This is a genomic window from Tardiphaga alba (assembly GCF_018279705.1).
GTDB lineage: Bacteria > Pseudomonadota > Alphaproteobacteria > Rhizobiales > Xanthobacteraceae > Tardiphaga > Tardiphaga alba.
The window spans coordinates 4,528,426-5,443,220 of record NZ_CP036498.1 but is presented as its reverse complement, the minus strand read 5'-3'; the positions used below and the strand labels follow the sequence as shown (position 1 = coordinate 5,443,220).

Annotated in this window: 852 protein-coding genes, 5 tRNA genes, 1 other RNA gene, 29 pseudogenes and 2 riboswitches (2 of these 889 only partly in view); of the genes and pseudogenes, 506 read left to right on the top strand and 381 right to left on the bottom strand. The window is 62.4% G+C overall.

Features of this window, described 5'->3' with window-relative positions:
* Both cobT and RPMA_RS25985 read left to right on the top strand, forming a co-directional pair.
* Positions 1-848 carry the end of a cobaltochelatase subunit CobT gene (gene cobT / locus RPMA_RS25990; protein WP_211910531.1) on the top strand. Its footprint begins 1,054 nt before the window's first position, so the window shows 848 of its 1,902 coding nt (coding positions 1,055-1,902); its start codon lies beyond the left edge, outside the window; the stop codon is at positions 846-848.
* A gap of 147 nt (positions 849-995) precedes the next feature.
* Complete coding sequence (locus RPMA_RS25985) at positions 996-2,039, top strand: esterase-like activity of phytase family protein (RefSeq protein WP_211913835.1); 1,044 nt, start codon at positions 996-998, stop codon at positions 2,037-2,039.
* Positions 2,040-2,060: 21 nt separating this feature from the next.
* Here RPMA_RS25985 and RPMA_RS25980 read toward each other — a convergent pair whose 3' ends face one another.
* The 3 genes from RPMA_RS25980 to RPMA_RS25970 all read right to left on the bottom strand — a co-directional run bounded on the left by RPMA_RS25980 (position 2,061) and on the right by RPMA_RS25970 (position 7,288).
* On the bottom strand, positions 2,061-4,805 hold the full coding sequence (locus tag RPMA_RS25980) for a bifunctional diguanylate cyclase/phosphodiesterase (protein ID WP_249225425.1): 2,745 nt from the start codon (positions 4,803-4,805) through the stop codon (positions 2,061-2,063).
* A 100-nt stretch (positions 4,806-4,905) separates the two neighbouring features.
* On the bottom strand, positions 4,906-6,399 hold the full coding sequence (locus tag RPMA_RS25975) for a sensor domain-containing diguanylate cyclase (RefSeq protein WP_211910529.1): 1,494 nt from the start codon (positions 6,397-6,399) through the stop codon (positions 4,906-4,908).
* A gap of 190 nt (positions 6,400-6,589) precedes the next feature.
* Positions 6,590-7,288, bottom strand: a complete 699-nt coding sequence (locus RPMA_RS25970; RefSeq protein ID WP_211910528.1) for an SDR family NAD(P)-dependent oxidoreductase — start codon at positions 7,286-7,288, stop codon at positions 6,590-6,592.
* Between the two features lie 265 nt (positions 7,289-7,553).
* Here RPMA_RS25970 and RPMA_RS25965 point away from each other — a divergent pair, with 265 nt between their 5' ends.
* Positions 7,554-8,492, top strand: coding sequence for an AraC family transcriptional regulator (locus RPMA_RS25965; RefSeq protein ID WP_211910526.1), 939 nt, complete (start codon positions 7,554-7,556; stop codon positions 8,490-8,492).
* 126 nt (positions 8,493-8,618) lie between these two features.
* Positions 8,619-9,251 (top strand): HAD-IA family hydrolase, encoded by a 633-nt coding sequence (locus RPMA_RS25960; RefSeq protein WP_211910524.1) that lies wholly within the window; start codon positions 8,619-8,621, stop codon positions 9,249-9,251.
* A 262-nt stretch (positions 9,252-9,513) separates the two neighbouring features.
* Here RPMA_RS25960 and RPMA_RS25955 read toward each other — a convergent pair whose 3' ends face one another.
* Positions 9,514-9,837, bottom strand: a complete 324-nt coding sequence (locus RPMA_RS25955) for a PepSY domain-containing protein (RefSeq protein WP_249225424.1) — start codon at positions 9,835-9,837, stop codon at positions 9,514-9,516.
* Between the two features lie 264 nt (positions 9,838-10,101).
* Here RPMA_RS25955 and RPMA_RS25950 point away from each other — a divergent pair, with 264 nt between their 5' ends.
* On the top strand, positions 10,102-10,281 hold the full coding sequence (locus RPMA_RS25950; RefSeq protein WP_211910522.1) for a hypothetical protein: 180 nt from the start codon (positions 10,102-10,104) through the stop codon (positions 10,279-10,281).
* A gap of 118 nt (positions 10,282-10,399) precedes the next feature.
* On the opposite strand, the gene RPMA_RS25945 is transcribed toward RPMA_RS25950, so the two are convergent.
* The 6 genes from RPMA_RS25945 to RPMA_RS25925 all read right to left on the bottom strand — a co-directional run bounded on the left by RPMA_RS25945 (position 10,400) and on the right by RPMA_RS25925 (position 14,296).
* Positions 10,400-10,612, bottom strand: coding sequence for a DUF2283 domain-containing protein (locus RPMA_RS25945; protein WP_211910520.1), 213 nt, complete (start codon positions 10,610-10,612; stop codon positions 10,400-10,402).
* A gap of 18 nt (positions 10,613-10,630) precedes the next feature.
* Positions 10,631-12,553, bottom strand: a complete 1,923-nt coding sequence (locus RPMA_RS25940) for a DUF2326 domain-containing protein (RefSeq protein WP_211910513.1) — start codon at positions 12,551-12,553, stop codon at positions 10,631-10,633.
* The gene (locus RPMA_RS28620) at positions 12,450-12,689 is read right to left on the bottom strand and encodes an ABC-three component system middle component 8 (RefSeq protein ID WP_408056475.1); all 240 of its coding nucleotides are present in this window, start codon (positions 12,687-12,689) and stop codon (positions 12,450-12,452) included. Before RPMA_RS28620 ends, RPMA_RS25940 begins: the two co-directional genes overlap by 104 nt.
* Positions 12,673-13,608 carry an ABC-three component system protein gene (locus RPMA_RS25935; RefSeq protein WP_211910511.1) on the bottom strand — a complete coding sequence of 312 codons (936 nt, stop codon included), beginning with the start codon at positions 13,606-13,608 and terminating at the stop codon, positions 12,673-12,675. Before RPMA_RS25935 ends, RPMA_RS28620 begins: the two co-directional genes overlap by 17 nt.
* Before the next feature lie 255 nt (positions 13,609-13,863).
* Positions 13,864-14,160, bottom strand: coding sequence for a 50S ribosomal protein L28 (rpmB, locus tag RPMA_RS25930; protein WP_211910510.1), 297 nt, complete (start codon positions 14,158-14,160; stop codon positions 13,864-13,866).
* Positions 14,144-14,296 carry a hypothetical protein gene (locus RPMA_RS25925; protein WP_211910508.1) on the bottom strand — a complete coding sequence of 51 codons (153 nt, stop codon included), beginning with the start codon at positions 14,294-14,296 and terminating at the stop codon, positions 14,144-14,146. Before RPMA_RS25925 ends, rpmB begins: the two co-directional genes overlap by 17 nt.
* Before the next feature lie 311 nt (positions 14,297-14,607).
* Between RPMA_RS25925 and RPMA_RS25920 the strand changes: the two genes are divergently transcribed.
* The 5 genes and pseudogenes from RPMA_RS25920 (at position 14,608) to RPMA_RS25900 (ending at position 21,554) form a co-directional block, all read left to right on the top strand.
* Positions 14,608-15,426 carry a DUF3108 domain-containing protein gene (locus RPMA_RS25920; protein ID WP_211910507.1) on the top strand — a complete coding sequence of 273 codons (819 nt, stop codon included), beginning with the start codon at positions 14,608-14,610 and terminating at the stop codon, positions 15,424-15,426.
* A 425-nt stretch (positions 15,427-15,851) separates the two neighbouring features.
* Positions 15,852-19,235, top strand: a complete 3,384-nt coding sequence (locus RPMA_RS25915; RefSeq protein ID WP_211910505.1) for a helicase-related protein — start codon at positions 15,852-15,854, stop codon at positions 19,233-19,235.
* 26 nt (positions 19,236-19,261) lie between these two features.
* Positions 19,262-19,530 (top strand): annotated as a pseudogene (locus RPMA_RS25910) (RNA-binding S4 domain-containing protein).
* 153 nt (positions 19,531-19,683) lie between these two features.
* Positions 19,684-20,022, top strand: coding sequence for a ferredoxin FdxA (gene fdxA, locus RPMA_RS25905; protein ID WP_211910503.1), 339 nt, complete (start codon positions 19,684-19,686; stop codon positions 20,020-20,022).
* 305 nt (positions 20,023-20,327) lie between these two features.
* A complete protein-coding gene (locus tag RPMA_RS25900) occupies positions 20,328-21,554 on the top strand; it encodes a CarD family transcriptional regulator (protein ID WP_249225420.1) in 1,227 nt (408 codons plus the stop codon).
* Positions 21,555-21,750: 196 nt separating this feature from the next.
* Here RPMA_RS25900 and RPMA_RS25895 read toward each other — a convergent pair whose 3' ends face one another.
* A complete protein-coding gene (locus RPMA_RS25895) occupies positions 21,751-23,223 on the bottom strand; it encodes a M48 family metalloprotease (protein WP_211910501.1) in 1,473 nt (490 codons plus the stop codon).
* A 53-nt stretch (positions 23,224-23,276) separates the two neighbouring features.
* Positions 23,277-23,999, bottom strand: a complete 723-nt coding sequence (locus RPMA_RS25890) for a thermonuclease family protein (RefSeq protein ID WP_249225418.1) — start codon at positions 23,997-23,999, stop codon at positions 23,277-23,279.
* A gap of 301 nt (positions 24,000-24,300) precedes the next feature.
* Between RPMA_RS25890 and RPMA_RS25885 the strand changes: the two genes are divergently transcribed.
* The 4 genes from RPMA_RS25885 to RPMA_RS25870 are packed head-to-tail and all read left to right on the top strand — an operon-like array spanning position 24,301 to position 29,282.
* Positions 24,301-25,476 carry an ABC transporter substrate-binding protein gene (locus tag RPMA_RS25885; RefSeq protein ID WP_211913830.1) on the top strand — a complete coding sequence of 392 codons (1,176 nt, stop codon included), beginning with the start codon at positions 24,301-24,303 and terminating at the stop codon, positions 25,474-25,476.
* A 52-nt stretch (positions 25,477-25,528) separates the two neighbouring features.
* Positions 25,529-26,317, top strand: a complete 789-nt coding sequence (locus tag RPMA_RS25880) for an enoyl-CoA hydratase (protein WP_211910493.1) — start codon at positions 25,529-25,531, stop codon at positions 26,315-26,317.
* Entirely contained in the window at positions 26,314-27,081 is a 768-nt protein-coding gene (locus RPMA_RS25875; protein ID WP_211910491.1) for a VOC family protein, read from the top strand. Before RPMA_RS25880 ends, RPMA_RS25875 begins: the two co-directional genes overlap by 4 nt.
* A 53-nt stretch (positions 27,082-27,134) precedes the next feature.
* Positions 27,135-29,282, top strand: a complete 2,148-nt coding sequence (locus RPMA_RS25870) for an acetate--CoA ligase family protein (protein ID WP_211910489.1) — start codon at positions 27,135-27,137, stop codon at positions 29,280-29,282.
* 170 nt (positions 29,283-29,452) lie between these two features.
* On the opposite strand, the gene RPMA_RS25865 is transcribed toward RPMA_RS25870, so the two are convergent.
* From RPMA_RS25865 to RPMA_RS25855, 3 genes are read right to left on the bottom strand one after another with little or no spacing between them, the layout of a single operon-like run.
* Positions 29,453-30,259, bottom strand: a complete 807-nt coding sequence (locus RPMA_RS25865) for an enoyl-CoA hydratase/isomerase family protein (RefSeq protein WP_211910487.1) — start codon at positions 30,257-30,259, stop codon at positions 29,453-29,455.
* 25 nt (positions 30,260-30,284) lie between these two features.
* Positions 30,285-31,445 carry an acyl-CoA dehydrogenase family protein gene (locus tag RPMA_RS25860; protein WP_211910486.1) on the bottom strand — a complete coding sequence of 387 codons (1,161 nt, stop codon included), beginning with the start codon at positions 31,443-31,445 and terminating at the stop codon, positions 30,285-30,287.
* 21 nt (positions 31,446-31,466) lie between these two features.
* A complete protein-coding gene (locus tag RPMA_RS25855) occupies positions 31,467-32,519 on the bottom strand; it encodes an acyl-CoA dehydrogenase family protein (RefSeq protein WP_211910485.1) in 1,053 nt (350 codons plus the stop codon).
* Positions 32,520-32,761: 242 nt separating this feature from the next.
* Between RPMA_RS25855 and RPMA_RS25850 the strand changes: the two genes are divergently transcribed.
* A complete protein-coding gene (locus tag RPMA_RS25850) occupies positions 32,762-33,556 on the top strand; it encodes an SDR family NAD(P)-dependent oxidoreductase (RefSeq protein WP_211910484.1) in 795 nt (264 codons plus the stop codon).
* Positions 33,557-33,602: 46 nt separating this feature from the next.
* Here RPMA_RS25850 and RPMA_RS25845 read toward each other — a convergent pair whose 3' ends face one another.
* Both RPMA_RS25845 and RPMA_RS25840 read right to left on the bottom strand, forming a co-directional pair.
* Positions 33,603-33,872 (bottom strand): GlsB/YeaQ/YmgE family stress response membrane protein, encoded by a 270-nt coding sequence (locus RPMA_RS25845; RefSeq protein ID WP_211910483.1) that lies wholly within the window; start codon positions 33,870-33,872, stop codon positions 33,603-33,605.
* A gap of 21 nt (positions 33,873-33,893) precedes the next feature.
* A complete protein-coding gene (locus RPMA_RS25840) occupies positions 33,894-34,526 on the bottom strand; it encodes a YidB family protein (RefSeq protein WP_211910482.1) in 633 nt (210 codons plus the stop codon).
* A 122-nt stretch (positions 34,527-34,648) separates the two neighbouring features.
* Between RPMA_RS25840 and RPMA_RS28460 the strand changes: the two genes are divergently transcribed.
* From RPMA_RS28460 to RPMA_RS25825, 4 genes are all read left to right on the top strand, one after another.
* Positions 34,649-34,876 carry a 2-dehydropantoate 2-reductase N-terminal domain-containing protein gene (locus RPMA_RS28460; protein WP_328516537.1) on the top strand — a complete coding sequence of 76 codons (228 nt, stop codon included), beginning with the start codon at positions 34,649-34,651 and terminating at the stop codon, positions 34,874-34,876.
* Positions 34,828-35,667 (top strand): 2-dehydropantoate 2-reductase, encoded by an 840-nt coding sequence (locus RPMA_RS25835; RefSeq protein ID WP_328516536.1) that lies wholly within the window; start codon positions 34,828-34,830, stop codon positions 35,665-35,667. The genes RPMA_RS28460 and RPMA_RS25835 overlap by 49 nt, the downstream gene beginning before the upstream one ends.
* Before the next feature lie 461 nt (positions 35,668-36,128).
* Positions 36,129-36,416, top strand: a complete 288-nt coding sequence (locus RPMA_RS28170; RefSeq protein ID WP_249225417.1) for a hypothetical protein — start codon at positions 36,129-36,131, stop codon at positions 36,414-36,416.
* 301 nt (positions 36,417-36,717) lie between these two features.
* Positions 36,718-37,155 carry a CAP domain-containing protein gene (locus RPMA_RS25825; RefSeq protein ID WP_249225415.1) on the top strand — a complete coding sequence of 146 codons (438 nt, stop codon included), beginning with the start codon at positions 36,718-36,720 and terminating at the stop codon, positions 37,153-37,155.
* Here the strand turns inward: RPMA_RS25825 and RPMA_RS25820 are convergent.
* On the bottom strand, positions 37,145-37,723 hold the full coding sequence (locus RPMA_RS25820) for a hypothetical protein (protein ID WP_211910481.1): 579 nt from the start codon (positions 37,721-37,723) through the stop codon (positions 37,145-37,147). The two genes, RPMA_RS25825 and RPMA_RS25820, sit on opposite strands and share 11 nt — an antisense overlap.
* 495 nt (positions 37,724-38,218) lie before the next feature.
* Here RPMA_RS25820 and RPMA_RS25815 point away from each other — a divergent pair.
* The 10 genes from RPMA_RS25815 (at position 38,219) to RPMA_RS25770 (ending at position 47,594) form a co-directional block, all read left to right on the top strand.
* Positions 38,219-38,295: transfer RNA gene (locus RPMA_RS25815), tRNA-Arg, on the top strand.
* A gap of 158 nt (positions 38,296-38,453) precedes the next feature.
* A complete protein-coding gene (locus RPMA_RS25810) occupies positions 38,454-38,804 on the top strand; it encodes a VanZ family protein (RefSeq protein ID WP_211910480.1) in 351 nt (116 codons plus the stop codon).
* Positions 38,805-39,172: 368 nt separating this feature from the next.
* Entirely contained in the window at positions 39,173-39,994 is an 822-nt protein-coding gene (locus RPMA_RS25805; protein WP_211910479.1) for a LysR family transcriptional regulator, read from the top strand.
* A 221-nt stretch (positions 39,995-40,215) separates the two neighbouring features.
* A complete protein-coding gene (locus RPMA_RS25800) occupies positions 40,216-40,578 on the top strand; it encodes a TadE/TadG family type IV pilus assembly protein (RefSeq protein ID WP_408056474.1) in 363 nt (120 codons plus the stop codon).
* Positions 40,579-40,581: 3 nt separating this feature from the next.
* The gene (locus tag RPMA_RS25795; protein ID WP_211910477.1) at positions 40,582-42,252 is read left to right on the top strand and encodes a pilus assembly protein TadG-related protein; all 1,671 of its coding nucleotides are present in this window, start codon (positions 40,582-40,584) and stop codon (positions 42,250-42,252) included.
* 46 nt (positions 42,253-42,298) lie between these two features.
* A complete protein-coding gene (locus tag RPMA_RS25790) occupies positions 42,299-42,673 on the top strand; it encodes a ribbon-helix-helix domain-containing protein (protein ID WP_211910476.1) in 375 nt (124 codons plus the stop codon).
* A 110-nt stretch (positions 42,674-42,783) separates the two neighbouring features.
* On the top strand, positions 42,784-44,451 hold the full coding sequence (locus RPMA_RS25785) for a methyl-accepting chemotaxis protein (protein ID WP_211910475.1): 1,668 nt from the start codon (positions 42,784-42,786) through the stop codon (positions 44,449-44,451).
* Between the two features lie 52 nt (positions 44,452-44,503).
* Positions 44,504-45,133 carry an NUDIX hydrolase gene (locus tag RPMA_RS25780; RefSeq protein ID WP_408056571.1) on the top strand — a complete coding sequence of 210 codons (630 nt, stop codon included), beginning with the start codon at positions 44,504-44,506 and terminating at the stop codon, positions 45,131-45,133.
* Between the two features lie 70 nt (positions 45,134-45,203).
* A complete protein-coding gene (locus RPMA_RS25775) occupies positions 45,204-46,175 on the top strand; it encodes a Bug family tripartite tricarboxylate transporter substrate binding protein (RefSeq protein WP_211910473.1) in 972 nt (323 codons plus the stop codon).
* A 195-nt stretch (positions 46,176-46,370) separates the two neighbouring features.
* Positions 46,371-47,594 (top strand): hypothetical protein, encoded by a 1,224-nt coding sequence (locus tag RPMA_RS25770; protein WP_211910472.1) that lies wholly within the window; start codon positions 46,371-46,373, stop codon positions 47,592-47,594.
* 123 nt (positions 47,595-47,717) lie between these two features.
* Here RPMA_RS25770 and RPMA_RS25765 read toward each other — a convergent pair whose 3' ends face one another.
* From RPMA_RS25765 to RPMA_RS25745, 5 genes are all read right to left on the bottom strand, one after another.
* Positions 47,718-48,485 carry a DUF4167 domain-containing protein gene (locus RPMA_RS25765; protein WP_211910471.1) on the bottom strand — a complete coding sequence of 256 codons (768 nt, stop codon included), beginning with the start codon at positions 48,483-48,485 and terminating at the stop codon, positions 47,718-47,720.
* Between the two features lie 522 nt (positions 48,486-49,007).
* On the bottom strand, positions 49,008-49,901 hold the full coding sequence (prmC, locus tag RPMA_RS25760) for a peptide chain release factor N(5)-glutamine methyltransferase (RefSeq protein ID WP_249225411.1): 894 nt from the start codon (positions 49,899-49,901) through the stop codon (positions 49,008-49,010).
* Positions 49,898-50,980 (bottom strand): peptide chain release factor 1, encoded by a 1,083-nt coding sequence (prfA, locus tag RPMA_RS25755; protein ID WP_211910470.1) that lies wholly within the window; start codon positions 50,978-50,980, stop codon positions 49,898-49,900. Before prfA ends, prmC begins: the two co-directional genes overlap by 4 nt.
* A gap of 57 nt (positions 50,981-51,037) precedes the next feature.
* Positions 51,038-53,305, bottom strand: coding sequence for a phosphoenolpyruvate--protein phosphotransferase (gene ptsP, locus RPMA_RS25750; RefSeq protein ID WP_211910469.1), 2,268 nt, complete (start codon positions 53,303-53,305; stop codon positions 51,038-51,040).
* A 275-nt stretch (positions 53,306-53,580) separates the two neighbouring features.
* Entirely contained in the window at positions 53,581-54,834 is a 1,254-nt protein-coding gene (locus tag RPMA_RS25745; RefSeq protein WP_211910468.1) for an aspartate kinase, read from the bottom strand.
* Positions 54,835-54,989: 155 nt separating this feature from the next.
* On the opposite strand from RPMA_RS25745, the gene RPMA_RS25740 reads away from it, so the two are divergent.
* Positions 54,990-55,451, top strand: a complete 462-nt coding sequence (locus tag RPMA_RS25740) for a PH domain-containing protein (protein ID WP_211910467.1) — start codon at positions 54,990-54,992, stop codon at positions 55,449-55,451.
* 13 nt (positions 55,452-55,464) lie between these two features.
* A complete protein-coding gene (ubiG, locus tag RPMA_RS25735) occupies positions 55,465-56,223 on the top strand; it encodes a bifunctional 2-polyprenyl-6-hydroxyphenol methylase/3-demethylubiquinol 3-O-methyltransferase UbiG (protein WP_211910466.1) in 759 nt (252 codons plus the stop codon).
* A 148-nt stretch (positions 56,224-56,371) separates the two neighbouring features.
* On the opposite strand, the gene RPMA_RS25730 is transcribed toward ubiG, so the two are convergent.
* Entirely contained in the window at positions 56,372-57,574 is a 1,203-nt protein-coding gene (locus RPMA_RS25730; RefSeq protein ID WP_249225410.1) for an integrase core domain-containing protein, read from the bottom strand.
* A 1,001-nt stretch (positions 57,575-58,575) separates the two neighbouring features.
* Positions 58,576-59,394, bottom strand: a complete 819-nt coding sequence (locus RPMA_RS25725; protein WP_211910465.1) for an MBL fold metallo-hydrolase — start codon at positions 59,392-59,394, stop codon at positions 58,576-58,578.
* 208 nt (positions 59,395-59,602) lie between these two features.
* On the opposite strand from RPMA_RS25725, the gene RPMA_RS25720 reads away from it, so the two are divergent.
* On the top strand, positions 59,603-60,544 hold the full coding sequence (locus RPMA_RS25720) for a GAF domain-containing DNA-binding protein (protein WP_211910464.1): 942 nt from the start codon (positions 59,603-59,605) through the stop codon (positions 60,542-60,544).
* A 60-nt stretch (positions 60,545-60,604) separates the two neighbouring features.
* Here the strand turns inward: RPMA_RS25720 and RPMA_RS25715 are convergent, their stop codons facing one another.
* Entirely contained in the window at positions 60,605-61,246 is a 642-nt protein-coding gene (locus RPMA_RS25715; protein WP_211910463.1) for a hypothetical protein, read from the bottom strand.
* Between the two features lie 36 nt (positions 61,247-61,282).
* Here RPMA_RS25715 and RPMA_RS25710 point away from each other — a divergent pair, with 36 nt between their 5' ends.
* The 7 genes from RPMA_RS25710 (at position 61,283) to RPMA_RS25680 (ending at position 74,266) form a co-directional block, all read left to right on the top strand.
* A complete protein-coding gene (locus RPMA_RS25710; RefSeq protein ID WP_211910462.1) occupies positions 61,283-66,838 on the top strand; it encodes an autotransporter-associated beta strand repeat-containing protein in 5,556 nt (1,851 codons plus the stop codon).
* A gap of 109 nt (positions 66,839-66,947) precedes the next feature.
* Positions 66,948-67,847 (top strand): DMT family transporter, encoded by a 900-nt coding sequence (locus tag RPMA_RS25705; protein ID WP_211910461.1) that lies wholly within the window; start codon positions 66,948-66,950, stop codon positions 67,845-67,847.
* A 63-nt stretch (positions 67,848-67,910) separates the two neighbouring features.
* Positions 67,911-68,657, top strand: a complete 747-nt coding sequence (locus tag RPMA_RS25700) for a thermonuclease family protein (protein ID WP_211910460.1) — start codon at positions 67,911-67,913, stop codon at positions 68,655-68,657.
* A 112-nt stretch (positions 68,658-68,769) separates the two neighbouring features.
* Positions 68,770-69,720 (top strand): AAA family ATPase, encoded by a 951-nt coding sequence (locus RPMA_RS25695; RefSeq protein WP_211910459.1) that lies wholly within the window; start codon positions 68,770-68,772, stop codon positions 69,718-69,720.
* A 117-nt stretch (positions 69,721-69,837) separates the two neighbouring features.
* Entirely contained in the window at positions 69,838-71,034 is a 1,197-nt protein-coding gene (locus tag RPMA_RS25690; protein ID WP_408056473.1) for a VWA domain-containing protein, read from the top strand.
* A 261-nt stretch (positions 71,035-71,295) separates the two neighbouring features.
* Entirely contained in the window at positions 71,296-72,513 is a 1,218-nt protein-coding gene (locus RPMA_RS25685) for an amidohydrolase family protein (protein WP_211910458.1), read from the top strand.
* Positions 72,514-72,676: 163 nt separating this feature from the next.
* The gene (locus tag RPMA_RS25680) at positions 72,677-74,266 is read left to right on the top strand and encodes a gamma-glutamyltransferase family protein (protein ID WP_211910457.1); all 1,590 of its coding nucleotides are present in this window, start codon (positions 72,677-72,679) and stop codon (positions 74,264-74,266) included.
* 143 nt (positions 74,267-74,409) lie between these two features.
* On the opposite strand, the gene RPMA_RS25675 is transcribed toward RPMA_RS25680, so the two are convergent.
* The 10 genes from RPMA_RS25675 to RPMA_RS25630 all read right to left on the bottom strand — a co-directional run bounded on the left by RPMA_RS25675 (position 74,410) and on the right by RPMA_RS25630 (position 85,188).
* Entirely contained in the window at positions 74,410-76,002 is a 1,593-nt protein-coding gene (locus tag RPMA_RS25675; RefSeq protein WP_211910456.1) for a class I adenylate-forming enzyme family protein, read from the bottom strand.
* A 92-nt stretch (positions 76,003-76,094) separates the two neighbouring features.
* Entirely contained in the window at positions 76,095-77,027 is a 933-nt protein-coding gene (gene dmeF / locus RPMA_RS25670) for a CDF family Co(II)/Ni(II) efflux transporter DmeF (protein WP_211910455.1), read from the bottom strand.
* Between the two features lie 9 nt (positions 77,028-77,036).
* Complete coding sequence (locus RPMA_RS25665) at positions 77,037-77,312, bottom strand: metal/formaldehyde-sensitive transcriptional repressor (RefSeq protein WP_211910454.1); 276 nt, start codon at positions 77,310-77,312, stop codon at positions 77,037-77,039.
* 215 nt (positions 77,313-77,527) lie between these two features.
* Positions 77,528-79,078 carry a SpoVR family protein gene (locus tag RPMA_RS25660; RefSeq protein ID WP_211910453.1) on the bottom strand — a complete coding sequence of 517 codons (1,551 nt, stop codon included), beginning with the start codon at positions 79,076-79,078 and terminating at the stop codon, positions 77,528-77,530.
* The gene (locus tag RPMA_RS25655) at positions 79,075-80,343 is read right to left on the bottom strand and encodes a YeaH/YhbH family protein (RefSeq protein WP_211910452.1); all 1,269 of its coding nucleotides are present in this window, start codon (positions 80,341-80,343) and stop codon (positions 79,075-79,077) included. Before RPMA_RS25655 ends, RPMA_RS25660 begins: the two co-directional genes overlap by 4 nt.
* An 87-nt stretch (positions 80,344-80,430) precedes the next feature.
* Positions 80,431-82,374 carry a PrkA family serine protein kinase gene (locus RPMA_RS25650; RefSeq protein ID WP_211910451.1) on the bottom strand — a complete coding sequence of 648 codons (1,944 nt, stop codon included), beginning with the start codon at positions 82,372-82,374 and terminating at the stop codon, positions 80,431-80,433.
* A 347-nt stretch (positions 82,375-82,721) separates the two neighbouring features.
* Complete coding sequence (locus tag RPMA_RS25645) at positions 82,722-83,192, bottom strand: DUF1178 family protein (RefSeq protein ID WP_211910450.1); 471 nt, start codon at positions 83,190-83,192, stop codon at positions 82,722-82,724.
* Positions 83,189-84,073: a carbon-nitrogen hydrolase family protein gene (locus RPMA_RS25640; RefSeq protein WP_211910449.1), complete on the bottom strand. Its 885-nt coding sequence runs from the start codon at positions 84,071-84,073 to the stop codon at positions 83,189-83,191. Before RPMA_RS25640 ends, RPMA_RS25645 begins: the two co-directional genes overlap by 4 nt.
* Positions 84,070-84,339, bottom strand: a complete 270-nt coding sequence (gene grxC, locus RPMA_RS25635) for a glutaredoxin 3 (RefSeq protein ID WP_211910448.1) — start codon at positions 84,337-84,339, stop codon at positions 84,070-84,072. The genes RPMA_RS25640 and grxC overlap by 4 nt, the downstream gene beginning before the upstream one ends.
* A gap of 39 nt (positions 84,340-84,378) precedes the next feature.
* Positions 84,379-85,188: a ComF family protein gene (locus RPMA_RS25630; protein WP_211910447.1), complete on the bottom strand. Its 810-nt coding sequence runs from the start codon at positions 85,186-85,188 to the stop codon at positions 84,379-84,381.
* A 76-nt stretch (positions 85,189-85,264) separates the two neighbouring features.
* On the opposite strand from RPMA_RS25630, the gene RPMA_RS25625 reads away from it, so the two are divergent.
* Positions 85,265-86,113 carry a methyltransferase domain-containing protein gene (locus RPMA_RS25625; RefSeq protein ID WP_211910446.1) on the top strand — a complete coding sequence of 283 codons (849 nt, stop codon included), beginning with the start codon at positions 85,265-85,267 and terminating at the stop codon, positions 86,111-86,113.
* Between the two features lie 116 nt (positions 86,114-86,229).
* On the opposite strand, the gene RPMA_RS25620 is transcribed toward RPMA_RS25625, so the two are convergent.
* From RPMA_RS25620 to RPMA_RS25610, 3 genes are all read right to left on the bottom strand, one after another.
* Positions 86,230-86,628: a (deoxy)nucleoside triphosphate pyrophosphohydrolase gene (locus tag RPMA_RS25620; RefSeq protein WP_211910445.1), complete on the bottom strand. Its 399-nt coding sequence runs from the start codon at positions 86,626-86,628 to the stop codon at positions 86,230-86,232.
* A 173-nt stretch (positions 86,629-86,801) separates the two neighbouring features.
* A complete protein-coding gene (argJ, locus tag RPMA_RS25615) occupies positions 86,802-88,049 on the bottom strand; it encodes a bifunctional glutamate N-acetyltransferase/amino-acid acetyltransferase ArgJ (protein ID WP_211910444.1) in 1,248 nt (415 codons plus the stop codon).
* A gap of 112 nt (positions 88,050-88,161) precedes the next feature.
* Complete coding sequence (locus tag RPMA_RS25610) at positions 88,162-88,470, bottom strand: hypothetical protein (protein WP_211910443.1); 309 nt, start codon at positions 88,468-88,470, stop codon at positions 88,162-88,164.
* Positions 88,471-88,689: 219 nt separating this feature from the next.
* On the opposite strand from RPMA_RS25610, the gene RPMA_RS25605 reads away from it, so the two are divergent.
* Complete coding sequence (locus RPMA_RS25605; protein WP_211913827.1) at positions 88,690-89,166, top strand: hypothetical protein; 477 nt, start codon at positions 88,690-88,692, stop codon at positions 89,164-89,166.
* Between the two features lie 62 nt (positions 89,167-89,228).
* Here the strand turns inward: RPMA_RS25605 and RPMA_RS25600 are convergent, their stop codons facing one another.
* Positions 89,229-90,221: a Bug family tripartite tricarboxylate transporter substrate binding protein gene (locus RPMA_RS25600; protein ID WP_211910442.1), complete on the bottom strand. Its 993-nt coding sequence runs from the start codon at positions 90,219-90,221 to the stop codon at positions 89,229-89,231.
* Positions 90,222-90,314: 93 nt separating this feature from the next.
* The gene (locus RPMA_RS25595) at positions 90,315-91,583 is read right to left on the bottom strand and encodes an MFS transporter (protein ID WP_211910441.1); all 1,269 of its coding nucleotides are present in this window, start codon (positions 91,581-91,583) and stop codon (positions 90,315-90,317) included.
* A 107-nt stretch (positions 91,584-91,690) separates the two neighbouring features.
* On the opposite strand from RPMA_RS25595, the gene RPMA_RS25590 reads away from it, so the two are divergent.
* Positions 91,691-91,975, top strand: coding sequence for a type II toxin-antitoxin system RelE/ParE family toxin (locus RPMA_RS25590; RefSeq protein ID WP_211910440.1), 285 nt, complete (start codon positions 91,691-91,693; stop codon positions 91,973-91,975).
* A gap of 9 nt (positions 91,976-91,984) precedes the next feature.
* The gene (locus tag RPMA_RS25585; protein ID WP_249225408.1) at positions 91,985-92,275 is read left to right on the top strand and encodes a HigA family addiction module antitoxin; all 291 of its coding nucleotides are present in this window, start codon (positions 91,985-91,987) and stop codon (positions 92,273-92,275) included.
* Between the two features lie 70 nt (positions 92,276-92,345).
* On the opposite strand, the gene RPMA_RS25580 is transcribed toward RPMA_RS25585, so the two are convergent.
* From RPMA_RS25580 to RPMA_RS25570, 3 genes are all read right to left on the bottom strand, one after another.
* Positions 92,346-93,317, bottom strand: a complete 972-nt coding sequence (locus RPMA_RS25580) for a TAXI family TRAP transporter solute-binding subunit (RefSeq protein ID WP_211910439.1) — start codon at positions 93,315-93,317, stop codon at positions 92,346-92,348.
* Between the two features lie 39 nt (positions 93,318-93,356).
* Positions 93,357-94,313: a TAXI family TRAP transporter solute-binding subunit gene (locus RPMA_RS25575; RefSeq protein WP_211910438.1), complete on the bottom strand. Its 957-nt coding sequence runs from the start codon at positions 94,311-94,313 to the stop codon at positions 93,357-93,359.
* A 75-nt stretch (positions 94,314-94,388) separates the two neighbouring features.
* Positions 94,389-96,419, bottom strand: coding sequence for a TRAP transporter permease (locus RPMA_RS25570; protein WP_211910437.1), 2,031 nt, complete (start codon positions 96,417-96,419; stop codon positions 94,389-94,391).
* 249 nt (positions 96,420-96,668) lie between these two features.
* Between RPMA_RS25570 and RPMA_RS25565 the strand changes: the two genes are divergently transcribed.
* From RPMA_RS25565 to RPMA_RS25540, 6 genes are all read left to right on the top strand, one after another.
* Positions 96,669-97,574, top strand: coding sequence for a TAXI family TRAP transporter solute-binding subunit (locus RPMA_RS25565; RefSeq protein ID WP_249225407.1), 906 nt, complete (start codon positions 96,669-96,671; stop codon positions 97,572-97,574).
* Complete coding sequence (locus RPMA_RS25560) at positions 97,574-98,086, top strand: tetratricopeptide repeat protein (RefSeq protein ID WP_211910435.1); 513 nt, start codon at positions 97,574-97,576, stop codon at positions 98,084-98,086. The genes RPMA_RS25565 and RPMA_RS25560 overlap by 1 nt, the downstream gene beginning before the upstream one ends.
* 52 nt (positions 98,087-98,138) lie before the next feature.
* Positions 98,139-100,040, top strand: coding sequence for a propionyl-CoA synthetase (locus RPMA_RS25555; protein WP_211910434.1), 1,902 nt, complete (start codon positions 98,139-98,141; stop codon positions 100,038-100,040).
* A 61-nt stretch (positions 100,041-100,101) separates the two neighbouring features.
* Positions 100,102-100,368, top strand: coding sequence for a hypothetical protein (locus tag RPMA_RS25550; RefSeq protein ID WP_211910433.1), 267 nt, complete (start codon positions 100,102-100,104; stop codon positions 100,366-100,368).
* 260 nt (positions 100,369-100,628) lie between these two features.
* Positions 100,629-101,336, top strand: coding sequence for an OmpW/AlkL family protein (locus RPMA_RS25545; protein WP_211910432.1), 708 nt, complete (start codon positions 100,629-100,631; stop codon positions 101,334-101,336).
* A gap of 189 nt (positions 101,337-101,525) precedes the next feature.
* Entirely contained in the window at positions 101,526-101,744 is a 219-nt protein-coding gene (locus tag RPMA_RS25540; protein WP_211910431.1) for an alkylphosphonate utilization protein, read from the top strand.
* Between the two features lie 271 nt (positions 101,745-102,015).
* On the opposite strand, the pseudogene RPMA_RS25535 reads toward RPMA_RS25540, so the two are convergent.
* A pseudogene (locus RPMA_RS25535) lies at positions 102,016-102,716 on the bottom strand (DUF1013 domain-containing protein).
* 247 nt (positions 102,717-102,963) lie between these two features.
* On the opposite strand from RPMA_RS25535, the gene ispH reads away from it, so the two are divergent.
* The 3 genes from ispH to rnhA are packed head-to-tail and all read left to right on the top strand — an operon-like array spanning position 102,964 to position 105,354.
* Positions 102,964-103,926 carry a 4-hydroxy-3-methylbut-2-enyl diphosphate reductase gene (ispH, locus tag RPMA_RS25530; RefSeq protein WP_211910430.1) on the top strand — a complete coding sequence of 321 codons (963 nt, stop codon included), beginning with the start codon at positions 102,964-102,966 and terminating at the stop codon, positions 103,924-103,926.
* A gap of 4 nt (positions 103,927-103,930) precedes the next feature.
* Positions 103,931-104,911, top strand: a complete 981-nt coding sequence (locus RPMA_RS25525; RefSeq protein ID WP_211910429.1) for a homoserine kinase — start codon at positions 103,931-103,933, stop codon at positions 104,909-104,911.
* Complete coding sequence (gene rnhA / locus RPMA_RS25520; protein WP_211910428.1) at positions 104,908-105,354, top strand: ribonuclease HI; 447 nt, start codon at positions 104,908-104,910, stop codon at positions 105,352-105,354. The genes RPMA_RS25525 and rnhA overlap by 4 nt, the downstream gene beginning before the upstream one ends.
* A gap of 154 nt (positions 105,355-105,508) precedes the next feature.
* On the opposite strand, the gene RPMA_RS25515 is transcribed toward rnhA, so the two are convergent.
* The 6 genes from RPMA_RS25515 to RPMA_RS25490 form a co-directional block, all read right to left on the bottom strand.
* The gene (locus RPMA_RS25515; RefSeq protein WP_211910427.1) at positions 105,509-105,994 is read right to left on the bottom strand and encodes a peroxiredoxin; all 486 of its coding nucleotides are present in this window, start codon (positions 105,992-105,994) and stop codon (positions 105,509-105,511) included.
* Positions 105,995-106,168: 174 nt separating this feature from the next.
* The gene (locus RPMA_RS25510) at positions 106,169-106,714 is read right to left on the bottom strand and encodes a DUF924 family protein (RefSeq protein ID WP_211910426.1); all 546 of its coding nucleotides are present in this window, start codon (positions 106,712-106,714) and stop codon (positions 106,169-106,171) included.
* Between the two features lie 105 nt (positions 106,715-106,819).
* Positions 106,820-108,508 carry a long-chain fatty acid--CoA ligase gene (locus tag RPMA_RS25505; protein WP_211910425.1) on the bottom strand — a complete coding sequence of 563 codons (1,689 nt, stop codon included), beginning with the start codon at positions 108,506-108,508 and terminating at the stop codon, positions 106,820-106,822.
* A 238-nt stretch (positions 108,509-108,746) separates the two neighbouring features.
* Positions 108,747-110,210 (bottom strand): D-alanyl-D-alanine carboxypeptidase family protein, encoded by a 1,464-nt coding sequence (locus RPMA_RS25500; protein ID WP_408056472.1) that lies wholly within the window; start codon positions 110,208-110,210, stop codon positions 108,747-108,749.
* A gap of 326 nt (positions 110,211-110,536) precedes the next feature.
* A complete protein-coding gene (locus tag RPMA_RS25495) occupies positions 110,537-112,312 on the bottom strand; it encodes a glucan ABC transporter ATP-binding protein/ permease (protein ID WP_408056471.1) in 1,776 nt (591 codons plus the stop codon).
* 140 nt (positions 112,313-112,452) lie between these two features.
* Positions 112,453-113,493, bottom strand: coding sequence for an ABC transporter substrate-binding protein (locus RPMA_RS25490; protein WP_211910423.1), 1,041 nt, complete (start codon positions 113,491-113,493; stop codon positions 112,453-112,455).
* A 260-nt stretch (positions 113,494-113,753) separates the two neighbouring features.
* On the opposite strand from RPMA_RS25490, the gene RPMA_RS25485 reads away from it, so the two are divergent.
* The 13 genes and pseudogenes from RPMA_RS25485 (at position 113,754) to RPMA_RS25425 (ending at position 127,068) form a co-directional block, all read left to right on the top strand.
* Complete coding sequence (locus tag RPMA_RS25485) at positions 113,754-114,176, top strand: hypothetical protein (protein ID WP_211910422.1); 423 nt, start codon at positions 113,754-113,756, stop codon at positions 114,174-114,176.
* 175 nt (positions 114,177-114,351) lie between these two features.
* Positions 114,352-114,741 carry a phosphoribosyl-ATP diphosphatase gene (gene hisE, locus RPMA_RS25480; RefSeq protein WP_211910421.1) on the top strand — a complete coding sequence of 130 codons (390 nt, stop codon included), beginning with the start codon at positions 114,352-114,354 and terminating at the stop codon, positions 114,739-114,741.
* Between the two features lie 78 nt (positions 114,742-114,819).
* Positions 114,820-115,401 (top strand): YqaA family protein, encoded by a 582-nt coding sequence (locus RPMA_RS25475; RefSeq protein WP_211910420.1) that lies wholly within the window; start codon positions 114,820-114,822, stop codon positions 115,399-115,401.
* A 47-nt stretch (positions 115,402-115,448) separates the two neighbouring features.
* The gene (locus RPMA_RS25470) at positions 115,449-116,009 is read left to right on the top strand and encodes a hypothetical protein (protein WP_211910419.1); all 561 of its coding nucleotides are present in this window, start codon (positions 115,449-115,451) and stop codon (positions 116,007-116,009) included.
* Between the two features lie 141 nt (positions 116,010-116,150).
* Positions 116,151-117,118: pseudogene (locus tag RPMA_RS25465) on the top strand (NAD(P)H-dependent flavin oxidoreductase).
* 14 nt (positions 117,119-117,132) lie between these two features.
* Positions 117,133-117,909: a thioesterase family protein gene (locus RPMA_RS25460; RefSeq protein WP_408056470.1), complete on the top strand. Its 777-nt coding sequence runs from the start codon at positions 117,133-117,135 to the stop codon at positions 117,907-117,909.
* A gap of 95 nt (positions 117,910-118,004) precedes the next feature.
* A complete protein-coding gene (locus RPMA_RS25455) occupies positions 118,005-119,483 on the top strand; it encodes an ATPase domain-containing protein (protein WP_249225406.1) in 1,479 nt (492 codons plus the stop codon).
* Entirely contained in the window at positions 119,480-121,537 is a 2,058-nt protein-coding gene (locus RPMA_RS25450; RefSeq protein ID WP_211910416.1) for a hybrid sensor histidine kinase/response regulator, read from the top strand. Before RPMA_RS25455 ends, RPMA_RS25450 begins: the two co-directional genes overlap by 4 nt.
* A 109-nt stretch (positions 121,538-121,646) precedes the next feature.
* Positions 121,647-121,913: a hypothetical protein gene (locus RPMA_RS25445; protein ID WP_211910415.1), complete on the top strand. Its 267-nt coding sequence runs from the start codon at positions 121,647-121,649 to the stop codon at positions 121,911-121,913.
* A gap of 259 nt (positions 121,914-122,172) precedes the next feature.
* On the top strand, positions 122,173-122,793 hold the full coding sequence (locus RPMA_RS25440) for a hypothetical protein (protein ID WP_328516535.1): 621 nt from the start codon (positions 122,173-122,175) through the stop codon (positions 122,791-122,793).
* Positions 122,794-122,916: 123 nt separating this feature from the next.
* Complete coding sequence (locus RPMA_RS25435; protein WP_211910413.1) at positions 122,917-124,545, top strand: inorganic phosphate transporter; 1,629 nt, start codon at positions 122,917-122,919, stop codon at positions 124,543-124,545.
* 127 nt (positions 124,546-124,672) lie between these two features.
* Positions 124,673-125,701, top strand: coding sequence for a transporter (locus RPMA_RS25430; RefSeq protein WP_211910412.1), 1,029 nt, complete (start codon positions 124,673-124,675; stop codon positions 125,699-125,701).
* Positions 125,702-125,730: 29 nt separating this feature from the next.
* On the top strand, positions 125,731-127,068 hold the full coding sequence (locus RPMA_RS25425; protein ID WP_211913824.1) for a carbohydrate porin: 1,338 nt from the start codon (positions 125,731-125,733) through the stop codon (positions 127,066-127,068).
* 7 nt (positions 127,069-127,075) lie between these two features.
* Here RPMA_RS25425 and RPMA_RS25420 read toward each other — a convergent pair whose 3' ends face one another.
* A complete protein-coding gene (locus RPMA_RS25420) occupies positions 127,076-128,086 on the bottom strand; it encodes an LLM class flavin-dependent oxidoreductase (RefSeq protein WP_211910411.1) in 1,011 nt (336 codons plus the stop codon).
* A gap of 188 nt (positions 128,087-128,274) precedes the next feature.
* Between RPMA_RS25420 and zigA the strand changes: the two are divergent.
* Positions 128,275-129,479: pseudogene (gene zigA, locus RPMA_RS25415) on the top strand (zinc metallochaperone GTPase ZigA).
* Positions 129,480-129,485: 6 nt separating this feature from the next.
* Here the strand turns inward: zigA and RPMA_RS25410 are convergent.
* The 4 genes from RPMA_RS25410 to RPMA_RS25395 form a co-directional block, all read right to left on the bottom strand.
* Positions 129,486-130,400, bottom strand: a complete 915-nt coding sequence (locus RPMA_RS25410) for an alpha/beta fold hydrolase (protein WP_211910410.1) — start codon at positions 130,398-130,400, stop codon at positions 129,486-129,488.
* A gap of 85 nt (positions 130,401-130,485) precedes the next feature.
* Positions 130,486-131,760 (bottom strand): glycoside hydrolase, encoded by a 1,275-nt coding sequence (locus RPMA_RS25405; RefSeq protein WP_249225402.1) that lies wholly within the window; start codon positions 131,758-131,760, stop codon positions 130,486-130,488.
* Between the two features lie 57 nt (positions 131,761-131,817).
* Complete coding sequence (locus RPMA_RS25400; protein ID WP_408056469.1) at positions 131,818-133,035, bottom strand: alpha/beta hydrolase family protein; 1,218 nt, start codon at positions 133,033-133,035, stop codon at positions 131,818-131,820.
* A 91-nt stretch (positions 133,036-133,126) separates the two neighbouring features.
* Positions 133,127-133,211, bottom strand: a tRNA-Leu gene (locus RPMA_RS25395).
* A 183-nt stretch (positions 133,212-133,394) separates the two neighbouring features.
* On the opposite strand from RPMA_RS25395, the gene RPMA_RS25390 reads away from it, so the two are divergent.
* Positions 133,395-133,928: a disulfide bond formation protein B gene (locus RPMA_RS25390; protein ID WP_211910409.1), complete on the top strand. Its 534-nt coding sequence runs from the start codon at positions 133,395-133,397 to the stop codon at positions 133,926-133,928.
* Positions 133,929-133,981: 53 nt separating this feature from the next.
* On the opposite strand, the gene RPMA_RS25385 is transcribed toward RPMA_RS25390, so the two are convergent.
* Positions 133,982-135,052: an AbrB family transcriptional regulator gene (locus tag RPMA_RS25385; RefSeq protein WP_211910408.1), complete on the bottom strand. Its 1,071-nt coding sequence runs from the start codon at positions 135,050-135,052 to the stop codon at positions 133,982-133,984.
* A gap of 262 nt (positions 135,053-135,314) precedes the next feature.
* On the opposite strand from RPMA_RS25385, the gene RPMA_RS25380 reads away from it, so the two are divergent.
* From RPMA_RS25380 to RPMA_RS25360, 5 genes and pseudogenes are all read left to right on the top strand, one after another.
* Entirely contained in the window at positions 135,315-135,797 is a 483-nt protein-coding gene (locus RPMA_RS25380; protein ID WP_211910407.1) for a hypothetical protein, read from the top strand.
* Between the two features lie 147 nt (positions 135,798-135,944).
* Positions 135,945-136,331: a CidA/LrgA family protein gene (locus RPMA_RS25375; protein ID WP_211910406.1), complete on the top strand. Its 387-nt coding sequence runs from the start codon at positions 135,945-135,947 to the stop codon at positions 136,329-136,331.
* Positions 136,328-137,050, top strand: coding sequence for an LrgB family protein (locus RPMA_RS25370; RefSeq protein ID WP_211910405.1), 723 nt, complete (start codon positions 136,328-136,330; stop codon positions 137,048-137,050). The genes RPMA_RS25375 and RPMA_RS25370 overlap by 4 nt, the downstream gene beginning before the upstream one ends.
* Before the next feature lie 206 nt (positions 137,051-137,256).
* Positions 137,257-138,035, top strand: a pseudogene (locus tag RPMA_RS25365) (sulfite exporter TauE/SafE family protein).
* A 33-nt stretch (positions 138,036-138,068) separates the two neighbouring features.
* A complete protein-coding gene (locus tag RPMA_RS25360) occupies positions 138,069-138,740 on the top strand; it encodes a DsbA family protein (protein WP_211910404.1) in 672 nt (223 codons plus the stop codon).
* Positions 138,741-138,848: 108 nt separating this feature from the next.
* On the opposite strand, the gene RPMA_RS25355 is transcribed toward RPMA_RS25360, so the two are convergent.
* Entirely contained in the window at positions 138,849-139,064 is a 216-nt protein-coding gene (locus RPMA_RS25355; RefSeq protein ID WP_211910403.1) for a hypothetical protein, read from the bottom strand.
* Between the two features lie 231 nt (positions 139,065-139,295).
* On the opposite strand from RPMA_RS25355, the gene RPMA_RS25350 reads away from it, so the two are divergent.
* Both RPMA_RS25350 and RPMA_RS25345 read left to right on the top strand, forming a co-directional pair.
* Positions 139,296-139,952, top strand: a complete 657-nt coding sequence (locus RPMA_RS25350; RefSeq protein ID WP_211910402.1) for a DNA-3-methyladenine glycosylase family protein — start codon at positions 139,296-139,298, stop codon at positions 139,950-139,952.
* A gap of 95 nt (positions 139,953-140,047) precedes the next feature.
* Positions 140,048-141,142, top strand: a complete 1,095-nt coding sequence (locus RPMA_RS25345) for a DUF2855 family protein (protein ID WP_211910401.1) — start codon at positions 140,048-140,050, stop codon at positions 141,140-141,142.
* Positions 141,143-141,146: 4 nt separating this feature from the next.
* Here RPMA_RS25345 and RPMA_RS25340 read toward each other — a convergent pair whose 3' ends face one another.
* Complete coding sequence (locus RPMA_RS25340) at positions 141,147-142,931, bottom strand: chloride channel protein (protein WP_408056468.1); 1,785 nt, start codon at positions 142,929-142,931, stop codon at positions 141,147-141,149.
* 194 nt (positions 142,932-143,125) lie between these two features.
* Here RPMA_RS25340 and RPMA_RS25335 point away from each other — a divergent pair, with 194 nt between their 5' ends.
* Positions 143,126-143,683, top strand: coding sequence for an HNH endonuclease (locus RPMA_RS25335; protein WP_211910400.1), 558 nt, complete (start codon positions 143,126-143,128; stop codon positions 143,681-143,683).
* 275 nt (positions 143,684-143,958) lie between these two features.
* A complete protein-coding gene (locus tag RPMA_RS25330) occupies positions 143,959-145,836 on the top strand; it encodes a hypothetical protein (protein ID WP_211910399.1) in 1,878 nt (625 codons plus the stop codon).
* A 23-nt stretch (positions 145,837-145,859) separates the two neighbouring features.
* Here RPMA_RS25330 and RPMA_RS25325 read toward each other — a convergent pair whose 3' ends face one another.
* Positions 145,860-147,293, bottom strand: coding sequence for an outer membrane beta-barrel protein (locus RPMA_RS25325; RefSeq protein ID WP_211910398.1), 1,434 nt, complete (start codon positions 147,291-147,293; stop codon positions 145,860-145,862).
* 249 nt (positions 147,294-147,542) lie between these two features.
* Here RPMA_RS25325 and RPMA_RS25320 point away from each other — a divergent pair, with 249 nt between their 5' ends.
* On the top strand, positions 147,543-148,613 hold the full coding sequence (locus RPMA_RS25320; RefSeq protein WP_211910397.1) for a carboxylesterase family protein: 1,071 nt from the start codon (positions 147,543-147,545) through the stop codon (positions 148,611-148,613).
* Positions 148,614-148,695: 82 nt separating this feature from the next.
* On the top strand, positions 148,696-149,667 hold the full coding sequence (locus RPMA_RS25315) for a S1C family serine protease (protein ID WP_211910396.1): 972 nt from the start codon (positions 148,696-148,698) through the stop codon (positions 149,665-149,667).
* Positions 149,668-150,248: 581 nt separating this feature from the next.
* Here RPMA_RS25315 and RPMA_RS25310 read toward each other — a convergent pair.
* The 12 genes and pseudogenes from RPMA_RS25310 to RPMA_RS25255 form a co-directional block, all read right to left on the bottom strand.
* Positions 150,249-151,211 carry a DUF1775 domain-containing protein gene (locus tag RPMA_RS25310; protein WP_211910395.1) on the bottom strand — a complete coding sequence of 321 codons (963 nt, stop codon included), beginning with the start codon at positions 151,209-151,211 and terminating at the stop codon, positions 150,249-150,251.
* A 44-nt stretch (positions 151,212-151,255) separates the two neighbouring features.
* Positions 151,256-153,463, bottom strand: coding sequence for a TonB-dependent receptor family protein (locus tag RPMA_RS25305; protein ID WP_211910394.1), 2,208 nt, complete (start codon positions 153,461-153,463; stop codon positions 151,256-151,258).
* Positions 153,464-153,529: 66 nt separating this feature from the next.
* Positions 153,530-153,877: a DUF2946 family protein gene (locus RPMA_RS25300; protein ID WP_211910393.1), complete on the bottom strand. Its 348-nt coding sequence runs from the start codon at positions 153,875-153,877 to the stop codon at positions 153,530-153,532.
* A gap of 164 nt (positions 153,878-154,041) precedes the next feature.
* Positions 154,042-155,061 (bottom strand): WD40 repeat domain-containing protein, encoded by a 1,020-nt coding sequence (locus RPMA_RS25295; protein ID WP_211910392.1) that lies wholly within the window; start codon positions 155,059-155,061, stop codon positions 154,042-154,044.
* Positions 155,061-156,115 (bottom strand): annotated as a pseudogene (locus RPMA_RS25290) (CobW family GTP-binding protein). The gene RPMA_RS25295 and the pseudogene RPMA_RS25290 overlap by 1 nt, the downstream one beginning before the upstream one ends.
* 146 nt (positions 156,116-156,261) lie before the next feature.
* Positions 156,262-157,187 (bottom strand): annotated as a pseudogene (locus tag RPMA_RS25285) (metal ABC transporter substrate-binding protein).
* Entirely contained in the window at positions 157,187-158,056 is an 870-nt protein-coding gene (locus tag RPMA_RS25280; RefSeq protein ID WP_211910391.1) for a metal ABC transporter permease, read from the bottom strand. The pseudogene RPMA_RS25285 and the gene RPMA_RS25280 overlap by 1 nt, the downstream one beginning before the upstream one ends.
* Before the next feature lie 2 nt (positions 158,057-158,058).
* Complete coding sequence (locus RPMA_RS25275; RefSeq protein WP_211910390.1) at positions 158,059-158,817, bottom strand: metal ABC transporter ATP-binding protein; 759 nt, start codon at positions 158,815-158,817, stop codon at positions 158,059-158,061.
* Positions 158,814-159,035: a hypothetical protein gene (locus tag RPMA_RS25270; protein ID WP_211910389.1), complete on the bottom strand. Its 222-nt coding sequence runs from the start codon at positions 159,033-159,035 to the stop codon at positions 158,814-158,816. Before RPMA_RS25270 ends, RPMA_RS25275 begins: the two co-directional genes overlap by 4 nt.
* 103 nt (positions 159,036-159,138) lie before the next feature.
* Complete coding sequence (crcB, locus tag RPMA_RS25265; protein ID WP_211910388.1) at positions 159,139-159,513, bottom strand: fluoride efflux transporter CrcB; 375 nt, start codon at positions 159,511-159,513, stop codon at positions 159,139-159,141.
* Between the two features lie 197 nt (positions 159,514-159,710).
* A complete protein-coding gene (locus RPMA_RS25260; RefSeq protein WP_211910387.1) occupies positions 159,711-160,313 on the bottom strand; it encodes a superoxide dismutase in 603 nt (200 codons plus the stop codon).
* An 88-nt stretch (positions 160,314-160,401) separates the two neighbouring features.
* The gene (locus RPMA_RS25255; RefSeq protein WP_211910386.1) at positions 160,402-161,643 is read right to left on the bottom strand and encodes an MFS transporter; all 1,242 of its coding nucleotides are present in this window, start codon (positions 161,641-161,643) and stop codon (positions 160,402-160,404) included.
* 115 nt (positions 161,644-161,758) lie between these two features.
* On the opposite strand from RPMA_RS25255, the gene RPMA_RS25250 reads away from it, so the two are divergent.
* Positions 161,759-162,283, top strand: a complete 525-nt coding sequence (locus RPMA_RS25250; protein WP_211910385.1) for a GNAT family N-acetyltransferase — start codon at positions 161,759-161,761, stop codon at positions 162,281-162,283.
* A gap of 130 nt (positions 162,284-162,413) precedes the next feature.
* Positions 162,414-162,854 (top strand): DUF2147 domain-containing protein, encoded by a 441-nt coding sequence (locus tag RPMA_RS25245; protein WP_211910384.1) that lies wholly within the window; start codon positions 162,414-162,416, stop codon positions 162,852-162,854.
* Here RPMA_RS25245 and RPMA_RS25240 read toward each other — a convergent pair whose 3' ends face one another.
* Positions 162,855-164,003 (bottom strand): DUF3095 domain-containing protein, encoded by a 1,149-nt coding sequence (locus RPMA_RS25240; protein WP_211910383.1) that lies wholly within the window; start codon positions 164,001-164,003, stop codon positions 162,855-162,857.
* Between the two features lie 113 nt (positions 164,004-164,116).
* The gene (locus RPMA_RS25235) at positions 164,117-165,367 is read right to left on the bottom strand and encodes an aminopeptidase (RefSeq protein WP_211910382.1); all 1,251 of its coding nucleotides are present in this window, start codon (positions 165,365-165,367) and stop codon (positions 164,117-164,119) included.
* Positions 165,368-165,537: 170 nt separating this feature from the next.
* On the opposite strand from RPMA_RS25235, the gene RPMA_RS25230 reads away from it, so the two are divergent.
* Positions 165,538-166,431 (top strand): YihY/virulence factor BrkB family protein, encoded by an 894-nt coding sequence (locus RPMA_RS25230; RefSeq protein ID WP_211910381.1) that lies wholly within the window; start codon positions 165,538-165,540, stop codon positions 166,429-166,431.
* Here RPMA_RS25230 and RPMA_RS25225 read toward each other — a convergent pair.
* The 3 genes from RPMA_RS25225 to RPMA_RS25215 form a co-directional block, all read right to left on the bottom strand.
* The gene (locus RPMA_RS25225; RefSeq protein WP_211910380.1) at positions 166,355-167,611 is read right to left on the bottom strand and encodes an ATP-binding protein; all 1,257 of its coding nucleotides are present in this window, start codon (positions 167,609-167,611) and stop codon (positions 166,355-166,357) included. The two genes, RPMA_RS25230 and RPMA_RS25225, sit on opposite strands and share 77 nt — an antisense overlap.
* A 95-nt stretch (positions 167,612-167,706) precedes the next feature.
* Positions 167,707-168,594 (bottom strand): tRNA glutamyl-Q(34) synthetase GluQRS, encoded by an 888-nt coding sequence (gene gluQRS, locus RPMA_RS25220; RefSeq protein ID WP_211910379.1) that lies wholly within the window; start codon positions 168,592-168,594, stop codon positions 167,707-167,709.
* Between the two features lie 134 nt (positions 168,595-168,728).
* Entirely contained in the window at positions 168,729-169,316 is a 588-nt protein-coding gene (locus tag RPMA_RS25215) for a L,D-transpeptidase (RefSeq protein ID WP_456243462.1), read from the bottom strand.
* A gap of 545 nt (positions 169,317-169,861) precedes the next feature.
* Between RPMA_RS25215 and RPMA_RS25210 the strand changes: the two genes are divergently transcribed.
* The 3 genes from RPMA_RS25210 to RPMA_RS25200 all read left to right on the top strand — a co-directional run bounded on the left by RPMA_RS25210 (position 169,862) and on the right by RPMA_RS25200 (position 171,930).
* The gene (locus RPMA_RS25210; RefSeq protein ID WP_211910377.1) at positions 169,862-170,749 is read left to right on the top strand and encodes a cation diffusion facilitator family transporter; all 888 of its coding nucleotides are present in this window, start codon (positions 169,862-169,864) and stop codon (positions 170,747-170,749) included.
* A 69-nt stretch (positions 170,750-170,818) separates the two neighbouring features.
* Positions 170,819-171,535, top strand: coding sequence for an MgtC/SapB family protein (locus tag RPMA_RS25205; RefSeq protein ID WP_211910376.1), 717 nt, complete (start codon positions 170,819-170,821; stop codon positions 171,533-171,535).
* 59 nt (positions 171,536-171,594) lie between these two features.
* Entirely contained in the window at positions 171,595-171,930 is a 336-nt protein-coding gene (locus RPMA_RS25200) for a hypothetical protein (protein WP_211910375.1), read from the top strand.
* Positions 171,931-171,951: 21 nt separating this feature from the next.
* Here RPMA_RS25200 and RPMA_RS25195 read toward each other — a convergent pair whose 3' ends face one another.
* The 6 genes and pseudogenes from RPMA_RS25195 to RPMA_RS25170 all read right to left on the bottom strand — a co-directional run bounded on the left by RPMA_RS25195 (position 171,952) and on the right by RPMA_RS25170 (position 178,255).
* Positions 171,952-172,464, bottom strand: a complete 513-nt coding sequence (locus RPMA_RS25195; RefSeq protein ID WP_211910374.1) for a MaoC family dehydratase — start codon at positions 172,462-172,464, stop codon at positions 171,952-171,954.
* A 168-nt stretch (positions 172,465-172,632) separates the two neighbouring features.
* Positions 172,633-174,081: a homospermidine synthase gene (locus RPMA_RS25190; protein ID WP_211910373.1), complete on the bottom strand. Its 1,449-nt coding sequence runs from the start codon at positions 174,079-174,081 to the stop codon at positions 172,633-172,635.
* An 82-nt stretch (positions 174,082-174,163) separates the two neighbouring features.
* Complete coding sequence (locus RPMA_RS25185; RefSeq protein ID WP_211910372.1) at positions 174,164-174,553, bottom strand: RidA family protein; 390 nt, start codon at positions 174,551-174,553, stop codon at positions 174,164-174,166.
* Between the two features lie 54 nt (positions 174,554-174,607).
* Positions 174,608-175,197, bottom strand: a pseudogene (locus tag RPMA_RS28455) (GNAT family N-acetyltransferase).
* A 214-nt stretch (positions 175,198-175,411) separates the two neighbouring features.
* The gene (locus tag RPMA_RS25175) at positions 175,412-176,554 is read right to left on the bottom strand and encodes a type III PLP-dependent enzyme (protein WP_211910371.1); all 1,143 of its coding nucleotides are present in this window, start codon (positions 176,552-176,554) and stop codon (positions 175,412-175,414) included.
* An 807-nt stretch (positions 176,555-177,361) separates the two neighbouring features.
* Positions 177,362-178,255 (bottom strand): AraC family transcriptional regulator, encoded by an 894-nt coding sequence (locus RPMA_RS25170; RefSeq protein WP_211910370.1) that lies wholly within the window; start codon positions 178,253-178,255, stop codon positions 177,362-177,364.
* Between the two features lie 139 nt (positions 178,256-178,394).
* Here RPMA_RS25170 and RPMA_RS25165 point away from each other — a divergent pair, with 139 nt between their 5' ends.
* On the top strand, positions 178,395-179,162 hold the full coding sequence (locus RPMA_RS25165; protein WP_211910369.1) for an SDR family oxidoreductase: 768 nt from the start codon (positions 178,395-178,397) through the stop codon (positions 179,160-179,162).
* A gap of 129 nt (positions 179,163-179,291) precedes the next feature.
* Here RPMA_RS25165 and RPMA_RS25160 read toward each other — a convergent pair whose 3' ends face one another.
* Positions 179,292-179,543, bottom strand: coding sequence for a hypothetical protein (locus tag RPMA_RS25160; RefSeq protein ID WP_211910368.1), 252 nt, complete (start codon positions 179,541-179,543; stop codon positions 179,292-179,294).
* A 129-nt stretch (positions 179,544-179,672) separates the two neighbouring features.
* Between RPMA_RS25160 and RPMA_RS25155 the strand changes: the two genes are divergently transcribed.
* Positions 179,673-181,799 carry a M3 family metallopeptidase gene (locus RPMA_RS25155; RefSeq protein ID WP_211910367.1) on the top strand — a complete coding sequence of 709 codons (2,127 nt, stop codon included), beginning with the start codon at positions 179,673-179,675 and terminating at the stop codon, positions 181,797-181,799.
* A gap of 20 nt (positions 181,800-181,819) precedes the next feature.
* Complete coding sequence (locus tag RPMA_RS25150; RefSeq protein WP_211910366.1) at positions 181,820-182,461, top strand: DUF1007 family protein; 642 nt, start codon at positions 181,820-181,822, stop codon at positions 182,459-182,461.
* A 7-nt stretch (positions 182,462-182,468) separates the two neighbouring features.
* Here the strand turns inward: RPMA_RS25150 and RPMA_RS28295 are convergent, their stop codons facing one another.
* The gene (locus RPMA_RS28295) at positions 182,469-182,600 is read right to left on the bottom strand and encodes a hypothetical protein (protein ID WP_256438247.1); all 132 of its coding nucleotides are present in this window, start codon (positions 182,598-182,600) and stop codon (positions 182,469-182,471) included.
* Here RPMA_RS28295 and RPMA_RS25145 point away from each other — a divergent pair.
* From RPMA_RS25145 to RPMA_RS25130, 4 genes are all read left to right on the top strand, one after another.
* A complete protein-coding gene (locus RPMA_RS25145; RefSeq protein WP_328516581.1) occupies positions 182,581-183,693 on the top strand; it encodes a nickel/cobalt transporter in 1,113 nt (370 codons plus the stop codon). The two genes, RPMA_RS28295 and RPMA_RS25145, sit on opposite strands and share 20 nt — an antisense overlap.
* Before the next feature lie 38 nt (positions 183,694-183,731).
* Positions 183,732-184,769 carry a ferrochelatase gene (hemH, locus tag RPMA_RS25140; RefSeq protein WP_211910364.1) on the top strand — a complete coding sequence of 346 codons (1,038 nt, stop codon included), beginning with the start codon at positions 183,732-183,734 and terminating at the stop codon, positions 184,767-184,769.
* A 194-nt stretch (positions 184,770-184,963) separates the two neighbouring features.
* Entirely contained in the window at positions 184,964-185,944 is a 981-nt protein-coding gene (locus RPMA_RS25135) for an SPFH domain-containing protein (protein ID WP_211910363.1), read from the top strand.
* Positions 185,945-185,956: 12 nt separating this feature from the next.
* The gene (locus RPMA_RS25130) at positions 185,957-186,400 is read left to right on the top strand and encodes an NfeD family protein (RefSeq protein WP_211910362.1); all 444 of its coding nucleotides are present in this window, start codon (positions 185,957-185,959) and stop codon (positions 186,398-186,400) included.
* Here RPMA_RS25130 and RPMA_RS25125 read toward each other — a convergent pair whose 3' ends face one another.
* A complete protein-coding gene (locus RPMA_RS25125; RefSeq protein ID WP_211910361.1) occupies positions 186,401-186,742 on the bottom strand; it encodes a winged helix-turn-helix transcriptional regulator in 342 nt (113 codons plus the stop codon).
* Between the two features lie 71 nt (positions 186,743-186,813).
* On the opposite strand from RPMA_RS25125, the gene RPMA_RS25120 reads away from it, so the two are divergent.
* A complete protein-coding gene (locus RPMA_RS25120; RefSeq protein ID WP_211910360.1) occupies positions 186,814-187,353 on the top strand; it encodes a carboxymuconolactone decarboxylase family protein in 540 nt (179 codons plus the stop codon).
* Between the two features lie 17 nt (positions 187,354-187,370).
* On the opposite strand, the gene RPMA_RS25115 is transcribed toward RPMA_RS25120, so the two are convergent.
* Positions 187,371-188,378 carry a KpsF/GutQ family sugar-phosphate isomerase gene (locus RPMA_RS25115; protein ID WP_211910359.1) on the bottom strand — a complete coding sequence of 336 codons (1,008 nt, stop codon included), beginning with the start codon at positions 188,376-188,378 and terminating at the stop codon, positions 187,371-187,373.
* 218 nt (positions 188,379-188,596) lie between these two features.
* On the opposite strand from RPMA_RS25115, the gene RPMA_RS25110 reads away from it, so the two are divergent.
* On the top strand, positions 188,597-190,279 hold the full coding sequence (locus tag RPMA_RS25110) for an outer membrane beta-barrel protein (protein WP_211910358.1): 1,683 nt from the start codon (positions 188,597-188,599) through the stop codon (positions 190,277-190,279).
* 12 nt (positions 190,280-190,291) lie between these two features.
* Here the strand turns inward: RPMA_RS25110 and RPMA_RS25105 are convergent, their stop codons facing one another.
* Positions 190,292-190,564: a hypothetical protein gene (locus RPMA_RS25105; protein WP_211910357.1), complete on the bottom strand. Its 273-nt coding sequence runs from the start codon at positions 190,562-190,564 to the stop codon at positions 190,292-190,294.
* Between the two features lie 205 nt (positions 190,565-190,769).
* On the opposite strand from RPMA_RS25105, the gene RPMA_RS25100 reads away from it, so the two are divergent.
* On the top strand, positions 190,770-192,278 hold the full coding sequence (locus RPMA_RS25100; RefSeq protein WP_211910356.1) for a sensor domain-containing diguanylate cyclase: 1,509 nt from the start codon (positions 190,770-190,772) through the stop codon (positions 192,276-192,278).
* Between the two features lie 30 nt (positions 192,279-192,308).
* Here RPMA_RS25100 and galU read toward each other — a convergent pair whose 3' ends face one another.
* On the bottom strand, positions 192,309-193,193 hold the full coding sequence (gene galU / locus RPMA_RS25095) for a UTP--glucose-1-phosphate uridylyltransferase GalU (RefSeq protein ID WP_211910355.1): 885 nt from the start codon (positions 193,191-193,193) through the stop codon (positions 192,309-192,311).
* 273 nt (positions 193,194-193,466) lie between these two features.
* Here galU and RPMA_RS25090 point away from each other — a divergent pair, with 273 nt between their 5' ends.
* Positions 193,467-194,837 carry a lytic murein transglycosylase gene (locus RPMA_RS25090; RefSeq protein ID WP_408056569.1) on the top strand — a complete coding sequence of 457 codons (1,371 nt, stop codon included), beginning with the start codon at positions 193,467-193,469 and terminating at the stop codon, positions 194,835-194,837.
* A 22-nt stretch (positions 194,838-194,859) separates the two neighbouring features.
* Here the strand turns inward: RPMA_RS25090 and RPMA_RS25085 are convergent.
* Positions 194,860-195,638: pseudogene (locus tag RPMA_RS25085) on the bottom strand (SDR family NAD(P)-dependent oxidoreductase).
* A gap of 175 nt (positions 195,639-195,813) precedes the next feature.
* On the opposite strand from RPMA_RS25085, the gene RPMA_RS25080 reads away from it, so the two are divergent.
* On the top strand, positions 195,814-196,176 hold the full coding sequence (locus RPMA_RS25080; protein ID WP_211910354.1) for a CsbD family protein: 363 nt from the start codon (positions 195,814-195,816) through the stop codon (positions 196,174-196,176).
* A gap of 68 nt (positions 196,177-196,244) precedes the next feature.
* Here the strand turns inward: RPMA_RS25080 and RPMA_RS25075 are convergent, their stop codons facing one another.
* Together RPMA_RS25075 and RPMA_RS25070 are read right to left on the bottom strand one after the other, a co-directional pair.
* Positions 196,245-197,888 (bottom strand): SGNH/GDSL hydrolase family protein, encoded by a 1,644-nt coding sequence (locus RPMA_RS25075; RefSeq protein ID WP_408056568.1) that lies wholly within the window; start codon positions 197,886-197,888, stop codon positions 196,245-196,247.
* A gap of 252 nt (positions 197,889-198,140) precedes the next feature.
* Complete coding sequence (locus tag RPMA_RS25070; protein ID WP_211910352.1) at positions 198,141-198,524, bottom strand: DUF930 domain-containing protein; 384 nt, start codon at positions 198,522-198,524, stop codon at positions 198,141-198,143.
* Positions 198,525-198,832: 308 nt separating this feature from the next.
* Here RPMA_RS25070 and RPMA_RS25065 point away from each other — a divergent pair, with 308 nt between their 5' ends.
* Positions 198,833-199,546 (top strand): DNA helicase, encoded by a 714-nt coding sequence (locus RPMA_RS25065; RefSeq protein ID WP_211910351.1) that lies wholly within the window; start codon positions 198,833-198,835, stop codon positions 199,544-199,546.
* Positions 199,547-199,879: 333 nt separating this feature from the next.
* Here RPMA_RS25065 and RPMA_RS25060 read toward each other — a convergent pair whose 3' ends face one another.
* Together RPMA_RS25060 and gltB are read right to left on the bottom strand one after the other, a co-directional pair.
* Positions 199,880-201,337 carry a glutamate synthase subunit beta gene (locus RPMA_RS25060; RefSeq protein WP_211910350.1) on the bottom strand — a complete coding sequence of 486 codons (1,458 nt, stop codon included), beginning with the start codon at positions 201,335-201,337 and terminating at the stop codon, positions 199,880-199,882.
* Between the two features lie 135 nt (positions 201,338-201,472).
* On the bottom strand, positions 201,473-206,230 hold the full coding sequence (gltB, locus tag RPMA_RS25055; RefSeq protein WP_211910349.1) for a glutamate synthase large subunit: 4,758 nt from the start codon (positions 206,228-206,230) through the stop codon (positions 201,473-201,475).
* A gap of 537 nt (positions 206,231-206,767) precedes the next feature.
* Here gltB and RPMA_RS25050 point away from each other — a divergent pair.
* Entirely contained in the window at positions 206,768-207,622 is an 855-nt protein-coding gene (locus RPMA_RS25050; RefSeq protein WP_211910348.1) for a hypothetical protein, read from the top strand.
* Between the two features lie 211 nt (positions 207,623-207,833).
* On the opposite strand, the gene RPMA_RS25045 is transcribed toward RPMA_RS25050, so the two are convergent.
* Together RPMA_RS25045 and RPMA_RS25040 are read right to left on the bottom strand one after the other, a co-directional pair.
* On the bottom strand, positions 207,834-208,601 hold the full coding sequence (locus RPMA_RS25045; RefSeq protein ID WP_408056567.1) for an alpha/beta fold hydrolase: 768 nt from the start codon (positions 208,599-208,601) through the stop codon (positions 207,834-207,836).
* Between the two features lie 230 nt (positions 208,602-208,831).
* On the bottom strand, positions 208,832-209,308 hold the full coding sequence (locus RPMA_RS25040) for an Hsp20 family protein (RefSeq protein WP_211910346.1): 477 nt from the start codon (positions 209,306-209,308) through the stop codon (positions 208,832-208,834).
* A gap of 195 nt (positions 209,309-209,503) precedes the next feature.
* Between RPMA_RS25040 and RPMA_RS25035 the strand changes: the two genes are divergently transcribed.
* On the top strand, positions 209,504-210,451 hold the full coding sequence (locus RPMA_RS25035; RefSeq protein ID WP_211910345.1) for an alpha/beta fold hydrolase: 948 nt from the start codon (positions 209,504-209,506) through the stop codon (positions 210,449-210,451).
* A gap of 137 nt (positions 210,452-210,588) precedes the next feature.
* The gene (locus RPMA_RS25030; RefSeq protein ID WP_211910344.1) at positions 210,589-211,227 is read left to right on the top strand and encodes a LysE family translocator; all 639 of its coding nucleotides are present in this window, start codon (positions 210,589-210,591) and stop codon (positions 211,225-211,227) included.
* A gap of 13 nt (positions 211,228-211,240) precedes the next feature.
* Here RPMA_RS25030 and RPMA_RS25025 read toward each other — a convergent pair whose 3' ends face one another.
* Positions 211,241-211,993: a sulfite exporter TauE/SafE family protein gene (locus RPMA_RS25025; RefSeq protein ID WP_211910343.1), complete on the bottom strand. Its 753-nt coding sequence runs from the start codon at positions 211,991-211,993 to the stop codon at positions 211,241-211,243.
* A gap of 88 nt (positions 211,994-212,081) precedes the next feature.
* On the opposite strand from RPMA_RS25025, the gene RPMA_RS25020 reads away from it, so the two are divergent.
* The gene (locus tag RPMA_RS25020) at positions 212,082-212,972 is read left to right on the top strand and encodes a LysR substrate-binding domain-containing protein (protein WP_211910342.1); all 891 of its coding nucleotides are present in this window, start codon (positions 212,082-212,084) and stop codon (positions 212,970-212,972) included.
* Between the two features lie 204 nt (positions 212,973-213,176).
* On the opposite strand, the gene hisN is transcribed toward RPMA_RS25020, so the two are convergent.
* From hisN to RPMA_RS25005, 3 genes and pseudogenes are all read right to left on the bottom strand, one after another.
* A complete protein-coding gene (hisN, locus tag RPMA_RS25015) occupies positions 213,177-213,959 on the bottom strand; it encodes a histidinol-phosphatase (RefSeq protein WP_211910341.1) in 783 nt (260 codons plus the stop codon).
* Positions 213,960-214,612: 653 nt separating this feature from the next.
* A complete protein-coding gene (locus tag RPMA_RS25010) occupies positions 214,613-214,777 on the bottom strand; it encodes a Flp family type IVb pilin (protein ID WP_211910340.1) in 165 nt (54 codons plus the stop codon).
* Positions 214,778-214,932: 155 nt separating this feature from the next.
* Positions 214,933-215,819 (bottom strand): annotated as a pseudogene (locus RPMA_RS25005) (N-formylglutamate amidohydrolase).
* A gap of 314 nt (positions 215,820-216,133) precedes the next feature.
* On the opposite strand from RPMA_RS25005, the gene cpdR reads away from it, so the two are divergent.
* From cpdR to RPMA_RS24955, 10 genes are all read left to right on the top strand, one after another.
* Positions 216,134-216,493, top strand: coding sequence for a cell cycle two-component system response regulator CpdR (gene cpdR, locus RPMA_RS25000; protein WP_211910339.1), 360 nt, complete (start codon positions 216,134-216,136; stop codon positions 216,491-216,493).
* Positions 216,494-216,599: 106 nt separating this feature from the next.
* A tRNA-Val gene (locus RPMA_RS24995) sits at positions 216,600-216,674 on the top strand.
* A gap of 198 nt (positions 216,675-216,872) precedes the next feature.
* Positions 216,873-217,676: a gamma-glutamyl-gamma-aminobutyrate hydrolase family protein gene (locus tag RPMA_RS24990; protein WP_211910338.1), complete on the top strand. Its 804-nt coding sequence runs from the start codon at positions 216,873-216,875 to the stop codon at positions 217,674-217,676.
* 238 nt (positions 217,677-217,914) lie between these two features.
* A complete protein-coding gene (locus RPMA_RS24985) occupies positions 217,915-218,823 on the top strand; it encodes an amino acid ABC transporter substrate-binding protein (protein WP_211910337.1) in 909 nt (302 codons plus the stop codon).
* A 165-nt stretch (positions 218,824-218,988) separates the two neighbouring features.
* Complete coding sequence (locus RPMA_RS24980) at positions 218,989-219,720, top strand: amino acid ABC transporter permease (protein ID WP_211913819.1); 732 nt, start codon at positions 218,989-218,991, stop codon at positions 219,718-219,720.
* Between the two features lie 3 nt (positions 219,721-219,723).
* A complete protein-coding gene (locus RPMA_RS24975) occupies positions 219,724-220,416 on the top strand; it encodes an amino acid ABC transporter permease (RefSeq protein WP_211910336.1) in 693 nt (230 codons plus the stop codon).
* A 24-nt stretch (positions 220,417-220,440) separates the two neighbouring features.
* On the top strand, positions 220,441-221,172 hold the full coding sequence (locus RPMA_RS24970) for an amino acid ABC transporter ATP-binding protein (RefSeq protein ID WP_211913818.1): 732 nt from the start codon (positions 220,441-220,443) through the stop codon (positions 221,170-221,172).
* A 294-nt stretch (positions 221,173-221,466) separates the two neighbouring features.
* Positions 221,467-223,497, top strand: coding sequence for a methyl-accepting chemotaxis protein (locus tag RPMA_RS24965; RefSeq protein ID WP_211910335.1), 2,031 nt, complete (start codon positions 221,467-221,469; stop codon positions 223,495-223,497).
* Between the two features lie 38 nt (positions 223,498-223,535).
* Positions 223,536-225,539, top strand: a complete 2,004-nt coding sequence (locus RPMA_RS24960) for a methyl-accepting chemotaxis protein (RefSeq protein WP_211910334.1) — start codon at positions 223,536-223,538, stop codon at positions 225,537-225,539.
* A gap of 516 nt (positions 225,540-226,055) precedes the next feature.
* Entirely contained in the window at positions 226,056-227,747 is a 1,692-nt protein-coding gene (locus tag RPMA_RS24955) for a methyl-accepting chemotaxis protein (protein ID WP_211910333.1), read from the top strand.
* A 119-nt stretch (positions 227,748-227,866) separates the two neighbouring features.
* On the opposite strand, the gene RPMA_RS24950 is transcribed toward RPMA_RS24955, so the two are convergent.
* A complete protein-coding gene (locus RPMA_RS24950) occupies positions 227,867-229,663 on the bottom strand; it encodes a carbamoyltransferase family protein (RefSeq protein ID WP_211910332.1) in 1,797 nt (598 codons plus the stop codon).
* Positions 229,664-229,920: 257 nt separating this feature from the next.
* Here RPMA_RS24950 and RPMA_RS24945 point away from each other — a divergent pair, with 257 nt between their 5' ends.
* The 6 genes from RPMA_RS24945 (at position 229,921) to hemC (ending at position 234,849) form a co-directional block, all read left to right on the top strand.
* On the top strand, positions 229,921-230,097 hold the full coding sequence (locus tag RPMA_RS24945) for a hypothetical protein (protein WP_211910331.1): 177 nt from the start codon (positions 229,921-229,923) through the stop codon (positions 230,095-230,097).
* Between the two features lie 83 nt (positions 230,098-230,180).
* On the top strand, positions 230,181-230,486 hold the full coding sequence (locus RPMA_RS24940) for a hypothetical protein (RefSeq protein ID WP_211910330.1): 306 nt from the start codon (positions 230,181-230,183) through the stop codon (positions 230,484-230,486).
* A 218-nt stretch (positions 230,487-230,704) separates the two neighbouring features.
* A complete protein-coding gene (locus tag RPMA_RS24935; RefSeq protein ID WP_211910329.1) occupies positions 230,705-231,817 on the top strand; it encodes an NADH:flavin oxidoreductase/NADH oxidase in 1,113 nt (370 codons plus the stop codon).
* Between the two features lie 300 nt (positions 231,818-232,117).
* On the top strand, positions 232,118-232,303 hold the full coding sequence (locus tag RPMA_RS24930; protein ID WP_211910328.1) for a DUF3311 domain-containing protein: 186 nt from the start codon (positions 232,118-232,120) through the stop codon (positions 232,301-232,303).
* Positions 232,293-233,774, top strand: coding sequence for a monocarboxylate uptake permease MctP (gene mctP / locus RPMA_RS24925; protein WP_211910327.1), 1,482 nt, complete (start codon positions 232,293-232,295; stop codon positions 233,772-233,774). Before RPMA_RS24930 ends, mctP begins: the two co-directional genes overlap by 11 nt.
* 106 nt (positions 233,775-233,880) lie before the next feature.
* Positions 233,881-234,849, top strand: a complete 969-nt coding sequence (hemC, locus tag RPMA_RS24920) for a hydroxymethylbilane synthase (protein WP_408056566.1) — start codon at positions 233,881-233,883, stop codon at positions 234,847-234,849.
* A 92-nt stretch (positions 234,850-234,941) separates the two neighbouring features.
* Here the strand turns inward: hemC and RPMA_RS24915 are convergent, their stop codons facing one another.
* Complete coding sequence (locus RPMA_RS24915) at positions 234,942-237,038, bottom strand: S9 family peptidase (RefSeq protein WP_211910325.1); 2,097 nt, start codon at positions 237,036-237,038, stop codon at positions 234,942-234,944.
* 168 nt (positions 237,039-237,206) lie between these two features.
* Between RPMA_RS24915 and RPMA_RS28615 the strand changes: the two are divergent.
* Positions 237,207-238,744: pseudogene (locus RPMA_RS28615) on the top strand (AMP-binding protein).
* Between the two features lie 185 nt (positions 238,745-238,929).
* Here RPMA_RS28615 and RPMA_RS24905 read toward each other — a convergent pair.
* From RPMA_RS24905 to RPMA_RS24895, 3 genes are all read right to left on the bottom strand, one after another.
* Positions 238,930-239,151: a SlyX family protein gene (locus tag RPMA_RS24905; RefSeq protein WP_211910324.1), complete on the bottom strand. Its 222-nt coding sequence runs from the start codon at positions 239,149-239,151 to the stop codon at positions 238,930-238,932.
* Complete coding sequence (gene trhO / locus RPMA_RS24900; protein ID WP_211910323.1) at positions 239,144-239,938, bottom strand: oxygen-dependent tRNA uridine(34) hydroxylase TrhO; 795 nt, start codon at positions 239,936-239,938, stop codon at positions 239,144-239,146. Before trhO ends, RPMA_RS24905 begins: the two co-directional genes overlap by 8 nt.
* 152 nt (positions 239,939-240,090) lie before the next feature.
* Complete coding sequence (locus RPMA_RS24895) at positions 240,091-240,306, bottom strand: CsbD family protein (protein ID WP_211910322.1); 216 nt, start codon at positions 240,304-240,306, stop codon at positions 240,091-240,093.
* Positions 240,307-240,485: 179 nt separating this feature from the next.
* Between RPMA_RS24895 and RPMA_RS24890 the strand changes: the two genes are divergently transcribed.
* Positions 240,486-241,028 (top strand): cupin domain-containing protein, encoded by a 543-nt coding sequence (locus RPMA_RS24890; protein WP_211913817.1) that lies wholly within the window; start codon positions 240,486-240,488, stop codon positions 241,026-241,028.
* A gap of 113 nt (positions 241,029-241,141) precedes the next feature.
* Here the strand turns inward: RPMA_RS24890 and RPMA_RS24885 are convergent, their stop codons facing one another.
* Together RPMA_RS24885 and RPMA_RS24880 are read right to left on the bottom strand one after the other, a co-directional pair.
* Positions 241,142-242,650: a flavin-containing monooxygenase gene (locus RPMA_RS24885; protein WP_211910321.1), complete on the bottom strand. Its 1,509-nt coding sequence runs from the start codon at positions 242,648-242,650 to the stop codon at positions 241,142-241,144.
* 128 nt (positions 242,651-242,778) lie between these two features.
* Positions 242,779-244,470, bottom strand: a complete 1,692-nt coding sequence (locus RPMA_RS24880) for a thiamine pyrophosphate-dependent enzyme (RefSeq protein WP_211910320.1) — start codon at positions 244,468-244,470, stop codon at positions 242,779-242,781.
* Positions 244,471-244,713: 243 nt separating this feature from the next.
* Here RPMA_RS24880 and RPMA_RS24875 point away from each other — a divergent pair, with 243 nt between their 5' ends.
* Positions 244,714-245,631: a hypothetical protein gene (locus RPMA_RS24875; protein ID WP_211910319.1), complete on the top strand. Its 918-nt coding sequence runs from the start codon at positions 244,714-244,716 to the stop codon at positions 245,629-245,631.
* A gap of 14 nt (positions 245,632-245,645) precedes the next feature.
* On the opposite strand, the gene RPMA_RS24870 is transcribed toward RPMA_RS24875, so the two are convergent.
* From RPMA_RS24870 to ygfZ, 5 genes are all read right to left on the bottom strand, one after another.
* A complete protein-coding gene (locus tag RPMA_RS24870; RefSeq protein WP_211910318.1) occupies positions 245,646-248,369 on the bottom strand; it encodes a DUF2339 domain-containing protein in 2,724 nt (907 codons plus the stop codon).
* Positions 248,370-248,621: 252 nt separating this feature from the next.
* Positions 248,622-249,128 carry a tyrosine phosphatase family protein gene (locus RPMA_RS24865; RefSeq protein WP_211910317.1) on the bottom strand — a complete coding sequence of 169 codons (507 nt, stop codon included), beginning with the start codon at positions 249,126-249,128 and terminating at the stop codon, positions 248,622-248,624.
* A 224-nt stretch (positions 249,129-249,352) separates the two neighbouring features.
* Complete coding sequence (locus RPMA_RS24860; RefSeq protein ID WP_211910316.1) at positions 249,353-249,964, bottom strand: YfbR-like 5'-deoxynucleotidase; 612 nt, start codon at positions 249,962-249,964, stop codon at positions 249,353-249,355.
* Positions 249,964-250,590 carry a DNA-3-methyladenine glycosylase I gene (locus RPMA_RS24855; protein WP_211910315.1) on the bottom strand — a complete coding sequence of 209 codons (627 nt, stop codon included), beginning with the start codon at positions 250,588-250,590 and terminating at the stop codon, positions 249,964-249,966. Before RPMA_RS24855 ends, RPMA_RS24860 begins: the two co-directional genes overlap by 1 nt.
* Positions 250,587-251,468, bottom strand: a complete 882-nt coding sequence (ygfZ, locus tag RPMA_RS24850) for a CAF17-like 4Fe-4S cluster assembly/insertion protein YgfZ (RefSeq protein ID WP_211910314.1) — start codon at positions 251,466-251,468, stop codon at positions 250,587-250,589. Before ygfZ ends, RPMA_RS24855 begins: the two co-directional genes overlap by 4 nt.
* A 130-nt stretch (positions 251,469-251,598) precedes the next feature.
* Between ygfZ and RPMA_RS24845 the strand changes: the two genes are divergently transcribed.
* A complete protein-coding gene (locus RPMA_RS24845; RefSeq protein WP_211910313.1) occupies positions 251,599-252,933 on the top strand; it encodes a dihydroorotase in 1,335 nt (444 codons plus the stop codon).
* Between the two features lie 140 nt (positions 252,934-253,073).
* Here RPMA_RS24845 and RPMA_RS24840 read toward each other — a convergent pair whose 3' ends face one another.
* Positions 253,074-253,340, bottom strand: coding sequence for a hypothetical protein (locus RPMA_RS24840; RefSeq protein WP_211910312.1), 267 nt, complete (start codon positions 253,338-253,340; stop codon positions 253,074-253,076).
* Positions 253,341-253,553: 213 nt separating this feature from the next.
* On the opposite strand from RPMA_RS24840, the gene RPMA_RS24835 reads away from it, so the two are divergent.
* Complete coding sequence (locus RPMA_RS24835; RefSeq protein ID WP_211910311.1) at positions 253,554-254,840, top strand: DUF445 domain-containing protein; 1,287 nt, start codon at positions 253,554-253,556, stop codon at positions 254,838-254,840.
* 249 nt (positions 254,841-255,089) lie between these two features.
* Positions 255,090-255,860, top strand: coding sequence for an esterase/lipase family protein (locus RPMA_RS24830; RefSeq protein WP_211910310.1), 771 nt, complete (start codon positions 255,090-255,092; stop codon positions 255,858-255,860).
* A 127-nt stretch (positions 255,861-255,987) separates the two neighbouring features.
* Here the strand turns inward: RPMA_RS24830 and RPMA_RS24825 are convergent, their stop codons facing one another.
* The 4 genes from RPMA_RS24825 to RPMA_RS24810 form a co-directional block, all read right to left on the bottom strand.
* Positions 255,988-257,211, bottom strand: coding sequence for a bifunctional alpha/beta hydrolase/OsmC family protein (locus RPMA_RS24825; protein WP_211910309.1), 1,224 nt, complete (start codon positions 257,209-257,211; stop codon positions 255,988-255,990).
* 283 nt (positions 257,212-257,494) lie between these two features.
* Positions 257,495-258,157, bottom strand: a complete 663-nt coding sequence (locus RPMA_RS24820) for a sulfite oxidase-like oxidoreductase (protein ID WP_211910308.1) — start codon at positions 258,155-258,157, stop codon at positions 257,495-257,497.
* A gap of 103 nt (positions 258,158-258,260) precedes the next feature.
* A complete protein-coding gene (locus RPMA_RS24815) occupies positions 258,261-259,496 on the bottom strand; it encodes an MFS transporter (RefSeq protein WP_211913816.1) in 1,236 nt (411 codons plus the stop codon).
* Positions 259,497-259,868: 372 nt separating this feature from the next.
* The gene (locus RPMA_RS24810; RefSeq protein ID WP_211910307.1) at positions 259,869-261,293 is read right to left on the bottom strand and encodes an amidase; all 1,425 of its coding nucleotides are present in this window, start codon (positions 261,291-261,293) and stop codon (positions 259,869-259,871) included.
* Positions 261,294-261,444: 151 nt separating this feature from the next.
* Between RPMA_RS24810 and RPMA_RS24805 the strand changes: the two genes are divergently transcribed.
* Entirely contained in the window at positions 261,445-262,287 is an 843-nt protein-coding gene (locus RPMA_RS24805; protein ID WP_211910306.1) for an alpha/beta hydrolase, read from the top strand.
* Between the two features lie 218 nt (positions 262,288-262,505).
* Here the strand turns inward: RPMA_RS24805 and RPMA_RS24800 are convergent, their stop codons facing one another.
* A complete protein-coding gene (locus RPMA_RS24800; RefSeq protein WP_211910305.1) occupies positions 262,506-263,516 on the bottom strand; it encodes a polyprenyl synthetase family protein in 1,011 nt (336 codons plus the stop codon).
* A 224-nt stretch (positions 263,517-263,740) separates the two neighbouring features.
* Between RPMA_RS24800 and RPMA_RS24795 the strand changes: the two genes are divergently transcribed.
* From RPMA_RS24795 to RPMA_RS24760, 8 genes are all read left to right on the top strand, one after another.
* A complete protein-coding gene (locus tag RPMA_RS24795) occupies positions 263,741-263,971 on the top strand; it encodes a putative signal transducing protein (RefSeq protein WP_211910304.1) in 231 nt (76 codons plus the stop codon).
* A complete protein-coding gene (locus tag RPMA_RS24790) occupies positions 263,968-264,735 on the top strand; it encodes a tRNA1(Val) (adenine(37)-N6)-methyltransferase (RefSeq protein WP_408056467.1) in 768 nt (255 codons plus the stop codon). The genes RPMA_RS24795 and RPMA_RS24790 overlap by 4 nt, the downstream gene beginning before the upstream one ends.
* Before the next feature lie 224 nt (positions 264,736-264,959).
* Positions 264,960-265,844, top strand: a complete 885-nt coding sequence (locus RPMA_RS24785; protein ID WP_211910303.1) for a S49 family peptidase — start codon at positions 264,960-264,962, stop codon at positions 265,842-265,844.
* 104 nt (positions 265,845-265,948) lie between these two features.
* The gene (locus RPMA_RS24780) at positions 265,949-266,137 is read left to right on the top strand and encodes a hypothetical protein (protein ID WP_211913814.1); all 189 of its coding nucleotides are present in this window, start codon (positions 265,949-265,951) and stop codon (positions 266,135-266,137) included.
* A gap of 335 nt (positions 266,138-266,472) precedes the next feature.
* Entirely contained in the window at positions 266,473-267,411 is a 939-nt protein-coding gene (locus RPMA_RS24775; RefSeq protein ID WP_211910302.1) for a glycine--tRNA ligase subunit alpha, read from the top strand.
* An 88-nt stretch (positions 267,412-267,499) separates the two neighbouring features.
* A complete protein-coding gene (locus tag RPMA_RS24770) occupies positions 267,500-268,660 on the top strand; it encodes a Fic family protein (RefSeq protein WP_211910301.1) in 1,161 nt (386 codons plus the stop codon).
* A complete protein-coding gene (gene glyS / locus RPMA_RS24765) occupies positions 268,660-270,774 on the top strand; it encodes a glycine--tRNA ligase subunit beta (RefSeq protein WP_211910300.1) in 2,115 nt (704 codons plus the stop codon). The genes RPMA_RS24770 and glyS overlap by 1 nt, the downstream gene beginning before the upstream one ends.
* Positions 270,775-270,990: 216 nt before the next feature.
* Positions 270,991-272,082, top strand: a complete 1,092-nt coding sequence (locus tag RPMA_RS24760; RefSeq protein WP_211910299.1) for a hypothetical protein — start codon at positions 270,991-270,993, stop codon at positions 272,080-272,082.
* A 291-nt stretch (positions 272,083-272,373) separates the two neighbouring features.
* Here RPMA_RS24760 and RPMA_RS24755 read toward each other — a convergent pair whose 3' ends face one another.
* Positions 272,374-272,739: a DUF1236 domain-containing protein gene (locus RPMA_RS24755; RefSeq protein ID WP_211910298.1), complete on the bottom strand. Its 366-nt coding sequence runs from the start codon at positions 272,737-272,739 to the stop codon at positions 272,374-272,376.
* Positions 272,740-272,987: 248 nt separating this feature from the next.
* Here RPMA_RS24755 and RPMA_RS24750 point away from each other — a divergent pair, with 248 nt between their 5' ends.
* The 12 genes and pseudogenes from RPMA_RS24750 (at position 272,988) to RPMA_RS24695 (ending at position 288,045) form a co-directional block, all read left to right on the top strand.
* A complete protein-coding gene (locus RPMA_RS24750; protein WP_211913813.1) occupies positions 272,988-273,146 on the top strand; it encodes a DUF3096 domain-containing protein in 159 nt (52 codons plus the stop codon).
* A 118-nt stretch (positions 273,147-273,264) separates the two neighbouring features.
* Complete coding sequence (gene ppdK / locus RPMA_RS24745) at positions 273,265-276,225, top strand: pyruvate, phosphate dikinase (protein WP_211910297.1); 2,961 nt, start codon at positions 273,265-273,267, stop codon at positions 276,223-276,225.
* An 884-nt stretch (positions 276,226-277,109) separates the two neighbouring features.
* Positions 277,110-278,183 carry an NAD(P)-dependent alcohol dehydrogenase gene (locus tag RPMA_RS24740; protein ID WP_211910296.1) on the top strand — a complete coding sequence of 358 codons (1,074 nt, stop codon included), beginning with the start codon at positions 277,110-277,112 and terminating at the stop codon, positions 278,181-278,183.
* A gap of 458 nt (positions 278,184-278,641) precedes the next feature.
* Positions 278,642-280,018, top strand: a complete 1,377-nt coding sequence (locus RPMA_RS24735) for a cell wall hydrolase (RefSeq protein WP_211910295.1) — start codon at positions 278,642-278,644, stop codon at positions 280,016-280,018.
* A 264-nt stretch (positions 280,019-280,282) separates the two neighbouring features.
* On the top strand, positions 280,283-281,524 hold the full coding sequence (locus tag RPMA_RS24730) for an MFS transporter (RefSeq protein WP_211910294.1): 1,242 nt from the start codon (positions 280,283-280,285) through the stop codon (positions 281,522-281,524).
* 73 nt (positions 281,525-281,597) lie between these two features.
* Positions 281,598-281,749: riboswitch (FMN riboswitch) on the top strand.
* An 81-nt stretch (positions 281,750-281,830) separates the two neighbouring features.
* On the top strand, positions 281,831-282,340 hold the full coding sequence (locus RPMA_RS24725; protein WP_211910293.1) for a 6,7-dimethyl-8-ribityllumazine synthase: 510 nt from the start codon (positions 281,831-281,833) through the stop codon (positions 282,338-282,340).
* Between the two features lie 127 nt (positions 282,341-282,467).
* Positions 282,468-283,453: pseudogene (gene acuI / locus RPMA_RS24720) on the top strand (acrylyl-CoA reductase (NADPH)).
* A 197-nt stretch (positions 283,454-283,650) separates the two neighbouring features.
* The gene (locus RPMA_RS24715) at positions 283,651-284,178 is read left to right on the top strand and encodes a hypothetical protein (protein ID WP_249225758.1); all 528 of its coding nucleotides are present in this window, start codon (positions 283,651-283,653) and stop codon (positions 284,176-284,178) included.
* A gap of 246 nt (positions 284,179-284,424) precedes the next feature.
* On the top strand, positions 284,425-284,883 hold the full coding sequence (locus RPMA_RS24710; RefSeq protein ID WP_249225389.1) for a MarR family winged helix-turn-helix transcriptional regulator: 459 nt from the start codon (positions 284,425-284,427) through the stop codon (positions 284,881-284,883).
* Positions 284,880-286,946, top strand: coding sequence for an FUSC family protein (locus tag RPMA_RS24705; RefSeq protein ID WP_211910292.1), 2,067 nt, complete (start codon positions 284,880-284,882; stop codon positions 286,944-286,946). Before RPMA_RS24710 ends, RPMA_RS24705 begins: the two co-directional genes overlap by 4 nt.
* Positions 286,943-287,152, top strand: a complete 210-nt coding sequence (locus RPMA_RS24700) for a DUF1656 domain-containing protein (protein ID WP_211910291.1) — start codon at positions 286,943-286,945, stop codon at positions 287,150-287,152. The genes RPMA_RS24705 and RPMA_RS24700 overlap by 4 nt, the downstream gene beginning before the upstream one ends.
* Complete coding sequence (locus RPMA_RS24695) at positions 287,149-288,045, top strand: efflux RND transporter periplasmic adaptor subunit (protein WP_211910290.1); 897 nt, start codon at positions 287,149-287,151, stop codon at positions 288,043-288,045. The genes RPMA_RS24700 and RPMA_RS24695 overlap by 4 nt, the downstream gene beginning before the upstream one ends.
* 112 nt (positions 288,046-288,157) lie before the next feature.
* On the opposite strand, the gene RPMA_RS24690 is transcribed toward RPMA_RS24695, so the two are convergent.
* Positions 288,158-289,192 carry a helix-turn-helix transcriptional regulator gene (locus RPMA_RS24690; RefSeq protein WP_249225387.1) on the bottom strand — a complete coding sequence of 345 codons (1,035 nt, stop codon included), beginning with the start codon at positions 289,190-289,192 and terminating at the stop codon, positions 288,158-288,160.
* 242 nt (positions 289,193-289,434) lie between these two features.
* Here RPMA_RS24690 and RPMA_RS24685 point away from each other — a divergent pair, with 242 nt between their 5' ends.
* The 3 genes from RPMA_RS24685 to RPMA_RS24675 all read left to right on the top strand — a co-directional run bounded on the left by RPMA_RS24685 (position 289,435) and on the right by RPMA_RS24675 (position 293,429).
* The gene (locus tag RPMA_RS24685; protein ID WP_211910289.1) at positions 289,435-291,651 is read left to right on the top strand and encodes a TonB-dependent receptor; all 2,217 of its coding nucleotides are present in this window, start codon (positions 289,435-289,437) and stop codon (positions 291,649-291,651) included.
* A 156-nt stretch (positions 291,652-291,807) separates the two neighbouring features.
* Complete coding sequence (locus RPMA_RS24680; protein ID WP_211910288.1) at positions 291,808-292,176, top strand: hypothetical protein; 369 nt, start codon at positions 291,808-291,810, stop codon at positions 292,174-292,176.
* Positions 292,173-293,429, top strand: a complete 1,257-nt coding sequence (locus RPMA_RS24675; protein WP_211910287.1) for an MFS transporter — start codon at positions 292,173-292,175, stop codon at positions 293,427-293,429. Before RPMA_RS24680 ends, RPMA_RS24675 begins: the two co-directional genes overlap by 4 nt.
* Here the strand turns inward: RPMA_RS24675 and RPMA_RS24670 are convergent.
* On the bottom strand, positions 293,401-294,369 hold the full coding sequence (locus RPMA_RS24670; RefSeq protein WP_211910286.1) for an ABC transporter substrate-binding protein: 969 nt from the start codon (positions 294,367-294,369) through the stop codon (positions 293,401-293,403). The genes RPMA_RS24675 and RPMA_RS24670 overlap by 29 nt on opposite strands.
* A gap of 280 nt (positions 294,370-294,649) precedes the next feature.
* Here RPMA_RS24670 and RPMA_RS24665 point away from each other — a divergent pair, with 280 nt between their 5' ends.
* Positions 294,650-295,750: a glycosyltransferase family 4 protein gene (locus RPMA_RS24665; RefSeq protein ID WP_211910285.1), complete on the top strand. Its 1,101-nt coding sequence runs from the start codon at positions 294,650-294,652 to the stop codon at positions 295,748-295,750.
* Between the two features lie 133 nt (positions 295,751-295,883).
* Here the strand turns inward: RPMA_RS24665 and RPMA_RS24660 are convergent, their stop codons facing one another.
* Positions 295,884-296,804, bottom strand: coding sequence for a LysR family transcriptional regulator (locus tag RPMA_RS24660; RefSeq protein ID WP_211910284.1), 921 nt, complete (start codon positions 296,802-296,804; stop codon positions 295,884-295,886).
* Positions 296,805-296,951: 147 nt separating this feature from the next.
* On the opposite strand from RPMA_RS24660, the gene wrbA reads away from it, so the two are divergent.
* The 6 genes from wrbA (at position 296,952) to RPMA_RS24630 (ending at position 302,011) form a co-directional block, all read left to right on the top strand.
* A complete protein-coding gene (wrbA, locus tag RPMA_RS24655) occupies positions 296,952-297,551 on the top strand; it encodes an NAD(P)H:quinone oxidoreductase (protein WP_211910283.1) in 600 nt (199 codons plus the stop codon).
* A 107-nt stretch (positions 297,552-297,658) separates the two neighbouring features.
* A complete protein-coding gene (locus tag RPMA_RS24650) occupies positions 297,659-298,027 on the top strand; it encodes a winged helix-turn-helix domain-containing protein (RefSeq protein ID WP_211910282.1) in 369 nt (122 codons plus the stop codon).
* Positions 298,028-298,147: 120 nt separating this feature from the next.
* Positions 298,148-298,717: a DUF2478 domain-containing protein gene (locus RPMA_RS24645; protein ID WP_211910281.1), complete on the top strand. Its 570-nt coding sequence runs from the start codon at positions 298,148-298,150 to the stop codon at positions 298,715-298,717.
* Positions 298,718-299,036: 319 nt separating this feature from the next.
* Positions 299,037-300,041 (top strand): TRAP transporter substrate-binding protein, encoded by a 1,005-nt coding sequence (locus tag RPMA_RS24640; RefSeq protein WP_211910280.1) that lies wholly within the window; start codon positions 299,037-299,039, stop codon positions 300,039-300,041.
* 164 nt (positions 300,042-300,205) lie between these two features.
* Positions 300,206-300,691: a TRAP transporter small permease gene (locus tag RPMA_RS24635; RefSeq protein ID WP_249225385.1), complete on the top strand. Its 486-nt coding sequence runs from the start codon at positions 300,206-300,208 to the stop codon at positions 300,689-300,691.
* A 27-nt stretch (positions 300,692-300,718) separates the two neighbouring features.
* A complete protein-coding gene (locus tag RPMA_RS24630) occupies positions 300,719-302,011 on the top strand; it encodes a TRAP transporter large permease (RefSeq protein ID WP_211910278.1) in 1,293 nt (430 codons plus the stop codon).
* A 7-nt stretch (positions 302,012-302,018) separates the two neighbouring features.
* Here RPMA_RS24630 and RPMA_RS24625 read toward each other — a convergent pair whose 3' ends face one another.
* From RPMA_RS24625 to RPMA_RS24615, 3 genes are all read right to left on the bottom strand, one after another.
* Positions 302,019-302,792 carry a FadR/GntR family transcriptional regulator gene (locus RPMA_RS24625; RefSeq protein WP_211910277.1) on the bottom strand — a complete coding sequence of 258 codons (774 nt, stop codon included), beginning with the start codon at positions 302,790-302,792 and terminating at the stop codon, positions 302,019-302,021.
* 71 nt (positions 302,793-302,863) lie between these two features.
* Positions 302,864-303,385, bottom strand: a complete 522-nt coding sequence (locus tag RPMA_RS24620; protein WP_211910276.1) for a hypothetical protein — start codon at positions 303,383-303,385, stop codon at positions 302,864-302,866.
* A gap of 409 nt (positions 303,386-303,794) precedes the next feature.
* Complete coding sequence (locus RPMA_RS24615; RefSeq protein ID WP_211910275.1) at positions 303,795-304,295, bottom strand: YbaK/EbsC family protein; 501 nt, start codon at positions 304,293-304,295, stop codon at positions 303,795-303,797.
* 177 nt (positions 304,296-304,472) lie between these two features.
* Between RPMA_RS24615 and RPMA_RS24610 the strand changes: the two genes are divergently transcribed.
* Positions 304,473-305,177, top strand: coding sequence for an FkbM family methyltransferase (locus RPMA_RS24610; protein ID WP_211910274.1), 705 nt, complete (start codon positions 304,473-304,475; stop codon positions 305,175-305,177).
* Here RPMA_RS24610 and RPMA_RS24605 read toward each other — a convergent pair.
* From RPMA_RS24605 to RPMA_RS24595, 3 genes are read right to left on the bottom strand one after another with little or no spacing between them, the layout of a single operon-like run.
* Positions 305,161-305,652 carry an O-antigen ligase family protein gene (locus RPMA_RS24605; protein ID WP_211910273.1) on the bottom strand — a complete coding sequence of 164 codons (492 nt, stop codon included), beginning with the start codon at positions 305,650-305,652 and terminating at the stop codon, positions 305,161-305,163. The genes RPMA_RS24610 and RPMA_RS24605 overlap by 17 nt on opposite strands.
* Positions 305,547-306,398 (bottom strand): hypothetical protein, encoded by an 852-nt coding sequence (locus tag RPMA_RS24600; RefSeq protein ID WP_211910272.1) that lies wholly within the window; start codon positions 306,396-306,398, stop codon positions 305,547-305,549. Before RPMA_RS24600 ends, RPMA_RS24605 begins: the two co-directional genes overlap by 106 nt.
* Complete coding sequence (locus RPMA_RS24595) at positions 306,395-307,270, bottom strand: amidohydrolase family protein (RefSeq protein WP_211910271.1); 876 nt, start codon at positions 307,268-307,270, stop codon at positions 306,395-306,397. Before RPMA_RS24595 ends, RPMA_RS24600 begins: the two co-directional genes overlap by 4 nt.
* Positions 307,271-307,534: 264 nt before the next feature.
* Here RPMA_RS24595 and RPMA_RS24590 point away from each other — a divergent pair, with 264 nt between their 5' ends.
* Together RPMA_RS24590 and RPMA_RS24585 are read left to right on the top strand one after the other, a co-directional pair.
* Positions 307,535-308,143 carry a TetR/AcrR family transcriptional regulator gene (locus tag RPMA_RS24590; protein WP_211910270.1) on the top strand — a complete coding sequence of 203 codons (609 nt, stop codon included), beginning with the start codon at positions 307,535-307,537 and terminating at the stop codon, positions 308,141-308,143.
* 63 nt (positions 308,144-308,206) lie between these two features.
* Positions 308,207-310,270 (top strand): prolyl oligopeptidase family serine peptidase, encoded by a 2,064-nt coding sequence (locus tag RPMA_RS24585; RefSeq protein WP_211910269.1) that lies wholly within the window; start codon positions 308,207-308,209, stop codon positions 310,268-310,270.
* Positions 310,271-310,330: 60 nt separating this feature from the next.
* On the opposite strand, the gene RPMA_RS24580 is transcribed toward RPMA_RS24585, so the two are convergent.
* On the bottom strand, positions 310,331-310,987 hold the full coding sequence (locus RPMA_RS24580; protein ID WP_211910268.1) for a TetR/AcrR family transcriptional regulator: 657 nt from the start codon (positions 310,985-310,987) through the stop codon (positions 310,331-310,333).
* A gap of 150 nt (positions 310,988-311,137) precedes the next feature.
* On the opposite strand from RPMA_RS24580, the gene RPMA_RS24575 reads away from it, so the two are divergent.
* From RPMA_RS24575 to RPMA_RS24565, 3 genes are all read left to right on the top strand, one after another.
* Positions 311,138-313,405 carry a TonB-dependent siderophore receptor gene (locus RPMA_RS24575; protein WP_211910267.1) on the top strand — a complete coding sequence of 756 codons (2,268 nt, stop codon included), beginning with the start codon at positions 311,138-311,140 and terminating at the stop codon, positions 313,403-313,405.
* Positions 313,406-313,541: 136 nt separating this feature from the next.
* Positions 313,542-314,666, top strand: a complete 1,125-nt coding sequence (locus RPMA_RS24570; protein ID WP_211910266.1) for a PepSY-associated TM helix domain-containing protein — start codon at positions 313,542-313,544, stop codon at positions 314,664-314,666.
* Complete coding sequence (locus RPMA_RS24565; RefSeq protein ID WP_211910265.1) at positions 314,663-314,842, top strand: hypothetical protein; 180 nt, start codon at positions 314,663-314,665, stop codon at positions 314,840-314,842. The genes RPMA_RS24570 and RPMA_RS24565 overlap by 4 nt, the downstream gene beginning before the upstream one ends.
* Positions 314,843-314,917: 75 nt before the next feature.
* Here RPMA_RS24565 and RPMA_RS24560 read toward each other — a convergent pair whose 3' ends face one another.
* The gene (locus RPMA_RS24560) at positions 314,918-315,688 is read right to left on the bottom strand and encodes an IclR family transcriptional regulator domain-containing protein (RefSeq protein ID WP_211910264.1); all 771 of its coding nucleotides are present in this window, start codon (positions 315,686-315,688) and stop codon (positions 314,918-314,920) included.
* Between the two features lie 106 nt (positions 315,689-315,794).
* On the opposite strand from RPMA_RS24560, the gene RPMA_RS24555 reads away from it, so the two are divergent.
* From RPMA_RS24555 to RPMA_RS24530, 6 genes are all read left to right on the top strand, one after another.
* The gene (locus RPMA_RS24555; protein WP_211910263.1) at positions 315,795-316,271 is read left to right on the top strand and encodes a MaoC family dehydratase; all 477 of its coding nucleotides are present in this window, start codon (positions 315,795-315,797) and stop codon (positions 316,269-316,271) included.
* A gap of 23 nt (positions 316,272-316,294) precedes the next feature.
* Complete coding sequence (locus RPMA_RS24550; RefSeq protein ID WP_211910262.1) at positions 316,295-316,735, top strand: MaoC family dehydratase; 441 nt, start codon at positions 316,295-316,297, stop codon at positions 316,733-316,735.
* An 89-nt stretch (positions 316,736-316,824) separates the two neighbouring features.
* Entirely contained in the window at positions 316,825-317,796 is a 972-nt protein-coding gene (locus RPMA_RS24545) for a Bug family tripartite tricarboxylate transporter substrate binding protein (RefSeq protein ID WP_211910261.1), read from the top strand.
* Positions 317,797-318,024: 228 nt separating this feature from the next.
* On the top strand, positions 318,025-318,150 hold the full coding sequence (gene ykgO / locus RPMA_RS24540; RefSeq protein ID WP_011509735.1) for a type B 50S ribosomal protein L36: 126 nt from the start codon (positions 318,025-318,027) through the stop codon (positions 318,148-318,150).
* A 100-nt stretch (positions 318,151-318,250) separates the two neighbouring features.
* Positions 318,251-318,895 carry a tetratricopeptide repeat protein gene (locus RPMA_RS24535; RefSeq protein ID WP_211910260.1) on the top strand — a complete coding sequence of 215 codons (645 nt, stop codon included), beginning with the start codon at positions 318,251-318,253 and terminating at the stop codon, positions 318,893-318,895.
* A gap of 84 nt (positions 318,896-318,979) precedes the next feature.
* On the top strand, positions 318,980-321,385 hold the full coding sequence (locus tag RPMA_RS24530) for a mechanosensitive ion channel domain-containing protein (protein ID WP_211910259.1): 2,406 nt from the start codon (positions 318,980-318,982) through the stop codon (positions 321,383-321,385).
* 112 nt (positions 321,386-321,497) lie between these two features.
* Here the strand turns inward: RPMA_RS24530 and RPMA_RS24525 are convergent, their stop codons facing one another.
* Positions 321,498-321,680, bottom strand: coding sequence for a hypothetical protein (locus tag RPMA_RS24525; protein WP_211910258.1), 183 nt, complete (start codon positions 321,678-321,680; stop codon positions 321,498-321,500).
* A gap of 99 nt (positions 321,681-321,779) precedes the next feature.
* Here RPMA_RS24525 and RPMA_RS24520 point away from each other — a divergent pair, with 99 nt between their 5' ends.
* The 3 genes from RPMA_RS24520 (at position 321,780) to RPMA_RS24510 (ending at position 324,113) form a co-directional block, all read left to right on the top strand.
* Positions 321,780-322,622, top strand: coding sequence for a DUF3750 domain-containing protein (locus RPMA_RS24520; protein WP_249225383.1), 843 nt, complete (start codon positions 321,780-321,782; stop codon positions 322,620-322,622).
* A gap of 63 nt (positions 322,623-322,685) precedes the next feature.
* Complete coding sequence (locus RPMA_RS24515) at positions 322,686-323,642, top strand: alpha/beta fold hydrolase (RefSeq protein ID WP_211910257.1); 957 nt, start codon at positions 322,686-322,688, stop codon at positions 323,640-323,642.
* 42 nt (positions 323,643-323,684) lie between these two features.
* On the top strand, positions 323,685-324,113 hold the full coding sequence (locus RPMA_RS24510; RefSeq protein WP_211910256.1) for an OsmC family protein: 429 nt from the start codon (positions 323,685-323,687) through the stop codon (positions 324,111-324,113).
* A 104-nt stretch (positions 324,114-324,217) separates the two neighbouring features.
* On the opposite strand, the gene pyk is transcribed toward RPMA_RS24510, so the two are convergent.
* Complete coding sequence (gene pyk, locus RPMA_RS24505) at positions 324,218-325,651, bottom strand: pyruvate kinase (RefSeq protein WP_211910255.1); 1,434 nt, start codon at positions 325,649-325,651, stop codon at positions 324,218-324,220.
* 13 nt (positions 325,652-325,664) lie between these two features.
* Positions 325,665-326,264, bottom strand: coding sequence for a DUF1036 domain-containing protein (locus tag RPMA_RS24500; RefSeq protein ID WP_211910254.1), 600 nt, complete (start codon positions 326,262-326,264; stop codon positions 325,665-325,667).
* 166 nt (positions 326,265-326,430) lie between these two features.
* Here RPMA_RS24500 and RPMA_RS24495 point away from each other — a divergent pair, with 166 nt between their 5' ends.
* Positions 326,431-326,745: a DUF1244 domain-containing protein gene (locus RPMA_RS24495; RefSeq protein WP_211910253.1), complete on the top strand. Its 315-nt coding sequence runs from the start codon at positions 326,431-326,433 to the stop codon at positions 326,743-326,745.
* 179 nt (positions 326,746-326,924) lie between these two features.
* The gene (locus RPMA_RS24490; protein WP_211910252.1) at positions 326,925-327,200 is read left to right on the top strand and encodes a DUF2312 domain-containing protein; all 276 of its coding nucleotides are present in this window, start codon (positions 326,925-326,927) and stop codon (positions 327,198-327,200) included.
* A gap of 189 nt (positions 327,201-327,389) precedes the next feature.
* Here RPMA_RS24490 and RPMA_RS24485 read toward each other — a convergent pair whose 3' ends face one another.
* Both RPMA_RS24485 and RPMA_RS24480 read right to left on the bottom strand, forming a co-directional pair.
* Positions 327,390-328,931, bottom strand: coding sequence for a DUF882 domain-containing protein (locus RPMA_RS24485; RefSeq protein WP_211913808.1), 1,542 nt, complete (start codon positions 328,929-328,931; stop codon positions 327,390-327,392).
* 333 nt (positions 328,932-329,264) lie between these two features.
* Complete coding sequence (locus RPMA_RS24480) at positions 329,265-330,242, bottom strand: alpha/beta hydrolase family protein (RefSeq protein WP_211910251.1); 978 nt, start codon at positions 330,240-330,242, stop codon at positions 329,265-329,267.
* A 98-nt stretch (positions 330,243-330,340) separates the two neighbouring features.
* On the opposite strand from RPMA_RS24480, the gene RPMA_RS24475 reads away from it, so the two are divergent.
* Positions 330,341-331,249, top strand: coding sequence for a LysR family transcriptional regulator (locus RPMA_RS24475; RefSeq protein WP_211910250.1), 909 nt, complete (start codon positions 330,341-330,343; stop codon positions 331,247-331,249).
* 55 nt (positions 331,250-331,304) lie between these two features.
* Here RPMA_RS24475 and RPMA_RS24470 read toward each other — a convergent pair whose 3' ends face one another.
* From RPMA_RS24470 to RPMA_RS24455, 4 genes are all read right to left on the bottom strand, one after another.
* Complete coding sequence (locus RPMA_RS24470) at positions 331,305-333,485, bottom strand: L,D-transpeptidase family protein (RefSeq protein ID WP_211910249.1); 2,181 nt, start codon at positions 333,483-333,485, stop codon at positions 331,305-331,307.
* A 353-nt stretch (positions 333,486-333,838) separates the two neighbouring features.
* Positions 333,839-335,326 carry a sigma-54-dependent transcriptional regulator gene (locus tag RPMA_RS24465; RefSeq protein WP_211910248.1) on the bottom strand — a complete coding sequence of 496 codons (1,488 nt, stop codon included), beginning with the start codon at positions 335,324-335,326 and terminating at the stop codon, positions 333,839-333,841.
* A 142-nt stretch (positions 335,327-335,468) separates the two neighbouring features.
* Positions 335,469-336,110 (bottom strand): TerC family protein, encoded by a 642-nt coding sequence (locus tag RPMA_RS24460; RefSeq protein WP_211910247.1) that lies wholly within the window; start codon positions 336,108-336,110, stop codon positions 335,469-335,471.
* Between the two features lie 116 nt (positions 336,111-336,226).
* Positions 336,227-336,568: a hypothetical protein gene (locus RPMA_RS24455; protein ID WP_211910246.1), complete on the bottom strand. Its 342-nt coding sequence runs from the start codon at positions 336,566-336,568 to the stop codon at positions 336,227-336,229.
* 152 nt (positions 336,569-336,720) lie between these two features.
* Between RPMA_RS24455 and RPMA_RS24450 the strand changes: the two genes are divergently transcribed.
* The 9 genes from RPMA_RS24450 to RPMA_RS24410 all read left to right on the top strand — a co-directional run bounded on the left by RPMA_RS24450 (position 336,721) and on the right by RPMA_RS24410 (position 343,368).
* Entirely contained in the window at positions 336,721-337,008 is a 288-nt protein-coding gene (locus tag RPMA_RS24450; protein ID WP_249225381.1) for a helix-turn-helix domain-containing protein, read from the top strand.
* Positions 337,005-337,433: a hypothetical protein gene (locus tag RPMA_RS24445; protein WP_211910244.1), complete on the top strand. Its 429-nt coding sequence runs from the start codon at positions 337,005-337,007 to the stop codon at positions 337,431-337,433. The genes RPMA_RS24450 and RPMA_RS24445 overlap by 4 nt, the downstream gene beginning before the upstream one ends.
* Positions 337,434-337,461: 28 nt before the next feature.
* On the top strand, positions 337,462-339,363 hold the full coding sequence (locus RPMA_RS24440; protein WP_211910243.1) for a M3 family oligoendopeptidase: 1,902 nt from the start codon (positions 337,462-337,464) through the stop codon (positions 339,361-339,363).
* A gap of 134 nt (positions 339,364-339,497) precedes the next feature.
* Entirely contained in the window at positions 339,498-339,722 is a 225-nt protein-coding gene (locus tag RPMA_RS24435; RefSeq protein ID WP_211910242.1) for an AbrB/MazE/SpoVT family DNA-binding domain-containing protein, read from the top strand.
* 12 nt (positions 339,723-339,734) lie between these two features.
* Positions 339,735-340,127 carry a type II toxin-antitoxin system death-on-curing family toxin gene (locus RPMA_RS24430; RefSeq protein ID WP_211910241.1) on the top strand — a complete coding sequence of 131 codons (393 nt, stop codon included), beginning with the start codon at positions 339,735-339,737 and terminating at the stop codon, positions 340,125-340,127.
* A gap of 107 nt (positions 340,128-340,234) precedes the next feature.
* Positions 340,235-340,387 (top strand): aa3-type cytochrome c oxidase subunit IV, encoded by a 153-nt coding sequence (locus RPMA_RS24425; protein ID WP_211910240.1) that lies wholly within the window; start codon positions 340,235-340,237, stop codon positions 340,385-340,387.
* Between the two features lie 78 nt (positions 340,388-340,465).
* Positions 340,466-341,596 carry a Re/Si-specific NAD(P)(+) transhydrogenase subunit alpha gene (locus tag RPMA_RS24420; RefSeq protein WP_211910239.1) on the top strand — a complete coding sequence of 377 codons (1,131 nt, stop codon included), beginning with the start codon at positions 340,466-340,468 and terminating at the stop codon, positions 341,594-341,596.
* Positions 341,597-341,607: 11 nt separating this feature from the next.
* Positions 341,608-341,922 carry a proton-translocating transhydrogenase family protein gene (locus RPMA_RS24415; RefSeq protein WP_092145745.1) on the top strand — a complete coding sequence of 105 codons (315 nt, stop codon included), beginning with the start codon at positions 341,608-341,610 and terminating at the stop codon, positions 341,920-341,922.
* 42 nt (positions 341,923-341,964) lie between these two features.
* Positions 341,965-343,368: an NAD(P)(+) transhydrogenase (Re/Si-specific) subunit beta gene (locus tag RPMA_RS24410; RefSeq protein WP_211910238.1), complete on the top strand. Its 1,404-nt coding sequence runs from the start codon at positions 341,965-341,967 to the stop codon at positions 343,366-343,368.
* 182 nt (positions 343,369-343,550) lie between these two features.
* Here RPMA_RS24410 and RPMA_RS24405 read toward each other — a convergent pair whose 3' ends face one another.
* The gene (locus RPMA_RS24405) at positions 343,551-343,928 is read right to left on the bottom strand and encodes a VOC family protein (RefSeq protein WP_211910237.1); all 378 of its coding nucleotides are present in this window, start codon (positions 343,926-343,928) and stop codon (positions 343,551-343,553) included.
* 177 nt (positions 343,929-344,105) lie between these two features.
* Here RPMA_RS24405 and RPMA_RS24400 point away from each other — a divergent pair, with 177 nt between their 5' ends.
* The 3 genes from RPMA_RS24400 to RPMA_RS24390 all read left to right on the top strand — a co-directional run bounded on the left by RPMA_RS24400 (position 344,106) and on the right by RPMA_RS24390 (position 346,464).
* Positions 344,106-345,191, top strand: coding sequence for a calcium:proton antiporter (locus RPMA_RS24400; protein ID WP_211910236.1), 1,086 nt, complete (start codon positions 344,106-344,108; stop codon positions 345,189-345,191).
* 15 nt (positions 345,192-345,206) lie between these two features.
* Positions 345,207-345,494, top strand: coding sequence for a cupin domain-containing protein (locus RPMA_RS24395; RefSeq protein WP_211910235.1), 288 nt, complete (start codon positions 345,207-345,209; stop codon positions 345,492-345,494).
* 166 nt (positions 345,495-345,660) lie between these two features.
* A complete protein-coding gene (locus RPMA_RS24390) occupies positions 345,661-346,464 on the top strand; it encodes a hypothetical protein (RefSeq protein ID WP_211910234.1) in 804 nt (267 codons plus the stop codon).
* 37 nt (positions 346,465-346,501) lie between these two features.
* Here the strand turns inward: RPMA_RS24390 and RPMA_RS24385 are convergent, their stop codons facing one another.
* The 6 genes from RPMA_RS24385 to RPMA_RS24360 form a co-directional block, all read right to left on the bottom strand.
* Positions 346,502-347,161, bottom strand: a complete 660-nt coding sequence (locus RPMA_RS24385; protein ID WP_211910233.1) for a tetratricopeptide repeat protein — start codon at positions 347,159-347,161, stop codon at positions 346,502-346,504.
* Positions 347,162-347,311: 150 nt separating this feature from the next.
* Positions 347,312-347,620: a 30S ribosomal protein S21 gene (gene rpsU / locus RPMA_RS24380; protein ID WP_211910232.1), complete on the bottom strand. Its 309-nt coding sequence runs from the start codon at positions 347,618-347,620 to the stop codon at positions 347,312-347,314.
* A 222-nt stretch (positions 347,621-347,842) separates the two neighbouring features.
* A complete protein-coding gene (locus RPMA_RS24375; RefSeq protein ID WP_211910231.1) occupies positions 347,843-348,937 on the bottom strand; it encodes a 5-(carboxyamino)imidazole ribonucleotide synthase in 1,095 nt (364 codons plus the stop codon).
* Complete coding sequence (purE, locus tag RPMA_RS24370) at positions 348,937-349,425, bottom strand: 5-(carboxyamino)imidazole ribonucleotide mutase (RefSeq protein WP_211910230.1); 489 nt, start codon at positions 349,423-349,425, stop codon at positions 348,937-348,939. Before purE ends, RPMA_RS24375 begins: the two co-directional genes overlap by 1 nt.
* Before the next feature lie 220 nt (positions 349,426-349,645).
* Positions 349,646-350,542, bottom strand: a complete 897-nt coding sequence (locus RPMA_RS24365) for a DMT family transporter (RefSeq protein ID WP_211910229.1) — start codon at positions 350,540-350,542, stop codon at positions 349,646-349,648.
* Positions 350,543-350,608: 66 nt separating this feature from the next.
* Entirely contained in the window at positions 350,609-350,815 is a 207-nt protein-coding gene (locus RPMA_RS24360; protein WP_211910228.1) for a YdcH family protein, read from the bottom strand.
* Positions 350,816-351,073: 258 nt separating this feature from the next.
* On the opposite strand from RPMA_RS24360, the gene RPMA_RS24355 reads away from it, so the two are divergent.
* Positions 351,074-351,256: a YdcH family protein gene (locus RPMA_RS24355; RefSeq protein WP_211910227.1), complete on the top strand. Its 183-nt coding sequence runs from the start codon at positions 351,074-351,076 to the stop codon at positions 351,254-351,256.
* 206 nt (positions 351,257-351,462) lie between these two features.
* On the opposite strand, the gene RPMA_RS24350 is transcribed toward RPMA_RS24355, so the two are convergent.
* Positions 351,463-352,572 carry an NAD(P)/FAD-dependent oxidoreductase gene (locus RPMA_RS24350; RefSeq protein WP_211910226.1) on the bottom strand — a complete coding sequence of 370 codons (1,110 nt, stop codon included), beginning with the start codon at positions 352,570-352,572 and terminating at the stop codon, positions 351,463-351,465.
* Between the two features lie 146 nt (positions 352,573-352,718).
* Here RPMA_RS24350 and RPMA_RS24345 point away from each other — a divergent pair, with 146 nt between their 5' ends.
* The 4 genes from RPMA_RS24345 to RPMA_RS24330 all read left to right on the top strand — a co-directional run bounded on the left by RPMA_RS24345 (position 352,719) and on the right by RPMA_RS24330 (position 358,337).
* Positions 352,719-355,385, top strand: coding sequence for a sensor domain-containing protein (locus RPMA_RS24345; RefSeq protein ID WP_211910225.1), 2,667 nt, complete (start codon positions 352,719-352,721; stop codon positions 355,383-355,385).
* A 65-nt stretch (positions 355,386-355,450) separates the two neighbouring features.
* Positions 355,451-356,614 carry an ABC transporter ATP-binding protein gene (locus tag RPMA_RS24340; RefSeq protein ID WP_211910224.1) on the top strand — a complete coding sequence of 388 codons (1,164 nt, stop codon included), beginning with the start codon at positions 355,451-355,453 and terminating at the stop codon, positions 356,612-356,614.
* Positions 356,611-357,522, top strand: a complete 912-nt coding sequence (locus RPMA_RS24335; protein ID WP_211910223.1) for an ABC transporter permease — start codon at positions 356,611-356,613, stop codon at positions 357,520-357,522. The genes RPMA_RS24340 and RPMA_RS24335 overlap by 4 nt, the downstream gene beginning before the upstream one ends.
* Positions 357,522-358,337 (top strand): ABC transporter permease, encoded by an 816-nt coding sequence (locus RPMA_RS24330; protein ID WP_211910222.1) that lies wholly within the window; start codon positions 357,522-357,524, stop codon positions 358,335-358,337. The genes RPMA_RS24335 and RPMA_RS24330 overlap by 1 nt, the downstream gene beginning before the upstream one ends.
* A 183-nt stretch (positions 358,338-358,520) precedes the next feature.
* Here the strand turns inward: RPMA_RS24330 and RPMA_RS24325 are convergent, their stop codons facing one another.
* Complete coding sequence (locus RPMA_RS24325) at positions 358,521-360,455, bottom strand: AsmA family protein (protein WP_211910221.1); 1,935 nt, start codon at positions 360,453-360,455, stop codon at positions 358,521-358,523.
* 284 nt (positions 360,456-360,739) lie between these two features.
* Here RPMA_RS24325 and RPMA_RS24320 point away from each other — a divergent pair, with 284 nt between their 5' ends.
* The 3 genes from RPMA_RS24320 to RPMA_RS24310 all read left to right on the top strand — a co-directional run bounded on the left by RPMA_RS24320 (position 360,740) and on the right by RPMA_RS24310 (position 363,383).
* A complete protein-coding gene (locus tag RPMA_RS24320) occupies positions 360,740-361,447 on the top strand; it encodes a CoA transferase subunit A (RefSeq protein WP_211910220.1) in 708 nt (235 codons plus the stop codon).
* A 27-nt stretch (positions 361,448-361,474) separates the two neighbouring features.
* Entirely contained in the window at positions 361,475-362,125 is a 651-nt protein-coding gene (locus RPMA_RS24315) for a CoA transferase subunit B (RefSeq protein ID WP_211910219.1), read from the top strand.
* 184 nt (positions 362,126-362,309) lie between these two features.
* Positions 362,310-363,383 carry an AI-2E family transporter gene (locus RPMA_RS24310; protein ID WP_211910218.1) on the top strand — a complete coding sequence of 358 codons (1,074 nt, stop codon included), beginning with the start codon at positions 362,310-362,312 and terminating at the stop codon, positions 363,381-363,383.
* Here the strand turns inward: RPMA_RS24310 and RPMA_RS24305 are convergent.
* The 3 genes from RPMA_RS24305 to RPMA_RS24295 form a co-directional block, all read right to left on the bottom strand.
* Positions 363,380-365,020: an ABC transporter permease gene (locus RPMA_RS24305; protein WP_211910217.1), complete on the bottom strand. Its 1,641-nt coding sequence runs from the start codon at positions 365,018-365,020 to the stop codon at positions 363,380-363,382. The genes RPMA_RS24310 and RPMA_RS24305 overlap by 4 nt on opposite strands.
* Before the next feature lie 165 nt (positions 365,021-365,185).
* Entirely contained in the window at positions 365,186-366,199 is a 1,014-nt protein-coding gene (locus tag RPMA_RS24300; protein ID WP_211910216.1) for an extracellular solute-binding protein, read from the bottom strand.
* Positions 366,200-366,348: 149 nt separating this feature from the next.
* The gene (locus RPMA_RS24295) at positions 366,349-368,661 is read right to left on the bottom strand and encodes a TonB-dependent receptor (protein ID WP_249225379.1); all 2,313 of its coding nucleotides are present in this window, start codon (positions 368,659-368,661) and stop codon (positions 366,349-366,351) included.
* Between the two features lie 359 nt (positions 368,662-369,020).
* On the opposite strand from RPMA_RS24295, the gene RPMA_RS24290 reads away from it, so the two are divergent.
* Positions 369,021-369,686, top strand: coding sequence for a response regulator transcription factor (locus RPMA_RS24290; protein WP_211910215.1), 666 nt, complete (start codon positions 369,021-369,023; stop codon positions 369,684-369,686).
* Positions 369,683-371,017, top strand: a complete 1,335-nt coding sequence (locus tag RPMA_RS24285) for an ATP-binding protein (protein WP_211910214.1) — start codon at positions 369,683-369,685, stop codon at positions 371,015-371,017. Before RPMA_RS24290 ends, RPMA_RS24285 begins: the two co-directional genes overlap by 4 nt.
* A gap of 10 nt (positions 371,018-371,027) precedes the next feature.
* Here the strand turns inward: RPMA_RS24285 and RPMA_RS24280 are convergent, their stop codons facing one another.
* Positions 371,028-371,735: a Crp/Fnr family transcriptional regulator gene (locus RPMA_RS24280; RefSeq protein WP_211910213.1), complete on the bottom strand. Its 708-nt coding sequence runs from the start codon at positions 371,733-371,735 to the stop codon at positions 371,028-371,030.
* Positions 371,736-371,885: 150 nt separating this feature from the next.
* On the opposite strand from RPMA_RS24280, the gene RPMA_RS24275 reads away from it, so the two are divergent.
* Both RPMA_RS24275 and RPMA_RS24270 read left to right on the top strand, forming a co-directional pair.
* Positions 371,886-372,329 (top strand): pseudoazurin, encoded by a 444-nt coding sequence (locus RPMA_RS24275; protein ID WP_211910212.1) that lies wholly within the window; start codon positions 371,886-371,888, stop codon positions 372,327-372,329.
* A gap of 18 nt (positions 372,330-372,347) precedes the next feature.
* Positions 372,348-373,568: an NnrS family protein gene (locus RPMA_RS24270; RefSeq protein ID WP_211910211.1), complete on the top strand. Its 1,221-nt coding sequence runs from the start codon at positions 372,348-372,350 to the stop codon at positions 373,566-373,568.
* Here the strand turns inward: RPMA_RS24270 and RPMA_RS24265 are convergent.
* Positions 373,546-376,770 (bottom strand): PAS domain-containing sensor histidine kinase, encoded by a 3,225-nt coding sequence (locus tag RPMA_RS24265; RefSeq protein WP_211910210.1) that lies wholly within the window; start codon positions 376,768-376,770, stop codon positions 373,546-373,548. The two genes, RPMA_RS24270 and RPMA_RS24265, sit on opposite strands and share 23 nt — an antisense overlap.
* Positions 376,771-377,129: 359 nt before the next feature.
* Here RPMA_RS24265 and RPMA_RS24260 point away from each other — a divergent pair, with 359 nt between their 5' ends.
* From RPMA_RS24260 to RPMA_RS24245, 4 genes are all read left to right on the top strand, one after another.
* The gene (locus tag RPMA_RS24260; protein ID WP_211910209.1) at positions 377,130-377,504 is read left to right on the top strand and encodes a phasin family protein; all 375 of its coding nucleotides are present in this window, start codon (positions 377,130-377,132) and stop codon (positions 377,502-377,504) included.
* Between the two features lie 254 nt (positions 377,505-377,758).
* Complete coding sequence (locus tag RPMA_RS24255) at positions 377,759-378,193, top strand: phasin (RefSeq protein WP_211910208.1); 435 nt, start codon at positions 377,759-377,761, stop codon at positions 378,191-378,193.
* A gap of 166 nt (positions 378,194-378,359) precedes the next feature.
* Positions 378,360-378,436, top strand: a tRNA-His gene (locus tag RPMA_RS24250).
* Between the two features lie 105 nt (positions 378,437-378,541).
* Positions 378,542-378,766, top strand: coding sequence for a hypothetical protein (locus RPMA_RS24245; RefSeq protein ID WP_211910207.1), 225 nt, complete (start codon positions 378,542-378,544; stop codon positions 378,764-378,766).
* Between the two features lie 9 nt (positions 378,767-378,775).
* Here RPMA_RS24245 and RPMA_RS24240 read toward each other — a convergent pair whose 3' ends face one another.
* On the bottom strand, positions 378,776-379,420 hold the full coding sequence (locus tag RPMA_RS24240; RefSeq protein ID WP_211910206.1) for an SGNH/GDSL hydrolase family protein: 645 nt from the start codon (positions 379,418-379,420) through the stop codon (positions 378,776-378,778).
* Positions 379,421-379,982: 562 nt separating this feature from the next.
* Here RPMA_RS24240 and RPMA_RS24235 point away from each other — a divergent pair.
* Together RPMA_RS24235 and RPMA_RS24230 are read left to right on the top strand one after the other, a co-directional pair.
* A complete protein-coding gene (locus RPMA_RS24235) occupies positions 379,983-380,363 on the top strand; it encodes a hypothetical protein (RefSeq protein WP_211910205.1) in 381 nt (126 codons plus the stop codon).
* 208 nt (positions 380,364-380,571) lie between these two features.
* The gene (locus RPMA_RS24230; RefSeq protein WP_211913806.1) at positions 380,572-381,252 is read left to right on the top strand and encodes a ParA family protein; all 681 of its coding nucleotides are present in this window, start codon (positions 380,572-380,574) and stop codon (positions 381,250-381,252) included.
* An 84-nt stretch (positions 381,253-381,336) separates the two neighbouring features.
* Here RPMA_RS24230 and RPMA_RS24225 read toward each other — a convergent pair whose 3' ends face one another.
* Together RPMA_RS24225 and RPMA_RS24220 are read right to left on the bottom strand one after the other, a co-directional pair.
* Positions 381,337-383,730, bottom strand: a complete 2,394-nt coding sequence (locus RPMA_RS24225) for a bifunctional diguanylate cyclase/phosphodiesterase (protein WP_211910204.1) — start codon at positions 383,728-383,730, stop codon at positions 381,337-381,339.
* 265 nt (positions 383,731-383,995) lie between these two features.
* Positions 383,996-384,271: a metal-sensitive transcriptional regulator gene (locus RPMA_RS24220; protein ID WP_211910203.1), complete on the bottom strand. Its 276-nt coding sequence runs from the start codon at positions 384,269-384,271 to the stop codon at positions 383,996-383,998.
* Here RPMA_RS24220 and RPMA_RS24215 point away from each other — a divergent pair.
* Positions 384,270-386,693, top strand: a complete 2,424-nt coding sequence (locus RPMA_RS24215) for a heavy metal translocating P-type ATPase (RefSeq protein WP_211910202.1) — start codon at positions 384,270-384,272, stop codon at positions 386,691-386,693. The two genes, RPMA_RS24220 and RPMA_RS24215, sit on opposite strands and share 2 nt — an antisense overlap.
* Before the next feature lie 343 nt (positions 386,694-387,036).
* Here RPMA_RS24215 and RPMA_RS24210 read toward each other — a convergent pair whose 3' ends face one another.
* Positions 387,037-387,960 carry a LysR family transcriptional regulator gene (locus RPMA_RS24210; RefSeq protein ID WP_211910201.1) on the bottom strand — a complete coding sequence of 308 codons (924 nt, stop codon included), beginning with the start codon at positions 387,958-387,960 and terminating at the stop codon, positions 387,037-387,039.
* A gap of 3 nt (positions 387,961-387,963) precedes the next feature.
* The gene (trxB, locus tag RPMA_RS24205; protein WP_211910200.1) at positions 387,964-388,929 is read right to left on the bottom strand and encodes a thioredoxin-disulfide reductase; all 966 of its coding nucleotides are present in this window, start codon (positions 388,927-388,929) and stop codon (positions 387,964-387,966) included.
* A gap of 260 nt (positions 388,930-389,189) precedes the next feature.
* Here trxB and RPMA_RS24200 point away from each other — a divergent pair, with 260 nt between their 5' ends.
* The gene (locus tag RPMA_RS24200; protein ID WP_211910199.1) at positions 389,190-389,669 is read left to right on the top strand and encodes an Lrp/AsnC family transcriptional regulator; all 480 of its coding nucleotides are present in this window, start codon (positions 389,190-389,192) and stop codon (positions 389,667-389,669) included.
* A 183-nt stretch (positions 389,670-389,852) separates the two neighbouring features.
* On the opposite strand, the gene RPMA_RS24195 is transcribed toward RPMA_RS24200, so the two are convergent.
* From RPMA_RS24195 to RPMA_RS24180, 4 genes are all read right to left on the bottom strand, one after another.
* A complete protein-coding gene (locus RPMA_RS24195; protein WP_211910198.1) occupies positions 389,853-390,248 on the bottom strand; it encodes a DoxX family protein in 396 nt (131 codons plus the stop codon).
* 220 nt (positions 390,249-390,468) lie between these two features.
* Complete coding sequence (gene greA / locus RPMA_RS24190) at positions 390,469-390,945, bottom strand: transcription elongation factor GreA (protein ID WP_211910197.1); 477 nt, start codon at positions 390,943-390,945, stop codon at positions 390,469-390,471.
* A gap of 226 nt (positions 390,946-391,171) precedes the next feature.
* Positions 391,172-394,636 (bottom strand): carbamoyl-phosphate synthase large subunit, encoded by a 3,465-nt coding sequence (gene carB / locus RPMA_RS24185; protein WP_211910196.1) that lies wholly within the window; start codon positions 394,634-394,636, stop codon positions 391,172-391,174.
* Between the two features lie 437 nt (positions 394,637-395,073).
* Positions 395,074-395,769, bottom strand: a complete 696-nt coding sequence (locus tag RPMA_RS24180; protein WP_211910195.1) for a class I SAM-dependent methyltransferase — start codon at positions 395,767-395,769, stop codon at positions 395,074-395,076.
* A gap of 245 nt (positions 395,770-396,014) precedes the next feature.
* Between RPMA_RS24180 and RPMA_RS24175 the strand changes: the two genes are divergently transcribed.
* Complete coding sequence (locus RPMA_RS24175; protein ID WP_249225378.1) at positions 396,015-396,536, top strand: Dps family protein; 522 nt, start codon at positions 396,015-396,017, stop codon at positions 396,534-396,536.
* Positions 396,537-396,602: 66 nt separating this feature from the next.
* Here the strand turns inward: RPMA_RS24175 and RPMA_RS24170 are convergent, their stop codons facing one another.
* The 3 genes from RPMA_RS24170 to carA all read right to left on the bottom strand — a co-directional run bounded on the left by RPMA_RS24170 (position 396,603) and on the right by carA (position 400,356).
* Entirely contained in the window at positions 396,603-397,094 is a 492-nt protein-coding gene (locus RPMA_RS24170) for a PaaI family thioesterase (RefSeq protein ID WP_211910194.1), read from the bottom strand.
* 96 nt (positions 397,095-397,190) lie between these two features.
* The gene (locus tag RPMA_RS24165) at positions 397,191-398,795 is read right to left on the bottom strand and encodes a tetratricopeptide repeat protein (RefSeq protein WP_211910193.1); all 1,605 of its coding nucleotides are present in this window, start codon (positions 398,793-398,795) and stop codon (positions 397,191-397,193) included.
* Between the two features lie 370 nt (positions 398,796-399,165).
* Positions 399,166-400,356, bottom strand: coding sequence for a glutamine-hydrolyzing carbamoyl-phosphate synthase small subunit (gene carA, locus RPMA_RS24160; protein ID WP_211910192.1), 1,191 nt, complete (start codon positions 400,354-400,356; stop codon positions 399,166-399,168).
* A 226-nt stretch (positions 400,357-400,582) separates the two neighbouring features.
* Between carA and RPMA_RS28145 the strand changes: the two genes are divergently transcribed.
* The 3 genes from RPMA_RS28145 to RPMA_RS24150 all read left to right on the top strand — a co-directional run bounded on the left by RPMA_RS28145 (position 400,583) and on the right by RPMA_RS24150 (position 402,767).
* Positions 400,583-400,999, top strand: a complete 417-nt coding sequence (locus RPMA_RS28145; protein WP_249225377.1) for a glycosyltransferase family 39 protein — start codon at positions 400,583-400,585, stop codon at positions 400,997-400,999.
* The gene (locus RPMA_RS24155; protein ID WP_249225376.1) at positions 400,990-402,219 is read left to right on the top strand and encodes a glycosyltransferase family 39 protein; all 1,230 of its coding nucleotides are present in this window, start codon (positions 400,990-400,992) and stop codon (positions 402,217-402,219) included. The genes RPMA_RS28145 and RPMA_RS24155 overlap by 10 nt, the downstream gene beginning before the upstream one ends.
* A gap of 92 nt (positions 402,220-402,311) precedes the next feature.
* Positions 402,312-402,767: a GatB/YqeY domain-containing protein gene (locus RPMA_RS24150; protein WP_211910191.1), complete on the top strand. Its 456-nt coding sequence runs from the start codon at positions 402,312-402,314 to the stop codon at positions 402,765-402,767.
* A 111-nt stretch (positions 402,768-402,878) separates the two neighbouring features.
* Here RPMA_RS24150 and RPMA_RS24145 read toward each other — a convergent pair whose 3' ends face one another.
* Both RPMA_RS24145 and RPMA_RS24140 read right to left on the bottom strand, forming a co-directional pair.
* Positions 402,879-403,226: an endonuclease domain-containing protein gene (locus tag RPMA_RS24145; protein WP_211910190.1), complete on the bottom strand. Its 348-nt coding sequence runs from the start codon at positions 403,224-403,226 to the stop codon at positions 402,879-402,881.
* 76 nt (positions 403,227-403,302) lie between these two features.
* Positions 403,303-404,931 (bottom strand): fatty-acid--CoA ligase, encoded by a 1,629-nt coding sequence (locus tag RPMA_RS24140; protein ID WP_211910189.1) that lies wholly within the window; start codon positions 404,929-404,931, stop codon positions 403,303-403,305.
* Between the two features lie 195 nt (positions 404,932-405,126).
* On the opposite strand from RPMA_RS24140, the gene RPMA_RS24135 reads away from it, so the two are divergent.
* Positions 405,127-406,104: an extensin family protein gene (locus tag RPMA_RS24135; protein ID WP_211910188.1), complete on the top strand. Its 978-nt coding sequence runs from the start codon at positions 405,127-405,129 to the stop codon at positions 406,102-406,104.
* Between the two features lie 213 nt (positions 406,105-406,317).
* Here the strand turns inward: RPMA_RS24135 and RPMA_RS24130 are convergent, their stop codons facing one another.
* Both RPMA_RS24130 and RPMA_RS24125 read right to left on the bottom strand, forming a co-directional pair.
* A complete protein-coding gene (locus tag RPMA_RS24130; protein ID WP_211910187.1) occupies positions 406,318-406,566 on the bottom strand; it encodes a hypothetical protein in 249 nt (82 codons plus the stop codon).
* A gap of 484 nt (positions 406,567-407,050) precedes the next feature.
* Complete coding sequence (locus tag RPMA_RS24125) at positions 407,051-407,734, bottom strand: L,D-transpeptidase (protein WP_211910186.1); 684 nt, start codon at positions 407,732-407,734, stop codon at positions 407,051-407,053.
* Positions 407,735-408,165: 431 nt separating this feature from the next.
* Here RPMA_RS24125 and RPMA_RS24120 point away from each other — a divergent pair, with 431 nt between their 5' ends.
* Entirely contained in the window at positions 408,166-409,146 is a 981-nt protein-coding gene (locus RPMA_RS24120; protein ID WP_211910185.1) for a magnesium transporter CorA family protein, read from the top strand.
* 215 nt (positions 409,147-409,361) lie between these two features.
* Positions 409,362-409,580 (top strand): hypothetical protein, encoded by a 219-nt coding sequence (locus RPMA_RS24115; protein WP_211910184.1) that lies wholly within the window; start codon positions 409,362-409,364, stop codon positions 409,578-409,580.
* A gap of 209 nt (positions 409,581-409,789) precedes the next feature.
* Here the strand turns inward: RPMA_RS24115 and RPMA_RS24110 are convergent, their stop codons facing one another.
* On the bottom strand, positions 409,790-410,509 hold the full coding sequence (locus tag RPMA_RS24110) for an SDR family NAD(P)-dependent oxidoreductase (protein ID WP_211913804.1): 720 nt from the start codon (positions 410,507-410,509) through the stop codon (positions 409,790-409,792).
* 65 nt (positions 410,510-410,574) lie between these two features.
* On the bottom strand, positions 410,575-411,216 hold the full coding sequence (pdxH, locus tag RPMA_RS24105; protein WP_211910183.1) for a pyridoxamine 5'-phosphate oxidase: 642 nt from the start codon (positions 411,214-411,216) through the stop codon (positions 410,575-410,577).
* Positions 411,217-411,384: 168 nt separating this feature from the next.
* Here pdxH and RPMA_RS24100 point away from each other — a divergent pair, with 168 nt between their 5' ends.
* Positions 411,385-411,753 carry an RT0821/Lpp0805 family surface protein gene (locus RPMA_RS24100; protein WP_328516534.1) on the top strand — a complete coding sequence of 123 codons (369 nt, stop codon included), beginning with the start codon at positions 411,385-411,387 and terminating at the stop codon, positions 411,751-411,753.
* Positions 411,754-411,926: 173 nt separating this feature from the next.
* A complete protein-coding gene (locus RPMA_RS24095) occupies positions 411,927-412,910 on the top strand; it encodes a DnaJ C-terminal domain-containing protein (RefSeq protein ID WP_211910181.1) in 984 nt (327 codons plus the stop codon).
* Positions 412,911-413,009: 99 nt separating this feature from the next.
* Here RPMA_RS24095 and RPMA_RS24090 read toward each other — a convergent pair whose 3' ends face one another.
* Both RPMA_RS24090 and RPMA_RS24085 read right to left on the bottom strand, forming a co-directional pair.
* A complete protein-coding gene (locus RPMA_RS24090; protein ID WP_211910180.1) occupies positions 413,010-413,786 on the bottom strand; it encodes an anti-sigma factor family protein in 777 nt (258 codons plus the stop codon).
* A 17-nt stretch (positions 413,787-413,803) separates the two neighbouring features.
* Positions 413,804-414,292: a sigma-70 family RNA polymerase sigma factor gene (locus tag RPMA_RS24085; RefSeq protein ID WP_211910179.1), complete on the bottom strand. Its 489-nt coding sequence runs from the start codon at positions 414,290-414,292 to the stop codon at positions 413,804-413,806.
* Positions 414,293-414,530: 238 nt separating this feature from the next.
* Between RPMA_RS24085 and fabI the strand changes: the two genes are divergently transcribed.
* From fabI to RPMA_RS24065, 4 genes are all read left to right on the top strand, one after another.
* Positions 414,531-415,352: an enoyl-ACP reductase FabI gene (gene fabI, locus RPMA_RS24080; RefSeq protein ID WP_211910178.1), complete on the top strand. Its 822-nt coding sequence runs from the start codon at positions 414,531-414,533 to the stop codon at positions 415,350-415,352.
* 124 nt (positions 415,353-415,476) lie between these two features.
* Positions 415,477-416,076 carry a histidine phosphatase family protein gene (locus tag RPMA_RS24075; RefSeq protein ID WP_211910177.1) on the top strand — a complete coding sequence of 200 codons (600 nt, stop codon included), beginning with the start codon at positions 415,477-415,479 and terminating at the stop codon, positions 416,074-416,076.
* Positions 416,077-416,233: 157 nt separating this feature from the next.
* Positions 416,234-417,319, top strand: a complete 1,086-nt coding sequence (aroC, locus tag RPMA_RS24070) for a chorismate synthase (RefSeq protein WP_211910176.1) — start codon at positions 416,234-416,236, stop codon at positions 417,317-417,319.
* A 110-nt stretch (positions 417,320-417,429) separates the two neighbouring features.
* On the top strand, positions 417,430-418,641 hold the full coding sequence (locus tag RPMA_RS24065; RefSeq protein WP_211910175.1) for an adenylate/guanylate cyclase domain-containing protein: 1,212 nt from the start codon (positions 417,430-417,432) through the stop codon (positions 418,639-418,641).
* Here the strand turns inward: RPMA_RS24065 and RPMA_RS24060 are convergent.
* Both RPMA_RS24060 and clpS read right to left on the bottom strand, forming a co-directional pair.
* Positions 418,607-419,368 carry a hypothetical protein gene (locus RPMA_RS24060; RefSeq protein ID WP_211910174.1) on the bottom strand — a complete coding sequence of 254 codons (762 nt, stop codon included), beginning with the start codon at positions 419,366-419,368 and terminating at the stop codon, positions 418,607-418,609. The genes RPMA_RS24065 and RPMA_RS24060 overlap by 35 nt on opposite strands.
* 90 nt (positions 419,369-419,458) lie before the next feature.
* The gene (gene clpS, locus RPMA_RS24055) at positions 419,459-419,764 is read right to left on the bottom strand and encodes an ATP-dependent Clp protease adapter ClpS (RefSeq protein ID WP_211910173.1); all 306 of its coding nucleotides are present in this window, start codon (positions 419,762-419,764) and stop codon (positions 419,459-419,461) included.
* A gap of 164 nt (positions 419,765-419,928) precedes the next feature.
* Here clpS and RPMA_RS24050 point away from each other — a divergent pair, with 164 nt between their 5' ends.
* The gene (locus RPMA_RS24050; protein ID WP_211910172.1) at positions 419,929-420,771 is read left to right on the top strand and encodes a DUF1194 domain-containing protein; all 843 of its coding nucleotides are present in this window, start codon (positions 419,929-419,931) and stop codon (positions 420,769-420,771) included.
* A 6-nt stretch (positions 420,772-420,777) separates the two neighbouring features.
* On the opposite strand, the gene RPMA_RS24045 is transcribed toward RPMA_RS24050, so the two are convergent.
* The 3 genes from RPMA_RS24045 to RPMA_RS24035 all read right to left on the bottom strand — a co-directional run bounded on the left by RPMA_RS24045 (position 420,778) and on the right by RPMA_RS24035 (position 425,192).
* Positions 420,778-422,106 carry a cobyrinate a,c-diamide synthase gene (locus RPMA_RS24045; protein ID WP_211910171.1) on the bottom strand — a complete coding sequence of 443 codons (1,329 nt, stop codon included), beginning with the start codon at positions 422,104-422,106 and terminating at the stop codon, positions 420,778-420,780.
* Between the two features lie 161 nt (positions 422,107-422,267).
* Positions 422,268-423,812, bottom strand: a complete 1,545-nt coding sequence (locus RPMA_RS24040; protein WP_211910170.1) for an acyl-CoA synthetase — start codon at positions 423,810-423,812, stop codon at positions 422,268-422,270.
* Positions 423,813-424,016: 204 nt separating this feature from the next.
* Positions 424,017-425,192: an acetyl-CoA C-acetyltransferase gene (locus RPMA_RS24035; RefSeq protein WP_211910169.1), complete on the bottom strand. Its 1,176-nt coding sequence runs from the start codon at positions 425,190-425,192 to the stop codon at positions 424,017-424,019.
* Positions 425,193-425,324: 132 nt separating this feature from the next.
* Between RPMA_RS24035 and RPMA_RS24030 the strand changes: the two genes are divergently transcribed.
* From RPMA_RS24030 to RPMA_RS23995, 8 genes are all read left to right on the top strand, one after another.
* Complete coding sequence (locus RPMA_RS24030; RefSeq protein ID WP_211910168.1) at positions 425,325-425,999, top strand: TetR family transcriptional regulator; 675 nt, start codon at positions 425,325-425,327, stop codon at positions 425,997-425,999.
* Between the two features lie 233 nt (positions 426,000-426,232).
* Positions 426,233-426,991, top strand: coding sequence for an SDR family NAD(P)-dependent oxidoreductase (locus tag RPMA_RS24025; RefSeq protein WP_211910167.1), 759 nt, complete (start codon positions 426,233-426,235; stop codon positions 426,989-426,991).
* A 144-nt stretch (positions 426,992-427,135) separates the two neighbouring features.
* Positions 427,136-427,939: an enoyl-CoA hydratase/isomerase family protein gene (locus RPMA_RS24020; RefSeq protein ID WP_211910166.1), complete on the top strand. Its 804-nt coding sequence runs from the start codon at positions 427,136-427,138 to the stop codon at positions 427,937-427,939.
* A 73-nt stretch (positions 427,940-428,012) separates the two neighbouring features.
* Entirely contained in the window at positions 428,013-429,884 is a 1,872-nt protein-coding gene (locus RPMA_RS24015; protein ID WP_211910165.1) for an AMP-binding protein, read from the top strand.
* 125 nt (positions 429,885-430,009) lie between these two features.
* On the top strand, positions 430,010-431,137 hold the full coding sequence (locus RPMA_RS24010) for an acyl-CoA dehydrogenase family protein (protein ID WP_211910164.1): 1,128 nt from the start codon (positions 430,010-430,012) through the stop codon (positions 431,135-431,137).
* 177 nt (positions 431,138-431,314) lie between these two features.
* Complete coding sequence (locus RPMA_RS24005; RefSeq protein WP_211910163.1) at positions 431,315-432,559, top strand: acyl-CoA dehydrogenase; 1,245 nt, start codon at positions 431,315-431,317, stop codon at positions 432,557-432,559.
* 117 nt (positions 432,560-432,676) lie between these two features.
* Complete coding sequence (locus RPMA_RS24000) at positions 432,677-433,903, top strand: acyl-CoA dehydrogenase (RefSeq protein ID WP_211910162.1); 1,227 nt, start codon at positions 432,677-432,679, stop codon at positions 433,901-433,903.
* 111 nt (positions 433,904-434,014) lie between these two features.
* Complete coding sequence (locus RPMA_RS23995) at positions 434,015-434,692, top strand: nitroreductase (RefSeq protein WP_211910161.1); 678 nt, start codon at positions 434,015-434,017, stop codon at positions 434,690-434,692.
* A 200-nt stretch (positions 434,693-434,892) separates the two neighbouring features.
* Here RPMA_RS23995 and RPMA_RS23990 read toward each other — a convergent pair whose 3' ends face one another.
* Positions 434,893-435,684, bottom strand: coding sequence for an enoyl-CoA hydratase/isomerase family protein (locus RPMA_RS23990; protein WP_211910160.1), 792 nt, complete (start codon positions 435,682-435,684; stop codon positions 434,893-434,895).
* A gap of 206 nt (positions 435,685-435,890) precedes the next feature.
* Here RPMA_RS23990 and RPMA_RS23985 point away from each other — a divergent pair, with 206 nt between their 5' ends.
* The 4 genes from RPMA_RS23985 to RPMA_RS23970 all read left to right on the top strand — a co-directional run bounded on the left by RPMA_RS23985 (position 435,891) and on the right by RPMA_RS23970 (position 438,527).
* Positions 435,891-436,556, top strand: a complete 666-nt coding sequence (locus RPMA_RS23985) for a Crp/Fnr family transcriptional regulator (RefSeq protein ID WP_211910159.1) — start codon at positions 435,891-435,893, stop codon at positions 436,554-436,556.
* Between the two features lie 15 nt (positions 436,557-436,571).
* Positions 436,572-437,501: a DUF6537 domain-containing protein gene (locus tag RPMA_RS23980; RefSeq protein ID WP_211910158.1), complete on the top strand. Its 930-nt coding sequence runs from the start codon at positions 436,572-436,574 to the stop codon at positions 437,499-437,501.
* Positions 437,502-437,572: 71 nt separating this feature from the next.
* A complete protein-coding gene (locus RPMA_RS23975; RefSeq protein ID WP_211910157.1) occupies positions 437,573-437,962 on the top strand; it encodes a DUF3307 domain-containing protein in 390 nt (129 codons plus the stop codon).
* A gap of 157 nt (positions 437,963-438,119) precedes the next feature.
* On the top strand, positions 438,120-438,527 hold the full coding sequence (locus tag RPMA_RS23970; RefSeq protein WP_211910156.1) for a hypothetical protein: 408 nt from the start codon (positions 438,120-438,122) through the stop codon (positions 438,525-438,527).
* A 14-nt stretch (positions 438,528-438,541) separates the two neighbouring features.
* Here RPMA_RS23970 and RPMA_RS23965 read toward each other — a convergent pair whose 3' ends face one another.
* Both RPMA_RS23965 and RPMA_RS23960 read right to left on the bottom strand, forming a co-directional pair.
* Positions 438,542-438,898, bottom strand: coding sequence for a YkgJ family cysteine cluster protein (locus RPMA_RS23965; protein ID WP_408056466.1), 357 nt, complete (start codon positions 438,896-438,898; stop codon positions 438,542-438,544).
* 14 nt (positions 438,899-438,912) lie between these two features.
* Positions 438,913-439,611 (bottom strand): helix-turn-helix transcriptional regulator, encoded by a 699-nt coding sequence (locus tag RPMA_RS23960; RefSeq protein ID WP_211910155.1) that lies wholly within the window; start codon positions 439,609-439,611, stop codon positions 438,913-438,915.
* An 88-nt stretch (positions 439,612-439,699) separates the two neighbouring features.
* Between RPMA_RS23960 and RPMA_RS23955 the strand changes: the two genes are divergently transcribed.
* Together RPMA_RS23955 and RPMA_RS23950 are read left to right on the top strand one after the other, a co-directional pair.
* A complete protein-coding gene (locus RPMA_RS23955) occupies positions 439,700-439,888 on the top strand; it encodes a hypothetical protein (RefSeq protein WP_211910154.1) in 189 nt (62 codons plus the stop codon).
* 59 nt (positions 439,889-439,947) lie between these two features.
* The gene (locus RPMA_RS23950) at positions 439,948-440,676 is read left to right on the top strand and encodes a glutathione S-transferase family protein (protein ID WP_211910153.1); all 729 of its coding nucleotides are present in this window, start codon (positions 439,948-439,950) and stop codon (positions 440,674-440,676) included.
* A gap of 91 nt (positions 440,677-440,767) precedes the next feature.
* Here the strand turns inward: RPMA_RS23950 and RPMA_RS23945 are convergent, their stop codons facing one another.
* The 3 genes from RPMA_RS23945 to pobA form a co-directional block, all read right to left on the bottom strand.
* A complete protein-coding gene (locus RPMA_RS23945) occupies positions 440,768-441,406 on the bottom strand; it encodes a pyridoxamine 5'-phosphate oxidase family protein (protein ID WP_211910152.1) in 639 nt (212 codons plus the stop codon).
* A 133-nt stretch (positions 441,407-441,539) separates the two neighbouring features.
* Positions 441,540-441,956 carry a PaaI family thioesterase gene (locus tag RPMA_RS23940; RefSeq protein WP_211910151.1) on the bottom strand — a complete coding sequence of 139 codons (417 nt, stop codon included), beginning with the start codon at positions 441,954-441,956 and terminating at the stop codon, positions 441,540-441,542.
* 165 nt (positions 441,957-442,121) lie between these two features.
* Positions 442,122-443,294 (bottom strand): 4-hydroxybenzoate 3-monooxygenase, encoded by a 1,173-nt coding sequence (pobA, locus tag RPMA_RS23935; RefSeq protein WP_211910150.1) that lies wholly within the window; start codon positions 443,292-443,294, stop codon positions 442,122-442,124.
* A 241-nt stretch (positions 443,295-443,535) separates the two neighbouring features.
* Between pobA and RPMA_RS23930 the strand changes: the two genes are divergently transcribed.
* From RPMA_RS23930 to RPMA_RS23880, 11 genes are all read left to right on the top strand, one after another.
* Positions 443,536-444,552, top strand: a complete 1,017-nt coding sequence (locus tag RPMA_RS23930; protein ID WP_211910149.1) for a TRAP transporter substrate-binding protein — start codon at positions 443,536-443,538, stop codon at positions 444,550-444,552.
* Between the two features lie 151 nt (positions 444,553-444,703).
* A complete protein-coding gene (locus tag RPMA_RS23925) occupies positions 444,704-445,270 on the top strand; it encodes a TRAP transporter small permease (protein WP_211910148.1) in 567 nt (188 codons plus the stop codon).
* A 13-nt stretch (positions 445,271-445,283) separates the two neighbouring features.
* Entirely contained in the window at positions 445,284-446,588 is a 1,305-nt protein-coding gene (locus RPMA_RS23920) for a TRAP transporter large permease (protein ID WP_211913802.1), read from the top strand.
* 4 nt (positions 446,589-446,592) lie between these two features.
* Complete coding sequence (locus RPMA_RS23915; protein WP_211910147.1) at positions 446,593-447,057, top strand: DUF3237 domain-containing protein; 465 nt, start codon at positions 446,593-446,595, stop codon at positions 447,055-447,057.
* A 178-nt stretch (positions 447,058-447,235) separates the two neighbouring features.
* Positions 447,236-448,168, top strand: coding sequence for a cyclase family protein (locus RPMA_RS23910; RefSeq protein ID WP_211910146.1), 933 nt, complete (start codon positions 447,236-447,238; stop codon positions 448,166-448,168).
* A gap of 169 nt (positions 448,169-448,337) precedes the next feature.
* Positions 448,338-449,135: a crotonase/enoyl-CoA hydratase family protein gene (locus RPMA_RS23905; protein ID WP_211913801.1), complete on the top strand. Its 798-nt coding sequence runs from the start codon at positions 448,338-448,340 to the stop codon at positions 449,133-449,135.
* 149 nt (positions 449,136-449,284) lie between these two features.
* Positions 449,285-451,162, top strand: coding sequence for a feruloyl-CoA synthase (locus tag RPMA_RS23900; protein WP_211910145.1), 1,878 nt, complete (start codon positions 449,285-449,287; stop codon positions 451,160-451,162).
* Between the two features lie 136 nt (positions 451,163-451,298).
* Positions 451,299-452,447: an ABC transporter substrate-binding protein gene (locus RPMA_RS23895; RefSeq protein WP_211910144.1), complete on the top strand. Its 1,149-nt coding sequence runs from the start codon at positions 451,299-451,301 to the stop codon at positions 452,445-452,447.
* A gap of 147 nt (positions 452,448-452,594) precedes the next feature.
* Entirely contained in the window at positions 452,595-453,743 is a 1,149-nt protein-coding gene (locus RPMA_RS23890) for an ABC transporter substrate-binding protein (RefSeq protein WP_211910143.1), read from the top strand.
* A 167-nt stretch (positions 453,744-453,910) separates the two neighbouring features.
* Positions 453,911-454,204, top strand: coding sequence for a helix-turn-helix domain-containing protein (locus RPMA_RS23885; RefSeq protein ID WP_211910142.1), 294 nt, complete (start codon positions 453,911-453,913; stop codon positions 454,202-454,204).
* Positions 454,205-454,206: 2 nt separating this feature from the next.
* Positions 454,207-455,514: a type II toxin-antitoxin system HipA family toxin gene (locus RPMA_RS23880; RefSeq protein WP_249225755.1), complete on the top strand. Its 1,308-nt coding sequence runs from the start codon at positions 454,207-454,209 to the stop codon at positions 455,512-455,514.
* 12 nt (positions 455,515-455,526) lie between these two features.
* Here RPMA_RS23880 and RPMA_RS23875 read toward each other — a convergent pair whose 3' ends face one another.
* The 3 genes from RPMA_RS23875 to RPMA_RS23865 are packed head-to-tail and all read right to left on the bottom strand — an operon-like array spanning position 455,527 to position 459,073.
* Positions 455,527-456,258, bottom strand: a complete 732-nt coding sequence (locus tag RPMA_RS23875) for an ABC transporter ATP-binding protein (protein ID WP_211910139.1) — start codon at positions 456,256-456,258, stop codon at positions 455,527-455,529.
* Positions 456,255-458,027, bottom strand: a complete 1,773-nt coding sequence (locus RPMA_RS23870; protein WP_211910138.1) for a branched-chain amino acid ABC transporter ATP-binding protein/permease — start codon at positions 458,025-458,027, stop codon at positions 456,255-456,257. Before RPMA_RS23870 ends, RPMA_RS23875 begins: the two co-directional genes overlap by 4 nt.
* A 5-nt stretch (positions 458,028-458,032) precedes the next feature.
* Positions 458,033-459,073 carry a branched-chain amino acid ABC transporter permease gene (locus RPMA_RS23865; RefSeq protein WP_211910137.1) on the bottom strand — a complete coding sequence of 347 codons (1,041 nt, stop codon included), beginning with the start codon at positions 459,071-459,073 and terminating at the stop codon, positions 458,033-458,035.
* A gap of 183 nt (positions 459,074-459,256) precedes the next feature.
* Here RPMA_RS23865 and RPMA_RS23860 point away from each other — a divergent pair, with 183 nt between their 5' ends.
* Positions 459,257-459,763: a MarR family winged helix-turn-helix transcriptional regulator gene (locus RPMA_RS23860; protein ID WP_211910136.1), complete on the top strand. Its 507-nt coding sequence runs from the start codon at positions 459,257-459,259 to the stop codon at positions 459,761-459,763.
* Between the two features lie 184 nt (positions 459,764-459,947).
* On the opposite strand, the gene RPMA_RS23855 is transcribed toward RPMA_RS23860, so the two are convergent.
* The 12 genes and pseudogenes from RPMA_RS23855 to RPMA_RS23800 form a co-directional block, all read right to left on the bottom strand.
* Positions 459,948-461,228 carry a glycerate kinase type-2 family protein gene (locus RPMA_RS23855; RefSeq protein ID WP_211910135.1) on the bottom strand — a complete coding sequence of 427 codons (1,281 nt, stop codon included), beginning with the start codon at positions 461,226-461,228 and terminating at the stop codon, positions 459,948-459,950.
* A 185-nt stretch (positions 461,229-461,413) separates the two neighbouring features.
* The gene (locus tag RPMA_RS23850) at positions 461,414-462,643 is read right to left on the bottom strand and encodes an ABC transporter substrate-binding protein (protein WP_211910134.1); all 1,230 of its coding nucleotides are present in this window, start codon (positions 462,641-462,643) and stop codon (positions 461,414-461,416) included.
* Positions 462,644-462,819: 176 nt separating this feature from the next.
* Positions 462,820-464,049: an ABC transporter substrate-binding protein gene (locus RPMA_RS23845; RefSeq protein WP_211910133.1), complete on the bottom strand. Its 1,230-nt coding sequence runs from the start codon at positions 464,047-464,049 to the stop codon at positions 462,820-462,822.
* 166 nt (positions 464,050-464,215) lie between these two features.
* Positions 464,216-465,448, bottom strand: a complete 1,233-nt coding sequence (locus RPMA_RS23840; RefSeq protein ID WP_211910132.1) for an ABC transporter substrate-binding protein — start codon at positions 465,446-465,448, stop codon at positions 464,216-464,218.
* A gap of 170 nt (positions 465,449-465,618) precedes the next feature.
* Entirely contained in the window at positions 465,619-466,854 is a 1,236-nt protein-coding gene (locus RPMA_RS23835; RefSeq protein ID WP_211910130.1) for an ABC transporter substrate-binding protein, read from the bottom strand.
* Positions 466,855-467,007: 153 nt separating this feature from the next.
* A complete protein-coding gene (locus tag RPMA_RS23830) occupies positions 467,008-468,234 on the bottom strand; it encodes an ABC transporter substrate-binding protein (protein ID WP_211910129.1) in 1,227 nt (408 codons plus the stop codon).
* 223 nt (positions 468,235-468,457) lie between these two features.
* Positions 468,458-469,687 (bottom strand): ABC transporter substrate-binding protein, encoded by a 1,230-nt coding sequence (locus RPMA_RS23825; protein WP_211910128.1) that lies wholly within the window; start codon positions 469,685-469,687, stop codon positions 468,458-468,460.
* 167 nt (positions 469,688-469,854) lie between these two features.
* Positions 469,855-470,879 (bottom strand): annotated as a pseudogene (locus RPMA_RS23820) (branched-chain amino acid ABC transporter permease).
* A 2-nt stretch (positions 470,880-470,881) separates the two neighbouring features.
* Positions 470,882-471,760 carry a branched-chain amino acid ABC transporter permease gene (locus RPMA_RS23815; protein WP_211910126.1) on the bottom strand — a complete coding sequence of 293 codons (879 nt, stop codon included), beginning with the start codon at positions 471,758-471,760 and terminating at the stop codon, positions 470,882-470,884.
* A gap of 10 nt (positions 471,761-471,770) precedes the next feature.
* Positions 471,771-472,484 (bottom strand): ABC transporter ATP-binding protein, encoded by a 714-nt coding sequence (locus RPMA_RS23810; RefSeq protein WP_211910125.1) that lies wholly within the window; start codon positions 472,482-472,484, stop codon positions 471,771-471,773.
* Positions 472,481-473,308 (bottom strand): ABC transporter ATP-binding protein, encoded by an 828-nt coding sequence (locus tag RPMA_RS23805; protein WP_211910124.1) that lies wholly within the window; start codon positions 473,306-473,308, stop codon positions 472,481-472,483. The genes RPMA_RS23810 and RPMA_RS23805 overlap by 4 nt, the downstream gene beginning before the upstream one ends.
* 42 nt (positions 473,309-473,350) lie before the next feature.
* A complete protein-coding gene (locus RPMA_RS23800; RefSeq protein ID WP_211910123.1) occupies positions 473,351-474,220 on the bottom strand; it encodes an IclR family transcriptional regulator in 870 nt (289 codons plus the stop codon).
* 207 nt (positions 474,221-474,427) lie between these two features.
* Here RPMA_RS23800 and RPMA_RS23795 point away from each other — a divergent pair, with 207 nt between their 5' ends.
* From RPMA_RS23795 to glpK, 9 genes are all read left to right on the top strand, one after another.
* Positions 474,428-476,509: a 3-hydroxyacyl-CoA dehydrogenase NAD-binding domain-containing protein gene (locus tag RPMA_RS23795; protein ID WP_211910122.1), complete on the top strand. Its 2,082-nt coding sequence runs from the start codon at positions 474,428-474,430 to the stop codon at positions 476,507-476,509.
* A gap of 201 nt (positions 476,510-476,710) precedes the next feature.
* Positions 476,711-478,378, top strand: a complete 1,668-nt coding sequence (gene pimA, locus RPMA_RS23790) for a dicarboxylate--CoA ligase PimA (RefSeq protein WP_211910121.1) — start codon at positions 476,711-476,713, stop codon at positions 478,376-478,378.
* Positions 478,379-478,395: 17 nt separating this feature from the next.
* The gene (locus tag RPMA_RS23785) at positions 478,396-479,583 is read left to right on the top strand and encodes an acetyl-CoA C-acyltransferase (RefSeq protein ID WP_211910120.1); all 1,188 of its coding nucleotides are present in this window, start codon (positions 478,396-478,398) and stop codon (positions 479,581-479,583) included.
* Positions 479,584-479,609: 26 nt separating this feature from the next.
* Positions 479,610-480,797, top strand: a complete 1,188-nt coding sequence (pimC, locus tag RPMA_RS23780) for a pimeloyl-CoA dehydrogenase large subunit (RefSeq protein ID WP_211910119.1) — start codon at positions 479,610-479,612, stop codon at positions 480,795-480,797.
* A 215-nt stretch (positions 480,798-481,012) separates the two neighbouring features.
* A complete protein-coding gene (gene pimD, locus RPMA_RS23775) occupies positions 481,013-482,155 on the top strand; it encodes a pimeloyl-CoA dehydrogenase small subunit (protein WP_211910118.1) in 1,143 nt (380 codons plus the stop codon).
* A gap of 141 nt (positions 482,156-482,296) precedes the next feature.
* The gene (locus RPMA_RS23770) at positions 482,297-483,067 is read left to right on the top strand and encodes an SDR family NAD(P)-dependent oxidoreductase (RefSeq protein ID WP_211910117.1); all 771 of its coding nucleotides are present in this window, start codon (positions 482,297-482,299) and stop codon (positions 483,065-483,067) included.
* Positions 483,068-483,276: 209 nt separating this feature from the next.
* The gene (locus tag RPMA_RS28610) at positions 483,277-483,465 is read left to right on the top strand and encodes a hypothetical protein (protein WP_408056565.1); all 189 of its coding nucleotides are present in this window, start codon (positions 483,277-483,279) and stop codon (positions 483,463-483,465) included.
* Positions 483,408-484,418, top strand: coding sequence for an FAD-dependent monooxygenase family protein (locus RPMA_RS23765; protein ID WP_249225375.1), 1,011 nt, complete (start codon positions 483,408-483,410; stop codon positions 484,416-484,418). The genes RPMA_RS28610 and RPMA_RS23765 overlap by 58 nt, the downstream gene beginning before the upstream one ends.
* 174 nt (positions 484,419-484,592) lie before the next feature.
* Positions 484,593-486,089, top strand: coding sequence for a glycerol kinase GlpK (gene glpK / locus RPMA_RS23760; protein ID WP_211910116.1), 1,497 nt, complete (start codon positions 484,593-484,595; stop codon positions 486,087-486,089).
* A 36-nt stretch (positions 486,090-486,125) separates the two neighbouring features.
* Here the strand turns inward: glpK and RPMA_RS23755 are convergent, their stop codons facing one another.
* From RPMA_RS23755 to metF, 4 genes and pseudogenes are all read right to left on the bottom strand, one after another.
* Positions 486,126-487,817: a sulfatase-like hydrolase/transferase gene (locus tag RPMA_RS23755; protein ID WP_211910115.1), complete on the bottom strand. Its 1,692-nt coding sequence runs from the start codon at positions 487,815-487,817 to the stop codon at positions 486,126-486,128.
* Between the two features lie 69 nt (positions 487,818-487,886).
* A complete protein-coding gene (locus tag RPMA_RS28605) occupies positions 487,887-488,102 on the bottom strand; it encodes a DUF6636 domain-containing protein (RefSeq protein WP_408056465.1) in 216 nt (71 codons plus the stop codon).
* Between the two features lie 461 nt (positions 488,103-488,563).
* Positions 488,564-492,441: pseudogene (gene metH / locus RPMA_RS23745) on the bottom strand (methionine synthase).
* 3 nt (positions 492,442-492,444) lie between these two features.
* A complete protein-coding gene (gene metF, locus RPMA_RS23740; protein ID WP_211910112.1) occupies positions 492,445-493,341 on the bottom strand; it encodes a methylenetetrahydrofolate reductase [NAD(P)H] in 897 nt (298 codons plus the stop codon).
* Positions 493,342-493,752: 411 nt separating this feature from the next.
* Here metF and RPMA_RS23735 point away from each other — a divergent pair.
* Positions 493,753-494,755: pseudogene (locus RPMA_RS23735) on the top strand (LLM class flavin-dependent oxidoreductase).
* A 145-nt stretch (positions 494,756-494,900) separates the two neighbouring features.
* Positions 494,901-495,308, top strand: a complete 408-nt coding sequence (locus tag RPMA_RS23730; protein WP_211910111.1) for a YciI family protein — start codon at positions 494,901-494,903, stop codon at positions 495,306-495,308.
* A gap of 103 nt (positions 495,309-495,411) precedes the next feature.
* On the opposite strand, the gene RPMA_RS23725 is transcribed toward RPMA_RS23730, so the two are convergent.
* Both RPMA_RS23725 and RPMA_RS23720 read right to left on the bottom strand, forming a co-directional pair.
* Complete coding sequence (locus tag RPMA_RS23725) at positions 495,412-496,272, bottom strand: prephenate dehydratase (RefSeq protein WP_211910110.1); 861 nt, start codon at positions 496,270-496,272, stop codon at positions 495,412-495,414.
* A 21-nt stretch (positions 496,273-496,293) separates the two neighbouring features.
* Positions 496,294-496,994 (bottom strand): annotated as a pseudogene (locus RPMA_RS23720) (3-deoxy-manno-octulosonate cytidylyltransferase).
* Between the two features lie 287 nt (positions 496,995-497,281).
* Between RPMA_RS23720 and RPMA_RS23715 the strand changes: the two are divergent.
* From RPMA_RS23715 to RPMA_RS23675, 9 genes are all read left to right on the top strand, one after another.
* The gene (locus tag RPMA_RS23715) at positions 497,282-497,833 is read left to right on the top strand and encodes a c-type cytochrome (RefSeq protein WP_211910109.1); all 552 of its coding nucleotides are present in this window, start codon (positions 497,282-497,284) and stop codon (positions 497,831-497,833) included.
* A gap of 228 nt (positions 497,834-498,061) precedes the next feature.
* On the top strand, positions 498,062-499,969 hold the full coding sequence (locus RPMA_RS23710) for an extracellular solute-binding protein (protein ID WP_211910108.1): 1,908 nt from the start codon (positions 498,062-498,064) through the stop codon (positions 499,967-499,969).
* A 14-nt stretch (positions 499,970-499,983) separates the two neighbouring features.
* Positions 499,984-501,870, top strand: a complete 1,887-nt coding sequence (locus RPMA_RS23705) for an extracellular solute-binding protein (protein WP_211910107.1) — start codon at positions 499,984-499,986, stop codon at positions 501,868-501,870.
* 1 nt (position 501,871) lies between these two features.
* The gene (locus RPMA_RS23700) at positions 501,872-502,981 is read left to right on the top strand and encodes a microcin C ABC transporter permease YejB (protein WP_211910106.1); all 1,110 of its coding nucleotides are present in this window, start codon (positions 501,872-501,874) and stop codon (positions 502,979-502,981) included.
* The gene (locus tag RPMA_RS23695; RefSeq protein ID WP_211910105.1) at positions 502,981-504,159 is read left to right on the top strand and encodes an ABC transporter permease; all 1,179 of its coding nucleotides are present in this window, start codon (positions 502,981-502,983) and stop codon (positions 504,157-504,159) included. Before RPMA_RS23700 ends, RPMA_RS23695 begins: the two co-directional genes overlap by 1 nt.
* Positions 504,160-504,195: 36 nt before the next feature.
* Positions 504,196-504,417 (top strand): hypothetical protein, encoded by a 222-nt coding sequence (locus RPMA_RS23690; protein WP_249225374.1) that lies wholly within the window; start codon positions 504,196-504,198, stop codon positions 504,415-504,417.
* Positions 504,414-504,866, top strand: coding sequence for a type II toxin-antitoxin system VapC family toxin (locus RPMA_RS23685; RefSeq protein ID WP_211910103.1), 453 nt, complete (start codon positions 504,414-504,416; stop codon positions 504,864-504,866). Before RPMA_RS23690 ends, RPMA_RS23685 begins: the two co-directional genes overlap by 4 nt.
* On the top strand, positions 504,866-506,503 hold the full coding sequence (locus tag RPMA_RS23680; RefSeq protein ID WP_211910102.1) for an ABC transporter ATP-binding protein: 1,638 nt from the start codon (positions 504,866-504,868) through the stop codon (positions 506,501-506,503). The genes RPMA_RS23685 and RPMA_RS23680 overlap by 1 nt, the downstream gene beginning before the upstream one ends.
* Positions 506,500-507,141 carry an NUDIX domain-containing protein gene (locus RPMA_RS23675; RefSeq protein ID WP_211910101.1) on the top strand — a complete coding sequence of 214 codons (642 nt, stop codon included), beginning with the start codon at positions 506,500-506,502 and terminating at the stop codon, positions 507,139-507,141. Before RPMA_RS23680 ends, RPMA_RS23675 begins: the two co-directional genes overlap by 4 nt.
* Here the strand turns inward: RPMA_RS23675 and RPMA_RS23670 are convergent.
* Together RPMA_RS23670 and RPMA_RS23665 are read right to left on the bottom strand one after the other, a co-directional pair.
* Positions 507,138-507,980 (bottom strand): C40 family peptidase, encoded by an 843-nt coding sequence (locus RPMA_RS23670; RefSeq protein ID WP_211910100.1) that lies wholly within the window; start codon positions 507,978-507,980, stop codon positions 507,138-507,140. The two genes, RPMA_RS23675 and RPMA_RS23670, sit on opposite strands and share 4 nt — an antisense overlap.
* Positions 507,973-509,355: a leucyl aminopeptidase family protein gene (locus RPMA_RS23665; RefSeq protein ID WP_211910099.1), complete on the bottom strand. Its 1,383-nt coding sequence runs from the start codon at positions 509,353-509,355 to the stop codon at positions 507,973-507,975. The genes RPMA_RS23670 and RPMA_RS23665 overlap by 8 nt, the downstream gene beginning before the upstream one ends.
* 165 nt (positions 509,356-509,520) lie before the next feature.
* Between RPMA_RS23665 and RPMA_RS23660 the strand changes: the two genes are divergently transcribed.
* Entirely contained in the window at positions 509,521-510,330 is an 810-nt protein-coding gene (locus tag RPMA_RS23660) for a tetratricopeptide repeat protein (protein WP_211910098.1), read from the top strand.
* 37 nt (positions 510,331-510,367) lie between these two features.
* On the opposite strand, the gene RPMA_RS23655 is transcribed toward RPMA_RS23660, so the two are convergent.
* The 10 genes from RPMA_RS23655 to RPMA_RS23615 all read right to left on the bottom strand — a co-directional run bounded on the left by RPMA_RS23655 (position 510,368) and on the right by RPMA_RS23615 (position 519,209).
* Complete coding sequence (locus RPMA_RS23655) at positions 510,368-511,342, bottom strand: type II secretion system F family protein (protein WP_211910097.1); 975 nt, start codon at positions 511,340-511,342, stop codon at positions 510,368-510,370.
* A 9-nt stretch (positions 511,343-511,351) separates the two neighbouring features.
* Positions 511,352-512,326: a type II secretion system F family protein gene (locus tag RPMA_RS23650; RefSeq protein WP_211910096.1), complete on the bottom strand. Its 975-nt coding sequence runs from the start codon at positions 512,324-512,326 to the stop codon at positions 511,352-511,354.
* 11 nt (positions 512,327-512,337) lie between these two features.
* A complete protein-coding gene (locus RPMA_RS23645; RefSeq protein ID WP_211910095.1) occupies positions 512,338-513,789 on the bottom strand; it encodes a CpaF family protein in 1,452 nt (483 codons plus the stop codon).
* A gap of 21 nt (positions 513,790-513,810) precedes the next feature.
* Positions 513,811-515,082, bottom strand: a complete 1,272-nt coding sequence (locus RPMA_RS23640; protein WP_211910094.1) for an AAA family ATPase — start codon at positions 515,080-515,082, stop codon at positions 513,811-513,813.
* Positions 515,079-515,822, bottom strand: a complete 744-nt coding sequence (locus RPMA_RS23635) for a CpaD family pilus assembly protein (protein WP_211910093.1) — start codon at positions 515,820-515,822, stop codon at positions 515,079-515,081. The genes RPMA_RS23640 and RPMA_RS23635 overlap by 4 nt, the downstream gene beginning before the upstream one ends.
* A 13-nt stretch (positions 515,823-515,835) precedes the next feature.
* On the bottom strand, positions 515,836-517,287 hold the full coding sequence (locus tag RPMA_RS23630; protein WP_408056464.1) for a type II and III secretion system protein family protein: 1,452 nt from the start codon (positions 517,285-517,287) through the stop codon (positions 515,836-515,838).
* Positions 517,288-517,301: 14 nt separating this feature from the next.
* On the bottom strand, positions 517,302-518,096 hold the full coding sequence (cpaB, locus tag RPMA_RS23625; RefSeq protein WP_211910092.1) for a Flp pilus assembly protein CpaB: 795 nt from the start codon (positions 518,094-518,096) through the stop codon (positions 517,302-517,304).
* 121 nt (positions 518,097-518,217) lie between these two features.
* Positions 518,218-518,742 (bottom strand): A24 family peptidase, encoded by a 525-nt coding sequence (locus tag RPMA_RS23620; RefSeq protein WP_211910091.1) that lies wholly within the window; start codon positions 518,740-518,742, stop codon positions 518,218-518,220.
* Positions 518,743-518,815: 73 nt separating this feature from the next.
* Positions 518,816-518,950, bottom strand: a complete 135-nt coding sequence (locus RPMA_RS28290) for a hypothetical protein (protein ID WP_256438172.1) — start codon at positions 518,948-518,950, stop codon at positions 518,816-518,818.
* A 94-nt stretch (positions 518,951-519,044) separates the two neighbouring features.
* Positions 519,045-519,209, bottom strand: a complete 165-nt coding sequence (locus RPMA_RS23615; RefSeq protein ID WP_211910090.1) for a Flp family type IVb pilin — start codon at positions 519,207-519,209, stop codon at positions 519,045-519,047.
* Between the two features lie 287 nt (positions 519,210-519,496).
* On the opposite strand from RPMA_RS23615, the gene RPMA_RS23610 reads away from it, so the two are divergent.
* The 4 genes from RPMA_RS23610 to RPMA_RS23595 all read left to right on the top strand — a co-directional run bounded on the left by RPMA_RS23610 (position 519,497) and on the right by RPMA_RS23595 (position 522,336).
* Entirely contained in the window at positions 519,497-520,342 is an 846-nt protein-coding gene (locus tag RPMA_RS23610; RefSeq protein WP_211910089.1) for a sterol desaturase family protein, read from the top strand.
* A gap of 157 nt (positions 520,343-520,499) precedes the next feature.
* Complete coding sequence (locus RPMA_RS23605; protein ID WP_211910088.1) at positions 520,500-521,006, top strand: pilus assembly protein N-terminal domain-containing protein; 507 nt, start codon at positions 520,500-520,502, stop codon at positions 521,004-521,006.
* Between the two features lie 164 nt (positions 521,007-521,170).
* The gene (locus RPMA_RS23600; protein ID WP_211910087.1) at positions 521,171-521,716 is read left to right on the top strand and encodes a TadE/TadG family type IV pilus assembly protein; all 546 of its coding nucleotides are present in this window, start codon (positions 521,171-521,173) and stop codon (positions 521,714-521,716) included.
* 11 nt (positions 521,717-521,727) lie between these two features.
* Entirely contained in the window at positions 521,728-522,336 is a 609-nt protein-coding gene (locus RPMA_RS23595) for a TadE/TadG family type IV pilus assembly protein (protein WP_211910086.1), read from the top strand.
* Between the two features lie 113 nt (positions 522,337-522,449).
* Here the strand turns inward: RPMA_RS23595 and RPMA_RS23590 are convergent, their stop codons facing one another.
* The 3 genes from RPMA_RS23590 to RPMA_RS23580 form a co-directional block, all read right to left on the bottom strand.
* Positions 522,450-522,662, bottom strand: a complete 213-nt coding sequence (locus tag RPMA_RS23590; protein WP_002714433.1) for a cold-shock protein — start codon at positions 522,660-522,662, stop codon at positions 522,450-522,452.
* Between the two features lie 304 nt (positions 522,663-522,966).
* On the bottom strand, positions 522,967-523,248 hold the full coding sequence (infA, locus tag RPMA_RS23585) for a translation initiation factor IF-1 (RefSeq protein ID WP_211910085.1): 282 nt from the start codon (positions 523,246-523,248) through the stop codon (positions 522,967-522,969).
* A gap of 25 nt (positions 523,249-523,273) precedes the next feature.
* Entirely contained in the window at positions 523,274-524,794 is a 1,521-nt protein-coding gene (locus RPMA_RS23580; protein WP_211910084.1) for a DEAD/DEAH box helicase, read from the bottom strand.
* 542 nt (positions 524,795-525,336) lie between these two features.
* Here RPMA_RS23580 and urtA point away from each other — a divergent pair.
* From urtA to RPMA_RS23510, 14 genes are all read left to right on the top strand, one after another.
* A complete protein-coding gene (gene urtA, locus RPMA_RS23575) occupies positions 525,337-526,659 on the top strand; it encodes an urea ABC transporter substrate-binding protein (RefSeq protein WP_211910083.1) in 1,323 nt (440 codons plus the stop codon).
* Between the two features lie 152 nt (positions 526,660-526,811).
* Positions 526,812-528,377, top strand: coding sequence for an urea ABC transporter permease subunit UrtB (gene urtB / locus RPMA_RS23570; RefSeq protein ID WP_211913799.1), 1,566 nt, complete (start codon positions 526,812-526,814; stop codon positions 528,375-528,377).
* A gap of 175 nt (positions 528,378-528,552) precedes the next feature.
* The gene (gene urtC / locus RPMA_RS23565; RefSeq protein ID WP_211910082.1) at positions 528,553-529,722 is read left to right on the top strand and encodes an urea ABC transporter permease subunit UrtC; all 1,170 of its coding nucleotides are present in this window, start codon (positions 528,553-528,555) and stop codon (positions 529,720-529,722) included.
* Positions 529,723-529,793: 71 nt separating this feature from the next.
* Entirely contained in the window at positions 529,794-530,537 is a 744-nt protein-coding gene (gene urtD / locus RPMA_RS23560) for an urea ABC transporter ATP-binding protein UrtD (RefSeq protein ID WP_211913798.1), read from the top strand.
* A 3-nt stretch (positions 530,538-530,540) separates the two neighbouring features.
* Entirely contained in the window at positions 530,541-531,236 is a 696-nt protein-coding gene (gene urtE, locus RPMA_RS23555; RefSeq protein WP_211910081.1) for an urea ABC transporter ATP-binding subunit UrtE, read from the top strand.
* A 20-nt stretch (positions 531,237-531,256) separates the two neighbouring features.
* Positions 531,257-532,084 (top strand): urease accessory protein UreD, encoded by an 828-nt coding sequence (locus RPMA_RS23550; protein ID WP_211910080.1) that lies wholly within the window; start codon positions 531,257-531,259, stop codon positions 532,082-532,084.
* A 17-nt stretch (positions 532,085-532,101) separates the two neighbouring features.
* On the top strand, positions 532,102-532,404 hold the full coding sequence (locus tag RPMA_RS23545) for an urease subunit gamma (protein ID WP_211910079.1): 303 nt from the start codon (positions 532,102-532,104) through the stop codon (positions 532,402-532,404).
* Between the two features lie 112 nt (positions 532,405-532,516).
* Complete coding sequence (locus tag RPMA_RS23540; protein ID WP_211913797.1) at positions 532,517-532,822, top strand: urease subunit beta; 306 nt, start codon at positions 532,517-532,519, stop codon at positions 532,820-532,822.
* 148 nt (positions 532,823-532,970) lie between these two features.
* The gene (gene ureC / locus RPMA_RS23535) at positions 532,971-534,683 is read left to right on the top strand and encodes an urease subunit alpha (protein ID WP_211910078.1); all 1,713 of its coding nucleotides are present in this window, start codon (positions 532,971-532,973) and stop codon (positions 534,681-534,683) included.
* A gap of 242 nt (positions 534,684-534,925) precedes the next feature.
* A complete protein-coding gene (locus tag RPMA_RS23530; protein ID WP_211910077.1) occupies positions 534,926-535,225 on the top strand; it encodes a putative quinol monooxygenase in 300 nt (99 codons plus the stop codon).
* A 115-nt stretch (positions 535,226-535,340) separates the two neighbouring features.
* Positions 535,341-536,000 (top strand): urease accessory protein UreE, encoded by a 660-nt coding sequence (locus RPMA_RS23525; RefSeq protein WP_211910076.1) that lies wholly within the window; start codon positions 535,341-535,343, stop codon positions 535,998-536,000.
* The gene (locus tag RPMA_RS23520) at positions 535,981-536,727 is read left to right on the top strand and encodes an urease accessory protein UreF (protein WP_211913796.1); all 747 of its coding nucleotides are present in this window, start codon (positions 535,981-535,983) and stop codon (positions 536,725-536,727) included. The genes RPMA_RS23525 and RPMA_RS23520 overlap by 20 nt, the downstream gene beginning before the upstream one ends.
* Positions 536,728-536,759: 32 nt before the next feature.
* Positions 536,760-537,389 (top strand): urease accessory protein UreG, encoded by a 630-nt coding sequence (gene ureG, locus RPMA_RS23515; RefSeq protein ID WP_211910075.1) that lies wholly within the window; start codon positions 536,760-536,762, stop codon positions 537,387-537,389.
* Positions 537,390-537,575: 186 nt separating this feature from the next.
* Positions 537,576-539,225, top strand: a complete 1,650-nt coding sequence (locus tag RPMA_RS23510) for a CHASE domain-containing protein (RefSeq protein WP_211910074.1) — start codon at positions 537,576-537,578, stop codon at positions 539,223-539,225.
* Positions 539,226-539,430: 205 nt separating this feature from the next.
* Here RPMA_RS23510 and RPMA_RS23505 read toward each other — a convergent pair whose 3' ends face one another.
* Both RPMA_RS23505 and RPMA_RS23500 read right to left on the bottom strand, forming a co-directional pair.
* Positions 539,431-539,979 (bottom strand): sigma-70 family RNA polymerase sigma factor, encoded by a 549-nt coding sequence (locus tag RPMA_RS23505; protein WP_211910073.1) that lies wholly within the window; start codon positions 539,977-539,979, stop codon positions 539,431-539,433.
* The gene (locus tag RPMA_RS23500; RefSeq protein WP_211910072.1) at positions 539,979-540,176 is read right to left on the bottom strand and encodes a NepR family anti-sigma factor; all 198 of its coding nucleotides are present in this window, start codon (positions 540,174-540,176) and stop codon (positions 539,979-539,981) included. The genes RPMA_RS23505 and RPMA_RS23500 overlap by 1 nt, the downstream gene beginning before the upstream one ends.
* A gap of 240 nt (positions 540,177-540,416) precedes the next feature.
* Between RPMA_RS23500 and RPMA_RS23495 the strand changes: the two genes are divergently transcribed.
* Entirely contained in the window at positions 540,417-541,211 is a 795-nt protein-coding gene (locus RPMA_RS23495) for a response regulator (protein WP_211910071.1), read from the top strand.
* Positions 541,212-541,411: 200 nt separating this feature from the next.
* Here the strand turns inward: RPMA_RS23495 and RPMA_RS23490 are convergent, their stop codons facing one another.
* The gene (locus RPMA_RS23490) at positions 541,412-542,395 is read right to left on the bottom strand and encodes a tripartite tricarboxylate transporter substrate-binding protein (RefSeq protein ID WP_211910070.1); all 984 of its coding nucleotides are present in this window, start codon (positions 542,393-542,395) and stop codon (positions 541,412-541,414) included.
* A gap of 428 nt (positions 542,396-542,823) precedes the next feature.
* On the opposite strand from RPMA_RS23490, the gene RPMA_RS23485 reads away from it, so the two are divergent.
* Complete coding sequence (locus tag RPMA_RS23485) at positions 542,824-543,264, top strand: hypothetical protein (RefSeq protein WP_211910069.1); 441 nt, start codon at positions 542,824-542,826, stop codon at positions 543,262-543,264.
* 31 nt (positions 543,265-543,295) lie between these two features.
* On the opposite strand, the gene RPMA_RS23480 is transcribed toward RPMA_RS23485, so the two are convergent.
* The 3 genes from RPMA_RS23480 to RPMA_RS23470 all read right to left on the bottom strand — a co-directional run bounded on the left by RPMA_RS23480 (position 543,296) and on the right by RPMA_RS23470 (position 545,468).
* Positions 543,296-543,721: a hypothetical protein gene (locus tag RPMA_RS23480; RefSeq protein ID WP_249225372.1), complete on the bottom strand. Its 426-nt coding sequence runs from the start codon at positions 543,719-543,721 to the stop codon at positions 543,296-543,298.
* Between the two features lie 149 nt (positions 543,722-543,870).
* Positions 543,871-544,263: a DUF883 family protein gene (locus RPMA_RS23475; protein ID WP_211910067.1), complete on the bottom strand. Its 393-nt coding sequence runs from the start codon at positions 544,261-544,263 to the stop codon at positions 543,871-543,873.
* Positions 544,264-544,358: 95 nt separating this feature from the next.
* Complete coding sequence (locus tag RPMA_RS23470; RefSeq protein WP_211910066.1) at positions 544,359-545,468, bottom strand: AI-2E family transporter; 1,110 nt, start codon at positions 545,466-545,468, stop codon at positions 544,359-544,361.
* Between the two features lie 234 nt (positions 545,469-545,702).
* Here RPMA_RS23470 and RPMA_RS23465 point away from each other — a divergent pair, with 234 nt between their 5' ends.
* Together RPMA_RS23465 and RPMA_RS23460 are read left to right on the top strand one after the other, a co-directional pair.
* Positions 545,703-546,476 carry a L,D-transpeptidase gene (locus tag RPMA_RS23465; protein ID WP_211910065.1) on the top strand — a complete coding sequence of 258 codons (774 nt, stop codon included), beginning with the start codon at positions 545,703-545,705 and terminating at the stop codon, positions 546,474-546,476.
* 79 nt (positions 546,477-546,555) lie between these two features.
* Positions 546,556-547,137: a DUF2865 domain-containing protein gene (locus RPMA_RS23460; protein WP_249225370.1), complete on the top strand. Its 582-nt coding sequence runs from the start codon at positions 546,556-546,558 to the stop codon at positions 547,135-547,137.
* 129 nt (positions 547,138-547,266) lie between these two features.
* On the opposite strand, the gene RPMA_RS23455 is transcribed toward RPMA_RS23460, so the two are convergent.
* A complete protein-coding gene (locus RPMA_RS23455) occupies positions 547,267-549,360 on the bottom strand; it encodes a methyl-accepting chemotaxis protein (RefSeq protein ID WP_211910063.1) in 2,094 nt (697 codons plus the stop codon).
* A gap of 190 nt (positions 549,361-549,550) precedes the next feature.
* Between RPMA_RS23455 and RPMA_RS23450 the strand changes: the two genes are divergently transcribed.
* A complete protein-coding gene (locus RPMA_RS23450; protein WP_211910062.1) occupies positions 549,551-549,712 on the top strand; it encodes a Thivi_2564 family membrane protein in 162 nt (53 codons plus the stop codon).
* A gap of 275 nt (positions 549,713-549,987) precedes the next feature.
* Here the strand turns inward: RPMA_RS23450 and RPMA_RS23445 are convergent, their stop codons facing one another.
* The 4 genes from RPMA_RS23445 to cysP form a co-directional block, all read right to left on the bottom strand.
* Entirely contained in the window at positions 549,988-552,150 is a 2,163-nt protein-coding gene (locus tag RPMA_RS23445) for a malate synthase G (RefSeq protein ID WP_211910061.1), read from the bottom strand.
* Between the two features lie 144 nt (positions 552,151-552,294).
* Positions 552,295-553,164: a sulfate ABC transporter permease subunit CysW gene (gene cysW / locus RPMA_RS23440; protein WP_211910060.1), complete on the bottom strand. Its 870-nt coding sequence runs from the start codon at positions 553,162-553,164 to the stop codon at positions 552,295-552,297.
* A complete protein-coding gene (gene cysT, locus RPMA_RS23435) occupies positions 553,164-553,991 on the bottom strand; it encodes a sulfate ABC transporter permease subunit CysT (RefSeq protein WP_211910059.1) in 828 nt (275 codons plus the stop codon). The genes cysW (RPMA_RS23440) and cysT (RPMA_RS23435) overlap by 1 nt, the downstream gene beginning before the upstream one ends.
* Positions 553,992-554,214: 223 nt before the next feature.
* On the bottom strand, positions 554,215-555,228 hold the full coding sequence (gene cysP / locus RPMA_RS23430; RefSeq protein ID WP_408056463.1) for a thiosulfate ABC transporter substrate-binding protein CysP: 1,014 nt from the start codon (positions 555,226-555,228) through the stop codon (positions 554,215-554,217).
* 314 nt (positions 555,229-555,542) lie between these two features.
* Here cysP and cysG point away from each other — a divergent pair, with 314 nt between their 5' ends.
* From cysG to RPMA_RS23375, 11 genes are all read left to right on the top strand, one after another.
* Positions 555,543-556,979, top strand: a complete 1,437-nt coding sequence (gene cysG / locus RPMA_RS23425; protein ID WP_211910058.1) for a siroheme synthase CysG — start codon at positions 555,543-555,545, stop codon at positions 556,977-556,979.
* Complete coding sequence (locus RPMA_RS23420; protein WP_211910057.1) at positions 556,976-557,290, top strand: DUF2849 domain-containing protein; 315 nt, start codon at positions 556,976-556,978, stop codon at positions 557,288-557,290. The genes cysG and RPMA_RS23420 overlap by 4 nt, the downstream gene beginning before the upstream one ends.
* Positions 557,291-557,313: 23 nt before the next feature.
* Positions 557,314-558,969: a nitrite/sulfite reductase gene (locus RPMA_RS23415; RefSeq protein WP_211910056.1), complete on the top strand. Its 1,656-nt coding sequence runs from the start codon at positions 557,314-557,316 to the stop codon at positions 558,967-558,969.
* Positions 558,956-559,468 (top strand): DUF934 domain-containing protein, encoded by a 513-nt coding sequence (locus tag RPMA_RS23410; RefSeq protein WP_211910055.1) that lies wholly within the window; start codon positions 558,956-558,958, stop codon positions 559,466-559,468. The genes RPMA_RS23415 and RPMA_RS23410 overlap by 14 nt, the downstream gene beginning before the upstream one ends.
* 174 nt (positions 559,469-559,642) lie before the next feature.
* The gene (locus RPMA_RS23405; RefSeq protein ID WP_211910054.1) at positions 559,643-560,632 is read left to right on the top strand and encodes a sulfate ABC transporter substrate-binding protein; all 990 of its coding nucleotides are present in this window, start codon (positions 559,643-559,645) and stop codon (positions 560,630-560,632) included.
* A gap of 81 nt (positions 560,633-560,713) precedes the next feature.
* Complete coding sequence (cysT, locus tag RPMA_RS23400) at positions 560,714-561,499, top strand: sulfate ABC transporter permease subunit CysT (protein ID WP_408056564.1); 786 nt, start codon at positions 560,714-560,716, stop codon at positions 561,497-561,499.
* A gap of 6 nt (positions 561,500-561,505) precedes the next feature.
* Complete coding sequence (cysW, locus tag RPMA_RS23395; RefSeq protein WP_211910052.1) at positions 561,506-562,378, top strand: sulfate ABC transporter permease subunit CysW; 873 nt, start codon at positions 561,506-561,508, stop codon at positions 562,376-562,378.
* The gene (locus tag RPMA_RS23390; RefSeq protein ID WP_211910051.1) at positions 562,368-563,405 is read left to right on the top strand and encodes a sulfate/molybdate ABC transporter ATP-binding protein; all 1,038 of its coding nucleotides are present in this window, start codon (positions 562,368-562,370) and stop codon (positions 563,403-563,405) included. Before cysW (RPMA_RS23395) ends, RPMA_RS23390 begins: the two co-directional genes overlap by 11 nt.
* Before the next feature lie 224 nt (positions 563,406-563,629).
* Positions 563,630-564,142 carry a CAP domain-containing protein gene (locus RPMA_RS23385; protein ID WP_211910050.1) on the top strand — a complete coding sequence of 171 codons (513 nt, stop codon included), beginning with the start codon at positions 563,630-563,632 and terminating at the stop codon, positions 564,140-564,142.
* Between the two features lie 98 nt (positions 564,143-564,240).
* A complete protein-coding gene (locus tag RPMA_RS23380; protein ID WP_408056563.1) occupies positions 564,241-565,401 on the top strand; it encodes a DUF3734 domain-containing protein in 1,161 nt (386 codons plus the stop codon).
* Positions 565,402-565,428: 27 nt separating this feature from the next.
* A complete protein-coding gene (locus RPMA_RS23375; protein WP_211910049.1) occupies positions 565,429-566,217 on the top strand; it encodes a 3-hydroxybutyrate dehydrogenase in 789 nt (262 codons plus the stop codon).
* Between the two features lie 65 nt (positions 566,218-566,282).
* On the opposite strand, the gene RPMA_RS23370 is transcribed toward RPMA_RS23375, so the two are convergent.
* From RPMA_RS23370 to RPMA_RS23355, 4 genes are all read right to left on the bottom strand, one after another.
* Positions 566,283-566,570, bottom strand: a complete 288-nt coding sequence (locus RPMA_RS23370; protein WP_211910048.1) for a type II toxin-antitoxin system RelE/ParE family toxin — start codon at positions 566,568-566,570, stop codon at positions 566,283-566,285.
* Positions 566,567-566,779: a hypothetical protein gene (locus RPMA_RS23365; RefSeq protein ID WP_249225368.1), complete on the bottom strand. Its 213-nt coding sequence runs from the start codon at positions 566,777-566,779 to the stop codon at positions 566,567-566,569. The genes RPMA_RS23370 and RPMA_RS23365 overlap by 4 nt, the downstream gene beginning before the upstream one ends.
* Before the next feature lie 62 nt (positions 566,780-566,841).
* Positions 566,842-568,206, bottom strand: a complete 1,365-nt coding sequence (locus RPMA_RS23360) for a lipopolysaccharide biosynthesis protein (protein ID WP_408056562.1) — start codon at positions 568,204-568,206, stop codon at positions 566,842-566,844.
* A 92-nt stretch (positions 568,207-568,298) separates the two neighbouring features.
* Positions 568,299-569,126 (bottom strand): protein-disulfide reductase DsbD domain-containing protein, encoded by an 828-nt coding sequence (locus RPMA_RS23355; protein WP_211910045.1) that lies wholly within the window; start codon positions 569,124-569,126, stop codon positions 568,299-568,301.
* A 153-nt stretch (positions 569,127-569,279) separates the two neighbouring features.
* Between RPMA_RS23355 and RPMA_RS23350 the strand changes: the two genes are divergently transcribed.
* Positions 569,280-569,921, top strand: a complete 642-nt coding sequence (locus RPMA_RS23350; RefSeq protein ID WP_211913793.1) for a YqgE/AlgH family protein — start codon at positions 569,280-569,282, stop codon at positions 569,919-569,921.
* Positions 569,922-570,068: 147 nt separating this feature from the next.
* On the opposite strand, the gene RPMA_RS23345 is transcribed toward RPMA_RS23350, so the two are convergent.
* Positions 570,069-572,945 carry an EAL domain-containing protein gene (locus tag RPMA_RS23345; protein WP_211913792.1) on the bottom strand — a complete coding sequence of 959 codons (2,877 nt, stop codon included), beginning with the start codon at positions 572,943-572,945 and terminating at the stop codon, positions 570,069-570,071.
* A gap of 123 nt (positions 572,946-573,068) precedes the next feature.
* Positions 573,069-574,067, bottom strand: coding sequence for an NAD(P)H-quinone oxidoreductase (locus RPMA_RS23340; protein WP_211910044.1), 999 nt, complete (start codon positions 574,065-574,067; stop codon positions 573,069-573,071).
* 186 nt (positions 574,068-574,253) lie between these two features.
* Here RPMA_RS23340 and RPMA_RS23335 point away from each other — a divergent pair, with 186 nt between their 5' ends.
* The 4 genes from RPMA_RS23335 to RPMA_RS23320 all read left to right on the top strand — a co-directional run bounded on the left by RPMA_RS23335 (position 574,254) and on the right by RPMA_RS23320 (position 577,620).
* On the top strand, positions 574,254-574,442 hold the full coding sequence (locus RPMA_RS23335; protein ID WP_211910043.1) for a DUF1192 domain-containing protein: 189 nt from the start codon (positions 574,254-574,256) through the stop codon (positions 574,440-574,442).
* A 541-nt stretch (positions 574,443-574,983) separates the two neighbouring features.
* Positions 574,984-575,496 carry a protease adaptor protein RcdA gene (rcdA, locus tag RPMA_RS23330; protein ID WP_211910042.1) on the top strand — a complete coding sequence of 171 codons (513 nt, stop codon included), beginning with the start codon at positions 574,984-574,986 and terminating at the stop codon, positions 575,494-575,496.
* Between the two features lie 81 nt (positions 575,497-575,577).
* Positions 575,578-576,669: an acyltransferase family protein gene (locus RPMA_RS23325; RefSeq protein ID WP_211910041.1), complete on the top strand. Its 1,092-nt coding sequence runs from the start codon at positions 575,578-575,580 to the stop codon at positions 576,667-576,669.
* A 108-nt stretch (positions 576,670-576,777) separates the two neighbouring features.
* The gene (locus RPMA_RS23320; RefSeq protein ID WP_211910040.1) at positions 576,778-577,620 is read left to right on the top strand and encodes a MipA/OmpV family protein; all 843 of its coding nucleotides are present in this window, start codon (positions 576,778-576,780) and stop codon (positions 577,618-577,620) included.
* Between the two features lie 193 nt (positions 577,621-577,813).
* On the opposite strand, the gene rpmE is transcribed toward RPMA_RS23320, so the two are convergent.
* Positions 577,814-578,041 carry a 50S ribosomal protein L31 gene (rpmE, locus tag RPMA_RS23315; RefSeq protein ID WP_211910039.1) on the bottom strand — a complete coding sequence of 76 codons (228 nt, stop codon included), beginning with the start codon at positions 578,039-578,041 and terminating at the stop codon, positions 577,814-577,816.
* 175 nt (positions 578,042-578,216) lie between these two features.
* On the opposite strand from rpmE, the gene RPMA_RS23310 reads away from it, so the two are divergent.
* Positions 578,217-580,076 carry an ABC transporter ATP-binding protein/permease gene (locus RPMA_RS23310; RefSeq protein WP_211910038.1) on the top strand — a complete coding sequence of 620 codons (1,860 nt, stop codon included), beginning with the start codon at positions 578,217-578,219 and terminating at the stop codon, positions 580,074-580,076.
* Positions 580,077-580,169: 93 nt separating this feature from the next.
* On the opposite strand, the gene RPMA_RS23305 is transcribed toward RPMA_RS23310, so the two are convergent.
* From RPMA_RS23305 to RPMA_RS23295, 3 genes are all read right to left on the bottom strand, one after another.
* A complete protein-coding gene (locus RPMA_RS23305) occupies positions 580,170-580,631 on the bottom strand; it encodes a GNAT family N-acetyltransferase (RefSeq protein ID WP_211910037.1) in 462 nt (153 codons plus the stop codon).
* Positions 580,632-580,635: 4 nt separating this feature from the next.
* A complete protein-coding gene (locus RPMA_RS23300) occupies positions 580,636-581,667 on the bottom strand; it encodes a peptidoglycan -binding protein (protein WP_211910036.1) in 1,032 nt (343 codons plus the stop codon).
* Positions 581,668-581,728: 61 nt separating this feature from the next.
* Positions 581,729-582,751: a flagellar motor protein MotA gene (locus RPMA_RS23295; protein WP_211910035.1), complete on the bottom strand. Its 1,023-nt coding sequence runs from the start codon at positions 582,749-582,751 to the stop codon at positions 581,729-581,731.
* Between the two features lie 182 nt (positions 582,752-582,933).
* Here RPMA_RS23295 and RPMA_RS23290 point away from each other — a divergent pair, with 182 nt between their 5' ends.
* A complete protein-coding gene (locus RPMA_RS23290; RefSeq protein WP_211910034.1) occupies positions 582,934-583,761 on the top strand; it encodes a DUF1295 domain-containing protein in 828 nt (275 codons plus the stop codon).
* Positions 583,758-584,786 (top strand): SAM-dependent methyltransferase, encoded by a 1,029-nt coding sequence (locus RPMA_RS23285; RefSeq protein ID WP_211910033.1) that lies wholly within the window; start codon positions 583,758-583,760, stop codon positions 584,784-584,786. Before RPMA_RS23290 ends, RPMA_RS23285 begins: the two co-directional genes overlap by 4 nt.
* A gap of 63 nt (positions 584,787-584,849) precedes the next feature.
* On the opposite strand, the gene RPMA_RS23280 is transcribed toward RPMA_RS23285, so the two are convergent.
* A complete protein-coding gene (locus RPMA_RS23280) occupies positions 584,850-585,038 on the bottom strand; it encodes a hypothetical protein (protein ID WP_211910032.1) in 189 nt (62 codons plus the stop codon).
* Here RPMA_RS23280 and RPMA_RS23275 point away from each other — a divergent pair.
* A complete protein-coding gene (locus RPMA_RS23275) occupies positions 585,028-586,242 on the top strand; it encodes an efflux RND transporter periplasmic adaptor subunit (protein ID WP_211910031.1) in 1,215 nt (404 codons plus the stop codon). The two genes, RPMA_RS23280 and RPMA_RS23275, sit on opposite strands and share 11 nt — an antisense overlap.
* A gap of 10 nt (positions 586,243-586,252) precedes the next feature.
* A complete protein-coding gene (locus RPMA_RS23270; protein WP_211910030.1) occupies positions 586,253-589,423 on the top strand; it encodes a multidrug efflux RND transporter permease subunit in 3,171 nt (1,056 codons plus the stop codon).
* Positions 589,424-589,504: 81 nt separating this feature from the next.
* On the opposite strand, the gene RPMA_RS23265 is transcribed toward RPMA_RS23270, so the two are convergent.
* From RPMA_RS23265 to tkt, 11 genes and pseudogenes are all read right to left on the bottom strand, one after another.
* Positions 589,505-590,299: an inositol monophosphatase family protein gene (locus tag RPMA_RS23265; protein WP_211910029.1), complete on the bottom strand. Its 795-nt coding sequence runs from the start codon at positions 590,297-590,299 to the stop codon at positions 589,505-589,507.
* Positions 590,300-590,423: 124 nt separating this feature from the next.
* Positions 590,424-591,502: pseudogene (locus tag RPMA_RS23260) on the bottom strand (tetratricopeptide repeat protein).
* A 5-nt stretch (positions 591,503-591,507) separates the two neighbouring features.
* Complete coding sequence (locus RPMA_RS23255; protein WP_211910028.1) at positions 591,508-592,185, bottom strand: thiamine phosphate synthase; 678 nt, start codon at positions 592,183-592,185, stop codon at positions 591,508-591,510.
* A gap of 2 nt (positions 592,186-592,187) precedes the next feature.
* Positions 592,188-593,225: a class I fructose-bisphosphate aldolase gene (locus RPMA_RS23250; RefSeq protein ID WP_211910027.1), complete on the bottom strand. Its 1,038-nt coding sequence runs from the start codon at positions 593,223-593,225 to the stop codon at positions 592,188-592,190.
* Positions 593,226-593,253: 28 nt separating this feature from the next.
* On the bottom strand, positions 593,254-593,598 hold the full coding sequence (locus RPMA_RS23245) for a type II toxin-antitoxin system PemK/MazF family toxin (protein ID WP_249225364.1): 345 nt from the start codon (positions 593,596-593,598) through the stop codon (positions 593,254-593,256).
* Positions 593,595-593,807 carry an antitoxin MazE family protein gene (locus tag RPMA_RS23240; protein WP_211910026.1) on the bottom strand — a complete coding sequence of 71 codons (213 nt, stop codon included), beginning with the start codon at positions 593,805-593,807 and terminating at the stop codon, positions 593,595-593,597. The genes RPMA_RS23245 and RPMA_RS23240 overlap by 4 nt, the downstream gene beginning before the upstream one ends.
* Positions 593,808-593,893: 86 nt before the next feature.
* On the bottom strand, positions 593,894-594,961 hold the full coding sequence (fba, locus tag RPMA_RS23235; protein WP_211910025.1) for a class II fructose-bisphosphate aldolase: 1,068 nt from the start codon (positions 594,959-594,961) through the stop codon (positions 593,894-593,896).
* 177 nt (positions 594,962-595,138) lie between these two features.
* Positions 595,139-595,375 carry a hypothetical protein gene (locus RPMA_RS23230; RefSeq protein WP_211910024.1) on the bottom strand — a complete coding sequence of 79 codons (237 nt, stop codon included), beginning with the start codon at positions 595,373-595,375 and terminating at the stop codon, positions 595,139-595,141.
* A 57-nt stretch (positions 595,376-595,432) separates the two neighbouring features.
* Positions 595,433-596,626: a phosphoglycerate kinase gene (locus tag RPMA_RS23225; protein WP_211910023.1), complete on the bottom strand. Its 1,194-nt coding sequence runs from the start codon at positions 596,624-596,626 to the stop codon at positions 595,433-595,435.
* Between the two features lie 111 nt (positions 596,627-596,737).
* Positions 596,738-597,745 carry a type I glyceraldehyde-3-phosphate dehydrogenase gene (gene gap / locus RPMA_RS23220; protein WP_211910022.1) on the bottom strand — a complete coding sequence of 336 codons (1,008 nt, stop codon included), beginning with the start codon at positions 597,743-597,745 and terminating at the stop codon, positions 596,738-596,740.
* 120 nt (positions 597,746-597,865) lie between these two features.
* Positions 597,866-599,851, bottom strand: coding sequence for a transketolase (gene tkt / locus RPMA_RS23215; protein WP_211910021.1), 1,986 nt, complete (start codon positions 599,849-599,851; stop codon positions 597,866-597,868).
* Positions 599,852-600,182: 331 nt separating this feature from the next.
* Here tkt and RPMA_RS23210 point away from each other — a divergent pair, with 331 nt between their 5' ends.
* The 7 genes from RPMA_RS23210 to RPMA_RS23180 all read left to right on the top strand — a co-directional run bounded on the left by RPMA_RS23210 (position 600,183) and on the right by RPMA_RS23180 (position 603,231).
* Positions 600,183-600,509, top strand: coding sequence for a DUF4164 domain-containing protein (locus RPMA_RS23210; RefSeq protein WP_211910020.1), 327 nt, complete (start codon positions 600,183-600,185; stop codon positions 600,507-600,509).
* Positions 600,510-600,516: 7 nt separating this feature from the next.
* Complete coding sequence (locus RPMA_RS23205; protein WP_211913791.1) at positions 600,517-600,900, top strand: cell division protein ZapA; 384 nt, start codon at positions 600,517-600,519, stop codon at positions 600,898-600,900.
* 157 nt (positions 600,901-601,057) lie between these two features.
* Positions 601,058-601,217, top strand: a non-coding RNA gene (ssrS, locus tag RPMA_RS23200) — 6S RNA.
* Between the two features lie 27 nt (positions 601,218-601,244).
* The gene (locus RPMA_RS23195; protein WP_211910019.1) at positions 601,245-601,514 is read left to right on the top strand and encodes a type II toxin-antitoxin system ParD family antitoxin; all 270 of its coding nucleotides are present in this window, start codon (positions 601,245-601,247) and stop codon (positions 601,512-601,514) included.
* A 3-nt stretch (positions 601,515-601,517) separates the two neighbouring features.
* A complete protein-coding gene (locus RPMA_RS23190; RefSeq protein ID WP_211910018.1) occupies positions 601,518-601,814 on the top strand; it encodes a type II toxin-antitoxin system RelE/ParE family toxin in 297 nt (98 codons plus the stop codon).
* Between the two features lie 15 nt (positions 601,815-601,829).
* Positions 601,830-602,411 carry a 5-formyltetrahydrofolate cyclo-ligase gene (locus RPMA_RS23185; RefSeq protein WP_211910017.1) on the top strand — a complete coding sequence of 194 codons (582 nt, stop codon included), beginning with the start codon at positions 601,830-601,832 and terminating at the stop codon, positions 602,409-602,411.
* A gap of 1 nt (position 602,412) precedes the next feature.
* Positions 602,413-603,231 carry a TIGR00282 family metallophosphoesterase gene (locus RPMA_RS23180; protein ID WP_211910016.1) on the top strand — a complete coding sequence of 273 codons (819 nt, stop codon included), beginning with the start codon at positions 602,413-602,415 and terminating at the stop codon, positions 603,229-603,231.
* Positions 603,232-603,341: 110 nt separating this feature from the next.
* Here RPMA_RS23180 and RPMA_RS23175 read toward each other — a convergent pair whose 3' ends face one another.
* Complete coding sequence (locus tag RPMA_RS23175; protein WP_211910015.1) at positions 603,342-604,235, bottom strand: LysR family transcriptional regulator; 894 nt, start codon at positions 604,233-604,235, stop codon at positions 603,342-603,344.
* Between the two features lie 77 nt (positions 604,236-604,312).
* Here RPMA_RS23175 and RPMA_RS23170 point away from each other — a divergent pair.
* Positions 604,313-605,700, top strand: a pseudogene (locus tag RPMA_RS23170) (MFS transporter).
* A gap of 98 nt (positions 605,701-605,798) precedes the next feature.
* Here RPMA_RS23170 and ppk2 read toward each other — a convergent pair.
* A pseudogene (gene ppk2, locus RPMA_RS23165) lies at positions 605,799-606,691 on the bottom strand (polyphosphate kinase 2).
* Between the two features lie 245 nt (positions 606,692-606,936).
* Entirely contained in the window at positions 606,937-608,691 is a 1,755-nt protein-coding gene (locus tag RPMA_RS23160; protein ID WP_211913790.1) for a methyl-accepting chemotaxis protein, read from the bottom strand.
* Between the two features lie 186 nt (positions 608,692-608,877).
* Between RPMA_RS23160 and RPMA_RS23155 the strand changes: the two genes are divergently transcribed.
* The 8 genes from RPMA_RS23155 (at position 608,878) to RPMA_RS23120 (ending at position 614,644) form a co-directional block, all read left to right on the top strand.
* Positions 608,878-609,624: a YebC/PmpR family DNA-binding transcriptional regulator gene (locus RPMA_RS23155; protein ID WP_211910014.1), complete on the top strand. Its 747-nt coding sequence runs from the start codon at positions 608,878-608,880 to the stop codon at positions 609,622-609,624.
* 822 nt (positions 609,625-610,446) lie between these two features.
* Positions 610,447-610,971: a crossover junction endodeoxyribonuclease RuvC gene (gene ruvC, locus RPMA_RS23150; protein ID WP_211910013.1), complete on the top strand. Its 525-nt coding sequence runs from the start codon at positions 610,447-610,449 to the stop codon at positions 610,969-610,971.
* A gap of 211 nt (positions 610,972-611,182) precedes the next feature.
* Positions 611,183-611,800 (top strand): Holliday junction branch migration protein RuvA, encoded by a 618-nt coding sequence (gene ruvA, locus RPMA_RS23145; RefSeq protein ID WP_211910012.1) that lies wholly within the window; start codon positions 611,183-611,185, stop codon positions 611,798-611,800.
* A 167-nt stretch (positions 611,801-611,967) separates the two neighbouring features.
* A complete protein-coding gene (ruvB, locus tag RPMA_RS23140) occupies positions 611,968-613,014 on the top strand; it encodes a Holliday junction branch migration DNA helicase RuvB (protein ID WP_211910011.1) in 1,047 nt (348 codons plus the stop codon).
* 62 nt (positions 613,015-613,076) lie between these two features.
* Positions 613,077-613,271 (top strand): type II toxin-antitoxin system VapB family antitoxin, encoded by a 195-nt coding sequence (locus tag RPMA_RS23135; RefSeq protein WP_211910010.1) that lies wholly within the window; start codon positions 613,077-613,079, stop codon positions 613,269-613,271.
* Entirely contained in the window at positions 613,268-613,639 is a 372-nt protein-coding gene (locus RPMA_RS23130; RefSeq protein WP_211910009.1) for a type II toxin-antitoxin system VapC family toxin, read from the top strand. The genes RPMA_RS23135 and RPMA_RS23130 overlap by 4 nt, the downstream gene beginning before the upstream one ends.
* Positions 613,640-613,646: 7 nt before the next feature.
* Complete coding sequence (gene ybgC / locus RPMA_RS23125; RefSeq protein WP_211910008.1) at positions 613,647-614,093, top strand: tol-pal system-associated acyl-CoA thioesterase; 447 nt, start codon at positions 613,647-613,649, stop codon at positions 614,091-614,093.
* 83 nt (positions 614,094-614,176) lie between these two features.
* Positions 614,177-614,644: a nuclear transport factor 2 family protein gene (locus RPMA_RS23120; protein WP_211910007.1), complete on the top strand. Its 468-nt coding sequence runs from the start codon at positions 614,177-614,179 to the stop codon at positions 614,642-614,644.
* Positions 614,645-614,659: 15 nt separating this feature from the next.
* Here RPMA_RS23120 and phnF read toward each other — a convergent pair whose 3' ends face one another.
* Complete coding sequence (gene phnF / locus RPMA_RS23115) at positions 614,660-615,394, bottom strand: phosphonate metabolism transcriptional regulator PhnF (RefSeq protein ID WP_211910006.1); 735 nt, start codon at positions 615,392-615,394, stop codon at positions 614,660-614,662.
* A 173-nt stretch (positions 615,395-615,567) separates the two neighbouring features.
* Here phnF and phnG point away from each other — a divergent pair, with 173 nt between their 5' ends.
* The 10 genes from phnG to RPMA_RS23065 all read left to right on the top strand — a co-directional run bounded on the left by phnG (position 615,568) and on the right by RPMA_RS23065 (position 623,008).
* Entirely contained in the window at positions 615,568-615,981 is a 414-nt protein-coding gene (gene phnG, locus RPMA_RS23110; protein ID WP_249225361.1) for a phosphonate C-P lyase system protein PhnG, read from the top strand.
* 2 nt (positions 615,982-615,983) lie between these two features.
* Positions 615,984-616,592 (top strand): phosphonate C-P lyase system protein PhnH, encoded by a 609-nt coding sequence (phnH, locus tag RPMA_RS23105; RefSeq protein WP_211910005.1) that lies wholly within the window; start codon positions 615,984-615,986, stop codon positions 616,590-616,592.
* A 2-nt stretch (positions 616,593-616,594) separates the two neighbouring features.
* On the top strand, positions 616,595-617,704 hold the full coding sequence (locus RPMA_RS23100) for a carbon-phosphorus lyase complex subunit PhnI (RefSeq protein ID WP_211910004.1): 1,110 nt from the start codon (positions 616,595-616,597) through the stop codon (positions 617,702-617,704).
* Positions 617,701-618,585, top strand: coding sequence for an alpha-D-ribose 1-methylphosphonate 5-phosphate C-P-lyase PhnJ (locus tag RPMA_RS23095; RefSeq protein ID WP_211910003.1), 885 nt, complete (start codon positions 617,701-617,703; stop codon positions 618,583-618,585). The genes RPMA_RS23100 and RPMA_RS23095 overlap by 4 nt, the downstream gene beginning before the upstream one ends.
* Positions 618,578-619,378, top strand: a complete 801-nt coding sequence (gene phnK / locus RPMA_RS23090; RefSeq protein WP_211910002.1) for a phosphonate C-P lyase system protein PhnK — start codon at positions 618,578-618,580, stop codon at positions 619,376-619,378. Before RPMA_RS23095 ends, phnK begins: the two co-directional genes overlap by 8 nt.
* A 7-nt stretch (positions 619,379-619,385) precedes the next feature.
* The gene (phnL, locus tag RPMA_RS23085; protein ID WP_211910001.1) at positions 619,386-620,084 is read left to right on the top strand and encodes a phosphonate C-P lyase system protein PhnL; all 699 of its coding nucleotides are present in this window, start codon (positions 619,386-619,388) and stop codon (positions 620,082-620,084) included.
* 10 nt (positions 620,085-620,094) lie between these two features.
* Complete coding sequence (locus RPMA_RS23080) at positions 620,095-621,249, top strand: alpha-D-ribose 1-methylphosphonate 5-triphosphate diphosphatase (protein WP_211910000.1); 1,155 nt, start codon at positions 620,095-620,097, stop codon at positions 621,247-621,249.
* Positions 621,246-621,821, top strand: coding sequence for a phosphonate metabolism protein/1,5-bisphosphokinase (PRPP-forming) PhnN (phnN, locus tag RPMA_RS23075; protein ID WP_211909999.1), 576 nt, complete (start codon positions 621,246-621,248; stop codon positions 621,819-621,821). Before RPMA_RS23080 ends, phnN begins: the two co-directional genes overlap by 4 nt.
* Before the next feature lie 20 nt (positions 621,822-621,841).
* The gene (locus tag RPMA_RS23070; RefSeq protein WP_211909998.1) at positions 621,842-622,462 is read left to right on the top strand and encodes a pyridoxamine 5'-phosphate oxidase family protein; all 621 of its coding nucleotides are present in this window, start codon (positions 621,842-621,844) and stop codon (positions 622,460-622,462) included.
* A gap of 246 nt (positions 622,463-622,708) precedes the next feature.
* A complete protein-coding gene (locus RPMA_RS23065) occupies positions 622,709-623,008 on the top strand; it encodes an HU family DNA-binding protein (RefSeq protein WP_211909997.1) in 300 nt (99 codons plus the stop codon).
* Positions 623,009-623,110: 102 nt separating this feature from the next.
* Here the strand turns inward: RPMA_RS23065 and RPMA_RS23060 are convergent, their stop codons facing one another.
* From RPMA_RS23060 to RPMA_RS23050, 3 genes are all read right to left on the bottom strand, one after another.
* Entirely contained in the window at positions 623,111-623,458 is a 348-nt protein-coding gene (locus tag RPMA_RS23060) for a 5-carboxymethyl-2-hydroxymuconate Delta-isomerase (RefSeq protein ID WP_211909996.1), read from the bottom strand.
* Between the two features lie 122 nt (positions 623,459-623,580).
* Entirely contained in the window at positions 623,581-624,366 is a 786-nt protein-coding gene (locus RPMA_RS23055; RefSeq protein WP_211909995.1) for an IclR family transcriptional regulator domain-containing protein, read from the bottom strand.
* Between the two features lie 11 nt (positions 624,367-624,377).
* On the bottom strand, positions 624,378-625,601 hold the full coding sequence (locus RPMA_RS23050) for an NAD(P)/FAD-dependent oxidoreductase (RefSeq protein WP_211909994.1): 1,224 nt from the start codon (positions 625,599-625,601) through the stop codon (positions 624,378-624,380).
* Positions 625,602-625,903: 302 nt separating this feature from the next.
* On the opposite strand from RPMA_RS23050, the gene RPMA_RS23045 reads away from it, so the two are divergent.
* The 8 genes from RPMA_RS23045 to RPMA_RS23010 all read left to right on the top strand — a co-directional run bounded on the left by RPMA_RS23045 (position 625,904) and on the right by RPMA_RS23010 (position 635,084).
* Positions 625,904-627,271 (top strand): aromatic ring-hydroxylating dioxygenase subunit alpha, encoded by a 1,368-nt coding sequence (locus RPMA_RS23045; protein WP_211909993.1) that lies wholly within the window; start codon positions 625,904-625,906, stop codon positions 627,269-627,271.
* 65 nt (positions 627,272-627,336) lie between these two features.
* On the top strand, positions 627,337-628,773 hold the full coding sequence (locus RPMA_RS23040) for a glutamine synthetase family protein (protein ID WP_211909992.1): 1,437 nt from the start codon (positions 627,337-627,339) through the stop codon (positions 628,771-628,773).
* 115 nt (positions 628,774-628,888) lie between these two features.
* Positions 628,889-630,055 carry an ABC transporter substrate-binding protein gene (locus RPMA_RS23035; protein WP_211913788.1) on the top strand — a complete coding sequence of 389 codons (1,167 nt, stop codon included), beginning with the start codon at positions 628,889-628,891 and terminating at the stop codon, positions 630,053-630,055.
* Positions 630,056-630,127: 72 nt separating this feature from the next.
* Positions 630,128-631,753 (top strand): amidohydrolase, encoded by a 1,626-nt coding sequence (locus RPMA_RS23030; protein WP_249225359.1) that lies wholly within the window; start codon positions 630,128-630,130, stop codon positions 631,751-631,753.
* Between the two features lie 8 nt (positions 631,754-631,761).
* Complete coding sequence (locus RPMA_RS23025) at positions 631,762-632,631, top strand: branched-chain amino acid ABC transporter permease (RefSeq protein WP_211909990.1); 870 nt, start codon at positions 631,762-631,764, stop codon at positions 632,629-632,631.
* A gap of 5 nt (positions 632,632-632,636) precedes the next feature.
* Entirely contained in the window at positions 632,637-633,629 is a 993-nt protein-coding gene (locus RPMA_RS23020; RefSeq protein ID WP_408056561.1) for a branched-chain amino acid ABC transporter permease, read from the top strand.
* Entirely contained in the window at positions 633,626-634,390 is a 765-nt protein-coding gene (locus RPMA_RS23015) for an ABC transporter ATP-binding protein (protein WP_211909988.1), read from the top strand. The genes RPMA_RS23020 and RPMA_RS23015 overlap by 4 nt, the downstream gene beginning before the upstream one ends.
* Positions 634,371-635,084, top strand: a complete 714-nt coding sequence (locus RPMA_RS23010) for an ABC transporter ATP-binding protein (protein WP_211909987.1) — start codon at positions 634,371-634,373, stop codon at positions 635,082-635,084. The genes RPMA_RS23015 and RPMA_RS23010 overlap by 20 nt, the downstream gene beginning before the upstream one ends.
* A gap of 21 nt (positions 635,085-635,105) precedes the next feature.
* Here RPMA_RS23010 and RPMA_RS23005 read toward each other — a convergent pair whose 3' ends face one another.
* Positions 635,106-635,279: a DUF1328 domain-containing protein gene (locus RPMA_RS23005; RefSeq protein ID WP_211909986.1), complete on the bottom strand. Its 174-nt coding sequence runs from the start codon at positions 635,277-635,279 to the stop codon at positions 635,106-635,108.
* A gap of 354 nt (positions 635,280-635,633) precedes the next feature.
* Between RPMA_RS23005 and RPMA_RS23000 the strand changes: the two genes are divergently transcribed.
* The 5 genes from RPMA_RS23000 to RPMA_RS22980 all read left to right on the top strand — a co-directional run bounded on the left by RPMA_RS23000 (position 635,634) and on the right by RPMA_RS22980 (position 642,862).
* Positions 635,634-637,952, top strand: coding sequence for a polysaccharide biosynthesis tyrosine autokinase (locus RPMA_RS23000; RefSeq protein ID WP_211909985.1), 2,319 nt, complete (start codon positions 635,634-635,636; stop codon positions 637,950-637,952).
* Positions 637,952-639,109 carry a glycosyltransferase gene (locus RPMA_RS22995; RefSeq protein WP_211909984.1) on the top strand — a complete coding sequence of 386 codons (1,158 nt, stop codon included), beginning with the start codon at positions 637,952-637,954 and terminating at the stop codon, positions 639,107-639,109. Before RPMA_RS23000 ends, RPMA_RS22995 begins: the two co-directional genes overlap by 1 nt.
* A 28-nt stretch (positions 639,110-639,137) precedes the next feature.
* The gene (locus RPMA_RS22990) at positions 639,138-640,637 is read left to right on the top strand and encodes a lipid II flippase MurJ (protein WP_211909983.1); all 1,500 of its coding nucleotides are present in this window, start codon (positions 639,138-639,140) and stop codon (positions 640,635-640,637) included.
* A 163-nt stretch (positions 640,638-640,800) separates the two neighbouring features.
* A complete protein-coding gene (locus RPMA_RS22985; protein WP_249225357.1) occupies positions 640,801-641,715 on the top strand; it encodes a polysaccharide deacetylase family protein in 915 nt (304 codons plus the stop codon).
* On the top strand, positions 641,708-642,862 hold the full coding sequence (locus tag RPMA_RS22980; protein WP_211909980.1) for a glycosyltransferase family 4 protein: 1,155 nt from the start codon (positions 641,708-641,710) through the stop codon (positions 642,860-642,862). The genes RPMA_RS22985 and RPMA_RS22980 overlap by 8 nt, the downstream gene beginning before the upstream one ends.
* A gap of 12 nt (positions 642,863-642,874) precedes the next feature.
* Here the strand turns inward: RPMA_RS22980 and RPMA_RS22975 are convergent, their stop codons facing one another.
* The 8 genes from RPMA_RS22975 to hemP form a co-directional block, all read right to left on the bottom strand.
* The gene (locus RPMA_RS22975) at positions 642,875-644,053 is read right to left on the bottom strand and encodes a glycosyltransferase family 4 protein (RefSeq protein ID WP_211909978.1); all 1,179 of its coding nucleotides are present in this window, start codon (positions 644,051-644,053) and stop codon (positions 642,875-642,877) included.
* A gap of 255 nt (positions 644,054-644,308) precedes the next feature.
* Positions 644,309-645,433, bottom strand: a complete 1,125-nt coding sequence (locus tag RPMA_RS22970) for an FAD/NAD(P)-binding protein (protein WP_211909976.1) — start codon at positions 645,431-645,433, stop codon at positions 644,309-644,311.
* Positions 645,340-645,699 (bottom strand): FAD-dependent oxidoreductase, encoded by a 360-nt coding sequence (locus tag RPMA_RS22965; protein WP_211909974.1) that lies wholly within the window; start codon positions 645,697-645,699, stop codon positions 645,340-645,342. The genes RPMA_RS22970 and RPMA_RS22965 overlap by 94 nt, the downstream gene beginning before the upstream one ends.
* Before the next feature lie 150 nt (positions 645,700-645,849).
* Entirely contained in the window at positions 645,850-646,242 is a 393-nt protein-coding gene (locus RPMA_RS22960; protein WP_408056462.1) for a response regulator, read from the bottom strand.
* A 121-nt stretch (positions 646,243-646,363) separates the two neighbouring features.
* Positions 646,364-647,161 carry a heme ABC transporter ATP-binding protein gene (locus tag RPMA_RS22955; protein WP_211909972.1) on the bottom strand — a complete coding sequence of 266 codons (798 nt, stop codon included), beginning with the start codon at positions 647,159-647,161 and terminating at the stop codon, positions 646,364-646,366.
* Entirely contained in the window at positions 647,158-648,255 is a 1,098-nt protein-coding gene (locus RPMA_RS22950) for a FecCD family ABC transporter permease (RefSeq protein ID WP_211909965.1), read from the bottom strand. The genes RPMA_RS22955 and RPMA_RS22950 overlap by 4 nt, the downstream gene beginning before the upstream one ends.
* Positions 648,256-648,257: 2 nt before the next feature.
* Positions 648,258-649,232: a heme/hemin ABC transporter substrate-binding protein gene (locus tag RPMA_RS22945; RefSeq protein WP_249225355.1), complete on the bottom strand. Its 975-nt coding sequence runs from the start codon at positions 649,230-649,232 to the stop codon at positions 648,258-648,260.
* A complete protein-coding gene (gene hemP / locus RPMA_RS22940) occupies positions 649,229-649,441 on the bottom strand; it encodes a hemin uptake protein HemP (RefSeq protein ID WP_211909963.1) in 213 nt (70 codons plus the stop codon). The genes RPMA_RS22945 and hemP overlap by 4 nt, the downstream gene beginning before the upstream one ends.
* A gap of 253 nt (positions 649,442-649,694) precedes the next feature.
* On the opposite strand from hemP, the gene RPMA_RS22935 reads away from it, so the two are divergent.
* The 3 genes from RPMA_RS22935 (at position 649,695) to hutX (ending at position 653,074) form a co-directional block, all read left to right on the top strand.
* Positions 649,695-652,058, top strand: coding sequence for a TonB-dependent hemoglobin/transferrin/lactoferrin family receptor (locus RPMA_RS22935; protein ID WP_211913785.1), 2,364 nt, complete (start codon positions 649,695-649,697; stop codon positions 652,056-652,058).
* A gap of 137 nt (positions 652,059-652,195) precedes the next feature.
* On the top strand, positions 652,196-652,531 hold the full coding sequence (locus tag RPMA_RS22930) for an antibiotic biosynthesis monooxygenase family protein (RefSeq protein ID WP_211909961.1): 336 nt from the start codon (positions 652,196-652,198) through the stop codon (positions 652,529-652,531).
* 36 nt (positions 652,532-652,567) lie between these two features.
* Positions 652,568-653,074 (top strand): heme utilization cystosolic carrier protein HutX, encoded by a 507-nt coding sequence (hutX, locus tag RPMA_RS22925; protein ID WP_211909959.1) that lies wholly within the window; start codon positions 652,568-652,570, stop codon positions 653,072-653,074.
* Positions 653,075-653,083: 9 nt separating this feature from the next.
* Here hutX and RPMA_RS22920 read toward each other — a convergent pair whose 3' ends face one another.
* The gene (locus RPMA_RS22920) at positions 653,084-653,986 is read right to left on the bottom strand and encodes a LysR family transcriptional regulator (RefSeq protein WP_211909953.1); all 903 of its coding nucleotides are present in this window, start codon (positions 653,984-653,986) and stop codon (positions 653,084-653,086) included.
* A gap of 159 nt (positions 653,987-654,145) precedes the next feature.
* On the opposite strand from RPMA_RS22920, the gene RPMA_RS22915 reads away from it, so the two are divergent.
* The 25 genes and pseudogenes from RPMA_RS22915 to RPMA_RS22795 all read left to right on the top strand — a co-directional run bounded on the left by RPMA_RS22915 (position 654,146) and on the right by RPMA_RS22795 (position 682,199).
* Entirely contained in the window at positions 654,146-655,366 is a 1,221-nt protein-coding gene (locus RPMA_RS22915; RefSeq protein WP_211909951.1) for an amino acid ABC transporter substrate-binding protein, read from the top strand.
* A gap of 29 nt (positions 655,367-655,395) precedes the next feature.
* A complete protein-coding gene (locus tag RPMA_RS22910) occupies positions 655,396-656,262 on the top strand; it encodes a branched-chain amino acid ABC transporter permease (RefSeq protein WP_211909950.1) in 867 nt (288 codons plus the stop codon).
* Positions 656,259-657,209 carry a branched-chain amino acid ABC transporter permease gene (locus RPMA_RS22905; protein WP_211909948.1) on the top strand — a complete coding sequence of 317 codons (951 nt, stop codon included), beginning with the start codon at positions 656,259-656,261 and terminating at the stop codon, positions 657,207-657,209. The genes RPMA_RS22910 and RPMA_RS22905 overlap by 4 nt, the downstream gene beginning before the upstream one ends.
* Positions 657,202-657,963 carry an ABC transporter ATP-binding protein gene (locus RPMA_RS22900; RefSeq protein ID WP_211909946.1) on the top strand — a complete coding sequence of 254 codons (762 nt, stop codon included), beginning with the start codon at positions 657,202-657,204 and terminating at the stop codon, positions 657,961-657,963. The genes RPMA_RS22905 and RPMA_RS22900 overlap by 8 nt, the downstream gene beginning before the upstream one ends.
* A 7-nt stretch (positions 657,964-657,970) precedes the next feature.
* Positions 657,971-658,687, top strand: coding sequence for an ABC transporter ATP-binding protein (locus RPMA_RS22895; RefSeq protein WP_211913784.1), 717 nt, complete (start codon positions 657,971-657,973; stop codon positions 658,685-658,687).
* A 27-nt stretch (positions 658,688-658,714) separates the two neighbouring features.
* On the top strand, positions 658,715-659,470 hold the full coding sequence (gene cnbZ, locus RPMA_RS22890) for a 2-amino-5-chloromuconate deaminase CnbZ (RefSeq protein ID WP_211909944.1): 756 nt from the start codon (positions 658,715-658,717) through the stop codon (positions 659,468-659,470).
* A 65-nt stretch (positions 659,471-659,535) separates the two neighbouring features.
* The gene (locus tag RPMA_RS22885) at positions 659,536-660,240 is read left to right on the top strand and encodes a TetR/AcrR family transcriptional regulator (RefSeq protein ID WP_211909942.1); all 705 of its coding nucleotides are present in this window, start codon (positions 659,536-659,538) and stop codon (positions 660,238-660,240) included.
* Between the two features lie 128 nt (positions 660,241-660,368).
* The gene (locus RPMA_RS22880; RefSeq protein ID WP_211909940.1) at positions 660,369-660,851 is read left to right on the top strand and encodes a DUF2852 domain-containing protein; all 483 of its coding nucleotides are present in this window, start codon (positions 660,369-660,371) and stop codon (positions 660,849-660,851) included.
* Between the two features lie 383 nt (positions 660,852-661,234).
* Positions 661,235-661,945: a protein TolQ gene (gene tolQ, locus RPMA_RS22875; RefSeq protein ID WP_211909939.1), complete on the top strand. Its 711-nt coding sequence runs from the start codon at positions 661,235-661,237 to the stop codon at positions 661,943-661,945.
* Between the two features lie 37 nt (positions 661,946-661,982).
* Positions 661,983-662,456: a biopolymer transporter ExbD gene (locus RPMA_RS22870; RefSeq protein WP_211909937.1), complete on the top strand. Its 474-nt coding sequence runs from the start codon at positions 661,983-661,985 to the stop codon at positions 662,454-662,456.
* A 39-nt stretch (positions 662,457-662,495) separates the two neighbouring features.
* Positions 662,496-663,539, top strand: a complete 1,044-nt coding sequence (gene tolA, locus RPMA_RS22865; RefSeq protein WP_249225353.1) for a cell envelope integrity protein TolA — start codon at positions 662,496-662,498, stop codon at positions 663,537-663,539.
* A 53-nt stretch (positions 663,540-663,592) separates the two neighbouring features.
* On the top strand, positions 663,593-664,918 hold the full coding sequence (tolB, locus tag RPMA_RS22860; protein ID WP_211913782.1) for a Tol-Pal system beta propeller repeat protein TolB: 1,326 nt from the start codon (positions 663,593-663,595) through the stop codon (positions 664,916-664,918).
* Positions 664,919-665,104: 186 nt separating this feature from the next.
* A complete protein-coding gene (locus RPMA_RS22855) occupies positions 665,105-667,435 on the top strand; it encodes a putative bifunctional diguanylate cyclase/phosphodiesterase (RefSeq protein WP_211909932.1) in 2,331 nt (776 codons plus the stop codon).
* A gap of 169 nt (positions 667,436-667,604) precedes the next feature.
* Positions 667,605-668,345 carry an N-acyl amino acid synthase FeeM domain-containing protein gene (locus RPMA_RS22850; RefSeq protein WP_408056560.1) on the top strand — a complete coding sequence of 247 codons (741 nt, stop codon included), beginning with the start codon at positions 667,605-667,607 and terminating at the stop codon, positions 668,343-668,345.
* A 280-nt stretch (positions 668,346-668,625) separates the two neighbouring features.
* On the top strand, positions 668,626-669,123 hold the full coding sequence (pal, locus tag RPMA_RS22845; RefSeq protein ID WP_211909925.1) for a peptidoglycan-associated lipoprotein Pal: 498 nt from the start codon (positions 668,626-668,628) through the stop codon (positions 669,121-669,123).
* 195 nt (positions 669,124-669,318) lie between these two features.
* Positions 669,319-670,334 (top strand): annotated as a pseudogene (gene ybgF / locus RPMA_RS22840) (tol-pal system protein YbgF).
* Between the two features lie 53 nt (positions 670,335-670,387).
* Positions 670,388-670,783 carry a bleomycin resistance protein gene (locus tag RPMA_RS22835; RefSeq protein WP_211909924.1) on the top strand — a complete coding sequence of 132 codons (396 nt, stop codon included), beginning with the start codon at positions 670,388-670,390 and terminating at the stop codon, positions 670,781-670,783.
* 28 nt (positions 670,784-670,811) lie between these two features.
* Positions 670,812-671,846: a tRNA lysidine(34) synthetase TilS gene (gene tilS / locus RPMA_RS22830; protein ID WP_211913781.1), complete on the top strand. Its 1,035-nt coding sequence runs from the start codon at positions 670,812-670,814 to the stop codon at positions 671,844-671,846.
* Positions 671,847-672,041: 195 nt separating this feature from the next.
* Complete coding sequence (gene ftsH, locus RPMA_RS22825; RefSeq protein ID WP_211909923.1) at positions 672,042-673,958, top strand: ATP-dependent zinc metalloprotease FtsH; 1,917 nt, start codon at positions 672,042-672,044, stop codon at positions 673,956-673,958.
* A 257-nt stretch (positions 673,959-674,215) separates the two neighbouring features.
* Positions 674,216-675,463, top strand: a complete 1,248-nt coding sequence (locus tag RPMA_RS22820; protein ID WP_211909922.1) for a glycosyltransferase family 87 protein — start codon at positions 674,216-674,218, stop codon at positions 675,461-675,463.
* Positions 675,464-675,512: 49 nt separating this feature from the next.
* Positions 675,513-675,724: riboswitch (cobalamin riboswitch) on the top strand.
* A gap of 213 nt (positions 675,725-675,937) precedes the next feature.
* A pseudogene (locus RPMA_RS22815) lies at positions 675,938-678,753 on the top strand (ribonucleoside-diphosphate reductase subunit alpha).
* 133 nt (positions 678,754-678,886) lie between these two features.
* Positions 678,887-680,011, top strand: a complete 1,125-nt coding sequence (locus RPMA_RS22810) for a ribonucleotide-diphosphate reductase subunit beta (RefSeq protein WP_211909921.1) — start codon at positions 678,887-678,889, stop codon at positions 680,009-680,011.
* A 287-nt stretch (positions 680,012-680,298) separates the two neighbouring features.
* Complete coding sequence (locus RPMA_RS22805) at positions 680,299-681,039, top strand: AzlC family ABC transporter permease (protein WP_211909920.1); 741 nt, start codon at positions 680,299-680,301, stop codon at positions 681,037-681,039.
* The gene (locus RPMA_RS22800; RefSeq protein WP_211909919.1) at positions 681,036-681,353 is read left to right on the top strand and encodes an AzlD family protein; all 318 of its coding nucleotides are present in this window, start codon (positions 681,036-681,038) and stop codon (positions 681,351-681,353) included. Before RPMA_RS22805 ends, RPMA_RS22800 begins: the two co-directional genes overlap by 4 nt.
* A 172-nt stretch (positions 681,354-681,525) precedes the next feature.
* Positions 681,526-682,199: pseudogene (locus RPMA_RS22795) on the top strand (TetR/AcrR family transcriptional regulator).
* A gap of 68 nt (positions 682,200-682,267) precedes the next feature.
* On the opposite strand, the gene RPMA_RS22790 reads toward RPMA_RS22795, so the two are convergent.
* On the bottom strand, positions 682,268-682,660 hold the full coding sequence (locus RPMA_RS22790; RefSeq protein WP_211909918.1) for a c-type cytochrome: 393 nt from the start codon (positions 682,658-682,660) through the stop codon (positions 682,268-682,270).
* Positions 682,661-682,845: 185 nt separating this feature from the next.
* On the opposite strand from RPMA_RS22790, the gene RPMA_RS22785 reads away from it, so the two are divergent.
* The 6 genes and pseudogenes from RPMA_RS22785 to RPMA_RS22760 all read left to right on the top strand — a co-directional run bounded on the left by RPMA_RS22785 (position 682,846) and on the right by RPMA_RS22760 (position 690,713).
* Positions 682,846-684,339: an FAD-linked oxidase C-terminal domain-containing protein gene (locus tag RPMA_RS22785; RefSeq protein WP_211909917.1), complete on the top strand. Its 1,494-nt coding sequence runs from the start codon at positions 682,846-682,848 to the stop codon at positions 684,337-684,339.
* 148 nt (positions 684,340-684,487) lie between these two features.
* Positions 684,488-685,725 (top strand): annotated as a pseudogene (locus RPMA_RS22780) (FAD-binding protein).
* Positions 685,722-687,035: a glycolate oxidase subunit GlcF gene (glcF, locus tag RPMA_RS22775; RefSeq protein ID WP_211909916.1), complete on the top strand. Its 1,314-nt coding sequence runs from the start codon at positions 685,722-685,724 to the stop codon at positions 687,033-687,035. Before RPMA_RS22780 ends, glcF begins: the two are co-directional and overlap by 4 nt.
* A 128-nt stretch (positions 687,036-687,163) precedes the next feature.
* Positions 687,164-687,859, top strand: a complete 696-nt coding sequence (locus RPMA_RS22770) for a hypothetical protein (protein WP_211909915.1) — start codon at positions 687,164-687,166, stop codon at positions 687,857-687,859.
* A 413-nt stretch (positions 687,860-688,272) separates the two neighbouring features.
* A complete protein-coding gene (locus RPMA_RS22765; RefSeq protein ID WP_211909914.1) occupies positions 688,273-689,271 on the top strand; it encodes a TorF family putative porin in 999 nt (332 codons plus the stop codon).
* A 125-nt stretch (positions 689,272-689,396) separates the two neighbouring features.
* A complete protein-coding gene (locus RPMA_RS22760) occupies positions 689,397-690,713 on the top strand; it encodes a chloride channel protein (RefSeq protein ID WP_211909913.1) in 1,317 nt (438 codons plus the stop codon).
* Here the strand turns inward: RPMA_RS22760 and RPMA_RS22755 are convergent.
* Positions 690,710-692,452 carry an ABC transporter ATP-binding protein/permease gene (locus RPMA_RS22755; protein ID WP_211909912.1) on the bottom strand — a complete coding sequence of 581 codons (1,743 nt, stop codon included), beginning with the start codon at positions 692,450-692,452 and terminating at the stop codon, positions 690,710-690,712. The genes RPMA_RS22760 and RPMA_RS22755 overlap by 4 nt on opposite strands.
* 285 nt (positions 692,453-692,737) lie before the next feature.
* Here RPMA_RS22755 and RPMA_RS22750 point away from each other — a divergent pair, with 285 nt between their 5' ends.
* Positions 692,738-694,411, top strand: a complete 1,674-nt coding sequence (locus RPMA_RS22750; RefSeq protein WP_211909911.1) for an L-lactate permease — start codon at positions 692,738-692,740, stop codon at positions 694,409-694,411.
* 377 nt (positions 694,412-694,788) lie between these two features.
* Positions 694,789-695,193, top strand: coding sequence for an META domain-containing protein (locus RPMA_RS22745; RefSeq protein ID WP_211909910.1), 405 nt, complete (start codon positions 694,789-694,791; stop codon positions 695,191-695,193).
* Between the two features lie 203 nt (positions 695,194-695,396).
* On the opposite strand, the gene RPMA_RS22740 is transcribed toward RPMA_RS22745, so the two are convergent.
* The 3 genes from RPMA_RS22740 to RPMA_RS22730 form a co-directional block, all read right to left on the bottom strand.
* Positions 695,397-696,605, bottom strand: coding sequence for a hypothetical protein (locus RPMA_RS22740; protein WP_211909909.1), 1,209 nt, complete (start codon positions 696,603-696,605; stop codon positions 695,397-695,399).
* 182 nt (positions 696,606-696,787) lie between these two features.
* A complete protein-coding gene (groL, locus tag RPMA_RS22735; protein WP_211909908.1) occupies positions 696,788-698,440 on the bottom strand; it encodes a chaperonin GroEL in 1,653 nt (550 codons plus the stop codon).
* A 161-nt stretch (positions 698,441-698,601) separates the two neighbouring features.
* The gene (locus RPMA_RS22730; RefSeq protein ID WP_211909907.1) at positions 698,602-698,898 is read right to left on the bottom strand and encodes a co-chaperone GroES; all 297 of its coding nucleotides are present in this window, start codon (positions 698,896-698,898) and stop codon (positions 698,602-698,604) included.
* Between the two features lie 362 nt (positions 698,899-699,260).
* Between RPMA_RS22730 and RPMA_RS22725 the strand changes: the two genes are divergently transcribed.
* Both RPMA_RS22725 and RPMA_RS22720 read left to right on the top strand, forming a co-directional pair.
* Complete coding sequence (locus RPMA_RS22725; RefSeq protein ID WP_211909906.1) at positions 699,261-699,791, top strand: hypothetical protein; 531 nt, start codon at positions 699,261-699,263, stop codon at positions 699,789-699,791.
* 177 nt (positions 699,792-699,968) lie between these two features.
* Positions 699,969-701,177, top strand: coding sequence for an MFS transporter (locus tag RPMA_RS22720; protein ID WP_211909905.1), 1,209 nt, complete (start codon positions 699,969-699,971; stop codon positions 701,175-701,177).
* Between the two features lie 23 nt (positions 701,178-701,200).
* On the opposite strand, the pseudogene RPMA_RS22715 reads toward RPMA_RS22720, so the two are convergent.
* Positions 701,201-701,976 (bottom strand): annotated as a pseudogene (locus tag RPMA_RS22715) (protein phosphatase CheZ).
* 297 nt (positions 701,977-702,273) lie between these two features.
* On the opposite strand from RPMA_RS22715, the gene RPMA_RS22710 reads away from it, so the two are divergent.
* Positions 702,274-703,080: a L,D-transpeptidase gene (locus RPMA_RS22710; protein WP_211909904.1), complete on the top strand. Its 807-nt coding sequence runs from the start codon at positions 702,274-702,276 to the stop codon at positions 703,078-703,080.
* 284 nt (positions 703,081-703,364) lie between these two features.
* Here the strand turns inward: RPMA_RS22710 and RPMA_RS22705 are convergent, their stop codons facing one another.
* The 6 genes from RPMA_RS22705 to RPMA_RS22680 form a co-directional block, all read right to left on the bottom strand.
* Positions 703,365-704,213, bottom strand: coding sequence for a DUF2076 domain-containing protein (locus RPMA_RS22705; RefSeq protein ID WP_211909903.1), 849 nt, complete (start codon positions 704,211-704,213; stop codon positions 703,365-703,367).
* A 216-nt stretch (positions 704,214-704,429) separates the two neighbouring features.
* Positions 704,430-705,275, bottom strand: a complete 846-nt coding sequence (locus tag RPMA_RS22700; protein WP_211909902.1) for a ChbG/HpnK family deacetylase — start codon at positions 705,273-705,275, stop codon at positions 704,430-704,432.
* Complete coding sequence (locus RPMA_RS22695; RefSeq protein WP_211913780.1) at positions 705,272-706,318, bottom strand: glycosyltransferase family 2 protein; 1,047 nt, start codon at positions 706,316-706,318, stop codon at positions 705,272-705,274. Before RPMA_RS22695 ends, RPMA_RS22700 begins: the two co-directional genes overlap by 4 nt.
* 175 nt (positions 706,319-706,493) lie before the next feature.
* Positions 706,494-707,468 (bottom strand): ATP phosphoribosyltransferase, encoded by a 975-nt coding sequence (gene hisG, locus RPMA_RS22690; RefSeq protein ID WP_211909901.1) that lies wholly within the window; start codon positions 707,466-707,468, stop codon positions 706,494-706,496.
* Complete coding sequence (locus RPMA_RS22685; RefSeq protein ID WP_211909900.1) at positions 707,465-708,592, bottom strand: ATP phosphoribosyltransferase regulatory subunit; 1,128 nt, start codon at positions 708,590-708,592, stop codon at positions 707,465-707,467. The genes hisG and RPMA_RS22685 overlap by 4 nt, the downstream gene beginning before the upstream one ends.
* Positions 708,593-708,708: 116 nt before the next feature.
* A complete protein-coding gene (locus tag RPMA_RS22680; RefSeq protein ID WP_211909899.1) occupies positions 708,709-709,461 on the bottom strand; it encodes a 16S rRNA (uracil(1498)-N(3))-methyltransferase in 753 nt (250 codons plus the stop codon).
* 212 nt (positions 709,462-709,673) lie between these two features.
* Here RPMA_RS22680 and RPMA_RS22675 point away from each other — a divergent pair, with 212 nt between their 5' ends.
* The 6 genes from RPMA_RS22675 (at position 709,674) to RPMA_RS22650 (ending at position 715,092) form a co-directional block, all read left to right on the top strand.
* Positions 709,674-710,384 (top strand): hypothetical protein, encoded by a 711-nt coding sequence (locus RPMA_RS22675; RefSeq protein WP_408056559.1) that lies wholly within the window; start codon positions 709,674-709,676, stop codon positions 710,382-710,384.
* The gene (gene ubiA / locus RPMA_RS22670) at positions 710,381-711,316 is read left to right on the top strand and encodes a 4-hydroxybenzoate octaprenyltransferase (RefSeq protein WP_211909898.1); all 936 of its coding nucleotides are present in this window, start codon (positions 710,381-710,383) and stop codon (positions 711,314-711,316) included. Before RPMA_RS22675 ends, ubiA begins: the two co-directional genes overlap by 4 nt.
* A gap of 122 nt (positions 711,317-711,438) precedes the next feature.
* On the top strand, positions 711,439-711,975 hold the full coding sequence (locus RPMA_RS22665) for a thiamine pyrophosphate-binding protein (protein ID WP_211909897.1): 537 nt from the start codon (positions 711,439-711,441) through the stop codon (positions 711,973-711,975).
* A complete protein-coding gene (locus tag RPMA_RS22660) occupies positions 711,963-712,559 on the top strand; it encodes a thiamine pyrophosphate-dependent enzyme (protein ID WP_211909896.1) in 597 nt (198 codons plus the stop codon). The genes RPMA_RS22665 and RPMA_RS22660 overlap by 13 nt, the downstream gene beginning before the upstream one ends.
* 89 nt (positions 712,560-712,648) lie before the next feature.
* On the top strand, positions 712,649-713,638 hold the full coding sequence (locus RPMA_RS22655) for a Bug family tripartite tricarboxylate transporter substrate binding protein (RefSeq protein ID WP_211909895.1): 990 nt from the start codon (positions 712,649-712,651) through the stop codon (positions 713,636-713,638).
* Between the two features lie 17 nt (positions 713,639-713,655).
* Complete coding sequence (locus RPMA_RS22650; RefSeq protein ID WP_249225352.1) at positions 713,656-715,092, top strand: FAD-binding oxidoreductase; 1,437 nt, start codon at positions 713,656-713,658, stop codon at positions 715,090-715,092.
* An 89-nt stretch (positions 715,093-715,181) separates the two neighbouring features.
* Here the strand turns inward: RPMA_RS22650 and RPMA_RS22645 are convergent, their stop codons facing one another.
* Entirely contained in the window at positions 715,182-715,712 is a 531-nt protein-coding gene (locus tag RPMA_RS22645; RefSeq protein ID WP_211909893.1) for a DUF6101 family protein, read from the bottom strand.
* 274 nt (positions 715,713-715,986) lie between these two features.
* Between RPMA_RS22645 and RPMA_RS22640 the strand changes: the two genes are divergently transcribed.
* The 6 genes from RPMA_RS22640 to lpxK are packed head-to-tail and all read left to right on the top strand — an operon-like array spanning position 715,987 to position 721,471.
* Positions 715,987-717,378, top strand: coding sequence for a TldD/PmbA family protein (locus RPMA_RS22640; RefSeq protein WP_211909892.1), 1,392 nt, complete (start codon positions 715,987-715,989; stop codon positions 717,376-717,378).
* Positions 717,365-718,165 (top strand): 3'(2'),5'-bisphosphate nucleotidase CysQ, encoded by an 801-nt coding sequence (locus RPMA_RS22635; protein WP_408056461.1) that lies wholly within the window; start codon positions 717,365-717,367, stop codon positions 718,163-718,165. Before RPMA_RS22640 ends, RPMA_RS22635 begins: the two co-directional genes overlap by 14 nt.
* 59 nt (positions 718,166-718,224) lie before the next feature.
* Positions 718,225-718,470 (top strand): DUF4170 domain-containing protein, encoded by a 246-nt coding sequence (locus tag RPMA_RS22630; protein ID WP_211909891.1) that lies wholly within the window; start codon positions 718,225-718,227, stop codon positions 718,468-718,470.
* Positions 718,467-719,180, top strand: a complete 714-nt coding sequence (locus tag RPMA_RS22625) for a lysophospholipid acyltransferase family protein (RefSeq protein WP_211909890.1) — start codon at positions 718,467-718,469, stop codon at positions 719,178-719,180. The genes RPMA_RS22630 and RPMA_RS22625 overlap by 4 nt, the downstream gene beginning before the upstream one ends.
* Entirely contained in the window at positions 719,173-720,471 is a 1,299-nt protein-coding gene (locus RPMA_RS22620) for a 3-deoxy-D-manno-octulosonic acid transferase (protein WP_408056460.1), read from the top strand. The genes RPMA_RS22625 and RPMA_RS22620 overlap by 8 nt, the downstream gene beginning before the upstream one ends.
* On the top strand, positions 720,464-721,471 hold the full coding sequence (gene lpxK / locus RPMA_RS22615) for a tetraacyldisaccharide 4'-kinase (RefSeq protein ID WP_211909889.1): 1,008 nt from the start codon (positions 720,464-720,466) through the stop codon (positions 721,469-721,471). The genes RPMA_RS22620 and lpxK overlap by 8 nt, the downstream gene beginning before the upstream one ends.
* A gap of 100 nt (positions 721,472-721,571) precedes the next feature.
* On the opposite strand, the gene RPMA_RS22610 is transcribed toward lpxK, so the two are convergent.
* Both RPMA_RS22610 and xseA read right to left on the bottom strand, forming a co-directional pair.
* The gene (locus RPMA_RS22610; protein ID WP_211909888.1) at positions 721,572-721,790 is read right to left on the bottom strand and encodes a DUF2093 domain-containing protein; all 219 of its coding nucleotides are present in this window, start codon (positions 721,788-721,790) and stop codon (positions 721,572-721,574) included.
* 90 nt (positions 721,791-721,880) lie between these two features.
* Positions 721,881-723,488, bottom strand: coding sequence for an exodeoxyribonuclease VII large subunit (gene xseA / locus RPMA_RS22605; protein ID WP_211909887.1), 1,608 nt, complete (start codon positions 723,486-723,488; stop codon positions 721,881-721,883).
* Between the two features lie 93 nt (positions 723,489-723,581).
* Between xseA and purD the strand changes: the two genes are divergently transcribed.
* On the top strand, positions 723,582-724,865 hold the full coding sequence (gene purD, locus RPMA_RS22600; RefSeq protein WP_211909886.1) for a phosphoribosylamine--glycine ligase: 1,284 nt from the start codon (positions 723,582-723,584) through the stop codon (positions 724,863-724,865).
* 71 nt (positions 724,866-724,936) lie between these two features.
* The gene (locus RPMA_RS22595) at positions 724,937-725,191 is read left to right on the top strand and encodes a DUF6894 family protein (protein WP_211909885.1); all 255 of its coding nucleotides are present in this window, start codon (positions 724,937-724,939) and stop codon (positions 725,189-725,191) included.
* Here the strand turns inward: RPMA_RS22595 and RPMA_RS22590 are convergent.
* The gene (locus RPMA_RS22590) at positions 725,162-725,608 is read right to left on the bottom strand and encodes a nucleoside deaminase (protein WP_249225351.1); all 447 of its coding nucleotides are present in this window, start codon (positions 725,606-725,608) and stop codon (positions 725,162-725,164) included. The two genes, RPMA_RS22595 and RPMA_RS22590, sit on opposite strands and share 30 nt — an antisense overlap.
* A 140-nt stretch (positions 725,609-725,748) precedes the next feature.
* Between RPMA_RS22590 and RPMA_RS22585 the strand changes: the two genes are divergently transcribed.
* The 3 genes from RPMA_RS22585 (at position 725,749) to RPMA_RS22575 (ending at position 728,983) form a co-directional block, all read left to right on the top strand.
* A complete protein-coding gene (locus tag RPMA_RS22585; RefSeq protein WP_211909884.1) occupies positions 725,749-727,863 on the top strand; it encodes a pseudouridine synthase in 2,115 nt (704 codons plus the stop codon).
* 162 nt (positions 727,864-728,025) lie between these two features.
* Entirely contained in the window at positions 728,026-728,583 is a 558-nt protein-coding gene (gene rsmD, locus RPMA_RS22580) for a 16S rRNA (guanine(966)-N(2))-methyltransferase RsmD (RefSeq protein WP_211909883.1), read from the top strand.
* 13 nt (positions 728,584-728,596) lie between these two features.
* A complete protein-coding gene (locus tag RPMA_RS22575) occupies positions 728,597-728,983 on the top strand; it encodes a VOC family protein (protein ID WP_211909882.1) in 387 nt (128 codons plus the stop codon).
* A 192-nt stretch (positions 728,984-729,175) separates the two neighbouring features.
* On the opposite strand, the gene mutL is transcribed toward RPMA_RS22575, so the two are convergent.
* The 9 genes from mutL to RPMA_RS22530 form a co-directional block, all read right to left on the bottom strand.
* Complete coding sequence (gene mutL, locus RPMA_RS22570) at positions 729,176-730,996, bottom strand: DNA mismatch repair endonuclease MutL (RefSeq protein ID WP_211909881.1); 1,821 nt, start codon at positions 730,994-730,996, stop codon at positions 729,176-729,178.
* Between the two features lie 105 nt (positions 730,997-731,101).
* The gene (locus tag RPMA_RS22565) at positions 731,102-731,497 is read right to left on the bottom strand and encodes a VOC family protein (RefSeq protein ID WP_211909880.1); all 396 of its coding nucleotides are present in this window, start codon (positions 731,495-731,497) and stop codon (positions 731,102-731,104) included.
* Between the two features lie 166 nt (positions 731,498-731,663).
* Positions 731,664-732,080 (bottom strand): alternative ribosome rescue aminoacyl-tRNA hydrolase ArfB, encoded by a 417-nt coding sequence (gene arfB, locus RPMA_RS22560; RefSeq protein ID WP_211909879.1) that lies wholly within the window; start codon positions 732,078-732,080, stop codon positions 731,664-731,666.
* A 60-nt stretch (positions 732,081-732,140) separates the two neighbouring features.
* Positions 732,141-733,502: a M16 family metallopeptidase gene (locus RPMA_RS22555; protein WP_211913775.1), complete on the bottom strand. Its 1,362-nt coding sequence runs from the start codon at positions 733,500-733,502 to the stop codon at positions 732,141-732,143.
* Positions 733,503-733,504: 2 nt separating this feature from the next.
* Positions 733,505-734,896 (bottom strand): M16 family metallopeptidase, encoded by a 1,392-nt coding sequence (locus RPMA_RS22550; protein WP_211909878.1) that lies wholly within the window; start codon positions 734,894-734,896, stop codon positions 733,505-733,507.
* Between the two features lie 156 nt (positions 734,897-735,052).
* Entirely contained in the window at positions 735,053-735,691 is a 639-nt protein-coding gene (locus tag RPMA_RS22545; RefSeq protein ID WP_328516532.1) for a hypothetical protein, read from the bottom strand.
* A gap of 160 nt (positions 735,692-735,851) precedes the next feature.
* Complete coding sequence (gene lspA / locus RPMA_RS22540) at positions 735,852-736,373, bottom strand: signal peptidase II (RefSeq protein WP_211909876.1); 522 nt, start codon at positions 736,371-736,373, stop codon at positions 735,852-735,854.
* The gene (gene ileS, locus RPMA_RS22535; protein ID WP_211909875.1) at positions 736,346-739,345 is read right to left on the bottom strand and encodes an isoleucine--tRNA ligase; all 3,000 of its coding nucleotides are present in this window, start codon (positions 739,343-739,345) and stop codon (positions 736,346-736,348) included. Before ileS ends, lspA begins: the two co-directional genes overlap by 28 nt.
* A 298-nt stretch (positions 739,346-739,643) precedes the next feature.
* Positions 739,644-740,219 carry a sugar O-acetyltransferase gene (locus RPMA_RS22530; protein WP_211913774.1) on the bottom strand — a complete coding sequence of 192 codons (576 nt, stop codon included), beginning with the start codon at positions 740,217-740,219 and terminating at the stop codon, positions 739,644-739,646.
* An 83-nt stretch (positions 740,220-740,302) separates the two neighbouring features.
* Between RPMA_RS22530 and RPMA_RS22525 the strand changes: the two genes are divergently transcribed.
* On the top strand, positions 740,303-740,596 hold the full coding sequence (locus RPMA_RS22525) for an MbcA/ParS/Xre antitoxin family protein (RefSeq protein ID WP_211909874.1): 294 nt from the start codon (positions 740,303-740,305) through the stop codon (positions 740,594-740,596).
* Positions 740,597-740,605: 9 nt separating this feature from the next.
* Positions 740,606-741,055, top strand: coding sequence for an RES family NAD+ phosphorylase (locus tag RPMA_RS22520; protein ID WP_211909873.1), 450 nt, complete (start codon positions 740,606-740,608; stop codon positions 741,053-741,055).
* 1 nt (position 741,056) lies between these two features.
* Here RPMA_RS22520 and RPMA_RS22515 read toward each other — a convergent pair whose 3' ends face one another.
* Complete coding sequence (locus tag RPMA_RS22515) at positions 741,057-742,028, bottom strand: bifunctional riboflavin kinase/FAD synthetase (protein WP_211909872.1); 972 nt, start codon at positions 742,026-742,028, stop codon at positions 741,057-741,059.
* 249 nt (positions 742,029-742,277) lie between these two features.
* Between RPMA_RS22515 and RPMA_RS22510 the strand changes: the two genes are divergently transcribed.
* On the top strand, positions 742,278-742,673 hold the full coding sequence (locus RPMA_RS22510; RefSeq protein ID WP_211909871.1) for a response regulator: 396 nt from the start codon (positions 742,278-742,280) through the stop codon (positions 742,671-742,673).
* 268 nt (positions 742,674-742,941) lie between these two features.
* Here the strand turns inward: RPMA_RS22510 and RPMA_RS22505 are convergent, their stop codons facing one another.
* The 4 genes from RPMA_RS22505 to RPMA_RS22490 form a co-directional block, all read right to left on the bottom strand.
* Positions 742,942-743,796, bottom strand: coding sequence for a TIGR01459 family HAD-type hydrolase (locus tag RPMA_RS22505; RefSeq protein ID WP_211909870.1), 855 nt, complete (start codon positions 743,794-743,796; stop codon positions 742,942-742,944).
* A gap of 14 nt (positions 743,797-743,810) precedes the next feature.
* Positions 743,811-745,280 (bottom strand): EAL domain-containing protein, encoded by a 1,470-nt coding sequence (locus RPMA_RS22500; RefSeq protein ID WP_211909869.1) that lies wholly within the window; start codon positions 745,278-745,280, stop codon positions 743,811-743,813.
* A gap of 255 nt (positions 745,281-745,535) precedes the next feature.
* Complete coding sequence (locus RPMA_RS22495) at positions 745,536-746,522, bottom strand: YihY/virulence factor BrkB family protein (RefSeq protein ID WP_328516531.1); 987 nt, start codon at positions 746,520-746,522, stop codon at positions 745,536-745,538.
* Positions 746,522-747,118, bottom strand: coding sequence for a phage holin family protein (locus RPMA_RS22490; protein ID WP_211909868.1), 597 nt, complete (start codon positions 747,116-747,118; stop codon positions 746,522-746,524). Before RPMA_RS22490 ends, RPMA_RS22495 begins: the two co-directional genes overlap by 1 nt.
* 146 nt (positions 747,119-747,264) lie before the next feature.
* Between RPMA_RS22490 and hisS the strand changes: the two genes are divergently transcribed.
* Together hisS and RPMA_RS22480 are read left to right on the top strand one after the other, a co-directional pair.
* Entirely contained in the window at positions 747,265-748,761 is a 1,497-nt protein-coding gene (hisS, locus tag RPMA_RS22485) for a histidine--tRNA ligase (RefSeq protein ID WP_211909867.1), read from the top strand.
* Between the two features lie 129 nt (positions 748,762-748,890).
* The gene (locus RPMA_RS22480) at positions 748,891-749,103 is read left to right on the top strand and encodes a tautomerase family protein (protein ID WP_211909866.1); all 213 of its coding nucleotides are present in this window, start codon (positions 748,891-748,893) and stop codon (positions 749,101-749,103) included.
* 88 nt (positions 749,104-749,191) lie between these two features.
* Here the strand turns inward: RPMA_RS22480 and RPMA_RS22475 are convergent, their stop codons facing one another.
* The 3 genes from RPMA_RS22475 to RPMA_RS22465 all read right to left on the bottom strand — a co-directional run bounded on the left by RPMA_RS22475 (position 749,192) and on the right by RPMA_RS22465 (position 751,176).
* Positions 749,192-749,983: a thioesterase family protein gene (locus tag RPMA_RS22475; RefSeq protein ID WP_211909865.1), complete on the bottom strand. Its 792-nt coding sequence runs from the start codon at positions 749,981-749,983 to the stop codon at positions 749,192-749,194.
* A gap of 192 nt (positions 749,984-750,175) precedes the next feature.
* Positions 750,176-750,700, bottom strand: coding sequence for a DUF3617 domain-containing protein (locus RPMA_RS22470; protein WP_211909864.1), 525 nt, complete (start codon positions 750,698-750,700; stop codon positions 750,176-750,178).
* A 185-nt stretch (positions 750,701-750,885) separates the two neighbouring features.
* Positions 750,886-751,176, bottom strand: coding sequence for a hypothetical protein (locus RPMA_RS22465; RefSeq protein ID WP_211909863.1), 291 nt, complete (start codon positions 751,174-751,176; stop codon positions 750,886-750,888).
* 169 nt (positions 751,177-751,345) lie between these two features.
* On the opposite strand from RPMA_RS22465, the gene RPMA_RS22460 reads away from it, so the two are divergent.
* The 4 genes and pseudogenes from RPMA_RS22460 to RPMA_RS22445 all read left to right on the top strand — a co-directional run bounded on the left by RPMA_RS22460 (position 751,346) and on the right by RPMA_RS22445 (position 754,191).
* Positions 751,346-751,810, top strand: a complete 465-nt coding sequence (locus RPMA_RS22460; RefSeq protein ID WP_211909862.1) for a hypothetical protein — start codon at positions 751,346-751,348, stop codon at positions 751,808-751,810.
* 180 nt (positions 751,811-751,990) lie between these two features.
* Positions 751,991-752,677: a ribonuclease T2 family protein gene (locus RPMA_RS22455; RefSeq protein ID WP_211909861.1), complete on the top strand. Its 687-nt coding sequence runs from the start codon at positions 751,991-751,993 to the stop codon at positions 752,675-752,677.
* Between the two features lie 190 nt (positions 752,678-752,867).
* Positions 752,868-753,727, top strand: a pseudogene (locus RPMA_RS22450) (23S rRNA (adenine(2030)-N(6))-methyltransferase RlmJ).
* Between the two features lie 248 nt (positions 753,728-753,975).
* Positions 753,976-754,191 (top strand): cold-shock protein, encoded by a 216-nt coding sequence (locus RPMA_RS22445; protein ID WP_116663852.1) that lies wholly within the window; start codon positions 753,976-753,978, stop codon positions 754,189-754,191.
* Positions 754,192-754,377: 186 nt separating this feature from the next.
* Here the strand turns inward: RPMA_RS22445 and RPMA_RS22440 are convergent, their stop codons facing one another.
* Positions 754,378-755,004, bottom strand: coding sequence for an outer membrane protein (locus RPMA_RS22440; protein WP_211909860.1), 627 nt, complete (start codon positions 755,002-755,004; stop codon positions 754,378-754,380).
* Between the two features lie 436 nt (positions 755,005-755,440).
* Here RPMA_RS22440 and uvrC point away from each other — a divergent pair.
* The 6 genes and pseudogenes from uvrC to RPMA_RS22410 all read left to right on the top strand — a co-directional run.
* Positions 755,441-757,387 (top strand): annotated as a pseudogene (gene uvrC / locus RPMA_RS22435) (excinuclease ABC subunit UvrC); the annotation flags it as partial.
* A 107-nt stretch (positions 757,388-757,494) separates the two neighbouring features.
* A complete protein-coding gene (gene pgsA / locus RPMA_RS22430; RefSeq protein WP_211909858.1) occupies positions 757,495-758,106 on the top strand; it encodes a CDP-diacylglycerol--glycerol-3-phosphate 3-phosphatidyltransferase in 612 nt (203 codons plus the stop codon).
* Positions 758,103-758,354, top strand: coding sequence for a molybdopterin converting factor subunit 1 (gene moaD, locus RPMA_RS22425; RefSeq protein ID WP_211909857.1), 252 nt, complete (start codon positions 758,103-758,105; stop codon positions 758,352-758,354). Before pgsA ends, moaD begins: the two co-directional genes overlap by 4 nt.
* Before the next feature lie 22 nt (positions 758,355-758,376).
* Positions 758,377-758,841, top strand: coding sequence for a molybdenum cofactor biosynthesis protein MoaE (locus RPMA_RS22420; protein WP_211909856.1), 465 nt, complete (start codon positions 758,377-758,379; stop codon positions 758,839-758,841).
* Complete coding sequence (prmB, locus tag RPMA_RS22415) at positions 758,841-759,899, top strand: 50S ribosomal protein L3 N(5)-glutamine methyltransferase (RefSeq protein WP_211909855.1); 1,059 nt, start codon at positions 758,841-758,843, stop codon at positions 759,897-759,899. Before RPMA_RS22420 ends, prmB begins: the two co-directional genes overlap by 1 nt.
* Positions 759,900-760,033: 134 nt before the next feature.
* Positions 760,034-761,422: an MATE family efflux transporter gene (locus tag RPMA_RS22410; RefSeq protein ID WP_211909854.1), complete on the top strand. Its 1,389-nt coding sequence runs from the start codon at positions 760,034-760,036 to the stop codon at positions 761,420-761,422.
* A gap of 148 nt (positions 761,423-761,570) precedes the next feature.
* On the opposite strand, the gene RPMA_RS22405 is transcribed toward RPMA_RS22410, so the two are convergent.
* Positions 761,571-762,683 carry a branched-chain amino acid aminotransferase gene (locus RPMA_RS22405; protein ID WP_211909853.1) on the bottom strand — a complete coding sequence of 371 codons (1,113 nt, stop codon included), beginning with the start codon at positions 762,681-762,683 and terminating at the stop codon, positions 761,571-761,573.
* 241 nt (positions 762,684-762,924) lie between these two features.
* Here RPMA_RS22405 and RPMA_RS22400 point away from each other — a divergent pair, with 241 nt between their 5' ends.
* From RPMA_RS22400 to RPMA_RS22385, 4 genes are read left to right on the top strand one after another with little or no spacing between them, the layout of a single operon-like run.
* Positions 762,925-763,461: a MarR family winged helix-turn-helix transcriptional regulator gene (locus RPMA_RS22400; RefSeq protein WP_211909852.1), complete on the top strand. Its 537-nt coding sequence runs from the start codon at positions 762,925-762,927 to the stop codon at positions 763,459-763,461.
* Complete coding sequence (locus tag RPMA_RS22395; RefSeq protein WP_211909851.1) at positions 763,458-764,180, top strand: response regulator; 723 nt, start codon at positions 763,458-763,460, stop codon at positions 764,178-764,180. The genes RPMA_RS22400 and RPMA_RS22395 overlap by 4 nt, the downstream gene beginning before the upstream one ends.
* Positions 764,181-764,195: 15 nt before the next feature.
* The gene (locus tag RPMA_RS22390) at positions 764,196-765,584 is read left to right on the top strand and encodes an ATP-binding protein (protein ID WP_211909850.1); all 1,389 of its coding nucleotides are present in this window, start codon (positions 764,196-764,198) and stop codon (positions 765,582-765,584) included.
* A gap of 18 nt (positions 765,585-765,602) precedes the next feature.
* On the top strand, positions 765,603-765,872 hold the full coding sequence (locus tag RPMA_RS22385; protein WP_211909849.1) for a hypothetical protein: 270 nt from the start codon (positions 765,603-765,605) through the stop codon (positions 765,870-765,872).
* An 8-nt stretch (positions 765,873-765,880) separates the two neighbouring features.
* On the opposite strand, the gene proC is transcribed toward RPMA_RS22385, so the two are convergent.
* From proC to RPMA_RS22370, 3 genes are all read right to left on the bottom strand, one after another.
* On the bottom strand, positions 765,881-766,714 hold the full coding sequence (gene proC / locus RPMA_RS22380; RefSeq protein WP_211909848.1) for a pyrroline-5-carboxylate reductase: 834 nt from the start codon (positions 766,712-766,714) through the stop codon (positions 765,881-765,883).
* A 181-nt stretch (positions 766,715-766,895) separates the two neighbouring features.
* A complete protein-coding gene (locus tag RPMA_RS22375; RefSeq protein WP_211909847.1) occupies positions 766,896-767,327 on the bottom strand; it encodes a GNAT family N-acetyltransferase in 432 nt (143 codons plus the stop codon).
* The gene (locus RPMA_RS22370) at positions 767,324-767,824 is read right to left on the bottom strand and encodes a type III secretion system chaperone family protein (protein WP_211909846.1); all 501 of its coding nucleotides are present in this window, start codon (positions 767,822-767,824) and stop codon (positions 767,324-767,326) included. Before RPMA_RS22370 ends, RPMA_RS22375 begins: the two co-directional genes overlap by 4 nt.
* Positions 767,825-768,230: 406 nt before the next feature.
* Between RPMA_RS22370 and RPMA_RS22365 the strand changes: the two genes are divergently transcribed.
* Entirely contained in the window at positions 768,231-768,749 is a 519-nt protein-coding gene (locus RPMA_RS22365; protein ID WP_211909845.1) for a 6,7-dimethyl-8-ribityllumazine synthase, read from the top strand.
* A gap of 113 nt (positions 768,750-768,862) precedes the next feature.
* Here RPMA_RS22365 and RPMA_RS22360 read toward each other — a convergent pair whose 3' ends face one another.
* The 5 genes and pseudogenes from RPMA_RS22360 to lgt all read right to left on the bottom strand — a co-directional run bounded on the left by RPMA_RS22360 (position 768,863) and on the right by lgt (position 773,510).
* Entirely contained in the window at positions 768,863-769,816 is a 954-nt protein-coding gene (locus tag RPMA_RS22360) for a ribose-phosphate pyrophosphokinase (RefSeq protein ID WP_211909844.1), read from the bottom strand.
* Positions 769,817-769,980: 164 nt separating this feature from the next.
* Positions 769,981-770,592 carry a hypothetical protein gene (locus RPMA_RS22355; protein WP_211909843.1) on the bottom strand — a complete coding sequence of 204 codons (612 nt, stop codon included), beginning with the start codon at positions 770,590-770,592 and terminating at the stop codon, positions 769,981-769,983.
* A gap of 185 nt (positions 770,593-770,777) precedes the next feature.
* A complete protein-coding gene (pgeF, locus tag RPMA_RS22350; protein ID WP_211909842.1) occupies positions 770,778-771,548 on the bottom strand; it encodes a peptidoglycan editing factor PgeF in 771 nt (256 codons plus the stop codon).
* Positions 771,545-772,662 (bottom strand): annotated as a pseudogene (locus tag RPMA_RS22345) (class I SAM-dependent methyltransferase). Before RPMA_RS22345 ends, pgeF begins: the two are co-directional and overlap by 4 nt.
* Positions 772,663-772,664: 2 nt before the next feature.
* Positions 772,665-773,510 (bottom strand): prolipoprotein diacylglyceryl transferase, encoded by an 846-nt coding sequence (gene lgt / locus RPMA_RS22340; RefSeq protein WP_211909841.1) that lies wholly within the window; start codon positions 773,508-773,510, stop codon positions 772,665-772,667.
* 177 nt (positions 773,511-773,687) lie between these two features.
* Here lgt and RPMA_RS22335 point away from each other — a divergent pair, with 177 nt between their 5' ends.
* From RPMA_RS22335 to ychF, 6 genes are all read left to right on the top strand, one after another.
* On the top strand, positions 773,688-773,936 hold the full coding sequence (locus RPMA_RS22335) for an accessory factor UbiK family protein (protein ID WP_211909840.1): 249 nt from the start codon (positions 773,688-773,690) through the stop codon (positions 773,934-773,936).
* A gap of 86 nt (positions 773,937-774,022) precedes the next feature.
* Positions 774,023-774,301: a BrnT family toxin gene (locus RPMA_RS22330; RefSeq protein ID WP_211909839.1), complete on the top strand. Its 279-nt coding sequence runs from the start codon at positions 774,023-774,025 to the stop codon at positions 774,299-774,301.
* Positions 774,258-774,587: a BrnA antitoxin family protein gene (locus RPMA_RS22325; RefSeq protein WP_211909838.1), complete on the top strand. Its 330-nt coding sequence runs from the start codon at positions 774,258-774,260 to the stop codon at positions 774,585-774,587. Before RPMA_RS22330 ends, RPMA_RS22325 begins: the two co-directional genes overlap by 44 nt.
* A 156-nt stretch (positions 774,588-774,743) precedes the next feature.
* Positions 774,744-775,433: a 50S ribosomal protein L25/general stress protein Ctc gene (locus RPMA_RS22320; RefSeq protein ID WP_211909837.1), complete on the top strand. Its 690-nt coding sequence runs from the start codon at positions 774,744-774,746 to the stop codon at positions 775,431-775,433.
* A 21-nt stretch (positions 775,434-775,454) separates the two neighbouring features.
* Positions 775,455-776,078: an aminoacyl-tRNA hydrolase gene (pth, locus tag RPMA_RS22315; RefSeq protein ID WP_211909836.1), complete on the top strand. Its 624-nt coding sequence runs from the start codon at positions 775,455-775,457 to the stop codon at positions 776,076-776,078.
* Positions 776,079-776,087: 9 nt separating this feature from the next.
* Positions 776,088-777,185: a redox-regulated ATPase YchF gene (gene ychF / locus RPMA_RS22310; protein WP_211909835.1), complete on the top strand. Its 1,098-nt coding sequence runs from the start codon at positions 776,088-776,090 to the stop codon at positions 777,183-777,185.
* Between the two features lie 111 nt (positions 777,186-777,296).
* On the opposite strand, the gene RPMA_RS22305 is transcribed toward ychF, so the two are convergent.
* Positions 777,297-777,593, bottom strand: coding sequence for a DUF4282 domain-containing protein (locus tag RPMA_RS22305; protein ID WP_211909834.1), 297 nt, complete (start codon positions 777,591-777,593; stop codon positions 777,297-777,299).
* A 158-nt stretch (positions 777,594-777,751) separates the two neighbouring features.
* Here RPMA_RS22305 and RPMA_RS22300 point away from each other — a divergent pair, with 158 nt between their 5' ends.
* From RPMA_RS22300 to RPMA_RS22290, 3 genes are all read left to right on the top strand, one after another.
* The gene (locus RPMA_RS22300) at positions 777,752-778,210 is read left to right on the top strand and encodes a MaoC family dehydratase (RefSeq protein WP_211909833.1); all 459 of its coding nucleotides are present in this window, start codon (positions 777,752-777,754) and stop codon (positions 778,208-778,210) included.
* Position 778,211: 1 nt separating this feature from the next.
* Complete coding sequence (locus tag RPMA_RS22295) at positions 778,212-778,694, top strand: MaoC family dehydratase (RefSeq protein WP_211909832.1); 483 nt, start codon at positions 778,212-778,214, stop codon at positions 778,692-778,694.
* Positions 778,695-778,805: 111 nt separating this feature from the next.
* The gene (locus tag RPMA_RS22290) at positions 778,806-778,949 is read left to right on the top strand and encodes a hypothetical protein (RefSeq protein WP_211909831.1); all 144 of its coding nucleotides are present in this window, start codon (positions 778,806-778,808) and stop codon (positions 778,947-778,949) included.
* Between the two features lie 355 nt (positions 778,950-779,304).
* Here the strand turns inward: RPMA_RS22290 and RPMA_RS22285 are convergent, their stop codons facing one another.
* From RPMA_RS22285 to RPMA_RS22270, 4 genes are all read right to left on the bottom strand, one after another.
* On the bottom strand, positions 779,305-779,757 hold the full coding sequence (locus RPMA_RS22285) for a hypothetical protein (protein WP_211909830.1): 453 nt from the start codon (positions 779,755-779,757) through the stop codon (positions 779,305-779,307).
* 158 nt (positions 779,758-779,915) lie between these two features.
* Positions 779,916-780,809, bottom strand: a complete 894-nt coding sequence (locus tag RPMA_RS22280; protein ID WP_211909829.1) for a hypothetical protein — start codon at positions 780,807-780,809, stop codon at positions 779,916-779,918.
* A gap of 140 nt (positions 780,810-780,949) precedes the next feature.
* A complete protein-coding gene (locus RPMA_RS22275) occupies positions 780,950-781,381 on the bottom strand; it encodes a nuclear transport factor 2 family protein (RefSeq protein WP_211909828.1) in 432 nt (143 codons plus the stop codon).
* 176 nt (positions 781,382-781,557) lie between these two features.
* A complete protein-coding gene (locus tag RPMA_RS22270) occupies positions 781,558-781,830 on the bottom strand; it encodes a hypothetical protein (protein WP_211909827.1) in 273 nt (90 codons plus the stop codon).
* Between the two features lie 152 nt (positions 781,831-781,982).
* Here RPMA_RS22270 and RPMA_RS22265 point away from each other — a divergent pair, with 152 nt between their 5' ends.
* A complete protein-coding gene (locus RPMA_RS22265; protein WP_211909826.1) occupies positions 781,983-782,162 on the top strand; it encodes a hypothetical protein in 180 nt (59 codons plus the stop codon).
* Positions 782,163-782,196: 34 nt separating this feature from the next.
* Positions 782,197-782,511, top strand: a complete 315-nt coding sequence (locus RPMA_RS22260; RefSeq protein ID WP_211909825.1) for a (2Fe-2S) ferredoxin domain-containing protein — start codon at positions 782,197-782,199, stop codon at positions 782,509-782,511.
* A gap of 91 nt (positions 782,512-782,602) precedes the next feature.
* Here the strand turns inward: RPMA_RS22260 and RPMA_RS22255 are convergent, their stop codons facing one another.
* Positions 782,603-783,922 (bottom strand): dicarboxylate/amino acid:cation symporter, encoded by a 1,320-nt coding sequence (locus RPMA_RS22255; protein ID WP_211909824.1) that lies wholly within the window; start codon positions 783,920-783,922, stop codon positions 782,603-782,605.
* An 878-nt stretch (positions 783,923-784,800) separates the two neighbouring features.
* Here RPMA_RS22255 and RPMA_RS22250 point away from each other — a divergent pair.
* Entirely contained in the window at positions 784,801-786,189 is a 1,389-nt protein-coding gene (locus tag RPMA_RS22250) for a hypothetical protein (protein WP_249225349.1), read from the top strand.
* A 43-nt stretch (positions 786,190-786,232) separates the two neighbouring features.
* Here RPMA_RS22250 and RPMA_RS22245 read toward each other — a convergent pair whose 3' ends face one another.
* The 4 genes from RPMA_RS22245 to RPMA_RS22230 form a co-directional block, all read right to left on the bottom strand.
* Complete coding sequence (locus tag RPMA_RS22245) at positions 786,233-786,376, bottom strand: hypothetical protein (protein ID WP_211909823.1); 144 nt, start codon at positions 786,374-786,376, stop codon at positions 786,233-786,235.
* A 49-nt stretch (positions 786,377-786,425) separates the two neighbouring features.
* Positions 786,426-786,917 carry a type II toxin-antitoxin system YhaV family toxin gene (locus tag RPMA_RS22240; protein ID WP_211909822.1) on the bottom strand — a complete coding sequence of 164 codons (492 nt, stop codon included), beginning with the start codon at positions 786,915-786,917 and terminating at the stop codon, positions 786,426-786,428.
* Between the two features lie 19 nt (positions 786,918-786,936).
* On the bottom strand, positions 786,937-787,263 hold the full coding sequence (locus RPMA_RS22235; RefSeq protein WP_211909821.1) for a type II toxin-antitoxin system PrlF family antitoxin: 327 nt from the start codon (positions 787,261-787,263) through the stop codon (positions 786,937-786,939).
* A gap of 61 nt (positions 787,264-787,324) precedes the next feature.
* On the bottom strand, positions 787,325-787,957 hold the full coding sequence (locus RPMA_RS22230; RefSeq protein ID WP_211909820.1) for a hypothetical protein: 633 nt from the start codon (positions 787,955-787,957) through the stop codon (positions 787,325-787,327).
* Between the two features lie 287 nt (positions 787,958-788,244).
* On the opposite strand from RPMA_RS22230, the gene RPMA_RS22225 reads away from it, so the two are divergent.
* The gene (locus RPMA_RS22225) at positions 788,245-789,999 is read left to right on the top strand and encodes a GAF domain-containing hybrid sensor histidine kinase/response regulator (RefSeq protein ID WP_249225348.1); all 1,755 of its coding nucleotides are present in this window, start codon (positions 788,245-788,247) and stop codon (positions 789,997-789,999) included.
* Positions 790,000-790,103: 104 nt separating this feature from the next.
* Here RPMA_RS22225 and uvrB read toward each other — a convergent pair whose 3' ends face one another.
* From uvrB to RPMA_RS22195, 6 genes are all read right to left on the bottom strand, one after another.
* On the bottom strand, positions 790,104-793,028 hold the full coding sequence (gene uvrB / locus RPMA_RS22220; protein ID WP_211909819.1) for an excinuclease ABC subunit UvrB: 2,925 nt from the start codon (positions 793,026-793,028) through the stop codon (positions 790,104-790,106).
* 63 nt (positions 793,029-793,091) lie between these two features.
* Complete coding sequence (locus tag RPMA_RS22215; RefSeq protein ID WP_211909818.1) at positions 793,092-793,811, bottom strand: RES family NAD+ phosphorylase; 720 nt, start codon at positions 793,809-793,811, stop codon at positions 793,092-793,094.
* A 12-nt stretch (positions 793,812-793,823) separates the two neighbouring features.
* The gene (locus RPMA_RS22210; protein ID WP_211909817.1) at positions 793,824-794,201 is read right to left on the bottom strand and encodes an MbcA/ParS/Xre antitoxin family protein; all 378 of its coding nucleotides are present in this window, start codon (positions 794,199-794,201) and stop codon (positions 793,824-793,826) included.
* A 188-nt stretch (positions 794,202-794,389) separates the two neighbouring features.
* Positions 794,390-795,433: a hypothetical protein gene (locus tag RPMA_RS22205; protein WP_211909816.1), complete on the bottom strand. Its 1,044-nt coding sequence runs from the start codon at positions 795,431-795,433 to the stop codon at positions 794,390-794,392.
* A gap of 140 nt (positions 795,434-795,573) precedes the next feature.
* The gene (locus RPMA_RS22200) at positions 795,574-796,338 is read right to left on the bottom strand and encodes an anti-sigma factor (protein ID WP_211909815.1); all 765 of its coding nucleotides are present in this window, start codon (positions 796,336-796,338) and stop codon (positions 795,574-795,576) included.
* Entirely contained in the window at positions 796,335-796,916 is a 582-nt protein-coding gene (locus RPMA_RS22195; RefSeq protein ID WP_211909814.1) for a sigma-70 family RNA polymerase sigma factor, read from the bottom strand. Before RPMA_RS22195 ends, RPMA_RS22200 begins: the two co-directional genes overlap by 4 nt.
* 168 nt (positions 796,917-797,084) lie before the next feature.
* On the opposite strand from RPMA_RS22195, the gene RPMA_RS22190 reads away from it, so the two are divergent.
* Complete coding sequence (locus tag RPMA_RS22190; protein WP_211909813.1) at positions 797,085-797,858, top strand: DUF4394 domain-containing protein; 774 nt, start codon at positions 797,085-797,087, stop codon at positions 797,856-797,858.
* 61 nt (positions 797,859-797,919) lie between these two features.
* Here RPMA_RS22190 and RPMA_RS22185 read toward each other — a convergent pair whose 3' ends face one another.
* Positions 797,920-800,433: a GAF domain-containing hybrid sensor histidine kinase/response regulator gene (locus tag RPMA_RS22185; RefSeq protein ID WP_211909812.1), complete on the bottom strand. Its 2,514-nt coding sequence runs from the start codon at positions 800,431-800,433 to the stop codon at positions 797,920-797,922.
* A 248-nt stretch (positions 800,434-800,681) separates the two neighbouring features.
* Between RPMA_RS22185 and RPMA_RS22180 the strand changes: the two genes are divergently transcribed.
* From RPMA_RS22180 to RPMA_RS22170, 3 genes are all read left to right on the top strand, one after another.
* Positions 800,682-801,392, top strand: coding sequence for a glutathione binding-like protein (locus RPMA_RS22180; RefSeq protein WP_211909811.1), 711 nt, complete (start codon positions 800,682-800,684; stop codon positions 801,390-801,392).
* 119 nt (positions 801,393-801,511) lie between these two features.
* Entirely contained in the window at positions 801,512-802,207 is a 696-nt protein-coding gene (locus RPMA_RS22175; RefSeq protein ID WP_211909810.1) for a glutathione S-transferase family protein, read from the top strand.
* A gap of 100 nt (positions 802,208-802,307) precedes the next feature.
* Complete coding sequence (locus tag RPMA_RS22170; RefSeq protein WP_211909809.1) at positions 802,308-803,771, top strand: sensor domain-containing diguanylate cyclase; 1,464 nt, start codon at positions 802,308-802,310, stop codon at positions 803,769-803,771.
* An 18-nt stretch (positions 803,772-803,789) separates the two neighbouring features.
* Here the strand turns inward: RPMA_RS22170 and hemN are convergent, their stop codons facing one another.
* The 5 genes from hemN to RPMA_RS22145 all read right to left on the bottom strand — a co-directional run bounded on the left by hemN (position 803,790) and on the right by RPMA_RS22145 (position 808,889).
* Positions 803,790-805,142, bottom strand: a complete 1,353-nt coding sequence (gene hemN, locus RPMA_RS22165; RefSeq protein ID WP_211909808.1) for an oxygen-independent coproporphyrinogen III oxidase — start codon at positions 805,140-805,142, stop codon at positions 803,790-803,792.
* Positions 805,143-805,230: 88 nt separating this feature from the next.
* Positions 805,231-807,228 carry a lytic transglycosylase domain-containing protein gene (locus RPMA_RS22160; protein ID WP_211909807.1) on the bottom strand — a complete coding sequence of 666 codons (1,998 nt, stop codon included), beginning with the start codon at positions 807,226-807,228 and terminating at the stop codon, positions 805,231-805,233.
* Between the two features lie 263 nt (positions 807,229-807,491).
* Positions 807,492-807,965: a hypothetical protein gene (locus RPMA_RS22155; RefSeq protein WP_211909806.1), complete on the bottom strand. Its 474-nt coding sequence runs from the start codon at positions 807,963-807,965 to the stop codon at positions 807,492-807,494.
* Complete coding sequence (locus tag RPMA_RS22150; RefSeq protein WP_211909805.1) at positions 807,962-808,525, bottom strand: hypothetical protein; 564 nt, start codon at positions 808,523-808,525, stop codon at positions 807,962-807,964. Before RPMA_RS22150 ends, RPMA_RS22155 begins: the two co-directional genes overlap by 4 nt.
* Positions 808,526-808,664: 139 nt before the next feature.
* Positions 808,665-808,889: a hypothetical protein gene (locus RPMA_RS22145; protein ID WP_211909804.1), complete on the bottom strand. Its 225-nt coding sequence runs from the start codon at positions 808,887-808,889 to the stop codon at positions 808,665-808,667.
* A 133-nt stretch (positions 808,890-809,022) separates the two neighbouring features.
* Between RPMA_RS22145 and RPMA_RS22140 the strand changes: the two are divergent.
* Both RPMA_RS22140 and RPMA_RS22135 read left to right on the top strand, forming a co-directional pair.
* Positions 809,023-810,503: pseudogene (locus RPMA_RS22140) on the top strand (DUF1800 domain-containing protein).
* A complete protein-coding gene (locus RPMA_RS22135) occupies positions 810,500-811,723 on the top strand; it encodes a DUF1501 domain-containing protein (protein ID WP_211909803.1) in 1,224 nt (407 codons plus the stop codon). The pseudogene RPMA_RS22140 and the gene RPMA_RS22135 overlap by 4 nt, the downstream one beginning before the upstream one ends.
* A gap of 197 nt (positions 811,724-811,920) precedes the next feature.
* On the opposite strand, the gene RPMA_RS22130 is transcribed toward RPMA_RS22135, so the two are convergent.
* From RPMA_RS22130 to RPMA_RS22120, 3 genes are all read right to left on the bottom strand, one after another.
* Entirely contained in the window at positions 811,921-812,859 is a 939-nt protein-coding gene (locus tag RPMA_RS22130; protein ID WP_211909802.1) for an aldo/keto reductase, read from the bottom strand.
* A gap of 94 nt (positions 812,860-812,953) precedes the next feature.
* Positions 812,954-813,799 carry a lysophospholipid acyltransferase family protein gene (locus RPMA_RS22125; protein WP_211909801.1) on the bottom strand — a complete coding sequence of 282 codons (846 nt, stop codon included), beginning with the start codon at positions 813,797-813,799 and terminating at the stop codon, positions 812,954-812,956.
* 209 nt (positions 813,800-814,008) lie between these two features.
* On the bottom strand, positions 814,009-814,602 hold the full coding sequence (locus tag RPMA_RS22120; protein WP_408056459.1) for a PAS-domain containing protein: 594 nt from the start codon (positions 814,600-814,602) through the stop codon (positions 814,009-814,011).
* 210 nt (positions 814,603-814,812) lie between these two features.
* On the opposite strand from RPMA_RS22120, the gene RPMA_RS22115 reads away from it, so the two are divergent.
* Positions 814,813-815,166: a DMT family protein gene (locus tag RPMA_RS22115; protein ID WP_211909799.1), complete on the top strand. Its 354-nt coding sequence runs from the start codon at positions 814,813-814,815 to the stop codon at positions 815,164-815,166.
* Between the two features lie 10 nt (positions 815,167-815,176).
* Here the strand turns inward: RPMA_RS22115 and RPMA_RS22110 are convergent, their stop codons facing one another.
* The 4 genes from RPMA_RS22110 to RPMA_RS22095 all read right to left on the bottom strand — a co-directional run bounded on the left by RPMA_RS22110 (position 815,177) and on the right by RPMA_RS22095 (position 818,810).
* Complete coding sequence (locus tag RPMA_RS22110; RefSeq protein WP_211909798.1) at positions 815,177-816,340, bottom strand: PQQ-dependent sugar dehydrogenase; 1,164 nt, start codon at positions 816,338-816,340, stop codon at positions 815,177-815,179.
* Between the two features lie 91 nt (positions 816,341-816,431).
* On the bottom strand, positions 816,432-816,605 hold the full coding sequence (locus tag RPMA_RS22105) for a hypothetical protein (protein ID WP_211909797.1): 174 nt from the start codon (positions 816,603-816,605) through the stop codon (positions 816,432-816,434).
* Positions 816,606-816,744: 139 nt separating this feature from the next.
* A complete protein-coding gene (locus tag RPMA_RS22100) occupies positions 816,745-817,398 on the bottom strand; it encodes a glutathione S-transferase family protein (protein ID WP_211909796.1) in 654 nt (217 codons plus the stop codon).
* Positions 817,399-817,586: 188 nt separating this feature from the next.
* A complete protein-coding gene (locus RPMA_RS22095) occupies positions 817,587-818,810 on the bottom strand; it encodes a glycosyltransferase family 87 protein (RefSeq protein ID WP_211909795.1) in 1,224 nt (407 codons plus the stop codon).
* A gap of 207 nt (positions 818,811-819,017) precedes the next feature.
* On the opposite strand from RPMA_RS22095, the gene RPMA_RS22090 reads away from it, so the two are divergent.
* From RPMA_RS22090 to RPMA_RS22070, 5 genes are all read left to right on the top strand, one after another.
* Positions 819,018-820,220, top strand: coding sequence for a pyridoxal phosphate-dependent aminotransferase (locus RPMA_RS22090; protein WP_211909794.1), 1,203 nt, complete (start codon positions 819,018-819,020; stop codon positions 820,218-820,220).
* A gap of 118 nt (positions 820,221-820,338) precedes the next feature.
* Positions 820,339-820,863, top strand: a complete 525-nt coding sequence (locus RPMA_RS22085; RefSeq protein ID WP_211909793.1) for a DUF992 domain-containing protein — start codon at positions 820,339-820,341, stop codon at positions 820,861-820,863.
* A 215-nt stretch (positions 820,864-821,078) separates the two neighbouring features.
* Positions 821,079-821,549 carry a DUF992 domain-containing protein gene (locus tag RPMA_RS22080; RefSeq protein ID WP_211909792.1) on the top strand — a complete coding sequence of 157 codons (471 nt, stop codon included), beginning with the start codon at positions 821,079-821,081 and terminating at the stop codon, positions 821,547-821,549.
* A gap of 266 nt (positions 821,550-821,815) precedes the next feature.
* Positions 821,816-823,894: an elongation factor G gene (locus RPMA_RS22075; protein ID WP_211909791.1), complete on the top strand. Its 2,079-nt coding sequence runs from the start codon at positions 821,816-821,818 to the stop codon at positions 823,892-823,894.
* A gap of 103 nt (positions 823,895-823,997) precedes the next feature.
* Entirely contained in the window at positions 823,998-824,405 is a 408-nt protein-coding gene (locus RPMA_RS22070; protein ID WP_249225347.1) for a P-loop NTPase family protein, read from the top strand.
* On the opposite strand, the gene RPMA_RS22065 is transcribed toward RPMA_RS22070, so the two are convergent.
* Positions 824,402-824,665, bottom strand: a complete 264-nt coding sequence (locus tag RPMA_RS22065; protein WP_249225346.1) for a BrnA antitoxin family protein — start codon at positions 824,663-824,665, stop codon at positions 824,402-824,404. The genes RPMA_RS22070 and RPMA_RS22065 overlap by 4 nt on opposite strands.
* Complete coding sequence (locus RPMA_RS22060) at positions 824,652-824,930, bottom strand: BrnT family toxin (RefSeq protein WP_211909788.1); 279 nt, start codon at positions 824,928-824,930, stop codon at positions 824,652-824,654. The genes RPMA_RS22065 and RPMA_RS22060 overlap by 14 nt, the downstream gene beginning before the upstream one ends.
* Before the next feature lie 116 nt (positions 824,931-825,046).
* Here RPMA_RS22060 and RPMA_RS22055 point away from each other — a divergent pair, with 116 nt between their 5' ends.
* The 3 genes from RPMA_RS22055 (at position 825,047) to RPMA_RS22045 (ending at position 827,315) form a co-directional block, all read left to right on the top strand.
* Positions 825,047-825,694 (top strand): YoaK family protein, encoded by a 648-nt coding sequence (locus RPMA_RS22055; RefSeq protein WP_211909787.1) that lies wholly within the window; start codon positions 825,047-825,049, stop codon positions 825,692-825,694.
* Positions 825,695-825,759: 65 nt separating this feature from the next.
* Positions 825,760-826,611: a shikimate dehydrogenase gene (locus tag RPMA_RS22050; RefSeq protein WP_211909786.1), complete on the top strand. Its 852-nt coding sequence runs from the start codon at positions 825,760-825,762 to the stop codon at positions 826,609-826,611.
* Positions 826,612-826,685: 74 nt separating this feature from the next.
* Positions 826,686-827,315 (top strand): DUF5666 domain-containing protein, encoded by a 630-nt coding sequence (locus tag RPMA_RS22045; RefSeq protein ID WP_211909785.1) that lies wholly within the window; start codon positions 826,686-826,688, stop codon positions 827,313-827,315.
* Positions 827,316-827,429: 114 nt separating this feature from the next.
* Here the strand turns inward: RPMA_RS22045 and RPMA_RS22040 are convergent, their stop codons facing one another.
* The gene (locus tag RPMA_RS22040; protein WP_211909784.1) at positions 827,430-828,569 is read right to left on the bottom strand and encodes an alpha-hydroxy acid oxidase; all 1,140 of its coding nucleotides are present in this window, start codon (positions 828,567-828,569) and stop codon (positions 827,430-827,432) included.
* A gap of 113 nt (positions 828,570-828,682) precedes the next feature.
* On the opposite strand from RPMA_RS22040, the gene RPMA_RS22035 reads away from it, so the two are divergent.
* The 10 genes and pseudogenes from RPMA_RS22035 to RPMA_RS21990 all read left to right on the top strand — a co-directional run bounded on the left by RPMA_RS22035 (position 828,683) and on the right by RPMA_RS21990 (position 840,642).
* Positions 828,683-828,868 (top strand): hypothetical protein, encoded by a 186-nt coding sequence (locus RPMA_RS22035; RefSeq protein ID WP_211909783.1) that lies wholly within the window; start codon positions 828,683-828,685, stop codon positions 828,866-828,868.
* A 230-nt stretch (positions 828,869-829,098) separates the two neighbouring features.
* Positions 829,099-830,445: a phosphoglucosamine mutase gene (gene glmM, locus RPMA_RS22030; RefSeq protein WP_211909782.1), complete on the top strand. Its 1,347-nt coding sequence runs from the start codon at positions 829,099-829,101 to the stop codon at positions 830,443-830,445.
* 362 nt (positions 830,446-830,807) lie between these two features.
* Positions 830,808-831,638: an outer membrane protein gene (locus tag RPMA_RS22025; protein ID WP_211909781.1), complete on the top strand. Its 831-nt coding sequence runs from the start codon at positions 830,808-830,810 to the stop codon at positions 831,636-831,638.
* Between the two features lie 142 nt (positions 831,639-831,780).
* Positions 831,781-832,542: an outer membrane protein gene (locus RPMA_RS22020; RefSeq protein ID WP_249225344.1), complete on the top strand. Its 762-nt coding sequence runs from the start codon at positions 831,781-831,783 to the stop codon at positions 832,540-832,542.
* A 90-nt stretch (positions 832,543-832,632) separates the two neighbouring features.
* Positions 832,633-833,214 (top strand): glutathione S-transferase family protein, encoded by a 582-nt coding sequence (locus RPMA_RS22015; protein WP_211909779.1) that lies wholly within the window; start codon positions 832,633-832,635, stop codon positions 833,212-833,214.
* 205 nt (positions 833,215-833,419) lie between these two features.
* On the top strand, positions 833,420-833,665 hold the full coding sequence (locus tag RPMA_RS22010; RefSeq protein WP_211909778.1) for a hypothetical protein: 246 nt from the start codon (positions 833,420-833,422) through the stop codon (positions 833,663-833,665).
* A 123-nt stretch (positions 833,666-833,788) separates the two neighbouring features.
* Positions 833,789-834,961 (top strand): phosphoserine transaminase, encoded by a 1,173-nt coding sequence (locus tag RPMA_RS22005; protein WP_211909777.1) that lies wholly within the window; start codon positions 833,789-833,791, stop codon positions 834,959-834,961.
* Positions 834,962-835,179: 218 nt separating this feature from the next.
* Positions 835,180-836,768 (top strand): annotated as a pseudogene (serA, locus tag RPMA_RS22000) (phosphoglycerate dehydrogenase).
* 144 nt (positions 836,769-836,912) lie between these two features.
* Entirely contained in the window at positions 836,913-838,637 is a 1,725-nt protein-coding gene (locus RPMA_RS21995; protein ID WP_211909776.1) for a methyl-accepting chemotaxis protein, read from the top strand.
* A gap of 316 nt (positions 838,638-838,953) precedes the next feature.
* On the top strand, positions 838,954-840,642 hold the full coding sequence (locus RPMA_RS21990; RefSeq protein WP_249225342.1) for a methyl-accepting chemotaxis protein: 1,689 nt from the start codon (positions 838,954-838,956) through the stop codon (positions 840,640-840,642).
* Between the two features lie 255 nt (positions 840,643-840,897).
* Here the strand turns inward: RPMA_RS21990 and RPMA_RS21985 are convergent, their stop codons facing one another.
* A complete protein-coding gene (locus tag RPMA_RS21985; RefSeq protein WP_211909775.1) occupies positions 840,898-842,253 on the bottom strand; it encodes an esterase-like activity of phytase family protein in 1,356 nt (451 codons plus the stop codon).
* Between the two features lie 251 nt (positions 842,254-842,504).
* Between RPMA_RS21985 and RPMA_RS21980 the strand changes: the two genes are divergently transcribed.
* On the top strand, positions 842,505-843,560 hold the full coding sequence (locus RPMA_RS21980) for a linear amide C-N hydrolase (RefSeq protein ID WP_211909774.1): 1,056 nt from the start codon (positions 842,505-842,507) through the stop codon (positions 843,558-843,560).
* A gap of 49 nt (positions 843,561-843,609) precedes the next feature.
* Here the strand turns inward: RPMA_RS21980 and RPMA_RS21975 are convergent, their stop codons facing one another.
* The 3 genes from RPMA_RS21975 to RPMA_RS21965 all read right to left on the bottom strand — a co-directional run bounded on the left by RPMA_RS21975 (position 843,610) and on the right by RPMA_RS21965 (position 847,234).
* Complete coding sequence (locus RPMA_RS21975; RefSeq protein WP_211909773.1) at positions 843,610-844,596, bottom strand: Bug family tripartite tricarboxylate transporter substrate binding protein; 987 nt, start codon at positions 844,594-844,596, stop codon at positions 843,610-843,612.
* A 133-nt stretch (positions 844,597-844,729) separates the two neighbouring features.
* Complete coding sequence (locus RPMA_RS21970) at positions 844,730-846,229, bottom strand: sensor histidine kinase (RefSeq protein WP_211909772.1); 1,500 nt, start codon at positions 846,227-846,229, stop codon at positions 844,730-844,732.
* Between the two features lie 93 nt (positions 846,230-846,322).
* Entirely contained in the window at positions 846,323-847,234 is a 912-nt protein-coding gene (locus RPMA_RS21965) for a DMT family transporter (RefSeq protein WP_211909771.1), read from the bottom strand.
* Positions 847,235-847,591: 357 nt separating this feature from the next.
* On the opposite strand from RPMA_RS21965, the gene RPMA_RS21960 reads away from it, so the two are divergent.
* Both RPMA_RS21960 and RPMA_RS21955 read left to right on the top strand, forming a co-directional pair.
* Positions 847,592-849,295: a methyl-accepting chemotaxis protein gene (locus tag RPMA_RS21960; protein WP_249225341.1), complete on the top strand. Its 1,704-nt coding sequence runs from the start codon at positions 847,592-847,594 to the stop codon at positions 849,293-849,295.
* Positions 849,296-849,539: 244 nt separating this feature from the next.
* Complete coding sequence (locus RPMA_RS21955) at positions 849,540-851,855, top strand: TonB-dependent siderophore receptor (protein ID WP_249225340.1); 2,316 nt, start codon at positions 849,540-849,542, stop codon at positions 851,853-851,855.
* Between the two features lie 146 nt (positions 851,856-852,001).
* Here the strand turns inward: RPMA_RS21955 and RPMA_RS21950 are convergent, their stop codons facing one another.
* The 9 genes from RPMA_RS21950 to RPMA_RS21915 form a co-directional block, all read right to left on the bottom strand.
* A complete protein-coding gene (locus RPMA_RS21950) occupies positions 852,002-852,931 on the bottom strand; it encodes a DMT family transporter (RefSeq protein ID WP_211909769.1) in 930 nt (309 codons plus the stop codon).
* A 136-nt stretch (positions 852,932-853,067) separates the two neighbouring features.
* A complete protein-coding gene (locus RPMA_RS21945; RefSeq protein WP_211909768.1) occupies positions 853,068-853,385 on the bottom strand; it encodes a DUF3551 domain-containing protein in 318 nt (105 codons plus the stop codon).
* A 92-nt stretch (positions 853,386-853,477) separates the two neighbouring features.
* Entirely contained in the window at positions 853,478-853,951 is a 474-nt protein-coding gene (gene ybaK / locus RPMA_RS21940; protein ID WP_211909767.1) for a Cys-tRNA(Pro) deacylase, read from the bottom strand.
* Between the two features lie 18 nt (positions 853,952-853,969).
* Positions 853,970-854,494, bottom strand: a complete 525-nt coding sequence (locus tag RPMA_RS21935) for a carboxymuconolactone decarboxylase family protein (RefSeq protein ID WP_211909766.1) — start codon at positions 854,492-854,494, stop codon at positions 853,970-853,972.
* Between the two features lie 99 nt (positions 854,495-854,593).
* On the bottom strand, positions 854,594-854,761 hold the full coding sequence (locus RPMA_RS21930) for a hypothetical protein (RefSeq protein WP_211909765.1): 168 nt from the start codon (positions 854,759-854,761) through the stop codon (positions 854,594-854,596).
* A gap of 2 nt (positions 854,762-854,763) precedes the next feature.
* Positions 854,764-855,225, bottom strand: a complete 462-nt coding sequence (locus tag RPMA_RS21925; RefSeq protein ID WP_408056458.1) for a PAS domain-containing protein — start codon at positions 855,223-855,225, stop codon at positions 854,764-854,766.
* A gap of 8 nt (positions 855,226-855,233) precedes the next feature.
* Positions 855,234-855,356, bottom strand: a complete 123-nt coding sequence (locus tag RPMA_RS28285; protein WP_256438171.1) for an MFS transporter small subunit — start codon at positions 855,354-855,356, stop codon at positions 855,234-855,236.
* A gap of 24 nt (positions 855,357-855,380) precedes the next feature.
* Positions 855,381-856,832, bottom strand: coding sequence for an L-lactate MFS transporter (locus RPMA_RS21920; RefSeq protein WP_249225339.1), 1,452 nt, complete (start codon positions 856,830-856,832; stop codon positions 855,381-855,383).
* 168 nt (positions 856,833-857,000) lie between these two features.
* Positions 857,001-857,648, bottom strand: a complete 648-nt coding sequence (locus RPMA_RS21915; RefSeq protein WP_211909763.1) for a glutathione S-transferase family protein — start codon at positions 857,646-857,648, stop codon at positions 857,001-857,003.
* A gap of 165 nt (positions 857,649-857,813) precedes the next feature.
* Between RPMA_RS21915 and RPMA_RS21910 the strand changes: the two genes are divergently transcribed.
* From RPMA_RS21910 to RPMA_RS21880, 7 genes are all read left to right on the top strand, one after another.
* Positions 857,814-858,410: a TetR/AcrR family transcriptional regulator gene (locus RPMA_RS21910; RefSeq protein WP_211909762.1), complete on the top strand. Its 597-nt coding sequence runs from the start codon at positions 857,814-857,816 to the stop codon at positions 858,408-858,410.
* Between the two features lie 338 nt (positions 858,411-858,748).
* On the top strand, positions 858,749-860,041 hold the full coding sequence (locus RPMA_RS21905) for an adenylosuccinate synthase (RefSeq protein ID WP_211909761.1): 1,293 nt from the start codon (positions 858,749-858,751) through the stop codon (positions 860,039-860,041).
* A gap of 54 nt (positions 860,042-860,095) precedes the next feature.
* A complete protein-coding gene (locus RPMA_RS21900) occupies positions 860,096-861,640 on the top strand; it encodes a hypothetical protein (RefSeq protein WP_211909760.1) in 1,545 nt (514 codons plus the stop codon).
* A gap of 129 nt (positions 861,641-861,769) precedes the next feature.
* The gene (locus tag RPMA_RS21895; RefSeq protein ID WP_211909759.1) at positions 861,770-862,441 is read left to right on the top strand and encodes a 3'-5' exonuclease; all 672 of its coding nucleotides are present in this window, start codon (positions 861,770-861,772) and stop codon (positions 862,439-862,441) included.
* On the top strand, positions 862,383-862,661 hold the full coding sequence (locus RPMA_RS28600) for a nucleotidyltransferase domain-containing protein (RefSeq protein ID WP_408056457.1): 279 nt from the start codon (positions 862,383-862,385) through the stop codon (positions 862,659-862,661). Before RPMA_RS21895 ends, RPMA_RS28600 begins: the two co-directional genes overlap by 59 nt.
* Complete coding sequence (locus tag RPMA_RS21885) at positions 862,606-863,409, top strand: hypothetical protein (RefSeq protein ID WP_211909757.1); 804 nt, start codon at positions 862,606-862,608, stop codon at positions 863,407-863,409. The genes RPMA_RS28600 and RPMA_RS21885 overlap by 56 nt, the downstream gene beginning before the upstream one ends.
* A gap of 107 nt (positions 863,410-863,516) precedes the next feature.
* Positions 863,517-864,482, top strand: coding sequence for a VOC family protein (locus tag RPMA_RS21880; RefSeq protein WP_211909756.1), 966 nt, complete (start codon positions 863,517-863,519; stop codon positions 864,480-864,482).
* A gap of 26 nt (positions 864,483-864,508) precedes the next feature.
* Here the strand turns inward: RPMA_RS21880 and RPMA_RS21875 are convergent, their stop codons facing one another.
* The 6 genes from RPMA_RS21875 to RPMA_RS21850 all read right to left on the bottom strand — a co-directional run bounded on the left by RPMA_RS21875 (position 864,509) and on the right by RPMA_RS21850 (position 867,580).
* Positions 864,509-864,712 (bottom strand): hypothetical protein, encoded by a 204-nt coding sequence (locus RPMA_RS21875; protein WP_211909755.1) that lies wholly within the window; start codon positions 864,710-864,712, stop codon positions 864,509-864,511.
* Positions 864,713-864,920: 208 nt separating this feature from the next.
* Positions 864,921-865,142: a hypothetical protein gene (locus tag RPMA_RS21870; RefSeq protein ID WP_211909754.1), complete on the bottom strand. Its 222-nt coding sequence runs from the start codon at positions 865,140-865,142 to the stop codon at positions 864,921-864,923.
* Positions 865,143-865,494: 352 nt separating this feature from the next.
* Positions 865,495-865,923: a lipid-binding SYLF domain-containing protein gene (locus tag RPMA_RS21865; protein ID WP_211909753.1), complete on the bottom strand. Its 429-nt coding sequence runs from the start codon at positions 865,921-865,923 to the stop codon at positions 865,495-865,497.
* Between the two features lie 95 nt (positions 865,924-866,018).
* A complete protein-coding gene (locus RPMA_RS21860; RefSeq protein ID WP_211909752.1) occupies positions 866,019-866,492 on the bottom strand; it encodes a hypothetical protein in 474 nt (157 codons plus the stop codon).
* A 200-nt stretch (positions 866,493-866,692) separates the two neighbouring features.
* Positions 866,693-867,097, bottom strand: coding sequence for a DUF1398 family protein (locus RPMA_RS21855; RefSeq protein ID WP_211909751.1), 405 nt, complete (start codon positions 867,095-867,097; stop codon positions 866,693-866,695).
* A 30-nt stretch (positions 867,098-867,127) separates the two neighbouring features.
* The gene (locus RPMA_RS21850; RefSeq protein ID WP_211909750.1) at positions 867,128-867,580 is read right to left on the bottom strand and encodes a MarR family winged helix-turn-helix transcriptional regulator; all 453 of its coding nucleotides are present in this window, start codon (positions 867,578-867,580) and stop codon (positions 867,128-867,130) included.
* Between the two features lie 663 nt (positions 867,581-868,243).
* Between RPMA_RS21850 and RPMA_RS21845 the strand changes: the two genes are divergently transcribed.
* Together RPMA_RS21845 and RPMA_RS21840 are read left to right on the top strand one after the other, a co-directional pair.
* Complete coding sequence (locus RPMA_RS21845; protein ID WP_211909749.1) at positions 868,244-868,567, top strand: hypothetical protein; 324 nt, start codon at positions 868,244-868,246, stop codon at positions 868,565-868,567.
* A 162-nt stretch (positions 868,568-868,729) separates the two neighbouring features.
* Positions 868,730-869,230, top strand: a complete 501-nt coding sequence (locus RPMA_RS21840) for a hypothetical protein (protein ID WP_211909748.1) — start codon at positions 868,730-868,732, stop codon at positions 869,228-869,230.
* A gap of 322 nt (positions 869,231-869,552) precedes the next feature.
* Here the strand turns inward: RPMA_RS21840 and rpoH are convergent, their stop codons facing one another.
* Together rpoH and RPMA_RS21830 are read right to left on the bottom strand one after the other, a co-directional pair.
* On the bottom strand, positions 869,553-870,452 hold the full coding sequence (gene rpoH / locus RPMA_RS21835; RefSeq protein WP_211909747.1) for an RNA polymerase sigma factor RpoH: 900 nt from the start codon (positions 870,450-870,452) through the stop codon (positions 869,553-869,555).
* A 213-nt stretch (positions 870,453-870,665) separates the two neighbouring features.
* Entirely contained in the window at positions 870,666-871,676 is a 1,011-nt protein-coding gene (locus tag RPMA_RS21830) for an RluA family pseudouridine synthase (RefSeq protein WP_211909746.1), read from the bottom strand.
* Between the two features lie 31 nt (positions 871,677-871,707).
* Between RPMA_RS21830 and RPMA_RS21825 the strand changes: the two genes are divergently transcribed.
* The 8 genes from RPMA_RS21825 to paaE all read left to right on the top strand — a co-directional run bounded on the left by RPMA_RS21825 (position 871,708) and on the right by paaE (position 877,078).
* Complete coding sequence (locus RPMA_RS21825; protein WP_211909745.1) at positions 871,708-872,046, top strand: hypothetical protein; 339 nt, start codon at positions 871,708-871,710, stop codon at positions 872,044-872,046.
* Between the two features lie 150 nt (positions 872,047-872,196).
* Positions 872,197-872,271 (top strand) — tRNA-Glu (locus tag RPMA_RS21820).
* 171 nt (positions 872,272-872,442) lie between these two features.
* The gene (paaX, locus tag RPMA_RS21815) at positions 872,443-873,315 is read left to right on the top strand and encodes a phenylacetic acid degradation operon negative regulatory protein PaaX (protein ID WP_211909744.1); all 873 of its coding nucleotides are present in this window, start codon (positions 872,443-872,445) and stop codon (positions 873,313-873,315) included.
* A gap of 80 nt (positions 873,316-873,395) precedes the next feature.
* Positions 873,396-874,388 (top strand): 1,2-phenylacetyl-CoA epoxidase subunit PaaA, encoded by a 993-nt coding sequence (paaA, locus tag RPMA_RS21810; protein ID WP_211909743.1) that lies wholly within the window; start codon positions 873,396-873,398, stop codon positions 874,386-874,388.
* A 10-nt stretch (positions 874,389-874,398) separates the two neighbouring features.
* Positions 874,399-874,686, top strand: coding sequence for a 1,2-phenylacetyl-CoA epoxidase subunit PaaB (paaB, locus tag RPMA_RS21805; RefSeq protein WP_211909742.1), 288 nt, complete (start codon positions 874,399-874,401; stop codon positions 874,684-874,686).
* A 27-nt stretch (positions 874,687-874,713) separates the two neighbouring features.
* Positions 874,714-875,490, top strand: coding sequence for a 1,2-phenylacetyl-CoA epoxidase subunit PaaC (paaC, locus tag RPMA_RS21800; protein ID WP_211909741.1), 777 nt, complete (start codon positions 874,714-874,716; stop codon positions 875,488-875,490).
* On the top strand, positions 875,484-875,987 hold the full coding sequence (gene paaD / locus RPMA_RS21795; RefSeq protein ID WP_211909740.1) for a 1,2-phenylacetyl-CoA epoxidase subunit PaaD: 504 nt from the start codon (positions 875,484-875,486) through the stop codon (positions 875,985-875,987). Before paaC ends, paaD begins: the two co-directional genes overlap by 7 nt.
* Positions 875,988-875,998: 11 nt before the next feature.
* Positions 875,999-877,078, top strand: coding sequence for a 1,2-phenylacetyl-CoA epoxidase subunit PaaE (paaE, locus tag RPMA_RS21790; protein WP_211909739.1), 1,080 nt, complete (start codon positions 875,999-876,001; stop codon positions 877,076-877,078).
* A gap of 142 nt (positions 877,079-877,220) precedes the next feature.
* Here paaE and RPMA_RS21785 read toward each other — a convergent pair whose 3' ends face one another.
* The 8 genes from RPMA_RS21785 to paaG all read right to left on the bottom strand — a co-directional run bounded on the left by RPMA_RS21785 (position 877,221) and on the right by paaG (position 884,724).
* Entirely contained in the window at positions 877,221-877,646 is a 426-nt protein-coding gene (locus RPMA_RS21785) for a PaaI family thioesterase (protein WP_211909738.1), read from the bottom strand.
* Positions 877,647-877,669: 23 nt separating this feature from the next.
* Positions 877,670-878,920: a cytochrome P450 gene (locus tag RPMA_RS21780; RefSeq protein ID WP_211909737.1), complete on the bottom strand. Its 1,251-nt coding sequence runs from the start codon at positions 878,918-878,920 to the stop codon at positions 877,670-877,672.
* 117 nt (positions 878,921-879,037) lie between these two features.
* On the bottom strand, positions 879,038-879,349 hold the full coding sequence (locus RPMA_RS21775; RefSeq protein WP_211909736.1) for an EthD family reductase: 312 nt from the start codon (positions 879,347-879,349) through the stop codon (positions 879,038-879,040).
* Positions 879,350-879,377: 28 nt separating this feature from the next.
* The gene (gene paaZ, locus RPMA_RS21770; RefSeq protein ID WP_211909735.1) at positions 879,378-881,402 is read right to left on the bottom strand and encodes a phenylacetic acid degradation bifunctional protein PaaZ; all 2,025 of its coding nucleotides are present in this window, start codon (positions 881,400-881,402) and stop codon (positions 879,378-879,380) included.
* 48 nt (positions 881,403-881,450) lie between these two features.
* The gene (locus tag RPMA_RS21765; RefSeq protein ID WP_211909734.1) at positions 881,451-882,089 is read right to left on the bottom strand and encodes a TetR/AcrR family transcriptional regulator; all 639 of its coding nucleotides are present in this window, start codon (positions 882,087-882,089) and stop codon (positions 881,451-881,453) included.
* Between the two features lie 23 nt (positions 882,090-882,112).
* Positions 882,113-883,447: a phenylacetate--CoA ligase PaaK gene (gene paaK, locus RPMA_RS21760; protein ID WP_211909733.1), complete on the bottom strand. Its 1,335-nt coding sequence runs from the start codon at positions 883,445-883,447 to the stop codon at positions 882,113-882,115.
* Positions 883,448-883,471: 24 nt separating this feature from the next.
* Positions 883,472-883,933, bottom strand: a complete 462-nt coding sequence (paaI, locus tag RPMA_RS21755) for a hydroxyphenylacetyl-CoA thioesterase PaaI (RefSeq protein WP_211909732.1) — start codon at positions 883,931-883,933, stop codon at positions 883,472-883,474.
* A complete protein-coding gene (paaG, locus tag RPMA_RS21750; protein WP_211909731.1) occupies positions 883,933-884,724 on the bottom strand; it encodes a 2-(1,2-epoxy-1,2-dihydrophenyl)acetyl-CoA isomerase PaaG in 792 nt (263 codons plus the stop codon). The genes paaI and paaG overlap by 1 nt, the downstream gene beginning before the upstream one ends.
* Positions 884,725-884,914: 190 nt before the next feature.
* On the opposite strand from paaG, the gene RPMA_RS21745 reads away from it, so the two are divergent.
* The 5 genes from RPMA_RS21745 (at position 884,915) to RPMA_RS21725 (ending at position 889,474) form a co-directional block, all read left to right on the top strand.
* On the top strand, positions 884,915-886,096 hold the full coding sequence (locus RPMA_RS21745) for an ABC transporter substrate-binding protein (protein WP_211909730.1): 1,182 nt from the start codon (positions 884,915-884,917) through the stop codon (positions 886,094-886,096).
* 88 nt (positions 886,097-886,184) lie between these two features.
* Positions 886,185-887,057: a branched-chain amino acid ABC transporter permease gene (locus RPMA_RS21740; protein ID WP_211909729.1), complete on the top strand. Its 873-nt coding sequence runs from the start codon at positions 886,185-886,187 to the stop codon at positions 887,055-887,057.
* Positions 887,058-887,059: 2 nt separating this feature from the next.
* Entirely contained in the window at positions 887,060-888,001 is a 942-nt protein-coding gene (locus tag RPMA_RS21735; RefSeq protein WP_211909728.1) for a branched-chain amino acid ABC transporter permease, read from the top strand.
* Complete coding sequence (locus RPMA_RS21730; RefSeq protein ID WP_211909727.1) at positions 887,998-888,780, top strand: ABC transporter ATP-binding protein; 783 nt, start codon at positions 887,998-888,000, stop codon at positions 888,778-888,780. The genes RPMA_RS21735 and RPMA_RS21730 overlap by 4 nt, the downstream gene beginning before the upstream one ends.
* A complete protein-coding gene (locus tag RPMA_RS21725) occupies positions 888,773-889,474 on the top strand; it encodes an ABC transporter ATP-binding protein (protein WP_211909726.1) in 702 nt (233 codons plus the stop codon). Before RPMA_RS21730 ends, RPMA_RS21725 begins: the two co-directional genes overlap by 8 nt.
* Before the next feature lie 86 nt (positions 889,475-889,560).
* Here RPMA_RS21725 and RPMA_RS21720 read toward each other — a convergent pair whose 3' ends face one another.
* Positions 889,561-891,189, bottom strand: coding sequence for an isocitrate lyase (locus RPMA_RS21720; protein WP_211909725.1), 1,629 nt, complete (start codon positions 891,187-891,189; stop codon positions 889,561-889,563).
* Between the two features lie 151 nt (positions 891,190-891,340).
* Here RPMA_RS21720 and RPMA_RS21715 point away from each other — a divergent pair, with 151 nt between their 5' ends.
* Positions 891,341-892,777: a helix-turn-helix domain-containing protein gene (locus RPMA_RS21715; RefSeq protein ID WP_211909724.1), complete on the top strand. Its 1,437-nt coding sequence runs from the start codon at positions 891,341-891,343 to the stop codon at positions 892,775-892,777.
* A 51-nt stretch (positions 892,778-892,828) separates the two neighbouring features.
* On the opposite strand, the gene RPMA_RS21710 is transcribed toward RPMA_RS21715, so the two are convergent.
* The gene (locus RPMA_RS21710) at positions 892,829-893,788 is read right to left on the bottom strand and encodes a LysR family transcriptional regulator (protein ID WP_211909723.1); all 960 of its coding nucleotides are present in this window, start codon (positions 893,786-893,788) and stop codon (positions 892,829-892,831) included.
* A 324-nt stretch (positions 893,789-894,112) separates the two neighbouring features.
* On the opposite strand from RPMA_RS21710, the gene RPMA_RS21705 reads away from it, so the two are divergent.
* The 3 genes from RPMA_RS21705 to RPMA_RS21695 all read left to right on the top strand — a co-directional run bounded on the left by RPMA_RS21705 (position 894,113) and on the right by RPMA_RS21695 (position 896,489).
* A complete protein-coding gene (locus RPMA_RS21705) occupies positions 894,113-894,892 on the top strand; it encodes an SDR family NAD(P)-dependent oxidoreductase (protein WP_211909722.1) in 780 nt (259 codons plus the stop codon).
* 37 nt (positions 894,893-894,929) lie between these two features.
* Positions 894,930-896,129 carry an ABC transporter substrate-binding protein gene (locus tag RPMA_RS21700; RefSeq protein ID WP_211909721.1) on the top strand — a complete coding sequence of 400 codons (1,200 nt, stop codon included), beginning with the start codon at positions 894,930-894,932 and terminating at the stop codon, positions 896,127-896,129.
* A gap of 72 nt (positions 896,130-896,201) precedes the next feature.
* Positions 896,202-896,489: a DUF1330 domain-containing protein gene (locus RPMA_RS21695; protein ID WP_211909720.1), complete on the top strand. Its 288-nt coding sequence runs from the start codon at positions 896,202-896,204 to the stop codon at positions 896,487-896,489.
* A gap of 5 nt (positions 896,490-896,494) precedes the next feature.
* On the opposite strand, the gene RPMA_RS21690 is transcribed toward RPMA_RS21695, so the two are convergent.
* The 4 genes from RPMA_RS21690 to RPMA_RS21675 form a co-directional block, all read right to left on the bottom strand.
* Positions 896,495-897,796: a PQQ-dependent sugar dehydrogenase gene (locus RPMA_RS21690; RefSeq protein WP_211909719.1), complete on the bottom strand. Its 1,302-nt coding sequence runs from the start codon at positions 897,794-897,796 to the stop codon at positions 896,495-896,497.
* 95 nt (positions 897,797-897,891) lie between these two features.
* Positions 897,892-899,106, bottom strand: coding sequence for an alpha/beta fold hydrolase (locus RPMA_RS21685; RefSeq protein ID WP_211909718.1), 1,215 nt, complete (start codon positions 899,104-899,106; stop codon positions 897,892-897,894).
* Between the two features lie 10 nt (positions 899,107-899,116).
* Entirely contained in the window at positions 899,117-900,007 is an 891-nt protein-coding gene (locus RPMA_RS21680) for an NAD(P)-dependent oxidoreductase (RefSeq protein WP_211909717.1), read from the bottom strand.
* Positions 900,008-900,064: 57 nt separating this feature from the next.
* Positions 900,065-900,748, bottom strand: a complete 684-nt coding sequence (locus tag RPMA_RS21675; protein WP_211909716.1) for a GntR family transcriptional regulator — start codon at positions 900,746-900,748, stop codon at positions 900,065-900,067.
* Between the two features lie 110 nt (positions 900,749-900,858).
* Here RPMA_RS21675 and RPMA_RS21670 point away from each other — a divergent pair, with 110 nt between their 5' ends.
* From RPMA_RS21670 to RPMA_RS21640, 7 genes are read left to right on the top strand one after another with little or no spacing between them, the layout of a single operon-like run.
* On the top strand, positions 900,859-902,082 hold the full coding sequence (locus tag RPMA_RS21670) for an ABC transporter substrate-binding protein (RefSeq protein WP_211909715.1): 1,224 nt from the start codon (positions 900,859-900,861) through the stop codon (positions 902,080-902,082).
* A 20-nt stretch (positions 902,083-902,102) separates the two neighbouring features.
* A complete protein-coding gene (locus RPMA_RS21665; protein ID WP_211909714.1) occupies positions 902,103-902,963 on the top strand; it encodes a branched-chain amino acid ABC transporter permease in 861 nt (286 codons plus the stop codon).
* Complete coding sequence (locus tag RPMA_RS21660; protein WP_211909713.1) at positions 902,960-903,931, top strand: branched-chain amino acid ABC transporter permease; 972 nt, start codon at positions 902,960-902,962, stop codon at positions 903,929-903,931. The genes RPMA_RS21665 and RPMA_RS21660 overlap by 4 nt, the downstream gene beginning before the upstream one ends.
* Positions 903,931-904,656, top strand: coding sequence for an ABC transporter ATP-binding protein (locus RPMA_RS21655; RefSeq protein WP_211909712.1), 726 nt, complete (start codon positions 903,931-903,933; stop codon positions 904,654-904,656). The genes RPMA_RS21660 and RPMA_RS21655 overlap by 1 nt, the downstream gene beginning before the upstream one ends.
* The gene (locus RPMA_RS21650) at positions 904,653-905,375 is read left to right on the top strand and encodes an ABC transporter ATP-binding protein (RefSeq protein WP_249225338.1); all 723 of its coding nucleotides are present in this window, start codon (positions 904,653-904,655) and stop codon (positions 905,373-905,375) included. The genes RPMA_RS21655 and RPMA_RS21650 overlap by 4 nt, the downstream gene beginning before the upstream one ends.
* Positions 905,376-905,423: 48 nt before the next feature.
* Positions 905,424-905,828 carry a carboxymuconolactone decarboxylase family protein gene (locus RPMA_RS21645; RefSeq protein ID WP_211909711.1) on the top strand — a complete coding sequence of 135 codons (405 nt, stop codon included), beginning with the start codon at positions 905,424-905,426 and terminating at the stop codon, positions 905,826-905,828.
* Between the two features lie 32 nt (positions 905,829-905,860).
* On the top strand, positions 905,861-906,106 hold the full coding sequence (locus tag RPMA_RS21640) for a DUF1272 domain-containing protein (RefSeq protein WP_211909710.1): 246 nt from the start codon (positions 905,861-905,863) through the stop codon (positions 906,104-906,106).
* 44 nt (positions 906,107-906,150) lie between these two features.
* Here RPMA_RS21640 and RPMA_RS21635 read toward each other — a convergent pair whose 3' ends face one another.
* Positions 906,151-907,575 (bottom strand): NAD-dependent succinate-semialdehyde dehydrogenase, encoded by a 1,425-nt coding sequence (locus RPMA_RS21635; RefSeq protein ID WP_211909709.1) that lies wholly within the window; start codon positions 907,573-907,575, stop codon positions 906,151-906,153.
* Positions 907,576-907,844: 269 nt separating this feature from the next.
* Between RPMA_RS21635 and RPMA_RS21630 the strand changes: the two genes are divergently transcribed.
* The 8 genes from RPMA_RS21630 to tcuB form a co-directional block, all read left to right on the top strand.
* Positions 907,845-908,840 (top strand): Bug family tripartite tricarboxylate transporter substrate binding protein, encoded by a 996-nt coding sequence (locus tag RPMA_RS21630; protein ID WP_211909708.1) that lies wholly within the window; start codon positions 907,845-907,847, stop codon positions 908,838-908,840.
* Complete coding sequence (locus RPMA_RS21625) at positions 908,827-909,222, top strand: hypothetical protein (RefSeq protein WP_211909707.1); 396 nt, start codon at positions 908,827-908,829, stop codon at positions 909,220-909,222. Before RPMA_RS21630 ends, RPMA_RS21625 begins: the two co-directional genes overlap by 14 nt.
* Entirely contained in the window at positions 909,219-910,076 is an 858-nt protein-coding gene (locus RPMA_RS21620; protein ID WP_211909706.1) for an alpha/beta fold hydrolase, read from the top strand. Before RPMA_RS21625 ends, RPMA_RS21620 begins: the two co-directional genes overlap by 4 nt.
* Positions 910,077-910,089: 13 nt before the next feature.
* Positions 910,090-911,295: an ABC transporter substrate-binding protein gene (locus tag RPMA_RS21615; RefSeq protein ID WP_211909705.1), complete on the top strand. Its 1,206-nt coding sequence runs from the start codon at positions 910,090-910,092 to the stop codon at positions 911,293-911,295.
* A gap of 77 nt (positions 911,296-911,372) precedes the next feature.
* Positions 911,373-912,257 carry an NAD(P)-dependent oxidoreductase gene (locus RPMA_RS21610; RefSeq protein ID WP_211909704.1) on the top strand — a complete coding sequence of 295 codons (885 nt, stop codon included), beginning with the start codon at positions 911,373-911,375 and terminating at the stop codon, positions 912,255-912,257.
* Between the two features lie 10 nt (positions 912,258-912,267).
* Entirely contained in the window at positions 912,268-913,017 is a 750-nt protein-coding gene (locus RPMA_RS21605; RefSeq protein WP_211909703.1) for an IclR family transcriptional regulator, read from the top strand.
* A 35-nt stretch (positions 913,018-913,052) separates the two neighbouring features.
* The gene (tcuA, locus tag RPMA_RS21600) at positions 913,053-914,483 is read left to right on the top strand and encodes an FAD-dependent tricarballylate dehydrogenase TcuA (RefSeq protein ID WP_211913768.1); all 1,431 of its coding nucleotides are present in this window, start codon (positions 913,053-913,055) and stop codon (positions 914,481-914,483) included.
* On the top strand, positions 914,467-914,795 hold the 5' end (the start) of the coding sequence (gene tcuB / locus RPMA_RS21595; RefSeq protein ID WP_211909702.1) for a tricarballylate utilization 4Fe-4S protein TcuB. Its footprint extends 880 nt past the window's final position; the window shows 329 of its 1,209 coding nt (coding positions 1-329); its start codon is at positions 914,467-914,469; its stop codon lies off the right edge, out of view. The genes tcuA and tcuB overlap by 17 nt, the downstream gene beginning before the upstream one ends.

The following is a 914,795-nucleotide window of genomic DNA, read 5'->3' as shown; positions in this document are numbered from 1 at the left end:
AGGGCGTGGTCGCGCGCCTTGCCAATCGCCTGCAGCGCAAGCTGATGGCGCAGCAGAACCGCGCCTGGGATTTCGATCTCGAGGAAGGCATCCTCGATCCCGCGCGCCTGTCGCGCGTGGTCACCGATCCGTTCTCGCCGCTGTCCTTCATGCACGAGAAGGAAGCGACCTTCCGCGATACGGTCGTCACGCTGCTGCTGGATAATTCCGGCTCGATGCGTGGCCGCCCGATCACCGTGGCTGCCACCTGCGCCGATATTCTCGCACGCACGCTGGAGCGTTGCGGCGTCAAGGTCGAGATCCTAGGCTTCACCACGCGGGCGTGGAAGGGCGGGCAGTCGCGCGAGGCGTGGCTTGCCGCCGGCAAGCCGGCCAATCCCGGCCGCCTCAACGATCTCCGCCACATCATCTACAAGTCCGCCGATGCTCCCTGGCGCCGTGCGCGCAAGAACCTGGGCCTGATGATGCGCGAGGGTCTCCTGAAGGAGAACATCGACGGCGAAGCGCTCGACTGGGCGCATAAGCGCCTGCTCGGCCGCCCCGAGCAGCGCAAGATCCTGATGATGATCTCCGATGGTGCGCCGGTGGATGACAGCACGTTGTCGGTGAACCCCGGCAATTATCTGGAGCGCCATCTCCGCCATATCATCGAGGAGATCGAGACCCGCTCTCCGGTGGAGCTGATCGCCATCGGCATCGGTCACGACGTCACGCGCTACTATCGTCGCGCCGTGACCATCGTCGATGCCGAAGAACTCGGCGGTGCCATCACTGAAAAGCTGGCCGAGCTGTTCAGCGAGACGAATGGTCCCGCGCCAAGCCACGGCAGACGGCGTAAGGTGCATTGACACCATGCACGCCGCCCTCATCCTGAGGAGCCGCGAAGCGGCGTCTCGAAGGATGGCCGAGCACTCCATTCATGGTTCGAGACGCGCGCTTTGCGCGCTCCTCACCATGAGGGCGGAGTTTGTCTCGCGGTGAATTCCTTGAAGCTCATGCTCACCCGCCGCTCCATCCTCGCCTCGCTCGCCGCCACCGCGGCGATTCCGGCGCTTGCGCGCGCGCAGAGCGTTCCCGTTCCTGCGCCAGCGTCCGCCAAAGCCGCGGAAAAGATCACCATCGATGCCCGCCCGGTGCCGGCTTTCGATACGCGCGATCCTCAGCAAACGCGGTTCGGATCCCTGCAATATCGCAGCGGCCTCGTCCTCACGTCGAAGTTTCGCGATTTCGGCGGCATCTCCGCGTTGCGGCTCGATGATAAAGGCGAGCGCTTTGTCGCGTTGAGCGATAAAGGCATGTGGTTCACGGGCAAGATCGCCTATGTCGGCGCCGGCATGGCGGGCATCGTCGATGCCGAAGCCGCGCCCATTCTGGGCGCTGACGGAAAGCCGTTGGAAGCGCGTGGTTGGTTCGATTCTGAATCCCTCGCGCTGGAAGGCGGCGTTGCCTATGTCGGCTTCGAGCGCGTGCATCAGATCGTGAAATTCGATTTCGGCCGCGACGGTGTGTTTGCGCGGGGCGAGCCGATCCCGCAGCCGGTCGGCATGCGCAAGCTGCCCGACAACAAAAGCCTGGAGTCGCTGGTTCTCGTCTCCAAAGAAAAATTCAAGTCCACGCCGCTGGCCGGCATGCTGCTGGCGATTTCCGAACGCGGCCTGGACAGCGCCGGAAATATTCAGTGCTGGATCATTGGCGGCAAGGCGCCGGCGACATTCAGCATCCGTCGCACGCTGAAATACGACATCAGCGACGCGGCGCTGTTGCCCTCCGGCGATCTGCTCTTGCTGGAACGGAAATTCTCGCTGTTCGGTGACACCGGCATCCGCATCCGCCGTGTCCCGCTGGCCTCGGTGGCGCCGAATGCGGTGGTCGATGGCCCGAATATTCTCGAAGCCGATCTCGGCCATGAGATCGATAATTTCGAAGGCATCGATGTGCACACGGCCGACAATGGCGATACCGTGCTGACGCTGATTTCAGACAACAATTTCTCAATGCTGCAACGAACGTTGTTGATGCAGTTTACGTTGCTGGAATGACCGCGCGCCGCGTTCCTGTATCTAAGCCGCTGCGCCGGACGCTGTATCATTCTGAATGAGTAATTCCCGCACGACAGCGGCCGGCTTCGGCGGGCTGAACAGATAGCCTTGCATCTCGGTACATCCGAGCGCGCGGAGCAGCTCTTTCTGCGGCAGGGTCTCGACGCCTTCGGCTGTCGTCGTCATGTGCCGCGACGAGGCGATGTTCACCACCGCCTGCACGATAGATGACGATCCATGCGCCTCGGCGATGTCAGTGACGAAGCTGCGGTCGATCTTGATCTTGTCGAACGGGAAGCGCTGTAGATAGCTCAGGCTGGAATAGCCGGTGCCGAAATCGTCGAGCGCGATGCGCACGCCGATTTCGCGCAGGCCGTGAAGGATCTCCAATGCGGTCTCGTCGTCGCGGATCAGGACGGCTTCAGTGATCTCGAGTTCGAGGCGGCGTGCGGGCAGGCCGGACGCTGCGAGTGCGGAAGCGACCTTCAGCGGCAGCGATGCGCCGCGGAACTGGACCGGCGAGACGTTGACCGCGATTTTCACGGTGTCGGGCCAGTGAGCGGCCTCTTTACATGCCGTCGAGAGGACCCATTCGCCGAGTTCATTGATGGCGCCGATTTCCTCGGCGACGGGGATGAAATCGGCCGGTGAGATCATGCCGCGCTCGGGATGTCGCCAGCGCAGCAGCGCTTCGCAGCCGGTGATCGCATCGTCGCGCAGGCTGAGCAACGGCTGATAGTGAACCTCGAAGCCGCCGGCAGCGAAGTCGTCATCGGCCATGGCCTGCCGCAAGTCCAGCTCCAGCATCCGCCGTGCCTTGACCTTGGCGTCCATCTGCGGCTCGAAGAAGCGGAACGTGCGGCGCCCTTCAGCCTTGGCGCCATACATTGCTAGATCGGCATTCTTCAGGAGTTCGTCGAGATTGTTGCCGTCGCGCGGCGCCATGGCGATGCCGATGGAGGCATCGGTGAGCAGCCGGTGGCCGAGGCACTCGAATGGCTCGCGTATGGTCGCGTAGATACGCGCGACGAGATCGGTGATGTTGGCGTGGCTGTCGACGTTGGTCTGCACGATCGCGAATTCGTCGCCGCCAAGACGCGCCACGACGTCGCTGTTGCGCACGCAGGCGCGCAGGCGTCGGGCGATCTCCTTGAGCAGTGCGTCGCCGACGGGGTGGCCGAGTGAATCGTTGATGCCCTTGAACTCGTCGATGTCGATATACAGTACCGCGCATTGCGTGCCCCGCTCCACGCGCTTCAATTCGCGTTCGAGCTCGGTGCGGAAAAGCGTGCGGTTCGGCAGGTCGGTCAGCGCATCATAATGGGCGAGATGCACGATCTTCTCTTCGGCCTGTCGGCGCTCCGTGATGTCTTCATGCGTGGCGACCCAGCCGCCATCGGCGACCGGGCGTCCCCACACCATGATCGACCGGCCATCGGCGGTCTGCGCGACCTTGCTGGTGATCTTGCCGATATTGCTGATCGCGTTGGTGACATACTCATCGACGTCGCCCATGAACGATCCATTGCTCTGCCGCAGCAGGATGAGATCGCGGAACAGCATGCCCGGCGGCACGTCGTCGGGCGTGAGATGGTACATGTCGAGATAGCGCTCGTTGCGGATCACGACACGGGTCTCTGCGTCGAACAGAACCAGCCCTTGCGTCATATTGTTGATCGCAGTGTCGAGCCGGTTCTTTTCCAGCGTCAGCTCGCGTTGCGCCCGCTCATTTTGCCGGCGGATATGGCGGATGATCAGGAACAGCAGACCTGTCACGATCAGGGCAGATGCGGCAGCGAGAATAACAAGGAACCGTGTCTGGCTGCGCCAGTCGGCGAGCGCATTCTCCACGGATGTGGTCGCGATCAGGGCGATCGGAAAGTCGCGCAACAGCCGGACAGAGCCGAGACGGTCGGTGTTGTCGATCGGGCTGACCGTGCGCAGCGTCGCCGGATCATCGCTGAAGCGCAGATGCTCGAGCAGGGGGCTGCCTTTATAGACACGGCCGATATGGGAGCGGACCTGCGGGTAGCGCGCCAGCAATGTCCCGTTGCGATGGAACATGGAAACGGTGGCATTTTCGCCCAGTGAAACCGATGCAAAAAAGCGTTCGAGCTGGAGCGGCTCGATGCCGCGGGTGATGACGCCGAAGAATTCACCCTTGGGTCCGTTGATCCGACGTGCGAACAGCGTCTTCCACTCGCCGGTAATGCGGCTCTTGATCGGCTGGACGATTTCCTCGTCTCGGAACGCCTGCTGCTTGATGGTCTGGTAATATTCGCGGTCGGCCAGGTCGAGGTCAGGCGGCGGCCATGAGCCCGACCAGTTGATCAACCGTCCTTCGGCATCCAGCACGGTGAGGTCGCCGGCAATCTCATCATCCACCTTCGACTTCAACATCAGATGGGCTTCGTAGCCGGACATCGAATGCGTGAAGCTCTCCGGCGTCATGATGCCATTGGTCATTAGCTGCGCGGTCAGTCCCTTTTGGGTCCGCTGCAATTCCTGGAACTGCTGATCGAAATGTCGCGACAGCAGGAGAACCGTGTTTTCCAGCTCGCGGTTGGAATTCGCGATGGCGCGCTTGCGGAAATTGTTGACCGTCATCGCGGTGCCGACCGTGATGGCGACGACGAGCAGGGTGCCGACGAGGATGAGCCAGCGGATCAGATTGCGGCGCACAGGCATCGGGCCGCGTGCCGACCTCTGCGCGAGGGACGCTGCAATCTGCGCGTCATCCGTGATCTGCCCCAGCTGCACCTGCATATCCTCCCCGTCAAGGATATGGATACCAGTAGAGAGGTAGAAGCCAGGTTAGCGAGTCAGGTGAATGGCGGGTTAATTACAACCCGAAAGTGGTATCTAGTTACGCTGCCGCAAGAACTGCCTTGGACGGTGACGCCGGATAGGTCTGATTGCGGCCGAGCGACTTCGCTGTGTAAAGCGCGGTATCCGCATTGTTGAGGAGCTGCGCCGACGCATTGTCGGATGACGGCACCATGCAGGCGGCCCCGATGCTGACGGTGGTGGTGGTGAGGCCGTCGCGCTCCAGCGCGCCGACTTCGCGGCGGATACGTTCGGCCAGCTCGATTGCTTCGGCCAGTGGCAGTCCCGGCAGGATCAGCGCGAATTCCTCGCCGCCATAACGTGCGGCACAATCGCTGGCGCGCTTGGCGTGGCGGGCGATGCTCCAGGCGATGCCGCACAGAACGAGGTCGCCGGCCTGGTGGCCGAACGCGTCGTTGAAGGCCTTGAAGTGATCGGCGTCGATCATCAGCAGGGAGATCGGCGTCCGCGTCCGCATCGCGCGCTGCCATTCCGTCTCGATCACGATATCGAAGCGGCGGCGATTGCCGAGACCGGTCAGGCCGTCGGTCATCGCCAGCCGCGCCATTTCATCTTCCATCGCGGCGCGCTTTTTCATCTCGCGGACCAGCACGATGATCAGCACGCAGGCGATCAGGCCCAGCGCCCCCATGGCGCCCGCGATCTGGATCGCCTCCCGCCGCCATTGCCCGAAGATCGCGCCGGTGGACCGGCCGACCATCACCACGAGGGGATGCGAACTGTCGCGCCAGACATAAAGCCGTTCAACGCCGTCGCTGGCCGAGCTGCCGATAAAGGAGCCGGAAAACGCCGCCAGCGATTTCTGCACTGCGGGCAGCCGGGACAGGTCGCGACCGACGACATTCTCGTCGAACGGCGCGCGCGCGATCAGCACGCCGTCCTGCCGGAACACCGCGATCATGTCGTCGGGCTCCAGCTGCAGCCGCGCGACGATCGCGTGGAAATAGCCATATTCGATGAAGCCGGTGACGACGCCGAGAAACTGGCCGTCACGCGCCGCGATGCGGTGGCTGAGCACGATCCCATACACGCCGTTATGCAGCATGGGTTTGGAGATATAGAGGCCGAACAGCGGATCGCGCTTGTGCACGGTGAAGAATTTTGCATCCGCAAAATTCTGCGGCTTCGGTTCCAGCGTCGATGAATCGAGCGTCACATTGCCGCCGGCATCGAGCACCTGGATGGCGCCGAAATGGCGTGCGGTGGCGGCGTGGTCGAACAGCACCATCTGGCGCACCGGCCGCGACACCTCCACAAGCTCTGCGGAGGTCATGTTGCTGGCGACGTTGCGCATCGACAGGTCGTAGATTTCGATATTGCGCGCGATCTCCGCATCGATGCCGGATGCAAGATTGCCGAGGGTCTGCTGCGCCAGTTTCTCGTCGCCGCGGCGCATGCTGAGCAGTACGCTGCCGCAGATCAGCGAGAAGCCGACAAGGATCGCCACCGCGGCGGCCATCAGCCAGCGCGGGGAAATCCGCCATGAGGGTTTGTTATCGGCGTGAGCAATCATCGGTCGTCGGTCAAAAGGCTGTTCGCAATTGCGATAGCTTTAGCACCGGACCGTATATTTATGGGGCAATGGCGTTCCTCCGCGCGGTTTTCTTCCGGCAATTTGGCGGCGGCGGTTAACGACAGGTGAAGGCCGCGCGCGCGATTGCAACGAGGCGGAACGACAGCGCCAATAACAGACGTCTGCGCCGTCAGCTCGCAGCCAACATGCGCGCATCGGTGGCGCTCCGATCGCGGGCGAGGTCGACCACCAGCTTTGCCACGTCGTCCGGCGGGGTGCGGCGGGGCAGCGCCACGAATTGCCGGCTGCGCGCGGAGCCATCGAGCACGTCGATCCCCGCCGGCTCCTGTGGGCCGAGCGCACCCGGCGCAATCGCATGCACGCGGATGTTGCGGCTGGTGAAGGCGCGGGCGAGGCCGAGCGTCAGCGTGTCGATGGCCGTCTCCGGCGCAGCATCGGGCGCGAGGTCGCAGCGGGCCAGCGAGGTGAGGTTGATGATCGCGCCGCCATCGCTGCCGAACAGCCGGATCGCCTCCTGGCTCAACAGCATGGCGCCGAACAGGTTGATCTCATCGCGCCGCCGCGTGTCCTCCGTCGCCGGCCCGATCGTGCGAACGTCGTTCACCAGAATATCCAGCCGCCCGAATGTCGCGGCGGTTTCCTCGAACAGCCGGCGCACATCCGGCCAGAACGCCACGTCGCCCTGCACGGCCATGGCGCAACCGCCGCGCCAGATGATGTCGGCGACGAGACGCGCCGCGCCTTCGGCGTCGTCGGTGTGGCTGATCACCACGCAGGCGCCCTCGGCGGCGAGCCGGCGCGCGATGGCGGCGCCGATGCCGCTCCCTGCATGAGTGACGAGCGCAACCTTTCCTGCCAATCGTGTCATGGCATGATCCCTGTCTTTGATATTCACGCAGGTGTCGCGTGAAAAAATGTCGGTGAGAGAGACGAGATGGCGTCACCGCGATCCGGGGGCCCTCGGGCAACCCGGCGATCACCGGTCTGGCGCACATCCCTTATCGCAAACCACCGCACCGCAGCGTTAGCGCGATCCTGCCGATGTCATGCACGATCCTGCAAATGTGATCGTGGCGCCATTCCCCTGCCGCGGTGCCGTTGCTAGATGCGAAACGGCCCAAAAGGCCAGCACCATGAGGGGTTTGTCCATGCTCGACCGGATCAACGAATTCCGCGACATCATTGCCCGGAACGCCAGCGCGGATATGCAGACCCCGATTCGGGGCCTGTATCTGAAGCGCCAGACCTGCCCCACCGAGCTGACGCATACCGCGCAATCGCCCATGTTCGGCCTGGTCGTGCAGGGCAGCAAGCGGCTGCAGCTCGGCCAGGAGATCCATGAATACGGGGCCGGCGATTACCTCCTGGTCTCGCTCGATCTGCCGGTGTCCTCCTGCATCGTCGATGCCAGCGAGGAGGAGCCGCATCTGGGCCTCGGCATGGTGATCGATCCCCGCCAGCTGCACGATGTGCTCGGCCGGTTCGGCCATGGTGGCATCCATGGTTTTGCCCAGCCCGCCGCCAGCGTGCCCGAACGCGGCATCGCGGTGGCCAAGGCGTCCGATGATCTCTTGGACGCCGCGCTGCGCTTGGTCCGCCTGCTCGATCGCCCGCAGGATATCGCGGTGATGGCGCCGCTGCTGGAGCAGGAGGTGCTGTATCGCCTGCTGGTCGGCCCCTATGGCGCCCGCCTGCGCCAGATCGCGCTGGCCGAGAGCCCGAGCAACAAGGTGGCGAAAGCCATCGCCTGGTTGCGGGAAAACTACGCGCGCCAGCTCCGCATCGAGGATCTCGCCGACAGCGTCGGCATGAGCGAAAGTTCGCTGCATCATAATTTCAAGACCATCACCGCGATGACGCCGATGCAGTATCAGAAGCAGCTTCGCCTGCATGAAGCGCGCCGCCTGATGCTGGTGGAGCGTCTCGATGTGGGCTCAGCCGGCTACGCGGTGGGTTATCAAAGCCCGTCGCAATTCTCCCGCGAATATGCCCGGCTCTATGGCGCATCGCCGCTGCGCGACCTCGGCTCGCGTAGCGGCATGGCCGTACTGGAGCAGCGCGCGGCGGAGTGAGCTCCGTCCCGTAGCCCGCACAGAGCGCAGCGTCATGCGGGGACCGGCGCTTCCACATGTCGCCGGTCCCCGGATTGCACTGCGCTCCATCCGGGCTACAAGGGAGGATAAAACAAGGGAGCATCCATGATCTCGGCAGTGATCTTCGATTTCGGCGGCGTCATCACCTCATCGCCGTTCGAGGCGTTTGCGCATTACGAGGCGACGCACAATCTCCCGAAGGACATCATCCGCCGCACCAATGCGCAGAACCACTTCGAGAACGCCTGGGCGAAATTCGAACGCGCCGAAATTGATCTCGATGCCTTTGACAATCTCTTCGCCGAAGAATCCAAGGCGCTCGGCGCCGAAGTCCGCGGCCGCGAGGTGGTGAAGCTGCTGAAGGGCGAGATCCGCCCCGAAATGGTGGAAGCGCTCCGCCGCCTCAAGGCGAATTTCAAGACCGGCTGCATCACCAACAACCTCCCTGCGAACGCGATGGGCTCAACCGATGGCCGCGCGCTCTATGTGGCGGAGGTGATGGTGCTGTTCGATCACGTCATCGAAAGCGCCAAGATCGGCCTGCGCAAGCCCGATCCGCGCATCTACACGATGATGACGGACAAGCTCGGCGTGGATCCCAGGGCCTGCGTCTATCTCGACGACCTCGGCGTCAACCTCAAGCCCGCCCGCGAACTGGGCATGACGACGATCAAGGTGACGAGTGCCGCACAGGCGCTGGACGAACTGGAAGCCGCGACAGGATTGCAGCTGCGCTAGCTGCGGGCCTTTTCCCTCCCCCAAGCGGCGGAGCCGCGCAGCGGGGAGGGTGGATCGAAGCGAGCGTTCAGCGAGCTTCGAGACGGGTGGGGTGCTTCCACAAACTCTGACGTCACATGGGGAGAGACCCCACCCCGCCTGCCGGCGGACCCTCCCCACTGCGCAGCGTCGCTGCTTGGGGGAGGGAGGCCATTGGCTTCCGCGCAAACAAAAAAGCGGCGCGCCTCGCAGCGCGCCGCCTTCTCTCACACTCCCACCCGCATCAAATAATCGAGCGATCCACATTGCGCACCTCACCGGTGCGCGCGTCGATATCGACCTCGATCCATTTGCCATAGCGATCGCGGCCCTTGATCTCCCATTCGTCGCCGTCGAAATGGGTGTCCTTCACCTCGACCACGCCGATGCCATAGGCCACCTGCACCGCCTGTTCGACGGTCAGCGGCCCCATCGGCACCGGGGCCACCACGGCGGCGCGCGGCGCGCGATCGCGCACATAGACGTCGGCGGCCATGGCCGGCACGGCAGTGGCGAACGCGCCGACAGCCAGCATCGGAAGCAGGGCTTTACGCAGGATCTGTTGCATCGGATTTCTCCTTTTGAATTCGTGTCTCATTCGTCTGCACGACGAAGTGCACCGCACAAGGCAAGCGCTCCGGGGATACGAACGCGGGGCATGGCCGGGTGTTCCGCGGGGAAATGGGGCGATTTGGTGCGGGAAAGAGGGCGTAAGTCGCAGGAGCCGTAGTATGGGTTGAGCGACAGCGATACCCATCACCGCATAGGCCCGGCCGTGAAGGGTATCGCTACGCTCAACCCATCCTAAGTGCTATCATGAAGCTGCGCCGAGATGCTCAGCTTCAAGAAGACGAAGGTTAGACCAAGCCAGCTTCATCTGAGCCGCAACTTGTTCGAGGTGCACGATGGCGACGAAAGCTGGAAAGAAGTCGGCGAAAAAGCGGATGAACCGTCTGACGGCGGAGCTGCTGGAAACGGTGCATGGCAAGCGCGCCAGCGTACTTATGACTGACGCAGTGCTCACTAAGATCAAGAGACGCCACGCCGAATCCGCATCGGCGCGCGATTACCTGTCCCCGCCGGAGAGAGGTCGAACTGCGAAGCAGTTCGGGTGAGGGGAATTTCTTGGACTATTCCGCAGCAATCACTTGCGGTAGCGCCACAGTTTCGATGCTCGATAGATCGAGCTTGCCCGACGCCTGATCAATATCGAACCCGACCACATCGCCATTGGCGTCGAGATCGACCACCAGCCCGGCCACGATCTCCCGGCTTTCAGCGCCCGGAACATCCTTGAGTTCGATATAGAGACTGTCGGTCTCGGGATAGTAATGCAGCCTCATGGCGCGCCTAGTGTTTCGTTAGAATGGCGGCATCTTGAACAATCGACCGCTATCGCCTTGATCGTTCAACTCTAGGACTATTTCGTCTGTCGCGAATTTGACTGGTTGCTCTGTATCCTCGTCGCGCGGCAGGTCGGCATCAATGATCGAAAAGATGTACTGGATTTTTCCACTGCCGATGACTTCCCGAATTAGGTCCAGCATACGAAGCTTCATGCCATTCGAGAAACCCTCGAAAATGCCATCGTGATACACGAAGTGATAGAAGGGGGTGTCTTCAAGTGCTTTCAGCACGGCTAGGTCAAATAGTGCGCAAAGAGTTCTGTGATAAGAGTGGCCGCGATCTTGGCTAGTATCGCCGCCGGTAACATCTTTAGTTCGAATAGCGAATTCTAAGTTCCCGGATGAGTTTCCGGTCACAATAAACTCGCCGTTGATGTCCAGAATTCTTGCGACGTAGCGATTGAAGAGAATTGTAATATTCTGCTTGATAGGGCTTCCGCGGCTCAAGCTGATTTCGATCGCGGTCGTTGCCGCATCGCGACGTCCTCGAAGTTCGCGCAACGACCTTTCCAAATCAGCAACGTTGTCAACGCGTGCCAATTGTCCCTCTAAATAAGCGAGATTGGCCTGTTTCAGAGATTGCTGCTTCTGCAATGCCTTGTATTTGCGGAACGTGTCTGCCTGTTGAACGATCGCGAAAAGCTTTTGGCGTTCATCGCTCAGGCGCTTGTGTTCAATAACAAGACCATCTCGCTCATCCCTAAGTTTGGTTAGGCGCGCGCGCAGTTCCTTGTTTCGCTCCTTGGTGAGCTTACGGTTGAAGTCGACCAGCTCTTCGTAACTCCGAGTGACAGAGGCAGGTAGGAGGAGTTCGCTTTCGGTGAAGATCTGTTCGATGCGCTTGATGTCAAACTTGATCCCAACTGAAATTGATTTTTCGAGTTGAGCTATATCGACGTCGACGTCATAGAGGTTTTCAGAGATTTCGCTCAGACGTGCTTCGACCGCATCTACAACGCGTTTGTTGATCTCAAGTTCAGCTTCGTGAAAGTCAAAGCCGTCGAGGCGCTGCTCCGCTTCTGAAATTTCGTCGCGTGCAATCGCTATTCGCGTTACTAATTCCCCGCGGTCTTGATTGTCTGGGTCAATCTCTGCGATCTTCTTTTGTTGCTCACTTTGCTTGTCTAAAATCTCATCTTCGATCTGATATTTATGGGCTACTGCTTCGTAATTCAGTCCAAGTATGCGAGCCAGATACGGTTTCCAGGCTCTATCTTTGCCTTGCATGAATTTTTGGATCTGAAAGTATTCAGTGTAATCGGCCTGTGTTCGGAGGAAATAGGAGACGCCCGTACGATAGTCCCAAGGCGCAACCATTTTTAGGTTTAGATACGCGTTGAGTGCGTCTCGTGCAGCCGACAGCGTCGCGTCTCGATGGTCCCACTCGTCTTCCGCGATCTGAAAGCAGTTTTCAATGCTATCAACAGAGCGCTTCAAACTGATTTGGGTCGGTTGAGAAACCGATCTGCACACGGTGGCAAATCCGCCATCGTGGAGCGCTATCTCCATGCAGAAATTGAAGTTATGGAAGCGTTCTTTGTGTTTCTCGAGAAAATGGTCGCTTCCGGTGATTTCCTTCAGAAGCATGAAGTCAATCAACTCAATGAGCGTAGTTTTTCCGAGGTTGTGAGAGTCGGATTTCTTGGATTTCTTGCGTCGGACTTCTGCGAATATGACGTTTAATAGGCGTGCATCTTTGGCCGCATTGAAATGGATCGGCGTGAAAAGAGAATTGAGGTTTGAGTACAGTCGGTTTAGTTGCACGACTTTTCTTTCAGTGTACTCGATACTCGAAAGAATCGTTGATCGAGTGGTATTCGATGCGGCCAAGAAGAAAGAGAAAGCTAAGCGCTGGAGCGACGACCGCGTCGCTATCATCGCCAGCTCTTTTTTTGACGAGCTTTGTTACGCTTTCATAACTCATCACCCTCCGACGGCGCAGTTCAGCTAGGATCTCGCTAGCAACGCGTAGCGGGCTCTTCGCAAGGTCGAGGTGTTTAGACGGTGTCAGCATGTTGGCCCAGGTCACAGGTGTAATACATGTAGTGGAGGAATATCGCTGCGAAACGCCTCTTTTTGTGCAGTGCAGGGTTGTTCGCTGTGACCTGATCGATGATGTGGGTCAGAGCATCGTCGAAAGAAGCGAACGGCGGTGATGCGGTAAGGAGCTTTCGACGGATTTCGTCCACTGTGTCTTCGTACTGATCTTTAAAATCGACGTTTCTTGGGTTACTCAAGAAGTCTTCGATCGACTTGAAGTAGGGCAGCGATCTTTCGAGCATCTCGTTGAAGTAGGCTTGGCTAAGTTTGTTGATCTTATTCTTTTGAGGCTTCGGCACATATGTGAAATTCGTGCCGTCACTTGGTGCAGTCTTGCCAGTCGAGATCAGTGCATGAAATCCAGAGATTACGTCGGTAATGTCAGATATTTGGATACGTAGCGCTGTCTCAAAACGATCGAACCCCAAATTTTGCCAGACAGTGGGGTGAAGTGTAAGCCAATCTCGAAGCTGTTCGATGCCAGCAAGATGTGCAGACCTGAGGCCAAGTTTACGCAGTTCTTTCTCAATGGCAGTCCCGCGCGTCGCTGCCTTCTTGCGATTCGTGAAGATGATATAGTGTTCGAGCTCGCCGTCCTTGATCAATTGAATGATCTTTGGGTGCTCTCCCTCGAGAATTTTTGCGAACTCCCGATCAGAACAGGACGCAGCTGGATTGCTCGTGTGCTTTGCTTGAACGATGAACTTGCCACTAAGAGGAGACGAGCTGCTGGGAAATTTTGATGCCGCCCCGGTAAACGCAGCGTCGCGTCCACCATCGCGGCCAGCAGCGAATGTCATCGTGCCGGTGCCGAGAATGTGGTGACAGATTGCCGCAATGAGGCTTTCAAACTCATCGTCACCAAGATCATTAAAAGGAAAGGTTCGTCGCACGACTGATCTGCAACTGTTTGTTATGCGAAGGTGGCGAAGCAACTACGAATAATATAATAAACCGTAACGTGTGCTACCGGATGCAGACAAGCGGTAAAATGAGTGCGCTTCATATTCTCCACCGAGCGCTACTGATGAGTCGATTTCAAGCAAAACGGCCGGATCTCGCGATCCGGCCGTTTTGTTAGTTCTATACGAAGCTGCGCCTGATTAGCGCGGCATCCTCAGCTCAGGCGGCTCGCGCCGCCCTCTGCATCAGGCAGCCTTGGCTTCCGAGGTCTTCTTCTCGATGGCGCGCTTGAGCAGCACGGCCTTGGCGGAGAGCTCGTGCTCCTTCGCTGCGATCAGATAGGCGTCGAAACCACCGCGGTGGTCCACCGACTTCACGGCATTGGCGGAGACGCGCAGGCGCACGCCGCGGCCGAGCGCGTCGGAGATGAAGGTCACATTGACCAGGTTCGGCAGAAACCGGCGCTTGGTCTTGATGTTCGAATGGCTCACCTTGTGGCCGACCTGCGGGCCCTTCAGTGTCAGTTCACAACGCCGGGACATGGCGAAAATCCTCTGTCATCCCCGCCTGCAGCACAAAGCCGGGCAGGGGTTCAAAAATCACGTCCATTTCAGGAGCCGCGGACGTATAGGGTTTTGGGCTGCTCACGTCAAGGCGAGTCACGAGAATGACATGCATTCAGGACTTGCGCCTCATCCCGGCCCGCCCTGAAAGGGCGACCGCGGTGGCAGTGCCGGTTCTATAGCCGCTCCCGCGGGCGGATACCACAGGGAACTGGCCCGAAACGCCGCAGGGGCGTTGGAAAGCCGCGCGGTTCCCATCATATAAAGGACGTATTCCGGCCGGACACGATGGCCATGCCCGGATCATGCAAGGTGAGACGCGACGTGGACTGCCAGGACGTGGACTGCCAGGGAGATCACCGAGGCCGCCGACATTTTTGCGCCGGGCTTCGCGTCACCAGGTCGCCTGCGCGCGCGCGCCTGCTGATGGCGGGCGCTGTCGGCCTCACGGCCGCGCTGCTCGGCCTGGCCCGGCCAGCTGCGGCACAGGGCAAGGTCGAGGCAAAATATGAAGCCAGCCTCGCCGGCATTCCGGTGGGCAAGGGCACCTGGGCCATTGACATCACCGAGGATCAATACAGCGCGGCGGCGACCGGCGGCACCGCGGGTCTCTTGAAGGCGTTTTCCGGCGGCTCCGGCTTCGGCCAGGCGCAGGGCCGCGTGGTCGCGGGCCAGCTCGGCCCCACCAATTATTCCGCCACCACCACCTCGGCGAAGAAGTCCGAAGCGATCAAGATGCAGATCGCGCTGGGCTATGTGAAAGAGTATTCCATCGAGCCGGAGCCGCCGGCAGATCCCGATCGGATCCCGGTCACCGATGCGCATCGGCGCAATGTGATCGATCCCATGACCGGCTCGCTGCTCACCGTGGCCGGCACCGGCAATGTGCTGGCGCCGGACAGTTGCCGCACCGGCACGTCGATCTTCGACGGCCGCATGCGCTATGACATCAAGCTCGATTACAAGCGGATGGAGCAGGTGAAGGCCGAGAAGGGCTATCACGGCCCGGCCATCGTCTGCGCCGTCTATTTCACGCCCATCGCCGGCTACGCGCCGGACCGCGCCGCCATCAAATATCTCGCCGCCCAGCGCAATATGGAGGCGTGGCTGGTGCCCGTCGCCGGCACCCGCGTGCTGGTGCCCTATCGCGTGACGATCCCGACCCCGCTCGGCCAGGCCATGCTGGAAGCGACGGAGTTCGTGACCACGGCCGCGCCACCCAAGGCGGTGGCGAAGACGAATTGAGCATTCGTGGGATGGGTAGAGCGCAGGCGCGTGGCGCCGGAGCGAAACCCATCATCGCGGGCTCCGGTGCTTGCGGGGATGGGTTTCGCTTCGCTCTACCCATCCTACGGGTCTGCGACGCTGCTGCAAAACGTGCGCGCGCGAGCCGGAACACTATCTCAGATAGGCCAACCGGCGGCACCGAAGCGCAGTTGACTCTTTTGCCATTCGGAGTCCGCAGGACTCGGCGTTTTCAACATGAATTCACAGGCCTTGTTGCCCTGTCACAAACTTGATCTAGTGAGGACTTAGGGCGCTCGCCGCGACATCTTGGGGGTGAACGGGCCCAGCCGGTGCGGAGTCACCGATTCGGGCCGGTTTCGTTCCGGAGTCGTTCCCAAACTCGCTTGCCTTGACAGAAGGCCGCTCGGAAATACTTGAAAACCATGGCCTTTTCGAATTCTCCGCTCGGCACAGGCCGGGCGCCCGGCGCCGGCGTCACCGCCGTCCTCGGCCCCACCAATACCGGCAAGACCCATCTCGCCATCGAGCGGATGCTCGCGCATCCCTCCGGGATCATTGGCCTTCCGCTGCGCCTGCTGGCGCGCGAGGTCTATAACAAGATCCTCGCCCGCGTCGGGCCGGAAGCCGTCGCGCTGGTCACCGGCGAGGAGAAGATCAAGCCGTCCAAGCCGCGCTATTGGGTCTCCACCGTCGAGGCGATGCCGCGCGATCTCGACGTCTCGTTCCTGGCCGTGGACGAAATCCAGATCGCCGCCGACCTCGAACGCGGCCATGTGTTCACCGACCGGATTCTGAACCGCCGCGGCCGCGACGAAACGCTACTGCTCGGCGCCGCCACGATGCGTCCGATCGTCGAGAAATTACTCCCTGGAATCAACATCGTAACCCGTCCGCGGCTGTCCACGCTGGAATTCGCCGGCGACCGCAAGATCACCCGCCAGCCGCGCCGCACCGCCATTGTCGCGTTTTCGGCCGATGAAGTTTACGCCATCGCCGAGCTGATCAAGCGCCAGCACGGCGGCGCTGCCGTGGTGCTGGGAAGTCTCTCGCCGCGCACGCGAAATGCCCAGGTCGAGATGTTCCAGACCGGCGATGTGGACTATCTCGTCGCCACCGATGCCGTGGGCATGGGCCTGAATCTGGACGTCGATCACGTCGCCTTCGCCTCTGACCGCAAATATGACGGTTACCAGTTCCGCCGCCTCACGCCGTCCGAATTTTCCCAGATCGCCGGCCGCGCCGGCCGCGCCACGCGCAATGGGACTTTTGGCACCACGGGCCGCTGCGAGCCGTTCGAGCCCGAACTGGTCAACCAGTTGCAGAACCACATCTTCGATCCCGTCAAAGTGCTGCAATGGCGCAATTCGAAGCTGGATTTCTCATCGATTGCGGCCCTTCAGGTCTCGCTCGCGCTGTCGCCGCGCCATGAGGCCCTGACACGTGCGCCAATTGCCGAGGATTTACGTGTCCTCGATCATGCGGCACGAGATCCTGACGTGCGCGAGATGGCGCAGGGCAAGGATGCCGTCGAGAAACTGTGGGATGCCTGCCAGATTCCGGATTACCGCCGCGTCGCGCCCGCCGCACATGCGGAGCTGGTGGTGACGATCTTCAATTTCCTGATGAAGCGCGGCCGCATCCCCGATGCGTGGTTCGGCGCCCAGATTGCGCAGGCGGACCGCACCGACGGCGATATCGACACACTGTCAGGCCGGATTGCGCAGATTCGGACCTGGACCTTTGTGGCAAATCGTCCTGATTGGCTCGCAGATGCCGAACATTGGCAGGGAATCTCCCGTGAACTGGAAAATAAACTGTCAGATGCCCTTCATGAGAGGCTTACAGAGCGTTTCGTTGATCGTCGTACCAGTGTATTGATGCGCCGCTTGCGGGAAAACACGATGCTGAATACTGAAATTGGTAAGACGGGCGAAGTTGTTGTCGAGGGCCACACGATTGGCCGGCTCGACGGTTTTACATTCTTGCCCGATACGGCCGAAGCCGGCTCCGATGCGAAGGCCTTGCAGGCCGCAGCGTCGAAAGCGCTGGCCGGCGAGATCGACGCGCGCGCAGAGAAGCTCTCCAACGCGCCGGACGATCAGTTGGTGCTGACATCCGACGGCACGCTGCGCTGGACCGGTGATGCGGTCGCGAAGCTGGTCGCCGCCGATGACGTGCTGCATCCGCGCCTCCGCATCATCGCCGACGAGCGCCTCACCGGCGCGCCGCGTGATGCCGTGCAGGCCCGTCTCGATCTGTTCCTGAAGACGCATATCGAAAAGCTGCTCGCGCCGCTGTTTGAACTCGCAAAGGCCGAAGACGTCACCGGCATCGCGCGCGGCATCGCCTTCCAGCTCAATGAAGCGCTCGGCGTGCTCGAGCGGCAGAAGATCGCCGCCGAGATGAAGGATCTCGATCAGCCGTCGCGCGCCGTGCTGCGCAAATATGGCGTCCGATTCGGCGCCTATCACATCTATTTCCCGAACCTGCTGAAGCCGGCCGCGCGTTCGCTCGCAGCGCTGCTGTGGGCGCTGAAGCAGGACAATGTCGATATGTCCGCACTGTCCAGCGCGCAGCACCTAGCCGGCTCCGGCCGTACCTCGTTCCCCGTCGACAAGGTGCTCGGCCGCGACGCCTATCGCGTGCTCGGCTATCGCCATGCCGGCGAGCGTGCGGTGCGCGTCGATATTCTCGAACGTCTTGCCGATCTGATCCGTCCCGCTTTGTCGTGGCGCGAGAATTCGCCGGGCGAGAAGCCGGCGGGTGCCTATGACGGCCGCAGCTTCACTGTGACCCAGGCGATGACCTCGCTGACGGGTTCGGCCGGCGAAGACTTTGCCTCGATCCTGCGTGCGCTGGGCTATCGCATGGAGAAGAAGCCGGCGCTGCCGCCTGCACCGCCGAAGCCGCTGGCTGCGACGACGCCGATCGAAGCTGCGACGGCAGATGCCAAGGTGGAAGCCGCCACCGATGCGCCTGTGTCCGATGCCGCACAGGCTGATGCCGGTCCGGAAGCTGCGCCGGCCGGTGAGGCTGTTGCTGCAGAGCCGGTCGCGCAGGTCGAAGTTACGGAAGCCGCTGAAGCTCCCGTCGCGGAAGAGACTGCCGCTCCATCGTCTGCATCGCTGCTGCCGGACGTGTCGCCGGTCGCGAGCGAGCCGGTGGTTGAAGCGCCTGCGGAAGCTGCCCCGGTTGAAGCTGCAGCCGCGGAGGCTGCTCCTGCCGAGACGGCTGCTGCCGATGCAGATGCGCCTGCCGCCGAAGCCGCGGCACCGGCCGAGCCCGAAATGGTCGAAGTCTGGCGCCCCGGTGGCCGTTCCGACGAACGCCGTCCACCGCGTCATGACCGTAACCGCAACCATCACCGCCGCGATAACAATGCCGGCCAGGCTGCGGCCCCGGCCGGCCAGGCCGAAGGTGCCGTCGCTGACGGTCAGCGCGGCAATCGCCCGGATCGCAACAATGGTGGCCGTCGCGACCGCGATGGCGACCGCAGCGGTGGTGGCAAGGATTTCCGCCGTCCGCGCAGCGATGCGCCGGGTGGTGGTGCACCGAATCGCGAAGCCCGTGGCGATCGCAATGACAAGGGCGGTGGGCGTCCGCCGCGCGATCAGCGCTTCGGGGGCGGCAAGGGCAAGTTCGGTGGCGACAAGGGCCGTGAAGGTGGTCGCGACAGGGATCGTGGCGGTGCCACGCGCCCATTCGCATCGAGCGCCTCACCGCGGGATCGCGGCGGCGCCATGGATCCGAATTCGCCTTTTGCCAAGCTCGCTGCGCTCAAGGAGCAGCTGGGCACCAAGGAATGAATTTCTCGCGCTTGATGCGGTGCTGATTGGACCGACAGCGTCTCGACAAATGGCTGTGGCATGTGCGGGTGGTCAAAGCCCGCACAAGTGCCGCTGCGCTGGTCGAGGGCGGCAAGGTCCGGGTAAATGGCGAGCGGCAGAAGTCGCCCGGCCACGGCATCAAGATCGGCGATGTGATTACCGTCACCCTGGATCAGGCGATCCGGGTGATGAAGGTCGCGGCATTTTCCGAGCGTCGGGGGATGCAATCGCGGCCCGGGTGCTCTATACGGATTTGCAACATCCGCCGGAGTAACTAGTTAAGGTGGAAAGGCCCGACCAGAGCCGGTTCGTGGCAAAATCCTTCTCAATGATGGAAACGCACTGATCCAATCCGGCCGCATGTCTTGCGGCAAGGGGGTGGGTGCGCTACGCAACCGTCGAATTTAGATCGTTTCCGGAGTTCTGGATGACTTACGTCGTCACCGACAACTGCATCAAGTGCAAGTACACCGACTGCGTCGAGGTGTGCCCCGTGGATTGCTTCTACGAGGGCGAGAACATGCTGGTCATCCATCCGGACGAATGCATCGATTGCGGCGTGTGCGAGCCTGAATGCCCGGCTGACGCGATCAAGCCCGACACTGAAGGCAATATCGAGAAGTGGCTGCAGATCAATCTGGAGCACGCCAAGAAGTGGCCGAACATCACCCAGAAGATCGATCAACTGCCCGAAGCCGAGGAATTCGACGGCCAGGAAGGCAAGTATGAAAAGTTCTTCTCGGCGGCGCCAGGCAAAGGCGATTAAGGGCTATCTTTAAAGCCCTATGTCATCTAAATACCTTTGACGACCGGAAATTTACCCTGACCTTGATTATGACCGCTTCGCGGCCGCCTGGCGGTCTCAAGGGGGCATAAATCATTGATTTTTGCGGGAAATGTGCTATTATAGGCACATTCAAGAAGCTGGACCGTGTGGTGCCGCTCGTTTTGGCCCTGCCGGGTTCCCGTTTTATAAAAATCAAACAGGGGCGTGGTAGTTGCCGCGCACGGGCCGTGTCACAGAAAACGCGTAAAAAGAGTATCTCTAAGCCTTCGAAGAAGACGGCTGCGGTGAGCGCGACTGCCAGCAAGGCTGGTGCGAGCAAGCGCAGCGTGAGCAAAGGCCCTGCACGGCCCCCTGTCAAGGACACACGGACGACGACCCGCACCACGGCCAAGGTTCCGCCAGTCAAGGCTTCGACGACCAAGGCTTCGGCCAAGGCGCCTGCAGCCAAAGCTCCGGTTAAGGCTTCTCCCGTCAAGGCTCCTGCAGCCAAGACGCAGGCAGCCAAGGCCCCGGTAGCGAAAACGGCGCCAACCAAGACCTCTGGTGTGAAGGCTCCTGCGATCAAGGTCGTCGCGCCCGAGTCCGCCCAGAACAAAAGAAGTGAAATGCCGAACAAGACTGCCAAGCCTTCTGCCGAGAAGCCTTCCGCCGAGAAGCCTGTCGCCGAGAAATCTGCTGCCAAGGCCTCTGCTCCGAAGACTGCTGCTTCCAAGACTGCCGTGAAGCCTGCTGCGATCAAGGCCGCTGCTGCCAAGCTGGCGGCGGAAAAGCCGCGCACCGAGAAGTCGTTTGCGCCGAACACCACCGCGTCTGCCATGAAGGCCGCTGCCGCCAAGGAGCAGGCCAAGCTTGCTGCAGCCGAGAAGCCGGTGGCAGCGAAGCCGGTCGCTCCGGCCCCGCGCGCCGAGGAGCCGAAGAAGACGGCGACCCAGCGTCAGGGCTTCAAGACCAACGAATATGTGGTCTATCCCGCGCATGGCGTTGGTCAGATCCTCGCCATCGAGGAGCAGGAAATCGCGGGCGCCAAGCTCGAACTGTTCGTCATCAATTTCATGAAGGACAAGATGACCCTGCGCGTTCCCACCGCGAAGGTCATCAATGTCGGCATGCGCAAGCTTTCGGAGCCGGCACTGGTGAAGAAGGCGCTGGAAACCCTGAAGGGCCGTGCCCGCATCAAGCGCACTATGTGGTCGCGTCGTGCTCAGGAATATGAAGCGAAGATCAATTCGGGCGACATCGTCGCGATTGCCGAAGTGGTCCGCGATCTGTTCCGTTCGGAATCGCAGCCCGAGCAGTCCTATAGCGAACGCCAGCTGTATGAAGCGGCGCTCGATCGCCTGTCGCGTGAAATCGCTGTTGTGCAGCACATCACCGAGACCGAAGCGATCAAGGAGATCGAAGGCCAGCTCGCCAAGAGCCCGCGCCGCGGTGCCAAGGCTGAAGATGCCGAGGCCGGTTCGGACGACAACGATGATGGCGATGAAGATGTCGCCGAGGATGAAGCCGCGTAAGCGGCGGCATGACGCGAGAATTCAAAAGCCCGGCTTGCAGCCGGGCTTTTTTGTTGAGTCACGTGTTGCGTTTCCGCACAGTTTGTCGTCGCCCGGCTCGACCGGGCGATCCAGTAAACACCACAGCATACAGTGTCTACTGGATCACCCGCTTTCGCGGGTGAAGACATGTGAGTGCAGAGCAGGTGTGCCGCACTCAATCCACCACGATCTTTACGCGATCGCGTGGTTTCACCTGGGCATTGGCCTCGAGACCGTTCATCACGCGAAAACGCTCCAGCGGGCGATCGACGCCGCTCATGCGGTGCGACAGCGATTCCACGGTATCGCCGGGCTGCACGTTGATCACCTTGATGCGCAGCGGACGTGCCGCCTGGATTTCGGCCAGCGTCAGGCGACGGAAGGAATTGACGGTCTCGCGGGCATTGCGCTCGCTCTCATTGGTCTTCTGCTTGGCAGCAAAAATGAAGCGGTAGACGTCGCTGCCGAAGCGCAACGCATAGACACGGAATTGCCACTGATCGCCGCGTGCGAGCGCGGTTGCAGCGGGGAAGCCGTTGATGGTGACGTCTTCGGTGGTGGCCTTATCGACATTCTCCATCCATCCGGAATTGAGATAGTCGCTCAGCGATTGCTCCGACGGCACGCGGACCACGTCGAAGCGCATGGCCTGATTGCCGCCCTCGCGCACGCCGATCACGGCCTGTGCCGTATTGTCGAGCGTGTAGGCATCCGGCGCCTGGAATGTGAAGCCGAGCTTCGGATGGAGGAAGCGACGGCCGCGCACGAAGCCTTCGCTCGGATCTTCGCCATAGACGATGCCGTCGATCGCGGCGAGATAGGTTTCGCGGTCGCGTTCGCCATTGGCGCCATTCGGCGATGTATATTGCCGGGCGTTGGCCTGTGCATTTTGCACACGTTCCGGCGTGGCCGGATGCGACGACAGGAAGTCCTGCGTCCGCGGGTCCAGCGGCGTGCGGCTCGCTTTCAGCGCAGCGTTGCGTTCCATCGCCGACAGGAAACGGGACGCGCCGAATGGATCGAATTGCGCGCGGGCCGAAATGCCGACGCCGATGGCATCCGCTTCGAATTCCTGAGCGCGCGAGAAGCTCGCCATCGTGAGCTTCGATTTGGCCAGCGCCAGCGCCGTCAGATCGGGGTCGGTCCCCATGTCGGAAACGACGCGGGTGACCACCGACGCCTGCCGGGCCTGCTCCTCGCGGATCGAGGCATGCTTGGCCAGGACATGCGCCATTTCGTGCGAGAGCACGGACGAGAGTTCGGATGTGTCGCTGGCGAGCGCAACCAGTCCGCGGGTCACGTAGAGCTGTCCGGTGGGCAGCGCGAAGGCGTTGACCGCGCCGGAATTGAGGATCGTGACCTTGTAGGGCAGGTCGGGCCGCTCGGAGACCGCGACCAGGCGATCGACCGTTTTTGAAATGAGCGCTTCCAGCCGGGGATCGTCATAGGAGCCGCCATAGGACGCCAGGATGCGTTCGTGCTCTTTCTCGGCAGCTGGGGTCTGGACGACCGTCGGCTTGAGCGGTTTGGCGGGCGCGGATGGCTTCACCGCGGTGGACGCGACCTCGAAGCGGCTGGTGTCACCACAACCCGGCAGCGAAAGGACCGTGCATAGCAAAGCCGGCGCAGCCCAAAGGCGGCGGCTCATGTTGATTTGCCGTCCCACTCCCGTCACGTCGCTTTGTCCTGCCTGGTGGTCATTTAGTCCCCGACCACCTCGATCTGCCCCACATGGCGTGCCTCGATCCTTGGCCCGCCGCGGCTCTCAACCCATCCACGCACAAGAACGCGTCGCCGTTCAAGAGACTTGAGCGCGACACCCGCCCCAGAGAAGGCAGGCATCATGCGCCTTGAAATAGTCACGGCAAAGTCCCGTGTCCAGCGACGGCCAAAATTGAGATAAGTCGTGCTGCCGGCCTCCCGGACGGACAAAACACGTCCTTCGACCACGACGAAACGCCCCAACTGCGCCAGAATATCGCCGGGAATTGCGGCGTTTTTGATGACACCGTCTCTGGCCCAAATGCCTCTTTTGGCGCCTCTGGCGGCGGCTTCGGTAGCCGCGAGTTCCGCCGCGCAGTTACGCTCGCTTACGGTTCCCGACGCAAGGACTGCGCCCGAGGCGAGAAGTTGGGTCTGTATGGAGGGGGCTGCCGCGTCGATGAAGACGAAGGCGGATTGACGGCCATAGCGATCGGGGCTGTCCGCGTCCCCATGAAGAGTGACATCGCGATCGACCAGCTGCGGGAGGGCGACCGAGGCAGAGATGTCGTCTGGCGCAGGCTCGACGCCGGCGAGGCGAATCTCGGCGCCGTCGGCCAGGCGGATGGTTCTGACATCGATCACCTGGGTGACGCGTCCGGCACCTTGTTCGGGGAAGTTACAGGCCGCCTGCGAGGGACGTGTTGAGGCAACAACGGACATGGCCAGTAGCGCGGTGACTGCTCCCCGTCGTCGCGCGTGCATCTTTCGCGTAACACGCATTGGCGGCCCCATCCGTCACCCGCAACTCTATGTCGGCGCCGTCACGCGCGTCCATTCCGCTTTGCGGAAACAGCTGCATCCTTTGAGCGATTCTTGCGCGACGTCTCGCTTTGCAGCGGCTTGCCGCTCCAGTTCCCTTGCGGCATGATCATTTAAACAATGAGATGCCGCGCGAAATTGCGCGACGAGGGAGGACTACGTGAAGACCAAGGCACTACTATCCGGACTGCTCGCATCGACCATGATCCTGGCCGCGACATCGGGGACGATGGCGCAGAACAAGCCGCTCAAGCTCGGCGCGATCCTCGATATGTCGGGCCTCTATGCCGACATCACGGGACCGGGCAGCGAACTCGCCGCGAAGATGGCGGCGGAAGATTTCGGCGGTGAAGTGCTCGGCCGCAAGATCGAGATTGTCGCTGCGGACCATCTCAACAAGGCCGATCTCTCGGCAAATATTGCGCGTGACATGCTCGACAATCAGGGCGTCGAGGCGATTATCGACGTCGCCGCATCGGCGACGGCACTGGCTGCGAGCGAGATCGCGCGCGCACGCAACAAGATCATCATCTTCAACGGTCCGGGCTCTATCCGCCTCACCAATGAGGCCTGTGGTCCCTACACGATCCACTATGTGTTCGATACTTACGCACAAGCCAATGTGACCGGTCTCGCCACCGTCAAGAATGGTCTCGACAGCTGGTTCTTCCTGTCGGCCGACTATGCGTTCGGGCAGGATCTGGAAAAAGATACGACGGCGGTCGTCACCAAGGCGGGCGGCAAGGTGCTGGGCAGCGTCAAACATCCGCTGAACACGGCGGATTTCTCGTCCTTCCTGCTGCAGGCGCAATCCTCCAAGGCCAAGGTCGTCGGCCTCGCCAATGCCGGCGGCGACACCATCACCGCCATCAAGCAGGCGGCCGAATTCGGCCTCACCAAGAGCGGTGGGCAGAAGCTGTCGCCGCTGCTGGCCTTTATCTCCGACATCGACAGTGTCGGTCTCGACACTGCACAGGGCCTGATCCTCGCCGAGGCGTTTTATTGGGATCTCAATGACGAGACCCGCGCTTTCACCAAGCGCTTCCAGGCGCGCAACAAAGGCCGCGTGCCGACATCGGCACAGGCCGGCGTCTATTCGTCCGTGCTGCACTATCTGAAGGCCGTGAAGGCGGCCGGTTCGACGGACTCGGCGGCCGTGATGAAGCTGATGAAGGATACGCCGATCAACGATATGTTCGCGAAGAACGGCAAGATCCGTGATGACGGCCGCATGGTTCATGACTTCTACCTGTTCGAAGTGAAGAAGCCGTCGGAATCCAAGGGGCGTTGGGACTATTACAAGCTCTCCGCCACTGTTCCGGCCGATCAGGCATTCCAGCCGCTCGAAGCATCGCGCTGCTCGCTGGTGAAGAAGTAACCGTCGCGGTCGAGGCTTGCCGGACGATCAATAACAAGAAAAGGAATACCCCATGAGCGACATCGTCCTGCAGGACCTCGACAACGGTCTTTTCACCATCACCATGAACCGTCCGGATCGGCGCAATGCGCTCAATCCGGAGATGACCGAAGGTCTGGTCGCGGCCGCGCGCCGCGCCCAGGAAGATCATGAGGTGCGCGCGGTGCTCATCAAGGGCGCCGGCGGCACCTTCTGTGTCGGCGGCGACGTCAAGTCGATGGCTGCCGGCCGCGCGCCGCTACCGTTCGAGGCGAAGCGCGTCAATCTGCGCAAGGGCATGGAAGTGTCGCGCATCCTGCACACGATGGCCAAGCCAGTGGTGGCGCAACTCGATGGCGCAGCTGCGGGTGCGGGGCTTTCCATCGCACTGTCCTGCGATCTCCGGGTTGCGTCGTCCTCGGTGAAGATCACCACGGCCTTCGCCAAGGTTGGCTTCTCCGGCGATTACGGCGGCACCTATTTCCTGACAAAAATGCTCGGCAGCGCCAAGGCGCGTGAGCTCTATCTGATGTCGCCCGTGTTGACGGCACAGGAAGCGCTGGGACTTGGCATGGTCACCAAGGTCGTCGACGATGCCGAAGTCGAGACGGCCGCGCGTGAACTCGCAATGTCGCTCGCGCGTGGGCCGAGCATCACCTACGGCTATATCAAGACCAATATCAACAATGCCGAAACGATGACGCTGGAAGCCTGTTTCGACAACGAAGCGATCCATCACACCCGCTGCAGCGACACTGAAGATCACAAGGAGGCTTCAAAAGCCTTCGTCGAGAAGCGCAAGCCAGTCTTCAAGGGGCAATGACCATGAGCCAGATGCGGTTGCGGCAAGTTTGTCTGGTCGCTCCGCATCTGGAGCCTGTTGTCAACGACATCACGACCATTCTCGGCCTCGACGTCTGTTATCGCGACCCGCATGTGGAAAAATACGGGCTCGAAAACGCGCTGATGCCTGTCGATGCCACGTTGCTCGAAGTGGTGGCGCCGACGCAGCCCGGCACGGCGGCCGGGCGCTTCCTCGAAAAATCCGGCGGGCGCGGCTGCTATATGGTGATCCTGTCCTGCGAGGATCCCGACGAACGCGGGCGTTTTGCTGCCAGCATTGGCGTCCGCACCGCGAATGTCATTGACCACCCGCCTTATCACGGTGTGCAGCTGCATCCCCGCGATTGCCGTGCGGCCTTCATTGAGTTCAACCACACGGCAGGCAGCGACGACGATTTCGATGCCTATCCGCCGGCCGGCCCGAACTGGCAGGAATCGATCCGCCACGACGTCACCCGCGCGCTGCTGGAAGTCGAGCTGCAGAGCCCGGATCACTATGATCTGGCGCAGCACTGGAGCAACCTCATCGGCATCCCGCTGACATCGTCGAAGGGCAATGACCCGCAGATCGTCTTTCCGAATGGCTGCCTGCGTTTCGCCAAAGGCAAGACCGAGGCGATGACCGGTCTCAAATTCCGCGTCAACGATGTGGCGCAGGTGCTCGGTCGCGCGCGGGCGCGGGGATGCCCGTCGGCGGGTGATGCATTTCTGCTGGGCGGGGTCACGTTTCACGTTGTTGCGTGAGTGCGGCGATCGCCGCACGATCAGGCAACAACAATAAACGGGAAACGCTTTCCATGAGCAGCGCCACCAAGAGCAGCGCGAAGGCCGCGGCAGGTCCGCATCCGCTGGATACGTTCTTCAATCCCGCAGGCATCGCCATCATCGGCGCCTCGCGCGATGCGCATAAAATTCCGGGACTGCTGCTGGCTTTCCTGCGCAAGAACGCATTTGCCGGCGCGATCTATCCGGTCAATCCCAACTATACCGACATCGATGGACTGAAATGCTATCCGACCATGAGCGCGATCGGTCAGCCGGTCGACCTCGCCATCGTCATCATTCCGGCGCGTGTGGTGTTGGGCGCGCTGGAGGAATGCGCTGCGCTCGGCGTGAAACATGCGATCATCATCTCTTCCGGCTTTGCCGAAGAAGGCGGCGATTCCATCGCCATGCAGGATGCGATCGCGGAGCTGGCGAAGCGGACGGGCATGCGGATTTCCGGTCCCAATGCCGAAGGCTATTACAACCAGATCACCGGCATTGCCGCGACATTCAGCCCGACCGTGGATGTGAAGCCCGATCAACCGCGTCTTGTCGCGACGAAGAAGCGGATCGGCATTGTCGCGCAATCCGGCGGCATCGGTTTTGCCATCTATAACCGCGCCAAAGCGCTCGGCATCGCACTCAGCACGGTGATCTCGACAGGCAACGAGTCCGATCTCGGCGCCGGCGAGTTCCTCGATTATATGGTGCAGGATCCCGCGACCGATGTGATCCTGCTGTTCATTGAGGGCATTCGCGACGTCGATCATTTTATCGCCGCTGCGAAGAAGGCGGCGGAGATGGGCAAGCCGATCATCGTCACCAAGGTTGGTCGCTCCGGTGCGGGCGAGCGCGCGGCAGCGTCGCACACGGCGAGCATGGCCGGCTGGACGGCCGCTTATGATGCCGTCTTCGCGCGTTACGGTTTCATCGTCTCCAATGATCTCGACGAGGCCGTCAGCATTGCCGCAGTGCTGACGACGTCACCGCTGCCAATGGGTGATCGCGTGGCTGTCGTCACCGTCTCCGGCGGTGCGGGCATCTGGGGCGCCGATGTCGTGTCCGCGCAGGGGATGCAGGTGCCGGAGCTGTCGGGCGGCGTACAGGCCACGATCCGCGGGCTGATCCCATCCTACGGCTCGCCGCGCAATCCCATCGATATTACTGCGCAGGCCGTGCATAGCGGTGGACTACAGAAGACGATCGAACTGCTCGACACGTCCGACGAGGTCGATGCGATCCTGGTGGTGATTTCGCTGTCCAGCGAAACGCGGATGCCGTTCAAGACGCCGGAGCTGGCGCCGGTCATCGCAGCGCAGAACAAGCCGATTGTGTTCTGGTCCTATACGCTGCCGTCAAATTTTGCGCGCACCGGACTCGCGGAATCCGGCGTCGTCGTTCTGTCCGGCTTGACGCATGTGGGCGTTGCGATGCGACGGCTTGTGGATCATGCGCGTTTCAGGCTGGCGGAGCCCGTCGCCGAGATCACGCAGGCGCCGGTCGATCTCGCCAAACACCTCACGGCGGCGACGCTGTCAGAGCATGACAGCAAGACGCTGCTGCAGGTCGCGGGCATTGCGTTGCCGAACGAGATTCTTGTGACTGAAAAATCCCTGCTTGATGCGGCGATCGCCAAGATCGGCTTCCCGCTGGTGCTGAAAATCCAGTCGCGCGATATCCCGCACAAGAGCGAGATTGGCGGCGTCAAGATCAATATCACGACCAGAGAGGAAGCCGCGGCAGCCTATGACGCGCTGATTGCGAGCGCGCAGACGCGTCGGCCACAGGCGTCACTGCAGGGTGTGCTGGTCTCGCCGATGGCGAGTAAGGGCGTGGAGATCATCGTTGGCACGCTACTCGACAAGACATTCGGACCGATGGTGATGGTCGGGCTCGGAGGCGTGACGACGGAGCTGTTCAAGGACGTTGTCTATCGCCCCGCACCGGTGAGTGCGCAGGAGGCCGAGGAGATGTTGAGCACGTTGAAGGGCGCAACGCTTCTCAACGGATTTCGTGGAGCCGCGAAGGCGGATGTGTCGGCTGCCTCGTCGCTGATTGCGCAGGTCTCGCAATTGGCTGCGCAGCTCAAGGGCGAGGTAGCGGAGATCGAACTCAATCCGGTGCTGGTGCATCCCATCGGCGAGGGCGTCACGATTGTCGATGCGCTGGTGGTAAGATGAATGTAGCCCGGATGGAGCGAAGCGAAATCCGGGGATATCGAAGGTGTTGAAGCTGATGTTCCCGGGTTACGCTGCGCTTCACCCAGGCTACGGCCCGTCGCTAATAAAAATGGCCGGAGTTTCCTCCGGCCATTTCAGTGTGAGGTTTGCAAAACAAACCCGGCGGGGACTTAGCGCCCCTTGAAGTTCGGTACGCGGCGTTCGGCGGTGGCCGCCACGCCTTCCTTGAAGTCTTCGGTCGCGCGCAGGCGGGTCTGCTCGGCAAGCTCGTGCTCGGTCGCCTTGGCGACGCGATCAGCGAGGCCATTGCGCATGGTGGCGCGGGTCGAGAGCAGGCCGAGCGGCGAGTTCTCGGCGATCTCTTCGGCCAGCTTGATGGCGGCGTCACGCACCTGATCCTGCGGCACCAGCACATTGGCGAGGCCCATCTTCAGCGCTTCCTCGCCGCCTACACGACGCGAGGTGTAGAACATCAGCTCGGCATTGTTCTTGCCGACCAGTTCGGTGAGCGACACGGTAAGGCCAAAACCGGGATGGAAGCCGAGGCGGGTGAAGTTGGCGGCAAAGCGGGTCTCCGGGCAGGCGACGCGGAAGTCCGCGGAGACGGCGAGGCCGAGACCGCCGCCAATGGCTGCGCCCTGCACTGCTGCGATGATCGGCTTCTTGGCGCGGAAGATGCGCACGGCTTCCATATAGAGATGGCCGATGGAGCCGAGATTATCCGCGGGATCGCCGCTCTTGGCAGCCGCTTCTGTCTCCTTGCGGTTGGGATCGCTGAAATCGGCGCCGGCGCAGAACGACTTGCCTTGCGCGCACAGGACGGTCGCGCGCAGCTCCGGAGTGGCATCGATCTCGTCGAGCGCGTTGGCGATCTGCTGGATCAGCAGGATGTCGAAGAAGTTGAATGGCGGCTTGCGGATCTCGATGATCGCGATGTGGCCACGGGTCTCGACGGCGATATCTTTATAAGTGGTCATGATGTCCTCAATTCAATCTTTGTAATCAGCGCAGGCCAAGACCGCGCGCGATGATGCCGCGCAGCACTTCGGTGGTGCCGCCCTGGATGGTGAGTTTTGGCGCCGTCTTGATGGCAAAATCGAGCATCTCGTCGAGCGTGGCGTGGTTCGATGCATTGTCGTCGACGAAAGCGGCGAGTTCACGGACGCGATGCGGGAGCTGCTGCTCCCAGACCGTACCGATATCCTTGACGATGGAGGCTTCCACTACCGGCTCCTTGCCGGCCTGCAGCATGCCGGCCACCGACACCGACATGCGGCGCATGGTGTGCAGCTGCGCCACCAGACGACCAATGCCTTCGGCGCTGCGCGTATCCGGTTCGGGGCCGACAGCGCGAACCAGTTCCGTCAGCGTGTAATAGGTCTCGAGGAAACGTTCGGGGCCGGAGCGCTCGTAAGCGAGTTCGGAGGTGGCCTGTTTCCAGGCGCCGTCGATCTCGCCGAGCATGTGATCGTCGGGAATGAAGGCGTCGGTGAAGACGACTTCATTGAATTCCTGCTGGCCGGTGATCTGGTCGATCGGATTCACCTTGATGCCCGGGGTCTTCATGTTGACCAGGAACTGGGTGAGGCCGTGGCGGCGGTTTTCCTTGGTCGGCGGCGAGGTGCGGAAGATCGCGATCATGTAATCGGCGATATGCGCCGATGTCGTCCAGATCTTGCTGCCATTGATCAGGAAGCCGCCGTCGGTCTTGGTGGCCTTGGTCTTGGCGGCGAACAGGTCGGAGCCGGAATTCGGCTCGCTCATGCCGATGGAGAAGCAGATCTCGCCGCGGCAGATGCGTGGCAGGATGTCCATCTTGATGTGCTCGGGCGCATATTTCAGCAACACCGGGCCGCTCTGGCGGTCGGCGACGAAGAAGCGGCGCACCGGCGCATTGGCAACGCGCATTTCCTCGGTGACCACATAGCGTTCCAGGAAGCTGCGTTCGTGGCCGCCATACTTCTTGGGCCAGGTCATGCCGAGCCAGCCCTTCTCGCCGACGCGGCGGGAGAATTCGCGGTTATCGGCGTCTTCCTGCACCGGGCGATGCGGATCGAAAGTGCCGGCGGCAATTTCGTCAGCGAGGAAAGCGCGGACTTCCTTGCGGAGCTGCTCGCATTCGGGCGGCAGGCGGATCGGGTCGAAACGAAGGGCTGCGGTCATGTCGGTTCTCGTTTCTTATCGTTAGCGCGATGCGACCAGGGGCCACAGCTCATCGGCGCCAAGATTGGCGACCAGTTTGCCGAGCTCGACAGCCCAGTAGCTCTCGCTGCCGAAATCGTCGCGCCAGGCGAGGGCACGCAGCGTGTAGCGGTGCAGGATGTGCTCCTGGGTGAAGCCGATGGCGCCATGCACCTGATGGGCGATGGCAGCGCCTTTTTCGGCGGCTTCCGAGCAACGGATTTTTGCCGCGGCAGCTTCGAGGAACAGCGCATCGTCGATCGGTGCGCCGTGCGAGAATGCATCGGCCGCCGAGCTGGCGGCCGCGAGCGCCGCCGATGTTTCGCCGGCGAGCTTTGCGAGATTGTGCTGCACGGCCTGGAATTTCGAGATCTTCTTCTCGAAGGCGACGCGTTCGCCGGAATATTGCACGCTGATGCTGAGCATCGTTTCCAGCGCGCCGGCGATCTGCAGGCTGCGGGCGAGGGCGCCCATCAACAGCAGGGCTTTCTCATCGATACCGGCGGGCGCCTTGGCGATTGCGGTCGGCTTTACTTTGTCGAGATGAACGGTGTCGGAATGATCGCCGGCGAGGCTGAGGCCCGCGTCGATTTTGCAGGCGCTGGCATCGATCAATGCGATCGAGCTGCCGGCCACGACGGCGATGTGTTTTGCTTCCCTGGCGAAAGGGATCCCGCGGGCGCGGCCGGAGATCGTGCCGTCGCCATTGAGCGTGAGACGGTCGCGCGTATTGGCCGGCGCCACGGTCATCATCCCGGCAGGCGACTTGATCTTGCCTTGCGCAAGCAGCCAGCCGGCAAGCATGGTTTCGGCGAGTGGAACGCTGACACCGGCGCGGCCGGCGACGCTGAGCACGCTGAATCCTTCGGCCATGCTGGTGCCGGAGCCGTCACAGTCCTCCGGCACCCAGGAGAGCGCAAGGCCGTTTTCGGCGAGCGCCTGCCAGAGTGGTGCTTTCCAGCTGCCTTGCTTGTCGTGATTGATGGTTTGCGCGTCCGCAAGATCCGCGAAAATGCGTTCGGCGGTTTCGGCAACGATATTGTCTGTCTCGGTCAAGGCGTTCCCCGTCTGATAGCGCATCTCATTCGGCAGGGATGCCGGGCATGGGGTGCTGCCAGTATTGTTGCGGGCATGATGCGGAAAAGCCGGCATGATGCAAGCGGCGCACCTGCATTGTGGTCTGCAGTGGCGGCATGAAGCGCGCTTATTCCGCGTAGCGAATAGTGGCGGTTGTATACCAGCGCGAAGTTGCCGTGTTAGATCATTCGGCCTGAACAATAGAAACAGAGGAAATGCGGATGTCGAAGGATGGTTTGTGCGCGGTGATCACGGGATCGGCGTCGGGGCTCGGCGCCGCGACGGCGGCCATCCTTGCCAAGGACGGGGCGCGTCTGGTCATCAACTATTCGTCGAGTGCGAAAGAGGCAGAAGCAACAGCCGAACAGTGCCGTCAGCTTGGCGCGGCTGAAGTCGTGGTCGTGCAGGGCGATGTCTCAAAGGACGAGGACTGCAAGAAGATCGTCGCCGCTGCTGCGAAATGGGGCCGCATCGATGCGCTGGTGAACAATGCCGGCGTGACCAAGCATGTGGCGCATGACGACCTCGATGGGTTGTCGGCCGAAGACTTCCAGTGGATCTACGGCATCAACACCATCGGGCCCTATCAGATGGTGCGCGCAGCGCGCTCGCTGCTCGAAGCCAGTGCCAAGGCGTCGGGTCGTGCGGCGGCCGTGGTGAACGTCTCGTCGATGGCGGGGCTGTCCGGCGCCGGTTCGTCGGTCGCTTATGCGGCGAGCAAGGGGGCGCTCAATTCCATCACGCTGTCGCTGGCCCGTGCCCTGGCGCCGGCGATCCGCGTCAATACCGTCTGCCCCGGTTATATCGATACACCCTGGTTCACCAAGGGGCGCGGCGCCGATGCAGCGACAAAGGTGCGTGAGGCCGTGATCGCGCGGGTGCCGCTGCATGCGGCTTCGACGGCGGAAGACATCGCGCAGCTCATCTGCTTCCTTGCGACGCCGCCGTCCGGCCACATGACCGGCGAGTTGGTGCGCATGGATGCCGGCATGCATCTGCTCTCGGTGCGCGCGTAACAAAAAAGCCCCGGTCGATGCGGCCGGGGCTTTTGCCGTTTGGTGCTCAGCGCCGGCCTGGATCCGGGATCGATCCGCGGGCGACAAGCCTGTTCCAGATGAACAACACCACCAGCGCACCGATAGTGGCGGTGATGAAGCCGGCGCCCTGGTTCGGGCCGTAATGACCGATCTGCTGGCCAATGAAGGTGGCCAGAAACGCGCCGGCGATGCCGAGTACGGTTGTCAGGATAAAGCCCGATGGATTGTTCGGGCCCGGTGAGATGATGCGTGCAAGAATGCCTGCGACGAAGCCGACGAGAATGATCCAAAGCATCGCAATTCCCCTCTGTAATATCTAGACCCAACGCGACGACGCTTCGTCGTCGGTCGGCAGCCGGCCATGCGGCGTAAACTCATCGACTGCGCCGGGTAGCTCGTTGCTCAGCTCCGACAGCAATTGCTCTCGCGACATGCCGGTGCGGGAGGTCAGTTGGGCGATATCGTCGGCACCGAGCGCCGCGCCGAGGTCGCCGGGGGTGATCTGCTTGTTCGGCCCGGATTGCACCCAGGAGTCTGCGGCGTCGCCGTGGCCGTTTTCCTGCAGGCGCTTGACGAGATCGCCGAGGCCGCCGCTCAGCACGCTGCCGGCAGCCGCGCCGCCGAGGATTCCACCGAGCGGACCGCGCAAAAGGTCACCCAGTCCGCCGCCAGCGGGTGCGCCGCCGCTATTGCCGCCGAAGAGCCCACCCAGCAGGCCACCGAGACCACCTCCGGCATCTGCATTGACTTGCGTGGGGGCAGGGGTCTGCTGCGGAAGACCCTGCGGCGCCGGTTCTTGCTGGCCGCCGGTGATGTGTTTGTAGCCCTTGTAGGCAAGCAGCGCGAGGATCGCCATGGTGATCGGCGACATGCCGCCGCTCTTGTCATTGGGATCGCTGGGGCCGCGCGGACCATTGGCCATGCCATTCAGAATGTCGAGCAAACCCATTGTCGTCTCCTGTCCTGCCAGCCCATCGAAAAGATAGCTGCGCGGTATGACGCCGACAAGTCGCGCCGGTTCCATCGGTATGCAGTGCGGCGTCATTTTTGCTAGTAAGGGACGCAACATGAATGGGAGCTGACGTGGATATGCAACGCCCAATCTGTATTGCCGGCGCTGGCAGCATCGGTTGCTTTGTCGGCGGCTTACTGGCCGCATCAGGGCGAGAGACCTCGCTGCTAGCTCGCCCGCGTGTTTGTGAGAGCATCGCGGCAAACGGGCTGCGGCTGACGAGCTTCGACGGTGGCCAATGGCTGGTGCCCCCGAACGCATTGTGGCCTCGGATAATCCTGCGGTGATGGCGCAGGCTGGAATCATTGTTGTTGCCGTCAAAAGTGGCGACACCGCTGCGATGGCGAACCTGATCAAGGACCATGCCGCTGATGATGCCGTGATCGTCAGTCTGCAAAACGGAGTCGGCAACGTCGCATTGCTGCGGGAGATGTTGCCAGGTCGTCAAATCCTGGGCGGCATGGTGCCGTTCAATGTGGTCACGCACTCCGACGGTATCGTGCATCGCGCGACGTCGGGCGCCCTGGTCGTCGAGCGCGATGCGGCCGACACGGCGTCCCACTTTGCCGTGCCAGGGCTATCGATCACGGCAACTGACGACATTGTCGGGGTTCAATGGGGGAAATTGCTACTCAACCTCAGCAATGCGCTGAATGCTCTATCGAATCTGCCGCTACACACCCAATTGCAGCAGCGTGCGTGGCGACGTCTGTATGCCGATCAGATGGCGGAAGGGCTCGCGGTGATGCGTGCAGCCGGTATCAGGCCGGTATCGACCACGTCCATTCCGGCAGAATGGACGCCGCGTTTGCTTCGATTACCTGATGGCCTGTTCGCCGTGCTGTTGAAGTATGTGATGAAAATAGATGCCAATGCGCGCTCATCCATGTGGGAAGACCTGGAGCGTCGGCGGACGACCGAGATCGACTATCTGCAAGGTATCGTCGTCGAACTTGCGACGCGCTACCAGATTCCGACGCCCCTGTGCCGCCGAGTGATGTTGCTGATCAAGGAAGCCGAAGCCTCAAATAGCGGTTCGCCAGGGCTTTCGGCGCAGCAGGTGCGCGGTCTCGCCTAGCTTCCATGCCGCGCGTTGCGCACGTGCCGCTACATTTGTTCGTTTCGCCGATCCGTGTTCGCAGAAACTTGTAGCAAATGAATAGAACGCGCGTTCTTGCTACTTGTAGCGGTAATATCGTGCTTCGATGAGGCTTGTCGTCCCTCGTCGTTCTCTCATGAGTGAAACTACTTTCGCCTCAGTGACGTAAACGAGATGTAAATACGTCTTTGTGAGTCATGCGTGAGTTAGCTTCAGGCGTGCTTGTCAGTGAGTTGGATCAAGTACGGTTGTGAAGTTCAATACTGCACATCGTGTTGTGGTATCGTGGGCTATGTCATTTACGAGTTCTCTAGTATAGATAGCCTCGTGATTTGACGATGGTTTGCGCCAAGCGCGCCTAATCTGACGTTCGATCCTTATTCATAATCACCGGCAAAGCGTGTGCCGGCTGAATTATTCAACTACAAATCGGAGTTACAATGGCCAAGAAAGCAAAAAAGAAACTCGTGCGTCGTGAATACACCAAGGAAGACGAGAAGGTCCTCCGCGCACATTCGAAGGCCCAGACGCCGCTCGAGAAGATCGCCAAGGAAATGAAGCGTACCGGCGGCTCGCTGCGTCAGAAGGCCATCAAGCTTGGCATTCCGCTCGGACATCGCCGCCGCAAGGCCAAGAAGGTTGTTGCCGCGAAGGCCACCAAGGTCGCCAAGACGGTGAAGAAGGCCAAGACAGCCAAGACTGCTAAGGCGAAGAAGGCCAAGAAGTAACACCCGACTTTGAACAAACGAGCCTGAAGCGCGTTCGCGCTTCAGGCTTTTTTGTTGGGCTATATGGCTTTAACTCGTAGGGAGGATTCCGGATGCGTATCGCGTCATTGGTTGTCATCGTGACGGCTTTCAGCCCTGTGATGATCGTCCCCGCCAAAGCCGTTCCGCCAACGGTTACTCCGTCGCCCGGCTATGAGGCGCGTCTCGCTGAGCAGAGACGGGCAGCCCAGGCACGGCCGCCAGCCGAGATCAGCAAGCCGTCGAGACCCCACAGGCCTGTCGTTCGCAAGCGGACGTCCAAATGACGCGCCGGTGCCTCACGCTGTTGATGCTTGCTGTCGCTCTAGCTTTCGGGCCTGTCAGATTGGCCTGCGCTGAGGACTATGCTGCCAAGATCTCGGCCTTTCGCAAGGCACACAAACTTTCCACGGTCACAATCGATGGCCGGTTGAATGAGGTTGCGCGGGCTCAGGCGCAGGCGATGTCGGCCAGTGGCAAAGTGAGCCATGACGTCGGCGGCGCATTCTCGGTTCGCGTGGCCAAGCTGAAAAAGTCCAAGGCTGCTGAAAACGTCGCAGCGGGATTTCTCACTTTCTCGGAAACGCTGAAGCAATGGGAGGAAAGCCCCGGCCATCGCGCTAACCTGCTCATGCCAGGTGCTCGCAAGGTAGGCGTTGCTTCGGTCGCCAACGCGAAGTCACCTTATCGGATGTTTTGGGCGATGGTGATTACCGACTGACGTGAGCCAGGTCGCTATCAGGTGCGTTTGGTCTTGGGGGGCCGGTGCTGAACAAGGCGTCTTTGATGTCCTTCAGGCCGGACGACAGTTTCGCCCATCCACACGCCAAAGGCTCCGTGGCGCAGTCAGGTCCTTTGGCGACGCGTTGCTTGGGGCGCGCACGCGGAAGCACAACAGGCTTCACATCCGCTGGTGGGGCCGAGGCTTCGCGGAAGTCCGTATCGAGATTAGCAGGCTGCTGTGCCTCGCTTTGTTTCTTGGCAAAGGCCGCGAGAATGATGCTGCGGCGGTGACTGTCGAGATAGGCCGCATATTGCTCGTCGATAGCCTTTTGCTCGGCCGCCGTGGGATTGGGCCCGGCGATATCGAAGCTGCGATTCTGCATGAAATCGTAATAGCTGTATCCGCCGCCGCGCTTGCGTCGGCCTGCGAACTGGCTCTCGCAATTCGATAGCGCGATTGCCTTCGGCTCATTGGCGAGAGATGATTTCTCGACGCGCTCGGCGCAGTCTTCGTAATCGGCGGGAGCGGCGGTCCACCACTGCGCATGCGCATAACCACTGGCCATTGCGAATATGGCCAGCGATGCGATCGCTGTCAGAGTTAGATGTAGCAGTCTTGGTTGTCCGGACCTGATCACGTGTGCCCCGTGGTCGAAGCAGAGCGATAGTTGCCCGATGCGTCCGATTTTACAACCGCGCCTGACGCATTTCTCCCCCTTTTTAGACACAAAGCAATTGGCTGGAAGATTTCCGAAGTCGCTGATCTTCCTAAGTATTCGCTTCGTTGATGAGTCAATCAGATTGTGGACGGCGCGTTGGCCCGCGCGATGATGCTAGCCCACAATGTGCCAGTACGAGGTTTGGAGAAGAGCACTGGAGCGGCCGATGCCCGCAACGCCTTCTGGCCATGGCACTTAGGCTTCCGGGGGCCTGGCCCATGGCATGTTGTGCAAATCTGTCATTCTCGCCGGCCAGTCGTCCCTGCTTGAACTCTCGTTCCAATATGACGGTGACAAGGCGAGTGACGGCTGTGACTTACCCTGATATGGACTGCCGGAGCTGGTCCCGTAGCTCAGCCGGATAGAGCGACGGTTTCCTAAACCGTAGGTCGGAAGTTCGAGTCTTCCCGGGATCGCCAGCTTTACGCGAAAATGGGTGTCGGGCGGTCTGCTGAGCAGCCTGATCGTTACCGGTAAGTTCTTTGTTTGGTGTTGTTTTCCGGCCTCACCCTGCGGCTGATTAACCGTTGCGGCGAACAAGTTCCGTGCGATCGCGCAAGATAGGGTATGAGGCGGCATGCCCCCGCGAATCATCTCCGTCCTCGCATGGATCACGCTGCTAGCGATCGCCGCTGCGACTTTGTCGCCGATCGGTCTCCGTCCTCATCTGGCGAGCGTGAGCTTTGAACGTTTTGGCGCGTTCGCATTGGTCGGGCTGCTGTTTGGGCTCGCCTATACACGGCATATCTGGCTCGTCCTGTTGTTCGTTGGCGGTGCCGCGATCGGACTTGAGGTATTGCAGCATCTGACACCGGATCGACATGGCGAGGTCCGAGACGCGCTCGTGAAGCTCGCCGGCGGCGTCGCGGGCGTTGGAACGTCCGTCGTGCTTCGAATGCTCTTTAGAAAAGCGATTCCACTAAGCTGACGGCAAAGCGGCAGAATCAACACCGCAGCCCGCCGGGTAGGCGCGGAGGCGGAATTCAAATGTAGCTCGGTATAAAAATACCGGGTTGACGTGAGTAGTCGCTCGCCATGCACGAAATACGTGTGTCCGGCGATGAAACTGCTTGGCAGCGGCCGCGGATCAATACAACTTGAAAGATAGGGTGCAAACCCGGTCGCAGTCGGTTGCTGCGATTTCGTTGAGCTTGCTTCCGGCAATATGTCGAAGTCCGACGACTTAGGCATCATGATCGGAGGCGAACGGTTCGTCGATCACGCCACCGTCGATTTTAAAGGACGATCCATAGCATGCATCGCCGATATCAGCATTCCAGCATTCCTACCGAAATCATGCGGTCGGTCGTCGGCATATCTGAGACCGGAAGCATCACGAAGGCGGCTAAAAATCTGGGCCTGAGCCAGCCTGCCATCAGTTCGCAGATCAAGCGCATCGAGAGCGCCGTCGGTGGTAGCATTTTTCAGAAATCGGCAAATGGGTCGTCGGCTACGGAACTCGGCAAACTCGTGCTCATTCAGGCAAAGAAGATCCTGGAAGCAAATGATCAGCTTCTGATGCTGCGCGGCGGCGCGCCCGACGATACGCCTGTCAGGTTGGGCTTGAGCAACATCTATTCGCGGCGAATGCTGGCTGTCATGACCAAGGCGGAAATGGCGAATGTATCGCTCTATGCCGACAGTTCAGCCGAGATCATCAAATGCCTGATCGATGGCTTCGTCGATATTGGTATCTATATCAGCATGACGGACGCGGCGCCGGATCCGACTATCGAAGTCGTGGATCAGCAGGTCGATGAAGTGACATGGGTCCGATCGAAGGACTTTACGTTGAGCCCGGGTGCGCCGATTCCCTTGCTGACATGGCCGGGCCAGATCATGCACGATCTGATGACGCAGGCGCTCGATCGCAAAGGTATGGTCTATCGAATTGCGTTTTCCAGCCCCGATTATCATGCGCGTATTGAAGCTGCGAAGGCAGGTATCGGTTTGACGGTGCTGCCGAAGCGGCTCGTTCCCGACACGCTGATGATGGCGAACGAGTATTATCTACCACCGCCCGGTATGCCGAAGATGATACTCTGCGCGCGTTCCGAGTTTCGTCAGAAGAATGAGAAGCTGCTCGACCAGCTGCGCGATCGCTTTATGAGCATGTGACGAACTGCTAGTGCGCTCACATTATTGATGACGTCATCAGATTCAATGCAGATATATGAGCCTATCTCTGCATTTGAGGTGATTGCTGCCTGCTTGTGGTAATAGAAGTTGTATAGGTAGTTTTCACGCGCGATTGCGAATCTCCTCTCATGTCGAGATTCGCGAACAGCCTCCTCAAGTTATCCGCCTGTCGACGCGGTTCCAGCGCGGTCGAATTCGCGATGCTGCTGCCCGTCTTTTTGACGGTGGTGTTCGGCATCGTTGTTTTCGGTTCCTACCTTGCTGTCATTCATGGCGTTCAGCAACTCGCGGCCGAAGCCGCGCGTTCATCCGTGGCTGGAATGACAGAGACAGAGCGCAGCTCGCTGGCGTCGAACTACGTCACGAACAATGCCGCGGTCTATCCGCTGATCAATGCGGCCAAGCTGACAACGACGGCGGCGACCTCGTCGTCGAATGCCAACGTCTTTGTTGTGACGGTGAATTACGACGCGACGGGGATGTTCATTTACACGCTGCCGTTTGTGCCTAAGCCCGCGACACTGATCACGCGCTCCGCATCTATTCCATATGGAGGATTCTGAGCGATGACGTCGTTTATGCAGCTCCTTCGCCGTTTCGCCGCTGACCAGCGGGGCAATATCGCGATCATGTCTGTCGGCGGCATGGTGCTGGCCGTTTGCTGCGCAGCGCTTGGCGTTGATATTGGAACGATTGCTGCGGACCGCCGTAAAACGCAAAGTGCCGCCGATCTCGCAGCGATCGTTGCCGCAAGCAACCTTACCAACGCTACCAATGCGGCAAAGGCGGCTGTGACGGGTAACAATTATCCTGCTAGCGCGCTGGTCAATGTCGAGCTCGGCACCTACACGGCAGATGCCAGCATTCCCGTGCAGAACCGCTTTGTGACCCCTGCAGTCGGGACTGCGAATGCAGCGCGTGTCAGCCTGCAGACATCGACACCGCTTTATTTCAGCAAGTTTTTTACCGGTAGCGATGCGTTCACGATCAAGACGCAGGCGATTGCCGCCAGCACGCAGATCGCTTCGTTCTCGATTGGATCGCGTCTCGCGTCACTCAATGGCGGGTTGCTCAACGGCGTTCTGAACGCATTGCTCGGAACGAATTTGTCGCTGTCCGTCATGGACTACCAGGCGTTGCTCAACGCCCGAATCGACGCGTTTGACTTCTTATCGGCAATAGCGACGCGGGTGGGCCTTACCGCTGCCACTTATGACACCGTTCTGAATTCGAACATCAAGGTCGGCGATATCTTGGCCGCCGCTCTCAATGTCCAGCAGAACACAAATGGTGCGAGCACGGCGACAACGGCACTGTCGACGATCTCGCAGGCTGCGACGACGTTGACGACGAAGATCTCGCCGCTCTCGTTGATTGACGCTGGGCCTTATGCCGATCTCAAAGTCGGCATCAAGCCGAAAACTGGTGTCAACATATCGCTCTACGATTTGCTGCAAGCGACTGCGGGCATTGCCAATGGCACCAATCAGGTCAACACCGGCGTCAATCTCAGCCTACCTGGTATCGCCAGCGTTCAGTTGATCGCGACCATCGGCGAACGGCCGCAAGGGTCCAGTTGGGTCGCCGTCGGTACGCAGGGCATCAGTGTCCACACTGCGCAGACGCGCATTCTGCTGCAGATCAAATTGGTTGGAACTGGCGCTGCATCGGTGGTCAATCTCCCGGTGTATGTCGAGATCGGCTCCGGGACCGCGACACTGAACAAGGTGAAGTGCGGATATCCGAACATCAACACATCGACGGTCACGCTCGGCGTAACGCCCGGGATTGTCGATGCATGGATCGGCAATGTGTCGGTTGCCGATGTGAAGAATGTCACGACGAAGCCGAATCCTGGTCCGGCAACGCTGGTTGACCTCGGCCTGATCACCGTCACCGGAAAAGCTCATGCCGGTATGGGGAATACGACGCCTGTGAATGTCGACTTCAGCTATGCCGACATCATGGCGCAGACCAAGAAGACGGTGAACACCACCAATTTCCTGTCGTCGCTCACCGGCAGTCTGCTGGGAGATTTGAATCTGTCGGTCAATGTCATTGGCCTGGGCATCCCGATCCCCGGTCTCGGCGCTCTGGTTGGCGGCATCCTCAGCGCTGCCACCGGTTCGATCGATCAATTACTGGCAGCCACCCTCGCGACGCTTGGCGTTGGCATCGGCCAGGCTGACGTCTGGGTATCTGGTATCCGCTGCGACGGGGCGGTGCTGGTGAACTGATTTGTATGCGTAAAAATCAATCTTAAAAATGAGAAGGATGATCGTAATGCCTTATGAGACCTCGACCTCACGCCCGAACGTCAATCGCAAGCGCTCGGTTGTCGTATCGAAGAAGCGCACCAGCGTCAGTCTGGAAGATAGTTTCTGGGCCAGCCTGCAAGCCATTGTGAAGATGGAGAATACGACAATCGAACAGTATATCGAAAAAATCGAACGTCGCCGCGATACGCCGAACCTGTCATCGAATCTGCGGATTGCCGTGCTGGAATACTATCAGCAGATCGCAGCTCGCAGCATGGTCGCTGGCATGCCCGAATCTGCGTCTCCAAGTGTGGTTCCGAAGCAAAGCGATCGGCACACACAACTCGCCGAGAAGGTCGCCGCTTATTGGGGGCGCGTTGACAAGCAGCTGGCTGACTAGCCAGCTGCGCAATTTGAAGTTCAGGAATTTTACAGAACGACGCGTGATGGGGCGCGCCGTAGGATCGAGACTTGTTTTAGCCAACGGCCGTTTCGGCCACGGAGCCAGTTATGTTCAATCGACGCAGCAAATTGGAATTGCATAATGCGTTGGCGCAAGCAGCTGCCATCAGCCGCTCGCAGGCGGTGATCGAGTTCAATCTCGACGGCACGATCATCACCGCCAACGATAATTTCCTGTCTGCGATGGGGTACTCGCTCGATGAGATCAAGAACAAGCATCACAGCATGTTCGTTGATCAGGCGACACGCGATAGCGCCGCTTATCGAGAGTTTTGGGGTAACCTTAATAAGGGGCAGTTTCAGGCGGCGCAGTATAAGCGAGTCGCGAAAGGCGGGCGGGAGATCTGGATCGAAGCCAGCTACAATCCGATTCTCGATGACAGCGGGAAGCCTTGCAAAGTGATCAAGTTCGCCACCGACATTACGGCGAGCAAGATCGCGAGCCTCGACGCTCAAGGCAAGATTGCCGCGATCGATCGAGCTCAGGCGGTGATCGAGTTCAATCTCGATGGCACGATCATCACGGCCAACGACAACTTCCTGACGACGGTTGGCTACGCATTGCCGGAGATCCAGGGGCGGCATCACAGCATGTTCGTCGAGCCGCAGGAGCGCGATGGCAATGCCTATCGTGATTTCTGGGCGCGACTCGGGCGCGGTGAATACCAGGCCGCCGAATACAAGCGCGTCGGCAAGGGCGGAAGGGAAATCTGGATACTCGCGACCTATAATCCGATCCTCAATGATGTCGGAAAGCCCTTCAAGGTGGTGAAGTTCGCCACGGACGTCACCCAGCAAAAGCTGAAGGCGTCGGATAGTGACGGCCAGATGCAGGCGATCCGAAAGTCGCAGGCGGTGATCGAGTTCCGGATGGATGGCAACATCATCACGGCGAATCAAAACTTCCTGGATACGCTCGGCTATTCGCTCGATGAGATCCGCGATCGCCACCACAGCATGTTCGTCGATCCCATGGAGCGTGCATCGCCTGCCTATGGCGAGTTCTGGGCCAACCTCAATCGTGGTGTCTATCAGGCTGCGGAATACAAACGGCTCGGCAAGGGTGGACGCGAGGTCTGGATACAGGCATCCTACAACCCGATCTTCGACCTCAACGGCAAGCCGTTCAAGGTCGTCAAATATGCAACCGATATCACCGGACAGGCGATGGCGCGGATGAAGGCCGAACGCGCTCGCTCACTGATCGAGTCGGTTGCTGCCGGCAGCGAGGAGATGAACGCTTCGATCCGTGAAATCTCCGAGACCATGGTGAAGTCGCGGCAGACGGCCGAGACTGCGGTGAACCAGGTCGAGACCGCCGACCTGCAAGCGCAACGATTGACTTCTGCGGCGCATGCCATGGGGGGCATTGTTGGCCTGATCGGTGATATTACCGGCCAGATCAATCTGCTCGCCCTGAATGCGACCATCGAGTCGGCGCGCGCAGGAGAGGCAGGCCGCGGCTTTGCGGTGGTGGCGGCGGAGGTCAAGAATCTCGCGAATCAGGCGAAGCAGGCGACAGACAAGATTTCCAACGAGATCGAAGCGCTGAATGGCATCTCCGGGGATGTCGTCGGCGCGCTGGTGTCGATCAAGCAGGCGATCGAGCATGTCAACGAATTCGTCACCTCGACGGCAGCAGCCGTGGAGGAACAGAGCACGGTGACATCGGATATGTCGAGCAACATGCAGCGCGCTGCGGCTGAATTGGCCTAGCGCGCCGCAAGCAATTCTGTTTGCATCACCCACGGCCATGCTAGTGTCGTGGGTGATGGCTCCCTTCAATCCAGGCACGCGGGCGATGATCGAGGCCCGCGTCGCCAAATTCGACCGTATCGACGAATCTGATGCAGCCGCGCATTTGAAGCGTGCGGCTGTTGCGCTCGTGCTTGCCCATGCGGATCATGCGGCGGATACCGGACTATTGCTGACGCTGCGCGCCTCCAGTCTGCGCGCGCATAGCAACCAGTGGGCACTTCCCGGCGGCCGCTGTGACCCCGGCGAGACGGTGGTGGAGACCGCGCTGCGCGAGCTCGCTGAGGAGCTCGGCCTGCGGCTTGGCGCGTGTGATGTGATCGGCATCCTCGATGATTATCCGACGCGGTCCGGATATCTGATCACGCCCGTGGTGATGTGGGCGGATGATAGTCGCCAGTTGGTGCCCAATCCGGATGAGGTGGCCTCGGTGCACCGGATCGCGCTCACGGAACTGCTGCGCCCGGAGGCATTTGATTTCATCCGCATTCCCGAGAGCGAGCGGCGCGTGATCCGCTACAGCCATTTCGGTCATATGATCCATGCGCCGACAGCAGCGTTGGTCTATCAGTTCAGCGAACTTCTTGCCGGACGCATCACGCGGGTCGCGGAACTGGAACAGCCCGTCTTCGCCTGGAAGTAGTTCAGGCCGTTGCGTGGCATCGGCGTTTGCGCAACGATGCTGCACAAGAATGTATTTCGGGAGGATCGTCATGGCGTCGTCGTGGACGAGAGGTCTATGCGTGGCGGCGGCATTATTCGCTGCGAGTGACGCGAGCGCGCAGAACTTTCCTGCTCATCCGATCACCCTGATCATTCCCTTTGCGCCCGGTGGAAGCACATCGATTGTCGGCCGCGCCATCGCGGACAAGATGAGCGAGACGCTCGGTGAGAAGGTGATCGTCGATAACAGGCCGGGCGCGGGCGGGACGGTTGGCACGCGTGCGGTCGCGAAGAGTGCGCCCGATGGCTATACGATCGGGCTCGGTTACACGGGAACGCTAGCGATCGGGCCGACGCTCTACGCCAAAGCCGGCTACGATCCGCGTAAGGATTTTGCACCGATCGGGATGATCGGCCATTCACCGAATTCGCTGGTGGTCCATCCGTCATTTCCGGCCAAGACGGTTGCCGAACTTATCGCCTATGCCAAAGCGAATGCGGGCAAGGTCAATTTCGGTTCTGCCGGCGCGGGTACCGCGAGCCATATTACCGGCGAGTATTTTGCCAAGGTGGCCGGCATCACACTGGTCCATGTGCCCTACAAGGGGACCGGGCCTGCGCTGGTCGACCTGATCGGCGGCCATATCCCGATGGCCTTTGCACCCGTCCCGGCGACACATGCCAATATCGTCGGTGGACAGCTCCGCGGCATTGCGGTGACGAGCCTCATGCGCACGAGCCTGTTGCCGGATGTGCCCACGGTCGCGGAATCCGGCCTGCAAGGTTTTGACGCATCTCTGGCCTATGGACTCGTTGCGCCAGTCGGTACGCCGCGGCCGATCATCGATCGGCTCAATGGGGAGCTGCGCAAGGCCCTGGAATCCGACGACGTACGCAAGCGTCTGCAGCAGGACGGAACCGATCCGGCCCCCGGATCGCCCGAGGATTACGCCGCGTTTATCGACAAGGATGAGACCAAATGGGCGCAGATCGTGAAATCCAGCGGGGCCAAGGAGGAATAGGCGAGCGGCATCGGCGTATGGTGCGCTGTTTGGTCATCCCGCCCGGCCTTATTGGCAAGACAAAATTCACCAAACTGCTCCAACGTGACAAGGGCTGAAAGCTATAAAGAACCGATGGTCCGCGCGGGGCGGTGCGTGATCGTTGATGTTTCCATGGATGCGTGCCCGTTGCGGTACGCGAACCAGACAGGTCGCATGTCCCATTCTATTCGTATATTTGCCGTCGCTCTTCCGCTTGCTGCTCTGCTGGGCACGTCGGCGCTTGCATGGGAGTTGCCGACGCTTTCGCCGTCGGTCGCCAATGCGATGGCTCAGGGCGCCTCGCCGCAGGCGATTGCAGAGTATCGCCGCAAGCTGGCCGAATATCAGGAGGCACGCGCTGCCTTCGACGCGGACGCCGGTGCCTATTGGAACGCGATCGCCGAGAAGCGGAAGACCCGCTTTGCCAAGCGTCGCGAGGGCCAGGCGGTCACGCTCAATGATTACGTGCTGGAACAGGCGCCGTTGTATGAGGGGCCAAAGCGGCCGGTAAATCCCGAGCCGGATCCAGACACAGGTCCGCGCGTCCGCAAGGATCTGCCGGTGGTCGCCGACTTCCTCGGGGCTGCACGGTCAGAATTTCAGTTCGCGCCGCTGCGTCCGAGCAGCGAGATGGAATTCAAGCGTGCCTATGCACGTGCTGCCTTGCAGGCCGGTATTTCACGCGACATCGCCGTGCGCGTCTATTCGTTCGAGACCGGCGGCAATGGCGGTCATGACATGCAGTCGGGCCTCAATCCATCGAAGCCGGGATCACGCGCGATCTCCACGGCGATCGGCTACAATCAGCTGCTGACCGCGAATACGATCACGATCATTGCCGAGAAGGGCCCACAGCTCCTGAAGGTCCTGAACGAGAGGGCCGCGATGCTCCAGGGGCCGCAACGCAAGGCGATGGATCACAAGATCGCAGTGTTCAAGCGCATGCATGCAGCCGTCAAGAGCGGCCCGCAGAGCTGGAGCGCATTCGAAAAGCTCGGCCTCACGCCGCAGGGCTGGGCCATGCATGCGCTGGTGCTGGACATGGATGTCGGCCCGCAATTGCAGGTGCACAAGCTGCTGACCTCGGTGAATTTCGCCCGGGCGCGCGGCGTCGATCGTCCGCTTTCCGCCGCCGAGCTGGAGATGATGAATCTCACGGGTGACGGCAACGGCTTCGACATGGTGACCATGCCGCAAGCGATGCGCGAGCAGGTGCCGACGGCGAATTTCTTCCAGCGCGGCGGCTATGAACGCAATCCGGTGGCGATCCGCCACAACACCGTGGCCAAGCTGATCGCAATCACCAACAATCGCATGGATATCAATGGCAATCTGCCCGGCGCAAAAGAATTGGCCGCAGCTTTTGGATCGGCCACGGCCAGCAATGAGGCTCGGTGACGTTCCTTTGAAGCACGGTCCCGATAGCAGGCGTCGGCTTCCGGATAAGATCACGCTGTAAAAATGAAAACGCCCGAGGCAGGTCACCTGCCTCGGGCGTTTGGCTTTTAAGGCTGGGCGATCTTACGAGTTACCCGGATTGAAGTCTTCGCCGACGGCGGCCGGCGCAGCAGCTGCATCGGCACGCGGACCATGCGGACGGCGGCGACGACGCGGCGGGAAGCGCGGTTCGCCATTGGCTTCGCCGCCATTCTGCTCGACGGGAGCGCCATTTGCCGGCTGCGGAGCGCCGCCGGTGATGAAGGATGGCAGGCCGATATTCTCGCTGGCCTGCACGGCCGGCTGCGGCTGGAATTGCGGCTGCGGCTGTCGGGCATCGCGCGGGTAAGGCTGTTCGCCACGCTCGCGCGGCTGACGCGGCTGCTCGTTGCGCGGCTGATAGTTGTCGCGCTCACGCGGCTGCTGCTGTTCGCGCTGCTGCGGCACGAAGCCCGGCTCGGCGCCGAAGTTCGAGAAGTTCTCGCTCTCGTCGTCGCCATCCTCCACCTGGACATCGCCGGCGCCGTTGTCGGCGCGCTGCTGCTGTTGCGGCTGGTTCTGGCGGAACTGTTCCTGTGCGGTTGCGATCAGGCGGAAGTAATGTTCGGCGTGCTGATAGTAATTCTCGGCGGCCACCGGGTCGCTCGACGATCGCGAATCGCGGGCCAGCTGCAGATATTTTTCGGCGATGTGAGAGGCGGTGCCGCGGATCTTGATATCGGGGCCGTTCGATTCGTAGACCCGGGTCATCGGGTTCTGGCCGCGCCGATTATTGTTATTGTTGTTGTGATTATTGTTGTTGTTGCGGTTGTTGTTACGCATCCGCTTGTTGTTGTTCTGACCGTTTCTCATGTGTCGCTTTCGTTACCGAGATTTGTCACAAAGCTGATTACTGAGTTGCTACGCGCTGAAATTCGTGGCGCTGAGTTTTCGTGTCGCGGCAGCATTCCGCGAGATTCGGACTGGCCGGTTGAAGGCATGCGTCCAAATCCGTCGTGCAGGTCATCGCTGCATCGATTTTGCCCAAAGTCGCGTTCAGCAAAGACGCGTTCCCCAATCGCCGGCTGATCCCATCAAACCGGCCAAGTCAGACGCCTGCCTTATCCGGGCTCATGTCCCGGCGCGGCTGTTGTCCGTGAAATCCAAAGCGCAATAATCAGGCTTTCGTTCGCTCTGCGGTCGTGAGCTGCGCAGCACTTTCAGCCTTCGCGCTCAACCAGACCTGCCTGTGGAACCTGTATCCGGACGGGCTCTCTTCCGAGATTACTGGTCACCCAGATACCTATGGGGCGAACCAACCCTGTTCCGATGCTGCCCGGAAGGTAGTCGCTCCCAAGGGATATTCCAAGCGGTTTTTTTCGATTTAAGAAGGCTTTATCGCGGCTTTTTTAGCCCCATAACCGCCCGTCTGATGCCACCGAGGTCGGTTTTGGCCGGCGCGGGAAGATCGAGGCCTGCCTCCGAGATGAGGTCAGCGACTGTATCGCTTTGATCATGGCCGACCTCGACGACCAGGAAGCCGCCGGGTGAAAGCAACCGCGCAGCCTCAGGGGCGATGATGCGATAGGCGTCGTAACCGTCACTGCCTCCGTCAAGCGCGCGCATCGGATCATGCGCGCGAACTTCGATGTCGAGGCCGGCGATATCGGCGGATGGAATGTAGGGCGGGTTCGACACGATCAGGTCAAAGCCCTCATGCAGTGCGGAGGCGTAGTCGCAAGCGACGAAATGTGTGCGGTGCGCAAGCCCGTTGCGTTCGGCATTGCCGCGCGCGGCTCGCAGTGCAGCGAAATTGATGTCGGTCGCGATGCCCGTCGCGTTGGGGAGTTCGGACAGCAGTGCCAGGATGATCGCGCCTGAGCCGGTGCCGAGATCGGCGATCCGCAAGGCGCGTGACCGAGGCCCGCGCGTGTCCAGGCATTCGAGCGCGGCTTCGACGATGGTTTCGGTGTCGGGGCGCGGCACCAATGTGTCGGCCGAGAGGGTGAATTGTAGTCCCCAGAACTCCTTGATCCCGGTGATGCGCGCGATCGGCTCGCCATAGAGGCGACGGGCAGCGAATTGCGCGAGTTGCGCAGCCTCATCCGGGGAGAGCGTGCGTTTCGCTGCGGAGATCAGGCCCGTGAGATCGAAATTCAGCGCGGCGCCGACCAGCAGCCGCGCATCGAGTTCAGGCGAGTCGATAAGGCTGGCGCGAAGCAGGTTTGTGAGCGAACGCCGCGCGGCTTCGACGGTTTGGCCAGTGAAGTCGATGTCGCCGGCGCTCACGCGTCGCCCTGTGCCGCGAGTTGCGCGGCCTGGTGCTCGGTGGTCAGCGCGTCGATCAGTTCGTGCAATGCTTCGCCGGTGATCACCTGCGGCAGCTTGTAGAGCGTCAGGTTGATGCGGTGATCGGTGACGCGGCCTTGCGGGAAATTGTAGGTGCGGATGCGTTCGGAGCGGTCGCCTGATCCGACCTTCTCCTTGCGGTCGGCGGAACGTGCCGCATCGAGGCGCTGTTGCTCGGCATCATAGATGCGCGAACGCAGGATGTTCATGGCGGAGGCGCGGTTCTTATGCTGCGAACGGCTGTCTTGCATCATGACCACGATGCCGGTCGGGATATGTGTGATGCGGATCGCCGATTCCGTCTTGTTGACGTGCTGGCCGCCGGCACCGCCGGCGCGCATGGTCTCGATGCGGAGATCGTCGTTCTTGATCTCGATATCGACTTCCTCGACCTCGGGAAGCACCGCGACCGTGGCAGCCGATGTGTGAATGCGGCCCTGCGTTTCCGTATCCGGCACACGCTGTACGCGGTGGGCGCCGGATTCGAACTTCAGCTTGGCGAAGGCGCCGCGACCCTTCACCTCGACGATGATTTCCTTGTAGCCGCCGACGGTGCCTTCCGAGGCTGAAACCACTTCGGATTTCCAGCCCTGCAGGCTGGCGAAGCGCTCATACATGCGGAAGAGGTCGCCGGCGAACAGCGAGGCCTCGTCGCCGCCTGTGCCAGCGCGGATTTCCAGCATGACGTTGCGTTCGTCCATGGCATCTTTGGGCAGCAAGGCTACACGGATTTCCTGGGCGAGGGTCTCGATTCGCTCTTCGAGCGCCGGGCGCTCCATCTCCGCCATTTCGCGCATCTCGGCATCGGTCGTGCCGTCGGCGATCATGGCGTCGATGTCTTTCAGCTCACTCACGGCCGAACGATATGTCTTCACCGCATCGATCAGCGGACCCAGTTCGGACAGTTCGCGTGTCGTCTTCACATACTCTTCGGCAGCGAGCTGGCCGAGCACGGCCGCTTCGAGGGAGGCGTGGTGCGCGAGAAGAACGTCGAGTTTGGCTTCAGGAAGTGCAGACATTGGAAAATCTCGGAAGGCGCGGACAGGCGAGGCGACGTGCAGCGGGACTGAGCCTCGCTACAACGACAGGCCTTCGGCTTCGGCGAATTCGGTCAGTTTCTGCCGGATCGAGACGCTGCCCGATGGCGCATCGAGCAGCTTCGACATCAGTGCCTCGGCCTTCTTGGCGTCGAGGTCGAGAATCAGCGCCTTCACCGGACCATGTGCGGTGGCAGACAGCGACAGCGTGCGATATCCGAGCGCGACGAGCGCCAATGCGCCGATCGGCTGCGAGGCCATCTCGCCGCAGAGCGAGACATGGCGCCGGGCCGCATCGCCCTTCTGCACGATCTCGCGCAGCACACGCAGGATGGGTGCCGACAGCGTGTCGAAACGATCCGAAACTTTCGAGTTGCCGCGATCGACGGCGAACAGGAACTGGAACAGGTCGTTGGAGCCGACGGAGACGAAATCGACCTTCTTCAACAATTCGTCGAGCTGATAGATCAGCGCCGGCACCTCGATCATGGTGCCGACATCGATGCGTTCCGGCAGCGCATGACCGTGCTGGCGCAGATAGGTCAGCTCGCGCTCGATGATCGCCTTGGCCTGATCGAATTCGGCGACTTCCGAGATCATCGGGAACATGATGCGCAGCGCGCGGCCGCCGCCGGCACGCAGCAGCGCGCGGATCTGGCCGCGCAGCAAGCCCGGCCGATCGAGGCCGAGACGGATCGCGCGCCAGCCGAGCGCGGGGTTCTCTTCGACCACGGTCTCCATGTAAGGCAGCGCCTTGTCGCCGCCGATATCGAGCGTGCGGAAGGTGACGGGCTTCGGGCCGGCCGCGTCGAGCACGGCGCGATAGAGCTGCAGCTGATCGCTGGAGCGCGGCAGGCTTTCGCCGACCATGAACTGCAATTCGGTGCGGAATAGGCCGATGCCTGCCGAACCAGTGTCGTCGATATGCGGGAGGTCGATGATCAGGCCGGCATTGATGTGCAGGTCGACCTTGACGCCGTCCCTGGTCACGCAGGGCTTGTCGCGCAGCGCCGAATATTGCGCTTGCCGACGGGCGCGGAAACGCACGCGTTCGGCATAGGCGGATTCGATTTCCTGCGACGGGCGGATATAGATCGAGCCCGAGGTGCCATCGACGATGATGGCGTCGCCGGGATCGGCGATGCCGGGCGCGTTGGCGACTTCGCCCAGTGCTGGAATGCCGAGCGCGCGCGCCACGATGGAGACGTGCGAATTCGCCGTGCCTTCTTCCAGCACCAGGCCGCGCAGTTTCTTGCGGTCGTAGTCGAGCAGGGCAGCCGGGCCCATCGCGCGCGCGATCAGGATCGCATTGTCCGGCATCTGCTCGCGCGATGGCGCGTGATCCTGGCCGACAAGCTGGCGCATCAGGCGATGGCCGAGATCCTCGAGATCGTGCAGGCGATCGCGCAGATACGGATCGGTCGAGCGCAGCATGCGCGCGCGGGTGTCGGACTGCACGCGCTCGACGGCTGCTTCGGCCGTGAGGCCCGTTGCGACGGCTTCGTGCAGCTTGTGCGACCAGCCGTGGTCATTGGCGAACATGCGATAGGCTTCGAGCACGTCGCGGTGCTCGCCACCTTCGGCGACGTCGCCGCGCTCCAGCATGCGATCGAGATCGGCGCGCAGCTTGGTCAGAGCCGCATCGAGCCGCTTGATTTCCTTTGGCAGGTCTTCGGCGATGTAATTGGTAATGACCACACGTGGTTCGTGCAGTACCACATGGCCGAGCGCGATGCCGTCGGAGAGGATCGCGCCGGTCTTGTGGATCGAATGCCGCGCGGCTGGCTCAGCGCCGGGCTCGGCCAGCGAGGACAGCTCGCCGGAGGCGATCATCTCGGCCAGCACCATCGCGGTGGTCTGCAGAGCCTCGACTTCTTCCTCGACATAAGTGCGCTTGGCGCGGTTCTGCACCACCAGCACGCCGAGCGTGTTGCCGGCGCGCAGGATCGGCACGCCCAGGAACGAGTGGTAGATTTCTTCGCCGGTTTCCGGGCGGAAGGCGAAGGCCGGATGGCTCTGGGCGTCGTTGAGATTGAGCGGCGTCGCTTCCGAGGCGACCAGGCCGACCAGGCCTTCATGCGCGTTCAGCACCGTGCGATGCACGGCGTCGCGATTCAGACCTTCGGTGGCATAGAGTTCGAGCGTGTTATCGACGCGGAGCACGTAGGTGGAACAGACCTCAGCCACCATATTGGCGGCGATGAGCACGACGATCTTGTCGAGACGCTCCTGAGCGCTGACCTGCTCCGCCATGACTTCACGGAGCCGTCTCAGCAAGACTCGGGGGCCGCCCGACGCGCTCCGCATATGCCCACACCTCCCACGATGCCAGTGCCCGGGGAAAATCGTGCGCTGGCTAAGCCTCAGAAATCAATAGCATTTGCACGATCGCGCAAATGGGCGCGACCGTGGAAACCGAATCAGATTGTCCGAAACGGCGCCCTCAACCGATACGGTTGCCCCTAACAGGGCTATACCGGTTTGAGGCTTGTTTTGCCAAGCAAAACGCCTGCCAGACGAGAAACATCCTGATCACTTTAAAAGGACGGATGTTTCAGGAAAAACTGTCTACGCCGGGTCTCTTAAGCTTTGTCGAGACCATACAGCGTGTGGAGGGTGCGGACCGCCAGTTCCGTATAGGCGGCATCGATCAGCACCGAGAACTTGATCTCCGACGTGGTGATCGCGCGGATATTGATCTGCTTTTCCGACAAAGCGGCGAAGGCCTGGGCGGCGACGCCGGCATGGCTGCGCATGCCCGAGCCGATCACCGAGACCTTGGCGACATCGGTGGCGCTGTCGATGCGGGCGAAGCCGATCTTGCCCTTGGCCGCCGTGATGGTCTCCTTGGCGCGGGCATAGTCGGTGGCCGGCACGGTGAAGGTCAGGTCGGTGGTCTTGCCGTCTTCTGAGACGTTCTGGACGATCATGTCCACATTGATGTTCGCGTCGGCCAGCGGCACGAAGATCGAGGCGGCAACGCCCGGCTTGTCTTCGATCTGGCGCACGGAAATCTGGGCCTCGTCCTTGGAAAAGGCGATTCCGGTGACGACGTGGCTTTCCATGATTTCCTCCTCGCTGCAGATCAGCGTGCCCGGCGGCGTGCCGTGCGGGTCGATATCTTCGGGTTTGTCAAAGCTGGAGCGGACGAAGATCGGCATATTGTGGGTCATGCCGAGCTCGACGGAGCGGACCTGCAGCACTTTCGCGCCCTGCGAGGCCAGTTCCAGCATTTCTTCGAATGCCACCTTATCCATGCGGTGCGCCTTCGGCACGATACGCGGGTCGGTGGTGTAGACGCCATCGACGTCCGTATAGATGTCGCAGCGATCCGCCTTGATGGCGGCGGCCACAGCCACGGCGGAGGTGTCCGAGCCGCCGCGGCCGAGGGTGGTGACGCGGCCGGTGGCTTCATGGATGCCCTGGAAGCCGGCGATCACGGCCACTTCCTTGCGCTCCTTGAAGCGCTTGATCAGCTTTTCGCCGTCGATCTCGTCGATGCGCGCCGAGGCATGGGCGTCGGAGGTGCGGATCGGGATCTGCCAGCCCTGCCAGGAGCGGGCATCGATGCCGATGCTCTGCAGCGCGATGGCCAAAAGGCCGGCCGTCACCAGTTCGCCGGAGGCGACGATGGCGTCGTATTCGCGCGCGTCATACATCGGCGAAACTTCGTTACACCAGGCGACCAGCTCATTGGTCTTGCCCGACATCGCCGACACCACGACCGCAACCTCGTGACCGGCATCGACTTCGCGTTTGACGTGCTGCGCGACGTTACGAATGCGATCGATATTGGCGACGGACGTACCGCCGAATTTCATTACGAGACGGCCCATGACGAGTGGTGCATTCCCTGGCGACAGTGGGTAAAGATACCGCACTCGCGACGCGAGCGGGTCAAACGGCGCGTATACATAGCGGCGGGGGTGTGGGCAAGCAACCCGCCCCGAACCCGCTTAGAAAGCTCCGAAACAGGTCATTTGGACGGCTCATGGGACGCTATATCGACGATATCCTGCAGCCGGACGAGAAGGTGCTGTATTCCAGCAACCTGCACTGGGTCGTCTATTGGAAGGGCATTCTGGGCTGGATCGTCGCGGCGGCTTTGTTCGTGGGATCAGGCGTGAATCCGGCGCTGACGTTCGCGGGGCTTGTAGCTTCGGGCGTGATTGCCGTGGTCGCGTTCTTTTTCACTGTTTCGGCCTGGTTCCAGCGCTGGATTACTGAAACCGACGTGACCAATCTCAGGGTCGTTCACAAGACCGGCTTCATCACGCGGAAGACTTTTGAAATCAGCGTTGATAAAATCGCGGGTGTGAATGTCGAACAGGGCATTCTTGGACGTATCCTCAACTACGGCGACGTCAATCTCGAAAGCATGGGCGACCAAGATCAAAATCTTAAGCTCGTTGCCTCGCCTCTCAAATTTCGCAACGCCATTACGGCCACTTAGGAACTAGGCTCTCATGGCCATGCACGCGACTTCATCCGATGCTTCCGCCGCTTCCGTCGATGCGGCCGAGATCGAAAAGTTTTCAAAACTGTCGGAGCAGTGGTGGGATCCGCGCGGCAAGATGGCGCCGCTGCACAAGATCAATCCGCTGCGGCTGTCCTTCATCCGCGATGCGGCCTGCCGGAAATTCGATCGCAATGCGCGCAGCCTGAATTGTCTCGACGGCTTGCGCCTGCTCGATATCGGCTGCGGCGCTGGTCTGCTGTGCGAGCCGTTCACGCGGCTCGGTGCACAGGTGACGGGCATCGATCCGTCGGCCACGAATATCGCTGCGGCAAATCTCCATGCGGAGAAAAGCGGCCTGTCGATCGACTATCGCTGCACCACGGTCGAGGAACTCGATCCCGACGAGCGGTTCGATGTGGTGCTGGCGATGGAAGTCGTCGAGCATGTCGTTGATGTCGGCGCCTTCCTCGATCGCTGTGCGTCGATGATGAAGCCCGGCGGCCTGATGGTGGTCTCGACGCTGAATCGAAATTTCAGGAGCTTTGCGCTGGGCATCGTCGCCGCTGAATATGTGCTGCGCTGGCTGCCGCGCGGCACCCATCAGTGGGAGAAGTTCGTCACGCCGGACGAACTCGCGCAGCATCTGGAGCGCAACAAACTGGGCATCACCGAACAGGCGGGCGTGAGCTACAACCCGATTGCCGACCGCTGGTCGATCTCGTCCGACATGGGCGTGAATTACATGGTGGTTGCCGAAGAGGTGTGAGTGCTCTTCTCCCTCCCTCAAGCCGCATAGCGGCGCTTTCTTCTCCCTCCCCGGAGCGGAGCGAAGGGGGAGGGTGGCGAGAAGCGAGCGTCCAGCGAGCTTCGAGACGGGTGGGGTGTTTCCGCAAACTCTGACGTCACGTGGTTGTTCAACCGGGATGATAATCGACACTTTGGACCGGGATGATGGTCGACAGTTTTTGGCTTGGTTCCGGGTCAGGCGGGCGGTACGCATTCTCGCGTGGCGGACCGAATCTACGGAAGACACGCAGCCGGTCGATCAGCCCGATATCGTAGTCGCAGAAGCGCACGATATGGTCGCCGGTTTCGAGCTCGGCGATGCCGACCAGCTCCCCCACCAGCGCCAGGCTGATAAAAACGGGCTGCTTGTGCCAGATGATCTCGCTGCTGCTGCGGATCCGCCGGATCTCGTGATCGGCGTCATACCAGGGATCCTCGAGACGATCCGGCATCCGTCGCGTCGATGCCGTGTAAAGATCGGCCGGAGGGACCTGACCGATCGCCTCGTGCGGTCGCTCGTCATTGTAGTGCGCCCTGAAGGCGTCGAACCGGGCCTGCTGCTCTGCCGCAGTGGCGGCCGGTGGTCGGGACGTCTGCCGCTTCAATGTGCGATGCATGCGTTCGTGGCGACCGTTTTCCTGCGGCGAGGCCGGATGCACGAAGTGCGGCACAATGCCGAGTTTGAGCCACCACGCCGACAGCCGGGTCAGTCCACCCGCGCCGTTGGAGCCGAACGGCGCGCCATTGTCGCTGCGGATCGCCAGGGGCAGACCATGGCGCTGGAACACCGCGGTCAATGCCTGGCGCGTGCCGTCGATCGTCATCGGCACGATCTGCACACCAAGCAGATAGCGGCTCGCGCTGTCGGTCAGCGTGAGTGGATCGACCCGCGTGCCGTCACCGGTGCGGAACCAGCCTTTGAAGTCGATCGCCCATTCGTCGTTGGCCACATGGACGGCAGTGAACGGCCGTTGTTGATCGAGCGGGCGCCGGCGTCGCCTGACCGGTGCGATCAATCCGGCCTGCTTCAGCAGGTCGCCGATCGTCGAGGCTGCCGGCCACGCCTGTTCCGGATGGCGACGCTCCAGTATCGCCAGAAGCTTGCGCGGCCCCAGATGCGGAAATCGCCGGCGCAGGGCCACGATGCTCTCGACCCGTGCCGGATCGGTCCGATGCGGACACTGCAACGGCGCATGTGAGCGATCGACAAACCAGTCGCCCACCCCGCTATCGCGGCGTCTGCGCCATTCGTAAAACGTGTCCCGGCCAATGCCGTAGCGACGGCACAACTCCGTCACGCTCCAGTTCCCGCTGGCGTAATCCGACAGCATCCGAACGCGTTCTTCCATACGACAGGTCTCCACGAAAGGCATCGGCGGTCCTCCCTCCGATGCAATCTGACCTGTCGACCATCATCCCGGTCTAATCTGTCGGGAATCTACCCGGATTGTACCGGTGAGAGACCCCACCCCCCGCCTATCGGCGGACTACGATGGACGAATTCGTCCATCGGACCCCACTGCGCGGCTTAGCCGCTTGAGGGAGGGAGACTTCGCGCTCCTGCGCGTCGTTGCTGATCAACCTGTCAAAAAGCCACGTGATGTCTCGAACGCACGCGATCTCGTCCTCGCGGCGCCAGAGGCGCCCGAGCTATGCGTATTCCTCCCCCAAGATGAGGGGAGGCGGCACGCCGCAAGGCGCGGATCGGTGGACTCAACGCTGCTCCTGTCTGCTGGATCGCCAGCAAACCTGAGCCGCGCAACGCCTTACGGCGTGCCACCGCGGGATTTTGGGCTGGAGGACCGTTCTGCTCGAACACCGGCGCATCGCCTCCCCCGGCCTAAGCAGCAGGTTTCGGCAGACGCTGATCCCGACGGATTTCTCCGTCGTTCGCCTGTGCCGTCGCAGCCGAACTATCGGCTCTCCCCCGTAGTGGGGAGTGACGGTGGCCCCCGGCCTCCCGAGTCCTGCTTGCGAGGCAAGCCGCGGGCGCCGCATCCTGCCCCACTCCAGAAACGCCTCATGAGAGCGCCCCTCGCGAACAAGACGGGAGGGATATGCCGGATGATGGGAATTTTGTCAAGAACAAAACGGGAATGACTTCGCGTGGGTCTTTTCCCTCCCCGGAGCGCAGCCACTGGGGAGGATGGTGAGAAGCGAGCGTTCAGCGAGCTTCGAGACGGGTGGGGCGTTTCCGCAAACGCTGACGTCACGTGGGGAGAGTCCCCACCCCCGCCTATCGGCGGACCCTCCCCATTCGCTGCGCTCCGGGGAGGGAGACCATGGGCTTCGGCGCGTCATGTCGAGCCAGTCGAATAGCGACCAATGCCGCTCACACCCCGTCCAGAATGATCACCGTGGGCGCTTTCGGCAGGGCATTCAGCGACATCGTCAATGTCTGCGCGCTCCGCTGGTCGATCGCAAAACTCTGGCCGATCTTCTGCATGAAATCGCTGAGCGGCGTCATGAAACGGTGCATCGGCAGCACCACGGAGGCACGCAGGCGCTTGGTGATGTCGGAGACGCCGTCGAGAGACATCGTGTAGCTGCCGTCGATGGGCACCATCACGATGTCGAGCCGGCCGATGGCGGCGAAATGGCTTTCGTCGAGCTTGTGATGGAGGTGGCCGAGATGGCCGATGCACAGGCCGGCGACCTCGAAGATGAAGATCGAGTTGCCGTCCTTCATCATCTCGCCACCGGAATCGTCGCCGACGTAGCGGCGGATATCGGTGGTGACATTGCGGATCAGTACATCGCCGACGCGCTCGTGAATCTGCGCGGGCTGGCCCCTCTCGCCCCAGCCATGCAGCACGGTCTTGATGCGCGGATCAGGGTTGAGCGTGTAATGCGTGCTGTGCGCCCGGTTCATCGTCACGACATCGGGAATGCGGTCGAGCCTGTAGACGCCGTTATAGTCGGTGGCGATGGTCACGCCGCCGGGCGTGTCGATGTAATAGGTGGAATGCCCGGCATAGGTGATCGCAACTTCGTCCGGTTTGGTCGCGGTGCGGCGCAGGCTGACCGGGATGGCGCGCGGCGGACGCTCCGCCATGGCGAGGCATTCGCTGCCGCGCGATGCAGTCTGCGCAAGTGCCGGTGTGGCGAACCACCCGATTGCGGCGAGAACGACAGGCAGAAGTCGCAGCATGATCCGGCAGTCTCCGAATGCACCTCGCAAGAGTGTATCGTCAATTGAGAGAGCCGCAATGCCGGTTGTGCAGGCGATCTGTGACCAATTGCCCAAGATAGAAGCGGCGTCGCGGTGTGGATACGCGAATGGCTGTCATGCCACCCGGATAGGTCCGTTGATGACGGCGATGGTGTCGGGTAGTCGTTGGATACCTGTCTGAGAGCATGTGACATTGTCGTTGGATCCGACACCGCCTCTAACACCGCCTTGGGAATTCGTCAGCCGTGACAGCCGCCGTGCGGGCTCGTCAGGGCGTTGGGTGTTCGATACGGCGCTGGCGCTGCTGACGCAGCCGCTCGACGCGGCGATCGGCGAGAGCCTGCAGATGATCGGGACCAGTGCCGGCGCCGATCGAGCCTGGATGTTCGAATACGACGCCGACCACCTGCGCTTTCGTAACACCTATGAATGGAGCCGCGGTGGTGCCGGCTCCTTCGTGCAGGACCTGCAGAACGTGCCCGTCGCCATCATCGCGTGGCTGCATCAGCATCTCGTCGCAGGGCAGGCGGTGATGATCAACGACATCGACGCCTTGCCGCGCAGTGCCGGGCCTTTGCGCGCGGAATTTCTACGCCAGGGCAACAAGAGCGTGCTGAGCGTGCCGATGTTCCATGATGGAAGGCTGGTGGCGTGTATCGGCTTCGATGCCGTCGAGATGCCGCGGCGATGGTCCGGCGAGATCGCCGATCTGTTCAGCTGTGCCGATCTGATTGCGGCCGCGCGCTATGGCCGGCCGCAGGTCGATGTCGTCGCCGGTGAAGCATCATCGACGCCCGATGCGATGATCTATCTCCGCCGCGCCAATGGCGTTCGCGGCACGCCGCTGTCGGAGATCGTCGGGCTGCGTTCGTCGAAGGACTACACGGAGGTGTGGCTGGTGGACGGCACCATGGCGCTCGACCTGCGCACGCTGACGCAATGGCTTGGCCTGTTGCCTGCGGGCGGCTTCGTGCGCGTTCACCGCACGGCGGTGGTCAATCATCAGTTCGTGCGCGATGTGGAGCGTCGCGAAAGCGGGGCGTGGCAACTGCGCGTGCACGAGCTGAAGGAGCATTGGCCCGTATCGCGCTCAGGGCGCGCCGAGTTGCGTGCACGTCTCGGAATCTGAAGTGTAGTTCAGATCGCAGAATCCGGCTCGCATCTTCGGTTAAGAAATCCTTACGATCATCTATCGGTTCGGAATTTTTCGCGCGACGTGCAGCGGCTGCAAATTGCGCAGGACATTGGTCGAACCTGCGCGTCGCTTCGTCGATCCGTCATTGCGTTTCATCAGCTGATTGCGTGCTTCGTAGGGCGCGATGTCAATCGCGTTGACGAGTCGGAGCCAAGAGACGATGCCTGCCGAATCGCTTGTCACCTGTGACGTGACGGCGCGACGATCATGATACGTCGCGTGCGCGCACATCGCCGTGACGCGGTGATCGAAAGGTTGCGCGGCTCCGCCTCGGAGATCCCGCTGTTGCGTGCGCTGCTGCTGGCGCCGTTGATGCTCACTTTTCCTGCTCACGCTCAGCAATTGTCCGGCCAGGGCGGTGACGGCGGTGCGCATGGAATCAGCAAGCCCGTTGCGGGTGGCACAGGCGCCTATGGCGCGTTGATCGCAGGTGGCGGCGGCGGCGGTGGCGGCGGCGCCGAGTCCAGCCATCATCACGTCAATGCCGATGGAAGCACCGGCGGCAGGGGCGGCAGCGGCGCGAACAAGAATGGCGGCGGCGTCGGCGGGACGAATACAGACCCGGGCAAAAATCACGATGGTGCCGATGGTCACGACGGGCACAATGGAGTCACCGAATTCGATCCGCCTGGTCATGACGGCGGCAGCGGCGGCGGTGGCGCAGGCGGTGCGGTGGGCCAGCTGGTCATCAGGCCGGGCACCTATGACGGCCTGTCCGTCACCGGCGTCAGTGGCGGCAATGGTGGCAAAGGCGGCAAGGGCGGCAACAGCGCGCTGGCACCGATCTTTCCGCCGATCCCCTTCACATCGAATGGCGCTGCGGGCGGTGGCGGCGGCGGCGGCGGTGGTGGCGGCTTCGGTGTCGTCTCTGTGAATGCCGGCAACTATGTCTGGAATTCCGGCAATGTCGTCGGTGGCAACGGCGGCAATGGCGGTGCGGGTGGCGCCGGCGGGCAGGGCTCACGCGCCTATTCGACCCAGACCTGCGACGAGCACGGTTGCTCCGGCGATATCAATTACTATCCCGGCGCAGGCGGCAATGGCGGCGGCGGGGGCCATGGCGGCGCCGGCGGATCCGGCGCGTGGATCGGGCCGAACGTCTCGGTGGAGATCGGCGGTGCGATGCGCCTGACCGGCGGGAACGGCGGCAATGGCGGATCCGGCGGCAATGGCGGCGATCCCGGCGATCTCTATGGCTACAGCCTGCCGATGGCCAATTCCGGGGATTCCGGCCGCGGTGGCCGTGGCGGCGCCGGTGGCGATGGCCTGCAGCTGGGCGGTTCGCAAACGATCACCATCCGGAGCGGCGCCGTCATCCAGGGTGGCACTGGTGGAAGTGGCGCCAATGGTGCGGCGGCTGGTGCGGGCGGTGTCGGCATCCGCGCGGAAACCATGTTTGGCGGCACGAATATCATCAATGCCGGCACCATCATCGGCGGCCTGAGCGGGGACGGTGTGATGGCTGCAGCGATCCTGTTTTCCTCCGGCAGCAACCGGCTCGAATTGCAGGCGGGCTCGCACATCACGGGCGATGTCGTTGCGGCCGAATACAATGGACGGCCGGACACCCTGGCACTGGGCGGCGCGACCAGCGCGACATTCGACCTGTCGACGCTGGGCGCGCAGTATCGCGGGTTCGGCATTTTCGAAAAGGCAGGACCGGGCGACTGGATCGTATCGGGGACGCCGACATCTTTCAGCGGCGACCTGCGGGCCAGTGGCGGCGGGCTTGTTCTTGACGGCAATACCAAGCTCACGACCGTCAACGGTTACGTCGGATATGACGACGGCAGCAATGCCAGCGTGACCGTATCCGGCGCGGGCGCATCATGGCTGAACACCAACCTGTTCGTCGGCCATCGCGGCAACGGTTCGCTGCTGGTGGCCGGCGGCCATGTGACGGCCGCGACGGCGACGATCGGGAATGACACGACCGGTCTCGCCACCGGTCATGTCAGGGTCGATGGCGCCGGTTCTGTGTTCGATGCGCAGGTGTTGAAGATCGGTGCGCAGTCCTTTGGCTCGCTGTCGGTGAGCAATGGCGGGTTGCTGAAAGCGAGTTCGCTGTCGGTCGGCGATCTCGGCATCGGCGGCGCGTTGAATATCGGCGGCGACGTGGGGGCGGCGCCCATGGCGGCCGGCATCGTCAATGGTGCTATCGCGCTGGCGCATCAGGGCACGCTCAATTTCAACCATACAGGCAGCGACTACCTCTTCAACAATGTGATCACCGGCAACGGCACGATCAATGCGCGCGGCGGCACCACGGTTCTGTCGGGCCGCAATGCGGGCTTTTCAGGAACGACCGACATTCGCGACGCGACATTGCGGGTGACCGGCGAGCTTGGCGGCACGGTCAGTGTCGGCCAAGGCGGTGAGCTCTCCGGCAATGGCGTGGTCGGCAGCACCACGGTGTATAGCGGCGGCGCGCTGGCGCCGGATAGCCACGGCCAGCTGAAGGTGAACGGCAGCCTGTCGATGCTGGCCGGCAGCCAGTTCGATTTTAATCTCGGCCATGTCGCCGGCGCGTCGTCGGCGACGTCGGCCGCGGTCTGGGTGAACGGCGATATCGCGCTCAACAATGTGACGTTCAATATCAGCGCCAGCGCCGAGCCGCCGATCGGCTATTACCGGATGATCACCTATACGGGCGCGGGATCGTTCTCCGGCCTGACCATCGGTGACAGGCCGCCACCGGGCGGACTGTTTCCGGATGCCTATGTGGTCGACACGTCGCGCGCCAACGTGGTCGATCTGGTGACGGTGCCGGATGGCACCAATTTCCTGCAACGCTGGGACGATGCATCGAATGGCCCGCGCGGTGGCAGCGGCACGTGGAATGCGATCAACAACAACTGGTCCAATCTCGGTGGCCTCCTCGATATCAATTGGGGCGGGCACCACGCCGTCTTCGACGGGCCGGGCGGGACGATCAGGGTGGATGGCGCGCAGAATTTCCAGGGGCTGCAATTCGTCCGCGGCCTCTACGAGCTCGCGCAGGGCTCCGGCGAATTGCGGCCGGCCGATATCAATGGCGCGCCTGCCATCGGCGAGGTGCGCGTCCTGGCGAACGAGACGGCGACGATCTCGGCGCGGATCGCCGGCGCTGGCGGCATCAACAAGACGGGCGGCGGCACGCTCATACTGGCCGGCGCCAGCACGTATACCGGCGAGACCACCATCAGCGGCGGCACGCTGCAGATCGCGTCGGATGGAAATCTCGGTGTCGGCGGCACGCTGAAATTCGACAATGGCACCCTGCACACGACGGCCGACGTCCAGTCCACGCGTGGCGTGAACCTGCTCGGCATCGGCGAGATCGACACCGACGCCGCAACAACATTGCAACTCGCGGGAACGGTGTCCGGCGCGGGCAGCTTGATCAAGTCCGGCGCCGGCACATTGACGCTAGCGGGCGCGAACAGCTGGACCGGCGGTACGCTGCTGCAGGCCGGCACGCTGCAGCTCGGCATTGCCGGCGCATTGCCTGACGGCAGCGATCTTATCATCACCGGCGGCAAGTTCGATCTCAATGGCCATAACGCCACGACGCGCTCGCTGATCGGTCTCGGCGGCGAGATTGCGCTCGGCAATGCGCAGCTGACGCTCGATCAGGCCGACAATACCGAGATCGCCAGCGTGATCAGCGGCATCGACGGCCGTCTCGTCAAATCCGGTAACGGCACGCTGCTGCTGTCGGGCAGCAACACCTACACCGGCGGCACGACGGTCTCGGGCGGCACCGTGGCCATTGCCACCGATGCCAATCTCGGCACCGGCGCGCTGGCGCTGTCCAGTGCGCGGTTGCTGACGCTTGCCGATATCTCATCGACACGCAGCATCGCGCTGACCGGCAATGCAAGTATCGAGACGCTGTTCGGAACGACTTACGCGACCAGCGGAGATGTGTCGGGGACCGGCGCGCTGATCAAGGATGGCTGGGGCACGCTGGTTCTCGCCGGCACCAACAGCTATGGCGGCGGCACGACGATCGAGGCCGGTACGCTGCAGATCGGCAATGGCGGCACGACCGGCACGCTGACGGGCGATGTCACCAATCACGGTATTCTGGCGGTCAATCGCTCCAACGACGTGTTCTATAGTGGGGTGATTTCGGGCGCCGGCGCCTTCGTCCAGATGGGCGGCGGCATCACGGCGCTCGAAGGGGACAGCACCTATCGCGGTGGCACGCTGATCTCCGCAGGTACGTTGCAGCTCGGCACGGGCGGCACTACGGGATCGATCGCAGGAGATGTGATCAATAACGGCACATTCCAGATCTTCCGCTCGGACACCTATACATTCGGCGGGACGATCTCCGGCGCCGGTGTGTTCCGGCATGTGGGCACGGGCACCACGATTCTGACCGGCGACAACAGCTATAGCGGCGGCACGGTGATCACGCGTGGCGTCCTGCAGATCGGCGATGGCGGATTCACGGGTTCGATCATCGGTGCCATCAACAACAATGGCGCGCTGATCGCGCAGCGCGACGGGCTGCTGACCCTGGCCGGCGCCATATCCGGCACAGGCTTTTTCACGCAGAGCGGTCCCGGGATCACGCGCCTCGATGGCTTCAACACCTATACGGGCGTCACCGACGTCACGGCGGGAACGCTCAGCGTCAATGGCTCGATCGTCGCGTCGTCGCAGGTCAATGTCGGGCGTGGCGCGACGCTCGGCGGCAATGGCGAGGTCAGCACCACGCAGATTTCCGATGGTGGCATGCTGTCGCCGGGCAATTCCGTGGGGCTGCTGACCGTTCGTGGCAATCTCACGCTCGCCTCGGCGGCCAGCTACATGGTGGAAGTGGCCGGCCCCGTGGCCGATCGCACCGATGTCACCGGCATCGCGACGCTGAATGGTGCAACGGTGCGTGTCGCCTTCGATCCCGCAGCCTTCGTGCGCGAGCGTTACACGATCCTGCATGCGGCGGGTGGGCTGGCCGATACGTTCCGGCCGCAGATCTATGGCGACCAACCGCCGGCCTTCACGACATCGCTGAGCTATGATGCGCAGAATGTCTATCTGAATATCGACCTCAAGCTGACCGGCCTCAACATCAACCAGAACAATGTCGCGTCGGCGCTGAACACCTATTTCGGCACCTATGGCGGCATTCCTTTTGCGCTGGGTGCGATGACGCCGGAAGACATCACGCAATCCTCCGGCGAACTCTCGACCGGCGTGCAGCAGAATACGGTGCAGGCCATGACGCAGTTCATGGGCGTGCTGACCGATCCGTTTGCGGCCAATCGCGGCGGCGTGACACCGACTGCTGCGCCGAATGCCTTCGCACCGGTGGAGCGATCGATGGCGTGGCGCGATGCCTATGGCGCGGTCACCAAAGTGATGCCTGCCGCGCCGAGTTTCGAGTCGCATTGGAATGTCTGGGCCGCAGGTTTCGGCGGCGGGCAGACCACCGATGGCAATACGGTGGTCGGCTCGCACACCAGCAGCGCCCGCATCGGCGCGGTGGCCGTGGGCGCCGATAGCTGGTTCTCGCCGCAGACATTGGCCGGCTTCGCCATGGCGGGCGGCGGCACCAGTTTTGGCCTCTCCGACAATCTCGGCGCGGGTCATTCGGACCTGTTCCAGATTGGCGGCTTCGTTCGTCACCATGAAGGTGCGGCTTATCTCACCGGCGCGCTCGCTTATGGCTGGCAGAACGTCACCACGGATCGCACCGTCACCATCATCGATGCCGACCGGCTGCGCGCGAATTTCACCGCGCATGCGTTTTCGGCGCGCGTCGAAGCCGGTCATCGCAGCGTCGTGTCCTGGCTGGGCGGCATGGGCCTGACACCTTACGCCGCGGGGCAGATAACCAATATCGATCTGCCCGCTTATGCGGAGACGCTGGTCTCCGGCGCCGATAATTTCAGGCTGAACTATACCGGGCGCAATGTCACGGCCGCGCGCAGTGAACTCGGTGTTCGCGCGGACAAGTCCTTCGCATTTGATCAGGCGCTGCTGACTCTACGCGGCCGCGCCGCTTGGGCGCATGATTTCAATCGCGACCGCATCGCGCAGGCATCGTTCCAGTCGCTGCCCGGCGCGAGCTTCATCGTCAACGGCGCGAGCATGGCGCCGGATGCAGCCCTCACGACCGCCAGTGCGGAGGTGATGTTGGCGAGCGGGCTGTCCTTCGCTCTGAGTTATGAAGGCGAGTTTTCGCAGCTGACGCGCAGCCATGCGGGCAAGGGCATCGTGCGCTTCGCCTGGTAGCTGCGATTGCATCGCAGACTTTGCATCGCAGATATGGCAGCGCGCGGCTTGACCCCGCCGCGCGGCGCAGTCAGGTTCCGCGACTTCTCTCGCGGATTTGCCCTGCTTCATGTTGACGATCGCCTCGCTCTGGATTCCCTTCACCATCATCGCCTCACTGGGGCAGGTGGCGCGCAATGCCATGCAGCGTTCGCTGACGGGGCCGCTCGGCACCTGGGGTGCGACCAATATCCGCTTCCTGTTCGGCTTCCCGTTCTCGCTGGTGTTTTTCGCGGTCGTCATCACTGCAACCGGCGATCGGGTCGGCTGGCCGGTGATGGCGTTCTGGCCGTGGCTGCTGCTCGGCGCGCTCAGCCAGATCTTTGCCACCGGCCTGATGCTGGCGGCCATGAACGAACGCTCCTTCGTGGTCACCACGGCCTATCTCAAGACCGAGGCGATCCAGACCGCGATCTTCGGCTTCGTCTTTCTCGGCGATCACCTGACGGTGCTGCGCGTGGTCGCCATTCTGATTGCGACGGCTGGCGTCGTGGTGACGGCGTTGCGGCCGGGTGCGACGCGTGAGCTCGGCAGTCTGCGGCCGATCATGTTCGGGCTGATTGCCGCGGCCGGCTTTGCGCTGTCGGCGGTGGGCTTTCGCGGCGCCATCATCGCGGTGCCGGATGTGAGCTTCGTCACCGCGGCGTCCTATGCGCTGGCATGGTCGCTCTTCGTGCAGACGGCGATCCTGACGATCTATCTGCTGCTGCGTGCACCGGACGTGTTGCGCAAGATTTTCGGCCTGTGGCGTCCGTCCATGTTGGCCGGCTTTGCGGGCGCTGCCGCTTCGCAATTCTGGTTCCTCGCTTTTGCGCTGACGGCCGCAGCCAATGTGCGCACGCTGGCGCTGGTGGAGGTGCTGTTCGCGCAGGCCGTCGCCTATTATTCGTTCAAGCAGACGCCGTCGGCGCGCGAGCTTGCCGGCGTGGTGCTGATCGTGGCCGGTGTGGCGCTGCTGGTTGCGGCGTGATCGCTCTTTCGCCGCGGGCACCGCTGCGATAGGACTGGTCTTGTTCCCTGCGAGACAACATCGATGCGCATCCTGCCACTGCTGTTCCTGCTGCTGACCAGTCCCGTTCTCGCGGCCGAGGCCATCGTCAAGGATGGCGACACGATCCAGATCGGCAATGTCGCCTACAACCTCGCCGGCGTGGACGCGCCCGAGATAGATCAACCCTGTGTCGATGAACACGCAGACAACTGGGCCTGCGGCGTCGAGGCGCGCGACCGGTTGGTGAAACTCGTCGGCAAGCGCGACGTGCGTTGCGAAGAACTCGGCGAGGACAAGGCGGAGAAGGGACGCCGCGCGGCACTCTGCACCATTGCCGGCGAAGCGATCAGCCTCAATCAGGCGGTGATCCAGTCGGGCTTCGGTGTCAGCGTGGAGGCGCCGGCCAAAGCCAAATTCCAGGCCGATGAGACTGTCGCGAAGGACAAGCGGCAGGGGCTGTGGCGCGGCTGTTTCGTGGCGCCTGCGGATTTCCGCAGCAAGAGCGCGGACTCTGCGCTGCTCGGCGGCTCCTGTGCGCCGGACAAGGAAAAGGCATTGCGGGCGGCGCTGTTCCCCGTCGACCTGCCGCGGCCCGATGGCTGCAATATCCGCGCAAAGCAGGTGCGCCGCGCCAAGCTGACGGGCAATGTCGGCGTCTATCTGATCCCGCAATGTCAGAACTACGCCACCCAGCCGAAGCCGGATCGCTGGTTCTGCAGCGAGGACGACGCCCGTGCCGCGGGTTACCGCAAGGCGCTGAATTGCCAGGCATCCAGCAGCCGCAAGTGAGCCCAACGCTGGCGGTGCTGGACGTTACGGGCTGAACCACGTAGCACATCTGGAAGACTGGATCGGCGGCATCGCCGGATAATTCCAGCCTGCGAAATCCGGAGTGAAGCGCGTGGCCGAGACCTTGAGTTCGTCAGCATCGATCGAAGCCGTTGACCGCGGCCTTGCCTCCGCCGGCTATATCGCCAGCCGGCAGATCGCCACCGCGGTCTATCTTGCCGAGAAGATCGAGAAGCCGATCCTGGTCGAAGGCCCGGCGGGCGTCGGCAAGACCGAACTTGCCAAAGCCATCGCCGCCTCGCGCGGCCTCGAGATGATCCGCATGCAATGCTATGAGGGCCTCGACGAGGCCAAAGCGCTGTATGAGTGGAAATATGCCAAGCAGCTGCTCTACACGCAGATCCTGAAGGACAAGCTCGGCGAAGTGCTGGGCGGCGCCGATACGCTGGCCAAGGCGCTGGACCAGCTGCATACGTTCGGTGACGTGTTCTTCTCCAAGGAATTCGTCGAGCCGCGGCCCTTGCTGCGCGCGCTGGAACAGCCGAAAGGCTGCGTGCTGCTCATCGACGAGATCGACAAGTCCGACGCGGAATTCGAATCGCTGCTGCTGGAAATTCTGTCCGACTTCCAGGTGACGATTCCGGAGCTTGGCACCATCGCCGCCATCGTGCCGCCGACCGTCATCCTCACCTCCAATGGCGAGCGCGATCTCGGCGACGCGCTGAAGCGCCGCTGCCTGCATCTGCATATCGGCTTCCCCGAGCCGAAGCTGGAAGAGCGCATCGTCGAAACCCGCGTGCCCGGCGTCTCCGCCACCTTGCGCAAGCAGCTTGTGGGCTTCGTCAGCCAGGTGCGGACGCTGGACCTGAAGAAACTGCCCTCGGTGAGCGAGACCATCGACTGGGCCAAGGTGCTGGTGCTGCTCGGCGCCTCCGAACTCGGCCATGAGCTGGTGAAGGATACGCTCAACGTCCTGCTGAAATACGAAGGCGACATCGAAGCGACGATGCCGAATGTCTCTACCTTTGTCGCCAATGCGGGGCGGCAGGGCGTGTTCGGGTAGAACGATGAAGCCATTTCCGTCATTGCGAGGAGCGCAGCGACGAAGCAATCCAGTCTTTAGCCAAGAACTGGATTGCTTCGCTGCGCTCGCAATGACGGCTGAGAGGGATGGGGCCTGATGCGCGACACGCTGCATCGGTTTTTTCGGGCGGCGCGCGGCGCTGGGGTGAGAATCTCGCCTGCCGAAAGCATCGACGCCATGCGCGCTGCCGCCGAAGTGGGGCCCGCCGATCGCGAGATCCTGCGCGATGCGCTGTTGCTCACCATGGCGAAGTCCGGTGAGGAGAAAGCGGCGCTCGCGGCCTGCTTCGACACGTTCTTCACCCATCCCGATTTCGAAGCGCCGCCGCCGGCGAATGACGATCAGGACGCGGCGGCCGACGAGAACGGCCAAGGCGAGGCCGAGCCCGCGGAAGGCTCCGCTTCCGCGCAGGATTCGAGCGAACTCGGCGCGCTCGCGCAGATGCTGCTGGCGCAGGACCGCGCGGCGATTGCAGCTGCGCTGTCGAGTGCCGCCAATGCCGCCGGCCTCCCCAACATCCGTGTGTTTACGCAGCGCGGCCTGTTTGCAAGCCGCGTGCTCGAGCAGCTCGGTATCGCGCAATTGCGCGACGACATTGATGCGCTCACCACCAGCAATCCCGCCGATGCCGAAAGGCTGGCTACGGCGCTCGGCAGCCTGCGCGAGACCGTCAGCGAAATGGTGTCGCAGGCGCTGCTTCTTTATGGGCGCGAGGAGACCGAGGCGCTGCGCAACGAGATCCTGCGCAGTGCGCCGATGGCGCGGCTGGAGCAGCGCCAGATCGCGCAGATGCGCGTGCTGATCCGGCAGATCGCGCGCCGCCTGCGCGAACGCTTCAGCAAGCCGCGCAAGCGGCAGCGTCGCGGCCATCTCGATGTCCGCCGCACCATCCGCCGCAACGCCGCCTGGGGCGGCGTGCCGTTTCTCACGGCCTGGAAACGCCGCCATCGCGACAGACCGAAAATCGTCGCCATCTGCGACGTCTCGGGCTCGGTGGCGCAGGTGTCGGATTTCTTCCTGCTGCTGATCCACAGCCTGCATGAAGTGGTGTCGGACGTGCGCTCCTTCGCATTCTCGGGCAATCTGATCGAGGTCAGCGCCATGCTGGAGAACAACAAGCCGGAAGAGGCGATGAAGCAGATCATGTCTGCGGTCGGCTTCGGCTCGTCGGATTACGGCCGTTCGCTCGCCGATTTCGAAAAGGATTTCATGAGCGCGGTGACGCCGCAGACCACGGTGATCGTGCTGGGGATGCCCGCAGCAACAATCTCGATCCGCGCGCCGATATCCTGAAGCGGATCGGCGAACGCTCGAAGCGGCTGGTCTGGCTCAATCCCGAAGGCCGCGTCAGCTGGGGTTTCGGCGACTCCGAGATGCCGCGTTATGCGACCTTCTGCAACGTGGTCCGCCAATGCGCGACGGCGCAGCAGCTCGAACGCGCGGTGTCGGATATCGTGGCGGCGTATCAGTAGCTTTGTTGTCATCGCCCGGCCGTGCGCGCAATTGCGCGCCAGGGCGGGTGATGACAGTCTCAGTAAATCGACGGAGTTGCGAATGACCATCGATACACTCTTCACCTCCGCCAAATTCCCCGACGGCACGCTGAACGATGTCGCCGTCGCCAATGGCCGCATCTCCGCCATCACGCCGACTGGCAGTGCCGCAGCAATAGAGACCATCGATCTCGCCGGCACCCTCGTCATTCCATCCTTCGTCGAAGGCCACATCCATCTCGACACCAGTTTTTACGGCGATGTCTGGCGGCCGCATGTGCCTTATTCCAACGGGTTCAACGTGCAGGAGCGCGTCGCCATCCAGGCCGACAACATGGCGAAAGCTGCGCCGATGGCCGAGCGCGCCAAGAGCCAGCTTGAACTGTGCCTCGGCCATGGCAGCACGCGGATGCGCAGCCATGTGATGGTGGACGGCTCGGTGGGCCTGAAGTCGCTGGAGACGATCGCCGCCGTGCGCGAGGCGCATCGCGACGTCATCGACATCCAGCTCGTCGCTTTCCCGCAAAGCGGCATCCTGCGCAGCCCTGATACGCCCGATCTGCTCGATGCCGCTTTTGATCTTGGCGCCGATGTGATCGGTGGCCTCGATCCCGGCGGGTTCGATCGCGATGTGGAAAAGCATCTCGACGTCGTGTTCGGCATCGCCGAGCGCCGCGGCGTCGATGTGGACATCCATCTGCACGATCCCTCGATGCTCGGCATTTTCGAGATCGAGCAAATCTGCGCGCGGACGCAGGCGCTGGGCATGCAGGGCCACGTGGCCATCAGCCATGCCTATTCGCTTGGCGATGTCGCGGCGGATGTGGTGCAGCGAACGGCGGAGCTGCTGGCGAAGAGCGGCGTCGCCATCATGACCAATGCGCCGGGCGCGCGGCCGTTCCCGCCGGTGAAAGTGTTGCGCGCAGCCGGTGTCACCGTGTTCGGCGGCTGCGACAATATCCGCGACAGCTGGTGGCCTTACGGCGATGGCGACATGCTCGGCCGCGCGATGATGATCGGCTACCGTTCGGGCTTCAATACGGATGAGGACCTGGCACTGGCCTTCGATATCGTCACGGCGGGCGGTGCCAAGGCCCTGCGGCTCGACGATCACGGGCTGCGCGTCGGCGCGAAAGCCGATTTCGTCGCCATCGATGCGCCTGCCGTGCCGCAGGCGGTGGTCGATCTGCCCCGGCGCCGCGCCGTCTACAAGAATGGCCGGCTGGTGGCGCGGGATGGGGTGATCCTTCCCTTGTCGTCACCCGGCTTGACCGGGTGACCCAGTAAACACGGACGGTAGGGATTAACACTTAGGCCTTTGTCTACTGGGCCACCCGCTTTCGCGGGTGGCGACATGCGAGTGAAAGGCTTGAATCATCGGCCAGACGCGTTACGACTGCGGCAACGATCTGCTGGCATGCCAGACACTCTGGAGACGATGAATGCTTGAAACACCGCGCGCGCGCCGGGGGATGGTCACCTCGCCGCATCATCTGGCGTCGCAGGCCGGGCTCGATGTGCTCAAGGATGGCGGCACCGCGGTCGAGGCCGCGATTGCGACCGCTGCGGCGCTCGCGGTGGTCTATCCGCATATGACCGGCATCGGCGGCGACGGTTTCTGGCTGATCGCCGAGCCCGGCAAGGCGCCGGTGACGGTGGATGCCTGTGGCCGCGCCGGCGCGGCGGTCGATCTTGCTTATTATGCAAAGCACGGCGTTGCGACGATCCCGTTCCGCGGGCCGCTCGCGGCCAACACCGTGGCCGGCACGGTGTCCGGCTGGCAGAAGGCGCTGGATGTCTCGAAACACTGGCAGACGCCGCTGTCGCGCGAACGGCTGCTGGAAAGTGCGATCTATTATGCCGAGAGCGGCATCGTCGTCACGCGCAGCCAGTCCGAACTCTCGACGGAGAAATTTGCCGAACTGAAGGACCAGCCGAATTTTGCAGCCACGTTCCTGCCGAACGGCCAGGCGCCGGCCGAAGGCGATGTGCTGAAGTTGCCCGCACTCGGTGCGACGTTGAAGCGGCTCGCGGCCGACGGCTTCGAGAGTTTCTACACCGGCAAGCTCGCCGACAGCATCGCCGCCGATCTGGCGAAAGTGGAGTCGCCGGTGACCGCCGCCGACCTGAAGCAGCATCAGGCCAGCGAGCGTCCGCCGCTGTCGACCACGGTGCGCGGCGCGCAGCTGTTCAACATGGCGCCGCCGACGCAGGGCCTGTCGTCGCTGATGATCCTCGCGATGTTCGATCGTCTTGGCGTCACCCAGGCGGAAGGCTTCGATCACATCCACGGTCTCGTCGAGGCGACCAAGCAGGCCTTCATCGTCCGCGACGAGCATGTCGGCGATCCCGATCACATGACCGTCGATCCCGCATCGTTCCTCGACGATGCCAAGCTCGATGAACTCGCCCGTCACATCGATCGCGAACGCGCGCTACCATGGCCGCATATCCGCAAGCCCGGCGACACGATCTGGCTCGGCGTCATCGACGGCCAGGGGCGCTCGGTGTCCTTCATCCAGTCGGTCTATTTCGAATTCGGTTCTGGCGTGGTGCTGCCGGAAACCGGCATCTGCTGGCAGAATCGCGGCGCCTCGTTCCGTCTCGCCGATGGCGGCTGGAATGCCCTGAAGCCCGGCCGCAAGCCGTTCCACACGCTCAATCCGGCGATGGCGATCTTCGATGACGGCCGTCGCATGGTCTATGGCAATATGGGCGGTGAGGGGCAGCCACAGACGCAGTCCGCGGTGTTCTCGCGCTATGGCATGTTCGGCATGCCGCTACAGCAGGCGGTGACGGCACCGCGCTGGTTGCTCGGCAAGACCTGGGGCAATGAGAGCGTGACGCTGAAGGTGGAGGATCGCTTCGATCCCGCGCTGATCCAGCAGTTGCGTGACGCCGGCCATGTGGTCGAGGTGCTCGGCAGCTATACCGGCACCATGGGCCATGCCGGCGCCATCGTGCTGCACGAGAACGGCGTGCTGGAAGGCGCGACCGATCCGAGGTCGGATGGTGCGGTGGCGGCGTGGTGATCGCTGTTTCTTCACCTCTCCCCTCCGGGGAGAGGTCGCCGCGTCTTCGCGGCGGGTGAGGGGCTGCCACAGGCGGCGTCGCTCGCGGCGCCCCCTCACCCAGCCCTCTCCCCGGAGGGGAGAGGGAGCTCGACGTCAGCGCTTCACTTCGACAATTCAACTTCCGCCATCATCTTCCGCAATTCCGTCTTCAGAATCTTCCCGTTCGCATTCCTTGGCAGTGGCTCGTTCAGGAACGTGATGCTGTCCGGCACTTTGTAGTCGCTCAATCGCTCCGCGCAATATTTGCGGATGTCGGCCTCGTCGCCGCCCTCGGGACTGTAGGCGAAAGCGTGCACGCGTTCGCCCAGCACCGGATCGGGCTTGCCGACCACCGCACTTTCGACGATGGCGGGGTGATGCGACATCACATTCTCGACCTCGGTGCAGTAGATCTTGAAGCCGGCGCGATTGATCATGTCCTTCTTGCGATCGACCACGCTGACATAGCCGTCGGTATCCATGCGGCCGATATCCCCGGAGCGCCAGTAGCCGCCGACAAAGCCCGTTCGCGTCGCATCGGGATTGTCCCAATAGCCCGGCACCACCATCGCGCCAGCAATCAGCAATTCGCCATCCTGGCCGCGCGGCACCTCGCGCCCGTCGTCATCGGCGATGATGATATGTGCGCCGGTCACGGGCCGTCCCACCGTATTGATTTTCTCGGCAGGTGAGCCCGGCGGAAACATGGTTGCGGGCGATGTGGTCTCCGTCGAGCCATAGGCATTGCAGAGATCGAGTTTCGGCAGCGCTTGCGCGAGGCGCTTGATGGTGGCTTCCGGCATCGGCGCGCCGCCGAAACCGGCAATGCGCCAGGCGGAGAGATCGTGTGCGTCGAAATCCGGCTGCAGCAGGCAGAGATTATACATTGCCGGCACCATCAGCGTGTAGGTCATGCGCTCGCGCGCCGCGATGGCGAGAAACTCCGGCGCCTTGAAGGCGGGCATGATGACCAGCGTGCCGGCGACATTGATCGTAGCCAGGATCAGCGCCACTAGTCCGGTGACATGCGAGGCCGGCACGGCCAGCATGGTGACGTCGCCCTCATGCAGGCTGTAGCCATGCTGGAAGTTCAGCACCGAATGAATGATGCTCGCATGGGTGAGCATCGCGCCTTTCGGATGGCCAGTGGTGCCGGATGTATAGAGCAGATAGGCGGTGTCCTCCTGCTGCAGTTGCGGCAAGGCGACGGCCGGCGTGTTGTGTGTCAGCTCGGCAAAGGATGGGGCGCGTCCGCTGCCGACGACCCACTGACGCCGAACCTCCGCGCGCGGTGCGGGCAGGTTGGCCTCGCATTCGCCGTCATAGACCAGGGCTGCGGCCTGGCACTGCTGCAGCACATAATCGATCTCGGGCGCACGCTGGCGCGTATTCATCGGCACGACGATCATGCCGGCGCGTGTGGCGCCGACCGCGCAAAAAATAAACTCGAGGCAATTGCCGAGCAGCATCGCAATGCGCTCGCCTTTGCGGAAACCGGCAGCGACCAGATGGCGGGCGACGTTCTCGGCGATGCGGTCGAGTTCGGCATAGGTGACGCGCCTGTCGCCCAGCACCAGCGCCGTACCATCCGGCTTTCGCGCGGCGGCGCTGCGCAGCATGGCATCGAGGGTGGCGGGGCGGTCTTTGAAACAGGCGACAACGCGGTCGCCGTAGAGCACCTCATGGCGGGTCACGGGCGCGGTCTGGTCTGGCATGCTCTTCCCTGACATTCTTGATCCGCCATTGCGGCTGGCGGTGAGACTGTCAGGTTACTCAGGCTTCCCGCTGTTGCCAACAGGGCGCGATGTCAGCGCGCTTCCACCGTCACATGCTGTAATTCATGCACGGCGGTGAGGCGCTGGCGCACCGCCTCGGTGCTGGCGGCGCCGGCAAAGGCGACGATGGCGGCATGGGCGCCGGGGCCGACGCGCCAGACATGCAGATCGAAGATGCGGGCATCGCCGGGGCGCTCGACCTCGTCGCGGATCTCCGCTTCGAGATGCGGGTCGGCGGTGTCGAGCAGCACGGCGGAGGTGTCGCGCAGCAGGTTCCACGACCAGATGGCGATCACGATGCCGCCGACAATGCCCATGACCGGATCGAGCCAGACCCAGCCAAGGTAACGGCCGGCCAGCAGCGCCGCGATGGCCAGTACCGATGTCAGCGCATCGGCCAGCACATGCATGAAGGCGGAGCGCATATTGTTGTCGTGATGATGCGCGTGATGGTGATCGTGGCCATGTCCATGTCCATGACCATGATGATCGTGTCCGTGGTGATGGTGGCCGCCGCTGAGCAGGACGGCGCTGGCGATGTTCACGACGAGGCCGATGATCGCGATCACCGTGGCTTCGCCGAAGGCGACGGTGGATGGCGTGAACAGCCGCTGCACGGATTCGACGGCGATGCCGATGGCGATCACCGCCAGAATGAGCGCGGATGCAAAGCCGGCGAGATCGCCGACCTTGCCGGTGCCGAAGGTGAAGCGCGGGTTATGCGCGTTGCGGCGGGCAAAGGCGTAGGCGCCGGCTGCAACAGCGAGCGCGACCGCATGGGTGGCCATATGGAAACCGTCGGCCAGCAGCGCCATCGAGTTGAACACCGTGCCGGCGACGATCTCGCCAACCATCATCACAGCGGTGAGGGCCACGACCCATAGCGTGCGGCGCGTATTGGCGTCGTGATCGCGCCCGAGGAAGACGTGATCATGGGCGAGGGCGTCGGTGTCGCGGGGGCTCATGACATCTTCCTATTTGGCGTAGCGCCGGATCGCGGCGATCAGCTCCTCCGCGCCCTCAGCGCGGGCGGCGGCAGAGAGTTTCGGATGCGCGACATGTTCGCGGACATGGTCCTCGATCAACTCGTCCATCAGCCCGCTGACGGCGCCACGCACGCCGGCCACCTGATGCAGGATGGTGGCACAGCCGGCATCCTCGTTGATGGCCTTCTCGATGGCGGCCATCTGGCCGGCGAGGCGGCGAACCCGGGCGAGCAGTTTTGTCTTATCGGCGGAGAGATGGGACATAGGTATAGGGGGTATCCTATATTGGGAGCGAAGGCAAGATTTTGTAGGGTGGGCAAAGGCGCGCTTGCGCCGTGCCCACCTTCAAGTGCACGGCTGGTTGAGGTGGGCACTTCGCTTCGCTCCTTTGCCCACCCTACAGGCTACAGGTCGCCTGAAACGAAAGACCCCGCCCGGCGACAGGCCGAGCGGGGGAGTTTACGGGAGAGGCGAAACGATCAGGCCGCGGCGGCCATCATGCGGGGATGGACGATGTGTTCCTTCAGCACAGAACCGGATGCATCGACTTCGGTGAGCGAAACGTCGTAGCTCCAGAGATCGGCGAGATGCTGCAGCACGCGCCTAGCATCGACCTCGTTGAGCAATGCGCCGTTGAGCACGGAATGCTTCAGCATCAGGCGGCGATCGCCGGCGAGGTCGACATCCATCACTTCGATATTGGCGTCGATCAGGCCGACATCATATTGCCGCGACAGCGCGCGGCGCACGCTGCGATAACCGCGCTCGTTGTGAATCGCCTCGACAAGGATGCCCGATGTGTCGGCGGGATCGTCGTGAAGATGGAACATGCGCATGTGGCGCATCAGGCGCGGCGACAGGAACTGGCTGATAAAACTCTCGTCGCGATAATTGGCCCAGACATCGCGCAGCACGCCCATCACATCGCCTTTTCCAGCGATATCCGGAAACCACTCGCGGTCCTCATCTTCGGGATCGGTGACGATGCGCTCGATATCCTGCATCATGGCGAAGCCGAGCGCATAGGGATTGAAGCCGGAGAAATACTTGCTGTCGAAATCCGGCTGGAACACCACATTGGTGTGCGATCCCAGGAATTCCAGGAAGTTTCCGTCGGTGATCTGCCCGCGCTCGTGCAGCGCCGTCATGATGCGATAATGCACATAGGTCGCCGTGCCCTCGTTCATGACCTTGGTCTGGCCCTGCGGATAGAAATATTGCGCGATGTTGCGAACGATGCGCAGCAGCTCACGCTGCCAGGTACGCAGGCGCGGTGCAGCTTTTTCCAGGAAATAGAGCAGGTTCTCCTGTGGCAAGCCGAGCAGCGCGCGGCGCCGCTCGGCGCTGAGCTCTGTCCTGTTCTTCGAGGGGCCGGTGGGCACCGTGCGCCAGAGATCGTTGAAGGTGGCCTGCTCGTGTTCGCGGCGTTCGCGGGCACGCTTTTCCTCGGCGCGCAGATCCAATGACCGTTTGCCCGGATAGCGATCGACACCATGGGACATCAGCGCATGCGCGGCATCCATGGTCTGTTCGACGGCGATGCGACCATATTTCTCCTCGCATTGCGCCACATAGGCCTTGGCGAAATCGAGATAGTCGAGAATGCCATCGGCATCGGTCCACTGCTTGAACAGGTAATTGTTCTTGAAGAAGTGGTTGTGGCCGAAAGCGGCATGCGCGATCACCAGCGTCTGCATGGTCGCCGTGTTCTCCTCCATCAGATAGGAGATACAGGGCGAGGAATTGATCACGATCTCATAGGCCAGCCCCATCAGGCCCTTGCGATAGGACGCTTCCTGATGGGCGAACTGTTTTCCGAACGACCAGTGCTTGTAATAGAGCGGCATGCCCACGGAGGAATAGGCGTCCAGCATCTGCTCGGCGGTGATCACCTCGATCTGGTTCGGATAGACGTTGAGGCCGAGATCCTTCAGCGCGATGTCCTCGCAGGCATCATGGATGCGCTGGATTGTCGTGAAGTCCCAGTCGGCGCCTTCAAACAGCTTCTTGCTCTCCTTGAAGGAATTCATGGCGCGATCTCCTTGCCCGTGCGGCGCTGGAACAGATCGTGGAACACCGGGAAGATTTCGCTGCGGTCATTGACCTTGCGCATGGAGAGCGGCTCGCCCTCGTTGCGCAGGCGCTGATACAACGTCCATAGCGAGGATTCCGCCATCTCGAACGGATGGCCGCCGCTCTCGCCGACTTCGAGATAGGCGAAGAACTGCGACACCGGCAGGATGGCGTCGCGCAGCAAGGCGCCGGTGCGATCGCTATCGGCATAGGAGTTGTCGCCGTCCGAGGCCTGCGCGGCATAGATATTCCAGTCGGCGGGGCGGAAGCGCGACTGCACGATCTCGTGCATCGTCTCCAGCGCGCTCGACACCAGCGTGCCGCCGGAGGCGGGGCCGTGGAAGAAGGTCTGCTCGTCCACTTCCTCGGCGCGGTCGGTGTGACGGATGAAGACGATCTCCACCTTCTTGTAGCGCCGGGTGAGGAAGACATAGAGCAGCATGTAGAATCGCTTGGCGAGATCCTTCATGTGCTCGGACATCGAGCCCGAGACATCCATCAGGCAGAACATCACCGCCTGAGCCACCGGCTTCGGCACGGTCTCGAAGCGGCGATAGCGGATATCGATGGGATCGATGAAGGGAATGCGCTTGATCTTCGACTTCAGCCGCTCGATCTCGGCGACGAGCTCGAGCCGACGGTCGTCGCTGCAATGATCGAGCTCGGCTTCGAGCTGTGCGATCACTTCCGGCCGTGGTCGCTGTAGCGCGACGCGCCGGGCCATCGCCCGTCGCACGGTGCGGCTGACCGAAATATTGGCCGGCGAGCCCGATGTCGTATAGCCCGCGCGGCGCAGGCCTTCGTTCTCCACCTCGGCCAGCTTGCGCTTGGAGAGGTCGGGCAATTCGAGATCGTCGAGAAAGATATCGACGAATTCGTCGCGGCTGAGGACGAAGCGGAACGCGTCCTCGCCATCACCTTCGCCGGCCCCGTTTCCACCACCACCTTTCGATTGCGGCCGCTGCAGGATGTCGCCTTCGACGAATTTCTTGTTGCCGGGGAGGACGCGGTCGCGCACGCCGCCTTCGCGGTGAAAGCGTGGTTCGTTCATGCCGTCGAGCGGGATCGTGACTTCGCCGCCTTCGAGGACGTCCTTGATATCGCGGTCCTGGGACGCCTTCTTCACCGCGCCCTGCACCAGAGTCTTGGCCCGCCGCAAAAACCGTTGCCGGTTTTCGAGACTCTTGCCACTCGGATTGAGGCGTCGATCGACGATATGCATGGCCGCGGAGGTCCTTGTGTATCCTTCAGTTGATCACCTCGTCATTGCGGGACGCGCGTTGCCCGCAATGACGAAGTTACGTTGTGACTAGCCCGCCTGTTTCACCCGCATGTACCATTCGACAAGGCGGCGCACCTGGCGTTCGGTGTAGCCGCGCTCGACCATGCGGGCGACGAAGTCGTCATGCTTCTTCTCGGTGTCGCCATCCTTCTTCGACCCGAACGAGATGACCGGCAGGAGATCCTCGACCTGCGAGAAGATGCGCTTCTCGATCACTTCGCGGATCTTTTCGTAAGAGGTCCAGGTCGGGTTCTTGCCGGAATTATGCGCCCGCGAGCGCAGCGAGAATTTGACGACCTCGTTGCGGAAGTCCTTCGGATTCGCAATGCCGGCAGGCTTCTCGATCTTGCTCAGTTCCTGATTGAGCAGATCGCGGTCCATCATCTGGCCGGTGTCGGGATCCTTGAAATCCTGATCCTCGATCCAGGCATCGGCGTAGTCGACATAGCGGTCGAACAGGTTCTGGCCGTAATCGGCATAGGATTCCAGATAGGCTTTCTGGATCTCATGGCCGATGAATTCGGCATAGCGCGGCACCAGCTCGGCCTTGATGAATTCAAGGTAGCGTTTCTCGACTTCATCGGGCAGTTGTTCGCGCCGGATCGCCTGCTCCAGCGTGTACATCAGATGCACGGGGTCGGCGCCGACCTCCAGCGTGTCATGGTTGAAGGTCGCGGCCAGGATCTTGAACGCGAAGCGCGTCGAGACACCGTCCATGCCTTCATCAACACCGGCCGCGTCCTTGTATTCCTGGACGCTGCGCGCCTTCGGATCCGATTCTTTCAGGCTCTCGCCGTCATAGACCCGCATCTTGGCGAAGGTGGTGGAGTTCTCGTGCTTGCGCAGGCGCGACATCACCGAGAAGCGGGCGAGGGTTTCCAGCGTTGCCGGCGCGCAGGGCGCTGAGGCAAGTTCGGAGCTCGAGATCAGCTTCTCGTAGATCTTCTGTTCTTCTGCGACGCGCAGGCAATACGGAACCTTGATGACGCAGATACGGTCGATGAAGGCTTCGTTGTTCTTGTTGGTCTTGAAACTCTGCCACTCCGACTCATTGGAGTGGGCGAGGATCACGCCGGTGAACGGAATCGCGCCGATATTCTCGGTGCCGATATAGTTGCCTTCCTGCGTCGCCGTGAGCAGCGGATGCAGCATCTTGATCGGCGCCTTGAACATTTCGACGAATTCAAGCACGCCCTGATTGGCGCGGTTGAGGCCGCCGGAATAGGAATAGGCGTCGGGATCGTTCTGCGCGTAGGTCTCCAGCTTGCGGATATCCACCTTGCCGACCAGCGAGGAGATGTCCTGATTGTTCTCGTCGCCCGGCTCGGTCTTGGCGATGCCGATCTGGCGCAAGCGCGACGGCTGGATGCGCGCCACGCGGAACTGCGAGATATCGCCGCCAAAGGCTTCGAGCCGCTTGTAGCACCACGGGCTCATCAGCCCGGTGAGCCTGCGGCGCGGGATGCCGTATTTCTCCTCGATCATCGGACCGAGTTGATCGGGATCGAATAGCGACAGCGGGCTTTCGAACACCGGCGAGAGTTCATCGCCGGCCTTCAGCACATAGATGGGATGCACTTCCATCAGCTGCTTCAGGCGTTCGGCGAGCGATGACTTGCCGCCGCCGACGGGGCCGAGCAGATAGAGGATCTGCTTGCGCTCTTCCAGGCCCTGCGCCGCGTGCCGGAAAAAAGCGACGATGCGCTCGATCGTGTCTTCCATGCCGTGAAAGCCGGCGAATGCAGGATAAGACCTAATCGTACGATTCAAAAAAATACGGCCAAGGCGGGAGTCCTTGGCCGTGTCGATCATTTCAGGCTCACCGATCGCAGCTAGCAATCGCTCGGCGGCGTTGGCGTATTTCATGGGGTCGCCGCGGCAGGACTCCAGATATTCGGACATCGACATGTCCGTCTGGCTCCGGGCTTCGAAGGTTCGAGCGAACGCATTGAACAGAGAATCGTTGTACATGATCCCTCTCTCCTTTGGTCGGTCGGCCGTCCTGTTGTTCGCAATCCTTGGTCTTAGGGGTAACGGGCGCGTTTCGTGATCGCGACTCAACATCAGCACTTATGAGCCTTCAGGACACATCTTGGTCCGAAATCGCGCAATGCGATCTGAGTGCATCGTGCGACTCATCTTCAGGCACTTGCATATAAGTTAGGCGAGATTCGCCGGCTCTCAAGGCCCGCACAAGCGATTGTGCGTCTCTGTGACTCGAACGACACAAAAACGTCGCATGTCGAACATGCTTCTGATGACGCACCAAGCGGCGCGATATTCACCGCGAAATAAAGCGTTAATATAGATGAACGCGCCTAGTTCCGGTCGCCGGGCAGCACGGGAATCGGCGCCACCTCGATGCCTTCGTCGATCAGCGACCGCGCTTCTTCGAGCGAGGCCTCGCCATAGATCGGCCGATGCTCCTTGTCGCCATAGTGCATGGCGCGCGCTTCGGTCGGAAAGCTCTCGCCGACATTGTCGGCATTGCTGGTGATGTGGTCGCGCAGTTCCTTCAGCTTGGCGCGCAGCTCGGCTTCCTGCGGCGCCATCATCAGCGGCGCATTGTCGGCAGGCGCGGGCTGGGCAACGACCTCATGCCCTTGCTGCTGCTTCTGGTTGCCCTTTCGGCCGATCTGCGGAGCCATGATGGCTTTCTCGACTTTCGCCGATCCGCATTGCGGGCAATTCACGAGCTTGCGCTTCACCTGGGAGTCGTAGGCGCCGGAACTCTGGAACCAGCTTTCGAAACCGTGGCCTTTGTCGCAGCGTAGATTGTAACGGATCATGTCGCGTCACGCACCAGATGCAGGTGGCCGGGGCCGGCCTTGGCATCGCGAATGCCGAAGCGGCGGCCATGCTGCAGCGACGGCACGGTGTTGCGTGCCTCGGTCACCTTGGCGGTGTCGATCTCGGCAATGATGAAGCCGGGATCGGTGCCCATGGCTTCGGCGATCACCACGCCCCACGGATCAACGATCAGTGAGTGGCCATAGGTCGAACGCTTGTTCTCATGCGTGCCGCCTTGCGCGGCGGCGAAGACGTAGCAGCCGTTTTCGATGGCGCGGGCGCGCAGCAGCGTGTGCCAATGGGCCTCGCCGGTCTTCTGCGTGAAGGCCGAGGGCACGGTGAGGAACGACGCGCCGGCTTCGGCGAGTGCACGGTAAAGTGCAGGAAAGCGAACGTCGTAGCAGATGGTAATGCCGATGCGGCCCCATGGCAGATCGGAAATGACGGCGGTTTCGCCGGGCTGATAGTTTGCGGATTCGCGATAGGTCTCGCCGTTCGGCAGGTCGATGTCGAACATGTGGATCTTGTCGTAGGTGGCAAGCACATCGCCGCTTGGCGCGATGAAGAACGCGCGATTGGCGGCGCGTTCCGGCGAGGCCTGCACAGCCAGCGATCCGATATGCAGATAGATGCCGAGCTCGGCGGCGAGGGCGCGATAGGCCTTCAGCGATTCGTCGTCTTCCTCGCGGCGCAGATGCTCGAACAGCCCGGCGCGGCCGGTCTGCATCATGTTGGTGACTTCCGGCGTCTGCACGTAATTGGCGCCGGCAAGGGCGGCTTCGCGGATCAGGTGGCGACCCTGTTCCAGGCTGTCGCGCGGCACGAGCCCGGTGCGCATTTGCACCATGGCGGCGACGAATGTCTGCGTTTGCTCGGTCATGCGGTCGCTCCTTCGATCATGGCGTCGAGCTTGCCTTCGCGGTCGAGCGCGTAAAGGTCGTCGCAGCCGCCGATATGCGTGCCGCCGATGAAGATCTGCGGGAAGGTCGCGCCCGGGCGGGTGCGGTCGAACATCTGCTGGCGCAGGTCCGGATCGGTCGATGTGTCGAAATGGGTGAACTCGGCCTTCTTGCGCTGGAGCAGCGAGATGGCAGCGCTGCAATAGCCACAGCCGGGGCGGGTGTAGATTTCGATGGCGGCGGCCATGCCGGGCACTCCAGGGACGTCACGGAATTGTGTCAGGGATTATATGGGACCGCCATGGGGCACCACAACCCGGGCAAAGACCAGCAGGTCCACCTGGGCGGCCCCGGCACGCAGCAGGGCGCGGGCGCAGGCGTCCGATGTCGCCCCCGATGTCAGGACGTCATCGACCAAGACAACCCGGCGACCCTGGACCTCATGCCGGCGTTCGGGCGGCACCTTGAAGGCGCCCTGCACATTGGTCGCGCGCTGGGCGCGCGATAGGCCGATCTGGTGCTCGGTGGGGCGGACGCGGCGCAGGGCATCCCGCGCCACCGGCACGCCGCAGGCCTGGTTGATCGCCTTCGCCAGCGCGCCGGACTGGTTGAATCGCCTGCTGAAGCCACGTCGCCAGTGCAGCGGCACTGGCACGATCACATCGGCCTCGGCCAGCAGTTCGGCGCCGGCACGGGCCATCCAACTGCCCATGATCGGCGCGAGATCGGTGCGGTCGTGATATTTCAGGTGATGCACCAGCGTGCGCGCCACCTCATCGTAACGCACGGCGGCGCGGGCGCGAAAATAGGCCGGCGGCGTCGCGATCGCCTGCATCGACAGGATGTCCGGCCCAGGATCATAGACGAAGGGAATGCCGAGCCGGCTGCAGAAGGGCGGCGCGATGAAGGAGAGTTGGCTCCAGCACGCCGCGCAGACGCCCGCGCTCGCGACCGGTTCCCGACAGGCGACGCATTGCAGGGGTAACGCGATATCGAGGACGAGCCGCGCGGATTGCGTGAGGGTGCGATGGCAATAATGAAGCGCGCCGCGCAAACGTGCGGGCAGCGACCACGGCAGGGGCGCTTCGGTGTCCATGGGGGAGGCTAGTCCCGGCGGGTTGGATGCTCAAGCATGATTGCCCCACCTTGCGCTTCGGCGTACCAAGCGCCCCATGAACCAGCCGCACACCGCCCCGATCCTGTTCGACCGTGCCCTGCTGCGCGCAAGGCAGGCGCGTGCGTTGAGGCAGGGCGCCGACACGTTCCTGCTCGATCGCGTTATCGAGGATATGAGCGACCGGCTGCAGGCGGTGCTGCGGCAGTTCAGCGACGGTGTGGATATCGCGACCCCCGGCTCCGGTCTCACCGAGACGCTCAAGAGTCGCGTTGCGTCGCTCAATCATATCGACGTGCCCGATGACGAGAGCAAAGGCCTCGGCCTCGCGCCGGCCTCGCTCGATCTCGCGGTGTCCGCGCTCGGCCTGCATCTGGTCAATGATCTGCCCGGCGTGATGGCGCAGCTGCGCCGTGCGCTGAAGCCGGATGGCTTTCTGATCGCGGCGCTGCTGGGTGGCGACACGCTCACCGAACTGCGCCAGTCCTTCGCCGCGGCTGAGGCCGAGCTCGAAGGCGGCATCTCGCCGCGCGTGGCGCCCATGGCCGATCTCCGCGATGTCGGTGCGCTGCTGCAGCGTGCAGGCTTCGCGCTGCCGGTGACGGATGTCGACAATGTCATGGTGCGCTACGGCAGCGCCTTTGCGCTGATGCAGGATCTGCGTCGCATGGGCGCCACCAACATCCTCGTCGAGCGCCGACGCACGCCGCTGCGCCGCGCGACACTGCTGCGCATGGCGCAGATCTACAACGAGCGTTTTGCCGATCCCGATGGCCGCATCCGTGCCACGTTCGATATTATCTGGCTGTCCGGCTGGGCGCCGCATGAAAGCCAGCAGAAGCCGCTGAAGCCGGGCTCGGCAAAAGCGAGTCTGGCGGATGCGGTGAGGGGATTGGGGAAGAGCTGATTGCTCTCACTGTCATTGCCGGGCTTGACCCGGCAATCCATCTTGACCGGAGTGAGCGTAAAAGGTGGATGCCCGGGTCAAGCCCGGGCACGACACCGAGTGTCGCGGCCGAGCCCTTACAACAACCCCGTCAAATGCGGGATCAGCGGGATATCTGCCGCGGGCATCGGATAGTCGCGCAGCTTGTTCGGCCGCACCCATTTGAGATTCTGGCCTTCCTTCGAGATCGCAAGGCCCTCCCAGCGCCGGCAGATATAGAGCGGCATCAAGAGATGGAAGTCGTCATAGGCATGGCTGGCGAAGGTGAGCGGCGCCAGGCACGCTTCCTTCACCGTGATCCCTAGCTCTTCATGCAGTTCGCGGATCAGAGCTGCTTCCGGCCGTTCGCCCGGCTCCAGCTTGCCGCCGGGAAACTCCCAGAGACCAGCCAGCGTCTTACCTTCCGGCCGCTGTGCAATCAGCACGCGGCCGTCGGCATCGATCAATGCTGCGGCGACGACGAGGACGAGTTTCATGAGGAACGGGCTTTCTTCACCCTCCCCTGCAGGGGGAGGGTCGGATCGCATTGTGCGATCCGGGATGGGGTGGCAGCGCGGCGAGGCGATGGCGCTGCGCGATCATCATCGCCGCTGCCCCACCCCGATCGCGCCTGCGGCGCTCGACCCTCCCCTGCAGGGAGGGTAAAGACTTACGACCGGTAGTCGCCATTGATGGCGACATATTCCTTGGTGAGGTCGCAGGTCAGTACGCGGTCGCGGCCCTTGCCGAGACCGAGTGCGACCTTGATCTGCACCTTGTCGTTCTTCATCGCATTCGACACTTCGGTCTCGTCATAGGACGGATCGCGTGCGCCGGATTTGGCGACGCGGATGCCGTTGAACGAGATCGACAGCTTGTCGCGATTGGCGGGTTCGCCGGCCTTGCCGACAGCCATCACCACGCGGCCCCAATTCGCGTCCTCGCCGGCAATCGCCGTCTTCACCAGCGGCGAATTGGCGATCGACATGGCGATTTTTCGCGCGGACGCCTTGGTTGTTGCGCCTTCGACGACGACTTCCACCAGCTTGCGCGCGCCTTCACCGTCACGCGCGACCTGCTCGGCGAGATCGTTCAGGATCACATGCAGCGCCTTCACGAAGGCCTTCAGGCGGACATCGCTCGCCTTGGTGATTTTTGGCGCGCCCTGCGCGGCAGCAGCGCCCGTCGCGAACATCAAGAGCGTGTCCGAAGTCGACGTGTCGCCGTCGATGGTCACCGCGTTGAAGGAATCAGCGACGCCGGCCTTCAGCAGTGCCTGCAGCGCCGGCGCGGAGATCGGCGCGTCGGTGAAGATGAAGGACAGCATGGTCGCCATGTCAGGCGCGATCATGCCGGCGCCCTTGGCCATGCCGTTGATGGTCACGGTGGCCTTGCCGAGCTTCACCTTGGCGGTGGCGACCTTCGGGAAGGTGTCGGTGGTCATGATCGCCTTTGCGGCTTCGAGCCAGCCATCGGGCGTCACGGTTTCGGCGAGCTTGTCGAGCACGCCGTTGAACTTGGTGGCGTCGAGCGGCTCGCCGATCACGCCGGTGGAGGCAAGGAAGATCTCGTTCGGCTTGCAGCCCACGGCCTTCGCGGCGATGTCGCCGGTGAGCTTGGTGGAGGCCTTGCCGGTCTTGCCGGTGAAGGCATTGGCGTTGCCGGAATTGACGACGAGCGCCTGCGCCTTGCCGCCCTTCAGCACCGCGCGGCACCATTCCACCGGTGCCGACGGGCACTTCGATGTGGTGAACACGCCGGCCGCCGTCGTGCCCTTGTCCATCACCGCCAGCAGCACGTCGGTGCGGCCCTTGTAGCGGATGCCCGCGGCAGCGGTGCCGAGGCGCACGCCTGCAATTTCAGGCATCGCCGGGACGTTGGTGGGAGCAAGGGGCGAAACGGGAGATGCTTTGGCCATGAGCGCTTTCAGCTTTCAGAAAAAGATGACGCGCTCTGTATCATCTCTGTCGGAGCTGTGGGAGAGGCGATCGCCGCTCCCATGCCGATGTCACGGTGGCGTCACACCGCGCCTAGCCGGGGCCGAATTTGAAGCGGCCATCCTCTTCGAGGAACGGACCGCTGCGCATATAGAGCTGGCCATTCTCGCCGATGAAGAACAGCGTGTTCTTCGGCACCTTCTTCGCACCCTTGAGCAGGAACTTGGCGTTGTTGGTGCCCATCTTGTACGTGAAGGTCTTGCCGGATGCGTCGTAGCCGTAGCCCATGTCGGGCGAGAGCACCCAGGGCGCTGCGCCCGGCGTCTGTGCATGCGCGGGCATTGCGAGCGCAGCACTCGCCAACATGGCCACACCCACTATCGTAAAGGCGCGAACGGTCATCCCCCGATCTCCGTTTGTTGTCTTGCTGAAAAGCGTGCCGTTCTCGGCGGCGCCAGATGTCTTGAACAAATCACGAACGCATGCGCGTCGTCAACAAGCGACGTGATCTGGATCAGTTTGTCATTTCGCGCGCCGCGCGACACGACTATCTTTCACCGCCGGAAGGGCCGATTGGCAACGAGATCGGCAATGGGGATGGGGCGCATGCAAAAGGTCGAGATGCGGTTTTTCGTGATGGGCGCGATCGCCGCCGCCGTGCTGGGATTGGGACCCGCCGCTGCGCAGGCGGATGATTTCGCCCTCAGCCATAACCAGCGGATTTCGTGCGGCCGTGGCCTCAGCCCCGGCAAGCTGGCGACCGCCACCTGCCGGTCCTATGCCTATCTGTTCAATGCGAAGACGTCGGAATACTTCCGCTGCTCGGTGTCGCTGTCGATGACGCGCGATGCCAAGGAAGTCATCAATGTGCAGACCGATGGCGGCTGCGCCGCCAAGGCGCGCGTGTTCGACACCGATGGCAGCTATTCGTTCGATGTTGCCGAGACCGAGCCGCCGAACACCAACTCGTTCTTCGGCAGCGGCGGTGTCGCGCTATGGGCCAGCGATACCAGCCAGCGAAAGCTGCGCGGGTGCATCACGATCCCGTCGGGCGTTGGCCCGGACGTCTCGCGCTGCGTCGATATGAAGTTCGACTGAGAAGCTGAAAACAAAAGGGCGGCTGAAAAGCCGCCCTTCGCATTCGTAATGGTCGCTCGCACTTACTCCGGCTTGATGCCGGCGAATTGGGCGACCTTGCCCCACTTCTCGGATTCCGACGCAACAAAGGCATCCATTTCGGCCGGCGAGCCGCCGACGGGATCGGCGCCGAGCTTGATCAGGCGGGCCTTGCCTTCTTCCGACTTCACATATTTGTCGACCGAGGCATTGAGCTTGGCGGTGATCTCCTTGGACGTCTTGGCAGGCGAGGTGATCGTGAACCACGACGCCGCGTCATAGCCGGGAACACCGGCTTCGGCGATGGTCGGGATGTCCTTCATCGGCTCCCAGCGCTTGGCGGTGGAGACGGCGAGCGGACGGATCTGGTTGGCCTCGGCGAAGGGTTGTGCCGCCGGCAGATTGTCGATCATCACATGCACGCGGCCGCCGATCAGGTCGGTAAGCGCCGGGGCGCTGCCGCGGAACGGCACATGGGTCAGCTTCACGCCGGTCATCGACTTGAACAGTTCGGTGGAAAGATGCGCAGTGGAGCCGAGGCCCGGCGTGCCGTAGAAATATTCGTCGGGTTTGGCCTTGGCGAGCGCGATGAATTCCTGAACGTTCTTCGCCGGCAGCGAATTGGTCACCGACATCAGGTTCGGCACCTTGGCGATGATGATGACCGACGAGAAGTCCTTCACCTGATCATAGGTCATGTTCTTGAACACGAACTTGTTGATCGCATGCGTGCCCGGCGTGCCGACCAGGAAGGTGTAGCCGTCGCCATCCGCCTTGGAGACGAATTCCGCAGCGATGTTGCCGCCGGCGCCGGTCTTGTTCTCGACGATGAATTGCTGGCCGTATTCTTCGCTCATCTTCTGCGCGACAAGGCGGGCGAGAATGTCGGTGGTGCCGCCGGCCGCGAAGGGAACGACGAACTTCACGGGCTTGGTGGGCCATTCGGCTGCGTTGGCGCGACCGATGAACGGCAGCGTGCCGAGAGCAGCAGCGCCGCCGAGAATGACAGAGCGGCGGGACGGGTGGCGAATCGACATTTCAGGCGTTTCCTTTGCAATTCTCTTGCGGGTCGAATTGCGCGCAAACTACTCCGCGGCACCGCAGGTTGCTACAGTAATGCGTTACCATCCTTAAGCATTTGGCACTACGCGGTGATGACGTGCGTTCAATGGCCGCGTCTCCGGCATCTGGGTGACGAACAGAATGAGCCCGCATGCAGCGACTGCCGCGAGAGTGATGAATGCGGCGTCGTAACCGGCGAAGACGATGATGAGGCCTGCGACGAAAGTACTAAGCGCGCCGCCTAGTCCCGCCGCAGTGGCGATCGCGCCCTGGCTCACATTGAAGTGGCCGGTTCCTTGGGTGAGGTCGGCCACGACCAGCGGAAACAGCGCGCCATAGATGCCGGCGCCGATGCCGTCCAGCAATTGCACGCCCACCAGCCAGTACGGATCATCGCTGAGCGGATAGAGTGCGCCGCGCAGGATCAGCACCGCCAGTGCGCAGGCGAACAGCGGTTTGCGGCCCCAGATATCGGCCTTGTGGCCGACCAGCATGGCGACAGGCACCATGACCAGTTGTGCGGCCACGATACAGGCCGACATCAGCGTTGTGCCGAGTTCGCTGTTCACGCGTGCCAGTTTCTGTCCGACCAGCGGCAGCATCGCGGCGTTGGAAAAGTGAAACAGCACGGTCGCCGCGGCGAAGACCAGCAGCGGCCTGCTGGTAAGCAGGACGCGGAAGCCTGACGGCTGTTCGGTCTGTCCGCTACCCGGTGCTTCGAGGTCGTGGAGACCGCGCGCGACCTCGTGATCGATGGCATCGGCAGGGATGGCCAGCATCGCGCCGATACTGGCCAGCGCCATCGCGGCCATCAGCCAGAACACGACCACGGGTCCGAACGCGTAAGCGAGTCCCCCGGCCAAAGCCGCGGCGACGGCGTTGCCGGCATGGTTGAATGCCTCGTTGCGGCCGATGCGCCCCGCGAATGCGCGGGGGCCGACGATGCCCAGCGTGATCGCCGCCAATGCCGGCGCGAAAATTGCGGCAGCGATCCCGGTCAGCGCCTGGGTGGTCGCGACGAACAGAAAGCCCGGATAGAAGGGCAGCACGACGGAGCCGATTGTCACGACAATAGCTGCGATAATCACGGCGGCACGCTTGGCGGTGGTCTTGTCGATCAGCGCGCCGGCTGGCGTCTGCGCGAGGATGCCGGCAATGGCGGCCACCGACATCACGGCGCCAATGGAGGCCTCATCCCATTTCTGCACGGTGAGCAGATAGATAGCCAGATACGGGCCAAGCCCGTCTCGCACATCGGCGAGGAAGAAGTTGAGGGCATCGAGCGGGTATTTTGTCGTCTCGTTGGCGGCTGGCACCGGATGGCCCTCACGGCACATAAGGGTGCCCAGCAGGCAACATGGCGACAAGGATTCCGGTTCCGCGGTAAAATTAGCCCAAGTTTATCTACCGTTGAAATCAGGCGTGTTACGTGATACGTAACACTATGATCAAGACGTTCGCCGACAAGCGGACTGCCGAGATTTTCGCTGGGAAGCCCATCAAAAAGGGCTTTCCGGGCGATATCGTTATCGTGGCCCGCCGCAAGTTGGACATGCTCGACAATGCGACGACCCTCGAAAGTCTGAAGCTGCCGCCGAGCAACAAGCTTCATCCGTTGAAGGACGAACGAAAAGGGCAGCATGCCATTTGGATCAATAGCCAATGGCGTCTTTGTTTCGTCTGGATGGACGGTGATGCCTACGACGTCGAAATCACTGATTATCATTAGGAGCATCGTATGAGCATCTCACGCGATAAAGTTCAGATGCACCGTCTCCCGACGACGCCTGGCGAGATGCTGCTCAAGGAATTCATGGAGCCGAATGAAATTTCGGCGCGTGCACTCGCGCGTGATCTCGGTGTCCCGCCAAATCGCATCACGGGCATCATAAATGGGAAGCGCGCGATCACTGCCGATACGGCGGTGCTGCTCGAAGGCCGCCTTGGCATGCCCGGCGAATTCTGGATGAACCTGCAATCGAATTACGATCTGGCCGTCGCCCGGCAGCGGCAGGCGGAAGCGGCGTAGATCCGCCGTCCAAAGCAAAAGCCGCGATGCTTTCACATCGCGGCTTGCAGTCAGGTCGTGTCGGCCAGTCTTACTTGCCGATGCCCTTTTCCTTGAAGTATTTCAGGGCGCCCGGATGGAACGGGACCGGCGAGCGCTCCTGCACCTGGTTGTCGAGCGAGAAGCTCTCCGCTTCCTTGTGCACGGCGACGATGTCTGCCTTCTTCTCCACCAGCGTCTTGACGATGTTGTAGGCGTCCTCGTCCTTCATCTTGTCGTTGGTGACGATGATGTTCCAGACCTCGGTATTGGCGTTGTCCTTGTCCATGCCGGGATAGATGCTCTTGCTGATATTCGAAGCCGAATACAGCTTGCCGTATTTGGCGTTCATCTTGTCGGCGAGTTCGGCGTGGTCGATCATCTTGATCTTCAGGCCGGGCGTGGCGGCAAGGTCGGTCACCGCGGCCGTCGGCACGCCGCCGACCCAGAAGAAGGCGTCGATCTTGCGATCCTTGATGGCGTTGACGCTTTCGGCGACGCCGAGACGCTCACGCTTCAGGTCCTTGTCCTTGTCGAGGCCGCCGGCTTCGATGACACGGAATGCCATCACTTCGGTGGCGCTGCCCGGCGAGCCCGTGGAGACGCGCTTGCCCTTGAGGTCCGAGAACTTCTCGATGCCGGTGCCTTCCACCGTCACTACATGCATGCGGTTCGGATAGACTACGAGCAGCGTGCGCAGCGGGACCTTGCCGCTCTTGAACTTGTCCTCGCCCTTGAAGGCATCGAGCGCGGCGTCGGCCATGCTGAAGCCCATCTCGCTCTGGCCCGAGGCGATCAGCTTGAGATTATCGACGGAGCCGCCGGTGACTTCCGCGGTGGCCTGGGTGTTCGGCAGGGCTTTCGACAGCACATTGGCGACGGCGCCGCCGAGCGGGTAATAGACGCCGCCGGTGCCGCCGGTGCCGATGGCAATGGTCTTCTGCTGCGCGATGGCGGCACCGGCAAGACCTGCGGTGGCGATGACGGCCGCCGCGATGGTGGTCTTCTTGAAACGCTTGAACATGGACTTCCTCTCCTCCAGTTTTCGTTGATGGCGTGGCGATTACTTCACCGCGCCGACTTCCTTGAGATATTTGAGCGTGCCGGGATGATACGGCGCCGGCGATTGGGCCGGGGTCTGCGTGGCGAGATTGATGTTCTCGGCTTCCTTGTGCACGGCGACGAGGTCCGCCTTGTTCTCGAATATCGTCTTGGTGATGGCGTAGGCCGTCTCGTCCGACATCTTGTCGGTGGCCATGATCTGATTCCAGGCAGCAAAGCCCTTGCTGTCGGTGGTCTGGCCCGGATAGCTGCCGGCCTTGATCACGCTGGGCGCGAAGATCTGGCCGTATTTCTTGACGATGGGCTCCAGCAGGTGATCGATCTCGATCAATTTGATATGCACGCCCGGCGTGGCTGCGAGATCAACCACGGCGGCGGTGGGCACGCCGCCGCCCCAGAAGAATGCATCGATCTTGCGGTCCTTCAGCGCCGCGGCGGATTCTGCCACCGACAGGCGCTCGCGCTTGACGTCCTTGTCCTTGTCGAGGCCGGCGGCCTCCAGCAGGCGGAAGGTCTGCGCTTCCGAGGCCGAGCCCGGCGCGCCGCCGGAAATGCGCTTGCCCTTGAGGTCGGCGAATTTCTCGATGCCGGTGCCGGCGATGGTCACCACATGGACGGGGCTGGAATAGACGGCGACGATGGTCTTCAGCGGCACCGGCTTCTTGAATTTCTGCTCACCTTTGATGGCGTCGGAGGCGACGTCGCCGGTCATGAAGCCGAGATCGGCCTGGCCGCTTTCCAGCAGCTTGATGTTATCGACACTGCCGCCGGTGACTTCACCGGTCGCCTGCGTGTTGGGGAGTTTCTTCGAGAGCAGGTTCGCGAGACCGCCGCCGAGCGGATAGAAAATCCCGCCGGTGCCGCCTGTCGCGATTGCGATGGTCTTTTCCTGCGCCGTCGCCGGATGTGTCACGCAGGCGATGCCGAGCAGAGCGAAGCTAAAAGCCGTCCATTTCATCGTTGCACTCCCTGAAGTTGGCGGCGCCGCTTATGTGCGGCGTCCGCTGTCGTGTTTTTCTTGTCGTCGCGTCTCCTACGCAGCTACCGGCTGGGCGCGGGTGCGCGCCTGCCAGAAGAGGACGCCGAGGCCGATGATCAGGCCCGGCAGGAATGTGTAACTGATGTCGCGGCCGATGATGGCTTCGATGATCGCCTCGATCAGGCTCGGGAACACCAGCAGCAATCCGGATAGCAGAAGCAGTCCGCGCTCGATCGGCGTATTTTGTCGCAGACCCCAGTTCTGCGCGCAGGCTGCGAGCGCTAGCAGGCCGCAGGTGGTCTTGAAGGTGATCTCGACGATATCCACCCACGAGCCGCCCTTCGGGATCGACAGCAAGAGGCCGACGCCTTGCGGATCGCACACGAACACGAACGGCACCAGGAAGGCCGGCAGCGTATATTTCCAGGATTGCAGCGTGGTCTTGTAGGGATCGCCGCCGGTGATGGCCGCCGCTGCGAAGGGCGACAGCGCGGTGGGCGGTGAGACTTCCGAGAGCACGGCGTAATAGAAGATGAACATGTGTGCGGCGTAATCGGGCACGCCGAGCTTGATCAGCGCGGGGGCGGCGATGACGGCGCAGATGATGTAGGACGCAGTCACCGGCACGGCGAGACCGATGATCCAGACGATCAGCGCCGTATAGAGCGCCGTCAGCAGCAGGCTGCCGCCGGCATAAGCGATGACGATGGACGAGAATTTCAGGCCGAGGCCGGTGAGGGTGACGACGCCGACCACGATGCCGGCGCAGGCGCAGGTGGTGGCGGCATTGAGCGCGCCGATCGAGCCTTCGGAGAGCGCCTTCACTAGCTTCTTCGGCATCAAGGCGGTGTCCTTGCGCAGGAAGCTCAGCGCCAGCGTCACCAGGATCGCATAGAACACCGATAATGCCGGCGAGAAGCCGATCACCATGAAGACGACGACGGCGAGCAGCGAGATGAAGTGGAAGCCGTAGCGCTTGGTCATGGTGCCCAAGCCAAGCTCGGGCGTGATGTTGACGTTCTTCGCGCCGAAGCGCTTGGCGTCGATCTCCACCATGATCAGCAGCGAGAGGTAGTAGAGGATGGTCGGGATGGTGGCCATCCAGATCACGTCGAGATAGCTGATCTTGAGGAATTCGGCGATCAGGAAAGCGGCGGCGCCCAGCACCGGCGGCGACAGGATGGCGCCGAGACCGCCCGCGGCCAGCAGGCCGCCGGCGGCATTCTTCTCGAAGCCGGCCTTCTTCAGCATCGGCGCGGCCACGGTGCCGATCATCACGGTGGTGGCGACGCCCGAACCGGAGGGGCCGCCGAGCAGGAAGGACGACAGCACCACGGTGCGGCCGGCGGCATTGGGCTTGTTGCCCATCAGCGCCAGCGAGAAATCGATGAAGAATTTGCCTGCGCCGGATTGCGCGAGGAAGGCGCCATAGATTGTGAACAGGATGATCAGCGTCGCCGAGACATCCACCGCGACGCCGAAGATGCCTTCCAGCGTGATGAAGAGATGGCCGACGAGGCGCGGCAGGTCATAGCCGCGATGCGTCCACGGCGCCGGCAGATGCGGGCCGAGCATGGCATAGGCGATGAAGAAGATGGAGACGACCGGCATGATCCAGCCGGTGGTGCGGCGCGTCGCCTCCAGCAGCAGCAGGATGAAGACGATGCCGACGACCACGTCCACGTGATCGGGCAGGGTGGCGCGATCGGTGAAGTCTTCGCCGCCCCACAGCGCATAGACGATGGTGGCAATGGCGACGATGCCGGGCAGGATATCCCACCAGCGCGCGCGGTCGCGGAACCGGCGGGCGACGGGGAAGAGCATGAAGGCAAGCACGAGCGTGAAAGCGACGTGGATGTAGCGCAGTTCCTGCGTCGGCACGATCGCATAGGCGGCATAGAGGTGAAACAGGCTCATCGTCACCGCGATGCCGGTGGAGATGGTGCCGGCCCAACCCATCAGACGGTTTGCGGCGCCCTCTTCGGCTTCGATCAGCTCCTCGACCTTCTGCATCGTGGCGTCGGAGATGATCTCCGCTTCGACGATTTTGTTGCCATCGGTCGCGTGCGCTTTGTCGTCAGCCATGTTTCTTCCCCCGGGATTTTCCCGTGAGCCGGATTTCCCGGCCTTATTAGTTTTAGTGCGGCGCATTCATGCCGTTTTGACCGGCTGGCGCAAGGGTTGACCTGTGAAACTTTCGTCGCGCGTGCGTTGCCACGCGTGCGATGCGTCCATGCGCCAATTGACCCGGCGCGGTGACCGGTTCACGTTCGATCCCGCATGATCAGATATCGAATGACAGGACGGCGATGCTGCATCGCATTAGTTGCGGGCATGTTCGCTCTATGGGCACCGCTCGCGCGCGCAGAGCCGATCGCCATCCTCACCGGCGGCAGTTCGGGCGTTTACTATCCGCTCGGCGTCAGCATCGGCATGGTCTATGCGGATATTCCCGGCGCGAAGGTGCTGGTGGAGACAACCGATGGTTCGGTCGCCAATCTGATGCGGTTGCAGCAGGGCACCGGGCAGGTCGCCTTCGCGCTCGGCGATGCACTCATGGCCGGCTGGCGCGGTGATGCGCAGGCCGGCTTTGCCGGCAAGCTCGACGGGTTGCGTGTCATCGGCGCGCTGTATCCGAACTATGTCCAGATCGTCGCCACCAAAGCGAGCGGCATTCGTTCCCTCAAGGATCTACAAGGCAAGAGCCTCGCCGTCGGGGCCGAGAAATCGGGCACCGAACTCGAGGCCCGCGCGATCTTGAAGGCTGCCGGAATGAACTTCGCGTCGCTCGGCCGCGCCGAGATGATCCCGTTTGCGGAATCCACCAAGCGGATGATCGACAACAAGCTTGATGCCTCGCTGCAATCCGCAGGGCTCGGTGTGACCTCGATCAAGGAACTGACCGATAACAGCGATACGGTACTGGTGCCGGTATCGCCCGCGGTCGTGAAGAAGCTCGGTGCGCCGTTCCGGCCTGCCACGATTCCGGCGGACACCTATCGCGGCCAGCCGAAACCTGTGCCGACCGCATCGGTGATGAACTATCTGGTGACCAGCGCATCGGTGAGCGATGAGCTGGTCTATCAGATGACCAAGCGCCTGTTCGATGCGGTCGATGGACTCGCTGTCGCGCATCGTGCGGGACATGAAATCAAGCTCGCGGCCGCCGTGAGTCGCAGCCCGGTGCCGCTGCACCCGGGCGCGGTGCGCTATTATCGTGAAAAGGGCCTGATCAAGTAATGCGTCTGTCGATCTATTCTTTTGCCGTCATGTTTCTGTTCTCTGCCTGCAATGCGCATGCGGCTGTCGATACCGATCCGGAAACACCGGTGGCGTCCAAGGTCGACACGGCACCCTGCTTCGCGGCAGTGGTGGCTGGCGATGACGACAGGATCATTGCGATCTGCGGCGAGCTGATCGGCAACGAGAAAGTGATGACGGCCGATCGCCTCAAGGCGGCGAGCGCGCGCGGCGCTGCCTATGCCCGCAAGGACCAGACCGATCTCGCCATCGCCGATTACGATGCGGCGCTGAAGATCGATCTGACGCGGCCTGATCTTCTCAATGCTCGCGGCGAACTCTTGCGCAAGAAGGGCGATCGCCCGCGCGCGATCCGCGATTTCGGCGCGGCGCTGAAGATCGATCCGCAGAACGAGGCCGTGCGCGCCAATTACAAGGCGCTGGCGCAGGAGATCGAACGCATGGGCGCGAAGATGTCGGTGCAGCCCCCACCAAAGGCCCCCTTGAAATAGAAGCGTATCCCGTGACAATCCGGAGAAAATAAATCGGAACGGGAGGCACGCGATGACAACCAGCCGCTATCACGAGGTCCACGCGCAGTCGCTGTCCGATCCGGAAGCTTTCTGGGGCGAGGCGGCCAAGGCGATCGACTGGATCGTGCCAGCGGAAAAGGTGTTCGATCCCACGCTGGGCCTTTATGGCCGCTGGTTTGCGGGCGGCGTGCTCAACACCTGCTACAATGCGCTGGACCGCCATGTGGTGCGCGGCCGTGCCGATCAGGTCGCGCTGATCCATGACTCGCCGCTGACCAACGAGATCCGCAAATTCACCTACGCTGAATTGCTGCATGAAACCCAGGTGCTCGGCGCCGTCCTGCAGGAGCATGGCGTCGGCAAGGGCGATCGCGTCATTCTCTATATGCCGATGGTGCCGGAGGCCGTCGTTGCCATGCTCGCCTGCGCGCGCATCGGTGCGGTGCATTCGGTGGTGTTCGGCGGCTTCGCGGCGAAAGAACTCGCGACGCGCATCGATGATGCGCGGCCGAAACTGATCCTGTCCGCAAGCTGCGGCATCGAGCCCGGCCGCATCGTGCAATATAAGCCGCTGCTCGATGAGGCGATTGCACTGTCCAGCGCCAAGCCCGGCGGCTGCATCATCCTGCAGCGTCCCCAGCAGCGCTGTGAACTGATCGAAGGCCGCGATCACGACTGGGCCGAGCTGCGCAGCGCGGCGATCGCGGCGAAGAAATCCGCCGAATGCGTGCCGGTGCAGGCGACCGATCCGCTCTATATCCTCTATACGTCAGGCACGACCGGAAAGCCGAAAGGCGTCGTGCGCGACAATGGCGGCCATGCGGTCGCGCTCGCCTGGTCGATGGAAAATCTCTACGGCGTGAAGCCCGGCGAGGTGTGGTGGTGCGGCTCCGATATCGGCTGGGTGGTCGGCCATAGCTACATCATCTATGCGCCGCTGTTCCATGGCGCGACCTCGATCATGTATGAGGGCAAGCCGGTGGGCACGCCCGATGCGGGCGCGTTCTGGCGTGTGATCTCCGAACACAAGGCTGTCGCCTTCTTCACGGCGCCGACGGCTTTCCGTGCCATCCGCAAGGATGATCCGGAGGGCCACTTCATCCGCAAATACGATCTGTCGCATTTTCGCACGCTCTTCCTCGCAGGCGAGCGCGCCGATCCGCCGACGGTGGACTGGGCCGAGAAGCAGCTAAAGGTGCCGGTGATCGATCACTGGTGGCAGACCGAGACGGGTTGGTGCATCGCCGGCAATCCGGTTGGCCTGGGCATGCTGCCCGTGAAGCACGGATCGCCCACGGTGCCGATGCCCGGCTACAAGGTCGAGGTGGTGGACGAGGCCGCAAAGCCGGTGCCGGCGGGCACCATGGGCTCCATCGTCATCAAGCTGCCGATGCCGCCTGCCTGCCTGCCCACGCTGTGGGAGCAGGATGCACGCTGCAAGGAAGCCTATTTCAATGAATTCCCCGGCTACTACAAAACCTCCGATGCCGGTTATCTCGATGAGGACGGCTATGTCTATGTGATGGGCCGCACCGACGACATCATCAATGTCGCCGGCCACCGCCTCTCCACCGGCGGCATGGAGGAGATTCTGGCCTCGCATCCCGATGTCGCCGAATGCGCCGTGCTGGGCATCAAGGACAATATCAAGGGTGAGGTGCCCTGCGGTTTCCTGGTGCTCAAGGCTGGCGTGTCGCGTTCCAATGCCGAGATCGAGAAGGAAGTCGTGGCGCTGGTGCGTGACAAGCTCGGCCCGGTCGCCGCCTTCAAGCTCGCTATCGCGGTCACGCGCCTGCCGAAGACCCGCTCCGGAAAGATTCTCCGCGGCACCATCAAGAAGATCGCCGACGGCGAAACCTGGACCATGCCCGCGACCATCGAGGACCCGAAATCGCTGGATGAGATCGGCGTGGCGCTGAAGGGAAGGGTGTAAGGCACCTTACAATCCCCGCATTTCGCGCTAAACACGGCCCTATCGCCGACAGGATTCCCGCATGCGCCTCGCCCCGACATCTCTCATCGCCCTGACGCTCGCTGCCACACTGCTCGGCGCCTGCGCGCGGCGGACCGATGTGCCGATGTCGAGCCTCGGCGACGATGACGATGCGATCTGCCGCGCCAATGGCGTCGCGGTCGGTTCGCCGGAATATTCGGCCTGTCGCCGGGATCGCGACGTTCAGCGCAGCAATGCCATCGCCCGCGCTGATCGCAAGCAGCGCGATCTCGGCGAATACATGCTGAACAATCCGAATCGGCCGTAAGGCGCCGAATCGCAGCCGCAGTCCGCCGTCGGTCAATCGGCTCGCGGATCATGCGCCGCCCGTCCGCATCTGTGGTTGCGTTCTTTTCTTGATATCCCTCAATTCCGTGTGGCCGTCCTGCAACGCGCGCGTGGCATCGCCCTGTGACGCGCCTGCGCTTTGAGCGACATCAACGTTCGCGCAGGCCAGCTGTCGTCTTTCGCATACACCGACGGTGGGATCATTCACCCGAGACAATTCGAAAGTTGGGGCGCTTTGCCATGAAGACGATCTGGACCACGATGTCGCTGCTGCTGGCCGCGACGGCCATCACGGGCATTTCTACAACCGGCCACGCAGCCGATCTCGCCGCCAAGCCGGTCTACAAGGCAGTGCCGGCGGTGGATCTCTGGAATCCCTGGATGATCCGCGTGCGCGCGCTCGCTGTCGTTCCAGAAGATGGCGGCTCGGTCCATCAGGTTCCAGGTTCGAGCCTGAAGACCTCGGACCAGGTCGTTCCGGAAATCGACATCTCCTACTTCTTCACGCCGAACCTCGCCGCTGAACTCATCCTCGGCGTCACCAAGCATCACGTGACTGGCGACGGCGCACTGGCCGGTCTCGATGTCGGTAAGGCCTGGCTGCTGCCGCCGACCCTGACTTTCCAGTATCACTTCACCCAGTTCGGCGCTTTCAAGCCCTATATCGGCGCCGGTGTGAACTACACTTGGTTCTTCAGCCAGTCGGCCGGCAATACGGCGAATGCCGGTGTCACGGTGACCAACAGCTCGCTGAAGGACACGGCCGCGCCAGTCCTGCAGTTCGGTTTCGACTACATGATCGACAAGCATTGGGGCTGGAACGTGGACGTCAAGAAGATGTGGATGCGTCCGGACTGGGAAGGCACGCTTGCTAACGGCACGGCGATCACCGGTCAGGTCAAGCTCGATCCGTGGCTGATCGGCACCGGCATCACCTACAAGTTCTAAGAGCATGATCCCGAAAAGTGGATTCCGGTTTTCGGGCGAGATCATGCTCTGAAGAATAAGCTTCACGATCTCTGTGTGTGACTGAGGGGCCGGCGCAAGTCGGCCCCTTTTTTGTAGCCCTGCCTGTTGCTTTCCGGGCCTGCATCCTGTTGGGTCGCGACAATACCATCGCACCATTGGGAAGAGATCATGGATATAAAGGTCAGGGATTCGAACGGCGCGCTGCTCGCTGAGGGCGACACCGTCACGCTCATCAAGGACCTGAAGCTGAAAGGCTCATCCACCGTGCTGAAGCGCGGGACGATGATCAAGAACATCCATCTCACCGACAATGAAGACGAAATCGAAGGCCGCACCGACAAGGTGAAGGGCCTGGTGCTGCGCACGGAGTTCTTGAAGAAGGCGTGAGGCGCGCGGAGGCGTGTGGTCTCCCTCCCCGGAGCGAAGCGAATGGGGAGGGTGGCGCGTAGCGCCGGGTGGGGAGCCCAACGTGACGTCTTCCGTGCTGAGAGACCCCACCCGTCTCGAAGCTCGCTGAACGCTCGCTTCAATCCACCCTCCCCGCTGCGCGGCTTCGCCGCTTGGGGAGGGAGAAGCAAGAGCCGCGCGCTCAACAAAAAACGCGACGAGTTTCCTCGCCGCGTTTGTCTCTTCAGCAATCCACTGATCGCGAAATCGCCTACTCTTCGTCCTCGTCGCGCGGCTTGCCGCCGCCGATGCCCTTCAGCTTCGCGAACACGGCATCCACATTGAGATCGTCGTCGCCGCGCTCGGCGCCTTCGTACTCGTCCTTGCGGGTCGTTTCCGACGCCGGCAGCAGCGTGGCGCCCCATAGGCCTGCTGGTCCAGCGGCTTTTCCTTCGCGGCGCGCTGCACTTCGAAATCGAGTTCGAGCTGCGAGCACAGGCCGAGGGTCACCGGATCCATCGGGGTTAGGGTCTGCGCGTTCCAGTGGGTGCGATCGCGGATCGAGGCGATGGTGGTCTTGGTGGTGCCGACCAGACGCATGATCTGGGCATCCTTGAGTTCCGGATGGTTCCGGACCAGCCAGAGGATCGCGCTGGGGCGTTCGTGGCGGCGCGACACCGGGGTGTAGCGCGGGCCCTTCTTCTTGGCGGCGGGCGGCAGCACGACCTTGCTCTCTTCGAGCTTCAGGCGGTAATTCGCGTCGTTTTCGCCGCGTTCGATCTCGTCACGGGTCAATTGGCCGTTCGAGATCGGATCCATGCCCTTGATGCCCTGGGCGGCGTCGCCATCGGCAATGGCGCGGACTTCGAGCACGTGCATTTTGGTGAAATCGGCGACCTGGTCGAAGGTCAGCGCGGTGTTGTCCACCAGCCACACGGCCGTCGCCTTTGGCATCAGCGGGGCATTGCTCATGGCAAATCTCCTTTGCGCTCCGCCCACCTCGAGGAGGCGGAGCCGTCTGGTCATCGGGGATGACGGGGAATTAGCCTTCTATATAAGCTGTGCCGGGGCTGACGCGCAATGGCGAACGTTTCGGCCTTGACAGCGCCGTAAACCGGCCCCAAGTCCTTATGCAGACAAGCCCTTTGGCTGATTTTCGTCAATTTGACGGTGCGCGCCTTTTTTTGGGCGGCGCTCAAGGCACATGGATCGCCCCGATATGACCAAACCCGCCCTGAAAATCGTTCTTTGTTCGCCGCGCGGCTTCTGTGCCGGCGTGGTCCGGGCAATCGATACGGTCGAACGCGCATTGGCCATCCACGGCGCGCCGGTCTATGTCCGCCACGAGATCGTCCATAACAAATATGTCGTGGACAGCCTGAAGACCAAGGGCGCGATCTTTGTCGAAGAACTCGCTGAGATTCCGGATAATACTACCGCTCCGGTCGTGTTCTCCGCCCATGGCGTGCCGAAGTCGGTTCCCGAGGATGCGCGCCAGCGCAATTTCTTCTCGCTGGATGCGACCTGCCCGCTGGTGACCAAGGTGCACCGCGAGGCCGCGATCCACTTCAAGCGCGGCCGCGAAATCCTGCTGATCGGTCATTCGCATCACCCGGAAGTGGTCGGCACTGTCGGCCAGCTGCCGCCGGGCGCTGTCGAACTGATCGAGACCGCCGAGGATGCCCAGACCTTCCAGCCGAAGAATCCGGACAACCTGGCCTTCGTGACCCAGACCACGCTGTCGATCGACGACACCGCGGAAATCGTGGCCGTGCTCAAGGAGCGCTTCCCGAATATCAACGGCCCGCACAAGGAAGACATCTGCTACGCAACCACCAACCGCCAGCTCGCGGTAAAGAAGGTAGCGCCGGTGGTGGACGCCTTGATCGTGGTCGGTGCACCGAACTCGTCGAACTCGCAGCGTCTGCGCGAAGTCGCCGAGCGCGAGGGCTGCCGCGTGTCGGTGCTGGCGCAGCGCGCCAGCGATCTCGACTGGGGCATGTTCGAAGGCATCACCAGCCTCGGCATCACCGCGGGCGCATCGGCGCCGGAAGTGATCGTCGAGGAAATCATGGATGCCTTCGCGCAGCGCTACACGCTGAATGTGGAGACGGTGTCTGCTGCGGAAGAAAACGAATTCTTCCCGCTGCCGCGCTCGCTGCGTCCCGAAGCCGCCGCGTGAGGCCATGGCCGTCTATACTGACGTCGCAAATGACGATCTCGCGGACTTCCTGAAACAATACGATATCGGCGAATTGCTCTCCTACAAGGGCATCGCCGAAGGCGTCGAGAATTCCAACTATCTCATGCATACCTCGAAGGGCGCGTATATCCTCACGCTCTACGAGAAGCGCGTGGCGCTGGACGACCTGCCGTATTTTCTCGGCCTGATGGCGCATCTGTGCGAACGCGGCGTGACGTGCCCGCAGCCGCAGAAAACGCGTGATGGCGCGGTCTATTCGTCGCTGGCCGGCCGCCCGGCCGCGATCATCAACTTCCTCGAAGGCATGTGGCCGCGCCGGCCGAGTGCCGTGCATTGCGCCGGTGTCGGCGACGCGCTGGCGCGCATGCATGTGGCGGGTCAGGATTTCCCGCTCAAGCGCGCCAACAATCTCTCGGTCGAAGGCTGGCGCCATCTGCTCGACCTGGCAGCGCCGCGTGCCGATACGGTGCAGCCGGGCCTGCGTGCGTTTCTCGAAACCGAACTCAACGATCTCGCCGCGCATTGGCCGAGCGATCTGCCGCAAGGCGTGATCCATGCCGACCTGTTTCCGGACAATGTGTTCTTCCTCGGCGACAAGCTTTCCGGCCTGATCGACTTCCCGTTCTCCTGCAACGACATGCTGGCTTACGACGTGGCGATCTGCGTCAATGCCTGGTGTTTTGAGCCGGATTTCTCCTTCAATGCCACCAAGGCCCGTGCACTTCTGAACGCCTATAACAAGGTGCGTCCGCTCACCCCGGCCGAGCAGGCGGCGATGCCGTTGCTGGCGCGCGGCTCGGCGCTGCGCTTCCTGCTGACGCGCCTGGTCGACTATCTCAATGTGCCCGAGGGCGCCTTCGTGAAGCCGAAGGATCCGCTGGAATATGTCCGCAAGCTGCGCTTTCATCAGTCGGTGAAGAGCATGGCCGATTACGGCCTGGAAGCTGCAGGACAGCCTGCGTGAGCACACAGCCGGTAACGATCTATACGGACGGCGCCTGTTCAGGGAATCCGGGGCCGGGCGGCTGGGGCGCGATCCTGCGTTTCGGCGATGCCGAAAAAGAGCTGAAGGGCGGCGAGGCGCATACGACCAACAATCGTATGGAGCTGATGGCTGCCATCTCGGCGCTGGAAGCGCTGAAGAAGCCGTGCAGCGTCGATCTCCACACCGACAGCCAGTATCTGCGCAACGGAATCATGAGTTGGATTCACGGCTGGAAGCGCAATGGCTGGAAGACCGCCGACAAGAAGCCCGTGAAGAATGTCGATCTCTGGCAGCGGCTGGACAGCGCGCTGCATACGCATGAGATCAGGTGGCACTGGGTCAAGGGCCATGCCGGCCACGCCGAGAACGAACGCGCGGATCAACTGGCGCGGGATGGTTTGGCGGAAGCGCGGAAGAAGTAGGGCTCTAACTGTCATCACCCGCGAAAGCGGGTGATCCAGTAAACGCTATCTTTGAAGATAATCACCGAAGCCGGTGTCTACTGGGTCACCCGGTCCTAGCGCGCAATTGCGCGCACGGCCGGGCGACGACAGTGCGTGTTTCGTGAGCCTCAGCTCACAGCTGCCCCAGCAGCGTATCGCCGCCGGAGACTTCGACCTTGCCCGGTGCCGGCTCGAGGTTGAGCTTGGTCACCTTGCCGTCTTCCACCAGCATCGAATAGCGCTTGGAGCGGATGCCGAGGCCGTTGCCGGAGGCGTCGAGGTCGAGGCCGATGGCCTTGGCGAATTCGGCATTGCCGTCGGCCAGGAACACCGCTTCGTCGCGCAGGTCGGTGTCTTTCTTCCAGGCATTCATCACGAACGCGTCGTTGACCGAGGTGATGGCGATGGTATCGACGCCCTTGCCCTTGATGGCATAGGCATTGAGGAAGATGCTCGGCAGATGCATCTTGTGGCAGGTGCCGGTATAGGCGCCGGGCACCGCGAACAGCGCCACTTTCTTGCCCTTGAAGATATCGTCGGTGGATTTCACCACCGGGCCTTCCTCGGTCATCACGCGAAACTTGGTCTCGGGCAGCTTGTCGCCGACTTGGATGCTCATGGTCGCTTTCTCCGGATGTAGGTGAGGGTTTTTAGACCGGGGTGATGATGGGCACAATATTCACCGTCATTGCGAGCCCTGACGAATTGCGAAGCAATTCGTTTGGGCGAAGCAATCCAGTCTTTGCTCTTGGCCCCTGGGTTGCTTCGTCGCTGCGCTCCTCGCAATGACGACCTACCCCTTAAATCCACCCGCATCGAGAAACGCCTGCTCCTCGGCTGTCGTGTCGCGGCCGAGCACGGCGTTCCGGTGCGGGAAGCGGCCGAAGCGGCGGATGATGTCCGCATGGATGTCAGCGAATTTCAGATTGTCGGTCTCGCCGGTGGCGCGGAAGAGGGCGCAGCAATGCTCCTGATCGGCCATGTCTTCGGAGTGCATCAGTGGCATGTAGACGAACTGGCGCATCACGGGATCGACGCGATCGCCGACGCCGCGGGCGATGGCGCGCCTGGCCAGCGCGCAGCAGACGGCATCGGTCGCGAAAGCGCGGGGATCGTCGCGGAAGAGATTGCGCGGGAATTGGTCGAGCAGCAGGATCAGCGCCAGCGTACCGTCGTCCGTGTTTTCCCAAGCGGCCAGCTTGCCATCGCGCGCGTCTTCATAGACGGGCAGGAAGCGCGCCCTGATCTCGGCGTCGAAGGCGTCGTCACGGGTGTACCAGCGGTCCCAGCCGGCGTCGGTCCAGAATGTGATGATGTCGGAGGGAGTTGTTGAGGTCATGCAGGATTCCGTAGGGTGGGCAAAGCGAAGCGTGCCTACCATCCCGCGCTCGGCGGATGAAGGTGGGCACGGCGCAAGAGCGCCTTTGCCCACCCTACATGATCCCTACGCTGCTGCGTTCTGCTTCTTCTCGTCGCGGAGCTCGCGGCGGAGAATCTTGCCGACATTGGTCTTCGGCAAGGCGTCGCGGAATTCGATCTGCTTCGGCACCTTGTAGTTGGTGAGCTGCGTGCCGCAGAACTTGATGATGTCTTCCGCCGTGACGCTCGGATCCTTCTTGACGATGAACGCCTTCACCGCCTCGGTGGTCTTTGCGTCCGGCACGCCGATGACGGCGCATTCCATCACGCCCGGATGGCTCGCGATCACGTCCTCGACTTCGTTCGGATAGACGTTGAAGCCGGAGACCAGCACCATGTCCTTCTTGCGATCGACGATCTTGGTGAAGCCGTCGGCATTCATGATGCCGATGTCGCCGGTGCGGAAGAAGCCATCGGCGGTCATCACCTTGGCGGTCTCTTCCGGCCGATTCCAGTAGCCCGCCATCACCTGCGGACCCTTGGCGCAGATTTCGCCGGCTTCGCCGAGCGGCACTTCATTGCCGTCGTCGTCGCGGATCGAGATATAGGTCGACGACACCGGCAGGCCGATGGTGCCGGTGAATTCGTCGACATCGGCGGGGTTGCAGGTCAGCGTCGGCGAGGTCTCGGAGAGGCCGTAGCCTTCGGCAACCAGGCAGCCGGTCATCTTCTGCCACTTCTCGGCGACCGCCCGCTGCACGGCCATGCCGCCGCCATTGGAGATCTTGAGCTTGGAGAAGTCGACTTCGTCGAAGCCGGGCGTGTTCAGCAGGCCGTTATAGAGCGTGTTGACGGCCGGGAAGCTGTTGACCTGATACTTCTTCAGCTCCTTCACGAAGCCCGGCATGTCGCGCGGGTTGGGGATCAGCAGGTTGACGCCGCCGGCGCGCACCGCGAGCAGGAAGCAGGCCGTCAGCGCGAAGATGTGATACAGCGGCAGCGCGCAGACGATGAAGAGTTGGTCCGTATGCGGCGGCTTGCGGATCGCCGGCTGCAGCCAGGCGTCGTTCTGCAGCATGTTGGCGATGATGTTGCGATGGGCCAGCGTCGCGCCCTTGGAGACGCCGGTGGTGCCGCCGGTATATTGCAGGAAGGCGACGTCGTCCGGGCCAAGCGTCGGCTTGTTCAGCTTCATGCTGCGGCCGGCGGTGAGCGCGTCGTTGAACCACACCGCGCCGGGCAGGTCATAGGCCGGCACCATCTTCTTCACGCGACGAACCACCAGGTTCACGATCACGCCCTTGAAGCCGAGCATGTCGCCCATGCTGCCGAGGATCACGTGCTTCACATTGGTCTTGGCGATCACCTGCTGCACGGTGGAGGCGAAGTTCTCCAGCACGATGATGGCTTCGGCGCCGGAGTCCTTGAGCTGATGCTCGAGCTCGCGCGGCGTGTAGAGCGGATTGACATTGACCACGGCATAGCCGGCGCGCAGCACCGCGGCGGTGGCGACGGGATATTGGAGCACATTGGGCATCATCAGCGCGACGCGCGCGCCCTTGGCGAGGCCCTTGCTTTGCAGATAGGCGCCGAGCGCCACGGACATCTCGTCGAGTTCACGATAGGTGATCGACTTGTCCATGCAGATGAAGGCCTTGCGATCGCGAAACTTCGCAAAGCTCTCTTCCAGCAGTGCGACCAGCGACGGGTACTGGCTGGTGTCGATGTCGGCCGGGACGCCTGCGGGATAGTGTTTGAGCCAGATGCGTTCCATGACATTCCCCCTCGAAAAATTATTGTTGCGGGAAGTATTGAGCAGATCGCGCGGTGATAGCAAGTCGCGCCGCAACAATGACATGGCCGGACGGCGTTGGAGGATTAACGCATGACATTGGTTAGGGACGCAGGCTGAAACTGCGACACGTTTGCGCGCCGACGCGCGACATCCAGCCCATCTCGCCGCGTGATGAATTTCGCGGCAGGCAAGGAGCACGTGACGGTTCGACGAAGGTCTAGCTGCGCGGAGCTGTCGCAGCCGGCTTGGCTTCACCGGTAGCCGCGGGCTTGGGCGCCGGCGGCTTGGCTGCTGCCGGCTTCGGCTTGGCGGGTGCGGGTGTCGCAGCTGCCGCTGCTGGCTTTGCGGCAGGCTTGGCAGCTGCAGCCGGCTTCGGTGCAGCGTCGGGTTTTGCTGCGGCCTGCTTTGGCGCGGCGGGCTTGGCTGCCGGTTTGGCTGCAGGTTTTGCATCGGCAGCAGGTTTGGCATCTGCCGTCGCAGCCGGCTTCTTCGCTGCGGTTTTCGCGCCCTTTTTGCCTTTGGCTTTGGGGGTCTGCTTGGCTTCTTCCACCGCGTTGGCGGCGATCAGGTCGGCACCGGTCTTTTTCGGGCCGGTATAGACGATCACCGGTTCGACGGGCGCTGCGGCCGCAGCCATCATGTCCTCGGGTCGCAATGTCGGCGGCTGTAAGCCACCCGAGAAGAACGACAGTGCGGCGTTGCTGCCGGCTTCGCTGCTGGCCACGGCATCTTCATCGCTGATCGGACCCTGGCGCTTGCGCTTCGGTCCGCACATCTCATCGCGCAGGTTCGGCGGCGCGGCGTCGATCGGAGCCATGGCATCGACAGTGCCGAGTGCCGGTTTCAGCCAAGTCAGGCCGCCATTGCTGTTGCCGAAACCGGCTTCGAGCAGCTGCGCGGCCTTCACGGCGCGGGCGTGCCCGGAGGTCGAGCCGAGCACGACGGCGATCAGGCGCTTGTTGTTGCGCGTCGCGGAGGCGACGAGGTTGTAGCCGGAGGCACAGATGAAGCCGGTCTTGAAACCGTCGGCGCCGGGATAGCGGCCGATCAGCTTGTTGAAATTCGGGGTGATGCGGCGGCCGAATTTCATCGCGGGGATGTGCATGAAGTATTCGTATTCGGGCAGGTCGCGGATGACGGCACGCGCGAGGATGGCGAGGTCGCGCGCGGAGGTCACCTGCTCGTCCGCTGGCAGGCCGTTCGGATTGACATAGTGGGTCTGCGTCATGCCGAGCCGCTGGGCATTGGCGTTCATCATGCCCGAGAAGCCGTCGATGGAACCGCCGACGCCTTCGGCCAGCACGGCGGCCATGTCATTGGCCGACTTCACCATCATCATGGTGAGGGCGTTCTCGACAGTGATCTGGGTACCGGCGGCAAACCCCATTTTCGACGGCGCTTGGGAGGCCGAGACCGGCGATACCGTGAACACGGAGTCGAGGCGGATGCGTCCTTCCTTCACCGCCTTCAGCGTCACATAGGCGGTCATGATCTTGGTCACGGACGCCGGGTGCCACGGATAGGTGGCATTCTCTGCCTGCAACACCTTGCCGGTGTCGGCCTCGATCACCAGCGTCGCTTCGGCGCTCGCAGTCCGCGGCGCCAATGCGCATAGCGCGAGCGCCACGACGGCACCAAACGAGTTCAATGACCAGCGAGGGGAGGCGGAGGGAAACTGCACTATCCGGTTCCGGTCTTGGCGGCCCGCCTGCAGTGCCTCGGCACCGTGCGCAGCTAATTTAAGACAATGAGGGTTCGTGGCTCTCAAATCGATTGCGCCGTCACGCAGTGATGGCAGCAAACCTATACCGGCCGGGAGCATCAGAACAGTGGCGATGGCGTTAAATCGGTGAGGAAAGGGGCCAAAGTTCGGCGATGCAAACTCAATTGTCGTCACCCGGCCATGCGCGCAATTGCGCGCTAGGACCGGGTGACCCAGTAAACACGACCGTTTATGTCTACTGGATCGCCCGGTCGAGCCGGGCGACGACAACCATGTCTGGCTCCTTAAAGCCCCGCATCGGTTCGCGCTTGTTCCTGCACCATGAACTGCGCCTTGGCGAGTTCGGCAAAGTAGCCGCCTTGCGCCACGAGTTCATCGAAAGTTCCCGCTTCGGTCACGCGTCCGTTCTCGAAGACGAGAATGCGCGTGGCGTTGCGGATGGTGGACAGGCGATGCGCGATCACGAAGGTGGTTCGTCCCTTCATCACCTCGTCGAGCGCGATATTGAGCTTGGCCTCGGTCACGGCATCGAGCGCGCTGGTGGCCTCGTCGAGGATCAGGATCGGTGGATCTTTAAGTAAAGCGCGGGCGATGGAGAGACGTTGACGCTCGCCGCCCGACAGCATGCGGCCGCGCTCGCCGGCATTGGTGTCGAAGCCGGCATCGCTGCGGGTGATGAAGTCGAGGGCCTGGGCGCGTTCGGCGGCGAGGCGCAGTTCGTCATCGGTCGCGTCGGGCTTGCCGACGCGCAGATTGTCGGCGATGGAGCGGTTGAACAGCAGTGCTTCCTGGAAGACGACGCCGATATTGCGGCGGAGGCCCGACAGAGTGAGCGCCCGCACGTCCATGCCGTCGATGCTGACTATGCCGGATTGCGGGTCGAAGGCGCGATGCAACAGGGCAATCGCCGTCGATTTGCCGGCGCCGGTGGCGCCGACCAGCGCGATGGTCTGGCCGGGCAGTGCCGTGAAGGTGAGGTCTTCGATGGCCGGGCGCTTGCCGTCATAGGAAAACGAGACGTCATGAAACTCGACCAGGCCCTGCATGCGGCCGGGATCGACGGCGTCGATGCGGTCGCGCACCGTCGGCACGGCGTCGAGCACGTTCATGAAGTCGCGCAGGCGCGGGGCCTCCATGAACACGCTGTTGATGAAGCCGACGACCTGTTCGAGACGCTGGATCAGCATGGTCGCGAAGGACACGAACATCACGATCTCGCCGACGGTGGTCAGCCCCTGCTGATGCAGGGCGATGCCGACGGTGAAGATGGCCAGCACCGTGATGGTGGTGGAGGCGCGGGTGATCACCGAGACGATCGCCCACCACGACAGCACCGGCATCTGCGCCGCCAGCAATTCGCGGGAGAGGCCGCGCAGGCCCTGCACCTCGGCATCGATGCGGGTGAAGCTCTGCACCAGCGCGACATTGCCCAGCGCATCCGAGGCACGTGCGGACAGATCGCCATAGTGATCCTCGACAGCGCTCTGCATGCTGAACGTCTTGCGCACCACCAGCGTGGTCAGCAGGGTGAACACCAGGCAGAGCACGATGAGCAGAACGGCAAGCCGCCAGTTGAGATAGACCGACAGCGGCAGCAGCACGAGCAGCGACACGATCGAGGCGAAGTGCTCGCGGAAGAAGCCGAGCCAGACGCGCCACAGCGCATCGGTGCCTGCGAGCATCACCTTCATCAGGCGGCCCGAATGGGTGCCGCTATGGAAGGTCAGCGGCAATTGCATGATGTGTTCGAAATAGTCGGTCAGGACCGCCTGGCGCTGGCGATGCGCCAGCCGATCGGCGTGGAGCGCGACGATGGCGCCGCAAAAGATCGTGAACAGGCCAAAGCCGACCCAGGCGGCGAGCAGGGGCCATGGCGATGCGCCGCCCGATGGCGTGGCGCTGGTGGACAGGTTGTTCGACAACACATCGATGATGCGACCGAACAGCACCGGTTCGGCAAACTGGGCGCCGGCTAGCAGCAGGTTGGCCAGGGCCAGAATCCAGCCGAGGCGTTTCTCCTTGCCGAGAAGGTCCAGCACGCGAATATAGAGTTTGATCATCAGCAGCTATCCGGGCCGGCGCAGACATGGCCGGTCATGCCCGCAGTCTAGATGCGGACAGGTGCTGAATACAGCTTCGCGGGGAGTTGTTCAGTTGAATGTCTCGACGAAGGTCTCGACGACGATCTTGCCGGCAGCCGTCAGTTGATCTTGCGGCCGGTCGATTCCGCCAGAAAGCGGTCGTCGAACACATCCGCCATGGCCGGGCGCTTGTTGCGGAAGGTGAAATCCTCGGCGATCTCGACGAGTGACGCGTCGAAGCGCGTGCTGTCGATGCCGCCAAGTCCGTCGCGCCGGACGTCGTCGGTCAGGATGTTGTCGCTGATGGCGATCTTCAGGCGGGTCAGTTCGAGCTCCCGCGTGCCGCCATCCATCTGTGCAAGCACGTCATCCACGGCCTTGTCGGGGTCCTGGATCGCGAGCTGCGTGCCGGATGTGATGGCCTGCACGAAGCCTTTCACCGCATCGGATCTCGCGGCTGCGAATTTCGGACTGACGATCACAGCAAGGCCATAGGCGGCCGAGCCGAATTCGGCGAAACGAAATACGGCGAGGTCATCGGCCGGAATGCCGCGATCCCGCAGGTTGACCGCCGAGAGATAGGAAAAACCGGTGACCGCATCGACCTGGCCGGCCGACAGCATCGGCTCGCGCACCGCAGGGCTGATCTTCTCCTGCTTCACGGCGGACGCCTTGATGCCGTTGCGGCGCGCCAGTGCAGGCCATAGCCGGATCGCGAGATCGCCATCGGCGACACCGAGCGTGCGGCCTTCGAGGCTGCCGAGCGAGATCACGCCGCGGCTCTTGCGCGCGACCACGGCATAGGGCGCGCGGTTGAGCAGCACGAAAGCCGCCTTCACCGGGGCGGCATCGGGATCGGCGCGGTAGCGCACCAGCGAATTGAAGTCCGCCACGGCGATGTCGGTCGTGCCGGCAGCGACGCGGGTGATGGTGTCTTTCGAGCCGGTCGCGACCTGCAGCGCGACATTGAGATTCTGCGCCCGGTAAAGACCGCGGCTTGCGGCAAGCACGAAGGGGGCGGCGATGGCATCGACCGGGCGGTCCAGCGTGAACTGGATGGTCGTTGCTGCCTTGTCGTCCTGAGCGGCGACAATGGATGGTGCGTAAAAAGCCGTAACTCCGAACGCACCTATCCCGTGAAGCAGGGACCGTCGGGACATCAAAGGTGCATTTTTGGGCATCGGCATACGGAAATAACAACACGGACCGACAGATACTCCGTCCGGTATGTTTGATTGATGGCGTCTGTCTGCGACATCTTGCGCCTCAAAACTGCGCCCGACAACCTGAATGGAAGCTGAGTGCCTTGATTTGGACACCGATCGTTCAGGCTGCGTTGGGGTAGCGGAACCCAATATGCACATCGTGGTTGATAGTGCAGCGGCCCGCAGGGCCTGAGACCACGGAAGGATATTGAGAGATGTTTGCGCGTCATGGTTTGAAGTTTAGTGGCCGCGCCGCTGTTCTTGCGACGGTGGCGGCAATGTCGATCGCAGCAGTGGCGCCGACCGGCGCAATGGCTGCGCCGGTGAACAATAGTCCCGCGAAGGCGACGACCCATCACGGGTCGAGCGATGTCACGGATTTCAGCTCGCGTCGTCGTCACTATCGCGGTGGCGGTAACGCAGCCGGTCTCGCAGCCTTCGGTGCCATCGTCGGCACCATCGGTGCAATCGCCGCGGCCAATAGCGGCCCGCGCTATTATGACAGCTATGGTTACGGTGGCGGCCCCGTCTATTACAGCAGCCCCGGTTATGGCTACGGCGGCGGCTACTATGGCGGCCCCTATCGTGGTTATGGCGGCGGCTACGGCTACGACAATTCGCGCCGCATGACCTGGTAACCCCCTGTTACATGTAGGGTGGGCAAAGGTGCTCGTGCGCCGTGCCCACCAATACATGACGAGTACATGAGGGTGGGCACGCTACGCTTTGCCCACCCTACAGATCGCCGGTCGCGTGTCGCGGCCGGCGATCTGCGTTAACGCAACAGTCGCAGCTTTTCGCTAGTTTAGTTGCATGAGTGATTCGCTCGACCGGCTTTACCAAGCGGTGCTCGCGGCCCGGGATCTCGATCCCGCGACCTCGCGGACGGCCCGGCTGTTTCGGCAGGGGCCGGACAAGATGGCGAAGAAGCTCGCGGAAGAGGCCATTGAGGTCGTGATCGACGCCGTTGCCGGCAAGCGTGATGCAGTGATCCGCGAAAGTGCCGATCTTCTCTACAATCTGACTGTTCTGTGGGCCGGCGCCGGTGTGCGTCCCGAGCAGGTCTGGGCCGAGATGACCCGTCGCGAGCGCATGATGGGGATTGCCGAGAAATTGCCCAAGTCGCCCAAAGTGGCGAAATCACGCAGTGGCAACCGGCGACCGATTGACGCGCTGGAAGATCGTATCCGCAAACTGGGTTGATCGCGCAGCGGTTCCTGTCGCGATACCGTCACCAATCAAGCATGGACAAATCGACGTCGGGATGGTTCATCGCGAGCCATGCTCAGACGTATGTATGATTGGTGCATCGACGCCGCTCACAAACCCTATGCTCTCTGGATCCTGGGCATCGTGTCGTTCGCGGAAAGCTCGTTCTTTCCGATACCGCCGGACGTGATGCTGATCCCGATGGCGCTGGCGCGGCCGAACAAGGCCTGGCTCTATGCCGGCATCTGCACGATCACGTCGGTGGCTGGTGGTGTGGTCGGCTATCTGATCGGCCATCTGCTCTATGACAGCGTCGGGCAGTGGGTGATCCAGTTCTACGGCTATGGCGACAAGGTCGAAGCCTTCCGCGCCGGCTATGCCGAATATGGCGCGTGGATCATCCTGCTGAAGGGCCTGACGCCGATCCCCTACAAGCTCGTGACCATCACTTCGGGTTTCGCCGGCTACAATATCTGGATGTTCATCGGACTCTCGATCATCGCCCGTGGCGCGCGCTTCTACGTGGTGGCGATCCTGATGAACCGCTATGGCGTGTGGATTCGCGAGACCATCGAGAAGCATCTAGGTCTCGTGGTGACACTCGCTTTGATCGGACTGATCGGCGGCTTCGTGGTCGCCTTCAAACTGTTCTGAAGCGAATGGACTTCCCCCGGCAAGGGTGTCGGAGTACGTTTCCCGACATGTCCAAGCCTGTGAATTCGCTGCGGTCTGAAATGCGTGTCGTCGCTCTCGCGATGACATGGGCCTTGCTGTCGGCGACGGCGTGGTCACAGGCCATGCAGCAGCAATCCGTGCCGCAGCAGAAATCAGTGATCATTCAGGTGGCGCCGGCGACGCAGGCGCCGCCGCCTCCGGCAGCCCTTTCGCCGGCCCCGATGGCGCAGCAGGCGCCGCCGCCAGTGCCGGCGACACCGGAAAATCCCGGACTTTTCAACGAGATCAACAAGCTCTTCAAGGATACGCCGTCACTGGTCCCGTCTTGGTCGCTGCCGGCGCTCGGGACGACGAACCTGAACACGGTGGTAAAGGGCCGGGTGGTCTGTCCGGTCGCTGCCAATGGTGCGCCGGACTGCAAGGCGGCTTCCGACAAGCTCTGCCAGAGCAAGGGCTACAAGGAAGGCAAGAGCCTGGATACCGATGCGGCGCAGACCTGCTCGCCCAAGGCGCTGATCCCCGGCCGGAAGCCCGAAGAGGGTGACTGCCGGACCGACAATTACGTCACCCAGGCCGTCTGCCAATAGACGCATTCCGCCCAGCGGATCGCGCGCTCAACCATCGCAACGGATTTGCCTTTCGCAGCGCCTTTCTGGCATGTTTGCGCTGCACTCCCACGGCCCGCGATGCGGGCCGCTCTCATAAGAAAAGTCCTCGAGGAATTCCTGATGTCCATGCCGGCTTTGTTCAAAAACCGCCTGTCGCTGCCCGTGATCGGCTCTCCCCTGTTCATTATCTCGGGCCGGATCTCGTCATCGCGCAGTGCAAGGCCGGGATCGTGGGGTCGTTTCCGGCGCTCAATGCGCGCCCGGCGGCGCTGCTCGACGAATGGCTGCACCGGATCAAGGAAGAACTTGCCGCGCATGACAGGGCGAATCCGGATCGCCTGTCGGCGCCATTCGCGGTCAACCAGATCGTCCACAAATCCAACAACCGCCTCGATCAGGATCTGGCGCTTTGCGAGAAGCACAAGGTGCCGATGATCATCACCTCGCTCGGCGCGCGCGAGGAGCTCAATCAGGCCGCTCATGGCTGGGGTGGCATCGTGTTTCACGACGTTATCAACCAGCGCTTCGCCCATAAGGCGATCGAGAAGGGCGCCGATGGCCTCATCCTCGTTGCCGCCGGTGCGGGTGGTCATGCCGGCGAACTCTCGCCGCTCGCTTTCGTTGCCGAAACGCGGGCGTGGTTCGACGGTCCGATCGCGTTGTCCGGCGCCATCGGCAATGGCCGCGCCATCAAGGCCGCGCGCGTGCTCGGCGCTGACTTCGCCTATATCGGCTCGGCCTTCATCGCGACCGAAGAAGCCAATGCAGTGCAGGGCTACAAGGACATGATCGCGTCCTCGGCCGCGCAGGACATCGTCTATTCCAACCTCTTCACCGGCGTGCACGGCAACTATCTGAAGCCGTCCATCGTCGCCGCCGGCATGGACCCCGACAATCTGCCCGTCTCCGATCCGTCCAAGATGAACTTCGGCACCGATGCCAATGGCGAGCGAGCGAAACCGAAGGCCTGGAAGGAAATCTGGGGCAGCGGCCAAGGCATCGGCAGCGTCAAGAAAGTGGTGCCGGTGGCTGAATTGGTCGCGCGCCTCAAGAAGGAATATGACGAAGCGATCGATCCGGCGCTGTGATGGACAAACATCCCGTGAGTGATGCTGTCTATCGCTTGGACGGCAATCGCATCATCACCAGCCCGCATGCGGCGGGGCCGTGGAATCCGCATATGCAGCACGGCTCGGCGCCCTCGGCGCTGGTGACGTGGCTGGCGGAGCAACAGCCAACGTCATCGCCGATGGCGGTGACGCGGGTCACCATCGATCTGATGCGGCCGGTGCCGGTGGCGCCGCTGACCTATGAGATCGAGGTGCTACGCGAAGGCCGCAAAATTCAACTGGTCGGCATTCGCCTGCTGTCCAACGGCACGGTCGTCACGACGGCGACGGTGCTGAAGGTGCGCGTCGAGGAGCAGCCGCTGCCGGCTGACATCAAGGATGCACCGCTCACGGTGCCGCTGCCGGATGCGCCCGGTCTCTCCGAGCCGAAGGACCACAGCAGCGCGTTCGTCTCCGGCATGACCATCCGCGCCGTGCATGGCGGCTTCCTGACGCTCGGGCCCGGCGCGATCTGGTATCGCGCCAATCGGGCAATCATCGAGGGGCAGCCGATGTCCCAGGCGATGCGGGCGGTGATCGCGTCGGATTTCAGCAACGGCTCGTCCTCCGTGCTTAGCTTCAAGGAATGGACCTTTCTGAATGCCGACCTCTCCGTCAGCATGGCACGGCCACCGGTGGGCGACTGGATCCTGCTGGATTCAGAGACCTGGATCGGGCCTGACGGTAGCGGGCTCGCGGCGTCCAAGCTGGCGGATGTGAACGGCTATTTTGGCCGCGCCGTGCAAAGCCTGGTGATCGAGCGACGCTAGGGTGACGTCACCGACTTGCGTGTTACAGTCGCGCAATTGGAACTTGGCTCATAGCGCCGGGTTGATGTTCGTTGCGCTGACGTATGGGTATAGTGATGGCTGATAGGGCGAAAACCGGCATCTGGGGGCTGGACGATATCCTCACAGGTGGTCTTTCCAAGGGACATATCTTCCTGCTGGAAGGCGCTCCCGGTACCGGCAAGACCACCGTTGCTCTGCAATTCCTTCTCGAAGGCGCACGGAACGGCGAGCGAGGGCTCTATATCACCCTGTCTGAGACAGAGAAGGAACTGCGCGACGGTGCAGCCTCCCATGGCTGGGACATCGGCGACAAGATCGACGTATTCGAGTTGCTGCCGCCGGAAAGCCTGCTTGATCAGGAGCAGCAGCAAAGCCTCCTGTATTCGTCCGATCTCGAACTCGGCGAAACCACCCGGCAGATTTTCGATGCGGTGGAGCGTCTGAAGCCGGCGCGACTTGTGCTCGACAGTCTGTCGGAAATCCGACTCCTGGCGCAGAGTTCGCTGCGCTATCGCCGTCAGATACTGGCCATCAAGCATTACTTCGCGCGGTTTTCCACGACGGTGATGCTGCTGGACGATCTGACCGCCGAAGTCGCTGACAAGACCGTGCACAGCGTCGCCCATGGCGTGTTTCGGTTGGAAGAACTTGCGCCGGATTATGGTGCCGAGCGTCGCCGGGTGCGCGTCATCAAATATCGCGGTTCGAAATTTCGCGGCGGCTATCACGATGCCACGATCACCCGTGGCGGGTTGAACGTCTTTCCGCGCCTGGTCGCATCCGAGCATAAAATCGGACAAACGCGCGTCACGAAATCGACCGGCAACCCCGAGCTTGATGCACTGCTCGGCGGCGGTATCGAGACCGGATCGAGCACGCTCGTGCTCGGGCCGGCCGGAACCGGCAAATCGCTGCTCACGATCGTCAACATGCTGGAGGTGATCAATCGCGGTGAGAAGGCGGCGTTCTTCGCATTCGATGAAGAACTCGGCCTGCTGTTCAATCGCATGCTGAAGATGGGGATCGATCTCGAAGCGCTGCAGAAGAGTGGAAAGCTCGTGATCGAACAGGTCGATGCGGCCGAACTTTCCCCGGGTGAATTTGCGCATCGTGTGCGCAGGCAGGTCGATGAAAAGGATATCAAGACCGTCGTGATCGACAGTCTCAACGGCTATCAGGCGGCCATGCCGCAGGAGAATTCACTGGTTCTCCATATCCATGAGCTTCTTCAGTATCTGAACCGTCGCGGCGCATCGACCTTTGTCACGGTGGCGCAGCACGGTCTCGTCGGCGACATGAAGACGCCGGTCGATGTCACCTATCTCGCAGACACCGTTATTCTGCTGCGCTACTTCGAGGCGTTCGGCGCCGTACGCCGTGCCGTCTCCATCATCAAGAAGCGTACAGGCTCGCATGAAGCGACCATTCGCGAATACCGTATCGACAACCGTGGACTCACTATAGGAGCGCCGTTGACGTCTTTCCATGGCGTGCTGCGCGGTGTGCCGACCTATTCCGGCAATACGCTGATGATGGAAGAAGAGAAGTCGTGAAGCCCGGCCGTTCATCAGAACGAGCGGTCATTCTGGCGCCGAACGGAAGAGACGCGACCGTCGCGGAAGCTCTGATCCGCGAGGCCGGCTACTACGCAACGGTATGCGCGGATTTCGCTCAACTCGTCAGTGAAGTCGAATCCGGCGCCGGCATTGCGGTGATTGCCGATGAAGCGATCAAGGGGGTCAATCTACGCGACCTCGATCGCTGGCTGCACAATCAGCCTGTGTGGTCGGATTTCCCGATCGTGCTGCTGACACGGCAGGGCGGCGGTCCCGAGCGCAATCCCGATGCGGCCCGCCTGCGCCAGGTGTTCGGCAATGTGACCTTTCTCGAGCGGCCGTTTCATCCGACCACGCTGATCAGCGTTGTCGGCTCCGCCGTGCGCGGCCGGCGACGGCAGTATCAGACACGTGCCATCCTCGAGGATCTCAGCGACAGCCAGGCTTTGCTGCAGACGGCGCTGGATGCCGGCCGGCTCGGCACGCTCGAACTTCACCTGCCGGAGCTGCGGCTCGAAGTGTCGGACACGACCAAAGCCTGCTTCGGTCGCGGGCCGCATGACCGTTTTACGTTCGCCGAATTGCAGGCATCCATTCATCCGGACGACCGCGTGCAGCGCCAGAGCGCGCTGGATGCGACGCTGACGACCGGAGTCGATTACAATGTGGAATATCGCTGCGTCTGGGCCGATCGCTCGGTGCATTGGGTGGAAACGCGCGCGCGGATCGTGCGCGGGCCCGATGGCAAGCCGAAGACGCTGGTGGGCGTGTCCGTGGATATCACGGCGCGCAAGACCGCGGACATCGAGCGTGACAAGCTGCTTGAGCAGCTGACCTCCGAACGCGCGGCGCTGGATGAACTCACCGCAACGCTCGAACAACGTGTCGAGGAGCGCACCGCCGATCTCACCAGGGAATCCGCCGCGCGCGAGCGCGCGCAGGAGCAGCTACGCCAGGCGCAGAAGATGGAGACCATCGGCCAGCTCACCGGTGGTGTCGCGCATGACTTCAACAATCTCTTGATGGCGGTGATGGGCAATCTCGAACTGCTGCGCAAGCGCATGCCCGATGATCCCAGGCTGAAGCGGCTTGTGGATGGCGCCATGCAAGGCGCCGAGCGCGGTGCATCACTGACCCAGCGTCTGCTCGCTTTCGCCCGACAACAGGACCTGCGCGCAGAAGCCGTCGACCTGGGCACGCTGGTGCGCGGCATGAGCGATCTGCTCGATCGTTCGCTTGGCCCGCGCATCACGCTTGGTTTCGCGGTTCCTGAGCATCTGCCGCCGGCGCGGATCGATGCCAACCAGCTCGAACTGGCGATCCTCAACCTCGTCATCAATGCACGCGATGCGATGCCGGATGGCGGTGCGATTACGATCCGACTGTCGGAGCATCGCGTCGGGCGCGGACATCGCCTGTTGAAGGCCGGCGACTATCTCAAAGTGTCGGTGATCGACACCGGCGAGGGCATGTCACCGGAGACGTTGAAAAAGGCGGTGGAGCCGTTCTTCTCGACCAAGCCGGTCGGCAAGGGCACCGGGCTTGGCCTGTCGATGGTCCATGGTCTTGCCGAGCAACTCGGCGGCACGCTCGAACTCACCAGCACGGTCGGCAAGGGCACGACGGCGACGCTCGTCCTGCCTGCGACGACCGCAGAACCTGCAGTGGCCGAGGAAGAACAAGCGGAACGGCATGCCGCGCGCTCGGCGGTCATCCTGTTCGTCGATGACGATCCCCTGATCGCCATGTCGACGACCGAAATGCTGGAGGATCTCGGCCACCGTGTCATCCCGGTGAATTCCGGCCGCGACGCGCTGGATGTCCTGCGCAGTGACGAGCCGATCGATCTGATGATGACCGATCACATGATGCCGGGCATGACCGGAATCGAGCTCGCCGCGCAGTCGCGCGAGGTGCGCCCGACCCTGCCGATCCTGCTTGCCACCGGCTATGCGGACCTGCCCGAAGGCACCCAGCTGGACCTGCCGCGCCTCGCCAAGCCCTATCATCAGGATCAACTGCGTGATCAGCTCGATCACTTACTTGGGTAATAGGTAATGGGGTGGGTGTACCTTCTTCGCACCTGCGGCAAATTAACTTCTCATTAAAGGGTGCGGGAACAACAATACGGCGGTGATTCGGCCCGTTGATGGACCACCCATGGATATTACAGCGCATTTCGCCAAGACCACCGTCACGCTCGACGAGATCAAGCATCGCGTCGCCTTTGCGTTCGACCGCAATTTTCTCTGCCGCGGTTTGCAGTTCGACATCGTTCAGACCCCGCGTATGGGGAAGGGCGCGAACTGGACCATCACGATGCAGCAGGTCGCTCCCGATGCATTGTGGGAAGCGTCTGAAATCGTCTCCGACATTCAGGATGCCTATCTGCTGTCGGAAGAGCGGACGCTGTATCGAGCCGCCTGAGCGCGATCCGTCCTCGACATTCCAACGCGATGCCTTGCGAATGGCCAAAAGCGCGTTTCCGCGCTTGCGGACACGCGTCTGAAGGCCGCGATGTGCTTTTCGCGCGGTATGGTTAGGCCTTAATTAATCTCGATTTGTGAGGACAATGGCCAAAGGAATGCCAGAGCGCATTCCACGGGGACCATCTCTCGCGGGGATCGGCTTGACGCGGACGCTGACTATTCTGGTGCTGAGTTGCCTGTTGCTGACCGGAGTCGCCGTGGCCAGCATTCTGGGCCGTGACAGTGTGCCGATGCTGTCGTCGTCCTTCTCATCCAGCGTTGCGCAAAGCTCGATCCCGGTCTCGCGCGGGCCGACATCCAACCGCGAAGGCAAGACCGACCGGCTGCCGCCCGGCGCGATGATGGCGTCGCTGACGCCGCAAAATGTCGATCCCACTACCGAGCCGCTGCGGCAGGCCTTTGCGACGGACGGCGTCATCGATCCATCGCCCAACGCGACCGTGCTGCCACCCGTCGTGGTGCCGCAGCCGACGGCCAAGCCGAAGGCCGCCGCGAAGAATGCGGGCCACAAGAACTTCACGCTGCTCAGCGATGCGCAGATTGTGGCCATCAAGGGACGGCTCAATCTGACGCCGTCGCAGGAATCCTATTGGCCCGATATCGAAGTCGCGCTGAAGGCGATTGCCCGGAAGATGCATGACGCCAAGCAGGCCGCAGCATCCGGTAATGCGCCGCCGATCGATCCCGAAAGCGCCGAAGTGCAGCAATTGAAATCGGCCGCGATGCCGCTGCTGTTCCAGTTGCGTGAGGACCAGAAGCGCGAAGTGCGCGCCCTCGCCCGCATCATCGGCCTGGAAAAGGTCGCTGCTGCGATCTGATCGGGCGGATCAGATTACCATTTTCTGCGCTGTTCTGACGCGACATGACAAATTGTCGCGGTTGTCATCGGGGCTTCGCACACGGCATGCAGAACTTAACGCCTGTTAACGACGGGGCGTAGCATGACCGATTTCACACTCAATTCATCCGTTTCAGGAAGTGGACCCATCGAGCCGGCCGCGCGGCCCAATCTCGACAAGGGCTTCAATCCGCTCACGATGATCCTGTTCATGGCGGTGCTTGCCGGCGGCGTGCTGTACGTCGCCTACAGCATCTATGCGGATGTCAGTGCCACCGGCACGCGCGTCACAAGCTATCTACCCTATATCCTGCTGTTCGTGGCGCTGATGATCGCGCTCGGCTTCGAATTCGTGAACGGCTTTCACGACACCGCCAATGCGGTGGCGACGGTGATCTACACCCACTCGCTGAAGCCCGAGATTGCTGTGGTGTGGTCTGGCTTCTTCAACTTTCTCGGCGTGCTGTTCTCGTCGGGCGCGGTGGCGTTCGGTATCGTGTCGCTGCTGCCGGTCGAACTCATCCTGCAGGTCGGCTCATCCGCCGGTTTCGCGATGGTGTTCGCGCTCTTGATCGCAGCGATCATCTGGAATCTTGGCACCTGGTGGCTCGGCCTTCCCGCCTCGTCGTCGCACACGCTGATCGGCTCGATCATCGGCGTTGGTATTGCCAATGCATTGATGCGCGGCCGCGACGGCACCTCGGGCGTGGACTGGACCAAGGCCACGGAAATTGGCTACGCGCTGCTGCTGTCGCCGCTGTTCGGCTTTGCCTGCGCGGCGATCCTGCTGCTCGTGCTGAAATTCCTGGTGCGCAATCCCGCGCTGTATGAAGCGCCGGAAGGCGACAAGGCGCCGCCACTGTGGATCCGCGGCATCCTGATCGCCACCTGCACCGGTGTGTCCTTCGCGCATGGTTCGAATGACGGCCAGAAGGGCATGGGCCTGATCATGCTGGTGCTGATCGGCACCGTGCCGACCGCCTATGCGCTGAACCGTGCGCTGCCGGAATCGCGCATCGAGCAGTTTCAGCAGACCTCGCTGAAGGCCTCGCAGGTCGTCGCTGCCAAGGGTGCCGGCCACGGCACCATCGGTGATCCCCGTCCGGTGGTGACGCAATACGTTGCCGCGCGAAAAATCAGCGAAGGCACCTATCCGGCGCTTGCCGTGCTGGTGAAGGATGTCGGCGATCAGGTCCGCACCTATGGCACGCTCGACAAGGTGCCGGCGGAGAAGGTCGGCAACACCCGTAACGACATGTATCTCGCATCGGAAGCCATCCGCTTCCTCATGAAGGACAAGGAAAACGACCTCAACAAGGAAGAGGTCGCGACGCTGAATGCCTATAAGGGCTCGCTGGATGCGGCGACCAAGTTCATCCCGGATTGGGTGAAGATCGCCGTCGCCATCGCGCTTGGGTTGGGCACCATGGTGGGCTGGAAGCGCATCGTCGTCACCGTCGGCGAGAAGATCGGCAAGACGCATCTGACCTACGCGCAAGGTGCGTCGGCGGAGTTGGTCGCCGCCGGCACCATCGGCGCGGCGGATATTTTCGGCCTGCCGGTCTCGACCACCCATGTGCTGTCATCCGGTGTCGCCGGCACCATGGCAGCGAACGGCTCCGGCCTGCAGATGGCCACCATCCGCAATCTGCTGATGGCCTGGGTGCTGACGCTGCCATGCGCCATCGCACTGTCGGCAGCGCTGTATTTCATCTTCGCCCACATCTTCTGAGTCGGTCTCGGTACGATGCGTCGCTGTGATGGCGGCGCATCGTGGATGACGGCGGTTCGCTGTCATCCGGAGTTCAAACCGATCGTGCAGAGATCGGCGTCCCTTGCTCCTATTTTGTTGATTCCCGATGTCGTCAGACAGTCTTCATTTCGCGACACAGGCTGGTGCGTTGGCGCCGGACAACGCCATTCCCGGCCTGGTCTGGGCGTTTCGCATCCATGCCGATGGCCAGCCGGAGGCGTTGTCTATCCATCAGGCGATCGATACCAGCCATGACGGTCTGGTCTGGCTGCATTTCAATCTCGCCGACACGCGCGCCTTGCAGTGGCTGACGCAAGCGCCGCTGCAGGCGCCGGATGCGGCGCGTGCTTTGCTGTTGTCGAAGGACAGTTTCCAGCAGCTGCACACGGCCGACGACAGCGTTTATGGCGTGATCTCGGATCTGCTGCGCGATATCGACGATGTCGATGATGACACCGGCTATCTGCGCTTTGCGATGACCGAGCATCTGTTGATCAGCGGCCGGCATCATGCGCTCTGCGCAGTGGATGCGACGAGGCGCTCGCTCGAACAGGGCCTCAAGATCGACAGCATGGCGGCGCTGTTCGAGACCATCATCGAGAATGTGGCCGACACCATCGATGGCGTTGCCGACAAGCTCGCGCTCGCACTGGATGAGATCGAGGAGCAGGTGGTGCTCGGCGAATCCCGCCACATGCTGCAGACGCTCGGCCGGCAGCGGCGCACCTGCGTGCGGTTGCATCGCCAGCTCTCCGGCCTGCGTCTCGTATTCCAGCGTTTCGAGCAGAAAGGCGGGCTCGACCTGAAGCCAGCGTTGCAACTCCGTGCGGGCAAGCTGGCGCAACGGCTCGACGGGCTCGACCGCATCATCGTCGAACTGCGCGAGCGCAGCCGGCTATTGCAGGAAGAGCTGCATCTGCAGATCGCCGAAAGCGGCAACGAGGCGCTGCGCGTGCTTTCTGTGCTCACCGCCTTGCTGATGCCGCCGACACTGGCCGCGGGCATCTTCGGCATGAACATCAAGGCGATGCCACTGGTGGATGGCGACAACGGCTTCATCCTGGTGTGCGGAATTCTGATGCTGTCCTCGGCGACCGCCTATTTCATCATGAAGCGTATCGGCATCATCAGGTAGGCGTCATGCGCAGCGTGTTGCGATGCTGGATGCCGCGTGTGGCGAAGGCGTTGGCCGGGCTTGTGGTCTGCTGTGCCTTGCAGATGTCCGTTGCCCATGGGGGCGACTGGCGTGATGGCGGGCTAAAGGCACTCAACGCACGGCTCGACGACTGGGGCGTGGCATTCTCCGCGGCCTATATCGGCGAGGCGCTCGGCAATGCCTCCGGCGGCATCCGCCGCGGCAGGATCTATGACGGCCGCATCGATCTCGGCGTCGATGTCGATCTGGAAAAAGCGGTGGGCTGGCGCGGCGCGACCTTCCACGGCAACGTCTTCCAGATCCACGGCCAGGGCTTGTCGCGCGACTATATCGGCAATCTCATGCTGGTCAGTGGAATCGAGGCATTGCCCTCGACACGGCTCTACGAGTTCTGGATCGAACAGTCGCTGTTCGGCGGCCGGCTGTTCGTGAAAGTCGGGCAGCAGCCGTCGGACACCGAATTCATTGACAGCAAGTTTGACGACATCTTCGTCAATTCGGCGCTCGGTTGGCCCGGCATCACCGGCGTGATCCTGCCGGCGGGTGGTCCATCGCCGCCGCTGGCTGTGCCTGGCATACGCGTGAAGGCGCTATTGTCGGATGCGTTCACGGCCTATCTCGCGGTGTTCAACGGCAGCGCGGGGGCGCAGGGGCCGGATGATCCGCAGATCTCCAATCCGCATGGCCTCGCATTCCGCGTCAACGATCCGCCATGGGTCATCGGCCAGCTGAAATACAGCTATCGTCTCGGCGCGGCCGGGCTGCCCGGCGCCATCACCGGCGGCGGCTGGTATCATTTCGAGCAGTTCGATGACGAGCGGTGGACGGCGCAGGGCCTGTCGCAAGCGGACCCGCTCGGCACCGGCGAGCCGGCCATGCGGCGCGGCAATCGCGGCGTGTTTGCCGTCTATGAGCAACGGCTGGCGCTCAGCGCAGTAGATCCCGCCAAGGGCGTCGGCTTCTTCGCTCGGGCGTCATTCAGTCCGTCGGATCGCAATCTGATCAGCTTCTATCTCGACGGCGGTTTTCAGGTTTCAGGCTTCTCTGCGGAGCGGCCTGATGATCGCTTCGGCATCGCCATGACCTATGCGCGGATTTCAGACGGCGCCCGCGGTCTCGACCGCGACGTGCAGCGCTTCACCGGCATCGCAACGCCGATCCGTGATTTCGAGGCGGTGTTCGAGGCGACCTATATCGCCATGGCCGCGCCTGGCGTCGCGGTGCAGCCGGTGTTTCAATATGTGATCCATCCCGGCGGCGGCGTCGTGAATCCGGAGGATCCGACGCAGACCCGCCGCATCAAGGATGCGGCAGTGTTCGGCGTCCGCACCACAATCACGTTCTGATGTTCTATCAGGCCGCTGCTACAGGCGCTTCAACCAGCCCTGCCGCGGCGTCCGCGATCATCTCATACGACTTCAGTCGCTTCGGATGCTCATAGACATCCGACACGATCATCAGCTCGTCCGCCTTGGTCTCTTCAACCAGTGCGGCGATGCCCGCACGCACGGTCTCCTTTGAGCCGATGATCGCGCGGCGTAGCATGCCCATGGCCTGCATCTTTTCGGCTGGCGACCAATAGGTCTCGATATCGTCGATGGGCGGCTGGCTGAGACCGCGGGTGCCGCGGAACATGTTGGTGAAGGACATCTGCTGCGTGGTCCACAGCCGCTTCGCCTCGGCATCGGTGTCGGCCGCGATGATGTTCACGCCGACCATGGTATGTGGCTTCGCCAACTGCTCCGACGGTTCGAAATGGGTGCGATAGATTTCCAGCGCCTGCAGCAGCATTTCCGGCGCGAAATGCGAGGCGAAGGCATAGGGTAGGCCGAGCACGGCGCCGAGCTGGGCGCCGTAATTGCTGGAGCCGAGAATCCACAAAGGCACATTGGTCCCTGCGGCCGGCACGGCCTGCAGCCGCTGGCCGGGCGCGGCTTCGGCGAAATAGGCCTGCAGCTCCTGAATATCCTGCGGGAAATTGTCGGAGTTTTGCAAGGAGCGGCGCAGCGCGCGCATGGTCATCTGGTCGGTGCCGGGCGCGCGGCCGAGGCCGAGATCGATGCGGCCGGGAAACAGCCGCTCCAGCGTGCCGAACTGTTCGGCGATCACGATGGGCGCATGGTTCGGCAGCATGATGCCGCCGGCGCCGACGCGGATGGTTTTGGAGCCCGCTGCGATATGGCCGATCACCACCGAGGTGGCAGCAGAAGCGATGCCGATCATGTTGTGATGCTCGGCAACCCAGAAGCGCTGATAGCCCCAGTGCTCCGCATGCGCCGCCAGATCCCGTGAATTATCGAGCGCGCCGCGCGCATTGGTGTCTTGGGTGACGCGGACGAGATCGAGAATCGACAAGGCGGTCATGTGCAGGGCTCCGGTTGGAGTAAATATCTATGCATTCGCATCTTCTTTTGCCAGCGCGCCGGGTGCAGGTCCGCCTTGACAGATCATTGCTGCAATATGTAACGTTATAACATAACATAAATCGACGGCGCTCATGGATATCGACACACCCCACTGCTTCGCCGCCCTCAACAGGCTGTTTGATCTCGATGCGAAAACTCCCCGTCACAGTGCTGTCCGGTTTCCTCGGGCTGGAAAGACCACTTTGCTGAATCACATCCTGAACAACCGCCACGGGCTGAAGGTGGCGGTGATCGTGAACGACATGAGCGAAGTGAACATCGATGCGGATCTGGTGAGGGATGGCGGTGCCAATCTTTCGCGAACGGATGAGAAGCTGGTCGAGATGACCAATGGCTGCATCTGCTGCACGCTGCGCGATGACCTACTCAAGGAAGTGCGCGCTTTGGCGGAAGGCGGCCGCTACGATTATCTGCTGATCGAATCCACGGGGATCGCGGAGCCGCTGCCGGTGGCGGCGACGTTCGATTTCCGCGACGAGAATGGCGACAGCCTCTCCGATGTCGCTCGGCTGGACACGATGGTGACCGTGGTCGATGCGGTGAACCTCTTGAAGGACTATTCCTCGACCGATTTTCTCGAGGACCGTGGTGAAGCGCTGGACAATGACCAGCGACGGCTGGTGGATCTGCTGGTGGAGCAGATCGAGTTCGCCGATGTGGTCGTGCTCAACAAGGTCAACGATGCCACACCCGCGCAATGCGACGCGGCGCGAAAAATCATCTGTGCGCTGAACCCGGAAGCCGAGATCATTGAGGCTGATTTTGCCGACGTGCCGTTCGATCGCGTGCTCGATACCGGCCTGTTCGACTTCGAGCGGGCGCAGCAGCATCCGCTCTGGTACAAGGAACTCTACGGTTTCGCCGATCATGTTCCGGAAACCGAGGAATACGGCGTCAGCAATTTCGTCTATCGCGCGCGGCGGCCGTTCGATCCCGCCAAATTCCAGGCGTTCCTGCGCGAGAGCTGGGGCGGCGTGATCCGCAGCAAGGGGCATTTCTGGCTGGCGACGCGGCCGCAATGGGTCGGCGAGCTGAGCCAGGCCGGCGCCATCGTGCGCACCGAAGGCATGGGCTTCTGGTGGGCGAACATTCCCGCAGAGCGCTGGCCGAACGATCCATATTGGCGGCAGTCGTTGAAGAAGAACTGGAACGACATCTATGGCGATCGTCGCCAGGAGATCGTCTTCATCGGCACCGGCATGGACGAAGCTGGCCTGCGCGGCAGACTCGATGCATGTCTCGTGGATGGCAAGCCCGGCATGGAGATCGCGGATTGGGCCAAGCTGCCGGACCCGTTTCCCAAATGGAAGCGGGCCGACGAGATGGCGTAGCGCGCGTTACCCGAGCCCGGCATGGAATGCGCGGACGATGGCTGCGCATTCCTCCGGCCTTTCCATCTGCATGAAATGCGAGGCGTCATCCACGGTGACGAAGTCGAAGCCGCCATCGCGGGCGAAGGCGCTCTCGATGATGATGAACGGGCTGGTCCCCGTCTTCGGCTGGCCCGCCACGAGCTGGACGGGAATCTTGATCTTGCACATGCGCTCCCATGCGCCCTCCAACCCTTGCATGGCGAAGATGCTGGCTTCGAATTCCCGCGGGCAGGCGAGCTCATAGAGTTCTTTGTCGTCGTTCCAGCGCAGTGTCGAAGCAGCAAGAGCTTGCAGCCCCGCATCGTCGACGCCGGTGAAAGCAGAGCTGCGGCGATAGGAGTCGAACAATTCCTGCACCGTGCTGAATTCGAAGCGCCGCTTGATGGTGCGCTCGGCCAGGCGGCCATTGTCGGCACGGAACATCTGGAATTCGGGATAATGGGCCGGCGGTGTCGCCGGCGGTTCGAAGCCGACGATGCCGATCCATGGGGATTCATATTCGGATGCGTGCAGCAACGTGGTCAGCGCGCTCATGGAGTGAAAGGCGCCGAGGCTCGGTGCTGCGCCGATCTCGCGGGTGATCCCCTTCATGATGGCATCATAGTCGCGGATCAGCTGCGGCCACACCTGCGGAATCGGTTTGACGAACGGGCTGCTGAGGCCGTGGTGACGGAAGTCGAACACGACGGTTTCGTAGTCCGGAATGAAGAGGCGCCAGAAGCTCTGGAAGGCATCGGCGGAGAGGCCGTTGCCATGGCTGCTGATGACGCGCGGGCCTTCGCCATAGACGCGGGCGCTGACGGTGGCGCCGTCCTCCAGCGGGATGTCAAAGCTGTGCTTGGCGGGCGGGAGAGCCGGGACGGTCGGCGCGTGATCCATAGGCAAGGGGAACCTGTCAGTTTCGGGAGCGATGTCGCGTCCCTTATCGGAATGCGCCGCACACTATAAAGCGTGCCATGGCTGTTCAAGCCGCAAGGCTGATGATGGCGACCTTGCCGTCGAGCGGGATTCTGGCCCGGCCATCGGTGATGGGGATGCGCTCCCAACCGGCGCCATCGTTCGGCCGGTTCACGATCAACTCCGTGCCGGGTCCCTCGACATTGATGCCGACCGACCGCGTGGGTACCTCGATGTCATCGGCCTTGGCCACGTCCCAGCAGCGCACCGCGCGCCAGACGGCGAGCAAAGGCTTTCCCTGTGCGTCCTCGAATGCGATGTGCCGCAATTCGAGCGAACGTGTCTCGAGTCGCAATGGCTGATTGTCGCCCGCGCGCCTTGCGCCCTTCAGGATCGCAAGGAGATTGCGGATAGCGTCATAGGCCGGCTTCGGTGTGAGATCGTTGCGCACGAGCCCCCAGTGATGTTCGCCTTCATTCGGATCGATGCCGCCATCGAAGAATTCGTAGAGATAGGTGCGCAAGATTCCGAGGCGAAAATTGTTGAGCAGCATGCGCGGCATGTAGATGCCGGACGCGACTTCACCGACACCGGCGCTGCCGGGCTTCACGACATTGCAATAGCCGGCCTCGGTGACCATCACCGGCGCGCCCGGCTTGAACGCGTCGCGCATGTTCTTGAGATACCAGGAGACCGCGGCGTAGTCGTCCGTCGTCTCCGGCTCCTGTGCCTTTTGCACGTAGGAATGGATCGCGACGACATCGCTATATTGCGCAGCGCCGCGCAGCAGCGCCACGTCGGCGGGCTTCCAGTTGATCACGCTCGGCGACAGCAGCGGCAGTTGTTCGGCCGTGTACCGCGCGCGCAAGGCGCGATGCACGTCGCGCTGATAGTCTACGACGACATTGCTCCAGCCCGATTTGGCCAATGGCAGCGACATGAACCACGGGCTGTCGCCCTCGTTCTGTCCCTCGATGCTCGACACCCGTTCGACACCGAATGCATCGAGATAGGACATCATCTCCGCCACGGTGTTGGTCGCGGGCGATACCGGAATGTTGAACATGACGCCAAGGCGGTCAGCGAGCCTGCGCCAGCGTGCGAGATCGTTGCTGGGCCTCAGTTCATCGCGCAGATGTCGGATGCCGCTCTTGTCCAGCAGATCGAAGAACCGCTCGAAATTCGGTGCATAAGGTTCGCTGCTGATGTGAACATTGACGCCGACACTGTCGGTAAATGTATCCGTCGGACCGGGCAGGGGCGCTGCCCGCGCAGGGGATGATCGGAGCAGCAGGAGTGCTCCGCTGCCTTGCAGAAGCGTGCGCCGGTCGATCATCTTCATCGCGCCCTCGTGCTGGGTCCTGCCCGAAGCAGACCCCAGCAGATCAGGCCGATGCAATCAAGGCGCCGTGGCGATTCCGTCGAACCATGCTTTCCATTTCGGAACGGCGGTCGCGAATGTACCGCGATGGCTGGTCGCGCCGGTCGATAGCGCCTCGACGGCAGGATTACCGTTGCCGATCGCGCGTTGATAATTCATGCCGAGCTGGCCAAGGCCGACGCTGATGACCTCGTCGCTCTCGCCGAAATAGTTGCGTACCGGCGATTTGATGATCCAGCGATAGGCCGTGGTTTCCGCTGCGAGGCGGCCATAGGCCGAGGCGGAGAAGAATTGCGGGTCGAAATAGTTCGGCCGGATCAGCTTGCGCAGATCCGATGGCACCTGCGTGGCATCATAGGGTTCGCGCATATAGGCTTTGCGCGCCAGCTCGTAATGCTCCGCCGCAATCACCGAGCGCGCGAGGCCGGGCACGTTGTAATAGTTCTCGAACGAGAATGCCGAGAGGATGAACAGCGACGTCACCCAGGAGGCGTCGTTCTTGCGCGGGAAGTTGAGAAAGCCGTTGAGCGCGACGAAGACGTCGAGCGGCGCGCTCGCCGTTGCCGTCGCATCGACTGCCAAACCTGAGCGCTCGAGCTTTTCAAGCATGGCCATGGTGACGAAGCCGCCCTGCGACCAGCCGCCGAGAAACAGTTTGGTCGTGCTGAGCTTGAGATGGGCGAGCACGGCGCGGCTCGCCGTCAGCATGTCATAGGTCGCCTGCTGATGGCTGGCCTTGACCATATAGCCTTCCGGCTCGGTCGAGGTGCCGAGGCCGAAATAGTCGGCGCCGATCAGCACGTAACCCTGGCCGGCGAATTGCGCGATCATCAATTGCGTTTCCGACGACTGGTCGGGAAAGGAGGGGACCTCCTGCTTTCCGTAAACCGTGCCGTGCTGATACGACACCATCGGGAATGACGGCCCGCCATTTTCGGGGATGGCGAGCAGGCCGGAGGCCGTGGTCGGCTTGTTGCCATGCTCCGGCACGACCGAGGAATAGGTGACGCGATAGAGCCGGACGCCGTTGCGGGCCGGGCTGTAGGTCACCGGAATGCCGGCAAAATTCGGTGTATCGACCTGCAGGATCTTGTTGAGGCGATCCACGTCCCAGCGCGCGATGAATTCATACTGGATGTCCGGGGACAGCCTGACGATCCGGCTATCCTGGGCGCTGACAGGCGCGCTCTGGATCAGGACGGCCAGAAGAACGCAGAAACCCCAGATCATACGCATGTCAGATCATCCCGATCGCTTGTCGACGGGACAGCCCATAGAGCGTCTCTGTTGAAATTCGGTTTCAGGTCGCGCGAATGTTCGCGTGAATTGGTGCCCCTGGCCGGGATCGAACCAGCACTCCTTTCGGAACTCGATTTTGAGTCGAGCGCGTCTACCAATTCCACCACAGGGGCCATCGGACGCCGGAGACCGGGGTCGCGAAGTGGGCGGACTATAGCCGGGACTTTTCGCGGGTCAACCGGCGGATGGGGCATCGCGCCCGCTTGCACGCGTTTTGATGTCGGCCATGTGATCTGCGGGTGTCTCGACAGTCCGGGGTCCTCGCGATAGGACGCGCAGGACCATCGGAGAGCCACGTGACAGCCGTTTCATCCTCGCCCGCCGCGTCCTCCGCCGCGAATCCGGCCTTCCAGGCCGCTGTCGCGGTCGCTGTCATCGCCGTGGCGACCATCGCCGGCGCCTGGTTCTTCGAGCTGGTGCTCGATATCCGGCCATGCCCGCTCTGCCTCGAACAGCGCTATGCCTATTATCTGTCGATCCCGCTGGCGGTTCTGGTGGCCATCGGCGCCGGCCGCGGGGCGCCGCGCGGCGTGCTGGTGGCGGGGCTCGCGCTGCTGGCTCTCGCCGCGCTCGCCAATGCGGTGCTCGGCGGCTATCACGCCGGCGTCGAATGGAAGTTCTGGCAGGGGCCGACCGGCTGTTCCGGCCCTGTGGTGGATCTCGGCAAAGCCGGCAGCCTGTTCGAGCGCCTGGACACCGTAAAAGTCATCCGCTGCGACGAGGTGCAGTGGCGTTTCCTTGGCCTGTCGCTGGCTGGATACAATGTGCTGATCTCGCTGCTAATGGCGGCGATCGCAGCGTGCGGCGCGGTGCGGACTGCGCGGCGCTAGAGTTAGAGCATGATCGTATCCGAAAACCGGTACCCACTTTTCGGGATCATGCCCTAGTCGTCGATATCGTCCTGCGCCTTGCCCAGCAGGTGTACGATCCCCGGCGTCACGATCGACACATAGATGAAGCGCGACAGGTGATGCGCACCGACGAAAATCGGGTCGATGTGCAATGTCAGCGCCAGCGCCAGCATGGCGTCCATGGCGCCGGGCGCGAAGGCCACCACCACGTCGCTCGCTTTCACATTCATCGTCAGCACGATGACTGCGATGAAGGCCGCCGAGATGACCATCGCAACGGAGAACGAGCCGAGCGCCGCCCAGACATGGCTGAGAATGGTGCGCGGCGAAATCTTGCCGAATCGCGAACCGATCAGGCTGCCGATGCCGACCAGGGCTGCGATATAAGCCCATTGCGGCAGCGTGCCGTGGATCCACCCCGTGCCGTGCAGCACCGATGACGCCATCATCGCGCCGAACATCCAGCTTGCCGGAAACCGGATCCACTTCATGAACAGCGCCACGGCGACGGCCGCGGCAGCGAGCGCAAACAGCGCCAGCGGTGTCGCCTCCGGTCCGCGCGAGGGCAGCGGCCCATGGCCGATCTGCCCGGTCGCGGCCAGCAGCAGCGGCACCATGCCGGTGAGGATGATGACGCGAAAAATCTGCACCACGGCAATGCCGGGCACGTCTGCGTTGCGCTCGGTGCCCAGCATGATGATCTGCGACAGCGCGCCGGGGCTGCCGGCGAGCAGCGCCGAGGTGCGGTCCCAGCCATGGATGCGCTGCAAATAGATGCTGCTGCCGAAGGTGACGCAGAACGTAGCGAGCGCGAGCAGCGCGATGGTGACGGGATAGGCGCTGAGATTGCTCACCATTTCCGGCGACACCATCGAGCCCAGCGACAGGCCCAATGTCATCAGGATGACGTGTGCCATCGGCTGCGGGACGCCGACGGGGCGGCCGGCAATGCCATAGACGGCCACCGCGACCATGGCGCCGGAGATCAATCCGCCCGGCAGTTCTGCCCAATAGAAAACCGCGCCGCCGATCGTGCCGAGGACCAGCGTCTCAAGGGTGGTGCGGATCTGCAGGGATGTGGGGAGGGTAAAGGTCAGGGGCATCGGCGACGGTTCGAGGAGCCCTAAGGCTTGAGGAGCCCTCGTTATGGCAAAGTCCGGTGCCGGCGACAAATGCCGCCAAGCCTAGCTGCTGTGCGTGTAACTGATGCGCGCTCCGCAATGGCTGAACGGCGGCTGAATGAACTACACTTCGCGCCGCACATGTGCTCACGATAAAATTTTGTCCGGCTCGCGGGATGTCATTGCCGTTGATGCCCACGGCGCTAGGATAGTTCCGTCATTTCGTATTCAGGGAGACGATGACATGACCAAGCATCTCGCCATTGCAAGTGCCTTGATGATCTCCGGCTTCGCTTTACTGGCGTCGCAGCCAGCCAGTGCGCTGACGGCCGCGGAATGCAGTGCAAAATACCAGGCGGCGAAAACCGCCGGGACCTTGAACGGTCAGAAATGGAATGACTTCCGCAAGGCCGAATGCGGCGCCACGGCTGCGGCGGCGCCCGCTGCAACCGCCGCTCCGGCGGCCGCCGATGCGAAACCCGCGGCGGCGCCTAAGACGGCGGCTGCTCCGGCTGCTGTACCTGCCACCCCGGCCGGTCCGGCGACATTCCCGACGGCGGTCGATCCGAAATACGCCAAGGAAACCGCCGGCAAGGCCCGCATGCATACATGCGTCGATCAATACAATGCCAACAAGGCCGGCAACGCCAATGGCGGCATGAAGTGGATCCAGAAGGGCGGCGGCTATTACAGCGAATGCACCAAGCGCCTGAAGGGTGCAGCCTGATCACACTGGCCGTGCATCGGGTGTTTTTCCTTGGCGTATGATCTTTCCGAAAACCGCTATGCACTTTTCGGGATCATACTCTGATCGACATATTCCACTCCGCGGGCGATAACGCCTCTCCCGCGGAGTTTCCATGACACCCCTCCTATGATTGCCAGCCTCTGTCTGATCCTGCTGTGCCAGCTTGCCGGCGAGATCATCGTGCGCGCGCTCGCCATGCCGATACCGGGGCCGGTTTTCGGCATGCTGCTGCTGTTCATCCTGCTCTTGCTGCGCGATCGCGCGACATTGCTTGCGCGCGGCCCGTTGCAGGGCGGCGGTGTCGAGAACGCCGCCAAGGGGCTTCTCGCGCATCTGTCCCTGATGTTCATTCCGGCGGGCGTGGGCGTCGTGCAGCGGCTCGATCTGCTCGCCGAACATGGCGCTGCCATCGTTGCCGTGCTGGCGATTTCCGTGGTGATCACGCTGCTGGCGACAGTCGGCACGTTTCTCGTCATCGGCCGCCTGATGGCGCGCAATGAGCGTCCGTCATGAACGCCAATCCATTCGCGCTCTGGGTCTATCTTTCGCAGCAGCCGCTGCTGTGGCTCACGGTGACGCTGTTCGTCTATGCGACCGCGGATGCACTGTCGCTGGCGACCGGGCGGCATCCGCTGGCCAATCCCGTCTTCCATTCCATGTGGATCATCGCAGCCTTCCTGCTGCTGACCGGCACCTCCTATACCACCTATTTCAGCGGTGCGCAGTTCGTGCACTTCCTGCTCGGCCCGGCGACGGTGGCGCTGGCCATTCCGCTCTATGAAAATCGCAGGACGGTGTTGGCCGCGATCGTGCCGATGCTGGCTGCGCTGGTGGTCGGTTGCATCACGGCCATCGTGTCCGTGGTACTGCTGGCCAAGGCATTCGGCCTGCCCAAGACCGTGACGCTGTCACTGGCGCCGAAATCGGTCACGGCCGGCGTGGCGATGGGCATCAGCGAATCCCTCGGCGCCGATGCCTCGCTGGCTGCCGTGGCGGTCGTGCTCACAGGCATCATGGGCGCGATCATCGTCACGCCGATGATGAATCGGATCGGCATTCGCGATTATCGCGCCCGCGGCTTTGCCACGGGCCTTGCATCGCACGGTATCGGCGTGGCGCGTGCGTTTCAGGTCGATCCGGTGGCCGGCGTGTTTGCGGGCATTGCCATGGGGCTGAATGCGCTGGTGACCTCGCTGCTGGTGCCGCTGCTGATCACGTTCCTGATGCGCTAAGCGGACAAATTCGTTCACAAGCTGCGGAGCCATGCGCTTCCCTGCATGGAGATGACGGAAAAAGGCCACGAGAACCAGCTTCATCTTCGATGAAGCCGGCTCTCGAATTTTTGTCCATGCGAGCATGATCTTGTCCGAAAACCGGCATCCACTTTTCGGGATCATGCTCTAAGGTCGCGGCCAAAGTAATCGCGAATCGGCGACTGATGATCACGATGATGCAAAGCGTGCTGGGGCTCGGCTCCGGCGCACTGGTGGGATTTTCGCTCGGCCTCGTCGGGGCGGCGGCTCGATTCTCGCCGTGCCGTTGATGGTCTATGTGGTGGGCGTGCCCAATCCCCACGTGGCGATCGGCACCAGCGCCATCGCGGTGGCGGCGAATGCCGCGGTCAATCTCGGCAATCACGCGCGCGGCGGCAATGTGCACTGGTCCTGCGCGCTGGTGTTTGCCGCGGCCGGCATCGTCGGCGCGTTTGGCGGCTCGATTCTGGGCAAGCAGATGGACGGGCACAATCTGCTGGCGCTGTTCGGCGGGCTTATGCTGGTGATCGCCGTGCTGATGCTGAAGACGCGGGCGCGGGTCGGTGCGCATCGTGTCGATATCAGCGCTGCGAATACGCCGGCGCTGCTCGGCCTCGGCCTCGTCACGGGGACCTTGTCCGGCTTCTTCGGCATCGGGGGCGGCTTCCTGATCGTGCCGGCGCTGATGCTGGCCACCGGCATGTCGATCATGAGCGCGATCTCATCCTCGCTGGTGGCGGTGACCGCATTCGGCCTCACCACGGCTGCGAGCTATGCCTGGTCCGGATTGATCTCCTGGACGCTTGCGCTGGTGTTCATTCTCGGCGGGCTGGTGGGCGGCGTCATCGGGACCGCCACGGCCCGCGCGCTGTCGCTGCGGCGCGGGGCGCTGAACGTGGTTTTTGCGGTTATCATTATCCTCGTGGCGCTCTATATGTTGGCCCGCAATATCTATGTGACATGACGGCAGGCGCATGATGCGACCGCGGAGAACATCATGAGCAACATCCGGTTCCCCCTTCGACCGACCCGGCGCGGCCTGTTCGGCCTGGCCGGCGGCGCGGCGCTGTTCGGGATTGCGGGGCGCGCATGGGCTGCCCCCGGCAGCGAGCCGGATGACGATGAGGTCCTGAACGAGGCCCTGGTGCTGCGCGATCCGGATATCCCGTCATCGGGGAATCCGAAGGGCGACGTCACCATCATCGAATATTTCGATTACCAGTGCCCGTATTGCCGCAAGATCGCGCCCGAGCTGCGCGCCGTGGTGAAGGAAGACGGCAATGTCCGCCTGGTCTCCAAGGATTGGGCGATCCTGGGCCCGGTCTCGGTCTATGCCGCCGGCCTCGTGCTGGCGACGCGCTATCAGAACAAGTTCATCGAAGCGCAGGACGCGATGATCAGCCTGAATACGAAGCTCACCGAAACGGTGGCGCGCGACACGCTGAAAAAGGCCGGCATCGATGTCGATCGCGCGCTGACGGATCTGGCGAGCAACAAGGATGCCATCGCCGGCAAGCTGAAGCAGATCGACAAGCAGGCAACAGCCTTCGGCTTCCGTGGCACGCCGTCTTTCATCGTCGGCAAGTTCCGAATCCCCGGCCCGATCAGCAAGGAGCATTTCAAGCTCGCGATCGCCGATGCCCGCAAGGCGGCTGCCGAGAAGAAGTAATTTCAATAGCAAACGTCAAAACGCTCCCGTCCAGGGACGGGAGCGTTTTTGCAGCCGGCTTCAGCCGGTCTCGTTTCAATCCCTCTCGCGTGTCCTCCGCAGCTCCGCTTACGACTTCATCTGCGCCGTCAGCTTCGCCCAATCCTCCTTGGTGCGCGCCTTCAGCGCTTCCCAATTGGTCTGGGCCACGTCCCAGTTGACGATCGTGCGACGTTCCTGCGCGGTCTGGCCATTGGCCACCGTCGATGTCGCCATCGAGTCGTGCATGTAAACGCCGATGCCCAGGATCAGGGCACCCAAAATCATTCCGAACAAGGTCCGCATGGCAGCCTCCATTGAGCCCCGACAACGCGGCGTTCGAGGCTTTGGTTCCGCGGTCGCACACTCCGTCCCTCATCCTGAGGAGCGGTCGTCTTCGACCGCGTCTCGCAGGATGACCGCAAGCTCCGAGTGCTTGTCGCTCATGGTTCGAGACGGCGCCCATTGGCGCCTCCTCACCATGAGGGGCAAAGTTGGGGCATTGATTCACGCGGTTCCTCATGATGACCTTGTTCCATGACCGTGCATCTCACCGATCAATCCGTCCTCGATGCCGCCGTTCGGCAACTGGTGAAAGCCGATCCGCGTCTGAAGCCGATTCTCGCGATGGCCGGCATGCCCGCGCTGCGCCAGCGCGCGCCGGGGTTCGAGGGGCTGGCGCAGATCGTGTGCGGTCAGCAGGTCTCGGTCGCCGCCGCGGCTGCGATCTGGGGCCGTGTTCATGCGGCCTATGTGCCGTTCGATCATCACGCCATCCGCAAAGCGCGCACCGACCGGCTCGGCCGGCTCGGTTTGTCGGCTGCGAAGATCCGGACGCTGAAAGCGATTGCGAAGCAGATGGTCGAGGAGCGGCTCAACCTCGATGTGCTGGCCGAGGAGGATGCCGATGCCGCCCACAACACGCTGGTGGCGCTACATGGCATCGGCCCGTGGACGGCGGATGTCTATCTGCTGTTCTGTCTCGGCCATGGCGATGCCTGGCCCGCCGGCGACGTCGCCATCCAGGAGGCGATCAAGGTCGGGCTCGGCCTCGATGCGCGCCCGACCGTGAAACATATGGCGCCCATCGCCGAATCCTGGCGTCCGCTCCGCGGCGCAGCCGCGCATCTGTGGTGGGCCTACTATCACGCCATCAAGAAACGCGAAGGCGTGATCGCGGGCGCGCCCGCTTGAATGCTGTTTGAAACGAACGTCGTTTTAAACAAGCGGCCTGTCGCAAAACGGACATCGCCTGTGGTGAGACTTTGCGCAAACAGGAGGAGATACCGATGACAGGCATTCGGCAGTTCAATGTGAGCAAGCGCGATCTGGCAACGGTCGAGGTGACGGAGGTGCCACTGCCGTCACACGATGCGCTGCCGGAGGATGCGCTGCTGGTAAAGATCGATCGCTTCGCCTTCACCGCCAACAATATTACTTACGCCATGCTGGGCGATGCCCTGAAATACTGGCAGCTGTTTCCTGCGCCCGAGGGTTTCGGCAATGTGCCGGTCTGGGGCTTTGGCGAGGTGATCGCTTCGAAGCATCCGCAGATCGAGACGGGCGAGCGCCTGTTCGGCTATTTCCCGATGGCGACGCATCTGGTGATCGAAGCTGCGGATGTCAGCAAGCGCGGCCTGCGCGATGGCGCCGCGCAACGGCAGGGTGTTGCGCCCGTGTACAATGCCTATGCGCGGGTGAGTGATGATCCTGCTTTCACGGGGCGCAACGGCGACTATCAGGCGCTGCTGCGTGCGCTGTTCATGCTGTCTTTTCTCGTCGATGATTTTCTGGCCGAGGCGGAGTTCTTCGGCGCCCGGCAGGTGATCCTGTCGAGCGCATCGAGCAAGACGGCCTTCGGTCTCGCGCATCTGCTGCACACGAAGCGTCAGCCGATCCGCGTCGTCGGCCTGACGTCACACGACAATGCAGATTTCGTCGCCTCGCTCGGCTGCTATCACGAGGTCGTCCCCTATGATCGCGTCGATAGCCTGCCCGCGGAGCAGCCGACGGCCTTTGTCGACATGGCCGGCAATGCCGACCTGCGCGCGCGATTGCACCGGCATTTCAAGGATAATCTCGTCTATAGCGGCCGGATCGGCATGACCCATCAGGACACGACGGAGACGGATGGACTGCCCGGCGTCAAACCATCCTGGTTCTTTGCGCCGGACCAGATCCGCAAGCGCGCCAAGGAGTGGGGACCGGGCGGCATCGATACGCGTTTCGGCGCAGCGTGGGCGGATTTCCTGCCGATGCTGGAGACGTCGCTGGCCATCGTCGAGGGCCATGGGCTTGCCGATGTCGAGCGTGTCTATCGCGCCACGCTGGCCGGAAAGGCGTCGCCGCGCGAAGGGCACCTGTTGTCGCTGTTCGAGCGATAGGCCGTCACATCTCGCCAAAGGCTTCGCGGCGGCGCTGCTCGGCCTCTTCGGCATAGCGCCGTGTGGCATGGGATTCGGACAGTGTGCCGAGGACGCGGTGGCTCTCCGCCTCGACCACGGCGAGGGATTCCGCTTCGGCGCCTTCGAACACGACCATGGCGTCGCGGATGTTCATTTCGGGATGCAGCACCACATTGCGGCTGTAGAGCAGGCTGTCGAGGCGGAACGCCGTGACATCGGGCGAATGCGCATCGGGCACGCTGGCGAGGCCGACATAGCAGCCCTCGGAATCCACCACGACCACCTGGTTCTTCGAGCCGAGCGGATATTTGGTGCGGAATTCATCGAGCGGCATCGAGACCTCGACCATGCTGACATCGGGCCGCATCAGCCGCTGGACCGTGAGGTCGCGGATCCAGCCGATATCGGCGGCGCTGCGGATCGTCTCGCCACGCAGATGCAGGCGCCAGGTGGCAAAGGAGTAGCCGAACAGCTCGCGCGTGATCTGCGTCGAGATGATGACGGCCACCAGCACCGCGGTAGTAAGCCAGAGATTGCCGGTGGATTCCAGCGCGATGAAGCTCATGGTCAGCGGGCCGCCGATCACCGAGGCGGACAGAGCGCTCATGCCGATGATCGTATAGATGTTCGGATCGACATTGATCTCCGGCCACAGCGCATTGATGCCGGTGGCGAACAGATGCCCGCCGAGCGCGCCGATGAACAGCGAGGCGAAAAAGAGACCGCCGCGAAAGCCGGTGCCGAGCGAGATGATCGATGCGATGGTCTTCAGCACCATCACGAAGGCAACCAGTGCGATCGGATAGGCCGTCATGCCGCCGAAATGCAGCGCGCCGTGGCCAGACGACATCACCTGCGGCGTCAGCAGCGCGAGCAGGCCGACGCCGAGGCCGCCGAGCGCGGGGCGAAGCGGCGACCACAGCCGGATCTTGGTCAGCAGCATCTCGCACCATGTCACGACGCGCATGATGCCGATGCCATAGGCCGCGGCAAACACGCCAAGCAGCGCTGCCACCAGGAGATCGTGCGCCTCGACATCGCCGAAGCGGCCAGCGACGACGCCGAGGGTCAGTGGCGAAAAGGAGTGCGCGACGAAATAGCCGGTCACGGCCGCAACGCCGACGGGCATCAGGCTGGCTGCAGTATAGCTGCCGATCACCAGTTCGAATGCATAGAACGCGCCGGCCAGCGGCGCGCCGAAGGCGCCGGCAATGGCCGCGGCGGCCCCGCAGCCCACCAGCACGCGCTGATCGGCACGGCGGAGGTTGAAAGCCCGGCCGATGGAGGCGCCGAGCCCGCTGGCGAGCTGGGTGTAGCCGGCCTCCAGCCCCACCGAGGCACCGACGCCGCTCGACCAGATGGTTTGCAGCGAGACGATGACACTGCCGCGAAACGACATCTTGCCGCCATAAAGCGCATTGGCCTCGATGGGGTCGATCTCCCGCGCCGGCCGCCAGCGCAGCAGCCATACAAAGGTCAGTCCCAGAACGAGGCCGCCGAGGGTGGGAACCGCAAGCGCCCGGACCGGATCGATCCAGTACTGGCTGGACAGCCGCTGCCCCCATTCCAGATTGAACAATACGGCGTGCAGCACGCTGACAGCGGCGCCCATGCCGGCCACCACAAGGCCGCCAATGACGCCGATCATGGCCGCAAGGACCGCAAGGCTGGTTTCATGCGCGCGGACGAAGGCACGCAGCCATTGCGGGGCCTCAAGATATCGTGACGAAGTGACCATCAGGCAGCTTTCGGACGTGGCGCGCGTCAAGCAGGGCTCGCGTCCCGCGGCTAGCGGCAGCCCTCTCGTGAGACCACCCGATGTAGCGGAAAAAGCCGGGATTGCGGCATGCTTTTGCGGAGGGGATAGACCAGAGCTATGCCCTTCACAACCCTGTCACGCTGCCTGTAGTATGTGATGACAGGCTGCTTCGCGCAGTCGAATTGTGGAGTCAGGAGCGTTACTTGAACGCACATGTCTCGCAAGGCGGCTGGCCGGTTCTTGTACTCAATGCGGACTTCCGGCCGCTGAGCTATTATCCTCTATCGCTTTGGTCGTGGCAGGACGCGGTCAAGGCGGTGTTTCTCGATCGTGTGAATATCGTAGCGCTCTACGATCACGCGGTGCGGAGCCCTTCGGCCGATTTTCAGCTGCCCAGCGTGGTGTCGCTGAAGTCGTTCGTGAAGCCGACGACGCATCCTGCCTTCACGCGCTTCAACGTCTTCCTGCGCGATCGCTTCTCCTGCCAGTATTGCGGCTCGCGCGACGACCTGACCTTCGATCACATCATCCCGCGCTCCAAGGGTGGCCAGACCACCTGGGAGAATGTCGTCGCGGCCTGCTCGCCCTGTAATCTGCGCAAGGGCAATCTGACGACTCATCAGGCCGGCATGTTCCCGCGCCAGACCGCGTTCTCGCCGACGGTGCACCAGCTGCATCGCAACGGCCGGCTGTTCCCGCCGAACTATCTGCATGAGAGCTGGCTCGATTATCTCTATTGGGACACGGAACTCGATCCGTAGGCCCAGATTGTTCGGCCGTTGTGTTGTGCGCAGTCGCGCAACTACACATCTACCGAATGTCGTGGAGTCAAGCATCGCGCTTCGTATGAGGCTTCGGATTTATTCGCGCAACTATCTACCAGTACAGATCGAGATGCCTTTGTCTGGTACTTAATCGCGTGAAGTAACGAAGCATTGATACCGATTATCGGTGATCGCTTCGCGTTAGGAACGTCCACAATTTCGCACGCTTTAATCCGCCGGTCGCGCTGATGCGACCGGACGGGAGCAGAGCCATGCGATCCACCATTCACAACATCCATCGCGCATTGTTTGCAGGTGTCGCTCTGGCAGCGCTTGGCTCGGCAGGCGCCATGGCGCAGGTCATTCGCTTGCCGACGATCGGCGCGGGACCAGGCGGTGTGAGCATCGGTTCGACCGGCGTGGCCGTCGGCGGCGTGGGTGTGGGTGTCGGCGGTGTGAGCGTCGGTACGGGCGGCGTAGGGCTGGGTGGTGTCGGCGTCACCGCGGGGAGCGTCGGCGTTGGTGTCGGCAGCGTCGGCGTCGGTGCAGGCGGCCTCGGCGTTGGCGGCGTGGGTGTGAGCGCCGGCTCGGTCGGCGTGGGTGTCGGCGATGTCAATGTGGGCGGCAGCGGCGTGAGCGCGACCGATGTTCGTGTCGGTGCCGGGCCGGTCAGCGGCGGCACGGGCTTTGGCGGGGGCGCCGGGTTCTTCTCGGGTGGCACGCAACTCGGTGATGGCGCAGGTGCGCGCCCGCGGCTGGGACTAGGCGGCGGAGCACCGATCTATGTCAGTCCGCGCCAGGCGCGCGCGATTGCACGCGCGGCGCGGGCGGCTGAAGTTTCGGTCGGTGGATCGGGCAGCCGTGCAGCGCGTAGCGAGCGTCCGTTGATCGGGGCAAATGCACTGAGTGCGAGCTCGACCGGTCGCGGTCGTCTCGCCAATGTCAATGTGCTGAACCGTCAAGGCAGCCGGAAGGCGTCGCCGGAAGGACGCGACGGAACACTGGCTGCCGTCAATGTCGGCAATGCCACGACAGGTTCGCGCGGATCCTTGGCGACAGTGAATGTGCTCAACGGTCAACGGCCGGCATCGGGCGGTGCCGCTGGCAGCGAAGCCGCATCGCGAAGTGCTGTCACCGCCAATGTGCTGAACGCAACGCCGGGTCCCTCCGGCGGTCTCGCGACAGTCAATGCACTGAACGGCGCGGGTGCTGCGACCGGCGCACCTGCACCGGGGGCAGGCGCGAGCGGCGGTGCAGTAACCGCGAATGTGCTGAATGCCGCGCCGGGGCCGTCCGGTGGTATTGCCACGGTGAATGTACTGAATGGTGCGGGCGCCGGAACAGGTGCGCCAGCGTCCGGTGCGGCTGCAGGCGGCGGTCTGGTCGGAGCGAATGTTTTGAACGCGACGCCGGGGCCGTCCGGTAGCCTGGCCACGGTGAATGCACTGAACGGTGCGGGAGGTGGAACAGGTGCGCCAGCGTCCGGTACGGCTGCAGGCGGCGGTCTTGTCGGTGCAAATGTTCTGAACGCGACGCCGGGACCATCCGGTGGACTCGCGACGGTGAATGCGTTGAACGGCGCAGGAGCCGGCTCAGGTTCATCGACTGGCGGTGCGGGCGGCAGCAATGGTGGCGCGCTTGCCGCGAACATTCTGAATGCAACGCCCGGGGCATCCGGCACGCTCGGCACGGTGAATATTGCCAATGGCAATGCGGGCGGGACGGCCACATCCGGCACGCCATCGACTGGCGGTGGGATCGTCGCCAATGTGCTGAATGCCGGGCCGGGGCCGTCGGGTTCACTGGCGACCGTGAATATCGGCAATGGTGGCGGCAGCGGCGGCCCCGGCGGAAATCCCGGCGGCAACAATCCCGGTGGCAACAATCCGGGCGGTGGATCGCCGGGTAATGGCGGTGGCCCCGGTGCGGGTAATCCCGGCAACGGCGGTGGCGGCGGAGGAGGAGGTGGTGGTGGCGGTGTTACCATCGGCGGCTTTACGTCGCTGATCGCGAGCGACGGCAATGGCGAAGCCGCTGTCAGTCGTTGCGTCGGCATTCTGCGCGAGCCGGCGCTGTATCGCCGCAACATCCTGATGCAGTGTCGCAAGCTTGTCGATCGCGTGCGCGGCAAGCAGGCGGCGACGCATTGAGTTTGGCGGCGAGCAGCCGGCGATCAGAACTTGCCGTTCGCTGAGACGAGATAGAGGTTGCGATAGTAGGAGAGCGCGCTGACGCCGGCTGCCGATCCTCCGGACGGATCGTAATTCACGCGCCGATAGTCGAAGCCGAATGCCAACTGGTCGCTCGGGAAATACTTGACCGAGGCCAGCGGGCTGATGGTGCGGTCGACACGTCCGCCTGCGGCTTCGCCGAGATAGTCGTCAACCACGAAGGATGCCCCGGCGCCGACCACCAGATTCGGCAGCAGCTTGTAGTCGAGACGGCCGCTCACCGATGACTGGATAGCACTGACGCAGGACGCGCCCGCGGAGCACACGGCTGCATTGGCGCCGATCGTGGTGGGGCCGATCAGGCCGAGGCTCAAAGCCGCCTCCTTGGCTTCGCGCCTGCCTTCGATGGTACCGGTCAATTGATCGGTGAACAGGAAGGCCAGCGAGGCGCCGTAGGTCCAGCTCGATACGTTCTGGAAGCTGATGCCGTTGTAGCTCTGATTCATGTAGCCAGCCCAGACTTCGCCTTTCAGCCGCGCGTTCGGGCCTTGCTCGAACAGGACGCCACCGGTGGTGCGATAGCCGGTGGAGTCGAAGATGCCGACTTTCCAGTCCCGCGTATTGCCTGCGGCCTCCACGAAGACGCTCGTCTGTGGTGCAACCACATAGCCGAGGCGTCCGTTCACCACGGCGATCGTGCCTTCGGCATAACTCAGATCGATGTTGAGATCGCCAATGGTAGGGTCCTTGTAAGCGACGACAGAGCCTGCCGCGCCGACAGACGTCCACCATCGATCAAAGCGCTTGTTGAGTGCGAGCGAGCCGACGCCCTGGTCATATGAAATCGGACGGTCGAAGGCCGTGCTGAGGAGGATGTCGCCGGGGCCGATCGTCTCCGACGTGCCGCGCTCCAGGTGCGCGTGGATGTAACGCGCATTGCCGATGACTTGCGTGTCATTGTCTGGCATCAGCGTAAAGCTGCCGCCGACCGATCCGTTCAACTGGTTCTCGGATTCGAATTTCACATATTGTCGGGCTTCGAGATAGCCGTCGATGCCGACGCCGTAGCCGCTGCCTTGCTTGACCCACGAGAATTCCGGGCGACCAATGAACACGGTGTCGGATGGCCGCAAGGTGCGGCCGGCAAAGACGTTGTCGTCATACATCGTCGCTGCGGTGATGCCGAGGCGCAGCGTGCCATCCGCAAATTCGTGCCCCTTGTAAGGCGCTGATGGTGCGATCGTGTCCGTCAGCGAGGCGTCGTCGGCAACGGGCCGTGATGGTGCGCTCGGCTGCATGTTGGGTTGTTGGCGCCCGCGAACCACAAGGCTGGTGTCGCTGCCGCGCAGCCCGAGTGTTCCTGTGGTATCGATGCCTTGTGCGAAAGCTGGGGTGATGGAGACGGCCGACAAGAGGACAAGCGAGGCCGTACGCATGATTGATACTCCACACCGCTATGCTGCGGCTGGCGCGTCGGTTCGCGGCATGGCCGCAGCAGTTCTCACTGTTGCAGCCACTACAAAACAGAATCAAAGCCAACGAAGCCTTTCTGCAATTCGCGATTAATTTTATGGACTGATTACATTTCCATCGCTGCGGGTTTAAGTACCTATGAAAGCGATCACGGGCGAAGAGATGTGCGGGCTATCGCGCGGCGCCACGTGATGTTCGATCTGGAGGATGTGATGAGCGATAAGGTTGTCGATGACATCGTGGCACTGCTGCCACCGCTCCTGCAGACGCTGGAAGCACTGCAATTCGTCGCGCGACATCTTCATCCGCCGGCTTTCGATTCCATGATGGACGCTGTCGGCCGGCCGGATGTGGCCTTGCAGGAGGTGCGTGCCGGGATGGCGCCGTGGCCCGATGAATTCGCTGACCTGCGCCGCCAGCTCGATACCACCAGCGATGCCGTCATTGCGGGCTTTGCAGGTCTCTGCGATGCGCAGAAGCCGGGCGGCGATATCACCATGGTGTTCCGCGCGGTGCGTCACGCGACGCGGGCGCAGGAGGCGCTCTATGCGACGGTCGGGCGACTGCCGCCGGTCAGTTCGTTTTTCCTGCCGCCGGCGTTGCGCGAGGATGCCGCGCTTGTCGCGCAACTGGCGCAGCCCGCCGCCGAGAATACGGGCGTCATGCATGGCGGGGAGCCGGGGGCACGCGGCGGCTTCTCGCTTTACGTGCCGGAATATTACACGCCGGATCGGACGTGGCCGCTGGTCATGGCGTTGCATGGCGGCAGCGGCAATGGCCGGGCGTTTCTCTGGAGCTGGGTTGCCGATACGCGTGCGCGCGGCGCCATCGTCGTCGCTCCCACGGCGGTCGGTGGCACCTGGGCGCTGATGGGCGATGATCCCGACACGCCGAACATCGCCCGCATTCTCGAATTCGTGCAGGGGCGCTACAACGTCGATCGATCCCAACAACTGCTGACCGGCATGAGCGACGGCGGCACCTTCTGCCATGTGAGCGGGCTTCGCGCGGACTCACCTTTCACGCATCTGGCGCCGGTGGCCGCGACCTTCCATCCGCTGATGGCGCAATTCGCCGATGCCGATCGGCTGCGCGATCTACCGATCCATCTCGTGCATGGCCGGCTCGACTGGATGTTTCCGGTGCAGACCGCGCGCGACGCAAGGGACGCGCTCACCGTGGCGGGCGCGCATGTCGCCTATCGCGAGATCGACGACCTCAGCCACGCCTATCCGCGTGAAATCAACACAGTCCTGCTCGATTGGATGAGTATCCCTCGATAAAACCGGTGCGTGCTGGACTTTTGCGCGCCCAATCGGTTCCTATATGCTCGGTGGGCGGGCGATTTCGGACGAGGAGATGTGGATGCCATCATTGACCGAATGGAAGGTGCCTGCAGGCGTTCAGCCGCGCCCGGAGGATTTCAAGTTCGATCTCGATCGTGCGCTCGACGCCGTCGTCGGGCTTCACTGCATCATTCCCGAAGATGCCTTCACGGCGGAAACCCTTGGCACCGAGCGCGCCGGCAATGGGGTGCTGATTGACGAAGGTCTGATCCTCACTATCGGCTATCTCATCACTGAAGCGGAGACGATCTGGGTGCATCTCGGCGATGGCGCCGTGGTGCCGGGCACGGTACTCGGCGTCGATCAGGAGAGCGGCCTCGGCCTGGTTCAAGTGCTCGGCGATATCGACATCATTCCGCTCAAGCTGGGCACGTCCAGCGCTGCGAAGCCGGGTGATCAGGTGGTGGTCGGCGGCGCCGGCGGCCGCACGCGTTCGGTGTCCGGCAAGATCGCAGCTGTCCAGGAGTTCGCCGGTTACTGGGAGTATTTCATCGACGATGCCTTGTTCACCCATCCCGCGCATCCGAACTGGGGCGGGGCGGCGTTGATCGACGGCAAAGGCGAGTTGATCGGGATCGGTTCGTTGCAGATCGAGCGCGAGCATGGCGGGCAGAGCGAGCATCTGAACATGGTCGTGCCGATCGACCTGCTGAAGCCGGTTCTCGATGATCTCCGCAAGTTCGGCCGGGTCAACAGGCCGGCACGGCCATGGCTGGGCCTCTATGCCGCCGAGGTCGAGGACAAGGTCGTGGTGGTCGGGATCGCCAAGCGCGGACCCGCCGCCCGGGCGGAACTCAAGACCGGCGACGTCATTCTGGCGGTGGATGGCGAAGAGGTGCGCGATTCCGCCGAGTTCTATCAGGCCCTGTGGAGCCTTGGCGCGGCGGGTGTCGATGTGCCACTGACGCTCTACCGCGGCGGAGACACGTTCGATGTGGAGCTGGTATCCACTGACCGCGCGCGGATGCTGAAGGCGCCGCGGCTGCACTGACTGGTCCTGACCGACTAAGGTGATCAAAACGAAACGGGACGATGGCGCCGCAGTGCACTATCGACCACAGGTCATGCTGCCGTGTGATATGCGACTATAGTTCACGCACTCCACACGCGATTGTGGGGGCGAATAGCGGCTTGTTCGATTGCAAGCTATCAAAAATCGTTAAATGCTCCGAAACCTCAGAAGTGCTGATTCGTAGCTGTTTCCGACATTATTCTGCTTTGCCTCAATATTGTTTCAGAACATACGGCCGTTCTCTCGGGCGCTAATGCCCAGTCGAGGTTTTCCACATGTCGCCCCGTGGGCACTCTTTCAACAATGACAATATTCGCACTGGTCACCTGAAATGCGATCGTTGCCGAACACGCATTCTGCTGAAGTCCATTGATCAGTTCGAGGGGTTCGAGACCCGCTCGTTCGAATGCAGCCACTGCGGAGCAGCGAAGCTGGTGCGCGTGGAATCGCGGCCGCTGGATTGGGGCGACGTGGTCGTCGATCGCAGCAGTTGCTGACAGGGGCCGCGCGATCTGCGCGACCCCATCTCGTTTCGTTCATCTTTCGATGAGTGAACCCGTCTAGTGGGCGTGTCCGCCACCAGCAGGCGCCGATGCTCCGACGGCATTCACGTCGAGCTCGACATCGACCTTGCCGGCCTTCTCGAACTGTAGTTGTGCCTTGATCTTTTCGCCTTTCGCGAATGGCTTCTTCAGGTCCATCAGCATCAGGTGATAGCCGCCGGGCTCGAGCTTGACCGTGGCGCCCGGCTTGATCTCCAGGCCAGCATTCAACGGGCGCATCTTCATCACGCCATCGGTGACGCTCATTTCGTGCACTTCGATCCGGCTGCCGCCAGCGAACGAGCCGCCGATCAGCCTGTCGCTGCTCTTTCCGTTGTTGGTCACCGTGAGATAGCCGCCCGCCACCTTGGCTGCCGGTGGCGTCGCGCGCGTCCATGGCGCTGAGATCATCAGGTCGCCCGCATGGATCATGCCGGCCATCTGCGCCATCGCGTCCTTCGCAGGCGCGGCTGCGAGGCGCACTGCCGGTGCGGGTGACTTCAGGCTGTGCGAATCCTGTCCGGCTGCGGGAATCTGTGCCCAGTCTTCGGAGCCGTTCTCGCAGGTCTGCAGGGTCGGCAGGTAAAGCGGCGCATCGGCTTTCAGGGAAGCCGGCAGGTAGGCCGAGAAGACGAACTCGTCATAGAAGTCGTTCTCGAGTTTCCCCGTCCACGAAATCTGCTTGATGCCCTCGGATGCCTTCATGCCATGCATGAAGTCGTAGCTCTGCGCATACGGACCTTTCTTGGTCTCGATCAGCCAGCCCGGCTTCGGCATCGGTTTCACCGCGATCATGCCCTCGGGAATCTGCACGGTGATCTTTGTCGTCGGCGAGGCACCGCAACCATGCGGCACGGCCAGCACGGCGCGATACGATCCGCCGACCGTGGCCGTGCCACTCTGCACGAACACATGGGCAAAGGCCGGTGCGCTGGCTGTGCCGAGCGCAGCGATAAGCAGCAGCGTGGAGCGGTTCGTCATGAGATGTCCTTTCGCGGTCTGTAGTCTAGCGTGAGATGTCATTTTCACCACCTTGCCTTGACGCCGACATAGACGGCGCGGCCGGTGCCGGGTTCGAACAGGGGCGACGCGGCGGTGGCCTGGTTGAGGATGCTGGCCGATGCGATGTAGCGGGTGTCGAGGATGTTGCGTGCCTCGATGTAACCCGAATAGGTCCCGCCATTGTCGACGCCGGCCTTCAGGCCGAGCAGCGCATAAGGTTCGGTCTTCAGCGTATTGGCGCTGTCGACATAATAGGATTCCGGCACCCATTCGACATTGGGCCCGAGATAGAATCCATTGGCGTGCTTGTAGAGCAGTTCGGCGCGCAGATAGTGACGGGGGGCACCGGGCAGCAGGTTGTTGCGGAACGTCGCATCATTGTCGAAGCGGAAGTCGTTCAGCGTATAGGCCATGTTGAGCCACAGCCTGTCCGGCTGCGCCGATGCGTCGAACATGCCCTTCAGCACCGCGATGCCGAGACCGGCTTCGATGCCCTGATGGATGGTGCGGTCGGCATTGGTGACGTTGCAATTGCCGAAGGCGCTGTAGATGCACTGCAATTCGTCGGTGATATTGGCGCGGTAGCCGGTCAGCTCCCATGTCACGTCAGGGCGCCGCCCGCGCGTGCCGATCTCGTAAGTCGTGGCGCGCTGCGGACGGATGCTGGTGAAGGGAATGGTCGGGATGCCCGGCCCATTCGAACTCTCGCCGAAGCTCGGGACTTCCGCACTGCGCGAGATATTCGCATAAGCCTGCCAGGTCGGATCGATGTTCCAGAGAACGCCGCCTTTCGGACTCCAGAGATTGAACTCGGTCGCGCCTGATTGATCACCGTCGCTGAGGAAACGATCCTGACGGTTACGCGTCGCATAAAGGAACTGCGTGCCGCCGATCAGCGCGACGTTGGGAAGGAAGTAGAACGAGTTTTCGACATAGACCGATGTGTTCTTCGATCGGTCGATCGACGACGACGTCAGTGCGCCCTTTTGTCCGGCGACGTTGACATACTGGTTGTTATCGATGCGCCCGTTGATGAGATTGACGCCAGCCACGAAGACGTTGCGATAGCCGCCGATCATGCGATCGTCGGTGACTTTCGCGAAGCCGCCGTAGTCCTGATAGCGATAGTCCAGATACTGGAAGATCGGATGCATCAGGTGACGATCAACGCCGAAGATGCCGAAATCGATGGTGGTGTTGTCGAGCCGGATCGTCGTCTTGTTGGCGAGGCGCACGGTGTCGATATTGCGCTGCTGATCGCCGGTGATGTTGTTCGCCGCTGCCGTGGTCGGTGAATTCAGCGCTGATTCCTTGCTCACCGAACCGGGAATGCGCTGTCGCACAGTGTTGGCGTTGAGATAGAAGCGCGTCTCGAAGTCCGGTGAGAATTGGTAGCCCACATTGCCGCTGACGCGCGTCGCATTGCCGTAGCTGTGGTCGCGGAAGCCGTCGGCGGATTGCGTGGAGGCGGTGATGAAACCGTCCCACGGGCCGTTGGCGCCGCCGGTGGAGGCCTGCAGGCGGCGGAAGCCGAAGGCGCCCATGTCGAGCGATACGGCGTTGAGCCAGGGATCGCGGCCGGACGGCGTCACGAAATTGATGGCGCCGCCGAGCGAATTGGCGCCGAAGCGCAGCGCGTTGCCGCCCTTGAACACCTCGACATATTTATAGGCGGTGGGGTCGATCTCCTGGAAATCGCCATAGCCGTCCGCGGTGTTGATCGGGATGCCGTCCATGTAGAGCTGCACGCCGCGCAGATGGAAGTTCCGCGACAGGCTGGAGCCGCGGATCGACAGCCGCGTGTCGTCGCCCCATTTCGGCTGAGCGAACACGCCGGGCACATAGTCCAGCACATCCTTGATGGTGTTCGACGGCGTGGAGTTCTTCCACGCATCCGCCGTCACCAGCGCAACACCGCCGGGCGTCTGCTGGATCTCGCGCAGCGCCTGTTGTGCGGTCAGGACGGTGAGGGAGCCGGGTACGCGGGACGCGGGGGCCGCGGTAGGCGAGGCGGGCGTTGCAACCGGTGCCGCGGCCACGCCGCGTGCCCCGGTGTTCTGTGCCGTTGGACGCGGTTTGCGCGGTGCGACACTGCGCTGCTGCGCCGGTGCATCGACGGTCACCGCCGGAAGCGATGTGAAAGGGCCTGTTTGGGCCACTACCATGCCTGGGACGAGCGTGGCCGCGGATGCGAGCAGGACGCCGCGCAGCCGCATGGAAACGGATAACATGAGGTGAAACTCCACCGGGATTGAACTGAGCGCGCGTAGATGCGCGGCGCAAGGCGTCGTGGGACGTCAGCTCAGCTGCGGTGGTGCGCGGGCCCGGTGGTCGGACGTTGCCCGTTCCGCGACGATGCGATCGTCCGGCGCGGTGAACGGCGTAATCGCAATGGCGATGCGCGTGATGGCGAAGGTGGCAATGGCTGGCGGTGCGCCGGGCGCATGGGTGCCGAGACAGGCCGGGCAGTGAACCGCCGGTGCACCGGTGGTCTTGCCGTTGTCGTCGAGGGATACGGCGAGATCGGGATGGGTCAGGCAGAGCTCGAAGCCCGCGGCCTGTGCGGCCGGCGAGACCGATGCCAGGATCAGGCTCGACAGCACCACATTGAGGACAAGCGCATAGACCGCGGCCAGGGAAGCCACGGCGCCAAACCAGCGTTTGCGCGATCCATGTGTCACAGGTTCAAACCTCTCCCTCGATTAGCACGGGAGAGGAACCAGTCAAAGCGGGGAGATCATGAAACCCGTCACGGTGGGAGAGATGCATGAGCAACTCTCCCCGGCGGTGTTACGCTGGCGTGAGCTAGCTAGACGGCGAGCAGCCCCGCATCGCCGTTCTGATCGGCGAAGGCGAGCAGCGAGCCGCGCGCGTTCCAGGCGAGGGCCGTCACTGGCTCACCCTTGTTGGCGCGAACGAGAATTTCTGCGCCATCGACCAGTCGCACCATCAAAATCGTGCCGTCGCTATAGCCGCAAGCAAGAATGTCCTGCTTGGGATGACAGGCGACCATGGTGACCTTCGCCTTGAGCGGGGCCAGCATCGCCGGCTCCTTGCCCATCGGGCCGTCCTTGGTCGTGAATGGCCAGACGATCACCGTATCGGCGCCGGAGGTCGCAAGGCCCTTGCCGCCCGCTGTCCAGCCGATCGAGCGCACGCGGGCGGGATAGCCGGTCATGCGCATATGCTTGCCATCGGCGAGCCGCCAGCCGTGCAGGGCGGGTTCATGCATCGCCGTGACGAGGAATTTGTTGTCCGGGCTGAAGGTGACGCCGAGATGCGAGCCCTGCCATTCCAGCACTTCGGCGCTGCCGGCCATGTTGGGAAACCACAGCGTCACGCCGTTGTAGTGCGCGATGCCAAGCCGCAGGCCCTTCGGCGCGAAAGCGAGACCGCCGACGGTTGTCGGCACGTCGAAGAATTTGAGCTCGCCTTTCGGCGCCTGCACAAAGGCCGTTTTGCCGGCCGACCACGCCACAGCGCCGTCGGGATGCAGCGCGACATTGTCGATCCAGCGGCGTTTGGCGTCGGTGGCGAAGGTCGAGACCGCGCCGTCGCGATCGAGAGCGACGACCTTGCCGTCGTCGCACCCCATCACGATCCGCTTGCCGTCGCTGGCGCTGCAAAGGATCGCGCCGAAGGCGACCTCGACCGGCGTCGCACTGCCATCGGGATCGACCAGCGTGACCTTTTCCTCGGCGCCGACAAAGGCGGCCTTGTCGCCGAAAAAATGCACGGCGGAGACCGCGGCACCGATCGTCGCTCCGACTACGCGGTCGGTGACGGAGACGATCGATTCTTGCTCCTTGAGCGGATTGAAATCGGACATCAGGACGGAATGATCTGTGCGAAGCCGTCGCGGATCAGCTGCTCGGGCAATTCGCGGCCAATGAAGACGAGGCGGCTTTCGCGCTTCTCGTCATCCTTCCATGCGCGCTGGTGATCGCCTTCCAGCATCATGTGCACGCCCTGGAACACATAGCGCTCGTCATCGCCGGAGAATGAGATGATGCCTTGGAACGCAGGATCCTGCCGCCTTCCTTGGCCATTAGGTCCTGCAGCCAGGGCATGAAAGTCGAGGGATCGAGCGCCATGTCGGTGCGCAGCGACAGCGATTGCATGTCCTCGTCGTGATAGTGCTTCAGCCCGTGACCGTGGTCGTGGCCATGATGATGGTGATGATCGTGGCCATGGTCGTGATCATGATGGTGGTGATCGTGATCGTCGGCGTTGAGGAATTCCGGTTCGATCTCGAGGATGCGGTCGAGGTCGAAGGCGCCACGGTCGAGCACGTCTTCCAGCTTCACCTGCGCGCGCGTGGTGCGATGCAGCTTGGCATAGGGATTGATCGCACGGATGCGGGCTTCGACCTCCGCGAGCTCCGGCGGCGTGACGAGATCGGTCTTGTTGAGGACGATGACGTCGGCAAAGGCGATCTGGTTCTTGGCTTCCGGCGCGTCCTTGAGGCGGTCGCTCAACCACTTGGCATCGGCCACGGTGACGACGGCATCGAGCCGCGCATTGGCCTGCACGTCTTCATCGACGAAGAAGGTCTGGGCAACCGGCGCCGGGTCAGCGAGGCCCGTGGTCTCGACGATGATGGCGTCGAATTTGCCCTTGCGCTTCATCAGGCCTTCGAGGATGCGCACGAGGTCGCCGCGGACGGTACAGCAGACGCAGCCATTGTTCATCTCGAACACTTCCTCATCGGCGCCGATGATGAGGTCGTTGTCGATGCCGATCTCGCCGAATTCATTGACGATGACGGCGTATTTCTTGCCGTGGTTCTCGGTGAGGATGCGATTCAGCAGCGTGGTCTTGCCGGCGCCGAGATAGCCAGTCAGCACGGTCACGGGAATTTTTTGGGTGGCGGCAGTCGTCATCGAGGATTCTCCAGGCGCGGCCCTCACCCTGAGGAGCGCGCCCTCGCGCGCGTCTCGAAGGGTGAAGACGAAGATCGAGGAAGGCCGCCATCCTTCGAGACGCCCGCTGGCGCGGGCTCCTCAGGATGAGGGCTGTGCCGGCGCGGCTATGGGGTCAGCGCGCCCGCCAGCGTCTTTATATTGTGCCTGACCATGGCAATGTAAGTGGGGGCATCGCCGTTTTCGGCGGTCAGGCTGTCCGAATACAGCGTTCCGCCGATCTTTGCACCGGTCTCCGCGGCGATCCGGCGGATCAAACGGGGATCGCTCACATTTTCCAGAAACACGGCCGGGATTTTCGTCTTGCGGATCTGGGTGATGATGCGGGCGACATCGCGCGCCGACGCCTCGGATTCCGTGGAGACACCCTGCGGCGCCACGAACTGGACGCCATAGGCGCCTGAGAAATAGCCGAAGGCGTCATGGGTCGAGATCACTTTGCGCTGGGCCTCGGGATATTGGCCACCGCGGCCCTCACATCGCTTTCCAGCACCAGCAGTTTGTCGAGATAGGCTTCGGCATTGGCTTTGTAGATCTCGGCCCCTTCAGGGTCGGCCTTGGCCAGGGCATTGCGGATGTTGCGCACATAGATGCCGGCATTGGCGATCGATTGCCAGGCATGCGGATCGTCGTGACCGTGGTCATGCTTGCCGCCATGGTCATGATCCCCTACTGCCTCGCGCGGCTTGATGCCCTCGGTGGCTGTCACGATGGTCGCCGTGCCGCCGGCGGACTTCACCAGCCGCGGCAGCCAGCCCTCGAAGCCGAGGCCATTGACGAAGACGAGCTTGGCGGAGGTGATGGTTTTCGCGTCGGCTGGCGTCGGTGTGTAAACATGCGCATCGCCATTGGGGCCGACCAGCGTGGTCACGGCGACGCGCTCGCCGCCGACTGTGCGCACGAAGTCACCCAGGATGGAGAAGCTGGCGACGACATTTATCTTGTCCTGCGACCAGGACGGCGCGGTCGACGAGACGAGCAGAAGAATGGCGCCGAAGGCTGCGCCAAAGGAATTACGCAAGGAGATCACCATCAAGCCTCAAGATGTCGGCCCGGAAACAGCTGCCTGAGCAGTCCGGACACGCTGCCGAAGAATAACGAGAACACATACAGACCCGCCGCCACGAGGATGATCGCAGGGCCGGACGGCACCTTGGTCTGGAACGAGAGCACGAGGCCGCCATAGCCGGAGATCATCGCGCTCGCGACGGAGATCATCATCATCCCGGTGATGTCGCGCGACCAGAACCGCGCAATGCCGGCGGGCAAGATCATCAGACCGACCGCAAGCAGCGTGCCGAGTGCGTGAAAGCCGTTGACGAGGTTGACGACGACCAGTGCGAGAAACGCCAGATGCGCGGGCGCGCCAGCGCGCGAGACGGTGCGCAGGAAAACGGGATCGACGCATTCGATCACCAGCGGGCGATAGATCACGGCCATCACCGCGAGCGTGATCGTCGCATTGAAGGCGATCACCAGCAGCGTCTGGTCATCAAGCGCGAGAATATTGCCGAACAGCACATGCAGCAGGTCGATATTGGTGCCGCGCATGGAAACGATGGTGACGCCGACCGCGAGCGAGACGAGATAGAACGCCGCGAGCGAGGCGTCTTCCTTGATCACGGTGACGCGCGAGACGAGGCCCGCGAGCAATGCCACCGAGAAGCCGGCGATCAATCCGCCAAACGTCATCGCGAACAGATTGAGGCCCGAGAACAAAAAGCCGATGGCAGCACCGGGCAGGATCGCATGCGCCATGGCGTCGCCGACAAGGCTCATCCGCCGCAGCATCAGGAACACGCCGATCGGCGCGCCGCCAAGCGCCAGAGCAACCACGCCGGCCAATGCACGGCGCATGAATTCGAACTCGATGAAAGGCGCGATCAGCGCGTCGTAAAGCATGATCAGGCCGCCTGCGATCGCTCGTGATCGGCCACGCAGGTGCCGGCAGTGTCGTCGAACGCCTCGCACATGCGGCGCGCCTCGACGAGATTGTCGGAGGTCAGCACCTCAGCGGTCTTTCCCCACGCCACCGCGCCGCGCGCGAGCAGCAGCGTTTGCGGGAAATAGGCGCGCACCATCTCCATGTCGTGCAAGGCCGCCAGCACCGTGCGCTGCTCGCCATGCCAGCGCTGCACCAGCGCTATCAGGTCCATCGTCGTCTTGGCATCGATGGCGTTGAACGGCTCGTCGAGCACGATGACGTCGGCGTCCTGCAGCAGTACGCGGGCAAATAGCATGCGCTGCATCTGGCCGCCGGACAGCGTACCGATATTGCGGTTCTCGAAGCCGTTGAGGCCGACGGCGGCCAGCGCCTGCGCGATCTGCTCGCGCGCCTTTTTGCCGAGCCCGCCAAAAATGCCGGTGGTGCGCCACAGGCCGGTGCCGACGAAATCGAACACCGAGATCGGGAAAGAGCGGTCGATATCGGCGCTCTGCGGCAGATAGGCGATATCGCGCTGCTTGATGCCGCCCAGCGTGATCTTGCCCGACAGCGGCTTGAGGATGCCGACAATGCCGCGAAACAGCGTGGACTTGCCGGCGCCGTTCGGGCCGACCACGGCGAGCAGCGCCCCCTGGGTCACATCGCCATTGAGGTGATGCACGGCCGGGTGGCGGTCATAGCCGAGGGTGACGTCGCGAAAACCGAGTTGCGCCGTCATGACGGCCTCATCGCCAGCAGAACCACCGCCCAGAGCCCAGCGGAGACCGCCAGCGCGGCCGCGAGCCGGCCGGGCAGCGACATGCGCAGGATCGACCACGGCGATGGCTGGGCCGGATGCGGGCTTGCGGGATCATGGCTGTGATGGGCATGGCCATGCGCGTGACCATGCTGATGGTCATGGTTGTGCGAATGATCGTGGGAATGCGTCTGCGCCATAGCGGGCCGGAACCGTGCATGGCCAAAAAGGCCAATGAAAACAAGGCGCCGAAGGCGCCGCATTTCCAATCTATGTTACACTATAACGTAACGCAAGCCGCGGTCAGGCGAAGTGGCGCACCAGGGCCAGGCCCGCGAACAGGCCTGCGATGGACAGGACCACGGAGCCCAGCACATAGGCCAAAGCGAGCCCGAGTTCGCCGCGCTCATAGAGGAGCGCTGCATCGAGCGAGAACGCCGAGAACGTGGTGTAGCCGCCCAGAATGCCGGTCATCAGGAACAGCCGCCAGGGCTGCGAGGCCTCGCCCTTGAAGGCCAGATAGCCGGCGATCAGGCCCATCACGGTGGAGCCGGAGATGTTGATGATGAACGTGCCCCACGGAAAGCCGGGGGCCATGCAACGGGCGCAGGTGAGATTGATCACATGGCGCAAGGTTGCGCCGAGACCACCACCGATGAAGACCAGTGCGTATTGCATATTGGTAGACTGCTTTGCTCGACCACAACTCTTCGTCATTGCGAGCGTAGCGAAGCAATCCAGAAGGCCGCAAGCGAAGACTGGATTGCTTCGTCGCTATGCTCCTCGCAATGACGGCTAAAACAGCCGTTCACAAGCAAAAAAGAGCGGCAGCTTGCGCCACCGCCCTTCCTTCGCGCTGTGACGTGCAGCGACGATCAGACGCCGGCCTTGCCGTACAACTCGTCCACGTAATCCCAGTTGACGAGGTGATCGACGAACGCCTTGAGATAGTCGGGGCGACGGTTGCGGTAGTCGATGTAGTAGGAGTGCTCCCAGACATCGACGCCGAGGATCGGGGTCGCGCCGTGCACCAGCGGGCTTTCGCCATTGGCGGTCTTGGAGATTTCCAGCTTGCCGTTCTTGACGGAGAGCCAGGCCCAGCCCGAACCGAACTGGCCGACACCGGCGGCGGCGAAATCGGTCTTGAACTTTTCGAGACCGCCGAGATCCTCGGTGATTTTCTTTTCCAGGCGGCCCGGCAGCTTGGCACCGCCGCCATTCGGCTTCATCCAGTTCCAGAAGTGGAGGTGGTTATAGTGCTGGCCGGCATTGTTGAAGAGCGCTGCGTTCTTGCCGAACGAGCCCTTCACGATCTCTTCGAGCGATTTGCCCTCGAATTCGGTGCCCTTCAGCAGGTTGTTGCCGTTGGTCACGTAAGCCTGATGGTGCTTATCGTGATGGAATTCCAGCGTTTCCTTCGACATATGGGGCGCGAGCGCGTCATAGGCGTAGGGCAGATCGGGAAGCGAGAAGGTCATGGGGTCAAGGTCCACGTTAATGGGAGAGTTGGCTTAACGGGAACCTTTATAGAAGGTTCCCGTTCTCTCGCCCACCCTCTCATTTCCATTAGACCGCGCTCGGCACCACCGACGGGACGGCATCGCGTCGCACCGGCGGCTTCACATTCATCAGCATCTGGAAGCATCCGGCGATCAGGCCGATGATCACGGCAAATTGCCATGCGCGGTCGTAATTGCCGAGTTGCGCGAAAATGATGCCGCCGCCCCAGGCGCCCAAAAATGAGCCGGCCTGATGGCTGAGGAAGGCGATGCCGGTCAGCGTCGCCATGAAGCGCAGGCCGAACAGTTGCGCGACAAGGCCATTCACCAGCGGCACGACGCCGAGCCACAGCGAGCCGAGGACCGCGGCGAACACCAGCGTCGTGGTCGGCGTCGCCGGGAAATAGAAATAGGCGGCAAGCGCGAATGATCGCGCGATGTAAATTCCGCCGAGCAAAATCTGCTTCGGATAACGGCCGCCGAGCCAGCCGAAGGCGTAGGAGCCGAACACGTTGAACAGGCCCACCATCGCCAGCGCGGTGGCGCCGAGCGACGGATCCAGGCCGCAGGTGGCGAGATAATTTGGCAGATGCGTGGTGATGAAAACGAGCTGCAGGCCGCAGACGAAGAACGACAGCGACAGCACGATATAGCCGGAATGGCCGAGCGCGGATTGCACGACCTCGCCGAGCGACTGTGGGAGTTCGTCGCTGGGCGCGCGCTCGATCTGGTCGGATTGGCCGGCGAACAGGGCCGCCGGGATCATGACGGCGGAGAGGCCGAGGAAGCCGATCAGAGCCACCTGCCAGCCGGCCGTCGAGATCAGCGTCTGCGCCAGCGGGGAGGCGATCACGAGGCCGAGCGACCCGGCGGCCGAGACGGCGCCCATGGTGACGCTGCGCTTGGCGGCGGAGACCGAGCGCGAGGCAACGGTCATCGTCATGCTCGAGGCCGTGCAGGACAGCGCCAGGCCCACGCACAGGCCGGCGCCCAGCGTGAAATAAAGCGGCGTGGTCGCGAACAGCATGAACAGCAGGCCGGCGGCATAGATCAGGACGCCTGACAGCATCACCCAGCGGGTGCCGAATCGATCGGCGATGGCGCCGACGAAAGGCTGCGAAATGCCCCAGATCACATTCTGCAAAGCCGTGGCCAGCGAGAAATCGGCGGTGGTGATGGCGGTGTCGCGCAGGATCGAGGGCTGAAACAGCCCGAAGCTCTGGCGCATGCCCATGGCGAGGCTGAGCAGGGTCGCGGCACCAGCCAAAATCGCCCAGCGCTGATACTTGGTAAGCTCCGCCTCGGTCATTCCCCAGCCCTTTGAAATCCTAGAAGATTATTCTCACATAAGCATCGGATTCGATAAGTTTCTACCCATCCGGCGCTCTATAAGGCTGCACCGGACGCAGGGGTCATCAGCGGAAATGAGTATCGAAATTGAAATCGTGACGGGCGACCCGGCATGGCCGCGCGTAAAGCCACTGTTCGACCTCGTCTGGCCTCCGGAGACCGTCGCGCAACTGCCGTGGGCGGGTGTGGAATTTGCCCACCCGGATCTGCGGGTCATCGTCGAGGTCGACGAGCTGCCGGTCTGCCATGTCAGCCTCTATCGCCGCGAAGGCATCTGGCGTGACCGCCCGATCCGCATCGGCGGCATCGGCGGCGTGCTCACGCATCCCTCCTTCCGCAAGCAGGGCCTCGCCAGCGTGGCCCTCGACGCAGCCTTGCACACGCTGCGCGATGAAAGGTCGAACGATTTTGCCTTGCTGTTCTGCGCGAGTGAGATGACCGGCTTCTACACCAGCCGCAACTGGAAGCCCTATATGGGCGAGGTTTTCGCCGAACAGCGCGGCGCGCGGGTCCGTTTCGACGCGATGCAGCCGCTGGTCTACTATCTCAAGCGCGCGCCGCATGAGGGGGAACTGGATCTGCGCGGATTGCCGTGGTGAGACCGCCGCGCCTCATTGCGATCAAATCTCGCTAATTGCGACAATTTCGCTTTACCCTAGCGTCTCACGCGCATTGCGCGAATCCGGCGTCTTGCTCTATGCAGGCCGCCTGATCGAAGGAGACATCCGCATGACAATCCGCACTGCCGTCATGGCCGCATTGCTGGGCGCCGCGCTGACCGGCTCCGCTGTCGCACAGTCCGGTGGCGATGTCGGCGGCGTCTGGCAGACCCAGGCCGGCGACGCCAATGTGCGCGTCAGCAAATGCGGCACGCAGCTGTGCGGCGTCATTGTGTCCCTCCGCGACAAGATCGATCCGCGCACCGGTCAGCCGGCAATCGACGACAAGAACCCCGATCCGAAACTGGCCACGCGGTCGATGATCGGCGTGCATCTGTTCTTCGGCATGAAGCCGACCGGTGCCAATACGTGGTCGGGCCAGATCTACAATGCCGACGACGGCAAATACTATGCGAGCAATGTCGCGCTGATGGGGCCGGGCACGCTGAAGGTCGAAGGTTGCGTCGGTGCGCTCTGCGGCGGCGAGAACTGGTCGCGCGTCAGCCGCTGATCAGGACATCGCCTTCAGCGCGGTGGCCGCGGATGCATAGCCGCCGCGGGCGCCATCGATGAAATGGACGTGATCGCTGCGCAGTGCTGATGGCGTGAAGCAGGTCATCATCGCGGCATCCTGCCGATGCAGGCCATAGCGCAGGATGCCTTGCGATGCCGCTTTGGCCAGACGGTCGGCAAGCTCGCGCTCCAGCTCCGGCGTGCAATCCAGGATCATCCGAAGTCCGTCGTCATACTTTCGGAAATCTGAATTCTCGACCAGTTGCCGCACATAGATCTGTGGGACAAAGCCGGCGCAGCTGATGCCGAAGCGTATCAGCAGATACGCAAACAGCGTCCGGGTCATCACCCAGAGCCGGAACGAGGCCAGCGAGCGCGCACCGCGCCCGGCGCGGACTTCGAGCCCCATGCCCTGCGGTGGCCATGAGATGCCAGGCCCTTGCGCAGGGACCGGCCGCGCCGCCTCGGGACTTCGTTCGACCAGCGCGATGACATCCTCGATCACGCGGCGAAACGCGGACGGGTCATCTGATGATCTGGGCGCGATCAACACGGACAGGATCAGGCCGCGTGCGGACGGCATTTCCTCGAAGCGGCACGAGAGCCCCGACAAATCGGGATAGCTGCCGCCCGGCGCCGGTGTCACCGCGTAGTCGCCGCGCTTCATGGCTGCCTCCGCCCAGCCGAGGCCGCCGCCATCGAACATCGCGTAGGACACGTTTTTCGATGGGCCGAAACGCGCGACGCGCACATCGCGTCCCGCGGCACGAATATCCGCCAGCGGCACCAGCGCCACGCGCATGCTGAGATCGAGATCGGCTTGCACCCATGTCGCGGTCGCGGCGAGGGCGTCGCGGGCGCGATCGAGATCATCGGGAGAGACGGCAAAGCTGGCGCCGTCGCCGCCGAAGACGAACGGGAATTCGTGCCCATCGAGCGCGTTGGTGATGGCGGCAATCACGGCCGCGCCGGCCATGTTGACCGTCTTGTAGCGACGGTCAGCGATTGCCTTGGTGGAATCGACGATATCGGCGACGCCGATGAACCAGCCGTCGGGCAGCGGCGCATATAGCGCCGGGTCCATCAACCGCCCGAAGTCGTAGAACACAGGAATCGTGGGGTAGAACGCGCGACCTTCGATGGGCATTTGCGAACAAATCCTGCGACGAGCTTGCGAGACCTCAGCGATTGCGAAGAGACGGGGGAGGGCAACACGGCTGACGTCAAAGCCGTGTCATCTTCCCATCGACACGTGTTAGCTTACGCCCATTCGCCCTTGCGGAAGACCGGTACCTTGCGGCCATCGGGATGGATGCCGTCGATATCGATCTCGCCGGAGCCGATCATCCAGTCGATATGAATGAAGCTCTTGTTGCCGCCCTGCGCTGCGATCTGTTCGGGCGTGAGCTTGTCGCCGCCGACGAAACACTTCGAATAGCACTGGCCGAGCGCGATGTGGCAGGCAGCGTTCTCGTCGAACAGCGTGTTGTAGAACAGCAGCCCGCTTGCGGAGATCGGCGACGAATGCGGCACCAGCGCCACCTCGCCGAGGCGGCGCGCGCCTTCGTCGGTGTCGAGCACCTTGTTGAGCACCGCTTCGCCGCGCGAGGCCTTGGCCTCGACGATCTTGCCCTCTTCGAAACGCACCGCGATGTCCTCGATCAGCGTGCCCTGATAGGACAGCGGCTTGGTGGAGCGGACATGGCCGGAGACCCGCGCCGCATGCGGCGTGGTGAAGACTTCTTCGGTCGGGATATTGGCGTTGCAGACGATGCCGTTCTTTGCCGTCGAGGCGCCGCCTTCCCATTCGTGGCCATCGGCGAGACCGACGGTAAGGTCAGTGCCGGGGCCGGTGAAATGCAGCGCGTGGAAGCGCTGGCCGTTCAGCCAGTCGGTGCGGGTGCGCAGCGCGGCGTTGTGCTTGGTCCAGGCTGCGATGGGATCGGCACTATCGACGCGCGAGGCGGCGAAGATCGCGTCGGCCAGCTTGGTGACAGCGACATCGTCATCCTCGCCGGGGAACACCTGCCGGGCCCAGGACAGCGTGGGATAAGCGATGATGTTCCAGTTGATGTCGAAGCCAGCGATCTTCTGCAGCGCCGGCTGATAGGCGATGGAATTTGCCTTGCTGGCGCGCGCGACCTTCGCCGGGTCTTCATTGGACAGCAGCATCGGATTGTCGCCGACCACGGCGAGGCGCGCGGTGTTGTTGCCAAGCGCTTTCGCCATGCCTTCATACAGCCAGTCGGCGGCGCGATCGAACGAGACGTCATGGCCGTGGCGATAGCGGGCCAGCGTCATTTCCTCGTCGGAGAAAAACGGCGTAACGAGGCCGGCGCCGGCCTTGTAGGCGTGCTCGGCAATCTTGCGCACCAGCGGCAGCGCTGCGGCCGGGCCCGTCAGTAACAGATCCTGCCCGGGCGCCAGCTGCAGCCCCACCTTGACGGCGACTTCGGCTAGCCGGTCAAGCTTGGCGGGATCGATGGTGGTCGGGCGCTGGTGAATGGTCATGCGGGGCCTGTTCGATAGGTGATCGGTGACCGCGAATGTAGGAAATGCGGCGGTGATTTGCCACCGGCGGTGCGCAACAGCGTTTATGCAACGTTCTGGCTTTTGCGCGTTATATATCCGAAGCTCGCACACGGCCGGCCGATTTGGCGAAGCCGCTGACCAGGTGGACTGTGAGGCAGATACGCATCGCCTTCGATATCGGCCTCGACGCCTTTTACCGTTTTCTTGCCGACGACGGCTGGGCGATTGCCAGCCATATCGCGCTGTCCACGCTGATGGCGCTGTTTCCGTTCCTGATCGTGCTGGCGTCTCTCGCTGGCTTCTTCGGCTCCAAGGATCTCGCCGACCAGGCGGTGAACCTGCTGCTGGAAATCTGGCCGGACCAGGTGGCCGGCGCATTGTCGGCACAGATCCACGATGTGCTGACGACGACGCGCGGCGATGCGCTGACCATCGGTCTCGTCCTCGCCGTCTATTTCGCCTCCAACGGCGTCGAGAGTCTGCGTGTCGCGCTGAACCGTGCCTATTCGGTGGTCGAGCCGCGGCGCTGGTATTGGCTGCGGCTGGAATCCATCGGCTATACGCTGATCGCCGCGGTGACGGCGCTGCTGCTCGCGTTCCTGATCGTGCTCGGCCCGCTGGTGCTGGAAATCGTGCGGCGCTATGTGCCACTCGTGATCGAGAACAATGAGCGGCTGCTGACCTTCGCCCGTTACGGCATCACCATCGTTGCCATGATCATCGCGCTGGTGATCTTGCATACATGGCTGCCGGCGGGGCGACGGACGCTGGTGCAGATCATGCCCGGCATCGTGTTCACGATGCTGGCCTCGCTGGCCTCGGGCATCGGCTTCGGCCTCTATCTCGCGCGCTTCGCCACCAATTACGTGACGATGTATGCGGGGCTTGCCTCGGTGATCATCGCGCTGGTGTTCCTGTATTTTATTTCCGCGATCTTCGTGTTCGGCGGTGCACTGAACGCGGCGATCATTCGCTGGCAACTGCCGGACGGCGTTTCGCAGCAAGAAGCGCAGTCGCTAGAGCCCGCGGAGAAACCGGCTTGATCAGGAACGCGTCGGCGCCGGCCTGACGCGCCGCCGCTTCATCCTGGTTGCGGCCGGATACGCCGATGATCTTGATGCGATTGCCCGGGCGTTTCAATCCGCGGATCTCCCGGATGGCATCGATGCCGGTCATGCCGGGCAAGACCATGTCCATCAACACGGCATCGAAGCCGCCATCGGCAATACGCGCGGCCGCATCCTCGCCGCGGCCGATGAATTCGGCATGGTGGCCGAGTTCGGTCAGGATGGCCTTGAGGACCACGCGGCCATAGGGATTGTCCTCGACACTGAGAATGCGCAGCGAGTGCAGAGACTCAGGGTTCTTTGCATCGGCTGTAGCGGCGATGTCGCCTGTCACTTTATCCAGTGCAACCGTCAGGCTGAACGTCGTGCCGCCGCGGGCGCGTGATGTCGCCGTGACGTCGCCGCCCATGGCGCGCGCCAATTGCTTGACCGAGAACAGGCCGAGCCCCGCGCCACCAAAGCGTGCGGCGATCGACACATTGGCCTGGGAAAACGGGCGGAACAGCTTCTTGATCTCGGTCGGCGTCAATCCGATGCCGCTATCGGAGACGGCAAACGAGACGCCGACTTTTCCGGCCATGCGGACGGGCGCCACTTTCAACGCGACAGCGCCTTGATCGGTGAACTTCACTGCATTGTCGATCAGGTTTTCCAGCGCTGCGCGCAACCGCACGGGGTCGCCGATTGCGAAGTTCGGCAGCTTCTCCGAGATGGAAACGGTGGCCAGCAAACCTTTCGCCGTCGCGCGGCCGGCGAGGGCATCGCCGATCCCGCGCGCAAGGGCCCGCAGATCGAAGAAATCGTGGCGTAGATCGAGACCGGAGGTCTGGCTGCGCGCGGCATCGACGAACAGCGTTGCCAGGCCGGCGAGGTGTTCCGCGCCGGTCTTGATCGTCTCGGCCCAACGACGCTCGCGCTCGGGAAGCTCGGATGTGGCAAGCAGGTCGCTTACGGCCAGAATGCCGGTCAGCGGCGTGCGCACCTCATGGGCGAACATCGCCAGCACGTGTTCGACGATGGCGTCCGGGCGCGTGGATGCACGCGCGCGTGGCTGACGCGCTGCTGTCTTGGCTGCGCGACCGCGAACCGTCTTCTGCTTTGCAACTGTCGTGCTGCGCTTCCGCGGTGGCCGCGGCGAGCGCGGTGGGCGCGCCATGTGATGCTCTTCGATCTCCACAGACACCATGCCATGGCGATGCGGGCGGAGTCACGCTGCAGACGCGGATCGTATCGAACGGTTTCGTGCGACTATTATGCTGTGGTCGTCAGCCCAACCAGACGCCGGATATCGGCAGGCGTCACGCCCTGGCTGCGCAGCTCTCGCAGACTGGTGGAGCCGGCGGATTTGGCCAGTTTGGCGCCGACATCATCCTGCAACAGCCGATGGTGTTGATAAACAGGCGACGGCAGGCCGAGAAGCTGCTGCAGCAGGCGGTGAACGCTGGTGGACCAGAACAGGTCCTGCCCGCGCACGACGGTGGTGACGCCTTGCAGCGCGTCGTCGATCACCACCGACAGGTGGTAGCTGGTCGGCACTTCCTTGCGGGCAAGGATCACGTCGCCCCAGGCTTCCGGGTGCGCCGTCACGGTGCCGGTCTCGCTGTCCGATCCGCGACCGTCCTCCTGCCAGGTCAGCGGGCCGCTGCGCATGAGCGCCGCGGCCATGTCGAGCCGGAGCGCCACCGGTGCGCCCGACTGCTTGAAGGCGGCGACATCATCGTCGGATAGCGACCTAGCATGGCCGGGATAGATCGGTGCGCCATCGGGATCGCGCGGCCACGGGCCTTTTGCCTCTTCGGCGGCGACCAGCCGCGCAATCTCGGTCCGACTTTCGAAACTCGGATAAAGCAATCCCATCGCTGTCAGCCGGTCGCATGCATCGACATAGGCGTCGAGATGCTCCGACTGGCGCCGCACTGGTGTTTCCCATTGGATGCCGAGCCAGGCGAGGTCGTCATAGATCGCCTGCTCATAGTCAGGCCGGCAGCGCGTGACATCGATGTCCTCGATGCGCAGTAGCAGCCTGCCGCCGGTCTGCCGGGCCAGGTCGAAATTCAGCAAAGCCGAATAGGCGTGGCCGAGATGCAGATAGCCATTCGGGCTGGGAGCGAAACGGAAGACGGGTTGCGCGGAATGCATTGGCGGGTGGTCTGTTCAGGCGCAGGAGGCGCGTCAGACTCATACCATATTCGCGACAGGACGTTGTTGCGACGAGGTCCGTCGCGGCGGCGGTCTGACAAGACGCGCCGCCTGAAGGTCACGTGATCGGTTTCTCAGGATTCGGCAGCCCGGCCGCTCTGGATCACCACCACGCGGCTGCCGATCTTGACGCGGTTATACAGGTCGATCACGTCCTGGTTCATCAGGCGGATGCAGCCGCTGGAGACGGCGGTGCCGATGGTCTCGGGCTCCGTGGTGCCGTGAATGCGGAACATGGTGTCGCGGTCGCCCTGATAGAGATACATCGCGCGCGGACCGAGCGGGTTTTCCAAACCGCCGACCATGCCGCCGGCGAGGTGGCGATAACGCGCCGGCTCGCGATTCATCATGTTCTCGGTCGGGCTCCAATGCGGCCACTCCGCCTTGCGCTTGATGGTGGCGCTGCCGGCGAATGCGAGGCCGGCTTTGCCGACGCCGATGCCGTAGCGCATCGCTTTGCCATCACCCTCGACGAGATAGAGATGACGGGCGGCGGTATCGACCACGACGGTGCCGACAGGCTCGCGTGTGCGATAGTCGACGCGCTGGCGCAGCATCGCGGGATTGATGCCGGACACATCGATCGCCGGGAGTGAATGTGCGCCGTCATTGAGCGCAGCGTAGTTGGCCGACGAACCGCCGAAGCCTGCCGGGGACATCATCCCGCCGCCGGCGCAACCGGCCAGAAGAGCGGACAACATCAAAGCCGTTGCGAAGCGCAGTCCGCGTGATCCAACCAAACCAGTCATTCCCATTCCTTGTTGCAGCCGCCGCAACCGAGGCGACTGTTATGTCATACATGCGTGGTCGCGCATGTCAGGCTCAAGAGAACGTCATCCGGTACGGAACAAGCGTGGCTGTTGTGGTTGGGCCACAGTCGCGATCGCAGCAGGGTAACCTCAGGCTGCATGCCATGCGGTGCGGCCGAGAAACGCGTGTGGACCGTGTGGCAGGATGTCGCCACCGGTGATGGGTGACAAAGGCATCCTGCGATGCACGCGTCGCGAAGCGTTTCGCACAGCACGGGAGCGTCCAAGGCATCGTATCGAAGACATTGGTAGAGGCGTGCGCGCCAGCGAAATCCAGCAGTGTTGCGCATTATAATGCGAAGCAGTTGCAGCTGGTTTCTGCGGCTTGCGTCGATGCGGATGGCGGTCTAGAGGACACAGCCGCGCGGCCGTCGCGCCCCCTTCACACGAGTTCTCAAATGACAAGCGTTCGCAGTCTTGCGCAAGGCAGCATCGCCGTTGGCTTGCTCGTGCTCGGGCTGAAATATGTCGCTTATCACCTGACCGGCAGCGTTGCGCTGTTGTCGGATGCGATCGAGAGCATCGTCAATGTGGTGACGGCGCTCGTCGCCTTCCTCGCTATCAGTTTCAGCGCGAAGCCCGCGGATGATGAGCATCCCTATGGGCACCACAAAGCTGAATATTTCTCCGCGGTGCTGGAAGGCGTCCTGATCGTGCTCGCTGCGATCCTGATCTTGCGCGAGGCCTATTTCAGCTATCTCGAACCGCGCAAGCTGGAAACGCCCTGGCTGGGTCTTGCAGCCAATGGCGCGGCCACCGTCATCAATGCCGGCTGGGCCTGGCTGCTCATCAAGCAGGGACGCGCCCGGCGTTCGCCAGCGCTCCTGGCGGATGGCCGCCATCTGATGACCGATGTCTGGTCGTCGGTCGGTGTGCTTGGCGGCGTGATCGTTGCCGCGATATCGGGAATCACCATTCTCGATCCCATTCTGGCTGCGTTGGTCGCGCTCAACATCCTGTGGGCCGGATGGGGGCTGATGAAGGAATCATTGAGCGGCCTGATGGACGAGGCGATTGAGCCGGCCATGCTCGCCACCATCAAGCAAACCATCTCGACCCATGCCGATGGCGCCATCGAGGCGCATGACCTGCGTACCCGGCGCGCCGGCAGCATGACCTTCATCGACTTTCATCTGGTGGTGGCGGGGACGACGACGGTGAGCGCGGCCCATGACATCTGCGACAATCTCGAACAGGCGATCCGCGACAAGGTCGGTGAGGCGCTGATCACGATCCATGTGGAGCCCGACGACAAGGCCAAGCATTCCGGCATCGTGGTCCTGTAGTCCGGGGCGGTTGGGGCCGCTCCGAACGATCTGTCATATCCCCGTCATTTGCTGTACGCATGAAGCATCATGCGCTTCCTGACCACATTCCAGACGCTGGATTTTTTCGACACGCTGCTGAGCCTTGCGGCGGCGTTCGTGCTGGGCACGCTGATCGGTGCCGAGCGGCAATATCGCCAGCGCACGGCCGGCTTGCGCACCAATGTGCTGGTGGCGGTGAGCGCGGCGGCGTTCGTCGATCTTGCCATGAAGCTCGATGGTTCGGGTGGAGCGGTACGTGTGATCGCCTATGTGGTGTCCGGCATCGGCTTTCTGGGCGCCGGCGTGATCATGAAAGAGGGCACCAATGTCCGCGGCCTCAACACCGCCGCGACATTGTGGAGTTCGGCTGCGGTCGGCTCCTGCGCCGGCGCGGACATGATCGCGCAGGCCATGGCGCTGACGGTGTTCGTGCTGGCAGGCAACACATTGCTGCGGCCGCTGGTCAATGCGATCAATCGCACCCCGCTGGACGCGCAATCCTCGGAAGTCACGTATTACGTTCGCCTCACAGTGGTGCCGGATGCCGTGTCGGAGATGCGCGAGAAGCTGCAGGACGCACTGGAAGCGGCGAAATATCCCGTCGGCGATGTCGAGGTGAACGAGCTGAGCGAGACCCAGCGCGAGATCGTCGCCACGCTGGTCTCGACCGCGGTGGATCCGAAAGAGCTCGATGCGGTTCTGGTCAGGCTCGAAGCGCATCCCGGCGTGCGCAACGCCACCTGGGATTCCAGCACCAAGGAGTAAGGCTGGAACTTTTGGGCCCGTGCATCCGTTGTCCCGGAAATCAGATTGCGGTGGATGCCATGACCTCGATGAAATCGCGCCTGTCCGGACAACGCGTCGTTATCGCTGTTGCGGCGATCCTTGCCGGCAGCAGCATCTCAAGCTCCGCAATGGCGCGTCTGACCTTGAATCCACCACCTGACCGTTTGGCTCAAGCGACCCAGCCCTTGCAGTCTACGCCCGGTGCCGCGAACAAACCCGCAGCGCCTGCAGAACCGGGCACAACGGGGCAGCGTCCGCATGATACACCGCCGCAACCTGCGCGGCCGGATGCCGACGCCAGGGACGCCGGCGCAAAACCCGCGCTGCCGCCGGCTCCCGCCGAGAAGACCGCGCCGCCGATCAACCAGAAATAAGGATCGGTATGGCGGACGCGATCAGTCGCTGTTCGGGTCGATCATCGCAACGATGATCCAGTGTGCTTCGAGTGCGGGCTTCTTGATGCCCTCGACCTCGATCACGGTGTCCCAGGCTGACTGAATGGAGACCGCGCGTTCCGTCAAACCGACGAGACGGAATTTGCCGCGGACGCGTGCGCCAGCCTTTACGGGGCTATTGAAGCGCACGCGGTCGAAGCCGTAATTGACGCCCATGCGAGAATGCTCCACGCCGGGCATCGCGTCGAACCCCAGCGTTGAGAGCAGCGAGAGCGTCAGGAAACCATGCGCGATGGTGCCACCGAAAGGTGTCGCCTTGGCGCGTTCGGGATCTACGTGAATGAACTGATAGTCGAGGGTGGCGTGTGCGAAGGTGTCGATCATGGATTGATCGACAACTACCCAATCCGATACGAGCTCATCGCCATTCAGGAGCTTCCGATATTCGGCGAGCGGAATGAGTTTTGCGCGGATGGCTTCGAGCTGCGCGGTGGCTCGTTCTGCGTTTGACACCGTGTTGGGCCCTCGAAAGCGTTCGTGTTCTCGGGCCGCCGGGCGAACCGCACACGCTACGTCCTAACACGGATCGGCTGGAAAAGAGTAGGGCGGACAAGCCGATAGCCCGTCCGCCTTAAGAAGGGGTGGCGGATGACGCGTTGTTCGTCCGCCCCACAGGTTCCGTTACCAGCCCTGAACCAGGATGTTCTTGAACTGCCAGGGATCAGAGGTGTCCAGCTCTTCCGGGAACAGGCCCGGGCGGCCTTCCAGCGGGGTCCAGTCGGTGTAGTAGCCCTTCACCGGACCGAGATAAGGCGTCTGGATTTCCAGCAGGCGATCGAAATCCATCTCGTCGGCTTCGACGATGCCTTCCTTCGGATTTTCCAGCGCCCACACCATGCCGCCGAGCACGGCGGAGGTCACCTGAAGCGCCGTGGCGTTCTGGTATGGCGCGAGCTTGCGGGTCTCCTCGATGGAGAGCTGCGAGCCGTACCAGTAGGCATTGTTGTCGTGACCGAACAGCAGCACACCGAGTTCGTCGATGCCGTCGACGATTTCGTCCTCTTCGAGGATGTGGTGCTTCTCCTGCATCTTCGCCGCGCGGCCGAACATTTCGTGCAGCGACAGCACGGCATCGTCGGCGGGGTGATAGGCGTAGTGGCAGGTCGGGCGATAGACAGCGTTGCCCGAGGCATCGCGCACCGTGAAGTAGTCCGAGATCGAGATCGACTCGTTATGCGTGACCAGGAAGCCGTATTGCGCGCCGCGGGTTGGGCACCAGGTGCGCACGCGCGTGTTGGCGCCGGGCTGCATCAGATAGATCGCAGCGCCGCAGCCGGCTTCGTGGGTCTTGGCGTTTTCCGGCATCCACTTCTCGTGGGTGCCCCAGCCGAGTTCGGACGGCTGCACGCCTTCCGACAGGAAGCCTTCGACGGACCAGGTGTTGACGAAGACATCCGGCTCTTTCGGATTCTTCGAGCGCTGGGTGTCGCGTTCGGCGATGTGGATGCCCTTGATGCCGGCCTGGCGCATCAGGTCGGCCCATTCGGCCTTGGTCTTCGGCTTCGGCGCATTGAGCTTGAGGTCGGACGCGACGTTCAGCAGCGCCTGCTTGACGAAGAACGACACCATGCCGGGATTGGCGCCGCAGCAGGACACAGCCGTGGTCGAGCCGGGCGGACGTGCACGCTTGGCGGCCAGCGTGTTCTCACGCAGCGCATAGTTCGAGCGCGCTTCCGGGCCCTTGGTGGAATCGAAATAGAAGCCGAGCCACGGCTCGTTCACGGTGTCGATATAGAGAACACCGAGTTCGTTGCAGAGCTCCATGATGTCGGTGGAGCCGGTATCGACCGAGAGATTGACGCAGAAGCCCTGGCCGCCGCCTTCAGTGAGCAGCGGGGTCAGGAGTTCGCGGTAGTTCTCCTTGGTCACGCCCTGCTGGATGAAGCGCACGCCCTGCTTCTCGCAATGCGCCTTGCGGCCCTCGTCCTTGGGATCGAGCACGGTGACGCGCGACTTGTCATAGTCGAGGTGGCGCTCGATCATCGGCAGCGTGCCTTTGCCGATCGAGCCGAAGCCAACCATGACGATGGGGCCGGTGATCTTCGCGTAGATCTGCGAGGGAATGGACATCAGCTAGAAACTCCAAGGACTGAACAGACGTGCTGAACGGATGGACGGGAACGGCTCCGCCGTTCGCGGAGCCTTGGGTGGATTAGTTCGAAGAACGCTTTGCCGTCACTTCGACTTCGACTTTCATCTCCGGCTTGTAAAGGCCGGCGACCACGAGCAACGTCGCGGCCGGGCGGATCTCGCCGAGATGCTCACCAGTCACCGTGAACACCTTGTCGGCGTCAGCAGCGTCGGTGATGTAATAGACCGCGCGCACGATGTCGGCCATGGCGAACCCGGCCTCTTTCAGCGCGCTTGCAATGGTCTTGAAGCAGTTCTGTGTCTGCGCCGTGACATCGGCGGGCAGGGTCATGGTGGTGTAGTCGTAACCGGTGGTGCCGGCAACGAAGCAGAAATCGCCATCGACCACCGCGCGGCTGTAACCGGCAGTTTTCTCGAATGGTGACCCTGTGGAAATCAGTTTTCGCGTCATTGCCGGGCTCTCCTGCAGAGGTGAGCCCCGCAATGCCGTGTCTGGAACGTCAAATCAAGCCGCGAGGGCCAATGGCTGGAACCCGGGCGCAGTGCTGCGGACCCGCTTACCGCTCGGCAGGATGATGCCGCGGGCACGGTCCAGCGCATCGGGCTTCAGTTCGAGCCCCAGCAGACGCTCGCGCTCGAACGGGCCGGGCAGGGCCAGCGTGTCCATCCGCTCCGGCGTGAAGCCGAAGCGGGCGTAATAGGGCGCGTCGCCCAGCAGCAGGATGGCGCCGTGGCCGCGCGCCGTTGCCTCAGCGATCGCATGCTTCATGAGCGCAGCGCCGATGCCGAACGCGCGCAACGCGGGATCGACGGCCAGGGGCCGAGCATGAGTGCTGCTCGGCCCCCGGCATCGACATGCCAAAGCCTGATCGTGCCGACCAACTGGCCCTGATAGTCCACCGAGAAGGCGAGGCCTTCTGCGGGCAGTCGTCCGTCGCGCAGTCGCTGGCAGGTGCGGGCATGGCGCGAGGCGCCAAAGCACACATCCAGCAGGGATTCACGGGCGGCGATGTCGGAGCCGGTTTCCGCGCGGATCACGAACGGAGTGGCTGCGATGGTCGGGGCGATAGTGTTGGTCTCGTGCAGATCGGTCATGGCATGTGTCCCCACTCCGCTCGTGGCGGAGTGTTGTCATCCAGAATTGGAAAGGTGACGGGATGAGAGAGTCGGTAGGCCGGCTCTTTCTTTCTTCTCCCTCTCCCGCTCTTGCGGGGAGGGCCGGGTGGGGGCTGCCACAAGCTCAAGAGCGTGTGGCTTCCCCCACCCGGCGCTTTGCGCCACCCTCCCCGCAAGCGGGAGAGGGAAGAAACTAAATATGATACGTCCGCAGCGGCGGGATGCCGTTGAAGGCAACCGCCGAATAGGTCGAGGTATATGCGCCCGTGCCTTCGATCAGCAGCTTGTCGCCGATCTCCAGCGTGACGGGCAGCGGATACGGCGCCTTCTCATACAGCACGTCGGCCGAATCGCAGGTCGGGCCGGCGAGCACGCAGGGCGCCATCTCCGCGCCGTCATGACGGGTGCGGATCGCGTAGCGGATCGACTCGTCCATCGTCTCGGCGAGACCGCCGAACTTGCCGATGTCGAGATAGACCCAGCGATTGTCGTCCTCGTCGCTCTTCTTCGAGATCAGCACGACCTCGGTCTCGATGATGCCGGCGTTACCCACCATGCCGCGGCCCGGCTCGATGATCGTTTCCGGAATCGCGTTGCCGAAATGCTTACGCAGCGCACGGAAGATCGAGCGTCCGTATTGCAGCACGGGCGGCACGTCCTTCAGATACTTGGTCGGGAAGCCGCCACCCATATTGACGAGGGTGAGGTTGATGCCGCGCTCGGCGCAGTCGCGGAACACCGACGATGCCATCGCCAGCGCGCGGTCCCACGCCTTCACCTTGCGCTGCTGCGAGCCGACATGGAACGAGATGCCGACCGGCTCGAGGCCAAGGCGCTTGGCGAGATCGAGCACGTCGACGGCCATTTCCGGATCGCAGCCGAATTTGCGCGACAGCGGCCACTCGGCGCCGGCGCAATCATAGAGGATGCGGCAGAACACCTTTGCGCCCGGCGCGACGCGCGCGACCTTCTCGACTTCCGGCGCGCAGTCGACGGCGAACATGCGGATACCCAGCGTGAAGGCGCGCGCGATGTCGCGCTCCTTCTTGATGGTGTTGCCATAGGAGATGCGGTCCGGCGTGGCGCCAGCGGCGAGCGCCATTTCGATTTCGGCGACAGTCGCGCAGTCGAAGCACGAGCCCATCGATGCGAGCAGGGACAGCACTTCCGGTGCCGGGTTGGCCTTCACTGCGTAGAACACGCGGGAGTCCGGCAGCGCCTTCGCAAAAGTCTGGAAGTTGTCGCGCACGACGTCGAGATCGACGACCAGGCACGGCTCGGTATCGAGACCTTCGCTGCGGCGGGCGCGGAGGAATTCCTGGATACGTTCGGTCATAGCACTCTCCCAACGCCCTCCGCGACAGAGGGACGCTCATAGCAAGATGCGTCGGATCGAAGCTCTTCGGCGGCGTCACGCGATGGAGGCGGACGAGCCAAAACGCTCAGATCAAACTGTGCTGCCGTGGATTGGTTGGGAGATTTCCCGCCCGCACACCTGGCAATGAAGGACAAGCCTTTTCAGTAGCCCGCGCCGGCGTTGGAATGCCGGTAGAGACCAAAAAAGCCCGCTCCGTCGTTGCTTTAAGTCGCGTCCCCCGTTGAGAGCGGGGTGCGCCGGTTCGCCTCCGGCTGCCAGTCACGGTTGCAAAGAGCAAAGTCGCCTTCATCAAGGCATCCCTGGAGAGAGATGCTGGCCTCTCGCAATATCTCCAGAAGAGATTTTCGAGCGACCCTCGGCTTCTTCGCCCCTTGGCGGCTGTCCGGCCTCTTGTCCGGATACCTACCGACTGACACACGACCACAGGCACGTGCGAAATTGGGCAAGACCGCAAATAAGTTCTTTGGCCCCCACCGCAACAAGTTTTTTGGGCTGAGAGGCAATTTTTGCGACGCGATCTCGCGGCGTTGCAAACAGGACGCAGTGATAGCAGCGAAGATGAACGATCGTTAACGGCGCGAAGTGCGTTCTCCGCTAGCCGGCTAGCGGTTTGCGACGATTCCTTGGCGGTGATGTGAAGTATCAAAGTGAGTGGAGTATCGCTTAGACCTCTCAGCCGTCATTGCGAGCGCAGCGAAGCAATCCAGTCTTCCTTACGTGTGGCGCTGGATTGCTTCGTCGCTGCGCTCCTCGCAATGACGGTGCTTAAGCCGCACTCTCCGCCCAGCTTCGCGTCGTTTCGGCGTCGCGTGCCGGCGGTGTGCCGAACATGCGGCCGTATTCGCGGGTGAATTGCGACACGCTCTGATAGCCGACGGTGAAAGCTGCGCTACTCGCCGTCGCGCCTTCGGACATCATCAGTCGCCGCGCCTCGATCAGACGCAGCTGCTTCTGGAATTGCCGCGGTGACAGCGATGTCACGCTGCGGAAATGTTCGTGGAAGGACGATGCGCTCATGCCGGCGGCGGCCGCCAGGCGCTCCACCGGCAGCGGCTGCGCGAATTCCTGGCGCAGGATCGTCACCGCGCGCGTGACCCGCTGCACATGGCTGTCCGGCCAACCGAGTCGGCGGATCGCGGTGCCATGGCGGCCGGTCAGCAGCCAGTAATGCAGCTCGCGCACGAACTGGCCGTGCAGCACAGGCACGGATTCCGGGCGATCCAGCAGACGCATCAGGCGCAATGCGGCGTCGCTGACTTCCACATCCGTCGGCGCATTCCGGATGGCAAAGCCATCGGCGCCCGGCGCGGCTTTCATCTGCAGCGACAGTTCGGCAATCACGGCAGGGTCGAGATGCATCACCAGCGACACATAGGGCTGTTCCGCGCTGGCCTGGACGATCTGGCTGACCGTGGGCAGGTCAACCGTGATCAGCATGCTGTCGCCGGCATTCAGGGTCACGCTTTCGGTGCCGACATTGACCTGTTTGGCGCCCTGCAGGACGAGGCACACCAGCGGTTGGAAAATAGCGTGAACGAGCCCGCCGGGCTCGGAGACGCGGATCACCGTGAGGCCCGGAATGGGCGTTTGGGCAAGGCCGGCGGCATCGCCATGGGCGTCCACATAGCGGCGGACGGTATCGAGCAGGGTGTCAGTCATGCCGGCACTATAGCCCAATCCCGAGGGCTCCGGGCGTCATTCGGAGGATTAGGCAAGCAGTGCCGAGCTTCCGGCAACGACCTTCGCAAGGGCCGGGTCTAGATCAGGGGCACTCCAAAATTCCATGAGGAATGCCTCCATGACCCACAACGCCCCCAAGATTACCATTGTCACCGGCGCCAGCCGCGGCCTCGGCCGCAATACCGCGCTGGCGGTCGCCCGCCATGGCGGCGATGTCGTCGTCACCTATCAGAGCCGCGCCGAGGATGCGCAGGCTGTGGTTGCGGAGATCGAGGCCATGGGCCGCAAGGCGGTGGCCCTGCAGCTCGACACCGGCGATGTCGCGGCGTTTCCCGGCTTCGTCGAGCGGCTGCGCACCGCGCTGAAGGCCACTTTCGGTCGCGACACCTTCGACCACCTCGTCAATAATGCCGGCCACGGCGATTACGCGCTGCTCGCCGAGACCACCGAAGCGTCGTTTGATCGGCTGGTGAATGTCCAGTTCAAGGGCGTGCTGTTTCTCACCCAGGCGCTGCTGCCGATCATCGTCGATGGCGGTCGCATCGTGAACTTGTCTTCCGGCCTGACCCGCATGACGCTGCCGGGCTACGGCGCCTATTCGGCCATGAAGGGCGCAGTGGAAGTGCTGACGCGCTATCTGGCCAAGGAGCTGGGCGGCCGTGGCATTGCCGTGAATACGGTGGCGCCTGGGGCGATCGAGACCGATTTCGGCGGCGGCGTGGTGCGCGACAATGCCGAGACGAACAAGCACATCGCCAGCGTGACGGCACTCGGCCGCGTCGGCGTGCCCGACGATATCGGACCGATGATTGCGAGCTTGCTGTCGGAGGACAATCGCTGGGTCAATGCGCAGCGGATCGAGGTCTCGGGCGGTCAGGGGCTTTAAGTGCCCCACGCTGCACTTGTCATCCTCCGCGAAAGCGGAGGATCCAGTAAACGGTGTCGATCGTGATTGAACGCGGACGCCGGCGTGTGCTGGGTTGCCCGGTCAAGCCGGGCAACGACAGAAGTTATCTCAGCCCCGGCGCGTGAATGGCTCGACGCGGGCGGCGGTGCGCATGAAGGCGGCCATGACGGCGACGCCGCACAGGAACAGCACGACCTGCAGCACATGCTCGCCGAAGGTGTCGAGGCCGAACAGGATCGACAGCGCCCAGCCGCCGGCGAAAGCAGCGCCGAACACTTCGGCGCCAATCAGGATCGCCGCCGAAATGACGGTGATGACGCTGGGCCAGTTGATGCGGCGGGATCCGGTGGAAGTGGTCATGGTCGATAAGGTCCTGTTTCGGGCCGCAATCTCTCCGAAAAAGCCTGTTGCGGCAAGCGGCAAGACCTAAAAAAGCCCGATGGCGTGGTATAGATTGGGAGGTATATGGGCCGCAAAGCAGGATTTATGATGTCGGAAACGAAGGGCGCGGTTGCGTCGAATGGTCTCGATCGTCCGTTGGAGCTCAATCCCCTGCTGGATCCGGAACCCGCCCAGCCCAATCCTTTGCTCGAGCCGTGGCAGACTCCGTTCGAAACCCCGCCATTCGACCGGATCAAGCCCGAACACTTCATGCCAGCCTTCGAGCAGGCCTTTGCCGATCATGCCGGCGAGATCGCCGCCATCGTCAACGATGTCGCGGCACCCGATTTTGCGAATACGATCACCGCGCTGGAGCGCTCCGGCAAGTTGCTCTCGAAAGTGGCGTCGGTGTTCTACGACCTCGTGTCCGCGCATTCCAATCCCGCGATCCTGGAGATCGACAAGGACGTGTCGCTGCGGATGGCGCGGCACTGGAATCCCATCATGATGAATGCGGTGCTGTTCGGCCGCATCGCCGCCTTGCGCGACAATGCCGCCAGCCTGCATCTGAAGCCCGAACAGGCGCGCCTGCTGGAGCGCACCTATACGCGCTTCCACCGCGCCGGCGCCGGCCTCGATGATGCCGCCAAGGCGCGGATGGCGGAGATCAACGAGCGTCTCGCCCATCTCGGCACGACCTTCAGCCATCATCTGCTCGGTGACGAACAGGAATGGTCCATGGAGCTCGGCGAGAACGATCTCGATGGGCTCAGTGACAGCTTCATCGCCTCGGCCAGAGCGGCGGCAGAGGAGCGCGGCAAGCCCGGCAAGGCGATCGTCACCACGTCGCGGTCGTCGATGGAGCCGTTCCTGCAGAGCTCATTGCGGCGCGATCTGCGCGAGAAGGCCTACAAGGCGTTCATCCAGCGCGGCAATAACGGCAATGCCAACGACAACAACACGACGATCGTCGAGATCCTGAAGCTCCGCGAGGAGAGTGCGAAGCTGCTGGGCTATCCGACCTTCGCCGCCTACCGCCTCGAAGACTCCATGGCCAAGACCCCGGAAGCCGTTCGCAATCTGCTGGAGCGCGTCTGGAAGCCCGCGCGGGCCCGCGCGCTCGCCGATCGCGATGCGCTGCAGGAGCTGATCGCGGAGGAGGGCGGCAATTTCAAGCTGGCCGCCTGGGATTGGCGCCATTACGCCGAGAAGCTGCGCCAGCGCCGCGCCAATTTCGACGATGCGGCGATCAAGCCCTATCTCGCGCTCGACAACATGATCGCCGCGCAATTCGACGTGGCGACCAAACTGTTCGGCGTCACCTTCCATGAGCGCAAGGATGTGCCGGTGTGGCATCCCGATGTGCGCGTCTGGGAGGTCAAGGACGCCAAGGGCGAGCACAAGGCGCTGTTCTATGGCGACTATTTTGCGCGCGCGTCGAAGCGTTCGGGCGCCTGGATGACCTCGCTGCGCGACCAGCAGAAGCTCGACGGTGACACCGCGCCGCTGGTGCTGAATATCTGCAACTTCGCCAAGGGCACGAATGGCCAGCCGTCGCTGCTGTCGCCGGACGATGCACGCACGCTGTTCCATGAATTCGGTCATGGCCTGCACGGCATGCTGTCGAACGTGACCTATCCGTCGCTGTCGGGCACCTCGGTATTCACCGATTTCGTCGAGCTGCCGTCGCAGCTCTATGAGCACTGGCAGGAACGGCCCGAAGTGCTGCAGCAATTCGCCAAGCACTATCAGACCGGCGAGGCGCTGCCCGACGATCTGTTGAAGCGCTTTATCGCCGCGCGCAAATTCAATCAGGGGTTCGCCACGGTGGAGTTCGTGTCCTCTGCGCTAATCGATCTCGAATTCCACACCCAGCCGGCATCGGCCTCCACCGATGTCGCGGCCTTCGAGAAGAGGGAGCTGGAGAAGATCGGCATGCCCGAGGAAATCGCGCTGCGCCACCGTCCGACGCAATTCGCGCATATCTTCTCCGGCGATCATTATGCCTCCGGCTATTACAGCTATATGTGGTCGGAAGTGATGGATGCCGATGCGTTCGGCGCCTTCGAGGAGGCCGGCAACATTTTCGACGCCGCCACCGCCAAGCGGCTCCATGATGATATCTACTCGTCCGGCGGTTCGGTGGATCCGGAAGCCGCCTATGTCGCGTTCCGTGGCCGTGCGCCTGAGGCCGATGCGCTGCTGCGCCGGCGCGGCTTGCTGGATGCGGCCTGAGGCTATTTGAGGTGAACAACGTGATCCGACGTCTCTTTGGACTTTGCGCGCTGTTGGCCGTGTCCCTTGGCGGCATCGCGACGGCTGCCGCGCATCCCCACGTCTTTGTCGCTGCGCGGAGCGAGTTGCTCTACGCGCCGGACGGCACCATCACCGGCGTGCGCCACGCTTGGACTTTTGACGACATGTTCTCGACCTATGCGCTGCAGGGCATCCCGAGCAAAGTGCCCGGGCAATATACCCGCGAGGAACTGGCGCCGCTGGCCCAGACCAATGTGGAATCGCTGCAGGAATACAAGTTCTTCACCTTCGCCGAGGCGAACGGCAAGAAAGAGCTCTTCAACGATCCCGTCGATTACTATCTCGAGAAAACCGACGCCGGCCTCACGCTGCATTTCACGCTGCCGTTCAAGGCACCGTTCAAGACCAAGCAACTGGCGCTCGAAGTGTTCGATCCCTCCTACTTCATCGATTTCGGCCTGGAGAAGACCGATCCGATCAAGCTGGTCGGCGCACCGGCCTCCTGCACCATGGCGATCCAGCGCCCGTCCGATGGCGGCGCAGCCAAAGCGCAGACCATGAATGAAGACACCTTCATGAATGGCGAGAACAGCAATTTCGGCGCGATGTTCGCCAACAAGGTGACGGTGGACTGTCCATGAACGACCGTCATTGCGAGCGCAGCGAAGCAATCCAGTTCTTGCTTCGCTTGCGGCCTTCTGGATTGCTTCGCTGCGCTCGCAATGACGGGGTGAGCGCGTCGTTCTGGCTTTTGGCTATGATGGTTGCGGTGGTCGCCATTGCAGATGCCTCCGTCCATGCCGCCCTCGCCCAAAATCCGTTCGGCGCCCCCAAGGGCGTTCCGGACTCTCAGGTCGGCGGCATCATTGGCTGGCTGCTGACAAAACAGTCCGAATTCTATCGCGCGATGTCCACGACGATCCGTGCCGCCAAGTCCGACGGCAGTGCGGTGTGGACGCTGCTCGGCATCTCGTTCCTCTACGGTATCTTTCATGCCGCCGGTCCCGGTCACGGCAAGGCGGTGATCTCGTCCTATCTCGTCGCCAATGAAGAGACGGCCAAACGCGGCATCGCGCTGTCGTTCGTCTCGGCCTTCATGCAGGCGCTGGTGGCGGTGCTGATCGTCGGCATCGGCGCCTGGCTGCTGAATGTCACGGCGCGCACCATGTGCAGCACCGAACGCGTCATCGAAATCGCCAGCTACGGCCTGATCGCTGCCTTTGGCTTGCGGCTGGTCTGGGTGAAAGGACGTGGCTTTGTCCGGGCGCTGCGACCGTCTCTCCGGGCTGGTGGCCCACAACTGGCGATGGCGCACGCCTCCGCGCATGCGCACAGCCATTCCCATGATCACGGGCACGACCACCACCATCATGACCACGGCCACGCGCATGCCCATACAGCGCATGCAGAGGCGCACGCCCACGCCGATTTTCATGCGCATCATGATCATGCGCACCATCACCATGCCCATGACGATCACTGCGACCATTGCGGCCACTCCCATGGCCCGACGCCGGATCAACTCGCTGGTCCCGGCGGCTGGTGGCGTGGATTGTCGGCGGTGCTTACCGTCGGCATCCGGCCGTGTTCGGGCGCGATCCTCGTGCTGGTGTTTGCGCTGGCGCAGGGCCTGTTCTGGGCCGGCATCGCCGCGACCTTCGTGATGGGCCTCGGCACCGCGATCACGGTTGCAACGATCGCCGTCATCGCCGTCTCCGCCAAGGGTCTCGCCGCGCGCCTCGCCGGCAGCCGCGACGGTCGCGGTGCGCTGATCATGCGTGGTATCGAGTTCGGTGCTGCGGGGATCGTGCTTGTGTTCGGCGTTGGTCTGTTGCTGGGTTACCTCGGCACTGAGCCGGTAAGGTGTTTCTAATTGACAACTCGGGTCCGAAGCGCGAAGCCAAACGCATCATGACAGACGCCATTGCCTTGGAAAAAACGCCGCCCGCCGTCACCACTCAGCCGGAGCGTGTCGGCGTTTTGCTCGTCAATCTCGGCACGCCTGACACGGCGGATGCCAAAGGTGTGCGCGTCTATCTCAAGGAATTCCTGTCCGATGCCCGCGTGATCGAGAATCAGGGGCTGCTGTGGAAGCTGGTGCTGAACGGCATCATCCTGAATACCCGCCCGCGCAAGAAGGCCAAGGACTATCTCAAGATCTGGAACACGGAGAAGAACGAGTCTCCGCTGAAGACGATCACCCGCGCACAATCCGACAAGCTTGCTGCAGCGCTCGGCAGCCATGATCATGTCGTGGTGGACTGGGCGATGCGCTACGGCAACCCCTCGATGCATGACCGCATCCATGCAATGGCGAAGCAGGGCTGTGACCGCATCCTCGTGGTGCCGCTCTATCCGCAATATTCCGCGGCGACATCCGCCACCGTCTGCGATCAGGCATTCCGCGTGCTGGCCGACATGCGCGCGCAGCCGACGCTCCGCGTGACGCCGCCTTACTATGTCGATGCCCCCTATATCGACGCGCTCGCCGTCTCCATCGAGAAGCATCTGGCGACACTGGATTTCGTGCCGGAAATGATCGTGGCCTCGTTCCACGGCATGCCGCAGAAATATATCGACAAGGGCGATCCCTATCAGTCGCAATGCGTGGCGACGACCGAAGCGCTGCGCGCACGGCTTGGGCCGGATGCACCGAAACTGCTGCTCACTTTCCAGTCGCGCTTCGGTTTCGATGAGTGGCTGCAGCCCTATACGGACAAGACCATCGAGCAGCTTGGCAAGGACGGCGTGAAGCGTCTTGCCGTTGTCATGCCGGGCTTTTCCGCCGATTGTCTGGAAACGCTCGAAGAAATCGCGCAGGAGAACTGCGAGATCTTCCGGCACAACGGTGGCGAGAAGTTTTCGGCGATCCCCTGCCTGAATGACAGCGACGAGGGCATGGATATGATCCGCCAACTCGTGCTGCGCGAGTTGCAAGGCTGGATTTGATCCGTAGCCCGGATGGAGCGCAGCGTAATCCGGGGATGTGGAGCCAGTTGAAACGCCAGTCCCCGGATTGCGCTGCGCTTCATCCGGGCTACAGGTGTCTCGCTTTTCCCCGCGTCGAACCTTAAAATCCCCGCGAACGACAAAACAGCGTGGCGTATTGCGCCGCGCGTCCATTTTGCCGCAGGGAGACACTGATGTCCGGGTTTGATATTTTTGCCATTGCGATTGCACTGCTGATCATCTTCACGCTGTTTGCCGGCGTGAAAACGGTGCCGCAGGGTTTTGACTGGACCATCGAGCGCTTCGGCAAATTCACCCGCACGTTGTCGCCCGGCCTCAATCTCATCATTCCTTATTTCGATCGTGTCGGCCGCAAGGTGAACATGATGGAGCAGGTGATCGAGATTCCGGAGCAGGAAGTCATCACCAAGGATAACGCCACCGTCGGCGTCGATGGCGTCGCCTTCTTCCAGGTCTTCGATGCCGCCAAGGCGAGCTACGAAGTTGCCAATCTGCAGCAGGCGATCGTCGTGCTGACCATGACCAACATCCGCTCGGTGATGGGCTCGATGGATCTCGACAAGATGCTGTCGCATCGCGACGAGATCAATGAGCGCCTGCTGCGCGTGGTCGATGCGGCCGTCGCGCCGTGGGGCATCAAGGTCAACCGCATCGAGATCAAGGACATCGCGCCGCCGGCCGATCTGGTCGAGGCGATGGGCCGGCAGATGAAGGCCGAGCGCGTCAAGCGTGCCGACATTCTGCAGGCCGAAGGTCAGCGCCAGTCGGAAATCCTGCGTGCCGAAGGCGCCAAGCAGTCGCAGATCCTGCAGGCCGAAGGCCGCCGCGAAGCCGCGTTCCGCGATGCCGAAGCGCGCGAGCGCGCTGCCGAGGCCGAAGCCAAGGCGACCGAGATGGTCTCGGAGGCGATCGGCCGCGGTGACGTCGCAGCGCTGAACTACTTCATCGCCGACAAATATATCAAGGCATTCGGCCAGCTTGCGGAATCGCCAAACCAGAAGGTCATCATGCTGCCGCTGGAGGCCTCCTCCATGCTCAGCTCGCTGGCCGGCATCGGCGAGATCGCCAAGGCGACATTCGGCGAGCAGGCGGCAGCTAACCAGGCCGCGCGTCGCGCCGGCTCGGTGCCGCCGACCACGCCGCCGCGCAGCTAAGGGAAACGCGCCATGGCAGAGATGTTCGTCACGCTCGGCACCTGGAACTGGCTGATCTTCGGCGTGCTGTTGATGGCGCTGGAATTGCTGGCGCCCGGCATCTTCCTGTTCTGGCTCGGCCTGGCAGCATTCCTGGTCGGCATGCTGTCCTTCATCATCACGCCGGGCTGGCAGTTGCAGATGCTGCTGTTCGCGGTGTTTGCGGCTGCTGCGGTGCCGATCTGGCGCCGCGTCGCGCAGCAGAAGCCCGGTGCCAATCCGAATCCATTTCTCAACAAGCGCACGGATGCATTGATCGGCCGTGTCTTCACGCTCGACCGCCCCATCGTCGATGGCGCCGGCATCGTCCGCGTCGATGACACGATCTGGCGTGTCAGCGGGCCCGATGTGCCTGCAGGCACAAAGGTGAAAATCGTGCAGGCCGACGGCGCGAGCTTGACGGTGGATGTGGCCTGACTATTTCGTCTCCTGCCGCTTTTGCCAACGTTCGGCGAACTGGTGGAGCGGCAGGAAAGTCTCCAGTAACTCACGTCCGGTTCTGGTCAGGCCATAGCCGCTGCCCGACTGCAGCTCGACCAGCCCGGCCTCGCGGAGTTCTGCCAGACGCGTTTGCAGCACGGTCGGCGAGGCGTCGTCGCACACCTCGCGGAGCGCCCGCGACGTGAGCGTGGTGTCGCGCAATTCCCATATGATCCGCAGGGTCCAGCGCCTGCCCAGCAAGTCGAGCAGGGCCATAATTGGCCTGCCAGTCCTGGAGCCGCGGACGGCTTTCTGATCCTGCACAGGCGTTTTGGTCATCGATACCCCTTGCCAAGCGCTACGGAAAATGTAGCATATCGCTACAGTATTTGTAGCAATGGAGATGGCCGATGTCACGCATGGAGCCTCTAACGCCGCCATATGATGCTGAAATCCAGGCCCAGTTCGATGCGATCATGCGCGGTGCACCGCCACTGATGCTATTTCGCATCCTGGCCGCTCACCCACGCGCATGGAGCAAGTTCCGCAACGCAAGTCTGCTTGATCGCGGGCCGCTGTCGTTGCGTGAGCGCGAGATCGTCATCGACAGGACCTGCGCTCTGACAGGGTGCGAATACGAATGGGGCGTCCATATCGCGACGTTTGCCGATGCCGCTCAGTTGTCGGACGAGGAAATCCGCGCGACCGTGAATGGCGTGTCGAACGCCGGGTGCTGGTCGCCAGCCGAGCAGGCTCTGATTGCGGTAGTTGATGCCTTGCATCACCGCGCAACATTGAGCGAGGCGGAGTTTAGCGATTTGCGCGCCTGCTACAGCGAGGCGCAGATTCTAGAGGTGATGCTGCTGTGCGGCTTTTATCGCACGGTGTCGTATATCGCGAATGGCTTCGACCTTCCCTTGGAAGCGAAAGGCGCACGGTATCCGCAATAGTCGCGTGGGACTCGAACCTACGCCACGCCAGCGCGCAGCAGGTCGTGCAGGTGCACGATGCCGACCGGCTTCTTGCCGTCGGTGACCAGCACCGCGGTGATCTTCGCCGTGTTGAGGAGTTCTAGCGCCTCGCCGGCGAGCAGGTCGCGGCTGATGGTCTTGGGGTTCTTCGTCATCACGTCATCGACCGACACCGTCATCAGGTCGGCGCGCATGTGGCGGCGGAGGTCGCCGTCGGTGACGATGCCAACCACATGGCCGCTGGCATCGACGATGCCGACGCAGCCAAAGCCCTTGGCGGACATTTCCACCAGCGCATCCGACATCTTGGTGCCGAGCGGCTTGAGCGGCACCATGTCGCCCTGATGCATGAGATCGCGGGTGTATTTCAGCAGCGCGCCAAGCTTGCCGCCGGGATGCAGCACACTGAAATCGCGTGACGTGAAGCCACGGCCTTCCAGCAAAGCGATTGCGAGAGCATCGCCCATCGCCAGCATCATCAGCGACGAGGTCGAGGGTGCGAGATTATGCGGGCAGGCCTCGCGCGCCTTGGGCAGCGTCAGCGCGACATCGGCGGCGAGCGCGAGTGTCGAGCCGGCTTCCGAGGTCATCGCGATGAGGCCGATGCTGAAGCGCGTGGCATAGGTGATGAGGTTCTTCATCTCCGGCTGCTCGCCGGACCATGACAGCGCCAGGATGACGTCATCGGCGGTGATCATGCCGAGGTCGCCATGGCTCGCTTCGGCGGCGTGAACGAAGAAGGCCGGCGTGCCGGTCGAGGCAAAGGTCGCGGCGATCTTGCGGCCGATATGGCCGGACTTGCCGAGGCCCGTGATGATCAGGCGGCCACGGGCATTGCGGATCAGATCGGCGGCGGCCGCGAAAGTCGGCCCGAGATCGGCCTGGAGTGCTGCGGCGAGGGCGGTGACGCCACTGGCTTCCGCCTCCAGCGTGCGCAGCGCGGAGGCGATCGCCTCGCTGGCCTGATCGCTCATGGTCGAAGTCGGGGTCTTGGAAAGCGCCATTGATGGTGTCCTGCGGCCGGTCCATCGGCCTTGATGCGGTGGCCGTCCTTTAGCACGCGGTGGCGCTGGAAGCGAAACGCGCCTGCGGCATCTCAACCGCGCATTAACCATAGCCGTTTTAACTCTCTTAACCATGAGTTGTCGCCCGGCTGCCCGCCGCGGAAATCGATCAGCTCATCCAAGTTTTTGATGGCGTTGGAGTTTTTGCGATCGTGAGGATGGGTCGGGCAGACCGGACACGGAACCGCGCATGGGCAACCGGCGCGGTTTCAGCATGTCTGTGCCTCGTGCTCGCCGTGCCATCCCCTGTTTTCGCGCAGGCGCTGACCTCCGATCTGCTCGCGCCGGTTCCCGGCGGCTTCGTGCAGCCGGAGAATCTGCCGTCGCGCCGGCCAGGCAATACCGTCCTGCAGCCGCGCAGCACGCTGCAGACCAGCCTGCTGTCGCCTGAGCGCACGCAGCAGTCGATCATCACGCCGCCGGTCCCGGCCGCTTCCGGCGCCGCCGACAGCGGCTATGACGCGCTCAACCGCAAGCGCAAGCAGGTCAAATATTATCCGGGCCAGCAGAAGCCGAAGCGTCCGGTCGGGCCGGGCAGTCCGCCGCCGCCGCTCGTTCCGGAGACGCGACCGGTGCCACCGTCGGCGCGCGCCGCCAAGCCGCCGGTTGCACCCGCGATCGCCGGCACCGTTATCGGCCAGCCCGCGCGCAAACGCCTGCCGATCGAGCCGGATGCCTATGCCCCCACGGGCATCCGGGTCGGCAGCTTCCTTGTAAAGGGCGCCGTCGATATCATGGGCGGCTATAGCGACAACCCGGCGCGCCTGTTGCAGCCGAAGGGCTCGTCTTTCTACCAGATCGCACCGGAGTTGCTGGCTGCGTCCAACTGGTCGCGCCATTCAGTCATCGTCGACCTGCGCGGCTCGTTCACCGGCTATGAAAAGACGTTTCCGTCGGCGATCTCGCAGTTCTCGCCATCGCCCGAGAATGTCGACCGCGCCCAGTTCGACGGCAAGATTGCCGGCCGCATCGATGCGACGCGCGACACCCGCATCAATACCGAAGCGCGCATGCGCGTCGGCTCCGACAATCCCGGCAGCCCGAACAACATCGTCGGCATGAAGGAATTCCCGCTGTTCACGACGACGGGCGGCAGCCTCGGTATCGAGCAGGATTTCAATCGCTTTCAGGTGAAGGCGGATGCCCTGGTGGATCGCACCGTCTATCAGGACTCGAAACTGGTCGATGGCGACAGCACGACCAACAAGGATCGTAACTTCAATCAATATGGCGGCGTCGGCCGTCTCAGTTACGAAGTGCTGCCCGGCCTAAAGCCGTTTGCGGAGGTCCAGGGCGATGTGCGCGTCCACGATGACCGGGCCGATCGCTTCGGCTATCTGCGCGATTCCAGCGGCGGCTATATCAAGGCCGGCACGACCTTCGAATTCACGCGCCTGCTGACGGGCGAGGCTTCGGTCGGCTATCTCGCGCGCAAATATGAAGATCCGCGCCTCGAAGTGCTGAAGGGGCTTTTGACCTCGGCCTCATTGATCTGGACGGCGACGCCGCTCACCACGGCGCGCTTCATCACGACGACGTCCATCGACGAAACCACCGTGCCCGGCGTTCCCGGCGTGCTGACGCGACTCTATACGGTGCAGGTCGATCACGACTTCCGCCGCTGGCTCACCGCGGTCGGCAAGTTCACTTACGGCACGCAGGATTATCAGGAGAACTTCCGCTCGGATAAGATCTATTCGATCGAAGGCAACCTGATCTACAAGGTGAACCGCGAACTATGGGTGAAGGCGCAGGTGCGCCGCGACATCCTCAATTCCAACATCGACAATGCGAGCACTGCCGCCACGGTCGTGATGCTCGGTGTCCGCCTGCAACGCTAGTTCAGCCGGCGGTTACTTCCACTTCCGCAAAAACTTTGCCGTCTTTCGGTTGAACTTGACCCCAGATCCGTCGGGCAGGCGCGTCGCCACGAATCCGGCGGCGATGCAGGCCTCGCGCTGGGGCATGTGCTCGTCCGGCGCGCGGTCGGTTTCCCACCACGATGCCCGATGCGAGGCGCGGGGGAGCGCATCGTCGATAATGTCCTCGATGGCGTCCATGGTTAGGACGATCTCGTCCTTGGTCTGGGCAGCCAGATAGACACGCAGGAGATCGTAGTCAGGCACGGACAATCCTCGTCAATTTTCTCCGGATCGTCTTACGCGTCCGCCCCGCGCCGCGCCACTCCATCTGGGCAGGTATTAAGAAACCCTTGCCGCGGATTTGCCGGTTCGCCGCAAGCCTTCATTAACGCCATATGGAACCGCCGAGAGGTACTTAAGCGCTCGGCAAGCATTCGCGTGTGATCCATATCGCACGGAGCACTGTTCTATGAAATTTCAGAAGCCTAAGGCGCGGATCGGACGCTGGCCATTGTCGGCCAAGCTGTTGATTCTGTCGTCTTTGGTGACGATCCTGGGCTTTTCCGCCATCTGCGGCACCGTGATGCTCGATATGCGCCGTGCCGAGCACGAACTGGCCAAGCAGGGCAGCGAAAACCTCGCGACCTCCATCGATTCGGACATCGGCCGCACCATCGAACAGTATGACCTGTCGCTGCGTGCCGTCGTGGCCGGCGTCAACACGCCGGAAATCGGGCAGCTCAGCCGGGAGTTGCGCCAGCTGATCCTGTTCGACAAGGCAGCCTCATCGGCCCAGTTCGGCGGCTTTCAGGTTTTCAACGCCGCCGGCGATCTGACCATCGACGCCGCATCGCTCGATCCGGCCGAGCAGAACAGCGCAGACGAAAACTTCTTCAAGGTCCACAAGAACGATGGCGAGCGCGGGCTGTTCATCAGCAAGCCAATGCTGCATCGCGGAGCCTATTCCATCGTGTTGAGCCGTCGCATCACGGATGTCGATGGCAACTTTGCCGGCGTGGTGGTCGGCTCCATCCGCTTTTCGTATTTCCATGATCTGTTCAGCCGTCTGCGGCTGAGCCCGCACGAGACGATCACCGTGGTTCGTCGCGACGGTGTGGTGATCATGCGCACGCCGTTCGATCTCGATGTGATCGGCAGGGACCTCAGCAAGACGCCTGGCGTGATGCGGGTCCTGACGCGTGCCAACGGTAGTTATTCCGGTGTCGGCGCCGTCGACAACGTCCAGCGGCTGTTCGTCTGGCGCGACAGCGGCAGGCCATTGATCGTCATCGTCGGTCGCCCGTGGGATGGCATCAACAGCCTGTGGCAGAAACAGGTCTGGCGCATCGGCGGCATTATGGCGGCCCTGATCATGTTCATCATCGTCGGCACCATATTCCTGGCCCGCGAGATCGGTCGCCGCGCCAATGCGGAAGGCAAGCTGGAAGAGCTCGCCACCACCGATGCGCTGACGGGCCTGCGCAATCGTCGCAAATTCGATGCCGCCATGGAGATCGAATGGCGCCGCGCCATTCGCGGCGCGCGGCCCATCGCGTTGCTGCTGATCGACGCCGACCATTTCAAAATATTCAACGACACCTATGGCCATCAGTCCGGCGACCAGGCGCTGATCGCCATTGCCGGCTGCATCGCGGCATCGGCCAAGCGCGCCGGCGATTGTGCCGCCCGTTACGGCGGCGAGGAATTCGCAGTGCTGTTGCCGGGCTCGTCGCTGCGCGATGCGATGGACATCGCCGAAAATATCCGCCAGCGCGTGGAGCGGATCCCGGCCGATCCCGCCAAGCTTTCCGTCAGCATCGGCGTCGCCAGCGTACGACCGCTGGTGACGATGGAATGGACCGGCTTGGTCGAGGCCGCGGACAAGGCGCTTTACGCCGCCAAGGATGCCGGCCGTAACCGATGCGCCGCCGCGGAAAATGTGCGCCGGCCCATGGTTGCTGACAACATGGCTGCCTAAGAGCTGGCTGCCTGAGCAGCCTGCTCGTCATTACTTGCCGAGGTAACGCAGCATGTCGGCGCGCAGACCTTCGCTCAGATCAGGACGCTGCAGGCCGTAGGCGATATTGGCGCGCAGGAAGCCTGCTTTCGAGCCGCAATCGTGGCGCTCGCCTTCGAATTTCACGCCGAAAAACGGCTGCTGCTTGGCGAGGCCGATCATGGCGTCGGTGAGCTGGATTTCGCCGCCGGCACCGCGTTCCTGCGTCTCGAGAATCTTGAAGATCTCCGGCTGCAGGATATAGCGGCCGGTGATCGACAGGTTGGACGGCGCCGTGCCCTTCGGCGGCTTCTCCACCATGCCGTTGACCGTGAATGCATTGGCATGGGTCGGATGGCGGTCGCCGACACTGCAGATACCATATTGGTGCGTGAGCTCGACCGGCACTTCCTCGACCGCCACGAGATTCGACTTTGCGTCCAGGCTCTGGGCGATATCGACCATCTGCTTCAGCGCGCCGGGCGCGTTGAGCACCAGCTCGTCCGGCAGGACGACGGCGAAAGGTTCGTTGCCGACGATTTCGCGGGCGCACCAGACTGCGTGGCCGAGGCCGAGCGGCGCCTGTTGACGGGTGAAGCTGGTTTCGCCGGCGCCGGGCTGGAAGCGCGCGAGCTGCTCCATCTCGGCGGTCTTGTTGCGGCCCTTCAGCGTCTCATCGAGCTCGAACATGCGGTCGAAGTGATCTTCGATGACGCCCTTGTTGCGGCCGGTGACGAAAATGAAATGCTCGATGCCGGCTTCGCGGGCTTCGTCGACCACATACTGGATCAGCGGGCGATCGACGATGGTCAGCATCTCCTTCGGCATCGCCTTGGTCGCGGGAAGGACGCGGGTGCCAAGACCAGCGACTGGGAAAACGGCTTTGCGAATTTTCATCGGGAGCTTTGCAGTGAGCTGGAAAGGAATGGTGTGCAGGCAACACAACGAGGATTGCGCGCCAAGGTTCCCTTTGCAAGCGGTAACAAAGGCGGATGTATGTCACGCGCAAGGTGATTGTCGGTATTCCAGTCGATCGCGGGCTCTGACGTCACCGCCGGAATCAGACTAGTATTAAGGGGATCGAAACCCTTCGCCGACCTTCTGTCATCACACCGTTACGATGGGGATTTCTGGATGACGACCACCCGAATGAGCGGCCGCACGCAGGTGATGCGCCGCGCGCGATTGGCTTTGTTGATCGCCGGGTCTGTATTCGCCGCGTCGCCTGCTGTGGCGCAGGCGCAATCGGGAAATCCGCTTAATTTCCTCGACAACATCTTCAATCCCGGCCAGCGCCAGGCCCAGGCACCAAGCGCGCCAGCGCCTGCGACGGGAGCCAGTGCGCCGCTGCCATGGACAGGCGAAGATGGCGCCTCCGGCCATCCGCTGATGACGGCTGCAGCTATTCGCGAGGCTGCCGCGAACTTCGATAACTGCGTTGCCGGCCTGTGGCCTGATGCCGCACGACGTGGTGTGTCCGAGCAGAATTATCGCGACATCACGGCAGGCCTGACGCCGGATCTGCGCATCATGGACCTGATGGATTCGCAGCCGGAATTCACCAAGTCGATCTGGGACTATCTCGACATCCTCGTGAACGAGAACCGGGCCGCCAAAGGCCGCGAGGTCCTGGAGAAATACAAGACCATCTTCGATGCGGCGGGGAAGAAGTATCACGTCAATCGCTACATCATCGCGTCGATCTGGGGCATCGAGTCCAACTATTCGACGATGATCGGTGACCGCGATGTCGTCCGTTCCACCGCGACGCTGGCCTGCATCGGCCGCCGTCAGGCTTACTTCAAGGACGAATTCCTCACGGCCGTCGAAATTCTGCATCGCGGCGACCTGCGCCGCGAGCAGATGAAAGGCTCCTGGGCAGGCGCATTCGGTCCGACGCAATTCATGCCGACGGCCTTCAAGCGCTTTGCCGTGGACGGCGATGGCGACGGACGCCGCGATGTCGTCGACAACCCCACCGACCTGATCTTCTCGACGGCCAACAATCTGAAGAAGGATGGCTGGCAGAGCGGACAGCCCTGGGGTGAAGAAATCACCGTGCCGAAAGGCTTCGATTATATGCAGGCCGACCGGGCGAAGTCGCAGACCATGACGCAATGGGCACAGATGGGCATCAAGCGCGCGGATGGGCAACCGCTGCCGCCCGGTCCGGAGAAAGCCTATCTGCTCGCGCCCGCGGGATCTCAAGGACCGAACTTCCTGATGATGCAGAATTATCGCGTCATCATGAAATACAATCCGGCGGAAGCCTACGCGCTGGCCATCGGCCACTTTGCGGACCGCCTGAGCGGCGGCCCGCCTTTTGTCAACCAATGGCCGCGCCATGAACGCGTGCTGTCGCGCGCCGAGCGGCTGGAATTTCAGCAATTGCTGGTGCAGCGCGGCTTCTACAAGGGCACGCCGGACGGACAATTCGGCAGCATGACGCGTGAGGCCTTGCGCAGTTTCCAGGCCTCCATCGGCGCACCGGCCGATGGCTTTGCGACGTCGGAAATGCTGGACCGCCTGCGCGGCCGCTGAGGCACGAGGGCGCTGAGGCGCGTCACGCATTCCTCGCCATCAGCCCGCCATCCACCGGAATGACTGCACCGGTGATGTAGGACGCCGCCGGCAAGCACAGGCTCACCGTCATATGCGCGACCTCTTCGGGTCACCATAGCGACGGAGCGCGGTGCGGCGCTTGGCGAAGATGACCTTGTGCTCGTCGCTGATACGTTGGGTGATGCCGGTCGTGATCGGGCCGGGGCAGATGCAGTTCACCGTGATCCCTTCGTGGCCGAGTTCGACGGCAAGCGAGCGCGTCAGGCCTGTGACGCCGGCTTTCGCCGCGGAATAGGGGCTGTGTAGCGCCGTCGCGCCGAGCGCTTCGGTGGAGGCGATGTTGACGATCCGCGGGCACCTGGACTTGCGCAGATAGGGCAGTGCCGCGCGGATGGTGCGCTGATGCGAGGTCAGCATCACGGCGATGGCGCGGTCCCATGCGGCGTCATAGCCATCCTTGTCGATCTCGGTGGAAACCGAAATACCGGCATTGTTCACGATAATGTCGAGCCCGCCAAAATGCGCGGCGACATCATTTACCACCGTCTTGATGCGCTCGGGATCGGCGACATCCAGCGTCCAGGCGCGCGCCTTGCCGCCGCTTGCGGTGATCGCATCCGCCACCTGTGCCGTGCCTTCGGGTGACAGATCGGTGACGGCGACATTGGCGCCTTCTTCGCCGAACACGCGTGCAGTTGCGCGGCCCATGCCGCTGGCTGCACCTGTGACAAGAACGGTGAGGCCGCGCACCGAGCGGCTGAGGGGCTTGTAGTCTGACAAGGGAATCCTCCGATGTTTCGCCTTCCTGATGAGGCTTGCACAAAGGCTTGCATCGAACGGCCATGAGGTCAAACGCGCGTGGATTGCGCTTTATCAAGAGCCTCGCAATCGTGAGGGAACCAGCAAGCAGTTCGAGCATTACACCGGCGAGAGTTTCCCTCACGGAGTGATTGAGATGGACAAGGACCGGATTGCAGGCGCCGCCAAGGATGCCGCTGGCAAGATCGAAGGCGTTGTTGGCAAGGCAACCGGCGACGAACGCACCGAAGCGTCGGGCCGTATGCGCGAAGCCGAAGGCACCGTGCAGAATCTGTATGGCCAGGTGAAAGACGGCGTGCGCGATGCATCGGAAGCCGCCGCGAACTATGCCAAGGATGCGCTCGACAGCGACACCTATCGCGACGGCACCCAGGCACTCACCGACAAGGTGCGCGACAATCCGCTTGGCTCACTGCTGATCGCCGGCGGTATTGGCTTTGCGCTGGCGATGCTGATGTCGCGTCCGCCGCGCCGCCGCCCTAACCGCTTCAACTACTGAGGCCTTGAACTCAAAAGAAATCCCCGATCGCGCTGCGACGGGGGATTTTTTTGCGTGCGGGATATGCTTTAGCGCGTGAAAAAGCCGGGGGAGGGCGCGGCGGCAGCCGGCCCGACATTGCCCGGCGGGCGCGGACCGGGTTGGCGGGGGCGCTGCGGCGCCTGTTGCACCGGCGGCCGACGCGGCTCATCGGTCCCGAACAAATTCCCGAAGAATGACGGCGTCTCGGTGACGACCGGCGATTTCTTCTTCGGCTGTTGTTTCGGCGGCGCCATTACCGGTGTGATGCCGTCAGGCGATGCATTCGCGGTCGGGCCGGCGCCGCCCGATGATGCAGGGGTAGAAGGCGCTGCAGCCATCGGCACGTCGCCCTTGGCCTGTTCGCGGCCGATCTCGCGGCGCGGCCAGGCGAAGTCGTCGGCACGGCCGGCGGGGGCCGACAGCGGTTCACCCTTCACCAAGGTCTTGCCGACCAGCGGATCCACATTCAGCGGGCGAGCGCCGGGACCACCGAGCAGCGTGTCGCCGCCGATCGAGGCGGCCACCAGCGGCACGATCGGTCCGGCCAGAGGACGCGGCGGCGGTGCGCCCGGCACGACATTCACGTCGGGCTGCGCCGGCTCGGTCGGCAGTGTCACCGGCGCGGCGCGGCCTGAGAGCAGGCGGGTGATCTCGCGTTCGGCGTAATGCGCCATCTTGCGGGCGCCGGGCTTGGTGAAATAGACGCCGTCCGGCGTGCGCAGGCGGCGGATCTGGCCTTCGAAATCCGGGCCCTGTTGCAGGAAGCGGCCGGATTCATCGACAAAACCGTCCCAGATATCGACATAGGTGATACCGGCCTTGGCAGCGGCGTCGCGATACAGGTTGTTGAGATAGACCATGTCGGCCATCGCCTTGGGGCCACGGACCGCGGGCAGACCAACCCACAGCACCGGCACGCCCTTGCTCTTGGCGACGTTGATCATCTCCTCGATCTTCTTGCTGTAGAGCTCGCCCCAGCGATCGTCACGGAAGGCCACCATGCCGCCGCCCTGTGCGCCGCGCTCATTCACGATGGAGCCGGGATCGTTGATATCGGCATCGTCGGCGTCGGCATTGTCGGCCGGCTTGTCGCCGGGCTTGACCTCGGCAGCGCCTTCCTTCTTCGCATTCTTCTTGTCCGGTTCGCGGATCGAAATGCGGTCGTTGAGGCCGAGCATGATGACGATGGCATCGGCTTTCTCGCCGGGAAGAATGCCCTTTGCCGCTGCGGCCCAGTCGGACGGTTCGCCCTTGGGCTGATAGCGCAGCAGGCCGGACACCGTCTTGTGCTTGCGGATCACGCCCATGTCGGGCTGTTCGGAATAAGCGTCTTCAAGGCCGTAGCCGAGCCAGTCGGCCATGCTGTCGCCGAGCACGAGCACATTGCGCTCAGCGGGCGCCGCATCGCGCTTCTCGGGTGCCGGCGCGCGCGAAAAGTCCTGCCGGCGCGGGGCTTGCTGTTGCGGCGCCTGCTGGAACGGCTGGAAGAAATCGCCGCCGAACCAGCCGCCGCCGAATCCGCCGCCACCGCGCGGCTGCTGGCGCTGGGGTTGCGGCGGGCCGCCGAAACCGAAGAATTGCGCGGAGGCCGGCACGACGATGCCGATGAGCGTGGCGAGCGCCACTGCGGTCACGGCAAGCGTCATCCGCTCGCGCCGCCACAGGTCGGGCCGCCATCTCGCTTTCGGCATTTTCGGCTTGTCAGACATGACCGCGATATGGCCTCGACCGATGAGGGGGCCAAGGCCCCGGTTCCACCGGCATAATACCGGATTCGGGCCGCAAGCGGGCGGCCTCATTGTCCGCCATCAAGCGCCGTGGGGCCGGAAGGTCAAGAAAATCCCGGATATATTTGCGGCAGGGTTAGCGGCAGGGCTCTTTTGGTGGGGGCATCATCCCTGCCGAAAGCCGGTGGCCACTTTTCGGGATCATGCTCCGCCGGGTTATTTCCAGAGCCCGTAGGCTGCCCACTTGGCCTGCGGAATCTCGGCGCCGGTCTTGTAGCTGAAGTCCAGCACGGTCTTGTGGTCGGGCGTCGCCTTGCAGGTGAGCGACAGCTGGTACCATTTGCCGCCTGCGCGATAGGCGCCGCCCTTGGCGACCAGCGTGTTGCCGAGATGCTTGGGCGGCGAGATCACGTCGGATTTCGCGCGGTCGGCGCGGGTGCCGCCCTGGTTCATCTTTTTCATCGCCTCGAGATCGCAGATCTGTTCCAGCCGGGTCTTCGGATCGAGCTTGTCGAGCGCGCGCAAAAAGCGGGCATCGGGCGCAGCCAGCGCAGGCGTCACCATCGCGACGAGCGCGAGCGAAATCGAAAGGGTCTTCATGAGTGTCCGGCGTATCGTGAGGAGCATGACGGGCGGGACGCTCCGGTTACCGGTGTCACGCTGCGTTGACTACCCCCATGCGCGTATGTGCCACTGCGTCATGGTGCACGGCGGATCGACCGTCCGTCACGATCAGACGCGGATGATATCGAACGCAATTTGCGCTACGATCTGATTCTGGCGTGACCCGCGCCTCCTCCCTCCCATGGGGAAGCATCATTCATGCGGGGTATCTGACATCCGAACCGACTGTTCGAGCGCGCATAAGGAGGGGTTGCGATCATGGCTCGCATCAGGAGGTTGTCGCAATGAAGCTCTCTGCGCCCGTTTATCGTCTCAAGCGTAACGCGCGTGTTCTATCCCGCCGTGAAAAGATTCCCCTGCATCAGGCGCTCGACGCGATCGCAGCCATCGAAGGTTTTCCAAGCTGGAGCCTGCTCGCCGCAAAACACGAGGCAACGACGCCTGCAGAAAAATTATTCACTCGGCTTGCTCCGGGCGATCTCGTTCTCGTCGGCGCGCGGCCTGGCCACGGCAAGACACTGATGAGCCTCGCGCTTGCGGTGCAGGCCATGAAGGCCGGACATCGCGCGATGTTTTTCACGCTCGAATATACTGAGAAGGACGTACTGGATCGCTTCAGTACGATCGGCTTCGATCCGGCAGATTTCAATAGGCTCTTCGAGATCGATCGCTCCGATACTATCAGCGCCGAGCATATGATTGCACGGTTGGCAGATGCCCCTTCGGGGACACTGGCGGTGGTCGACTATCTGCAGATACTCGACCAGAAGCGCGAGACGCCGGAACTGATGGTGCAAGTGCGCATGCTGCAAGGCTTTGCACGGGCCAAGGGGCTGATCTTCGTTTTCATTTCACAGATCGATCGATCCTACGATCCCGCGATGAAATCCTGTCCCGATCTCACAGACATTCGGCTGCCGAATGCTCTCGACCTGACCTTGTTCAGCAAGACCTGTTTTCTGAACAACGGCGAGGTACGGTTTCAAGCGGCGGCTTAGCTGCCGCAGTTTGCGGCCACGAAAGCAAGAGCGTTGATGATCTCACGTCGCTCGCGATGGTACTCCAATTCTCCCTCCCCAAGTGGCGCAGCCGCGCCGTGGGGTCTGGCGGACGAATTCTCCGCCATAGTGGATCAAAGCGAGCGTTCAGCGAGCTTTGAGACGGGTGGGGTGCCTCCACGAGCTCTGACGTTGCGTGGGGAGAGACCCCACCCGTCCGGCCCAAGAGGGCCGGCCACCCTCCCCAGTCGCTTCGCTCCGGGGAGGGAAAAGAAAAGAGCCTCGATGCGGGTGCATCGAGGCTCTTCGATTTTCACCGTCGTCGCTTCGTGCTTACCTCGGCAGCGTCGTCGTGCCCATCAGGGCCGTGTCGATCGAACGCGCGCAGAGACGGCCTTCGCGGATTGCCCACACCACCAGCGACTGACCGCGGCGCATGTCGCCGGCGGAGTACACTTTCGGCAGCGAGGTCGCGAAGTCGTTGAGGCCAGCCTGGACATTGCCGCGCTGGTCGAGTTCGACACCGAGCGTCTTCAGCATGCCTTCATGGACGGGATGCACGAAGCCCATGGCGAGCAGGACGAGGTCGGCCTTGAGCGCGAATTCGGAGCCGGGGATCGGCTTGAACTTGTCGTCCACGCGCACGCAATTGAGCTGCGTGACCTTGCCGTCCTTGCCTTCGAAGCTCTGGGTCAGCACGGCGAATTCACGCTCGGCGCCTTCGGCCTGGCTCGACGAGGTCCGCATCTTCAGCGGCCAGTTCGGCCATGTGAGACCCTTGTTTTCCTTCTCCGGCGGGGCCGGCATGATTTCGAGCTGGGTCACCGACAGCGCGCCCTGGCGCAGCGACGTGCCGATGCAGTCCGAACCGGTGTCGCCACCGCCGATGACGACCACATGCTTGCCGCCGGCCAAAATCTCTTTGACGTCGCCAAGCGGCTCGTTGCCGACGCGACGGTTCTGCTGCGGCAGGAAATCCATCGCGAAATGGATGCCGTCGAGTTCGCGGCCGGGGATCGGCAGATCGCGGCCATGCTCGGCGCCGCCGGTCAGCGCGATGGCGTCATAGGTCTTGGCGAGTTCAACGGGATCGACAGCGTTCGGCGCGGTGCCGCCCACCGGTGTGTTGTAGTGGAACACGATGCCTTCGCCGACCATCTGCTCGACGCGGCGGTCGATCACGGTCTTTTCCATCTTGAAGTCGGGAATGCCGTAACGCATCAGGCCGCCGGCCTTGGCGAACTTCTCATAGACATGGACTTCGTGACCGGCACGGGCGAGCTGCTGCGCGCAGGCCATGCCGGCCGGACCGGCGCCGATCACGGCGACCTTGCGACCGGTCTTCTCGGCAGCGATCTGCGGCTTCAGCCAGCCATTGTCCCAGGCCTTGTCGACGATGGCGCATTCGATCGTCTTGATGGTCACCGGATTGTCGTCGATGTTCAGCGTGCAGGACGCTTCGCACGGCGCCGGGCAGATGCGGCCGGTGAATTCCGGGAAGTTGTTGGTGGAATGCAGGTTGCGCGAGGCTTCTTCCCAGTTGCCCTGATAGACGAGGTCGTTCCAGTCCGGGATCTGGTTGTTGACCGGGCAGCCGGGCGTGCCGGGCTGCACCGAGCCGGTGCCGTGGCAATAGGGAATGCCGCAATTCATGCAGCGCGCGGCCTGGCTCTGCGTGTCCTTGTCGCCGAGCGGAATGACGAATTCTTTGTAGTTCTTCAATCGATCCGCGACCGGTGCATACTTGCGATCGTGACGTTCGATTTCGAGAAAACCGGTGATCTTGCCCATCGTGACTTACTGCCTCTAACCCGTCTCTAGCCATTCGTCATTGCGAGGAGCGGAGCGACGAAGCAATCCAGTCTTTCTTCACTTGGCTCTGGATTGCTTCGCTTCGCTCGCCATGACGGCGAGTATTACTTTGCCTTACGCCCCGATCGCGATCTGCGGTTCGGAGTCGGCGGCTTTCGCTTTCAGCTCTTTGAGCGCGCGGCGATATTCGACCGGCATGACCTTGCGGAATTTCGGCAGCCAGGTCTTCCAGTCGGCGAGGATCATCTGCGCCTTCTTCGAGCCAGCATACTTGGCGTGGCGCGAGATCAGGATGTGCAGACGCTCGATGTCCGATTCCAGCAGGTTGGCGAACACGTCCACCTTGCCATGGGCTTCGAGATCGCCGGTGTGGTGATAGGTGTTCTGCGCGACCAGTTCCTCGGAGAGGACGGGTTCGAGCTCCACCATCGCCATGTTGCACAGCTTCTCGAAATCGCCGGCCTCGTCGAGGACGTAAGCGATGCCGCCCGACATGCCGGCTGCGAAGTTGCGGCCGGTCTTGCCGAGCACCACGACGATGCCGCCGGTCATGTATTCGCAGCAGTGATCGCCAGCGCCTTCGACGACGGCGACGGCACCCGAGTTACGCACGGCAAAACGTTCGCCGGCGACGCCGCGGAAGTAGCACTCGCCCTCGATCGCGCCATACATCACGGTGTTGCCGACGATGATCGACTCTTCCGGAACGATGCCCGAGTGAGCCGGCGGACGCACAATAATTTTTCCGCCAGACAGGCCCTTGCCGACATAGTCGTTGCCTTCGCCTTCGAGATCGAAGGTGATGCCGTTGCACAGCCAGGCGCCGAAGGCCTGACCGGCAGTGCCCTTCAGCGACACCTTGATCGTGTCCTCGGGCAGGCCGGCATGACCGTAGATCTTGGCCACCGCGCCGGCCAGCATGGCGCCGGCCGAACGGTTGGTGGAGTTGATCTTGGCATCGAACTTCACCGGTGCGCCACGGTCGAGTGCCGACTGCGCATTGGCGATGAGTTCGCGATCCAGCACCTTCTCCAGGTGATGGTTCTGCTCTTCCGAGTGATAGATCTTCTGGCCGGGCAGTTCGGGCTGGCGCACGAACAGTTTCGAGAAATCGAGGCCCTTGGCCTTCCAGTGCGACACGAGCGCTGACTGGTCGAGCATCTGCACCTGGCCGACCATTTCGTCGAAGGTGCGATAGCCGAGCTGGGCCATGATCTCGCGGACTTCCTCGGCGACGAAGAAGAAATAGTTGATCACATGCTCCGGCTGGCCGGTGAAGCGCTTGCGCAGCACCGGATCCTGGGTGGCGACGCCAACCGGGCAGGTGTTGAGATGGCACTTGCGCATCATGATGCAGCCCGCCGCGATCAGCGGCGCGGTGGCGAAGCCGAATTCGTCGGCGCCGAGCAGCGCACCGATGACGACGTCGCGGCCGGTGCGGAAGCCACCATCGACCTGGACGACGATGCGCGAACGCAGGCGTTCACGCACCAGCGTCTGGTGGGTTTCGGCGAGGCCGATTTCCCACGGCGAACCCGCATGCTTGATCGAGGTCAGCGGCGACGCGCCGGTGCCGCCTTCGAAGCCGGCGATGGTCACATGGTCGGCGCGCGCCTTGGCGACGCCCGCGGCCACCGTGCCGACACCGATTTCCGACACCAGCTTCACCGAGACCGCGCCCGTCGGATTGACGTTCTTGAGGTCGTAGATGAGCTGCGCGATGTCTTCGATCGAATAGATGTCGTGATGCGGCGGCGGCGAGATCAGGCCGACGCCGGGGGTCGAGTGGCGCACGGCTGCGATCGTTGCATCGACCTTGTGGCCGGGCAGCTGACCGCCTTCGCCGGGCTTCGCGCCCTGCGCCATCTTGATCTGCATCATGTCCGAATTGACGAGATATTCCGTCGTCACGCCGAAGCGGCCCGACGCGATCTGCTTGATCGCCGAACGCATGCTGTCGCCATTCGGCATCGGCTTGAAGCGATCGGACTCTTCGCCGCCTTCACCGGTGTTCGACTTGCCGCCGATCCGGTTCATGGCGATGGCGAGCGTCGTATGTGCCTCGCGCGAGATCGAGCCATAGGACATGGCGCCGGTGGCGAAACGCTTGACGATCTCGGCCGCCGATTCGACTTCCTCGAGGGCGACCGGCTTGCGCTTCTCGTCCTCGGCGGTCTTGATCCGGAACAGGCCGCGCAGGGTCAGCAGACGCTCGGCCTGGTCGTTAAGCATCTTCGCGAAAGCGCGGTAGCGCTCCTGCGAATTGCCGCGGGCGGCGTGCTGCAGCAGCGACACGGTTTCTGCGTTCCAGGCATGGTCTTCGCCACGGCTGCGATAGGCATATTCACCGCCGATATCGAGCGCGTTCTTGAAGATCTGGATCTCGCCGAACGCCTCGTTGTGGCGGCGCACGGTCTCTTCCGCGATCTCCGGCAGGCCGACGCCTTCGATCTGGCCGTGGGTGCCGGTGAAGTACTTCTGGATGAACTCCGTCCGCAGGCCGACGGCGTCGAAAATCTGCGCGCCGCAATAGGACTGGTAGGTGGAGATGCCCATCTTGGACATCACCTTCAGCAGGCCCTTGCCGATCGACTTGATGTAGCGCTTGACGATCTCATAGTCGTCGAGCTTGGCCGGCAGCTTGTCCTTCATCGCGATGATGGACTCGAAGGCCAGATACGGATTGATCGCTTCGGCGCCATAGCCTGCGAGACAGGCGAAGTGATGCACTTCGCGCGGCTCGCCGGATTCGACGACCAGGCCCACCGACGTACGCAGGCCGGTGCGGATCAGGTGGTGATGCACGGCGGCGCAAGCCAGCAGCGCCGGGATCGGAATACGATCCGAGCCGGCCATGCGGTCCGACAGGATGATGATGTTGACGCCCTCGCGCACCGCGCCTTCGGCACGCGCGCAGAGTTCGTCCAGCACCTGCTCCATGCCCGACGCACCGAGACCCGCGTGGAACGTGGTGTCCAGCGTGCGCGAGACGAAGTGGGAGTCGGCGACATCCGAGATCGAGCGGATCTTTTCGAGATCCTGGTCGGTCAGGATGGGCTGACGGACTTCGAGACGCTTGGTGGTGGCGACGCCTTCATGGTCGAGCAGGTTCGGCCGCGGACCGATGATCGAGACGAGGCTCATCACGAGCTCCTCACGGATCGGATCGATCGGCGGGTTGGTGACCTGCGCGAAGTTCTGCTTGAAATAGGTGTAGAGCGGCTTCGGCTTGTTTGACAGCGCCGAGATCGGCGTGTCGGTGCCCATGGAGCCGGCGGCTTCCTCGCCCTGCGACGCCATCGGCGTCATCAGGATGGTGATGTCTTCCTGGGTGTAGCCGAAAGCCTGCTGGCGCGCGAGCAGCGGCAGGTTCGAGCGCTGGCCCGTCGACGGCGCGTCGGGCAGTGTTTCCAGGCGCATCTGGGTGTTCTGCAGCCACTGCGCATAGGGATGGCTGGCAGCGAGTTCGGCCTTGATCTCTTCGTCCGGGATCAGGCGACCTTCCTCGAGATCGACCAGCAGCATCTTGCCGGGCTGCAGGCGCCACTTGGTGATGATATCCTCTTCCGGAATGTCGAGCACGCCCATTTCCGACGCCATGACGATGCGATCGTCCTTGGTGACGAGATAGCGGGCCGGACGCAGGCCGTTACGGTCCAGCGTCGCGCCGATCTGGCGACCGTCGGTGAAGGCCAGCGCAGCCGGGCCGTCCCACGGCTCCATCAGTGCCGCATGATATTCGTAGAAGGCGCGGCGCTGCTCATCCATCAGCGGATTGCCGGCCCACGCTTCCGGAATCATCATCATCACCGCATGCGCGAGCGAGTAACCGCCCTGCACAAGGAATTCGAGCGCGTTGTCGAAGCAGGCAGTGTCCGACTGGCCTTCATAGGAGATCGGCCAGAGGCGGCTGATATCCTTGCCGAACAGCTCTGATTCCACCGAGGCCTGGCGTGCGGCCATCCAGTTGGTGTTGCCGCGCAGCGTGTTGATTTCGCCGTTATGCGCGACCATGCGGAACGGATGCGCCAGCGACCAGGTCGGGAAGGTGTTGGTCGAGAAGCGCTGATGCACCAGGGCCAGCGCGGACTCGAAATCCGCTTCATGCAGGTCGGCATAATAGCTGCCGAGCTGGTCGGCCAGGAACATGCCCTTGTAGATCGTGGTGCGGCACGACAGCGAGCAGCAGTAATAGCCCGACAATCCGCGCTCGCGGCGCGAATAGATCGCCTGCGAGATCGACTTGCGCAGGATATAGAGGCGGCGCTCGAAGTCGTCGGCGTCCTTGATCTTGGCTTTGCCGATGCCGATGAAGACCTGCATGACGGTCGGTTCGGTCGGCTTCACGCTCTCGCCGAGCGACGAATTGTCGGTCGGCACTTCGCGCCAGCCGAGCAGCTTCAGGCCCTCGGCCTTGATCTGGTCGCCGATGATGCCCTGCAGCACCTTGCGCCACGGCACGTCGCGCGGCATGAACAGCGCGCCGACGGCATATTGGTCGGGCTCAGGCAGCTCGAAGCCGAGTTCCGTCGCCTTGCGGGCGAAGAACTTGTGCGGGATCTGCACGAGAATGCCCGCGCCGTCGCCGAAGCGCGGATCCGCGCCGGTGGCGCCGCGATGCTCGAGATTGCAGAGAATGTTGATCGCGTCCGAGACGATCTTGTGCGACTTCGCGCCCTTGATGTTGGCGATGAAACCGACGCCGCAGGCGTCCTTTTCCTTCGACGGGTCATACAGGCCCAGCGCCGGCGGACGGTAAGTGTGCAGCTCAGGTTTGATTGCGGTATCTTTCACGTGAGCCGATTTGATAGCCGGGGCCGCCGAATGCGTGCCGGTTTCGATCAATTGGCGCTCGTGCTCTGATCCGCTCATCTTCGTCCTCTCAGCCCCAGTCGGGGCTCTGCCACCCTTGTCGGCGCACCTTTGACATCAGCGGAACCCGTGTCGGGCTGCCGCTCGCGCCTTTAGCGAGCCTGGTTTTCAGAATTAAGACTGGTGGCAACCCGCCGTCCCCGGTGGCCGCCCCATATCCTGCCTTAACAAGCGCCTCTTTAACGGCAGCGCTCGCTTATGTCGCAGCCCCTATGCGGGTTCTGCCACAAAAAATTGCGACAGTGATGCTGTCCTAACCATCACCTTGCCAAACTTTTATCTAGCACACAAGCGCAGGGAAGTCCGCCGCCGCAATGCAACAGCGCATGGCAAATTGCCCTAGCTCGCAGGTCCGGGCGGCGGAAATCTCACACGAAGGCGCCGCGATGCCGCCCTTTGGCTGCCGAAATCCCCTACGAGGTTGCGTTCGTCCGTTAACGCCTGAGGCAGGGGAGCTCCGCCGGGCGGCGACGGACGCCAGTTTGGGTTCAAAAAGCTCGATTTTCTCCGGGCGCGGGGGCGTCGAAGGAGCATGCGATGAAATTCATTGTGGGATGTCTGGCTGCGACCGGCCTTGCGCTGGCCAGCGCCGCGCAGGCTCAGGTCCTGCCGCCGATGCGGGGCGACGTGCGGGTCTCGGATTTCGAGGAACCCGGACCTTATGCGGCGATGCCGCCGCGGATTTACGTACCTGGTCCGCGTTACGGTGATGGCTACGCGCCATCGGTCCTACCGCCGCATGAGATCTACGCGGTCATCCGCGAAGCCGGCTTCTCGCCGCTGGGCGCGCCGCAGCAGCGCGGGCTCGTTTATACCGTGGCCGCCGTCGATCGCCGGGGCGAGGACGGGCGAATGGTGATCGACGCCCGGACCGGCCGCATTCTCCGCTTCATGCCGGCCTATCAGATGGGCGACCGCATGAATGAGGAAGTGGTGTCGCGCTACGGCCCCCAGGCGGCCCTGCCGGAACTACCGCAATATCGCCGTCCGCCTTTCGATCCGAAAACTGCCAACGCACCGGCCGCTGCGCCGGCACCGAAGCAGAAAGTGGCGAGCCAGACGGCAACCGTCCCGCTGCCCAAGGCTCCGCCGGTGAAGGCCGTCGCGACACCGGCCAAGCCGGTCGTGGTGGAAAAGCCGCCGGTGATCGACAAGCCGATTGCTGAGAAGCCTGCGGAGCCAGCGGCAACGCCGGCACCTGCGCCGGTTCAGCAGTCGGCGGTGACGGAGCCGAAGCCGGCCGAGGCCGCAGCGCCGGAAGCTGCACCGGTGGCTCCCGCCGCCGAGACGAAAGAGACGCCTCCGATCGCTACTTCGCCCGTGGTGGAAGCAAAGCCCGAAACGCCTGCGGCGACGGAAGAGAAGCCGGCGGTGGTGAAGGGGCTGGAGTAAGAGCGCCGAAGCCAATGGCCTCCCTCCCCGGAGCGAAGCGAATGGGGAGGGTGGCGCGTAGCGCCGGGTGGGGTCTATCCCCACGTGACGTCGGAGTTTGTGGAAGCACCCCACCCGTCCGGCCAAGTGGGCCGGCCACCCTCCCCACGGCGCGGCTGCGCCGCTTGGGGGAGGGAATATCCGAGCGTCGCTGCGAGCTACGCGAAGTTCCTTACTTCTTCATCGCCGTCTTGCTGCCAGGCACCGTCACGCCGGCCGCCTGCAGAATCAGGTTGGCGACCTGGCGGGCATGCGAGACCATGATGAGATGACCGCCATCGATCTCGACGGTGGTGGCGTTCATGCGCTTGGCGAGAAAACGTTCGAGATCGGGATTGATGGTGCGGTCCTGCTTGGCGACTGCGTAGAAAGACGGCTTGTTATGCCAGGCCGCTGCACTGGTGCGGCCGGCAAAGATGCTCGCGGCTGTGTCGCCCTGTTCGGCGAACAGCACTTTTGCCTTGGTCGGCTCGACGCCATTGGCGAAGTCTTTCAGGAAAGCCTGTTCAGACAGCAGCGTGTAACCATCGTGGGTCTGGATGCCGGCGCGCACGGGGCCGGTGGGAAACTTGCCGGACAGTGCGACAAAATCCTCGTCCGCATCGGGCGCGCGGGCCGCGACATAGACGAGCGCCGAGACCTTGGGATCGATCCCGACATCGCTGACGACAGTGCCACCCCAGGAATGCCCGACCAGCACCGTGGGCCCGTCCTGCAAGGCCAGCGCACGCTTCGCCGCGGCATTGGAATCCGCAAGGGACGACAGCGGGTTCTGAACCGCAGTGGCATGCAATCCAGCCTTCTGCAGCAGCGGAATGACCTCGCCCCAGCTCGATCCATCAGCCCAGGCGCCGTGGATCAGCACAACATTCTTGGCTTTGACGGGAGCCGTTTGTGCTTCGGCTGCGGGGGCAGTGAAAATTGCGGTCAAGGCGCTCATGGCGAGCGCAGTCAGTATCCGAATGGGGGTCATCGCATGAATTCCTGATGGGGTTGAGACGGCGTGTCTGCAATGTCGGAAGTTCGATGCGGCGCGTCGGGATGTTACGCGGGACGCGATCACGGATGTTCACAGGAATGCGAGGGCGCCGGTAAAAACAGAAACGCCCCGGATTGCTCCGGGGCGCTCTGCGCACACAGTTACACTTACTACACTTTACGCAATCGCCATTACGCGGCGACTTTCTCGGCCGAGCCGTCGACCACCTGCGGCGAACCAACGGCGCTGGTGGAAATCGGGATGCTGCGCGGTTTCGCGGCTTCGGGGATCTCGCGCACGAGGTCCACATGGAGCAGGCCGTTTTCGAGCGAGGCGTTTTTCACCTGCACGAAGTCGGCGAGCTGGAAGGCACGCTCGAAGGCGCGGGCGGCGATGCCGCGATAGAGGACTTCAGCCTTGTTACCGTTCTCGTTGGCAGCCTTCTCGCCCTTGATCGTCAGCGTGTTTTCCTTTGCGACGATGGTGAGCTCGTTCTGCGCAAAGCCGGAGACGGCGACGCTGATGCGGTAGTCGTTCTCGCCGAGGCGTTCGATATTGTAGGGCGGATAGCCCGACGCGGTTTCAGCCGTGGTCTGGTCCAGCAGGTTGAACAGGCGATCGAAGCCGACGGTGGAACGATAAAACGGGGTGAGATCATAGGTACGCATAGGGTAGTCCTCCATTGAGCGACTGATGAATGAACCCGCCCGCCAATCGGGCCGGGCTTTCGTCACATGCAGCCTAGAGAGGCCTGCATGAAGGTGATATGGGAGGGGTGTTGCGGCCTGCAAGGGCGGCGAAAGAATCTCGCCGGCGCCTTCCGGGCTCTTGAAAACCAGTCTTTTTCACCTAGCCGGTCCCGCATGACGCTCGTCTCGATCCCCGCCAATCCGGTCCCCGAAGGCGCCACGTCCGGCACGATCAAAACTCCCGATGGGGTCGAGCTGCGCTTCGCGCGCTGGGCGCCGCCGGCCGGGCATAAAGGCACGGTCTGCGTTTTCACCGGCCGCGGCGAATATATCGAAAAATACTTCGAGACGGTGCGCGACCTGCGCGACCGCGGCTTTGCCGTGGCGATGATCGACTGGCGCGGGCAGGGCCATTCGGCGCGGCGGCTGCGCGATGGGCGTAAGGGCTATGTGCGGAATTTCTCGGATTTCGAGATCGATGTCGAAGCCTTCCTGCAGCAGGTGGTGATGCCGGATTGTCCGCCGCCTTACTACGCGCTGGCGCATTCCATGGGCGGCGCGGTGATGCTGCGCGTCGCACATGCGGGCAAGCGCTGGTTCGATCGCATGGTGCTGTCAGCGCCGATGATCGATTTGCCCGGCCGCTCCACCTCGCTGCCGGCGCGGCTGTTGCTACGATTCATGCGCTGGACCGGGCAGGGCGGCAATTACGTGCCCGGCGGCAATGGCGATCTGGTCGGCACGTCGTCCTTTCCCAACAACAAGCTCACCAGCGATCCCGTGCGCTATGCGCGCAATGCCGCGATCCTGCAGGAAGATCCGACCCTCGGCATCGGCTCGCCCACCATCGCCTGGGCCGATACGGCGATCCGCGCCATGCACGGCTTTCGCGCGACGCGCTATCCCGTCGATATCCGCCAGCCGATCCTGATGCTGGCGGCGAGCCACGACCAGGTGGTATCGACGCCGGCGATCGAGGAATTCGCCTATCATCTGCGGGCCGGCTCGCATCTCGTCATCGCCGGCGCGCAGCACGAGATACTGCAGGAGCAGGACCGCTACCGTCAGCAATTCTGGGCGGCGTTCGATGCCTTCGTGCCGGGGACGCCGTTGTTTAAGTAATGCGCTCGCTGTCATCACCCGCGAAAGCGGGTGATCCAGTAGACAGCGACAGCTGTGTTTACTGGATCGCCCGGTCCTAGCGCGCAATTGCGCGCGGCCGGGCGACGACAAGTTGGGTTTCATAGGAAAGCTTATTCATGCTCGGCATTCACGATATCTGGCTGTTCGTTCTTTCCGGCCTGCTGCTCAATATCACGCCCGGCCCGGATACGGCCTACATCATCGGGCGCAGCGTGCAGATCGGATGGCGCGGCGGGGTGACGGCGGTGCTGGGCATCTGTGCCGGTTGCCTGGTCCATGTCCTCGCAGCGGCAATCGGCCTGTCGGCGCTGCTCGCGGCATCATCCACGGCCTTCACGGTCGTGAAGTGGGTGGGCGCGGCCTATCTGCTCTATAGCGGCATCCAGATGCTGCGCTGGAAGGCGCCGGCCGATCTGCTGCAGGAGAATAGGGAGAAGCCTGCGATCCGGCTCTCGCATGTGTTCTGGCAGGGCGCGCTCACCAATGCGCTGAATCCGAAAGTCGCACTGTTCTTTCTCGCCTTCCTGCCGCAATTCGTCGATGCGGAAGCACCTCACAAGGCCTTGGCCTTCATGACGCTCGGCATGATGTTCATCGGCACCGGCATGGCGTGGTGTCTCGGCGTCGCTGTGTTTGCCGCCCGGGCTGCGCGGCGAGTGCGCCAGTCCGGCAAGGCGCTGGTGTGGATCAACCGCGCGCTCGGCGGTGTGTTCATCTATCTCGGCATTCGCGTGGCGCTGCTGGAAGCGCGGTAAACGCTGCGGCTCCTCACTTCATCACAGCCAATGTCGCACTCACCGCCAGATAAATCCCGAGCAGCAGCATCGCGATCAGGAACCAGCGGCGGAATTGCTCCGGCGCCATCCGGTCGCGCACGGCCTGGCCGAGGAACATGCCGGCAAAGGCGGTGACCATGGCGACGATGCCGGGCACCGCAGTGGCCGCCGTCAGCAGGCCGGCACTGGTGAGATTGAAGGCCTGCGCCACCGTCGCCACGGTGAAATAGAGGCCGAGCGCCTGCACCAGTTCGTTCTTCTCCATGCCGATCGACTGCATGAACGGCATCGAGGGGATCACCTGCACGCCGGTGGCCGCCGAGACCACGCCGGTGATCGCGCCGACGATGCCGCCCACCCATTTCTCGTCCTTCGGCGCCGTCTTGAACTGGAATTTCACCAGCGTCACCACCGCATAGATCACCAGCAGCACGCCGAGAACGATGGCGCCATATTTCGCGTAGGGCCCGGTCATCAGGCCGCCGCTGAACCAGATCGCAATGGCGGTGGTGATCAAGAGCGGCCAGAGCCGGCGGATGATGTCGCGCAGATAGGGACCGGCAAAGGTCTGCCAGATATTGGTGACGATGGCGGGCACGATAACGATGGTCAGCGCCTGCACCGGCGTCATGGTGGTGGCGAGCAGCCCCATCGATACGGTGGGCAGGCCGAGGCCGATGACGCCTTTGACGAAGCCTGCGAGCGCGAACACGGCGGCAATCAGAATGAGCATTGTGTCGATCATGGTGCGACACATTGACCGATCGCAGGCGCCGGCACAATCTGGAGATTACGGAGATTGCCTTCGGCTATGACGAAGGCTGGAGACCCCGATGCATTTCGATCTGGTCGATCTCAGGCTGTTCGTGGCGGTGGCGGAAGCGCGCAGCATTACCGGCGGTGCCGCGGCCGCGCATCTCGCGCTGGCCTCGGCGAGCGCGCGCATTCAGGGGCTGGAAGCAGCCGTCGGGGTGGCGCTGCTGAAGCGCGGGCGGCGCGGCGTGACGCTGACGGCAGCGGGCGAGAGCCTGCTCGGCCATGCCCGGCTGGTGCTGCATGACGTCGAAACGCTGCGCAGCGAGATGACCGCCTATGCCAGCGGCAGCAAAGCCAGCATTGCCATGCTGGCGAATACGGTGGGCCTGTCCGAGCATCTGCCGAAAGCGCTGGCGGCCTTTTTGCGCGAGCATCCGCAGGTCAGCCTCGATGTGGAGGAACGCGAAAGCGCCGATATCGCCCAGGCCATTGCCGGCGGCACCGCCGATCTCGGCTTTGCGGCCGAACATACGCTGCCCGACAGTCTCGATCGCTTCATCTTCAGTGAAGACCGGCTGGTGCTGGTGACGGCCCCGCGCAGCGATCTCGCGCATCACCGCCACGTCGATTTCAACGAGGTCGCTGATCGCGATTTCATCGGCCTCACCAACGCCACGGCGCTGCAGAACCACATCGGCAAATACGCCGCAAGGATGGGAAAGCGGCTGCGGTTTCGCGCGCAGATGCGCGATTTCGATGCCATGTGCCAGATGGCCGCCGCCCAGGTCGGCATCGCGGTGGTGCCGGAAGTGGCGGCGCGGCGCTGTGCGCGGTCGATGGCGATTTCGCTGGTGAAAATCAGGGATCCCTGGGCCAACCGCAAACTGGCGATCTGCTTTCGCGATCTCGCAACGATCTCGCGCCCGGCGCAGCAGTTGATCGCGCATCTGCGCGCGGCGGCGCGCTGATCTTTCCCTCCCTCAAGCGGCAAAGCCGCGCCGTGGGGAGGGTGGATCGAGGCGAGCGTTCAGCGAGCCTCGAGACGGGTGGGGTGTCTCCACAAACTCTGACGTCACGTGGGATAGACCCCACCCCCGCCTATCGGCGGACCCTCCCCAGTCGCTTCGCTCCGGGGAGGGAGACTACAGGGGCCGGCGCGTCATTGATGCAACTTACCCGTTCAACAACTTCATTGCGGCTTCATGCACGCGCGGATCACCGGCGGCGATGATCTTGCCGCCGTTCTGGGCCGGCTTGCCGTCCCAGGTGGTGACGATGCCACCGGCGCCGGTCACGATCGGGATCAAAGCGGCGATGTCATAGGGCTTCAATTCGGTCTCGATCACGAGATCGAGGTGGCCGGCCGCGAGCATGCAATAGGAATAGCAGTCGCCGCCGTAACGGGTCAGGCGCACATGCTGCTCGACGCCCTTGAAGGTGGCGCGGTCGGTCTCGTTCATCAGCAGCGGGCTGGTGGTGAACAGAGCGGCCTTGGCCAGGGATTCGCAGCGGCGCACGGCGAGTTTGCGGCCGGTATTGTTGGCCCCCTGGTAGCGCGCCGAACCGTTATCGCCGCTGAAGCGCTCGCCGATATAGGGCTGGTGCATCATGCCATAAACGGGCGTGCCCTTGTGCAGCAGGGCGATCAGCGTGCCCCAGGTGGGGAAGCCCGAAATGAACGACTTGGTGCCGTCGATGGGATCGAGCACCCAGACATATTCGGCGTCCTCGCGCTCGGTGCCGAATTCTTCGCCGACGATGCCGTGCTGGGGGAAGTTCTGCTTGATCAGCCGCCGCATCACAGCCTCGGCGCCGCGATCGGCCTCGGTGACCGGGTCGAAATCCCTAGCGTTCTTGTTGTCGATGCTGAGTGAGGTCCGGAAGTAAGGGAGGATGGTCTCGCCCGACGCGGTGGCGAGGCGGCCGATGAAGGCGGTGAAATCGATGACCGTCACGGCAGAATCCTTTTGCAGCGGCAGATATGGGCTGTTCGCCAACCTATATCGCGGCTTGCCGTGGCCTGCCTATGATGCCGTCGCAATTGCCCACCGCTGTCGATTTTTGCGCACTATGCGCATCTTATTTTTAGCAGTCTGCGCAGTTCTGGTTTCCGGAGATGGATGAGCGCAAGAACTGGAATTTGGCTATAGAAGTGAATGTCTAATCACTTCTATTTACCTGGCCAGATGACATGTTGTTCCTTAAGTCATTGTTTTCAAGTGGTTTTAATATGACAGGCATGTCGAGTTGACCAAAATGCCTTGCAAATTTTGCATGGGTTTTCGCCCGAAAAACCTTGCACTTCAGGTGCTGCAGATGCATATTGTTGCGGTGCGGTAGCGCCTGGCGCTATCGCTGCCCTCCTTGGGCGTTTCCTCCCTAGACTTGGGCCGCTTGCTTTCGCAGGCGGCCCTTTTTTCTTGTCTATGGAGTTTTGCAGGGAAAGCCGTTCGCTTGATCGACCGGCAGTCTGGAAGCGTGATGCTGCTTCACCCTCTTTGCGGATGCCGACAGCCGGGCATCGATGCGTATGAGGCGTCTGGAGAGACGAGACCTTTTCGGCTGAGAACCTCAACCGGTCGCTTATCGGTCTGACTTCGACCGGATCTTACTTCAACGACGTGTTGATGTCGCCGAACTTGGTGTTGAGCGTCGTGCCGAGACCGTTCACCACTGCGATGATCGCGAGCGAGATACCGGCGGCGATCAGGCCGTATTCAATGGCCGTTGCGCCGGACTCGTTCGCCCAGAACTTCTTGATCATGCTCTTCATTTGATTCCCCTGCCATGTTGATGCGGTTCAATGCCGCGCGAGGAGAATGACGGTATAAAATCTAAAGTTGAGTGAATCCTTGCGGTAAAAGAGTGGGGTATCATCCACACGGCCAATATGTCGCAGGTATTCTTGTCCGCCGAATCGATGCGGCGCTATTCCGCGGCCGCCTGGAACGGGCCCAGCAGATTCAAGGGGATACGGGTGAGCGCATCGGCCAAAGTCGAGAAATCTGCCGCGATCTGGTCGAAGCGGGCGGTCCGCTCGCGTTTGCGCTCGTCCATATAGATCGCGCGGTTGAGTTCGATCTGGATCGCGTGCAGGCCGCTGGCCGGGTTGCCGTAATGCTCGGTGATGAACCCGCCGGCATAGGGCTTGTTGCGGCCGATCGTGTAGCCGAGCTTGTAATAGGTGTCCTCCACCACATCCGTCAGCAGGCCGGCGCAACTGGTGCCGTAGCGATCGCCGACCACCAGATCGGGCCGGCGCGGTTCTTCGCGGGCGATCCCGATCGACGGCATCGAATGACAATCGACCAGGATGACGGTGCCGAAGGTCTGGTGCGCCTTGTTGATCAGGCGGCGCAAAGCGCGGTGATACGGCTTGTAGAGCGATTCGATCCGCGTTAGCGCGGCATCCACATCGAGGCGCTCGCGATAGATCTCCTGGCCGTCGCCGACCACGCGCGGGATGGTGCCGAGGCCGCCCGCCACCCGCATCGAGCGCGTATTGGCAAAGCTCGGCAGCCGGCCGGTGAACATCCGGGGTCGAGCTCATAGGGCTCGCGATTCACATCCACATAGGAGCGCGGGAAATGCACCTTCACCACCGGGAAGCCGCGCTGGCTGAGGTGGCCGATCAGCTCGTCCATGAAGGAATCTTCCGAACGACGCAGCGCCGTCACGTCGATTCGCGACGCGGCGAGGAATTCGGCGGGATAGACGGTGCCGGAATGCGGGGAATTGAAAATGATCGGCGCGCGCCAGTCGGCCGGCTCGACGATCTCGAAGGGAGGCGACAGCTCACCGTGAAACTGGGTCATTGTCGCGCATCATCCCTGCAGTCAGATTCTTTTCGGGGCCCAGTCTGGCAGAAAACCGGCATATTGCGAGGCGTCTTTGTCGATGTAGCTGCCGCCGCATACCATCTCCGCGAGACATACCGATAGGGCCCGCCGTGCACATATCCGGTACGGCTGCCGGCCGAGGGGCGGGTTTTGTTGCTCTGAGCCGGTTTCTCGCGCACCATATTGAAACGCTTATCCACATGCCGGGCGTGCGACTTTCACCCGAAATTTACCAGCCTCGGGCTTAGTGGTCGCACAAGTTCTCTCAATCGGGTTCGACGTCCAAAGCCATGCACAAGATCCTCCTCGCCGAAGACGACAACGATATGCGCCGGTTTCTCGTCAAGGCACTGGAAAACGCCGGTTTCTCCGTGTCGCACCACGATAACGGAATGTCAGCCTATCAGAGGCTGCGCGAAGAACCCTTTGAAATGCTTCTAACGGATATCGTGATGCCGGAAATGGACGGCATCGAGCTGGCCCGCCGCGCCAGCGAGCTCGATCCGGACATCAAGATCATGTTCATCACCGGATTCGCCGCCGTGGCGCTGAATTCGGACAGCGAGGCGCCGAAGAACGCCAAGGTTCTGGCCAAGCCCGTGCATTTGCGCGAATTGGTCAGCGAAGTGAACAAGATGCTGGCGGCCTGACCGGCCTCATTTTTTCTTCACAATCGGTCGTAATTGGCGCCCCGGCATCCTTGCCTGTCCGGACCTGACCCGTTATAGACCGCCTACCCGTAACGACCGGTTCTTAGGGCGCGTAGCTCAGCGGGAGAGCACTTCCTTGACATGGAAGGGGTCACAGGTTCGATCCCTGTCGCGCCCACCACGCTATGCCTTCGGCTACGCGTGGCGCAGCCAAGCTTAGCCGAAGGCATAGCGTGTCCGGCGTAGCCCAAAGGGCGTAGACGGACGAGACGATCCCCGCACACACGGCAATGATTTTCTTCTCCCATGCGCGGGCGGAAGGGCATTCTGTTCCCTTGTCGGTCGTGTTCGTAACCGGACTCGGTTATATCTGCCCGTCATGTCCAGGAAGTCCCGGCCCATCATCGGCGTGATCGGCAACGCCTACCGCATCGAGAACAGGTTTTCCGTCCAGGCGGCCGGAGAAAACAATCTTCGCGCGGTGGCCGAGGTGGCGGGGGCTCTGCCGCTGATGTTTGCCGGCGAACCGGACATCACCGATATCGGCGAGGTGCTGGATGTCGTGGATGGCATCCTGCTCACCGGCGCCCGGGCCAATGTCCACCCCACCCGATTCGGCATGCAGGCCTGCGTCCGCCACGAGCCTTATGACAACGGCCGGGACGAGGTGGCGCTGACCATCACCGAGGCCTGCGTCGCGCGTGGCGTGCCGATCTTCGGCATCTGCCGCGGGTTGCAGGAAATGAATGTCGCCTTCGGCGGCACGCTGCATCCTGAGATTCGCGAATTGCCCGGCCGCATAAACCACCGCATGCCGCGGCTGGAGAATGGCGAGATTCATCCCGATCCGGCCGTGGTGTTCGCCGATCGTCACGATGTGCATCTCACCAGCAATGGCACATTTGCCAGCCTGCTCGGCCGCGAGACCATCACGGTCAATTCGCTGCATGGGCAGGGGATCGAGATCCCCGGCCAGCGGGTGGTGATCGAGGGCATCGCCGAAGACGGCACCATCGAAGCCATTCGTATTGCGGATGCACCGGCTTTTGCGCTCGGTGTGCAGTGGCACGCCGAATACGACCCGCAGATCAATCCGATCAATCGCGCGCTTTTCCTCGCTTTCGGCGCTGCGGTTGCGGCGCATCGTGAGCAGCGTGCGGCCAAGGTCGCGGCGCCGGCCTGATCCGTCGGCGGCCGTGCTGCGACGATCCGCCTGCGGATGTCATCCATCTTTCGCAGGATGGCAGAGAACCAACCCCACCCTTTAGACGTATCACTTCGGCGCGTTGGGCCAATCCGTCATTCGCCGGAGAGGGCATTTGCGTTTGGCCTCGTTTGTGCAAGCATTACGGGCGGTCACACTGGCGTGCTCGGAAGGGGCGGCGCCAGTCGTGAGACCGGAGTTATGAGGAGAGGGACTTATGAAACGACTTTTTCTGTTGGGGGGCATGATCGCCGCCGCCTTCGCGACCCAGGCGAGCGCGCAGGAGCTCACCGGTACGCTCAAGAAGATCAAGGACACCGGCGCCATCACCATCGGCTTCCGTGATTCCTCGGTGCCGTTCTCCTATCTCGACGACAATCAGAAGCCGGTCGGCTTCGCCATGGACATCTGCTACAAGATCGTCGATGCCGTGAAGAAGGAGCTCAAGCTCGACAAGCTCGAGGTCAAGCTCAATCCGGTCACCTCCGCGACGCGCATTCCGCTGATCGCCAACGGCACCGTCGATCTGGAATGTGGCTCCACCACCAATAACGTGGATCGCCAGAAGCAGGTCGGCTTCACCAACACGCACTTCCTCACTGCCAGCCGCTTCGTCTCCAAGAAGACGGCGAAGCTCGACAAGATCGACGACCTGAAGGGCAAGTCGGTGGTCTCGACCTCGGGCACCACCAATATCAAGCAGCTCACCGAAGTGAATGCAGCGCGCAATCTCGGCATCAATATCATTCCGGCAAAGGATCACGCCGAAGCCTTCCTGATGGTTGAGACCGACCGTGCGGCGGCTTTCGTGATGGATGACATCCTGCTCGCCTCGCTCGCTGCAGGCGCGCGCGATCCGAATGCCTATGCGATCTCGAAGGACGCGTTCTCGAAGCCCGAGCCTTACGGCATCATGCTGCGCAAGGGCGACGATGCGTTCAAGAAGGTGGCCGATGCCGCCACTGCGGCGCTCTACACCAGCCCCGAAGGCGCGAAGATCTATGAGAAGTGGTTCACGCAGAAGATTCCGCCGAAGGGCCTGAACCTCAACGTTCCCATGGGCCCGGAGCAGACCAAGGCTTTCGCCAAGCCGTCGGATTCCGCTGATCCGGACGCGTATCTCTAGTTGCTGTTAACTCACGTCATGGCCGGGCTTGTCCCGGCCATCTACGTCTTACGATGCTGATTGAGAGACGTGGATACACGGGACAAGCCCGCGCATGACGGAAGATAAGCAATGGCCCGGCCATTGCATGAGAGCTTTGTCGGACTGCGTATCGGGGGGCGCTGGGTGAATTACAACTGGAACTGGGGGATCTTCTGGGATCAGACGCCGGATGCGACCGGGACTTATTTCGCGTCCCTGATGAGCGGCCTCCAGGTCACCATCCTGCTGGCACTCGTCGCCTGGATCATCGCTTTCGTGCTTGGCTCGGTGATCGGCATCATGCGCACCTTGCCGTCGCGCTGGCCGGTGATGATCGGCAATGCTTACATCGAGCTGTTCCGTAACATCCCGCTGCTGGTGCAGCTGTTCATCTGGTTCTTCGTCGTGCCGGAATTGTTGCCGGGCGAGTTCGGCGCCTGGGTCAAGCAGCTGCGCAATGGGCCTTTCATAGCCGCGATGCTCGGGCTCGGCTTCTACATGTCCTCGCGCGTCGCAGGCCAGGTCACCGCCGGCATCAATGCGCTGCCGAAAGGCCAGCGGATGGCTGGCACGGCCATCGGCCTCACCACATGGCAGACCTATCGCTATATCCTGCTGCCGCTCGCCTATCGCATCATCTTCCCGCCGCTGACGTCGGAATTCCTGAACACCATCAAGAACACCGCGCCGGCGCTGACCATCGGCGTGCTCGAGCTCACCGCGCAGGCGCGCTCGATGCAGGAATTCTCGTTCCAGGTGTTCGAGGCGTTCACGGCCGCCGCGGGCATCTATCTGTTGCTGAGCGCCGTCGTCACCATCGGCATGCGTATGATCGAGAAGCGGCTGGTCATCCCCGGCTTCAATGTGGGGAAATAAGAGATGTTCAGCACATTCGATTTCGATGTCATCTGGCGCAGCCTTCCCTACCTCTTCTACCAGGGCATGGTCTTCACGCTGACCCTGACGGCCATCGCGACCTTCTTCGGCCTGATCCTGGGTACGCTGATCGCGATGATGCGGCTGTCGTCCAATGCGGTGCTCTCCGGCGTCGCTGCGAGCTATGTCAATCTGATGCGCTCGCTGCCGCTGGTGCTGGTGATCTTCCTGTTCTACTTCCTCTCGCCCTATATCGGGCAGTGGATCATCCAGGCCGATCAGCCGGTCCAGGTGGGCGCCTACACCTCCACCATCATCACCTTCACGCTGTTCGAGGCGGCTTACTTCGCGGAGATCATGCGCGCCGGCATCCAGTCGGTGCCGCGCGGGCAGGTCATGGCCGGCTATGCGATCGGTCTCAATTATCGAGGCGTGATGCGCTACGTCACGCTGCCGCAGGCGTTCCGCAACATGCTGCCGGTGATCTTCACCCAGACCATCGTGCTGTTTCAGGATACGTCGCTGGTCTATGTGCTCTCGATCACCGATTTCCTCGGCGCTGCCGCCAAGGTCGCGCAGCGCGATGGTCGTCTCACTGAAATGTATCTGTTCGCAGCGGTGGTCTATTTCGCGATCAGCTTCACTGCATCCTTCTTCGTGAAGCGCTTGCAAAAGCGCATCAGCATCATCCGATAATCAGCACGGTTGTCTCCCATGCCCATGATCTCCATCGACAATGTCAGCAAGTGGTACAATCCGCAGTTCCAGGTGCTGAAGAACTGCACGACGCAAGTCGAGAAAGGCGAGGTCGTCGTCGTCTGCGGGCCGTCCGGTTCGGGCAAATCGACGCTGATCAAGACCGTGAATGCACTGGAGCCGATCCAGGAAGGCACCATCACGGTGGATGGCCTGTCGATCACCAAGATGAAGAAGGACCTGCCGAAGCTGCGCTCCCGCGTCGGCATGGTGTTCCAGCACTTCGAGCTGTTTCCGCATCTGAAGATCGTCGAGAATCTCTGCCTCGGCCAGACCATCGTGCTGGGCCGCAAGGAAGAGGACGCGCGCAAGAAGGCGATGAAGATGCTGGAGCGCGTCGGCCTCACCGCGCATGCCGAAAAATATCCCGGCCAGCTCTCCGGCGGCCAGCAGCAGCGCGTCGCCATTGCGCGCGCGCTGGTGATGGACCCGATCTGCATGCTGTTCGACGAGCCGACCTCGGCGCTCGATCCGGAAATGATCAATGAGGTGCTCGACGTCATGGTCGAACTCGCGCGAGAAGGCATGACCATGATGGTGGTGACCCATGAAATGGGCTTCGCCAAGAAGGTCGCCAACCGGGTCATCTTCATGGATGGCGGCGAGATCGTCGAGGATGCGCAGAAGGATGATTTCTTCGGCCATCCGCGCAGCGACCGCGCGCAGCTGTTCCTGTCGAAGATCCTGTCGCACTGACGGCTGTTTGATAGTCACCCGGCTGCATGAACTTTGTGCAGCTCGGCGAGTGCATTGCGACACGTCAATTAACGATTGTGTCAGGAATCGAGTGGTATTTTTGAACCCGTGAGAATAGGCCCGCGCGGTTCGCGGCGTGAACCGGGACCGCTCAGGTCTGTGTTCTCACGGGCAAGCCACGTCCTTTGCTCCCGACCATCTTTACCATTCTCCTCTGCCAGGCGAAGCCGCCTTCGGCCGTGCAGGCTTTGTCTGCGCGCGCGGTCGGCTGTGCCCTTTCGGAAAGTGATGCGCATGATCAAGCTCAACCGGGTCGGTAACAAACTCGCTTTGGCCGGCTTGATCGGCATCCTTCTGTCCATCGGCGTGGTCGCCAACCAGATGCACACGGAAGCCGAGGTCATCGACGCCAATCGTCGGGCTGACGTACAGCAGCAGATCGCTGATGGCGCCCGGGAAGCGGATGCGCTGATGCGCAGCATGCAGACGGCGAGCCAGAGTTTGCGCATCGCGATCACCACGCCCGAGATGGACAAGAGCGTCGCGGAGATCAAGGCGGCCAAAGCGGCGCAGGATACGATCATCGATGGCAATATCGCGATAGCGCTGCGCCAGGAAAATCGGGACAACTTTGCGAGGATCAAGGTGCTGACGACGTCCTACGTCGCAGCTGCCGACGAGATCGCGGCATTGCAGAAGAAGCTGCTGGATCTCTATCGCACGCGCAATGTCGCCGTGCTCGATTGGAACAGGCATCTCGAGCAGATGCGCCTCACCACCGCCGTGACCGCTGCGCCGAACTGGGCCGAGGTCGAAAATCATCTCAAAGTCGCAGACAATGCCGTCAATGCCGTGCAGGCCGCCGCCTGGCGTTATGCCTCGCTGAACGAGATCGTTCAGAAGGGGCTGATCGTCACCAAGGCGAAGGTGCTGAACGATGCGCTCGCCAAGGCCAGTGTCATTGAAGACAGCGAACTGGTGCAGAACGGTCTGACCCAGCTCAGCACCGACATGCGCAAGTTCATGGCGGCGACCGAACAGGCCATCCAGGTCAACGACCAGAAGACCGACATCGTTCGCAAGACGCTGACGCCCACGGCGGCGTCGGCCGGCGAACTGGTGTCCGCGGCGGTCGCCACAGCCAGGACCGCGGTGGCGGATGCGCGCAACCAGGCGGCTGCGACTTTGGAGCGTTCGGGGCAGATCAATCTATCGCTCGGCCTGGCGGTGGTCGCCGTGCTGGCGGGAACGATGGTGTTCTCGTTCATGGGCGTCGCCCGGCCGATGACCCGCCTCAATGGCGCCATGGGCAAGATGGCCGCGGGCGATCTCGATGTGGTGATCCCCGGCGCCCGCCGTGGCGACGAGATTGGCGACATCGCGAAGACGGTGGCTGTCATCCGCGACAATGCCGAGCAGAAGGCGCGCGAGGAAGCGGAAGCGCGCGTCGAGCGCGACACCATCGCTGCAGCCGCGCGCCGCCGCGAGATGGTGCAGCTTGCCGATGGTTTCGAGCAGGCGGTCGGCAATATCGTCGAGAACGTATCTTCCGCATCGACCCAGCTCGAACAATCGGCGAGCGGCCTGACGGCGACTGCGGAGCAGGGGAAACAGCTCACCACGGCCGTGGCATCCGCGTCGGATGAAGCATCGACCAATGTTCAGGCCGTCGCATCGTCCACGGAAGAGATGTCGTCGTCGGTCAATGAGATCAGCCGCCAGGTCCAGGAGTCCGCGACCATCGCCAATTCCGCGGTGGAGCAGGCGCGCAAGACCAATGATCGCGTGCTGGAATTGGCTCAGGCCGCTGCGCGCATCGGCGACGTCGTGGACCTCATCAACACCATCGCGGGCCAGACCAATCTGCTGGCGCTCAATGCGACCATCGAGGCGGCGCGCGCCGGTGACGCCGGCCGCGGCTTTGCCGTGGTCGCCGCCGAAGTGAAGGCGCTCGCGGACCAGACCGCAAAAGCCACCGGCGAAATCTCCACCCAGATCTCCGGCATCCAGGCCGCGACCCAGCAGTCGGTCGGTGCCATCAAGGAGATCGGCGACACCATCGGCCGCATGTCGGAAATTGCCTCGACCATTGCATCGGCCGTCGAGGAGCAGGGCGCGGCGACGCAGGAGATCGCGCGCAATGTCCAGCAGGCCGCCCATGGCACCATGGAAGTCAGCGCCAACATCGCCGACGTCCAGCGGGGCGCGACCGCGACAGGCTCGGCGTCGTCGCAGGTGCTCTCTGCTGCGCAGTCGCTGTCCAACGAAAGCGCGCGCCTGAAGCATGAAGTCACCCGCTTCCTCGATTCCGTTCGTGCTGCCTGACATCCGCCCTTCTCACCACGCTGTAAGGAATGCCTGCAATGTCTTTGCTCAATCTTCGCATTCGCGGACGCCTGTATGGTGGCTTCGGCGCCCTCGTGCTGTTCGGATTGGTGGGCTCGGGCTTTGCGATGTGGCAGATGTCCGAAGTCGGCACGCAGGTCGGATCGCTCAGCATTCAGTCGGCCAACACCATCCGCGCCGCTGAAATCGCGTCGGAGCTGCACGCCACGCGCGGCGCCATTCTGCGTTACTCGTTCGATCAGGACGAAGCGGCGCTGGCCGATGCCGACAAGCGCCTGGCAAGGCTGAGCACCAGCATCCAGACCGTGATCCAGAGCAGCCGTTCGGAAGAGCGGCGTGCGGCCTATCGCACGATCGAAAAGGATGTCGCCGAGGTCAAGACTCAGCGCCAGGCATTGGGCGAGGCAGTCAAGCAGGTGGTGGCAGGGCGCGAAGTGTTGCAGGAGGCCGGTGACAAGCTGTCGTCGAGCCTGCGCAAGCTCGCGATCAGCACGCGTAATACGCCCTATGGCCAGGGATCGACCAAGCTCGAATCCGATACGCTCCTCGTTCAGATCGCCAACTGGCGCTATTTCGTCAGCCGCGACGAAAAGCAAATCGCGAGCTTCAACGATCAGGTCCGCATTGCCGAACAGCAGATCGGCGAGATGGAGAAGATGCAGATGCCGCCGACACTGGCGGCGCTGTTCGGCACCATTCGCACCAATCTCAAGAGCTACGCGTCGCTGTTCGAAAAGGCCTCGAAGAGCCTGCAGACGGCAGATGCCATTTTCCAGAAGTCGATCAGCCCGACCATCATTCACGCGATCGCGCAGGTCGATGTCGTGAAATCGGGTATTCAGGAAGCGCAGGCGCAGACCGTTGCCGCCACCAATGAGCGCATCTCGACGACGACGATGCTGCAGCAGATCGTGGCCGGCGTCGTGACGGTGGTGGGCATCCTCATTGCCATGCTGATCGCCCGTGGCATTATCGGGCCGCTCGCCGGCCTGACCGCAGGGATGAAGGAATTGGCCGAAGGCAATTTCAGCGTGGTGCTGCCGGGCGTCAATCGCAAGGACGAAGTGGGCGACATGGCCCGCGCGGTCGAGGGCTTCAAGATCAAGGCCGAAGAGAAGGCGCGCGCCGAGGCCGAAGCCAAGCTGACGCAGGATCAGCAGGCAGCGCTGCAGCGTCGTCGCGACATGGTGCGTCTGGCCGACGACTTCGAAGGCGCGGTCGGCAGCATCGTCGAGAATGTCTCGTCGGCATCCGGCCAGCTCGAACAGTCGGCGACGGCGCTGACCACCACGGCTGAACAGGCCAAGCAACTGACCGCGATGGTGTCGGCTGCGTCGGATGAAGCGTCGTCGAATGTGCAGGCGGTCGCCTCCTCGACGGAGGAAATGTCCTCGTCGGTGAACGAGATTAGCCGGCAGGTGCAGGAGTCCGCGAACATTGCCAACTCCGCAGTGTCGCAAGCGCGCAAGACCAATGAACGCGTTGCCGAACTCGCACGCGCCGCTGCGCGCATCGGTGACGTGGTCGAACTCATCAACACCATTGCCGGGCAGACCAACCTGCTGGCGCTGAACGCGACCATCGAAGCCGCCCGTGCCGGCGATGCCGGCCGCGGTTTTGCGGTGGTGGCATCGGAAGTGAAGGCGCTGGCCGAACAGACCGCAAAGGCCACCGGCGACATCAGCCATCAGATCTCGGGCATCCAGGCGGCGACCGAAGAGTCGGTCGGTGCGATCAAGGAGATCGGCGACACCATCGGCCGGATGTCGGAAATCGCATCGACCATCGCCTCCGCCGTCGAGCAGCAGGGCGCGGCGACCCAGGAGATCGCGCGTAACGTCCAGCAGGCTGCCCAGGGGACCATGCAGGTGTCGGCGAACATCACCGACGTGCAGCGCGGCGCCACCAGCACGGGCTCGGCCTCATCGCAGGTGCTGTCGGCAGCGCAGTCGCTCTCGACGGAAAGCGCGCGCCTCAAGCGCGAAGTCGGCAAATTCCTCGAGACCGTTCGCGCGGCCTGATCCACGCTGGCAGAATTGGCTCACCATGACGGTGACCGCATCACGCGTAGTCGCTGTCATGTGTTTCGAGCGGGGCATCTCTGCAAATTCTCATGCCTGGTCGCTTGGCGCGTGATCCGCGCTTTGCTGCAACCTGTAATCACCTCGATCGACGCTTTGACCGGCGCTGAACGCGCCAACATGACTGCTGCATGACATGTCATGGCGTGTACGCGCATGACGCGAGCAAACACCTGCGCTCTCCATTAACGTTTGTGTCAGAACCGCGGTGCTAGCGTGCGACCGTGGATGAGCGGTCGATGGGGTGATCGGCACGCGGGTCTGCATCGGCTGCAACGTCATTCGTTGCCGTCGGGTTGCTGCACCAAATCGCCCGACTCGCTCGGCGCATGCCGGTCGCACGAAGAAACGCATTTCAGCACGACACACTCTCAATCCCTGCCGGGGCACACGTTCCGGCAAACGATGACTCACGCCGACAGCCGAACTCATTTCGAAACGGACAGGACGTCTCTTATGCTTGCCAATATTTCCATCCGCGCCAAGATCACGGCGGTCATCGCCTTTCTGCTGATCGCCATGACCGGGATGGGCGTGTTGGCTGTCAGCAAGATGCAGATGATCAATGCCGACGCGTCGGAGATCCAGAAGAACTGGCTGCCCAGTATCCGCGTGCTCGGCGGTCTGCGCGCGACGACGATCGATTATCGCAACCTCGTCCGCGCACACATTCTGGCGGCTGATGCCGAGCAGATGAAGAAGACCGAGGCCGGCATCGAGACCATCGTCAAGCGCGCGGCAGACGAACGCGCAACCTACGACAAGCTGATCTCGAATCCCGAAGAACGCGCCATCTTCAACGATTGGGCGAAGGACTGGGATCTGTATGTGTCGCGCAGCCAGGAAGTCTTCGCACTCAATCGCAAGAATCTCGGCAAGCAGAGCCTCGAGGCGCATGAGCTGAATCTGAACGTCATCAACCCGCTGGGTTCGAAGGCCGATTTCGCGCTGCGCAAGGCGATCGAGTTCAATGACAAGGGCGCGGCTGCATCGAGCAGCAGGGCTGTGGAGAGCTATGGTTCGGCGCTGGTCCTGGTCGTCGTGATCGTCGGCCTGTCGGCTGTTGTCGGCATGGCGGTGGGCTTCTATCTCGTGCGCGACGTCGCGTCGGGCATCGGCTCGATCGTGAAGCCGATGCAGGCACTGAGCGCCGGCGATCTCACCGCAGTCGTTCCGCATCAGGGTGTGAAGACCGAAATCGGTGCGATGGCGGATACGCTGCAAGTGTTCAAGCAGGCATTGATCGACAAGCGTGCGGCGGATGAAGCCGCCACGGCCGATGCCGAAGCGAAAATCGAGCGCGGTCGCCGCGTCGATGGCATCACCCGCGATTTCGAATCCATGATCGGCGAGATCGTCGAGACGGTGTCGTCGGCCTCGACCGAGCTTGAAGCATCGGCCTCGACGCTGACGGCCACGGCAGAACGCTCGCAGGAACTGACCACCTCGGTGGCGGCGGCATCCGAACAGGCCTCCACCAATGTGCAGTCGGTGGCGTCAGCGACGGAAGAAATGGCCTCGTCGGTCAATGAGATCAGCCGTCAGGTGCAGGAGTCGGCCAACATCGCCAACCAGGCCGTCGATCAGGCGCGCAAGACCAATGATCGCGTGAGCGAATTGGCCAGTGCGGCTGCGCGGATCGGTGATGTCGTCGAGCTCATCAACAACATCGCCGGCCAGACCAACCTGCTGGCGCTGAACGCGACCATCGAAGCGGCGCGTGCAGGCGATGCCGGCAAGGGCTTTGCGGTCGTGGCCTCCGAAGTGAAAGCACTGGCCGAGCAGACCGCCAAGGCGACCGGTGATATCTCGACCCAGATCGCCGGCATCCAGGCGGCGACGCAGGAGTCGGTCGGCGCGATCAAGGAAATCGGCGACACCATCGGCCGCATGTCCGAGATCGCATCGACCATCGCTTCGGCCGTGGAAGAACAGGGCGCCGCGACGCAGGAGATTTCGCGCAATGTCCAGCAGGCCGCACAAGGCACCATGCAGGTCTCGTCGAACATCACCGACGTGCAGCGCGGCGCCAGCGAGACTGGTTCGGCGTCGTCGCAGGTGCTGTCGGCCGCGCAGTCACTGTCGTCGGATTCGACGCGATTGAAAGATGAAGTCAGCAGGTTCCTGACCGCCGTGCGGGCGGCGTAAGCGGCGCACGCGCATCAATCGTAGGGTGGGCAAAGCGTAGCGTGCCCACCTTGATACGACATGCCGTGTGCGGTGGGCACGCTCCGCTTTGCCCACCCTACGGCCTGTGAGGTCCTACCTCACACCCGCGTCACCAGCCCGGCGATATCCATATACGTCCGCACCAGCGGCGCCACCACGCGATGAGCCGCGGTCTTGGAGACGATCCGGTCGTGAAGCACCAGGTGGTCGATCTCCGTATTGATGAAACATGCCATCGCATCGCGCGGTGTTTCCACGATCGGCTCGCCCTTCACGTTGAATGACGTGTTGAGCAGCACCGGCACACCGGTCAGCGCCTCGAATTCCTTCAGGAGCTTGTACAGCACGGGATTGGTCCCCTCCGTCACCGTCTGCACGCGCGCGGTGCCGTCGACATGGACGATGGCCGGAATCCGGTCGCGCCATTCCGGCCGCACCGGCTTGGCGATCAGCATGAATGGCGAATCCTCGTCGCCTTCGAAAATCTCCTTGCAGCGCTCCGCGAGCACGATCGGCGCGAACGGCCGGAACGGTTGCCGGTGCTTGACGCGCGAATTGAGGATGTCCTTCATCTCGGCATGGCGCGGATCGGCGATGATGCTGCGATTGCCGAGCGCACGCGGGCCATATTCCGAGCGTCCCTGAAACCAGCCGATGACCTTCTGGTCGGCCAGCAGTTTGGCCGTGTCGCGGCAGATATTGTCGCTGCGCACCGTGCTCGTCTGCGCCTTCACCAGGGTCCGCTGCGTTGCTGCCTCGACCTCGCGGTCCGCATAGGTGCGGCCGGTGTAGGAATGCGTCATCACATAGTTGCGCGGCTGCTTCTGCACGTCGAGCAGGCCGTAATAGGCGCAGCCGATCGCGATGCCGTTGTCGCCGGCAGCCGGCTGGATCCAGACATTCTCGAAGCCGGCCTCGCGCGCGATGCGGCCATTGGCGACGCAGTTCAGCGCGACGCCGCCGGCGATGCACAGGTTCTTCGCGCCGGTCGTCTCGCGCAGCCAGCGGGCGCGGGCGAGCAGCACCTTCTCGGTATCGTCCTGAACGCGCCAGGCGAGATCTTCCCAGTGCTGCATCGACGGATGCGTGTCCCACTTGGCTTCGCCATCCGGAATGTAGGGCTGGTTGAAGTCGGCCGTCCAGCGCGGCACGGTGAGCTTGTTGTCCGCGATCGACATCAGCGATGGAAACTGCTCGCGGCGGCCATAGGGCGCGAGGCCCATCAGCTCGCCGCATTTATTCCAGTCGCCGAACACATAGGTGGAGGCGCGGCTGTAGAGCGCGCCAAGTCCAGGCATGTTGGTGAATTCGTCGCTGAGGAAGCCGCGGTCCGGCTCCATCCAGACCTTCTTGAGGCAGTTCAGCTCGGTGCCCTTGAACGTATAGTAGCTCTCGGACTCGCGGGCGAGCGGTGAGCCCCCATCTTCTGCCGGATAGCTTTCCATGACGTCGGAGCGATAGCTGCCGACGCCATCGACAATCATGATGGCGCCTTCCTCGAAAGGCGATACGGCGAAGGCGCTGTAGGCATGGGAGAGGTGATGGGAGATCGTCACCACCTTGCCGTTGCGGGCGCGGAACAACGGGTGCCGCTTGGCGTCCTGCCGTTCATATTCGGGCAGGAAGCCCGGCATGTCCTGATAGATCAGCCGGTCTTCCATCTCCGGTACCGGCAGGATGTAGCAATTGCTCACCACCAGCTCGATGTCGTTCAGGCTGATGCCTTCGGCCTGCAGGCAGTATTCGATCACCTCTTGATAAAAGCCCGTGGCGTGTTTCTCGCGGGTGACGCGCTCCTTCTCGATCGCATAGGCGATCTCGCCGTCGCGCAGCAGGCAGGCGCTGACGTCGTGATCATAGGTGTTGAGACCGAGAATGTAGCGTGATTTGGCCATGATGCCTTCGGGAGCTTCCTGGAGAGGCCTGCTGGGGCAGGATGCGGGGCGCGATGAACGGAGCAGATCGGTATTCTGTGCGAGCAAAAGGCCGTTGCAGCCCTTCGCATATGCGAGGTGCGAGGTTGAGATTAGAGCATGATCCCGAAAAGTGGATGCCGGTTTTCGGATAAGATCATGCTCTGACAAACAAAAACACGAGAGTCCGATTCATCGGACATGAACCGGACTCTAGTGCGCAGCACTATGAAGAGAAGATGAACGACGACAAGGATAAAGATCGATGCGTGTTTGTTCGCAGGCGTGCCATTCCTGTGGCGCGTGCTTGTCAACTTGACCGGCTTTCGACCTTGACTCTATTGTTCGCCATTCGCGCGCATGCGCCATGCGATGGCCATATTGCTATCTTGTTTCAGGCTGGCGTGGCGCGATGAGTTCGTCGCGTGTTTGCTGATTGAACGTTTCCATGTCGGAAGCATTCTAAGCGCAGCATTCTGCTGAATGGGAGATCCCAAGAATGGCTCAAACCAAATCTACGCGCCAGAATATCGTGACGCGCTGCCTCGCGGCAGTGGCGCTGGTGTCGGTCTATTGCATCGGCCTCGTCGGCGCTTCCACCGTCATGCTGACGGCGGGTAGCACCGCGGCGCAGGCCCGCGGGCGTGGTCGCGGCGGCGGCTGGGGCCGTGGTCGTGGCGGCGGCTTCTATCGCGGCGGCGGCTATTATCGTGGTCGCGGCTATGGCTTCTATGGCGGTCCGCGCTTCGTGGCTCCGGGCTGCTATTTCAGCCGCCGCTGGGGCCGGGTCGTTTGCCCGTATTGAGCTTTCGGTCATGCATGCGTGCGTGACCCGAACGAAAGGCGCCTCGGGCAACCGGGGCGCCTTTTTGTTTGGCGCTCGGTTTTTTGTCCAACCATGCGCTGTTTGAACAAGGCGTAGGTCGGGAGTGACGCGCCATCTTGCCTTTCGGTGCAGAAACGCCAATCTCAGCATGGCCGCGCAAGCCTGCGCCCTCCGCATCTCCCAACCCTGGAAGACACATGAGCGTCCTGTTCTCTCCCTTCAAGCTGCGTGACCTCACGCTGGCCAATCGCGTCGTCATCGCACCGATGTGCCAGTATTCCGCAGAGCAAGGCTGCGCGACCGACTGGCATATGATCCATCTCGGCAATATGGCGCTGTCCGGTGCGGGCATGCTGATCATCGAGGCGACCGCGGTCGAAGCCATCGGCCGCATCACGCCCGGCGATCTCGGCCTCTATGACGATGCGACGGAAGCCGCGCTGAAGCCGGTGCTGGCGGCTGTCCGCAAGCATTCGAAGATGGCGGTCGCCATGCAGATCGCCCATGCCGGCCGCAAGGCGTCGAGCCATGCGCCATGGGACGGTGGCCAGCAGGTGCCGCTCGACAAAGGCGGCTGGATCGCGGAAGCGCCGTCGGCGATTCCCACCAAGCCCGGCGAGCTGCCACCAAAGGCGATCGATGCGGCCGGGCTGGTGCGTATCCGCGAGGCGTTTGTCGCGACGGCGAAGCGTGCCGAGCGTCTCGGCATCGATGCGATCGAGATCCACGCGGCGCATGGCTATCTGCTGCACGAATTCCTGTCGCCGATCGCCAACCAGCGCACCGACGATTACGGCGGCTCGCTGGAGAATCGCATGCGCTTTCCGCTCGAAGTCTTCGACGCGGTGCGCGCGGCTTTCCCGGCGCATAAGCCGGTGGGGGTGCGCGTCTCGGCGTCCGACTGGATCGAGGGCGGCTGGGATGTCGAACAGACCATCGCCTTCACGCAGGAACTCAAAAAACGCGGCGTGGACTGGATGGACGTCTCGTCCGGCGGGGTCTCGCCGCAGCAGAAGATCACGCTCGGGCCAGGCTATCAGGTGCCGTTTGCCGATGCCGTGAAGGCGGCGACGGGATTACCGACCATGGCCGTGGGCCTGATCACCGAGGCAAAGCAGGCCGAGGACATCCTCGCATCGGGCAAGGCCGACTTCATCGCCATCGCGCGCGGCATTCTCTACGATCCGCGCTGGCCGTGGCATGCCGCCGCCGAACTCGGCGGTCAGGTTAATGCGCCGCCGCAATATTGGCGCTCGCAACCGTCGACGCAGAAGGCATTGTTCGGCGACATCACGTTTGGGGCGCGCTGAGTTCGCCTGATCTTTTACTGACGTCGCCTGGCTCGACCGGGCGATCCAGTACTCACAGGCCTGTCAGTGTTTACTGGATCACCCGGTCCTGGCGCGCAATCGCGCGCAAGGCCGGGTGACGACAAGTTTTTGCATTTTCCAATCACGCAAAAGTTCCCAGAAAACGCGTTCGTCACGCGAATGGCAGCCCTGCGGCGAAGTTGTGTTTACACGCCATGGCTGTGCTCCTACACCCCGAAAATTCTGCGCCGTAAAATAATCGTGGCATCGGCGCTGCCCGTTTTCGAGAGGAGCCCCGCCATGGGCCGCCATTTTCTATGGCTGTTGTTGATCCCCTTTGTCGGACTGCTCTGGGTCCCGTTCTACAATTTTCATGACCCGGTGCTGTTCGGCTTCCCTTTCTTCTACTGGTATCAGCTCGCCTGGGTGCCGGTGACCGCCTTCCTGACGTGGCTCGCCTACCGGACATATCCCAATGAAGACTGATCTCGACGTTCCGGCGCTTGCCGTCTTCCTGTTCTTCTTCGCCCTCGTCACCGTGATGGGTTTCGTCGCCTCGCACTGGAAGCGCCCGAAGACGCTCGCCAGCCTCGACGAATGGGGCCTCGGTGGCCGCCAGTTCGGCACCTGGATCACGTGGTTTCTCGTCGGCGGCGATTTCTACACCGCCTATACGGTGATCGCCGTTCCGGCGCTCGTCTACTCGGTCGGCGCCTACGGTTTCTTCGCGCTGCCCTATACGATCCTGGTCTATCCCTTCGTCTTCATGGTGATGCCCAAGCTGTGGCAGGTCGCCAAGGACAATGGCTATGTCACCGCGGCCGACGTCGTGCATGGCCGTTATGCCTCGCGCACGCTGGAGGCCGCCGTCGCCATCACCGGTGTCGTCGCGACGATGCCCTACATCGCATTGCAGCTCATCGGCATGGCCGCGGCGGTGAAGGCACTCGGCTTCGAAGGCGAGATGCCGCTGATCGCGGCTTTCGTCGTGCTGGCGCTCTACACCTATTCGTCGGGCCTGCGTGCACCCGCGCTGATCGCCTTCGTGAAAGACATCATGATCTACATCGCCGTCATTGCGGCGATCTCGGTGATTCCCGGCAAGCTCGGCGGGTACGCCAATGTCTTCCATGCCGCGGATGAAGCCTTCAAGGCCAAGGGAAGCGGCAGCATCATCCTCGGCCCGACCCAGTACTTTGCTTATGCGACACTGGCGCTCGGCTCGGCGCTTGCGGCCTTCATGTACCCGCATACGCTCACCGGCATCTTCGCCGCCAAGAGCGCCACGACGATCCGCAAGAACGCGGTGCTGCTGCCGGCCTATACGCTGATGCTCGGCCTGCTGGCCCTGCTCGGCTATATGGGCCACGCGGCACAGCTCAAGCTCGCCAGCAACAATGACGTGGTGCCGGCGCTGTTCCAGACGCTGTTTCCAAGCTGGTTCGCGGGCTTCGCCTTCGCAGCGATCGCCATCGGCGCGCTGGTACCGGCCGCGGTGATGAGCATCGGCGCGGCCAACCTGTTCACGCGCAATTTCTGGAAGGCCTATGTCAATCCGCAGATCGACACGGCCGGCGAAGCCACGGTGGCGAAGCTTGCGTCGCTGGTGGTGAAGGTTGGTGCGCTGCTGGTGATCATCTATCTGCCGACGCAATTTGCACTGGACTTGCAGCTGCTCGGCGGCCTGTGGATCCTGCAGACGCTGCCGGCGCTGATCTTCGGCCTGTTCACCGGCTGGTTCACCGCGCCCGCATTGCTCGCCGGCTGGGTGGTGGGCCTGTTCGGCGGCACCTACCTCACATGGATGGACGGGCTGAAGCCGCTGCATCTGCTGTCGATGGGTAGCTTCCAGGCCACCGTTTATGTCGGCCTGATTGCACTGGCGGCGAATATCGCCGTCGCCGTGCTGGTCAATCTGGTGATGCCGAAGCGCCCGGCCGCGATTGCCAGCCACTGAGCATTGAGCCAGCGCATTGCTCCATGCATGCGCTGGCCCTATTGTCCGCGCCGTGATGGCCATTCGTACCGAATGGCCGAATGGAGCGTGACACGTGACGGATCAGATGCGCATCGGCACCCGCAAGAGCACGATGGCGATGGCGCAGACCGAAGAGATCGCGCGCCGCCTGAATGTGGCCGCGCCGGAACTCGCCGTCGAGATCGTCAAATTCGATCCGGTCGGCGATCGCGATCAGACCAGCAATCTGCTGCGCCATGGCGGCAAGGGCGGCGCCTTTGTCGGCGAAATCCGCGATGCCGTGCGTGCGGGGAAATTGCACGCCGCGATGCATTCGCTCAAGGATATGCCGGGCAATGAAGACACGCCAGGTCTCGTCATCGGCGCCACGCTGGTGCGCGATCCGCCGACGGATTCGCTGGTGTTGCGGCCGGGGCTGTCGCTCGACGAGCTCACGCGCTCGCGCGGCAAGGGTTTCAAGATCGGCACCAATGCGGTGCGCCGCGCCGCCTATCTGCGCCGGTTGTTTCCCGAGATCGAAGTGATTCACTTTCGCGGCGCGGCCGACACACGCGTGCGCAAGCTCGACAATCGCGAGATGCAGCGCCTGCCGGGCGGCGGCGAGGTCGGCCCGGCCGATGCGCTGATCATGGCGCGCTCGGGCCTCGAACGCGTCGGGCTTGCCAACCGCATCGCACGCGATTTCTCCCCGCAGGAGATGTTGCCGGCGGCCGGGCAGGGCATCGTCGCCGTCGAATGCGCGGCGAATGACTGGGTGACGCGACGCTATCTGGCGATGATCGATGACCCCGCTGCGCATCTGGCCTGCGATGCCGAGCGTGAGGTGTTGTGGGTGCTGAACGGCCACTGCAATTCGCCGATTGCCGGCTATGCGATGATCAATGGCGGCGAGATGTGCCTGACGGCGTCGGTGCTGGATGAAGCCGGCGAACGCTTCATCGAAGTGACGCGCATGGGGCCTGCGGATCGTCCGCGCGAGTTGGGGCGTGCTGTGGGGCTGGATCTGCTCGACAAGGGCGCCGCTGAGCTGATCGAGAAGACGCGGCCGCTGTGACGGCGTAGCCCGGATGGAGCGAAGCGCAATCCGGGGACCGGCGTTTCAGCTCTTCGCCGGTCCCTGCATTGCGCTTCGCTCCATGCAGGCTACTATACCGCCATTCCCACGCTCCACAGCGCAAATGCATAGACGATCGCGATTTCATCCAGCCGGTTGAATCGTCCGGATGCGCCGCCGTGGCCTGCGCCCATATTCGTGCGCAACAGCACCGGGCCGCCTCCGGTCATCGTCGCGCGCAGGCGCGCGATCCATTTCGCCGGCTCCCAATAGGTCACGCGGGGATCGGTGAGGCCGCCCATCGCGAGAATTTTCGGATAGGCCTTGGCCGCCACCTGGTCATAGGGCGAATAGGACAGGATGGTCTCGAAGTCCGCGGCGCTCTCGATGGGATTGCCCCATTCCGGCCATTCCGGCGGCGTCAGCGGCAGCGTGTCGTCGAGCATGGTGTTGAGCACATCGACGAACGGCACTTCGGCGACGAGGCCGGAGAACAACTCGCCGGAGCGGTTGGCGACGGCGCCCATCAGCATGCCGCCGGCGCTGCCGCCATGGCCGACGATGTTCTTCTCCGATGTGTAGTTCGCCGCGATCAGCGCGCGCGCCGAGGCCGCGAAGTCGTCGAACGAATTCGTCTTCTTGTCGCGCTTGCCGTCGAGATACCAGCCCCAGCCCTTGTCGGCGCCGCCGCGAATATGCGCGATGGCATAGACGAAGCCGCGATCGACCAGCGACAAGCGATTGGCCGAGAACGAGGCCGGCATCGCCATGCCATAGGAGCCGTAGCCATAAAGCAGTAGCGGCGCCTTGCCGTCCTGGACGAAGTCCTTGCGATGCAGGATCGAGACCGGCACCTCGGCGCCGTCCTCCGCCTTCGCCATGATGCGCGTGGTGACGTAGTCCGCGGGATTGTGGCCGGACGGAATCTCCTGCCGCTTCCGCAAGGTGCGCTCGCGCGTCACCATGTCGTAGTCATAGACTTCCGACGGCGTCGTCATCGACGAATAGGCGAAGCGCAGATTCACCGTGTCGAATTCGTAGCCGCCGAGCGTATCGAGCGAATAGGCGCCTTCGTCGAAGGCGATGGCATGTTCGGCGCCGGTGGCGAGCTCGCGGATCACGACGGAGGGCAGCGCATTGGCGCGCTCCAGCCGGATCAGGTGATGTGCATAGAGCTCCATGTCGATGAGATAGATGCCCTCGCGATAGGGGATCAGGTCGGTCCAGTTGGCGCGCTCGGGCGCATCGATCGGCGCGGTGACGATCTTGAAGTCGATGGCGTCATCGGCATTGGTGAGGATGAACAACTCGTCGCCGCGATCGGCGAGCGAATATTGCACGCCCTCTTCGCGTTTGGCGACGAGGCGCGGCGGTGCATCCGACGTGGCGAGATCGATGAGCTGTTGCTCGGAGGTCTCATGGTCGCCGCCGGCAATCACGCAGAAACGCCCGCTGGCGCTTTCATGGATATGCGTGAACCAGCCTGAATCCTGCTCCTCGAAGACGAGCCTGTCGTCGGCCTGCTGGGTGCCGAGGCGATGCAGCCAGACCTGCATCGGGCGATGATTGTCGTCGAGCTTCACATAGAAGAACGCTTTGGAATCAAGCGTCCACACTACGCCGCCATCAGTCTCCTCGACGATATCGTCAAGGTCGTTGCCCGTGGCCCAGTCGCGCACGCGGATGGTGAAATATTCGGAGCCCTTGATGTCGGCCGTCCAGGCTTCCAGCATGTGGTCGGGAGAATGCCGGGCTTCACCGAATTTGAAATAGTCGTGGTCCTTGGCCAGCGCGTCGCCATCGAGAATGATCTGCGCGTCGCCGCCGTCGCGCGGCATGCGGCCGAACAGTTCATGCTGCCCGCCCTCGCGGAATTTGCGCAGGTAAGACCACGGGCCGTCGGGGGAGGGGACCGAGGAGTCGTCCTCCTTGATGCGGCCGCGCATCTCGGACACGAGCTTTTTCTGCAGCGCTGCCGTGCCGCCGAGCAGGCTTTCGGTATAGGCGTTCTCCGCGTCCAGATAGGTGCGGATCTCCGGCTCCAATACGCTGGGGTCGCGTAGCACCTCCTGCCATTTGGCGTCCTTCAGCCAGGCATAGTGGTCGCGCACAGTGATGCCATGGGCCGTGAAAGAATGCGGATGCACGGGCGCAACCGGCGCGGAAGGTTTGGAGGTCTGGTCTGTCATGAAGGCTCTTTTCGCGGAGGTCCGATCGGATATGATCCCGTCCGTCGGCAAGGCAAACGTGCTGGCGACGTGCTGTGAATATAGGCGGGATCACCCGCTTTGCCATCCTGCGAGCCCCCGTCGCAGGACAAGACAAAGAGCTAAATAAAGCAAAAAAGCGAGGAAACCATGCCCGAATTCACTGCGCTCGATGCGCTGGTCCGCGACACCGCCCGGCGGCTGCCGCAGAAGATCGCCGTGATCGATCCCGACCGCGCCGTGGCCTATGCGGATTTCGACGCGCTGATCGACCGCATCGCGGCGTCGCTGCAGGCCAGCGGGCTGAAGCCGCAGGACACGATCTCGATCTGCGCGCTGTCCTCCATCGAATATGCCGCGACCTTCCTGGGCGCGCTGCGGGCGGGGATTGCCGTCGCGCCATTGGCGCCGTCGTCAACGCCCGCCGATTTCGCTGCGATGGTGAAGGATGCCGCCGCAAAGATCCTGTTCATGGACAACACCACCGCGGAGAGTTTTGCGAGCGCGGATATCGATCCCGCTTTGCCGCGCGTGGCGCTCGATGGCGGCAAGGCCGGGATGGCGTTCAAGGACTGGCTGGCGCCGGAAGGCAGCATGCCCACGCCGGTGACCATCGATCCCCAATGGGTGTTCAACATCATCTATTCATCGGGCACCACGGGCACGCCGAAAGGCATCGTGCACACGCATCACATGCGCTGGCGGCAATATGCCAGCTCGATCCGCTCGGCTACGGGCCGGATGCGGTCACGCTGCTGTCCACGCCGCTTTATTCCAACACGACGCTGGTGTGCTTCAATCCGACCTTTGCCGGCGGCGGCACGCTGGTACTGATGAAGAAGTTTGACGCACGCGGTTTCCTCGCACTCAGCGCGCAGCACCGCGTGACGCATGCGATGCTGGTGCCGGTGCAGTATCGCCGCATCATGGCGGTGGAGGATTTCGACAGTTTCGATCTCACATCCTTCGTCATGAAATTCTCGACCTCGGCGCCGTTCGGTGCGGCGTTGAAGGCCGATGTGCTGAAGCGCTGGCCGGGCGGCTTGACCGAATATTACGGCATGACCGAAGGCGGCGGCACATGTGTGCTGCTGGCGCATGAGCATCCGACCAAGCTGCACACGGTCGGCCAGCCGGCGCCGGATCACGATATTCGCCTGATCGACGAGGACGGCAATTTCGTCGCGCAAGGCGAGATCGGCGAAGTCGTCGGCCACTCGCCGACCATCATGCAGGGCTATCTCAACCAGCCCGGCAAGACCGCCGAGACATTCTGGCGCGATGCGTCGGGCAAGCTCTATGTGCGCACCGGCGATGTCGGTCGCTTCGACGAGGACGGCTTTCTGACGCTGATGGACCGCAAGAAGGACATGGTGATTTCCGGCGGCTTCAACATCTATCCCAGCGACCTGGAAGCGGTGCTGGTGCAGCACGATGCCGTGCTGGAAGCGGCGGTGGTGGCGATGCCGTCGGAAGAGTGGGGCGAAACGCCGGCAGCGTTTGTCGTGCTGCGGCCGGCTGCGTCTGCAGATGCGGGAGAGCTGAAGAGCTGGGCCAATGAGCGGCTCGGCAAGTTCCAGCGGCTCAATGATGTCGTGATGGTGGACGTCCTGCCGCGCAGCGCCATCGGCAAGGTGCTGAAGCGGGAGTTGAGGGATCGCAGGCTGAGCGGGGATTTGTCGGCGTAGATCTTTCTTCTCCCTCCCTCAAGCGGCGAAGCCGCGCAGCGGGGAGGGTGGATCGAAGCGAGCGTTCAGCGAGCTTTGAGACGGGTGGGGTGTTTCCACAAACTTTGACGTCACGTGGCGCACCCCCACCCGACCGGCCCAAAAGGGCCGGCCACCCTCCCCACAAGGGGGAGGGAAAAGTCCCCTCAATAATGCGGCGGCCGTTCATTCCCAGGCGCGCCGCTGCCCACCGCCGTCTCGGCTTCGGCCAGCCGCTCGCCGAGTGCGGCCATCTGGCGGGTCAGCATGTCGATCTGCTTCCACTGCGCCGTGATGGTCGCATTCAGCGTCTCGATCGTGTCGTCCTGATAGGCGATCCGCATTTCCATCGTGTCGATGCGTTCGCGCAGCGTCTCGATCTCACTCATCTGCGGCCTCGCGCGTCAGGGCAAAGTCTTCCGAATTGATCGGCAGGTCCGGCCGGATCGACTGGCTTTCCACCAGCCCATGGCCGAGCGCGACGCGCTGGTCGAACACGAAACAGTCGCCGCGCCACAGGCTGTCGCTTGCCGGAATGTCCTCGAGATATTGCAGGATGCCACCCTTGAGGTGATAGACCTCGGCAAAGCCATGGGCGAGCATGTAGGAGCTCGCCTTCTCGCAGCGGATGCCGCCGGTGCAGAACATGGCGATCTTCTTGTGCTTGGCCGGATCGAGCGTGCGCGCCACGAAATCCTTGAACTGGCCGAACGAGGCGATCTGCGGATCCACCGCGCCTTCGAATGTTCCCATCGCCACCTCGAAAGCGTTGCGGGTGTCGAGCACCAGCGTGTCTTCGGCGGCGATCAGCGCGTTCCAGTCGGCGGCGTTCACATAGGTGCCGACCAGTTTGTTCGGATCGGTCAGGGGATCGCCGAGGGTGACGATCTCCTTCTTCAGCCGCACCTTCATGTGCAGGAACGGCATCATGCTGGCGCGGGAATATTTCAGTTCGAGATTGTTCAGCCGGCCGCCGAACAGCGCGCCGCTTTCCAGCTCGCGCACCAGCGCATCGATCTCGGCATCCTTGCCGGCGATGGTGCCGTTGATGCCTTCGTCGGCCAGCAACAGGCTGCCCTTGATGCCCAGCTGATCGCACAGGGCACGGAGGGGCGCCTGCAATTGACGGAAGTCAGGCAAGGCGGCGAATTGATAGAGGGCGGCAACTTTGTACATGCCGGGGATGTAGCAAAGCGCGCGCCGGGGCGAAACCCTTGGCGGTACCGGTATGCCAATCTTCCGACGCACGAAAGCCGGCCCGAAGGACCGGCTGATGCAGCGTCACCTGCGGCAGGCGCGGGAGTCAGACCACGCTTGCAAAACGCGACTTAGAGTTTGCGGCTCGCAAAATCCGACGCCTTGTCGGCGGCGTCCTTGGCGGCCTGCTTGGCATCGCCAACGGCCTTTTGCGCGTGGCCCTTGCCTTCCTGGATCAGGCCTTCGCCCTGCAGCTTCTCGGAGCCGACGGCCTCGCCAATGCCTTGCTTGGCCTTGCCGATGGCTTCGTTGGCCGTACCCTTGATCTTGTCTGCGGTGGCACCCATGGGATACTCCTGTCGATGTTAGGCGAAGGTGGATGCGAGAATTATTCTCGTATTGTCATCGCCCGGTTGAGCTTCGCCGGGACAATCGCCAGCTTGATTGAATGTTCCTGAAATTCGGGATCGTGATGTCGCACACGCCGTGCCGCATTGCTGTCACGGTGTTTAAGAAGGTGCCGCCTATGTCTGGCCACGGTCACGATCACACCCATCCGCACGATCATGCACATGATCACAGCCATGACCATGCACATGACGCCGATCGCTGGAAGCATGACGGCGTGCGCGTCATCCCGGCCGACAATCTCGACACCAATGTGCCGTCGACCAAGGGCATGGACCGCGCCGCTGCGATCAATTTCGCGCGCGTCGGCGCGCAGAAATTGTGGGCTGGCACGGTTTCGATCCAGCCGGATGCCAAGACCGGCGCGCATCATCACGGCCATCTCGAAAGCGTGATCTATGTGGTGAAGGGCAAGGCCCGCATGCGCTGGGGCGAGGCGCTGCAGTTCACTGCGGAAGCCGGTCCCGGCGACTTCATCTTCGTGCCGCCTTACGTGCCGCATCAGGAGATCAATGCCAGCCGCGATGAAGTGCTGGAATGTGTGCTGGTGCGCAGCGACGGCGAAGCCGTGGCGATCAATATCGACATCGAGCCGGTGGAGAAGCCGGAGACGGTGCTGTGGGTCGATCCGACCCATCCCGATGGTGCGGTGAAGAAATAACCTTTTCCGTCATGGCCGGGTTTATCCCGGCCATCCACGTCTTTCTGTGCGTGCGCAAGGCGTGGATACGCGGGACAAGCCCGCGCATGACGATTGATAGTTCATTGTGTATGTTATGCGTAGTGGAACACGGGATCGTCGAGATCGATGGCCGGGAACACGTCGCGGTCGTTCCAGTAGTTCTGGTCGTGCTGCCATTCCGGTTTGTCGCCGCGCTTCGGCAGCAGATGCAGCCCGCGCATGATGTAGCCGGGGTTGAAGTCTTGCTCGTCGATCCATGGCAGCAGCGGCATGTCGCCGTCTTCGGGCCGTAACGCGGGCGTGACGGTGGCTACACCCCTCTCGTCCATATGCCGCAGCAGGCGGCAGACGAAATCCGCCACGATATCCACGCGCAGCGTCCAGCTGGCGCGGAAATAGCCGAAGATCCACACCATGTTCGGCACGCCCGTGAACATCATGCCGCGATAGGTCACGGTGTCGGCGAAATTGAGCGGCTTGTCGTCGATGGAGAAGGCGATATCGCCGAGCACATTGAGATCGAAGCCGGTGGCGGTGACGACCACATCGGAATCGACGCGGTTGCCCGACTTCAGCACGATGCCGGTCTCGTCGAAATGGTCGATCTCGTCGGTGACCACCGTCGCCTTGCCGGCGCGCACGCTCTGGAACAGGTCGCCGTCGGGGATGAAGGCGATACGCTGGCGCCATGGCCGGTAGCGCGGCGTGAAGTGGGTGGCGATGTCGTAGTCCTTGCCGAGATAGGCCCGCACCCCTTTGAGCAATTCATCGCGCACCACGTCCGGCTCGCTGATGGTGCGCTTGGTGAAGGCCTCCTGATCGAACAGGATCTTGCGGCGGACGATTTCGTGAATCCAGGTTTCGTCGATGTCGAGTTCGCGCAGCGTCTCGGCCAGCGCATTGGCATTGCGGCCGGTGATGAAGAAGGTCGGTGAGCGCTGCAGCATGGTGACCCCTGCGCATTTGTCCGCGATCGCCGGCACCACAGTCGCCGCCGTCGCGCCTGAGCCGATCACCGTGACGCGCTTGCCGGACAGATCGAGATCGTCGGGCCAGGTCTGCGGATGCACCACCGTGCCCTTGAAGCGGTCCAGTCCCGGCCAGTCGGGCGTATAGCCCTTGGCGTGATTGTAATAGCCCTGGCACATCCACAGAAAGCGCGTGGTGAAGGGCAGTGTCTCGCCGGTCTCGAGACGCGTCACGGTCAGCGTCCAGAGCTTGTCGTCATTGGACCAATTGGCGCTGAGAATCTTGTGTCCATAGCGGATGTGTTGGTCGATCCCGTTCTCGGCGATCACCTCGCCCATGTAACTGAGAATCTCGGCAGCCGTGGCGATCGGCGCCGAGGTCCACGGCTTGAAGCGATAGCCGAAAGTGTGGAGATCGCTGTCGGAGCGGATGCCGGGATAGCGATGCGTATGCCAGGTGCCGCCGAACCCATCTTTCATTTCGAGAATGGCGAAGCGCTTGTCCGGGCTCTGCGTGGTGAGATGATAGGCGGCGCCGATGCCGGAGATGCCGGCGCCGACCACGATGACATCGAAATGTTCGGCTTGCTGCGCCGCGGATGGATTCGTGGCGATGTTTCCCTGGACGTTCATGGGCTCCCGATCTTTTTCTGGCTCCGCTGTCTGCGCGCGGATGCTCTTGTCCGGCGCCCCCGTAAGGGGCCGCCGGCTGTCATGATTGACGATCGGGAGGAATGCGCAAGCGGTATTTGCGCGGCGTATCAGCCAGTCACCGACATCACGGCTTCCTTGATCTTTGCCAGCGCATAATTGCCGATCATGCTGGCATCGACATGCGGCAGGTTCGGGATCTCGTCGGCCGCCACCACGCAATCGACGATGGCTGGCCCATCGCAGGCCAGCGCATCGGCGATCGCTTTCTTCAGGTCGCCCGGCTGCTTCGCCGTAAAGCCCTGAGCGCCACAGGCGCGCGCAAGTGCGGCGAAATCCGGATTCGGAAATTCGATCGCCTCGCGGAACGGTGCAAGGCCGACGCTCTCGGCTTCCAGCGTGATCAGGCCGAGCGCGGAGTTGTTATAGACGATGACCTTGAGCGGTAGCTTGTGCTGAACGGCGGTCATGAATTCGCCCATCAGCATGTTGAAGCCGCCGTCGCCGGTGAGCACGATCACCTGCTTGCTGCGATCCAGAATCTGGATGCCGTTGCCCTGGCCGACCGCGGTGCCGACAGCCGCATTGTTGAACGAGCCGGTGATGCGCTGGGTGCCGCGCTGGCGGATCCAGTTTGCCGACCATAGCGTGTTGAGGCCGGTGTCGAGCACGAAGATCGCGTCGTCGCGGGCGAGATCGCTGGTCACGCGCGCAACGGCCTGCGGATGGATCTTGTCCTTGCTGCGGGCGGGATCGGCCTGCTTGTCCAGCATCTCGTCCCACTTCTTGCGCGCATGCACGGTCTTCTCGAAGAACTTGCCATCGGTCTTTGCCTGCACGCGCCCGAGCAGGGTCGCGAGGGACGGTCGCGCCGAGCCGATCACGCCGAGCGCGGTCGGTGTGCGGCGGCCCAATGCCTGCGCGCGCTCGTCGATCTGGATTACATGGCCCTTGGTCGGCAGGAAGTTGGAATAGGGATAGTCGGTGCCGACCATCACCAGCAGGTCGCAGTCATGCACGGCGTCATAAACCGGCTTGGTGCCGATCATGCCGAGCCCGCCCATCCATCTGATGTCGTCGAATGCCATGATCTCCTTGCCGCGCACCGAATGCACCAGCGGTGCTTTCAGCCTGTCGGAGAGGGCGCGCAGCAGGTCGGCGGTGCCGAGCGCACCATGGCCGCACATGATGACGACGCTTTTGGCCTCATCGATCCGGCGCACGGCCTCGTCAATGGCGGCTTCATTCGGCAGGATCTCGCCACGCGGGATCAGTGTCGCGATGCTCGATGTCGGCACATCGGATTTCAGCGACAGCACATCCATCGGCAGCGTCAGATGCGCGACGCCGGGCCCGGCATAGGCGGCGGCGATCGCCTCGTGAAACACGCGCGGCGCCTGCGCCGCTGTCGTCACGGTCTGGGTATAGAGCGCGACGTCGCGAAACAGCAGGTCCGGTTCGGTGGTCTGGAAGAAATCGGAGCCTTTCATGGCACGCGCCATGTCGCCGGAAAGCGCCAACACCGGCGCGTGATCGCGTGCGGCTTCATAGAGCCCGGCGACGAGATGCGTGCTGCCCGGGCCCGTCGATCCCGCGCAGACGCCGAGCTTGCCGGTGAGCTTCGCCTGGCCGGCGGCGGCGAGGGCTGCGCCTTCCTCATGGCGCACGCCCACCCATTCGATCCTGGAGCGCCGGACCGAGTCCGCCAACGGATTGAGCGAGTCGGCGATCAGGCCAAAAATCTGCTGCACCCCAATCTGTTCGAGGACATGGACGAGATCATCGGCGACGGTCTTCGACATCGGGAAACTCCGGAAATGGGATGGGATCGACGCCGACCGGCGACGGTTTCGTACCAGGAACTGATTGCAGTGCAGCAACATCGCTGCCGCACAAGGGTTTCGCAGCGGCGTATGAACTTTCAGCCATCTTGCAGCAAAGCACGCTTGGATTGCCGAGATTGTAGTCGAATGTGGCGCATCCTTAAGAAGAAATTTAGGTATCCAGATAATGGTTCCGTCATGAAAGGCTAGAAGGATTCGGTTATGATTGCGCCGTCAGCCGGTACTCCATTTTACAGCCCGTATCTTGTGCCGACGCCGCCATCGCCGCCCGACATGACGATGCCCAATCCGGCGGCTGAGAAAGCCGATAGAGGTCTTCCGGCCGCAAGCGATCCTGCGAAACAGACCACGGCAAGCATCGGTATGTCGCCCGTCGTGCAGGCATTTCTGCTGTGGGTTCAGGAACAGGGCATGTCGTCACTCGCAGGCACCGATGGCGATGACGTCATCAAGGGGTGGTCGAGTTCGTTGGTCGATGCCGGTGACGGCAATGATCGCATCGATGTCTGGTCTAACAGCGTCGTCGCAGCCGGCGCTGGCGATGATGTGGTCCGCGCATGGTCGGGCTCCGTCGTCGATGGCGGGGCGGGCGACGATCAGATCGATGTGTGGTCCGAAAGTGTCGTCGATGCAGGATCTGGGAATGACGTCGTCAAGGCCTGGTCGAACAGCCGGGTCAGTGGCGGCGACGGACAGGACCGGATCTCCGCCTGGTCGGATAGCGATGTCGATGGCGGCAGCGGCGACGATGTGATTTCAGTTTGGTCGAATTCGCGCGTCAAAGGCGGCACCGGCGATGACGTGATTTCGGTCGGCACCGATTCCATTGTGCGCTTCGACGCCGGCGACGGCCGCGACACGGTCAATGCCTCGGTCAATACCAGGCTCGAACTCGGCGCGGGCATCTCTCGTGACGGCACCCACGTCACCATCTCCGGCAACAAGGCGGTGATCACTTTCGAGGGCAGCACCGACGAGATTACGGTGAATCTCCGCGCGAGCAGTCCGATGACACTGTCCTTTGCCGATGGCACCACCATGGAGGTCGCAGCCAATCGCGACGAGATGACGGCCATCAAGCCAACCATGATCGCCGGTGACGTGGTGCTGCGCGGCTAGTCCGGTCGGAGGAGTTATTGCGTTTCCTCTACCGGCGTTGCCTGCGTCTTGCGCCGTGAGAACAGGATGCGCTGATACAGATAGCCGATCGCCACGAGCACGAGACCGAGGCACATGAAGGACAGTGCCCGCCAGACGCCGGTCAGCGACGACATGTCGACCAGGAACGCCTTCAACACGGTGAGACCGATCACCACAGCCGATGCGAGCCGCGCCCGCTGCGACGAGAAGATCAGGCCGGCCGCGAGCAGCACCACGCCGAACACGAGCCATGCCACCGACAGCGTATATTGCTCGGCATCGAGCACCCGCGCATTGGAGAATACCGGCCCGTGATAGATGCGGCGGATCTCGAACGTCACATATGTCAGTGCCAGCAATAGCGCGCCGGCGGCGATGGTGTTGGCATAAGCGGGCTTGCGACGGCCGGCGACCGCGTAGGACAGCAGCAGCGTGAGCACCGCAGGTAGCGCGTAGCCCAGCAGCAGCAGGTTGAAGACGGGGCCGCCGACATCGATGCGCCAGATATTCGGATTGGCGATGAACAGCAATCCGCCGAGCGTCGCGAGGCCGGAATAGAGCGTCAGCAGCAGGGCGCCGGCATTGTGGATGACGCTGCCGCTGCGGATGCGCAGGCGTTCGAGGCCGATGGCCATGGCGAGCGCCGAGCAGACCTGCAGCGCGATCTCGACAAGATCGGAATTGAAGCGATAGACATCGCCGCCATTGACGTAGTGGCGGATCTCCAGGAACACCAAAAGCACCGTGAACAGGATCGCGGCGGATTCCACCATGCGCAGCGGCGCATCGTCGCCACGGCGGCGCATCAGCACGGCGGCGCCCCAGAACGATGCGGCCGGCACGCCATAGCCCCACAGCAGCCAGTTGAAGATCGGCGTGGTGCCGACGAGATCGCCCACCACGCGCGGCTCATCGGCCATGCGGGCGCAGACGATGGCCGCGAGGATGGCGGCAAGCCAGCGCAGGAACGGGATCGGGCGCTGCATGGAAATCCACGCGGTCCCCAGCGTCATCAGCGCCAGCGCGATGGTGAGCCAGCCTTTCTCCAGCGCAAAGGTCAGCGCCAGCGCCATGGCGCCGAGCGCGCCGGTGGCGAACAAAGCGGTGGAAATCGCAAGGCCCGGCCGCTGTTCGCGCTTGCTGAGCAGTTCGGTCGCTGCAGCGAAGCCGGCGGCAATGACGACGGCGAGGATCGCGAACGGGATCGAGCGATCGAGATGCGCGATGCGGGCATAGAGCGCGATCAAGAGCGCGATGGGCACAAAGGTGGCGCAGGCCGCCCAGATCACCGGAATGATGGCGCTGACGGCGCGCCCCTGCGCGAGGAAGCCGAGGATGCCGAAGCCGAGCCCGAACACCGCGGCGCTGACGAGATGCGTCGTCACCGAGCCTTCGATCGGGCTCATGCCGATGCCCGGCAGCGGGCCGCCCGGCAATACGAGCAGGTCGGGATTGCCCTGGATCGCCCACAGCAGGAACACCGCTGCGACGAAGCCGGCGGCGGCGGCGACAGCGGCCGTCGCTGCCTGGGCATACCAGGCGACGAACAGCGTGCCGGCAACCAGCAGCGCGAAGGCGATCATCGCGAGATCCGCATGGCGGCTGGCGAGTACGATCATGGTCGCGCCGAACAGGCTGGTGCCGAGCGCTGCCGAGGAGATGCCCTCGATACGGCCGGGTTCGGCAGTCGGGCCATACATGAAGCCGCACACCACCATGAGCGAGGCCAGCACGAAGCAGGCGATGACGTGGAAGACGTGTGGCGCGATCATCGCCGGGCCGGATTCGAGGCCTGGCAGCGTCCAGAACGTGGTGAAGGCGATGGTGGTCAGCACCAGCCAGCGCCACATCCGCATCCGCGCCAGCGCGAAAGCGGCGGCGCTGACGAAAGCGAGATAGATATACAGCGCCCAGTAATCGGGCTTGCCCGACGACACCAGCATCGGCGTCACGAAGGCGCCGACAAGGCCGAGCCCTGCGAGGGCCGGGCCATGCAGCAACGCCGCGGCCATGGTGGCCATGGCGACGATGCCGAGCAGCACGAAAGCGGTGCCGGGGACGAGGAAGTCATACAGCGCATAGGCGGCATAGATGGTGGCGAAGGCCACCGCCGTGCCGGCCGCGGTGAGGATCGCCGGGATGTTGGCGATCGGCAGCGGCGCGATGGATGACAGCGATTCCTTGCGGCGCGCGAATTCGCCGACGGCGAGCAGCGCCAGTGCGAACAGGCCGCCGAGCAGCACGCGGACCTCCGGCCCGAGCAGGCCGGCCTCGATGGAGTAGCGCACCATGAACAGGCCGCCGAGCGCCAGCGTCAGGCCGCCGACCCACACCACCCAGCGGGTGCCGATGCGTTCCTCGAAACTCGGGCGCGGCGCTGCAGGCAGCGGGGTCTCGGGCTTCTTCACCGTCTCCGTGACGCGCGGTGTTGAAGCAACAGCGGGGATCGCCGGGGCGGCGACTGGCGGTGGGCTCGGCTGCTGCGGGCTCGATGGAGAGGGACTTGTCGATGGCGGTGGCGTGACAGGAGCGGCCGTGGGCTGTCGCGGTGCGAGCGGTGGCGTGTCGGTTGCAGACCATGTGGTGGCGACTACGGGCGGCGCGCCTTCAAGTGCATCGAGCCGTGCGCGCAGGATCCGCACCTCGTTGCGCGCCTTGCGTGCGAAGAAGAAGGCGACGATCGCCACGACAAGCGCAATGAAATCGAAATCGAACATGTAGCGACCATCTCCCTCTTCCCTCTCCCCTTGTGGGAGAGGGTGGATGCGCGCTTCTTGCGCGCAGACGGGTGAGGGGTAGCCACAGACGCTGTGCTTGCGGCTACCCCTCATCCGTCACGGACTTCGTCCGTGCCACCTTCTCCCACCTAGCACAACCTCGTTGTGCGCGGGGGAGAAGGGAAGGAAGCCGCAAGAACTTAGTGCTTGTCGAAGTCGTATTGGTTCATACGGCGCATGAACCCTGCTGCATCAATCCAGATCGATGCGAAACGGCTTGCCCATCACCGTCAGGCTGCCCGGTCCCATATCGTCGAGCGCACGGATCATGCGCCCGTTGCGGCCGAGCGCCTTGTCGGCGAGCGAGACAATGAGACGGTTCGGTGACGCGATCGGCGATGCCGCGCGGATGCGCTGCGCAATGTCGCGTTCGTCGCGATCGGGATTGAGCATGCAGGCGGCAGTGAAGGCGCTCGCGGTGGAGCGCGAGATGCCGGCATAGCAGTGGATCACCAGCGGCGAGGCGCGATCCCAGCCGCGCGCAAAATTCATCACCTGCAGCACATGCTGCTCGTTCGGCGCGACGAAGCCATCCATGCTCTCGGTGATGTCGTCCACCTGCACGCGCAGATGATTGGCTTCGACCACTGAGTCCGGCCGCACCACCTGTGCGACATTGGCCATGATGGTCAGCACATGGCTCGCCCCCGTATTCGCGACGGTGGCATGCAGGTCGGCGAGGGAGCAGACATAGATCATGTGGGCACTATAGAGATGCGCGCGTGATGAGCAAAGGCGCTCTGTTGTCCCTCCCCCGCGTCTTCGCGTGGGGAGGGTGGCCGGCCCGCTTGGGCAGGTCGGGTGGGGGTGTCTCAGCAGGTGACGTCGCTTGTGACAGCCCAACCCGTCACGTCTCCTCGCTTCGCTCGTCGCCGCGCCACCCTCCCCATTCGCTTCGCTCCGGGGAGGGAGAAGAAAGATCATCACGCTACCAGCGCCTTGAACCGCTCAAGGAACCGCTTCTCCGCCTTGCCTGCCGACCATGGCGTCAGATAATCCGCTTCGACATCGATCTCCAGGCACGGATCCTTGCCGAACAGGCGTTTCGCTTCCGCCTCGGCGAATCCAGCCAGCCGCGTCGCTTCCAGATAAGCGGCGCCCATATCGGCGTTCTTGATCGTCTTGGTCATTTTCGGATCGAGCTCCGCCGGAAGGCCGAAGCGGAGATGGATCGCGGCGAGCAGGCGATGCTCGACTTTCTTATAGGCATCGCCGATCACCGCCTTGAACGGCGAGATCATGTCGCCGATCACATATTCCGGGGAATCGTGCAGTAGCGCGGCGAGGCTTAAGCGATCGTCCGCGCGCGGCGCTTGCGCGCGCATGATCGCCTCCACCAGCAGCGAATGCTGCGCCACCGAGAAGATGTGCGGCCCATTGGTCTGCCCGTTCCAGCGCGCCATGCGCGCAAGGCCGTGCGCAATATCCGCCAGTTCGATATCGAGCGGCGAGGGATCCAGCAGGTCGAGCCGGCGGCCCGACAGCATGCGTTGCCAGGCGCGCGGTGTGCCTGAAGTCACGGTCGCTTTCGCCATCAGGTCGCCTTCAGCCGCAGCGGCTTCTTTTTCTTGCTGCACAATGCATGGCAATAGCAGGACGTGAGGTGGTCATTGACCATGCCCGTCGCCTGCATGAAAGCATAGACGATGGTGGGGCCGACGAATTTGAAATTGCGCGCCTGCAATTCCTTGGAAATCTTGATCGAGAGCGGTGTTGAAGCCGGCACGTTCGCATGGGTCTTGAAATTATTCACGATCGGCTGGCCATCGACGAAATCCCAGAGGAATTTCGAAAAGCCCGGGCCGTCTTCCATGATCTTCAGATAGCCTTTGGCCGACAGGATCGCGCCTTCGATCTTGGCACGGTTGCGCACGATGCCGGCATCGTTCATCAGTGCATGCACCTTCTTCTCGCTGTAGCGCACGATCTTTTCCGGCTGGAAGTCGTCGAAGGCTTTGCGGAAATTGTCGCGCTTGCGCAGGATCGTGATCCACGACAGGCCGGCCTGGAAGCCGTCGAGGATCAGTTTTTCGAACAGCGCACGGTCGTCATAGTCCGGCACGCCCCATTCGGTGTCGTGATAGGCGACATAGAACGGGTCTTCGCCCGGCCACGGGCAGCGCGTCTTGCCATCGGCATGGGTGATCGGAGCTTTGCTCATGCGTGCTTCTTTGCAACGAGGGCGCGGACGGCGTCGGGATCGGCCAACTGAATCGTGATGTCGCCGGCGAGCAGCGCCGCGCCGGCATCGAGCGCATCGGTGGCGCGGTCGGCACGCAGCAGTGCGAGGCCGTTACCGCCTGCCGATGAACCCATGGTGCCGATCGGCTTGTCGGCGGCGCGGATCTCCGTGCCGGCAACAGGCGTGGTGCCATCGAGTGTCACGGGCACGATGCGCGTGCGCGCGGTGCCGCGATGCTGCATGCGCGACACGACCTCCTGGCCGATATAACAGCCCTTGTCGAAATCGACGCCGGCCATGCGGTCCATATTGGTCTCATGTGGGAATGCATCGCCATAGGCGAAATCGATGCCGCCGCGCGGCACGCCGCAGGCGATGCGATGCGCTTCATAGGCGGGCTCATCCACCATCTCGGCGCCGAGCACGGATGCCGTCTTCTCGGCGAGATCGGCCGGCACGAGAATGCGCAGCCCGAGCGCGGCATGGCGTGGATCGGTAAAAGTGAGGTCCGGCTTCATGGTCGGCTCGCCGTCCCATACCGCGAGCACGCCGAGCCCGTCGGAAAGATTCTCGACTGTCACCTTGGCGCGCAATTTGTAGAAGCCGAGCTTGGTGGCGAGCGGTTGTGCCAGCTCGCGCGGGCAGTCGATCAGCAGGCCGCCGCCATGGCCGGCCGCAGCTTCCGTGACGAGAAAATCAGCCACGATCTTGCCCTGCGGCGTCAGCAGCGCGCCGAACCGCGCTCTGCCCGGCACGAGGTCGTCGATATCCGAGGTGATGAGGTTGTTGAGAAAAGCGCGGGCGTCGTCGCCGGCAATCTTCACCACACCCCGATCGGGGAGAAATGCTGCTTTCATACGGAAAATCTCGAAAAAACCCAGGAATCGCGGCTGACGGATATCAACGCCAAAGTTAAGCCGCTAAGATGCCGGTAACAAGGCCCGCGCTATCAGCGCATGGCATCCACAGGCTGCAAGTGAGACCGATATGAGCGAGACTTTCGACACGATTCTGAAGAACGGCACCGTCGTCAATCAGGATGGCGAGGGCCAGCGTGACATCGGTATCCGCGACGGCCGCATCGCTGCCCTCGGCACGTTCGGGCCGGAGCAGGCGGGCAAGACCATCGACTGCAAGGGCCTGCACATCCTGCCCGGCGTGATGGACACCCAGGTGCATTTCCGCGAGCCCGGCCTCGAGCACAAGGAAGATCTCGAAAGCGGTTCGCGCAGCGCCGTGATGGGCGGCGTCACCGCTGTGTTCGAAATGCCGAACACCAATCCGCTCACCATCGACGAGGCCACCTTCACCGACAAGGTGAAGCGCGGCCATCACCGCATGCATTGCGATTACGCGTTTTTTATCGGCGGCACCCGCGAGAATGTGCAGGACCTGCCGGAGCTCGAGCGCGCTCCCGGCTGTGCCGGCGTAAAAGTGTTCATCGGCTCCTCCACCGGCGCGCTGCTGGTGGAAGACGACGACAGCCTGCGCAAGATTTTTCAGGTCATCAAGCGCCGTGCGGCTTTCCATGCGGAAGATGAATTCCGCCTCAACGACCGCAAGGGCCTGCGCATCGAGGGCGATGCCCGCTCGCATCCGGTGTGGCGCGACGAGGTCGCGGCACTGATGGCGACGCAGCGTCTGGTCAATCTCGCCCGCGAGACCGGCAAGCGCATCCATGTGCTGCATATCTCGACCAAAGAAGAGATCGACTACCTCAAGGATCACAAGGATGTCGCCTCCTGCGAGGCGACGCCGCATCATCTCACCATGGCGGCGCCGGAATGCTATGAGCGGCTCGGCACGCTGGCGCAGATGAATCCGCCGGTGCGCGATGCCAGCCATCGCGCCGGCATCTGGAAGGGCATCGAGCAGGGCATCATCGACGTGCTCGGCTCCGATCACGCGCCGCATACGCTGGAAGAGAAGCAGAAGGTCTATCCGGCCTCGCCCTCGGGCATGACCGGCGTGCAGACGCTGGTGCCCTTGATGCTGGATCACGTGAATGCGGGCCGACTGTCGCTTCAGCGCTTCGTCGATCTCACCAGCGCCGGCCCGGCGCGGTTGTTCAACATGTCCATGAAGGGCCGCATCGCGGCCGGCTATGATGCCGACTTCACTATCGTCGATCTCAAGCGCAGCGAGACCATCACCAACAAATGGGTGGCCTCGAAGGCCGGCTGGACGCCCTATGACGGCGTGACCGTGAAGGGCTGGCCGGTCGGCACATTCGTGCGCGGCAAACAGGTGATGTGGCAAGGCGAACTCGTCACGCCATCGCAGGGCGAAACGGTGAAGTTTCTGGAGACGCTGAAGCAGTAAACACGCTCCAACTGTCATTACCCGCCCTGGCGCGCAATTGCGCGCTTGGAGCGGGTAGTCCAGTAAACGACGTAAATGTGTGGAAGCACTTCGGCAGTGTCTACTGGATCGCACGCTTTCGCGGGCGATGACAGTTGGAGTTACTGCCTTGCCAGCGTCAGCGAAAACTCGCCATTGCGTACACGCGTCGGCAGGCCCTCGACGAATTTCGCCACGGCATCTTCGCCATAGGTGCCGACCAGTTCGGCGAAGGCCGCGAACAGGCTCGCCTGCGCAAGGCAGTCGCCATCGACGCCGTCATGGCGTGCCTCGGCCCATGCCTCGTTGAGATAGCTCAACGCCGCCTGCTTCTGCTCCTGATCGGGAAGGGGAGCGCTGGCGGGGCGGTAGGACAAGGTCTGGCTCATGCAATTTCCAAACAATCTGCGGCAGGACACCGGCGGGAGCGCGCAACGCGCGTGAAAACTGATTCCCTCGGCTCGCAAGAGATTTACCACGCGCTGCGCAGGCCGCGAGCAACATCTTTAAGAAAGGTTAACGCCGGCGAGTCACATTGTCGGACATCGTGCTAACAGCTGGAACCGGCTGCGGCCTGCGTGCCGATAAGGCAAAGGAACTGCATGAGCGCCAACAGTTTTTCCGCTTTCGCAGGCCCCGGCGATGCGGCGCGCGCGGCCGATCTGCGGCGCGTGAAAATTCTCGCTGGCCTGGTGCTGCTGTTCAGTTTCGCGGTGTTCATCGCAGCCCGGATGCTGCTGCCGGTGCATCCCGCCTTCGGATTCGTCGCCGCCTTTGCGGAGGCCGCGACCATCGGCGGCCTCGCCGACTGGTATGCGGTGGTCGCGCTGTTCCGGCGGCCGCTCGGCCTGCCGATTCCGCACACCGCGATCATCCAGGCCAATCAGGCCGTCATTGCCGACAAGCTCGGTGAATTCATCGAGACGCATTTCCTCGATGCCGCACCGGTCGAGGCGAAACTGCGCGAGGTGGATTTTGCATCTTTCGTCGCTGACTGGCTCGGTGATCGCAAACGCTCGGCCGATCTCGCCCGTTTCGTGCTGCGCCTGCTGCCCGAAGCGATGTCGGCCACCGAGACATCCGGCCTCAAGACCTTCGTCATCCGCCGCGTGATGACGCAGCTGCAATCCGTCGATCTCGCGCCACTGATTGCCGGCACCGCGCGCGACTTCATCAAAGATGCTCGCCACACCGGATTGCTCGATGGCCTGCTCGGCGCCGTTCATGGCGCGCTGACGCAGCCGGAAACGGTCGCCGTGATCAAGGACAAGATCCGGGACGAATTGCCGACATTGCTCAAGCTGTACCGCGCCGATGCATTTCTGGTGAAGCGCATCGTCGCCTCCGCCACCACATTCTTCGACGATGTGCGCAAGGATCCCGCGCATCCGTTCCGCGGTGAGTTCGATAGCATGCTGCTGTCCGTGGTCGAGAAGCTGGAGAGCGAGCCCGGCGTCATCGATCGCATTCACGGCTTCAAGCGCGACCTGCTGGCGCGGCCCGAGCTTGCCGAACTCGGCCAGGCGCTGTGGAGCAACACGCGCGGCTTCATCGAGCGCAATGCGTCGGGCGAGAGCAGCGTGCTCGCCCATCATCTCGCCAATGTGTTCGTCGAGGCCGGTGCTGCGCTCGCGGCAGATGAGGAAATGCGTCGCGAGATCAATCAGGGCGTTGTGGTGGTGCTGCGCTCTTTCATCGCCGAGCAGAAGAGCGGCGTATCCGGCTTCATCGCCGAGCAGGTGAAGGCATGGGACATGCGGCAGCTGATCGGCGTCATCGAACTCAATATCGGCCGTGACCTGCAATATATCCGTTTCAACGGTTCGCTGATCGGCGGCCTTGCGGGGCTCGTGCTCTATACGATCGAGGTTTTGCTGCGGCTGAATTGATAGCAGGCAGCTACACTCCGTCATGCCCGGGCTCGACCCGGGCACCCAACTTTCCAGCGCACTCGTAAAAGGTGGATGGCCGGGTCAGGCCCGGCCATGACAGTGAGGGGTAAGGTATCCCGATGCGCTTGTATTACCGCAAACCGGCCCTTAACTTGATGGCACTGATACTTGTTCGGCGCGTTGTGTTGACTGTTCGTTGAAATCAACCACAGACCGGCCGCGACGCCGGCAGCGAGAGGAAATCAGATGTCCGCCACGGCCCGTGCGCTGCCGCCGCCTTCCAAGGCGCTCATGTTCCTTGAAGGCCGCGCCATTCATGAATTCGGCGCGTTTCTCGGCGCATTGCCGCTGCTCAATCTCGCCCCGCGCGGCGATGGTCACCCGGTGCTGGTGCTGCCCGGCCTTGTCGCTTCCGACACCTCCACCGGCGCGTTGCGAACCTTCCTGAAAGGCCGCGGCTATGCGGTGAGCGGGTGGAAGCAGGGCCGCAATCTTGGCCTGCGCGACGGCGTGCAGGACAGCATGGTCGAATTGCTCACGCAGATGCACGAGACCCATGGCCGCAAGGTCAGTCTGGTCGGCTGGAGCCTCGGCGGCCTCTATGCGCGCCAGCTCGCCAAGATGATGCCGGAGAAGGTGCGGTCGGTTATCACGCTCGGCAGCCCGTTTGCAGGCCATCCGAAATCCACCAATGCCTGGCGCGTCTATGAATTCGCCAGCGGCAAGCGCGCCGAAGACACCGATGAGCATTTCGGTGGCGCGCTGGCCAGCCCGCCGCCGGTGCCGACCACCGCGATCTTCAGCCGCACCGATGGCGTCTGCGCCTGGCAGAGCTGTGTGGAGAAGCAGGGCGTGCAGGCGGAAAGTATCGAGGTCGAGAGCAGCCATTGCGGCATGGGGCATCACCCCGCGGTTGTTTATGCCGTCGCCGAGCGTCTGGCGCAGAAGGAAGGCCAGTGGGCGCCGTTTGATCGCTCCGGCTGGCGCAGCCTCATCTATCCCGATCCGAACCGCTAACTCTCAATCGTCATTGCGAGGAGCGAAGCGACGAAGCAATCCAGGTCTCTCTGCTTGAGGTTCTGGATTGCTTCGTCGCCAAAAGGCTCCTCGCAATGACGAGAGAGGGCGGCGGCTAATCTGGCCCTCACTCCGCTGCTTTCGTCACGATCCTGACCTCCGACGTCAGTGTCCGGTGCACCGGGCACTTGTCGGCGATCTCCATCAGCTTCGTGCGCTGCTCGGTATCGAGCGCGCCCTCGATGGCGATGACGCGCTCGATCTGGTCGAGCATGCCGTCCTTCGTTTCACACTCTTCGCAATCCTTCGCATAAATCTTTCTGTGGTTCAGCGTCACCTGCACGCGCTCCATCGGCAGCGCCTTGCGGTCGGCATACATGCGCATGGTCATCGCGGTGCAGGCGCCGAGGGCGCTGAGCAGCAGATCATAGGGGCCGGGCCCCGTATCCTCGCCGCCGGCGGCCACCGGCTCGTCGGCGATCAGGCGATGCGGCCCGGTGGTGATCTGCTGTTGGAATTTATTGGCCCGCGTCTCCGCGACCACGATCTGGCGCGGCGCGTCCGGCAAGGTGGCTGCCGCGGCATGCTGCACGGGCGCCAGATAGCGCGAGGCCCATGCCGCGATCACATCGGCTGCATAGGTCGCATCGGCTCTGTCGGTCAGCAGATGGTCCGCATGATCGAGGGATACAAAGCTCTTCGGATGTTTCGCCGCCACGAAGATGCGCGTGGCATTGTCGATGCCGACGGTGTCGTCGGTGGGCGCCTGCATCACCAGCAGCGCCTTGTGCAGCTTGGTCACCTTGGCGAGCAGATTGTGCTCGGCCACGTCATCGAGAAAGGCGCGCTTGATGCGGAACGGGCGGCCGGCGAGATTGACCTCGACTTCCCCCTGTTCGCGGATGTCGTGCAGCCGGTCCGCGAACAGATGCGTGACATGGCCGGGGTCCGATGGTGCGGCGATGGTGACGACCGCTTTCGCCTCTGGAATCTCGCTTGCTGCCGCAAGGATCGCAGCACCCCCCAAGCTGTGGCCGATCAGGATCGTCGGCGCCTTGCCAAGTGCGCGCAGGTGATTGGCGGCATGGACGAGGTCTTCGACATTCGAGGTGAAGGTGCTGTTGGCGAATTCGCCGTCGCTGGAGCCGAGGCCGGTGAAGTCGAAGCGTAGTACCGCAATGCCATGGACCGTCAGCGCCGCAGCGATGCGCTTGGCGGCCAGCGTGTCCTTGCTGCAGGTGAAGCAATGCGCGAGCAGCGCGGTAGCACGGATGTCGCCATCCGGTCTGTCCAGCGCCGCTGCGAGCATGTGGCCCGATGAGCCCGCGAACTGAAATTTCTCGGATGGCATGGATCGCTCCTGAATCTTTGTATGGATCGCAATAGCAGACCGATGCGACGACCTTAACCTCTCCCCGCATTTTGCGCGGGGAGAGGTCGCCGCGTTTTCGCGGCGGGTGAGGGGCATGGCACGGACAAATGAGTGCATTCTGCAGATTCGAATCTTGAAAACGAATCGACAGGAGTGACTTGAGGGGCTTCCTTCTAGCTAGCTCAGTGCCCCGCCCTCATCCCACCCTTCTCCCCGCGCAGAGCGGGGAGAAGGAGCCGGCCGGTGCCTCGCTCAGCCGCCCTCAATCTTCCGAGTAACGCTGCTCTTCCCAGGGATCGCCGCGATTGTGATAGCCGCGGACTTCCCAGTAGCCGGGTTTGTCGTCGGTGCGGAATTCGATGCGCTGCAGCCACTTCGCGCTCTTCCAGAAATACAGATGCGGCACGATCACGCGCACGGGTCCGCCATGGTCGCGCTCGATCGGCGCGCCCTGCCACGAATGCGCCAGCAGGGCGTCCTCGGACGCAAAATCCTCCAGCGACAGGTTGGTGTCGTAGCCGTCATGCGACTGCAGCACCACGAAGCGCGCATCGGGCTTCGGCCGGCAGGCGTCGAGCAATGCGCGGGTCGATAGCCCCTCCCACTGATTGTCGTAACGCGACCATGTGGTGACGCAGTGAATGTCGGAGATGAAGGTGGACTGCGGCTGCGCAGAGAACTGCGCAAAGTCCCAGAACAGCGGCGTTTCCACGGCGCCATAGACATCGAGGCGCCAGCGCTCGCGGGAGATATTGGGCGTAATGCCGAGATCCAGCACCGGCCAATCCTGGGTCAAATGCTGGCCGGGTGGAAGCCGTTGCTCGTCCGGGCGTGCAGGACGGCCGGTGAGAAACCGGCCCTCGCGCGCCCAGCGCTGCTTGGTTTGCGTCAGCTTGGATTCCGAAGGTGTCTTGTTGTCATCCATGCCGTCGCTCCCTGGCGCATGAAGGTGGGGCCGATGGTCGGACAAGATCATGCTCAAATAAAGAAAAAGCCGGAGCCAGATGTTCTGGCTCCGGCTTTTTGCGTCACTCGTGACGGTGCATGGCCGAGTTGTGCTTGGTGTCGCGCATCGTGGCGTAGATGAGCAGCGACAGGAAGATCATGCCCGACAGGTAGTAGTAGAAGTAATGCTCGTGGCCCGACTGCTTGAAATACAGCGCCACGGCAGGTGCCGTACCGCCGAAGATCGAGACGGTCAGCGCATAGGGCACGCCGACGCCCATGGCGCGGATATTGGTCGGGAACAGCTCGGCTTTCACCACCGCATTGATCGAGGTGTAGCCCGCCACGAACACCCAGGCGCCGCAGATCAGCAGGAAGGCGACGAAAGGCGACTTGGTGGTCTGCAGCGTGGTGAGGATCGGCACGGTGCAGAGTGTGCCGGCAACGCCGAAGAAGATCAGCAGCGGCTTGCGGCCGAAGCGATCCGACAGCGCGCCATAGATCGGCTGCAGGATGCAGGCGAAGATCAGCGTGCCGAAGATCACCGTGGTGGTCTGGTCGGCGGTGAGGCCGACGGAGAGCTTCACGAAGGTCTGCATATAGGTGGTGAAGGTGTAGAACGCCGCCGTGCCGCCGGCGGTGAGGCCGACAACCAGCAGCAGCTCGCGCGGATACTTCAGCAGGCCGCGCATTGAGCCCATCGGCTTGGCCTGCTTCTTCGCTTCCGTGAACTGCTCGGTCTCATGCATGTCGCGACGCATCACGGCAGCGAAGATGGCGAGGCTGGCGCCGATGAAGAACGGAATGCGCCAACCCCAGTCCTTCAGCTCCTGCTCGGTGAGGAACACCTTCTGCAGCAGCAGCAGAACGATGATGGCGGTCAGCTGGCCGCCGATGAGCGTCACATACTGAAAGCTTGAATAGAAACCGCGATGGTTGGGATCGGCGACTTCGGAGAGATAGGTGGCGGAGGCGCCATATTCGCCGCCGAGGCTGAGGCCCTGGATGATGCGGGCGACGGCGAGCAGCACGGGCGCTGCAAAGCCGATGGTCGCATAGGTCGGCGCCAGTGCGATGATCAGCGAGCCGAAGCACATGAACAGCACGGAGATGGTGAGCGACAGACGGCGTCCGTAACGATCGGCGAGGAAGCCGAAGAACCAGCCGCCCAGCGGGCGCATCAGGAAGGTTGCGGCGAACAGCACAGCGGCATTGAGCTGCTGCACGACCGGATCGTTGGAGGGGAAGAAGGCCGGTGCGAAATACAGCGCGAAGGCGGTGTAGGCGTAGAAGTCGTACCACTCGACCAGATTGCCCATCGAGCCGATGAAGATCGCCTTGATGCGTTTTTTGGCGTCGTCGAAATGAAGTTTGCCGTCCGCTGGCGGTGCGAAAGTATCAGCCACTAAAAGCCCTCATAATTCCGTTTAACGAAATATTCGGTTGCCATGGGGGCTGACAAAAGCCAATGCCGGCAAATGCATTGCTGATGGCAGGATCGTTATTTCTGCCAGGCGCGCGTGTTTGCAGCGCAGCAACACGTGTTTATACGCAATCTGCGGCAATGTGGCTTATACTAAAGTATATGGCTGGCGCTGGCCGTAGGGTGGGCAAAGCGTAGCGTGCCCACCTTGAAGTACACGGCCGTAAAGGTGGGCACGCTGACGCTTTGCCCACCCTACAAGTCCCAGTTACTTCGCCGGGCGCGGATCGATCGGCGTGATCGACTGCAGGCCGAGAATATCCTCCAGCACACGCCCACCCGCGAGCAGCGAGGCCTCGCCGCGCGGCGGGCCGACGATTTGCAGGCCGACCGGCAGGCCCGTGGTGGTGAAGCCACAGGGGATCGACAGCGCCGGGCAGCCGGTGATGGTGATCGCATAGACGATGCCCAGCCACTGCACATAGTTGTCGAACTTGGTGCCGTTGCACTCGGCGAGATAGCGCTGCTCGATGGGGAAGGGCGGCGTGATGGTCGCCGGGCACAGCAAGAGATCATATGTCTCGAAGAATTCACGAGCGCGCGCAGCCAGCGTCACGCGCTGCGTTTCCGCCTTGGCGATCTGCTCGACCTTGAGTTTCAGGCCTTCCTCGATATTCCAGATCACTTCCGGCTTCAGCTTGTCGCGGTGGTCGCGCAGCAGGCCGAGCTTGGAGATCGCGAAGTCATAGGCGCGCAGCACGTGGAAGCATTCATGGGCTTCGCGCAGGTCGGGATGTGCTTCCTCGACGATGACGCCGGCTTCAGCAAACCGCTCGGCCGCCTTGCGGGTGAGCGCGGCGACTTCCGGATCCACCGGCGTGATGCCGAGGTCGGGCGAATAGGCGATGCGCTTCGGCTTCTTGCCCGCGCGCACGGCGGAGCGGAACGTCTCCGGCAGCTTCGGCAGCGAGATCAGGTCGGCGGGATGTTCGCCGCTCATGGCGTCAAGCATCAGCGCGAGGTCTTCCACATTGCGGGCCATCGGGCCTTGCACGCTCACCATGCGGGCCAGCGCGATATTCGGCGTCGAGGCAACGCGGCCGACGCTGGGGCGCAGGCCGACAATGCCGCAGAACGAGGCGGGATTGCGCAGCGAGCCGCCCATGTCCGAGCCGTGGGCGATCCAGGCAGTGCCGCTGGCGAGCGCTGCCGCTGCGCCGCCCGACGAGCCGGCGGCCGACTTCGACAGGTTCCACGGGTTCAGCGTCGCGCCGAACACTTCATTGAAGGTGTTGGCGCCGGCGCCGAATTCCGGCGTGTTGGATTTCGCATAGACCACGCCGCCATTCTCTTCGAGGCGCTCGACGAGGATGTTGGACTTGGCCGGCACCACATCCTTGAAGATCGGCGAACCCTGTGTGGTGCGCACGCCGGCAACGGAGGTCAGGTCCTTGATCGGCACCGGCAGGCCCGCAAGGATGCCACGTTCGCCGAGCGGCTTCTTCATCAATTCCTTCGCGTGATCGCGCGCACGATCGAAGCAGAGGATCGGCAGCGCATTGACCTGGCCTTCCACCTCTCCGATGCGCGCTTCCAGTGCGTCGAGCACGTCGAGCGGCGTCACGCTGCCGCTGTTGAGTTGATCGACGACGGCGCAGGCCGTTGCTTTGATGAGGTCGGAATGGGAAGCCACGCACGTCTCCAGATAATGCGAACAGGGATGAGCAGAAAATTGAGCGCAGCATGATGGTCGCGCACGTAGCCGTCCAGACTATTTTCTGCTCGAATGCGGCATACCGGCCGTGTCGCCCTGCAATGCTGGGGTGCAATCAAGGATCACAACCATGAGTAAGCCGTTTGGCGATTCCAGCTGGCGCGCGATGTCGCGTGCGCAGCTCGATGCCGGCCTCAACAATGGTGTCGCCGTTGCCGGCAGCGCCGACATCACCGCGGCATGGGGCCAGCGCTCCGATGCCATGAAGGCGAAATATCCTGCGCATCTCGATATCGCCTATGGGCCGCGCGAGCGTAACAGGTTCGATCTCATCAAGGTCGTCGAGGGCGGCCCGGTGCTGCTGCTGATCCATGGCGGCTACTGGCAGATGCGCTCGAAGGATTTTTTCACCTGCTTTGCGGCGGGGCCCATCGCCCATGGCATCAATGTCGCCGCCATCGGCTATACGCTGGCGCCGGATGCGACGCTGGACGAGATCGTCGCGGAGATCCATGCTGGCGTGGATGCGCTGGTGGCGCAGGCGGGCAGCCTCGGCATCGATGCGGATCGTCTGGTGGTCACGGGCTGGTCCGCCGGCGGGCATCTCACGGCGTCGGTGCTCTCGCATCCGAAAGTGAAGGGCGGCGTCGCGATCTCCGGCATCTACGATCTCGAACCGATCCGCGCCTCCTATCTCAACGAGAAGCTCAAGCTCGATGAAGCGATGTCGCAGCGGCAGTCACCGCTGCTGCAGGAGGGGCCGAACAAGCCGCTGGCACTGGTGGTCGGCAGCGCCGAATTGCCGATCCTGCGCCAGCAGACCGCGGACCTTGCGGTGCATCGCGTGCAGCACGGGCTGCCGGTGAGCTATGAGGAGATTCCAGGCATGGATCACTTCTCGATCATGGCGGAGCTGGAAAAGCCGGAGGGAAGGATCACGGCGCTGATCAGGGAATTGGTGGCAAGGATGTAAGCGCCCTTCTCCCTCCCCCAAGCCGTGCAGCGGCGCCGTGGGGAGGGTGGCACGAGCCTGACGAAGCGAAGCTTCGTTATGGCGAGTGACGGGTGGGGTGCTTCCTCAAGCTCAGACGTCACGTGGGGAAACACCCCACCCCCGCCTATCGGCGGACCCTCCCCACTGCGCGGCTACGCCGCTTGAGGGAGGGAGACCATCGGCCGCTCAGCGCAATCTTAATGCGTCCGTGCCAGACAGAATGCCACCACCTGCTCCAGCGCCGTCTTCATGGGCGAGGGCGGGAACAGCGCCAGTGCATCGACGGCCATCGCGCCATAGTGATGCGCGCGGCTGATCGTGTCTTCCAGGGCGCGGTGCTTGGTCATCAGGCCGATGGCGTGATCGAGATCGCTGTCGCCGATCTCGCCGCGCTCCAGCGACTTGATCCAGAATTCGCGCTCGGCATCGTTGCCGCGGCGGAAGGCCAGCACGACGGGCAGTGTGATCTTGCCCTCGCGGAAATCGTCGCCGACATTCTTGCCGAGTTTTGCGGCCTTGCCGCCGTAATCCAGCACGTCATCGACGAGCTGGAACGCGATGCCGAGATTCATGCCGACCGAACGACACGCGGTCTGCTCGGCCTTCGGACGGTTCGCAATCACCGGGCCGACTTCGCAGGCAGCGGCGAACAGTTCGGCCGTCTTGCCGCGGATGACGGCGAGATATTCGTCTTCGGTCGTCGCGGTGTTCTTGGCGGCGGCGAGCTGCATCACTTCGCCTTCGGCGATGGTGGCAGCAGCCGACGAGAGAATGTCCAGCGCGCGCAGCGAGCCGACCTCGACCATCATGCGGAACGCCTGGCCGAGCAGGAAGTCGCCCACCAGCACCGAAGCCTCGTTGCCCCACAGCATGCGCGCCGAAAGCTTGCCGCGGCGCAGTTCGCTCTGGTCGACCACGTCGTCATGCAGCAGGGTTGCGGTGTGCATGAATTCGACGGCGGCGGCGAGCTTGATATGGCCGTCGCCGGTGTAGCCGGTGAGATTGGCCATCGCCAGCGTCAGCATCGGGCGCAGGCGCTTGCCGCCCGAGGAGATCAGGTGGTTGGCGACTTCAGGAATCATCGTGACGTCGGAGCCGGTGCGCGACAGGATGGTCGCATTCACGCGCTCCATATCGGGAGCAACAAGGCTCACGAGCTGGTCGATCGACGCTGTTGCGTGACTCTCGAAAGGAACAATCACCGCCACGCTGTAGTCTCCGAATTACTAAGGTCTCAGCGCAACCTGCCGTGGTCGGCCGTCGCGCACGCCCTGATAGGCCGAATTCGCGCGAAAATCATGTAAATTCATGCGCAGATAAGGCCGGTTAGACAATATGTCCGCAGAATAGGAACTGCGCGCGGATGCGGCAAGGGCTAGGGAACCTGGATCAAATCCAGATATACCGGTCGTGAACAGGGAATGGTGGTCAATTGCGCGAAATCCTGCGGACGAATGATGTGGTGCTGGTCTCGGCGGTGGGCGCGCTGCTCGACGGCGCCAATATCCATCACCTGGTGCTGGACCAGAATATGAGCGTGCTGGAAGGCTCGCTGGGCGTCATTCCACGCCGAATCCTCGTCCATGACGATGATCTGGGTCAAGCGCGCGCATTGCTGACGGAAGCCGGGCTCGCGCATGAGCTGCGCGCCGAGGGCGAATGATGCCTGACGCGATCGTGACCACGGATGATCGGGTGCTGGGCGGCCAGTTGCTGCTGCGGCAGCCGGCCTCCGGCCATCGCGCCGGTCATGACGCAATTCTGCTGGCGGCGGCGACATCGGCGCGGTCGGGCCAGCGCGTGGTGGACTTTGGCGCCGGAGTCGGCACCGCGGGGCTCGCTGTCGCCAAACGTGTCGCTGGGCTCTCGCTCGGATTGATCGAAGTCAATCCAGACTTTGCCGATCTCGCGCGCCACAACGCCGAAGCCAATGGCCTCAAAGCCGATGTGATCACGCTCGATCTCGCATCCAGTGCCGATACCTTCGCCGCCGCCGGCCTGCTGCCCGACAGCGCCGATGTCGTGTTGATGAATCCGCCCTTCAACGATCCCGCACGTCATCGCGCCTCGCCGGACAAGACGCGCGAGATCGCGCATGTGGCGGCGGAAGACACGCTCGCGACATGGATCCATGCCGCGCGGCGCGTGCTGAAATCGAATGGCGAGCTGACACTGATCTGGCGCGCCGATGGCGTCGCCGACGTGCTCGCAGCGCTCGACCGCGGCTTCGGGGCGCTCGCGCTGATGCCCGTGCATGGCGATGCATCGGCTCCGGCGATCAGGATTCTGGCGCGTGCTGTAAAAGGGGGGAGGGCGCCTGCGGCAATTCACCCCGGCATTGCGCTACGGGATGCGAAGGGCGCGCCCGATGCCCATATCCAGCAAATCCTGGAAGGGCATGCAGCGCTTCCATGGGCATCGCTTTAGGCGATGCGCATGATTATGACTGGGGAGCTGTTCCCGAACGCTTCTGCGGCGCGGACGTAAAATGGATCGCCGTGAGCAGCGTGCCGATGATCAGCATCAGCAGATAGATCTTCATGTTCACTCCCAACGCGCGTTTGGCAATTATGGTTTGCAAACGCTGAAACTCTCTGCCGGTTCAATGACACGCGCGTGATAATGTACGGTTAATGTCGAGGTAACTTTGTATGAGCGAATCCAGTTTGAAAGCGGCGATCTCAAGGCTGCTGCCTGCGCGTTTCCGTCGCGCGAGCGCAGTGGTCCCTGTGGTGCGCTTGTCCGGCACCATCGGCGCCGTCACGCCGCTGCGGCCGGGGATGTCGCTCGCCGGCGTCGGCAAATTGCTGGATAAAGCCTTCGCCACGAAGAACGCGAAAGCGGTCGCATTGGTGGTGAATTCGCCTGGCGGCTCGCCCGTTCAATCACGGCAAATTTATCTGCGCATCCGTCAGCTCGCCGCCGAGAAGAAGCTTCCGGTGTTCGTGTTCGTCGAGGATGTCGCAGCCTCCGGCGGCTACATGATCGCCTGCGCGGGTGACGAGATCTTCGTCGATCCGTCATCCATCGTCGGCTCCATCGGCGTGGTCGGCGGCACCTTCGGCTTCGTGGAGGCGATCAAGAAGATCGGCGTCGAGCGCCGGCTCTATACGGCGGGCGAGCACAAGGCGACGCTCGATCCATTCCTGCCGGAAAACCCCGACGACGTGGCGCGGCTGAAATCGCTCCAGCGCGAGATCCACGCGATCTTCATCGGCCTTGTGAAGGACAGCCGCGGCGCGCGCCTCAAGGGGCCGGAGGACGAGTTGTTCACCGGCGCCTATTGGGCCGGCGAGAAGTCGGTCGAATACGGCCTTGTCGATGCCATCGGCGATCTCCGCTCGGTGCTGCGCGCGCGCTATGGCGACGAGGTGAAGACGCCGGTGATCGCGGCGCCCACGGGGATGCTGTCGAACCTGCTCGGCCGCAAATCCTCCAGCGCCGCGCAGCTGGAACTCGGTGCATTGGCCGATCTGCCCGACCAGATCGTGACCACGCTGGAAACCCGCGCTCTGTGGTCGCGCTACGGGTTTTAAGAGACCTGTGGCCTCCGAGTTCGTCCCGCAAATCGCCATTGTTCCGCGCCAGCAGTTGCGCGAGATTGCCGGGAAGGGGGCTCGTCATGAGCAAGGATGAGAACATGCCGCCGCTGGTCGCCATTGCGGGTGCGCTGGGAAGCGCTGCCGTGGTCCGCTGGGCCTATCGCACCGTGAAGCGCGTCAATCAGGAACTGGACGCGGCCCGCCAGGCCCGCGTCGCCGAGACGGCCGCTCCCGAAGCCAAGACCCTCCGCCGTGACCCTGAGACGGGGGCTTATCGGCCGGGCTGAGGCATCGCGTAGCCTGGATGGAGCGCAGCGCAATCCGGGGACCGGCGGACTGCTGAAGCTCTGGATCCTGGATTTCGCTGCGCTCCATCCAGGCTACGGACAAGAAAAAGCCGGCCCGAGGACGGGCATGTCCTTCTGGCCGGCTGCATTCTTGGAAGTTCTCTTGGGGTTCGCCGGATCAACGCCCTAACGCCCGCTTTCGTTCCGCCCTGCGGCGTATCGCCTTGATTCCACAGGCCCCTGTGGATACGGTCCGCGCGCTTCGATCCGCCCCGCCACTTCAGGGCGAATCTGACGGCGAATCCCGAAAAACCGGCCCGGATATACCCAAAAACATGACGGACTCCCTGCCTCCGCATATGCGCCCGGAACGTTCGTTCCAGGGTTTCATCCTCGCTCTGCAGCGGTTCTGGGCCGAGCAGGGCTGCGTTATCCTGCAGCCCTATGACATGGAAATGGGCGCCGGCACCTTCCATCCCGCCACCACGCTGCGCGCCCTCGGTCCGAAGCCGTGGAAGGCCGCCTATGTGCAGCCGTCGCGCCGGCCGAAGGATGGCCGCTATGGCGAGAACCCGAACCGGCTGCAGCATTATTACCAGTTCCAGGTGATCATGAAGCCGTCGCCGGCCAATCTGCAGGATCTCTATCTGCAGTCGCTGAAGGCGATCGGCATCGACACCGCCTTGCATGACGTCCGCTTCGTCGAGGACGACTGGGAGAGCCCGACGCTGGGCGCCTGGGGCCTCGGCTGGGAATGCTGGTGCGACGGCATGGAAGTCTCGCAATTCACTTATTTCCAGCAGGTTGCGGGCGTGGAATGCGCTCCCGTCGCGGGCGAGCTCACTTACGGCCTCGAGCGCCTCGCCATGTATGTGCAGGGCGTCGATCGCGTCTATGACCTCAACTTCAACGGCCGCGAAGGCGCCGAGAAGGTCACCTATGGCGATGTCTTCCTGCAGGCCGAGCAGGAATATTCGCGGCACAACTTTGAACACGCCGACACGGCGATGCTGTTCGAGCAGTTCAAGATGGCCGAGGCCGCCTGCAAAAAGTATCTCGACGCCGGCTGGGCGACGGACAAGCGCGAACAGCATCTGATGGCGCTGCCGGCCTATGACCAGTGCATCAAGGCCAGCCATGTTTTCAATCTGCTCGATGCGCGCGGCGTGATCTCCGTCACCGAACGCCAGAGCTACATCATGCGCGTCCGCGAACTGGCGAAAGCCTGCGGCGAAGCATGGGTGCACACCGAAGCCGGCGGAGCCGCGGCCTGAGCAGGGTTTTACCTTGCTATAATGGTCGCTCGCTGGTTTATACTAAACTGCCGGTTTGGTATAAACCTTCGGGTGGAGTTTAAACTCTTTGGACAAAGCGGTCTTCCAGCGCTCGCCCTCAGGCGGCCTTGCTTCCACCCTGAACGGGCAGTGGGGTTTCGTTCCCCATCCGTTGCCGCCGCAGGTGGATACCAGTTCGTTCATGATGCCTCTGGTTAACGCGACCCAGGCACTGGGCGAGCTCAACGGCATCCTGCGGACGCTGGCTGACCCCTATATTTTGATCCAGCCGCTGCAGGCGCGAGAGGCGCTGACGTCCTCCAGCATGGAGGGGACATACACGACGGTCGATGCTCTACTGCTTGCCGAAGCCGGTTTCGGCGAAGGAGAAGCCCAGAGCGGCGACACCCGCGAGGTCTTCAATTATTCCGTTGCGCTTCGGAAGGCTGTTGCCAGCCTCGACGAGCTACCCCTTTCACTGCGTACGATCCGCAATGCGCATATGGACCTGCTGCGCGGCGTAACGCGTGCGCGTGGCGCGAATATTCAGGCAGGAGAGTTCAAGCAGCAGCAAAACTGGATCGGCGCTGCGGCGATCGAAGCCGCGCGTTTTGTGCCTACGCCGCCAGCCGAAACCTTGCGGTGTCTCGATCAGCTAGAAAACTATCTACAGCGCGAGAGCCGCGATCAGGCGCCGGCGCTGCTGGATGCAGCGCTTATGCACTACCAGTTCGAGGCGATACATCCGTTCGCCGATGGTAATGGCCGTGTCGGGCGCATCCTGATTCCTGTGATGCTGTATGAGCGCAAAGCGCTTAGCCATCCCGCGTTGTTCCTCAGTCGCGCGCTTGAGGAACGCAAGGATGAGTATATCGACCGGATGTTCGAGGTGTCGCGATCTGGCGACTGGTCCGGATGGATCACTTTTTTCATGGATATCGTCATGCAGACCTGTCGCGACACCATCGCAACCGCGGACAGGCTGTTGTTGATGCGTGAACAATATCGTAGCCGGCTGCAGGAGGCAGGACGTTCCGCACTGCTGCTCTCGACGGTCGATCGCCTCTTCATTCATCCGGTGTTTTCGACGCCGCAACTCGCCGAATATCTCTCCGTCACCTATCCCGCCGCGCAAAAGCATCTTAATACGCTGCTGCGGCTGAACATCGTCGAGGAAATCGAGGGCACGTCCTATCCGAAATACTTCGCTGCCCGCGAAATCCTGAACGTGATTACTGGACAATCCTGATGCCCGATCTTCTCCTCGAACTGTTCTCCGAAGAAATCCCCGCCCGCATGCAGGCCAAGGCCGCGGAGGACCTGCGCCGCATGGTCACCGACAAGCTCGTCGATGCCGGCCTCGTCTATGAAGGCGCCAAGGCCTTCGCGACGCCGCGTCGCCTCGCGCTGACGGTGCATGGCATTCCCGCGCGCCAGCCCGATCTCAAGCAGGAGCGCAAGGGCCCGCGCGTCGGCGGCGCCGAGGCCGCGATTGCGGGCTTCCTGAAAGCCACCGGTCTCAATTCCATCGACGAGGCAAAAATCCAGCGCGATCCCAAGGGCGATTTCTACATCGCGCTCACCGAGAAGCCGGGCAAGCCGGCCATCGATATGCTGGCCGAAATCCTGCCGATGGTGATCCGCACCTTCCCGTGGCCGAAGCAGATGCGCTGGGGCGAGGCGTCGATCAAGTCGAGCGCGCTGACCTGGGTGCGTCCGCTGCATTCCATCGTCGCCACCTTCGGCATCGAGACCGAAGAGCCGGAGATCGTCAAATTCGATCTGCCCGGCGTCAGCATCGGCCAGACCACGCGTGGCCATCGCTTCCTCGCCCCCGGCGAGATCGAGGTGCGCCGCTTCGACGATTATGTCGCAAAACTGCAGCAGGCCAAGGTCGTGCTTGATCCCGAACGCCGCAAGGAGATCATTCTCGCCGACGCGCGCCAGCTGACTTTCGCGCAGGGGTTTGAGCTGGTCGAGGACGCCGCATTGATAGAAGAGGTGTCGGGCCTGGTCGAATGGCCGGTGGTGCTGATGGGCTCGTTCGATGCGGACTTCCTGTCGATCCCCGACGAGGTGATCCGCGCCACCATCCGCGCCAACCAGAAGTGTTTTGTGGTGCGCGATCCCAAGACGGGCAAGCTCACCAACAAGTTCATCCTCACGGCGAATATCGAAGCGAGTGATGGCGGCGCCGCCATCATCGCCGGCAACGAACGCGTCATCCGCGCGCGCCTGTCGGATGCAAAATTCTTCTACGACACCGACCTGAAGACGAAGCTGGAAGCCCGGCTGCCGAAATTCGATCAGATCGTGTTTCATGAAAAGCTGGGCACGCAGGCAGAGCGCATCAAGCGCATCGAGCGACTGGCCGGCGAGATCGCACCGCTGGTCGGCGCCGATCCTGCGAAGACGAAGCGTGCGGCTCAGTTGGCCAAGGCGGATTTGCTGACGGAAGTCGTCGGCGAATTCCCCGAATTGCAGGGGCTGATGGGCAAGTATTACGCGCTGGCGCAGGGCGAAGATGCGTCGGTCGCGGCTGCGAGTGAAGATCACTGGAAGCCGCAGGGGGCGGGTGACAGCGTGCCGAACGATCCCATCAGCATTGCTGTGGGCCTCGCCGACAAGCTCGATACGCTCACCAGCTTCTGGGCGATGGATGAAAAGCCGACCGGTTCGAAGGATCCGTTCGCGCTGCGTCGCGCAGCGCTCGGCGTGATCCGCCTCTTGCTGGAGAACAATCTTCGCCTCTCGATGACCAAGGCTTCGCAGTCTGGCGTGGAGGGATTGCTCGCGACCAGCACAGGCAAGACCTTTGCTGATACCCAGAAGGTACCAGTCGATCTCCTCGCCTTCTTCGCCGATCGCCTCAAGGTCCAGCTCCGCGATCAGGGCGCGCGTCACGATCTCGTCGATGCCGTGTTTGCGCTCGGTGGCCAGGACGATCTGTTGATGGTGGTTCGCCGCGTCGAGGCGCTCGGCAAATTCCTCGACAGCGACGACGGCAAGAACCTGCTCGCCGGCACCAAGCGTGCGAACAACATCCTCACCATCGAGGAGAAGAAGGACAAGCGGACTTTTGACGGCGCGCCGGATGCTGCGCTGTTCAAGCTCGATGAGGAAAAGGCATTGGCCAAGGCCATCGCCGAGGTCGGGCCGGAAGCGAGCGCCGCAGTGGCCAAGGAAGATTTTGCCGGCGCCATGGCGGCGATGGCCAAATTGCGCCCGGCGGTGGATGCGTTCTTCGACAAGGTGAAGGTGAATGACGACGACGCGGCCGTCCGCGAAAATCGCCTGAAGCTCTTGAACGAGATCCGCGCCGCCACGCGTGCGGTGGCGGATTTCTCGAAGATACAGGATTGAGCCTGTAGCCCGGATGGAGCGAAGCGCCATCCGGGGACCGGCGACATGCGGCACGCCTGAATCCCGGATTGCGCTGCGCTCCATCCGGGCTACGGATGCGGCGTGTTTGGGAAATATCCCGACACCATCCGCAACATTAACACTCCCTTAACCATCCCCTGAAAAGGTCCGGTTCCATCAACGGTTTATTAACCGTCCCATGGGGCGCGCCTGTTCATGACTTCGGTCAATTCCACCCTCAATCCCTACGCCAATTACGGCTCGGCCTATGCCCGCGCGGCCGCGATTGCGCCGCCGTCCTTGGCCAATGCGCTCAATGCCAATGAGAGCGCCACCACGTCTTCGGCCGCGACCAATCTCACGCTGTCGGATGCCGCGCGTGCGCAGCTCGCGGCGTCCGGCGATACCAAGAGCATTGCGAGCGTCATCGCCGATGCGCGCAGCACGCTGACCGGCCTGTATACGGCGGCCAAGGTCACCGGCCCCTATGATGCAAGCGGCAAGCTCACCGTCGATCTCGCCTCGCTCGATCGCCGCGCGCTATTTGCGGTCTCCACCAATAATGGCGGCAGCTTCACGCCCGACGAGCAGAAGGCCGCCGGTGCCGAACTCACCAGCCGCTTAAACGCGGCACTGGCGCCTGCCGCCGGCACTGCAAAGCTCACCGGCAACTTCGCCGGTCTTTATAAGGCCGCCGCCGATTATCTCGATGCCGCCGGGCCTGAAGAAAAGGCCACGGCGCTGTGGGCCGCGCAGCGCGAGGCCGTCGCCAAGGGCGCGCAGGCGACGACCCAGACGCCGGACAAGGCGCCGTCGGGCATCGCCAACGATCCCGTCGCTGCCTTTCTCGCGCAGCCGGATAGCGCACAGCCGGTGAAGAGCATCGGCGACGTCGCCAAAGCCGTGCGCGCCGCGCTGGATGCGCAGGCCAAGGCGGCGCAGGATGCAGGCAAGGGCGAACTCGTCTACGACGCCGCGCGCAAGACGGGCCAGATGGCCGATCTCTCCAGCATCGACAATCGCTCGCTGTCGGCGATGTCGCTCAATCAGGATGGATTGTTCTCGCAGGAAGAGAGCTTTGCGGCCAAGCAGACGCTCAATGCGCGTAATCGCGCGGCGATCCTCGACGCGTTGCAGGCCAGCCAGAAGAGTGGCGATCCCGCGCAGCTCAGTCTCGGCATTCTCAATGTCTATTCCGGCATGAGCGCCGAGGAGCGCACGGCCTCGAACTGGACACCAGCCTTCCGCGACAATGCGGTGGCGGCATACAAGTCGACGAATAATATTCTGTCGATGCTGAAGGGCTGAAGTGAATGAGGAGCGTGCGGCTCCCCCTCACCCGGATCGCAAGGGCGATCCGACCTCTCCCCGGCGGGGAGAGGTGAAGAAAGAGCGTCTCATCTAATCAAGAGCGTTGTCGCAGCGGCGACGCTCGGATCACCTCTCCCCACCGGGGAGAGGTCGCCGCGTCTTCGCGGCGGGTGAGGGGGCGTTTCCCCAAAACAAAAAGCCCCGCCCGGCAGGGGAGCACCGGGGCGGGGCTTCTTCGCCCGGTCGCTCATCACAAGCGCCCGAACGAATGGGAATCGGTGATCGACCTTAATCGATCACCTGCACGATACGGCGCGAGCGCGGCTCGACCAGCACCGTCTGTCCGTTCACCACTGTGTAGCGATAGGGCGTCTGCGCCACCGATTGCGGTACGTCGTAATAGGTCACGCCGGCTTCCGGCAGGGTGGTGCCGACCACGATGCGATCCGGCACCGTGAAGGTGGGCACGCGCTCGCGCACCACATATTCGCGGAAGGCCGGGCGTTCGGACACGGTGATGCCATCGGGATCGTTCTGATCGACGATCACCCGGTCACCGCCTGAGACGCCGACCGTGACACCCTGGGCCTGTGCGGCCAGCGGGGCACCGAACGCGCCGATCAGCGCGGCTGCTGCAATCAGTTTGTTACGCATGGTCATCTCCTTCATGAACGATCTCCGGCTTGCTGCGCCGGCAATGCCATCCAGCCATTGTTGTGATTTCCACCGTCGGCCAATGCCTGCCGCAGGCGATCGTTCCGGAATTTTTGGGGACACTCTGCCGGTTTTTGATGCATTGCAGCGATGCAACCGGGAACCCATTGATGCCCGGTGCGTCTTCATGCTGCTACTCCCCGGCGGCGCGCAGGGCGCCGAATCGCATCACCGCATCGGAGATCCCCATGACCATCACGGCAGCCCACATCCAGCCGATCGTCGCGCTCATCGCTGGTGTCCTGATTCTGATCATGCCGCGACTGCTGAACTTCATCGTCGCGATCTATCTGATCGTCATCGGCCTGGTCGGTCTCGGCGTCTTCAAGCTGCTGAAAATCGGCTAATTTCTGACACTCAATTCCGTAACAAGCTACCGGCACCGTCGCTTGCACCACATCGCCTAAACGTGGTGTAAGGCGGTTCCTTCCCGTCTCCATCCTCTCGCCGGATCGATTGAGAACCATGGCCAAAACCGCATCGAAGTCCAAAAAGGCTGCCAAGCAGGCTGCCGCGAAGTCCAAGCCTGCAAAGGTGGCTGCAAAGGCCGCCAAGGCCGCGCCGCCCAAGAAGGCTGCGCCAGCAAAGAAGGCGGCGGCCAAGGTTGCCAAAAAGCCTGTCGCCAAGAAGGCGGTTGCAAAGGCGCCGGTGGCGAAGAAAGCGGTTGTGGCCAAAGCGTCTGCCAGCAAGGCGCCGGCCAAGGCTGTGGCCAAGAAGGTCGCCGCCAAGCCGACCGATCTCGGCAAGGTCGGCAAGTGGGTCTATTCGTTCGGTGGCGGCAAGTCCGAGGGCAAGTCGGACATGCGCAACCTGCTCGGCGGCAAGGGTGCGAACCTCGCCGAAATGGCGAATCTCGGTTTGCCCGTGCCTCCCGGCTTCACCATCCCGACCTCGGTCTGCACCTATTACTACGACAACAAGAACAGCTATCCGAAAGAGCTGAAGGCGCAGGTCGAGAAGGCGCTGGACGCCGTCGGCAAGATCACCAAGAAGACCTTTGGCGATAACAAGAACCCGCTGCTGGTCTCGGTGCGCTCGGGCGCCCGCGCCTCGATGCCGGGCATGATGGACACGGTCCTCAATCTCGGCCTCAACGACGTCACCGTCGAAGCGCTGGCCGAGCTCGCCGGCGACAAGCGCTTTGCCTATGACAGCTATCGCCGCTTCATCACCATGTATTCGGACGTGGTGCTCGGCTTCGATCACCACCACTTCGAAGAAATTCTCGACACCTACAAGGACAACAAGGGCTACTCGCTCGACACCGATCTCGATGGTGATGACTGGGTCCACCTTGTCGGCAAATACAAGGAAGCCGTCGCTCGCGAGACCGGCAGCGATTTCCCGCAGGATCCGCATGCGCAGCTGTGGGGCGCCATCGGCGCCGTGTTCTCCTCATGGATGAACCAGCGCGCGATCACCTATCGCCGCCTGCATGACATTCCGGAGAGCTGGGGCACCGCCGTCAACGTGCAGGCCATGGTGTTCGGCAATATGGGCGACACCTCGGCGACGGGCGTCGCTTTCACGCGAAATCCGTCCACCGGCGAAAGCAAGCTGTATGGCGAATTCCTGATCAATGCGCAGGGCGAGGACGTCGTCGCCGGCATCCGCACCCCGCAAGACATCACCGAGGAAGCGCGCATCGAGTCGGGCTCCGACAAGGCGTCGATGGAATCGGCGATGCCGGAAGCCTTCAAGGAGCTGACCCGCATCTACAAGCAGCTCGAGAAGCACTACCGTGACATGCAGGATCTCGAATTCACGGTCGAGCAGAACAAGCTCTGGATGCTGCAGACCCGCAACGGCAAGCGCACCGCCAAGGCCTCGATCCGCATCGCGGTCGAACTCGCCAATGAAGGCGTGATCTCGCAGAAGGATGCCATCACCCGCATCGATCCCGCTGCACTCGATCAGCTGCTGCATCCGACCATCGATCCCTCGGCCGAGCGCGACGTGATCGCGACGGGCCTTCCGGCCTCGCCGGGCGCGGCGTCGGGCGAGATCGTGTTCTCGTCGGATGAAGCTGCCAAACTGCAGGCCGATGGCAAGAAGGTCATTCTGGTTCGTATCGAGACCTCGCCGGAAGACATCCATGGCATGCACGCCTCGGAAGGCATTCTCACCACCCGCGGTGGTATGACCTCGCATGCAGCGGTTGTCGCGCGCGGCATGGGCAAGCCCTGCGTCTCCGGCACCGGCGCCATCCGCGTCGATTACGGTCGCGGCACCATGACCATCGGCGGCCGCGTCTTCAAGGCGGGCGACATCATCACCATCGACGGCTCCACCGGTCAGGTGCTGGCCGGCCGCATGCCGATGATCGAGCCGGAACTGTCCGGCGAATTCGCCACCCTGATGAGCTGGGCCGACAAGGTTCGCAAGCTGAAGGTCCGCGTCAACGGCGACACGCCGGAAGATGCGCGCACCGCCATCAAATACGGCGCCGAAGGCGTCGGCCTGTGCCGCACCGAGCACATGTTCTTCGAAGAGACCCGCATCCGCACCGTGCGCGAGATGATTTTGGCGGAAGACGAGCAGGCCCGCCGCGCGGCGCTTGCCAAGCTTCTGCCGATGCAGCGCGCCGATTTCGTCGAGCTGTTCGAGATCATGCACGGCCTGCCGGTGACGATCCGCCTGCTCGATCCGCCGCTGCACGAATTCCTGCCGCACACCCAGGGCGAGATCGAGGAAGTGGCGCGCGTCATGAACGCCGATCCGCGCAAGCTCGCGGACCGTGCGCGCGAACTGTCCGAATTCAACCCGATGCTCGGCTTCCGCGGCGTGCGTCTGGCGATCGCCTATCCGGAAATCGCCGAGATGCAGGCCCGCGCGCTGTTCGAAGCGGCCATCGAAGCTGCCAAGCGCACCGGCGACGCCGTGGCGCTGGAAGTGATGGTGCCGCTGATCGTCGGCAAGGTGGAGTTCGACCTCATCAAGGCCCGCATCGACGCCACCGCGGAAGCCGTGCTCAAGGAGACCGGCGGCAAGCTGAACTACAGTGTCGGCACCATGATCGAACTGCCGCGCGCCTGTCTGCTTGCCGGCGAGATCGCCGAGACCGCGGAGTTCTTCTCCTTCGGCACCAACGATCTCACCCAGACGACGTTCGGCATCAGCCGCGACGACGCCGCCAGCTTCCTCGGCACCTATATCGCCAAGGGCATTCTCGAGATCGACCCGTTCATCTCGGTGGACCGCAGCGGTGTCGGCGAACTCGTGAAGATCGGCGTCGCTCGCGGTCGCAAGACCCGTCCCAACATCAAGGTCGGCATCTGCGGCGAACACGGCGGCGATCCCGCCTCGGTGGCGTTCTGCCACCAGATCGGCCTCGATTACGTCTCGTGCTCGCCCTACCGCGTGCCGATCGCCCGCCTGGCCGCAGCACAAGCCGCCCTCGGCAAGGAAATCGCCAGCCAGGCGTAAGCAGGCTGGGAGTGAGTTTGAAACGGCCGGGCATTGCCCGGCCGTTTTTGTTTTGCGAAGGCGCGGATTTTTCCCTCCCCCAAGCGGCGAAGCCGCGCAGCGGGGAGGGTGGCGCGTAGCGCCGGGTGGGGTCTATCCACACGTGACGTCAGCGTTTGCGGAAGCACCCCACCCGTCTCAAAGCTCGCTGAACGCTCGCTTTTCGCCACCCTCCCCACGGCGCGGCTTCGCCGCTTGGGGAGGGAGAAGAGCGCACCGCCTCGATTTTGTTCCCATTTCGTTCTTGACAAAATTCCCATCTTCCGCCATATCCCTCTTGTCTTGTTCGCGAGGGGCGCTCTCATGAGGCGTCTTTGGGCGGAACATAGATGCGGCGCCTGCGGGTGGGGACCACGTATCCCTCACACTCGGGTCGTCGAAGGTCGCCGTCCGGGCCCACTACGGGGCTCTGCCGCTAGTGCGGCTGGACGCGGTGCGGGTGAAGGCGGAGAAATCCGTTGGATCGAGGTCCCCTTGAGGATCTGCCCAGTACCCGGAAGAACGGTCCTTCGACAGGAAAAACGTCGCGGTGGCACGCCGTAAGGCGTTGCGCTGCTCAGGTTTGCCGGCGATCCGGCAGGCAGGAGGAGCGTCAAGTTCCACCACGTGCGCCTTGCGGCGTGCCGCCTCCCCTCATGTCTTCGAGGGGAGAACTGCTCACACCTCGGACGCCACGGGCGCCGCGAGATTGCGAGCGCGTGGCTGCTCGCCGGATGAAGCCATGATGACCGCAATCATTCGCCTGAAGCAGGGCGCGCATGCAGCGCCGGCTTGATTTGTCGCAAATCGAGCGTCGCCGTTTGCCGGGATGATCCTGCTCTCGATGTTCAAACAGGAGCAGCATCATGCCGAAGATGAAGGCCGCGATATTCGTCGAACCCGGACGCATCGTCCTCGACGACAAGCCGATCCCCGATGTCGGTCCGCTCGATGCGCTGGTGCGCGTCACCACGACCACGATCTGCGGCACGGACGTGCATATCCTCAAAGGCGAATATCCCGTCGCCAAGGGGCTCACGGTCGGTCACGAGCCGGTCGGCATCATCGAGAAGCTCGGGAGCGCGGTGACCGGCTATGAAGAAGGCCAGCGCGTCATTGCCGGCGCGATCACGCCGAGCGGCCACAGCTATGCCTGTCTGTGCGGATGCTCGTCGCAGGACGGCGCCGGCACCAAACACGGTTTCAAGGCGACGGGCGGCTGGCGCTTCGGCAACACCATCGATGGCGCGCAGGCCGAATACATTCTGGTGCCCGATGCGATGGCCAATCTCAGTCCGGTGCCCGATGGCCTGACGGACGAACAGGTGCTGATGTGCCCCGACATCATGTCCACCGGATTCTCCGGCGCGGAACGCGGCGGCATCAGGATCGGCGACACCGTGGTGGTGTTCGCGCTCGGCCCGATCGGCCTCTGCGCGGTGGCCGGCGCGAAGCTGATGGGCGCCACCACGATTATCGGCGTCGATACGGTGCCGGCGCGGATCGAGGTCGCCAAACGTCTCGGCGCCGATCTGGTGGTGGATTTCAAGAATGGCGATCCCGCGCAGCAGATCATGGAACTCACCGACGGCCGCGGCGTCGATGTCGCCATCGAGGCGCTGGGCACGCAGAGCACGTTCGAGTCGGCGTTGCGGTCGCTGCGTCCGGGCGGCACGCTGAGCAGCCTCGGTGTCTATTCGACGGATCTCACGATTCCGCTGAGCGCATTTTCCGCAGGCCTCGGCGACAACAGCATCGTCACCACGCTGTGTCCGGGCGGCAAGGACCGGATGCGGCGGCTGATGAATGTGGTCGGTTCCGGCCGCGTCGATCTGCGCCCGCTGGTGACGCATCACTACAAGCTCGACGATATCGAACAGGCCTATGACCTGTTCGCGCACCAGCGCGATGGCGTGTTGAAAGTGGCCATCACGCCATAGCGGTGATGCTCGGCTTTTCCCTCCCGGAGCGAAGCGACTGGGGAGGGTGGATTAAAGCGAGCGTTCAGCGAGCTTTGAGACGGGTGGGGTCTATCCCCACGTGACATCGGAGTTTGTGGAGACACCCCACCCGTCACTCGCCATAACGAAGCTTCGCTTCGTCAGGCTCGTGCCACCCTCCCCATTCGCTTCGCTCCGGGGAGGGAGAAGAATGCTCACCATTTTTTCTTCATCACATTCGTCAACACAATCTTCACCACTCTCGTTACGTCGCGGTTTACTGCGTTGATTGAATGCAGCACGCGCATCAAAGCACCACTTGCATGTGGTTTCGCGGCATCGCCGATTAACCCCGCAGCAACTTTGATTGCTTACTAACGAAACAGATCGAAATGTACGGATGTGCAGATCACAGCCGCACAGTTCGATGCTGGTGTAAGCGTTGCGTGAGCGTATCGATGTTAGTACTGCGTAACGGGCCGAAGGGCACGCGTCGCGTGTTCTTCGGCCTCGGTCTCTGCATCTTTGCACTGGCCCCGAAAGAATCCGGTTATCAGGATATCGCCTCGCTGCTGGCACGGCAGCCGGGCGTGACTGAACGCTGGCAGCAGCGTGTGTCGGCGACCGCGGTCAATTCGATCCAGGTTGCGACCTTCTCGTTCGGTCGTCCGATCGGCACCGCATCGCGCCCGACGCTTCAGCTCGCCAGCTTCGACAATGCCGACATCACCGGTGCGATCCCGCGCAATCCGCTCATGCAGGCGCCGCGCCGCTATGAAGCGTCCGATTTCCCCAAGGTCGATCGCACCCTGAAAGGCGATCGCCTGGCTTTGCGGTCGCCCGATCTGCCGCAGGACGAACCGTTGTCGGAGCCACTCGACGACAACAGTTCGGTGATGGGTGCCAAGATCACTGACGCGCTGCCGTCGTTGCGGCATGCGCCGCTCGATCCGGAACTCGACGAGGCGCTGCATGCCGCGCCGCTCGCGCAATATGATGGTTCGTCGGCCGTGCAGCCGGCCGAGGATGCGACGGCTGAGACGGCCGTGATCCCGGTGGAGCGCGCGCCGTCGAAGGACGGCTTCTCGGTCAAGACCGCCAGCCTGTTCTTCGGCGCGTCGTCGCTGGGATCGTCCGCCGAGACGATGGAACAGTGGCAGCCCGGCGAAGAGCCGATGATCGTCACGCCCGGCGTCGCTCCGGTTGCCGATCCCGACATGAAGAAGACGGCGATGCTGCCGTTGCCGGCCGACAAGCTCAGTGCCGGCGAAAGCGTCGCCAGCAAGGGCGAGGTCAACAACGTCTATCACGGCAAGACGCCGGCCGAACGTCTCGGTCTCACGGGCGCCGCCCGCGCCAAGCAGGAAAAGTGCCTTGCCGAGGCCGTCTATTTCGAAGCCCGCGGCGAAGCCGTGCGCGGCCAGATCGCGGTGGCGCAGGTGGTGATGAACCGCGCCTTCTCAGGCTTCTATCCGACCACGCCCTGCGGCGTCGTCTATCAGAACAAGCATCGCAAGCTGGCCTGCCAGTTCACTTTCGCCTGCGACGGTATTCCGGACGTGGTGCGCGAGCCTGATATGTGGGAGCGCGCCCGCAAGATCGCGGCCGCGACGCTGGACGGCCGGTTGTGGCTGCCGGAAGTCGGCAAGTCCACGCATTACCACGCCTATTGGGTGCATCCGTCCTGGGTGCGCGAGATGAAGAAGATGTACAAGACCGGCGTCCACTCCTTCTATCGCCCGCGCAAATGGGGCGACGGCAGCGACGCGCCGAGCTGGGGCACGCCGGCGCTGACCGCGGAAATCTCCAAGAAGCTGGCCGAGAACAAGCCGTAAGACCCGTTTACCTCTACCTCCAAGCCGACCAAAGAGCGATGCCATGCCCGGCATCGCTCTTCATCGTTTGAGTGCCGCTCGACCTGTCATCCCCGCGAAAGCGGGGATCCAGTCGTAGGGCGGATGACGCTCCGCTCATCCGCCCTACAGCTTGTGTCTGCCCGCAATCCTGATCCGCACGAATATCAACCGAACGGTGGTTGGATTTTCATGCCTGTGCATTTATCTGTCCCGGACGATCCGGGACTGCAGGGGGAAAACGACATGGCGGCTATCGACAGTACATCGCGCTCCGGCCCGGGTTGGCGGACGCCGCTGGTGATCATCATCTGCGGATCGCTGATCGGCATGCTGACTTTCGGCCCGCGCTCCACGGTCGGTTTCTTCATGCAGCCCTTCAGCCAGGAATTCGGCTGGGGGCGTGACGTCTTCGCGCTCGCTTTCGCCGTCCAGAACCTGCTCTGGGGTATCGGCCAGCCCTTTGCCGGCGCGGTCGCCGACAAGTTCGGCAGCGTGCGCGTGATTGCCGTCGGCGCTTTTCTCTATGCGCTCGGCCTCATCGTGATGCGCTATTCGTCGACGCCGTTCGAACTCAATATCGGTGCCGGGCTTCTGATCGGCTTCGGGCTGTCAGGCTGTTCGTTCAATCTGGTGCTGGCCGCTTTCGGCAAGCTGCTGCCGCCGGAATGGCGCGGCATCGCGCTGGGCGCGGGCACCGCCGCCGGCTCGTTCGGTCAGTTCATCTTCGCGCCGTTCACGGTGGCGATGATCGACAATACCGGCTGGCAGGCGACGCTGACGACCTTCGGCATCCTGATGCTGTTCGTCATCCCGCTCGCGCTGGTGCTGGCCACGCCGAAGGCGGAATCGAATGCGGCATCACCGGTCCAGGAGCAGTCCTTCAAGGCAGCGCTCACCGAAGCGTTTGGCCATCGCTCCTATGTGCTGCTGGTGATCGGCTTCTTCACCTGCGGCTTCCAACTTGCCTTCATCACCATGCATCTGCCCGCCTATCTCATCGATCGCGGATTGCCAGCGGCGGTGGGCGGCTGGGTCATCGCGATCATCGGCCTGTTCAACATCATCGGCTCGCTGACGGTCGGCTATGTGCAGGGCAAGCTGCCGAAGCGCTATATTCTGTCCTTCATCTATTTCACCCGCGCACTGGCGACGGTGGCCTTCATCATGCTGCCGCTGACGACCACGTCGGCGCTGGTGTTCGGCGCCATCAGCGGTCTCGCCTGGCTTTCCACGGTGCCTCCGACATCGAGCCTGGTGTCGCTGATGTTCGGCACCCGCTGGCTGGCGACGCTGTATGGCTTCGCCTTCTTCAGCCATCAGGTCGGCGGATTCCTGGGCGCCTGGCTCGGCGGCATCGTGTTCGACAAGTTCGGCTCCTACACGCCGATCTGGTGGCTGTCGGTGCTGTTCGGCGTGCTGTCGGCGCTGATCAATCTGCCGATCGTGGAAAGGCCGGTAGACCGCACGGTCGCGCAACCGGCGTGATGGGCATGGGTCGGCGTTGACACGCCGACCTCTCGCGATGAAACTGACAAAGGCCGCTCCAACCGGGGCGGCCTTTCGTTCTCAGGGCGGGGTGAAAATCCCCACCGGCGGTAATCGGGCGCAAGTCCGGGAGCCCGCGAGCGCCTGACGGTTATGCCGTCAGGGTCAGCAGATCCGGTGCGATGCCGGAGCCGACGGTCATAGTCCGGATGAAAGAGAACGGGTATGCGCAGGGAATCCGCCGCAGGCGGAGGCTCGGCGTGTGACCGTACGTCCTGATTCTGGTCTCAACCTTTGAGGACATCCATGAATCAGCCTGTGACAAACTTCAAAACCTCTTCACGTCTCGAACTCCCATCATCGGGTGGCCGCATCGCCTTCATTCAGGCGTGCTGGCACAAGGACATTGTCGATCAGTGCCGGATCGGCTTCGTCGCCGAACTCGCCCGACGCGGTGTCGGCGATGACCACGTCGATTTTTTCGAAGTGCCCGGCGCCTTCGAAATTCCGCTGCAGGCAAAACTGCTGGCACGCACCGGACGTTATGCGGCCATCGTCGCGACGGCACTGGTCGTCGATGGTGGCATCTATCGTCACGAATTCGTCTGCGACGCCGTCATCAACGGCCTGATGCGGGTGCAACTCGACACGGACGTGCCGGTGCTCTCGGCAGTCCTGACGCCGCAGCACTTCCACGAACATGCCGAGCATCTTCGCTTTTTCCGCGAGCATTTCGTGGTGAAGGGTACGGAGGCCGCGAGTGCCTGCGCTGCGACGATCGCCAATGTTGCAGTGGCCCGAAAACTGGCGGCCTGATTGTATGCCATGCCGTAGCGGCTGGTCAGGGCTGCAAGGCCTCTGTCCGGCCGTTGCGGGTGGCGTTTCTCGATGCGCCGCGGCATAACAGGCCAACACAATTTCAGAAGACATACGGGAGTGACGAGTGACGACGTTCAAGGCTGTCCGGATTGAGAAGGCGGAAAAGGGAACCACGGCTGCGCTGACGCAGTTCGACGAGGCGGAATTGATGGATGGTGACGTCACCGTCCGCGTCGAGTGGTCCACGCTGAATTACAAGGACGGCCTGGCGCTCACCGGCAAGTCACCGGTGGTGCGACGTTTCCCGATGATCGCCGGCATCGATTTCGCCGGCACGGTTGAATCCTCCACCAATCCGAACTGGAAGCCCGGCGACAAGGTGATCGGCAATGGCTGGGGCATGGGCGAAACCCATCTCGGCGCCTATGCCGAGAAAGCCCGGGTCAAAGGTGACTGGCTGGTGCGCCTGCCGGACGGCATGAGCGCACGGGACGCGATGGCGATCGGCACGGCCGGTTACACCGCCATGCTGTCGGTGCTGGCGCTGGAAAATCACGGCCTCAAGCCGGCCGATGGCCCCGTCGTCGTCACCGGCGCGGCCGGCGGCGTCGGTTCGGTGGCCATCGCCGTGCTGTCGAAGCTCGGCTACCACGTCATCGCCTCCACTGGCCGGACCTCGGAAGAGGGCTACCTCAAGGGCCTCGGCGCGGCGGAAATCATCGACCGCAACGAGCTCTCCGCTCCGGGCAAGCCGCTCGGGAAAGAGCGCTGGGCGGGCGGCGTTGACAGCGTCGGTTCGACCACCCTGGCGAACCTGCTGGCGTCTACAAAATATCGCGGCGCCATCGCTGCCTGCGGCCTGGCCGGGGCATGGACCTGCCATCTTCGGTTGCGCCTTTCATTTTGCGCGGCGTGTGTCTTCTCGGTATCGATTCCGTCATGTGCCCGATCGACCTGCGCAAACAGGCCTGGGCGCGGTTGTCCACCGATCTGGATGCAGCGAAACTGTCTGAAATCACTCAGGAAATCGCCCTCGACGAGGTAATCGACGCCGGCGCCAAGGTGCTGGCCGGGCAGGTCCGCGGGCGAATCGTGGTAAAGATCGGCTAAACCACGTTCAGACTTTACCAACCATCGTGCTCCATTGTTGCCGCAGTTAGTATGGTAAGCAGCGGGTAAAGACATCTGGCGGTCACACGTTGTGATCATCCGCGCTCGGTTGTTTCGGAGTATCCCATGGTTGCGCGTTATGTGTTGGGGCGGTGCTTGCCACGACAGTGGCTGCACCGGCATTTGCCGGCCAGAAGATGAATGCCGAAGAGGCACGCAAGTTCGTCTCCGGCAGGGTCTTCGCATTTGCCTGTAACGACGGTACCCGCGGCGCAGGCCGCATCTTCGACGATGGCGGCGCTGCCGGCGCGGTGCAGTTCTCGGGCACTGCTGCTGCGCGCAACATGCGCGTGCCCGGCAACACGCTGCAGGTCCGCGGCCAGAACATCTGCGCCTCGCTGAAGGGCCTGCCCTTCGAGCCGTGCTTCGATCTCGAAAAGAAGGACGAGCGCAGCTTCCGCGGTTCGGTCACCGTGCTCGGCTTTACCGGCTATTGCGATTTCCGCCACCAGGGCCGCGGCCAGATGCTGATGGCGCGTTCGCTGTCGCAGCCCCGCACCATGCGCACCCGTTCCGCCGATGCATCGGCCGGCAATGACACCGTCGCTCGCGTCTCCACGCCCCGTGTCGAAAGCAGCAAGCTGGATCCGGTCGCCACCACCGGTGCGGTGAAGTCCGAACCGGCCAAGAGCGAGCCGATGGAACTGCGCAAATCGACGGACTGAGCGCGATCGGAGGTCTCTGGATTTTCGACGGCCCCGCATCGCGGGGCCGTTTTCGTTCGTAGCCCGGATGGAGCGCAGCGCAATCCGGGATTCAGCGCTTCCTCACATCGCCGGTCCCCGGATTTCGCTCCGCTCCATCCGGGCTACAGGCGCCTCACCACAGCGTGATCGCTGCAACGCACAATATCGATTGCAGACTAATCGATAGCATCCTATCTAATTATCCATGCCCCCACCAATGCACATGTGCAGGCCGAGCTTGGCCTGCTGGTCGCGCGTTTGGCCAGGGTCTGGCGCCGCAAGGCGGATCAGACCTTGTCGGCGCATGGACTGTCCGAAGCCACCGCGCATCCGCTGCTGATCCTGTCACGCGGCGGCCGCGAGAATGTGCGTCAGGGTGTGCTGGCGGAGGAGATGGGGATCGAAGGCCCGTCGGTCGTTCGTCTTATCGATCTGCTCGCCGCCGAAGGCCTGGTGGAGCGTCGCGAAGATCCGACCGATCGCCGCGCCAAGGTGCTGCATCTCACCGTGCTTGGCGCAGCCAAGGCTGACGAGATCAAGCGCGTCATGCGGCGAACGCGCGCCGAGCTGATGAAGGATATTTCGACCGACGAGCTGGCCATTGCCTTCGATGTGCTCAGCCGCATCGAGCAATCCGCCCATCGCCTTTACGCAGCAGCTCTGGAAGCGGACGCAGCGTCATGAGCACCGCAGCCGACCGGCTGCCGTTTCTCGAACGTCACGCCGACATCATCTTTTCCGTCAAGACTTTCATCGCCGCCATGATGGCGCTGATGATCGGCTTTGCCGCGGACCTGCCGCGACCCTATTGGGCGCTGGCGACCGTTTACATCACCTCGCAGCCGCTCGCTGGCGCCACGCGTTCCAAGGCGCTGTATCGCGTCATCGGCACGCTGATCGGCGCCGCGGCCAGCATCGCGCTGGTGCCGAACCTCGTGAACTCGCCGGAACTGCTCAGCCTCGCCATCGCGGCGTGGGTCGGCATCTGCCTCTATGTCTCGCTGCTCGATCGCACACCGCGCAGCTACATGTTCATGCTCGCCGGTTACACCTGCGCGTTGATCGCCTTTCCGTCGGTGTCCGAACCCGCGGCCATCTTCGATACGGCGATCGCGCGCAGCCAGGAGATCATCGTCGGCATCCTCTGCGCCACCGTCGTCTCCACGGTGCTGCTGCCGCGCAGCGTCGGCCCTGCGGTGTCGGCGCGGGTCGATAGCTGGCTCGCAGGTGCGCGCAAGCTGAGCCAGGACGTCCTTGCCGGGCGCAGCAAAGATGCTGCCGCGCGCGATCTCAGGCTCAAGCTCGCGGCGGATGCCGTCGATCTCGATGGCCTTGCCGATCATCTCGCTTTCGATCGTGCCTCCAGCCGTGAGACCCTGCATTGGATGCGCGCCTTGCGGGTCCGCATGCTCACCTTCCTGCCGACGCTGTCGTCGCTCGAGGATCGCATCGATGCGCTCGGAACGGATGCGCGGACCGCGCATCCGCAACTGACCGCGCTGATCGATGATGTCGCAAAATGGATCGGTGACAACGATCTCGAACGCGAGCCGGCGGACGGACTGCGCGAACGCATCGCTGCGCAACGCCCGGATCTGACGGCGTCATCGCCATGGGGCGACATCATCATTGCCAGCCTGCTGATGCGGTTGCGTGAACTCGTCGATATTTCCGCTGACTGCCGCATTCTCAATCAAGCTATTGCGCAAGGTGAACGTCCCGTCGGTGCGAAGCTGATTTTCCAGCCCGAAGGCGGCGTAGCGCCGGCGCGCTATCGCGATCCCGGCATGGCGCTGTGGTCGTCTGCAGGCGCCTTCATCACCATCCTGGTTTGCTGTGCGTTCTGGATATTGACCGGATGGACCGACGGCGCGACGGCACCGATGATGGCGGCGATCGGCTGTTCGTTCTTCGCCAATATGGATGACCCTTCGGTCGGCTTGCGTGACTTCGTCAAATGGACGCTGGTCGCCATGGTCATCATCGCGACCTATCTGTTCGCGATCCTGCCGGCCATCAGCAATGTCGAAGTGCTGGTCTTTGCGCTTGCGCCGTCATTCCTGATCTTCGGCTATCTGATCGCGCGGCCCGCGACATTCTTCATCGGCATGATGCTGGCAGCGAATACCGCGACCATGATGGCCTTGCAGGAAACCTATAGCGCGGATTTTGCGTCTTTCGCGAATTCCAGCATCGCCTTCTTCGTGGGAATGGAACTATCGGCGATCTCAATCCGCCTGATCCGGTCGGTCGGTTCGGAATGGAGCGTGCGTCGCTTGATGCGGCGCGGCTGGATTGCGATTGCGAAAGCTGCTGAAGGCCGCGGCAATCGTGACCGCGCCGCGTTTGCCGGTGTGATGCTCAACCGTATCGGCGTGCTGGCGCCGCGCCTGCTCGCGCTGAAGGGCTCCGATCTGCGCAAGATCGATAATCTGCGCGAACTGCGCGTTGGCCTGAACATCGTCGATCTCAGGCGTGCCCGGCATCATCTCTCCATGCGCACGCTCACTGCCATCGATGCGATGCTCGACGAACTTGCGGCGAGTTTCCGCAAACATGATGGCACGGCGATGCCGCAGGCACTGCTCTGTCGCGTCGATCACGCGATGGCGGCAGCCATCGATGACCGCGGCGCGGGCCGCACCGATGCGCTGATCGGTCTGGTCGGCATCCGCCGCGGCCTGTTCCCGGATGCGCCGGATTATCAACCTGAAACACCAGCCCATGTCGGGAGTGTTGCCGCATGAAATATCAGATCGATCTTTTCGGCGTGTTGCTGCCCTCGCTGATGCTCTGGCTCGTCATCACCTACGCCATTGGCGCGCTGCTGCGCCCGCTGCTCGAACGCGCTGGCGTCTATCGCTTTGTCTGGCATCGCGCCCTGTTTGACCTTGCCCTTTACGTCTGCCTGCTCGGCGGCGTTGTTTATGTCTCGTCTGGATTGTTGTCATGAAGACCATTGCTTCTCTCATTCACCGTTTCGCCGTCACCGCGCTGGCCGTCGTCGCTGCGCTCGCCGTCGGGCACTATCTCTGGGCCTATTACATGGATGCGCCCTGGACGCGTGATGGGCGCGTCCGCGCCGATGTCGTCACCGTCGCTCCGGATGTCTCCGGCTTCGCAACCGAGATTCTCGTCAAGGACAATCAGGTCGTGCATCGCGGTGACGTGCTGATGCGCATCGATCGTGCCCGTTTCGCGCTCGCCCTGCAGCAGGCCGATGCTGTCGTGGCTGGCCGCAAGGCGACACTGGAGCAGGCCGATCTCGACCTGAAGCGCTATAACGACCTGACGACGGCAGCGGTCTCGCAGCAGAAGAAGGAGCAGGTGGTCGCGACGCAGCAGCTTGCGCAGGCGTCCTATGATCAGGCGCTTGCCGATCGTGGTCTGGCGCAGCTCAATCTCGATCGCAGCGAAATCCGCGCGCCGGTGTCAGGCCGAATTTCCAACATGGACCTGCGGCCGGGCACTTATGTCACCGCCGGCAAGGGCGTGGTCGCGCTGGTGGATACGTCGAGCCTGCGCGTGGATGGCTATTTCGAGGAAACGAAACTGGCGCGCATCCATCCCGGCGATCCCGTCCGCATTCATCTGATGGGCGACAGCGAAGAACTTACGGGCCGCGTCGAAAGCATTGCCGCCGGCATCGAGGACCGTGACCGCGCGCAGGGCAGCAACCTGCTGGCCAATGTCACGCCGACCTTCAGCTGGGTGCGCCTGGCGCAGCGTGTCCCGGTGCGGATCACGCTGGACGCGATCCCGGATGGTGGCACATTGGTGGCCGGCCGGACCGCGACGGTGGAAATCCTGCCGCGCAAAGATACGACGGTCGCGAAGGCAAAATAAAAAAAACTCGTCATTGCGAGGAGCGTAGCGACGAAGCAATCCAGAAGCCGCACGAAGGAAGAGCTGGATTGCTTCGTCGCAAGGGCTCCTCGCAATGACGGTTGAGGCCTGTTTAGCTGTTGCCAGGTGCGAGCGCCGCGAAGCGAACGACATCGAACCGCGCGCGAATCTCGCGCGGTGTCGCGCCGAAGCGCTTCTTGAAGGTGCGGTTGAAATAAGAGAGATCGCCGAAGCCAACATCGAACGCGATGGCGCTCACCGCACGTTCGGTGCGGTTGCCATCGCGCAGCATGTGGAAGGCGCGTTCCAGCCGCCGCTCCAGCAGATAATCCGAAAATGTCCGGCCCTCGGCTTCGAACAGCTTCTGGAAGTAACGCGTCGTCACGCCATGGGTGGTGGCGAGCTGTTCCAGCGACAGGCTGGGCTGGCTCAGGCTGGCCTCGATATCGGCTTTCAGCGACAGCAGCGAGATGGTCGGCCGATCGTGCCGTTGTGTGGTCAGCCTGGCTGGTGCTTCGGCCTCGGCGATCATGGTGGCGACAAGGCCGCTCATATAGTCAATGGCAAGACCGGCAAGCGCCGCAGAATTCATCGGCAGCAGTCCGCGCATCACGGCAGCCGCGTAATGGCCGAGCGCGATGAGGCCGCCATTGTCGTGCGGGATATGCCGCATGCCGGTGCGCCCGTCGCGCGTCAGCAGCAGGCAGTCGATCCGGCTGACATCGTTCATCAGGAAGGTCGCAGCGCGGTTGGCGTCAAGGACGATCGCCTCCCGCTGCATGCATGTCTGGCGCTGGCCGTCCTGCTCGATCGTCACCAGTCCATCCGACGGACGAACGACCAGAACATCCTGGCGGGCACTTGCATCGGTCTCGCCGCTGTCGCGGATGTCCCAGCGCGGTGCCGGATCGAAGCATGACATCAGGCCGAGATGCGGCTGCATTTGCAGGATCGCTTTTGAATGGAACGGCGCTGAACGAAACGACCCGAGTGAATCGCGCTGCACGGACTTCCATGGCAATCGGGCTTCGAGCGGCTGGCGCAGATGGTCATCGATATCGTCGGCGACAAGCCAGAGCGGTACCAACGGACAGTCCGGCGCGGCCTCGATGCAGGAGGCCGAACGCAACTGATGCTGCTTTGCCACAGCACCGGGTCCAAATGGATTTGTTCGCTCCAGTCCGACTATCAAGTCCCCGAGTCCAAGTCTTGCGCGTGAGCCGTGCAGTATTGCTGCCGACGAAGATAGACGGATTGCGCAGGCGTAAGAAGCGTAAAGCCGCAGCTGGAATTTACATTGATTCCAAAATGCGGATGCCCACGGTCGATTGACCCGCTCACTTGCTTGCGTCCTTCGTTTCCACGATCGAACGGAAGCATCCGAGCATCATGCGTTACAGCAAATACCTTCTGATCCCGGCTCTTGGCCTCGTCTCGTCCCAGGCATCCGCCCAGCAACGCGCGCCGGTCACCCTCGATGAAGTGACCGTGACCGCAGCGCGCGCCGAACGCGCGATCTCGGACATCCCGCAGACGGTGCAAGTGGTGCCGCAGAAGGAGATCGAGGAACAGCTCAAGCAGAGCGGCAGCGCCTCGGCCTTGCTGGCGAAGCTGCTGCCCGGCTTCTCGGTATCGAACCAGACCATCTCCGGGGCCTCCGAAAGCTATCGCGGCCGCGATCTGCTGGTGCTGATGGACGGCGTGCCGCTGTCGACGCCGCTGCGCGACGTCTCGCGCATCCTGGCACTGATCGATCTGAATTCGGTCGAGCGGATCGAGCTCGTGGCGGGTGCCTCCAGCCTGTATGGCGCGGGCGCGACGGGCGGCACCGTCAACTTCATCACCAAGAAGGCGCAGGAAGGTGGCCCGCGCGTCAGCGTGAACACGGCGCTGCGTGCCTTTACGGCCAATCCCGGAAGCTCGCTGGCGCCGGAACTGTCGGCCACGGTCAGCGGCAAGGGTGCCAACGGTATCGATTACCTGTTCGTCGGCAGCGGTCGCGGTGCGCAGAAGACCTATGACGGCGCCGGCCGCGAGTTGCCGTCGGATGGCATGCTGGGGCAGGGCGGCGGCGATCGCTTCGTCAGCGGCAACTTCCTGGGCAAGATCGGCTACGACTTCGACGGCGGCAAGCGCATCGAGGCATCGATCGCGCAGTTCTATCTGGACCAGACGCCGAAATACCTGACCGACTATGCCGGTCCCTATGCACGCCCGGATTTCACCAAGCCCTATACCGGGCAGAGCGTGCTGGAAGACACCCGCACGATCCAGCTGCGCTACAGCGACAGCAACTTCATTCTCGGCAATCTCAGCATTGTCGGCTTCTACAACGACATCAAGAAGCGCTTCAATTACTCCGAATTCTCGTATCCCTATAACTCGCAGGTCTACTATTCCGGCAATCCGCTGAGCCCGACCAGCCCGGCCAATCAGACCACGCTGTTCTCCGAGCGCGGCGGCATGAATCTGTCGATCGACACGCCGCTCGACAAGATCTGGAACGGCGCCAAGGTGACCTGGGGCACCGACGTCATCCATGACAAGACCTGGCAGACGCTGACCGATGGCCGCGATGTGTTTACGCCGCTGTCGCAGGTCACGACGGCAGGCTTCGCCCTGGTTCAGGTTCCCATCACGGATCGCCTGACGGCACGCGGCGGCATTCGCTATGAACATTTCGATCTGAAGGTCGACAACTTCGTGCGGCCTGCTGCCTATGCGGCGCAGCCTGTCGGTGGCGTCGTCACGCCGTTCGTTCTGCCGCCTCTCAACGTGATCGGCGGACAGTATGAATATGCATCCCCGACCTACAATCTCGGCGCAACGTTCAAGCTGAATCCGAGCATCGATCTGTTCGGCGGCTTCTCGCAGGGCTACGCGCTGCCGGATGTCGGCGCCTATACGCGGCGTGCAGGTATCGCTGTGGCTTATGCGTGTCCGGTCGCGTTTCCGAACTGCCTGCCGCCGGCGCGGCAGACCATCAGCTACACGTCGATCGCGCCGGAGCCGCAGATCGTCAACAATTACGAACTCGGCATTCGCGGCGGTGACGGCCCCTATAAGGGCAGCATCACCGGCTTCGTTTCGACGTCGGAGAAGGGCGTGACGTTCGATCCCGTCACCAACCTGATCTCGCAGCAGAAGGAAATCATCTACGGCATCGAATATATCGGCGAGATGGCGATCACCTCGAATTTCACGCTCGGCACCACGATCGGCTACAAGGAAGGCCGTTACGACAGCAGCACTGTCAAGGATGGCATCATCGACAGCTGGCTGCCCAATAATCGCATCGGCAGCCCCGTGCGCGGCCTGATCTTCGGCGATTACCGGTTCGACAATGGCATCAAGCTGCGTGTCGAGGGCGAGGGCTGGTCGAGCCGCAATCGCGCGATCAGTCTGGCCAACACGATCTATCCAATCGAAGGCGGCTTCACGATGAATGCCGCACTGAGCGGCCCGGTCTATGGCGGCGAGGCTTATGCGGCGGTCAACAACCTGTTCGACGTCAATGTGCAGAACCCGACTGCGACCTCGGTGCGCAACCTGCCGGTCTATTCATGGGGCCGCACCGTCACCGTCGGCTATCGCAAGACGTTCTAATGATACGTCATTGCGAGGAGCGCAGCGACGAAGCAATCCAGAGCCGTATACGAAGACTGGATTGCTTCGTCGCAAAAGCTCCTCGCAATGACGACTTAGAGATGATCTCGTCCAGGCTTTCCCAAGGCCACTTCCCAGGGAGTTCGAATTGCTGTCATGGTCGATCTTGAAATAGCGGGCAGCCTGCTGACGCTGCGGTTCCTGCCGCCTTACACCGACACGGACGAGCGCGATTATCTCGCCGCGCTGGTCCGGGTCGGGCAGCATGCCGAACCTTTTGAATTGCTCACCGTGTTCGGCGGCGGCGGAAAGCTGTCGCAGGCGGGCGAGCGCGAACAGGCGCTGTGGTTCAAGGCCACCCGCAGCCATATCTCGGCGCATTGTCGCGCGGCCGCCATCGTGCGGCCGGGAGCCAACAAGAAGATGGAAGAGACGTTTCAGAAACTGTGGCCGATGCCGCTGGTGGCGCTCGAGGACGAGACCGCCGCGCGTGCGTTCCTCGCCGCGCATCGTGATGCCACATGAGCGTCGCCGACCTTCAGGCACCGACATCCGGCGCGATCATGGAACGCAAGCGCCTGTTCGTGGTGCTCGGCGGGCTGTATCTCGCGCAGGCGATCCCGTCCTATCTGTTCGCTGCGGCGCTGCCGCCGATCATGCGCGAGGCCGGCGTGTCGCGCAGCGAGATCGGCTATCTCAGTCTCTGGTTCCTGCCGCTGCTGCTCAAGTTTTTCTGGGCGCCGGTGGTCGATCGCATCCGTCCGTTTGCACGCTCGCATCGCGCCGGCTGGGTGATTGTCACGCAGACAGGCGTCATCCTCAGCCTGCTGTGCCTGATCCCGCTTGGCGCCACCAATGTGTGGGGCATCATCACGGTCGGTCTGGTCGGCTCGTTCCTGATCTCGACCCAGGACATCGCGACCGACGGCTACGCGACCAAATATCTGGCGCCGGAAGATCGCCCGATCGGCAACGCGATCCAGGGCGGCTCGGTTGCTTTCGGTGTCGTCATCGGCGGCACGCTCGGGCTGGTGCTTTATGCGCATATCGGCTGGACCGGCATGCTGCTGACCATCGCCGGCTTCTCGCTGATTCCGCTGTTCGCTGCCTTCGCCATGCGCGAGAGCGAGCCGGAGGCCATCGATCCCGCGAAGCCGCGTCCGTCGATCATGGCGTTCCTGCGCCGTCGCGAGGTCCGCAACATTCTCTGGATCGCGCTGATCTACCGGATGAGCGAAGGCCTCGTGAAGGCCATGGAGGGCAGCTATCTCGTCGATGCCGGCGTGCCGCTGGCGCATATCGGCTATCTCTCCGGCGGTGCTGCGACGACGGCGGGACTCGCGGGCGCGGCAGGCGCCGCGTGGCTGCTGCATCGTTTCGGCAGCGGCTGGACGCTGGGCTTGCTGGGCCTGCTGCGCACGATCTGCTTCGCGCTGTTCACCGCGCATGCGCTTGGCGTCATCACCGGTTTCCTGCCGATTTTTGGCGCTGCAGGCTTCCAGACGCTGATCCGCTACATGGAGATCGTTGCGCTTTACAGCCTGTTCATGTCGGCCGCATCGAATGAGCAGCCGGGCACCGACTTTACCATTCTCGCCTGTGCCCAGCTCATCATCTATTTCATCGGCTCGATGCTGTCCGGCCGTATTGCCGATTGGCTCGGCTATGGCGCGCTGTTCAGCCTCGCCACGGTGTTGTCGCTGATCGCCGCTGTGGCAACGATGCGCATATTGGCCGCGCAGGCCTCGGTCAGTTCGACACCGCCAGATCCTTCGTGAAGCTGCGATCAACGGCCTTGCTGACGTCCACCGGCTTGCTCAGGATGCCATAGCGTGTGGCGCGATCGGATGCGTCCTGGAACTCCTTGACCACGCCGTCATCGATGGCGATCGGCCGCGTGTCCTGGGTCTGATAGGCGCGCAGCAACACATCTTCCGGCAGTTTTGTCAGTTCGGCGGTGTTCTTCGCGTAGTCCGGCAGACGCGAGCGCGACCATTCGCGCGCCTTGTTCAGCCGGTTGAGGAAGTCGGCGATGGCTTCGCGCTTGGTGGCGATGGCTTGATCGGAGGCGATGATGAAAGTGAGCGTCGGCGTCAGACCGGCACCATCGGCGACCACGCGCGCATTGTCCTTGAGGATCGCATAGGACACATAGGGCTCCCAGACTGCCCAGCCATCGATGGAGCCGGCAACCAGAGCGATCTTGGCATCGACGGGACCGAGCGGTGCGAAGGTTGCGTCCGTGGTCTTGTAGCCGCCTTTCTCCAGCGTGGCATTGATCAGAAACTGGCCCCAGCCGCCGCGCGTGCCGGCAAGGCGCTTGCCCTTGAGGTCGGCCACCGTCTTGATCGGTGAATCGTTGCGCACGAGGATCGCTTGGGTGTCCGCATTGGCGCGGACGCCGCCGATCGCCTTGATTGGCGAGCCATTGGCAAACACCGTGAGGAAAGCGAGGTCTCCGGTGTGGCCGACATCGAGCGCGCCGGCATTGATGGCTTCGAGGATCGGGGCTGCGGCGGGGAATTCCGACCACTGGATCTTGTAGGGCAGGTCTTTTGCCTGTCCGGAGAATTCCAGCAGCGAGCGGTTGCCGCCCTTCTGGTCGCCGACGCGCAGCACGATCTGGTCGGCGGCGAAAGCGGATGATGCGAGGGCTGCGCTGAAGGCACTCGCGATGACGGTCGAAAGCAGGCGGCGGGTGATGGAAACGTCGGTCATTTTCGATTTTTCTCTGATGCGATGAAGCCTATCAAAGCTACGACCGAGGCGCACTCAGTCAATGAAATGGCGGACTGAAGTGGCGGATGCTTCGGCAAGGAACATGTCGTTCGGCACGGCGGTGATGGAAGGAATGCGTTTTGCGCCTGTTTCGGCGTCACCACCTGCCGGTTTGCGTCGTCAAATCGCCATCTCTGTGAGACGAAATGCGGCCTGCATCGATCGCATGGGATCGATAAATTTTTACGTGCCCGCCTGTCGGGCCGGGAGTATTTTGAGCGTGGCGTCGGTACTTCAGTTAATTTCGTCGCTGACCGTCGGCGGCGCGGAGCGATTGCTGATCAATTTCGCGGCGAGTTGCACGCCGGGCGTTGGCGTTCCGCAGGTGTTCGTCGTCATCAACGATCGCATCCATCCGGATTTCGAAGCCGAGCTCACGGCGTCGGGACATCCTGTTTATTTCCTGCGCCGCGCGCCGGGCAATCGCAATCCGCGCATCATCCTGACGCTCCTGAACATCATTCGTCGTCATGACATCCGTGCGATCCATGCCCATGACAGCGGCGCCAAGCATTTTGCCATGCTCAGCAAGCTGTACCGGCCGATGAGCGTCGGCACCACGATCCACAATACCGGCATCGTGCAGACATGGGACCGGGTGAAACTGCGACTGCATCAGCGCTTCGTCGACTGGAACATCGCGATCTCCGCAGCGGTGGAGCGCGAATGCCAGAGCGTCAATCTCAAGCGCCTTTTCAAGGTGCATAACGGCATTCCGCTGCAGCCCTTCCGCGCCATCGATCGCGAGCGGTCATTCGCGGCGCCGCTGCGCCTCGTCAATGTCGCGCGCATCTATCCAAAACAGAAGGGGCAGGACATCCTGATCAAGGCGGTAGCGATCTGTGCTGCCAAAGGTCTCGACCTCCGCTGCGACTTCGTCGGCAGCCCGCCGGAGGGCGATAGCGCCACGGTCGGCAGCCTCAAGGCGCTGACGATTGCCGAGGGTGTATCCGATCGCATCCGCTTTCTGTGCGGCCGCACCGATGTGCGCGAACCGTTGAGCGCTGCTGACATCTTCATCCTGCCGTCGCGCTTCGAAGGCTTTGGCCTCGTTCTGCTGGAAGCCATGGCGGCAGGCTTGCCGGTGATCGCGGCGGATGTGGATGGTCCGGCAGAATTGCTGGTAGATGGCTCCAACGGCATCAAATTCGCGGTGGGTTCGTCCGAGGATCTTGCCGACAAGATCATGGCGTTGGCCGCGCGTTCCGATCTCGCCACGCGGCTGGCGGCGACGGGACGGCACTTCGTCACCGAATTCGACATTGCCAATATGCGCGATCAGTATTTTGCGATTTACGCGCAGATGATGAAAGTGAGCTGACGCTTTCTTCCTTCTCCCGCTTGCGGGGGAAAGTGGCGCGCAGCGCCGGATGGGGGCAGCCACAAGCGCCGCACCGTAGGGCTTCCCCCACCCCGGCCCTCCCCCGCAAGGGCGGGAGAGGGAGAAGAAAGCACTATCCTTTCCTTCCCCGCTTCCCGCCGTCGGCGATTTTCTCCGCGAGAAAATCCAACAACACCTCGACGCGGGCAGGGCGCGGGCCACCGGGCGGCGTGACGAGATAGATGCCGATCGGCGTCTGCGACCAATCCTCCAGAACGGTTTCGAGCTCACCGCGCGCGATCGCGTCGCCGACGATGAAATCCGGCAGCGCGCCGATGCCGAGACCGGCGATCAGCGCCGGCAGCGCCGCTTCGCCGTTATTGACGGAAAACGGGCCATTCGGCCGAATGCTGACCTGCTCGCCCGACGCGTGCGCGAATTGCCAGACGCCGGGTGTCGAGAGATAGGCGTAGCCGAGACATTTGTGAGCGGCGAGCTCGGATGGATGTTGGGGGCGGCCATGGCGCGCGAGATAGGACGGAGCTGCCACGATATGGCGAGTGACCGGGCACAGGCGTCGCGCGAGCAGCGACGAGTCCGGGAGCGCCGCGATGCGGATGGCGGCGTCAAAGCCGTCGCCGATCAGATCCACAATGGCGTCGCTGAGATGAAGCTCGATGGACACATCGGGATAGCGCGCGAGAAATTCCGGCAGCAGTGCGGCGATCGTGTTCTTGCCATAGGTCATCGGCGCGGCCAGCCGCACCAGTCCGCGCGGCGTCGATGACTGCGCCAGCGCCTCGTTCTCCAGCGCCTCGCCATCGGCCAGCAATTGCGTAGCCTTGATCGCCAGCGTACGGCCGGCATCGGTGAGCGCCAGCCGCCGCGAGGTGCGGTTGAACAGCCGCGCGCCGAGGCGGTCCTCGAGCCGGCTGACGGCTTTGGACACCGTGGCTTTGGACAAAGTGAGCTCGGTCGCCGCGGCCGCGAAGGACTGCAGCTCGACGACCTTGGCGAAAATGGCCAAGGCTTCGAAATCGGGGAGTTTTGACATCAAATCCAGAAACGATGAGTTTCAATCGTTTCTATTTATGTATCAAAACGATGGGCTTATCTAGATGCCAACCCGCCGCCATTGCGAGGCGCCTTGAGGACAGCGGCGCCTCGCAATGACGGTTCGGGATCACACAGGAGATTTCCCATGACCAAAGTTCTCGTTCTTTACTATTCCGCCTATGGCCATATCGAAACCATGGCCAATGCCGTCGCCGAAGGCGCCCGCGAAACCGGCGCCACCGTCGACATCAAGCGCGTGCCGGAACTGGTCCCGGCCGACGTCGCCAAGGCGTCTTATTACAAGCTCGATCAGGCAGCTCCGATCGCCACCATCGACGATCTCGCCAATTACGATGCGATCATCGTCGGCACCGGCACCCGGTTCGGCCGCATGGCGTCGCAGATGGCCAACTTCCTCGATCAGGCCGGCGGTCTGTGGGCCAAGGGTGCGCTGAACGGCAAGGTCGGCGGCGCCTTCACATCGACCGCAACCCAGCATGGCGGCCAGGAAACCACGCTGTTCAGCATCATCACCAACCTCCTGCATTTCGGCATCACCGTGGTTGGCTTGAATTACGGCTTCCAGGGCCAGATGAAGCTCGATGAAGTCACCGGCGGTTCGCCCTATGGCGCCACCACCATCACCGGCGGCGACGGCAGCCGCCAGCCGAGCGAAAACGAACTCGCCGGCGCACGCTATCAGGGCAAGGCGATCGCCGAAGCCGCGAAGAAACTGCACGGCTAAGCATTCAGACTTGATCTGCGCAGGGCGGCGTTCGCAAGAGCGCCGCCCTTTTGCATGTCATGTCGAGGGGACTGGATTACCCGGCGGTCAGGACGTAACGTCGAGCCATGTCCAAATCAGCCAGCCCCGGGCCAGCCCTCAGCATCCGCATCGACCTCGATCCCGATGGACGCATCGGGCCGGGCAAAATTCAGCTTCTCGAAAACATCCAGGCCACCGGTTCGATCTCCGCGGCCGGTCGTGCCATGGAGATGTCCTACAAGCGCGCTTGGGATCTGGTGGACGAGCTCAACCGCATCTGCGGCCAGGCCGCCGTGGATCGGCAGACCGGCGGCAAGAATGGCGGCGGGGCCATCCTCACGCCATTCGGCGAAAGCCTCGTCAGCCGCTACCGCGCCATCGAGCAGGCCGCAGCAGCAGCGGCACGCCAGCAGCTCCTGGCGCTGAAAAAGGACATCGGTAAAAAAGCGCGCTAGCAGAGCTTTCCGTGACATATGTCGCTATAGCCGACTAAATATACCGCCGTAGCGGTGCAATCGGCCTTTTGAATGCCCCCGTTCTGCAATAGGATCGCTAAGCCCCTGCAGGATGTTCAGATGTTCGACAGTCAATGCGATCTTGCCGCGCTGGTCTATGAAACGGACCAGGAGCCCGACACCGTGCTGCACGATTTCTCGGCCGGCCTTGCCAGTCAGGGGATACGTGCCGTCGGTCTCGTTCAGCTCGGGCATCGCGAACTGGATGTGCCCCGGCTGAATGCGGTGATGCTGCATTCCGGCGAGCAGGTGCGGTTGTTCCAGGATCTCGGCCCGGGCGCCAAAGGCTGCAAGCTTGATGTCGGTCAATTGCTCGATGCCGGCATGCGCGTCGCCGACGCCATCGATGCCGGCGCTGACCTCGTCATCATCAATCGCTTCGGCAAGCAGGAACGCGAAGGCAAGGGGCTCTCCTACCTCATTGAGCGTGCGCTCTCCGGTGATATCCCCGTGGTGATCGCGGTCCCCGCTCACCGTTTCGACGAATGGATCGCCTTTGCCGGCGGCATGAGCGTGCGATTGCCCTGTTCGCGCGACGCGCTGGACGCGTGGTGGCTGAAAGTCTCCAGCAATGGCGGCGGCGTGGTGCCGGAGCCGGTGCAGCAGACGTTTTGCGCAGCGGTGAAGTAAGTCCCGAATTGTAGGTGGGCAAAGCGTAGCGTGCCCACCATCCATCCCTTGCAGTGCCCGCGATGGTGGGCACGCTGCGCTTTGCCCACCCTACGATTTCCCCTCCCTTCGCAGCGCACGCGCATTGCACTTTCGTGCGACCTGCGCTTGCATGTGTCCGCTTGTCGCACTTCAATCTGAATGCTAGATGTCAGGTCATCGTACAACTTTCCGGCCTTGCGCCGGCGAGTTGAGCGACAAGACCGACCTCGAAAGCGAGGCGACCAAAAACAACGGCGCAAATGCCGGCTATCGGGAAATCACAGGGAGGATTTCGTCTATGAACAGACGAGAAGTCGTCAAAGCCGGCTTGGCCGCGATTGCTGCTGGCACTGCGGGGCTCGGACGCGTGGTGCCTGCGCTTGCGCAGAGCAAGATGGTGCTCAAGGCATCCGACGTTCATCCGCTCGGCTATCCCACGGTGGAAGCCGTGGTCCGCATGGGCAAGAAGCTTGAAGCGGCGACCAGTGGCCGGCTCAGCATCCAGATGTTTCCCTCGATGCAGCTCGGCGGCGAGAAGGAAGCCATCGAGCAGGCACAGGTCGGCGCGCTGCAGATCGCGCGTATCTCGGTCGGCGCCGTGGGCCCGGTCGTCGATGACGTCAACGTCTTCAACATGCCCTTCGTGTTCCGCGATTCCAAGCACATGGAAGCCGTGCTTGATGGCGAGATCGGCAATGAACTCCTGAACAAGATCACGGCCAACGAGAAGACCAATCTCGTTGCGCTCGGCTGGATGAATGCCGGTTCGCGTAACATCTACAACAGCAAACGGCCGATCAAGTCGCTCGCCGACCTCAAGGGTCTCAAGATCCGCATGATCGGCAATCCGCTGTTCATCGACACCATGAATGCGCTGGGCGGCAATGGTGTCGCCATGGGCTTCGATCAGGTGTTCAGTGCCATGCAGACTGGCGTCGTTGATGGTGCCGAGAACAACCTGCCGTCCTTCGTGGCGCAGAATCACTTTCAGGTCGCGAAGTATCTGTCGATGACCGAGCATCTCATCATTCCGGAGCTTCTGGTCTTCTCGAAGGCGTCATGGGCCAAGCTGACGCCGGATGATCAGGCGCTGTTGAAGAAGGTTGGGCGTGAGGCACAGCTCGAACAGCGCGTGCTCTGGTATGAGGCGGAGGCGAAGGCGCTCGATAAGATGAAGGAAGTCGGCACCGATGTGGTGACATCGGTCGATAAGCAGCCGTTCCGCGACGCGGTGAAGCCGGTTTGGGACAAATATGGCGCGAAATATGCCGAAATGACCAAACGGATTGCAGCGGTGAGCTAGTCCAGGGACACGCACGACGAGGTGGCTCGGCTGCTTCGTCGTAGCGTTTCATTGCTCCGCCCGTATTTGTCCGAGGTGAAATGTCCGAAGCCGTTTCGAAAGCAGCCGTTCCCAAAACAGTCGTCGGCTCCGGAGGCCCTGCGGGAGCCGCATTCCGGAGCGCCATGAATGCATTGTACTGGACCGGCGCCGTCCTCTCCTGCGTTGCGCTGGTGCTGATCTCGGCGATCATCCCGTGGGCGGTTTACACCCGCTACATTCTCAACAGTGCGGCGTCATGGCCGGAGCCGCTGGCCGTGCTGTTGACCATTGCGGTGACGTTTATCGGTGCGGCGAATTGTTATCGCCAGCGCATCCACATGAACATGACGGTGGGGACCAATCTGCTCCCGCCGCGCGCCCGTCTGGTCGCAGCTTTCATCAGCGAATTGCTGATGGCCGCAGTCGCGCTGTTCATGGTGATCTGGGGCATGAAGCTGGTGCTGACCACCTGGGGCAACTCGGTGGATGAATTTCCCTGGCTCTCGGTCGGCATCACTTACCTGCCGATCCCGGTGTCAGGAGCGATGATGTTCCTGTTCGTCATCGAGCGACTCACCATCGGCCCACCGCCACAAGATGGCAGTGATGCCCACGTGCCGCTCGACTAGCGCCCATTCCCAACAAAGAAATCAGACATGGACATCGCCGTTCTCCTGCTCAGCATGTGTCTGTTCTTCGCCATCGGCATGCCGATCGCCTTTGCGCTGGCGCTGTCCGCGCTGGTCGGTGCGCTGTGGATCGATCTTCCGGTGGCCGCGGTCATGCAGCAGCTCTCCAGCGGCGTCGGCAAGGTGTCGATGCTGACAGTGCCTTTCTTTGTCCTGGCCGGCGCCATCATGGCTGAAGGCGGTATGGCGCGACGCCTGGTGGATTTTGCCGCCGTGGTGATCGGCTTTACGCGCATTCGCGGTGGCCTCTCCCAGGTGAATATCCTCGCGACGACGATCATGTCCGGCATCTCCGGATCATCGGTGGCGGATACGTCGGCGATCGGTTCGGTGATGATCCCGCAGATGGCCGAGAAGGGCTATCCGCGTGTGTTCGCGACCAATGTCACGATCTCCGCGTCGGTGCAGGCGATCCTCGTCCCGCCGAGCCACAATGCCGTGATCTATTCGCTGGCAACGGGTGGTGTCGTGTCGATCACCAGCCTGTTTCTGGCCGGTATTGTCCCCGGTCTGCTCCTTGGTTTCGCAATCATGCTGCTGTGTCTATATGTCGCCTACCGCGACGGGCACCCCAAGGGCGAGCCCGTGCCGATGAAGCAGGCGCTCAAGATGCTGGGCGATGCCACCTGGGGCATCGTCACGCTGGTGATCGTGCTTGGCGGCATTCTGACGGGCATCTTCACGCCGATCGAGGCCGGTGCCGTCGCCTGCGTATGGGCGTTCTTCGTCACCATGTTCATCTATCGCGACTATAAATGGTCGGAACTTCCGATGCTGACCTATCGCACGCTGCAGACCGTGGCGATGGTGCTCACGCTGGTCGCGACGGCATCATGCTTCGGCTATGTGGCGGCGATGATGCAGATGCCGATGCATATGACCGAGTTCTTCGTCGCCATCTCGTCGAACAAATACGTGCTGCTGATGTGGCTCAACATCATGCTGCTGATCCTGGGAACGGCGCTCGATCTGGCGCCGTTGCTCCTGATCTGTACGCCGATCCTGCTGCCGGTCGTAAAGAATTTTGGCATCGATCCCGTGCATTTCGGCATCGTGATGTTGCTCAATCTCGGCATCGGGCTGTTGACGCCGCCTGTCGGGACGACGCTATTCGTCGGCTGTGCCATCGGCAAGGTATCGGTGGACGAAGTGATGCGCGGGATATGGCCGTTCTACTGGGTCATGTTCGCCGTGCTGATGCTGGTGACCTATGTGCCCTGGTTCTCGATGGCACTGCCACACGCCTTTGGCTTCAGATAGATCCGGCCTATCTGGCGGCTTCCGTCGCGAGTTGCTTATAGCGTGCCTTGCCATTCACCAGATGCCGGCGCATCGCTTCGCGGGCTTTGCGCGGCGAACGCTCGCTGATGGCATCCACGATCATCTGATGTTCTCTCTCGATGCTCTGCAGATAGCGTGTCTGGAGGTCTTCCTTGCCATCAAAGGTGCGGATGGTCTGGCGCGGAATGATCACGCCGCCAAGAAATTCGAGGAAGCCGACAAAACGCGAATTCCGTGTGCCGACGGCGATCGCGAAATGAAAATCGAAATCCTCCTTGATGGCCCGGTCGCCGCTGGCGATGGCTCGGCGGAAGATGTGAGCAGCTTTTGCGATGGCCTTTATCTGCGCGGCTGTCGCGCGTTCACTGGCGATGGCGGCGGCTTCGATTTCGACCGCGGTGCGGAGTTCAAGGATCTCGATCACGCTGCCGAGTGAGCCGAGCCCTTCGGGATCGATGGCATAAGGCTGCTGGCCGGGTTCGTTGTTGACGAATGCGCCGGCTCCCTGTCTCGTAGTAACGAGGCCTTGGGCGCGCAATGCCGAGATCGCTTCGCGGACCACCGTTCGGCTAACGCCCATGGCGGTCATCATGGCCTGCTCGGTGGGCAGTCGCGCGCCGGCGCGGAGATCTCCGTCGGCAATCTGCGCTGCAATGCGCTCGACCACCTCTTCGGTCCGACGGCGTATCGGATTGAGCGGACGCAGCAAAGTCTTGCCGGGTGATCCGTCGCGCGATTTACGTTTTTGTTGTCCGATCATCGTACAAGTGGGCTAGCATCGCGACGCGGGGCGCGCAAGCTGACGGATCGCGGCAGATCGCGACAGTCGAATTATGCGTCTTCGAGCTCGGGAAGCTTAAGGTCGCACTCGACCCAAGCCCCATGGATGGCGAAACGCTGAAAGGGCGAGCTTGGTACTGGCGTCTGCAGCGGAGCGAGAAAGTGAGCGTCGGCGGGACTGCGCAGATGAAACAGCACGTGGCTGGCGGAAAGCGCATTGCGGGACAGCCAGACCATGCCGGAGAACAGCTCGACGAGCAGCTGACCATACTTCTCCGCGCTCGCGGATCCCAGGTCATAGGCCGGTGATACGGTCATGAACCGGGCCCGCAGCACGGGCCCTTCGAATTTGGGCATCAGCAGTTTGTTGACCTGGCAGAATGCCTGCGGGACGGTTCCCTCATAGAGGCCGTATAGTCCGCCTTTGCCGCTTTGCACGAGCGGGTCCAGCGCCGCAAAGGTGCCGATCACATAGGTCGAGAAGTCTTCCTCGATGGCTTCGGCAGCCTTGCGCCACTGCCCTTTCAGCGAGCTCCAGCTGCGGTCGGCATCGCTGATCGGCAACAGCCGCATTGCATTTCCCCCAGGTCGCCAAACAAACGCGACCGGGGTGGGAGTTTAGCTAAATACCTTCAATAATTGGATAACGGCAGGCGCTCGGGTGGACGGCCCAACCCCGGAACGAGGTGGACGCAGGGGCTGGGCTCAGACGCCAGCCGTGCTGAGGCCTACGGCGGCCGCGGCGATCATGGCGCTGAGGATTTTCCAGGTTCGCGGCGTCTGCGTGGTCGAAGAGGGGGGAGTCTTACGCATGATGGAATTCCGGTTCACGGCCTGTTTCGTGCCGCCATGACCGAAAAATCGTCGTCCGCTTGCGTGAAGTCGAGGGGGCAGAAAAATAGCAATGCGGGCGCTGCGCTGCCGCCATTGAGCAGATGGATTGTGCTCCTTCGTTAGGACGGGGTGGTCGATTATTCTCGCGCTATTCGGGTGCGGCAGAGGCCGCGTCCGTCACTGCCATCGGCTCCTGCGCGACATCGACCCAGGTCGCGTTGGTCAGCGAGGCCATCCGGTCAGGGGTAACGCGGACCGAGCTGTTGGTCGAGCCTGCCGCCGGCCAGACCTCGGCGTATTCCTTCAGGGACACATCGCAATAGACCTGCAGCGGCGTCGCCAGGCCGAACGGGCACACGCCGCCGACGGGATGCCCCGTCAGGGCCACAACTTCCTCGGCCCCCAGCATGCGCGGCTTGGCTCCCAGCGCCTCGCGCGCCTTCTTGTTGTCCAGCCGCGCTGTCCCCTTGGTCACCACGAGCACCACCCTATCGCCAGCGCGCACCGACAATGTCTTGGCGATCTGCCCGGGTTCCACACCCAGCGCCTCAGCGGCGAGGGCGACAGTGGCCGAACTCTTGTCAGTGACGGTGACGGTCAGATCGGGGGCTTTGGCGGCGAGGAAGGCACGGACGGATTCGAGCGACATGGCAGACCTTGGGATGCGATACGACGCCGTCCCACATCCCGCTGCGAAATGGAAGCGATTCCGGATAGGAGCGGTGTTCATCAGCTACCAGAAGGGAGGCGTTTCCTATATGCGTTTCCAGAGTGATGGAGCTCCTTCGGGGCGCCACGGAATTCATTGGGATTACGAGATATTGGCATGAAGGCACGTTTTCTCTGGCGAGCATACAAGACGCGATACCGCGATCAGCGCGCCGAACTGGCCGCGATCCGCAGCCACGTCACATCGCGCGACCTCGTCTGCGATATCGGCGCCAACAAAGGCAGCTATCTCTACTGGATGGCGAAGTGGGCAGGACGTGTGGTTGCGTTCGAGCCACAGCCGGGCCTTGCGGATTATCTCAACAAGGCCCGCACCGCGCTGTCGTTGAACAATGTCGTGATCGAAACCGCCGGTGTCTCCTCAACCTCCGGCACGCTCGATCTCTACATTCCTACACCCAATTCGCCCGGTGCAAGTCTGGTCCCGAGCGAAGGGATGGCGACTATGCCCGTGCGTGTCGTGGCACTGGACGACTATTTCACGCCGACGGACAAGATCTCGCTGCTGAAAATCGATGTCGAAGGCGCAGAACTCGACGTCTTCAAGGGCGCCGAGCGGATTTTGCGCGAAAGCAGGCCAGTGCTCGTTTTCGAGTGCGAGCAACGTCATTGCCGCGAGGGGGCGGTCGCCGATTGCTTCACCTATCTCGAGAGCCGGGGCTACCGCGGGGAATTCGTGATGCGCGGCAAGACGCAGCCGGTCTCACGCTTCGATCCGGCACTGCATCAGGCTTCTAATCGCCCGGAGTTCTGGAACGCGCCCGACTACTGCAACAATTTCATCTTCAGGCCGGTGATTTAGTCGCGAGATGCTGATCGTCTGGCCTGGCATTCAGCAGGACTGAACCGAGCATGCCGACGCCGAGGCAATACAGCATGCCCTGGGTGACTTGCGAGATATGGCTGTTGAACAGTGAGCCGAGGATCGTCAGCATCACGATGCCAAGACCCATGGTGCTGGCAAAGTTGCGGCGAACGAACATTTTGAAATGAAAAAACCACATGGCCAGCAGGATAATGCCGCCAATCAGGCCGACCTGCAGCGTGGTGTGCAGGAACTGATTGTGCGGATCAGCGACTGCCTCACCAATTGGTGACGGCCGAGCTGCCTCCACGCTCTGATAGAGCGGCCGGATACTGCCGGTGCCATGACCCAGCACCGGCGCTTGCTTCACGAACTCCGCTGCCTTGCGCCAGAAATCGATGCGGGCTGCAGTCGATATATTTTCAGTTTTGATGCCGGCGCTAATGTCTGTTGTGATCTCCTTGAGCCGCATTTTCGCGCCCGGGATATAGCGAGTGTGCCCACAACAATCAGTGCGATAGGAATTCCGACGATGAATGCGGTTCGCCATCCACCGATGTGGATAATGAGAAGCGCCACCATCACGAAACCGACGAGCATGCCGGTCTTTGACACATAGATCAGAAATATGTTGGCGAAGAACAGCAGAGCTAGCAGGCCCAGCGCAACGGCACGCTTCCGATTCCCCTCGGACCAAACATGTAGCGCACCCAGGGCGACCCCGAGCGCACAGATCGCGAAGCACTCGCTCTGGACTGCGTTGTCCTTGAACGGAATGCCCACTGATCGGAACGAGCTCCAGGGGCCTGTCGGCCAGAGCAGCGACGCATAGGACAGCGTCAGGACCATCAGGCACGCCGCAAGAAACCCGTAACCTATCTGCAGCGCCTGTTTTGGGGATATCGCCGTTGCCAGCAGCAGCGGGATCAGCAGAAGCTTGCCGTAGGGGCCAATCCACTTGATCGCGCCAGTGAATGGCAACATCGACCACGATACGCCGATCAGGATTAGCGCAAACAGCGCTGTCGGCAGCCATGCTGCCGGCAGGCGCATCGTTGCCGTGAACCGATCGCGATCCAGCGTCAGCAGTGCCAATACCGCAAAAATAGAGACCGAAATGGCCTGCCCGCTGGTCGAGAACGGGAGGAAAAAGGCGGTGGCGATAGCGGCGATCTGCCGGGAGGCAGCGAGCTTCTCGTGCAGATCGGCTTTCGTCATATACCCAAGAGCTTCCGTGCGTTGTTCTTCAGGACCTTCGGCCTGATCTCGTCGCGAATGTCGAGCTTGGCGAAGTCGGCCATCCAGCGGTCCGGCATGATGACCGGCCAGTCGGAGCCGAACAGCATCTTATCTTGCAGGATGGAATTGATATAGCGCACGAGGATAGGCGGAAAATATTTCGGCGACCAGCCCGAGAGGTCGATATACACGTTGGGCTTATGGGTCGCGACCGACAGTGCCTCTTCCTGCCACGGGAAGGAAGGGTGCGCGAGAATGATTTTCATGTCCGGGAAATCGACAGCAACATCGTCCATATACATCGGGTTGGAATATTTCAGCCGCATCCCCATGCCGCCTGGCATGCCGGAGCCCACGCCGGTTTGTCCGGTATGGAATAGTGCGATAGCGCCGCCTTCCTGGATCGCCTCATAGAGCGGGTAGGCCATGCGGTCGTTGGCGTAAAAGCCCTGCATGGTCGGGTGGAATTTGAATCCCTTTACGCCGTATTCGGAGATCAGTTTGCGTGCCTCGCGCACGCCGAGCTTGCCCTTGTGCGGATCGATCGAGGCGAACGGGATTAGCACGTCGGCATTTTGCTGGGCGATCTCCAGCATCTCGTAATTGTTGTAGCGCCGGAAGCCGGTCTCACGCTCGGCATCGACGGGGAAGATCACCGCGGCGATCTTCTTCGCGCGGTAATAGGCAGCGGTTTCCTCGACGGTTGGCGGATGCTTGTGCGGAGACTTGAAATATTCCGCCATCCGCGCCTGGAAATCGTCATAGCCGTCATCCGCGTGGCAACCGCAAGGTTCCTCTGCATGGGTATGGATGTCGATGGCGACGAGGTCGTCCGGATTGAGCAGCTTCATGGCCGTGCGTTTCCTGAAATTTTTGTCGTTCTGGTTGACCGGTCAATTAGCAAAGCGGCAAGGGCAAAGGAAGCCGAGGATCAACGCACTCCCTGTCGTCGCCCGACTTGATCAGGCCATCCAGTAAGTGGGGGCAGCGGTGTGTACTGGATTGCCCCGTCGAGCCGGGCGACGAGAGATGCGCCTGCGACACAATCACCGGGTTGATCTCTGTCACTTAGTGACATATGTTCTTGTCACTAAGTGACAAAACGAGTATCCGTCATGCCCTCCCACCGCGAAGACCCGCGTTTGACAGTCTCCCGCCATGCCGCCGAGCTTTTCCTGGAACGCGGCGTCGCGGCAACGAGTGGCGATGACATCGCGGCGGCGGCCGGTCTCTCGAAACGCACCGTCTGGCGATACTTCCGTTCGAAGGAGAGTGCCGTGGAACCGCTGTTCGCCGTCTCATCCCTGCGCTTTGCCAGCCAGCTCAGCGAATGGCCGCTCGATATCTCCATCGAAGCCTATCTGCATGCGGTGGTTCGCCCGCAGGACCAGACCCCGCGCGAGATTGCTGACGACATTCTCGCCGTTCGCCTTGTGGCGTTGCTGCCGAAGGAACCGGCCTTGCGCTCGGCCTGGCTGATGTCCTGCCACGCTGCGGAAGAGACGATTGTCGAGGTGGTGGCGCGACGCACGAGGCGATCGGCCACGGATTTCGACGTCCGCCTGTGCGGCGCTGCCGTGATGACGGCACTGCGGATCGTTGATGAAGACATCGCAACAGCTGCCATTACCGATCGTCGCGCATTCACACTGCCTGAAGTCATCGACCGCATGGCGGAAGCGATACGAACCGCAAGCACCTTGCCGATCTGTGATCCCGTCTAGCGCGGCATCCCTGGCACGCACATCGATCTCATCTGTTCTCGTCAACCAACGGAGTCCCTCCCGATGGCATCAGCATTCGCGTATCCAAAGACCCGCAGCCTCGATCTTGTCGAGGATCATTTCGGCCAACAGGTCGCCGATCCCTATCGCTGGCTGGAAGAGGATGTTCGCAACGACGCGGAAGTCGCGGCATGGGTTCAAGCGCAGAACGAGGTCACGCGAAACTACCTCGCGACCTTGCCCGGCCGCGACATCTTCAAGGCGCGCCTGCAAAAACTGTTCGATCATGAGCGTGTCAGCCCGCCATGGGTGCGTGGCGGCCGCTATTTCTACACCCGCCAGACTGGCCAGCAGAACCAGCCAGTGTTGGTGATGCGCAACGGCCTTGAAGGACCGCAGCGCGTGTTGATCGATCCCAATGATTGGTCCGCAGACGGCACGACGGCCATGGGCGAATGGGCGATTTCGGATGATGGTTCGCTGATCGCTTTCACAATTCAGGAGGCTGGCACCGACTGGCGAACGATCAAGGTGTTTGACGTCAATGCACGCGAAAACCTCACCGACGAAGTGACGCGCGCACGCTTCATGACCATCGCCTGGACCAGGGATAACAGCGGCTTCTTCTATTCGCGCTATCCCGACCCAGCGGAAAGCGAAACATCACAAGCCAGCGTACAGAACCATGCCGTTTATTATCATGCGCTCGGCACATCGCAGGCCGAGGACCGCCTGGTCTATGCGACGCCGGACAAGCCGCATCTGATCAATATCGGCTATGTCACCGATGACGGTCGCTATCTCGTTCTCATGTCCACGCCGGGGCCTGGCGCCAATGCACTGGCGGTCATCGATCTCGACAACCCGGACTGGACGCCGCGCCAATTGATCACGGAGATCGATTCCGACTGGATGATCTATGGTAACGTCGGCACCAAGCTCTTCATCGGCACCAACAAAGGCGCCGAGCGCAAGAAGATCGTGTCAGCCGATCTCGCGCAGCATGTTCTGGTGTTCGAAGACGTCGTGCCTGAGCAGGACGCGACGCTGGGTTACGCAGCGCTGCTCGGCGGCAAGCTGCTGGCGACCTATCTCGTCGATGCAAAAGCCGAGATGCGCCGTTATGCTCTCGACGGCGCGTTCGAAGGCACCATCGATTTGCCGGGCATCGGCACAGTCGGCGGCTTTCGCGGCGAGCAGGATAGCGATGAAGTCTTCTTTGTCTTCACCAGCTACAACATCCCGACCACGATCTATCGCTACGACGTTGCAGACGATACCACCTATGTCTGGGCCACGCCCGACGCGGGCATCGATCTCGATCGCATCAGCGTCGAACAACGCTTCTATTCATCGAAGGACGGCACGCGCATCCCGCTCTTCATCATCCGCCGCAAGGACGTCACCGGTCCGGCGCCGACGCTGCTCTATGCCTATGGTGGTTTCGGCATCAGCATGATTCCGTTCTATGCGCCGACGCAGATGGCGTGGGTGGAGCAGGGCGGTGTCTCCGTCGTCGCCAATATCCGCGGTGGCGGCGAGTATGGAAAACCGTGGCACGATGCCGGCCGCTTCGCGAACCGGCAGAATGCGTTCGATGATTTCATCGCGGCGGGCGAATATCTGAAGGCGGAAGGAATTACGCCGCCGGATGGACTCGCGATCCAGGGCGAATCCAATGGCGGCCTCCTGATGGGCGCCGTCGTCAATCAACGCCCGGATCTGTTCGCCGCAGCACTCCCCGGTGTCGGGGTCATGGACATGCTGCGCTTTCCGCTGTTCACCGGCGGCAAAATGTGGATGGAGGATTTCGGCGATCCGCGGCAGGAGCCGCATTTCCATGCGCTGCGGAGCTACTCGCCCTATCACAATGTGGCGCCAGGCAAGGGCTACCCCGCGATCCTCGTCACCACAGCGGATACGGATGATCGCGTCATCCCCGGCCACAGCTTCAAATATGCGGCGGCACTACAAGCGGCTGATATCGGCGACAGACCGCATCTCCTCCGCGTCGAAACGCGCGCCGGCCACGGTCAAGGCAAGCCTACCGACAAGGTGATCGAGGAGACCGCCGATCAATGGGCCTTCATCGCGCATTGGACGGGGTTGCAAGTGAAGCAGCCGTAGGGCGGATAAGGCGAAGCCGTCATCCGCCGCGGAGTTTCAACAATGACATCGGCCGGCGGATTACGCTTCGCTCATCCGCCCTACGCCGCGCGCCCCGTCGATAAACAATCGCCACGCTTTCTCGAAATACGCATCCTGCGCTTCGCTCGACGCGTAGGTCGTGCTGCCAAGCATCGCCGTGATCATCGGGCCGACGGCGATGCTGTTGATCAGATGCGTCGCGAGAAACGACACATCGCCGGGGCCGATCTCGCCCGCCTCCTGCGCCGCACGCAGCAATGCGAAGAGTCGGTCCATGATCGGATCAACAGTGCGGTTCGCCGCGGATTGCCCCACCACCAGCGCCTCGCTGAACGCGATACGCTTGAAGGCGATCAAGGTCGGATCGAGATTGACCTCCAACAGCCAGCGCGCGGCGGCGCGAAGTTGCTGCATCACATCGCCGGTGGCTTCAGCCATAGCGGTCTGGAAATGCGCTTCGGTCTGCACGCGCGCATGCGCCACCACGCCCTCGAACAGCGCGAGCTTGGATGGATAGCGCCGATACACCGTGTCTTTGCCGACGCCACAGGCGGTCACGACCTGCTCCACCGAGGTCGCCGCAAAACCCTGTTGCGCAAACAGCCGTGACGCTGTCTCGATGATGTGGAGCGACTTTGCCTCCACGTCGCTCTTGCGCGGGCGTCCGCCTTTGGATGGGGGCGTTGCTGTCGGCATTCACGTCTTTCGCGGGTGCGGGCGGTAAGCGGGTGTTTCGAGTAATTCCAATCTCAGATTTGCGTTCCTTTGGCAATCTATCTGGACAGGACGGTCCCGTCCCGTTTATTCGTCGCCCCCATTCGAGATCGGGGACACGGGGAAGCGGGAATGGGAAGCGAGCATAGGATCATCGTCGGAGCGGCCGTTGCCGCGGCGCTGATGGGCACACCGCCGGAGGCGTCCGCGCAGACCGTGCGCGATCCATCGGTGGCGCTTCCCGCGGTCACCGTGCACTCGCCCGACCGTCGCGTCGCTCGGCCTGCTGCCGCACGCCGTACGGCTCAGCGTGGTGCGCCGCGCGTGTCGGCCCGCGCGCCAGGCGCGGCTGCGCCGGCCGTGCAGCCCGTCAGCGCCTCCAACACCTCCGATCGCTATCTCGACAAGTCGTCGGGTACGGCCACCAAGACCGACACGCCGGTGCTGGAAACCGCGCAGTCGATCTCCACCGTGACCCGCCGGCAGATGGACGACCAGAATGTCCAGACCGTCGGCAATGCACTGCGCTACACCGCTGGCGTGATCTCCGATGCCGACACCAATGCGCGCTACGACTCGATCTTCATGCGTGGCTTCGGCTCGTTTGGTCTGACCACGAGCTATGTCAGCTATCTCGATGGGCTGAAGCTGCCGCGCGGCCAGGCCTTTGCCGTTGCGTCCATCGATCCCTTCCTGCTCGATCGCGTCGACGTGCTGAAGGGCCCTTCGGCCATGCTCTATGGCCAGAGCAGCCCCGGCGGCCTCGTCAACATGATCAGCCGCATGCCGAGCGCCACGCCCTTCAATGAATTCCGTGTCGAGGGCGGCACCTATGGCCGCATCCAGGCGGGACTCACCAGTCAGGGTAAGCTCGATAAGGAAGGCCACTGGCTCTACAGCCTCACCGCCATCGGCCGCCAATCCGGTACGCGCTATGACGGTGTCGATGAGCAGCGCGTTGCGGTTGCGCCGGCCATCACCTGGGCGCCGGACATGGACACGCGCCTGACGATCCAGAGCTACTATCAGAACGATCCGCAGGGCGGCTATTTCAACTCGATCTACGCAAAGTCGCTCGCACCTGCGCAGTATCGGCCGTACCTAAACTCGAAGCTCAATGTCGGCGATCCCAATTTCGATCACTTCAAGCGCGAGCAATATGGCGTCGGCTACCAGTTCGACAAACGCCTCAATGACGTGGTCAGCCTGTATTCGGCCCTGCGCTACGGCCATGTGCAGACCGATTTCCAGTCGCTGCAGATGAATGCGGCGATCACCCCCACCGGCCAGCTGCCGCGCTGGGGCATCCGTTCGCTCGAGGATGTCGATAACCTCGCTGCAGACAACCGCTTGCAATTCGATTTCGGCACCGGTGCCCTCCAGCACAAGCTCGTCACCGGCGTCGATTATCAGGAGACGCGCAGCAACTGGATCTACCAGATCGGCGGCGCCACCGCGCTCGACGTGGTCAATCCCGTCTACGGCCAGCCGGTCGGCCCCTTCGCGACCTTCTTCAACAACGGCCAGACGCTGTCGCAAGCCGGAATCTATGCGCAGGACCAGATCAGCCTCGGCGGCTGGCGCGCTACGCTCGGTGTGCGCCACGACTGGGCCGACCAGACAACCGACAACCGTATCGCCGGTTCGCGCTCCAGCCAGTCCGACGCCAAGACGACCTATCGCGCTGGATTGCTGTATCGCTTCGATAATGGCGTTGCGCCCTATGTGAGCTATGCGACCTCGTTCGAGCCGGTGACGGGCGTCAGTGCCAATGGCCTGCCTTTCGTGCCGACCACGGGGGAGCAGTATGAAGCCGGCGTCAAATATCAGCCGACCTTCCTGCCGATCCTGCTCACCGCCGCGGTGTTCGATATCCGCCAGCAGAACGTGCAGTCGCCGTCAGCCACCCCGGGCTTCTTCGTGCAGCAGGGTGAGGTGCGTTCCACCGGCGTCGAACTGGAAGCACGTGGCAATGTTACCGACAGCCTCGAACTCGTCGGCGCGCTCACCTTCCTCGATACGCGCGTGACAAAATCCACCGATGCGCTTCTGCTCGGCATGCGTCCGCAGGCGGTGCCGGATTTCTACGGCTCGCTCTGGGCCAACTACACCTTCCGCACCGGCCCAGTGACGGGGCTCACGCTCGGCGCCGGTGTCCGCCATGTCGGCGCGACGTTCGGTGATGATTACAACACGCTGCGCACGGCGGCCTACACTGTGGCGGATCTGGCGCTGAAATACGAACTCGGCCATCTCACCCGCAGCCTGAACGGCGCGGCACTGACGCTGAACGTCAACAACCTGTTCGACAAGGAATATTATTCGAGCTGCTCGTCGGGCTTCTATTGCCAATACGCCAACCGCCGCACGGTGCTGGCGGGGCTGCGGTATCGGTGGTGATGAAGCGCTGCCTATCCACCCACGTCACTTGTCGTCACCCGGCTCGTCCGGGTGACCCAGTAATCTCATCTGTCGCAGTGTGTACTGGATCGCCCGGTCAAGCCGGGCGACGACAGACTGAGATGTCTGTGCCCTCATGACCCCGCGCACGATCCGCATCTGGTCATGGCTGCATCGCTGGACCAGCCTCGTCTGCACGCTGTTCGCGCTGATGCTGTGCATCACCGGTCTGCCGCTCATCTTCAAGGATGAACTCGGTCCCGACCTCAAGCTCGAAACCACCACGACAGCGCCGGGCACCGCATCCATCGACGACATCATCGCGCGCGCACAGGCGGCGCGGCCGGGGCAGGTTGTGCCCTATCTGTTTTACGATCGCGACCATCCCATCGTGAAAGTGCCGACATCGCCGCTGATGACCACCGATCCCAGCGACTTCCATTATCAGGTCTTCGACACCCGCACCGGCCGACAGATCGAAATCACGCAGCCCAATGAGGGCTTTCTCTACATCATGCTGCGGCTGCATCTCGATCTGTTCGCCGGCATCGGCGGCACGCTCTTCCTCGGCGTCATGGGGCTCCTGCTGTGCATCGCCATCGTCTCTGGCGTCGTGCTCTATGGCCCGTTCACGCGCCGTCTCGATTTCGGGGCTGTCAGACGCGGCAAGCCGCAGCGCACATGGCTCGATCTGCACAATCTGCTGGGTATCGGCACGCTGGCCTGGTTTGCCGTCGTCAGCTTCACCGGCGTGATCAACACATTGGCTGCGCCCATTGAGATGGCCTGGCAGGCCAATCAGCTCGTCGAGATGGCTGCACAGGCAAAGCCTGCAGATGATCCAACGAAGCGCGCGCGCATCGGCGACGTGCTGCGCGAGGTGCGCACTGCCGTGCCCGGCATGAATGTGATGACCGTCGCCTTCCCCGGCACGCCGTTCGCGACACCGTCCCATGTGGCGATCTTCCTCACCGGCAATACGCCGATCACCAGCCGCATCCTCAAGCCTGCGCTGGCTGATGCGACCACCGGGCAGATCGTCTCCGTGCGCGACATGCCCTGGTATGCAACAGCTCTCTTCATGTCGCAGCCATTGCATTTCGGCGACTATGGCGGCCTGTCGCTGAAGATCATCTGGGCGCTGCTGGATGTGGTGACCATCGTGGTGCTGATCAGCGGATTGTATCTGTGGTGGGCTAAGCGCCGCCGCCGCCGTTCAACGGTCACAGCGATCGCGGGATTGCAGGCTGTGGCGCGATGAGCAGTTTTCGGCGTCAATGGCTGTGGCCGATCCTTCTGGCGGTGGCGACAGTGTTCGGCCTGCTCGTGGCGCTGGTCGGTGAGGGCGGCATCTGGTGGGCGTTGAGCTGGCTGATGCTGAGCGTGCCTTTGTTGGTAATGGCATATCACGCTTCAACAAGCCGGAGGTCGGATTAGCGCAAGCGTACTCCGCCGCGGAGCTTCAGCAGCCCAAACGGCGGATTACGCCCTCGGCTAATCCGCCCTACGCTCTCACCCCGCCTGCGAGGTCTGTGTCCGAATATCCTGCGCGGTCCTGCGTAGCGGTACGAGATATTTCTCTTTCGCTTCCGCTTCGCTCAGCGTGCCCGAAATCGTATTGACGCTGATCGCCGCCACCACGCGGCCGGCATGGTCGCGCACCGGCACGGCGATGCCGCAGATGGCGGGATCGAGTTCGCCGTCGATCCAGCCATAACCCTCGGCATCGACGCGTTGCAATTCGCGCTCCAGAGCTGCGGGATCCGTCACCGTGCGCGGGGTGATCTGCTTGAATTCCGTCGTGGCGAGATAGTTCGCGCGCTGATCCGGTGGCAGCGCTGCGAGCAATACGCGGCCGAGCGAGACGACATTCGCAGGCAGCCGACTGCCGACGGCGAGATTGGCGGACAGGATGCGTCGCGCCGGCAGACGCAATGCATAGACGATCTCGGTTTCGTCGAGCACAGCGAGCGCGCAGGATTCGCCGGTCTCGTTGCGCAGGTCTTCCAGCGCGCGCTGCGCATAGCCCCAATAAGGGAGAGCGTTGAGGTAAGAGAGGCCGAGGCCGAGCGCGCGCGGGCGCAGGCTGAAATAGCGGCCATCGACTTCGCAGTATTTCATCACGATCAATGTCGCGAGCATGCGGCGGGCCGTGGCGCGGCTGAGGCCCGCAATGACGGCCACCTCTGACAGCGTATGTCGTCCCGGCGGCTTTCCGAGTGCCTCTACCGTCGCGAAGCCGCGCGCAATCGCGCGGACGAATCCATCACTGTCCTTGGCCAAGACCCATTCCCCGTTCGCCCGACTTGCACCCTCGCAAAAATCGCGCCTATAGTGTTCGCAAAGCGAAAATAAAGTTCGCTAGATGGACATTATGGGAGGCGGCGCAATGACGCAAGCGCAAGTTTTTGAGACCGATTTCTGGAAGGACGCGAATCTGCGGAAGGTCTGGGACGAGATCGTCCCGGGCGAGCCCCGCAAGACGCTGCCTTATGTGCTGACCAAGGAAGCGATCCAGCTGTATTGCCGCTCGGTCGGTGAGGATCATCCATTATATTTCGACGAAGCTTACGCGAAGGCGTCGCCCTACAAGGGGCTGATCGCGCCGCCCTCGATCCATATCCTGCTGATGTTCTCGTGCACGCCCGCCGACGATTGGATGAGGACGCCGGGCACGGTGAATGCAGGCCAGTCCTGGAGCTACAACATCCCCGCGCGGCCGGGCGACACGATCACGTTGCAGGCGCGTGCGCTGGACAAGTTCATCAAGCGCGAGCGCCTGTTCGTGGTCCACGATAACGTGTTCTTCAATCAGCATGGCGACGTCATCTGCTCTGGCCGCGGCCAAACCATTCGTCCGATGTAAGCGCAGCGAAGGAGAAAACAGACATGACAACCAGCTTCGACAATCTCTCCGCCGGCGACACCATTGATGGTCCAAGCTTCGCTGTATCGCGCGAGTCGATCCGCCTGTTCTGCGACGGGTCGCTCGACTACAATCCGCTGCATCTGGACGACGACTACATGAAGAACTCGTTCGGTAAGACAAACTTCGGCGGCATCATCATGCATGGCATGAACAATTTCGGCCTGATCACCCGCATGCTGACCGATTGGGCCTATCCGGCAGGCGCCATTCATCGCCGTCTGGAAACCCGCTGGGTCAAGCCGGTCAAACCCGGCGACACCATTCGCCCGGTGGGGATCGTCAAAGCCAAGCAGAGCACCGAAAAGTCGCGTTGGGTGCTCATCGACGTCCTGGTGAAAAACCAGAACGACGAGAAAGTAGCCACAGGCGAGGCCATGGTCGAATTTCCACGCACGGCTTGATTTCACGCAGGCGTTGATGGCCTGACACGATGGCGTGCGGTTAAACTCGCACGCCATTGAAATAACCAAACTCATTTTCAGGGGATGAAATGAAACAGCTCGCAAGGATTGCGCTGGCCGTTTTGGCCTTTGCCTGCGTCACCGTGTCGGGTGCGCAGGCGCAGAGTTTTCCGGGAAACCAGATCAAGATCATCGTGCCGTTTCCTGCCGGCGGGACCACCGACATTCTGGCGCGCTTTGTCGCGCAATATCTCGGCGACAAGCTCGGCGTCACCACCATCGTCGAGAACCGCCCCGGTGCCTCGGGCACGATCGGCTCCGAGGTTGTGGCAAAATCACCGGCGGACGGCAGTGTTTTGCTGATCACGGCGACGCATCACGTCATCAATCCCAGCCTGCGCAAGAGCTTGCCTTACGATACGCAGAAAGATTTCTCGCCGATCGCCGTCGTGGCGACCGCGCCAAATGCCCTGTGCGTGTCGAAGGATTTTCCGGCCAAGACCGTTGCCGAACTGATCGCGATGGCGAAGAAGCAGCCGGGCAAATTGTCGTTTGGCTCCTCCGGCATCGGCGGCGCCAATCATCTCTCTGGCGAATTGTTCGAACAGATGGCCGGAATCAACATCGAGCACATCCCCTATAAGGGGGCTGCGCCGGCCATGAATGATCTGATCGGTGGCCACATCCCGATCATGTTCGACACGCTGCCGACCGTGCTGCCAGCTGCCGAAGCCGGCAGCATCCGCGTGCTGGCCGTCACCAGCCTGCAGCGAGCCGCGTCGCTGCCCAATGTTCCGACCCTCGACGAGGCCGGTGTGAAGGGCTTCGAAGCCACATCCTGGTTCGGCATGTATATGCCGCAGGCCGACGGGAGCCCGGTTTATAAAAAGCTGGTCGAGGCCATGAAGGACATCCTGGCTGCGCCGGCAACGCGCGAAAAGTTCGCCACGCAGGGCGTCGAGCCCGGCAAGCTAACGGGAGGCGAATTCGGCACCTTCGTCGATGCGGAAATCAAGAAATGGGCTGCCGTGGTGAAGACCGCAAACGTGCCGCTGGAATGACGTCGGTATGCTACGTCAAATTCGGCACATCACGGTGACAAATGCCGGTAAATATCGTCCGGACGGGCGGTGATTCTGCCCGTTCGGATTGACAGTGGGACCGGTGGTGGCTAGAAACCGCGGGTCCCGGGCGGCTCGGCTGCCAGCGGGTTAAAGCCCATTTTCGCTGATTTCGGCCTGCTACGCACGGCTTTTGAAGTCTCGATCGCAAGTGTTCAGGATTGACCGATGAAAGTCCGTAACTCGTTGAAGTCGCTGCGTGCCCGTCACCGCGACAACCGTCTGGTTCGCCGCAAGGGCCGCGTCTACGTCATCAACAAGACCCAGCGCCGCTTCAAGGCTCGCCAGGGTTAAGTTGTTGCCGGGCCGGCATTGTCTGGCCCGCTCCACGACATCACAGGTGTTTGACGCGCTGCCGCTTTGCAGCGCGTTTTTTCGTGTCTAGACTTCGCCTATGGCATTGCGAGTCCGAACCGCAGCTTTCAGCGTCCTGATCACCGCGCTTTTCGCGGCGACGCCAGTTGTGGCGCAGGTGAAGGATCCGAAGTCGGTGCAGCCCGGCTCGCCCAAGGCGATCCCGCAAGCCCCTGAAAAACTGCCGAAAATCGGCGCCGACAAGATTCGCGGGCTGGATTTTCTGTTTGGCGCACTGAAAGCCGCACCGGATGAGGCAAGCGCCAAGCATGTCGAAGGGCGGATCTGGGCCCAGTGGTCGCAAACCTCCAGCGACACCGCTGCGCTCCTGATGACCCGCGCCAAAACGGCATTCGATGCCAAGCAGGTCGATGTATCGGTCAAGCTGCTCAGCGCCGTCATCAAGTTGAAGCCCGATTATATCGAGGGCTGGAACCGGCGCGCGACGCTGTATTACTTGCAGAACGACTACACCCGCTCGCTGGAGGACATCGAGCAGGTGCTGGCCCGCGAGCCCCGGCACTTCGGTGCGCTGGCCGGCCTCGGCATGATCATGCAGGAATTCGGCGATGATAAGCGGGCGCTCGAAGCCTATCGCAAGGCGCTGGCCGTCAATCCGCATTTGGAAAAAGTACCGGAACTCGTCAAGAGCCTGACCGAGAAGGTCGAAGGCCGCGATATCTGACGCATCCCGCTGAGCGCAGCTCTGCCGTGCTTTGGCAGTTTTTCGCGCAATTCGCGTCCGGGAACCAAACTTCCGACACATGAAATGGGCGAAAAGGGCGCTTTCCAGGTCGTCTTGAAGGGGCCCATCTTGGCGAAGAAGTCTTTCCCGCTTTTTGCATTGCTCTGTCTTCTCCTGGCTGCGCCATTCAGCGCGCCTGCGCTCGCGCAAAAGGCTGACGCGCCTGCCGCCGCTGCTGCGCCCGTAATGACGCCGGAGCAGGCCAAGGCTGCGCTTGAGACGTTGCAAGACGATGTCAAGCGCAAACAGATGATCACGACACTGCAGGCGATCGCTCAGGCAAAACCGGCCGAGCCTGAGAAGAAGCCCGCGATCCCGCTCGATGCCGACAGTCTTGGCGCCCAATTGCTTGTCACGATTGCGGATCAGCTCGGCGATATCTCGCGCGAGGTTTCGACCGCCGTTCAATCGGTCACCCGCTTTCCTGCGCTATGGCTTTGGTTGAAAAATGCGGCCAACGATCCCGACACGTATCAACTGCTGTTCGATATTGCCTGGAAGCTCGTTGTCGTATTTGGCGGCGCGCTCGCGGCCGAATGGCTCGTCGTCTGGCTGCTGCGCCGGCCGCAGGCCGCGCTCGAGGCGCGTATTCCTTTTGTCGCGCGTGCGCCCTCTGCCCTCATCGCCAGCGTCGATCCGCCGTCTTCCACCGCCGACATCACTGAAAGCCCCAATCTCAACACTCGCCGGCGCAGCCTGACGCGCGCCTGGCAGTCGCTGCTGCGGCTGCCTTATGTGATCGGCCGATTGCTGCTCGAACTGATCCCGATCTTCGTCTTCACCGGCACCGTGTCGCTGCTGCTCGGCACCCAGATCGGCGATGCCGGCACCACGCGGCTCGCGATCCTTGCGATCGTGAACAGTTATGTGGTGGCGCGTGCGATCATCTGCGGCATGCGCGCTCTGTTCGGTCCGCTGGCTTTGTTCCGCGTGAAAGAAGAGACGGCCGTATATCTCGAAATCTGGACCCGCCGCATTGTCGCTGTTGGCGCCACCGGTATCGCGATCGCCAATGTCGCGCTGATGATGGGCTTGTATCGCTCCGCGCATCTGGCGCTGATCAAGCTCGTGATGCTGGCGGTGCATCTGTTCGTCGTGGTCATCATCCTGCAATGCCGTAAGCCTGTGGCCGATGCGCTGCGTGCGCCGGTTGGCGCCACCGGCTTCCTGAATGGCATGCGCAATCGTTTTGCCGGGCTCTGGCATGTGTTCGGCATCGTCATCGTGATCGCTGCTTGGGGCATCTGGGCGCTCAATATCCGCAATGGCTACGCGCTGTTGCTGCAATATATCGTCGGTACCGTGATCGTCGTCCTGATCACGCGGCTCGTGTCGATGATGTTGCTCAGCCTGATCGATCGCGGCTTCCGCATCAAACCGGATGTATTGAAGCGTTTCCCGGGCCTGGAAGTACGCGCCAATCGCTATCTGCCATTGCTGCGCAAGGTGGTCGCCGGGATCATCGCCGTGATCGGTCTGGTTGCGCTGCTGGAGGTCTGGGGTGTCAATGCCATCGTCTGGTTCTATGGCGGCCAGATCGGCAGCCGTGTCGTCTCGGCCTTCATCACCGTGGCTATCGCGGCTGTCACCGCCGCGGTGGTGTGGGAAGGCACCAATGCGTTGATGGAACGTCAGCTGACATCGCTGACGCGCGATGGTCACTTCGCGCGCGCGGCGCGTTTGCGGACATTCCAGCCCATGTTGCGCACGGCCTTGCTTGGCGTGATCATCGCCGTGATCGCGCTGACTGTGCTGAGCGAGATCGGCGTCAATGTTGCGCCGCTGCTCGCCGGTGCCGGTATCCTCGGCGTCGCCATCGGTTTCGGTTCGCAAAAGCTGGTGCAGGATGTCATCACCGGCCTCTTCCTGTTGCTGGAGAGCACGGTGCAGGTCGGTGATACGGTCGCCGTGTCGGGCTTGAGCGGCGTGGTCGAGAACCTCTCCATTCGCACGATTCGCCTGCGCGCCGGCGACGGCTCCGTGCACATCATTCCGTTCAGCGCGGTGACCACGATCACCAATTCAAGTCGCGGTGTCGGCAATGCCGCAGTGTCCGTGAGCGTCGACTACAAGGAAGACACTGATCGTGTCGGCGAAATCCTCAAGGGCATCGCCGTCGAAATGCGCAAGGAGGACGCTTATCGTCCGCTCATGCGCAGCGATCTCGAATTGTGGGGTGTCGACAAGGTGGACGGTTCGATGGCCACGCTTGTCGGTCAGATCCGCTGCACGGATTCCGGTCGCTGGGGTGTGCAGCGTGAATTCAATCGCCGCATGAAGATGCGTCTGCAGGAAGAGGGGATCGAGATCGCCTCGCCGAGCAGCCAGATGGTGATCATGCAGTTGCCCGCGCCTGCAAAGGAAGAGGTCGCCGAGGGCGGCGAAACGGGTGATACGAAGGACGCCAAGCAGGAAAAACGCCGCGCGTAAATCCGCGCGGTAGCGACAGGCCGTAGGCGGATTAGGCGAAGCCGTAAGCCGCCGTGGAGTTTCAATAGCTAACTCTGCGGCGGATTACGCTACGCTAATCCGCCCTACAGGATCAGTGCACCGCGCCCGTGCCCGGGCGAATCGCGCCGCCTCGAACGGAAGCCGCATAAAGCTGCTGCAACTCTGTCTCGAGCTGCTCGTTGACCAGCAGCAGAGCCTTCACGGCACCGCGCAGATCTCCGTTACAGGTCGATACGATTTCGTCGATATCGATTTCGATCAGATCGGGCGCCATTTTCATTCTCCACCTTCGATCATTTGCGATCATGGCGGACATTCCGCATCGTGATCATGGCAACAACCTGCCCGATCGCGTGCTGTTCCTGTGGATAGCGTGGACAGTTCGATCGGATTTATGGTCGCAGGGAATGTGGCGAAGCCGGACTTAAGCCCCATATTCACGCTGATATCCCCGCTTTTGTCCCTCTTCCGGATCATTTTAGTGAGAAAAATAGTGCTCGTTCTCCTCGCGCTGCTTGTCGTGCCGCTCGGCGTGTCTGCGGCCAAATATTGGGCGGGCGACCGATCAGTGAACTGGCAGAGCGCGGACCGTTCGAGCGCCGGCCTGTTGCCGCCGGCGGCAGAGCATCCCGAGGCAATGGTCCGTGTCTTCGCAGCCCGCACTGTTCGTTGGCGCGGTATTTTCGCCGTTCATAGCTGGATCGTGTTCAAGGAAAAGGGCGCGACGCGCTACACCCGTTATGATTATACCGCCTGGGGCGATCCGATCCGCCTCAATGGGTTTGCTGCTGATGGTCGCTGGTTCGGTGACGAGCCGATGGCTATTGCTGCTGCGGAAGGTGCCGCGGCCGAAGCGATGATCCCCAAGATCAAGGCGGCGATCGCAGGCTATTCCTGGCGGGCCTATGGCGATTACCGCGCCTGGCCGGGGCCGAACTCGAATACTTTTGTGACTGCCGTTCTGGCGGCGGTGCCGGAATTGCAGGTCGCGCTGCCGCCCACCGCGATCGGCAAGGACTTTCCTTATGAAGGCAATGCGTTCGGCTGGACGCCGTCCGGCACCGGCGTGCGCGTCACGCTGGGCGGCTATCTCGGTCTGACTGTCGGCTGGATCGAAGGTGTCGAGGTGAACATCCTTGGCGCCGTTCTTGGCTTCGATATCAGGCGCCCGGCCATTAAGCTTCCGGGGATCGGGCGGCTCGGCGTGAGCGCGTGAATGCGCGAAACCACCGTCCGGCTGAGGCGTATTTGATCCGTGCTCAAGCTTTCCTGGACATCGATGATCCTTCTCATACTGGTCGCCGTGCTCGCTGCGCTGGCGTTGTTCACGCAGTTTGAAACGCGCAGGCTTGAGCAGAGATTTCCATCGGTCGGTCAGTTCTTCGACGTGACAGGCGCCAGGCTGCATGTGCTCGATCTGGGCCCACGCGATGCGGCGGGGCCGCCGGTGGTGCTGGTGCATGGCGCGAGCTCCAATTTTGGCAGCATGCGCATCCCGCTGGGTGACATGCTGGCGCAAAGACATCGCGTGATCCTGATCGATCGACCCGGCCATGGCTGGAGCACGCGCAGTGAAAATCTCTCTCCCGCTTTGCAGGCGAAGATGATCGACGATGTGCTTGGTCAATTGCAGATCGAGCGCGCGATCATCGTGGTGCATTCGCTGGCGGGTGTGCTCGGCCTGAAGATGGCACTCGACTATCCGCAGCGTGTTGCCGGCCTCGTGTCGCTGGCAGGCGTGGCCTATCCATGGCCGGGCGGCGTGGGGACCTATAATGCGGTGGTGACGACGCCGGTGGTCGGACCGCTGCTGGCCTATACGATCACGCTGCCACTCGGTCTGCTACTGGCCGAGCCAGGCACGCGCAGTGTGTTTGCGCCGCAAGCCATGCCAGCCAACTATCTGGCCCAGAGCGCCATTCCGCTGCTGCTGCGACCACGAGAATTTCTGGCCAATGCCTGGGACCTGGTGACGCTGAAAGCAGCGGTGACCGAGCAGTCGCCGTACTATGCCGAATTGCGCATGCCGGTAGTCGCCATCACCGGCGACGCCGACACCACGGTGTCGTCCGAGATTCATTCAAGACGGCTCATCGAGACGGTGCCGAACGGCAAACTAATTCTGCTGCCAGGCGTTGGTCACATGGTGCAGAATGCGGTGCCGGAGCTGGTTGTCGGGGAGATCGAACGCATCATCTCGGAATCTGACACAAAACCGAAGGCTGCGTCGCGCTAAAGTCTGACCTGATGAACTTCACAACCAATTGAGGAGCTGTGCATGACCACGACATTCGGATCGGCCAAATGGCAGGGCGGTATCAAGGACGGCAAGGGAGCGATCTCGACCAAGAGCGGTGCGCTCGCGGACTATCCGTATGGTTTCGCCAGCCGCTTCGAGGGCAAGCCGGGCTCCAATCCGGAAGAGCTGCTCGGCGCGGCCCATGCCGCGTGCTTCACGATGGCGCTGTCGCTGATCCTCGGTGAGGCCGGCATGAAGGCCGATCAAATGGATACCAAGGCCGACGTGACGCTGGAAAAGCAGGGTGAGGGCTTTGCCATCACCAAGGTGCATCTCACGCTGGTGGCGAAGATCCCGGGCGCGGACAAGGCCAAGTTCGACGACTGCACGGCGAAGGCGAAGGCCGGTTGCCCGGTCTCGAAGGTGCTGAACGCCGAGATCACGCTGGACGCGAAGCTGGAAGGCTAGTCTTCGTCATTGCGAGGAGCAAAGCGACGAAGCAATCCAGCTTTTTAAGAGAGGCTGGATTGCTTCGCTACGCTCGCAATGACGTGGAAAGACCTGTGGTCTAACTACTCGCCCGTATCGCTCGATCCGACATAGGCAATACGCAGCATGTTCGTTGCGCCCGGGGTGCCGAGCGGCACGCCCGCCACGACGATGACGCGCTGGCCGGCCTTGGCGAAACCGTCGCGGAACGCAATGCGGCCGGCGCGATCCACCATGTCGTCCTGATCCTTGGCGTCTTCTGCGACCACGCAATGCACGCCCCAGGCGACCGACAGCTTACGACCGCCGGCGAGGTTCGGGGTGATGGCGACAATCGGCGGCTTCGGACGCTCGCGGGCCACGCGCATGGCGGTCGAGCCCGAGCTGGTCCAGCAGATGATTGCTGACAATTCCAGCGTCTCGGCGATCTGTCGCGCGGCATCGGCGATGGCGTCGCCGACGGTCGCTTCCGGGCCGGGGCGCTGGGCGGTGAGCACGTTGCGATAGGTCGGATCGCGTTCAACCTCTTCGCCGATGCGATTCATGGTCGCGACGGCTTCCACCGGGAATTTGCCGGCAGCGGATTCCGCCGACAGCATCACGGCGTCGGCGCCTTCATAGATCGCGGTGGCAACGTCGGAGACTTCGGCGCGGGTCGGCACCGGGCTCTGGATCATCGACTCCAGCATCTGCGTGGCGACGACGACCGGCTTGCCGGCGCGACGCGCCATGCGGGTCATACGCTTCTGCAGGCTCGGCACGCGCTCCAGCGGCAGTTCGACACCGAGATCGCCGCGGGCGACCATCAGCGCGTCGGATGCTTCGAGGATGGATTCGAGGCGATCGATGGCTTGCGGCTTTTCGATCTTCGACATGATGGCGGCACGGCCGCGCACCAGGCGCTTGGCTTCATGCACGTCCTCGGCGCGCTGCACGAAGGAGAGCGCAACCCAGTCGATGCCGGTTTCGAGCGCGGCTTCGAGATCGCTGCGGTCCTTCGGCGTCATGGCCGAAACGGGCAGGTCGGTGTCGGGCAGGCTGACGCCCTTGCGATCCGAAATACGGCCACCGACGACGACGCGCGTCACCGCGCGATCGGCCGAAGTCTCCTCGGCGATCAGCTTCAGCTTGCCGTCATCGATCAGCAGCGCGTGGCCGGGGCGCAGCGCGGCAAGGATTTCCGGATGCGGCAGGTGGACACGGGTGCCGTCGCCGGGCGACGGATCGGAATCGAGTGTGAAGGCTTCGCCGTTCTTGAGCTGGACGCCGCCATCGGTAAAGGCGCCGACGCGCAGCTTCGGGCCCTGGAGATCGACCAGAATGCCGATCGGGCGGCCATAGCTGCTTTCGACATTGCGGATCGTCTTCACCAGGTCGCGCATCTTGTCATGCGGCGTGTGGCTCATATTGATGCGGAACACGTCGGCACCTGCCTCGAACAGCTTGCGGATCATCGCGCTGTCGGAGGAGGCGGGGCCGAGCGTGGCCAGGATCTTGATGCGGCGTTGTCGTCTCATGTCTTAACTCGTCTTATTGCTTCGTTCCGGGCGTCGTCTGCGGGGGCGACGCCCCACCGGGCGGATTTCCCGGGTTGTTCGGGAGAGCTGGGAAACCCGCGCCAGGCGCACCCGGCGGCGGTCCGCCAGGACCCGGACCGGGCAGGCCCGGGAGTTTGGGCGGTTGTTCGCTCGTCTCCGTCAATTGCACGGTCCAGGCCCGCTGTTCTCCCGTATCGACCTCGAAGAAGCCTGTCCGGTCAAAACCGCGCGCGAGGCAGTTTTCCGTGCCCTTGATCGTGAATTCCTTGTCGCGTGAGCACATGAAGGCCTGACCGGACCACTCACCACCCCGGTCGTAATCGATGGCATAGATATAATAATACCGGGCCACCAGGGTTCCACGCAGCAATGTCTCACAGGCGCGCGATGACACGTTCCACCAGCCTTCGGTGGTCCAGCCATCGGCGTCCTTGTAACCGAGCGCGATACCGACCCGGCTCGACGTGTTGTTGCAAAGCCGGAAATCCGCCGCCGCAGGTGTCGCCCACAAGCATGCCAGCATCACGGCCAGAACTGGCAGCAGGCTGACCCATCGAGTGGGGTATGAACGGTGGGGATTCGCAATGATCATTCGGTGTCGATGTATATCAGTTCCTTGACGGTTTCGCGTGACCGGACTGGCCTGTCAACGGCAGCAACCGATTCGGCAGGGCGCCGGTAGTTTGACCCGTGTTATGGCGGAATCTGGTAAAGAACCCATCTTACGCACTGACCGGGCAATATGAGCGAGATGAAACATGGCCGTTGACGAGAAGACGCAGACCGAACTCGAAGCCGCGGCATTTCGTCGGCTGGTGACGCACCTGCAGGGCCGCACTGACGTGCAGAATATCGACCTGATGAATCTCGCGGGCTTCTGCCGCAATTGCCTGTCGAACTGGCTGAAGGATGCCGCAGACGAGCGTGGCGCGGCCCTGAGCAAGGATGAGAGCCGCGAGGCGGTCTACGGCATGCCCTATGAGGCGTGGAAGGCATTGCACCAGAGCGAGGCGACGCCGGAGAAGCAGGAGGCGTTCAAGGTCGCCTTCGAGCGAACAAACGGCGGGCATTGAGCAAAAACGGCCCCGGCGCACCATCATTTCTGTGGGGTGCTGTGGATGACAATCGTCGCGGCTTGACCCCATCGGCTCCGGTCGCGACTGTCGAATTAGAGACAAGTTTTTAAGAGACTAGCGCCCATAACCGGCGCCTCTCGCCAACCCATCCTACCCAATCAGTTCAGGAGTTCCCGATGGCCACCAATGCTGCGTCCGTGCTGGACGACCAGGCAACGCATTCTTTCGCCAAGGACCAGCTCAAGGCCATCGTCGAGCGCATCGAGCGCCTCGAGGAAGAAAAGAAGACGATTTCCGACGACATCAAGGACGTCTACGGCGAAGCCAAGGGCAACGGCTACGACGTCAAGGCACTGCGCACGATCATCCGCATGCGCAAGCAGGACGCCAACGAGCGCGCCGAGCAGGAGACGATCCTGGAGACCTATCTGCAGGCACTCGGGATGCTGTGAGGCGATCGTTTTACCTCTCCCCGCCGGGGAGAGGTCGGCGCGCGCAGCGCGATTGGTGAGGGGATTTCACCGCCGTTTGAGTTTTCCCCCTCACCCGAAACCTTCGCTACGCTACGGTTTCGACCTCTCCCCGGAGGGGAGAGGTGTTTGAGCTTCAACTCTTACTTCCGAAATTGAAATTCCTGCGCCTTAGCGCAACGCGGCAGTCCGCATCGCGAAGCTCGTGGTCTCCAGCTTCGCCGTCGCCGATCCCGTGAATTGATCGCTCACCAGTCCGGCCTGCGGATCGTCCGAGAAGCTCATCGCCACCACGCTGCGCGGTTTGGCGAAATGCGCGCGCAGCACGGTGAGGTCGCCATCACCGATCGTCGAGACCGACATCGCCGTCATGACGCTGGGGGCGATAATCATCGCGCGGGTCCAGATATGGTTGTCCGGAATATGCGCGGCGGCGAGGCGCGTTGAGATCGTGACAGGGCCGGCCTGGCCGAGGCTCTTGCCGATCACCGTGGTCACTTCATTCACGACCATCGAATTCTTGTTCGGCACATTCGGGCGAATGCTGCGCGGGATCGGCGCGCTGGCGGCCACCACATGCGCGCGATCAACCGGCGAGGTGCGCGGCGGCGCATAAGCCATGGCCTTCGCGAAGGTCGATTCGTTGACGCCCTGCTCCTGCTCGGCGATGCGATCCAGCGCCTGACGGGCTGTGAGTGCCGCGACCTGCTGTGGCGTCGCCTGCTTCGGCTCGGGGATGTCATCCCAGAAGCCGCGGGCATTGATGATGTCTGACGGAGTCTGCGGGCGCCCGTCGTTCTTCGGGGCGGCCGTCGCTGGGATCGGCATCTTCGGCCGTGGCAGCGGGACCGTTTCCGTATCGGCCGATGCGAGCACCACATTCGGCGTTGCCGGCTTGGCGCGCGGCATCGGGACCGGGTCGGATTTCTCAGGCGCTGCTGCAGTGGCTGCCGCCATCACGCTTGGAGCGGGCGTGGGCTTGCTCGGTGCGATTGCCGGTGCGGCGGATTCATCCTCATCCTCGGATGACGATTTCCGTCCGAACAACGAGGCCAGCAGATTGCCAGGCTTGCTGCTGGCGAGGCTTACGCTGTCGCCCGAGCCGCGCTTCTGGATATCGGCTGCAGCAAGCTGATAGCCCGGCATGGTGCCGCCGCTGGACGGCAGATGCACGGTACGGCCGTTCGGGAAAACGCGCTCGAGCTGCGCATAGGTCATGCGCGGCCAATGGCGCACGCTGCCGGTGTCGAGATGCACGAAAGGTGAGCCCGAGGTCGGATAGAAGCCGACGCCGCCGCGCTGCAGGCGCAGGCCGGCGATGCGGATCTTTTCGAGCTGCACACCGGGAATGAAGAAGTCCATCGCATGGCCGAGCATATGCTGGCTGTGGCGCGCCACGCCGGAGGAGCGGCGGCGCAGCATGGCGTTGGTGGCGGGCGAACGGTATGCGGAAATAATCTGGATCGGCTGCGTGCCGTCGACGTCGCGATAGACTTCCCAGACGATGTCGAACAGGCGTCGGTCCATCGTGGTGGAGTCTTGGTTGCGCCAGTCGCGCAGGAAGTGATTGAGTTTCTTCAGCCCGTCTTCGTCATAGCGGCCATTGCGCTTGAAGGTAACGGTGACGCTTTCGCGGGAATGGGTGTGGTAGAATGAGAGGGTGCGCGTTTCGCCATTGGCGGTCGCGTTATGGACCGAACTCGCACTGGCCATCAGCACCAGCGAGGCCAGACCGGCGTTCAAGCCGGCGCGCGAAGGACGCCATGTTACTATGCGTGCGAAGCCAAGCGGCACGTCAAAACCCACCCAAGTTACTCAAACTCTCTCGTTACCCCGTGTGACGAAAGAGGGTGAATCGAGTCTTAAAACGGGAGGGTTAACTGACATTTACACCCATCCCCCCAAAGTTGGCATTTCTGCCACTGTCAAGATTAACCCGCTGACTATGGCGAAAACTAGCCCTTTGCCCTCTTGCAGGTGGACAATGGTTAATCTTGCAACCGATGTTGCGCACTCCGACTGCGTAAAAAGCGACAAAAGTCGCCGCTAGCCCGGATCCACAACGCGCCAATCGTATTCGAACTGAGGCCAAGGGTTTGCTCCGGTTTGAAGCCAATGGCACGTGTTGGACCAGAAATCGTCCCGGTGACGGCTATGAAACAGGCTGAAATGACCGATGGCCTGACAGCCGAGATCGGAAGGTTTGAGGAGAAGCTGTGTCCGATTGCTGCCCGCGTAATATTCGAGTCCGCGCTGGATTGCGCGGGGCGTGCCGTATTCGTCGTCACTGACGCCAATGGCAAGGATATCGGCTTGCAGACTGGCGAAGCGATGCAGAAGCGCGTCCCGTTCGTATTCCGGATAGCTCAGCTCCAGACGGCTTCGACGGCGGCTCCATTCATAGGCCACCCCGGCTGGCAGATCCTCAAGCCAGCCCAGTCGTTTGCCGGGAAAATAACCGACGATCGATGTCAGCAACGGCATGACGATGTGCCAGCGCATGAGCAGCCGCGCGCGATGGCTGGCGCCGTAGTCTCTCCAATAGGCAAACTGGCCGGCAATTGCGAGAAGTCGATCGACCTCGCCTGCATTGGGTGCGAAGCCCGGTAGAAAGCCGCCGATGCTATGGCCGACGACGGCAAGCAATCCGGATGGCCGGCACGAACGCATGCAGTCGATGGCGGCTGCGAAGTCGAGTTCTCCCCAATCCCGCCATCTGAAACGGGCGGACCGCAAATTCGTCGGGCGCGACAATCCGATGCCACGATAGTCATAGGTCAGGACCGAAAAGCCGTTCTCGGCCAAGTATCGTGCATAAGGATGATAGTAGCGGGCCAGTACGCCCGTTGCCGGATTGATAATGACGGAGCACAATTCGGATGAAATTCGGGGCCGCCAGAAGTGTCCGTGAAGATGGTAGCCGTCGCCGCAGGGAAACGTCACTGCCTCCGACACCGACTGGGTTGCTTGATCCAAGATCGTCTCGTCCTGCCATTGGCGAATTGCGTCGAGAAAATCTTGCATGCGTCTTTTTATAAGTAAAATTGATTTATGATATCGATGGCATCCAATAAAATTATATTCTGGTTGATTGGCTTGTTCTTTCCCGTCAGGAGATTCCGGTGAAGCTTCAGCAATTGCGCTATTTTTGCGCGGTCATTCAGACCCGCAGCGTTACCGTCGCTGCCAGGCAGCTCGGGGTGTCCCAGCCCGCGCTTTCGACGGCGTTGAAGGCCTTGGAAGAGGAGTTGGGCGGAGCCTTGATTCAAGGCGGACGCGGCGACATGCGCCCAACGACACAAGGGGAATCCTTTCACGCCAAAGCGCTTCGCATTCTCAAAGATTGTGAAACGGCGAAGATTGAATTCAAACGCGGTCAGGGGCGCCGTCTCGTGAAGCTCGGCGTTCTATCGACAATCCCTATGCGCAGCTTGATCGCATTTCAGCAACGTCTTGCCCGTTCATTGCCGGACATTGAGCTCGCGATGCGTGAGGGCTCAACGCATGAGCTGATTGGGGCGCTGGCCGAGGGGAGGATCGACGCGTCGGTTATGGCGCTCAACATGGCGGGCAACTCGGGATGGGTGCCGATCAGCAATGAGGCGCTCGTCCTTGCCTGCCGCAGCGACGATCCTCTTGCGGCTGCTGCGAGTGTCGAGGTCAAGCAACTGAACTCCCGCGCTTTCATTCAGCGGAGCCACTGCGAACTAAGTCACGAGGGTTACAGCATCCTCGATGCACGTGGCGTGCGCATGAATGTCGTTCTCAGAACCAATCAGGATCAGCGAGCCATGGAGGCCGTGCAGGCTATGATGGGAGTGACCATTGCGCCTCTCAGCCTGATCGCCGGCCTTGCGGCCGTGCCGCTCGAAGATTTTGGACTGACGCGAACCTTGGGTATCCGCTTCTCGAAGCGTGTCGCTCAGCCGCTGCGGGATGATATGGCGGCTGCGCTGACCACTGCCATCGCGGAAACGCTGATTGTCACGCCGTCGATATCCGTATCGCACCGGGAGGCAGGGGCCAGATAGCAAAAGGGCTCCATCCGAAGATGGAGCCCTTGATGTGGCGTGATGCCTTGCGCGCTTACCGCACTTCGGTGCGGCGCGGCCGGGGGCCGGCGGCCGGTTGCGGTTGCGTCATGCCGCCGCCGAACAGGCGCTCGAAGAAGTTCGGTTCGCTACGCTGGGCCTGGCCGTTGAAGGCCACGCCCTGCGGGATATCCGCGCGCGGACGCGCATAGCTCGGCTGGGTGCGGGCCACCACCTGCTCCAGATCCTTGCCCTTGACGTTCTTCAGGACTGCCTGCATCTGCGCGTCGCGGCCATAGATGTCCTTGCGCATCTGCAGCTTGCCGGCGTCGTCCACGAAGGCGGTCTGATAGGTGATGTTGACCGGGATCGGCGTCGGGAATTTGACGTCGATCTCGCTCTTTCCATACATGCCGCGGACCTTCTCCGGCGTGTAGCGCTCGTTCGGCATGGTGATGTTGAGCAGCACCGATGCGTACTGATCCGGATACTGCACCCGCATGCAGCCATGGCTGAGGGCGCGCTCGTCACGTGCGAAAAAGTTCTTGTTCGGCGTGTCGTGCTGATAGACGAGGAACTTGTTCGGGAAGTTGAAGCGGATGCGGCCGAGCGCGTTGTCGTCGCCCGGCGGCTGCGAAACATGGATGCTGCCATCGGCCTTGCGCGACAGTTTCAGGCCCATGCGGTCGAGCACCGTCGGGTCCTGCTGCAGCGCCGGCAGATATTCGTTGTAGATGATCGACGGCGGAACGTTCCAGGTCGGGTTGACCGTGAGATACTTCATCGTCTCGGTCAGCAGCGGCGTGGCCTGCTTGCCGACCTTGCCGACGACGACGCGCGTGGTCCAGACCTGTCCGCCGTTCTGCATCACCTTCAGTGTGTAGTCGGGGATGTTCAGCATCACATAGGCGTTGCCGATCGACGATGCGCCGAGCTGGCGCGGCAGCCAGCGCCAGCGCTCCAGGTTGACGAGGATGGTGTCGATCTGGCGATCGCGCTTCGGCGCGTTGATGGCGCGCACCGTGGCGTCGTCGAGCACGCCGGTGGCCTTCATGCTGCTGTTCGACTGGAATTTGCGAACGGCTTCGGCGACCTCGGCGTCGTATTTGGTATCGCTGGCATTGGCGACATGCAGGCGCGCGCGCAGCAGTGGCACGCGGTCGTCTTCCGCAACCGTCGGGTTCGGATTCTTCTTCGTCGCCTTGGTGAATTTCAGCGCTGGGCCTTCGGCGATCGGCTGCGCCGGCATCTCAGTCTCGCCGCGCAGTTCGGCGAGCTTGGCCTTCAGCTTCTTGTAGCCGTCATGCTGCGGATTGTAGCTTGCAAGCGCAGCGGAAGCGTCCTTGGCGGTCGAGACATTCGCAAGCACTTCGGCCGGATCGGTCGGATGCTCCGGATACATGATTTCAGCGTCGATCTGCGACCAGTGCATGCGGCCGCTCTGCGCCTGGCGGGCATAGTCGAGCATGCTGGCGGTAAGTTTCAGCTCGGCTTCGGCCTGGGCGTCCGGCGTTGCAGCAGCAGTGAAGTCCGGCACCGGATAGTCGGTGGCGTCGAGGCCTTCGCTGCCTGCGTCCTTCAGGCGCGCGATCACGCCCTTCGCTGCGGTGGTGGCAATGCCGCCCTGGGTCCAGAGTGGCGCGTAGTCACGGCCGGCATAGAACTTCTCGACGGCAGCGCGCTCGCCCTTGCGATCGAACTGGCGCGGCAGCTTGCCGGCGAGCATCTCGCGCAGCTTGTCGGCGACAGGCTGGTCGGCGGCAGCCACGGTGGAGGCGGGCTTTGCAATATCCCTGGCGACATCCTTCGGCGGCTCTGCAGCGGGCGCAGCCGGTGCAACGGCGGTGGCCGCAGGGACAGCAGCCGGCTCAGGCGCGGCGGGCGCAGTCGCGGTGTTGGCTGGCTTGGTCTCGTCGGTCGCCTTCGGTGTCTCGGCAACTTTCGGCACGTCAGCCGATGTTGCGCCGACGGTCTTTTCCGTTGCCTTGCTCGCGTCGGGGACCGAAGCGGTGGTGTCGGTGTTGGTCTCGATCTTGATGTCGCTGGCGGTGGGCGGCGGAACGTTGGCGGGCTCGGGGCGCGGGACGGCTGCATCGATGGCGAGTTCGGAGACACTGTCACGCGGCGATGCGCTCGGCTGTGCGATTACGGCGCCGGTGGAAACCGTCAGGAAAGTCGCAGCCACGGCCAGCAGCACGCGGTCGAATCCAGAACGGCTCTTGTTGAAGTCTCGCATTCTCGCTCCTCTCGAGTGAACCTGCTCCATTCACCTGGAACAGTTCTAGTCTCCCATCGCAGCTTCGGCTGAAGCGTGTATGTCGCGATTCCATCCGCAGACGATACATTACGCCCAAGATACACTACGCCCAAGATACATGGGCCCGATCCAGGTGCGACCACCCAGCGGGCTATATCCTCACAAACTGACGCCAACCCACATGGTTTGCAACGTTACACCTGTTGCCAGCCGCTGCTTTTGACTTCGTGTGTCACCACACCGCAACGGTTCAAGTTCCCCTGCCACAACAAGGACATGTTCACTGCGTGCGCGGCAACAAATTGCGGCGAAGTGGTGCCTTGTCGCGCGAACTACGCGTCGTCCGTGGAAACGGAGTTTTTCTCTGCTGCCTCGTCGAGTTTTCGATACAGCGTCGAGCGCCCGATTTTCAGGCGGCGCGCAACTTCTGACATCTGTCCACGGTAATGCGAGATGGCGAAGCGGATGATTTCGGATTCGAGTTCTTCCAGCGGCCGTAGCTCGTTGTCCGATGCCAGCATGCTCAGGCTACCGGCGGCTGCAAGCAGCGGCGCTGCGTCCGGTACCATGGTCGGTGCTGTCGCGTGGTAGAGCTGCTCTATAACTAGTGGGACGGTTGCAGGCGATGGTATCGGCGCGGTCGGTGAAGTGGCTTGCGGAAAATCGGCGAGTCCGAGCTGATCCCCTTCGCTCATCACCACGGCGCGATACACCGCGTTTTCCAGCTGGCGGATATTGCCGGGCCAATCGAGCTGGGTCAGCACCGACATGGCTTCGCCGGAGATCCCGGTGATGGGGCGATTCTCCTCGGCGCAAAACCGCGCCAGGAAGTGTCGCAGGAGATGCGGTATGTCCTCGCGGCGGGCGCGCAGCGGCGGCACCGTGAGCGGCAGCACATGCAGGCGGTAGAACAGGTCCTCGCGGAAATTGCCGGCTTTGACGAGGTCGAGAAGCTGCCGGTTGGTGGCCGAGATGATGCGGACATCGACCTTCACGGGTCGCCGGCCGCCAACGGCTTCCACGGAGCCTTCCTGCAGCGCGCGCAGCAGTTTGACCTGGGCGCTCAGCGGCAGTTCGCCGACTTCATCGAGAAAAAGCGTGCCGCCGGAGGCTTCGACAAATTTGCCGGCATGGCGTTCGGTGGCGCCGGTGAAGGCGCCCTTCTCGTGGCCGAACAGGATCGATTCCACGAGATTGTCGGGGATGGCACCGCAATTCACGGCAACGAACGGCTTGCTGCTGCGTTCGCCGGAGCCATGGATCGCACGGGCGATGACTTCCTTGCCGACGCCGGACTCGCCCTCGACCAGTACTGGAATGGACGAGGAGGCAGCCTTGCGGGCGGCGCGGAGCACGTTCTCCATGGCCAGGCTGCGGGTGCTGACATCGGCAAAAGTGAGCTTGCCCTCGCGGCTGTGGCGGATGCGCTGCAACTCGCCTTTCAGCGCGTGGGTATTGAGCGCATTGCGCAGAGACACCTGCAGGCGCTCGGCGCTGACCGGCTTGACGACGAAGTCATGGGCGCCTGCGCGCATGGCCGAAACGACATTGTCGATGCCGCCATGGGCGGTCTGGACGATGACGGGAATGTTGAGGCCGGCATCGCGGATGCGCTCGAGCACACCCATGCCGTCGAGGCCGGGCATCACAAGATCGAGCAGCATGGCATCGATGGCCGGTGCGTCCGGGTCGCTCAGGCGCGCGACGGCATCCTCGCCGCTCTCGACCACGATGGCCTCGTAGCCGCAGCGCTGCACCATGTTCTCGACAAGGCGGCGCTGGACCGCATCATCATCAGCGATCAGGATTCGTTCTGCCATAGGGGACTCCGGACGGGCACTCAAAGGATCGAGTGTCCCGAATTGAGCCAAAATGGCCGGCAGAGTTTAATGCTTTGATAATATCCAGAGGGTGAGCGCGGCGTACCGCGCCCACCCCAAGGCTTAGTTTTTCTGAAAAGGCTTAGCTCTTCTGCAGATAGGCCGTCGCGTGCGGCCAGACTTCGAGGCCACCGCGATAGATCATGTCGCCGGCCACATAGAGGATGATGGCGAGGCCGACATAGGCGATCCAGCGATGCTTCTGCAGCAGTTTTGCGATGAAGCTCGCGGCAAGGCCCATCAGTGCGATCGACAGAACGAGGCCGAAGATCAGGATGGTCGGGTGCTCGCGGGCAGCGCCCGCCACCGCCAGCACGTTGTCGAGCGACATCGAGACGTCGGCGAGGGTGATCTGCCAGATCGCCTGACCCATCGTCTTGCGCGGGGCGCTGCCATCCTCGTTCATGCGCTCGATCTCTTCGAGATCGTGTTCGTGGCCGGAGCGCAATTCGCTCCACATCTTCCAGCACACCCACAGCAGCAGGAGGCCGCCGGCGAGCAGAAGACCGATGATCTGCAGCAGCTGGACGGTGACGCTGGCAAAACCGATACGGAGGACGGTGGCGGCAACGATGCCGATCAGGATCGCACGGGCACGCTGCTCTTTGGGCAGACCGGCGGCGGCGAGGCCGATGACGATAGCGTTGTCACCGGCGAGAACCAGGTCGATCATGATGACCTGGAGCAATGCGGATAGGGCTTCGGGCGTAAACAGTTCCGACATACGGGCCTCTCTGTGTATGAACGTCCAGTCCGACATCACAGCTTTTGGAGCTGCCAGAGGGGCCCGGTCCGGGACGTTTCTTCAATGCGGGGACATTCCCGCGGTTGATCCAGTTGTTAGTCAGGTTGATCCGAAGGCATGACCAAGCGGACCATCTGGTCCGGGTCGATCACGATCGAAAGGCCGACACCGATAAAGGTCAGGACGCCGGCGACATCGAGCCAGGCAGCGCGGCGTTTGCGATTGTGCGGAATCAGCGCGCCACCGGCGATCGATGCTGCGAGTGCGAATAGCAAAGTCGCGACAATTGGCGCCAGTGCGTCGAGCGAGACAAATGCGCGCAAGGCCAGTCCTGCCGCCAGCGTCATCAGCAGAATAACGGCAAACAGCTCCTTGACCCCACCCGGGGTCGCGGGCGCATCATTGCGGTCCGTGAAACTGCGATCGGTAAACGCCATGCTGGGCTCTTCGAGACCGTCTCATCGCGCCTGCAACGTTTTCGCAGAGCTTCAAAGCTGCTACGAATAGTCATCAGGTCGAGCAATTCATCTTGAGTAGTTTCGTAAACATGAAACTTGGAAAAGATCAAGAAGTTTCAGGCAATGCGGCTGTGAGCAAAGCCGCACCGGAAACGCGTGCGCTGCGAAAAGAAGCAGGCAATTGGCTGAAGGCACGACGGACCGAGGCTGGGCTTTCGCAGGTCGATCTCGCCGCAAGGCTGGGCCTCAAATACTACACGTTCATCTCGCAGGTTGAGAACGGCTTCAGCCGAGTGCCGACGGAGACAATGGAAGCCTGGGCGCTCGCCTTGAAGCTCGAGCCCCCGGAATTCGCCAGGCATCTGCTGGTCTATTACGAGCCGGAATTGCACCGGTTGTTGTTCGGAGCATCCAAATGAATGTCATTGCATTTCGGAAGCCGCAAACCGGCGCTTGGAGCGAAACGGAGCTTCGCACGCTGGGCGAGACCCTCGACATGGGGCGTCGCGGGCAGGGCTGGGACACCGGCCTTACCGAGAGCGGCGATGCGCAATTCTATCTGCTCGGCCCGGATCAGGCCTGCACCATATGCGTGTCACGGATCGGCGGGCTTTACGTGCTGGAAGACGGCCAGGGCACGCTGCTGTTCGAGCATCGCAGCCTGCCGCTGGTGGCGATGCATGCCCGCAATGCCGTGCGGACCACGCGATGGCCGCTTGTCGCACGGATTGTCATGGTGTGGTGTACGATTCGCCATATGATGAATGACAGGGTCGAGCCGCTCCTGCTGGAAGGCGAAGAGCTGCTCGTCCATGTCGCCCCGCAACTGGCCGCCTATGTGTGATCGCCGCTGTATCTAGCCGAAAGTTTTCATGCCTAAATCCGCTACCGCGAAATCCGCCCGCAAGTCTTCCGCAAAGACATCCGCCGCCAAGAAGACTGCAGTCGTGAAGAAACCGGTGCGCAAGGCCGCGCCGAAGGCTGCAGCGAAGTCACCCGCGGGAAAATTGCCGGAATGGAATTTGGCGGATCTCTATTCTTCGATCACCGCACCGGAAATCGCGCGCGATCTCGACAAGATCGATGCGGACTGCGCGGCCTTCGAGGCGGCCTATAAGGGCAAACTGGCGGAAGAAACGGCGAAGTCCAATGGTGGCGCCTGGCTGGCAGAAGCTGTCCGCAGCTATGAGGCGATCGACGATCTCGCCGGCCGTCTCGGTTCCTATGCCGGCCTCATCCATGCCGGCAACACCGTCGATCCCGCGATCTCGAAATTCTACGGCGACGTTTCCGAGCGCATCACGGCGGCCTCGGTGCATCTGCTGTTTTTCGCGCTGGAATTGAACCGGATCGAGGATGATGTCATCGAGCGTGCGATGCAATCGCCCGAACTCGGACATTACCGGCCGTGGATCGAGGACAGCCGCAAGGACAAACCGTACCAGCTCGAAGACCGCGTCGAGCAGCTGTTTCACGAAAAATCGCAGACCGGCTACGGCGCTTTCAACCGCCTGTTCGATCAGACGATTGCAGGCCTGCGCTTCAAGGTCGGCGGCAAGGAATTGGCCATCGAGCCGACGCTGACGCTGCTACAGGACCGCGACGCCGCCAAGCGCAAGGCGGCCGGGCAGGCGCTGGCGACTACGTTCAAGGCGAATGAGCGCACCTTCGCGCTGATCACCAACACGCTGTCGAAGGACAAGGAAATCTCCGACCGCTGGCGTGGTTTTCAGGATGTGGCCGATAGCCGCCATCTCAACAACCGTGTCGAACGCGAAGTCGTTGACGCGCTGGTGGCTTCCGTGCGCGCGGCTTACCCAAAGTTGTCGCATCGCTACTACCAGCTGAAGGCAAAATGGTTCGGCAAGAAGAAATTGCCGCACTGGGACCGCAACGCGCCGCTGCCTTTCGCGCCGACTGGCACAATCTCCTGGTCCGATGCGCAGGACATGGTGCTGACGGCCTACGGCGCGTTCTCGCCGGAGATGGCGGGAATCGCGAAACGCTTCTTCACCGATCGCTGGATCGACGCGCCGGTGCGTCCGGGCAAGGCGCCGGGCGCCTTCTCGCATCCGACCACGCCTTCGGCGCATCCCTATGTGCTGATGAATTATCAGGGCAAACCGCGGGACGTGATGACGCTCGCCCATGAGCTCGGACACGGCGTGCATCAGGTGCTTGCGGCGAAGAACGGCGCGCTGATGGCGCCGACGCCGCTGACCCTCGCGGAGACGGCCTCGGTGTTCGGCGAGATGCTGACCTTCAAGCGCCTGCTGGCTCAGACCAAAAGCGCCAAGCAGCGTCAGGCCTTGCTGGCCGGCAAGGTCGAGGACATGATCAATACGGTCGTGCGCCAGATTGCGTTCTATTCATTCGAGCGCGCCGTCCACACCGAGCGCCGCAATGGCGAACTTACCGCGGAGCGGATCGGCCAGCTCTGGCTGAGCGTGCAGAATGAAAGCCTCGGCCCGGCCATCGAGATCAAGCCGGGCTATGAGAATTTCTGGATGTATATCCCGCACTTCATCCATTCGCCGTTCTACGTCTACGCCTATGCCTTTGGCGACTGCCTCGTGAACTCGCTTTACGCTGTCTACGAGAATGCCCAGGAAGGCTTTGCGGAGCGCTATCTCGCGATGCTCGCCGCCGGCGGCACCAAGCACTATTCCGAACTGCTCGCGCCCTTCGGGCTGGATGCCAAGGACCCGACCTTCTGGGACGGCGGGCTGTCGGTCATCGCCGGGATGATCGATGAACTGGAGGCGATGGGATAGGGCCGTAAAACATTTGTTGAACGTTATTTAAGGGAGTGTTATACATCTGTATAACACTCCCTTTTCTTTGGGTGAGCAGGAGGTTTTACCCGAGCAAAACCGGCCGATTGTGGCCACGATTCAGGAAAAGCACGATGAAGCTCGAGATCAAGAAGATCGGTAATTCCGACGGCCTGTTGTTGCCCAAGGAATTGATGCAGCGGCTCGACCTCCAAAGAGGTCAAGAGCTGTATGTGACGGAATTGGCGGGTGGCGGCTTGCAGCTCATGCCGTATGACCCGGACTTTGAACGGACAATGGAAGCCGCCGACGAGGTCATGGACAAATACAAGGACACGCTCGCGGCTCTGGCAAAGTGACAGGAGGCGACAATGAGCGAGGCGAACGAGCCGCGCTGGATTACGTACGAACAAGCGATTGCCATCCATAGCCGACAGCTTCGTCGGTTTGGTGGCGCGCCCGGCTTGCGCGATGAAGGCATGTTGCAGTCAGCGCTCGATCGCCCGATCAACAAATGGCGCTATGAGCAATCGGAATTACCCGAGCTTGCCGCGGCTTATGCTTACGGGCTTACGAAGAACCATGCCTTCATCGACGGCAATAAGCGCATCGCCTTTATGTCGATGACGATCTTTCTGATGAAGAACGACATCGCGTTCTCGCCTGATCCCGCTGAAGCGACGACGATCATTCTTTCGCTCGCCGCCGGCGAAGTGAGCGAGCAATCTCTCACCCGCTGGATCCGCGATAACTGGCCTGCATAGTGCGCTGCACCATTTAAAGGCATGCTTTGCTCTCAAGCAGACATTGCTGTCCATATTCAATTACGCTAATTCCGTGGCAATAGATCATAATACTGCGGGAGACTGGAATGGCTGATCATAGCGAAGTTGCCTACACCACGGCGGATGGCAACGATTACCCGGCGCATGAGCAGACCTATGAAGGTTTCCTGGTGCTTGTGAAATGGGGCACCATCTCGGTCGTCGCTATCGTGGCGCTGATGGGCATTTTTCTGACCTGATCCCACCGTTCGCCGCAGCGCCGCGGCTCCATCCCTGACCTGATTGCCCACGCGCGGACGAGCTCCGCCGGAGGACCCATGAAGATTGCCGTTGCCAAGGAAATCGATCCGCTCGAACCGCGCGTCGCGGTCTCGCCGGACACGATCAAGAAGTTCAAGACGCTTGGTGCCGAAGTGGCGATCGAGCCGGGTGCGGGCATCAAGTCGGGCATGCCGGACTCCGAATACACCGCCGTTGGCGCGACTATCTCGGCCGATGCGGTCAAGGATGCCGACATCGTCATCAAGGTGAAGCGTCCGGAAGCTTCGGAGCTCGCGAATTACAAGCGCGGTGCGCTGGTGATCGCGATCATGGATCCCTATGGCAATGAAGCCGCGCTGAAGACCATCGCCGATGCCGGCGTGTCGGCCTTCGCCATGGAGTTGATGCCGCGCATCACCCGCGCGCAGGTGATGGACGTGCTGTCGTCGCAGGCCAATCTCGCCGGTTATCGTGCGGTGATCGAGGCCGCCGAATATTTCGGCCGCGCCTTCCCGATGATGATGACCGCAGCGGGCACCATTCCGGCCGCTAAGGTGTTCGTGATGGGCGTCGGCGTTGCCGGCCTGCAGGCCATCGCCACCGCGCGCCGTCTCGGCGCTGTCGTGACTGCGACCGACGTGCGCCCGGCCACCAAGGAGCAGGTGGAGAGCCTCGGTGCGAAATTCCTGGCTGTTGAGGACGACGAGTTCAAGAACGCCCAGACTGCTGGCGGCTACGCCAAGGAAATGTCGAAAGAGTATCAGGCCAAGCAGGCCGCACTCACCGCCGAGCATATCAAGAAGCAGGACATCATCATCACCACCGCGTTGATCCCTGGCCGCCCGGCGCCGCGTCTGGTCACGGCTGACATGGTTGCGTCGATGAAGCCCGGTTCGGTCCTGGTCGATCTTGCCGTCGAGCGCGGTGGCAATGTGGAAGGCGCGAAGCCCGGCGAAGTCGCAGATATCAACGGCATCAAGATTGTCGGCTTCACCAATGTCGCCGGCCGCGTCGCAGCTTCCGCCTCCAGCCTCTATGCGCGAAACCTGTTCTCCTTCATCGAGACGCTGGTGAACAAGGAGACCAAGGCGCTCGCGGTGAACTGGGACGACGAGTTGGTGAAGGCCACGGCGCTCACCAAGGATGGTGCCGTCATCCATCCGAACTTCCAGCCGAAGACTGCCTAAGGAGAGCCGCCATGGATCATGCTTCGCTGGTTTCCCCGTTCGTTTTTCAGCTCTCCATTTTCGTGCTCGCGGTGTTCGTCGGCTATTTCGTGGTGTGGTCGGTGACCCCCGCGCTGCATACGCCGCTGATGTCGGTGACCAATGCGATCTCGTCGGTGATCGTGGTCGGCGCTCTGCTCGCGGTTGGTGTCAAGCTGGCCGGCAGCGGTGGCGTGCTCGCCCGCGGTTTCGGCTTCGTGGCGCTGATTTTTGCCTGCGTGAATATCTTTGGCGGCTTCCTGGTCACCCAGCGCATGCTCGCAATGTACAAGAAGAAGTCCAAGTGATTGGCGCTCACCTCAAGGTGACGAAAGTGATGGGGTCCTGAGATGAACGCCAATCTGTCTGCACTGCTTTACTTGGTCGCCGGCGTGCTCTTCATCATGTCGTTGCGCGGCCTGTCGAGCCCGGCTTCGAGCCGCCAGGGCAATTTCTTCGGTATGGTCGGCATGGCCATCGCCGTCGGCACCACCCTGGCCGCGCATCCGCCGGCCGATGCGCTCGGCTGGATCCTGGTCATCCTCGGCATCGCCATCGGTGGCGGCATCGGTGCCGTCATCGCCAAGCGCGTGCCGATGACCTCGATGCCCGAACTGGTCGCCGCCTTCCACTCGCTGGTCGGCATGGCCGCGGTGCTGGTCGCCGCTGGCGCCTTCTACGCGCCCGAAGCCTTCGGCATTCTCGATCCGGCGACGAACAAGATCGTTTCGGCGAGCCTCGTCGAAATGTCGCTCGGCGTTGCCATCGGCGCGCTGACCTTCACCGGCTCGGTGATCGCCTTCGCAAAGCTCTCGGGCCGCATGAGCGGTGCGCCGATCATCCTGCCGGCACGCCACATCATCAATATCGTGCTCGGCCTTGCGCTGGTGTTCTTCATCTATGGTCTGGTGAAGTCCGGCTCGGCCGTTGATTTCTGGGTCATCACCATTCTGGCGCTGCTGCTCGGCGCCCTGCTGATCATCCCGATCGGCGGCGCCGACATGCCGGTCGTGATCTCGATGCTGAACTCCTATTCCGGCTGGGCCGCCGCCGGCATCGGCTTCACGCTGGGCAATTCGGCGCTGATCATCACCGGCGCGCTGGTTGGCTCATCCGGTGCGATCCTGTCCTACATCATGTGCCACGCGATGAACCGCTCCTTCATCTCGGTCATCCTCGGCGGCTTCGGTGGCGAGAGTGCCGCGGCCGGCGGTGGTTCGGGCGAGCAGAAGCCTGCCAAGCTCGGCTCGGCGGATGATGCGGCCTTCATCATGAAGAACGCGCAGAAGGTCATCATCGTGCCTGGCTACGGCATGGCGGTGGCGCAGGCCCAGCACGCGCTGCGCGAAATGGCGGATACGTTGAAGAAGGAAGGCGTCGAGGTGAAATACGCCATTCATCCGGTCGCTGGCCGCATGCCGGGCCATATGAACGTGCTGCTCGCCGAAGCGAATGTGCCTTACGATGAGGTGTTCGAACTCGAGGACATCAATTCGGAATTTGCCCAGGCCGACATCGCCTTCGTCATCGGCGCGAACGACGTCACCAATCCGGCGGCGGAAGAGGACAAGACCTCGCCGATCTATGGCATGCCGGTCCTGCAGGTCTGGAAGGCCGGCACCGTGATGTTCATCAAGCGCTCGCTGGCCTCGGGCTATGCCGGCATCGACAACCCGCTGTTCTATCGCGACAACACCATGATGCTGCTGGGTGACGCGAAGAAGGTGACGGAGAACATCGTCAAGGCGATGTAATCGATCCGTCCCTCATCCTGAGGAGCCGCGCAGCGGCGTCTCGAAGGATGGATACTGAGTGTCGACAGCTCATGGTTCGAGACGCGTGCCAAGCGGCACGCTCCTCACCATGAGGGCCGAGTGAAGAAACGAAAAATGCCCGGCTCATCGCCGGGCATTTTTGTTTGAGGCTTGTACGAGCCTTACGCCGGCACGCGGTGCAGGGCGCAGATCTTGTTGCCATCGGGGTCGCGCAGGTAAGCGAGATACATCTTCACGCCGCCTTCGCGGATGCCCGGCGGTTCTTCGCAGGTGGTGCCGCCAGCTGCGATGCCGGCTGCGTGCCAGGCGTCGGCTTCTTCCTGCGACTTGGCAAGGAAGCCGATGGTACCGCCATTGGCAGCGGTGGCTGGCTTGCCGTCGATCGGCTTCGACACCGAGAACGTGCCGGTCTTGGTGCGGTAGAAAATGCGGTGGCGATCAACCACGGCGGGCTCGACGCCCAGCGTACCCAGCAGCTTGTCGTAGAACGCCTTTGCCTTTTCCAGGTCATTGGTGCCGATCATGACGTGCGAAAACATCTCGTTTGCTCCCTTTGTTCTTTTTCGAGCTCACCACACGGTGATGCCGGACTATACGCATTGCGTGGGATGATTGGCGAGTGGGGTCAGCTTGACGCAGCCCTGCAACCTGACATCGGGGCGGGCATTGTCATATGTTGCCCCTCCGGTTTCTCGAATCCTTCAGGTCATTGCTCGATGTCTGCACACCCCGTGCCCCGCTCGTCATGGTTGTTTCCGGCATCGGCCGTTGCATTTGTCGCTGTTACTGCAGCATTGGGGATCGGCTTTACACCGTCGGTGTCCGGTATCCTGTTTTCGGTGGTCCTGCTGGCGATCCTGTTCGGTACGGTCTTCGCCGCCGTCCACCATGCCGAGGTGATCGCCCACAAGATCGGCGAGCCCTATGGCACGCTGCTGCTGACATTGTCGGTCATCATCATCGAGGTCGCCGTCATTGCCACCATCATGATCGGTGAAAAATCGGCGCCCACACTGGCCCGCGACACCGTCTTCGCGGTGGTCATGATCGTCTGCAACGGCATGGTCGGCCTTTGCATCCTCGCTGGTGGTCTCCGCTACAGCGAGCAGGAATTTCAGGTCTCGGGCGCCAAGATCTATCTCAGCGTGCTGATCGTGCTCTCCACAATGACGCTGATCTTGCCGAACTACACGCTGACCACGCCCGGTCCGTTGTTCTCGGCGCTGCAGCTGGCCTTTGTCAGCGTCATCACGATGATCCTGTACGGTCTGTTTCTCTACACGCAGACCGTGCTGCATCGGGATTACTTCATCAACGACGACGAGGATGATGACGGGGCACCGCCGACCCATTCCATCAAGATGAACGCCATTCTGCTGATCGTTGCATTGGTCAGCGTGGTGGCGCTCGCCAAGTCTTTCTCGGTCGTCGTGGATGCTGGCGGTGCTGCGATCGGTGCGCCCGCAGCCTTTACCGGCATCGTTGTGGCTCTGCTGGTCCTGATGCCTGAAGGCGTCGCGGCTTTCTCCGCGGCCCGCCACAACAAGCTGCAGAAGAGCATCAATCTGTCATTGGGATCGGCGCTGGCGACCATCAGCCTCACTATTCCTGCTGTCGCTCTGGTTGCGACGCTGCTCGGTCAGCCATTGGTGCTGGGCCTACCGCCGAGCGAGACCACACTGTTGGTGATGACATTCGCCATCAGCATGCTGACATTCGCCACGGGCGTGACGAATATCCTGTTCGGCATGGTGCACATGCTGGTGTTTGCTGTATTCCTGCTGACGGTTTTCGCACCGTAATCAAGGAAGCTTCCGATGCTCGCTGCCCAGTCCGACGTCCAGCAGGACACGCCCGAAGTTCGCGTCACCGAGTGGCGTCTCGCGCCGGGCGCGGCCACGGGCCACCATACGCATGGCATGGACTATGTGATCGTGCCGGTGACCACCAGCGCCATGACCATTGTCGCGCCGGACGGCAGCCGTTCGATCTCGAATATCGTTGCCGGCAAGTCCTACTTCCGCAAAGCCGGCGTCGAGCATGACGTGCTGAACGAGACCGACAAGGAAATCGTCTTCCTCGAAGTCGAGATCAAGCAGAAGTAAGCTGAAGGGGCCGGAAATTGTCTCCGGGCGGCCCGACCGGATGTCCGGAGACGATCCGAAACATTCCCGCTCCCCGAGCGGGAACTTGCCTTTGATCCGTCGCGATTGATCCCTGAATCAGCCTCAAATTTCCAGCATGTAGCAGCCGGGGAATGAGGCCGGGTTCATGTTGAAGAAGTATCTTTCGAAATTCACGATCGACATTTTGCCGTCGATCATGGCGACGGTGGTCGGCGCCTATATCGTCAATGTCTACATTATCCCGAAAACCCGGGAGGACCGGCCGCCGGCGCCCGCCGCCGCGAGCGTGCCGGCCCCGGACAAGGCTGTAGCCAAGCCGGCTGAGGCAGCTGCCGCTGCGGTGGATGCTCCCGAGCCTGCACCGACCACCACAAAGAAGGCCACTGAAAAGCCGGTCGAGAAGGCTGCCACCGACAAGTCCGACAAGGCTGACGCGAACAAGGCCGTCGAAGCGCGCCGCCATGCGCCTGCGCGTGAAAAGGCGGCTGCCAAACCCGAATCTGCCAAATCTGAATCTGCAAAGGCCGAGCCGGCGAAGTCTGAAGCACCGGCGCCTGTGCTTGCCACCGTCGGTACAGCCCCGTCCGGCGATGCCAATGATCTCGCCCGCGCCGCCATCGAACGCCTGAGCCGTGGCGAGAAGGTCGAGACGCCCCGCGCGCCGGAGCCTCGGATGCCCGAGCGCACAGCGGCCGCCCAGCCGCCGGTGGCGCCTGCAGTACAACCGGCTCAGCAGGCCCAGCCGATGCAGCAATTGCCGCCGCCGATCGTGGTGTCGAATCCGAGCGTTGAAGATGCCGTGCCAGCGCTTCAATCGCGTGGCCCGCGTCCGCCGGGTGAGGTGCCGGTTCCGATGCGTGAAATGCAGGCCGATGCGGGGAACGTGGCGGTCGTACCAATGTCGTCGAGGACGTGCTCAGCGGTGCGAAGTCGATGTTCGACAAAGTGATCCCGCGGTCGTTCGAGCGGTAAGCTTCTTAGTCGCGCTATCCCGTTCGTCCGCCATTCCGCGTCACGCCATCGCGTGCGGGCTGGTCGTTCGGTCGTAGCAGCATGGCGCGGCTGAAGGAGTCAGCGGCCTTCTCGCGATTTCCGAGCTTCTCATAGGCGGCACCACGCGCCATCCAGACCTGCGCATTGCCAGGTGCGACGCTTGATGCCTCGTCGAGATCGGCGGCCGCTTCCTGATTCTTGCCGAGTGCGAGATAGCAGTGTGCACGCCCGAGCAGCGGATCAGCCTGCTGAGGCGTCAGGCCATTGGCTGACGTGAAATCGGCAATCGCGAATTCATACTTCTTTTCGGACTGGTACAGCATGCCACGCTGGTAAAATGCCTGCGCGCTGTAGGGATCCAGGTCGATCGCGGTGTTGAGGGCGACGAGCGCTTCTGCACTTTGGCCGGACTGCGCCAAGCTCGCACCGCGCGCGGCCTGCACTTTGGCTTCCTGCGGGTCGGTCTTTGCGGACAGCCCGCGCGTGGCCGGCGCCGCTGCGGCCGTCGTTTTCGGTTCTTCCTTGTCGCCCGGTCCCAAAGATCCCAGGTTGAACGAGCATCCGCCGGCGCATAACCCCGTGATCAGCAAGGCGGTCGCTAAGGCGCTGCGCTTGCCAATGCAGGATCGTGATTTGCGGAGCGGGTAGTCCATGCAGGGCAAATCTCACGCGGCGATTGATCTGATATTGGTACCCTGCCGGAATCGAAATTGCACCCGGTCAAAGCAGCGCGCTTTAGAACACGTTTGCAAAAAAATAACGCGGGCCGAAGCCCGCGTTATCGAAATCAAATATCGGTCTGCTTAGCGGGCCGGGCGCGGAGCGCCAGCACCTGCGCCGCCAGCACCCGGACGTGCACCACGGTCGCCGCCGGGGCCGGCGCCGAACACCGGCTTCGGCTTCATCGGCAGCAAGCCTTCGCGCTGCAGCTTCTTGCGGGCGAGCTTGCGTGCGCGACGCACGGCTTCAGCCTTTTCACGGGCCTTCTTCTCAGACGGCTTCTCGTAGTGACCGCGGAGCTTCATCTCGCGGAAAATGCCCTCGCGCTGCATCTTCTTCTTCAGCGCCTTGAGAGCCTGGTCAACATTGTTATCGCGAACGAGAACCTGCACGCGGCATCCTCTTCATCATACGGATCAGAATTTCGGGTAAGAAAAGAGCCGACAGAGGCCAAGCTCTTAACCTGTAAGGGCGCTCATCTAACAGATGAAATGGTGAATGTCCACCACGCCCAAAAGCTCATTGTGTGATTTTCCGCGGAAAATCGAGGATTTCTCACCAAGACGCCTCGGGTTCCCGGGCCGTTCAGGCGGCAAAATGGGTGCCAGAGAGGCTCAAACCTCCGGTTTGACCTCGACCACATGGCCCATCTTGCGGCCCGGACGGGGCGAGCCCTTGCCGTAGAGATGCACCGTGGCGCCGGGGACAGTCAGCCACTTCGGATAATCGAGGATGTCGTCGCCGATCAGGTTGGTCATGGTGACCTGGCCGAGGCGCACGGGCTTGCCGAGCGGCCAGCCGGCAATGGCGCGGATATGCTGCTCGAATTGCGAGACCGAGGCGCCGTCCAGCGTCCAGTGGCCGGAATTGTGCACGCGCGGGGCGATCTCGTTGACCACGAGCGACGCCCCATCCTTGCCCGGCACGACGAACAGTTCGACCGCGAAGGTACCGACATAGCCGAGCGCCGTGCCGATCTTCTCGGCAATCTCGCGCGCCTTGGCAGCGAGCGCATCGGGAATACGGGCAGGGGCGTAGGAGAATTTCAGGATGTGATCGCGATGCTCGTTTTCGGTGACGTCGAAACATTCGACGCTGCCGTCGGTACCGCGCGCCGCAATCACGGAGACTTCGCGCTCGAACGGCACGAAAGCTTCGAGGATTGCCTCTTTGGTGCCGAGATCGTCCCAGACCTGATCGAGATCATCGCCCGGGCGGATCATTGCCTGGCCCTTGCCATCATAGCCGAAGCGTCGGGTTTTGATGACCGCGGGCAGGCCGAGTTTCTCGACGGCGTCGCGGAGCTCTCCAACACTGGAGACGCTGGCATAGCCGGCAGTGCCGATGCCCAACGAGGTCACGAAATCCTTCTCGACCAGGCGATCCTGCGTGGTCTTCAGGATGCTTTGCGCCGGCAGCACTGGACGGCGCGCATCAAGGATGAGCGCCGTGGCTGCGGGCACGTTCTCGAATTCGTAGGTGATGACGTCGCAATCATTGGCGAACAGTTCGAGCGCCTCGACATCGGCATATTCGGCGCAAGTCGCGTTTTGCACGACATCGAACGCCGGCGAATCCGGATCGGGCGAAAACACCTGGCACTTCAGGCCAAGCCGCGCTGCTGCCAGCGCCAGCATACGACCAAGCTGGCCGCCGCCGAGAATCCCGATGGTGTCGCCGGGCTTCAGCACCTTCATTGCTGGTGCCATTACTTGATGCTTTCCGGCTTTTCGGCCACGGCGTCGGTCTGCGCCTGACGCCAAGCCTTGAGGCGGGTTGCAAGGGCTGGGTCGTGAAGCGCCAGCACCGAAGCTGCAAGCAAGGCAGCGTTGATCGCGCCGGGCTTGCCGATCGCCAGCGTGCCGACAGGAATACCGCCGGGCATCTGGACGATAGAATAAAGAGAATCGACGCCGGAGAGTGCCTTCGACTCGACAGGCACGCCGAACACCGGCAGCTCCGTCAGCGCAGCCGCCATGCCCGGCAGGTGGGCAGCGCCGCCGGCACCGGCGATGATGACCTGAAACCCAGCCGCCTTGGCCCCCTTGGCAAACGAAACCAGCCGGTCGGGGGTGCGATGGGCCGAAACAATGCGCGCGTCATGGGCGATACCCAGGGCCGTCAGGGTATCGACGGCGTGGCGCATGGTTTCCCAGTCGGACTGGCTTCCCATAATAATGGCGACGGGCGCGGACATTCCGGTATTTTCTTTCGCGAATCCAAGAGGATAGCTGGAAATACAAGCGTCGCCCCCTGCCGGGCAGGGAGCGTTCAAGAACAATCTCGTCTTTGAAGACGGGACAGCCTTGTAACAAATCCGATGCAAAAGAAAACCCGATGCGAAGGCGACGAAAGCGCGGATTTTACGCGGCCTGGGTGCCTGACGCCGCGGTAGCCCGGTAACCGCCTCGCGGCATCTATGTTGCGGAAGACTTCCGCAGCGCGAGCGTCACCCCGCCAAGGGTGAGCGCCATGGCGGTTACCTCGCGCAGTCCCAGCGGTTCCCCGAGCACGACCGCCGCGCCAATCACCCCCAGGATGGGAACAACCAAAGTCCCCATAGCCGCCGTCGAGGGCGGTAGACGGCGGAGAGTGGCGAACCAGGTGAGGTAGCAGATGCCCATCGGGCCGAGGGTCATATAGATCAGCGCGCTCCACCCGGTCGGAGTGAGGGCGGCGATATCGGGTTTCTCGAAGATCAGTCCGAGAATGACCATAGGGAAACAGCCAAGCCCGACTTGCCATGCCGCCAACGCAATGGGCGCGACCGGCAAGGGCGATCGCATCAATACGCTGCCCAGTGCGAATAAGGTTGCTGAGCCCATCGTGAGAGCGATTCCGAGCAGCTTATCTTGCGTCAGAGCAAAGCCGTGCTCGCCCATCAGCACCACGATGCCGGCAATGCCGAGCACCAGCGCGATGACGTCGCGCAATCCCGGACGGTGACCGAGAATGGGCCATGCGAAAAGCGTAGCCCAAATGGGCATTGTGTAGACGAGCAGTGCGCCTTCGCCGATGCTGAGCATTTTCAGTGCGACAGTGGCAAAGCCCATCCATGCGAAAACATTCGTGAAGGACGCGAACAGCAGCCGCGGGATTGCATGCCGCGGGACGCGTAGTTTTTCGCCGTAGCCGATCGCAATGCCGGCCAGAATAATCCCGGCTGCGGTGCCGGCAACGCCACGCGCAAACAGCGGTGGCCAGTCGCGTAGCAAGATCTTGATGATTGGCCAGTTCATAGCCCAACCGGTGGCGGTGACACCGAGGCAGATGAAACCGATCAGGCGTGCATGAGGGGGCGTGGGAGTCGGCATGGCCGTTTGTTCTAGTCCGCGGCCCGGGAAATGGCCCATGACTACGCCGCAGCGCGACGCGTTGTCTCAGGCAATAATGTCGGGGGTAATCTGATCCGAGATGTGAGACATGCGGTCGCGCAACTGAAGCTTGCGCTTCTTCAGGCGCTGTAGACGGAGCAGGTCGGGTGCAGGCGAATGCTGCAGCGCCTCGATGGCGGCATCGAGGTCGCGATGTTCTTGCTGCAATCGGGCCAATTCGGCGGGGAGTTCGCGATCTTCGTCGTCGTTCATGGTGTTAGCTGACTTGGCGCTGACTTTAGCCTGCCACTCATTGGCGAGTTTCTCAGTGGACTATCGCCGGTGTGCGTGCACCGCGCAAGCCAGATGGTTCCGGGAATTTTGCACAGCACCCGGTTACGATTCGTTTTTCACGATACGCGGAGCATGGCGGTACAATTTTCAAGACCCATCGACAGATGTCCACTGTCATGTAGACTTCATCGTCCAACCGAATCCAAAACTAGGTCCCACCTACCGAGGAGTTTTCGAATGGCACTTCAGGCGCATCTCGTTGAACTTGAACGCAAGCACAAGGTTCTCGAAAGCGAATTGCACGACGCGCTCGTCCACCTTTCCACTGACGACCTCAGGATCGTGGAACTCAAGCGTCGCAAACTGATGGTGAAAGACGAAATCGAACGTCTTAGGCAAGCCAGCGATACACTTCACTAGCCCGTCCAGAATCAATTCTGCTGAAATCAAGATTCTCCTGACGTAACGCCTCACCCCATGACGTTCGCAGGATCGCGTGCCGGTATCGCGAATTCGAGATGCTTGCACGCTGCCGCCCTTGCGACGAAGCGATCAGACAAGACGGTTGGACCTGATTGCTTCGCCTGCAAGTGCGTTTGCAGACGATCGTTGATCCCCGGTGACTTTTATCTCGAGATTCCTGAGGCCTCCGCGACATAGTCCGCGATGGCGAGCGATGACGTCAGGCCGGGCGACTCGATTCCAAACAGGTTGATCAATCCCGGCACGCCGTGAACCTGCGGCCCCTGAATCATGAAATCCTGGGTCGCGACGGCGGGTGGAACGATCTTCGGCCGCATGCCGGAATAGCTAGGCATCAGCGCGCCATCCGGCAGTGCGGGCCAATAGCGCCGTATCGCCGGATAGAAGCGCTCGCCGCGCGCTGGATCCACTTCGTAGTCGACATGATCGACCCATTCGACATCGGGCCCGAAACGGGCCTGTCCGCCGAGATCCAGCGTCAGATGCACGCCGAGGCCGCCGGGCTCCGGCACCGGATAGATCAGGCGTGAGAATGGCGCCTTCGTATTGCAGCTGAAATAGCACCCCTTGGCCAGATAGGCCGGTGGGATCAGGTCAAGCGGCATGCCTTCGAGCAGGCGTGCGACCATGGTCGCGGACAGGCCCGCGGAATTGATCAGCATATCGCAGCCGAGTGTCATCGGCGCTTCGCCACCGACTTCGATCTCGAAACCATCAGCAGTCACGCGCCCGCGTTCCAGTGGTGCGAGAAATGCGAAAGCGGCACCGGCGGCTTCTGCCTCACCGCGCATTGACAGCATATAGCTATGGCTGTCGATGATGCCGGTGGATGGCGATAGCAATGCGGCTTCACAGGCGAGTGCGGGCTCGAGCGCGCGGGCCTCGTCGCCTGACAGAACCTGCATATCGCCGACGCCGTTGGCTTCCGCATGGGCCTTGATCGAGGCCAGTTTGTCGATCTCTTCAGGCCGGGTGGCCACGATCAGCTTGCCGCAATTGCTATGTGGAATGCCGCGGCTGCGGCAGTAGTCATAGAGCTTCTGTTTTCCGCTTACGCAGAGACGCGCCATCAGGCTGCCGGCGGGGTAGTAAATCCCTGCATGGATCACCTCGCTGTTGCGCGACGAGGTGACGGTGCCGATCGCATCGGCCGCTTCGAGCACGATAACCTCTCGCCCGGCCTCGGCAAGCCGACGCGCGATGGCCAGACCCACGACGCCGGCGCCTACGACGACGCACTCAACCTTGTCCATGTGTTCCGCCCGATCTTAGTAAAATATTAAACATGTCAGCGGATTACCGCGCGTTTTTTGCGTCGTGTCAGATTGTCGGCAGATGCATTTACCTGATCAAAATACCTGCAATTGAACACTCCCACCTGCGAATACGCGGGTGAACAATGACTGGCAAGATAGGCCGAGCGAGCGAGAAGGCGACAAGATGCGCCATCGCTGTCGCATGTCTGATCGCCACCGTGACCTCGGCGCATGCCGCGGATGGGCAGGCCGGTGACCTCGTGACTTTCGACCCTTATTTTGCTTTGCATGTCGTTATGGGCGGGCTGGTGGCAGGTGCTTTCACCACGGCCATCGTCTTCTGGGTGGCGTCAGCGCTTCGCAATGTGCGGCATGAGCAGCAACGGCGCAATGAATTCGTCGGCTCGGCGCTCAATCATCTCGGTCAGGGCATCGTGATGCTCGACGCGCAGCGCCGTGTGGTGTTCTGCAACGATCGCTATCTCGAAATTTACAAGCTGACGCGTGCCGAAATCACGGCGGGCATTACGGGAGCCGACCTGCGCGAATTGCGACGTCAGCGCGGGACGGTCGATATGAGCCCGAATTGCTATTACGAGAAGGCGATGTCGTCCGAAGGCTACATTGCAGAATTGCCGGGCGGTCAATCTATCCACGTCAAGTTCAATCGCCTGCCCAATGGCGGCTGGATCGGGATTCACGAGGATTGCACCAATCAGCTTTTCCTGCAGCGTGAGCTCGCGACGACCAAGCAGTTTCTCGAATCCGTTCTCGATAACGTCCCTGTGTGTGTCGCCGCCAAGACCATCGATGATGGGCGCTATATCTTTGCCAATCGTGCATTCGAGAAATTCTCGCGCTTTACCCGCGAAGAGATTGTCGGCAAGCGTGCCGACCAGATCTACACTCCGACGACCGCACGGGCGATTGCCGAGGCGGATGCGCGTGCGGTGGCATCGCAGGGGCAGTCGCGCAGCGAGATTGTTGTGCAGCGCGGGTCGGAAATCCGGACGATCGACAGCAATCGGGTGATTGCATTCAACGAGCGCAATGAGCCTGCCTTCCTGATCGCCCTGTTCGAAGACATCACCGAACGGGAGTCGCTGTCGAAGGAAGTCGAGAATGCCCGGCAATTCCTGCAAACGGTGCTGGATAACATTCCCGTCTCGCTGATGGTGCAGCAGATCTCGACCGGCCGCTATCTGTTTGCCAATCGCGGGGCCGAGGTCATTCTCGGCCGTCGCCGCGAAGATGCGATCGGCAAGACCGTGCAGGAAATGCTGCGACCGGAAGAAGCCAAGCTGATCGTTACGCGCGACCAGGCGGCGATCAAGAGCCGAACCCCGATTGCCGAAGAACACCCGATATCGACGCGCGACGGCCTGCGTCTGTTCCTGACGCGCCGTGTCACGGTGCTCGATCCCGCGGGTGAGCCGCAATATCTGATCAAGACCCACGAAGATGTCACCGATCGTCGGCAGACCGAGGCGCGGATGGCGCATATGGCCTATCACGATGGCCTGACAGATCTTCCCAATCGACCTGCCTTCCTGCAGGCGCTCACCCAGATGATCGATGCCTGTACCGATGCATCCGAAGAGTTTGCGGTGCTGTCGATTGATCTCGACGGCCTCAAGGAAATCAACGACGTATTCGGTCATGCCGTCGGCGACAAGTTGCTGATGGATGTCTCACGCCGGATCGAGGGGGCCGTCGGTGGCGGTGTCGTCTCGCGTCTCGGCGGCGATGAATTCGGTGTCATCATCGACGGGAAGCAGCCGGAAGCTGGCCTTGCCATTGCGGAACGGATTGCCGCATCGCTGTCGGACGAATTTCCGATCGATGGCAAATCGGTGCGGATCGGCGTCACCACCGGCATCTCGCTTTTCCCCCGCGACGGGCGCGATGCTGCGTCGCTATTGGCCAACTCCGGTGCGGCGCTGTTTCGTGCCAAGTCGCGTTCGCGCGGATCGATCAGCGTGTTCGAGCCCGAGATGGACCGGCAGTTGCGCGACCGCCGCGTGCTGCATCAGGATCTCTCCACGGCAATCCGCAATGGCGAATTGTCGCTGCACTACCAGCCACAAGCACGCGCCAGCGAGAATGTGCTGGATGCCGACGTCACCGGCTTCGAGGCGCTGGCGCGTTGGATTCACCCGACCCGCGGTTTCGTTTCGCCCGGCGATTTCATCCCGCTCGCGGAAGAGAGCGGCCTGATTGTTGAAATGGGCGAGTGGATCCTTCGTCAGGCCTGTCGCGAGGCGGCCTCGTGGCCGGTGCCCCTGCAGATTGCGGTCAACCTGTCGCCAGCTCAGTTCATGCATGGCGATCTCGTGAATCTCGTGCATTCGATTCTGATCGAGACCGGCCTGGCGCCGGGTCGGCTGGAACTTGAAATCACCGAGGGCGTGTTGATCGAGGATTTCGATCGCGGTGTCGCCCTGCTGAGGCGCTTGAAGGCGCTCGGCGTGCGTATCTCGATGGACGATTTCGGATCAGGCTATTCGTCGCTGACCTATCTGCAATCCTTCCCGTTCGACAAGATCAAGATCGACCGTGCTTTCGTCATCAATCTCGGCCTTAACCCGCAATCCGCGGCGATTGTCAGGGCGGTGATCGGCCTTGGTCACGGTCTCGACGTATCGATCGTCGCCGAAGGCGTCGAGACGCATGAGCAATTGTGCTTCTTGGCCAGCGAAGGCTGCGACGGTGTGCAAGGCTACTTCATCGGTCGCCCCGCGCCGATTGCACAATATGCTGCGCTGGTTGGTCGCGTGAGCTCGGTTGCAACCGCCCGCAAGGTCGGCTGACATACTCCACTGGGTTGCGATCATGCATAGTTGAGCGGCGCGAGTTCCGCCGCTAGTTTGCAGCTATGACGAATCCCGCTGACACCATCGACATTCCGGCCGACGACGATCGCGCCATTGCCTATCCCACGCCACTGCTGCGGATCGATACCGTCAGCAAGCGGTTCGGTACCCATGTGGCAGCCGATGAGCTGTCGCTCGATATCAGGGAAGGTGAGTTTTTTGCGCTGCTCGGCCCGTCCGGCTGCGGCAAGACCACGCTGTTGCGCATGCTGGCGGGTTTCGAGACGCCGGACAGCGGCCGTATCGAACTGAACGGCGAAGACATTGCCGCGGTGCCGCCGCATCAGCGGCCGGTCAACATGATGTTCCAGAACTATGCGCTGTTTCCGCATCTTTCCGTGCGCGACAATATCGGCTTCGGGTTGAAAAACGCCGGGCTGACGCGCATCGGCATCGATGCGCGCGTCGCGGACATGATCTCGCTGGTGAAACTGAACGGGTTGGAGCAGCGCAAGCCGCATCAGCTATCCGGCGGCCAGAAGCAGCGCGTGGCGCTGGCCCGCGCATTGGCGCGTCATCCCAAACTGTTGCTGCTCGACGAGCCCCTCGCGGCGCTCGACAAGAAGCTGCGTGAGGAAACGCAGACGGAGCTGATCCGGCTCCAGCGCCAGCTCGGGCTGACCTTCGTGATCGTGACGCATGACCAGGACGAGGCCATGTCCATGGCCGACCGTATCGGCGTGATGCATGGCGGCCGCCTGCAGCAGTTGGCGACGCCGCGGCAGCTTTATGAAGCGCCGGCATCGCGCTGGGTCGCGGAATTCGTCGGCGACATCAATCTGGTCGAAGGCGAGATTCGCCTGCAGGATGGGCATCGCTTGACCGTCGAAGGCAAGGGCACCGGCACGCTGTTCGCGACCATGCCTGCCGAGCCGGTGGATGGTCTCGCGATCTGCATTGCGATCCGGCCAGAGAAGATCCGGCTGTCGCGTCGAGGCCTCGCCGCGGGGCTCAATCATTCCGGCGGCATGAACAGCATCGAGGGGCTGGTCGATGAGGTCGACTATCTCGGCGGTCGCTCGGTGTACAGATTGAAGCTCGATCACGGCGCGACGCTGCGGGTGGCATTGGCGAATACCACGCGGCTCGATGTCGATGCCTACGGGATCGGTGAGCGTGTCACCGCCTGGTTCACGCCCGACGATTGCGTGGTGTTACCGCGATGAACGCCAAGCGCCTGTTCACCGCGCCGGCACGCCGCATGGCGATCCCGCCCTATGTCTGGATGGTGCTGTTCTTCCTGCTGCCCTTCGCCTTCGTGGTGAAGGTCAGCCTGTCGCAGACGACGCTGGCGCAGCCGCCTTATCTGCCGGTGTTCGGCTTCGCTGATGGCTTTGCGGGGCTGAAGGATGCATTCGCGACGCTGTCCTTGGACAATTTCCGTTCGCTGCTGGCAGACCAACTCTATGTCTCGTCCTATTTGCGCAGCATCACCGTTGCGTTGACATCGACGCTGTTGCTGCTGGTGATCGGCTATCCCATTGCCTATGCCATGGCCCGGCTGCCGTCGCGCTGGCAGGTCATCGCGATGATGCTGGTGATCGTGCCGTTCTGGACCTCATTTTTGATCCGCATCTATGCCTGGATCAACATCCTGCAGCATGACGGTCTGCTCAATCAGATCCTGATGGCGCTGCATATCGTCTCCGCGCCTGTGGTGTGGCTCTCGACCGACAGCGCCATGTATCTCGGCATTGTCTATTCTTATCTCCCCTTCATGATCCTGCCGCTCTATGCGACGCTGGCAAAAGCCGATCCGTCGCTGCTGGAGGCCGCCGCCGATCTCGGCGTGTCGCGCTTCGATGCGTTCTGGATGGTGACGGTGCCGCTGTCCTGGCGCGGCATCTTTGCCGGTGCGCTGCTCTGCTTCATTCCCATCACGGGAGAGTTCGTGATTCCGGATCTGCTCGCGGGCTCGGACTCGATGATGATCGGGCAGACGCTGTGGCTGGAATTCTTCACCAACAAGGACTGGCCGCTGGCCTCGGCACTGGCCGTGGTGCTGCTTGCTGTGTTGCTGGTGCCGCTGCTGGTCTATGATCAGGTGCAGCGCCGCCAGCTGGAGCGCCGCTGATGAGCTCGCATCCACTTCGCCTGTCGCGTTTCAACATCGTCTCGCTCACGCTCGGTTTCGCATTCCTGTATCTGCCGATCGTGATCCTCGTGATCTATTCCTTCAACGCCTCGCGTCTCGTGACGGTGTGGGGTGGCTGGTCGACACGCTGGTACACCGAATTTTTCAACGACCGCGCGATGCTCGATGCAGCATGGATGTCGTTCCGCGTAGGCATTGCATCGGCGACATTGGCCACAGTGCTCGGCACGCTGGCCGCGGTGGCGCTGACCCGCGGCGGCGGCTTTCGCGGCCGGGCCGCCATGTCCGGCATGCTTTATGCGCCACTGGTGATGCCTGAAGTGATCGCCGGCCTGTCGCTGCTGCTTCTGTTCGTTGCCATCGATGCCGGCCGCGGCTTCTGGACGGTGACCATCGCGCATACGACGCTGACCATGTGTTTCGTCACGGTCGTGGTGCAGTCGCGTCTCGCCGCGCTCGATCGCAGCCTGGAAGAAGCCGCCATGGATCTCGGCCGCGATCCGTTTCGCGCGTTTGTCTCGGTGACACTGCCGCTGATCTGGCCAGCGATCGCCGCTGGCTGGATGCTGGCCTTCACCCTGTCGTTGGACGACCTCGTGATCGCGAGTTTCACGACGGGACCAGGCTCGGCCACGCTACCGATCCGCATCTACTCGGAAGTGCGTCTGGGCGTGAAGCCTGAGATCAATGCGATATGCACGCTGATCGTCGGCTTCATCACGGTGCTGATCGTGCTGGCGTCGCTGGCGACGAAGCTGTCGAGCAGCAGGGGCGCAAGCGCCGCGCCGCTCTGATCTTCCCTCTCCCCTAAGCACAGCGAAGCTGTGCGGGGTGGGAGAGGGTGGATCGAACGCGTAGCGTTCGAGACGGGTGAGGGTAGCCACAAACTCTGAGGCCAGCCGCTACCCCTCATCCGTCTCCGCTTCGCGGAGCCACCTTCTCCCACAAAGGGAGAAGGAAAAAGAGGAGCGTCGCTCTCAGTTCGCCTTCTCAGGCTCCGCTGGCGCTGTAGCGGCTGGGGCTGTTGCCGCCGGCACTTCGTCCTTCTTTTCCGCATCCGGCTGCAAGGCTTTCGGTGCCGTCGTAAACCGCTCGATCACCGAGCGCACGGCGTCCTTGGTCTTGCGATCCTTCACGGCATCCAGCAATGGCGCGGCACCTGGCGAGCGGCGGATCAGGCTTTCCGGGTCGGGGAAGATCAGGGGATCGTCCCATGGGCCCTGAATGACGAAAGGCAGGTCGAAGCCGCCCGTACCATTCGCGGCGGCTTTCAGGCTGGCGGTGCCCTTCATGTCGTATTCGCGGGCGGGAACCGAGGCGGTGCCGGTCAGGCTCAGCTTCGATGTGGGGCTTTCGATCCGGATGTCCTGTGCCGTGGCGATGCCGTCGTTGAATTTCAGCTGCATCACCAGGTTGGAAAATGGTGTCGAGCCGGAGCGGAAATTGCCGGCGCCGGAGAGGGGGCGGCGCTCGAGGCGCTTGAGCAGTTGTTCCACGTTGAAGCCGGTAATGGCGCCGTCCTGGCCGATCAGGGTCGCCGAACCGTCAAGCGATTGAGCGAGGCCGAAGGGCGAGGAGCCCGAGGCTTCCAGCATCATGTTGAGCGTGCCGCGGCCGGTCAGCTTGTTGACGCCGAACAGATCGCTGGCGCAGGCCTGCAGATCGACATCGCTGAACTGCACTTGCGCCTTGATATCGGCGATCGTGTCCAGGCGTGCGATGTTGAACGAACCACGGGCGATACCGCCATAGACCTGCGCTTCACCGACCGACAAAGCGAGGGCGCCGCCGCGCAGATTGGCACCAAGCGCCGTGCGGCCGAGCGTGGAGGAGCCGACCGTGACCTTGGCTGCGGAGAGGCGCATGTCGAGATCGACCGAAGACAATGCATCGAGATCGAATAGCTGCCGGCTCCAATCGCGTTGGCCGGAGGCGAGCAGGCGCACCGTCGAGATGTACGGCGTGAAATCGATCGCGCCGGCGGCAAGCGTCGCCTGCAAGGTCTGCCGGCCGCTATTGCTGTAGGTCATGACGCCCTCGGCACTGTTGCCGTCGAGCTCGACATTGACATTTGTAAGGGCGATGGAGGGGCCGACCAGGCTGGCGCGCGCCTTCAGCGCGAAACGGCCGAAGCCGCCCGAGCCGGGCGGAGCTTGCCCCACCCAACGCAGCGCATTGCGCAGCGACAGGCTGTCGGCCGTCAGCGTGCCTTCCATCACCAGGCTGGCCTTGTTGGCGATGTTGCCATCGAAAGCGAGCTTGACGGGCGCGCTTGCGAAACGCGCTTTCAGGCCCGAGCGCTCGCCGGCCAGAGCGGCCAGGAAATCGCTGACGCTGAGGCTGGCATCGACGCGCTCGCCGCGCCAGTCGAACTGGCCGGTGGCGGCGAAGGAGCGCGAGATCGAGGGCCAGGCCAGGGCGATATCGATGTCGTTCAGCCGCTCGTGATTATGCGGGTCGCGATAATCGAGTAGGCCGTCCTGGATGCGGATTTCCGAGAAGGAGAGCTGTTCGCCGCCGGGCTTCGTCTTGCGGGCGATGGATTCAATGAAAGGCGACCAGTTGCTGTCGCCATTGGCCTCGCGCACCACGCGGATGCGCGGGCGCAGCATCACCATGTCGGCGATCTCGAACCGCTGCAGCAGCAGCGGCAGCAGGCGGAGATTGGCGGTGAGGACATCCACTGACAAAGCAGGGTCGATGGCGCCGCCGTTCTTCAGGCCGACATCGTGAAACGACACATAGCTGCCGGGGAACACGGAAATATCGACGGCGCCATTGACGACGAAATCGAGCCCGGTGACGCTGCGGATCTGCGCTTCCACGGCATTGCGCAGCGCATCGCGGCTCAGCAGCCACGACATGGCGAGCAGCCCGATCACGACGACGCCCAGGAGAGCCACGATGGGCATCCCCAGGCGCTTTATTCCTTGGGCTTTCGTCAATGATCTATCCGGAGTTGACTTATAAGTCTTTGGCTATGGGTCTAAACGCAGATGGGGCGCAGTCGCCTTACGCGCTCGCCCCCGCATCCAAGGCCCTCAATTTGATCGCTTTTCTTGACGCTTTCAAGGCCGTCCGGGGTGTGAAGGGGTCGCATCCACTGCGATTGACGGGCTCAAAGGTTTCCGCCTAATACTTCATCGCATTGCGGCATCAGCCGGACCTTCCGCTCTCTTCATCAGGTCGCTTCCCCATGGTCAACAAGGTCTACCCCGACGCCAAATCGGCACTCGACGGCATTCTCAAAGACGGCATCATGATCATGTCGGGTGGCTTCGGCCTCTGCGGCATTGCCGAGGATCTCTCGGACGCGATCCGCGATAGCGGCGTCAAGGATCTCACGGTCGTTTCCAACAATGCCGGCGTGGACGGCATCGGCCTGTCGCGCCTGCTGGAAACCCGCCAGATCAAGAAGATGATCTCGTCCTATGTGGGCGAGAACAAGCTGTTCGCGCAGCAGTATCTGGCCGGTGAGCTGGAACTCGAATTCTCCCCGCAGGGCACCCTGGCCGAGCGCATCCGCGCAGGCGGCGCGGGTATCCCGGGCTTCTACACCAAGACCGGCGTCGGCACGCTGATCTCCGAAGGCAAGCCGACGATGGAATTCGACGGCGAGACCTACATGATGGAGCGCGGCCTGTTCGCGGACATCGCAATTGTCCATGCCTGGAAGGGCGATACCGCCGGCAACCTCGTCTATCGCAAGACGGCCCGCAACTTTAACCCGATGATGGCCACCGCCGCGAAGATTACCATCGCGGAAGTGGAGCACCTGGTTCCGGCCGGCGAGATCGATCCGGACCACATCCACACGCCGGGTATTTTCGTGCAGCGCATTGTCGAGGTCGGCACTGGTAAGAAGCGCATCGAAAAAGTCACCTCCCGTCAGCGCCCCGCTTAAGTTTTAGAATTCAGCAGGAGAGCCACAATGGCCTGGACCCGCGATCAGATGGCAGCCCGCGCTGCGAAAGAACTGCGTGACGGTTACTACGTGAACCTCGGCATCGGTATCCCGACGCTGGTGTCGAATTACATTCCGGACGGCGTCGATGTTCAGCTGCAGAGCGAGAACGGCATGCTCGGCATGGGCCCGTTCCCGTATGAGGGCGAGGAAGATCCCGACCTCATCAATGCCGGCAAGCAGACCGTCACCGAACTGCCGACCACCAGCTATTTCTCGTCGGCCGATTCGTTCGGCATGGTGCGCGGCGGTCACATCGACCTGTCGATCCTCGGCGCCATGCAGGTGGCCCAGAATGGCGACCTCGCCAACTGGATGATCCCCGGCAAGATGGTGAAGGGCATGGGCGGCGCGATGGATCTCGTCGCCGGCGTCAAGCGCGTCATCGTCGTGATGGAGCACTCGGCCAAGGACGGCGCCAAGCTCCTGAAGAAGTGCGATCTGCCGCTCACCGGCGAGAAGGTCGTGGACATGGTCGTTACCGATCTGGCGGTGTTCACCATCGACAAGAACGGCGATGGCGGCATGGCGCTGATCGAGCTGGCCGATGGTGTGACGCTGGACGAGGTCAAGGAAAAGACCGAAGCCGAATTCCGCGTGGCGCTGAAGAACACGTGATTTTTGTTGCCCGGATGGAGCCAACGGGTCGCGCGAAGCGCGCCCGATGATAAACTCAGCGAAATCCGGGAACGAGCGTTTCAACGAATTCTACATCCCCGGATTGCGCTTCGCTCCATCCGGGCTACGATTTGAGAGCAATGCCCGGCCTCCGCCGGGCATTTCCATATTTGAAGGACATTGCATGAGCGCCCGTCTCGAAGACCGTACCTTCATGCTGCTGCTGATCGCGGTGTCGCTCGCGTTCGGCTGGATCCTGTCGTCCTTCTACAGCGCCATCCTGTGGGGCGTGGTGATGGCGATCATGTTCGCGCCGATGCATCGCCGCCTGCTGGCGCGGATGCCGAAACATTCGAATTCGGCGGCGCTGCTCACGGTCGGCCTGATCGTCCTCATCGTCATCCTGCCATTGACCATGGTCGGCGCGTCGCTCGCCAAGGAGGCTGCTGTTGTTTTCGCCAAGATGAAGTCGGGTGAATTCAATCTTGTCACCTTCATGCAGCAGATATTCGATGCTGCACCCGGGTGGCTCAAGGGCCTGCTCGATCGCTTCGGTATCGGAGACCTGAGCGGCCTGCAGGAAAAGCTCTCCAGCGGCCTGATGCAGGGTGGCCAGATGATCGCCTCGCAGGCGCTCAATATCGGCCAGAGCACCTTCGACTTCATCATCCAGCTCGGCATCATGCTCTATCTGCTGTTCTTCCTGTTCAAGGACGGCGATACGCTGGCAGCGCGTTTCAAGGATGCGATTCCGCTCAGGCCATCGCTGCGCGATGACCTGATCGAGAAATTCATCGTGGTGATCCGCGCCACGGTGAAGGGCGGCATTCTGGTGGCGCTGGCGCAGGGCGCGCTGGGCGGGCTGATCTTCTGGATCCTCGGCATCAGCGCCGCGCTGCTGTGGGCGGTGTTGATGGCCTTCCTGTCGCTGCTGCCGGCGGTGGGCGCCGGTCTCGTCTGGATGCCGGTGGCGATCTATCTGCTGGCGACGGGCTCCGTCGTGAAGGGCATCGTGCTGATCGCCTATGGCTTCCTGGTCATCGGCCTCGTCGACAACATTCTGCGCCCGATGCTGGTCGGCAAGGACACCAAGCTGCCGGATTATCTCATCCTGCTCGCCACCATCGGCGGCATCAATGCGCTGGGGCTGAATGGCTTCGTCGTCGGCCCGGTGATCGCGGCGATGTTCGTGGCGGGGTGGGCGATCTTTGCGAAGTCGCGGAAGGGCGGCGACGTCGAAACGGAAAAGGCCGTTTAAACCGGCCCCTTCGGTACATCGGCAAACCGTGCGAGCCACATCACCGGGCCGATGCTCGCGGCAACGATGAGCAGCGCTGCCAGTGCGCCTTCCTCAAAACTGCCGCGGCTCGCATATTGATAGATCGAGGTTGCCAGCGTCTCGACATTGAGCGGGCGCAGCAGCAGCGTGGCCGGTAATTCCTTCAGGCAATCGACGAAGACGACAATGACGGCGCCGAGCAGCGCCGGACGCAGCAGCGGCAACTGGATCACGCGCAGGCTGGTCATGACAGGCGCGCCGGCGGCGCGGGCACTGTCGTCGTAATCGACGGGGATGCGCTCGAAGCCCGCTTTGATGAAGCCGGTCGGTACTGCAAGGAAGCGGATCACATAGGCGATGACAACGGCAGCGCCGGAGCCGACCATCACGAGGCCGGGCGGTGTCGCGCCGATCCAGCGGGCGAGCGCGTTCAGGCTGTTGTCGATGAACAGTACCGGCGTCAGCAAACCCAGCGCCAGCACGAGGCCGGGTAGGGCGTAACCGGTCTGTGCGATGGCGAAAGAGGCGTCGGTGAGGCGCGAGGCGCGCCATCGCTGGGCGATAACCACGATCAGCCCGAGCAACAGTGCAACGCCGGTCGCGATGGCGGCGAGCATGATCGTGTGGCCGGCATCGCGCCAGACGGTGGTCTCAGTCGTCAGCAAGCCGCGACGGATGCTCTGATGCAACAGATAGAGCAATGGCACGGCGAAGCCGAGCAGCGCGGGAAGAAGGCAGGCTGTGAGGGCGAGCGCACCGCGCCAGCCATGGAGCTGCGTGCGCGCCATCAGCCGTGGATTCTCGGCGGAGAACTCATAGCTGCTTTCGCGGCGGCCGAACCGCTCGATGGCAATCAGGACCGTGACGATGGCCAACATGAACAATGAGAGCTGCGCCGCGCCGGCTAGGCTGCCGCGATTGAGCCAGGTGGTGAAGACAGACACCGTCAGCGTGCGTACCCCGAGATATTCGCTGGCGCCGATATCGTTCAGCGTTTCCAGCGCGACGAGGGCGAGACCGACGGCGAGCGCCGGCCGCGCCATTGGCAGCGAGATGCGGCGGAAGGTGGTCCAGCGGCCGGCGCCAAGCACCTTGGCGGCTTCGGCGAAATCAGCGCTGCGATGCTGGAACATGGCGCGGGCGGAGAGGTAGACATAAGGGTACAGCACGAGGCCGATGACGAAGATCGCACCGGGCAGCGAGCGCATGGCCGGCAGCAGCTTGATCGCATCGGGCATCGGCATGAGCGTCGCCAGCGTGCGATGGACGAGGCCGAGCGGCTCGAACAGGTCCACATAGACATATGCGGCGAGATAGGTCGGAATCGCCAGCGGGAGCGGCAGCAGCCAGAGCAACAGCGCGCGGCCGGGGAAGTCATGCGATGAGATCAGCCAGGCGGTGCCGGCGCCGATGCCGAGCGCGACGATGCCGACGCCGATGAGGAGGGCCGCGGTGTCGCGCAGCGCCTGGGGCAGGACGTAGGCGAGCAGGTGCTGCCAGAGCTCTGCTTCGGGCTGCAGCGCAAGCACGGCGATGCTGATCACCGGCGCCGCGACGACAAGCGCCGTCAGGGCTGCGAGGAAGATCGCGATGATTTCGGGAACTGTGCGGGTCACGCGCGGTCAGGCCTGCGCAAAAGGAATGGGAGAGAGAGGACGCCTGCAGCTTGGAGTCTGCCGGTCCGCTCTCTCCGGACATCGTCCGCGCCGGGGGGCGTGGACAACATCGCTTGTGAGGTGATCATCGTCATGCAGGCATGATGCCTGCACGGTCCGTCGATCTCAATTATCAAACCCGACCTTGTCCACCAGCGTGGAGGCAGCCTTGCGGTTGGTGGCGATCTTGGCGATTGGCATCGGGTCGGCGTTCAGCTTGCCGTAGCCCGCAATGGTCGGGTTGATCGCGACACCGGCACGGATCGGATACTCGTAATTCGTGTCCGAATAGATCTTCTGCGCCTGCTCGCCGGCCAGCCATTCGATCAGCTTCATCGCATTGGCCTTGTTCGGCGCATTCTTGGCGAGGATGACGCCGGACAGGTTCACATGGGTGCCGCCGCCAGCGAAGGTCGGCAGGATCACCTTGGTCGCTTCGGCCCAAGGCTTCTTGTCCGGATCTCCGTTCATCATCAGCGCCCAGTAATAGGTGTTGCCGATGCCGAGATCGCATTTGCCGGCCGCGACGTCGCGTGCGGTCTCGCGATCACCGCCCGAAGGCTTCTGGGCGAGATTGGCCTTCACGCCGCGCAGCCATTCCTCGGCCTTGGCTTCGCCATGCTTGGTCACGTAAGCAGCGAACAGGCCGTTATTATAGATGTGCTGGCCGGAGCGGATGCAGATCTTGCCCTTCCACTTGGGATCGGCGAGCTCTTCATAGGTGATCGCATCCTGCTTCACGCGGTCCTTCGAGGCATAGATCACGCGGGCGCGCATGGAGATGCCGGTCCAGTTGCCATCGGGATCGCGATATTGCGCCGGGATCGTCTTGTCGATCACCTCGGACTTGATCGGCTGGGTGACTTCCGCCTTCACGGCGTCGTCGAGGCGGCCGAGATCGACAGTGAGAAGCACGTCAGCGGGGCTGTTGGCGCCTTCGGTCTTGATACGCTGCTCAAGGCCGGACGAAGCCGAGATCACGTTGACCTTGATGCCGGTCTCCTTGGTGAATGCCTCCACCAGCGGGGCGACCAGCTTGCCTTCGCGATAGGTGTAGAGATTGACCTCACCGGAGGCCTGCGCGGCGGGCGCGCCGATGGCGAGGACGAGGGCAGTACCGAGGGCGTAACGCTTGATCATGGACGTGCTCCGGCAAGGGGCGTTGCAATAGAGATGACGTAGCGCAGCGCGCGATTTTGCGTCAGTGACGCAACGTCGCGCCGTGTCGTTAGAATGATTCAAAACAAGAGGGCCGCAGGTACCGAATACCTGCGGCCCTCGCTGCTAGCTTAGAAGTTTGCAGTGATCGACGCGCGGAAAGCACGCGGCGAGCCAGGGGTGATGTTATTCGCCGCATCGGCCGAGGCGAAGTAGCGGGTGTCGAACAGGTTCTCGATGTTCAACTGACCGCGCCACGTCTTGTCGAGACGGAAATAGACCGCCGCATCGACGCGGGTGAACGACTTGAGGCGAACGGTGTCATCCGAGGTCGCGAAGAAGTTATCGTAATGGATGACGCCGAGGCCAGCGCCCCACATCTCAGTGAACTGATACTTATTCCACATGGTGAAAGTGTTATAGGGCACGAGACCGACGCGGTTGCCGGCCACGATGGTGGCCGAGCTGGCATCTACGATTCGTGCGTCCGTATAGGCATAGCCGCCGGTGACCTGCCACTGGTCGGTGACGTAACCGGTCAGGCTGAGTTCGGCACCCTTGGTGTTCGTCTTGCCGAGGGCAGTGACCAGACCATTGACGATGAACCGCTGATTCTCACGATCGAGGTCATACACCGCCGCCGCCGCCTGCAGGCGCGGATGGATGTCCCACTTCACGCCGACTTCGCTGTTGATGAACTTCTCCGGCACGGTCAAAGCCAACGAGGGCGTCAGTGACGAGAACTGATCGCCGGCGCTCGGCAGATAAGACGTGCTGTAGCTGCCATAGACCGAGACATTCTCGATCGGCTTCACGATCACACCGATACGCGGCGAAACCAGATTGTCGACACGGCTCTCGCGGGTGCCACCGGGGTTGAGATTCGTGGCGGTGAGATCGAAGCGGTCGTAGCGCACGCCGCCAATGATCTGCAGATAGCGGTTGAACTCAATCTGGTCCTGAACATAAACCGAGGCGAGATTGAGCGTCGCATAGGCGTTGGCGTCGCCGTTGGTCGCGTTGTTGTGGGTGAAGGTCCACGGCGCAAAAGTGGTCGGGCTGGAAGCCGGTACCAGCAGCGTCGCGCCGCCATTGATCGAGCCGGTGTTGCGCAGGCTGAACGTGTTCTGCTGGCCGAATTCGGTACCGAAGGTGATCGTGTGCTTGATCGGCCCGGTATGGGTCCGGTAGGTCCAGTCGGTCTGGTTGAACAGGTTTTCGCGTTGCGCCAGATTGTTGTAAGCGGAGATAGACGCTTGGCCCGCTGGGTTGACGAAGAAACTCGTTGTCGGGAAGACGTTCTGGTAGAACTTGTCGTAATTCGCATAGCGCGACGAGTTCTTCACGGTCAGGCCGTTGTTGAAGTCGTGCTCGATCACCGCATTGGCGATGTGCACGTCCTGCTTGGAATAGCTCTGATCGGGATTGCCGAAGAAGGTTGAATAGCTGGTATTGACCGGCACGGTCGGGCGCGCGGGCGAGGGAGCCGGCACGGTGCCCTGGGCTGGGATGCCGCGATCGGCGGTGCGGTCGTCGTGCAGATATTCGTAGCTGAGCTTGACGCTGGTGTCCTCGCCGCGGATCGTCATCGTCGGATTGATGCCGTAGCGCTCGAGATGCACGAAATCGCGATAGGAGCCGGAGTTTTCGTACATCGCGTTGATACGCGCCGCGACATTCTCATTCACGGCGCCGCCGGTGTCCATGGTGACGCGCCCATTGCCGAACGAGCCGCCCTGCACGGTGACTTCGCGGATCGGAACGCCATCCGCTTCCTTCTGCACGCGATTGATGACGCCGCCGCCGCCGCCGCGACCGAAGATCATGGCGTTCGGTCCCTTCAGCACCTCGATGCGCTGGGTGTTATAGAGATCGCGGAAATATTGCACGTCGTCGCGGATGCCGTCGATGAAGAAGTCGGCATTTGTGCGCTGGCCGCGGATCACGAGATCGTCGCGATTGCCTTCGCCCTGATGCGGGACCACGCCCGGCACATAGCGGATGGCTTCGCCGATGCTGCGGAAATCCTGGTCCTTGATGAAGTCCTTGGTCAGCACCGATACCGACTGCGGCACGTTTACCAGCGGCGTGTTGGTCTTGGTGCCCGAGGAAATGCTGGTGGTGATGTAGCCGACCTGGCCGGTGCGGGCATCCTGGCTGCGGACGCTGAGCGGCTGAGCGACGACCGGCGCGGTTCGCGCGGCGCGCTGCGGGCGGGCGGCTCGGTTGGTGGCGGCGCGCTGCGGCTGGGCGCGGCGGACGCGGGCGCTCGGTGCATCGACCTGCACCGGCGGCAATGAGGACGCACCGGACGCTGCGGTCTGCGCCATCGCCGATTCCGTGATGCACAAGCCTGCGGCCAACACGGCTGCGGCACTGGTGGAAATCAGAAAGGCCTTGTGTACGCGGAGACTGTGCCCCGCGATCGTTGTCTGGATGGTCATGATCATAACGCCCCTAAGTTCTCTTGCGCCGTCAGAACGGCGACTGCTCGCGCGTCTCCCCGGAAACACGCGGACGCATTTGCGGTTCGGAGAATTAGGGGCGAATTAGATCGAGATTAGAATCCTTCGAGATCGAGCCGATATGCCCGGCGCTGTTGCGCAGGTGTCGCAATCGGCGCAGCCTGGATTGTAATCGCTCTAAACATTGGTCTATTCGCAAGCCGAACGGGAATTTTCCGGCATGCGCCGGCGTTCATATCATTTAGCGCTCATCCATGAGCAGCGAGAGAATTGTCGCTGTCGGTTGTTCGTACTCCATCCTGGATCATCCTCATTTGCCGAGGCAAAGCTCTCCCACCATGCGGGTTCTTTTGATTGAAGACGATGCCATGCTCGGCAAGGCGCTGGTTCGGGGCCTGAGCGAGAACGGCATGACCGTGGACTGGACACGCAATGGCGTGGATGGATTCGCGGCGCTGGATCGCTCCGAATATGCCATGGCGCTGATCGACATCGGCTTGCCGAAGATGTCCGGCCTCGACGTCCTCAAGGCCAAGCGGGCATCGGGATTGATGACGCCCGCGCTGATCATCACCGCACGGGACGGCGTATCCGACATGGTGGCCGGCCTCGATCTCGGTGCCGACGATTACATCGTAAAGCCGTTTGAATTGCCGGTGCTGCTGGCGCGGATGCGTGCCGTCATTCGTCGGACCAACGGCCGCGCGCAACAATTGATGACGGCCGGCAACATCACGCTCGATCCATCGACGCAGGTGGCAACGTTCCGTGAGGTCAGGCACCTGTTGTCGGTGCGCGAGTTTGCCGTCCTTAATGCATTGATGGAGCGACCGGGGCAGATCCTGTCGCGCAGCCAGATCGAAAGCCGGATCTATGGCTGGGGCGAGGAAGTGCAGAGCAATGCGGTCGATGTGCTGATCCACGGCCTGCGCAAGAAATTCGGCAAGGACATCGTGCGGAACGTGCGCGGCGCGGGCTGGATGGTCACGAAGGAGGGACAATGACCTCATTGCGAAAGACCGTGATGGGATACGTCACGGGTCTGCTCATCTTCGTCGGCGTCGCGGCTGCGGTCACGTCGTATTATTTTGTCAAATACGAGGTGAACAGCTTTCAGGACAATGCGCTGCATGAAGTGGCCATGACGGCAGGCATGGTGTTCCGGCAGGACATCGAGCCACGGATCGATGCCGAACTCGAAGATCAGCTCGTCATCCAAATCTGGAATGAAGCGCAGCAGCCGCTACATCGCTCCGGTCCCGTCGTCGATATCCCGTTGCAGCCGGAGTTGGGCTATTCCGATGTTACGGCCGGCGGTGAACGCTGGCGTGTGTTCCGGTCACGCGATGCTGGCCACGCCATTCAGGTGTCGCAGCGCTGGAGCGCGCGTGAGGAAGTTGCCGCCTATGCGGCTGCAGGCGCCGCGGTGCCGCTCGCCGTGTCTATCCCGATTGCCTGGCTGCTCATCTGGTGGGCTGTCAAACGTGTCCTGTCCGGCCTGGGTAATCTGTCATCGGAAATTGGTGCGCGCAGCGCGGACGCGAAGGATGCGCTTGGCTTGACCGGCATCCCTGTGGAAGTGGTTCCGCTGATCACGGCGATGAACTCGCTGATCGAACGCCATCAGCTGGCACTGGAAACACAGCGTCGTTTTGTGTCCGATGCCGCCCACGAATTGCGGACGCCGCTTGCCGCCCTGCAGATCCAGATCGACAATTTGCGTGCGCGCGAACTGAGCGGGCCGTCGCGCGAGACCGCGCAGGATCTGCTCGATGGCATCCGTCGTGCGTCCTATTCCGTCAATCAGTTGATGACGCTGGTGCGCGCCGATGCCTCGATCGAAAGCGAAGCCGAAGTGGTGGACGCGCAGGCGCTGATCAGTCTGATCGCGGCCGGCTTCGCGCCTGTCGCGGAAGCCAAGGGCGTCACGCTGACGGTCCAGTCGCAGCCGGATTGTGCGCTTCATGTCCGTGCCGACGATCTTCGCCTGATCGTGTCCAACCTGATCGACAATGCCGTGCGCTATACCCGCGAGGGAGGCTCTGTCAGCGTCGGCACGCGGCGGCTCGATGATAGTCTGGTCATCGAGGTGCTCGATACCGGATGCGGCATTCCGGAAAGCGCGATCCCGCATCTCTATGACCGTTTCTTCCGTGCAGCCCCAGTGGATATCGATGGCACCGGGCTTGGTCTGGCAATCGCGAAAAGCGCCGCGGACCGCAGCGGTTTCACGTTGACGATTGCAAACCGGCCGGGTGTGCGTGGTGTGTCCGGGCAGGTCGCCATCCGGCTGGATCAGGGGGACGTTGCGGCTCTATCGCCGAAGGCAGCGTGACGCCTGTAGATCACGCGTCCTTATCGTCCGGCACGGTGTCCGCCAAAATGCGCAGCGCCACGGGATCGCGCAGCACCACACGCTGTCGACTGCTGGTGATCAGGCCACGCTGCTCCCAGCTGCTCAGGGTGCGGCTGACGGTGAAAATCGTGGCACCGGTCATTTCTGCGATGTCCTGCCGGCTGAGCGGGAAATCGATGGCCGTGCCTTCATCGCTTTTGCGGCCGGATTGATCGGCGAGCCGCAGCAGCGCATGGGCCACGCGCTGTTCGACCTGTTCGGTGGACATTTCAACGACGCGGCTATGCGCCTCCTGCAGCCGGCCGCCGACGGTCTTCAGCGTATTCGCGGCAAGCGTCGGAAATTCCGCGGTCAGCCGGGCCCATGCAGCGACCGGCCATGCCAGGATCACGCTGTCTTCGACCGCGATGGCTGTCGCCGGGTAGGTGGCGAGGCCGATCGCCTGGGCGACACCGAAGATCTCACCAGCCGAGACGTAGCGAACGATGACCTGTTCGCCAGCCGGGGTCATCTTGGCGGCGCGGATATGGCCGTGCAGGAGCAGATAAAAGGAATGCACCTCTTCGCCTTGCTCGAACACCGCCTTGTTCTTGGTGACATGAAGCGAATGCGCGTCCCGCAGGATGGTCTCGCAGGTGGCTATGTCGAGACCCGCGAACAAGGGCAGATGCGCAACCAGTGAACTGTCGATCGTCATGCGTTTTGTAAGCTCCTGCTCTGCCTTTCTAGACAGTGCCTGTTGACCGCGATCAAGGGGAAGTTTGCGCTAGAGCAATGTCGCTGCGGTAACCCCGGCCTATTTTCCGACATCCCGCGCAATTGGCGGGGAAACTGACGGAGAATGTCCATGCGCAAGGCTGTCATGCTTGCAACCGCCGCTGTCCTATTGTCGCTCGCTGGCGCCGCCCAGGCCGCCGAGGTCGAGATCAAGATGCTCAACAAGGGAGCCGACGGCACCGCGATGGTGTTCGAGCCGGCACTGGTCAAAGTGCAGCCCGGCGACACCGTAAAATTCGTTGCGACCGACAAGACCCACATGGCTGAGTCCATCAAAGGCATGATGCCCGCGGATGCAACCCCGTTTGCAGGCAAGATGAACCAGGATGTCGCGGTCACCTTCGATAAGCCCGGCGTTTATGGCGTGAAGTGCATGCCGCATTATGGCATGGGCATGGTGGCGCTGGTCGTGGTCGGCACGCCTGCAAATGTCGATGAAGCCAAAGCCGTTTCGCATCCCGGCAAAGCCAAACCAGCTTTCGCCGCGCTGTTCGAGAAAGCTGCTGCAAAGTAGCTGACATATGAGGAGGTGATGATGCCTTCGCGTCTCCGTGCCATTGCCGAGGCACCGCTATTCTCAGCAGGATTTCGCCCGTTCTTCCTGCTCGGTGCGTTTTATGCGGGTCTCTCTGTACTGGTATGGATACCGGCCTTTCACGGCCGGCTCGCGATCGCATCAAGCTTCGTGCCGCGGGACTGGCACATCCACGAAATGCTCTACGGCTATTTGTCGGCGGTGGTGACAGGTTTCCTGTTCACCGCCATTCCGAACTGGACCGGGCGGCTGCCAATTCGCGGCCTCCCGTTGCTGGGCCTCGTGCTGCTGTGGATCGCTGGACGCGTCGCTGTCACCTTCTCCGCGCATATCGGCTGGCTTGCCGCCATGCTGGTGGACGCGAGCTTCCTGTTGCTGGTCGTGATTGCTGCGGCACGCGAAATCGCGGCTGGCAAGAACTGGCGCAACCTCCCGGTCGTCGGCATCGTCGGCTGCCTGCTGTTCGGAGATATCGCGTTTCATCTCGAAGCGCGGCATGTCGTGATGGCTGATATCAGCATCCGCATCGGCGTTGCCGTGGTGGTGCTGCTGATCTCGCTGATCGGAGGCCGCGTCATTCCGAGCTTCACGCGGAACTGGCTGGTGCGGGAAAATCCCGGACGCCTGCCGGTGCCGTTCGCGCGCTTTGACAAGATGGTGATCGTGCTCAGCGCAGCAGCATTGTTGCTGTGGATCGCCGATCCCGCAGGTGCAGTGACGGCGGGGTTTCTCGCGATCGTGGGCGTGTTGCATATCGTGCGGCTGGCCCGTTGGGCTGGCGATCGGACGACCCGCGAAGGGCTGCTGCTGATCCTTCACATTGGCTATGCTTTTGTGCCCGCCGGGTTTCTGTTGACCGCGGCATCCTGGTCCAACCTTACGACGCCCAGTGCCGGCCTGCATGCATGGATGGGCGGTGCCGCCGGGGTCATGACGCTTGCGGTGATGAGCCGCGCGTCGCTCGGCCATACCGGCCAGGCGCTGCATGCCTCGCGCGGCACATTGGCGATCTATGTCGCGATCATCGTGGCGGCGCTTGCGCGGGTCTGTGCAGCACTGGTGCCGGACCACATGCTGCCGCTGCTGCATACGGCGGCATTGGCCTGGGCACTGGCATTTATCGGCTTCGCAATTGCCTATGCGCCGCTGCTGATCGGCTATCGTAAGACACGCGGCGAACGCGTGGTCGCGACAGCTAGGCCTTCAGCGCCGAATTGACCGCATTCGAGAACGCCACTTCGATCAGCGTGCCGGAGCTCGGTGCGCTCTTGATCTGAAAGCGCGCGTGGTTGGCTTCCACCAGCGCCTTGGTCAGCGACAGGCTGACGCCGGCGCTTTCGGTATCGCTCGGGCCGGAACTGCGGAACGGCTCCAGCGCGGCGGCCACTTCATTTTCGTTGAGGCCGTGGCCGGTATCGCGCACGCGCAGGACGACTTCACCGAGATCCGACAGTGCCGTGGACACGATGACCTGTCCGCCGGCATTGGCGAGATGGATCGAATTGCCGATCAGATTGAGTGTGATCTGCCGCAGCGCGCGCGCATCGGCCACGACGGTCGGCAGCAGATGCGCGAGCGATGTGCGGATGATGATGCGGCCGCGATTGGCCTGAGGCTGCATCACGGCGACGCATTGCTCCACCATCTCGTTGAGATTCTGCGAGCTGAAAGCGAGGTCGATCTTGCCGGTTTCGATCCGCGAGAGATCGAGCAGGTCGTTGACGATGGCGATCACGCGCTCGCCGGAGCTGCGGATGTCGCGCAGATATTCGCCATAGCGCTCATTGCCGAGCGGGCCGAAGCGCTGATCGATCATCACATCGGCAAAGCCGATAATGGCGTTCAGTGGCGTTCGAACCTCGTGGCTGATGCGCGCAAGGACATCGGCCTTGGCAGTGGCCGAGCGATCAGCTTGCCGGCGTGCATTGAGCAGTTCGGATTCGGTCTTCTTGGTCTGGCTGAGGTCGCGGAACACGGCGAAGAAGTTCGGACCGTCGGCGCGGGTACGGCCCATGATCATGGACAGCGACACCAACCCACCGGTGCGCACCTGGCCGAGCGCTTCGCGCCCATGGTCGAGCAGGCTGTTGGCGCTCGCCTGCTTCACGCTGTCGAGATAGTCGCTGACAATGCGGCGGCTCTCATGCGCGAACACATCGACCACATTGCGCTGGGTCAGTTGCTCGCCATCATAGCCGAACAAGGCTTCAGCGCTGCGGTTGCACGAATTGATATTGCCTTCGGCGTCGAACATCACGACGCCTTCGGCCATGGTGTCGAGGATGGCCGCCAGATCTTCGGCATCGACATGGCCGGCTTCTGAAACGGGCTCCGTCACGGGCTCCGGTGCAGGTGCAACGGCGGATGCCGTGCCCGCTGCCTCGGCCTGCGTCGTCGAGAAAATCAGCACATGCGCGGGCTCATTGTCCCACGTGATCGAGAACATGCGGGCTGAAGCCGGCGCGTGCAGGGCGCCTTCGCCGGATTTGTCATTGGCGGCGATCGTCACCGTCGTGCCGCCATCGGACGCACTCGATGCAGCCGACACGTCGGCCTCGACCTGCAGCATGTCGAGACCGCCGGCATCTTCCAGTGCTGTCAGCGTCGGATAGTTCAGGCGCGCGAGAAATGCGGGATTGGCATAGAGCAGCCGGTCGAGCCGATAGATCATGACGCCCACCGGCATCAGATCCAGCAGCATGCGGTCGCGCAGCATCTCGCCACGCGGGGCCGACGGCGGCGAAGCAAGCCAAGTGGCCGGCGGGTCTTGCTGGTCTTGTTCGCCTGCATCGATCGCTGGCACTTCATCAGGCGGCGTCGCAATCAGGACAGTCTCGGATTCCAGACGTGCGGACAGCCGGCGCGCAAGCTCGTTGAACGCGCTGTTCTCGACCGGGGTCAGCGCCGGCGATTTCGGATCGCTGGGCCGCAGGTGAACGACATTCTCGGGTGGCTGCACGGGCAAGTCCGGTTGGTTGGTGAGCGTCGTGTCGGGCGGTGTCGGTTCAGAGATATTGCTGTCGGGCGGTGTGATCGGGGCTTCGACGGGGTCATCGACAGGGCCTGCCTGCACGATATCCGCCGACAGCGGTCGCGGCGGCGGATCGTCCGGCGCCTCATGGTGGCGCTGTTCGATCAGACGATTCATGCCGTCGATATCGCGGCAGATGCCGAAGCCGCGATAGCCGGTGAAATTCTGCGCGCGGTCGAACAGCGGCAGTGCCGCCATCTCGACGGCCAGACGGCCGCCATCGTCCACCGGCCACAAAAGCGTGACATTGCTCCAGGTCTGCCGGGTCGCGAGCGCCTGTGCGAAATGATGATCGGGATCGAGCGCAAACTCAGCGGAGATGTCGCTCCATTTGCGGTCCGACATGGCAGATGCATGCGGGCCGATCAGGCGCTTGAACTCATCCGATGTCAGCGTGAACGTATCGTCGGCATCGAGCTGCCAGACAAAGCGCAGCGGGATCGCGCGCGGTTCAAGCGACGGCAGTGGTTCTGTCGGAAGATCGACGAGGCTCTGCGGCGTTGCGGGCAGTCCTGTCGGTGCAGGCGGCTCGCTGACGACGGGCTCGGCTGGCGCGGTTTCCACGACAGGGGCCGATGGCTCCATCAAAGCAGCTTCAGCCTGTCCCCAGTCCGCGAGATCCGGATCGACATCGATCACATCCGTCGGCAATGCCGGCGCGACAGGCGTGGCCTCTTGTGCTTCGGCAACCGATATGTCCGCGCCCAGCGTTTCTTCCTCGGGTGCGGGATGCACGGCGCCCGGTGCGATCAGCGCGACGAGGCCGATATCCGAGCCGCTGCCGACGCGCTGCAGGACCATGCGGCCGAAGCCGATCGGCGTCTCGGCTCGGCCATCCTTCAAGGCATGGTCGCGCGCCTGGTCGAGTCCGGCATCGGCGAGATTACGGAAGCCGAGCAAAGCACGGGCGGTCTCGCTGGCGCCGACGAACAGGCCATCGCGCGCAAAAGCGGCGATCGGGGTGTCGATGCCTTCGACCAGATTTTGCAGCCGTTCCACCAGCGGCATTCCGCGGCCGCCGGGTGTCTCGGCCGCCACGATCAAGATGCCAGCACTGCCGTCATCGAAGTCCAGCCGGGTGCAGGCGCAGGTCATCAGGCCGCCAAGGGGGGCACCGAAGCCGCGCAGCCGCTCCAACCGCGTCGCGCCGGACACAGGCATCCGCGTTGCCAGTTGTGACATCTGCCGACGATGCGGATCGGCCGGGCCGAATGGCTTTGCAAACAGGTCAGCAGCGTTGCGCGCGCCGAAAATCCGGGTGCCGACGGGATTGGCCCACAGCACGCGCGTGCCGTCGAGCGACCACAGCCATGCTGGCTGGATGCCGGTCGCATACGCGGCGAGCCGCGCATCCCCTACACCCCGCAACTGATAAATCGCATCACTCATCGGCATTTCATGGCTGAGTCGCTCAATGTTCGCCTCGTCTGAACGGTATGATCTGCGGGGCAATCGGCGACATGCTTAATACTTCGTTAGTATCGCGCGTGGGGACGCCGAGGTCCACGGCTGCGGACACTGCACACAGACCTAAGCGGCGATAACGTTAATTGTCGGGGCATGGTTCGTCGCAGGGACGAACCAATCGCCGCAGGCCGGCGTTGAATGTTGCAAAACCATGTCAAAGGTCCACGATGGACGGGCCCATGCGCATCCCGCGTCACACCGGCGATGCCAAGCATGGCTAGGCTGCAAACGGGTGCACGAAGGCGGGGCGGCGATGCCCCGTCGTGACCAGGGAGAGGGACATGACCGACAACAAGTTCGAATTTCCGAAAGAAATGCGTGCGATGGCCGAGGCCAGCTTCGATCAAGCCCGGCAGACCTTCGAGAAGTTCATGGCCAGCGCACACACGACGGCGTCTTCACTTGAGGACCGCAGTGAGACCGTCCGCGCCGGCGCCAAGGATGTCAGTGCTCGGGCAATAGGTTTTGCCGAAAAGAATGTTGCAGCGTCGCTCGATTACGCCCAGCAGTTGCTGCATGCGAAGGATCTTGCCGATGTGATGCGGCTGCACAGCGCATATGTGCAGTCTCAAATGAAGTCGCTGGCCGAGCAGGCGAGCGAAATGGGCCAGATCGTCAGCCGCGCTGCCATGGACGCCGCGAAGCCGAAATCCTGAGCCGCGAAAGCAATCGGCGGTTGAATGCGCGGTCGTTCCATGACGACCGCGCGTACAATTCTGACCACCTATGTTATTTTGCGTTGCAATATTCTATTGCGTCGCACAAATTCGACATGATATTGCTGTAAGCAAGATCGCGTGCCGGTTACAGGCCGGCGCACCGCGATGCTTTCCGCAGGTCGATCTACGGCAACGATGCCGTCGCGACCAGCGATCTCCCATTTTCCCATTGCTTACGAAGGATGCACGTCATGGCCGACCATACCGACCCGTTCTCATCTTCCGTTATCCCGTTCCAGCTCCCGGAGCAGGTCCGTGCGTTCGCCGAAAAGGGCGTGACGCAGGCCCGTGAAGGCTATGCGAAGCTGAAAGATGCAGCAGAGACCCACAACAGCACCGTGGAAGCCGTGTTCAACACCGCGACCAAGGGCGCGACCGAAGTCTCGTCCACGCTGCTCGACATCGCCAAGACCAACACCAATGCCGGCTTCGATTTCGCCCAGTCGCTGATCGGCGTCACGTCGCCTGCGCAGGCGATGGAGCTGTGGTCTGGCTTTGCCAAGAGCCAGTTCGAGGCTTTCACCGGCCAGTCGAAGCAGCTTGCCGAGCTCAGCCAGAAGATCGCCGCCGAGACCGCTGAGCCGATCAAGACGGGCGCCAACAAGCTGTTCCAGCCCGCCGCCTGAGCGGCCGGAGCTCTCTGACCACCGAAAGCCCGGGTCTTGTGACCCGGGCTTTTGTTTTTACCCGAGAAATCCGTGATTTGGGTGCATTCACGGCCTTGCCAAAAAGAGGCGTTGCACCTAGTTTCCGCCCCGTTCGCCGCCCCGCCTGCCGGGGCCGCTGAAGGATGCAGTTGTAGCTCAGTTGGTTAGAGCGCCTGTCTGTGGAACAGGAGGTCGGTGGTTCGAGCCCACCCAACTGTACCAAGCAAATCAATCACTTATCTTGATATTGTTGGTATCCGCGTAGCAAATACCGTGGAACAAGCGCTGTAACCGTGACGTTGCCATCCCACATAAAGGGAGGTGGCCATGCGAGAAGCCGAGATCAGCGACACCGGAATTGCCGTGATGTGCGATATCGCACGCGCCGCGGGCTTCGACCTCGATCCCGACAAGCAAGCCGTGGTCGATGCCCTGATCGCCCAGGGCCTCGTGGCCGCCACCGGCAAGGCCGAGCCCGATCCGAAATTCGAAGTGACGGCGAAGGGACAGCGCGCGCTGGATGCGCGCGGTGTCGGCGTCAACGAGGCCTGACGGAAGCCGTCAGGTGCCGGGGCAGAGTGCAGCCTCGATGCCGCTCTGGATCGCGCTGGTCCAGATTGCATAACCATTCTGGCTGAGATGAACGCCGTCCCTGGTGGAGCCTGCAGGCATCGGCGGAATCGAAATCAGGCGAGCGTCGGTCGTGCGGGCAACGCTCGCGAGTTCTGAGTTGTAACTGTCGATGGTGCGTTGAGTGCGATGGCCGACATCGGGGCCGGCCTCGAGCGGCGTCACGGTGGTAACTCCCAGCCGTGGCGTCATGGACGCGAGCGCTGACAGCAATTTTGTGTAGTTGCCACGGAACGTGTCGGCGCTGACGACTTCTTCAGCATCATTGGTGCCGAGGGATACCACGATCATCGCCGCCTTCTTGTCGCCGATCGCCTTTTTCAGCATGCCGTCGAGACCGCTCGTTGCGGTCGAGCCGTCGATGCCCGCATTGACGACCGTGCGCTTGCAGATCGTGCGCGGCAGGTTGGCCTGCCGCACGATGCTGTCGCCGAGGATGACGATCGGGTCGTCAGCCTGCTTCAGCGCCGACTTGATCAGCAGCGGACGCGGCGGCGTGCTGCGGTCTCCTTTTGGCCAGGCGATCCACACGCAGAGGAGAAGCGAGGCGACGATGCCGATGCGAACCCAGTTCATGCGCGTGGCGCCATATCGTTGAAGCGTGTCATCGTCCGAAAACCATTCCCATCCAGTGCGTATTGTTGCCAGCTTCGTCGCGTGGCAACGGGTCGCTTGCCAAGTCTGTCCTGTTCTCCGACACTTGACCCACAACAATCAAGATGGGGGGACGTCGATGTCGGTGAGTTCGAGGTTCGTGCTACTGTTCGTCGCGCTGGTTGCCGGGGCAGGCGCAGCCCACGCTCAGTCCTATACGGCTGAACAACAGTCCCTTTGCACAGGAGATGCTTTCCGGCTGTGTAGTTCGGATATCCCTGACGTCGATCGCGTCACCGCTTGCATGGTGCAGAAGCGGGCGCTGCTCAGCCCAGGCTGTGCGCAATTCTTCCGCGGGCCGGTTGCCAAGCCTGTGCCGGCCAGCTTGCGCAAGCCGGCGAGCAAAGCGCGCAAGGCAAAAAAGGCCGCACGGAACAGCTAGCGCGTCATTGAATGATTGCGACGAAAAAGTGAACCCGTGACAAACTGACACGTTGGGTGAAGCAGGGAGCCGCAACATCTCCTTGCGACGAGGAGTCGTTTTTTGGATACGCGCACATCTGTCGATTACAAGGCCGAAATCGATCGGCACTTCGTCTGGTTCGAAACAAAACTACCAGCCGGGCCGGCGCGCTTCGTCACCTGGCTGCGCAGGCCTTCGTCGCGTTTGGTCCGTTTTCCACTCGCGATCTTGCTGATCATCGGCGGCATCCTGAGCTTTCTGCCCATCCTCGGTCTCTGGATGTTGCCGCTCGGACTCATCCTGATCGCGCAGGACATCCCGCTACTACAGAAACCGGTCGCGCAATTCCTGGGCTGGATGGAGCGAAAGTGGATGGAGCGTCAGGCCGTACGCGCGGCAAAACGCGCAGCTACGCTTGCGCAGCCTCCGTCTGCCACAGAAAAGCCTCATCGCGGCAAGTAACAAGTCGAATTGATAGTTCGCTGCGACATTGTGGCTGCAAACGTACTACAAGTGACTCATTTTTTGGCTGTTGCGGCGCACGCTGTGACTCAAAAGCCAACTTTTCAGAAAATTCAGGCACATATCTGCGCGTGTGTTCAAAATTAACCTTTCACGAATCAGCGGACTGATTCATTTTCGCGCGCGAGGTCAATCTGGAGGCCAACATATGAACGTCATAGTTTTCGCTTCGCGTAAAGGCGGGTCAGGTAAGAGCACACTTGCGGCTCATCTGGCTGCCCAAGTTCACAAACCGACAAAACCATGCCTGCTCATCGATGCTGACCCACAAGGCTCGCTCACGCTGTGGCACAAGCTTCGCGGAACAAATGAACCGGCATTGAAGGTCGCCAACCGCAGCGTGACCGAAATGATTGCCGCCGCCAAGCGCGATGGCATCGAATGGGTTTTCATCGACACACCGCCGAATACGTCGGCTGTTGTTGATGACGCCATCAAGAATGCAACGATGGTGATCATTCCTGCCCGTCCCGGCGTGTTCGACGTCGATGCCGTGCAGGCGACGATCCAGTCCTGTCGTTCTGCTCGCAAGCCTTACGCTGTCGTCATCAACGGGGCACCTGCGCGCCGCGATGATTCCGAAAGCCGTATCGTGTCGCTCGCCCGTGAAGCACTCGCCAAGTTCAAGGCGCCGGTGTGGTCGGGGCAGATCACCAACCGTGCGGATCTTCTGCTCGCGCTCGCTGAAGGTGAAGGCGCTCGCGAATATTCTGCAGACGGTCGTGCAGCTGGCGAAATCGGCAAGCTCTGGGCGGCGATCGAGCGTTCGATCAAGGCCATTCGCGGTCAGGCTTCGGCCAACGGCGCGATGCACAAACAGGCGGCTTAATCGTTACAAGACGAGCGGCCTCAGAAAAACGCGCGGTCTTTCGCGCGTTTTTTGCTGTCTGGAGGAAGCGTCTGCCCGTGCTGCTTACGCGACCTTGGTATCGACCACGGTAGATTTTGGCAGCGGCAGGCCTTCCGTCACATGCGTGAAGTTTTCGATCGGCGCCGGCCTGCCCAGCAGATAGCCCTGCACCTCGTCGCATTTTTCATCGTGAAGGAATTGTAGCTCGGCCTCGGTCTCGACGCCTTCGGCCAGCACCGGCAATCCCAGCCCGCGGCCGAGGCCGACGACGGCACGCACGATCGTGGCGGCCTGACCATTGCTATTGACCGACTTGATGAACGAACCATCGATCTTGATCTTGTCGAACGGGAAGGCGCGCAGATTGGATAGCGATGAATAGCCCGTGCCGAAATCATCCATGGCGATGCGGACGCCGAGCGCCTTGACGCGCCGTAGCGCTGTCAGCGCCCGGTTCAAATCGCGGATCAGCGCGGTCTCGGTAATTTCGAGCTCCAGTCGTGCCGGCGGCAGGCCTGTTTCGAGCAGGATCTGGTGCACCATCGGCACGAAATCGTCGTGGTAGATCTGCACCGCCGAAACATTGACCGCGATGGTCAGTGGTTGCTTCCAGGTGGCTGCTTCCGCGCAGGCCGTGCGCATCACCCACGTGCCGATCTCGAGGATGGCTCCGGTCTCTTCCGCGATGGGAATGAAGATGGCTGGCGATATGGCGCCGCGCGTTGGATGCGTCCAGCGCAGCAGTGCTTCAAAGCCGACGACGCTGCCATGCTGCACGCCTTCCTGCGGCTGATACACCAGCATCAGCTGCTCGTCCGCAACCGCGTGGCGCAGATCGTGTTCCAGCATGCGGCGATCGCGAACGGCGTCGCCCATACCGGTCTCATAGAAGCGATAGGTCGCCCGTCCATCTCCCTTGGCGCGATAGAGCGCGGTGTCGGCATGGGCCAGCAGGGCCTCCCGATCGACGGCGTCATCGGGATAGATGGTGATGCCGATGCTGGTCGAGACGCTGCCAAGTTCCGACGCATCGTCACGCGCGCGTAGAACATCCAGGATCTGCTTCGCCATGGTCTCGGCGGCGGTATGGCTCCGGATATTGGTAAGCAGGATCGCAAACTCGTCGCCGCCCAGGCGGGCCATGATTTGACCGGGAGCAAGCAGGGAACCAACGCGGGCCGCAATGGTCTGCAAGACTTTGTCGCCGGCGGCATGGCCGAACAAGTCGTTGACTTCCTTGAAGCGGTCGAGATCGAGGCATAGTACGGCGTGCTTGCGGCCGTTCTTCAGGTTCGCGATTTCGGCATCGACGCGATCGTTGAAGTGGCTGCGATTGGGCAAGCCCGTAAGCGGATCGTGATGTGCGAGATAGCGGATGTGTTGTTCAGCTTCCTTGCGTGCACGCAGGTCGCGAACTGCAATGACCTGATGCGGCCGGCCGGCGAAATCGATCTGCCGGAGGATCAACTCAACGGGAATATCGTCGCCGTTGCGCGTCTTCAGCAGCGCTTCGGTCGGAAGATTGGGATGCGCGAGCAATTTTGAGCGCGACATGTCATCCGGGAAGCATTCGGCCAGGCTTTCGCCGGCAAAGCTCTCGGCGGATGCACCGACAAGGCCGGCGAAGCTTGTATTGGCGGTGACGATGGTTTCGCCATCACAGACGAGAAGACCTTCGATCGCCGCATTGGCGAGGCCGAGCATGCGGTCCGCTTCGAGGTCCGAACGACGTCGGTCACGGATGTCCAGGACGGTTGCGACAAGCGCGATGCCGATGATGCCGAAGCTGATGAAGGTGACACCAAAGGCGAGCCAGCCTGTGGGGATCGACATCGGTGACACGGCGATGGTCGGATCTGGCACGATCGTGACGGCGCTCATCGCCGTGAAATGATGACTGCAGATGGCGAGGGTGAGCAGCAGCGCGCCACCGACACGCCAGGATTGCTTGTCGCTGTACAGGCCGACCGGCAACGCAAAAGCGCCGAGCGCAGCGCCGATCACGATCGACGTGGTGACCAGGGCGACATCCCACTGGATCGTCGCCTGCAATTCGAACGCGGCCATGCCGGTGTAATGCATCGCGGCGATGCCGCCAGCGACGATGGCGCCACCGATCCACGGAGCGGGACGCCAGTTCGGGATCAAGGCAACGGCAAGGCCAGCGCCCGTAAGGAGAATTGCAGCGACCAGCGATGTGATGGTGAGGACGATATTGTAGCCGCTCGGCATGCCTGGTTCGAAGGCCAGCATCGCGACGAAATGCGTGGCCCAGATCCCGAAGCCAGTGGCGACGGCAGAAACCGCGAGCCACACGATGCGCATCTGGCGCTCGGCATTGCGCGCGTGGCGGAGCAGATTGACGGCGGAGAGGGACGCGATCGTGCAGATGACGGCTGCGAGGCCAACGAGCCTGAAATCATGGGCGTTGGCGATGCAGTTATAGATGGTGAGCATGAACGCGTACCGCAGGTGGAAAAATTGAGCTGCGGAAACGCTAGTTGTAACTCTGTAAGGACACGTAAATACCGCGATAGGTACCGATGTGTGTCGAATGTCCGCCGATTGACATTCGTTCGCGTACCGGACGTAAAATCGCAATGCGTACGCGGTTTATGCTGATCTCTGCGTGTGCAGGTGTCGGCTCCGCACCCTTGTCGCGTAAAAATCGTAACCCGGCGTCAACCGTAGCGGCAAGTGCATGATTACGAGCTGTCACGCATTACCGATCGACGCGGCTGATCACATCCATCAATTCCGAAATCTTGCGCCGCTGGTCGTCTTTGTCGCCGGCCGAAATCGCGTGCTCGACGCAATGCGCGACGTGATCGCGCAGGATCTCTTCTTCCACGCGCCGGAGCGCTGCCCGTGCCGCCGCGATCTGCGTGACCACATCAATGCAATAGCGATCGTCCTCGACCATACCGGCAAGGCCGCGCACCTGCCCCTCGATCCGTTTGAGGCGTTTTAAACAGGACGTCTTGATCTCTTGGCGCATGCGGCTCATATACCCCCATAGGGTATCTGTTTCAAGAGGCGAAGACGTGACCGAAACGACGCATGCGCACGCACATGGGGGGCACGACCACAAGCACGGCTCATGCTGTTCGCATGGCAATCACACGCCGGCTGCGCCGGAGAAGGTGCTCGATGTCGTGTGCGGCATGACGGTCGATCCCGCCACGGCCAAGCAGCGGTTTTCCTACAACGGGCAGGAATACTTCTTCTGCGGTGCGCGCTGCCGCAAGCGTTTTTCTGCCGATCCCGAAAGCTTCCTCAAGCCGCGCGAACCTGCGCCGCCGATGCCGCCGGGCACGATCTATATCTGCCCGATGGATCCCGAGGTCCGTCAGGAAGGGCCGGGTACGTGCCCGATCTGCGGCATGGCTCTCGAGCCTGAGACCGTCTCGCTCGATGACGGCCCGGATCCGGAACTGATCGAGATGACGCGACGGTTCTGGATCGCGCTGGCGCTGACATTGCCGGTATTCGTGCTGGAGATGGGCAGCCATCTCGGCCTGATGCAACTCGTGCCGCAAGCGACATCAAACTGGATTTCGTTTGTCCTTGCGACGCCGGTGGTGCTGTGGGCCGGCGCGCCGTTCTTCGTGCGCGGCTGGCGTTCTGTCGTGTCCGGCAATCTCAATATGTTTACGCTGATTGCCATGGGCACCGGTGTGGCGTGGATCTACAGCGTCGTCGCGACGCTGGTCCCCAATGTTTTCCCGGTGGCATTCCGCGATCATCACGGCGCCGTCGCGGTCTATTTCGAGGCGGCCGCGGTCATCACCGTTCTGGTCTTGCTGGGCCAGGTGCTCGAACTGCGCGCGCGCAACCAGACCTCGGGCGCGATCCGTGCGCTGCTCGGCCTCGCGCCGAAGTCTGCACGCCGCATCGGGCCGTCCGGCGATGAGGATATTTCATTCGACGACATCCGTATCGGCGATGTGCTGCGCGTGCGGCCGGGCGAGAAGATCCCGGTCGATGGTGTCGTCCGCGATGGCCGCTCGTCCGTTGATGAATCCATGGTGACCGGGGAGTCCATGCCCGTCACCAAGCAGAAGGGCGATCGCGTTATCGGCGGCACGGTCAATCAAAGCGGTGGTCTCGTCTTCAAGGCTGACAAGGTCGGTCGCGATACGATGCTGTCGCGCATCGTCGACATGGTCGCCAAGGCGCAGCGTTCGCGCGCGCCGATCCAGCGGCTTGCCGATCGTGTTGCCGGCTGGTTCGTGCCGCTGGTGCTTGCGGCCGCCTTCCTGGCTTTCGCCGTGTGGGCGATGGTCGGGCCGGAGCCGCGCCTGACTTACGCACTCGTCGCGGCCGTGACCGTGCTCATCATCGCGTGCCCATGCGCACTGGGTCTCGCCACGCCGATGTCGATCATGGTCGGCGTGGGCCGCGGCGCGCAGGCTGGCATTCTGGTGCGCGATGCCGAAGCGCTCGAGCGGCTGGAAAGCATCGACACTGTCGTGATCGACAAGACCGGAACGCTGACCGAAGGCAAGCCGACGTTGGTGGCCACCACGCCGGTGGATGGTGTAGATGAAGCCACGCTTCTGCAATACGCCGCCAGTGTCGAGCGGGCGAGTGAACATCCGTTGGCGCAGGCGATCGTGACAGCCGCCAAACAGCGCGAGATCGCTCTGAAAGATGTTGCCGACTTCGCGTCACGATCCGGCAAGGGCGCGTCAGGCGTCATCGACGGCAAGCGTGTTGCGCTCGGAAATGCGATGCTGATGGGCGAACTCGGCGTTGATACCAGTCGCTGTGACGATGTTGCCGAAGCTGCGCGTCAGCAGGGCGCGACCGCGATCTTCGTTGCGATCGATGATGCGGTAGCAGGCGTGATGGCGATCGCCGATCCGGTGAAACCGTCCGCGAAGCAGGCGCTCGACAGGCTGCGCGCCGAAGGCCTGCGCGTCGTCATGCTCACGGGCGACAATGAGACGACGGCGAGTGCGGTGGCAAAGACGCTCGGCATCGATGAGGTCGAGGCCGGTGTGTTGCCCGAGCGCAAGAGCGATGTCGTGACCCGACTGCGCAATGCGGGGCGTTGCGTCGCCATGGTCGGCGATGGCGTCAACGATGCGCCAGCGCTGGCCGCCGCCGATGTCGGCATCGCTATGGGGACCGGCACTGACGTCGCCATCGAAAGTGCCGGCGTCACGCTGCTCACCGGTGATCTCGCGGGTCTCGTGCGTGCACGGCATCTGTCGCAGGCAACGATGCGCAACATCAGACAGAACCTGACTTTTGCATTCGTCTACAATGCTGCCGGTGTGCCGATTGCGGCAGGTGTCCTGTATCCGGTATTCGGCATCCTGCTGTCGCCGATGATCGGCGCGGCAGCGATGGCGCTGTCGTCGGTCAGTGTGATTGGCAACGCGCTGCGTTTGGCGAAGGTGAAGTTGGACTAGGGCCGACCGTAGCCCGCATGAAGCGCAGCGTAATGCGGGAACAACAGAGATCGCTGAAACGCCGGTCCCCGGATTGCGCTGCGCTCCATCCGGGCTACGAGAACGCAAAAAAAAAGCCGGACTCGACCGAGCCCGGCTCTGAGGTATTGGCCTCGAGAGGCCGACACAATCACCTTCCAAGAGGGATAACTGAGACCCGCTCCACTGGAGGAGGGGGACAAATGCGCGGCGCGAGCCTCAGCGTTTGATTAGTATGATCCCCGCGGCGGCCCCGCAGCAACGCATGACTTGTCATGTCAGACATGCCGATAGCGTTTGCATGCCTGACCGCTGAATTTGCGGGTTATGACGGCCAGCGCTGCGCTTTGCTGACGATGAAGTCGCGGAATACCTGGACGCGGGCGACGGTCTTCAGCTCTTCCGGATAGACAAAATACGTGTCGAGTTGGATCGAATCCGACTCGCTGAAGAGCTGGACCAGGCGATCGTTCTCTTCCACCAGATAGTCCGGCAATGCTGCGATGCCGAGACCCTGCTGGCAGGCGCGCATCAGACCCAGGATGTTGTTGACCTTGAAATACGCCTCGCGCGGGCCATTGCCGTTGCGGCCGGCATCGATCAACCAGCTGCGGTTCTGCAGGTGCGGTGACACCTGCGCATCGCTCAGCATGATGATGCGGTGGCCATCGAGTTCGTCGAGCGTCCGCGGCGTGCCGAAATGCTTGATGTATTCCGGCGAGCAGTAGGCGTGGAAGCCCATGGCGAACAGCTTGCGCTGGATCAGGTCCGGTTGGGTCGGTTTGCGGGTGCGGATCGCGACATCGGCCTCGCGCATCGAGAGGTCGAGTTCCTCGTCGGTGACGATCAGCGAGATGCGGATTTCCGGATAGAGCGCTGTGAATTCGCCGAGGCGGGGAATCAGCCAGTTGATGCCGACGCCGGGGGTGGTGGTGACCTTGAGGTCGCCGCTCGGCCGCTCGCGGCTGTCGGTCAGCTTGGCGCGCGCCGCCTGCAGCTGCATGAACACGTCATGGGCGGTGCGGAACAGCAGGTCGCCCTGCTCGGTGAGGATCAGGCCGCGGGCATGGCGATGGAACAGCGAGACGGCGAGTTCCTGCTCCAGCGCGCTGACCTGGCGGGAGACCGCCGATTGCGACAATCCGAGTTGCTCGCCCGCATGCGTGAAGCTCCCCGCTTCGGCAGCCGCGTGAAACACCTTCAGCTTATCCCAGTCCATGTCGCTAGATCCGTTGCGGGTTCGTGGCATTGTTTACTCGGCCGCTGCGCGGTCGTGAGCGTGAGCTGCGAGATAGCGTTCGGCTTCAAGCGCGGCCATGCAGCCCATGCCGGCGGCGGTGACCGCCTGGCGATAGGTTTCGTCGGCGACGTCCCCGGCGGCAAATACGCCCGGCACCGACGTCGCGGTCGAATTCGCAGCGACTTCGACATAGCCGGACGGCTTCAGCTTCAGCTGGCCCTTGACGAGTTCGGTCGCCGGGGCATGGCCGATGGCGATGAACACGCCGTCGGCGGGCACATCCGTTGTCGCGCCGGTCTTGACGTTCTTCAGGCGGACATGGGTGACCTTGGCCGGTCCCTGCGTGCCGCAGATTTCATCGATGGCGCTGTCCCACACCACCTTGATCTTCGGATGCTTGAACAGGCGGTCCTGCAGGATGCGCTCGGCGCGGAAGTGGTCGCGGCGATGCACGATGGTGACTTGCGAGGCGAAATTGGTCAGGAACAGCGCTTCCTCGACGGCGGTATTTCCACCGCCGACCACGATCACTTCCTTGCCGCGATAGAAGAAGCCGTCACAGGTGGCGCAGGCCGAGACGCCACCGCCCTGGAACGCATCTTCCGATGGCAGGCCGAGCCAGCGCGCCTGGGCGCCGGTGGCGAGGATCACGGTCTCGGCGATATAAACGTCGCCGGAATCGCAGGTCAGGCGGAACGGGCGCTGCGACAGATCAAGGTCGGTGACGAGATCGGTGACGATCTTGGTGCCGACATGCTGTGCCTGCTTCTCCATCTGCTCCATCAGCCACGGGCCCTGAACCACATCCGCGAAGCCCGGATAGTTCTCGACGTCGGTGGTGATGGTGAGCTGGCCGCCGGGCTGGATGCCCTGGATCAGGACCGGCTCCAGCATGGCGCGGGCGGCGTAGATGGCGGCAGTGTAACCGGCCGGGCCGGAGCCGATGATGACGACTTTGGCATGAATCGAGGCGGCCATGGTCGAGTCCCTCTCCGCAGGGAAATTGGTCAGTGCTGATTGCGAAATGTGCCGGCGATTGCGTCGCTCCGGGCACGAAGTTGTTGGTAGGAATTCTAGAATATCTGGTGAGCTATGCAAGAATTGCAATTCACGCCGTCAGATTTTCCCCCGCGAAGGCTTAATTTCTGCAATGCACGCGCAATAAAATTGCGCAAGTCGATGCTCCCGGCTAAACAGATGCGTCCACTTGCTCCGAATACCAGCAGGATCCGCGCCGCGTGCCGAAAAGCCTAGACGAGATCGACCTCAAAATTCTTGCCGAGATTCAGGCCGATGGCCGAATCACCAATGTGGAACTCGCCAAGCGCGTGGGGATCTCGCCGCCGCCCTGCTTGCGTCGCGTGCGCGCGCTGGAAGAGGCCGGCTACATCCAGGGCTATCGTGGTCTGCTCGATCCGCGAAAGCTCGGTTTCGATGTCACGGTATTCGCATCCGTGCATTTGGCGAGCCAGGCCGATGCCGATCTCAAGGCATTCGAGGATTTCGTCCGCAAGGAGCCGCTGGTGCGCGAGTGCTGGATGCTGTCCGGCGAGATCGACTTCATCCTGAAATGCGTGGCGCCGGACATGGCAACGTTCCAGGTCTTTGTCAGCCAGCTCACCGCAGCGCCCCATGTGCGCAATGTCAGGACATCGCTGGTGCTGCACAATTCGAAATATGATGCGGCCGTGCCGCTGGAATTGAAAGACGCGGATTAGTTCTTTTCCCTCCCCCAAGCGGCGAAGCCGCGCGGCGGGGAGGGTGGATCGAAGCGAGCGTTCAGCGAGCTTCGAGACGGGTGGGGTGTTTCCCACACTCTGACGTCACGTGGGGCTACCCCCACCCGACCGGCCCAAGTGGGCCGGCCACCCTCCCCACAAGGGGGAGGGATAAGAAAGACCTCAGTTCTTCTTCATTGCTGCATCGGCGCTGATCGGGCCACCGCCAGCTGTGGCGATGTAAAGGCAAACGAAGCACAGCGCGATAGCCAGCGTGCCGCCATTGAGCAGCGGGAAGAAAGCCTTGCCCGAGTGACCAATGAAATAGGCGCAAGCCATCAGTCCCGACAGGACGAAGGCAACCGGTCGGGTGAAGAGACCGATGAGCAGCAGTGCGCCGAATACCAGTTCGATGCAGCCTGCGATGCCCGGCAGCGAACTGATCGTGACCTTGTCGAACATCGTGCCGGCCGGAAACTTAAACAGTTTGGCGATGCCGTATTGCAGCAGTACCAGGCCGATCATGAAGCGCATCAGGCTGAGTGCGTAAGGCTGAAATTTCGAGATAGTAGCGTCCATGTCATTAGTCCCCCTGTGATGACGTATCGCTCATAGCACTCCTGCATTGCAGGATGCCGGTCACGCTCGTGTGAGAAACCCCGTGATCGCAAGAATTATTCCAACTTTGTGTGCCGGCCGCACCAGCATCGGTCGCGGGGGCTATCCGCCGCAACAAAAAAGCCGCGCTGTCAGCGCGGCTTTTGGCTCTATCCCGAAGTATAGTCAGGCCGACGCGCGATCAGCGCCACTCCACCTTGGTGATTTCATAAGCCTTGGAGCCGCCCGGAGCGACCACCTCGACGGAGGTGCCCTTGCTCTTGCCGATCAGCGCACGCGCCAGCGGCGAGGTGATCGAGATACGGCCGTTCTTGGCGTCAGCCTCGGGCTCGCCGACGATCTGCCACACGGTCTTCTTCTCGGTGTCCTCGTCGATCAGCGTCACGGTGGCGCCGAACTTGATCGTGTCGCCCGAGAGCTTGCTGATATCGATGATGTCGGCGCGCGCGAGCTTGTCTTCGATCTCACTGATGCGGCCTTCGTTATGCGACTGCTCTTCCTTCGCCGCATGATACTCGGCGTTTTCGGAGAGGTCGCCATGGGAGCGCGCTTCGGCAATCTGCTCGATGATGCGCGGACGGTGCACCGTCTGGCGCTCTTTCAGCTCCACTTCGAGGGCAGCAAAACCGCTGGCGGTCATCGGGACCTTCTCAACCATTCTCTTCGTCCTTTAACGTCATGCCGCACGCTCACGCGTGCGACGAAACTCCTCAGTCCGTGAAATCGGCCTGCAGGGGATTGCGGGGCTGTGCGTTGCAGCCGGCGCAGATGCAGGATTCAGGCGCCGAAACAGAACAGCTCCATGACCGGCTGGTTCCGGTCATGCCCCGTTCTTGACCAACCTCCATACGGATTGCCGGGCAATCCCGGATCAGGCTGTGAGGTCAGGCTTCGGAAAAGTAACTCTGCAATGTGCGAACCTCAAGGTCGCCGTCCAGATTGGCACGGACACCCTGCGCAGCCGCCACAGCCCCTGAAAGTGTGGTGTAATACGGTACTTTATGCAAGAGGGCAGCCCGCCGCAGCGAGCGGCTGTCGGCCAGTGCCTGCGGTCCGTCGGTGGTGTTCAGTACCAGCTGGATCTCGCCATTGGTGATGGCGTCCACGATATGCGGGCGACCTTCCAGCACCTTGTTGATCTTCTCGGCCTGTACGCCGTTATCGACCAGGAAGCGCTGGGTGCCGCCGGTGGCGACGATCTTGAAGCCGCTCGATGCGAGCAGCTTCACGGCATCGAGGATGCGGGTCTTGTCGCTTTCGCGCACCGACACGAAGACCGTGCCCTTGCGCGGCACGCGCGTGCCGCCGCCGAGCTGGCTCTTGGCGAATGCAATCTCGAACGACGAGTCGATGCCCATCACTTCGCCGGTCGAGCGCATCTCCGGGCCGAGCACGGTATCGACGCCGGGGAAACGCGCGAACGGGAAAACCGATTCCTTCACGCCGACATGGTTGAGCTTGCGCTTCTTCAGATTGAAGTCCGCGAGCTTCTCGCCGGCCATGATGCGCGCGGCGATCTTGGCGACCGGCATGCCCATCACCTTGGCGACGAAGGGCACCGTGCGCGAGGCGCGCGGATTGACTTCGAGCACATAGACTTCGCCGTCCTTGATGGCGAACTGCACGTTCATCAGGCCGACCACGTCGAGCCCGAGTGCCATTTCGCGGGTCTGGCGTTCGAGTTCGGCGATCATCGTGTCATCGAGCGAATGCGGCGGCAGCGAGCAGGCGGAGTCGCCGGAGTGAATGCCGGCTTCTTCGATATGCTCCATGATGCCAACGACAAACGTGTCGGTACCGTCGCACAGGCAATCGACATCGACTTCGATGGCATCCGACAGATAGCGATCAAACAGCAGCGGATTGGTGCCGAGCACCGTGTTGATCTGGCCGGTCTTGTCGTTGGGATAGCGGGCCTTGACGTCGCCGGGCACCAGTTCGGGCAGGGTGCCGAGCAGGTAGTCGCCGAGCTGGCTTTCCTCGCGGATGATCTGCATTGCGCGGCCGCCCAGCACGTAGGACGGGCGCACCACCAGCGGCAGGCCGAGATCGGCGGCGACGAGGCGGGCCTGCTCCACCGAATAGGCGATGCCGTTCTTCGGCTGCTTGAGCTTGAGCTTGTCGAGGATACGCTTGAAGCGGTCGCGATCTTCGGCAAGGTCGATGGCGTCCGGCGAGGTGCCGAGGATCGGCACATCGGCGGCTTCCAGCGCGCGCGCGAGTTTCAGCGGCGTCTGGCCGCCGAACTGCACGATCACGCCATGCAGCGTGCCGTTCTGGCGCTCGGTATCGATGATTTCGAGCACGTCTTCCGCAGTGAGCGGTTCGAAATAGAGGCGATCCGCGGTGTCGTAGTCGGTCGACACGGTTTCCGGATTGCAGTTGACCATGATGGTCTCATAGCCAGCATCGGCGAGCGCGAAGCAGGCGTGGCAGCAGCAATAGTCGAACTCGATGCCCTGGCCGATACGGTTCGGACCGCCGCCAAGGATGATGACCTTGTTCTTGTCCGACGGCTGGCTTTCATCGGCAAAGTTGCCAGCGAAAGACGACTCGTAGGTCGAATACATGTAAGCGGTTGGCGAGGCGAACTCGGCCGCGCAGGTGTCGATGCGCTTGAACACCGGGCGGACATTTAGCGATCGGCGCAGCGCCTTCACTTCCGCATCGGTCTTGCCGGCGAGCACTGCGAGGCGCGCATCCGAGAAGCCCATGGCCTTGAGCGAGCGCATGCCAAAAGCATGGGTCGGCAGTCCGTTGGCCTTCACCTTGGCTTCCATATCCACGATGCCGCGCATCTGCGCCAGGAACCACGGATCGATCTTGCAGGAGTTGAAGATCTCCTCGTCGGTCCAGCCGAGGCGCATGGCCTGGCCGACCTGCAGGATACGGTCCGGCGTCGGCGTGCCCAGGGCAGCGCGGATGGCATTCTTGTCGTCGCCGCGGCCGAGATCCTCGATCTCGATCTCGTCGAGGCCGGTGAGACCGGTTTCGAGACCACGCAGGGCCTTCTGCAGCGATTCCTGGAAGGTGCGGCCGATGGCCATCACTTCGCCCACCGACTTCATCGAGGTGGTCAGGGTGCGCGAGGCGCCGGGGAATTTCTCGAACGCGAAACGCGGGATCTTGGTGACGACATAGTCGATGGTCGGCTCGAACGACGCCGGGGTGGCGCCGCCGGTGATGTCGTTCGCGATTTCATCGAGCGTGTAGCCGACGGCGAGCTTTGCCGCGACCTTGGCGATCGGGAAGCCGGTGGCCTTCGACGCCAGCGCCGAGGAGCGCGATACGCGCGGATTCATCTCGATCACGACCATACGGCCGTCGGCGGGGTTGACGCCGAACTGCACGTTGGAGCCGCCGGTCTCGACGCCGATCTCGCGCAGCACCGCCAGCGAGGCGTCGCGCATGATCTGATATTCCTTGTCGGTGAGCGTCAGCGCCGGTGCGACGGTGATGCTGTCGCCGGTATGCACGCCCATCGGATCGAGATTCTCGATCGAGCAGATGATGATGCAGTTGTCCTTCTTATCGCGGACGACTTCCATCTCGTACTCTTTCCAGCCGAGCACGGATTCTTCGATCAGCACTTCGTTGGTCGGAGAGGCATCGAGGCCACGCTCGATGATGTCCAAAAACTCCTCGCGATTATAGGCAATGCCGCCGCCGGTGCCGCCCATGGTGAAGGACGGACGGATGATGGCGGGCAGGCCGATTTCGGACAGCGCCATCAGTGCCTGGCCGAGGGCATGCTCCTGGTAGCGCTTGCGGCGATCGCCTTCATGCAGCACCCACTGGCGCTCATGCTCCGCCAGCGCTTCGCCGGAGAGCTTCTCGCGCTCGGCATTGTGCTTGTCGCGATACTGCTTCTTGAGGTCCGAGGCATTGGCGAGACGCGACTTCGGCGTCTCCAGCCCGATCTTGGTCATCGCCTCGCGGAACAGCTGGCGGTCTTCCGCCTTGTCGATGGCCTCGGCGGTGGCGCCGATCATCTCGACGTCGAATTTCTCCAGCGTGCCCTGCTGGCGCAGCGACAGCGCGCAGTTCAGCGCGGTCTGGCCGCCCATGGTCGGCAGCAGCGCGAAGCCGCCGGGAATGACGTGGCGCTCTTTCTCGATGATCTTGGCGACGATCTCGGGTGTGATCGGCTCGATGTAGGTTGCATCAGCCAATTCCGGATCGGTCATGATCGTGGCCGGATTGGAATTGACCAGAACGACCCGGTAGCCCTCGTCCTTCAGCGTCTTGACGGCTTGCGTGCCCGAATAGTCGAACTCGCAGGCCTGGCCGATCACGATAGGACCGGCGCCGATGATCAGGATGGTGGATATGTCGGTGCGTTTTGGCATTGCATCTCGCGGTGGTGACAAATCGGCACAAAAAAAGGGCGCGCACACGCGCGTCCCTCGGGCCCGGGCGCCTGATCAGCAGTTGATCCTCGCGCGCGGCTGTCTTTAGACCATCATATCGGGGCAGGGAAGGCTTTTAAAGCCATCATCCCGCCTTCGCGCTATGCGCTCCGGCGTGGCAAGCCCGCCTGTGGAGAAGCCGCCTTTTTGAGGGCAGATGGCTCGCCGATTGAGGGCATATGGCTCGCCGAGCCGAAGCTTGCGTAGCGAGCGGAGGATGGAGGCCCAGCCTGGACTTGAACCAGGATATGAGGTGATGCACTCACCCCCGCGTAGACATTTCCGCCACCGGGCCGCTCTCACTGTGGTCGATCACAGCGGATTGATCTACCACCAGCTTCGCAAAGGACGCCTTAATCCTAACGGCTGAAATGAAATCAACCGTTGGGCTGGGCAACAAATGTCATACGGGCCTGATTGTGGCCGATATTCATCTTTGCGCGACTTGCAAGGTATCCTGATGCCGATAATTTAGCAAGCATATCGGTCTCGTCGTAGTGCTGCAGACCGAGCGTTGTCCTTAACTGCCGGTAATCGGACAGTGCGGTTTTCACCAGGCTGACAAATGCATCCCACAGGAAGCCGTGTTTGGCGGCAAGCCGCAGCAGCGCCATCACATCGGTCAGCATGCCGAGCTGCGGCGGAAGGATGTCCCCAACAACCAGTCTGCCATCCGGCTTGAGAAGCCGCCTGATCACGGTGAAGGCCTCTTCGAGCTGGGCCGCGGTCATGTATTGGGCGACCGAATTCATGACCGCGAGATCCAGGGAGGCCGCCGGCAGGTCCCGGAGTTCGTCGAGCGAGTGCACAGCGATCTTGGGATTCGCGGCAAAACGTGCGGCGACGCGGCTGCGGACTTTTGGCGCCGGTTCGGCCAGGATGAGTTTATCGCAGGCATCCGCGACCCTCCCTGCGGACAGTGCCTCTCCGCAGGCATAGTCGAGCACGGTGGCGTCTTTCGACGCGATGTAGCCGGTGATGTCGCGGGCGATGAGTTCGAAATGAACGTCACGATGTAATTTGCTGGCGTAAATTGTGTGGGTGGAATCGTAATAATCGATCCAATCTTCCATGCGGCAGCCAAGCCCTTCCTTGTTCCCGCGCGAGGAACCCTTACATTTATTCTGCGTTTGAACCGTCTAGAGCGTTTTCAGGCGAGTTGGAAACGGTCTTTCGTCTCAAGGCCATTTGAACGCTGCGGAGTAGGTGACAGGACGGACGTCCAAGACAGTGGGCCCTTCGTCGCAGACATTCGCACTTGATCAACATCCCAACCCGCCGAGCCGCCAACCCCAGCGTTTACAGGAAGGTATTTCTCGTGAGCACCAAATCGAAAATCGCCGCCGATCTGAACACCCCGACCGACCTTGCAGCTGATGGCGTGGAGAAGGTCACCAAGGCCCTCAATGGTTTGGTCGCCGATGCCTTCGCACTTTATCTGAAGACCAAGAATTTTCACTGGCACATCTCGGGCCGCCATTTCCGCGACTATCACCTGCTGCTCGACGAGCATGCGGACCAGATTTTCGCGACCACCGATCCGCTGGCCGAGCGCGTCCGCAAGATCGGTGGCCGGACGGTGCATTCGATCGGCGAGATAGCCAAGCTGCAGTCGGTCAAGGACAACAACGAAGATTACGTGCCGCCGGTCGAGATGCTGCACGAACTGATGGACGACAACAAGAAGATGGCCGCCGCATTGCGCAAGGCGCACAAGATTTGCGACGACGCGGACGATGTCGCCAGCGCCAGCCTGCTGGAAAACTACATCGACGAGACCGAGCGTCGTACCTGGTTCCTGTTCGAAGCCAGCCGTCAGGAAGGCGCCAACGAGAAGTAAGCGCCCCGTTTTTGCAATCAAACGCCCGCTGTGAAGCGGGCGTTTTTGTGTGAGCCTACTTCGTCTTTACTTCGGCAGTTCAAACACCAGACACGTGGTCGTCGCATGTGCGAGCAGCCGGCCTTTGTCGTCTGTGATCCGCGCTTCCGCCGTCCCTGCGCGCCGCCCGACATTGAGTACCTTGCCTTCGGTGCGCACCGTGCCGGACGTTTCGCTCATGCCGCGAATGAAGCTGACCTTGAATTCCAGCGTGGTGTAGCCCGATCCCTGCGGCAACGTCGTGTGCACCGCGAGACCCATGGCAGAATCCAGCAGGGTCGCCGCGTAACCACCATGCACCGAGCCGATCGGATTGTAGTGTCGGATGCCCGGGACGCTGTGAAACACCACATGGCCATGCTCCGCCGTCGAGTCGAACGGCCCGACATTTTCCATGATCGGCGGTTGCGGCAGCTCGCCATTGAAGATCTTGCGCACGAAATCGAGACCGGACATCGAGGCAAGAATGGCGGGGGAGACGACGCCAAAAGGCGAGGCAGGTGAGGCGGTATCGGTCATCTGGCGATATCCATCTTATCGATGACGCCCATCATACAATGATGTCATCGTCGTGCAACCGCTGCCCTCTCCCGCGATACGCCGGATACGCGCAAGCTAGTTGCCCGCGGGCTTTGGCGGTGGGCCGATGGTGAACACATCCCCCGTCGATGCGCCCGACGCCGGAGCCGGCGGTCGCGGCGGCAGCGGGCGGAGCCGCTCCTGCAGGGTGCCCGGTGCCGGAGGCTCGCGCAGCGCGGCGGACGATGGCGGTGCGTCGTCGCCCGAATTGGCCTTCCACTCGCGCACCAGCTTCTCGGCCTGCGCGGTTTCGGCGGGATTCATCTTCAGCGCGGCTGCAGCCCGTATTTGCCGGGCGCCGGAACAGGCAGTGCGGTATGCATTCTGGTACGGAGCCGATGTTGTGGCCGCATTTCGCTGCGATGCGCCGACCTGGGCGCAGGCTGTCCGCTCCGCCAGCGTCGCCCACATTTGCGCTTTGACCAGGTCGGTCCGGTCGGGTTTTTCGCGGAGCGACAGTTTCATATAGGTCACGGCCATTTTGAATTGCGCGATGACATGGCCTTGTCGCGCGGCCCTGAACAGCCAGTTGACCGCTTCGACGGGATCGGCCGTGACGCCGGTTCCTTGGTGATAGACCATGCCAAGATTGTATTGGGCCTCGGCGTCGCCTTGTTCAGCGGCTTTCATGTACCAACGATATGCTTCTTCCACGTCCAGCGGCACGCCTTCACCGCGGCGATACAGGCCGGCGAGATGAAACTGTGCCTGCGCGAGCCTTTGTTCGGCCGCGCGCTTGTACCATTTCGCGGCCTCGGCAAAATTCTGCGGCATGCCTTTGCCCGAAGCAAAGGCGATACCGAGATTGTTCTGGGCCGGTGCGTAACCTTGCTCAGCGGATTTCAGAAACCATGATGCGGCTTCGCCTGAATTACGCGGACCACCCTGGCCACCGTTGAGCATGGCGCCGAGGGCATTTTGCGCATTGGCGTGGCCTTGTTGTGCAGCCTTCGAATACCATTTGCGGGCTTCGGCATAGTCCTGCGTGACACCCATTCCGCCGAAGTAGATCACGCCGAGATTGAATTGCGCTGTCTCATGTCCTTGCTTGGCTGCCTTGAGGTACCAGTCGCGTGCTTCGCCGAGATTTTGCGGCACGCCAAGTCCTGCATAATGCATATCGCCGATGCGGCGTTGGGCGCGTGCATCTCCGCATCGATCGAGCGCGAGATACTCGCGTAGAGCAGTGACATAGTCGCGGGCGGAATAGGCCTTTTCAGCGCGCTCGAAGACGGTTTGCTGATCGAGCTTGCAAGACGAGGTACTTTGCAGACGCGCCTGGCCACTCATGCGCATGGGATTTTCGGTCAGGCCGAGGTCGGCAAGCACTACCGCTTCATCTGCCTTTGAATAGCTCACGCCTGCGCAAGCGGTGTTGAAAGCATGGCTCGAAGTGCGGCCGTCCCGATTCTTCGCGTCCTGTGCAGCGATGGATGCGTTGAATGATTTTTGTGCCGCATTGAACTCGTTGATCCTGGCATTGAACTCATCGACCGCCTTCTGGTTCGATCGGTTCAAGGTGCGCTTCGTCGCTTCCAGTTCATCGCCCTGCGCCTTGAGCGTCTGCCTGTCTTGCTCGAATTTCGTGTTGAGCTGGTCGATGTTGCTGTTGAATGCCGTCAGTTCGATCGCCTGCTTCATGCAGGCTCTGAGTTGTGCCTGCGTCAGCACGGCAGTCTCGCGCGGCGGGCCGAGCAGCAGTGGCGGTGGGCCTCCCGATTGGCCCCCCTGTTGTGCGATCGCGAACGGGGCGGTAACGAAGATCAGGACTGCGGCGGTGATAAAAGAAAGCGCGGACTGGAACACGGATGTAGACCTCCGCTGGCATGAAAATCGGTGCTCGCGGTTCGAGCACCGATGCAGCAATCCCGCAAAACATCGCGCGATCGCGTGAGGCGAGTAGTCTCCATCGGAATGACGATTGTCGCGGGCCTAACCCGCAGCTGGGCGCAGAAACGACAATGGCCGGGACTAGCCCGGCCATTGTGACATTCCAAAATATCGGACGTCCTTACGACGCCTTTTTCGCCCGCATCAGATCCGCGAACCGCTTGAACAGGTAGTGCGAGTCCTGCGGTCCCGGCGAGGCTTCCGGGTGATACTGCACCGAGAACACCGGCTTGCCTTCGAGTTCGATGCCGCAATTGGAGCCGTCGAACAGCGAGATATGGGTCTGCTTGGCGCCCTTCGGCAGCGTCGCCTCGTCCACGGCAAAGCCATGGTTCATCGAGGTGATCTCCACCTTGCCCGTGGTCTCGTCCTTGACCGGATGATTGGCGCCGTGATGGCCCTGATGCATCTTCTTGGTCTTGGCGCCGACCGCGAGGCCGAGCATCTGGTGACCGAGGCAGATGCCGAAGGTCGGCAGGCCGCTATCGATAACCTTCTTGATGACCGGCACCGCGTATTTTCCGGTCTCGGCCGGGTCGCCCGGGCCATTGGACAGGAATACGCCATCCGGCTTCAGCGCCATGATGTCTTCGGCCGAGGTGGTGGCCGGGACGACGGTGATCTTGCAGCCCTCGCCGGCGAGCAGGCGCAGGATGTTGCGCTTGATGCCGTAGTCGATGGCAACCACGTTGAATTCAGGCTTGTCCTGGCGGCCGAAACCCTCGTTCCAGACCCAGGGCTTCTCGTCCCAGTCGAAGCGCTGGCCGGAGGTGACCATGGGCACCAGGTCCATGCCTTCGAGGCCGGGCCATTCGCGCGCTTCCTGCTTGAGCCCGTTCAGGTCGAACTTGCCGTCCTTCGCATGCACGATCACGGCATTGGGCATGCCCTTGGTGCGGATCAGTGCGGTCAGGGCGCGGGTGTCGATGCCGGAAATGCCGATGATGCCGCGGGCCTTCAGCCAGGCATCGAGATGGCGCGACGAGCGGAAATTCGACGGATCGGTGATGGCCGAGCGCAGGATCACCCCGCGCGCGCCAGGCGTCGCCGCCATATTCACCGTTTCGATGTCCTCGTCGTTGGTGCCGACGTTTCCGACATGAGGGAAGGTGAAAGTAATGAGCTGACCGGCATAGGAGGGATCGGTGAGAATCTCCTCATAGCCGGTCATGGCGGTGTTGAAGCAGACTTCACCAACGGCCTGGCCTTCCGCGCCAAGGCCAAAGCCTTCCAGCACGGTGCCATCGGCGAGCACGAGGAGCGCGGTCGGTTTATGGTCCGGCCAGGCTGAGGATGTTTCTGTGGGGCTCATGAGAGGACTACATAGTCCCGGCGCTTTGCCGCGTCAAAGCCGGATCGGCGGGATTCACATCCAAGCCGCAACAGAAACCGGTCTCGGGGATTGGTCCAGCCTCAGGCCTGATACCGTCAGGCAATCAAAAACAGGCTGGAACCTATAAAATACTCTGATGAGCGCTTGCCGAAGCAGCCATTCATGGCTAGCAAGCTGCAATTCCGCCACATTTCGGGATGTTTCCGTGCTTCTCGACTATTTCGCCGCTATGGCCGCCCGTTCGGCCGAGGCGCCGGCGCGCTGGCGCAGGCCTTTCCTGAAGTGGCTCGATGGCATCGAGCGCGGCTGGTCGATCCCGTTGCTGATCGCCACCTTCGCCGCCGTCTGGTGGCTGTTTTTCGTCGTTGCCTATCAAAGTGGCGATCTCCATGCCGACGCGCTGGAGACTTGGACGCTCGGCCGTGAATTTGCCTGGGGTAATGCCAAGCACCCGCCATTGATGGGCTGGGTGGCCTGGACCTGGACCCGGGTTTTCCCGCTGACGGACTGGTCGTTCCAGCTGCTGTCGATGACCAATGCCGCAGTGGCGCTGTTTGCGGTCGATCTGATCGCACGCCGCTTCGTGCGCGGGATGGTCGCGCCGTCATCCTCATGCTGCTGATGCTGACGCCCGTCTATCAATTCTATGCCCAGCGCTTCAATGCCAACACGGTGCTGCTGGCGATCTGGCCGCTGGCCACCTATTGCCATCTGCGCTCGTTCGAGAGCCGGTCGATCGGCTGGTCGATCGCTGCCGGTGCCGTCACCGCGCTGACGATGCTCGGCAAGTATTATTCGGTGTTCCTGATTGCCGGCTTTGCGCTCGCCGCTTTCGCGCATCCGCAGCGCGCCACCTATTTCAAGTCTTGGGCGCCGTGGGTGTCCACCATCAGCGGCCTCGTCGTGCTCGGCCCGCATCTGTATTGGCTGGTCGCCAATGACGGTGCGAGTTTCGACTATGCGCTGCGGCAGCAGGGTGGTTTCAGCTTCAACCATTCGATTGGTGAAGCCTCGATGTTCCTGCTCGGCATCGCGGCGGCACTGGCTTTTCCCGTCATCGTCTGGATGCTTGCGGCCGGACCGCGGCTCAAGCGTTTCATGGCCGATTTCCGCGCGATGCCGCCTGGATTGCTGCTGTTGTTCTGGGTGTTTGTCGGCACATTGGCGTTTCCGCCGCTGACGTCTCTCGCGCTCGGCACCAATATGCCGTCGCTCTGGGCGGCACAGGGACTGTTTCTGCCTGTCGTGTTGATCGTCTGTGGAGCAAGCTATGCGATCGAACGGTTTTACATCGTCAATATCGCGATCACGGTGGCGCTGATCGGTGTCATCTCCACCGTGGTGGCCGCGCCGATCCACGCGATCTATCGCAATGAAGTCGCGGCCAACGAACGCACTTATTACCGTCTCGCTGCTTTGGAATTGACGAAGCGCTGGCACCAGGAGACGACGCGGACCCTGACGCAGGTCAGTGGCGATGATGGTCTCGCTTTTGCGACGGCCTTCTACAGTCCCGATCATCCCCGCTACAGCCGTCCGTTCCGCTATCAATATACATGGGGCATGCCGCGCCCGACGACGCTCGAGCGTGGATGGGCCGGTCTTTGCTTCACGCGCGACACGGTTTGCACGGACTGGATGGGCAAGGTCGCCGAGCGCGATCGCCAGGCCATCCGTGTCGATTTCGAGGTGCAGCCGCGTTTGTGGGGCAGGCCGGGAACGCCGACCATGATCTCGGCGCTGATGGTCCCGCCGCGTATCGCTCAGCTGCGCGATCCTGCCGGCAGCTTGGCCGATACGGCCGAGGACTTCAGCTCCAGCCACCGCCAACCGGTTCGCTGAACCGGCCCTCGCAGTTGTGTCGGCGCGTCAAAGCGCTTAGATCGGGGCCATCGGTTCCGACGCTGCACCTTGCGGCCTGACAGGAGACGCACATGCTGCGCGACGACATCAACACCGCCGTCAAGGAGGCCATGAAGGCCAAGAACGAGCGTACGCTTTCCACCCTGCGTATGGTGAATGCGGCCATCAAGAATGCCGATATCGACGCGCGCGGCCAGGGCAAGCCGCCGCTGAGCGATGCGGATCTGCTTAGCTTGTTGCAGAAGATGATCAAGCAGCGCCAGGAGTCGGTCGAGCTGTACGAGAAGGGCGGCCGCGCCGAACTCGCCGCTGCCGAGCGCGAGGAGATCGCCGTCATCACCGCCTATCTGCCGCAGCAGATGTCCGAAGACGAGACCAAGGCAGCGATTGCTGCCGAGATCTCCGAACTCGGTGCCGCCGGCATGAAGGACATGGGCAAGGTGATCGCCGCGCTGAAGGCGAAATATGCCGGCCAGATGGATTTCGGCAAAGCCAGCGGCCTCGTGAAGGCCGCGCTGAACGGGTGAGTTCCTAACCTCTCCCCGCTCTTTGCGGGGAGAGGTCGCCGCGCCTTCGCGGCGGGTGAGGGGCAGGGCACTCGGCCAGCCCTGCACGTGCGCTCCCGGATCGAAGAAGCCTCAGCCGCTCTTCCCCAGCGCCGCCTCAATTACCATCGCCACTCCCTCGATATTCGACAGCACATCGTTGTTCCAGAATCGCAATACGCGATAACCCTGCTCGCGCAAGTATCGATCCCGCACCTTGTAGCGTTCCGATTCCAGATGCTGCCCACCATCAGCTTCGATAACGAGCGTTTTTTCCCGACAAACAAAGTCGCAGATGTAGCGCCCGATGGGCTCCTGGCGCACGAACTTGAATCCCGCGATCTGACGATTGCGCAGGGCATTCCAGAGTTTCGTTTCGGCATCAGTGGAATTGGCGCGAAGTTCGCGCGATTTGGTGGTGACGAGAATACGGCTCCGCATGTGCCATGCCCCTCATCCGTCGTCGCTACGCGACGCCACCTTCTCCCCGCGCAGAGCGGGAAGAAGGCAAGTCTCTTTACGCCGCGGCCGTGGGCAGCGTGTATTCCTTGAACTGATCGCGCAGTGCGGTCTTCAGGATCTTGCCCGTCGCGGTGTGCGGGATGGCATCGACGAACACCACGTCATCCGGCATCCACCACTTGGCGATCTTGCCATCCATATATTTCAGCAGGTCCTCGCGGCTCACCTGCTGGTCCGGCTTGAGCTGCACGATCAGCAGTGGACGCTCGTCCCACTTCGGATGGAAGACGCCGATGACCGCCGCTTCCGCCACCTGCGGATGGCCGACGGCGAGATTCTCCAGATCGATGGACGAGATCCATTCACCGCCGGACTTGATCACGTCCTTGGAGCGATCGGTGATCCGCATATAGCCGTATTCATCGATGGTGGCGACGTCGCCGGTGTCGAAATAGCCTTCGCTGTCGAGAATGTTCTTATCGACGCGGAAGTATCCCTTCGCCACGGCGGGCCCACGGACGAGCAGGCGGCCGAATGTCTTGCCGTCATGCGGGATCAGCTTCTCGTTGTCGTCGACCAGTTTCATTTCGACCATGAAGGGCGAGAAGCCCTGGGTCTGCAGGATGTCGAACTTGGCGTCGCCCTCAAGATCCTTGAACTGGCCTTGCAGCGTGCAGACCGTGCCGAGCGGCGACATTTCCGTCATGCCCCAGGCATGGCGCGGCTCGACGCCCATGTCTGCGAACGCCTTGATCATCGAGCGCGGCATCGCCGAACCGCCGCAGATCACGACCTTGAGGTCCGGCAGCGTCAGCTTTTCCTTCTGCATATATTGTAGCAGCATCAGCCACACGGTCGGCACGCCGGCGGTGTAGGTCACCTTCTCGGTGCTGAGCAGCTCATACACCGAGGCGCCATCGAGCTTTGCGCCCGGCATTACCAGCTTGGTGCCCATGGATGGCGCGGAGAAGGCGATGCCCCAGCTATTGGCGTGGAACAGCGGCACCACCGGCAGCATCGTGTCCTTCGACGTGGTGCCGAGTGCGTCGCCGTTATTCGCGACCAGCGCATGCAGCACGTTGGAGCGGTGCGAGTAGAGCACGCCCTTCGGATCGCCCGTGGTGCCCGATGTGTAGCACATGGCGGCCGCGGTGTTCTCGTCGAACTCCTTCCACTGGAAGTTTCCATCGACCTCGTTGATCCAGTCCTCATAGGCGACCACGTTCTTCAGCGTGGTCTGCGGCATATGCGCCTTGTCGGTGAAGACGATGTAGCGCTCGACGCTCGGGATCTGGTCGGCGATCTTTTCCAGGATCGGGATGAAGGTGAGGTCGGTCATCACGATGCGGTCCTGCGCATGGTTGATGATCCAGGCAATCTGGTCCGGGAACAGGCGTGGGTTCACCGTGTGGCAGATGGCGCCGATGCCCATGATGCCGTACCAGGCTTCGAGATGGCGCCAGGTGTTCCAGGCAATGGTGGCGACGCGGTCGCCGAGCACGATGCCTTCCTTGTCGAGCCGCTGCGCGACCTTCAGCGAGCGCTTGCGAATCTCACCATAGGTGGTGCGATGGATCGGCCCTTCGACCGAGCGGGTGACAACCTCGCGCTCGCCATGGTTCTTCGCTGCGTGATCGATGATCCGATGACACAACAGTGGCCAGTCTTGCATCAAGCCGCGCATTTTCGTCCCTCCGAATTTCTGTTCTGCCCGCGACTCCGTTAAGGAACCGCAGCGCCCACGACGGGTTTGCCCATCGTTGGGGAATTAGGTCTTGCCATGAAGTCTAGCGCGGGGAAAGCGGCCGGAGAATCGACTTTTGGTCTATCCCGCTGCGGCCAAACGACAATTGGAGCCATTCTGGCGCTGATTTTTGTCATGGTGTTGCCGGCGGAGGCCTATCTCACCACCACGCGTGTGCCGCTGCCGAAGGCACGCCCCGCTGAGGCGCCGCAGGCCCCCGAGGCCGAGCCGGCCGAGAAGCCCGGCCAATCCGCCGGGAAACCGGCCGCAGAGGCAAAGCCGCCGGAACCGCCGCCGCCATCGGCCTGCCGCGTCGCGCTTACCGACGATATCGCCATCGCGCCGAGCATCCCGGACATCAAGGGGCCGGGCGCCTGCGGTGGTCCGGACATGGTGCGGCTTGAAGCCGTGGTGCTGGCGGACAAGACCCGCGTGTCGCTGAAGCCGGCGGCCACCATGCGTTGTGCGATGGCGACGGCGGTGGCCGATTGGGTTCGCACTGATATGGCAGGGCTGGCGGGCAGCCTGAAAACGAAACTGGTCGAGCTCGACAATTTCGATTCCTTCAGCTGCCGCGGCCGCAACCGCCAGCAGGGCGCCAAGCTGTCCGAGCATGGCCGCGCCAATGCGCTCGATATCCGCGGCCTCAAACTGGCCAATGGGGAGACGGTCGCGCTGACCGAGCGGACGACGCCGCGGGACTTGCGCGAAAAGGTGCTGCTGTCGCTGTGCTCGCGTTTTCCCACCGTGCTCGGGCCGGGGTCGGATGGTTATCACGAGGACCACATCCATTTCGATCTCGCCGAGCGCCGCGGCAATTATCGCATTTGCCAGTGGGACGTCTGGGATGCCTGGCCGCAGGTGGCGCCGCTGATGCCCGTGCCGCGCCCGGCCGAAGCACCGCCGCGGGAGGTGGCCGCGAAGGAGGGCGCCCCCGCCGAAGCCAGGCTCGCGGAGCAGCCAGCCGAGGCTCAGGCCGAGCCCGACAAGGAGCAGGCCGAGGAAGCAAAGCCGGAAGAGCCGAAAGCCAAGCCGGGGCAGAAAAAAGCCAAGGCTAAGAAGCCACGCAAGCAGCGTGCGCAGGTGCCGTTTCCGCTGAATCTGCTGCGCTAGGTCCGAGCGAAGGCGCTTTGCTTCTCCCTCCCCCTAGCGCGGCGTAGCCGCGCGACGCGGGAGGGTGGCATGGTGCGAGCGTTCAGCGAGCAACATGACGGGTGGGGTGCTTCCCCAAACTCTGACGTCACGTGGGTTGCCCCACCCCGGCCCTCCCCACTGCGCCGCTTCGCGGCTTGAGGGAGGGAGCACGACGGTCCTCGTTCGCGGCCATCACCGCCAGGGGCTGTTGGGATCGTCTTCCAGATCGTAAAGCTCGCGGAGATGGACGCTCAGCTCCATGAGCTTGTCGCGAAACGGCGTATGCGCGGCGTCGGAATAGCCGACGGTAATGCGCCAGCTGTCATTGAGCGGATAGATGATCAACCGCACATTCGCGGGCCACGGCCCGATGCTCTTGAAGGTCGTCTCCCGGAATATCTTTTCCAGTTCGGCGGCGCTCTTCTTCGGTTTCCACATCAAGGCTGAATACATCCACGATTGCCGGGCAGGCGTCCCGGCACCGGGATGTCCGGTACCTGCGCATGCACTAGGTCAGCTCTTTTGGAATTATTCTAATCGGATGTAAACTGGCTTCTCACGCTCCGAAGTGAAGCTTTCTCCTCCCTCCCCGGAGCGAAGCGACTGGGGAGGGTGGATTGAAGCGAGCGTTCAGCGAGCTTCAAGACGGGTGGGGTGCTTCCCCACACTCTGTCCTTCCGTGGGGATAGACACCACCCCGACCTCCGCTTCGCTCGGTCGACCCTCCCCACTGCGCCGCTGCGCGGCTGGAGGGAGGGAGACCACGCGCTTCGGCGCACAACTGATCCGTGGGGTGGGCAAAGGAGCGAAGCGACGTGCCCACCCTACAGATTTCTCGTTCTCTCGCCGTGCAGCGGGCCTGGACTCAACCAAATAAAAAAGCGCCGGGAGCACCGGCGCTTTTCGGATCGGAATGTTGCGAAGCTTAGTACGGCGTGCCGCCGCCGCCCTGCAGGGCCAGCTTCGAATTATACGGGGAGTCACCGGCCTTCGGCTCGAGCACGACGACCAAGGCACCCGGCTTGACGCGGCTGTAGAGGTCGATGACGTCCTCGTTGGTCATGCGGATGCAGCCCGAGGAGATCGAGGCGCCGATATATTCCGGCTGGTTGGTGCCGTGGATACGGAACAGCGTGTCCTTGTTGCCCTGATAGAGATAGAGCGCGCGGGCGCCGAGCGGATTGTCCACGCCGCCGGGCACCTGGGCCGGCAGGCCCTCGATGCGGGCATGGATGTCCTTGGTCGGGGTCCACTTCGGCCATTCGGCCATGTTGCCGACGCGGGCAACGCCGGAGAAGGCGAGGGCTTCTTCACCCACGGTCACGCCGTAGCGGATGGCCTTGCCGCCGTCCTGCACGAAATAGAGATAGTGGTTGTCGGAATCGACGACGATCGAGCCCGGCAGTTCCTTGCGGTGGAAATCGACGATGGCGCGACGGAACGGCTCTGCCGGCTTCACATTGGCGTATTTCGCCTTGGCGAGCTGGGCACGGTCGTTCGGCTTCAGGCTGCCTTCCGGTGCCGGCTGATACATGGCGGTGGTCGTGTTGCAGGCCGACAGCATCAGGCCGGCCGCGACGATCAAACCCAGTCGAATCTTGAGAGACATAACTTTGTTCCAGTTGCTAGGCCCGGACGTGCGTTACGTCCTCAGAATAGGCCCCTAAACGCCACGATTCCGTTAAGCGCAGTATCGCTGAATTTTCCCGTGATTCCAGCGGCCAGATACGCGCTGCAGCATGCGGGTTGCGACCTGTGTCATATTTGCCGCAGAAAATTCACTGATCTGATCAAGGTTTACGCATTCTCGCGATCGGCTCCCGAAACTGTGATGGCGAAGCCACAAGCTGAACGGGTGTGGCGCGACATGCAGACATCAACGGCGATGGTGGACGGCGTTGCAGAACGGGGTTGGCGCGCCGCAAGAAGGCTGTCATGAGGGCTGCATCCGCGTCGGGCATGGTCTCCTCCCGCCGATTCGGTTCGGGCCGCTGTTTCGGCGGTTTCCCTGTTTGCATCGTCCATCATTGCGGAGTCGCCATGCTCGCTGTCTTCACGCCTGTCGATCACGCTCTCCGGAAGTCCGAACCCGCCGATTTGTCGGCACTGCCGGACAATGCGGTGTGGATCGACATGGTGAAGCCGTCGCCGGGCGAGGACAAGGCGGTGGAGAAGCTGGCGGGCGTCGAGATCCCGACCCGCGAAGACATGCAGGAGATCGAGATCTCCAGCCGTCTCTATATCGAGAACGGCGCCCGCTACATGACGGCGAGCTTGATGTGCGGTTCCGACACCGAGAACCCGCGCGTCACCGCCGTGACCTTCATCCTCACGCGCCAGCGTCTCGTCACCGTGCGCTATGACACGCCGCGCCCGTTTGCATCGGTCGAACTCAAGCTCGGGCGCAACGCGCCGTCCAATGCCAATGGCGAGACGGTGCTGCTGGAACTGCTCGACGCCGTGATCGACCGTTGCGCCGATATTCTGGAGCGCGTCGGTTCGGACATCGACCAGGTCAGCCACGATATTTTCGAGCCGGATGAATCCCAGCGCACCGGCCATGCCAAGCGCTATTCGGAAATCCTGATCGCCATCGGCCGCAAGGGCGACCTGACCTCGAAAGTGCGCGAAAGTCTGGTCTCCATCGGCCGCCTGGTGACCTTCGTCACCGCGGAGGCGGATGGCGTGAAATGGTCGAAAGACATGCGCGCCCAGCTCAAGACCATGCAGCGCGACGTGATGTCCCTCACCGACCACGCCTCCTATCTGTCGAGCAAGATCACCTTCACGCTGGATGCGATGCTTGGCGTCGTCAATCTCGAGCAGAACAACATCATCAAGCTGTTCTCGGTGATGGCGGTGGTGCTGATGCCGCCGACCCTGATCGCGTCGGTTTACGGCATGAACTTCAAGCTGATGCCGGAGCTGCAGTGGGATCTCGGTTATCCCATGGCGCTGCTGATGATGCTGTTCGCCGCGGCGCTGCCCTATATGTTCTTCAAGTGGAAGCGCTGGCTGTAAGCGCGCGGGGCCGTCAGAGCGCCGTCTCCCGTCGTCCCGGCAAGGAAGTGGCTGGAGTCGTACGGAAACCTGATCCGGGATGCCTTATCGGTAAAGACTATCGAAAGGATTGCGTTAGTTCCCGCCATAATGTTTCAGGTAAAATTCGAGCGGTTCGCTGAACGGTTGCGCTAGGGCTTGCTGTCATAACCCCTTCACTAGTGAAGAGGACAGCAATGGTTGACAAAACAGAAATGCCCGGGCGGAACGTCGTCGATCTACGCTCCTATCAAAAGGCGCGCCGCGGCATGGCTCAGGCCAAAGCACAGGCCATGACGGCGCGGACGTGCCGGCATTGCGGTGCGGCCATGCTCGAAGGTGAATCCGACGACGATTGCTCGAGTGCAGGCATCGAAGCCGCTGCGCCGATGCTGCGGAAGTTTTACGCGGACTGACGGTCCGGTTCTTCCCTCAGGAGGAGCGCCAGAAAGGCGCCAGCCTCACTTCTTGTCCTCAAAAATCCCCGAAAACATAACACACTCAGCCCTCATCCTGAGGAGCCGCACAGCGGCGTCTCGAAGGATGGCCGCATACGCGGAGCCCTGCCAGCTCATGGTTCGAGACGGCGCTTTGCGCCTCCTCACCATGAGGGATGGCGTGTGTATCACACGTGCTGACCGCCATTGATGTGGATCTCGGCGCCGTTCACGTATGAGCTGGTCTCCGTGCACAGCACATAGATGATCTTGGCAACTTCGTCCGGTGTGCCCAGACGATGCATCGGGATCTGCTGATCGACGATGGCCTGCGTGCCCGGCGACAGGATCGATGTATCGATCTCGCCCGGCGCGATCGCATTGACGCGCACGCCCAGCGGGCCGAAATCCGACGCCATCTCGCGGGTCAGTGCGGCGAGCGCCGCCTTCGATGTCGCGTAAGCCGCACCGGCAAACGGATGCACGCGCGAGCCGGCGATGGAGGTGACATTCACCACCGAGCCCTTCGCGGCCTTGAGCTGTTCAATCAATCCACGCGCCATCATGATCGGCGCGAAGAAATTGACGTTGAACACATGGGTCCAGGTGGCGACGTCGGTGCCGATCGAGCCCATGCGCGCGCCGCCTTCGGCCTTCGGCGAAATCGCGGCATTGTTCACCAGCGCATGCAGGGCGCCGCCATTGAGCCGCTCCTTGATCTCGTCGATGGCGCGGGCGGTGTCGTCGTGATTGGCGAGGTCGACCTGGATGTGGTCTTCGGGTCCCGCGTCCCACGGGCAGACTTCCGGAAATGGATGCCGCGAACAGGTCAGCACGCGCCAGCCGGCGCTGGAAAACCGCATCACGGTGGCGTGGCCGATGCCGCGGCTGGCACCGGTCAGCAGCATCGTGCGCTTGGGCGCGTTCGAGCCGGTATGAGAGGCAGATTTCGGTCGCGCCGAGGGCTCGGAATTCACGGATACATCCTTACTTTGGTCCAGGCGCCTGCGGCCTCGCGGCGGAATTCGATGCGGTCATGCAGGCGATACGGGCGGTCGTGCCAGAACTCGATGCGCTCCGGCGTGATGCGCCATCCGCTCCAGCCGGGTGGACGCGGCACATTGCCGATCAGGTATTTCGCGCCTTCCTTGGCGATGGCTTGCTCGAAGGCAAAACGGCTCTCCAGCGGCTGCGACTGTTTGCTGGCCCAGGCGCCGATTTGCGCCTGCTTTGGGCGGCTGGCGAAATATTCGTCGGCTTCCTCGGCAGTCACGGGCGTCACCGGACCGCGGACGCGGACCTGCCGGCGCAGCGACTTCCAGTGAAACAGAAGGGCGGCCTTGGGATTGCCGGCGAGCTCCTGGCCCTTCTGGCTGGCGATGTGGCTGTAGAACACCCATCCATCGGCATCGAAGCCTTTCATCAGCACCATGCGGACATCGGGCAGCCCGTCGGCGTCGACGGTGGCCAGCGCCATGGCGTTGGGATCGTTGGGCTCCGAGGTCCGGGCTTCGTTAAACCATTCGGAAAACAGCGCAAACGGCTCCTCCGCCGCCGTAAAATCACCGGACGTTAACGGAGTTGGGTGTTTCATGGGGGCTGTCGTGTCGGTCATGTCCGGAGTTCCGTATTGCGTTGGCCCATCCGCGAGTGCGAGCGGCAATCCTCATATAGGCATGACCTATATAGGACACGCGACCGCATTGGCCTATCGGGTCTGTGCCCGCTTCGGGCGGCTTTGACAGCTATTCTCATCGGGACGGGTCTGGGCGGCTGCAGCATCATGCGCAGCGATGACGGCCCGTTCGCGAAAATGGAAAGTGGCGACGTCACGGGCTCGATCACGCCGATATCGCGCGCAGTGAATTACGATCCGACCGAGGCCGATCTGGCGCTGGCCCGCAATGCTGCCAGCGACGTCCTGACCAAAGGCAGCCGCGACTCCAGCCAGCCATGGGAGAATCCTGCAACCGGCGCGCGTGGGTCGGTGACGCCGCTCTCCAGTGCCTATGTCGCCGAGGGCAAGACCTGCCGGGATTTCCTCGCGTCCTATGTCAACGGCACCACCGAAAGTTGGATGCAGGGGGCGGCCTGTAAAGGCGAGCGCGGCCGTTGGGACGTGCGGACCCTCGTGCCATGGAAACGCAGCTGAGAATCGGAAGCGAAGCTAGGAACTGGAAGCGAAGCTGAATTCCCACGCCAAAGCTTGCGATCCCGTTGCAAAAATGACACGAACACCCCAGATGACAGAGCAAGCAGGCATATCCTGCACGCCATTTACGCGGGCTCCAGCCCGCCTTTTGCATATTCGAGGAGAGACGACGGATGCGCGACCCCTATGAGGTCTTGGGGGTGCAGCGGGGCGCCAGTGCTGCGGCGATCAAGAGCGCCTTTCGCAAGCTCGCCAAGAAGCATCATCCCGACGCCAACAAAGATGATCCGAAGGCCGCGGAGCGGTTTTCGGAGGTGAATTCGGCCAACGAAATCCTCGGCGACGAGGACAAGCGCAAGCAGTTCGACCGCGGTGAGATCGATGCCGAGGGCAAACCGCGTTTCCAGGGCTTTCCGGGTGGCGGCCGCGGCGGTGCGCGCGGCGGCTTCGAACATGCATTCCGCGGTGGCCCGCAGGGCGGCTTCGGCGGCGCGGGCGCCGGTGGGGCAGGCTTCGAGGATATCCTCAACAGCATGTTCGGCGGCGCAGCCGGTCGCGGTGCCCGCGGCGGCGCGCAGTCATTCGAATTCGACGGCGGCGGTTTCGGAGGTGGTGGCGCCTATGGCGGCGGCATTCCCGATCTCGACATCAGTGTCGCCATGACCGTCACGCTCGAGGAGTCCGTCAAGGGCACCGAGAAGCGCGTCCGGCTATCGACGGGCAAGGAGCTGAACGTCAAGGTCCCGGCCGGCGTCACCAATGGTCAGCAGATCCGTCTGCGCGGCCAGGGCGAAACCGCGCCCGGCCATCGCGCCGGCGATCTCATGATCACGGTGACCATCGCCCCGCATGCGACCTTCAAGATCGACGGCAGCGACCTGCGCGTGGATTTGCCGATCACGCTCTATGAAGCCGTGCTGGGCGCCAAGGTGCGCGCGCCGACGCTGACCGGCGCGGTCGAACTCTCGATCCCGAAGAACACCTCCAGCGGCCGCGTGTTTCGCCTCAAGGGCAAGGGCATGCCGAAGGCCGATGGCGCCGGCGATCTCTACTTCACCACCCGCATCATGCTCCCGGACGGCAACGACGCCGAACTGGAAGCGCTGATGGAGAAGTGGCAGAGCGGACATCCGTATAATCCGCGGAGCGAGATGTAAGAATCTGTAGCCCGGATGGAGAGCAGCGAAATCCGGGTTTCAGAGCATCAGCAAATCGCCGGTCCCCGGATTGCGCTGCGCTCCATCCGGGCTACGAACTCACCCGCCCACCTTATCCGTCTGATCGTAGATCGCCCGCGCCACCGTGTTCAGGCGCTCCTTGTCGGATGTGCCTGACACCACATAGCCAACGCCCTTGTCGGCCCAGAACATGGCGCCGTCCTTGTCCTGCGAGGCGTAGCGCATCGAGGTCGTGTCGGTTTTGGCGCGCGATGTATACAGCGTGAAACGCTCGCCGCTGGCGGTCTCGTACATGAAGAACGCGGCCGGCGCATCAGGGCCGGGCAACAGGCGTCCACCGACGAGCTTCAGGCCGCTCGAGTCGAGATCCGGCGCCTTGATGGCATAGCCGACGCGCTTCGACAGCCACTGCTGCAGATGCGCACGCTCGTTGCCTGCGACTTCGACGGGATGACGGACTTCCACCACATAGGTGCGATGGGCATCGAGCGCATCCAGCGCAAAGGTCCGGAAGCTCGGCGATGACGCGGAGGCGCCATGCGCCAACCAGCCGACGCTGCCGCCGGCAATGAAGGCGACGAGGGCCGCAGCAATGGCGCCGTAGATCCACGACCGCGATTGCGACTGCCGCGTCAGGCGCTCGAGTTCGAGGCGCTGCGGCACCGGCTCCTCGGCCACCGCGTCGTAACGCGCATGAAGGAGATCGGCCATACTGCGCCAGGAGCGCACGCGCTCGGCATCGTCCGGATGCGCGGCCAGCCAGGCTTCCACATCGGCGCGGCGCTCGGTCGGCAATTCGTCATCGACGAAGGCGTGCAGTTCGTCTTCGGTGACGGGGATTTTCGGGTCGGTCATTTCCGGTTCCTCTGAAATCACTTGACCGCGCGGAGCGCCGGGCGCTCGCCGTCGAGATAGGCTTTGACATGGGCACGGGCACGGGCGAGGCGCGACATCACGGTGCCGATCGGCACGCCCTGGATGTCGGCGACCTCGCGATAGCTGAGCCCTTCGAGCATCACGAGCAGCAACACCGCGCGCTGCTCCTCCACAAGTGCTGCCAAAGCGCGCGTGATGTCGCGCCCTTCGGCTTCGGTGCCCGATGCATCGGCATTGTTATCGTAAAGTTCGGTGAACACCGGCTTTCGCGCCAACGAGCGGCGGCGATTGCGGTTCAGGTTGGTCAGGATCGTGTAGAGCCAGCTGCGCAGGTCGCCGCCGATGAACAGCCGCTCGGAGCGCAACGCGCGCACCAGCGTGTCCTGCACGAGGTCATCGGCAATGTCGGTATCGCGAGCCAGCGCGCGGGCATAACGCCGCAACGCCGGGATCATGCTTTCCACACCTTCGCGGAACGCGTTCATGAGGCTGTCGCCATAGGCTGGGATCCGGGATGAGGTCCATCGGTATTTTGGCGCGGTGACATGTGCCGCATCCATCATAACACCTTGTGCGGGCATCTATTCCGGCGCCGGCGGAGATGGTGAACAGGCCTCGATCCCGGCACTTTGGGGCTATACCCTGCGGCAGTGCTGGTGTACCCCAAAGGCCAGATTTTGGGTTCGGTGCGGAAACCCGCCGGCCAGCGAAAACGGAGGCGATATGAGCGAAGTGTCAGGCCTGATGAAGGGCAAGCGTGGTGTCATTCTGGGCGTCGCCAACAACCGCTCCATCGCCTGGGGCATCGCCAAGGCGTGCCAGGCCCAGGGTGCCGAAATCGCGCTGACCTATCAGGGCGATGCGCTGAAGAAGCGGGTCGAGCCGCTGGCTGCCGAACTCGGCGCCGAACTGCTCGGCCATTGCGACGTCACGGATCCCGCCACCATCGATGCGGTATTCGATCGCCTGAAGGAAAAGTGGGGCAAGATCGATTTCGTCGTCCACGCCATCGCCTTCTCGGACAAGAACGAGCTTGAAGGCCGCTATGTCGACACCTCGGCGGAGAATTTCAGCAAGAGCATGCTGATCTCCTGCTACTCGCTGACCGCGATCGCCCAGCGCGCCGAGAAGCTGATGACCGAAGGTGGCTCCATCGTCACGCTGTCCTATTACGGCGCCGAGAAGTGGATGCCGAACTACAATGTCATGGGCGTCGCCAAGGCAGCTCTTGAAGCCAGCGTGCGCTATCTCGCCGCCGATCTCGGCGCGAAGGGCATCCGCGTCAATGCGATCTCGGCCGGCCCGATCAAGACGCTGGCTTTCGCGGGCATCGCGGACTCGCGCTACCTGCTGAAGTACAACGAAGTGAATGCGCCGCTGCGCAAGAACGTCTCCATAGACGAAGTCGGCCAGAGCTCGATGTATTTCCTCTCGGACCTGTCGAGCGGCGTCACCGGCGAAGTGCATCACGTCGATGCCGGCTATCACGTGCTCGGCACCAAAGTGCCGGACGCGCCGGACATCCGCATGGGCAGCGGAGAGTAAGACTCCGCTCTTTTCCGTCGTCATTGCGAGCGCAGCGAAGCAATCCAGTCTTCGCTTGCGGCCTCTGGATTGCTTCGTCGCTGCGCTCCTCGCAATGACGACCTGAAATGTCTGAGCACGCTCCATGCAAAAGCCGGTCATCTATTACATCCGCCACGGCCAGACGGAGTGGAATGCCCTGGGCCGTTTTCAGGGCTCCAAGGACATTCCGCTCAATGATCTCGGCCGCGAGCAGGCGACCCATGCCGGCGGCGTGCTGAAGGATCTGCTGGCGCGCCACAATCGCACCCATCGCGATGTGTCCTTTGTCGCGAGCCCGCTCGGCCGCGCGCGCAACACCATGGAGCTGGTGCGCACCGAGCTTGCCATTCCGGTGGGCGACTACGCGCTCGACGATCGCCTGCGCGAGATCGGCTATGGCGACTGGGAAGGCTTTACGTTGCCGCAGCAGCAGGCTGACAAGCCGGAGCTTTACGCCGCGCGGTTGACCCAGAAATGGACGCTGCCGGCGCCGGGCGGCGAGAGCTATGTGCAGGTCGAGGAACGCGTTCGCGCCTGGGCGGCGGAGCTGACCGGAGACGTGGTCGCCGTCGCCCATGGCGGCACCTGCCGCGCGCTGATGGTGGCGCTGGGACTGGATACGCCCGACGGCGTGGCGGAACTGCCGATCCAGCAAGGCGCGGTCTATGTGTTCAGCGCGGACGGGCTGGAGAAGTTCGCTTAAACTCCGTCATGCCCGGCGAATGCCGGGTATCCACGTCTTCGGCTTCGCAAAGGCGTGGATGGCCGGGACGAGCCCGGCCATGACGGCGTTTGTTGCGATTTCGGTGACATGCGGCTACGAAACGTAGCGAAATCGCTAAATCGTTTCCGGAAATCCCATGTCCCACAACACCTTCGGCCATATGTTCCGCGTCACCACCTTTGGCGAGAGCCATGGGCCGGCGATCGGCTGCGTGGTCGATGGGTGCCCGCCGATGATCCCGCTGGAGGCGGCGGAGATCCAGCTCGACCTCGACCGTCGCCGTCCCGGCCAGTCGCGTTTCACCACGCAGCGGCAGGAGCCCGATGCGGTGAAGATCCTGTCCGGCGTGATGGCGCATCCGCAGACGGGTGTGCAGGTGACGACGGGCACGCCGATCGCGCTGCTGATCGAGAATACCGACCAGCGCTCCAAGGACTATTCGGAGATCAAGGACAAATTCCGTCCCGGCCATGCCGACTTCACCTATGAAGCGAAATACGGCCTGCGCGACTATCGCGGCGGTGGCCGGTCCTCGGCGCGTGAGACGGCGACCCGCGTGGCCGCCGGCGCGATTGCGCGCAAGGTGTTGCCGGGCGTGAATGTCCGCGCCGCTCTGGTGCAGATGGGGCCGCACAAGATCGCACGCGAAAACTGGAATTGGGAGGAGGTCGGTAACAATCCGTTCTTCTGCCCCGATGCGGAGAAGGCGGCGTTCTATGCCGATTATCTCGACGGCATCCGCAAATCCGGCTCCTCCATCGGGGCTGTGATCGAGGTGGTGGCCGATGGCGTTCCTGCTGGTCTCGGCGCTCCGATTTACGGCAAGATCGATAGCGACATTGCCGCAGCGCTCATGAGCATCAATGCCGTAAAGGGTGTCGAGATCGGCGATGGTTTCGATGCCGCAGCACTCACCGGCGAGGAAAATGCCGACGAGATGCGGATGGGCAATAACGGGCCGACCTTCATGTCGAACCATGCCGGCGGCATCCTCGGCGGCATTTCCACCGGCCAGTCGATCATTGCGCGATTTGCCGTGAAGCCGACCTCGTCGATCCTGTCGCCGCGCAAGACGGTGGATCGCGCCGGCACCGACACGGACATCCTCACCAAGGGGCGCCATGATCCCTGCGTCGGCATCCGCGCCGTGCCGGTGGCCGAAGCCATGGTCGCCTGCGTGATCGCGGATCACTTCATCAGGCATCGCGGGCAGGTGGGGTAGTCGTAGCCCGGATGGAGCGAAGCGCAATCTGGGAATCAGAGCTTTAATAGTTCGCCGGTCCCCGGATTACGCTTCGCTCCATCCGGGCTACGCGCTAAGCTCCCTGCTGCATGAACGACACGCAGCTCAACGATCTCATTACCTGGCTCGCTGACGGCGCCCGTTCGGCTGTGCGCACCGACCGCTTCATGGCCGAAACCTGCGAGCGGATGGTCGCCAGCGGCATTCCGCTGTTTCGCGTCGGCGTATTCGTCCGCACGCTGCATCCGAGCATGCTGGGGCGCAATTTCATCTGGCGCGCCGGGGGTGAACTGCAGATCGGCTCCATGGCCCATGGCGAGGATGAGGGCGACGAATTCCTGCTCAGCCCGCTGCGTCAGGTGTTCTATCACGGCACCGAGGTGCGGCACCGGATCAACGCCGACACGGCGAGCAACATCCCGATCCTCACCGACCTGCGCGCCGAGGGCAACACCGACTATATCGCGCTGCCGCTGCATATGTCCGACGGCGAGACCCATGCGTCGAGCTGGACCACGCGCCATCCCGATGGCTTCTCTGACGGGCAACTGGATGCGCTGCGCCGGATCATGCCGTCGCTGACGCGCATGATCGAAATCCATCTGCTTCGCCGCACCGCATCCGGACTGCTCGACAACTATGTCGGTGCCCGCGCCGGCGAGCGCATTCTTGCCGGCCAAATCCGGCGCGGCCATACCGAGACCATGCAGGCGGTGATCTGGCTGTCGGACCTGCGCGGCTTCACCGCACTGTCGGACCGGCTGCAGCCGGAACATGTCGTCGATATCCTCAACAGCTATTTCGATTGCCAGGTGCCGGCGATTCTGGCGCAGGGCGGCGAAGTCCTGAAATTCATGGGCGACGGGTTGCTGGCGGTGTTTCCCGTGGCCGAGGATGAGGGGGACCTGACTTCCGTCTGCGGCCGCGTGCTGGAAGCGGCGCGCGCGTCACGCGCGGCCGTCGCGCAATTGCGCTGGGCCGGGACCAATCTCGCCGAGGAGCAGTTCCGCTTCGGCCTCGCGCTGCATGTGGGGAAGGTGCTGTATGGCAATATCGGCGGCGGCGATCGGGTGGATTTCACCTGCATCGGGCCGGCCGTGAACCTCGCTGCGCGGCTGGAGAAGATCGCCGGCAAGCTTTCGCGGACCGTGGTGGCATCGTCCGCCTTTGCCGATGCGAGCGCGGCCGACTGGGCTGATTTGGGCGAGTTTCCGATCGCGGGGTTCGCGAAGGCCGAGCGCGTCTATGGTCTTGCGGATGAAGACCTCAATCCTGCTGGGCGTGCCAGTAGGACTGTCTGAGTCCCCAGGTCAGGACCGTCAGCGTGATCCAGAGCCGGATCATCGCGAAGCTGAAGATAAAAACGAAGAAGACGAGATTGCGCAGGAAGGTCTGCGAGGTCTCGCCCTGCCAAGTCGCCCAGATGGCGGTGCGGACGACGCCCTGGGTCAGGCTGAGACCGAAATAGAAGCCGCCGAGCACGACGATGGCGCCGCCGAACCAGCGCCAGCGGTCGATCAGCTCCCCGATCACATCGAGCAGGTTGATGCGCCCGGCATGGCGCTCGGCATGCAGCAGCATCAGCAGCACCAGCGCCGCGACGGTGGCGCTCCAAAACTTGCCGAGATGGGTGAACTGGTCGAAGGCCATGCCGTCCAGGCCGGCGATCATGCTGCCGCTCAGGCCTGCATTGCCGGTCCAGATCACCGACACAACGCCGATGGCCATCAGGAGCGCGATCAGGCCGAGGATGCGCAGCGATAGCCGAAGTTCGTCCTTCAGCGTCAGATTGCCGAGATCGGTCTGGCCATCGGCCAGTTCGATCGAGCGCCGCGCCACGGCAATGAAAGCCTGCAGGATGGCGATCGAGGCCCCGATCACCGCAAAAAGCGCAACGGGCCCGCCGCTGAAGGCGATGACGCGCAAGGCCGCCGCCAGCACGATCCATGGCAGTGCTTCGATGAAGCGCAGCGGGCCGAAGGTCGGCTGCGAGCCGGACAGTGCGCGTTGGCGGAGCAGGGAGGTCATGGCGCCATGCTACCGGCCGGCGATGAAGCCGGGGTAGCAAAGGCAATTCAAATTGTAACGATCGGCGGCGACCGGCCGGGTCTCCGCCGGCTATTCCTCGGGCTCGATCGTGAACAGGAGCGGATAGCCCTTCGCGCGCCCGGCATCGGTCGCCCGCGTCGCCTTGGTTTCGGCGATGTCGCGCGTGAACACGGCCACCACGCAGACGCCCCGTTGATGGGCGGTCAGCATCACCTTGGCGGCCTGATCCTCGGACATGCGGAATTCCGCCTTCAGCACGCGGACGACGAATTCACGCGGCGTGTAGTCGTCATTGACGAGAATGACCTTGTATAATTTTGGCCGCTCGACCTTCGGCTTCGCCTTGGTCTGCGGCTTGATCGTGCTGTCGGGCATGAAACCTCGCGCGGGCGGGTGGCAAAGCGCGCTGTGAGAGCCCCGAATATAATCGCACCATCGCGCGCTGCAATGCTGACCTGATTGTGAAGCACCCGCGCGGTTCCCGCTTTGCGGCGCGTCATTTGCGTGTCACCATTCGACTCACAAACGGGAGGGCCGCAATGCGCTGGTGTGTCTCGATTGGAGCGGTACTTGTCGCCGGGGCGATGCTCGGTGGCGATGTGACGAGTGTGGCCGCCACCGGCCTGAAGCCGCAATGGGCCCAGAGCAAGCCCGAGCCTGTCGTCGATGTCGAACTGGTGCTGGCGGTGGACGTGTCCTACTCGATGGACATGGACGAGCTGGCGATACAGCGCGAGGGCTATGCCCAGGCGATCGTCTCCAAGGAATTCCTGGCCGCGCTGAAGACCGGCCCGAATGGCAAGATCGCCGTCACCTATTTCGAATGGGCGGCGGCCAATGACCAGAAGGTCGTCATCCCCTGGCGCGTCATCGACGGGCCGGAATCCGCCGATGCCGTCGCCGCCGAGATCATGAAGGCGCCGATCCGCCGGGCGTCGCGGACCTCGATCTCCGGCGCCATCAATTACGCGATGCCGCTGTTCGAGGAAAACGCCCTGCGCGGCATGCGGCGGGTGATCGATATCTCCGGCGATGGGCCGAACAACAATGGCGGACCGGTCACCATCGCGCGCGATGCGGCGGTGGAGAAGGGCATCATCATCAACGGCCTGCCCATCATGGCGAAGGAGCTGTCCTATTCGACCATGGATATCGAGAATCTCGATTGGTACTACGAGGATTGCGTGATCGGCGGGCCAGGCTCCTTCGTGGTGCCGATCAAGGAACGCGACAAGTTCAAGGAAGCCATCCGCACCAAGCTGGTGATGGAAGTCGCCGGAATCGCGCTGCCCTATGCGAAGATCATCCCCGCAGCCGCGCGCGAACCGCGGGTGAATTGCATGGTCGGCGAAAAGATCTGGCAGGATCGCTGGGGGCGGTGAAGCGCTCTACGCTGTCGCGATCGCGTGAAAGAATGTGCCCGTGACATGTCCGCGCCGTCCGCCGCGCTCTGGCAGAGGCTGGCCATCCGCATTGACGAGATCGACCAGCGGTTCATCGCGGCCGATGTCGGTGAGCGAGGCGTAGTGGAATTCATGGCCGCGGATAATCGCGCCCGCTGATCCGATCGCGCTGTCCGCCACCAGCTTTGCCTCGCGATAGCCGAGATGCAGCTTTCGCTTCTGGAAGCTTGTGGTGTGACCGAGTAGCCCGGTCATCGCATGGCGATGCCCATCGGCGTCTTCCAGCCCTTCGCCCAGCACCATGTAGCCCCCGCATTCGCCATGCACCGGACGCGTTTGCGCAAAGCGGGCGAGGCCGTCGCGGAAGGTTGTTGCCGCCGCCAGCGCGCCGGCATGAAGTTCGGGATAGCCGCCCGGCAGCCAGCAGCTGTCGCAGTCTTCGGGTGGCGCTTCATCCGCCAGCGGCGAAAAGCGGACGATTTCGGCGCCGGCATCACGCCAGCCATCGATCAGATGCGGATAGATGAAACTGAATGCGGCATCGGACGCGAGCGCGATGCGCTGGCCAGGTGGCGGCAGGGCTGGCGTGCTGGAGCGGGCCAGCGATGTGTCGATCGGCGCGGCCAGCGCGAGGATCGCATCGAGATCGAGATGGGCCTCCGCCATGTCGGCGAGGGCCGTGATGCGTCTGGCGAGATCGCCATGCTCGCCGGCTTGCACCAGACCCAGATGGCGCTCCGGTAGAGCGAAAGCCGCATCGCGCGGCACGGCGCCGACGACCGGAATGTCCAGCGCCGCGATGGCATCCGTGATCAGCTTGCGATGCCGCGCGCTGCCGACACGATTGAGCACGACGCCTGCAATGCGCACATCCGGGTGATGCGTTGCAAAGCCGCGCACCACGGCGGCGGCCGATTGCGATTGCGCGGTGACGTCGAGCACGAGGATCACAGGCAGCCCAAACTGTGCAGCAATGCTGGCGCTCGAGCCGTTGCGACCATTGGCGGCCGGCACGCCGTCGAACAGGCCCATGACGCCTTCGACCGCGACCAGATCGGCGCCCGCCGTCGCCCGCGCCATCAGCGCCTGCAGCAGCGGCGGCGACATGGTCCAGCTATCGAGATTGATGCAAGCCACGCCGGTGGCTGCGGCATGAAATGCGGGGTCGATGTAATCAGGCCCGGCCTTGGCTGCACGCAGCCGGATGCCGCGCCGCGCCAGTGCCGCCAGCAGGCCCAGCGTCACCGTCGTCTTGCCGGCACCGGAGCGGATGGCGGAGATCAGGAGGCCGGTGGGTGGGGAGGTGCGCAGCATCGCGGTGGATTACTGCGGTGGAGAAAACATCGCAAGGAGGCGACCCAAAGCTCCGTCATGGCCGGGCCCGTCCCGGCCATCCACGTCTTAGCCAAACACCAAGACGTGGGTGCCCGGGACAAGCCCGGGCATGACGGTGTTTCAACAGACGCACATGCGTCTTACGCCGTCGCCGTTTCCTTCTTCGGCCAGTATTTGTCGCGCAGATGGCGCTTCACCAGTTTGCCCGTTGGCGTGCGCGGCAGTTCCGATTCGAAGTCGATGCTCTTCGGGCATTTGATCGGCGACAGATGCTTGCGGCAGAAGGCGATCAGCTCGGCTTCGAGCGCAGGCCCGGCGCGGTCCATGCTGTGCGGCTGGACGACGGCCTTCACCTCTTCGCCCATCTCGTCATTGGGCACGCCGAAGACAGCCACATCCGCCACCTCCGGGTGGGTGATCAGCACATCCTCCGTTTCCTGCGGATAGATGTTCACGCCGCCGGAAATGATCATGTAGGACTTGCGGTCGGTGAGATAGAGGAAGCCCTCGTCATCGACATAGCCGACGTCGCCGAGCGTGGACCAGCCGCGCGGATTATACGCCTTCTTCGTCTTCTCGGGATCGTTGTGATAGCTGAACACCGGCGTATCCGCGAAATAGACGGTGCCGATCTCGCCGGTCGGGCGCTCCTGATCCTCCTCGTCGAGAATCTTCACGCTGCCGACGACCGCCTTGCCGACGGTGCCGCGATGGCTCAGCCATTGCTGCGAATTCGACACGGTGACGCCGTTGCCTTCGGAGCCGGCGTAATATTCGATCAGGATCGGTCCCCACCAGTCGATCATCTTCGCCTTCACATCGACTGGGCAGGGCGCCGCCGCATGAATCGCGCCTTTCAGCGACGAGACGTCGTAGCGCTGGCGGATCTCGTCGGGCAGTTTCAGCATGCGCACGAACATGGTCGGCACCAGCTGCGACTGGGTGATCTTGTGTTTCTGCACCAGCTCCAGGAATTTCTCGGCGTCGAACTTCTCCATGATCACCGACGTGCCGCCGAGCGTGATCGCCATCATGTTGAAGCGTAGAGGTGCCGCGTGATAGAGCGGCGCCGGCGACAGATAGATGCTGTCCTCGGTCATGCCGCACATGGTGGCGCACAACAGCTTCAGGAACGGATTCGGCACGTCGATCGGCGAATTGTCCGAGGCGCGCTTGATGCCTTTCGGGCGGCCGGTGGTGCCGGAGGAATACAGCATGTCATAGCCGGCGATCTCGTCGGCGATCGGCGTGGTCGGCTGCGTCGCGAGCGCCGTGTTCCAGTCGCGAAAGCCGGCTTGCGAACCATCGACGATGTAGAACACCGGCTCGGCCGCATTGGTGATCAGGGGCGCGATGACGTCGGCGCATTGCTCCGATGTGATGACCACGCGGGCGCCGCAATCCTGCACGATATAGGCGATCTCGTCGGCGGTGAGATAGCGGCTGATGGCGGTGTAATAGAGCCCCGCGCGCTGCGCGGCCCAGCAGATCTCCATGAATTCAAGCCGGTTCTCCATCAGCAGGGCGATGTGATCGCCAGCCTTGAGGCCGAGCGATCGGAACAGATGCGCGCCGCGATTGGAGCGCTCGTCCAGTTCGCGATAGGTGAGGGCGGCACCGGAGCCGGCCATGCGATAGGCGATCTTGTCGGGATGAGACTTCGCGTGAATCGACGGATGCGTCATGGGTGTTTCCTCTTGGAAGGATCGGCGGGTTGGCCCGCTCGTCTTTTGTTTCTTCCTTCTCCCCTTGTGGGAGAAGGTGGCACGGCCGAAGGCCGTGACGGATGAGGGGTACGGTTGGGCTCAGAGCTTGCGGCTGCCCTCACCCGTCCGCGCTGCGCGCGGCCACCCTCTCCCACAAGGGGAGAGGGAAGGAAGAGAAGAGCGTCAGAGCCGCTCCACGATCGTCACATTGGCCATGCCGCCGCCTTCGCACATGGTCTGCAGGCCGTAGCGCTTGTTCTGCTGCTTCAGCGCATGCACCAGCGTAGTCATCAGCTTGGTGCCGGAGCCGCCGAGCGGATGGCCGAGCGCAATGGCGCCGCCATTGACGTTCAGCCGTGCCGGATCGGCGCCGGTCGCCTTCAGCCAGGCGGTCGGGATCGACGCGAAGGCTTCATTGACCTCGAACAGATCGATGTCGTCGATCTTCATGCCGGCCTTTTCCAGCGCGCGCTTGGTCGCCGGCAGCGGTGCTTCCAGCATGATCACAGGATCGCCGCCCATCACGCTCATATGGTGGATGCGCGCCAGCGGCTTCACGCCGAGCTGCTTCAGGCCCTTTTCATTGACCACGAGAACGCCGGACGCGCCGTCGCAGATCTGGCTGGCCGATGCTGCCGACAGGCGGCCGCCATTCTCGTTGATCAGCTTGACGCCCTTGATGCCGGCCAGCGTGGCATCGAAGCGGATGCCTTCGTCGATGTGATGGGTATCGGTGGAGCCGTCGGCGCGGGTGATCTGCAGCGGGACGATCTCGTCCTTGAAGCGTCCGGCTTCCGTCGCCGCGATGGCGCGCTGGTGGCTCTCATATGAGTAGCTGTCGAGATGATCCTTCGACAGGTCGTATTTCTGCGCCACCATTTCGGCGCCGGTGAACTGGCTGAACTGGATGTTCGGATAGCGCGCCTGGATGTTGGGGCTCATGTAATTGCCCATGCCGGCCTTGGAGGCGAGGATGCTGGGCGAGCCCATCGGCACGCGGGTCATGCTCTCGACGCCGGAGGCGATGACGATATCCATGGCGCCGGACATCACCGCCTGCGCCGCGAAATGCAGCGCCTGCTGCGACGAACCGCATTGGCGGTCGATCGAGGTGCCCGGCACGCTTTCCGGCAATTTCGATGCGAGCACGGCATTGCGCGCCACATTGACGGCCTGTTCGCCGCCCTGGCCGACGCAGCCCATGATCACGTCATCCACCAGAGCGGGATCGACGCCGGCGCGATCGACCAGCGCATTCAGCACGGACGCCGCGAGATCTGCCGGATGCCATCCGGCCAGCCGGCCACCCTTGCGGCCACCTGCGGTACGTGCGGCGGCGACGATATAGGCCTCGGCCATGGCGATCTCCCTTGAATCTTGTTGTTGTGGTGGGGTGTGAAACTGGGCGGATTAAAAGGGGCGCATCTCTTTTAGTCAATCGGTCAATTAACTCTTGAGTGCGGTCGCATGTTCGTATTATCTGCGGCTCCCATGGCAGCTCAACCCAGCCCATCCCAGGCGTCAGTGCGTCACCCGGTCGGCAAGAATCCGACCGCGGACAAGCTTTTGCTCGCGGCGAGCGAGCTGATGATCTCCAGCAACTCCATCGAGGTGTCGCTGAGTGAGATTGCCCAGCAATCGGGCGTCAATGCTGCGCTTGTGAAATATCATTTCGGCAACAAGGAAGGTCTCCTGCTGGCGCTGCTCGAACGCGACGCCGCCACAGAGATGACCAATCTGGAATTCCTGCTGGCGCAGCCGATTTCGGCCACGGCAAAACTGCGGCTGCATATCGGCGGCATCATCAAGGCCTACAACCAGTCTCCTTACATGAACCGGTTGATCCACTATTTGCTGCATGAAAGCAGCGACAAGTCGGCGGATGAAGTGTCAAAATTCTTCGTCGGGCCGCTGCTGAGCTTCCATCGCCGCCTGCTGGCCGCGGGCCACAAGGCCGGCGAATTCCGCGTGGTCGATCCCGTGCTGTTCTACACCAGCCTGATCGGCGCTTGCGACAATCTCTTCTTCAGTCGTCATGCCATGTCGCGCGCCATCGGCGTCGGCCCGGTGACGGATGATGTGTGCCGCGCCTATGTGGCGCATCTCGAAATGCTGCTGCTCGACGGCATGCTCACAAACAAGAAAGCGGGCGCCAAAGCCCGCTGATCACAGCTCAAGAAGAAACGGCCCAAGGAAACACTGCAAGACAAGAAACTTGAGGAAACGCCCAAGGAACCTAACAAAAACAACAACAAGAAGAACAAGAACAATCGGAACAGATTCCATCAAGCCTGCAGTTCAAGACCAATAAGAAACGCCCAAGGACCATTTCTTCTTTTTCTCTTCGCGACTCAACGATCCAAGAAAATACCAGAAACGCCCAAGGAAAGGCTCTTCCCATGCAGCTTAAAGACGTAGCCGTATTCATCACTGGCGGTGGCTCGGGCCTCGGCGCCGCGACCGCACACGCGATGGCCGCCAAGGGCGCCAAGGTCGCCGTGTTCGATCGCGCCGCCGACAATGCCGAGAAGGTTGCCGCCGAGATCAAGGGCGTCGCCTGCGTCGGTGACGTCACCAGCGAAGCCGATGTGAAGGCTGCGCTCGCCAAGGCTTCGGCTGCGCATGGCACCGCGCGCGTGCTGATGAACTGCGCCGGCATCGGCGGTTCGCAGCGCATCGTCGGCAAGCAGGGCGTCTATCCCCTGGACAAGTTCACCAATGTGATCATGGTGAACCTGATCGGCACCTTCAACTGCCTGCGTCTGTTCGCCGAGCAGCTCGCCACCGCAGAAGCGATCGGCGAAGAGCGCGGGGTCATCATCAACACCGCGTCGGTTGCGGCCTATGAAGGTCAGATCGGCCAGATCGCTTACTCCGCCTCGAAGGGCGGCGTCGTCGGCCTCACGCTGCCGGCAGCACGAGACCTTGCCTCGTCAAAGATCCGCGTCAACACGATTGCGCCGGGCCTGTTCCTGACGCCGCTGCTGATGGGCCTCAATGAAGAAGCCCGCGCCAGCTTGGGCGCCCAGGTGCCGCATCCGGCCCGCCTCGGCGACGCGTCGGAATACGGCAATCTCGCGGTTCACATCGTCGAGAACCCGATGCTGAACGGCGAGACGATCCGTCTCGACGGCGCGATCCGTATGGCTCCGCGGTAACCTCGTCATTGCGAGGAGCGAAGCGACGAAGCAATCCAGAGTTTCACTGAAGAAAGACTGGATTGCTTCGCTTTGCTCGCAATGACGACGGAAACAGCGATAAGCGCCTCGAATGCGCAACAAGACGGGTGAGGAGTAACACAGGTGGCATCCCCACTGCTGATCGAACATGACGACGGCGTGGACCGGGTGACGCTCAATCGCCCGGAGGCGCTCAATGCGCTCGATCCCGCGCTGATCGACGCGCTCAACGAATACTTTCAAGGCCTGCAGCGCAACCGCAAGACGCGTGTCGTCGTCCTCAAGGGCGCTGGCGCCAATTTCTGCGCCGGGCTCGATCTCAAGCATGCGATGCAATCGCGCGGCCAGAACGCGCCACGCACCGTCACCGAGTCGCTCGACAGCCAGCGCCGCATCGCCGACATCGTGATGCTGATGCGCCGCTGCCCGCAGCCGATCATCGCGCTGGTGCAGGGCGCGGCCGCCGGGGGCGGCTTTGCGCTCGCGCTCGCCGCCGACATCCGCATCGCGTCGAAATCGGCGCGCATGAACTGCGCCTTCATCAAACTCGGCCTCGGCGGCTGCGATATCGGCACCAGCTATTTCCTGCCGCGCCTCGTTGGCGTCTCCGTCGCATCCGAACTCATCCTCACCGGCCGCTTCATCCATGCGGACCGCGCGCTGGCCGTCGGCCTCGTCTCCGAGGTCGTCGCGGATGGCGAGCTCGACGCTGCCGCAGCGCCCTACATCGATGCGATGATCTCGGCGTCGCCGGTGGGCCTGCGGCTGTCGAAGGAATGCATCAACATGGCGGTGGATGCCGGCTCGATCGAAGCCGTGATCGCGATGGAAGACCGCAATCAGGTGCTGTGCAGCCGGTCGGAGGATTTCGAGGAGGGCATCCGCGCCTTCATCGAGAAACGCAAGCCGATCTACGTCACGCGCTGAGGCCAATAATGATGCCGACACGAGGTCCGAACAAGGAGACTGTGGTCGGCAAAGCCGTTCTGGGAGGAACGCAATGAACGTGCAAGCCGCGGCGCAGACAAAGCCCGCCTTCCGCAAGGTGCACTGGATGGAGCGCGACATCGCTGTCGAACGCCGTCCCGATGGCGTCATCGTCATGAAGTCGCGCGTGCCATTGATCGATTACGAGCCGCATCTCGCCGCGCCGCTGGCGAAATGGGCGAAAGAACGTCCGGATCTCACCTGGCTGGCGCAGCGCGCCGGTGACGACCGGCAGTGGCGTCGTGTCCCCTACGCCGAAGCCAAGCGCACCGTCGATGGCCTCACGCAGGCGCTGCTCGACATGAAGCTGCCCGCGGAAGGGCCGGTTGCGATCCTCTCCGGCAATTCCATCGAGCATGCGCTGATGACCATGGCGGCGATGCAGGCGCGGTTGCCGGCAGCGCCGGTCTCGCCGGCCTATTCGCTGATGAGCCAGGATCACCTTAAGCTCAAATATCTGTTCGATCTGGTGAAGCCGGCCGCCATCATGGTGCAGGATGGCCCGACCTTCCAGAAGGCGCTCGACGCGCTGGATCTCACCGGCATCAAGGTGATCCATGTCGCGCGGCCGCCGGAAGGCATTGCGAGCGTGTCCTTTGCCGACATGGCTGCGACGAAGGTCACCGCCGATGTCGAAGCCTCGATCGCGGCGATCACACCCGATACCGTTGGCAAGCTGCTGTTCACTTCCGGCTCCACCGGCATGCCGAAGGCGGTGATCAACACCCAGCGGATGATGTGCGCCAATGCCGCGCAGATGATGCAGACGCGGCCGCGCCAGCCCGATGCGCAGCCGCCGGTCTATCTCGACTGGATGCCGTGGAATCACACCATGGGCGGCAATGCGCTGTTCAATCCGCTGCTGGTCGATGGCGGCTCGCTCTATATCGATGACGGTCGGCCGATGCCGGGCATGATCGACGAGACGCTGCGCAACCTGCGCGAAATCTCACCGAGCTATTACGCCAATGTTCCCGCCGGCTATGCCGCCATCGCCGGTGCCATGGAGAAGGACGCGGCATTGGCTCAGTCGTTCTTCAAAAATATCGGTCTGATGGCTTACGGCGGCGCGCGTCTCCCTGACGATCTCTATGAGCGGATGCAGGCGCTGGCCGTGCGCACCACTGGCGAACGCATCGTGTTCTATACCGGCTGGGGCTGCACCGAGACGTCGCCGACCTCGACCGGCACCTATTGGGACACCGAGCGCGTCGGCCTGATCGGCCTGCCGTTTCCCGGCGTCGAATTGAAGATGGTGCCGGTGGATGCGAAATATGAGCTGCGCCTGCGCGGCATCAATGTGATGCCGGGTTATTACAATCAGCCCGATCTCACCAAGGCCGCCTTCGATGAAGAAGGTTTCTACAAGATCGGCGATGCCGGCGTGTTCGTTGACGACAATGATCCGGTGAAGGGCCTGATCTTCTCCGGTCGCGTGGTCGAGGATTTCAAGCTCACCACCGGCACCTTCGTCCATGTCGGCTCGCTGCGCACCGATATCATCGCGGCCGCAACGCCCGTGGTGCAGGATGCGCTGATCACCGGACAGGACCGCGAATTTATCGGCGTGCTCGCCTGGCCGAACCTGCCGGCGTGCCGGTTGCTCATCGAGCAGCCCGAAGCGAGTTTTGCCGATGTGGTAAAGCACCCAAAAGTGCTGGCTTGTTTCAAGGACGGTCTTCGCGCGCATAACGCGGCCTCGGTCGGAGCCAGCAGCCGTCGCATCGCGCGGGCGATGTTCCTCGTCGAGCCGCCGTCCATCGACGGCAACGAACTCACCGACAAGGGCTACATCAACCAGCGTGCCGGCCTCGAACGCCGTGCCGCGCAGATGGCCGAGCTTTATGCGCAGCATCCGGGTGAGGATGTGATCGTGCTGAAATGACGTCTGTAGCCCGGATGGAGCGCAGCGAAATCCGGGGACAGCCGAACTAACTGAAACGCCGGTGCCCGGATTGCGCTTCGCTTCATCCGGGCTACGAGATAACCGCTAACGCAGAGTGTACCGCCATGAACTTCGATTTCTCCGACGACCAGAAGCAGCTCCGCGACGAGGCCCGCCGCTTCCTCACCGAGAAGTGCCCGCCGAAGGCGGTGCGCGCGGTGATCGATGGTCAGGCGCCCTATGATCGCGAACTCTGGAAGGGCCTTGCCGATATGGGCTTCCTCGGCGTTGCCATTCCGGAGGCTTACGGCGGTTCGGGCGCAGGCCATCTCGAACTCTGCGTGATTGCCGAGGAAATGGGCCGCGCGCTGGCGCCGGTGCCGTTCTCCTCCACGGTCTATCTCGCTGCCGAAGCGCTTTTGTTGGCCGGCTCCGATGCGCAGAAGCAGAAGTGGTTGCCGGCCATCGCGCAGGGCCATGCGGTCGGCACGCTGGCTTTGTTCGAGGGCACCGGTAATCCGTCGCCGAAGGCAATCAAGCTCACCGCGTCGAACGGCGTGCTGAACGGCACCAAGAAGCCCGTCGCTGACGGTGCCATCGCCGATTTCGCCATCGTTGCCGCACGCACCGCGTCTACCGGCCGCGACAGCGATATCGCGCTGTTCCTGGTCGATCTCACCTCTGAGGGTGTCGAGGCCAAGGCGCTGACCTCCATCGATCCCTCGCGCAACCAGGCCGAGATCACCTTCACCAATGTCAAGGCCGAGCCGCTTGGCAACGCCGCTGAAGGCTGGAGCATCCTCTCGCAGGTGCTGGACCGCGCCGCCGTGCTGGTCGGCTTCGAGCAGGTCGGCGGCTCCGACCGCGCGCTGGAAATGGGCCGCGACTATGCGCTCGATCGTATCGCCTTCGGCCGCCAGATCGGTTCGTTCCAGGCGGTCAAGCACATGCTCGCCGACATGTATGTCTCGGCGACGCTGGCACGCTCGAATTGCTATTACGGCGCCTGGGCGCTTTCCACCAACGCCGCCGAACTCCCGGAAGCCGCCGCTGCTGCGCGCATCAGCGCCACGCAGGCGTTCCAGCATTGCTCCAAGAACAATATCCAGGTCCATGGCGGCATGGGCTTCACCTGGGAGTTCGACTGCCATCTTTATTATCGCCGCTCGAATGCGATCGCGGTCGGCCTGGGTTCGCTGAGCTATTGGGAAGACCAGCTGATCGAACGCATGCGCCAGAAGAACGCGGCTTAATCTTTTTCCCTCTCCCCTTGTGGGAGAGGGTGGCCGCGCGAAGCGCGGACGGGTGAGGGGTACCACAAACTCCGAGCCCTGCATTACCCCTCATCCGTCGCCGCTACGCGGCGCCACCTTCTCCCACCCTGCACAGCTTCGCTGTGCTTGGGGGAGAAGGAAGAAGGACCGAGACAGATGAACTTCGATGATACTCCGCAAGAAGCGGAATTTCGCGCCAAGGCGCGTGAATGGATCGCGGCCAATGCGCCGCATGAATATGCCGATGAGCTGAAGAAGGCCTCGCTCGGCCGCGTCCAGCTCAAACATGCCAATATCCTCGAGGTCGCAAAGGTCTGGCAGAAGAAGAAGGCTGATGCCGGCTGGGCGGTGCCGCACTGGCCGAAGGACTATGGCGGGCGCGGCGCATCGCCCATCGAGCGGGTGATCTGGCAGCAGGAAGAGGGCGTGTTCGGCAAGCTCGGCGCGCTCTTCATCATCGGCCAGGGCATGTGCGGCCCGACCATGATGGCCTATGCCTCGGAAGAGCATAAGCGCCATTATCTGCCGCCGCTCGCCTCCGGCGAAAAGGTCTGGTGCCAACTTTTCTCCGAGCCCGCCGGTGGCTCCGACGTGGCCGGCCTGCGCACGCGCGCGGAGAAGGACGGCGACGACTGGGTCATCAACGGCCAGAAGATCTGGACATCGGGTGCACATTATTCCGACTACGGCATCCTGATCACCCGCACCGACCCCACCGTGCCCAAGCACAAGGGCCTCACCATGTTCTTCCTGGACATGAAGAGCCCCGGCGTCGAGATCAAGCCGATCAAGCAGGCCAACGGGCAGTCCGAATTCAACGAAGTCTACTTCACAGATGTCCGCATTCCCGATCACCAGCGCCTTGGCGCGGTCGGCGATGGCTGGAATGTGTCGCTCACCACGCTGATGAATGAGCGCATGGCGATCGGCGCCGGCGTCGCGACCGGTTTCCCCGAACTGTTCGACTTCGTCAGCAACCTCACGCTGGAGGATGGCCCGGCGATCGACAATCCTGCCGTGCGCTCCAGGCTCGCAACCTACGCCGTGCGTGCGTCGGGCCTGCGCTATACAAGCTTCCGTTCGATCTCGGCGCTCTCGCGCGGCGAGCGGCCGGGGCCGGAGAATTCCATCGGCAAGCTGGTCGCCGGCGCCATGACCCAGGAGGTCGCGACCTATGCGCTCGACCTGCAGGGCGCTGCCGGTGTGCTGAACAGCCCGGAGGATGCGGAGGTCGCCGGCAAATTCCAGGCGATGCTGCTGCGCTCACCGGCGACACGCGTCGAGGGCGGCACCGACGAGATCCTGCGCAACATCATCGCGGAGCGCGTGCTGGGCCTGCCCGGGGACATCCGCGTCGACAAGGACGTGCCGTTCAACAAGATCCCCACAAGGGGACGATAGCTCCCGTAGCCCGGATGGCGCGCAGCGAAATCCGGGGACCGGCGTTTCAACAATTTCGACATTCCCGGATTGCGCTTCGCTCCATCCGGGCTACGAGAACCGAGAAAGACGAGACCGATGAATTTCGATGACACGCCGCAGGAAGCCGAATTCCGCGCCATCGCGCGCAAGTGGATCGCTGCCAATGCACCGAAGGAGCTGCATGCAGCTCTGTCCGATCCCAACGCCAAGCGCGACTCGATGCTCGGTGATTCCAAGGCCTGGCAGAAGAAGAAGGCCGAGGCCGGCTGGGCCTGCCTGCATTGGCCGAAGGAATATGGCGGTCGCGGTTCGACGCCCATCGAGCGCGTGATCTGGCAGCAGGAGGAGGGCGTCTATGACAAGCTCTCGCGCCCCTTTGCCATCGGCCAGGGCATGTGCGGCCCCACCGTGATGGCCTATGCGACCGAAGACCAGAAGCGCCAATATCTGCCGCCGCTCGCGTCAGGCGAAAAAGTCTGGTGCCAGCTGTTCTCCGAGCCCGCCGGCGGTTCCGACGTCGCGGGCCTGCGCACGCGCGCGGAGAAGGACGGCGACGACTGGATCATCAACGGCCAGAAGATCTGGACCTCCGGCGCGCATTATTCGGATTACGGCATCCTGATCACCCGCACGGATCCCAATGTGCCCAAGCACAAGGGCCTCACCATGTTCTTCCTGGACATGAAGAGCGAAGGCGTCGAGGTGAAGCCGATCAAGCAGGCCAATGGCATGCAGGAATTCAACGAGGTGTTCTTCACCAATGTGCGCATTCCGGACAGCCAGCGTCTCGGCGCCGTCGGCGATGGCTGGAACGTGTCGCTGACCACGCTGATGAATGAGCGCATGTCCATCGGCGCCCGCGTCCATACCGGTTTCCTGGAACTGTTCGACTATTGCAGCAAGCTGATGCTGGAGGATGGCCTCGCCATCAACGATCCCAATGTGCGCTCGAAGCTCGCAAGCTGGGCCGTGAAGAATTCCGGCCTGACCTATACGAGCTACCGTTCGATCTCGGCGCTGTCGAAGGGCGAACGTCCGGGGCCGGAAAATTCGATCGGCAAGCTGGTGTCGGGCATGATGATGCAGGACATCGCCATGTTCGCTGCCGATCTGCAGGGCGCCTCGGGCGCGCTGGTCGGCGAGGATGCGGAAGCGCATGGCGAATTCCAGGCGACGATCCTGAGTTCGCCCTCGATGCGCATCGCTGGCGGCACCGATGAGATTCTCCGCAACATCATCGCCGAACGCGTGCTGGGCCTGCCCGGTGACATCCGCGTCGATAAGGACGTGCCGTTCAACAAGGTGCCGACCAAGGGACGTTAACTCCGTCCCGTAGCCCGGATGGAGCGCAGCGCAATCCGGGGATGTCGAGATAGCTGAAACGCCGGACCCCGGGTTACGCTACGCTCCACCCGGGCTACGAAGAAAGACAACATGACCGACGCTATTTCCACTCTCGAAACGCTTTTCGCCGATCGCTATTCTTGCCGCGCCTACAAGGCTGATGCCGTGCCGCGCGAGGTGATCGACCGTATCCTCACCGCCGCGCAGCGCACGGCGTCGTGGTGCAACAGCCAGCCCTGGCAGGTGACGATCACGTCGGGCGAAGCCACAAAGAAGTTCCGCGACGTCCTTTATCCCGTCGCTGCATCGGGCACGCCGAGTTCAGGCGATTTCGAGTTTCCGCGTGAATATCGCGGCGTCTATCTCGACCGCCGTCGCGAGAGCGGTTTCCAGCTCTACAACACACTCGGCATCGCGCGCGGCGACAAGGCCGCCTATGCCGAACAGGCGCTGCAGAACTTCAACTTCTTCGGCGCGCCGCATGTGGCGATCATCACGTCAGATGAAGCGCTCGGCATCTACGGTGCGGTGGATTGCGGCGGCTACGTCAACAACTTCATGCTGGCCGCGCAGGCGCTCGGCATCGCCACGGTGCCGCAGGCGGCCTTGGCGTTTCATTCGGCCGTGGTGCGCAAGCACTTTGGCATGGCGGATGATCGTCGCGTGGTGTGCGGGATCTCGTTCGGCTATGCGGATGGGGCGCACAAGGTGAACAGCTATCGCACCAGCCGCGCGCAGCTCGGGGATGTCGCGACGTTTGTGGAGTGACACTCCGCTTCCCCTCTCCCCAAGCACAGCGAAGCTGTGCAGGGTGGGAGAGGGTGGATGCGCGCTTCTTAGCGCGCAGACGGGTGAGGGGTAGCCACACGCTCCGAGCCCAGCCATACCCCTCATCCGTCTCCGCTTCGCGGAGCCACCTTCTCCCACAAGGGGAGAAGGAAGAGGAGTGCCTTCGCTTGCTGTGACCCTTAAAACCGCGGCGCCCGCTTCTCCGCGAACGCTTTCGTCCCTTCCTTGATCTCGTCCCCACGCATGCTGTCGCGTGCCCGTTGATCCGCAGCGGCTTCATCCAGCTCGCCGCGGGCGAATTCGTTGATCGCCTGCTTCATGCCGCGCATCGCCAGCGGCGCGTTGCCGCCCAGCATGGTCGCCAGCCGGTCCACTTCGCCATCCAGCGCCCGCGTCGTCGCGATCGATGTCAGGTAGCCGATCCGCAGCATCTCCTGGGCGTCGATCTTCTCGGCCGTCAGGAACAGCCGTTTGGCATTGTCGGCGCCGAGCCGGCTCACATAGCGTTTGATGCCGCCTTTGTAATAGTGCAGCCCCAGCCGCGCCGCCGGCATGAACATCTCCGCGGTGTCGAGCCCGATGCGGAAATCGCAGGCCAGTGCCAGGTCGGTGGAGCCGCCATAGACGCCGCCATTGAGCCGGCAGATGGTCGGCACGCCGAGATCCTCCAGCCGGTTGGCCACCGCCTCGAACGCAGAGCCGGATGACGAGTCCGCCGGCGTGCTGGCCGCCCGGGCGGCGATGGCGGTGAGGTCGAAGCCGGCGCTGAAGGCGCGGCCGGTCCCGGTCAACACCAGCACCCGGATGGACGGGTCGGCTTCCACCCGGTCGAACAATCTCATCAACTCATCGAGATCGGACTGTGACAGCCGGTTGAGCTTGGCTGGCCGGTTCAGGCGAATGGTGGCGCGGGGACCGTCGATGGTCAGGATAGGGGCCGAATTGTCGGCGGTATCTGTCGTTTCCGACATGTTGTTATGCTCCTTCAAACGCGCGTGACGGTGCCCGTCCTGCGAGAGCGCGTCAATCTTCACGCCCGATCGTCTCATTTTCACAGGTTGCAGGACCAGCTATATTAACCCGACAGGTTATATGGCAGACGCCGCTGTCTGTGGTCATCGCTCCTTCACACGGACGGGGGACACAACAGTCGCTTTCTCAAATCCGGTTCGCGCTCATGGATGTGTCCTATCTCCATCATTTCGGCAGCGCCGCGGCCACGATCTTCGTGGTGGCGACGGCCACCATGCGGACGATGATCCCGCTGCGGGTGTTCGGCATCATGGCCAACCTGCTGCTGATCGCGATCTCGATCCCGACGCACAATTATCCGACGCTGGTGCTGCATGCCGTGCTGTTGCCGGTGAATATTTGGCGCCTGCGCCAGATGCTGCAGTTGGTGCGCGACGTGAAGAAGTCGGTGAATTCGGACCTGTCGATGGAATGGCTGAAGCCGTTCATGACCAAGCAGAAATGCAATGCCGGCGAAATCCTGTTCTACAAGGACGAGAAGGCCGACCGGATGTTCTACATTGTGTCCGGCCGCTATCGCCTCGTCGAGTCCGGCATCGAACTGCCGGTCGGCGCGCTGGTCGGCGAACTCGGCATGCTGTCGCCCATGGGAGAGCGCACGCAGACGCTGGAATGTATCGAGGCGGGCCTCGTGCTGAGCGTGACCTATGCGCAGGTGGAAGAACTCTATGTGCAGAATCCGGAATTCGGATTCTTCTTCCTGCGCCTCGCCAGCGCGCGGCTGTTCGAGAATATCGGCACGCTGGAAGCGCGGCTGTCGCAGCGCGATGCGCCGGTCACGGCCACCGTGCCTGCCGTGCAGCCCGCGTAAGGTTCAGGATTCATCGTGGCCGGCTTCACCCATGTCATTCGCTCGACCCTCGGCGAAATCGCGGGCATCAATGACGTCGCCGCGGTGGAGTATCCCGTGGGCTTGCCGGCGCCGGTGCGGGTGATCGCAGCGAACAGCGTGGCGCTCTTGATCGACTATCAGAGCCCCGCCTATGCGCAGCTCTATTGCGACCGGCTGCGCCGCTTCGTCGGCAAGCGCGGTGTCGATGATGCTATGTTTTGCGAGATCGCTCAGTTGCTGGCCGAGCGCATGAGCTATCACGATCCCATCCGCATCGCGCAATTGAAGCTGCAGGAGCCGGTGACGCCGGGCCGCAAGCCGGTAGTCGATAAACGACGCTTCCGTTTGGACGAGCTGATGTCGTCGCTGCCGGATATCGTCGGCAAGCCGGCGATGCGGCTGCTGGAGCGCATCTATTGCGCGCATCGCACGGTGCAGATCCGTTTCAGCAAAGCGAGCATCGTCGGTATCAAGCGCCTCGAATTCGAGGCGTGGTTGCGGCACTGGCGGCGCCTGTCCACGCGCTACGAGATCGAGCGCGTCTGGGTCGAGCGCTGGCTGCACATGGTCGATCGTGCGCTGACCATGCGGCCCGATGCGGTCGAGGCCGTGGTGCAATCGGCGACGATGATCGAGGGCTATGGCACCGGCTATCGCCACGGCATGGCGGCGTGGCACCAGATCATCGATGGCCTTGCCAAGCCCTGCTTCGACGGCGCGCTGGACATTGCTGATTTGTCGGGCGCGATCACCCGTGCCCGTGCGGTTCCCGCGATCCGAAGGGCGAGCAGCTGCGCAAGGCGATCGGCGAGCTTCGGCTGGCGCATTGATGGTGATCATGTTGCGGCCGTGGCAAAAGGCGCAACACGAAGCGGTGAGTTTCCTGGTTCCATGGCGTGCATTCCGGACGCCGCGGTGTCATAAATGGGGCGAGCGACCGGCGGCTGACCAGCCACCATCGTGACTGTGAGAAGGGCACTGGCGTGTTTCCTGCAATGTCGTCGTCGATTGCTTTGGGCGGGCTTGTCGGCTGGATGCTCGCGCTGACCGTGAAGCACGTGATCGCGGACTTCGTGCTGCAGAATGCCTGGCTTGCCATGGGCAAGGACCAGAAGACCGGCTGGGCGCTGCCGCTGCTCATTCATTGCGCGATCCACGGCGTTCTTACCACCGCGATCATCGCCGCCGTGCAGCCAAAGCTCTGGTTCCTCGGCCTCGTTGATTTTGCGATTCACATCACCATCGACCGATGCAAGGGATGGCTGGTGGCGCATTTCGAGATCACACAGACCTCGCGCTGGTTCTGGTGGCTGATCGGTATCGATCAGGCCCTGCATCACCTGACCGGCTTCTTCCTCGCCATCTACATCGTCGCGAACAGCTGACGCGGCAGGCAAGACCTGCGGCAATCTTGCGTCAGGCGTGTGGCGCGACTGCCATATTTACCACTGTTGCGCAAGAGTCGCACACGGCCGTTAAGGCTGTTGGTTAACCGCACGTTAGCGAATTGGACCGCATCTTCCTTATCAAGGAGAGAAGAACATGTGGTCCAGCCGTCAAGCTTTTGAGAACGATCGTTGCCCCGTCAGTGATGACATGCTGGGTGCAATGTATCGCGCGAATGAAAATGGCCTGCCCCATCTTGTTGCCAGCGTGCCCTCTGACGTCCGCGCGATGCTGGCGCTGTTCTGCTATCGCCGCAATCACATGCATGCGCTTGCGATCTCCATCGCATCGAGCTGCAATGAGCGCGATCTGATCGAGCACGGCGGCCGCGTCGGTTCCACGCTCTATGCGCTGGCCCATGAAGCACCGTCGGTGCGCAGCGTATCGGTGTCGGCCTATAGCAGCCGCAAGGCGATCACGCTGTCGACCAAGCCGCTGTCGACGATTGCACCGCTCGACGACGATCTCGATGACGAGATCGAGGTCGAGCGCGTCATCGCTTAAGGCGACCGGTCGAACTACCAGTCCGGGGCTGCCAGTATCGGCAGTCCATGGCGGCGCCGCGCCATGGCGCATTCGGGATCGCCCGGCATGCAGGTCCGGCATACATCCGGCCTGACGTCGTAGACACCGCAGGCGACGAATTCCCCCACTTTGCCCGTCAGCGCGCTACAGCGATCGCCGTCGCAGCGCATGCCTGACTGACGCTCATTCACGAATTTCGCTGGGATCAGGTCGAGCTCCGCATCATCCTCGATGGTGAAGCGCGGCCAGTTACTCGAATAGGAGCAGCAGGCGCCGCAGGCCTGGCACGGGCTCGCTTCATCGGTGGGGACAATGGTCGTCATGCCGCGCGGTTTAGCGCGATCGGGCATGTCTCGCCAGACGCTCAAGCGTCGGTCGGCGGTTCCCAGGCCAGCGTCTTGCGCCAGCGGGTGCGCAACACTTCGCGGCGTTCGGGGTATTTTTCGTCGAGATATTCCGCCGTCACGGCGCGGTCGGTGCGGAAACTGCGGAAGTCACTGCGGAGTTCGCACCAGGCGGCGAGCAGGCGCACGGCTTCGAGATAGCCCACCGCGATCGGCCAGATGATGCGCTCGCTGTCGCGGCCGGATTCGTCGCGGTAGCAGAGCCGCACTTTCTTGCCGGCGTGAATATGTGCGCGCATCTGCACCATATCGAGCGCATCGGCGCTGCCGCGGAAATGCGGCCGGGCGCGGCTCGCCGGTTCCAGCACGAAGGGGCGGAGCCGCTCCGGCACGGTGTCGGCGATCTTGGCGATCAGGTCTTTCGCTGCGGTGGCCAGCGCCGGATCGGCATGGCCCATCACCCATTGCGCGCCGAGCACGGCGGCTTCGATCTCGTCCGGTGTCAGCATCAAGGGCGGCATGTCGAAGCCGCTCTCCAGAATGTAGCCCATGCCGGCCTCGCCGCGAATCGGCACGCGCTGCCCCATCAGGGTCGCGATATCGCGGTAGATCGTGCGCTTGGACGTCTCCAGTTCGGCCGCGATGGCATCCGCCGTCAGAGGTTTCTGCGTTCGTCGCAGCACCTGGATGATCTGAAACAGGCGATCGGCGCGTCTCATGATGTCCTCGTTGCACACTGCTGACAGCATGTTGGCAGCAGGGGTTCGTCATACAGGAGCCAACCATGAAAACGGAAGGATTCCTGCGATGAACGCATTCGAAAGCCTGGGCTTTCCCCAAGACGACCGGCTCTGGCGCCTGCGCGTCTGGCTGCTGGAGCGCGCCATTGTCCTCATGGCCGGCGACTGGCGCTGGGCCTTGTTCGGCATGGCCTGCCGGACGGTGTCCGCTGCGCTGGTACAGGCGCGGCTCTGGATAGGCTCCAGCCGCTGCTGACACCACGGTGGCAGCAGCGCTCCTCTAGACACACGAACCACTACCAACGGGAGAATGACATGATCACGCTGCACGGCGCAGGCGCGGGCTTTGGCCTGCCGGAAATCAGCCCTTTCGTCACCAAGACCGAGGTCCAGCTCAAAATGGCGGGGCTGGCTTACACCAAGCAACCATCGCGGCCGACCGATTCACCGAAAGGCCAACTGCCATTCATCGACGACGGCGCCGAGGTGATCGCCGATTCCACGTTCATCCGCGCGCATCTCGAGCGCAAATACGGCGTGGATTTCGATGAAGGCCTCGATCTCGTACAGCGCGCGCAGGCCTGGGCCATCGAGCGCATGCTGGAAAACCAGCTTTGCCTCGCGCTTGTCGGTGCGCGCTGGCTCGATGACACGAATTTCGCCAAGGGGCCGGCGCGGTTCTTCGACATTGTGCCGGAGGTGCAGCGCCTGGGTGTGTGCGCAGCCGTGCGTGCGCAGGTCGCGCAGAACTATCTGGCCAATGGTCTCGGCCGGCATACCCCCGAAGAAGCGCTCGAACTCGCAAGCCGCTCGCTGATGGCGCTGTCGCTGCTGCTCGCGGCAAAACCCTATCTGATGGGGGAACGTCCGTGCGGCGTCGATGCCACCGCTTTTGCGATCCTGGCCGGCATCATGACGCCGTATTTCGAATCGCCGTTGCGCGTCCGGTTGCTGCATTTCGGCAATCTCACCGCCTATGTGGATCGCATGATGACGGAGTTCTATCCGGAGCACGTATGGCAGCGTCAGGCCGAAGCGGCGTGACGCTCTCTCACTGTCATCGCCCGGCCTTGCGCGCAATTCCGCGCCGGGACCGGGCGATCCAGCACACACTACTGCTTACGAGTTTACTGGATCACCCGGTCAAGCCGGGTGACGACAAGGTTTGCTTCAAGCTGGCCAATTCAGCTTCCAATTCCGCAATCCTCGCATCCCGCATGGCGACTGCCTGCGCGACATCCGCCGCGTCAAACTTCTGCGGAATGTGTTGCGGACAATTGGTGTCCCATGCGGACACGGTGAACAGGATCACCTGCTCGGGCCGCGCGCGATAACCCTTCGGCATCATCGACGTAATCAAGGCTGGATCATCCTCGATCACCTTCGCCGTGCCCCAGATCTTCACCCGGCGGCGGTGCACATAGTCCATGATGAAGATATTGGCCTTCGGATTCTCGGTCAGATTTCCTTGCGTGATATATTGCCGGTTGCCGCTGAAATCGGCGAAGGCGATCGTGTTCTTGTCGAGCACTTTGACAAAGCCCTTGGGGCCGCCGCGGTGCTGCATATAGGGCTGGCCGTCTGCGCTCGCCGTGGCGAGATAGAAACTGTTGGTGTGGGCGAGGAATTCGGCGAGGTTGTCGTCGATCTCGCTGCGCCAGCCGCCGCTCTCTTCCACATGGGCATAGGATTCCCGCGAGCCCTTGCGGGCCTGGATCGCCTTGACGGCGGGCGTGAAGGCGACGTCGCTGGAATAGACATGGGTGTCGGACATCGGAGCCACCTTTCATCTGATGGTGACAAGATGGGGCCTGTCCGCGCCCGGAACAATTGTCGCAACTCGCACGACATCATTTCGATGGATGAAATAATGCCGGGGCTGGCTGCAAGCCGCCTGCGGTTCAGGGCTACGGCTTGGCCGTCACCACGCTGAATGTGGCATTCGCTCGTGCACAGGGCACGCCATCGGCGGTGATCAGGGCTTGCGCAAAACAGAGCCGGCTCCCGGTCTTCACCACATCGGTCACGATCTCCAGCCACTGGCCGACTTTTGCAGGGCCCAGAAAATCGGCGGAGAGATTCACGGTCACGAGCCGCGTGCCGCCGCCGGCAACATGGCCGCAGCTCAGGCCCATGGCATTGTCGGCGAGGGCGGTGATCAATCCGCCATGCGCCATGCCGCGCGAATTGGTGTGCGCCTCGGCGATGCGCAGGCCGAGGATAACGGCGGCGTCGGTGGTGCGGGAATAGATCGGCTCCCACGGCGCGGTGAGCGGGCTCTTGCGGGTGTGGGGCGCGAAGCCTTCGGGGATGGTGTCGGTCATTCGCGTAGTTTGTGGGTAAACGCGCGTGAAGGACAGGCCAACAAAGTTTCAAACGGGAATGATAGGGCGTAGCCCGGATGGAGCGGAGCGCAATCCGGGGACCGGCGATATGCGGAGGCTCTGAATCCCGGATTACGCTGCGCTCCATCCGGGCTACGATCGAGCCTAATACGGCAGCCCCACATAATTCTCCGCCAGCGATGCGCGGGCCATGTCGGAATGCACGACGTAGTCCAGCTCGGCCTGCTGCAGCTTGGTGCCGAAGCCGTCGGCATCGGGGAAGCGGTGCATCATCGAGGTCATCCACCACGAGAAGCGGACAGCCTTCCACACGCGCTTCAGCGCCGTCGCGGAATAGTTATCGAGGCCAGCTGATGACTTGTCGTCGTAATATTCGCGCAGGGCCATCGACAGGTAATGCACATCGGACGCTGCGAGGTTGAGCCCCTTGGCGCCGGTGGGTGGCACGATATGCGCGGCATCGCCGGCCAGGAACAGTTTTCCGAACCGCATCGGCTCCGCCACGAAACTGCGCAGCGGCGCGATGCTCTTTTCCAGCGACGGGCCGGTGACGAGGCTTTCGGCGGCTTCGGTGTCGAGGCGCCGGCGCAGCTCGTCCCAGAACATGTCGTCGGTCCAGTTCTCGACCTTCTCGTCGAGCGAACACTGCACATAATAGCGGCTGCGGGTCGGCGAGCGCATCGAGCAAAGCGCGAAACCGCGGCTGTGATTGGTGTAGATCAGCTCCGGCGACACCGGCGGCGTGTCCGATAGCAGGCCGAGCCAGCCGAACGGGTAGACGCGCTCGTAGGTCTGCACGGCAGAGGCGGGGATGGCTTGCCGGCTTGCGCCATGAAAACCGTCGCATCCGGCGATGAAATCGCAGGCGATCTCATGGGTGACGCCGTCTTTCTGGTAGCGGACGCGCGGCGTCGCGCCGTCGAAATCATGCAGCGAGACATTGTCGGCATCGTAGACGGTGGTGAGGCCAGCCTTTTCGCGCGCATCCATCAGGTCGCGCGTCACTTCGGTCTGGCCGTAGACGGTGACGACCTTGCCGCCGGAGGCCGCTTTCAGATCGATGCGATGGCGAACGCCGCCGAACAGCAGTTCGATGCCGTCATGGATCAGGCCTTCATGATGCAGGCGCTCGGTGATCCCGAGATTTTCCAGCAGGCCGACTGTGCCTTGTTCGAGCACGCCCGCGCGGATCCGCGCCAGCACATAGTCGCGGTCCTTGCGCTCGAGAATGATGTTGTCGATGCCATAGGAATGCAAGAGTTGTCCAAGCAGCATGCCTGCCGGACCGGCACCGATGATCGCTACTTTGGTTCGCACCACTTGCTCCCGTCATCCTTTTGTCGCGCACTTGCCGAAAAACGCTCTCCACTTTCCGGCGGCATGCTCTGTGTGTCAGTCCCTCGACTAAGTTGACAAGTCAAGCGCGCTGGCGAGACTGACATCCGTCAAGCTTGCAAAGATGGTTATGACGTATAACAATATTCACCAAGGACCGTTCAAGGTCCAGTGAAATGCCGGTCGGACAATGAGCTGATCGGACACAGAGGGAGAGACGTCGATGAGGAAGACGCTGATGGCGTTGCTCGCGGCCGGCTGTCTATTGCCGATCGCCGCGCAAGCGCAGGACAAGACCGTCAATTTGAAAGTATCGCTGTGGGTTCCGCCGGCGCATCCGCTGGTGCCGGCGACGCAGGCCTGGGCTGCCGATATCGAGAAGGCGTCGGGCGGCAGCATCAAGCTGTCGGTGTTTCCCTCGGAGCAGCTCGGCAAGGCGTTCGACCATTACGACATGGCGCGCGACGGCATTGCCGACGTCACTTACGTGAATCCGGGCTATCAGCCGGGCCGCTTCCCGATTGCTGCGGCCGGCCAGATTCCCTTCGTGTTCAATGAAGGCAAGAAGGGCACGCAGGCCTTCAACGAGTGGTACCAGAAATACGCCAAGACGGAGATGAAGGACACCAAGCTCTGCTTCGCCTTCATCCATGCACCCGGTTCCGTTCACAGCAAGAAGAAGATAGTGGTGCCCGATGATCTCAAGGGCGCAAAGGTGCGCCCGGCGCAGAGCACGATCGGCGAAATGGTCAAACTGTTCGGCGGCACCAATGTGCAGGCCTCGGCGCCGGAATCTCGCGACGCAATCGAGCGCGGCGTGGCCGATGCGATCTTCTTCCCGTGGGGCTCGATCTTCCTGTTCGGCATCGACAAGGTGGTGAAGTATCACATCGACGCGCCGCTCTATTCGACGGTGTTCACCTACAACATCAACCTCGCCAAATATAATTCGATGTCGCCGGCGCAGAAGAAGATTATCGACGATCACTGCTCGCCGGAATGGGCGGCGAAGGTGACCGATCCGTGGGTGGATTATGAATTCGCCGGTGTCGCCAAGATGAAGGCGCTGCCGGATCATGAAGTCTATCCGCTGACGCCGGAGCAGCTCGCTGCCTGGAAGAAGGGCGTCGAGCCACTGCATGCGGCCTGGGCAGCCGCGGTGAAGAAGGCCGGCGGCGATGCGGATGCCATCGATGCGGAGCTGAAGGCCTCGCTTAAGAAGCATAATGCGGGGCTGTGAGCCCTAGGCATTGACCTCTCACCACGTCATGGCCGGGCCTGTCCCGGCCATCCACGACTTCTTCTCCGTCGCTCAAGACGTGGATGCCCGGCACAAGGCCGGGCATGACGGCTGAGTGAGATGAGCCCTCGCCCTCGGAAATGCGATCGCAATGACCTCCACTCCCGAAGTCACCGCCGACGGCGCGCTTACCGGACCGCCCGAGCCGCGCAAGAAAAATGCGATGGATCGCTTCATCGATTCCATCGAATGGATCGCCGCGTTCTTTGTCGGCATCGTCGCCCTGAACACCTTCATTGCCGTGTTCATGCGCAAATTCTTCGCGGTGACGATCCCCGATTACTACAATGTCGGCCAGTTCATGCTTGGCGTGCTGATCTTCTGGGGCATCGCGGCGACCTCCTATCGCGGCTCGCACATCACCGTCGATCTGGTCTGGGCCAATGCCACGCCGAAATATCAACGCTGGATCGACGTGTTCGCGACGCTTGTGTTGCTGTTCGTCGTCACGGTGCAGACCTACACGCTGTTCGACAAGGTGGTGGACACCTATAACAGCGGCCTCGTCACCATGGACCTGCAATTGCCGGTGTGGCCGTTCTTCCTGCTGTCCTGGATCGGTGACGGGGCCGCCGTGCTCCTGATCGCCATCCGCACCTATCGGCTCGTGATGCATCCGGAAGAGATGCACGAGCCCAAGATCAAGACCGCGGAGTAACGGGGCCATGGAATTGAGCAATGAAGCGGTCGCGGTCATCGGCTTTGTCAGCCTGTTCGTGCTGATGCTGCTGCGCGTGCCGGTGGGCATGGCCATGGGCCTCGTGGGCATCACGGGATTCGGCTACATCACCGGCTTTCAGCCTGCGCTGAAACTGGTGGGCCAGACCACCATGCGCACGGTGACGGATTATTCCTTCGGCGTGATCCCGATGTTTTTGCTAATGGGCGCCTTCGTCTCGGTGTCCGGCATCAGCCGCGAACTGTTTCGCGCGGCGAATACGTTTGTGGGACACTGGAAGGGCGGCCTCGGCATCGCCACCATCGCGGCCTGCGGCGGCTTTGCGGCGATCTCCGGCTCGTCGGTGGCGACGGCGGCGACCTTCTCCGCGGTGGCCTATCCCGAGATGCGGCGGCACAATTATCCGCAGTCATTTGCCACCGGCGTCATCGCCGTGGGCGGCACGCTCGGCGCCATGCTGCCGCCGTCAACGGTGCTGGCGGTCTATGGCATCATTACCCAGCAGGATATCGGCAAACTGTTCATCGCCGGCATCGTGCCGGGCCTGCTGGCCATCGTGATGCACATGATCACCATCGCCATCATCGGCGTGGTGAAGCCGGGCTTCCTGCCCGAAGGCCCGAAGGCCAACTGGCGCGAACGCGCCACCGCGATCCGCGATGTGTGGTCGCCGCTGCTGCTGTTCGTGTTCGTGATCGGCGGGCTCTATGGCGGCTTCTTCATTCCGACCGAAGCCGGCGCGGTCGGTGCTGTCGGCGCGTTCCTGATCGGCGTGATGCGCGGCAAGCTGAACAAGGAAGGCATCCTGCAATCGCTCCTGCAGGCGACGCGCACCGCGGCGGCAGTGTTCACCGTGCTGATCGGCGCGCTGTGTTTCGGCTATTTCCTCACGGTGACGCAGACCCCGCAGCATGTGACCGAGTTTCTCACCGGCCTCGGCATTGGGCCTTACGGCGTGTTGGCGCTGATCCTCTTGATGTATCTCGTGCTCGGCTGCCTGATGGATGCCATGGCGATGGTGATTCTCACGGTGCCGATCGTGTTTCCGGTGATCCAGGCGCTTGGCTTCGATCCGATCTGGTTCGGCATCATCATCGTGATGACCGTCGAACTCGGCCTGATCCATCCGCCGGTAGGGATGAATGTCTTCGTCATCAAGAGCGTGATCAAGGACGTCACCATGTCGACCATCTTCAAGGGCGTGCTGCCCTTCGTGGCGACGGACCTGATCCGGCTGGTGCTGTTGATCCTGTTCCCGATCATCGCCACGTGGTTGCCGATGCGAATGATGGGGTGAGACGATGAGCGTGCCCGAACTCAAGACGAAGTATGTGTTCAGCCTCGCGATCCAGGTCGGCAAGCCCGTGGTGGCCGGCGATCTCGGCTATGGCACCCGCCGTGTGATCCCCGTGCTTGGCGGCACGGTGACAGGCGAGGGCGTCAACGGCGCGATCCATCAGGGTGGCGCCGATTTCCAGATCATCCGCCCGGACGGTTTTACGGAGCTGGAGGCGAAATACACGTTCGAGCTCGATGGCGGCGCGGTGATCTATATCGCCAATTACGGCATCCGGTTCGGGCCGAAAGAAGCGCTGGATCGCATCGCGCGCGGCGAGATTGTCGATCCCCGCCTGATCTATTTCCGCTCGGTGCCGAAATTCGAGACCGCGCATCCCGATTATCGCTGGCTGATGCAGAACCTGTTTATCGGCGTCGGCGCAAGGCATCCCGATCGCGTGGAGCTTGCAGTGCATCAGGTGCTGTAGAGCGCCGTCGTGGCCGGGCTTGTCCCGGCCATCCACGTCTTTTGACGTTCGCAGCAAGACGTGGATACGCGGGACAAGCCCGCGCATGACGGAGTGTAGTGTCAGCTTACTTTCACCCCAATTTCTGTAGTCTACTCCCCATCGACCGGAAACATCCGGCGAACACAGGGAGGCGACGATGTTGAGAGCAGCTTTGCTTGGAAGTGCCGTATCGCTTGTGATGGCCATGCCCGCGCTGGCGCAGGACTGGACCAAATCGAAATGGGGCCCGAATGACGAAATCGGCGCCGCCAACTACATCACCCCCGAACGCGTGAAGGCTGCGGCGCAACTGGTGAAGACCGGCAAGACCTATGCGCTCGGCATTCCCGTTGGCGCCGATACGCCCGCTTATCCGCCGCGCTCGGTGAAGGTCACCGTGGTGCAGCCCGGCCAGGCCGGCAATCACGGCATCGGGCCGAACCAGGCGACCTATAATGACGACATGATCACCGGCTGGGTCGGTGTCGGCAGCCAGATGGATGGACTTGGCCATCTCGGCGTCGATCACGTCTATTACAACGGCAACAAGATCGCTGACTTCGGCGATGTCTCGGGCCTGAAGAAGCTCGGCATCGACAAGGTGCCGCCGCTGGTGGCGCGCGGCGTTCTGATCGACATGGCGGCCTACTACAAGACCGATGTCGTCAAGGAAGGCACCGCCTTCAATACGAAGGAGATCGAGGAAGCCGCCAAGGCGCAGGGCGTCGAGATCAGGGAAGGCGATGTGGTGCTGTTCCACACCGGCTGGCTCAGCCTGCTCGGCAAGGACGACAAGCGCTACAATGGCGGCGAGCCCGGCCTCGGCGTCGAGGGCGCGAAATATCTGACCAGCAAGGGTGTGGTTGCCGTCGGCGCGGATACCTGGGGTGTCGAGGTGGTGCCGTTCGAGAAGAACACCGTGTTCGAGGTGCACCAGATCCTGCTGGCGATGAACGGGACCTATATCCTGGAGAACATGGACACGTCCGAACTCGCCAAGGACAAGGGCTATGAGTTCATGTTCGTGCTCGGCCAGCCGCGGTTTAAAGGCGGCGTGCAGAGCATGATCAATCCAGTGGCGATCAGGTAGAGACAATCTGTAGCCCGGATGGAGCGAAGCGTAATCCGGGGCCAGCCGACCAATTGAAACGCCGGTCCCCGGGTTATGCTGCGCTTCACCCGGGCTACCCGCTTCTAGTTGACACACACACAATCCGTTATAGTCTATAATTATTCTTCCCAAGACTTATTCGGTGCCGATGACCCAAGCCGCTGCTACCGCGACCGCCGCTTCCCTGCTCCAGATCGAAACCCGTGGCCGGTTGCTGCTGGTCGGCCTGAACCGCCCCGCCAAGCGTAATGCGCTCAATGACGGGATCATCCTGGAGATCGAGCAGGTCTTTCAAGCGCTGCCGTCGGACATCGGCGCCGTCGTGATCCATGGCATCGGCGGGCATTTCTCGGCCGGCCTCGATCTCTCGGAACTGCAGGAGCGCGATGCCACCGCGGGGCTGATGCATTCGCGCATGTGGCACCGCGTATTCGACCTGATCCAGCAGGCCCGCGTGCCTGTCATCGCAGCACTTCAGGGCGCCGTGATCGGCGGCGGGCTGGAGCTTGCCTGCGCCGCCCATATCCGCGTTGCCGATCCTTCCGCCTATTATGCGTTGCCCGAAGGCAGCCGCGGCATCTTTGTCGGTGGCGGCGCCTCGATGCGGCTGCCGCGGCTGATCGGCGTGCACCGGATGGCCGACATGATGCTCACCGGCCGCGTCTACAAGTCGGAGGAGGGCGTCGCGCTCGGCTTCGCGCAGTACCTGACGGACGCCGATGGTGCGCTTACCAAGGCGCTCGAACTCGCCGAGCGCGTGGCGCAGAATGCGCCGCTGACGAATTTCGCCGTGCTGCAGGCGCTGCCGCTGATCGCCGAAGCCAGCCCGCAGACCGGGCTGATGCTGGAATCGCTGATGGCCTCGGTGGCGCAGAGCGATCAGGAGGCGAAGAACCGCATCCGCGATTTTCTGGAGAGGAAGGTCGGCAAGGTGAAATCCGAATGACAACTACCGTCATTGCGAGCGCAGCGAAGCAATCCAGTCTTTCTTCACGTGGCTTCTGGATTGCTTCGTCGCTTACGCTCCTCGCAATGACGGCGTTATAACTAAAAACAAAAAAAGCGGGACGGACGCATACAAGGGACGGGACAACTATGTCTGCAGTGGCGAGAACGAGCGACCAGACGGCAGCAGCGAAGCATCCGCTGCGTCCAATCTCCTATGGCGATCCTGCCGTGCGCGTCGAGCGCCATGACGATGGCACCATCTATCTGCGCCCAACCGCTGCGATCGGCGACTATCCCACCCGCGTCACCGACTATCTGCATCACTGGGCCAAGGAGACGCCGGATCGCGTGTTCATGGGCGAGCGCGGCGAGGGCGATGGCTGGCGCGAAATCACCTATGCGCAGATGCTCGACGCCGCACGCCGCATCGCATCGAGCCTGCTGGCGCGAAACCTGTCGCCGGATCGCCCGATCATGATCCTGTCGGGCAATTCCATCGATCACGCGCTGGTGGCCTTCGGTGCGCTTTATGCCGGCGTTCCTTTCGCGCCGGTGTCGCCGGCCTATTCGCTGGTGTCGAAGGATTACGGCAAGCTGAAATATCTGATGGGACTGCTGACCCCCGGCCTCGTCTTTGTCGATGACGGTGATGTCTTTGCAGATGCGATCCGCTTCAACGTGCCTGCTGATGTGGAGGTCGTGGTGTCGCGCGGTGCGCTGCCTGATCGTCATGCGACAAAGCTGTCAGAGTTGCTGACGACGGCTGAAGCCACCGGTCTCGACGCGGCTAACCAAGCCATCGGCCCGGATACGATCGCAAAATTCCTGCTCACCTCGGGCTCCACCGGCAATCCGAAAGCGGTGATCAACACCCAGCGCATGATGTGCGCCAACCAGATCATGCTGCGCGATACGCTCGCCTTCCTGAAGGACGAGCCGCCGGTCATCATCGACTGGCTGCCGTGGAATCACACATTTGGCGGCAACCACAATATCGGGCTGACGCTGTTCAATGGCGGCTCGATGTATCTCGACGAGGGTAAGCCGACGCCGGCGGGCATCGCCGAGACCATCCGTAACCTGCGCGAGATATCGCCGACGGTCTATTTCAACGTCCCCAAGGGTTATGAGTCGCTGCTGCCCTATCTGCGCGAGGACGCGGCACTGCGTGAAAAGTTCTTCTCGCGGCTGCATGCGATGTTCTTCTCCGGTGCCGCGCTGTCTCCATATGTTTGGGGCAGCCTCGATGAGCTCTCGGTGCAGACCACCGGCAAGCGCGTGCCTATGCTCACGGGCCTCGGGGCGACGGAGACGGCGCCGTTCTTCATGTGCGTGACCCCGCTCACCAGCCGCTCGGGCCATGTCGGGCTTCCCGTGCCGGGCAATGATGCGAAGCTCGTGCCGAACAATGGCAAGATGGAAGTCCGCGCCAAGGGCCCGAATGTCACGCCCGGTTATTGGCGCCAGCCCGATCTCACCGCGAAGGCGTTCGACGACGAGGGCTACTATATTTTCGGCGATGCGCTGAAGGCGGTCGATCCCGACGACTTCGATGCCGGCTTCGATTTCGATGGCCGCATTTCCGAGGACTTCAAGCTCGGCAGCGGCACATGGGTCAGCGTCGGTCCGTTGCGCGCGCGCTTCGTCGGCGCCTGCGCGCCGCTGGTGCGCGATGTCGTCATCGCCGGTATCAATCGCGATGAACTGTCGGCGTTGGTGGTGCTCGATCTCGACGGTTGCCGGGTCATCAATCCGGATCTGCCGCCGGGCGATCTCGCTGTTGCAGCGCATGATCCGATTATTCGTGACGCCTTTCGCGAGCAACTCGCCAGCTTCAGGGCCGGCGCCACCGGCTCGTCCACGCGCATCGCCAAGGCCGTGCTGCTCGATACGCCGCTGTCCATCGACAAGGGCGAGGTCACCGACAAGGGCTCGATCAACCAGCGCGCGGTGCTGGAGCATCGGGCGGCGCTGATCGACGACATCTATGCGGGAGAGGCGAAAGCAGGGGTGATTTCGGTCTAGGGCGTTAAGCCTGCGGCAAAGCCGCAATGCGATAGGACTTTACCGCTCCCGCGCCACTGACCTAAAGAAGGGGCTGAAAGAACAGCCGGACTTTGATTTAGCTGTCGATAACAAAAGAACCTTGAGGGAGAGACCAATGACCAAGCTTCATCTCGCGATGGCGGCCGTGGCCGCGTCGCTGGCACTCGGCGCCTCCGCGCATGCCCAGACGCCCGAGATCACCATCGGCATCACCGTGTCCACCACCGGCCCCGCCGCAGCTCTCGGCATTCCCGAGCGCAATGCGCTGGAATTCGTGCCGAAGGAAATCGGCGGCGTGCCGCTGAAGACCATCGTGCTCGACGACGGCGGTGATCCTACTACGGCGACCACCAATGCGCGTCGCTTCGTCACCGAATCCAAGGCCGACATCATCATGGGCTCGTCGACCACGCCGCCCACCATTGCCGTGTCCACGGTGGCCAATGAAGCCGGCATTCCGCATTTCGGCCTGGCGCCGTTCCCGATCTCGCCGGAGCGCGCCAAGTGGTCTGTCGGCATGCCACAGCCGGTGCCGATCGTCGGCAAGGTGATGTACGATCACATGAAGGCCAAGGGTATCAAGACCGTCGGTTATATCGGCTTCTCGGATTCCTATGGCGACCTCTGGTTCAACGACCTGAAGAACCAGACCGGCCCGATGGGCATCAAGGTCGCTGCCGAAGAGCGCTTTGCCCGTCCGGATACGTCGGTCACCGGCCAGGTGCTGAAACTGATCGCTGCCAACCCCGATGCGATCCTGATTGGTGCTTCCGGCACTGCCGCCGCGCTGCCGCAGAGCGAATTGCGCGACAAGGGCTATAAAGGCCTGATCTACCAGACCCATGGCGCAGCCTCGATGGACTTCATCCGCATCGCCGGCAAGGCCGCTGAAGGCGTCCTGATGGCGTCGGGCCCGGTGATGTATCCGGAAGGCCAGGCTGACACGGCCCTTACGAAGAAGCCCGGAATGACGCTTAACACGGCCTATGAAGCCAAGTATGGCCCCAACAGCCGCAGCCAGTTCGCAGGCCATTCCTATGACGCGTTCGAGGTGCTCAAGCGGGTCGTCCCGGTGGCGCTGAAGACTGCGAAGCCCGGCACACCCGAGTTCCGCGAGGCGATCCGTCAGGCGCTGATGTCGGAAAAAGAGATCCCGGCCAGCCAGGGCGTCTACAACTTCACCGAGAAGGACCGCTACGGCCTGGACGAGCGTTCCCGTATCCTGCTGACGGTCAAGGACGGCAAATACGTCCTGGCTCAGTAATACCTTCGGCTGATGGGGCGCGGCGCCAAGCCGCTTCCCCCGCAGTGCAATATTGGCTAACCAGAGCCGGCCTTCACCCGAAGGCCGGCTTTTTGCCGTCTGCGGCGCGCCGCAGCGTTTGAATCCATCCAAGAAAGCAATCAAGAAATGTCCAAGCTTCATCTGGCGATAGCGGCCGTTGCCGCAGCGCTGGCCGTCGCTTCCCCGGCGGAAGCCCAGAGCCCTGAAATCACGATCGGCCTCAGCCTGTCGACCACCGGCCCGGCGGCCGCCCTCGGCGTACCGTCGCGCAATGCGCTCGACTTCGTGCCGAAGGAAATCGGCGGCGTACCGCTGAAGCTGATCGTGCTCGACGATGGCGGCGACCCGACCGCGGCCACCACCAATGCCCGTCGCTTCGTCACCGAATCCAAGGCCGACCTGATCGTCGGTTCGTCGATCGTGCCGACCTCGATCGCCATCTCGGCGGTCGCCAATGAAGTCGGCGTGCCGCATTTCAGCCTGTCGCCGATGCCGTTCACGCCGGCCCGCGAAAAGTGGTCGGTGGACATGCCGCAGCCGGTCGAGATTGTCGGCAAGGTCATGTACGACCACATGAAGGCCAATGGCGTGAAGACCGTGGGCTATATCGGCTATTCCGACAGCTACGGCGATCTCTGGTTCAACGATTTCAAGAACCAGACCGGTGGTCTCGGCATGAAGATGGTGGCCGACGAGCGCTTCGCGCGTCCGGACACGTCGATCACCGGCCAGGCGCTGAAGCTGATCGCTGCCAATCCCGATGCCATCCTGATCGGCGCCGCCGGCACCGGCGCGGGCATGCCGCAGTCGGAGCTGCGCGACCGCGGCTACAAGGGCCTGATCTACCAGACCCATGGCGCGGCCTCGTCGGACTTCATCCGCATCGCCGGCAAGGCCGCGGAAGGCGTGCTGATGGCGGCAGGTCCGGTGATGTATCCGGAAGGCCAGCCCGACACCGCGCTGACCAAGAAGCCGGGCCTCGAACTGAACAAGGCCTATGAAGCCAAATATGGCGCCAACAGCCGCAGCCAGTTTGCCGGTCACTCCTATGACGTGTTCGAAGTGCTGAAGCGCGTCGTGCCTGTCGCGCTGAAGACCGCGAAGCCCGGCACACCGGAATTCCGCGAGGCCATCCGCCAGGCGCTGATGACGGAGAAGGAAATCCCGGCGAGCCAGGGCGTCTACAACTACACCGAAAAGGACCGCAACGGCGTCGACGACCGCTCGCGCATCCTGCTGACGGTGAAAGACGGGAAATACGTTCCGGCGAAGTGAGCTCGGATTGAGTGCAATACAAAGCCGGCGGTTGCGAGATCGCCGGCTTTTGTATGTGGATTATTGTTTAAAGGGATAATCTGATTTATCTGTTTAAACGATATTCACGATTATCGATTAAAGCGATAAAGTGCTATATCGGTTCTATCGATAAAAAGGAGGTTTTCATGCTGATGAGGACCGTATCAGACTTTGGCGCCGTCATACGCGATCGACGGAAAGCAAAAGGTCTCACCCAGACGGATCTCGCGAAGCAAATTGGCGTGCGACAAAGCTGGGTTTCCGATATCGAAAGCGGCCGTCACGACAATCCCGGGCTCGGTATCTTGCTACAGGTCTGCAAAGTGCTCGGCATAGACATCCGCGTTGATCGGGCGACATCCGTCAAAAGTTCGGATTCGACCGGAAGCGGCGATCTGGCGACTGCGGATCCGGCATTTCTGCGACGGGGCCGCCGGTGAGTATGCCCTCCAAAAATCCGAAGATTCTTCATGTGCTAATGGGCGGCATCGAGATCGGCTCTCTCGAGCAGCTTGCGTCAGGGCGCTTGCGTCTCACTTATGCCGACGCCTGGCTTGCCGACGAGGCCACCCAGATTCCGCTGTCGATGTCGCTTCCGCTCGTTTCGCAAGTTCACGAAGGAAAGACGCTGGAGAGCTATCTCTGGAATTTGTTGCCGGACAATGCCGATACGCTCGCTGCATGGGCGCGCGCTTATGACGTGTCGCCCAACAGCGCCTTCGCATTGCTCTCGAAGGTCGGCGAGGATTGTGCCGGCGCCGTTCAATTCGTCTCGGACGAATGGATGGAAAAGAATGTAAATTCGCCGGGCGACGTCGAATGGCTCGACACGGCCGAGGTCGCTCAACGGCTAAAACGGCTTCGTGAAGACCGAACATCCACGGGACGCGATGCCGGCGACAAGGGACACTTCAGCCTTGCCGGAGCGCAGCCGAAGATGGCTTTGCTGTTCGAAGACGAGCGCTGGGGTGTGCCGAGCGGCCGCCGGGCAACGACGCATATTCTCAAGCCTCCGATGCCGCATCTGCAGGGCACGACGGAAAACGAACATGCCTGCCTGCGCCTGGCAGCGCGCCTTGGGCTGGTGGTTGCCGATAGCAGGGTCGGGCATTTTGAAAACGAGACCGCCATCGTCGTCACACGTTACGATCGAGAGAGGGGGCAGGACGGCATCGTTCGGCGCTATCATCAGGAAGATATGTGCCAGGCGCTCGGCGTCCATCCGTCGATCAAATACGAGAATCTCGGCGGTCCCGGCGCTGAAGCGATCGCGCGGAAGGTACTCGTCCATGACGCGGAGCCACAACGGGCGCTGAGAAGTTTTGCAGAGGCGCTGGCGTTGAATTTCCTGATCCTCGGCACCGATGCGCATGCCAAGAACTTTTCCGTCGTGCATTTGTCCGGGCGCAAGACTTTCTTCGCGCCGCTCTACGACATCCTGAGCTATGACCCTTACGTCGCCGATGATCACGAGGATCGCCGCCTCAAGATGGCGATGAAGATCGGCGGCTATTATCAATTCCGGGAAGTGCTGCCACGGCACTGGGAACGTCAGGCAAAAGCGATGCGTTTCGATCCCGCGGAGATGCTTGGGATCGTTGCCGATCTCGCAGCGCGCATTCCCGACGAATTCGCTGTTGTCCGCACGGAATGCAGACAGGATGGGTTGCAGCATCCAGTGCTGGACACCATGCTTGACCGCTTCAACGTGCGTTGCAAGTCGGTGAAGGCACAATATGCAGTTCAATGATGTGAGCGCGAATTAAATAGCGCTTTCGCCTTCGTGCTGGAAGCCGAGATAGCTCGCCACCACGCGCTGGTTGCTGGCGATGTCGCTGGCTTTGCCGTCGAGGACGAATTCACCCAGTTCCATCACATAGGCGCGGTCTGCGATCTTCAATGCAGCCTGCGCATTCTGCTCAACAAGCAGCACGGCAACGCCGGCGGCTTTCAACTCACCGACGATGCGGAAGATGTCCGCCACGATGATCGGGGCGAGGCCGAGGCTGGGCTCGTCGAGCATCAGGAGTTTCGGTGTGCCCATCAGGGCGCGGCCCATGGCGAGCATCTGCTGTTCGCCGCCGGAGAGCGTGCCGGCCAGCTGCTTGCGGCGCTCCTTGAGGCGCGGGAACAGGGTGTAGACGCGCTCGAAGGAGCGGGCGGCGGTGGCCTTGTCGATGCGGAACGCGCCGAGCAGGAGGTTGTCTTCCACATTCATCGTGGCGAACAGCTCGCGATGTTCGGGCACGAGGCTGAGGCCGGCGGCGACGCGGTCCTCAATGTCGAGCTTGCTGATCTCGCGGCCGGCGAACTGCACGCCGCCCTTCAGCGGCAGGACGCCCATGGTGGCGTTTAGCAGCGTCGTCTTGCCGGCGCCATTGGCGCCGATGATGGTGACGATCTCGCCGTCGCGGACTTCGAGATTGACGGCGCGCACCGCTTCGACCTTGCCGTAGGACACATGCGCGTCGGTGACTTTCAGCAACGCACTCATGCAGCGGCTCCGAGATAGGCCTTGATCACGTCGGGATTTGTCTTGATCTCGGCCGGCGTGCCTTCCGCGATCTTGGTGCCGAAATCGAGCACCACGATGCGATCGGCAAGGTTCATCACAAAACCCATGTCGTGTTCGACCAGCAGCACCGACATGCCGCCTTCGCGGAGCTGGCGCAGGAGAGCGGCGAGCTGCTGCTTCTCCATGTGGCGCAAGCCGGCTGCAGGCTCGTCGAGCAGCAGCAGCATCGGATCGACGCACAGCGCACGGGCGATCTCGACAATGCGCTGCTGACCAAGCGAAAGCGAGCCGGCGAGCTGGTTCATCTGGTCGCCGAGGCCGACCCGCTCGATCTGTTTTGCGGCTTCCGCCAGCAGCTTCGCCTCATCGGCACGATCGAGGCGGAGCATCGAGGCGATGGCGCCGGACGAGCCGCGCAGATGCGCGCCAAGCGCGACGTTTTCCAGCACGGTCATGTCGGGCACCAGCTTCACATGCTGGAAGGTGCGGGCGACGCCGAGCTTGACGACTTCCTGCGGCGGCGCGCCACTGACACTCTCGCCGCGCACGGTGACCTTGCCGGCAGTCGCTGGCAGCACGCCGGTGATGAGGTTGAAGGTCGTGCTCTTACCGGCGCCATTGGGGCCGATCAGTGCGACGATCTCGCAGCTCTTCACCTCGAACGACACGTCGTTGACGGCAACCACGCCGCCGAACTGCTTGCGCGCTTTCTCCACCTGCAGCAGCACGCCGTCGGCTGGCGCGCTTTCGGCGCGGGACGGCAGCGCGTCGGCCGAGGCCGGGCGCTTGCGGCTGTCCTTGGCCGGGAGCAGCGAGGTCACCCACGGCCACATGCCGGTGGGGGCGAGCTGCAGCAATGCGACGAGCAGGATGCCGAACACGATGGCCTCGAGCTGGCCGCTGCCGCCGAGCAGCGCCGGCAGATAGCTCTGCAGCGCTTCCTTGAGAATGATCACCACGGCTGCGCCGAGCACGCCGCCCCAGACATAGCCGGCACCGCCGACCACGGCGATGAACAGATATTCGATGCCGAGATGCGGGCCGAACGGCGTCGGGTTAGCCGCGCGCTGGAAATGCGCATAGAGCCAACCGGAGAGACCGGCCAGCACGGCGGCATAGATGAACACCAGCAGTTTTGCCCGTGCCGTCTGCACGCCAAAAGCTTCGGCGGCGACATGGCCGCGGCGCAGCGCGCGGATGGCGCGGCCGGTGCGGCTGTCCAGCAGGTTCATCGACAGCAGGGCGGCGATGATCACGGCGATCCAGATCGGGAAATAGATCGTGCCGGGATCCAGCATCTTCCACGTGCCGATGGACAGCGGCGGAATGCCCGAGATGCCGTCATTGCGGCCGAGGAATTCCAGCTTGCCGAACAGGTAATACAGGCTGATGCCCCAGGCGATGGTGCCGAGTGGCAGATAGTGGCCGGACAGGCGCATGGTGATGATGCCGAGGAACACCGCGGCGAAGCCGGCGACCAGCAGCGACAGCGGCAGCGTCAGCCAGGGCGACACGCCATAGGTCGTGGTCAGCACGGCGGTCGTATAGGCGCCGAAGCCGCAGAAGGCGGCCTGGCCGAACGAGGTGAGGCCGCCGACGCCGGTGAGCAGCACGAGGCCCATGGCGACCAACGAGGCGAGGCCGATATTGTCCAGCAGCACGATCCAGAATGGCGGGACGCCCGGGATGAACGGGATCACGGCCATCACGGCGGCGAAAGCGAAGATGGGGAGGAGACGCGACGTCATGGCGCTCAATCCTTCTCTTCTTCGACTTCTGGGGCCGCGAGCGAGCGCAGCACCAGAACCGGCAGGATCAGCGTGAAGACGATCACTTCCTTGAAGTTGCTGGCATAGAAGGACGAGAAGGCTTCGACGCAGCCCACCAGAATGGCTGCAGCCGCGGTGATGGGATAGCTCACCAGCCCGCCGATGATGGCGGCGACAAAACCCTTGAGGCCGATCAGGAAGCCGGTGTCGTAATAGAGCGTGGTGATCGGCACGATCAGGATGCCTGAAATGGCGCCGATGACCGAAGCCAGCAAAAAGGCGAGCTGGCCCGACAGCGTGGTGCGGATGCCGACGAGACGGGCGCCGAGCCGGTTTACGGCGGTGGCGCGCAGCGCTTTGCCATACAGCGTGTAGCCGAAGAACAGCCACAGGCCGACGATCAGCGCGATGGTGATGCCGTAGACGGCGATGCTCTGGCCGGTAAAGCGCAGTGCGCCGATGGTGATGGCGTCCGTCGAGATCGCCGGTCCGCGCTGGCCCTCGGCGCCAAAGAAGACGAGGCCAAAGCCCTGCAGCGCCAGGTGGCAGCCGACCGAAGCAATCAGCAGCACGAGCACCGAGGTATGGGCGATCGGTTGATAGGCGATGCGGTAGAGATAGAGGCCGATGGCGGCGACGATCAGCAGCGACAGCGCGATGTTGACAGGAATGCTGGACGGCTTGCCGGCCAGCGCCAGCATCACGCCCCAGATGGCGAGCGGGAACACGATATTCACCGCCAGCGAGCGCAGCACGCGCGTCGCCTGCATGGCGCGGCGGAAGGTGAACAGGTCGAAGGCGAAGGCGACGACGCCCATGGCCACCGCGAGCTTGATGGTTCCCGGCGTCTGCCCGGCGGAGAGGCTGGCATAGGTCAGCGCGCCGAAGGTGATGAATTCGCCCTGGGGGATGAGGATGACGCGCGTAACAGCAAAGACCAGCACCAGTGCCAGTCCCAGCAGCGCATAGATCGCACCATTGGTGATGCCGTCCTGAAGCAGGAACAGCAAGATCGTCGTGTTCAAGGCCGGACGCTCCCCCACATTGCCTGCCGCGGCGGATACCACACGGGCGGGACAATCAACAATGGCGGTTGAACCCGCTCACATATTTGGTATATCTGATAACGATTATTGGACATAACTCAAGCCCAGCCGCAGTTCGACCGGGTGTGACATTGAACCACCGGGGTTTGCGGAAGGCGAGTGATGACGACGTCGAAAACCACCGTTCAGGAATCTGCCAAACCTGTCGAGCCGGTCGGCTTCGACGAGGAGGGGGCGGCGCTGCAGATGGGCGAGCTCAGCGAATTGCTGGGCTATGTGATCAAGCGCGCGCAGCTCAAGGTGTTCGACGACTTCCTGCGCTGCATGGCGCCGCTGCAGCTGTCGCCGGCGCAATTCTCTGTGCTGCTGTTGCTCGACAAGAATCCCGGTCGTAACCAGACCGAGATCGCCAACACGCTCGGCATCCTGCGTCCGAATTTCGTCTCGATGCTGGACGGGCTGGAAAGCCGGGATCTGTTGACCCGCATGCGCTCGCCGAGCGATCGCCGCTCGCATGTGCTGATGCTGACGGACAAGGGCCGCGCCACGCTGGCCCGGGCCAAAAAGCTGGTGGCGACACGCCACGAAGCGCGGCTGATCGAATTGCTGGGGCCAAGCGAGCACAAGGCGCTGCTCGGCATGATGGCGAAGATCGCGAACGAGTTTTAAACGCGGAGCGTGTGGTCTCCCTCCCCGGAGCGTAGCGAATGGGGAGGGTGGCGCGTAGCGCCGGGTGGGGTCTTTCCCCACGGTAGGACAGAGCGTGGGGATAGACCCCACCCGTCTCGAATCTCGCTGAACGCTCGCTTCGATCCACCCTCCCCAGTCGCTTCGCTCCGGGGAGGGAGAAGAGCTACCCCACCAAAATCACCCTGACATCATTCACATTTGTCAGCGTCGGCCCGGTCTGCAGCAGGTCGCCGGTGGCCGTGAAGAATGTCGTCGCGTCGTTGTTTTTCAGCGATGCGATCGGATCGAGCTTCTGCGCATGCATGGCCGCGAAGGTTTCTGCATCGAGCAGCGCGCCGGCGGGATCGCTTGCGCTGCCCGCGCCGCCATCGGCGCCATCGGTGTCGCCGGCCAATGCCACGATGCCGGTTGTGTCCTTGAAGGCATCCACCAGCGCCAGCGCGTATTCCTGATTGGGGCCACCGCGGCCATTGCCGGTCACTGTGACGGTGAGTTCACCGCCGGAGACGATGGCGATCTTCCTGCCTTCGGCCTGCGCCTTCAGCGCCATGGCAGCATGTTCGGCTGCGACCTCGCGGGCCTCGCCTTCGAGATCGGCGCCGAGATCGATCACCTCATAGCCGGCATCGCGTGCGATCTGGGCCGCGGCATCGAGCGATTCCTTCGGGCGCGCGATGAGCTTGAAGGTCGCGCGGGCAAAGGCGGGATCATTCGGCTTCACGCTTTCATTGCCGGCATCGTTCAGCGCCGCCGTCACGGCATCGTCCACGGTGAGCTTGTATTTGGCGACGATGGCGCGCGCATCGGCGAGCGTCGTGGTGTCCGGCACGGTGGGGCCCGACGCGATCACCGCGGGATCGTCATGCGGCACGTCGGAAATCGCCAGCGACAGGATCTCGGCCTTCTGGCCGGCGCGGGCGAGGCGGCCGCCCTTGATGCGGGAGAGATGCTTGCGGACGGTGTTGATCTCGCCGATCACGGCGCCCGAGCGCAGCAGCGCGCGGTTGAGCTGCTGCTTCTGCTGGAAGGTGATGCCGGCCACCGGCGCGGTCCAGTTGGCCGAGCCGCCGCCGGTGATTAGCACCAGCAGCAGGTCGTCGGCGGTGGCGGTGGCGGCGAGCGCCAGCGTGTCGTCGGCGCCTTTCATGCCGGCCTCGTCAGGCACGGGATGGCCGGCCTCGACCACGCGGATGCGGCGGGTCGGCACGCCATGGCCATGGCGGGTGGTGGCGATGCCGGTGAGGCGTTCCGGATCGAGCTTCAGCGTGTCGAGATAATGGGCTTCGGCGGCGGCGGCCATTGCGGCGGCGCCCTTGCCGGCGGCGAGGCAGATGATGCGGCCTTTCGGCGGTGCCGGCAGATGGGCGCTGAGAATGACGTCGGGATGCGCTGCGGCAACAGCGGCATCGAAAATGGCGCGGAGCAGGGGGCGTTTGTCGGTCATGGGAGGGTTATGACGGGCAAAGAGCGAGGCGGCAAGATGGGCCACCCCACCCCGGCGCTACGCGCCGACCCTCCCCTGCAGGGGAGGGTTAAGAAAGCAGGCTGCTTGTGTTCAGGCACCCTCCCCTGCAGGGGAGGGTCGGAAGCAGCCGGCTTGCCGGCTACTTCCGGGGTGGGGCCTTAGCCTCAGTTCGTCCCGACTTCGCCCTTCATCACCTCGCCAAAGAGCTTCCAGCTCTCGCCTTCGAACTTCATCATCTGCATCTGGTCGATGGGGGCGAAGTCGGTAGGCGAAGTGTTCACCTTGACGCCGGGCAGCAGGGTCGGCTGCTGGATGTCCTTCAGGTTCGCCGCCTGCTTCATCACATTGGCGCGGGTGAGATCGTCGCCGCACTGCTGGAGCAGGATCGCCATGGTCACGGCGATGTTGTAGCCGGACATCAGCGAGGAATCCGCGGGATTGCCGTCCGGCACATATTTCGCGAGGAATTCCTTATAGGCGATCATGCCGGGATCGTCTTTCCACTGCGGGTCGGTGGCGTCCTTGGCGTAATGCGCCGAGATCACGCCTTGCGCGTTCTCGAGACCGGCGGGGCGCAACACCTGGCCGACGGAGACGCTGACGCCGGGCACGATCATGGTGGGCTTCCAGCCGAGCTCGGCGATCTTCTTGATCGTCTGCGCGGCGAATTTCGGCGTCGCGAAGATGACGACAACATCGGGATTGGCCGCCTTGATCTTCACGATATGCGAATCGACTGTGGGCTCGGTCAGCTCGTAGCTATCCTCGATCACGATCGACGACGCCTTGTCGGCAAACCCGTCGCGCAGGCCCTTCAGATAGTCCTTGCCGAAGTCGTCGTTCTGATAGAGCACGCCGACCTTGGCGCCGGCTTTCTCCTTCATCAGATACTGCGCATAAATGCGGCCTTCGCTCTGGTAGCTGGGCAGATAGCCCATGGTCCAGGGGAAGTTCTTCGGATCGTTCCATTTGGTGGCGCCGGTGGCCAGGAATAGTTGCGGCACCTTCTTGGCGTTCATGTATTTGTGGATCGCCGTGTTCGAGGGCGTACCGAGCGCCGAGAACAGCAGCAGCACTTCATCGCTCTCGATGAGCTTGCGGGTCTGCTCGACCGCCTTCGGCGGCGAATAGGCGTCGTCATAGGAGATGAAGTTGATCTTGCGGCCGTTGATGCCGCCCTTGTCGTTGATCATCTTGAAATAGCCGGCCTGCGCCTTGCCGACGGCGCCATAGGCTGAAGCCGGTCCGCTATAGGGCACGATATTGCCGAGCTTGATTTCGGTGTCGCTGGCGCCGGTGTCGTATTTCTTCTGGGCGAAGACGGCGGTGGACGAGACGGCGAGCAACATGGCGGCGGCCGAGAGGCTAGCCAGCCGCACGGATGTGGCGGACATTCGAGTTCCTTCCCTTGCTTGCAAGGCGTGATTTTCTTGTTCGGCAAACGCGCTTTCGCGTCTGCGAGGCGGTCTTACCGCGAATGCGTACGGACACAAATGGAAAGCGTCCCAAAACGCGCGAAGCCTGCGCCGACTTTGGTCGCAGGCCCCGCTTATTTCATTTGAAGGAATGATCAGCCGCCGACGTCAGCGCTGATGATGTCGCCGAACAGTTCCCATTTCTCGCCCTTGAACCGCATCAGCTGCAACTGGCTGATCGGTGCGAAGTCGGTGGCCGAGGTGTTGATCTTGATGCCCGGCAGCAGGATCTCCGTGCGATAGTCCTTCAGGCTGGCGGCCTGCTTCATGACATTCTCGCGGGTAAGATCATTGCCGCACATCTGCAGCACCTTCACCAGGGTCTGCGCTGCGCCGTAGCCAACGATGACGTTGTTGTCGAGCTTGTTTCCTTCCGGGAAATCCTTGTCCATGAAAGCCAGGAAGGTCTTCATGCCGGCATCGTCTTTCCACTGCGGATCGGAGACGTCCTTCGCATAGGCCGCCGAGATGATGCCCTGGCCGTTCTCGAAGCCCGCCGGTTTCATCACGCTGCCGACCGAGGCCGACACGTTGTTGAGGAAGTGCTCCGCCTTCCAGCCGATCTCCGCCGATTTCTTGATGGCCTGCGCGGCGAATTTCGGTGTGGTGATGTTGATGAAGACGTCGGCGCCGGAGGCCTTCAGCTTGACGATGTGGCTATCGACCGTCGGTGTGGATGTCTCATAGCTTTCCTCCATCACGATCATCGAGGCAGCCTTGCTGCCGAGGCCGTCTTTCAGACCTTTCAGATAGTCCTTGCCGTAATCGTCGTTCTGGTAGAGCACGCCGATCTTGGCATTCGGGCGCTCCTTCAGCAGATATTTGGCATAGATCTGGGTTTCGCTCTGATAGGAGGGCTGCCAGCCCATCGTCCAGGGAAAGTCCTTCGGATCGTTCCACTTGGTGGCGCCGGTGGCCACGAACAGCTGCGGCACCTTCTTGGTGTTCATGTATTTGTGGATCGCCGAATTGGGCGGCGTGCCGAGTGGATTGAAGACGAGCAGCACCTCGTCGCTCTCGACCAGCTTGCGGGCCTGTTCCACCGTCTTCGGTGGGGAATAGGCGTCGTCATAGCTGATGAAATTGATCTTGCGGCCATTGATGCCGCCTTCGGCATTAATCTTCTTGAAATAGGCTTCCTCGGTCTTGCCGATCACGCCGTAAGCGGAAGCCGGTCCGCTATAGGGCATGATATTGCCGATCTTGATTTCGGTGTCGGTGACGCCCGGTCCATATTTCTTCTGGGCCAGCGCGCCGGACGTGGCGGCGGCGAGGATCGCGACGGCAGCCGGAAGCACGGCCAAACGCAGATGCATTGCAGGCATTTCGGGTCTCCCTGATGATTTTTTGATGTGTCACGTTTCTTGACGCTGGAGCTCTGCGGCTCCTGTGGTCATTCAACACCCGCGAGGGTTCCCCGGCAAGAAAAAGCCCCCGCGACATGGTCGCGGGGCGGTATTGTTGTGTCTTTTTTGGCCGGTGCAGAAAGGATTACTGCGTTGCCGCCACGTCGCCGCTGAAGATCTCACCGAAGCGCTCCCAGGCCTGGCCCTTGAAGCGCTGCATCTGCAGTTGCGAGATCGGTGCGAAGTCAGTCGGCGAGGTGTTGATCTTCACACCGGGTAGCATCGTGTCCGGCACATAGTCCTTCAGACTAGCGGCCTGTTTCATGACATTGGCACGGGTGAGATCGTCACCGCACATTTCCAGCACCTTCACCAGCGTCTGTGCGGCGCCATAGCCATAGATCGTTCCGGAGTCGGCCTTGTTGGCCTCGGGATAGTACTTGTCGAGAAAAGCCGACCACTTCTTGATGCCGGGATCGTCTTTCCACTGCTGGTCTGTGCCGTCCTTGCTGTAGGAGGCCGACAGCACGCCTTGCGCATTCTCGAAGCCTGCTGGCTGCATCACCGCACCGACGGAGATGCTGACATTGGTCATGATTTGCAGTGGCTTCCAGCCGAGTTCGCCGGTCTTGCGGATGATCTGCGCGGCGAATTTCGGCGACGCAAAGATCATCAGCACATCGGGATTGGCGGATTTGACCTTCACCACATGGGTATCCATCGTGGGCTCGGCAACTTCGTAGCTATCCTCGACGGTGATCATCGAGGCTGCCTTGGCGCCGAGGCCGTCGCGGAACCCTTTCAGGTAGTCCTTACCGAAGTCGTCGTTCTGATAGATGATTCCGATTTTCGCGTTCGGCTTCTCCTTCAGCAGATATTTCGCATAGATCACGGCCTCGCTCTGATAGGAGGGCTGCCAGCCGATGGTCCAGGGAAAATTCTTCGGATCGTTCCACTTGGTGGCGCCGGTGGCCACGAACAGCTGCGGCACTTTCTTGCCGTTCAGATATTTCTGGATCGCGGTGTTCGACGGCGTTCCGAGCGGATTGAACACGACCAGTACCTCGTCGCTCTCCACCAGCTTGCGGACCTGCTCCACGGCCTTCGGCGGCGAATAGGCATCGTCATAGCTGATGAAGTTGATCTTGCGCCCGTTCACGCCGCCATTGGCGTTGACCATGTTGAAATAGGCGGCCTCGGTCTTGCCGATCACGCCGTAAGCGGAGGCGGGGCCGCTATAGGGAATGATGTTGCCGATCTTGATTTCGGTGTCGGTGGCGCCGGTGTCGTATTTCTTCTGCGCAAATGCGCCGGTGGTGGAGAGCAGCAAGGTCAGTGCAGCGGAGGTCGCTGCCAGACGCAAAGATCGTGCGAGCATCCAAAAGTCTCCCGTAGTCGTTTCGTCCCAACAGTTTTTGCGGAGCTCTGCGGCTCCTGCGACATATTGAACGCCCGTCTCTGTCGCGTCACAAGAAAAAGCCCCTGCGACAAAATCGCAGGGGCCAGGAATTGCTATAAACTGCGTGCGATGCAGCGAGTGCGTTGCGCTTACTCCGGCGCTGGCGTGTCGGCATTGATGACGTCGCCGAACAGCTCCCACTTGTCGCCCTTGAAGCGCATCATGCGGAGCTGCGCGATCGGCGCATAGTCGGTGGCCGAAGTGGAGATCGTGATGCCCGGCAGCAGCGTGTCCGGCGCAAAGTCCTTCAGACTGGCCGCCTGCTTCATCACATTCTCACGGGTGAGGTTGTCGCCAGCCATTTCCAGCACCTTCACCATGGTCTGCGCAGCGCCATAACCATAGACCAGACTGTTGTCGGTGCGGTCGGCGCCCGGCATGTATTTATCGACGAAGGCCGACCACTTCTTCATGCCGGGGTCGTTGTTCCACTGTGAGTCCGCGCCGTCCTTGCGATAGTCCGCCGACAGCACGCCCTGCGCATTGTCGAAGCCGGCGGGCTGCATCACAGCGCCGACGGAGACGCTGACATTGGTGACGAGCTGCAGCGGCTTCCAGCCGAGCTCGCCGATCTTACGGATGCCCTGGGCGGCGAATTTCGGCGTCACGAAATGCACGACCACATCGGGGTTCAGCGACTTCACCTTGACGATATGGCTGTCGATGCTCGGCTCGGAGATTTCATAGCTCTCCTCGATCACCAGCTGCGACGCGGCCTTGGCGCCGAGCGCTTCCTTGAACGCCTTCTGATAGTCCTTGCCGAAGTCGTCGTTCTGATAGAGCACGGCGATCTTGGCGCCGCGCTTTTCCTTCATCAGATATTTGGCATAGATCTGCGCTTCGACGGCGTAGCTCGGCTGCCATCCCATGGTCCATGGGAAGTGCTTTGGATCGTTCCACTTGCTGGCGCCGGTGGCGACGAACAGCTGCGGCACCTTCTTGGCGTTCATGTATTTCTGGAACGCGGTGTTGGACGGCGTGCCGAGCGAGTTAAAGATCAGCAGCGCCTCGTCGGACTCCACCAGCTTGCGCGCCTGCTCCACGGCCTTCGGCGGCGAATAGGCGTCGTCATAGGTGATGAAGTTGATCTTGCGGCCGTTCACGCCGCCATTGTCATTGACCATCTTGAAGTAAGCGGCCTCGGTCTTGCCGATCAGTCCGTAGGATGAGGCAGGGCCGCTATACGGCATGATGTTGCCGATCTTGATCTCGGTATCGGTGGCGCCGGTGTCGTATTTCTTCTGGGCAAGCGCTTGGCCGGATGCGGCGATGCTCAAGCTCGTTGCGACTGACAGTGCTAGCGCATGCGCGCGAATCGAAGGCATTTCAAACTCCCGATGATTGTTGTTCTTGCGGGCCTTTGTGGCTCCGTCGGGGATTGAACACCCTTCGCCTGTGCGCCGCAATGAAAAGCCCTCCGCGAGAGTCTCACGAAGGGCTGATTTAATGTGCAGGTGAATGCCGTGCGGCGGTAAATCTCAACGATTGATTTCGCCGGACATCACCGGACCGAACGGCTCCCATTTCTCGCCGGTAAAACGCATCATCTGCAGCTGCTCGATCGGGTAATGATCATTCGCCGACGTGTTCAGCTTCACGCCCGGCAACACGATGTCCGGCACGAAGTCGCGCAACGATGCGGCCTGCTTCATCACATTGGCGCGGGTGAGGTCGTCGCCGGCTTGTTTCAGCACCTGCACCATGGCCTGGGCCACGCCATAGCCATAAACGGTGGAGATGTCGTTGCGGCTGTAGTCGGGTGCATATTTCGCAAGGAATGCCGTGAAGCGCTTCATGCCCTCGTCATTGTCCCACTGCGCATCGGAACCATCCTTGGCGTAATAGGCGGACAGGATGCCCTGCGAGATGTCAAGGCCGGCAGGCTTCAGCACCGAGCCCACCGAGGCGCTGGCATAGCCCTGGATATAAAGCGGCTTCCAGTTCAGCGCTGCGACTTTGCGGATCGCCTGCACCGCCGATTTTGGCGTGGTGACACTGATGAACACATCGGCGCCGGACGCCTTGAGATTGATGATGCGGCTGTCGATGGTCGGCTCGCTCAGCTCATAGCCTTCGGCGGCAACGATCATCAATGCCTTGTCGCCGAGCCCGTCCTTCAGGCCCTTCAGCACATCCTTGCCGAAGTCGTCGTTCTGGTAGAGCACCGCGATCTTCGCATCGGGCTTTTCTTTCAGGATATAGGCGGCATAGATCCGGCCTTCGCTCTGATAGGGCGGCTGCCACGCCATGGTCCATGGCCAGGCCTTGTGATCGCCGAACGACGTGCTGCCGGCGCCGACGAAGAGTTGCGGCACCTTCTTGCTGTTCAAATATTTCAGGATGGCCGTGTTCGAGGGGGTGCCCAGCGGGTTGAACACTACGAGGACTTCATCCGATTCCACCAGCTTGCGCGCCTGCTCGACGGCCTTGGATGGATTATAGGCGTCGTCATAGCTGATGAAATTGATCTTGCGGCCGTTGATGCCGCCCTGATCGTTGATCATCCTGAAATAGGCGGCCTCGATGATGCCCGCGGTGCCATAGGCCGAGGCCGGTCCGCTATAGGGCATGATATTGCCGATCCTGATCTCGGTATCGGACGCACCGGTATCGTAGGTCTTCTGCGCGATTACGGGGGAAGCGACTGCGACAGTCAGCGCCGCGATCAAGGTGAAAGAGGCAGGCGAGCGAAGGCGGGTCGGCATAACCAGAAAGATCCTCGGCGCGGCGAGGGGGCGCGGGTACCGGCGCCAAAAGAAAAACCCCTCGCGATGCGATCGCGAGGGGCACTGTCGATGTGGCAGAAAGATGGTGGTGGACCCTTCTCATCTCTTCGTCATGGCCGGGCTTGTCCCGGTCATCCACGTCCTTTCTACCTTGCTGCGAAGACGTGGATACGCGGGACAAGCCCGCGCATGACGGCGAAAACTAGCCGTCGATCTTGCCGGCGATGATCGGGCCGAACAGCTCCCACTTCTCGCCCTTGAAGCGCTGCATCTGCAGCTGTTCGATCGGGTAGAAGTCGGTGGCCGAGGTGTTGATGGTGATGCCCGGCAGCAGCGTGTCGGGTGAGAAGTCCTTGAGGCTCGCCGCCTGCTTCATGATGTTGGCGCGGGTCAGGTCGTCGCCGGCCTGCTTCAGCGTCTGCACGATGGTCTGGGCATGGCCATAGCCGAACACGACCGAACCGTCGGTCTTGTTGGCGTCCGGCGCATATTTGGCGAGGAAGGCGTAGAATTTCTTCATACCCTCGTCATTGTCCCATTGCGCATCGGCGCCGTCCTTGGCATAGGCCGCAGACAGGATGCCCTGTGCATTCTCGAAACCTGCCGGCTTCAGCACTGCGCCGACCGAAGCGCCGACATTGCTCTGGAAGTACATCGGCTTCCAGCCGAGCTCGGCGACACGCTTGATCGCCTGGGCAGCGAATTTCGGCGTGGTGATCGAGACGAATGTATCCGCGCCGGCGGCCTTCAGCTTGACGATGTGCGAGTCGATGGTCGGCTCGGACACTTCATAGCTGGCTTCGGAAATGATCATCGATGCAGCCTTGCTGCCGAGACCATCCTTCAGGCCCTTCAGCAAATCCTTGCCGAAGTCGTCGTTCTGATACATGACGCCTATCTTGGCGTCCGGCTTTTCCTTCAGCAGATAGGCGGCATAGATGCGGCCTTCGCTCTGATAGGCCGGCTGCCAGCCCATCGTCCATGGGAAGTCCTTGTACTCGCCGAACTTGGTGGCGCCGGTCGAGACGAACAGCTGCGGCACCTTCTTGGCATTCATGTATTTCTGAATGGCCGAATTCGACGGCGTGCCGAGCGGCGAAGCGAGGAACAGGACTTCATCGGATTCGACGAGTTTGCGTGCCTGCTCCACCGCCTTGGGCGGCGAGTAGCCGTCGTCATAGGTGATGAAGTTGATCTTGCGGCCATTGATGCCGCCCTGGTCGTTGATCATTTTGAAATAGGCGGCCTCGATCGTGCCGATTACGCCATAGGCGGATGCGGGTCCGCTATAGGGCATGATGTTGCCGATCTTGATTTCCTTATCGGTGGCGCCGGTATCGTATTTCTTCTGCGCGAGCGCGCTGCCGGTGAGTGCGACGGAGACAGATGCGGCGAGCAAAAAGGACGTCGCGCGCGTACCAAGCAAAGGCATTCCGGGATCTCCCTAGATCTTTGTGAGTGAAGTTCTTTTTGTCTTTTCATTGGACCACATTGGTCGGCGGCGATTGAATACGGTTCGCTTGTAGCTGGCAAGAAAAAGCCCCCACAACTTTCGTCGCAGGGGCTTATCTGTCTTAAAGTTAATGATGAACGGATCGATCAGCGCCGCATCTTGCTGAACATCGCCTGCGCACCGTAAGCGAGCTGACGCGCACCGTTCGGCAGCAGGAAGATGATGAAGATCAGGATGACGCCGAACACGGCGCCGGACAGACCCTTCGAGACGTGCTCAGCGATGTTCGGGACGAACACGATGAACAGCGCACCGGCGAGCGAGCCCGGCAACCAGCCGACGCCGCCCACGACCATTCCGAGGAACAGCGCGATGGCGAGCTGAATGGTGTAGCCATCCGGCGCCACGAACTGCACGGCGATGGCGCCGAGACCGCCGGCGATGCCGGTGATGCCGGCGGAGACGCCGAAGGCGAGGGTCTTGTAGAGCGCCATATCGACACCCATCGCGGAGGCCGCGATTTCATTGTCGCGGATCGACATCATCGCGCGGCCTGAGCGCGACTTCAGCAGATTGACCGACACGATATAGATGACGATCGCGACGACGAGGGTGAAGAAATAAAGCCACATGTCCTGCGACACCTTCAGCCCATGGAGGCGAAGATCTCCGGTGCATCCGGCTTGGTGACGACGAGGCCCTGCACGCCGCCGGTCCAGTGTTCGAACACGCCGAGCTTCAGCAGTTGCGGCATCGCCACGGCCAGCGCGAAGGTCGCCAGCGCGAGATAGATGCCGGACAGCCGCAGCGCGGGCAGGCCGAACAGGAAGCCGGCGATGAAGCAGACGATGCCGGCAAACGGAAGCGTGAGCGCATAGTTCATGCCGGCATGTTCGATCAGGATCGCCGACGTATAGGCGCCGAGCGCGTAGAACGCGCTCTGGCCGAGCGAGAACTGGCCGCTGGCACCCGTGAGGATGTTCAGCGCCAGCACCGCGATCGCGTAGATCAGAACCATCGTCATCTGGAAGATGATGAAGTTCTTCACGAAGAACGGCGTGATCGCGAGGAGGGCGAGCAACACCAGCGAGGCACCCGGACCGAGCGACATTGCCTTTTTGGGGACAGCGGCGACGACCGGAGCAGAGGAGACTTCTTGCACGGTGCTCATGATCACACTCGCTTCACGATGGTGCGGCCGAACAGGCCATGGGGTTTGACGACCAGTACGGTGATGATCAGCGCCAGCGCGATGGGCAGCTTGAGCTCGTTACCGACACCCGGAATATAGGTGCCGACAAGGTTCTCGAAGATGCCGACCAGGAAGCCACCGATCACGGCGCCGAGCGGGCTCGACAAGCCGCCGACGACGGCGGCCGCGAAGCCGTAGATCAGCACGCCGCCCATCATGTTGGGCTCCAGGAACACGACGGGAGCGATCAGCATGCCGGCGATCGAACCGATCGCGGCCGCCATGCCCCAGCCGAGTGCAATCATCCACGAGGTGTTGATGCCGACGAGGCGGGCCGATTCCGGCATCACTGCCGCAGCACGCATCGCCAGACCCACGCGGGTGAAGCGGAAGAACAGGAACAGCAGGATCAGCAGCATCAAGGTGACGCCGATCATGCCGGCCTGATGGGTCGAGATCAGCTGGCTGCCCAGGAACGGGGCAGAGCCGAAGGGCGACGGGAACTGCTTGATGGTGAAGTCCCAGGTCAGGCCGGCGACGCTGTTCACGATGGCGAACAGCGCGATGAAGCCGGCGACATGGGTCAGCACCGGCGCCTTGGCGAGCGGCTTGAACAAAGCGCGCTCGATCACGACACCGCCGATGAACGAGAACACCAGCACCAGGATGAAAGCGACCCAGTAGGGCGTGCCCCATTGCATCAATTGCCAGGCGACGAAGGTCGAGAACATCGCCATTTCGCCCTGGGCGAAGTTCAGATGGTCGATGGCCTGGTAGATCATCACGACCGCGAGCGCCATACAGGCATAGATCGCGCCCGTGGCAATGCCAGCCAGGACTTGGTTGGTAAACAGCTCCATGGCTTCCCCCTCAATATCCCAGATAGGATTTACGGACGTCTTCGTTGTTCGCGATCTCGTCGGCGGTGCCGGACATCACGATGCGTCCTGTTTCGATCACATAGGCCTTGTCGGCGAGTTCGAGCGCGAGCTGTGCGTTCTGTTCGACGACCAGGATCGAAACCTTGTCCTCGCGGTTGATCTTGCCGAGGATCTTGAACAGATCCCGCACGATCAGCGGCGCCAGGCCGAAGGAGGGCTCGTCCAGCAGCATCAGGCGGGGCCGCAGCATCAGTGCGCGGGCGACCGCGAGCATCTGCTGTTCGCCGCCGGACAGCGTGCCGGCCTGCTGGGTGTGGCGCTGCTTGAGCACCGGGAAGTGGTCATACATGCGCTCGATATCGTCATCGATCGCCTTGGTGTCCTTGCGGCTGATGGCGCCGAGCTGCAGGTTCTCTTCCACCGTCATGGTGGTGAAGGTGCCGCGGCCCTGCGGCACATGGGCGATGCCCAGGCGCACGATGCTCTCGGTCGACTTGTTGTCGAGCTTCTTGCCCTCGAACTCGATCGAGCCGGTGGAGCGCACCATGTTGCAGATCGCCCGCAGCGTGGTGGTCTTGCCGGCACCATTGGCGCCGAGCAGTGTGGTGAGGCTGCCTTCCTTGAGGTCGAATTCGAGGCCGTGCAGCGCCTGGACCTGGCCGTAATAGGCGCGCAGGTCTTTCACATGGAGCATCGTGCTCATGAATCCTTGTCCCCCAGATAGGCCTTGATGACAGCCGGGTCTTTCTGGACGGCAGCCGGGGTGCCTTCCGCGAGTTTCTTGCCGAAGTTGAGCGCGACCACATGGTCGGCGATCGACATCACGAGGCCCATGTGATGCTCGACGAGCAGCACGGTGACATCGCGTTCGTCGCGGATGCGGCGAATGAGATCGCCGAGGACATAGACCTCCTCGTGATTGAGGCCGCCGGCAGGCTCGTCCAGCAGCAGGATCTTCGGCTCGGCCGCAAGCGCGCGGGCGAGCTCGACGCGCTTCTGGGTGCCGAACGGCAGGCCTGACACCACGGTGTCGGCAACGTCCTGCAGGTTGAGATAATCAAGGATGTCGTTGACGTCCTTGTTGATCGCCGTTTCGCCGCGGCGCACCCATGGCAGCTTCAGCGCATCACTGACGATGTCGCTATTGGTGCGCGCATGCTTGCCGACGCGGACATTGTCGCGAACCGTGAGGTTCGGAAACAGCGCGACGTTCTGGAAGGTGCGGCCGATGCCGATTTCGGAAATCTTGTGGGCGGGCCGTGTCAGGATCGACTGGCCTTCCATCAGGATGTCGCCCTTGCTCGGCTGATAGAGCCGGCTGAGGCAGTTGAACAGCGTCGTCTTGCCGGCGCCGTTCGGTCCGATAAGGCCGAGGATGTGGCCCTTTTGCATATCGAACGAGACGCCGTTCAATGCAATGATGCCGCCGAACACGACGCTGACGTCGTTGACCTGCAGCAGCGGTGCTCCCGATGCAGCAGGCGCGCGCGGCGCCGAGTGGGTTTGTGCGACTTGTGCCTGCGTCATGTGCGATGTCCTTCGCTATGACGAAGGCCATCGCAGTGAAGGCTATCCGAGCCCTTCAACAATACGAGCAACTTTCCCTCCTGATTTGTTTTTCTTTGGTTCTGTTTTTTTTGGTTGCGGCGCCGCGAGTCCCCCAAGCGCCGCCTCGATGTTTCTTACCATCGCGAGTAAGCGAGGTCCAATGTCGTTGCGTAGTCGCTCTTCCGTGAAACGAAATGCAGGTGCGCCGCAATTGAATGCGTAAGGGCCTGTGCCATCGTTCAAAGTGAGTGCGACGCCGGCCGCGTGTACATCGTCCTGCCATTCACCGGCGGAAATCACGAATCCATATTTGGCAACCATCTCGCCGGCTTGTTCGAGGCCGTCACGCATCTTTGCCCAGCGGCTGCCGTAATGTTCGCGAAACTCGCGCAGCAATTGGGCGCGCTCTTCTGCAGGCAATGCCCAGAAATAAGCGCGGCCCATTGCGGTCGTCGCGATCGGGATGCGGGAGCCGACATCGAGCTGAACGCCGACGGTCATGGACGAGCGCGACTGCCCGAAATAAATCATGCTGAGACGATCGCGTGCGCCGATCGCGCAGGCGCCGCCGGTCTGTCGCATCAATTCGTCACGAAATGGCTCGGACAGCGAGCGAATGCCGAGGTTCGCAAGTGCGGCATACCCCAGGGCCATGGCTGCTGGCGCGAGTTGGTACTTCTCGAAGCGCGGAACAGGCGTAAGGTAGCCGAGCTTTGTCAGCGTATAGGTGAGACGTGAGATCGTCGGCTTTGGAAGATTGGTGCGCGCCGCGATTTCCTGATTGCCGAGCATTCCGTCATTCGGACGGAACGCACGCAGCACATCGAGGCCACGCGCCAGTGCGACGACGAAATTGCGATCGGTCGCCGCTGATTTTACTGAACGCTTCACGCTTCCCCGATGATGTGTCTCACGTCAACTTGTTCGATGACGTCTATTTGTTTTCGCGAGAGCTTGCGCCCAGATTGGTTTTTCTGTCGGGCGCCCTCGTTGACAACGGACGCTCTTCAAAATAACCCTGCCTGTCAAGATGTGGAATTAAATTTCGCACTGCGAAACAACAAAAATCAGTCCTGATTTCGACCCAAGGAGAATGCCGTGAGCGATGTCGTGAAGCTTGAACGTCATGATGATGTGGCCGTCGTGATGGTCAATTCGCCGCCGGTGAATGCCCTCAGTGCGGCGGTTCGCCGCGGTATCTTCGACAATGTGAAGGCCGCGAATGCCGACAGCGCCGTGAAGGCGATTGTCATCGCCTGCGAAGGCCGCACCTTCATTGCCGGCGCCGACATCACCGAGTTCGGCAAGCCGCCGCAGTCGCCGGGCCTCAGCGAAGTCATCGCCGAAATCGAGAATTGCTCTAAGCCTGTCATCGCCGCGATCCACGGCACCGCGCTCGGCGGCGGCCTCGAGCTTACGCTCGGCTGTCACTTCCGCGTCGCCGTCAAGGAAGCCAAGCTTGGCCTGCCCGAAGTGAAGCTCGGCCTGTTGCCCGGTGCCGGCGGCACCCAGCGCCTGCCGCGCGCGGTCGGTCCCGAACTCGCCGTGCAGATGATCGTCACCGGTAATCCGATCAGCGCATCGGAAGCGCTTAAGAACGGCCTGATCGAAGAAATCGTCGAAGGCCCGAAGGCGGGCGCCGTCGCATTCGCGAAGAAAGTCGTCGCCGAGAAGCGCCCGCTGCGCGTGCTGAAGAACGACGATTCGAAGCTCGCTGCTGCCAAGGCCGACCGCTCGATCTTCACCAATGCCGCCGCTGCCGCCAACAAGAAGAACCGCGGCATGAATGCGCCGCTGGCTTGCGCCGAAGCGGTGAGCTGGACGCTGGATACGCCATTCGATGAGGCGCTGAAGAAGGAGCGTGAAATGTTCCTGAAGCTGGTCGCCGACGACCAGTCGAAGGCGCAGCGTTATGCCTTCTTCTCCGAGCGCGAAGCCGCCAAGGTGCAGGGCGTGCCGGAGAGCACGAAGCCGCGCCCGGTCGAGCGCGTCGCCATCATCGGCGCCGGCACCATGGGCGGCGGCATCGCCATGTCCTTCGCCAATGCCGGCATTCCGGTCACTCTGATCGAGACCGGCGAGGAGCAGCTCAAGCGCGGCCTCGGCATCATGCAGAAGAACTGGGAGAACACCGCGGCCCGCGGCGGCATCCCGGCGGATGCACCGGCCAAGCGCATGGCGCTGATCAATGGCAAGGTCGGCCTCGATAACGTCAAGGATGCGGACCTGATCATCGAGGCCGTGTTCGAGACCATGGCCATCAAGAAGGAAGTGTTCACCGCCATCGACGCCCACGCCAAGCCGGGCGCGGTGCTGGCCTCCAACACTTCCTATCTGAACATCAATGACATCGCCGCCGTCACCAAGCGTCCGCAGGACGTGCTCGGCATGCACTTCTTCTCGCCGGCCAATGTCATGAAGCTGTGCGAGATCGTGCGCGCCGAGAAGACCGCGCCCGATGCGCTGCTCACCGCCGTGGCCATCGCGCGCAAAATTGCAAAAGTTCCGGCTGTGGTCGGCGTCTGCGACGGCTTTGTCGGCAACCGCATGCTGGCAGCCCGCTCCAAGCAGTCCGAAAAACTGTTGTTCGAAGGCGCGCTGCCGCAGCAGGTCGATGCCGTCGTCACCAAGTTCGGCTTGCCGATGGGCCCGTTTGCCATGGGCGATCTCGCCGGCCTCGATATCGGCTGGCGCTCGCGTCAGGACCGCGGCATCAAGTCGGAAATCGCCGACGCGCTGTGCGAAGCCGGCCGCTTCGGCCAAAAGACCGGCAAGGGCTACTACAAGTATGAAGCCGGCTCGCGCGCGCCGATCCCGGATCCGGAAGTCGAGACGCTCATCGACGAGACCTGCAAGCGCCTTGGTCTCACACGTCGGGCCATCGGCGACCAGGAGATCCTGGAACGGATGGTGTATCCGATGATCAACGAAGGCGCCCGCATCCTCGAAGAGAAGATCGCCTCGCGTCCGAGCGACATCGATGTGATCTGGCTGTACGGCTATGGCTGGCCGATCTATCGCGGCGGCCCGATGTTCTATGCCGATCTCGTCGGCCTCAAGGAAATCGCCGATCGCCTGTCGTTCTACGCCAAGCAGACCAACGACCCGTCGCTGGAGCCGGCCCCGCTGCTGAAGAAGCTTGCGGACGAAGGCAAGACGTTTGCTTCGCTTAAGGGCTGAGGTCGAGACGACTTAGATGACGCAGGCTCTGCCTGCTCTCCTCCCCCGTGCGAAGCGAAGCTTCGCTAGGCGGGGAGGAGCCGGAGGTGGGGGTGGCCACGGACGACGGCGTTTGTGGCTACCCCCACCCTGACCCTCCCCGCAAGGGGGAGGGGACACTTCTGTCCAGTCCCGATTACTTCAACATGCGGACAAGCGCGCATGACGTCTTCCTACCCCGGCGATAAATATTATCCCAAAGGCGTGCGTTGGGACGCGCCGATTGCGCGCGGCACCTTGCCGGGCCTGCTGGCCGACGCTGCACGCGACTACACCACACGCACCGCCATCGAGTTCCGCAGCAAGCCGATCTCCTTCACCGATCTGCAATCCCGCGCCGATCTCGCCGCCGCCAGTTTCATCCGCGTCGGTCTTGGCCCCGGCGCCACCATCGCGCTGTTTCTCGGCAACACGCCGGACCATCCCGTCAATTTCTTCGGGGCGCTGAAGGCGGGCGCTCGCCTCGTGCATCTGTCGCCGCTCGATGGCGAGATCGCGCTGTCGCACAAGCTGAGCGACTCCGGTGCGCGCGTGCTGGTCACCAGCAATCTCGCCGCACTCCTGCCGATGGCGCTCAAGTTTCTCGACAAGGGCCTGCTCGACCAATTGATCGTCTGCGAGGACGATGACTGGGGCGCCATTGGCACGCCGCAGCTGTCGCTTCCGAGCGATCCCAGGATCGTCACCTTCCGTAATTTCGCCGCAGGCGCCACGCCGCCTGCGGAATGGCCGAACATCTCGCCCGACGATATCGCGCTACTGCAATATACCGGCGGCACCACCGGCTTGCCGAAAGGCGCGATGCTGAGCCACAGCAATCTCACCTCGGCGGTGTCGATCTACAATGTCTGGGGCGCGCCGTCGCGTGCCGAGCGCAACCGTGTCGAGCGCGTGATCTGTACGCTGCCGCTGTTCCACATCTATGCGCTGACGGTGATTCTGCTCGGTCGCATCAGTGTCGGCGACACGATCTCGCTGCATCAGCGCTTCGATGTCACCGGCGTTCTCGATGATATCGAGAAGAAGAAAGCCACCGTGTTCCCCGGCGTCCCCACCATGTGGATCGCCATCGCTGCCGATTCGTCGCTGGAAACTCGCGATCTGTCCTCGCTTGCCGTCGCCAGCTCCGGCGGCGCGCCGCTGCCGGTGGAAGTCGCGCGACTGTTCGAGAATAAGACCGGCCTCAAGCTGAAGAGCGGCTGGGGCATGACCGAGACCTGCTCGCCCGGCACGGCGCATTCCGCCGAAGGCCTCGACAAGCCCGGTTCGATCGGCCTCGCTTTGCCCGGCATCGAGCTCGATGTGGTGTCGCTCGAAGATCCGTCAAAGGTGCTCGGCATCGGTGAGACCGGCGAGATCCGCATCAAAGGGCCGAACGTGACCAAGGGCTACTGGAATCGCCCGCAGGAAACTGCGGAAGCCTTTGTCGGCGATCGCTTCCTCACCGGCGACATCGGCTATATGGACGAAGACGGCTACTACTATCTGGTCGATCGCAAGAAGGACATGATCATCTCCGGCGGGTTCAACGTCTATCCGCAGATGATCGAGCAGGCGATCTACACCCATCCATCCGTGCAGGAAGTCATCGTCATCGGCGTGAAGGACGATTATCGCGGCGAGGCGGCGAAGGCCTTTATCTCGCTACGCAATGGTGCAGAGCCGTTCACGGCCGACGATCTGCGCACATTTCTCACCAGCAAGCTCGGCAAGCACGAATTGCCGGCCGCCGTCGAATTCATGACCGATTTGCCGCGCACCACGGTCGGAAAACTCTCGCGCCACGCCTTGCGCGACTTGATCGCCACGCCCACACTCAGCCAACAATAAAGACCTGGAGGATACACATGACCGACGCCGTCATCGTTTCAACTGCCCGTACCCCCATCGGCAAGGCCTATCGTGGCGCACTCAATGCCACCGAAGGCGCGACGCTGCTCGGCCATGCCATCGAGCATGCCGTGAAGCGCGCAGGCATCGACCCCAAGGAAGTCGAGGATGTGGTGATGGGCGCAGCCCTTCAGCAGGGCGCCACCGGCGGCAATATCGCGCGCAAGGCGCTGCTGCGCGCCGGCCTGCCGGTGACTGTCGCCGGCACCACCATCGATCGCCAGTGCGCCTCGGGCCTGCAGGCCATCGCGCTCGCAGCCCGCTCGGTGATCTTCGACGGCGTCGAGATCGCGGTTGGCGGCGGTGGCGAGTCGATCTCGCTGGTGCAGAACGATCACGCCAACAAGTTTCACACCGTCGATCCCGAATTGCTGAAGATCAAGGCCGACGTCTATATGCCGATGCTCGACACCGCCGAGACGGTGGCGAAGCGTTACGGCATCTCGCGCGAGAAGCAGGACGAATACGGCCTCGAAAGCCAGCGCCGCACCGCGGCCGCGCAGCAGGGTGGCAAGTTCAACGACGAGCTGGCGCCGATCACCACGCAGATGGCCGTGACCGACAAGGCGACCGGCGCCGTCTCCATGAAGCAGATCACCCTGTCGCAGGATGAAGGTCCGCGTCCGGAAACCACTGCCGAAGGTCTCGCTGGCCTCAAGGCCGTGCGCGGCGATGGCTTCACCATTACCGCCGGCAATGCCTCGCAGCTCTCGGACGGCGCCAGCGCGACCGTGATCATGAGCGACAAGCTCGCGGCGTCGAAGGGTCTCAAGCCGCTCGGTATTTTCCGCGGCTTCGTGTCGGCCGGCTGCGAGCCGGATGAAATGGGCATCGGCCCCGTGTTCGCTGTGCCGCGTCTCCTGAAGCGCCATGGTCTCACCGTCGATGACATCGATCTCTGGGAGCTCAACGAAGCCTTCGCCGTGCAGGTGATCTATTGCCGCGACAAGCTCGGCATCGATCCGGAGAAGCTCAACGTCAATGGCGGCGCCATCTCGGTGGGCCATCCCTATGGCATGTCGGGCGCACGTCTCGCCGGCCACGCATTGATCGAAGGCCGCCGCCGCAAGGCGAAGTATGCCGTCGTCACCATGTGCGTCGGTGGCGGCATGGGCTCCGCCGGCCTGCTCGAAATCGTTCAGTAATCAAAACTGCTATCAAGGAGGATCCGATGGATCTGAGTTTCAATCCAGAAGAAGTCGCGTTTCGCGAGGAAGTGCGCAAGTTCTTCCGGGAAAATCTCGACCCGGTCGTGCGCAAGAAGCTGCAGGAAGGTCACCACACCAGTAAGGAAGACCTGGTGAATTGGCAGCGCACCCTCAACAAGAAGGGCTGGGCCGTCCCGCATTGGCCGAAGGAATATGGTGGCACCGGCTGGAGCGCCGCCAAGCAGTATATTTTCTTGGAGGAGCTGCAGAAGACCCCGGCGCCGCCGCCGCTGCCGTTCGGCGTCAACATGGTCGGCCCGGTCATCTACACCTTCGGCAACGAGCAGCAGAAGAAGCACTTCCTGCCGCGCATCGCCAATATGGACGACTGGTGGTGCCAGGGCTTCTCCGAGCCCGGCTCGGGGTCGGACCTTGCCTCGCTGAAGACGACCGCGAAGAAGAAGGGCGATACCTGGATCGTCAACGGCCAGAAGACCTGGACCACGCTGGCGCAGCACGCCGACTGGATCTTCTGCCTCTGCCGCACCGACCCCGATGCGAAGAAGCAGTCGGGTATCTCCTTCATCCTCATCGACATGAAGTCGAAGGGCATCACCGTCCGTCCGATCCAGACCATCGATGGCGGGGTCGAAGTCAACGAAGTGTTCTTCGATGAGGTCGTGGTGCCCGCCGAGAATCTCGTCGGCGAGGAGAACAAGGGCTGGGATTACGCCAAATTCCTGCTCGGCAATGAGCGCGTCAACATCGCCCGCGTCGGCATGTCGAAGGAGCGCATCCGCCGCATCAAGGAGCTGGCCTCCAGCGTGATGTCGGGTGACAGGCCGCTGATCGAGGACCCGCAGTTCCGCCAGAAGCTCGCGGCCACGGAGATCGAGCTGAAGGCGCTCGAACTGACGCAGATGCGCGTCGTCGCCGCCGAGGGCAAGCACGGCAAGGGCAAGCCGGATCCGGCCTCCTCGATCCTGAAGATCAAGGGCTCGGAAATCCAGCAGACGCTCACCGAACTGCTGCTCGAGGTTACCGGCCCGTTCGCGCTGCCTTTCGCGCCGGAAGGCGATGGCAAGAACGAAGAGGGCGACTGGGCCTCGCCCATCGCGCCGACCTATTTCAACTACCGCAAGGTGTCGATCTATGGCGGCTCCAACGAGATCCAGCGCAACATCATCGCGAAAGCGGTGCTGGGGCTTTGATGTCTTCTCCCTCGCCCCGCTCTTGCGGGGAGAGGGCGGGGTGAGGGGTGTATCCGCAGGCGCCGTCATTGCGGCTCCTGCAGTGGCCTGCCCCTCACCCGAAATACTCGCTGCGCTCGCATTTCGACCTCTCCCCGCGCAGAGCGGGGAGAGGTTCGGAAAGCCCGAGCCAAATTCAACACACGCGCGTTGCGCGCGATCCGAGAGAAAAGAAAATGGATTTTGATCTTTCCGAGGAGCAACGGCTTCTCAAGGACAGCGTGGATGGCCTGCTGAAGGCATCCTACGACTTCGAGAACCGCAAGAAGTATCGCGCTGAAAAGGGTGGTTACAGCAAGGCGATCTGGGGCAAGTTCGCGGAGCAGGGCCTGCTCGGCCTGCCGTTCAGCGAAGAGGATGGCGGCTTCGGCGCCGGCCCGATCGAAACCATGCTGGTGATGGAAGCGCTCGGCCGTAACCTCGTGGTCGAGCCCTATCTCGACACGGTGGTGCTCGGTGGCGGCTTCCTGCGCCGCGGCTCGGCCGAACAGCGCGCCGCGCATCTGCCGGGGATCATCGACGGCTCGAAGACCTTGGCCTTCGCCCAGGTCGAGCGCGACTCGCGCTTCGAGCTCGGCAACGTCAAAACCGCCGCCAAGAAAAGCGGTGCGGGCTACACCCTGTCCGGCGAGAAGTTCGTCGTCGGCCACGGCGACACCGCTGATACGCTGGTCGTCACCGCACGCACGGCCGGCGGCCAGCGCGATGCCAAGGGCGTCGGCGTATTCTTGGTGCCGGCTAACGCCAAGGGCGTCGATATCCGCGGCTACGAGACCCAGGACGGCAGCCGTGCCGCCGACATCAAGTTCGACAATGTCGAGGTCGGCGCAGATGCCGTGATCGGCGATGCCGAGAACGGCCTGTCGATCATCGATCAGGTAGTCGATGATGCCCGCATCGCGCTCTGCGCCGAAGCGGTGGGCGCGATGGAAGAGGCGCTCAAGGTCTCGGTCGAGTATATCAAGGAGCGCAAGCAGTTCGGCGTCGCCATCGGCTCGTTCCAGGCGCTGCAGCACCGCGCTGCCGACATGTTCACCGCGCTGGAGACCGCGCGCAGCATGTCCTATCTCGCCTCGATGGCCTCGAGCTTCACCGATCTCGACGAACGCGCCAAGACGGTCGCTGCTGCCAAGGTGCAGATCGGCCGATCCGCGCGCTTCGTTGGCCAGGGCGGCGTGCAGCTGCATGGCGGCGTCGGCGTGACCATGGAGTATCGCATCGGCCACTACTTCAAGCGGCTCACCATGATCGAGCAGCAGTTCGGCGATGCCGATTTCCACCTCCGTCGCGTCGCGGCGGCCGGCGGGATCACGGAGTAACAAACGCCTATCTCTCGTCATGCCAGGCCTCGTGCCGGGCATCCACGTCTGTGCCCGAAGCGAAGGCGTGGATGGCCGGGACAAGCCCGGCCATGACGAGGGAGAGGTCTGGAGCTAGTCAATAACAAGGAAGCGTCCCCGATGACCCATCCCTTCGATCTCACCGGCAAGGTCGCCGTCGTCACCGGCTCCAGCCGCGGCATCGGCAAGGCATCGGCGGAACTGCTGGCGCAGCTCGGCGCCAAGGTTGTCGTCTCCAGCCGCAAGGCCGATGCCTGCGAGGAGGTCGCTGCAGGGATCCGCAAGGCCGGCGGCGATGCCCATGTCATTGCCTGCAACATCTCGCGCAAACCCGAGGTCGAGGCGCTGATCGACGGTACTGTGAAGCATTACGGCCCGATTGATATCCTGGTCTGCAACGCTGCGGTGAATCCCTATTACGGCCCGCTGCTCGACATCGCGGATGCGGCCTTCGACAAGATCATGGGCTCGAATGTGAAGAGCAATATCTGGCTGTGCGCCAAGGCGATCCCGGCCATGGCCGAGCGCGGCCGCGGCTCCGTCGTCATCATCTCCTCCATTGGCGGCCTGCGCGGCTCCACGGTGATCGGCGCCTACGGCATCTCCAAGGCCGCCGACTTCGCGTTGTGCCGTTCGCTGGCCGGCGAATGGGGCCCAAAGGGCGTGCGCGTCAATTGCATTGCTCCGGGCCTCGTGAAGACCGATTTCGCCAAGGCGCTGTGGGAAGACGAAGCCAATCTCAAGCGCCGCACATCGACCACGCCGCTGCGCCGGATCGGCGAGCCGCATGAAATCGCCGGCGCCGTCGCCTATCTCGGCTCCGATGCCTCGACTTTCATGACCGGCCAGACCATCGTCATCGACGGTGGCGTCACCACGGCGTCGGTGTAATCCTTCACCTTGCCCTGCAGGGGAGGGTGTTCGAACGCAATGAAATCTCCCGAAACAAATCTCCCCCGGTAGCCTTTCACCACTGCCGCAATCCTTTCCCGATTTTTAACATTTCGGGCGCACGGATATCCGCTGGACGGAGAGTTCCCGTGCGGCAAACGGATATTGCGATCATTGGTGGCGGTCTGGCGGGTTCGGCTGCGGCAGCGATGCTCGGCCGCGCCGGTATCGCCACGATTCTGGTCGAGCCGCATCACGAACATCCCCCGAACTCCGCTGCGAGAAGATCTCCGGCCAACAGCAGATCGACCGCCTCGACAGGACCGGCCTGCGCGATGCCGTGTTCAATGCAGCGACCCATGACAGCGAGATCTGGCTGGCGCGGTTCGGCCGCGTGATCGACCGGCGCCCGAGCCAGCAGCACGGCTTTCTCTACGACACCTTGGTCAACACCGTGCGCGGCGAAATCCCGCCGATCGTGACCACCATTCATGCCAAGGCGGTCGCGGTCCGTACCTCGGATGATCGCCAGATCATCGGCCTCGCCAATGGTGAGGAGATTTCGGCGCGGCTGATCGTGCTCGCCAATGGCGGCAGCGTCAGCCTGCGCGACCAGCTCAAGATCGGCCGCCCCGTCATTTCGGCCTGCCATTCGATCTCGGTGGGCTTCGACATCGCGCCGACAGCGCGTGCGCGCTTCGCGTTTCCGGCGCTGACCTATTTTGCTGAATCAACGCGCCATCGCACCGCCTATGTCACGCTGTTCCCGATCGGCGATACCATGCGCGGCAATCTGTTCGTCTATCGCGAAGCAAGTGATCCATGGGTGCGTGCCATGCGCCGCACGCCGGAGGCAGCACTCGACAGTTGCCTGCCGAAGCTGCGTGCGTTGATCGGCGACTACACGATTTCCGGCGACATCAAGATCCGTCCCGTCGATCTCTATGAGAGCGACAATGTGGTGCAGCCCGGCGTGGTGCTGGTCGGCGATGCCTTTGCGTCGCCTTGCCCCGGCAGCGGCTGCGGCACCGACAAGGTGTTCGTCGATGTCGCGCAGCTCTGCGGCGTGCACATCCCGAACTGGCTCGCAACGCCCGGCATGGCTGCCGACAAGATCGCGCAATATTATGCCGATCCGCTCAAGCAGGAATGCGACGCCTGGGCAAAGGACAAGGCCTTTACCCTGCGCGCGGTGACGCTGGAGAATTCGCTGTATTGGCGCATGCAGCGCTGGAGCCGCTTCCTCGGCCGACTCGGGCAGGGATTTGCACGCCGCGCCAGCGAGACCCTCCCGCGCGAGCTTGCGATGGTCGGCAGCGCATTGATCGTGACGATCGCGCCGGCGCTGTAGCCGTCGTTCGTAGCCCGGATGGAGCGCAGCGCAATCCGGGGACCGGCGTTTCCGCTGGCTCGCCGGGCCCTGCATTACGCTTCGCTCCATGCAGGCTACACCTTTGCCGTCTTGACCTTCTCCCGTCGATCCGGTTGCCTGCACGCATAAGCAACGATCCGGGAAGAAACCTCCATGTCATTCGTGATGGCCATCGATCAGGGCACCACCTCGTCGCGCGCGATGATTTTTGCCGCGGACCTCTCGATCGCGGCCATCGCGCAGCAGGAATTCCCGCAGCATTTTCCGGCCTCGGGCTGGGTCGAGCATGAGCCGGAAGATATCTGGTCGTCGACATTGTCGGTCTGCCGCGATGCCATGGCCAAGGCCAAGGTCAGCGCAAAGGACATCGCCGCCATCGGCATCACCAATCAGCGCGAGACCGTGGTGGTGTGGGACCGCGTCACCGGCCAGGCGGTTCACCGCGCCATCGTCTGGCAGGATCGTCGCACCGCGGAGATTTGCGCGAAGATGAAAGCGGACGGCCAGGAGCCGTTCATCACCGAGCGCACCGGCCTGATCATCGATCCGTATTTTTCCGGCACCAAGGTTGCCTGGATTCTCGATCACGTGCCGGGTGCACGCGCCCGTGCCGAGCGCGGCGAACTGATGTTCGGCACCGTGGATTGCTATCTCCTGTGGCGTCTTACCGGCGGGCAGGTGCATGCCACCGACGCCACCAATGCGTCGCGCACGCTGCTGTTCAACATCCACACCGGGGCATGGGATGACGAGCTGCTGAAGCTGCTGCGCGTGCCGCGGGCGATGCTGCCGAAGGTGCAGGATTCGTCGTCGGATTTTGGCAGCACGTCGCTGTTCGGTGGCAGCATCATCATCGGCGGCATCGCCGGCGACCAGCAGGCGGCGACCATCGGGCAGGCGTGTTTTGCGCCGGGCATGATCAAGTCCACTTACGGCACCGGCTGCTTCGCATTGCTCAACACCGGCACCACGCCGGTGGTCTCGAAGCACAAGCTGCTCACCACCGTGGCCTATCAGTTGAACGGCGTGCGCACCTATGCACTGGAAGGCTCGATCTTCGTGGCGGGATCGGCGGTGCAATGGCTGCGCGATGGTCTCGGCATCATCAAGAATGCGGCCGAGAGCGGCCCGCTCGCGGACAAGAACGACTCCTCGCAATCGGTCTATCTGGTCCCGGCCTTTGTCGGTCTCGGTGCGCCATACTGGAATCCTGATGTGCGCGGCGCGCTGTTCGGCCTCACGCGCAACACCGGCCCTGCCGAACTTGCGCATGCCGCGCTGGAAAGCGTCTGCTACCAGACCCGCGATCTCTATGCGGCGATGCGCGCCGACTGGCCGGATGTCAGCGCGGCGACCGTTGTGCTGCGTGTCGATGGCGGCATGACTGCGTCGGACTGGACCATGCAGCGCCTCGCGGATCTGCTCGATGCGCCCGTGGATCGCCCGATGATCCAGGAGACGACGGCGCTCGGCGCTGCCTATCTCGCCGGGCTGAAGGCCGGCGTCTTTCCCGAGCCCACGAAATTTGCGGACAACTGGCGTCTCGAACGCCGCTTCAAGCCGGCCATGAGCGAAGCGACACGATCGCGAAAACTGAAGGGTTGGGCGCAGGCGGTGAAGGGCGTGCTGGCGAGCGACCCGGGGCAGTGATCTCCCGACATTGCGCGCATGCAACGCGCATTTCGATCACGATGGCTCAGCGAGATTGATCGCCCCGAGGTCGACAAGGGTCCGGTGAAAGCGACGTTTGCGTTCCGAGACGGAAGCGAAATAGCCATCGCCGCATTGGTCGATTAGGCTCGCACGGGTCGCGAAGATGCGGTCGAGCGGCAGGCCTGCCAGTTGCAAGGCGACGGTGCCAAGAAAAGCGATATCGAGATCTGCGCCGCGCCCTGCGCGGAAGCGGCCGGGTTCGAAATTCAGGGCTTCGACAGCATAGAAAGTCCGGAATTGGCGCCGGGGATCAGGCGGCAATTTCAGCTTCGCCTCGATCCGTCTGATCATCACAGGCTGATGGTCGCCGTAGTGAACGATCAGCGTCGGGCGCTGATGGGCTGAAAGCTCATGCCGCACTTGCTTCCAGGTCGCTGCGGTTTCCTCGAGCCGCGCGTAATATTCGGCATAGTGCGGAACGGCCAGGCTCGCATGGGCGAAAGCGCGCGCATCGTCAGACTGGCCGGGCGAGGTGAGCCGCCGGTTGTGCGGACCATGGTTGAAGTTGGTCAGCGCATAGAGAAAGCGTGGCGCGGCTCCATCGGAGATTCCCGCCATATGAGTGGCGATGGCCGCCGGCAAGAACTGCGCATCGGAATGCGTGGTCTCGAAACGCGCGAGATCGAATGGTGGCGGAAGATCGTCAGTGAAAATCCGTTCGCTCATGCCGACGGCGGCATAAAACTGATCGTAATTCAGGAAGCTGCGCCGGCAGCTGGACGCCAATGCGGTTTTGTAACCGAGTGCCGTGAGCGCGTCGGGCAGGCTGTTGCGGAAGCGGCCGACGCCGCGCTTGAACAGGTAGTAGGCGCTTGAACCGAAGCTGGCACTGGATAGTCCGGTCAGCACACTGAATTCCGATTGCCAGGACCCGCCACCAAAAATATCGACATTGAGGCGACCGTGCCAGCCGTCTGGTGGCGAGAGGAAGGCGTCAATAGCGGGATCGACGGGTAAGCCATAAAGGCGCGGATCGAAAATGGATTCGTGCTGGATGACGATTATGTCCGGAAAGTCGGCGATGCGCCCCGGCACGGCATCCATCAGGGGCAGCGGCTCATGCGCGATATCGCTGAAATCCAGTCCACCGAATTTCACCCATGAGCGCGCATCGAGCAGCGACGCGATGAATGCGGAGAAAAAACAGCGGCGCTCCGCTGCTATCAGCTGGAATGGCGCATTGCCTCCGCCGGCCGCCCAGGCAACCATCAGGCAAATCGATGCGGCGCAGAGCAGCGTGAGCCGGGCGGCCAGCGGAAGAGCCTCGCCGTCGATGCCGAGAACCGTAGCTGTTGCAGCCGCAAACAGAACAACAGTGCCCGCCGCAACGCCTGCAACGGCAAGCGGATATTGTGTGAAGAAGAACGGTGTCGTCCCCGCGAACAGCAGCGGCAGGTCCGTCACGATCAGCTTGAGCCCGCTATGGCTGTATTTGACCAGCGACGCCAGAGTGGTGGCGATCACCAACAGCGATGCGAGAAGAAGCGCGCGTTCGATATCCGCCGTAACGATCAGCAGCAACGTCGTGAAGACGCCATAGGCGGCCAGCGCAAGACCGAGCTGCGCGATGCTGCGCTCGGCAAACCAGATGACCGCGATGGTCGTCGCCAGGATCGGGATCAGGATCATGCGGATGAAGCGGCCCGTCAACGATGGTGCAGCCATTGCTACACTATTGTGACAGGTAAGAACAGCCGCCAGCAGTGCTGGCCCGTCCCCGGAATGCCGGCCGGGCTAGAACACCTCCTGCCGGCCGCGCGCAATCGAGAACCCATGCCGGCCGGCATTAAAGCAGGTTACGCCGGATGGTTCCGATTTGCAGGTGAAGCCACCGTGCTGGAACGTCGCGTCGTAATTCAACACACGCAGTTTGGGGTCCATGATGGTGTCGCCATGGCAGATGCGGATGCCGCTCTTGCTGCCGACGCCGATCTCGAAGGCCCGGCCCATTCGAGTTCGCAATCCCTCGGCTTCGGCACGCTCACGGTGGCCTGCATGATGTCGCAGCGGATGACGCTGTTCTTGCCGTCCGGGAAATACTGGCAAGCGATGTTTTTCGATGGCGACAGGAAGCCGGTGGGCGAGGTCTGCGCGAGGACAGGCAGCGGAGCCATGACAAGCGCAGCGGCGAGGAGCGGTGATTTCATGAAGCGAGACTTTCGGAACAGGGCATTGCTTGCCCAGTCTAGTCTGTCCCGCTTCACAAGCCTATGACCGCAGGCGCGCTGAAGCTTATGGTTTCCCTCCCCGGAGCGCAGCGAATGGGGAGGGTGGCCGATAGGCCGGGTGGGGTCTTTCCCAACACGACATCGGAGCGGGAGGGATAGACCCCACCCGTCTCGAACGCTGCGCGTTCGATCCACCCTCCCCGCTGCGCGGCTGCGCCGCTTGGGGGAGGGATAAGACGGCGCCTACTTCGCGCCGACCGCCTTGCCACGATACATCAGATGTACCGCGCAATTGCATCCAGGCGGATGGGATGCGAGATCGGCAGGCGCCTCGTCATTGGCCGGCGCTTGCGACGCCAGTTTATCCGCGACGGCCTTTTCCTGCGCGGCGGCTGCAGCGCCCGGAATGTAGTTCAGGATCGGCGCCAGCCAGCGCTCGACCTCGGCCACATCCATGCCCTTGCGCGCCGCATAGTCTTCCGCCTGATCGCGTTCGATCTTGCCGACACCGAAATAATAGCTTTCGGGATGGCTGAAATAGAGACCCGACACCGACGAGCCCGGCCACATGGCATAGCTCTCGGTGAGCGACACGCCCGCGGTGTTCTCCGCATCGAGCAGCCGGAACAGTGTTGCCTTCTCGGTGTGATCGGGCTGCGCGGGATAGCCGGGTGCCGGACGAATGCCCTGATACTTTTCGAGGATCAGGTCGTCGACGGAGACATCCTCGTCCGGTGCGTAGGCCCAGAATTCCTTGCGGACGCGCTCATGCATGCGCTCGGCAAAGGCTTCGGCGAGACGATCGGCCAGCGCCTTGCACAGGATCGACGAATAGTCGTCATTGGCGTTCTTGAAGCGATCGGCGATCACGTCCTCACCAATGCCGGCGGTGACGACGAAGGCGCCGATGTAATCGGCCACGCCGGTGTCCTTCGGCGCGATAAAATCCGACAGCGCGGCATTGAAGCGGCCTTCGCGCTTCACCAGCTGCTGGCGCAGCGTGTGCAGCGTCGCGATCTCCTTGGCCCGGTCGTCATCGGCATAGACGCGAATGTCGTCGCCCACGGCGTTTGCCGGCCAGAAGCCGACGGTCGCCTTGGCGGTGAACCACTTCTCGTCCACGATCTGCTTCAGCATCTTCTGCGCATCGGCATAGAGCGAGGTCGCGACTTCGCCGACGACACTGTCGGTGAGAATGCCCGGGAAACGTCCGGCCAGCTCCCAGGTCTGGAAGAACGGCGTCCAGTCGATATAGCGGGCGAGTTCTTCCAGCGAGTAATCGCTGAACGTCCTGATGCCCAGGAAGGTCGGCTTGCGCACGGTCTTGCTGAAATCAGCCACATGCGCATTGGCCCGCGCAGTCGTCAGCGAAAGACGCTTCTTGTCCTGCTGCGCCTTGAAATGCGCTGCAGAAATCTTGGCATAGTCGGCGCGCACATCGGCCGCATAGGCCTCGCGCTTCTCCGGCGACAGCAGCGACGACGCGACACCGACCGCGCGGCTGGCATCGTTCACATGCACGACGGCGCCCGCACGATAGTTCGGATCGATCTTCACCGCCGTATGCACGCGGCTCGTGGTCGCGCCGCCGATCAGAAGTGGCATCTGCAGGCCCTGCCGCTCCATCTCGCCGGCGAGGAAGGTCATCTCATCCAGCGACGGCGTGATCAGGCCCGACAGCCCGATGATATCGGCGCCTTCAGCCTTCGCCGTCTCGATGATCTTCGAGGCCGGCACCATGACGCCGAGATCGACGACCTCGAAATTGTTGCACTGGAGCACGATGCCGACGATGTTCTTGCCGATGTCGTGCACGTCGCCCTTCACAGTCGCGAGCACGATCTTGCCGGCGGACGAGCGTCCGCCTTCGGTACCGATACCCTTGGCGAGATTGTCGGCTTTCTCCTGCTCCATAAACGGCATCAGGTAAGCCACCGCCTGCTTCATCACGCGGGCGGACTTCACCACCTGCGGCAAAAACATCTTGCCGTCGCCGAAGAGGTCGCCGACGACATTCATGCCGTCCATCAGCGGACCCTCGATGACATGCAGCGGCCGCGCGACGGTGAGGCGGGCAGCTTCGGTGTCCTCGTCGATATATTGCGTAATGCCGTGGACGAGCGCATGGCTGAGCCGCTTCTCCACCGGCCATTCGCGCCAGGAGAGGTCCTGTTCCTTGGCCTGCTTGGTCTGGCCGCGGAATTTCTCCGCGAGTTCGAGCAGCCGTTCACCGGCGCCGGGATCACGATTGAGGATCGTGTCCTCGCAGACCTGGCGCAATTCCGGATCGATGTCGTCATAGACGATCATCTGCCCGGCATTGACGATGCCCATATCCATGCCGGCCTTGATGGCGTGATACAGGAACACCGAATGCATCGCCTCGCGCACCGGTTCGTTGCCGCGGAACGAGAAGGAGAGATTGGAAACGCCGCCGGAAATATGCGCATGCGGCAGGTTCTGGCGGATCCAGCGCGTCGCTTCGATGAAATCGACGCCGTAATTGTTGTGCTCTTCCAGGCCGGTCGCGATGGCGAACACATTGGGATCGAAGATGATGTCTTCCGGCGGGAAGTCGAGCTGATCGACGAGAATGTCGTAAGCGCGCTTGCAGATCTCGATCTTGCGCTCATAGGTGTCGGCCTGGCCGACCTCGTCGAAGGCCATGACGACGACCGCGGCACCATGGCGCTGCGCAATCTTGGCCTCGTGAATGAACTTCTCGACGCCTTCTTTCATGGAGATCGAATTGACGATCGGCTTGCCTTGAACGCATTTCAGGCCGGCCTCGATCACGTTGAATTTTGACGAGTCCACCATCACGGGGACGCGGGCAATATCCGGCTCGGAGGCGACGAGGTTGAGGAACTCGACCATCGCCTTTTCTGAATCCAGAAGGCCTTCGTCCATATTGACGTCGATGACCTGCGCGCCGTTCTCGACCTGATCGCGCGCCACCTGCAGCGCCGCGGCGTAGTCGCCTTCGGTGATCAGGCGGCGGAATTTTGCGGAGCCGGTGACATTGGTGCGCTCCCCACATTGACGAACGGAATGGACGCGGCGAGTTCGAACGGCTCGAGGCCGGACAGGCGCAGCAGCGGCGCGATCTCAGGGACGGCGCGCGGCTTGTGCGGGGCGACGGCCTTGGCGATGGCGGCAATATGCGCTGGCGTGGTGCCGCAGCAGCCGCCGACGATGTTGACGAGGCCGCTGGACGCGAACTCGCCGACGAGGCGCGCCATATATTCCGGCGTTTCGTCGTACTGGCCGAATTCATTGGGCAGACCGGCATTCGGATAGGCGCAGACCAGCGTGTCGGCGACGCGGCCGATGTCGGCGATATGCGCGCGCAGGTCTTCCGCGCCCAGCGCGCAGTTGAAGCCGATGGTGGTGGGCTTGGCGTGCTTCACCGAATTCCAGAACGCTTCCGGCATCTGGCCTGAAAGCAGGCGGCCGGATTTGTCGGTGATGGTACCGGAGATCATGATCGGCACGTCGATGCCGCGAGCCTCGCAGATTTCCGCGATGGCATAGAGCGCCGCCTTGGCGTTCAGCGTGTCGAAAATGGTTTCGACCAGCAGCAGGTCGGCGCCGCCGTCGAGCAGGCCGTTGATCTGCTCGCTATAGGCGATGCGCAGGTCGTCGAAGGTCACGGCGCGATAGCCGGGATTGGCGACATCCGGCGAGATCGAGGCAGTGCGGTTGGTCGGGCCGATGGCGCCGGCGACGAAGCGCGGGCGGCCGTCCTCGGCTTCCACCTTGATGGCGGCGTTCTTGGCCAGGCGCGCACCGTCACGGCTCATCTCGTAAGCGAGATCGGCCATGTCGTAGTCGGCCTGCGCGATCGAGGTCGAGGAGAAGGTGTTGGTGGCGACGATGTCGGCACCGGCACGCAGATAGTCTGCGTGAATGTCTTCGATGGCCTGCGGCTGGGTCAGGATCAGGAGGTCATTGTTGCCTTTGACGTCGCGGTGAAAGTCCTTGAACCGGTCGCTGCGGAATGCGGCTTCATCGAACATCAGGCCCTGGATCACGGTGCCCATGGCGCCGTCGAGCACCAGGATACGCTCGGAGGCGGCCTTGAGAAGGGCGGTACGCTTCGGAGAAATTTGCACTGACATGATTTAGGCTGCCTTGCGCGCGCCGTTGGGGCGGAAACCCAGCAAATGACTGATCGCGAAGACCAGATCGGCGCGGTTCATGGTGTAGAAATGGAAGTCGTTGACGCCGGCCTTGGCGAGCTTCTGCACCTGGCCGGCGGCCACGGTGGCGGCGACCAGCTTGCGGGTCTCGGCATCGTCATCGAGGCCGTCGAATTTTTCGGCCAGCCAGTCCGGCACGGTGGTGCCGGCGCGGGTGACGAAATTGCGCGCCTGCTTGAAATTATGCATCGGCATGATGCCGGGCAGCACCGGGATGTCGATGCCGCGCGCGCGCACCTTGTCGAGGTAGCGGAAGTACAGATCGTTATCGAAGAACACCTGGGTGATGGCGCGCGTCGCGCCGGCGTCCACCTTGGCTTTCAGGGTGTCGATGTCAGCGGAGAAATCGGCGCTTTCCGGATGCTTTTCGGGATAGGCGGAGACGGTGACGTCGATATCGGAATAGCGCTTACGGATCGAGGCGACGAGATCGGCGCAGGTTTGGTAGCCGTCCTCATGCGCGACATAGGGGGTGCCGATGCCCGTGGTCGGGTCGCCGCGCAGGGCCACGATGTGGCGCACGCCGGCCTCGTGATAGCGGGACACGACATCGTCGATTTCGCTTTTCGGCGCTCCCACGCAGGTCAGATGCGCGGCCGGCGTCAGGTTGGTTTCCTTCAGCAGGCGGACGATGGTGGCGTGGGTTCGCTCGCGGGTGGAGCCGCCGGCGCCATAGGTTACCGAGACGAAGGATGGGGAGAGGGGGGCCAGTCGCTCGATGGTGTCCCACAAGGTGCGGTCCATCTCCTCGGTCTTCGGCGGGAAGAACTCGAAGGAGATGTTGGGAAGGTTGGGGGTGGCCGGGGTCGTCTCGGTCATCTCGAACTCCACCGCCGCATCAGGCGGCACCGGTTGTTGGGTCGTGGCTAGCTGTTTGGCTGCACTGCACAAAATAGACTGATGTGCCGGGCAAAAATAGCCCATTGGGAAGAGATGTAGGGTGGGAAATGGCCCATTACGTCGCCTGATGGCTGGAATGGCATGAAGAGATGAAGATGAATGGGCAGGCGGAAAATGCAGCTTCGCCTGTAGTGATTCTTATTTAGGATATTGAAATTGTTATAACAAAATCGCTTCAGAATCGGGTGTCTCGCTTGCTCTGGTTGTGGGCAGGTTGCTAGATAAATTTATCGTCTTCAAATATGGCCCATTTCGCCGATACGATTGCCTCAATTCTCCCTTTGGATCCACCACGCTTGCCGTCCCGTCCGGACGCATTAGCCTGCCGGTATGATCCCGCTTTCCGTTCTCGACCTGTCGGTCGTCACCACCGGTACGCCGCCTTCAAAGGCGCTGCGCAACAGCATCGACCTTGCCAAACATGCGGATGGCCTTGGCTATGTCCGCTACTGGCTGGCCGAGCATCACAATCTCGCATCTGTCGCCAGTCCCGCGCCTGAAATCATGATCGGTCAGATCGCTGCGGCGACGTCGCGGATCCGCGTCGGCTCCGGCGGCGTGATGCTGCCGAATCATGCGCCGTTGATGGTGGCCGAGCGCTTCAAGATGCTGGAGGCGCTGTTTCCAGGCCGCATCGATCTCGGCCTCGGCCGTGCGCCCGGCACCGATGGCGCCACGGCCTATGCGCTGCGCAACCGGATGGCCGGCCGCGAGGGCGATGATTTCCTCGAACGGCTGAGCGAATTGCTGCTGTGGGAGACGCGGCGCTTCCCAGACAACCATCCCTATAACAATGTCGTCGCCATGCCGAACGACGTGCCGCTGCCGCCGATCTGGCTGCTCGGCTCCAGCGATTTCTCGTCCGATCTCGCAGCCCAGGTCGGAATGGGCTTTGCCTTCGCCCATCATTTTGCGTCCCACGATGCGGCGGACGCGATGGTGCATTACCGGGCGCGCTTCAAGAGCTCGACCTGGCTGCAGGCGCCGCAGGCGATTCTTGCAGTGGCGGTGATCTGCGCCGAGACGGATGAAGAAGCCGAGCGATTGGCGGCTCCGTTCGATCTCAACCGCCTGCGCCGCGACCGCGGCGAATATGCGCCGCTGCCGAGTGTCGAGGAAGCGCTGGCCTATCCGTTTAGCGATGCCGAGAGGATGAAGATGGCGCGCAACCGCTCGCGGCTGTTCGCGGGCAGCCCGGCAACGGTGCGGGAGAAGCTGCAGCCCTTGATCTCGCAATGCCAGCCGGACGAACTGATGGTTGGTCACGGCGATGTATGATCATGAGACGCGGAAGCAGTCATATACGCTGCTGAAAGAGGCGCTCGGATCGTAGGATGGGTAGAGCGTAGCGAAACCCATCACCTCTCGCGCCGGTGGTGATGGGTTTCGCTGCGCTCTACCCATCCTACAAATGCATGTCGGAATCCGCCTGCCGCAAACGTCCTGGAGGCGGCGCCACCAAAATCAAGGGAACACCCATGCTCTATGCACTTCTGGCCTATCACGTCGAAGATGTCGTCGTGTCCTGGACCGCCGATCAGGATACGACCGTGATGGCCAATCTTCACGAGATCCACGAGCGGCTCACCGCCGATGGCCAGATGGGCCCGGCTGCGCGGCTTGGCGGCACCAAGGGCGCGTTTACCTTGCGCGGGCCCGGCGCGGGCGTGGTGATCGACGGTCCATTCGCCGAGACCAAGGAGCAGCTGCTCGGCTTCTATGTCGTGGATTGCGAAACGCGGGATGAGGTGATCGCCGTCGCGCGCGATTTACGGAAAGTGAACCCGTCGGCGGCGTATGAGATTCGGCCGGTGCAGCTGTTTCTGCCCGGCTCGCCGAAAGAGGCGACGCATGCTCTATCGGACTACGTCAGAGGCGCGTCTTGAAGCTCGTCATGCCCGGCCTTGTGCCGGGCATCCACGTCTTTACCAGAGTGAGTCGTGGATGGCCGGGACAAGCCCGGCCATGACGGAGCAGGAACGATAGAGCTCAGCCCTGCTGCTCGCCAAATGTCTGGCGGAACGGATGGGCGGGATAGACGCCCACGATCCTGAATTCGCGCGAGAAGAATTTCAGCTCTTCCAGCGCGAAAGCCAGATTGCGGTCATCCGGATGGCCATCGACATCCGCATAGAACTGCGTGGCGAAGAACTCGCCATCGACCATGTAGCTTTCCAGCTTGGTCATGTTGACGCCATTGGTCGCAAAGCCGCCGAGCGCTTTGTAGAGCGCGGCGGGAATGTTGCGCACCCGAAATACAAAACTGGTGACCAGCGGCTCCTTGCCTTGCGGGGCCCACTTGGCATCCTTCGACAGGATGACGAAGCGCGTGGTGTTGTGGCTCTCGTCCTCGACGTCCTCGGCCAGGATATCCAGGCCATAGATCTCGGCGGCGAGGCGCGGCGCCAGTGAGCCGCAGCTCTTGTCGCCGCGCTCGGCAACGATGCGGGCCGAGCCGGCGGTGTCGGCGGCGACGATGGAGCGGACGCCGAGCTTGCGGATCAGGCGACGGCACTGGCCGAGCGCGTGAACATGGCTCTCGATGGTCTTGAGATCCTCGATTTTCGCGCCGCGCGGCGCCATCAGCTGGTGATGGATCGGGATGAACCACTCGCCGATGATGTGCAGGCCGGATGCCGGCAGAAGATGGTGGATGTCGGCGACGCGGCCGGCGATCGAGTTCTCGATTGGGATCATGCCGAGATCGGCCTCACCGGATGAGATCGCCGCCAGCGCATCCTCGAAAGTGGCGCAGGGGAGCGGCTCGGCCTGCGGAAACGCCTCGGCGATCGCATTATGGGAATTGGCGCCTGGCTCGCCCTGAAAGGCGATCTTCATCGGGATTGTCATGGCGGGCCTTGTATCAGTCGATCAGGTTTTTGCCAGCAGATGGCGGGCAGTTTCGAGGTCGTGCGGGGTATCTACGCCGAGCGGGACGGAGTCCACGATGGCGCCGTCGATCCGCATGCCGGCTTCCAGTGCGCGCAGCTGTTCAAGCTTTTCGCGCTGCTCCAGCGTCGAGGGGGCTAGTTTGACGAAGCTCTCGAGTGCAGCGCGGCGATAGGCGTAGAGCCCGATGTGATGATAGCGCGGGCCGTCACCATAGGGCGCTGTCGCCCGGGTAAAGTAGAGCGCGCGCAGGCGGTTCAGGCCAGCCGGCGAGCCGATCAGCTTCACCACATTGGGGTTGGTGTGCTCTTCATCCTTGCGGATTTCGGCTGCCAGGGTGGCGATATCGACCTTTGGATCGTCCAGAACCCGGACGGCGGCGGCAATGTCGCCAGGCGGAATGGTCGGCAGATCGCCCTGGACATTGACGATGGTCTGGACCGTGCCGGCCGGATCCAGTCTGCCCAGCGCCTCGAAAATCCGGTCCGAGCCCGACGGATGGTCCGGCGAGGTCATCACCGCCTCGAAGCCATGGGCGGTCACCGCATCGGCGATCTCGGCGGTGTCGGTGGCCACGGCCACCCGGCCGATATCGGCTTCGCTGGCACGCCGGGCGACATGCACGATCATCGGTAGGCCCCGATATCCAGCAGCGGCTTGCCGGGCAGGCGGGTTGCGGCCATCCGGGCGGGAATGAGCACGAGGGTACGGGGATCGGTCATGGCTTCAGGGCTTGGTCAGTTAAGTTCGGCAAAATCGGCTCGAATTCCGTCTGTCGGGCGGGGAAAACCATGATGCAGATCAAGGGCAAACCCTGGAGCGCGGCGTTTATACGGGTTGCCAGAACTAGGGCAAACCGTTATCTCGATTGGACAGGCTCTAAACAGGCCTGCAGACGTGATTCATGGGCGCGTCGAGGCCGTGGGAGCGGCTTTCCAATGACCTGAAACGGGCGTGGGGCTTACGGAATATGGACTCTTTCGAACTCAATAAGATCATGGGTGCCATTCTCGGCACGTGCCTCGTCCTGATGGCGACGAACTTTACCGCCCAGGCCGTGTTCGCACCGAAGCATCTGGAAAAGCCCGGCTACGATATTGCCGTGAAGGAAGATGCGGCTGCCGGCGGCACCAAGGCTGCTGCTGCGCCCTCCGAACCGATCGAGAAGCTACTGCAGACGGCGTCCGTCGAAAAGGGCGCGACCGCGGCGAAGAAGTGCGCCTCGTGCCACACCTTCGAAAAGGGCGGCCCGAACCGCGTCGGTCCGAACCTTTATGGCGTCATCAATGATCACGTCGGCCAGGGCCGCAACGGCTTCAACTTCTCCGCCGCCATGAAGGCCAAGGGCGGCAACTGGGGCTTTGAGGAGCTCAACAAGTTCATCGCCAGCCCGAAGGCCGCCGTGCCCGGCACCGCGATGGGCTTCGCCGGCATTTCCAAGGACAGCGAGCGCGCCGACCTGATCGCCTATCTGGCAACGCTGGCCGACACGCCGGTCCCGCTGCCGACGGCGGCCAAGTAAGCCGCACAACGCGATTTCGTCACATTCACGCATCCCTACGGCCGGGCCAGCAGCCCGGCCGTTGTCGTTTGCGCATTACCAAAGCTTAAGCGGGACGTTTGGCCGCAACGCGTTAGGATGCAAGCAAGGCGTCGGGTGGTATCTTGCGGAAAAGCCGGCATAATCGGTCGAACCCTCGCCTTATATCGCGGTTCTACTCGACTGCTTCGGTTCACAGGATTCAGCACATTGACGATCTCCCGACGCCGCCTTCTGAAGACCACCGCATTTGCTGCTCTCACGCCGGTGCTCGGGGGGATCGGTAGTCTCCCGCTGAGCGAGGCGGCCCAGGCGCAACCTGCCGCCGCGGCCGGCAGCGCCGAATGGCGTCACGCGCTGTCGCTGTTCGGCGAGATCAAGTATCCGGCAGGCTTCAAGCGCTTCGATTACGTCAATCCGGACGCCCCGAAGGGTGGCACCGTGCGCCAGATCGCACTCGGCACGTTCGACAATTTCAACATCGCGGTGGCCGGCGTGAAGGGCAACATCGCCGGCGCCGTCGGGCTGATCTATGAATCGCTGACCACGGCGTCGCTGGATGAGGTCTCGACCGAGTATGGTTTGCTGGCCGAAGCCGTCAGCCATCCCGAGGATTATTCCTGGGTGAGCTATCGCCTGCGTGCCGAGGCGAAGTGGCACGACGGCAAGCCGGTGACGCCTGAAGACGTCATCTTCTCGCTCGACTCCTTCAAGAAATACTCGCCGCAATATTCGGCCTATTATCGTCACGTCGTGAAGGCCGAGAAGGTCGGCGATCGCGAGGTCAAATTCACCTTTGATGGACCCGGCAATCGCGAATTGCCACAGATTGTCGGCCAGCTCACGGTTCTGCCCAAGCACTGGTGGGAGGGCACCAACGCGTCCGGCCAGAAGCGCGATATCGGCAGCACCACGCTGGAATTGCCGCTTGGCAGCGCGGGATATCGCATCAAGGATTTTTCGGCAGGCCGCAATGTGGTCGTCGAGCGCGTCAGGGATCATTGGGGCGCCAAGCTCGCCGTGAATGTCGGCCGGAACAATTTCGATGAGATCCGCTACGAATATTTCCGCGATGGCACCGTCGCGCTCGAAGCGTTCAAGGGCGATCAGGTCGATTGGCGCACCGAGAACAGCGCCAAGAACTGGGCGACGGCCTATGATTTCCCGGCGGTCGCCGAAAAGCGCGTGATCCTCGAGGAATTCACCAATCGCTCCTCCGGGATCATGCAGGCCTTCGCGATGAATCTCCGTCGCGACAAGTTCAAGGATGCGCGCGTGCGTCGCGCGCTGAACTTCGCCTTTGATTTCGAGGAAATGAACAAGCAGATCTTCTTCGGTCAATACAAGCGGATCGCGAGTTATTTCGAAGGCACGGAACTCGCTTCGAGCGGCTTGCCGCAAGGCAAGGAGCTGGAGATCCTTGAAACCGTGCGCGCCGATGTGCCGCCGGAGATCTTCACCAAGACCTATACGAATCCGGTCGGCGGCAGTGCGGAGAATGTGCGCAGCAATCTGCGCGAGGCGATGCAGCTGCTGAAAGAGGCCGGCTACGAAATCCGCGAGCGCAAGCTCGTCGATGCCAAGACGGGCGCTCCGTTCGAGATCGAACTGCTCGGCGAGGATCCGAGTTTCGAGCGCGTGATGCTGTTCTTCAAGCCGTCGCTCGAGCGTCTCGGCATCAATGTCTCCGTCCGCACCATCGACGCCACGCAATACGAGAACCGGCTGCGCAGCTGGGATTTCGACATCGTGGTGTCGTCATGGCCGGAATCGCTGTCGCCCGGCAATGAGCAGCGCGAATATTGGGGCTCTCAGGCTGCTGATCAGGCCGGCTCCCGCAATCTCATCGGCATCAAGAATCCGGCGATCGACAAACTGATCGACCGCGTGATCTTCACCAAGGACCGCGACGATCTCGTTGCCGCCACCAAGGCGCTCGACCGCGTGCTACTCTGGCACAATTACGTCGTCCCGCAATGGACCTATAACAAGGTCCGCACAGCGCGGTGGGATCGTTTCGGCCGTCCGCCCGAGCCACCGAAATATGGCCAGTCCGGCTTCCCCTCCATCTGGTGGTGGGACGCCGAGAAGGCTGCCAAGACGGGCGGCCGCTCTTGAGCCGGCAATCGCGCATGGCGCAACTCGATCGTCGGCACGTGCTCGGTCTTGGCGTTGGTCTTGGCCTCGGCGCCATCGCCGCGTCGCAGTTCAGTCCCGCTCTGGCGCAGAGCGAGACGAAGCCCGCCGATGTCGATGCGCATGGCATGTCGGCGTTCGGTGATCTGAAATACCCCGCAGATTTTCCGAACTTCGACTATGTGAACGTCAAGGCGCCGAAGGGCGGCACGTTCTCGACGGTGCCGTCAACGCGCGCGTTCAATCAGTCATTCCAGACTTTCAATTCGCTGAACGCCTTCATCCTCAAAGGAGATGGTGCACAGGGCATGGGGATGACCTTCACGACCCTGATGGCCCGCGCCGGCGACGAGCCCGATGCGATGTATGGACTGGCCGCAAAGTCGGTCCGCATTTCGGCCGATGGGCTGATCTACCGTTTCACCATCCGGCCCGAAGCGCGCTTCCATGACGGCAGCAAGCTTACGGCCAAAGATGCCGCTTGGTCGCTGACGACACTGAAGACCAAAGGGCATCCGATCATCGTCACCCAGATGCGCGATGTCGTCAAAGCCGAAGCGGTCGATGACGCCACGCTCGTCGTCACCTTTGCTGAGAAGCGCGGGCGTGACGTGCCGCTATTCGTTGCGGCGATGCCGATCTTCTCGCAGGCCTATTACGACAAGCGTGCCTTCGATGAATCGTCCCTCGACATCCCGCTGGGCAGCGGACCATACAAGGTCGGTCGCTTCGAGCCCGGCCGCTTCATCGAGTTCGATCGCGTCAAGGATTGGTGGGGCACCGATCTGCCGGTGAACCGCGGCAGCAACAATTTCGATACGGTGCGCTTCGATTTCTATCGCGACCGTGACGTTGCCTTCGAAGGTTTTACCGGCCGCAACTATCTCTACCGTGAAGAGTTCACGTCGCGCATCTGGAATACGCGCTACGATTTTCCGGCCATCAAGGACGGTCGCGTCAAGCAGGAGACCTTGCCGGACGATACGCCGTCCGGAGCGCAGGGCTGGTTCCTGAACACGCGCCGCGCCAAGTTTCAGGACCCGCGCGTGCGCGAGGCACTCGGCAATGCGTTCGACTTCGAGTGGACCAACAAGACCATCATGTATGGCGCCTATGTGCGCACGGTATCGCCATTCCAGAATTCGGACCTGATGGCGAGTGGTCCGCCGTCGCCGGAAGAGCTGGCATTGCTCGAACCGTTCCGTAGCAAGGTGCCGGCGGAAGTGTTCGGCAATCCCTATGTTCCGCCGGTCTCCGACGGATCGGGGCAGGATCGCTCGCTGTTGCGTCGTGCTATCCAGCTTCTCAGCGATGCCGGCTGCGTGATGAAGGACGGCAAGCGGATGACGGCGCAAGGCGAGCCGTTCCGGATCGAATTTCTCTATGACGAGCCGGCTCTGCAGGCCCATCACGCACCGTTCATCAAGAATCTCGGCACCCTCGGCATCGAGGCCACGCCGCGCCTCGTCGATCCCGTCCAGTCCCAGGCGCGCCGCAATGATTTCGACTTCGACATCACGATGGAGCGCTTCGGCTTCTCGACGGTGCCTGGCGATTCCTTGCGCCCATTCTTCACGTCGCAATCGGCAGCGACAAAAGGCTCGAAGAATCTCTCCGGAATGTCCGATCCGGTGATCGATGCGCTGGTCGAGACGGTGATTGCCGCAGATACGCGGCCGAAGCTGGTCTTCGCTGCGCGGGCTCTCGATCGCGTCATTCGCGCCGGTCGCTACTGGGTGCCGCAATGGTATTCGAACAAGCATCGATTGGCCTATTGGGACGTGTTCGGCCACCCCGCCGATCTGCCGAAATATACTGGCGCCGGCGCCCCCGAACTGTGGTGGGCCATGGCCAGCAACGCTGCGACCGAGCAGGCAAAATAGCATGACCGCATATATCGCACGCCGCGTGCTGCTGATGTTTCCCACATTGCTGGGAATCCTGCTGGTGTCTTTCGTCGTGGTGCAGTTTGCGCCCGGCGGTCCTGTCGAGCGCGTCATTGCGCAACTGAGTGGCGCCGACACCGGTGCCTCGCGGGTGTCCGGTTCGTCATCGGGCGGCGATTTCGGCAATCGCGCCCAGCCGGGCGGCGCGGCCGATGCCGTCAATTCGAAATATCGCGGCGCGCAGGGGCTCGATCCAGACTTCATCAAGAATCTGGAAAAGCAGTTCGGCTTCGACAAGCCGGCGCCCGAGCGCTTTCTGCTGATGGTCTGGAACTACATCCGGTTCGATTTCGGCAAGAGCTATTTCCGCGACACATCCGTGGTGCAACTGATCAAGGAAAAGCTGCCGGTCTCGATGTCATTGGGCATCTGGATGATGCTGCTGAGCTATCTCATTTCGATTCCGCTGGGAATCCGCAAGGCGGTGCGGGACGGATCCAAATTTGATACCTGGACATCGGCGATCATCATCATCGGTTTCGCGATCCCCGGATTTCTGTTCGCGATCCTGCTGATCATCCTTTTTGCCGGCGGCTCGTTCTGGAGCATCTTCCCGCTGCGCGGGCTCACCTCGGACGGCTGGAGCCAGTTTCCGTGGTACTGGAAGATCATCGATTACTTCTGGCACATCACACTGCCATTGCTCGCCATGGCGCTGAGCGCTTTTGCGACGACGACGTTGCTCACCAAGAACTCGTTCCTGGACGAGATCCGCAAGCAATATGTGATGACTGCGCGGGCGAAAGGCTGCAATGAGCGTCAGGTGCTTTACGGCCATGTGTTCCGCAATGCCATGCTGATCGTGATCGCCGGCTTCCCCGGCGCCTTCATCGGCGCATTCTTCTCCGGCGCGCTCTTGATCGAAACCATCTTTTCGCTCGACGGCCTCGGTCTGCTCGGCTTCGAGAGTGTGCTGAACCGCGACTATCCGGTGGTGTTCGGCACGTTGTTCATCTTTTCGCTGATGGGGCTGATCGTGGGGTTGATCTCGGATCTCGCTTATATGTGGGTCGATCCGCGGATCGACTTCGAGGCGAGGGACGTCTGATGGCTGTGTCAGCACCGATGCCCGTCGAAGCCACCACGCAAACGCCGCTTGGCGAAGCCGTGCCGCCCTCGCGCCGGCCGCTCGGCCTGTCGCCGCTCAACAAACGCCGCTGGCAGAATTTCAAGGCGAACAAGCGCGGCTACTGGTCGCTCTGGATCTTCTCGATCCTGTTCGTCGTGTCACTGTTTGCCGAACTGATTGCGAACGATCGACCGTTCCTGATCAAGTTCGACGGCAAACTGTATTTCCCCGCGGTCGTGACCTATTCGGAAACCACCTTCGGGGGCGATTTCGAAACGGCGGCGGACTATCGCGATCCGTTCCTGCAAAAGCTGATCGCCGAGAAGAACGGCAGCATCTACTGGCCGCCGATCCGTTATTCCTACGACACGCACAACCTCGATCTTCCAACGCCTGCACCGTCGAAGCCGACATGGATGCTCACCGAGGAACAGTGCAAGCCGGTGGTCGAGAAGAAGGGCCTGAAGGGCTGTCGGGATCTCGAATATAACTGGCTCGGCACCGACGATCAGGGGCGTGATGTGGTCGCGCGCCTGATCTATGGATTCCGTATCTCGGTGCTGTTCGGTCTCACGCTGACGATCCTGTCGTCGATCATCGGCATCGCCGCCGGCGGCGTGCAGGGCTATTTCGGCGGCTGGGTCGATCTCGCCTTCCAGCGTTTCATCGAGATCTGGAGTTCGATCCCGTCGCTCTATCTTCTGCTCATCCTGTCGGCGGTGCTGGTGCCTGGCTTCTTTGTTCTGCTCGGCATCCTCTTGCTGTTCTCATGGGTCTCGCTGGTCGGTCTCGTGCGTGCAGAGTTTTTGCGCGGGCGAAATTTCGAGTATGTCACCGCAGCGCGTGCGCTTGGCGTTTCCAATCGCAGCATCATGGTTCGGCATCTCCTGCCGAACGCGATGGTGGCCACCATGACGTTCCTGCCCTTCATCGTCTCTTCGTCGGTGATGACGCTGACGGCGCTGGATTTCCTCGGCTTCGGTCTGCCGCCCGGCTCGCCGTCGCTGGGTGAGTTGCTGTCGCAGGGCAAGGCCAATGTGCAGGCGCCGTGGCTCGGCTTCACCGGTTTCTTCGCGGTGGCGATCATGCTGTCGCTGCTTATTTTTATCGGCGAAGCCGTCCGCGACGCCTTCGATCCGCGCAAGACGTTCAGGTGAGGTTGTGATAAAATCTGCCTGCGGATGGAGGTTTCGATGAACAAGATCATTAAGGAAAACTATCCGGTCTCAAAACTTCCTGAAGATCTCCGGGAAGGCGTCGAGTCGTCCGTCGTCACGGTGACGATCGAAGAAGGGAATGGACTACGCGGGGCGCGGCCGACCATAGCCGAGATTTTCGCCCGCCGTCGACCTCCATTCAAAAGCAAAGAAGAGATCGACGCCGAGTGGCGGCGTCAGAGGGACGAATCCGAATGACCGGATCTGGCTTCACAGCCCGGATCTACGTCGATTCGAACGTCTTTATTTATGCTGTCGAGGGCAACGGCGATCTTGCGGACGCTCTTGCAGAATTGCTTGAGCTGTTCGCTCGCAAGCCGGGGCTCGCGATCACAAGCGAACTCACATTGGCGGAAATTCTCGCTAAGGCTGATCGGCTACAGCGACGCGATTATCTGGATCTCATCGTAGAGAGTGGCGCGATCGAACTTTGCCCGGTCAATCGCGACATTCTTATAGAGACCGCCGCATACCGGCGAGTGATGGGAGCTACCAAGCTTGCGGATGCGATTCACGCCGTTACAGCGCTGCAATATGGATGTTCAATCCTCTTGTCGGCAGATCGTCGCATGAGAATCCCAACCGGCCTCAAATTGATCGATACTGATCCGCACAGCCTCCACGCCTTGATCAAAGAGTTCTCCTGATGGACGCCATCAATCAGCCCCTTCTCGACGTCCGCGATCTGTCGGTTGCCTTTCACCAAGGCGGCAAGGCGTCGGTTGCCGTAAACAAGGTCTCGTTCGACATCAAGCGCGGCGAATGCGTCGCGCTGGTCGGAGAGTCCGGCTCCGGCAAATCCGTGAGCGCGCTGTCGATTTTGAAGCTGTTGCCCTATCCGATGGCCTCGCATCCGTCGGGAGCCATTCGCTTCAAGGGGCATGAGTTGCTCGGCATGTCGGAAAACGACATTCGGGATATCCGCGGCAACGATATCTCGATCATCTTCCAGGAGCCGATGACCTCGCTCAATCCGCTGCATACCATCGGTGCGCAGATCGGCGAGATCCTGCAGCTCCACAACGGATTGCGTGGCAGCAAGGCGCGGACGCGGGTGATCGAATTGCTGACCCAGGTCGGCATTCCCGATCCGGAAACCCGGCTTGCCAGCTATCCGCATCAGCTCTCGGGCGGCCAGCGCCAGCGCGTCATGATCGCCATGGCACTGGCGAATGAGCCGGACCTGCTCATCGCCGATGAGCCGACGACAGCGCTTGATGTCACCGTTCAGGCGCAAATTCTCGCATTGCTTGCGGACATTCGTCAGCGGCTTGGCATGAGTCTTCTGTTCATCACCCACGATCTCGGCATTGTCCGCCGCATCGCTGAACGGGTCTGCGTCATGAAGAATGGCGAGATTGTCGAGCAGGGCCCGGTCGAGCAGGTCTTTACGGCGCCCCAGCATGCCTACACCAAGGCTTTGCTCGCCGCCGAGCCGAAGCCTGATCCTGCGCCGCCGCGGCCGGATGCGCCCGTGGTAATGTCCGCCGATGATCTCAAAGTCTGGTTTCCGATCAAGCGTGGCCTTCTGCGCAAGACGGTCGGCCACGTAAAAGCGGTCGATGGCGTCAGCGTCAAGGTGCGCGAAGGCGAGACGCTTGGCGTGGTCGGCGAATCCGGTTCCGGCAAAACCACGCTTGGCCTCGCGCTGCTGCGCCTGATCTCGTCGCAGGGACCGATCGTGTTTCTCGGCAAGGACATTCAGGGGCTGCAGTTCAAGGACATGCGCCCGATCCGTCGCGATATGCAGATCGTCTTCCAGGATCCCTTCGGCGCGCTGTCGCCGCGCATGTCGGTCGGCGATATCATTGCCGAGGGTTTGAGTGTGCATCAACCCTCGCTTTCCGAGGACGCGCGCGAAGCCCGCGTGGTCAAAGCGCTGCAGGAGGTAGGCCTCGATCCCGAAATGCGCTTCCGCTATCCGCACGAGTTCTCCGGTGGTCAGCGTCAGCGTATCTCGATCGCCCGCGCCGTGGTGCTGGAGCCGAGCTTCGTGGTGCTGGACGAGCCGACCAGTGCGCTGGACATGCTGTTCCAGGCTCAGATGGTCGATCTCCTGCGCGAATTGCAGCGCAAGCGCGATCTGACTTACATGTTCATCTCGCATGACCTTCGCGTCGTCGCGTCGCTGGCCAGCCATCTGATCGTGATGCGTCACGGCAAGGTGGTCGAGGAAGGCCCGGCTGCCGAGCTGTTCAAAAATCCGAAGTCGGATTACACGCGCGCATTGTTCGCCGCAGCTTTCCGCATCGAGACGACGCCCGGCGACGTAGCGGCCCCATGAGCGATGCGCACGGGATGAAGCCGGCCGAGATCGCCGATCAGGCCATCGACGTCGCGGTCTCGCCGCCGGTGACGATCGCCCAGGGCTATTTGCCTTACGAGCGCTATGACGTTGCAATCATTCGCGGCGACGAGACGCTGCGACAGCGACGCGACGTGCTGCGCGCAAAACCTGTTGCGGCCGTGTTGCCAGTCGATCTGGCGCGCGGGACGATCGTGTTGCTGCGTCAGTTCCGTTTGCCGGCCCATCTGGCCACCGGCCAGGGCGACATGGTGGAGATCGTGGCTGGCCGTATCGACGGCGATGAAAGCGCGATGGGCGCCGCTGCGCGCGAATGTCGGGAAGAGATCGGTGTGACGCCTGAGCGATTGATCGCGCTCTATCGTGTTCTGACGACGCCGGGGATCACCGACGAGCACGTCACGTTCTTTCTCGGCTTCATCGATAGCAGCCAAGTCCCGCTCCGTGGCGGTCTTGCTGACGAGCACGAGGACACGCGGCCCTTCGTCGTCTCCATCGACGAGGCCATCGCGGGTCTCGATCAAGGTCAGGTGTTCAACGGCCTGATGGTCAGCGCGCTGCAATGGCTGGCGTTGCATCGGGGACATCTGCAGGACTGGTATGACCGCGCGGGCTAATCCAGCCGCTTGATGCTGGTGACATCGCTCCCAGCTGCCTTGATCCGTGCGATGGCATCTTGGGTGTTTTCGATAGCCGTCGCCATGTGATGGGCGTTGGCATGCACCATGGTGTTGCCGTCACGCACGATGGCCACATGCCCCTTCCAGAAGATCAGGTCGCCACGCTTCAGCTGCCGCTGCTCCGCTTCCGACAGTGTGCGGCCAAGGCCGCTTTCCTGCATGTCGCTGTCGCGGGGCGCACCGATCCCGGCTGCTGTCAATGCGACCTGGACGAGGCCGGAGCAGTCAATCCCCAGGCTGCTCTTGCCGCCCCAGAGATAGGGCGTGCCGACAAAACGTTCGGCGACGGCCACGAAGTCGGGTTCGGTCACGCCGAGCTCAGCGACATGCTGCCGTGGGATATAGTGACCGGAATGCGTCACAAGGAATGCATCGGTTATGTTCGTTGCGGCGATGCGTGCACCGAGTGGCAGCGTGTCGATCGGCGGCAGTTTGATGGACGGGCCGGGAAACAGGAAGGTACGAAGCGCCGTCACCTTATGTGTCGGTGTCGGGCCCGGCGGATAGAGCGCGAGATCGGATAGCCAGCCGACATAGCCGTCGCCATTGAGCTGGCCCCAGGCCCAGCCTTCCTCATTGCGGTCATAGATCGTCACGCGTTCACCGCGCAGCGCCTGTGTATCCAGCATGGCGCCGCCGAACGGATCGCGCCGCACCGACGTGACGCCATCGCTGATTTCAAATTCCTCGCCGGCGACGAAGCGATCCGCCTCGACCTTGCCTTCGAGATATTTTGCAGCCACGTCGGGCCGGGCAGGGGTGAGGCGCTTATCCATAGCGCTGGCTCAGCAAAGCATAGATGGCGCGGGCAGCCTGGCATTCGCCGCCTTCGGGGCGCGCCGGCTTGGCCGATGGCGTCCAGCCATAGATGTCGACATGCAGCCAGCTCTTTGCCTCCTCGACAAAGCGCTGCAGGAACAGCGCACAAGTAATGGAGCCGGCGAATCCGCCCGATGGTGCGTTGTTGATATTGGCGACCTTCGAATCGAGCCAGGCATCGTAAGGCGCCCATAGCGGAAGCCGCCACAGCGGATCGTTCTGCTCCTTGGCGCAGCGCGCGACATCCAGCGCGAGGTCTTCGTCATTGGTGTAGAATGGCGGCAGTTCCGGCCCCAATGCGACGCGTGCTGCACCTGTCAACGTGCCGAGATCGACCAGCAGGTCAGGCTTGTCCTCATCTGCAAGTGCCAGCGCGTCAGCAAGCACGAGGCGACCTTCCGCATCGGTATTGCCGATCTCCACCGTCGGCCCTTTGCGCGATTTGAAGATGTCGAGCGGGCGAAAGGCATTGCCGGCGACCGCATTCTCCACCGCGGGGATCAGCACGCGCAGCCGCACTTTAAGCTTGGCATCCATGATCATCAGCGCCAGTGCGAGGACGTTGGCGGCGCCGCCCATGTCCTTCTTCATGATCAGCATGCCCGATGATGGTTTCAGGTCGAGACCGCCGGTGTCGAAGCACACGCCTTTGCCGACCAGTGTCACTTTGGCATGCGATGGATCACCCCAGGAAAAATCGATCAATCGCGGCGCCCGGCTCGAGGCCATGCCGACGGCGTGGATCAGCGGAAAGTTCTGCTGCACGAGGTCGTCGCCGACGATGCAGCTGAAATCCGCGCCGAAACGTGCCGCGAGATCTTTCGCAGCCTGCGCCAGTTCTTCCGGCCCCATATCGTTCGACGGCGTATTGATCAGGTCGCGTGCCAGCGTCGCGGCCTCGGCCATGCGGCTGATCTCGGCGATATCGATGCCGTCCGGCGGCACCAGCCGCACATCCGGCGTTTCATTCTTGCGATAGCGGCCGAACCGATAGCTGCCCAGCGCGAAAGCGAGCACGGCCAGCCGCGCGTCATGTGGCGCGTTCGCAAACCGGTAGGTGCCGGGCGGCAGAAGCCCCGGCAATTGGCCGGCCCGAAACAGATCGCGATGTTTGGCGGTATCGTCTTCCAGCCCGAAGACGACCTGTGCAATTCCGCCATCGGTATCTGGCAAGGCCAGCCAGCTGCCAGCCTTTGCGGTGAGGCCGTTGGCCGTCGCGAAAGCCTGTGCCATCGGTGGGAGCTTCGCTGCGAGTTCCGGCCAGGTGGTCCGGGTTGCAAAGGTGATGGGGGTGACGGCGGTCGTAGGGGCGACGACAAAGGCGGAATGCATCGGCAGGTCTCACAGGCGTGAAGATGGCAGGCTGGTCGGCAGTATCGATGGCGCGGGTTAGGCAGGATGGGCGAGACAGGTGCGGATTAACCAGCCATTAGGGTTAACACTCTATTGCTGACCCATTCTTCCCGTTCCGTCGATCCATTGTTGAGTCAAAGTGCCATGCGTCAGCCCTTCTGTCTTGCACGGTTTCTCACTACGGCAGCCATGACGACGATTTTGGCCGCAGGTCTTGCCGGGTGCAAGACCGCAGGTATGTCGGACGTGACGGGATCGGTCACCCCTCGTGCAGAAGCGCCTCCGGTGGCAGCAGCAGCCGCTGATCCGTCACGTGTCGAAGCCTATGGCGAACGCTATCGCGCCAATCCACGGGACGCCGATGCCGCCATGCAATATGGCCAGGCGCTGCGCGCGTCGGGGCAGCGCGCACAGGCCGTTGCCGTGTTTGAGCAGGCGACGCTGACCAATCCGAGCAACAAGACACTGCTCGCCGGCTATGGCCGCGCGCTTGCCGATAACGGAAACTTCCAGCGCGCATTCGACGTGCTCGCTACGGCGCATACGCCGACCAATCCGGACTGGCGGATTCTGTCCGCGCAAGGCGCCGCGCTCGATCAAATGGGGCGCCACGACGAGGCGCGCCGCTATTATACGAGTGCACTGAACATCCGGCCGGACGAGCCGTCCGTGCTGTCGAATCTCGGCCTGTCCTACATGCTGTCAAAAGATCTGCAGCAAGCCGAGGCCACACTGCGCCGTGCCTATGGCCGCGGCGGCGTGGATCCCCGGGTCCGGCAGAATCTCGGCCTCGTGGTCGGCCTGCAGGGGCGCTTCGGTGAAGCAGAGACGATCGTGCGTGCGGACCTGCCGCCGGACGAGGCCGCAGCCAATGTCGCGTATCTCAAGCAGATGCTGAACAACAAGGGCGCGCCGCAGGCCGGTGCGCGTGGCGACGGTCCACAGAGGTCCTGATCGCAAGCACAATTCAGGCGCTCAAGGCGCCTGACGCCTATTGCATCGCTGCGACCTTGATGCCGGTCGGTCCGAGAATGACGACGAACAGCACCGGCAGGAAGAACAGGATCATTGGCACGGTGAGCTTCGGAGGCAGCGCCGCGGCCTTCTTTTCCGCCTCGTTCATGCGCATGTCGCGATTTTCCTGCGCCATCACGCGCAGGCTCTGGCCCAGCGGCGTGCCGTAGCGCTCCGACTGCATCAGTGCGAGACAGACCGACTTGACGCCTTCCAGGCCGGTACGCTTCGCTAGATTCTCATAGGCGATCTTGCGGTCCTGCAGATAGGACAGCTCAGCGGTCGTGAGCGTGAATTCCTCGGCCAATGCGACCGACTGCGAAGCGATTTCGACGGAGACGCGCCGGAACGCAACCTCGATCGACATGCCGGACTCGATACAGATCAGCAGCAGATCGAGTGCATCGGGAAAGGCACGGCGGATCGAAAGCTGGCGCTTCGAAATCGCATTTTTCAGGAAAATCATCGGAGCCTGCATGCCGAGCCAGGCAGCGCCCAGACACATGCCGATCTTGATCGGTGTGGACTGTTCCATGTGTGAAATGACGAACACATAGAGAATCGCGAAAGCGAGAAACAGCAGCGGCGTCACGGCGCGGAAGAACAGGAAGGTGACGTAAGGCGCCTGGCCGCGATAGCCAGCCATGACAAGCTTGTCGAGCGCCGCTTCCTGCGCCAGCCATTTTCCGAGGTTGAAGTCGGTGACGACCTTGGAGACCAACTGCTTCGGTGACTGGCGCAACGACACTTTGCCGTTGGCGCTCATGCGATCGCGCTCACGCTGGCGGATGCGCTCGCGCTCGCTGGCCACCGCCTTCATGCGCTTGGCAAGCCCGTCGCCGGCAAAGAAGGGCGTCAGCAGCGTATAGGCGGTCGCTGTCACTGCGATAGCCGCCATGATCATCATCATGAAGCGGGTATCGTGAATTTTCGCGATCAGGATATCAACCATGCTTCACCATCAGAAGTCGAAGTTGATCATCTTCTTCATGACGAAGATGCCGCACGACATCCACACCACGCAGCCGGCCAGCATCAGCCGACCTGTCGGATGAGTCCACAAGATCGAAATGTAATCGGGCGTGCTGAGATAGACGAGCAGCATCACGATGGGCGGCAACGAGCCGATGATGCCGGCGGAGGCTTTGGCTTCCATCGACATCGCCTGGATCTTCTCGGCCATCTTCTTGCGGTCGCGCAGCACCTTGGAGAGGTTGCCCAGCGCTTCCGAGAGATTGCCGCCCGATTTCTGCTGGATGGCGATGACGATGCCGAAGAAGTTGGCTTCCGGCAACGGCATGCGCTCATACAAGCGCGCACAGGCTTCACCCAGCGGCATGCCGATGGTCTGGGTTTCGATGATGGCGTTGAATTCGCTGCGCAGCGGCTCCGGTGTGTCCGCGGCCACGACCTTGATCGAATCGAACAACGGAAGTCCGGCCTTGATGCCGCGCACGATGACATCGACCGCGTCCGGCAAGGCCTTCAGGAAGGCCGCCTCGCGCCGCTTCTTGAGAAAGCCGAGCATCCAGCGCGGCAGGCCGAAGCCCGCAGCGAAAGCGAGGCCACCAGCCGCCAGCAGGCCGCCACCGAACAGGATCGTCATCAGGAATGCGAAGCCGCCGAGCACAGCGGAGATCACCAGGAATTTCTGGTCGGTCCAGGCCAGGCCAGCCTGCTGGATCCGGATCGCAAGCGGAACGCGCTTCTGCTCCTTGTTGCGCGCTTCGACTTCTTTCAGCGAGCTTTCCACCTGATCGCGCTTGGACCGCTGCGCCCGATCAGCCTGGCGGGCAACGGGCTCTGCGCGAGCGACGGATGCGCGACGCGCCTCCGCCTTTTTCTCTCCGGACAATTGCGGGTACAGGAAGACCCAGGCCAATCCACCGACCGCGACGGTGGCCATGAAAGCCAATGCGAGCGCCTGCAAGTTCATCGGCTGCTCCTCTATGCCATCGGTGCGACTTCTGCAGCGTCCAGCGCTGCAGCAAGTCGCTTCTCTTCACCGTAATATCGCGCGCGTTCCCAGAATTTCGGGCGGCCAATGCCGGTCGACCGATGTCGCCCGATGATGTTGCCGTTGGCGTCCTCACCGACGATATCGTAGAGGAATAGATCCTGGGTGATGATCGTCTCGCCTTCCATGCCCATCACCTCGGTGATGTGGGTGATGCGGCGCGAACCGTCGCGCAGACGGGCAGCTTGCACGATGACGTCGATGGATGCGCAGATCATTTCGCGAATCGTGCGCGATGGCAGCGAGAACCCGCCCATGGTGATCATGGATTCGCAACGCGACAGGGCTTCGCGCGGATTATTGGCGTGCAGCGTACCCATCGAGCCGTCATGGCCCGTATTCATCGCCTGCAACAGATCGAATGCCTCGGGGCCGCGGACTTCGCCGACGATGATGCGTTCGGGGCGCATACGCAGGCAGTTGCGGACGAGCTCGCGCATGGTGACCTGGCCTTCGCCTTCGATATTCGGAGGGCGGGTTTCCAGGCGGACCACATGAGGCTGCTGCAATTGCAGTTCCGCGGCGTCTTCGCAGGTGATGACACGTTCGTCTTCGTCGATATAGTTGGTCAGGCAATTCAAGAGCGTCGTTTTGCCGGAGCCGGTGCCGCCGGAAATCAGCACATTGGCGCGGCAACGGCCGATGACCTGCAGGATCTCCGCGCCTTCGGGGGAGATCGCGCCGAACTTCACAAGCTGGTCGAGCGTCAGCTTGTCCTTCTTGAACTTACGAATGGTCAGTGCGGGGCCGTCGATGGCGAGTGGCGGCACGATGGCATTGACGCGCGAACCGTCGGCGAGGCGGGCGTCGCAGATCGGCGAGGACTCATCGACGCGGCGGCCGACCTGGCTGACGATGCGCTGGCAGATGTTCAGAAGCTGCTGATTGTCGCGGAAACGAATGCCGGTCTTCTGGATGCGGCCGGCGACTTCGATGAACACCGTGCCGGCACCGTTGACCATGATGTCGGCGATGTCGTCACGCGCCAGCAGCGGCTCAAGCGGTCCATAGCCGAGCACGTCGTTGCAGATATCGTCGAGCAACTCTTCCTGCTCGGCGATCGACATCACGATGTTCTTGATCGCGATGATTTCGTTGACGATGTCGCGGATTTCCTCGCGCGCGGACTCGCTGTCGAGTTTGGCGAGCTGGGCGAGGTCGATCGCTTCGATCAGGGCGCCGAAGATCGTAGCCTTGACCTGATAGTAGTTGTCCGAACGACGCTCGGCGACGGGCGGCGCGGCAGGGGCGCGGGCCGGCGACAGCGGTGGCGACGAGACGGCAGGTGCAGCCATAGGCGGCGCGCTCGAGGCGGCCGCCGGCGCATGGGCCGGTCGGGGGGCACGATTGTCCGTCTCTGTTCCGCTACGCTTACCAAACACCACACAACTCCTTGCGGCTGATTACTTCGACCGCAACTTTTCCAGGAAGGGAGCCAGGAACGACCCCTTCGGTTTCTTCGTTTCGCCGCGGCCCGTGAGCCGCTGGGCAATCTGCAGAAAGATATCCGTGGTGCGATGACCCGGAGACACTTCCGCGATCATCTGGCCATTATTGGCTGCCGCGCCGAACATCTGCGGATCGAACGGGATCGTTGCGATCGGCGGTGTTTCGATGGCCTTCGCAAACTCCGAAGCGCTGATTTCCGGCCGTTTCGGCACGCCGACCTGATTGAGGCAGTAGAGCGGTGGCCGATCATTCGGCCGCGACGCCTTGATCAGGTCGTACATGTTCTTGGTGTTGCGCAGGTTCGCCAGGTCCGGTGATGCAACAATGAGGATGTCGTCGGCACCAACGAGTGCACGCTTGGTCCATCCCGACCACTGATGCGGAACGTCGAGCACGATGCACGGCATGGTCGAGCGGAGCGTGTCGAAGATCGAGTCGAAGGCTTCGGTGCCGAAGTCGTAGACACGTTCCAGCGTCGCTGGCGCCGCGAGCAGGCTGAGGTGATCGGTGCACTTCGACAACAGGCGGTCGATGAAGGCGGTATCGACGCGATCTGGTGAGAAAACAGCGTCGGCGATCCCCTGCGGCGGATCCTGATTGTAGTCGAGCCCGGCGGTCCCGAAAGCGAGGTCCAGGTCTGCGACGACCGAGTCGAGGGCAAGATCGCGCGCGATCGCCCAGGCGACATTATGGGCGATGGTGGACGCACCGACACCACCCTTGGCGCCGACGACAGCAATGATGCGGCCGACCGCCTTGGCTTCGGGCGCAGAAAACAGGCCGCAGATCGCACGAACGACGTCAATCGTGACGACGGGCGCAATCACATAGTCGCTGACGCCGCGTCGCACGAGTTCGCGATAGAGCGTGACATCGTTGACCTTGCCGATGACGACCACACGGGTTCCGGCATCGCAGACGGTCGCGAGCTGGTCGAGGCCGGCCAGAATATCGGTGCGTGGCTCGGTTTCGAGCACAATCACATTCGGCGTCGGCGCCGAGCGATAGGCTTCGATGGCCGCTGCCATGCCGCCCATCTGAATTTTCAGATGAGCCTTGGTCAGGCGCCGGTCCTCACCTGCGGCCTGAACGGCAGAGGCGGTTTCGACGGTCTCGCAGAAGGCCTGGATCGACACCCGCGGCGCGGGGGCGATGTGCTCCTCCACGGCCTGCGGCGGCGCGGCGGCAGACTGCTCGTCGGGTGCTTTTTGCGCGTAATTGATCATTGGCCCACAGTGCTGATCTTGTTCTTATCCGCATCCGGATAAGAGGTGGTTGTCGTTTGGCCTTGGCGATACTTCTCAAGCCCGAAGGTGCGGCGCGCGGCGTAGACCGGTCCTTCCGGACGTGGCTGCACGAGATCCGACGGATTGGCGACCATCGCTGCGAGATTGCGCTGCGAGGCACAGCCGAGATTGTAGTAGGGCTTATTGGCGAAATAGGCCCTGTTCTTGATGGACGCACCGAGGTCGTCCGGCCAGGTGCCGCACGGACCCGCGGTCGCGCCGATCAAGGGATAGCTGACGCGAATGGTGGCAAACAACGCCGGATCTTTCGGCGTGTAATTGCGTGTGGCGACGCCCTGGGCCGGGACGCCCGTGGCGGCCAGAAGCGCGTGGATCTCGCGATTGGAGTCCTTCGCGGCACGCGCATTCGGCGTATTGGCCGGGACCTCGATGGTGATGACGCCGGTGCCTTCGCGCAGCCAGTTCTGGCCGACCGCGATGACGTCAGCGCGCTGTGTCGCGGTCAATCCACCGCGCGCACTCCCCACAAACACCTCGGTGTTGCGCAGCCGCTCTTCGACCACGATAGGATGCCGCAAGCGATAATCTTCCGGCGCCGCGAGGCCGCGCTCCTGAGCGACAGTCTTGCAGCCGCCGAGTGCGATTGTTGCGCCGAGCACAGCGCTGACGAAAGCGACGTTGCGTTGCAGACGGGTCAGATTCTTGCTGGTCGTTGTCATGAGATGTCCCGCCTCAATCCGTGATGAAACCAAAAGCGCCGCGATAGCCGCGTGCGGGCTCGGCACGGCGACCGGGGGCGCCGTAGATGCGATTGACGCTGCCGAGGAGATCAGCCTGCGGATCCGATGCATCCACGAAACCGTCGTCGGGGCGCGACAGGTCCTTCTGGGCCACGGCGCGCACGATATAGGGCGTCACGATGACCATCAGCTCGGTGTTGTTGTTCACATAGTCGCGGCTCTTGAACAGCGCGCCGAGCACCGGCACCTGCGACATGCCGGGAAGGCCGCTCATCGCCTGCTTCGTCTGCTGCTTGATCAATCCGGCCATGGCCATCGAGCCGCCCGACGGAATCTCGAGCGTGGTGTCGGCGCGATTGGTCTTGATGGCGGGAATCGATGTGCCGCTGATCGTCACCGAATTTTCCTGCGACAGTTCGGAGACTTCCGTCGCAACGCGCAGGCTGATGCGGCCTTCGCTCAGGACGACCGGCGTGAAGCCAAGCGAGATACCGAACTTCTTGAAGTTGATTTGCGTCGTACAAATCCGCGTGGTCGGGTCGCAGGTGTTGCCGCCGGGAACCGGGAATTCGCCGCCGGCCAGGAAGTTGGCGGTTTCTCCGGAGATCGCCGTCAGGCTCGGCTCGGCCAGCGTGCGGATCACGCCCGCATTCTCCATCGCCTTCAACGTCGCCGTGACGGACGGGACGGCGCCGCCGAACGCGGCGGAGATGGCGTTGCCATCCACCAGGGTCCGTCCGTTCGCAGTGAATGGGTTCACATTGTTGAAATTGACAACCGCCGTCCCGTAGCTCAATCGGCCCGACAGATCGACGCCGAGCTGCTTGACGATGTTGCGCTGAACTTCGGCGACCGTGACCTTCAGCATCACCTGATCGCGTCCGCGTACGGCGATGCTGTTGACCACCTTGTCGGTGCTGCCTGCGAGGCGCGCGGCAAGGTTCACGGCCTGCTGCGCTTCCTCCTGGCTCGCTGCCGAACCGGACAGCATGATGCCATCGCCCAGACCTTCGACGCGAATGTCGGCTGTCGGCAGATTCTGCCGCAGGGCAGCGCGGATGCCGTTCAGATCACGGGTGACCGCAATGTCATAGGCTGCGATTTGCTGCCCGGCGCTGTCGAAGAAGATGATGTTGGTCTGTCCCACCGTCGCGCCGATGATGTAAGCGCGCTGTGCGGAACGGATAACAGCATTGGCGATCTTGGGATCGGCGACCAGCACATCCTTGATGTCACGCGGCAGGTCGATCACCGTGGACTTGCCGATGCCGAGTGGCAGGAACTGCGCGTTCAATCGGCCGGAGCTTCCCATCTGATTGGCGGCGTAGTCGGCCGCAAGCACGGATGGGGTAGCGGTGCCGAACGACAGCGCGGCGACTGCCGTCACCGATAGGACGCGAGCCAGAAAGCTCTGCATCGATCCGCTCGTGGTCATGCGCTTCATCGTCTGCGTCCTTGTCACTTCGTGATCGTTGCGGTCGACGGAATGCCGTAACGAACGATATTGACGGTGCTACCCCGCTTGCGGGTGTCGGTGTCTTCGCTCGGAGTCTCTGGCGCGTTGGCGTCGGCCAGCGCGCGCAGTGCCAGCGACAGCGTTCCGCTCTGGCGTGCGCGGGCGAGTAGTTCGGCTTGCTCCGGCTTCAGTTCGAGCGTTGCGGTCTTGCCGACGACCGTATTCTGGCCGTCCTTTTCCTTCGGTGCCTGGTCGATGGCCAGAACACGGATATTGCTGAGAATGATCTCGGACATGACGCCATCGGGCGTGTTGCTGTCGGGGCCCTTGTCGCGCTTCGAGAGGATCACATCGACGCGGTCATTCGGCAGGATGAAGCCGCCTGCGCCGGTTTCCGGCGAGATTTCGGTGGAGACTGCGCGCATGCCCGATGGCAGCACGGCGGCCATGAAGCCGGCGCCGTTCGCGCGCACAAGTTTGGCTTCGCGGATCGGCTCTCCTGCAATGAAAGGTGAACGCGCAATCGCACCGGCCATCTGCGTCATCGCTTCCGGCCGGGCGTTGCGCGCAATCACATTGGTGCTTGCAGCGCTGGTCGGCCAGGACTGCCACTGCATGTCGTCGGCGCCGATCGCCTGACCGAGCGCAATGTCGCCCTTGGCGACCAGAACATCTGTCGTCGGGAGTTCAGCGACCTGAGGCGGTGGAGGCGGGCCGTCGGACGAGCTCGCGAGATACAGCGCCACACTGCCAGCGCCGAGTGCAATGGCGAGGACCACAATGCGTGCGGTATTCATACGCTTCACTTTCCACATTACGCCGCGACGCAGCCGTCGCTGTAGTGTGGAGTTGAGCAGTTATTCGTCAAAGCATGGTTAATGGCCGGTATCTAAATCGCGTTAACGATTTCGTACCAAGTCAGTTCATCGCAAAGCGTGCGAGATCGACCGCTTTCATCCATTCCGTCTCCGGATAGACGATCAAGGCACCGAGTGCGAGCGCGACACCATAGGGAATTCCGGTGTCCTTGTGATGCAGGCGCATCAACCAATCCTGCCGGCCGAGCGCATAGGGCAGGGGCCACTGCCGGAACTGGAGAAGGAGTAGCGTCAGGGCGCCGCCGAACAGCGAGGCATAGACCAGATATTGCAACAGATGATCGAAGCCGAACCAGAGGCCCGCGACGGCAGCCAGTTTGGCGTCGCCGCCGCCGATCCAGCCGAATGAGAAACAGGCAAATGCGACGACCAGCACGATTCCGCCGGCTCCGAGATGCAGGAGTGCCTGATGCGGGGTCATGCCGCTGAAGAATGCAAGAAACCCGAAACCCGCGATCAGCAGCAACGAAATCCGGTTGGAGATCGTCATGGTGAAGATGTCGCTGACTGCCGCATAGGCCATCAGCCCGGGAAACAGCAGGAGACGGGTCAAATCGAGGATCATGGGGTCAACGGCCCGTACTGAGGATGATCGACGCTAGCCGGGAGAAATGAATAATCGGAAAACAAGAAAGAATTTACCATACCGTCGCGATACGGGCGATGACGGTGATGAGAGCGAGGCTGAGCGCAGCGCAGACGATCCCGGCCGGTTCGCGAAGCGAGATCCGGAGCTCGTCGGTGAACGAGCGTTGAGCGTTGGGTTGTCTCATCAGGAAGCACCGATACTCATACTGGGTGTTCGAAACCGTCAGAAACAAAAAAGGCTCCGGAGATCCGGAGCCTTCCTTGCAATCAATACGTCGCTTACTTGAGCGAGGTGTTGATGTTGCCGAACTTGGTGTTCAGGGTGGTGCCGAGACCGTTGACGACGGCGATGATGGCCAGCGAGATGCCGGCGGCGATCAGGCCGTATTCGATTGCGGTGGCGCCAGACTCGTCTTTGATGAAACGCGAAACAAGGTTTTTCATAATGCAAAACTCCATAAGTGCACGTGGCTGTCGATCGTAGATGCCTGGTCTCCCCGGCGTTCTCAGCACCGTGACCATGCATGAACCCTAGGAGTTTCGGATTGCAGTGCGGTTAATTCGATTGATGAAAGTCGATTGCATTTGTCTCTTCTTGTGCACGGTAAATACCTACTTAAGGCCCATTCAGAATGACTTAGGTGTCATCACACCGCGGTTGTCGGTTTTGCTTTATGGGTCCTTAAGCATGGGGCGGTAACCCTTAGCGCACAAACACGTCGAGGTGCGCGATGTCTACATTGCCTTTGGAAGTGCTGACGATGTTCGGCGAGACCATCATGAAGGTGGTACCGATCACGATCGTGCTTGCCGTCGTCTTTACGGTCCTCACCCATTTCTGGGCCTGCAATCCCGGCAAGCCGTGGTGGCGTAAGTCGGAGATCGTTACCGATATCTGCTATTGGTTTTTCGTGCCGCTGATCACGCGCGTGGTGCGGATCGGCTTGCTCGTTCTCGGCGCTGCCGTCGTGTTCAACATCCATGACGCCGACGAGCTGATTGCCTTTTACGAAAATGGTCATGGCCCGCTGGCGCAATTGCCGCTGTGGGTACAGGGCATCCTGTTCCTGGTCGTGTCCGACTTCCTGCTCTACTGGTTCCACCGCATGTATCACGGCGGCGGCTTCTGGAAGTATCATGCCATCCATCACTCTTCCGAAGAGGTGGAGTGGATCTCCGCAGCGCGCTTCCATCCGGTCAATCTTTTCCTTGGTACGGTCGCCGTGGATGTCGTCTTGCTGATGGCCGGCATCTCGCCGAACATCATGCTGTGGGTCGGCCCGTTCACGACCTTCCATTCAGCCTTCGTGCACGCCAACCTGAACTGGACGCTCGGTCCGTTCAAATATGTCATTGCGACCCCGGTCTTCCATCGCTGGCATCACACCTCGCTGGAGCAGGGCGGCAACACCAACTTTGCGGGCACCTTTCCTATCTGGGACATCATGTTCGGCACGTTCCGGATGCCGGAGGGGCAGTTGCCGGATAATTATGGGGTGGACGGCGAGCCGCTTCCCAAGGAATTTGGCGGTCAGCTGGCCTATCCTTTCCGGCAAATGCGCTCTGCAGCCGAATAGAGACAACAAGCCCGGCGCCTGCGCCGGGCTTTTTTTGTGGCATCGATCGATACCGGTGTTTGCTGTTCCTTCACCAATTAACGGCAGATTCGCCATGTCGGGCGCCGGCACCGCTGCGTATCTGCTTAGGCCGGCTTGTATCGCCCCGGAGTACAGGATGTCATTTCAGTCGTTGCGTAGCCGCATATCCGCGGTTCTGATGGTTCGGGCGCTTGCGGCCGGTATTGTTCTTTGTCCGGTGGTTGGGCTTCCCGCCATTGCGAGTGACATGATCGCGGTCAACGTCGATCAGGCAAAGCTCGTCAAATTTCCCGAAAAGATCGCCACCATCGTCGTCGGCAATCCGCTGATCGCGGACGTCTCGCTTCAGCCTGGCGGCATGGTCGTCGTCACCGGCAAGGGCTATGGCGCCACCAATGTCGTTGCGCTGGATCGAGCTGGCGGCGTGCTGATGGACCGCATGATCCAGGTCGAAGGACCGATCGGAAAGGTGGTTACGGTCTATCGCGGCATGAGCCGTGAATCTTATAGCTGTGCCCCGACGTGCGAACGTCGTGTCACGCTCGGCGATGCCGATGCGTTCTTCAAGAATACAATGGAGCAGACGGGCGCGATCGGCCAGCAGGCGCTCACCGCCAGCACCATCGGCAAGTCCAACAACTAGTCGTCGATCGGCGCGCGATCGTCACTGATCGCGCGTGCGCGTCTGGACGGTTAATGATCGGTTAACGGTTCGCCCCGTTTTGTCTGAATTCGACGAAACACTTCGACAATCTGTTTCAGGTACACCCTGACGGTAGATATTTCTCTGCCGCTCAGGTTTTGCTGATGCTGTTACCGATCATCTCTTTGGCTGTGTTCACCAAGCGGCTTCGACGTTTCCGTCGAAGCCAGGACGGTTCTGCTGCCGTCGAATTCGCGATGATCGCTCCGATGTTCTTTGCTCTGATTTTCGCGATCATGGAGACGGGCATGGTCTTCCTGGCGGGGCAGGTGCTGGAGACCGGCGTTCAAGATGGCGCGCGGCTTGTTTATACGAGCCAAAGCGCGAGCGCCGCCGACTTCAAGTCGGCGATCTGTGGGCGTGTCTCCTCGCTGATGGATTGCAACAAACTGGATATCGACGTCCGGTCCTACGATGCGGGGACGACGATCACGATCTCCGATCCGATCGATGCCGGTGGCAACTATGTCCCTGGCGGCCTCGTCTATCAGCCGCCGTCTTATCCGAGCAGCAAGACGGTTGTCGTGCGTGGCTTCTATCAGTGGCCGCTTTATGTGACCGGCCTCGGCTACAATATTGCGAATGTGAGCCGCGGAACGTCGAACAGCAAACGGCTGCTGGCAGCGACCGCTGCGGTTGGTCCTCAATGATGGCGCATGTCATGAACGCTCACCGCAAAGCTGCAGTCGGCATTCTGGCCCGGCGCATAGCCGGTTTCCGCCGCGACAATAGCGGGATTGCGGCCATCGAATTCGCGATGATCGCGCCGCTGATGCTGCTCATGTTCTTCGGCATGCTCGATCTCTCCAACGGCTTTGCGGTGGATCGCAAGGTCAGTCAGATCGCGCAGTCGATGTCGGATCTGACGTCGCGCTATACCGCGGTGCTGGAGGCCGACATCACGAACTTCTTCACGATCGGCGACGCGATGTTGACGCCGTACGACAAGACGCAGCTGAAAGCCACAATTAGCCAGATCTATCTCGATCCATCCAGCAAGACGGCCAAGGTCGTGTGGAGTCGCGGGGACGAGAAAAAGGCAAAAAATGCGGTTGTCTCGGTGCCGGCCGATCTCGTTACAAAAGATTCGAACGGCAACTGGGTGTCGAACCAGTATCTCATTCTCGGTGAGGTGAATTACAACTATCAGCCCACCATTGGTTGGGTCGTGCCGAAGGCCGGCGTGACGCTCAACGAGCGTTCCTTCACGAAGCCACGGCAAATGACTTGCGTCATGATGGGTACGGATTGCGCGCCGAGCGGCGGCTAGCGATCAGCTCAGCTTCACGCCGATCTGCTCCTAAAAAGAAAGGCCGCATCCGAGGATGCGGCCTTTCAATTTTGGACGATCAATTCCGCAGCGTGATGCTGGCGGATTGTCGCTTAGCCAGCGGCGCGAAGATTGTCAGCCGACGACTTGCCCGAGCGACGATCAGCAACGATTTCGTAGCTGATCTTCTGGCCTTCGCGCAGAGTGCCGAGGCCAGCGCGCTCGACGGCGCTGATGTGCACGAACACATCGTTGCCACCGTCGTCCGGCTGAATGAATCCATAACCCTTGGTGGCGTTAAACCACTTCACGGTTCCCATGCTCACGAGTAGTCCCTTCTCAACATAGTAGTAGTAACCCACGTACTGAACGCAGGTTGGTGGCATCGAATTTTTGGAAGGGTCGTCAGTCTAGACCGGCTGCACCGGGGTATAGATAATGTCGTCCGGCCGAAAATCGATTGCGTTACATTAAGGGAAGCTATTCCCTATGACAATCCGGACGCGCACGATTTTTTGATAGTATACGAATGAGCGAAATCGACGCTCATCCCGCGCAGGACGGGTGGGGTCCTGCGCGAATTGAGACGATGTCGCATCGTAAACTGTCGACAGAAATGAAGCCGTTCGCTTAGCGGCGACGGAAGTTGCCGCGCGGCGGGCCCGACCGGGGCGGGCCGCCACCCGGACGTTCGTCCTTGTGACGGAAGATCAGTCGGCCCTTTTCCAGATCATAAGGCGACATCTCGATCGTCACGCGGTCGCCCGCGAGGGTTTTGATGCGGTTCTTCTTCATCTTGCCTGCAGTGTAGGCAATGATTTCGTGTCCGGCGTCGAGCTGCACGCGATAGCGTGCATCAGGAAGGATTTCGGTCACCAGTCCTTCGAACTGGATCAGCTCTTCTTTTGCCATTCATTAGCTCCAGATCGGTCAGCGGTTAGCGCTGACGCTGGTTGCGGTTGGGATTGGAAGGGTTGGAATTCGGGCGGCTCGGCCGATGAAGGAAGGCGACGCCTTGCATGCTTCCTTCCTTGGCGCCGGCGCCACCCTGCTGGGCGGGACGCGGCTTCGACTCGTGCCGTGCATTTTCATGCCTTACGTTCTCATGCTTTGTATTCTCAAGTCTTGCGTTCTCGTGCCGGGGGCTGTCACCCCGCGCGTGATCGCGGTTCTGGTGCGAAGAGCCGCCATTGCCACCGGGGCCGCGACGACGGTTACGCGAATTCTTGTTACCGGGGCCGCCATCCTGACGATGGGCGTGCTGGGCGGGGCGACCGTTGCGCTGACCGCCACGGTTCTGGGAAGGCGGCGGACCCACGTCATTCTTGCCGGGGGTGCGACGGTCTTCCTTCGGAAGCGCAACGCGGATCAGTTTTTCGATATCGCGCAGATACGCCATTTCCTCGCCCGCGCAAAGCGAGATTGCAATGCCTTCGGCGCCCGCACGGGCCGTACGGCCGATCCGGTGGACATAGGTTTCCGGCACGTTCGGCAGGTCGAAATTGACGACATGGGTCACGCCGTCCACGTCGATGCCGCGGGCGGCAATGTCGGTGGCGACCAGGGTGCGGACTTCACCGGAGCGGAACATGGCGAGGGTACGCTCGCGGTGGTTCTGCGACTTGTTGCCATGGATCGCGGCGGCCGGGATGCCGGCGCGCTCAAGATTCTTCACGACCTTGTCGGCGCCGTGCTTGGTGCGGGTGAATACCAGTGCGCGGTTGACCTGCTCGGTCTTGAGGATCTGCGACAGGATCGACGGCTTGGCCGAATGATCGACCAGCAGGATCTTCTGGGTGATGCGTTCGACCGTCGAGGAGACCGGGGTCACGGCGACGCGGGCCGGATCCTTGAGCATGTGCTCGGCGAGATCGGCAATGTCCTTCGGCATGGTGGCCGAGAAGAACAGCGTCTGGCGCTTGATCGGGAGTTTCGCGACGACCTTACGGATGTCGTTGATGAAGCCCATGTCGAGCATGCGGTCGGCCTCGTCGAGGACGAGGAATTCCACCATGTTCAGCTTGAGGGCATTGCCCTGCACGAGGTCGAGCAGGCGGCCGGGCGTGGCGACGAGCACATCGACGCCCTGCATCAGCGAGCGCACCTGGCGGCCCATCGGCACGCCGCCGATGGCCAGCGCCGAAGACAGGTTCATGTGGCGGCCATAGGCGTTGAACGAGTCGAGGATCTGGCCGGACAGCTCACGGGTCGGGCTGAGCACCAGCACGCGGCAGGTCTTGGGCTGCGGCTTGACGCGGTGTTCGAGCAGGCGATGCAGGATCGGGAGTGCGAAAGAAGCGGTCTTGCCGGTGCCGGTCTGGGCGATGCCGATCACGTCCTTGCCGGTGATGGCAATCGGGATGGTCTGGGCCTGGATCGGGGTCGGCGTGGTGTAGTTTTCTTCCTTGAGCGCACGGGTAATGGGATCGGCGAGGCCGAATTCCTGGAAGGTGGTCAAAAGAGTGGTCTTTCCATAAAGGCGTATCGCGCCCGGCCGATATGCCCAGGTGGGATATCAGAGGCGCACACGAGTGTGTCTTGGGGACACCCGCGTGTTTGGGGCGTCATTCTGGTTAGCTGAAGAGGCAAGCCAGAAACCGCTGGTGCTCTGGAAATCAATCAGAGGAAGGCGGGATCAGAACACGCGGCTCGCAAGGACCCGATGATTCTCAAGGTCGTGCTGGATCATATGGAACACGATCGGGGCGGATTCAAGATGAAACCTTCGCAGCCGAGCCGTGTGCTCAATTGCCGCTGCGAGAAATTTAGACAGGCATCAATTTTGCACTCGATTTAGGCTGATTGCCGTGGCCGTGGTCAAAAATATTGCACACGAAATAAGCGAGATGATTTTGTGGTCATGACAGCGATCTAAAATGATGCAGACTTACCAATAACTTAACGAGCAAAGGGGTGCTGGCACACTTCTTGCGATTCCTTGGGTGTCCGGCCGTGGGGCCGTTCGCAGTGAATTCGTCTGCGTCCAGGGAGAGACCGCATATGATCCGCCACTTCACCAATCAATTTTCGAAGCCGCTATCCCGGCGCAGCCTGATGGCGGCCGCCACCGGTCTGGCGCTCGGCCTGTCGGCTGTCTCCGGCGCCCGCGCCGCCGACGACACCATCAAGGTCGGTGTGCTGCATTCGCTGTCCGGCACCATGGCGATTTCCGAGACCACGCTGAAGGACACTGTCCTGTTCATGATCGATGAGCAGAACAAGAAGGGCGGCATCAACGGCAAGAAGCTCGAAGCCGTCGTTGTCGATCCCGCCTCGAACTGGCCGCTGTTTGCCGAAAAGGCGCGCGAGCTGATCACGAAGGAAAAGGTCGCCGTGGTGTTCGGCTGCTGGACCTCGGTGTCGCGCAAGTCGGTGTTGCCGGTGTTCAAGGAGCTGAACAGCATCCTGTTCTACCCCGTGCAATATGAGGGCGAAGAGTCCGAGCGCAACGTGTTCTACACCGGCGCCGCGCCGAACCAGCAGGCGATCCCGGCGGTCGACTATCTGATGAAAGACGAGAAGGTGAAGCGCTGGGTGCTGGCCGGCACCGACTATGTCTATCCGCGCACCACCAACAAGATCCTGGAAGCCTACTTGAAGTCGAAGGGCGTCAAGCAGGAAGACATCATGATCAACTACACGCCGTTCGGTCATAGTGACTGGCAGACGATCGTGGCCGACATCAAGAAGTTCGGTTCGGCCGGCAAGAAGACCGCCGTGGTCTCCACCATCAATGGCGACGCCAACGTCCCGTTCTACAAGGAGCTCGGCAATCAGGGCATCAAGGCGACCGACATCCCGGTGGTCGCGTTCTCGGTGGGTGAAGAAGAACTCGCCGGCATCGACACCAAGCCGCTGCTCGGCCATCTCGCTGCCTGGAACTACTTCCAGTCCATCAAGGATCCGGAGAACGAGAAGTTCATCAAGGCCTGGCAGGCCTTCACCAAGAATCCGAAGCGCGTGACCAACGACCCGATGGAAGCCACCGTGATCGGCTTCAACATGTGGGTGAAGGCGGTCGAGAAGGCCAAGTCCATCGAAGCCGACAAGGTGATCGACGCGCTGCCGGGCATCGAGGCCAAGAACCTCACCGGTGGTACCTCGAAGATGCTGCCGAACCACCACATCACCAAGCCGGTCTTCATCGGCGAGATCAAGGGCAATGGTCAGTTCGACGTGGTCTGGAAGACCCCGGCGCTGGTGGCCGGCGATGCCTGGTCGAAGGAGCTCGATGGCTCCAAGGACCTGATCGGCGACTGGGTCGGCAAGAAGTGCGGCAACTACAACACCAAGACCAACAAGTGCGGCGGTCAGGGTTCGTAAGTTTGTAGTCGTCATTGCCTCGCAATGACGACACGTTTTCCTCCCGAGACTTGGAGAAGGCGGTTACCGCCGCCTTCTCCTCCTTTTCCTCTGCCGGGGTTCTTCTTGTGACTGACTTCTTGCACCGCTGCCGCGCGATTGCGCTCGCCTGCCTGCTATTGGCCGCGACCGCCATTCCGGCCTTGGCCGGTCCTTTCGAGGACGCCGTCGCCAAATTCGCCAATGACGATTTCTCCGATACGGATGAAGCCATCGGCCTCATCGCCACATCGGGTCATCCGCAGGCCTTCGCCATCATCAGCGCGCTGCAGGAAGGCCGGCTGTTCGCAGATCCCGACAGCAAGAAGGTTTTTGTGACCGGCGCCGATGGCAAGAGCATCGATGCCGCCAGTGGCGCCGCCGTTGCTGAAGTCCCCGCCAGCGCGCCTGCCGTGCGCCTCAACAACCGCCTCCGCCGCAATATCGAAACGGCCCTCGGTGGCCTGACGCTGATGTCGCCCGATCCCGCCAAGCGGATCGCGTCGGCGCAGTCGGTGTTCAAGAGCCACGAGGCCTCCATGCTGCCGGTGATCGATACCGCGCTGGAGAAGGAGACCAACAAGGCCGCCAAACAGGCCTTCACCGAAGCCCGCGCCGCCATCATCCTTTATAAGGAAGACGCCAGCGAAGCCGAGAAGATCGCCGCGATTGCGATCATCAAGGCCCGCGCTGATCAGGACGCGCTCGCGGTGCTCACCGGCTTGCCGTCTGATATGAGCTTCGGCCTGTCGCGCACGGTGGCCAGTGCCATCACCGCCATCAACAGCCGGCAGACCCTGTGGTCCATCGGCCAGAACGCCTGGTACGGCCTCTCGCTCGGCTCGGTGCTGCTGCTCGCCGCCATCGGCCTCGCCATCACTTTTGGCGTGATGGGCGTCATCAACATGGCCCATGGCGAGATGGTGATGATCGGCGCTTACGTCACCTTCGTGGTGCAGGACATCATCCGCACCTCGTATCCCGGTCTGTTCGACTATTCGCTGCTGATGGCCGTGCCGCTCGCCTTCCTGGTCGCCGGCATTCTCGGCATCATCATCGAGCGCACCATCATCCGTTTTCTTTACGGCCGCCCGCTGGAAACGCTGCTCGCCACATGGGGCCTCTCTTTGGTGCTGCAGCAGGCGGTGCGCACCATGTTCGGCCCGACCAATCGCGAGGTCGGCAATCCCTCCTGGATGTCGGGCGCCTTCGAGCTTGGCCAGATCACCATCACCTATAACCGGCTGTGGATCCTCTGCTTCACGCTGGCGGTGTTTGTGATCCTGCTGGCCATGCTGCGCTACACCGCGATGGGCCTAGAGATGCGCGCCGTCACGCAGAACCGCCGTATGGCCGCCTCCATGGGAATCGCCACCTCGCGCGTGGATGCACTCACTTTCGGCCTCGGCTCCGGCATCGCCGGCATTGCCGGCGTGGCGCTGTCGCAGATCGACAATGTCTCGCCCAATCTCGGCCAGAGCTACATTATCGACAGTTTCATGGTCGTGGTGTTCGGCGGCGTCGGCAATCTGTGGGGCACGCTGGTCGGCGCTCTCTCGCTCGGCATCGCTAACAAGTTTCTGGAGCCGGTCGCTGGTGCCGTGCTCGGCAAGATCGCCATTCTGGTGCTGATCATCCTGTTCATCCAGAAGCGCCCGCGTGGCCTGTTCGCACTCAAGGGCAGGGCGATCGAAGCATGATGATGTTGAAAACCATGCTTGCCATCGCCCACACTCCATCCCTCATCCTGAGGAGCCGCGCAGCGGCGTCTCGAAGGATGGCCCCACACTCCCCCATGGTTCGAGACGGCGCTGAAGAAGCGCCTCCTCACCATGAGGGTCTCGGTGTGAGTGGCTCGAACAGGGGAGCACGCTCATGACCCCGCATTTCCTCACCCGCACCCTCGATCGCAGTGCGACCATCTTCATCCTCGTCGTCGCCGCCATCGGCATCATACTGCCGTTGCTCAACCTACTGCTGCCCGCGGATTCGCCGCTGCAGGTGCCCACCTATCTGATCTCGCTGTTCGGCAAATATGTTTGCTACGCCATTCTTGCGCTCTCCATCGATCTGATCTGGGGCTATTGCGGCATCCTCTCGCTCGGCCACGGCGCCTTCTTCGCGCTCGGCGGCTATGCCATGGGCATGTACCTCATGCGCCAGATCGGCGACCGCGGCGTCTATGGCAATCCGGTGCTGCCGGATTTCATGGTGTTCCTGAACTACAAGGCGCTGCCCTGGTACTGGTACGGCTTTGACATGTTCTGGTTCGCCGCATTGATGGTGCTGGTGGTGCCCGGCCTGCTGGCCTTCGCCTTCGGCTGGCTTGCCTTCCGCTCCCGCGTCACCGGCGTGTATCTGTCGATCATCACCCAGGCGATGACCTATGCGCTGCTGCTCGCCTTCTTCCGCAACGATTTCGGTTTCGGCGGCAATAACGGTCTGACCGATTTCAAGGACATCCTTGGCTTCAACATCCAGAGCGACGGCACCCGCGCGGCACTATTCGTGGCGAGTTGCCTCGCCCTGATCCTCGCTTTCGTCCTGTGCCGCGCCATTGTCACCTCGAAACTCGGCAAGGTGCTGATCGCTGTGCGCGATGCGGAATCGCGGACGCGCTTCCTCGGCTACCGCGTCGAATCCTACAAGCTGTTCGTGTTCACGCTATCGGCCTGCATGGCCGGCGTCGCGGGAGCGCTCTATGTGCCGCAGGTCGGCATCATCAATCCCGGCGAATTCGCGCCGGGCAATTCCATTGAGGCCGTGATCTGGGTCGCCGTCGGTGGCCGCGGCACGCTGGTTGGCGCGGCACTTGGTGCTGTCGTGGTGAACTATGCCAAGACGTTCTTCACCTCAGGCGCGCTGGCGCCTTACTGGTTGTTCATGCTCGGCGCGCTGTTCATCCTGGTGACGCTGCTGCTGCCCAAGGGCATCATCGGCACCATCCATGCCTGGCAGGAGGGCCGCAAGGCCCGCGACGCCGCCAATGCCGATAGCGCGGCGATGGAAGACGGCGTCATCAAACCCGAGCTGGAGAAGGCATGATGGTGTCCGCCGAACTCACCGCGGTCGATCCGCAGGTCGCCGCCCGCGAAGCCGAGGCACGCCAAAAGCGCATCACCTCGGCGCAGCTCTATCTCGATGGCGTCCACGTCTCGTTCGACGGCTTCCACGCCATCAATAATCTCTCGATGGTGCTCGCCCCCGGCGAGATGCGCGCCATCATCGGCCCCAATGGCGCCGGCAAGACCACGATGATGGACATCATCACCGGCAAGACCAAGCCGGACGAAGGCGACGTCTACTTCGACGGACGTCACGATCTCACGCTGCTGGATGAAACCGAAATCGCCAAACTCGGCATCGGCCGCAAATTCCAGAAACCCACGGTGTTCGAGAGCCAGACCATTCAGGACAATCTCCTGCTGGCGCTGAATGTCGATCACAGCGTCCGTGGCACATTGTTCTGGCGCGGAAGCCGCAATGAGGCCGAGCGCATCGACAGGGTGCTGGAGACGATCCGTCTCACCGATGCCCGTGACCGTCTCGCTGGCAATCTCTCCCACGGCCAGAAGCAATGGCTGGAGATCGGCATGCTGCTGGCACAGGACCCGAAGGTGCTGTTGGTGGACGAGCCGGTGGCGGGGATGACTGATGTGGAAACCCATCAGACCGCCGAACTCCTCAAGGCGATCAATCGTGACAACAAGACCGTGATGGTGGTCGAGCACGACATGACCTTCGTGCGCGAACTCGGCGTCAAGGTGACGTGTCTGCATGAAGGCACGGTGCTGGCCGAAGGGACTATCGACGATGTCTCGACCAATGAGCGGGTCGTGGAAGTGTATCTGGGGCGCTGACCTATGCTGAACGTGGACAATATCAGCCTTCACTACGGTGCCGCCCAGGCGCTGCGCGGCGTCACCGTGGCGGCGGAGCCCGGCAAAGTCACCTGCGTGCTCGGTCGCAACGGCGTCGGCAAGACGTCGCTGCTGCGTGCCATGGTTGGCCAGCAGGCGATCTCCGGCGGCTCCATCACCTTCGATGGGCGGGATATCTCGAAGCTGAAACCGTTCGAACGCGCCCGCCGCGGCATCGGTTTCGTCCCGCAAGGCCGTGAGATTTTTCCGCTGCTCACCGTCGAGGAAAATCTCAAGACCGGCTATGCGCCGCTGAAGCGCGCGGATCGTAGCATTCCGGATGACGTGTTCTCGCTCTTCCCGGTGCTGCAATCCATGCTCGGCCGCCGCGGTGGTGATCTCTCCGGCGGCCAGCAGCAGCAGCTCGCCATCGGCCGCGCGCTGGTCATGCGACCAAAGCTCCTGCTGCTCGACGAGCCTACCGAAGGCATTCAGCCCTCGATCATCAAGGATATCGGCCGCGCCATCACCTATCTGCGCTCGCTCGGCACGATCGCCATCGTGCTGGTGGAGCAATATCTCGACTTCGCCTGCGAACTCGGCGACAATTTCGCGGTGATGGATCGCGGCGCAGTAAAATACAGCTGCGACCGCGCCAATCTCGATCCCGCCGAGATCAGCCGCCAGATGGCGCTGTAAGGCGTATCTTCGGAGTGCCGATGCCAGACGCTCTCGCCTCATCCGCGAGTTTTGCCGCCAACCGTGCCCGTGGCGCGGTGGCGTTCGACGTGCATCTGATCGACGGGAAGACCCGCCGGCGGCAGCTTCACGAATCCGGCTCGCTCCGCGTCCGCTTTCCGTCGCCGGAGGATGACGGCTTGACCGCGATGTTCGTCAACACCGCTGGCGGCGCTGCGGGCGGCGATCGTTTCGACATCGACATCCAGGCAGGCGAGGGCACGCGCCTCACCATGTCCACGGCTGCGGCCGAAAAAGTTTATCGCTCCCATGGTCCCGCAGCCGAGATCAACATCTCGCTCAGTGCGAGAGCCGGCGCACATCTGAGCTGGCTGCCGCAGGAGACCATCCTGTTCGATCAGGCCCGCACCGCGCGCAGCATCGATATCGATCTCGCCGACACCGCATCGTTGGTCCTCTGCGAGATCGTTGTGTTCGGCCGCACCGCCATGGGCGAGGCGATGCGAACCGGCTCCTTCATCGACCGCTGGCGCCTGCGCCGGGGCGGCCGGCTGGTTTTCGCCGAGAATGTGCGCCTCGATGGCGACATCGGCGCGAAACTCGCAAAACCCGCAATCGCCAATGGCGGCCTCGCCATCGCCACGGCACTGATCGTGCCCGGCGATGAGGCATTGCTTGAGCGGCTGCGTTCGGTCGCAGAGCAGGCTGGTACGGAAGTCGGTGTGTCCCTGTGGAACGGATTTGCAATGGCACGCATCTGTGCGCAAGATGCCGCCAAATTGCGGGCCGACATGATGGCGCTGCTGTCGCAATCGGGTGCGATGCTGCCGCGCATGTGGCTGAACTAAACAATCAGGAAACTGCGATGAACCTGTCCCCTCGCGAGAAAGACAAGCTTCTCATTTCCATGGCCGCCATGGTGGCGCGCCGCCGGCTGGAGCGCGGCGTCAAGCTCAACCATCCCGAAGCGATCGCGATCATTTCCGATTTCATCGTCGAAGGCGCGCGTGATGGCCGCACGGTCGCTGAATTGATGAAGGCCGGCGCCGAAGTCATAACCCGCGCGCAATGCATGGATGGGATCGCGGAAATGATCCACGACATCCAGGTGGAAGCGACGTTCCCCGATGGGACGAAGCTCGTCACCGTCCACGAACCCATTCGCTAACACTCCGTCATGCCCGGCCTTGTGCCGGGCATTCACGTCTTCTCTTCCGGCGCCCAAGACGTGGATGGCCGGGACAAGCCCGGCCATGACGGCGGGAAAACGCGAGGTTTCTATGATCCCCGGCGAGATGTTCATTCAGGACGGCGAGATCGAGCTCAATGCAGGTCGCAAGGCGGTCACGCTCTCCGTCTCAAACAATGGCGACCGGCCGATCCAGGTTGGTTCGCACTACCATTTCGCCGAGACCAATCCGGCGCTGAAATTCGACCGCAAGAAAGCCCGCGGCATGCGCCTCGATATTGCCGCAGGGACGGCGGTGCGCTTCGAGCCCGGCCAGACCCGCGACGTGCAACTAGTCGAACTCGCCGGCAAGCGCACGGTCTACGGTTTTCGCGGCGACGTGATGGGGAAGCTGTAACCGTGGTCTTGGCGATGGACGTTGCGCTCCCTCCCCCTTGTGGGGAGGGCTGGGGTGGGGGTAACCCCAAGCCCCGGCGTTTGTGGCTACCCCCACCCTGACCCTCCCCACAAGGGGGAGGGGACACTCCTGCCAATGGAGCGACAGCATGCCCGTAAAAATCAAGCGCTCCGTCTATGCCGACATGTTCGGCCCGACCACGGGCGACAAGGTGCGTCTCGCTGACACCGATCTCATCATCGAGGTGGAAAAGGATTTCACCATCTACGGTGAAGAGGTGAAATTCGGCGGCGGCAAGGTGATCCGCGACGGCATGGGCCAGTCGCAAGCGACGCGTGCGCAGGGCGCGGTGGACACCGTCATCACCAATGCGCTGATCGTCGATCACTGGGGCATCGTGAAGGCCGATGTCGCCATCAAGGACGGCATGGTCCACGCCATCGGCAAGGCGGGCAATCCCGATATCCAGCCCGGCGTCACCATCAATGTCGGCCCCGGCACTGATGTCATCGCGGGCGAAGGAAAAATCCTCACCGCCGGTGGTTTCGACAGCCACATCCATTTCATCTGTCCGCAGCAGATCGAGCATGCGCTGATGTCCGGCGTCACCTCGATGCTCGGCGGTGGCACCGGCCCATCGCACGGCACTTTTGCCACCACCTGCACGCCGGGCCCGTGGCACATCGCGCGGATGATCCAGTCCTTCGATGCTTTCCCGGTCAATCTCGGCATTTCGGGCAAGGGTAATGCCGCCAAGCCTGCCGCGCTGGTGGAGATGATCAAGGCCGGCGCCTGTGCGCTCAAGCTGCATGAGGATTGGGGCACCACGCCCGCCGCCATCGACAACTGCCTCAGCGTTGCCGACGATCACGACATCCAGGTCATGCTGCATTCCGACACGCTGAATGAGAGCGGTTTCGTCGAGGATACGATCAAGGCCTTCAAGGGTCGCACCATCCATGCCTTCCACACCGAAGGCGCCGGTGGTGGCCATGCGCCTGATATCATCAAGGTCGCGGGCCTGAAGAACGTGCTGCCGTCCTCGACCAATCCGACGCGGCCGTTCACGCGCAACACCATCGACGAACATCTCGACATGCTGATGGTGTGCCACCATCTCGATCCCTCGATTGCCGAAGATCTCGCTTTCGCCGAAAGCCGTATCCGCAAGGAAACCATCGCTGCGGAAGATATCCTGCACGATCTCGGCGCGCTCTCGATGATGTCATCGGACTCGCAGGCCATGGGCCGGCTTGGCGAGGTTATCATCCGCACCTGGCAGACCGCCGACAAGATGAAGAAGCAGCGCGGGGCCCTAAAAGAAGAGAAGGGCAATAACGACAATTTCCGCGTCAAACGCTACATCGCGAAATACACGATCAATCCTGCCATTGCCCATGGTGTGTCCAAGCTGATCGGCTCGGTGGAGAAGGGCAAGCTGGCCGATCTCGTCCTGTGGTCGCCCGCCTTTTTCGGCGTGAAGCCTGATCTCGTCATCAAGGGCGGCAGCATCGTCGCAGCCCCGATGGGCGATCCGAATGCGTCCATTCCGACTCCGCAGCCCGTGCATTACCAGCCGATGTTCGGCGCCTTCGGCCGCGCGCTGACGGCGTCGTCGGTGGTGTTCACCTCGGGCGCTGCGGCATCGTCGGGTCTCGCCAAGAAGCTCGGCGTGCAAAAGTCTTTCTATGCGGTGGAAAATGTCCGGAGCGGCATCTCCAAGAAGAGCATGATCCATAACGGCGCCACGCCGAAGATCGAGGTAGATTCTGAAACCTATGAAGTGCGCGCCGATGGCGAGTTGCTGACGTGCGAGCCCGCGGACGTGCTGCCGATGGCGCAGAGATACTTTATGTATTGAGCACTCTGTCTTCCTTCTCCCCTTGTGGGAGAAGGTGGCTTCGCGAAGCGAAGACGGATGAGGGGTACAACAAAGCTCGGAATTTGTGGCACCCCTCACCCGTCTACGCGCTAAGGAGCGCGCATCCACCCTCTCCCACAGGGGGAGAGGGAAGAAACAAGAGGACTTCCGCCTTCTCCCTTAACCCCCTAATGTCCCTCCCGGCCTGTTGAGCCACAACAACAAAACCGGGAGGACTCCCCTTGATCTATGTCGTTGCCACTCTGTCTGTGAAACCCGAAGCCCGCGCCGAATTGATCGAAGCTGCGAAAGCCTGCATCGCCGAAACCCGCAAGGAACCCGGCAATATCGCTTATGACATGCATGAGAGCATCACCGATCCGACCAAGATGGTGTTTGTCGAACAGTGGGAAAATGCTGAAGCCCTGGTGCCGCACCGGACCCAGGAGCATATGAAGACATTCGGCCGAGTCGCAGTGAAGTGCTTCACGGCGCCGCCGAAAATTGAAATCATCACGCCCGCCGACGTGGTCGTGCGTTAACCTGTCGTCATTGCGAGGAGCGGAGCGACGAAGCAATCCAGTCGTCGTTCTGGGCTCCTGGATTGCTCCGCTTCGCTCGCAATGACGGCCTAATTGAAACGTTGAGAACATATCCATGATCCGCGCGACTGCCGTCATCGGCCAATACAACTGGATTGAAGCGGCCATCGACACCGTCGTTCTCGACTTCGACGATCGCCATCGCCGCCGCATGGCGATGACGGGGACGCGCGGACTGGAATTTCTGCTCGATCTTGAAACCGCCGTCGCTCTGCGTGGCGGCGATGCGCTGGTGCTGGAAGACGGTCGCCGCGTCGAGGTCGTCGCTGCGCCCGAACCGCTGATCGAGATCCGCGGCACCGATCCCGGCCATCTCGTGCGCCTCGCCTGGCATCTCGGCAATCGCCATCTGCCGACGCAGATTATGGCGAAGGGGCTGCGCATCCGCCGCGATCATGTCATCGAGGACATGGTGCGCGGTCTCGGCGCGCGTGTCATCGAGATCGAGGCGCCGTTCGATCCCGAAGGCGGCGCCTATGCGGCTCCGCACGAAGCGCCGCACGCGCATGATCATGGGCACAACCATGGCCATCACGGCTGCAGCCATGACCACCACGCCCATGACCATCATGCCCACGGTAAGCACGACCACGCGCACGATCATGGCCACGTGCATGATGAGCATTGCGGCCACGACCACGGTCATGTCCATGACGAGCACTGTGGTCACGATCACGGCCACCACGGGCATTCCCATGCTCATGGCCACAAGTAAGCCGGCCGGCGACACATCCCTCGCCAAGCCGATGCAACTCTCCGTCGATGAAGGCGCGGCGCTGTATCGGTTGATGACATGGTTGTCGCCGTCCTTTCCGGTCGGCGCCTTCTCTTATTCCAGCGGCATCGAATGGGCGGTGGAAGCGGGCGACATCGCCGATGCCGCTTCGTTGCAGAGTTGGCTCTCTGCCATGCTGTCGGATGGCGGTGGGTTTAGCGACGGCGTGTTCCTCGCGCAGGTCCACCGCGCTGCCGCCACAGGCGACGACAAGGCATTGCGCGACATCGCCGAACTCGCCAGTGCGTTTGCGCCATCGCGCGAGCGCCTACTCGAGACATCCACGCAGGGCAAGGCCTTCATCGAGATTGCGCTGAATGCGTGGCCGCATGACGCGCTGAAGCAGCTGATTGCCGCCTGCGATGGTCCCATCGTTTATCCCGTCGCGGTCGGCCTCGTCAGCGCAGCGCATGGCGTGCCGCTGGCGCCTACCATGCATGCCTTCTTCCACGCCGTCGTCTCGAACTGGATCTCCGCCGGCGCGCGTCTCGTGCCGCTCGGGCAGACCGATAGCCAGCGCGTGCTGGCTGCGCTGGAGCCCGTTGTCGTCCAGACCGGGAATCGCGCCATGGCTGCTTCGCTCGACGATCTCGGCGGCGCCACCTTCCGGTCCGACATCGCCAGCATGCGTCACGAGACGCAATATACGCGGCTGTTCAGGTCATGAATTCACCTCACATCAACCCAGCGAGCACACGCATGTCCACCTCTCACGGTCCTCTCCGCGTCGGCATTGGTGGTCCGGTCGGCTCCGGCAAGACTGCGCTGATGGATCTGCTCTGCAAGACCATGCGCGAGCGTTACGACATCGCGGCCATCACCAATGACATCTACACCAAATGGGATGCCGAATATCTCGTGCGCTCCGGCTCGCTGACGCCGGATCGTATCGCCGGCGTCGAGACCGGCGGCTGCCCGCATACGGCGATCCGCGAGGACGCCTCGATGAACTTGGCCGCCATTGCCGACATGCGCGCGAAGTTTCCCGATCTCGATCTCGTGCTGGTCGAATCCGGTGGTGACAATCTGGCCGCGACCTTCTCGCCGGAGCTCGCCGATATCACGATCTACGTCATCGATGTCTCGGCCGGCGACAAGATCCCATCCAAAGGCGGACCGGGCATCACCCGCTCCGATCTCCTTGTCATCAACAAGGTCGATCTTGCGCCGCATGTCGGCGCGTCGCTGGAGAAGATGGACGTGGATGCCAGGCGCATGCGCGGCACCCGGCCGTTCGTCATGACGAATATGAAGACCCGGTCCGGCCTCGATACCATTATTGCCTTCATCGAAGCGAAGGGCGGGCTCAAGGCCAAAGTCGCCATCTGACATTTCGCGCATAAGTTGGTGCGGTGACACGCGGGGATTGCGCTGTGAGCAATCTCTTAAGCTTGTTTCCCGACAGCTTGCGCCCGTGTAAGAAAGTTCCCGTTGATTGGAACTATTTTGTTCTGACGTGATTTTCATACTCCAAGCCGCTGAACCGGCAGTATTTCTCACATTCCGAGTGGGCGCGTGGTCCGGCTAGGTTTCATCATCGCATTATTGGCACTGGTAGGGGTCGGCTTGTCCGGCTTCGCGGCCTATCGTGTGCATGATCAGGAATTGGCGATCGAGAACATCGCGCTTGCGCGAGGCGTCGATATCCATGCCAGCCTGGTGCAGGAGCGCCTGACCGAACGCGAATTGCTGGCGCGGGTCGCGGCTGGTCTGTTCAAATCGCCGACGGTGATGAAAGCGGACATGCTGAAGCCGCTGCGCGCCTCGATCTATGCCTTCAAGACCGATTTCGTGATGGCAAGCTGGATCGCGCGCCTGCAGCCGAGTGAATTCGCCGGCGCCGCAGCCGATCTGGCGACGGCCGGTTATCGCAATCCCAGCATCCGTAGTTTCGACGACACGCCGCTCGATGCGGAGGCGCGGGGCAAGACGCTTGATGTGCTGATGGATCTCGAGCCGCGCAATTCCGTGACCGAAGGCTTTGCCGGACGCGCGCTGAACAACTCGCGCGTGATGGGTCCCACGATTGCGCGCGCCAATGACGAAGGCCGCCCGGTGGCCTCCGATCCGACGCCGCTGCAGCGGGAGAACGGTCCGCTCGGTGTCGTGTTGGTGACACCGGTGCTGCCCGAAGGCAGTTCGACGGCCGCCGGCTTCGTGTCGTTCTCCTATGAACTCGGCTCGCTGATGCTCGCCAATGACGAGATGTCGCTGTTCTCCGTGGCGCTCAAGGATCCCCGCGTGCAGGATGGTGAAATCGTCGCCGATGACGATGGCAATGTTCGCGCGCGCGCTTTGGTGGGAAATGGTCCATCGCTGGCCATCCTGCGCACCGTGTCATTCGGCGGGCGTGACTGGTCGCTCGGCTACTATCCGAAGATGGATACCGATTTGCGCGCGCGCCGCACGGCCATGTTTGTCGGCGGCATCGGTCTCGCGCTGACGGCGATCATCTGCGGACTGTTCGGCTATGTCTCCTATGCCAATCTTCGTCTCCGGCGCGAAGTCGAGATGCGCATCGGTTTCGAACGGCGGTTGACGGCGGTCATCGACGAGCTCAATCACCGCGTGAAGAACATCCTCGCCGTGATCCAGTCCATCGTGACGCGCACGCTGCGCCACGGCTCGGACATGGACAGCGCGCGCGATCTTCTCATCGGCCGCATCCATGCCATGTCGCATGTGGTTTCGCTGCTCAGCGAAAGCCAGTGGCAGGGCGTGCCGCTGAAGGGCCTGTTCGAGGCGCGGGCGATCCCGCATGCCGATCGTATCGCCATGGAAGGGCCGGACATCACGGTCAGCGCACGCGCCGCGCAAAGCCTGGCTTTGCTGTTCTTCGAACTGGCGTCGCATTCCGATGAGGGCCTGTCGCTGGTGGGCAAGCATCCCAACATCGTCGCCCATTGGGAAATCGTCGGCGATGACAATGGCGGCCAGTTCAACTTCCGCTGGGAAGAGTTCAACACCAGCGAGAAGACCCGGCGCGGCGATTCCGATTTCGGTGTCGTTCTGCTCGATCGCGTCGCACCGGAGGCGCTTGGCGGCCAGGCGAAGCGCTATTTCACCGAAGTCTCGTATGTCTACGAGCTGACAGCTCCGCTGGAGACGGTCATCGATATGACCGAGCGCGGGCGGACCGAAGCGCTGGCGCGACCGGTGCGGTAGTCTCCCATTGTCATCACCCGCCCAGGCGCGCAATTGCGCGCCTGGAGCGGGTGATCCAGTACCCGCCGGCTTCGCGATTCAATCTCTTCGACAGTGTCTACTGGATCGCCCGGTCAAGCCGGGCGACGACATAAAGAGCAAGCGCGCATAAAAAAGCGGCCGCCCGAGGCGACCGCTTGTGATGTTATCCGACTGAACTTCGAACCTACCCGCCCGATCCGCCGATCACGGCACGCACGGTATCGTCCGGGCCGAAATCCTCGGCGCCGTCCACATAGAGCAGGGCGCTGAGCTTCGAGCGCGCGCGATTGACGCGGCTCTTGATGGTGCCGACAGCGCAGCCGCAGATGGTTGCCGCATCCTCGTAAGAGAAGCCGGATGCGCCCACCAGGATGAGGGCTTCCCGCTGGTCTTGCGGCAGCTTCTCCAGCGCGGTCCGAAACTCTTCGAATTCCAGATGCGCATTCTGCGCGGGCTGGGTCTTCAGCGTATTGGCATAGCTGCCATCGGCGTCTTCCACCTCACGGCGGCGCTTGCGGTAGTCAGACCGAAACAGGTTGCGCAGGATCGTGAACAACCACGCGGGAAGGTTTGAACCCACCTGAAACGAGTCGATATTTGCCAACGCGCGCAGCAGTGTTTCCTGCACGAGGTCATCGGCGCGATCGCCGTTGCCCGACAGAGAGATTGCGAATGCGCGCAGGCTCGGAACCGACGCCAGAATATCGTCGCGGAGTGAATCAGTGAGAGGCATTATTCCCCTCCTTCTTTTTTGCCGGCATCACCGGCAAGCTGGGCCTGGGCCTCAGCCCCATCCAGCTTTCGGATCATATCCGCAAACCGGTCCGGCACCCCCTGCCGCACGACATCGTCATACATCGCACGAAGCTGGTGCCCGATCCGGGACTGGATTTCGGCGTTCAATCCGCCCTTAGGCTTCACATCTTTCATGACCCGTTCCACATTCCCCAGAAGAGCTGGCCCCTGGTTTTTGAGAAATTTTCTTGATTTTTGAAGCCTTTGCGGCATTTGTTGCCAATTCAATGCGGAGCTTCGCTGAAAGTTCCGATGCGATGGAACTTTTCTCCCGGCGCAGCGTAGTCTGTCATATTGAGGCGCTGGGGCGCGTGCCGGTACTCTCTGACCGCAAATGACGGCAGGGACTGCGCATCAGAAAAGGATGGAGTGGGGATGTCCCGATCACAGCTCGTTGCTGAACATTTGCCGCTGTTGCGGCGCTATGCCCGTGCGCTCACGGGTAACCAGGCATCCGGCGACGCCTATGTCGGCGCCATGCTGGAAGCGCTGCTGCAGGATCAGTCGCTGCTCGATGAACGCCACGGACCACGTGCCGGTCTGTTCCGTCTGTTCACACAGATCTGGAATTCGGTGTCGTTGAACGACAATGCCGAGGTCGTGCCGGCGCAGGCGTCGGAAAAACGCATCTCCAGCATCACGCCGCTGCCGCGCCAGGCGTTCCTGCTGCTGTCGCTCGAAGGCTTCGCCGAAGAGGAAGTCGCTTTTGTCCTCGATGTCGATGTGGCGGAAGTGCGCGCGCTTGCTGATACCGCTGGTCGCGAAATGGCCGCCGAGATCGCAACCGACGTTCTCATCATCGAGGACGAGACCTTCATCGCGATGGACATCGAAAGCCTCGTGAAGAATCTCGGCCACAACGTCATCGGCGTTGCACGTACGCACGCGGATGCGATCGCGCTAGCGCAGAACAAGAAGCCGGGATTGATTCTGGCCGACATTCAGCTGGCCGATGGTAGCTCGGGCCTCGATGCGGTGAATGAACTGCTGCGGACATTTGAAGTGCCGGTGGTGTTCATCACAGCCTATCCGGAGCGCTTCCTGACCGGCGAGCGGCCGGAGCCGGCTTTCCTGATTTCCAAGCCGTTCCAGCCCGCGATGGTGTCGGCTGTCGCGAGCCAGGCGCTGTTCTTCCAGCGCAACTCGAAGAACCGCGCCAAGGCGTCTTAAACTCTTCTCCCTCCCCCAAGCGCGGCGTCGCCGCGCGCAGTGGGGAGGGTGGCCGGCCGAAGGCCGGACGTGTGGGGTGTTCCCCCACACGCCGAAGTTACGTGAGGATAGACCCCACCCGTCTCAAAGCTCGCTGAACGCTCGCTTCTCGCCACCCTCCCCAGTTGCTTCGCTCCGGGGAGGGAGAAGAACACAGCGCCTCACGTCGGCTTATACCCCACTGCGTCCATCACCTTCTGCCACTGCACCATGTCGCTGCTCAGCCGGTCGCTGAACTGCTTCGGAGTCGATGTCTCGACTTCGAGGCCCAGCTCCGCCAGCCGCTTCTTGATCTCCGGCAGCTCCAGCACCGGTCGCAGCTCATTGCCCCACGCTTCGACCAGGTTCGGTGGCGTTCCCGCCGGCGCGAAGAACGCGTACCAGCCCGACAGTTGCAGTACCGGAAAGCCAAGGCTGGCGCCGGTCGGCAGATCGGGGGCCGATGCGGTCGGCCGCGCGCCCGATGTCACCAGGATCTTCACCACGCCCTGGCGATGATGATCGATGAAATCGGTGATCGATCCGCAGCCGCCGGTGATATGCCCGCCCTGTAGGTCCGACACCAGCGGGGCCGCGCCGCGATAGGCCACGGCTTCGAGCGGGCGGCCGACCGCCTGGCCCAGCATCAGTCCGAAGAAATGCGTGCTGGAGCCCATCGCGGTGGAGCCGAACGAAGCGCGTGTCGGATTCTTCTTCAGCCACTCCACATATTCCGCCAGCGTGTTGACGCCGATGGTGGGCGACACGCAATAGACCGTCTGCAGCGTGCCCGCCATGGTGATCGGCGCCATGTCGGCCTGCGGATCGAATGGCACATTCACCATCGACAGTTTTTGCATCACGGTGGCCGAGGGCATGTAGCAAATTACGCTGCCATCGGTCGGGCTGGTCTTCAGCGTCGCGCCGGCCACGGTGCCGGACGCGCCGACCTTGTTTTCGATGACGATATTGCGCCCGGTGCGTTGCCGCAGCGGCTCGGCAATCAGTCGCGCCATGACGTCGGTGCCGCCACCAGCGGGAAAGCCGACCAGCAGCCGGATCGGTTTGTCAGGTAATGTAGTGGTTTGAGCGCGCAGCACTTGCGGTGCGAAGAGTGCGGATGCACCGAGGATCAAAGACGTTCGACGCGTAATCGCCTTGCTCATCATAGTCCTCCCTGTTGTTTTTCTTGATTGCCTTCTGCATTGCAGCAAAGGCATGCCGTCGCAGTCTTTGCTGCGATCGCCACGATGGAAGGCTAGCCAGCGAGAGGCGCGCGAACAAGCGACAACGGTGGTCGGATAGCCGCACCACCGCACTGGTCATCGTTTAAAGTGTTGGAAAATCCCGCCCAAAAAGAATGCGAGGCGCAGCCGGCATCACCACGGCTACGCCCCGCGTCGCCGGTCTTTGGGGCAGGGGGACGACCGGCTGCCTTGATGACGCCGACGCGGGCAAAGCGTTCCGCGGAGACCAAATTATTTAATGCACGGTTAAGTGATCAAGGATCGTGAACCTCAAGGCTTGACTGACGTTCTAACACCATAGCGCCACGCGCAGACGTGGGCAGGGTAAGCGTCAGAGCGAGGCTCACATGTCGAAGATGTCCAGTCTGGTTTTGGGGATAGTCAGTGGCGCGGCTATGTTCGGCGCCATTCAATACGCCTCCGGCAATGATCTCCGTAACAGCAGCCTCCGCGGCACCCTCACGGATCGCGATACCGCCATTCCCACGGCCTCCGTCACCCCCGCCGTGAACCGCACCGCCAAGGGTGATCGCGGTACCACGCCCGCGAAGCTTGATCCGGGCCAGACACTGTCCTTTCATGTCCATGGCTTGACCGATATGTCGGTGCTGCTTCGTCTGGCCGGCCCGGCGCCGGCTCCGAAAGCTCAGCAGGACAAGCCGGCGAGCACCAAGGCCATTCCGCCGATCGACATCAAGCCGCGCAAGGCGACGGTAGCCTGCGAGCCGCCGGTCAGCATGCTCACCGAAGTCGCCCGATCGCTGCAGCCGGGGCGCTGCGTCACCTGACGCCTCTCACTGCTAGTGAAATATGACGAGATCAGTCGCCGACAGCCTCATCGGGGTTGTCGGCGTTTTCGTTTTCATCGTCGTCCGAAGACGCATTGCGGTTCGCCATGTAGCCAACGGCAACCCCTACCAGTGCCAGCAATGGTACGAGCTTCTTGAGCCCGACTGCGCGGGCAACCTGAATACCCGTCGCGACCATCATCGGATCGATCAGCGGAGCGCTCGCGGCAGCCCGGGCAGCGGCGCGTGCCGCTGCGGCAGCCCGCTCACGCGCGCGCTTTTGCTTCGACACGTAAATCTGCGCGATGATGCCGGCGAGGACGAGAAAGATGCCTGCAATGGTCAGGCAAGCGGCGATGGCGCCGTAGGTTTGCAGCATGGCAATGAAGATTGCCGCGCAACCAAAGCCGATGGCGATCAAGCCGGTCAGGCCGGCGAGCATCAGCAGCGAGCTCATGCGCAGGCCTTCGCCAGTGCTGGTCTTGAGGTCATCGATATATTTTTGCAGCATCGTCGTCGCCCCGCTTTTACCGCACCATCATAAAGAAAACCGGCGGTGCCTTGCGGCGCCGCCAGTCAAATCACGCTCGAATCTCGATGCCGTGGTTAACGCCGCCAGGCCATGCCGATCAGCAGGCCCAGGCCGAGCGCCAGGCCGACGCTGGCAAGCGGGCGCTGGGTGATGGCGTCTTCCAGCGACTCCTCCATCGAATAGGCGGCGTCATAGGCCGCACTGCCGCGTTCGCGCAGATCGTCATAGACGGCGCTGCCGCGGTCTTGCAGGTCAGACATCACACCATCCGCACGCGAGCGCGCATCCTTGAAGTTGCGGCGCGCCTGCTTGGTGGCCTGGCCTGTGAAGGCGTTCAGGGCGTCGGTGATCTGTTCGGTGAGGGCGGTGACATCGTTCTTCACGGCATTAAGATCCTTCTGCAGGCGGCTGTAAGTGGCTTTGTCCGTCAGTTTCTTCAATTCGCTCAAGGCATCGTCGTCGGACATGCGAAGCTCCCCTCAGAAACACACACTGGAATTTGCAGCAGAAACGCCCGGTTGGATCGTAAGTTCCATTGTTGGTCCGGGAATACAAGTCCAAGTTATTCTTGCGGCAACTGGGGAGAATTGAGGGGCATCAAGTGCTCCTTCAGGATCAGTGCGACGATCAGGATCGGCGCCGCCAGGAAGCCGCCCATCGGGCCCCACAGCCATGTCCAGAAGGCGAGGCCGATGAACACCGCCAGCGCGTTCAGCTGCAACCTGCGGCCGATGATGGTGGGGGTGATGAAATGACCCTCCATGAAGGTGAGGCCCACGAATAGCGCTGCGGCGATCAGGCCTGCACCGAGCGTCGAGGCGCTGATGATGCCGACCACCACCAGGATCACGAACATCACCACGGGCCCGATGATCGGGAAGAAGTTCAGCGTTGCCGCCAGCGCGCCGAGGCCGGCGGGATTGGGCATGCTGGTGACGGCGCAGATGATGCCGGTGCCGATGCCGACGCCGAAATTGATCATGGTGACCATCAGCAGATAGTCGCCAAGCCGCGTCTCGATGGCATTCAGAATACGCAACGTCCGCAACCGCCATTCGTGATCGCTGAAATTCATGATCATCGCCCGGCGAAGGTCCTTCCAACTGGCAATGAACAGAACCAGCGTTGCGAAGAACAGCAGGAATTCCGTGAAGGTCGGTGTCAGGAATTCGACGGTGGGCTGCACCCAGTCGATCTTGGGAAGCTTGAACTGCGCCGTCGAAAGCGGCTCGGTATCGCCGAACAAGCCTTGGAATTGGTGCCACAGCGCCAGCGGTCTCTCGAAGATCTGCAGCTTGTCCTTCAGCCGCGCACCGAGTTCTGGCATCCGGTTGGTCCACTCGATCAGTGGTGCGGAGATCAGCCCGACGATGAAAACCGCAGCTGCGCCGACGGCAAGGACGATGAGAACCGATGACACCGCGCGTGGAATGCGTCGCTTCTCCAGAAAACTCGCCGCCGGCGACAGCATGGTGCCGACGATAAAGGCGGTGACGACAGGGAGGAAGAACGCCTTGGCGAAGTAGAGCACTGTCATCACGGTGATCACCAGCAGCGAGACCAGCGCGAAGGCGACGACCTCGGCGCGGCGGATCACCGGCGGTTGTTCGATATTGCTTTCGGGCGCGGGCGTGCCCGTGTGCTTGTCTGGAAGAGCGCGGACTTTACTCATCGGTTGTCACGGCACGCCGCCTCCATTGGCGTAGCTTTTCTGACAGCCACGCAAGGAACGGCCGACAACACAGTGCTACCTCGTAAGTTCCGTCGCGGATTCGTGATGGCGGGTTGGTTGACAATTCTTCTCGTGATCGCCCCGGCGCGGAACCGGATCGCCATACGCGCCGTTACTTGCGCGGTTATCGCGACGATGCATCGCTTCAGATGCGTCCATCCACGGGGCAGTCACATGGCACAGGAATTTGCTCGCAAGGCTCTGCGTTTCTCCAGCGCGGTCGCGTTCGCCGCTGGCGTGTTAATCGCTCCCGCAGCTGTCAGCAGCGCATCGGCGCAGATGATGAGCTACGCGCCGACATCGCAGGATGGCTTCCTGGAAGACAACATCATGGTGACCCCGGAGATGGAGCGCGACGCCGCGTCCTATGTGATGCCGGAGCGCCTGCGCCGCGCGGAAGTGAACTACACGTCCAACCAGGCGCCGGGCACCATCGTTATCGATACCGGCAACACGCAGCTATACTATATCCTCGGCAACAACCGCGCGATCCGTTACGGCGTCGGTGTCGGCCGCGAAGGTTTCACCTGGGCCGGGACCGAGACCGTCACGCGCAAGGCCGAGTGGCCGGATTGGCATCCGCCGGCAGAGATGATCCGTCGCCAGCCCTATCTGCCGCGCTTCATGGCAGGCGGACCCGGCAATCCGCTCGGTGCGCGCGCCATGTATCTCGGCTCCAGCATCTATCGCATCCACGGCACCAACGATCCCACGACGATCGGCAAGTTCGTGTCGTCCGGCTGCATCCGTCTCACCAATGACGATGTGCAGGACCTTTTCCGGCGCGTGAACGTTGGCACCAAGGTCGTGGTGCTGCCGAAGTCCGCGGCATCCCGTGAAATGGTGCGCACCGCGCCGTCGTCGCGGACCGTGATCTCGGTACAGCCTGCAAGCGCAAGAGAGCCCGGCCGGCAGGCGATGAACCTTTCTGCATCTTCGCTGTACTGAGACCTGTCGATTGTCGTTGTAGCCTGGAGGGCCGAGACCCATGACCCGTTTGTCTGGACGACGGCTCTTCGGAGCAGGGATGATCTCGTTCGCTTTGATGGCGGGAGCGTCAGCGGCGCACGCGCAGGATTTCTTCTCGGCATTCTTCGGCGGTATCGCGCGGGGTCGTATGCCTGATATTTCGATGCCGTTCGAGGATGGTCCGCGCATGCGCGCCGAGCGACCGCGCGCCGTCGGACAGGCTTATTGCGTGCGCACGTGCGACGGACGCTATTTCCCGATTTCCGCCACCGACACTCAGAGCCGCGCAACGTCGTGCAACAGCTTCTGCCCGGCCAGCAAGACCGAGGTCGTCTATGGCAGCGCCATCGATCATGCGACGACGGAAAACGGAAAAGCCTATTCCGACCTGCCGAACGCCTTCAAATTCAGAAACGAGATCGTTGCCGGCTGCACTTGCAACGGCAAGGATCAGTTCGGCCTCGCTCAGGTGAAGATCGAGGATGATCCCACCTTGCGCAAAGGCGACATCGTTGCCGGCACTGACGGCTTGAAGTCGGTCACGCGCACCGACAAACGCGGCGCGTCCTTGAACATGACGCCGGTGCCGGCGTCGATTGCCGCAAAGTTCGAGCGCGTGCCGGTGGTGGCGCGGGAGTGAGCTTTAGTTATGCATGTCGTCGCCCGGCTTGACCGGGCGATCCAGTAGACACTGGAAATCGTGATTGATCTGTTCGACAGCGTGTACTGGATCGCCCGCCTTCGCGGGCGATGACAGTTTGAGTGCGGTTTACGCCGCCCGGATCTTCCCCAAAAAGTCCGTCACCTGCGAGCCAAGCTCGCGCGTCTGCGTGGCCAGCGTTTCCGACGCCACCTTCACATCCTGCGCGGCTGCACCGGCGGCGTCGGCATCAGCACTGACACCGGTGATATTATCTGAAACGTTCCGCGTGCCATCCGCCGCCTGCTGGGTCGAGCGGGTGATTTCCTGCGTCGCCGCGCCTTGTTCTTCAACGGCCGCAGCGATCGCCGTAGCGACCTCGTTGACTTCGCCGATGATGCCGCCGATCGCCTTGATGGCCTCGATAGCGTCATTGGCGACGCGCTGGATGTCGGCGATCTGCTCGGAAATATCGTCGGTCGCCTTGGCGGTCTGGCTGGCCAGTGATTTCACTTCCGACGCGACCACGGCAAAGCCGCGGCCGGCTTCACCGGCACGCGCGGCCTCGATGGTGGCGTTGAGCGCCAGCAGGTTGGTCTGCGACGCGATGTCGTTGATCAGGCCGACCACTTCGCCGATCCGGGTCGCGCTTGCGGCGAGGCCCTGCACGGTATTGTCGGTCTGCTGGGCCTGGCTCACCGCGCGGCTCGCAATGCCGGCTGCGTGCGATGCCTGGCGGCTGATGTCGTTGATGGAGGTGCTGAGTTCTTCGGCGGCCGCAGCGACGTTCTGCACATTGGCCGAAGCGTCGTTCGATGCACGGGCCGCGTCCTGAACCCTGGCATTGGTCTGGCTGGAAACTGCTGCCATGCCATCGGATGTCGTATTCATCTGATCGGACGCGCTGCCGAGGGTGCCGAGCGTGTCCTGCATCTGCAGTTCGAACTGGCCGATATATTGTTCGATGGCCTTCTGGCGGTTGGTCGCCAGCGTGTTGCGCTCGCGTTCGTGCTGTTCGATCTGGGCCTTCTCCAGCGCCTGTTGCTTGAAGGTCTCCAGCGCGCCGGCCAGCGCACCGATCTCGTCGCGGCGATCCGTGTAGCCGGATTCGACGGCGAGATCGCCACCGGCGACCTTCAGCATGGCATCGCGAATGCGGTTCAGCGGCAGGATCACGCGACGGGTGACGGCGAGCATGCTGGCCACGGCAATTGCGATGGCGACCAGCAGCAGAGCGGTCTGAACGAACAGCGCGCGCTGTGCGATCGAGATCTGTTCAACGGCACGTTCGGTGGCGAGATCGAGCGCGCGTTCGGCGACGATCACGGCGGTGCTCATGCGTTCGACCGAATAAGGGCTCCAGGCGAGCGCGGTCATTTCCGGCTTGGTGCCATTGGCAAGGGCTTCCACAAGGCCGTCACGGAGCTTCAGCAGAGCGGGGTCGAAATAGGTCTTCTTGGCCGTTTCGAGTGCGGAGCTGAGCGACGGCGTCAGTTGCATGCCCGTGGTCGCGAGGTCGAGCGCCGTCCAGGCGACTTCCGCGCCGCCTGCCAGTTTGGCATAGGTCTTCTGGCCATCGGCGGGCAGTTTACCGTTGCCGAGCGAGGTGGTGATCAGGACCGAAGCTTCGCCGGCGGTCTGGCGCAGCAACCACGCCATCTGCTTGATGGAGAGCAGTTGATCGATCACGGCATCGCTGTGGCTGACGGCGCTGGCGAGGACTGTCGAAATCTTGTCGAGGACCGGCAGCAAAGCGTCGTTATTCGTCCCGTATTCCTTGGCGAGAGTCGGGCGACGGTCGGCCTTTGGCTTGTTCATGGCCTCCCAGGATTCCGCCTGCAGTTTCGCAAGCTCATCGACGAGGCGGGACGCCTGCGGCAGCAGCGTCGCTTTATTCTCGAAGTCGATGGTGGCCAGGATCTGGACGGACCGTTGCATCGCCGGCAGTTCGGCATCGCGGATCGCGCGCGCATATTTTGCAAAATCGGGCTGCATGACGCCGTCCGCATTCAGCGAGCGGACCGTCGATGCGCGGTCGGCACGCAGATTGTGCATGGCCTTGAAAATATAGCCGGAAGCTTCGGCAATCTGGGAGATGCGATTGGCGGTCTGCAGGCGCTGCCATGAATTCCAGGCGCCGCCTGCAAGCACGAGAACGACACAGGTCGCCATCACGGCAATCACGGACTTAAGCAGCGTCGAAACGCTCAATCGATTGATCATTGAAATATCCTTCAGCCAATGCGCCTCCGTAGCGGGAAAAGAGTAAAAATTTCTTGCAGCGCAATATGCGGCTGTTCCGCGCATGGAACCGAATGCGTGGAAGTGCGTTCTCATCTCAGGTGGTGCGCGCGAAATTCAGTCGCTCGTACGTTGTCGTCGGCTATTGCCGTCTTCAGGTGGGGGAATTCAAATGGGCATTCTCATTATTGCGTTGATCACGTTCCTTGTGGTCATTCTGATTTTGTATTTGATCAACATGCTGCCGCTCGACGGCCGGGCCAAGCAGATCTGCCGCGTCATCGTGATCATCCTCGGCGTGATCTCGCTGCTGAAATATATTGCGGTGTTTTAGACCTTCTTTTCCCTCTCCCGCTTGCGGGGAGGGTGGCGCGAAGCGCCGGGTGGGGGCCGCCACATGCTTTTGAGTTCATGGCTCCCCCACCCCGACCCTCCCCCGCAAGAGCGGGAGAGGGAGAAGTAAAAAGCCCCGGCGTGAGCCGGGGCTTTTGCTTTACTCTGTCCCTCATGGTGAGGAGGCGCGGAGCGCCGTCTCGAACCATGAGATGCTAGAGCTCCATCGCCATCCTTCGAGACGCCGCTGCGCGGCTCCTCAGGATGAGGGCGGAGCTAGCCCGCGGCCTTCGCCTCGCGGCGGCGTGCGGTGAGGATATATTCGGTGTAACCGTTCGGCTGCGTACGGCCTTCGAAGATCAAATCGCATGCGGCCTTGAACGCGACGCCATCGAATGACGGCGCCATGTTCTTGTAGATCGCGTCGCCCTTGTTCTGCCCGTCCACCACCACGGCCATGCGCTTCAGCGATTCCATCACCTGATCCTTGGTGATGACGCCCTGATGCAGCCAGTTGGCGAGATGCTGGGCGGAGATGCGCAGCGTGGCGCGGTCTTCCATCAGGCCGACGCCATGGATGTCCGGCACCTTGGAGCAGCCGACGCCCTGGTCGATCCAGCGCACGACATAGCCCAAAATACCTTGGCAGTTGTTGTCGATCTCCTGCTTCACATCATCGGGCGCCCAGTTCGACTGCGAAACCGGAATGCTGAGGATGTCGCTGAGCTTGCCGCGGGCGCCGCCCTTGGCGAGTTCCTGCTGGCGGGCGATGACATTGACCTGATGATAGTGCAGGGCATGCAGCGTCGCCGCGGTGGGCGATGGCACCCAGGCGGTGGTGGCGCCGGCCTGCGGATGGCCGATCTTCTGGGTCATCATGTCGGCCATCTTGTCCGGCGCGGCCCACATGCCCTTGCCGATCTGCGCATGGCCGGGCAGGCCGTCGAGCAGGCCGGTATCCACGTTCCACTCTTCATAGGCCTTGATCCACGGCGTCGCCTTCATGTCGTTCTTGCGGATCATCGGACCCGCTTCCATCGACGTGTGGATTTCGTCGCCGGTGCGGTCGAGGAAGCCGGTATTGATGAACATGATGCGCTTGGAGGCCTGCTGGATGCAGGCCTTGAGGTTCACCGTGGTGCGGCGCTCCTCATCCATGATGCCGACCTTCATGGTGTTCTCGGGCAGCGACAGCATCTTCTCGACGCGGCCGAACACTTCGCAGGTGAGCGCCACTTCATCCGGGCCATGCATCTTCGGCTTCACGATATAGATCGAACCGGTGCGGCTGTTGCGCACCTTGCCGTTGCCCTTGAGGTCGTGAATGCCGATCAGGCCGGACACGGCGGCATCGAGCAGACCTTCGGGGATCTCCTGGCCGGAGCTGTCGAGCACGGCATCGGTGAACATGTGATGGCCGACATTGCGCATCAGCAGCAGGCTGCGGCCATGCAGCGTCAGGTCCTTGCCCGATGCGGTCTTGTAGGTGCGGTCGGCATTGAGCGCGCGGGTCAGCGTCTTGCCGCCCTTGTCGAAGTCGGCGGACAGCGTGCCGTTCATCAGGCCGAGGGTGTTGCGATAGACCAGCACCTTGTCCTCGGCATCGACGGTGGCGACGCTGTCTTCCATGTCGAGAATGGTGGAGACGGCGGCTTCCATCAGCATGTCCGACACGCCGGCAGCATCGTCCTTGCCGATCGGCGAGGCGCGGTCGATCTGCACTTCGATATGCAGCCCGTTATTGACGAGCAGGATTGCATTTGGCGCAGCGTGATCGCCGAGATAGCCGGCGAGCTGGGCTTCGTTCTTCAGCGCGGTCATGTTGCCGCTCTTCAGCTTGGCCGAGAGCTGGCCCGACACGATGCTGTAACCGGACACATCGGTGTGGCTGCCGGTGGCGAGCGGCGCGGCGGCGTCGAGGAAGGCCTTGGCCTTCGCGATCACCTTGTCGCCGCGGGCCTTGTTGTAACCCTTGCCGGCTTCCGAGGGATCATGCGGGATCGCATCGGTGCCGTAGAAGGCGTCGTACAGGCTGCCCCAGCGCGCATTGGCGGCGTTGAGGGCATAACGGGCATTGGTCAGCGGCACGACCAGCTGCGGGCCGCAGATCTGGCCGATTTCCTCGTCCACATTGGCGGTCTCGACCGTCTTGGTGGCGGGCTCCGGCAGGAGGTAGCCGATCTCCTTGAGGAAAACGGTATAGGCGGCGAGATCGAAGGCCTTGCCCTTGTTGGCACGGTGCCAGTCGTCGATCTTGGCCTGCAGCGTGTCGCGGACCTTGAGCAATTCGCGATTCTTCGGGCCGAGATCCTTGATGATGCCGGCTACGCCGGCCCAGAACGCATCGGGCTCGATCCCCGTTTTCGGGGCGGCTTCCTTGGCGATGAAGTCGTACAGGACCGGGGCGATCTGCAGACCATGGGCGTCAATGCGTTTCATGATGCGTTTCTCTCGAGGCGCGGCAATTAAGCTCTGATTTTGGGAACGTGCAGGCGAAGACTGCCAAAAGAACGGCCGTCTGTGGGACGTTTAAGGCCCGGAGACGTTCTAGCGCCAAAGCAGGGGGCGGGAAAGCCCCGGGGGTTAGTGGCCGGGGGCGCGGCCGTGCGTATCTGGCGAGAAACGCTCCAGAACCACCTTGATCAGGATGGTGAACAGCGCGACGGCGGTCAGCACCGTCGCAGCGGCAAAGGCGCCTGCGACATTGTAGTCCTGATACAAAAGTTCAATCTGCAGCGGCAGCGTGGTGGTCTGGCCGCGGACATTACCCGATACCACCGAGACTGCACCGAATTCGCCCATGACGCGCGCATTGCACAGGATCGCGCCATAAAGCACGGCCCAGCGGACATTGGGCAGCGTCACTTTCACGAAAGTCGCAAAGCCGGAGGCGCCGAGCGTGACCGCGGCCTCTTCCTCGTCCGTTCCCTGCACCTGCATCAACGGGATCAGTTCGCGCGCGACGAAGGGCGCGGTGACGAACATCGATGCTAGCACGATGGCCGGCAGTGCGAACATCACCTTGATGCCGAGGATCTCGATGATCGGGCCGAACAGGCCGGTGGTGCCGTACACGAACAGATAGGCGACGCCAGCGACGATGGGCGAGATCGAATAGGGCAGTTCGATCAGCGCGATCAAAAGCGTGCGGCCGGGGAAATTGAACTTGGTTACGCTCCATGCGGCGGCGAGGCCGAACAGGATATTCAATGGCACGGCAATCAATGCGGCGATGACCGTGAGTAAGATCGCATGTTGCGTGCCGGGCTCGGCGAGATTGCGAAAGAACACCGCGATGCCTTGTGACAGCGCCGAGGAGAAGATCAGCGCCAGCGGCGCAATCAAAATCAGCAGCGTCAGCACCAAGACGATGCCGAGCACCACGCGGCGCACCACCGGGCCAGCGCCGACCGGCGTCACCATCCACGCGCCATTGCTGCGTTGATCCGCCATCACGCGTTCCCCTTGGTGAGGTAGCGCAAGTTCCAGGCCTGTACGGCATTGGTGATGATCAGCATGGTGAAGGCCATGGCCAGCATCACGACCGCGATCGCGGCGGCAGCTTCGTAATTGTATTCCTCAAGGCGGATGTAAGTGAGCAGCGCCACGATCTCGGTCTTCATCGGCTGGTTGCCGGCGATGAAGATGACGGCGCCGAATTCACCAAGACTGCGCGCGAAGGACAGTGAGCAGCCGGCGAGGAAGGCCGGGAAGATCGCCGGGAAAATCACGCGCCACAGAATCTGCAGATCGCTGGCGCCGAGCGAGCGGCCGGCTTCTTCAACGTCGGTGCCGAGATCCTCGATCACCGGCTGCACCGTGCGCACCACGAAGGGAATGCTGGTGAAGGCCATCGCAATCGCAATGCCGAGCGGTGTGTAGGCGACCTTGATGCCCATGCTTTCGAGCGGCCCGCCGAACCAGCCGTTCTTCGACAGCAGCGCCGTCAACGCCAGGCCGGCGACAGCCGTGGGGAGCGCGAAGGGGACATCGACCAGCGCATCGAGAATGCGCTTGCCGGGGAATTGATAGCGCGCCAGCACCCAGGCCAGCAGCAAGCCATAGACCGCGTTGAACGCGGTGGCGGCAGCGGCCATGGTGACAGTGACACGAATGGCGGAGAGCGTGCGCGGCGACGACAGGATGCCCCAGAGCTGCGTCAGGCCGACATCGGACGCCTTCAAGATCAGCGCACACAGCGGCAGCAGCACGATCACGCCGAGATAGAGCAGCGTGATGCCGAGCGAGAGCCTGAAACCTGGAATGACGCTACGTCGCAAGGGGTGGTCCGTAAGTGAAGCGGTATGGGCGCTTCATAGACGATCTGTAGGGAAATGGAATGTGGGGTTCTTCACCCTCCCCTGCAGGGGGAGGGTCGCTCGCGTAGCGAGCGGGGTGGGGTGGCGCCGCCGTGTCATTCACTGCCCCACCCCGTCGCTCACCGCGCTGCGCGCGTTGATCGCCGACCCTCCCCCTGCAGGGGAGGGTAAGCAAGAAACCGCCTCACTTCCCGCCGAACAACTGATCCAGCTTCGCGCCAGGATTCAGGTGCTCCGCATTCAGCTTGTCCCAGCCGCCGAATTCGTCCTCGACGCGGTAGAGTTTCACGTCCGGGAACTTGTCCTTGTTCTTCGCCATGATGTCCTTGTCGACAACGCGGTTGTAGCCCTTGACCTCGATGGCCTGGCCTTCCGGCGAATACAGGAATTCGAGATAGGCGGTGGCGAGCGCCTTGGTGCCGTGCTTGTCGGCATATTTATCGACGACAGTCACCGGGAATTCGGCCAGCACGCTGGTCGGTGGCACCACCGATTCCACCTTGTCCTTGCCGACGAGGTCGCGGATCGATGCGGTCTCGGCCTCGAAAGTGATCAGCACGTCGCCGGTGCCGCGCTCCACGAAGGTGGTGGTCGCCGCGCGGCCGCCGGTGTCGAACACCGGGACGTTTGCGAACAGCTTCTTGATGAACTCGTCAGCCTTCTCGGCGTTGCCATATTTGTTCTTCGCGAAGGCATAGGCGGCGAGATAGGTATAGCGCGCATTGCCCGAGGTCTTCGGGTTCGGGAAGATCACCTGCACGCCCGGCTTCACCAGGTCGTCCCAATCCTTGATGCCCTTCGGATTGCCGGCGCGCACGAGGAAGGCCGGCAGCGAATAATAGGGCGAGGAATTGTTCGGCAGGCGCGAGGCCCAATCCTTCGGGATCAGCTTGCCGCGATCATACAGCACCTGCACGTCGGTCACCTGATTGAAGGTGACGACGTCGGCCTCGAGGCCTTCGAGGATCGAGCGCGCCTGGCGCGACGAGCCGTTATGCGACTGGTTGATGGTGATGTCCTGCCCGGTCTTCGCCTTCCACTGCTTCAGGAAAGCGGCATTGAGCTCCACATAAAGCTCGCGCGCGATGTCATAGGAGACATTGAGCAGCGTTGTGGGCGTCTGGGCCTGGGCGGGCGCGGTGGCGCCGACGGCGAGAAGGCCGAGGCCGGCAGCGAAAGTGGTCAGAAGGCGGTTCACGGGAAGTCCCCTGCGTTGGTCGGGTCGATGAGGAAAAAGCGGCGGGCTGATCGGGCTGGCTGCGGCGTTTTGCCTTGAGAACGGTCCGGAAATTGCTCCGCAACGAAACCGAGTAGCTGCGCGTTTTTTGGCAACGGGCTGGCTGCATCGTGATTGAGGAGAAGAACCATCTCTGGCGCGTGGTGTTCGAAGCTAAAAGATTCTACGGTTAGAACGGTTCGAAGAAGAAATAATCTTCTCTTTACGTCGTGTATTCGAGAGATATATAGAAAATAATTCCAGTCAACCCGAAAGTTTCGGGCATCGGAGTGTGCATGCGCTTTCTGCCTGTCTTCCTCGACTTGCAGGCCGGACCGATCCTTCTGATCGGCGCCGGAGAACTCGTGCGCGCAAAATTGCGCCTGTTGCTGGCCGCCAATGCACGCATCCGTTGGCACGCGATCGATGGCGATCGCGAGCTCGCCGGTCTCGATCCTGTGGCTGCCGATGCGATCGAGTTTGCCGAAGGCAATCCGCTCGCTGCCGATCTCCATGGCGTCATCGCCGTGATGTGCGCAGGCGCCGGCGATCTCGGGCCGATGATGGCGCTGCGCGCGAAAGCCGTGGGGCTGCCTGTCAATGTGATGGACGATCTCGACAACTCCACCTTCATCTTCCCGGCCATCGTCGATCGCGGCGATGTGGTCGTGGCGGTCGGCACCGGCGGCACGTCGCCGGTGGTGGCGCGCCGCGTACGCGAAATGATCGAAGGCGTGCTCCCGGCGCGGATCGGCGATCTCGCAAGCTTCATCGGGCGCTGGCGCAAGTCGATCAATGCGAGGATCAGCGAAGCGCCGCTGCGCCGCCGCTTCTGGGAGCGCGTCGTCGATGGCGACATCGGCGCAAAGATTCTTGCGGGGCGCGGCAGCGAGGCCGAGCAGGCGCTTGGCGCGATCACGGATCTTCCGGCTTTCGCCGGAGCCTCGCATGAGGGCGCGGCGAAGGGCCATGTGACGCTGGTCGGCGCCGGTCCCGGCGATCCCGACCTGCTCACCATCAAGGCGCTGCGCGCGCTGCAGGATGCTGATGTCGTCTTCTATGACGAGCTGGTATCGCCGGAGATTCTCGACCGCATTCGTCGCGATGCGTCGCGCGTGCCGGTTGGCCGTCGCATCGGCAAGCCCGGCATCGGGCAGGATGCCACCAACAGACTGCTGGTCGAAGCCGCGAAAGCTGGCCAGCGCGCGGTGCGCCTGAAGGGCGGCGATCCCTTTATCTTCGGCCGTGGCGGCGAGGAGATCGAAGTGCTGCGCGCCGCCGGCGTGTCCTATTCGATCATTCCCGGCATCACTGCTGGCCTTGGCGCGGCCGCGATGTTCGAGGCGCCACTGACCTATCGCGGCGAGGCGCTGCGCATCACCTTCCTGACGGCGCATAAGGAGAAGGACGCCGGCGCCGTCGACTGGTCCGTGCTCACCGACGCGAAGATGACCATCGTCGTCTATATGGGCATGACCGCCGCGCCTGCGATCCGCGAAGGCCTCATCGCCGCTGGGCGCCTGCCGCAAACGCCGGTGGGCGTATTTGCGCGTGTGACGCGGCCCGACGCACAGGCCGCTGTCGGCACGCTCGAAAACCTCCCGGCGCTGGTCGCGCAGATCACCGGCGGTCCCGCGATCCTCATCATCGGCGATGTCGTGGCGCATTCCGCGCCCTGGCGTGCCGCCAACATCAACAAACTCGTCTCCGACATTTTGGTAGCTGCCGAATGACCTCTCCGCTGCAACAGAAAATCAAGATCACCGGCCCTTCGGTGGTGACCGCCAACCGCACCTGGGATGGCATCGTGGTCTATCGCGATGGCAAGCGAGGCTGGACGCCGGATCTTGCTGATGCGGCCATCGTGCGCACAGCCGATGATGCACGCGCGCTGCTGGCCGAATCCGCTGCCGATGATGTCGTCGCCATCGGTCCCTATATCGCCCCGGTCATCGTCAAGGACGATGGCGCCATCGAGCCCGGCAATCTGCGCGAGCGCATCCGCCGCAAGGGCGTCACCATCGATCTGCCGATCCCGGCCTGAGCTGAATCGCCAAGGTTATCGTCATGTATGCTTACGATGAAATGGACCGCACGCTGGTCAACGAACGCGTTTCCGAATTTCGCGATCAGGTGAAGCGCCGCCTGTCCGGCGAGCTCACCGAAGACGAATTCAAGATGCTGCGCCTGATGAACGGCGTTTATCTGCAGCTGCACGCCTATATGCTACGCGTCGCCATTCCCTATGGCACGCTGTCGGCGCCGCAATTGCGCAAGATGGCGCATGTGGCCCGCAAATATGACCGTGGCTATGGCCACTTCACCACGCGGCAGAATATCCAGTTCAACTGGATCAAGCTGTCCGACCTGCCCGATGCGCTGGAAGACCTTGCCTCTGTCGGCATTCATGCGATGCAGACCTCGGGCAATTGCGTGCGCAATGTCACCACCGATCAATGGGCCGGCGTCGCGCCGGGCGAGGTGGAGGATCCGCGGATCTGGGCCGAATTGCTGCGGCAATATTCGACCATGCATCCGGAATTCACGTATCTCCCGCGCAAGTTCAAGATCGCCATCACCGCGTCGGATCACGACCGCGCGGCGATCAAGGTGCATGATATCGGCCTGCGCATCCTGAATAACGAAGCGGGAGAAACCGGCTTCGAAGTGCTGGTCGGTGGTGGTCTCGGCCGTACACCGTTCATCGGCAAGGTCATCAAGCCGTTCGTCCACGGCCGCGACATCCTCAGCTATGTCGAGTCGATCCTGCGCGTCTATAATCAGTATGGCCGCCGCGACAACATCTACAAGGCGCGCATCAAGATCCTCGTCCATGAACTGGGGATCGAGAAATTCGCTGCGGAGGTGGAGGAGGAATGGCAGGTGACGCGCGAGAGCGCGCTGCAGCTCGACGATGAAGTCGTTGCCGATATCCGCGCGCGCTTCCGTTATCCCGGCTATGAGGCGCTTTCGGACACGCCGGATGAATTGACGGCGGCCTCGGCCGATCCGCAATTCACCCGTTGGCTCAAGAACTCCGTCGCGGCGCATCAGCAGAAGGGCTATGCCATCGTCACGTTGTCGCTGAAGCCGATCGGCGGCCCGCCCGGCGATGCCACGGCCGAGCAGATGGACGCCATCGCCGATCTCGCCGAGAAGTATTCATTCGGTGAAATCCGTGTCGGCCACGAGCAGAACCTGGCGCTGCCGAATGTCGCTAAGCGTGATCTGCCGGCGCTGTGGCGGCAGCTCGACAAGCTCGGCCTCGCCACCCCGAACGTCAATCTGATAACCGACATCATCGCATGCCCCGGTCTCGATTATTGCTCGCTGGCGAATGCGCGTGCGATCCCGATCGCGCAGGAACTGACGCGCCGGTTTGCCAATCATGATCTCGCGGACATGATCGGCCGGCTGCACATCAACATCTCCGGCTGCATCAATGCCTGCGGCCATCACCATGTCGGCCATATCGGCATTCTCGGTGTCGAGAAGAATGGCGAGGAATTCTACCAGATCACCATCGGCGGCCGCGCCGACGAAGGCGCTGTGGTCGGCACGCTGATCGGCCCTGCGGTGCCTTACGATGACGTCGCCAATGTCATCGAGGACATCGTCGAATCCTATCTGGCGCTGCGGGCGCGGCCGGATGAGTTGTTTGTCCAGACCGTCGAACGTCTCGGCGTCGAGCCGTTCAAGGAGCGTGTTTATGCCACTCGTTAAGAAGGGCGCGATCGCGGCAGATGCCTATCTGCATGTCGGCGATGACGCCGAGATCCCGGTGGATGGCGCGGCGCTGATTCCCGCGGCGCGTTTCCTCGCCAATGCCGAGGCGCTTGCAAAGCGCAACGGTCCGACTGGCGTGATCTGGCCGAACAATCGCGATCTCGATGATTTGGTGCCGTATCTCGATGGCCTCTCGGTGGTGGCGCTGGTATTTCCGACCTTTCGCGATGGTCGCGCCTATAGCCAGGCGCGCCTCTTGCGCGAGCGCTACGGCTACAAAGGGGAATTGCGTGCGACGGGGCAGGTTCTCCGCGATCAGTTCGTGCTGATGCTGCGCGCGGGCTTCGATAGTTTCGAAGTCAAGAAGCAGGCCGATGCCGAAGCGTTTGCAGCAACCGTGAAGCGTTACACGGTGTTCTATCAGCCCACCGGCGATGGCCGCATCACGGCGCTGCATCGGCGCATGCAGGCGCGCCACTGTGCCAATGCGGGATAGAGAAGATGTCGCATCCACGGGAGTGATCTCCCGTGGCAGATTGCGGTCGTCATCCCTTGATCATTGAAATCTGGTTTCGTTGACTTCGAGGTTCAACTTTCAGAGGTTTGCAGCGTTGCCTGATGGCGCTGTTGCCGTCGGCCCGCTATTTGTTGGACGTCTTGGGAGGTCTCAATGATCCGCCGCTTCGCTCTTGTCCTCGCATCGACGCTGATTGCCGGCTCTGCTTATGCCGCCGACGTCTCGCTTCTCAACGTGTCCTACGATCCGACGCGTGAACTCTATGTCGATTTCAACAAGGCCTTTGCTGCGGCCTATCAGAAGGAAACCGGCAAGAGCATCGAGATCAAGCAGTCCCATGGCGGCTCCGGCTCGCAGGCGCGCTCGGTGATCGACGGATTGCAGGCCGATGTGGTGACGCTGGCGCTGGCCTATGACATCGACGCGATTGCAGGCAAGAAACTGGTCGCCGAGGACTGGCAGAAAAAGCTGCCGCAGAACGCCGCGCCTTACACCTCGACCATCGTATTCCTCGTGCGCAAGGGAAACCCGAAAGCCATCAAGGATTGGGACGACCTCCTGAAAAAAGGGGTCAGCGTGATCACGCCGAACCCGAAGACGTCGGGTGGCGCGCGCTGGAATTATCTCGCCGCCTGGGGCTATGCATTGAAGAAATTCGGCGATGAGGACAAGGCCAAGAAATTTGTCGGTGATATTTATCAAAACGTGCCGGTGCTCGACACCGGTGCGCGTGGCTCCACCGTCACCTTCGTCGAGCGTGGCGTCGGTGACGTGCTGCTGGCCTGGGAGAACGAGGCGTTCCTGGCGCAGAAGGAGTTCGGCAAGGACAAGTTCGAGATCGTGGCGCCGCCGCAGTCCATCCTTGCCGAGCCGCCCCTTGCCATCGTGGACACCGTGGTCGAGAAAAAGGGCACCCGCGCCGCTGCCGAGGCTTACCTGAAATACTGGTACACCAAGGAAGGTCAGGAAATCGCGGCCCGTAATTCCTACCGCCCGCGTGATGCCGAAATTGCCAAGAAATACGAAAATTCCTTTGCTAAGGTGGAACTGTTCACCATCGACGATGTTTTCGGTGGTTGGACCAAAGCGCAGAAGGTCCATTTTAGTGAAGGTGGCGTGTTCGATCAGATCTATAAGAATTGATCTAGATCCGATCGCACGCATGCAGGGGGCGGTGTGAGCGCAGCTATTCGTCGACGCACGCTGCCGGGATTCGGGCTCACCATGGGCCTGACCCTGACGTGGCTCTCCATCATCGTGCTGATCCCCCTGGCCGGGCTGGTGCTCAAGACGTTCGAACTCTCGCTCGATCAGTTCTGGGGTATCATCACCAGCCGGCGGACATTGAACGCATTGAAGACGTCGTTCGGCCTCGCTTTCCTCGCTGCGATCGTCAATCTGATCGCGGGCATGGTGATTGTGTGGGCGTTGACGCGCTATCGCTTTCCCGGCCGCCGCATCTTCGATGCCATCGTGGATATTCCATTTGCATTGCCGACCGCGGTGGCCGGTGTCGCGCTGACGTCGCTGTTCGCGCAAAAGGGCTGGCTCGGCGCGCCGCTCGCCGAACTCGGCATCAAGGTCGCTTTCACGCCCATCGGCATCTTCGTCGCCATGGTGTTCATCGGCATTCCCTTCGTGGTGCGCACGGTGCAGCCGGTGCTGCAGGATATCGACAAGGAGATCGAGGAAGTCGCCACCTGCCTCGGCGCAAGTCGCTGGCAGACCATCTGGCGCGTGATCCTGCCGAGCCTGTTCCCGGCCATGCTCACCGGCTTCGCGCTCGCTTTCGCGCGTGCGGTCGGTGAATATGGTTCGGTGATCTTCATCGCTGGCAACCTGCCGAATATTTCGGAGATCGCCCCGCTCCTGATCGTGATCCGCCTGTCCGAATTCCGCTATGCCGATGCCACGGCGATTGCCGTGGTGATGCTGCTGGCGTCTTTCCTGGTGATCTTTGCCATCAATCGCATCCAGCGGTGGTCGCAAAGTCGCGTGGTGCAGTCGTAGCGCATCATGTCCAGCTTGCCCCCATCATCCCCGCTGCAACCCGCGCGCAGCCCGACGCTGACCGAACCGCGCTGGATTCGCGCGGTCATCATTGCGCTGGCGATCCTGTTCCTCACCGTGCTGATCGTGCTGCCGCTGGTGCTCGTCTTCAGCCAGGCATTTTCACGCGGCTTTGAAGCTTATCTGCGCGCGCTCATCGATCCCGAAGCGCAGGCCGCCATCCGGCTGACGCTGCTGATCGCTGCGATTTCCGTCAGTCTCAATCTCGTCTTCGGCCTGATCGCAGCCTGGGCCATCGCCAAATTTGAATTCCCCGGCAAGACGATCCTGATCTCGCTGGTGGATCTGCCATTCTCGGTCTCGCCGGTGATCTCCGGTCTTGTCTTCGTGCTGCTGTTCGGCGGGCAGGGCTATTTCGGGCCGTGGCTGCAAAGCCATGGCATCCAGATCCTGTTCGCAGTGCCCGGCATCGTGCTGGCGACGACCTTCGTCACCTTCCCCTTCGTGGTGCGCGCGCTGATCCCGCTGATGCAGGAACAAGGCACCTCCGAAGAGGAGGCAGCAGTCTCGCTCGGCGCGTCCGGTCTCAAGACCTTCTTCCGCGTCACGTTGCCGAACATCAAATGGGGCGTGCTCTATGGCGTCCTGCTGTGCAATGCGCGTGCGATGGGCGAATTCGGTGCGGTGGCGGTGGTATCCGGCCATATCCGCGGCGAAACCAACACCATGCCGTTGCTGGTGGAAATCCTTTATAACGAGTATCAGTTCATGGCTGCGTTCGCGGTCGCATCGCTGCTCGCCATGCTGGCGCTGATCACGCTGGCGGCGAAGGCGATCCTCGAACGGCATCTGGATCAAGGACCTCAGCGTGACCATTGAAGTCAAAAATATCGTCAAGCAGTTCGGCAGCTTCAAAGCGCTCGATGGCGTCGATCTGAAAGTCGCCGATGGCGAATTGCTGGCGCTGCTCGGGCCATCCGGCTCGGGCAAGACGACCCTGCTGCGGATCATTGCGGGCCTCGACTGGCCCGATGCCGGTGAAGTGAAATTCGATGGGCAGGATGCGCTCACGCGCGGCGCCGGCGAGCGCAATGTCGGCTTCGTGTTCCAGCATTATGCGCTGTTCCGCCATATGAGCGTCTTCGAGAACGTGGCCTTCGGCCTGCGCGTTCAACCGCGAAAAATCCGCAAGACCGAAGCGCAGATCCGCGCGCGGGTGAAGGAGCTGCTTGATCTCGTCCAGCTCGACTGGCTTGCCGATCGCTATCCAAGCCAGCTCTCCGGCGGCCAGCGCCAGCGCATCGCGCTGGCCCGTGCGCTCGCCATCGAGCCGCGCATCCTCTTGCTCGACGAACCCTTCGGCGCACTCGATGCAAAGGTGCGCAAGGAGCTGCGCCAGTGGCTGCGCACGCTGCATGAGGAGATTCACGTCACCTCGATCTTCGTCACGCATGACCAGGAAGAAGCGCTTGAAGTCGCCAACCGCATCGTCGTGATGGACAAAGGCAAGATCGAACAGATCGGCACCCCCGGCGACGTCTATGACAATCCTGCCTCGGCCTTCGTGCACTCCTTCATTGGCGAGTCCATCGTGCTGCCGGTGGATGTGCGGGAAGGGCAAGTGAAGCTCGGCGCGCGCGCATTGAATATCGATGCCGGCAGCGCCGTCGGCCCCTCAAAACTGTTCGTGCGTCGTCACGACATGCATGTCGGTGCCGTCGGCGAGGGGGCCCTTGAAGGCACCGTACGCCGTGTCCGCACCTTCGGTCCGATCCAGCGTGCCGATATCGCGCTCAACGGCGATGACACGCTGGTCGAGATCGACGCCCCGCGCGACCGTCCGCTGACCACCGGCGATGCAGTCAGCCTGCAGCCGCGGCGGTATCGGATTTTTGCCGGGCAGTAAGAGCCCGGTTCCGCGCAGAACGCTCAACTTGTCATCCTCCGCGAAAGCGGAGGATCCAGTAGACAATGGCCGTCGGGATGCACACTGGCGTTGCCGTATACTAGGTCACCCGATCAAGTCGGGTGACGACATTCAGAGAATTCGCGCGTCCCAATTTCCGCCCCGTTCACCATTCAGCCACGGTTGGTGTGCAACAACGGCCCCTCGATTTTGGGGGATTGCCGATGAAGCGGGTGGCTCTGGCCAGTCTGGGAATGTTGTTGCTGGCGGGCTGCGGAACCACCGTGGAACAGGCGCCTGATCAGCCGACCATGTATCTCAGCATGGCCAATGGCGGTGCCAAGCTCGACCCGCAGGCGGCCGCGTCCATGATCTCGCTGTATCGCCAGAACAACGGGCTCGGGCCCGTTGTGGTCGATCCCGCATTGATGGCGCTGGCGGAAGATCAATCCACCGCCATGGCGAAGAAGAACAAGCTCGACCACGACGTGAAGGCGCCGCTGGCCCGGCGCCTCAACTCCGGCGGTTATCCCGCCACTGTCGCGGTCGAGAACGTCTCGGCGGGTTATCACACCCTCGCCGAAGCCTTTTCGGGCTGGCGCGATTCGCCGCCGCACCGGGCCAATATGCTGAAGTCCGGTGTCTCCAAGCTCGGCATTGCCGCGATCTACGCACCGAACACCAAATACAAGGTGTTCTGGACCATGATCCTGGCCGAGACGGAAAAGCCGCGCTGAGCTGAAGGTTTTGTGATGTTGCCTTGCAGCATCCGCGATTGACGCCGCAAGTGAGGAGCGCTTTGGTGCGGTTCCTCATCGCGACCCCGGTTTCATCCATGGATATGTCCGCACCAACCCCGGATCACGCCGCGTCCAAACCGGCACAGGCCAAGCGCGTGCTGGTGCTGCAGGGCGGCGGTGCCCTCGGGTCCTATCAGGCCGGCGCCTATGAGGCGCTGTGCCATCATGATTTCGAACCCGCCTGGATCGCCGGCATCTCCATCGGCGCCATCAATGCCGCGATCATTGCCGGCAACGAGCGCGAGAAGCGGATCGGCAAGCTGAAGGAATTCTGGGAGATGGCGTCGGCGCCGGTGCCATGGAGCCCGGTAATCTCCGACGACCATGCGCGCTCCTATTTCAACGAAGGCAGCGCCGCCATGATCGCGGCCTTCGGTGTGCCCGGCTTTTTCACTCCGCGAATTCCGCCGGCGCCGTTCTGGCCGCCTGGCAGCCCGCAGTCGCAGAGCTTCTACGACACCGCGCCGCTCAAGGCGACGCTAGAGCGGCTGGTCGATTTCGATCGTATCAATGACTGCAAGACGCGCCTCAGCGTCGGCGCCGTCAGTGTCACCACCGGCAACTTCACCTATTTCGACAACGAGATCTTCCGCAAGCTCGGCAAGAAGATCGGTCCCGAGCATATCATGGCCTCCGGCGCGCTGCCGCCTGGCTTTCCCTCCATCGAGATCGAAGGCGAACATTTCTGGGATGGCGGCATCGCTTCCAACACACCGCTCGATTTCGTACTCGATGATGTCTCCAGCGATCTCCTGATCTTCCAGGTCGACCTGTTCAGCGCACGCGGGCCGTTGCCGCAGTCCATGCTGGAGGCGCAGGAGCGCGAGAAGGACATCCGCTATTCCAGCCGCACGCGGATGAACACCGACAAGAACAAGCGCATCCATAATATCCGCAAGGCGCTACGCGATCTCATCGGCAAGCTGCCCGAGGACCTTAAAAACGACCCCGGCGTGGCGCTGCTGTCGGAAGCGGCGAAGGAAAACACGGTCACGGTGGTGCACCTGATCTACCGCAGCAAGACGCATGAATCGTCATCGAAAGATTATAATTTCTCGCGGCTCGGCATGGTGGAGCATTGGGGCGCCGGGGAGCGCGACGTGTTCCGCTCCATGCGCAACAAGGAATGGTTCGAGCGCCCGCAAGCCGATCAGTCGATGGTCACCTACGACCTCACCGCCGACGACAAGCCATAATACAATTCATCCAGCAGGAGACTTCGCATGACCAATCTTACGGGCAAGACGGCCGTCGTTACCGGTTCGACCAGCGGCATCGGTCTCGCTTATGCGCGCGCCTTCGCCAGCGCAGGTGCCAATGTCGTCATCAACGGCATGGGCGCGCCTGCGGATATCGAGAAGGAGCGTGCGGCGATCGAGAGCGACTACAAGGTCGAGGCGATCCATTCGCCGGCCGACATGACCAAGCCCGCCGAGATTGCCGAGATGATTGCGCTCGGTGAAAACACGTTTGGGTCGGTGGATATTCTGGTCAACAATGCCGGCATCCAGTTCGTCTCGCCGATCGAGGAGTTTCCGATCGAGAAGTGGGACGCGATTATTGCGATCAATCTGTCCTCAGCGTTTCACGGCATCCGCGCCGTCGTGCCGGGCATGAAAAAGCGTGGCTGGGGCCGCATCATCAACACCGCCTCGGCCCATTCGCTGGTCGCCTCGCCATTCAAGTCCGCCTATGTCTCCGCCAAGCACGGCATCGCCGGCCTGACCAAGACCGTGGCGCTCGAAGTCGCCACCCACAAGATCACCTGCAACTGCATTTCGCCCGGCTATGTCTGGACGCCGCTGGTGGAGAAGCAGATCCCCGACACGATGAAGGCGCGCAATCTCACCAAGGAGCAGGTCATCAACGACGTGCTGCTGCAGGCGCAACCGACCAAGGAATTCGTCACCTCCGAGCAGGTGGCAGCATTGGCGCTGTTCCTGTGCGGCGACGAGGCCGCGCAGATCACCGGCACGAACCTGTCGATCGATGGCGGCTGGACGGCAGCGTAAGCAGCGACGTCACGCTGTTCTCTCCCCGTGAAGAACGGGGAGAGAACAGGAATGGTGGCTACGGGTTAAGGCTTTAAAGGCTGGCGCGATGTGTGCCGGATATGCACAATTTCGACGGCATCCTTGCGGATACGATAAAAAATCCGGAATGGGTAATTCACGACCGGCACGCTGCGAATCTTCGAACGCCGCGGTAGAATGGGGGCTGACCGGGGTGCTTGGCAAAATTGATCAACGACTTCCGCCAAGCGTTGGCCGATCGCTTCTGCGATCGCTGGACTTGCTTGCACGGCATAGTAATCACTGATGCGATGAAGATCAGCGAGCGCACGCCGTGAGTATATCGGCTTCATCGCCGAAATCTGGCAAATGCTTCTTCTATTTCCGCCTCGGTTGCGAACTCCCCCCGATCAAGCGAGGCTACTGCTTCATCGATGATGCGCAATTCCTCGTCTGTCGCGTCGTAGGTGTTCTCGCTCAGCTCTTGCTCGATTTCTTTCGCAGCAGCCATCAATTCGGCCTGGGCCGTTTCAGGCCAGGTCTCCGCGCGCTCGAGCAACATTTTGAGATCCGATGCTGTCATAGCCGCAAGCTACCATGAAACTGTAGGGCTTGCGAGCGGCTTTAGTTCCGCTTCCCAAACGCCAGCACATGCAGTCCGAGCCGCTGGCGAACGATCCAGAACAGCAGCACCGTCTCGAATGTGAGCGCGATCGACGTTGCGGCCGCAGCGCCGTGGCCGCCGAAATGCGGGATCAGCAGCAGGCACAAAATGAGGTTCAGTACGAAAGCGGACGCATAGGCCAGGGCGCATGCATTCTGGTGGCCGAGCATGTTGAGCAGGCGCTCCATCGGTCCGATCGCGGCGCGCACCACGAGGCCGATGGCGGCGATGAACATGATGTCGTAGCCGCTGGTGAATTGCGGTCCGAACAGCCACAGCAGCGGTTTGCCGAGGGCGAGCAGCACCAGCGTGGCGGCAAGCGAGGGCCAGAACGTCCATTTGATGGAATGCATCACATAGGCGGCAAGACGCTCCTTGTCGCCCGAGGTGTGATATTCGGTGAAACGATGCGCGGTTGTCGCTGACATCGCGTAGTGGATGAACGATACCAGCGCGAGGGTCTTCACCACGGCGAAATACACGCCGACTTCCTCGGATGACACGAACTGCTGCAGCACCAGCACGTCGGTATAGGACAGCAGCAAATAGAAGCTCTCGACCAGCAGGATCGGCAGCGAGACCTTGAGCCAGCCGCGATAGTCATGTGCTTTCGGCCCGGCTTCGATATGCGAGCCCAGCCGCCGGTTCAGCACGATCATCTGTCCGATCATCGCGATCCACACCGCGGCCGCACTGGCGCCCATGGCGACGACGGCGCCGAGCTGCAGGCCGAGCGCGAAAGCGCCCGCGGTGAAGCCGATGATCAGCGTCTGCCGCACAATGAATTGCGGCATCAGGCCGAGCCGCATCCAGTCATGCGAACGCGCAATGCCGTCCTGGGTATTGGCGACGACAAAGGCCGGCAGGGTCAGGCAGCCGATATAGAGCGGCACGATGGTGTCGGCATCGATCCACGGCGACAGCAGTTTGACGAGGCCGGCGAGCAGCAGCGCGATCGCGCCGGAGGCGAGGCCGGTCATCCAGCGGCTGCCGGACAGGAAGCCGCGCAGCCGGGCGTGGTCGCCGCTGGCGCGATATTCCGGAATGATCTTCTGAGCCGAGGCGGCGATGCCGAAATCCAGCATGGAGCCGAGCAGCAGCACCCAGGTCCAGACATAGACATAGATGCCGTAATCGCCCGAGCCCATCCAGCGCGCGAGCAGGATCTGCGAGAAATAAGCCATCGCAGCCGAGACAACACGGATCAGGAAAATGGTGCCGGCCAGCCGACGCGTCAGCGACGCTTCGCCGGAGCCGGAGAACAAAGCGCGGAGCCGGGCCTTGAGGCCAGCCGGCGCGCTTGCGGGTGCGGAGTCTGCGTCCATCGCGGCCACGAAAGGTCCTCAGCCGCGTCGCGCGGCAAAGGTCTGCGGTAGCAAGGAGACGTTAATTTCGGGTTGGGTCGGCCTCAGGCAGGTTACGGCAGCGTGACCGTGTATTCGTAGGCCTTGTCCTGACCGACCAGGGTCAGCTTCAGGGCGGCGCCATCGGCGGTGGCTCCGGAGGGCAGGCCGTCGAGCTCGAAGCCGAACCGTTTCAAGCCCGCCGGGCTGGCCTTTTCCAGCTTGGGAATCGGCAGCGCCCACTCGGCTGTCGGTCCCTCGACGAACAGGTTGGGATGGCTGCCGTCGGGCGCGACAACATCCACGAATACGTTTTTACCGTCCCGCTTGACGTCGCGGACGGTCAGCGTTCCGTTGTCGCCAAGTGTCGCAGGTTTCGGGACCGTATCGAGCGCTGCCGTCAGCGCGGCATCTTCGGTGCTGGCGACGCTGGTGAAGGCCAGTTCGGCATTGGCTTCGACCGGCACGCACAGCTTCTCGCACACGGCATAGGAAATGGCCGCCCGCACCACGACCGGCTTGCCGGCATCCTTGGCCACCACGCGCATCGGCAGCAGCACCTGCTTCTCGTAGCCCAGCGACTGCCCGCCGGCGCCGTCATCGAATTTCATCGGTGCGGGCCAGAGAATCGTGATGCTGTCGAGATTGTCGGATTTCGAGAAGTCGAAACGCGGCGGCACGCCGGAGTCGCCGGGGTTGCGCCAATATGTATGCCAGCCCGGTTGCATGTGAATGGCGATTCCACCAAGCATGACGGGGCCGGACCGCGAGCCTGCCACAAGCCTGATCTGCGAATGAGTGTCCCTCTGCCACGGTGAAGCGTCCTCGGCGCGCGCCGCCGATGTCAGCAGCGCCCCGGCGATGCAGGCAGCGACAATGTGATGCGGAACCGAAGTGATCATCAGACGTCCTTAAAGGGTATGCCTGTCATAACCCCAAACCTAACTTAAGCTATTGAACTGCTTGTGATGCCGTTCTGATCCGCGTTGCGGAAGGTTGATTGACAGAACCAGGCCCCGATATCAGGATAACCATAACATGAGAGCGTCCTGTTGATGGAACCCACGCGCAAGCGAGTCCGCAAGAGCCCTGCCAAGACGTCCGTCATGGATGCGGCGGGAAGCTATCTCGACGGTCAGCTCCTGGTGGCGATGCCGGTGATGGATGACGAGCGGTTCGCGCGCTCGGTGATTTATGTGTGTGCGCATTCGTCAGAAGGCGCCATGGGCATCATCGTCAATCGGCGGGCCGGCAGCATCGATTTTCCCGAACTCCTGGCTCAGCTCGACATCATCGACGATGCCGACAACATCAAGCTCCCGGAAAGCGCCGAAAGCATGAAAGTGCTGAAGGGCGGCCCGGTGGAGACCGGCCGCGGCTTCGTGCTGCATTCCAGCGATTTCTTCATCGATGACGCGACCCTGCCCATCGACGACGGCATTTGCCTCACGGCGACCGTGGATATCCTGCGTGCCATCGCCAATGGCGGCGGGCCGAAGCACGCCATCCTCGCGCTCGGCTATGCCGGCTGGGCGCCCGGCCAGCTCGAGGATGAGATCCAGGGCAATGGCTGGCTGCATTGCCCGGCCGATGACGAGCTGATTTTCGGCTCGGATATCGATGAGAAATACATGCGCGCACTGCAGAAGATCGGCGTCGCGCCGGGCACGCTGTCGGCGGAAGCCGGCCACGCGTAGCGCTTGCTGTCGTCGCCCGGCCGTGCGCGCAATTGCGCGCTAGGACCGGGCGATCCAGTAGACACTGACGACAGTGATAAAATCTCGATGTCGGCGTTTAGTGGATCCCTGCTTTCGCAGGGATGACAGTCTGAGATCGCCGAGAACTCAGCTCGCCGTTTCCAATCGTTCTTCCGTCAGCAGGCGCATCGCGGCATCGGCATCCATCGGCTCGCCGAAGGCAAAACCCTGGGCGTATTCGCAGCCGAGCTGATACATCTCCACCGCATCGGAATCCGTCTCGACGCCTTCGGCCACGACATCCATGCCGAGATCATGCGCCATCGCGATGATCGACTTGAGGATCACCGGCCGGGTGCCGCGCGACGTGGTGCGAACGAAGGACTGGTCAATCTTCAGCGTGTCGAACGGGAAGCGCTGCAGATAGGACAGCGATGAATGGCCGGTGCCGAAGTCGTCCAGCGACAGGCCGGTGCCGAGCTCGCGAATCCGCTGCAGCATCTGCGCCGCGTGTTCCGGATTCTCCATCACCAGCGATTCCGTGAGCTCCAGCTTCAGCGTGCCGCGTGCGACCGAGGAGCGCGACAGCACCGTGCGGATGTCATGCAGCAGGTCGTGCCGCAGCAGCTGCCGTGATGAGACGTTGACGCTGGCGAAGATCGGGTCGCGTGCGCGCATCGCGCGTTGCCAGATCGCGAGCTGGCGTGCGGTCTGGTCGAGCACGAACATGCCGAGGTCGATGATCAGGCCGATCTCTTCGGCGATGGCGATGAATTCCGATGGCGACATGCGGCCGAGCTTGGGGTGATCCCAGCGCGCCAGCGCTTCGAAGCCGGCGATCGAGCGGTCTTCGAGGCGGACGATCGGCTGATACAGGATGGTGATTTCCTGCCGCTCGATGGCGCGGCGTAGTTCGGATTCCAGCGTCAGGCGATCCGTCTTGCGGGCGCGCATGGCTGGCTTGTAGACGTCGATGCGGTCGCCGCCGATGCGCTTCGAATGATACATCGCGAGCTCGGCATCCTTGATCAGCTCGTCGGTGAGCGGCGATGCCGGATCGGACAGCGCCAGGCCGATGGACGCCGTCAGGAAGATTTCGCGGTCGTTGAAAGCGATCGGTGCGCGGATCGTCTTGCGGATCGTTTCGGCGAATGCCGTGATCTTCGCGGAGTCCTGTTCGGACATCAGGATCAGGCCGAACTGGTCGCCTGCGATGCGGGCCAGCGTATCTTGCGGCTTGAGGATACGGGTGAGGCGGCGCGCCAGCGTCAGCAGGATCGAGTCGCCGACCGCAATGCCGACACTGTCATTGACCTGTTTGAAGCGATCGAGATCGATCACCATGATCGTCGGCCGCAAACTCGGCACCGTCTTCGCGAAATTCGCCAACGCACCCAGGCGGTCGATGAACAGTTTGCGGTTCGGCAGGCCGGTGAGATTGTCGTGCACGCTGTCATGCAGCATGCGCTCTTCGGCATTCTTGCTTTCGGTGACGTCGGTCAGCGTGCCGACCACGCGGGTCACTTCGCCATCGGAGCCGACCACCGGCCGCGCCTTCAGTGCGAACCACATGAAGTGGCCATCGGGCGTGCGCAGGCGGAAGTCCTGGACGAGACGGCCGCGGCGCTGGTCGAGCACGCTGTCCAGCGCGGCGCGGAAGCGGTCCTGATCGAGCGGGTGGAGAATTTCGAGCCAGTCGGAAGCCGGGCCTTCCAGGGTGCCACGCTTGAGGCCGAGCAGCGCTTCGGTTTCGGCGCTGGTGAAGACCTTGTCGGCAGAGACGTCCCAATCCCAGATCAGATCGCCGGAGCCGGTGAGCGCCAGGGCGCGGCGCTCGACATCGGAGACGATGCCATTGCTGGCGCCGCCGCCGGCGAAGGCATGCTGCATCACCGTGAAGCCGATCAGCATCACGATCAGCACGAGGCCGCCGAGCAAGGCAGGGCCGACGATGTCATTGGTGACGAAGCCGCCCACGGCCATGCCCGACGCGACCACCCACACCACCAGCAGGAACCAGGTCGGGATCAGCAGAACCGCGCGATCGAAGCCGTGCGTGGAGAGATAAACGATCAGTCCGAAACCCGCGAAGGCGATCAGCACCAGCGAGATGCGTGCGATGCCGGAGGCAACGGCAGGATCGAACAATGCAAGGCCGACCAGCGAGCCGAGGAACACCAGCCAGGCGAACGTGATGTGCGAGTAGCGCACGTGCCATCTGTTAAGATTGAGATAGGCGAACAGGAACACCAGCAGCGTCGCTGCCAATATCGCTTCACCCGATGCGCGCCAGACGCGCTCGGCGCCCGAGGACATGTCGAGCACCTTGCCCCAGAAGCCGAAATCGACGCCGATATAGACCAGCACCGCCCAGGCCAGCGCCGCGGCGGCAGGAAACATGATGCTGCCCTTCACCACGAACAGGATCGTAAGCACCAGCGCCAGCAGGCCCGAAATGCCGATGACGATGCCCTGATACAGCGTGAAGGAGTTGACCTTGTCCTTGTAGGATTCCGGCTCCCACAGATAGAGCTGCGGCAGCTTGTCGGTGCGCAATTCGGCGACGAACGTCACCACGGCGCCGGGATCGAGCGTGACGCGGAAAATATCGGCGGTGGCGCTGTCCTGCCGTTCCGGACGGTCGCCGGTGGAAGGCGTGATCGTCGCGATGCGCGACAGGCCGAGATCGGGCCAGAACAGGCCCGACGACACCATGCGATAATGCGGCGCGACGATCAGGCGATCGAGCTGGTCGTCGGTGTTGTTGGCGAGCGCGAACACCACCCAGTTCTGGCTGCCCTCGCGGCCGCGCACCTCGATGCGACGAACGATGCCGTCGGTGCCGGGCGCTGTGGAGACCTGAATGCGGTCGGTTTCGCTGTGCTGGAAATCGAGGATGCCGGTCAGGTCAATGGCGGGCGCATCGCCGCGAACACTGACGGCGTCCACCGCGCGCGCCGGACCTGCGGCAACCATCATCATGAGGCTGAGCGCGAAAGGCGCAAGCCACCTGACCAAACGCAAAGTCATGTTCCGCAATCACCGTTCCGTGGACCGCGCCGATGCCCCGCGCGTGTCATTCATCGAAGCCTCGATAAATGACACGAAAGCGAAACAAATCCAAGGCTTTGGCGTGGTTCTCCCGCGCTAAACCTCCAACACAATTTTGCCAATATGTGCGCTGGTTTCCATCCGCTTGTGGGCGTCCGCGGCCTTGGCGAGCGGGAAAGTGCTGTCCATCAAAGGCTTGACCTTGCCGGAGTTGAGCAAGGGCAGGACCTTGGCCTCGATCGCCGACACCATGGCCGCCTTGGCCTCATTGGTGCGCGGGCGGAGGGTCGAGCCGGTATAATGCAGCCGCTTCACCATGATCTTGGATGCCGTGATGGTGGCTTTCGGGCCGTTCAGCACCGCGATCTGGACGATGCGGCCATCCACGGCGGCAGCGTCGAGGTTCTTTTCGACGTAATCGCCGCCGACCATATCGAGGATCAGCTCGACACCGGCCTTGTTCGTGATCTCCTTGACGCGGGCGACGAAATCCTCGTCCTTGTAGTTGATGGCGTGGTCCGCCCCGAGCTTGAGGCAGGCGTCCGCCTTGTCCTGGGATCCGACGGTGACGATCACATTGGCGCCAAACGCCTTGGCGAGCTGGATGGCCATAGTGCCGATGCCGGACGAGCCGCCATGGATCAGCAGCGTCTCGCCGGCCACAAGGCCGCCGCGCTCGAACACATTGTGCCACACGGTCATCAACGTCTCGGCCGTGGCGCCGGCCTCGAGCATCGAGAAGCCTTCGGGAACCGGCATCGCCTGGGCATCCTGCGCGATGCAATATTGCGCATAACCGCCGCCGGCGACCAGCGACATCACTTTGTCGCCGAGCTTGTGCTTCTTGGCGCCGTCACCGAGCGCGACGACCTCACCGGCAATTTCTAGGCCCGGCAGATCGCTGGCGCCGGGCGGTGGCGGATAGCTGCCGGAACGCTGCGCCACATCCGGACGGTTGACGCCGGCCGCCGCGACTTTCACCAGAATCTCGCCGGGGCCGGGCTTCGGAAGATTGCGCGTTTCGGGGATCAGCACCTCGGGGCCGCCCGGCTTGCTGATGGCGACGACGGTCATTTGCGCGGGCAGCTTTTCCATGATTTGTCCTTCGAGCGACGTGGGGTGCACACCTGATTAGTAAGCCTGCAGTGCGCTGGCAACCACCCGTGGAATTGGTCTGTAGCCTGGATGGAGCGCAGCGTAATCCAGGGATAACCAGATCGTTGAAATGCTGATCCCCGGGTTGCGCTGCGCTCCATCCGGGCTACGACTTTGGAGATCACAATGGCGATCCATGACGACGCGCCGAAGAAGCAGGTCAGTCACGAGATGGGGCAGGACCTCTCGCAATTGTCTGTGGAAGAAATCGCCGCGCGAATCGATTTGCTGAACACCGAAATCCAGCGTTTGCAGTCGAGCATGAACTTGAAACGCGCCACGCGCGACGCGGCGGACCGCTTCTTCAAGTCGTGATGGATTTGTGACGGCGCGCGCAATCTAACTCTTCCCTCATCCTGAGGAGCCGCGCAGCGGCGTCTCGAAGGATGGCCGCAAACTCGGAGCTAGATCATTTCATGGTTCGAGACGGCGCTATCGCGGCTCCTCACCATGAGGGCGGCGTGTTTTCACGCCAACTATCAATCACAGATCCGCGAGCGTCCCGTTTCGGTACATATTGCCACGCTGCTATGGCTAACGAATCCCCACAGATTTACGTGCAATTAAGCTTTCTCGCTTATTACTCAAATTGTCCTTGTTTGGACACCGAGTGGCTCCTGTCCACTCTGTTTGACGCCTCCCTGTTATCAACTTTAAAGCCGCCGGAAACGGCGGCTCTTTTTTTGGCGCGTCACGCGGCCCTGTTTTAGCGTGACGCGGTCTTGGCAATTTAAACCATAAACTTTTCTTTAATTTTTTGGCCGCTGGACTCTCGCTGACGCACGCGCAATGATTTGTTCATCATAAGACGGCCGCAAAGAGTCGGCCGCGAAATCAATTGCGTGAGGCGTTAACCATGACGGACCGTGCCCAGAGCGAGCCCGCCCTTGTTCAGTTCAGCGAGCGGCTGACCAACTCCGCTGCCTTCGGTACATTGTTCCGCGAAGGCATGGATCTGGTCGAGGAAACCGCCGCCTATCTCGATGGCGTCGGTCGCACTGAAGCCAAGGCGCTCGATCGTTCGGTCAGCCTGACCTATGCGACCGAGAGCATGCGCCTGACCACCCGCCTGATGCAGCTGGCCTCGTGGCTGCTGCTGCATCGCGCGGTGAAGGAAGGCGAGATGACCCTGTCGCAGGCCAACCGCGAAAAGACCAAGGTGAAGCTCAGCGCCGCCGATCCGAGCCCGGAAGAGATGCTGCTCAAACTGCCGGAGCAGCTGCAGGTCCTGATCGCGCGCTCGATGACCTTGCAGAGCAAGGTGCGCCGTCTCGACACCAACATTCACGCTGCCGCCGCCGAGCCGGCGCCGATCGGCAATCCGCTGATGCCGCAGCTCAACCGTCTGCGTGCTGCGTTCGAACGCTGAGCATCGCGCATCGTCGCAAAATTTCCGCCCCTGCCTGCCGCTCATGCGCTAGACATGAACCGGCAGAGCAGGGGCTTTTTTATGGCTGACGATATCAGGGCATTGACGGGCGTGCGTGGCGTCGCGGCTGCGGTGATCGTCGTCTATCACTTCGGCGACGTGCAGCTCGCGACCGGCGGCACCGGCTCGTTTTTCCGCATCCCCTACGGCTATCTGCTGGTCGATATGTTCTTCATGCTGTCCGGCTATGTGATGGCGCTGAACTATCGCGAGACGTTCCAGCATCTCACCGGCAAGGTGTTCGCGAATTTCATGTTGAAGCGCGTGGCGCGCCTCTACCCCGCTTATTTCATCATCGGACTGTTCTACGTGGCCAAGATCGCGGCCGATCTGTCCGGCGAAAAGCTCGGCATGTATTCGGCATGGGACTGGTTCGGCAACCTGTTCATGCTGTCGGGGTGGGGGCTCTATATCTTCCCGATCATCGGCGTCGCATGGGCCGCGAGCGCGGAGATGGGCTCCTATCTGCTGCTACCGTTCCTGATGCCGTGGACGCAGAACAAAAAGACGTGGATCGCCGTGCTGGCTGTGGTTGCAGCACTCATCGGCATCTATGCGGTGAGCATCACCGGGCGTGGCTCGGGTGGGCCGCTCGATGTGGTCAACGGCAATTCGCTGTATCCGATGTTGCGCGCCGTCTGTGGCTTCGCGCTCGGCCTCGTTATTTTCCGTTTCGGCGATCTCGTCGATCATCTCTCGGCCACGGTGCAGGACGTTCTCGTCATCGCGATTCCGCTCGCGATCATCGCGGTCGGCGTCGCGGATGCCAGCGATCGCCTGATGTACCTGCTCTACATCCCGCTGGTCGCCGTGCTGTCGCGCGACGGACGAATGGCGCAGCTCCTGTTCGGCAACCGGCTGGTCTACCGGCTCGGGATCATTTCGTATTCGATCTACCTGATCCACCCGCTCTTCGTGAGCTTCGCCATCCGGACATGGCGCCTGACCGGCCAGCAGCAGTGGATCTATATCGCCGCGTCGCTGGTCTGCTTCGCCATCATCTGGGCGCTGGCGGAAGTCAGCTACCGGCTGGTGGAAATGCCCGGCCGCAAGGCGCTGGTGGGCCTGTTTTCGTCGAAACCGGTACGCGCCACAGGTTCGCCCGCGCACTAACTGCGAATTTCGGCGTTTGGTGACGTATTGTCGCACCGCTGCAACCCCGCGGCTGTTGTATCGTACCTCTCATCGCGCGCCGGGGGCGGCGTCGATCATTGGGGTCTCATGTCTCGTTTTCGCGTGATTTGCGGTGTCGTCGGTGCGCTGACGGTGCCAGTGGCGGCGCATGCGCAGCCGGTCGCCACATTGCCGGCACCGCCGGCGATTCCGTTCGTTCCGTCGCCGGTGGGCGGCTGGACCGTCACCGTCGGCATCGGCGGCGAGGCGGCGCCGTCCTATCCGGGCGCGGACAGTCAGCGCTTCAGCCCGGTCCCGATCATCTCGGTCCGCCGCGCCGGCACGCCGCGCCAGTTCAAGGGCATGCGCGACAACATCAGTTTCGCGGTGTTTGACAATGGTGCGGGTTTCCGCGCCGGCCCGGCCGGCAAATACAGGCGGGCGCGCAAGGCCAGCGATTACAGCGAGCTCACCGGCTTGAAGGATGTCGATTACGCCATCGAGATCGGTGGCTTCGCCGAATATTACGCCATCGACTGGCTGCGCCTGCGCGCGGAGGTCCGCCGCGGCTTCAATGGCCATGAGGGAATCGTGGCCGATTTCGCTGCGGACGCGATCGTGCCGCTGAGCGAGCGCCTGACCTTCGCCTTCGGCCCGCGCTACACCGTGACCGACAGCAAATTCGCCGCCACCTATTTCGGCGTCACGCCGGTGGAGGCGCTGGCGTCGGGACTTGCGGCTTACAATGCCGGCGGCGGCTCTTCGGCGGTCGGGGCCGGCGCGCAGTTGCGCTATCAGCTCGATCCGCAATGGGAAGTCCGCGGCTGGGTCGAATATGACCGCTTGCTCGGCAGTGCCGCCGACAGCCCGATCGTGACCATGCGCGGCAATCCTAACCAGCTGACGGCCGGTGTCGGCGTCGCCTATTCGTTCGACATTGCGATCCGCTGATCTCAAGCCGAAAAAAATGCAAGGCAGACTGTCGGGTGGGCAAAGCGTAGCGTGCCCACCTTCACTGGCTGAGCACTTGAAGGCGGGCACGTCGCTTCGCTCCTTTGCCCACCCTACGAAAGCCCCCAACGAAAAACGCCCCCGCGCGAGCAGGGGCGTTTTGAAATGGTCAGTCGGTTGGGCCTGAAGCGGCTCAGTCCTTCTTGAGGAAGCCCGAGAACTTCTTCTGGAAGCGCGAGACACGGCCGCCGCGGTCGAGCAGCTGGGTGGTGCCGCCGGTCCAGGCCGGGTGCGACTTCGGGTCGATATCAAGGTTCAGCTTGTCGCCTTCCTTGCCCCAGGTCGAGCGGGTCTGATACTCGGTACCGTCGGTCATAACGACGGTAATGTTATGATAATCCGGGTGAATTTCGGCTTTCATGACGGTTCCTTCGGCGCGGATGCGCCTGAATCTCTGGATTGCGATGGCGGATTTGCCGCGTCTATATCGCAGGAATGCCTGTCCGACAAGGACTTGTCGTGATTGACCTAAGTCATTTGCCAGCCGGGCCGCATCGGCCTATCTGAGGCCGCAACGACAAGAACGGTTATAAATCATGAGTGCAGTCGAACGGCTCGACGATCCCCGCGGCACCCCGGCACCGGCTACGCAGCCGGAGCCCATCCTGGACGAGCCTACATTGGCGGATACCGTGGTCGCTCCACCGGCGCGCAGCCGCGCCAAATTGCGTCCGCTGCTCAGCCTTGCTCCCTATGTGGCGCGCTATCGCGGCCGGGCATCGCTGGCGCTGGTCGCACTCCTGATCGCCGCGATCACCACTTTGGTGGTCCCGATTGCCGCGCGCCGCATGATCGACTTCGGTTTCAGCCCCGAAGGCATCGCGATGATCAACAACTATTTCAGCGTGATGATCGCGGTGGTCGTCGTGCTCTCGCTGGCCAGCGCCGCCCGCTATTATCTCGTGATGACCATCGGCGAGCGCATCGTCGCCGATCTCCGCCGCGACGTGTTCAAGCATCTCACTGCGCTGTCGCCCGCCTTTTTCGACACCTCGCGTTCCGGTGAGCTGGTGTCGCGCCTCACCGCGGACACAACGCAGATCAAATCCGCCGTCGGTGCCTCGGTGTCGATCGCGTTGCGCAACATCGTGCTGTTTCTCGGCGCCGCCGCCATGATGGTGGTGTCGAGCCCCAAACTCTCCGGCTTCGTGTTGGCGGCAATCCCGCTGATCGTGGTGCCGCTGGTGGCCTTCGGTCGCTGGGTGCGCCGGCTGTCGCGCAATGCGCAGGATACGCTGGCCAGCGCCTCCGCCTATGCCAGCGAACTGGTCAGCGGCATGCGCACCGTCCAGGCCTATACCAACGAAGCCTTTGCCAATGCGCGCTTCGGCGGCGAGGTCGAGCAAGCCTATGATGCTGCCCGTGGAGCCACGCGCGCACGTGCCGTGCTGACGGCCATCATCATCTTCATCGTCTTCTCCAGCGTGGTCGGCATTCTCTGGGTCGGCTCGCATGACGTGCTGGTGGGCGAGATGACGCCGGGCCGGCTCGGCCAGTTCGTGCTCTATGCGGCCTTTGCTGCATCGAGCCTCGGCCAGCTCAGCGAAGTCTGGGGCGAGATCTCCTCAGCTTCCGGCGCGGCCGAGCGGCTGTTCGAAATTCTCAATGTGAAGTCGGATGTCGATACGCCCGCCAAGCCGCGCGCATTGCCTGTGCCTGCGCGCGGCGATGTCGTGTTCGACAATGTCTCTTTCGCCTATCCCACCCGGCCGGGCGTTCTCTCGGCTGCCGGTGTGTCGCTGTCGGTGAAGGCCGGTGAAAAGGTCGCCATTGTCGGCCCCTCCGGCGCCGGCAAGAGCACGCTGTTTCATCTGCTGTTGCGCTTTTACGATCCTAAGACTGGCAGCATTGCCGTCGATGGCGTGCCGATCCGTGATGCCGATCCGCAGCAGCTTCGCGAGCGCATCGCGCTGGTGCCGCAGGAATCGGTCGTGTTCGCCGCCACCGCGCGTGAAAACATCCGCTTCGGCCGCCCGGACGCGACGGATGCCGAAGTGGAGCGCGCGGCCGATCTCGCCCACGCCACCGAATTCATCCGCCGTCTTCCCGAAGGCTTCGACGCCCCGCTCGGCGAGCGCGGCGTGACGCTGTCCGGTGGCCAGCGCCAGCGCATCGCCATCGCCCGCGCCATCCTGCGCGATGCACCGCTATTGTTGCTGGATGAAGCGACCTCGGCGCTCGATGCGGAGTCCGAGACGCTGGTACAGACCGCGCTGGAAGAACTGATGAAGCACCGCACCACGCTGGTGATCGCTCATCGCCTCGCCACTGTGCTGTCCTGCGATCGTATTCTGGTCATGGATCACGGCCGCATCGTCGAGCAGGGCACCCACGCCTCGCTGGTCGCTGCGAATGGTCTCTATGCGAGGTTGGCACGGCTGCAGTTCGGGGTGTGAGGATTCTGGTAGCCCGGATGAAGCGAAGCGTAATCCGGGAATTAGAGCATCGGCATATCGCCGGTTCCCGGATTGCGCTGCGCTACATCCGGGCTACGATTTCGGCGATTGGGGTGTCCACGCCATCACATCCACCGCCCGCCCTGACGAATTCATCTCCTCATCCGTCTTCACAAATCCATTGCGCTCGTAAAACCTGATCGCTCGCGCATTGTCTGCGTTCACTTTCAGTGTCACGCCGCCGGGGGAGAGGCGCTTGGCTTCATCCATCAGCAGCCGGGCCGTGTTGCTGCCCCAATGTGTGGGGCCGACCACGAGCTGGTCGAGATAGCCGGTGCCATCGATGGTCACGAAGCCGGCCATCGCACCATCCCGTTCTGCAACGACGATCCGGGCGACCGGCACAAGTTCGGTGCGCCAGCGCTCGCGCCACCAATCCACGCGCTTGTCGAAATCGATGGAGGGATAAGCGAGCTTCCATGTCTCCAGCCACAGCGCGATGGAGGCATCTTCATCGTCTGCGCGATAGAGCCGGAGGATGATCGCCGTCGTCACAAGCTCACCGCTCGGTGAGCTTGAGTTCGATGCGGCGGTTGCGCTTGTAGGCTTCGTCGGTTTGCGCCACGTCGAGCGGCTGGAATTCGGCAAAGCCCGCGGCCAGCAGGCGCTGCGCGGGGACGCCGAGCGACACCAGATACTGCACCACCGAGATGGCGCGTCCGGCCGACAGCTCCCAATTGGTCTTGAAAATCGGATTGTTCAGGATCGGGCGCGAGTCGGTGTGGCCATCGACGCGCATCACCCAGGCGATCTCCTGCGGGATCTGCTTGTCGAGTTCGATCAGGGCGCTTGCCACCTTGTCGAGTTCGGCGCGGCCTTCCGGCAGCAGGTCGGCCTTGCCGGCGTCGAAGAACACTTCCGACTGGAATACGAAGCGGTCGCCGACCACGCGGATATCAGGGCGATTGCCGAGAATGGCGCGCAGGCGCCCGAAGAATTCCGAGCGATAGCGCGACAGCTCCTGCACGCGCTGCGCCAGCGCCACATTGAGGCGCTGGCCGAGATCGGCGATGCGGCCCTGGGATTCCTTGTCCCGCTTCTCCGAGGCATCGAGCGCTTCCTCGAGCGCGGCAAGCTGGCGACGCAAGGCCGAGATCTGCTGGTTAAGCACCTCGACCTGCGCCAGCGCGCGCGACGATGCCTGTCGTTCGGAATCCAGCGCCTTGTTGAGTTCGTTGTTGCGGCCCTGGGCGTCCGCGCCAGCACCGGCGAGCCCATCATACAGGCCCTTGACGCGATCGCGGTCGGCCTGAACGGCGGCGAGGCCGGCGCGCAGCGAGGTCAGTTGCTCATCCAGATTGATCTTGCCGAGCTTTTCCAACGACAGCATGTCGCTGAGCTGCGCCAGCTTGGCATTCAACTCGTCGATCGCCTTGTCCTTGCCGCTCACTTCCTGCGACAGGAAGAACTGCACCACGAGAAACACCGACAGCAGGAAGACGATGGATAGGACCAGCGTCGACAGGGCGTCAACGAAGCCCGGCCAGTAGTTCATCTCCGAGGAGTTGCGTCGGCCTCGTGCGAGCGCCATCAACTTTTCCTTCTAGTGCATTATCTGTGCGAACCAGCGCCCGTCTCGCACGGCTGTGCGATCAGCTCTTTTCCGGCTGGCGCGCGATGCGTTCCAGCAGCTTCTTGATCTCTTTACTCTGTTCGCCCTGGCTGTCGGCCCATTCGCGGATCATTTCCTGCTCGCTGCGCATATGCGCGACCAGGCCCTGGATCGCATCGGCGAGGTTGGCCATCGCCGTCGTGGTGCTGCGATTGCCGTTGTCCTCGACCGATCGGCGCAGCCGTTCGATGGCATCGAGCAGGTCAGGCGAAGCGACAGCAGCAGCGGCAGGTGCCCCGGCGACGATCGCGGGCGTGCCGGAATATTCCGTCACGGTGGAAGCCAGCCAGTCTTCGAGGTCCGTATAGAACCGGTTCTGCGCCTGGCTCGACTGCAGGTCGAGGAAGCCGAGGATCAGCGAGCCGGCGAGGCCGAACAGCGAGGACGAGAACGAGATGCCCATGCCGCTCAGCGGCGCGGCGAGGCCTTCCTTCAGCGTATCGAACAGCGAGCCGGAATCGCCGCCGACCTTCAGGCCCTCGATGACCTTGCCGACCGAGCCCACAGTTTCGATCAGGCCCCAAAACGTGCCGAGCAGGCCGAGAAACACCAGCAGGCCGGTCATGTAGCGCGAAATGTCGCGGGCCTCGTCCAGGCGCGTGGCGATCGAATCGAGCAGGTGCCGCATGGTCTGCTGCGAGATCGACATGCGGCCCGAGCGCTCGCCGCCGAGGATCGCGGCCATCGGCGCCAGCAAGACGGGGCGGCGATCCTGCACGAGGCCGGGATCGGAAATCCGGAAGCCGTTGACCCAGCGCACTTCGGGATAGAGGCGTATCACCTGGCGGAATGACAGGATGATGCCGATCAGAAGCACACCGCCGATCAGCGCATTCAGCCCGGGATTGGCAAAGAAGGCGGTGACGATCTGTTTGTACAGGACCGCGGCGATCAGTCCGCCCAGCACCAGAAACACCATCATCCGGAATAGAAAAATTCCCGGCGAGGACAGCTTGGTCAGTTCGATCTCCATCGCAGAGCGGGAAGAGGGTGCTGTCGCCATGGGTGCTTCATCTGCTTGGGAGAGGATCAAGGTCAGGCGAGCAATATGGCACAGCCGAGCGACAAAAAAAGATCGGATACCGCGGAATCCACCATGCGGCGCGGAACTTCAGGGTGAAACCGGGTTTGATGCCCTGCGTATTTGTAAAACACCTTTGTATTGAGCCGTTTACGGGGCCTTCGATGACGATTGTATACTTGGGGGCGCTGCTGGCGATTGCAGTTGCACTGTCGCTGCTCATGGCACTTGCCTGGGTGGTGCAGCAACGCACCGGCAACTCCGGTTGGGTCGATACGATCTGGACCTTTTCGCTCGGCATCGTCGGTGCAGGCGCAGCGCTGTGGCCGCTGGCGGATGCAGCGCCGAATGCCCGGCAATGGCTGGTGGCCGCGCTGGTGGTCACCTGGTCAGTGCGATTGGGCTCACATATCGCCATGCGCAGCGCAGGCATCGCGGACGATCCGCGCTACGCCGCTTTTGCGGCCGAGTGGGGCGCCGATTCGCCGCGAAAGATGTTTCTGTTCCTGCAGAATCAGGCGCTCGGTTCGATCCCGCTGGTGTTCGCGATCTTCGTCGCGTCCCGTTTTCCGTCAGACGCACTTCGGGTGCAGGATTATCTCGGTGCGCTGATCCTGTTCACCGGCATTGCCGGCGAGGCGCTGGCGGACAGGCAGCTGAAAGCCTTCCGCTCCGATCCCGCCAACAAGGGCAAGGTGTGCGATGCCGGCCTGTGGGGCTGGTCGCGGCATCCGAACTATTTCTTCGAATGGCTGGGATGGCTGGCCTATCCCGTCATCGCTCTGTCGGTCGATTATCCGTGGAGCCTCGCGACGCTGCTGGCGCCGATCTTCATGTACTGGATCCTGCGCCACGTGACAGGTGTGCCGCCGCTGGAAGAGCAGATGATGAAATCGCGCGGCGATCGCTATCGCGCCTATCAGGCGCGCACCAGCGTGTTCTTTCCATTGCCACCACGAACTCATTCCGGGCATCAGGGAGCAGCTTCATGAGCTTCGTTGCGCGTGTGATCGAGACGGCGGAGCGCGTCCCGTTGCCGGATGCCGTGATCCGCGCCGGCATCCAGCAACTGTGCGCGCGCACCGCGCTGAAGCTGGCCGATAGCAACGCCGATACCGATGCGGCTTTCGCGCGTGAAATGGCGTTGCTCGCGGTGGCCGAACATACCGATGCAGCCAATACGCAGCATTACGAGGTGCCTGCCGCATTCTTTGCGCTGGTGCTCGGGCCGAACCGCAAATATTCGAGCTGCTTCTACAAGGAGCCGGCCTCGACGTTGCAGGAGTCCGAAGAAGAAGCATTGCGGCAGACGGTGGAGCATGCCGACCTGCACGATGGACAATCCATCCTCGAACTCGGCTGCGGCTGGGGCTCGCTGTCGCTGTGGATGGCGCGACAATTCCCGCATGCGCGCATCACTGCGGTTTCGAACTCGGCATCGCAGCGCGCTCACATCGAAAGCGAGGCGGCGTCGCGCGGGCTGTCCAATCTGCATGTGATCACCAAGGACATGAACGTCTTCCAGCCGGACGGGACATTCGATCGCATCGTCTCGGTGGAGATGTTCGAGCACATGATGAACTGGCGCGAATTGATGACGCGCGTGCGCTCATGGCTTAAGCGCGACGGTCGCTTCTTCATGCACATCTTCACCCATCGCGCCGGCACCTATCTGTTCGACCGGAACGACAAGGAAGACTGGATAGCGCAGCATTTCTTCACCGGCGGCGTGATGCCGAGCCATCATCTGATCCGGCAATATTCCGACATCTTCGCTGTCGAGAAGGAGTGGGCCTGGAGCGGCACGCATTATGCCCGCACGGCAAATGATTGGCTGGACAATTTCGATCGCCACCATGACGAGATCGAAGGCATTCTGCGCCCCATCTATGGGCGTGAGACCGCGCTGTGGATGCGGCGGTGGCGCTGGTTCTTTCTCGCAACGTCTGGCCTGTTCGGATTCGCTGATGGCAGCGAATGGGGCGTCAGCCACTACCGCATGACCGCCGTTAACTAAGTTCTCGTGAGTTCCATCCGATTCACGTTCGCGTGAGGCGCGAAAGGACCTGCGACATCAATGCTATAGTGTGTGTGGCAATGCGCCGCCACGATATGTATTGCGCCGCAGCAGGGCTGTTTTTATTTTGCCCTCATCACGTTCGATAAATCCGTCTGCGCGCCCAAGGCGAATATTTTGGGCGAATATCCTGCGCAGCCGTCGATGCATGTTCGAATTGCAAATTGGGAAATCGGAATCGATGACGATCATGAGTGCACGGGCTGCAGGCTTCGCGCTTCTGCTGGCAGGACTCGCGCCTGTTCTCGCGGGATGCAACGAGCCCAAGGATGCCGTGGCGGCAGCGCCTGCGGAAAATCCGGAGGTCGAGGTGAGCGTCGTCACGGTGAAGCAGCAGGCACGCGCCATTGTGCGCGAATTGCCCGGCCGTATCGCACCGACGCGCGTGGCCGACGTGCGTTCGCGCGTATCCGGCATCATCATCGAACGTGCCTTCCATCAGGGCACGGAGGTGAAGGCGGGCGACACGCTCTATCGCATCGATCCGAAGCCGTTCGAAGTGGAACTGCAAGCCGCAAAGGCCTCGCTGAACAAGGCCGAGGCCGCATTTGATCTCGCCGCAATGCAGGCGAAGCGTATTTCCGGCCTGGCACAGCAAAAGGCCGTGTCGGAAGCCGAAGGCGAGCGTGCGATCGGCGCCGAGCGTCAGGCGCAGGCCGAAATCGCCGCACGCAAGGCCGATGTCGCGCGTGCGCGCCTCAATCTCGATTACGCCACCATCCGTGCGCCCATCGATGGCATTGTCGGTGCCGCGCTGGTGACCGAAGGCACGCTGATCGCCCAGAACGACACCACCAATCTCGCCACCATCCAGCAGCTCGATCCGATCTATGCCGACTTCACCCAGTCGGTGTCGGAATTGAACAATCTGCGCCGCTCGTTCGAGACCGGCGATCTCGAGCGCATCGCGCCCGACGCTGCCAAGGTGCGTCTGGTGTTCGACGATGGCTCGACCTATCCGCTGGTCGGCAAGCTGCTGTTCTCGGAAGCCAAGGTCGATACGTTCACCGGCCAGGTGACCCTGCGCGGCGAGTTCCCCAATCCGAAGCGTGAGCTGCTGCCCGGCATGTATGTCCGCGTGCAGATCGAGCAGGGCATCGATACCGACGCCATCGCCGTTCCGCAGCAGGCGGTCCAGCGCAATGGCGGTGGCGGCGCCGAAGTGTTCGTCGTCAAGAGCGACGGTCATGTCGCGGTGCAGACGGTCAAGACCGGCGCGGTGCAGAATGGCCTCTGGTTCGTGACGGAAGGCCTCAAGGGCGGCGAGAAAATCGTCGTCGAGGGCTTCCAGAAATTTGCCGCGGGCGACAAGGTGAAGACCGTGAAATGGACCGATCCGAACCTTGCCAGCAATCTTCCGCCGGACGGGCAGAAGACGACGCAGGCGCGGCCCTGAGTAGATAGACATGCCGAGTTTTTTCATCGACAGGCCGATTTTTGCCTGGGTCGTCGCGCTTTTCATCTGCTTGTTCGGTGCGATCGCGATTCCGCAACTGCCCATTGCGCAGTATCCGATCATCGCGCCGCCGTCGATTTCGATCTCGACCAGCTATCCCGGTGCATCGCCGGAGAACCTCTACAACAGCGTTACGCGCATCATTGAAGAGGAATTGAACGGCGCGCAGGGCATTCTGAACTTCGAGTCCACCAGTGACTCGCTGGGCGCCGTCGAAATCATCGCCAATTTCCAGCCGGGCACCGATACCAGCCAGGCATCGGTGGAAGTGCAGAACCGTCTGAAGCGCGTCGAAGCGCGCCTGCCGCGTGCGGTGATCAAGCAGGGTATCCTCGTCGAGGAAGCTTCCGCCGCCGTTCTCAACATCATCACGATCTCATCGACCGATGGCAGCCTCGACGAGGTCGGGCTCGGCGATTTCATGATCCGCAACGTGCTCGGCGAAATCCGGCGTATTCCCGGCGTCGGCCGTGCGTCACTGTATTCGACCGAACGCTCGCTGCGCGTCTGGGTCGATCCGGCCAAGCTGGTCGGCTATCAACTCACCTCCGAAGACGTCAACAAGGCCATCGCGGCCCAGAATGCCCAGGTCGCGTCTGGCAGTGTCGGTGCAGAGCCATCGACCGCAACGACGCGGACATCGTCGCTGGTTCTCGTAAAAGGCCAGCTGACCTCACCGGAGGAATTCGGTGCGATCGTGTTGCGCGCCAATTCCGATGGCTCGACCGTGCGCCTGCGCGATGTCGCGCGGGTCGAGGTCGGCGGCTTCAGCTATCAGTTCAACACACGCCTGAACGGCAAGTCGGTGGCGGGCCTATCGGTGCTGATGTCACCGAAGGGCAATGCGCTGGCGACGGCCAGTGCCATCGAAGCCAAGATGAAGGAGCTGTCCAACTTCTTCCCGGCCAACATCACTTACGAGATTCCCTATAACGTCACGCCGGTGATCACTGCGGCAATTACCAAGGTGATCCACACGCTGATCGAGGCCGTGGTCCTCGTCTTCATCGTGATGTTCCTGTTCCTTCAGAATTTGCGCTACACGCTGATCCCGATCATCACGGTTCCGGTTGCGCTCGCCGGCACATGCGCGGTGCTGCTCTCGGTCGGCTATTCCATCAACATGCTCACCATGTTCGGCATGGTGCTGGCGATCGGCATCCTGGTGGATGACGCCATCGTGGTGGTTGAAAACGTCGAACGCATCATGAGCGAGGAAGGGCTGCCGCCGAAGGAAGCCACCAGAAAAGCGATGACGCAGATCACCAGCGCGATCATCGGTGTCACTTTGGTGCTGATCGGCGTGTTCGTCCCGATGGCGTTCTTCCCGGGCTCGGTCGGCATCATCTATCGCCAGTTCTCGGTAACGATGGTCACCGCCATTGCCTTCTCGGCTTTGCTGGCGCTGTCGCTGACTCCGGCCCTTTGCGCCACCATGCTCAAGCCGATCAAGGAAGGTCATGGCAACTCGTATACCGGCCTGTTCGGCTGGTTCAACCGAGGGCTTGATAATGTGCGCGATCGCTATACCGGCTCGGTGCGCTGGTCGCTGTCGCGCACCGGTCGCATGCTGCTGGTTTATGTGGCGCTCCTGATCGGTCTCGGTTGGGGCTTCACGCGCATGCCGGGCGGCTTCCTGCCCATCGACGATCAGGGCTTCATCACGACTGACGTGCAGACGCCGTCGGATTCCTCCTTCGGCCGCACTGAAACTGCGATCAAGCAGGTTGAGGAATTCCTCGCAAAGCGTGACGGCATTGAGAACGTGGTGTTCCTGACCGGCTTCAGCTTCCTCGGCCAGGGCATGAACACGGCGCAGGCCTTCATCACCCTCAAGGATTGGTCCGAACGCCCCGCAAAGGATTCAGCCGCAGCTCTGGTTGATGACATCAACAAGAGCCTGTCGACGACGATCCGCGATGCGAAAATCTCGGCACTGCAGCCACCGCCGATCGACAATCTCGGTAACTCGTCGGGCTTCAGCTTCCGTCTACAGGATCGCGGCCAAAAGGGCATTCCGGCGCTGAATGCGGCCTCGGATCAATTGATCGCGGCGGCGAATGCCAGTCCGATTCTGCAGAAGGTCTATGTCGAAGGCTTGCCGCCCGCGCCGATCGTCAATCTGGACATCGACCGTGAGAAAGCCGGTGCCTTCGGCGTTACCTTCGAGGATATCAACAACACGATCTCGACCAATCTCGGCTCCAACTACGTCAACGACTTCCCCAATCGCGGCCGCATGCAGCGCGTTGTCGTGCAGTCGGATGCTACGAGCCGGATGAATGCCGAGGACATTCTGAACTACAACGTCAAGAACAGCCGCGGCCAACTGGTGCCGTTCTCATCCTTCGCCACGTTGCAATGGGATAAGGGGCCGACGCAGATTACCGGCTTCAATTACTATCCAGCGGTCCGCATCTCGGGCGAAGCACGAGACGGTTTCACGTCGGGCGATGCCATTAAGGAGATGGAACGTCTGGCCGGCAAATTGCCGCGCGGCTTCGGCTATGAATGGACGGGACAATCCCTGCAGGAGAAGCTGTCGGGCTCGATGGCGCCGCTGCTGCTCGGTCTATCTGCGCTGGTCGTTTTCCTGATCCTCGCTGCGCTGTATGAGAGCTGGACCATTCCGGTCGCGGTCATCATGACGGTGCCGCTTGGTATCATCGGCGCGGTCCTTGCCTCGAGCCTGCGCGACATGCCGAACGGCGTCTATTTCACCGTCGGCCTGATTACGATCATCGGCCTTTCCGCGAAGAACGCCATTCTGATCGTGGAATTCGCCAAGGATCTGCGGGCCCATGGCAAGTCTTTGGTGGATGCGACAATGGAAGCGTGCCACCTGCGCTTCCGCCCGATCCTGATGACCGGCGTCGCTTTCATCTGCGGCGTCTTGCCGATGGCCATTTCGACTGGTGCCGGCGGTCTCAGCCAGCAGGCGCTGGGAACCGGCGTGGTCGGCGGCATGCTGGCGGTGGTGGTGCTGGCGCTGATTTTCGTGCCGGTGTTCTTCGTCGCCGTGCAGCGCATGTTCTCGCCGGACAAGCCGACGCCGGGCGATCAGAAGCAAGGCGCGGACAAGATCGAACCGGCCGCAACGCCGTCTCCCTCGCATGGCTGACGTGAGCTGAAACAAAAAAGCCCGGATGGCGATGCCATCCGGGCTTTTTGCTTTTATCGACCGCCACAGGGGCGGATGCGCTTACTTCCGCGACAGCGGCCGCAGGATTTTCACCAGCGAATTGTGGACGACTTCATTGCCGCATGCCACATCGCCGGTCTTCAGCAGGTCGCCGCCATCGATGTCGCTGACGAGGCCGCCGGCTTCCTTGATCATGATAATGCCGGCCGCGACGTCCCAGGGCTGCAGGTTGCGCTCCCAGTAACCGTCGAGACGACCAGCCGCGACAAAGGCCATATCCAGCGAAGCAGCGCCGAAACGGCGGAGGCCGGCGACCTTGGGCTGAAGGGCGGCCATTTCGTTGCGTGACAGTTCGAAGTCGCCGCGGCCGATATGCGGCAGGCCGCAGGCGATGACGCAATCATGCAACTGCTGGCGGCCGGCGACACGCAGGCGGCTGTCGTTCAGGAAGGCGCCGGCGCCCTTCTCGGCCATGTAGAGTTCTTCATTGCCGGGATTGTAGATCACGCCGGCAATGATCTGGCCTTCGCGTGCGAGGCCGATCGAGATGGCGAATTGCGGGATGCCGTGCAGGAAATTGGTGGTGCCGTCGAGCGGATCGACGATCCAGGTGTGGCTCTTGTCGGTGCCCTCGCGGGTGCCGCCTTCCTCGCCGAGGAAGCCATAGCCGGGGCGGGCCTTGTTGAGATCCGTATAGAGCATCTCCTCGGCGCGCTTGTCGGCGAGTGAGACGAAGTTGGCGGGGCCCTTCAGGGAGACCTGCAGATGCTCGATCTCGCCGAGGTCACGCTTGAGGCTGCGGCCGGCGCGGCGGGCGGCCTTCACCATGACGTTCATAAGGGCCGAATTGATCATGATCTCGTCTCGCGACGACCTGGCGTCAGGTCTTCAGAATGGGGGTTGCTAGGGGCGATGGGTGCCCTCTGGGGGCCATCGCGTCAAGGGTGGATCGCTCTGCCCACCCTACGGGCCGTCTCGGTCATTTCAGGGTACTTCCGAGCCATTTGCTGGCGGCTTGCTGGGCCTGGGCGCGCTCCTGGGGCTGGCGCCGGACAGCAGCTCGTCCAGCATCAGGTCGCCCTTGCCGGCGGTCTTGGCGACGATATGCCAGCGCAGGCCCTCCAGCCGGTCATCGGTATTTGTGCGCATGGCGAGCACCCGGGCGAGGCGGTTCTGGGCGATCGGACTGTTCTGCCGGGCAGCCTTGCGGAGCAGGGTGATGGCCGCGGCCTCGTTTTTCGAGGTTCCCGTGCCGTTATAGAGCGCGATGGCGTATTCGACCTCGGCGTCCACATTGTCGGCCATCGACGCCGCCTGCAGCAGGCGAACTGCCTTGTTGATGTCTTTCTCGACGCCGGTGCCCTCCTTGTAGAAGGTCGCCAGCGCATATTGCGCTTCGGCGTTGCCGGCATCTGCGGCTTGCCGCAGCAATTCGGCCGAGCGTTTGACGTCCTGCGGCAGGGTCTGCCCGTCGAGATAAAGCAGCGCGAGATTATAGGCGGCCTTGGGATTGCCGAGCTTGGCGGAGGACGCCAACAGCTTCACGGCTTCGTCGCGACCGCCCGGATTGGTGCGTTCAGAGATGCGCAGCATGGCCAGCGCGAACATCGCCTCGCGGTCGCCGCGGTCGGCGGCGCGCTTGTACCACTCGGCGGCCTGCTGATAGTTGCGCTTGATGCCGATGCCGTTGGAATAGAGTTCGCCGAGCATGGTCATCGCCTTCGGATCGTTGTTCTCCGTGGCGCGCTTGGTGGCGAGGTCGAGGGCCGTCTTGTACATGCCGCGCTGATAGGCGCCGTAGACCAGATCGGCGCGGGGATCGACGGGCTCTTCCGCTTTCTCAGGCTGCTTCGCCGGCGCTGCCTTCTTGGCGGCGTCAGGGGCTTTCTTCGCCGCCTCCGGCGCCTTTGCGGGCGCTTTGGCCGGCGGCTGTTTCGGCGCAGCCTTGCTCTGGCCAGGCGGTGTCTGCGTGGCTGGAGGAGTCAGCGACATCTGCGCGGAAGCCGCCGTTGTCAGCAGGCATCCGGTCGTCAGCAGAAATGCGCGCAGCGTCTTCACGTCACTTAGTCCTGTGCTGCCTTGAGGCGTTCGAGAAGAGCGGCATGGCCCTGCTTGATCGCCTGTTCGACATCGACGAGTGCGGCAGCAGTGCCGCGCTTGTCGTTCCAGATCAGATCGCCGACCAGCACGAAATCCGCGCCGGCGGCAGCAAACTGTTCGGCTTCCTCGAGCGAAGCCGCATAGCCGACGCATGGTGGCTCGAACAGTTCGGCCCACCATTCCAGTCGTTCGGCAATGGCATCTGCGGACGGGCGCTGGCCCTTGGCGTCGGGCTCGCCGAACAGCACGTAGTCAGCACCGGCTTCGCCGGCCGACATGGCATGGTGCCGCGTCGTCAGCCCGCCGCAGCCAGCAATCCAGTCGGGCTTCAGCGATGGCAAGGCCTCCTGCATCGGCGCCAGGCCCGGCAGATGTGCGCCATCGGCGCCACCGCGGGCGACGAGATCCGCATGGCCTTCGACCAGCAGCGCGGCATCGGCATTTTGGACAACCTGCGCGACAGCCTTGATACGTGTGGTGAGGCTGCGCGGATCGGATGGCGCAAGGCGCAGCAGCACGGCGGCGATATCAGCCTTGCCGAGCAGGGCGGACAGCGTGCCGACCAACGCGGCCGGGTCTTCAATCACGGGCGTCGAGAGATAAAGCCGCGGAGCGGGGGGCGCTGGAGGTTTCGCAGCCAAGATCATACAGCCTTTTCGTGTTCGGCAGTCCATGTGCCGGATGCCGCGAGCGAATTCATCCGCGCGCGATGAGTGAATGCGTTCTGGCCGGCCTGGATATTCTCAGCCTTGCCAGCCCATGCTTTCTGCGGCGCAGCTTGCAACGCGCGGCCATAAGAAAAGGTGAGCGGCCAGGGCAGTCCGCCGATTTTGTTCATCGCATCGAGATGCGCGGTGGCATCTTCATCCGACTGGCCGCCGGACAGGAAGGCGATGCCGGGCACGGAAGCGGGCACGCAGTTCTTCAACATGCGTACGGTCTTCTCGGCGACTTCGCTGACACCGGCCTGTTTATTCGATTTCTTGCCGGCGATGGCCATGTTCGGCTTCAGGATCATGCCTTCCAGCGCGACACGCTGGACGCGCAATTCCTGGAACGTCTTGTTGAGCACGCGCGTCGTGACCTCGACGCAGCGATCGATGTCGTGGTCGCCGTCCATCAGCACTTCGGGCTCGACAATGGGCACGATCTGCGCGGCCTGGCACAGCGCCGCATAGCGCGCCAGTGCATGGGCATTGACGGAGATCGCGGTCATCGACGGAATGGGACTGTTTGAAGAAGATTTGCCAATATCGATCACCGCGCGCCATTTGGCGAAACGCGCACCGCGCTCGTAATATTTCGGCAGCCGCTCGGCGAGCTTGTCGAGGCCGGTGGTGATCAGCTCGCCCGGGCAGTTCGGAAGGGGCTGTGTGCCTTCATCGACCTTGATGCCGGGAATGGCGCCTGCGTCCTGGATCAGCTTGACCAGCGGCGTGCCGTCCTTGGCGTCCTGCCAGATCGTTTCATCGTAGAGGATCACGCCCGAAATCGCGCTGCTCATGGCCTCGCGGGCGCGGAACAGCATCTCGCGATAGTCGCGGCGGCTCTCCTCGGTGGAGGCCACGCCGATGGCATCGAAGCGCTTCTTGATGGTGCCCGACGACTCGTCCGCAGCCAGCAAGCCCTTGCCCGGCGCAACCATGGCGCGGGCGATTTTGTTGAGATTGGCGAGGTTCATCGGAGCGGTCCTGAAAGATGGCTGCTTCTTACGGACAATAACGACGGATGTCAGGCAAATCCGAGGAAAACGGCGAGAGCGCGGTTAACCCGGTCCATGTCGTCATCGGACAGGTAGCCGATAACAGGACCAATTTTCTCTCGGGGATAGTGTTGATCTTGTCGATCATAACTCGGGACGTTTGACGAAGTCCGTTGGCGGGGCTCGGTTCCAGCAGAATGCGTAAGCCGCTTAGCGGTAATGAGTGCGACGTGAGCGGGACCACGGTAATGAGCGGAAGTTCTAGACAAATGTCCGCTTGAACAACGATCGCGGGACGTGGTTTGCCGTAGTCTCTTCCGAGGACCGCGGTAACCAAATCGCCCCGTTTCATTCCCACTTCCAGCCTTCGATCTCGATATCTGAAAGCTCGCGGAGAATTTCTTGCTCGCTCTCGCTGGCATTTATCGCTGCGATATCGCGCGCAAGAGCTTCCCGGTATTCCGGCGAATTTACATCCGGCACCCAGATGGTCACCGACTTCAAGCCGGCGGCCTTCATCTTTTCGCGGTGCTTGCGGACCCGTTCTGCGCCTGTGGCCATGACGACCTCCACTCCGTTACATGTAACATAGCGAAGGTCGCCTTGGCCTGCAAGGCATACGTGTATCCCCGGCGGGATGCGCGCGATCAGGCGATCTTGGCGTTCAACTCGCCTGAGGCATAGCGCTTGGCCATTTCCGCAGTGGTCAGCACGCGCTTGACCTTGCTGGCCTGGCCGGCGGTGTTGAATTCCTGCAGGCGCTGCTTGCAGAGCTTGGTCATCGCTTCCATCGCCGGCTTCAGATATTTGCGCGGATCGAATTCGCTGGGATTCTCGGACAGGATCTTGCGGATCTGGCCGGTCATCGCCATGCGGTTGTCGGTGTCGATATTGATCTTGCGCACGCCATGCTTGATGCCGCGCTGGATCTCGGCCACCGGCACGCCCCAGGTCGGCTTCATCTGGCCGCCGAACTTGTTGATGATGTCCTGCAGATCCTGCGGCACCGAGGACGAGCCGTGCATCACCAGATGCGTGTTCGGCAGCTTGCGGTGGATTTCCTCGATCACGTTCATAGCGAGGATGTCGCCGTCCGGCTTGCGGGTGAACTTATAGGCGCCGTGCGAGGTGCCCATGGCGATCGCCAGCGCGTCCACCTGGGTCTCCTTGACGAATTTCACGGCTTCGTCGGGATTGGTCAGTAGCTGGTCATGCGACAGCTTGCCTTCGGCGCCGTGGCCGTCTTCGGCCTCGCCTTCGCCGGTCTCCAGCGAGCCGAGCACGCCGAGCTCGCCTTCCACCGAGATGCCGCCGAGATGCGCCATGTCGGTCACGGTCTTGGTGACGCCGACATTGTAGTCCCAGTCGCCCGGCGTCTTGCCATCGGCCTTCAGCGAGCCGTCCATCATCACCGAGGTGAAGCCGGCCTGGATCGCGGTCATGCAGGTCGCGGCTTCATTACCGTGGTCGAGATGCACGCAGACGGGAATGTGGGGATAGATTTCAGTGACGGCGTCCATCATGTGCTTCAGCATGATGTCGTTGGCATAGGAGCGGGCGCCGCGCGATGCCTGGATGATGACCGGCGCATCCACGGAGTTGGCGGCTTCCATGATGGCCAGCGCCTGCTCCATATTGTTGATGTTGAAGGCCGGTACGCCGTAGTCGTTTTCCGCCGCATGATCGAGCAGTTGACGCAACGTGATACGGGCCATGCGGGAGACTCCTTGCAAAAATGGGGCGGTTCTTGATGAGCTGGCGCGGGTTCCGCGCCGAATGATCGCTCTTAGCGCGAGCCCACGGCGAATCCAAGACGCCATACGTCGCGCGAGCGCGCAGCGTTAATTGCTGAAGCGGGTAGGTGTTCCAGTGCGCGGAAATAAGAGCCGAATTTAGTGCTCGCGTGCTTCGAGCGCGGCCACGCGTTCTTCCACTTCGGTGACACGCTCATCGAAGTCTCCGGCCGTTGCGCGCATCATCACCAGCATGCCAGCGGCGTCGCGCCGCTGCTTGCGGCTCACTTCCTCGAGCCGATCGAGCCGCTGCTCGACCGACTGCCGAAATGACGAGATATCCTGCCGGATGGCGATCAGGATATCCGTGGTGATGTTGATCGGTTCGTCAGCCATGGTCAGAACATATCATAAACGCACAGGCGCGCAACGGCAATCTCAGGTTGCTGAAAATTACTTCTTCAGCACTTCGACGCCCGGCAGCGGCTTGCCTTCCATCCATTCGAGGAAGGCGCCGCCGGCTGTCGAGATATAGGTGAAATCGTCGGCCACACCGGCATGGTTGAGCGCCGCCACGGTGTCGCCACCGCCGGCCACCGAGATCAGCTTGCCTTCCTTGGTGCGCTTGGCGGCATGCTTGGCTGCGACCACCGTGCCGCGGTCGAATGGCGCGATCTCGAACGCGCCCACCGGGCCATTCCACACCAGCGTCGCCGCGTCGTCGATGGCCGCATGAATGCGCTCGATTGATTGCGGGCCGACATCGAGGATCATGCCGTCTTCCGGGATCGCATCGAGGCCATAAGCCTGCGACGGCGTATTGGCTTCGAACTTGAACGCGACGGTCGCGTCCACCGGCAGGATGATCGCGCAGCCCGCGGCTTCCGCCTTTTCCAGAATGCGCAGCGCGGTTGGCGCGAGATCCTTTTCGCACAGGGACTTGCCGACGCCGATGCCCTGCGCATGCAGGAAGGTGTTAGCCATGCCGCCGCCGATCACCAGCGCTTGCACCTTGCTGACGAGGTTTTCCAGCAGGTCGATCTTGGTCGAGACTTTTGCGCCGCCGACGACAGCAATCACCGGGCGCTTCGGCGCGTCCAGCGCCTTGCCGAGCGCATCGAGCTCGGCCTGCATGGTGCGGCCGGCATAGGCCGGCAGCTTGTGGCCGAGGCCTTCGGTGGTGGCGTGCGCGCGATGTGCGGCGGAGAAGGCGTCATTGACCCAGATGTCGCCGAGTTTTGCGAGTTCGGCCACGAAAGCCGGATCGTTCTTTTCCTCGCCGGCGTGGAAGCGGGTGTTTTCCAGGCACAGGATGTCGCCATCCTTCATCGCGGCCACGGCTTTCTGGGCGGGCTCGCCGATGCAATCATCGGCGAAGGCGATCTGCTTGTTGAGGACATTGGCGAGCGCGGCAGCGACCGGCTTCAGCGAGTTCTTCTCGTCGCGGCCCTTGGGGCGGCCGAAATGCGCGAGCAGGATGACCTTGCCGCCTTTGTCGGAAATGCCGGTGATGGTCGGCGCGATGCGCTCGAGCCTCGTCGCGTCGGTGACCTTGCCGCTGTCCATGGGGACGTTGAGATCGACGCGCACGAGAACGCGCTTACCCTTCACATCGACATCATCGAGGGTGCGGAAAGAATTGGTCATGGTGATTGTCCCGGTCGCGGAGAGAGAAGGCGATCGACCGCGAGCGGGACCGCCGCACTATAAAAATGTCCCGGACGCATGTGGCGTCCGGGACATGCAGTTCAATTGCTCTTAGAGCAGCTTGCCCATCGCGACGGCCGTATCGGCCATGCGGTTGGAGAAGCCCCACTCGTTGTCATACCAGGAGAGCACACGCACCAGCGTGCCGTTCTGCACCTTGGTCTGGTCGAAAGCGAAGGTCGACGAGTGCGGATCGTGGTTGAAGTCGATCGACACATTCGGATGCGAAGTGGTGCCGAGCACGCCCTTCAGTTCGCCGGCGGCGGCCTTCTTGATGGCTTCGTTGATCTCTTCCTTGGTCGTCGCCTTCTTGGCGATGATCTTGAGATCGACGACCGAGACATTCGGGGTTGGCACGCGGATCGAGACGCCGTCGAGCTTGCCGGCCAGTTCAGGCATCACCAGGCCGATGGCCTTGGCGGCGCCTGTCGATGTCGGGATCATCGACATGGCAGCCGCACGGCCGCGATAGAGATCGCTGTGCAGGGTGTCGAGGGTCGGCTGGTCGCCGGTATAAGCGTGGATCGTGGTCATGAAGCCGGTTTCGATGCCGACGACTTCATTGAGCACCTTGGCGACCGGCGCCAGGCAGTTGGTGGTGCACGAACCGTTGGAGACGACCAGATGATCCTTGGTCAGGGTCTTGTGGTTGACGCCGTAAACGATGGTCGCATCGGCGCCGTCCGACGGCGCCGAAACCAGAACGCGCTTGGCGCCGGCGGTCAGATGCGCCGAGGCCTTCGCCTTGGCCGAGAAGATGCCGGTGCATTCGAGCGCGATGTCGATGCCGAGATCCTTCCACGGCAGCGCATTCGGATCGCGCTCCTTGGTGACCTTGATCTTGCCCTTGCCGAGATTGATGCTGTCGCCATCGACGGTGACTTCGCCAGGGAAACGGCCATGCACGCTGTCGAAGCGCAGCAGATGGGCATTGGTTTCGACCGGCCCGAGATCGTTGATGGCGACCACTTCGATGTCAGTGCGGCCCGACTCGTAGATCGCCCGCAGCACGTTGCGGCCGATGCGGCCAAAACCGTTGATCGAAACCCGGATCGCCATTCACTCTCTCCTTTTTGGCCCTGCTGAGTTTGAGGGCTCTATATAGTGGCCTTTATGGGCGTTTCATGCCCCGAATGAGACATTGGTGCAATGCGTCACATCACCAATGTCCCGGTAGCGTTAAGCCGCGTTGTGCTTGCGGGTAGCAGCGTCCACGACCGCTTCCGGCGTGATGCCGAACAGCTTGTAGAGCTCCTTCGCCGGAGCGCTGGAGCCAAAGCCCTTCATGCCGATGAAGATACCGTCGTGGCCGATCACCGAGTCCCAGCCGAAGCGCACGGCGGCTTCGACGGCGATCTTCACCGGCGCATCGCCGATGATGGCCTTCTGCTTGTCTTCCGGCTGTTCCAGCAGCAGTTCGAGTGACGGCACGGACACCACGCGGGTCGCGATGCCCTTCTCGGCCAGCGTCTTCTGCGCGGCGACGGCGATCTCGACTTCCGAACCCGAGGCGAAGATCGACACGGCGGCCTTGCCATTGGCGGCGACCAGCTCATAGCCGCCGTTGGCGCAGAGATTGTCGTCGTGATGCGTGGTGCGCACTGGCGTCAGGTTCTGGCGCGACAGGGCCAGCATAGTCGGACCGTTGGTCTTCTCCATCGCGAGCTGCCAGCACTCGGCGGTCTCCACCGTGTCGGCCGGGCGGAACACGCGCATGTTCGGCATCGCGCGCATGGCGGCGAGGTGCTCCACGGGCTGATGGGTCGGGCCGTCTTCGCCGAGACCGATCGAGTCGTGGGTCATGATGTAGATGACCGGGATCTGCGCCAGCGCCGAGATACGCATCGCCGGGCGCGCATAGTCGGTGAAGCACATGAAGGTCGCGCCGGCCGGGATGAAGCCGCCATGCAGCGCGATGCCGTTCATGGCGGCGGCCATGCCCATCTCGCGAATGCCGTAGTGAACGTAGCGGCCCTTGAAGTCGCCGGTCTTCACTTCGATCGCCTGCTTGGTGCGGGTGTTGTTCGACGGCGTGAGATCGGCGGAGCCGATCACCATTTCCGGCACCACCTGCACCAGCGCTTCGAGCGCGAGTTCGCTGGCCTTCCGGGTCGCGACGGTCTGCGGTTCGGCGACCAGCTTCTTCTTCAGCTCGCGAATAGCGCCTTCCATTGCCGCCGGACGCTTGTGAAGATCACGGCGGGTGAATTCGTCGCGCTTGTCGGCCGGCTGCGCGTCAAACCGCTTCTGCCAGTCGGCATGCGCAGTTGCGCCCTTCTTGCCCACATCGCGCCAGGCATTGAGAATGTCGTCCGGAATTTCGAACGGGCCGTAATCCCAGCCGAGCGCCTTCTTGGTCGCGGCGAGTTCTTCGGCGCCGAGCGGTTCGCCATGTGCCTTCGAGGTGCCGGCGCGCTTCGGCGAGCCAAAACCGATGGTCGTCTTGCAGGCGATCAGCGACGGGCGGTCCGACTTCTGCGCATCCTTGATCGCAGCAGCGATCGCATTCTGGTCGTGGCCGTCGATCTGCACGGCGTTCCAGCCATGGGCCTTGAAGCGCGCGACCTGATCGACGCTGTCGGTCAGCGACAGCGGACCGTCGATGGAGATGCCGTTGTCGTCATACAGGAAGATCAGCTTCGACAGCTTGAGATGGCCGGCCAGCGCCATGGCTTCGTGGCTGATGCCTTCCATCAGGTCGCCGTCCGAGCACAGCACGTAGGTGTAGTGATCGACGAGATCGCCATATTCGGCAGCCAGCATGCGCTCGGCGAGCGCGAAGCCCACCGAGGTGGCGACGCCCTGGCCGAGCGGGCCTGTGGTGGTTTCCACGCCCGAGGTGTGGAAGTTTTCCGGATGGCCCGGGGTCTTGGAATGCAGCTGGCGGAAGTTCTCGATCTGGTCGAGCGTCATCTCCTTGTTGCCCGTGAGGTAGAGCAGGGCATAGAGCAGCATCGAGCCGTGACCGGCCGAGAGGATGAAGCGGTCGCGGTCCGGCCACTTCGGATCGGCGGCGTCGAATTTCAGGAACTGGGTGAACAGCACGGTGGCGACATCGGCGGCGCCCATGGGCAGGCCGGGATGGCCGGAATTGGCCTTCTGCACGCCATCCATGGCCAAGGCACGAATTGCATTGGCCATTTTCGAGTGATCAACCTGCGCCATCGTATGTTCCGTCATATTTTTTGAAGTGGATCGCGTTGAAGGAGTGAACCGGCTGCAACCGCTGGGCGTGCGGCCATGCAGCATCTGCGGCATCGCATTGGAGAACGGGTGGATAGCACCTCGGTTCCTGGGAGTCCAAGCCATCCCCGGCCATCCCCGGAAGTCCAGCTTTGTCCGCAGGATAACCCCGGTTTTTGACCGCTTTGCGGTGCATAGCTTTTGTGCGGCGTTGCGTCCGGCGCCGCCCCCGCCTAAATTTCGAGCCTTAAACATTTGCTGCGACGTGCTTTTTGTCGTTGCGCCATCTCAATCAGGTCTCGCGTCGCCCGGTATGATCGAACGTCCCGCCCATCTGTCTGCCGCCGATCCCGCCAATGGCGGGACGCAGGAGATCGAGTCGGCGACCCGCCGGCTGATGGCGGCACTGGACGCGCTCGAAAGCGCGGTGGAACGCCGCCGCGAGGCCGATCGCGACGAGGACGAGCTGGCAGCGCGGATCCAGGCGCTGGGCGCCGACCGTTCCCGGCTCGCCGACGAGCTCGACGGCTCGCTGGTGAAGACCCGCAAACTCGAACGCACCAATCGCGACATTGCCGACAGGCTCGACACCGCCATCGGCACCATCCGTACGGTTCTGGCGGAGCAGGGCCGTGAGTGAGCATGACATGACCCACGTCAACGTCACCATCAATGGCCGGCAATATCGCATGGCCTGCGAGGAAGGGCAGGAGACCCGCCTGCTGCGGCTCGCGGAAAGCCTTGAAACGCGCGTGACCGGTCTGCGCGGGAAATTCGGCGAGATCGGCGATGCCCGCCTCACGGTGATGGCGGCGCTGATGGTGGCCGACGAATTGGTCGATGCCAACCAGCAGATCCGCGCGCTGCAGGAAGAACTGATGGCCCTGCGCGATGTCCGCGTCGTCGCTGCCGACCGCGCCCGCGCCACCCAGACTGCCGTCGCCGCCGCGCTCAACGCGGCCGCCGAGCGGATCGAGAAGACGACCCAGGTCCTCAACCGCACCATCGGCGGCGGCGTCGCGATCGGTTGATCCCGGCGTCCCCGCGTAGGCGGGGACCCATAACCTCAGACAAGGTAGTTTAAACGCCAGCGTTTTTCCCATCCCGCCTGTGTGTATGGGTCCCCGCCTGCGCGAGGACGACGCAGTCCCACTGGCGCATTCCACCCATAACCCCTACATTGCTCCAGCGAGGCTGCGTCGCGCGTCAGGAGCCATATATCCCCGGGGCCTTATCGATCCTTTAGGGAACTGTCCCTGGCCAGGTCCGTGGACCTGGACACACGGTGCCCACCTACTTTCGTAGGTGCTCCGGGATCGCGTGCTTCAACGGCCACCGTGGCTTCGCACTCTTCTTTTTTGAGCTGGACCGAGAAATGACGATGAAAGTCTCATTACCCGAAGAGTTCAGCACCTTCGTCGAGGCGCAGGTCGCGGACGGCCATTATGCGAGTTCGGACGAGCTGTTTCGCGACGCGTTGCGGCTGATGAAGGATCGGCACGAGCGGCTTGAATGGCTACGGCAAGCCTATCGCGAGGGCATCGAGAGTGGGTTCGATGATGAGCCGCTCGATTTCGAGGCCATCAAGGCAGACGGGCGCGCCCGCCTCGAAAAATTGAGGCGCCTCGAAGAAGCCAAAAGATGAGCCATGCAGCTGCGCACTTCGCGATATGTGCGCGGCGATCTCGATACGATCTGGATTTCCATTGCTAGGCACAATGTTTTGGCTGCGGATGCGTGGCTCGACAAGATTGAAGCTCGCTTCGCGCAACTCGCTGAATTTCCATATTCGGGCCCAGCCCATCCGGAAATTGTCTCTGACGTGCGGGCGCTGGTGGTCGAACGTTGGGTGATCATCTACCGCGTCACGGCGGATTGTGTGCAGATCGTCCGTATCGTGGATGGTGCCCGTGATCTGGCGGATTTGGACCTCCCAAACGAATAGCGCTAGGGTCGGCCGATGAGCCTGCCCACTCCCACCAAAACCGAACTCCGCATCGCCGCCCTCGCGCGGCGCTCTGCGCTGGGTGAGGCCACGCGCGATGCCGCTGCACGCGCGCTCGCCAATCACGCTTTCCCGCTGCCCATCACCCCCAGCAGCATCGTCGCCGGCTACTCCCCCATCCGTAGCGAGATCGATCCGGTCCCGCTGATGCAATCCCTCGCATCACATGGCGCGCGCCTCGCGCTCCCGGTCATCATCGCCCGCGACGAGCCGCTGATGTTCCGCGTCTGGAGCCCAGACAGTGCACTCATTGCCGGCTCGCTCGGCATCCTCGAACCGCCGCGGGAAGCGCCGCAGCTGATGCCCGATATACTGCTGGTGCCGCTCGCTGCCTTCGACCGTGCCGGACACCGCATCGGCTATGGTGCCGGCCATTACGACCGCACCTTCGCGCAGCTGCGCGCCATCAAACCTTTCACCGCCATCGGCCTTGCCTTCGATACCCAGGAGATCGAAGCCATTCCGATGCAACCGCACGACGTCGCGCTCGATTATGTGCTAACCGAGACGCGTGTGATCGACTTCCGGAGCAAATAGATTGCGTATTCTCTTCATCGGCGACGTCGTCGGCAAAACCGGCCGCGTGGTGATCCTCGACAAGCTTCCCGGCCTCATCAAGGAGTGGAAGCTCGATCTCGTCGTGATCAATGGCGAGAATGCCGCCGGCGGTTTCGGCATCACCGAGTCCATCTACAATGATCTGATCGATGCCGGTGCGGACGCGGTGACGCTCGGCAATCACGCCTGGAATCAGAAGGAAGCGCTGGTCTTCATCGAGCGCGCGCCGCGCCTGATCCGCCCGCTGAATTTCCCGCGCCATACGCCCGGCCGCGGCGCAGCTCTGGTCGATGCCAAGAACGGCGCCCGTGCACTGGTCATTAACGCGATGGGCCGCATCTTCATGGAGCCGCTGAACGATCCCTTCGCCGGCATCAACAAGGAGATCGAGGCCTGTCCGCTCGTGGACGCCGCCGACGCCATCGTCGTCGATTTCCATTGCGAGGCCACCAGCGAGAAGCAGGGCATGGGCCATTTCTGCGACGGCCGCGTCAGCCTCGTGGTCGGCACCCACACGCATATCCCGACGGCCGATCACCAGATCCTGCCGAACGGCACCGCTTACATGACCGATGCCGGCATGACCGGCGATTATGATTCCGTGATCGGCATGCAGAAGGAAGAACCGGTGCGCCGCTTCGTCACCGGCATCCCAAGCGGTCGCTTCGAGCCGGCCTTCGGCCCGGCAACGCTGTCGGGCGTTGCAGTGGAGACGGATGACAAAACGGGCCTGGCAACAAAGATCGCACCAGTGCGGCTTGGTGGGCGCCTGTCGCAGGCCGTGCCGGATTTTTGGTAGTTGTAGTTCGTAGGATGGGTAGAGCGAAGGCGCGTCAGCGCCAGAGCGAAACCCATCGGCGGAGCTTGCCGCAGCGACGGAATGATGGGTTTCGCTCCGCTCTACCCATCCTACGAAGCCGCATTTGCAACTAACCAAGCCGCCATCCGCGCGGCATCATGATCAGTCGGGTCGCGCCACCTCGCGATCTGCACTTTCGAGCAGAGGCGTGCCTCGCTCCTTCGCCCCAGTCGCTTGAGCCGTCGGCGTCGCAGCGCATCGGCCACCAGCAATGACCGACCGAGCGCGACGCCATTGCCATCGACAGCAGCCTGCAGCGTGCCGCTGATGTCGCGAAAGCGCATCGCTTCCGGCCGCGTGCTGTTGGGGCCGAGCCATGTCGTCCATGACCATTCAGGGCCCATGTCTTCGCCACGATGACCTTTCGCGAGCAGTGGCAGAGCAGACCATTCGTCATGCGGGCCATGACACTTGAGCAGTTTGGGCGAGACGATCGGAAATACGAACTCATCCGGAAATCGTACTTCGCATGGCCCCTCGGTGGAGGCTTCGCGCGGAATCCAGACAAGACCGAGATCTACATCGCCACGCGGTGCTGCCGGATCCCAGGTCATCACCTCGATCGCCAGGTCCGGAAAGGCCGCAGCCAAAGCCGGTAGCCGTGGCGAGAGCCACCAGTTGAGCAAGGCCGATCCGGTGCCGATGCGAAACGGCCTGACTTGCGGGCGGCCGCGCACATGGCGCCGCAGCCCCGACAGTGTGCCGAGCAGTGGCGTCAGTTCGTGCGACAGCCGGTGTCCGGCATCGGTGACACGCAATCCCGGATTCAAACGTTCGAACAGTGTGAGACCGAAATAGCGTTCGAGATCACGCAAGCGATGGCTGATCGCACTTTGGGTGAGGCCAAGCTCGGCTGCAGCCAGCGTCATGCTGCCGTGGCGGAGCACGGCATCGAAGGCAACCAGCGCGGCGAATGGCGGCAGGCGATGGGGCTGTGATGGCATCCCTGCATGAAATCAATTCATGAGGCTCGGCGCAATCTTCATTTGCTGATTTGTCGCGCCGCAACTCTATTCCGGCCATGAAGCAGATCCTTCGTCACGACCTCGCCTCGAATAGCCGCACCCGCACGATCGCCGCGACACTCGGCGTCGGTGCTTTTCTCACCCAGTTCGATGTCACCGCCATCATCATCGCCTTGCCGTCGATCGGAAACGATCTACACATGGGAATAGCGGGCCTCACTTGGGTCATCGACAGTTACAGCCTCGCCTTTACGGCTGCGCTGCTTGCGGCTGGCTCGCTTGCCGACAGATTTGGACGTCGCAGGATGCTGCTGACCGGCAACATGGTGTTTCTGCTGGCATCGCTAGTCTGTGGCATCGCCCGTAATGGCCCCGAACTCTGGACCGCGCGCGCGGTGCAGGGATCGGTGCCGCCTTGGTCGTCACCGGCGCCATCGCATCTATCGCAGCTCTCTTTCCAACGCCTGCCGCACGTGCGCGGGCCTTCGGCATCACCGGCGTGGTGGGCGGCATCGCCATGGCGCTCGGTCCGACGCTCGGTGCAGCCATTTCCGCGACCGTTGGGTGGCGATGGATTTTCTTTGCCAATGTGCCGGTCTGTCTATTGGTCGCGGTTGCGATTCCAAGGTTGATCGTCGAAGCGGAGGCAACGGCGCGGCGTCCGATCCAGTGGGCAGCCTTGGCCGTTCTCACCGCTGCGCTTGGCGGCATCATCGAGGCGTTCTTGCTAGCGCGTGACTCGTTACTGCTGATGGCCGTCGGTCTCGTCGCGGCCGTAGTGCTATTCGCCCTGTTCGTCAAAATGCAGCGCGGCGAGGCGTCACCCATGCTCGATCCCGTGATCTTCACGAGCCGACCGATGGGTGTGGCCATCACGCTGCTGATCGCCGTTTCCATCGGTTACTGGGCGCTTCTCGTCTATCTTCCGCCGTTTCTCGTCCGGGCCTATGGCTGGACTCATGAAGGTGCGGGGGTCGCCCTGCTGGCTACTACTTTGCCGATGTTGCTGCTGCCGCCGGTGGCCTCCTATGTCGTGCGAAATCTGGGTTGGCGGCGCCTGTTCGGTAGTGCGCTGTCATGCATGGCGTTTGGTGCCGTCCTGCTCGTCATCGCATCAAGTGCGGATGCTGCGATGTGGGGACTGGTCATAGCGCTTGCTGGCATGGGGATGATCGGAGCGGGCGCCGCATTGGTGCATCCGCAATTGTCCGGCGTGGTCGTCGAACTCCTGCCCGCAAATGCGTCCGGCATGGCCGCGGCTGTCACGGTCATCGCGCGACAGGGAGGATTCGCCATCGGTGTTGCGTTGCTCGGCGCTGCGATGCAGCCTATGCAGACCGCATCGGGATTTGCGGGGGTCTTCGCGATTGCTGCGTTGGCCTCAGCGCTGGGATGTGCGGCGTGTGCTTTACTTCCGTCGCAGCAAAAAACGGGGAAGCCGTAGCCCGGATGGAGCGAAGCGCAATCCGGGATTCTGGGTCTCACAAATCGCCGGTCCCCGGGTTTCGCTGCGCTCCACCCGGGCTACGCGACGGCGTCTGATCAATACTTCTCCGGCACATACATCTCCGCCGGCACGGGCGCGCGGTGGTAGTCGGGATTGCGCACGCGCTCCGGCAGGTTCACGGCCTCGTAGGGCAGGTCCTGATACGGAATCTGCTCGAGCAGATGCGAGATGCAGTTCAGGCGGGCCTTCTTCTTGTCCACGGCCTGCACCACATGCCACGGCGCTTCCGGGATGTGGGTGTGTTCGAGCATCGCTTCCTTGGCCTTGGTGTACTGCTCCCAGCGGGCGCGCGACTGCACGTCCATGGGGACAGCTTCCACTGCTTGAGCGGATCGGCGATGCGCATGGCGAAGCGGAGATGCTGCGCCTCGTCGGTGATCGAGAACCAGTATTTGATCAGGATGATGCCCGAGCGCACCAGCATGCGTTCGAATTCCGGCACGGTGCGGAAGAACTCTTCCACCTCGCTCTCGGTGCAGAAGCCCATCACGCGCTCGACGCCGGCGCGGTTGTACCAGGAGCGGTCGAACAGCACCATTTCGCCGCCAGCCGGCAGATGCGAGACATAGCGCTGGAAGTACCACTGGGTGCGCTCGCGCTCGTTCGGCGCGGGGAGCGCGGCGACGCGGCAGACACGCGGATTGAGGCGCTGGGTGATGCGCTTGATGACGCCGCCCTTGCCGGCGCTATCGCGGCCCTCGAAAATCACCACGACCTTCAGCTTCTCATGCTGCACCCAGCTCTGCAGCTTCACCAACTCGCCCTGCAGGCGGAATAATTCCTTGAAATAGGTGCGGCGATCCACCGATGAGGCCAGCGGTTCGCCGGCGACTTCGTCAGCCATCTGGTCGAGGCGGTCCTCGTCCAGTTCGAGCTCCATTTCCTCGTCATAGCTGTCGAGCATCTCCTCACGGACGCGGTCATGCATGGCCTTTGCATTGTCGGGGAGAGTTCGTTCATGGTCGCCTCGGGAAATGGAAATGGATGATCAATGTCAGCCCGTGGGGTTGAACCAATATCGAATGTCATTGGTATGACATCGGTTCCGGGGCTGCGTTGATCTGTCCCGTTCTGGTAGCCCGGATGGAGCGCAGCGCAATCCGGGATTCAGAGCCTCCGCATATTCGCCGGTCCCCGGATTACGCTGACGCTCCATCCGGGCTACACAGCACTTCACAGCTTATACGCCGTCCGGAACCCGCCCCAGTGCCGGCCTTTTACGCGCACCGGCACGTCGATCTCGCGCATCATCACGGTCTGGCCATTGCCCATGTCGCGGGCATAGCTCTGGATCAGATAGGCGCGGGTGTTGCGTCCGGCAGCGAGGCCTGCGGGATCGTTGAAGATGCGGCGGTTTCGGCAGTTGGCGGTGTTCCAGGCGACATCGCCCGGCCGCTGCGGTTTTGAATAGATGCCGTTATGCACGGGCAGATAACCGTTGCGGTCGATCATGGCGCAGAACGCCATGCGAGAATCCTTGGCGAGAAACGCATCCTGAAACGCCGGCAGCGCGCGATCGGCCCAAGTCAGGATTTTGGTGCGATATTGTAAGGGATTGCTGCCTGCGATCTCTTCATAGGTCTCGTCGAACATGTCATCGAGCGTGATCGCGCCGGATGCGATGCCGTCAGCGAAGATTGTGTTGAGCGCTGTGCCCGCATCGAGCGCGCGCGTCACGAATTCCATGTTCTCGTCATGGATCGCCCAGAGCCGGTCCTCGATCCGGCTGATGAATGGCGCATCCGGAGCAATGAAGCGCGCCTGTGCGCCGCCTTTGTCATGCGCCTCGATGCGGAGCCGACAGGCGCCGATATCGCCGAACTCTGCCGACAGCACGTCGTGCAGCGGCAGGCGTGCCGCATCCGGTCCGCCGATCAGCACGCCGTCCATGGCGATCTCATAGACGGGGGCGCGCAGCCTGCCGCTCCGCGTCTCGATCGCAATTTCGAGATGGCAGGGCAGCCGTTCGCGCTTGCGTTGTTCGTCGCTACTGGCGTCCTGCTTCAGGAGCACCGCGCAGCGTGACTTCAGCTTCGACGCAAACAGCGTCACCGCTGCGCCGGCCTGCGCGACTTCTTCGCCATGCGCCGCCGCTTCCTTCGCCGCGTGATCGATCTCAAGCGCGCTGTCGCCGACAGCGACGATGAATTGCGACGCCGATGCGGCATTGTTCGACATGTCGCTGGTGGTGGCGTTCTGCTCGGCGACGGCGCCGTTCACATGCGAGAATACCGGGCGGATGGCTTCGATCGCATGGGAGATGCGATGCACGGCCTCCACCGAACTCGCTGCGTCGCGCTGCAGCGCGTCGATCTTGCGCTTGATTTCGTCGGTGGCGCCTTGAGTCTGCACGGCGAGCGCCTTCACCTCGGTTGCCACCACGGCGAAGCCGCGGCCGGCGGCGCCAGCGCGCGCGGCCTCGATGGTCGCATTGAGAGCGAGCATCGTTGTCTGCCGCGCGATCTGCGCGATCAGTTCGAGCACCTGGCCAATGGCGGCCGAGGACTCGCGCAGACGGTCGACATTGATACTGGCATCATGGGCGGCGGCGCCGGCTTCATCGGCGAGCTTGCTGGCATCGCGCACCTGCGCGCCGATGGCTTCGGCCGAATGCGTGAACTTGTCGGCGGCATGGGCGAAGGTCGTCGCGGTGGTCTGGGCGTTCGTGCTGCGATCGGCGAGGGCGTCGGTGCGGGAGCGGATCGCAGCGAGCGATGCCGCGGTGGAATCGGCGCCACCGGCGACCGAATGCGCGGCCTTTTCCAGCTGGCGGACCAGGCCGCCAAGCTCGAGTTCCAGCAATGCCAGAATGTCCTGGGCCGGATGGTGTTCGGGCTCTGCCGGGGGTGCCGAAGCCGCTGTGACTTGCGGCGTATCGATCGACGCAGCCGGATCGGGCTGCTGCTTGCGAAACAGTCCAAATGCCATCATCAATCTCTTTGGTGCAATCTATGCGGGTATCCTTACACCCGAGTGTGAAGTGATCGTTAAACGCGTCAGGCGTGTGGTCGCGTCATGCGGTCACAAGCGTCATATTTTTGATTTTGCAGGATTCGCGGCCTATAACCCCGCGCCACAGCCCATCATTCTAGTCGGACGATCGAGAGAGACCGCATGGCCGGACATTCCCAATTCAAGAACATCATGCACCGCAAGGGCCGCCAGGATGCCCAGAAGTCCAAGTTGTTCTCAAAACTGGCGCGCGAAATTACCGTGGCGGCCAAACTGGGAACGCCGGATCCGGCGATGAATGCGCGCCTGCGCTCCGCCGTGATCGCGGCCCGCCAGGAGAACATGCCGCGCGACAATATCGAACGCGCCATCAAGAAGGCGATCGGCACCGAAGGCGAGAACTATGATGAAATCCGCTACGAGGGCTATGGCCCCGGCGGCGTCGCCGTGATCGTCCAGGCGCTGACCGACAACCGCAACCGCGCGGCGTCGGACATCCGCTCCTTCTTCACCAAGTCCGGCGGCAATATGGGGGAAACCGGTTCGGTGTCCTTCATGTTCGATCATGTCGGCCTGATCGAATACGATGCCGGCAAGGCGTCTGCCGATGACATGCTGGAAGCGGCGATCGAAGCCGGTGCCGACGACGTGGTGTCCGGCGAAGACGGCCACGAAATCTATTCGTCGCAGGACGGTTTCCACGAAGTCGCCAAGGCGCTGGAAGCCAAATACGGCGAAGCCCGCAAGGCCGCGCTGATCTGGAAGCCGCAAAACACCATCGCGGTGGATGACGAGACCGGCGAGAAGCTGATGAAGCTGATGGATTTGCTGAACGACCATGACGATGTGCAGCACGTCTATTCGAACTTCGAAATCTCGGAAGCCTTGATGGCGAAGCTGGGCGGCTGATCGAGCGCCACAGCCAGTGATTTCCCTCCCCGGAGCGAAGCGAATGGGGAGGGTGGCCGATAGGCGGGGGCTTGCCCCGGCGAAGCTCGAAGAGCGAAGACGGTGGGGTCTATCCCCACGTGACGTCGGAGTTTGTTGAGGCACCCCACCCGTCTCGAACGCTGCGCGTTCGATCCACCCTCCCCACGGCGCGGCTGCGCCGCTTGGGGGAGGGAAAAACAAGTGCGCAGCGCGCGAGACGTCAGTTCCTACTTTGTTCTTGACGAAATTCCCATGATGCTGCATACCCCTCCCGTCTTGTTCGCGAGGGGGCGCTTCATGAGGCGTTCTTGGAGTGGGACAGGATGCGGCGCCCGCGGTCTGCCTCGCAAGCAGAACTCGGGAGGCCGGGGGCCACCGTCACTCCCCACTACGGGGGAGAGCCGATAGTTCGGCTGCGACGGCACTGGCGAACGGCGGAGAAATCCGTCGGGATCAGCGTCTGCCGAAGCCTGCTGCCGCAGGCCGGGCGGAGGCGATGCGCCGGTGTGCGACAGAACGGTCCTCTCGCCAAAAGTCCCGCGGTGGCGCGCCGTAAGGCGTTGCGCGGCTCAGGTTTGCTGGCGTTCCAGCAGGCAGGGGCAGCGTCAAGTTCCACCTTCCGCGCCTTACGGCGTGCCGCCTCCCCTCATGTGGAGGGGGGTCTACCCGACGCCTTGGACGCTTCACGCGTTGCGAGGTCGGTTTGGCTCGGCTGCAACAGTTTGCGTAACATTCGGGGACAGATGCCACAGATGCCTGCGTTTCAATTCCGTTCGCTGCCCCCGGCGCTATCACCAAGCCATGACCGTGTCTTCGATTCGCGCGCCCGTTCGCATCATCGGCATCGACCCCGGCCTGCGCCGCACCGGCTGGGGCGTGATCGAGACGCTCGGCAACAAGCTCACTTACATCGCATGCGGATCCGTGGAGCCGCCGGAGACGCTGCCGCTGGCCAGCCGTCTGCTCGGCATCCATGAAGGCCTCACCAAGGTACTCAACGAATTTCAGCCGATGGAGGCTGCGGTGGAGCAGACCTTCGTCAACAAGGATGGCGCGGCGACGCTGAAGCTCGGCCAGGCGCGCGGCATCGCGATGATGTCGCCAGCGATGTTCGGCATCGATGTCGCCGAATACATGCCGAACCTCGTCAAGAAGACCGTGGTCGGCGCCGGCCATGCCGACAAGAACCAGATCCAGGTGATGTTGAAAATCCTGCTGCCCAAGGCCGAATTCAAGCGCGCCGACGCGGCCGATGCATTGGCGATTGCCATCACGCACGCGCATCACCGCAGTAGCGCGATGCTGCGAAAGGCGGTGATGGCATGATCGAGATTTATCGAACCGACTTGCTTCTCTTCCCCTCTCCCCTTGTGGGAGAGGTTGGATCGAACGCAAAGCGTTCGAGACGGGTGAGGGGTAGCCGCAAGCTCCGAGCCTGGCATTACCCCTCATCCGTCGCAGCCTTCGGCTGCGCCACCTTCTCCCACCCTGCACAGCTTCGCTGTGCTTGGGGGAGGAGAAGGAAGGGGCGCGCATCATGATCGGCAAGCTCAAAGGCATCATCGACTCTTATGGTGACGACTATGTGATCCTCGACGTGCAGGGCGTCGGCTATCAGGTGCATTGTTCGGCGCGCACGCTGCAGGCGCTGCCGCAGGCCGGCGAAGCGGCGGCGCTGTCCATCGAGACTTATGTCCGCGAAGATCAGATCAAGCTGTTCGGCTTCCGCTCCGACATGGAGCGCGAATGGTTTCGCTTGCTGCAGACCGTGCAGGGCGTCGGTGCGCGCGTGGCGCTCGCGGTGCTCTCCACATTGACGCCGTCCGAACTCGCCAATGCCATCGCGCTGCGCGACAAGGCAGCCGTTGCGCGCACGCCGGGCGTCGGCCCGAAAGTCGCCGAGCGCATCGTGTCGGAATTGAAAGATAAGGCACCTGCCTTCGCCTCGGTCGATCCGGTGGTGGCGCAAATGGCGGGCGCCGTTGCCGATGACAACGCACCACGTGCTGTCAGCGATGCCATCTCCGCACTCGTCAATCTCGGCTATGGCCAGCCGCAAGCCGCTGCTGCCGTTGCTGCCGCGTCGCGCAGCGCAGGCGAGGGTGCCGAGACCGCAATGCTCATTCGCCTCGGCCTCAAGGAGCTTGCGAAGTGAGTAACGGACACACACAGCAGCTCGCGTTCATCGCCCCCTCTCCCGCTCTTGCGGGGAGGGCCGGGGTGGGGGCTGCCCCACGTTCCGGCGCTCGCGGCGGCACCCCCACCCTAACCCTCCCCGCAAGCGGGAGAGGGGACGGGCCGCGTATGTGCTAGGCTCTGCGCATGAATACGCCACCTGACCGCCTGATCACATCGGAGCGCCGCTCCGACGATGTCGGCGATACCGTCCTTCGCCCGCAGGCGCTGTCCGATTTCGTCGGCCAGGCGCAGGCCCGCGCCAATCTGCAGATTTTCATCGACGCCGCCCGCAAGCGCGGCGAGGCGCTGGATCACACGTTGTTCGTCGGTCCGCCCGGCCTCGGCAAGACCACGCTGGCGCAGATCGTCGCCCGCGAACTCGGCGTCGGGTTTCGCGCGACGTCGGGGCCTGTGATCTCGAAGGCCGGTGATCTCGCGGCACTCCTCACCAATCTCGAAGAACGCGACGTGCTGTTCATCGACGAGATCCATCGCCTCAATCCAAATGTGGAAGAGGTGCTTTATCCGGCGATGGAAGACTTCCAGCTCGACCTCATCATCGGCGAGGGCCCGGCGGCGCGTTCGGTGAAGATCGAATTGTCGAAATTCACGCTGGTCGGCGCCACCACGCGCGCGGGCCTGCTCACCAATCCGCTGCGCGACCGCTTCGGCATTCCGCTGCGGCTGAATTTCTACACCATCGACGAACTCGAAAAGATCGTCACCCGCGGCGCCCGCGTCCTCGATATCGGCATGACGCCGGAAGGCGCCAATGAAATCGCCCGTCGCGCCCGCGGCACGCCGCGCATCGCCGGTCGCTTGCTGCGCCGTGTCCGCGACTTCGCCTCCGCTGCCGATGCGGCCGCGATCGATCGCAAAATTGCCGACCACGCGCTCAGCGCGCTCGAAGTCGATAGCGCCGGCCTCGATGCCATGGATCGCCGCTATCTCACCACCATCGCCATGAATTATGGCGGTGGCCCCGTCGGCGTCGAGACCATGGCCGCCGCGCTCTCCGAACCGCGCGATGCCATCGAGGACATCATCGAGCCCTATCTGATCCAGTGCGGCTACCTCCAGCGCACCCCGCGCGGACGCCTGCTCACCTCGCACGCGTTCAAGCATCTCGGACTGACGGAGCCGAAGCGGGATGTCGGGCAGGGAGGGCTGTTCGGCGGGGAGGAAGATTAAGCCGACGTGTGGCTTTAGCGTCGAAAGTTGCTATATTTGCCAAGGTTGTTGAGGATGAGCCGATGAATACAACTGTTGTTGTGGACGGTAAATTACTCGATCAGGCGCGCGAATATAGCGATGCGTTGGAGAACTCCGAGCTCGTCCAAGAAGCTCTGAGAGCATTCATTCGGCGCGAGGCCGCTAGGCATCTTGCTGACCTTGGCGGCTCGATGCCCGATGCCGAAGCGCCGCCTCGTCGTAGATGGGAGCCATGATCCTCCCCGATACATCGGTCTGGATCGATCATTTTCGCGGCGGCGAAAAGCTGCTGGCGCCGCTTCTTCGCAGCGAAGATCTGTTGTTGCATCCTTTTGTCATCGGGGAGCTCGCGGTCGGGCCTCTGCCGCGTCGCGCAGACACGATCAGGCGACTTAAGCTGCAGATACAGGCTCCGATCATTGATCCACCCGACGTCCTTGCTTTTATCGAGCAACACGCGCTTTTCGGTCGTGGCCTCAGCTATGTTGATGTTCAGCTGCTAGCCTCGGTTCATGCGCTCGTGAATACCCGGTTATGGACAACGGACAAGCGGCTTGATATCGCGGCCGATCAGCTCGGGATTGCGTACAAGTCCAAGGAATAGTTGACGAATGACCTCCCATCTCGACGGCGTCATCGCCGATGGCGTCCATCGCATGCAGGTGCGTGTCTATTACGAGGACACCGATTTCTCCGGCATCGTCTATCACGCCAACTACCTGCGCTTTATGGAGCGCGGGCGGACCAATTATCTGCGGCTGCTCGGCGCCGACCAGCATGCACTGTTCGCCGAGGCCGAAAGCGAAGCGCCGGGTTTTGCCTTCGTCGTCCGCGTCATGCAGCTCGATTTTCTCAAACCGTCGAAGATGGACGACCTGCTCGACGTCCTGACGCGCCCGCTCGATGTGAAGGGCGCTTCCATCACGCTGCATCAGGAAGTGCGGAGGGGCGACGAGCTGCTGCTCGAAGCCAAGGTGAAGGTGGCCTTTGTTTCCGGCGGCCGCGCGCGGCCGATTCCGAAAGCGCTGCGCATCGCGATGAAGGCCGATCAGGTTTAGTGATCGGCCGATAGGCAAGTTGCCATCGACTCTTCAAAATTCAGGACTACACTTCGGCAAAAAATCAGACACCGAGGTGCTCCATGTCCCGGCCGCCATTTCCGCCCTTCACCCGCGAGACTGCCGCCCAGAAGGCCCGCATGGCCGAGGATGGCTGGAATTCGCGCGATCCGGTGAAGGTCTCGCTGGCCTATACTGAGGACAGTGTCTGGCGCAATCGCGGCGAGTTCTTCCAGGGCCGTCCGGCGATCGTCGCATTCCTCACCCGCAAATGGGAGAAGGAACACGACTATCGCCTGATCAAGGATCTCTGGGCGTTCACGGAAAACCGTATCGCGGTGCGCTTCCAGTATGAATGGCACGACGACGCGGGCACCTGGCACCGGTCCTATGGCAATGAGCAATGGGAATTCGACGATGCCGGCCTGATGCGTCGGCGCGAGGCCAGCATCAACGATGTCGTGATCGCCGAGAAGGATCGTCGCTTCCTGTGGCCGGCCCCGGGCCCGCGCCCGGCGGATGTGCAGGGCCTCGGCACCGATCCATTCTGATTTATTCCGCCAGGATCATAGCGGGCTGTTATCGACCACGAATTCGACGCGCTCGGCGACGAAGCGCGAATGCGTACAGTGCAGCGGCGTGCCGTCGGCATCCACGTCGAGGGAATCGACGATCAGGATGGGGCGGCCGAGGGCCACGCCCAGCCGCGTCGCATCGGTGGCATCGATAATGCCTGCCGTCACCCGCGTCGAGGCCCGGCGGTAGTCCTTGATGCCGTAATGCGCCAGCGCCTTGGTCATTGAGCGCATGCGCTCATAGATCTTGCCGAAATCAGGGAAGCGTTCTGCCGACAGCCAGTTGGTGCCGACGCAGATCGGTGTCTTGTCGGCAAGCCGCAAGGCCTCGATACGGATCAGCGCCGCGCCGGTCTTGAGGCCGAGCTGCTTGGCGAGTTCGCGGGTCGCCACATCGTCCCATGCGCCGATCAGCTGCGCCTGGGGCTCACGGCCGCCGGCGCCGGCGATTTCCGAAAAGCGCGTGCGCGAGCGCAGCGGATAAGCCAGCTTTGGCGATTCCACATAGGTGCCGCTGCCGCGCTCGGCGCGCACCATGCCGCGCTCGGCTAAAGTCGCCAGGGCACGGCGCACCGTGTGGCGATTGACGCGATAGGTATCGGCCAGCTCGGTTTCCCCGGGTAGTTTTTCGCCGGCCGGAAAGCGCCCGTCGGCGATCCCGCGCTCGATCCCGTCGGCTACATGCCGCCACAATGCAACGCCGGTCGGCTTGTCCTGAATGGTCACAAATCACTTCCTGAATGTCCGTCGCACCAGCGATACCCAAAAATCATGTCACTGTCACGAAACGGTCATTGCGTCCTCCTATAAAGTTGTCTAGTAAATCATACAACTTGTCGAGCGGCGGTGACATGATGCAAGCCCCTTCAAACGACCTGCAAGCGCGGCGCCAGGAGGCGATGAGCGTCCTCGGGCACAGCGCGACGGCTGAAATCGCCCGGCATTTCGATGGCATTGCGGTGCCCGATCACGAACAGTTGCGGACGCCGGAAAATGGCCTGGTGATGTTACGCGGCCGGATCGGCGGCGATGGCGCGCCTTTCAATCTTGGTGAAGCCACGGTGTCGCGCGCTGCGATCAGGCTGTCGTCAGGCGAGGTCGGCTTCGGTTACACGCTCGGCCGCGATGGCGCCAAGGCACAGCTGATCGCGCTCTGCGATGCGCTGATCCAGACCTCTCAATTTGCAGGCACGATCGAAACGAATGTCCTGACGCCGCTGCGTGCGCGCGTTTTGGCAGAGCGCAAGCGCAAGGCTGCGGAAACAGCGGCCACGAAGGTCGATTTCTACACGCTCGTGCGCGGGGAGAGCTGAACATGACGACGATTGCAGAAATGCCGGCCGGTTTCGCTGACAAGGTTCTCGCCGCGCAATCGACGTTTCGCACGGTCATGGATGCGATGGCGCGTCCCGGCAGCGTGCAGCTCATTCGCGCAGTGTCCGGCGTGCCAGCGCCGATGATGCGCGGTGCCGCGGCGATCGCGCTGACGCTGTTCGATCAGGATACGCCCGTGTGGCTCGATGCGAAGCTTGCTGCGAATGACGATGTGGCCAAGTGGATCAAGTTTCACACCAGCGCGCCGGTGATTGCCGACGCAGCCGCGAGCAGCTTCGCGGTCATCGCCGATCCCATCAAGCTGCCGGAATTCGATAGCTTCGCGCTCGGCACGCCCGAATATCCGGATCGCTCGACCACGATCATTCTGCAGGTGGCAAGCCTGCAGGAAGGTCCCGCTTATGAACTGAGCGGCCCGGGCATCGATGGCACGACGATCCTGCGCGCAGCCATCGGCGTGCCGGATCTGATCGATCGATTGGCCGAGAATGCGCGGCGCTTTCCGCGCGGTATCGATCTGCTGCTGGTCTCCGGTGAGTCAATTGTCGCATTGCCGCGCACCACGCGCCTCGTCGCGCGGGAGGGCTGAATATGTATGTTGCCGTCAAGGGTGGTGAACGCGCCATTGAAAATGCCCATCGGCTGCTGGCGCATGAGCGCCGCGGTGATCGCGATGTGCCCGAAGTGTCGCTGGATCAGATATCGAACCAGCTCGGCCTCGCCGTCGATCGCGTGATGACCGAGGGCTCGCTTTATGATCGCGAACTGGCTGCGCTGGCCATCAAGCAGGCGCGTGGCGACATGATCGAAGCGATCTTCCTGCTGCGGGCTTTCCGCGCGACCCTGCCGCGCTTTGGCTCGAGCGAGCCTGTCGATACCGCGAAGATGCAGGTGCGTCGTCGCGTGTCCTCGACTTTCAAGGATATGCCTGGCGGTCAGGTGCTTGGCCCGACCTTTGACTATACGCATCGTCTGCTTGATCCGTCGCTGATGAGCGAGGGATCGCCGGAGCAACCGAATGTGGTGGCCGAAGCGGAGCCCGGCATCATGCCGCGCGTCACGGATATCCTCGGGCGTGACGGCTTGATCGAGCAGTCGCCCACTGAAGATTCAGAAAAGCCCGTCGGCGATCTGACGCGCGATTCTCTGAGCTTCCCCGCCGATCGCGATCTGCGTCTGCAGAATCTCGCGCGTGGTGATGAAGGCTATCTGCTCGCGCTTGGTTATTCGACGCAGCGCGGCTATGGCCGCAATCATCCCTTTGCCGGCGAAATCCGCCTCGGTGAGGTGGAGGTTGAATTCGTCGCCGAAGATGTCGGCTTTGCGGTGCCGCTCGGCTCGATCACGCTGACTGAATGCCAGATGGTCAACCAGTTCAAGGGCAGCGAGACCGAAGCCCCGTGCTTCACGCGCGGCTATGGACTCGCCTTCGGGCAATGTGAGCGCAAGGTGATGTCGATGGCGCTGGTCGATCGTGCGCTGCGTGCGCGCGAACTCGGCGAGGACGTCAAGGCGCCCGCGCAGGACGAGGAATTCGTGCTGTCGCATTCCGATAATGTGCAGTCGACCGGCTTCGTCGAGCATCTCAAGCTGCCGCACTACGTGGATTTCCAGTCCGAACTCGGGTTGCTGCGAAAACTGCGCAAGGAATTCGCCGAGGCCAATGAAGCGCCGATGCCTATGCAGGAGGCCGCGGAATGAACGCGCCGACTTACAACTTTGCTTATCTCGACGAACAGACCAAGCGGATGATCCGCCGCGCGATCCTAAAGGCGATCGCGATCCCGGGCTATCAGGTGCCGTTCGCGTCGCGCGAAATGCCGATGCCTTATGGCTGGGGAACCGGCGGCGTGCAGGTGACGGCGGCGATTCTCGGTGTGGATGACAAGCTCAAGGTCATCGACCAGGGTTCCGATGACACGACGAATGCGATCTCGATCCGCAAATTCTTCGAGAAGACCGCAGGCGTTGCCGTGACGACGAACACGGCAGACGCGACGGTGATCCAGACGCGCCATCGCATTCCGGAAGCGAAGCTCGGCGCGCATCAGGTGCTGGTCTATCAGGTGCCGATACCCGAGCCGCTGCGGTTCCTCGAACCGCGCGAGACCGAGACGCGCCGCATGCATGCGCTGGCCGAATATGGCCTGATCCATGTGAAGCTGTATGAGGACATTGCGCGCTTCGGCCACATCGCCACGGCCTATGCCTATCCGGTGAAGGTCAATGCGCGCTATGTGATGGATCCGTCGCCGACGCCGAAATTCGACAATCCGAAGATGGACAATTGCGACGCGCTACAGTTGTTCGGTGCCGGTCGCGAGAAGCGCATTTACGCGATCCCGCCATACACCAAGGTGCAGTCGCTGGATTTCGAGGATCATCCGTTCGAGCCCTACAAGCACAAAGCGTGTTGTGCGCTGTGCAACGCCGAGGACTCCTATCTCGACGAGATCGTCACCGACGACAAGGGCAGCCGCATGTTCGTCTGCTCCGACACCGATTATTGCGAGACACGACAGGCGCAGGGCCATCGTGGCAGCGAGAACGCATCGCCTTTCGCGGAGAGCCGTCATGCTTGATCGCACCACCACATTGCAGGACGACGCGCCGCTGTTGATCGCGGAAGGGCTCGGCAAGACCTATGGCAGACTGCAGGCCTGCCGTGACGTCTCCTTTAAGCTCTATCCCGGCGAAGTACTGGCGATTGTCGGCGAGAGCGGTTCGGGCAAGTCGACGCTGCTGCAGCTCCTGTCGGCGCAACTCGCGCCGAATTCCGGCCGCGTCTCCTACCGCATGCGCGACGGCATCACGCGCGATCTCGCGGCGATGGGTGAGGCCGAACGCCGGCTTCTGTTCCGCACCGACTGGGGCTTTGTGCATCAGGATCCCGCTATGGGCCTGCGCATGGCCGTTTCGGCCGGCGCCAATGTTGGCGAGAGGTTGATGGCCGTCGGCCACAATCACTATGGCAAGATCCGCGAAACGGCGACGACATGGCTCGAGCGCGTCGAAATCTCCGGCAGCCGCATCGACGATGCGCCACGCACTTATTCCGGCGGCATGCGCCAGCGCCTGCAGATCGCGCGCAATCTCGTCACCGAGCCGCGCCTCGTCTTCATGGATGAGCCGACCGGCGGGCTGGATGTCTCCGTGCAGGCGCGGCTGCTGGACATGATGCGATCATTGGTCGGTGAGCTGGGCTTGTCGGCCATCGTCGTGACCCATGACCTCGCGGTGGCGCGGCTGTTGTCGCATCGCGTGATGGTGATGCAGGGCGGCCGGGTGATCGAGACCGGCCTGACCGACCAGGTGCTCGACGATCCCCGCGAGCCCTATACGCAACTGCTCGTTTCTTCGATCCTGCCGGCGTGAGGACACCATGACTGCGATGATCGAACTCCGGAATGCCGAAAAGACCTTCGTCATGCACCTGCAGGGTGGCATTCGGCTGCCGGTGATGCATGGCGTCACGTTTGACGTGAATGCCGGCGAATGCGTCGTGCTGTCCGGCCCGTCCGGCGCCGGCAAGTCGTCGATCCTGAAAATGATCTTCGGCAATTACCGCTGCGACGGCGGTACCATCACGGTGCGTCATCTCGGCACATTCGTCGATGTCGCCAGCGCCGAGCCGCGCCAGATCCTCAGCGTCCGTCGCGACACTATCGGCTATGTCAGCCAGTTTCTGCGCGCGGTTCCGCGTGTGGCGGCGATCGATGTGGTTGCCGAGCCCTTGCTGAACGCCGGCGTCAGCCGCGAGGAGGCGCATGCGCGCGCGGGCGCGTTGCTGAAGCGGCTGAATATCGGCGAGCGCCTCTGGCAGTTGCCGCCATCGACCTTCTCCGGCGGTGAGCAGCAGCGCGTGAATATCGCGCGCGGCTTCATCTCCGATCTACCTATCCTCCTGCTCGACGAGCCGACCGCGTCGCTGGATGCGGCCAATCGCGCCGTGGTGGTCGATCTCGTCGCCGAGAAAAAACGTGCTGACGTGGCCATGGTGGCCATTGTCCATGACGACGAAGTGCGGCATCTGATCGCCGACCGGTTGATCGATGTCACATCCTTCGCCGCTGCTGCCTGAAAGGGAGACCATGAGCGCTTCATCGACTGAAACCGTCATCGGCAACGCCAGGCTCGTTCTGGCCGATCGCGTCATCGACAAGGGTTGGGTGGCCTTTGCCAATGGCCAAGTGGCCGAGTTCGGCGAAGGCGATGCGCCACGCGGGTTTGAGGACGCGCGGGGCGATCTGGTGATGCCCGGTCTGGTCGAACTGCATACCGATCATCTCGAGGCGCATTTCATGCCGCGTCCGAAGGTGTTCTGGGATCCGATTTCTGCGGTGGTCTCGTATGATGGCCAGCTCGCCACGTCGGGCATCACCACGGTGCTCGATTCCGTGCGGGTCGGGTGTGAGGATTCGAGCCAGGGCATCGACAGCTATGCCGAGCTTCTGGTGGATTCGATCGCCAATGCCGGCAAGGCCGATCTCCTGCGCGTCGAACATTTCCTGCATCTGCGCTGTGAGATTCCGATGCCGTCGGTGGTCGAGGAAGCGAAGGCGCTGCTGGGGAAGACCGAGGTGCGGCTGATGTCGCTGATGGATCACACACCCGGCCAGCGCCAATTCCGCGACGAAGAGAAGTTGCGCACTTATTATCGCGGCAAGAGCGGCAAGACCGATGCTGAACTTGATCTCCTGTTCGCCAATCGGCTCGCCTGCCAGCAGCAATATGCAGCCGCCAATACGCGCGCGATCGTGACGCTCGCGCATGCCAATAACATCCCGCTGGCCAGCCATGACGACACGACCGATGAGAACGTCAGCGAGGCGGTCTCTGACAAGGTGTCGGTGGCGGAGTTTCCGACCACATTCGAAGCCGCGCATGGTTTGCACAAGGCCGGCATCGGCATCCTGATGGGCGCGCCGAATGTGGTCCGCAACGGTTCGCATTCCGGCAATATCGCTGCCATCGATCTCGCCCGCGAAGGCATGCTCGATATCCTGTCGTCGGACTATGTCCCGTCGAGCCTTTTGATGGGCGCGCTGCAGCTCGCCAGTAAGGTGCCGGCGATCGATCTCGCCAGCGCCGTCCGCACAGTTACCAAGCGGCCGGCGGAAGCGATTGGCCTGATGGATCGCGGCGAGATTGCGATCGGCAAGCGCGCCGATGTGATCCGCGTTCATGTCGCCCATGATGTGCCGGTGGTGCGCAGCGTGTGGCGGGAAGGGCAGCGTGTGGCATGACCGACCTCGCAGCGATCCCCGAGCTTCAGGCGAAGATCGGACCGGGCCGGCTGGTGCTGGTCGTCGGGCCGTCAGGCGCCGGCAAGGATACGCTGCTGGGTCTGGCGCAGGCTGCTCTGGCTGATGACCACGACGTCGTCTTCGTCCGCCGCGTGGTGACGCGCGAGGCGTCCGCCCATGAGAATAATGTGCAGGTGACGCCTGACGCATTCCGCGCCGCCAGGGAAGATGGCGCCTTCGCCATTGATTGGGAAGCGCATGGGCTTTGCTATGCGCTGCCGCGGTCGATCGACGATGACATCCGCGCCGGCCGCAACGTCGTCGCCAATATCTCGCGCACAGTGATCCCAGCGCTGCGCACGGCCTATGCCGATGTGGTCGTGGTTTCCATTACAGCACCGCCTGAGGTGCTTGCCGCACGGCTTGCGTCACGGGCACGCGCCAGCGATGGGCCGCTCAGTGATCGCCTGAAGCGCAGCGTGGAGACATCCGGCGCCGACGTCACCATCAATAATGTCAGCAAGGCCGATGCGCATGCCGCCGAACTGATCGGGATCATCAAGGGACGGTAGACACCAATGGGAGCAAGCCCGTGGCAGTGATCGAGAGTATCGAACAGCTGGAAACCATCTATGGCCGCCTCGACGATGTCGGTGAGGCATCCACCGCCAAGGTCGCCGATCGTGTCACCGCGCAATATCGCCGCCTGATCGAGGTGTCGCCCTTTGTGGCGCTGGCGACCTCTGGCCCGGAAGGGCTCGATTGCTCGCCCCGTGGCGACTTGCCGGGCTTCGTCCGCATCCATGACGACAAGACCCTGATGATGCCGGATCGCCGCGGCAATAACCGGATCGACAGCCTGCGTAACATCGTCAGGGATCCCCGCATCGGAATGCTGTTCCTGATCCCGGGCTCCGGCACGACGCTGCGCATCAATGGCATGGCGCATCTGTCCGACGATCCGGATCTGCTGGAATCCTTCGCCGTCACCGAGAAGGCGCCGCGGACCGTGATCGTGATGGATGTCGGCGAAATCTATTTCCAGTGCGCCCGCGCCATCGTTCGCTCGGACCTGTGGAATCCGGACAAGCGGGTCGATCCAAAGACCTTGCCGACACCTGGCGAAATCCTGGCCGAGATGAGCGAGCAGCGGGTTGGCGGCGTCGAATACGACCGCGCCTGGCCGGAACGGGCGCGGCAGACCATGTGGTAAGGCGCGCTGATAGGGGGATCGGCTGGAGCAGGCGATGCCTGAATCCCTCAGCCCCTTTATTTATAGGAAATGGGCTTGCGCGGTCCCCGAATCCCTGCCGTACAAGTCGAATCGGGGGCTGTGCGCCAAAAAACATCATTTTTTAAGGGAAAAACGGTCGCCGAGCCCATTGCGCGCCTGTTTTTTCCGGCGATTCCGCTAGTGTCTGTGTCATCGAATCACCCCTGCCAAACAAAAGGTGCAGACATGGCCGACCAAATGACGAAGTCCCAGCTCATCGAGAAAATCGCTGAGACCACCGAACTGACCAAGAAGGACGTCAAGGGCGTTCTCGAGAACCTCGCCACCCTCGGCTACAAGGAACTCAAGAAGAACGGCGTGTTCCTGGTTCCGGGCTTCGCCAAGTTCGTCGTCATCAAGAAGCCGGCGACCAAGGCTCGCAAGGGCACCAACCCGTTCACCGGTGAAGCCATGACCTTCAAGGCCAAGCCGGCCCGCAAGATCGTGCGCGCTCGCCCGGTCAAGGCTGCGAAGGACGCCGTCTAAGGCGATCCGGCGCGGTCGCCGTCAGGTTCGACCGCTGCCGCTGAATTGAGAACGGCGCGACACCGCTCAGGCGATGTCGCGCCGTTTTCTTTTGGGGAGGGCTTAGTCGTTCAACCGTTTGCGGTAGGCGATCGGGTCCATGTCCCGGATATCGACGCTGAGGCTCTTGGTTTGGGGAAGCAGTCTTACGAGCGTCTCGCGTAAGGATTCACTGACGGCGATCTTCTGCGCGGGCGTGCGGCCTTCGAGCAGATAGACCGAGACGTGGCAGAAACCGTCCTTGTGTCGGGCCACCAGATAATCCGCAAAGCCTGTGGCGCGGACCTTGATGTCCGCTGCTTTCATCGCGCCGGTGTCGGCTGCCGTATCGTGCAGGGCTTCCATCAGTTTGGCGACATCGAGCAGATCGCCATGACCGTCGTTGGAGTATTCGATGACGAGATGGGGCATGGGCGTCGGTCCTTCACGGTGTCCCTCATGGTGAGGAGGCGCGCAGCGCCGTCTCGAACCATGAGTTGTTTGGCGCATCCTTCGAGACGCCGCTTTGCGGCTCCTCAGGATGAGCGCGGAGTCTAGAGCAGCAGCGGCTTCACCGTGGCGGCGGCGTCGCGTAGCAGCGGCAGAAAGCGGTCGATCATCTCACCGGTCGAGACCCGGTCCACATGTGCGCCCATATTGACCGCTGCGACGATGGTGTCATCATAGCGTCTGACGGGCACGGAGATCGAGCGGAAACCCGGCTCGGCCTCGCGGTCCACCAGCGAATAGCCCTTCTCGCGATCGGTGATGATGGCGGCCTTGAGCGATTCCCTGTCCGTGACCGTAAACGGTGTCATCGCCGTCAGCGTCATGGCATCGAGCGCCTGAGTCAGGTCCTCGTTCGAATATTTGCCGAGCATGGCGCGGCCGACCGACGAACAATAAGCGGGAAGGCGATAGCCGAGATCGATGCCGGCGGAAAAAACGCGTGCCGGGCTCGCGCGGGCAACGAAGATCACGTCATTGCCTTGGAGCACCGCAAGCGATGAAATCTCCTGCGCGTCGCTCGAAATCTGATCCAGCACCGGCTGCAAAATAGTGACGATCTGATTGGACGTCATATAGGAGCCAGCGAGCGCCAGCACTTGCGGCGTCAGCGCGAACAGCTTGCCGTCGCTGGTCACGTAACCGCGATGTTCCAGCGTGAACAAGATGCGCCGCGCGGTCGCGCGCGGCAGGTCCGCGGCCTTGGCGACGTCGCTCAACGTCCTCGGGCGCGACTGTGCGCCAAACACTTCGAACACGCGCAGGCCGCGATCCAGGCTTTCGATGAAGTCGGTATTGCCGCGTTCGTCGTCGGGGCGCTTGATCTTGGGCATGCGGTGTCGGCCTATTTGCCCGCTTCGAATTTCTTCAGGTCGAAGGCAAGATCGGCGGCCTGTTCCGGTGTCGGGGACAGGGATGCGGTGATCAGACGGCGTGCGATCATCTGGTCGCCGGGTTTGTTGATGCTGTCCACCGCAGTCAGTCTGCCGTCGCGATAGTAAAACACGGAGAACTTGCCTTCGGTCATATCGCCGCGCACCACGGCCGTATCGGTGGGCGCGGAGAGGCCGACGATCTGCAGCTTGGCATCGTACTGATCGGACCAGAAGCGCGGCACGGCGTCATAGGCTTCCGGCTTGCCGGCGATCATGGAGCCCGCAGCCTTGCCTTGGTCCGTTGCGTTCTGCACGGCTTCGAGGCGCACGCGGCGGCCGGCGAAATTGTTGTGATGATTGCTGACGTCACCGGCGGCATAGATGTTCGGCGCATCAGTTCGCCCATGCTCATCGACATCGATGCCATTGGCGCTGGCGATGCCGGCCTGCACGGCGAGCTCGTCATTGGCGATGCCGCCGATGCCGGCGACGATGAGATCGGCGCGCACGCGCAAGCCGCTGGAGGTGATCACCTCATGCACGGCGCCGGTGCCTTCGATCGCAACAACGGCTTCGTTGAAACGGATATCGACACCATGCGAGCGATGGATGTCGAGCAGGAATTGCGAGATCAGCGGTGACACCGCGCGCTCCAGCAAACGCGATTGCGCTTCGATCAACGTCACCTTCTTGCCGGTCTTGGCGGCGGTGGACGCGACTTCGAGGCCGATGAAGCCGCCGCCGACGATGACGACGTCGCTTGCGGCTTCGAGACGCGGCTTCAGCGTCAGCGCGTCGTCGAGCGTGCGGAGATAGACGATGCCATCGCGCTCGGCGCCGGGGATGGTGAGGCGGCGTGCGCGCGAACCCGTGGCGATGACGAGGGAATCGAAAGGCAGGCTGTCGCCGCCTTCGAGTGTGATGCGGTTCTTCGCGCGATCGAGTTCGACGGCGCGATGGCCGAGCACCATTTCGATGCCCTGGCCCTTGAAGTAATCGTCGCCGCGCAGGAACAGACTGTTATGCGCGAAGTCGCCCTGCAGGAATGCCTTGGATAGCGGTGGGCGCTGATAGGGCAGGTGAATTTCGTCCGCGACAATGCGGATCGGCTCCTGATAACCTTTTTCGCGTGCGCTGATGCCGGCCTGGACGCCTGCATAAGAGGCGCCGACAATGACGAGACCCTTGCTCATACGCGCGCTCCCGCTGCCCGATCGGCTCGCAATTTCAAAATCTTCGACATCATCAGCTCCTGATCTTTGTCCGTATATTGAACAACTGTTCGCTGCTCGCAAGGTGATGTGTTGAGCGCAAATTGCTGCAGTTGCTCAGTAACGCAGCAGTTCATGCTGCAAAATTCCGCTTGCTTGGAATTAGTCTAACGCTAAAATTCGTACATAAGTTCAATACGCGAACATAAGTCGCGAAACGCTGACTTTGCTCACGATCGTGGAATCCATCGGTCAGCGAGCCAATTGAGGAAAGGTCCAGTGCCATGATGAGCCAAGAGCAGAACGACCTGATCACCCGCATTGGGCCCAAGGCGCCCGCAGGCAAACTGATGCGCATGTATTGGCAGCCGGCCGCGCTCACTGCCGAGCTCGAAGGCGAGCGCCCGATCCGCCCGGTGCGCCTCCTGGGCGAGGATTTTGTCATCTTCCGCGACGAGCAGGGTCGCTATGGCTTGCTTGATCGCGACTGTCCGCATCGTGGCGCCGATCTCGCTTTCGGTCGCCTGGAAGGCGGCGGCGTGCGCTGTGCCTTCCATGGCTGGCTGTTCGACGTCGAAGGCAAGTGTCTGGAGACGCCGGCCGAGCCGAAGAATTCGCGCCTGTGTCAGGGCATCAAGCAGCGCGCTTATCCCGTGGTGGAGAAGGGCGGCATTCTCTGGACCTATCTCGGCGAAGGCCAGCCGCCGGCCTTCCCGGAAATCGACTGTTTTGCTGCGCCGGAGCAATACACCTTCGCCTTCAAGGGGCTGTTCGAATGCAACTGGCTGCAGGCGCTGGAGGTCGGCATCGATCCCGCCCATGCCTCGTTCCTGCATCGCTTCTTCGAGGACGAGGATGTGAAAGCATCCTATGGGAAGCAGTTCCGCGGCGCCTCGGCCGGCACCGAAGTGCCGATGACCAAGATCCTGCGCGAATATGACCGTCCGATCATCAATGTGGAATCCACCGAATACGGCCTGCGCCTGATTGCGCTGCGCGAACTCGATGAGGAGCGCACCCATGTGCGCGTCACCAACCAGCTCTTCCCGCACGGCTTCGTCATTCCCATGAGCGCGGAAATGACCATCACCCAGTGGCATGTGCCGGTGGATGACGAGAATTGCTACTGGTATGCGATCTTCACCAGCTACACCAAGCCGGTGGACAAGAAGAAGATGACCGACCAGCGGCTCGAACTCTATGAGCTGCCGAACTACACCTCGCGCAAGAACAAGCGCAATGATTACGGTTTCGATCCGCACGAGCAGAAGCACGAGACCTATACGGGTATGGGCGCCGACATCAATGTCCACGACCAGTGGGCGGTGGAGTCTATGGGCGCGATCCAGGATCGCACCCGCGAGCATCTCGGACAAAGCGACAAGGCGATCATCGCCTATCGCAAGCTGCTTCGCGCTGAAATCGAGAAAGTTGCCGGCGGCCAGAAGCCGATGTTGTTCCTCGATGCGGACAGCGCGCGCAGTATCCAGGGTCCGGGCACGATGGATGGCATCGGCCCGAGCAAGGGCTGGGAGACCTACTGGATGGAAGTCGATGTCGCCCGCCGCCGCGGCGCGCCATGGATGGCGCCGGTGCCGGCTGATCAGACCGAGCCGGGTTCGAACGTCGTTCATCTGCCGGCGGCAGAGTAAGTTTCTAACCTCTCCCGCTTGCGGGGCGAGGGCAGGAGCGCCGTTGCAGGGTAGGAGAGGTCACGTTGAGTTTCGTTGAACGTCACGGTTTGTGGTCCGCGGAGCAGAAGGCTGCAGCGAAGCGGCTGCGCGCCATTGTGGAGGAACAGAAGCTGGAGGTGATCCGGCTGTCGTTCCCCGATCAGCACGGCATCCTGCGCGGCAAGACGCTGATCGCAAGCGAGGCACTGCGTAGCCTCGAAAGCGGCTGCTCCATCACCACGACCATGTTCGCCAAGGACACGTCGCACAAGACGGTGTTTCCGGTGTTCACCGCCGGCGGCGGTTTCGGCATCCCGGAGATGCAGGGCGCGGCAGATGTGCTGATGATCCCTGATCCTACCACCTTCCGCGTGCTGCCCTGGGCGCCGGAGACGGGCTGGATCCTATGCGACGTGCATTTCGCCGATGGTCGTCCGGTGCCATTCGCCACGCGAAACCTGTTCAAGAAGGTGCTCGGGGATCTCGAAACCCGCGGCTATGATTTCATTGCCGGTCTTGAAGTCGAGTTTCATATCTTCCGCGTCGAGAACGAGCGGATGAAGCCGGAAGATGCCGGCCAACCCGGCAATCCGCCGGAGGTCAGCCTGCTGTCGCACGGCTACAATTATCTCACCGAGCAGCGTTACGATCAGATGGAGCCGGTGCTGGAGATTATCCGGCGGGATGTGCTGGCGCTGAACCTGCCGTTGCGTTCGGTCGAAGTCGAATACGGCCCGAGCCAGTGCGAATTCACGTTCCAGCCGACGGTGGGGCTGACACCGGCGGATAGCATGGTGTTGTTTCGATCAGCCGTGAAGCAGATCGCGCATCGTCACGGCTATCACGCGACGTTCATGTGCCGACCGAAGATTCCGAATGTGGTGTCGTCAGGCTGGCATTTGCATCAGTCCATCGTGTCGCGCGCCACCGGTGCCAATGCATTCATGCCGACCGAAGGCACGCAGCCGCTGTCGCCATTCGGGCAGGGCTATCTCGCAGGCCTGCTCGCGCATGCGCGCGCGGCGACCGTGTTCACCACGCCGACCATCAACGGCTACAAGCGCTATCGCTCCTATTCGCTGGCACCGGATCGTGCGATCTGGGGCCGCGACAACCGCGGCGCCATGCTGCGCGTGCTGGGCGGGCTGAACGATTCCGCCACACGCATCGAGAACCGCGTCGGCGAGCCCGCGGCCAATCCCTATCTCTATATGTCGTCGCAGATTCTCTCAGGCCTCGACGGTGTCGATCGCAAGCTCGATCCCGGCCCGAGCGCCGATACGCCTTATGAGACCAATGTCGATCTTTTGCCGAAATCGCTGCGTGAAGCGACCTTCGCGCTGAAGGAGGACCCGTTCTTCCGCGAAAAAATGGGGGCGACCATGGTCGACTATTATACGCACATCAAGAATGCTGAGATCGATCGTTTCCAGGCGGAGGTTTCCGACTGGGAGCAGCGCGAATATTTCGAAATGTTCTGAGTCGCGACGATGACGCGCACCCGCCGTCGTTGCAGTGATAACCGGCACGTTTATTGAATACGAAACCGCGACATCAAAGTTTCGGTCACACAGGGGGACAACCAGAATGACAAGAATGAAGCAGTCGATACTTGCACTGGCCATCACGGGCCTGATGACGAGCGCGGCATCCGCCGATGTCATCAAGGTCGGCGTCATCGGCACCATGTCGGGGCCGTATTCGTTGTTCGGCAAGAACTTCAAGATGGGCATCGATGCCTGGGTCGCCGAGCATGGCAACAAGGTCGGCAACCACACCGTCGAATTCATCTACAAGGACGAGGAAAGCCCGAACCCGGCGAAGTCCAAGGCGCTGGCGCAGGAACTGCTCGTTAAGGACAAGGTGCAATATCTCGCCGGCGCCTATTTCACGCCGAACGCGATGGCGATTGCGCCACTGCTGGAAGAATCCAAGACGCCGCTGATCGTGATGAACGCAGCGACCTCGGCCATCGTCGAGAAAAGCCCCTATATCGTCCGCACTTCCTTCACCATGTGGCAGAACACGGTGCCGGCCGCGAAGGTCGCGTTCAAGAACGGCGCAAAGAAAGTGGCGATCGCTGTCAGCGATTACGGTCCGGGCATCGATGCCGAAGCGGCGTTCAAGAAGACGTTCGAAGGCGAGGGTGGCACCGTTGTCGAAGCCGTGCGCATTCCGCTCGCCACCACCGACTTCAGCCCGCTCATGCAGCGCATCAAGGATTCCGGCGCCGACATGATCTTCACCTTCCTGCCTGCGGGTCCGCCGACCCTCGGCTTCGTGAAGGCCTATATCGACAATGGCTTGAAAGCCGGCGGCGTCAAGTTGATGTCCACGGGCGATGTGGTCACCGAACCGGACCTGCCGAATATCGGCGATGCCGGCATCGGCATCCTGTCGACCTATCACTATGCGGTGTCGCATGACTCCAAGGAGAATGCCGCATTCCTCGCCCAGCTCAAGAAGGGTGGCGCCAGCACCGATGAGGTCACCATGACCTCGGTCGCCGCTTATGACGGTGCGCGCCTGATTTACAAGATGATCGAGGCCACCGATGGCAAGCGTGATCCAGCCAAGGCCGTGGACGCGGTGAAGGACATGAAGTGGGTGTCGCCGCGCGGCCCGGTGTCGATCGATCCGACCACCCGCCACATTCGCCAGAACGTCTATCTTCGTAGCGTGGAAAAGGTGGATGGCAAGCTGATCAACAAGGAAAGCCAGACCTTTGCCGATCAGCCCGATTGGGCGCTCAGCAAGCAGTAAAAACATGTCGGCCCGAGGCGCGCAGCGCGTGCCTCGGGATTTTTCTCACCTCAATTGTAGATGACCCGCGTCGTGTCTTCGTCTTCCATCCTGCTCACCAATGGCCGTATCTATCGTTCCGCCTGGGACGAAGCTCCTGCGGACAGCATTGTCGTCAGCGATGGCAAGGTGATCTGGGCTGGTGCGGCTGATGCGGCACCCGGAGCCGATGAGACGATCGACCTCAAAGGCGGCGTGGTTATTCCCGGTCTCACCGACGCGCATATCCATCTCTTTGCCATCGCCCATGCGCGCCTGCAGGTGCCGGTGACGCCACGCGATGCTGCGAGCGTTTCTGCCGTGCTGGCGCTGCTGGCGAAGCGCGCTGGTGACATCTCGTCCGACAAATGGGTGCTCGGCGCTGGCCTTGATGAAAATGGTCTCGCCGAACTCCGGCTGCCCACGAGCGCCGAGATCGATGCCGTCATTCCCGATCATCCTGTGCTGATCCGCCGTTTCTGTGGCCATGTTGCTGTCGTCAACAGCAAGGCGCTGGCGCTGCTGGGCATCGATGATGATGTCACCGATCCCGAAGGCGGTACCTTCGGTCGCTCTGCGGATGGCGCGCTCGATGGCTGCGCCAAGGAAAGCGCGGCCGAGCTGATTTTTCGCGCGGCACCGCCGATGGACCGCGACGAGCTGATCGCCGCCTTGCGGGCGACCATTATTGACAGCACACGCATGGGGATGGTGGCCGCCGTCGAAGCCGCTGTCGGTTTCACTGTCGGATTCGACGACGAATTCGCTGTCTGGAATGAGTTGCGCAAGGCTGGTGCTGTGCCGATGCGCCTCGGTTTCATCAACCAGCTGGATCCCGATGAGGCAGCCGAGCGAGGTTTGAAGCCGATGCCGGATGCCGACTGGCAATCCATCAGCCTGAAATATTTCGCTGACGGGATCGTCGGCGCACGCACGGCCGCTGTCAGCGAGGACTATGCGGATACACCGAGCCGCGGCTTCTTCATGCGCGACGAAGCCGAGCTGCAGCGCGTGATTGGCGAGGCTCATGCATCGGGCTGGCAGGTGGCTGTGCATTGCTGCGGCGACCGCGCGACGGACTGCATCATCGAAGCCTATGAGAAGGCGCAGGCCGCGCATCCCCGCGAAAATATGCGCCATCGCATCGAGCATTATTTCGTCCCGCCTGACGGCGGTCTCGCGCGAATGAAGGCGCTAGGGGCGCTGGTGGTGACCCAGCCAAGCTTTCTCACCCGCATGCGCCGCTCGATCTCCGGGGCGTTCGGTCCGCGCTCCGATCGCTGCTATCCTGGCCGCTCGGTGATTGAGGCGGGTGTGACCTATATCGCGAGTTCGGATGCGCCGACCGGGTCGTGGTCGCCATGGGACGGCATCGGCGATGCCGTTTGCCGCGCATCCGACAGCGGCCCAGCGATCGGAGCTGACGAGGCCGTGAGCGTGCGCGACGTGATCCACAGCTATACGGTGGGCAGCGCCATTGCCATGAAGCAGGAAGACTGGCGCGGCACGCTGATGCCCGGCATGGCTGCCGACCTCATCGTCCTCGATCGTGACCCCTTCGCCACGAACGTCGCCCGGCTGAAATCGACCCAGGTTCTGCTCACCATGGTGCGCGGTGCCGTCGTCCACGACGCCATGCCGCAGCAGGGCACATGGCGCTCGGCCCGCCATTCGGCATAGGATTAAGCATGCGCACCGTTTTCAGCATCCTGACCGACGCCGTTGCCTATGGCATGGTGCTGTTCATCATCTCCATCGGCCTGTCCATCATGATGGGGTTGATGCGCGTGGTGAATCTCGCCCATGGCGCCTTCGCCATGATCGGCGGCTATCTCGCCTCCTATGCGCTGCGCGATCTCGGCGTGCATTACAGTGTGGCCATCCTGCTCGCGGTGGTCGGCGCCATTCTAGCCTCGATCCCGTTCGAGCTGCTGCTGTATCGCCGCATCTATCGCAAGGCCGATCCCCTGATGCAGGTGCTGATGACCATCGGCATCACCTTCTTCATCATCGGCATCGTCAATTTCATCTTCGGCCCGTCGCTGAAGCCGATCCCGTTGCCGGCAACATTGAGTGGCCCGCTCGATATCGGCTTCCGCATGTTGCCGACGCACCGCATCTTCGTCATTGCCTGCGGCATCGTCGTAGCATTGGCGCTCTGGCTATTGATCGAAAAGACCGAATTCGGCATCAAGCTGCGCGCGTCTGTCGATCACAGCGGCATGGCCGATGCGCTCGGCATCCGCACCGAGATCATCTATGCCGCGACCTTCGCGCTCGCGATTGGCCTCGGCGCGTTCGGCGGCGTGGTCGGCGCGGAGATCCTACCCATCGAGCCTTACTACGCGCTGCGCTACATGGTGACCTTCCTCGTGGTGGTCTCCGTGGGCGGCGCCGGTTCGATCCTTGGCGCATTGTCGGCATCGTTGCTGTTGGGGCTGGCGGATACGACCGGAAAATATCTGGCGCCGGAATTCGGCGATTTTTTCTTTTATCTGTCGGTGATCTTGATCGTGTTTCTGTTCCCGCACGGCCTGTTCGGCAAGGCGCATACATGAGCGAGATGGCCGTGACCCATGTTCCCCACAAACGCAATGTCCCGTTTGCGCAGGAGGCAGCCGGCGCCGTCGCCATCCTCGCGCTCGGCGCCGTGGGCTATTTCCTGTTCCCGGATGATCTCGCTTTCCTGACGCGCCTGATCGGCATCGCCTTTCTGGTGCTGTCGCTCGATCTCGTCACCGGCTATTGCGGTGTCGCCACCCTCGGCCATGCCGCGCAATTCGGCGTGGGCGCTTATGCGGCCGGCATCGCCTGTATTCGTGGGATCACCGATCCCGTCGCATTGCTGGCCGTGGGGTTGTTCGCGGGCACGGTGATGGGTCTGATCTCCGGTGCATTGATCACGCGCTTCCGCGGTCTGCCGCAATTGGTGCTGTCGATCGCCGTCGGCCAGCTCGTGGCCGGTCTGGCCAACAAGCTCTCCTGGCTCACCGGCGGCAGCGACGGCCTGTCGGGCATCGAGCCCGGCAAGGTGTTCGGCATATTCGGTTTCGACATGTATAGCCGCACCGGCTTTCTGTTCTCGCTCGGCGTGCTGGTCATCACCTTCATCGTGTTGAAGCGCTTCGTCAGCTCGCCGTTCGGCCTGATGTGCCGCGGCATCAAGGATGACGATCTTCGCGCAAAAATGATCGGCGTGTCGATCTATCCGCGCCTTGTCGTGATGTATGGCGTGGCTGGCGCGGTGGCCGGCATCGGCGGCGCGTTGACGGCGATCTCGACCGGCGTGGTCGGCCTCGACAGCGTCAGCTTCGAGCGCTCGGCCGAAGTGCTTGTCATGCTGGTGCTCGGCGGCGCCGGACATCTGTGGGGCGCGCTGGCCGGCACCGTGATCTTCATGATCTTCGAGCATATCGTGGCGGCCGCCAATCCGTTCCACTGGATGACGCTGGTCGGCCTGCTGCTCATCCTCATTGTGGTGTTCGCGCCGCGCGGCCTGATCGAGCCGGTGCTGACGCTCCGGACGAAATTCACGCGCAAGGGAAAGGCGGCATGACCGATCTTCTCGAAGCTCGCGGCGTCTCGCGCTCGTTCGGTGGCCTGCACGTCACGCGTGACGTCAATTTCAAGCTCGCGTCTGGCGATCGCGTGGCGCTGATCGGCCCCAACGGCGCCGGCAAGACCACGCTGGTGAACCTGATCACCGGGGACATCGCGCCGAGCGAAGGCCAGTTCTTCATGGCAGGCGACGATATCACCGGGCTCAGCATTCCCGAGCGCGCGCGTCGCGGGCTGGTGCGCACGTTCCAGACCACGCGTCTGTTTGCCAACCTCACCGTTGCCGACAATGTCGCGCTGGCGATCATGCAGCGTAGGCGCATCAGCCGCCGGTTCTTCTCCAGCTCGACGGAAATGCCGGACGTCAAAGCCGAGTGGAGCGAGATCCTCGCGCATCTCGGCCTCGACCGTCTCGCCTATCGCAAGGTGGTGGAGCTCGCCTATGGCCAGCAGCGCCTGATCGAACTGGCCATCGGGCTCGCCTTGCAGCCGAAAGTCCTGCTGCTCGATGAGCCTGCAGCCGGTGTGCCGCATGACGAGGCGCCGAAGATCCTCGATGCTATCAATCGCTTGCCGCCGGATATTGCCGTGCTCATGATCGAGCACGACATGGACCTGGTGTTCAAATTTGCCAAACGTGTGCTGGTGCTCGCTGCCGGGAAGCTGATCTTCGAGGGATCGCCGGCTGAAGTCACCGCCGACCACGAGGTGCGCCGCGCCTATCTCGGGAGCTATGCCGATGCCCGCCGCACCGCTTGAAATCCGCAATCTCAGCGCGGGCTACGGGCCGACACGCATCATCGAGGGAATTTCCTTCGACGTGAAAGCGGGCGATCGCCTCGCGGTGCTGGGCCGCAACGGCATGGGCAAGACGACGCTGCTGGCAACCCTGATGGGGCTGACCACATGCCACGGCGGTGAAATCCGCTATGGTGCGGAGGATGTCACCAGTGCGCGTACGTCGGCGCGCGCCAAGCTCGGCATCGGTTACGTGCCTCAGACCCGGGACATCTTCACGTCGCTGACGGTGGAGGAAAATCTGCGAGCCGGGCTGAAAGGCCGTCCGCCATCGGCGCTGGACGAAGCCTATGAGATGTTTCCGCGCCTGCGGGAGCGCCGCGGCAATTTCGGCAAGCAATTGTCGGGCGGCGAGCAGCAGATGCTGTCGATGGCGCGAACCCTGCTTGGCAAGCCGTCGGTCCTGCTGCTGGACGAGCCGCTCGAGGGACTCGCGCCGGTGATCTGCGACGAGTTGATGGCGATGCTGGTGCGGCTGGCGGCGACCGGAGACATGACGATCATCCTTGTCGAGCAACAGATCGAGCGTGCGCTCGACTTTGCCAACAATGTGATGGTGATGGAACGCGGGCGCACCAGCTGGCAGGGCGCGCCCGATATTTTGATCAACGACCGCGATCTGGTCGATCGGCTAGTCGGTGTAGGCATCCACTAATCCTCAGCGCGCCGCGGCGCGCTAGGCTCGGAAGATCGTAATGCCGAGTACGAGCAGCACGACGCAGATCACCAGGAAGATATAGAACAGGATCTTTGCGACATCCGCTGTCGCTGCCGAAATGCCCGTGAAGCCGAACACGCCGGCCACGATCGATACCAAGAAGAAGATGAGTGCCCATTTCAGCAGGCTCATAGCGTCGCTCCGTTATTGTCAGAGCTGGAACGCAGGTCGGCGATGCTTGGTTCCACTGATGAAAACAGTTCAGTGACTACTTAAATGCCGCATTGGTGCGCATGCTTCTCGTTGGCCTGCGTAGAAGCCTACCAATTGGGCAGTTTGAGCCCGAAATATCAAATTCTAAACCACCTCTTAACCAAGACATTCGCTAATGACGCATGAGTAAGCGCTCCTGCCGTGTCTTTGACGCGCATGGACGAGGGGTTCAGTATGCGTATGACGGCCGTTGAGAAATGGATGCTCGTGGATAGCGAATCGACAGAAGTCCACGATGTATCAATTCTGCCTCGTGACACAGTCTGATGCGCCATGTTCATTCGTCGTCCGGCCACTACTGAGAATCCGATCGATCCATCGATCGAAAGCCCGCTGTTGAAGATCTGGCGCCATCGTCAGATTTTCGCGGGTGTCGCCTGTGCCGTGATGATCATCACCGTGCTGGCGCTTCTCATCATTCCTGTGCGCTATCTTGCGACCGGCTCCGTGATCGTTGCAGAGCAGGAGCCGAGCAATAGCAACGCGTCTGCCGCATGGGCGTCGAAGATCGGCGATCCCGCCGATGTCGAGAGCCAGCTCATTGTCATCAAGTCGCCGCGGTTGATCCGTCTTGCCGTGGATACGCCCGGGCTGCGTGAGGCGGCGTCTGCGGAGTGTTTCGCCAGGGGCGGATTCAATACGTCCAACTGCGAAGAGATGAAGACCGATACGGCGGTGCTGGTCGATTATGCGGCCGGCAATTATTCCATCGGCGCCGTTGGCCGATCGCGTGTCATCAATATCGCCTACACGTCGCCAAGTGCTGCGACGGCGCAGAAGATGGCGAATGCCCTGACCAACGCGTTTCTCGAAGAGCAACGCACCACCAATGCCAATAGCCGCGAGGCCGCTGCATCCTATCTATGGACGCAAGCCAAGCAGCTGGATGCAGAGGTGCGCGAAGCCGATGCCAAGATCCAGGCTTTCCGTCGCAACCGGGGACTGGCGCGGGGCCAGCAGGCGCCGATCTGGTCGGAACGTCTCACCAGTGTCAGTCAGCAGCTGGCAAATGCCGAGAATGCGCGTGCGGAAGCGGCAGCGCGCTTGCAGGAGATCAAGGCTAATCAGGCGCGTGCGATCGATTCGCCGGCCGTGCAATCGAGCCGCTCGGTGACCGATCTCAAGCAGCAGTTGACCGTGGTGACGGCGCAGCTTGCGAGCCAGTCGAATTCGCTCGGCCCGCGTCACCCGTCGATCCGCGGCCTCGAGCAGGAGCAGGCGGCGATCCGGGAGCGCATCAATACGGAAGTCGCCAGCATCATTGCGAGTGTGCAGAAGACCTATGACTCGAATGATGCCATTGTTAAGTCGCTCACAAAGCAGCTGGACGATGCCAAGGCCGATGCAGGCTCGGCAACATCAGACGAAGCGTCGATCGAGAGCCTTGCGCGAAATACCGAGATCAAGCGTGCACAATATGCCGAACTCTATCGGCGTGCCAGCGAACTGGAAACCGAGCGGCGCGTATTGATCGGAAACACGCGGCTTGTCAGCCTGGCGGAACTGCCGGCCAAACCGTTCTTTCCGAAGAAACTGCCATTCCTTGCCGCCGGCGGGACAATCGCACTGTTGCTGGCATGTGTTGCCGCGTTCTTTGGAGACCGTATCAAGCTTGATCGCTTGACGCAGTTGCTGACACCGGTGCGCCGCGCAGCTGATGCCGATGCAACGCCGGTATCGCGGATCGTGCCAACGCCGTCGGTGACGCCGGATGTTTCGGTCGCGCCGCCGGTGGCTGAGGTGGCCACCACGGATACCCCCGTTGCGAGGACATCCAGTCCGTCGCTTGCTGGCTCGTCGTCCGAATTGTCGGTTGTCACCGGCGCGCCCGTGCTGGCGCGGCTCCCGGCGGTTCAGCGCGAGCTCTCCGAGTCGCCGATCGGCGCTATACTCGCGGCGCAGTCAGGAGCGTCTCTGGCGCGTGCCTTGCCGCAAGCGCGGGAAGATCGTCACTATCAGGATGCGCTGCGCGATCTCGCTGAAAGTATCTTGTCGCCCGCTGATGGAAAGATCCGCAAGACGATTCTGGTCGCGTCGCCGTCCACTGCCGAAGGCAAGACTTTCCTCACATTGTCGCTCGCCAGCTATCTGGCAGAGACGGGGCGCAATGTCTTGGTGATCGAATGCGATCTCGGTGCGCCCAAGATCGAGACGGCGCTCGGATTGCGGAGCGGCCTCGGATTGCAGGGCATCCTGCGCAACGAGATCATGCCGCGTGAGGCCGTCGTCAGCACGGGGACGCCGAATCTAGATGTGATTCCGGCCGGGCCTTATCCGGCCTCGGCAGAGCTTCTGATGCGCAAGCCGCTGGGCGATCTCCTGCTGTGGGCACAGACCTATGATGTGGTTCTTGTCGATGCGCCGTCACCGGGAATTCAGACGGATATCGGCGTTTTGGCCAAGCAGGTCGATTCCGTTCTGCTCTGCATGCGCTCCGGGCGATCCTCGATCGGGCAAGCCGTTGCGACCTCCAGCGCCGTCCGGGTGGCTGGCGGCGATCTGATGGGCATTGCCATCACCATGGTCCCGGACGGAAGTGGGACCCCGCGCAGCGCACGTCCTCTGACCGACGCCTATGCCGGAGCGTCGTAATGCCAACGCCCAGGGTCCTGTTCGTTTGCCACACCGGATCGATATCCGGCGCCGAACTGGTGCTCCTGGACCTGGTCGTGCCGTGGGCCGGGCAATCGGCGTTTCTGTTCGAACAAGGGCCATTGCGCCAGGCGCTTGCGGATCGGGGATTGAACGTATCGGTGTCGCACTCCGCGCAGAGCTTTAGCGGGGTTCGGCGCGACAGCTCCCTGCTCAAGGTGATCCCGATCGTCAGCGGGATGGTGGCTGTCATCCGTGAGTTGATAGGCGCCGCACGCAGGCATGATGTCGTTTATGCCAACTCCCAAAAAGCCTTCGTGCTGTCGGCCGTCGCTGCGTGGCTGTCGAGACGTCCGCTGATCTGGCACTTGCACGATATTATCTCTCCCGCTCATTTCGGGGCGGCGCAACGGCGTATACAGGTGTTTCTCGCAAACCGGTGTGCCGTTCGGGTCATCGTGCCGTCGCGCGTTGCGGCTGATGCCTTCATCGCGGAAGGCGGACGACGAAATCTTGTCACCGTCGTGCCTAACGGTCTGGATATCGCGCCGGAGACGGCCGCGCCCGCCGAGATCCGGCGCGAGCTCGATCTGCCTGCGGGGCCGCTGATCGGCGTCTTCAGCCGTCTGGCCGAGTGGAAGGGGCAGCATGTCGTGTTGCAGGCCCTGTCGAAGATCTCTGATGTTCATTGCATCATCGCGGGATCGGCGCTGTTCGGGGAAGAAGCTTACGAGGAACGCCTGCGCGCGATGGTTCGCGACCTGGACATCGTCAACCGCGTGCAGTTTCTTGGTCAGCGCAGCGATGTGCCAAGGTTGATGCGCGCAATGGATGCAGTTGTTCATCCATCGATCGATCCGGAACCGTTCGGTCGGACATTGGTCGAGGCGATGCTGGCCGATGTGCCCGTGATCGCGTCCGACGCCGGCGCAGCCTCCGACATTCTCGAAGACGGAAAGGCAGGCACGCTGGTCCGCCCCGGCGATGCCGACGGGCTCGCTGCCGCGATCACGCAGGTGCTGGACAGGACACCTGCGATCGCCGAGCAGGTGCGATATGCAGAGACGCGTGCCAGATCGCACTATGGCGTGACGCAAATGATCGATGTGATATCCGCTCTGATAAGAGGCGCTGCTGCGCCGAAAGCCGCATGCTAGCGCGGCGTGCCATGCGCGGTTGCGTGCGATGAGCGAGCCGCGCCAATCGACGCGTCGCTTTACGGCATTGCTTATCAGTGGCGCGCTCACCAGCAAGCTGCTTGGCTTTGGCCGCGAGATCGTCATGGCGCATGTGCTTGGCGCCACACTGGTCGCGGATGGATTTCGCGGCGCGATCACGGCGGTCTTCCTGCCGATCGCATTCCTGCAGAACGAGACCGTGCCAGCGGTCATGATTCCGATGCATCGCGAAGCGCTGAAGGCCGACGATGCACCTCAGCGGCTGGGAACACTCGTCGTCGCGCTGACCGGCCTGGCGATGGTCCTGATGGTCGCCCTGCAGTTGCTCGGGAGTTTGGCGGTCCAGGCGCTGGTCGGCGGTTTCTCCGAAGAAGGTCGCAGTCTCACGCTGGATTTCATCCGGATCATGGCGCTGGGAATGCCCGCGTCGGTCATGGTCAATGTGCTGGCATCCGGCGAGATTGCGCTGGGGCGAACACGCCTGACCAATATGCGCGCCAGCATTCTGAATATCGCCGTGTTGATCGGCGTGGCGCTCATCGTCCTGACCCGCAATTATCATACGCTGGCGTGGTCGTTCTCGATTGCATTCAACGCACTCGCCGCGTGGGGCCTGATCACCATGTGGCGCGAAGGCGTGATCGGTTTCGGCGGACTGTCGTTGAAGGCGCTGCTGGCGACCAGCCGGGAATTCTTCATTCGGCTTCGTCCGCTGCTGGCGCTTCCGATTGCCGAACAGGCAAATATCTGGATCGAGCGTCTGTTGGCATCGCGCGTGGGAACCGGTGCCGTCGCTTCTCTCGACTATGCGCGAACGCTCACGGAAAGCGCGCTGCTGCTGATCAGCCAGCCGGTAGGCCTGGCCGTGTTGTCGAGCCATCCCCCGAAAGATATCGGTCCGCAGATTGAAGCCATTGCGCGGCCCATTCTTGCGCTCGCTGTTCCGGCGTCCGCTTTCCTCTTCATGTTTGCGCCCGACATTGTTCGTCTCGTCTTCTTTCGTGGCGCGTTCAATGAGCATGCGTTGCTTCTGACCAGTCAGGCATTGCAGGGCATTTCATGCGGACTGTGGGCCGCGACACTCGGTTGGATCCTGATCCGCATCCTGAACGGCGCGGGTCGGAACTTCGCGGCTGCCCTGATCATCGTCACTGCGTATTTAGGTAATATCGCGATTAACCTTGTGACGTCGTATCTGCCTCACGTCACGGATTCCGGGACGTTGCTGCTTGGACTGGGAGAAGCAGCCCGTGGTATCGTGCTGTTGGCAGGCGTGATGATGGTTTTGAAGTCGCGTCGGAAGCTTCTGTTCTGGCTGTTTCTTGCCAGTATGCCTGCGGCGCTGATGGTGTTTCTCAGTTGGCAAATTCACGAATTGCTCGCGGGAACATGGCAGCGCTTGCTGGTGGGAGGTGCCGCATGTCTCGTCTGTATCGCGGTATCGTTCGCAATGCTGCTTCCCGGCGTTTACGTGAAGGCGATTGCGCGTTTGCGAGGCCGGGTGTGATTTGAGTTAGTCGTTTTTTATCGCGGGTGGTCAGGCTCCGACCGAGGAATTTTGGATGAAGCATGTTTTATCCCAGGCCGCGCGGAGAATGGCCGGATCCAATGCCTTGGTTCGTCCGATCAGTATGCTCGCCGATGCATTTCTGAGCGGGCGCGGTTGTCTGATGACCTTTCATCGTGGTGCGCCGGCCGAGCTATGGGAGAGGTTGCCAAACCGCGACTTCTACCTCGACACGAATTTTCTCGATCAGTTCTTGTCCTATCTTGCCCAGCACGGGTGGGACGTTGTCACGATCGAGGAAGCCGTTCGACGATCGCGTGATGCGACCAACCAGAGGCGGTTCGTCAATTTTTCCATCGATGATTGCTATCGCGACACGTTCGAAGACGTGGTTCCGTTGTTCCGGCGTCACAATGTGCCGCTCACATTGTTCGTGACCACGGGCATTCCCGACGGCACGCTGCCACTTTGGGCCGCCGGTCTCGAGGACACGCTTCTCAACAATGATCGCGTGGCGGTGGAGGACGGCCACATCGACGTGCCGGACTTTCCGGCCAAGCAGGCAGCCTTCTACCGGATTGCCGAGAGTTGGGACGGCCATCAGGCGGCGCAGCGCTATGCAACGTTCTGCGATCTCAATGGCATCGATATCGACGCGATGCACTGGAAGCACGCGATCACCTGGGAGATGCTCGAGGAATTGCGAGACGATCCCCTGGTCGAGATTGGCGGTCATACGGTGACGCATGCGCGGATTTCATCGCTGGGCGCCGATGGCGCCTTGGGTGAGTTGAAGGGATGTCGCGATCGGCTCATTGAACGACTGGGAACCCCCACGCGCCATTTTGCATTCCCGTATGGCCGTTCGGGCGATTGCGGATCACGCGACTTCGCCATCGCGCGCGATGCCGGCTATGCGAGTGCTGCGACCACGCGCAAGGGCCTCGTCCTGCAGGGGCAGGATCCCTATGAACTGCCCCGTTGCACCATCAACGGATCCGATAGAAGTGTTGCCACGATGGAACTTCATCTGTCCGGTCTCACCGGCCTCGCTGCACGGATGATGGGCCGTGTCTAGCGCTCGCCCGCTCAAGATCCTGTCGATCGCACATCCCGCCGTCAGCCGCGATGCAGGGCGCTTGCGCTATTATCCGCTCGCGGGGCGCGCCGATGTCACGGTCGATCTCGTCGTCCCCGCCCTATGGTATCAGTTTGGGCGGACGATCGTGGCGGATCCCTCCGATGATCCTGGAATGACTGTGCATGTGATGCCGATCCGCTTGCCGCGTGCAGGACCGATGAGCTGGTATCTGCATTTCTATCCAGGCCTGCGCCGGCTCATTCGCGACATCGATCCGGACGTGGTTCATCTCTGGGAAGAACCCTGGAGCGTGGTGGCTCTACAGGCGCGTTTCCTGAAGGGACGGGCTGCCATGGTGATGGAGGTCGATCAGAACATTCTCAAGCGGCTTCCTCCGCCCTTCGAGTTTATCCGCGAGCAGGTGCTTGCGCATACGGATCATGTTCTCTCGCGGAGTCCCGACGCGACGGATGTCGTGCGTGCACGCGGCTATAGCGGCCCGGTATCGTCAATCGGCTATGGCGTGGATCTTTCAACCTTCAATCCAGACGTCACACCGCTATTGCCGCCGCCCATGCGCCCGGAGTTCCGCATTGGATATGTCGGTCGACTCGTCGTCGAAAAGGGGCTCGACGATGCCTTGGACGCGATGGCGCGAACAAAAATCCCGGTGAGTCTGGCCTTGATGGGAGAGGGGCCTCACGAAGAGCGGCTGCGCCAGCACGTGGCGGAGCTCGGCTTGGGCGCGCGGGTCAGCTTCCAGGGATGGGGCAAGCCGGCGGATGTTGCATCTTTCCTCAGGAGTCTCGATGCGCTCGTTCTGCTGACGCGAACCACCAAATCCGTGCGCGAGCAGTTCGGCCGGGTCATCACGGAAGCGCAGGCTTGCGGCGTGCCTGTGATTGGCTCGCAAGGCGGTGCGATTCCAGACGTTGTCGGTGATGGCGGCTGGATCGTTCCCGAGAGCGATCCAGCTGCTTTGGCGCAGCTTCTGGACGAGATCGCGACCGATCCGAATGCGCTTCATGCGCGCGGTCGTGCGGCGCAAGAGAATGTCATGCGCCGCTTCACCTATGAGGCCGTTGCAAATGACCTCGTTGCAGCCTGTCATGCCGCTGCGAGGCGAAGACGGGCGGCGATGTAAGCCAGGATCGGCTTACGCGATCATTGGCACCGGCATGGAGGAAGGGACGCGCTTCGATGCCTGAACCTGTTCAAGCAGCTCGATGTAGCGTGATCCCACATAGTCCCAACCATAGTTCAAAGCAGTGGCATGCGCGCCGGCACTCAGTTCGGTCAGTGCCTCGTGATCGGAGATGACGGCGGAAATCTTCGCTGCAATGTCGTCAGGATGCATTTTGATCTGGTATCCGTTCACGCCGTCGATCAAATAGTCCTCGATGCCGCCGACCGGTGTCGCGAAGACGGGCGTTGAACACGCCATGGCTTCCATGCAGACCAGCGAAAAGGTCTCATAGGCGGTCGGCAGCACGAATGCATCGGCGGCCGCGTAGAGCGCGGGCATATCGGTGCGCGATCCCGCGAATACCAATCGATCGGCAGCCACGGTTGCAAGCTTGCGATAGGGTGCAGGATTATCGGAGCCGACCACCAGCATCCAGACGTCCGGGCCGAGGCGCTCCAGAGCGCCGATGGCGTGCGCCAGCCCCTTGCGGCGGAACTCGTGGCCAGCGAAGAGCAGCAGTTTGGCATCAAGCGGGATGCCGAACTCGCGGCGGATGGCGATGCCTGCAGCAGTGTCGCGATGGAAGCGGTTGAGGTCGATGCCGTTCGGGATCACGCGAATGCGCGATGCCGGAACCTTGTAAATATCCTGCAATTCGGTGGCAACGCGCGGCGACACAGCGACATACATCCGATATCGCAACCCACCGATCATCCAGCGATCACGCAAACTCACCCACAGATGCATAGGATTGAGCATCCATTTCCAATCGCCCGAAAGCCGCTTCTCGGCGAGGCTCTGTGCATTGACCGCGTGCACGACGAGAACGTCGCCGCTCAGGCTGTCGCCGTGGCTGATGACGACGGCTTCGGGATGGTGCCGGGCTGCGCGCGTCGCAAGCATCGTGAAGATCGGTACGACAAAGAGGCGACCGAGATAGCGCAACAGGCCGCGCGTCTTGACGCGCGATAACCAGGCGCCCACGCGTTCGATATGCGTGCCTGACGTCGCGCGCTCGCCGACCACGCTTGCAACGACAGTGTTGGTGATCTTGGCGCGACTGAAAGCGCAAGCCAATTCACTGGCGACGCTTTCGACGCCGCCGACTGAACTCAATTCCTGAACGATCTGCACGATCTCGATGGGCATGGTTCGACTGCTGAAATGAGCTGGAATATGATCTGTCTGCGAAAGACGATCTCGATTGGCTCATTCCTCGCAGGCTTTTGCCTGCGACACAATGTCCATCACTGTCTTTTGTGCGGCGTCTCGGTGCCCGTTCGCGCACAGGCGCAGCGATCATTGGTCAGTTTGAGACTGTTGGAGAGCGGCGTGTTCCGAATTGATCGGTCCGTTGCCGAAACGGTATCGCGATCAAACAGGAAGCGCGTACCGTGTTGTCGCCTATACCGTTTCTTGTCGGATCGCCTTGGTCGTCTTCGACATCTGCAGCGCCTCGACGATGCCGAGCACTTGCTGACGGATATTGCTCACGGCGGTCACTTCCCAGAACGCGCCACGGGTCGCATGCCCGACGACATAAGCGCCCGGATGGGCGGAGCCATTGCAATCGAGAAGCCGACAGGAGTCATCGACATCCAGTCCGATGCCGCCATGTCCTCGGCGGGCAAATCCGGTGTCGAGCATCGCGGCCACAAGTGGATTGCCGATGCGGTCGTAGCGTTCCTCGGGGCCGGTGCAGTTCAGGATCCAGTTCGGAGCCAAGGTCGTGATTGCCCCGCCGCGTTTGCGGATCGTGACATCATAGCCTGCTGGTGTTGCAATCGCGCTCAGCAGGCGTCCAGCGACTACATCGAGGCGTTGCTCGCGCCGGAGCTGATCGAGATGTTGCGCAACATCAGGCGCAAGGCGATGCCGGTGCACCAGCCAGATCGAACGCAGATGCCGCGAGAATCTCAGGCGTTCGGCTGGCGATGCATCGGCCCATAGACCGGCGATCTGCAGCCGAAACGTGTCGATCGAGGTCTGCCAGGATATGCCGGCGGCCAGTTTGCGACGGGTGTCTTTTAGCAATGCTGCGAAGATCCCGCGGGTCGTGAGCTCAGGCCAGGTCTCCAGTGGATCGGGATCAGTTTCCGCGGGCGCATCGACAAGCGGAAGCAGCCCGCGCCGTGATATCATCGTGATCGGCTGGCGGAGGCCACGGCGCATCAAGTCGATCACGACATCGACAGCCGTCGCGCCGGTGCCGATGACCAGAACGCGATCGTCGATGCCGATGTCATCCAGGGCACGAGCCACCCAGACATTCGTGATCGAACGGTGGGATGGCTGGACATTGGGGAAAGGCGAGGGCGGAGGATTGCCGAGGCAGAGGAAGACGAGATCTGCAGTGATGCGATCGCCGGATTGCGTGCTTAGAGTGTAACCGCTGCCCTGTTGCTCGATCTGCGTGATCGTGTCCGCGACGGTCGTCACGACGCCTGCGTCGGCAACCTCGGACAGATGGGCGGAGATGTAGTCGCCGTATCGCCAACGGGGACGAAGGACTGTGAATAGTCCGTCCAATCTGTGCCCGTCGTCTCGCTCAGCCAGTCCTGAAAGCCTTCGCTATCGTCCGCGCCGAGGCCGCCCATCTTGTAAGCGGGGACATTGATCCGATGCCATTCAGCGGTCGCCGAATAAGCGAGCCCGCGACCGAATGCGCCGTCACGATCGAACAGCGTGATCGATTCAAATGCGGTGGATTTTGCAAGTACAATCGCGGCAAGGGATCCAGCGACGCCGCCGCCGATGATGGCGACGCGCCGGTGCTTGGTATTGGATGATGTCATCAGGACTTGCGCGATAGAAACCGAGGTCGATGCTAGAAAAATCCGCCCAAGATATTGCATTGAGCAGTTGGATTATTCCACGGCGACGATCTTCGGCGCAAGTGCTGGTGATAAGCGGCAACACAACCGTTCCGAGCGAGGAATTCTATATCAATGGAGCGATTGCTCGGCCGCGCGAAGCAAATCGATGGGGCTCCAGGGTTTGGCCATGAAGAGCGTTCCATCCGGCAATCGTCGCACGCGCGGTGCTCCTGATGTGACGACGACGTGCATGTTCGGGTAGCGCTGCTTCGCGAGGTAAGCGAGTTCGATGCCGTCCATCATCCCGGCAAGTTCCACATCCGTGACAACCATCGAGACACTATCGCCGGATTCTTCGAGAACCAGCACGGCAGCTTCTGCGCTCTCGCATTCGATGACGTTCATCTCGCTTTCTTCCAGCAAGACGCTGACGAGTGTGCGCTGGGACTCGTCGTTTTCGACAACCAAGGCAGTTGAACGATATGCATATCCCATGGGGAACCTCCGTGTTCGTTGCAACACGAAAGCAATGCATCAGTTCATCGTGGGTTCATATAAAATCGGGTTCCCGTGGCTGCCAAATTTGCAGATCGGAAATGCGCCTGCGTGGATCGCGCGCGCCATTGCTCAACTGCCAGAGTGGTCAGCTGTGAATCTGCTGCATGCCCTGCGGGAGCAGATAGGGTGCGCCGTCCTCGGTCTTGGCGACGGCAACCTCGATGTCGAACACACGCCGAATGATGTCCGGCGTGATCGTCTCGACGGGCGTGCCATCGGCAATGACGGCGCCTTTGCGCATGACGACAATACGATCGGCAAACCGAACGGCGAGATTGAGGTCATGCAGCACGGCGATGACGGCTGTTCCCTGGCGTGCACGCCGGCGCGAGATCTCCACCAGTGCGATCTGGTGACGAAGATCGAGGCTTGATGTCGGCTCGTCCAGCATCAACAGACCCGGTCCATGGGCGGCCTCGCCGCAGGCGAGTTGCACGAGGATGCGGGCAAAATGAGCGCGCTGCTGCTCGCCGCCGGACAGCGTCGGCAATTCGCGGTGCCTGAGGTCACGCAGGCCGACTTCGTCGATCGCGGATTCGACGATGGTTTGGACGGAGGCCAGTGCGGCCGAGCCGCGGCCCATGCAAACGACTTCCTCGACGGTGAAAGGAAAGCTGACAGTCACATGCTGCGACAGCATGGCTCGGCGCAAGGCGAGCTCGGCGGGAGACCAAGCATGAATGTCGCGCCCCATCAGCGCGACCGTGCCGCGCGATGCGCGCAGGTCGGAGGACAGCGTACGAAGCAGTGTCGATTTCCCCGCGCCATTGGGGCCGACGATCGCGACCATTTCGCCGCTCTTGAGCGTGAGGTCGATGTGATCGAGCAGCGTCGTCTTTCCGATCGATAGCCCGATGCCGGTGGCCGTGAGAACCGCGGTCATAGGCCCACCAATCCGCGTTGACGCAGCAGGATGAGCAGGAAAACGGGAGCGCCAACCGCAGCCGTGAGGATGCCGATCGGCATCTCGGCGGGCGCGACGATCGTGCGTGCAAGCGTGTCGGCGCCGACCAGGAGGCTCGCACCAAGGCCGACGGAGGCCGGCAGCAGCAATCGATGGCCCGGCCCGATGATCAACCGCAGCAGATGCGGGACCACAATGCCGACAAAGCCGATGACACCGCAGATGGACACGGCAGCACCGGTCATCGCCGCGACCAGTACGATGCAGATCCGCTTCAGACGTTCGACGTCGATACCCGAATGAAAGGCTTCTGATTCGCCGAGGATGAGCACGTCGAGGCCGCGGCTCGTGAAGATCATCCCGATCAGGCCGAGGGCCAGAACCGGGAGAAGGGTCATCGCCTTGCTCCAGGTGGCCCCGCTGAGCGAGCCAAGCAGCCAGAACGTGATGTCGCGCAACTGCCGGTCGTCGGCGATGAAGACGAGCAGGCCGATGCCGGCATTGGCGATCGCGGCGATGGCGATACCCGCCAGCAGAAACAGCGCGATCGATGTGCGGCCGCTGCGCGTCGATATTCGGTAGAGCACGATGGTGGTGAGCAATGAACCGACGAATGCTGCGAGCGGCAACAGGAAGGGTTGCAGAAACGAGACGTAATGCGCAAATCGGCTATCGGCGATGATGATGGCGCCGGCTGCAGCAAATGCGCCGCCGCTGGAGACGCCGACCAGCGCCGGATCGGCCAGTGGATTGCGAAACAGGCCCTGCATGATGGCGCCCGCCGCGCCCAGCATGCCGCCGATCATGGCGGCGATCGCAATACGCGGGATACGGATCGACCACAGGATCAACTGATCGCGCGCAACGAACGCGTTGGCTGGATCGACTGCCGTGAGGCCGAGTGCTGTGGGCAGGCGCGAGATCGGAATGCCGGCCGCGCCGACCGTCGCTGCGAGCAGGACGACGATAAGCAGTGCAAGCAGCAGTCCGCATGACACGAGGAGAGTGCGCGGACGCCGCACATGGCTCGTCGTTCTCACAAATGCCTGCGGCTTGACGTCGGCAGTGCTCATTTTTACTGGCGGCAGTTGACGGCGAGCGATGCGGGCTTGAAGGAAGCTGCTTCGGACGACAGGGCGGGGTCGAGCTTGACGGCGAGGTCGCGCGCGGCGGCTGCCGTGCGTGGGCCGAAGCCCAGCAGATAGAGGCCGTCCATGGCCACCAGGCGCTTGGTCTTGGCAGCCGGTGTCAAAGCGAATGATGGGCTCGCAAAGATCTGCTCGGACTGCAGCGTCTCCTTGCCGCGCTCCATCGAGAGGATGAGATCTGGCTTCGCCGCTGCGATCGCCTCGTCATTCATGATCTTGTAGCCATCGAAGTTGTCGACCACGTTGACGCCGCCGGCCAGCTTGATGATCTCGTCCGCCGCCGTCTTCTTGCCGGCGACCATGACGCGGCCATCAAGAAACGACAGGACGAACATGACGCGCTGCGGCGATGTCATTTTGGCGCGCAGCTCCCGAAGCGCTGCAAGATCGCTGGAAACTGCGTCAGCCAGGCATTTGCCGCGCGCGTCCAGCCCGGCCACCTTGGCGACCAGCCGGATCTTGTCCAGCATGCCGGCTTCGCTGAAAGTCTCGGGCACGAGGATCAGTGGAATTTTCGCGGCGTCGATCACGTCGATCGTTTCCTTGGGGCCGGAGCCTGCGATCGCCAGAACCAGCTGCGGGTTCAAGCCGAGCACGCCTTCCGCGGAGAGCTGACGCATATAGCCGACATTGGGCTTTTCGGCCGTCGCCTTCGGTGGATAGAGGCTGGTGGTGTCGATCGCGACGATGCGATCCTCGGCGCCGAGCGCGTACAGGATTTCAGTGACCGCACCGCCGATGGAGACGATCCTGGTCGGATGGCCGATCGTGACATCACGACCGCGGGCATCTCGAATGACAACGTCCTCGGCGGCGGCTGCGACGGAGAGGACGAGGCCGCTGGCCAAAGCCGCGCATTGCAGTGCACGCGTGATGCCGCGGCGGGTCATGAACGGGGTCATTTGGTCAGGATCAGCTTGTTCTGAAAGGTCAGGCGCAGACGATAGGTGTCGTCGCCATGGGTGATCAGAAGTTCGCGCTGGTCGGCGAACAGCTCCTTGCTGTCCATCCTGTCGCCATTGACGGCGACATTTCGACCGGCCGAAGGCTTGTCTTCAGAGAAAGGCTTGGGGTGAGAGGCAGCGCTGCCGTTGTGCGAACCTGTATCCATAGCGCCGACCTGTCCCAATCCGTGAAAGTACATGATCGTTATAGGTTTTGTCGCACCTCGCCGCCAAGCGCTGCAGTCTATAATCAATATAAACAGGGGCTGGCTTGCTTGACCCCTCTGTTAATGAACCGTAATCGAAAATGGCAACTTGGTGGCGGGGGTCACCGAGTCTCGCTCCGCAGCCAGCAAGCCCTGCATCCCGCAGCGCCAGCCAGCCACGATCATCGTAAAATTTGCTTGGGGAATTGGTGTCATGGCTCTCGGGGGCAAGACTACGCGCGCTCTGTTGTTGGGCGCGTCGCTCGGATCGTTGGCGGCTTTTAGCGCGGATGTCGCGATGGCGCAGGCGGTCGATGCCGTGCAGTCACAGAAGCCGAAGGCGGCCAAGAAGAAGCGGGCTGCAGCTCAGCCGACATCTGTGTTTCCGGAGCCGGTGCGTAATGCTAACGCACAGATAGGCCGCCAGACGACCCAGTCACTCGACGAAATCACCGTGACGGCTTCAAAGACGGAAGAGCGTGCGATCGATGCGCTGGCGCCGGTGAGTGTTGTGTCGCTGGACCAGATTCAAGGACTTCAAGCTACCCGCGTTGCTGATCTGATCTACAGGATGCCCGGCGTTTGGATGCAGGATCGTGGAGATGATCCATCGACGTCCATCAACATTCGCGGTTTGCAGGATTTTGGCCGTGTTGCTGTCGTTGTCGACGGCGCGCGTCAGAATTATCAGCGCACCGGGCATAATGCGAATGGGTCGTTCTTCCTCAATCCGGAGCTGATCGGAGGAATCGATATTACCCGCGGTCCGACGGCGAACATCTACGGTTCAGGTGCTATTGGTGGCGTGGCCTCGTTTCGCACCAAGGATATTCAGGACGTCTTGCGTCCGGGAGAAACCTGGGGCGTCGATGTTAACAGTGTGATCGGTAGCAATAGCGGTCGTGCTCTAGGCTCTGCTTTTGGCGGTGTTCGTATCAATCCGAATGTAGATTTTTTTGCGGGTGGGACCTATAGCACGCAAGATAACTATAGGAACGGTGATGGCACCGAAGTCGGAAATACTGCAAATCGTCTCAGTGCGGGTATCGCAAAGCTGACTATTCGCCCGGCTGATGGTCACGAGGTTAAGCTCGGATCAGTTTTCCAAGAGAGTTTGTACACCAACGGGCAGCCGAATAACGGCCCAACAACCACCACAAGTGCGCCCGCGGCAATTCGGGGAACGTCGGTTTACGATACCCAGGTTCAAAGCTATACCAACACGCTGAACTGGAAGTATTCAAAGCCCGAAGACAAGATACTCGACTTCGATGTGAATCTGTATTGGAATCGGACTGACCAGAGCCAAACCAAGACCTACGCAAATCGAATCCATACCGGTGCCAATCCACCGTTCACGGTTACTCCAGTTTGTACGCTAGCAAATCCTGGTGATGCAATTACCGGATGTGTGGGCGATACTCGTGGCTACCTGCTCGATACTTATGGCATCGATATTCATAACACGTCGCGTTTCGAGACTGGTGCTTGGAACCATGCCATCACTTATGGCGGCGACATTTTTAAGGATGACGTGAGCCTAACGGATCCGCGTGGCAACTCTAACATTACCACGCCGCCCGGTACGCGGACCGTCTCAGGTGCGTTTGCGCAGTGGAAGGCGACCTATCCGTCTATCGTGGAACTAGTCGGAGCGCTGAGATACGACAATTATAATCTGCAGTCGGGCAGCAATTCATCCAATGGCGACCGCTTGTCTCCCAAGATTACAATAGGCCTTCTGCCGGGAACGGTTGTGACGCCTTATGTGAGTTATGCCGAGGGTTATCGCTCGCCCACGGTGACTGAAACATTGATTAGTGGCGCTCATGCATCCGCGGTAGGTGCGCCTCCATTTCTTTGCCCGGACGGTTCGCGCGGCATGTTCTGCTTCTTGCAGAACACAAGTTTGCGCCCGGAGGTCGGTAAGAATAAGGAAATCGGCTTCAACATCAAGAAGAACGATCTCTTCTCAGCGGGGGACAGCTTCCGTGGCAAGTTGAACTTCTTCCGCAATGATGTTGATAACTACATCCAGGCAGTAACATTTGAGGCTGGGCCTACGCAGACGTTCTTTGGGCAGTCGTTCCTCACGAGCTATTATCAGTATCAGAATCTCCCGCATGCCCGAATTCAAGGCTTCGAAGCCGAAACGATGTACGATGCCCAAAAGTGGTTCGTTGGGGTCTCCGTAACGTTGCAGGAAGGCAAGGAAACTGCCACGAATGTTGGTCTCTACAGCGTTCAGCCGCAGAAGATCACGACCACCGCCGGCCTTCGTTTCCTCGACAATACAATCACGACGTCGCTCCAGTGGACCTCGGTCAAGGCAAACACGGATCTTCCACTGACTTACTTGCCGGCGACGTCATACGACCTTCTCAATTTCTACGTATCGGCTCGCCCGACCAAGGATATGGTTGTGTCGTTCTCGGTTGAGAATTTGCTGAACCAATACTATCGCCCCTATGCAGTGCCGCGTAGCACTGCGACGGACATTCAGAATGATACGCTCTGGGCGAGTGCTGGCGCTGGCGTCGTCTTTAAAGGCGGTCTGAAATATCACTTCGGCGGGTAGGCCGTTGACAAGCTAAGACTGCTATTTTGACAAACCTCAGAAGCCGCGTCGATGTCCCGACGCGGCTTCTTTCGTGCTTGATGTGCTTGCAAAAAGGACTACTAGTTTGCTGCAATAGCAGTCACAAGGAGACTTCCATGTTCATCGCCATGAACCGCTTTCAGGTCAAAACCGGATCCGAAGCCGCATTTGAAAACATCTGGGCCAGCCGCGAGTCTTATCTGAGCGAGCTCCCGGGCTTCATCGAATTCCATCTGCTGAAGGGCCCGGTGGCAGAGGATCACACGCTGTATTCCTCGCACACGGTTTGGGCCAGCAAGGCCAATTTCGAGAACTGGACCAAGTCCGATCAATTCCGCAAGGCGCATGCCCGTGCCGACAACAAGTCGGAAGGTGCCAGCCTCTATCTTGGCCACCCGAAGTTTGAAGGATTCGAGGTGATCCAGACCGAGAAGAACAGCAAAGCGGCCTGATCGCGCTGCGCATCACGATCGATCACGGAGCATTCCATGCCGAATACTGACCTCGCCGCACTCAAAGCCCACATGGCGGAGAATCCCGGCGCCGTGATCGAGACGGTTGCACGCGAGCGTGGCGTGACGCCGCGTGTGGTGATCGAAGCGCTGCCGCCGGAGATGGTCAAGATCGGCGGCGGCGCCGACGCTTTTGTCTCCGCGATGACCGATATCGCGGAGTGGGGTGAAGTGACGCTGATCGTCCATACCGACGACGGCATCTTTGAAACCACGGCCCCATTGTCGCCGGGCTCTCTCGGGCACGGCTATTACAATCTGACCGAACCAAAGGGCCTGCACGGCCATCTGCGTCATGAACGCTGCGGCGGTGTCGCCTTTGTCGAACGGCCTTTCATGGGCAAGTCGTCAGCCTTTGTCGCATTCCTGAATGTGGATGGCGGCGTGATGTTCAAGGTGTTCGTCGGTCGCGACGAGACGCGTGCGTTGAAAGCAGACCAGCTTGCGCGGTTTCGTGCGCTTGCCGGAAAACTCGCGGCCTGATCGCCGCCATTACTCGTCCAGCTCTTTCATGCGGGCCATCAGCATCTCGGCGACAAGCCTTGTCGATGGTGATGCCATGCGTGCGGCGAGCTGAACAAGCGTGACTTGCGTCGCCTCCAGCCGTTTGTCGTGCAACGGGACGGCTACAAGAGCGCCGGCATTGATCGGGGCCATGGCCGAAACCATGGGCATGAATGTCGCCAGATCGGTGCGCGCGGTGATCGTTTGCGCAAATGCGAGCGAGTTCGCCTCGCTGCATATGTCCAGCTGAATGCCGGCCTGAGCGCAGGATTTGTCCAGTTCCTGCCGAATGCCGAACGACGTGTCCGGCAGGATCACCCGCAAGCCTGCCAGATCTTTCATCCGCAACGAGGCTTGCCTGGCGAGCGGATGCCGGGGCGAAACGATCAGGCAGACCGGCTGCCGCATGCGACCGAGCTCGTTGAGGTCGCGCCGGTTGGCGCGGCCGAAGATGAGGCCGAGATCGACGTCGTTCTGCCCGACCAGATCCACCACGTCACGGGAGCCCACGGCCGTCACAGACAGCGTGATGCCGGGATAGCGTTGCGACAGATCGGCGAAAATGCCCGGCAGGAAGTCCGACAGCATGCCTTCGACGGTCGCGATCTTCACCTGACCGCGCCGGAGTGCTGCAAATTCCTCGACCTGGCTACGCAGGCCGTCGAGCTGGCTGCGATTGTCGATTGCATAGCGATAGAGCACATGGCCGGCATCGGTCAGGTTCATGCCGCGCGCACCGCGCTCGAACAGTTTGACGGCCAGTTCTTCCTCCAGCCCCTGCACCTGCCGGCTGATTGCAGAGGGAGCAATACGCAGCGCCGCTGCGGCCTGCTTGATCGATCCGCATTCGGTGACGACGCGAAAATAGCGAATGGCGGTGGATTCGATCATCGGCCCGTCTTTCAGATGCCGTGCCTGCCACGAGGGCAGCGGCTGGCTAGCGTTCTGATTTTCAGATCGGCTGCGTCGAAATTCAATGCTTTTATTCGATATCTAAATTTGTCAGACTTTTTGCCGGGTCAAAGTCACCGTCCCTGATGGAGAACTTGGATGTTTCGCCTCCGGTCTGCCTTCCCGACACGCATTTCCGCCTCTCTCGCGCTGGCGGTGGCCGGCTTCGCCGCGGCGACGACAGTCGCCTCGGCTCAGGATGTCATCCGCTTCGGCGCACCGCTGCCGATCACCGGCCCGCTGGCCCCGGAAGCGGTGAAGCAGCAGCAGGGCTACGATCTCTGGGCCGAGCAGGCCAACAAGGCCGGCGGCATCAATGTCGGCGGCAAGAAATACAAGGTCGAGATCGTCTATTCCGACTACCAGTCGAACACGCCGCGCTCGGTGCAGACCACCGAACAGATGATCACCCAGGAGAAGGTGAACTTCATGTTCGGCCCGTTCGGTTCGGGCGCCGCCAAGGCCGCGAGCACGATCGCCGAGAAATACAAGATGCCGATGCTGGCCGCGACGGCGTCGTCGGTGCAGGTTTATGACCAGAACTACAAATATCTGTTCGGCACCTTCACGCCGAACGATACGCTGACCACGCCGCTGACCAAGCTCGTCAAGGCGAAGGCGACCGACGTGAAGAAGGTTGCAATCCTCGCCCGCAACGATCTGTTCCCGCTCGCCATCGCGCAAGAGATGGAGAAGTCGGCCAAGGAGAACGGGCTCGAAGTCGTCTATTTCGAGAAATATGCGATCAATACGCTCGATCATTCGGCGACCCTGTCGCAGATCAAGTCGCTGGCGCCACAGTGGATCTTCGTCACCGGTTATACCAACGACCTGCTGCTGGTGCGCAAGCAGATGGCCGACCAGCAGATTAAGGCGGGCGTCGTTACCATGATCGCCGGCCCGGCCTATCAGGAGTTCATCGATTCTGCCGGTCCGAATGCCGAGAACATCTCCAGCGCCTCCTGGTGGCATCCGGCCGAAAAATATGACGGCAAGGATATCTTCGGTTCGACCGCGAATTTCGTGAAGCTGTTCAGGGACAAGTACAAGGCCGAACCGGATTATGCGCATGCCTCGGCTGCCGTTTGCGGCGCGCTGTTCCAGATGGCCATCGAGAAAGCCGGTTCGCTGGACCGCGACAAGGTGCGTGACGAGCTTGCGAAGATGGATGTCGTGACCTTCTGGGGCCCGGTGAAGTTCGGCGCGAACGGCCAGATCAACTCGCTCGAGCCGCCGGTTTTCCAGATCCAGGGCGGCAAGCCGATCGTGCTGTTCCCTGATGCGATCAAGCAGGGCGATTTCAAGCTCGGCGTGAACTGAGCAACGGCCGCGACCGGCGAGGGGACGATATGCTGGCAATCCAGGTTCTCATCAATGCACTCGTACTCGGGTGTCTCTATGCCTGTATTGCCATCGGCTTCTCGCTGGTCTGGGGCGTTCTCAATGTCATCAATCTGATCCACGGCTCATTCATCGTGCTCGGCGCCTATCTGGCGTGGGGCGCCTACAATTCGCTGGGGCTGTCGCCCTGGTATTCACTGCTGATCGCGGCGCCGGCCTTCTTCGTGTTCGGCTATGTGCTGCAGCGGATCTTGCTCAATCGCGTCATCACCGCGCCGGTGCTGGTGACGCTGACGCTGACCTTCGGGCTCGATCTGATCCTGAACAATGCGATGATCTATTACTTCAAGGCGGACTACCGGAAGCTCATCCTCAATCCGCCGACGGGCTCGATCTCGATCTTCGATGTCGTCGTTCCCATCGATCGCCTGATCGCCACCGGTGCGGCGCTGTTCCTCACCTTCCTGCTGTATCTGCTGCTGCGGCGCTCGAAGGTCGGCCGCGCCATCGTGGCGGTGCGTCTCGATCGCGATGCGGCCGTGCTGATGGGCGTCGATGTGAAATCGATCTATGCCGTCGCCTTCGGGCTCGGTGCGGCGCTGGCAGGCTGCGCCGGCGTGCTGATGGCGCTGATCTTCCCGATCTCGCCGCTGACCTCGTCGGCCTATCTCGGCAAGGCCTTCGTGGTCTGCGTGCTTGGTGGCCTCGGCAGCGTGTCCGGCGCGCTGGCCGGTGGCCTGCTGCTGGCCTTGGTGGAGGGCATCGGCTCGGTCTATCTCGGCCCCGCCCATGCGGTGACGCTGTCCTTCGTTCTGCTGATCGTGTTTCTCATCGTCAGGCCGCAGGGCCTGCTTGGCCGGAAGGGCTTTGAATGACCCGGTCTCACTACATTCTGTTCGCCTTCCTTGCCTGCGTCGCGGCGCTGCCGCTATTCGGTGAAGCCTATGCGCTCAGGCTCGGCACCATGGCCTGCATGTATGCCGTCTTCGCGTTGTCGTGGAATATCGTGGGCGGCTTCGCCGGCTATCCGTCCTTCTCGACCGCCGCTTTCTTCGGTCTTGGCGCTTATTCGACCGGGATCCTGATGAACAAGGGCGTACCGTTGCTGGTGTCGGTCGGCGTATCGCTGGTGTTCTGCCTGCTGCTGGCAGCCGCATTCGGTGCCGTACTGCTGCGCCTGCGCGGGCACTATTTCGCCATCGCATCGTTGTCGCTGGTCGAGGTGTTCCGCGAGCTCGTCAACAATGCGACGGATCTTACCGGCGGCGGCATGGGGCTCAATATCCCCCTGGTGTCGGGATCGAGCGTGATGTCAGATGCGACCTTCTTCTTCTACGCGATGTGGGGCCTGCTGCTGATCACGGCGATTACCGTGACGATCGTGGCGACATCGAAGCTCGGCTTCGGGCTCAACTGCATCCGCCAGAACGAGACTGCGGCGAGCATGGTCGGCCTCAATGCGACGCTCTACAAGGCGATCGCCTTTGGTCTCTCGGCCTGTTTCGTCGGCGCGGCCGGTGGCCTCTATGCTGCCTGGGTGCATTACATCGACCCATCCGACGTGTTCGATATCCTCTATTCGGTGAAGCCCATCGTGATGGCGCTGATGGGTGGCCTCGGTTCGCCGCTTGGCGTGGTATTCGGCGCCTTCCTCTATCTCGGTCTCGAAGAGGTGGTCTGGCGCAACTACATCCAGATCCATTCCGGCGTGCTCGGCGTGCTGATCATCCTGCTGCTGCTGTTCCTGCCGCATGGCCTGGTGTCGCTGCGGATCGAGAAAATCCGGCAGGCACTGTTCGGACGAAAGGCCAGCCATGTCTGAGCCCGCGCACGAAATCCTGCATCTCAGCAATGTCTCGCGCCACTTCAGCGGCCTCAAGGCGCTCAGTGACGTCTCGCTGTCCGTGAACAAAGGCGAGGTGGTCGGCCTGATCGGCCCCAATGGCGCCGGCAAGACCACGCTGGTCAACACCATCTGCGGCGTGACGCCGGCGTCGTCGGGCGTCGTCACCTTCAATGGCCAGGACATCACGCGCATCAAGACCTATCAGTCGGCACGCATGGGCCTGTCGCGTACCTTCCAGATCGTGCAGCCTTTCGCCGAATATTCGGCGCGCGACAATGTTGCGGCCGCCGCCTTGTTCTCGCAGCCTGGCGAAAGCCTGAAATCGGCGCGTGAAGCGGCGCGGGCGCATCTGTCGTTCGTCGGCCTCGATGCGCAGGTCGATCAGCCGGCCGCGACGCTGACGCTCGCCATGCGCAAACGCCTCGAACTTGCCAAGGCGCTGGCGATGAAGCCGAAGCTGCTGTTTCTCGACGAAGTGAATGCCGGCCTGAATAGCGCCGAGGTCGAGCGTGCCACGAAACTTATCCATCAGCTCGCGGCGGATGGCATCACCATCGTGATGATCGAGCATCTGATGAAAGTGGTGCTGAATGTCTGCACGCGGATCGCGGTGCTGCATAACGGCCGCCTGATCGCCGATGGCGCGCCGCGCGACATCATCAAGGATCCCGCTGTCGTCGATGCCTATCTCGGCCAGCAATATGCACAACGGAATGCTGCCCGTGGCTGATCATCAGATGCTCGAACTCAAGGACGTCTGCGCCGGCTATGGCGAGATCCAGGTGCTGTGGGGCATCGACATGGTGGTGCGCTCCGGCGAGATCACCGCGCTGATCGGCTCCAATGGCGCCGGCAAGACGACGCTGATGCGCGCGCTCTCCGGCCTGATCCCGCGACAGTCGGGCAGCTATGTCTCCGAAGGCGTCGACCTGTCGAAGGCGTCGGCGGCCGCGATCCTCGCCCATGGCATCGTCCATGTGCCCGAAGGCCGCCGCCTGTTCGGCGCCATGAGCATCGAGGACAATCTCCTGATGGGCGCCTATTCGCGCAAGGCGAGCAGCGCCGAACTGAAGCGGGATATCGATCGCGTTTATACGACGTTCCCCAAGCTGCGCGAGCGCCGGAACCAGGCTGCCGCCACGCTGTCGGGTGGAGAGCAGCAGATGTGTGCCATCGGCCGCGGGCTGATGAGCGCGCCGCGTTTGCTGATGATCGATGAATTGTCGCTTGGCCTGTCGCCGCTGCTTGTCGAGCAACTCGTGGCGGCGCTGCGCCAGTTGAATTCCGAAGGCATGTCGATCCTGCTGGTCGAGCAGGACGTCACCACGGCGCTCGATCTCTGCCACCACGCCTACATCATGGATATGGGCCGCATCGTGCGGGCCGGGCAGGGCGCCGAACTCCTTGCCGATCCCATCATCCGCGACGCCTATCTTGGCGTCCTCGAAGACTGATCACTGTTTCATCCGAAAGAGGTCACCATGATCGCAACTGTCGAAGCTCCCAATAGCGGCTATCGCTACATGCCCGGCGTGTTCCAGTATTCCTGCGGCGTCGGCGCGCTGCCCGGCTTCACGCTGGAGCGCGTGCGTTTCTCCAAAGTCGTGCCGCTGAAGGAAGGCTTTGCGAAGATCGCCGAGATCATCAAGGCGGCCGGCCGGCCGCTGACATCCTTCGCTGCCTGCGAACTCCGCTCGCCCGCGCCTTTCACCGAACAGGGGTTTATCGATTTCAACGAGATCTACATCAAGACGCTCGAAGACTGGGGCATCATGAAGGATCGCGTGAATCCGATCGCGCGCAGCAATGTCTGTCCGAAGATCGATCCGCCATCGGCGCCCGGTTTCCACGCGTTTGCCTTCACGACCGTTGCGCCCGATGCGCCGCCGTCTTTCGTCGTCGCCGGCAGTGGCGAGTCGCCCGAAGGCAAGGGTGACTACCGGGACAATGCGGTGCGGTTCGGCGACACCAGCCCGTCTGGCATGCTGGAGAAAGCGAAATTCGTGCTCGACGAGATGGAGCGCCGCATGAGCGCTTTTTCGGGTGACTGGAGCCAGACGACCGGGGCCCAGCTTTATACCGTTCACGATGTTTACCCGATCCTGGAAAGCGAGCTTGGCCGCCGCGGGGTGTTCCGCAATGGCCTGACCTGGCACTTCAACCGCCCGCCGATCGAAGGCCTCGAATATGAGATGGACTGCCGGCGGGTCCATCACGAGCGCGTGGTCGAGGTCTGATCCGGCTCCCTGTCGGTCGTCTTTCCGGATGACCTCTTGATCCGGCTCATGTAAAAGCCCTTCACATGAGCTGGAACAAGGACCGTCGCGGCGATCGCGGCTATCATCATGGCAATCTGAAAGAGGCGCTGCTGCAGGCAGCGCTGGGGCTGATCGCGGAGAAGGGGCCGGCAGGCTTCACCTTCGCCGACGCCGCGCGCACGGCCGGCGTCAGTGCCGCTGCGCCATATCGCCACTTTCGCGACCGTGATGATCTCCTGGCCAATATCGCCCAGCGCGGCTTCGAGCAGTTCGAGCAGACGCTGGCGCAGGCCTGGGACGATGGCCGTCCGAATACGGTTACGGCGTTCGAGCGCCTCGGCAAGGCCTATCTGGCCTTTGCCCGCAACGAGCCCGCTTTCTATTCGGCGATGTTCGAGTCCGGAATACCTGCGGATTCCAGCCCTGAGCTGACTGCTGCGGGCGAGCGTGCTTTCGGCGTGATCCGCGCCGCTGCCGAGCGCCTTGCCGCGCTGACGCCTCCGGGCGTGCCGCGTCCGCCGGCGCTGATGATGGCGCTGCATATCTGGTCGATGTCGCACGGCATCGCATCGTTGTTCGGCCGCGGCGATGCCGCCCGCCGCAAGCTGCCGATGTCGCCGGACGATCTGCTGGAAGCCGGCGCGCTGATTTATTTGCGCGGGCTTGGCTTCCCGACCGACCAGAAGCCGCCCGAAAAGGACAGACCCGCAGAGCCGAAATCCGGCCCGTGGGGGACTGCGCCCAAATAGTCGCAGGTCACCTCTCGATTATGTGAGCGACGGGCTCGGTGCCCGCCTTGACAAAACCGGGCCGTGGTTTACGTATGTAAATGTTATTTACATTCACAAGCGGCATGGTGCCGCCGATGGAGAGGAAGATGTCTGACACCGCAGATCTCAATCGCTGGGGCCGTCCCTACGATGAGCGCGTGACCTATGGCCTTCGTTCGCCATGGCACATTGTGCTGATCGTTCTTGGTTTCATCGTCTGGTGGCCGATTGGCCTCGCACTTCTCTTCTTCAAACTCGGGAGCAGAAACATGGGTTGCTGGGATCGTCAGGGTCGTTTCGAACACAAGATGCAGCGGATGCAGGACAAGATGGAGCGCATGCGCGGCCGTATGGAACGCCATGGTTTCGGCGCCGGCTTCGGCTTCGGCGAACCGACGTCGGGCAATCGCGCTTTCGACGAATATCGCGTCGAAACCCTGCGTCGCCTCGAAGAGGAGCAGCATGAGTTCAAGAGCTTCCTGGAGCGCCTGCGTCACGCCAAGGACAAGGAAGAGTTCGACCAGTTCATGGCCCAGCACCGCCAGCGCCCGACCCCGCCGCCGGCCGACAACAACCAGCCCCAGGGTTGATGTAAGCTGGATGAAAATACCGGAGCAGGGCGGTTCACCGCTCCGCTTCCCCAACCGCCCGCCTGTCCCCACAGGCGGGCGGTTTCGTTTGTGCTGTCACGCACTCTTCACGAACAAGCGAACGGAGCTTCATTTCTCGGTGAAACAGCCCGTGGTAACGCAACATTAACCATAGCCGGGCTCTGGTAAGAGCCGCAGAAATGCGCGCGAAGCCCTTGTTTTGACATGTTGGCAGGGAATTTAGGGCCCGGCCTCGGACGGGTCATCCATGCCACAGACAAGGACGTGCCCTGGCGCCATCGCGCCTGGTTCGGCGCGTGACTGCATGATCGATCGGCGGGCATGCCGGTCGAAGGGGATATTGCGTTGAGAGGATACCGCTAATGAATCCGGATGTCGCACAGTCAGCCATGCCGCTGGTGTCGACCGACGTGTCGCTGATTGGTCTGTTCCTGCAGGCGCACTGGATCGTCAAGGCCGTGATGGCCGGACTGATCGGTTGCTCGGTCTGGGTCTGGGCCATCGCGATCGACAAGATGTTCCTCTATTCGCGCTCCCGTCGCGCCATGGACCGTTTCGAGCAGGCCTTCTGGTCCGGCGAGTCCATCGAGGATCTGTATCGCGCGCTATCGGCCAAGCCGACCCAGTCGATGGCCGCCTGTTTCGTCGCCGCCATGCGCGAGTGGAAGCGTTCGTTCGAGAGCCAGGCGCGCTCCTTCACCGGCCTGCAGATGCGCATCGACAAAGTGATGAACGTCTCGATCGCCCGCGAAGTCGAACGCCTTGAGCGTCGTTTGTTGGTGCTGGCGACGGTCGGTTCGGCTGGTCCGTTCGTCGGCCTGTTCGGTACCGTCTGGGGTATCATGACGAGCTTCCAGGCCATCGCGGCGTCGAAGAATACTTCGCTTGCGGTGGTCGCTCCGGGCATCGCGGAAGCGCTGTTCGCCACCGCCATCGGCCTTATCGCCGCCATCCCGGCGACCATTTTCTACAACAAATTTACGGCAGAAGTGAACCGGCAGGCATTGCGCCTGGAGGGGTTTGCCGACGAGTTCTCCGCCATCCTGTCGCGCCAGATCGACGAGCGCGCCTGATGGCCGATGGTTTGAATGACGTGATGAGTGCCCGATCATGGGGATGAATGCAGCAGCAGGCGGTGGGGGCGGTAGCCGGCGGGGACGCCGGCGCGCTGCCGTCATGGCTGAAATCAACGTCACGCCGATGGTCGACGTGATGCTGGTGCTGATGATCATCTTCATGGTCTCGGCGCCGTTGATGACCTCGACCATCGATATCGACCTGCCCATCGCCAGCGGCGGCAAGTCGGTGTCGCAAAACGCGCCGCCGCTCACCGTCTCAGTGAAGCGCACCGGCGGCAGCTGCAACTCGGCCGTGGAAACCTACATCGCCGACGCGCTGGTGCCGCAGAGTGAATTGGCCGCCAAGATCACCGCGATCCGCTCCACGCGGACGGAAACGGACAATACCGTGTTTTTGCGCGGTGATCGGGACGTTTGCTACACGGACATGATGAAGCTGCTCGGCATGGTGCGCGCTGCCGGCTTCAAGGCCAATATCGTGATCCTGCCGGAGCAGGGATCGTAACGCGATGGCGCAGCGGTCATGAGCAGAATGAAAGAAGTGATGGCAAGGGTCGATAAGACGCTGGTTGCGTCCGTCGCCTTGCATCTGCTCGTGTTCGGCTGGGGCCTGTTCACCTTCGACTCCAAGGCACTGGAAGTGCATCCGGAAGATTCCGTGGCGGTGGACGTTATTTCCGACGACCAGCTCGCCAAGGCCATGGCTGGTGAACGCACCGGCAAGAAGGACAATCCTAAGCCCAAGGTCGAGAAAATCGCGGAAGCCAAGCCGCCGGATGAGGCGGTCGGCAAGATCGACGACAAGAAGCCGCCGGTGATCACCGAAGTCGCGCCAAAGGAACAGCCGAAGACCGAAGACAAGGCCGCCGCCGAAGCCGCCGCCAAGGCGGAAGCCGCGGCAAAGGCCGAAGCTGCTGCAAAGGCCGCAGCGGATGCCAAGGCCAAGGCGGAAGCGAAGGCCGCTGCAGCGGCAGAGGCGAAGGAATTGGCTGAAGAGAAGGCCGAAGCGGAAGCGGCGGCAAAGGCGGAAGCCAAGGCCAAGGCCGAAGCGCAGGCCAAGGCGAAAGCCGAAGCCAAGGCAAAGGCTGAAGCGAAAGCCAAGGCGGATGCCGAAGCGAAGGCCAAGGCAGAGGCAAAAGCCAAGGCTGAAGAGGCGAAAAAGGCCGAGCGCGTTTTCGATCAGTCGAAAATTGCAGCCCTGATCGACAAGCGTGATCCGACCCGCAACTCAGCGACCGGCTCTGATCTGAACCCGACGGCAGCGCTGGGCCTCTCCAAGGGCAATGCGGCCAACAACGTCGCCACCTGGGGCGCGATGTTCAAGTCGCAGGTCGAGCGTTGCTGGAAGAAGCCGTATGGTGGCGTCGAGGCGCAGTTCACCCAGGCCATTTTCAGCGTCAAGCTGAAGCGCGACGGCACGCTGGAAGCCCAGCCAACGGCTGTCAGCAATCCATCGACGCCGTATTTCCGCGTCTATCAAGAGAGCGCGCTGCGTGCCATCATCGATTGCCAGCCCTACAAGTTGCCGGCGGCCTTCTTTGAAGAGTGGAAGTTCTTTGAACCCGTTTTCACCGAGCGCGCTTCCTGAGCCGGCCGCCCGAGCAAAGCTGTAACATGACCGACAAGAATGGATCGCATCTGATGTTTTCCCGTCCGAGCCGCCGCCAGATCATCACCGGCATTGGATCGCTCGGCCTGCTGGCTGGCACCGGCGCGCGCAACGCGTTCGGCCAGGCCCGCGTGCAGATCACCGAAGGCAATGTGGCGCCGCTGCCGATTGCGATCCCGACTTTCAATGCCGGCACCGGAGCCGATAATGAAGTCAGCAATGGCGTGTCGCAGGTCATCACCAATAACCTGAAGCGTAGCGGCCTGTTCGCGCCGATCGATCCGGCGGCCTTCGTGGAGAAGACCGTCAATATCGATGCGCCGCCGAATTTCCAGAACTGGAAGACGGTCAATGCGCAGGCCCTCGTCACCGGCCGCATGACCCGTCAGGGTGACGGCCGCCTCAAGGCCGAGTTCCGTCTGTGGGATGTCGCCACCGGCCAGCAGCTCGCCGGCCAGCAATACTTTACGTCGCCGGAATACTGGCGCCGCATCGCCCACATCATCTCCGACCAGATCTATGAGCGCCTGACCGGCGAAAAGGGCTATTTCGATAGCCGCATCGTGTTCGTGGACGAGACCGGCGCCAAGGAGCGTCGCGTGAAGCGCTTGGCGCTGATGGATCAGGACGGCGCCAATGTGCGCTATCTGACTCGCGGTGCCGATCTGGTGCTGACGCCGCGCTTCTCGCCGTCCACGCAAGAGATCACCTATATGGAGTTCGGCCAGGGCGATCCGCGCGTCTATCTCTTCAATATCGAGACCGGGCAGCGCGAGATCGTCGGCAATTTCCCCGGCATGTCGTTTGCGCCGCGCTTCTCGCCGGATGGCCAGCGGATCATCATGAGTCTGCAGCAGGGCGGCAATTCGAACCTGTTCGTGATGGATCTGCGCTCGAAGTCCACCACGCGCCTCACCGATACGCCGGCGATCGACACGTCGCCGTCCTATTCCCCGGATGGCCAGCGCATCTGTTTCGAAAGCGATCGCGGCGGCAAGCCGCAGATCTATGTCATGGGCGCCACCGGCGGCGGCGCGCAGCGCATCTCGTTTGGGGAAGGCAGCTACTCGACGCCGGTGTGGTCGCCGCGCGGCGACTACATCGCCTTCACCAAGATGGGAGGCGGCCAGTTCTCCATCGGCATCATGAAGCCGGACGGTTCGGGCGAACGCATTCTCACCTCGGGTTATCATAATGAAGGCCCGACCTTTGCGCCGAATGGCCGCGTGGTCATGTTCTTCCGCGAGACCGGTCCAGGTCCGTCGCTGTATTCCGTCGACGTGTCTGGCCGTAACGAGCTGAAGGTCCCGACACCGGGCTTCGCGTCCGACCCCGCATGGTCGCCGCTGCTGTCGTAAATGATTGATTAAAATCAATACCCGGATCGCCGGTGAATACCGGCAATCTTTTCCCACCGTGCTGAATTTACACGCAGATTTTCTGTTTATGCGAAGACGTAAATACTTCGCTAAGGATGTTCCCTCAGAAAGAGTTCATCAGGACCCGGTACCAATGTGCGCCTGAACAGGACGCGCCAACGCCCGATGCAGCTCGCTGATCACAACCGGACGAATAGCAAGTCGATGTCGCCGTCGATCTACACGGCGCTGGTCGATTCCCTGTTTGAAAACCCCATTCCGATGCTGGCTGGCGCTGTTTGCGCCGGCACCGGCGCGGTCATGACTGCGGTCAAGACCGGCAATTCTCTCTTGTGGCCGTGTGCCGCGCTGATCATCGCGATCGGCGCTCTGCGTGCGCTCCAGCTCAGCAAATACGAGAAACGCCAGACCGTGCTGACGCCGGAAGAGGCGGCGCGCTGGGAACTGAACTATATGATCGGCGGCTCGCTTTATGCGGCAGCGCTTGGTCTGTGGTGCTGGGTCGTTCTGCTGGGCAGTGATGATCCCGTCGCCCATATGCTCGGAACCGCGGTGACAGTGGCCTATATCGCTGCCGGGGCTGGCCGAACCTATGGCCGGCCAAAGATCGCGCAGCTGCAGGTTTTGCTGGCTTGCGGACCAATGTCGCTGGCCTTGGTCATTCATGGCGGCTTCTACTATATCGGCTTCGCCTTCCTGAACGTTCTGTTCTTCATCGGTCTTCGTCGGATCACGCTGCGGCTGCACGACGTCTATGTGAAGGCGTTGCTTGCGACGGAGCGTGTTGGTTCGATCGCAGGTCAGTTCGATACGGCGCTCAACAACATGCCGAACGGCCTGTGCATGTTCGGTGCCGACGGCCGGTTGGCCGTTCTCAACAATCGCTTTGCCGAAATGATGGAGATCGCCGGCAATGTCGCTGTCGAGCGCGGCATCAGCGTCCACGATCTCGTCTCTCTCTGTGTCAGTGCCGGCTCGGTGTCTGCCGCCAGTGGCATGACCATCGAAGCCGAGATCGATAGCTCCCAGGCCGCTGAAATCACCACGATCGATCACGCGCACGAGAATGAGCGCGCGCTGTCCTGGAAATTCCAGCCGATGCCGGGCGGCGGTACTGTCGTTCTGCTGGAAGATATTACTGAGCGACGGAATTCCGAAGCGCGCATCAGTCATATGGCGCGGTTCGATGAGCTGACGGGCCTGCCGAACCGCATGAGCTTCCGGAACGAAATCGGCCGCATGCTCAAGACGGCTGACGGGTCGGCGATGTCCGCGCTGCTGTTCGTCGATCTCGATCAGTTCAAGCAGGTCAACGATACGCTGGGGCATCCCTGTGGCGATGAGCTGCTGTGCATGGTGGCTGATCGCTTGCGCGGAATGTTGCGCGCGGAGGATTTCGTCGCGCGTTTCGGCGGCGACGAGTTCGTCGTTTACCAGCGCAGCATCAAGAACAGTCACGATGCTGCGGACCTCGCGCGCCGGATCGTCGAACATCTGAGCGAGCGCTACGAAGTCGATAATCATCAGGTCGAAATCGGCGCCAGCGTCGGCATTGCCTTGACGGAAGCCGGTGTCAGCGCCGACCACCTCCTGAAGAACGCCGATATGGCGCTGTATCGCGCCAAGGCATCGGGCCGCGGGACGTTCTGCTTCTTCCGTGACGAGATGGCCCAGACTGTCGAAGCCCGTCGCGTGCTCGAGCTGGATCTGCGCAAGGCGCTCGCGAACGAAGAGTTCGAAATCTACTATCAGCCGCTGGTCAATCTGAAGTCCGGCCGCATCTCCACATGTGAAGCCTTGCTGCGCTGGAATCATCCGGTGCGCGGAACCGTGTCGCCGGTCGATATCATTCCGATCGCGGAAGACATGGGGTTGATTGTGGACCTCGGTCGCTGGATTCTCCGCAAGGCGTGCATCGAATGCATGAAGTGGCCGGAGGCGGTCAGCGTCGCCGTCAACTTCTCATCGCAGCAGTTCCATCAGCGCGATGTCCTGAGCGAAGTCCGTTACGCTCTGGAAGTATCGGGACTGCCGGCGCATCGCCTCGAAATCGAAATCACCGAGTCGTCCTTGTTGCGTAACACGCAGTGGACCCACGATGCGCTCGCACAGCTGCATGCTGCGGGCTGCCGGATTTCCCTGGACGATTTCGGCACCGGCTATTCGAGCCTGAGCTACCTGCATAATTTCCCGTTGCAGAAGGTGAAGATCGATCGCTCCTTCCTTGAGGGGATCGATACCCATCGTCCGTTGACGCTACTGCGTGGCGTCGCCCGTCTCAGCGCCGACCTGGGTATGTCCGTGGTGGTGGAAGGGATCGAGACCAATGAGCAGCTCGAACTGATCAGTGCTGATGGCACGATCACCGAGGCCCAGGGCTATCTGTTTAGCCGGCCGGTGCCTGCAACGCGCATTCGGCAACTGCTCGACGCCTCTCATGGCAGGCGCCAGATCGATGCCGTTCTGGACGTCGAGTCGAGCCGGGCCCCCGCGTAAAGACCGGCATTCACGATCCCGTCACACTACAATCACGATTCATTACATCAATGATGAGTAGGCAAAAGGTTAACCACGTTGTGGCAGAACCTTTGACAACTTTTAAGAAAGCTTTAACCTTCCCCTTACTCGCATACTTCCGGCGTGTTGTTGGCGTGGAGTTGGAATGATGGCTGCGGCCGATCAAGTGAATGACCTTTCCGCGCGTAACCATGAACTCCTGGACCGTGTTGATTACCGGTTAGTCGAGACCGAGGCGGAAAAAGAGGCGATCTACAGCCTCCGATACCGCGCTTACCTTCATGAGGGGGCGATCGAGCCGAAGGCCGAGCGTCGGCTGAAGGACCGCTTCGACGACCTGCCGAATTCTTGGACGTTCGGCATCTATATGGATGGCGAGCTGGCGAGCTCGCTGCGGATCAGCGTCGGTTCGCCCGACAATCCGGAAACCCCGGCGGTGGACGCGTTCGGCGATATCCTGCGTCCCCAGATCGAGGCAGGGAAGACCATCGTCGATCCCAACCGGTTTGTGGCGGATCCCGCCAACCGCACCAGATTTCCCGAACTGCCCTATCTCACGGTTCGGCTCGGCTATGTCGCCTGCGCCTATTTCAACGCCGATATCGGCACCGCGACCGTTCGCGCCGAACACCGCGCCTTCTATCGCCGCGTATTCCTGCAGACGCCGCTTTGCGAGCCGCGTCCTTATCCGACGCTGGTGAAGCCGCTCTGCCTGATGGCGGCAGATTTCAACGTCGTTCGCGAGAAGATCTTCGAGCGCTACCCGTATTTCCGCTCCACCCAGTTCGAGCGACGGGCGCTGTTCGAGCGCAAGAGCGAGCCGCTGGCGCCGGACCTTCATGCGCCTGAGTTCCAGTTGCTGCAGGCGACCCTGGGGCAACAGGCTTAATCGACGCCTGTTACGGGATTGATCCGGACTATCAGACGGCCGCCGCAGCGATGTGGCGGCCGTTTTCCGTGGATTCCCGCGAAAAATCAGGCGGCTGCGCGTGTCGCTTCACCGTCGCGCCATATTTCCAAAGCATTAACCACGCCGTTGCTTTTCGGCTGCCTGTGGCTTTTGATCGGTTTTGGCAACACCTCGTCAAGGTTGACGGAACGTTCGCTTAACCAACGACCTGTAGACCGAATGACAGTTGGGTAAAGCGTGAGCGTTGGAGGCTCCGGGAATGATTCAGCAGATGCGTATCCTCCAGGGATTGAAACTGGCTGCCGTACTGGCCGTGGCGCTCACGATGGGCGCCTGCGCGAACAAGAACGGTATGGGTGGCGCCGATGGCGCGATGGCCGGTGCGGCTGCTCCGGGCAGCCAGCAGGACTTCGTCGTCAATGTCGGCGACCGCGTGTTCTTCGAAAGCGACCAGACCGAGCTGTCGCCGCAGGCCATGGCCACCCTCGACAAGCAGTCCCAGTGGCTGCAGCAGTACAACCGCTATTCCTTCACCATTGAAGGTCATGCGGACGAGCGCGGCACCCGTGAATACAATATCGCTCTCGGTGCCCGCCGCGCCCAGTCGGTGCGCAGCTATCTGGCTTCGCGCGGCATCGATCCGAGCCGCATGCGCACGATCTCCTATGGCAAGGAACGCCCGGTCGCGGTGTGTAACGACATCTCGTGCTGGTCGCAGAACCGCCGCGCGGTAACGGTGCTGAACGCCGGCGCCTAAGCGTTTCGATGTGATATCATGAGCGGCGTCTGCCCGACCGGGCGGGCGCCGTTTTTGTGTTCGCGGTTATTTGTACGAGTGGTTATTTGTGTCAGAGGCGGCTTTGTCGCTGCCATCAGTCACAATTCCGGCGTAGTGCAACACTCATCGTTTTGGGCGCCATCAGGGCGCGCATCAGTCATCGCTCAGGCCAAAATGTCATTCAAATTCCAGTCGCTCGCCGGTGCCGCGCTTTTCGCTTCAATGCTTGTGACGGCGTCGCCGGTCTCGGCGCAGTTCTGGGGCCAGCAGCAGCAAGAACAGCAGCGACCGCAGACCTATGGCCGGCAGGATGGCGGCGTCGATCCGGAAATGCGGATCGAGCAGCTCGAAGGCCAGCTGCGCAGACTGACCGGCCAGAACGAGGAGCTGCAGTTCCGCAATCGCCAGCTCGAAGATCAGCTGCGCCAGTTGCAGGCCGGCGGCGGCGCGCCGCCAGCTGCGGCAGCGGCAGCCCGGCCGAATGTCGGTGCCATTCCGTCGACCCAGCCGATTCCGCAGCAGCAACCGATGGCGCAGCAGCCCGGTTACGCCCAGCCTCAACAGGCCCCTGCTGCGTCCGGGCCCGTCGTGCTCGACCCGGCAGCCGCCCGCGCGCCGGTCGCCGCAATGACGCGTTCGACCCCAACGCCAATCCTAACGCGCCGGGCGTGCCGCGTGCGCTTGGCGGCGGCCAGTTGCCCATGCAGGCCAATGCGCCGGCCGCGAGCGTGCCGAACGCGCCCGCGCCGCTCGACAATGCCGGGCAGGGCGGTGGCGCGCCAGCGCTGACCACACTGCCCCCGGGTGCTACGCCCAAAGACGAATTCGACCTCGGCCTCGGTTACATGCAGCGTCGTGATTATGCGCTGGCCGAAGAGACCATGCGCAATTTCGGCCAGAAGTATCCCAACGATCCGATGATCGCAGATTCGCAATATTGGCTCGGTGAAAGCTATTTCCAGCGCCAGAAGTATCGCGATGCCGCGCAATCCTTCCTCGGCGTCACCAGCAAATACGACACTTCCGCCAAGGCGCCGGACGCGCTGCTGCGGCTCGGGCAGTCGCTGGCGGCGCTGAAGGAGAAGGAGGCCGCCTGCGCCGCGTTCGGCGAAGTCGCCCGCAAATATCCGCGTGCCTCGACCGGCGTGAAGCAGGGCGTGGACCGCGAGCAGAAGCGCAACAAGTGCTAGACTTCGACGGTGAAGCTTGGTGGTCGTTGCCGACGAAGTAGGAGCTTTGTCTGATGACGTCTCCCGCCCCGAAATTCTGCGCTGCCGCGACCTTGTTCGTCGTCCAGGATGTGCTGAAAAGCGTCGCTTATTATCGTGACGTGCTCGGCTTCGAGGTCGCCTTCACCTATGGCGAACCGGTGTTTTACGGCGGCGTCGAACGTGACAATGTCGTTATTCACTTCCAGGCCGCGCACCGCACCCGGCGTGGCGCAGGGCAGGGCGCGGTGAATATTTTTGTCACGGAAGTCGATGCGCTTTGCGCGGACATGCAGTCACGCGGTGCGGTCATCATAGAGCCGCCCGGTGACCGTCCTTACGGTATGCGCGATTTCGATCTCGACGATCCCGATGGCAACCGCCTGACGTTCGGCATGGAATCGACCGCCGCTGCGCACGACGCGGGATGACATGAGCTACGGCGGTTCTCCTGCAGGCATGTCATCCGACGGTCCCGTTGCTGCAGCGGATGCTCGCGCGCTGTTTGCGGGATTCGCGGGTGCGCCTGCGTTGGTGCTGGCTGTATCCGGCGGGCCGGATTCCATCGCTTTACTTTGGCTGATGGCGCGGTGGCGGCGTGCCCGAAAAAGTGGTCCGGCGCTCCATGTGGTCACCGTCGATCATGGCTTGCGCAAGGAAAGTGCTGCGGAAGCGCGCGAGGTGAAGCGTCTCGCTGCATCGCTCGGTCTCCCGCACCGAACCCTTCGCTGGACCGGTGACAAGCCCAAAACCGGCCTCCCTGCCGCGGCGCGCGACGCCCGTTATAGGTTGCTCGCCCGCGCCGCGCGGACTGCGGGCGCAAGTCACGTGCTGACGGCGCATACGCGTGATGATCAGGCCGAAACGGTGCTGATGCGGATGGCGCGTGGGAGCGGGCTTACGGGTCTCGCGGCAATGACCGATCAGACCGAGCGCGACGGCATTCGGATCGCGCGCCCGCTTTTGCCGTTGTCGAAGGCGGCCCTGATCGCGACGCTCGACAAAGCCGGGATTGCCTATGCCGTCGATCCCACCAATGCGGACCCGCATTTTACCCGTCCGCGGCTGCGCGCTTTGATGCCCGTTCTGGCCGCCGAAGGGCTGGGGCCGCATGCATTAGCGCGGCTGGCCGCCCGCATGGCCCGCGCGGACGCGGCGCTCGAATTGATGGCCGATGGCGCCGAGCGGTTTCTGGCCCTCCGCAATCCCGGCCGCGCACCCGATGCCATCGATGCAGGGGCTTTCATGGGCCTGGCCGAGGAAATTCGCGTTCGTCTGCTGCTGCGGATGATTAATGCGGTCGGCCGCGAAGGTCCCGCCGAACTCGGCAAGGCGGAGAGCCTGGCCCTGGCGATGGAACAGGCCATGGAGGGGACAAGAAGCGGTATCCTGCTGAAACAAACGCTCGCCGGCGCGGTCATTTCGCTCACGCGCCACCGGTTGAAGATTGCGTCGGCGCCGCCCCGCCGCGCGGCATCGCGTAAAAGGCCTTAACCACCTCCAGAAAAGCAGGCCGTCGCGCCATGATTTGAACCGGAAAAGCGCCTAGATGCGCTAAATAGTCCGTGCCAGTTCCCTTGGCAGCGGCCCCTGTCGCACTTAAATTGCAACCGACTGACCCAGGGTGATCGCCTTGTGGCGAATCAAGGGAAGAGAGCCGCTCATTCCAGCGGTGACGAAGGAAGATCGATGAACGCGAATCTGCGCAATTTCGCCCTCTGGGTCATTATCGTGCTGCTGCTGCTGGCGCTGTTCACGCTCTTCCAGAATCCCGGTCAGCGCGCCGCCTCGCAGGACATCTCGTTCTCGCAGCTTCTCAGCGAGGTCGATCAGAACCGCGTCCGCGACGTCGTGATCCAGGGGCCGGAGATCAACGGCACCTTCACCAATGGCTCGACTTTCCACACCTATGCGCCGTCTGACCCGACGCTGATCAAGCGTCTGTATGACGCCAAGGTCTCCATCACCGCGAAGGCGCCGGGCGATAACGTGCCGTGGTTCGTGTCGCTGCTCGTGTCATGGCTCCCGTTCATCGCGCTCATCGGCGTCTGGATATTCCTGTCGCGCCAGATGCAGGGCGGCGCCGGCAAGGCCATGGGCTTTGGCAAGTCTCGGGCGAAGATGCTCACTGAGGCGCATGGTCGCGTGACCTTCGAAGACGTCGCCGGTGTGGACGAAGCCAAGCAGGATTTGCAGGAGATCGTCGAATTCCTGCGCGACCCCGGCAAGTTCCAGCGCCTGGGCGGACGCATCCCACGCGGCGTGCTGCTGGTCGGCCCTCCCGGCACCGGTAAGACCCTGATCGCGCGTGCGGTTGCGGGCGAAGCTAATGTGCCGTTCTTCACCATTTCGGGTTCGGACTTCGTCGAAATGTTCGTCGGCGTCGGCGCAAGCCGCGTCCGTGACATGTTCGAGCAGGCCAAGAAGAACGCGCCCTGCATCATCTTCATCGACGAAATCGATGCGGTCGGTCGGCATCGTGGCGCTGGTCTGGGCGGTGGCAACGATGAGCGGGAACAGACCCTCAACCAGTTGCTGGTCGAGATGGACGGCTTCGAGGCCAATGAGGGCGTGATCCTGATCGCCGCCACCAACCGTCCGGACGTGCTGGATCCCGCGCTGCTGCGTCCGGGCCGCTTCGACCGTCAGGTCGTGGTGCCGAATCCGGATGTCGTGGGCCGCGAACAGATCCTCAAGGTCCATGTCCGCAAGGTGCCGCTGGCGCCGGATATCAACCTCAAGACCATCGCCCGCGGCACCCCCGGTTTCTCCGGCGCCGACCTGATGAACCTCGTCAACGAAGCCGCTCTCACCGCCGCGCGCCGCAACAAGCGCATGGTGACCCAGAGCGAATTCGAAGAGGCCAAGGACAAGGTGATGATGGGCGCCGAGCGCAAGTCGCTGGTGATGTCCGAGGAAGAGAAGATGCTGACGGCCTATCACGAAGGTGGTCACGCCATCGTCGGCCTCAATGTCCCTGCCACCGATCCGATCCACAAGGCGACGATCATTCCGCGCGGCCGCGCGCTCGGCATGGTCATGCAGCTGCCGGAACGCGACAAGATGTCGATGTCGCTGGAGCAGATGACCTCGCGCCTCGCCATCATGATGGGCGGCCGTGTCGCCGAAGAGCTGATCTTCGGCCGCAACAAGGTCACTTCGGGCGCCTCGTCGGATATCGATCAGGCCACCCGCTTGGCCCGCATGATGGTTACCCGTTGGGGCCTGTCGGAAGAGCTCGGCACCGTCTCCTATGGCGACAATAATGACGAGGTGTTCCTCGGCATGCAGATGGGGCGCCAGCAGGCGGTCTCGGAAGCCACCGCGCAGAAGATCGACTCGGAAGTGCGTCGTCTCGTCGAGGACGGTTACAAGGAAGCGACCCGCATTCTCACCGAGAAGCGCGACGACCTCGAAACCCTCTCCAAGGGCCTGCTCGAATTCGAAACGCTCTCCGGCGACGAAATCAAGGACCTGCTCGACGGCAAGAAGCCGAACCGCGAGTCGGTGCTCGAACCCTCGACCCCGCGTTCCTCGGCCGTGCCGCCCGCCGGCAAGCCGCGCCCGCGCCCGGATTCGGGCATGGAGCCGCAGCCGCAGGCGTAACGCCATCATCCATCAAATCGCAAAACGCGGCCGAAAGGCCGCGTTTTTGTTTGGGCATCAGAACCAGTCGTCGTTGAGAGGTCAGGGAAAGCTTTCGCTTTCCCCTTGGCGAAGCGACGAAGCAATCCAGCTCTTGGCTTTCTGGATTGCTTCGCTGCGCTCGCAATGACGGCGGGAAGGCTGCGCGTTGCGGCTTAAACCTTCCTCAAACTTCCCCCGGCACTGTCGCCTGCATCCTCACCCGTGCCGGGAACCGCATGACGACGCCTTTGAACATGACGTTGCCCCAGCGCGGAGCAATTCCTCCGGCGCTGCTGATCGTCTGCGCCGTTCTCGCGATCCTGCAGATCGCGTCCTTCTTCATGTATTTCGGGCGCGGATGGATCTTTGAACCAAGCGGCCTGGGCGCGCCCACTGACTTCATCAATGTCTATTCCGCCGGCCGCCTCGTGCTCGATGGCCATCCCGCATGGGCCTATGACTGGGACATCCAGAAGACGCTGCAAATCGCGGTGCTCGGCCAGAGCTATCCCGGCAATTTCGCCTGGCACTATCCGCCACCATTCCTGTTCGTCGCGGCCCTGCTTGCGAAATTTCCCTATGCGGTGGCTTTTGTCGGATGGGCCATGGTCAGCGCGGTGCCTTATCTCATGGTCATGCGCGCGATCGTCGGGCGCCCGTTCGGCTTGCTGGCCGCGGCTGCTATCCCTGTCGTCTTCACCAATGTTCTGGTGGGACAGAACGGCTTTCTCACTGCGGCATTGATCGGCGGCACGCTGGTCTTGCTGCCGACGCGGCCGATCCTGGCCGGCATCTGCCTCGGTCTGCTCAGCTACAAGCCGCAATATGGCGTGCTGTTTCCGCTGGTGCTGATCGCTGCCGCGCAATGGCGCGTTTTCATCAGCGCCGGTGTGACCACGGTGTCGCTCGCGGTCGTGTCGTGGCTCGCCTTCGGCACCGAAAGCTGGCAGGCCTTTTTCCACTGGATGCCGATGTTCTCGCAGGCCTTCCTTGTCGAGGGCCGCGCGCCGTTCGGCAAGATGCAGAGCATCTTCGCGCTGGTGCGTTACTTCGATGGCAGCGAGACGCTGGCCTGGGCGCTGCATTGGAGTCTTCTCGCCATCGTTGCTTCGACGCTGGTGTGGCTGTGGCGCAGCCATGCGCGCTACGAGTGGAAGGCGGCAGCATTGGCGATCGGCGCACTGCTCGCGACGCCTTATCTGTTTCTTTATGACGTGATGGTGCTGGCGATTGCAGCCGGCTTCATCCTGCGGGTGGGATTGTCCGAGGGCTTCCTGCGTCACGAGCTGCCGCTGCTGGGTCTCGCCGTCGTCATGCTCATCGCCTACCAGTTTCTCGGCGCTGCACCGACCGGTTTCGGGGCCACGTTGCTGGTCGCGCTGATGGTGGGCATACGGGTCCATCGCGCCCTTGGCGGCAATGCTGGGCGGGCGGGTGCCGTTCTTGGCCAGGCAGTTGTCCACGGTACCAACAGCCCCGCCTGATTTCTTTTCAGGAAACTCACAGCGCGCTTGACACTTCGCCGCGGGTCACACCAAATGTAGATGTCATGGTCCGCCCTGTCGCAAGACTTGGTAGATAATAGGGAAGCCGGTGCGCTCTGATGGAGCTAGGCCGGCGCTGCCCCCGCAACTGTAAGCAGAGAGTTTGTTTCGACCACGTCACTGGGGCCTCACCGCTCCGGGAAGACCGAAACAAACGCTTGATCTGCGAGTCAGGAGACCTGCCGTGACACCAGAAACGTCCATGGGCGGGGTGTCCCAGCGGTCGCTTGCAGGCAATGCCGCGCGTCCGCCCGGCAGTGATGCACGCACCTTCGGCCCCAGCCCCCACAGCTTGATGCATCACACGGGGTCCTGCCGATGCCTTCCACGTCTCACGCTCTCGCCAACGGCCACGATGCCGTGCTTGCCCATCAACCCTCCGAATCGAATGTCGTGCCTGCGCGCGAGCCGTCCATGCAGGTGATCCGTCGCAATGGCACGGTGTCGCCCTTCGATGCCGGCAAGATTTCGGTGGCCATGACCAAGGCTTTCCTCGCCGTCGAAGGCAACACCGCCGCTGCATCTCGCCGCGTTCATGAAGCTGTCGAGCAGCTGACCGGCGAGGTTTTTGCCGCGCTGACGCGGCGGATCGGGGAGGGGCGCACCTTCCACATTGAGGACGTGCAGGATCAGGTCGAACTGGCGCTGATGCGCAGCGAGCACCACAAGGTGGCGCGTGCTTATGTGCTGTATCGCGAGGAGCGTGCCCGTCGTCGTGCCGAGGAAGCCGCCGCGAAGCCAGCCGCTGTTCCGGCCGTGCCTGCGCTACATGTGACGCTCGCCAGTGGCACGCGTGTGCCGCTTGATGCCGCGCGTCTGGCGCTGATCGTCAACGAAGCCTGTGCTGGTCTCGATGGTGTCGATGCAGCGCCGGTGCTGGAGGAGACGAAGCGCAATCTCTATGACGGGATCACGCTGGACGAACTGGCGCTGGCCGGCATCATGGCCGCGCGTACGCTCGTGGAGCAGGAACCGAACTACACCTATGTCAGCGCGCGCCTGCTGCTCGACAAGCTGCGCACCGAAGTTCTGACCTATGTGCATGGCGTGCCAAATTCGGCTTCGCAGGCCGACATGGCTACGCGCTATGCGGAGTATTTCGGCGCTTATGTGAAGACGGGCATCGAAGCCGAACTGCTCGATCCCGAGCTTGCGCGCTTCGATCTCAAGAAGATCGCCGCTGCATTGAAGCCGGAACGCGATCTGCAGTTCCAGTTCCTCGGTCTGCAGACGCTGTATGACCGCTATTTCCTGCATGTCGGGGTAACCGCATCGAGCTGCCGCAGGCCTTCTTCATGCGCGTCGCCATGGGCCTCGCGCTGCGCGAGATCGATCGCGAAGCCCGCGCCATCGAATTCTACAATCTCTTGTCGTCCTTCGATTTCATGGCCTCGACGCCGACGCTGTTCAATGCCGGCACCCAGCGGCCGCAGCTGTCCTCCTGCTTCCTCACCACCGTGGCCGATGATCTCGACGGCATCTTCAAAGCCGTGAAGGATAATGCGCTGCTGGCAAAATATTCCGGCGGCCTCGGCAATGACTGGACCCGCGTGCGCGGGTTGGGCGCGCATATCAAGGGCACCAATGGCGAGAGCCAGGGCGTCGTGCCGTTCCTGAAGGTCGCGAACGACACCGCCATCGCCGTCAACCAGGGCGGTAAGCGCAAGGGCGCGGTCTGCGCCTATCTCGAGACCTGGCACGTGGACATCGAGGAATTCCTCGACCTCCGCAAGAACACCGGCGACGATCGCCGCCGCACCCACGACATGAACACGGCCAACTGGGTGCCGGACCTGTTCATGCAGCGCGTCGAACAAGATGGCGAATGGACGCTGTTTTCGCCGGACGAGACACCGGACCTGCACGATCTCTATGGCAAGCCGTTTGCCGAGCGCTACGCCGCCTATGAGGCGAAGGCGGCGCGCGGCGAGATGCGCGTGTTCAAGACGGTGCGTGCCACCGATCTGTGGCGGCGCATGCTCACCATGGTGTTCGAGACCGGCCATCCCTGGATCACCTTCAAGGACCCCTGCAATCTGCGTTCGCCGCAGCAGCATGCCGGCGTGATTCATTCGTCGAATCTCTGCACCGAGATCACGCTGAACACGTCGGATGATGAGGTCGCCGTCTGCAATCTCGGCTCGGTCAATCTGCTGCATCACGTGACGGAGCAGGGCATTGATCATGCCCGCCTGCAGCGCACCGTGACGACAGCGATGCGCATGCTCGACAATGTCATCGACATCAATTTCTACACCATTCCGGAAGCGCGTCGTTCCAATCTCAAGCATCGTCCGGTCGGTCTGGGCCTGATGGGCCATCAGGACGCACTGCATACGCTCGGTCTCGCGATGGCATCGGACGCCGCCGTTGAATTCGCTGATCTCAGCATGGAGGCGATCGCCTATCACGCCATCTCGGCTTCGGTGGATCTCGCCGCTGAACGCGGGCGCTATCCGTCCTATGACGGGTCGCTGTGGAGCCGCGGCATCCTGCCGATCGATTCCATCGAACTGGTGGCGGAAGCCCGCGGCGGTCTCGACATGGATCGCTCGCAGACGCTTGACTGGGCCAGCCTGCGCGAGCGCGTGAAGACCACCGGCATGCGCAATTCCAATGTGATGGCGATCGCGCCGACGGCGACGATCTCCAATATCTGCGGCGTCGCGCAGTCGATCGAGCCGGCCTATCAGAATCTCTATGTGAAATCGAACATGTCGGGCGATTTCACCGTGGTGAACGCGTTCCTGGTGCGCGATCTCAAGAAGCGCGGGCTGTGGGACGAGGTGATGGTCTCGGACCTCAAATATTTCGACGGCAGTGTCGGAGCCATCGACCGCGTGCCGAGCGATTTGAAGGCGCTTTATGCGACCTCGTTCGAGATCGATAGCGCCTGGCTGATCGAGGCCGCGGCACGTCGCCAGAAGTGGATCGATCAGGCGCAGTCGCTCAATCTCTACATCGCCAATCCGTCGGGCAAGAAGCTGGATCAGCTCTATCGCATGGCGTGGACCAAGGGTCTGAAGACGACCTATTACCTGCGCTCGCGCAGCGCGACCCATGTGGAGAAGTCCACGCTGAAGGGCACCGACGGCAAGCTCAATGCGGTTTCCGCGACAGGCGTGTCGGCTGCGCCAATCCTGGTGAAGTCGTCAGACCTCACCGCGCCGGATCTGTCCACCGTGATGGCGTGCTCGATCGACAATCCCGAATGCGAGGCGTGCCAGTAAGGGCAACGCCGTCTCTCACAGCCGTCATGCCCGGCGAATGCCGGGTATCCACGCCTTAGTCGCAAGCGAAGGCGTGGATGGCCGGGACAAGCCCGGCCATGACGGAGCTTTAGATCCTTAGAAAGAACACCCCATGCTCGACTGGTCCGACACCTCCTCCGCCCCCAAGGCTCCCGCATTCATTCCGCTCCCTGAAGCGCCCACCGACGCCACCGGTCTCGGCGAGATCGACCGTTCCGGCGGCCGCGTCTCCGTCGATGAAAAGCGGATGATCAACTGCCGCGCCGACGTCAATCAGCTGCTGCCGCTGAAATACAAATGGGCGTGGGAGAAGTATCTCGCGGGCTGCAACAATCACTGGATGCCCACCGAAGTCTCCATGCAGGCCGACATCGCGCTGTGGAAGTCGCGTGACGGCCTCACCGAGGACGAGCGCCGCGCCATCAAGCGCAATCTGGGTTTCTTCGCCGCATCGGAGTCGCTGGTCGCCAACAACATCGTGCTGGCGATCTATCGCCACCTCACCAATCCCGAATGCCGGCAGTATCTGCTGCGCCAGGCCTTCGAGGAGGCGGTGCACACGCACACGTTCCAATACATCGTCGAAAGCCTCGGTCTCGACGAGGGCGAGCTGTTCAACATGTATCGCGAGGTGCCGTCGATCACCGACAAGGCGGCATGGGCGCTCAAGCACACCCAGCATCTCGACGATCCCGACTTCAAGACCGGAACGCCCGAAAACGACCAGGCATTCGTCCGCGATCTCGTGGCCTTCTATGTGATCTTCGAAGGCATGTGGTTCTATACCGGTTTCGCGCAGATCCTGTCGCTCGGCCGCCGCAACAAGATGGTGGGAATCGCCGAGCAGTATCAATACATCCTGCGCGATGAATCGATTCACCTGAATTTCGGCATCGACGTCATCAACCAGATCAAGATCGAGAACCCGCATCTCTGGACCAAGCAATTCCAGGACGAGATCCGCAACATGATCCGCGAAGCCGCGGAGCTTGAAGCTGCTTATGGCCGGGACACCATGCCGCGCGGCTTCCTCGGGCTGAATGCGGCGCTGTGCGAGACTTATATGCACTTCATCGCCAATCGCCGCTGCGCCCAACTCGGCCTCGCGCCGGTGTTCGCGGAGACGGAAAATCCCTTCCCGTGGATGTCGGAAGCGATGGACCTGAAGAAGGAGAAGAACTTCTTCGAGACCCGCGTGATCGAATATCAGAACGGCGGCGCGCTCAGCTGGGACTAGGCGTTCGGATTGAGCTGGCCCACAAGCTCGTCATTGCGAGGTCAGGGAAAGCCGTCGGCTTTCCCTTTGGCGAAGCGACGAAGCAATCCACAAGCCACTAAGTCGGAAAGAACTGGATTGCTTCGTCGCAAGTGCTCCTCGCAATGACGGCAGGCAGCTGGTTCGCTGCCATGAACAGAAGTGCTTCGCCTTTCGTCTCATATGCCGCTGCATGGCGCTCATGAGGCGGCGTGGCTTGACCTGATCCTGTGATGCCAGCACCCATGCTGGCGTCACACGGATCGTCCATGCACAACACTCACATCCCCAAGGCGCCGGCTTACTGGTCGCGCGCCGCCATCGTGCCCGGCATTGTCGCCATCGGGCCGATGCTGCCCGGCACGCTGGCTTTCGGCATGGCCTTCGGTGCGCTCTGCGCCCAGAAGAGTTTTTCGCTGGCCGAAGTCGTGGTCATGATGGGCACGGTCTATGGCGGGTTGTCACAATTCGTGGCCGTGCAATCCTGGCCGGAGGTGCTGACGCCCGGCACCATCGCGACGCTCGCGCTGCTGACGCTGACCGTCAACATCCGCTTCATGCTGATGAGCGCGACGCTGCGGCCATGGTTCGGGACGCTGCCCGCATGGCAGGCCTATTCCTCCATGCTGCTGGTGACCGATGGCGGCTGGCTCGCGGCCATGCGCTATCGCGATCGCGGCGGCGCCGATGCCATGTTTTATGTCGGCGGCGGCATCGTGCTGTATCTGGTCTGGCTGGTGGCGGCGATCCCGGGCTTCCTGCTGGCGGAGCAACTCACCGATCCCAAGAAATACGGCGTCGATCTGGTTATGCCGGCCTTCTATGCCGCCATGCTCGTGCCGGCCTGGAAGGGGCCGCGCCGCGCCATCCCCTGGGTGGTCTCCGGCGTCGTTGCGCTCCTCGTTCACTGGCTGGTAGCCGGCTGGTGGTTCATCATCGCCGGCGCGCTGTCGGGGGCATTGAGCGCCGGCTTCATGGACGAGCCCGAAAAGGCGGGAGCTGCGGCATGACTGACTTTTTGCGCAGCGACGTGATGCTGGCTTTCGCCGTGATGACGGCCGTCACGGTGGCGTCCCGCCTCGGCGGCTACTGGCTGATGGGCTATGTGAATGTCACGCCCCGCGTCCGCCGGATGCTGGATGCGCTGCCGGGCTCGATCATCGTCGCCGCCGCGTTGCCGGTGGCCGTGAATGGCGGTCCCGTGGTGATTTTTGCCATTGCCGCCGCCATGGCTGTCACCATCATCCGCCGTAACGACTTCATCGCTGTGATCACGGGAATGGCGGTCGCGGCAGCTGCCCGGGCACTGGGGTTTGGGGGCTAACGACCTGCCCGAAAAAGTGAATCCCGTTATGCGCAAAATGCCTTGTCAAAGAGTAGGAACTGGTGTTCATCTCTTCTGGCGGGGCGACTGTCGAACCGCGCAAAACCTTGAACCCACGCATTTTCCTTGGTCGCCGGTCAGGCGCCAGGAACGGCGGACGCGGGATAAGCTCATGGTCTATCGACGAACCCAGCAGGTCGTGAAGCGACTTGCGGCACGGCGCAACGCCATTCTGGCCGCGGCGCGCGACACTTGTGCGGATGGGGGATGGCGGCGGTGCAGATCGCGCCGGTGGCCGTTCGCGCCAATGTCGCGGCAGGCACCGTCTATCGCTATTTCCCCTCCAAGGCGGATCTGATCTCCGAATTGATCGCGGATGTGTCGCGTGATGAATTGGCGGCCATTCGCCGTGCGGCCGATGCGGCGCCCGGGCCGTCCTCCGCTCTCGCTGCAGCCGTCACCACGGTTGCCGTCCATGTCGTCTCGAACCGTAAACTCGCTTGGGGCATTCTCGCCGAGCCGGTCGAGGTGGATGTCACTGAATCCCGACTCACCAGTCGCCGCGAGATCGCCGGCGAGATCGAAACCCGCATCGATGCGGCGATCCGTGCCGGTCATTTGCCGGCGCAGGATACGGCTCTGGCAGCGGCGGCCTTGCTCGGCGCGCTGCATGAGGCTCTGGTCGGTCCGATGGCGCCGGACAATTTCGATGATGCCGTGAAACTGCGCGATGCCGTCCAGACGGTCACGCTGCTGGCGCTTCGCGCCGTTGGCGTCATGGATGCCCGTGCGCGCGGCCTGGTGGTGCAGGCGGTGTTGCCGACCAAGATGGCGGCGCCTGTTTAAAGGGCCTCGTGTCCCGGCTCGCGCGGCAGCGTCAATGACCTGCGGCACGCCGGGACAGCGCTGATGCCTTACTTGATCTTGCCGTCTGCAGTATATTGCGCGAGGAACGCCCAGAGATCGTTGATCTCGGTTTCCTTCTTGATTCCCGCAAAGGCCATCTTGGTGCCGGGGATCTTCGCCTTCGGGTCCTTGATGTAATCCTTGAACGTCGCTTCATCCCAGGTGAGGCCGGAATTCTTGTTGGCGTCTGAATAGGAATAGCCGGCAACGCTGCCTGACTTGCGGCCGTTCAGCCCGTTCAGCTCCGGGCCGACCTTGTTCTTCGCGCCTTCGCCGACAGCGTGGCAGGCCAGGCATTTGTTGAACGAGGATTTTCCGGCGGCGACGTCCTGCGCGAACGCGAGTGACGGGAGGGTCGAGGCCGCAAGCACGAGGGTCGCGGCGAAGGTCACTTTATTCATGGATGGCTCTTCATGGTTGGCTTTCCGGATTGAATGTTCGCACACAGGTCGCAGCAAGCACAAGCGGGTACCATAAGGCCTCGGCTTCATGCTTTCGTTATCTGTTCAAAGCGACGCGGACGTGATTGATTCCGCTGAAAGCATGCAGCGGTTTCATATCGCGGTTGCGAAAGGGAAACGCTTCAATGACAATCATGATGCCGGCGAAAGATGAAGCCGTGCTGGCCAAGCGCGATGCCATCATCGCGGCCTTGCGAAAGCTGGTGCCGGGAGAGGGTGTGATCTCCAGCGCTGCCGAAATGCTCCCGTATGAATCCGATGGCTTCACCGCCTATCGGCAGCCGCCGATGGTGGTGGTGTTGCCGGATACGACCGAGCAGGTCTCGAAGGTCCTGAAATATTGCCATGACAACGGCATCAAGGTCGTGCCGCGTGGTTCGGGCACATCGCTGTCCGGCGGCGCATTGCCGCTCGCCGATGCGGTGTTGCTTGGCCTCGGCAAGTTCAAGCGCGTGCGCGAGATCGATTTCGACAACCGCGCGGTCGTCGTCGAGCCCGGCGTCACCAATCTCGCCATCAGCCAGGCCGTGGCGCATGCGGGCTTCTATTACGCACCCGATCCGTCATCGCAGATTGCCTGCTCCATCGGCGGCAATGTCGCGGAGAATTCCGGCGGCGTGCACAGCCTCAAATACGGCATGACCACCAACAATCTGCTGGGTTGCGAGATCGTGTTGATGAATGGCGAGGTGGTCCGCATCGGCGGCAAGACCGCGGAGCCATCGGGCTACGACCTGCTCGGCATCATCACCGGATCCGAAGGTTTGCTCGGCGTGGTCACCGAAGTGACTGTGCGCATTCTGCAGAAGCCGGAAACGGCGCGGGCTTTGATGATCGGCTTTGCCGAAGTGGAAGCCGCCGGCCAGTGTGTGGCCGATGTGATCGGCGCCGGCATCATTCCCGGCGGCATGGAAATGATGGACCGCCCGGCCATTCACGCCGCCGAAGCTTTTGTCCATGCCGGCTATCCGCTCGATGTGGATGCGCTACTGATCGTCGAGCTCGATGGTCCCGCCGTCGAAGTGGACGAACTCATCAAGCGCGTCGAGGCGATCGCGTTCAAATGCGGCTCGACCACGTGCCAGATTTCGGAGTCCGAGCAGCAGCGGCTGCTGTTCTGGTCCGGTCGCAAGGCGGCATTCCCCGCGGTGGGCCGTATCTCGCCGGACTATCTCTGCATGGACGGCACGATCCCGCGCGCCGCGCTGCCGCTGGTGCTGCGGCGGATGAAGGAGATGTCGGCCAAATACGGGCTCGGCGTCGCCAATGTCTTCCATGCCGGCGACGGCAACCTGCATCCGCTCATCCTCTATGATGCGAACAAGGAGGACGAGATGGAGAAAGCCGAAGCCTTCGGCGCCGATATTCTGCGTCTCTGCGTCGAAGTCGGCGGCGTACTCACCGGCGAACATGGCGTCGGTATCGAGAAGCGCGACCTGATGCCCGAGATGTTCAACGAGATCGACCTCAACCAGCAGCAGCGCATCAAATGTGCTTTCGATGCGCAGGGGCTGCTCAACCCCGGCAAGGTGTTTCCGACTTTGCATCGCTGCGCCGAACTTGGCCGCGTGCATGTGCATGGCGGGAAGCTGGCATTTCCCGATATTCCGCGGTTTTGATGATGGCTCGCTATTTAACTCTTTCTGTCGTCACCCGGCTTGACCGGGTGACCCAGTACACACCGTTGGTCCCGAGTTTACTGGATCGCCCGGTCAAGCCGGGCGATGACAGTAGGGATTGTCGCTATGTGATTGCCTTGAGGCCGCCGTGGACATACTAAAACCCAGAGACGCCGCCGACGTCGAGCAAGCCGTTCGTGCCGCCATTGCCAGCGAGCAACCGCTGGAGATCATCGGTCACGGATCGAAGCGCATGGTCGGGCAGCCGATTGCGACCAATGCGGTGCTGGACCTGTCGGCGCTCAACGCCGTCACCTCCTATGAACCGAACGAGCTGATCCTCACCGTTCAGGCCGGCGCTCCGTTTACCGATGTGTTGGCGCTGCTCGATACCAAGAACCAGCAATTCTCTTTCGAGCCGATGAACACGTCGCGCCTGCTCGGCACGCCCGATGTCGGCACCATCGGCGGCACGATTTCTGCCGGCCTCGCCGGGCCGCGCCGCATCCAGGCTGGCGGTGCGCGCGACCACCTGCTCGGCGTGCACGCGGTGTCGGGCTTCGGTGAAAGCTTCAAGGCGGGCGGTCGCGTGGTGAAGAACGTCACGGGCTATGATGTCTGCAAGCTGATCACCGGCGCCTGGGGCACGCTCGCGGTCATGACCGAGGTGACGCTGAAGGTGATGCCGCGTGCGGAAGCCGAGCGTACGCTGATCCTGCGCGGCCTCGACGACATCGCCGCCAACAAGGCCATGACGGCAGCGCTCGGCTCGCCCTATGATATCTCCGGTGCGGCGCATCTGCCGGGCTCGGCACTGCGCGCCGTGCAGGGACCGCTGGGCGAGATCGCTGCCGCCGATCAATCGGTGACGCTGATCCGGCTCGAAGGCATTACCGCATCGGCTTCCAGCCGGGCAGCATCATTGAGCAAGCTGCTGCAATCCTACGGCACTGCCGAAATCATCGAAGACAGTCAGTCCGCTGCGCTATGGGCTGATATCCGCGACGTCGTTCCATTTGCGGCCAGTGGGCCACGCGCTATGTGGCCTGTCTGGCGGATCGTCTGCCCGCCGGCCTCGGGCGGCAAGCTCGGGCAGGAAATTGCAAAGCGCTCGCAGGGCGAGGTCGTTTATGACTGGGGGGCGGCCTGATCTGGGCGGCGCTGCCGCCATCGGCCGACGCGCAGGCGTCGCAACTCCGCAAGCTTGTCGATGCCGCCGGCGGTCACGCCACGCTGATCCGTGCGTCCGAAGACGTCCGTCGCGCCATCGATGTGTTTCATCCGCTTGCACCGGGCGTCGCTGCGCTTGGCGACCGCGTACGCAAGAGTTTCGATCCCAAAAGTATTCTCAATCGCGGCCGGATGTCGCGGAGTTTCTCGACATGAAAACCGATTTCTCACCGACCCAATTGGCCGATCCCGATATCGCGGAGGCCGACAAGATCCTGCGCAAATGTGTGCATTGCGGCTTCTGCACCGCGACGTGCCCGACCTATGTGCTGCTCGGCGACGAACTCGATAGTCCGCGCGGCCGTATCTATCTGATCAAGGAGATGCTGGAAAAGGGTCAGAAGCCGACCCAGGAGGTGGTGAAGCATATCGACCGCTGCCTGTCGTGCCTGGCCTGCATGACCACCTGTCCATCTGGCGTGAACTACATGCATCTGGTCGATCAGGCGCGGGTGAAGATCGAGAAGGAATATGTCCGGCCGTTGCCGGAGCGGCTGCTGCGCGATGTGCTGGCCTTCGTGCTGCCGCGTCCGGCCCTGTTCCGGCTCAGCATGACGGCCGCTCGGCTGGCACGCCCGCTGGCAGCGCTGCTGCCCTCCACGCGCAAACAGGCGAGCCCGAACCTGCTCAGCCGCGTCAAGGCGATGCTGACCATGGCGCCGGCAAAGCTGCCGCCTGCCGGTCCCGCCGGGGGCAGCGTGTTTCCCGCCATCGGCCCGCGGCGGGCCCGTGTCGCATTGCTGCAAGGCTGCGCCCAGCAGGTGCTGGCTCCGCGCATCAATGATGCCGCGATCCGGCTTTTGACCCGCCACGGCGTCGAGGTCGTGCTGGTGCGTGACGAACAGTGCTGCGGTGCGCTGACCCATCATCTCGGCCGCGACGATGACGCGACAGCGCGCGCCAAGGCCAATATCGGTGTCTGGCTTGGCGAGGCCGATCGCGGCGGCCTCGACGCGATCCTGGTCACGGCGTCCGGTTGCGGAACTGTCATAAAGGACTACGGCTACATGCTGCGCGAGGATGCGGAGTTCGCAGCGCCTGCCGCCAAGGTGTCATCGCTCGCCAAGGACATCAGCGAATACGTGAACGCGCTGGATCTGCCGATACCTGACAAACAAAGCAATTTGGTTGTCGCCTATCACTCGGCGTGCTCGCTGCAGCATGGGCAAAAAATCACACAGGCACCCAAAGAATTGCTTTCCAAGACTGGATTCGTGGTGAAAGATATCCCGGAGAGCCATTTGTGTTGCGGTTCGGCGGGTACTTACAATCTGCTCCAGCCTGATATCGCGAGCCGTTTGCGTGACCGGAAGGTCGCCAACATCGCAAGCGTCAAGCCGGATGTCATCGCTGCCGGCAACATCGGCTGCATGGTCCAGATCGCCGGCGGGACGGATGTCCCGGTCGTACACACGATTGAGCTTCTCGATTGGGCGACGGGCGGTCCCAGGCCAGGATTGAACTGATCGATCCAATCCAGCAAGCGAATGACGACGCATTTACCTGTGTCGTTTAAACATGCGTCAATGGCCCCGCGCTGGCGCGGAGACGTGAACGCCGATCTCGATCGATCGGCGGCAACAGGAGCACCACGATGGCTAAAGACAAGAAATTGAAGAAGGACAAGAAAGACAAAAAGAAGCTGAAAAAGCTCAAGCAGGCTGAGGCTGCGAAGACCTCTGCCAAGAAGGCATCGAAGAAGTCCGCCAAGAAGTCGGCGAAGAAGGCAGCTCCCAAGAAGGCAGCTTCCAAGAAGACGGTGAAGAAGGCAGCTAAGAAAGCGCCCAAGGCCGTGAAGAAGACCGCCAAGAAGGTTGCGAAGAAAGCTGCCAAGAAGACCGTGAAGAAGGCTGCGAAGAAGTCCGCAGCGAAAGGGCCGGCGAAGAAGGCCGCTGCGCCCAAGAAGGCTGTGAAGAAGGCCGCGCCGAAGAAGGCCGCCAAAGCGCCGGTCGCCAAGGCGCCCGCCAGGAAGGCTCCGGCCAAAAAGGCGCCGAAGGCCAAGGTCAGCGTCTCGAACGAATTGATGGCTAGCGCCGCCGCCGCGCCGGTGGTGATGGATGCTCCGGCGCCCGCGCCGCTGCCGCCCAAGCCGCCGCGCAAGCCGCGCGTCCCCAAGCCGAAGGCCGAGCCGAAGCCGGTGGCGCCGATGATGTCGCCCGTCGAAGACAGCAGCCCGAGCTGGACGCTGCCGCTGGCCTCGCCCTCCGAGCCCGAGCCGGGTCCGGTGGAAGGCCATTCGCCCGGTGACACGTCGCCGGCCGAGTCTTCGGATGAGGACGACATGAAGTAACGTTGGACCGATCTGGTCCTGCAGGGATGAGGCCGCAGTTTCGACTGCGGCCTTTTTCTTTTGAGCGATCCGCAGCGTGAGTGAGTCGCGAGGCTCTCAGCGATTCGGAATGCGCGTTGTCCGCGCAGTTGAATACCCAAGCCGAACGCTGCTGTGTCCGCCCGGACGGGACAGCAATTCCATTCAGCGGTAACTGAGGAGCTGGAATGCCTCAAAAACCGTGCTGGTTTTGCAACACCTTGCCACAACCGCTCACGGAAACGTGCATTCGCCCAAAGAGGCGGCAGTTGCCCGTTTTTTCTCCTTCACCGTGTACCTCTTACGCCTCAGAGTTGCGACAGGTTTACGGATTACGCGGTCTCGCCGTCTTATCGACACAAGATCGCTCGGTTTCATAAGTGATGGGGAATGTCATGAAGAAGGTAGTTATTGCCGCTTCCGCGGTTCTGGCGATGGGGGCCACCACGGTGTCGGCAGCCGATCTCGGCGCCAAGATGTACAAGAAGGCACCGCCGATCGTGGCCGCCTATGATCCGTGGGATGTCGCTTTCGGCGCCTCGATCACCAACAACTACCTGTTCCGCGGCGTGTCGCAGTCGAACAACCGTCCGTCGGTGACGGCCTACTTCGAGCCGCGCTACAATGTGAACAAGGACCTGCAGCTCTATATCGGTACCTCGGCCTCGAGCATCTCGTTTGCCAACCGCGCTGCCCTTGAAATCGATGGCTACTTCGGTATCCGCCCGACCTTCGGCGCCGCAGCTTTTGACTTCGGCTTCTGGTACTACGGTTATCCCGGCGGTCAGTGCATCGACTTCGACCCGGCTGGCACCGCGGGCGTTTGCGGCGTGGGCGCTGGTGCTGCGACGCTGCCGAACGGCAACGTCATGAAGAAGGATGTCAGCTTCTACGAGGTGTATGGCAAGTTCGCTTACACCTTCAACGACTACTTCACGATGGGGGTGTCGGACAACTATTCGCCGAACTTCCTGAACACCGGCGCGTGGGGCAACTATGCCGCCATCACCGCCAAGGCGATCGCGCCGTCGACCTGGTTCGGTACGTCGGGTGTCGGCATGTATGCATCGGGTGAATTCGGTCGTCAGTGGCTGGGCACCTCGGACTCGTTCTACTCGTTCGCTGCTCCGGGCATCGGCCCCGGCATCAAGTATGCCGACTACAACACCTGGAACGTCGGCATCGGCTTCACCTACAAGGTCTTCACTCTTGACCTCCGTTACTCGGACACCAACCTGTCCAAGGGTGATTGCAACGCCTTCACCTCGGACTTCACCGCCAGCCAGCCTGGCTTTGCGACCCCGATCAACGGCGGCTTCGGCTCCAGCTGGTGCGGCGCGACCGGCATCGTCAAGCTGTCGGCTGACCTGACCGCGATGCAGAACCTGAAGTAAGCTTTTCCGGCCTTCGGTTGGATACAGACGGGCAGCGAGCAATCGCTGCCCGTTTTTCTTTGCGCAGATCTGCCCTCTCATTGCCGGCATTGCTGGGTGCCACGAGACCTGCAACACCCCGTGCGATGAAAACCCGCCGCTATCTCGCTCATTTCGGCCTTCGCTCCCGCCTCGCGCGCAAGCGCTGGACGCGCCACATGCTGTTCCTGGCGGGCGGGATCTGTGTCGGCCTCGCCGCCATCGCGATGGCCTGGCTTGCCGACCATGCGCAGCATCTGTTCGGCGCGTTGCTGGCACGATGGCCCTATGCCGGCCTGTTGGTGACGCCGGTCGGCTTCGGTATCTGCATGTGGCTGGCCATCGCTGTTTTTCCCAATGCTCAGGGCTCGGGAATTCCGCAGGTGATCGCGGCCTTGCGGCTGCCGAATGAGCGGCGCGGGCCGCTGGTCTCGCTGCGGGTGGCCCTGGGCAAGGTCGTGGTGATGTCGCTCGGCTTGCTGTTCGGCGCCTCGACCGGGCGCGAGGGACCGACCGTTCAGGTCGGCGGCGCCATCATGGCGGCACTGGGCCGCTTCGCGCCCTATCGCCAGCCCGGCTTCCTGCTCGCGGGTTCGGCGGCTGGTGTCGCGGCAGCGTTCAACACACCGCTGGCCGGCATTGTTTTCGCTATCGAGGAGCTCAGCCGTTCGTTCGAGATGCGTAGCTTGAGCCTTGTCATCGGCGCGATCGTCGCCGCCGGTCTGACCTCACTCGCGTTGCTCGGCGAGTACCACTACTTCGGCTCGCCCTCCGCAGTGTTGCCGCTCGGTGAAGCATGGCTCGTGGTGCCGGTCTGCGCGATCCTTTGCGGTGTGCTGGGCGGCATCTTCAGTCGCATTCTCATGCGCTTTGCGCTGGGGCTTCCCGGGCGGTTCGGCCATGTCATCAAGCGAAATCCGGTCATTTTCGCGGGGGGCTGTGGTCTCGGTGTCGCGCTTTGCGGGCTGGCGAGCGGTATCCATGTCTACGGCACCGGCTATGAGCAGGCGCGCGCCATCATCGATGACGGTCCGACGGCGGTGGCACATGGTTTCGGCGCCTGGAAATATGCGGCCACCATGCTGTCGGCGATCTCCGGCATTCCCGGTGGCATCTTCGCGCCATCGCTGGCGATCGGTGCAGGTATCGCGTCCAATCTGGCGGCGCTCCTTCCGCCTGTCCCGCTCGATGCGCTCGTCCTGATCGGCATGGTGTCGTATCTGACCGGCGTCGTGCGCGCGCCGATCACTGCCTTCGTCATCACCTCGGAAATGACCAACAACCATGCCATGGTCATCCCGCTGATGGCTGCAGCCCTGATCGCCAACGGGGCTTCGCAGCTCGTGCTCAGCGAGGGCCTCTATCACGCCCTCGCCAGAATCACGCTGGCGCGCTTTGCCGCTGATGCACCAAAGCCGACCTAGCTCGCTGGCGCCGCCGTCGCCTCGGCCAGCGTAAACCCATCGCCGGCGTTCTCCAACACGACATTGCGCTGATGGAACGCACGCAGCGTGCTGCGGTGACCGATGGAGATCACGGTCGTATCTGGCAATCGTTCCTCGATTAGTCTGTACAGTGCGGCTTCTGAAGGCTCATCGAGCGATGCCGTGGCTTCATCGAGGAAGAGATAGTCGGGCCTGTGCAACAAGGCGCGTGCGACGCCGAGGCGCTGCTGCTCGCCAAGGGACAGCATGCGATTCCAGTGCGCATCCTCATCGAGCCGTCCGGACAAAGCGGGCAGCCCGACAGCCGTTATTGCAGCCGTCATCGATGCAGCGTCAAAGGCATCGGTCGCGGCGGGATAGGCGACGGCTTCCTTCAATGTCCCGACCGGAAAATAGGGCCGCTGCGGCAGCATCATCATGGATGCCTTGGCGGGAATGGCGATCCTGCCTTTGCCGAACGGCCAGATGCCGGCGATGGCGCGAAACAGCGTGGATTTTCCGGAGCCCGATGGACCGGTAAACAGCGTGCGCTCGCCACCGGAGAAACTGAAACCCGGCGTCGCCATCAGCGGTGTGCCATTCGGCAGGGCAAGCGTCAGGTCGTCGAGCGCGATTGCCCCGGTGTCGCCCGGTGTCACATGGATGATGTCGTCCTTGCTTCGGAGCGCTTCGGCATGCGCGATGGCCTGTTCGAAGCCGTCGAGACGAAGAACGCCGGACTGCCATTCTGCCAGCGAGCGATAAGCGGTGACGAAGAATGACAGGGAGTCCTGCACGCTGCCGAAAGCCGATGCTGTTTGCATCAAGGCGCCGAGCTGGACCTTGCCGGCGAAATAGGCCGGCGCGACCAGGATATAGGGATAGATGATCGCGATCTGCGAGTAGCTCGCGGTAAATGCGGTCAGCTTCTTGGTCCGGCTCATGATGTCGAGCCAGTTCGCGACCACCATGCCATAGCGCGTTGCCAGGCGCGTGCGCTCGACCGGCTCGCCGCGCAGCAATGCGATCTGTTCGGAATTTTCGCGCGCACGTACCAGATTGAAGCGGAAGTCTGCTTCATAACGCTGCTGCTGGAAATTCAGGGCGATCAGCGGTCGGCCGATCAGGTGCGTGAACGCCGTTCCGATCACGGCATAGATCAGCGCGGCCCAGACCAGATAGCCAGGAATTGCGATCTCGCGGCCCATGATGTGGAGCGGCGCCTCATTCGATAGTCCCCACAGGATGATGACGAAAGACAGCAGCGTCACGGTGGCGCTCAAAAGGCCGATACCGAGCTCCAGCGTTTTTTCCACGAACAGTCGGACGTCTTCGGCGATACGCTGGTCGGGGTTATCCGCGGCATCGCCCTGCAACTGCATGCGATAGTGATTGGCATGGGCCAGCCATTCGCCGAGATAGTTCTCGGTCATCCAGCGTCGCCAGCGGATCTGCAGCCACTGGTTCAGATAGAGCTGATAGACCTTCAGCGCGATATAGATGGCAGCAAGCAGCGAAAAGTATGCGAGCTGAAAGGTGAAGACGTCGAGATTGCGATCCTGCAGCGCATTGTAGAATGTGTTGTTCCAGCGATTGAACAACACGTTCAATCCGACCACTGCGAGCTCGATCGCGATCACCGCGGCGAGCAGGCCGCGCCCCGCCCATTTGTCCTCTGATCGGAAGTAGGGGCCCGCAATGCGCCAGACGGCCGCGAGGGTGGAGCGGATGTTATTCACAGAGCATCTCCGGAGGCTGGACGCCAAGGCTTTGAAGTCAGAGCGATTCTAGCTTTTTAGACTAAAGTTGCGGACAAGTTGACGCGCGGCGCCTTGTCGCGAAAGTGTGATTCAACCTAGCATGGACAAAAGCGAAGGACGGTTTTCGCCGCCTGCGCAACGCCATGGGTGTCATCGGCTTTGACCGATCGTGATCGCCCTCGCAAGTAAACAATCAGCAAGCTGCCGATCCCGCTCGGACCGGCCGCGCCACGCGCTGCTAACAAAAACAACGGGGAAACGGCCATGTGGAATCAGGTCTACAATCCATTCAACAACGCGACGCTATCGACCTTGGTCGCGGCCATTCCCGTGGTCATCCTGCTGGTGCTGATTGCGACCAACAAGGTGAAGGCGCATATCGCCGCCGTCATCGCGCTGGTTCTGGCCAATCTTGTGGCGATCTATGCCTTCACCATGCCGGCCAACATGTCGATACGCGCATCGGCGCTGGGCGTCGTCACCGGCTTCTTTCCGATCGGCTGGATCGTCCTCAACGTAATCTTCATGTATCGGCTCACGGTCGATAGCGGCCGTTTCGAGATCCTGCAGCGCGCCATCGGCGGCGTCACCAATGACCGCCGTTTGCAGATCCTTCTGATTGCCTTCTCCTTCGGCGCGTTCTTTGAGGGCGCCTCGGGCTTCGGTACGCCGGTGGCCGTCACCGGCGCCGTGCTGATCGGCCTCGGCTTCTCGCCGCTGGCTGCCTCGGGCCTGTCGCTGATCGCGAATACTGCGCCTGTGGCTTACGGCGCGCTCGGCACGCCAATCCAGGGCCTCGCCACCGTCACCGGCTTCGACCCCTTCATCCTCGGCGCCATGGTCGGCCGCCAGCTGCCGGTGTTCTCGATGATCGTGCCGTTCTGGGTGGTGTGGGCCTTCGCGGGCTGGAAGGGCATGAAGGAAGTCTGGCCGGCGATCCTTGTCACCGCGCTATCCTTCGCCATCCCGCAATTCGTGATCTCGAACTACATCAATCCGTGGATCGTCGATATCGGCGCGTCGCTGATCTCGATGGCTTGCCTGATCCTGTTCCTGAAAGTCTGGCAGCCGAAGACGATCTGGACCTCCGCCAAACTGCGCCAGCGCGACGACAGCGCCGCCACTGCGCCGCCCGCCAAGCCGCTCGACACCACGCCGCTGACCTCGGCGCAGGTCTGGAGCGCGCTGACGCCGTGGATCATCCTCTGCATCATCCTGCTGATCTGGGGCACCAACTGGTTCAAGGGGATCGTCAATCCGATCTTCACCTGGAATTATCCGGTGCCCGAACTGCACAACATGATCAACAAGGTGCCGCCGGTGGCTGCGAAGCCGACGCCGGAAGGTGCCGTGTTCGCCTTCACCTATGTATCCTTCACCGGCACCGGCATGCTGCTCGCCGCCATCATTTCCGGCTTCGTGATGGGCTTCTCGCCGGTCAAGATGATCAAGGAATATGGCAGCACCATCAAGCTCTGCGCTTACTCGTTGATCACCATCTCGGCGATGCTGGCCATCGGCACGCTGACGCGCCTGTCCGGCGTTGACGCAACCCTCGGCCTCGCTTTCGCGGCCACCGGTGTGTTGTATCCATTCTTCGGCACGCTGCTCGGCTGGCTCGGCGTCGCGCTGACCGGTTCAGATACGGCATCGAATGTGTTGTTCGGTAATCTGCAAAAGATCACGTCGGAACAGCTCGGGCTCAATCCGATCCTGATGAGCGCCGCCAATTCGTCCGGCGGCGTGATGGGCAAGATGATCGACGCGCAGTCCATCGTGGTGGCGTCCACCGCGACGAACTGGTTCGGCCACGAAGGCTCGATCCTGCGCTTCGTGTTCTGGCACTCCATCGTGCTGGCCTGCATGGTCGGCGGCTTCGTGATGCTGCAGGCCTATGTCTATCCGTTCACGGAAATGGTGATTGCGGCGCCGAAATAAGGTCGTAACCTCTCCCCGCCCTTGAGCGGGGAGAGGTCGCTGCGTCTTCGCGGCGGGTGAGGGGCATGGCACGCGCGTGCCTCATACGCGCGCCATCGAATCTCTCTGATGAATTCTCAGAGCTTCCCGCATTCTTCGATCCGAGATCTGTGAGATTGGCACTCGCCGCGTGCCATGCCCCTCACCCGATCCGGCTTCGCTGGATCGACCTCTCCCCGCCTGGCGAAGCTTCGCTTCGCGGGGATGCGGGGAGAGGTTGAGGCCACAGCGATTTTCTTAGCCCGCCACATTGTGTCCCGACCTTTCTGGTCAAGTCCGGCCGCCTCGCGTAAGAACCGCGCAAGCGTTGCCGACCCAATCCATCACCGGGACATCACATGATTTCCAACACGACATTGCTGCGCGCTGCCATGGCTGGCGCTGCGCTCCTGTTCTCCCTGCCGGCGCAGGCCGCCGACGATTTTCCGTTCGGTCTTGAGATGACCCTCGATGCGCAGCGGATGCCGGGCAACAAGCGCATCCCCAATCTCGAAATCGGCGATGCCGGCGAGGCCATGGTGGAGCTGTGGTGCAAGGGCGGGAAGGGGCAATTCTCGATTGCCGGCAACACGGTGGTGTTCGTGCCGGGGACGATCGTGAACCGCAATTGCACGGAAGCGCAGATTGCGCTGGATGATCAGTTGCTGGCTGATCTCGGTGCCGCGACCAACTGGCAGCGGCGCGGCGACACGGTGACGTTCATCGGACCGAAGACGCTACGGTTTCGGCTGAATACGAATTGATGGAGTAGCGGAGGCGCTTTGTTTTTCCTTCTCCCCTTGTGGGAGAAGGTGGCTCCGCGAAGCGGAGACGGATGAGGGGTATGGCTAGGCTCGGAGCTTGTGGCTACCCCTCACCCGTCTCGACGGCTCACGCGAAGCAAAGCTTCGCTAGCGCCGTCGATCCACCCTCTCCCCACAAGGGGAGAGGGAAGAAAGAAACTACCTCACTTCCACCCGCTCTTCTCCGCGTCCCACCTCTGCGCCTTGAATTCCGCAGCCACGGCCGCCACCGCGCCGTTGTCATCGCGGGGATCGCCTTCCTCATCCGTCGCCGGCGCTTCCGCCAGTGCCAGCTTCGATCCCGAGGCTTCATCGACCGTCGTCACCGACGGCGTCGAGACCCATAGGATGAGCTTGTCGGTCGCGCCGGGCTTGTCCGGCGACACCACGGCGCTGACGTCTACATTCTCCGTCAGTTCGAGCGCCGGCATCACTTGGCTCGGACGCTTGAAACTCAGCTTCAGCTTGCCGGTCTCATCGTCCCATGCGGTTGCGGACGATTTCGCACCCATCGCCTTCGCCAGCACATTCGCCAGCGCAGTCGCAAGTTTGCTGCGGTCGATCTTGTCGCCGCTCTTCCAGTCCGCTGCGGCAAACCGCACCGTGCGCTCCATGTCGATAGCGCCCGCCGTCCAGCCGACAGTGGCAACACCCGGATAGGTCTTGGTCTTGGTGACGAATTCCACGGCGCGTTCCGGATCGACGGCGAGATTGATCACCTGCTCACCGGCCCGCAGCGCATCGCAACTGACCGACAGGCTCGAGAGTGAGACCTCGACACTCTGCCCGCGCAGCGAGCGGACGAAATCGAGCGCGGCTTCCAGCTTGATTTTCACGGCGATGGATTCCGGCGAGACTTCCGAAAAGTCCTTCGGAGCCGCGGCGATGCTTTCGTCGCTGCCCAGGTTCTGCTGATATTCCTTCTCGCTCTGATCGGCATTGTCTGCCGAGGTCAGGCTCGTCGTAGTCTGGCCGACGGTCACCTGTCCCTTGAACTCGAATGTGTCGCCGGTCGGCCGGCGATTGAGCTTCACCGTCACTGGCAGCTTGTCTATCTGCGTCTGCGTCGCGCCCGACAGCGTCTGGCCGCTGACGGTGAGATTTGCGACGAAGCGATCCTTGCGATCGCTGCCTTTTTCGGCGGGATAGCAGACATCAAGCGTCGCCGCCGTCACCGTCTTGCCTTGCCTTGTCTCCTTCAGGATCACATCGGCATTGCCATCCATCAATCCGTCGATGGAAGTGAAGTAGCGCACCTCCGGACCGGCCGCCTGGTTCTTCGGCGCGGCCTTCGTCTGTGCTGTCGCGAAATTGATGGGTGCGAGTGATGCCGTGGCTGCAAGGCCGTACAGGCAGAAGTGGAGCGCGCGCATGGAAATGCCCTTGGACGTGTCTGAAAAGATCGACGCAGCGGATTGATTCCGCTCGTGCCAGATTATGAGGGGATTGAATCAGAACTATGCCGGGCAGGGAAGGCCATTCACCGCGGCAAAAAAGAAGGCCGCCCGGAGGGCGGCCTTCGATGTTGTGATGAATGGTGCAGAGCGCGCCGGGCTTAGAAGCCCATGCCGCCCATGCCGCCCATGCCACCCATTCCGCCGCCAGCCGGCATTGCCGGGGCTGCGTCCTTCGGCAGCTCGGCGACCATGGCTTCGGTGGTCACGAGGAGACCGGCAACCGAGGCAGCGTCCTGCAGTGCGGTGCGCACGACCTTAGCGGGGTCGATGATGCCCTTGGCGACGAGGTCGACATAGACTTCGTTCTGGGCGTCGAAGCCGAAGGTCTCGGACTTCTCTTCCAGGATCTTGCCGACAACGATCGAGCCTTCAACACCGGCGTTCTCTGCGATCTGGCGGATCGGAGCTTCCAGCGCCTTGAGGACGATGTTGATGCCGGCCTGCACGTCTGCGTTCGCGTTCGTGATCTTGCCGACAGCTTTCTTGGCGCGAAGCAGAGCCGTACCGCCGCCGGGGACGATACCTTCCTGCACAGCGGCGCGCGTTGCGTTCAGCGCGTCATCCACGCGGTCCTTCTTTTCCTTCACTTCGACTTCGGTCGCGCCGCCGACCTTGATGATGGCAACGCCACCAGCAAGCTTGGCCAGACGCTCCTGCAGCTTCTCGCGGTCGTAGTCCGAGGTGGTTTCCTCGATCTGCGCCTTGATCTGGCCGACGCGGGCTTCGATCGCCGGCTTCTTGCCAGCGCCGCCGACGACAGTGGTGTTTTCCTTGTCGATCACGACCTTCTTGGCGCGGCCGAGCATCGCCAGCGTGACGCTTTCCAGCTTCATGCCGAGATCTTCCGACACCAGCTGGCCGCCGGTGAGGATCGCGATGTCTTCCAGCATGGCCTTGCGGCGATCGCCGAAGCCCGGAGCCTTGACGGCAGCAACCTTGAGGCCGCCACGCAGACGGTTGACGACGAGGGTGGCGAGGGCTTCGCCTTCAACGTCTTCCGAGATGATCAGCAGCGGCTTGGTCGACTGCACCACGGCTTCGAGCACCGGGAGCATGGCCTGCAGGCTGGAGATCTTCTTCTCGACGAGCAGGATGTAGGCATCCTCGAGCTCGGCGGTCATCTTCTCGGCATTGGTCACGAAGTAGGGGCTGAGGTAGCCGCGATCGAACTTCATGCCTTCGACGATATCGACTTCGGTCTCGAGCGACTTGTTCTCTTCGACGGTGATGACGCCTTCATTGCCGACCTTCTGCATCGCCTGGGCGATCATCTTGCCGATGGCGGCATCGCCATTGGCCGAGATGGTGCCGACCTGGGCGACTTCAGCGGAGGAGGCGACCGGCTTGGCGCGCTTCTCGATGTCCTTGATGACGGCGGCGACGGCGATATCGATGCCGCGCTTGAGGTCCATCGGGTTCATGCCGGCGGCAACCGACTTGGCGCCTTCACGCACGATCGCCTGGGCGAGCACGGTGGAGGTGGTGGTGCCGTCGCCGGCATTGTCGTTGGTCTTCGAGGCGACTTCGCGCAGCATCTGCGCGCCCATGTTCTCGAACTTGTCCTCGAGCTCGATCTCCTTGGCGACGGTGACGCCGTCCTTGGTGATGCGGGGCGCGCCGAACGACTTCTCGATCACGACATTGCGGCCCTTCGGACCGAGCGTGACCTTAACGGCGTTGGCGAGGATATCGACGCCGCGCAGCATGCGGTCGCGTGCGTCGCCGGCAAATTTAACGTCTTTGGCTGCCATCTGATGGTGCTCCTGAAAGGGGAAACTTGTGCGCCGTGTTCTTACTGTCGTCGCCCGGCTTGACCGGGCGATCCAGTACACGGCGCCGTCGCGGCTCAATCACCGGCGACGGTGTCTACTGGGCCACCCGCTTTCGCGGGTGGTGACAGACGGAGAAGGCCTCAGCCCACCACGCCCATGATGTCCGACTCCTTCATGATGAGGAGTTCTTCGCCGTCGAGCTTGATCTCGGTGCCCGACCACTTGCCGAACAGGACCTTGTCGCCGACCTTGATGTCGATCGGGATCAGCTTGCCGGCTTCGTCGCGGCCACCCGGGCCAACGGCGATCACCTGGCCCTCGGAGGGCTTTTCCTTGGCGCTGTCCGGGATGATGATGCCGCCCTTGGACTTTTCTTCGGCGGTGATGCGCTTGACGACGACGCGGTCGTGCAGCGGGCGGAACTTGGTCTTGGCCATAGGGAATTCCTCTGGTTGGTTGTAGGATCGGCCATCCCGGCGGGCGCAATGGCGCGGACCACCGGGTGCCGGAACGCTTGAGGCGGGATTTAGCAATCCCGCACCAAGAGTGCTAATCAGGCGGCTCGGGGATATGGCCGAACGCCGGATGAGTCAAGCAAGGCCGGCATGGCTTCGCCCTCTAACCTTCTGAGACATAAAGAGGGTTAAGGCCTTGGTGAGGCCAATATGCAATGTTCTGGAAACCATAGTGGCGTTACGTCGTAATGACATTGTTGCCACCGCCGGGGCACTGGCCTCGACAGGTATTTTACGCTTCGCTGCTTGGGACGGGCAGTCGGGGATGTTGTTCAGGGGATGATATGATCAAGTCACGCACCACCCGCCCGGTCGCCAAGCTGGCGGTTCTCGCCGCCATGGCCCTGACGCTTGGAGCCTGCAGCTCCACCGGGGGAGGCGGATTTGGCGGCATGTTCGGCAGTTCGGAACCAGCGCCGCCGGTTGAGCCGCCGCCGGCCCCCGAAATGCCGGCCTCGATCCGCTCGGAGGAAATCGTCGGCCGCTGGGGTCTCGCCTCCTACATGAACCCGAACGATCGCGTCCGCACCGAAAACGCCGCCCGCGGCCAGTGCAAGAACCCCTACATCATCGGTGCCGGCACCTCCGGCGGCGTCATGATGCATCTCGCCGACGAGGCCACCCCGCAGGAACTGCGCCTGAAGGGCTCGCCGAGCGGCAAGAACTATATCGGCCCGCCCGGACCGGCCGGCGATCCGCGCGACCGCGAGATCGTGTCGTTCGACGGCCGGATCCTGGTGACCAAGTTCATCGACAAGGATGCCGCCGTTCGTTACGGCAACATGGTCTATGTCCGCTGCGCGCCAAGGGCATAAGATCGTCTGAAAGATCAGTGGCTCTCCTCTTCTCCCTCTCCCGCCCGTGCGAAGCGAAGCTTCGCTAGAGCGGGGGAGGGCCGGGGTGGGGGCAGCCACACACTCTGACGTCACGTGAGGCACCCCCACCCTGACCCTCCCCCGCAAGAGCGGGAGAGGGAACACGACCGGTGAAGCATGACCCAATGGCGCGACCTCGTTTTCGGACCGGGCCGCGCCGTTGTCGTTTTAGCGGTCACGCAGATCCTCACCTGGGGAATCCTGATCTATCCGCCCGTGCTCACCATGCCGCATCTCACGGCAGCACATGGCTGGACGCTGGCTTTCGGCATGGCCGGCTTCACCCTCGGCCTCGTCACATCCGGTCTGCTGTCGCCCACCATTGGCGGGCTGATTGATCGCCACGGCGGCAATGCGGTGATGGCGTCAGGCGCGCTGGCCGGCGCACTCGGCCTCGCGCTGATGCCGTTCGCCATGCATCCCGTTGCTTACTTCGCCTGCTGGCTGCTGCTTGGCGCGGCCATGGCGACCAATCTCTATGATCCCGCCTTTGCCGCGCTGACACGCATCTTCGGCGCCAATGCCCGGCGGCAGATCACCTTCGTCACCTTTGCCGGCGGCTTCGCGTCCACGGTCGGCTGGCCGGCCACGCATTTGCTTCTGGAGAAGCTGGGATGGCAGGGGACCTATCTGACCTTCGCCGCCGTCTTCGCCTTCGTGGTCGCGCCGCTGCACGCCTTCGCGCTGCCGCGCCATGTGGCGGCGACGCCAACTTCGGTCGCGCAAACAACCGCAGCCACGCCGCCGCAGGCTTTCCAGCTCCCGCATGGCGCGCCGTTCCTGCTGCTGGCTGCTGCCTTTGCGTTCTACAGTTTCATCCTCTCCGGCGTGACGTCGAACCTGCTGGCGCTGCTTGATCGCGGTGGACTGAGCGCTGCCGAGGCTGTCGCTATCGGTGCCATGTTCGGCCCGGCGCAGGTCGCCGCGCGTCTCGCCGATTTCGCGCTGGCTGGGCGAACCCATCCGCTATGGATCGCCCGTGGCGCCGTGGTGCTGGTGGTGTCGGCTTTCGCGCTGCTGTCGCTTCTCGGCGTGTCATTTCCCGTGGCGGCACTGTTCGCCATCGCCTTCGGGGCCGCCAATGGTGTCATGACCATCGCGCGGGGGGCGCTGCCGCTCTTGATGTTTGGGCCGGTCGGCTATGGCCGCGTCATCGGCCGCATCGCACGTCCCGCGCAATTCGTGCAGGCTTTCGCGCCCTTCGTCGTCGCCTCGGCCGTGGAGACACTGTCCGATCGCCACGTCCTCATGCTCGCCACGCTGGGCGCGCTGATCGTGCTGGGTTGTTTCCTTGGAATCAAAACGCCGGGCAATGCCCGGCGCTGAATGTCGAATATCGGTCGCGCGAATTAGTTGAATAGCGCGTCGATGTCGTCCTGCGAGGCATGGCCGACATCGCCGTCCAGCTTCGGGCCATTGAGCAGCTTTTCGTCCTCGCTGCGATCGTCGGTCTTGGCCGGCGCATGCGACTTGATCTCATCGACGCCGCCCAGATGTCCATCATCGCGGTGATGCGGTTCTCGATGAACTTCATGGTCGTCATCACTTTGCTGATGCGCTGACCGGTAAGATCCTGGAAGTTACAGGCTTCGAAAATCGAGACGACATTGTCGCTGATTTCCTCGAGCAGCTGCTTCTGCTGGTCGGGCGAACCGACCTTGCCGACGGCCGCTGCGGCATTGTCGATGGCTTCGGCTGCGGCGAGGATCTGCTGGGTGGCCTCTTCGGTGCCGCCGACGACGGCGCCGAGTTCGCCATTGACCTTGGCCATTTCATCGCCATCGAAGCTCTTGCCATGCAGGACAGCAATTTCCTGCTTGGTGCGCGTGATGGCGTCATGGATGAGATCGAGTTCGATCTTCAGCTTTTCGCACTGCTCGATCTGCGCGCGATAGGTCGCGAGCAGGGCTTGTGCTTCTTCAATCTGTTTCTGCGCGGCAGCGCCGACTTCTTCACTCACGGCATTCGGTCCCGATGCGGGGGCACCCATCTGTGCGCGGATGGCACGCAGTTCGGTCATGATTTCGCGATGCATCGGCATCGGCTCACCACCGTCATTCTCAGCAACGGGAGTAGGCGTGCCGAATACTTCTTCAATACGAAATCGCTTGCGACGAACAGACATCATGTCCCCCAACTCAAAAATATTCTGAATGTCTTATATCAATGAGTTTTAACGTGAAGTTCACATGGAACGCGCGCTTGTGTAGTTCTATCCAGGCCGCGCGAACCGATGATTAACCATCGCCATCCGGCGTTCATGCAAAAGTAACGCTATCAACGAGAACCGCGCCGTTTGGCGGCGTGGTGAATCCAAACCGCGATTCCGTTTACCAAAGCGAGGCGATTTTAACCTTAACTCGGCCTGTGACAGGCGCTGCTCAGGTGAGTGGCGCACGACGAAACAGTGCAGAGTACGTCGATGTTCAAGAAACTCACATTTTCGCTTCTCGCCAGTGCATCCTTTCTCGGATGCGGTTTGGCTCATGCGCAGTCGGTCGAGGCGGCTTCGCCTTATGCCGAGCCCACGGTGATTTACGGCCAGCCTGCGCCGCGTCCGGTTCAACGGACGGCCTATGCGGCACAGCGCCCCAACTCAAATCTGGGTGGCGGCTTCATCGAATTCCTGTTCAGCGATGGCGCGCATGGGCAGCGTTACCAGCAGCAGCCGGATGCGCCGTCGCAATATTCCTATGAACCGCGTCCCCGCATGATGTCGCCGATGGAGCAGGAGCAAAGCGTCTATCGCCGCGAGGAGGCGACTGATCCAGCCCGCCCTGCGATGGACCCGAAATATCTGCCGCAGACGGTCAGCTATGACGGCAAGGAAGGTCCCGGCACCATCGTCGTCGATACCGGCAGCAAATTTCTCTATCTGGTGCAGGATGGCGGCAAGGCGATGCGCTACGGCATCGGTGTCGGTCGTCCCGGCTTCACCTGGCAAGGTGTGAAGACGATCACGGCGAAAAAGGAATGGCCGTCGTGGACGCCGCCGAAGGAAATGCTGGCGCGTCGCCCCGATCTCCCGCGCTACATGGAAGGCGGCCCGGAAAACCCGCTTGGCGCCCGCGCGATGTATCTGGGATCGACGCTGTATCGCATCCACGGCTCGAACGAGCCATGGACGATCGGCACCAATGTCTCGTCAGGCTGCTTCCGGATGCGCAACGAGGACGTGATCGATCTGTATGGTCGCGTGAATGTCGGCGCGAAGGTCGTGGTGATCTAATTTTTCTAACCTCTCCCCGCCCTTCTGCGGGGAGAGGTCGCCTTCCGCATGCGAAGCATGTGGAAGGAGGGTGAGGGGCATGGCACGCGCGCGCCGCATGCTCATGCCATCGGATCTCTCCGAGATGCAGCTCAATCTCTCAGGAATTCTTCGCTTCGATAATTGTGAGTCTGGCGCAGGTCTCGTGCCATGCCCCTCACCCGCCGCGAAGACGCGGCGACCTCTCCCCGCAAAAGGGCGGGGAGAGGCTAAGACAGCCGCGAGGAGAGGCTAGCGGCTACGCCTCACGCATAATCCCCGTCGTCGGAATCCATATCCATGTCGTCATAGTCGCTGTCGTTGTCAGCGTATTGGTCATGGCCGGAATACTGGTCGCCGTCATCTCGCGCCTGATCGAAATTGCCGGCGCCCTGTTTGTTCGATGAGCCGATGTCGTTCAGGCCGGCCTGATTGGCGAGGCTGTCATTCGACGAGTTGGAGTCGCCGCCCCACGGGCTCTTGCTGCCGCCGGCATTCGCCGCATCGGTCAGGCCCTGCTGGTGGTTGCCGCCCATCATGCCCTTGATGCTGTTGAGCAGCAGCGAGCCGCCGACCACGCCGGCTGCAGCCGCGGCCGCCGTGCCCAGGAATGAACCGCCGCCACCTCCGGCCTGCGGCGCCGGTTGTCCCATCGGAGGCTGGCCCATCGGGCCCTGGCCGTAACCGCCTTGCTGTCCGTAGCCGCCCTGGCCATAGCCACCCTGCGGCTGGCCGCCGCCGAGTACCTGTCCCGTATTCCAGGCGGCACGCGAGGGTTCGCCGGGGCGCACATTCGGCACCGAGCCGCGCGGGGCATTGGGCGCCTGGCCCTGCTGGTTGCCGCCAAACAGCGCGTCGCGCATGGAATCGAGAAAGCCGCCCTGGGGTGCCTGCTCGGGCGCGCCGCCGTGCTCCAGCTCCTGAATGCGCTCATGGGCGCGCTTCAGCGCCTCGTCCTGCAACAGCACGGTCTGCACCAGTGCGTAGACCGCATTGGGCGCCTTGCGCTGGCCCTGCAAGATGGCGTCCTGCGCATCGGGATCGCGTGGTCCACCCTCGACCTTGCTGAGCCGGTCAAAGAGATCGTCAACCAGTCGGCGTTCTTGCGGTGTCATGGCGTCCTCATTGTCTTCTGCGCACGCACGGGGTGCGCTGGAGCATGTAATGACGCTTTGTGTCGGCAATAGTGCCCGGCGGATTAAATTTAGTTATGCGACAAAATGGCGGGCGACGTTGCGCGTAGCCCGGATGGAGCGCAGCGTAATCCGGGGACCGGCGATATGCTGAGGCTCTGATTCCTGGATTGCGCTTCGCTCCATCCAGGCTACGAATTAACGCCCGAGCGTGACATTCTTCTCGTCCAGCAGCCGCACGAATTCTTCGCTTGCCAGATACGCATATTCGCGTTCGCGCTGGTCGGTGAAGGGGTCGAGATCGATGAGCACCTCGTCCACAAAGCCGGGATGGCACATCACCAGCCCGCCGTCCGGCAAGCCGTCGAGAAACCGCGCCATCAGCGGCCCGAAATCCGGCGCCTTGGTGAAATCATAGGCCCCGGCAAAGCCCGGATTGAACACGACGCCCGCCTTCGCGGCGCGCCGGCGAAACGCCGCGCTCAGCGTGTCCAGCAACAGCGCCTTCGGTGCATTGAGCCGTTTCGACAGCGGGTGTACGCGGCCGGACTGGCGCACCCACGCATCTGGCGCACCTGCGCGCACCGCGCGCAAAAAGGGATCGCGCACCTGCGGAAAGGTCTGCACGTGCTGATGACCATCCACATAGGCCGGTGCGTGCCCGAACAGTGCCGTAAACTTCGCGATCTGCGCCGAGACTTCGCCCTGGATCATTTCGGCATCGAGCCGGCGCAGCGCGCCCGCGCGCAACATCTTGCCGAGCGGCAGGAACAGTCCGTCGAGCAGTGGACGATAATGCATGGTCAGCGGATGAAACGGCGCCGTCAGGGTCACATGTAGCCCGATGGCGCAATCGCTGTTCATCGCAACAGCGCCTTGCAGCGCGCTGACGTCCTCGCGGGTGATCGCGGAGCCGACCACCATCACCGATGTCGCATTCAGCCGTTTTCGCGCGATCAATTCGCGGATGCCGCGATTGACGCCGGGGCTCATGCCGTAATCGTCGGCGCAGAGCGTGATTTTTCGCGGCGCGTCGCCGCTCATTCGGCGATGGTCCGGTCGGGCGCGGCCGTTGCCGCGGCGTCTGGCGTCGATGGCTTCACGCTGTGTTCAGCGATGAAATAGACCGGGCGCCCCTTCAGCTCGGAGAGGATTTTTCCGATATATTCGCCGAGCACGCCGATCATGATCAGTTGCACGCCGCCGATGGTCATCACGCCGACGATGATCGAGGGATAGCCGGGCACGGATTTGCCGTCGATCATGGTCTCCCACAAGATCATGAGGCCGAACAGGAAGGCCGCGCCGGCGAACAGCAGCCCGAACAGGCTGGCAAGCCGCAGCGGCGCCACCGAGAACGAGGTGAGGCCTTCGATGGAGAGGCCGATTAGCGCCTTCGGATTGAAGGACGACACGCCATGCGCGCGCGCCTGCGGCTCGTAATCGACGCGCAGCTGGCGGAAGCCGATCCAGGTGGCGAGGCCCTTGAAGAAGCGGTTGCGCTCGGGCAACTGCCGCAGCGCTGCTGCCGCCCGTGGCGAGAGCAGGCGGAAATCGCCGGCATCTTCCGGGATTTTTGTGCGGGCGCCCCAATTGATCAGCGCGTAGAAGCCACCCACGGCCGTGCGAAGCAGGAAGCTCTCATTGTCGCGATGCGCCTTGGCCGTGAAGACCACGTCATAGCCATCGACGATCCAGTGATGCACCAGTTTCTCGACGAATTCCGGCGGATGCTGGCCGTCGCCATCCATGAACAGCACGGCGCCTTTTTTGCAGTGGTCGAGGCCAGCCATCAGCGCGGCTTCCTTGCCGAAATTGCGCGACAGGGAAATCACCTGGACGTCGATCTCGTCGGGCGACAGCGTTTGCGCGATCTTCAACGTGTCGTCACGGCTGCCGTCATCGATATAGACGACTTCGCAAGCGAGACCGTAACGCGCCTTCAATGTGCGGGCGAGATGGACGAGCTTGTCATGCAGCGCGGCGAGGCCGGGCGCTTCATTGTAGCAGGGCACGACCAGCGACAGGCCCATGGCGGCCGCGGTGCGCGAGTCGGTGGAGAGGTCGGAAACGTCGCTGCCCAGCATCATCGAGAAGAGATCCTAATCAATTCGGTCACCGTTTGCTCTGTCTGTCATCCCCGCGAAAGCGGGGATCCAGTAAACACCGGCGGCAGTGATAAGCAGCACATTACGTGTGTACTGGATCGCCCGGTCCTAGCGCGCAATTGCGCGCACGGCCGGGCGATGACACGAGAGAGCGTTACCGCAAGAACGCCTCGAGCTTCGCAAACAGCGGGTTCTCGCGATCCAGCACGTAATCGAGCGATGCAACCGACACGGTATCCGCGCCATGGTCGCGCAAGAAACTGCCGAGCGCGTAGATCTGTGCGGGCGGGCAATGCAGCGTCACCATGCCTGACGAGGTCGGCCCGCCGAATGGCGACACCACGCCGAAGCGGTTGTGCGCTTCGTCGAGCAGCGCCTGATTGCAGCCGGCGAAGCGCGTGCGCACTTCCTTGTATTTGCTGGCGCGGGCGCGCGACGCGATGTGATCGAGGATGATGCGCGCGGTCTCGCGTGCCTGCGGCGACCAGTCGGCGCTGCGCGAGGCGACGAGATTGGCCTGGCTGCGCAGCATCACGCCGTCGTCCAGCACCTTGAGGCCATTGGCGGCCAACGTCGCGCCGGTGGTGGTGATGTCGACGATCAGCTCGGCGGCGCCGGTGGCCGGTGCGCCTTCGGTGGCGCCCGCGCTTTCAACGATGCGGTAGTCCATCACGCCATGCGATGCGAAATAAGCGCGGGTGAGATTGATATATTTGGTCGCAACGCGCATGCGGCGATTGTGCTGCTCGCGGAATCCCGTCGCGACGTCGTCGAGATCGGCCATGGTGCGCACATCGATCCAGGCCTGCGGCACGGCGACGACCACATCGGCGCGGCCGAAGCCGAGACCTTCGATCAGCGCCACGCGCTTGTCGGTGTCGATGATGTTTTCACGCAGCAGATCTTCGCCGGTGATGCCGAGATGCACCGAACCGCGCGACAGATTGGCGGCGATTTCGCTGGCCGAGAGATAGGCAATCTCGACATTGTCGAGGCCCGCGATGGTGCCGCGATAATCGCGCACGCCGCCGGCCTTGGTCAGCGTCAGACCGGCGCGGCTGAAGAAAGCTTCGGCATTTTCCTGCAGGCGTCCCTTGGAGGGGACGGCGACGACGAAGGGGCTGCTCATGACGCGTCTCCTGCGCGGGTGGAGAACGCATCGATCCAGATCGAGAAGCCGACCGCCGGAATAGGTGAGGACGAGCCGAGCTGCGACAGCAATCCGTCATAGCGGCCGCCAGCCACCAGTGGCGGCACGATGCCGTTGTCGATGCCGTGCAGTTCGAATTCGAAGCCGGTATAGTAATCTAGCCCGCGGCCGAAAGCGGTGGCGAACTTGATCGCTGACGTATCGATGCCGCGTGCGGCCATGAAGCCGATGCGCTGTTCGAATTCGTCGATCGCCGATGTCAGATCGAGCTTTGCATCGGCTGCGAGCTTGCGCAGCTCGGCGACCGCAGCGTCGGGCGTGCCCGATATCGCCAGGAAGCGCTTGATCAATGTCAGCGCATCCTTCGGCAGTGCGCCGCCTTTGAGTGTCGATTGCTCGAGAAAGCGATCGGCAATTTCGGCGACCGAGCGTCCGCCGAGATTGGTCGCACCGGCGATCGACATCAGGTCGGTCACGAGCGCTAGCGCCGCCTTGCGGTCGGAGCCGGCGAGGGCGGCGAGCACGCCTTCATATTCGTTGCGCACCGGCGACTCGGCGAGCGTAAGCCGGTCGAGGTCTTCGGCAAGGTTCGCCTGCCGATTGAAGTCCTTCACCAGGCGGCGCTTCCAGACCGGATAGAGGTCGAGCGCCTCGATCAGCGCGGCGAACAGCGCGACGTCACCGGTCTTGATATCGACGCGGGGCTGTCCCAGTGCGGCGGCAGCGTTCAGCGCCAGAGCCAGCATTTCAGCGTCCGCAGCGGCACGATCCGTGCGGCCGAAAGACTCGATCCCGGCCTGCTGGAACTCGCTGGGCGTTCCATGGCGATAGCGGAACACCGGCCCGAGATAGCTGAACCCGGCCGGCTGGCCGGCCTGCCCGGAAGCCAGATAATCGCGCGCCACGGGAATCGTCAGATCCGGCCGCAGGCACAGTTCCTCGCCCGTGAGGTCGGTGGTGAGATACAGGCTCTTGCGGATGTCTTCGCCGGAGAGGTCCAAAAACGGCTCAGCCGGCTGCAAAATCGCCGGCGACGCATGGACATAGCCCGCCTCGGCAAAGGAGGTCAGCAGCGTGTCCGTCCAGGCGGCGGGTTTTGTCATCTCGAAGTCCAGCAATTCCAATGAGGTGGCCGTGTTCGCAGCCCCTTAGCACGCCGGTTGCAAGGTTTCGACCACCTTTGGGGAAGTGGCTTAACCGAATTAGCGGGGATGTCGGTTTACCGGGCAGCCCAGTCGCCCAAGACTGCCTGAACCACCGCCAGCGCCGCCACCGCGGCCGTATCCGCCCGCATGATCCGCGGTCCCAGCGCCAGTCGCAGGATAGTCGGCTGCTTCAGCAGCTGGGCCCGTTCCTCCTCGGCGAAGCCGCCTTCGGGGCCGATCAGGACGTCGATCCCGCCCGCTCCAGCTTCCCGCGCGCCGGCCAAAGCTGCAATGGGATCAGCCACTTCCGCGGCCTCATCGCAGAAAATCAGCAGCCGCGTGCCGTCGCGCTGGTCGAGGAACTTGCCGAGATTCACGGGCTCGCCAACCTCCGCAATGCTCAGAATCCCGCATTGCTCGGCCGCTTCCACCACATTCGCCCGCATCCGCTCGGTATTGACCCGGCTGGTCTGTGTATGGCGCGTCACCACCGGTTGCAGCTTCGCTGCGCCCATCTCGATGGCCTTCTGCACCATGTAGTCGAGCCGCGCATGTTTCAGCGGCGCGAAGGCATAGGTGATGTCGGACAACGTGTCCTGCGGGCGCATCTGCTTGAGAACCAGCAGCCGGTCGGCGCGCTTGCCGGCGGCGATCGCGGCCTGCCATTCGCCGTCGCGGCCGTTGAAGACCAGTACGGGATCGCCAGCGTTCAGGCGCAGCACATTGCCGAGATAATTGCTCTGGCTGCGATCGAGCGCGATGGCTACGTCTGTCGCGAGGCTGGCATCGACATAGAGGCGGGGGCTGCGGAAATAGGATTGCGGCATGGCTGGGGTCCCGTTCAGAGCCGGTGATTTAGCGCAGATGCGACGAAATACCATGCGCGATCATGACTTAACGCGACCGGACGCCGCGCTGCTGCCCAAATCCCGGCATTATTGGTGGGTTGTTAAGGCTTGGCAGGAATCGTAGAAGTGCCTGAATTCAGGAGAGCTTCTGCCCCGTTCGCGGGGCACATGCTGCCGGAGGAAAATCTGTGATCAGCCGTCGTTTCATTGCGCCACTCGCTGTGGCTGCGTTCGCCATGCAAGTTGCCGGTGCCTATGCACAAGGCGCGTTCCCCGCGCCACTGCCGGGCCAGAGCGCCGCGCCCGCGAGTTCCTCGCCATTTCCGCCCGTAAACGGCGCGCCCGCTGCTTCATCACCATTTCCGCCGGTTGGCGGTGCACCCAGGGCTGCTGCGCCCAGTGCATTCCCGTCGGGTGGCGCTGCGCCGCTCAGTGGTGGTGGCTTTGGTGCTCCCCCGCCGCAGCAGGCAGGTCCGCCCGGCGGCGATGACTGCATGAAGGGTTTTCTCCCCTTGCGTCAGGAAGCTGAAAAGCGCGGCGCTGCGATCAAGGCCGCGAGCGAGCGACGTGCGCCGCCGGACGAGGCCTGCAAGCTGATCACGGCCTTCTCGCAGAGCGAGGTCAAGATGCTCAGCTACATCAAGGCCAATGCCACGAAGTGCGGCATTCCCGACAATGTCGGCGCGCAGATGCAGGCCGGCCACAAGAATACCGAAGGCATGCGCCAGAAGGTCTGCGCCGTCGCACGTGGTGGTGGCGGAGGCGGCGGTGGCGGTCCAGTCGCGGCACCGCGCCTCAGCGACGTGCTCGGCTCGTCGGCCTCGCTGCCTGATGCCTCCACGGCGCGCAAGAGCGGCGGTACCACCTTCGATACGCTGAACGGCAACGTTCTCACCCGATGAGCGACGCGGCTGCCCGCGTTGCCGACGCGACCGCCAATAACTGGGTCGATCGCGTCGCACCTTTGTGGACGCGTCCCTATCTGAGGCTGTCACGGTTCGATCGCCCGATCGGATCGTGGCTGCTGCTGATGCCCTGCTGGTGGTCGGCAGCATTGGCCTCCGGCGCGGCTCACGATCTCCATCAATTGCCAAAAATGATCGCGCTGTTCTTCATCGGCGCCTTCGTCATGCGCGGCGCCGGCTGCACCTGGAACGACATCACCGATCGGGATCTCGATGCCAAGGTCGAACGTACCCGCTCGCGGCCAATCCCGGCCGGGCAGGTGACCGCCAAGAAGGCACTCGCCTGGCTCGTCCTGCAGGCGCTGATCGGCCTCGTTGTATTGCTGCAGTTCAACAGCTTCGCCATCGCCACCGGCATCGCCTCCCTGGCGATCGTCGCTGCCTATCCCTTCATGAAGCGCATCACCTACTGGCCGCAAAGCGTGCTCGGTCTCGCCTTCTCTTGGGGCGCGCTGATGGGCTTTGCGGTCGTGTTCCAGCGCATCGATGCGACGGCGCTGCTGCTCTATGCCGGATCGATCTGCTGGGTGATCGCCTATGATACGATCTATGCCCATCAGGACACTGAGGACGATGCGCTGATCGGCATCAAATCGACGGCGCTGCTGTTCGGCGCGCGCACCCAAACGGCGCTGGTCATCTTCTACGGCCTGGCCGTCTCGCTCATCAGCGTGGCACTGCGGCTGGCAGGTGCGGGCTGGCCGGCGTGGATCGGCTTGATCGTTTTTGCCGGACATCTCGCCTGGCAGATCACACGTATCGACATCAAGGACTCTGCGCTGTGCCTGCGGCTGTTCAAGTCCAATCGCGATGCGGGACTGCTGTTGTTTGCGGGCCTGTTGCTCGACGCATTCCTGCGCGCGGGATAATGCAGCGGTTCTGCTGCACTGCGCATAACAATCTCGACATAGCTCGTCACACAAATCGACAGGTGAGAAACCGTTCGTCTACGCTACGATGCAGGCAGCGTAGTCAACGAGCGGAGACTTGGATGAGCGATGCGGGGGAGGGGCCGGGACAGGCCTGGCGGCAGGATGTGTTCGACATTCTCAAGGCCGCAGATGTCAAACACATCGTCTATGTTCCGGATGCCGGACATTCGACGGCCATTCGCCTCGCGAACGAAGACAATGCGATCAATTCGGTGGTTCTGACCACGGAAGAGGAAGGCATCGGCTATCTCGCCGGCGCCTGGCTCGGTGGCGAGCGCGGCGCGCTGCTGATGCAGTCCAGCGGCGTCGGCAATTGCATCAACACTCTGGCTCTCCAGACCTGCACGCGATTTCCGCTGCTGATGGTCGTCACCATGCGCGGCGATTGGGCCGAATTCAACGGCTGGCAGAATCCAATGGGGCAAGCGACCGAGCGCGCGCTGAACCTCATGGGCGTGCTGACATGGCGCGCCGATGAGCCGCAGGACGTTGCGCCGCTGCTGCGCGGTGCGGCGTCGATGGCTTTCAATGGCGACTCGGCCTGCGCCCTGCTGCTTGGACAGCGCCTGATCGGAGAGAAGCAATGGGTGAAGTAAACGCGGGCGGCGCATTGGATCGTCGCGAGGTGGTGAAGACGCTGCTGACTGGTCGCAAGAATCTTCTCGTCGTCACGGGCCTCGGCTCGCCATCCTATGACGTGATGGCCGCAGGCGATCACGACAACAACTACTATCTCTGGGCCGCCATGGGCAGTGCGGCCATGGTCGGCCTCGGCCTTGCGACGGCGAAACCGGATCATTCCGTCCTGGTCGTCACCGGCGATGGCGAAATGCTGATGGGCATGGGGGCGCTGGCGACCATTGCCACGCGGCGGCCCGCCAATCTCACCATCGCCGTACTCGACAATGGTCATTTTGGCGAAACCGGCATGCAAGTGAGCCATGCGGGCATGGGCGTCCATCTCGACAAGGTCGCGCAATCCTGCGGCTTCGGCTGGACCAGAGAAATCCGCGACATGGCCGGCGTGGAGGATCTGCGCACGCGCGTGAGCTCGCGCGACGGCGTGAAACTTGCCACCATCAAAGTGAAAGCTGAAAACCCGCCGCGCTTGCTGCCGCCGCGAGATGGCGTTTACGTCAAGAATCGTTTTCGTGCGGCGCTCGGCCACGCGCCGATCTGAATGACTGTAGCAGGGCGCTACGGCGCCCTGTCTTTCGGCGGACACCGGATCAACCGGTGCCGACCTTCAAAACATCAGGGATGGAAACAATGACGACAGGCATGACGCGTCGACATTTCGGCACGGCCGCCATCGCGGCGGCCTCGCTACTCTCTTCACGCAGTGGGTGGGCGCAAGAAGATCTGCCGAAGGGGCCGATCACGCTGGTCGTACCCTTTGCGGCCGGTGGCGCCACCGATGTGGTGAGCCGGCATGTGGCGAAGAAAGTCGCCGAGCAGATCAACCAGACCATTATCATCGAGAACGTGACCGGTGCGGGTGGCGTGGTCGGTGCGACACGCGTGGCCAAGGCCAAGCCCGACGGTCAGACGCTGCTGATGGGCACGATCTCGACCCACACCATCAATCCGCTGATGGCGAAGCAGCCGCCTTACGATCCTGTGGCTGATTTCACGGCCATCTCGATGATCGTGACGGTGCCGAATGTGTTGCTGGTGCCTCCGACCTCCAAAGCCACGAATGTCAAAGAACTGATTGCGATGCTGAAGGCCGAGCCTGGAAAATACAGCTACGGCTCATCCGGCGTCGGCACGCCGCCGAATCTATCCGGCGAATTGATGAAGACCATGGCCGGCGTGAAAATGGAGCATGTGCCCTATCGCGGGGGCGCGCCGGCGATGAACGATCTGATCGGCGGGCAGATTCCGATCCTGTTCGACGTGCTCAGCGGCGCCGCACCCTTCATCAAGGCCGGTACGGCGCGAGCGCTGGCCGTGACGACGAAGAAACGTGCGGGATCGTTCCCCGACATTCCAACGGTGGCGGAGCAGGGTTTGCCGGACTACGAGACCTATACGTGGAATGCGATCTTCGGGCCGCCGGGCATGCCGGCGGCGATGACCGAGCGCCTGAGCGCCGAATTCCGCAAGGCCACGCTGGATGCGGACGTCAAGCAGCGATTGATCGAACTCAGTGGCGAGCCGGTGGGCTCGACGCCGAATCAGCTATCGGCGCAGGTTCGTGCAGAAATCGCGAAATGGGGGCCGATCATCCAGGCCGCCGGCCTCAAGGCCGAATGAACCGAAAGGACTGCTGCGTGCCTCTTTCCGAATCCGAGCGCCTCAACTTTCTTCGCGCAATCGCCGAGATCATCGGCGACAAAAACCTGCGCACCGGCGTCGATGCCGAGCCCTATGAGCAGGACTGGCGCGGGCGTTACCAGCGCGCGGCGCTCGCCGTTGCGCTTCCGGGTAGCACCGAGGACGTGTCTGCCGTGGTCCGCCTCTGCGCCGAGCGCGGCATCGCAATCGTGCCGCAGGCCGGCAATACCGGCCTGACCGGTGGCGCGACGGTACCTGAGGGAGCGGAGGTGTTGCTGGTCAATGTGTCACGGCTGAACAAGGTTCATCGCGTCGATTTGCCCAACAATGCGATGACCGTCGGCGCCGGCTGCATTCTTGCCGATATGCGCGCGCTGGCTGATACACATGACCGGCAGTTTCCCGTCATGCTCGGCAGTGTCGGCAGTTGCGAGGTCGGCGGGCTGATCTCGACCAATGCGGGCGGCACCGGTGTCTTGCGCTACGGCAACATGCGCGAACAGGTCTTGGGGCTGGAGGTCGTGCTGCCCGATGGCCGGATCTGGAACGGGTTGAAGGCGCTGCGCAAGGACAATACCGGCTACGATCTCAAGCAGCTCTTTGTCGGCGCGGAAGGTACGCTCGGTATCGTGACGGCGGCGGTGCTCAAGCTCTATCCGAAGCTTGCCGTATCGGCGACGGCGATGGTGGCGCTGGAGCGCGTCGATCAGGCCATTGCGCTGCTGCGCGAATTGCAGCGTGTGACCGGCGGACGCGTCGAGACATTTGAGCTGATGTCGCAGAGCCAGTTGCAGATCGTGCTGCGCCAAGGCGTGACCAGCGGCAGTCCGATGGCGGCTGATGCGCCCTGGTATGTGCTGCTCGAACTCGCTGACAGTTCGCCGGACTGGAATGCATCCGAGAGCATGGAGACGGCGCTTGGTGCCGCGATGGAAGATGGCCTGATCATCGATGCGGTGATCGCCAGCGATCAGAGCAAGGCCGAGCGCATCTGGAATTTGCGGCACTCGATTTCGGAGTCGTGCAAGCGCGAGGGCTTCGTGGCATCGAACGACACATCGGTGCCGGTCTCGGCGCTGCCGGAATTTCTCGAACGCGTGACGTTGCGGCTCGCAAATGAACTGCCGCAGGCCCAGGTGGCGCATTGCGGCCATGTGGGCGATGGCAATGTCCATGTGATCGTGATCTTTCCCCATGACATCGGGGACGCCTCGGCGCGCGAGGCTGCGGCGCATCAGGCCAATACGATCGTGCATCAGGAAAGCGTCGCCTGTGGTGGCAGCATCAGCGCCGAGCATGGCATCGGCCGCATGCATATTGATCGCCTGCCGCTCTATACGTCGGAGGTCGAGATGGATCTGTTGCGGCGGGTGAAGCTGGCGATTGATCCGGGGAAGATCATGAATCCGGGGAAAGTGTTGCGATTACCGTAGCTCGGATGGAGCGCAGCGCAATCCGGGGACCGGCGAATTGTTGAGGCTCTGAATCCCGGATTTCGCTTCGCTTCATCCGGGCTACAGTCTCAGTTCCGCGCAATAATCTCGCGCTCGCCTTTGTAGTGACCAGCCTCGTTCAACAACGCACCGACACGACGGCGCATCAGGAAACGTGGGCGGCGTTCACGAATGGCATTGCGGCGACGGCGGCGTTGCGCCGGCTCGATCGGCTTCTCTTCCGGCAATTGCGGAAGGGCGAAGATTTCGCTCCACATCGGCCAGGCCATCTCGATCTCCTCGATATCCGAGCTGACGAGCAGCGGGATCGACAATGACGGATCGCGATGCTTCAGAACCAGCATCTTGCCGTCATCGAGCCCGCGCAACGCGACGCCCATGAAATCGCTGACGCGCACATTGATCGCCATGCGCATGCCGCGGACGGCACGATGCAGGACGACACGCTCGCGATGCAGTTCGACGCGCCGGACATAGCCGTCGGCGCGATTGTCATGTGCTTCGAAGCGAAGCGGCAGTGAATGGGGATCGAGCCGCACGGCGCTGCTCGATCCCGAGGTCGATGAGGCGGACGCCTCGATTGCTGTTTGATGCCCCACGGCTTTTTATCTCCCCGCCGGAATTATGCTTCCGGTCGATGGGAGGAGCTTGCCAGAGCGGGTCCCGGATTCGCTTAAAAAGGCTGGTTAAGAGAATCCGACCCGAATCGCATGCTTGATGAAAGCCAAACCGGCATGCTTGACGACTCCTTGCCGCGGGGGTGAAAATTCAACCCATCCAGCGCGGCAAATGCTTGAAATCCCTGCAAAACGGGCACATCTGTAGAGCTTCGCCGACGCCCACTCGACCGCTCCAAATTCAGGGATTTTGTTTGTGATCTCTTCACCAAACGCGACGTCCGTACGATCCGACAATTCCGACCTGCTCGATCAATCCGCATTGTCCAATCTGGCGCAACGCCTCGTCGAGGCCGCCAAGCGCGCCGGTGCGGATGCGGCAGACGCGGTCGCCGTGCGCGGGGTCTCGCATGGCGTCGAGGTGCGCGATGGCAAGGTGGAAGCATCGGAGCGCTCCGAGGGCGACGATGTCGGCCTGCGCGTGTTCGTCGGGCGCCGTCAGGCGGTGATCTCCACCAATGACATGTCCGGCGACAGTGCTGCGCAGCTGGCCGAACGCGCGGTGGCGATGGCGCGTGTGGCGCCTGACGACAAATATGTCGGGCTCGCTGATCCCGAATTGCTGGCGAAGACGTTTCCGGATCTCGACGTGCTCGATCCCGTCGTGCCGTCGGTCGGCGAACTCGAACGTCGCGCGATCGAAGCTGAACAAGCTGCACTCGCGGTTTCCGGCGTCACCAAGTCCGGCGGCGCATCGGCCTCGACAGGGATCGGCGGCATGGTGCTAGTGACCTCAACCGGCTTCCACGGCTCCTATCTGCGCTCCAGCCACGGCGTGTCTATGACCGCCATTGTCGGCGACGGCACCAAGATGGAGCGCGACTACGCATTCACCTCCGCGCTGCATGCGTCCGATCTGGAGTCGCCTGCCGCTGTCGGCAAGCTCGCCGGCGAGCGCACGGTGGCGCGCGCCAATCCGCGCAAGGTCGCAACCTGCAAGGTGCCGGTGGTCTATGATCCCCGCGTGTCGAATTCGCTGGTGGGCCACGTCATCGGTGCGGCCAATGGCGCATCGGTGGCGCGCAAGACGACCTTCCTGAAGGACAGTCTGGGCAAGCAGCTGTTCAGCAGCAATATCCGCATCATCGACGATCCCCTGCGCGTGCGCGGTCTGCGCTCGCAGAGCTTTGATGCCGAGGGCGTCGCGACCGTGAAGCGCGCGCTGATCGATGACGGCGTTTTGACGACGTGGCTGCTGGATTGCGCAACCGCGCGCGAACTCGGACTGCAGACCACCGGCCATGCGCATCGCGGCGTGTCGTCGTCGCCATCGCCGGGCGCTTACAATCTGCATATGGAAGCGGGCGATGTGTCGCCCGAGGATCTGATCGCCGACATCAAGGAAGGCTTTTACGTCACCGACCTCATCGGCTCCGGCGTCAATGGCGTGACCGGCGACTACAGCCGCGGTGCCGGCGGCTTCTGGATCGAGAATGGCAAGCTCACTTATGCGGTGAGTGAGATCACCATCGCCGGCCATCTTTTCGAGATGTTCAAGTCGCTGGTGCCGGCGAACGACCTCAGTTTCAAATACGGCGTCAACGCGCCGACCGTGCGCGTCGAGGGACTGACGATTGCCGGACGCTGATAAATCCGCAGCGCTGGCGCGCGACTTCGCGCTGATGGAACACACCGTGCGCGAGGCCGGCGCGCTCGGCCTGTCGATGTTCCATACCGAACTGCGCAAATGGATCAAGGGCGAATCCTCGCCGGTGTCGGAAGCCGATATCGCGCTCAACGACCTGATCGAGCAGCGCCTGCGCAGCGCTACGCCGGATTATGGCTGGCTGTCGGAGGAAAGCCTCGACGGCGACGCCCGCCTCGGCAAGCAGCTCACATGGATCATCGATCCCATCGACGGCACCCGCAGCTATCTCGCCGGTCGCGAGGACTGGTGCGTTTGTGTCGCACTGGTCGAGGAACACCGGCCGGTCATGGCCGCGGTCTATGCACCGTCCACAGATGAATTTTTCCTCAGCCGGCGCGGGCAGGGAACGACCTGTAACGGCAAGCCCGTGCAGGCAACGCCGGGGACGGCGCTCGATTTCACCCGCATTGCCGGCCCCAAACCTCTGGTGGAGCGTTTGCCGCATCCCGAGGAACTGGTGCTGCATCCGCGAATCGGGTCGTTAGCGCTGCGGTTGTGCTGGATCGCCAATGGACGGCTGGACGCGGCTTTCGCCGGCGGCCAGAGCAAGGACTGGGATCTGGCGGCTGCGGATTTGATCGTGAATGAAGCGAATGGTAGAATGAGCGAGCTTTCGGGCGATCCCATTTTGTATAATCGCCGGGAAGTCACGCACGGGTTGCTGGTAGCAGCGGGGGCCGATCGTCATGCCCATATCGTTGAGCAGTTCCGGATCAACCGGGCGTAACCAGCCGCACCATCCTTTTCTGCAAAACTGATCGCAGCCGGCCGCTGCAGGAAGAACCTATGTCCGACACACCACAGCAACTGCTTCATCTGGTCATCGGTGGCGAACTCACCGACCTGAAGGGTTTTACCTTCAAGGACCTCGATCAGGTCGATATCGTCGGCGTGTACCCGAACTACGCATCGGCGCTGGTCGCCTGGAAGGCGAAGGCGCAGTCCACCGTCGACAACGCGCATATGCGCTACTTCATCGTCCATCTCCATCGACTGCTCGATCCGGGTCAAGACGCAAAGCCCGCCACTTGAAACGTCTGCTGCGAAACACGCTGCGCAGCAGCTGGGTGCAACGTGCCGCGGGGTTCCTCGCGGCCGAATTTTTGCGCCTTGTGTGGAAGACCAACAAGTTCAGTTTCGATCCCGTCGATGTCTATGACATCGTCGAACCCGAGATGCCGGTCATTCTCGCCTTCTGGCATGGCCAGCACTTGATGACGCCCTTCATCAAGCAGAAGGACTATCGCGGTGCGGTGCTGATCTCGAAGCATCGCGACGGCGAGTTCAATGCGCTGGCGGCGGAGCGGCTCGGCATCTCGACCGTGCGCGGTTCCGGCGATCACGGTGGCGCCTTCCATCGCAAGGGCGGCGTCGGCGCCTTCAAGGAAATGGTGCGGGTGCTGGAGAGCGGCGTCAACATGGCGCTCACCGCCGATGTGCCGAAGCGCTCGCGCATCGCGGGCCTCGGCATCATCATGCTGGCGCGCGAGAGCGGGCGGCCGATCATGCCTTTCGCGATGGCGACCAGCCGCTTCTATCAGCTGAACAACTGGGATCACACCACCATCAATCTGCCATTCGGCCGCGGTGCGCTGGTCGGCGGCGAGCCGATGACCGTGCCGCCAGACGCCGACAGCGCCATGATGGAAGAACTACGCCAGCGGCTGGAAGCGACGCTGAACGATGCCACGCGCCGCGCTTATGAAGCCGTCGGCCGGCCGGATGGCGATCGTCATGCCTGAGACCCTGCCGATCACGCTGCGCGCCTATCGTCGCCTGTCGTCCTCGCTGACGCCGATGGTGCCGCTGCTGATGAAGCGGCGTCTGCGCAAAGGCAAGGAAGATCCCGAACGCATCGATGAACGCCGCGGCATTGCCGCGATCGAACGTCCGGCCGGACCGCTGGTCTGGGTGCACGGTGCCAGCGTCGGCGAAGTGCTGGCTGCAGCGACGCTCATCGAGCGCTTGCGTGCATCGAACATGCGCATCTTGCTCACGTCCGGGACGGTGACCTCGGCGGCCATCATCGCCAAGCGCTTTCCGCCCGACATCATTCATCAATACATCCCTTATGATTCCCCGCGTTACGTCGCGCGTTTTCTCGACCACTGGCATCCGAGTCTGGCACTGTTCATCGAGAGCGATCTCTGGCCGAACCTGATCCTGTCGGCCGCGAAGCGTCGCCTGCCGATGGCGCTGATCAATGCGCGGATGTCGCAGCGCTCATTCCCACGCTGGCAGAAATTCTCGAAGACGATTTCCGCACTGCTGGGAAGTTTCGAAATCTGTCTTGCTCAGTCCGACACCGACGCTAAACGCTTCAGCGTGTTGGGCGCGCGCAGCGTGCTGGTTACCGGCAATCTGAAATTCGACGTGCAGGCGCCGCCCGGCGATGCAGCGAAGCTCGACGCCTTGAAGGCGGCGACGCGCGGGCGGCCGATCGTCGTGGCGTCATCTACCCATCCGGGCGAAGAGGAGATCATCCTCGAAACCCATAAGGCCTTGACAAATTTCTTTCCGTCGCTGCTCACCGTCATCGTCCCGCGTCACGCGCACCGTGGCGAGGCGATTGCGGAAATGGTGCAGGCGAATGGTCTTCGCGTCACCATGCGCTCGCGTGGCGAGGCGCCCAGTGCAGATGTCTATGTGGCCGATACGATGGGCGAACTGGGTCTGTTCTACCGCCTGACGCCGGTGGTGTTCATGGGCGGCTCGTTGGTCCCGCATGGCGGCCAGAATCCCATCGAGCCTGCAAAGCTCGGCGCGGCCATCGTTCATGGGCCGCATGTGTTCAATTTCACCGATGTCTATGATGCGCTGGACCGCGCTGGGGGCGCGCGACAGGCAAACTCATCCGAGCAGCTTGTAAAACTGCTGGGACAGATGCTGGGCGACCGGGCTGCGCGCGACATATCCATCGACGCGGCGGCCCAAGTTGTCACGCGTCTCGGCGGCGGGCTTGATCGCACGCTCCATGCGCTCGAGCCCTATCTGATGCAGTTGCGCTTTGAGATGGGTGGCCATCATGCGTGAGCCGGCGTTCTGGCAGCAGCGGAATAGCCTGCTGTCGCGCCTGCTGATGCCGCTCGGCGCCGTCTATGGCGAGATCACCGCCGCGCGCATGATGAAGCAGGGGACGGTGGTCGGCATTCCCGTGATCTGTGTCGGCAACTATCACACCGGGGGCGCCGGCAAGACGCCGACGACCCTGGCGCTGGTGAAACTGCTGCGCGAGCTCGGCGAGACGCCGGTGGTTCTCAGCCGTGGCCATGGCGGCAAATTGCGGGGGCCGGTGAAGGTCGAGCCGGGACGGCACAGCGCCGCCGATGTCGGCGACGAGCCGCTGATGATGGCGCGCGATGTTCCAGTTGTGATTGCCCGCGATCGCGTCGGTGGCGCCGCGCTGGCGCGCTCCACCGGGGCTAGCGTCATCGTCATGGATGACGGGTTCCAGAACCCGGCCATCGCCAAGGATCTGTCGCTGATCGTCATCGACGGCAATCGCGGCCTTGGCAACGGTCGTATCTTTCCGGCGGGCCCGTTGCGAGCGCCGCTCGACCGCCAGATCCCGCGCACCGATGCTCTGGTGGTGATCGGCGATGGCGTCGCTGCCACCGGCGTCTCTGCGCTGGTGCATGGCCGCGGTGGCAAGGTGTTCACGGCGCGATTGAAGTCGGATGCTGCGTCGGTGCAGGCGCTGCAGGGCAAGCGCGTGCTGGCCTTTGCGGGAATAGGCGACCCCGGTCGCTTCTTCCGCACGCTGCGCCATGCGGGGGTGGATGTCGCGGTAGAGAAAGTGTTTGCCGATCATCATCCGTATACGACGGCGGATATTGATGCGCTGGTAGTGCAGGCGCGTTCGCAGAATTTGACGTTGGTCACGACGGAGAAAGACCTGGTGAAGCTGCGCGACATGCCGGCTGCAGCCGACATCGCTGGTTTCGCTGTGGCGCTTGATGTCGAGGATAAAGACGGGTTGCGCAGTCTGGTGCGCGAGACTCTCAATCGCGCAAAGGCCGGGACGAGGCGCTGAGCCGTAGGGCGGATTAGCGGAGCGTAATCCGCCGGCCGAATTCATGGTTGAAACTCCGCGGCGGATTACGGCTTCGCCTAATCCGCCCTACGGCCGAGCTTTACTTCACCTGCTCGGGATAAAGCCGCTTCAACACGGCCGTATGCGTCGCATAGGCCTCCTGCCGGTCCACGCTCCAGTACTTCAACTCGTCGAGCGGAATGCGTTCGCCCGAGATGGCGCAGGTCACATAGGTGCCGGGGGCCACGACGCGAAAATCGCCGTCGAGATATTGCAGTTTGGCTTCGCCATTGCCGGATGGGCCGAATTTGTTGAGCAAGGCTGGTCTCCTGGATCGTCCAGACGTCGATGTCATGCGTTGCCCTATAAATAGGGCTTTGAGGCTGTAAATGAAAGCGGGGGCCGGGACCTAGAACAGGCTGCCCTGGTCGATTTTCTTCGCGCTCTTGGATGTGGCCGGTTTGGCTGCCGCGGGTTTGGCCGCGCGGACCGGCGCCGGATGATCACCATCTGCGGTGACGCCTACGCGCCCATCGGAAAATTCGATGCTCAGGCGTGCGCCGGCATCGATGGCGGCGGCCGCATGCAGCGCTGCGCCCTGTTCGTCGCGCACCAGTGCAAAACCGCGGGCCAGCACGCTGCGATAGGAGAGGGCGGCGAGCAGTTTGTTCGATGCGTCGACGCGCGCCTGCTGGCGCTGCAGCAACGTGGTCAACGCGCGGCGGGCGCGCTCAGTGAGGCGCAATGTGCGCTCGCGATCCCGCGTGATGGCATTCCGCTGCGCCTGCGCGTTGGCCGATTTCGAGGCCTTGAGGCGGAGTTCGAGATTGGCAAAACGATCGCGGCGTTGTCGCAGCAGTGCACGGGCAGAAAGCTTCAGGCGTTCTCCGTAAACCGTCTGTCGCTGTGTCGCATGCGCGATCTGCGCGCGGAGCACCCGCAGTGTCAGGCCTGAGCTTGCTTCGACGAAACGGCGATGATGCGCATGCGTATTCGCCTTCAATGCACGCGGCAGCGACGCGCCGGCGCCATCGAGGCGTTGGCGCGGAATGGCGAGCAAGTCGCCCGCATTGGGCAAGGCGCGCGCAGCAGCGCGAAGTTCGTTGCGACGCGATTCCTGCGCGCGCTGCCAGCACAGCATCATGCGACGCTCGAAGGTGCCGATCTCGACCAGCAGTTCCGCGCGCACGGGCACGGCCATTTCGGCTGCAGCCGTCGGTGTCGGGGCGCGCTTGTCGGAGGCGAAATCGATCAGCGTGATGTCGGTCTCGTGGCCCACGGCCGAGATCAGCGGGATCATGCTCTCCGCTGCGGCACGCACCACGATCTCTTCGTTGAACGACCACAGGTCTTCCAGCGAGCCGCCGCCGCGCGCGACGATGAGCAGGTCGGGCCGCGGAATCTTGCCGCCGATGTCCAGCGCATTGAAGCCATGGATCGCCGCGGCCACCTGTTCGGCCGAGCCTTCGCCCTGCACGCGCACCGGCCACACCAGCACATGGCGGGGGAAGCGGTCTTCCAGCCGATGCAGGATGTCGCGGATGACGGCGCCGGTCGGCGAAGTCACGACGCCGATCACGTCCGGCAGGTATGGCAAAAGCTGCTTGCGCGCTTCGTCGAACAGGCCCTCGGCGCCGAGCTTGCGCTTGCGCTCTTCCATCAGCGCCATCAGCGCGCCGACACCGGCGGGCTCCAGCGCCTCGATGACGATCTGGTACTTTGATGACCCGGGATAGGTGGTCAGCTTGCCCGTGGCGATAACTTCGAGGCCCTCCTGCGGCCGGAATCGCATCCGGCCATGGACCCCTTTCCAGATCACCGCCTCGATCTTGGCGCTCTCGTCCTTGAGCGAGAAATAGCAGTGGCCGGAGGAATGCGGACCGCGAAAGCCCGTGATCTCGCCGCGCACACGCACATTCCCATAGGCGTCTTCCACCGTCCGCTTCAGCGCCTGAGAGAGCTCGGAGACGGTGAATTCGGTGGAATTCGTCAGCGGGGCAGCGGCAGTTTTAGGCATCGGGGTCTCGGGCTGTTGCGGCAGCGGAATAGCATGCTAAACGCTGGCAAAACCATCCAAAACCCGAAAAGTCTTTCGCCAGGCAGTCTTCCCATGAACATTCTTTTGATCGGTTCCGGTGGCCGTGAACATGCGCTGGCCTGGAAGCTGGCGGCGTCGCCGCTGCTGACGAAACTGTGGTGCGCGCCCGGCAATGCCGGCATCGCGCAGGAAGCGGAGTGTGTCGCGCTGGATGTCGCCGATCATGCGGCGGTGATCACATTCTGCCGCGACAACAAGGTCGATTTCGTCGTGGTCGGCCCGGAAGCGCCGCTCGCCGCCGGCATCGTCGATGATCTCGCCGCCGCCGGCATCAAGGCGTTCGGGCCGAGCAAGGCCGCCGCTCGCCTCGAAGGCTCCAAGGGTTTCACCAAGGACATCTGCAAGGCCAACAATATCCCGACCGCGGCCTATGAACGCTTCAACGATGCGGACAAGGCAAAAGCCTATATCCGCGCCCAGGGCGCGCCGATCGTGATCAAGGCGGACGGCCTCGCCGCCGGCAAGGGCGTCGTCGTCGCGATGACGCTGCAGGAAGCGGAAGACGCCATCGACATGATGCTCGGTGGCGGCTTTGGCGCGGCCGGCGCGGAAGCTGTGGTCGAGGAATTCATGGTCGGCGAGGAAGCCTCGTTCTTCGTGCTGTGCGATGGCGAGAATGCACTGCCGCTGGTGGCCGCACAGGACCACAAGCGCGTTTTCGACGGCGACAAGGGGCCGAATACCGGCGGTATGGGCGCCTATTCGCCGGCACCGGTTTTCACCGATGCGATCCAGAAGCGCACCATGGACGAGATCATCCTGCCGACGCTGAAGGCCATGAAGGCGATGGGCTGCCCGTATAAGGGCGTGCTGTTTGCCGGCCTGATGATCACCGACGAAGGCCCGAAGTTGATCGAATACAATGCCCGTTTCGGCGATCCCGAAACCCAGGTGCTGATGGTCCGTCTGATGTCGGATCTGCTGCCCGCGCTGATCGCCTCGGCCGATGGCCAGCTGAAGAATTTCGACCTGCGCTGGTTCCCGGATCCTGCGCTGACGGTGGTGATGGCCGCCAAGGGCTATCCCGGCGATTACGACAAGGGCACCCGCATCGCCGGCATCGACCGTGCCGAGCAGATCGAGGGCGTCGAGGTGTTCCATGCCGGAACCAAGGCCTCGGGCGACTGGATTCTCGCCAATGGTGGCCGGGTGCTCAATGTAACAGCCTCGGCCAAGACGGTCGGGGAAGCTCAGCGTCGGGCCTACGAAGCCATCGGTCTGATCAACTGGCCGGAAGGCTTCTGCCGCCGCGACATCGGCTGGCAGGCCGTCGCCCGCGAACGCGGCGGCAAATAAAAGGTAACCGGAGGCTCTTCTGTTCGGAACCAAAGGTTGTGATGTGCGTTGGGGGCCCGGAGAGGTTCCTCATGGCGCATTACTATTTTGACCTGAAGAACGGAATGACCGAGCGCGACCACCGCGGTCGCGATCTCGACAACGATGCCGAAGCGATTGCAGAAGCCTATGCAATTGCTGACGAAATTTCCGCGCAGCCACCGGCCAACCGTGAACATGCGCGGCATATCTGCGTCGTCCATGAGAATGGCCACGAGGTGACCCGCGTGCCCGTGATCACGCGAATGAAGCGCACATCAGCGCCGGACCCGGAAAAATTCTCGTAAAAGTGTCGCCGATTCGATTTCGCCCACGGCGGAATAGACTTCCGGCGCGTGGTGGCAGGTCGGCGAGGCAAAGAAGCGGACGCCGGAATCGACGCCACCGCCCTTGGGATCGGCTGCGCCATAATACAGCCGGCGGATGCGGGCGAACGAGATCGCCCCGGCACACATAGTGCAGGGCTCCAGCGTGACATAGAGATCGCAATCCACCAGCCGCTCGCTGCCTATCCGCTCGGCCGCCTGGCGGATAGCCAGGACTTCGGCATGCGCAGTGGGGTCCTTGTCGGTCAAGGTGCGGTTGCCGGCGCTGGCGATCACCTCGCCATCCCGCACGATCACGCAGCCGATCGGGACTTCGCCCGCTTCACCAGCGGCTTCGGCGGCTTTCAGAGCCAAATCCATGAAAGAAGGGGCGGTCAAAAGCTCGTTTCCTGCGCAAAACTCTGCTACGGAGTGGCCTTCAGCAAAGCGGTTCCTGCTTCGATCGGACGCGCCGTGATGGCGCCCCGCGATGTCTCCGCGCTCAACCCAATTCAGCTTCCGCTGCAGCGAGACCTTTCATGCCCCGCGATAACGATAAAAACAACGGCCCCTCGCGCGGCCGGCCGCCCGGCGGCAGAGGTCCGGCTAAGGGGCCGAGCAAAGGCGGCCGTTCCGGTGCCGCCCGCGGCCCGGAGAAGAAGTTCGCCAAGCGCGATGGCAGCTACACGCCGCGCCCGCCGCGTGACGGCGATGGCGAGAAGCGCCCCTACGCCGGCAAGCGCGACGGCGGTGACCGCGCGCCGCGCCGCGATTATGGCGATGCGCCGCGTCCGCGTTTCAACCGCGATGAGCGCCCGGCGCGCAGCGATGGCGATCGTCCGTCGCGTGGCCCGCGCAAGGATTTTGGTGATCGTCCGCCGCGCAGGGATCGTGACGATGCGCGGCCGGCCGGTCGTTTCTCTGACAAGAAGTTCGGTGATCGCAAGCCGCGTGATGGCGACCGTCCGTTCAGCGCGCGCCCGTCGCGTGATGGCGATCGCCCGCGTGGTGATCGCCCGTTCGGCGACCGCAAACCGCGCGATGGTGGTGGCGAGAAGCGTCCTTACGCCCCGCGCGGTGACCGTCCGCAGGGTGATCGCCCATATGGCGCGCGCCCGTCGCGTGACGGTGATCGTCCGCGTGGCGATCGGCCCTTCGGCGAGAAGAAGTTTTCGCGTGGTGCGCCGGATCGCGGCGGCCCGCGCAAGAGCTTTGGCGGTCGTGGCGATCGCGATTTCGAACGCGGTCCCGATCGCAGCGACGAGAAGCCGTGGCAGAGCCGCGAGCGCAGCGATGATCGCGGCAGCCGTCCGGCCCGTGCGCCGCGCGATGGCGAGCGCAAATTCGATCGGCCGAAATTCGACAAGCCGAAATTCGACAAACCGCGCTTCGAACGCTCGCGGGACGATCGCCCCGAGCGCGGTGATGGCGAGCGTCCGCGTTTCGAACGCTCGCGTGAGGACCGTCCGCAATTCGAGCGGTCGCGTGAGCCTCGCGGTCGCGCGGACTGGCACGAGCAGCCGCGTCGTGGGCGCGACAGCGATCGTGACGAACGTCCGCGCCGCGACAACGAGGACGACAGCCAGATCTTCCGCCAGCGTCCGGCTTTCGGTGGCCGCGGCGAATATCGTCCGCGCGATCCCGATGCCAAGAAGGCGCCGCGCAAGCCCGCCGAGAAAAAGGGCGCCGAGCGCATCGCCAAGGTCGTTGCCCGCGCCGGCCTGTGCTCGCGCCGCGATGCCGAAGAATGGGTGACCCAGGGCCGCGTCTCGGTGAATGGCCGCAAGATCAATTCGCCGGCGCTCGATGTCACCGCCAATGACGTGATCACCGTGGACGGCAAGCCGTTGCCGGAGCGCGAGCGCACGCGGCTGTTCATGTATCACAAGCCGCGCGGGTTGATGACGACCCATGCCGATCCGGAAGGTCGTCCGACGGTGTTCGATCATCTGCCGGAAGACCTGCCGCGTCTGATCTCCATCGGCCGTCTCGATTTCAACACCGAAGGCCTGCTGCTGCTCACCAATGATGGTGGTCTCGCGCGCACGCTGGAACTACCGGACACCGGCTGGCTGCGTCGTTACCGCGTCCGTGCCCATGGCAATGTCACCCAGGCGCAGCTCGACGAGCTCAAGAACGGCGTCGAGGTGGATGGCGTGAAGTATGGCGCCATCGATGCGACGCTGGAGCGTGACCAGGGTGCTAATGTGTGGCTGGTGTTTGCGATCCGCGAAGGCAAGAACCGCGAAGTCCGTAACGTCTGCGCGCATCTCGGCCTCGAAGTGAACCGCCTGATCCGCATCTCCTATGGCCCGTTCCAGCTCGGCGAGCTGGAAGAGGGCGAAGTCGATGAAGTGAAGACCCGCGTGCTGCGCGAGCAGCTCGGCGAAAAGATTGCGGAGGCCGCCGGCGCCGATTTCGGCCGCCAGCTGCCGAGCAAGGGCGACACCTCGCTCGATCCGGTGATCGTGAAGAAGCCGGTGATGAAGCGTTCGACGGTGGAGGACCGCAAGGGCCGCCGCGTCGTGGTGCAGCGCTCGGGCTCGGAAGAAACGCGTGCGCGCAAGGAAGCCGATGCCATGTTCGGCGGTCCGAAGAAGCCGCCGAAGCGCGGCTACAAAGGCAAGCGCGATCTCAAGCCGCGGGATGAGTAATGGTGTCTAATGCGACGGCAGTAGTGCTCCCTCCCCCTTGTGGGGGAGGGCCGGGATGGGGGGCCACACACGCAGGCCGGAGTTCGGGGTACCCCCACCCCGGCCCTCCCCACAAGGGGGAGGGGAGCACGCCGTCCGTGCACGTCTCAAGAGAGCCTTCCGATGCGCGTAATCGGTGGCCGTCTCCGTGGCCGCAACATTGCTGGCCCCTCGACGCAAGCGATCCGTCCGACGCAGGATCGCCTGCGTGAGTCGCTGTTCAACATCCTGATGCATGCCTATGAGAACCCGATGCTCGATGCGCGGGTGCTCGATCTCTATGCCGGCACCGGCGCACTCGGTATCGAGGCGGTGTCGCGCGGCGCCAAGTTCACGCTGTTCGTCGACAATGGCTCGGAAGCGCGTGCGCTGTTGCGCGACAACGTCGAAAGTCTCGGCCTCGGCGGCGTGACAAAAGTCTATCGCCGCGATGCCAGCGATCCCGGCCCGGCGCATCCAGTCGAGCCATTCGCGCTGGTGTTCATCGATCCGCCCTATCGGCAGAAGCTCGCAGAGAAGTCGCTCAAAGCCTTACGCGATGGCGGCTGGCTGGTGCCTGACGCGCTGATCGTCGTGGAAGAGGCGAAGGATGCCGAATTCGTGGCACCTGAGGGCTATGAAGAACTCGAACGCCGCGCCTATGACGATACGGAATTCACGTTTCTGAGATTCACAAAATAAACGGGAGACCCCCATGACGCTCGCCTGCACCTGGGATCACGTCCATATCCGCACGCCGGATGTCGAAGCCACCGCTCAGTGGTTCGCCGACAAGCTCGATGCTGAAATCGTGCGCGCCCCCGGCCGTGTCGATATCAGGCTCGGCGGCGCCATGATCTTCCTTGCGCCGGTGACGCCGGAGATGGGGGTGGGTCCGTCGCCGGTGCAGCCGCATCTCGGCCTCGATCATTTCGGTCTGAAGGTGAAGGACATCGATGCTGTCGCCGCGGATCTCAAGGCACGCGGCGTCGAATTCACCAAGGAGCCGCATACGCTGAAGCCGGGCCTGCGCATCGCCTTTATCCGCGCGCCGCAGGGCGTCTCGATCGAAATCCTGGAACGCGATCCGAAATATACGTGAGGTCGTCTTTCCCTCCCCAAGCGCGGCGAAGCCGCGCGCCGCGGGGAGGGTGGCCTGAGCGTAGCGAAGGTCGGGTGGGGCTGCCCCACGTGACGTCGGAGTTTTGTGGAAGCACCCCACCCGTCTCAAAGCTCGCTGAACGCTCGCTTTGATCCACCCTCCCCAGTCGCTACGCTCCGGGGAGGGAGAAGGTTAGCGTCTCCCGAACAGCTTCTCGATATCGTTGAGCTTGAGCTCCACATAAGTCGGGCGGCCGTGATTGCACTGGCCGGAATTCGGTGTCTCTTCCATCTCGCGCAGCAGCGCGTTCATCTCTTCCGGCCGCAACCGTCGGCCGGAGCGGATTGAACCATGGCAGGCCATGGTGGCGGCCACATGCATCAACCGTCGCTCCAGCGGCAGTGCTTCGTCCCATTCGGCCATGTGTTCGGCGAGATCGCGCAGCAGCGACGCCGCATTGGTCTTGCCGAGCAGGGACGGCGTCTCGCGCACGGCGATGGCACCGGGGCCGAAACTGTCGATGGCGAGGCCGTAGCTCGCCAGCTCCTCGGCGCGCTCCACCAGCTTCTCGACGGTGGCTTCGTCCATTTCGACGATATCGGGGATCAGCAGGATCTGCCGCTGCACGCCGTTCTTGGCCAGCGAGGCCTTCAGCTTCTCATAGACGATGCGTTCATGGGCGGCGTGCTGATCGACCACGATCATGCCATCGCGGGTCTGCGCGATGATGTAATTCTCATGCACCTGCGCGCGCGCGGCGCCGAGCGGACGATCGACGAGATCGACTTGCGGCGCTTCCTCGAAACGCACATCGGCGGTGGGCGTGCCGACATCGAAGGCCGTTTGCGGTGGCTCGGCGAAAGCTGTGGCGCCATCGAAAGCAGGCGCAGGTGACACCGGGTAGGACGGCGAACGCTGCCAGTCCCAATTGGCGTTGCGCGGCGTGAAGCTTGGTGCGCTGTTCGGCCGGAACGAGGACAGCACTGCGCCCGCATCATTGTTCGCCGCCGTGCGCTTGCCTTCGCGCGCGAGGCCTTCCTTCAGCGCATGCACGATCAATGCGCGCACGAGGCCGGCATTGCGGAAGCGCACTTCGGTCTTGGCGGGATGGACGTTCGCATCGACCTCTTGCGGGTCGAGCGTCACGAACAGCGCCAGCACCGGATGGCGGTCGCGCGGCAGATAATCGGAATAGGCCGCGCGCACGGCGCCGACGATCAGCTTGTCGCGCACGGGGCGGCCATTGACGAACAGATATTGCCCGAGCGCATTCGCCTTGGTGAGCGACGGCGAGGCCGCGAAGCCCTCGACTACGACACCTTCGCGATCGCTGCGGACCGCAATCGCACTGGCGCGGAAATCCGCGCCGAGAATATCACCGAGCCGTGTGAGCTGGCCGGGGGCGCCGGGCAAAGCGGCAGCCCAGGTGATCGGCGCGCGTTCTTCGCCGGACAGCGTGAAGGCCACATCCGGCCGCGCCATCGCGAGGCGGCGCACCACTTCGCGGATTGCTTCTGCTTCGGTGCGATCCGTCTTGAGAAATTTCAGCCGCGCCGGCGTCGCATAAAAGAGATCAGCGACTTCGATCCGGGTGCCGTGGCCGAGCGCTGCCGGCATGATGGGCTCTTTCGCGCCTGCATCCACCGTGAGCGACCAGGCATGCGGCTCGCTGGCATGGCGCGTGGTGATGCCGAGCCGCGCCACCGAACCGATGGAGGGCAAGGCTTCGCCGCGAAAGCCGAGGGTGCGGATCGCCAGCAGATCCTCGTCGTCGAGCTTGGAGGTGGCATGGCGCTCCACCGCGAGGCCGAGATCAGCATGCGTCATGCCGTGGCCGTCATCGGTGATGGCGATTTTCCGCCGGCCGCCGCCATCGGTGAAGATCTCGATCCGGCTGGCGCCGGCATCGATGGCATTCTCCACCAGCTCCTTCACCACGCTGGCCGGCCGCTCGACCACCTCGCCGGCGGCGATGCGGTTGACGATGGTTTCTGGCAGCTGGCGAACAGGCATGGATCTCGGCGCACGGTGAATGGATCGGGGATATGTAGGGAACCTGAGGCGCCATTCTATGGCCCCCAGCACCCGATGTCCCCGCGCAGGCCCGTTTTCCCCGGTTTAAGCGAAGCGGCCGCTCTTCGCGATGACTTCGATCTTGTAGCCGTCGGGGTCGGTGGCGAAAAAGAAGCCTGCCAGCGGCTTGCCGTCATGCTTCAGCTCGCGCAGCGGGCCGGGCGCCAGTTTCTCCTGCTCGAACCGCGCATGTTCCGCCGCGAGATCATCCACCACCACGGCGAGATGGCCGTAACCGTCGCCCAGCGCATAAGGCTCGGTACGGCCTTTATTCACGGTCAGCTCCAGCTCGAAAGGTGAGGAAGGATGGCGCAGATAGATCAGCGTGAAATCATCGAAGGCCAGCCGCTCCGCGATTTCCAGGCCGAAGGCGCGCTTGTAGAAATCGAGCGAACGCGCTTCGTCGAGCACGCGGATCATGGAGTGAACGGGTTTGGCCATGGAAAGGGTCCTCAATCGTGATGACGGAAGCATTACCACCGTCATTGCGAGGAGCGAAGCGATGACGTGTCCGCCGAAGCTCGAAGAGCGAAGGTGGAAGCAATCCAGAGAGCCCGAAGCAAAGACTGGATTGCTTCGTCGCAAGGGCTCCTCGCAATGACGGCCCTTAATCGGTGAAGCGGCCGCTGCGGCCGGCCTTGACGTCACTGCGGCGTTTCTTGCCTTCGAGGCGACGCTTCTTGGAGCCGAGGGTCGGCTTGGTGGGCCGTCGCGGCGGTTCGCGATAGGCGGCTTCCTTGATCAGCTCCACCAGTCGCTCGATGGCGTCGGCCTTGTTGCGCTCCTGGGTGCGGAAGCGCTGGGCGTGCATGACGATCACGCCGTCCTTGGTCATGCGCTGGCCGGCGAGGGTGCGCAGCCGGATTTCCATGTCCTCGGGGATCACCAACTTCTTGCTGTCGAAGCGCAATTGCGCGGCGGTGGAGACCTTGTTGACATTCTGCCCGCCCGGCCCGGACGCGCGGACATAGACGATCTCGATATCGTCTTCCTCGATGGCGATGGAACGGGTGATGCGGAGCATGGCAGACTCGGTGAGAAGGCTGCCATGCTTATCATAGTTCGGGCTGCCGGCGCAGCGCGGTTAGTTCGCTTTGGGCGCGGGTGCCACCGGTGCGGCGGCCGCCTGGGGAGCGCGGCCGACCACGACGGTGAGCAGGCCATCGGCCCAAAGCTTCTTGGCCGCCGCCTTTGCCTGATCCAGCGTCACCGCATCGACGATGGCATTGCGCTTCTCGATATAGTCGATCGGCAGTTTGTCGAGCTGGTATTGCAGCAATGCGCTTGCCAGTTTCGACGATGTGTCGAGCGCCAGCATTTGCGAGCCTTTGAGATAGGACTTGGCCTCATCCAGCTCCTGCTGCGTCGGACCCTGGTCGGCGAGTCGCTTGACCTCGCTGGCCACGGTGTCCGCCGTCTCGGTGGCGCGGTCCGCGCGCGTGGCGGTGTTGCCGATCCAGAGTCCGGAATGCTCCATCCAGATCAAAGAGCTCGATACCGAGTAAGCGAGGCCGCGCTTCTCGCGCACCTCGTGATACAGGCGCGATGACAGCGTGCCGCCACCGAGGATGTGATTGACGATATAGGCGGCCATGAAGTTTGGATCGTCGCGCTTGATGCCGGGGCTGCCGAAGGTGATCACGGTCTGCGGGACGTCCAGCGTCACCGAGGCCTTCTGCGGCGGTTTGGTCACGACGACATTCGGGACGGGGGTGAGGCCCGCCTTGGCGGGCAGGCCACCGAAGGTCTTGTCCAGCAGCTTGGCCAATGCGTCAGGCGCGATGTCGCCGACGACGGCAATCCGCAGCGTGTCCCTGGCGACGATGCGTTGCTTGTAGGCCTTGATGTCGTCGACCGTGATGTTGGGCACATCCACAATGCTGCCATTGGACGGCCGGCTATAGGGATGATCGCCGAACGCGACTTCGAGGAATTTACGGGTCGCCAGCGAATTCGGGTTTGAGGTCTCGCGGCGCAATCCGGACAGGATCTGGCCGCGGATGCGCTCCACATCCGGCGCGTCGAAGCGCGGCGACGACAGTGCGAGACGGGCGAGTTCGAATGCTTCGCCGCTGTGCTCCTTCAGCATCCGCAATGACCCGCGCAGATAGTCGCGCTGGGCATTGAAGCTGAGTTCGATCGCGCGGCGCTCCATGCGGTCGCGGAAGGTGGCGGAGTCGAGGTCGCCGGCGCCTTCGTCCATCAGGCTGGCCACCATATTGGCTGTGCCCGACTTGTCCTTCGGGTCCTGTGCGGCACCGCCGCCGAACGCATATTCCATGGCGATCAGGGGAACGGTGGCGTCCTGCACGAACCAGGCTTCGATGCCGCCGGGCGTCACCAGCCGCTGCACCTTGGCGGCGGCGAAAGTGGGCGTCACCGTCAGCGCGACGAGTGACAAGGCGGTGGCGGCGGCAATGCCGAGACGGCGTGGATTGAAGATCATGCTCACGACCGCTTCTCCTCACGCTTAACTGCAGTGTCCTTGATGAGATAGCCCGTGACCGAACGCTTCTTGTCGAGCCAGGTCTGCGCAGCGGCGCGCACCTGCTCCGCGGTCACGGCCTTGATACGATCGGGCCAGCTGCGGATATCCTCCACGCTCAGGCCGGTGGTCAGCGCGGCGCCATACCAGCGCGCCAGCGAGGCCTGGCTGTCCTGTGCATAGATCGCCTCGGCGACGAGCTGCGTTTTCACGCGTTCGAGGTCGGCGGCGGGCACAGGATTGGTCGCGAGGTCGGTGATCACGGCATCGATGGTCTTTTCGATATCCGCGAATTCAGCGCCGGGCTTCGGCGAAGCCGAGATCATGAACTGGGCACTGTCGAGCGCAGTGCCCTGATAGCTGGCGCCGGCATTGACGGCGAGCTGCTTGTCGATGACGAGCGCGCGATAAAGATAGGAGTTTGGGCCGCCGCCGATGAGCTGACCCAGCACATCGAGGGCCTGGCTCTCGCCTGCCGCAGCAGTGGTGGCCGATGGCACGAGGTAGTAGCGACGGACATTGGTCTGCTCGACACGGGGATCGGCGAGCGTCACCGTGCGCGGCGCTGCGGGTGTCGGTTCCTGCGGGCGGATGCGGCGTTCGGCGATTGCCGGTTGCGCAGGGATGACGCCATAGGTGCGCTCCACCATCGGGCGGACTTCCTGCGGATCGACATCGCCGGCGATGATCAGCGTCGCGTTGTTGGGCGCATAGAAGCGCTTGTAGAAGGCGAGGGCATCTTCGCGATCGAGCTTCTCGATCTCCTGGTGCCATCCGATGATCGGGCGGCCATAGGGATGGTTCAGATACAGCGCAGCCATGATCTGTTCGGTCAGCCGTGCCTCCGGGCTGTTGGCGACGCGCATGTTGTATTCTTCGAGGACGACGTCGCGCTCGGGCAGCACGTTCTCATCCTTGAGCACGAGACCGGTCATGCGGTCGGCTTCGAACTCCATCATCTTGCCAAGCTGGTCCTTGGTGACGCGCTGGAAGTAGCCGGTATAGTCGGTGGAGGTGAAGGCGTTTTCATTGCCACCGATGCGCTGCACGGTTTGCGAGAATTCTCCCGCAGGATGTTTGGCGGTGCCCTTGAACATCAGGTGTTCGAGGAAATGGGCGAGGCCGGATTTGCCTGGCGTCTCGTCAGCCGAGCCGACCTTGTACCAGATCATCTGCGTCACGACCGGAGTGCGGTGATCTTCGATCACGACAACCTGCATGCCGTTGTCGAGCTTGAACGTCGTCGGCGGCTTCGGGCTGTCGGTCTGCGCTTGTGCTGCGAGGGTGAAGCTGCCGGTGAGCAGCAGCGTGGCGGCGACGGCGGAGCGTACGGCACGGGCGAATGATGTTCTCATGGCTGGGCTGGCTGCTCCTTGCGCGTGCAATCGATCGCGCCGGCTGCAGATGCAGCCGGTTGTTGCGCTAAAACGGTCCTGAAAAAATGGCGAAGGGCGATGTGTGCCGCAAGTTAAGTCGCGGTAACGTGGATCGTGGCAACGGCAGCGCCGCGATCAATACTTGCCCGTCATCGGATTGAGGAAACCTTCGTTCCGCATGACTTCCTTCGGCCCAGTGCCATAGGCATAGCCCTGCGCAGGCGTCTGGTAGCCGACCGGGGGTTGCGTGAGCGCGTCGCGCGTCGGCTCGCCCTTGAACTCGGCGGTCTCGCCCTTGTTGCTGCCGAACATGTTCTTGAGCGTGCTGCTGCTCACGCCGAGCTGGCTCGGGCTCAGCACGATGTTCTTGTTCGGATCGCCCGGATGCGAATTGTCGACGCCGGAGGAGCTCACACGGGCGCGCTTCGGCGCCATTTCCTTTGGAGTCAGCGGACGGGCGGCCTCGAGCACTGCTTCGGGACGCCCGGTCTTTGCTGCTGCTGCGGCCTCGCGGCGGCGCTGCATGTCCGGATCCTTCGGCCAGTTCGGGACGTTGGCAGTCGATGCGGTGGCGGCCGGGGGCGGCAGATCGAGCTTGGGCGGCACCACCAGCGGCGAACGCTCACGGTAGTCGATGCCGGTATTGTCCATATTGGTGCCGCCGAGGCCGGTCATCACTTGTTTGATGAACTTCTCTTCGAAGGTCAGATCGTCGTCTTCTTCAGCGCGGGCCATGCTGCCCGACATCACAAGTCCGATTCCGAGAGCGGCCATGGCCAGTCGCAGGGAGCGCGTCAGCGCGCTCGATGAAAGGTGCAGAGCCCTACCGGTCCCGGTCTCGCGCATCGTGTTCATCCTGTTCAAATCTCTGGCGGATCGCTGAAAATGACGCGGTTCCGCCGACGTCGCCCGTGGCCTCGCATATCGGCTGGGATCAGGGCGCTTTTGCGGCGGGTGCGTTGAAGAAAGAGTCATACAGCAAGGCCGCCACACCGGCAACGATGGCGACATCCGCAAGGTTAAACACGTACCAGTTGTAGGTTTTGCCGCCGATTTCGGCGTGGAGCAGGGCGAAATCGACCACGGCGCCGTAGGCAAGCCGGTCGATGGCATTGCCGATGGCGCCGCCGATGATCAAACCGAGTGCAATTGTCGCAAGCCGGGTCTCGGCGCGGACCATCCAGACGGTGAGGGCTATCACCGCCACCACCTTGAAGGCCAGAAGGGCGACCTGCCCCATCGGCCCGGAATCCGAGAACCAGCCGTAGCTGATGCCGGTATTCCAGGCGAGAATCAGGTCGAAGAAGGGCAGCACCTTCACCAGCCCGCGATGACCGAGATCGAAGCCGTAGAGCAGCCACAGCTTGGACGCCTGATCGAGGATCAGGGTGGCGACGGCGACGATCAGGCCGGAACGGGCGGCTGGGCTCACACAGCGACTCCCAGCGCCTTCCATTCACGCAGCGCCTGTGCGTCGCGCGGCGTCACGTCCGGATAGTCCTTGTCCGCACCGACCGTGGGCAGGATCTTCCAGGAGCGGGCGCACTTGGTACCGATAGCCTTTTCGACCACCACGGCGACGCCGGGAACGTCACTGAGCGTGAAGGCACCGGCTGGTGCATCGCCATTGGTGAGCATCGCGTTCGAGGTGATGCAGATCTCGGCGAGGTCCACGCTTGCAAACAGGTCGAACACCGCTTTGTCGGCAACATGCACCAGCGGCGAGGCTTCCAGCGACGAGCCGATATTCTTCGCCGCACGCTCGACTTCCAGCGCGCCGGTGACGACACGGCGAACGTCGCGGATGGTCTCCCACTTCGTGGCCAACGCTTCATCCCTGAATTGGCCCAGCCCTTCCGGGAACACGGTCAGATGCACGGATGGTTCGGCATCGGGACGATACATGCGCCAGGCTTCGTCCATGGTGAAGGACAGGATGGGCGCCAGCCATTTCAGGATGGCGTCGCAGATGGTGTCGATCGCCGTCAGCGCCGCCTTGCGGGCGACCGAGGAGGGCGCGTCGCAATACAGCGTGTCCTTGCGGATATCGAAATAGAACGCCGACAGTTCGGTGTTCATGAAGGTCGCGAGCGAGGCCACCACGGTCTTGTAGTCGAAGTCCTTATACGCCTGCTGCACCTTCGCATCGATCTCGGCGAGCTGATGCAGCATCAGCCGTTCGAGCTCGGGCATGTCCTTGAACGCGACGGCATCGGTCTTGTCGAAGTGATGCAGCGTGCCGAGCATCCAGCGCACGCTGTTGCGCAGCTTGCGATAGGTCTCGATGGTGTTCTTGATGATTTCCGGGCCGATGCGCTGATCGTCGGCATAGTCGGTGGCGCAGACCCACAGGCGCAGGATATCGGCGCCGGAATCCTTGATCACTTTCTGCGGCTCGATGGTGTTGCCGAGCGACTTCGACATCTTGCGGCCGTTCTCGTCCAGCGTGAAGCCGTGAGTCAGCACGACATCATAGGGCGCGCGGCCGCGCGTGCCGCAGCTTTCCAGCAGCGACGAGTGGAACCAGCCGCGATGCTGGTCGGAGCCTTCGAGATACATGACGGTGTCGGCGCCGCCATCGACCTTGCGCTTGATGCCGGCGAGGCCGGGGAAGTGCACGGGATCTTCGAGCACGAAGGCATGGGTCGAACCGGAGTCGAACCAGACGTCGCAGATGTCATCGACCTTCTTCCACTCTTCGTTCGACAGCGAGCCGAGGAAGCGCTCGCGCGCGCCTTCAGCGTACCAGGCGTCGGCGCCTTCCTTCTCGAAAGCGTCCGCGATGCGCTTGTTGACGTCGGCGTCCTGCAGGATTTCGGCCGCGCCGTCGCCGGTCTCGCGCACGAACACCGCGATCGGCACGCCCCAGGCGCGCTGGCGCGAGATCACCCAGTCGGGGCGACCCGAGATCATGCCGGTGATGCGGTTCTGGCCGGCGGCCGGCACCCACTGCGTGACCTTGATGGCGTCGAGCGCACGACGACGGACGGTGTCGCCCGGCTTCGCCTTGCCGTCGTCCGCGATGTCCTTGTCCATCGCGATGAACCATTGTGGCGTGTTGCGATAGATCACCGGCTTCTTGGAGCGCCAGGAATGCGGATATTGATGCTTGACGCGCGAGCGCGCCATCAGGTTGCCGTGGGCCAAGAGCTGCTTGATGACGGCTTCGTTGGCGCCGCCTTTCTCGCCCTTGTCGTTGATGACGCGTTCGCCGGTGAAGCCCGGCGCTTGCTCGGTGAGCGCGCCGTTCTCATCGACGGTGTAGGGGATCACCGACGAGATGCCGCGCGCTTCGAGATCGCGGGCGGCGTTCATCCAGGCGTCGAAGTCTTCGCGGCCGTGGCCGGGCGCCGTATGCACAAAGCCGGTACCGGCATCGTCGGTGACGTGATCGCCTTCGATCAGCGGCACGGTGAATTCATAGCCGCCGGCAAAACCGGCGAGCGGATGCCTGACCTCAACCGCATCGAGGATGTCGGCGGAGACGTCGCTGACCTTCTCATAGGACGTGACACGCGCCTGCTTGAACACGCTCTCGGCCAGCGCATCGGCCAGCAGCAGCAATTCGCCGGTCTTCACCCAGTTGTCTTCCGGTGCGTCGGTGACCTTGTAGAGGCCATAGGCGACCTTCGGCGCAAAGGTGATGGCGCGGTTGCCGGGCAGGGTCCATGGCGTGGTGGTCCAGATCACCACCGAGGCCTTGGCGAGGCGGCCATACTCGGCCTTGACCGGAAACTTCACCCACACCGTGTCCGATGTGTAGTCCTCATATTCCACTTCCGCTTCGGCCAACGCGGTCTTCTCGACCACGCTCCACATCACCGGCTTGGAGCCGCGATACAGCGTGCCGTTGGCGGCGAACTTCATCAGCTCACGCGCGATCTGCGCTTCGGCGAAGAAGTCCATGGTGGCGTAGCGGCCTGCCCAGTCGCCGATGATGCCGAGACGCTTGAATTCCTCGCGCTGGATGTCGAGCCACTTGTTGGCATAGGCGCGGCATTCCTGGCGGAACGCGATCATCGCCGCGCCGTCCTTGAAATTCGGCTTGGCCTTGCCCTTGGAGCGGTAGTTCTCTTCCTCGATCTTCCACTCGATCGGCAGGCCGTGGCAGTCCCAGCCCGGCACATAGTTGCTATCGAAGCCCAGCATCTGCTGGCTCTTGGTCACCACGTCCTTGAGGATCTTGTTGAGCGAATGGCCGATATGGATGTTGCCGTTCGCATAGGGCGGGCCGTCATGCAGCACGAACTTTGCCCGACCCTTGGCCTTCTCGCGGAGCTGCTTGTAGAGGTCGATCTCCTTCCACCGCTCAAGCATCTTCGGCTCGCTGGTGGGCAGACCGGCGCGCATCGGGAACTCGGTCTGCGGCAGGTAAAGAGTTTTTGAATAGTCTTGAACGTCTTTTTGGGTCGCGGGCTTGTCGGACATGGGTGCTCGGGCTGGCTCGAATGGCGCGGATACGCGTCGAAAACGCGATGAAACAGGTCGGTCCCGGTCTTGCGCCGAGCGAAGCTCAGGCGGAAGCCGGGCCGATAATGCTTATGATGGGGCGCCGTGCAGACATCGGGCATTCCATAGCAGGGGGAACAGGGATCGCAAAGGGGCGTCTCCGGCCCCTCACGAAGCCGTCACCCTGAGGTGCCGGAGCGCAGCGGAGGCCTCGAAGGGCGGCGGCGGGCTCGCCGGAGCCCGTGGCCATCCTTCGAGGCTCGCAAGAGCTCGCACCTCAGGATGACGGGAGAGCTTTCGGCGGCAGGATTTTGGCCGGGTTTCCGACCACCGTGACGCCATCCGGCACATCCCGGGTCACCACCGCCCCGGCCCCGATCAGGGCGCCGTCGCCGATGGTCACGCCCGGCAGGATGATGGCTCCGCCGCCAATCCAGACATCGGCCCCGATGCTCACCGGCCGGCCGAATTCCAGCATCTTCCGCCTTGTGGCGGCATCGCGCGGGTGGTCCGCCGCCAGGATCTGGACGCCGGGTCCGATCTGGGTGCGGTCGCCGATGGTCACGCTCATGATGTCGAGAATGACGCAGTTGAAATTCATGAACACGCCGTCGCCGACGCTGATGTTGTAGCCGTAGTCGATGAAGAAAGGCGGCCGGATCGCGACATCCTTGCCGACCTGCTTGAACTGCTCGACCAGCAGCGCATGGCGCTCGGCATTGGTCGCATCCATGGTCGCGTTGTAGCGCGCCATCCACGCCTTGGCGGCAGCCTCGTCCGCGGCGAGTTCGGCATTGCCGGCGGGATTGTAGAGCTCACCCGCGAGCATTTTCTGTTTTTCGGTCTTGGTCAGGGCGAGCCTCCGGCGCAGGTGTCGAGTTATGGTTGTATTTTACGACTAACGGTATATTTTGTTGAGATCGTGGAGCGAAACCGATGAACCCGCGTACCCGCATCGAGCAATATCAGCATTTGAAGGATTTGCGACGGCAGGGGCCGCTTCCCGAGGAAGCACGGAATGCTCCCATGCGCGAGCACGTCCCGAGTTTGCTTGAGGTTCGCGCATATGCAGACCAGGTGTTCGGTGATCCGGCAAAAGCCGAGAGATGGTTCAATCATCCTAACAGGTCGATGTATGGGCAAAAGCCAATCGATCTCATGAAGGACGACATCGGCGCTGCGGTGGTACATGAGACGTTAGGACAGATCGACCACGGCATTTTCGCTTGAGCCTTCACGATGGAGCTCTGGCGGATCTCAAATTATCCGGATTTGTCTGGTATCGGTGGCTTGCGCTTCGGTGGCCGCTGGCACTCCGAGGGCAGGCGCATCGTCTACCTCGCTGATCATCCGTCCAGCGCGTTACTGGAGATGATTGTTCATCTCGACTTCAACTTTGCTCCTGCGAGCTACCAGTTGCTTCGTGTTCGGGCTGAAGACAAAATCAAGGCCGACCAGATCGACGCTGCCGATTTGCCAATGGATTGGCTCAAGCGAATTGATGTAACGCGGGCGATGGGTGACAGCTGGTTAAACAGGAGTGCGAACGCGTTGTTGCAAGTGCCATCCGCGATCGTAAGGCCGGCTAAAAACTATCTGCTGAACCCTCTGCATAGCGACGCGCCGTTCATCAGCATCATAGAGACAATCACAGCGCCCTTCGATCCACGTCTCTGGCGTTCGCGCTGAACTACCTCACCTTTCCCAGTCTCGGAAACACATCCGGCGCCGCTGCCAGTGCAGCCCGCGCCTTTGCGCTGTCATCGTTCATCTGAACGATCAACGCGTCTATCCCGTCGAATTTAAGTTCATCCCGGATATAGGCGATGAACGCCACGTCCAGCGTCTGGCCGTAGAGGTCGCCCTTGAAGTCGAACAGAAACACTTCCAGCAGCGGTGCGCCGTTGTCGAAGGTGGGGCGGCGGCCGAATGAGGCGACCCCATCGAAGCGTTCGTTGCCGCGGCCGACGCGCACCGCATAGATGCCGTGACGCAGGCCGCAACTCGCGGGCAGGCGGATATTGGCGGTGGGATAACCGAGATCGCGGCCGAGCTTCTGACCGTGGATCACTTCGCCCGTGATGAACCACGGACCCTGCAGCATCTCGGTGGCTTCGACGATTTGCCCCTCGGCCAGCGCCATGCGGATGGCAGTGGAAGACACCGGCCGTTCGTCGATGTCCACATGCGGCTGGATATCGACCTCGATACCGAGCCGCGGCATTTCGGTGGCGAGCAGGCTGGGCGAGCCGGTGCGGCCCTTGCCGAAATGGAAGTCGTAGCCGACGGCGATGCCGCTGATGCCGAGGCGTTCGATCAGATCGTGGTGAATGAAATCATGCGCCGTGGTGCCGGCGCGGCCCTTGTCGAATGTCATGACCACGGCCCCCGCCAGCCCCGTGCCGGCCAGGAGCCGCAGCTTCGCAGGTTCATCGGACAGCCGGAACTGCGGCGTGTTCGGGCTGAAGAACAGCCGCGGATGCGGCTCGAAGGTGACCGCCAGCGCGCGGGTCTTGTGCAACTCCGCCATGCGGAGTGCTGCACCAATGACGGTGCGATGCCCGAGATGCACACCATCGAAATTACCCATTGCCACCACGCATCCCCTTGGGATGTCGCTGATCGGTGTGGTGTCGCGGATTACGGTAAAGGCAGACGTCATGATTGGATTCGTTGATGGTTTTCAATGATGGCGGACCGTGGCGCGCGCGCGAGACCCAGTCAAGCCGGCGGTAAGGAAAGCGAAAGCCTCTCGCGCTATCGGTATTCCCGTCTAATTTGACGGATTTACCGGCGGCTCCCGGTTAACGGGAAATTTAACCGACGCTGCTAAATCTCAATCCAGATCGGTTTGCCGTTCGGCAAACATCATTTGTTATTACGCGCGTATCGTGCCTGAGGGGGACTGAAGATGGCGGTTGATTTGTCGATGTCGGTGCTGGTGGTGGACGATTACAACACCATGATCCGCATCATTCGCAATCTTCTGAAGCAGCTGGGCTTTGAGCATATCGACGATGCCAGCGACGGCTCCATGGCGCTCGAGAAGATGCGTACCAAGAAGTATGGCCTCGTGATTTCCGACTGGAACATGGAGCCGATGACCGGCTACGACCTGCTCAAAGAAGTCCGCGCCGACCCCAACCTGTCGCAGACACCGTTCATCATGATCACCGCGGAATCGAAGACCGAGAACGTGATCGCCGCCAAGAAGGCTGGCGTGAACAACTACATCGTCAAGCCGTTCAACGCGGCAACGCTGAAGACCAAGATCGAAGCCGTGTTCCCGGACGCTGTGCCGGCGTAAGCCTGATTTCGATCACCGAGTTTCGCGAATGCCCGGCTTTGCGCCGGGCATTTTGCATTTGAGCCGGGACAGTAGTGCTCCCTCCCTCAAGCGGCGAAGCCGCGCAGTGGGGAGGGCCGGGGTGGGGCGCCCCGCGTGACGTCAGAGCGCGGGGATAGACCCCACCCGTCACTCGCCATAACGAAGCTTCGCTTCGTCAGGCTCGTGCCACCCTCCCCACGGCGCGGCTGTGCCGCTTGGGGAGGGAAAAGAGCGCCGGGACGACAACTCACCACTTCAATTCGCGCATCAACGCCTTCGGCGGGTGCCCGAACAGTTCTTTCACTTCGGCCGCATTCATCTGCTCGACGCCGTCAAAGTCCCCGGCGTGAATGCCGCGGGTGACGAACAGCAGGTCGATGCCATAGCCATGCGCGCCGGCGAGATCGGTGCGTACGCTGTCGCCGATCGCCAGCACGCGGCTCAATTCCGTATCCTTGCCGCGCTTCGCCTTGGCCAGCGCCATGGCGCGGTCATAGATCGGCCTGTGCGGCTTGCCGTAGAAAATCACCTCGCCGCCCATCTCGCGATAGAGTTCGGACACGGCACCGGCGCAATAGATCAGTCGGTCGCCGCGTTCGACGATGATGTCCGGATTGGCGCAGACCATGGTGAGCTTCTTCGACAGCGCCTGCTGCATCATGTCGCGGTAGTCTTCCGCAGTCTCGGTTTCGTCGTCGAACAGGCCGCTGCAGACGATGTAATCGCTGTCCATCAGCGGCACCAGTTTCACATCGAGCCCGCGATGGATCGATGAATCGCGATCCGGGCCGATCAGATGCATGGCCTGGCCCGGCCGCTCGGCGACGAAATTGCGGGTGAGGTCGCCGGACGAGACGATGGCGTCATAGCAATCATCGGGCACGTTCAGCTTGCGCAGCTGTCGCTGCACCGAATCCGCCGGGCGCGGTGCATTGGTGATCAGCACCACGGTGCCGCCCTGGGCGCGGAACGTATGCAGCGCGGCGCAGGCATCGGGAAACGACTCGAGGCCGTTATGAACGACGCCCCAGATGTCGCTGAGGACGACATCGACATTCCCGGTGAGGTCGCGCAGACGTTCGGCGAAACGCAGAGTGGTCATGAAAGAAGTGCCGATCAGTTCGGACCGGTGGCGCGGCGGGCCAGCGCAGCGACGCCACCGGCACGCGGCTGTTCGCCACGGGGAACGGCGCCATGAGCCGGACGAGCTGCACCAACGGGTCCCGTTGGAGCCTTGGCGGAAGATGCCGGGGCTGCGTTAGCAGCCGGAGTTTCCGGGCGCAACGGCCGAGGGGCGGCGAACAGGAAGCCCTGGCCGAAGCGGACGTCGAAATCCAGCAGGTCCACGACGGCGCGTTCACCCTCGATGCGCTCGGCAATCAGGTCGATCCCGAAGCGTCCGAGCAGGTCTGACAGGTCGGCAGCGTGGATATCCGACAGCGATGCCTGGTTGGGATCGAGCATCAGCGTGGCCGGGACCTTGATGTAACGGACGGCCCGGTCGGCCAATTCGCGCGGCTCGATCCGAAGGTCCGTGACATGGTCGATGGAGAAGCGATAGCCGCGTTGGGCCAAAGCGGCGAGATGCTCGCTCTCGACCGGGCCGAGGCTGCGGAACGTGCTCTGCTTGAACTCCAGCACGAAGGATGGCGCCAGCGCGCGATTGGCGTCGAGGAAATCGATGAACTGCGCGAAGGCCTGGGGATCCGACAGCGTCGCCTTGGCGACGTTGCAGAATACGCCGACATCCTTGTTGCGCACCATCAAGCGACGCAGCACCTGCATGCTGCGCAGGAGCACGCTGTGGTCGATCTGCTGCATCAACCCGGCGGCTTCGGCGGGACCGATGAAGTCGTCGGCGACGATGATCTGGTCCTTGTCGTCGCGCAGGCGCGAGATCGCTTCGTAGAAACGCACCTTGCGCTGCGGCAGCGTCACCACCGGCTGCAGGTAGATGTCGATGCGGTTGTCGGCGATGGCGCTGCGGATCGTGGCGGCGAATTGCGCGTCGTTCTGTGCCGGCACGATAGGGCTCGCAACGGCGACCGGTGCGACAACCGGTGGTGCGACCGTGTCTTCGGCAATGGTGACCGCAAGCGGCATTTCCGGCATCACGCTGACGGGGCGCACTGGCGGCGCGGGAGGCGCAATGGCGACGTGGGCGGGCGGCGCTGGCGGCGGCGCCATCAGCATGTCTTCGTGATTGGCGACCGAGGTGGCGAGCTGGCGCATCAGCGTCCCCAACTCGCCGATCTCACCCATCACGCCCTGGATGCGCTCCTGATTGTTGGTCTGCGCCGTGTTCATCTTGGCTTCGAGTGCTGCGAGGCGGCGGCCATATTCGGCGACCTGGCGGGCGAGGTCGGTGGTGCCGCGTGACAGATCCGAGATCTGGCCGCTGGCCTCGGCGCGGTCTTTTATGCGCAGCGACACGGCATTGTAGAGAATCATGATGGTGAGTGCCGTGAGGCCGACGATCATCGCCTCATAGCCGCTGATCTTGGCCACGACATAGAGCACCATCCCGAGCGACGCCGCGATCAGCACCATGCAGATGCCGACGAATATCGTGGAGATGCGAATCATGACGCGCGCGACACCCTGAAATCCTAAAATCCTTTGCGGCAGGCGAGCTTACGCCCGTCCGCGAAATACGGTGTCCAGTCTATCATCATTGCTGATTCGGAAATGGGCCTCCGCTGCGATGCCCACCGATGCTTTTTGTGCGCCTTTAGTGGCTCGCCCGCCCGAGCGTGTCGGCCATGGCCGCGCCGCGGGCGCCCATCGGCCGGTTGGGGCCGACCGTCGTGTCCACGGCGGTCTGATGCTCGATCTCTGCATTCAGTTCCGCCCGCACAGGACGATGATCGCGGACATCCACATCCACATCATCAGGCCGATGGCGGCGCCCAGCGAACCATAAGTCGCGTCGTAATTGCCGAAATTGGACAAATACCACGACAGCAGTAGCGAGCCGGCAAGCCAGAGCGCTGCGGCGACGATGGTGCCGATGCCCAGCCATTCCCAGCGCGCGCCAGGGCGGCTTGGTCCGAACCGGTAGAGCAGGCCGAGCGCGAGCATGACCACCAGCAGCACCAGCGGCCAGCGTGCCAGGCTGACGAGCAGCTTGCTGTCCTGCGCCATGCCGATGCGATCCATGGCGAGCGGAAAGGCGACGACGGCGCTCACCATCAGCAGCAGCGCCGCGATACCGCCTGCGGTAAAGGCGAGGGACAGTGCATTGAGCTTGATGAAATTGCGCTTTTCGCGTTCGTCATAGACGACGTTGAGTGCATCGATGACCGCTTTCACGCCTGCATTGGCGCTCCACAAGGCCAGTGCGATGCCGAGCAGGAAAGTGAAGCCGAGGCTCGCCGGCCCTTTGGCCAGCACGCGGGCGATCTGGTCCTGCACGATCTGGTAGGAGCCCGCAGGCAACACCATCGCCAGGGTCTGCAGGTTGTCCGAGATGGTCGAGGCGTCGGCGAACAGGCCGTAGCAGGAGACCAGCGCCGTGATGGCGGGGAACACGGCCAGCAGCCCGTAAAACACGACACCTGCAGCGATGGCCAGCAGGCGATCCTCGTTGATCTGTTCGTAGGTGCGCCACAGGATGTCTTTCCAGCCGGCCTGCGGGATTTGCAGTGGCGTGGTCGAGTCCCGGCCGCGATCTGGCTGGGCATGCTCCGCAGCGGGTTGGGCGGGGCGTCTGGCGATCTGGCTCGCAGGACGCTGGGCTGATGCGGCCAGGCTCTGGACTGCCAGCACGGCTGCCGTGGTGGCCGCGACGAGCCACACGGCTTCGGCGTCGATCCGGCGAAGGCGCATCAGTTCTCTGCTTTGGCCTGCTTGCGCGGCGGGGTGATGTCCTTCGCCAATTGGTGGCGGCGCGTCAGCGCCCAGCCGGCCAGTGTCGCAGCCAGCAGCAGCCCGGCCTTGAGCGGGCCGTTGTCGCTATTCGTCGGAGTGCGTGGGCGGGACGGCGACGTACTCGGCTTGAATTCAGCGGGCTGGGCCGTCCGCTGCGCCGGGATCGACGATTGTCGGGATGGCGTGGCATTGACGGCGACACGCAGCCGGCTGCTGAGCGTCGGAAATTGCCGCGACGGCTTCTTCAGTCGGGCTGCTGCAAGGCCCGCAAATGTTGCGGCCAGCAGCAGCAGCAGGCCGCCTGTGACGCCGAAGGCCGGAAACAGCCCATATTCGATTTCAACCCAGCGGAACAGCGCGGCGGCCCCCACCAGCAGCGTGGCGATCAGGAAGATGCCCGCGGCGGCGTAGAGGCCGGCGGCGGTGGCATAGGAGACGGCGATACTGGTGCCCTGCTCGCTGCGGTCGCGCATATAGGAGGAGGTGGCGCGTTTGACCTGATCGAGCTTGAGCGCCAGGCCGGTACGGGCAAGCGCGCTGACGAGCGGGGACATGGGAAAAGCCTCGTTTCTGGCCCGGCGGATGGCACCGGTATCGAAAAGGAACGAGGACCGGATGGCTTGGTTCCGCGAATGCATGGCAGCCCCAGTGGCGCGCCTCGCTTCTTGCCGGTTCCTGCCCGCGCTGGTACCACGCGCCTATGGCTGACAAACCCAAAAAACCGCAAAAACTCCGCGCGCGCCTGCCGCGCGGTCTCGGCGATCGTGGACCGGCGGATATCGCCGCGACCCGGCGCATGACCGACACCATTCGCGAGGTCTATGAACGCTACGGCTTCGAGCCGGTCGAGACCCCGACCATGGAATTCACCGACGCGCTCGGCAAATTCCTGCCCGATCAGGACCGGCCGAATGAAGGCGTGTTCTCGTTCCAGGACGATGACGAGCAATGGATCTCACTGCGCTACGATCTGACGGCGCCGCTCGCCCGTTATGTCGCCGAGCATTGGGATGCGCTGCCAAAGCCGTATCGCAGCTACCGCGCCGGTTACGTCTATCGCAACGAAAAACCCGGCCCAGGCCGCTTCCGCCAGTTCATGCAGTTCGACGCCGACACGGTGGGCTCCGGTTCGCCGGCGGCAGATGCCGAGATGTGCATGATGGCCGCCGATACGATGGAAGCCCTCGGCATTCCGCGCGGCAGCTATGTGGTCCGCGTGAACAATCGCAAGGTGCTCGACGGCGTGATGGAGAGCATCGGCCTCGGCGGTGACGATCAGGCCGGCCGTCGCCTCACGGTGCTGCGCGCCATCGACAAGATGGACAAGTTTCCGGTCGATGAAATCAAGAAACTGCTCGGCCCCGGTCGCTGGGATGGCGGCGAGGAAGGCAAGGGCGATTTTACAAAAGGCGCCGGTCTCTCGCTCGAGGATGCCGAGACGGTGCTGCGCAGCCTCGATGCGGCAAGCGAAGCGACCGACAAGCTCAACAGCTCCGAAGCCTATAAGCAGGGGCGGGCCGAACTCGATGAGATCGGCAAGCTGATCACAGCAGCGGGTTACGGCGAAGATCGTATCAAGATCGATCCCTCCGTCGTGCGCGGTCTCGAATACTATACCGGCCCCGTCTACGAAGTTGAGCTCACGCTCGAGACCAAGGACGAGAAGGGCCGTCCCGTGCGTTTCGGCTCGGTTGGCGGCGGTGGTCGTTATGATGGCCTCGTGTCGCGCTTCCGCGGCGAGCCGGTGCCGGCCACCGGTTTCTCCATCGGCGTGTCGCGCCTGCAGGCGGCGCTGACGCTTCTCGGCAAGATCGATACGCAGCAGCAGCCCGGCCCCGTGGTCGTCACCGTGTTCGGCGGCGAGATCGCGGACTATCAGGCGATGGTCGCGAAGCTGCGCTCGGCAGGCATTCGTGCCGAGCTCTATCTCGGCAATCCCAAGCATGCGCTCGGCCAGCAGATGAAATATGCCGACAAGCGCAATTCGCCGCTCGCCATCATCCAGGGCTCGGATGAGAAGGCCGGCGGCAAGCTGCTGATCAAGGATCTGATCGCAGGCGCCGGTCTCACCGAGATCAAGGACCGCGAGGAATATCTGAAGAAGCAGGCGGACGCGCAGATCGAGATCGCGGAGAGCGATCTGGTCAGCACGGTCAAGACGCTGCTGGTCAAGCACGGCGTCAGCTGGAGCGCATAACACGTGCGTCTTGCCCGGGCTTGTCCCGGGCATCCACGTCTTGTTTGATGCGCCTGATAGAGAAGACGTAGATGGCCGGGACAAGCCCGGCCATGACGGCGTTTTGGAAGCACCAAGGGAGAGACATCAATGCCTGAGATTACTGTGAGCATGGCCGCCGGCCGCACCGACGAGCAGAAGAAGGGCATGATGCTCGACATCACCCAGGCACTGGTGAAGAATCTCGGCGTCGCCGCCGATGCCGTTGTCATCCAGATCAACGAGGCGCCGCTGCAGAACAAGATGAAGGGCGGCAAGACGTTCGTCGAACGCGCCGCCGAAGCCGCCGCGGCGAAGAAGTAGTTAGACTATTCTTCCCTCTCCCACCCTGCACAGCTTCGCTGTGCTTGGGGGAGGAGGAAGAAGCGCGGCTCCGCTGCGCTCAATAGCATCACCCGAACACTGCGATATTCTGCCGGCTCGCCATGATCGGTGTGCCCTGCCGATTCCACAGCGTCATCGCCTGGCTCGAATAGCCGCCCGCGATCTGTTCGGCGCGATTGTGGATCAGCCACCAGCCATCGTCGGTCGTGATCTCGTCGGTCAGCATGTCGATGGACCACGTCATTGTCGAGATCAGGGATGGTGTTTTCGCCCGCGCGGTCGCAGCCGGAGGCGGGGCGTCGGCCAGCGCGAGCAGGGCCACCAGCGACGGCGTGATGCCGGGCTCGCGATGGCGGAGCCAGAGCGACATCTGCGGGTCGTCACTGCCGCTGAACGGCGGCGAACCGGACACGAAACGCCCTTCCATATGCTGCACGAATCTCAGCACCGGTGGCGCATTGCGGAAGAAGTCAGGGCAGGACTCCGGGTCTTTCAATTCCGGCGTGCCGATGGCGACATAGTTGTAGGCAGACTCTCGCGCGGCGCCGAAACAGAACACTGCGCGCGTCGCGAGGCCCGCTTCGCCGACAAGATCGACATTTGCGAACAAGGTCGACTTGCCCTTGCGCAGCACGGTGGCCGTCAGCTGCAATTGCCCCGTGGCAGGGCCGATAAAAGCGATTTGTGCCGAGCGCAGCGGCGGCACGCTGCCGAATTCATTGAGCGCCGCCTGCATGCACAGTGCCGCGCCCATTCCGCCATAGACGGTGCGGCCCTGCAGCCAATCATCGCTGACGCTGACGGTCCAGCCGTCGCCGGATCTCGTCATGCCGGCCATCAATGCGGTGAATTCTGTCATGCGTCGTTTCCTCAGGCGTTCCTTGTTGGATGATTGCCATCATCTATAGCGGGGAACGTAGGGAGGGGGAATATGGGTGGGCAGCTGCCGCAGACCCAGAAAAGATGGGAGCCCGGGTCAAGCCCGGGCATGACGTGAGGTGCGTGCGGAGCGCCTATCAAGGCGCGCCGATATTCGCGAAACTCCGGACTCTCACTTCGGCTGCATCGCCTTCGTTCTCTGCAGGTCGGTGATGTTCATCTTCATGCCGCCGGGCATCACGACGTCGCCGGGCTTCTGGTCGGCCTTGCAGGCGCTGACCCATTTGGCCTGGATCGTCGTCACCATTTCCGGTGGCAGGTTGCCGCCGCTCGATTTCGCGGTGGTCTTCACCGAATAGGCGGAGTTGAAATCGCCGGTGGCTTCCGCATGGCTCGTCACCGTGGCATCGCCGATCGTGCAGACGCTGTCGCCGATATAGCTGCTACCGGATTTCGTCATCTCCTGCTTGGAGCACTTCATCGCGTCCGACGACATCTTGTTCATCTGTCGATCGACGCTTTCATCGGTGCATTGATGCATCACCATCGGCGGCGTCACGGTTTTCGACACGCCGGTGATCTGCGTGGTCAATTCCCACAGGCCTGCCTTGCGGATCGGCAGCTGAACATTGTCGGCCAGCAATGGCGAGGTGGTGCACAGAAGGGTGAGAGCGATCAGGCTCGCGCGCTGAATCATGGGATACCTCCGATGTCCTGTTATTGTCACGGGTAGGACAGGTCTTACGGCATCCGATTATGTCTTTTGTGTCATCGCGCGATTGTACGTGCGACGCGTCCTGCGCTTCGCGCAGCATGGGTGTTTGCTGACGCTCATCGCGCGTCAGCGAACAGGCAACCCATCATCTGTAGTGTTGCTTGTGCTCAGTAGCGAACGCTGAGCGGGCGCTCGTTGGCGCCATAGGGCACCCAGCGGCAGGCGAACGAGACATAGCCGCCATACTGGTTCTGCGAGCCCAGGAATTTCACGACCTTGCCGTAACGCGCGCAATGGTCGATCGCGAGTGCGCGAATGTCGGTCTGGGCGATCAGCGAGGTGGAGATGATGCCGCCGGTGTCGTTGCCTTTGAACGGGGGCACCCAGTCAGCCCTGGCTGCGCCGCTCACCGCCGCGCTCATGCCCAGTGCCAAAATCGCCAACCGAATCGTCCGCATCGTCGTCTCCTTATTCGTCAGCCGGCACCTTAAAGGGCATCGGCGACGCTGGAAAGAACGCCCGGCGTGCACTGACGGAGTTGTGCGCAGGGTGTTGCCGCGGTGCACTTGACCCCGCAAGGCCTTCGCGGCACGGTCCCGGAACCTCATTCCAGCCGGCGGATTCCCTATGCGCACCATCGTTTCGTTCCTGAAAAAAGCTGCCTTGGTCGCCGTTGCCGGTCTGGCGCTGTTCAGCATGGCGCCGAAAGCGCAGGCCGCCAATCTGCTCGAGCTCAATTTCGGCCTGTTTGGCCCGAATTACGAAGGCAAGGTCGGCTCCTGCGAATCCGCGCTGTGGAAGATCACGTACCAGTTCCAGAACAAGGAAGCGGGCTTCTGGAATTCTGCGCTGCAGGTCGCGGGCTTCAGCCGCGTCCAGGAAACGGCCTTCCGCCCTTGGACCTCGGACAACATTCCGCGCCGTTTCTGCACCGCCGATGCAATGTTCACCGACGGCAAGCAGCGCCAGGTGCATTATTCGGTCATCGAGGACGGCGGTTTCGCCGGCTATGGCGATGGCGTCGAATGGTGCGTGGTCGGCCTCGACCGCGACTGGGCCTATAACCCGAAGTGCCGCGCGGCGAAGTTCTAAGACCACGGTCTCGTAGTTCGGTAGCCTGGATGGAGCGCAGCGAAATCCAGGAACCGATGCTTCGGCACATCTGCCTGTCCCCGGATTGCGCCTTGCTCCATCCGGGCTACTCTTCCTTCATTGTTCTTGAATTGTTCTTGATGCCCGATTAGGCTTGCCTGATCAGGGGTGGGGCACGCCATGTTTCATGCAATTCGGTCGGTCGTTTCGCTCGGCATTTTTCTGCTGGTCGCACTGTCCATCGGCAGCGCCGCGGCGCAGGACCGCCGGCAAAATGCACCCGGCGAATTCGATTTCTATGTCCTGTCGCTGTCGTGGTCGCCGTCGTTCTGCGAGGCCGCGCAGGAGCGTGGCAATTCCTCGCGCAATCAGCAGATGCAGTGCGGCGGCCGCCCCTATGCTTTCGTGGTCCACGGCCTCTGGCCGCAATATGATCGCGGCTTTCCCAATTACTGCGAGCGCCCGGCACCGCGGCTGCCCCGCAATATCATGACCTCGATGCTGGACCTGATGCCGGCGCCGGGCCTGATCTTCAACGAATGGGACAAGCACGGCACCTGTTCGGGCCTCGGCCCGCGCGCTTATTTCGAGACCACGCGCAAGGCGCGCGCCGGCGTGAAGATTCCCGATGAATATATCGATCTTCAGACGGCGAAGACGGTGTCGCCCGAGGCGGTGGAAGATGCTTTCATTAAGGTCAATCCCGGCCTCAGCAGCTCCGCCATCGCCATCACCTGCGAGCGCAATCGCTTGCAGGAGGTGCGGATCTGCATGAGCAAGGATCTTCAGTTCCGCGCCTGCGAGGAAATCGACCGCCGCGCCTGCCGCCGCGACAAGATAGTGATGCCGCCGGTCAGGGGTGGGTAGGCGCGCTCTGTCGTTGCCCGGCCGTGCGCGCAATTGCGCGCTAGGACCGGGCAATCCAGTAAGCGCTGGCAGAAGTGGTTGAGCTGCGCAGCCGGTGTCTACTGGATCCCCCGCTCCGCGCGCGCCTTCGGCGCGCTAGGCGGGGGATGACAAGTTGAGGGTTGGAGCCACTTGGCGTACTCCATCTCCCATGAATTATCGCCACGCCTTCCATGCCGGCAATTTTGCCGATGTCATCAAGCATCTCGTGCTGGTCCGTATCCTGACCCATCTGCACGAGAAGCCGACGCCGTTTCGTGTCATCGACAGCCATGCCGGTGCCGGCCGCTATGATCTCACCGGCGACGAGGCGACGCGCTCGGTCGAATGGAGCACCGGCATCGCCCGTATGATGCAGTCGAGCTTCAGTGATGCCGCCGAGAAGCTGATTGCGCCCTACCTGGACATCGTTCGCGCCTTCAATCCCGATGGTGATCTGGTCGCCTATCCCGGCTCGCCGCTGATTTCCCGCGCGATGATGCGGCCGCAGGATCGCATGGTGTGCTGTGAACTGGAGCCTGTGGCGCGCAAACAGCTGATCTCGGCACTGCGCCATGACGAACAGGCCCGCGTGGTCGATATTGACGGCTGGGTCGGTCTGCCCGCTTACGTGCCGCCGAAGGAGCGTCGCGGCCTGGTGCTGATCGATCCCCCTTCGAGGCGAAGGACGAATTCTCCAGGCTGGCCGCGGGGTTTGCACAGGCCTATGCCAAATGGCCGACCGGCATCTATATGCTGTGGTATCCGGCCAAGAGCCGCCGTCCCACCGATGATCTTTCGCGCAGCGTCGCCGCCACCGCGGCAGCGTCGGCGACGCCAGGAAAATGCCTGCGCCTCGAATTCAGCATTGCCCCGCAAGACCCCGACGGTCCGCTGACTTCCACCGGACTCCTGATCGTCAATCCGCCGTGGAAATTGCAGGACGAGCTACGCCAGATCCTGCCGCAACTGGAAAGGCCGCTCGGTGTCGGCGGCGTGGCGCGCTTCCGGCTCGAAAACGCCAAGGCGTGAGTGCGGACTCAACTACTCAAGCGGCAACTCTCCTGCCACGTTTCCAAAAACGGTAGTCACCTTCATGGAACCGTATTAAGCTGGTTGCGTGACTGGCTTTACGTTCCGCTTCCGCGAATGGTTGCGGCGGAGTGACAAGGCCCAAAAAAGACTATCAAAAGAAACGGCCAAGCATCTGAGGAGTGAATGTCCGGTCGGTCGCGGCGCAAGTGCGCCGGGGCGGAGCATTGCGGGGAGGGAGTTTCCCGATGGGCATGAGTGGTACGGTCAAATTCTTCAATGGCGAACGTGGCTACGGCTTCATCAAGCCGGATGACGGGGGACGAGACGTTTTCGTCCACATCACCGCAGTCGAGCGTGCGGGCTTGAAGGACCTGATCGAGGGACAGCGGATCACATTCGAGGTCGAGCCCGACAAGAAGGGCAAGGGACCGAAGGCGGTCGATCTGGTGATTACCGGGTAGCGCCGCGCGCACAATCCGGACGTCACCGGCAAGAAAAATCCCGACCGCGAGGCGGTCGGGAGTGGGTCGTGCTGGTTTCTTCTCACTTGGAGCTTGGAGAGAAGCGGATCGGCATGAGCCGACCCGCCGCTACCTGTTGGGTTAAACCCGCAAGGCTTAAACTCGTAAGGCTTAAACTCGTAAGACTTAGAAGTGATAGTTCACGCCGATGCGGACGGTGCTGAAGTCCAGGCCGCTGTTCGACGGAATGAGCGAGTAGTTGTTCTTGGACAGATCGACATAGAGATATTCGATCTTTGCGGTCCAGTTCTGATAGATGCCGACTTCGGCGCCGACACCGGCGGTCCAGCCGATCGAGGTGAAGGACTGCTGCAGGTTGCCGAGCTCGGCCTCCAGGCTGCCGAAGGCTAGACCGGCGGTGCCGTAGAGCAGCACATTGTTGACGGCGTAGCCGAGACGGCCGCGCGCGGTGCCGAACCACGGGTTCGAGAACTTGTAATTGGCGAAACGGCCATCGGCGCCCGTCAACTGGATGTCGCCTTCGACACCGTAAACAATGTTGCCGCTCTGCCAGTTGTAGCCGGCGGTCACGCCGCCTGCGATGCCCGATGGCTTGGCCGAGGCGCCGGAGACATTGCCCCACTCATAACCGAGATTGGCACCCAGATACGGGCCGGCCCAGCTATAGCCATTCAGCGGCTGCGCGACCGTATAGGGCGCCGGTCCGCGCGACCGATAGCCCAGATCCGCTGCCTGCGTTGCCGTCACACCCGTCACCAGAACGGCGACTGCCGCGAACGCAAACTTGGTCATCTCAAACTCTCCACAACGCTTTACTGCCGTCCCAAACACCGTCCGATCTCAGTCGGAACGAAGGCTTAGGGTTACGGAATTCCATCATTTATCGAGACGATTTATCGAGAGTTTTAGATTAAGCGGTTCTTAATGCGCGGGATGGGCGCGGTATTGGCGTTAAAAGAGTCTTACTTTTGACGATGCCGGATTTTCCCCGGGCAGGCGGGATATTCGCAGGATCGCCCCAAGCCGGCCGCATGGCTGCCGCACCAAATGTCGTCGCGTGCTGGCAGCGGACGGCCGTAACGCCTAAATTCACCCCATGATTCAAGACCCCGACCATCCCGTTCCGGCGCCGGAAGAGGCGGCCGCCGAGCCAGTTTCCGCGCCGCAGGTGCCTCAACAGGCCCAATCCGGTCTGCAAGCGCCCCCGGATATGGATCTCGATTCAACGGAAGATGACGAGGAAGCCGGGCTGCCGGACGAGGCCGAGGAACCCGTCGAGGATGTTCCCGAAGGCACGCTTGCGGTGGGCCGGGCCGCCATCGAGCAAGCCGTGCGCCTCGCGCCGACCTCGCCCGGGGTCTATCGCATGCTGAATGCGGCCCACGACGTTCTCTATGTCGGCAAGGCCAAGAACGTGAAGAAGCGGCTGTCGTCCTATGCCCGGCCGACCGGGCAGGTGATGCGCATCGCGCGGATGATCGCCGCAACCTCCGTGGTGGAGATCATTTCGACCGCGACGGAGACCGAGGCGCTGCTGCTGGAAGCGAATCTGATCAAGCAGCTGCGTCCGCGCTTCAATGTGCAGCTGCGCGATGACAAGTCGTTCCCCTATATCCTGATGACCGGGGATCACTGGGCGCCGCAGATCGTCAAGCATCGTGGCGCGCAGTCGCGGCCCGGGCGCTATTTTGGTCCGTTCGCATCGGTTGGCGCGGTGAATCGCACGATCACGGCGCTGCAGCGCGCCTTTCTCGTGCGTTCCTGCACGGACTCGTTCTTCGAGAGCCGCACGCGGCCGTGTTTGCTCTATCAAATCCGCCGCTGCTCCGGCCCCTGCACCAATGAGGTCGATTTCCCCGGCTATACCGAACTCGTGCGCGAGGCGACGGATTTCCTCTCCGGCAAAAGCCGCGCGGTGAAGAAGCTGCTCGCCGACGAAATGGAGAAGGCATCGGAAGAGCTCGCTTTTGAAACGGCTGCGCTCTATCGCGACCGTCTTGCTGCACTCTCGGCCATCCAGTCGCAGCAGGGCATCAATCCGCGCACGGTGGAGGAAGCCGATGTGTTCGCCATCCATCAGGAGGGCGGCTATTCCTGCGTCGAAGTGTTCTTCTTCCGCACCGGTCAGAACTGGGGCAACCGCGCCTATTTCCCCAAGGCGGAGAAGTCATTCACGCCGGAAGAGGTGCTGGGCTCGTTCCTGGCGCAGTTCTACGAGGACAAGCCGCCGCCCAAGATGGTGCTGCTGTCGCACAGTATTGAGGAAAGCGATCTGCTTGCGGCTGCGCTTGGCGTGAAGGCCGGTTTCAAGGTCGAGGTGCTGACGCCGCAGCGCGGCGAGAAGAAAGAGCTGGTCAATCATGCGCAAACCAATGCGCGCGAAGCGCTGGGCCGCAAGCTTGCCGACACCGCCACGCAGACCCGCCTGCTCGAAGGCATGGTGACGACGCTGGGCCTGCCGCGCGTGCCGCAACGCATCGAGGTCTATGACAACAGCCACATCCAGGGCACCAACGCCGTCGGTGCGATGATCGTCGCCGGCCCCGATGGCTTCATCAAGAACCAGTATCGCAAGTTCAACATCAAGTCGGAAACGACGACGCCGGGCGACGACTTCGCGATGATGAAAGAGGTGCTGCAGCGCCGTTTCAAGCGCCTGCTCGCGCCGCCGGCCGAAGGCGAGGCCCCGAAACGCAAGGACGAGGACGTGCCGCTATGGCCGGATCTCGTCATCATCGACGGTGGTCGCGGCCAACTCAATGCTGTCCGGGAAATCTTCGAGGAGCTGAAACTGACCGATGTCACATTGATGTCGGTCGCCAAGGGGCCGGAGCGCAATGCCGGCCGCGAGACCCTGTTTTTGCCCGGCCGCGACGCCATCAAGCTGGAGCCGCGTGATCCCGTGCTCTACTTCATTCAGCGGCTGCGCGACGAGGCGCACCGTTTCGTCATCGGCTCGCACCGGACGCTGCGCAAGAAAGACATCCGTGAAGCCGGGCTGCAGGAAATTCCGGGCATCGGGCCGACCCGCAAACGGGCCTTACTCCACCATTTCGGCACGCTGAAGGAGATCGAGCGGGCCTCCCTCGGCGATCTCGGCAAGGTTCCCGGCATTTCGGCGGAGAGCGCGCGCAAGATCTTTGACTTTTTCCATCCCCAGCCGGCCGCACGATGACCGGGGCGTAATGCGGCCGTCGCACGCCCGGGGCATTTTGCGGTAATCTCAGGTCAGGAACTTCAGGGACTGTTGACCTCTGCGTCCCGGCAGTATTGGTAAGACTCATGACAGTGACCACCAAACGTACCGCGAATTCCGCGATGTCCCTGCCCAACATCCTGACCATGGCCCGGATCGCCGCGATCCCCGTGCTGGTCGGCTGCATCTTTTCGCAGTCGATCATGGACGGTCCGCTGTGGCTGCGCTGGGTTGCGTTGGGGGTTTTCATCGGCGCTGCGGTCACCGATTTCTTCGACGGCTATTACGCGCGGATCTGGAATCAGCAGTCGGCCTTCGGCCGCATGCTCGATCCGATCGCCGACAAGCTGCTGGTGGCATCCTGCCTGCTGATGCTGGCAGCCGATGGCATCATCCATGGCTGGACCCTGTGGGCGGCCATCGTGATCCTGTGCCGCGAAATCCTGGTGTCGGGCCTGCGCGAATATCTTGCTGCGCTGCGGGTCAGTGTCCCCGTGTCGCGCATTGCCAAGTGGAAGACCACCATCCAGCTGATCGCCATCGGCTTTCTGCTGGCTGGTGAAGCCGGCGATCAGGTGCTTCCGTTCACGACGCAGATCGGCCTCGCGCTGCTATGGATTTCCGCGATCGTCACCATCTATACCGGGTATGATTATTTCCGCTCCGGCATCCATCACCTGATCGAGGAGGATGCATGAAGGTCCTCTATTTCGCATGGGTGCGCGAGCGCATCGGCAAGGCCGAGGAAGTCATCGACCCGCCTTCTGCCGTTCAAACGGTTGGAGACTTGATTGGCTGGTTGACGACGCGGGGCGAGGAATACGCCCACGCGTTCGAAACCCCCAAAGTGATCCGCACGGCGATCGATCAGATGCATGTGCGGCCGGATGCTGCCATTGCCGGCGCCCGCGAGATCGCATTCTTCCCGCCCATGACCGGCGGCTGACACCCATCCCGGTTGATCGACCATGACCAGTAATGTGACTGTCCGCATCCAGGAGTCCGATTTCGACATTGCGGGCGAGATCTCCGCGCTGACCGCAAGCCGCACCGATATCGGCGCGGTCGTCACCTTCAGCGGCATCTGCCGCGGCGGCGAGGGCAGCGATGCGACGACGGCGCTGACGCTCGAACACTATCCGGGCATGGCCGAGGCCGAGATCGGTCGCCATGCCGAAGAGGCCATGACGCGCTGGCCGCTGACGGGGGTCACAGTCGTCCACCGCACCGGCCGCATCCTGCCGGGCGACAATATCATGGTGGTGCTGACCGCATCGGCGCATCGCCAGGCAGCGTTTCAGGCCGCCGAATTCCTGATGGACTACCTCAAGGCGCATGCTCCGTTCTGGAAGCGCGAGGAAACCGCCGGTGGCACCGACTGGGTCGCTGCAAAAACCGACGATGACGACGCTGCGGCGCGCTGGGACAAGTGATGGCAAAGAAGACTGTGAAGACGGCCGCGAAGAAGGCGGCCAAGACGCCTGCAAAGAAGACGACGGCAACCAAGTCGAAGACGTCAGCCAAAGCGAAGGCCTCGGTGAAGAAGCTTGCCGCGGCGACGTTGCCGAAGGTCAGCGCGGGCGAATTGGTCACGCTGCTGGATTACGTGCGCTATGCCACCAGCCGCTTCATCGAGGCAAAGCTGGCTTTCGCGCATGGCACCACCGATCCGGTGTCGGAAGCGGCATTCATCGTCTGTGAACTGCTGCATCTGCATCCCGATCAGTTCGAGAGCTTTGCCATGGCGCGGGTGACCGCTGCCGAGGGCAGGAAGATCCTCGACGTCATCCATCGCCGCGTCACCACGCGGAAGCCCGCGGCCTATCTGGTCAACAAGATCTATATGCGCGGCCTGCCTTTCTATGTGGACGAGCGCACCATCGTGCCGCGCTCCTTCATCGGTGAATTGCTCGATACGCATTTTGCCGGCGATGACGGCGAGGGCGCGTCGCTCATCGACGATCCCATGGACGTCGAGAGCGTGCTCGATCTCTGCACGGGCTCGGGCTGCATCGCGATCCTGGCCGCGCAGTCATTCCCCAATGCGCAGGTCGATGCCGTCGATCTGTCGCCCGCGGCGCTCGCCGTCGCGATGCGCAATGTCATCGACTATGGCCTCGACGAACGGCTGACGCTTTACAAGGGCGACCTGTTCGCGCCGCTCGGCGACACCACCTATGACCTGATCATCACCAACCCGCCTTATGTGGATGCACAGGGCATGGCCGATCTGCCGGATGAATGTCTGGCCGAACCGAGCATGGCTTTCGACGGCGGCATCGACGGTCTCGACATCGTTCGCAAGATCATCGATCAGGCAGGCGCGCATCTCAATCCGCATGGCGGGCTGCTATGCGAGGTCGGCCGCGGCCGCGCCAATGTCGATGAAGCGTTTCCCGACCTGCCGCTGATCTGGCTGGATACGGAAGATTCTGAGGGCGAGGTATTCTGGGTCTCGGCAGCTGCGCTGCAGGGACGCGGAGGGATCTGACCGCCGTTTTTGTAGCCCGGATGGAGCGCAGCGCAATCCGGGGACCGGCGGATATGTCGGTACTCTGAATCCCGGATTACGCTGCGCTCCATCCGGGCTACGGTTGCGGCGGGTGTCGCAGCATCGATGTAAACATGACGACGAAAAATTCCTCGCTCGCCGAACTCCGCGCCACGCTCGCGCTCGGCTGGCCGCTGGTGCTCACCAATCTCGCGCAGATCGCGCTCACCACCACCGACGTCATCGTGCTCGGCCGTGTCAGCGCGGAGGCACTGGCGGCATCCGCGCTGGGCGTGAATGTCTATTTCGCGATTCTGATTTTCGCGATCGGCATCGTCACCGCGACGTCGCCGATGATGGCGGAAGCGATCGGACGGAAGCTTCATATGGTGCGGGATGTCCGCCGCACGTTTCGGCAGGGTTTGTGGACGGCCGTCATCGTCTCGATCCCGGCCTGGATCGTACTATGGCACACCGAGGACATCCTGCTGCTGTTCGGCCAGCAGGCGCAGGCGGCGGCCGATGCACAGACATTCATGCGGATGCTGCAGTGGGGCTTTCTCCCGGCGCTTGGCTTCATCGTGCTGCGCTCGTTTGTGGCTGCCGTCCAGCGGCCGCTCTGGGCGCTGGTGGTGACGGCGGTCGCCATCCTGTTCAATGCAGCGGCGAACTGGGTGCTGGTGTTCGGCCATCTCGGCTTTCCCGCCATGGGATTGGCCGGGTCGGGGCTCGCAACTGCGCTGTCGAACACGTTCCTGTTCATCATCTTCGTCGCCGTGGTGCTCTGGCATCCAAAGTTTCGGCGCTTTCAGCTGTTCGGTAATTTCTGGCGTGCGGACTGGCCGCGCTTCTTCAAGGTCTGGCAGATCGGCCTGCCCATCGGCGCCACGCTGGCCTTCGAGATCACCGTGTTCAATGCCGCGGTGTTTCTGATGGGGCAGTTCGGCACCGCCGCGATTGCCGCACATGCGATCGCGATCCAGATCGCATCGATCTCCTTCATGGTGCCGATGGGATTGAGTCAGGCCGCGACGGTGCGCGTCGGTCTTGCCAAAGGCGCGTCTGATCGAGACGGCATCACGCGCGCGGGCTGGACGGCCTTCGTGCTGGCGGTCGGCTTCATGGCGTCGATGAGCGTGTTGTTGCTGGCGGCGCCACGGCTGCTGATCGGTGCCTTCATCGATCTCGGCAATCCCGCCAATGCCGTGGTGATCGATACGGCGATGTCGTTCCTGTTCTGCGCGGCGGTGTTCCAGATCGCCGATGGCGCGCAGTCGGTGGGCGCGGGCATGCTGCGCGGATTGCAGGATACGCGCGTGCCGATGATCATCGCCGGTGTGGGGTATTGGGGCTTTGGCATGGGGCTGAGCCTGCTGTTCGCGTTCAAGCTCGGCTTCGGGGGCGTGGGAATCTGGATCGGGCTGGCCGCAGGCCTCGCGGTGGTCGCGCCGGTGATGCTGTGGCGCTGGACGCAAAGGGAGCGGCTGGGGCTGGTGCCGGGTTACACGCCGGTGCCGCGTTGATCGCGTAGCCCGGATGGAGCGAAGCGCAATCCGGGGACCGGCGTTTCAACCGGTTCTATAGTTCCTGGATTACGCTGCGCTCCATCCAGGCTACGAAAAAGCCGCGGTCGGGAGACCGCGGCTTTTGTCGTCGAGACGTTTGTGTTTCTCAAAACACCTTGCGGATCCAGTTCTGCGGATCTGGTGCGCGGCCGTACTGGATATCCACGAGCTGCTTGCGCAGGCCCATGGCGACCTTGCCGGCTTCGCCGCCATTGATCAGGAACTCACCCGAGGTAGTGCGGACCTTGCCGATCGGCGAGATGACCGCGGCGGTGCCGCAGGCGAAGGCTTCCTTCAGCTTGCCGCTGGCGGCATCCGCGCGCCACTGATCCAGCGAGTACAGTTCTTCGCGCACGGTCACGCCGGCAGACTTGGCGAGCGCGATGATGGAATCGCGGGTGATGCCGGGCAGGATCGTGCCGAGCGGCGGCGTCGAGAGCGAGCCGTCCTCGAACACGAAGAACACGTTCATGCCGCCGAGTTCTTCGATGTATTTGCGCTCGACCGCATCCAGGAACACGACCTGATCGCAGCCGTGATCCATCGCCTCGGCCTGGGCGCGCAGGCTGGCGGCGTAGTTGCCGCCGCACTTCACGGCGCCGGTGCCGCCGACGGCTGCGCGGGTGTAGTTCTCCGATGCGTAGATCGAGACCGGAGCCGGGCCGCCCTTGAAGTAAGAGCCGACCGGCGACGCGATGACGCCGAAAATGTATTCCGACGACGGCTTCACGCCCAAGAACGTCTCGTTGGCGATCATGAACGGGCGCAGATAGAGGCTGCCTTCACCACCCGGGATCCAGGCGCGGTCGATGCGGACGAGCTGCTCGACGGCTTCGATGAAGACCGGCTCGGGCAGCGGCGCCATCGCCATGCGCGTGGCCGAATTCCAGAACCGCTTGGCGTTCGCATCGGGGCGGAACAGGTTCACGCCGCCATCCTCGCGGACATAGGCCTTCAGGCCCTCGAAGATTTCCTGTGCGTAGTGCAGGACGGCCGCCGCGGGATCGAGCTGGAAGTTCGAACGCGCCTCGATGCGCGCGCTGTGCCAGCCCTTGTCCTGGCTGTAGCGCACGGTGGCCATGTGGTCGGTAAATACACGACCGAAGCCGGGGTCCTTGAGCTTTGCCACGCGCTCCGCCTCGGGAACGGCGTGGTGGCTGTGGTGGATATCGAAATCCAGCCAGATTGCGCCATCGACCTTGTCGAATGAAACGCCCATGGACCTTACTCCTGCTTGGCACCCGCCGTGCGTCGGCGACGGCGTCTGCTGTTCTACGTCGTGTCCGGACCGGCCGCAAAAGCTGTTTTTCCTGCGCGACGGCTTACCCACGGGTGGGCTATGGCCGCCTGCCGAAGTCCGGTATGGTTCTCAAATCGGACCTAATCGGTCCACCCGGCCAAAGTTATAAAATTTCGTCGGGATGGCCAAGTTTGTAAGATTGAACCCAAGATATGTCAATATGGCTGACGTAAATTTCAAGCCGGCCGTTTCACGTGCGGTTGAAGGGCAGGCGGCAGCCGCCCCCGCGCCGCTGCGCTGGGACATTATCGAGCTGCTGTTCTTCGCCTATCGCGATTTCGTTGGCGATCCCGATCATGTGCTGGACCAGTTCGGCTTCGGCCGCGCGCATCACCGCGTGGTGCATTTCGTGCACCGCTATCCCGGACTGAAAGTCGCCGATCTCCTCGACGTGCTGCGCATCACGAAGCAGTCGCTGGGGCGGGTGCTGAAGCAATTGCTGGACGAAGGCTATATCGTGCAGAAATCCGGCGAGGTGGATCGCCGCCAACGGCTTCTTTTCGCCACCGCCAAGGGCGAAGCTCTGGTGGCGCAGATGGCCGGATTGCAGACCACACGCATCGAGCATGCGTTGAAGGATTTTTCGCCGAGTGACGTCGCTGCGATCAAGCGCTTTCTCGGCGGCATGATCGATCGTGATGATCCGGACAAGGTGCTGCAGGTGATCCTCGGCACGGATAACGGGACCGACAAATGATACTTGCCCAGGCCGCCAAGAAGATGCCGGTGCAGCCGGCCGACGATGCGCCGCATCTCTTGCTGGTGGATGACGATCGCCGCATCCGCGATCTGCTCTCGCGCTTCCTCGCCAGCGAGGGCTATCGCGTGACGACCGCACCGAGCGCGAAGGAAGCGCGGGCAAAGCTGCTCGGGCTGCATTTCGATCTGCTCATTCTCGATGTGATGATGCCCGGCGAGACCGGCTTCGATCTTGCGCGCTTCATCCGCACCTCCTCGCATGTGCCGATCGTGATGCTGACCGCGCGCACGGAGTCGAATGACCGCATCGAAGGCCTGCAGATCGGTGCCGACGACTATGTGTCAAAGCCGTTCGAGCCGCGTGAGCTCGCCCTGCGCATCGCCAACATCCTCAAGCGCGCCGCGCCTGCGCAGGTGGAGAAGGTCGAGCAGCTGCAGTTCGGGCCGTATGTCTATCATCTCGCCCGTGGCGAGCTGCGACAGGGCGACGAGATCATCCATCTCACCGACCGCGAGCGCGACATGCTCCGCATTCTCGCCGAGACGCCGGGCGATACAGTGCCGCGCGGTGCGTTGACCGGCGACGGCACGGTGAACGAACGGGCCGTGGACGTGCAGATCAACCGCCTGCGTCGCAAGATCGAGGTCGATCCGGCCAATCCGCTATTCCTGCAGGCCGTACGCGGTATTGGTTATCGCCTTGTGGCGTCACCATAGGTTGATGATGACCGCATGAGCACATTCGACAACGGCATGACCGTGCTGCGTTCCGCCTCCGAGCGTATGTCCGCGGCCAATCGCGTGATGGGGCGGCGCTTCAACGAGCTGATGCCGAAGGGCCTCTATGCCCGCGCGCTGCTGATCATGATCGTGCCGATGGTGATCCTGCAATCGGTGGTCGCCTTCGTGTTCATGGAGCGTCACTGGAATACGGTGACGCGCCGTTTGTCCGCCGTGGTCGTGCAGGACATTGCAGCGCTGATCGATGTCTACAAGACCTATCCGCAGGACAAGGACCGCACCCAGATCAAGGCCATCGCGCAGCAGCGCCTCGGCCTGGTCGTCGATTTCCTGCCGCTCGGCGACATGCCGCCGCCCGGCCCGAAACCGTTTTTCTCGCTGCTCGATCAGACGCTGTCGGTGCAGATCGGCCGACAGATCCCGCGGCCGTTCTGGATCGACACTGTCGGCCGCTCCAATCTCGTCGAGATCCGTATTCAGCTCGATGACACTGTCATGCGCATCTTCGCGCAGCGCAGTGCGGCCTATGCATCGAATTCGGAGATCTTCCTGTTCTGGATGGTCGGCACCTCATCGATCCTGCTGATCGTCGCCATCCTGTTCCTGCGCAATCAGATACGGCCGATCCTGAAGCTTGCCGACGCTGCCGAGAGCTTCGGTAAGGGCCGCGAAGTGCCAAATTTCCGGCCGCGCGGCGCGCGCGAGGTGCGGCGTGCGGCGAATTCCTTCATCGAGATGAAAGCGCGCATCGAGCGCGCCATGGAGCAGCGCACGGCGATGCTCGCCGGCGTGTCGCATGACCTGCGCACCATCCTGACGCGGTTCAAGCTCGAACTCGCGCTGCTCGAGGATGGGCCGGAAGTGGAGGGCATGCGCAAGGATATCGACGAGATGCAGGCCATGCTCGAGGCCTATCTCGCCTTTGCGCGCGGCGACAGCGGCGAGCCCGCCCAGCCGACCGATATGTCATCCGCGCTCGAAGAACTGCGCAGCGATGCCGAGCGCCACGGCCACAAGGCAACGGTCACGTTCCACGGCCTGCCCATCGTCACGGTGAAGCCCGCGGCGTTCAAGCGCTGTCTTGCCAATCTCGTGTCCAATGCCGCGCGCCACGCCAATGACATCGCCATCACCGGTCATCGCGATCATCGCTATCTGACGGTGACGGTCGATGATGACGGGCCGGGCATTCCCATGGCGATGCGCGAGGAAGTTTTCAAACCGTTCCTGCGCCTCGACGATGCGCGCAACCAGGATGAAGGCGGGACGGGTCTCGGCCTTGCCATTGCGCGCGATATCGCGCGCTCCCATGGGGGCGACATCACGCTGGCGGACAGCCCGATGGGCGGACTGCGCGCGGTGGTGCGGGTGCCGGTGTAGCTCTATCGTCGAGGGCAGATGAATATCAGAATTCATCTTCACACCGACGACAAGGATGTGCTCCGTCGTATCTGGTGGTTCAGTGAGGATTTGTATTTAAAGTTCCGAGATAGCGATCTCGCTCATCTGCCGCTGGGTGAAGTTGATGCCGTTACGACGGACCTTCTGGTCAGGGTGAAATCAAGATCGAAGTTACGTCGTTCCAGAGCGGTTATCGAAGACGCATTAAGACAGCACGATCTTTTCGAGATCGCGGTGCTTACCGAAGAGAACGGCGTCGATAGCTGACACGCTCGCTATTTCGCCAGCTCTTTCGACCGCGCCGTCGCAGCAGCGATCGCCTTTGTCAGCAGCGGCTCGAAGCCATCCTCCGCCATCAGCACATTCAGTGCTGCCGCCGTCGTGCCGCCGGGCGAGGTGACATTCTTGCGCAGCGTCGCTGCATCGAGCTCTGATTGCCGCAGCAATTCGCCCGAGCCTGACACGGTTTCGCGCGCAAGCTTCATGGCAAGCTCCGGCGGCAGGCCGGCTGCGATGCCCGCGCGGGCCATTTCTTCGGCGAGCAAAAACACATAAGCGGGGCCGGAGCCGGACACGGCGGTGACGGCATCGATCAGGCATTCGTCCTCGACCCACTCCACCGAGCCAGTGGCGCGCAGCAACGCATCGGTGAGCTCGCGCTGAGCCGGTGCTACGTCGCTCGCCGCGACCGCCACGGTGATGCCGCGGCCGATGGCTGCAGGTGTGTTCGGCATTGCGCGCACGATCCTGCCGCCGCAGGTTTTGCTGATGCCGGCGATTGTGGTGCCGGCCATGATCGAGACGACCAGCGAGTCGCCCACGATGGCGCGCAGCGTCGGGCCGACATCGGCGAACATCTGCGGTTTCACGGCCAGGATGAGAGCGGCGACTTCACCGATCTCGCTGATATCAGGGTTGAGGCGAGCGCCCGTGGCGGCAAGCGCCTTGATCTCGTCGGAGAGATAGGGATCGAGCACGACCACGCGTTTTGGATCCAGCCCGCCGGCCAGCCAACCCATCAGCATCGCGCCGCCCATCTTGCCGGCGCCGGCGAGGACGATGTGACCGTTGAGGGAGGAGAGGGGAGACGTGGTGGGCGAGGCGGTCATTGCGAAAGTCCCGGCTGGTGAGAGGCGCGGACAATAGCATCGCATGTCGTGTGCGCAATGCGCGTGGAAATGCTCAGCCGCGTAGCCCGGATGGAGCGAAGCGTAATCCGGGAATCGGAGCTTCAGCAGATCGCCGGTCCCCGGATTGCGCTGCGCTCCATTCGGGCTACCGGACGGAGCTTTAAACTAGACTCTTCTTCAGAAAATACCGCGGCCCGCCGCGCGGATAGTCGGGCAATTCGCCAAACACTTCATAGCCCTGCTTCTCGTAGAAGCTGCGCGCCTGAAACCAGTAGGTATCGAGCCAAAGACCGATGCAGCCGCGCTCGCGCGCGATGTCTTCGGCGAGTTTTAGAACCTTGCTGCCGATGTCCTGGCCGCGAAATTTCTCCGGCACCACGAACAGTTCGACGAAGCACCAGTTGAATGCGGTCTTGCCCCAGATGCCACCGGCGGGTTCGCCGGTCTCGGGATCGTGAATCAGGATCGAGAGCGGCTGATAGTTGTTGGGGCCGACGGTGTCGTTGTTGTAGGCGAGCAGTGCGTTCCAGACGATCTTATGCTCTGCTTCGCCGGGAGCGTCGGGAACGCTGATCTCAGGCGTGTTGCTCACGCTTCGCCTGCGGTGTCGAACATCGCAGCGCTCATCGCCTGTTCGGCGGTCTTGCCGGCCCACACGACGAACTGCATCGCCGGATAGTAGCGCTCGCAGGCGTGGATTGCGGAGACGAGCATGGACTCGCATTGCGATGTGGTTGCCGTCATGCCGTCCGGCAGCGGGATCGCCTGCCGGTACATGATCATGCCGGACGACGTCCAGATGTCGAAATGGCCGACCCACATCTGCTCGTTCACGGCAGCGATGAGGCGCTGCACTTCGCTGCGACGCGCGGCCGGAATCTTCATGTCGAAGGCGCAAGCGAGATGCAGCGCTTCGATCTCGCCCATCCAGGTGAAGGAGAGTTGATAGTCCGTCCAGTCACCCTTGGACACAATGGTGACTTCATCTTCGCCGGAGCGTTCGAATGCCCAGTTGTGATCGGCAGCAATATCTTCGACGACCGCGAGAGGATTGGCGCGTGAATCGAGAGTGCCTTCGAGAAGTGACATGCGGTCGCGACCTTGCCTTGAAGATTAAGGATGCAATCGACTGGCCGGGTACGCGAAATGTCGGGCGCCGTTGCAGGGCTTTAAATTCAAATCGTCCAGAACTTGCGATGTCGAAGTGATGTGATTTGCGGAATCCGCGCAACGTCGCCTTGACTCCAGTCCACAGACAAACCGGACTTCATCCACAGGTCATCACGTCGCAACGAGAACAAACCGGAATCGGATTCCCGGAATACGAGTCCGGAGGAATCTGCTGCGCGCAGGACGAGTCTGGCGTGGGTGGCATCAGGAGATTCGTTAACAGGAATCTCGTCCAGTAAAGGGCAGGGCATTGCGTCTGAGCGGAGATGTCCCGCGATGCTCACCCTTGCTGGCCTCCAAGCCCTTCGGCATAGTTCGGCAAAACATGGAAACATCAGTCATGACCGAGCCATCCGTTCCCGTCAGTCATCCGCCATTCGCCAGGCCGCAGCGCGTGGCTTTCGTGCAGTCGTCCTGGCATCGGGACATTGTCGCGCCATGCTGGGAAACGTTCCGTACCGAGATCTCGGCGCGCCATGTCGATCCCTCGCAGGTCGATCTGTTCGAGGTGCCGGGCTCGTTCGAAATTCCACTGCATGTGCAGGTGCTGGCAAAGACGCGGCGATATACGGCGATCGTGGCGGCAGGACTCGTCGTCGATCACGGCGTGCACAGCTTCGTGGCGGATACGGTGATCCGCGCGCTGATGGATGTGCAGCTCCGCACCGAGATTCCGGTGTTCTCCGCCGTGGTGGCGCCCGATGAATTTCGCGACACCGATGAAGCGGCAGCATTCTTCCGCCAGCATTTTGCCCAGAAGGGGATTGAGGTCGCGGCAGCTTGCGCAGAGACGCTGCTCAGCCTCGAGCGGCTGCGCGGTCAGGTGGCGGCGGGGATTGTGTAGGAAGTTGTAGTCCGTAGCCTGGATGGAGCGAAGCGCAATCCAGGGACTATAGAGATTGTTGAAACGCCGGTCCCCGGATTACGCTTCGCTCCATCCGGGCTACAGGGCGCGTCTTAATCGAACAGGCTCGACACCGATTCTTCGGCCGCCGTGCGATCGATCGCTTCGCCGATCAGCGAGGCGATGGACAGGGTGCGGATGTTCGGCGTGTTGATGACAGCGTCGGTCGGCTGGATCGAATCCGTGATCACCAGTTCCTTCAGGCGCGATCCGCCGATGCGGGCAGCAGCGCCGCCGGACAGCACGCCGTGGGTGAGGTAAGCGTAGACATCCGTGGCGCCATTCTTGAGCAGCGCATCCGCTGCGTTGACCAAGGTGCCGCCGGAATCGACGATGTCGTCGATGAGAATGCAGGTATAGCCGGCCACGTCGCCGATCACGTTCATCACTTCGGATTCACCGGCGCGTTCGCGGCGCTTATCGACGATGGCGAGCGGCGTGTTGATGCGCTTGGCAAGGCCGCGGGCGCGCGCCACGCCGCCGACGTCCGGCGACACCACCATCACCTTGGAGAGGTCGAACTTCTCCTTGATGTCGCGCACCATCACGGGGGCGGCATAGAGATTGTCGGTCGGGATATCGAAGAAGCCTTGGATCTGGCCGGCATGCAGGTCGAGCGTCAGGACGCGATCGACGCCTGCATGGGTGATCATGTTGGCCACCAGTTTGGCCGAGATCGGCGAGCGCGAGCCTACTTTTCGGTCCTGTCGTGCATAGCCGAAGTAGGGGATCACCGCGGTGATGCGGCGTGCCGACGCGCGGCGCAGCGCATCGGTCATGATCAGCAATTCCATCAAATGGTCGTTGGTCGGAAACGACGTCGACTGAATGATGAACACGTCGGAGCCGCGGACATTTTCCTGGATCTCGACGAAGATCTCCATATCGGCGAAGCGGCGCACGCTGGCTTTGGTCAGCGAGAGCTTCAGCCAGTCGGCGATCTCCTTGGCGAGGATCGGATTGGAATTGCCGGCGACGAGCTTGATGGATCCATTTTTGCCCGACATCGACGCGTCTCCCCGCGGTTTGGTGGATACAACGTTCAGCATATCGGGTTACCCACAAGAACTGGTCTAGCTGAGCGAGGTGATATCAAGGGCATGTCATCGTTTGCAACCCGCAGATGACGGTTTTCCTGCGCAAAATCGGGTCTGCTTAACGCGATCTGAAATCAGCGGGCATCGGCGAATGCGGTCGCCTGGATCGGAGCCTCGTCCGCGCTCGCAATCGCCGGGCCGCCGCGCGAGGCCGGGGCTGGTTCCGGAGCGCTCTCGACAGGCGCTGAGCCGTTGACGACACCGCTAAGGCCGGTCAGGCCGGCTTGTGCAATCCGGCGCAGAGTGAGGTCGTCTGCGGTGGCCCACGCGTCGCGGCTGCCTTTGCCGGTCTGCTCTTCGCCGCTGAGGCGGAAGGCGCGGTTCTGGTCGCGATCATAGACGTCCCAGACCCAGGCGATGGAGGTGTTATGGCCGCGGACTTGGGCTGAGAGATAGCTGCGCACGCGGAAGGCGGCGCTGTCCTTGCGGGATACCACCGGCAGATTGCGCAAGCGCGCTTCGCTGTCGAGCAGATTGACCATGCGCTCGAAGACCTGCGGCGGCGGGCCATCGATGGATTCGAAGGTAACGGTCGGACCGCTGCCGGTATTCATGCTGGCCTGGGCGTTCATCGGCCCGCCGCCGCCCTGCGTGCTCATGCAGCCACCGAGACCGAGCGTCACGCTGAGCAGCAAAGCTGCGGCAAGCGGCTTGGTTCGGGAGGCAGAAACGGCAGGAAATCGCATGCGCTGTCGTCCGTGGGGCGGCAGCGACGTGTGCTACCGGACACAGGAGCGATATCGTTAAAATGCGTTAAGGTCTAGGGCGCGACCGCCGCAGATCTTACCAAGGTGACTGGCGGAATGTCGAAATTCGTAAAATTTAACTTAAATTGTAAGCAGTTAGCTCGTTTGGCGGATGCCCGGCATGGTTAATGCGCGAGCACGATGGCGTGAATCTGGCGACCATAGTCGCCTTCGTTGCGATGGACCGTGCGCCGATAGCTGAACAGGTTCTCATCGGGATAGGTGTCGATGCCGGTGTCGTCGATGGCGGTGATGCCGGCACGCTCCAGCCGCATGCGGATGAAGCCGGCGAGATCGAACATCGCGTGCCCTGCGCGCGCCGAAGGCAGGAAGAAGCGCGCGAATGAGGGATCAGCCTCCGTGAAGCGGGTCACGAATTCGGCGCCGACCTCATAGCTCGGCTGCCGGATCAGAGGGCCGATCGCGACCACGATATCGGCGCGGTGGGCGCCAAGTTTTTCCATCTCGGCGATCGTGTTTTCGAGCACGCCGGTGAAAGCGCCTTTCCAGCCGGCATGCGCCGTACCGATCACCCGCGCCTTCGGATCGGCAAACAGGATCGGCCCGCAATCCGCTGTCGTTACGCCGAGCGCAAGGCCGGGGGTCGCGGTCACAAGCGCATCCACATGCGGTCGCTCGTCGCCATCCTGTGGCGTCGTCACCACGGCCACGTCGGGTGAATGGATTTGATAGGCGGTCAGGAAACAGTTCGGCGCGACACCCATGGCGTCCGCCATGCGGCGGCGGTTTTCAATGACGTCTGCACGTTCGTCATTGGAGCCGAGGCCGCCATTGAGGCCGGCATAGATGCCCTTCGATACGCCGCCGTCGCGGGTGAAGAAGGCGTGCCGCAGGCCGGGTAGACCTGCAAGAAGGGGAGATGTAAACGTCTTCATTTTGGCATCTCCCGTGCAACATCGAGCGCCACCAGTGACGCGATCTTGGGGTCTGAAATGCCAATCACCTTGAACATCGATCCCATGCCGCCGCGACCGCTATCGATCAGGCGCTTCAGCGCACCGGATACGGTCTCCGACATTTCGGGAGTGGCCTTAGACATCAGCGTGATGGCGCGCGTTTCGATGCCCAGGCGTTTGAGGAATTCGCCCTGCGTGATCGGGCCATGCACGCGCGCGCCGACATCTTCCGCCGCATGTCCGAGCGCCTGAAAATCCACATGCGCCGTGAGGTCGGCCTGGCCGGGATTTTTCAGCGGGTCTGTATAGCTGTGTTGGGCGATGGCCTGCAGGGTGTCGCCGGCGTCGCTGCGCATATGACCGTAATCGATGACGACGGCCGCACCGCCCTGATCGCGGACACGGCGCGCTATGGTCATGACTTCGCTGTCCGGGCGCCATTCGAAAATGGCGCCCGTCGGTGCGGCCCGCACCACGGGGGCAGGAGGAGTTCGAAGCGGGGGATAGGATCGGCGGAGGCACCGAAGATCAACCGGTCGTCAGCGCCGATATCCACGGTGCGTTCATGCCATCCGCCATCGCGCTTGATCGCCTGGTGGATCGGCAGCACATCGAAATATTCGTTGGCGAAAATCACCGAGGGGCCGGCCGGCACCTCCGTGATGCTGTTGTGCCAGTTCAGGCTGCGCAATCCGGGCAATGCGGCTTTCTGCTTCTCGCGCAGCACCGGATTGATCTCGACCAGATGAACCTGCAGCGCCTGATACAAGTCCGGTAACACGCGCATGGCGCGCAGCGCGTCGGCCATCATGGTGCCGCGGCCGGGCCCAAGTTCGATGAGATGCAGGACCGCTGGCGAATCCATGGCGCGCCACACCGACGCCGCCCACAGGCCCAGCAGCTCGCCGAACATCTGGCTGACTTCGGGAGAGGTCGTAAAATCTCCCTCGCGGCCGAGCGGATCGCGCGAGATATAGTAGCCGTAACGCGGATGCGTCAGGCACAGCTCCATGTAGCGCCACACAGGCATCGGGCCGGTGGCGCGGATCAGGCGCTTGATCTCGTCGAGCAGCGGCGATGTTTGATCGGTCACGGTCAGGCCTTACCCGGATTGAGTTCGGTGCGGTCCGGCTGGCGCCATGCACGTATGATGAGCACGAGGCCGACAGCAATCATCGGCACCGACAGCAATTGGCCCATGGTGATCTGGCCGATGACGAAGCCGGTCGGCGCGTCGGGTTCGCGGAACAGTTCGCCGACGATACGCGCGCAACCATAGACAATGGTGAAGGCGCCCAGGATCAGGCCGGGGCGCTTCAGGGCGCCCATGCGGACCATGACGGCGAGGACGATGAAGAGCAGCAAGCCTTCGAGGCCCGCTTCGTAAAGCTGGCTCGGATGGCGCGGCTGCGGTCCCGCGTGCGGAAAGATAACGGCCCACGGCACGCTGGCATCGGTGACGCGGCCCCAGAGCTCACCATTGATGAAATTGGCGACGCGACCGAGAAAGATGCCGATGGGCGCGACGGCGCAAGTGAGGTCGCCGAGCGACAGGATCGAGATGCGGTTCGCCCAGGCAAAGGCCATGACTGCAACGACGCAGCCGAGATAGCCGCCATGGAACGACATGCCGCCATTCCAGAGCTGGAAGATTTCCCAGGGATGCGCGGCGTAATAAGGGAAATTCCAGAACAGCACCTCACCGGTGCGGCCGCCGATGATGATGCCCAGCGTCACCCAGAGGATGAAGTCGTCGAACTGGATCAGCGAGACCGGTGCCGGGCCGCCCCAGAGCTTTTCGCGCTTGATCAGCGCGCGGGCATAGACCCAGCCGATCACGATGCCGGCGATATAGGCCAGCGCATACCAGCGAATGACGATCGGGCCGATCGCAACGGCGACGGGATTGAAGGCGGGGAAGTCGATCGCGAGAAATGGCATGGCGTGGGCTTACGGCTCCCAATGGGTGCAGTAAAGCACAAGGCCATGACGAATTAAGGGATATTCGCGTTTGTGACTGTGGAAGCCGGGCGCGGCTTGAACTAAATGGACGGGATCGCCATTGTTCGCCGCGCCGTGTAACGCGGCTTTTGAGTTTATCCGACCGGAGTTCTTGCCATGACCCAGACCAACAATCGGTTATTCGACGAGATCGGCCGCTTGATGAACGAAGCCGCCGGCGCCGCCCAGGGCGTCAAGCGCGAGATGGATACGGTCGTCCGCACCCAGGCCGAAAAGATCCTGCGCGACCTCGATCTGGTGAAGCGTGAGGAATTCGAGGCCGTGAAGGACATGGCCCGTCTCGCCCGCGAGGAGAATGAGACGCTGAAGGCCCGGATCGCGGCGCTGGAGGCGAAGCTCGGCTGATCAGCGCTAGGGGGGGCGATCGCCGCCTATTTATGTAAATACGTTAACCCTTGACGGGGGTCATTTATGTATTTACGTTTATATCCGTGAAGATCACCTTCGATCCGCAAAAGCGTTTGAAAACGCTCGGCGAGCGAGGGATCGATTTTGCCGTCGATGCGGAGAAGGTGTTCGCGGGTGACAAGGTCACGTTTCCGGACGATCGCTTCGACTACGGAGAAAAACGTGAAATCACGGTCGGTTGGCTCAACGGCCGCATGGTTTTCATGGTTTGGACACAGCGCGGCGAGGCGCGTCATGTCATTTCGATGAGGTTTTGCCATGCCAAGGAAGCAGCCAAATACCGCCCAGCCTTCGACACTTGACGAACAGGTTGCGAAAGAGCCTTGGGTCGATCCGGATGATGCTCCGGAATTGACGGATGAACTTCTTGATAGCGTGGCCGACAGAGCCGTCTTCTCTCACGGCGATAAAGTCATCGCCCGCGGTCGCCCGGCGCTTGACCTATTCTTCAAGAAAGCCACCGTTACGATCCGCCTCGATCCGGATGTCGTGGAGTCCTACAAGTCGCTTGGAACCGGCTGGCAAACCAAAATCAACGACGATCTCCGTAAAGCCCGCAAGCTCGGTCCGAGGCGCAAGACGGCCTGATCCAGCCGTTTTTGCCTGACATTTCCTTGTCATTTCAGCTCGATGGCGCTACAAGCCCGGCACGTCTGCAGCCCCCGCACCCCTGGAGGCTTGCTGTAGCGTGACCAACGAGGCCGCCTAGCGGCCTTTAATTTTTCAGAAACAAGGACTTAGACAATGGCGACCGTGAAGGAATTCAAGGCGACCGCACGTCCGGTGAGCGGCAAGGGGGCCGCACGGGCAGAGCGACGCGCCGGCCGTATCCCGGCTGTGATCTATGGTGACAACAAGCCCCCGCTGGCGATCTCGGTGGATGACAAGGAACTGCGTCTGCGCATTCAGGCCGGCCGCTTCCTGACCACGATTTTCAACATCGAACTCGATGGCCAGAAGCACCGCGTGATCCCGCGCGACTACCACCTCGATCCGGTCAAGGATTTCCCGATCCACGTGGATTTCTTCCGTCTCGGCGAAGGCGCGACCATCCGCGTCAACGTTCCGCTGCACGTGAACGGCGCTGAAACCGCTCCGGGCGTGAAGCGCGGCGGCACGATCAACATCGTCGCCCACACGATCGAACTCGAAGCTGAAGCCGACAGCATTCCGCAGTATCTGGAAGTCGATGTCAGCGCGCTCGATATCGGTTCGTCGCTCCACATCACCGACCTCAAGCTGCCGAAGGGCGTGAAGACGCTCGCGCGCGACGCCGATCTGACGCTCGTCACCATCGTGCCGCCGTCGGGCTATGGTGAGGAAGCTGCTCCGGCCGCTGCCGCCGCTGCTGCTCCGGCTGCTGCTGGTGGCAAGGCTCCGGCCGCGGGCGCCAAGGCTCCGGCTGCTGCCGCTGCTCCGGCGAAGAAGAAGTAAGCCAGCGCGGGAGACCGCGTCATGCGCCTCTTTGTTGGCCTCGGAAACCCTGGTGCGAAATACCAGGGCAACCGGCACAATATCGGGTTCATGGTTCTCGACGAGATTGCGCGGCGTCACGGTTTTGCACCGTGGCGCCGTCGCTTTCAGGGCGAGACCTCGGAAGGCACGCTCGGTGGCGAGCGCGTCATTCTGCTGAAGCCGATGACTTTCATGAACGAATCCGGCCGCTCCGTGCAGGAGGCAGCCTCGTTCTTCAAAATTTCACTCGGCGACATCGCCGCGTTTCACGACGAGCTCGAACTGCCCTTCGCCAAAGTGCGCGTGAAGATCGGCGGCGGCATTGCCGGGCATAACGGCCTGCGCTCGATCTCCGCCCATGTCGGCAACGACTATCGCCGCGTGCGTCTCGGCATCGGACATCCCGGTGCCAAGGAGCTGGTGTATAACCATGTGCTGGGCGATTTCGCCAAAGCGGAACGCGCGCAGCTCGAAGCGTTCAATGATGCAGTGAGCGATCATGTCGGCTTGCTGGTCGGTGGTAACGACTCGTCGTTCCAGAACAAGGTGCATCTGACGATGCAGGCCAAAGGTTTTACGTCGAAGGACGACAACGGCTCCGCTAAGAAGCCGTTGAAGAATTAGGACAGGGTCATGGGATTCAAATGCGGGATCGTCGGGCTGCCGAATGTCGGCAAATCGACGCTGTTCAATGCGCTCACCGAAACCGCGGCCGCACAGGCTGCGAACTATCCGTTCTGCACCATCGAGCCGAATGTCGGTGAAGTCGCGGTGCCGGACAAGCGCCTCGACAAGCTGTCCGAGATCGGCAAGTCGCAGCAGATCATCCCCACCCGCCTGACCTTCGTGGACATCGCCGGCCTCGTGAAGGGCGCGTCGAAGGGCGAAGGCCTCGGCAACCAGTTTCTGGCCACCATCCGCGAAGTCGATGCCGTCGCGCATGTGGTGCGCTGCTTTGTCGATGACGACATCACCCATGTGGAAGGCAAGATCGATCCGCTCGCCGATATCGAGATCATCGAAACCGAGCTGATGCTCGCCGATCTCGATTCCTGCGAAAAGCGCATCGATAACCTGACGAAAAAGGCCAAGGGCAACGACAAGGACGCCAAGGATCAGCTCGATCTGATTCAGCGCGCACTGGTGCTGCTGCGCGACGGCAAGCCGACGCGTTTTCTCGAGCGCAAGCCCGAGGAAGAGCGTGCTTTCAGCATGCTGGGCCTGCTGACCTCGAAGCCTGTTCTCTATGTTTGTAACGTCGAAGAAGGCTCGGCCGGCGAAGGCAACGAATATTCGAAGCGTGTCGCCGAGCATGCCGCCAAGGAAGGCGCCGTGGCTGTCGCGATCTCGGCCAAGATCGAATCCGAAATCGCCACGCTGTCACGCGCCGAGCGCGCCGAGTTCCTCGAGACCCTCGGGCTCGAAGAAGCCGGTCTCGATCGCCTGATCCGTGCCGGCTACACGCTGCTGCAGCTCATCACTTACTTCACGGTGGGCCCGAAGGAAGCGCGCGCCTGGACCATCACCAAAGGCACCAAGGCGCCGCAGGCGGCCGCCGTCATTCACACCGATTTCGAGAAGGGTTTCATCCGCGCTGAAACCATCGGCTATGACGACTATGTCAGGCTCGGTGGCGAAGCTGGCGCCCGCGATGGCGGCAAGCTGCGGCTGGAAGGCAAGGAATATGTCGTCGCCGACGGTGACGTGCTGCACTTCCGCTTCAATACGTAAGGAAAAGATGTAGCCGCATGAGCGAAGCGAGATGCGGGTACACTATTGATTGGTGCCCTGGTCCCGCATGTCGCTCCGCTCATGCGGGCTACGGCCGTTGACGGTCGCTGATTAGTGCTGACCCTGTCCCTGATCGCGGATCGCGCCGAGATGCTCGTTGATGCGGAACACGATCAGGATGAATTCCGAACCGATCCGCGCGCAGATGATGCCGACCACGATACTGGCAAGGCTCGACAGGACGAGGATGAAGCCGCCGAAGGGACTGATCGCCATCGCCGCCAGACCGGAGAAAATGCCGGAAATGCCGAACAGGATGATCAGGGCAATCACCAGCCAGTAGAACGTCTTGATGATGGTGGGCGTGATGAAACGATCCCACTGGAACAGGTCACGAAATTCGAACATTGGCAGTACTCCCCCGGCAGTACGTGTGAATCGACAAGTCAGATCGCAGGAAATAACTGGCTTTGGCCGCGAATATAGCGGAAAAGCCGTGCAAGCGATTGCGTTGAGATTGCTGCAAATAACGGCCAAATCAGGCCCCTGCGTCGGCATTTTCCATCATGACCCTGACATTCGACGATTTTCAGACGGGCCATTTCGGCCGTTTCGGTCCGCGCCATATCACCCGCGATGAAATCATCGCCTATGCCAGAGAATACGATCCGCAGCCGATGCATCTCGACGAGGAGGCCGCGAAGGCCTCGATGCTGAAGGGCCTTGCCGGGTCGGGCTGGCACATGTGCTCACTGATGATGCGCATGATCTATGACGGCTTTCTGCACAAGAGCGCATCGATGGGATCACCGGGGGTCACCGAGATGAAATGGCTGATGCCATTCCGTCCCGGCGATGAGCTGACGTTGAATGTCGATGTGCTCGAGACGCGCGCGTCGCAGAGCCGGCCGTCCATGGGCATCGTGACCTTCAGATGCACCATGCTCAACGCCAAGGAGCAGACCGTGTCCGACATGACCGTGCCGATCATGTTTGGTCGTCGCACCCTCGCAGAGAAGGTGTGAGATGCCCTTCCTCGAAGACATCAAGGTCGGCCATCGCCGCGAGCTCGGGACGTTCACCTTCACGGCGGACAATATCAAAACCTTCGCGCGCGAATTCGATCCGCAACCATTCCACCTCGATGAAGAAGCTGGTCGCAACTCGCTGTTTGGTGGCCTTGCAGCCTCGGGTTGGCATGTGGCGTCGGTATGCATGAAACTGATCGTGGCCGAAGGCGTGCGTGCGCGTGCCGAGGCAGAAGCGCGCGGTGAGGAGATCGCGACCGGCGGACCGTCGCCCGGCTTTCGCGACCTGCGCTGGATCAAGCCGGTTCTCGCCGGCGATACGCTGACTTATACGAGCGAAATCGAATCCGTGCGGGCAACCGCATCGCGACCGGGATGGGGCATCGTTCATTCGAGGAATGTTGCGGTCAATCAACGCGGCGAGGAGGTTTATTCCTTCCTCGGATCCGTATTCATGCCTCAGCGCGGAGAGCGTCGTTAACCCATTCGCACTTAATCGGCGGAACTTGGGTGGCGTTAATGTGTTTTGAACTTTGTGAGCGTGATGTGCGACATACGCACAACGCATATTTAGGGATCGCTGGGGACTACAATGGCTGATCGTGCCGGACTGAAATTTGTTGGCTTCGTCTTCGCGACGGTGACGCTTGCGGTGATGCTTGCCACCTGCATGGTCGTCAAAGGTTATGCTGACGGCGGTTACACGCTGGAAAGCTCTGCACTCGCCAGCGAGTAATCTGGAATATCCCGATAGGCGCGTTGGCGCGCCGATCTCGCGACAATAGCCGCCTGATTTTCTAGCGGCTCCAGGCCCAAGCCATCAGGCCAACGGCCAGAACCAACAGCCCCGCAAATCGAACAATGACAGTGCCCATCTTGGGCGCGGATGCGCGTGCCGGAATCGGCGCGGCGGTATTTGGTCGAATTGTTTGCACGGATGTCTCCCCAGACCCCTGACAGTTTTCTGCCTAGGAATTGGTCGGCGACATGTCGTTAAAGTTCAATTTAAATTCCGCCTAAACTTCTGAAATTTCCATGAAAAACGCCGCCCCGGGCAGGGGCGGCGCTTGAAAACAGGAGTTATTTACCGATCAGTCGTGGCGGAGATTGTCCGCGGCACGCTTCCACTGGGCGACATTGTCGGCGATCAGCCGGGTCGACTTCATGGCGGCCTGGCTGAGCTGGGCATAGCCCGAGATCTCGCGCTGGACGCGCTGGCCTTCGGCATGCAGCAGGTCGCGCAGGCCTTCCAGTTCGGAAATCAGCTTCTCGATTTCGGCGAGCGAGGTGCCGGCAACGCGCTGGATCAGCGAATTGACGCTGTTCACGGTCGCTTCGGTGGATGAATCCAGCGGAGCAGCGGGGGCCTCGGCTGTGCCCGTCGCGTCGGTCGTCGTGCCGTTGCTGCCATTGGCGCCGGGACGGCGCAGATAGGCGATATCATTGCGGACGAAGTCGCGGATACCGGCTTCGACTTCCGACACGGCAGCGAGGTTGCTGTCTTCGGTCGTGCTTTCGGTCTGCTCTGGACGGGTGGCGGTCATCGGGGTTCTCCTAATCGACGCGTGGCGCGCGGACGGTGCCCCGCACGATGTAAAAACATTGTCATCTGCGCAGCCGATTCTGACAGGAACGGGGCCAATCTGCGGCGGCTGCTCGTTCTTTGCCAGAAATTCCCGAATAAAGTGTATGTAAACTTAAACTACCAACTGTGCCGGAAACCGGCGGTGAGGCTCTTGTTGGTGACGCCGCTCACGGTCTCGCTCATGGAGCCGGAGATATTCACCCCGCCGAACAGCTTCTGCTCGGCGCCGACCTTGCGAAGCCATTTGTCGTCCGTGGTCGCGAGCGACTGGCCGGCGATGAAGCTGGTACCGGTTTCCGAGATGTTGAACCGGGCCAACTGGTCGGTTTCGTAAGTCCGCGTCGGGCGGCCGTTATAGCCCACCAGCGGAATGCTGCCCTGCTGGATGATGTTGTAGCCGCTCTGCAGCGTCAGCGAATACTGGTTGCCGGCAATGGGCAGCGACTTGCTCAGCGAGGTGCCGAGCTTGGTCTGGTCCGAGCCGGGATCGACGCGGGCCTCGATGGAGGTCTGGTCCCAGATCGAGGCGACGCCGGGCGCTGTCATCGCAGCCCATGCCGATCCGCTGGAGGGGCCGACCTGCGTGCCGTCGCCGAACTGGTTGCGATAGGCATCCTGCGCGCTGCGCGGTGCCGACTGGCGCGCGACATTCATGTCGGCGCCGATCCTCGTATCCCAGAACGGCGTCACCGACTGCTTCACGGACACCGCCGAGGCGCCGTTGCTGTCGTTCGAATTCCAGGACGAAGTCTGCTTGCCGACGATCAGCGAGGATTTCCGCTCGCGCAGGGAGCCCCTGGCCATCGGCGCGTGGCCGCCGTCGAGCTGCGCCCAGTCAGGGTCCGATGCATCGGCTTTCGGCATCGGCGACGTATCGACGGGTTCGATTTCGCCCGGCGGCGGCGCGAGATCGTGCAGATCGACATCGTTGATGCCGCTCCAGGGATTCTGTGTCGGATTTTGTGCCATCGCAGGCGCCGACAGGGCCGTGACGATGATCGCGACGGCCAATACAGATCGAGATGTCAAAGTCGGAAGCGCAGCCATCGTGCCCATGCCCAGCAGATCGCGTCGATCCCCAGATGATACCACGAGGATCGGCAGAATTATGGCACCGCAACATCAGGCACGGAAGCGTCGGAGGATCGCGATCACGCAATCTTGGGCAGGTGAATGGCGCGGCCCAATGCCTGCTCGACCAGATCGAATGTATCGACGACGACGCGCATGCTGACCAGGCGGCCGGCACGGAACTGGGCGAATTGTGCGAGGCGCAGGCTGATCGGCCGGTTGGTGTCGAGCGCCGTCAGCGAGTAGCGCATCATGGTCGAAGCGGACTCTTCGCCGAGGATGATCGACTCGCGCTCATAGCGATGCACGCGAACATTGTCGGCAATCTGCCGGCAAACATCGAGTACGGCGGTCTTTCCGTGACGCGCACCGAGAAACGGAAACATGTCGATCGGCCCATACACGGCCCATTCGACATTGTCGTCGATCATGGCGGCAAGGTCGTCGAATTGGTGTTCGTTGATCGCACGATGCAATGCACGCGCGAAACGCCAGAGGCTGTGCTCTGTCATTTGCTGTGGTCCTGAATGTTTTTGGCAACGAAAAGCCCGAGCACCGCAAAAACGGCTCGGGCAAGTACGGCAATCAATTGAAGCTTAAAGTAATATAATTACACGCAATTTGCAAGTTAATTTTTGCAATGCACAATCACGTGGTGGTGAGGCGCGGGGCGGCGCCCGGGGGTCTATCAACGCGTGCTATCGCGATCGCGATGCTGCAGATATTCCACGCTAAGTTCGGTGGGGCGGGCGGCAAAGACGCCGAACAGAAGGGCGCCGACCACGGCACCAATCAACGCGCCGATGGGGGTGAAGGTGAAAAACACCAGCATGGCGCTGTAGCCTTCGAAATTGCTGGTCTTGAACAATTCGACCCAGGCAATGCCGGCACCGAGGCCCAATGCGGCGCCGCCGAGCAGTCCAAGGACCAATCCCAGCAAGATCAACAACGCGATTTTCATGCGCTTCCCCCGACCCACCCAATTGCGTCAAATCAACGCGACCGGAGGTTCAAAGGTTCACGCTTGTTCCTACGTGACGACATGGACGCGGCGAGCACCGGAACGTGGCTGATCGCGCAGCGTTGTCGGAGCGTTCAAGAACGGAGGGACATATGACCAAACACATCCTGCCGGTCCCCGAAGAAAACCGCAGCGACAAAGGGCCGTGGAACGTGCCGAAAGTGCCGCTCGACACCACCAAGGGCCATCGCGACGACGAGAAGCACAATATTCGCGAGCAGGCCGCGCACGGAAACCTGGTGCAGAATACGTCCAACCGTCGGTCCGGGTGATCGCAATCGGGAGCCGGGCGTCTATATAAACGTGATGGCTCCCAAACCCGTGATCCCTGCAAGGCTGCGCCGCGCGCCGCCGATCCTCGTCTGCAAGAAATGCCTCGGCCGCATCGATGACGGCAAGAAGCTGCGCAAGGCGCTGAAATCCGATTCCAAAGATCGCAGTCGCGCGCAGGATGTGAAGCCGCCGCGCGTGGTGATGACGAGTTGCCTCGGCATCTGCCCGAAGCGCGCGGTGGTCGTCGCCAGCGCGGCGACCTTGCAGGACGGGAAATATCTGCTGCTATCGGAAGCCGCCGCCAGCGCGGAAGCGATCGAAGTGCTGATGCCGGGCTCCAAACCGTAGCCCGGATGGAGCGAAGCGCAATCCGGGGACCGGCGTTTCAATTGGCTGTGTTGTCCCTGGATTTCGCTTCGCTTCATCCAGGCTACAAGAACTACACCACCGGCTTCATCGGATCCTGATCCAGCGGCACATGCTCCATCTCTTCGCCGAAGGCGATGGGATGGGCCATGGCCTCATGCAGCTTGTGCGCATCGAGCTCGCCTTCCCAGCGGCTGATGACGATGGTGGCGACGCCATTGCCGATCAGGTTGGTGAGCGCGCGGCATTCGCTCATGAACTTGTCGATGCCGACAATGATCGCCAGCGAGGTGATCGGAATGTCGGGAATGATCGACAGCGTCGCCGCCAGCGTCACGAAGCCCGCGCCCGTCACCCCCGAGGCACCCTTCGAGGTGAGCATGGCAACGCCGAGGATCGCAGCCATCTGCCCGTAGGAGAGATCCGTATTGGTCGCCTGCGCCAGAAACAGCGTGGCCAGCGTCATGTAGATATTGGTGCCGTCGAGATTGAAGCTGTAGCCGGTCGGGATCACCAGGCCGACCACGGGCTTGGATGCGCCGAGCGCTTCCATCTTGGTGATCATGCGCGGCAGCACCGTCTCCGACGACGACGTGCCGAGCACGATCAGCAGTTCATCCTTGATATAGGCGATGAAGCGCAGGATGGAGAAGCCGAAGGCCCGCGCGATGCCGCCCAGCACCAGCAGGATGAACAGCAGCGACGCCGCATAGAACGTGACGATGAGATAGCCGAGATTGACCAGCGCACCGAGCCCGAACGAGCCGATGGTGAAGGCCATGGCGCCGAAGGCGCCGATCGGCGCGAGATAAACGATCATGCCGATGATGCGGAAAAACATCTTGCCGGCGAGGTCGATGCCTTCGGCGATGCGCTCGCCGGGCTTGCCCATATGCGAGATCGCAAAGCCCGACAGGATCGCCACCAGCAGCACCTGCAGCAGGTCGCCCTTGGCCAGCGAGTCGAAATAGGAGGTCGGGATGATCGCCATCAGATGGGTGACGAAACTCTCCTCCTTGGCGCGCGTCACGTAGCTGGCCACCGATTTCGCATCGAGCGTGGCGGGATCGATATTAAAGCCCGCGCCGGGCTGCAGGAAATGTCCGACCAAGAGGCCGATCAGCAGCGCGAGCGATGACACCACTTCGAAATACAGAAGCGTCTTGCCGCCGATGCGGCCGACCTTGCTCATGTCGCCGATGGAGGCGATGCCATGCACCACGGTGCAGAAGATCGCCGGCGCGATCATCATCTTGATCAGCGCGATGAAGCCATCGCCGAGTGGCTTCAGCGCCTTGCCGGCATCGGGATAGAAGTAACCGAGCGCCACGCCGATGATGATGGCGATGATCACCTGGATATAGAGGATCTTGTACCAGGGCTTTTTGGGCATCGCTGTTCCATCCCGTTTGTGGCGCTTGCTGCGACCGGCTGTCGCGCAGACTATCTGCTTTAACTGCGACGGAACATCGCAGCTTGTACAGCCCTGCGCTGACATTCCCTGCGCAGCCCGGCCATGCCCGATGCGCATGTAACGGAATGAGGCTTGCGCGGCGGTGTCCTGTGCCGATGTCGCGGTGCGGGAAAGGTGAGTTGATCAGGGGAAGTGACGCAATTCGTCGGATGGGTAGAGCGCAGCGAAACCCATCGCCTCTTGCGTTGGTGGTGATGGGGTTCGCTACGCTCTACCCATCCTACGGCCGTGAGCTTTGCCGATCTCTCATCTCCACCATGTCAAACAGCCACGTCCGGGAAAAATTGGCAGCGCGCACGCGCCGTCCTTGTCGCGTTCGCGGCGCGAAGTGGAGGTCCCTGTTTTCCCCCTCGCAGAGTGAGGGGAATGACGCGCCAAGAAGCGCAATTCGGGTCGTCCGGGCGATGTGTTCGGGCTGAAACGTCAGCCTCCACCCATCGCAACGCCTCTCGGCGCGCCATCACGGGACTTTTGGCTGAAGGACCGTTCTTTTTATGCACCGGCGCGTCCCTTACTCCCTGCCTTGGCAAGTTTCGGTTTCGCTGATCCCGACGGATTTCTCCGCCGTTCGCCTGTGCCGTCTCAGCCGAACTATCGGCAGCCCCTCTTAGTGGGGACGGACGGTAGCCCCCGGCCTCCCGAGTCCTGCTTGCGAGGCAAGGCCGCGGGCTCCGTATCCTGCCCCACCGCTCAAGACGCCCTCGAGAAGCGCCCCTCGTGAACAGGACGGGAAGAGGATAGGGTGATGTAGGAATTTTGTCAACAACCAGGGTGGATATTTACAGCCGAGGGTAGACTTGAGTTATGCTCCGGTCGGGGGGAAAGCGATGAGTTATAGATCAATTAAGCTGGACGCTTTGCTAGTTAATCGTGCCAACGACCGACACGGTGAATTGGAAAATGAGACTGCAGCGATTGCGTGGCTGTTCAACAATTTTGAAACGCACATGCGCAACCTCGCCAAGGATCTGGTTGCGAGCGGTCAGGTATTCGAACCTCCATTAGTTTTCCCAGAGGGCGACCATTTTATCTTGTTTGACGGTAATCGTCGAATGACTTGCTTAAAGCTCTTACTTCAACCGAGAAGAGCGCCGACAATCGAGCTGCAGGAGTTTTTTGCGGAACAACGGTCCAAGTGGAAGGGAGATTTTCCAACCACCGTTCAGTGTCAGATTGAACAAGATCGAGATCGCATAGACGATATCCTGTTTCGTAGGCACACCGGTTCACAAGGCGGCGTTGGTCAATCTACTTGGGACGATAGGATGAAGTCGAACTTCATCAATCGTACAGGGCGAGGAAATGGCTTCAATGCTGCCGATGAGATAGAGAAACGCCTTGCAGAAGCCGGTATGTTGCCCACGAAAAAAATGCCGCGCTCAAATATAAACCGTTTGTTGTCAGGCGAGTCTTTTCGGAATCGAGTTGGTTTCACTGGTGCAGGAGGAAAATTCGAGTTCACGCATGATAAACCTGTAGTCCTCCGAGCGCTTCGTCGAATTGCGCAGGACTTCGCGAGTCGGGACTACGTTCTCGGCGATATCTGGGATATTGACGGGAAGCGCTCCTATCTTGATGGGCTTGAGAGTGAGGGGGTTCTTCCAACAGCGGCAAATTCGCTGGCGAGTAAACCTGTCGCGCAGGATGGTGAAGAGCAGCCAGCAGCGAAGCGTCCTGTACCTACAAAGATTTCTCGACCTCAAAAACGAGTCAGCTTAATCCCTAACGTCAATTATTCAATTGCTTGGGCAGGGCGCCTGCATCGCCATAAGGCGATCTGGGAGGAGTTGCAATTCCATCTAAATTTGGACGATCACGCAAATGCAATTTCGGTGCTCTTGAGAGTGCTCGTTGAGCTGTCTGTTGAGAACTACATCTCTCAAACGAAACTGGCGACTGTCAGTAGTAATGACACGTTGGCGCGTCGTGTTCTCAGGGTGACAGAAGATCTGAAGAGGGCGGGTAAGATTGATCAGAAGTACTTTGAGCTCCTTAGTAAATTCCCGCAGAATGACGTTCTATTGTCTGCAGATACGTTAAATCGTTATGTTCACTCTCCCAATTTTGCGCCGTCCCCAGATCATTTGCGCGCGTTATGGGACTGGTTGTCTGATTTTCTCGTCCACTGTTTGAACGCTCCGGTTAAAGCGCACGGAGTGATTTTACCGGAAGGAGCGGCTCGTTGACCGTCGAGAGATATCTGTGTTCATTCTTCGGCCGTCTAGCGCATCACTCCCCATACCCCACACTCCAACTCGTCAGCACCGGCTTCACCGCGAGCAGCTTCGCGTCCGATGACGACAGCTTCTTCTCGCCGATCAGGCTTGCATGTTTCTTTGCATCCAGCGCCACGCCCGGCGAGAAGCGGCGCATCAGGCCGCAGCCGCCGGGCAGGCTGGCGAGCTTGCTTCTGTCGAGGCAATCAATCCGAGTTATTTTTAAGTAACGCAGCTGCTTTCGCGACGATCTCTGGATCGGAGCAGGAGGCCAGTAAGTTGTCCCAGCTATCCGGCGGATTTCCGTCAGTCAGCATCGAAGTGAAAACAGCGTAAGCGTCTGTCTTCTTTCCGTAGGTCCGCAGCGTTGTTTCGTCATTCACCCACGCATAGACGATGACCTTCGCTTTCATGTCAAAACGAAAGAACAGCCGAAAACGACTGTTGCCGAACTTGTCGCGAAACCAATGTTTGTGACTGCTGCCGAGTGTAGAGCCGAGGCGGTAGCGCCTGTCGGTCGGGTCGTGCGGAATGCGCTCCTGCGTAATCGTGCGGATGGCTTTCAGCAGTTTGGCGTTCGGTCTGGCTTGGTAGCTGGTCGGATCTTTTATGCGGTCGCGCTCAACACCCTCGACCAGGCGAGTCACCTGATTGAGAAAGAGCGGATGCGCGTAGATCGACCAGCCGTTGATGATCATGAGCGACAATACGCCGGAGTCAGAGATCGACCTCGCCTTCAATAGGCTCGTCAGGATCGAACACTATCCCGTCGGTGAGTTCGGCGATGCGTTCCATCATCTCAGGCGACAGCGTTTGTAGCCGTTCCGGATTGGCTCCGATGTCTTTCGCGAGAAATGTCAGAAAGGCAGCGATCGCCGGATCATCTTCAGACTCATCTGCACGCCGTAACGTCACGCCGCGTTCGTCCACGAGAAACGCGATCTGGTCGCCTTCGCTGAGACCGAGGGCCTGACGCACGGATTTCGGGACTGTGGTCTGTCCCTTGGATGTGATCGTGCTGGTCTCTTCGAATGTGCGAGCCATTGGATTGCTCCGCATTGCTGATGACCCAAGGTAAGGAATATTCCTTACTTCGTCAAGGCGCTTAGTCAGCGTAACCAATGCTCCAACTCACCAGCACCGGCTTCACCGCCAGCAGTTTTGCGTCCGATGACGACAGCTTCTTCTCGCCGATCAGCCCCGCATGTTTCTTCGCATCCAGCGCCATGCCGGGCGAGAAGCGGAGCGTCATGCTGCAGCCGCCGGGAAGGCTGGCGAGCTTGCCTTTGAGATCGACGACATAGCCGCCATAATCCCATTCGAAGCCGTTGAGCTTGAACGGCTGGCCATTGATCTTCGCGACCTCGTCCAGCGTCATGCCGATGCGGATGCCTTCGGGGCCGGTCCAGGTCGATGGCTTCTTCACGCTGGCGGAGGAGAGACCGCTGCGCTTCTTGTCGTCTTGCCATGTCACTTCGAGCCGCTTTTCCGGCACCGAGCGATAGAGCACGCTGGCCTCGAACGTCTCACCCTCGGCGCCATCGACTTTCTGGATCGCGACGAATTGCGACCCGAAAGCCTGCTGCAATTTGGCGTGGGAGGAATCCTTGGCGAAGGGGCCGCTACAGGCGATTGTCAGCGGTGGTGCGGGTGCGGGCTGTACGGCGGGTTGTTGGGCTTGCACTGATGTTGCGGTGGCGAGGAGGAGGGCGGGCAGAGCAGTGATGCGAAGCGACATGCGAGTTCCCCAGGTGGTATGGGTGTCTGTCGCCGAAATCGGCGCACATGTTCAATCCTGCACAGTCATCCGTGAAGCATTGCGGCATTCTCCTGCGTGAGACGGGTTCGCTGCCTATGGGGAACAGCGAGCGTCACGGCGGGTGCGGAGGGTTCAGCCCCCGCCCGCCGTGGTCGCCCGTGTTCCCGCACCATGGAACTCGATCACATCTCGTCCTGATCGCGTAGTCAGCTTGTGGTCGGTAGGGTATTCTGTCCGGGCTCAAGCGAGCCGATCGAAGGACAGTGATGGACATCGACCAAGTCGCGCGCGCGCAACTGCTCGAAGGGATCGAGGCGCTTTCCGGTGCGCGCAGCATCGACGCCATCGTCGATGTGCTGCGCCGCTATGCCCGCGACATCGCCGGCGCCGATGGCATCACCGTGATCCTGCGCGATGGCGACTTCTGCCACTATGTGGCGGAAGACGCGGCGGGGCCGCTCTGGGTCGGCGGCATGTTCCCGATGGGCGACTGCGTATCCGGCTGGGCGATGCTGAAGCGCGAGACCGTGATCATTCCCGATATCTATCTCGACTCGCGCGTGCCGCATGCCGTCTATCGGCCGACCTTCGTGCGCAGCATGGTGATGACGCCCGTGGGTGCGCCGGAGACGACCGCTGCGATCGGCGCCTATTGGGCGGAGCTGTGGACGCCAAGCGAGGCGACCGTCGAGCGGCTGGAAACGCTGGCGCGTTGTGCTGCGATCGCCTTCGAACATGTGCGGCTGATCGGCATGCTGCATGAGTCCAATCAATCGCTGGAGCAGCGCGTCGGCGAGCGCACCGCGGAGCTGCAGCAGCAGATCGACGAGCGCGACCGGCTGGAGGATACGCTGCGGCAGATGCAGCGGCTGGAGGCGGTGGGCCAGCTCACCTCGGGCGTGGCGCATGATTTCAACAATCTGCTCACGGTCATTCTCGGCAATCTCGAATTCCTGCAGCGCGACAACGGCCATGCCGGCGATGCCAAATTCGGCCGCCGCCTCGCCAATATGAAAGCGGCGGCGGAGCGCGGCGCCAAGCTGACGGCGCAGCTGCTCGCCTTCTCGCGCCGGCAGCGGCTGGAAGCCAAGCCGATCGATCTCAATGACAGCGTGTCGAATATGCAGGACCTGCTGCGCTCGTCCATGGGCGGCAGCGTGCAGCTGGAGCTGGTGCTGCATCCAAAACTGTGGCCGGCGATGGTGGACCAGACCCAGCTCGAACTGGTGATCCTCAATCTCGCGATCAATGCGCGCGACGCGATGCAGGTCGGCGGGGCGCTGGCGATCGAGACGGCGAATGCAGCGGTCGGTCCGCCGGAGCGGCCGGAAGAGCCGGCGGCCGGTGAATATGTGGTGGTGTCGGTGGCCGACACCGGCAGTGGCATGTCGGATGCCGTGCTGGCGCGGGCGTTCGAGCCGTTCTTCACCACCAAGGAAGTCGGCAAGGGCTCCGGGCTCGGTCTCGCGCAGGTCTATGGTTTCGCCAAACAGTCCGGCGGCGGTGTGCGCATCGAGACGCGGGTCGGCGAGGGGACGGTGGTGAAGGTGTATCTGCCGCGTGTGGTCGAGGCGGCGCAGTCGGTGTCGCCTGTCGATGCGGCAACGGCGCATGAACTGGTGCCGGGCTCGACCCGCGTGCTGGTGATCGACGACGACAGCGCCGTGCGCGAGATCACGGTATCGCTGCTGCAGCAGATGGGCTGCAAGGTCGAAGACGCCGGCAGCGGCGGCGCCGGGCTCGATCTGCTCGCGCGCTCCGAGGCCGCGTTCGATCTCATCGTGCTGGACTATGCGATGCCCGGGATGAACGGCGCCGACGTCGCGCGCGCCATCGCCAAGGATTTTCCGGAGCTGCCCGTGCTGTTCGTGACCGGCTATGCCGATCTCACCGCGCTGCGCGATATCGGCGAAGATCGGATTGCGCAGAAGCCGTTCGACCAGGCGGATTTCGCGGCGAAAGTGAAGCGGCTGCTCGGCGTGGAAGGCGGCGGCAGCAATGTGGTGGCGCTGCGGAGATAGTTACATTCATCGTCATTGCGAGCGCAGCGAAGCAATCCAGTCTGCAGCACGCGCGGCCTTCTGGATTGCTTCGTCGCTGCGCTCCTCGCAATGACGGTTTAAGCTCACTTCTTCTTCCACCCACCCCGTCGCCCCGGTGCGCCAGCGCTCGATCGTGGCGCCGGTCCGAATTCCGGCCCCGACTCCCGCGAATTGGTCGGCTGAAAAATTTTGCTCTCCATGCCCGGGCCCATTTCGTCCAGCGTCGGCTTGCGCGCCTTGCTGGCGAATTTGCCGCGCGCCTTGCCTTGCGCGGCCTTGTCGAGCTGCGCCGGGAGGTTGGCGGCGTTGCCGTATTTCTTTTCGCCCTTGTAGGCACCGCCGCGCGCCGCGACGCCGCGCTGCTTGATGGTGGGGTCGTCAACGACGGCAAGCTCGGTGGCGCGCAGGCGTTTTACTTCGTCGCGCAGGCGGGCGGCTTCCTCGAAATTCAGGTCGGCCGCAGCCTCGCGCATCCGCACTTCGAGATCGGCCAGCACCGCCTCGAAATTATGGCCGATGGCGATGGCGTCGTCGGCGATGCCGCCGGCACCGATATCGACCAGCACGCGATCGCCTTCATAGACGGAGCCGAGAATGTCGCCGATGGATTTTTTCACGCTTTCCGGCGTGATGTTGTTGGCGACATTATACTCGACCTGCTTCTCGCGGCGGCGCGTGGTTTCGGCCATCGCGCGCTCCATCGAGCCGGTGACCTGATCGGCATAGAGGATCACGCGGCCATCGACGTTACGCGCGGCGCGGCCGATGGTCTGGATCAGCGAGGTTTCGGAACGCAAAAAGCCTTCCTTGTCGGCATCGAGAATGGCGACCAGCGCGCATTCGGGAATGTCGAGACCTTCGCGCAGCAGGTTGATGCCGACCAGCGCATCGAAGGCGCCGAGGCGGAGATCCCGGATGATCTCGATGCGCTCGATGGTGTCGATGTCGCTGTGCATATAGCGCACGCGAATGCCCTGTTCGTGCAGGAATTCGGTGAGGTCTTCCGCCATGCGTTTTGTCAGCACGGTGATCAGCGAGCGATAGCCCGCCGCCGCGGTGGCGCGGACTTCGCCGAGGAGATCGTCCACCTGCGTGCGGGCAGGGCGGATATCCACGGGCGGATCGATCAGGCCGGTGGGGCGGATGACCTGCTCGGCGAACACGCCGCCGCTTTCCTGCAGCTCCCAGCCCGACGGCGTCGCCGACACCGCCACGGTCTGTGGGCGCATCATGTCCCACTCTTCAAAACGCAGCGGGCGATTGTCCATGCAGGACGGCAGGCGGAAACCATATTCCGCCAGCGTCGCCTTGCGCCGGAAGTCGCCTTTGAACATGCCGCCGATCTGCGGCACGGTGACATGGCTCTCGTCGGCGAAAACCAGCGCATTGTCGGGGACATATTCGAACAAAGTCGGCGGTGGCTCGCCCGGCCGGCGGCCGGTGAGATAACGCGAATAGTTTTCAATGCCGGCGCAGGAGCCGGTGGCTTCCATCATTTCGAGATCGAAAGTGGTGCGCTGTTCGAGGCGCTGGGCTTCGAGCAGGCGGCCCTGATTGTGCAGCTGTTCCAGCCGCCATTTGAGTTCGTCCTTGATGGACTTCATCGCCTGGATCAGCGTCGGCCGCGGCGTCACGTAGTGCGAATTCGCGTAGATTTTCACGAATTCGAGTTCGTCCTGCTTGTGGCCGGTAAGCGGGTCGAATTCCTCGATGCTCTCGACGGTGTCGCCGAACAGGTTCACGCGCCAGGCCCGGTCTTCATAGTGGGCCGGGAAGATGTCGATGACGTCGCCGCGCACCCGGAAGGTGCCGCGCGTAAAGTCGTGTTGCGTGCGCTTGTATTGCAAGGCGACGAGATCGGCGATCAGCTGGCGCTGGTCGATGCGCTCGTTCTTCTTCAGCGCAAAGGTCATCGCCGTATAGGTCTCGACCGAGCCGATACCATAGATGCAGGACACCGAGGCGACGATGATGACGTCGTCGCGCTCCAGCAGCGCACGCGTCGCCGAGTGGCGCATGCGGTCGATCTGTTCGTTGATCGACGAATCCTTCTCGATATAGGTGTCGGTGCGGGGGACGTAGGCTTCTGGCTGGTAGTAATCGTAGTAGGAGACGAAATACTCGACGGCATTGTCGGGGAAGAAGTTCTTGAACTCGCCATAGAGCTGCGCGGCGAGCGTCTTGTTCGGCGCGAGGATGATCGCCGGGCGCTGCGTCGCCTCGATCACCTTGGCCATGGTGTAGGTCTTGCCGGAGCCGGTGACGCCGAGCAGCACCTGGGTGCGGTCGTTGCGATCGATACCTTCCACCAATTCCTTGATGGCGGTGGGCTGGTCGCCCTTCGGCTCATAGGCGGATTTCAGTTCGAAGCGCACGCCGCCTTCGGACTTGTCCGGGCGTGGCGGGCGATGCGGCGTCCAGACATGGTCGCGGCCATCCTGCTTGCGGAATTCCGGGCGGCCGTCGCGGATCAGCGCTTCCAGCGCATCGGCGGTGGCCTGTACGCCGAGCGCTTCCATCTTGTTGCGCGGCGGGCGCGCCGTCAGCGCCTCGGCATCTTCCTCCTCGGTGGTGAAGCCGAGCTGTTTGGCGAGTTCCGGATCCAGCGTCGGGATCGCCGCCGATGTGCCGTAATTGGCCTGCGGCGCTTCCTCCAAACCGTTCTGCTCGCTCAGCCGCGGCGCATAGGGCGCGACCACCGGCTGCGGGAAGGGCTGCAGCGGCGTCGGGCGCATGCCCTCATCGCCCTCGAACTTCTTCGGCGTCGATTTTCGCGCGCGGTGGATCGCCGCTTCGCCGCCGGAGCGGCGCTCGAAGGAATTGCTCGGCGGCGGCTGCAGACCAGTGCCCGAACCCATGCCGGCATCGCCGCGATTGATGGCGGGATTCAGCAGTTCCGCGAGCGCCGGCCCGATCGGCTTCACCTCGGGACGGCCAGCACCGGGCTTGGCTTTGGGCGTCTTCGTTGATTTTGCGGACGTTTTCGGAGTGTCGGGTTTCTTCGCCATGGCCGGAATATGGGGCGAGTCTCGTGACGGTGAAAGGGCCTGTCGGCTTCCAATGCGATGCGGTCAGCTCGCGGAAATCCCGAATTGTTCCATCGAATAGCGATAGCGCTGATCTGACGGCATGGCCGCATAGGCCGTCATCGTGCCGGCCTCGAAACGGAAGTGCCAGGTCTGTTCGATGGTCGGCGTGGTTCGCGCGAAACCGCTGGGATCGAGCAGTGCGAGATTGGCGCGATGATCCGGGGCGCGAACGGAGGCGTAGCGGATTAGTTGCGCATCGATGCGCCGCGCCTGCGTGGCGAAATCCTGACATGCGGTGTAGTCGGTTGGATGCATCCATGTCGTGGTGTGAGCCACAAAGGGCTTTGCGGTCAGGTCGAGCGCGCGTTCGATCTTGAGTGGAACGGTGAAGGCCGAATGCTTGACCGTGTTGCTGGGCGGTTTGAAATCCGGCGAGCGGGAGAAGAACAGGAGGCGCCAATAGGCGGTCTCTGCAACCGACGTCGCGATGTCTTCCGATGCATAGAAAATGCCCGGCCGTTCGCGCGCGCGGCGAAACCGTGATGACTTAGCGTAGCCGTAGCGGAATGGCGTCGCGAGCAGATAGTGCAAATGACGCGCCGTGGCTGGTAGTGGTGGCTTGGCTTGATCGACCAGGCGTTCGAGCAGGGCCTGATCATCGGCATCTGCGACGAGTCGATTGGTCGAGATACGATGCTGCGCTTCGACCATGCGCCATACGGTTTTCTCATAGGTGGTGAAGTGCCTGGCTTTCGGGACCATCACGCTCTGCGACTACACATGCGCGCGGAAATCATCGACATAGTCGGTGACGTCGCTCAGCCCTCGAATGGTGCGGATCAGATCGATTGGACGGCCACCGAGATCGAGATTGGCGGTGCGCAGCCAGGCCATCGAGCCCACATCGTTGCTGCCCATCACCGCATCGAGGCTGCGGAAAAGGCGGACCAGATACTGGCCGAGTTCGAACGGCTTGCTGGTGGGCTCCAGCGTGAATGCGCCGGACCGCAGTCGGGAGGCCGTTGCCGGAGAAAGCCCGAGAATCGCGCCGAGCTGGTCGTTGGTCAACTTCCACAGCAACGCAACCTGGCTCACCGCTTCAGTGAGAACGCGGCATTCGTCCTGCGGGCGTCGGAGTTCGGCGCTATCCATCTCGTTCCTTAGATTGAAATGCATAATTTTCAATCATAAGAATGATGACGGCGATTTGCAAGGGTGGCGGCCTCATCGTGCCTGTGCCGTTGTCCCCTTGAACTGGATCGGCCCGATCGTCGGCCGATCAGCGAGCCGCCTTGGGGGGCGGCCACGGTCTCCGGTAGCGCATTGAGGGCGAGACGCCATCAAGCCCGCAGCCGTCGCACCGCGTCTGGCACCCGCGCATCGACCCAGGCGCTGATCGCCGGGCGGTGGCGATGGTAATACAGGCCGAGGGCGATGATGCCGATGCCGATCAGCGAGAGCGCGAACGGGAACAGCATCGAATCCTTGAACACTTTTTCGGCGAGGTCGCCGAGATAGATGGCGACGCCCACGGTGCCGAACACCGCAAAGACCGGCCGTGACAGCGAGGCGGCAACGATCAGGAAGCCGACATTCATGGCGCAATACAGCGCTTTCTGCAGATTGGTGCCGCCGGATGTGAAGGTGATGGCGCCCCAAAGGGCCAGCATGCCGAACAGATAGAGCCAGAAGGCGAAGTCGCCGCTGCGCTGGCGCAGATTGACGATGACGCCGGCTATCAGCATGGCGAGGCCGAACCAGATCGAGACCTTGCGCGAGATCTCCCAATTGCCATAGGCGTGGCCCGTGATCCAAGGCACCACATCCATCGACAGGAACCACAGCGCCACGCCGATGATGAAGACGATGAAGGGGAAGCGATAGAAGCGCAGGGCCACGATGCCGGCCGTGATGGTCGCGAGCTCCATGAAGACGAAGCTGCCCTTGATCCAGTAATAGAAGTCACGCATCGCCTTCGGCCGGTCGAATTGCGTCCAGGCACCATAGGCATCCTGGATGCCGAACACGGCGAGCGGCATCATCGCCACGGCCACGGCGATCAGCAGCCCGCCCGGCGTGCGTAGATTTTTGACGGTCCAGATATAGTGCCCGGCGGTCGCGAACAGCAGCGCATAGACCAGCGCCGTGGCGGTCAGCGCCTGTCCGCCCATCTGCGAGAAGGCCAACGTCGAGAACAGGCCCATAGCGCTGATGACGACCAGTGCGCCCGCATACCAGAGCAGATGGACGAGATCGAATTTCGGCGTTGTCGCAGCTGGTTCGGGCGCGCGCGCGCCAAGGAATGCGAGCAAGGCGTCAAGCTGGGTGGCCGGAAGCACGCCAGCCGTCACAGCCGCGCGCAGGTCGTCGGTCGAGTATCGCATCTAGGTTCTCTGCGTGCGCTATCAGGCGTCAAAGCGCGATCGAGTGCAATGACAGGGACGACGGCAGGCGCGCGAGCGCCGCCATCGGACGTCATGTCCTATGTCGGAACTTGAAGTCGAAGCGTTCAATCCCGAATGTTTTACAGCGCCCTTGCCGTGGTCCCCTTGAACAGGATCGGTCCGGTCGGCCGGCCGATGGGCGAGCCGCCTTCGGGTTCGAGGGTGATCTCGAACAGCTGGTCGGCCACGGTCTCCGGCAGCGCATTGAGGTCGAGCTGCAGGGTGCGCGATTGGCCGGTGAGGCCGATGGACTTCGGACCGATCGTGCGATCCCACAGCGTCCAGACTTGCAGCGTGCGGCCGGCGGGGACATCGATGGCGCGCAGCGGGATCAGTTCGACGCGGCCGTTGGAGAAGGCGTTGACGATGGCGCCGGCCTCGTTGGTCGTGTCGTTCACGAGTACGGCGACATAGACCGGCTTGCTCTGCGCCAGCGCGATCAGCTCGTTGCGGAGCTGCCGCGAGGTGCCGAGGGCGCCGATCAGGATCACGGCGAGCAGCAGCGCGGCGCAGGCGCTGCCGATGCCGGCGCCGCGCCAGAAGCGGATATTGTGCCACAGCGTGGCGCCGCCCAGCGCTGCGCGTGCGCCGGGCAGCGGGATCGCCGGCTTCACTTTGGTGGAGTCGGCGATGCGGTCCCACAGGCCGGCGCTCGGCGCGAGCGCTTCGGCGGTGGCGTCGAGATCGGCCAGGCGTTCGCGCCAGACATTCACAGCCTTCGCGAAGGTCAGGTCGGTGGTCATGCGCTGCTCGGCCGTCGCGAGCTCGGCGCCTTCCAGCAGGCCCATCACATAATCGGCGGCGAGATCGTCGTCGGGCCGCGCGGTGTTGTCGTGCATGCTCATCCCATGCACTCCTGCAGCGAGAACAGGCTGCGGCGGATCCAGCTCTTCACGGTGCCGAGCGGCACTTTCAGTTTGCCGGCGAGTTCGCCGTGGCTCATGCCGTGCACATAGGCCAGCACCACCACGTCGCGGCGCGGCCGGTCGATGCGCTCGAGGCATTGGCGCAGCGCGGATGTCTCCGGCATCTGCGTCATGGTCGCCTCGCAGTCGATATCGAAGGCGCTGTCGTCGGAGGCGTCATAGCGGTGTTCGTTGCGATGAATGCTGAGCGCGCGGTTGCGCACCACCGCATAGAGCCAGCCGCGGGCGGAGCCGCGATGCGGATCGAAAGAGGCGGCGCTGCGCCAGATCCGCACGAAGGCATCGTGCACGGCTTCTTCCGCCAGATCCTGCCGGAACAGAATGCGCCGGGCCACGCCGATCATTTTTGGCGCTTCGCTGGCATAGATCATTTTGAGCGCAGCATGGTCGCCTGCGGCGCAGCGCGCCAGCGCGGCTGCGAGTTGCGCTTCGCGCGCGATCGCGTCGCTCGGTGCATCGTCGTGCGGCGCGTCGGTGATGGTGGCATTCCCGGTCATGTTCATGCTCTGGCATAGTCACACTACCGTGGCCGTGCGGCATTTGGATGCACCGCATTTCGAGAAATCCCGAAAAATTATTTTCAGAGCGGTGCATCCGTTTGCTGGTTGGCGCCGGTAGTCCTTGTATCGGTCCCGCCGGGATCGCGGAAACACAGGGAACTCACCATGTCATTTCGCACGCTTTTCGCCGCTTCCGCCGCTCTGTTGATGACGTCCGCCGCCGCCAATGCCGCGCAGGTGGCCGCCCTCGTCGGGGGCGACACCATCGCCATGGTCGATACCGCGCAGAAGAAAGCCACGGGGTCCGTGAAGGTCACCGGTATTTCCGGCGCACTGGTGGGCATCGATGTCCGCCCGGCCGATGGCATGCTCTATGGCCTGGTCGACGACGGCACGGTGGTGACCATCGCCAAGGACGGCAAGGCGACGGTGAAGTCGAAGCTCGACACCATGCTGGCCAAGGGCGTCACGGCCACCGTCGATTTCAATCCGGTCGCCGATCGTCTCCGCGTGATGGGCTCGGACGGCATGAGCCTGCGCGCCAATGTGGATGACGGCAAGGTCACCAAGGACGGCGATCACAAATATGCCGAGACCGATATGCACAAGGGCGAGAAGCCGAATGTCGTCGCCGGCGCCTATACCAATTCGGTGAAGGGCACCAAGGAAACCACGCTGTTCAATATCGACGGCACCATCGGCGCGCTGGTCAAGCAGGCGCCGCCGAATGACGGCATCCTCGGTGCCGTCGGCAAGCTCGGCATCAAGCCGACCGCTGCTGCATTCGATATCTGGTCGGATGGCGTCAAGAACGAGGCCTGGCTGATGTCGGGCGACACGCTGTATTCCGTCGATCTCGCCACCGGCAAGGCGACCGAAGCGGCGAAGATTTCGGGCGTCACCGGCAAGGTGACGGATATCGCGATCATGGGCATGTAAGCCCACTGAGGTGGGAGATGCGTCCGCATCTCCCACCGTCCGGGCCGCAATATCGAGTGACCTAGATCTCCCGAGGATCAGCTCCAAGAATGTCGCGAATTTTCGTTGCCAGGGCATCGATCGCGAACGGCTTGGTCATCATCTCCATGCCGGGATCAAGGAAGCCGGAGCGCACGGCCGCATTCTGCGCATAACCGGTGATGAAAAGAATCTTGAGATGTGGCCGGGATTGCCGCGCGATTTCCGCCAATTGTCGCCCATTAAGGCCGGGCAGGCCGACGTCTGTCACAAGAAGATCGACCTGTCGGCTGGACTGAAGGATCGGGATCGCCGTTGACGCATCTATGGCTTCAATCGCGCCGTAGCCGAGTTCGTTGAGCACTTCCGTCACGATCAGGCGGACCGAAGCATCATCTTCGACGATCATGACGGTCTCGCCTGCGCCGCGCGGTATCGCGATCGCAGGCGCGACGTCGGTTTGAATCTCGCCCTCGAAGCGCGGCAGGAAGAGCTTGACCGTCGTGCCCTGCCCGAGCTCGCTGTAAATCCGGATATGGCCGCCCGACTGGCGTGCAAAACCATAGATCATCGAGAGGCCGAGACCGGTGCCCTGACCGACCGGCTTGGTCGTAAAAAACGGTTCGAACACCTTTTCGATCGTCGATGTCGACATGCCGCTTCCGGTATCGGTGACGCTCAGGATCACATATTGGCCGGCCTGGAGTTCGGGATAATCGCGCGCGTAGCTGTCATCCAATTCGGCGTTGTCGGTTTCGACGGTGAGTTTGCCGCCGTTCGGCATGGCGTCTCGCGCGTTGATGCAAAGATTGAGCAGCGCGCTTTCAAGCTGATTGGCATCGGTCGAGGCAGCCCAAAGATCATCTGCGAGATGAGATTCGAGCGCGATCTGCTCCCCGAGCGTGCGATGAAGAAGGTCTTCCATGCTGGTGACGAGGGCGTTGACATCGGTCACCTTCAGATCCAGCGATTGCCTGCGACCGAAGGCGAGCAGGCGCGACGTAAGCCCCGCGGCCCGCTGGGCGGACGTGCTGGCAGCGTCGATATATTTTTGGACGCGATCCATTCTGCCGGCCGCGATGTTGCGCTGGATCAGATCGAGGCCACCGATGACGCCCGTCAGCATGTTATTGAAGTCGTGCGCGATGCCGCCCGTGAGTTGGCCGACCGCCTCCATCTTCTGACTCTGGCGCAGGGCTTCCTGTGCTGCCTGCAGGTCTGCCTCGCGCGCCTTGGCTTCGCTAAGATCACGCCCGACGGCCACAAAGTTGTTGCTGTCGGGTTCGGGAGCGACAGTCCATTCGATGTGTTTCCAGGCCCCGTCTTTGGTCGCGATGCGGTTTTCGAAGCGCGTCGGCTGGCGCGTCTCTGCCATGCGCGCGATCGCCTCGATCGTCGGAGGCTCGTCGTCGGGATGCATGAAGGTTGCGTAACCACGCGTCAGGAGCTCGTTCTCGCTCCAGCCCAACGCCTGTGTCCAGGCCGGATTCACCGCCGACATCATGCCAACATAATCGGCCCGGGCGAGCAGATCCTGGGATAGATCCCACAGGCGATCGCGCTCCGCACGCGCCCGCTCGACCGCGATTTTGACGCGCTCGCCAACCTCCTGGACGAGCGTTTCCTCAGACGCGGTCCACACCCGAGGGGTTGCATTCTGCACCGCCAGAAGCCCGACCCATTGCGCCTCTTCGAACAGAACCACATCCACGAAAGCGCCGACTTCCCGCGAACTCAATCCGGCACTGGCTTCCGGGCTCAGCCGATCGTCCGTCCGGACGTTGCGGACCACCACCGGCGTTCCGACCTTGTATGCGGCCAGAAGGTCTGGGCCGAAGGCTTCGAGGGAATGTTCGCCGACGATCGAGGACACGCCGTGCGTGAAGTCACGCTCGACGGTCATTCGACCGCTGGCGATTTCCGCATAGAACACCCGGCTGGCTCCGAGCCATCGACCGATACGATCGGCAGTCAGGCTCATGATATCTGCCGGCGTGGTCAGTGCCCGAAGTTCATCCGACAGCGACGACAGGAATGCCGACCGCCGGTCCGCCGCCACGCGCTCGGTGGTTTCGGCGAGGATGCAAATGACCCCTGCGGGCTGGCCGGCCTCATCGAGCACCGGGGAATAGTCGAGGTCCATCCACACCCGTTCCGGTGTGCCATTGCGATGGAGCGTCAGTTCATGATCGCGGTAATGCAGCGTATCGCCAGCCAGGCAGACGGTCATGACATTGTCGTTGAAGTCGGCGACTTCGGGCCAGCCTTCGCGCACATTGGAGCCGAGAAGGTCAGGATGGCGCCCTCCCGCGAAACCTGAATAGGCATCATTGTACAGCATGACGCCTTCGTCGCCCCACAGCATTACGATGGGAACCTGCGACCGCAGCAGCAGTGCAGTTGCGTTTTTCAGGCACTGCGGCCAACCGCCCATCGCTCCCAGCGGTGTCGTCGCCCAGTCTTTTGCGGCAATGAGATCGGCACAGATGCCCCCGCCGGTCAGAAAGGCAGGCCGAACTCTGTTGCGGTCGAAGTTCGGCTCCAGGAGGAGAGACATTTACTTGCTATGACTCCGATTTCGCGGCCGGGCTGCGCGCTGCGCCCAACCGTCAAAGTGGCGACCTTAGCCGAACTTGGGATAGCTGAAAACCTAATGCCGCGCGGGCCATCGTGCGGCATTCGCTCGTTGCAGGGCGGCCCTGCACAGGGTGGCAGCCGCGCGATTGACTTGTATCTTGTGTTCTTGCGAACTTGCGCGTCCGCATTCCCACGGATGCAAAACCGCATCATGAGCAGGAACTCCGCATGATCGATCTCCATTACTGGAGCACGCCGAACGGCCACAAGATCACGATCTTCCTGGAAGAGACCGGGCTGCCCTACAAGGTGATCCCGGTGAATATCGCCAAGGGCGAGCAGTTCAAGCCGGACTTTCTTGCCATCGCACCGAACAACCGCATTCCGGCGATGGTCGATCACGCGCCGAAGGACGGCAGCAAGCCGGTGTCGATTTTCGAATCCGGTGCGATGCTGGTTTATCTCGCCGAGAAGACCGGCCAGTTTCTCTCCGCGGATCTGCATGCGCGCTACGACGCCATGCAATGGGTGTTCTGGCAGATGGGCGGGCTCGGGCCGATGGCCGGGCAGAACCATCACTTCCGCAATTACGCGCAGGAGAAGATCACCTACGCCATCGATCGCTATGTCAACGAGACCAACCGGCTCTATGGCGTGCTGAACAAGCGCCTCTCCGATCGCGATTATATCGCCGGCGATTATTCCATTGCCGACATGGCGAGCTATCCGTGGATCGTGCCCTACAAGAACCAGGGCCAGGACATCAACGATTTCCCGCATCTCAAACGCTGGCTCGAGAAGATCGCCGAGCGACCTGCCGTGCAGCGCGCTTATGCTGTCGCGAAAGAGGTCAATCCGAATTTCGGCCAGCCACCGATCCGCACCGATGAGGAGCGCAAGATCCTGTTCGGGCAGACGGCGCGTGTGGTGAAGGACTGAATTTCCGTCATTGCGAGGAGCCGTTGCGACGAAGCAATCCAGAGCCGCACGAAGGAAGACCTGGATTCTTCGCCCAAACGGGCTCGCAATGACGGCTGAAAGTTGGGAGGAAAATAAAAATGGCGCTGCAACTCTACGAACTCGTCGGCACCGATGCGGACCGTCCCTTCAGTCCGTTTTGCTGGCGGACGCGGATGGCGCTCGCCCATAAGGGGCTGCAAGCGACATCCATTCCGTGGCGCTTCACCGAGAAGGACGCGATCCTCCAGCACAAGTCGGAAAAGGTGCCGGTGCTGCTCGACGGTGAGCGCGCCGTCAGCGATTCCTGGACCATCGCCAATTATCTCGAAGACACTTATCCGGATCGTCCGTCGCTGTTCGGCGGTGCGGGCGGCCGTGCGATGGGGCGGATGCTGAACTGGTGGGGTGATACGGTCGTGCTCGCGGGCATGTTTCCGTTCATCGTCGCCGACATTCACGGCCATCTGCGTCCCGCGGATCAGGTCTATTTCCGCGAGAGCCGGGAAGCGCGTTTCAAGAAGACACTGGAAGAGGTCTCGGCCGGTCGCGACCAGGGCGTGGCCGGGTTCCGCAAGTCCCTCGATCCAATGCGCCTGACCTTGAAGACCCAGCCATTTCTGGGCGGCGACCAGCCCAATTATGCGGATTACATCGTGTTCGGGCCGTTCCAGTGGGCGCGAGCGATCTCCGAATTTCAACTGCTGGCACCTGATGATCCCGTTTATGCGTGGCGCGAGCGGTTGCTTGATGCATTTGACGGCATGGCGCGAAAATCGGCGGGATACGCCGTCTAGCCTCGGGTTCCAGCACTGTTGAAATCCGGGGGATATTCTCGACGGTAGCCCTATAATGGGTCACCTCGACGACTCACGTACTTCGACTGACAGGGCCCCTATGCCGACTTCACTCGCCAATGATGACACGATGTTCGATCTCGCGCCGGTATCGCTGTGGATCGAAGACTTCAGCGCGGTGAAGGCCCTGTTCGATCAATGGCAGGCGCAGGGCGTCGACGATATCGAGACCTTCCTGCTCGCCAATCCCGAGCGCGTGCGGCAGTGCTCGCAGCACATCAAGGTTCTCAAGGTCAATCGCAAGACACTGTCGCTGTTCGGTGCGCGCGACCTGAACCATCTCATCGTCAGCCTCGGCCTCGTGATGCGCGACGATACGTTCAAGAGCCACGTCTCCGAACTGGCGCAGCTCTGGAGCGGCAAGACCACGTTTTCGAGCCACACCGTCAACTACACGCTGAAAGGCGATCGTCTCGATGTGCAGCTGCATGGCCAGATCCTGCCCGGCCACGAGGATACCTGGGATCGCGTGATGATCGCCATCGAGGACGTCACCGAGCGCGAGAGTGCGCGCCGGCGCCTGGCCCAGAGCGAAAACTATGCCTTCGGCCTGTTTGCGCATTCGCCGGTGTCGCTGTGGGTGGAAGATTTCAGCGGCGTCAAGCGTCTGGTCGACGATGCCCGCGCGCGTGGCATCGAGGACATGCGCGTCTTCACCGATGTCCATCCGGATTTCGTGCTGCGTTGCATGAGCGAAATCCGCGTGCTCGACGTCAATACGCGCACGCTCGAACTGTTCGCAGCACCAGACAAGGACACACTGCTCCGGCAATTGTCCGATGTATTCCGCGACGAGATGGAGCCGAATTTCCGCGAACAGCTGATCGATCTGTGGGACGGAAAACTGTTCCAGCAGCGCGAAGTGGTGAACTATGCGCTGGACGGCACCAAGCTGCATCTGTTGCTGCAATTCTCGATTCTGCCGGGCCATGAGCGGGACTGGTCGCAGGTCCAGGTCGCGCTCACCGACATCACGGCGCGCAAGAAGGCCGAAGCCTATCTGGAATTCCTCGGCACCCATGATGTGCTGACGCGCGCCTATAACCGGGCCTTCTTTGCCGACGAGCTCAACCGGCTGGAGCGCCGGGGGCAGCAGACCGTCACCGTGATCATGGCCGATCTCAACGGATTGAAGCGCGCCAATGACGAACTCGGTCACGCCGCCGGCGACGGATTGCTGCGCCGGGCGGGTGAAGTGTTCGAATCGCTGGTAGACAAGCCCGCCACGGTGTCGCGGATCGGCGGCGACGAGTTTGCCGTGCTGTTGCCGGGCACCGATGCGGCAGGCGGCGAAACGGTGCTTGCATCATTGGCCGGGCTTATCGAGGTCAACAATCAATACTACCCCGACCTCGAACTCTCGATGTCGACGGGCATTGCGACCGCGCAGCTCGGCGAGCGGCTGGAATCCGTGGTCAAGCGGGCCGACTTGCAGATGCTGGATCAGAAGCGCGGCTTCTATGCGCAGCCCGAGCGCGACCGGCGCAACGCCCGAACGATCTGAGCGATCGCCGCGCGCCGATCAGACCGCGCGGCTATGGGTGGCGGTCGATTGCGCGAGATGCGCGTCGAACGCAGATGCCACGCTGCGGACGAGAAACTCCGCGCCGTCGCGCACCGAGAGGCAGTTGTCGACCATCGTTACGGCGCCATCTGCAATCAGCGACTCCACGCGCGCACGATTGATGATCGCATGGTCGGGATCGACGCCGTGCAGGCGCGAGATTTCTGGCAGGTCAACCGTCATGTCGCACATGATCCGTTCGATCAGGTCGGCGCGGTAGCGATCGTCGGCGGTGAGCTGGTAACCCTTGGCGATGGCCAGCCGGTCGGCCGCGATATGCGCGAGATAGTCATGCGTCGATACGGCGTTTTGGACGAAGCCATGCGGCGTGCGGCCGATGGCGCTGGCGCCGAGCCCGATCAGCGTCGTCGCGTCATCGTCGGTATAGCCCTGGAAATTGCGGTGCAGCCGGCCATTTTGTAGCGCGATGGCAAGGTTGTCTTCCGGCAGCGCAAAGTGATCGAGGCCGATGCGGGCATAGCCGGCGTGAACCAGTGCGTCCGCGATGGCTTCGGATTGCAGGTGACGCTCGGTGCTGTCCGGCAAGCTGTCATCCGCGATCTTGCGCTGATGCTTCTTGAACGACGGGATGTGGGCATAGCCGAACACGGAGAGGCGATCGGGCCGCAATTCAATGCATTGCGCGACCGTATCCAGGCATGACTCCACCGTCTGCAAAGGCAGGCCGTAGAGCAGGTCGAAATTGATCTTGCGGACACCGGCCTCGCGCAGTCCCGTCACCGCGGCGGCGGTCTGATCGAAGCTCTGCACGCGATGGATCGCCTGCTGGACCGCGGGATCGAAACTCTGGACGCCAAGGCTGGCGCGATTGACGCCGCAAATGCCGAGAGCCTCGGTCATCTCGGCAGTCAGCGTGCGCGGGTCGATCTCGACGGCAATTTCGGCATCCGGCAGCACCGCATAGGCAGACCGCAGCGTGCCCATGAGATCGACGAAACACGCAGGCGACATGATCGTCGGCGTGCCACCGCCGAAGGCGATATGCGAGATCGGCAGGAGCTGGCCGATGACACCGGCGATCAGTCTGGCCTCGGCACGAAGGGCGGCGACATAGGCGGTGACAGGATCGTCGCGCTTGGTGAGCGTCGTGTGGCAGCCGCAATACCAGCACATGGTTCGGCAGAACGGCACATGCACATAGAGCGAGGCGCGCTGCTGGGCAGGCAGCGCCTGCAACCAGGTGCGATAGGTCGCGTCCGAGATCGACGGCGAAAAATGGGGCGCCGTGGGATAGCTGGTGTAGCGTGGCAGCCGGTCCTGCCCATAGGCCTTTGCCAAATCGGCGCGCATGGTCTCGTCCTCTTTGAGGACAAGCTAGCCCCGGCGGGTGGAGGCGGCTTTGAGATATCTCAATTGCGCCGCGGGCGGCATGCCGCAATTAGCCCTGCCGGCCCCGCATATGCGCCTCGATCGCCAGCTCCGGATTACCGAAGCGCGAACGATAGACCTGCAGGTTTTCCAGCACGCGCTGCACGTAGTTCCGCGTCTCCGCATAGGGGATGCGCTCGACCCAGTCGACAACGTCCACGTTTGCCTGGCGCGGGTCGCCGTAGCGTTCGATCCACTGCCGCACACGGCCTCGCCCGGCATTGTAGCCGACAAAGGCCAGCACGTGATTGCCGTCATAGTCGCTGAGCAGATTGGCGATCTCGGCCGAGCCGAGCTGCAGGTTATAGGCGGGGTCTTCGTGCAGACGCTTGTTGTTGAAAGTGAAGCCCATCCGGCGGGCCAGCGTTTGTCCTGCAGCGGGGGTCACCTGCATGTAGCCGGTCGCCATCGCGCCGGACGTGATGCGCGGATTGAAGGCGCTTTCGGTGCGGGTGATCGCATAGACGAGGCTCTTGTCGGTCCTCGCACCGATCGGCGCGAAGTCGGGCAGGCCGGTGGCGGGGAAGGCGTAGCTGTCGAAGGCAAGGCCGCGATTGAGTGCCGAACGGCCGACCGCCAGCATGGCGCCGGGATCGCGGTGCTGCCGCGCGGATTCCGCGACCATCGCCAGCAATGCGGTGTCGTTGCTGCGGTGGAGGTCACCGACGAATGGCACGACGAGGCGGCGATTGCCGCTGCCGTAGAGAATCTCGACGGCGCGCACGAGTTCGCGGTTGGCAAAGGTCGCGCGCTGCGCCGGTGTCAGCGTCGGGGCCGCGCGCACCTTGGTGTTGCGGCAGCCGATCCGTGCGCAGGCGAGCTGACCATAATAGGTCGTGCCGTGTTGTGCCGCGAGCGTGTAGTGCTGCTGCGCCGACGGGCGGTTGCGGCCGGCTTCGGCGGCGCGGCCCAGCCAGTATTGCGCGCGGGCAAGCGCGGTGGGGCCGCGGGTGAGGCCGGGGATTTCATTGAAGTGCCGCGTCGCCGTTTGCGCGTCGCGCAGGAATCGCAGCGAGATCCAGCCGGCCATGAAGGCGCGGTCGACGCGATAGGTCTCCTTGTCCGGCGCAGCTTCGGCGGCGAGGCGATAGGCGAGCCGTGCCTTGCCGTCGTCGAGCAGCGAGCGTACCAGCGCGCGGCGCTCGACCCACCAGATGTCCGGACTGTTGATGACCGTGGGATCGCGCGGCGCCGCCAGCATGGCCTGCGCGGCCTGGCTATCCTTGCCGCTGCGGCGCAGCCACTGAATGCGCGTGAACTGATAGGCGGGATCGCTGCGGACATTGGCGGGAACGGCGGCGAGCAGGGATGCCGCCTTCGCGCTCTTGCCGATCACCGCTTGACGCGCCGAGACGATGGCGACGGCGCCGGGGCCGAGATGCTTGGCGGCACGCATCGCCGTTGCGAAATCATTGGCATAGAGACGGCTGTGCATCCGCGCCGCGTGATCCGCCTGCGTCAGCCGCGATCCGAACAGCCGCAGCACTTCGGCTTCGGTGGTTGCAGAGAAGCCTTCGCTGCGCCACGCCGCGCTGGCATAGCGGATCGCCCTGTTATCCCCGAGCGCGGCGAGGGCGCGCGCCAGCGCCAGTTGGCCGAGCGCCGTGAGAGGCTCCTGTCCGGCGAAGAAGGCGCGGATGGTGGTTGTATCGCTGCGCTCGATCCACAGCCGCGCTTCGGCGCGCCGCTGCAGCAGCGTCATGCCCGGCCATGCCGGATTGGTCTGGATGAAATTCGCATAGCGCGCGAAGGCGATATCGCCATCGGAGCGCAGGATGACCCATTCGGTGACCTTGCGGCCGAGGGGATCGCGGATGTGATCGCGTGTCTGCGTCGCCGCATCGAGCTTGCCGGCGCCGGCAAGGCGCATCGCGTCTGACACCGTCTTGAGATCGTCGCGGGACAGCAGATGGTCGGCCGCGCGCGCATGCACATTGGAGACAGCGGCGAGAGCGATCAGGCAGGCGAGCGGCGCGGCATAGGCCAGGCGGACGGACGATACGGACAATACGAATTTCCCATCATGGCGGATGCGCGTCCGCACGATTGCTTTCGTTCAAATTCGACCGAAAACCTTCACGAACTGCAAAGCGATGCGACAATGCGGTTAAGGAAGATGGCGGAACTGCGATGCCGTCGCCGCGATGCGCATGATCTTTGGCAGATGTGGGTCGCGATGCCGCGCATGCCGCAACACCTTGCGGTCAGGCACGAACGCGCAGCGTCGATATGTCCTGATGGAACTCGCGCAGATGCAGGCTGCAAATCCGCTCAGCTGCAGCCTTTGCTGACAACCTTCTCGCTCTTCACCACATCGGCGACGATCTTGCGCGGCAGGCCCTTGAAATCATCGGGCTTCAGGTAGCCCTTGTTATAGGCTTCCTGGGTCAGCCGATCGATGCGGCGGTCATCCGGACTCGCCCATTGCTTGGCGATGTAATCCGCGCCGAGCTTGCCGTACGTCTCGGGATAGCGCTCCATCTGGTTCTGGCGCATCTCGTAGTAATAGCTTAGGCCGCTGAGAAAGCTCTTTCGGCCGTCCGGCGTGCAACGGCTTGCGGTCGGCTTGTCCAGCGCATTGAGCGCACTCTGGCGCTGCATCGGCCGGCCCTCGACAAGCGCCGCCTCGTTCGGTCCATAAGCGATCTTGCTGTCGGGCAGCGCCTTCGGTTGCTTGGCCGGTGAGAAAAGCCAGAAGCCGACCTGCAGGATGACGAGTGCGCCGATCAGGTAAAGCCACTTCATCGCATGCGTCTTTCGGACGTTTGCGTGCAGGCGGAAACAGGATTGCCCTGGCTGTTCGCCAGCGACATCACTTCCATCTGCAGGTTCGGCGGGAAGTCCTGGCCGGTGATGCCGCCCTTCTCGAACGCCTCATTGAGTGCTGCACGTACGCGCTTGTCGAGCGGCGAGGAGTACATCACATTGGCGCGTTCGATGGCGGGCTCGCAGTTGCCGAACATCGGATTGCATGTGTCGCGCCAGCGATAGGCGGCGGCATAAGCGGTGGTTGCGGCGACCAGCTTGGCCTTCATCTCGGGATTGCAGGGCGACAGCGTGAAGCCGGTCGCTGCCTGCAGCGCATCCATGCGCAGCGGATTGCGCTTGCCATTGTCGGGATCGGCCACCGCCTGTTCCTGGCGCTGTTGCGCGATCTGTTCGCTCTTGTCGTTGCCGAAGGTGGAGTCCACCCGTGCCTGCATGGGAGTTGCCGCAATGAAGGGGATCGGAAATCCGCGGGCGCCCCACAGGCCGATGACAAAGGTGCTGACGGCGACGCTGATAAAAAGAAGGACGCTCTTCATGGCGATCTCGCAAAAGCAATTTGCGTTTGCATAGACCATTCCCGTTTAACGCGGGATAAGCATTCAGCCCGCATCGCCGGAATGGTGAATTCACGGATGGCGCATTAAGTCAAATTTGAATCAATCGGCCGCCGGGCGGTCAGGCTCGCTTGCTGCGTTCATGCGCGGCGGCGGCTTCGCGCAGGCAGTCGCGGCACAGGCAATCGCCGCCGGTGGTCGGCATCGGCAGCTTGGCCGGTTCCTCGGCGCACCAGCAATTGCCGGACAGGTCGCAGCCGAACTCGGCGCCGCAGGCCGAACAGGTCAGCCGCCGGCTCAGCGCGGCGGCGCTGTCCTCGGTCTGCGTTCCTGTCCGATTTGTCATCCAAACGGCCCCAATTTCAGCGCGATTTTCATGCGGCGTTCATCTGCCGGACCCGCATATCCGGGTGAGATAGTGACGTCGCACGGCACATCATAGAGCGCCGACGCGAGCAGGAAAACCCGAAGGAAACCTGATGGCCCGCGACCCGCAAGGCGCGCTGATCGCACTGAACCGCTTTGGCTTCGGCGCCCGTGGCGGCGCCTCCGGCGATATCGTTGCGGCGGCGTCGGATCCGCGCGGCTTCGTGAAGGCGGAACTGGCGCGCCCCAATGCAGCCCTGCTGGAACTGCCGGGATTGCAGCCGACGCGGGAACTGGCGTCGGCCATGTTCGCCTATCAGCAGGAGGTGAGGACCGCGCGGGCGGCCGCCGCGAAAGCTGCGCCTGAGCCGCCTGCAGCAGCCATGGATGCGAAGCCCGATGCCGCCGCGATGGCCGGCAACACGACCATGACCGTGCAGCCCGATGCACCGAAGCCACCGCCGGCCGCGCCGCAGCCCCTAACGTTGTGCAGAAGACCTATCGTGCCGAAGCGCTCGCCCGCATCCAGCGCGCCACCATCGCGGAAGGCGGCTTCGTCGAGCGATTGGTCGTGTTCTGGTCGAACCATTTTTGCATCTCGGCCAGCAAAGGCGAGCCGGCACGGATGTGGGCGGGATCGTTCGAGCGCGAGGCGATCCGCCCGCATGTGCTCGGCAAGTTCGCCAATATGCTGAAAGCCGTCGAGCAGCATCCGGCGATGCTGTTCTTTCTCGACAACCAGCAGTCCATCGGTCCGAACTCCCGGGCTGGCCAGAACCAGAAACGCGGGCTCAACGAAAACCTCGCGCGCGAGATCATGGAGCTGCATACGCTCGGCGTCGGCGGTGGCTACACACAGACCGACGTCACCTCGCTGGCGCGCATCATCACCGGCTGGACCTATGTGGGGCGCGAGGGCCGGCTCGGCGTGCCCGGCACGTTCGTCTTCAACGCCAATGCGCATGAGCCCGGCGCGCAGCAATTGCTCGGCAAGACCTATGACGACACCGGCGTCGCGCAAGGCGAGACGGCGCTTGCCGATATCGCGCGGCATCCCTCGGCGGCGAAATTCATCGCGCTGAAACTCGCACAACATTTTGTGGCGGATGCGCCGCCGCCGGCGCTGGTCGCGCGGCTGGAAGGCGTGTTCAGGAAGACCGATGGCGACCTGAAGGCCGTGGCGCTGGCATTGCTCGATTCCAGCGAAGCCTGGCAGGCGCCGATGACCAAGCTGCGCACGCCCTATGAATATCTGATCGCCACCGGGCGCCTGCTCGCGCGCATCCCTGAAGATCCCAACCGCTATTTCGCCGGCCTGCAGGCGCTCGGCCAGCCGCTGTGGACGCCGCCGGGGCCGAACGGATTTCCGGACAGCAATGCGGCCTGGGCGGTGCCCGAAGGCATGAAGCTGCGGCTCGATCTCGCGGCGCAGATTTCCACGCGGTTGCCCGACAGCATCGATCCGCGCGAGATGCTCGACGTCGTGGCAGGCGAGGCGGCGTCCAGCGACACACGGCAAACCATCGCACGCGCGGAGACGCGGCAGCAGGCGCTGGCGCTGTTGCTGATGTCGCCGGAATTCCAGAGGAGATGACGATGGACTGTTGCGAAAGCCGGACGCTCTCTCCCACGCGGCGCGCGCTGCTTTTGTCCGGCGCAGCCTTTGCAGCCTGGGCCTATCTGCCGAAATTCGCACGCGCCGCCGATGCGCGCGATCCGCGCCTCATCGTCGTGATCCTGCGCGGCGCGCTCGATGGTCTTGCCACCGTGGCGCCGCTCGGCGATCCCGATTATGCCGGGCTGCACGGGTCGATCGCGCTGCTCAAGGACGGGCCGAACGCGGCCGTCGGTCTCGACGGTTTCTTCGGCCTGCATCCGGCGATGCCGGAATTTGCGCGCATGTATCGCGACAAGCAGGCGGCGGTCGTGCATGCGGTCGCGACCTCCTATCGCGAGCGGTCGCATTTCGACGGGCAGGACGTGCTGGAGAGCGGCTATGCCGGTCCCGGCCGCGTGCAGTCGGGCTGGCTCAACCGGGCCATCGAAGCGCTGCCGCGTGGCGAGCGCGTGAATTCGGGTCTCGCGGTGGGGCCGACCACGCCGCTGGTGCTGCGCGGCGCAGCACCCACGGTCGGCTGGTCGCCGGTCAACCTGCCGAATGCGGCGGATGATACGGCGATGCGGTTGCTGCAGCTCTATCAGGAGCGCGATCCCGCATTGGCGACGGCGCTGTCGCAGGGGCTCAAGCTCGACAAGCTCGCGGTCGGCGACGGGATGAAGCCGAAAGGCGGCAACAACATCGCCGCGATGCGTCAGGTCGCGCGCGGCGCCGCCAAGCTGATGGCGGCCGACGATGGGCCTCGCGTGGCGGCGCTGGCCTTCGATGGCTGGGATACGCATGCGCAGGAGGGCGGGCCGGTGGGCCGTCTGGCGCAATTGCTCGGCGGGCTCGACGGCGCGTTGGCGGAATTCCAGACCGGCCTCGGCGCCCATTGGCGCGACACGGTGATCGTGGTGGCGACGGAATTCGGCCGCACCGCCAAGATCAACGGCACCGCCGGCACCGACCACGGCACCGGCACCATCGCGCTTCTCGCGGGCGGTGCGGTGAAAGGCGGGCGGGTGATCGCGGACTGGCCGGGCCTCGCGAATGGCAGACTGCATGACGGCCGCGATCTCGCACCGACCACGGATCTCCGCGCCGTGCTGAAAGGCGTGCTGCACGACCATCTCGGTCTCGGCGAGCGCGTGTTGGCGGAGCGGGTGTTTCCGGATAGCGCGCTGGTGAAGCCGGCGAAGGGGTTGGTGGCCTAATCCCTCCCCCTAGCTTGGCGTAGCCACGCGACGCGGGGAGGGTGGATTGAAGCGAGCGTTCAGCGAGCTTCAAGACGGGTGGGGTCTCTCCCCACACGTCGTCCTTTCGTGGGGAGGCATCCCACCCGTCACGCCGCTCGCAAGTGCTCGCGCCGCGCCACCCTCCCCAGTCGCTTCGCTCCGGGGAGGGAGAAGAGCTACAGCGTAATCCCGTCGATCTCCGCCATCTCCTCCGCACTCAGCTTCCAGCTCGCGGCTTTCACATTTTGCTCGATCTGCTCGACGCGGGTGGCGCCGGCGATGACGCTCGACACTTGCGGCCGTGCGGCCAGCCAGGAGAAGGCGAGTTCGAGCAGCGTATGTCCGCGCTCCCGCGCGAAGGTATCGAGCTTCACCGCGATGGCTTCGTTGCGCGGCGTGGCCGAGCGTTCACGCAGCGCCGGCGCCTTGGCGAAGCGCGAATCCGCGGGCGGCTCGGTGCCGGGCTTGTATTTGCCGGTGAGCAGGCCGTTGGCGAGCGGGAAGAACGGCAGCAGGCCGAGATTGTATTGCTGCGCGGCCGGCAGCAGGTCCTTCTCGATGCCGCGGACGACGAGGCTGTATTCGTCCTGGCTCGACACGAACGGCGTCACGCCCATCTGCCGCGCGGTGAACTCGGCTTCGGCGATGCGCCAGGCCGGGAAGTTGGAATGGCCGATATAGCGCACCTTGCCCTGCCGCACGAGATCGTCGAGCGCGCGCAGCGTTTCCTCGATGGGCGTGCGGTCGTCGAATTCATGCTGCTGATAGAGGTCGATATAGTCGGTCTTCAGCCGCTTCAGGCTGGCTTCCACGGCATTGAAGATGTAGCGGCGCGAGGCGCCCTGTTTGGTGCCGTCGGTGCTCATCGGCTTGGCGTATTTGGTGGCCAGCACGATGTCCTTGCGGCGATCACCCAGCACTTCGCCCAGCACGGTCTCGGAGCCGCCCATGCCGGCATAGATGTCGGCGGTGTCGAACAAAGTGATGCCGAGATCGATGGCCTTGTGGATGACCTTTCGCGAGGTCTCCAGATCTGTGCGCTGGCCAAAGTTGTTGCAGCCGAGACCGACCGCCGAGACGCGCAGGCCGGAGCGGCCGAGATTACGGATGTCCATGGGAATGCCTTGTGCAGGAAGCGAAGGCGCGGACTATTGCCCGCGTCTCGCTCGCGGGCAAGGCGCGGTGCATCATGGCACCTGCGCGAGACGCTCAGGCAATGGCCGGCGCCGGCTCTGCGGTGGGCGCGCTTTGCGGCGCCACTGCCTTCTTCGGCGGGCCGGCGCGGAGTGCTGCGGTCGTCATCTGGCGCACGGCGTTCTCGGCATGGCGTGCAATCGCCTTGCGATCGGCGGACATGTCATAAGCCACGGCGTCGCCCCAGGTGACGGTCACGTCGATGGCGCCGGAGGTGAGGATGCCCATGAGATGCGGGATGAGATCGACATCGCCATACCAGGCGACGCGGCCATTCAATGCGCGGCCGACCGGCAGGCCGCCGAAGCCCACATAGGCCAGCGACATCGGCTGCACCATGACCTTGTCGTGATGCGTGGACTCACCGAGCGCGTGATGCACCGAGCCGACCAGCGCCGACCGGAACGGCAGCACGCGGATGCCGTCGCTCGACGTGCCTTCGGCGAACAGCACCACGGCATCGCCGGACACCATGCGGTCGCCGATCTCGCGCGCGGTAGCGCCGGTGCTCTGGCGGCGTTCGCGTTCGACGAAGATCGTGCGCTGCATGCGGGCGAGCCAGCCGAACAGCGGCCATTTGGCGACCTCGCTCTTGGCGACGAACACCACCGGCGTTTTGGCGCCGATGACGAGGATGTCGAGCCAGGAGGCGTGATTGGAGAGGATCAGCAGCGGGGCGGTCTTGCTGCGCGCGCCGACTTCCTGGATGCGGATGCCGATGACGGCGCACAGCACCCGATGGAAGAGATGCGGGATGGCCTGTTGCAGGCGCCAACGGAAGATGATGCTCGCGAGCTGCAGCGGAGCGAGCAGCACGATCATCAGCAGCATCGTAACGGCGACGGTGGCGAGACGGATCATGGGCTGCTTATACCGATGCGAAGCGCCGCAGGCAAAAAACCAACAGAAGTCAAAAAGAAGCGGTCCCGGTCAGCGCGGCAACTGACGGAGACCGCTGGGGAAACAGCCGACCGGCGACGGGGGGAAGCGAGCGGCTGCATGAGGAAGGCTAGCGGGGGCGGGTGACACCGCCATGACAACCCGGGATATCCACAGCCCGCATCATTCAGCTATTCCGCGGCATCGAGCCGGCGGCTGAACACGTCGCCATCGCGGAGCGCGAGATAGTAGTCGCGGTCGGCTGCATCGTCGTCGTGGCGGATGAGGTCGGTCACCGGCGTGTAGCTCAGCATCCGGCCGCCATCGGGCAAAGCGGTGCAGCTCATCCGCAGGATCCGGCCATTGGCCAGCCGCAGCATCGCCGGCGTCGGATTGCCGGCGCGGATCTGTTCGACGCGCCGCTTGATGAAATGATCGATCTCGTCGGATGGGATCGTATAGGCGTGCGTGTCACGCGCATGATACATCAGCGCGATCAGCGGCGGCTTGCTGTCGGCCTTGGCATCCGGCAGCGCGAAGTAGTCGCGGAACGCGCGGTTGATGAATTCGGCGCGGGTGTCGGCATTCAGTAGCACGATGCCGATGTCGATGCGGTCGAGGGCGGCCGACAGCCGTTCGGCCGTGGCGCGCTCGTCATCGCGGCGCAGCCGGGCGGCGCGCTGCTGGCGCAGCATGCGGATAGCCAGCGTGATACCGACAGCTGCGATCACGACAATCGCTGTCTCAATTCCCGGATCGAAAAGGTTGCGCCAGTCGACCTGCATCGGAGCCGTGCCCGTGTCCGTACGGAGGTAATAAACCCACAGTGACGTTTGGTTGCGCGGGAGCCCACAGCTTCCCCGAACCATCGCTAAAGAGACGTGGATGGCCCGCGCGCGATTTTCCCCTTGTTCGCATCAAATGCTATCGAAAGGGCTGGAACCGGCTGACACCGCCGGGTGTTAGCGCCGCGCTTCGACAAGGATATGCCCCGAATGCCCTTCACCATTTCGCCGCTGCTTCTGCCCATCCTGATGCTGCTGGCCTCGAACATCTTCATGACCTTCGCCTGGTACGGTCATCTGAAATTCAAGGAAGCGTCGCTGCCGCTCGTCATCCTGGTGAGCTGGGGCATCGCCTTCTTCGAATACTGGCTGGCGGTGCCGGCCAATCGTTGGGGCAGCGAGGTCTATAATGCCGCCCAGCTCAAAACGATGCAGGAGGTGATCACGCTGGTCGTGTTCGCCGCGTTCTCGGTGCTGTATCTGAAAGAGCCGCTCGGCTGGAATCACGCGCTGGGTTTTGCGTTCATCGCGCTCGGGGCGTTTTTCATTTTTCACAAGTGGTGATCGGATTCGCTTACTTCGCCGGCGTGATCTTCAACACGCGGCCGGCCGAACTGTCGGTCACCAGCCACAACGCACCGTCCGGTCCCTGCCGGACATCGCGGATGCGCTCGCTGAGATTTTGCAGGATACGTTCTTCCGACGTCACCGCATTGCCGTTGAGCTGCAGCCGCACCAGCATCTGGCCGGCGAGGGCGCCGGTGAACAGGCTGCCGCGCCAGCGTGGAAACAGATCGCCGGTGTAGAAGGCCATGCCCGACGGGGCGATCGACGGCACCCAGTATTTCACCGGCTGCTCCATGCCCGCCTTCGACGCCGTTTCGTGCAGTTTGGCGCCGGAATAGTCGATGCCATAGCCGATCACCGGCCAGCCGTAATTCTTGCCCTTGCCGATGATGTTGACCTCGTCACCGCCACGCGGCCCATGCTCGGTCTCCCACAGATCATTGGTCGCCGGATTGATGGCGAGGCCCTGCTGGTTGCGGTGGCCGTAGCTCCAGATCTCGGGCTTGGCGCCGTCGCGGCCGACAAAGGGATTGTCAGGCGGCGCAGCGCCATCGGTCGTGATGCGGATCAGCTTGCCGAGGTGATTGGCGAGGTTCTGCGCTTCGTTGCGGCCGCTATAGTGCTCGCCGAGCGTCACGAAGAGGTTGTTGTCGGCGGCCTGCACGATGCGGCAACCATAGTGATTGCCCGACGATAGCGGGCCGTCCTGCCGGAAGATCACTTTCATCTCGTCGAGGCGCGGCGTTGCTCCATCGACGAGTTTCGCGCGGGCGACGGCCGTGCGCCCGCCGCTGCTGCCGGCACGTTCGGAGTAGCAGAAGTAGATCGTATTGTTCTGCGCGAATGCCTTGTCGGTGATGACGTCGAGCAGGCCGCCCTGGCCGGTGGCCATCACCTCGGGCACGCCTTTCACCGCCGGCGACAACTGTCCCTGCGATGACACGATGCGCATGCGGCCGGGCCGCTCGGTGACCAGCAATTTGCTATTGGGCAGGAAGGCGAGGGCCCATGGATAGGAGAGACCGGAGGCGACGGTCTGCACCTCCAGCCGGCCCGCCGACGAGCCGAACGAGGTCGTCTCGCCACGGCTCGTGGTCATGATCAGGAATGTCGTCGTCACCACGATCGCGATCGTCAGCGACGCGGTGACCCACACCACAGGTCGTTTCATGCCATCGGCTCCATCACGGAGTCATCGGTTTGTTGGGCGACACAGCGTCCGGGGCTGCAGCGCGGTTGTTGTCGATTATGGGAGCGCCGCGTCAGAACGGCATTGCCGTCGCCATCCGGATCGACATCACGGTCAAGGCGAGAATGACGCACAGGGACAGGCAACCAGCCGCAAGCGATGCTGCGACAGCATGGGTCAGCCGGTTGGATGCAGCGGGCGTGGGGCGCGCCTGAAATCCTGCACCCACGCGAAGCGACCGTATCATGGTCGTAAATCCTTCAAATCGCGGACGAATCATCCGCCTGCTAAACTTCGCAAGCAGGGCAGGCGGGATTGCGGCGGGAATTGTGTCAACTGTGGCGGGAAAATGGCATTCGCGCTACTTATGCTCACGAATGCGCGAGTTATGCCCCGGCAACGACGTCCAGTGTGTCGTATTCGGACGAGGTCGGGTGCCAATCCATGGCGATGAAGCCCGGCTGCGCTTCCACCAGCCGCAGCCAGCGCTGGATCGCGGGAAAGCTCGACAGGTCGAAATCGCACTGGTCCGCCACATGGGTGTAACCGTAGAGCGCGATGTCGGCGATGGTGAGCTGGCCGGCGGCGAAGAAGTCGTGGGTCTTGAGGTGATTTTCCATCACCTGCAGCGCAGCATAGCCGCGCTCCATCCAGTCATCCAAAGCATGGGTCTGCAGGTCGCGGCCGCCACGGACCAGCGACAGCCAGAAATAGGCCGAGCCGAGATTGGGCTCCAGCGCATGCTGTTCGAAGAACATCCACTGCAGCGCTTCGGCGCGGTCCATCCGCGATTCCGGCGCCAGCGAGGTGCCGATGGCGACATACCAGAGGATGGCGTTGGATTCGGCGAGATAGCGGCCCTCGGCGATTTCGAGCAGGGGCACCTGGCCGCTCGGATTCTTGGCGAGGAATTCCGGCGTGCGACTTTCGCCGCGCAAAATATCGACCTCGATGGCGCGATACGGCGCGCCGACAAAGGACAGCGCAAGGCGAACCTTGTAGCTGTTGCCAGAGCGCTGCATCGAATAGAGCTTGTACATTCGCCGGGGTCGATCTTTCAGGTGATGCGGGGCGACCGGGGCGTCGCGTTGCGTCTAGATAAGTTGCGTCTAGACAATGAGGTTTGGAGCGGCCAGTCGCAAGAGCGGGACACTGGAAAAAGTCGAAAACACCCAAGGGTTTTCGTGTGCGGGAAGATGATTTTGCTGTGGCGTGTCCCCATGGAATATCAATTGGCCGCGAGCGGTGCGTGATGTGATGGCATGCGATCGGCAACGGCGCGTCGGATCACGATCACGTAGAGCAGAATCATCGTGATGAGGCCCAGCGGTAGATCAATTGCCCCCGCCACAGTGCGCGTCAGCAGCGGCATGATCCATGTCAGCGCGAGGATGCTGACTTCGCCGCGATGGAAGCCGTGATCGAGGCCATGGCGTGCGAGAAAGGCGATGGCGACGGCGAGTACGGTGAGATCGTAATCGAGCACATAGGGCGTTGCGAGCAGGCTGCCGATGGTGAGCGCCGCGGCCTTCAGGGCAAATGCGGCGTCGCTTCGCCACAGCCAGATCAAACTCACAGCGATACTTCCGGCAAGTAACATCTGCGCGGCGTAAGCGAGCGGGAGATCAGCGCCCCACATGCGCGCGGCTGAAAAGATCGACTGGATCTTCTGCCATCCCGTGCCACCCTGTTCGAGCACGACATCGCGGGTGAAAGCAGTCGACTCGGCAAAGGCGTGCCAGATGCCCGTGCCGAACAGCAGCGTGCTGATAGCGACCAGCGCGATTACGGTGCCCGTGGCAGCGGCAATCGTGGGCCAGCGACGATTTGCCAGGAGCGCGAGCGGGATCAGCACGCCGAATTGCGGCTTGTAGGCGATGAGGCCGATCAACACGCCGGCAAGCCAAGGACGGCGATCGAGCATCACGAGCGCACCGCCGAGAAGTGCGGTGGTCAGAAAGCCGTTATGGCCATGACCGATATTGATAAAGATCGCAGGGAAAGCGGATGCCACCAGCACGGTTTCGCGTCGTGGCACGATCGCGCGCAGGGCTGCGCAATAGGCGATGAAGCTCGTGATCTGCCACAGGGCCAAGCCCCAGAGATACGGCACCAGAGCCACCAGCGCCGCGATCGCCAGGAAGAAGGGCGGATAGTGCCAGCCGTAAAAGGGGACATCGCGTCCGCCGAATACGGCGATTTCCGCGGCGTGCTGCAGTTCGGGGTCATAGGCGTCCGCCGCCTTGCCCTGCCAGATCAGCGTGCCGGCGGCATAGACGTTGGAGAAATCGGTCCCGAGCGGTTTGCCGTTGCGGTCGATGCCCCCATTCGCCAGTGCAAACCAGGCTGCGAAGCCCACGATGCCGAGGGTGAGCAGAATGAGGCTATAGGCGCGAATGCGCTCTGCGGTCAGCCATGCGCCGCTAATGATCTGTTGCCAGATACCGGACATTTTCGCTCAAAATTACGGATTGCGGCTGCGGATCAGGCTACGGCGCTCACTTTAAATTTCCCTGAAATTGCATGGCTTCCAGATGTGTTTTGGGCCTTACCGCCTTGCGATGCAAAGTCGCAGGCACTAGGGTGCGCCGATCCCAGCAGGATCGCCCATTTTGACACCGCGAACCGCGGGTTTGCGGCTTTTTCCAAGGAGAAGATGATGTCGTTTTTGTCTACCGCTCTCGACCGCGTGAAGCCGTCCGCAACGATTGCGGTTACGGATAAAGCGCGTGCGCTGAAAGCGGCTGGTCGCAACGTCATCGGCCTTGGTTCGGGCGAGCCCGATTTCGACACCCCGGCAAACATCAAGCTGGCTGCCATACACGCCATCGAGGCGGGCAAGACCAAGTACACCGCCGTGGACGGCATTCCCGAGCTGAAGGATGCGATCATCGCGAAGTTTCAGCGCGAGAACGGTCTGACCTACAAGCCGAACCAGATCATCGTCGGCACCGGCGGCAAGCAGGTGCTGTACAACGCGCTGATGGCGACGCTGAACCCCGGCGACGAAGTTATCATCCCGGCGCCGTATTGGGTGAGCTATCCGGAAATGGTCGCGCTCGCCGGCGGCACGCCGGTGTCGGTGACCTGCACCGCGGAATTCGGCTTCAAGCTGCAGGCTGCGGCACTGGAAGCGGCGATCACGCCGAAGACCAAGTGGATCATCCTGTGCTCGCCGTCGAACCCGACCGGCGCAGCCTACAAGAAGGCCGAGCTGAAGGCGCTCACTGATGTCCTCGTCAAGCATCCGCATGTGTGGGTGATGACCGACGATATGTATGAGCATCTCGTCTATGACGACTTCGAATTCACGACGCCCGCGCAGATCGAGCCGTCGCTGTTCGATCGTACGCTGACCGTGAACGGCGTGTCGAAAGCCTACTGCATGACCGGCTGGCGCATCGGCTACGCCGGCGGCCCGGCGAACCTGATCAAGGCGATGTCCACCATCCAGTCGCAGTCGACCTCGAACCCGTCGTCGATTGCGCAGTGGGCAGCCGTCGAAGCTCTGAACGGTCCGCAGGACTTCATCCCGAAGAACAATGCCGTGTTCAAGGAGCGCCGCGATCTCGTGGTGGCAATGCTGAACCAGGCATCGGGTATCGAGTGTCCGCGTCCGGAAGGCGCGTTCTACGTGTATCCGTCCTGCGCCGGCACCATCGGCAAGACTGCGCCTTCGGGCAAGGTCATTGCCAATGACGAAGACTTCGTCACAGAACTGTTGGAAACTGAAGGCGTTGCGGTGGTGCAAGGATCGGCTTTCGGCCTCGGTCCGGCATTCCGTATCTCCTACGCGACCAAGACCTCAGATCTGGAAGATGCCTGCAAGCGCATCCAGCGCTTCTGCGGAAATCTTCGGTAACAAAAGCTGTTCGGAAACTTTTGACGATTTCTGGGCTTATTTCGGGAAGCGCCTTGTTTTCGACACGGCGCTTCCTTCCTGTCCCCTCGCTATCAAAATCCCAAGGTGGAGTAAGACTATGCGACTTTCCAAGATGTTCGGCCTTGCGGCCGTGACGCTCGCGGCGTCGGTTGCGACCGCGAACGCCCAGCAGCCTCGCCAGGTGCAGGTTGGTGTTCTCGAGTGCCGCGGCGGCCAGAACGTCGGCTACGTGCTCGGCTCGAACGCACATCTGAACTGCGTTTTCCAGAGCGCCGGTGGCCGTGCTGAAGGTTACGTCGCCAATATCCGCCGCTTCGGCATCGATCTCGGCTTCACCGACAACACCACCGTTCAGTGGGCGATCTACGCTCCGACCACCCGCGTGCCGCGCGGCGGTCTCGCCGGTCAGTACGGCGGCGTCGGCACCAACGCCTCGGTTGGCGTCGGTTTCGGCGGCAACTTCCTCGTCGGCGGCCCGAACAACCTGTACGGCCTGCAGCCGGTTTCGGTGCAGGGCCAGGTCGGCCTGAACGTCGCCAGCGGCATCGTGCAGCTCGACCTCGAATCGACCGGCCCGCTCAGCGGTCACCGCTACAAGAAGCAGCGCCGTCATCGCCACTAAGGCGATCACGTGATCGCTTCGCGATCACCGCGTTTTGCTACGAAATGGCAAGGTTAACGAAAAGGCCCGCGCAAGCGGGCCTTTTTTGTTGCCGGCGGTGCGCGTGAGTTGCTGTCCTTCAGCGGTATCATTGGCTATTGATGGTTCCGTTGACGCGGATGTGATCGGGGTGGACCGCGTTGCCAGCATCACAGCCGACCCCCGGAGATCATTCGATGATCCGTCTCTCGCTTCTTCTCGGGCTTGCTGCCTCGACACTCGTCGCCGTCGGCGCGCAGGCACAACAGCCTGTCCAGGTCGGTGTCCTCAACTGCCGTGGCGGTGCCAGTGTCGGCTTCATCGTCGGCTCGGTGACCAATCTCGGCTGCGTCCTCACCGGCACCGGCCGGCCGGATCAACCTTATGTCGCGACCATCCGCAAGGTCGGGCTCGATATCGGCATCACGCGGGAGACCGCTCTGGCATGGGCCGTGTTCGCGCCGGTGAACTATTTGGGACAGGGCGACATTTCGGGTAATTATGCGGGTGCGCAGGGCTCGGCATCGTTCGGCGTCGGCCTCGGTGCCAATGTGCTGGTCGGTGGTTCGCAGAACTCGATCGCCTTGCAGCCGCTCAGCCTGCAGGGCTCGACCGGCATCAATATCGCAGCCGGTCTCGAGAGCCTGGAACTGCGACCGGGCCGCTAAGCGTTCTGTCGTCATAATGTAGGGTGGGCAAAGCGAAGCGTGCCCACCATCGCTTTCACCACACATGAAGGTGGGCACGGCGCGAGAGCGCCTTTGCCCACCCTACATGCTGATGCGCCTTCGTCGGCGGATTGCGTTTTGCCAATTCGCCCGACATTCCTGCATCGCAGCGCAGCGACGTTTTGATCTTGTCAAACCGCGGGAGCGGGCGGAGCATCCTGTCGCCGACCCAATCACGGGCCGAGCTCCAGACAGGAGGCGGCGACATGGGACACGATCCCGGACACGACCTGAAAAGTCCCCCACACCCTTTTAAATCCGGCGGTCCACGATGCATCGCACTCGTGGGCCCTTTTCAGAGCGGAAAAACCTCACTTCTTGAAGCGATCCTCGCGCGCACCGGAGCCATCCCGAAAGCGGGCACGGTCGAAGCCGGCACCAGCGTCGGCGATGCCACGGCCGAAGCGCGCGCGCACAAGATGGGTGTTGGTCTCACCACCACGACCACCTCGTTCATGGGAGACAACTACACATTCATCGATTGCCCCGGCTCCGTCGAATTCGCGCATGACATGCGCGCTGCGCTGCCGGTCGTGGATGCGGCGGTCATCGTCTGCGAACCGGACGAACGCAAGCTTCCGCAATTGCAACTGATCATGCGCGAGTTGGAAAATCTGGGCATTCCGCGCTTCCTGTTCCTCAACAAGATCGATCGCGCGCATCGGCGCGTCCGCGAGACGCTGGCGATGCTGCAGCCGGCCTCGCGCGTGCCGCTGGTGCTGCGGCAGATTCCGATCTGGAACGGCGATCTCGTTGCCGGCTTCGTCGATCTCGCGCTGGAGCGCGCCTTTGTCTATCGCGAGCACAAGGCGTCCGAGGTCGTCGCACTCGACGGCAGCGATCTCGACCGCGAGAAGGAAGCGCGCTTCTCGATGCTGGAGAAGCTCGCCGATCACGATGATGCGCTGATGGAGCAACTGCTCGACGACATTCCGCCGCCAGCAGATGCAGTGTTCGACGATCTGGCGCGCGAACTGCGCGAAGGTCTGATTTGCCCCGTGCTGATCGGCTCGGCGATCCGCGAGAACGGCGTGCTGCGTCTGATGAAGGCACTGCGCCACGAAGCGCCGGGCGTTGCGGACACGGCGAAGCGTCTCGGCATCGGCGACGCCAAGGATGCGCTGGCCTATGTGCTGAAAACAAGCCACCTGCAGCATGGCGGCAAGCTGTCTTATGCGCGGATATTGCGCGGACGTATCGAGGACGGCGCGACGGTGATGGCCTGCTCCGGCGACAGCGCGCGCGTCTCTGGCATTCTGGCGCTGACGCAGGGCGGCGACGCCAAGCGCAGCAATGCGGAGGCCGGCGAGACGGTTGCGCTCGGCAAGCTCGATCCCGTGAAGACCGGCGACATGCTCGCAACCGGGAAAGTTGCGCCCGAGGTTCTCACAGTCGCTCAGCCGGCATCGCCGGTGCTGGCGATGGCGCTCGCCTCCATCGATCGCAAGGACGATGTGAAGCTCGGCCAGGCGCTGCAGAGATTGACCGAGGAAGACCCCTCGCTCAGCACCGTGCACAATGCGCAGACCCATGATGTGGTGTTGTGGGGGCAGGGCGAGATGCATCTACGAGTCGCCATGGAGCGGCTACGTGATCGCTTCGGCATCAATGTGAAGTCGCATCCACCTGCCATCGGCTATCAGGAGACGATCCGCAAGCCGGTGACCTTGCGGGGCAAGCACAAGAAGCAATCCGGCGGCCACGGTCAGTTCGGTGACGTCGTGCTCGAGATCGGTCCGCAGTCGCGGGGATCCGGCTTTGCGTTTCAGGACAAGGTGGTCGGTGGCGCGGTGCCGCGCAACTACATTCCCGCGGTGGAAGAGGGCGTCGTCGACGGTCTCGCGCGCGGGCCGCTCGGCTTTCCGGTCGTGGACGTCAAGGTGACGCTCACCGACGGCTCCTATCACAGCGTGGACTCGTCCGATCAGGCGTTTCGCACGGCAGCGCGGGCCGGCGTCACGGAAGCGCTTCCGCAGTGCCAGCCGGTGCTGCTGGAGCCCATCCATGCGGTCGAGATCGTCTGTCCGAGCGAGGCGACGGCGAAGATCAATGCCATCCTCTCCGGTCGCCGCGGGCAGATCCTCGGCTTCGACACGCGAGAGGGGTGGCCGGGCTGGGATGTCGTCCGCGCGCAATTGCCGGAAGCGGAAATCGGCGATCTGATCGTCGAACTGCGTTCGGCCACGGCAGGCGCCGGCGGCTTCACCCGCAGCTTCGACCGCATGGCCGAAGTCAACGGTCGGACGGCCGATCAGATCGTTGCAGCGCATCGCGTGGCAGCGTAACTGATGTGCGATGGGGCTTGGATCGCGGGTTGTGATTATCGGCAATAGCGGCTCGGGCAAGACCACGCTGGCGCGTGAGCTTGCCCGACGCGAACGTATGCCATTGACCGATCTCGACCGCGTCCACTGGCAGGATGAAGTGACGGTGAAGCGTGATGAGCAGGTTGCCGCAGCGATGGTGGCCGAGCTTGCCGCGCAGCCGCGCTGGATCATCGAAGGGGTCTATGGCTGGCTCGTTGCCGTGGCTCTTCGGAATGCGACCACGCTCATCTGGCTGGACATGCCGTGGAAGGTTTGTCTTGCCGGCCTGAACGAGCGCGGCCCGTGGAAGGGCGCGGCAACTGCTGCGCATGAGGCCTTTCTTGATTGGGCTAAAGCCTATCGGGAGCGCACGAACTCGACGTCGTTTGCGGGCCACCAGTCGCTGTTCGATGGCTTTGCGGGTGCCAAATTGAGATTGGTGACACGCGACGAGGTCGCGGACTTCCTGACCAAATCGGCGAAATCCTAACCAGCGAGTTTCTTCGCCGCCTTGCGCAGATCCGCATTGATGCGCGTCTGCCAGCCGCTGCCTGTCTTGCGATAAGCGGCAAGGATGTCCTGATCGATGCGCAGCTTGATCGCTTCCTTCGGCTGCGCCAAAGGCGGTCGACCACGCTTGATGACCGTGTCGCCGTGCCGGATTTCCGCGCGGTCGAGCATCTCTTCGGTCAGTTCCGGTGCGTCGTCGTACTCCGCATCGGTGATCTCGTGTGCATCAAGCTTCGTCAAATCGCTTTTGATAGATCGCTTTTTCACGGGCATTGCATTTTCTCATCGACATGACGTGCCGCGCTTCGCCACGCGGTGTCCACACCACCATCACCATGCGGCCGGCCAGGAACCCAATGGTCTGAAAGCGCCGCTCACCATAGTCACGGCGTCGATCTTCCAGATTGATGGACGGTCCTTCGAACACGATCGCGGCGTCGGCGAAGTGTATCCCTCGCTCCTCAACGGCCGTCTGGCACTTCGCGGGATCGTAGGTGATCTTCACACAATTAAATGTACCCCCAAAAAACATCTGACGTCAAGGTTGGCAACTTTAGAGCCCTTGCCCTCCCGCCATCGCTTTTGAATAATTGCGGTAATGCAGTGGGGTAACGGACGACTATGCTGACGGTGAAGAGCAATCTCGCGCTGGCTTGTGCCTTGAGCGCGCTGGCCGGCTATGTCGATGGCATCGGTTTCATTCATCTCGGTGGGCTGTTCGTCTCCTTCATGAGCGGCAATTCCACCCGCTTGGGGGTGATGATCGCCGAGCTGGACTGGCCCAAGGCGCTTGAAGCGCTGAAGCTGATCGGGCTGTTCGTACTGGGGGCCGGGCTTGGCAATTTCGTGGGTTATGGCCGCGGCAAGCATCGGCAATGGATGCTGTTGCTGACGGAGGCCGCGCTGCTTTTCGCAGGCGCGATCGCCTATCAACTCGATGCACCCGACATCACCATCATGGCCATCGTGCTGGCCATGGGCCTGGAAAATGCGATGTTTCAGACCGACGGGACCGCCGGCATCGCGCTGACTTACATGACCGGCACCCTGGTGCGAATCGGACAGTTGCTCGCTGTCGCACTGCAAGGTGGCCCACGCTGGGCGTGGATCCCCAATCTGCTGTTGTGGAGCGCCATGGTTGCCGGCGCCGTCATTGGCACGTTGGTTTATCTTCGCTTCGCGCTCGCGGCTGTCTGGTTTGCTGCAGGCGCTGCCTTGTTGATCGCTGCGATCACCGCTCTTGCGGCATGGCGCCAGCCTGCCCGATGATCGCCATCAGCCCCTTGCATGATTCTCATGCGACGACCGCTTCCGGTTGAAGCGAAGGAATGTCGATGTCTGACGAAGCGAAGCCCCGTGGAGCTTGCCTGATCGGGTGGCCGGCTGCTCACTCGCGCTCGCCGCTGATCCACCATCACTGGCTGCGCCATCTCGGAATCGAGGGCGGCTACACCATCGAGTCCGTGCCGCCGGAAGAGGTTGCCGACTTCGTGATGAACCTGTCGCGGCGCGGCTATATCGGCGCCAATGTCACTATTCCGCACAAGGAGCGCGTGCTGAAGCTGACGGCGCCGGATCGTCGGGCGCGTGCGGTCGGTGCGGCCAACACGCTGTGGTACGATCACGGCACACTGCGTGCGACCAATACCGATGTCGAAGGTTTCATCGACAATCTCGATCACAGCGCGCCGGACTGGGACCAGGCCGATGATGCGCTGGTGCTTGGCGCGGGCGGATCGTCGCGTGCGGTCGTGTTCGGTTTGCTGGATCGTGGCATCAAGCATGTCTATGTCGCCAATCGCAGTATCGAACGCGCGCAGGAGCTCGCAAAGCTGTTCGGCGAGCGTGTGGTCCCGATCGGCTGGGATGCCGTCCCCAGCACGCTGCCGCAGGCGTCGCTCCTGGTGAACACGACATCGCTCGGCATGAAGGGGCAACCGGATCTCGTCATCGATCTCGCTGCGCTGCCGGATCAGGCCGTGGTGGCCGATCTCGTTTATGTTCCGCTGGAGACGCCGCTGCTGGCAGCCGCTCGTGCACGTGGCCTGCGCACGGCGGATGGTCTCGGCATGCTGCTGTATCAGGCGGTGCGTGGTTTTGAGCTGTGGTTCGGTCAGCGCCCGGAAGTGACGCCGGAACTCCGCGCCGAGGTGGAAGCGGATCTCCTGGCATCGCTCTCACAGTGACGTGAGGGCGGAATAGCGGTTCAGCAATCGGGTTTCCATGTGAGGGCAGGGCTGTCTTCTCAAGGAAACTGCATATGGTTCAAGTTATCTCGACTTCGGCACGTCTGCTGGCGGGCACCGTGCTTGCCGCGTCTCTCACGATCTCCGCCGCGTCGGCGCAGCAGCCGCAGCCTTCGAATATTCGCGGATCGATCGAGAGCGTCGATGGTGCCGTGCTGAACATCAAGGCGCGCAACGGCGGCGAGCGCAAGGTTCGCATGTCCGACAATGTCACGGTCACGGGCATCACCAAGGCGGCGCTGTCCGATATCAAGAGCGGCGACTATGTGGGCGTCACCGGCATGCCTCAGGCCGATGGCACGCAGAAGGCGATCGCGATCCATATTTTTCCGGAGTCGATGCGCGGTCTCGCCGAGGGCTCACGGCCATGGGATCTCAAGCCGAATAGCAGCATGACCAATGCCACCGTCGATCAGAAGGTCGAGGCGAAGGACGGTCAGACACTGACGGTGAAATACAAGGACGGCGAGAAGAAAGTCACCGTCGAGCCGAGCACGCCGATCGTGACCTTCGTGCCCGGCAACAAGAGCGAGCTGAAGCCCGGCGCACAAGTGATCATCATCGGCGCGAAGAAAGCCGCCGATGGCAGCTTCGAGACCGCGCGCGTGAATGTCGGGCTGGATGGCCTGACGCCGCCGATGTGAACTCCGTCATTGCGAGGAGTGAAGCGACGAAGCAATCCAGCCTTCGACGAAGAACTGGATTGCTTCGCCCAAACGAATTGCTTTGCAATTCGTCAGGGCTCGCAATGACGATTACTACTGCACCAATACGCGCTTGCTGATGCCGGCGATGTCGTTGACGCCGCACAGGCCCATGGTGGTGCTGAGTTCGTTGCGCAGGATGTCCAGCGCCTTGGTCACGCCGGGGCCGCCATAGGCGCCGAGGCCGTAGACATAGGCGCGGCCGATCATGCACGACTTCGCGCCGAGCGCGAGCGCGCGCATGATGTCCTGGCCGGAGCGGATGCCGCTGTCGAACATCACCTCGATTTCCGAGCCGACCGCATCGACGATCCCCGGCAGAACCGAGATCGATGACGGTGCGCCATCGAGCTGGCGGCCGCCATGGTTCGAGACCACCATCGCCTGCGCACCGACCTTCACGGCCTCGCGCGCATCCTCGATGTCGTGGATGCCCTTGATGATGATCTTGCCGGGCCAGATGCTGCGGATCCAGTCGAGATCCTTCCAGTTCAGCGTGGCGTCGAACTGCGATGCCGTCCATTGCGACACCGACTCGAGATCGTCGGTGTTCTTCACGAAGCCGGCGATATTGCCGAAGTTGCGGCGCTTGGCCTGCAGTGTGCGCATCAGCCAGGCGGGATGGCTGACGAAGTCGATCATGTTCTTGAGATTGTAGATCTGCGGCGGCACCGACAGGCCGTTCTTGATGTCCGCATGGCGCTGGCCGATCACCTGCAGGTCCACCGTCAGCACCAAGGCGCTACACTTGGCCTTGATGGCGCGCTCGATCAGCTCCTTGATGAAGCCGCGGTCTTTCATCACATAGAGCTGAAACCAGAACGGCTTCTCGACATTCTCGGCGAGGTCCTCGATCGAATTGATCGACATCGTGGACAGCGTGTAGGGGATGCCGAACGCCTGCGCGGCGCGGCAGGCGTGGATCTCGCCGTCGCCATACTGCATGCCGGTGGAGCCGACCGGCGCGCAGATCAAAGGCATCGTCGCCTTCTCGCCGAGGATCGTCGTCGAGGTGTCGCGCCTGTCGATGTCGACAAGAATGCGCTGGCGGAATTTCAGCTTCTGCAGGTCTTCGGTATTGGCGCGAAACGTGTCTTCGCTATAGGAGCCGTGATCGACGTAATCGAAGAAGGCCTTCGGCACATTGCGCTTATGTTCAAGACGAAGATCTTCGATGCAGGTGATATGCTTCATGAGAAGTCCCAGCCGTTCTTGTATTTACTTGTTGGGACGTCATCTAACATGGATGGGTGCTTGACCACATCACTCTTGTCATCACCATGTCGTCTAATCCCGAGGGAAAAGTCATGACGGGCTCGAAGTCGCGCGACGCCGGCAAAGTCCATGACGAGACAGCGCAAGCGGCAGAAAAGCGCCGGCTCGAAGACGCCCTTAATGAGGGGCTCGAGGAGACCTTTCCGGGATCCGACCCTGTCAACGTGACCCAGCCTGCGCATTCGAAGGCGGACCACAACATCAAGCGCAAGGGGTAAGCTGGGGACGGCTGCGCCGGGTGTTCCCGCGCGCCCGGTAAATAGCTACGACTTTTCAAAGGGTTGAATGCTTGCGGAGCCGGCCGCCCTCGGTAATGATTCATCATATTTTTTGAACGGAATTTAGCGGCTGCCGCTCTATAAGACGGTCACATGTGAGGCGAACCGGTGCCGTGAGTCGGCCGGGACGCGTTGTGCGCCTGCGAAGTGCGGGCGCAATGGGGGTTATCATGAGCCGCAAATATTTCGGGACTGACGGCATTCGCGGTCGTGCCAATGGATTGATCACGCCGGAATTGGCGCTGAAGGTCGGGCAGGCCGCCGGCCTCGTGTTTCAGCGTGGCGATCACCGTCACCGCGTGGTGATCGGCAAGGACACCCGCCTGTCCGGCTACATGATCGAAAACGCCATGGTGGCGGGTTTCACCTCGGTGGGCATGGATGTGCTCCTGGTCGGCCCGATGCCGACGCCGGCGGTGGCGATGCTCACCAAGTCGATGCGCGCCGATCTCGGCGTCATGATCTCGGCCTCGCACAACCTGTTCGAGGACAACGGCATCAAGCTGTTCGGCCCGCTCGGCTTCAAGCTGTCCGACGACGTGGAAAAGCAGATCGAGGAATTGCTCGACGACAATCTTGATCGCCAGCTGTCGCAGAGCGCCAATCTCGGACGTGCGCGTCGTATCGATGGCGTCCATGACCGCTACATCGAATTCGCCAAGCGCACGCTGCCGCGCGACATCAGCCTGGAAGGCCTGCGCGTCGTCGTCGATTGCGCCAATGGCGCAGCCTACAAGGTGGTGCCGGAAGCGCTGTGGGAACTCGGCGCCGATGTCATCTCGATCGGTGTGGAGCCCGATGGCTTCAACATCAACAAGGAATGCGGCTCGACGGCGCCGGAAGCGCTGAGCCGCAAGGTGCGCGAACTGCGCGCCGATATCGGCATTGCGCTCGATGGCGATGCGGACCGCGTCATCATCGTCGATGAGCGTGGCCATGTCGTCGACGGCGACCAGCTGCTCGCAGTGATCGCGCAGAGCTGGAAGGAAGATGGTCGTCTGGCGAAGCCGGGCATCGTTTCGACGGTGATGTCCAATCTCGGCCTCGAGCGTTTCCTGCAGTCGCATGGCATCGAACTCATCCGCACCGCGGTGGGCGATCGCTACGTGCTCGAGCAGATGATGAAGAACGGCTACAATGTTGGCGGCGAACCGTCAGGCCACATCATCATGTCGGACTATGCGACCACGGGCGACGGCTTCGTCGCTGCGTTGCAGGTGCTTGCGGTGGTGCAGAAGCTTGGTCGCTCGGTCTCGGAAGTCTGCCACCTGTTCGATCCGCTGCCGCAGATCCTGAAGAATGTGCGTTATCGCAGTGGCAAGCCGCTCGACAATGCCGAGGTGAAGTCCACCATCGCGGCGGCCGAGCAGCGCCTCAACGGCCATGGCCGCCTGCTGATCCGTCCGTCGGGCACCGAACCGGTGATCCGCGTGATGGGCGAGGGCGATGACCGTGTCATGGTCGAGGAAGTCGTCGATACCATCGTCGATGCGCTCGGCCACGCTGCCGCGGCATGATTCTGTAGGGTGGATGAGCGAAGCGTCATCCGCCGCGAAGTTTCAATCATGCACTCGGCCGGCGGATGACGGCTTCGCCTCATCCGACCTACAAGTCCAGTTTTGATAGTTAACGAATCTCAAACGCCGCGCTGATGCGCGGCGTTTTTCGTTGTGCGATCGGTCGCCGCATCAAGGAGTTGTTAGTAGTTGTGACGCTGCGAGGGCAGGAAACGACAATGCTGTTTTTTACCGTCACCAAATATCAACCTTAATTGTTAGGGTTAAGTGCCGCTTAAGACATTGGTGTCATCGTCCGCTTGTGAGTTTCCGAGTGAGAGGCCTCGTTTGTTTGCCTCTCTGGCCCAACAAGGATGAAGCCAATGCGTAGCGTGAAATTTATTGTTGCCGCAGGTGCGGCGTCCCTGATGTCGACCGCTGTTTTCGCCGCCGACATGCCTATTGCTCCCCCGCCTGCCATGTATGCCCCGCCGCCGGTCGAAGACTTCGGTGGCTGGTATCTGCGCGGTGATATCGGCATGAGCAACCAGCAAGTGAAGCGTCTGGAAAACTCGCTGGCATTCCCCAATCAGGCCAATGGCCTGGGCTTTGACAGCGCAGGCATCTACGGCGTCGGCCTCGGCTATCAGTTCAACAACTGGTTCCGCGCGGACGTCACTGGACAGTATCGCGGTCGCGCCAATTTCCACGGATCGAGCAGCGTCCAGTACGGTCCTGGCGACGATGGCGCCAACAACTATAGCGGCAGCAAGTCGGAACTGCTGTTCATGGCGAATGCCTATGTCGATCTCGGCACCTGGTGGTGCGTTACGCCGTTCATCGGCGCCGGCATCGGCGCTTCGTATAACAGGATCAGCGGCTTCCGCGATGACGGCGTGCGCAGCAACAACGGCGCATTCTCGAGCAGCGTGACTTACTTCGAGGATCACGGTCAGTGGAACATGGCTTGGGCGGCCCATGCCGGTCTGTCCTACAAGGTCAATCCGAGCCTGACGCTCGAACTGGCTTACAGCTATGTGGATCTCGGTTCGGGGCGTCCGGGTAACTTCCGCGCCTACGACAATTCCGCCGCTGGTGCATCGTCCATCGTCCTCAAGGACATCACCTCGCATGACCTGAAGCTCGGTGTGCGCTGGAACCTCGATACGCCGCCGCCGGCCGCCTATGCGCCGCCGCTGATGCGCAAGGGCTGATCACCTACTCGATCTTAAGAGACCTTAACGGCGCGGGAGCTTCCCGCGCCGTTTTGTTTTGCGCAGGTGGTATCATTGCAACTAACGATTAAGGTTAACGGGGGATGATCACGACAGTCCGGTGCGTTGAGGAATGATCGTGATGCGTAGCTTTCTGATTGCCGCAGCTGTTTTCACTTTTGGGCAAGCCGCCCAGGCTGCCGATCTGCCGTTCCTGCGTGGTTCGTTCCAGGACGGTCCCGTCCTGCAGCGACCGATCTGGGACGGCTTTTATGTCGGTGGGCAGGCGAGCTATGGCTCGGCCGTGTCCAATATCTCTCCTAGCTTCAATGCCGGCCTTCAATCGACCTATATCCCGCCGGTCGGCGAGACCGGTCAGTTCAATTGGCCGGGGCTCGCATCGCCGCAGGATAACAGCACGGCCTTTGGCGGCTTCGTCGGCTACAATTCGCAATGGGACGATGTCGTTATCGGTCTCGAGGCGAACTACATTCATGGCAGCTACAAGACAGTGACGAGCGCGGCCGCTGGAAGCACCGATAGCCTTGGCACGCCGTTGACGACGAGTTCGACCGCCACGATCAAGATCGATGACTTCGGCTCGCTGCGCCTTCGTGCGGGTTATGTTGCCGGAAGCTTCCTGCCTTACGCCTTTGTCGGCGTCGGTGCCGGCAACATGGTGACCGATCGCAGCACGCAAGTGAGCATCGGCGGCGTGTATTATCCGCCGAACCGCGACACCAAGTCGAATCTCGTCTATGGCTATTCAGCGGGCCTTGGTGTCGATGTGATGCTCGTCGGCGGCCTGTTCATGCGCGCGGAATACGAATATCAGCGCATCACGGCGAAGGACGTTGACGGCAACGTCAATAGCGGGCGCGTCGGTCTCGGCTACAGGTTCTGATCGTGCCGCCCCTCTCGCGACTAACCTTCAGGGTAGATTGACACCGCATGGCGGGAATGCTGCTCTTCTGGCCAGGCAGGGGATGCAGCCATGAAAATCTACGGCGATCTTGGTTCGGGCAATTGCTTGAAGGTGAAGTGGGTCTGCGATCATCTTGCACTGGCCTATGACTGGATCGATGTCGATACCCAGAAAGGCGAGAGCCGGACGCCGGAATTTCTTGCTTTGAACACTGCCGGGCAGGTGCCGACCGTCGTGCTGGATGACGGTCGTCCGCTGGCGCAATCCAATGCCATCATCCGCTATCTCGCCCGCGGCAGTGCGCTGATCCCCGCCGATCCGTACCAGGCGGCGAAGATGGATGAATGGCTGTTCTGGGAACAGTACAGCCACGAGCCCTACATTGCCGTGTGCCGCTATCAGATGGTCTATCTCGGCAAGGCCATCTCCGATCTCGATCCTGAGAAAGTGAAGCGCGGACAATTCGCGCTGGCGCGGATGGAGCGCCAATTCAAGGTGAGCCGCTATCTTCTCGGCGATGCCTTTTCGCTGGCTGATGTGGCCTTGCTCGCCTACACGCGCGTCGCGCATGAAGGCGGTTTTCATCTCGCGGGCTATCAGGCGATCAGGCGCTGGATCGCGGATAGCGAACAGGCATTACGTATCGCCTGACGCAACGCTGGTGTCGCGTTGACAGGCGTGGCGGTAATCGAGTGCTTGATTTTTCCGCATGCGACAGCTGTCGGTATCATGCGGCTGCGCTGGTCCGTGGTTCGATTAATGACGCGTAAACCAGCGCGGCCCTGAACGGCTTTGTTTCGGAACGGCCCGGACGTCTCGACGTATCTATCTACGTCTGGGGACGTTGGAATGAAGCATGAAAAATTACTCCATTGAGAAGATCGGTGCCGATTATGTCGTCAAGGTCGACGATCAGAGTGTGATGAAAATGGCAAGCCGGCGGCGGGCTGCGCAGCTGGTCGTCGATGCGTCGGGATTGCTCGAAGAAGTCCCGCTGGTGCCAGATGCCGGCTCTCCGCTGGAAGTGAGTGCCGGCGAAGCGGATGCTCTTTGCAGCCAGCCGGAAGGGCAGGGCGTCGCGCCCGTGGATGGCGCCGCCTGAGCGACATCTCATCAATCACCCGTGAAGGCCCCGAAGTCGCTTGACGCTTCGGGGCCTTTCCCATATCTGCGGTCTCGGGACACCTCCCCCCAACGGGAGGCTTACTATCTGGAAGGATAGACGATGACTGCAGCGAAGCCCGCTTCGCGGCCACACGTGCCGCATTTCTCTTCCGGCCCTTGCGCCAAGCGCCCCGGCTGGACCCCCGAACAACTTGATCGTTCCGCACTCGGCCGTTCGCATCGCGCGAAGGTCGGCAAGACCAAGCTCAAGCTCGCGATCGACCTGACGCGTGAAGTGCTGGAAGTGCCCGCCAATTATCGCATCGGCATCGTTCCGGCCTCGGATACGGGCGCCGTCGAAATGGCGCTGTGGTCGCTGCTCGGGCCGCGTCCGGTCACCACCATCGCGTGGGAATCCTTCGGCGAGGGCTGGGTCACCGATATCGTCAAGCAACTGAAGCTGAAGGATGTCACCAAGCTGCATGCCGGCTATGGCGAGATTCCCGATCTCTCCAAGGTCGATCAGAATTCCGACGTCGTCTTCACCTGGAACGGCACCACCTCCGGCGTGCGCGTGCCGAATGCCGACTGGATCAAGGACGATCGCGAAGGCCTGACCATCTGCGACGCGACCTCCGCCGCTTTTGCGCAGCCGCTCGAATGGTCGAAGCTCGATGTCGTCACCTTCTCCTGGCAGAAGGCGCTGGGCGGCGAGGGCGCGCATGGCATGCTGATCCTGTCGCCGCGCGCGGTGGAGCGGCTCGAGAGCTATGTGCCGTCATGGCCGCTGCCAAAAATCTTCCGCATGACCAAGGGCGGCAAGCTGATCGAAGGCATCTTTGTCGGCGAGACCATCAACACGCCGTCCATGCTGTGCGTCGAAGATTATCTCGACGCGCTGAACTGGGCGAAGTCGGTCGGCGGCCTCAAGGGCCTGATCGCGCGTGCCGATGCCAGCACCAAGGTGCTGACGGACTGGCAGAAGAAGACGCCGTGGGTGGACTTCCTTGCCGCCGATCCGGCGATCCGCTCCAACACCTCGGTGTGCCTGAAGGTGATCGATCCCGCCATCACCGCGCTCTCGCCGGACGCCCAGGCCGACTTTGCCAAGAAGCTGGTCGCGGCCGTCGAGAAGGAGAATGCCGGCTTCGACTTCGGTCATTATCGCGATGCCCCCGCCGGCCTCCGCATCTGGTGCGGCGCGACCGTCGAGGCGAAGGACGTGGAGATCCTCACGCAGTGGATCGACTGGGCCTTTGCCGAGACCAAGGCCGCGCTGACCAAGGCGGCTTAAGTAGCACTCTTAATTTCCCCTCTCCCCCAAGCACAGCGAAGCTGTGCGGGGTGGGAGAGGGTGGATCGAGCGCGAAGCGCTCGAGACGGGTGAGGGTAGCCACAAACTCCGAGCCCAGCATTACCCCTCATCCGCCTTCGCTGTGCGAAGGCACCTTCTCCCACAAGGGGAGAAGGAAAGAGCGCGTGCGTGTTTCAGCAAACACAGGATCACATCCCATGACCGCCCCCAAAGTTCTCATCTCCGATGCTCTCTCTCCCGCTGCCGTGCAGATCTTCAAGGATCGTGGCATCGACGTCGATTTCCAGCCGAACCTCGGCAAGGACAAAGAAAAACTCGCCGAGATCATCGGCAATTATGATGGCCTCGCCATCCGCTCGGCTACCAAGGCCACGGCGAAGATCATCGAGAAGGCATCGCGCCTGAAGGTGATCGGCCGCGCCGGCATCGGCGTCGACAATGTCGAAATCCCCGCGGCCACCGCCAAGGGCATCATCGTGATGAATACGCCGTTCGGCAATTCGATCACGACCGCCGAACACGCCATCACCCTGATGCTCTCGCTCGCCCGCGAAATCCCGCAGGCGGATGCCTCGACGCAGGCCGGCAAGTGGGAGAAGAACCGCTTCATGGGCGTCGAGATCACCGGCAAGACGCTGGGCGTGATCGGCTGCGGCAATATCGGCGCGATCGCTGCTGACCGTGCACTCGGCCTGCGCATGAAGGTCGTCGCCTTCGATCCGTTCCTGTCGCCGGAGCGCGCCAAGGATATCGGCGTCGAGAAGGTCGAACTCGACGATCTGTTCAAGCGCGCAGACTTCATCACGCTGCACACGCCGCTCACCGAGAAGACGAAGAACATCATCGACGCCGCCGCCATTGCGAAGATGAAGAAGGGCGTTCGCATCATCAATTGCGCACGCGGCGGTCTGGTCGATGAGCAGGCTTTGGCCGATGCGCTGAACAGCGGGCAGGTGGCTGGTGCTGCTTTCGACGTGTTCGTCGAGGAGCCCGCCACCAAGAATGTGCTGTTCGGCCATCCCAATGTGATCTGCACGCCGCATCTCGGCGCCTCCACCAATGAGGCGCAGGAGAATGTCGCGCTGCAGGTGGCGGAGCAGATGTCGGACTATCTTTTGTCCGGCGCGATCTCCAATGCCATCAACTTCCCTTCGATCACTGCGGAGGAGGCCCCGAAGCTGAAGCCGTTCATCGAGCTTGCGGAAAAGCTCGGCTCTTTCGCCGGCCAGCTCACCGACAGCGACATCGCCAAGGTGACGATTACTTACGAAGGCGCCGTCGCCGAGATGAAGATCAAGGCGCTGACCTCGGCTGCGCTGTCGGGCCTGCTGCGTCCGATGCTGGGCGACGTCAATGTCGTGTCGGCGCCGAGCGTCGCCTCGGCCCGCGGCATGGTGGTGGATGAAGTGGTCCGCGCTGCGCAGAGCGACTATGAGAGCATGATCACCGTCGCGGTGACCACCGACAAGCAGGAACGTGCCGTGTCCGGCACGGTCTATGCCGACGGCAAGCCCCGCCTTGTCGATATCAAGGGCATCCGCGTCGATGCAGAGTTCGGCAAGTCGATGATCTACATCACCAATGAGGACAAGCCGGGCTTCATCGGCGCTTTCGCCTCGCTGCTCGGAGACGCCAAGATCAACATCGCCACCTTCCATCTCGGCCGCCAGAGCCAGGGGGGGACGCCATCGCGCTGGTCGAAGTCGATGGTCAGGTCCCGGCCGATGTGCTGGCCAAGGTGCAGGCGCTGCCGCAGGTCAAACAGGCGAAGGCGCTGGGCTTCTGAGCCACGCTGCAAACCGACAAAAATCCCCGCCCTAAAGGCGGGGATTTTTCGTTTGGCGAACAATTCTCCCGTTGAGGTCGGTGCGATCGGTCCAACACGGCCCCCGGATGTAAGAATTTAGGAACACTACTCCGGTACGCTCATATGAGAAATCAGCGGCTGAAGGCCGTGCGCTCGGGGGAATTATTCGTGAAGCTCGCCAATATCCGTATCACCTACAAGCTCGTCGTCCTGGTGGCGGTGACCATGATCGGCCTCTGTGCCGCAGGCATTCTCGCCGCCTCTCTGGTCAAACGCGAGATGCTCGACGCGCGGCTGGCTCAGCTCAAAACGATCGTCGAGATCGGCACGAATGTGGCTGCAGACATTCAGAAGGATGTCGCCGCCGGCAAGCTCACCAAGGAAGCAGCGACGACCGAATTGCTGCGCCGTGTGGTGCCGATGACCTATGACAACGGCAACTATCTCTTCATTTACACGATGGATGGCGACGTGGTTCATCTGCCCGGCTTCAAGCAGGGATCGAACCGGCTTGATGTGAAAGTCAGCGGCATCCCGATCACGCGCGAATTCCGTGACGGCGTTGCTGCCAAGGGCTCCCATGTCCTGACCTACGAATTCCAGAAGCCGAACGAGACCGTGCCGTCGCGCAAGATGGGCTATGCCGCGGCGCTGCCGGGCTGGAACATGTTCATCGCCACCGGCGCCTATCTCGACGACCTCGACGCACATCTGAAGCCGATCATCTGGGCGCTGGGCCTGGCGATGCTCGCGATCGCGGCTGTCGCCGGCGTCATCGCCTGGTTGATCAGCCGCAGCATCACCGGCCCGCTGGGTCAGCTTGGTGCACGCATGGAAGCTCTCGCCAGGGGCGAGCTCGATGCCGCGATCCCCGGCGTTGAACGTGGTGACGAAGTTGGCGCCATGGCGAAGACGGTTCAGGTGTTCAAGGACAATGCAATGCGTATCCGTTCGCTTGAGCAATCCGAGAGCGATGCGCAGGATCGCATTGCTTCCGAGCGTCGCGCCGCCATGGAAGCGATGGCCGGCGATTTCGAGCGCAGCGTCACCGGCATCGTGCGCTCGGTCTCCACCGCTGCCGCCGGCATGCAGAGCACCGCACAGTCGATGACGAGCACGGCCAGCGATGCCAGCGCGCGTGCTGCCACCGTCAGCGCCGCGTCCAACCGCTCTTCCGACAATGTCAGCACCGTTGCGTCGGCGGCCGAGGAGTTGTCGGCGTCGGTGAGCGAGGTATTGCGCCAGGTCGCGGCATCCAGCGAGATCGCCAACAAGGCCGTCAGCGATGCCGAGCGCACCAATGCGACGGTGCAGATCCTGTCGAGCGGCGCCGAGAAGATCGGTGAAGTCGTGCAACTCATTCACAGCATCGCGTCGCAGACCAATCTGCTCGCCTTGAACGCCACCATCGAAGCCGCACGTGCGGGCGAGTCCGGCCGCGGTTTCGCGGTCGTCGCATCCGAGGTGAAGGCGCTGGCCAGCCAGACCGCCAAGGCCACCGAGGAAATCTCGTCGCAGGTCGCCGCGATGCAGGCCTCGACCAGCGAAGCGGTCGCCTCCATCGATGCGATCACCGGCACCATCGCGCAGATGAGCCAGATCACCACCACCATCTCCGAAGCAGTTCAGCAGCAGGGCGCCGCAACGCAGGAAATCGCTCGTAACATTCAGTCGGTCTCAGCCGGCGCGACCGAGATCAGCAATCACATCGGCGGCGTCAGCAGCGCTGCCGAGGCGACCGGCTCGGCTGCATCGCAGGTGCTGTCCAATGCGCAGGAGCTCGAGGGCCAGTCCAGCCAGTTGCGCGCGGCCGTCGATGACTTCCTGGCCAAGGTGCGGGCCGCCTGAGGCTTTTGCCGCCGCTCGCGGACATCACTTCACGAATCGAAAGCCCTCCCATGTGGAGGGCTTTTGCGTTTCGAGCCTTGTTCAGTGGTCAGTGTCCTTGGCGCGAGGTGCGTCCTATTGCAGCATCGATGCGCTGCTCCGGGTGGCAAACCAGCATCAATTCGGTGCGGGCTTACCTGTGGTAGTTAAATATATTGTCCGCCGGTATTGAGGCACGGGCGCTGCGTTGCGTCCTGCAGAATGAGTTCATGAACTGGAAACCGTCCCCTGCAATGTTGCGCTGATATTAATCAGTTTCATCGGGCGGAAATTTCCTATGCATCGTCTCAAATTCTCCATCGGTCTGCGCATCTACAGCATCATCGGCCTGTGCTTCTGTGGCATTGCCGGTTTGGCCTGGATGCAGCTTTCGACCCTTGGAGACTCACTCAAGCAGCAGCGCCAGAGTGAGCTCACGCATCTGACGCAACTCGCACTCGGTATCGCGCAGGAGGAATACGCCACCGTTCAGCGCGGCGCCGCGAGCGATGAGGCGGCGCGCAAAACTGCCGCCGCGCGTATCGGCAAGCTGCGTTACGGCGCCGACGATTACTTCTGGATCAACGACATGCATCCGAAAATGGTGATGCATCCGATCAAGCCGGAGCTGAATGGCGCGGATCTCTCGGGCAACAAGGATCCGAACGGCAAGCGGCTGTTTGTCGATTTCACCGACGTCGTGAAGACGCAGAAGGCTGGGTTCGTCGACTATCTGTGGCCCAAGCCCGGCAAGGAAGCGCCGCAGCCGAAACTGTCTTACGTGGTTGGCTTCGAGCCATGGGGCTGGGTGATCGGCACTGGCGTCTATATCGACGATTTGCAGGCGCAGGTGTGGAGCAGCGCGCGCACCGTGATGATCGCGGCACTGGCCGTGATCGTGACGCTGGGGCTGCTGGCCTGGATGATCGGTCGCAGCATCACCGCGCCGCTCGGCCGCCTCGCGGCGCGGATGCGCGGCCTCGCCGATGGCGCGCTGGATGCAGCAATTCCGGAGGTCGATCGCCACGACGAAATCGGCGCCATGGCGGCGACGGTCCAGGTGTTCAAGGACAATGCATTGCGCATTCGCGGTCTCGACAAGATCGAGGCGGAAACGCAGGCAAAGGCCGCCGCCGAACGTCGCGCGACGATGGAAAGCCTGGCCGACGATTTCGAGCGTAGCGTGAACGGCATCGTCCGCTCGGTATCGAGCGCTGCTGCGGGCATGCAGGGCACGGCGCAGTCGATGACGGCAACGGCCAGCGACGCGAGCTCGCGTGCCTCGACGGTCGGTGCGGCGTCAGCGCGCTCGTCCGACAATGTCAGCACGGTTGCGGCCGCTGCCGAAGAACTGTCGGCCTCGGTGAGCGAAGTGTTGCGTCAGGTCGCAGCCTCCAGCGAGATCGCCAGCAAGGCCGTGGGTGATGCGGAGCGCACCAACGCGACCGTGCAGCAACTCTCCAGCGGTGCCGAGAAAATCGGCGAAGTCGTTCAGCTCATTCACAGCATCGCATCGCAGACCAATCTGCTGGCGCTCAACGCCACCATCGAGGCGGCACGTGCCGGTGAGTCCGGGCGAGGCTTTGCGGTCGTCGCATCGGAAGTGAAGGCCCTGGCGAGCCAGACGGCGAAAGCCACCGAGGAAATCTCGGCGCAGGTCGCAGCGATGCAGGCCTCGACTAGCGAAGCGGTCAGCTCGATCAATGCCATCACCAGCACGATCGCGCAAATGAGCCAGATCACCACCACCATTTCCTCGGCCGTGGAAGAGCAGGGTGCGGCGACCCAGGAGATTGCGCGTAACATTCAGTCGGTCGCGGCTGGTTCCAACGAGGTGAACAAACATATCGGCGGCGTCAGCTCCGCCGCGGAAGCCACCGGCCAGGCCGCGGGCGCGGTGCTGGCGAGCGCGAAGGAGCTCGATGGCCAGTCGGGCATTCTGAGCAAGGCGGTGGATGAGTTTCTGGCCAAGGTCAGGGCGGCGTAGTTCTTTTCCCTCCCCGGAGCGAAGCGAATGGGGAGGGTGGATCGACCGCCTTGGCGAAGCGAAGCTTCGCTTGGGCGGGCGAGACGGGTGGGGTGTTTCCACAAACTCCGACGTCACGTGGGGAAAGACCCCACCCGGCGCTACGCGCCACCCTCCCCACTGCGCGGCTTCGCCGCTTGGGGGAGGGAGAAGTAAAAAACAAAAAGCCCTCCCTTGCGGGAGGGCTTTCGCGTTTCAGGCTATGCCGAGACAGGCTTACTTCGCCTTCAGGAAATCGGCGACTTCGAGCAGGACGAATTCGTTGTCGTCGGCCTTGTTCGGATCGCGGCTCGACGAGAACGGCAGGTTGTTGTCGTTGCCGACGATGATGTGCGTGGCATCGACCTGATCGACGTTCTCGATGGTGAAGAACGGGAACTGGAGCACGCCGTCGTTCAGCGGCTTCTTCGCCAGCTTGTTCGGGTCCTGGATCTTCAGGAGATCGATGAAGCCGACCTTGCGGACGGGCTTGCCGACATTGCTGTCGTTCATTTCGATCTTGTAGACGCGCTTCAGCTTCGGCAGGTCAGGGAAGCAGTCGGTGCCGCGCTTGCCGTCGGCGCAGGCCTTGTCCTTGGTGCCTTCGCCGTCGTCACGCTCGATGATCAGGCCGTTGTCGGCGGTGATCATGTTGAAGTCGCCGATGGCATTGCCATTGGTCTCGAACACATAGTGCCAGAACCGGCCGGTGAACTTCTGGGCGGCCACGTCAAATTCGAGAATGCGGGCGGCTTCCTTGCCATCGACCTTTTCCCAATCCTTCTTCTCGGTATCCCACAGCGGGCCTTCGAGCAGGCCGTAGAGGAACTTGCCATCCTTCGAGGCGGCGAAGCCTTCATAGCCCTTCGAGCGCTTCAGGTTCACATTGGTGTAGCTGGCACCCGGTGCGCCCGGCGTCGCGACCTGCCAATGATCCGGCGAGCGAACCGGCTTGCCGTCAGCCATGGTCTCGAACACTTCGAGCACCTTGCCGGTCTTGTCGGCCTTGATGATGTAGGGGCCGAATTCTTCGCCGATCCAGAAATTGTCGCCGACGATCTGGAAGCCTTCGGTATCGACATCGGCGCCGGTCAGGTAGCGCTTGGCGGTGTCTTCATGGACGATGCGGAACGGCACCTTCTTGTCGGGATCGTGCAGGAACACGGTTTCCTGCTTCTCGATCTTGCCGCTCTTCCAGTCGATCTTGTGGCGGTTCAGATAGATCATGTAGTCGGGCGAGTTGGCGCGCGAGCCGGCGCCGTTGTCGGTCAGCACCCAAAACGAACCATCGGGCATGGTCTTGATGCCGGAATGGCCCTGCAGCGGCTGGCCCTTCATCGGCAGGGAGATGCCGGTGTCGCGTTCCTTGGACTTGCCCATCACGCTGCCAAGCTTATCGACGCGCTTGCCGGTGGTGTATTTGCCGGAGGTCTTCAGGTCGCTCGGCGCATCGGCAGGTGCCTCGATGGTCGAGGAGGCCGGCAGCACGGCGTGGCCGGCAAGCTTGGCGGGGAATTCACCTTCCGATTGCGCGAAAGCGGCAGTGGAAAGCAGGACGAGGGAAGCGACGGAGCAGAGCAAAGTGCTGCGCATGGATTGTCTCCTGAGAGGGGTGGGGACCACGCGCGGTGTTCTGAAGATCGGCGGTTACGCTGAGGCGACAGTTCCATGAAGGGAAGATGACAGCAGGGGAAATCACTGCGACATCCGGTCGCCATGCCTGCGGGTTGGGCAGGGCGGTCAAAGCGGCCGAGGCGTTCAAGGCTGGAGAGCTGGATCGTGTTCCTGAGACGTGGCAACGTCCATACCCGCGATTGAAAAACGTCGCGCTCGGAGAGACCATCATGATTGCACGTCTGCGCACGTTCTTTTCCGCGGTGCTCTGCCTGACACTGACCGCCCAGACGACGGCGGACGCCTGCACGCGATTGGTTTATCACGGGGCGAATGGCCAGGTGGTCACGGCGCGGTCGATGGACTGGAAGACCGATGTGCGCACCAATCTCTGGATCCTTCCGCGCGGCATCGCGCGGTCGGGCGAAGCCGGCCCGAACTCCGTCAAGTGGACTGCGAAATATGGCAGCGTGGTTGCGACCGGTTACGACATCTCGACCACCGATGGCGTCAATGAAGCCGGCTTGAATGCCAATCTGCTATGGCTGGTCGAATCCGAATATCCGAAACTGGACCAGAGCAAGCCGGGGCTCACCATCGCAGCCTGGGCGCAATATGTGCTCGACAATTTTGCCACCGTGGCGGAAGCGGTCGCGGCGCTGGAGAAGGAGCCGTTTGTCATCGTGACCGATGCAGTGCCAGGCGAACAGCGTCTGGCCACGTTGCATCTGTCGATGTCCGATGCGTCGGGCGACAGCGCCATCGTCGAATATATCAAGGGCAAGCAGGTCATCCATCACGGACGGCAGTATCAGGTGATGACCAATTCGCCCATTTATGACGAGCAGCTCGCGCTCAACAGCTATTGGAAGCAGATCGGCGGCACCACGTTCCTGCCCGGCACCAATCGCGCAGCCGACCGTTTTGCGCGGGCGTCGTTCTATGTGAATGCGATCCCGAAAGACGAGAACGCGAACCGTGCCCTTGCCAGCGTGTTCAGCGTGATCCGGAACGTGTCGGTGCCTTACGGGATCACCACGCCGGATCAGCCGAACATCTCATCGACGCGCTGGCGCACGGTCGTGGATCATGCCCGCAAACTCTATTTCTTCGAGTCCGCGCTGACGCCGAACACGTTCTGGGTCGATCTGAAGAAGATGGATTTTTCGGTGGAGACCGGGAAGGTCAAGAAGCTCGATCTCGGTGAAGACCAGAACCACACCTATTCCGGAGATGCGACGGCGCAGTTCAAGGACGCGCCGCCGTTCAAGTTCCTGGGATTGTAGGGGTGTCGTCCCCGCCTGCGCGGGGACGACAAAAGCTGGCGACGACTGCTTATTGCTTTTCGATGCCGGCGCCTTCGACGAGGTTCTTCCACACGACGAGCTGCTCCTTCAGGAACGCATCGAATTGCTCTGGCGTGCCGGAAAAGGCTTCCATACCGCGGCCGGCAAGTTCTTTCTGAATGTCAGGGCGCTCGACGATCTTGCGGATCTCGGCATTGAGCTTGACGACGATATCCTTCGGCAGATTGGCCGGGCCGAGATAACCCTGCCAGGAGGTGACGTCGAAACCCTTGACGCCTGCTTCGTCCATGGTCGGCAGGTCGGGCATGATCTTGGAGCGATACTTGGTCGTGACCGCCAGCGCTTTCAGCGTCTTGGCATTCACATGCGGGAGACCGGTGGGAACGTCGGTGAACATCATGCTGACGCGGCCGGCGATGACGTCGGTCATTGCGGGGGGCGAGCTCTTATAGGGCACGTGGAGCATGTCGAGGCCGGCAAGTCGCGCGAAAGTGGCGCCGGAGACGATCGCGGATGAGCTGCCGCTGGCGTAAGTATACTTGCCGGGGTTCTTCTTCACGAGCGCGATCAGCTCTTCCACCGAATTGGCCGGAATCTCCGGATTGATCACCAGCATGAAGGGCAGGTCGCCAGTGCGGGCGATCGGCGTGAAATCCTTGATCGGATCATAGGTCATGTTCTTGAGCAGATACGGATTCGCCGAATGCGTCGTGTTGGTGGTCACGAACAGCGTGTAACCATCTGCAGGCGCGCGGGCGACGAAGCTGGCAGCGATGGAGCCATTGGCACCCGCCTTGTTGTCGATCACGGTGGTCGTGTTGAGGGCCGTGCCCAGTTCCTTGGCAATCAGGCGCGTCGTCGTGTCCGTGCCGCTGCCGGCCGCGAAAGGCAGCACCAGCGTGATCGGCCGGTTCGGATAGCCGGCGCTCTGCGCCCATGCACCGGTGGCGACGCCGAGCAGGGCTGCCGCCATCGCTGCGCCTGCAATACGACGAGATACGCGAAGTCCGATCATGTAGTTCCTCTCCTTGAAACAGCCTTGCTGGCTGGTTTGTTGGAAACAAACTAGCCGAGCTTGCCGGTCTGCGGAAGCGGAAAGGAAACCACTATCGTTACGTGTTCGCGCGCTTCGACCAGAGCGCTGTGCGTCAAGGCAGCGAACACTCGATGCTATAGACGACCCCCGTGGGCAGGAAGTCGGCGGTGGCGCTGCCACCAAGCTGGTCGCGGGCCCCGCGCTCGATCAGCTTTGAGCCAAATCCCCTGCGCGTGGGGGCTGAAACCCTGGGGCCGCCGGATTCGACCCAGCTCATCTGCAGCTTCTGCTCCGCTGCGTCCGGTTGCAGATGCCAGTCGATGCTGATCCGGCCGGTGTCGTTCGAAAGTGCACCGTATTTCGCCGCATTGGTCGCGATCTCGTGCAGGATCATCGACATCATCACCGCGCGCGGCGGCGACAGCGGGACCTTGGGACCATTGATGCTGATGCGCGATGTCCCCAGCACGGAATATGGCTCCAGCACGCGGTTGACCACGTCATGCACCCCGGCGCCGACCCATTTTTCGTGGCTGAGCAGATCATGCGCGCGCGACAGCGCGCCGAGCCGGCCATCGAATGCTTCGCGTTCGGACTTGGTGGCGCTGCGGAAGGTCTGGCTCGCGATCGCCTGCAGCACCGCCAGCGTGTTCTTGACGCGATGATTGAGCTCTTCCACCAGCAAGGCCTGCAGCGTCTCGCCGCGCGCGATGGCATTCGCCATCCTCAATGCGAATGCGACACCCACGAGCATCAGCAATATGCCGACGGAAATCGTGATGGCAAGATTGCGCCATAGCGGCGAGATCAATGAACTCGTCGCAATACCCGATGCGACCATCCATCCCGATGTCGACGAGCGGGCGACCGCCGTGATCAGGGGCACGCCCTCAAGCGATATCGTCTCGAAGTTCGCTTCCGATGCCTTCGACATCTGTGCGAACAAGGTCGGCGATGCGCGCTTGCCGATCGTTTCTTCCGGATTCGGTGCGCGCGCGAAATTGATGCCGTCGGCATCGAAGATGGCGATCGTCCAATCGTCATTCGGACGCTGCTTTTCCAGCATCGTCTGGAACATCGCCATCGGTGGTGCGAAGGAAATGTTATAGACGACCTGACCATCGACGATGGCCGGGACTTCCACCGTCAGGATCTGTTTGTTGATGACGGAGCCGAGAAACAGATTTGAGAACACGGGCTTGCCTGTCTCGAACACCTTGCGCACCACGTCCATATTGTTGCGTGGCGGCGCCTGGCTGAGGTCCTTCATGGCGGTCGAGAACAGCTGCTTGCCATCACGGTCCGCGATCAGCAGTGCGCCGCCCGGCGGATACTGCTCAAGAAAGCCATCGGCGACCCGGCGGAAGCGCTCGAAATCCCCGGAGCGCAATGAATTCGTCAGTGACAGGACGGAGAGACTGCCGGTGATACGCCGCATTTCGGCGTCGAGCACGATGCGCAGGCTGCGCGCAGTTTCGAGTACGCGGGTGGCGGCGTCCTCGCGATCTTTCTCATAGCCGCGATAGATGACCACACTGACGAAGATGATGAGCGGAAGGGTCGAGCCCGCGACGAGCAAAGCCAATCGGACCGGCAATGACAGTTTTCGCACGGGCGTCCCGAAGTTCTCTCTGGCGAAGCGACGCCGCGATCATAGGGGCGATCGTCGTGCGCCGCTATCCCCTTGCGGCTGTGGCGTTGTGGCTCAACGGCGGGAGGCGATGAACACGCCGGAGAGGACCAGGACATAGCCGGTCAGGTGAAACAACTGCAGCGTTTCGCCGAGGAAGGCGATGGCCATCACCGAGCCGAACACCGGCATCAGCTGCAGGAACGGCGCTGCCCGGTTGGGGCCGATCAGTGCAATGCCGCGGTTGAAGAACAGATAGGCCAGAGTCGATGGGAAAATCACGGCATAGGCCAGGGCCAGGAACGTCACGGTGTCGAGGATCAGCGGTCGGCCGGCGTTGAGTTCCCACAGGCTGACGGGAACGGTCATCAGCGCGCCGAAGCCCGTGGTCACCGCGATCAGCGACATCGGGTGCGTCACGGGTCGCTTGATCATCATGGCGGAGTAGATGCCGAACACCAGCAAGGCGCCGGCCAGCATGGCGTCGCCTTTGTTGATCTCGATGCCGGCCAGCGCCGTCAGGTCGCCGCGGAGCAGGATGACGAACACACCGGTCATGGAAATCACGATGCCGAGCAGTTGCACCAGTGAGAGTCTGATGCCGAACAAAATCAGCGACCACAGCGCGACATAGAGCGGGCCTGATGACTGGATCAGAAGCCCGTTGAGCGCCTGGGTATATTGCAGGCCGGCATAAGCGAGGGCGGTGTTGGCCGCGAAGCCGGTCAAGGCCAGCAGGAGCATCAGGGGAATGTGCTTGCGGATCACCGGCCAGTCTTTGCGCAGCGGAGTCCAGGCGAAAGGCAGCATCAGCAGGAACGCGCCGATCCAGCGCACGCAGGACAGGGTGATGGGCGGCACATGCCCGGCCACAAAGCGCCCAAGCACGATATTGCCCGCCCAGAACAGCGAGGTCAGGCTGAGCAGGAGATAAGGCTGGTTAGCGAACCAGCTGATCAGCGAACGCGGCGGTGCGGGTGTGGTCATCGGCCTGATGATGCTGGGCATCCCCTTAGGCGGCAGATCGTCCGGCCGGACAAGTCGCGCTGGCGCGCAGCGTCCATGCATGCGCATCGCCGAATGCGGATGTGTGTCGAATGGGCGCGGCAGATTTACCATAAAGCGGTATCATGAAACCAATTATCGCGTAATTGCAATGCTTTAGCGTGGTTCGTCTACCGAACATTAACCTGGTCCCAAGACCTCATAGGTAGGATGAGCTCCATTAGGGATGGAACTCATTTTCAACCTCGGACCCCATTGCTTCGCGCGTGATGACGCAGCCGAAGTCGGGACCGGCACGATTGCGCGCGGCTGAGGAGCTCAGCGCAGTAGGAGATTGCTATGTCACCTTCCGCTTCCGTACCCAGCCGCCGCCGGGGTTTCGGTCTTGGTCCTCGCATCATCATGATGTCGGTCGCTGGCATTTTGGCCCTCGGCATTTGCGTGACACTGGTCGCGAAGACCGTGCTCGAACAGGGCGCCACGAAATCGGCGACCGAGCGTGTCGATACCAACATGCGTGTCGCATGGGACGTGCTGCGCGAGAGCGGCGACAAGTACAGTATCGCGGACGGCAAGCTGCTTGCGGATGGCAAGCCGCTCAACGGCAGCTTTGTCGCCGTCGACAAGATCAAGACGCTGGTCGGTGGCACCGCCACGATCTTCATGAACGATACCCGTATCTCCACAAACGTGATGAAGCCGGACGGCACACGTGCGATCGGCACGCAACTCGCCAAGGGACCGGCCTATGAAGCCATCTTCGATCGCAAGACCTCGTTCCGTGGTGAAATCGCCATTCTCGGCGAGCCCTATATGACGGTGTATGATCCGATCTTCGATGCCAACCGCAATGTGATCGGCATCCTCTATGTCGGCATCAAGAAGGTGGACTTCCTGGAGACGGCGCGCGACACGCTCTGGACCATCGTCTATGCGACGATTGCCGTGATGCTCATTGCAATCGTGCTCAGCTACTTCATTGCCCGCAGCACCATCGTGCGGCCGCTGAAGGCGAGCATCGCCACCATGAACACGCTGGCCAAGGGCGACCTGACGGTCGATGTCCCGGTCAGCTCGCGCCGCGACGAGATCGGCGAGATCATGACGGCGCTGGCGGTGTTCAAGGATAACGGCCTCGAAGTCGAGCGCATGAAGGCGGAACAGGCGGCGATGGAAGCGCGCGCCGCCGAACAGCGCAAGGCCGACATGATGCGACTGGCAGACGAATTCGAGGGCGCCGTTGGCCAGATCGTCGATACGGTGTCATCGGCCTCGACGGAACTCGAAGCCTCGGCGAGCACGCTGACCGCGACCTCGGATCATTCGCAAGTCCGCGCGACTGCGGTTGCCGGCGCTTCGGAAGAGGCGGCCACCAATGTGCAGTCCGTTGCTGCCGCGACGGAAGAGCTGTCCTCGTCGGTGCATGAGATCAGCCGGCAGGTGCAGAGCGCAGCCCGCATCGCCGGCGAGGCCGTGTCGCAGGCCGACAACACCAACAACCGCGTCGGTGAACTCGCGGCCGCTGCCTCCCGCATCGGTGACGTCGTCGAGCTCATCAACACCATCGCCGGGCAAACCAATTTGCTGGCACTCAATGCGACCATCGAAGCCGCACGCGCCGGCGAAGCCGGCCGCGGCTTTGCCGTCGTCGCAGCCGAAGTGAAAGCGCTTGCCGAGCAGACCGCCAAGGCCACCGGTGAAATCAGCCTGCAGGTTTCCGGTATTCAGCGGGCCACCGAGGATTCCGTGGTGGCCATCAAGGAAATCTCCACCACGATCGGTCAGATGTCGGAGATCGCATCGGCCATTGCATCCGCCGTCGAGGAGCAGGGCGCGACCACCCAGGAAATCTCCCGCAATGTGCAGCAGGCCGCCGATGGCACGATGCAGGTCAGTGCGAATATCACCGACGTGCAGCGTGGCGTGGAAGAAGCCGGTTCCGCATCGTCCCACGTCCTGACCGCGGCGCAATCGCTGTCGAGCGAGAGCACGCGGCTGAAACAGGAAGTCGGCAACTTCCTGCGCTCGGTTCGCGCCGCATAACGAGATACCATCAAGTGATACTTCAACGGCGCAGGGGCTCTCGCTCGCTGCGCCGTTTTTTGTTCTGTGTCGTCTGAACGACTCCAACCAGAAACAAACTGCGGCGATTCAGTCACAGCGATTTTGATTGTGACAGTTTTTGAATGGTTCTATTGGCGGACTCGCAAGGTCGCGCCTAACCCCAATGCTTGAATTTCAGCACATCCGTCGCGTTGTGGCCGATGTGGATCATTGGGGGTCCATCTTGAACATCTTCCACCTCTCCCGCCTGGCGCTTCTGTCCTCGGCAGGTGCCCTCAGTCTGCTCTCCGTCGAGACGGCATTCGCTCAGTCATCGACCGCGCAGCCGGGTGCGCAGAACCTGCCGCCGGTGGTCGTGAGCCAGCCGGGCCAGCGTCGCCGCGCCACGGCACAGCGCGCGCCGCGTGCCGCACGCACCGTGGTCGCGCCGCGCCCGGTCGCCCAGCCGCCGCGCAGCAACGTGTTCGTCGAAAGCCCCCGCGGCCCGATCCAGGGCTATGTCGCCAATCGCAGTTCGACCGGCACCAAGACGAATACGGCGATCAATGAAACGCCGCAGGCGATTTCAGTCATCGGTGCCGAGCAGATTCGCGATCAGAATCCGACCAAGCTGGATGAGGTGTTGCGTTACGCGCCCGGCGTGGCAGCGGGTACGTTTGGAGCCGACTTCCGCAATGACTGGTTCCTGATCCGCGGCTTCAAGTCCGACGACAACAGCGTCTTCCTTGATGGCATGCAGCTATTCTACACGTCGTATGCCAGCTGGAAGCTTCAACCCTTCAATATGGAGCGCGTTGAAATCCTCCGCGGCCCCTCGGCAATCCTGTATGGCGGTTCAAGCCCCGGCGGTCTGGTTAATGTCGTCAGCAAGATGCCGCGCGCAGAACCGATCCGCTACATCGAGACCGGCGTTGATAGCCATGGCAATGGCTATTTTGGTTTCGATATCAATACGCCGATCAAGCTGGCGCCGGGCAATGGCGAACTCTACACGCGCTTCGTCGGCCAATTGCAGAATGGCGGCACTCAGACAGATTTCACGCCGAACAATAACTATTTCATCGCGCCATCGGTAACCTGGAAGCCGGACGTCGATACGACCCTGACCATTCTCGCTTCGGCATCTTATAACGAGACGCGTCCGGAAAACTTCCTGCCCTATGTCGGCAGCGTAACGAATGCCCCATACGGACGTATCCCGACCAACTTCTACGGCGGCGATCCGAGCACTGACAAGTTCAAGCGCGAACAGGAAATGCTCGGTTATCAGTTCGAGCGGCATCTGTCTGACAATGTGACGTTCCGCCAGAATGCTCGCTTCGCCCATGTGGACGTGAACTACACAGGCCTGACGCTGGGTAGCCTGGTGGCGCCCTATAGCACCTATGCGAACATCGCCACCGGTGAACTCAACCGCTACGGTTTCGCGACGCGCGGCATTGCCGATCAGGCCAACATGGATAGCCAGGTTGAGGTTCGCTTCAATACCGGCGTTCTCAAGCATACCGCGCTGTTCGGTCTCGATCTGAAGCATTACAAGATCAGCGATCAGGCGGGATTGGCAGGACCGTTCAATACGCCGTCGCCTTACCCGACGATCAACGTGCTGAACCCTAACTATTCCGTGGGTTTGACGCCGATCCGTTCGTCGCCGGTTTATGCGAACTATCGTGATGGAAATCAGACCCAGAACCAGCTCGGCGTCTATGTGCAGGATCAGATCAAGCTGGATCGCCTGACATTGGTGCTCAGCGGCCGTAACGACTGGGTCCGCAATCACCGCTTCGATGAAGCCTTTGGTCCATCCTCGTTAACGAGCGAGGACAGCAAGTTTAGTGGGCGTGCTGGCCTGATCTATAATTTCGACAGCGGCGTTGCTCCTTATGTGTCCTATGCGACGAGCTACAACCCGATCATCGGCTTCAACAACGGAAAACTGTTCGTTCCGGAAACCGGCGTGCAGACCGAAGTCGGCGTCAAGTATCAGCCGGTCGGGTTCAATGGACATTTCGGTGTCGCCCTGTTCGACCTGAAACGCCAGAACGTGCCGACGGTCGATCCGCTGTTCCCGCTGTTGTCGATCCAGAGCGGTGAAGTGACGTCGCGCGGCATCGAACTCGAAGCTGTTGCCAATCTCGCGCCGGGCTTCAAGGTGGTGGGTTCGTTCACCAGCTACAACTTGTTCCTGAGCAAGGATCTCGATGCATCGCTGATCGGAAAGGTGCCGACCAATACACCGCGTCAACTCGCTTCCGGATGGGCGGATTACACGTTCCAGAGCGGCATCCTGCGTGGTTTCGGCTTTGGTGGTGGCGTGCGCTATGTCGGCTCTTCCTTCGCCGATCCAGCCAATACGCTCGCCGTTCCCTCGCGTGTGCTGGGCGATCTCGCCGTTCACTACGACTACGAGAATTGGCGCTTTGCCGTGAACGCAGCGAATGTGACGGACGAAATTTACGTTGCCAGCTGCGCCAGCCAATTCTCATGCTTCTACGGCGATCGTCGCAGGGTTACGGGCAGCATCGGCTACAAGTGGTGATCTGACTTTGAAGATGGCGGGGTGATCCGGCAGCGGGTCATCCTGCCTTCGTTGTCATCTGAAGTACTCCGATCATGTCGTCCCCGGATGCCGGGGCGACATTGTCGTTTCGGTGCATCGGCTCGGCCGAGGATCGATCCGATCCCTCACGCCGCCTTCGGTTTCCGTGCCGCCACCACGATCCCGGCCAACACCAGCGCGTAGCCGATGACGTGGAACAGCTGCATGCTTTCGCCCACGAACACGATGGCCATCACCGAGCCGAACACCGGCACGAGATGAAAGAACGGCGCCGAGCGGTTCGGTCCGATCAACTGGACGCCGCGATTGTAGCAGAGATAGGCCAGCGTCGAGGGAAACAGCACCACATAGAGCAGCGCGAACAGGTTCGACGACGTCGCTTCCGGCAATGGTCGGACCGACAATTCCCAGACCAGCAATGGCAGCAGGAATAAGGCGCCGCAGCCGAATACGAAAGCCAGGAACGAGCTCTGCTGGATCGCCGGACGCTTCTGCACCAGCGCCGAATAGAGCCCGAAGATCGCCAGCGCGACCAGCACGAGGAGGTCGCCGATATTGAATTCGATATTGGCGAGCCGCGTGAGGTCGCCATGCATGATGATGGTGAGCACGCCGAGCAGCGACACGAGAATGCCGGCAAGCTGCACCAGCGTCAGCCGGGCCCGCAACACGATCAGCGACCATGCGGCCAGAAACAGCGGCGTCGAGGACTGCAGCAGCAATGCATTGAGCGCGGTGGTGTGCTCCAGCGCCGAGTAAAGCATGGTGTTGAAGCAGGAGATGCCGCAGATCGCCATCACCACCATGACGCCGAGCTTGCTGCGGATCGCCGGCCAATCGGTTTTCAGGTCATGCCAGGCGAAGGGCAGGATGATCAGGAAGGCGCCGGTCCAACGCAGTACGGACAGCGTGACCGGCGGGAAATGCCCGGCGACCAGCCTGCCGACAATGGCGTTGCCGGCCCAGAACAGCGAGGGCAGGCACAGCAGGATATAGGGCTGGTTGTTGAGCCAGCCGAGCGGATTGCGACTGGCGCTGGGAGCAGATGACGACATCGGACCGGACCTGACAAGAAAACACCCGGACGGATGTCCGGGTGCCTGACAGACACGGAATTGTTGCGGACTTCAATGGCCAAGCCGGTGGCGCGGCCGCATGGAGCCCATGCAGGCCTCTGCGGTCACGCGCACGTTACCAGCGTGGACCCCAGTTGTTGTTGTTATTCCAGCCATTGTCCCAGCCATCCCGTTCGCGCTGAACGCGGCCTTTGCGACGCGGCTGGTTCTGCTCGCCGAAGGCCAGCACCGGATTGCGCATGCAGTCGCCGCGCTGGCCGCTCACGGTGGCCATGCACTGGTTATAGGAGGTGAAGCTGCAGCTCGGATTGAAGCCCGATGCTGAGGTGCGGGAGCACCATGGATATTCGCGGGCTTCTGCTGCGGTGGTGCCAATGGCATTCAAGCCGCCGGCGGCTAGAAGAAGGGTTGTTGCTGCAAGGAACGATCTCATATCGTTTCTCCTTATGGGTTTCCGAATGACAATGCGGATCATCTATTCGTGTTCCGCAGGCGTCGCAGGTTCATCACCGGTTGCTCTGCGCCTCAGTCCGTCAGCGTGGCCGCCGCCGCATCCAGTGCGGTGCGCGCGGTCTCCGGCGCGATTTCGATCTGCAATCCGCGCTGGCCGCCATTGAGATAGACGGTGGTCTCCGCCAGCGCCGCCTGCTCCATCGCCGTCGGCACGCGCTTCTTCTGCCCGAACGGGCTGATGCCACCAACATGATAGCCGGTGATGCGTTCGGCATCCGCGGGGCGCATCATCTTGGCGCTCTTGCCGCGAAATGCCGCAGCCAGCTTTTTCATGCTGACTTCCTTGTCCGACGGCACGACCACGCAGACGGGCTTGCCGTCCACTTCGGCCATCAGCGTCTTCAGCATCCGCTGCGGCGCGATGCCGAGCGCTTCGGCCGCCTGCAGGCCGATGCTCTCGGCGTCGGGATCGTAGTCGTAGCTGTGCAGCGTGAAAGCGGCCCCGAGCTTGGTGAGCGTCTGGGTGGCGCGTGTCGATTTGGACATCGATATCTCGGATAAAGGTCAGACCACCTCGGTGACCGGCTGCATGTCGATAGCAAAGGTTTCGAGGAATTTCGAGGTCATGATGTAGAAGCCGACGGCCAGCTGCAATTCGACCAGCGCGCCCGGTGTCAGCCGCGCGGCGATCGCCTTGAAGGTGGCGTCGGTCGGGCGATGCAGCTGCACGATCTCGTCGGTGAAGGCGAGGGCCGCGCGCTGGGTCTCGTCGAAGCACGTGGCCGCCTGCCAGTTCTCCAGCGCATCGTTCTGCGCCTCGGTGACGCCGACATAGCCGCCGATGCGACGGTGTGCTGCGACTTCATAGGGCGCTTCGCAAAGAATGCCGGTGCGCGTGATGGCCAATTCGCGAATGACCGGATCGAGTTCGCCCTTGTTGCGGATCGCGCCGCCAAGCCGGCAATATTGTTCGAAATAGCTCGGCGAATGCGCCATCATGCGGAAGATGTTGGCATTGCGGTTCTTGTCGAGAATGTCGCGCGTGCGGTCGCTGGCGGCTGCGGGGTCGCTGTAGTCGATGCGGGCCATGAGGTCTCCCTTGATCGCCATCATGCCCTGCTGGTGGGGCCTGTTCGGGCGAATGGTCCGCTGTTGTAGCCGAGCGGGGAGGGAGCTGCCAACCAGTCGTCAGATTCGGGATCTGATGCGGCTTTCGGCCAGGACCGTGACGATGCCGAGCAGCAACACGGCGATGATGATATCGAGCGGCGCATCGAAGCCGAAGGCGAGCACGGCCGCGACGGCGACGATGGAGAGGACCGGCCAGGTGATGTCGTCGATCAGGCGGGCGATCATGATCATCCTTCCGCCGTGGCGGGGTGCGGTTGAAACTGTTGACGCGCCGCCGCGAGCTGTTGCTTCAGCAGGCGCGTCTCCTCGAAGCGCTTGCTGACATCGCGCAGGATCGACACGGCGCCGCTCGGCCGTCCGGCCTCGTCATGCAGCACCGCCATGGTGAACTCGACGGAGATGCGTGCGCCGCTCTTGACCAGAGCAGGGACGGCCAGCAGGTCGCCGTCGCCATAGCGGCTGCTGCCGGTTGCCATCACATGGTGATAGCCCTGCCAGTGCCGGGCTCGCAGCGCGTCCGGGATGATGAGATCGAGCGACTGTCCGAGCGCTTCCGGCGCGGTGTAACCAAAAATGCGCTCGGCGCCTGGATTCCACACGGTGATTGATCCCGCGAGATCCGTTGCGATCACCGCATCGGATCGCATCGACAGGATGGCGTCGGCGATACCTGCCTGCATGTCCGTCATCTCAGTGATCACTGAAACAGCTTCATGGCATTGACGAGAGTCTGCATGACGCCGGCCAGCAGCGGGATGCCGGCGAAGCTCCAGGCCAGTGCGAGCTGCCATCCCTTGGTCGGGTTCGGATGTGTGGTCATCGTCTTGTTCCGTCGGTTGGAGGATCAGGCGCGGCTGGGCACGGCGCCGGTTGGTTCGGCCGGTGCCGGCGTGCGCGGCGCATCGGCCTCATTGTCCGCGGCCATGTGGTGTCGCTTGTCGACGGCGGTGACGCAGAGATTGGCGATGAAGCCGATCACCAGCAGGCCGGCCATGATATACATGGTGGTGTTGTAGGCCTGCGCCTTCGGCACGCCGTGGGTGACGTTGTATTCGCGGATGTAGTTGATGAGCACCGGCCCGACGATGCCGGCAGCGGACCAGGCCGTCAGCAGGATGCCGTGGATGGCGCCGACATAGCGCGTGCCGAACATGTCGCGCAGATAGGCAGGGACGGTGGAGAAGCCGCCGCCATACATGCTGACAATGATCAGGAAGCAGATCACGAACAGCACGATATTGCCGTGCGCACCGGCATAGGGAACGGTGACATAGAGCGCGAAGCCGAGCGTCATATAGACGAAGTAGGTGTTCTTCCGGCCGATATAGTCGGACAGCGACGCCCAGCTGAAACGCCCGCCCATATTGAACAGGCTCATGAGCCCGACGAGGCCTGCTGCGGCCACGGCGGTGATCTGGCCCGGAAACATCTCCTGGCTCATCGCCGAGGCCTGGCCGAGCACGCCGATGCCGGCGGTGGTGTTGGCGAACAGCACGATCCAGATCAGCCAGAACTGCGGCGTCTTCACCGCCTGATACACATAGACGTCGTTCCGGGTCATCAGCTTGCTGGCCACCTTGGGCGGCGTGTAGCCGGCCGGCTGCCAGCCTGGCGCGGGCACGCGCACGATGGCCGATCCCACCATCATGAAGACGAAATAGACGCAGCCGAGCACGATGAAGGTGTTGAGCACGCCGACATCGGACGGCGTGGCGAACAGGCTCATCAGCCACACCGACAGCGGCGATGCGATCAATGCGCCGCCGCCGAAGCCCATGATGGCCATGCCTGTTGCCATGCCCGGTCGATCGGGAAACCACTTCATCAGCGTGGAGACCGGCGAGATGTAACCGATGCCGAGCGCGCAGCCGCCGACAACGCCGTAGCCGAAATAGATGATCCAGAGATTGTGCAGATAGACACCGAGCGCGGAGATCAGGAATGCGCTGGCCCAGCACACGCCCGCCGTGAACATCGCCTTGCGCGGGCCGCCTTCCTCGACCCAGCGCCCGAACAGCGCGGCAGAGAGGCCGAGAAACACCATGGCGATGGAGAAGATCCAGCCGAGATCGGTGAGCTTCCAGTCCGCCGGTGTCGATTGCGAGACGCCGAGCAGCCGCGTCATCGGCAGGTTGAACACGCTGAAGGCATAGGCCTGACCGATGCAGAGGTGAACGCAAAGTGCTGCGGGGGGCACCATCCAGCGGCTGTAGCCGGGCCGCGCGATCGTATGCGTGCGATCGAGAAACGAGAGCCACGATTGTGTGCTGCTGCGCGTCGCGTCGATGCCGGCCATGCGTCGTCCTCCGTCCAGAAGGTTCTGGCGCAGCGCCGATGCACGATGCTTCAGATGAAATCCTCGCGGCCTGCCATCGCGAGACTAGATTTCGGATGCAAAATGGCTAACGAATATTATCGATGGATGATATCGGCATGACCGATATCGAGCGGCTCGTTGTTCACTTCACTTCGCATAATGCGTGAGCCGTTGGCCGGGCAGCAACGCATAGGCGGGACGATAGCCCGGCAAGTGCGCCAGGCGGTCCAGCCACGCGCGGATCGCCGGATGGCTGTTCGCAAAATCGTAGCCGTGTTCATCGGCGGGATAATGCAGATAGGCCATCATGGAAAAATCGGCGACGCTCGGTTTGGTGCCGATCGCAAAATCATTGCTCTCCAGATGGCGTTCGAGAATGCCGAGGAAATCGTCGAGCCGCTTGCGGAAGTAAGTCAGCACATGCGGATCGGGTGACGGCGTGAATGTGCGATGGAAGCGATAGGTCGCCATGTAGCCGGTGAGCTTGTGGTTGTCCCAGAACAGCCAGCGCAGGATTTCGAAGCGCTCCGCATCGCTGCCGCCGCCGAACTTGCCGAATTGCTGCGCCAGTTGCAGCAGGATCGGCGCGGTCTGCGTCAGCTTCGCTCCATCGACCTCAAGGACCGGGATTTCGCCCATGGGATTGACCGTCGCGCGCCATTCCGCCGTGCGCGTCACACCGCCGCCGAAATCGGTCCATACCGGTTCGAACCGCTGTCCGCATAGCGTCAGCATGAGCGCGAGTTTGAAGCTGTTGCCGGATTCCGGGAAATAATGGAGCCGAAAATCTGCCATCGATGTGTCCTTTCTGTTGCTGGACTCCAGGGTTCCCGTGGCCTACCACCTCCGCAGGATCTGTCGCGGGCGTACAACCGGACGGGTTGGCAAGAAGATATAATTGTTCTTAAAAACGAAGCAAATGTTCTGTAAATTTGATTGTTGTTCGGCTGATTTGTCAAGATGAGCGCCGAGACCGAACGAAAGACAACGGAGCGCGAGCGGCCGCTGATCGAGGCCGCGTTGCGGATCATCGGGCGCGCCGGAATTGACAGCGTGACCCATCGCGCCGTTGCGGCCGAGGCCGAGGTGTCGGTCGGTGCCGTGACGCATCACTTCGGCACCCGCGATGGGCTGGTCGATGCCGCCTTGCAATTTGCGCTGGCGCGCGAAGTCGGACGATTGCGGTCCTTCACCCTCAGCCTGCAGAGCAAGGCGTTCGATCGCGACGCCTGGATCAACGCGCTGGTGAACTGGTACGCGAAAGACCTGAAGGTCGATGCTGAAGCGCATGTCGCCTGCTACGAGACGTTCCTTGCCGCTGCCCGTACGACACGGCATCGCGCCATCGTCGCCGAATGGTTCGCCACCTGGCGCGCCAGCGCCGAGCTCGCATTGACCGCCGCCGGTTCGCCGACGCCGCGCGCCCATGCGGAACTGTTCGTGGCCACCTTGCTCGGCATCCTGCTGCAACAACTGGCCACCCCGCGCCGCAATTTCGCGCAGGAGACGAAGGATACGCTCTCCGAACTGGTCGGGCGGTTATTGTGCCGAAATTGACGGACGAGACCGGATCAAGTGAGCCCGAATCTCTGATTGCTGTATCCGGTAAATTAGAACAGCCAGTATTCCGATCTGACCTGTTCGCCTGCCGCAATCCTGCCATAGTGCGGCGGATTTTCAGGGGATATCAAAGGTTTGCGCAGGCTTGACGGGGCTGATTTTCCCGTCAGTGCGCTTGTTTTCACCGCCTTCTTCCTTTATTCCCGGTTTGCATCGCAGACAGCGTCCTCTTCAGGCGCGTTTGGGCGGATGCCTGGGCGTGGTCCGGCAAACGGCAGACCGTTTTCCGCAGCGATCACGCTTTGACGCGTGTATTTTCAGAGGACTAGCGCCACATGGCCAATGTTGTCGTCGTCGGCGCCCAATGGGGCGACGAGGGTAAGGGCAAGATCGTTGACTGGTTGTCGGATCAGGCGGACGTCGTCGCCCGCTATCAGGGCGGCCACAATGCCGGACATACGCTGGTCATCGATGGCAAGACCTACAAGCTGGCGCTGCTGCCGTCGGGCGTGGTCCGCGGCGGCAAGCTCTCGGTCATCGGCAATGGCGTGGTGTTCGATCCGCAGGCTTTCATCGACGAAGTCGCCAAGCTGAAGGGCCAAGGCGTCGATGTCGGCCCGGAGAATCTCCGCGTTGCCGAAAACGTCACGCTGATCCTGCCGCTGCACCGCGAACTCGACGCGCTGCGCGAGAATGCCAGCAAGGCCACCGCCATCGGCACCACCCAGCGCGGCATCGGCCCGGCCTATGAAGACAAGGTCGGTCGCCGCGCCATCCGCCTGATGGATCTCGCCGATCTGCAGACACTGCCGCACAAGGTGGAGCGCCTGCTGACGCATCACAATGCGCTGCGCCGCGGCCTCGGGCTCGAGGAATTCAAGGCGGCCGATATCGTCAAGGATCTCGCCGCGCTGGCGCCGGCGCTGCTGCCTTATGCCGAGACGGTCTGGCAGCTGCTCGACAACAAGCGCCGCGAAGGCAAGCGCATCCTGTTCGAAGGCGCGCAGGGCGCGCTGCTCGACGTCGATCACGGCACCTATCCCTATGTGACCTCGTCCAACACCGTCGCCGCACAGGCCGCGACCGGCACCGGCATGGGCCCGGGCGCCGTCGGCTATGTGCTCGGCATCTGCAAGGCCTACACCACGCGCGTTGGTGCCGGCCCGTTCCCGACCGAACTCGACAATGAGATCGGCGAAGAGATCGGTCGTCGTGGCAAGGAATTCGGCGTCAATACCGGCCGCAAGCGCCGTTGTGGCTGGTTCGATGCGGTGCTGGTGCGCCAGACCGTCCGCACCTGCGGCATCAATGGCCTTGCCATGACCAAGCTGGATATTCTGGACGGCTTCGACACGATCGAGGTCTGCGTCGGCTACAAGCTCGACGGCAAGGAAATCGACCATCTGCCGGCGGGCGAGGGCGCCCAGCAGCGGATCGAGCCGATCTACGAGACCATCGAGGGCTGGAAAGAGCCGACGGCGAATGCCCGTTCCTGGGCCGATCTGCCCGCTCAGGCGATCAAATATGTCCGCCGCGTCGAGGAACTGGTCGGTTGCCCGATCGCTTTGCTCTCCACCAGCCCGGAACGCGACGACACGATCCTGGTGCAAAATCCGTTTGAGGCTTAACGAACTATTACCGGTTGGCTTTCAAATTGAGGGACCCCGCGAAACTGAGTCGAGATGGCTGACTACTATCCCCTGATCGCCCGTGCCATCGCCGGCCTGGACCCCAGTGCCCCCGGTGAGCAGCGACGTGCTCTCTACGAACGCGCCCGCACGGCGCTGATCGCACAGTTGCGCAGTGTCGAACCGCCGCTCTCGGAATCCGAGATCACCCGCGAGCGCCTGTCGCTTGAGGAAGCTGTCCGCAAGGTCGAATCCGAAGCCGCCCAGCGGGCGCGCGATGCATCGCGCGCCGCCGATGCCAGTCGCCCGCGTGCGGGCGATGCCTTCCGCAATGCCAGCCAGCGTCCGGGCTCGCCGCCCATCGAGCCGTCGCCGCGCGGCCGCCAGCCGGTGACGCCGACCCCGCGTGGGCCGGACGAACAGCGACCGCAGCGCACCTTGCGCATCGATCCGCCGCCGATCCCGCGCGATCCCGCCGGTCCGCGCGCCGGCGCGCCGCGCCGTCCCGATGCGAACGCGCCGCAGCCCGGTGGCCGCAACGAGCGTGACAATGGCGAAGCCGCAATGCGCGGCTTCCGCGATGTCACGGCAGACGTGGACGATCTCGGCCGCGCCGCCGCGCAGGCCAATCGTGCCGCACGAAAAACCTACGCCAATGTGCCGTCGCCGACGCCGGAATTCGACCGGCTCGAGCCGAGCATGGAAGACCGCAGCGAGGTCTTCGGCTACGACGAGCAAGCCTATGCCCCGCAGGACGCAGCCGATGATCCGTCGGTGCCGCCGTCGCGCGTCAAGGATGGCAAGGGCAAGAAGGCGCCGAAGCCGCCCAAGCCGAAGCGCGTGCGCGGTGGTTTCCCGTTCAAGACGGTGTTCATCATCGGCCTGCTGCTGATCCTGGTCGGCGGCGCTTTCCTCGCCGGTCCGCAGATCATGACCATGGTGCGCGGCCTGGGCGGCAGCAGCAAGCCTGCGGCCACGTCCGAGAACAAGGATGGCGCGCTCGCGCCGCGGCCGAAGATCACCGACCGCGTCGGTCAGCCGTCCGATCAGGTCGCGCCGGTGGCGCAGCGTGTCGTGCTGTATGACGAGGATCCGGCCGAGCCGAAGGGCAAGCAATATGTCGGCACGGTGGTCTGGCGCACCGAGCAGATCAAGGGCACCGGCGGCAAGCCCGGCGACGTCGCCGTGCGTGCGGACATCGAGATTCCCGAACGCAAGTTCAAGATGACCATGTCGTTCCGCCGCAACAACGACTCGACCTTGCCGGCAAGCCATACGGCCGAACTCACTTTCGTCCTGCCGCAGGATTTCTCGGGCGGCGGCGTCGCCAATGTGCCGGGCATCCTGATGAAGTCGAACGAGCAGTCGCGCGGCACCCCGCTGGCGGGTCTCGCGGTGAAGGTCACGGATGGCTTCTTCCTGGTCGGCCTCAGCAATGTCGAGAGCGACAAGGCGCGTAACCTGCAGCTCCTGAAGGAGCGGTCGTGGTTCGATATTCCGCTGGTCTATACCAACCAGCGCCGCGCCATCATCGCCATCGAGAAGGGCTCACCCGGCGAGCGCGCCTTCAACGACGCCTTCGCGGCCTGGGGCGAGTAGCCCCGGCCGTCATGGTGGTTCGGAGGCTCTCTAGGATACCGCGGTCGGACGGTGTCCACGCTTAAACGTGTCGAATGCCCCGGCCTTTTCAGCTATAAAGTCCGGCGATCCGTTGAGAGATGTTGGCCAATGCTAAAGCCCAAAGCTGTTCCCGACGATATTCAGGGACGAGATGCTGATAGCTTGGAACAGCGGACTGACGCCTATTTTTCCGCCGATGTCGAAACGGACGGACCCATACCTGGCCCGTTTTCGATGCTCTCCTTCGCGATCGTCTATGCGGGATCGTTTGACGGTAAGGAATTCAAGAGGCCACAGGATTACAAGCGGGTCTTCTATCGCGAACTGAGGCCGATTTCGGATCAGTTTCAGGACGAGGCACTCAGGATCAACGGGCTGGATCGAGCCCGATTGTGCGCCGAGGGACCGCTGCCTCAGAATGTCATGACAGAAGCCAGTCGCTGGGTGATGGAGGTCGCGGGCTCTGCGAAGCCGGTTCTGGTCGCATATCCGCTCAGTTTCGACTGGACCTGGCTCTATTGGTATTTCGTCCAGTATTCAAAGCTCGGTTCGCCGTTCGATTATTCGCGGTGTTTCGACATCAAGACGGCGCTTGCGGTTAAGGCGTCCATTCCCATCTCCGCGGCTGGACGGTCGCGGCTGGCAGCACCGCTCCGATCCGAGCGGGCACATACCCATCATGCCGTGGATGACGCGATAGAGCAGGCTGAAATCTTCGCGAATGTTTTCGAGTGGGGGGGCGTCAATGGGGGAAATTACGGACCGCCGGGCAAAGACTGATGCTCGGATAAAAGACATTCAAGGAAGGCTTGGCGCCACCGAAAAGGTCGCGCTCGGCAAAGCTTGTGTCTACGCGACCGGTTCATTCGGCCGTCGCGAGGCAGGTGCGCATAGCGACCTCGATCTATTTATCGTCAGCGAAACGACCAGGGATTCCGAAAGCGGTGATAGTGAAAGCCGTTTTATTGACGCGGCTGGATACGATCTGCATCAAGGCTGACTTGATCCGCGTCACGCGCGAGCTTGAGATTGAAGAATTCTCCGGGGACGGCCGATATCTTGCCGACTATTCCGTTCAAGATTTTACCAAGACGCTCGGTACGCCCGAGGACGATGTCACGAACACTTTTACCGCCAGGCTGCTTTTGTTGCTGGAAAGCCGGCCTCTGGTCGGAGAGGTCGTCTATCGCGATGTGATCGAAGATGTCGTCGATGCCTATTGGCGCGATTACGAAGATCACAAGGCGTCGTTTATCCCGGCCTTTCTCGCAAACGATATCCTGCGTCTATGGCGCACCTTCTGCATCAACTACGAAGCAAGAACAGCGCGCGTCCCGGCCGATAAAAAAGCCAAAGGGAAAGTGAAAAATTACAAGCTGAAGCATAGCCGAATGCTCACCTGCTATTCGGCCATTCTTGTCCTGTTGGCGATATTTGGCCGTGAGAAGACTGTTAGTCCGGCCGATGCCGTAAATATGGTACTGATGACGCCGACCGAACGCCTCGAATGGTTGCTGCAGCAGAGTGAACTTGCTGATGCCCATGTCACGATCCGGCAATTGCTCGCGCAATATGAGGTCTTTCTGAAGGCCAGCAATATCGGCGAAGCCGAATTGGTGAGGCAGTTTCAAGACAAGAATGTCAGCCATCGCTATCTCGATGAAGCGTATCAATTCGGTGATCTGATGTTTGACGCCCTGAACCAGATCGGTGGCCGGAATCGCTTTCACCGCCTTCTGGTCGTCTAGCCGTTCCTGGCAAGGTTCTGATCTCAAAGCTGCCCACGCCAACGTGACTTGACCCAGTTCCTGCGCATTCCTATCGACGATCATTCGTCCATGCAGGAACATTCGCGATGACCACGCGCCGTGCCGTGCTGAAACTCGCTGCCTTCGCCGCCAGCAATGCCGCGCTGCTGGGCGCGGTGCGTGCTGAGGGCGGTGGGGCCGGTGCGGTCGCAGCACCACTGCCTTTTGCGCAACAGACGCCGATGCGGATCGGCACGGCCGCGCTGCGGGTGCGCGATCTCGGCATCGTGCGCCGCTTCTATACGGATCTCCTGAAGCTCACGACCATCAGCGAAGGCCCCGGCGAGGTCGTGCTCGGTGTCGATGGCGTGGCGCTGCTGCATCTCATTCACCGGCCCACGGCGCCGCTCGCTGGCGCGCGCGGGGCGGGACTGTATCACACAGCTTTCCTGATGCCGAGCCGTGCCGACTTCGCGCGCTGGCTCGTCCATGCCGCACTGACGCGGACGCAGTTCACCGGCTTCGCCGATCATCATGTGAGCGAAGCCTCCTATCTCGACGATCCCGAAGGCAACGGCATCGAGGTCTATTCGGATCGCCCGACCGCGTCCTGGCTATGGGTTGGCGACAGCGTCAGCATGGGCAGCGACCGGCTCGACATCGACGACATCGTGAAGCTCACGGACACCACGCGCGATCAGTATGACGCTGCACCCAAGGCGCTGCGCATCGGTCACATGCATCTGCGCGTCGGCGATGTCATGCGCGCTCGCGCCTTCTATGAAGGGGTGATCGGGATGGAGCGGACGCGCGAACGCGGCGGCGCGGCTTTCCTGTCGTCAGGGCGCTATCACCATCATCTCGGCATCAATGTCTGGCAGAGCGAAGGGGCCGGGGCGCGCGATGTCGATGAAACCGGGCTCGCCTGGTTCTCGCTGGCGGTGGCCGATGACGCGGTGCTTGCGGATCGCCGGCAGCGTCTCGCAAAAGCAGGCATCGTGCACGACGCAATGGCGACAGGCTTTGCCGTCGCCGATCCGTGGGGCACGCAGGTGCGTGTGCTGAAAGCGTAAGAGATTGAGGCCGGCGCCCGGCCGACTCAGGCGTACCGGCCTTCGAAATAGCGTGGCGCATCCCGCCAGTGTTTGGCCGCGGCATGCACGGCCTTGGCCCGGTAGTCCATTTCGAGATCCGCCAGCATGCTGCGCATCTCAAGGTCGTTTTCCTGCTCGGCCAGTCGGCTGCAATCTTCCGCGCGGTCTCGAAGATAATTCTCTGACATGATCATCGTCGCCTCCGTCATGTCCCCAAGCACCAATATCTCCCCATGCGCACAAAAGACCCCAAACATGCGTGAGGTCAAAAAGTCGCGGGTCAATTTGGCGAAGACATGGCAGGCGTTGTGCAATGCGACGGCAGCAACAACTTTCTGCGTTGCAAGATGATGCCGGAGAGCAATTCTTTACCGCAAAACGTCGTTCTGCAGCGCGTTGATGCCAAAGCGCCTGAAACTACGGCGCGCCGTCTGCACCCGCACGCACGGCATGCGTCACGAGCGCACCGGTGTCGGTGATTCCGTCGGCGGCGTGGCGGACGATGATCTGCGCCATCATCGCCTTGGTGGCCGGCGTGCGGTGCTGGACGGCGATTTTCTCCACGGCGATATCCAGCACCTGGCGCAACACGGCAACGCGCTGCGCGTCGAACGTCTGTGTCTGGATGGTGGTCGTCATGATGCACTCCATCGTCTTAGCGTGCGGTCGGTGTAGTGACGCTTTAGGGCGTCTCTGAGTCAGCGTGATGAAAGGTGGATGACACGATCTGACATTCTCTTGATAAGCGTTGTCTTGATCAGCATCCCCGGTTTATCCGCTTCGTGTGCCGCGCGCCTCTGGAATGCCTCGAAAGCTGGCTTTTGATTCAATCGATCTGCGTGCAGCGCACGTTTGCTACACAGGCAATCGCGCAATAAACGCCGCATCGCTTGGGGGAGCGATGCAGCGTGTCGTGGATAAGTCGCTGCAGGCGTCCGCCAGGTTCAGGCCAGCTTCGAGAGGTTCGAAACTGGCCCGGCCAAGACGTGCTTTAACGCAGTGAAATCGCGAGACCGGAGAGATCCGCATTCACCATCAGGCCGGTCTGCCGTCCGGTCAGTTCGAGGATCGCGCCTTTCTCATTGGTGAGGACGATCGCGCCGACGCCGCGGCCGATGGCAGCGCCTGCGCCGCCTGCGCCATAAACGCCCGCCACATCCGAGGGGCGGTTGATATTGCGGACGCGGCCGGACATCTTCGATTCGGCGGCACCGAAGACGAGGCCGGCGCTCACACCGCCGATGGACAGCGGATATTGCCGGCCGCGGAAGGTCAGCACGCCCGAGCCGCCGGAGGCGCCGATGAACCAGCCGCCCTTCAGCACATTGAAGCGGATGGTGCCGGTGTCAGCATGGGCGATGGTCACGGTGGCGGCCAGCGCGGCGAAAGCGATCAACGCAGTGCGAAGACGGGAGATCATGGGTTTTCCTCGGGGTGATTCGTGAGATGCCCATTCTAGGCGGATCGACCGAAGGTGGAACTGGATCGATTCGATGTTTGCGCGATGCGGCGCGGTCAGGTCGGATCGCGCCGCTCCGCGATCCACCAATAGAGGAGGGCGACGAGCATGCCGGCGCCGAGCACGGATGCGATGAGCAGCCAGTCGATATCGGTGTCGATCCGCGTCGATGATCCGTGAAAGAAAATGAACGTTCCGGTCACGGCGGCGAAACCGCCGGCGACGGTGCAGAAAGCCGGCGATGCCAGCCCCATCCAGCGCATCAGGACAATGCCGGGAAGAACGATGCAGGCCGTGATGCGCAGCGCAGTGGTGAAGCCCGTCACCAGAAACAGCAGCGCCACCATCAGCACACCGCCGGCTGCGTCAGCCACATGCCCGGTGTTCATGAGCGCAACGATATCCGCGCATGTATAGATGATACCCGTCAGCGGCGGCGCAGCGATCGTCGCCACGATCAGCCCGAGCCCGGTGCGCCAGGCATCGATGATGCGATCGGACAGACGCGCAACGGAAGTTTGCGAGGACATGGTCATGCCGATTAGGTCGGCGAAGTCAGGCAGACGTTCAAAGGGAGATGGAAATGCGCTCCGCCATAGGGCGGATTAGGCAACGTGTCCGTCCTAGCTCGAAGAGCGACGGCGGAAGCCGTAATCCGCCGCGGAGTTTCAACTATACAATCGGCGGGCGGATTGAGCCACGCTAATGCGCCCTACGGCTCGGCTACGATCTATCTGTTGGGAAACATTTCCGTATGCGTCTCGCCCGTGCGTCCGTAATACATGGCGCGGTGGCCGGAGAAAGAGACCATGTAACCAGCGCATCCGGCAGCGCGGACCTTGTCGCAGAAACCTTTGTAAGTGTAGCCGGGCACAAGAGCCTGAGCTTCCTTGATGGCTGCGTTCACGCTTTCCGCATCGAAGGTCGCCGTGATGTTCGTGTTGCTGCTATCCGCCGGGATGGTGATGCTTGTCCCATCGGGCAGGTAGTATGTCGCTTCCGATTTGCGGAAGTCGATGCTGTAGCTCTCGAAGCCGGCAGCGGCCAGCGTCTGCACGACGACGGGAAAAGGCATCGTGTTGTTTTCCGAACCGTGCAGGCAGCGCGCGGCGATATCCGTCAATTCCTGGGTCATAGCGATTTCCTTGATGGGGACACGGTCGATTCAGTCGATCGGCACGATGGCGAGGCCGCGTTTATCGATGATCTTTTTGAGGATGCGCTCCAGGTTGGTTCGCTCGGCCGCAGACAGATCGGCAAAGAACGCCGCGTCATTCCTGTCCGCCAGCGCCGCAAGGACCGGCACCAGACGGCGCCCCGCCGCGGTGAGCGCCAGCTTCTGCGCGCGCCCGTCGTCGGGATTGGCGGTCCGAACGATCAGATCGCGGGCAATTAGCCGGTCGGCGGATTTGGTGATCGCACCGCGCGTCATGCCGATGCGCTCGGCCAGCAGGCTCGGTGCCATCGTCTCGGTACCATAAAGCAGCCGCATAAGCACCCATTCGGCGACACTGACATCTTTCTGCGCGAGCTCCGCTGCAAAGGCGCTCGATACATGGTTCGACACGAAGCGCAGCCAATAGCCGAGATGGGCGTCGAGATCCGAGGGCGCGGGCATGTAAAACTCAATAGTTGACGTGGAAACTATAAGCAGATGTAGTTTCCACGTCAACTAAATCCTGAGTGTGGCGGGTGTCGTCATGGTTCCGTCTCCTGACCGGTCGGCCCGCTTCGCCTCATCCGGGCTCACGGCACAACGTTCCTGAAAATAATCCTTGACAAATATTCCTGTATAGGCAAATTTCCCATCCATCCCCTCTCTCGGTGAGGGGCGTTATCGGGACGCCGATGGCGCGGTGGGGATGTGGCGCCTGCGGGCATGAGGGAGACGTTCCCTTGCGCACTCGGGAGGCTTCGGGCCACCGTCCGACCCCACTATGGGGGTCTGCCGTTGATGCGGCTGGACGCGGCACTGGCGAACGGGGAGAAATCCTCGGGATAAGCGACCCGCAGGGGGAGCGCCTTTGCCCGGAAGAACGGTCCTGGGGACACAAATCGCCACGGTGGAGCGTCGAAAGGCGTTCCGCGGCCTGACTGCTTCGGCGATCCGGAGCAAGAGGTCGCGGCACTGATTGACGATGCGCCTTTCGGCGCTCCGCCTCCCTCAATTGCGGGAGGCAAACCGGGGACCGCCACCCACGCGCATCGGCGCGGGCGCTGCAGGCGCGTGGCTGTCATCCATCACTTTCATCACCATCGCAGCAGGAGAGCGCACATGCAGATGTCTCACGCCGATGCCGAATTCCTGAAGCGCTGCGCCCGGGTGCTGGACGAACGCATCGCCTTTGACGACGCCAACAGGCTGCGCACGGATTGCTGGCACGCGGCAATCAGGATCGCGTCCGACATCGTCCGCGCCTATCGTGCCTGTCCCGCCGCGCGTTGCCGGCGGCAGCGGCGGTGTGCGGGCCCGACATTTCGTTGCCAGGGAGGCGCGCGGGAACGCGGCCCGGACTGTGATATCCGCGGTCTGGTCAATGGCCTTTACAAGCAGATCCTGCAGCGGCACGTCGATGAAGCGCCGCGCAATGGCGGCATGAATTGACCATGTCAGCACGCGACACAGCAGCAAACCGACAGGAGCGTCGGCTTTTCCGCCGAGGCAATTTGTTAACCGGCTTCGCGCGCGGTGCCGTGACACCGCGCGGGCGCGTCGCTACAACATGGCGAGAAGACGCGCGGTCCTCCGCGCTCACAGCAGGGATCAATGACGATGCGCGCGCTTGCGATGCCGGGTTTGAAGACTGTGCTGGTTTGTCCGCGCAGCGTCGCTTTCGCAGTTATTGCAGCACTCGCGCTGCTCGATGTCTCGCTGCTGGTCGCGCGCGAGGCGCCCAGCGTGCCGTCGCTGCAGAAGCTCGGCTTCGACATGGAGTCCGCCGGCTTCAAGGCGCGCTTCGCCAACGATGCCGGCGGCAAGATGGCCCTGAGCAAGCTGCCGGCCTATCGCTTCGTCGTGCACAACACGCCGAAGGGGCCGCGCTATCTGTTCGCCGATCCCGCGAAATGCAGCTGCACTTTCGTCGGCACGCGCGACAACTATCAGAACTATCAGGACATCGTGCGCAACGGTCTGCCGCAGGCGGATTATGTGGCGCCGGACTACAAGACGCAGGCGAGTGCACTGTTGGCCGACGATCCCATCCAGTCGGACAGCGTGTATTGGGAGCCCGACAGCATCTCGGATGCGTTCAACGATTATTGGTAGCAGTAGCGGTGCTGTTCTTAACCTCTCCCCGCACTTTGCGGGGAGAGGTCGCCGCGTCTTCGCGGCGGGTGAGGGGCATGGCACGCGATCTGCCGCTGGATGCGGACTATCGGATCGACGAAGTTTCCGTCGCTTCGAGAGTCAGTCGCCCAGTCGTTCTCTCCTGCCATGCCCTCACCCGGCGCTTCGCGCCGACCTCTCCCCGCGCAAGATGCGGGGAGAGGTTATCTCGCGTCGCTGCGGCTCCGCGCTTCAACTTCACCAACAAAAAAGCCGGCGTTTCCGCCGGCTTTCGTGTTCCTGCTGTCTGCTGCCGCACTTGTCAGTGCGCAGCTTCCAGTGCAGCGGCTTCCGCCTTGGCGATCGTGCCTTTAACCGCGGTCTGCACCTTTTCAAAGGCACGGACTTCGATCTGGCGGACGCGCTCGCGCGACACGCCGAACTCGCTGGCGAGGTCTTCCAGCGTCATCGGTTCATCGGCGAGGCGACGTGCCTCGAAGATGCGCCGTTCGCGCGGGTTGAGCACACCGATCGCGCCGGTCAGCGCCTGGCGGCGATGATCGAACTCCTCGTGCTCCGCCAGAATGGCTTCCTGGTTGGGCGAGTTATCGACCAGCCAGTCCTGCCATTCGCCGGCTTCGCCGTCGTCACGGATCGGAGCGTTGAGCGACGCATCGCCACCGAGGCGGCGGTTCATGTCGATCACGTCCTGCTCCGTCACACCGAGGCGCGACGCGATGAGTTGAACCTGGTCGGGGCGGAGATCGCCTTCGTCCAGGGCCGAAATCTTGCTCTTCGCCTTACGCAGGTTGAAGAACAGCTTCTTCTGGTTCGCGGTCGTGCCCATTTTCACGAGCGACCACGAGCGCAGGATGTACTCTTGAATCGACGCCTTGATCCACCACATGGCGTAGGTGGCCAAGCGGAAGCCCTTTTCGGGCTCGAAGCGTTTCACCGCCTGCATCAGGCCGACATTGCCTTCGGAGACAACCTCGGAAATCGGCAGGCCGTAGCCGCGATAGCCCATGGCGATCTTGGCAACGAGCCGGAGATGGCTGGTCACAAGGTGATGTGCCGCGTCGCGATCGTCATGCTCACGCCAACGCTTGGCGTACATGTATTCCTGCTGGGGTTCCAGCATCGGGAACTTGCGGATCTCGGCGAGGTAACGAGACAGTCCGGATTCTCCGTTGAGAACCGGCAGTGTAGCTGTGCGGGCCATGTGCTTGCCCTCCAGGTGTTCAGGCCCCCGATAGCGGCGGGCCAGGCAGCAGACTCTTTGTTAAAGCCGTCTTGGCTGCGATGTTCCGCGTCTCACTTGACGCAGGTGCAACATACACCCTTTACCGAGCGGTATGGAAGTGAATTTTCTGTCACGTTGCCGTGTTGGCAGAATAAGAATTTGAAAAAACTGATATTTTTGTATGCATCTGCGTCATTCTGTCAGAGCGAGATGGTCGCGCAGCACCGCCAGATCGGTCGGAAGGTCGGCGGTCCATTCGAGAATCTCGCCCGTGCGGGGATGTTCGAGGGCGAGCAGATAGGCGTGCAGCGCCTGCCGATCGAGCGCTTCCAGCGCGGCCTTGCTGAGCGGGCCGAGCGACGTCGCCTTGGTCTTGAAGTGCGGGCCATAGACGCCGTCGCCCATCAGCGGATGCTGGATATGAGCGAGGTGCACGCGGATCTGGTGCGTGCGTCCGGTCTCGAGCTGGCATTCGAGCAGCGTCGCCACAGGGCGTCCCATGCGGTCGGAAAATTCTTCCAGCACGGTCCAATGCGTCACCGCCTCGCGGCCGTTCTCGCGCACGGCCATCTTTTCGCGGGCATGCGGATGACGGTCGATGGCGGCTTCGATGGTGCCGCGCGGGCGGTTCGGCACGCCCCAGGCAAAGGCCTTGTAGCCGCGCCGCATCTCGTTGGTGCGGCCGTGATCGGCGAATTGCGCCGTCAGCGACTGATGCGCGGCGTCGTTCTTGGCGACCACCATGAGCCCGGTGGTGTCCTTGTCCAGCCGATGCACGATGCCCGGCCGGCGCACGCCGCCGATGCCGGACAGCGACGCGCCGCAATGGGCGATCAGCGCATTCACCAGCGTGCCGGTCTCGTGGCCGGCGGCGGGATGCACCACCAGGCCCTTGGGCTTGTTGATGACGATGATGTCCTCGTCCTCGAACACGATATCGAGGGCGATGTCCTCGCCTTCCGGCTCGGCGGGTGCGGCAGGCGGGACGTCGATTGTGATCGTATCGCCGGCATTGACGTGATAAGCGGGGTCGCGCACGGCGGCGGTGTCCTGGCCCGAGCGGGTGAGGGACACCTGCCCGGCAAGGATCAGCGCCTTCAGCCGCGAGCGCGACAGCGCAGGGGTCCGCACCGCCAGCACGCGATCGAGCCGGTTGAAGCCTTCGTCGCCCTGGACGGTGACGTCTACGCGCTGATCGTTCATTCCGAAAACCTTACTCTATGTCGAGACGTCAATGACCCAGCCTGCTGACGCGCTGCCCGAACCCACTGCCGACCAGGCTGCGATGATCGCCCGCGTTCGCCGCATGATGCTGATTGCCGGCCTGACCACGGCGCTCGGCGTCGGCGCCTTGCTGGTCGTGATCGGCTACCGCCTTTTCCGCAGCGAGGGAAGTGCAGTGACGACGGCAGCGACCGCCACGCTGCCCAAGGGCGCGAAAATCGTCGCCACCGGTGCTGCCGGCGACCGCATTATGGTGACCCTGGATATCGGCGGCCGCACCGAGATCCGCACCTTCGACGCCAAGACGCTGAAACCGGCGGGCACGCTGACCTTCGCCAGCGAGCCCTAGAGCATGATCCCGAAAAGTGGATGCCGGTTTTCGGATAAGATCATGCTCTGACAAACCCTAGGCGGCGAGGGGATTATAACCAAATGATGGCGTGAGGGTACGGCAATCGCTTGCAGCCGCCGGCAAACCCGGCTATCCCCTCCGTCACACGCTCCCTTCGTCTAGCGGTTAGGACGCGGCCCTCTCAAGGCTGAAACAGGGGTTCGATTCCCCTAGGGAGCGCCATTTAACCCATTGATGTTGCTGGATGCGTTGGAACATCGATCGGTTGTACCAACGTCTTGCAGCATGCGATAACGACGCGCGCACGACGAGCTCCCTTGATCACATAGCTGTATCAGCGCGGTGCCATCAGGCATTGCCGCTTTCGGTGGCCCGAGCATCCCAACGGTACACATGACCCGCGATCCGCTGTCGCTCATTGTCAGTCAGTTCAAATCTGAAACCTCGCGCACCGGCTCGCTGATCATCACTTTCTATGGCGATGCGATCCTGCCGCGTGGGGGATCAGTGTGGTTGGGGACATTGCTGGCGTTTCTGGAGCTGCTTGCCATTGATGGCGGCGTGGTGCGGACGGCGATGTCGCGGCTGGCGGCGGATGGCTGGCTCGAACGTGAGAAGATCGGGCGCAAGAGCTATTACAAGCTCGCCGCCGATGGCCGCGCGCGTTTCGAGAGCGGCATCAGGCACGTCTATCATCCGCATGCGAGCGACTGGGAAGGTCGTCTCGAACTGCTGCTGATCGGCAATGGCGGCGATCGCGAGGCCGCGCGTGCGGCGCTCGGCGAGGCCGGCTTCGGCAGCCCGATGCCCGGAGTCTGGGTCGCGCCTGCTGGCGCACCGGTGCCGGCGGCGGCGGGCGACGTGATCCGGCTCGACGTCTCCGCGAGCCATGAGATGGGACGCCGGCTGATCGGCGAGGCGTGGCCGCTGGCCGAGATCGGCGGCGCGTATCGCGACTTCATCGAGACGTTCACGCCGCTGCAGGCCTGGCTCAGCAAATCCGGGCAGTTGTCGCCGGCTGATGCGATGCTCGCGCGCGTGCTGCTCATTCATCACTATCGCCGTGTCCTGCTGCGCGACCCATTGCTCCCCGCCGCGCTGCTGCCCGCCGACTGGCCAGCAGCCGAGGCGCGGTTGCTGTGCGGGCGCATCTATCAGGCGCTGCTGCCGCCGTCCGAACAGTGGCTGGATGCCTTTGGCGAAAGCGTCACCGGCAAACTGCCGGCACCGGATACCGGGTTGGCAGAACGGTTCGCCGGCATCTGATCGCCGTTATGTTACAAAAAATCGTTGCTAGCGGTTATGAATGTTATATATAAGGAGGTAACAAATCGGGAGGATCGGGCATGTACACGCAAGCCCTGAATGCGGCGCAGGCCGAGGACCGTCATGTCGATGACGCCGCCAAGCTGGCGCGTTTCGAGGAGCGCGTTGCCGCCGAGGAGCGCATCGAGGCCAATGACTGGATGCCGGAGGCCTATCGTCGGACGCTGACGCGGCAGATCTCCCAGCACGCCCATTCCGAAATCGTCGGCATGCTGCCGGAAGGCAACTGGATCACCCGCGCGCCGACACTGCGCCGCAAGGCCGCGCTGCTGGCCAAGGTGCAGGACGAATGCGGCCACGGCCTCTATCTCTATGCCGCCGCCGAGACGCTCGGCTCTTCGCGCGAGGAACTGGTCGATCAGCTGCTGAGCGGCCGCGCCAAGTATTCCTCCATCTTCAATTATCCGACGCTGACCTGGGCCGATATCGGCGCCATCGGCTGGCTGGTGGATGGCGCGGCCATCATGAACCAGATCCCCCTCTGCCGCTGCTCCTACGGGCCCTATGCGCGCGCGATGATCCGCGTCTGCAAGGAAGAGTCGTTCCATCAGCGCCAGGGCTACGAGATCATGGTCGCGCTGGCGCAGGGCACGCCGGAACAAAAGGCGATGGCGCAGAGCGCGCTCGATCGCTGGTGGTGGCCGTGCCTGATGATGTTCGGTCCGCCCGACAGCGTGAGCCAGCACAGCGACCAGTCCACGCGCTGGAAGATCAAGCGCTTCTCCAATGACGAGCTGCGGCAGAAATTCGTCGATGCCACCGTGCCGCAGGCCCAGTATCTCGGCCTGACCCTGCCGGACCCGGACCTCGCCTGGAACGAAGCGACGGGCCACTGGGACTACGGCGCCATCGACTGGAGCGAATTCCAGCAGGTGCTGGCGGGCAACGGGCCCTGCAACCGCGACCGCATGGCCGCGCGCCGTAAGGCGCATGATGACGGCGCCTGGGTGCGCGAGGCCGCGGAAGCCTATGCCGAGAAGCAGCGCGCCCGCCGCGCCGACATCGCCGCTTGAGGAAGAGATCATGAGCACGCCGAACAGCCAGCTTTGGGAAGTCTTCATCCGCAGCCGCAACGGCCTTGCGCATAAGCATGTGGGATCGGTGCATGCCGCCGACGCCGTACTGGCGATGCAGGCCGCGCGTGATATCTACACCCGCCGCGGTGAGGGCCTGTCGATCTGGATCATTCCGTCGAATGCCATCGTCGCATCGGACCCGGCCGACAAGGACATGATGTTCGAGCCGTCGCTGTCGAAGGCCTATCGGCATCCGACCTTCTACGAGGTGCCGGACGAAGTCGGGCATATGTGAGCGGGATGATCGCCGAGGAAAATTGATATGGCTGTCGCGTCGATTTCCGTCAATGAAAGTCCGCTCGTCCTCTATGCGCTCCGGCGTGCGGACGATGCGCTGATCCTGGGCCATCGCCTGTCCGAATGGTGCGGCCATGCGCCGATGATGGAAGAGGATATGGCGCTTGCCAATATGGGCCTCGACCTGATCGGCCAGGCGCGCGAGCTCTACAGCTATGCGGGCAAGGTCGAAGGCGCGGGCAATGACGAGGATCGCCTCGCTTATCTCCGCGACGTCCGCCAGTATCGCAACCTGCTGCTGGTGGAACAGCCGAACGGCGATTTCGCCCGCACCATCATTCGTCAGTTTTTGTATTCCGCTTTCGCCGATCTCTACTGGCGCGAGATGATGACCTCTCCGGACGCGACGCTGGCGGCCATCGCCGCGAAGTCCGAGAAGGAAAGCGCCTATCACCTCAGGCATTCGTCCGAATGGGTGATCCGCCTCGGTGATGGCACCGCGGAAAGCCATCGCCGTGCGCAGGAGGCGCTCGATGATCTCTGGGCCTTCACCGGAGAGCTGTTCCATGCCGATGACAGCGACCGCAGCCTGATCGCCGACGGCGTGGTGATCGATCCGGAGCGCCTGCGTTCGGCCTGGAGCGCCACGATCAATAACGTGGTGCAGACGGCGACGCTGACTCTGCCGGCGCGCGACTGGATGCAGAAGGGCGGACGCACGGGCCATCACAGCGAACATCTCGGCCATCTGCTGAGCGAGTTGCAGTCGCTGCAGCGCTCGTTCCCCGGCGCGACATGGTAACGGCCGCCACCAGCGACAGTAATTTGCGCAAGGTCGCCTGGGCGGCGGCGGCGCAGGTGGCGGACCCGGAAATCCCGGTGCTGACCATCGAAGATCTCGGCGTGCTTCGCGATATCGCTGTCGTGGACGGGCAGGTCGAGGTGACGATCACGCCGACCTATTCGGGCTGTCCCGCCATGAACATGATCGCGCTGGAGATCGAACTCGCGCTGGCGCGCGAGGGGATTGCGAAGCCGGTGGTCACCACGGTGCTGTCGCCGGCCTGGACCACGGACTGGATGAGCGACGAAGGTCGCCGCAAGCTGAAGGACTACGGCATCGCGCCGCCACAACGCGGTGGTGGACGCCGTGCGTTGTTTGGCGAGCAGCAGGTGGCCTGTCCGCAATGCGGCGCGATCGATACCGAGGTGCTGTCCGAATTCGGCTCGACCTCCTGCAAGGCGCTGTGGCGCTGCAAGAGCTGCCGCGAGCCGTTCGATTACTTCAAATGCCACTAGGGAATCGTGCGATGTCTCATACGCCAAAATTCCATCGTCTTGCCGTCGATGACCTGCGTCGCGAAACGCAAGACGCGGTGTCGATGACCTTTGCGATCCCCGATGATCTCGCTGGCGAATATTCATTCGCGCCCGGCCAGTATCTGACGCTGCGCACCACCATGGATGGCGAGGAAGTGCGCCGCTCCTATTCGATCTGTTCGAGCCCGGACGACCGCGAATTGCGGATCGCCGTAAAGAAGGTCGATGGCGGCGCGTTTTCGAGCTGGGCGCTGGATCACCTGAAGGCCGGCGACGAACTCGACGTGATGACGCCGACCGGCCGCTTCGGTGTGGCGCATGCGCCGGATGATGCGCGCATCCATGTGGGCTTTGCAGCGGGATCGGGCATCACGCCGATCATGTCGATCATCCGCGGCGTGCTCGCGCGCGAGCCGAAGAGCCGCTTCTTCCTGTTCTACGGCAACCGCACCACGTCCGGCATGCTGTTCCGCCAGGCGCTGGAAGAGCTGAAGGACCGCTTCATGGGGCGCCTCTCGGTGTTCCATGTGCTGTCGCAGGAGGAGCAGGACCTGCCGATCCTGAATGGCCGGCTCGATCGCGACAAAGTGGCGATCCTGCTGCGCGCCATGGTGCCGGCGCAGGCGATCGACCACGTCTTCATCTGCGGACCGGTGGCGATGAGCGAGGAGATCGCGGCCACCTGCAGCGAACTCGGCATTGCCGACGAGCGCGTCCATGTGGAGCGCTTCGTCTCGGGACTCGGCGGCAAGCCGCGGCCGAAGGCGATCGTGCTGCCGGAGACGCCGCCCAAGGCGCTGGCCTCGCTGATCGTCGACGGCAAGCGCAAGGACGTGCCGATGGTGGAGGGCGAAACGGTGCTCGACGCCGCGCTGCGCGCCGGCATGGACCTGCCCTATGCCTGCAAGGGCGGCATGTGCAGCACCTGCCGCGCCAAGGTGGTGGAGGGCGAGGCGCAGATGGACGTGAATTATTCGCTGGAGCCGTGGGAGCTGCAGGCTGGCTTCGTGCTGACCTGCCAGGCGCATCCGGTATCTGAGCGGATCGTGATTGACTACGATCAGATGTAATTGAGGCGGCGAGCAAAACTCCATCCCTCATGGTGAGGAGGCGCGTGAGCGCCGTCTCGAACCATGAGTTAGTGAAGCTCCGGAGCCCACGCCATCCTTCGAGACGCGCGCAAGAGCGCGCTCCTCAGGATGAGGGTGGAGCTTACTTGCTCTCGCGCATCAACGCATAGGCGGTCTGCGCCAGCGCGACCGGATTGCTGTCATTCACCGGGCGAATCTCCACGCTGCCGAAGGCCATGGTGCGGCCGATGCGGACGACGTGCGCTTCGGCGAGCAGATCGGTCCCCTTCGCCGGCTTGAGGAAATGCACGGTCTGATCCACGGTGGTCATCGGCAGATAGCCGCCTGCAGCTGCGGATACCGCGAACACCATCGCCGTGTCGGCCAGCGACATCAATGCCTGCCCGCAGACCACGCCGTTGTCGCGGCAGAGTTTGTCCGAAAACCGCATGCGCAGCACGGCGCTGTCAGTCTCGATGCGCTCGACGGAGAGGTCGAGATCCCTGACCCATGATGCGAAGACGGTCTGCAGCAGAGTCGTCGCAGCAGCCTGATCGAATGTCGTCATCGATAGCGTCCTGTTTGTGAGAATTACCCGAGCGTAATGGGCAAAGCGGTGAAGCCGCGAAACCGGGCGCGGCGAGCGCGCTGCGGGTTGCCCGCCGATTTGAAATTCGGAAAGCGTGCGATGAAGCGGCCGATGGCGATGCGGCCTTCCATGCGCGCGAGATTGAGCCCGGCGCAGACGTGCGCACCCGAGGCAAAGGCGAGATGCCGGTTCGGCGCGCGGGCGATATCGAGCTCATCGGGCGATTTGAACTGCGCGGGATCGCGGTTGGCGGCGCCGATGCACAGCGTGATCAGCGAGCCCTTGGGCAGGGGGATTCCAGCGATCTCTGTATCGACGGCAACGCCGCGATTGCCGAGCTGGTTCGAACTCTCGAAACGCAGAAACTCCTCGATGGCGGTGCGGATCAGTGTGGGCTCGTCGATCAGGCGCTGCTTCTGGTCGGGAAAGCGCAGCAAGAGTTCGAGGCCGTTGCCGATCAGATTGGTGGTGGTCTCGTGGCCGGCATTGAGGATGAAGATGCAGTTCTGCAGCAGTTCGACCTCGCTGAGCTTCCCGCCATCGGCGGTCTCGCCGGCGATCAGCCGCGTCAGCACGTCGTGCTCGGCATCGCCGGGCTTGGCGCGGCGATCGGCGACGAGGCGGCGCAAATAGTCGAGGAATTCGGCGACGGCGCGCTCGCCGCGTTCCTGCACCTCCGGCGACAGTTTTGGCTCCAGCGCGCCGAGAATGGCGAGCGACCAGCCGCGCAGCGGGCCGCGTTCGGCATGCGGCACGCCGAGCAGGTTGCCGATGACCTCGATGGGAATGGCGGAGGCAAAGTCCTCGATCAGGTCGACGGAGCCACGGGCTTCCATGGCGTCGAGCAAGCCATCGACGAGCGTGACCAGGCGCGGCTCGGTCTCGGCAATCGCGCGCGGATTGAGCGCGCCGGCGATGAGATGGCGGACGCGGGTGTGGAGCGGTGGATCGTTGAACACGAGGCTTGTCGTGTGATGCTCGAACAGCAGCGAGCCAATGCCGTATTTCGGCGCGAACTCGACCTTCTTGTCGGAGGAGAAACGCGCGGTGTCCTTGTAGATCGCTTCGAGGTCGCCATGTCGCGTCAGGAACAGCGAGCCATCAGGCATGCGGTGGACCGGATCGAGCACCTGCAGCGCGCGATAGGTCGGGTAGGGATCGTCATAGAAGGCGTCTGGCAAAGCCTGCAGCGAAAAGTCGCGCACCAGCGCGCGGTCGCTGTCAGCGGTGGATGGATCGATGGAAACAGCCATGCATGCATCTCCGCTGAGAGGGACTCAAAAACGTATAGGTCAGTGGGGCGAAGAACACCTCTCCCCACCAGGGAGAGGTGAACGCGCTTCGCAATGAAGTTCAGCGCGTATCGATCGTTAGCCAAAAACCTCGTTGATCTGCACCAGCGCCTGGCTGTCGGTGAAGTTCGGGATGTCGGCAAAGATCTCGCGGCCGTGGGCCTTGCCGGCGGCCTTGAAATCATCGAGCGAGCCGAAGGTGAGCAGCGCCATCACCTGATATTCGGCGCCTGACCCATCGGCCTTGCCGAGGCCCTTGACGATCTGCGCCTGCTTGAGGCCATGGGCGCCCCAGCGCTCCTTCACCAGCGGGATATGCGTCTTCTGGTAGTAATCGAGATCGAATTTCGTGCTGCCGGCGACGGGATACATGACGGTAACGAGGATCATCGGTTCTCTCCTGTGTTGATACGTCTGATCAGGCACGCATGGCGTTCATGGTGAGCAGTTCATAAGTCGCAGCGGTGTCGCCCGCGGCGGTGGTGATCTCCACGTCCCAGCGTACTTCACCATATTGCCTGTTGCGCGGCGACTTCTCCTTGGCGGTGAGGCGCACCTTGATGGCTTCGCCGGGCTGCACCGGTTTGACGAAGCGCAGCGAGTCCAGGCCATAATTCGCGAGCACCGGGCCGGGATCGGGATCGACGAACAGGCCGGCGGCGAAGGACAGTAGCAGATAGCCATGGGCGACGCGGCCGGGGAAGAACGGATGCCCCTTGGTCGCCTCCTCGTCCATATGGGCATAGAAAGTGTCGCCGGTGAAATGGGCGAAGTGCTCGATGTCTTCGAGCGTGATGGTGCGCTCCTTCGACGTAAAATTCTGGCCGATGGCGAGATCGTCGAAATGATAGCGGAACGGATGCTTCTCCTCGACCACAGGCGCGCCCTTGGTCCAGCTGCCGGTGATGCCGGCCAGCATGGTGGGCGAGCCCTGCAGGGCCGTGCGCTGCATATAGTGCTGCAGGCTGCGGATGCCGCCGAGTTCCTCGCCGCCGCCGGCGCGGCCGGGGCCGCCATGCACCATCTGCGGCATCGGCGAGCCGTGGCCGGTCTGTTCCTTGCCGCAATCGCGGTCGATAACCACGAGGCGGCCATGGAACGTGCCGATGCCGAAGGTGAGATCGGCAGCGGTCTTGATATCATGCGTATAGAGCGAGGTGACGAGGCTGCCGCCGCCGCGATTGGCAAGCGCGATGGCGTCGTCCAGTCCGTCATAGCCCATCACCGTGCAAACCGGGCCGAAGGCCTCGATCTCATGCACGCTGGCGGCGCGGCGCGCATCGGCGCAATGCAGCAGCAACGGCGGCACGAAGGCGCCGCGCTTGGCGTCTGCGCCCTCGACATTAAAATTGTCGGGGTCGCCGGAGACGAGTTCAGCCTCGCCGCGCAGCTTGGCCAAATGCGCCAGCACATCGCGGCGCTGCGCGAGGCCGACCAGCGCACCCATGCGTACGTTTTCAAGTTCGGGATTGCCGATGGTGATCTTGCCGAGCTTTTCGCGCAAGGCAGTGATGACGGCATCGACATGACCTGACGGGACCATGGCGCGGCGGATCGCCGTGCATTTCTGCCCGGCCTTGACGGTCATCTCCTTGACGACTTCCTTCACGAACAGGTCGAATTCCGGCGTGCCCGGCGCGGCGTCGGGGGCGAGGATCGCGGCATTGAGCGAGTCGCGCTCCGCAATGAAGCGCACGGCCTCGCGTGCGATCACGGGATGGCGCTGCAGGGTCTGCGACGTCTCTGCAGAGCCGGTGAAGGACACGACGTCCTGGCAGGTGAGGTGGTCGAACAGGTCGCCGGTGGAGCCGACCACGAACTGGAATGCACCGGCGGGCAGGATGCCGGAGTCCGCGATCATGCGTGCGAGGGCATGCGCGACATAGGCGGTGACGGTGGCCGGCTTGGTGATGACGGGGACGCCGGCCAGCAGCGCAGGCGCCAGTTTCTCCAGCATGCCCCAGCAGGGGAAGTTGAACGCGTTGATATGCACGGCGGCGCCATGCAGTGGTGCTGCGATGTGCCGGCCGGCAAAGGTGCCGCCTTTCGACAGCGGCTCGACGACGCCGTCGAGCAGGAACGTCGTGTTCGGGAGTTCGCGGCGGCCCTTGCCGGCATAGGCGAACAGCGTGCCGATGCCGCCATCCACGTCGATCATGTTGTCGACGCGCGTCGCGCCGGTCATGAAGGAGAGTTTATACAACTCGTCCTTGCGCTCGGTGATCGCCTGGCCGAGCTTCTTCAGAAGATCCGCGCGCTGATGGAAGGTCAGGCGGCGCAACGCGGGACCGCCTTTCGCGCGCGCATAGTCCAGCGCCTGCTTCATATCCAGCCCGCCGCTCGATGCCTGCGCGACCACCTCGCCGGTGACGGCGCTGGCGATCTCGATCAGGTTCGCCGACGGGGCCGCCCATTGTCCTTGAAAGTAGCTCTGGAGTTTCATGGGACTGCTCTCTTGCTGGAGGAGTTGGAAGTCAGGCGAGATGCTCCGCTACTTGCGCCGCGCAGCGGCGCGTTTCGGCACGGGGGCGGGCACGGCGAGGAGATCGCGCGTGCCGTCGACGATGAGCTTGGTGACGAGATCGGCATAATCGGCGCGGCTGAACGGGCCGTTGTTGCGGAACCAGAGATAGTGCCAGTTCACCATGCCGAACAGCGACATGGTCACCGGCTTCAGCATGGTGGTGTCCTTGAGCTGCGGCGCGATGCCGAGCACGGCGGACGAGAACACGCGCACGAGGTCGCGCTCCATGTTCTTCAGCGCGGTCTGCTGCTCGTCGGAGAGGAAGCGCATGCTGCTGATCTGTACACTGTGCTGGGCGTCGGCGTCGCGATAGGCCTCGAGCAGCGCGCCGACCAGTTCGCGCACCCGCGCCTGCGGCGCTAGGTCGGGCTGATCGGCGGCCTCGACGACCTGGTTGAGGTCTTCGAGATGGACGCGGATCACGTCGAACAGCAGTTGATCCTTGTCCTTGTAGTAGTGATACAGATTGGCCTTCGACACGCCGCAGGCTTCCGCGATCCTGTTCATGGAGGCGCGGTCGTGGCCGTATTCGGAGAAGAGCGCGGCCGAGCGATCGAGGATCGCGCGGCGCTTGTCGTCGTAATTATTGGCGCGGGGTCGTGCCATGCTGAATCGGAGTCCTTTGAAATCTAGCCCTGCGGCCGGCGATCGAGGATGCGCCGGGCCTTGCCGGCCGATCGTTCGATGCTGTCGGCGTCGCGGATGACGACGCGGGAGGAGATGCCGATGGTGTCCTTGATGGCCGATTCCAGGCGATGGGCTGCGGCTTTTCGCGCATCGGGATCGGAGAATTCGGGACGCGCCTCGACGTGAACCTCCATTTCGTCCATGCGGCCCGACCGCGTCAACACGATCTGGTAATGCATGGACAGCTCCGGGATGATCAGGAGCTTCTCTTCAATCTGTGTTGGAAATACATTGACGCCGCGCAGGATGATCATGTCGTCGCTGCGGCCGGTGACCTTCTCCATCCGCCGCATGTTTCGCGCGGTGCCGGGGAGCAGGCGTGTCAGGTCGCGCGTGCGGTAGCGGATGATCGGCATCGCTTCCTTGGTGAGCGAGGTGAAGACGAGTTCGCCTTCCTCGCCATCAGGCAGCACCTTGCCGGTGAAGGGATCGATCACTTCCGGATAGAAGTGATCCTCCCAGATATGCAGGCCGTCCTTGGTCTCGACGCATTCGCTGGCGACGCCGGGGCCGATCACTTCCGACAGGCCGTAGATGTCGACCGCGTGGATGTCGAAAGCTTCCTCGATCTCCTCGCGCATCGCATTTGTCCACGGCTCGGCGCCGAAGATGCCGACGCGCAGCGACGATTTGCGCGGGTCGAGGCCCTGCTTCCTGAATTCATCGAGGATCGCCAGCATGTAGGAGGGCGTCACCATGATGATGTCGGGCTTGAAGTCGTTGATGAGCTGCACCTGCCGCTCGGTCATGCCGCCGGAGACGGGGATCACCGTACAGCCGAGCCGTTCCGCGCCGGCATGGGCGCCGAGGCCGCCGGTGAACAGGCCATAGCCATAGGCATTGTGCAGCTTCATGCCGGCACGGCCGCCGGCCGCGCGGATCGAGCGCGCGACAACGTCGCTCCAGGTGTCGAGATCGCGCCTGGTGTAGCCGACCACGGTGGGCTTGCCGGTGGTGCCCGACGAGGCGTGAATGCGGGCGACGTCCTTCTCCGACACGGCGAACATGCCGAACGGATAGTTGTCGCGCAGATCCGCCTTGGTGGTGAAGGGAAAACGCGCGAGATCGTCGAGACTCTTGAGGTCGTCCGGGCGGATGCCGGCGGCATCGAATTTGGCGCGGTAGTGCGGCACGTTCTCATAGGCGTGGCGCAGCGACCATTTCAGCTGTTCGAACTGCCACGCGCGCAGTTCGGCGGTGGATGCCACCTCGAAGCGGTCGAGTTCGGTGGGCTGCGGCGTGAGTTGGTCCAGCTTGCGCAATGGCATCTGCAACATGGGGCTCTCCCGGACGTCTTTTGCTTATGAGTGTTGTGCCGGCGTGCTACCGAGCAGCTCGCCGGAAATGGTGCGCGAATGGCCGCGGAATTCGGCGACCACCACATTCTTGCTGTCGCGCACCGTGACATCGTAGATGCCGCCGCGCCCGGCCTTCGAGCGCTCGATGGCATGCGCGGTCAGCGTCTCGCCGGCCGGCACCGGGCGCAGGAACGTCACCGCGCATTGCTGCGCGACGGTACGCTGGTTGTAGGTGTTGCAGGCAAAGGCAAAGGCCGAATCCGCCAGCGTGAACATGAAGCCGCCGTGGCAGATGTCGTGGCCGTTGGTCATGTCCTCGCGAACAGGCATGGACAGCACCGCTTCGCCCGGCGCGATGCGGACGATGGACATGCCGAGCGCCTTGCTGGCGCGGTCGTCCTGCCACATCGTGTCGGCGCAAGCCTGCGCGATGTCCTGCGTAGACATGTCGTTGTCTTGCTCCATCACTGCCTCCCGACAAAGCGCGGTGCGCGCTTTTCCATGAAGGCGGTGACGCCTTCGGAATAATCGGGCAGGCGACCGGCGTCGCCCTGCAGGTCGCGTTCGAGATCGAGCTGCTGGTCGAGGCTGTTGGTTTCCGACAGGTCGAAGGCGCGCTTCATCAGCGCGAGACCGGCGGTGGGCTGGGTCGCGAAATGCGCGGCGAGGCGATGCGCCTCGGTCATCAGTTCGGCATCGTCGATGGCCTTCCAGATCATGCCCCAGGCTTCGGCCTGTTCGGCCGCGACGGGCTCGGCAAGCAGCGCGATAGCCCGCGCCCGTGCGACGCCGATCAGGCGCGGCAAAATCCATGTGCCGCCGGCATCGGGCACGAGGCCGAGTTTTGCAAAGGACTGGACGAATTTGGCGGATCGCCCCGCGATCACGATGTCGCCGGCGAAGGCGACATTCGCACCGGCGCCGGCAGCGACGCCGTTCACCGCCGAGATCACCGGCATCGGCAGGCTGCGCAGCTTGCGGATCAGCGGATTGTAGTAAGTCTCGATGGTCGCCGAGAGATCGGGCGTTTCGCCGGGCGTGTAAACGCCATCGGACAAATCCTGGCCGGCGCAGAAGCCGCGGCCAGCGCCGGTGAGGATGATGGCGCGGCAGGATGTGTCGGCTTCGGCGGCGATCAGGGCGGCCATCAGCGCCTTGTGCATCGCGGCCGTAAACGAGTTCAGCCGGTCCGGCCTGTTGAGCATCAGGACGCGGTAGCCGTCCCGGATATCCGTCACGACGAGCTCGGGCTCCATCGCTTCCTCCCATGGGTCGAAATGCGGCTCTGCGCCGTTCTGACGCTTATGCTACTATTGACCAACCGGTCGGTCAACCATTATGGTTCGTCCTACGTTCGGAGGACATCGCGCGCCGCATGGCCGTCAGATGCACCGCGAATGCCGGGCAAGCTCGAAAACGAGCGGCCTTCATAGGGAGGAGAGCGAGATGTCGAGACAATCGCAGTTCAAGAATCTGTTCATGGCCGCAGCGGTCGCGCTGCCCGCATCCATCATGTCATTCACCGGCACCGCGTCGGCGCAGCAGACGGTGAAGATCGGCTCGGTGCTGTCGGTCACGGGTCCCGCGTCGTTCCTCGGCGAGCCCGAAGACAAGACGCTGCGCATGTATGTGGACAAGATCAATGCCGCGGGCGGCGTTGCAGGCAAGAAGATCGAACTCGTGATCTATGATGACGGCGGCGATGCCAACAAGGCGCGCACCTTCGCCACGCGTCTCGTGGAAGACGACAAGGTCGTCGCCATGGTGGGCGGCTCCACCACCGGCACCACGATGGCGATGATCCCGGTGTTCGAGGAAGCGCAGGTGCCGTTCATCTCGCTGGCCGGCGCCATCGAGGTCGTCGAGCCCGTGCGTAAATTCGTGTTCAAGACACCGCATACCGACAAGATGGCCTGCGAGAAGATCTTCGAGAATCTCAAGCAGCGCAGTTTCACCAAGATCGCCATGATCTCCGGCACCGACGGCTTCGGCGCATCGATGCGCGCGCAATGCGTGAAGGTGGCGCCGACCTATGGCGTGCAGATCGTCGCGGAAGAAACCTATGGCCCGCGCGACAGCGACATGACGGCGCAGCTCACCAAGATCAAGGCGGCGCCCGGCATCCAGGCCGTGGTCAATCCGGGCTTCGGCCAGGGTCCGGCGATCGTGACGCGCAACTATGCGCAGCTCGGCATGTCGTCGACGCCGCTCTATCAGAGCCACGGCGTTGCATCCAAGAGCTTCATCGAACTGGCGGGCCCGGCGGCTGAAGGCGTTCGCCTCCCGGCGGCGGCGCTGCTGGTCGGCGACAAGCTGCCCGACAACGATCCGCAGAAGAAGGTCGTCGTCGACTACAAGTCGACCTTCGAGGCGACCGCGAAGCAGCCGGTCTCGACCTTCGGCGGCCATGCCTATGATGGCCTCTTCATCATGGTCGAGGCGATGAAGCGCGCCAACTCCACCGATGCCAAGAAGGTGCGCGACGAGATTGAGAAGACCAAGGGCTTTGTCGGCACCGGCGGCATCGTCACCATGTCGCCGACCGATCACCTCGGCCTCGATCTCAGCGCCTTCCGTATGCTGGAAGTGAAGGGCGGCGACTGGACGTTGCTGCCGCCTGGCACCTGAGACGTCCCGCGCTCCCTGCGCGCGTGACAGTGCGCAGGGGCGTTTTCTCCCCGCATGATTGCAGTGGCAAGGAAAGCCGTTCTCAGGCATGGCCGAGTTTTTCCAATTTCTGGTCTCCGGGCTGACGGTCGGCGCGGTCTATGCGCTGGTCGCGCTTGGCTTCACGCTGATCTACAACGCATCCGACGTCGTGAATTTCGCGCAAGGCGAATTCGTCATGCTCGGCGGCATGGTGACGGTGTTCGCCCATGCCGCGGGCGTGCCGTTGCCGCTGGCGGCGCTGCTCGCCATTGCCGTCGCTGTTGTCGTCGGCATCGGTCTGTACTGGCTGGCCATCGCGCCGGCGCGGGGGGCGTCGGCCGTGTCGCTGATCATCATCACCATCGGCGCATCGATCTTTCTGCGTGGCGTCGCGCAGGTGGTGTTCGACAAGCAGTTCCACAAGCTGCCGTCATTTTCCGGCGACACGCCGGTGCAGATGATGGGCGCGGCGGTGCAGCCACAGAGCTTCTGGGTCATCGGCGGCGCGGCCGTGGTCGTGCTGTTGCTTTATGTGTTTCTCGAACGCACGCTGGTCGGCAAGGCCGTGCTGGCGACCTCGGCAAACAAGCTGGCGGCAAAACTTGTCGGCATCAACACGGCGACCATCATGGCACTCGCCTTTGGCGGCTCGGCAGCCATCGGCGGCATTGCCGGTGTGCTGATCACGCCGATCACGCTCACCAGCTACGATGTCGGCACGCTGCTGGCCCTCAAGGGCTTTGCGGCTGCGATGCTGGGTGGCATGGGCAATCCGCTCGGCGCACTGGCCGGCGGCCTGCTGCTCGGCCTGCTGGAAGCTTTCGGTGCCGGCTATGTCAGCTCCACCTATAAGGACGCCTTCGCCTTCATCGTCATCCTCGCGGTCCTGTTCGTGGCCCCGCAGGGCCTGTTCGGCCGCCGCGCCGTCGAGAGGGTGTGACGATGCGTGAATGGTTCCGGCATCGCTATGTCAGTCTCGTCGTCCTCGCGGTGGTCATTGCGCTGCTGCCGCTGGTCTTCCCGTCGAGCTATTATTATCGCGTCGCTGCGCTGGTCTGGGTCTCGGCGCTGGCGGCGATCGGCCTCAACATCCTGATGGGCAAGGCCGGGCAGGTCAGTCTCGGCCATGCCGGCTTCTTCGGAATCGGCGCCTATGCAGTGGCGATCGGTCCCACGCATTTCGGCGTTCCGTCCTTCGCATCGTTGCTGATTGGCGCCGTGCTGTCGGCGGTGCTGGCCTATCTCGTGGGGCGTCCGATCCTGCGGCTGAAAGGGCACTATCTCGCCATCGCCACGCTCGGCCTCGGCGTGCTGGTTGCGCTTGCGATCACCACCGAAAGTCGCTGGACCGGCGGGCCGGATGGCATGCCGGTGGCAAAGCTCGTGATCTTCGGCTGGCGCGCGAGCGGCTCCGACACCTGGTACTGGATCACGGCGGGCATGCTGCTGGTGGGCACGTGGCTGGCGCTCAATCTCGACGACACGCCCACCGGCCGCGCGTTTCGCGCCTTGCATGACAGCGAGATCGCGGCGCGGGTCGCCGGCGTGAACGTCAATCGCTTCAAGCTGCAGGCCTTCGTCATCGCGGCCGTCTATGCCTCGCTGGCTGGCTCCGCGCTGGCGCTGATGAACGGGTTCGTCAATCCGGACCAGGCGGGCTTCCTGCATTCCGTCGAAATGGTCACCATGGTCGTGCTCGGCGGGCTCGGCTCGGTGATCGGCAGCATCGTCGGTGCGGCCGTGCTCATCATGCTGCCGCAGGCACTGACGATCTTCCAGGAATACGAGCATCTGCTGCTCGGTTTCATCATCATCGTGTCGATGATCTTCATGCGCGACGGCATCGTGCCGATGCTGGCGAAGTGGATGGGACGACGGGCATGACGGTTCTCAAAGCAAGCGATATCGGCATCGCCTTTGGTGGCCTCAAGGCCATCGATGGCGTCGGCTTCTCCGTCAATGCCGGCGAGATCTTCTCCATCATCGGGCCGAACGGTGCCGGCAAGACGACCTTGTTCAACGTCATCTCCGGCATCTACATCGCCGGGCAGGGACGGATCGAACTGGACGGCCAAGATGTCACTGGTCTTGAACCGGATGCACTGGCGGCGCGCGGGCTGTCGCGCACATTCCAGAACCTGCAGATCTTCCAGCGCATGACCGCAGCGGAGAATGTCATGGTCGGCCGGCATCTGCAGGAGAAGTGCAACCTGTTCGCCGACCTGTTCCGCCTGCCATCGGTGTCGCGCCAGAACACGACGACGCGCGATGCCGCGCTGGCGCTGCTCGACGAGGTCGGCCTGCGCGCGGATGCGGACAAGCTGGCGGGCTCGCTGTCCTATGGCGCCTGCAAGCGGCTCGAAATCGCGCGGGCGCTCGCGGCGGAACCGCGCGTGCTGCTGCTCGATGAACCCGCGGCGGGCTGCAACGCGGTGGAGACCGAAGAGATCGACGCGCTGATCTGCAAGGTCGCGAAGAAGGGCGTCGCGGTGGTGCTGGTCGAGCACGACATGAAGCTGGTGATGAAGATTTCCGACCGCATCCTGGTGCTCGAGCGCGGGCGGCCGCTGGTCGAGGGAACGCCGGACGAGGTCCGCGCCGATCCGGCGGTGCTGGAGGCCTATCTCGGCAAACATGGTGCGCGGGAGGCTGCCCGTGCTTGAGATTTCCAATCTCCGCAGCGCCTATGGCCGCATCGAAGTGCTGAAGGGCATCTCGCTGCAGGTGCGCGCCAATGAAATCGTGGCGCTGGTCGGCTCCAACGGCGCCGGGAAGACCACGCTGCTGCGCGCTTTGTCCGGCGTGCAACCGGCGCGGGGCGAAGTCACCTTTCTCGGTGAGCGCATCGAAAAGCTGCCGCCGCATCGCCGCGTCGCGCGCGGCATCCTGCAGTCGCCCGAAGGCCGGCAGATTTTCGGCTCGCTGTCGGTGCAGGACAATCTCCGGCTCGGCGGCTATCTCCGCAAGGACAAGGCCATCGACGAGGATCGCGACCGCATCTTCGAGATGTTCCCGATCCTGAACGAGAAGCGTCATTTGCTTGCGGGCGGCTTGTCCGGCGGCCAGCAGCAGATGCTGGCGATCGGCCGCGCGCTGATGGGCAAGCCTAAGCTGTTGCTGCTCGACGAGCCGTCGCTCGGCCTGTCGCCGCTGTTGGTCGATCAGATCATCGCCGCCATCGTCTCGCTGCGCGCGGCGGGGATCACGGTGCTGTTGGTGGAGCAGAACGCCGTCGCGGCGCTGGAAATCGCCGATCGCGGCTATGTCATCGAGACCGGGCAGATCGTGCATGAAGGCGCGGCTTCGGCGCTGCTCTCGGACCCGAAGGTGATGTCGGCCTATCTCGGCATCGACTGACGGCGCATTGCGCCAAGCATCATTCAAACGACAACGGCCTGGAGCGTGAGCCCCAGGCCGTCGTTTTTGCAGGACGCCAGTTCTGATTAGAACTGGTTCATCGTGTTGTGCGCGCCGCCGGCCTTGAGGGCCGCTTCACCGGCGAAGTATTCCTTGTGGTCGTCGCCGATGTCGGAGCCGGCCATGTTCTGATGCTTCACGCAGGCGATGCTCTGGCGAATTTCTTCGCGCTGAACATTCTTCACGTAGCCCAGCATGCCCTGCTCGCCGAAATAAGCCTTGGCGAGCGTGTCGGTGGACAGCGCGGCCGTGTGATAGGTCGGCAGCGTGATCAGGTGGTGGAAGATGCCAGCGCGCTTCGCCGAATCCGCCTGGAAGGTGCGGATCAGTTCGTCGGCCTGCTTCGCCAGTTCGGTGTCGTCATACTCGGCCTTCATCAGTTCGGCGCGGTTGTACTTGCTGACATCCTTGCCGGCCGCCTTCATCTCGTCGAACACCTGCCAGCGGAAGTTCAGCGTCCAGTTGAAGGACGGCGAGTTGTTGTAGGCCAGCTTGGCATTCGGCACGACTTCGCGAATGCGATCGACCATGACGGCGATCTGCTCAACATTCGGACGTTCGGTTTCGATCCACAGCAGGTCGGAGCCGTTCTGCAGCGAGGTGATGCAGTCGAGCACGACGCGGTCCTGGCCGGTGCCTTCGCGGAACTGGTACAGATTGCTCGCCAGGCGCTTTGGACGCATCAGCTTGCCGTTGCGGGTGATGACGACATCGCCATTGCCGATGTTCGACGCATCGACTTCCTCGCAGTCGAGGAAGCTGTTGTACTGGTCGCCGAGATCGCCGGGCTTGTGGCTGACAGCGATCTGCTGCGTCAGGCCTGCGCCGAGCGAGTCGGTGCGGGTGACGACGACGCCGTCTTCGACGCCGAGTTCGAGGAAGGCGTGACGGCAGGCGCGGATCTTCGCCAGGAAGACCTCATGCGGCACGGTGACCTTGCCGTCCTGATGGCCGCACTGCTTCTCGTCCGAGACCTGGTTCTCGATCTGCAGCGCGCAGGCGCCGGCTTCGATCATCTTCTTGGCGAGCAGATAAGTCGCTTCCGCATTGCCGAAGCCGGCATCGATATCGGCGATGACGGGGACGACATGGGTCTGGAAGTTGTCGATCGAATTGATCAGCTCTTCTTCCGTGGCCTTGTCGCCGGCCTTGCGGGCAGCGTCGAGCGCACGGAACGTGTTGCTGAGCTCGCGCGAGTCGGCCTGACGCAGGAAGGTGTAGAGCTCTTCGATCAGCGCCGGCACCGAGGTCTTCTCATGCATCGACTGATCCGGCAGCGGGCCGAATTCGGAACGCAGTGCAGCGATCATCCAGCCCGAGAGATAGAGATAGGTGCGGTCGGTGGTGCCGAAATGCTTCTTCACCGAGATCAGCTTCTGCTGCGCGATGAAGCCGTGCCAGCAACCCAGCGACTGCGTGTACTTGGTCGCGTCATTGTCATAGCGGGCCATGTCGGCGCGCATCTGCGCGGCGGTGAAGCGCGCGATGTCGAGGCCGGTCTTGAAACGGTTCTGCAGGCGCATGCGGGCAATGGCTTCGGCACCCACGCCATTCCAAGTCGGCTTGGTCTTCAGCAGCGCAGCCGCGGCTTCGACTTCGCTCGCATAGGAGCCGGTGCGGGTGAACTGATCGATATCGCGCGGTTGGAAATTCATGGGTCCGATCCCTCTGTGTTCGACGATGTGTCTAACGTCCGTTCTAAGCCGGGGATCGCTGGGAGCTAGACGGAACGCGGCTAACTTGTCATACTTTACAAAGACTAGGTGTAAGGTTGTAAGGTATAACAATTGGTACTAAGGTAGCGATATGGCGCCATCGGGAGGTCGTTCTGTCTTTATTGGCCCACGTCTGCGGCGGTTGCGGCGCGACCTCGGCCTGACCCAGGCCGACATGGCCGCCGATCTCGAGATTTCGGCACCTTACGTGGCGTTGCTGGAGCGCAACCAGCGGCCGATGACGGCCGACATGCTGCTGCGGCTGGCGCGAACTTACACGATCGATCTGGCGGATCTCGCCGGTGATGGCGGCGCGGATTCCACCGCGCGGCTGCAGTCGATCCTGAAAGAGCCGATGTTCTCCGACATCGACATTCCCTCGCTCGAGATCAGCGATCTCGCGGTGAGCTATCCCGGCATGGCCGAAGCATTTCTGCGGCTCTATACGGCGTATCGCGAGGAGCAACTGGCCCTCGCAGAGCGCCGCGGGCCTGCCACTGTTGGTGGCGCCTCGGATGAGGGTGGTGGTTACGATGCCAATGATCCCGTCGCGGAAGTCCGCCGGTTCCTCGCGGCGCGCCGTAACAATTTTGCTGCGCTGGACGATGCGGCCGAGCGTCTTGCACAGGCGACGTCGGGCACCAGCGGCTTCATCGAACGGCTGAAGACGCGCCACAAGCTGCAGGTGCGCTATATGCCGCCGGACGTTATGCTCGGCTCCGTCCGGCGCCTCGATCTGCATCGCCGGCAATTGTTGCTGGAAGACTCGCTCGATACGGCGAGTCTCAACTTCCAGCTTGCGCAGCAGCTGGCCTATCTCGAATTGGCCAATGAGATCGGTGCGGCGTTGGAAGACAGTCAGTTCACCAGCAAGAGCGCCGAACTGCTGGCGCGTCGTGCGCTCGCCAGTTATGCGGCGGCTGCGATCGTGATGCCTTATGCCGCCTTTGCGCGTGCGGCGGAGACGCGCCGCTACGATCTCGAAGCGCTGGCGCGTCAGTTCGGCGTCAGTTTCGAGCAGGTGGCGCATCGCATCACCACATTGCAGCGCCCGGGATCCGAGAAGGTGCCGTTCTTTCTGATCCGCGTCGATCCCGCCGGCAATATTTCAAAACTGCTCGATGGCGCCGGTTTTCCCTTCGCGAAACATGGCGGCGCGTGTCCGCTGTGGTCGGTGCACAGCGTCTTCCGTACGCCGCGTCAGACCGTGACGCAGTGGCTGGAACTGCCCGACGGACAGCGCTTCTTCTCCATCGCGCGCACGGTGACGGCCGGCGGCGGCTCATTCGGCGCCGAACGCGTCGAGCGCGCGATTGCGGTGGGATGCGCGGCCGAGCATGCGGAAAAGCTGGTCTATACGCGCGACAATCTCGGCCCGCGCGCGGATGCGCCGACGCCCGTGGGCGTTGCCTGTCGCGTCTGCCATCGTCCGCGTTGCGCCGCGCGTTCGGCGCTGCCGATCGGCCGCGAGCTGTTGCCTGACGATTTCAGAACGTTAAGCGTGCCGTTCGGATTTTCGGCGGAATAAAATGCGACCCGCGAGCGGAGGTGATGCGGTGTGAGCATCTTCCGGCGATGCTCAGATCGAGAGCGACGCCTCGTTGCCATGCATGGCTCTTGTCGCGATCGACAATCCGTCACCAGGGCGAGGTAACCGGTATGTCGCGGCCAGGGCGCGGAAGTTGCGCGATGCTGCGGTTTCCCATTTCGGCGCGTGAGCGATCGCAAGAGAAATCGGCGCCATCGTCTGCAGGTCCGGAAGTTGCCGGAACCGGACATTGGATGACTGGTTGCGCGTTGCGGCCGACGGCACTAGAGCGACGCCAAGCCCGCTATCGACGAGGCTGATCACCGTCTGCACCTGCACCGCCTCCTGCGAGACTTTCGGAACGAAGCCGGCATTCTGGCATGCGAATGACAGCATGGCGTGCAAGCTCGGGACGATGGCGGCGGAATAGGTGACGAATGGCTCCTCACGCAAATCCGCAAGCGAAAGGTCGTCCCGCGCGGCTAGCGGGTGGTCGCGGTGCAACGCCAGAACCAGATGATCTTCCTCGATGGTTTGCAGAACGCATTCCGTCGTCCGTGCCACAGGCGCCCGGACAATGCCGAGATCCATGCTGCCCTGTTCGATCTGCGCGAGAATTTCACTCGACGTGGATTCCCTGAGCTGAAGTTGCACATGCGGGAATGCGGCGCGGTGCGCAGGGATGAGACGCGGCAGCGCGGCATAAGTCGCCGTTCCGACAAAGCCGATCGACAGCGTGCCGGCTTCGCCGATGGCTGCGGACTGTGCGATGCGGAGCGCCTGGTCAGCCTCGAACAGCGTCCGCCGTGCATGATCGAGGAACAGCTTGCCGAATGCGGTGAGCCGCATGTCGCGGGTGGATCGTTCGAACAGCGGTGCGCGCAGCTCGTCTTCGAGCTTGCGGATTGAAACGGATAGCGCTGGCTGGGCCATGTTCAGGCGGTCCGCCGCCCGGCGGAAATTCATGGTCTCGGCAAGCATCACGAATTGCCGGAGTTGGCGGAGCTCCATTGATACGAAATCCGTATAAATCGTTTCGATATCGATATTAGATCGTGAAGGGACGGCTCGCTACACCTCAGTCAGTAAAGAATCTCGGAGGAACGATGCGCCAGCGTGCCGGTCAGGCGCTCTTTGGATGCTTCAGGCACAATCACCGGGCATGTCTCTCGCCGCGCGTCCACTTCTCGTTGACATCACTCGCGATCCCGACCTTCCCGTGTCAGCCATTGTGTCACAGGGCCGGACGGTGCTGGTCTTCGTAACTCCGCGGATATCCAGCATCCACTTCGAGAAAAACAAAATCAGAACCACACGAGGAAAGGCGCTCTACAGATGAGAATGAAGGACAAGTCGGGGCTGGTGACGGCGGCTGCATCCGGGATGGGACGGGCAGGAGCCATCCTGCTGGCACGCGAGGGCGCGAAGGTCTGCATCGTGGATCGTGATGCCGCAGGTGCCGAAGCCGTGGCCAAGGAAATCCGCGATGCCGGCGGCACCGCCTTCGCGATCGGCGCCGATCTGCGCGACAGCAAGGCCTCCACCGAGATCGTCGCGCGCACCGTCGCCGAATTCGGCGCGCTGGATTATCTCTGGAATCATCTCGGGCATCCCGGACCCGCAGCGGTGGAGGATCTCGACTGGCAGGATTTCGACATCGCCGTCGATCTCAACATCCGCTCGCAGCTTGCAACGACTATCGCCGCATTGCCGCATCTGCGCGCGCGTGGCGGCGGCTCCGTGCTGTTCACCGCATCAACGTCCGGCATGTCGGCGTCGCAGTTCAGCCCGGTCTATTCCGGCATGAAAGCTGGCGTGATCGGTCTCGTCCGTGGCCTCGCCAAGCGCTACGCCAAGGAAGGCATCCGCGTGAATGCTGTTTGCCCCGGACCGTTTGACACGCCGATGGCGCGCGATTTCGTCGATCGCAAGGATCAGCCCGCGACCAAGGGGCAGGACCGCGAGGCGTTGGTGCAGAAATTTGGGTCATCCACCGCAATGGGACGCGCTGGCCGGCCGGAAGAGGTCGGCTATGCCGCGCTGTTCCTGCTGTCGGACGAGGCGTCCTTCATCACCGGCGCGCATCTGCCGGTCGATGGCGGCCTGACCGCCTGACGAAAATATAACAACAACGACAAAAAGGGAGGACAAGATGATGTTGAAGGGAATGGTGGCCGGCCTGGTATTCGTGGCGGCGGTCGGCCATGCGCAGGCGCAGGATGGTCCGGTGAAGATCGGCGTGCTGACGGATATGTCGAGCTCGCTGAGCGATACCCAGGGCATGGGTTCGGTCGAGGGCGCGCGGCTGGCAATCGAGGACTTTGGCGGCACCGTGCTCGGCCGCAAGATCGAACTGGTGCATGCCGACCACCAGAACAAGGCGGATATCGGCGCCACCATCGCGCGCCGCTGGTTCGATACCGAGGATGTCAGGCTGATCGTCGATCTCGGCAATTCCTCCGTGGGCCTCGCGACCCAGGGCATCGCCAAGGACAAGGACCGCATCACCATCGCCACTGGTGCTGCGACGTCGGAGCTGACCGGCAAGGCCTGCTCGCCGAACAGCTTCCACTGGGGCTATGACAGCTATCAGTTCTCCGGCGCGGCGCCTGCGCAGATGGTGAAGGCCGGCCTCGATACCTGGTTCTTCGTCACCGCCGACTATGCGTTCGGTTATGCGCTCGAAAACGACACGCGCAAGGTGGTGGAAGCCGCCGGCGGCAAGGTTGTCGGCTCGGTGCGTCATCCGATCAACACGCAGGACTTCAGCTCCTTCTTGCTGCAGGCGCAGGGCTCTGGCGCGAAGGTGATCGCGATCGCGAGCGCGGTGGGCGATTTGCAGAATGCGTTGAAGCAGGGACAGGAATTCGCGATCTTCGGCAAGAAGCAAGTGCCATCCGCCATGGCGCTGCTGCTCGTCGATGTGAAGAGCGTCGGCCTGCAGGCGACCCAGGGGACCTCGATCAGCACCGTCTTCTATTGGGATCAGGACGATGCGACGCGCGAATTCGCCAAGCGCTTCCGCGCCCGCATGCAGCGCCCGCCGAGCGAGGCGCAGGCGATGAACTACAGCGGCGTGATGCACTATCTGAAGGCCGTGAAGGCTGCGGGCACCACCGAGACCCAGGCCGTTCTGAAGAAGATGAAGGAAACCCCGGTGGACGACCTGATGACCAAGCAGGCCAAGATCCGCGCCGATGGTCGCCTGATGCGCGACGTTCGCCTCGCCAAGGTGAAGTCGCCTGCTGAATCGAAGGCAGACTGGGATTTCTTCGAGATCGGCGCGACTGTGCCGGGCGAGCAGGCGTTCCGGCCCGCGGCGGATAGCGCTTGTCCGCTACTCGCCAAGTAATGCTCACTACGTAACACCCCCGCGCGTCCGCCGGCAAGGCGGGCGCGCTTCTTTCATGAAATGGAGTTCGTCATGCCCAAAGGCTATATCGTCGGCCGCATCGATATTCTCGACGCAGAGCGCTACGCCGCTTATGTCCCGCTCGCAACGGCGGCGATCGCGGCCTTTGGCGGCAAGGTGCTGTCGCGCGGTGGCCGCTTCGAGGCGCTAGAGGGTGACGCGCGTGCACGCAATGTGTTGATCGAGTTTCCGGATTTCGACGCGGCCTGCGCCTATTTCCATTCGCCCGGTTATGTCCAGGCCCGCGCGGCGCGCGCCGGTGCCGCGCATGTCGAGGTCGTGGCGGTGGAGGGCGTGTAAGGCGCTTATGCGCCTGTCACGCGCCAGATCACGTCGCCGACATCGTCGGCCACCAGCAGCGAATTGTCGGGGCCGATGGTGACGCCGACGGGGCGGCCATAGGAGACCTTCTCATCCGGTGCGAGGAAGCCGGTGAGAATGTCGCGCGGCGGGCCTGATGGCCGACCGTTCTCGAACGGGATGAACACCACGGCGTAGCCGGAGAGCTTGCTGCGATTCCACGAGCCGTGCTGGCCGATCACCATGCCGTCGCCGAAGCCGGGCAGCGTGCCCGCGGGCATCCAGCACAGGCCGAGCGATGCCGTGTGGCCGCCGAGCGCGTAATCCGGCTTGATGGCGGTCGCGACCAACGCCGGGTCCTGCGGCACACGGTCGTCCACGGTCTGGCCCCAGTAGCAATAGGGCCAGCCATAGAAGCCGCCATCCTTCACCGAGGTGAGATAGTCCGGCGGCGTCTCGTCGCCGATGCCGTCGCGCTCATTCACGACGGTCCATAGCGCCTGGGTGCTCGGCTCCCAGGCGAGGCCGACTGGATTGCGCAGGCCGGCCCCGAAGATGCGGTACTCGCCGGTGGCGATGTCGAGCTCATAAACGGCGGCGCGACCCTTCTCGACCTCCATGCCGCTTTCGGCGATGTTGGAGAGCGAGCCGACGCCGATATAGAGCTTTGTGCCATCAGGGCTCGGCAGGATGCTGCGGGTCCAGTGGCCGCCGGTGCCGAATGTCGTGAGCTTTTTGCCCGCTGCCGTGATGCTGTCGGCACCTTGTGTATACGGGAATGCGACGACGCCATCGACATTGCCGACATAGAAGGTGTCGCCCACCAGCGCCATGCCGAACGGCTGGTTGAGATTTTGCATGAAGGGCTGCTGCACTTCGGCGACGCCGTCGCCGTCACGGTCGCGCAAGAGGGTGATGCGGTTGGCGCTTTCGCCCAGTGCCTTGGCGCGGCGCATGGTGGCCTGCATGGCGTAGCTGAACAGGCTGCCGATACGGCTCGCCACCTGCGAGGACTCGGCGACCAGCACGTCGCCATTCGGCAGCACATTGATCCAGCGCGGATGTTCGAGGCCGGTGGCAAAGGCATTGACCTTGAGGCCATCAGCGACGGTGGGCAACTGGCCGGCATCCCAGCCGCGGGCAGTAGGCATTTTGAGCGTCGGGATCGCGCCTTGCGGCTTGGCTTCCGGAACAACGGGGGCGTTGCCCCAGGCCGGCGTCGGCGTCTCGCTCTGCGCGCGCCGCCATGCAACCGCACCCGCGCCGACCAGCGCGACCACGCGCGCGAACATGCTCATTACGCTCATCGTATTCCCCAAGTCACTTGGTCACGTCGCTCGGCCACGTCGACCGAAGCCGGCATGAGTATAGCGGAGATTGTTCCGCTGCGAAGCGCGCGGGATCAGGATGTCGCGTGCAATTTTGCGAAGATCGGCCGCAAATAGCGCAGCATTGCTGCTGGATGTTCTGTCATGGGAAAATGCCCGAGCTCGGGCATCTCGATCACTTCGGCGCCTTCGATCCAGCCGGCGAGCTGGTGCGCATCGTTCACGGTGGCCGAGAAATCGTAGTGGCCGATCAGGAGCGACACTGGAATGCTGCGGCCATCGATGCGCCTGGCGACTTCTTCGCCGTCGAATTCGTCCGAATAGAAAGCGAGGTCGCCGTCATAGATGCCCGGTGCGCCCTGTGAATAGATGAAGGCGGCGCGGCGACGCAGGTCCGCCGGACTTTGCGGGCCGAGCAGGCCGCGCACATAGGCGGCCGAATGCCAGCCGCCATTGACCTGGGCATGAGTGAGATAGGCATTGCGCCGGCCGCGCGGACGCAGCGGCGCTTCGAGCGCGATGACCGCCTTGATGAGATCAGGACGTTCGGCCGCCAGCACCATCGCGATGCCGGCGCCCATCGAGCAGCCCATCACGACGACGGGCTCGCCGATCACCTGTTCGATGAAGCTGACGCACCAGTCGAGATAGGTGGCCTGGTCGAGCGAATAGATGCTGCCGTCCCATCCCGTCGGCGGCATCGAGCGGCCGTGATACGGCATGTCGAAGCCGACGAAGCGCCAGTTCTTGCTCAGCTCGTCATCGCACATGATACCGTGAAATTGGCGGGTATCGGCGCCGGCCGTGTGCAGACACAGGACGGGTGTGCCAGTGCCTGCGGTCTCGCTGAACAGCTGCGCGACTTGGCCCGTTGCCGTCGTGACGCGATGATAGCTGCCACGCAGGCGCTGAAGGTCGGGCAGGGGCGTCGTCGTGTCATGCGCCGTGAGATTGGCGAAGATCGCCTCGAAACAGGCGCGCGCCTGCGCAATCCTCAACGCATCGCCGGTGATCTTGAAACGCGGGTTGCGTAGCTGGATCGATGAGAAGGAGTGATAGGTCGGCGGCGGAGGATCGGCGAGAACCAGTGCCCAGTCGTCGGCACTGGCCCATATGGCAATGTCGCCGGCGATGTCCGGCTGTGCCGGCGATGCATTGATGAAGAGGTCGTGCGACTGGTCATCGACATCGATGCGGACGCGCAGCGACAGGCCGGCCGTGAAGGCTTTCACCTCGGCCGTCGCCAGAGCGTCGTTCAGCCGTGCGACCAGCTGCGCGAAGACCGACATCGCGGCGACCTCACTTCTTGGCGGTGAGATAGCGGCCGATTTCGGTGTGGTCGGACGTGGGGCCGAGTTGCTGGAGCGCGGCGTTCCACATGGCCGTGATCTCGTCTGCGAGCGGCGCGGTGACGCCGATCTGATGCGCGAGTTCGTCGGCGGTCTGGATATCCTTGGCCATCAGCGCCAGCGCGAAGCCGGATGCATAGGTTTCCGAGATCATGAACTGCTTGAGCTTGTTCTCGGTCGAGTTGTTGCGCCCGGTGGAGGCGTTCAGCACATCGACCAGCGTGTCTGGCTCGATGCCGAATTTGCTGCCGATGGCGAGGGCTTCGGCAGCCGCAGCAAGACCGGCGGCGGAGACATAATTGTTGAGCGCCTTGGCGGCGTGGCCGGAGCCGAGCGGCCCGGTGCGGAAGACCGACTTGCCCATGGCGAGCAGGATCTGGTCGGCGCGATCGATCGTAGCATGTGCGCCGCCGGCCATGATCGCGAGCGTGCCATCGATGGCGCGTTTCACGCCGCCGGAAACGGGGGCGTCGATGAATTCGAGTCCGGCTGCGATTAGCTCTTCGCCGAGCGCGCGGGTGCCAAGCGGCGCCGACGAGCTCATGTCGATGACAACGGTGCCTTTGGCGAGTTTCGTCTTGATGCCTTCGATGGCCGCGCGAACGATCTTGCCGTCGGGCAGCAGCGTGACGATGGCGGCCGCGCCCGCAATGGCTTCATCGACGGTGGCAGCGGCGTAGCCGCCTTCCTGCGTGAATTTTGCGCGCGCCGCGTTGGAGAGATCGAAACCCGTTACCTGATAGCCCGCGCGCGTCATGCAGGCGGCCATCGGGCGGCCCATATTGCCGAGGCCGATGACGGTGACTTTCGCCGGAGGCGCGATGGCGGATGAACTGGACACTGGCGTTCCTCTGTCTTTGTTTGTTGTTGTCGGGCTCGCCGTTCGGGCAGCCCTGGATCAGGTTGCGTCGCTGCGTAGGGCTGCGAGGGCAATCGTCGCTGCGTTCTGGATATGCGTCACGCAGGCCTGCCCGGCGCCGTCTTCGTCGCCCTTCTCGATGGCCGTGAGAATGGCTTCGATCTCTTTCAGGCTGCGACCGATGCGATTGGCCTGCGTCATCGACGTCATGCGCAACACCGTGACGCGGTTCAGTAGCATCTTCAAGAAGCGCTCGACGAAGACATTGCCGCAGCCTTCGAGCAAGGCTGCATAGAACTCGGTCTTGGCGGCAAGAAGGTCGCTGCGATCTTCCTGTCCCGCCACTTTGCCCATGATCTCGAATTGCTTACGCAACCGCGCGATGATGGCCGGATCCCGCCGCCGCGCGCATTCGCGGCCGGCATAGGCTTCGAGCAGGGCCCGCAGTTCATAGAGCTGGGCAGCTTCATCCGCGGAGATGGTGCTGACCACCGGGCCGCGATGCGGGATCGTGGTGACGAGGCCCTCGGCCTCGAGCTGGCGCAATGCCTCGCGGATCGATGTGCGGCCAACGCCGGTCTGTTCGCACAGCTCTCGCTCGATCAGGCGCTGGCCCGGTTTGAACATGCCGCTGCCGATCGCCGAGCGGAGGCGGTCCTCCACAAGCTGACGCAGGCTGGTCGATTCCCGGGAAACATTGAGATTCGTGTCATTTTTGGCCATGCGTCAATTGACCGCCTATCAGACAATCTGTCAAGCAGCTTGACCGCTTGTCTGTTCTGTGTTCCCAATTGCGCAAGCCTCAAAGGCACCTCAATCTGGGAGAAGACGCCATGTCGAAGACCTCATCCACGCGTGGAGGCGTCAATCGCCGCACCGTTCTCGCCGGCACCGCTGCCCTCGTCGCAAGTCCTTGGGTGATTTCGTCCGCCCGTGCGCAGGCAAAGCAGGTCAATATCGGCGTGATCATGCCGCTGTCGGGCGCCAATGCGCAGTTCGGCATCAATTCGCGAAACGGCATCGAGCTGGTCGCGGATGAGATCAATGCGGCGGGCGGCATCAAGGCGCTGGGTGGCGCCAAGATCAATCTGATCGTCGCCGATTCCACCTCGACGCCGACGACGGCCGGCACGGTGGCGCAGCGCCTCATCACCCAGAACGATGTCACCGCGATCCTCGGCGCCTTCGCGTCGTCGCTGACCATCGCGATCTCAGAAGTCACCGAGCGCCGCGACATTCCGTTGCTGACCATGTCCTTCGCCGACCAGATCACCGGTCGCGGCTACAAGAACATCTTCCAAGTGGTCGCCAAGGCGTCGGCGCTGGGCAAGGCGCAACTCGATTACACTGTCGCGATCGCGCAGGCGGCGGGCGCCAAGATCGACAAGATCGCGATCATGTATGAAGACACCGCCTATGGCACCGCGCAGGCCAATGGTCTGCGCGCCGCAGCAAAGGCGGCCAATATCGACATCGCGATGGACGATGCCTATCCGCTCGGCATCACCGACACCACGCCGCTGATCAACAAGCTGCGTGCCTCCGGCGCGCAGGCGGTGTTCCCGGTGTCCTACCTCAACGACAGTCTGCTCCTGATCCGCACCATGCGGCAGCAGCGCATCACCATGCCGGCCATCGGCGGCGCGGCAGGCTATGTCATTCCGGACTTCGAGAAGGGGCTCGGCGAATTCGCCGAAGGCGTGCTCTCGATCGCGCCGGCGAATTACGATCTTGCACCGGAACTCACCGAGCGATTCCGCAAGCGTTTCGGCTACTTCATGGTGCATGAGGCCCTCGAACACGCCGTCGCGCTCGATGTGCTCGTACAGGCGATCGAGAAGGCGAAGTCGGCCAAGGCCGAGGACGTCACCATGGCGCTGCGCGGCGCGAAGTTCACCGGCGGCTGGACCAAGGCGATGACCGGTGGCGCCGTCGAATTCGACAGCACCGGCCTCAACATCCTCTCGGTGCCAGTCATGGTGCAGTGGCGCAAGAAAGAGCTCGTGACCGTCTGGCCCAAGGATGTTGCCAAGGGCACGGCCGAGTGGAAGTCCTGATCCGCTAGCGAAAGAGCATCGTGTCTTTTCTTCAAGCCATTCTTGACGGGCTGCTGGTTGGCGGCGTTTACGCCGTCATCTCCATCGGCCTCACCCTCGTCTACGGCGTGATGGGCATCGTGAACTTCGCTCAGGCGGAGTTCCTGATGATCGGCATGTTCGTGTCGTGGTTCGCCTGGGCCTATCTCGGTCTCGATCCCGTCCTGGCGGCGCCGCTGTCTTTTGCAGTGGCGTTCGCCCTGGGCTGGCTCGTTCAGGGCCAATTGATCGCGCGGATGTTGAAAGCGCCGTCGGCGGCGCAGATCTTCCTGACCGTCGGCCTCCTGATCGTGCTTGAAAACGGTGCGCTGCTCTCCTTCGGCTCGCAGTTCCGCTCTGTCACGACGTCCTATCAGACCATGTCGCTGTCACTCGGCGCGCTGTTCATCAGCGTGCCCTATCTGATCGCTTTCGGCATGTCGCTCGCTTGCGGCGTGGCGCTGTGGTGGTTCATGCGCACCAGCTGGTTCGGCCGCGCCATGCGGGCCACCGCCCAGAACCCCATGGCGGCGCAGTTGATGGGGATCGATACCGCGCTGATGTACAAGATGGCATTTGCGCTCGGCGTCGGGCTCACGGCCTTCGGCGGCGCGGTGATCCTGCCTTATGTCACGGTCTATCCCAGTGTCGGCGGCCAGTTCGTGGTGCTGATGTTCACCGTGGTCGTGCTCGGCGGTCTCGGCAGCGTGGCTGGCGCGGTGGTCGGTGGCCTGGCGGTCGGGGTCATTCAGGCGCTGTCGGCATTGTTCTTCCCGATCCAGCTGCAAAATCTGTTTCTGTTTCTCGTCTTCATTCTCGTGCTTGCCGTCAGGCCGCAGGGTCTCGTGGGAGCAAGCCGATGAAGCGCTGGATGCTCGTCGTTCTCGTCATTGTCGCTGCGGCGCTATTGCCGCTCGCGCTCAATCCGACCGGCTACTGGATTCGCGTGCTGACCTTCACGCTGCTGTTTGCTGCGATGGCGCAGGCGTGGAATCTGATCGGCGGTCTCGCCAACCAGACCTCGCTGGGTCACGCCGCCTTCTTCGGCATCGGCGCCTACACATCGACGATCCTCCTGCTCAAATTCGGCATCAGCCCGTGGATCGGCATGATCGCAGGCGGCGCGCTCGGTGGATTGGCCGCATTCATCATCGCCATTCCGACCATGCGCCTGCAGGGGCACTATTTCGCACTCGCGACGCTGGCATTTGGCGAGGTCATGCGCGTGATCGCCAATGTCTGGACACCGCTGACCGGCGGTCCGGGCGGCCTCTCGGTGCCGTTCGTGCCGCCGAGCTTCGCCGCCTATTCCTTCAAACAGCTCCTGCCTCACACCTATATCGCTCTGATCGCATTGATCATCGTGACCGTCATCTTCGAGGTGATCCGGCGTGGGGCGATGGGCTATCGGTTGCGCGCGATCAAGGAAAATCCGGCCGCGGCCGAGGTGATCGGGATCGATACCACCAAGGTGAAACTGCAGACCGCCGTGATCTCCGGCGTGCTGATGGCCATGCTGGGAACGCTTTACGCACAGGTCGCTGTGTTCTTCGATCCCGATACGGTGTTCAGCGCTGCTGCGATCTCCATCCGTGTTGCGCTGATCGCCATTCTGGGCGGCGTCGGCACGCCGATCGGCCCGATCCTTGGGGCGCTGTTCATCATCCCGGTCGAGGAGTTGATGAACGACCTGTTCTCCGCCGGCGCTGCCGGCCTGTCGCAGCTCATCTTCGGCGTCATCCTCATCGCCGTGATCCTGTGGCGTCCACGCGGTTTCATCACCGTGTTCGACGCCTTGATTGCGCGCCTGTCATCGCGAGGAGTACGCTGATGACCATCCTCGATGTCCGCGGCGTGTCGCGCCGCTTCGGTGGACTGCAAGCGCTGTCCGATGTGACCTTCTCCGTCCCGAAGGGGCAGATCGTCGGCCTGATCGGACCGAACGGTGCCGGCAAGACGACCTTCTTCAGCACGCTGGTGGGTCTGATCAAGCCTGATAGCGGCAGCATCAAGCTTGGCGATACCAGCGTGGTCGGGCTCAAGCCGCACAAGGTTGCGGCACTCGGCATGACGAAGACGTTTCAGAACGTCGCGTTGTTCGCCGAGAGTTCGGTGCTCGACAATGTGCTGACGGCGGGATTGCTGCGCCACGACGTGGCGACGGCACGCGAGCAGGCGATGATCTGTCTCGATCGTGTCGGGCTCAAATCTGTCGCGCACAAGCTGGCAGGAAACCTGTCATTTCCGGAGCGCGCACGTGTCGAATTGGCGCGCGCACTATGCACCGGCCCTAAAGTGCTGCTGCTCGATGAAGTGATGGCGGCGCTTAATCCGGTCGAGATGCAGGAGATCATGGATCTGATCCGTTCGCTGCGCGACGATGGGATCACGCTATTGGTGGTGGAGCATCACATGCGCGCCATCATGACGATTTGCGATCGCATCCTGGTGCTCAATTTCGGCCGCCTGCTTGCCGACGGCACGCCTCAGCAGGTGGCGAACGATCCCGTCGTGGTCGAGGCCTATCTTGGCCGCTCGATGGAGGCCAAGTCATGAATGCCGCTCAGCCACTGCTCGAGATCAAGGGCCTTCATGCCGGCTATGGCGAGATCGAGGTGCTGCACGCCATCGATCTGCAGGTCTTCGAGGGCGAGTTCGTCTGCATCATCGGCGCCAACACGGCCGGCAAGAGCACGATCTTGCGCGCGATTTCCCGCCTCGTCCCCCGTGTGTCCGGGACGCTGCGTTTTGCAGGCACCGATCTTGCGACCCGCGCGGCGCATGAGGTGCCGACACTCGGCATCGCGCATGTGCCGGAAGGCCGCCATGTCTTTCCGGACATGGGCGTCGAAGAAAATCTGATGCTCGGTGCATTCACCGCGCGTCATGCCGCCGATCTGCCGGAACGCATGGAGCGGATTTTCGAACTGTTCCCACGCCTGCGCGAGCGGCGTGGGCAATTGGCCGGGACATTGTCGGGCGGCGAGCAGCAGATGGTGGCCGTCGGCCGCGCGCTGATGCTGCAACCGAAGCTGTTGCTGCTCGATGAGCCGAGTCACGGTCTCGCCCCAAAAGTGGTCGAGGAAATGCACGACGCATTCACGAAAATCCACCGCAGCGGGACGTCCATCTTGCTGGTCGAGCAGAATGTCGGTCTGGCGCTCGATGTCGCCGCGCGCGGCTATGTGCTGGAGAGCGGCCGTATCAGCCTGCAGGGCAGTTCTGCAGAACTGAACGCCAATCCCGCAGTCCGTGCCGCCTATCTCGGTATATAACCAACACCGCAACGTCGAAGACGAAACGACAACAAAAAGGATCATCCTATGAGCTACAATCAGACGGTCACCCTCGGCGGCTTGTTCGACGCAGGTCTGGCGACGCGCCGCGAGGTGCTCGGCGCGGCCTATGTCGACAAGTCGATGCAGTCGACCAATGATTTCATGATGGCATTTCAGCACATCACCACGGAATGGTGCTGGGGTTATGCCTGGAATCGCCCGGGCCTCGACAAGAAGACCCGCAGCATGTTGAACCTCGCGATGCTCACCGCCTTGAACCGCTCGCCCGAGGTCAAGCTGCACACGCGCGGCGCCATCAACAATGGCGTGACGGTGGAAGAGATCAAGGAAGTGCTGCTGCACGCCACCGTCTATTGCGGTATTCCCGCCGGTCTCGATGCATTCAAGGCCGCGAATGAAGTGCTCAAGGAAATGGGCAAGGTCTCGTAACGAAGGGCCTCTAGCGACAAAGGGAGGGTGTGATGCCGCTTGCGATCAGACCGAATTGCGAATGCTGCGATCGTGATCTTCCCAATGGCGATCCGGCTGCGCGGATCTGCACCTTTGAGTGTACGTTCTGCGCAGACTGTGCTGACAATCGGCTCGGCGGCCGTTGTCCGAATTGCACCGGTGATCTGGTGCTGCGGCCGACGCGCCCCGCCGAGAAGCTGGCGCGCTTCCCGGTCTCGACCGAACGCGTGACGAAGCCGCACGCGGCCTGTCAGTGATGGCAAAGCACTCACGCGCAATCGCGTGAGTGCTTTGCGCTGTCTCAGCCAAATTTGTGCGAGACGTTCTTCGTCACGGTATAGCAGCCGAGACCTTCGATGCCGCCTTCGCGGCCATAACCGGAATCCTTCACGCCGCCGAACGGCGTCTCCGCCGTTGATGCTACGAAGTGGTTGATGGTGAGGTTACCGGTTTCCACATCGTTCGAAATCCGCTGCACGTTGTCAGCCGAATGCGTGAAGGCGTAGGCAGCGAGACCGAAGGGCAGGGCGTTCGCCTTGGCGATCGCTTCGTCCAGATTCTTCACCGGATTGACCAGCGCCAGCGGGCCGAATGGCTCTTCATTCATCGCCAGCGCATCGTCGGGCACATCGGCCAGTACGGTGAGCGGATAGAAATAGCCGCGATTGTTGATACGCTCGCCGCCGGCCAGCACGCGCGCGCCGCGCTTCCTTGCATCGCTCACCAGCCGCTCCATGGCATCGACCCGGCGCGGATTGGCCAATGGGCCAAGCTGCGTGGTCGGATCCATGCCATTGCCGATCTTCAGCGCTGCGGCGCCTTCCGCAAAGGTCTTTGCGAAGGTCTCAAAATTCTTCTCCTGCACGAAGAAGCGCGTCGGCGCGACGCAGACCTGGCCGGCATTGCGTGACTTGGTAGCGACCGACGCCTTTGCGGTGGCAACCGGATCGACATCGTCGCACACGATCACCGGGCCGTGGCCGCCGAGCTCCATGATCGCCGGTTTCATCGCCTGGCCCGCCATGGCGGCGAGATGCTTGCCCACCGGCACCGAGCCGGTGAAGGTGATCAGGCGGATCGCATCATGCGGCACCAGATAGCTGGAGATCTCGGCGGGGTCGCCGAACACCAGATTGAGCACGCCGCGGGGCAAGCCCGCATCATGAAAAGCGCGCACCAGCTGCAGCGCGCCGGCCGGGGTTTCTTCCGACGCTTTCAGGATGATCGAGCAGCCCGACGACAGTGCGCCGGCGACCTTGCGGCCGGGTGAGCTCATCGGAAAATTCCACGGCGAGAAGGCCGCGACCGGGCCGATCGGCTGGCGATACACCGTGTGCTGCAGACCGGGACCGGCGGGGATCACGCGGCCATACATGCGCATGCCTTCGGTCGCGTCCCATTCGATGATCTCGGCGCCGCGCAGGATTTCGAGTTTGGCCTGTTCGAGCGGCTTGCCCTGTTCGAGCGTCATGGCGACGGCCATCTCATCAACGCGCGCGCGGATCAGCGCGGCTGCCTTTAGGATGATCTGCGCGCGCGCATTCGGCGCCGTCTTGCGCCAGACCTGGAAGCCGCGCTGCGCCGCGTCCAGCGCATCGTCGAGATCGGCGCGGGTGGCATGCGGCACGGTGCCGATCACGCTTTCGTCCGCGGGATTGATGATCGGCGCGCCGGAGGCCCGGCGCCACTGTCCATCTACGTAAAGCTCGATCTCTGGATAGGCCATTTCGCAAGTCCACTTTCTTCGTCGCTGGAAGCGGTTGACTCCGCCTCGCTTGCGCGGCAATCAAACATATGTTCACATAATAGAACAAGCGTTCTGTCTAATAGAACGTTCTGGAATTGGATCAGATCGAAGATGCCGATGATCGAACGACGCGAGATGGCGATGACCGCAGCGGCTGATGCCGCGACGCGCGCCGTTTGCATGCTGATCGTCGCGTGTCGGATGCGCTGAACAACAAAGCTTCAAGAACAAGGGTTGGGAGCAGAGACATGAGTGGGCACAAGGCCGCGTGGTCCATCACACGCCGTGCAATCATCGCAGGTGTATTCGCCGCGAGCGCGATGACGTTGATGCCGGCACAGGCGCAGGACGCCTATCCGAGCAAGATGATCCGCCTGCTGGTGCCGTTCCCGGCGGGCAGCGCCACTGACGTGGAAGCGCGCTTTCTCGCCGAGAAGGTCGGTGCTGTGCTCGGCCAGAAGGTCCTCGTCGACAACAAGCCGGGCGCGAACGCGAATATTGGCGCAGCCGAAGTCGCGCGCGCGGCGGGCGATGGCTACACGCTATATCTCGCCACCAACTCCACCCATTCGGCCAATGTGCATCTCTACAACAAGATGCCGTTCGATCCCGTCGCCGACTTCACGCCGATCGCGCGCCTCACGCGCAATCCGCTTGTCATAGTGGTCAACAAGGATTTTCCCGCGAAGGACCTCAAGGAGTTCATCGCTTACGGCAAGGCCAATCCGGGCAAGCTGAGCTACGGCTCCGGCAACACGGGCAGCATGGCCGCGGCGCAGCTGGTGCGCTCGCTCGCCACCATCGATGCCGTGCGTATTTCCTATCCCGGCACGCCGCAGGCCATCACCGATCTGCTCGGCGGCCGTATCGAATTCGTCATCACCGACGTCGCGGTGACGCGTGAATTCATCAACAATGGCAGCCTGCGTGCCCTAGGTGTAACCACCGTGCAGCGCGTGTCGTCGCTGCCCAATGTGGCGCCGATGGCCGAGGTCGGCCTGCCCGGCTACGACTTCGCCGCCTGGAGCGGCCTGTTCGGCCCGAAGAATGTGCCTGCCGATGTGGTCGAAAAGCTCAACAAGGCGTTTCTGCAGGTGATGGCGACGGACGAGGCGAAGAAGTTCTTCGCCGATATCGGCCTCGAGCCGGACGTCTCGTCGCCCGCCGGCCTTGCCGAACACGTCACCAAGCAGACCGAGCTGTGGGGCAAGATCATCAAGGAGTCCGGCCTTGAAAAAATCTGATGCTATCAGCGCTGTCTTCGAACAGCTGCCGACGCTGCTGGAGCGCGACGTCGCATTGGTTCAGCGTGGCGGCTTTCTCGATGTCGATTGCCTGCTCGGCTCCACCGAGCAGAGCTATCACGTCGCCATCCGTGCCGGCCGCATCACCGACATGGTGCCGGCCCCGGTGCTGATGCGTTCGTCGATCTTTAGCTATCGCGCCACGCCGGAGGCATGGACCGCCTTCTGGCAGCCGATGCCGAAGGCCGGGTGGCATGATCTGCTCTCGCTCACCAAGCGCGGCGAGGCCACGCTCGAAGGCGACATCAAGCCGTTCATGACCCATCTGCAATTTTTCAAGGATCTGCTCGCTCTGCCGCGCAATGCCGGAGGTGCAGCATGACCGCTTATATCGAGCCGATGGTCGGTCGCTATGTGCATGTCGATATCGGTGGCACCATGCACCGGATCTATTTCGAGGAAGCCGGCCAGGGCATTCCGCTGGTGTGCCTGCACACCGCCGGTTCCGACAATCGCCAGTGGCGCTATCTGCTGGCTGATGAAGAGTTCACCAAGCACTACCGCATCATCGCCTTCGATCTGCCCTGGCATGGCAAGTCGAACCCGCCCGCCAATTGGGATGGCAGCGAGTATCAGCTCACCACCAAGCGCTACACCGAGACCATCCGCGCCTTCTGCAAGGCGCTCGATCTCGACAAGCCCGTGGTGATGGGCTGCTCCATCGGCGGCCGCATCGTGCTCAACCTTGCCATCGATCACGCCAGCGAATTCCGCGCGCTGATCGGTCTCGAAGCCGCTGATTTCCAGGCGCCGTGGTACGACACCGCCTGGCTCAACCGTGCCGACATCCATGGCGGTGAAGTCTGCGCCGCCTTGGTCTCCGGCCTCGTGGCGCCGCAGTCGCCGGCGGAAGCGCGGATGGAAACGCTGTGGGCCTACAAGCAGGGCGGCCCCGGCGTGTTCAAGGGCGATCTCTATTTCTATCGCGTCGATGGCGACCTGCGTGGCCGCACCGGTGCGATCGATACCACGACCTGTCCACTCTATCTGCTCACCGGCGAATACGATTTCTCGTGCTCGCCCGAGGACACCGTGCGCACGGCGTCTGGCATCGCGGGTGCGGAAGTGACGGTCATGGAAGCGCTCGGTCATTTTCCGATGAGCGAGAATCCTGCGCAGTTCCGGCGTTACATCGCGCCGGTGCTTGAGACGATCAAACAAAAACAGAGTTCCTGAGGAGGGGCATCAGATGACATCCTTGAAGACCGCATTCTATTTATCCGCCGCGCTCGTACTGTCGGCCCATGCCGCAAGCGCCGCCGACACCATCAAGATCGGCGTGCTGAACGATCAGTCCGGCGTGTTCGCCGACAATGGCGGCGTCGGCTCCGTCGCTGCGGCAAAACTCGCGGCTGAAGAATTCGGCGGCGAGATCAACGGCATGAAGATCGAAATCATCACCGCCGATCACCAGAACAAGCCGGACGTTGCCGCGGCCACTGCGCGCCGCTGGATCGACAATGAGAAGGTGGACATGATCGCCGACGGCGCAGCGTCGTCGGCCGGCTTCGCGATTCTCGAAGTCGCCAAGCAGAAGAACAAGATCTTCACCATTAGCGGCCCGGGCTCGTCGGACTTCACCGGCAAGGCCTGCTCGCCGATCTCGTTCCACTTCAATTATGACACCTACGCCCTGTCGAAGCTGACCTCGGAAGCCATCACCAAGGCCGGCGGCAACACCTGGTACTTCATCTCGGCCGATTACGCCTTCGGCCACGCTTTGCAGCGTGACGCGACCAAGTTCATCGAAGGCGCAGGCGGCAAGGTGATCGGCTCGTCCGCGCATCCTCTGGGGACCGCCGACATGGCCTCGTTCCTGCTGCAGGCGCAGGGCTCCAAGGCGAAGGTCGTCGGCCTCGCCACCTCGGGCGCCGACGTGCAGACCGCCATCAAGCAGGCCGGTGAATTCGGCATCGTCGAGAGCGGCCAGCAGCTTGCCGGTCTCCTCGTCTTCATCACCGACGTCAATGCGCTCGGCCTCAAGGCGACGCAGGGCCTGCAGGTGACGACGTCCTTCTACTGGGACCTCAACGAGCAGACCCGCGCCTGGTCCAAGCGTTACTTTGCGCTGACCAACAACAAGGTCCCGAGCATGGTGCAGGCCGGCGTCTATAGCGGCGTGCATCACTATCTCGCCGCTGTGAAGGCTGCGGGCACGAAGGATACGGACGCCGTCGCCAAGAAGATGCACGATCTGAAGGTCAACGACGCTTATAACAAGGACGTCACCGTGCGTCCGGATGGCCGCGTGCTGCACACCATGTATCTGGTGCAGGTGAAGAAGCCGGAAGAATCGAAGTACAAGTTCGATTACTACAAGGTCGTCACCACCTCGCCTGGCGAACAGGCCTTCCGCCCGATGAGCGAAGGCAACTGCCCGCTGGTCAAGGGCTGAGTCATCAAGAACCCGCGAACGCAGCCTGGCTGCGTTCGCCTCTGATCTCGATTTTTGGAATATAAGGGAATAGCGGCATGACGACTGCCATTGGATTCATCGGTCTTGGTGTGATGGGCGAGCCGATGTGCCGAAATCTCGCGAAAAAGTCGGGGGTGCCCGTCTATGGTTTCGACCGCGCAGACGCGCCGCTGGAGCGTCTGGCGGAAGCTGGCGTCAAGCGCGCTGCGACGCTCGCCGAACTCGCAAAACTCTGCGACGTGATCTTCATGGCGCTGCCGAGCGGCAAGCATGTGCAGGCCGTGTGCGAAGGCGATGACGGCTTGCTGGCTCAAGCTGATGCACGCCACACCATCGTTGACCTCGGCACCTCGCCGGTGGAAGCCAGCCGCGAGCTCGCCAAGAAATTCGCCGCCAAGGGCGCGCAGTTTGCGGACGCACCGATCGCGCGCACGCGGCAGGCGGCCGAAGACGGCACGCTCAGCGTCATGGTCGGCGCTTCCGCCGCAAACTACGCAAAGCTGCAGCCCTTGATCGCGACTTTTGCGTCCGACATCACCCATTGTGGCGATATCGGCGCCGGGCAGGTGGTGAAAATCCTCAACAATATGGTGCTGATGGAAACCGTGGTCGCGCTCAGCGAAGCGCTGGAAACGGCGAAGCGCGCCGGCCTCGATCCCAAGGTGGTGTTCGAGACGCTGGCCAAGGGCTCGGCGGACAGTTTTGCTTTGCGCAATCACGGCATGAAGGCGATGCTGCCGGGCACGTTCCCGGAGCGCGCGTTCTCCACCGAATATGCCCGCAAGGACATCTCCTACGCGCTCGATCTCGCCAAGTCGGTGAACATCCAGCTGCAGGGCGCGGAACTCGCGGACAAGGTTCTGGGCCAGGCGATTGACGCCGGTGACGGCGATCTCTACTGGCCGGTGATCGCACGCGTCCTCGAGAAATCGCGCACCTGATCGGACCACGATGAACAAGCCTGCACCGAAAACCAAGGCCGATTTGCCTGCCCGTGAGGGCGGCGAGGGAGTTGCCGCCGTCGAGCGGGCGCTGTCCATCGTCTCCGCGCTGGAACATGCCGACAAGCCGATGACGCTGGCCGAACTCGCTTTGCGCACCGGCTTCTACAAGAGCACGATCCTGCGCCTGCTCTCGTCTCTGATCCCGACCGGTTACGTCACCCGGCTGCCGGACGGGACCTATGATCTCGGTCCCACCGCCTTCCGTCTCGGCGTCGCCTTCACCCGCAAGAATGCGTTGGGCCACAATGTGGTCCCGGCGCTGCAGGAGCTGGTGGATCGCGGCACCGAGAGTGCGTCCTTCCATGTGCGGCAGGATACCGACAACCGCGTCTGCCTCTATCGCGTCAATTCGCGTCACGCGACGCTGGATCGCGTTGAGGCCGGCCACAGCTATGCGCTGCTGCGCGGCGCCGCCGGTCACATCATCCTGGCCTATGATGGCGCGACCGGCGATCGCTACGACGCCATCCGCGCCAACGGCAGCGATGTCTCGCTCGGCGAGCGTGATCCCTCCTGTGCGGCAGTCGCCGCGCCGGTGTTCGGCCCGCGCGGCATGCTGGTCGGTGTGATTTCGCTGTCCGGCCCGCGCGAACGGTTCGGCGCGGCAGAGATCGCGCAGATGAAGAGCGTGCTCGGCCCTGTCGCGCAAAAGCTCACCGAAAATCTCGGCGGCGAGTGGCCGGCATTTCAATCCTAGGAAAGACGTATCGATCGATGGCTTCGTCCTCATCCATGCCCGACGTTCTCGTCATTGGTGGCGGCAATGCGGCTTTGTGTTCGGCGCTGATGGCGCGCGAGGCCGGCGCATCGGTCTTGATGCTGGAATCCGCGCCGAAGGAATGGCGCGGCGGCAATAGCATGCATGTGCGCAATCTCCGCTGCATGCATGACGCCCCGCAGGACGTGCTGGTCGAAGCCTATCCGGAAGAAGAGTTCTGGCAGGACCTGCTCAAGGTCACCGGCGGCATCACCAATGAGCCGTTGGCACGCATGGTGATCCGCCATTCCTCGCGCTGCCGGCCATGGATGCGGAAACACGGCGTGCATTTCCAGCCGCCGCTCTCCGGCGCGCTGCATGTGGCGCGCACCAACGCCTTCTTCATGGGCGGCGGCAAGGCGCTGGTGAATGCGTATTACCGCAGTGCTGAAGTGCTGGGCGTGAAGATCCGCTACAGCACGCCGGTGAAGAGCCTTGAACTGAAGGACGGCCAGTTCGTCGCCGCCATCACCGAAAGCGGCGAGCGCATTACTGCAAAAAGCTGCGTGCTCGGCTGCGGCGGCTTTGAGTCCAATCTCGAATGGCAGCGCGAAGCCTGGGGCCAGAACGAGCGCGGGGAGTGGACCGCAGAAAACTTCCTGATCCGCGGCACGCGCTTTAACCAAGGCGTCCTGCTCAAGTTCATGATCGATGCCGGTGCGGACAGCATCGGCGATCCCACGCAGGCCCATTGCGTCGCCATCGACGCGCGCGCGCCGCTCTATGATGGCGGCATCTGCACGCGCATCGATTGCGTCTCGCTCGGTGTCGTCGTCAATCGCGAAGCCAAGCGCTTCTATGATGAGGGCGAGGACTTCTGGCCGAAGCGCTATGCGATCTGGGGCCGCCTCGTCGCCCAGCAACCCGGGCAGACCGCATGGTCGATCATCGATCAGAAGGCCATCGGCCGCTTCATGCCGCCGGTGTTCGATGGCACCAAGGCGAACACGCTGGAAGAACTCGCTGTGAAGATCGGCGTCGATCCCACGACCTTCATGGAAACGCTGAACGCCTATAACGCAGCATGCCAGCCCGGAACCTTCGATCACACCGCGCTCGACGATTGCCGCACTGACGGTGTCGTGCCTGCCAAGACGCATTGGGCGCGCGTGATCGACACCGCGCCGTTCCATGCCTATCCGCTCAAGCCCGGCATCACCTTCACCTATCTCGGCATGAAGACCGACGAGACGGCCGCCTGCCGCTTCGGAGGTGTCGCCAGCACCAACCTGTTCGCCGCCGGCGAGATGGTGGCCGGCAATGTGCTGGGCAAGGGCTACACCGCCGGTGTCGGCATGAGCATCGGCACCGCCTTCGGCCGCATCGCCGGCGTCAATGCCGCAGCCAGCGCCGGGCATCACCACCCGACTTTCAAAGAGGAACTCGCCTATGCCGCCGGTCACTGAATTGGCACCGCCGCAAGACGGCGCCTGCCAGGGCGGCATCAATCTCGCTGACGCGATGACCGCCGGTGAGGCAGAGATCGCGCGCGTCATGCAGATCTGCAACGCCTGCCGCTATTGCGAAGGCTTTTGCGCCGTGTTCCCGGCCATGACGCGCCGGCTCGAATTCAACGCGGCCGATACGCATTACCTTGCGAACCTCTGCCACAATTGCGGTTCGTGTCTTTACGCCTGCCAATATGCGCCGCCGCATGAATTCGCGGTCAATGTCCCGCAGGCCATGGCCAAGGTGCGCGTGCGCACCTATCAGGATTA

Bases quoted from the DNA above. Each gene is read 5' to 3' on its own strand.
- RPMA_RS25345 (WP_211910401.1), top strand. From the start codon at position 140,048: ATGACAGGCATTCGGCAGTTCAATGTGAGCAAGCGCGATCTGGCAACG.
- RPMA_RS24360 (WP_211910228.1), bottom strand. From the start codon at position 350,815: ATGAACGACGACGAAGATCGCGAACTCCCCGCCGAATTGGCCCGATTG.
- RPMA_RS24170 (WP_211910194.1), bottom strand. From the start codon at position 397,094: ATGACCGATACCGCCTCACCTGCCTCGCCTTTTGGCGTCGTCTCCCCC.
- RPMA_RS24295 (WP_249225379.1), bottom strand. From the start codon at position 368,661: ATGACCATCCAGACAACGATCGCGGGGCACAGTCTCCGCGTACACAAG.
- tolA (WP_249225353.1), top strand. From the start codon at position 662,496: ATGGCAAGGGTCGATAAGACGCTGGTTGCGTCCGTCGCCTTGCATCTG.
- RPMA_RS25600 (WP_211910442.1), bottom strand. From the start codon at position 90,221: ATGTCGATTCGCCACCCGTCCCGCCGCTCTGTCATTCTCGGCGGCGCT.
- RPMA_RS25645 (WP_211910450.1), bottom strand. From the start codon at position 83,192: ATGATCCGTTACAATCTACGCTGCGACAAAGGCCACGGTTTCGAAAGC.
- rpmB (WP_211910510.1), bottom strand. From the start codon at position 14,160: ATGTCCCGGCGTTGTGAACTGACACTGAAGGGCCCGCAGGTCGGCCAC.
- RPMA_RS23875 (WP_211910139.1), bottom strand. From the start codon at position 456,258: ATGAGTGCGTTGCTGAAAGTCACCGACGCGCATGTGTCCTACGGCAAG.
- RPMA_RS21605 (WP_211909703.1), top strand. From the start codon at position 912,268: ATGAACAAGCCTGCACCGAAAACCAAGGCCGATTTGCCTGCCCGTGAG.
- RPMA_RS23285 (WP_211910033.1), top strand. From the start codon at position 583,758: ATGAGCTTCGTTGCGCGTGTGATCGAGACGGCGGAGCGCGTCCCGTTG.
- RPMA_RS25215 (WP_456243462.1), bottom strand. From the start codon at position 169,316: ATGATGTCCCCGGCAGGCTTCGGCGGTTCGTCGGCCAACTACGCTGCG.
- RPMA_RS24590 (WP_211910270.1), top strand. From the start codon at position 307,535: ATGCCCTCCCACCGCGAAGACCCGCGTTTGACAGTCTCCCGCCATGCC.
- RPMA_RS23195 (WP_211910019.1), top strand. From the start codon at position 601,245: ATGACGATGAAAGTCTCATTACCCGAAGAGTTCAGCACCTTCGTCGAG.
- RPMA_RS22985 (WP_249225357.1), top strand. From the start codon at position 640,801: ATGACCTTTCATCGTGGTGCGCCGGCCGAGCTATGGGAGAGGTTGCCA.
- RPMA_RS22180 (WP_211909811.1), top strand. From the start codon at position 800,682: ATGATCGATCTCCATTACTGGAGCACGCCGAACGGCCACAAGATCACG.
- RPMA_RS21960 (WP_249225341.1), top strand. From the start codon at position 847,592: ATGTCACCTTCCGCTTCCGTACCCAGCCGCCGCCGGGGTTTCGGTCTT.
- RPMA_RS24570 (WP_211910266.1), top strand. From the start codon at position 313,542: ATGACCCCGCGCACGATCCGCATCTGGTCATGGCTGCATCGCTGGACC.
- RPMA_RS21995 (WP_211909776.1), top strand. From the start codon at position 836,913: ATGAGAAATCAGCGGCTGAAGGCCGTGCGCTCGGGGGAATTATTCGTG.
- greA (WP_211910197.1), bottom strand. From the start codon at position 390,945: ATGGTTGAGAAGGTCCCGATGACCGCCAGCGGTTTTGCTGCCCTCGAA.
- RPMA_RS24325 (WP_211910221.1), bottom strand. From the start codon at position 360,455: ATGCCCATCGTGGCTCTCCTGGGCGTCGTCGTGATCGGGCTGCTCGCC.
- arfB (WP_211909879.1), bottom strand. From the start codon at position 732,080: ATGCTCCGCATCACCCGTTCCATCGCCATCGAGGAAGACGATATCGAG.
- RPMA_RS24680 (WP_211910288.1), top strand. From the start codon at position 291,808: ATGGTCGATCTTGAAATAGCGGGCAGCCTGCTGACGCTGCGGTTCCTG.
- RPMA_RS22370 (WP_211909846.1), bottom strand. From the start codon at position 767,824: ATGTCACTTCTCGAAGGCACTCTCGATTCACGCGCCAATCCTCTCGCG.
- RPMA_RS22095 (WP_211909795.1), bottom strand. From the start codon at position 818,810: ATGTCCGGTATCTGGCAACAGATCATTAGCGGCGCATGGCTGACCGCA.
- RPMA_RS24260 (WP_211910209.1), top strand. From the start codon at position 377,130: ATGACCGACAACAAGTTCGAATTTCCGAAAGAAATGCGTGCGATGGCC.
- RPMA_RS23410 (WP_211910055.1), top strand. From the start codon at position 558,956: ATGCCACTCGTTAAGAAGGGCGCGATCGCGGCAGATGCCTATCTGCAT.
- RPMA_RS24865 (WP_211910317.1), bottom strand. From the start codon at position 249,128: ATGATCTATGTCTGCTCCCTCGCCGACCTGCATGCCACCGTCGCGAAT.
- RPMA_RS24115 (WP_211910184.1), top strand. From the start codon at position 409,362: ATGGTTGACAAAACAGAAATGCCCGGGCGGAACGTCGTCGATCTACGC.
- RPMA_RS25420 (WP_211910411.1), bottom strand. From the start codon at position 128,086: ATGACCGCCTTGTCGATTCTCGATCTCGTCCGCGTCACCCAAGACACC.
- RPMA_RS22295 (WP_211909832.1), top strand. From the start codon at position 778,212: ATGCCCTTCCTCGAAGACATCAAGGTCGGCCATCGCCGCGAGCTCGGG.
- RPMA_RS25745 (WP_211910468.1), bottom strand. From the start codon at position 54,834: ATGGGCCGTCTCGTAATGAAATTCGGCGGTACGTCCGTCGCCAATATC.
- RPMA_RS22275 (WP_211909828.1), bottom strand. From the start codon at position 781,381: ATGACAGAGCACAGCCTCTGGCGTTTCGCGCGTGCATTGCATCGTGCG.
- RPMA_RS22020 (WP_249225344.1), top strand. From the start codon at position 831,781: ATGCGTAGCTTTCTGATTGCCGCAGCTGTTTTCACTTTTGGGCAAGCC.
- RPMA_RS22935 (WP_211913785.1), top strand. From the start codon at position 649,695: ATGGCTCTCGGGGGCAAGACTACGCGCGCTCTGTTGTTGGGCGCGTCG.
- RPMA_RS24525 (WP_211910258.1), bottom strand. From the start codon at position 321,680: ATGGCGCCCGATCTGATCGAAATCGATATCGACGAAATCGTATCGACC.
- RPMA_RS24500 (WP_211910254.1), bottom strand. From the start codon at position 326,264: ATGATCATTGCGAATCCCCACCGTTCATACCCCACTCGATGGGTCAGC.
- RPMA_RS24535 (WP_211910260.1), top strand. From the start codon at position 318,251: ATGGCATTGCGAGTCCGAACCGCAGCTTTCAGCGTCCTGATCACCGCG.
- RPMA_RS21950 (WP_211909769.1), bottom strand. From the start codon at position 852,931: ATGTCGTCATCTGCTCCCAGCGCCAGTCGCAATCCGCTCGGCTGGCTC.
- RPMA_RS24215 (WP_211910202.1), top strand. From the start codon at position 384,270: ATGCGGCTCATATACCCCCATAGGGTATCTGTTTCAAGAGGCGAAGAC.
- RPMA_RS25545 (WP_211910432.1), top strand. From the start codon at position 100,629: ATGAAGACGATCTGGACCACGATGTCGCTGCTGCTGGCCGCGACGGCC.
- RPMA_RS22820 (WP_211909922.1), top strand. From the start codon at position 674,216: ATGACGACGCCTTTGAACATGACGTTGCCCCAGCGCGGAGCAATTCCT.
- prmB (WP_211909855.1), top strand. From the start codon at position 758,841: ATGGCAAAGAAGACTGTGAAGACGGCCGCGAAGAAGGCGGCCAAGACG.
- RPMA_RS23380 (WP_408056563.1), top strand. From the start codon at position 564,241: ATGGATATGTCCGCACCAACCCCGGATCACGCCGCGTCCAAACCGGCA.
- RPMA_RS23460 (WP_249225370.1), top strand. From the start codon at position 546,556: ATGATCTCGTTCGCTTTGATGGCGGGAGCGTCAGCGGCGCACGCGCAG.
- RPMA_RS22290 (WP_211909831.1), top strand. From the start codon at position 778,806: ATGGCTGATCGTGCCGGACTGAAATTTGTTGGCTTCGTCTTCGCGACG.
- RPMA_RS24595 (WP_211910271.1), bottom strand. From the start codon at position 307,270: ATGAAGCTGCTCAATCCGGACGACCTCGTCGCCATCGACATCCATACC.
- RPMA_RS25120 (WP_211910360.1), top strand. From the start codon at position 186,814: ATGTCACGCATGGAGCCTCTAACGCCGCCATATGATGCTGAAATCCAG.
- RPMA_RS28285 (WP_256438171.1), bottom strand. From the start codon at position 855,356: ATGACCACACATCCGAACCCGACCAAGGGATGGCAGCTCGCACTGGCC.
- RPMA_RS21655 (WP_211909712.1), top strand. From the start codon at position 903,931: ATGACCATCCTCGATGTCCGCGGCGTGTCGCGCCGCTTCGGTGGACTG.
- RPMA_RS24950 (WP_211910332.1), bottom strand. From the start codon at position 229,663: ATGGCCAAATCACGCTACATTCTCGGTCTCAACACCTATGATCACGAC.
- RPMA_RS25560 (WP_211910435.1), top strand. From the start codon at position 97,574: ATGCGTCTGTCGATCTATTCTTTTGCCGTCATGTTTCTGTTCTCTGCC.
- RPMA_RS21990 (WP_249225342.1), top strand. From the start codon at position 838,954: ATGCATCGTCTCAAATTCTCCATCGGTCTGCGCATCTACAGCATCATC.
- RPMA_RS25945 (WP_211910520.1), bottom strand. From the start codon at position 10,612: ATGAGGCTGCATTACTATCCCGAGACCGACAGTCTCTATATCGAACTC.
- RPMA_RS23490 (WP_211910070.1), bottom strand. From the start codon at position 542,395: ATGAGCAAGGCGATTACGCGTCGAACGTCTTTGATCCTCGGTGCATCC.
- RPMA_RS24050 (WP_211910172.1), top strand. From the start codon at position 419,929: ATGCGCTGGTGTGTCTCGATTGGAGCGGTACTTGTCGCCGGGGCGATG.
- RPMA_RS24725 (WP_211910293.1), top strand. From the start codon at position 281,831: ATGAATCAGCCTGTGACAAACTTCAAAACCTCTTCACGTCTCGAACTC.
- RPMA_RS22085 (WP_211909793.1), top strand. From the start codon at position 820,339: ATGCGACTTTCCAAGATGTTCGGCCTTGCGGCCGTGACGCTCGCGGCG.
- paaD (WP_211909740.1), top strand. From the start codon at position 875,484: ATGGTAACGGCCGCCACCAGCGACAGTAATTTGCGCAAGGTCGCCTGG.
- RPMA_RS21785 (WP_211909738.1), bottom strand. From the start codon at position 877,646: ATGACGACATTCGATCAGGCTGCTGCGACGACTCTGCTGCAGACCGTC.
- RPMA_RS25975 (WP_211910529.1), bottom strand. From the start codon at position 6,399: ATGATTGCTCACGCCGATAACAAACCCTCATGGCGGATTTCCCCGCGC.
- RPMA_RS22015 (WP_211909779.1), top strand. From the start codon at position 832,633: ATGAAAATCTACGGCGATCTTGGTTCGGGCAATTGCTTGAAGGTGAAG.
- RPMA_RS25360 (WP_211910404.1), top strand. From the start codon at position 138,069: ATGAGCAACATCCGGTTCCCCCTTCGACCGACCCGGCGCGGCCTGTTC.
- RPMA_RS28295 (WP_256438247.1), bottom strand. From the start codon at position 182,600: ATGGCGACCACCGCAACCATCATAGCCAAAAGCCAGAACGACGCGCTC.
- RPMA_RS25445 (WP_211910415.1), top strand. From the start codon at position 121,647: ATGGATATTACAGCGCATTTCGCCAAGACCACCGTCACGCTCGACGAG.
- RPMA_RS25785 (WP_211910475.1), top strand. From the start codon at position 42,784: ATGTTCAATCGACGCAGCAAATTGGAATTGCATAATGCGTTGGCGCAA.
- RPMA_RS23910 (WP_211910146.1), top strand. From the start codon at position 447,236: ATGTTGAGAGCAGCTTTGCTTGGAAGTGCCGTATCGCTTGTGATGGCC.
- RPMA_RS22230 (WP_211909820.1), bottom strand. From the start codon at position 787,957: ATGTCGCTTCGCATCACTGCTCTGCCCGCCCTCCTCCTCGCCACCGCA.
- RPMA_RS23375 (WP_211910049.1), top strand. From the start codon at position 565,429: ATGACCAATCTTACGGGCAAGACGGCCGTCGTTACCGGTTCGACCAGC.
- RPMA_RS24135 (WP_211910188.1), top strand. From the start codon at position 405,127: ATGGTGTTGCCGGCGGAGGCCTATCTCACCACCACGCGTGTGCCGCTG.
- ppdK (WP_211910297.1), top strand. From the start codon at position 273,265: ATGGCCAAAACCGCATCGAAGTCCAAAAAGGCTGCCAAGCAGGCTGCC.
- RPMA_RS24610 (WP_211910274.1), top strand. From the start codon at position 304,473: ATGAAGGCACGTTTTCTCTGGCGAGCATACAAGACGCGATACCGCGAT.
- RPMA_RS24275 (WP_211910212.1), top strand. From the start codon at position 371,886: ATGCGCAAGGCTGTCATGCTTGCAACCGCCGCTGTCCTATTGTCGCTC.
- RPMA_RS22055 (WP_211909787.1), top strand. From the start codon at position 825,047: ATGCTGACGGTGAAGAGCAATCTCGCGCTGGCTTGTGCCTTGAGCGCG.
- RPMA_RS25125 (WP_211910361.1), bottom strand. From the start codon at position 186,742: ATGACCAAAACGCCTGTGCAGGATCAGAAAGCCGTCCGCGGCTCCAGG.
- RPMA_RS25880 (WP_211910493.1), top strand. From the start codon at position 25,529: ATGAGCGACATCGTCCTGCAGGACCTCGACAACGGTCTTTTCACCATC.
- RPMA_RS25065 (WP_211910351.1), top strand. From the start codon at position 198,833: ATGAAGCTCTCTGCGCCCGTTTATCGTCTCAAGCGTAACGCGCGTGTT.
- RPMA_RS22685 (WP_211909900.1), bottom strand. From the start codon at position 708,592: ATGACAAAACCCGCCGCCTGGACGGACACGCTGCTGACCTCCTTTGCC.
- RPMA_RS23650 (WP_211910096.1), bottom strand. From the start codon at position 512,326: ATGAACTTGCAGGCGCTCGCATTGGCTTTCATGGCCACCGTCGCGGTC.
- RPMA_RS25235 (WP_211910382.1), bottom strand. From the start codon at position 165,367: ATGACCATTCACCAGCGCCCGACCACCATCGATCCCGCCAAGCTTGAC.
- RPMA_RS25690 (WP_408056473.1), top strand. From the start codon at position 69,838: ATGCGCGACACGCTGCATCGGTTTTTTCGGGCGGCGCGCGGCGCTGGG.
- RPMA_RS24960 (WP_211910334.1), top strand. From the start codon at position 223,536: ATGTCTTTGCTCAATCTTCGCATTCGCGGACGCCTGTATGGTGGCTTC.
- RPMA_RS25955 (WP_249225424.1), bottom strand. From the start codon at position 9,837: ATGCAACAGATCCTGCGTAAAGCCCTGCTTCCGATGCTGGCTGTCGGC.
- phnH (WP_211910005.1), top strand. From the start codon at position 615,984: ATGACGACGATTGCAGAAATGCCGGCCGGTTTCGCTGACAAGGTTCTC.
- RPMA_RS23500 (WP_211910072.1), bottom strand. From the start codon at position 540,176: ATGAAAGATGTGAAGCCTAAGGGCGGATTGAACGCCGAAATCCAGTCC.
- RPMA_RS23670 (WP_211910100.1), bottom strand. From the start codon at position 507,980: ATGGATAAGCGCCTCACCCCTGCCCGGCCCGACGTGGCTGCAAAATAT.
- RPMA_RS24310 (WP_211910218.1), top strand. From the start codon at position 362,310: ATGAGCGCCCGTCTCGAAGACCGTACCTTCATGCTGCTGCTGATCGCG.
- phnK (WP_211910002.1), top strand. From the start codon at position 618,578: ATGCTTGATCGCACCACCACATTGCAGGACGACGCGCCGCTGTTGATC.
- crcB (WP_211910388.1), bottom strand. From the start codon at position 159,513: ATGCAATACGCACTGGTCTTCATCGGTGGTGGTCTCGGCGCAACCTTG.
- RPMA_RS22995 (WP_211909984.1), top strand. From the start codon at position 637,952: ATGCCAACGCCCAGGGTCCTGTTCGTTTGCCACACCGGATCGATATCC.
- RPMA_RS22285 (WP_211909830.1), bottom strand. From the start codon at position 779,757: ATGACCGCCACCCGTCCAGAGCAGACCGAAAGCACGACCGAAGACAGC.
- RPMA_RS25045 (WP_408056567.1), bottom strand. From the start codon at position 208,601: ATGAGCGCCTTGACCGCAATTTTCACTGCCCCCGCAGCCGAAGCACAA.
- RPMA_RS24410 (WP_211910238.1), top strand. From the start codon at position 341,965: ATGAACGCCAATCTGTCTGCACTGCTTTACTTGGTCGCCGGCGTGCTC.
- RPMA_RS21735 (WP_211909728.1), top strand. From the start codon at position 887,060: ATGCGTGAATGGTTCCGGCATCGCTATGTCAGTCTCGTCGTCCTCGCG.
- RPMA_RS22665 (WP_211909897.1), top strand. From the start codon at position 711,439: ATGAGCGATGCGGGGGAGGGGCCGGGACAGGCCTGGCGGCAGGATGTG.
- RPMA_RS24955 (WP_211910333.1), top strand. From the start codon at position 226,056: ATGCTTGCCAATATTTCCATCCGCGCCAAGATCACGGCGGTCATCGCC.
- hisE (WP_211910421.1), top strand. From the start codon at position 114,352: ATGAGTGATTCGCTCGACCGGCTTTACCAAGCGGTGCTCGCGGCCCGG.
- RPMA_RS22915 (WP_211909951.1), top strand. From the start codon at position 654,146: ATGTTTCGCCTCCGGTCTGCCTTCCCGACACGCATTTCCGCCTCTCTC.
- RPMA_RS25550 (WP_211910433.1), top strand. From the start codon at position 100,102: ATGCGCCTCGCCCCGACATCTCTCATCGCCCTGACGCTCGCTGCCACA.
- carB (WP_211910196.1), bottom strand. From the start codon at position 394,636: ATGCCAAAACGCACCGACATATCCACCATCCTGATCATCGGCGCCGGT.
- RPMA_RS24945 (WP_211910331.1), top strand. From the start codon at position 229,921: ATGAACGACGACAAGGATAAAGATCGATGCGTGTTTGTTCGCAGGCGT.
- RPMA_RS25570 (WP_211910437.1), bottom strand. From the start codon at position 96,419: ATGGCTGACGACAAAGCGCACGCGACCGATGGCAACAAAATCGTCGAA.
- RPMA_RS25130 (WP_211910362.1), top strand. From the start codon at position 185,957: ATGGCAGAGATGTTCGTCACGCTCGGCACCTGGAACTGGCTGATCTTC.
- cysT (WP_408056564.1), top strand. From the start codon at position 560,714: ATGGGCCTGACCCTGACGTGGCTCTCCATCATCGTGCTGATCCCCCTG.
- RPMA_RS21775 (WP_211909736.1), bottom strand. From the start codon at position 879,349: ATGATCCTCGTTACCGTCATGTATCCCGTCGCCGGCAGCACGAAATTC.
- RPMA_RS23600 (WP_211910087.1), top strand. From the start codon at position 521,171: ATGCTGTTACCGATCATCTCTTTGGCTGTGTTCACCAAGCGGCTTCGA.
- RPMA_RS24445 (WP_211910244.1), top strand. From the start codon at position 337,005: ATGAATGTCATTGCATTTCGGAAGCCGCAAACCGGCGCTTGGAGCGAA.
- RPMA_RS25950 (WP_211910522.1), top strand. From the start codon at position 10,102: ATGCTCAGCTTCAAGAAGACGAAGGTTAGACCAAGCCAGCTTCATCTG.
- RPMA_RS25835 (WP_328516536.1), top strand. From the start codon at position 34,828: ATGGCTGGTGCCCCCGAACGCATTGTGGCCTCGGATAATCCTGCGGTG.
- lpxK (WP_211909889.1), top strand. From the start codon at position 720,464: ATGCGTGAGCCGGCGTTCTGGCAGCAGCGGAATAGCCTGCTGTCGCGC.
- RPMA_RS22945 (WP_249225355.1), bottom strand. From the start codon at position 649,232: ATGACCCCGTTCATGACCCGCCGCGGCATCACGCGTGCACTGCAATGC.
- RPMA_RS22240 (WP_211909822.1), bottom strand. From the start codon at position 786,917: ATGATCATCAACGGCTGGTCGATCTACGCGCATCCGCTCTTTCTCAAT.
- cysW (WP_211910052.1), top strand. From the start codon at position 561,506: ATGTCCAGCTTGCCCCCATCATCCCCGCTGCAACCCGCGCGCAGCCCG.
- RPMA_RS25515 (WP_211910427.1), bottom strand. From the start codon at position 105,994: ATGAGCATCCAAGTCGGCGACAAGCTGCCCGAGACCAAGTTTCGCGTG.
- RPMA_RS25715 (WP_211910463.1), bottom strand. From the start codon at position 61,246: ATGACCAGGCGGATCGAATTCGGTGACTCCATTGTGCCCGTCGTGACC.
- RPMA_RS22155 (WP_211909806.1), bottom strand. From the start codon at position 807,965: ATGAAGTGGCTTTACCTGATCGGCGCACTCGTCATCCTGCAGGTCGGC.
- RPMA_RS22505 (WP_211909870.1), bottom strand. From the start codon at position 743,796: ATGACCACTCTGCGTTTCGCCGAACGTCTGCGCGACCTCACCGGGAAT.
- RPMA_RS24730 (WP_211910294.1), top strand. From the start codon at position 280,283: ATGGCGGCTATCGACAGTACATCGCGCTCCGGCCCGGGTTGGCGGACG.
- RPMA_RS24940 (WP_211910330.1), top strand. From the start codon at position 230,181: ATGGCTCAAACCAAATCTACGCGCCAGAATATCGTGACGCGCTGCCTC.
- RPMA_RS25730 (WP_249225410.1), bottom strand. From the start codon at position 57,574: ATGCTGTCGGATTACGCCAGCGGGAACTGGAGCGTGACGGAGTTGTGC.
- RPMA_RS24155 (WP_249225376.1), top strand. From the start codon at position 400,990: ATGCTGCTGATGCTGACGCCCGTCTATCAATTCTATGCCCAGCGCTTC.
- RPMA_RS22800 (WP_211909919.1), top strand. From the start codon at position 681,036: ATGACTGACTTTTTGCGCAGCGACGTGATGCTGGCTTTCGCCGTGATG.
- RPMA_RS24110 (WP_211913804.1), bottom strand. From the start codon at position 410,509: ATGCTGCTGACCGGTGCCAGCCGCGGCATCGGCCACGCCACCGTGATG.
- RPMA_RS25380 (WP_211910407.1), top strand. From the start codon at position 135,315: ATGACCAAGCATCTCGCCATTGCAAGTGCCTTGATGATCTCCGGCTTC.
- pal (WP_211909925.1), top strand. From the start codon at position 668,626: ATGATTCAGCAGATGCGTATCCTCCAGGGATTGAAACTGGCTGCCGTA.
- RPMA_RS25225 (WP_211910380.1), bottom strand. From the start codon at position 167,611: ATGGCGCGCCCACCGCGCTCGCCGCGGCCACCGCGGAAGCGCAGCACG.
- RPMA_RS23900 (WP_211910145.1), top strand. From the start codon at position 449,285: ATGTCTGCAGTGGCGAGAACGAGCGACCAGACGGCAGCAGCGAAGCAT.
- RPMA_RS25540 (WP_211910431.1), top strand. From the start codon at position 101,526: ATGGATATAAAGGTCAGGGATTCGAACGGCGCGCTGCTCGCTGAGGGC.
- RPMA_RS22575 (WP_211909882.1), top strand. From the start codon at position 728,597: ATGACGCTCGCCTGCACCTGGGATCACGTCCATATCCGCACGCCGGAT.
- RPMA_RS25385 (WP_211910408.1), bottom strand. From the start codon at position 135,052: ATGCCCCTGACCTTTACCCTCCCCACATCCCTGCAGATCCGCACCACC.
- pgsA (WP_211909858.1), top strand. From the start codon at position 757,495: ATGACAGTGACCACCAAACGTACCGCGAATTCCGCGATGTCCCTGCCC.
- RPMA_RS22265 (WP_211909826.1), top strand. From the start codon at position 781,983: ATGACCAAACACATCCTGCCGGTCCCCGAAGAAAACCGCAGCGACAAA.
- RPMA_RS22705 (WP_211909903.1), bottom strand. From the start codon at position 704,213: ATGACACCGCAAGAACGCCGACTGGTTGACGATCTCTTTGACCGGCTC.
- RPMA_RS24970 (WP_211913818.1), top strand. From the start codon at position 220,441: ATGATCTCCATCGACAATGTCAGCAAGTGGTACAATCCGCAGTTCCAG.
- RPMA_RS24805 (WP_211910306.1), top strand. From the start codon at position 261,445: ATGAGTAAGCCGTTTGGCGATTCCAGCTGGCGCGCGATGTCGCGTGCG.
- xseA (WP_211909887.1), bottom strand. From the start codon at position 723,488: ATGCCTAAAACTGCCGCTGCCCCGCTGACGAATTCCACCGAATTCACC.
- RPMA_RS25525 (WP_211910429.1), top strand. From the start codon at position 103,931: ATGGCCGTCTATACTGACGTCGCAAATGACGATCTCGCGGACTTCCTG.
- RPMA_RS21780 (WP_211909737.1), bottom strand. From the start codon at position 878,920: ATGGCTGTTTCCATCGATCCATCCACCGCTGACAGCGACCGCGCGCTG.
- RPMA_RS23025 (WP_211909990.1), top strand. From the start codon at position 631,762: ATGCGCACCGTTTTCAGCATCCTGACCGACGCCGTTGCCTATGGCATG.
- RPMA_RS24630 (WP_211910278.1), top strand. From the start codon at position 300,719: ATGGACATCGCCGTTCTCCTGCTCAGCATGTGTCTGTTCTTCGCCATC.
- RPMA_RS23475 (WP_211910067.1), bottom strand. From the start codon at position 544,263: ATGTCCGACGACGATGCCTTGAGCGAATTGAAGAAACTGACGGACAAA.
- RPMA_RS23185 (WP_211910017.1), top strand. From the start codon at position 601,830: ATGAGCCTGCCCACTCCCACCAAAACCGAACTCCGCATCGCCGCCCTC.
- RPMA_RS22135 (WP_211909803.1), top strand. From the start codon at position 810,500: ATGACGATGGACTGTTGCGAAAGCCGGACGCTCTCTCCCACGCGGCGC.
- RPMA_RS25025 (WP_211910343.1), bottom strand. From the start codon at position 211,993: ATGATCGACACAATGCTCATTCTGATTGCCGCCGTGTTCGCGCTCGCA.
- RPMA_RS25175 (WP_211910371.1), bottom strand. From the start codon at position 176,554: ATGACCGAACGTATCCAGGAATTCCTCCGCGCCCGCCGCAGCGAAGGT.
- RPMA_RS24780 (WP_211913814.1), top strand. From the start codon at position 265,949: ATGCCGCCGCTGGTCGCCATTGCGGGTGCGCTGGGAAGCGCTGCCGTG.
- RPMA_RS22025 (WP_211909781.1), top strand. From the start codon at position 830,808: ATGCGTAGCGTGAAATTTATTGTTGCCGCAGGTGCGGCGTCCCTGATG.
- RPMA_RS25740 (WP_211910467.1), top strand. From the start codon at position 54,990: ATGGGACGCTATATCGACGATATCCTGCAGCCGGACGAGAAGGTGCTG.
- RPMA_RS22710 (WP_211909904.1), top strand. From the start codon at position 702,274: ATGTTCAAGAAACTCACATTTTCGCTTCTCGCCAGTGCATCCTTTCTC.
- RPMA_RS22930 (WP_211909961.1), top strand. From the start codon at position 652,196: ATGTTCATCGCCATGAACCGCTTTCAGGTCAAAACCGGATCCGAAGCC.
- RPMA_RS25275 (WP_211910390.1), bottom strand. From the start codon at position 158,817: ATGACGGCGCAACTCGGTTTTCGCGACGTCACCCTCGGCTATGACCGC.
- RPMA_RS23520 (WP_211913796.1), top strand. From the start codon at position 535,981: ATGCTCATGGCCACAAGTAAGCCGGCCGGCGACACATCCCTCGCCAAG.
- RPMA_RS21695 (WP_211909720.1), top strand. From the start codon at position 896,202: ATGCCCAAAGGCTATATCGTCGGCCGCATCGATATTCTCGACGCAGAG.
- RPMA_RS22495 (WP_328516531.1), bottom strand. From the start codon at position 746,522: ATGCGCCTTCGCCGGATCGACGCCGAAGCCGTGTGGCTCGTCGCGGCC.
- RPMA_RS24890 (WP_211913817.1), top strand. From the start codon at position 240,486: ATGTCTGGCCACGGTCACGATCACACCCATCCGCACGATCATGCACAT.
- RPMA_RS23295 (WP_211910035.1), bottom strand. From the start codon at position 582,751: ATGGCGACAGCACCCTCTTCCCGCTCTGCGATGGAGATCGAACTGACC.
- RPMA_RS22205 (WP_211909816.1), bottom strand. From the start codon at position 795,433: ATGCGATACTCGACCGACGACCTGCGCGCGGCTGTGACGGCTGGCGTG.
- RPMA_RS25355 (WP_211910403.1), bottom strand. From the start codon at position 139,064: ATGCGGACCTTGTTCGGAATGATTTTGGGTGCCCTGATCCTGGGCATC.
- RPMA_RS23610 (WP_211910089.1), top strand. From the start codon at position 519,497: ATGTCTACATTGCCTTTGGAAGTGCTGACGATGTTCGGCGAGACCATC.
- RPMA_RS25940 (WP_211910513.1), bottom strand. From the start codon at position 12,553: ATGATAGCGACGCGGTCGTCGCTCCAGCGCTTAGCTTTCTCTTTCTTC.
- RPMA_RS24785 (WP_211910303.1), top strand. From the start codon at position 264,960: ATGAGCGAATCCAGTTTGAAAGCGGCGATCTCAAGGCTGCTGCCTGCG.
- pth (WP_211909836.1), top strand. From the start codon at position 775,455: ATGCGCCTCTTTGTTGGCCTCGGAAACCCTGGTGCGAAATACCAGGGC.
- RPMA_RS21900 (WP_211909760.1), top strand. From the start codon at position 860,096: ATGGCTGACTACTATCCCCTGATCGCCCGTGCCATCGCCGGCCTGGAC.
- grxC (WP_211910448.1), bottom strand. From the start codon at position 84,339: ATGGCCGCCGCCATCGAAATCTACACCCGCCCCGGCTGTGGCTATTGC.
- RPMA_RS22255 (WP_211909824.1), bottom strand. From the start codon at position 783,922: ATGCCCAAAAAGCCCTGGTACAAGATCCTCTATATCCAGGTGATCATC.
- RPMA_RS25575 (WP_211910438.1), bottom strand. From the start codon at position 94,313: ATGAAATGGACGGCTTTTAGCTTCGCTCTGCTCGGCATCGCCTGCGTG.
- RPMA_RS24755 (WP_211910298.1), bottom strand. From the start codon at position 272,739: ATGCGTAACAAACTGATTGCAGCAGCCGCGCTGATCGGCGCGTTCGGT.
- lspA (WP_211909876.1), bottom strand. From the start codon at position 736,373: ATGGAAGGCGCTGGGAGTCGCTGTGTGAGCCCAGCCGCCCGTTCCGGC.
- RPMA_RS24935 (WP_211910329.1), top strand. From the start codon at position 230,705: ATGAGCGTCCTGTTCTCTCCCTTCAAGCTGCGTGACCTCACGCTGGCC.
- RPMA_RS25925 (WP_211910508.1), bottom strand. From the start codon at position 14,296: ATGCATGTCATTCTCGTGACTCGCCTTGACGTGAGCAGCCCAAAACCC.
- RPMA_RS23135 (WP_211910010.1), top strand. From the start codon at position 613,077: ATGAATACAACTGTTGTTGTGGACGGTAAATTACTCGATCAGGCGCGC.
- RPMA_RS23715 (WP_211910109.1), top strand. From the start codon at position 497,282: ATGGACTCTTTCGAACTCAATAAGATCATGGGTGCCATTCTCGGCACG.
- glmM (WP_211909782.1), top strand. From the start codon at position 829,099: ATGAGCCGCAAATATTTCGGGACTGACGGCATTCGCGGTCGTGCCAAT.
- RPMA_RS23005 (WP_211909986.1), bottom strand. From the start codon at position 635,279: ATGAGCCTGCTGAAATGGGCACTCATCTTCTTCTTGGTATCGATCGTG.
- RPMA_RS22270 (WP_211909827.1), bottom strand. From the start codon at position 781,830: ATGAAAATCGCGTTGTTGATCTTGCTGGGATTGGTCCTTGGACTGCTC.
- RPMA_RS23640 (WP_211910094.1), bottom strand. From the start codon at position 515,082: ATGATCAATTACGCGCAAAAAGCACCCGACGAGCAGTCTGCCGCCGCG.
- RPMA_RS21825 (WP_211909745.1), top strand. From the start codon at position 871,708: ATGACCCAGCCTGCTGACGCGCTGCCCGAACCCACTGCCGACCAGGCT.
- RPMA_RS22965 (WP_211909974.1), bottom strand. From the start codon at position 645,699: ATGACATCATCCAATACCAAGCACCGGCGCGTCGCCATCATCGGCGGC.
- RPMA_RS22655 (WP_211909895.1), top strand. From the start codon at position 712,649: ATGACGACAGGCATGACGCGTCGACATTTCGGCACGGCCGCCATCGCG.
- RPMA_RS22185 (WP_211909812.1), bottom strand. From the start codon at position 800,433: ATGTCTCTCCTCCTGGAGCCGAACTTCGACCGCAACAGAGTTCGGCCT.
- RPMA_RS21870 (WP_211909754.1), bottom strand. From the start codon at position 865,142: ATGACGACCACCATCCAGACACAGACGTTCGACGCGCAGCGCGTTGCC.
- RPMA_RS25980 (WP_249225425.1), bottom strand. From the start codon at position 4,805: ATGCAGGTGCAGCTGGGGCAGATCACGGATGACGCGCAGATTGCAGCG.
- RPMA_RS24490 (WP_211910252.1), top strand. From the start codon at position 326,925: ATGGCCACCAATGCTGCGTCCGTGCTGGACGACCAGGCAACGCATTCT.
- RPMA_RS22785 (WP_211909917.1), top strand. From the start codon at position 682,846: ATGACAATCATGATGCCGGCGAAAGATGAAGCCGTGCTGGCCAAGCGC.
- RPMA_RS22225 (WP_249225348.1), top strand. From the start codon at position 788,245: ATGGACATCGACCAAGTCGCGCGCGCGCAACTGCTCGAAGGGATCGAG.
- RPMA_RS21980 (WP_211909774.1), top strand. From the start codon at position 842,505: ATGATTGCACGTCTGCGCACGTTCTTTTCCGCGGTGCTCTGCCTGACA.
- RPMA_RS22885 (WP_211909942.1), top strand. From the start codon at position 659,536: ATGAGCTGGAACAAGGACCGTCGCGGCGATCGCGGCTATCATCATGGC.
- RPMA_RS24330 (WP_211910222.1), top strand. From the start codon at position 357,522: ATGAGCTCGCATCCACTTCGCCTGTCGCGTTTCAACATCGTCTCGCTC.
- RPMA_RS24025 (WP_211910167.1), top strand. From the start codon at position 426,233: ATGCAGCTTAAAGACGTAGCCGTATTCATCACTGGCGGTGGCTCGGGC.
- RPMA_RS22335 (WP_211909840.1), top strand. From the start codon at position 773,688: ATGACCCAGACCAACAATCGGTTATTCGACGAGATCGGCCGCTTGATG.
- RPMA_RS21630 (WP_211909708.1), top strand. From the start codon at position 907,845: ATGAGTGGGCACAAGGCCGCGTGGTCCATCACACGCCGTGCAATCATC.
- RPMA_RS25685 (WP_211910458.1), top strand. From the start codon at position 71,296: ATGACCATCGATACACTCTTCACCTCCGCCAAATTCCCCGACGGCACG.
- RPMA_RS24485 (WP_211913808.1), bottom strand. From the start codon at position 328,931: ATGGCCAGTGCGAGTTCGGTCCATAACGCGACCGCCAATGGCGAAACG.
- ruvC (WP_211910013.1), top strand. From the start codon at position 610,447: ATGACCGTGTCTTCGATTCGCGCGCCCGTTCGCATCATCGGCATCGAC.
- RPMA_RS22520 (WP_211909873.1), top strand. From the start codon at position 740,606: ATGGAGCTCTGGCGGATCTCAAATTATCCGGATTTGTCTGGTATCGGT.
- RPMA_RS21865 (WP_211909753.1), bottom strand. From the start codon at position 865,923: ATGATCTCCCGTCTTCGCACTGCGTTGATCGCTTTCGCCGCGCTGGCC.
- RPMA_RS22445 (WP_116663852.1), top strand. From the start codon at position 753,976: ATGGGCATGAGTGGTACGGTCAAATTCTTCAATGGCGAACGTGGCTAC.
- RPMA_RS25240 (WP_211910383.1), bottom strand. From the start codon at position 164,003: ATGCCCATCGAAGGTCGCGCGTTCTACCCCACGATTCCTGTGTTCTAC.
- RPMA_RS21965 (WP_211909771.1), bottom strand. From the start codon at position 847,234: ATGACCACACCCGCACCGCCGCGTTCGCTGATCAGCTGGTTCGCTAAC.
- RPMA_RS22405 (WP_211909853.1), bottom strand. From the start codon at position 762,683: ATGGGCGTTTCATTCGACAAGGTCGATGGCGCAATCTGGCTGGATTTC.
- mctP (WP_211910327.1), top strand. From the start codon at position 232,293: ATGAAGACTGATCTCGACGTTCCGGCGCTTGCCGTCTTCCTGTTCTTC.
- paaG (WP_211909731.1), bottom strand. From the start codon at position 884,724: ATGGAGCCCGAGCTCGTCGTGACGGATATCCGGGACGGCTACCGCGTC.
- galU (WP_211910355.1), bottom strand. From the start codon at position 193,193: ATGAAAATTCGCAAAGCCGTTTTCCCAGTCGCTGGTCTTGGCACCCGC.
- RPMA_RS24440 (WP_211910243.1), top strand. From the start codon at position 337,462: ATGCCTAAATCCGCTACCGCGAAATCCGCCCGCAAGTCTTCCGCAAAG.
- RPMA_RS23385 (WP_211910050.1), top strand. From the start codon at position 563,630: ATGAAGCGGGTGGCTCTGGCCAGTCTGGGAATGTTGTTGCTGGCGGGC.
- RPMA_RS24350 (WP_211910226.1), bottom strand. From the start codon at position 352,572: ATGGACAAGGTTGAGTGCGTCGTCGTAGGCGCCGGCGTCGTGGGTCTG.
- RPMA_RS24220 (WP_211910203.1), bottom strand. From the start codon at position 384,271: ATGCGCCAAGAGATCAAGACGTCCTGTTTAAAACGCCTCAAACGGATC.
- RPMA_RS22760 (WP_211909913.1), top strand. From the start codon at position 689,397: ATGAAAACCCGCCGCTATCTCGCTCATTTCGGCCTTCGCTCCCGCCTC.
- RPMA_RS24600 (WP_211910272.1), bottom strand. From the start codon at position 306,398: ATGACGAAAGCCGATCTGCACGAGAAGCTCGCTGCCTCCCGGCAGATC.
- RPMA_RS25505 (WP_211910425.1), bottom strand. From the start codon at position 108,508: ATGGAACGCATCTGGCTCAAACACTATCCCGCAGGCGTCCCGGCCGAC.
- RPMA_RS24240 (WP_211910206.1), bottom strand. From the start codon at position 379,420: ATGAACTGGGTTCGCATCGGCATCGTCGCCTCGCTTCTCCTCTGCGTG.
- RPMA_RS22725 (WP_211909906.1), top strand. From the start codon at position 699,261: ATGATCAAGTCACGCACCACCCGCCCGGTCGCCAAGCTGGCGGTTCTC.
- RPMA_RS23690 (WP_249225374.1), top strand. From the start codon at position 504,196: ATGAACAAGATCATTAAGGAAAACTATCCGGTCTCAAAACTTCCTGAA.
- paaE (WP_211909739.1), top strand. From the start codon at position 875,999: ATGTCTCATACGCCAAAATTCCATCGTCTTGCCGTCGATGACCTGCGT.
- RPMA_RS25320 (WP_211910397.1), top strand. From the start codon at position 147,543: ATGAGCGATAAGGTTGTCGATGACATCGTGGCACTGCTGCCACCGCTC.
- RPMA_RS23205 (WP_211913791.1), top strand. From the start codon at position 600,517: ATGACCCACGTCAACGTCACCATCAATGGCCGGCAATATCGCATGGCC.
- RPMA_RS23945 (WP_211910152.1), bottom strand. From the start codon at position 441,406: ATGTCCGACACCCATGTCTATTCCAGCGACGTCGCCTTCACGCCCGCC.
- glcF (WP_211909916.1), top strand. From the start codon at position 685,722: ATGAAAACCGATTTCTCACCGACCCAATTGGCCGATCCCGATATCGCG.
- RPMA_RS24385 (WP_211910233.1), bottom strand. From the start codon at position 347,161: ATGGACTACCCGCTCCGCAAATCACGATCCTGCATTGGCAAGCGCAGC.
- RPMA_RS22855 (WP_211909932.1), top strand. From the start codon at position 665,105: ATGCAGCTCGCTGATCACAACCGGACGAATAGCAAGTCGATGTCGCCG.
- RPMA_RS24060 (WP_211910174.1), bottom strand. From the start codon at position 419,368: ATGACCTCCCTGCTCCGCCAACGCGCACTGTCCGGCTCGCAGCCGACC.
- infA (WP_211910085.1), bottom strand. From the start codon at position 523,248: ATGGCAAAAGAAGAGCTGATCCAGTTCGAAGGACTGGTGACCGAAATC.
- RPMA_RS23525 (WP_211910076.1), top strand. From the start codon at position 535,341: ATGATCCGCGCGACTGCCGTCATCGGCCAATACAACTGGATTGAAGCG.
- RPMA_RS25775 (WP_211910473.1), top strand. From the start codon at position 45,204: ATGGCGTCGTCGTGGACGAGAGGTCTATGCGTGGCGGCGGCATTATTC.
- RPMA_RS25630 (WP_211910447.1), bottom strand. From the start codon at position 85,188: ATGGACACCGAAGCGCCCCTGCCGTGGTCGCTGCCCGCACGTTTGCGC.
- cpdR (WP_211910339.1), top strand. From the start codon at position 216,134: ATGCACAAGATCCTCCTCGCCGAAGACGACAACGATATGCGCCGGTTT.
- RPMA_RS24210 (WP_211910201.1), bottom strand. From the start codon at position 387,960: ATGCCACGAACCCGCAACGGATCTAGCGACATGGACTGGGATAAGCTG.
- RPMA_RS23955 (WP_211910154.1), top strand. From the start codon at position 439,700: ATGAACGCATTCGAAAGCCTGGGCTTTCCCCAAGACGACCGGCTCTGG.
- RPMA_RS24700 (WP_211910291.1), top strand. From the start codon at position 286,943: ATGAAATATCAGATCGATCTTTTCGGCGTGTTGCTGCCCTCGCTGATG.
- RPMA_RS23120 (WP_211910007.1), top strand. From the start codon at position 614,177: ATGTCCCGGCCGCCATTTCCGCCCTTCACCCGCGAGACTGCCGCCCAG.
- RPMA_RS22455 (WP_211909861.1), top strand. From the start codon at position 751,991: ATGTTTCATGCAATTCGGTCGGTCGTTTCGCTCGGCATTTTTCTGCTG.
- RPMA_RS23840 (WP_211910132.1), bottom strand. From the start codon at position 465,448: ATGCTCGCACGATCTTTGCGTCTGGCAGCGACCTCCGCTGCACTGACC.
- RPMA_RS24515 (WP_211910257.1), top strand. From the start codon at position 322,686: ATGATCCTTCTCATACTGGTCGCCGTGCTCGCTGCGCTGGCGTTGTTC.
- RPMA_RS22770 (WP_211909915.1), top strand. From the start codon at position 687,164: ATGGCTAAAGACAAGAAATTGAAGAAGGACAAGAAAGACAAAAAGAAG.
- RPMA_RS25035 (WP_211910345.1), top strand. From the start codon at position 209,504: ATGACGCTCGTCTCGATCCCCGCCAATCCGGTCCCCGAAGGCGCCACG.
- argJ (WP_211910444.1), bottom strand. From the start codon at position 88,049: ATGGCCAAAGCATCTCCCGTTTCGCCCCTTGCTCCCACCAACGTCCCG.
- cnbZ (WP_211909944.1), top strand. From the start codon at position 658,715: ATGATCGCAACTGTCGAAGCTCCCAATAGCGGCTATCGCTACATGCCC.
- RPMA_RS22110 (WP_211909798.1), bottom strand. From the start codon at position 816,340: ATGAAACGACCTGTGGTGTGGGTCACCGCGTCGCTGACGATCGCGATC.
- RPMA_RS22105 (WP_211909797.1), bottom strand. From the start codon at position 816,605: ATGATACGGTCGCTTCGCGTGGGTGCAGGATTTCAGGCGCGCCCCACG.
- RPMA_RS24750 (WP_211913813.1), top strand. From the start codon at position 272,988: ATGACCATCACGGCAGCCCACATCCAGCCGATCGTCGCGCTCATCGCT.
- RPMA_RS23770 (WP_211910117.1), top strand. From the start codon at position 482,297: ATGACCCATCCCTTCGATCTCACCGGCAAGGTCGCCGTCGTCACCGGC.
- RPMA_RS25020 (WP_211910342.1), top strand. From the start codon at position 212,082: ATGCATTTCGATCTGGTCGATCTCAGGCTGTTCGTGGCGGTGGCGGAA.
- RPMA_RS24480 (WP_211910251.1), bottom strand. From the start codon at position 330,242: ATGCAAGATTTTCTCGACGCAATTCGCCAATGGCAGGACGAGACGATC.
- RPMA_RS25590 (WP_211910440.1), top strand. From the start codon at position 91,691: ATGATCAAGACGTTCGCCGACAAGCGGACTGCCGAGATTTTCGCTGGG.
- RPMA_RS21705 (WP_211909722.1), top strand. From the start codon at position 894,113: ATGAGAATGAAGGACAAGTCGGGGCTGGTGACGGCGGCTGCATCCGGG.
- ygfZ (WP_211910314.1), bottom strand. From the start codon at position 251,468: ATGAAAGCAGCATTTCTCCCCGATCGGGGTGTGGTGAAGATTGCCGGC.
- RPMA_RS23830 (WP_211910129.1), bottom strand. From the start codon at position 468,234: ATGCCGACCCGCCTTCGCTCGCCTGCCTCTTTCACCTTGATCGCGGCG.
- RPMA_RS22210 (WP_211909817.1), bottom strand. From the start codon at position 794,201: ATGGATAGCGCCGAACTCCGACGCCCGCAGGACGAATGCCGCGTTCTC.
- RPMA_RS24280 (WP_211910213.1), bottom strand. From the start codon at position 371,735: ATGACGATCGACAGTTCACTGGTTGCGCATCTGCCCTTGTTCGCGGGT.
- RPMA_RS25030 (WP_211910344.1), top strand. From the start codon at position 210,589: ATGCTCGGCATTCACGATATCTGGCTGTTCGTTCTTTCCGGCCTGCTG.
- paaC (WP_211909741.1), top strand. From the start codon at position 874,714: ATGGCTGTCGCGTCGATTTCCGTCAATGAAAGTCCGCTCGTCCTCTAT.
- RPMA_RS21895 (WP_211909759.1), top strand. From the start codon at position 861,770: ATGCTAAAGCCCAAAGCTGTTCCCGACGATATTCAGGGACGAGATGCT.
- RPMA_RS21650 (WP_249225338.1), top strand. From the start codon at position 904,653: ATGAATGCCGCTCAGCCACTGCTCGAGATCAAGGGCCTTCATGCCGGC.
- RPMA_RS23805 (WP_211910124.1), bottom strand. From the start codon at position 473,308: ATGACGCAGGCACAAGTCGCACAAACCCACTCGGCGCCGCGCGCGCCT.
- metF (WP_211910112.1), bottom strand. From the start codon at position 493,341: ATGACCGAGACGACCCCGGCCACCCCCAACCTTCCCAACATCTCCTTC.
- RPMA_RS21745 (WP_211909730.1), top strand. From the start codon at position 884,915: ATGTCGAGACAATCGCAGTTCAAGAATCTGTTCATGGCCGCAGCGGTC.
- RPMA_RS23960 (WP_211910155.1), bottom strand. From the start codon at position 439,611: ATGAGACGCGCCGATCGCCTGTTTCAGATCATCCAGGTGCTGCGACGA.
- RPMA_RS25805 (WP_211910479.1), top strand. From the start codon at position 39,173: ATGCGGTCGGTCGTCGGCATATCTGAGACCGGAAGCATCACGAAGGCG.
- pimC (WP_211910119.1), top strand. From the start codon at position 479,610: ATGGATCTGAGTTTCAATCCAGAAGAAGTCGCGTTTCGCGAGGAAGTG.
- RPMA_RS22695 (WP_211913780.1), bottom strand. From the start codon at position 706,318: ATGCTGGGCAGCGACGTTTCCGACCTCTCCACCGACTCGCGCACCGCG.
- RPMA_RS24715 (WP_249225758.1), top strand. From the start codon at position 283,651: ATGAATGCCGAAGAGGCACGCAAGTTCGTCTCCGGCAGGGTCTTCGCA.
- RPMA_RS21850 (WP_211909750.1), bottom strand. From the start codon at position 867,580: ATGCCCGCGCCCTCGGATCTCGACGCCCATCTCGGCTATTGGCTGCGC.
- RPMA_RS25490 (WP_211910423.1), bottom strand. From the start codon at position 113,493: ATGTCCCGACGGTCCCTGCTTCACGGGATAGGTGCGTTCGGAGTTACG.
- RPMA_RS25315 (WP_211910396.1), top strand. From the start codon at position 148,696: ATGCCATCATTGACCGAATGGAAGGTGCCTGCAGGCGTTCAGCCGCGC.
- RPMA_RS24395 (WP_211910235.1), top strand. From the start codon at position 345,207: ATGCTCGCTGCCCAGTCCGACGTCCAGCAGGACACGCCCGAAGTTCGC.
- rpoH (WP_211909747.1), bottom strand. From the start codon at position 870,452: ATGGCCCGCACAGCTACACTGCCGGTTCTCAACGGAGAATCCGGACTG.
- prfA (WP_211910470.1), bottom strand. From the start codon at position 50,980: ATGTCTGCACTTCCTGAAGCCAAACTCGACGTTCTTCTCGCGCACCAC.
- aroC (WP_211910176.1), top strand. From the start codon at position 416,234: ATGTCCCACAACACCTTCGGCCATATGTTCCGCGTCACCACCTTTGGC.
- RPMA_RS23755 (WP_211910115.1), bottom strand. From the start codon at position 487,817: ATGGCTGCACCATCGTTGACGGGCCGCTTCATCCGCATGATCCTGATC.
- RPMA_RS24285 (WP_211910214.1), top strand. From the start codon at position 369,683: ATGACCTCATTGCGAAAGACCGTGATGGGATACGTCACGGGTCTGCTC.
- purD (WP_211909886.1), top strand. From the start codon at position 723,582: ATGAACATTCTTTTGATCGGTTCCGGTGGCCGTGAACATGCGCTGGCC.
- RPMA_RS24405 (WP_211910237.1), bottom strand. From the start codon at position 343,928: ATGTTTTCGCACGTCATGATCGGCACCAATGACCTGGAAAAGGCAAAG.
- fdxA (WP_211910503.1), top strand. From the start codon at position 19,684: ATGACTTACGTCGTCACCGACAACTGCATCAAGTGCAAGTACACCGAC.
- RPMA_RS22805 (WP_211909920.1), top strand. From the start codon at position 680,299: ATGCACAACACTCACATCCCCAAGGCGCCGGCTTACTGGTCGCGCGCC.
- RPMA_RS23785 (WP_211910120.1), top strand. From the start codon at position 478,396: ATGACCGACGCCGTCATCGTTTCAACTGCCCGTACCCCCATCGGCAAG.
- RPMA_RS25985 (WP_211913835.1), top strand. From the start codon at position 996: ATGCTCACCCGCCGCTCCATCCTCGCCTCGCTCGCCGCCACCGCGGCG.
- RPMA_RS22305 (WP_211909834.1), bottom strand. From the start codon at position 777,593: ATGTTCGAATTTCGTGACCTGTTCCAGTGGGATCGTTTCATCACGCCC.
- hutX (WP_211909959.1), top strand. From the start codon at position 652,568: ATGCCGAATACTGACCTCGCCGCACTCAAAGCCCACATGGCGGAGAAT.
- ubiA (WP_211909898.1), top strand. From the start codon at position 710,381: ATGAGCGACGCGGCTGCCCGCGTTGCCGACGCGACCGCCAATAACTGG.
- RPMA_RS23940 (WP_211910151.1), bottom strand. From the start codon at position 441,956: ATGACCGACACCATCCCCGAAGGCTTCGCGCCCCACACCCGCAAGAGC.
- RPMA_RS21675 (WP_211909716.1), bottom strand. From the start codon at position 900,748: ATGGCCAAAAATGACACGAATCTCAATGTTTCCCGGGAATCGACCAGC.
- RPMA_RS25585 (WP_249225408.1), top strand. From the start codon at position 91,985: ATGAGCATCTCACGCGATAAAGTTCAGATGCACCGTCTCCCGACGACG.
- RPMA_RS21765 (WP_211909734.1), bottom strand. From the start codon at position 882,089: ATGGCACGACCCCGCGCCAATAATTACGACGACAAGCGCCGCGCGATC.
- RPMA_RS25875 (WP_211910491.1), top strand. From the start codon at position 26,314: ATGACCATGAGCCAGATGCGGTTGCGGCAAGTTTGTCTGGTCGCTCCG.
- RPMA_RS22660 (WP_211909896.1), top strand. From the start codon at position 711,963: ATGGGTGAAGTAAACGCGGGCGGCGCATTGGATCGTCGCGAGGTGGTG.
- paaA (WP_211909743.1), top strand. From the start codon at position 873,396: ATGTACACGCAAGCCCTGAATGCGGCGCAGGCCGAGGACCGTCATGTC.
- RPMA_RS22040 (WP_211909784.1), bottom strand. From the start codon at position 828,569: ATGAAGCATATCACCTGCATCGAAGATCTTCGTCTTGAACATAAGCGC.
- RPMA_RS23265 (WP_211910029.1), bottom strand. From the start codon at position 590,299: ATGATCAATTCGGCCCTTATGAACGTCATGGTGAAGGCCGCCCGCCGC.
- RPMA_RS24030 (WP_211910168.1), top strand. From the start codon at position 425,325: ATGGCAGCTCAACCCAGCCCATCCCAGGCGTCAGTGCGTCACCCGGTC.
- uvrB (WP_211909819.1), bottom strand. From the start codon at position 793,028: ATGGCGAAGAAACCCGACACTCCGAAAACGTCCGCAAAATCAACGAAG.
- RPMA_RS22565 (WP_211909880.1), bottom strand. From the start codon at position 731,497: ATGGCCAAACCCGTTCACTCCATGATCCGCGTGCTCGACGAAGCGCGT.
- RPMA_RS24885 (WP_211910321.1), bottom strand. From the start codon at position 242,650: ATGAACGTCCAGGGAAACATCGCCACGAATCCATCCGCGGCGCAGCAA.
- groL (WP_211909908.1), bottom strand. From the start codon at position 698,440: ATGGCAGCCAAAGACGTTAAATTTGCCGGCGACGCACGCGACCGCATG.
- RPMA_RS22745 (WP_211909910.1), top strand. From the start codon at position 694,789: ATGATTTCCAACACGACATTGCTGCGCGCTGCCATGGCTGGCGCTGCG.
- RPMA_RS23970 (WP_211910156.1), top strand. From the start codon at position 438,120: ATGTGGTCCAGCCGTCAAGCTTTTGAGAACGATCGTTGCCCCGTCAGT.
- RPMA_RS23320 (WP_211910040.1), top strand. From the start codon at position 576,778: ATGTCTCGTTTTCGCGTGATTTGCGGTGTCGTCGGTGCGCTGACGGTG.
- paaX (WP_211909744.1), top strand. From the start codon at position 872,443: ATGACCCGCGATCCGCTGTCGCTCATTGTCAGTCAGTTCAAATCTGAA.
- RPMA_RS23420 (WP_211910057.1), top strand. From the start codon at position 556,976: ATGACCTCTCCGCTGCAACAGAAAATCAAGATCACCGGCCCTTCGGTG.
- RPMA_RS24085 (WP_211910179.1), bottom strand. From the start codon at position 414,292: ATGAACGCGTTCCGCGAAGGTGTGGAAAGCATGATCCCGGCGTTGCGG.
- RPMA_RS21930 (WP_211909765.1), bottom strand. From the start codon at position 854,761: ATGATCGCCCGCCTGATCGACGACATCACCTGGCCGGTCCTCTCCATC.
- RPMA_RS21840 (WP_211909748.1), top strand. From the start codon at position 868,730: ATGACGATGCGCGCGCTTGCGATGCCGGGTTTGAAGACTGTGCTGGTT.
- proC (WP_211909848.1), bottom strand. From the start codon at position 766,714: ATGACCGCCTCGCCCACCACGTCTCCCCTCTCCTCCCTCAACGGTCAC.
- RPMA_RS21710 (WP_211909723.1), bottom strand. From the start codon at position 893,788: ATGGAGCTCCGCCAACTCCGGCAATTCGTGATGCTTGCCGAGACCATG.
- RPMA_RS23595 (WP_211910086.1), top strand. From the start codon at position 521,728: ATGAACGCTCACCGCAAAGCTGCAGTCGGCATTCTGGCCCGGCGCATA.
- fba (WP_211910025.1), bottom strand. From the start codon at position 594,961: ATGGCCCGTATCACGTTGCGTCAACTGCTCGATCATGCGGCGGAAAAC.
- RPMA_RS22300 (WP_211909833.1), top strand. From the start codon at position 777,752: ATGACCCTGACATTCGACGATTTTCAGACGGGCCATTTCGGCCGTTTC.
- RPMA_RS25765 (WP_211910471.1), bottom strand. From the start codon at position 48,485: ATGAGAAACGGTCAGAACAACAACAAGCGGATGCGTAACAACAACCGC.
- RPMA_RS23015 (WP_211909988.1), top strand. From the start codon at position 633,626: ATGACCGATCTTCTCGAAGCTCGCGGCGTCTCGCGCTCGTTCGGTGGC.
- RPMA_RS22905 (WP_211909948.1), top strand. From the start codon at position 656,259: ATGACCCGGTCTCACTACATTCTGTTCGCCTTCCTTGCCTGCGTCGCG.
- pdxH (WP_211910183.1), bottom strand. From the start codon at position 411,216: ATGACCGACACGACAGCCCCCATGAAACACCCAACTCCGTTAACGTCC.
- RPMA_RS23635 (WP_211910093.1), bottom strand. From the start codon at position 515,822: ATGACAACGACCAGCAAGAATCTGACCCGTCTGCAACGCAACGTCGCT.
- RPMA_RS24375 (WP_211910231.1), bottom strand. From the start codon at position 348,937: ATGGCACCAGCAATGAAGGTGCTGAAGCCCGGCGACACCATCGGGATT.
- ftsH (WP_211909923.1), top strand. From the start codon at position 672,042: ATGAACGCGAATCTGCGCAATTTCGCCCTCTGGGTCATTATCGTGCTG.
- RPMA_RS24820 (WP_211910308.1), bottom strand. From the start codon at position 258,157: ATGGATGACAACAAGACACCTTCGGAATCCAAGCTGACGCAAACCAAG.
- RPMA_RS24875 (WP_211910319.1), top strand. From the start codon at position 244,714: ATGATTGCGCCGTCAGCCGGTACTCCATTTTACAGCCCGTATCTTGTG.
- paaZ (WP_211909735.1), bottom strand. From the start codon at position 881,402: ATGAAACTCCAGAGCTACTTTCAAGGACAATGGGCGGCCCCGTCGGCG.
- RPMA_RS21610 (WP_211909704.1), top strand. From the start codon at position 911,373: ATGACGACTGCCATTGGATTCATCGGTCTTGGTGTGATGGGCGAGCCG.
- RPMA_RS24660 (WP_211910284.1), bottom strand. From the start codon at position 296,804: ATGTCAAAACTCCCCGATTTCGAAGCCTTGGCCATTTTCGCCAAGGTC.
- RPMA_RS21635 (WP_211909709.1), bottom strand. From the start codon at position 907,575: ATGGCCTATCCAGAGATCGAGCTTTACGTAGATGGACAGTGGCGCCGG.
- phnL (WP_211910001.1), top strand. From the start codon at position 619,386: ATGACTGCGATGATCGAACTCCGGAATGCCGAAAAGACCTTCGTCATG.
- RPMA_RS22215 (WP_211909818.1), bottom strand. From the start codon at position 793,811: ATGGTCCCGAAAGCCAGGCACTTCACCACCTATGAGAAAACCGTATGG.
- RPMA_RS23695 (WP_211910105.1), top strand. From the start codon at position 502,981: ATGGCTGTGTCAGCACCGATGCCCGTCGAAGCCACCACGCAAACGCCG.
- RPMA_RS23915 (WP_211910147.1), top strand. From the start codon at position 446,593: ATGAGCGTGCCCGAACTCAAGACGAAGTATGTGTTCAGCCTCGCGATC.
- RPMA_RS25310 (WP_211910395.1), bottom strand. From the start codon at position 151,211: ATGACGAACCGCTCCACGCTGCTGCTTATCGCTGCGCTCGGCACAGCC.
- RPMA_RS25410 (WP_211910410.1), bottom strand. From the start codon at position 130,400: ATGGATCACGCGCCGACCGTCCCGGCTCTCCCGCCCGCCAAGCACAGC.
- RPMA_RS25700 (WP_211910460.1), top strand. From the start codon at position 67,911: ATGCGCATCCTGCCACTGCTGTTCCTGCTGCTGACCAGTCCCGTTCTC.
- RPMA_RS25610 (WP_211910443.1), bottom strand. From the start codon at position 88,470: ATGACCGTTCGCGCCTTTACGATAGTGGGTGTGGCCATGTTGGCGAGT.
- RPMA_RS22880 (WP_211909940.1), top strand. From the start codon at position 660,369: ATGTCTGACACCGCAGATCTCAATCGCTGGGGCCGTCCCTACGATGAG.
- wrbA (WP_211910283.1), top strand. From the start codon at position 296,952: ATGACCAAAGTTCTCGTTCTTTACTATTCCGCCTATGGCCATATCGAA.
- RPMA_RS22125 (WP_211909801.1), bottom strand. From the start codon at position 813,799: ATGATCCGTCTCGCCACCGTCGCCGTTACGATGCTGCTGATGATCGTG.
- RPMA_RS23325 (WP_211910041.1), top strand. From the start codon at position 575,578: ATGGCTGACGATATCAGGGCATTGACGGGCGTGCGTGGCGTCGCGGCT.
- RPMA_RS23060 (WP_211909996.1), bottom strand. From the start codon at position 623,458: ATGCCCCATCTCGTCATCGAATACTCCAACGACGGTCATGGCGATCTG.
- RPMA_RS22320 (WP_211909837.1), top strand. From the start codon at position 774,744: ATGGCGACCGTGAAGGAATTCAAGGCGACCGCACGTCCGGTGAGCGGC.
- RPMA_RS22680 (WP_211909899.1), bottom strand. From the start codon at position 709,461: ATGCCGCAATCCTATTTCCGCAGCCCCCGCCTCTATGTCGATGCCAGC.
- RPMA_RS25655 (WP_211910452.1), bottom strand. From the start codon at position 80,343: ATGCATATCGTCGATCGACGCCTCAATCCGAGTGGCAAGAGTCTCGAA.
- cysW (WP_211910060.1), bottom strand. From the start codon at position 553,164: ATGGCGGATCAACGCAGCAATGGCGCGTGGATGGTGACGCCGGTCGGC.
- RPMA_RS24415 (WP_092145745.1), top strand. From the start codon at position 341,608: ATGGATCATGCTTCGCTGGTTTCCCCGTTCGTTTTTCAGCTCTCCATT.
- RPMA_RS21975 (WP_211909773.1), bottom strand. From the start codon at position 844,596: ATGATCGGACTTCGCGTATCTCGTCGTATTGCAGGCGCAGCGATGGCG.
- RPMA_RS22790 (WP_211909918.1), bottom strand. From the start codon at position 682,660: ATGAATAAAGTGACCTTCGCCGCGACCCTCGTGCTTGCGGCCTCGACC.
- ptsP (WP_211910469.1), bottom strand. From the start codon at position 53,305: ATGCGGAGCGCGTCGGGCGGCCCCCGAGTCTTGCTGAGACGGCTCCGT.
- RPMA_RS21925 (WP_408056458.1), bottom strand. From the start codon at position 855,225: ATGACGGACATGCAGGCAGGTATCGCCGACGCCATCCTGTCGATGCGA.
- RPMA_RS23705 (WP_211910107.1), top strand. From the start codon at position 499,984: ATGGCGCAACTCGATCGTCGGCACGTGCTCGGTCTTGGCGTTGGTCTT.
- RPMA_RS22410 (WP_211909854.1), top strand. From the start codon at position 760,034: ATGACGACGAAAAATTCCTCGCTCGCCGAACTCCGCGCCACGCTCGCG.
- RPMA_RS23250 (WP_211910027.1), bottom strand. From the start codon at position 593,225: ATGAACCTCGCCAATCTCAACAAAATCGCCCGCGCCATGGTTGCGCCG.
- carA (WP_211910192.1), bottom strand. From the start codon at position 400,356: ATGAGCCCCACAGAAACATCCTCAGCCTGGCCGGACCATAAACCGACC.
- ubiG (WP_211910466.1), top strand. From the start codon at position 55,465: ATGGCCATGCACGCGACTTCATCCGATGCTTCCGCCGCTTCCGTCGAT.
- RPMA_RS23065 (WP_211909997.1), top strand. From the start codon at position 622,709: ATGGCCGACCAAATGACGAAGTCCCAGCTCATCGAGAAAATCGCTGAG.
- RPMA_RS22050 (WP_211909786.1), top strand. From the start codon at position 825,760: ATGTCTGACGAAGCGAAGCCCCGTGGAGCTTGCCTGATCGGGTGGCCG.
- rpmE (WP_211910039.1), bottom strand. From the start codon at position 578,041: ATGAAAGCCGAAATTCACCCGGATTATCATAACATTACCGTCGTTATG.
- RPMA_RS23020 (WP_408056561.1), top strand. From the start codon at position 632,637: ATGGCCGTGACCCATGTTCCCCACAAACGCAATGTCCCGTTTGCGCAG.
- RPMA_RS23605 (WP_211910088.1), top strand. From the start codon at position 520,500: ATGTCATTTCAGTCGTTGCGTAGCCGCATATCCGCGGTTCTGATGGTT.
- RPMA_RS23050 (WP_211909994.1), bottom strand. From the start codon at position 625,601: ATGAGCAAGGGTCTCGTCATTGTCGGCGCCTCTTATGCAGGCGTCCAG.
- RPMA_RS22850 (WP_408056560.1), top strand. From the start codon at position 667,605: ATGGCTGCGGCCGATCAAGTGAATGACCTTTCCGCGCGTAACCATGAA.
- RPMA_RS23035 (WP_211913788.1), top strand. From the start codon at position 628,889: ATGAAGCAGTCGATACTTGCACTGGCCATCACGGGCCTGATGACGAGC.
- RPMA_RS24015 (WP_211910165.1), top strand. From the start codon at position 428,013: ATGAACGTGCAAGCCGCGGCGCAGACAAAGCCCGCCTTCCGCAAGGTG.
- RPMA_RS23685 (WP_211910103.1), top strand. From the start codon at position 504,414: ATGACCGGATCTGGCTTCACAGCCCGGATCTACGTCGATTCGAACGTC.
- RPMA_RS22325 (WP_211909838.1), top strand. From the start codon at position 774,258: ATGCCAAGGAAGCAGCCAAATACCGCCCAGCCTTCGACACTTGACGAA.
- RPMA_RS23455 (WP_211910063.1), bottom strand. From the start codon at position 549,360: ATGATCAATCGATTGAGCGTTTCGACGCTGCTTAAGTCCGTGATTGCC.
- RPMA_RS28460 (WP_328516537.1), top strand. From the start codon at position 34,649: ATGGGAGCTGACGTGGATATGCAACGCCCAATCTGTATTGCCGGCGCT.
- fabI (WP_211910178.1), top strand. From the start codon at position 414,531: ATGAGCGAAGTGTCAGGCCTGATGAAGGGCAAGCGTGGTGTCATTCTG.
- RPMA_RS24230 (WP_211913806.1), top strand. From the start codon at position 380,572: ATGAACGTCATAGTTTTCGCTTCGCGTAAAGGCGGGTCAGGTAAGAGC.
- RPMA_RS25680 (WP_211910457.1), top strand. From the start codon at position 72,677: ATGCTTGAAACACCGCGCGCGCGCCGGGGGATGGTCACCTCGCCGCAT.
- RPMA_RS23310 (WP_211910038.1), top strand. From the start codon at position 578,217: ATGAGTGCAGTCGAACGGCTCGACGATCCCCGCGGCACCCCGGCACCG.
- RPMA_RS24605 (WP_211910273.1), bottom strand. From the start codon at position 305,652: ATGCGGCTCAAGGAGATCACAACAGACATTAGCGCCGGCATCAAAACT.
- RPMA_RS23280 (WP_211910032.1), bottom strand. From the start codon at position 585,038: ATGATCGTCATCGATTCCGATTTCCCAATTTGCAATTCGAACATGCAT.
- RPMA_RS25470 (WP_211910419.1), top strand. From the start codon at position 115,449: ATGTCCAAGCCTGTGAATTCGCTGCGGTCTGAAATGCGTGTCGTCGCT.
- RPMA_RS24315 (WP_211910219.1), top strand. From the start codon at position 361,475: ATGGCCTGGACCCGCGATCAGATGGCAGCCCGCGCTGCGAAAGAACTG.
- RPMA_RS22200 (WP_211909815.1), bottom strand. From the start codon at position 796,338: ATGAGCATGCACGACAACACCGCGCGGCCCGACGACGATCTCGCCGCC.
- RPMA_RS24705 (WP_211910292.1), top strand. From the start codon at position 284,880: ATGAGCACCGCAGCCGACCGGCTGCCGTTTCTCGAACGTCACGCCGAC.
- RPMA_RS22245 (WP_211909823.1), bottom strand. From the start codon at position 786,376: ATGCGCCGCTTCTCGCCGGGCGTGGCGCTGGATGCAAAGAAACATGCA.
- ruvA (WP_211910012.1), top strand. From the start codon at position 611,183: ATGATCGGCAAGCTCAAAGGCATCATCGACTCTTATGGTGACGACTAT.
- RPMA_RS23275 (WP_211910031.1), top strand. From the start codon at position 585,028: ATGACGATCATGAGTGCACGGGCTGCAGGCTTCGCGCTTCTGCTGGCA.
- RPMA_RS24640 (WP_211910280.1), top strand. From the start codon at position 299,037: ATGAACAGACGAGAAGTCGTCAAAGCCGGCTTGGCCGCGATTGCTGCT.
- RPMA_RS25350 (WP_211910402.1), top strand. From the start codon at position 139,296: ATGACCGTGCATCTCACCGATCAATCCGTCCTCGATGCCGCCGTTCGG.
- RPMA_RS21645 (WP_211909711.1), top strand. From the start codon at position 905,424: ATGAGCTACAATCAGACGGTCACCCTCGGCGGCTTGTTCGACGCAGGT.
- RPMA_RS21855 (WP_211909751.1), bottom strand. From the start codon at position 867,097: ATGACCCAGGAATTGACGGATATCGCCGCGCGCTGCCTGCACGGTTCG.
- RPMA_RS24090 (WP_211910180.1), bottom strand. From the start codon at position 413,786: ATGACCGACCCGAAAATCCCCGTCACCGAAGACGAACTGCACGCCTTC.
- RPMA_RS24075 (WP_211910177.1), top strand. From the start codon at position 415,477: ATGCAAAAGCCGGTCATCTATTACATCCGCCACGGCCAGACGGAGTGG.
- hisS (WP_211909867.1), top strand. From the start codon at position 747,265: ATGGCTGACAAACCCAAAAAACCGCAAAAACTCCGCGCGCGCCTGCCG.
- RPMA_RS23700 (WP_211910106.1), top strand. From the start codon at position 501,872: ATGACCGCATATATCGCACGCCGCGTGCTGCTGATGTTTCCCACATTG.
- RPMA_RS24975 (WP_211910336.1), top strand. From the start codon at position 219,724: ATGTTCAGCACATTCGATTTCGATGTCATCTGGCGCAGCCTTCCCTAC.
- RPMA_RS23985 (WP_211910159.1), top strand. From the start codon at position 435,891: ATGGATGTGTCCTATCTCCATCATTTCGGCAGCGCCGCGGCCACGATC.
- RPMA_RS24150 (WP_211910191.1), top strand. From the start codon at position 402,312: ATGCTGCGCGACGACATCAACACCGCCGTCAAGGAGGCCATGAAGGCC.
- RPMA_RS23810 (WP_211910125.1), bottom strand. From the start codon at position 472,484: ATGAGCACGATGCTCCATGTGAAAGACCTGCGCGCCTATTACGGCCAG.
- RPMA_RS22545 (WP_328516532.1), bottom strand. From the start codon at position 735,691: ATGGCCGCTCTCGGAATCGGACTTGTGATGTCGGGCAGCATGGCCCGC.
- RPMA_RS24830 (WP_211910310.1), top strand. From the start codon at position 255,090: ATGTCCGCCACGGCCCGTGCGCTGCCGCCGCCTTCCAAGGCGCTCATG.
- RPMA_RS24300 (WP_211910216.1), bottom strand. From the start codon at position 366,199: ATGATCAAGCGTTACGCCCTCGGTACTGCCCTCGTCCTCGCCATCGGC.
- RPMA_RS23210 (WP_211910020.1), top strand. From the start codon at position 600,183: ATGATCGAACGTCCCGCCCATCTGTCTGCCGCCGATCCCGCCAATGGC.
- RPMA_RS22390 (WP_211909850.1), top strand. From the start codon at position 764,196: ATGAGCACATTCGACAACGGCATGACCGTGCTGCGTTCCGCCTCCGAG.
- rsmD (WP_211909883.1), top strand. From the start codon at position 728,026: ATGCGCGTAATCGGTGGCCGTCTCCGTGGCCGCAACATTGCTGGCCCC.
- RPMA_RS22480 (WP_211909866.1), top strand. From the start codon at position 748,891: ATGCCTGAGATTACTGTGAGCATGGCCGCCGGCCGCACCGACGAGCAG.
- RPMA_RS23340 (WP_211910044.1), bottom strand. From the start codon at position 574,067: ATGGAAAAGCTGCCCGCGCAAATGACCGTCGTCGCCATCAGCAAGCCG.
- RPMA_RS24290 (WP_211910215.1), top strand. From the start codon at position 369,021: ATGCGGGTTCTTTTGATTGAAGACGATGCCATGCTCGGCAAGGCGCTG.
- RPMA_RS24625 (WP_211910277.1), bottom strand. From the start codon at position 302,792: ATGATCGGACAACAAAAACGTAAATCGCGCGACGGATCACCCGGCAAG.
- RPMA_RS23825 (WP_211910128.1), bottom strand. From the start codon at position 469,687: ATGCCTTTGCTTGGTACGCGCGCGACGTCCTTTTTGCTCGCCGCATCT.
- RPMA_RS21720 (WP_211909725.1), bottom strand. From the start codon at position 891,189: ATGAATTTCCAACCGCGCGATATCGATCAGTTCACCCGCACCGGCTCC.
- RPMA_RS25070 (WP_211910352.1), bottom strand. From the start codon at position 198,524: ATGAAGACCCTTTCGATTTCGCTCGCGCTCGTCGCGATGGTGACGCCT.
- RPMA_RS24895 (WP_211910322.1), bottom strand. From the start codon at position 240,306: ATGGGTGCCACCGCAGACAAGATCAAGGGTACGGCCAACGAAGCCATC.
- RPMA_RS22975 (WP_211909978.1), bottom strand. From the start codon at position 644,053: ATGCCCATCGAGATCGTGCAGATCGTTCAGGAATTGAGTTCAGTCGGC.
- RPMA_RS23155 (WP_211910014.1), top strand. From the start codon at position 608,878: ATGGCCGGACATTCCCAATTCAAGAACATCATGCACCGCAAGGGCCGC.
- RPMA_RS22700 (WP_211909902.1), bottom strand. From the start codon at position 705,275: ATGAGCGGCGACGCGCCGCGAAAAATCACGCTCTGCGCCGACGATTAC.
- RPMA_RS24225 (WP_211910204.1), bottom strand. From the start codon at position 383,730: ATGCTCACCATCTATAACTGCATCGCCAACGCCCATGATTTCAGGCTC.
- RPMA_RS23350 (WP_211913793.1), top strand. From the start codon at position 569,280: ATGGAACCCACGCGCAAGCGAGTCCGCAAGAGCCCTGCCAAGACGTCC.
- RPMA_RS24545 (WP_211910261.1), top strand. From the start codon at position 316,825: ATGAAACAGCTCGCAAGGATTGCGCTGGCCGTTTTGGCCTTTGCCTGC.
- RPMA_RS22585 (WP_211909884.1), top strand. From the start codon at position 725,749: ATGCCCCGCGATAACGATAAAAACAACGGCCCCTCGCGCGGCCGGCCG.
- RPMA_RS24010 (WP_211910164.1), top strand. From the start codon at position 430,010: ATGAACTTCGATTTCTCCGACGACCAGAAGCAGCTCCGCGACGAGGCC.
- RPMA_RS25840 (WP_211910482.1), bottom strand. From the start codon at position 34,526: ATGGGTTTGCTCGACATTCTGAATGGCATGGCCAATGGTCCGCGCGGC.
- RPMA_RS24695 (WP_211910290.1), top strand. From the start codon at position 287,149: ATGAAGACCATTGCTTCTCTCATTCACCGTTTCGCCGTCACCGCGCTG.
- RPMA_RS25325 (WP_211910398.1), bottom strand. From the start codon at position 147,293: ATGCGTACGGCCTCGCTTGTCCTCTTGTCGGCCGTCTCCATCACCCCA.
- RPMA_RS22100 (WP_211909796.1), bottom strand. From the start codon at position 817,398: ATGTACAAGCTCTATTCGATGCAGCGCTCTGGCAACAGCTACAAGGTT.
- RPMA_RS23445 (WP_211910061.1), bottom strand. From the start codon at position 552,150: ATGAAACGCATTGACGCCCATGGTCTGCAGATCGCCCCGGTCCTGTAC.
- urtA (WP_211910083.1), top strand. From the start codon at position 525,337: ATGATCCGCCACTTCACCAATCAATTTTCGAAGCCGCTATCCCGGCGC.
- urtE (WP_211910081.1), top strand. From the start codon at position 530,541: ATGCTGAACGTGGACAATATCAGCCTTCACTACGGTGCCGCCCAGGCG.
- ureG (WP_211910075.1), top strand. From the start codon at position 536,760: ATGTCCACCTCTCACGGTCCTCTCCGCGTCGGCATTGGTGGTCCGGTC.
- RPMA_RS24670 (WP_211910286.1), bottom strand. From the start codon at position 294,369: ATGACCGACGTTTCCATCACCCGCCGCCTGCTTTCGACCGTCATCGCG.
- RPMA_RS22550 (WP_211909878.1), bottom strand. From the start codon at position 734,896: ATGAGAACATCATTCGCCCGTGCCGTACGCTCCGCCGTCGCCGCCACG.
- RPMA_RS25160 (WP_211910368.1), bottom strand. From the start codon at position 179,543: ATGACCACTTCCACCGGATCCCGCCGCATCAACTGGCCCAGCGTCATC.
- moaD (WP_211909857.1), top strand. From the start codon at position 758,103: ATGAAGGTCCTCTATTTCGCATGGGTGCGCGAGCGCATCGGCAAGGCC.
- RPMA_RS23010 (WP_211909987.1), top strand. From the start codon at position 634,371: ATGCCCGCCGCACCGCTTGAAATCCGCAATCTCAGCGCGGGCTACGGG.
- RPMA_RS25650 (WP_211910451.1), bottom strand. From the start codon at position 82,374: ATGTACAACGATTCTCTGTTCAATGCGTTCGCTCGAACCTTCGAAGCC.
- gap (WP_211910022.1), bottom strand. From the start codon at position 597,745: ATGGCGATCCGGGTTTCGATCAACGGTTTTGGCCGCATCGGCCGCAAC.
- phnG (WP_249225361.1), top strand. From the start codon at position 615,568: ATGAGCGTCCTCGGGCACAGCGCGACGGCTGAAATCGCCCGGCATTTC.
- RPMA_RS25965 (WP_211910526.1), top strand. From the start codon at position 7,554: ATGAGGGGTTTGTCCATGCTCGACCGGATCAACGAATTCCGCGACATC.
- RPMA_RS22130 (WP_211909802.1), bottom strand. From the start codon at position 812,859: ATGGACATCCGTAATCTCGGCCGCTCCGGCCTGCGCGTCTCGGCGGTC.
- RPMA_RS23885 (WP_211910142.1), top strand. From the start codon at position 453,911: ATGCTGATGAGGACCGTATCAGACTTTGGCGCCGTCATACGCGATCGA.
- RPMA_RS23130 (WP_211910009.1), top strand. From the start codon at position 613,268: ATGATCCTCCCCGATACATCGGTCTGGATCGATCATTTTCGCGGCGGC.
- RPMA_RS21860 (WP_211909752.1), bottom strand. From the start codon at position 866,492: ATGTCCTCGCAAACTTCCGTTGCGCGTCTGTCCGATCGCATCATCGAT.
- RPMA_RS24530 (WP_211910259.1), top strand. From the start codon at position 318,980: ATGGGCGAAAAGGGCGCTTTCCAGGTCGTCTTGAAGGGGCCCATCTTG.
- RPMA_RS23680 (WP_211910102.1), top strand. From the start codon at position 504,866: ATGGACGCCATCAATCAGCCCCTTCTCGACGTCCGCGATCTGTCGGTT.
- RPMA_RS25425 (WP_211913824.1), top strand. From the start codon at position 125,731: ATGCCGCGTGTGGCGAAGGCGTTGGCCGGGCTTGTGGTCTGCTGTGCC.
- RPMA_RS25190 (WP_211910373.1), bottom strand. From the start codon at position 174,081: ATGTCCATTCCCTCGCAGATCTACGCGAAGATCACCGGCCCCATCGTC.
- RPMA_RS25725 (WP_211910465.1), bottom strand. From the start codon at position 59,394: ATGCTGCGACTTCTGCCTGTCGTTCTCGCCGCAATCGGGTGGTTCGCC.
- ybgC (WP_211910008.1), top strand. From the start codon at position 613,647: ATGACCTCCCATCTCGACGGCGTCATCGCCGATGGCGTCCATCGCATG.
- RPMA_RS25555 (WP_211910434.1), top strand. From the start codon at position 98,139: ATGACAACCAGCCGCTATCACGAGGTCCACGCGCAGTCGCTGTCCGAT.
- lgt (WP_211909841.1), bottom strand. From the start codon at position 773,510: ATGCCATTTCTCGCGATCGACTTCCCCGCCTTCAATCCCGTCGCCGTT.
- RPMA_RS25255 (WP_211910386.1), bottom strand. From the start codon at position 161,643: ATGACCGAGGCGGAGCTTACCAAGTATCAGCGCTGGGCGATTTTGGCT.
- pimA (WP_211910121.1), top strand. From the start codon at position 476,711: ATGACGTCTTCCTACCCCGGCGATAAATATTATCCCAAAGGCGTGCGT.
- RPMA_RS24245 (WP_211910207.1), top strand. From the start codon at position 378,542: ATGCGAGAAGCCGAGATCAGCGACACCGGAATTGCCGTGATGTGCGAT.
- RPMA_RS24915 (WP_211910325.1), bottom strand. From the start codon at position 237,038: ATGACAGACCAGACCTCCAAACCTTCCGCGCCGGTTGCGCCCGTGCAT.
- RPMA_RS22525 (WP_211909874.1), top strand. From the start codon at position 740,303: ATGAACCCGCGTACCCGCATCGAGCAATATCAGCATTTGAAGGATTTG.
- RPMA_RS23850 (WP_211910134.1), bottom strand. From the start codon at position 462,643: ATGTCCGCCACATCCGTGCGGCTGGCTAGCCTCTCGGCCGCCGCCATG.
- RPMA_RS25455 (WP_249225406.1), top strand. From the start codon at position 118,005: ATGGCTGATAGGGCGAAAACCGGCATCTGGGGGCTGGACGATATCCTC.
- RPMA_RS24180 (WP_211910195.1), bottom strand. From the start codon at position 395,769: ATGGAAGATTGGATCGATTATTACGATTCCACCCACACAATTTACGCC.
- RPMA_RS24265 (WP_211910210.1), bottom strand. From the start codon at position 376,770: ATGAGTGATGCGATTTATCAGTTGCGGGGTGTAGGGGATGCGCGGCTC.
- RPMA_RS22395 (WP_211909851.1), top strand. From the start codon at position 763,458: ATGATACTTGCCCAGGCCGCCAAGAAGATGCCGGTGCAGCCGGCCGAC.
- RPMA_RS24005 (WP_211910163.1), top strand. From the start codon at position 431,315: ATGAACTTCGATGATACTCCGCAAGAAGCGGAATTTCGCGCCAAGGCG.
- RPMA_RS23415 (WP_211910056.1), top strand. From the start codon at position 557,314: ATGTATGCTTACGATGAAATGGACCGCACGCTGGTCAACGAACGCGTT.
- RPMA_RS25155 (WP_211910367.1), top strand. From the start codon at position 179,673: ATGTCGGAAACGAAGGGCGCGGTTGCGTCGAATGGTCTCGATCGTCCG.
- RPMA_RS21830 (WP_211909746.1), bottom strand. From the start codon at position 871,676: ATGAACGATCAGCGCGTAGACGTCACCGTCCAGGGCGACGAAGGCTTC.
- RPMA_RS22075 (WP_211909791.1), top strand. From the start codon at position 821,816: ATGGGACACGATCCCGGACACGACCTGAAAAGTCCCCCACACCCTTTT.
- RPMA_RS24555 (WP_211910263.1), top strand. From the start codon at position 315,795: ATGACGCAAGCGCAAGTTTTTGAGACCGATTTCTGGAAGGACGCGAAT.
- RPMA_RS23540 (WP_211913797.1), top strand. From the start codon at position 532,517: ATGATCCCCGGCGAGATGTTCATTCAGGACGGCGAGATCGAGCTCAAT.
- RPMA_RS25895 (WP_211910501.1), bottom strand. From the start codon at position 23,223: ATGAGCCGCCGCCTTTGGGCTGCGCCGGCTTTGCTATGCACGGTCCTT.
- RPMA_RS22080 (WP_211909792.1), top strand. From the start codon at position 821,079: ATGATCCGTCTCTCGCTTCTTCTCGGGCTTGCTGCCTCGACACTCGTC.
- cpaB (WP_211910092.1), bottom strand. From the start codon at position 518,096: ATGAATACCGCACGCATTGTGGTCCTCGCCATTGCACTCGGCGCTGGC.
- RPMA_RS23815 (WP_211910126.1), bottom strand. From the start codon at position 471,760: ATGGAGCTGTTTACCAACCAAGTCCTGGCTGGCATTGCCACGGGCGCG.
- hisG (WP_211909901.1), bottom strand. From the start codon at position 707,468: ATGAGCAGCCCCTTCGTCGTCGCCGTCCCCTCCAAGGGACGCCTGCAG.
- RPMA_RS22490 (WP_211909868.1), bottom strand. From the start codon at position 747,118: ATGTCCCCGCTCGTCAGCGCGCTTGCCCGTACCGGCCTGGCGCTCAAG.
- RPMA_RS23270 (WP_211910030.1), top strand. From the start codon at position 586,253: ATGCCGAGTTTTTTCATCGACAGGCCGATTTTTGCCTGGGTCGTCGCG.
- RPMA_RS23730 (WP_211910111.1), top strand. From the start codon at position 494,901: ATGCTCTATGCACTTCTGGCCTATCACGTCGAAGATGTCGTCGTGTCC.
- RPMA_RS24430 (WP_211910241.1), top strand. From the start codon at position 339,735: ATGAGCGAGGCGAACGAGCCGCGCTGGATTACGTACGAACAAGCGATT.
- RPMA_RS25185 (WP_211910372.1), bottom strand. From the start codon at position 174,553: ATGACGCGAAAACTGATTTCCACAGGGTCACCATTCGAGAAAACTGCC.
- RPMA_RS24740 (WP_211910296.1), top strand. From the start codon at position 277,110: ATGCCGAAGATGAAGGCCGCGATATTCGTCGAACCCGGACGCATCGTC.
- RPMA_RS22045 (WP_211909785.1), top strand. From the start codon at position 826,686: ATGGTTCAAGTTATCTCGACTTCGGCACGTCTGCTGGCGGGCACCGTG.
- RPMA_RS23405 (WP_211910054.1), top strand. From the start codon at position 559,643: ATGATCCGCCGCTTCGCTCTTGTCCTCGCATCGACGCTGATTGCCGGC.
- RPMA_RS25920 (WP_211910507.1), top strand. From the start codon at position 14,608: ATGGCGGGCGCTGTCGGCCTCACGGCCGCGCTGCTCGGCCTGGCCCGG.
- RPMA_RS24165 (WP_211910193.1), bottom strand. From the start codon at position 398,795: ATGAAGCAGGCGATCGAACTGACGGCATTCAACAGCAACATCGACCAG.
- RPMA_RS22555 (WP_211913775.1), bottom strand. From the start codon at position 733,502: ATGATCTTCAATCCACGCCGTCTCGGCATTGCCGCCGCCACCGCCTTG.
- RPMA_RS22730 (WP_211909907.1), bottom strand. From the start codon at position 698,898: ATGGCCAAGACCAAGTTCCGCCCGCTGCACGACCGCGTCGTCGTCAAG.
- RPMA_RS24575 (WP_211910267.1), top strand. From the start codon at position 311,138: ATGGGAAGCGAGCATAGGATCATCGTCGGAGCGGCCGTTGCCGCGGCG.
- RPMA_RS22510 (WP_211909871.1), top strand. From the start codon at position 742,278: ATGGCGGTTGATTTGTCGATGTCGGTGCTGGTGGTGGACGATTACAAC.
- RPMA_RS23465 (WP_211910065.1), top strand. From the start codon at position 545,703: ATGGCACAGGAATTTGCTCGCAAGGCTCTGCGTTTCTCCAGCGCGGTC.
- RPMA_RS22440 (WP_211909860.1), bottom strand. From the start codon at position 755,004: ATGACCAAGTTTGCGTTCGCGGCAGTCGCCGTTCTGGTGACGGGTGTG.
- RPMA_RS23550 (WP_211910080.1), top strand. From the start codon at position 531,257: ATGCCAGACGCTCTCGCCTCATCCGCGAGTTTTGCCGCCAACCGTGCC.
- RPMA_RS23675 (WP_211910101.1), top strand. From the start codon at position 506,500: ATGAGCGATGCGCACGGGATGAAGCCGGCCGAGATCGCCGATCAGGCC.
- RPMA_RS25205 (WP_211910376.1), top strand. From the start codon at position 170,819: ATGCGCTTCCTGACCACATTCCAGACGCTGGATTTTTTCGACACGCTG.
- RPMA_RS25430 (WP_211910412.1), top strand. From the start codon at position 124,673: ATGTCGTCAGACAGTCTTCATTTCGCGACACAGGCTGGTGCGTTGGCG.
- RPMA_RS25145 (WP_328516581.1), top strand. From the start codon at position 182,581: ATGGTTGCGGTGGTCGCCATTGCAGATGCCTCCGTCCATGCCGCCCTC.
- RPMA_RS22515 (WP_211909872.1), bottom strand. From the start codon at position 742,028: ATGACGTCTGCCTTTACCGTAATCCGCGACACCACACCGATCAGCGAC.
- RPMA_RS23335 (WP_211910043.1), top strand. From the start codon at position 574,254: ATGGCGATCCATGACGACGCGCCGAAGAAGCAGGTCAGTCACGAGATG.
- RPMA_RS23355 (WP_211910045.1), bottom strand. From the start codon at position 569,126: ATGATCACTTCGGTTCCGCATCACATTGTCGCTGCCTGCATCGCCGGG.
- RPMA_RS22460 (WP_211909862.1), top strand. From the start codon at position 751,346: ATGCGCACCATCGTTTCGTTCCTGAAAAAAGCTGCCTTGGTCGCCGTT.
- RPMA_RS23485 (WP_211910069.1), top strand. From the start codon at position 542,824: ATGTCGAAGATGTCCAGTCTGGTTTTGGGGATAGTCAGTGGCGCGGCT.
- RPMA_RS25475 (WP_211910420.1), top strand. From the start codon at position 114,820: ATGCTCAGACGTATGTATGATTGGTGCATCGACGCCGCTCACAAACCC.
- RPMA_RS25330 (WP_211910399.1), top strand. From the start codon at position 143,959: ATGCGATCCACCATTCACAACATCCATCGCGCATTGTTTGCAGGTGTC.
- RPMA_RS23175 (WP_211910015.1), bottom strand. From the start codon at position 604,235: ATGCCATCACAGCCCCATCGCCTGCCGCCATTCGCCGCGCTGGTTGCC.
- RPMA_RS23095 (WP_211910003.1), top strand. From the start codon at position 617,701: ATGAACGCGCCGACTTACAACTTTGCTTATCTCGACGAACAGACCAAG.
- RPMA_RS25245 (WP_211910384.1), top strand. From the start codon at position 162,414: ATGACAATCCGCACTGCCGTCATGGCCGCATTGCTGGGCGCCGCGCTG.
- RPMA_RS25075 (WP_408056568.1), bottom strand. From the start codon at position 197,888: ATGCCGAAAGCGAGATGGCGGCCCGACCTGTGGCGGCGCGAGCGGATG.
- RPMA_RS21875 (WP_211909755.1), bottom strand. From the start codon at position 864,712: ATGACGGAGGCGACGATGATCATGTCAGAGAATTATCTTCGAGACCGC.
- RPMA_RS25705 (WP_211910461.1), top strand. From the start codon at position 66,948: ATGTTGACGATCGCCTCGCTCTGGATTCCCTTCACCATCATCGCCTCA.
- RPMA_RS25270 (WP_211910389.1), bottom strand. From the start codon at position 159,035: ATGGCGCAGACGCATTCCCACGATCATTCGCACAACCATGACCATCAG.
- RPMA_RS22035 (WP_211909783.1), top strand. From the start codon at position 828,683: ATGACGGGCTCGAAGTCGCGCGACGCCGGCAAAGTCCATGACGAGACA.
- RPMA_RS25860 (WP_211910486.1), bottom strand. From the start codon at position 31,445: ATGACCGCAGCCCTTCGTTTCGACCCGATCCGCCTGCCGCCCGAATGC.
- RPMA_RS24390 (WP_211910234.1), top strand. From the start codon at position 345,661: ATGTTGAAGAAGTATCTTTCGAAATTCACGATCGACATTTTGCCGTCG.
- RPMA_RS23100 (WP_211910004.1), top strand. From the start codon at position 616,595: ATGTATGTTGCCGTCAAGGGTGGTGAACGCGCCATTGAAAATGCCCAT.
- RPMA_RS24760 (WP_211910299.1), top strand. From the start codon at position 270,991: ATGACTTCGGTCAATTCCACCCTCAATCCCTACGCCAATTACGGCTCG.
- RPMA_RS24095 (WP_211910181.1), top strand. From the start codon at position 411,927: ATGCGCGACCCCTATGAGGTCTTGGGGGTGCAGCGGGGCGCCAGTGCT.
- RPMA_RS24685 (WP_211910289.1), top strand. From the start codon at position 289,435: ATGCGTTACAGCAAATACCTTCTGATCCCGGCTCTTGGCCTCGTCTCG.
- RPMA_RS24510 (WP_211910256.1), top strand. From the start codon at position 323,685: ATGACCACGACATTCGGATCGGCCAAATGGCAGGGCGGTATCAAGGAC.
- RPMA_RS25370 (WP_211910405.1), top strand. From the start codon at position 136,328: ATGAACGCCAATCCATTCGCGCTCTGGGTCTATCTTTCGCAGCAGCCG.
- RPMA_RS23450 (WP_211910062.1), top strand. From the start codon at position 549,551: ATGGGCATTCTCATTATTGCGTTGATCACGTTCCTTGTGGTCATTCTG.
- paaB (WP_211909742.1), top strand. From the start codon at position 874,399: ATGAGCACGCCGAACAGCCAGCTTTGGGAAGTCTTCATCCGCAGCCGC.
- purE (WP_211910230.1), bottom strand. From the start codon at position 349,425: ATGTCCGCGCCCGTCGCCATTATTATGGGAAGCCAGTCCGACTGGGAA.
- RPMA_RS25845 (WP_211910483.1), bottom strand. From the start codon at position 33,872: ATGCTTTGGATCATTCTCGTCGGCTTCGTCGCAGGCATTCTTGCACGC.
- RPMA_RS25405 (WP_249225402.1), bottom strand. From the start codon at position 131,760: ATGAAGATGATCGACCGGCGCACGCTTCTGCAAGGCAGCGGAGCACTC.
- RPMA_RS22115 (WP_211909799.1), top strand. From the start codon at position 814,813: ATGCCCTTCACCATTTCGCCGCTGCTTCTGCCCATCCTGATGCTGCTG.
- RPMA_RS22420 (WP_211909856.1), top strand. From the start codon at position 758,377: ATGACCAGTAATGTGACTGTCCGCATCCAGGAGTCCGATTTCGACATT.
- tolB (WP_211913782.1), top strand. From the start codon at position 663,593: ATGTTTTCCCGTCCGAGCCGCCGCCAGATCATCACCGGCATTGGATCG.
- hemH (WP_211910364.1), top strand. From the start codon at position 183,732: ATGACAGACGCCATTGCCTTGGAAAAAACGCCGCCCGCCGTCACCACT.
- RPMA_RS22005 (WP_211909777.1), top strand. From the start codon at position 833,789: ATGACTGCAGCGAAGCCCGCTTCGCGGCCACACGTGCCGCATTTCTCT.
- RPMA_RS21935 (WP_211909766.1), bottom strand. From the start codon at position 854,494: ATGGCCCGCATCGACTACAGCGACCCCGCAGCCGCCAGCGACCGCACG.
- RPMA_RS24645 (WP_211910281.1), top strand. From the start codon at position 298,148: ATGTTCGACAGTCAATGCGATCTTGCCGCGCTGGTCTATGAAACGGAC.
- RPMA_RS25400 (WP_408056469.1), bottom strand. From the start codon at position 133,035: ATGCGTATGATCTGGGGTTTCTGCGTTCTTCTGGCCGTCCTGATCCAG.
- RPMA_RS22990 (WP_211909983.1), top strand. From the start codon at position 639,138: ATGAGCGAGCCGCGCCAATCGACGCGTCGCTTTACGGCATTGCTTATC.
- RPMA_RS22910 (WP_211909950.1), top strand. From the start codon at position 655,396: ATGCTGGCAATCCAGGTTCTCATCAATGCACTCGTACTCGGGTGTCTC.
- trhO (WP_211910323.1), bottom strand. From the start codon at position 239,938: ATGTACAAAGTTGCCGCCCTCTATCAATTCGCCGCCTTGCCTGACTTC.
- RPMA_RS24145 (WP_211910190.1), bottom strand. From the start codon at position 403,226: ATGCGGAGCCGTATTCTCGTCACCACCAAATCGCGCGAACTTCGCGCC.
- gluQRS (WP_211910379.1), bottom strand. From the start codon at position 168,594: ATGCATTCCGCGCAACCCGTCTTCCGTTTCGCTCCCAGCCCGAATGGC.
- RPMA_RS21660 (WP_211909713.1), top strand. From the start codon at position 902,960: ATGAAGCGCTGGATGCTCGTCGTTCTCGTCATTGTCGCTGCGGCGCTA.
- RPMA_RS22955 (WP_211909972.1), bottom strand. From the start codon at position 647,161: ATGACCGCGGTTCTCACGGCCACCGGCATCGGGCTATCGATCGGAAAG.
- RPMA_RS24270 (WP_211910211.1), top strand. From the start codon at position 372,348: ATGATGCCTTCGCGTCTCCGTGCCATTGCCGAGGCACCGCTATTCTCA.
- ychF (WP_211909835.1), top strand. From the start codon at position 776,088: ATGGGATTCAAATGCGGGATCGTCGGGCTGCCGAATGTCGGCAAATCG.
- RPMA_RS23950 (WP_211910153.1), top strand. From the start codon at position 439,948: ATGATCACGCTGCACGGCGCAGGCGCGGGCTTTGGCCTGCCGGAAATC.
- RPMA_RS22870 (WP_211909937.1), top strand. From the start codon at position 661,983: ATGGGGATGAATGCAGCAGCAGGCGGTGGGGGCGGTAGCCGGCGGGGA.
- RPMA_RS21945 (WP_211909768.1), bottom strand. From the start codon at position 853,385: ATGAGATCGTTCCTTGCAGCAACAACCCTTCTTCTAGCCGCCGGCGGC.
- RPMA_RS24835 (WP_211910311.1), top strand. From the start codon at position 253,554: ATGAGCGCCAACAGTTTTTCCGCTTTCGCAGGCCCCGGCGATGCGGCG.
- RPMA_RS25915 (WP_211910505.1), top strand. From the start codon at position 15,852: ATGGCCTTTTCGAATTCTCCGCTCGGCACAGGCCGGGCGCCCGGCGCC.
- RPMA_RS23895 (WP_211910144.1), top strand. From the start codon at position 451,299: ATGACCAAGCTTCATCTCGCGATGGCGGCCGTGGCCGCGTCGCTGGCA.
- RPMA_RS24435 (WP_211910242.1), top strand. From the start codon at position 339,498: ATGAAGCTCGAGATCAAGAAGATCGGTAATTCCGACGGCCTGTTGTTG.
- RPMA_RS24335 (WP_211910223.1), top strand. From the start codon at position 356,611: ATGAACGCCAAGCGCCTGTTCACCGCGCCGGCACGCCGCATGGCGATC.
- RPMA_RS24965 (WP_211910335.1), top strand. From the start codon at position 221,467: ATGATCAAGCTCAACCGGGTCGGTAACAAACTCGCTTTGGCCGGCTTG.
- RPMA_RS24585 (WP_211910269.1), top strand. From the start codon at position 308,207: ATGGCATCAGCATTCGCGTATCCAAAGACCCGCAGCCTCGATCTTGTC.
- RPMA_RS24040 (WP_211910170.1), bottom strand. From the start codon at position 423,812: ATGACGCATCCGTCGATTCACGCGAAGTCTCATCCCGACAAGATCGCC.
- RPMA_RS24340 (WP_211910224.1), top strand. From the start codon at position 355,451: ATGACGAATCCCGCTGACACCATCGACATTCCGGCCGACGACGATCGC.
- RPMA_RS22750 (WP_211909911.1), top strand. From the start codon at position 692,738: ATGTGGAATCAGGTCTACAATCCATTCAACAACGCGACGCTATCGACC.
- RPMA_RS22010 (WP_211909778.1), top strand. From the start codon at position 833,420: ATGAAAAATTACTCCATTGAGAAGATCGGTGCCGATTATGTCGTCAAG.
- RPMA_RS23870 (WP_211910138.1), bottom strand. From the start codon at position 458,027: ATGACGTCGCGTCTCCTCCCCATCTTCGCTTTCGCCGCCGTGATGGCC.
- RPMA_RS25135 (WP_211910363.1), top strand. From the start codon at position 184,964: ATGTCCGGGTTTGATATTTTTGCCATTGCGATTGCACTGCTGATCATC.
- RPMA_RS25675 (WP_211910456.1), bottom strand. From the start codon at position 76,002: ATGCCAGACCAGACCGCGCCCGTGACCCGCCATGAGGTGCTCTACGGC.
- RPMA_RS22170 (WP_211909809.1), top strand. From the start codon at position 802,308: ATGCCGACTTCACTCGCCAATGATGACACGATGTTCGATCTCGCGCCG.
- mutL (WP_211909881.1), bottom strand. From the start codon at position 730,996: ATGCCTGTTCGCCAGCTGCCAGAAACCATCGTCAACCGCATCGCCGCC.
- ureC (WP_211910078.1), top strand. From the start codon at position 532,971: ATGCCCGTAAAAATCAAGCGCTCCGTCTATGCCGACATGTTCGGCCCG.
- RPMA_RS24735 (WP_211910295.1), top strand. From the start codon at position 278,642: ATGTTAGTACTGCGTAACGGGCCGAAGGGCACGCGTCGCGTGTTCTTC.
- RPMA_RS24990 (WP_211910338.1), top strand. From the start codon at position 216,873: ATGTCCAGGAAGTCCCGGCCCATCATCGGCGTGATCGGCAACGCCTAC.
- RPMA_RS25375 (WP_211910406.1), top strand. From the start codon at position 135,945: ATGATTGCCAGCCTCTGTCTGATCCTGCTGTGCCAGCTTGCCGGCGAG.
- clpS (WP_211910173.1), bottom strand. From the start codon at position 419,764: ATGCCCGACAGCACGATCAAGCCGCAGACCAAGGCGAAGCCGAAGGTC.
- RPMA_RS23245 (WP_249225364.1), bottom strand. From the start codon at position 593,598: ATGAAACGGGGCGATTTGGTTACCGCGGTCCTCGGAAGAGACTACGGC.
- RPMA_RS24845 (WP_211910313.1), top strand. From the start codon at position 251,599: ATGAGCGAGACTTTCGACACGATTCTGAAGAACGGCACCGTCGTCAAT.
- RPMA_RS23300 (WP_211910036.1), bottom strand. From the start codon at position 581,667: ATGGCGCTCGCACGAGGCCGACGCAACTCCTCGGAGATGAACTACTGG.
- hemC (WP_408056566.1), top strand. From the start codon at position 233,881: ATGCGCATCGGCACCCGCAAGAGCACGATGGCGATGGCGCAGACCGAA.
- RPMA_RS21730 (WP_211909727.1), top strand. From the start codon at position 887,998: ATGACGGTTCTCAAAGCAAGCGATATCGGCATCGCCTTTGGTGGCCTC.
- RPMA_RS22195 (WP_211909814.1), bottom strand. From the start codon at position 796,916: ATGACCGGGAATGCCACCATCACCGACGCGCCGCACGACGATGCACCG.
- RPMA_RS23655 (WP_211910097.1), bottom strand. From the start codon at position 511,342: ATGGTTGATATCCTGATCGCGAAAATTCACGATACCCGCTTCATGATG.
- RPMA_RS25870 (WP_211910489.1), top strand. From the start codon at position 27,135: ATGAGCAGCGCCACCAAGAGCAGCGCGAAGGCCGCGGCAGGTCCGCAT.
- hemP (WP_211909963.1), bottom strand. From the start codon at position 649,441: ATGGATACAGGTTCGCACAACGGCAGCGCTGCCTCTCACCCCAAGCCT.
- RPMA_RS25820 (WP_211910481.1), bottom strand. From the start codon at position 37,723: ATGGCCAGTGGTTATGCGCATGCGCAGTGGTGGACCGCCGCTCCCGCC.
- RPMA_RS24615 (WP_211910275.1), bottom strand. From the start codon at position 304,295: ATGTCGCTCGAATCCGTCCGTGCCTTCCTCGCCGCCAAAGCCCCCGAT.
- RPMA_RS25200 (WP_211910375.1), top strand. From the start codon at position 171,595: ATGACCTCGATGAAATCGCGCCTGTCCGGACAACGCGTCGTTATCGCT.
- RPMA_RS22920 (WP_211909953.1), bottom strand. From the start codon at position 653,986: ATGATCGAATCCACCGCCATTCGCTATTTTCGCGTCGTCACCGAATGC.
- RPMA_RS23615 (WP_211910090.1), bottom strand. From the start codon at position 519,209: ATGAAAAACCTTGTTTCGCGTTTCATCAAAGACGAGTCTGGCGCCACC.
- RPMA_RS23080 (WP_211910000.1), top strand. From the start codon at position 620,095: ATGAGCGCTTCATCGACTGAAACCGTCATCGGCAACGCCAGGCTCGTT.
- RPMA_RS25865 (WP_211910487.1), bottom strand. From the start codon at position 30,259: ATGACCACTTATAAAGATATCGCCGTCGAGACCCGTGGCCACATCGCG.
- RPMA_RS22740 (WP_211909909.1), bottom strand. From the start codon at position 696,605: ATGCGCGCGCTCCACTTCTGCCTGTACGGCCTTGCAGCCACGGCATCA.
- RPMA_RS22620 (WP_408056460.1), top strand. From the start codon at position 719,173: ATGCCTGAGACCCTGCCGATCACGCTGCGCGCCTATCGTCGCCTGTCG.
- ruvB (WP_211910011.1), top strand. From the start codon at position 611,968: ATGAATACGCCACCTGACCGCCTGATCACATCGGAGCGCCGCTCCGAC.
- RPMA_RS21740 (WP_211909729.1), top strand. From the start codon at position 886,185: ATGGCCGAGTTTTTCCAATTTCTGGTCTCCGGGCTGACGGTCGGCGCG.
- RPMA_RS23290 (WP_211910034.1), top strand. From the start codon at position 582,934: ATGACGATTGTATACTTGGGGGCGCTGCTGGCGATTGCAGTTGCACTG.
- RPMA_RS25960 (WP_211910524.1), top strand. From the start codon at position 8,619: ATGATCTCGGCAGTGATCTTCGATTTCGGCGGCGTCATCACCTCATCG.
- RPMA_RS25060 (WP_211910350.1), bottom strand. From the start codon at position 201,337: ATGGGCAAGATCACCGGTTTTCTCGAAATCGAACGTCACGATCGCAAG.
- RPMA_RS21910 (WP_211909762.1), top strand. From the start codon at position 857,814: ATGAGCGCCGAGACCGAACGAAAGACAACGGAGCGCGAGCGGCCGCTG.
- RPMA_RS23045 (WP_211909993.1), top strand. From the start codon at position 625,904: ATGATGAGCCAAGAGCAGAACGACCTGATCACCCGCATTGGGCCCAAG.
- RPMA_RS24985 (WP_211910337.1), top strand. From the start codon at position 217,915: ATGAAACGACTTTTTCTGTTGGGGGGCATGATCGCCGCCGCCTTCGCG.
- RPMA_RS24465 (WP_211910248.1), bottom strand. From the start codon at position 335,326: ATGGCAGAACGAATCCTGATCGCTGATGATGATGCGGTCCAGCGCCGC.
- RPMA_RS22595 (WP_211909885.1), top strand. From the start codon at position 724,937: ATGGCGCATTACTATTTTGACCTGAAGAACGGAATGACCGAGCGCGAC.
- RPMA_RS23880 (WP_249225755.1), top strand. From the start codon at position 454,207: ATGCCCTCCAAAAATCCGAAGATTCTTCATGTGCTAATGGGCGGCATC.
- RPMA_RS25040 (WP_211910346.1), bottom strand. From the start codon at position 209,308: ATGCGTACCTATGATCTCACCCCGTTTTATCGTTCCACCGTCGGCTTC.
- RPMA_RS25580 (WP_211910439.1), bottom strand. From the start codon at position 93,317: ATGTTCAAGCGTTTCAAGAAGACCACCATCGCGGCGGCCGTCATCGCC.
- RPMA_RS25595 (WP_211910441.1), bottom strand. From the start codon at position 91,583: ATGTGCCGTGAGGGCCATCCGGTGCCAGCCGCCAACGAGACGACAAAA.
- RPMA_RS22120 (WP_408056459.1), bottom strand. From the start codon at position 814,602: ATGCAGGTCGACTGGCGCAACCTTTTCGATCCGGGAATTGAGACAGCG.
- RPMA_RS22190 (WP_211909813.1), top strand. From the start codon at position 797,085: ATGTCATTTCGCACGCTTTTCGCCGCTTCCGCCGCTCTGTTGATGACG.
- RPMA_RS25625 (WP_211910446.1), top strand. From the start codon at position 85,265: ATGAACCAGCCGCACACCGCCCCGATCCTGTTCGACCGTGCCCTGCTG.
- RPMA_RS25605 (WP_211913827.1), top strand. From the start codon at position 88,690: ATGCGGTTTTTCGTGATGGGCGCGATCGCCGCCGCCGTGCTGGGATTG.
- RPMA_RS24470 (WP_211910249.1), bottom strand. From the start codon at position 333,485: ATGCGAGACTTCAACAAGAGCCGTTCTGGATTCGACCGCGTGCTGCTG.
- RPMA_RS25665 (WP_211910454.1), bottom strand. From the start codon at position 77,312: ATGTCCCATCTCTCCGCCGATAAGACAAAACTGCTCGCCCGGGTTCGC.
- RPMA_RS25090 (WP_408056569.1), top strand. From the start codon at position 193,467: ATGCGCCGCGCGCGATTGGCTTTGTTGATCGCCGGGTCTGTATTCGCC.
- RPMA_RS23000 (WP_211909985.1), top strand. From the start codon at position 635,634: ATGTTCATTCGTCGTCCGGCCACTACTGAGAATCCGATCGATCCATCG.
- RPMA_RS24635 (WP_249225385.1), top strand. From the start codon at position 300,206: ATGAATGCATTGTACTGGACCGGCGCCGTCCTCTCCTGCGTTGCGCTG.
- glpK (WP_211910116.1), top strand. From the start codon at position 484,593: ATGTCATTCGTGATGGCCATCGATCAGGGCACCACCTCGTCGCGCGCG.
- RPMA_RS21845 (WP_211909749.1), top strand. From the start codon at position 868,244: ATGTCTCACGCCGATGCCGAATTCCTGAAGCGCTGCGCCCGGGTGCTG.
- RPMA_RS24860 (WP_211910316.1), bottom strand. From the start codon at position 249,964: ATGGCGAAAGCGACCGTGACTTCAGGCACACCGCGCGCCTGGCAACGC.
- RPMA_RS28620 (WP_408056475.1), bottom strand. From the start codon at position 12,689: ATGCTGACACCGTCTAAACACCTCGACCTTGCGAAGAGCCCGCTACGC.
- RPMA_RS21880 (WP_211909756.1), top strand. From the start codon at position 863,517: ATGACCACGCGCCGTGCCGTGCTGAAACTCGCTGCCTTCGCCGCCAGC.
- RPMA_RS21615 (WP_211909705.1), top strand. From the start codon at position 910,090: ATGACATCCTTGAAGACCGCATTCTATTTATCCGCCGCGCTCGTACTG.
- RPMA_RS23230 (WP_211910024.1), bottom strand. From the start codon at position 595,375: ATGGCTGACGAACCGATCAACATCACCACGGATATCCTGATCGCCATC.
- RPMA_RS25305 (WP_211910394.1), bottom strand. From the start codon at position 153,463: ATGTTATCCGTTTCCATGCGGCTGCGCGGCGTCCTGCTCGCATCCGCG.
- RPMA_RS24125 (WP_211910186.1), bottom strand. From the start codon at position 407,734: ATGTCTCTCAAGATTCGACTGGGTTTGATCGTCGCGGCCGGCCTGATG.
- RPMA_RS23190 (WP_211910018.1), top strand. From the start codon at position 601,518: ATGCAGCTGCGCACTTCGCGATATGTGCGCGGCGATCTCGATACGATC.
- RPMA_RS23365 (WP_249225368.1), bottom strand. From the start codon at position 566,779: ATGTTGCTCGAGCGCGCGGAGACCTGGCCTGAAACGGCCCAGGCCGAA.
- RPMA_RS24195 (WP_211910198.1), bottom strand. From the start codon at position 390,248: ATGGACGCTACTATCTCGAAATTTCAGCCTTACGCACTCAGCCTGATG.
- RPMA_RS24255 (WP_211910208.1), top strand. From the start codon at position 377,759: ATGGCCGACCATACCGACCCGTTCTCATCTTCCGTTATCCCGTTCCAG.
- paaI (WP_211909732.1), bottom strand. From the start codon at position 883,933: ATGGAGCAAGACAACGACATGTCTACGCAGGACATCGCGCAGGCTTGC.
- RPMA_RS23995 (WP_211910161.1), top strand. From the start codon at position 434,015: ATGACCGACGCTATTTCCACTCTCGAAACGCTTTTCGCCGATCGCTAT.
- RPMA_RS21670 (WP_211909715.1), top strand. From the start codon at position 900,859: ATGTCGAAGACCTCATCCACGCGTGGAGGCGTCAATCGCCGCACCGTT.
- RPMA_RS24000 (WP_211910162.1), top strand. From the start codon at position 432,677: ATGAATTTCGATGACACGCCGCAGGAAGCCGAATTCCGCGCCATCGCG.
- RPMA_RS22950 (WP_211909965.1), bottom strand. From the start codon at position 648,255: ATGAGCACTGCCGACGTCAAGCCGCAGGCATTTGTGAGAACGACGAGC.
- RPMA_RS22475 (WP_211909865.1), bottom strand. From the start codon at position 749,983: ATGACAGAATTCACCGCATTGATGGCCGGCATGACGAGATCCGGCGAC.
- RPMA_RS24065 (WP_211910175.1), top strand. From the start codon at position 417,430: ATGAACGACACGCAGCTCAACGATCTCATTACCTGGCTCGCTGACGGC.
- RPMA_RS24790 (WP_408056467.1), top strand. From the start codon at position 263,968: ATGATGCCTGACGCGATCGTGACCACGGATGATCGGGTGCTGGGCGGC.
- RPMA_RS23930 (WP_211910149.1), top strand. From the start codon at position 443,536: ATGAGGAAGACGCTGATGGCGTTGCTCGCGGCCGGCTGTCTATTGCCG.
- RPMA_RS22145 (WP_211909804.1), bottom strand. From the start codon at position 808,889: ATGACAAATCGGACAGGAACGCAGACCGAGGACAGCGCCGCCGCGCTG.
- ybaK (WP_211909767.1), bottom strand. From the start codon at position 853,951: ATGTCCAAATCGACACGCGCCACCCAGACGCTCACCAAGCTCGGGGCC.
- RPMA_RS23845 (WP_211910133.1), bottom strand. From the start codon at position 464,049: ATGCCTGCAATGCATCTGCGTTTGGCCGTGCTTCCGGCTGCCGTCGCG.
- RPMA_RS22835 (WP_211909924.1), top strand. From the start codon at position 670,388: ATGACGTCTCCCGCCCCGAAATTCTGCGCTGCCGCGACCTTGTTCGTC.
- RPMA_RS25620 (WP_211910445.1), bottom strand. From the start codon at position 86,628: ATGAAACTCGTCCTCGTCGTCGCCGCAGCATTGATCGATGCCGACGGC.
- tcuA (WP_211913768.1), top strand. From the start codon at position 913,053: ATGCCCGACGTTCTCGTCATTGGTGGCGGCAATGCGGCTTTGTGTTCG.
- RPMA_RS22235 (WP_211909821.1), bottom strand. From the start codon at position 787,263: ATGGCTCGCACATTCGAAGAGACCAGCACGATCACATCCAAGGGACAG.
- pimD (WP_211910118.1), top strand. From the start codon at position 481,013: ATGGATTTTGATCTTTCCGAGGAGCAACGGCTTCTCAAGGACAGCGTG.
- phnN (WP_211909999.1), top strand. From the start codon at position 621,246: ATGACCGACCTCGCAGCGATCCCCGAGCTTCAGGCGAAGATCGGACCG.
- RPMA_RS24455 (WP_211910246.1), bottom strand. From the start codon at position 336,568: ATGGCGTTTACCGATCGCAGTTTCACGGACCGCAATGATGCGCCCGCG.
- RPMA_RS25565 (WP_249225407.1), top strand. From the start codon at position 96,669: ATGTTCGCTCTATGGGCACCGCTCGCGCGCGCAGAGCCGATCGCCATC.
- RPMA_RS24420 (WP_211910239.1), top strand. From the start codon at position 340,466: ATGAAGATTGCCGTTGCCAAGGAAATCGATCCGCTCGAACCGCGCGTC.
- urtC (WP_211910082.1), top strand. From the start codon at position 528,553: ATGACCCCGCATTTCCTCACCCGCACCCTCGATCGCAGTGCGACCATC.
- RPMA_RS23965 (WP_408056466.1), bottom strand. From the start codon at position 438,898: ATGCCCGATCGCGCTAAACCGCGCGGCATGACGACCATTGTCCCCACC.
- pgeF (WP_211909842.1), bottom strand. From the start codon at position 771,548: ATGAAGACGTTTACATCTCCCCTTCTTGCAGGTCTACCCGGCCTGCGG.
- RPMA_RS22465 (WP_211909863.1), bottom strand. From the start codon at position 751,176: ATGCGGACGATTCGGTTGGCGATTTTGGCACTGGGCATGAGCGCGGCG.
- RPMA_RS22470 (WP_211909864.1), bottom strand. From the start codon at position 750,700: ATGATTCAGCGCGCGAGCCTGATCGCTCTCACCCTTCTGTGCACCACC.
- RPMA_RS24425 (WP_211910240.1), top strand. From the start codon at position 340,235: ATGGCTGATCATAGCGAAGTTGCCTACACCACGGCGGATGGCAACGAT.
- ykgO (WP_011509735.1), top strand. From the start codon at position 318,025: ATGAAAGTCCGTAACTCGTTGAAGTCGCTGCGTGCCCGTCACCGCGAC.
- RPMA_RS23160 (WP_211913790.1), bottom strand. From the start codon at position 608,691: ATGGCATTTGGACTGTTTCGCAAGCAGCAGCCCGATCCGGCTGCGTCG.
- RPMA_RS25970 (WP_211910528.1), bottom strand. From the start codon at position 7,288: ATGACACGATTGGCAGGAAAGGTTGCGCTCGTCACTCATGCAGGGAGC.
- RPMA_RS25080 (WP_211910354.1), top strand. From the start codon at position 195,814: ATGGACAAGGACCGGATTGCAGGCGCCGCCAAGGATGCCGCTGGCAAG.
- RPMA_RS24550 (WP_211910262.1), top strand. From the start codon at position 316,295: ATGACAACCAGCTTCGACAATCTCTCCGCCGGCGACACCATTGATGGT.
- RPMA_RS23890 (WP_211910143.1), top strand. From the start codon at position 452,595: ATGTCCAAGCTTCATCTGGCGATAGCGGCCGTTGCCGCAGCGCTGGCC.
- RPMA_RS24035 (WP_211910169.1), bottom strand. From the start codon at position 425,192: ATGGCCGAGGCCTATATCGTCGCCGCCGCACGTACCGCAGGTGGCCGC.
- RPMA_RS25510 (WP_211910426.1), bottom strand. From the start codon at position 106,714: ATGACCTCAACAACTCCCTCCGACATCATCACATTCTGGACCGACGCC.
- RPMA_RS23925 (WP_211910148.1), top strand. From the start codon at position 444,704: ATGACCTCCACTCCCGAAGTCACCGCCGACGGCGCGCTTACCGGACCG.
- RPMA_RS23470 (WP_211910066.1), bottom strand. From the start codon at position 545,468: ATGAGTAAAGTCCGCGCTCTTCCAGACAAGCACACGGGCACGCCCGCG.
- RPMA_RS25825 (WP_249225415.1), top strand. From the start codon at position 36,718: ATGACGCGCCGGTGCCTCACGCTGTTGATGCTTGCTGTCGCTCTAGCT.
- RPMA_RS23975 (WP_211910157.1), top strand. From the start codon at position 437,573: ATGTCGTCGTCGATTGCTTTGGGCGGGCTTGTCGGCTGGATGCTCGCG.
- RPMA_RS22355 (WP_211909843.1), bottom strand. From the start codon at position 770,592: ATGCGATTTCCTGCCGTTTCTGCCTCCCGAACCAAGCCGCTTGCCGCA.
- RPMA_RS25495 (WP_408056471.1), bottom strand. From the start codon at position 112,312: ATGATCAAACTCTATATTCGCGTGCTGGACCTTCTCGGCAAGGAGAAA.
- RPMA_RS25850 (WP_211910484.1), top strand. From the start codon at position 32,762: ATGTCGAAGGATGGTTTGTGCGCGGTGATCACGGGATCGGCGTCGGGG.
- RPMA_RS24320 (WP_211910220.1), top strand. From the start codon at position 360,740: ATGGTCAACAAGGTCTACCCCGACGCCAAATCGGCACTCGACGGCATT.
- RPMA_RS21640 (WP_211909710.1), top strand. From the start codon at position 905,861: ATGCCGCTTGCGATCAGACCGAATTGCGAATGCTGCGATCGTGATCTT.
- RPMA_RS24400 (WP_211910236.1), top strand. From the start codon at position 344,106: ATGTCTGCACACCCCGTGCCCCGCTCGTCATGGTTGTTTCCGGCATCG.
- RPMA_RS24870 (WP_211910318.1), bottom strand. From the start codon at position 248,369: ATGTTCGATTTCGATTTCATTGCGCTTGTCGTGGCGATCGTCGCCTTC.
- rcdA (WP_211910042.1), top strand. From the start codon at position 574,984: ATGACGGACCGTGCCCAGAGCGAGCCCGCCCTTGTTCAGTTCAGCGAG.
- RPMA_RS22175 (WP_211909810.1), top strand. From the start codon at position 801,512: ATGGCGCTGCAACTCTACGAACTCGTCGGCACCGATGCGGACCGTCCC.
- RPMA_RS21715 (WP_211909724.1), top strand. From the start codon at position 891,341: ATGGCGCCATCGGGAGGTCGTTCTGTCTTTATTGGCCCACGTCTGCGG.
- RPMA_RS24355 (WP_211910227.1), top strand. From the start codon at position 351,074: ATGGCACTTCAGGCGCATCTCGTTGAACTTGAACGCAAGCACAAGGTT.
- RPMA_RS24345 (WP_211910225.1), top strand. From the start codon at position 352,719: ATGACTGGCAAGATAGGCCGAGCGAGCGAGAAGGCGACAAGATGCGCC.
- RPMA_RS28600 (WP_408056457.1), top strand. From the start codon at position 862,383: ATGTTTTCGAGTGGGGGGGCGTCAATGGGGGAAATTACGGACCGCCGG.
- cysG (WP_211910058.1), top strand. From the start codon at position 555,543: ATGCGCTTTCTGCCTGTCTTCCTCGACTTGCAGGCCGGACCGATCCTT.
- RPMA_RS22365 (WP_211909845.1), top strand. From the start codon at position 768,231: ATGGAAACATCAGTCATGACCGAGCCATCCGTTCCCGTCAGTCATCCG.
- RPMA_RS24880 (WP_211910320.1), bottom strand. From the start codon at position 244,470: ATGTCGAAGACCGTCGCCGATGATCTCGTCCATGTCCTCGAACAGATT.
- RPMA_RS24855 (WP_211910315.1), bottom strand. From the start codon at position 250,590: ATGAGCAAAGCTCCGATCACCCATGCCGATGGCAAGACGCGCTGCCCG.
- RPMA_RS22765 (WP_211909914.1), top strand. From the start codon at position 688,273: ATGAAGAAGGTAGTTATTGCCGCTTCCGCGGTTCTGGCGATGGGGGCC.
- RPMA_RS25280 (WP_211910391.1), bottom strand. From the start codon at position 158,056: ATGCTTTACGACGCGCTGATCGCGCCTTTCATCGAGTTCGAATTCATG.
- RPMA_RS25110 (WP_211910358.1), top strand. From the start codon at position 188,597: ATGGGTCGGGCAGACCGGACACGGAACCGCGCATGGGCAACCGGCGCG.
- RPMA_RS28290 (WP_256438172.1), bottom strand. From the start codon at position 518,950: ATGAGACAACCCAACGCTCAACGCTCGTTCACCGACGAGCTCCGGATC.
- RPMA_RS23495 (WP_211910071.1), top strand. From the start codon at position 540,417: ATGTCCCGATCACAGCTCGTTGCTGAACATTTGCCGCTGTTGCGGCGC.
- RPMA_RS23855 (WP_211910135.1), bottom strand. From the start codon at position 461,228: ATGACCGACAAACGCCCCCTGCTCCGCGCCATTTTCGATGCCGCTGTT.
- RPMA_RS25250 (WP_211910385.1), top strand. From the start codon at position 161,759: ATGAGTATCGAAATTGAAATCGTGACGGGCGACCCGGCATGGCCGCGC.
- RPMA_RS21690 (WP_211909719.1), bottom strand. From the start codon at position 897,796: ATGAGCGTAATGAGCATGTTCGCGCGCGTGGTCGCGCTGGTCGGCGCG.
- RPMA_RS24045 (WP_211910171.1), bottom strand. From the start codon at position 422,106: ATGCTGCGCACCTCCCCACCCACCGGCCTCCTGATCTCCGCCATCCGC.
- glyS (WP_211910300.1), top strand. From the start codon at position 268,660: ATGCCCGATCTTCTCCTCGAACTGTTCTCCGAAGAAATCCCCGCCCGC.
- RPMA_RS25770 (WP_211910472.1), top strand. From the start codon at position 46,371: ATGTCCCATTCTATTCGTATATTTGCCGTCGCTCTTCCGCTTGCTGCT.
- RPMA_RS21985 (WP_211909775.1), bottom strand. From the start codon at position 842,253: ATGCGCAGCACTTTGCTCTGCTCCGTCGCTTCCCTCGTCCTGCTTTCC.
- RPMA_RS24565 (WP_211910265.1), top strand. From the start codon at position 314,663: ATGAGCAGTTTTCGGCGTCAATGGCTGTGGCCGATCCTTCTGGCGGTG.
- RPMA_RS22260 (WP_211909825.1), top strand. From the start codon at position 782,197: ATGGCTCCCAAACCCGTGATCCCTGCAAGGCTGCGCCGCGCGCCGCCG.
- RPMA_RS24460 (WP_211910247.1), bottom strand. From the start codon at position 336,110: ATGTCGGAACTGTTTACGCCCGAAGCCCTATCCGCATTGCTCCAGGTC.
- ispH (WP_211910430.1), top strand. From the start codon at position 102,964: ATGACCAAACCCGCCCTGAAAATCGTTCTTTGTTCGCCGCGCGGCTTC.
- RPMA_RS22720 (WP_211909905.1), top strand. From the start codon at position 699,969: ATGACCCAATGGCGCGACCTCGTTTTCGGACCGGGCCGCGCCGTTGTC.
- RPMA_RS25100 (WP_211910356.1), top strand. From the start codon at position 190,770: ATGAAATTTCAGAAGCCTAAGGCGCGGATCGGACGCTGGCCATTGTCG.
- RPMA_RS24100 (WP_328516534.1), top strand. From the start codon at position 411,385: ATGCGCAGCGATGACGGCCCGTTCGCGAAAATGGAAAGTGGCGACGTC.
- RPMA_RS25885 (WP_211913830.1), top strand. From the start codon at position 24,301: ATGATCCTGGCCGCGACATCGGGGACGATGGCGCAGAACAAGCCGCTC.
- RPMA_RS25295 (WP_211910392.1), bottom strand. From the start codon at position 155,061: ATGTCCGATTTCAATCCGCTCAAGGAGCAAGAATCGATCGTCTCCGTC.
- RPMA_RS23905 (WP_211913801.1), top strand. From the start codon at position 448,338: ATGACCCAAGCCGCTGCTACCGCGACCGCCGCTTCCCTGCTCCAGATC.
- tolQ (WP_211909939.1), top strand. From the start codon at position 661,235: ATGAATCCGGATGTCGCACAGTCAGCCATGCCGCTGGTGTCGACCGAC.
- RPMA_RS22090 (WP_211909794.1), top strand. From the start codon at position 819,018: ATGTCGTTTTTGTCTACCGCTCTCGACCGCGTGAAGCCGTCCGCAACG.
- RPMA_RS24815 (WP_211913816.1), bottom strand. From the start codon at position 259,496: ATGGGCAATCTGGTCGAGTGGTACGACTTCTACGCCTACACCGCCTTC.
- RPMA_RS25485 (WP_211910422.1), top strand. From the start codon at position 113,754: ATGTTTGCGCGTCATGGTTTGAAGTTTAGTGGCCGCGCCGCTGTTCTT.
- RPMA_RS22810 (WP_211909921.1), top strand. From the start codon at position 678,887: ATGCTCGACTGGTCCGACACCTCCTCCGCCCCCAAGGCTCCCGCATTC.
- RPMA_RS24840 (WP_211910312.1), bottom strand. From the start codon at position 253,340: ATGAGCCAGACCTTGTCCTACCGCCCCGCCAGCGCTCCCCTTCCCGAT.
- RPMA_RS24620 (WP_211910276.1), bottom strand. From the start codon at position 303,385: ATGCGGCTGTTGCCGATCAGCGATGCCGACCGCAGCTGGAGCTCGCTG.
- RPMA_RS25435 (WP_211910413.1), top strand. From the start codon at position 122,917: ATGACCGATTTCACACTCAATTCATCCGTTTCAGGAAGTGGACCCATC.
- RPMA_RS25890 (WP_249225418.1), bottom strand. From the start codon at position 23,999: ATGTCCGTTGTTGCCTCAACACGTCCCTCGCAGGCGGCCTGTAACTTC.
- RPMA_RS24365 (WP_211910229.1), bottom strand. From the start codon at position 350,542: ATGCCGACTCCCACGCCCCCTCATGCACGCCTGATCGGTTTCATCTGC.
- RPMA_RS24495 (WP_211910253.1), top strand. From the start codon at position 326,431: ATGGCCGTTGACGAGAAGACGCAGACCGAACTCGAAGCCGCGGCATTT.
- RPMA_RS25050 (WP_211910348.1), top strand. From the start codon at position 206,768: ATGAAATTCATTGTGGGATGTCTGGCTGCGACCGGCCTTGCGCTGGCC.
- tkt (WP_211910021.1), bottom strand. From the start codon at position 599,851: ATGGCGCAGGTTGATCACTCGAAAATGGCCAATGCAATTCGTGCCTTG.
- RPMA_RS23860 (WP_211910136.1), top strand. From the start codon at position 459,257: ATGACGACGTCGAAAACCACCGTTCAGGAATCTGCCAAACCTGTCGAG.
- hemN (WP_211909808.1), bottom strand. From the start codon at position 805,142: ATGCGCGCCGATTTGGCAAAGGCCTATGGGCAGGACCGGCTGCCACGC.
- RPMA_RS23725 (WP_211910110.1), bottom strand. From the start codon at position 496,272: ATGACAATCCCGATGAAGATCGCCTTTCAGGGCGAGCCAGGCGCCAAT.
- RPMA_RS24675 (WP_211910287.1), top strand. From the start codon at position 292,173: ATGAGCGTCGCCGACCTTCAGGCACCGACATCCGGCGCGATCATGGAA.
- ileS (WP_211909875.1), bottom strand. From the start codon at position 739,345: ATGTCCGACAAGCCCGCGACCCAAAAAGACGTTCAAGACTATTCAAAA.
- RPMA_RS22900 (WP_211909946.1), top strand. From the start codon at position 657,202: ATGTCTGAGCCCGCGCACGAAATCCTGCATCTCAGCAATGTCTCGCGC.
- RPMA_RS23505 (WP_211910073.1), bottom strand. From the start codon at position 539,979: ATGCCTCTCACTGATTCACTCCGCGACGATATTCTGGCGTCGGTTCCG.
- RPMA_RS22385 (WP_211909849.1), top strand. From the start codon at position 765,603: ATGAATATCAGAATTCATCTTCACACCGACGACAAGGATGTGCTCCGT.
- RPMA_RS24930 (WP_211910328.1), top strand. From the start codon at position 232,118: ATGGGCCGCCATTTTCTATGGCTGTTGTTGATCCCCTTTGTCGGACTG.
- RPMA_RS25010 (WP_211910340.1), bottom strand. From the start codon at position 214,777: ATGAAGAGCATGATCAAGAAGTTCTGGGCGAACGAGTCCGGCGCAACG.
- RPMA_RS25640 (WP_211910449.1), bottom strand. From the start codon at position 84,073: ATGACCGAGCAAACGCAGACATTCGTCGCCGCCATGGTGCAAATGCGC.
- RPMA_RS24905 (WP_211910324.1), bottom strand. From the start codon at position 239,151: ATGAGTGAGATCGAGACGCTGCGCGAACGCATCGACACGATGGAAATG.
- RPMA_RS25800 (WP_408056474.1), top strand. From the start codon at position 40,216: ATGCTGCTGCCCGTCTTTTTGACGGTGGTGTTCGGCATCGTTGTTTTC.
- RPMA_RS21685 (WP_211909718.1), bottom strand. From the start codon at position 899,106: ATGTCGGTCTTCGCGCAGCTGGTCGCACGGCTGAACGACGCTCTGGCG.
- RPMA_RS23225 (WP_211910023.1), bottom strand. From the start codon at position 596,626: ATGACCAATTCTTTCCGCACCCTCGATGATGTCGATGTGAAGGGTAAG.
- RPMA_RS24120 (WP_211910185.1), top strand. From the start codon at position 408,166: ATGCTCGCTGTCTTCACGCCTGTCGATCACGCTCTCCGGAAGTCCGAA.
- tilS (WP_211913781.1), top strand. From the start codon at position 670,812: ATGTCATCCGACGGTCCCGTTGCTGCAGCGGATGCTCGCGCGCTGTTT.
- RPMA_RS21920 (WP_249225339.1), bottom strand. From the start codon at position 856,832: ATGGCCGGCATCGACGCGACGCGCAGCAGCACACAATCGTGGCTCTCG.
- RPMA_RS23360 (WP_408056562.1), bottom strand. From the start codon at position 568,206: ATGGACGCAGACTCCGCACCCGCAAGCGCGCCGGCTGGCCTCAAGGCC.
- gltB (WP_211910349.1), bottom strand. From the start codon at position 206,230: ATGAGCGGATCAGAGCACGAGCGCCAATTGATCGAAACCGGCACGCAT.
- RPMA_RS25260 (WP_211910387.1), bottom strand. From the start codon at position 160,313: ATGACCTTCTCGCTTCCCGATCTGCCCTACGCCTATGACGCGCTCGCG.
- RPMA_RS24140 (WP_211910189.1), bottom strand. From the start codon at position 404,931: ATGCGCGGCTTGATGCAAGACTGGCCACTGTTGTGTCATCGGATCATC.
- RPMA_RS23055 (WP_211909995.1), bottom strand. From the start codon at position 624,366: ATGCCCAAGATCAAGCGCCCCGACGACGAACGCGGCAATACCGACTTC.
- RPMA_RS28605 (WP_408056465.1), bottom strand. From the start codon at position 488,102: ATGGGCCGGGCCTTCGAGATCGGCGTCGGCAGCAAGAGCGGCATCCGC.
- RPMA_RS25170 (WP_211910370.1), bottom strand. From the start codon at position 178,255: ATGACTGACACCCTGCTCGATACCGTCCGCCGCTATGTGGACGCCCAT.
- RPMA_RS23240 (WP_211910026.1), bottom strand. From the start codon at position 593,807: ATGGCCACAGGCGCAGAACGGGTCCGCAAGCACCGCGAAAAGATGAAG.
- RPMA_RS21915 (WP_211909763.1), bottom strand. From the start codon at position 857,648: ATGGCAGATTTTCGGCTCCATTATTTCCCGGAATCCGGCAACAGCTTC.
- RPMA_RS23370 (WP_211910048.1), bottom strand. From the start codon at position 566,570: ATGAAGCCGATATACTCACGGCGTGCGCTCGCTGATCTTCATCGCATC.
- RPMA_RS23480 (WP_249225372.1), bottom strand. From the start codon at position 543,721: ATGAGCTCGCTGCTGATGCTCGCCGGCCTGACCGGCTTGATCGCCATC.
- RPMA_RS23545 (WP_211910079.1), top strand. From the start codon at position 532,102: ATGAACCTGTCCCCTCGCGAGAAAGACAAGCTTCTCATTTCCATGGCC.
- RPMA_RS24825 (WP_211910309.1), bottom strand. From the start codon at position 257,211: ATGCCATCCGAGAAATTTCAGTTCGCGGGCTCATCGGGCCACATGCTC.
- RPMA_RS25790 (WP_211910476.1), top strand. From the start codon at position 42,299: ATGCCTTATGAGACCTCGACCTCACGCCCGAACGTCAATCGCAAGCGC.
- RPMA_RS25660 (WP_211910453.1), bottom strand. From the start codon at position 79,078: ATGAATTCCTTCAAGGAGAGCAAGAAGCTGTTTGAAGGCGCCGACTGG.
- RPMA_RS23630 (WP_408056464.1), bottom strand. From the start codon at position 517,287: ATGAAGCGCATGACCACGAGCGGATCGATGCAGAGCTTTCTGGCTCGC.
- RPMA_RS24650 (WP_211910282.1), top strand. From the start codon at position 297,659: ATGTCCAAATCAGCCAGCCCCGGGCCAGCCCTCAGCATCCGCATCGAC.
- RPMA_RS21905 (WP_211909761.1), top strand. From the start codon at position 858,749: ATGGCCAATGTTGTCGTCGTCGGCGCCCAATGGGGCGACGAGGGTAAG.
- dmeF (WP_211910455.1), bottom strand. From the start codon at position 77,027: ATGAGCCCCCGCGACACCGACGCCCTCGCCCATGATCACGTCTTCCTC.
- RPMA_RS22895 (WP_211913784.1), top strand. From the start codon at position 657,971: ATGCTCGAACTCAAGGACGTCTGCGCCGGCTATGGCGAGATCCAGGTG.
- RPMA_RS22500 (WP_211909869.1), bottom strand. From the start codon at position 745,280: ATGATTCGCATCTCCACGATATTCGTCGGCATCTGCATGGTGCTGATC.
- RPMA_RS22400 (WP_211909852.1), top strand. From the start codon at position 762,925: ATGGCTGACGTAAATTTCAAGCCGGCCGTTTCACGTGCGGTTGAAGGG.
- RPMA_RS25165 (WP_211910369.1), top strand. From the start codon at position 178,395: ATGACCCACAACGCCCCCAAGATTACCATTGTCACCGGCGCCAGCCGC.
- trxB (WP_211910200.1), bottom strand. From the start codon at position 388,929: ATGGCCGCCTCGATTCATGCCAAAGTCGTCATCATCGGCTCCGGCCCG.
- RPMA_RS23620 (WP_211910091.1), bottom strand. From the start codon at position 518,742: ATGATCCTCGATTTGACCCGTCTCCTGCTGTTTCCCGGGCTGATGGCC.
- RPMA_RS25795 (WP_211910477.1), top strand. From the start codon at position 40,582: ATGACGTCGTTTATGCAGCTCCTTCGCCGTTTCGCCGCTGACCAGCGG.
- RPMA_RS23990 (WP_211910160.1), bottom strand. From the start codon at position 435,684: ATGTCGGAAACGACAGATACCGCCGACAATTCGGCCCCTATCCTGACC.
- RPMA_RS22630 (WP_211909891.1), top strand. From the start codon at position 718,225: ATGTCCGACACACCACAGCAACTGCTTCATCTGGTCATCGGTGGCGAA.
- RPMA_RS25210 (WP_211910377.1), top strand. From the start codon at position 169,862: ATGACAAGCGTTCGCAGTCTTGCGCAAGGCAGCATCGCCGTTGGCTTG.
- RPMA_RS25115 (WP_211910359.1), bottom strand. From the start codon at position 188,378: ATGGCGCTTTCCAAGACCCCGACTTCGACCATGAGCGATCAGGCCAGC.
- RPMA_RS24580 (WP_211910268.1), bottom strand. From the start codon at position 310,987: ATGCCGACAGCAACGCCCCCATCCAAAGGCGGACGCCCGCGCAAGAGC.
- RPMA_RS22360 (WP_211909844.1), bottom strand. From the start codon at position 769,816: ATGTCGGGCAAAAATGGATCCATCAAGCTCGTCGCCGGCAATTCCAAT.
- RPMA_RS24775 (WP_211910302.1), top strand. From the start codon at position 266,473: ATGACGGACTCCCTGCCTCCGCATATGCGCCCGGAACGTTCGTTCCAG.
- RPMA_RS21700 (WP_211909721.1), top strand. From the start codon at position 894,930: ATGATGTTGAAGGGAATGGTGGCCGGCCTGGTATTCGTGGCGGCGGTC.
- RPMA_RS28610 (WP_408056565.1), top strand. From the start codon at position 483,277: ATGCTCGGCCGCGCCGGTATCGCCACGATTCTGGTCGAGCCGCATCAC.
- RPMA_RS21620 (WP_211909706.1), top strand. From the start codon at position 909,219: ATGACCGCTTATATCGAGCCGATGGTCGGTCGCTATGTGCATGTCGAT.
- paaK (WP_211909733.1), bottom strand. From the start codon at position 883,447: ATGTTGCAGATGCCATTGCGCAAGCTGGACCAACTCACGCCGCAGCCC.
- RPMA_RS28170 (WP_249225417.1), top strand. From the start codon at position 36,129: ATGGCCAAGAAAGCAAAAAAGAAACTCGTGCGTCGTGAATACACCAAG.
- RPMA_RS23665 (WP_211910099.1), bottom strand. From the start codon at position 509,355: ATGCATTCCGCCTTTGTCGTCGCCCCTACGACCGCCGTCACCCCCATC.
- RPMA_RS23835 (WP_211910130.1), bottom strand. From the start codon at position 466,854: ATGCCTTCGATTCGCGCGCATGCGCTAGCACTGTCAGTCGCAACGAGC.
- RPMA_RS22150 (WP_211909805.1), bottom strand. From the start codon at position 808,525: ATGAAGAGCGTCCTTCTTTTTATCAGCGTCGCCGTCAGCACCTTTGTC.
- RPMA_RS23660 (WP_211910098.1), top strand. From the start codon at position 509,521: ATGCGTCAGCCCTTCTGTCTTGCACGGTTTCTCACTACGGCAGCCATG.
- RPMA_RS25810 (WP_211910480.1), top strand. From the start codon at position 38,454: ATGCCCCCGCGAATCATCTCCGTCCTCGCATGGATCACGCTGCTAGCG.
- pyk (WP_211910255.1), bottom strand. From the start codon at position 325,651: ATGAGACGACAACGCCGCATCAAGATCCTGGCCACGCTCGGCCCCGCC.